We start from the raw sequence: 922746 nt of genomic DNA, 5'->3' as shown, positions 1-922746 counted from the left end.
TCGCATCAAAACGTCCTGCAGCGCGTCCTCGGCATCTTCCCGATTGCCCAGAAACATCGTAGCGAGCCGGAAGAGTCGATTCTGAACGGGCAGAATTCGTTGCTTGAAAGCGAGTAGGTCCATGTCAATAGCATAGACGATTGAGCCACGAAAACATTACAGCGCTAAGGGAAAACAGTTGAAAATTGTAGGTGCCGGTTAGTTTGCAAATAATACTACAATGCTGGTAGTGTTCTGTAAATCAGTAATTTGTGTTGGGGTTTTCGGCTTCAGCCAACGGAGAAATTCTCTTCGCTCAGGAGCTGTTCGTATCGTTTCTGATTAAAGCGGTATAGGTACGGAGCTTTGCTGGACGGAATAGTAGGCCGCTTTTCGAGCCGGTCCAGTACGTTATAATTCATCATCTGTTTGTAAAAATTACGCCGGTCCAGACTACGGCCCAGGATGGTTTCGTAGAGGGTTTGTAGCTCGGTCATGGTAAACGAGTCGGGCAGCAGATTATACCCCACGGGCTGGTAGCTAAGCTGCCGCCGGAGGGTTTTGAGCGCCAGCCGAATCATATCGTTATGATCGAACAGAAGTGCCGGAACCTGACCGATATCCCACCAGCGGCATTCGTCGGTGAGCAGGTCGGGGGTGGGACTTACCTGCGTGTACTCGACCAGTGCGTAAAACCCTACCGACACATCCCGGAAGTTTTTCAGGATACTGTCGTCGTCCAGTAATCGGGCAGCTATGTCCTTCATGCCCAGCCGCAACAGGGTTTCCTGCCAGGAAAAATACGTCAGGCGATTAACGTTGCCGAAGGTGTGAAACTGCTGGAGAAACAGACGGTCGAGGCCAGTGCGCTCCCGCAAGGTCCGGTAAGCGGCATCGTCCAGATTTTCCTGATTACCTACGCGCCCTCCCGGTAGCAGCCAGTCGTTCGATCCCTTAAGCTGGAGAAGCAACACCTTCAGCTGTCCTTCATGAAAACCGAAAATAACCAGGTCGAGCGATACCGAAGGAAGAAAGTTGAGCAGATAATCGTCGATCTGTTGTTGGACTACTTCGCTAAAATTCATAACTAAAAAAAGTGTGTGCGTAGTTAATACACGCAAATAAAACGTAGTATTGCGTTAAATGTACGCACAAAAAAATAGCCTACTTATCGAATGAAAATTACCCGTTTACCCTATCGTTCATATTTGCCTGCCGTTGCCCTGACCGGACTGGCCATCGGTCTGTGGGCTTACTCGGCGGGGCCGCGTCAGTTTGATACGATGCTGCCACCCGACGAGAACCGTTTTACAAAAGCGGTGCTGGCCGAAAAGCTCAATGAGCCGCTCGAAATGACCATCCTGCCCGACGAACGCGTATTACTCGTCGAGCGGCACGGGGCCGTCCGGCTGTATTCGCCCACGACAAAACAGCTCCGGACCATTGCTACCATTCCCGTCAGTACGAAGTATACCGATAAGGAAGGCAACGTAACGGAAGCCGAAGATGGCCTGCTGGGTGTCAACATCGACCCCAATTTTGCTCAGAACCACTGGGTCTATCTGTATTACTCCGATCCCGACGCGGCCCGCAACATTCTGACCCGTTACGAACTGAAGGGCGATGAGCTGGTACTGTCCTCGAAAAAAGTCATACTGGAGGTGCCGACCCAGCGCGAGCAGTGCTGTCATACGGGCGGCTCGATTGACTGGGACCGGGCGGGCAACCTCTACCTGTCTACCGGTGACAACACCAGCCCACGGGCTACGCTTTACGCCCCCATTGATGAACGCGAAGGCCGCAGCCCGTGGGATGCCCAGAAATCGTCGGGTAATACGAACGACCTGCGCGGCAAAATCCTGCGGATTCACCCTGAAGCTGATGGCAGTTACACCATCCCCGATGGTAACCTATTCCCGAAGGGAACATTAAAAACCCGGCCAGAAATTTACACCATGGGCCACCGTAACCCCTACCGGATTGCAGTGGACAGACACACGGGTAATCTGTATTGGGGCGATGTGGGCCCCGATGCCGGAACCGACTCCGCGGGCGTTGGCCCCATGGCGGAAGACGAATACAACGTAGCCCAGCGGCCGGGCAACTTCGGCTGGCCGTATTTCGTGGGTGCTAACAAAGCGTATAATGATGTCAATTTTGCGACAAACGCCAAGGGCGCGCCCTTTGATCCGGCGCATCCCGTCAACGATTCGCCCAACAACACCGGATTACGTGATCTGCCGCCCGCGCAGCCCGCGCTGATTGCCTATCCGGCCTCAGAAAGCAAAAAATACCCGATTATGGGCTCCGGGGGACGTAGTGCCATGGCGGGACCGGCGTATTATAAGGCTGATTTTGCCGGGGCGAAACGGCCTTTCCCGGACTATTACGATGGGAAGGTCTTCTTCTACGAGTGGATGCGCGACATGATTCTGGCCGTGACCGTCAACGACAAGGGTGAACAGACCAACATCGAACGCTTCCTGCCGAACATGCCTTTTAGCCACCCGATCGATATGGCTTTTGGTCCCAATGGCGATCTGTACGTACTGGAATACGGCACTGGCTGGTTTGTGCAGAACGACGATTCGCGGCTGGTACGAATTGAATACAACGCGGGAAATCGTAAACCGCTGGTACAGGCATTGGCCAGTCAGACCGCTGGCGCTGTCCCACTGAAGGTGACGCTGTCGTCAGAGGGTACCAAAGATTACGACGGCGACGCGCTGACGTACCAGTGGAAAGTCTACAACAAAAATGGTGGGCAGCCGACCGTACTGGAAGGCCCAAACCCCAGCTTTACCTTTCAGAAAGCAGGGCAGTATAAAGCCGTGCTGACTGTTAAGGATGACAAAGGCATGAGTGACTCGCGCGAGATCGCCATCGTTGCGGGCAACCAGCCGCCGGTGGTTACGCTAACAACTAATGGCAACAAAAGCTTTTACTTCCCCGGCCAGTCAATTGCCTACCAGGTGAATGTGGCCGACAAAGAGGATGGTAGCCTGGCATCAGGCAGGATCACGCCGAAGCAGGTTACCGTTCGCAGCACCTACCAGCAGGAAGGCACCAGCGCTGATCATCAAGGTGATGTAGCGACGTCCGGGCATAAGTTTACGGAAGCGGCTTATCTGGGTAGTGGTAAAACACTCATTGACGCCAGCGACTGTAAAGGCTGTCACTTTGTTGACAAGAAATCGATTGGACCGGCTTTCGTTGACGTGGGTAAACGCTACAAGGGCGATGCGAACGCTGTAGCCAGTTTGTCGAACAAGATTATCAAAGGTGGTGGCGGTGTCTGGGGCGATGCGATCATGACGGCGCACCCACAGGTTGGTGAAGCCGACGCGCAGGAAATGGTTAAATACATTCTGTCGCTGGCCGAGAAACCAACCGTAACTCCGTCACTGCCAACAAAGGGTACGGTTACGCCGGGCAAAGAGCAGAAAGGAAACCTGGTGTTGCAGGCATCCTATAAGGATAAAGGGGCTAATGGTTTGCCAGCCCAGACGGGCGAGCAGACGCTGGTACTTCGTAATCCGGTTCTGACCATGGGCGTCAGCGACAGTCAGTCGAAAGGAATTATGCTCTACAAAATGGGTCAGGCCCCTGTCGCCATCGTACTGGCGTCGGATACGTATGTACAGTTCAACAAACTTGACCTGACGGGCATTAGGGCGATGGAGTTTGCCGTATCGGTACCCAGGCAGCAACTACAGGCGGTTGGCGGGCGGATCGAAGTTCGGCTGGATTCACCAACGGGTCAGCTGATTGGCCAGACCGACGACATACTACCCGTCGAGGCTAAAAGTGCCGCTGATGTATTCAAGCCCGTTATGACTAAAATAACCGTGACGCCCGCAACGGGGGTACACGACCTGTATTTTGTCTTTAAGAACGAGAAGGCAGGTAAAGCTCCGCTGTTCGTGCCCGTGACAACGCAACTGTTCAACTAAACACTCGCCCGGCTGGCTTGTGGGGGCTGGCCGGGATGTTCGCTCCGCTAACCGTTAAATACCTAATGAAAAAAGCACTAAAAATCATTCTCTGGACCGTGCTGGGCCTGGCCGTTCTGCTGGTTGTGGCGGGTGGTCTGTTTTTTTACAAAGTAAAAAATGGCTTCCCCGTCAGCTACGAAACCGACCATCCGACCATCAATTTTCCCGCCGACAAGCCCGCCATTCTGTTGTTCTCCAAAACCACCGGTTTTCGGCACGGTGAATCCATTGAGGCATCGAAGCCGGTATTCCGGCAACTGGCGGAACGTAACGGCTGGTTCGTTTATGAAACCGAAGAAGGTGGCGCATTCAACCCGGAGCAGTTAAAGCAGTTCAGGGCTGTCGTGTTCAATAACTCAACCGGGCGAGTGCTGAATGACGAACAACAACAGGCGCTTAGTCAGTACGTCGAAGCAGGGGGCGCCTTGCTGGGTATTCACGGCTCCGGCGACGATTCGCACCACTGGCCCTGGTACGAAACTAACCTGCTCGGTGCCAAATTTTCGCACCACCCGCTCAATCCACAGCTACAGGAAGCAACGGTACACGTTGAGTCTGGCGTTGACTCAACACTAACGCGCCAGCTGCCCGCGTCCTGGACGCATACCGATGAGTGGTACGTTTTCTTCAGTCAACCCAAAGGCGTTCGGGTGGTGTCGTATATCGATGGTGACAAGATTATTCCTGGCGGCAACATGCTGTTTATCAGGGATAAAAACTTTGGCATGGGTAAGTACCATCCGGTAGCCTGGTACCGGTCGGTTGGGCAGGGAAGAACGTTTTATACCTCGATGGGGCATCATGCCGCCGTCTGGCAGGATGCCGATTTTGTCAAACTGCTGGAAAACGCGCTTCGCTGGTCTATTCAGTAGCCGGCCGGTTGCCGAAGCCGTTCAAGTTAGTACACGTGTTCACGGGTGAGCAGGGCCATGGCTTCCATGAGCATGGTGCCACTTAACTGAGTACTCAAGCCGGTTTTGCCTTCGGTGGGTGGCTGTTGCCAGAACGTACCGAAGGCAAACTGCGGCCGGGCTGTACCCTGCAGCCAGAGCGTTTCGGCGTTGTGCTTCAGGAAATCAGCGTACCGGGTTTGCTGGGCGCGGGACAGGCTGGGCTCCAAGATCAACTGGGTGAGGTAACGCACCAGTATTCCTTTAAACAAACCGCCGTCGCCCTTGCCTTCGTCCCGCATCAAGCCATTGGTTGTCAGGGTGGGGTCTGATAGGGAAAAATCTGCCGTTTTGGTCGCGTCGGCGAGGTAGGCTGGGTCCTTCGTAATCCGATAAAGCTCAAGTGTCCCGCCAATCCAGACGCCCTGGCAGTAGGTGAATTTCCAACTTGTATTCAGTTTGCCGTCGTTGTCCTGATTGATGCCGTCGTAGACCAGTCCCGTTGCCGGGTCGACCAGCACTTTTTTCTGCCAGGCATATACCTTCTTCGCCCATGCCAGATCGTCTGGCCGTTTCAACCGCTGGTACAGCCGGGCCGCCAGGATAATGGCGGGACCGTTGACGGGGGTGTTCTTGTAATACCGCTGTCCTTTTCGCCAGGCCATGCCACCTCCCAGCGTATCGTTCCAGGCGGTTTTGATATCGGTCCAGAGCGTCAGGGTTTCATCCAGCCACTTCTTGTCTTTGGTCGCGTCATAGACCCGGAGCATGGCCAGCGCGTTCCAGAGCATATCGTCGTAATACTCGTTGAGGAAGGTGTTCCCATTCTTGATCCGGACCCCAACCATCCAGTCGTTCATCTGGGCTACGTACTGCTTGTTGTTGGTCCGCAGATAAGCGTCGGTTAATACGTCCAGCGCGTGGGCCTGAGGCCAGTAGTGAAACGTAGTATCGCCCTGATTGGTGTTGTTATAATAGTGGCTCCGGCGGTTGTAAAAGTCTTTCTGGAGCGTTACGGCACAACTGTCCGAAACGCTGCTCCAGTTGATAACAGAAGCCCTGGGAATTAGCGCCTTGGTTTGACTGGTCGAGTCGACTGGAGAAAAAGCCCCTAAACAGAGCGCTACGGCAATTCCAATTCTGATCATATTCGGGTTGTCGGGTATTCTTCTTTAAGTCAGTCGCGGGGCGCTTTTTACTCAGATTAACTCTAAGCTTATTTCATGTGTCCCAGCTCACGTAGTGCCTTAACCCACTGGATGTACCCCGCGCCAACGAGATGTAGGCCGTCGTTGGTGTATCGAGCGTCGAGTTTACCAGCGCTGTCGGCGAGGTCATTGATGCCGATCAGCAGAAAAATTTTGGCCGGTTTCGACGCGGTCACTTCACCCAGTCGGGCCAGTACACCAAACGAAAGATCGCCAGAGATGCCCCGGTTTTTGACGTGGGGATCATCGAAGAGTTCGGCCCACTCGCCAAAATCGCTTATGCTGTTACCCAGGAAAATGATTTCCTTTTTGGTGTTGGGCAGGCTTTCGAATAGGGTTCGTTTCTGTTCGTAGGACGTGCTTCGGAACGTCGTGTCGGGGGCGGTGGTCTGGGCGAAGGCAAAGGTGGCTGCCAGTAAGAACAGAAAGGTAGCAAGGCTACGGGTAAGCCAAGCGTATAGGGGTAGGTACAAAGCCCCTGGTTGATTCGACCTGGGACGCTTTCTCAAAATCGATATGCCAGTTGGCCAGTTCAGCGGCAAATCCCCCGTTGTAATCGGACCACCAAAGCGGCTGGGTTACCGAAGAATTTTTCCACCACTCTCCACAGCACCCGTGCCTAGGGAACTACTAAGCCACCATCGGCCTTATTAGCCGCGTCTACATCGGCAACCCACAGACGTTCTTGGGTGCCGACAACGAGTTGATTTAAGACCGCGTTCAGTCGCTCGGAAAACTTCGCTTTTTTCCGCTGATCGAGATAATAATAAACTGCCTGCCAAGGTAGCCAATCAGGATGAATGTTACGATACTGAGCACCAGTACGTAGTATAGTCAAGAATTTTACGTAAATCGTGCTTACGCTTGCGCTGAAGGTTAAAAACGGGTGAACCGGGTCGCCGGGCGGTCAATACAAAGTTGACCCACTACCCATACTTCTCAATTTCCCAACATATCCTAAACGTGTACCTCCGGCGTCTATGCACCAGGCGAAGAAACCGGCTTTCCGACTTATTGGAATAACCGACGACAGCGCGCTGAGTCGGGATGGTCAGCAGCTTGATACCCTACTGGCAAATGGACTTGATTATCTCTACTGGCGAAATCTGTCGGACGAAATGCCTCTGCCACCGGTAGCGACTGTGTATCAGGACCGATGCCTGGTCGCTGCGTCGTCGCCTGAATCGGTACGTTCGCCGTTTCGCTGGCACCTGAAAGAAAAAGACCGTCAGCGCCTGTTTGCGGTCGACGGTCTGGTTTCAGAGAAGCCGTTCTCGACTAGTATTCATCACCTTAGCGAGTGGCTGGACATGGCCGGACGGGTGGAAATGGTCTTTTACAGCCCGTTGTTACCAAGCATCAGCAAGCCGGGTTATGGCCCAGCGGTAAGCTTGAAAACAGTCGCCTGTCAGGTCGCAGCGATGCGGGAGCAGCATCCCAACCTGCCCCTATTGATAGGACTGGGGGGCATAACCGCCCAAACCGTTGCCCAGGTTCAGCAGGCAGGCTTTGACGGGGCTGCTCTGATGGGTACCCTTTGGAAAGTACCGGACCCTCTAGCGGCTCTTCAGGAAGTCAGAGCGGCCGTCTATCCCTAAACGCCGAACCGCGTTTAATCCTCCTCGTAGGTTAAACGCTTGAGTGTAGCCTTGTTGATGTAAAAACTCAACGGCCTTTCGGCTTCGCCCCCCCGACTGACAATGGACCACCACGACTTGATCGGCCGGGACCTGTTTGGGAGCCTCTAGAAGCTTTGCCAAGGGAATTAATGTGCCGCCGAGGTTATCCTGCTCGTATTCGCCGGGTTCACGAACATCGATCAGCAGCGGAGCATCCGGCCGGGTAAGCCAGTCCATCAGGTCTGTAGCATCTAATTCAAGCACCTCAGCCGCAGGGGAGCAGGAGAGGTTTGTCTCGGGCAATGTTTGAAGGGCTTTGTTAGTCGGATTAGCCGCGAACGAAAAGGTATTGAACGAAAACGTCAGCGCGTTGAAAACGAGTAAAGTGCCACTCAACAACTCACCAATGCCTGTGATGCACTTGATTGCTTCGTTAGCCATCAGGCAACCCGTGATACCCGGCAGTACACCCAGTACACCCACTTCACTACAGGCTTCGAGGTCGCTCGGTTCGGGGTAGAGGCAGCGGTAGGTGGGCCCATCTCCATAATTGAAAACGCTAACCTGCCCGTCAAATTTGTAGATGGAGCCAAAAACCAGTGGCTTGCCTAATAGTACACAGGCGTCGTTGACCAGGTACCGGGTCGCGAAATTATCTGAGCCATCAACAACCAGGTCGTATGATGCAAGCAGGGCTAGCGCATTAGTCCGGTCCAGAAACGTTGGATGTGCGATGAGCTCGATGTAGGGATTTTGCCGGGAAAGTAGGGCCGCGGCTATCTCGGCCTTGTTCTGGCCAATGTGTTCGGGGGAGAAAAGGATCTGCCGTTGCAGGTTGCTTTCCTCCACGACGTCACCATCGATGATGCCCAGCGTTCCAACGCCAGCTGCCGTTAGGTACTGCGCTACCGGACAGCCCAGACCACCCACGCCCACCAGTAGAACACGGGCCTTTTTCAGCCGCTGTTGCCCCGCCAGCCCAACCTCCGGCAACCGAATGTGGCGACTATACCGGTTCAGTTCCTGCTCATTCATACGTGCGCAAAGGTTTTGTCCCAGTCTTTCCAGACGGGTTCGTAGCCCTGTTGCCGAATGACATCGGCCATCTCGGCCGGGCTGCGTTCATCCGAAATCGCAAACTGTTCAAGTGATTGCGGCTCCACGACGTAGCCACCCGGATTGGTTTTGGATCCTGCGCTCAGGCTGGTGATTCCCAGTTTAAGAACGTGGTCGCGGAAGCGGGGTGTTTCGCGGGTCGATAGTGACAGTTCCACCTCCTCGTTGAACAGCCGGTAAGCGCAGATGAGCTGCACCAGATCCCGGTCGCTCATACAGCGTTCGAACGACTTAGCCGTAATTGTGTCGTTCTGGAGCAGGTCGATCGGCCGCAGCCTTGGGAACGAGATACTGTAGCGCGTCTGCCAGTAGGTTCGTTCAAGGTAATGCAGGTGGGTTGCCGTAAAAAAGCTATCGGTGCGCCAGTCTTCCAGTCCCAGTAGGGCACCCAGCCCAATCTTGTGAATGCCTGCACGGCCCAGTCGGTTGGGGGTTTCGAGTCGGTAGGCAAAATTTGATTTTTTGCCCCTGGGGTGATGGTTTCGGTAGGTGGCCTGGTGGTACGTTTCCTGGTAGATGAGTACTGTGTTCAAGCCTTCGGCAATGAGTTCTTCGTACTCCGGCTGATCCAGTGGTTGCACTTCTATTGAAACGTGCGCGAAATGCGGCTGCAGGAGTCGAATGGCGTTTTTTAGGTACGGTACCCCCACCGTCTGATTGGCTTCACCCGTCACCAACAGCACATGTTCGTAGCCCATTTGCCGGATGGCTTCGGCCTCGCGCAGAATCTCGTCGTCCGTCAGCGTGCGTCGGCGAATTTTGTTGTCCAGACTAAAAGCGCAATAGGTGCAGATATTCTGGCATTCGTTCGAGAGATAGAGGGGAGCATACATCTGGATAGTCCGGCCAAACCGTTGCTGGGTCAGCTGGTGGCTGAGCTGGGCCATCGGCTCCAGGTACGCTTGTGCCGCCGGTGAGATCAGGGCTTTGAAGTCGTCCAACGTGCGTCGGGACCGGGCCAGCGCCTGCTCCACCTGCCGGGGCGTGGTCGCATAAATGTCGCGTAGCACCGTGTCCCAGTCGTAGCTACTAAACCAGCTTAGGGTGTTCATAACTCGTCAAGAAAAGCGGTTAATGGACTGCTGGCCTGCGCGTAGGCAACAGGACGAGCCAGCCGGGCTTCGTAGGCCATCCGACCCGCTTCAACAGCCATTCGAAAAGCTGTAGCCATCCGGACGGAATCATCCGCAACGGCCAGCGCGGTGTTGACCAAGACAGCATCAGCCCCTAGTTCCATAGCTGCAGCTGCATGGGAGGGTGCCCCCAAACCGGCATCCACCACCACGGGAACCCGGCTCTGCTCAATGATAATTTCCAGGAAGTCCAGCGTGCGAAGCCCTTTGTTCGTGCCAATAGGAGCGCCAAGTGGCATGACAGCCGCAACGCCTACTTCTTCCAGCCGCTTGCACAGTACGGGGTCGGCGTGGATGTAGGGCAGCACCACAAAACCTAGTTTGACAAGTTCCTCGACGGCTTTCAGCGTTTCAATAGGATCGGGAAGCAGGTACTTCGGATCGGGATGAATCTCCAGCTTCAACCAGTTCGTCTCTAAAGCTTCGCGGGCCATCTGAGCCGCAAAAACGGCTTCGCGGGCTGTCCGGACGCCCGACGTATTGGGCAACAACTTGAATTGTGGATGAGCCAGATGCGCCAAAAGGTCGTTCTGCTGATCATGGGCGCCAATGCGTTTCAGAGCCACCGTAACCAGTTCCGTACCCGACGCCAGTAGGGCGTCTTCCATCTGTTGGGTCGAGCCGAACTTACCCGTCCCTGTAAACAGGCGGGACGAAAACGTGTGCCCGGCAATAACGAGTGGTTGGCTATCAAGGGTGTTCATGAGCGGTTATTTTGACGGTTGTTAGCGTAAAATACTGGCAGAACTGCTGGGCTTGCTCAATGGGGTTAGCCGCGCCACTGATAGCGGACGAAACGGCTACGCCATGCAGCCCCGCCTGGAGCAGAGCCGGAATGTCGGCCAGCGTAATGCCACCAATCGCGACAATGGGCAGCGAAAAACCTTCACTTTGTAAGGTCGAAAGAACTGACTGGTAGCCCGTCAAGCCCAGGATCGGGCTTAGCTTTTCCTTTGTGCTTGTAAACCGAAACGGTCCCAGGCCTACGTAATCCGCGCCGTTCTGGCCGTGTAGACGAATGGTTTCTAGGGTGTTGGCCGTGCCGCCGATAATAAACGTATTGCCCAGTAATGCTCTTGCTTCGGGAACAGGCATATCGTCCTGCCCCAAGTGCACGCCATCGGCTCCCAGTTCAGCTGCCAGTTGAGGATTATCGTTAATAATCAGTCGGGCGTTGTGTGACCGGCAAACGGACAGGGTATCCTGCGCCAAGACTTTCCAATCGGCATATGACCGGTTCTTAACTCGGAGTTGAATCCAGTCAACACCCGCCTGGCAAGCCAGCTCTGCCTGCTCGGGTCGGGTGACGAGGTAATGTAAGGGACTAATAATCATAGATACAACTGGCTACCCTGTTGGGCAAACTCTTTCGCTTTCGTCTGCATCGCCTGGTCAAACACCTCTTCATCGGCTAGCCCGTTCTGTTCGGCGTAGTCGCGTACGTCCTGCGTAATCTTCATCGAGCAGAAATTGGGACCGCACATCGAGCAGAAATGAGCCGTTTTAGCCCCTTCGGCGGGGAGGGTTTCGTCATGATATTCACGGGCTGTGTCCGGGTCGAGTGAGAGGTTGAACTGATCCTCCCAGCGAAACTCGAAACGGGCTTTGCTGAGGGCATTGTCGCGGTACTGCGCTCCCGGATGACCTTTCGCCAGATCGGCCGCGTGGGCCGCAATCTTGTAGGTGATCACCCCATCCTTCACATCTTTCTTGTTAGGCAGTCCCAGGTGTTCTTTGGGCGTTACGTAGCAGAGCATGGCCGTGCCGAACCAGCCGATCATGGCCGCGCCGATACCCGATGTGATGTGGTCGTAGCCGGGTGCAATGTCGGTCGTCAGTGGCCCAAGCGTGTAGAACGGCGCTTCGTCACACTCCCGCAACTGCTTGTCCATGTTTTCTTTGATGAGGTGCATCGGTACGTGCCCCGGCCCTTCAATCATTACCTGTACGTCGTGTTTCCAGGCAATCTTGGTCAGTTCGCCCAGCGTTTCAAGCTCCGCAAACTGGGCCGCATCGTTCGCATCGGCAATAGAGCCGGGCCGTAGGCCGTCGCCCAGCGAGAAGGCCACATCGTAGGCTTTCATAATCTCGCAGATATCCTCAAAATGCGTGTACAGGAAGTTCTCTTTGTGATGCGCCAGACACCATTTAGCCATGATACTGCCACCCCGCGACACAATTCCCGTTACGCGTCGGGCCGTCAGCGGAATGTAACGCAGCAACACCCCCGCGTGAATCGTGAAGTAATCAACGCCCTGCTCCGCCTGTTCGATCAGCGTATCGCGGAATAGCTCCCAGGTCAGCGCTTCAGCCTTGCCGTTCACTTTCTCCAGGGCCTGGTAGATAGGCACCGTTCCGACGGGTACCGGGCAGTTCCGGATAATCCACTCGCGGGTTTCGTGAATGTTCTTGCCTGTCGACAGATCCATCAGCGTATCGCCACCCCAGCGGCAACTCCACACGGCTTTCTCTACTTCCTCCTCAATACTCGACGAAACCACCGAGTTGCCGATGTTCGTGTTGATCTTGACCAGAAAATTCCGGCCAATAATCATGGGCTCGCTCTCGGGATGGTTGATGTTGGCCGGGATAATGGCCCGACCAGCGGCTACCTCCTGCCGAACAAACTCGGGGGTAATGTGGCCTTTGGGCGTGTTGGCCCCAAAACTATTGCCCGGATGCTGTTTGCACAGTGTGGATTGGCTGTTGAGCGCCGGTCCCGCATCGGCGTACCGGCCGGTGCGGTCGATACGCTGGTTTTCCCGGATGGCGATGTATTCCATTTCGGGCGTGATAATGCCTTTGCGGGCGTAATGCAATTGCGTCACATTCTGGCCCGCGCGGGCTCGGTACGGATGGCGAATGTGTGCAAACCGTAGGGCGTCCAGTTTCTGGTCGGCCAGGCGTTGGTTGCAGTAGTCCGACGAGAAAGCGGATAGCTGTTCAACATCGCCCCGGTCTGTAATCCACGATTCGCGCAGGCGAGGCAGACCCAGCTCCAAGTCGATGGTTACGTCTGGGTCGGTATAAGGCCCGCTGGTGTCGTAGACCGTCACCGGTGCATTGGGCTGGTTCACTTTTTTGGCCCCAACGTACGATACGGTGTCGGACAGGGTGATTTCGCGCATGGCCACCCGAATGTCGTGCAGTTGGCCGGGCACGTAGATTTTGCGGGAGCCGGTCAGTGGCTGGCGCGTGATAGACTGCTGCGTATGCAGTGGCTGGGTTTTGGGGTTTTGGCTCATCCTCCCTGAGTTGCTTGTAAAACCGTGATTTTTTCGTTGCCGGATAAAGAGAATTGTTCCCAGGTGACGCGGGGGACAATGACGTTGTTGACGGCAACGGCGATTCCTTTTTTCTGGGACAGCGCGAGCTGCGTCAGTAGACTACCGAGTGAGGCCGTTGGCGACGTATCAACAGGCTGGTTGTTAACGGATACAGTCATAGTCGTGCGTTAAGGCCAAACGCAGCGCTGGTAGGGGAGACCACAGAAAAAGACAACGGGAGAAACGAGCAGAAAAAGGGCCGAATGGGTATCGGTATGTCAAACCCGGATTAGATTTAATCCTGAGGAATCGAGTGTATAAACAACACAATTCCAGCTAATTGACGTACGGATAACTTAATTAATATACGACCTGTGTTCTTGCTTTTCCCTCCGCAGGTATTATCCTGTTCAGGTTCAAAGGGTGATATCTCAGCCCGTTCGGGCACCCCTAAAGCTTCGCTGTTTAGCAACACAAAGGTAGAAAACTTTTTAATACGAGCGGTTCCCAACTAACAAGACTCCCGCTAGAAACGGTATTATCGACATCGATAGTGCTTTTTTTCTGTCATCCCGACATCAGGAGGGATCTTTGGGAATGAAAGAAACGGACTCCCGCTTAGTGTCCGGCTCGAGGCTGTATTTCTGCTTAAACAGATCTTCTGCCTGCTGCCGGGTTTGATTGACAAAAACGGCAAAATAATGATATGGCTCTTTCTGATAAGTAATCAGGACAACGGGGCTGAGGTTGGTAGATAGGCCGCAGTTTGGTTTTGTATAGTGGCAGTTGGTGAACGTTCGTCCGTGTAAAATCGGCCAGTCAGTCCCTTTTGTTGAGCAGGACAGTGGAAGAGCGCCAAGTGCACGTGTCCTATTTCATGTGTCCCAGCTCACGTAGTGCCTTAACCCACTGGATGTACCCCGCGCCAACGAGATGTAGGCCGTCGTTGGTGTATCGAGCGTCGAGTTTACCGGCGCTGTCGGCGAGGTAAGCATGCAGATCGACGTAGGGCTGACCGTTTTCGGCGGCTAGCTGCCGGAGCGCATCGTTGAGTGCCTTGATGTGGGCGTCTTTGCCCTGATGGCGTTTGAACTGCGGGAATGTATCGTTGGTAGGGAAAACGCTTTGCAGATAAATGCGGGTACGGGGCGATTCCCGTCGGATCTGCTGAACGATTAACCGGTAATTCCGAATAATCCGCTCGTCGGGGATCTCACGGGCTAGGTCATTGATGCCGATCAGCAGAAAAATTTTGGCCGGTTTCGACGCGGTCACTTCGCCCAGTCGGGCCAGTACGCCAAACGAAAGATCGCCCGAGATGCCCCGGTTTTTGACGTGGGGATCATCGAAGAGTTCAGCCCACTCGCCAAAGTCACTGATGCTGTTGCCCAGGAAAATGATTTCCTTTTTGGTGTTGGGCAGGCTTTCGAACAGGGTTCGTTTCTGTTCGTAGAACGTGCTTCGGAACGTCGTGTCGGGTGTGGCGGTCTGTGCGAACGCGAAAGTGGCTGCCAGTAAGAACAGAAAGGTAGCAAGGCTGCGGGTAAGCCAAGCGTATAGGGATAGGTTCATGGGATCGGGGAGAAAGCTGCAAAATAAGGCAGATGGCCTATACAGGAAAAGACTTTTTTCGGCAGCTATCGGTACGCTGACCAGAGACGGCCAGTATATTTACGGAAACGAATACCAGCTGGTCGGCCCGTTGACGAATGCAGCCCGGGAAGCCCGGTGTAAACGTGGCCCGGCATGGGCATAATTTCCAACGTCTCGTATGTCTTACCAACCGATAACGGTTTCTACGCCAGGGCGCATCTGCCTCTTCGGCGAACATCAGGATTACCTGGGCCTGCCCGTCATTGCTGCCGCCATTTCCTGCCGTATTCAACTAACCGCCGAACGGACAAGTTTGCCGGACGTGGTGCTGCAGTTGCCTGATATTGGTAAGGAAGAGCGCTTTGGCCTGACTACGCTGCCGCTAACGTACCAGAACGATCGCGATTACTTTCGTTCGGCTGTTAACGTACTGCTCCGGGCGGGATTCACGTTTTCGGGCGGGATCGCGGGTGAGGTGCGAGGCGAAATTCCCATCAACGCTGGTACGTCGAGTTCGTCGGCGCTGCTGATTAGCTGGCTGAACGTACTATCCCGACTGGCGGATGAGCCGCGAATTCTACCCGCTACCGAACTGGCCGAACTGGCTTATGTGGCTGAGGTGCTGGAGTTTGGCGAACCAGGGGGCATGATGGATCACTACTCGACGGCAGTTGGGGGCGTTATCTACCTGGAGTCGCAGCCCAACATTCGCCTGGAAGCGTTTGCGCCCACTTCACCCGCGGCTCAACTGGGTACGTTCGTACTGGGTAACTCGCAGGACCCGAAAGACACCATCGGCATACTGGGCCGGGTGAAGTTCGGGATGCTCCGTATCGCCGATCAGCTAAGAGCGATGAACCCGGCATTTTCCCTGCATACGACCGCCATTACGGAGCTGCCCGAGTATAAAGACGTGCTGACCAAGGATGAATACATTCTGCTGAAAGGCAACATTGAAAACCGGGACATCCTGCGCGAAGCCCTGGATACGCTGCAAACGCCCCACGAACTGAGCGGTGGTCTGGATCACGAGAAGTTTGGTCAACTGCTGACCGATCATCACACCAACCTCCGCGACGCCCAGCAGATCTCGACGCCTAAAATCGATCGTATGATTGAGGCTGCGCTGAACGCCGGAGCGCTGGGTGGCAAAATCAACGGATCGGGTGGGGGAGGCTGCATGTTTGCCTACGCCCCCGAAAACCCCGAAGCCGTTGCCGAAGCCATCGAACGCGAAGGGGGCCGCGCTTACATTGTTAGTATCGCTGCCGGAACCACGTGTCTGCAGGATTTGACGTTGTCGGGAGAGTAGTCGGTAGAACGTGGGTGACCAGATAGTCAAAGTAAGGAACCTGCCCGGTTGCGGATCAGGTTGCAAGCTTTCCTACGATTCCCTAGGCGACTAACGACCGAATGACCTGGGGCGACGCCACAGAAAAAATAGAAAAACGCTGGCCAGGCTGATGGCTACCAAAGGACCGGCCCACTGATCGGAAAAGGACTGAATGGCAGCTTCGGCTGGTGATGCCGGATTATACAGCACGGTCACCCGGTCGCCGATGGCGTACGCGGCTGGACTTGAATACGTACCGCCGGTCAGTTCATGGTACTGCCCATCGACCGAATAGCGAACAACGGGGACCGTTGCGGTATGCTTCCGATTACTGATCATCTGGATGATCTGTCCTTCCGTCCGTTTTCCCGATGTCAGCAACCGGTAAGCGGTCTGGGCCTGGCGCAGACTGAAGTAAACGACGACCAGCATGAAAAGGGTAATGAATAGCCGCGTAGCTACCGACGTTGATGGTCGGGCGGGTGGTGCTTCCAGAAGAAACAGCTGACTCATGGCTTCGTCGACCGTCAGCGTACGGGCGGCTACCTGGTGCAGTCTACCTTTTATCGTATCTATTGACGGAAGATCTGAGCGGCTGAGGCTGCGGACCAAGGCAAGCAGCCCGGCAACGCTCACCAACCCGAGCAGGCTGCCGAAGCCGCCGAAAAGCAGCAGCGGTGACCAACGTTGAACGGTATTAGCTGCGTTCAATATCGTCGAATCCCGCTGCTGGGCGATGGACACCCGGTAGCCGTGCTGGATGATATACAACCCAACGGCCAGAAAAAGGAGCAGGACCAGACCTGTCAGACTGCGTTTGACCCATTGGGCTGTGGGCGAGTGGTGTAAATCCAGGTACCGTTCCGCGTCGGGGAGCGAGAGCGTTTGCTGCGCAACCTGACTGAAGAGCGAGCGAAATTCCTGGCCGGTCATAGGGAAGGTGAGTGGTGGTGAACTACTTCGACTGACCGAGTGAAACGTGCATCGCCTGGACTTCCGGATTGAGACGTTTCATGGGGGCAAACGACGACAGAAACTCACTGTCGCCCATTACCTGACCATATGCCTTTTCCTGCGCTGTCGTAAGCGTAGCGGGAGGGCCCAGCGTGAGCGCCAGCAGCGATTCGCCCGCGGGTAAGCTCATTTTGCCGCCCTGCCAGTCGGAAATGTTGCCGCCATAGTCCCAGCCAAAGCCCCAGAGCTTGAATGGTTTTCCGTTGCGCTTTTCCAGTTCACTTAATTGGGTGCCGATTCGCAGACCATCGGCTGTCTGCCAGCGCGTTGGAGCCAGGTTAGGAAGGGGGTTGCCTTCGTCGTCGGTTGTGGTGGGTCGGATCAGTATAAGCTCGGGATGCAGGCGTCCGGACGAGTCCTGATAAAGAATCTGCACCTCGTCGACGGTGCCTTTGTAAAGGGTAGTTCCCACAAATTCCTCTCCTTCGGCCCCGTAAATTGTGTCGCCGGCTGTAACGACAGAGGGCCCAAACCGACGTAGCAAATCGGCTTCCGACGTTGTAAACTGGATCGGTCCAACCCGTTCGCCGGGAATAATCTGGAAATCGATAGCCTTGCTCTCCGTCAGCGAATCCGCCGATTTCGTGTCTGCGGTATGAGACTCTTTCGGTTTGCAGGCAAAGGCGAGTAGGCAAAGGAACAGCAGAACGGGCAGCGTATGCGTCATGGTGAGAAAATGGGGGAGGGGCTAACTGAACAAACCTGTTTTCAAGGCTTTGGCCACAGCCTCGGACTTGGAGTTGACGTGAAGCTTTTCGTAAATATTTACGATATGCGTCCGCACGGTACCCATGCTGATCTGGCAGTGATACGCAATGAGTTTGTAGCTGTCGCCCTCCACCAGTCGATGTAATACGTCGCGTTCCTTTTCAGTCAGCGCATACGGGTTGGACTGGGTCGTTGGGGAGCGGAAAGCGTCCAGAACTTTCAGAGCGATGGAAGGGGTCATGGCAGCCCCGCCGGACATCACCTCGCGGATTGATTCGATGATCTTATCGGCGGGCGTCTTCTTCAAAAGGTAACCAACCGCGCCGGCTGAGATGGCCGAAAAAATGCGTTCGACGTCCTCGAAAACGGTCAGCATCAGGATTTTAGGGGCGGTGGTCTGCTTCCGGATAAGCTGTACCGCTTCGATACCGGTGCGGCCCGGCATGTCGATGTCCATCAGAATCACGTCGGGCTGCTCGCGTTGCACGCAGGCCACCGCGTCGAGGGCGTCGGGGTGGGTGCCGGTTACGATCAAATCATCGGTTGCGTCGAAAACGAGCGAGAGCGTTTCGCGAAGAGAATCGTTATCGTCGAAGATGGTGACGCGAATCATAGTGGGTGTCAGTTAAGCCGAAAAGCTACTTTTAGTACGATAGTTCAGTAAAAGTAACCGTTCGAATACTAGCTGTAAATCGGATAAGTGTACGATGGTTATTTGACAGGATTAAAAGGATTGGTTTTTTTGAATTCTCTTAAATCCCTGTAATCCTGTCAAAAAACTGCCTGCTAAATCGCTGCGGAGGTAAGTTCGAGGGTGGTACCCTGGCCGGGAACGGACCGTACCGTCAGTTTGCCACCCATGGCCAGGGCGCGCTGCTGCATACTCTGCTGCCCCGTGCGGCTGCTGAGCTGATCGGCGTCGAAACCCCGGCCATTATCCTCGATAACAACCTTGAACTGACTGTTCTGCCGCTCGAAACGTAACGTAGCCCGCGTAGCTTCCGAGTATTTGATCAGGTTATTGATGGCTTCCTTACCAATTAAATATAGATTTCGGCGCACTTCCATCGATACGGGCAACTGATCGAGTGCTGAGTCGACGTAGAAGTTGAACGCGATCTGTTTTGATTCCATCAGAGGCTGCGCATACTCCTGCAGACGTAACACAATCCGCTGGAGCGAGTCATTGCCAGGGTTGATCGTCCAGATGATCTCGTCGATGGATTCCAGAATCTGGCGCGCGTCGATGTAAATCTTCTGTACCATCTTCTGCGCCGTTTCGGGCCGGTTTTCGCTGAGCAGCTTGTCGGTATGACCGCTCAGGAGCGAAATACTGCTGAGCGTGCTGCCTACTTCGTCGTGGAGATCATGGGCAATCTGCTGACGTAGCTGAATGGCTTCCTGCAGCCGCTGAACCCGGGCGCGGTTTAGCAGCCAGGCACCAATGGTCATGCCCAGCAGGATCATGAGAATGGCCCCCATTAATAAGGCGTTACGCTGCCAGCGGGCCTGATTGGTTTCTTCCTGATCCAGCTGTTTTTCTTTCTGCAACAGCCGGATGTGGGCTTCTTTCTTTTCCGTTTCGTACTGAATCAGCAACCGTTCGATTTCGGCGTTCGTGCGTACAAGCGTAGCCGAATCGGTCAGGTTATTTTTGCGAAGCTGAAAAGCGTAGGCCTGCTGGTACTTATTCTGCTGCCCCAGCAGATTGGCCAGGTGCTGGCTACTCTTCCTGAGTTCGTCCCTGAAATTGTAGTTGTCGGCCACGTCAATGGCTTTTCGCAGGTACGTTTCGGCCTGCGAAAAATCCTGCTTGGTCTGGTAGAGGGCCCCGATCGTGTTATAGGCCGTGGTAATGCCGAGCTGATTCTGTTGCCTGACGGCAATAGCCAACGCCTGCCGGGCGTAGGCCAGCCCCTCGTCGGGCCGGTTGAGCGTATTCATGACCTGTGCCATCCCGTCCAGTGCATCCGCCCGCAACAGCTCAAAGTTCAGTTGACGACTCATGGCGAGCGACTTCCGGAAATGGGGCAGGGCTGCTGTAGGCTGCCCCAGGTCCATGTAGAAATCACCCAGCTGATTCTCGAAAATCGCAATGCCGCGCGGGTCCCCCATCTCCCGGAAAATTACGCCCGCTTCCTGGTAGTAAGGAATGGCCTGCTGTTTCTTGCCCATCTTGACCAGCGTTCCCCCGATCAGCCGGTGCGGTACTGGCATGCGCGGTTTGATGTGGTACTTTTCCTGAATGGCGATGGCCCGCAGTGCCATCTGTAATACCTGCTCGTCGTGTCCCAGTTTTTCGTGCCCCGATGCCAGATTACCGAGGGCTTTGTACAGCATGACTGGTGGCAGGTTGTGCTGCTCGACGGCATCAACCGTTTTCTGAAAATAGACCAATGCCTGCTCGTAATTAGCAGCCATGTAGTTAGTCGACGCCCGGTTGCGGTATCCTGCGACCAGCCCCGACCAGTAGCTGAGTCGGGTTGCTACGTCGACCATCTGTCGGCTTAGTGAATCGGCGCGGGGGTAATCGGCTTTTTTATAGATCAGGGTAAAGACGGCCTGGTCCATCGCCCGGATGTAGGTTGTATCCGTAGGCGCGTGTGTTTTCAGGTACGTAACGAGCGAATCGGGGGCCTGCGCCTGCACAAACGATCCGGCAAAAAAGAAAAGAATACCCCAGAGGCTGACCGCCCATCGACCCGTTTTCATGACGCATGGTGTTTCCCGCTAATTACTAACTTTCGGTAAATCAGTCAGTAAACGGTTTACTGTACGGTTATCCGGCCATCAGATCTTTGGTAGTAAGCTCCGAACACGCGATTATTTCGGTTTTTTTTCGACTGATACCGTAGTTTCTGGCTGACCGTATCAATCGATGGTTTGGCGGGCCCTCAGAAACTACGGGGGCGAAAAGCTGGTCCTGTGAATACAGTTAGTGACAAAAGAAGTTTTTTGTCACCGGTATATAGGATCATAGTTGCAAAGTTTATTGAAAATTAGTTAGTTGAGGAATTTCCCTGGGTGTGCCGTCTCTAACTCTGGACAATGATCTTGGTCTTTCCAAAGTTATTACTTGGGCGCTAGGCTACTAGGCAAGTATTTGTCGATATGGCTACATTTTTGAGGGGAAAGTAACTTTGTCACATAGCTGGCCTTAATCCTGAACAATGCGTCCATTTTTATATACTTTTTTGTTGGTGTTATGGGGAGCTACAGCTCTCTTGGCGCAGCAGAACAATAAAGGCTGGCAGGAGCTAACCATATCCGATGGTTTGTCGCAGGGAATGATATTTGACCTGCTGCAGGACGAGAAAGGGTTTATCTGGGTAGCTACCAAAGACGGGCTTAACCGGTACGACGGCCATAACTTCACGGTTTTTACCCATGATCCCTACAACGAGTACAGCCTTTCCGACAACAATTGCTCGGCTCTGCTGCTCGATAGCAGAGGCTGGCTCTGGGTTGGAACGCTCAACACGGGTCTCAATCTTTTTGATCGAAAAACGCAGCGTTTTTACCACATCGACATCCATGATAAAACAGCCGCTAATGCTGGTAATTACGGCATCAACAAAATCTATGAGGATCCCAGGGGAAACATCTGGGTTGTTGCGAACGAAAACAAACTGATCAAGATCAGCCTTCCCGACTCGCTCAAGGTTCCCTTTCCCGTTCGGGCTAACGGTACGAAGGAGATACAGATCTTTCAGTTACCCACGGCCTTCCGAGTGGGCGATCCAATCAAACACCTCAGCTTTCGGGCGGATGGACAGGCGGTTGCCGTCTGCAAATCAGGTGCGTATGCATTCAACTGGCAGTATCCGCAAAAACCAGGTCGGTTCAGCTCCTACTCAGACAATGAAGTGGGGCTGTACAGTAATCTGGCGCAGCAAATTTCTATCGCCCTGCGGGGCGAAAGGCTCGTATGTCAGTTTCATCACCAACAGAAAACGATTCACCTGGTCGGTGCAGCCAGTAACCCCGAGTTTATACCGGTAATTACCGCGTTTGATCCAAAAACGCTGGCCATCGCCACGGATAAATACCTCTGGCTAATGTCGCCCGACGAATTAGTTCGGCAGGACAGTCTGACGGCTGACAATGCTTTCGTGGCCCTGCCGCCCGATATCTACGCCGTGACTACAATCCTGCGTGATCAGACCGGTAATGTCTGGCTGGGAACAAGCGGGTACGGACTCCGTATATTCAATCCCAGAGTCAAACAGTTCCACACGTATTTGCCGAACACGACCCTATCGCACGTGTATACCGATCGACAGGGGCGGACCTACGTCCGTTATGAATTTGCGTACAAACAGCTTGACCGGGACAAGAACCGGATGAAACCGTTTCTGGATGACAAACTCACGCCTGCCCAAAAACGGGCACGTTATCTGATGCAGGACCGGCAGGGCACCTTCTGGGTGTCGAACACGAATTTTGAGACGCAGGAAATGAGTCTGCTGAAATTCTCGTCCGACTGGAAGCTCCTCAAGAAGTATGCGCTGCCCCCCAATACGTCGTTTAACTTCTATATAAACCAGACGGTTGAAGATGCATCGGGGCGTCTCTGGATTGGTGTTCTGAACGGGAAGCTGCTCCGGTTCGACCCGGAAACAGAAACATTCCAGGTCTTCACGTATCAGGCGTTGCTGCCCCAGAAAGGAGCCGACATCGAAACCAACGTGCTTTTTTTTGATCGGAACGGTACGCTCTGGATCGGAACCAGCAAAGGGCTTGTGCGGGCCGATCACCCGTACACAACACCCTCGTTTTCGCTGTACAAAAACGACACGCGGGAGAGAACGAGTCTGAGTGATGATCTGGTCTCCAGCCTACTCGACGACCCTAACCAGCCCACTCGTTACCTGTGGGTAGGCACAAAGGGGGGTGGGCTGAACCGACTTGATAAACAAACCGGCCGGTTCGGGCATATCACCGAAGCACAGGGGCTCCCCAATAAAGTTGTTTATGGCATTTTGTCGGATGAATTCCGGAACCTCTGGCTCAGTACGAACCGGGGTCTGGCGCGGTTTAACCCCCGAACGCAGACCTTTCTTAACTTCACGAAAGCCGACGGGCTGCAGGATGATGAGTTCAACTCGGGGTCGTTTTTCAAGGCGCCATCGGGCGAACTGCTGTTCGGGGGTGTACGCGGGCTGACGATTTTTCGGGCTTCCAATATCGCTCAATCGGTAAGTAAGGTTCCGCAGGTGCAGCTCATCGATCTGAAAATTAATAACGAACGGGTTCGGGTAGGGGGGGCATCCGGTATACTGACCGAAGGCGTTGAGTACACCCGGCATATTGATCTGACGCATACGCAGAACCTGATCACACTCGAGTTCGGCGTAATGGACTTTGCCAACTCCGCCAAAAATAGGTACCGCTACCGCTTGTCGGGTATCGACGACGACTGGGTAGACGCCGGTACCAATCGATTTGCCAATTACGCTCAGCTGCCGCCGGGTAAGTACACGTTCCAGGTAATGGGTTCCGTCGATGGCCAGAGCTGGAGCCAACCGGTTACGTTAGCGATGCAGGTACATCCACCGTTCTACCAGACCTGGTGGGCCTATCTGCTCTATGCTGTCATTCTGGTGATTATTGGCTGGCAACTGTACAAATTTCAGACGCAGCGGCTGCTGCTGGAGCAGCGTGTGGCGTTCGAGCAGAAAGAAGCCAGCCGACTGGCCGAACTGGACGGGTTGAAAACTCAGTTCTTTACAAACATTTCCCACGAGTTCCGGACGCCCCTGACGCTGATTCTGGGCCCCCTGGCCGACCTGAAACAGCGGTTCCCGGCAGAGACCATCCTGACGGTGATGGAGCGTAACGGAAATCGTCTGTTGAGCCTGATCAACCAGCTGCTGGACCTCAGCAAGCTGGAAGCGGGTCAGCTGAAAGCTGAACTGGTAACGGATGAGTTGACGGCGCTCTTCCATACGCTGAGTAGTTCGTTCACTTCGCTGGCCGAAAGCCGGCAGATTTCGTTTGTTTTTGAGCAGTCCGAAACCCGTATCTGGGCCATGTTTGATCGCGACAAGCTGGAAAAAATTGTTGTTAACCTGCTCTCGAACGCGTTCAAGTTCACCCCGAAAGGGAACGAGGTGCGGATGAGCGTACACTATTCAATCACCGGCGAATCAGGAATGCTGACCTTGACTGTGCAGGATACCGGCATCGGTATTGCACCGGAACACCTGGCGCGTATTTTCGAGCGGTTCTATCAGGTTAACGGGCAGACAACCCGTTCTCACGAAGGTACCGGTATTGGGCTGGCATTGGTCAACGAGCTGGTGAAAGTACTGAAGGGAACAATCGACGTAGTGAGCGCTCAGGGAGCGGGCACTACGTTTACCGTTACGCTACCGTTCGTGCCGGCAGTGGCGCCTGAGGAGCGGGCAGTCGATGCAGGCACGACGAGCGTAGCGGCTTACCTGGCCGACAGACCGGAGCCAGTGCCGCTGCCCTCCGCCGGGCGCGTTTCGGAGGAAGAAAGAATACTCCTGATTGTCGATGATAACGCAGACATTCGGGCCTACGTACGACGCATTTTTGACGGTGAATACCGGGTTATGGAAGCCACCGACGGGCGGGAGGGGCTGGAACTGGCCACCTCGGTGCTGCCTGATATTGTGATCTGTGACCTGATGATGCCCCGGCTCGATGGCTTCGGATTTTGCCGGGCGTTGAAAAGTCAGGAAGCTACCAGTCATATTCCGGTCATCATGCTGACCGCCAAAGCGACCGTCGACGACCGTATTGACGGTTTCGACCGGGGGGGCGACGATTACCTGACCAAACCTTTCAACCAGATGGAACTGGAAGCCCGGGTACGTAATCTGATCCGGCAACGGGAGCGTCTGTTCCAGGCGTTTGCCAGACAGAACAGGAACAGGCCCCCAACGGAAGTTGCCCCAACGGATGTTGCCCCAACGGAAGTTGCTGTGCCTGCCCTGCCAACGGCCGAACAGCTGTTTCTGGATCGCTTGTCGACGGTTGTCGATCAACACCTCGATGATGCTTCATTCACCGTCGAAGACCTGGCCGAAGCTGTCCATTTAAGCCGGGTACAACTGCACCGCAAACTGAAAGCAGTGGCCAGCACAACCGCGACTCAGTTTATCCGGGACATCCGCCTGGCCCGGGCCGCCCAGCTACTGACCGAAAATCGACAGAGCGTAACCCAGATCGCCTATGCCGTTGGGTTTGACAACCTCTCGTACTTTTCGAAAGTCTTTCAGGAACGTTATGGCGTTTCACCTTCCCAGTACACTAAGTCGCAGCCGTCAGTTTTTTAACTTTTCCCCTGTTTTATGGCGTTAAAGCCCGCGAAAGCGGGCTTTTTTTTGGGTTGTGTAACATAGTTGTTAATAAATGTAACGAGGCTGTTAGCCTGTTTTTTGGCATCGGGCGTACTTGCGGAGGCTAAGTCATGTACAGTACATGATTTACTACCCTGCCTACTGTCATGCGAAAAGCCATAGCCAATGTACCCCACTCAGTTGAATACACGGAGGGAGTGGCCAGTTTCGAACATCTCTACCAGCAATATGTCGACAAGGTGTACCAAACCTGCCTGTCTTTTACCAAGGACCAGGCGTCGGCCCAGGACTACACCCAGGACATCTTTCTGAAGGTGTTCGAAAAGCTCCCCTCGTTTCAGCAGCGCTCCCTGTTTTCAACCTGGCTATTCGCCGTTTCCCGCAACCATTGCCTGAGTCGGTTGAGAGTAACCAGTCGACTGAAAACCGAATCCCTGTCCGACCAATCGTTGCTTCATCCGGTAATTGATAACGAATCGATGGCAGAAACCGAGAGCCAGTATCAGTATCAGCTGCTGGCTTTACAGCGGCTGCCCGACAAAGAGCTTAACTTGCTTCGGCTCAAGTATGAGCAGGGGTTGTCCATTCAGCAGATTGGTCAGCGTTATCACCTGTCGGAAAGCGCCGTCAAGATGCGGTTGAAACGCAGCCGGGAGCGGCTACAGACCTACTATCAGGAGCTGATCAGCCAGTAACACATAGCTCAAGTACTGGACGAGATCTTTCTTCCTGCTCCTGCCTACGCTGGTCCATTTGGTGGTCGCCATTCCCGGCTAATGCTCACTGTTGACATCTTTATTTACCGATTCCTTTTTTCTATGAATTCGACGTTTTACCGCTTTCTTTTCGGGCTGTTTTTGCTGATGGGCTCGCTCGCCCAGGCCCAGACTATCCGCTACGTCAAACAGGGGGCTACGGGCAGCGGCAGCAGCTGGGCTGATGCCTCGGGCGATTTGCAGAGTCAGATCAACTTCAGCGGTGCCCAGCAGGTGTGGGTAGCCGCGGGGATTTACAAACCCACTACTGGTACCGACCGTACCAGTAGCTTCCAGATGAAAAACGGGGTGACTATCTATGGAGGCTTTGTGGGCAGCGAAACTCAGCTCAGCCAACGTCCCGCCATTAATCCTACCACTGGGCAGCCTTCCAGCAGCACGCTTTCGGGTAACATCGGCTCGGTGGGTACAAACACCGACAATAGCATCCACGTAGTCAATAGCCAGGGCACCAACAATACAGCGGTGCTGGATGGCTTTGTTATCCGGGATGGATATGCTGACGGACAATCAGACAACGGGGCAGGGGCGGGTATGTATAACGTACTAACCAGCCCAACGGTACGTAATTGTACCTTTCTCAACAATACGGCTCTATATATTGGCGGGGCAATGTATAATTATCAAAGCAACATTAGCTTAACCAACTGTAGCTTCTTGAATAACACAACTTCAGGCGATGGAGGGGCAATAAATAGTCTAGGAGGTAGTCCGACGCTGACCAACTGTAGCTTCCTGAATAACACCGCTAGTAATTATGGTGGGGGTATATACAATGCTGATGATAATCCGATTCTGACTAACTGTAGCTTTCAAAACAATTCGGGTTATAACGCCGGCGGGGGAATGTTTATTAGTTACAGCAACCTGAAGCTAATTAATAGTAGCTTTCAGGCTAACACCAGTGCAGGCCCTGGTGCTGGCATATGTAGTGATAACGGTACTGCAAGTCTGGTTAACTGTATTTTCCAGGCTAACAGCACTTCCAATGGCAACTCTTTTGGCGGGGGATTTTATAGTGAAGGAGGTAGTGCGAGTATGACCAACTGTAGCTTCCAAGCCAACTCGGTTACACAGAGTGGAGGGGCAGTGGCAATTTCCCGTAACGGTAGTGCGAGTCTGACTAATTGCGTTCTATTTGGTAATGGAGGAGGTGAGACCTTTTATACTTATCAAAGTACAATCTCGGCTACCTATTGTCTAATTGAGGCTTCGGTAACCGGCTATACAGATGGGGGCAACAACCTCACCACTGCCACTAGCCCCTTCGCTTCCACCAGCTCGGCTCAGCTGGGCCCCTGCTCACCCGCCATCAACGCAGGCAGCAACCAGGCCTACGCTACCGCCAACGGCCCGGCTACCGATCTGGCGGGCAACCCCCGGGTGTTTGGCGATACCATTGATATGGGTGCCTACGAGTACCAGGGCGAGCCCATCCGCATTACCCTCAGCAACCCCACTACCACCGTGGCTACCCAGGGCGTGGCCTTCAGCCAAACCTTTACGGTGACGGGGGGCAGCAGTCCCTACAGCTTCAGTGTGGTGGAGGGCAGTCTGCCGGGCGGGCTAAGTCTGGACGGGGGCACGGGGGCCTTGAGCGGCACGCCAACGCAGGCGGGGAGCTACTCGGTCATCGTGCGGGCCACCGACGCCAACGGCTGCGCGGCAACGGGGGCGGTCTATAGTCTGTTGGTGACTGATGCCACGCCTGCCATCGCGGGCCTGTCGGCCAGTCCAGCCGCGGTTTGTATAGGTAGTCCGGTAACGTTTACGGCCACGTTGGGCAACGTAACGGGCAGCTATGCCTATACGCTCACCAACGGTAGTGGTACCTCCGTCGAGGGGACCTCGACCGGTTCCACTTTCAGTCAGGACCTGACGGTGGCTGGGTCGGGGACGCAGAGCTTTACCCTGACGATAAACAGCAGTGGGCAAACCACGACGGCTATCACCAGCCTGACAATCACCAGCAGCCCCGACTACCAGCCCCTGGTCGATCTGTACAACGCCACCAACGGGGCCAACTGGACCCGTAAAAGCGGCTGGCTCAACGGCTGCGACCCCTGCACGGGCAATGGGGGAGAACCCTGGCAGGGAGTTAGCTGTACGAACGGCCGGGTGAGCCAACTTGATCTTTATGGAAATAACCTGATAGGCAGCCTGCCCGCTAGTCTGAGTGCCTTGACTCAACTTACCTTTGTACAAATTGATGCAAATCAACTGAATGGGAATGTTCCCTCCGGTTTAGGCAATCTAACGCAGCTCACCCACCTGGGTTTAAGCTATAACCAGTTGAGTGGCACTATTCCGTCTAGTCTAGCTAATTTGACACAACTTACTTATCTGGATTTGACCGCTAACCAGTTAAGTAGTAATATCCCTACCAGTCTGAGTGCCCTAACCCAGTTAACAAGCCTCAGCTTTTATGGTAATCAACTGAACGGTCCTATTCCATCTGGATTGGGTAATCTGACCAACCTGACGAATCTGATCTTGGGAAACAATCAACTATCAGGGCCCATTCCTGATAGCTTCGGTGGGCTCACCAAACTGGTTAATCTGGATTTAGGTGGAAACTCACTAAACGGCAGTATTCCAGCCAGTCTGAGTGCACTCTCTCAGTTGACGACCCTAAACCTAGGAGTCAACCCGCTAAGCGGTAGTATTCCATCCAGTCTGAGTGCACTCTCTCAGTTGACTTCGCTATACCTGGATGATAGTCAGCTAAGCGGGCCGATTGATGTTCTAGGCACGCTTACCAGCCTCCGGACTGCGAATTTAAGTGTGAACGGATTTTCGGGCCCGGTACCCGCTAGTCTGGCTAATCTGCCGCAGCTACAGACCCTGAATCTGTACAATAACCGGCTGAGTGGCTGCTTCCCGGCCAGCCTGACGGCCCTGTGCGGAAAAGACATCCTCTTCGGTAACAATCCTGGCTTGCCGGGCGGAGGAGACTTTGCCACCTTCTGCCTGACGCCCACCGCTTCGGCTTCTACCACTACACCCGTTGTCAGCGTGGGGCAAACGGTGAGTCTGAGTGCCACGGGTGGGGCCTACTACAGCTGGAGTGGCCCGGCCAGTTTCACGGCCAATGTAGCCAACCCCAGCTTTGTGGCTAGCAGCCCGGCCCAGAGCGGCACCTACTCGGTCACTGTCAGTAACGGCAGTTGTGAGAACAATCCGGTGTCTAGCGTAGATGTAACCGTAAATGCGTTGTCGCCCACGATTGCCAGCTTATCGGCCAGCCCTAATCCGGTTTGTGCGGGCAGTCCGGTGACGTTCACGGCAACGGTGGGCAATGTGACGGGCAGCTATGCCTACACGCTCACCAACGGCAGTGGTACGTCTATCGAGGAAACCTCGACCGGTTCCGCTTTCAGTCAGGACCTGACGGCGGCTGGCTCGGGGGCGCAGAGCTTCACCCTGACGGTCAACAGCAGCGGGCAAACCACAACGGCTACTACCAGCCTGACGGTGACCACTCCGCCCAATGCTGCCATTACCTATGCTGGCTCGCCTTTCCTCACCAGTAGCTCACCCGTCAGCGTGAGTCAGACCGGCACGCCGGGGGGCAGCTACAGCAGCCGTCCAGCTGGCCTGAGTCTGAATCCCACCACGGGCCAGATTACCCCGGCCAGCAGCAGTCCTGGCACCTACACGGTCACCTATACGGTAGAAGGTAGTGGCGGCTGTGCGGCCCTGAGCACCCCGGCCAGCGTAGAGATTCAGGCTTCTACGCCCATCCGCTACGTTAAACAGGGAGGTACGGGCAGCGGCAGCAGCTGGTCTGATGCCTCGGGCGACCTGCAACGCCAGATCAATCTGGCCGGTACCCAGCAGGTGTGGGTAGCTGCGGGGATCTACAAGCCTACGACCGGCACTGACCGTAATGTGAGTTTCTCGCTGAAGAATGGGGTGGCGGTCTATGGGGGCTTTGCAGGCACGGAAACCGCCCTGAGCCAGCGGGTGGCGGTGAACCCGGTGACGGGCAGTCCCTCCAGCAGCACACTCAGCGGGGAAATCGGCGTAATAGGCAATAGGGATGACAACAGTTACCATGTGATCATCAACCGTAGTCTCAACAGCACGGCGGTGTTAGACGGTTTTCTTATCAGTGAGGGCAATGCCAATGGTATAACTGGGATTGCTAATACCGGCGGGGGGATGTATAACAACAACAGCAGCCCAACGTTAACTAACTGCTCGTTTCAGACCAACTCCGGCGAGGTAGGGGGGATGTTTAATATATCCAACAGCAGTCCAACGCTGACCAACTGCTCGTTTCAAGCCAACTCCGGCGGAGGAATGTATAATATCAACAGCAGCAGTCCAAAACTGATTAACTGCTCGTTTCAAGCCAACTCCGGCGAAGGAATGTATAATTTCAATAGCAGCAGTCCGAGCTTAACCAACTGCTCGTTTCAGGGCAATCGGACTTCTTCTTCCGGCGGGGGGATGGTTAATATCGGTAGTAGCCCGAGCTTAACCAACTGCTCGTTTGTGGGCAATTTCGCTTCTTCCCAAGGCGGGGGAATGGCTAATTTTATTAACAGTAATCCGAGCTTAACTAACTGTGTGCTGTTCGGCAACGGGGGGGACAACACGATTTATAATGACGGTTCTGCAAGCCCACTGCTACGTTATAGCCTGATTGAGGCTTCGGAAACGGACTATACTGATGGGGGTAACAACCTCACCACCACCATCAACCCTTTCGCTTCCACCAGCTCGGCTCAGCTGGGCCCCTGCTCACCCGCCATCAACGCAGGTGACAACCAGGCTTACACTACCGCCAACGGCCCGGCTACCGATCTGGCGGGCAACACCAGGGTGTTTGGCGGCACCATCGACATGGGCGCTTACGAGTACCAGGGCGAACCCACCCGCATTACCCTCAGCAATCCCACTACCACCGTGGCTGCGCAGGGCGTGGCCTTCAGCCAGTCCTTCACGGTCGTGGGGGGCAGTGCTCCCTATAGCTTCAGTGTGGTGGGGGGCAGTCTGCCCGGCGGGCTAAGCCTGGACGGGGGCACGGGGACCTTGAGCGGTACGCCAACGCAGGCGGGGAGCTACTCGATCACCGTGCGGGCCACCGACGCCAACGGCTGCGCGGCAACGGGGGCGGTCTACAGCCTGGTGGTGACTGACGCCACGCCTGCCATTGCGGGCCTGTCGGCCAGTCCTAATCCGGTTTGTGCGGGCAGTCCGGTGACGTTTACGGCTACGGTGGGCAACCTGACGGGCAGCTATGCCTACACGCTCACCAACGGCAGTGGTACCTCCGTCGAGGGGACCTCGACCGGTTCCACTTTCAGTCAGGACCTGACGGCGACTGGCTCGGGTGTACAGAATTTCACCCTAATCGTGACTGCGAACGGTCAGTCAATCCGTTCGGCTACCAGCCTGACCATTACTAGCCTGCCCGTAGCGGGTCTGGTCAGCAACGGGCCATTGAGCTGCACCCTGACCAGCGTGACGCTGACGGCGACGGGAGGAGAGGCCTACACGTTCGTCAACAGTAGCGGAACCCTACTGACCGGTAGTGGCAACACCCGACTGGTGAGTACACCGGGTACGTATGCGGTTACGGTGGCGAATGCCAGTGGTTGTACGAGTACGACGTCGGTTACCGTTACGGGCGATACGGCTCCGCCTTCGGTAAGCCTGACGAACAATGGTACGATCAGCTGCGCCAATACCAGCGTGGTGCTGACGGCTACCCCCGGCTTAGGCTCCTATACGTTCAGTGCCGGGGCTGACCAGCAGGGCGGCAGCCTGGGGAATACAGCGACGGTATCCGCTGGTGGAACCTATTCCGTCGTCGTTACGACGGCCGATGGCTGTTCGGCTACCGCGTCTACAACCGTTGACCGTACTACCAATCTGCCGACCCCCAGTCTGCTGACCGCTCAGGGACAGCCGGCCGTAACGGTGACCGTGAATTCGGGACCGGTTACCCTGCTGGCGAGTGGCTGCGCAGGGACCATCAACTGGACCGGACCCAATAACACGGCCGGAACAGGCACGACCATCAATGTGCCTACCAGCCAGCCGGGTACGTTTGTTTACCGGGCTACCTGCCAGGTAGGGACCTGCGTCAGCGAACCCGCTACGGCTACCGTCACGGTTACGGCCGCCGTCGTCGATGGGCGACTGACGGTGCTGCACCGGGACGTGGACAACTACGCCGACAACAACGCCGTGCAGCCCATGCTGCAACTGGTCAACGAGGGCAGCGCCCCGCTGCCCCTGTCGGCCATCACCCTGCGTTATTACCTGACCGTGGAGGGGACGGCTCCCCTGAGCAACCTGTCGATCTTCTTTGCCCAGGTGGGTGATCGTAACGTTAGCCTGCGCTACGTGCCGCTGAACCCGGCCCGGTCTGGGGCCAGTGGGTACGTGGAGTACAGCTTCAGCCCCGACGCGGGGAGTCTGGCCGCGGGGGCCAACTCGGGTAACATTCAGAGCTACTTCGCCAAGGTCGACTACTCGCCCCTCAACGAGCTGGACGACTACTCCTACGCCACGGTGCGCGACCAGTTGGTGGCCAATCCCCGCATCACGGCTTACTACAACGGGGCCCTGGTCTGGGGAACCGAGCCGAGTGGTGAGGTCGGCTGTCCCACCATCAGTTTGTCGGCCAGTAACAACGGTATGCTGAGTTGCGGCCAGCCGAGCTTGATTCTGACGGCGAGTGGCGGACAAAGCTATGTGTTCAGCAGCGGCACGACTCCGGTGAGTGCCAACCAGGTTTCGGTGAGCAGCGCCGGGCTCTACTCGGTGACGGCGACCTCGGCCAATGGCTGTGTGGATGTAGCCAGCGTGCGCGTCACGGCGTCGACGACCCTGCCCACCCCTGACTTCGCCACCCGGGGCAATGGGGCCATCGCCGACGGGCTAAGCAGCGTCACCGTGGTGCAGAACAGCGCCCCGGTTCGCTTCAGCGCCACTAACTGCAGCGGCACGCTGAGCTGGAGCGGCAACGAGCTCAGCGGCACCGGCGTTTTGGAAGCGGCCACGGCCAGCCCGGGGGTGTTGGTCTACCAGGCCACCTGTCGCGTAGGCAGCTGCGTGAGCAGTCCGGCCAGCGTGACCCTGACGGTCGTCGGTGCGCCGACCAATCAACCACCGTTGGCGGTGGCCAACGCCAACCAGGTGGCCACAGTTGGCGTACCGTTCTCCTATACGGTCAATGCCTTCACCGACGAGGAGCCGGCCCGCCTGGACTACTCCGCAACGCTTTCGCCGGTGAACGGATTGACGTTCAATCCGGCCACGCGGGTGATTTCGGGTACGCCATCGGTGAGTGGGTTGGTGGGCGTGACCATCACGGCCCGGGATGCGGGCAATTTGAGCGCCAGTACGAGCTTCAGCATCACCGTCTCGCCCGCTCCGGCGACGACGACCGCCCTGCGGGTGCTGCATCGGGACGTGGACAACTACGCCGACAACAACGCCGTGCAGCCCCTGCTGCAGTTGGTCAACGAAGGCAGCGCCCCGCTACCGCTGTCGAGCATCACCCTGCGTTACTACCTGACCGTGGAAGGGGCCACCCCCTGAGTGTGCTCTCGATTAACTACGCCCAGGTGGGTGATCGCAACGTGCGGCTGCGCTACGTGCCGCTGAACCCGGCCCGGTCTGGGGCCAGTGGGTACGTGGAGTACAGCTTCAGTCCCGACGCGGGGAGTCTGGCCGCGGGGGCCAACTCGGGTAACATTCAGAGCTACTTTGCCAAGGCGGACTACTCGGCTCAGAACGAGCTGGACGACTACTCCTACGCCACGGTGCGCGATCAGCTGGTGGCCAATCCCCGCATCACCGCCTACGACAACGGCGTACTGATCTGGGGGCAGGAGCCCGCATCGGGTGCCCGGGTGGCCCTGCCCGAGACCGGCAGCGAGTTGTCGGTACGGGTGCTTGGTAATCCGGTGACGGGCGATCGGGTGGTCTTCGAGGTGAGTGGTACGGGTGGAGTACCGGTGCAACTGCGGCTGTTGAGTCAGCAGGGGCATGTGGTCAGCCAGCAACCGCTGGCGGGTAGTGATCGTACCTCGGAGCGCTGTGAGCTCTCGCTGGCGGGTCAGGCCGCTGGGGTGTATATGCTGGAGGTGAGCACTGCTACGCAGCGCCGAACGGCTAAAGTGATCAAAGCCGACTAGCACGCCTGTCTTTTCCCGATTGCTGAAAAAAGCAGTCTCCCGATGCCGGGGGACTGCTTTTTTTGTCTGTTTAGCTCAAGCCGCTTAAGCATTGTCGGCCTTGATCTTCGCTCTGTGCTTCAACCCGAAATTAATCAAAGCCTCCAGTACGGGTTGAATTTCGATCGCGTGAGCAGTCAGGGCGTAGGAAACCGTAACGGGTTTGGTCGTATTGACCGTGCGGGTAATGAGTAAATTCTCCTCCAGTTCCTGCAATTCTTTGGAAAGCACTTTGGGCGTTATGCCGATGGCGGTTTCCTGCAGGTCTTTGAATCGCAATGGTCCCAGATTATGTAAATTCAGCAGAATACAGAACTTCCATTTCCCGCTCAGCAGCTCAATAGCATCCTTTAACGCCAGCGTTCGTTGTCTGGCCTGTGCTGTGTCGCACTTGATAGTTTCCAAAATCATAGTCACTTTCCAAAAGGTAATCCATAGCAAATGTATAGTATGTGTCCGGTACGTTTGCTCCGGGATTTAAAATTCAGGAAAATGACAAAGACAATTTTTATTACCGGTGCCTCGGCGGGGATCGGTAAGGCAACGGCTAAATTATTTGCGGCAAAGGGCTGGAAGGTTATTGCGACGATGCGTAAACCCGAAGACGAAACCGAACTGAATCAACTGTCGACTATCACCCTGCTGCCGTTAGACGTAACGAATGTCGACCAGATCAACGACACTGTACAGCAGGCGCTGGCGCTTGGCGATATTGATGTGGTGTTTAACAATGCAGGCTATAGCGTGCTGGGAGCCCTGGAAGCTACTACCGATGAACAGATCGTGCGGCAGATGGAAACCAATTTCCTGGGTACGGTGCGAGTGACAAAAGCGTTTATTCCTACGTTCAGAGAGAAACGTTCGGGCCTGTTCATTAACACAACGTCCTCGGCGGGGCTAATGGCGTTTCCGGTTAGTTCGATGTACGACGCCAGTAAATGGGCGTTGGAAGGCTGGGCGGAAAGCTTATCGTTTGAACTGGAGCAGTTTGGTATTGGGATCAAAAACATCGAGCCGGGCCTGGTGGCAACCGATATGACCGAACGGTCGGTATTTCCGTCGCACCCGGCCTACGATACGTTGGCCGGAAAGTTTTTTGCCGTCATCGGCGGTCCTGACGTTAAGATGTCTACTTCTGAAGAAATTGCTGACGTCGTGTACGAAGCGGCTACCGATGGGAAAGATACCCTTCGTTACGTTTGTGGCGAAGATGCAAAAGCTCTGTATGCGCAGCGGCTGGCGGCAGGTGACGAAGCCTTTCGGAAAGGCATCAAGCAAATGATGTTGTAACAAGACAAACCAACGGCGCCCGAAGTCCTGTCACTACTTCGGGCGCCGTTGGTTTATTCAGGATCGCTTATGCAGGTCAGCAACCGGAATCGATGCATTAATTGGAAGGGAATCGGGTCAGGGTAAAAAAGACGTACTGGAACCGCGATCAGGCTGGAAGGTACACATCGAACGTTGACCCCTGGCCGGGCTGGCTGCTGGCCGCTGGCCGCGATGGCACCGCCGTGGTTTTCTACGACTCGCTGACAAATAGCCAGGCCCACGCCGGTTCCGGGGTATTCTTTCCTGCCGTGCAGGCGCTGGAATACCTGAAAAATCTGGTCCCGAAACTTGTTGTCAAACCCTACTCCCTGATCGGTAACGCTGATCTGATGATAGAACGGGGCCTCAACCCCTGGCTGTACATCAGACGGTAAGTCGTTCCGTGACCGGTGGTGATACTGGATGTGGACCTGCGGGAGTTGGCCGGGCGCGACAAACTTGATGGCATTCGTCAGCAGGTTCTGAAAAAGCTGGCTTAGCTGGGAATTGTCTCCTTTAACTACGGGCAACGGATCCACGCTGACCCGGGCACCCGACTGGCTGATCTCCCAGTCGAGCGTTGTCAGCACCCCGGCCATAATGGCGGCCAGCGAAACCGGGCCGAAGACCTGCTGGCGGGTTTCGATGCGCGAGTAAGCCAACAGATCTTTAATCAGCGTCGACATGCGCGCGCTGGCGTCGGTAATGCGTTGGAGGTAACTGGTCGTCGACTCATCAAGGTGGTCACCAAGCTGCTGAGCCAGCAGTGAACCGAAGGATTGAATCTTGCGGAGTGGTTCCTGCAAGTCGTGCGACGCGACGTAGGCAAACTGCTGCAGGTTGGCGTTCGAGCGTTTCAGATCGGTGTTGGCCTGACTTAAATCCTGGGTGCGGTCTTTGACCCGTTCTTCCAGCTCGGCGGAGAGCCGCCGGTAGCGTTCTTCGCTCAGACGCAGGGCCGCTTCCGCCTGGCGGAACTCGGTTACGTCCGAGATAATGGCCACGGCAGCCACCACCTGGCCATCTACCCGCACCGGCGCGGCTGCGCAACGCATGACGCGGTCCTGCCCGTTTTGCCGGTTCCGCACGAGAACATCCTGGATAACCCGCTCACCGCCCAGCGCCCGGGCAAACGCCTGCCGCTCGAGGGGAATGGCTTCTCCCGTCAGCCAGTCGCGGGTCTGAATTTCCTCGGCCAGCGTCGCAATGTTCCGATTCAGTTCCTGCGCAGAGGTGTACCCCAGCTGGTCCAGGGCCGGCTGGTTGATCAGGGTGATTCCTTCCAGTCCGCCGATGTAAATTCCGTCCGCCAGACTTTCCAGTACGGCCCGCAAAAGTTCTTCGCTCTGGCGCAGTGCCTGTCCCGCTTTGGCCTGTTCCACGGCGGCCCAGATCCGTTCGGCGATCTCCTCGATCAGGCTAACCTCCTTGGGGAGCCAGTTCCGGGGGGGAGCGTCCTGAACGATAAACAGGGCCACCAGGTTTCCTTCCTTCACCAGTGGTATCGCAACCATCGACAGGGAGCCGTCTGCCAGTAAAGTTGTGCGCTGGGCCGCGGTTATTCGGGTGTCGTGGTCAGCGTCGGTCAGTACGAATGAATTTCCTCCCCGTAACAGCGTCATTGTCGCTTCGTCAAAGGTGCGCAGGGAGAAATGGTATCCGGCGAACTGTCCGGGCCGACTGTAGTCGCCCAGTACGGTGTCGACCTCGGCGCCGGGTTCTCCGGCGACGCGGATATACTGCGCCCAGCCTGCGTTGAGGTGCTCTGCCAGCAACTGGCAGGCCCGGGTAGCCACCAGCGCGGGATCGGCCATTGGCCGGATGGTATCGGAAAAGGCCAGAAGGAACTGCTGCCGCTGCTCGGCCCGTTTGAGTTCGGTGATGTCGTCGAACAGGACTGCAAACTGATGGTCCCCCGCTTCGCCGATGCGATATACATACGCTGAGTACCAGCGCTTGGTAAACGCATTATAGTTTTCCAGGGTTGTGGGCTCCCCCGTTTTGACAACCTGGTCATACACTTCGAGCCAGTAAGGTTCAACATTGGGGGCCACTATACTGCCTAACTGACCCGCTGCGTGCTGGAGACCCGTCTGGCGTTCGAAAACAGGATTAACTTCCAGAAAACGCCAGTCAGTAACCTGGCCCAGGCTGTCATAAAGTAACTCACTGATATGAAAGCCCTGACCAATCCCATTGAGCAGCATCTGGTATTTGGCTTCTAGTTGCTGGTAGAGGTTCTCCAGTTGCTCAACCGGGGGGGCAGCACTCCCGGACGGGGGTGTTGTTTCAGCGTTTGAAGCGGATGCCTGTGGTTGGTCGTTGGCAGTTGAATGGTCTACCATTGAGGTGAGTAATCGTGATGAATACCTAAGTACGAATTGGAAGAAAAGTTTAAGAATGGAAAAATAGGCAAGTGAAACGGAGTAGCAAAGACTTGTTTGTCAAATTTTATGCAGCCGGTTCTGAACTATCCGTCGGTTAACTGGCGCCCGAAACAAGATTGCTCCGGGCGCCAGTTAATGGGCAAAAGCCTTTATTTGAACAGAGGAGCGTGAATTTTCTTTAGCGCTTCGACCGGAATTTTGATTACCTCGCGGTCGTAGGTCAGCAGGCCGTTGACTTCGCCCTCTACGTCGGTAGTCTGGGTGTAGACGGCGGCCGACAGCCCCCGTTTCTGGTAGTAGTCCACGATTTTGGCGTACTTCTTCTGGTATGCCTGCTGGACCACATCAGCCGATTGATACGTCTGGTAGCCCCAGTTACGCATATTGGGATTCCAGAGGTGGCCCTGAATCGGCCAGCCGATGCCCCCAAATTCACCGATGACCACCACGCGATCTGACTTCGGCGCCGGGTAACGAGGTTCCTCTTCGTAGGTATGGATGTCGTAGAAATCGCCCGCGCCCTGGTCGTGCCAGCCGCTGACCGCGTTCACCACCCGGCTCGGATCAAGGCCTTTTACCCAGGCGGCCAGGCGTGGGTTATCGTACTGCCCCCAGCCTTCGTTGTGTACCACCCAGGTAACAATGCTGGGGTGATTATGCAGGCGGTTCATCATCCGGCGCAGTTCCAGCTCAAACTGCTCCACGCCTTTCGACCGGCGCAGCGGATCAACGGCGTCGTCCGGGTGTTCGTTCTGACCTTCCAGAAAACCCGAGGGCATATCCTGCCAGACCAGAATACCCATTTTGTCGCAGAGGTAGTAATAGCGATCCGGTTCTACTTTGATGTGTTTGCGGAGCATGTTGAAGCCCGACTTTTTGAGAAAATTAATCTCAAACGCCATCGCTTCGTCGGAGGGCGGGGTGAGCAGGCTGCCCGGCCACCAACCCTGATCGAGTGGGCCGTTCTGGAAAACGAACTTGTTGTTCAGCAGCAGAACCGGTTGGGTACCCGTGTTCGGTGTTTTGCCAATGGCAATCTTACGCATGGCAAAGTAGCCCGTAACGGCGTCGATCGGTTTCCCCGACACGGTTGCTGATGCGTACAACGCCCGGACGGAATCAATGCGAACGGGATTGGCCCAACGTCGTCGTTTATTTTGGGGCGTGTTGCCGTACGGATCGTTGATGGGGACGAGCTCAACGTTTAGATCGTACAGGAACGGACTGTCGGGCGACCAGAGTTTAGGGTTTTTTATCGTCAGGTAGCCGGTTGTGCCGGGACGGAGTTGTGCCGTTGCTACTACCTGCTTACCGTCCAGCGCCGTCAGCCGGATCGCCGTTTTGTACTGCATCTGCACGGCCTCAACCGGTTTCCGGAGCAGGACTTCCACGCGTAATCGGCTCGAATCAACTTCCGGCGTTACGCGGATTTCGTCGATGTAATTTTCTTTTGGAACGGGCTCCAGCCAGACCGTCTGCCAGATCCCCGAAACGGGGGTGTACCAGATGCTGTTCGGTTTGGTGAGTTGCTTACCCCGCGGCTGCTCGTCATTGGACGTAGGGTCCGTTACGCCCAGTACCAGCTGGTTCTGCCCGTCTTTCAGGTACTCGGTAATGTCGAATGAAAAAGCGTCTGAGCCACCCGTGTGCGAACCTACCAGGCCCCCGTTGACCCACAGGCTACACTCGTAATCGACAGCACCAAAATGCATCAACACCCGCTGACCAGACCAGTCGCGCGGAATCGTTACGTTCCGGCGATACCAGAGCCGCTGCTCGTCGGTGAGGGGTTTGGTCACTTTGGATAGCGTCGATTCCAGCGCAAAAGGAACCAGAATCTGGCCACTAAAGCTGGTAGGGGCGGGAGCAGCTTTGGGCGTAATGGCGTACTCCCATAGGCCGTTCAGGTTCTGCCACTGCGGCCGGACCATCTGCGGTCGGGGGTATTCACGCCAGGCATTCTCGGCGGTAACCTGCTTCTCCCAGCGGCTCATAATGGGGGCGGCCTGAACAACGGGCGTAGTTGACTGGGTCGCATTAGACTGGGTGGTATTAGTTTGGGCCAGCGCGGTTGTCATCAGGGTGAGTCCCAGGCCAGTGAGCCCTAGCCCAGCAAGCGCCAGTTGCTTTAGCAACTGCTTTTGGGAAACGTTTGTCGTTACGTTGTGCATTCGGTTGGTGAATAAGGGTTTTAGAGAAAATGGTCCTGCGAGTGATGAATAACTCTGTTGAAGTGGATTAATCAGTGCAGAAAGTCGCGACCTGCGCCTGGTTTACCCTAAAATCGGAGAAAGTAACCCGACCGGGCTGCGCTCTTCGTTTGGTTTATTGACCAACCGCGAATGGGTAGGTAGAGCGGTACGCTGATCTTTCGTACATTGGCTTATTCTCTTGCATTTTCTCCGATGAACTACCGATTTCTCTGCTGTCTGCTCCTGGTCAGCACGTATCTCCTGGCGAAACCTACGCCCGCCCGTTTGTTTTCCGATCATGTAGTCTTGCAACGCCAGAAACCCATTCCGGTCTGGGGCTGGGCTAGTCCGAAGGAGGAGGTGACCGTAACGCTGGCCGGACAAAACCGAAAAGTCAAAACGAGTAGCGACGGCAAATGGCTGGTGACGTTTGCCCCGCTGGAAGCGGGTGGACCTCATGACCTGACAATCCGCGCCAAATCCGGCGAAGTGGCCATTCATGACGTATTGATCGGTGAGGTGTGGCTGTGCTCCGGGCAATCGAACATGGAGTTCCGGGTGGATCAGGCAGACAACTACACTGCGGAAAAACGCAACGCTAACTTTCCGCAGATTCGACACTTTTACGTAGCGCATGAACTGGCACTGACTCCCGAACAGGACCTGAAAAAGGGGGAGTGGACAGTATGCTCGTCCGAAACAGTGGGCGGTTTTACGGCTGTTGGCTTCTTCTTCGCCCGCGAACTGACCCAAAAACTGAATGTACCCGTCGGGCTGCTGCATTCGTCCTGGGGCGGTTCGCAGTTGGAAGGCTGGCTCAGCAAAGAAGGGATGTTGAAAAATGATGAACTACGTACCTACGCGCAGCACCTGCCTACAACCTGGGCTGAAGTCGATAGCCTGATGGATCAGAAGCTGAAAAAGCAGTTGCTGGGCTCGGTTCATCAACTGACGCGCGACGACGAGAAAAAATACCTGGCTGCGGATTACGACTTTGCCAATTGGCGAAAGGCTGATCCGCTGGGGCAGTGGGCCTGGAAAGACATGCGCGGCTTCAAAGGCGAAGGCTACATGGCTCGGGTGATTGACATTCCCGCCGATATGGCTGGTAAGCCAACGACGCTTGGGCTGGCGCAGAACGATAGCCCCAATCAGGTTTACATCAACGGAAAACTCGTGAACGAAGGCGTTCTGGAAGGGATACGTACCATTGAACTACCCGCCAATACCTGGCAGCCCGGCGAGAACCGGCTGGTTGTTAAGTTCGGTAGCGTGGTCAAACCGGCCTGGTTCGGGATGGGCGTGCAGGGATCACCATCGGAACTGTACGTAGCCAGCGGTCCTGATCGAATCAGTCTGGCGGGGGAGTGGCGGCTGATGCCTGCCTTTGCCGAACCCCACAGCTATACTAAATTCATGAATAACGTTGGTACGACGATTTACAACAGCATGATCGCTCCGCTGATCCCGTTCGCTATTCGCGGTACGCTCTGGTACCAGGGCGAATCCAACGCGGGGCGGGCGTATCAGTACCGGCAAAGTTTTCCGTTGCTGATCACCGACTGGCGTACCAAATGGGGGCAGAACGGCAAGCCCGACGATTTCTCGTTTTATTTTGTTCAACTGGCCAGTTACGGCGCCGATCAATCCAGCAACAAAGGCAGCGGCTGGGCCGAACTCCGCGAAGCGCAGACCCAGACGCTGAAACTACCTAAAACGGGCATGGCCGTCACCACCGACGTGGGCAACCCCAAAGACATTCACCCGACTAACAAACAGGACGTAGGCCACCGGCTGGCGCTCCAGGCGCTGAAGCAGGATTTCGGACAAAACATTGCGTACAGTTCACCCATGTTCGAATCCGTTACGTTCGAGGACGGCAAGGCGATCGTTACGTTCAGCCAAGTGGATAAGGGGTTGGTCGCCAAGGATAAATACGGGTACCTGAAAGGCTTCGAAGTGGCGGGAGCCGACAAGCTATTTCACTACGCCAAAGCGGAGATTGACGGCAACAAAGTGATCGTGTATCACCCCAACGGGCAGAAGCCGGTGGCGGTACGTTACGCCTGGGCTGATTCTCCCATCGAAGCGAATCTGGTCAACTCCGCTGGCCTGCCCGCTAACCCCTTCCGAACGGACGACTGGCCCGGCCTGACGTTGAAAGCGAAGTTTGAGTAGGGGACGAGGGCGATTGATACGTATTCGATTGCCGCTCCGACCAGTTGGTTATTGACTATGGGTTAAAACCGCCGAACAGCTAGTCGGTTATTAGAGTAGTCGCTACTGTCAACAAGCGCTACTCAGCGATTATGACTACTCAATCAGCACCCGCTCAACAAGCTACGTGGGTTCAGCAACGTCATTCCCGATGACTGGAAAACGCTCAAAGAATAGCATCTGATTGACGCCGACGCACCTACCAAATCCATGTAGTAGAAAACGTCAATCAGTTTTTTGTCCTCCCGACGGCAGGAGGGATCTTCGGTAGGAGCAAGAAAATTAGACGCTACCGAAGATCCCTCCTGGCGTCGGGAGGACAAAAATTTTCTAGGCCAGCTATCCACTTCATAGCTTCGGCGTTGACCGGAGTTGCGAGGAACTTACTACGTTCCAGGTTGAGGGTTTTGACAGACACTGCCGCAGCATTTTTTCGAAGCCCTGTGGTTTAAGTAGTTTGCCGATGAACACGACCCGGCTGATACGCTCCTCACCGTCGGGCCAGTCGGCGCCCTTCGTTATGACCAGGTTCTTGCCGACCGATTGCAGAATGATTTTCTGAGACTGATCGCGGGCCGAGACAATTCCCTTTACGCGGTAAATTCCCTGCGACTGAAACAGAAGAAAGGCCGTAAGCCGATGCTGAAGATCGGCCAGTTCGAACGGCTCCGTAAACCGGAAGCTCAGTGAAACAATGTCACTATGGACGTGGTGGTGATGCTGAACCGACGTATTCGCTGCGGCTGGGCTCAGTGGCCGGAACAGCGGCACGACAGGTTCAGCCGGTTCAGTATCTCGTTCCAGCGCAAATAACTCGTCGATGGGGTAATTGTCTTTGTCGCCGTAGAGAATGTGGGCAAACGGATTCAGCCCACGTAACAACTCAGTTAGCTGCTGCACGTAAGCGGGCGAAACCGTGTCGGTTTTATTGAGCAGGATGACATCGCTGAACCCAATCTGCCGGATGGCTTCCTCCGTGTCGCGCAACTGGTCTTCAATGAGTTGCGCATCGACTAGGCACACCACCCGTTTCAGACTGAACGTTTTTTGCACGCTGGGGACCGTCAGGAAGGGTTGTGCCACGCCCGACGGATCGGCGATGCCGGTTGTCTCGATCAGGAGTTCGTCGAAGCTGTCCCGCCGGTCGTATAGTTCTTCGAGTACCTCATACAAACCGTCGTTGAGGGAGCAGCAAATGCAGCCGTTGGCCATTTCAACTACGTCCGTATTGGCCTGAACAACCAGCTCACCGTCGATGCCTTCTTCGCCAAACTCGTTTTCGATAATAGCAAACTTCGTGTTTGGACGCGCTGCCAGTACGGCGTTCAGAAAGGTGGTCTTGCCCGCTCCCAGGAAGCCGGTCAGGATGGTGACGGGTTTGCGTGTGCTGCTCATACAATAGTTGGACTACTAGTGCAGCAACAAGAACGCTGGCCCTCCTGGTTCGCGCGTTTCGTTCAGCGAAGTCAGTAGGGCCAGCGTCAGGATCTTGCAACGGGCAAGTCAGCGGTAAGTTTACTTCAAACTGACCTCAGCGGCTGTCAGCAGCAGATTATGCAGATCCGAGTTTTTGACCAGTGGCGTCAGCAGCTCGCTGCCCGGTCCCAGCATGGCCAGTTCTACGAAATCAGCCGTGTGGTCCATGCCAGCCCAGCCGACTGAGGTATGCGGCTGCTGGAGTTGTGCCAGCGACCGGTAGGGCAGGTGACTCGGATTGTAGAGGCCCTGCTCATTCGGCAGACCCGACTGATTAAGAAGTCCTTTGGCCTCATCGGCGGTCAGCACAATTCCCTGCGCAGCCTGCACCTGTTCGATCAACTGAGTCGGCGTGGTGCCGGACGTAATGCTCGTCAGGATCCGGTTGTTGGTGTGGCGGAAGGTGTGCAGCCGGTCGAAGTTCTGGTTGGCGTGACTGCCGTACAGCAGCGCCGGATCGCTGTTGCCGTGATCGGTCGTGAGGACCACCAGTGTGTCCTTGTTTTTATCGGCAAAGTCGATGGCGACTTTCACGGCGTCGTCAAATGCCAGCTGGTCGTATAACAAAGCGCCAGCGTCGTTGGCGTGGGCGCCCCAGTCTACCTTACCACCTTCTACCTGCAGTACAAAGCCATTGGTATTGCCCTGCATCTGGCTGATCGCCGTTGCGGTCATTTCGGCCAGGCTTGGAATCCGGCTTTTTAGCGTTTCGTCGTTCTCCCGGTCGAGGGCGTAGGGGAGACCGTCTTCGTGGAAAACGCCCAGCATCGGACTGCCCGGACGTACCGCCAGCATATCGGCTCGGTTCGTTACGACCTGGTAACCGCCGGTTTTGAACTGACCGAATACGTCTTTCTTATCGGTACGTTTCTCGGCACTGAAGAATTCTGTGCCACCCCCCATCATCACGTCGAAACGAAGAGTCAGGTACTGCAGGGCAATATCACCCTGACTGCCCCGGCTTTTGCTGTTAACGCAGAAGCCGGCGGGCGTGGCGTGGGTAATGGGAACGGTAGTCACGCAGCCCACGGACTTACCGGCTGCTTTGAATTTCTGGAGAATTGGGCGGTGTTCTTCGCCGTTCGCACTCACGTTCAGCGCGCCGTTGGGTACGCGAACGCCACCACCCCAGGCCGAGGAAGCCGCGGCCGAGTCGGTGATGAGCGAGGAGGCCGAGGCCGTATCCATCAGCGCCCGCCGAACCCGGTTGTCGCGGTACAGGCCGAGCCAGTTGCTCGACCGGCCTTCTTTCCGCTGCCGGAGCAGATCGGCCATGTTCAGCGTACCGGTGCTCATGCCATCGCTCACCATGAAAATGATGTTTTTGGCCTTCGCGCCTTTGCGGTGATTCTGTTCGTGACCGAACGACTGGGTGGTGGAGAGGAAGGCGGTAGCCAGCGTGCTGTTCCGGAAAAAATCTCTGCGTTTCATAAAAACTCGGTGCCGGACCTATTCGGAACGGCTCGTTGGAGTAAACAAAGGTAGGGCGGGGGGGAGGTCGGGGCGTTACGGAAATGTTAACTTATCGGGATGAAGCAACAAAAACGCCCGGCCAGTCATCTGGCCGGGCGTTTTGCCTTCCGGGTTTCAGCGGCTTATTGCTTCACCACTTTCACCGTTTTCACTTGTGTTGGCGTCGATACCCGTAGCAGGTAAACACCCCCCGTTGCACCGAGTTTCAGCGTCTGACGCTCGGTAGCCTGTGCGTTGTCAATTACTTGTTCGCTTACTGGATAGCCGCTGCTGTTGGTCATCAGCATCCGTACCGATTGGCCTTCGGCACCACGAATCTCGATCTGAGCGCTTTCGCCTTCAACCGGGTTGCCCAGCACCGTTACGTCCAGCGGAATCTCGGTGAATGCTGGGGCTGCGATACGTGCATTCGAGCAACCTGCAATTGGGCAGGCCTGACGAACATTGAACATGAACGTCTGACCGTACACATACGTACCGTTGACCAGCTGCCGCACCTGGATTGGAATAACAGGGGCATCGCAGGCCGTCCGGATCGCATTGTCGAGGTTGACATTGCAGTTCGATGTCCAGTCGGTTACGCCGACGGCTCTGAACTCAACCGTACCGCCGTTTGGATTGCCTCCCATTGCCGTGAAGCGAATGGCTCCCGTTGTGGTCAGTTGTGCGCAGTCATACGTCGGCATCGTTGCCCGTAGTGCAGAACCATCCAGGCTGCTGCTGCCACAGTTCCCTGCCACTGGTGGCTGAGGGGTCGTCACCGGCGGCTGAGGAGTCGTTACCGGTGGCTGTGGCGTCGTAGTGTTCGATGGCAGCACGAAGATCCGGAACGTCGTGATTACGGCTGCGCCACTGTTGTCGTGGGCCATTACCGAAATCGTGTACGTAGCTGGCTCCAGCGGCAGCGCGTGGAAGTGGCCCGTGCTGTACGTGAAGCTGTCTGGCAGACGGGGCGAAATCGTGTACAGCAGTGCATCGCCATCCGGATCTGTGAACGCGTTAGGCTGGATGTCATAATCGAAGATCTGACCAACTCGTGCGTACTGATCTGGAATACCCGCGTTCACTACAGGAGCCCGGTTGTTTGTTGGACGTGGGCAACCTGGTGATGGACAGGCCTGACGAATGTTGAAGATGTACGACGTACCGTACACATACGTACCGTTGACCAGCTGACGGATCAGGATCTCGATCGGTGGCGCATCGCAGAACGTGCGGGTCTCGAAGTCAATCGTTTCCGTACAGGTTGTGGTCCAGTCGGTGATACCATACGCTTTGAACTCGATTGGTCCACCGTTCGGATTACCACCGGCTGCCATGAACTGAATCTCTCCGGTTGTGCGGATCCGTTCGCAGTCATACATCGGCATCGTTGCCCGTAGCGGAGTACCATCCAGGTTGCTGCCGCAGTTGAGCGGTGGCTGAACAGCCGCCGGACTGATCGTCAGTACGAAGCTGGTTGATACCGTAGCACCGCTTGGGTCTGTTGCCGTTACCGTTACCAGCGTTGTACCAGGTGCAGTTGGCGTACCCACGATGGCGGTCGTGCCTGGATCGAAGGTCAGCCCTGGAGGCAGATTCGATACCGAAACCGTCAGTGGTTGTCCTTCCGGATCGCTGAATGTCGTGCCTGGGATCACGAGGGTGAAGCCCACACCCACTGTACCGGACTGCGGTCCAATTGGCGTCACAACGATCGGCGACTGGTTGCCCGGTGTTGCTGGCACAACCGTGAATGGGAACGTCGTCGTTACCGAAGAACCACTTGGATCCGTTGCCGTCACCACTACCGTTGTGGTACCTGGCGTAGTTGGCGTACCCACGATGGCCGTAGTGCCTGGATCGAAGGTCAGTCCTGGAGGCAGGTTGGTCACCGTTACCGTGATCGGATCGCCGTTCGGATCGGTAAACGTACCGGTTGGGATGGGGAAGTTGACCCCTACACCCACCGTACCCGACTGGGGTCCAATTGGGTTGGCCACGACTGGTGCCTGATTACCCGGTGTTGCTGGTACAACCGTGAATGGGAACGTTGTCGTTACCGAAGAACCACTTGGATCCGTTGCCGTCACCACTACCGTTGTGGTACCTGGCGTGGTTGGCGTACCCACGATGGCCGTAGTGCCTGGATCGAAGGTCAGTCCTGGAGGCAGGTTGGTCACCGTTACCGTGATCGGATCTCCGTTAGGATCGGTAAACGTACCGGTTGGGATGGGGAAGTTGACCCCTACACCCACCGTACCCGACTGGGGTCCAATTGGGTTGGCCACGATTGGTGCCTGATTACCCGTACCACCGTTGCAGATGGTCAACCAGTTGAACGTGAACGTCGATACCGGCGATCCTGCCTGCTCTGCCCGAAGCGTGATAACTGGGTTATCCGTGTACAGATTCAGCGTGTAAGGACCTGACGCATACGTTGGAACCATTTCGTTCACGACCGAGAATAGAATTGGCTGTCCATTCAGACCTGCATACAGTGGAGTAAACGTAAACGTCCGCAGCCCCGCCGTTACCGTCTGGCAGTTGATTGGCGTCACGCCAGTGATGGCGAATGGCGCTGTCTGTGCTGGCACAACCGTGAAGGGGAAGGTCGTGGAGACCGAAGCCCCGCCTGGGTCGGTACCCGTCACCGTCACCTGGGTCACGCCCGGTGTGGTTGGTGTACCCACGATGGCGGTCGTGCCTGGATCGAAGGTCAATCCTGGGGGCAGGTTGGTCACCGTCACCGTGATGGGATCTCCGTTCGGATCGGTAAACGTGCCGGCCGGGATGGGGAAGTTGACACCCACACCCACCGTGCCCGACTGGGGCGGGATGGTGTTAGCCACGATCGGTGCCTGGTTGCCCACGGGCTGAGGCACTACGTTGAGCGTGAAGTTCCCGCTGGCTGTCTGACCTTGGGAATCAGTGGCCGTGATGGTCACCCCAAAGCTACCGCTGGTCGACGGCGCGCCGGTGATCACACCCGTCGCCCCATTGATGGTCAGAGCGGCTGGCAGGTTCGGCGAGCTGAAGGTGAGAGGCAGTCCTTCTGGATCCCGGAAGGCGTAAGCCGTCAGGATGTTGACGCCCACACCCACCGTCGCGTTGACCGGCGAGGTCAGCGACTGCGAGAGCACCGGAGCCTGGTTGGGCTGGATGGTGAAGGGGAAGCTGGTGGAGACCGAAGCCCCGCCTGGGTCGGTGCCCGTCACCGTCACCTGGGTCACGCCCGGTGTGGTTGGTGTACCCACGATGGCGGTCGTGCCTGGATCGAAGGTCAGTCCTGGGGGCAGGTTGGTCACCGTCACCGTGATGGGATCTCCGTTCGGATCGGTAAACGTGCCGGCCGGGATGGGGAAGTTGACCCCTACACCCACCGTGCCCGACTGGGGCGGGATGGTGTTGGCCACGATCGGTGCCTGGTTGCCCACGGGCTGAGGCACTACGTTGAGCGTGAAGTTTCCGCTGGCTGTCTGACCTTGCGAATCGGTGGCCGTGATGGTCACCCCGAAGCTGCCGCTGGTCGACGGCGCGCCGGTGATCACACCCGTCGCCCCATTGATGGTCAGAGCGGCTGGCAGGTTCGGCGAGCTGAAAGTGAGGGGCAGTCCTTCAGGATCCCGGAAGGCGTAAGCCGTTGGGATGTTGACGCCCACACCCACCGTGGCGTTGACCGGCGAGGTCAGCGACTGCGAGAGCACCGGAGCCTGGTTGGGCTGGATGGTGAAGGGGAAGCTGGTGGAGACCGAAGCCCCGCCTGGGTCGGTGCCCGTCACCGTCACCTGGGTCACGCCCGGTGTGGTTGGTGTACCCACGATGGCGGTCGTGCCTGGATCGAAGGTCAGTCCTGGGGGCAGGTTGGTCACCGTCACCGTGATGGGATCTCCGTTCGGATCGGTAAACGTGCCGGCCGGGATGGGGAAGTTGACCCCTACACCCACCGTGCCCGACTGGGGCGGGATGGTGTTGGCCACGATCGGTGCCTGGTTGCCCACGGGCTGAGGCACTACGTTGAGCGTGAAGTTTCCGCTGGCTGTCTGACCTTGCGAATCGGTGGCCGTGATGGTCACCCCGAAGCTGCCGCTGGTCGACGGCGCGCCGGTGATCACACCCGTCGCCCCATTGATGGTCAGAGCGGCTGGCAGGTTCGGCGAGCTGAAAGTGAGGGGCAGTCCTTCAGGATCCCGGAAGGCGTAAGCCGTTGGGATGTTGACGCCCACACCCACCGTGGCGTTGACCGGCGAGGTCAGCGACTGCGAGAGCACCGGAGCCTGGTTGGGCTGGATGGTGAAGGGGAAGCTGGTGGAGACCGAAGCCCCGCCTGGGTCGGTGCCCGTCACCGTCACCTGGGTCACGCCCGGTGTGGTTGGTGTACCCACGATGGCGGTCGTGCCTGGATCGAAGGTCAGTCCTGGGGGCAGGTTGGTCACCGTCACCGTGATGGGATCTCCGTTCGGATCGGTAAACGTGCCGGCCGGGATGGGGAAGTTGACCCCTACACCCACCGTGCCCGACTGGGGCGGGATGGTGTTGGCCACGATCGGTGCCTGGTTGCCCACGGGCTGAGGCACTACGTTGAGCGTGAAGTTTCCGCTGGCTGTCTGACCTTGCGAATCGGTGGCCGTGATGGTCACCCCGAAGCTGCCGCTGGTCGATGGCGCGCCGGTGATGATGCCGGTCGCTGGGTCGATCACCAGGTTAGCAGGCAGTCCAGGCGAGCTGAAGGTGAGAGGCAGTCCTTCAGGATCCCGGAAGGCGTAAGCCGTTGGGATGTTGACGCCCACACCCACCGTCGCGTTGACCGGCGAGGTCAGCGACTGCGAGAGCACCGGAGCCTGGTTGGGCTGGATGGTGAAGGGGAAGCTGGTGGAGACCGAAGCCCCGCCTGGGTCGGTGCCCGTCACCGTCACCTGGGTCACGCCCGGTGTGGTTGGTGTACCCACGATGGCGGTCGTGCCTGGATCGAAGGTCAGTCCTGGGGGCAGGTTGGTCACCGTCACCGTGATGGGATCTCCGTTCGGATCGGTAAACGTGCCGGCCGGGATGGGGAAGTTGACCCCTACACCCACCGTGCCCGACTGGGGCGGGATGGTGTTGGCCACGATCGGTGCCTGGTTGCCCACGGGCTGAGGCACTACGTTGAGCGTGAAGTTTCCGCTGGCTGTCTGACCTTGCGAATCGGTGGCCGTGATGGTCACCCCGAAGCTGCCGCTGGTCGACGGCGCGCCGGTGATCACACCCGTCGCCCCATTGATGGTCAGAGCGGCTGGCAGGTTCGGCGAGCTGAAAGTGAGGGGCAGTCCTTCAGGATCCCGGAAGGCGTAAGCCGTTGGGATGTTGACGCCCACACCCACCGTGGCGTTGACCGGCGAGGTCAGCGACTGCGAGAGCACCGGAGCCTGGTTGGGCTGGATGGTGAAGGGGAAGCTGGTGGAGACCGAAGCCCCGCCTGGGTCGGTGCCCGTCACCGTCACCTGGGTCACGCCCGGTGTGGTTGGTGTACCCACGATGGCGGTCGTACCTGGATCGAAGGTCAGTCCTGGGGGCAGGTTGGTCACCGTTACCGTGATGGGATCTCCGTTCGGATCGGTAAACGTACCGGCCGGGATGGGGAAGTTGACCCCTACACCCACCGTACCCGACTGGGGCGGGATGGTGTTGGCCACGATCGGTGCCTGGTTGCCCACGGGCTGAGGCACTACGTTGAGCGTGAAGTTCCCGCTGGCTGTCTGACCTTGCGAATCGGTGGCCGTGATGGTCACCCCAAAGCTGCCGCTGGTCGATGGCGCGCCGGTGATCACACCCGTCGCCCCATTGATGGTCAGAGCGGCTGGCAGGTTCGGCGAGCTGAAAGTGAGAGGCAGTCCTTCAGGATCCCGGAAGGCATAGGCCGTTGGGATGTTGACGCCCACACCCACCGTCGCGTTGACCGGCGAGGTCAGCGACTGCGAGAGCACCGGAGCCTGGTTGGGCTGGATGGTGAAGGGGAAGCTGGTGGAGACCGAGGCCCCGCCTGGGTCGGTACCCGTCACCGTCACCTGGGTCACGCCCGGTGTGGTTGGTGTACCCACGATGGCGGTCGTACCTGGATCGAAGGTCAGCCCTGGAGGCAGGTTGGTCACCGTCACCGTGATGGGATCTCCGTTCGGATCGGTAAACGTGCCGGCCGGGATGGGGAAGTTGACCCCTACACCCACCGTGCCCGACTGGGGCGGGATGGTGTTGGCCACGATCGGCGCCTGGTTGGGAGCCGGGTTGATGGTGAAGTTGAAGGTGGTCGAAGTCGTAGCACCCTGAGGGTCCGTCGCTGTCACCGTCACCAGGTTGTTCTGAGCGGTAGTTGGGGTACCGCTGATGACGTTGGTGGTCGGGTTGAAGCTCAGCCCGGCGGGCAGGTTGCCTACCGCCAGGGTCAGCGACTGGCCTTCGGGATCGGTGAAGGTACCGGCGGGGATGGTGTAGGCATAAGCCACACCGACGGTGCCGGTCTGATCAGGGATCCTGTTGGCCACCACGGGCGCCTGGTTAGCGGCCGGGTTGATGGTGAAGTTGAAGGTGGTCGAGGTCGTAGCACCCTGAGGGTCGGTCGCCGTCACCGTGACCACGTTGTTCTGGGCGGTAGTTGGGGTACCGCTGATGACGTTGGTGGTCGGGTTGAAGCTCAGCCCGGCGGGCAGGTTGCCTACCGCCAGGGTCAGCGACTGGCCTTCGGGATCGGTGAAGGTACCGGCGGGGATGGTGTAGGCATAAGCCACACCGACGGTGCCGGTCTGATCAGGGATCCTGTTGGCCACCACGGGCGCCTGGTTAGCGGCCGGGTTGATGGTGAAGTTGAAGGTAGTCGAAGTCGTAGCACCCTGAGGGTCCGTCGCTGTCACCGTCACCAGGTTGTTCTGAGCGGTAGTTGGGGTACCGCTGATGACGTTGGTGGTCGGGTTGAAGCTCAGCCCGGCAGGCAGGTTGCCCACGGCCAGGGTCAGCGACTGGCCTTCGGGATCGGTGAAGGTACCGGCGGGGATGGTGTAGGCGTAGGCCACACCAACGGTGCCGGTCTGATCGGGGATCCTGTTGGCCACCACGGGCGCCTGGTTAGCGGCCGGGTTGATGGTGAAGTTGAAGGTGGTCGAGGTCGTAGCGCCACCTGGATCGGTTGCCGTCACCGTCACCAGGTTGTTCTGAGCAGTAGTTGGGGTACCGCTGATGACGTTGGTGGCCGGATCGAAGCTCAGCCCGGCGGGCAGGTTGCCTACCGCCAGGGTCAGCGACTGGCCTTCGGGATCGGTGAAGGTACCGGCGGGGATGGTGTAGGCATAAGCCACACCAACGGTGCCGGTCTGATCGGGGATCCTGTTGGCCACCACGGGCGCCTGGTTGGGTGTTGGCGCAACAACCGTTACACTCACAACCGTCGTTGGACTTGTACAGGCACCATTGATACAGACTGCCGAGTAACTGAACACACCGGTCGCTGCGGTCGGTACCGTAATGGGACTAGTGCTACTAACTGCACCCGTATTGCTGGTGTAGCTAAGTGTACCCGTCGTGCAACTCGCGTTGAAGAGGACATTCGATGAATTTTGAGTCACCGATAGCGAACTTACTCCAGCTGGGTAAGTCTGGCCTCCCTGCGTAACAACCGTTGGAGCCGTTGGTACATCGAATACCGTAATGGATACCGTCTGGCTAGCGACGACAGGGATGCCCGCAATTGTCAGACCAGCATTAACGGTTAGATTCGCCGTACCTGATGGTAGACCGGTGATCGTAAGAACGTTATTCCGTACATCGAGTGAAGTGAAAGGAGCACCCACTACGCTTAAGCCAAACGGTAGTGTTATTGCTTCCAGACCCGTAACCGTCAGCGATAAAGGATCGCCTACGCAAATCGATAGCGACGAGGGATTGATACCAATCGGTGGGACCGGCACTGGTACCGTAATAACCGTAACCGACGTTATCGGGCTAACACAAGTTCCCTGACCAGCGCAGAGTAGCGGAAGTACCTGTACACCAACCGTCGTTGGCGGAAGTGAGAGGAGTGGAGTGATACCTCCCAAGCCTGATGTGCTGACGACACCCGTAGGGCACAGTGCTGTCAGTGACAGGGTTGTGCCTTCCAGCACCGTCAGCGAGGCTACTGCAACCGGATCGGGTACTGGATAAGCGGTGACATCTATCGTTCCCGAGGCTACTATAGCCCCCCCTACAGAAGCGGTTACCGTTAAGTTATTGACACCGCTAACCAAACCCGTTACAGTTAAGACACCATTGCCATCCAGCGCCGATGCACTCAGGCCCACTGGTCCGGTTACTGCTACGTTTACTAAGTTCAGGTCTAAGTTGGTCGGTAGTACGGTCAGCGAGAGTGGCTGGTTGAGACAAACCGGTGAGTTGCTCAATAGGCCGATGAGAGCTGGTAAGACAGTCGCTCCTACGACCCGGATTGGGCTTAGACAGCCATTCGCATTACAGAGAATGGAGAGACTCTGTACACCGGCAGCTGTTGTCGGGATATTGATGATGCCGCTCAGGTCGCCGGGATTCGAGAGATTGACCAGCGTTCCCGTTGGGCAAAGTCCCGTCAGCGAGAGTACACTGCCCACCGTAGCGGTCAGTGACTGCGGCAATGGTTGATCAGGAATTTCTGCCCGTATAACATCAATCGTGAAGCTGGTACTAACCAGCGGAACACCAGCCAGGCTGACGGTTATACTCACCGGCTGATCTTCTCCAACGGTGAGCTGTCCACCAGTAATTGACAACGCTCCACCGGCGCCTAGCGCCGAAACCGCCAATGTACCAGAAGTAGTGCTGGCAGTAACAGCAATCAGCGGATTGGTTAGGTCAATGCCGGTTGGTAGCAGATTGAGGTTAATGGGTAGATCGACGCAGACGCTGTTAGGCAGGTTGCTTAAACTCAGCGTTGGAGTGACGCTAGGCAGCGTAACAAGCGTGGGAGCACTCGGGCAAACGCCGGGGCCTGCACAGGCAACGGTCACGCCCTGACCCGCCAGGGCTGTTGTCAACGAGAGGGAACCCGTGCCCGTCGAGCCATCGGCCAGGGTGTAGCTGAGAAGACCCGTTGAGCAGGCTCCCAAATTGAGCACCGAACCGAGCAGGCTTCCTGACAGGGAGCCAGGGGTAAAGGTAGCCTGGGGCAGGACGTTGAGGTTGACAGTGGTACTGACCAGGGTGGTGCTTCCCAAACCGAGACTGATCGTGATGGGCACGTTACTGCCCACAGTAAGGTTGCCTCCTGAGATGGAGACGATACCATCGGCACCCAGGGCCGAGACGGTAAGTGCCCCGGATGGGGTGCTGGCTGATACGGTCAGCCCTGTTGTCGCCAGGCTGACACCGGTAGGTACTAATGTTAGCGAGAGCGGTGCCGAATTGACACAGATGCTGGCTGGTACGCCCAATACACCCAGCGCTGTCGTAATGTTAGGGAGCGTAAGCGTTGTCGCCGAACTGGAACAAGCTCCTGTACAGGAAACAGCTACTTGCTGACCGTTAAGAGCCGCGTCCAGGGTTAGTCCGCCCGAACCGATAGTATTAGCCAGTGAACCTGACAGCACCGTGTAGCTGAGCGTTCCGCCCAAAGCACAGGTTCCCAGGTTGAGTACTGAACCAAGTGTTGACGAGCCAAGCAGGGGATTTGGCGTAAAGGTGTCTGTCGGCAGGATGTCGAGGGTGACAGTGGTACTGACCAGGGTGGTGCTTCCTAAACCGATGCTGATCGTGATGGGAACATCATCGCCTACAGTGAGGTTGCCTCCTGAGATGGAGACGACCCCATCGGCACCCAGGGCCGAGACGGTAAGTGCCCCGGTTGGGGTGCTGGCTGATACGGTCAGCCCTGTTGTCGCCAGGCTGATACCTGTAGGTACTAATGTTAGCGAGAGCGGTGCCGAGTTGACACAGATACTGGCCGGTAGACCCAGTACGTTCAGCGCTGCTGTGACGTTGGGTAAAGTAATGGTCGTTGGTGGACAAGGGCTACCCTGGCAGGCTACCGTCACTTGGGTGTTGGCCAGGTCAGCGGTAAGCGTGAGATTGCCCGCACCCGCCGTACCGTTGGCCAGCGTATAGCTCAACGGATTACCCACTGGACAGGTTGCTAAGTTAAGTGCCGAGCCTATCAGAGAGCCAGTCAGGTCATTGAGGACAGGACCCGCAATGCCCTGGATGTTGATGGGCAGGGTAGCCACCTCCACACCGACCGCACTGAGCGAAACGGTCAGCGTACTGTTGCCTTGTGGCACATTTGGAATGTTAACGGTGAGTAGGCCGTCCGATCCCAGCACATTGACTGTTGCCCCGGTAATGCCCGAGACGCCAGCGGTGAGCAGGCTGGGCAGGGTAGTACCAAAGTTTGCTCCCACCACGGTGAGGGACAGGGGCTGACCAGGACAGACCGGCCCTGGGGTGGTCTGGATCAGACTTGGTAGGGTAACACTAGGAAGGGTGATCAGCGATGGAGTGCCTGGACAGCTTCCTCCTTCACAAGCAACTCGAACATCTTGCCCGCTTAAAGCCGGTGTCAGTGTCAGACCTCCTGAGCTAGTTGTACCATCCGCCAATGTATAGCTAAGTGGCCCTACAGAACAACTACCCAATTGAGCAACGGTTCCCAGTACAGATCCGGTTAAGTTGTTTACAGTAAGGAGCGCTGGTCCAAGAATCGTTAGAGGAACGGTGACATTCAATAACGGAATGTTTGCAAGTCTGAGTGATACACCAAGGTTATAAGTACCTGCGGCAAGCGTAGGACTTGTAGCCAGAACGATACCACTTCTGGAAGCACTAGTTAGTGTAACACCTGCCGGAGTGGTGACATCGACAGTAAGCACTCCAGATGGTATATTGACAGGAAGTAATGTAATAGTTTGCCCTGGGCATACGGCACCTGGAGTGGGAATAGATTGCGCCTGCGAAACCGTAGGTGCCAGTAAACCCAAAAACAGCATAGCCAGATAGGCTCGCTGTCGGATGGAAAGCGACTGACCCAGCAGGCGATGCCATTTGGGTGGGGAGGGGACAAAAGACGTGGGCGGGGTAGGGGAGGGGCCAACCAGAAACGAAAGCAGGTGGCGCATCCAGCCAAGGAACAAGGAAATAAATGTTCGCATAAAATAATTGGTTAGGATACTAAACGGGTTGCCGGTAGGGTCATTGGGCTACCGGGCGGGGAAAACAGTACGCAGAAAAATCTGCGCGAAACGGGCAGGTGTGTTAGCAGACAAAAACTAGTGAAACAGAAAGGGCCTGAATGGCAGAAACGCGAGGAACGAAAGAAGAGAATCTCTTACCTTTTGGAGTAAATCTTTAATTTTCATAAACGTCAATTAAGTTACTTTATGTACTGCAATGAGTCACAACGAGTAAGGACGAAGTCATCATTACTCCTGTGATTCTACCAATGCTGTATAGCAAGAAGCATGGCAAAGTTTATTGCTATGTTACTAGAAGGTTCATATGAAAAATTTGGTTATTGAGTAATTTTTAGGTGTATATACCACGAACAGTATGATTATTCTTAGGCTATGTGGGCTAAATAGAAAATTTAAGAGGGTCGTTGTTTTTATGTGACCTAAGCCTTGGAAACGGTTATGAGTAAAATTATCAGGTAAAAAATTTCTGTAGTGTTGATATATGAAAAATACGGTTTGGTAACAAATAATTTTTTATTCATAAAGCGCTGTATGGCATAAAATATGTTTAGCCTATCCATTTGCTTTGGTAATAACCGGAAGGTAATTAACTGACTCAGCGAACTGGAAGAACACAAAAAAGCCAGCATCGAAAGACGCTGGCGAAGATTTGGTAGGCTGTAGGGCTTGGCTACTCGGTCAGATAGCCGAAGAGGAACATCGTCTACTGTGGGTGGTAAAACCGGTTAGTTCATGCTTCGGGATGCCCACCCAATGGCGTTGTGGACAATGGTTGTAAAGGCACCATTACGAAAAAGATCCGGATGGTGACCCATGAAAATATAGAGGTTACGTGCCTTCACTCGCTCGTTCGACCAGATTACCGGATGGTCACCCATTTTGATAGTAGAGCTGGGTTTATAGGTCGATTCGTCCACAGACGCCAGTACGTTCACATTCGGGCGCGGACTCCTGTCATACACATACCATTCCTCATTCTGAACCACGAATGACATAGGCACATTCTTCATGCAGGGATGCTGTCGAGCCTCCACGCTGACTGTGGCCGTTGAGAAAGTAGGGATATAATTTTTGTAGCGAATGCCGCCCATAAATTCCGAGAACCAGGGCCACATTGCAAAGCCATCGAACTCACCTAATAGGGACGCATGGTGAAAGCCAATCCAGCCAATTTTACCATCCTGTATATAGCGCGTGAACGTAGATTTAGCGGTATCAGTCCAGTTGTAAGGCGGGTAGTTCAGCTGAATAAACACCTGATAACGGTCCAGAAAAGCCGCGTTGATGGAGTCGGTAGTCTCGATATAGTCGATGGCAAACTGCTGCTTCTGGGCTTCCTGCTGCAGCCATTTCCGGGCGGCCGCCACAAAAGGTGCGTGTACGCCACCACCCTTTTCTGCTATGGCCAGCACCCGGAAGTTGGGCCGGTCTGCCTGAGCCGACAACCGTTCAGGCAGACCCATCAGGCCAAGAAGCAGGCTAATCAATAAGACTAATCGAGTCATACCCGGACTTATTCTGCAAATTGAATACTGTTCAGTTTCAGGATCGAATTATTAGGCTTCGTTCGTTTGATGGCGAAGAAATAGATGTCGTGCCGACCCGTAACAGGCTTGTTCAGACGGCCGGTTAACTGACCCATCTTGTCCCAGGAACCCGTAGACTGGTAGGGAGTCGTACTCACGACCGGACCCGCGTACGAATCAATCCGTACCTCAATTTCACCCGTCTGCCCCGCCGAACCGTATTCGTAAATGAAGCCTTTTATGCCGGTCAGATCAACGTTTTTTAACAGGATATACGATTTATGGGCGCCCGGCGACAGGTTGTCCTTAAAGCGGGAGAAGCCCACATGAGCATCGGCATAGATGGATTTTACGGTCGCGTTACGTAGCGTCACCGCGTCGGTGCTGGTCAGTGGCCCAACCGAGTTGCCGCCCTTGTCTGTGTAGGTTGCCAGCATCGTGTACTGCCCCCGAACGTCGTCGGGCTGGTGGTCGGTCAGGGCCAGTTTGCCCGTTGCGGGGAGCAGCGCTTCGGCTTTGGTTTTGTCGGTCAGGGAGAAAATATACCGCACCATCTCCTTGGCATCCTGCGAGCTAAGCTGCGGGTGCGCACTCATAACGTGCTCGGTCCCCCAACTGCCGCCCCCACCGGCAATGATCTTGGCCGCCAGTTTATCGGCCGAGCCCGCCTGACTTTTGTAGCGTTGTGCAACGGCCAGCAGCGAGGGCCCGACAGAGATATTGGCAACCGTATGGCAGGCTTTACAATCACTGTTTGCCATCAGCGTTTTACCCAGTGGCTCGGCCTGCGCCAGCGTCCGGATAGGCGTACTGGCGCTCAAGGTGCTGGGTTGAGGATTGTAGATATACTGAACTTTCAGGCGTTTGGGATCGACGGGTTTGTCTTCTTTGTCGGTTACCTTGACGCTGTAGGCAAAGGGTTTGTCCGGCCAGTAGAACGACTTATTGCCGGTGCTGGTAATGGTCACGTCTGGTTTCGTGTTCCCCACTTTCACCAGCAGCGTATCCCGGCTCACTAGCCCCGCTTTATCCGTAACGGCCAGGATCGTCCGGTACGTACCTGGTTTGCGGAACGTGTAGCTGGCTGCTGGCGTGGTCGCCCCAACCGTTTTCCCGTCGAACAGCCATTTATAGGTAATGTCGTCGTCATCGTCCAGGTCCTTACTACCCCGGCTGTTGAACATAACGCGCAGGGGAGCCTGCCCTGTAGCCTCCCGGATAACGGGCATATTCTTCCGCTCCGAGGTCAGGAACACGGTCTTGTCGATGTACGCTTCGGCTGCCGAATCCGTTACGCTGGCCTGCGCGACGGGGGCGCGGTTTCCGCGGTTGTACTCGATTTTGACCAGCCGGGCGTCCTCATTATCGGCTCCGTAGACCGAACCATATTCGAGCATATACATGACCCCATCAGGGCCAAACGTCAGGTCAATGGGCCGTCGGAAATCGCCGTTAGCGGCCATGAACGGCTCGCTGCGAACGTAATTTTCCTGCGCGTCGAAACTCAGCGCCATCACCCAGTTGCGCATCCAGTCGAATACAAACAGCTTACCGTCATAATAATCCGGGAATTTAGAGGTCGATGCATTCTTCGGATCGAATGTATAGAACGAACCAGCCATGGCGCTACGTCCGCCCACGCCCAGCTCCGGAAATTCCGGCGAGGCTGCATAGGGGTACCAGATCATAGCGGGCGTAGCGGGGGGCAGTTTGGTCAGGCCTGTGTTGTTGGGCGACGTATTGACAGGACCGTTCGGATCGAATTTAGGGCCGGCGGTCTGGGTAGCGAAGTCCCATTTGGCGTAGGCGTAGTTGTTTCCTACGAAATAGGGCCAGCCGAAATTACCTGCTTTTTTTGCCTGGTTGAACTCATCGTATCCGCGTGGTCCCTGGATGCTGTCTTTGCCCGCATCGGGCCCAATTTCGCCCCAGTACAGCACCGACGTTTTGGGATTTACGGCAATTCGGTAGGGATTCCGGCAACCCATAACGTAGATTTCAGGACGGGTTTTGGCCGTTTCTTTAGGGAAGAGATTCCCCTCAGGAATGGTGTAGGTGCCGTCCAGTTCGGGGTGAATACGTAATACTTTGCCCTTTAGATCATTCGTGTTTCCGGCGGACCGTTGCGAGTCCAGACTGTAGTACTCCTGACCCGGCCGTTCGTCGAGTGGGGCAAATCCGTTGGACGGAAACGGGCTCGAGCTGTCGCCGGTCGAGAGGTAGAGATTACCGTCTTTGTCCCAGGCCAGCGAGCCGCCGTGGTGCGAGGCACTGTTCTTCTGTACCGGCACTTTGAGCATTACCTTCTCCGAAGCGAGATCGAGCGTATTATCCGACTTCAGCGTAAATCGGGCCAGCTGAAAATTGATGGGTTCTTCTGTCTGCCCACCGGGCGCATAATACAGGTACAGGTAGTTATTCTGGCTGAATTTCGGATCGAGGGTGATGCCAATCAGGCCGGTCCCGCCGACAGTCGTTACCGGAAACTCGTGAACCAGTGTGCGCTGGCTAGTACGCGGATCATAGACCGAAAGATTACCAAATAATTCCGTGAAAAAGATTCGCCCGTCGGGAGCAACGGCCAGTTCCATAGGCGCGTTTAGGTCGTTGACCAGGATGGTTTTTACGAATCGATTCTGCTCGGGCGTTACTTTGGCATAGGACTTACTGTAGTCGAGCGGTTTATTGGTACCGATGGCGTATTGAATGCCGCCCAGCAGGTGCTTCAGAAACGCAGGGTCGCTATAGCTTTCGTCGGTGTGGCCATTGCCCGTATAGAACGCCCGGCCCCCGTCGAACTCCTGGTACCAGCTGATGGGGTGACTGGCGCCGTTGGTTCCCCCTTCGTACGTGTTTTCGTCCAGTTCGGCCAGCACCTTAATGCCGGAATAGAAGGAGCGGTAGTTATACCATTCGTCGGTACGCTGCCAGCGATCGGGCAGGCTGGTCGTGGCAGGATGGGTTTTATCGATCACATCGACCGTAGCCTGGCGAACGTTGGAATTATGCGGATGACTGGCGAAAAAAGCCCCCATCAGCTTACCATACCAGGGCCAGTCGTATTCCGTATCGGCCGCTGCATGAATGCCCACATAGCCCCCGCCCGCCTGAATATACCGCTCGAAAGCAGCCTGCTGTTCGCCATTCAGCACGTTACCCGTCGTATTGTTAAAAATCACGGTTGCGTACTGTTTCAGATTCGCGTCGGTGAAGCGGGCTGCATCGACGGTGGTATCAACCTGGAAGTTGTGTTCCTGCCCCAGCTTCTGGATAGCAGCAATACCGAACGGAATCGACGTGTGTTTCCAGCCTCTTGTTTTCGAAAAAACCAGCACTTTTGGCGGGGCCAGGGTCGCTTTCGTACGGGTAGAACGGATCGTATAAACCGGACTGGTAGCCGACGGGAAAAAAGGAAGGCCGGTCCAGAAAAGCAGTGGGAGACAGAGCAGATAGCTAAAACGGGCGATGACTTGCAGGAACATAGAAACTGGCGATACCGTAACGTATGAATATGTCTACAAAAGAACGGGAACAGGCGTCTATACCGATACACCCGCGCCTATTTTGGCGAAAATAGTGCAGGTCCATTCCACTCCTTCAGCCAATATCTCAGTTCGCCGTCAAAAATCCGGTTTCTAAAAACTACAGACGAGCCTGTTACGTAGATAGCGGAAATTCCGCTGATTTTAGTCGATCAGCTGCTCCAATCCACTACCAACCGTTGTCCCATCGCCTATACAAGTGTCTGAGCGAGGGGGGAATAAAACAAATGAAAACATATATAAATGAATATATTTTATAAGTAATTGCAATTCTGATTGCGCATTTATGGGAACGTTTATTGTGCTGCTCCTGTCGGTCGTTGGGCAACTGACTATGACCGTTCTTTTTGCGCAGGAAGCCGTCACGACAAAAGAAGGGAATTTCTGCCGCGTCAAATGTACCCTGGCCGGTATGCTCTATTTATGCATCGCCAGTCTGTTAATCTGGTTTCTCTTCAGCGAGGGAGTTTCGACATAGCTGGCTTCATCGTCTAATTCGTCCAGAGCCAGGGGTTTGAGAAGGCCGCCGTTTTCAGCGCCTTTCAGGGAGGTGACTTGCCCGCTTGGCTTGTTGCGACGGACTTGCGCTGATCGGAAGGAACGGTTTCCATAGCCAGGCTGCTCCGCTAACTTTTCTGGAACAGCCACCAAACCAAAACCATCGACGACTATAGCGCGGGCTTTTCTGAGCACACCCAGGTCTTTCTCAGCAGGATTAGGCACTGACAACACGAACGACAGCATACCGGGTCGAAAACTAAAGCCAGTCCGGAGGGTTACAAAAGAGTAACCACTGCTTGATACGCCTATGACTTCATCCGGCATGCTGACCCCCGCAACTGACATTTCGCCTGAACTGGCTCAGTTTGGGCGTAATAAAACGATTCCGGCGATCATTGAAAAAAACGTGCTGACGGCGCTGTCGTTCTACCCTGAATTACAGGATGCTGTCATTCATTTTGTGTTCAAACAGCGGATTAAGTCGTCCGTTATGCAGGCGCAGCCGGTGTTTAGTAGTCTGCTGCGTAGTCGGGAGAAACGGGCGTATCGGATCAACATCAGCGCCCTGTTCCGGCTGACGCACACGGCGGTGCCCATCCATCAACTGCCCGACGAGATCATGATTGGCTGGATTGGGCACGAGCTGGGGCACATTATGGACTACGAACGCCGAAGTAACCTGGGTGTCGTCGGGTTCGGGCTTGGCTATGTTACGTCGGCGGCTTACGTCAAAAAGGCCGAACAGCGCGCCGATGACTACGCGGTCCGACGCGGGCTGGGGCGGTACCTGATTGCCACCAAACGCTTTATTCTCGATCACGCCGAACTGCCGCAGGCCTATAAAGACAAAATCGCCCGGCTGTACGTATCGCCGGACGAGATTACCGAACAGGTTCGGATTCTGGAAGAAGAAAAGCTGGCTGCCCAGCAGCAGGCGCTAAGCTAAGCCGCTAACGTACTGCTCGAACTCGCGGAGGTCCTCTTCTTTCATCACCCGGGGGATCTTGGCCTGTCCCCCCAGCTTTTTAAATTCTTCGCTCCAGCGGTAGAAATGCTCGACCGGAATAACATCGGCCTCGACCCCTTTCACCGATTTGCTCCGGGCTACCTTATAGTTCTTGTTGTTGGCCTGTAGTTCCTCGTCCAGCGCTGTGGTGAACGGCTGATTATCGACTGGGCGATTGGTGCCGATGTACCATTTGTTGATATACTCCCCGTCTTTCCGGACGGCCGCCACCACAAATTCCTTGATCTCCACGTCAAACTGCTGCTGCATTTTCTGCATCGCCTGGTTCATCTGGTGCACCGACAACTGTTCGCCCACTACGTTCAGGAAGTGCTTGGTCCGGCCGGTAATCTTGATTTCGGCCCGGAGCTTGTCGGTAATCATAACCGTATCGCCGATCATGTACCGCCAGGTACCCGATACCGTCGAGATCAGCAAGACGTAATCGACGTTTTCCTCGGCCTGCGCCAGCGACAGTACCTGAGCGTCGGGTTTCACCCGGCCCTGCTCGTCCATATTCTCGTCGGTAAAGGGGACGAACTCGAAGAAGATGCCGTTGTCAACGATCAGTGCCATCGACGACGTCTCGGGCCGTTTCTGCGTGGCCAGATACCCTTCCGAAGTCAGGTACGTATCAATGTAAGTCAGCGGTCGGGCCAGCAGCGACTCCAGACTTTTGCGGTAAGGCTCAAAAGCTACCCCCCCCGATGTGTAAACCTGCAGGTTAGGCCAGATGTCGTGGATGGTATCCAGTTTATTATACGCAATGACTTCTTTCAGCATCAGCTCGATCCAGGACGGAATCCCGCTCAGGCTGCCTATGTCCCACTTGGGGGCTTCCTGCGCGATGCGGTTCACCCGTTCGTCCCAGTCGGGAATGGATGCGATATCCAGCCCCGGCTTGTAATAGCCCCGAAACCAGGCCGGAATGTTGGCCGCGCTGATGCCGCTGATTTCGCCTTCTTCGTGGTCATCTTTTTCGATCAGGCTGACGCTGCTGCCCAGCATCAGGATCTGCTTCTCGAAGAAGTCGGCGGGCAGATCGAAGTTTTTCAGGCTCATGACCTGTTCAATCCCCGACTTCCGGATCGAGTCGAGCATGTCGTCGGTTACGGGAATGGCCTTGCTGGTGCTGGTGGTGCCGCTGCTCAGCGCAAAGTATGACTGCCCGCCCGGCCAGGTTACGTTCTGGTGCCCTTCCAGCAGGTAGTGCCACCACTCATTGTGCAGCTTGTTGTAATCGTGCGTAGGTACTTCCCGCTGAAAAGCCGCCACGAGGTCGGGACTGCCAAGGATGTCGGTGAAGTTGTATTTTTTGCCGAAAGCCGTAAGCCGGGCTTTGCGGAGAAGGTGCTCCAGTACGTCGAGCTGGGCTTTTGCCGGGTCTGGTTCGGATGTAAGGGAACCATACACATCAATCGCTTTGCGGATCAATTCGCCAATAACTGCCATCAGGTTGTTTAATCAGGTGTTTTCCTGTTCGATTAACTCCGGGCCGGGGGGATTGTTGAAGATTTGTTTGGGAGATGTCCTACCTAGAAACCAGGCAGTCCCAACGGGCGGTACGAGTTGTTGGGTGCTGAGGCTTGTTTCGTTTCGTCGCGCGCGTGGACCGTTCAGCAAAATTACTTACGTCGTGAAAGGCAATCGGTAAAATGATCTTACCTTTAGTTTACTTTATCGAAACCACCTGACTTTACCAAACATGACTGATGAACTGACATTTAAAATTCTGGTGGTGGACGATGAGCCGCCTGTCTGCGAACTGCTGAACCGGACCGCCAGTAAAGTATTTCCAGAAGCTGTCTTCGTGAACACCGGGTCGCGGGAGGAGACGCTGACTTACCTGAACCAGCAACCTGATAACAAACCTCAGTTGGTGTTGCTGGACATTGATCTGGGCGGCCGGGTCGACGGGCTGGAATTGCTACCTCAGTTGTGGCAGCAACTAGAGGGAGCAGTGCCGATCATTATGCTTTCATCTAATGATTCCCAATCGAACGTAGCACGTTCCTACGGTGAAGGCGCTGTCGCCTTTACCAAAAAGCCCGACGATATGGCTGGTTGGAAGAACTACGTGACCGCTCTGAAAAAATACTGGTACGAAACCAGCCTGCTTCCGGGGCGGAATACGCTTTCCTGAGCAAACCTGTACTACGTGCCCCGGTAAATTCCCCAAAAGGACAGGCTGTCACTTTGGAGAATTTCGGTAAATAGACGAGGACTGGTTGGTTCGCTTATCAGCAAAGTGACAGCGTGTCACTTTGACGACAGCAGCGTTAATAACTCGTTCGCTTTGTCGATTATTTCTTCACAGGATTTCACCGTCAGCGGGGTTCCCGCCAGTTTCTGAATACGTTCCTGAAGGCTGGCGATGCGTTTAGCCGTTTTGACGGATGGCTGCTCTGCCGTTTTAGTAACGACGGGTTCTTCCGGTGCCGATGAGCTGGATTGGGTTAAGGCTTTGATAGTGGCCCGAGACGTTTTTCCGGCCAGCGCATCCCGCTTCTGTGCCGGGTCGAGCCTGTCAAGTTCGGCGGCAAAGGTGCCGTCTCGTTTGATAGTCCGGCTGCTGACGCCATATTCGGCGGCCAGGGTTTCGGCTACGTTCGTTTGCTGCGTAGTGCCCCATTGGCTGCTGCCCCGCATCGTTTTCTGCTGATTATAACGTAACCCCCGCAGGTATGAAGTCTGCTCGGGTGTCAGGTTCCGGCGCCCCAGCTGGTAATCGATCATGTAATCCCGAACCTCGGCCAGAGTGGCAATCCGGACAAGGTTAATCCGGAAATCCAGGTGATGCTTCTGGATAGACTTATACCGGTTGTGTCCATCGATGAGTACGTAAGCAGGCGTCTCATCGGTACTCAAACCCACGACTGATGCGGTCGTTTCCCAGATCGTGAGCGGGTCTTTAACGCCGTGTTTCAAAATATTCTGTTCAAGCTGGGACAGCTCCTCGGCGGTGAGCGGGGGAATCAGATCACGCAGTTCGTCGAGGACAACGATCTGACTTTTGATGTTTTCTTCGGCCGACAGGAGCGAGGGCTTCACATCCACCGTCTTCTCCTTCATCAGGCTCATAAAATCTTTCTTTGCCATGTTACAAGGTCATCATTTCGGTGGCTAACTGCTGATACTGCTGCCAGGAGGCCGATTTGGGCGAATACGTATAAAGATCCTCCTTAGCTACCTGCGACTGCTTGATGACCGTTGCGACCTCAACCATAGCGGTATAAATCGTAAAGTTTTTGTAGGTGTCCCGGATGTGCGTCATCATGCTTTTATGCACGCTCTGGTTTTTGTGCACCATCGTAAAGACAATGCCTTTAACCGTCAGGGTAGGATTGATGTACGTCCGGACCTCCGCAATCCGGTTAAAGAGATTTTCGACACCGTGATACGCCGACGCTTCGGGCTGGATCGGCACCACGCAGGCGTTCGACGCAACCAGGGAACAGGTCGTGCAGATGCCCAGGCTGGGAGGGCAGTCGATGAGGATGTAATCAAAGTGGGCGCGGGCTTCGTCCAGTTTGACCGTTAGCCGCCGGTCGGCCCCAATGGCGTTGGCCAGCTCCGACTCTTTATAAGCCATGCGAATGTCGGAAGGGGAGAGGAAAAGATTCTCCGTAATTTCCAGCATCGGCAGGGGCGAGGTGCCCAGCAGGGAATCAATTACCTGCTCCTGGGGATCGTGGACACCAAAGCATTGGGATAGGTTTCCCTGCGAGTCCATATCGACTAGCAGGACCCGGTTACCCAGCAAGCTGAGCGCTTTGCCTACGTTGATCGTTGTTGTCGTTTTGCCAACGCCCCCCTTATGATTGACGATGGAGATCACTGTAGCCTTATCGAAGAGCCCATCGGTATAGCCATACTGACGCAGGGCTCCATCAAGCGCGGGAAGGTGTTTAGCCGGTACGTCTTTTTGATTGAGCAGCGCCTTATGGAGCGTCTTGGCGGGAATACCGGCATCTTTCTCAATCTGCGAAAGGTTGAGCGCCGGTTTCGCCCGAAGAAATCGAACTAGCTTGTCGTGGGTGAGCATAACAGCGTTTAGGTAAAAAAGTATCTTTCGTAAAAGTAGAAAGAACATTTTTTATCTTAAAGCTTTGATGCGTCTTTCCCAGTTTGCTATTGAATGATATGTAATTGTCAGACTCGGATTATCCTTCTACTTGGGTAATGGACTATTAATTTCTTTGTTAAGGAGAAACGTTTTGTGTGTGACAGGGGCGTTTTTTTACAGTCAATAAACGAGGGTCGAAAGTCCTTTTTTTGTTTGTAGGAATTGACGATATTTAATCACACACATATGTGTAATCTTGTACTCCTTGCGAATGGGCGCTGTAAGTTATGTCGGTGCTCCATCAATGTAAGGAGAAAGACGTTCAGGTCTTTTTCATTAAGGAAGGTTACGAGTTAGGCAATACGATTAGTAGTAAAGTGCTGGCGTTTGCCTTCAGCCTGTCAGCGGAAATTGAACGTCAGCTGATCGGCCAGCGTACGAAGGAAAGCCTAGAGCGCCGGAAGGCTGAAGGTGTTACGCTTGGCCGCCCGGTAGGATCCAAATCGAAACAAACGAAACTAACAGGTAAAGAAGATGTAATTCGTGAACTGCTAAAAGCGAACGTTTCACATTCTGCGATTGGAAGAATGTTTGGGGTTAATAGACAGACTGTGACTAGTTTTATTATTTCTCAATTACAAGATAGGTGATATGGATAAAGATAAAGAGTGGGTGGGGGAATGGCTAATACCTATAAAAGGGAAAATATTTACGTTTTTTGGTACTTTGACTTATAGAGTAGGAGAAAGGCCAATTTTAAAAATCTCTTCGAGAGAACAGGTTATTCCAGTTTTAGGTTTTTTTGGGGAGATGTTTTCAAGTGATGACTTGAATGTGATTAAAGGAGTTGAACACAAGTCAGGTAAACCTTTAGTATTAATAGATAACGACTTTGAAAGCTATTCTATTGGTACAGGTGCATTATTGACAATTAGGGTTGGGAGAATAATTGACGATGTTGAATATGTAGATGCAGACAGTCTTAATTATGATGTTGTTAGTGTCGAATTATCTGGAATAGGGGAATGGATAGGGCAAAGAGGATTTTTGCCCCCTAAATTTCATCCTATGGGTATATCGCAATCCTTTTATGGTGATAACTATCCGGAGGATATTTCTTTTTCAATAAATGACCAGTTCACATTTAAACTATGGTTTAGTTACGCGAGCGGTGGTTCAGGGAGTAAGTTTATTCATCAAGTGAAAGAAAAATTTCATATTGAATTGAATTCTCGTGATCAAAAAGTTTCTATTCAGCAATGGTTTAAAATGATTGAAAAACTTAGACGGTTATTAACTATTTTACAAAATGACGATTGTTTTCCTATAACATTTAGAGTTGGAAATTATTCGGCTACAAACGAAGATCCTACCCCTTATGTGTATGATTATAAGAATGTATACTTTAAACCAGTATCAAAGAAGTTCCCCAAAGATGATGTAAGGTTCTTTGAGATGATACATACTTACGAAGAGATAGAGAATATCTTTCCATCGGTAGTTCAAAAATGGTTTAATTATACAGATCAAAGCGATATTGAGTATGTACACTGGGTATTATCGCAAATAATAAATCAATTCTCAGTAGATGTGTTTTTAGAAAAAGTCAGGGCAATAGAAGCTTTTCACAGGGTTAAAAATAATAAACTAACATATAGTGACGATCTTAAAGAAACTCTAATAAGACAACTGATAGATAATTTAAGAGGGGATAATTTTTTTGATATTCTACAAATGTGTAGTCAAGAGAATGACGTACAGGTAGAGCAAATATTGTCTAAAATTGAGGGTAATCTAAAGTATATAAATGAACAAACGTTAAGAGATAGGTTGAAATTTTTACTGAAAGATATTAGAGACAAAGTAGATAAAGAAGATTTTGTAGAAGCCTTTGGAGACTGGAAAGGATTGATTAATTACGTCGTAATAAATAGGAACTACTATACACACTATGATAAGAATAGTTATTCTAACGATAATGTACTAGATGTATTCAAACTCTTTGATCTGAGTGTTAAGCTAAGAAAGGTACTTTTAGTAATTGTGTTAGAAGATTTAGGAATTCCACCTTACAGAACTTTGAGGAAGTTATCAAATCGTAGAAATTAAAAAAATAAGCCCTGCAAGTGCCGGGCTTATTTAAGTAATCCATCCTTAAGAAGCTGTTTGGGAATTGTTAAAGGCTGAGCGTCGAGCCATTTTTGTATCGACCAAAATACAAAGCAATGACCAAACAGTGGAAACCACTGACCGACGCCCAGTGGAGTGCAATTTCTCCTTTTTTACGACTTGATCGCCAACGGACTCATGATTTACGGCGGATTATCAATAGCATTTTATGGCTATTGCGCACAGGGTGCCAATGGCGTAACCTGCCTACTGAGTGGCCTAACTGGCAAACCGTCTATTACTATTTCAGACGTTGGAAACAGGATGGTACGTTTCAGCGAATCAATATGGCCTTGAACCAACTAGACCGAAAACAAGTCGGCAAAAAGCCCTTTCCGTCGGTACTATGTATTGATTCACAGAGCGTTAAGCTGGCTCCGATGATTTGGGAGAACCGAGGTATCGATGCGAATAAACGAGTCAATGGCCGCAAAAGGCAGTTTGTCGTTGATACCCAAGGGCGTCTATGGCTCGCAGATGTCCATTCGGCTAATCAAGCGGATGGCCCTTCAGCCGTATCGCTGGTCGGTGACTTATTATGGCAAGTTGGGGAGCGTTTAGAGAAAGTCTACGGGGATCAATCTTATAATGGGGTTTTCGCTCAAGAGTTGGCAAAATGGAGTATTGATTTTGAAAAAGCATCTCGTCCTGAATCAACTCTGGGCTTTGTACCCGTGGCCAAGCGGTGGGTAGTGGAACGGACCATTGCTTGGACGAATTACTTCCGGCGGATCGTCAAAGATTATGAATACACCGTATCTTCTTCGGTTTGCTGGCTGTACTTAGCTAACATTCAAATCATGTTGCAACGAATCAGTTGAATGGCAAAAGATAATTCCCAAACACATTCTAAAAGTAAAATCTTTAGGCGGCCCCCTGTTGGCCGTCTTTTTTTATGAATAGCTTATCGAAGACGTTGATCTTTTCCTTCTTCCGTTGCTCGCTGATGTGGACGTACTTCATCGTCGTCTGTATATTAGAATGACCCATGTATTCTTTCAGCGTTATGACATCATCACCAAGCTCAGAAAAGAAGGCATACGTTTCAGGTAATCTATCTGAAACGTATGAAAACAGAAAAGCCCACCGGGTAGGGTGGGCTTTGACTGATACTTCGTGCACTCGTAGGGATTCGAACCCCAAACCTCCTGATCCGTAGTCAGGTGCTCTATCCAATTGAGCTACGAATGCATTGCACTGTGTGCGTTTCCCGTTGTTGGGAGTGCAAAAGTAGGTAGCAAAAAGACGTTTGTCAACTTATTTGCCTGAAAATTTTGCGGGGCGCTTGCCTAAAAAGGACTGTAGCCCCTCGCCAAAGTCGGCTGACTGACCCAACTCGTTCTGATTGTCAGCTTCTTGCTCCAGCATCTGATCAAGGTCAGAATAGAGCGATTGGTTGAAAACTTTTTTCATAGCGGCAATGGAACGGGTGGGGGCAGAGGCATAATAGGCCACGGTTTCGTTCACAACCTCGTCCAGCTCACCCACCGGCACCGACCGATTCACTAGGCCAATCCGGGTGGCTTCGGGCCCGTAGACCCGGCGTCCGGTGCTGCTCAGTTCGAAAGCGAGCTGTGGACCCAGCAGGCGCGGCAGGAAGAACGTAGCGCCTGCGTCGGGCATGAGGCCAATGTTGACGAAAATCTGGCTGAAATAGGCGCTGTCGGTGCAGATGACCAGATCACAGGCCAGCGCCAGCGATGAGCCCGCACCGGCCGCTATGCCGTTCACGCGGGCAATGATGGGTTTGGGTAGGCTGCGCATACACCTGATCAACGGATTGTACGTAGTGCGCAGGGTGTCGCCCAGGTTTGGCTTCCCGTCGGTGGTAGGTGTTTCTTTCAGGTCGGCCCCCGAGGAGAACGCTTTATCGCCCGCGCCCGTCAACACCACTACCCGAACGGTATCGTCGGCCCCTGCGGTCTCGAACGCTGTGTTTAACTCCCGGAGCAGGGCGGGGCTGAGGGCGTTGTACACGTGCGGCCGGTTGAGCGTTATCCGGCAAACGCCATCCAGGCAGGAATAAAGCAGGTGTTCGTACATGGGAAAAGGCTTTTAACAAAGCTAACGGAAAGACGGATGGGAACCGGAATGGAAACGCTGCCAGAGTTCTAAACTTTGGCAGCGTTTCCATTCCGGTTCCTACTCATACCAGCCAGGCAACGGCCGCTACGCTGACGGTGAGGCCGAGGAGGAGCCCGGCACCAACCTCGGCGGGGGTGTGGGCGTTGAGTTTAAGCCGCGCACTGGCAACCAGACTGGTCAGGATGACCAGCAGGATTGTCGGCAGGAATAGTTCGGGCAGGCTGAATTTAAGCGCCAGGGCGGCAATACTGCCCAGAACGCCCCCAATCCCAACGCCATGCGCGCTGATCTGCCAGTAGAGGCTGATCAGGCCCACAAGCAGGATTGATACGGTAATGCTGCCAAGCAGAATCGGGATTTCGGGCGAGAGCGTCGAGACGATCTGCATCCGGTAGGCAAACAGGTACCCGACGAACGTATAGATCAGCGCCGTCAGGAAATAAGGCAGACGGCGGTCGGCGAGCTGGTCGAGGTACAGGTTACGGACGTAGCCAGTTCGGAACAGGTAATAAATGATAAGCGAGGGGGCCGCGAACGTACCGATGAACAACAGCACCAGCAGGCTGGCCCGCAGCGAAAATGAAAAGACGTCGAGGCCGACAACGGTCGGTGTATGCAGCAATAGGATGCCGAATAAGAGCGTCGGCATCAGCAGCGGGTGCAGGATGGCCGACAGAAAATAGGCAAATCGAGTAGCCAATGGAATCTGTTTACGGACAACAAAGGTACCGCCGATTAGCGATTGAACGCAGTAATCGGCGGTGATTCTTTTGACAACCCGTTCGCGGTTACAACTGTTTCCGTAGGCGGGCTACCGGAATGTTGAGCTGCTCGCGGTATTTGGCAACCGTTCGGCGGGCAATATTATAGCCCCGGTCGTTCAGAATTTTTTCGAGCTTGTCGTCCGAGAGGGGGTTCATTTTCGGCTCGTTGTCGATCAGGTCTTTTAGGATATTCTTCACCTCACGGCTGCTGACATCCTCGCCCGACTCGGTCGAAATCCCCTCGGAGAAGAAATATTTGAGGGGGTAAATGCCAAATTCGGTCTGTACGGCCTTGCTGTTCGCCACCCGCGACACCGTCGATACGTCCATGTCGATCATGTTCGCGATGTCCTTCAGGATCATGGGCCGGAGTTTGGACTCGTCGCCCGTCAGGAAGAAATCGTACTGGAAGCGAACGATGGCGTTCATGGTTTTGAGCAGGGTCTGCTGGCGCTGCTTGATGGCGTCGATAAACCACTTGGCCGCGTCGAGCTTCTGCTTGACGAAGGTGACGGTCTCTTTCAGCGACTTGTTCTGCTTGCTGCTCTTGTCATACGTATCGAGCATATCGGCAAACGACCGGCTGATGCGCAACTCGGGCGCATTTTTCGAGTTGAGCGTCAGTTCGAGCTTGTTATTGTTGTTGGTCAGGATAAAATCCGGGATCAGGTACTGCGCCGAACCGGAGTCGCCTTCGACCGATCCGGGTTTGGGGTTCAGTTTGATAATGATGTCAATGACTTTTTTCAGCGTAGCATCACTGATGCCCAGACGGCGCTGAATTTTATCGAAGTGCTTTTTGGAGAACTCATCGAAGAAGTCGTCGATGATCCGGATAGCCAGGGCGTTGCAGGGATCGGCCGGATCTTTCCGTTTGAGCTGCAGCACCAGACATTCTTGCAACGTACGGGCAGCAATTCCCGGGGGGTCGAAGGTCTGTATTTTGTGCAGGACTTCTTCAATTTCTTCCGTGTCGGTGAAGATATTCTGCGAGAAGGCCAGATCATTAACAATGGCTTGTAACGACCGGCGGATGTAGCCGTCGGCTTCAATGCTGCCAATGAGCTGCAGGCCAATCGTACGTTGTTCGTCAGTAAGCTGCAGGTAGCCAAACTGCTGCAGCAGCGAATCGGTCAGGCTGGAGCTGGTTGCCAGGGGCATTTCCCGTTCTTCCTCGTAGCTGCCGTCGCCCTGCATTTTATAACCGGCATAGTCCTCGTTCTGGAGGTAAGAGTCGATATCCAGATCGTCATTCCGATCCTTATACTCGTCGTCGTACTCATCGTCGAACGAATCCTCTTCTTTCTGTTCGTATTCTTCATCCATCCCTTCTTCCAGAGCGGGGTTGATTTCCAGCTCTTCTTCGATACGGGTATCCAGCTCGGCCGTAGGAATCTGCAGCAGTTTAATAAACTGAATCTGCTGCGGAGACAGTTTTTGCTGGAGGGACTGGGAAAGACTTAATTTCTGCATGGTGGTACGGTCGTCGGACTAGGTTAGGTGTTACGTTGAGCAGCGGGGAACAGGGTGCAAAACTGCCCTTCGCAATTATCAGACCAAATTTCGGTCTTATTTGTTTGCGCGCGAAAAAATTTTGTCGAACGGTCCGCGGGTGTACATTAGCGGCATGACAAATAAGCTCTACGATACGTCGCTCAGCCTGCTCACGGACCTGTATCAGGTAACCATGGCCTATGGCTACTGGAAATCAGGGGAAACGAATGCCGGCAGTGCCGAAAAAGAAGCGGTGTTCACGCTGTATTTCCGTCAGAATCCATTTGGCGGTGGGTTTACGGTTGCCTGCGGACTGACCAATGTTATCGGCTACATCAAGAACTTCGGGATGTCGAAAAAGGATCTGCGTTATCTGCGGACACTGACCGGGAATGACGGCCAGCCGATGTTTGACGAAGCTTTTCTGGACTATCTGGCCGATCTGAAACTGACCGTTGATATTGACGCCGTTCCGGAGGGAACGGTCGTGTTTCCGAACGAACCCCTGGTACGGGTGCGCGGACCGATTCTGCAATGCCAGCTGCTCGAAACGCCCCTGCTGAATCTGATCAATTTCGAGACGCTGATCGCTACGAAAGCTGCCCGGCTGCGCCTGTCGGCCGAGAACGATACGTTGCTGGAATTTGGGCTTCGCCGGGCGCAGGGTGTCGACGGGGGCATGACGGCCTCCCGGGCGGCCTACATCGGCGGCTGCGATGCTACGTCGAACGTGCTGGCCGGTAAGCTGTACGATATTCCGGTGAAGGGGACGCACGCCCACAGCTGGGTGATGTCGTTCGACAATGAGCGAACGGCCTTTGAAACCTACGCCCAGGTGTTGCCCAATAACGTAACGCTGCTGGTCGATACCTACGATACGTTGCAGGGGGTACGTAACGCCATCGAAGTAGGACGGCAGTTGCGGGAGCGGGGGCATACGCTGAGCGCCATCCGGCTCGACTCCGGCGATCTGGCATATCTGAGTATCGAAGCACGAACGCTGCTGGACGAAGCGGGCTTCCCGGAAACGGCCATTGTTGCCAGCAACGACCTGGACGAAACCATTATCACCAGCCTGAAACAGCAGGGCGCTCAGATCACCATCTGGGGGGTAGGCACCAAGCTCGTAACGGCCTACGACCAGCCTGCCCTGGGAGGAGTCTACAAACTGGCGGCCCTGCGCGATACGGAAACGGATGACTGGCAGTACAAAATGAAGCTGTCGGAGCAGGCGATCAAGACCTCGACGCCGGGGATTCAGCAGGTGCGCCGGTTCCGCGACGAGCGGGGCTTTTTGGCCGATATGATCTTCGACGAGAGCAGAGGAGCCTTATCCGAATCGACAAATCCGGTTATGATCGACCCGCTGGATTTTACCAAGCGCCGACGCTTTCGTAACAACGACGCGCACGAGGATTTGCTGGTGCCCGTTTTCCGGTCGGGACAGCAGGTGTATGAAGCGCCGGACATCCACGCAACCCGCGCGCGGGTACAGGCGCAGTTGGCCAGCCTGCACCCTGGGATCAAGCGGTTTGTCAATCCCCATATCTATCCGGTTGGCCTGGAAAAAGACCTGCATGACCTGAAGACAGAGCTGATTCTGAAGCTGCGGGAGAGATAGATTTTTTGACAGGTTGACAGATTTTTTTGACAGGATTACAGGATTAATCAAACGTTCTTTAAACATCCTGCTAATCCTGTCAGAATCTATCCCGTCCATTACGAATTCTTTACGCTCCCTGAAACGTCGGTAATAAATTGTTGATGGGAGGCCGTAGCCAATGAACGAAGGCAACCGCTAATTTGCGCGCTAATTGCCGTTGAGAAACGTACCGTGCCCATGAAATTGATTGTGTTGATTATCGGGCTGAGCCTGCTGGCTGGCTCGCCCCTGCTGGCGCAACAGCCCCGCCGGAAAGCCGTGTTTGTGATCGTTGACGGTATTCCGGCCGATGTGATCGAATCGGCGAAGGTGCCGAACCTGCGGGCCATCGCGAAAACCGGTACGTACATGCGGGCGCACGTGGGGGGCGACAAAGGTACGTACTCGCAGACGCCAACAATTTCGGCCGTAGGCTACAACAGCCTGCTGACGGGCACCTGGGTGAACAAACACAACGTCTGGGACAACAGTATCAAAGCACCCAATTACCACTACCCAACCATCTTCCGCCTGTTTAAAAACCAGTATCCCGACCGGAAAACGGCCATTTTCTCCAGCTGGCTCGACAACCGGACCAAGCTGGTCGGAACCGGACTGCCGCAGACGAATAACGTACCGATCGATTATGCATTCGACGGCTACGAACTGGACACCGTACAGTTTCCGCACGATCAGGAAAAAAAGTACATGAGCCGGATTGACGAGCACGTCGTTGACAAAGCTGTCGACTGCCTCACCCGGCAGGGGCCGGACCTGTCGTGGGTTTATCTGGAATATACCGACGATATGGGCCACAAATACGGCGACAGTGAACCCTACCGTGCAGCGGTTGAATCAATGGATGTTCAGATGGGACGGCTCTGGAAAGCCATTCAGGCCCGGCAGAAACTGGGCGAGGAATGGATGCTGGTGATCACGACCGACCACGGGCGCGACGAGCAGAACGGCAAAAATCACGGCGGTCAGTCGACCCGGCAGCGGACAACCTGGCTGGTCAGCAACCAGCCCGAACAGAACGCCTACGCCCGCTACAACCAGCCCGGCGTGGTGGACATTATGCCGACGCTGGCCCGTTTTCTGAACGTAACGATTCCGGTCGACATCAGTCGGGAGGTTGACGGTGTCCCGCTGACGGGTCCCGTATCCGTCGCTGATCCACAGGTGAATTATTTTCAGAACCAGCTGAGCGTGAGCTGGCAGGCGCTGGAACAAACCGGGACGCTGAACATCTGGGTGACAACGACCAACCACGTCGAGTCGGGTGGAAATGATACGTATCAGCTGATGGCCGAGGTGCCATTGGCCCAGAAACACGTCGTAATCGACGTAACGAAATATCCGTCGTCGTTCTATAAAGTCGTGCTGGAGGGGCCTCATAATATGGTGAACCGCTGGGTTGTGCTGGAGGAGAAAAAGTAAATCTGCTTTTTTGTACATTTGGTGAGAGAGACCGCTGCTACTGCCTGATTTTCGCACCATGACCATTCGATTCGTCCCCGGCTGCTATCTACTGTTCTGCTGGGTTATTATGATTGCCGGGGGACAGGCACAATCACTGGACCGCCTGAAGTTACAGCCCGGCCGTCTGGAATACGCGCAGGAGGTGGAGCGTACTGCCCGCAAAAACAACGATACCCTCCAACTGGCCGAAGCCTGTTATCTCTACGGAAAAACCTATGCGTTCGCGGGCGACTACCGGGCCTCACAGGGGTATTTCCTGAAATCGCTGCAGCTTCTTGAACCGCGGGGAGACTCGAACGAACTCAGCCGACTGTACATCCGGCTGAGCGAAAACGAAGGCCGGATGGGCCACCTCCGGAAAGCAACTGAATACGCCCGGCAGGCCCTGATCACTGCTAACCGGGTTGGTAAGCCAAAGACATTGGCGCGGACCTACGGAGGCATGGCGCAGATGTACAGCTTCCGGTGGGACGGGGCAAAAAACGCGGTGGCCGACAGCATCCTGTTTTTCTACCGACAGGAGGAACGGCTGTACCGACAACTGAACGATACGCTGGGCATTGCCGAAACCAGCCTGAAACTGGGTACCTACTTCACCCGCCTTGGCAGTCCACAGGCCATTACGTACCTGAACCAGTCGCTGCAGCAGTTTAAACTGGCGCATAAAGACCGGATGATCGCTAATACACTGCTGCATCTGGCCGAAGGCTACCTGCGGTTTGGCCAGGCTCCATTGGCGTACCAAACGCTCAGGCAGGCCGAAAAAGTCTATGCCGCCAACAACGTGGACGAGATCGATATCCGCATGGGATTCGAACAGCAGTACATGAATTACTACCGGGCAACAGGCCAGTGGGAAAAGGCTTTTACACACCTGGAAAACTACAACCGGCTGGAGCGCAGACAACTGACGTCTGATTACGACGGTACCGTGGCACGCATGAACGTTGTGTACGAAACCCAGAAAAAGGAAGCCCAGCTGGCCGCCCAGCAAATCGAACTGGAACGATTCAAGGCCGAGCGCCTGTCGACCGTATTGATCTCGCTGCTGCTGCTGCTGGCTATCGGGGCCAGTATTGTTCTGTTCCGCCTGTACCGGATTAACAAACGAACCAGTCTGCACAATGCCGAACTGGTCAGGGAGCAGAACCACCGGGTCAAGAATAACCTGCAGGTAGTATCGAGTCTGCTGTCGATGCAGGCCCGCCGACTGACCAATGAGGTAGCCCGAAAGGCCGTGGAAGAAAGCCGACTGCGAATCGATTCGATGGCCGTGGTGCACCGTCGCCTGTACGAAGGTGACAAACTGGTTGCGGTTGACTTAAAAGAGTTTATCCAGGACTTGACCGATGGCGTTCTGAAAACCTTCGACTGTGGTCACGTGCGGGTAGAACTGAACATAGACACCAATTTTCTGTCGGCTGACAAAGCTACGCCCCTGGGACTTATTCTGAACGAATTGATCACCAACGCCTGCAAATACGCTTTTCCAGGACAGGAGCAGCCTATGCTTCGGATCGACTGCCACCAAAAGCAGGATCAGATCGAACTTCAGCTGATGGACAATGGTCCCGGCCTGGACGAGTCGCTGCCGGTAGTCGTAGTGGAAGGGCAGCCGGGCCGTTCTCCAAAATCGTTCGGTATGCTGCTGATTCGGTCGCTGGTAACTCAGCTGAAAGGAACCTGCCAGTTTAGCGCGGCCTGGGCCGTTACGCCGGTTGCTTCGTCCGTTGAGGCCAGTTCTGAGGCTGGGCCCGGCACACTATTTACCCTGTCGTTCCGGGCGTCGGATGACTAGACACAGGAAGCCGACCGGCGATTCTTTTTTATTTCTTAATATAGGGGTCGACAAGGCTATTGAAACTTTCTGTTGTTTTGCGGGACTTTTCGCTTGATTTCTGGACCTATGCAGCCGATTAAACTAGTGGTTTTTGACATGGCCGGTACGACCGTTACCGACCAGCATGAAGTCGAACGGTGTTTTGCGCAGGCGGCTGCCCAAACGGGGCTGCCGGTTTCCGACGAACGAATTCTGGCCATGCAGGGGCTGGCTAAACGCTACGTCTTCGAAACGCTCTGGAAAGAGCAGCTGGGCGAAACCAGCCCTGAACTGACCCCGCGCGTGGATGAGTCGTATGCCATTTTCAAAGACGTGCTGGAAAATCACTACCGGACCAACGGCGCTACGCCAACCGAGGGATGTCTGGAAACGTTTACCTACCTGAAAGAACAAGGTATTTCGATTGCGCTGACCACGGGCTTCTACCGCGTTGTTACCGACATTATTCTGGAAAAACTGGGTTGGCTGGATGGACTGGACGGTCGGCGGATTGGCGGACCAGGTAGTCTGATTCAGGCGTCAATTGCCAGTGATGAAGTAGAGCGGGGGCGACCCTATCCGCTGATGATTGAGCGGGCTATGACCCTGCTGGACGTAGTTAATCCCAAAACGGTGGTAAACATCGGCGATACGCCTTCTGATCTGCTGTCGGGCCGGGCCGCTGGTGTAGCCCTGAATCTGGGCGTTACGAACGGTACGCACCACGTCGATCAGCTCGATACGTATCCGCACGATTATCTGCTGGGTTCGCTGGCCGAACTGCCCGTGCTGCTGGCATCCCGCAGCGAACTGATTCTTCCCTAAAAGGTAAATAGCGTTCGGTAGCGTTCTGACGTCAGAATGATCAACAGTCGACGTTATCAACGTTTAACCTGACTCTGCCTGCCTGCTGACATATGGCTTACGATTTAATTGTTGTTGGTGCCGGTGTTCTCGGTACGTTTCACGCCTATCACGCGGCCAAAGCGGGTCTGCGGGTGCTGCTGCTGGAAAAAGACCGCTATCCAGTAGGTGCTACCGTTCGGAATTTTGGCCAGGTGGTGCCGTCGGGGCTGGCGGGCCGCTGGTTCGAGCACGGCCGCCGGAGTCTGGAAATTTACGGCGACATTCAGCAGGAAACCGATCTGACCATCCGACAGAACGGCACCGTTTACGTTGCATCTGACGAGGCCGAATGGACGCTGGCCAATGAACTGCACGACCGTTACGCCACGGTTGGCTATGCCAGTAAGCTGCTGTCCAAGGCGCAGTGTCTGGCCAAATACCCAAGCCTGCAACCCGACTACGTGCGGGGCGCTATCTTCTTTCCGCAGGAAGTGAGCGTAGAACCTGATATGATGATCCACCGGCTGATTGCTTATTGCCAGCAGAAGCTGGGTGTCGATTACCGATCCGTCTCGACGGTGATTGGCGTGGACGAAATCGGTACGCAGGGCGTACGGGTAACCCTCAGCAATGCCCAGCAATTTGCCGCCGACCGGCTACTGGTTTGCAGCGGTCACGAAGTCCGACTGTTGTTTCCAGAGGTGTTGGCCCAGGCCGACCTGGTGGTTAGTAAACTACAAATGCTGAAAGTAGCGCCGGTGACTGGTCTGGATTTGCCCGGTAATATTCTGACCGGCCTGACGATTCGTCGCTACGAAGCTTTCGAAGAATGCCCGTCGTTTGCCAGTCTGGCTACGCCCGAGCCGCTGGCCGAACTGAAAAAGTGGGGTATCCACATTCTTTTCAAACAGGCTATTGACGGCTCCATCATCGTCGGCGATTCGCACGAGTACGCGGCTGCTACGGAGCAGGAAGACCTGGGCTTCCATACGCAGGATTATATTAACAACCTGATGCTGACGGAAGCGCAGCGTATTGTGCAGTTTCCGCTGGTGGTGCAGCAGGCCTGGGCGGGGTTCTACAGCCAGACTAAAGCCGAAATCTTCGAGCATATCATAACAGAGAATATCCGCGTCACCACCGGCATCGGGGGCAAGGGTATGACCTCCAGCGCGGGCTACGCGGAGGAGAGTATTGGGCAGTGGTATCGGTAGACAATGCCCGATTGGCCGCCTGCGGTACCGCAACCGCTACCTATTGACAGTCTGCATGAGACGCTCCCAGTTGCCGTGCGCAAACAACTCTTTCTGCCCGGCCGAAAGCGTAGATTGCTCGATAAACTGCCGCCCCGGTGCGCCCGGTTTGTATTGATAGGGGTAATCGACCGAGAAAAGAATTCGTTCGGGACCCAGAATCTCCAGCGAACGCTGTAAATACGCCTGACTCCACATGCCGCTTGGGGTTACGTACAGGTTCTGCCGGAAATAATCGGCGATGGGGCGCTGCAACTTGGCAAGCTGGCCGAGCGCATTCATCCGTTCGAGGTAAAAAAGAACGACTTCGCCCCAGTGGCCGAGTATGATCTGCAGGGTAGGGTATTTATCGAAAACTCCCGCCAGTATTAATCGGACGAACTGAATACCGGCTTCGTAATGCCAGCCCAGTCCGAATACACTGCGCCCTTAGAACTGGACCACTTTACTGAATAACGAAATTGTTAGTTGATCTGATTTCCTACTTGGTTTGACTGCTTTTTATTCCCTTTAATACCTCTTCAGGCGTTCGATAATTCAGCGACTGGTGAAAGCGCCGACAGTTATAAAACTCGAAATAAGCTTGTAAGCCTGCCTCTAACTGCCAGCCATCCTGGTAGGCTTTCAGATAAATATCCTCATATTTTACGCTTCGCCAAAGCCGCTCTACGAATATGTTGTCCAATGCCCGCCCTTTGCCGTCCATTGAGATGCGAATGTTCTGATCGAGCAGGACACTTGTAAAATCATCCGAGGTAAATTGACTGCCTTGATCGGTGTTAAAAATCTCGGGTTGAGGATAGCTCCCTAAGGCCTTTCGTAACACGCCACAACACCAATCAGCCTCCATGGTGTTGGAAACGGACCAACTTAATACGTATCGACTATACAGATCGATGATGGCCATCAGGTACATATATCCGGTCGCCATGGGTACATAGGTAATGTCAGTAGCCCAAACTTGGTGGACCCGCACAATGACCAACCCCCGCAGCAAATAGGGATAAATTCGGTGGCCTATGGCCGGTTTCGAGGTGTTTATTTTAGGATAAATGGCTTCTATGCCAAGTATTTGCATGAGACGCCGAACGCGTTTGTGATTGACACAATAGCCTGCCTTTGCCAGGGCTACCTGCATCTTGCGGTACCCGTACTGCGGAGTTAGCAGGTACTGCTCATCCAGCAAACGCATCAGTAGTAAATCGTCTGATGTGGCTACTACCGGTTGGTAGTAATAGGTTGAGCGGGGCAATCCTACCCACTGGCATTGTTGGCGAATGCTAGTTGATAAAGCTGCATCAAGCAGTGATCGTCGCTGCGAAAGACTCATGGCGTCAACTTTTTTTTGAAAAAAGTCAGTTCCATTTGTAATCGTCCAATCTGCTCATAGAGCAAGGCGGTTTCGGGTTCTGCGTTGGTCGATGTGGGTTTGCAACCTGCCTCGAAAACGGAAGCGGCCCCCTGTAGGAATTGCCGCTTCCAGTCACTGATCTGATTCGGATGAAGCTCGTGGCGTTTGCTGATGACAGCCAATGTATCCTTTTCTTTAAGGACTTCAAGTACTACCTTGAGTTTGAATTCAGAGGTAAATTTACGTTTGCTCTTGCCTTTCATACGGGACTAAATTTAGCCCGTTATCCAATTTAATTAGTGGTCTTAAAAACGGGGCGCACTATAGAACGTGGCAAAAGCAGTATCCACCACCGGATCACCGAATCCCGAATAGTACACATCCCGAACGCCCTGCTGTGGAATTTGGGGGTGAATGTACAACGGTACGCCCAGCGCAGCCGCCGTTTCGTACAGCGGCCAGAAATCCGGGTGGTCCATATTTTTCTCGCGGGTACGTCCGCACAGCATGGCTCCCGACAGACCCAGCTCCGTAACGCTGCGCGCCAGTTCGGGGGCTGCGTGCGCTGGTGAAGCCGTCGGCAGGGTGGCAAAGCCCTGAAAACGGGTGGGGTGTCGGGCGATGGTAGCGGCTATAAAATCATTGGTCTGCCGGGCCAGGATGACGCTCTGCTCGGGCTCGAGGTTATTTAGGGCGGGGGTGGTCACCGAAAGCACCTGTACGTCCACGCCACTTTCGTCCATCAGGGCAAGCCGCTGCTGCCCCAGATCGTTCAGACGTTCGTCGATTATTCCCTGGTCCAGGCGGTCGGTGCCTTCCTGCCCGATCGGGGAGGCTTCCCAGGCGGCACGGATCTCACTCGTCAAAAAATGCTCTTCAAGGGCAATCAGCTTAGTCATGTGTATCTCTTGTGGCCAACCGTCAGCCATGCCGGCTGCTATTCGTCAACCAGCAGGTTACTGACTTGTTTAAAACGACGAGCCTTTTGGGGCGGTCAGACCGTCAGCGTAGCTTCCTGCACGGCGGCAGGGGCTGGCTGAACGACCGGTTTGGGGCGTCGGGCCAGGCGTAAATGACGAACATGAAAAGCGCCGATGCCCAGCGCCAGCAGGCCCTGAATCAGGACGGTGTTCTGAACACCGATGTGTTCGGAAAGGGTGCCGACCAGCAGACTGCCCAGGGGCTGCATACCGGCGTTGGCCATCACAAACAGGCTGATCACCCGACCCCGCATGACGGGGGCCGACTGGGTTTGCAATAACGTGTTCGTAATGGTTACCTGCGACATCATCCCAAAGGCTCCTACGGCAATAAGCACCAGCGCCAGCGGATACCAGGGTGCGTGCGAAAAGAGAATCAGTCCGGCACCAAAAACAAACGTATTGATCGCCAGTACGTTATTAAGATTGGTCGTTGGTTTCAGTGAGGCCAGGTAAAGAGCCCCAATAAAGGCACCCAAGCCAATCGCGCTGTCGATTAGCCCAAAGGTCGAGGCCGTACCGTGGAAAATGTCTTTGGCATAAACGGGCATCAGCGTCGTGAACGGCAGCACCAGCAGACTCGTCAGGGCCAGGCGGCTGAGAATAAACCGAATCGATTCGGTATTCTTCGCGTAGGCAAAGCCTTCGATCAGTTCACCCAGAATATTTTTCGGGTGGGGGCGGGGCGTAAAGGTCGGGAGTTTAATCATCAGCAACGTACTGAGGACGGCGATGAAACTGATGGCGTTAAGCCCGAAGCAGGCGACTTCACCCCAGCTTTCGATGACCAGCCCGGCCAGCGCGGGACCAATCAGTTTCGACAGATTTACCATCGACGAATTCAGGGCTACAGCGTTCGGCAGGTCGTCTTTGTTGTCGACCAGTTCGTACACCAGCGATTGACGGGCTGGTACGTCGAAGCCGTTAATAAGCCCTAACAGCACACTCAAACCGATGATTGTCCAGACGGCATCCGCCCGAAAATACACAACGGCCGTGAGCAGAATGGCCTGAATCATCGACAAGACCTGCGTAAGCAGCAGCACCCGATACCGATCGTACCGGTCGGATACGACACCGCCAATAGACGTAAGCAAAGCTGAAGGGAACAGGGTAGCAAAAACACTGACGCCCAGCATCAGCTTGGAATTGGTAGTCGAATAGATGACCCAGCTAACGGCGGTCTTCTGCATCCAGGTCCCCAGCAGTGAGATGGATTGCCCGGTAAAATAGAGTCGGTAATTGCGGCTACCGAAAGCCCGAAAAGTTTGACTGTTCAAGTTGTATTTGTTCGATAAAGTGGTTGTATTCTATGCAGTTGAGAAGAAAGGGGATCGATGTAAGAGAATAGACGAAAGATGTAAGACGTATGCTGTAATTACGGATCATAACTCTGTCTTTATTCTTGTGTCTTTTCTATTGCGTCTCACGTCTTTTCTCTTTCTTCTAATCAATAGCCAGCAGCCGGTTAAGCGGTCCCAGCGCCTTGCGTAATAACAACTGTTCGTCTGGAGAACAGGTTTGGTGAATGGCGTCGCTTAACCATTCGTCGCGTTCGTGCCGGGTCGTATCCAGAAACTGCTGACCGGCCTCCGACAGTGAAATGCTTACCTTGCGCCGGTCCGATTCCTGGGGTTGCCGGACGATGTAGCCCAGCGTGTCCAGATGCTGCAAAATCTGCGACATCGATTGAGAAGTAACCTTCTCCCGTTTGGCCAGTTCGCCCGGCAGCAGGTTCGGCTCTTCGTGCAGTAATTTGATAACACTACGTTCGGTCATCGATAGCGGACTGCGGCCCGATGAGTGACTGCGCAGTTTTTTCATAAGCCGGGAAACTACCGTTCGTAAGTCAGTCGCTAGCTGTGGGTCGTCGAGGTGTGTCATATTTGTTTAGGTAAACTACGTAAGTTGCTTTACTAATATGACAGTAGCTGGAGCGGATTAGTTGCCGATTTGTAAACTTTTTTCAACAAAAGAGGGGGCTATGATTCAGCTCCACAGATAAAGCCCGGCTAAACCCCTCAAGCATGCCGTATCCTTCCGCATCCGTATGGGTTGTGATAGACATTGGTACCAGGGGAGAGCCTTCCGGCACGGGCTACGCCGGAGAAAGTATCGGCAGCCATGTGGTCAGGGCTGTAACGTCAATTGCACGTAATACGGGAAATGGTCGGAGCCAAAGCCCGGTAGTCGGTCTACGGCAAGCACCCTGAAGTGACTGGAAACAAAGACGTAGTCCAGGGGCCAGCGCATCAGCCAGGAATGGGCGTTGAACGTGCTGTACAGACCGCGCCCGTATCGGATATCGTGCAAACCACTGACACGGGCAAACTTCGTCGTGTTGTGCGACCAGCCCACGTCGTTAAAATCGCCGGCTACCACCGTTGGCTGGGAATGGCCGGCAAGCATACGCCCGGCTCGCACCAGTGCTACTTCCTTGCCTCCAATGTTCGTAGGGTATTTGCTGGGAGCCGGTGCCACCGGATGAAGGGTAACCAGTCGAAACGTTTTGCCATCAGGCAGCGTAACGTCGGCCCAGAACGAGGGAACGCGTGGATGATGGAGAAACTGAATCTGGGGGTTGTTCAGGGGTAGTTTGGAGTGCAAGGCCATGCCGTAGGCGTTGTCCGTAGGAAATGTTATAGTGTATGGGTAGCGTTTTTTGAGCACCTGCAGCTGACCGACCCACCAGTCATTTACTTCCATCGTCAGTACAAACGTCGGGTCTTTGTCGGCAATGATGTTCAGCAGGTCATTGACCTGACGGTTTTCAATCCAAACATTGGCGACCAGAATGCTGAAAACGGATTTTCGGTTAACGGATGCTGGCTCGGCTGATCGTACGGCTTCGTTGGCAAGCGGACTGTACGGGAAAAGAATGTACGCCTGAATCCCGATGGAAACGACCATCCCGGTCAGAAAGACCCGTCGGGCAATCGTCTGTTGTTTGCTCGCCAGTAGATAGGCCGTCAGGCATACGATCAGCGCGATGAGCACCTCCGGGCGGGGGAAGTTCAGCACCTGCAGGAACCAGAGCGAACTGCTGTAAATCAGTGAACAGAGGGTAATCAGAATAAGCAGGCTTCCAGCTAGTAGTAAGAAGTAGACAAGAAGTTTCCTGATGACTGACATACCCTGATAAGTTGATTTGCAGGAGCACCGGCGTCACGTAACAGCACCCGTAGGAAGCCGTTTGCGCGTACATTGCTGCAAGGGTGGTGTACTGAATCCGTAATTCGGATTCAGTGAAAAAGACGCTGTTATGTTACGGGTGTATTAAGTTCATTGTGGGCTATTTGTTTGCCGGGTCGACAAAATAATGCTGGCCTGTCGATTAACTGAACGGACTGGCGCATGGGTACTATCCTTTCGATTCGGCAAAACGAATCAGATTAAGCTTACGTGAAATTTTGGTAAAACTCTTTATAAAGTGTTGATAAACAGTTGACTGAGTTTGGGGGCTGCGGCCGATACTTTTGCGGGGAATACAAACTAACCTGCGCTTTATATGAAGTTTTTTCTCCCTGTAACGCGAACGAGCCGTCGCCTGCGCTCGCTGACGTGCACCTGGCTGCTCGTTTGCGTCGGCACGCTGTCGGCGTTCGCCCAGACCATCACTGGCCGCGTGACATCGGCCGATGATCAACAGCCGCTGCCGGGCGTATCAATCCTGATCAAGGGCAGTAGCACCGGTACGACCACCCGCGAAGACGGTACGTACAGCCTGAACGTCAGCAATCCGGCCAGCGCTACGTTAGCGTTTTCATTTATTGGCTACGACAGCCAGGAAGTACCCGTAGGTAGCCGATCGGTGATCAACGTATCGATGAAAACCGGGACAACAACACTGAACGAGGTCGTCTTTACTGCATTAGGAATTAAGAAAGACGTTCGGCAGACGGGGGTTACTATCCAGACGGTTGATGGGGCGCAGCTGCTGAAAGCGCGTGAACCAAACCCGATCAACTCACTGACGGGTAAAGTATCGGGTTTAACGATTGGTAGTTCGGCCGAGCTGCTCGGTCGCCCGAACATTTCGCTGCGGGGTAACTCCGACGTTCTGTTTGTGGTCGACGGTATCCCCATTACGTCGGACACCTGGAACATCAGCGCCGACGATATCGACACCTATACCGTACTGAAAGGAGCTTCGGCTTCGGCCCTGTACGGTTTCCGGGGTAAGAACGGCGCGATTCTGATTACGACCAAACGGGGCACGAAAGACAAACGCGGCTTCTCGGTAGAGGTGAACACCAGCCAGATGTTCGATCAGGGTTTCCTGGCGATTCCGAAAGTGCAGGACGAATACGGTCCTGGTGACCATGGTGTTTATGCATTTGGCGACGGGAAGGGCAACGGCCTGAACGACGGTGACTACGACATCTGGGGGCCTGCGCTGAACGGCCAGCTGATACCGCAGTACGATAGTCCGGTTGTGCCGGGGCAGACGTTTACGACGACCTTCCCGAACGGAAAAACCTTTACCAGCAACCGCCAGCCAACGCCGTTTCTGCCACGCGGTAAAGACAACCTGAGCCGGTTTATCCAGACGGGAATTCTGTCGAATAACAACGTCGCGATCGCGGCTTCGGGCGACAAGTACGACATGCGTTTCTCGCTGTCGCACAACTTCCAGCGCGGTCTGGTGCCGAACACGAAACTGAACGTAACGAACTTTAACCTGACGGGCGGCTACAATTTTTCGCCAAAGCTGCGCTTTGAAGCGAGCATGAACTTCAACCGACAGTACACGCCCAACTTTCCGGACGTGAGCTACGGACCGAACTCGCTAATCTATAACATCATTGCCTGGGGCGGTGCCGACTGGAACATCGACGACATGAAGCAGATCTGGCAACCGGGCCGGGAAGGTACGCAGCAGATCTATGCTGAATACCAGCGCTACAACAACCCCTGGTTCCTGGCGAAATACTGGCAGCGGGGTCACTACAACAACAACCTGTACGGCTATACCTCGCTGCGGTACCAGATTACCGACGCACTGCAACTGACGGCGAAAACGCAGCTGACGACCTACAACCTGCTGCGGACGGAGAAGCTACCATACTCGGCTACCACCTATGGTCGCGAAGAAGGTCGTGGTGATTACCGCGAAGATCGCCGGAACCTGTTCGACAACATCAACCAGATGCTGCTGCAATACAACAAAAACATAGGCGGTAACCTGACGATCAATGCCCTGGCCGGTGGCGAAGCGCGGATTTTTAATTACAACTCCGACTACGCCAGTACCAACTACCTCAACGTACCGGGCGTGTACAACTTTTCCAACTCGTCGAACCCGGTCATTGCCAACAACTTCACCGCTGACATGCGGGTGCTGTCGGCCTATTACTCGGCTGATTTTACGTTCCGCGATTACGTAACGCTGACCACCACCGGCCGTCTGGATAAACTCTCGACGCTGCCAAAGGGAAACAACGCTTACTTCTATCCATCGGTAGCCCTGAGCACGGTTATTTCGGATTACGTGAAGATTCCGAGCGCGCTGGGTATCTCGTTCCTGAAAGTACGGGCCTCGTACGCCAACGTAAAAGACGGTCTGACGCAGTCAACCATCGGTGCCACGCCGGGGGCCTCGTTCCCACTGGGCTACGGCGACAACTACGCATCGTCGTACGGCGGACCGACTTATCAGAACTCGGCCGTGTACTCGCTGCCGCTGCTGTACAACAACAAACCGGGCGCGTATTACACGAACACGCTGAACAACCCCAACCTGCAGCCTAACTCGACCTCGCAGACAGAAGTGGGGCTGGACATCCGTTTCCTGAACAACCGTATTGTGCTGGACGGAGCTTACTACATCAGTAACGACGGACCGCGCATTTTTACACTGCCTTCGTCGGAAGCAACGGGGTACACCGGTCGGCTCGTGAACGGGATCATGACCCAGAAAAAAGGAGGGGAAATCTCGCTGACGGGCAAAGCTTTACGGAGCAACAGCGGCTTCAACTGGGACGTAGTAGCCAACTACTCGACCTACAAAGAGCGGTTGAAGGAAGTGTATCCCGACGGTGGGATCAACACGATTGCATCCAACTATTTTGTTAACGGAAGTAACAGCAACCGCTTCATTAACGTAGGCGATCGTACCGACAGCTTTTTTTACAGAGCCTTTGTGCGCACGCCCGATGGACAGCTGATCAACGATGCGGGCGGACGCCCGATCGTGAATCCGACATCGCAGTTCCTGGGCTACGTCAACCCTAAATTCGTTTGGGGGATCAACAACCGGTTCAGCTACCGCGACATTACGTTCAGCTTCCAGTTCGACGGCCGCGTGGGTGGGGTAATTGGCAACTACGTTCGGCAGAAAACGTTCCAGGGCGGACGTAACATTGAAACGGTACAGGGCGCCCTGGGTGCCGCTCGTGTGAATGACGTGCAGAACATCAAGTCGTACGTAGGTAGTGGTGTCGTGCTGACAGGTGGCCAGCTTAACTATGACGTAAATGGTAACGTGCTGAACTACAGCGAACTTCGCTACGCGCCTAACACAACGGCAACGTTCGCACAGGATTACATTGCGCGCGTATACGGAGCTGAAGAATCATTTATGATGGACCGGAGTTTTGCTAAACTGCGGGAAGTCGTCATCGGCTACTCACTGCCCACCCGTCTGACAAGCCGATTTGGTGTTCGGCAGGCGAGTGTATCGCTGGTAGGACGTAACCTGCTCTACTTCGCGCAGTACAAGGACATCGACCTCGATCAGTTTCTGACGGGCGGTATTTCCAGCCTGCAAACGCCAACAACCCGCCGGTACGGTATCAATCTAAATCTGGTATTCTAATAACTACCTCACCCCCGGCCCATCTCCCAATAACGAGAGCTAATCTTTTAGGGCGGCTCTAACCACCCCCTGCCCCCTCCTAGAACAGGAGGGGGACCAGCAGAAGTGACCTTTTAAGCACCCCCTCCTAATTTTCTAGGAGGGGGCAGGGGGTGGTCAGACCTCACCTAAAAGATCTGGTTTTGGGTGAGGGGCTAGGGGTGAGGGAGACATTACAAACGATCTTATCAAATGAAACGACACAAATACATTCTCCCGCTGCTTGCCCTGCTAACTCTGGGCAGCTGCGAACAATCCTTCGATCAACTCGAACAGGACCCGAACCGGCCAACAAGTGCACCCGCATCCCTGGTGTTCAACGGCGTACTGAATGATATGTACAGCGTAGCCGGTGGTGGTGGCTGGAACGACAGCCAGCGGTACAACCAGTTCTATGCCAGTAATTACAATTACTACTCGACCAACGAATACAGCTGGACGACGACGGGGCTCAACTACACAACGCTGAAAAACGTGGTGAAAATGGAAGAAGAAGCCAAAAAAGCTGGTCTGCCCGACGTGAATGCGTATTCGGCGCTGGGTAAATTCTTTCGGGCATATTTCTTCGAGAACATGACCAAGCGCGTCGGTGACCTGCCGATGACGGAAGCCCTGCTGGGACTAGAAAACCAGACGCCCAAGTACAACACCCAGAAAGAGGTGTATCTACAGGTGCTGACCTGGCTCGATGCCGCAAATACTGATCTGGCATCCCTGATCGCCAAAAACGATAATATCCTGGCGGGGGATATCTACCTGGGAAACAGCCTGAGCAAGTGGCAAAAGGTTGTCAACACCTATAAACTGCGGGTGCTGATAAGCTTGAGCCGGAAAGAAGCGGATACGGACCTGAACGTAAAAACCCGTTTTGCTGAAGTAGTCAACAACCCGTCGAAATATCCGGTAATGGCGTCGCTGGACGATAATCTGCAGTACGTCTACAACAACCAATTTAATAAGTACAACCGGAATCCCGATAACTTTGGCCAGAATGCTACTCGCGAGAATATGGCTGCTACCTACCTCGGTACGTTGACCAGCCTGAAAGACCCCCGTACGTTTGTCGTGGCCGAACCGGCTACGACGAAAGTGGCCGCGGGTATCCAGCCAACCGATTTTGCGGCCTTCGTGGGGGCATCATCGGGCGAAGACCTGGCCATTATGTCGTCGAACGCAAACCAGGGGCTGTATTCATTCCAGAACCGGAAACATTATTACAGCACCTACACAGCCGAACCCTATATCATCCTGGGCTATCCTGAACTTCAGTTCATTCTGGCCGAAGGCGTAAACCGGGGCTGGGTGACCGCATCCACGTCGGCGGGCAATGCCGAGACGTACTACCAGAACGGTATTAAAGCATCGTGGTCGTTTTACGGAATTACTGAGGGCGCCAACACCGTTTATTTTTCGGCGGATGGCGGCTACCGCAACTTTAATACGTATACGGTCAATGTAAACTTCGCCAACTATTACGCGCAGCCAGCTGTAAAATACGCGGGCAACACGGCCGACGGTCAGAAGCAGATCCTGACCCAGAAGTATCTGGCGTTTGCGCAGAACTCCGGTCTGGAAGCGTTTTATAACCAGCGTCGAACGGGCGTACCAACGTTCCTGATCGGGCCTGGCACGGGCAATAGCCAACGGATTCCGCTGCGCTGGCAGTATCCGGCTACTGAGCGGTCGTACAACACCGCTAACAACACGGCGGCCGTAACGAGCCAGTACGGTGGTAACGACGACATCAACGTCCAGATGTGGCTGTTGAAATAATGATTGAGTAATGGAGCCTGCACGGTCGAAAAACCGTGCAGGCTTTTATATTGTACCATGATGCGAAAATTCCTTTTCTGGATCGGCCTGCTGCTCGGCACCTCGGCAATGGCACAACCGGCCGAGAACGTGATTCTGGTTACGCTGGACGGCGTCCGCTGGCAGGAAGTCTTCAACGGCGCGGATTCGACGCTGCTGTTCGACCCCGTCTACACCCGCGACACGGCCAATGCCCGAAAGGCGTTCTGGAAGCCTACGCCGACCGAACGGCGGGAGTTGGTTATGCCGTTCCTGTGGAATACGATAGGCAAGCAGGGCCAGCTCTATGGAAACCGGAAGCTGGGAAACCGCATGAACGTAACGAACCCTCATTGGTTCAGCTATCCCGGTTACAATGAAATTCTAAGCGGGTATGCCGATGATCGGATTGATTCTAATGATAAGGTCGACAACCCGAATGTAACGGTGCTGGAGTTTCTGAATCAGCAGCCGAAGCTGAAAGGTAAGGTCGCGGTCTTCTCGTCCTGGGACGTTATCGAAGCGGCCGTCAACGAGAAACGCAGCGGTATTTACGCCAGCTCCGCCAACGAACCGGCACAGCCCCGCACGGGCGCCGACTCACTCCTGAGCGATCTAACGACGCTCTATCCCCGTGAATTTGGCGATGGCGTCCGGGCCGATTTTCTGACGTACTTTACGGCGCGGCAATACGTCAAGCAGCATCAGCCGCGGGTGCTGTTTTTGTCGTTTGATGAAACTGACGACCTGGCCCACGCGGGTCGTTACCTGGATCACCTGAACATGGTGAAGTCGATTGATACGTACCTGGCTGATCTCTGGCAGATGATTCAGAAAATGCCACAGTACGCCGGGAAAACGGCGCTGCTCATCACGACTGATCACGGGCGGGGCCATACGCCCAAAGCACAATGGAAAAGCCACGGCAACAAAACGGTTGATTCGTACCAAATCTGGCTGGGCGCTATGGGACCGGGCGTCGCTACATCGGGCGAGCAGAAAGCTGGTCCGTTGCTGTATCAGAATCAGATTGCGGCCACGCTGGCCCAACTGCTGGGGTATACCTTTACGGCTGCCCACCCGGTGGGCGCACCGATCGAAACGGTGGTCGGCAATAACCGGTAACGAACCCCATCTTTATCCCTTAAGACATGGCTTGCCAGATAAATCACCGAGAATACATCAGATTGGTTTTGTCATGCTTCGGCACCAGCCGCCCGGCTGCGTCAGCATGACAAAAAGGCTTGTTCGACATACTCTAGCTGTTTGTAAATTGTATAATCCTTGCTACCCTTATGAATCGTAGATCCCTCCTGAAATCAGCGACTTTGCTGCCGCTGGCCACAACGTCTGAACTCATTCCTAATGTGTCGCAGGCCGCTCGTAAATGTAGCGTCCGCTTTGCCTATATCGGCGATACGCACATCACGCCCGACGCCAAACCGATGGAAGCTGTTGGCCGGTGCTTTCATCACGTGCAGGATCAGAAAGACAAACCGGCGTTTATTCTACACGGTGGTGATGTGATTATGGACGCCCTGAAACAGGATCGCGCTGAGGTGCAGAAGCAGTGGGATGCCTGGCATACGGTGGCGAAAGCCAACAACTCGTTGCCCATCGAATACTGCATCGGTAACCACGACATCTGGGGGTATGCGCAAGCGAAGTCCGATTCGATGTACGGGAAAAAATGGGCGGTTGATCTGATGAAAATTGGCAACCGGTACCGTTCGTTCGACAGGAACGGCTGGCATTTCATTATTCTGGATAGCGTCCAGGTCAAACCCGATGAAACGTGGTACACAGGGAACATCGACCCGGAGCAGATGGACTGGCTGAAACAGGACCTGGCAAAAACGGATACGAAGACACCAATCCTGGTTCTGTCTCATATTCCAATTTTCAGCCCGACGGGTTTCTTCAGTGAAGCAAACGTGAAGGATGGCATATGGGGGATCTCAGCGGGCTTGGTACTATCGAACACCCCCGAACTGCTGAAGCTATTTTACCAGTATCCGAACGTAAAAACGGCTCTGAGCGGTCACATGCACCTACTCGACCGGGTTGATTACAACAACGTATCGTACTATTGCAACGGCGCGGTAAGTGGTAACTGGTGGAAAAGCGAGGTGTACCAGCAAACCAAGGCGGGTTACGCGCTTTTCGATCTATACGATGACGGTACCGTCGAACGGACATTTGTTCACTACAGCTAATGAATCAACCCGTCACACAACAGATTATAGCCTTATTCGCCCAGAGTGGCGACGAGGCTTATTTTGGGGAGCCGGTTACCCAGCTCGAACACGCCCTGCAATGCGCTCAACTGGCCGAGCAGTCCGGAAGTGATACCGATACGATTCTGGCGGCTCTGCTGCATGACATTGGTCATCTGTTACCCGCCGATAATGGATACATGGACGGGTACGGCACCATCGACCACGAGCGATTGGGCGCTGACTACCTGCGGGGACTGGGTTTCTCGGAGAAGACTGCGCAGCTTATTGAACACCACGTCAACGCCAAGCGGTATCTGACGTTCAAAAACCCGAATTACTTTGCGCGTCTGTCCGAAGCGAGCCTGAAAACCCTGGAATTTCAGGGTGGACCGATGACCGCTGAGGAAGCGGCAGATTTTGAAGCAACTCCCTACATGAAAGGAATTCTGCAAATGCGCGTCTGGGACGAGCAGGCCAAAATCCCCGGTTTACCTACGCCTGACTTAGCGTATTATCTGGCCAAATTGACGCGAAGAAACGCGCAAGACTGGTGTTTCTAGCGAGTAGATTGTAGTTTGTGGCAATTTGTGCTTGCTTATCAACGTAACTGGATGCGCTTCCTCCGACACCCGACTGTCTTTGTTCTGTTTGGCGCCATAGCGGCCTTCTGCACCTATGCCTGCATGTATGCCTTCCGTAAGGGTATTACGGCCGTTACGTTCGAGGGTGTTGCCTTTGCGGGGATCAGCTACAAAATCTGGCTCATTACGGCGCAGGTGCTGGGCTATGCCGCGTCTAAACGCATTGGCGTTAAAGTCGTATCCGAAATGTCGCCGGGACGCCGGGCGCTGAACCTTCTGCTGTTCATTGGTTTGTCGGAGCTGGCCCTACTGGGCTTTGCCCTGGTACCTGCTCCCTGGAACATTGTTTTTCTCTTCCTGAACGGCTTGCCGCTCGGCATGGTATACGGTATTATGCTGGGCTTTCTGGAAGGTCGTCGGCAGACCGATGCGCTGGTGGCAGGGCTGACGGCTTCGTTCATCTTCGCGTCGGGTTTTGTCAAAACCGTAGCGCTGACGATCCGTGCCGACTGGGGTGTCTCGGAGTTCTGGCTGCCATTCGTAACGGGAGGGTTGTTTGTGGTGCCGCTGCTGCTCTCCGTGTACGCGCTGACCTTATTACCCCCGCCGACGGCCGAGGATCAGGCGTTACGTACTGAGCGTAAACCGATGAACGCCGGTGAACGGAAAGCGTTCGTGCGCAACTTCGGACCGGGGCTGGTGTTGCTGTTAATCTCCTACGTAGTACTGTCGGCTTTCCGCGACTTTCGCGACAACTTCGGCCCTGAAATTCTGAAGGATGCAGGGGTATCAAATCCGGGTATTTTCGCGAAGACCGAAACGTTGGTCGCCGTGGGTGTGCTGGTCGTGATGGCGTTGCTACAACGGGTGACAAACAATTTTCGGGCGTTTGCGCTGCTGAACGGAATCATGCTGCTCGGTGGTCTGCTGGTTGGGTTCAGCACCTGGGCGTATAGTATAGGGCTGCTGACAACCGGCACCTGGTTCCTGCTGACAGGCCTGGGGCTTTACATGGGGTATGTACCCTGCAACGGTCTGTATTTTGAGCGTTTAGTCGCTTCCTTTCGTTACGTGAGCACGGTAGGCTTCATCGTAACGCTGGCCGATTACTATGGCTATATGGGTAGTGTGGCGGTACTTCTGTACAAGAACTTCGGGCACGCGTCCATCAGCTACCTCGACTTCTTTGTCAATGGAGCCTACATACTGGCGGTGCTTTACAGCGGTTTGGTGATTACGTCGTTTTTGTATTTCAGAAAGCGGTATCAAGTTGAGGTTGATCGGCTGGAAGTGCAGTCAGGGCAATTGCCAGCACCCACGCTGCATGAGTAAAACTTGACAGAATGTAAGGAGATACGTTATTTTAGTAGTATGATCAACCCAGCTGTTGAGTCTATTATTCACGAGTTTAAAGATGCTTTGCTGGTGCTGTATGGCGATCGGCTACGCGATGTTGTGCTATACGGTTCCTGTGCTCGTGGTGACTATAATAACGAGTCAGACATTGATCTGATGGTCGTGTTAACCGACGAGCAGGTAGATACCTATGCTGAAATTCGTCGTATTGCTGAACTAGAAGCTACATTTTTACTCCAGTACGGGCTGGCAATATCTCCATTACCTGTTTCATACGCTAACTACCTAACGTCTTTCGGGCCTGTATATCAGGAGGTACGAAAAGAAGACGTTTTTGCATGAAAGAACACATAGCGATGTTCTGTGAGCAATCGCTACGTCGTAAATACAATACCCATCACCGGATCGCTGATACTGGCCGCACCCGTTTCCACCCGGCCAGCATACCGCTGCTCGAACGTAGTATCACCATCAACCCGTATGCTGAAATCATACCAGCCCTGTGTACTAGCCAGGTTGAATTGAAGCGAGGCAGATTTAGTACCAAGCATTTTTTCCTGCGAGCCGTATTGGTAAGCGTTGTCGACGATGGTAACGACGCTGTCGGCTGGCCCGGTCAAGGTAAACGTCAAACCGGCAACCCGTTTAGGCGTCAGCAGTAAATCATCGCACTGGATCTGTATCGACGAACTGGCTGGTTTACCCATGAACTCCCGGAAAAAGCCATTGGGACCGTATACCCGGAAATGATACGTGCTGCCGTTGGCAACTGGCCAGGTATCGGTCAGCGCATCACCGGGCGAAACGGCATAGTCGCGTACTGAGTGGGTGTTCATATCGTACACCATAAACGGCGACCCGGCCGAGGCTTTACCAAACCGTTTGTTACGGGCCGACAGGGTAAGTTGAAACGCTTTTTTGTCGGTGCTTAATTTGCCGTCGGCGGCAAGTTCGTAGGGGAGGGCGTTCGCGGGACGCGTGCCGCTTTCCTGACGAGCCAACAGCGCCGGGCTCTTTTGCTGATTAACCTGCTGGATTTCGTCTTCGCTCAGTGCCCGGAAATTGCTGGGCACGTCCTTGAATTTCGCTTTGTGAACGCTTTTAATAAACGGGTCTTTGGCGACAAACGTCGGCATGGCGATTGACTCGCCGTTGTAGGGGCGGAATACGGAGGTCAGGTCACCGCAAACGGTTCTCCGCCAGTCGCTGATGTTGGTTTCGCGAATGTCTTTGTTGCGTTTATGGCTCAGGAAACCTTCCAGAAACTGGAGCACCGACGTATGGTCGAACACCTCTGAGCAGACGTAGCCACCCCGGCTCCAGGGCGATGCGATGACTAGTGGCACCCGGTAGCCCAACCCGATGGCACTGGCGCGCGAACTCGTTTTCGGGTCTTTCACCGGGCGAGCCATTTCCTGCTCCTGCGTTACGTGCTCATTGCGGGTGTCGATGCCTTTAGAGGTCAGACCCGTTTCTGGGCGGTCGGGGTGGGGAGCCACGAAAGGCGGTACATGGTCGAAGTAACCGTCGTTTTCGTCGTAGGTCAGGATAAAGATTGTCTTTTTCCAGACCTCCGGATTTTTGGTCAGAATGTCGAGCATCTCCGACAGGTACCAGGCACCGTACCAGGGGGCACTTGGATGATCTGAGAAGTTTTCCGGCGCGATTGCCCAGGAGACAGTAGGTAACATACCCGTTTCGACATCCGTGCGGAACTGATGCAGAATGTCGCCTTTGGGTAACGTAGTGGTACGGGTTTCTGTACCGTCCTGGTACGTAAACGTACTGAGTTGCCGGTAAGCCGGATCACCGCTGTTCGTGGCGAACGCATTACGATGGAGCGCCTGCTCGCGGGGCGAGAGCTGATCAACGGTTTTCGTTGGCTGACTGGCCTCTTTGGTCAGGTAGGCTAGTTGCTCTTTCTTTTGCCGAAGGGCGCGTCGGGTACTCTTGCCTTCGGGCGTCGTTTCCGGTAGCGTGTTGATTTTCTCTTCTAATGCCTTGATCTCGCCGGGCAGCTTCTGAAGCTGATCAGCGCGGAATTGTCGGTAGCTGGCAGCCGCTTTGACATTGTACTGCGAAAACCATTCGAGGGGGTTATCCGAAAAATTAGCCAGCCACGAATCCTCGTCACCCGTCAGACCGCTCGACAGGTTGATCTCATTCTGGTACACCCGCCAGGAAATTCCGTTATCTTCCAGCCGTTCCGGAAAAGTAGGCCAGCTCGCCAGGTGGTCATAGTCAAGTTCCTCGTTGCGAACACGGGCGGGAGCGTTGGTATCTTCCCGGATGGTGCCGCTCCAGAGGTAAGAGCGGTTGGGTGTGGTCCCCGTTAGCGACGAGCAGAAATGCTGGTCACAGACCGTAAACGCATCGGCTAGTGCGTAATAAAATGGAATGTCCTCCCGGTCATAATACCCCAGCGTCAGGGGCATGTGCGCGTAGTCGGTGTGACCGGAAGCTTTGGTGTCCAGCCAGCGGTCGTATTTGCCGTCGTTACGGGCATCAACCTGATTCGTCCACGAATGGGGCAGCGAACTCATCCAGGTCGCCTTCGTGTCTTTCAGATTCAGCCGAAAAGGCGCGTAGGTTTTACCGGCGGCATTGGTCTGTAGCCAGACTTTGTTCTGGTTAGGGAGCGTAATGGCTCGTGGATCGTTGAAACCCCGAACGCCCCGCAGGGTACCGTAACAGTGGTCGAACGACCGGTTTTCCTGCATCAGAATAACGACATGTTCGGCGTCGAGATACGTACTGCCGGGCGCCGGAGCAATGGAAAGCGCTTTCTGAATCGATTCGGGTAAACTATCCAGCAGACCCGCACTTCCGGCCAGCAAGGCCGCTTTCTTCAAAAACTCCCGTCGATTATCCATACGTCTATCGGTCGAACAAGTACAGACAAAAATACGAACTCTGTCAGGGAGTTGACAGCCTGCGTGTGGGTTTTAACAAAAGCGTAATCAAGAAGAAGGCGACTGCATTTACGTCGTTATCAGATTGCCCCCCCAGTACCAATCGTCAAATGGGTTGCCCGGGGCCTTTCTGCCAACGAGCCATCGCTCCGACAAGCCAATTGATGAAGCCCGATCTGCCAGTACGTTTAAATCGTATGGCGTCGGAGTTTCCTTTACCTCAATCGCTACCTGCTGGTTCAAGATAAAATCTATCTCCTGCCCACTACGTCGCTGATAATAACTAACCTGGCCAAGTCGGGCCAACTGAATCGCTATTGCGTTTTCAAATTGCTGGCCACTGCTGACTTGCCCTAACACGGCCAACAAACCCGTATCAGCCAGATAAACTTTCTTTTGTAATGATATTTCCCGGTCTATATTGGTGGTAAAGGCCGGAATCCGCTGAATGAAATAGGTGTATTCAAACAGGTTAAGGTAATCCGTTACTTTGTGGCGATTAATAGCCAGAATACTACTGAGCTTACTTGCGTCGAGCCGACTACCCGTATGGACTGCCAGGAGCTGGCATAGTTTGTATAGATCATCGCTTACACTGAAATCTGACAGCAGTTTGATGTCTAACTCTACATAAGCGTTAACAATATCTTTTAGATACGCAATTCGGTCGTCATTGGTCTCGGCCTGAACAACTTCTGGAAAGCCGCCAAACCTGATAAACTGTTCGTAATCTGACCGGAACAGGGCATAGGCTGTAGTATTGACAGATTTACAAGCCAGGGGCTGATACTGTGCCGGCTTGTATTCGCGGAAAGCGAGATATTCGCTAAAGTCAAGCGGATAGAGTTCAAAAATACGCTTCCGGCCAGCCAGACTTTCGGTGAAGTGATTCTTGAGGTAATACGAACTTGAGCCCGTCAGAATAAACTTGATACTGTATGTATCATATAAGTATTTAACTACGCTGGGCACCGCAGCTACCAACTGTACTTCATCAAGCGCTAAAACGGCTGGCTGGTCGAGGTTCAAGCCGAGGGTACGCAGTCCTGTTTCGATATCGCCATAAAGGGGTTGATTGAACAGTAATCGATTTTCAGCTTTTTCCAGATCAAGATACAGTACGTTTTCGTGCGTTACCTTGCTGAGCAGATAGCGGGCAGCAGTTGTTTTGCCTACCCGGCGCAGGCCAGTAATCACGGTTGCCTGGCGTTTCGGTAAATGCGCTAACAGAGCTGCGTACGAACGGCGTTCAATCATATAGTGGTACTATTTGTTAGATTTTATGACAAATAGTAGTATGAAATAGTTCTGTTTATTGCAGGGTGTTGGCAATGAGTACTATTACAACTCTAAATGTCACCACCTAAACCCATTTCCCGTTCATCGTTGTTATCCATAAAACTGAACAATCGATAGTGGGAGCAAAATCATTCGCTCATTCACTCATTCACTCATTCATCATTGTCCATGAAACTACTCAAAGTAGCTGCTGGTGTACTCAACCAGACCCCGCTTGACTGGGAGCATAATAAACAGAACATCATCAACGCTATCGAGGAAGCACAACGCCAAAAGATAAGCTTGCTGTGTCTGCCCGAGCTTTGTATTTCGGGGTATGGCTGCGAAGATGCATTCTTCGCCCAGAACACCGTCGATCAGTCGATTGCATCACTTCTGGAGATTGTCGAACACACGAATGATATCGCAGTGGCACTGGGTTTGCCACTGCGCCACAATAACCGCCTGTTTGACGTAGCCTGCCTGATTGCCAACAAGCGAATTCAGGGTTTTGCCGTGAAGCAGTACATGGCCAACAACGGTATCCACTATGAATCGCGCTGGTTCCAGCCCTGGACGCCCTACGTCCGGGATGAGATCAAGATTGGTGAGTTCATGTATCCATTTGGGGATGTTGTCTTTGATCTGTCCGGTATTCGGATCGGGTTTGAAATCTGCGAAGATGCCTGGATTGCCAACCGGCCCGGCCGGATTTTGTATGAACGTGGCGTAGACATAATCCTGAACCCAACAGCCAGTCACTTTGCGTTTTTAAAATCGCAGGTGCGCGAGCGATTCGTGGTCGACGCGTCGCGGGCATTTGGCGTGAGCTACGTCTATGCCAATTTGCTGGGTAACGAAGCGGGCCGGGCTATTTACGACGGCGATGCGATGGTGGCCTCCAACGGAGACTTGATCGTGTCGGGGGCGCGGCTGAGTTACGAAGATTTCGTGATCGTTCCGGCCGTTGTTGATGTAGAAGCCACCCGGCTGAACCAAATTCAGAACCGGGGAAATCTGGCGCTGGCGTACCCGAATCTGCGCGTAACCAATACGTTCGACTGGCCGGATATTGCCCCCGTGATTCAGCATCCCGAACTCGAAGCCTGGGAGCGGGGGGGCTACCTGAAAGAAGAAGAATTTGCCCGGGCCGTAGCGCTGGGTCTGTTCGACTACCTGCGTAAAAGCCGATCGCAGGGCTACGTACTGTCGCTATCGGGTGGGGCCGATTCGTCGGCCATTGCGGCCACGGTCTACCTCATGATTCGGATGGCAGTCGAGAACCTGGGGCTCGATGGCGTCAAGAAAAAACTGACCTATATCAAAGCTATTCAGGATTGCACAACAGCCGAAGAAGTTGTTGGTAAACTGCTGACGGTGATGTACCAGGGAACCGAGAACTCGTCGGACGATACGTTCAATTCGGCGAAAGAACTGGCCGAGGCCATTGGTGCCAAGTTTTTGAATATTAACATTAACGGCCTGGTCGAAACGTATCGGGGTTTGATCGAACAGCAGCTTGGCCGGGAATTATCATGGGATACCGACGATCTGGCGCTGCAAAATATTCAGGCGCGGGTACGCGCCCCAAGTATCTGGATGCTGGCCAATATTAATAATGCCCTGCTGCTTAGTACGTCGAACCGTTCGGAAGCGGCCGTTGGTTACGCGACGATGGATGGCGATACGGCCGGTAGTATTAGCCCGATTACCGGTATCGACAAGCACTTCCTGCGGGGCTGGCTGCGCTGGCTGGAAAACGTGGGTCTCAACGTAAAGAATGCGCCGGAGCCGACAGATCGTACCAGTCTGGCTGCCGCATCCGAAGTGCCCGATCGACTCATTAAAATTAGCGGCCTGCACGCCGTCAATAACTTACAACCAACGGCGGAGTTACGTCCGCTGGATCGGAAGCAGACCGACGAAGACGATCTGATGCCCTACGACGTTCTGAACTCAATCGAGCTTGCCGCCATTCGCGACAAGCAGCCGCCCGTTGAGGTGCTGAAGCAGATTGAGGTACGTTACGCCGGGCAGTACGACCGGGATATGCTGCTGGTCTGGGTGGAGCGGTTCTTCAAGCTCTGGAGTCGGAACCAGTGGAAGCGTGAGCGGTATGCGCCGTCGTTCCACCTGGATGATCACAACCTCGATCCTCGGTCGTGGTGCCGTTTCCCGATCCTGTCGGGTGGTTTCGAAAAAGAACTGGCCGAGATGCGCGACTGGGCGACCGACCAGAAACCGAATAGCCGTAAAGGAAAGATTGGTTTCTGATTTTCTGACAGGATGAACAGGATTGGTAGGATAAAAATCAAATCCTGCCAATCCTGTTCATCCTGTCAAAAAATTATTTCGATTTGTCGAAAGCATCGTACACCAGGCCGGCGGCCAATGCATAAACGGCGTGGTGGACGACATCAATACCAATTGCCTTTGGCTCTTCTTCGGTGATGGGTGGGGCCAGTTTTAGGCTGGGCAGCATAACCAGTTCGGCCCCCCAGACGGCGGCAAAATGAGCCAGTGTCGCTGGCGCTCCCGTTACGCCTGCCAGCCCCAGCACAGCCCGCGCCAGACCCCAACTGGTCCCGTAGGCCCAGTGGACCCCCTGCGAGGCTATTTGTTTATCCGTATTGGCTTCTTTCGCCAGATTCGTGTCGAATACTTTGGAAGCGGCATCGACTGGCGTACTGCTGGGTTCACGGCCCGTAATTTTCATCTCGATCGCCTGCGAGATGGTGATCGCGACTGTTCCGGCCAGGCCAGCTAACAGGCCGATACCCACTGCTTTACCCAGTTTTTCAACTGGAGCGGCTTCACGATCAAATACGTTCAGTTTGTCGAGTATTTCAGGAGTTTTCATGGTCGTTGAGCAGTTTGTTTTCTGTAATTACCAACTTTGAGCCAGAAGGTTTATTTATCTAATTATCTGGTTGAAGCCGTTTCAGACTCCTGTTGATCTGCCTACTAGCGTACTCACAGGGCGGCTATTACCCCCGCCATTTTCTCCCGCGTTTTTACGTCGGGTAGGGGGCCAATACCCGCCCGGGCGTTGTCGGCCATGTGGTTGGGTTTGCTGGTACCGGGAATGACGCACGTAACGGCCGGGTGCGAAATGAGAAACTTGAGAAAGAACTGCCCCCAACTCTCAACGGCGTATTCCTTCGCCCAGTCGGGAAGTGACTTTCCGCGCACTTTGGCAAACAGACCACCTTCGCCCAGAGGACGGTTAATCAGCGTGGCAACACCATGATCGGCGGCTGCAGGTAACAGCCGTTTCTCGGCATTGCGGGAAACAATGGAATAATTGAACTGGACAAAATCAATGGGTGTCTTCGACAGAATCTGCTCCAGCTCGTCGTGCATGGAGTCTGTATAATGCGTAATACCGATGTATCGAATCTTACCGGCGGCTTTCCAGTCGTTCAGCGTAGCCAGATGCGTTTTCCAGTCGACGAGGTTATGAATCTGCATGAGGTCCATCTTTGACCGGCGCATCAGTTTAAACGACTCGTTCATCTGCTGAATACCAGCTTCCCGGCCCCGCGTCCAGACTTTAGTGGCGTAGAAAAACTGGTTGTCTAACCCTGACCCATCGGTCAATTCACCAACTACGGCTTCGGAGCGACCATACATAGGCGAGCTATCAATCAACGTACCGCCAGACTGATGCAGCGTTTGTAAAACCTGTTTCAGCGGTTCTTTTTCGGCGGGTGTAGCCGCGTCAAATGTTTGCCAAGTGCCCAGTCCCACAACGGGTAAGGCTTCTTTGGTAGAAGGAATCAGGCGGGTTAGCATATCCTATAAAGCAGTAAATACAACCAGTAAACAAGAAACGGCGCAAGATGGCTGTTTGAGAGCCATCTTGCGCCGTTCTAGTGAGTCAACGAAGGATTACAGAGCAGGTTGTACGCGCAGGTCAACGGTGGCTGTGTCGTCCTCGCCATCGGGTCCCGAGTTGGGGCGACTGTCGGGGTCGGGCTGATCGCTGTTTGATAGTTCTGCTCGCAGCGTTACAGGGCCCTCGCCAGCGATTCGTACCTGTAGTGTGCGTGTTACCGATGCGTTCACGCCAAGAGTACCGAACTGACTAACCTCGCTGCCCGAAACGAACGTTACGCCGTTTGGCAGGATCAGTTGAACCGTAACACCAGTAGCCGGAAGCCCGCCCGCGTTGCTAACGATAATCGAAACGGTGATGACTTCGCCAACTTTTGGCGTCCGGTTCGACACAAACATCGTCAGGCTCAAATCGGCTTTGGCGGGATCAGACGTGGGCTGGTTAGATTGAACGTTGGGCAACGGGGTCTGATTCGGATTGGCCGAAGCGTACACAGCGGTGCCACCGCCTGCCCGGAAATCGTCCATCGACGTATCATCCTGACCATCGCCCGTACCGGAGTTCGGCTGGCTATCCGGATCAGGTTGGTCTGCCGCAATGATCTGGGCTGCGTTACGGTACTGCCCCGGTTGACTAGGCTGCAACTGATAGGTAAACGTAGTGGAGGTACCCGCTGCCAGTGATGCCAGTTGACCACTGAGCACGCCATTATTGAGTGAGAGATTACTACCTCCTACATACACCAGATTATCGGGTAGGCGGTTCTGCCAGACGACGTTAGTGGCGGTGGTGGGGCCTTCATTGGTGACTGTCAGGCGATACGTAACGGGCTGGTTAAGATTACTCGTCCGGCTATTAACGCGTAAGTTCAGGCTCAGGTCGGCGTTGTTCTGAGAAGTAACCTGAAACTCATACGCCCCCATATCGATGCGGTCCTGCGCGATACGTGGATTCCCCGCCAGATCTTTATCCGATACAGTAGTAGCGGTACTGCCCGGATCACCAGCGTTAATGGCGGGGCTGCCCGCTTTTAGTCGGTAATCGCCATTGGCCGCGTCCACAAACTGTGGGTCAGCGTCTATATTTCCCGTACCAGCAAAGCCGCCTTGGATGTTGGAGTAGTTTACAGTTACAGTAACGGTTCCTTCATTTAGTATACCAGTACGGTTTAGTGCATAGCGAGTGCTATTTTCCCAGAGTAAGCAGTTCGTAAGCTTTGATGAACAGGTGCCGGATGAGTTAGCATTACTCAAAGCTCCACTGCCATTGTCAACATTATTATCTGGCAAGACGAGGTAATTATAAGCTATTGTACAATTCTTTAATTCAGCATTACAAATACCATGATCACCATCACTATTAATTGCTCCGCCCGTAGAAGCTGAGTTGAAAGCAAATAGACAGTTTTCGAGTTTTGAATTGGCTATACCACCATAGTAGCCAACACTGATAATAGCTCCACCATTATATTGAGCTGCGTTTCGGTAAAATGTACAACCACTAATCAGTGCAGTTGACTGACCGAAGAAACCTGCCAACAGAATAGCTCCGCCACTTTTGGCGCTATTTTGGGTGAACGTACAATTCTTGAGTATTGTGTTAACTATACCCTTTGCATCGTTACTACCCATACTGGCAATAGCACCACCATTATGAAAAGGGGCAGTGTTGTTTTCAAATAGGCAATTCTCCAACCTTACGGCCAAACGGCCATTGCCTGTTATAGAGTGTAAAGCTCCTCCATCACCTCCCGTAGCTGAATTGTTTTTGAATGTACAATTAGTAAAAGTTAAATTTCCTTGAGCATTAGAAGTGCCATTGTTTTCTACACCACCACCGTAACCTGCTCTATTATTAATAATATAGCAGTTGGTAATTACTGAAGAGCTTTCAACACTACTTTGATTGTTTCTGTGATAAATACCTCCCCCCACGCTCTCTTCGCTCATACTAGAAACATTAGCATTCCCCCCTGTAATTATCAAACCATCCAGGCGCGTGCTTGCTGATACGTTCGTCATACGAACAACATGGTACGTATTGTCACTGTTGTCATTGGCCGAACCAATGTCTCCCGACAACGTAGTGCTGGAGGGACTGGTGAGCGTCCGGTTGGCCAGACTGGCCTCACTGCCCGCAAAACCGCCATAAACCTGAACACCCGAGGGGATTGAAAAGCTGATCGAGCGATCTGTTCCGGTGGTTGGTTTGTAGGTTCCCGAAGCAAGCCAGAACTGAGTTCCGGCGGCTGCCGAAGCTAAACGAGTCTGAAGTTGGGGGCCGGGCAGAGCGTCGCTCCAGGAGCCGCCCGACTGATTGCCGGAGCCATTTTGCGTAACGTAAACGACGGATTGAGCGTGGGAAAAGAAAAAAAAGAGGAAAGAGAAAAAGAGGGTAAACAGGTGCTTCATAAACAAATGAACAGGTGCATATAATCCGTAAAATTATATGCACCTGTTCAGGAAATGAAACTATTTCGGTCCAAAAAGAGACCTTAATTTCTATTTCTTCACAGTCTCCCCAGCCATCTCCAGTTCAATAATTGTATCGATGGCGTCGGGAGATGGGGCACCGGCCAGCGTCAGGATAACGCCCTCCGGCGACTGGCTGATTTTCACCGGACTTTTGTCGGAGAAGAGTTTGGCCGAGCGGATTTTGCCGGACAGGGCAGGTAGGCTAAGCTGACGGTCGGGCCAGTCTATGATGTGGACATAGACTTTGTTTCCTTTAGCTGTCGTAACGCCCCAGTCGTGGGCGCTGATCGGGCCACCGCGGGTACCGTAAACCGTTTCGCCGTTCTGCTGCATCCACTGCCCCATCTCGGCCAGGGTAGTAACGAACTCAGGCTGGATTTTCCCGTTCGGCATGGGGCCGACGTTCAGGAGGAAGTTCGCGTTGTTGCCCGCGGCTTTTACCAGATAACGAATCAATTCCTTCGCGCTTTTATAGCGGGAATCTTTGATGTTGAAGCCCCAGTTCCCGTTCATTGTTTCGCAGGTTTCGAGGGGTAACTGGCTAATGGTCTGCTCGACATTGAAACCGGTTGTTTTCGCGCCGGGAAGGTCTTTCTCGAACATCTGAAAGTCTTCGCCGGGCAGGGGCGTTACGTGGTGATTATTGCCAATCAGCGCGGCTGGCTGTAGTTTATGAATCAGACTGTATGTCCGGTCGAGGTGCCAGTCGATGTTGGGTTTGATCAATTCGCCGTTCGCTTTCGAAGTCTGATCCCACCAGCCGTCAAACCAGATGCCGCCAATTGGGCCGTAGTTGGTCAGCAGCTCGGTTAACTGCGTGTCCATGTAGGTCAGGTACTTCTCAAAAGTACCGGATTCGGGCCGGCCCAGGTTCTGACCCGTACGCCCGCGTGGGTAATAATCCGGGTGGTGCCAGTCGAGGTGGGAGTGATAAAAGAACAACTTGATGCCCTGCGCCCGGCACTCGTCGGCCAGCGCTTTCAACACGTCTTTTTTATACGGTGTACGATCCATTATGTCATAATCAGAAACTTTAGAGTCGTACATCGCAAAACCATCGTGGTGTTTGCTGGTAACGGTGATGTATTTCATCCCGGCGTTCTTCGCCATCGACACCCAGGCTTTCGCGTCAAATTCTGTTGGGTTGAAGAACGTTGCTAGTCGTTCATAATCCTTGACGGGGATGCTACGATTATTCATGGCCCATTCACCGTCGCCCAAAATACTGTACACTCCCCAGTGAATGAACAACCCAAATTTATCGTCCTGAAAAGCTTTACGAGCCGCCAGGTTTTCGGGGGCTGGCTGATAAGTTGTTTGAGCAGAGGAGGTGAGGGCAAGGAAAACCAGATAGATAACGAGCAACTGAATGCGAACCATGAGACATGAGGGTTAGGACAACAAAAGAAGCGCTTTCTTTCTGGATTTTACTTTTTGACGCTTCGTTCAGTGTATTATGAAGGCCAGTTAGTAACTACATAGTTGATTGTTTTCATGTGTTTGCTACTTTTAAAGCCATTTTAATCAATTTACATACACCATGATTAGATTCACCACCACTCGTTTGACCCTTTGGGTTCTTCTTTTGACGATGCCGTTATTTGTTAGCAGCTGCAAAAAAGGTAATGACGACGTTACCCCGGCCACCGTTGAAGGAAATTGGAAATTAACCGGCCTAAAGTTCTCCCCTGCTTTGGATACGGGAATCTTTGGAGAAATTGGCGACTATTATCAATGGCTGCTTGACTTTGGAGCTGGTGATTGTCTGAATAGTTTAGTGTTTACATTCAATAGTAACGGTTCTACATCGCTCAACAATCCGCCTGCCTGCCAGGATGCGACAGACGATCTCGATAATACCGTGCCGATTGATGACTCATCTAAATGGGTACTGGATGGTAATAAGCTAACGCTTACCAATGGTGATGGTACTACTGTAACCTATGACGTAACAATTAATGGCAATACTATGACCTGGTCGGCTCCGCAGGAATACGAAAAATTAGATGGAAGCAAAGCAACTACAACGGCAACTATGACTTTGACGCGGGTTTAATCAACCTGGCTCGATAAAAAACCGGCTCCAGTTGAGCCGGTTTTTTTGTGCCTGTTTCCAAAACGGAATGAATGTGCGGTGACTCAATAGAAGCACAGTGCGTAGGGCACTCTCTCTGTCAACATCGAATCTGACCTACGAAAAACAGGTCGTAAACTCGTTCGCTAGCTGGTATCATACTGACTAACATGCCGTTTGGCTGCAAGTCATTTTTCATACCTGTTCCAGGCAATCGTGCAATGTCTGGATGTAGCGTTCGAGGTAAAGCGGTACGTCTTTGCTTTTGTACTGGAGAATATACCGCGGATGATCGAGCGTAACGATTCGACCGAAAAAGCCCTGTTGGTCGTTGAGCCGTTTTAAATACGTTTCATTCTTCCGGCCCAGGCAAACCGCTACCCGCCGATCGGCGCCAAACGTGAGCTGTGTCCGAACGGTTTCGGTAATGGCTGGCCAGAGCGTCTGGGTTGTTAAGCGGTCATCGTAGAAATTGTAGTTCTTCGGTCCGCCGTTGCGGCCCTCTTTCGTCAGCGCCAGTGGAAAGAGTGATGTCAGAAAAAAACGTCCGTAAAACTCCTGCGCACCACCCAGCGCTTCGATGGTCTGGTAAATAAACCGGCTCGATAACTCTGGTGTGTCGCGTAGGTCATTCTCAATGCCACAGTACCGACGCAGGTTCTGGGGTGTGGTAAACGAAATGCCCGTAACGCCCGCCCCGAACCGACCGGGGTTGATTCCCAGCACAAAAACGCGCGGATTCGTATCGGAGTAAAACCTCGTATAAAACGCGTCGACGATCTGCCGGACGGTAGGCGTTTCGTAGGGGTTCATTACGCCCACGCCCGGCGGTAGTGTAGTAGGAGCCACGAGCGAGTTATAATACGCAATGGCGTGGTCTGCGAAAGTAGTCATGGACGGGAAAAATAAGTATAGCAAATGAGCGCCAGTTCGCTAATAATCCGTTCGGCGTCGGGTGTCGAAGTTCCCTGTACGAAAGCTGACAGCAGAAACGGCTGCCGGGCGTAAACGATGGCAACGTCACCGCGCCTTTTCGACAGGGCCGATTTATCATAAGATTTTTCTCTTCTTCAGGTGTTGCAGGAAGGTGGACCTCTTTAATCCGTTTGGTATTGAGTTGTCGTATAGCAATTTAATTGCCTTTATATCAGCCTCTGGTATTACTGCCGGGGTTGAATCTACTTCTTCTGCCTCTTCAAGACTACCATAAAAACGTACTGCGAGCAGATGATCTTCCTTGTATACTTTTTTTGAATGTCCCGACAGACCTAACGCATGACAGAATTCGTGGCGTAAAACCCTGCCTCTGTATCTTCCTTTTAACGCTGGACTTACATACAATTTAACCTTAGTTAGGCGATCTGAAAATGAAAACGTGGGATACATAAATCCATTGACATCGATACCCAATGTTCCCTGCTTTTCTCTTTCGAAATCCTGCTGTAAAGTCGGGAAATAGACAAATACATTAGCCTGGTCTGATACTAATTCTATTTTATCATTACCTATTATGGCTGCTATTTCCCGCACAATAGTTTGTACTTCCAGCCTGTCAGCTTCGCTACAAGCGCCAACAATCGTGACGGCTATTTTCTCGTCCCATTTCTTGATCTTGTCTGGATACCCGAAAGCTACATCCGAAAAATACGAGAGTTGTTCATTTGAATATTGCCCCAAGTTTACGGTTGACGAAAGGCTAACAGTTTCACTTCGCCAGTAGAAAACGCATGCTATCAGAAAACACATACCAAGAATTAGTAGCCCGAAATTTTTACGTAGGTTCATTTCAAGTATGTATTTCCCTATCCAACAATTTGATCGATTTGGGGAATGCTATTAGGGGACAATTATAGACTAAAACTGTATTTTATACTGATAAAAAAGTGAAGCGGACTGGTAACTAAACATAACGGGCTGCTGGCTATTAAGGGATTTGCGCGCGATGCTGACACAGGGCGAATTTGAAAGGTTTCTCAATATAGGTTGTGAGTAAGTCCGGTAGTGACTGACCGGGGGCGGGGAGAGCCATGAACAGGCAAAAAAATAAAGTCGGGAAAACTGCCCCGACTTTACGAATGAGTAACCAATTCATTACTTGATATTTTTCCGGCGGTTGCGCTGGAAGTCCTCGAACATCATGTTGCCTAGTCCCTGCAGACCGCTGTAGTAGGCCCGGCCGTTGTTCACCTTCGTAAACTCCTGCACGAACTGTTTGAGGTACGGGTCCGAGGCAATCATAAACGTCGTAACTGGAATCTCCAGCCGACGGCACTGAGCCGCCAGCGTCAGCGTTTTGCTCACCACTTTCCGGTCGAGTCCGAATGAGTTTTTGTAGTATTTGATCCCTTCCTTCAGGCAGGTTGGTTTCCCGTCCGTAATCATGAAGATCTGCTTGTTCTTATTCTTCCGGCGACGTAACAGATCCATTGCGAGTTCCAGACCGGCAACGGTATTGGTGTGATACGGGCCCACCTCCAGGTAAGGAAGATCCTTTGCCTGAATCTGCCAGGCGTCGTTACCGAACACGACAATATCGAGCGTGTCCTTCGGGTATTTCGATTTGATCAGCTCCGTCAGAGCCAGCGCCACTTTTTTAGCGGGCGTAATCCGGTCTTCGCCGTACAGGATCATCGAGTGGCTGATGTCGATCATCAGGACGGTCGAGGTCTGCGTTTTCTGCTCTTTCTCGGTTACTTCCAGGTCGCGTTCCATCAGTCGGAAGTCCTCCACGCCACTGTTGATCTGGGCGTTTTTGATGGATTCCGTCATTGAGATCTGCTCCAGCGTATCACCGAACTGATACGTCCGTAAGTCGCTGCTTAGCTCGTCGCCGGTACCGGTGTAGGGCGTCTGGTGGTTGCCGCCCGATTTGGAGCGTTTGAGCTTGCCGAAAATCTCTTCTAGCGCCGACCGGCGAATCGTCTGCTCGCTTTTGGGCGTCATCACGATTTTGCCTTCTTCGTTGTCATCGGTCAGGAAGCCTTTCTCTTTGAGGTCATCGAAGAAGTTGCCGATGCCGTATTTATCATCGGTCAGGTTGTACTGCCGGTCGAGCTGACTCATCCAGGACATGGCCTGTTCGACATCGCCGGACGTAAGCAGCAGCAGTTGCTGAAAGATATTCAGCAGTTGATCAAACTTGCTGCCGCCCTTTTGCTCAGGGGGGACAAAATTAGAAAACTGAAAGCCTTTCATATAGCAATGAGTGAATTTCGAATGAGTGATTGAGCGAATAGCTCCGCTGTCGATTCTGTAAATGTTTTGTAGGGGTGGACAGAGAGAGAACAGTACGTTTTCTGGATTTGTTCGGCTTAGGGGTGTTGGCTTATAGCTGGAGTGAAATTGAGAAGTCGGGTAGTACGTTTTCTCCCGACAGCGTTACAGTTTCACCCTGCCTGATGTCAATAGATCCGTTTTCGCGGTAAATAAAAACCTGCTGGTTTGCCCGGTCAATCAGCCAGCCTAACCGGCAGCCATTATCGCGGTATTCTTCCATCTTATCTTTCAGGTCTTTCAAATCGTCGGTTCGCGAGCGAATCTCAACTACGAAATCAGGGCAGATTGGCGCAAATCCCTGACGGTCTGCGTCGGATAAGAGACTCCATTGGTCGTTACTCACCCAGGCTACATCTGGCGAACGAACCGCCGAGTTGGGGAGCTTGAAGCCGGTTGAAGAATCGAAGGCGATCCCTGCTTTTTTACTACGGTTCCAGGAACCAATTTCTACTGCAAGCTCAAAATTATAACGTCCTGTTTCTGATCCGGTGGGTGGCATAAAAATGATATTTCCTTTGGCGTCACGTTCCAGCCGCGCGTTTTCATTGGCCTGGCAGAGGTCAAGGAAAAAATCGTCGTCGAACTGACGGTGGCGTGGTGGGTATAGCGTACGGAATTCCTGTTCCATCAGTTACGTCTCTGTTTTATCAAATATAACACGTTACCCCGAAAAATAAGTCAGCCCTTGGTTTCGTATTCGGCACATCGGCTGAATGCGAAACCAGGGGCTGACTGGTAATGGATACCGGCTCAGACCAGCAATCGGGAATTAAAAGCTGTAGCTAACACCAATCCGCGAGTTGCGGCCGGGTTCCGACTGCCAGTAGTAGTAACCGAGATACGGAGCGCCTGAATACAGATAGGTATTGGCAATGTTGTACACATTGGCCGTAACCCGCAACCGATCACGCTGCCAGAAGAGGCCGCCATCCAGCCGGAAATAATCCGGCAAAGCCTGCTGTCCCGAAGCGCCGGTCCAGGCCCAGGTCGTACGGTCGCCCTGGTACGTAAAGCCCAGCGATACGCCCACCCCGCGCAGCGCACCTTCCTGAATGCGGTAGCTCAGCCAGGCGTTGGCGTTGTGTTTGGCGTAGCCCGGCACTTTGTTGCCCACTTCTGATTCAACGGCCGAGCGCGAAATTTTAGAATCCGTGAAGGCGTAGTTGGCCACCAGGTTCAGACCCGGTACGATTTCGCCCCGCAGGTCAAATTCGATACCCTGCGTTTTGGTCTGGCCAAACTGAATGATGTATTGTTCGGAGGCTGTGTTGGTGGGGTCGGCTATATTCTGGTTATTCTGGAGGATGCTGTACAGGGCCAGCGTCGTGTTCCAGCGACCACCGAACCAGTCGCGTTTCAGACCGATCTCCATGTTATTGCCCGTAACGGGTTTAACTTCTTCACCATCCCGCCGGATACCCGACTGCGGAACGAACGACTGATCGTACAGGGCATAGACCGACGTTTGGGGATCGATCGAAGCACTCAGGCCAACACGGGGCGTAAACCGCTTGCCGGTCGTGATGGTGTTGTACGAATTCTGGCGCACGTCAGTGTAACGACCAGCCAACGTCAGACGCAGCCGGTTGTTGAAGAAACCCAGTTCATCCTGGATGTAAATGCCGGTATATGACTGCGATAGAATATTACCGTTCACATTAGCCCGTTCGTACAAGCTCAGGCTCCGGTCGAAGTGTGGGATACCGTAGTAAGGAGCCCCCCGGTTAGCCCGGTAAATGTTAAACGTGCCCGTTGAATCGAGGTTGCGTGACTGGTTAAAATCAGCCAGGTACTCTTTCGAACCCAGATCCAGACCAACCAGGACACGGTGCTGAATACCACCCGTCTGCGCGGTGCCGTTCAGGTACACCTGACCAAATTTCGAGACGTTCGAGGCATCCCAGATACTCGCGTACCGGACGGCATCGCCATTGGTTTCAACGGAGTTGACCCACATTGAGCTGCCTACCTGCTGGTAGTTAAAATACGAGCCCTGCGCTGTCAGTTTCCAGTTCGGGCTGATCTGATGCTGGAGGTTGAGCGTAACGTTATGATCGTAGATCGTAGTTGGCTCCATACCCCGTTCGGCCAGCGTGAAGTCGCGGGGCAGTGAGCCGTAGCCCTGGGCACTGAATGAATAATAGCTGCCTACGTTCGACATCTGGGCGTACTGCAGAATATATTCCGCCGTCAGCGTTGTCTGCTCGCTCAGTTTGTAGCTGATAACGGGCGCAATGCTGTACCGGTTGTTGTACTCGTTCGGACGGAAGGAGTTTTTGGTTTGGCCCATCAGGTTGAAACGGTACAGCAGTTTGCCATCTCCGCTCAGCTTCCCGTCCAGGTCCACCGCAGCCCGGTAGAAATCGTAGCTGCCCAGTAGCAGACTGGCTTCGCCTTTGGTAGTACCCGTTGGTTTCTTCGTTACGACGTTGTAAAGGCCCGTCGGATCGCCGTTTGACATCATAAAGCCGGCCGGACCTTTCACGAACTCAATGTGATCGACAAAGCTCACGTCTTCGGTCAGCGGTCCCCAGGTCGACGTAATGTTCATGCCGTTCCGAAAGGCCGACAGCCGACCCCCACGGGCATTAATCCGGGCGTACATATCGCCCCAGTGTTCCAGCCGGGTTGCCCCGCTGACGTTCCGAATTACGCCGTCGCTCAGGCTGGTTACCAGCTGATCCGACAGCACCTTGCTGCTCACCAGTTGAATGTTCTGCGGAATTTCCTGGATGGGTTCGGCCAGACGCAGGGTATTCGACAGGTTCGAATCGTTGTACTTGCCCCGTCCGGCCAGGACCATAACCTCCTGCAATTGGTTGGCGCTCTCGTTGAGCATGATCGTTGGTACCTCGGTGGTTTCACCAGCCCGAATTTCCACGTTTTGCTCTTTTGTCTCCAGACCGGTCAGTGAAATCCGGATTGTGTAACTGCCTGCTTTGATGTTCTTTAGTTCGTAGCTGCCCTGTGCGTTGGTCAGGTTACCGTAGCCCGTGCTTTTCAGCCGTACACTTACGGCTTCGGCCGGATTGCCATCGGCCGTCGTGATTTTCCCGCGGATATTGCCCGTCTGGGCAAATAAAAGGCTGCTGCAAAGGCAGAACAGCACTGTTAGCGGATATAGTTTTCTCATCGTTCTTACTCCTCTTTTTTGTGTAGGATGGGCGCAAAGGTAAAATTGAAAAAACTATTTATTTAGACTTTTTATAAATTAAGTTTAAGGATGAGTAAATTAGAAGAGATCTCCTGGTGGATACACAGGTTTCCTTTTTGTCAATAAAATATTGACAATCAATTCTTTAGCCAAATAAGAAAAAGTCGGTACTACCTCGTTTCTATAGATGAGGCAGTACCGGCTTTTCCTTATTTATACGAGAGTAATTAGTTTCTTACGATCGGCAGGCGTACCTGTGATGGATATTGAGCCGAGTGGAAAATCTGGTTGTGAGCTACCACGCTTTTCGTTTCGGTAACGTTGTTGCCCCCCGTGTTCATGTTTCGATCAAAGCGGGGGAAATTACTGCTCGACACTTCAATCCGGATGCGGTGACCCGGTGCGAAGAAATTACTGGTCGTCATCGGGCTCAGGTCGAGTTTGTACACCTTGCCTTTTTCCAGCCAGACCTCTTTATCGAAACCCTCCCGATAGCGGGCGCGCAGGATGGTTTCGTCCAGATTATAGGCTTTACCGTCGGGATACACATCAATCAGTTTGACCGTGAAATCGGTATCTTTCGCGTCAGAACCAACGTAAAGCGTCGATTCGATTGAGCCCGTCAGCTCAACACCATTGGCGAAAGGTTCGGTGGTGTACACCAGAATATCCTGCCGCGTTTCCATCTGGTGCTGATCGAACGAGCCGCCCTGCACCGAGTTGCCCGCGCAGCAGACATTACCGCCGTAGGAGGGAACCGGATACATGGGATCATACGCAAATGCATCGGCAGGACTGGTTTTGGGCGGTGCGGCCGGTGTCAGTGTTCCGTCACCGTACAGGCTGTTTGCCCGGCCGTTGCTCGTCAGGTAATACGTGGTCATGTTTATGTTCGCCGGGGGCCAGGTGTCCGACGTCTGCCATTTATTGGCCCCCATCGTATAGTATTTCACACGGGGCATTTTCGAGAGGTCGCTCTTGTCGTCTTTCAGCCAGTGGTCGAACCAGCCGTAGATCATCGTGTCGTAATCCAGCCGGGCGTCGCCCACGCTACGTTCGCCCACAATCGTATTTTCCGTAGCCCGTCTATAGGCGCAGTGCAGCGTAGGGGCAATGACCAGATACTGACTGTCGCGCACCTTCGGATCGGTTGCATTTTTTCGAACGTGATTAAAAAGAGCCAGGTTGGGACCCGTTGATACGTCGTACCAGGACACAAACCAGTAGCTGGGCACGTTGAAGGGCATATTTTCGTGGTACAGACCGCCTTTGTACCAGTCCGGGTCGTTGGGCTTCCGAACGATCATTTTCTCGTAGATACCCTTCGCGCCGTTTACGTTTTTGATAATGTCCTGTACCGGCAGGTGTTTCAGGCCCTGCGCCCAGTCGACCTTAGGCATTTCGGGGGCCAGGTCATAAAAGCGGGAGACGCGGGTCAGGTCTTCGCTGGTGGCTGTTTTTGGAAACAGCGGCCTCGCCAGTTGATCGACCTGGGTGCCATAGAGCCAGGTTGTGAAGAGCATTTGCTGCGCCCCGCCCCGGTACCAGTTTCCCTGTTCCATAAATGGCCCTACCTTGCCGACGCCCGCACCGAAGCCTTGGGGTACCATCGCGGCCAGCGCCGGATGCCCCAGCGATGCAGCTGCCATCTGCCATTCGGCGGTTGAGGAGCAGCCGTACAGACCAATTTTTCCGTTGGACCACGGTTGTTTGGTCATCCACGTAAACGCGTCGTAGGCGTCGGTGGTTGGCGGGCCGAGAATATCCCAGTTGCCTTCGGAAAAAAACTTACCCCGTTCGTTCTGTACGACGTACGCGTATCCACGCTTAACCGCGTCGAGGGCCACCTGGTAGGAGTTCTGCCGGAGTTCGCCGTCGCCCCAGCTGTTGAAGTTGTAAGGGGTTTTGGAAAAGATAATCGGGTAGCGTCCATCGCCTTTGGGGCGGAAAACATCGGTGGCCAGGCGGACGCCATCACGCATGGGCATCATCACTTTCTGCTCGATGACGGCAATGGCCTCGAGCTGTTTAAGAACGTCGGTTTGCGCCTGGACATAACGAGAAAGGCAAAGCGCAGTTAGCAGCAACAAGGCTGAGTAGGTATTCAGGTGTTTCATGCGTGATAGAGTTGGATTGGGGAGTGAGTGAAGTAACAGGTTTGTGGCTATAAAACAAAGTTCGCTGCAACTCCACACCTGAGAAAAGCCAGCTGATACGTACGCATAGGAAGAAGTTTGCAGTAACCGACTTAGGGCCAAAATAGTACGGTTAATAACCGTATATCTCTATAGGATATTAGGTAATTAGTTGATAATCAAAAGTTTGACTTTTTCTTGGAAAAGGAGATTTGATTACTAAACTTTGCCCATCTACTAACAAGAGTAGATGAGTTGCTTTTACCAGCAGGCTACGCACCGACGCAGAAATAAAGCCTCTCTAGTCGATACGTATGGGTGATAATGAGTCTCTAATCCAATCGTTTCCTTATGATCAATTCTTTACGAAGATCCTCTTACGTAGGAATCTTTCTGCTGGTACTGCTTGGTACTGGATTTAGCGTCACGGCCCTTCCAAGAACTGCGCTGGACGCGTTGGTACCCATCACCGGTACGGTCAAAAGTCCCACGGGCGAAGTACTACCGGGCATCAATGTAGTCATCAAAAGCACCACGAAAGGAACCAGCACAGACGCCGACGGGAAGTTCACGATCGACGCACCCACCGATGCGGTGCTGGTATTTTCGGGTATTGGGTTCACCACGCAGGAGGTGCCTGTCAATAACCGTAGTGTGCTCGATGTAACGTTAGCCTCCGATAATAAGCAGCTCGATGAGGTGGTTGTCGTGGGTTATGGTACCCAGAAACGAAACGCCCTGACCAATTCGGTTGCGCAGATTGGCGGGGAAGAGATCGCCCGGCGGCCGGTTTCCAACATTCAGCAGTCGTTGCAGGGGCAGCTACCCGGCGTTACGGTCCTGGACCGGGGTGGCGCACCAGGGCGTTCCAACTCAACTATTCGGGTGCGGGGCATCACTACGTTCAACATCAATAGCAGCAGCACCAGCGGTTACGATCTGAGCAAGAACGAAGCCTTGGTGATTGTCGATGGGATTGAGCAGCGGCTGGCCGATATTAATCCGGATGATATTGAGTCGATCTCTATCCTGAAAGATGCTTCCTCGACGGCTATTTACGGATCAAGGGCGACCAATGGCGTCGTGCTGGTGACGACCAAGCGCGCAAAAGGCGGAAAAGTACAGGTCGACTATCACGGGTATTACGCCATCCAGAACTCGATCAATACACCCCGCAATATGGGTCTGGAAGATTACATGCGGATGCAGGTAGTCGCATATACCAACGCCGGTTCGGCCCTGCCTGCCCGCTTTACGGAACAGTCAATTCAGGCGTACGTCAATGCGACCGATCGGGAGAAATACCCACTGCCCAACACCTGGTTTCAAACCATGCTGCACCCGGCTCCCCAGCAGAATCATACCCTATCTGTAGCGGGGGGGAACGAAACGTTACGTACCCGGCTGAGCCTGCGCTATCAGGACCAGGATGGGATCATTACGCACTACGCCAGCAAAATTGGTGAAGTACGCCTGAACGCAGATTATACCATTTCTCCCAAAATCCGGCTCAGCGGTGACCTCAACTACCGGTATAATTACTCGCAGACACCCACGGCGGACGTAATTGACCGCTTTTTCCACGGCTCACTCTGGGCCGTCCCCAAATACGCCGACGGTACGTACGGACTGAGTACGCAGGGAAACAATCCGTTGATGTTCGCGGAAATTGGGGGCGACTCGAAACGGTATAATGACTTTCTGGTTGGGTACGTCAAAGGAGACTGGGAAATCCTGGATGGCCTGACATTCTCGACGCAACTGGCGGGGCGTGGGTATTTCACGGCGGAGAAAAATTACACGAACGCCTACACCAACGTCGATAAGAATACGAATATCACCAAAACCATCACCAATAATTCCCTGACCGAAGTACGGAACTCGCTGCGGGAATACACGCTGATCAATCTGCTTACCTACGACCGGAGTTGGGGCAGTCATGGAGTCAAAGGCTTGCTGGGGTACTCGCAGATTGGTAACACCCAGACGTTTTTGAGCGCCTATCGTGAACGGTTTTACAGCAACGACATTCAATCGATCGGGCAAGGGGCAAACGACGGAACCAAAAGCAACACCGGCAACGATGCTGTCTACGGACTACGGTCTTATTTTGGTCGGATCAACTACGATTATGACGGGAAATACTTGGTTGAAGTAAACGGTCGTTACGATGGGTCGTCCAAATTTACGGGGCAGAAACAGTACAGTTTCTTCCCGTCGTTCTCGGCTGGCTGGCGCATTGCGAAAGAAGATTTCTGTCAAGGTTTACGATCGACCGTGAACGACCTGAAACTGCGCGGCTCCTGGGGACGGACGGGGAATCAGTCGGTCGATCTGTACAGTTATTACGCGGCCCTTACGGCTGGCGGTTATAATTTTAATGGCGCGTCGGTGCAGGGCTATCGGCAGACATCGCTGGCGAACACTAATCTGGGCTGGGAGTCGACCACCCAACTCGATCTTGGGCTGGACGCGTCCTTCCTGCGTGGGCGTATGAACCTGACGGTGGACTACTATCGAAAGCTAACCAACGACATCCTGCTGAATCTGGATATTCCGGCCACCATCGGGTTGACCGCCCCGCCCCAGAACGCCGGATCGGTGGAAAATAAAGGCTGGGAGTTTAGCCTGAACTACCGGGGTGCCAAGAGTTCGTCGGGTTTCCAGTACAACCTGGGCGCCAACTTCAGTATCAACGATAACAAAGTCGTGGACCTGAAAGGGACCGGGCCGTATATCTCAGGAACCGACATTAATCCCCGTTACATCATCGCTGTTGGCCTGCCCATCAATACGTTATGGGGGTATAAAACAGATGGTCTGTTCCAGACGCAGGAAGAAATTAATGCCTACAAAGCGACCTACGCGGCCAATACGAAACCGGGTGATGTGAAATACGTCGACCTGAATGGCGACGGCAAGATTGACGCCAATGACATGACCAACATTGGCAATTCGTTTCCCCGCTACTCGTTCGGACTTACTTCGAATTTTACGTTCCGGAATTTCGAGCTGAATCTATTAGTCCAGGGGGCGGCCAAAGTGAGCACACGACTGGCCGGGGCGCTGGCCGAAATGGGAAACCAGGAAGGCTTTACGCACTCGATCTACACGAACAATTACTGGACGCCTGAGCACACCGACGCCCGTTTCCCCCGACCGCTGAAGTTCGACCTGCGGAACGTAGCGACCTCCGACCGGCTGGTGATCGATGGGTCGTATGTGCGGCTCAAAAACATTCAACTGGCGTACGTGATTCCGGCAACCATTGCCAACAAAATACGGGCGGGCCGGGCGCGCGTCTACGTATCGGCCACCAACATATTTACCCTCTCTAAATTGAACGAGTGGAATCTGGACCCGGAAGTTGAATCGGGCCGGGCGGTGTACTACCCGCAAACGTCGCTCTACACCCTGGGCCTTAACCTACAGTTCTAATCGGACCCTCTTTTCTGCTACAAGCTCATGAAACGAATACCGTATTTTCTACTTTCTTCTTTTCTGATGCTCTCCGGTCTAACGCTAATCTCCTGCGACCGGGAGTTGCTGGACACAGTTCCCAACGACCGCTTGTCGGAAAGCGTTTTCTGGCGAACGGAGAACGACGCCCGGCTGGCCGTCAATTCCCTCTACACCGACCTCGATAGTACGAACATTATCAGCTGGGATGCCCTGACGGACATTGCCCACACCAACCAGCCATTTGACGTGCAGGCCTACATCGAAATGGGGCAGTACGATGCCACCAGTTCAAAGGTGCTGAACGAGTGGATAAAAGCGTACCGGGGTGTTCGGGCCTGCAATTATTTTCTGCAAAATGTCGATAAGGTGGCCTCAACGAACACGGCGCTCATCAGTCAGTTCAAAGGGGAGGCAAGAGCGCTGCGGGCATATCAATACCTGAAACTGGCGGCTTTGTTCGGCGATGTACCGTTACTGACCGCGCCCATTTCGCTGGACGAAAGCCGGACGCTGACCCGTACGCCGGTTGCCCAGGTTTGGGACTTTGTGGACAAGGAATTAACGGAAGCCGCTGGTTTACTGCCGCTGACCTACGCGGCTGCTGATAAAGGCCGCGTAACAAAAGGGGCTGCTCTGGGCTTACGAGCACGATCCAATCTGTTTGCGGGGCGCTATCAACAGGCTGCCGAAGCCGCCGACCAGGTGATGAAACTGGGGGTGTACGGCCTGTATGAATCCTACGAAAAGCTATTCACGACGGCCGCCGAGAACAACAAAGAAGTGCTGCTGGACCGGCAGTTTGTTAAAGACACGTACCCAATCAACGTATTCAACCTGCTGGCTCCCTACAGCCAGAAAAATGCGACCAGCACGTACGTCCCGACAAAGGCACTGGTCGATATGTACGAGACGACGACGGGGAAAGTAATCACTGATCCAACGAGCAGCTACGATCCGGCCAATCCGTACCAGAATCGTGACCCCCGGCTTAACTATTCCGTTTTTCTGGCGGGTGATCCATTGCCCAGCGGTGCTACGTTCCAGCCCGCGCCAAATAGCGGTACGGCCGATGCGGTGGGCAATACGTACATTGCTTCCACGACGGGTTTCAACATCAAGAAATACGTCAACGCAGAGGATTATGCCAACCCGGTTAATGGCGGCATCAACATTATTCTGCTCCGCTACGCCGAGATTTTGTTGACCTACGCTGAAGCCAAGATTGAGTTGAATCAGCTGGACGCCAGCGTAATCAGCGCGATCAACCTGGTACGAAACAGCCGGGCCGACGTAAAACAGCCGGCCATCAGCAGCACGGCTACGCAGGCGGAGCTGCGGGCGATTGTGCGTCGGGAACGGACTGTCGAGTTAGCGTTCGAAGGCGTGCGCCTGTTTGATATTCGCCGGAGGAAAACGGCGGAGACCGTACTGCCCGGCCCTGTATACGGCATTACGTACAAAGCGGATAATGGTGCTTTAGCCACCGTACAGGTCGTGGCCGTTAATCGAGTTTTTGATAAAAGTCGTCATTACCTTTGGCCCGTTCCGCAGCGCGAGTTGTACCTGACGCCATCACTCACGCAGACTGCCGGTTGGTAGTGCAGTAAATTCATGAAGCTGGTGAGTTTATTTAGCATGAAGTCCTTTGTTGTCACTATTGCGTTTCTGGCGATTGCGGGAAGTTTCCTGACCGGCTCCGTGCCTCGCCAAACGGCGCCGGCTCGCCCCAATATCATCTATATCTATGCCGATGATCTGGGCTACGGGGAGCTGGGTTGTTATGGTCAGCAGAAAATTCGGACGCCGAATCTGGACCAAATTGCTCGCGAGGGGATGCGCTTCACGCAGCATTATAGCAGTGCGCCGGTCTGCGCTCCCGCCCGGTGTATGCTCCTGACGGGTAAACACGCTGGTCATTCTTACATCCGGGGTAACTACGAGCTGGGCGACTTCCCCGACTCGCTGGAGGGCGGACAGATGCCGCTTTACCCAGCTGCGTTCACGATTGGTCGGATGCTCCAGCAGTCGGGTTACAAAACAGCCTGCATTGGCAAATGGGGGCTGGGTATGGCGTATAATACCGGCAACCCAAACGAGCAGGGCTTCGATTATTTTTACGGTTACCTCGATCAGAAACAGGCGCATAATCATTACCCGACTCACCTCTGGGAAAACGGAAAATCGGTGCCGCTGAATAACCCGGTTATTACGGTTCACAAACCACTAAATCCGGCAACGGCAACACCCGAAGACTTTGCGTATTTCCGGGGGAAGGACTACGCGCTGGATAAACAAAGCGAAAAGGCGCAGGCGTTTGTCCGTCAGCACAAAAACCAGCCCTTTTTTCTGTACCTGGCGTTTACCGCTCCGCACCATTCACTCCAGGCACCGGAGTCGGCTGTGAACGAATACATCGGTAAATTTGGTGACAATGGAAACCCTGAGAAGCCCTACTACGGGCAGAACGGCTATGCGTCGGCGTTGTATCCGCGCGCTACGTATGCGGGAATGATTACACACATGGACCGGCAGGTTGGGGCTCTGATGCAGCTTTTGAAAGAGCTGAAATTGGACGACAATACGCTGGTCATGTTTTCGAGCGATAACGGGACAACCTTTGAATCGGGCAACATCAACGCGCCGTATTTCAACAGCGTCGGCGGTCTGCGGGGCTTGAAGCAGGACGTGTACGAAGGCGGCATCCGCGAACCCATGCTGGCCCGATGGCCCGGCCGGATTAAAGCGGGGCAGGTAACCGACCATGTATCCGTGCAGTTTGACCTGATGGCTACGCTGGCTGAGCTGATCGGTTATACAGCCTCATTGGCCACAGACGGTCTATCGTTTCTGCCGACCCTGCTGGGACAAACCGCCAAACAGAAACAGCACTCGTACATTTACTGGGAGTTCCCCGAAAAGGGCGGACAGATTGCCGTTCGGATGGGTAACTGGAAAGCGGTGAAAACCGACCTGCGAAAGAACAAACAGGCCCCCTGGCAACTGTATGATCTAAGCCGGGATGTGGCCGAGAAAACGGATGTAGCCAGGCAGCATCCGGAATTAACCCAACAGTTCGACGCCATTATAACCCGTGAACACGTACCGTCGCACATCCGGGACTGGGAAATTGTCAACCCTAAATTATCCATCACGAAGTAGGGTATGGGGAGCCGGCCGGTGTATAATTAATTGTCAGTGATTCCAAATCAACCATTTTTATATGCGTAGTACCCCCAAACGGTTATTCCAGTTGATTGCCATCAGCAGCGTATTAGGTAGTATTGGCTTCGTAGGCAGCGGCTGGATTGAAAAACCAGCCCCCGCGCCGACAACACCGAACGTCGTGCTGTTCTTTATGGACGACATGGGTTATGGCGACCTGTCGAGTACCGGAGCGCTGGATTACACAACGCCCAACCTGGACCGCATGGCTGCCGAAGGGACCCGCTTTACCAACTTCCTGGCGGCTCAGGCCGTTTGTAGTGCGTCGCGGGCCGCGCTGATGACGGGCTGCTATCCCAACCGGCTGGGCATTTCGGGGGCCTTTGGACCTAACTCACCTGTTGGGCTGAACCCGAATGAAGAAACGCTGGCCGAATTGCTGAAGGCAAAGGGGTATGCTACCGGTATTTTCGGCAAATGGCATCTTGGCGATCAGAAGCCGTTTCTTCCCCTGCAACAGGGTTTCGACGAATACTACGGCGTTCCCTACTCACACGACATGTGGCCGCTGCATCCTACGGGAACGTATCCACCGCTGAAATGGATTGAAGGAAACGAGCAAAAACAGGAAATTAAGAACCTGGACGATGCCAGCCAGATCACATCAACCGTTACCGAAAAAGCCGTTTCGTTTATCAAGCGTCATAAAAAGTCGCCGTTTTTTCTGTACGTGCCGCATCCATTGCCCCACGTCCCCCTGGCGGTTTCGCCTAAGTTTAAAGGGAAAACGCAGCGGGGAATTTTCGGCGACGTACTGACCGAACTTGACTGGTCGGTGGGGCAGATTATGAATGAACTGAAACAGCAGGGGCTGGATAAAAACACGCTGGTCATCTTCATCAGCGACAACGGCCCCTGGCTGAATTACGGCGACCATGCCGGCTCGACGGGTGGCTTCCGGGAGGGGAAAGGTACCTCATTTGAGGGGGGGCACCGGGTGCCGTGTCTGGTGCGCTGGCCGGGCGTTGTGCCGGCTGGCCGGGTGAGCAACAAGCTTCTAACGACAATGGACGTACTGCCAACAGTAGCCAAAATTTGCGGTGCCCAACTGCCGAAAAACCGGATCGACGGTGTGGACTGGGTATCATTACTGAAAGGCGATGACTCCGTAACGCCCCGTGATCATTTTTACTATTACTACCGGAAAAATAGCCTGGAAGCCGTTCGGCAGGGCAACTGGAAACTGGTGTTTACGCACCCTGGCCGGACGTACGAAGGATTTCTACCCGGTCAGAACGGAAAACCCGGTCCGCTCACTGAAACCCACGAATTCCCTCAGGCACTTTACGACCTTCGGCGCGACCCAGGTGAGCGGTATAACGTGCTGACGCAGCATCCGGAAATTGTGGCCAAACTGGAAAAGCTGGGTGAAGCTGCCCGCGCTGATTTGGGAGATGATATTCAGCAACGAAGCGGCACTAACGTACGGGAGCCAGGTCGGATTAGTAAATGAGAAGCTGATAGCAGGGCCGCCGATGGGCATCGGCGGCCCTGCTGTATTTATTCTTTATCGTCTTCGAAAAGGTGCCGAACAACTCGGCAGGGGTTTCCGGCGGCAAATACGTCGGCCGGAATGTCGCGGGTAACGACGCTGCCTGCGCCAATGATGGTCCGATCACCGATGCTGACGCCTGGACAGATAACGGCACTACCGCCCACCCAGACATCGCTGCCGATGATAATCGGTTTAGCATATTCGACTCCCGATGCCCGGACCTGATGGTCGATGGGATGGGTAGCCGTGTAGACCTGTACATTCGGTCCGAACAGCGTCCGGTCGCCGATGGTGACGGTCGTTACGTCCAGCACGACGCAGTTAAAATTGAAAAATACGTTCTCGCCGGTGATGATATTATAGCCGTAGTCACAGTAGAAGGGGGGCTGCAACCACAATCCCGATCCTGCCTTCGGGATCAATTTTTTCAGCAGCTGGGCGCGTTGTTCCGGCTGATCTTCCCGGCCGTTGTTTAATTCCTGAATCAGTAGCCGGGCCTGGGTGCGTTCTTCGGTTAATTGTGGATCGAGGGCGATGTAGAGCTCACCCGCCAGCATTTTGTCTTTCTCCGTCATGAAGCACTACGTTACGTTTATTATACAGCCTAATTTGGCACCACCTGACCTTCCTGTTTTCCGTGATCCACATATCCGGACCATGTCAACAGCACCCTAACTGATCCTCAATAACACAAGCCAAGCCTCCAAGGAATGGCTGCGGAAATGAGTGTCAGTCGGAATAGTGTTCGTTGCCGTACAGACGGCTGGTTTAATCTGCGTCGTTTCCGGGCTGGTTACCGCGTACCTACGTTGGCACCGGCTGCGTACCACAGGTTTGCCAGCGCTTTCTGGTGCTTGGCACGTAACTCTTCCAGCTTGACCTGATAATCAATTAACTTGGACTCCCGACTGTTCAGTAGGAATAACGAACTTTCGCCCAGCGAAAACTTTTCGGCTTCGGCGCGAACGAGCACCTGCTGATTGGCTGCCGTTTGCTGTTGGGTGGCAATCTGCTGCTCCAGCGTTGCCAGTTCGTTCCAGGCACGTTGTACCTCATTCACAATGTCCCGGCCGGTTTGCTGCCGCTCCAGACCTGTCTGCTGGTTTTTGAGCTGTACCTGCCGGAGCTTGCCCCGTTCGGTACGCAGAAACAGCGGAAAAGCGAAGTCGACGCCAATCTTGTGGTTGCTAGGCTGGAAACTGTAATAGTTAGCCCCGTCGTAATTCGCTTCCGAAAGAGGGCCACGACTCAATAAACTAGCTTCGAAGGCAACTTTTGGAAGCAGCAAAGCGCGCCGATAGCGTTCCTCAATTGTCAACTGTTGCTGTTTGGTCGCCAATTTTATCAGTTCCGGATGTTGTTGCGACGCCCGGGTAATCAGTTCGTCCAGCTGAACCTGATTGGTCAGGTTGGGCGGAGCCGTCTGCGGAATAACCGTCAGGGGCAGATCGATCGGCTGGGGTATCGCACCATCCCGGCTGCTCCACAGGAAAGCCGTCAGACTAAGCCGGGCATTCTGTAAGTTAACGGCTGCGTCCTGAATTTGGACCCGGCGGTCCTGAACCGTAATCAACGCTTCTGTCGTATCAATCGGAGCGGCATCGCCAATCAACGCCCGGCGTCTAACCGCCTGAAAACGGGTTTGAGCCAGCTGTAATCCCTGATCGGTCCATCGAAATTGCTGATATGCCAGGTACCAGTCCCAGTACGATTTGGCTGCATCATAAATCGTTTTGTTGATCAGCTTCAGCCGATCGGCATCGGCCAGATTAATCGCCAGCTGCGCCTGACGTAACGTATTACGCCGGGAATCGATCAGCAGCCCCTGCGTAAGAGGAACGCTGACGCCCAAGGCAACAAGCCCCGTTGGGGGCACGACGTTCTCAGGGTTAAGGTACTCGCCCCGGTTTCGGTCGTAACCCAGCTTAACGTCGAGCCCGCCGGGCCATACGGGCACTTTCAGCCCCGACTCCCATTTATCGTAATACAACGTATTGCCGAAGTTCTTCCGGTGGTAGTCCGAATAGAGTTTCGGGTCGAACGCGCCCCGCGCCTGTTGCACTTCGGCCTGCGCTTCGGCGGGAAGCAAGGCTGCCTGCCGGACAATCGGATTGTGCTCCAGGACGGCCTGGTAAAACTCGTCGGCTGAGAAAATTGATGCCGAGTCGAGCGGGCTGCCCGGACTTACTACGGTCGACGACATTACCCCCCGCGATGTTCCTGTACGGTTAATAGCATCTCTGGACAGACTATCAGCGTAGATTGGCAAGGGTCTCGGAGCAATAGCAGGAACCGGGGGGATACGTTGCGCCAATGCCGATCCAGCCCACAGCAGCATGCCCCAGACCCAGAGTAATGAAACGCTTATCCTCATAGCTTCTCCGTTTTCTCAGGTTCACTGCGCAAACTTGGGGGGAAGCCATTGAGCTGCCGCCAGATTTCGTACCAGATGGGTACATCGTCGAGCATAACCCAGCCTGCCACGCCAGAGCCAACCCGCAACTGCTCGGGCCAGGGCTGATCGCCCGGCATGACATCCGGTTTTACCAGTAACCGGTACTTGCCATTCTCGCTGCTGACGGCATCGATAACGACAACCCGGCCCGCAAACGTACCGACTGCCACGGCCGGCCATCCCGAAAACTGGATCGCGGGCCAGCCATCAAATTGAAGTCGAACGAGTCGACCACGCTGAATTAGGGGCACGTCCATCGCCCGCACGTAGAGTTCAACCGCCAGGTTTGGATTGGCTGGCTGGAGCGTGGCGATCGACTCGCCTTCCTTAATGGTTTCGCCAATCCCGGTTTTCAACGCCCGAACGACATAGCCGCTCTGCGGAGCCCGGATAACGTAATACCCCCGCCGGACGTCGACATTGCTGATCTTGTTCTTCATCTGAGCAATTTCGTTCTCCGCGCTGGCCTGGCTCGAAATGGCTGAGCTCCGGTCGGACATCGCTTTGGCAATATCCTGCTGGTACTTTGCCTGAATGAGCTGCAAATTCAGTTCAGCATTTGCCAGCGACTGCCGGGCTACGTTCAGCTCGTTTTCCTGCATGACTACTTTCGCATAATCTTGCTGCAGGTTAATCCGACGAGTTTCCAGATCCGTGAGGGAGAACAGCCCATCCTGAAAGCCTTTCTCGTAACGCTCCAGCCGCGCAACTGCAATCTGGTAGTTCCGGCGGATAGCAATCAGATCGGCACTGTCGATGCCAACCTGCAGCCGATTCTGACGCACCTTGTTCCGGGCGGTAGCGAGATCGACCTTGACACCGGAACCCAGGGCAGAGATTTGACCGTCCAAGGCCTCAACCTTTGCCTCGTTGGCCAACCGGGACCCCTGCTTCGCAGCCAGCTGCTCGTTGAGTCGCTGAGGGAGATTCGGATCGAAATATTCGTCCTTGATCTCGGAGATAACGAGCAGGGTATCGCCCTTCTGCACATACTGTCCTTCCCGAACCGACCAGCGTTCAATCCGGCCAGCTATAGCGTTCTGGAGCGTTTGGGGTCGATCCTGGGGGGTTAGCGCCGTTATGCTACCTGTTCCCGTGATGTTTTGTCGCCAGGGCAAGAGTAAAACAATCAGGCCAAGAATCAGAAAAAAAATCATCCATCGACCCAGTCGACGTTTACTACGGGGCTGTGGGAGTTCCTGTAAGGTTTTGAGCGGATACTCTTCGAACATCCGCTCATCAATACGTTGGTTTGATAAGTTAAGCATGAATTACGTCGTCGGTATCTTCGGTGTCGATCGGTAGGTCAGTTACGGCGGCAATTTTTTCCACGCCGGTCAGCATGTCAAACACTGTGTCGATGCTGGAAATGAGCTTGTTAACGGCGGCAGCAATCAGGACAATAACCAGCTCTGAGGCCACGAACTGTCCCAGTGCCAATTGCCGTCCAACAACCAATGTCGTGCCAATGATCAGTAATCCTCCGGTAATCAGCGTACTGAAACCAACGGAGGTGTAATAAAATCGCTTCAGAATACTGAAGTGGTCATTCCGGTCGGTGATGTAGCTGACCAATTTTTTGTCGATCTGATCGATTGGGCTCATACTCTTATCGGAATCAGCACCCGGCTCCTGCAATCCATCCCGGGCAGCTGCCCGTTGTTCCGATACTTTCAGGGCATATTGCTCCAGCCAGGCCACCACTTTGTACTTGTCGCTCGATTCCTTGATGCTGGTTCGCAGCCCTTCCGGGCCAAACAGGCGGGTAACCAAATAAATTACAATGAGTGTAAACAGGCCAAACCCCAGAAAAACCGGGTGGTAGAACGACAACAAAATGATACCAAACAGAATCTGCATAACTGCCGTCGGTAGGTCAATCAGAAGCTTCGACATACCTTTCTGAAGCGTCAAGACGTCGAAAAAGCGGTTCATCAGTTCAGGCGGGTAATGACCATCCATCGCTTCGGGTTTGATACGGGGCAGCCGATACGTGTATTCGAACGCCGTCTTGGCAAAGATTCGTTGCTGAATAATTTCGACCAGTGTAATTTGGACAATATTGAGTAGCCCGGAGACAATAACTCCAATGATTACCAGGCCAATCATTACGTAGACCGAACTGAATAGCAGTCCGCTGGAAACTAAGTTAAAAACGGCCTGCACACCTAAAGGAAGCGTGAGACTGATCAGACCGGTGATGGTTGCAAACAAAAGAATATAGCCAATGTCCTTTTGTTCAGTGCCTAACAGTCGTATCAGGCGCTGAACGGGCGTCGGAGGTGGCTGTAGGTGGGTACTTTCTGCCATGAGTGTAGTTAAGAGATGGACATTAAAATGGCATTAAAAAGCCATTAATGGGGTAACGACAGAAATTCTTTTTTGGTTTACGCTGGCTAAACAAGAATTTCTAAAAAATAGTTAAATTGACTTATTTGGAGAATGACCGGTATTCTTGTGGGACAGGTTATAGCAGCCAGATCAGCTCTTTCTGGCAAAAAAGTCAGTATAGATCAGCGGGTTAGGTATGAATATCTAGTTAACCGGCAAACAGCCATTGAGTTTTAAAAAATCTGCAGTCTTCCCTCCGTATTTCTACTAATCCCCATTCCGAACTAATACGCAGTAGTCTGGTAAGCAATCTAGGGTGAATTATACGGCCGTACCCCAGGTGCCTATCTCCACGATTCTTTCCGTTCCACTCAGGTAAGATTAGAAGTCTGAACATGGTAACGCCCCGCAGCAGCCTGACAGATTTCAATTCCACTCAGGTACGATTAGAAGGCCGCCACGGCCACTGCTGCCGCAATGAGTCCGAAATTTCAATTCCACTCAGGTACGATTAGAAGCAAAGTTGAGGAGGGCGAAGACGTGACCGGCTCAAAATTTCAATTCCACTCAGGTGCGATTAGAAGTTTCATTTCTATCGCTGGCTATGCCGCCCCACGATATTTCAATTCCACTCAGGTACGATTAGAAGCGTCCCCGAATGATTTTATCTGGGGTGGGTACAAGTATTTCAATTCCACTCAGGTACGATTAGAAGATTAAGAAACTGCGTGTTTTCTGAGCCGTAAAATAATTTCAATTCCACTCAGGTACGATTAGAAGTCAGCCGGGCGAGTGGTTATACCGCGTGCAGGAGGTATTTCAATTCCACTCAGGTACGATTAGAAGCTCGGTGGTGACTTACCCGGCCTACAATCAGACCAAATTTCAATTCCACTCAGGTACGATTAGAAGCGATGCTGGAGAAATATCGCAAGTGCTTTGCCTGGATTTCAATTCCACTCAGGTACGATTAGAAGGACGTCGGACGAAGTAGTTCTGTCTGAACTGGAGATATTTCAATTCCACTCAGGTACGATTAGAAGATTGCCCGTATTCCCGATGATCTGGTTCAACTGCTCCATTTCAATTCCACTCAGGTACGATTAGAAGACAGTGCCGCATGATCCGCCTTATAGCCCTCCAGATATTTCAATTCCACTCAGGTACGATTAGAAGGCGACGACGTACCTGATCCGGCTCAAAAACGATACCATTTCAATTCCACTCAGGTACGATTAGAAGATGATTGCGCGCGGGGCGGTGGCGCCGTCCATCAAATTTCAATTCCACTCAGGTACGATTAGAAGGCGCGCAGTTTCAACCTTTTTCTGAACCTCTGACGCTATTTCAATTCCACTCAGGTACGATTAGAAGCCCGGCTTTACGAACTTCCTAACCCTTACTTATTCAGATTTCAATTCCACTCAGGTACGATTAGAAGGATTTGGGTGCCGATTACCTCTGCTCTGTTTGTTAATTTCAATTCCACTCAGGTACGATTAGAAGAGGTACGGCCGCACGGCTACCCACAAAGCCGACCAAGATTTCAATTCCACTCAGGTACGATTAGAAGCACAAGCACCGTGGCGACCCGCCCCCCGTACATCGATTTCAATTCCACTCAGGTACGATTAGAAGAGAAACGTGCTGCGATAGGTGTAGCTGTCGCCAATGTATTTCAATTCCACTCAGGTACGATTAGAAGTTTGTCATATTCTCGCTTTGCTGCCAAAATAGTTTCATTTCAATTCCACTCAGGTACGATTAGAAGCTTGGTCAGCTGCATATTCAGCATGTCCGAAGGATATTTCAATTCCACTCAGGTACGATTAGAAGGACCGTGGTGCCGGTCACAGTGGGCTTGAAGCGCGATTTCAATTCCACTCAGGTACGATTAGAAGAACAAGGCTTTGCGACTTGCCGGGACGCTGGACAGATTTCAATTCCACTCAGGTACGATTAGAAGAATCTTTCCCGAAAAAGCCCGAGCCAGCGGTAACGCATTTCAATTCCACTCAGGTACGATTAGAAGGCGCCTTGATCGCCTTCACCCGCAGCCGTTCCTGATATTTCAATTCCACTCAGGTACGATTAGAAGCAACCGGCCGAATGATTATTAAAGACTTACTGACCCATTTCAATTCCACTCAGGTACGATTAGAAGTTGGCTACGCCATCCATTCACCCGCCTGGAGGTGCCATTTCAATTCCACTCAGGTACGATTAGAAGAACAATTTTACCCAATTATGGCAGTCCTTAAATTGTATTTCAATTCCACTCAGGTACGATTAGAAGTTCCCTATTTCTCACCTTATAAACTGTACGTACAAAATTTCAATTCCACTCAGGTACGATTAGAAGTTACTCACTGGGTTGGCCCTCCGAACCGTAATTATATTTCAATTCCACTCAGGTACGATTAGAAGTGCTACAGTCATTACCGGCGCCGATACTGAAAGCAAATTTCAATTCCACTCAGGTACGATTAGAAGTCACCTGCCGAACCTGACCATGCCCCAGTTGACGATATTTCAATTCCACTCAGGTACGATTAGAAGTTCTTGGTCCGCAGATCGTATTTGCCCATTATTCAAATTTCAATTCCACTCAGGTACGATTAGAAGTCTGGAACGGGGTAAACAGGCGGTCCTGTTTGATGTATTTCAATTCCACTCAGGTACGATTAGAAGATCAACGGGATGGGCGCTGTCGCTGTATTCATAATATTTCAATTCCACTCAGGTACGATTAGAAGTAGAGAGAATATTCATCGTACGCCAACCGGAATAATATTTCAATTCCACTCAGGTACGATTAGAAGACTTGGTAAAGTACGACCACCGCCAGCGGCCCGACCATTTCAATTCCACTCAGGTACGATTAGAAGGTACTGCCGACTTCGCTACGACGGCGAGTTGACGACATTTCAATTCCACTCAGGTACGATTAGAAGAGGGACGTAGTTATAAGTACAACTACGTAACTAATATTTCAATTCCACTCAGGTACGATTAGAAGTATCGGTCGAGGGAAAGCCCCCAAACAGAACCCCTATTTCAATTCCACTCAGGTACGATTAGAAGTGATATGGGTTTGCTTGTACTTCAGCGTATCATGTTATTTCAATTCCACTCAGGTACGATTAGAAGGCCCGTTACGACGACCGTATTGAAACGAATCCCTTATTTCAATTCCACTCAGGTACGATTAGAAGTGCGGGTGTCCCACTTCCAGCGGGTCAGAACGGCTTATTTCAATTCCACTCAGGTACGATTAGAAGGCTGATCAAAAAGCCCGAGCCGATCATGAGCATTGATTTCAATTCCACTCAGGTACGATTAGAAGGGATAGTTTTTCCGCGCCAAAATACATCTTATCATATTTCAATTCCACTCAGGTACGATTAGAAGCCCTTCGGGTTTTGCGGGCTTTGGTGCCTTTGGTAAATTTCAATTCCACTCAGGTACGATTAGAAGGCGACCAAAGAGGACCAGGCAAAGATCGCGTTCGAATTTCAATTCCACTCAGGTACGATTAGAAGAGCGGGCATTTTGGACCATGCTACATTCTCCAATATATTTCAATTCCACTCAGGTACGATTAGAAGACAGTTATGCCCTGCGTAGTAAGGCGATTGAAGAGGTATTTCAATTCCACTCAGGTACGATTAGAAGCAAAAAAGGCCCGTGGGTAAAGCAGGTATTCATCATATTTCAATTCCACTCAGGTACGATTAGAAGGCGGGTCGTCACCAGCTTGGACAGGATTACCTGCATTTCAATTCCACTCAGGTACGATTAGAAGCGACCGTCGCGGGAAAAACGCCCGCTCTGGCCGTATTTCAATTCCACTCAGGTACGATTAGAAGACCTTCCGCCGCTTTCTTCTTCTGCCTGAAGATTGTATTTCAATTCCACTCAGGTACGATTAGAAGCTATTGTTCCAGATGGAGCAAAAAGGCGATCAACGGATTTCAATTCCACTCAGGTACGATTAGAAGGTATCAAGCCGCTAATTCAGCAAGGTCCTTCTCAAATATTTCAATTCCACTCAGGTACGATTAGAAGGTCGATTCGCCAGAAGCAGGCTCAGTTCGAAGAAAATTTCAATTCCACTCAGGTACGATTAGAAGTGATGGGCTTTGCTCGAGGTGAGTTTCGAGTACTGGATTTCAATTCCACTCAGGTACGATTAGAAGGACCCCGCCGGGTCAACGCGGGAGAGATAAGAGGAATTTCAATTCCACTCAGGTACGATTAGAAGAGGGCGATAGCTGTAAGGAGCTGTCTCGTATCCCATTTCAATTCCACTCAGGTACGATTAGAAGTCTCACTAAATCCTGATCGTGCCAGCGACTATCAACATTTCAATTCCACTCAGGTACGATTAGAAGCAAAAAGAGACCACCCCCGCGTCGGACGGGCTACATATTTCAATTCCACTCAGGTACGATTAGAAGACAAGCTCGAAAAAGTAGACCCCAAGACGATCAGACATTTCAATTCCACTCAGGTACGATTAGAAGCCGTGAATTTACGACTAAAAAAAAGGCTTTTCTGAGCCTTTATGCCACTTTTGGTCTGGCCATTTGTAAACCAAAAATCGTCGATCACTAATAGTACGAAAACCCCCGGCGATCGACGACCGTTTATAATCAGATAGTTATGCCGTAATCAACTGCCAGGCATAAGAAAAACAGTACGTCAAAGAACAGGGTTAGAGCGATCGACGACAAAACCCTCACAGAAAATCATCTGTCGATTGCCGTTCGACACCCACGATCTGCTTGTCGAGCCACTTCTTATCGCGGTTTTTGAACAGGATCAGACTGTCTTCGTCCTCGTTCATAATCCGTCTGGCCTCGTGCAGAAGCTCCTTTAATTGAACCTCCGTCATTTCGCCTTCAAACACTGAGTTCTGCACCCAGTTCAGGTACCGCCGGCAAAGCTTGAGCATCTTCCCGACGCGCTTCTGCCCCATGTCATAAACCAGGATGATATACATAACTAAAGAGCGAAAGAGAGAATGAGCGAAAGAGCGGCTGACGCGAAGGGTTCACTCTTTCGCTCTTTCGCTCTTTGAATTTACCACCACGCTTTAAACGGTTTGTATTCTTCCATGCCCAGCAGATGCTTTTGAAGTTTGTAACACTCCAGTTTGATCAGGTGCTTGTAGCTGACGTTGCGGCCCAGCGACCGGTGCTTGATGGTTTCTTTCAGTGATTCGTCGAAGGCCTGTAAAAAGCGCTTGCGGGCGGCATCTTTCATCACACAGCCACCTACTTCCATCCGGAAATCCGACGGTTGCAGCTGGCGTTTGTTGACCATCCGGAAAATCAGTCGGTCGATCAGGATGGGCTTGAAAATCTCGGCCATGTCCAGCGCCAGCGAGTACCGACGGGCTCCCGGTTCGTGCAGAAAGCTGATGGTTGGGTTTAGTTGGGTGTGATAAATCATGCTCAGACAAGCTGAATAACAGAGCATATTCCCCAGCGAAATCATGGCGTTCAACTCGTTCTGGGGCGGGCGCTTACTACGTCCGTCCATGCAGAACGTCTCCCCCAGAATAGCATCGAAACAACCGTAGTACGTCTGACGGATGTTGCCTTCAATGCCCATCAACATGGGTACATCAGTTGCTGTTGGGATGCTGGCTAGTAATTGCTCAACCGTTTTAATCGAGTCACTCAGGTCGCAGGGACGACGATCGTTCTGGCGATTCTGATAGTATTTTAGCACACGCAGAATGTTGCTGGCGGCTCCTTCAATAAACGCCCGCGCCACCACCAGTCGCTTCTTTGCCGATACGTAATGCTTGGTTTGCTCTACCTGCATCTTCCCTGCCAGCAGGTACTCACGGGGCATAAATGAGCCGGTATAATGTTCGTAGTAGTCGAAGAAGTGAACGGCAATACCTTCCTTACCCAGAAAGTTGTACAGCGCCGAGTTGGCATCCAGACTCCCGAATACGTATAGATCTGATACCTGCTCGACGGGTAGAAAACGCGGCTGACCTTCGTTACCTTCTTCATCGACAGGCGTAAACTTGAGTGTATTATCCTGCCGACTCAACCGGCCCGGATTAAACAGGTATTTGGTTTGTTTCATATTTTTTTGACAGGATTTACAGGATAGACAGGATTTTGACCATAGAAGAGAAGGGTTTTGGTCGTAATAAGGACGATGATAGACAAGGCAATTTATCGCTGACGAAGATCTTGCTTATCCTGTCAAAAAATTAAGGCGCGTACGTGCGGTATTTCCGCTTGACGTCAACCCGGTTACCAAAGTTGATGAGCAAGCCAATGTCATTACCGGTAGCTGTTAGATAATTGACGAGTTGTAATTCGTGTTTGGGGTGAATGGCTTCTATGGCCTTGAGTTCGAGAATAATCTGACCTTCGACCAACAAGTCTGCTACAAAATCTCCTACCTGCAGATTCCTATAAAATACCGGAATGCCTACTTGTTGCTCAGCTAGCAGGCCAAGGTGCTGTAGTTCGATAAGTAGTGCGTTCTCATACACTTTTTCTAAAAAGCCAGGCCCTAAAGCGTTATGAACGGTGTATGCGGCAGCAATAATTTGGTGAGTTAAGTCACGGTGTTGCATATTTTTCGACAGGATGAGCAGGAGTTATTAGTTGGCAATGAGTGGGTTAAGTGTATATTTTATGATTTTTTGTTCGAAAGGGTACAAATCCTGTTTTATCCTGTTCATCCTGTCAGAAAACCTATTCCTCTTCTACGTAACAAAAATCAAAATAACTGCATGACCGACAGGTCGGCTTGTTGATTCGCTCGGGACAGCGTTCGCTGTCTACGATGCGCTCAATATCCCGAATCCAGCCCTCTACCATCGGTACGTCTGTTTCGTCGAGCTGGACGGTTTGCGTCTGGCGAAGTTTGGGGTACTCGATCAGACCCGTTGCTCCGTCGATGCCGTTTTTGCGAAGCAGATACAGGTAAAACTGCACCTGCGCTACGTGCGAATGTTCCAGCTTGTCGGACTTCTTGATTTCATGCACGACTTTGTCATATGGATCGTAGAAGTCAATTTTGGAACCGTCGAGAATGATTTCGCGGTAACGTTCGGCGCGCTGCGGGTACGCATGTTCGTGCAATTGCTTGCCTTCGGCGACCAGTTCGGAGTTGTGTTCCATACGTATCTGGTTGGCGTGAAGCCAAAGCTCTCGTTTGCAGATATGATACATGCCGATGAGAGAACCGGTGACGGTCTGCATAGTAAATCAGATTATTGCGTTTTCGCTGCTGCCAAAAGCCGACATATCAAGTCCAGTTCTATAGTCATACACTTTGTCGTAAAACTCCAAGTACAAATATTCTTCAAAGCTTTTATCTGGATCAATGAATTCCATGAAGTTCCGTTTGAGCGTATCAGTGTAAAAAATAGAAAATGTAAATTTCGACAGAATCCCCTGCATAATTTTCTTACTAACCTGCGATTCTGTTATCCCTAATTTCATATCATTCAACTGTCGGTACAACGTCCATACTTTGGAACCATCAACTTCTTTACCCCCCTTCTCGTAGCGCTGATTTTTCTCTAAAAAACCGAGTTCCGTTTTCGAGAAAATGTCTTCGGTTGCACCGACTTTTTCACCTTCAATAGTAACGGGTAAGAAAAGTGGAACAAACAGGGATAGATTTTTCTGATCAATCAATTGAAAATTTTTGTGGATTGATTCGTAATCAAGCTGTTGAATATCAGGCAGATACTTAGTTGAAAAATTTTCGATCCCGACTTTTTGGTTCAAATTATTACGCCCTGCTAAAACCTGATTATACAGCTTGCTAAAATCCTTTGTCTCCAGGATTTGCTTGTGATCAGCAACGGTTAATTTGTTACGGGTAATGTCGAAACGGTCGTCGTGCTTGTATAAAATTCCCGGCTCGTTCAGCTTGAATAAAAAAACGTTGCAAATGGCTTTCGTTACGTTGCGGTTTACCCGGCCTGCCAATTGTTCGTCGCTATCAATAAGCGAAATATTTTTAAAGCCGAGATCCATATCAATGTCCACGCCCGCTTCAACGACCTGCGTCGTGATGAGTAGCACTTTCATCTGCGCTTTTATATTCCGCTTCAGGAAATTGATAATTTCCCGGCGTCGCGGTTCCAGAATCGTGCCGGAGAGGACAAATACTTTATCGAAAAATACCTGACCTATTTGGTTGGCAAAATCAGTAGCCGACTTCTTATAGATGAACTCGATGATTGTGAACACGCGCCCGTTAACGTCTGCGTACGCTCGTGATTCCCTTAAAACGGCTTCAGCCAATTCTGTAGGCTCGATTGCGCGCGGAGTTTTACGATTTGGAGTTTCCAGTAAATCGAACCGGAAACGTACCCGGTCGCGGAAATTAGGATTCTGAAAATAATCCTTTGCGTTTGGAAGCAGGTCAATGAATTTTGGGGGCTGCGTTAGACCTACTTTTAACCCGTCAATACGGGGCAACGTAGCCGACATCAGCACAAACCGGATGTTGAAGGCCCGGCTGTACTGATCGAGCCAGAACAGTATTTTGTCCCAATGCTTTGGTGAATACGACTGCAATTCATCAATAACAACCACTGAATTAGCCAGCCGGTGCATCAGATAGATGCTGTCTTTCTCGTTCGATTTCAGAATGTCAAAAAAACGGATGTGCGTTAGTAGACAGACCGGAAAAAAAGCAAAATGATTTGCCAGTTGATTCTTCCACTGCTTGCCATAGTCACCTTCGTTGGTAGATACTTCTTTTTGCTGAAACCCTCCCCGCGAATGAAGTAAGCCAATCTGCGAATCATCCAATTGCCATGTCTCCTGTAATGCCTTATGTGTCTGCGTGATGAGCGTCGTAAACGGGAAAACGTAGAACATTTTATTAAGCGATACATCAAGACGTAGCAATTCTGCTGTTACCAGTGCCGAGATATTAGTTTTGCCGCCCCCGGTTGGTGCTTCCAGATAGAAAAGCCGTTGCTCTGGATGTTGCCTAACCTGCCGAACAGCCTGCACAGCCATTTCTAGTCGTAATGTATTCAGTGTTTCGTTATTCCGCTCAGTTGGTATAGTCGGTTGCCATGTAGCGTTATCCGCCAGCCGGAAGGCGTCGGCATTATAGGATTTACTGCTACGTGATGCATAAATTAGTTTCTGTCGAGTGACTTGATTCAATACACCAAAATCACCAACGCCTGCCTGATTCATGTATTCCGATGTGGCTAAATAATCGGCGGCAGTCAATAGGGAAAAGTTGAGACGAAGCAGGGCAAGAATAGAAAAGTCAAAACCAACTTTATCCGCCCAATCGAAAAAGCGGCTATCAAGATTTTTTCCGAGAAACAACTCATTAGCTAACTTAGGCACGTACTTCCAGCCATACCGATCTATGTAGCCAACCATACACTTTATTTCTGCCTCGCTAAAGACAATTGCTTTGCCATCAGGTTTTAGAAGTCTTGATCCATGATGTTTTATAATCGGATATGATAGCAGTAGCGTGAAATATAGTAGTTTACGTTGCTCTATAGGATCAGAAATAGTTAGCGTTGTAATGTCAAGGAAATGTCGGTATAGGTAAAGGTATGCTCCTAGTTTGGCGTGCCGCGTTTCAATAATCAGGCTTGGTATTTCAGCGAAAGCCGGATTGTTCATCTTTTTGGGATGGGCCTGAAAATTTTCATTGACCTTACCAAAATCGTGAAATAGAACGGTAGAGACAAAATGCCTTTTCAGCAAATTTCCTATTTCTACTTTCTGTTGAGCAGGAAAATATGCTTGGACGATATTACTGATCAACGTATCAATAACAGAGTCAAGATTATGTTGTCCTGTAAGTTCCAGAAAATAGCCATTTACTAAATGAACATGCTCGGGTAACGTCTCTGGCTTTTGGTCAGACGTAGCGTTATGTGGACGATGCGCCCAGTACTGGTCAGCATTTACCAATAATGATTCAATACGGGGCAACCTCTGAAAAATCAAAGCAACTGAATCAAATGAGCTGGACATATTCATTCGATGTATTAAGTCGATATAAACCACCCAATTGAGTCGGTGTCTTTAACGGATAGTCAGTATAAGCGAAGTCAATCAGGTTATACTGAAACAACTGCTCATTGAAACTGACAGGTAATCGTTCGAAGTAGATATAACTTCCCTTTTGCTCTGAAAAATCAAATAAATCGAAACGGTCATATCCATCATCAATTGATTTTGTGACAATCGTTTTCCGTTTATCAAATAATGTCTTCAGTTCAAATGCTTCTTGCGGTATGCTTTGGTCGACTTCATACTCTGCAACATTTTCCCACCAGGCCGTGAACTCATTCTTGCCCAGATACGGAACAAACTCGGCCTCCTGATTTTTGATACGTGTCAGTAATCGATTCTGTAATTCATCTGCTTCATTGAGGAGAACGTACACACGATAGGCTGGCGCGCGTAGCGTATTTTCATACACTATCTGATTAGCACCACTTTTACCATCTTTAGCTTTATTAGCATACCCAACAGTATTAGTATATTTAAGCGCTGTTTTCGTAAAGTTTCCCCGTTCGTGATCGAGGGGAGCGATGCCCACCCGCACATCTTTCAGCCGCTTGTAATACTCCGGCCATTGACCTTTCTGGGTATACCCTTTCAGCCCGGCAATCGCTCCCAGAATACCCAGCAAGGCGGGTTTATGAAGCATGTTGTAGGAGAGCTGTAAGCCATCGTTCACATCCGGCTTACGGAAAAAGCCAAAGTCTGCCCGTAAATCGAACGAAATCAAACGAAGGCTTACGGGCTTCGGCTCTGGAACAGGCTGTTGCTCTTTCTCTGTAAAATCGAGCTTCATTTGTTCGTTCATTGGTTCAGTTCCTGAATAGTCGCGTTGGTCGGAGTACCGGTTATTTGCGTGGCTGTTTTATCAAAATACAATTCGATTCTCTCGATGTGTTCGCTCACGGTTGGGCGTTCGAGAATCTCTGTAACCTTTTCCAGATGAATGACCCGGTCGGCATCTACCGAAATCAGTTCGACAAAGGAGGGCAGCACGAGCATCGATTCAGGTTTAAGCTGTACCCAAAGCATCAGTTCGTTTTCAGTGCCTGACTTGGCGGCCGAGTCATACAACGTAGCGCCCTGCGTTAAGGCTTTCTTAACTTTCGTAATGTCGTCGTCGGTTATGGTTTGCCCGCCCGAAAGCTTAATCAGATCACTGATGTTATGCGGATTGAGCGACAAGCCGTGTACGTAGTGGCCTTCGCTGAGCTTTGATTGAGTCCCTAATGTCGATGCTCCACTTTCAACAGATTCGCCTGTTTTTGATGCTTTATCATCTCGGAATGGAGACATTATCTGTTCAGAAAATACATTCCCAAGTCGATACTGATCAACTCCGTGCGTAATTTGTAATGGCCCATGAATTGACAAAGCCATTTCTTTCTTCTTGTTAGCGAACGTTGCCCCAAACAGTTTTACGTCTAAGCATTGAAGCAAGTTGGCAAGTGTCTTCTTTTTGTCTTTACCAACCTTGTCATCTGGAAATAATGTGCCATAGGCTTCATCTAAATCGTATGGATTCAGATTAGCATTTAATCTTTTAAAATATAAAACCTTAGCTTCTTTTGAATAAAACTTATCCCAATAATTTCGAACAGTGTACTTTAAGGCTTTATCTGTAGCATAAACCGTACCGTCTGGAAGTCTTCGGGGTTGGCTGGTGAAATCGGCATTATAGTTTGAATTGACCGACTTGATAATAACGCATCCGAAGACGCGATTAGGGAAAATGGTTGACATAGAAGTTTTGAATTAATTTGAATCAGTTTGTTTTTTCGTGTAGATAAAAGATGGACTGAAATATCCAGCCAGAATAAAAACCTGTAGCTTTTTCAGATCTATTCTCTTCTCGGGAAAATATCCCATAATCTCACGCATCAAGTTAGAAACACGGTTTTTGAACAGATTCGCAGGCCGCTCTACTTCGTGTTTATATCGCTCGAAAACGCGAATGATTTCCTGTTTGAACAAATCAATGTCTGTTTTTTGCAGGAATCCTTCAAGAACAGCATGGGACGTATCGGAAGTTTTGCTAAGACTTAACAAATAGTCAATCATTTGCCCAGCGATAAAGGCAAACTCATACTCATCTTCCAAAGGTACACGCTCACGACTATCAGCAATTTGCATAGTCTTGGTAGTTAATTGTTCAAGTTTGTCTGGCATATACAGTCCGTTAAAGTTTCGATTTTCAGGATCAAAGAAATGGTTAAGGCTAAATAAAATATTTAGTTTTTCTTTTAGCTGATAGTCTCTTTCATATTTCAAATCATCTGAAAAAGTAGAAACTACCATATTCCAAAAACTGTGATGATTAATAGCATCACGCTTGGATTTATAGACATAATCATAAACAGCATTTCGATAAGTCAAAGCTGCTAATTTTGTCATTGTTAGATGCTGCTCAGGTTTAACCGTATTAATTATATACTCCTTAGCATCTATATCACCGAAAAAATTGTCAATCTTCAAGTACTTATTTCCAATAAGAGGAGTAAAAACTGCGGTTAGAAGTTGAAAAGTATCTCGGATGTCATGGTATGTTTTAATCTGCTTATTAGTAGAAGCTACGCCCATAATGTTCTTGATTTCAAGCCAATCTTGTTTATTGTAATCATCCCGCAAATGATATTCAAACCGGCTAACAAAGTCGAAGTCTTTGATTTGGCCTTGCTGATAGTAAAGTAGATAATAATTACCTAGCTCATCTTTATGTTTATCATAAAGCTCCGTAATAATTTGAGCGTGCGTTTTTCGCTTTTCCCAGTCTTTGGGTGCATCTTCCTTGAAAATTCTAAAGAGATTTTGGCGCAGGTTTACTTTAGGTAGCTCATCACTGAAAATAAATATAGGCAATGGATTAGGTAGAGTACGACCTACCATTTGTTTAAATTCAACTAAAGCCAAAGCGTCCTCTGCGGTGATACGTCCTGATATATCAAAGGAAGCAGTTTTATGAGCAAGAAAAGGTTTTTTATCTGGTAAACCATTAAAAAAAGCACTTAACCCTTTTGTCTCGTTTGTTATTGGTCCTTTAGGCGTATTAAATAAATTGACACTAAAAATTTTATCAAAAAGGTATTTATCATAGGCACTTTTATAAACTGGTAGTGGTACATTTAAATAGAAAATAACATACTCTCCTTCCTTAAGCTGTTTATAACCACTAGCTTTATACTTATTATCTTCTACTATCATTTTTTCTTCTTCCTTGTCTATTCGACTTAGGAAGTCGTGAATTTTCTCCTGTGAATTCAAAGAATCTATAAACAGTTTTGCCTGTTCTTTTTCAACTCCATCTATAAATTCAATAGCCTTATCAAAATAGCTTTTCAAACTTCCATACACGATCGGCTTACCTTCTGCTTGGCGCTCCATCAGTTTTTTACCTCCTACAAGGTTCTGACGCTTGATTGCCAAGCAGAAAGGAGAGCATGAATGAATTGCCTTAGTTGTTTTGTCAATACATTTATTAGTATCTTCATCCACCATCCAGGCCGCCCGTGCCCAGGCCGCACATTTTTTCAGTGGCCCTTCATTCTGGTCAATCTTTTTCCTACGGTAAAGGGCATACTCGAACTGGTCAGCAATCCGAAGTTCGCCCTCCGGCGATTCTTCCAGCGACAGCACTATGTGCAGCCCTTCGCGAGGTTCAACGCCAATCTCTTTTAAGTCAGCGTCGAGTAATTGGGTAAAAGTTGAAAGTTCTTTTAGCATGGCACGTATTTATGTCAATAGATAGTAGATGGCGCTAGCAATCTACTTAAAAACATGATAGAGATACTGATAAGATGGAAAACTCTTATATTTGGCCAGTAACTTCAACAATGGGAATTGAAATATAGAGAGTAGTGTGCGTAAGCTTAATCGTACCAGTTGAAGGATTTTTTAGCTATAGTACCCCATGACCCACCCTTTTTACGAGTTTACTATCCACAATGAAGCGCTTCGGTTTGAGTTCATCAGCGTCAGTCAACGGGTTATTCGTAAAGTCATCGTGTATCAGAAATTGCCATTCCCCAATGCTTATAATCTCGCTTTAGGAGACATTGACGAACAAGGGAAAGCTGATTTTGAGGTTACCAGTGATAATGGTGACCGTGATTATATTCTAGCTACTGTTATCCAGACGCTGATTGCCTTTTTTGAGAAACATCCACGAGCAACTGTCTTTATTACTGGCAGTACGCCAAGTCGCACCAGACTGTATCAAGCAGTAATCGCACGTGAACTGGCAGAGATTCAGAAACGTTTTGAAATCTCTGGGGTTACAGAGATGGGAGACGAACCCTTTCGGAAAGGAGCGCCTTATAAGGCTTTTGTAATTTCCCCCAAATGATTGTAGTATTGATAAAAAGCACGGTATCATGGCGTCTGTAATAAAAAAAGCTGATCATAAACTTCCTGAAAACCACCCCTTAGCTCGTAAATTCGATACGGCCGAAGAGGGCGCTAAGGCAAAGGCTGATTACGTCATGAATACAGTCTTGAAGGATTTTGACTGGGATGCATTTATGGTGAAGAAGCAGGCTCAGGCTTCTAAGCAGTAGGGGTATTACACCACCCCCACGGCCCCAAACCCCTCCGCATTATAGCGCCCCACACCGGCCAGCACGGCCAGTTCCAGTAATTCCCGGGGTCCGGTGAGCTCAAACTGAAATCCGTAGTAGCCCCGCACTTTTGTTTCTTCGCGGGAGTTTTCCTTGATCGTTACCAGCCGTGACTTGGGATCATGGCGACCTGGTAGTAGTCGGTACGTGAGCGCATCGTGGGGGAAGTCATCGACGCCAGCTGCAACGGGGACGCTGGCCCACTTCGCCAATAGATTCGAGATCAGTAACGGACCAAACTGAGCGTCGGAGGGGTGTAAGTACTGATCCATGCCGCGCTCGTTCTTTTCGGCAATCACCACAGGCGACAGTGTCCGCAACGCAACGGTGTTCGTGTTTATCTCTACCGGTACGGCTTCGACGCGCTCGATGATAAACTCCGCCCGGTGCTTGGGTGTCGCGATGACGCAGCGCTGATCCTGAAACAGACCGATAATAAAATGCTGGGCGGCTTTGTCGACGTAGAAGCTCACCACCCATTCAATGTGGGGCGTTGTCACCCACAATCCCCCCGCTTTGGTATCGATACGAGCGTTCGGAATGATCAAATCCGAAAATGTGAACAGCTTGAACCGGCGGGTAGAGGAGTATTCGTAGCCTTGTCCGTGCAGGAACGTAGCGTATTGCTCGTCTGCTTCGGCCAGTACGGCGTAGATGAACGCACTTAGTCGATACGCATAATTAAAGGGAACCAGCGTTCGGCTGGCCAATGGTCGTAGGGTTAGGCGAAACTGCATGTGTGGAATAAATAGATCGCAGATTACAACGAAATTTGGTTACTTGCCAGACTAGCAATCGCTATTTCGTTAACGGTTGTAAAGCTGAATCCAGTAGCGAACAATCTATTTGACCGGTACCGAAAAATTTCTCACACCACCCAAAAATTTCTGTTCATGCCTGTTGTCAAGGATCGCGAAGAGCGATTGAAGCGTATTAACGACCGCCTGAAACGCTGGAATGGCCACCCTGTTTCCACCAGCGAACTGGCCCGCCACTGCAACATATCCGAGTCGATGATCAAAAAGGATATTGCTTACATGAAGGTTGAATACAACGCACCGATCAACTACAATCACAAACTACGAGGGTACTACTACATGAAACCGTTCGAGTTGGCGGCTACCGTCACGCTCACCGACAAAGACCTAGCGACGTTGCATAGAGCGCTGGCGACGCTGCAGCAGTTTCAGCACCTGAGTCTGTTCGATGATCTGCGCGGAACGGTCGATAAGCTCGACAAGGCGGTCCGGTTTCGCAGTAGTCTAGCCGATGATTTCGGGAAGTATATCCTCTTTGAGTCGGTGCCTTATACCAAAGGGAGTGAGTGGGTAGAAGTCTTTCTACAGGCTATTCACCAGCGGCAAGTCGTTCAGTTTCAGCATCAGCGGTACGACACTGAAGTGACGAAGACGCACCAGATTTATCCGTACGTGGTGAAGGAACACCGTAACCGATGGTACGTAGTAGGCTGGCGGCTGGACGACAAACAGATTCGGGTATTTGGGCTGGACCGAATCATTCCCGATTCGATTAAGCAGTTGACAATAGACGCAACCCCGCCGGATTTTGATGCCGAAGCGTACCTACGGAAAGCGCTGGGCGTAGCGGTGTACGATGGGCCGGCAGAAGCGGTTATGCTGTCGTTTACGCGGGAGCAGGGGTTTCGGTTCCGGGCGCAGCCTTTCTATCCCTTCCGCGATGAGGACATTCTGGTCGATACCGAAACTGAACTCCAGATCAGACTCGATATCGTCGTCAACCGCGAACTGGTCTACGAGCTGGCTCGGCTGGGAAATCAGGTAAAGGTGCTGGAGCCCGCGCATTTACGGGACGATCTAACCGCTTTTCTATCAGATGCGCTAGATCAGTATTGAGCATTAGGTTTGGTTTAGACTCTGGCAGAGTCTAAACCAAACCTAATGCTATTGCGCCCCCCCGCCACCAGGCGTTTCGATGTGGATGCGCTCGCCGGTTTGCATGGCGCGGGTGAAGATACCGGGTAAGGCTTCTTCGCGGCCGTCGGCGTAACGGAGCGTCTGGGTGCCGGGCTGTCCGGGTTGGGCGCCGTTCAGGCCGTAGGGGGGCGTAACGCGGTGCTGGCTCAGCAGGGTCGCCTGCACGGGCGTGAGGAACTCGATTTCGCGAATGATGCCGTTGCCCCCGCGCCATTGTCCGTCACCGCCGGAGCCTGTCCGGACGGCAAACTGATGCAGCCGGACCGGGTAGCGCCGTTCGAGTTCTTCGGGATCGGTGAGTTTGGTGTTGGTCATGTGCTGGTGTACCGCCGAGCGACCTGCTGCCCCAACCACGGCGCCGGCTCCTCCGCCAATGGTCTCGTAATACCCAAAAGCATCTGGTCCGGCACTTGACTTCCCAAACAGGAAATTGTTCATCGTGCCCTGGCTACAGGCGGCCAGGTTCAGCGCTTTCAGCAACGTATCGACCAGCCGCTGGCTGACTTCCGTATTGCCGCCTACCACCGCCGGACAATCAGCCGGATTATCTGAGAAAACAGGGCTGAGGAACGAGGTCGGTACGATTAGCTCGACCGGCACCATCAGCCCTTCGTTCAGCGGAATGCTGGTATGCGAGTCCATGCCGGGCGAGTCCACGCCGGGCACGTCCATGCCGGGCGACTCCACGCCGGGCGCGCACCACAGGCGCAATACGTAGAGGACGGCGCTGTGCAGAATGGCGTGGTTAGCGTTCAGGTTGTTGGGGTGGACGTCCGACGTGCCCGAAAAGTCGAACGTAATGCGCTCGTCCTGAATAGCGATGCGGACGCAGATTGTATGGCCATCATCAAGGGCCTCCTCGGCCGAGAAGGTTTGACTATTCAGTTTGTTGAGTACAGACGTAATCACATCCGTTGCCGACTGTTGCAGCCGGTGCATGTAATGCTGAACCGTGGCCAGACCGTACTGCCGGGCGAGTTCCTGCAGCGCCAGTTCTCCGGACCGTAACGAGGCCAGGGCCGCTTCGATGTCGGCGCGGTTTTCGGCCAGGGAGCGGGTCGGGTAGGGGGCATTGGTAAAGCGCTCTGCCAGGCCAGTGTCCTCACCGGAGGCCTCCCACAAAAAATGTCCGTTTTTGACCACATACATAGGTTCCAGAACAACGCCCTCTTCGAGCAGTGATGTCGCGTCGGGCGGCATCGAGCCGGGGACTTTGCCGCCAATCTCGGCGTGGTGCGCCCGGTTGATGACGTAGCCAATCAACTCGCTGTTGTCGGTGAAAACGCCCTGCAGCAGCGTAACGTCGGGCAGGTGCGAGCCGCCGTATTTGGGGTGGTTCGTGATGAGCACATCGCCGGGGCCAAGCGGGAGCTTGTCGAGACACAGCCGGGCGCAGACGCCCAGACTACCCAGGTGCACCGGGATGTGTGGGGCGTTGGTGACCAGTCGGGCATTGGCGTCGAGCAGCGCGCAGGAGAAATCGAGCCGCTCCTTGACGTTTACCGAAAAGGCCGTCCGCTGTAGTTGGGCACCCATTTCATCAGCAATGGCCCGGAAACGCTGGGTAAAGAGTTCGAGTTGAACGACTTCGTTTGTGTTGGTCCCTGTCTCGTTGGCCGTTCCTTTGTCCGGTTCGTCGTAGTCGGCTATGTAGTCAACCAGCGCGTTTTTATTAGCCTGCACGACGAGTCGCCAACCGGGTTCGATAAAGGCCGACGAGGTCGTGTTCAGCAACAGAGCTGGCCCCCGGAACGTATCGCCCTCCTGTAACCGGGTCCAGTCGTAAGCCGGGTAAGCCCCCGCCTGAAACGCCGGTACAGCATGGCGGTGACTGACGGGCTGGGTACTGATGGGCTGCTCGTCGCTGGCCGTACTGACCAATACCCGAACGCTTTCCAATTCGATGGCCCGATTTTCGGGAATATGACCGTAACGCTGCTGATAACGATCCCGAAAATCAGCTGCCAGATTAGCGCTGATGGGCACGTCGACCGTGGCTTCCTGACCCTTGAAACGCAGAAAGGCCACGGACGATTTGACCTGAATCGGTACGTCGTCCTGAATCTCCTGCCGGAGTTGCCGGGTGGCCTGTTCGGCTAACGTTTCGCCAATACGACTCAGATCGGCGCTGACCCCGGCCAGCGGTTTCAGGACAGACTGTGTCGCCAGTCGCTCGATCTGGGCCTGACCAATGCCATAGGCGCTGAGCAAACCACCGTCGAAGGGAAGTACGATCCGCTCTATGCCCAGCAGTTGGGCGATGGCGCAACCGTGCAGGCCACCCGCCCCGCCGAAGACCAGTAGGCTGTACGTTTTGGGATCGAATCCCCGCGCTACGGAGATCGTCCGAATGGCCGCGGCCATCGTTTCGTTGGCGATGCGTTCGAAACCTCGCAGGAGTTCAAGCGCACCAGGAACTTCACCACTGGGTGCTGCATTACTATGCCGGGTAATCTGATCAATAATTCCCTGCAATGCCTGCTGCGCTTTTTCGGGAAATACTGGTATCCCGAACTGGCTGGGATGGAGTTTACCAAGCAGCAGATTGACATCGGTAATGGTCAGCAACGGCGTCTGTCCCGGCTGAGTAGCTCCGTAACAGGCGGGACCTGGGCTGGCTCCGGCGCTCTGCGGCCCAACGCGTAACTGCCCGAAGGTGGTACCGCTGCCGTCGAACCAGCAAACCGAGCCGCCACCGGCCGCTACGGTTTCAATGGACAGCGACGGGAGTTGCAGATCAAACGGCCCAATCTGGGTCGAAAAGCGGTAATCGGGCTGACCGTCGATGCGCGCTACGTCGGTGCTGGTACCGCCCATGTCGAGGGTTAGCACGCCCGTCTGCTCACTGGTTTCGTGTGCGTTCGCTACGTAGCTGGAGCCAATAACACCCCCCGCTGGTCCGCTGAGCAGACTATCTTTCGGTTGAAACAGATCGCCCCGGACGAGGCCCCCCGCGCTGGTCATTACCCGAACCGACTGGTGATTCAACTGCTCTTGAACATTTGTCAGGTAGTCGCGCAGAACCGGGGTCAGGTACGCGTCCACCACGGTTGTCTGCGTCCGCGCTACGTAACCGGGCGTCGTTGAGATTGCCGTCGAGCAGGTCACGAGCGGAAACCCCGCATTGAGTAAGGCCGTCTGGAGCTGTTGTTCGTGAGCAGGGTTGCGGTAGCTGTTCAGGAGCGAGATCGCCACGGCGTCGGGTTGCTGCTGCCGAAGCTGATCGATCAGGGCTGTCATACCAGACTCGGTCAATGGCGTAATGATCTCGCCGTCGGCAGCAACGCGTTCGTCTACTTCCAGTACGCTGTCGTACAGCAGTTCAGCGGGAGGGATGGCCAACTGGAACAGGTTCGGACGTTGCTGGGTGCCGATGACGAGTAAGTCCTTAAATCCTTTTGTTACGAGGAGCGCTACCCGACCACCTTTCCGTTCGAGCAGGGCGTTGGTGCCTTTGGTGGTGCCCAGCCGCATTTCCAGCCTGGGGAAAGGCTGGCTCAGTGGCGTCTGCGTCAGAAGTCGGGCCGCCAAAACGGGAGCTTCCTCGCCGGTGAAAACGTCGACGGTGTACGTCTGGACTGAGTCTTCCGGGCGTAATGGCGGCTCGCAAACCAGTGTACCATCAACCTGCAGGGACTGAATAACGTGCGTCTGGCCGGTTTCGATGATCCGTAGCTGGTAGCCGTCAAATAGGGGAGACGTTAGCCAGGATGCGTTTACTTTGCCACGTATTAATTGCCCCCGCAGCCGACTGCTGCTCAGAACTTTGGTTCGGTGTATTGTTCCTGACGGGTCGCGGGCGATGCCGTCCGTGAACGTACCACCGGTATCAATCCAGATTTGCCACATGCTTAATTAATCAACGTAATACCCGCCTGTCGGTAAGCCGCTACCACGTCAGCGGGGGCTTGCTGGTCCGTAATCAGGACATCGAACAGACTCAGGGGCGCAAAATAGAGGTATTTATCCGTTTCCAGCTTCGAAGAGTCGCAAAGCAAATAGGTTTTCTGTGCCTGCCGCTGGATAGCGGTCGTGATGCTGGCTTCCTTTTCGCTGCCCGCACTCAGACCATTTTTAAGGGAAATGCCGTCTACACCAACGAACGCCCGGTTGGCGTGGTAGCGGGCGACGTGCTCCTCGGCTACCGCGCCATGAATAGCCTGCCGGTCTTTATCAACTTCACCACCGACTAGATTAACCTTAACCTCTGAGTCGAGTAATTCCGCTACGATAGGCAGCGAGTTGGTGATAACCGTAATCCGTTTGTTTTTAATGAAGGGGCACAGCCGAACCACTGTACTGCCGCAATCCATGAAAATCACCTCGCCCTCCTGAATCTCCTGCGCGGCTAGTTGACAGATATAATCTTTCTGCTCTGCATTGACCGCTGATTTGTTGGCAAACCGGTGCGTATCGGTCGCCAGGCTCACCTTCATGGCCCCGCCCCGCGTCCGGTAAATCAGGCCCGAAGCCGCTAACTGAACCAGATCGCGCCGAACCGTCATCTCAGAAGTCTGGAGCAAATCAGCCAGTTCGCGAATGTCGACCGTCCCCCGTTCCTCGACCGTTTGCACAATTAATCGTTTCCGGGCTTGAAAATTCATGATAACTGAGTTGTTTTGAACAAAAATGATCAAAAAATAACAAAATTAAACAAAATGATAAACGAGCGAGTGCAAATAACTGAAGAGAAGCTACTCTCCGACAACTGGTACGTACTAAAACGCTTTACGTTTAACTACCGAGATAAGAGCGGAGTGTGGACAACGCAGCAGCGGGAAGCCTATGATCGGGGTAACGGGGCCACGATTTTACTTCATAACCCGGAAGCCGATCAGGTGATCCTGACGCGGCAGTTTCGCCTGCCCACCTTTGTGAACGGCAATGAATCAGGAATGCTGATCGAAACCTGCGCGGGGCTGCTGGACGACGAGCACCCGGACGATGCCATCCGGCGCGAAACCGAAGAAGAAACCGGCTACCGGATCCAGACCATTGAGAAGGTGATGGAAGCCTACATGAGCCCCGGCTCGGTGACGGAAAAACTGTTCTTCTACCTGGCCGAATATTCCGCCAATACCGAGCGATTAAACGGCGGGGGAATCGATGAAGAAGAAATCGATATTCTGGAAATTCCCACGGCAAAGGCAGTACAGATGATCGAAACCGGCGAAATTATGGATGGTAAGACCATCATGCTCCTGCAACACCTGCGCCTGCGCCAGCTGGCTCAGAATTGACTTGTCTGGCCAGAAGAGCAAAGACGTAAGAAAAAAGACAAACGAGTAAAGACTCAAGACGAAAGAAAATGTACCAATAGTCTTTCTCCTCTCGTCTTTACTCTTCTGTCAAAACTCTGTACTACTTACCAGCCGACAGCATATTGGCAAACAGCCGATACGCGCCCGGCACGCCAGCGGGGAGCTCGCGGAAGAACACCAGGCCAGTGTACATGTAGTGGCCTTTGCCGTATTTCGCGTAGATCAGACTACCCTCCTTGGCGGCTTCGTTCTGGTCGTGGGCCGAGAAAATAGGTTCGTACTGCTTGTCCCAGTCCTGGGCAAAATAAATACCGCGCTCCTGAATCCAGCCGTTGAAATCGTTCTGGGTGATCTTGTTAGGCGTGTTCAGCAGGGGGTGTTGCGGATTGATAAAGGTCATGTGAGCATCTTCTTCCGTTACGCGCTCCCGGCTAATGGCAAAAGGATAGGGGCCAAGCGGGGGCAGTGGCGTTTCGTTGCGCAGGAACGAGTTGACTGGGGTTACGTACTGCACGATCAGGTTACCGCCGTTTTTTACGTATTCCATCAGCTTAGGCTGGTAGCGCGCTAGCGACGGGTTGACATTGTACGCCCGAACGCCCATCACAATCGCATCGTAGCCAGTCAGGTTACCGTTTAGTTCAGCAGCGCCCAGGATCGTGACGCGGCAACCCATCTGCTCCAGGGCGGCCGGAATTTCATCACCCGCGCCGGTAACGTAGCCAATATTTTTCGCGGTAACCTTCACATCCAGCTTTACCAGTTTGGCTTCGGCGGGTGGGAAGAGGGTTTGCGTTGGAATATGCTTGTACGCCACAAACCGCAGTCCCGTCGTGAACGTACCGGCTCCGGTAGTCATTACGGCCTGCAAACTACCGTTGGTAGCCTGAGCAGTAGGGGTTATTGTAAAGGACAGCCGTTGCTCATCGCCTTTGTTTTTCAGGTCAAACGACTGGGTTGCGGGGGTAATGCGCCAGCCAGCCGGAGCATTGAGTTTGAGGGAGCCCGATACGGTATTACGTCCCGCCTGCAGCACAACCGTAGCTGTTTTGGGGGCATTGTCGGCAAACGTGAAAACGCGCTCTGTGAGGTTTGCCGTTACGTCCGGCTGAATGATGAACGGCCGGTAAATCTCTCCGTCAACCGCGTCGGTTGACTTGTAGATGACGGGTCGGGTGTACGTAAACGACTGCCCGTCGATCTCGAAGGTATAGCTGGCGCTCACTGCGGGAGGGTTTTCCGGCAAGCCAATGAGTTGCTGGTTGTCCACTTGAAACAGTCCTTTTTCGAGCGGTTTTTCGAGCCAGTAGGGCTGCGAAATCTTCTGATTTTTGGGGATTGTCAGTGTCGTCGGCAGCAGCACGACATCGTTGGGTTTCAGCGCCAGATTCATCGTCGTATCTTTGCCGGTCGAGTAACGTACCTGTGTGAGTTTTATCGGTACGTCGGTGCGGCTGACAACGTTCGTCGTTACGTTGACGGTTGAGCCGGGTGTCGCGGCATAGTCTGCTGGGTTCGACTCAAACCAGAGACCCAGGCACTGCTGCATCAGCGTTTGCACTTCCTGACGCTTCGCCTTAACATAAATATTCGTCGTGTCCAGCTTGCCAAGTGCCTGATACAGCTTAACCAGCGTAGGTACGGAGGCCGACGGCTGGGCTGGTTTAAAGGTAGTAATAGCCTGACTGACCAGCGCCTGAACGGCCTCACTGCCCGGCACGCGTTTCCAGGTCATGTCAATACCTTCAAACGGATTCTTGCTGACGGGATCACCGTTTTTCAGCACCAGGTAATCAATCTTGGCGGCCCGGTTGGCGGGGGCACCAAAGCCCTGGCTCTTGTGCTGGCTGCGGCTCTCGGCGGCAATTTCACCGTAGGAGCGACCCAGTTCGGGGTTAAACACGCCCGTTTCAATGCCAACTATATCGCCTTTTTCGTCGGGTTTTTTATTGCTTAAAAAGGCCCCCGGAATAAAGGCGTTCCAGAAAATCCGTTTTGCCTGCCAGGGTTTTACATAGGCTAGCTGCTCCGGAAACTTCGCCGGGTCGTTCGAGATTTTGAACGCTTCTTCGCCCAGATAAGCCGATGCGCTGTGGTGGCCGTGACCAGCGCGGGCATCGGGCGGAAAACGAGTGATGATGACATCAGGACGGAACTTGCGGATGATCCAGACAACGTCGGCGAGGACTTTATCCTGCCCCCAGGTACGTACGGCTTCGTCGGTCGATTTAGAGAAACCGAAATCATAGGCCCGGCTGAAGAACTGATCGGGCCCATCGACCCGTCGGGCGGCCAATAACTCCTGGGTCCGGATTACGCCAATGTATTCACCCTGTTCGGGGCCAATGAGGTTTTGACCGCCATCACCCCTGGTCAGTGCCATGTAGGCCGTCCGCACCAGTTTATCTTTGGCCATGTAGGCCAGCAGCAGCGTGTTCTCGTCATCAGGGTGAGCGGCCAGGTATAGTACCGAACCCAGTACGTCGAGCTTTTTCAAATTGAGGAGAATGTCGCCGGTAGAAGCGGTCTTGATGGGTCCATAAGGTACCTGCGCCCAGGCCGAAAGGGGAAAATAATAGGCAAGCAGGAGCAGTAGAAGTCGAGTTGGAAAGCGCACGGATAAGAGCGTTAGAGAGATCACCTTCAGCAAAGATAAACGCGGAATCGAAACATGATCTATTTACGGGTGTCAAGCGCACAAAAGAAGGGAGCCCGCCTGCAGATCGCAAGTGAGCTCCCTTCTTTTGTATAGGAACAGTAGAGGCTAATACTCTACTGATCAACTTATGCTTTCAGTGCGTCTCTGGATTCATCAACTCCAGACTTAGCATCGTTTGCCAGTTCATCCACTTTCGCGTTGTATTCGCTTTTTGCATCGTCTTTCTGAGCTACCGCGTTGTTGTAGGCCGTGGTAGCCTGATCTTTCAACTGGCCATATTGCTCTTTTGCTTTGTCAGCATACTGGCTAGCTTGTTCTTTGGCTTTATCAGCGTACTGATTGACCTGCGTTTTAGCCTGCTCGTAGCCTTCTTTTGCCTGAGCTACCCCTTTTTCCCATTGATCTTTCAGGTCTCCGCTGCGCTTGTTAGCTTCTTCCTTCAGTTTTTCGCGGGTCTCTTTACCACTGCGCGGGGCAGTTAGAAGACCAATAACAACGCCGGTAATGATACCTGTCAGAAAATCTCTTGTACTTCTCATCAGTAGGAGTGTTTTGGGATAATTGGTGAATGACTAGTTTATTTTCTTTTTCGCCTGGCTGATCAGATCATCAGCTTTTGAACCGGCCGCATCGACGTAATCCGTGTATTGATTCTTGATGCTGTCGAGGCCCGACTGAAGCTGGTCCTGCAAGTCTTTGAAGAACGAATCTGTTTCCGACGAAAGGCGTTTGCGGGTTTTTTTTCCGCTCGATGGAGCTAGTAAAACACCAACAACAGCGCCAACAGCAAGTCCGACTAAGATTCCGGGTAGTGATTTCATGGTTTCTTAAATTTAGTGAGTGATCAAATTCGGTTTCGACTGTGAAAATTCCGTACCACAATCAATTAAACTTTATAACCAGCTGTTTATCAGCTTATAAATTTATTTTTTCAGGCTATGGAGCAGATTAACATTTGAGGATTTTTTTCCCCAAGGGCGTCCACCTTTTCCCCGGCTTCCGATAAAAAAGCAACTGGCTTACTGTATTTGATTAACTAACTATTGGTGCGATTGGTTAAGAAAAAGTTGTCAATTCCGTTCCTGCCACAAATTTTTATAAATGACGCCGGCCACCATTTTGCTGATTTACTCGATTATCGTTGTTATTGCTTCTTTTATTAATCTGCTACGTATCGACTACTGGTGGGTCAGAATATGGGACTTTCCACATTTGCAGCTAACCATGCTGACCGTTGCTGGCCTGACAGGCTGGCTGTTCATCGGACTGCCCGCCGAGTGGCCACTTTGGCTGGCCCCCGTTGGCCTGCTGGCTGCGTTCGGCTACCAGGCCTGGCTGATATATCCGTATACTCCGATACATCAAAAGGCTGTTAAAGCCGCGCCGAAACTGGCGGATCAGGGCGAAACCAGAAAAAATACCTTCCGATTGATGGTGGCTAATGTGTACATGGAGAATACCCATACCCCGGATGTATTGAAGCTTGTCAATAAACACCAGCCCGACTTGGTGCTGATGCTGGAGACCAATGAAGTCTGGCGTGAAGCAATGGAACCGCTGGAGGAGACGTACCCCTATCGCCTGCTTGAGCCATTGGATAATACCTACGGACTGCTGTTTTACTCCCGGCTCCCGCTCGAAGATGAAGAAATTCGGTATTTGGTACAGGCCGATATTCCCTCCATCCGGGCCTGCATCCGATTGAGGTCAGGGCAGCGCTTCCGTTTCTATGGGCTGCACCCTATGCCGCCTACCCCCACGGAGCACTACCGCTCCACGGAACGGGACGCTGAATTGCTCCTGGTTGGTAAAGAAGCCCGAAAGATGGACGAGCCAACGATTGTGGCCGGTGATCTGAACGACGTGGCCTGGTCGCACTCAACCCGCCTGTTTCAGCGGGTTAGTGGCCTGCTTGATCCGCGTATTGGCCGGGGCCTCTTCAGTACCTTTCACGCTAAATACTTTTTTCTGCGCTGGCCCCTGGATCATGTGTTCGTGTCCGAGCATTTTCAGCTGCAGTCAATGCGCCGATTGCCCAACTGTGGTTCTGACCATTTTCCTATTCTTGTTACGTTCGAGTACACGGAGCGTACAGCAGCGGTCGAAACGCCCGAGCCGGAAGGCAACGATCTGGAAGAAACCCATGAAACGATTAATAAGGCTCTGTAGGTGAACTGTTTCTTGGCGGGATTACGGAATGTCGATATTCTGTGATTCCGTTAGAAAGTGGAAACGTCGGAAAACAAAAAATCCCTGTGCTCAAATTGGCTCAGGGATTCCGTACCCACCGTAACTTGTACTTAACCTAAAACTAGATTGCCCAAAGCTATAAAATGCTGTAGAGGCAAGGGGTCAACGACCGCCAAAATATTTTAATTGGTACTACCTACTTCAAACTCCCCGACCTTGGATCAGGCGCAGGACGACTGCAATGATTGCAATCACCAGCAACACGTGGATCAAGCTTCCCATTCCAAAACTATTGAATCCCAGAAAGCCTAGCAGCCATATGATGATCAGTACGACCGCTATTGTGTAAAGTAGGTTTCCCATAACGTTTCTTTAATTTGAGTAAATCAGAGCAAAACTATCTCGCAATTGTCTTCTTAATAGAAAAAGATGTGCCAGATTTTAGAGTAGACTTGTTTCATAGAGTATATACCGGCTATACACTTGTAAATGAGCACTCAAAATGGCTTTTCCAACCTGAAACGGCCCATGCCATAAATGTACTGGGGTATGTAAAGCTGTGGATATTATTCTACAACTGTAGAAATAATGTGGAGAAATGACTCGGGCAGTTCCCCTGAAACACACTCCACAGAAAATGGCTGACGGTTGCCCCTATCAATCATTAGCTTGGCAAATTGCTTATTCCCCGATGTTTAACTAACAAAATCATCAGTAGGATGGGCCACTCCCTTTTTTCGGCATTATATTTTATATAAGTACCGGTACAGGTGAACACGAAATTAGAATTTACTGTGGTGAGTACAATGACGAGAGTTAATGCGGACCAGCAGTTTAGACCAACCGCAATGAATACAACTAACTCAACGGGGGCAAAGCGTATTTTAATTATAGACGACGAAACAGATATATGCTTACTGCTGTCGGGTTTACTGCGCCGGTTGGGCTACCAGCCAACCTGTGCCCATTTTATCGAGGAAGGCCGTAAATGTCTGACTACACAGCAGTTCGATGCCGTATTTCTGGATCTGAATCTGCCCGACGGACTTGGTTTCGACCTACTTCCCATGATTCGCGGAGCACAGGCGAACATTAAAATAATTATGATCAGCGCCTTTGATGGACAGGCTGAACGCAAGCGAGCGACAGACCAGGGAGCTGATTATTTTATCGGAAAACCGTTTACCCGGCGGTCTGTTGAAACGGCTTTGGAAAGCATGCAGGTTTGAGTAACTTTGTTGACACGGCTTCATCAATCTTTGCCATCATTTTAATGCTTGTTGGGCCTGGGTTGTCTGTATAAGCTGTACGTACTCATACATGGAAAAAATACTCATTGTTGATGATAACAACGATATCTGCCTGCTGCTGGAACGCTTCCTCAGCAAACAGAACTACAAGACCGCATCCGTGCAACGGGGTGAAGATGGTCTTGCGTTGTTACGCAAGGAGTCGTTCGAATTAGTTATCTGCGATTTTAAACTTCCTGACATCGACGGTCTGGAGATGCTTCGCCGAATCAAGGTGATGAATCCCAGTACGGCGGTTATCATTATTACCGGCTACTCCGATGTTCGGGTTGCCGTTCAGACGGTTAAACACGGTGCCTACGACTACGTAACCAAACCACTATATCCCGACGAAATTCTTTATACGATCAAGGCTGCTCTCGAACGACGTACCCAATCGATGAAGAAGAACGAAGAAGTCGAAGATGAAGGGGTTAAAACGTCGGCCGTTAAAGCCAGTTCGGCAAAGGCTAATCTGGCGCCGAATGGCAAACGGTTCATCTTCGGTAAAAGCCGCGTGGCCGAGCAACTTCAGAAACACATAGAACTGATCGCCCCAACCGATATGTCCGTTATCATTACGGGTGAAACGGGAACGGGAAAAGAGTTCGTGGCCAATGCCATTCACCTCAAAAGCAAACGGGCTGAGAAGTCATTTGTGGCCATCGATTGTGGTGCCCTCAGTAAAGAACTGGCTGGGAGTGAACTGTTCGGGCACGTAAAAGGAGCCTTTACGGGGGCTATGTCCGACAAGGCGGGGAGTTTTGAGTTCGCCAACGGCGGTACGCTGTTTCTGGACGAAATCGGAAATCTCTCATACGACAACCAGATCAAACTGCTGCGCGTGCTGCAGGAACGAAAGATCCGCCGGATTGGGAGCAACCAGGATATTGCCGTCGACGTGCGGATTATTGTTGCTACCAATGAAGACCTGCGGGAAGCAGTCCGGCAGGGCCGTTTCCGGGAAGATATCTACCACCGCATCAACGAGTTCGAGATTCATCTGTCGCCCCTGCGCGAACGCCGGGCTGACATTATGTTGTTTGCCGAGCATTTTCTGGAGATTGCCAACAACCAGCTCGAAAAGTCCGTCATTGGTTTCAGCGATGAAGCGAAGGAAAAGATGAAGGATTACTATTGGCACGGTAACCTGCGTGAGCTTCAGAACGTTGTGAAACGGTCTGTGCTGCTTACCCAGGGTGATTTTGTTGAAGTGGATGTACTGCCTCACGAGATCATTACGCCCCAGTATTTCTCCAGCGAAGAGGTGCCAACCGGTAACGTTCAGGTGAATTTCGATACCGTTCGTCCCGGCGTACCGGTCATTTCACAGTCGGCTGCTAACCTGAAATCGGTATCGGAAAATGCCGAACGGGCTGCCATTCTGAAAGTGCTGGAGAAAACCGGCTACAATAAAACCAAAGCTGCCGAAGTGCTTAATATCGACCGCAAGACGCTTTATAACAAACTGAAAGCGTATGATATTCATCTGTGATTAACCGATCAAAGTATATAAAAAAGCCGGATCTGAAAAGATCCGGCTTTTTTGTTTCGTTAAGGCACTTCTTAGTTGAAGCTGTAGCCGATTGTCAGCATCCCTACGCTGTTTTTAGCGTTATTGAGTAGCAGTTTAGCGGTACCGCTGTTAGCGATGTTCTGAATACCCTGCGAGTAGCGGGCACCAACCAGAAATTTGCCGAGGTATACGTTCAGACCACCCGCCAGACCGTAATCGACTTTATTAAAATTATCGCGGTTGATTGACGAGGTACCGGTACCGAAATCACCGTTTGAATTTAGGTTCGAGTTCAGCAGATACGAAGCGTAAGGACCCGCCTGCAGTTCAACCGCCTGTCCTAATTTGAAGGTTGCCAGTACCGGTAACTCAGCGTAGTTCAGTTGAAACGTATTACGGCCCCGGGCACCTACCAGATTGTAATCAGCAGCGGCACCTTTTGTGGTATACAACAATTCGGGCTGAATAGCGAAAAACTCACCGATGGGCGCTTGAGCAAACAGGCCCAGGTGGAAGCCAATACGTTCGTTTTTATTGCTGGCATTCGGGCTGTCGTAAAACAGAGAACTTGCGTTCAAACCACCTTTAATTCCGACACGGGTACGTCCCTGAGCGGCTGCGGTAGATGGGTTTAGTACAAAAGCACCAACGGTAAGAAGCGCGGCAGCAAACAGGGTTCCAATTGACTTTTTCATAGCGTTAGTAAGCTGTAATAGATCGTGAAAAGAAAACGTGTATATCTGGTTTATATGTCAATTTCGTGCCAAACCTACGCTGATTGCTTTGCAAAGGCCTATTCGCTTGTATTATACTAATTTACGGTCTCCAGGTTCTAACTAATAATTTATAGTGTATTCCGGAAGGTGCGTAATAAATTCCCCATTCTGTAGAATAAATACGATTAGTAAAGGACTTACGGCAAAGTTTGAAAAGTTAAATTTCATGTTCAGGGTTAGGTCGTTTGTTCTTCAGTTGATACTCACCTGTTTGAGTAAATAGTTAACTAATTTCGTTAACGCTAACTCCCTATTTTGCAAAGTATACGCTTCAGGAATCGTATTCCCGATGGATCTACACTACCTACCAATTAGTAGGTGTGTTCGCTATTGATTTATAATTTCTTTTCTTTGCTCCGGGATGTATTGTGACTACGCACCTATGACAATTCTGATTGCTGACGATGACATAGATGACCGGCTGTTTATGGAGCAGGCACTCAGGCAATGCGGGTATACGCAACAAATTCGGTTTGTTGAGGATGGCGAGTACCTAATGGATTACCTGTATCGGAAAGGTGAATTTAATGAAGCCAATGCACCCTGGCCCAAGCTGCTGATCCTGGATTTGAATATGCCCCGCAAAAACGGCTTTCAGGTGCTGCGAGAAATCAAAGATGACCCTGCTCTGCGCCGGCTGCCCGTAGTTGTGATGACTACGTCATCGGCCGATGATGATGTGATCAGGACCTATAATCTGGGAGTCAACTCGTTCGTTATAAAACCATTCAATTTTAACCGATTGGTAGAGATTGTCAGTTCGTTGAAAACGTACTGGATAGATACCGTTAAGTTGCCTTAATTCGTTGGCAGCCAACACAAACAATATTTGATTATACCTTTGTCCGTACGATCCGCTCTTACTCGTACGTATTAACACTCACTGGTTATGATTTCCGTTGCAACACCACTTGACGTTACTGATAAAAAATCGATGATTCGTGTGTTATTGGTCGAAGACGACGAAGACGATTATATGCTTACCCGAGCGCTGGTTTCGGCCCGGGAGAACGCCAACATCAAGTTAGACTGGATTGACAGTTACGAGAGCGCCCTGAAAGCGCTTGAAGAGAATGAACATGATGTTTATCTGGTCGATTACCGGCTGGGGCACCACACAGGTATTGATCTGATCCAGGCCGCGCAGCATCTGGGTTGCCGGGCTCCTATGATTCTGCTGACGGGCCAGGACGATCTGACAGTCGATCAATCGGCGCTGGAACTGGGAGCCGCCGATTACCTCGTAAAAGGCCGTATCGATGCGCAGTTGCTGGGACGTAGCATCCGGTATGCGCTGCGACAAGCCAGTGTACTGGCTGAAATGGCCAGCCAGGAAAACAAGTACCGGTCTTTGTTCGAACGATCGATGGATGCCATTTTCGTGGCTTCCGGTGACCTGCATTTTCAGGATGCTAACCCGGCGGTCGAAAAACTGCTGGGCTACAGCCGGGAAGAATTGCAGCGTCTGAATCCGGCGCGCCTGTTCGCCAATCTGAATCACCTGCGGGCACTCCGGTTCAACGTGAGTGAACACGGACAAATCAAGGATTACGAAACAACCCTTATTCACAAGAATGGCCGGAAACGAATCTGCCTGTTGTCCGTCTGGGCGGTAGAGGACGTAATTGGTCAGCCCGAATGGTATCAGGGTATTGTGCGCGATATTACCGAACAGAAGCGGGCCCAGCAGGACCTGATTCTCGCCGAAAAACTGACCATGACCGGTAAGATTGCCCGGAGCATTGCGCACGAAGTCCGGAATCCACTGACAAACCTGAGCCTTGCGCTGGAGCAGTTGAAAGATGAACTGAATACCGACGACGAGTACATCACCATGTACACCAATATCATTGGGCGTAACGTCGACCGGATTGGCCAGCTGATTACCGAAATGCTCAACTCGTCGAAACCCCGCGAACTCGAACGGAAAAAGCAGGATTTCAATGCCGTGGTGAAATCGACTCTTCAACTGGTAAACGACCGAATCAAGTTGAAGCGGATGCGGATTGAAACTGAATTTGCCCAGGAAAACTGCCAGGGCATGATTGACAGCGATCAGGTAAAAACCGCCCTGCTGAATATCTTGGTCAATGCCGTCGAAGCTATGCAGGAGGGCAAGGGCATATTGAAAGTACGAACGTACACTACCGATGACGCCCGGGTTTGCGTGGAAGTAAGCGACAACGGCGGGGGAATCAGTGAGGCCGATCGCCAGCGCCTGTTCGATCCGTTCTTTACCGGTAAATCGGGCGGCATGGGGCTGGGGCTCACTGCGACACAGAATATCATCAATAGCCACAAAGGATCGATTGATGTCGAGAGTGAACTGGGCGAAGGCACTACGTTCAAACTTTACTTCCCGCAATAAAATCAGCGCGACGATCGACAGGAAAGCCAGCTTGGGGAAAGCTGGCTTTTTTTGTAGAGCTAACTGTAGAGTTTTGTCTACAGTCGGTTTCTATTCTCTACAAATAGCCTATCTATATTGTCAACCTTTAGATAAGTCGACGGGTGGATTTTATACGTAAGCGATTGATATATAGCGTAAAACAACTACTTACGACAGGAGTAAAAAGATCTGGCACAATATCAGCACTATGGTTTCTGTAAATGATAAACCGTATGTGGACTCCTACTCACTTTCCCGCTGCCATGCGTTCCCTGAACCCCAGCATTCGCGCTAAAGCAATCGAAATCGCGAACAGTCTGCTCGAACAGGGGCAGACGGATAAACAGCGCGTTGTAATGCTGAGTGTCGAAGAAGCTCGTCGTTGGGCTCGGCTACGGAAAGTAGAGTCTGTCAACGTACCGACCTACGCCTAAGATCGCGTTATTGATTTAATCACCCTACGATTTTGGAAAAAGACATTTACCGGTCTTTGGTGCGTTGCGCCGTTCGTTGCGAAGCTGTTGCTGCCGAGTGTTCGGTTTCGGACCGGGACGAAAACCAGTATCAGAAAATTCTATTGCATCTGGATTGCGCTAGCATGTGCCGTCAGGTAGCCATGCTTTATCTGCGTGGTACAGACAAGGTCCAGCACTTGGCAAAGGATTGTATTCACGTTTGCGAAAGCTGCCTTCAGCAATTATCTCCTCAGCAGACTGGAAAGGAGATGGCAGAAAAGGCGTGTCTCGAAGCCATTCAGAGTTGCCTGTCTATCCTCAATGTTTCGTCGCTCTCTGAACAGGCGACAAACAAAGTGCCCGCTGCTGTGTTTTACGGAGTAACGATGAACGAGCCGGTGCGTTATTAATCGCGAAAGGCTTACTCCCACAAATACTTACCAACTCAACGATATGGAAGCGAAAGAACAAAAGAATGGCCAACTGACAAAAGTCAGGGATATGGTGGACGACATTCGTGTTGCCATGATGACTACAGTTGATGAACAGGGGAACCTAGTCAGTCGACCAATGGCAGCGATGCAGATGGACGAAAACGGTACGCTCTGGTTCTTTACCAAACGTACGTCGCCGAAAGTAGAGCAGATCGACCAGAACGAAAGCCGGGTTAACTTGTCTTTTGCTGATGTCAGCGATGCCGATTATGTATCGATTTCGGGGACGGCTACGGAAGTCGATGATAAAGCGAAGATTGATGAACTCTGGGATCCACAGGTCAAAGCCTGGTTCCCCGAAGGAAAGGAAGATCCGGAATTGATCCTGCTGAAAGTACATACTCAGATGGCCGAATACTGGAACTCCAGTTCGAGCAAAATGGTCCGCTTCTTTGAGCAGGCCAAAGCCGCACTGACGGATACGGTTCCGGACATGGGCGAGAACAAAAAAGTTTATAATTAAGGGAGAAATACCCACCAGGAGGGGTAGTTAGCGGTTACCGCTGGCTACCCTTTTTTTGTTGACAAGCATGATTGTAACGCAGATAAATACGGGATGGCAGATCATTCACCAGCAGGCGCATGGCTTACTGGCGGTGCAGTTTGCCCAGTACTGGCAACAGGATAAGCGACCGGCGCACTGGATCGAAACGTTGGTGGCTCTCACTGAACACGACGATGGACAGGATCCCTGGGTGGGTAAAAAACATTTGACCGCAGCCGGGACACCCCTGCCGTTTCAAATCCTCGAATACTCGGTTGAACAGTGCCGCCGGCTGATTGACATAGGCCTGGAAAAAAGTCGCTGGAATGCGCTGATGCTGTCAATGCATACCTCGTTTCTGTACGAGGGCAAACGGGGTGTCGATTCCGAGCTGGACGAATTCCTGGACCAGCAGGTGGCTAACCAAAAGGAGTGGCGTAAGCTGTACAAAGCCACCAGCGCCGAGGTGCAGTATGCGTATGACTTTGTGCAGTGGTGCGATGCATTGTCGCTGATTCTTTGCCTGAATCAGGTTCCCCCGGAGTCGCGCCGGCTGGAGATCAGCAAGGGGCCTGACGAGGTGGCTTATTTCCTGCTACAACGTAGCGATGGGTCAATCCTGGTTGATCCCTGGCCTTTTGATGCGACAAGTTTTACTGTCCATGTCGAAGCCGCTGAACTGACGCAGGTAGTTTTCATTGACGATGCTGAGTTGTACCGGGCCATTCAGGAAGCACCTATCGAGCGGAAAGAGTGGCAGTTCCGAAAGGCGTAAACGAAAACGGTAGACCCTGGGCTGGATCTACCGTTTGTCTTTATCGATGAAGCGATCTTTAGCGAAGCTGCAGCAGCACCGACGAGCGAGCTGGAACTTTGAACGTATCGCCACCGCGGGTTGGTTCGTGTTCAGTGTGTACTTCGGCACTATCGGTATTTACCAGGACATGCCAGTGCGCGTGTTTCTTATGCATTTTCGGCAGTGTAAAGTCGATATCGCCCCAGTAGGCATTCAGAATCCAGAGTAATTGTTCATCACCGATGTCCCGGCCATCCTCGGTTTGTTCGTCGACTTTGCGACCATCGATCAGCAAGGCCAGGCAAAGAGTATTGCCGTTATTCAGATCACTGGACGTCATCTGATGCGCATCAGGACGCATAAACGCGATCTGATCGGTTTCAAAAAACTTGCGCCGACTCAGAAGCGGCATTTCCTGACGTAGTGCCGTGAGCTTGCTGGTGAAATCGAACAGGGCCTGCTGTTTTTCGTTCCAGTCCCACTTCATCCAACTGATCTCACTATCCTGGTTGTACCCATTGTTGTTGCCCCCCTGCGTCCGACCGCATTCGTCGCCCATGACGATCATTGGCGTTCCCTGGCTAAGCAGGAGCGTGGTCAGGAAGTTACGTTTCTGCTTCTCGCGGAGCTCATTGATTTCCGGATCGTCTGTTTCACCTTCGGCTCCGCAGTTCCAACTCTGGTTGTCATTCGAGCCGTCGCGATTGTCCTCCCCGTTGGCGTCGTTATGCTTCTCGTTGTAGCTAACCAGATCGTTCAGCGTAAAGCCGTCATGGGCCGTAATGAAGTTGACACTGTTGGCGGGCGAACGACCATCGTTGGCGTATAGATCCGGGCTACCCAGCAGACGCAATGTTGTTTCATTGGCTTTACCCTGATCACTTTTCCAGAAGCCCCGGAGCGTATCGCGGTATTTACCGTTCCACTCCGACCAGCGGGTTGGGAAACCACCCACTTGGTACGACTGAATGTCCCAGGGCTCAGCAATCAGTTTAATGGGAGCCAGGATAGGATCCTGCGCAACTGCGTCGAGGAACGACGAGAAACTGCCCATTTCCTCATCGGTACGTACCAGGGCCGATGCCAGATCGAAGCGGAAACCATCGACGTGCATTTCGGTTACCCAGTAGCGAAGACTGTCCATAACTACCTGTAACGCGCGGGGGTGGCTCAGGTTGAACGTATTGCCCGTACCGGTATAGTCCATGTAATGCTCCGGACTGTCACCAACCTGGTGATAATAGGCCCGGTTATCAAGACCCCGGAACGAAAGTGTTGGTCCCATCTGGTTACCTTCGGCCGTGTGGTTATACACTACGTCCAGGATCACTTCGAGGCCAGCCTTGTGCAGTTCCTTGACCATCTGCTTGAACTCCGTTACCTGCTCACCCGCCATACCCGATGACGAGTAGGTGTTTTGCGGGGCAAAGAAGCCGATGCTGTTGTAACCCCAGTAACTTTCATCGGTGAACTGGTGAACGGGCAGAAGCTCAACGGCCGTAATGCCCAATTTCTTCAGGTAATCGATACTTTCGGGGGAAGCCAGTCCTGCGTAAGTTCCCCGGATCTTCTCGTCGATGGTAGGGTGGAGGTACGTAAAACCCTTTACGTGCATCTCGTAAATAACCGAACGGTGAAGCGGAATATCCGGCCGCTTATCATCTTCCCAATCGAAGGCTGCATCGTCAACAATCACGCCCTTAGCCATTTGGGGGCCGCTGTCTTCATCGCTCATGACGAGGTAGCGGTCGTCAGCCGGGTTTTTACAGTCATACGCCAGCCGCGAGTCGTCGTGGGTAAGCGGTTTATTGATGGCCCGGGCGTAGGGATCCAGCAGGAGTTTGTTAACGTTGAAGAAAAGACCATTCTTCGGATCGTACTCACCATCGACCCGGTAGCCGTATAACTGGCCGGGCTGCAGGCCTTCTACGTAAATGTGCCAGACCAGATCTGTCCGTTCGACAACAGGAATCCGGGCTATTTCTTTAGTCGGGTCGGCCGTATCATATAAACAAACGTAAACGGCCGTTGCTGATTCACTGAAGACGGCAAAGTTGGTGCCTTCGCCGTCGAAAGAGGCACCACGTGGATAGGGTTTACCGATTCGTGTTTGGTAAGACTCCGACGGAGCGGAGGTTTGAGAGCTATTACTCATAACGTAGAATACTGAAAAATAGAATGATGTTTTAGGTTACGTAGCACCTGGTGAATTAACCAGAAGACGAATCGTAATGTTTTTTGGTGATGAGCTGTGAGTAGTTTTACCCCAATAGGGTTAGTAGAGTAGATACAAAAAAGCCTGCCCCCAATAGGGGCAGGCTTTCCAATCCCACCATTCACTACACTACCAAGGCCAAGCGAGACATGGCGGCATGGGCCGACTCAATGCTCTGCTTCTGGCGTAGCAGCAACTCACGGGTGCTGGCTACTAAGTCTGTTTCCTGTAGAACCGAATTGTAGTTTTCCAGGGCTTCCTGGTCACCACGCTTACATTCTTCTACCGTTGCTTTATCGTCGTCTGAGGCAAATGCTGATTTGATGCTAATCCAGGCCCGGTGCAGGTCGGCTGCTACGCTCGTACTGTTGTCTGGTTCGGCACCCAATGCCCGGACCTCGCGGTCCAATTCCATTGCAAACTCACCGCGCTGACGCGATTGCTGAAGAAAAAGATTTTTCAACTCGCCGTCTTTCGTTTTGTCGGCTGCTTCTTTGTAACCCTCTTCGGCATCGTGGCTACGGGTCAGGAGTTTGTTCAGTTGGTCGAGGATTTCGCCCCGTGTTTCCTTTACATTCATAACGTAATTTCGTTTGGTTTGTGTATTAACAAGAAAAGTTAAATCTTCTTAGTCTATTGAGTAAATCAGAAAGTTAGCGTCGGTGTTTCGGATTTGCCAACAAATTTATGTGCCGGTATCAGCCGAAACCGTTAATCAGCTACCTATCACTTGGAGGGATCGTGGCCCCAATTTTTCAGTGAGTACTCCCAGTTTGACCCCTTCGGGTCTTTAGGCTCCTGAGCGCTGTGGCGTCTGATGTAGCTAATGACCTTGCGCATGTGTGCATAGTCGTCATCAGTTAGCTCACTAACCTTTTTCTTCTTGATGGTAATGATCTTTTCCCCGGATTTATGGCCGGTCGATTCATCATTATCCCCTTTTTTCTGGCCAACCGCCTTTGACTCATCCGTGTCAAGCCATTTTTCAATGGCAGAAGGGGTCATATTAACCAGTTCATCAAATTCCTGACGAACGTCTTTTTTCTCCTGATCGTCCAGTGTGGTAGTAGCCATATTCGTTTACTTTTTATCGACTTCACTCGCCGATTTAACTACTTTAGCATCATCTTGTTCAATCACAAGCGCGGGCTCCTCTTCCGAACCCTTGCGCTTAATCTTTTTGCCTTTTATGGTCTTTTCAACGTCACTTTTATGAACTTCAGTGACAATGCCTTCTGCCTGTCCTTTGCCCCACTTCCAGGTTACGTCGTCACCTTTCTTAATCGTTGCCATAGGTCGTTCGTTAGTTGTCTAGTTTACCATCTTTAGCATCGCGCTGCATCTGTTTGTTGGCATAAACGGCAATGTCAACACGACGGTTTTTCTGGCGGCCAGCTTCTGTTGAGTTATCGGCAATAGGTTGGCTTTCGCCATATCCTTTTTCTTTAACCCGCGTGGTTTTTACCCCCTGCTGCTCCAGATAGTTTCCTACTGCGTCGGCCCGGCGTTCGGACAGGCGCTGATTAAGATCGTCAGGGCCGGTAGCATCCGCATGGCCTTCAATCAGAATATCCGTGTCTTCGTATTTGTTGAGCGTCTGTGCAAACTCGGTCAGCTGGCGTTTGGTGGCTGATTTCAATTCGGCAGAATTGACGTCGAACAGAATATCGGAACCAAACGTAATTTTAATCCCTTCGCCAACGCGTTCAATTTCGGCGTTCGGCATGCTTCGTTTCATCTCTTCCGCCTGCTTGTCCATCCGTCGACCGATGACGGCCCCTGCCGCACCACCGACCGTAGCTCCGATGATAGCTCCCAGAGCAGTGTTGCCTGTTTTTCGGCCTATAATGCCTCCCACCAAGGCGCCACCACCACCACCGACGGCTGCTCCTTTTTGGGTTTTATTCATATTACCACCCGAGTTTTTACAGCCCGTCATGGTACCTGCCGTCAAAATACTAGCGGTCATAAGAATAGCTAGTGACTTAGTGCCGGTGTTCTTTAATGTATTATTCATCGTTCGTGAGTGTTTGGTATTTCATTGAGTTGCCCAAATGCTGTACCATACTGCTACGCATACCACTGGCAAGAATCTACGTTATGTTTCTAGTAAATTGAAAAACAGTTACTTATGGGTAGATGGGTACTTAAAAGACAGGTGCGACATCTGCAGAAAAGCGAACTCGTTTTATAGAGTAATCGGGGAACGAGTGCCTATTGTTGTGGAGTCCATTCCCCGATTTCCCATCAAAAACAAAGCAGATATTTATCAATTCACCATATAGATATTTTGGAAGCACTGTCCAACTTGTAGCCTTGTAATCAGTTGAAAAATAGGCTCTTAAATAAGAATTTGGCTTTGAGCATAAAAGGCTGTCGGGTAAACGAAAAGGATTGATTATACGTTTTGTAAGGGCACAGTACTTTGTCTAAATTTCTCCTGATGCTTTTCTTAAAATCAACGTTTTTGCTGCTGCTTATCAGCGGTTTATTAGTACTCGCGCCGACGGGATGCCAGGTGGTTGACAGTACACAGCCCGATAACGTAGTACCTGCCCGCACGCTGGTCAACAGCACGCCAATCGTTCAGTATACAGAGGCCCAATTGCGTAGCAGATATACAGGCTCGCTGGTTGGCCTCCAGTTTTTTCTCCGCTATGGCATTAAAGTATATAAACTAGAGTACACTACAACCAACACGGATGGGAAGCCTGTAACGGCTTCGGGGGCTATTATTGTGCCCACGCCTGAGAATGGCACCGCATCGCTGCCGATGATGAGTATGCAGCACGGTACAATCCTGAGCGATACCGATGCGCCCTCAAATTTCCAGACGAGCAGCGAAGTCAATACGTTCGGGTCGGTGTTTGCTTCGCAGGGGTACATCATTGTCGCGCCGGATTACATTGGTTACGGATCATCAAAGGACCTACCGCATACCTACGAACACCGCAATGGTCTGGCAACGGCTTCGCTCGATATGCTCCGGGCGGCAAAGGATTTCCTGAGCGACAATAAGGTCAACTGGGACAAGCGTCTGTTTCTGGCCGGTTATTCGGAAGGTGGGTATGCGACGCTGGCACTGCAGAAAAAAATTGAAGAAGAAACGAAAGGGGAGTTTAACCTGGTAGCGTCAAGCTGCGGAGCCGGCGCCTATGACAAGCCTGCTTTCATGCGGACGGTCATCAACGACCAGACAAGTGGTCTTGCCAGTGTTAACCGGTTGTATATCTGGGTACTGCAGACGTACAATCGCATTTACGGGCTGAATCGCCCCATGTCATACTACTTTAAAGAACCCTACGCATCACAAATTACGTCGCAGGGAGTCAACGCCAACATAAACGTCAGCCTGAATACTACGTTTACCGATAGTTTCAAGCAGGGAATTAATAACGGAACAGATACTGATTTTCTGAAAGCCGTACAGGATAACGATATTCACGACTGGAAACCAGCCACACCGACTCGCCTGTACCACGGCGATGCGGATGAAACGGTGCTTTTCCAGAACTCCCAGAATACCTATGACGCCATGCAGAAACGGGGTGCTACCAACGTAGCGCTCTACCGACTGGCTGGGCGCACCCACGCTACGGGAATCTTTGACTACATACTGGGAACCTATAATTTCTTTGGTTCTATGAATCAGTAAGCCTTTTTCACCATAGCGAAGACCGAGCTGTTCGGGCTGGTCTTCGCTATGGTGAGGTTACTTTACTTGATTGTCAGGATGGAGTAGGCGGCTTGATTCGACTGGCGGGATCGCTTGCCGACGGTAGTCTGTACCCGGTCGTCATCGTGAATGAGCAGCAACCGGTTTTGATCTAATGGGGTGAGGTCTTCGGCCTTGTGACCCAGGTGAAGCGGCTGGCCCACTACGTTTGTGATGAGCGTAAAGGGCTTGTTCGTGTACAGGTTTTCGGGGCTGATAACCCATAGGTACGCATCCAGCTGACCGTTGGCTTCGAGTGAGGTTAGCATCCAGAAGCAACGGCGGTAAGGGTCATATTCCAGGCTCGAGAGCGCCAGGGGGCTGGGTAGCTCAGGGTGCGTACGGGCCGGATTGAAATCGGCGATCAGCCTCCAGTCGTTATCCAGGCGAATTCGTTCCTGACCCCCTTTTTTCTCAACCCGGTACGATACGCCAATAATCTTGGCGCGGTGGGTGAAATCGCTGTAGGTTTTCCCTTCTTCACGCACACCAAAAAACAAGGTGGTTTTTGTAGCGGCCAGGCCTTCGATTTTAAAATAAGGCATGCTTCCCGGAAAGGCATCGTTGGCCAGGACTTTCGCCAGGTGCTGCCGCAACCCAACCGACGAGGTTGCCGCATCATCCGTTGCCAGTACGTGCGGATGGGCTTCGTCGCCGGTACGCCAGTAGAGTATGGTATTGTACCCATCCCAGTCAGTAGTGCCCGGTTTTACCCGGTCAAAGGCAGTAGTTAAGAAAACAAACCGACCATCGGGGGTACGGGCAAAATCTTCGTATTTGTGGGCCGCTGCGTACTGGGGAGCCATCAGGTACGCTGGCCGACTTGTGTCCGCGATCTGGACCAGGCTGCGGCTAAAAACCGGGCTCTGATCAGCAGGGGCATCCTTATCGTTGGCAAACAAGAGCTTTTTGCCGTCGTACAACACGGCTGATACTTCGCACCAGAGCAGATTCCCGGCGACAACCGTGTTGGGCGAGAAACAACTCAAAAATCCTTCTTCGGTAATGGCAGCGGCAGTAGGCAGCGGTTTACTGCTACGTAGCTGGCTGATCCGACAACCGTATCCGGCCAGGGCAATAAAAACAATGCAATAGAAAGTACGTATGGTCATGCAACAGTACGAGGAACAAAACAAAAACGTCCACCTCGTGTCAAACTGAAACGAAGTGGACGTTAAAAGTAAATACGATTACTAAAAGATGAAATAAATTACGTTAGCCCGGCGTAGGACAAGGCTATTTTTTAGACAGGAATACTAAGATTACGATTCATTGAAAATCCTTTTAATCCTGTAATCCTGTCCAAAAAACAATCTTGCTCCCAAAAAACGGGACTTACTTACCGTCCTGGTAGTAATACTTCATTTCGCCCCGATCTTTCTCAACGGCCGTGCGACCATCTTTCATCCAGATCGGCATGGGCGCGTCTTTGAGGTAATAATCGAAGAACTGATACAGGCGAATGCTCAGATCCTTGGCGTTGTAACGTTTTGTGAGGTTATGGCCCTCACCGTTGTACACCAGCATCCAGACGGGTTTATTCAGACGACGTAATGCCGAGAAAAACTCGATGCCCTGATACCAGGGGACGGCGCCATCGGCATCGTTGTGCATCATCAAAAGGGGCGTTTCAACCCGGTTGGCGTAAAACAGGGGCGAGTTTTCGATGTAGTTCATCGGTTTGTCCCAGAGCGTACCACCAATGCGGCTCTGCGTTTTTTCGTACTGGAACGCCCGACTCATACCCGTTTCCCAGCGAATACCGCCATAGGCCGAGGTCATATTGGCAACCGGCGCCCCGGCCATAGCGGCCCGGAACAGATTCGTACGGGTAACGAGGTAGGCGGTCTGATAACCGCCCCAGCTCTGCCCCTGAACACCCAACCGATCGCGGTCAACAAAGCCCCGGTCGAGCAGGCTCAGGACGCCCGGCACAATACAGTCGTAAGCGTTTGGACCCGGCTGGCCGGTGGTATACACGATGTCCGGTACAAAGACCAGATATCCGTTCGAAACGCAGTATGAAATATTAATCGTTGACCGGCTGGGCGAAGGAGCCTTATAATCGTTCAGCGTTTCGGCATTACGTTCGTAGAAGTAGGTCAGCATGGGGTACTTCTTGTTGCGGTCGAAGCCCTCGGGTTTGTAAAGCAGTCCTTCGAGCTTAACGCCGTTGGTGCCCATCCAGCTTACCAGTTCGACGCTACCCCATCGGATGCTGTCCTGCTGCGGGTTGGTGTGGGTCAGCTGAACCGGGTTAGCCAGTGTCGTATCGGTCAGGAAGATATTGATCGATTCCTGGAAATTACCTTTGTAGAAGGTCAGCGTCGAGGCATTCTTAGCCTTACTCAGCCCGGAATAGCGGTGGTTGCTGTGCTGCATCACCGTTGGTTCGGCGGCTGTCGCGCCAGTTTTACTTTTGAGAATCCCCGTCGATTTGTCCTTTTCCCAGATCCCCGTCAGGAAAAGCTCCGTAGCGGGATCGATGGCCGGATCGTCGTTCAGGCGGCTGAACATTTCTGACCGGCCAAGCTGGTTGAGGTCGGCCCGGCGCAGGCGCACGTTGTTTTTGCGGCCCCAGCCCGCGGTGATGGTCTGTGGTTTTTCGCGGCCGGTTGGATCAATCTGCCAGATATCGTAGCGGTCGTACAGCCAGACGTAGCGATCGCCTTTTGTCCAGCCAGCCGAGCCGTAAGCACCGGGCAGGTTTGGCGTGTCATGCTCTTCGTCAAAGAATTTGCTGGGAAGACCACGGGTCAGATCAATGCGTTTGCCGGCGGTAATGTCCCAGGCGCGCCAGAGTGAATCGCGCTCATCGAACCAGTAGGCGTACTTGCCGCCGGGCGACAGTTTGGTATCCGACGCCATGACATCGTTCGCAATCCGTTTTTTCTCGCCCGTCTGGGCGTCAATCAGGTACAGGTCGGTATGGCCGGGGTCCCAGGACGACTGTACCTGGTAGGGCAGATCGCTCATGCCGATGAGGTAGCGGGTATTGTTCTTCGGATCGAAGCTAACGGTCGGAATCTCGCGGTTAGCCAGCAGCGTAAGCTTATCCGAGCCCAGATCAAAAACGGTCAGGTAACCCCGTTCTTTTTCCTCTTTCAACCGCCGTTGCTGCATGGGTTGCAGGCGCGTATCGGTCCAGCTCCAGACGTCCATTTTTACCTTTTCGTCGTCGGGTGTCAGCGAATCCTTTACGGATTTCGGCGCGATGGGTGACGTTGAGAAGAACAGGCGTTTGCCATCGGCGGTGAAGACCGGTTCCCGGTATTCGTTTACCGACCAGCCTTTGGGTAAAACTGACTGCGCAACCGTATCGACCAGGGTTTTTATGCCGTTGCTGGGAGCAGGGCTGCCTTTCTTGCCCTTTTTCGCTGCCACCGGTGTCAGGTTCTTGTAGAACAGCGAGAAAACTTTCACTTCCGACCCCGCGCTGTCGGCCGAGGCCATCCAGGCCAGTTGCTGACCGGCTTTATCGACGGCCAGCCCTTTGTAGATTTTCCGGGTTGCGTTGGTGTCGATCAGCGTCGTCTGCCCGCTGGTAGTATTGAACAGGAAAACGCCGGGAATGGCCGTTTGCCCCGCTTTGAGAGAGTCGTTGGCGGATTCGCGGCTGTAGAAAACCGATTGTCCATTGTCCGACATCGCTACGTTCGATACGTAACGGATCGTTTTGCGGGTTCCGTCGGCCATGTTCAGCAGGGTCAGGTCGTCACCTTTCGGTTTCTTGACCGGACCGCGCCGGGTTGTCACGGTTGTCGTTGAGACTGGTGGGAGAGCCGGCAGCGTATCGCCTTTGGATTGGGCACTGGGCCGGGTAGCCGCAGCCGCGGGCCGTTCCTTTTCACCCTTTGGCTCCTGCACGACCGCCAGCCAGGACCCCATTTCTTTGCCAAGTTCGAACGATTTGACGTTCGGCATCCGCGTGGTTTTGCCCGTTGCCAGGTTCATTACCAGCAGACTGTCCTTGGGCAGATCATCGGATTTTTTCTTTTTGAGCCGGGCCTGGCGCGTGTCTGCATAAGGCGCTTTCAGACGCATGACCAGAAACTTGCTGTCGGGCGTAAACTGGGCCATGTAGCCACGCGGGAAAACGGACTTCTGACGGCTGTCTTTCGCACCGGCAGGAACGAGTTCCAGGCGGCCGTCGCCCTCCTGGGGGTCGATCTGGTAGGTAAGCCAGCGGCCATCGTTCGAGATTTTCTCGGTCCGGACGCTTTCCCAGCGGTCGTAGTCGGCGGCCGTCAGCGCACGCTTGGGCGTTTGGGCAAAAAGCGGACTGGTGAGAAAAAGACCAACCAGCAGCTTTGAGTAACGTTTCATCATATTTCAGGTTAGCTAACCGACGAAACTACTTAAAAATGGTCATTTTTACTGGATGAATTTCTCCGAATGACGTATTTCCCCGTATGAATTACCGTTTTTTATTCCTTTTCGGGTTGCCTCTTTTCGCGAAGGGACAAATAAACTAGCCACTAAAAGCGGAGCTGGATAGTATGTATACACTCGACCAGCGCTACCGGGAATACATGGCTCGCTTTGATGAAGAGAAACCGTTGCGTGATAGTCTTGCGGCTGTGCTTAAGGTCGAGCAGAGCAATCTGATGAACGCGTTATGGGCTCAGCAGAGCAAGATAGACGCGAGCAACCTGGCCCGAACCGAAGCTATCCTGAAACAGTATGGCTATCCCGGTAAAAAGCTGGTTGGCGAGCCTACCAACGAAGCGGTCTTCTACATCATCCAGCATTCCGATAAGATCGATACGTATCTGCCGCAGGTTAAACAAGCGGCCGAGCATGGCGAGCTACCGTTCCGGCTCTACGCGATGATGCTTGACCGCTCACTGATGCATCAGTACAAACCCCAGATTTACGGTACGCAGGCTTCTTGTCGGACGTTACAGCACGAGGCAAAGCAGCAATGTTTTGTTTGGCCCATTGCCGACTATGACGATGTGAACACACTACGCAAAAAAGCCGGGTTTACGCAAACCGTTGAGGAGTATGCCCAACAGCTTCGCGCCATATATGAACGGACTACGGTAGAGGCCGTCAAACGCAAATACCGGTTTTAGATTGTTACGCCTGCACCAGTTCGGCAAGCCCCACGCCCGAGTCGGCGGCTCCGTAATACACCCAGATTTTGCCCGCCTGAGCGCTCTCGTCCGGCCACATGACCCAGCCGTTGGAAAACACGACGTTCGGGAAAAAGCCTTCGCGCTCCCAGCTTAGTTCTGGGCTCAGCAGGGGGGCCTTGGAGCGATCCAGCACGCGGGTAGGGTCGCTTTTATCCAGGAGGGCCAGGGCCAGCGAGTAGGCGTGCGTAGCGTCGGCACCGTGATAACACAAGAGCCAGCCCTCGTCCGTTAGGATCGGCTCAGGGCCACCTCCAATCTTGCCGCCCTCCCAGGCAAATGCCGGATCGGTCAGACCCCGGCCACCGAACAGAAACCGATGTTTCCCCCAGTGAACACCGTCGGTCGACTCGGCCAGCCAGATCGACGGTTTGCCAATATCCGATACCATTGGCCGGTGCATCAGCCAGTACGTACCGTTTATTTTTTCGGGAAAAAGCGCTACGTCTTTATTGGGCGGGGGCAGGATAATACCCAGTCGTTCGACGGTAACAAAATCGGTGGTGACGGCTAGCCCGACAGCCGGGCCATGTTCCGATACAGCCGTGTACGTAATCCAGTATTTGCCTTCCAGAAACGTAATCCGGGCGTCTTCAATACCGTATGACTCGTCCATCCGGGCCGGAAACAGAAACGGTTTGATGTCAATCTCAAAATGAATACCGTCCTGGCTCCGGGCTAGCCGCAGGTGACTCAGCGAGGTCAGGTATTGTTTGCCATCTATCGTGACGACGCGGGGATCATAGTCTTCGTCGGGCTCGGTAAAACGTTTGATCGTCAGCACCGGAACGCCGTTCTGATCCTCCAGCAGCGGAACCAGGATTGTACCTTTTTCGGCCCTGGGGGCTTCGGCAACCCGGAGCAGCAAGAGAATCTCACCATCGAACCAGCAGGCAGCCGGATTAAAAGCGCCCAGTACCTCAAAACCGTCGATGGCGGGTTTTACGTCACTAGTTTGCAGAATGGGCTGATCGGAGAGTCGGCGGAGCTGGTAATTCTTCATAAAATCGCGAGTATCAGGTAGTAACGGTTGCAACGTATTGCGAACACTATTCGTACTAACAATCGGGCAACGGCGGTGTTCCCGATGATTTTTACAAATTGTTGTCCAAATGGATAAACCTTCAGTTATTTGGGGCGTTAAGAGGAAAAACCATTCTAAAACGACAGACTCTTTTTATCATGATTAATGTGCCAGCGTTCGACCAAGACGAAGACGTGTTATTGATGAACCCTGACCCGGAAGCGGCTGCCTTTGAGGACGATGACGACGACTTTGATGGCGGAGCCGAATTTGATGAATTAGGTTCAGGGGCTACCAGTGGCTACGGCGAAGATGATCTTGCCGACATTGAAGACGACGAATTTAACGACGACGACATCAGTGAAGAACTGGATGACGACGTAGAGGATGACCTCGATGATGATGACGATTTTTAAGTCGTCGTGTAAATAATTAACCTGACGGGGCCGGGGTAGTACCCGGCTTCGTTGCTAAATAAACTGAACTGATGACAGATCCAGAAGAAGAAGAAATCGTAACAACGGCCGATGCCGATAACTCTGGTACGGCCCCCGACAGCGAAACGCAATCGTCGGCAGCCAGTGCCGATGGCGGCCGCACCTCCGAAGCCGGATCAAGAGCGAGCAGCGACCCCGCCGAAGGCGCCAGAGAATAAAGCCTGTTTGTGTAATTGACCAGCCGGTCTGGCACCGTTTTCGGTTGCCAGCCGGCTGTTTAGTTTAATACGGCCAGCACCGTCTGGCACTTCATTTCCGTTTCCTGCCACTCGCGTTCTGGATTCGAGTCCTCGGTAATACCGGCACCGGCGTACAGGGTGGCCGTGTCGCCTTCCAGCTTCATGCAGCGCAGATGAACGAACAGGTTACTGGCCGGGCCAGGCCCCTGTTCGGGCTGGCTGACATTGACAGGTCCCAGAAAGCCCGCGTAAAACTCACGATCGTGAACCTCGTGTTGCTGAATAAACGCAAACGCCTGGTCGCGCGGCATACCGCAAACGGCCGAGGTAGGGTGCAGCAACCGGAGCATGACCGTACCGAGCTGTGGGTAACACACCTGTTGCGTATCGACCGTAAAGCTGGTGCACAGGTGCATCAGGTTCCCGGCAATAATGGTTTTGGGGCCTTCTTCAACGTATTCCCGCAGCCGGATCTTCTTAAAACACTCAATAATATACCGGTTAACCAGGGCCTGTTCCTCAATTTCTTTCTGCGACCACATCGCTTCCGATGGGCGTTTGGGCGTACCGTCGGGCTCATAGGCCGATTGGGTACCCGCCAGGGATACCGTCCGAAAAATACCGTCCTGATCAACGCTGACCAGACGTTCGGGCGTTGCGCTGAGCCAGACCTGGTTCGTTTCGGGCAGATAGACCGCCGACACAAACGCGGTTGGGTACCTGGCACAAAGTTTGTCAAACAGCGAAGTAACCCGTGGTATCTGATCGAAGCGAACCCGTTTGGTTCGCGATAGAACGACTTTGCGGAATTCACCCCGCTGCATGGCCTCGATGGCGGCTGTTACGTTGCGGAGGTAACGCGTTTGCTCATCGGGGTCGGTCAGATCGGCCGAAACGGTAGCGGGCTGGTCATAATTAGCGGCTGATTTGTTCGATCGACGTACCAGTTGCTGGATTTGTTCGGCTAAAAAATCCGACGAAATGGTCAGGCTGGTAACGCCCGTAGCCGAGAAACTAGCCTGTAGATCGGCGCGTAAAAACAGCGTTTGGGCAGGGGCACTTGTTTCCGAATTCAGGTTGTCGAACGGGCTGAAAACAAAGCCGGCAGGCAGTTCTTCCAGGTCTGCCGTTACGCGCGGCAGCCGTTCGTCGGTCGAGATAATAAACTGTTTTTCAGTCTGGTTTGGAAGCCGCCAGAGGGCAGCTGGATAGCCAAGTGTCTGGGCGGCATACCAGAGCGAATCGGTCGTTGGAGAAACCGTATTAACAGAGTTACGAACAGGATCAGATTGCATAAACAGAAACCAGACTCTTGAAGCCAGTTAATGAAATAACAGTTTGTTAACCGAATTTGTGCGCTTTATCGCCGTTTTTCGTACAATAGAACGCATTCGCCGGATTTCAACGAACTTTGCCTCCATTCCCAGGTCAACTTAATAGCCATGATTCGCATTTTTCAGCAAGATGAAACCGCCGTCCGTAAAATACGGGATATCGATTCATTCTCCGATACCGAACGAACGCTGTGGGTCGATCTGCAGAATCCAACCTCGGCCGAAATCAAGAGCGTTGAAGAAAAGTTTGATGTCGATTTTCTGAGTCAGCAGGAGCTGCTGGAGATTGAAAGCAGTTCGCGCTACATCGAGGAAGATGACTTCATGATTGCCAATTCCAACTTTCTGGTGCCGGACCAGGAGCAGCGCTACGTAACGGTACCCGTCAGTTTTCTTCTGAAAGACGACATGCTGTTTACCTACCGGCACGCCGACCTTAAGTCGTTTGCCGATACGGTGAAACGTATCAAATCGCGTCGGGCACTGTTCAGCGATGGCGCACAGATCCTGATTTCTATTTTCGAATCGCGAATCGATTACGATGCCGATCTGATCGAGATGGTGTCGGGTGAGATCAAGGCCATCAACCGGATGCTTGATCTGGACGCCAAGCTGGATAAGGAGATGCTGCTGAACATCAACGATTACCAGGAACTGACGATGTCGATTCGGGAAAACGTGGTTGATAAGCAGCGGGTAATCTCATCCATGATCCGGTCGGATGGCTGGTTCAACGAACAGGAACAGGGCCGATTGCGAACCCTGATTAAAGACATTAATTCCCTGATTGACCACACCAATTTCATTTTCGAGCGGCTGGAATTTCTACAGAATACCTACCTTGGTCTGATCGACCTGGAACAGAACCGGGTCGTCAAGATATTTACGGTCGTTTCACTGGTGTTTCTGCCCCCCACGTTACTGGCCAGTATCTGGGGCATGAACTTCGACAAGATGCCTGAAACTCACTGGGAGTACGGCTATGCGTTTGCCCTGGCGATGATGGTGCTGTCGTCTGCACTGACGGTATGGATTTTCCGGCGGAAGCAATGGCTGTAATGGCCGCCTGCTTAAACAACCGGTGAATGAGGGAGTTAGTTACTCAAGAAAGCCTCATTCACGCATGAAAACACCAACATCAAACTTTTCGCGCGCGCTGACCAGTGGGCTGGTTGGCGCTGTCGCGCTGAATGTCCTGCACGAAACGGTCCGGCAATTTGTCCCTACCGCACCCCGCGCCGATCTGCTGGGCGAGCGCAGCCTGATTAAAGGCTTTAAGGCCATCGGTGAAGAACCCCCTACCGGAAAACGTCTGTATGGAGCTGCCATGGTTGGCGATATTGCGTCCAATGCGGGCTATTATAGTCTAGTGGGGCTGGTCGGTAAAATGCCACTGGTGGCCGGAACGGCACTGGGCGTACTGGCCGGAATCGGCGCCGTTACGTTGCCCGGTCCGATGGGGCTCGGTAAAGCGCCCACCGCTCGCACCCCGGCTACCATAGCCATGACGATTGGCTGGTATCTGTTGGGCGGGGTCGTTTCGGGCGCCGTTTACAAGGGACTGAAGAAATAAATTGGCAAAGCCGAACTTCGCGAAAAGGCGCTGGTTGCACGAAAAGACGATCGCAGGATTTGTTTGGTGCAACCAGCGCCTTTTTATTCATAGGCGTGTTAAACCTCCCCGCTGATTTCTTGTCCAACAGTCAGTTACGGCACTTGCCGCTACCAGTTCCGGTTATGAACGCGCTAAGAAAAATAGGAATGATTTGTCTGATTGCCTGGGCGGCAATTGGCTTGGGTTTTACGGGGTGTGCTACGGCACAACCGGGGATGAGCGTGCCGGTTGAGTCGTTCTACGATGAACTGGCGCCCTACGGACAGTGGACGCAGTACCCCGGTTACGGCAACGCCTGGATTCCGTCGGCAGGTCCCGATTTTCAGCCCTATGCCAGCAATGGGCACTGGATCGTTACCGAATACGGTAATACCTGGGTATCAAACTATGACTGGGGCTGGGCACCATTTCACTACGGTCGCTGGATTTATGACCCTGCCTATGGCGGCTGGCTCTGGCTACCGGGTTCCGACTGGGGACCCGCCTGGGTAAGCTGGCGGTCGGGTGGTGGGTATTACGGCTGGGCTCCGCTGGGTCCCGGCGTGAATATCAATGTGAACGTCAATCTGCCTGCTTTCTGCTGGACCTTCGTGCCGCAGGCGTACATTACCAGTCCCCGCCTGTATAATTATCGGGTGGCCCGGCCGAACGTAGTGAACATCTACCACAACACGACCATTATCAACAACGTCTATCGGTCGAACAACCGGGCGTACGTATATGGCCCGCAGCGGGGTGACATCGAACGGGTTACCCGTCAGTCGGTGCCGGTTTACCGCATCGACCAGATCAATCGTCCGGGCCGGTCGGTGGTCAGCAATGGGTCGGTTGGATTTTACCATCCCGGTAACGGCCGGTCGTACAGCCGCGACTACAGTCGGGCTGACCGGAACCCCGGTCGTGATTTCAACAACTATAACTCGCCAAATTCGGGTTATGGAAATGGCTATTCCGGCGGAAACCGCTCGGCCAATCCGAATGCTGGTCGTTCGCGGATTTACGAACCGGGTAATTACAACCGGTCTGGTACTAATCCGTACGAGGGACGTGGCGGTTACTCGCCGGACATAAATACAACCCCAGGCCGCGGCTTCGATAATACGCCTGGCCGAAGCTATTCGCCTGAGGCAGTTAACCCCGGTAATACGCCCGGTCGTTCCTACGAACGCATGGAGCAGCCCCAGCGGAGTTATCAAGGTAATGATATGAACCCGGGCCGGCAAAATGGCTTTGGGCAGCAGCCGGAACGTAGCTACGGCCGGGGTGGACAGATGGGCGGTATACGGAACGAATCGACGCCAAACGCCCGTCAGGAACGAACGTATCAACAGCAGGCACCATCGAACGGTGGCTTTCAGGGGGGCCGAGAAGCGGGCGGTGGCCAGCGCTCGATGCCAGGCCAGCCTGGTGGTGGTGGTGAACGCCAGTCGGGTGGTCGCGGTCCACGCTAAACCAGGTAGAACCCAGATTTACAGCGGAAAGAGAAATCCGGCAATTCACGACAAAGGTGGGTTGCCGGATTTCTATTACACCCGGAAAGGTACTTATGGATCATGATGTAAACCGACTGGATTAAGTATACGTAAAAAGGCGACGTATCCTGTCACCTTCAGGGGGTTATCGAGTCATAACGAAAAAGTCAGACAACCGTCATGTCTGAGTATTTCTAGCCTCTTATCCTTTCGTTCGTATGCATACTCGATTTCCGGACGTATCCCTGTTAATTACCCACTACAATCGCAGTCAGTCACTGGAACGGTTGCTGATCGCTTTCCTGAAACTGGATTGCACATTTGCTGATATTGTCGTTTCGGACGACGGCAGTAAAGTCGAGCACCAGACGATGCTGCGCGAGCTGCAGCAGCAGTACGGCTTCACGCTCGTTACAACGTCGACAAACCGGGGGCTCGGCAACAATATTAACAAAGGGCAGGATGCGGTGAAGACGCCCTACACCCTGTACATTCAGGAGGACTTTGTGCCGAAACCTGCTTTTGTAGAGCGCCTTGAGCAATCACTGGGTTATATGGAAAAGGACCAGGGACTGGACTACGTGCGGTTCTACGCCTATCTGACCTATCCCTATCTAAAGCCCTACGGCGATGGCTTCTCGGAAACAAAGTTTTCGGGCTGGAAACCGGATTATTATAAGATTTATGCGTACAGCGATCACCCGCACCTGCGCCGGAGCACGTTTCTGACCAAGTTTGGTCGTTACGTGGAAGGCATGAAAGTGGATAAGACCGAGTACCGCATGTGCGTTTCGTTTCTTCAGAATAAAGGCCGGGCGCTGTTCTACAACGATTTTAAGGAACTGTTCGACCAACGTAACGACGTAGCCGAGCCGAGTACGGTTCAGCGCAGCCGGTGGATGCTCAGCCATAATCCGTTCATTAAGATTGTGCGGAATACCTATCGGCAAGTTAAATACAATTACGACATCCAGTTTATGCGCCCACTGAGCAAGTGAGGCCTGATGTGAAAATATTCATTAAGTAAGGTGTAAAATTCCATCTGGAGAAAAGCGTTCCGGATGGAATTTTTGTTTTTGGATAAATCGCCAAGTTGTAATCTGGTCAAACAGCCGTAACAATGCTGGCTGTACGGAGTTCTCCGAGACAGGTGGTCGACGAGTTCGGCCGTGTCAAACTAACTCGATACGTTATGAAAGCTGCAGTTTTGGAACACTACGGTGACCCCAGTGAATTTGTGATAAAAACGCTTAACGCGCCAACCATCAGTGATGGCCAGATTCTGGTTCGGAACCGGGCTACATCGGTAAACCCTGTTGACGCCATGATTCGGGCGGGGGCGTTCCGGGTCGCATCGGGTCTGTTCGGCGATCAGATTATCGGGAGTGATTTCTGCGGGATTGTGCTGGAGTCAAGAAGTACGCGGTTCAAAACAGGCGATGAGGTGTACGGAGCGGTGCCACCCACGAATGGAGCTGCTTACGCCAGTGAAGTAGCCGCTGACGAAGACGTTGTTGCGCTGAAGCCTGCAACCATCAGCTTCGCCGAAGCGGCCGCCTTACCCGTGGTGGCGCTGACGGCCTATCAGGCTCTGCTACAGGGAAATCTGACAGCGGGCGGCCATGTCCTGATCAATGGATGTACGGGGGGCGTTGGTTGTGCCGCGGTGCAACTGGCCAAACACATGGGCGCGACCGTAACGGGCACCTGTAGCCCGGCGCACAATGAAGCTGCTAATGAACTAGGCTGCGACACCGTGCTGGATTATGACAAACCGCTGCCCGCCAATCAGCAGTACGACCTGATTTTTGATACGGCGGGTAAGCTGATTCTGTCGGACGTGGAGCCGCATTTGAAGGAAGACGCCCTACTGATCACGACCAAACCTGATACGGAAGGTTTCTCCCGGACCCTATCAACGCTGGTTGATCTGGTGAAACCCCGCATGAAAATAATTGCCATGGAAGCGAACACGGCTGATCTGACGACGCTGAAAGAGCTGGTCGAACAGGGGAAATTGAAATCTTACGTAGCCCGTACGTTTCCGCTGGAGCAGATGGAACAGGCGCATCGCCTGCTGGAAGCGGGTGATTTTGTGAGTAAAATTGCCATCTCGATTGATTGATTCGAACGGGTAGCTGACCAGACGCATGGTGGACAATCCGGCAAAACCGCCCACTTTTGTCTATCATGCGTTATTTTATTGAGTTATCGTACCGGGGGGGCGCTTACCATGGCTGGCAGACGCAGGCGAACGGAATCAGTGTGCAGACTACGCTGGAAGCAGCCCTGACGCAGCGATTTCAGCAGCCTGTTTTTGTGATTGGCAGCGGCCGTACGGATGCGGGGGTTCATGCCGCCCAACAGTTCGCGCACTTTGACGTGCCTGCCGAAATCAATACGTCGGAGTCGATGATTCATTCGCTCAACTGCATTCTACCCGACGACATTGGTATCCACAGTATCTTTCCCGTTCGGGACGAGGACCACGCCCGCTACTCGGCCATCTCGCGCTATTATCAGTACCACATTTCGCGGCAGAAAGACGTATTTGCGCCGGGTCTGACCTATTATTTTCAGCCGCAGCTGGATGACAGGCTCATGAACGAAGCTTGTCAGATTCTGCTGAAATACACTGATTTTAAAAGCTTCAGCAAGGTTCGCGCTAACGTAACACACTTCCGTTGCCAGCTTGCGTTTGCTTATTGGGAGCGGAAAAACGCTGACCAGATTACATTCCACATTAAAGCCAATCGGTTTCTCTGGGGCATGGTCCGCACGATTGTCGGGGCGATGGTCGAGATAGGGCAGGGGCGTATGAGCCTGGACCAGTTCGATCAGCTCATTCAGGCCCGCGATCGGACATTGCTTGGTCGCCCGGCTCCCGCTAATGGGCTGTATCTGACGGAAGTTGGCTATCCCGAAGGGGTGCTAGTAAACCGGCCTAACGACTAGCAAAGAGCATAGGCACCAATCAACCAGGATTTTATAGATGATTATGTGCTAAACCGACTCGTCCTGCATCATTGATTACGGAAATAGAAGAACTGAATGTTACAAACCCAATCAAATGGTATCTACCCGTACTCATCTTGCCATCTGGGCGCTCTGCCTGCTGGGTATCAGCTATGCATCTGATGTTTCTGCTCAAACCCAAACAGCAACGCTGCCACCTATTGTCATTAAAGATAAGGTCTTTGAAAGCGTGCTGAGCGAGTATTTGAAAGGGGAAAGATCGAAATCACTTATTCTTGCTGTCTTCCTGGAGCGCTATGACAGTGATTACACCTACACACTCCATGATTTCGCCTTGTATGATGAAATCAAGGATAACCCAACATCTACTTTCGGCAGTTGGAAAGGGCATACACTACTATTTTACACGGGTCTTGAAGATGTGCTGACTTCAATCGATACGGGCAAAGTAAGTCAGATTAACCAATTTTTACGATCTCGCCTACCAGATGGTAGAGAAGAAACGCCAACAGATGTTCCTAATGAAGTTATGTTAACAGTAATAACGCATGACCCTAAAATATGGCGGTTCAAGGTGAGGGATGGTAAGTTACTTTGGCTACGTCGTGGGCTAGCCTACCAGTCAGAAAAGGTGCCCTATATGAAGTATTAAGTAGCCGACATCTATGGCAAAGCTGATAACCTTGCTTAGTGCGTATAGACGAGGCAAAACGAAAAGGCTCCCCGTCGTAGAGACAGGGAGCCTTTTCATTGTTGTGTTACAGCAAAGAAGTTTACTTGCCGCTGCCCAGCTTACCTGCTTTGTTAGCCGGTTGAGCCGTTGGCGTTGGTTTTGGATTCTTGACATAGGCATCCAGCCAGCCGTTCATTTCCCACAGCATGTGGAGTAATGATTCCTTGGCGGTGTAGCCGTGGCTTTCGTACGGCAGGAACACCAGTTTGCTCGTTACGCCGAAGCTTTTCAGAGCGTTATAGTAACGCTCCGACTGGATCGGGAACGTACCGGTGTTGTTATCGGCTTCCCCGTGAACCAGCAGGATTGGTGTTTTTACTTTGTTCGCGTTCTGGAACGGCGACATCGTGTTGTAGACGTCGGGTGCCTGCCAGTAGGTCCGTTGTTCGTTCTGGAAACCGAATGGCGTCAGCGTCCGGTTGTAGGCACCACTCCGGGCAATACCCGCTTTGAATAGATTGCTGTGCGTCAGCAGGTTGGCTGTCATGAACGCGCCGTACGAGTGACCACCCACGCCCACGCGGCTGGAGTCAACAACGCCCAACCGAACCCCTTCGTCAATGGCGGCTTTTGCGCTCGATACCAGTTGCTGTACGTACGTATCGTTTGGCTCTTTATCGCCCTCACCTACAATAGGGATGCTGGCGTTGTCCAGAATAGCGTAGCCCATTGTGACGAAGGCAGCCGCGCCCCAGTAGCTGATCCGGTTAAACTGGTAAGGCGAACCCGATACCTGGCTGGCGGCATCCTTGCTCTTGAACTCGGCCGGATACGCCCACAGGAACGTAGGCAGTGGCCCCTGCTCTTTCTTGTAACCTGCAGGCAGGTAAAGCGTAGCGGTCAGATCGACGCCATCCGGGCGTTTGTAGCGAAGCTGCTGCTTTTGAATACCTTTCAGCTGCGGGTATGGATGCGGGAAGAACGTAACCTGTACCGGCGCTGCGGCTTTTTTGCCCTTCGCCATCAGGTTCGCTACGTAGTAGTTCGGACTTTCGTCGGGCGTTTCGCGGGTGATCATGATCGACCGCTTAGCCGCGTCCAGTACGGCAAGCGGCCGCTCGAAATAGGGAGCCTGCGACCGCCACAGTTCAGTTGTTTTCTTGGTTTTCAGATTGAGCAGGCTCACGAAGGGCCGGTCGCCTTCGGGTGAGGCCCCCTGGGCGTTCAGCATCAGAATCTCGTTGTTGGGCAGCAGATTCAGAACTTCGTAGCCATACTCATTATGCCGGGTGTCGGGCTGGCCGGGGTTGCTGTAGCGATCTTCGTACGAGCGGTCGAACAGAACCGCCGTCTGCCAGTTCGTTGGATCGACCGTTTTGGTCAGGCTCTTGCGGCTCTGCCACCAGCGTTCGCTGGCCAGGGCCATCGTGGCGTTACCCCACTCGAATCCACCGAAACGGTACTGAGCGGCATAAATCTCTTTGGGCTGACCGCTGAAGGGCGCTTCGACCATGAATACTTTGTCCCGAATATCGGCCTTCACCTTCGGATCGCCTTTGTCCTGCGCTTCGGTATAATACACCGACGCCGGTACGTCGGCCCGCCAGTTGTAGTTACGAGGACCGGTTGGAGCACCGTCGGCGCTGTAGGCTACCGTTTCCTGAAGCGGACCATCGTTCAGTGTTTTTACCAGCGAGCCGCCCGTAGCAAAAATGTCGGTGCGGAGTGGGAAACGGCCTACTGGTACGAGATACGAAAACGGCGTATGTACTGTTTCGACCATGACGTATTTTCCATCCGGTGAGGGATCTGCCGACGCGATAATGCCCGCCTGACCAATGTTCGTCATCTGGCCATCGAGTCCCAGCCGCACGACCTGCGAGGTCGTGTAATAAGCAAACTGCTTTTCGTCGGAGGGGCTTTTGAGCAGATCCTGGTACGTTGGTGCCTGTCCGCGCTGACCGCTGACGTTGGCCTGGGTGGTTGGTCCGGATGGTACGCGGCTGATTTCGGGGGCCGCTCCACGACCGGTAGGTACGATGCGGGCGATCACGCTCTTGCTGTCAGACAGCCACCGGAATGGCATTCCCATCGTGGCGTTCAGGTAAACCGTACCAACGCGCTGCGCTTTAGCCGTGGCTACGTCGGCGACGTACAGTTCAATGTGCTCGTCGGTCGAGTGGGCAAAAGCGATTTTCGTGTAATCGGGCGACCACTGCACATAGCTGATGAGCGGCTTGGCGGGTAGGCCCGTCAGGGGCATCTCGTCCTGCGTTGAAGCTACTTTTTTGAGTTTCAGGTTGGTGATGTAGCGCATCCGGCTCGGACCGTTGTTGGCTGGATTGAGTCGCAGCCCTGCCAGCTTAAGTTCGGGCTGGGCCAGTTCGGCGATGTCGGGCGCACCAGCCTGTTCCATAATCAGCATCAGGTCGCCTTTGTCCGATACGCTGATCGTTGGCGTGGGGGGCAGGGTGACCAGATCGGCCAGGGCTTTGGGGGGCGTTTGATACCCGGTGGCATCCTGGGCGTGTGCACCTACAGACAGGGTCATTGCCAGCGCGATTCCACAGACAGGGTTCAACCAGGATAAGCCCCGCCGGACGAATGTTGACCGGTCAGCAGCAGAGAGTTGGTTCATGAAGTTAGGAGGTTGAGACTAGATCAGGTCTAAAATTACACCAGAACAGGTAATGATGGATGTTTTTATTTGTTAAAGCCAATAGTATACGGTTAAAGTCACTTTTATCCAAAGAAAAATGAAAAAGAGGCAGTCGAACGTATCGTAACGATTTTGCTGCTCGTTTACCAGTTTCTTCTGAATAGGCGTTCTTGCAGGGAGGAATCAGTACGGCAATCGGAGAATGAATTTGTCCAACAAGACGTTTGCTGGCTCGTTAATAGCTTATTCAGGCTTTATTCATCATTTTTCACTGGCTGTTTCGTTACTTTGACGGTGGAATTAACCAACTAGTTTTCATGCGTACCCTTGTTCTGTTGATTGGCCTGCTGGCGACAGCTTCCTGTAAACTTGAAGTCGATAGCGTTTTTAACGCTCAGTTTTCGTCAGAGCCAACAGCAACCCCCATTACCCCCGGCCAGATTGACGAAGCGTCCGGTATGGTCGACAGCCGTAGTATGCCCGGTAATCTCTGGGTGCAGGAAGATAGCGGAAACGCGGCGCAACTGGTGCTGCTGGGCTACGACGGGACTATAAAAGGACGGGTTAACGTTCCTACCTACGCTAACCGGGACTGGGAAGAACTCTCAATCGGCCCCGGACCGCAGGCTGGCGTAAACTACCTGTACATTGGCGATATCGGCGATAATAACTCCCAGAATGTAATCTCGCAGATCTATCGTATGCCCGAACCGGCTAACCTGCAAACACCCGTTACACAGATTGAACGAATCAACTTCCGGTACCCTGATGGCCCCCGTGATGCCGAAGCTATGTTTGTGGATCCGCAAACGAGCGACATCTTTATCGTAACCAAGCGCGAAAACAACAGCCGCCTGTACCGCCTGCCGTACCCGCAGAACATAAACGAAGTTACAGTGGCTGAATTACTGGGTGAACTACCGCTGACCTTTGCGACCGGTGCTGCCATCTCTCCCGATGGTACCGAAATTCTGGTCCGGACCTATACCCAGATTTTTTACTGGAAACGTAACGCCGGTCAGACCGTTGGAGACGCTATGCAGCGTAACTCGAACCGGCAGTTGCCGTATCGCCTGGAGCCGCAGGGGGAAGCCATCTGCTTCGACAAGGAAGCAAAGGGGTATTTCACCCTCAGTGAAAAACGGGGCGACGCGACCGTCAATCTGTATTATTACGCTCGTCAGTAATCCCGTTACGTAGTGAAACAGGCTGCAGTTATTGGGGCAGGTGTGGCAGGTATCGCTACCGCCATTCGACTGGTTATGAAAGGATACCAGGTCGATGTATTCGAGGGCAATGCGTATCCCGGCGGAAAACTGTCCAGTTTTGAACAGAAGGCCAACGGGCATACGTATCGCTTCGACGCGGGACCTTCGCTGTTTACCATGCCGCATCTGGTTGACGAACTGTTCCGATTGGCCAACCGCGATCCGGCTCACTATTTTACGTACCAGAAGCTGGACGAAACCTGCCGCTATTTTTGGGATGACGGAACGCGGTTAACCGCCTGGGCCGATCACGATCGGTTTGGGCAGGAGGTAGAAGCTGTGCTGGGCGAACCCGCCGAGCATCTGCACCAGCACCTGGCTGACAGCGCTCTTAAATACGACGTAACGGAAAAGCTGTTTCTGCACCGGTCGCTGCATAAGCTGTCGACCTGGTTTAATCAGGATGCCTTTCGGGGCTACCTGAATCTGCCGAGACTGGGCGTTTTCGGAACCATGAACAAGGCCAACGAGCGTCGGTTTCGCCACGCTAAACTCGTGCAGCTGTTCAACCGGTACGCTACGTATAACGGCTCCGACCCGTACCAGACACCGGCCACGATGAACATTATTCCGCATCTGGAATATAACATCGGCGCGTTTTTCCCCGCAGAAGGTATGATTGGTATAACGAACGCGCTGGTGAAACTGGCTGAAGATCTGGGCGTTCGGTTTCACTATAACACGCGCATTACGGCCATTGAAACCAAGGGAAAAAAGGTTGAGGGGGTAAGGGGCGAACAGGAAGAAAGAAGAAAAGGAGGAGAGGAGGAAGGGCATCAGCCCGCTTCTTTCACGTTTCCGGCTGATCTCGTCGTGTCTAACATGGATGTAGTCAATACGTTCCGAAAATTACTCCCTGCCGCTCGCCAGCCGGAGCGTATCCTGCGTCAGCCTAAATCCAGCTCGGGCCTTATTTTTTACTGGGGCATCAAGAAGCAGTTTGCCGAACTGGGGCTGCATAACATTTTTTTTAGCAGCGACTACCGAACCGAATTTGATCAGCTCTTTGGTAAAAACGGCCATGCGGCCAGCCTGTCCGACGATCCGACGATTTACCTGAACATTACGTCGAAGCATAACCCCAATGATGCACCGCCTGCGGGGGAAAACTGGTTTATTCTGCTCAACGTACCCAATAACACCGGTCAGGAATGGGATTCGATCATAAGCCGGGCGCGGGAAAACGTTATTCGCAAACTGAGCCGCGTGCTGGGCGTCGACGTAGCGGCACTGATCGAAACCGAATCAATTCTGGACCCGCGTAGTATTGAAGCCCGTACGGCTTCGTCGCAGGGTGCCCTATACGGTAACAGTTCCAACAACCGATTTGCCGCCTTCCTGCGCCACGCCAATTTCTCCCATCAGTTCGAAAACCTCTATTTCGTCGGCGGCAGCGTTCACCCCGGTGGCGGCATCCCACTTTGCCTACTGTCGGCTAAGATTGTGGGGGAGATGGTGAAATAGAGGAGGAAGGGGAGGAGAGGGAGGAAGGAGGAAAGGAGAATGAAATTAGCGTCGGAAAAGAGACAAAGGTTAGGAAATAGTAGCCGGAGGTCCCTTTCTTCCCTTTCCTCCTTCCTCCCTCTCCTCCTTTCTATTTATCTTGCCGCATGGAGTCCTCTACCCTGATTATTGTCTTGAGCCTGTCGGTGCTGATTTCGTACGCGTTCGACTTGTTCAGCAGCCGTTTCAAAACACCTTCCATTCTGTTGCTGCTGGTGCTGGGCATGCTGGTTCGGCAGGCAACGGATTACTTCGGAGTACAGGTACCGTACGTCAACACCATCCTGCCAACGCTGGGTACCCTGGGGTTGATTCTGATCGTGCTGGAAGGGGGGCTGGACCTGGAATTGCACGCCGAAAAACTGAGCGTTCTCCGGCGAACGTTGCTGGCGTCGCTGTTGTCCATTGTGGGCGCTACACTGGTTATGGCGGGAATCCTCTATCTGCTTCTCAACGATTCATTTTTTCACTGTCTGATTGCGGCATTGCCGTTTTCGATCATCAGCGGAGCCATGGCCGTACCGGGCGTATCCGGTCTGACGTCGGGGCAGCGGGAGTTTGTGGTGTACGAGTCGGCTTTTGCCAGTATTTTGGGCGTACTGGCGTACAATTTCCTGTTATTGAGCGAAAGCTCGATCTGGAGTGCGATCTGGTTTTTCACCCGTGATACGCTGATTATGGCCGTTACGTCGGCAGTCTGCTGTTTCCTGCTGCTGTACCTGATTGGCCGGATTAATCACCGGATCAAGTTTCTACCCATTATTTCGGTGCTATTTCTGGTGTACGCCATCGCCGAAATTTATCACTTATCGTCGCTGCTGCTGATCCTGATTTTTGGTCTGTTCCTGAACAACACCGAACTGTTCATCCGCGGGCGGTTGAGCGAGATTCTGAAGAATGACCTGTTCGAAAAAGAGCTGGATCAGCTCAAGAGCCTGACCGCCGAGGGGGCGTTTGTCGTGCGGACGTTCTTCTTTCTACTGTTTGGTTACTCGACCGTACCGCAGGAGCTGATCGATACGGATGCGCTGATTGTGAGCGGTCTGTTTATCGTCGTGATTCTGGTGTGGCGCTGGCTGACACTTCGACTAACATACCCCGGTGTCTGGCGGCCGCTGCTCTGGATTGCCCCCCGCGGCCTGATAACCATTCTGCTGTACCTGAATACGCCCGAAAACCTGCGGCTGCTTGGCTTCCGCGAAGGGATTCCGATGCTGGTAGTTATCCTGTCTGCCCTTGTGATGATGGGGGGGGCGCTGGGAAAAACAACTGAAGTCAGTGAACCACAGCGGCTTTAGGTCGTTTTCCGCAGATATGTCCAGAATGACCAGATACGCCGGTTTTTCAAATACGTCAGGTTGGTTTCGTTGGCGAAGGCTTCCCGCTCAAAACTGATGTTCAGGTACGCCAGGTAGTGGTTGCCGTACTGAAGTCGGCGGACTACGTACTCAAGGCCGTACCAGAGATAAAAGGGTACAATACCCAGTTCGAGCTGCTGCCGCAGGTGAATCTGCTCGTGGTTGATCAGAATAGGACCGGGGGCGGCATGCCGTACCAGAATGAACGGGAATAACGCCATCCCATCCGGCCCCAGCGACGGAATCCTGAGAATGAAATTTCGTTTACGCATAGTGACCAGGGATACTGTCAGAAACCAGTTTGCTAATTGATGGGACTGGCCCTACCAATGCACAGGCCTACGGTAAAAACGATGGATAGGTCGTCATTAGTTCAGGGAAACGTTTGCCGGAACCTCTTACCTATACCGCTGGAAGCGATAGTCAGCCTCTCATCAGGCCTGCTCCGGCCATTTTTGGTATCTTTGCCCCTTCTTACCACCTAAATGCGCCGATAAGAAGGGGCGCTGGCTCACGCTATGATTCTAACCATTATCCTGATTTTTATAATCGGCTACGCGCTGGTTGCTCTCGAACATCCCATCAAAATCAATAAAACGGCCACGGCGCTCATTATGGGTGTACTGTGCTGGGCGGTTTACGCACTGCTGTCCAGTGAGGCCGATCGGGAGCACATTGTCGAGCAGCTGGGCGAAAATCTGACCGAAACTGCTGAAATACTTTTCTTCCTGATGGGTGCCATGACGGTGGTCGAACTCATCGACGCCCACGATGGCTTCACCCTGATTACCGACCGCATTGCCAGCCGCAATCCACGGGTTTTACTCTGGATTATTAGTCTGCTGACGTTTTTTCTGTCGGCGCTGCTGGATAACCTGACTTCCTCGATCGTGATGGTATCGGTGACCCGCAAGCTGGTGAAAGACGAGCAGCAGCGTCTGCTCATTGCTGGTATGATTATCGTATCGGCTAACGCGGGTGGGGCCTGGTCGCCCATCGGCGACGTAACGACGACTATGCTCTGGATTGGCGGACAGGTAACGACGCTTAACATTATCCGGCAGTTGCTGCTACCCAGTCTGGTGGCGATACTGGTACCGCTGGCGGTTCTGACGCTGACCTATAAACCTGATTCAACTGGCGTCGTCGCTCTTGATGGCGAAGGCGTCAGCCGGCCCTACGTAACGCCCGCTGCCCGGCGCGACCGTCGGCTTATGTTGTCAATCGGTCTGGGCGGATTGCTGTTTGTCCCAATCTTCAAAACGGTAACGCACCTGCCGCCCTACATGGGCATGATGCTGGTGCTGGGTGTAATCTGGGTGGCCTCCGAAATCATTCACAGCGACAAGGACGAGGCCGAGCGTCAACCGCTCACCGCAGCCCACGCACTAAGCCGGATTGATATTTCCAGCATTCTGTTTTTTCTGGGTATTCTGCTGGCGGTCGGCGTCTTACAGGCAACGGGCGTCCTGCAATCGCTGGCTGGATGGTTGAACCAGACGGTGGGTAATCTGGACGTAATCGTTCTGCTCATCGGCGTATTTTCGGCCATTGTCGACAATGTGCCGATTGTGGCCGCAGCGATGGGAATGTATGACATGCAGACGTTCCCGGCCGACACGAAACTATGGGAGTTTCTGGCCTACTGCGCCGGTACGGGCGGTAGTCTCCTGGTTATTGGATCGGCAGCCGGGGTGGCCGTTATGGGTATGGAAAACATCGGTTTTGGCTGGTATATCCGGAAAATCAGCTGGCTGGCGTTGCTGGGCTACGTAGGGGGTGCGCTGGTTTTTCTGGCCGAATACGCACTCACTGCCTAGCGAATGTGCGTTGGTTTTAGATAACACGTAGCGGACAACCTTATGAAAAAAAGACTGATTTTTCTTTTCGCGTTGATTGCCGGGTCTGTTGCCGCTCAGGCGCAAACCCCGGCTGACACGGCCCGGCAGGTTTTGGATAAGTACGTAGCCGCCATTGGCGGGAAAGCCGCCCTGAAGAAGGTAACTGACCTGACAACCAGTATGTCGAGCAAAACGGAGCGGGGAACAATGCGTATTACCCGCCGACAGAAAGCACCCGATAAATTCTCGGTCGTCATCAGCGCCAACGGAAAAGACGTAATGACGCAAACGGGCGACAGGCAGAAAGTGATGATGGGCGGTACGCAGGGAAACCGTACCCTCGACGGAGCCATTGCCCGGCAGCTGATCGAAATAAATAAACTCTTTCCCGAACTGCACTACGCCGAAAATGGGGTAAAAAGTGAGTACGTCGGGATGGAGAACGTGGATGGAAAGGATACCTACAAACTGAGCCACGCTACCGCCGACGGTCAGGTTACCTGGACCGATAACTTTGATCCGAAAACGGGGCTAAAGGTGCAGTCGGTGGTGGGTGGTAATTCGTTGCAGGGTAGTATGGACGCCACAATGATCTACTCGAACTACAAAGCCACCAATGGTATCCTGTTTCCGATGACGATCAGGCAGCAGTCGGGCCGGGGTGCCATGACCATGACCGTCGATACTATCAAGATTAATAAAGGCCTGAAAGACGCCGACTTTATGACTCAGTAACTAATGTCCAGTCATAAAAAAGGGTGCTTACAATGAGTAGGCGCCCTTTTTTGTTGATGTGAGTGTCAAATCAGGGTTTAAATACATGACTGTCAGTATTTCAAAGGATTTCTGTCATCCCGACTGGTTCGCCGGCGCGGTCAAGAGGGATGACAGAAAAGCAACGAGCAGGACTTGCAATGCACCATGCATTTCAGGACTAAACCTATCCAATCCGGGATACCCAGAAAAAGAGCATAAGTCCAAGGAGATGAAGCCTCCGCAAAGTTATGAACGGAATTAAAATACAGATTTTCAATACTGTCAAGCTTAATTGTCTGCGTACCGACAAATCAATCGAATCCTCAATCCGTTAGGTGTAAACCAGAAAAATAGCGAGAGAGGAAACAATTCCTCCCCAAAACAGAATCCAGTATCTTGGTTGATTCTGGTCTAGGGCATCCTCAACGTAAGCGTCGTACCACGAGCGGAGGTAGTTCAATGAATTGGGAATTTTAGTTTTCATAAGGGCTGGTCAATAGAAGAGGCAAGATACCAACTTATTATTTTTGTCATTCAGCTAATCCTTTCCACTTCTCCACCCATTTCCTGATTTGGGTGAAACAAAATTCTGTAGTTTTAGCGCTTTATTATACAACCTCTTTTTACATGAAGCAATTCTTTACGGTTTTGATTGCAGCCGCACTCGCCAGTTCGTCGGTGCTGGCTCAATCACAGACGGGGGGCCGTCAGGCAACTGCCAGTTATTCAAATTACGCCCAACTGACGGCCCGGTTGCAGGCCCTGACCAGACAGGCGGGTAGTACGGCTTCGGTGCGGTCGATTGGGAAATCGGTAGGCGGTAAGGATATCTGGCTCTTAACCATTGGCCGGGGCAAGGCCGCTGAAAAACCCGCGCTGGCCCTGGTAGCGGGCGTCGAAGGCAGCCACCTGGCGGGAACAGAACTGTCGCTGCAGCTAGCCGAGCGGTTCCTGACCAGCAAGAACGATAGCATCAGCCGGATGCTGGATACCAAAACCATCTACATCCTCCCGCTCATCAACCCCGACGCGCAGGAACAGGCCTTCTCGGCGCTCAAGTACGAACGTAGCGGAAACGGCAGCAGCACCGACGATGACCGCGATGGACAACAAAACGAGGACCCGGTCGAGGATCTGAACCGCGATGGACTCATTACGCAGGTGCGTATCGAAGACCCCACCGGTACGTTTGTTGCCAGCAAAACCGATCCCCGCGTACTGCTCAAAGCCGATCCTGCCAAAGGTGAGTCGGGTAAATACGTGCTGATTTCAGAAGGAACCGATACCGATAAAGATGGTGCGTTCAATGAAGATGGGGCCGGGGGCGTAGCGCTCGACAAGAACTTTACCTTCGATTATCCATTCTTTACGCCCGGCGCGGGGGAGATGCCGGTTTCGGAACCCGAAAACCGCGCCCTGCTGGATTTTCTGGCCCAGACGCCCAGCGTGTACGCGGTCTTTACGTTCGGTCCCTACAACAACTTGTCGGAAGCGCCCAAGTTTGACCGGATGAAGACCACGAAACGGATTATCACGGGCTTGCTGGAAAGGGACGCAGCTACGGGAGAGCAGGTGTCGAAACTTTATAACGCCCAGACGGGCTTGAAAGACGCACCCGCCATGCCCGCAACCAAAGGTAACTTTGCGCAGACGGCGTACTATCACCATGGTCGGTTTAGCTTCTCTACCCCCGGCTGGTGGGTTCCGAAGGACGAGCCCAAAACGTCGGCTAAAAAAGACAGCGCCGGCACGGCAGCCGCACCCCGTCCGGCCGGACGGCCAGCACCTGCGGCTGGCGGAGACAGTGATGATGCCCGCTTCCTGAAATGGGCCGACGCCAATGGCGTAACAGATGCCTTCGTGACGTGGACACCCATCGAACACCCTGATTTTCCAGGTAAGAAAGCGGAAGTAGGCGGAATCGTGCCCTTCGCTAAACTGAATCCGCCGACGAAATTTCTGACTGATCATGCCGATCGGCACGCAAAGTTCATTACGGCTTTCGCGGCTCAGATGCCAAGCATCGATATTGTCAACCTAAAAGCTGAGTCGTTGGGGAACAACCTGACGCGGGTATCGGCGCAGGTGATCAACCAGGGGCTGATGCCGACGGGATCGGACATGGGGAACCGGGTGCGCTTCGTGCCAAGGATGAAAATAGAGCTGAAAACGACCGATAAACAGAGCATCGTGTCGGGTCGGCGGATTATGCTGCGGGGAGCAATGGCTGCGGGCGAAACCATGGACGTAACGTTCCTGGTAAGTGGTTCCGGACGCGTAACGCTGGAAGCCGGTAACGACATGACGGGCGTAAAATCAGTTGACGTAACCCTCAAATAACCTTCCCTGACGCATTCCATGAAAAAGATAGTCATTCTGGCGCTCAGCCTGTTCACCCTACCTGCCCTGGCGCAGAAAGAAACTAAACCTGCCGATCTGGGCGGCATAAAAGCCATTGGCTCCCCGGCGAATCCGAAGGTGCCGATGCGCTGGAACCACTACAACGACTACGCCATGATCACCAAGTTCTGTCAGGATCTGGCGAAGGCGTACCCCGATCTGGTCAGGCTGGAGTCGATGGGTAAGTCGTTTCAGGGCCGCGATATGTGGGTGCTGGTGGTGAGCGATACGAAAACGGGCAAACCCGACCGCAAACCCGGTTTCTACATCGACGGTAATATTCACTCCAATGAGCTGCAGGGGAGCGAGATCGCGATGTACACCGCTTGGTACCTGGCCGAGTCGTTTGCCGATGAGCCGTACATTACGCAGCTGTTGAAGGACAAAACATTCTACATTGCCCCAACGATCAATCCCGACGCCCGCGAGGATTTTATCAAGAATCCGAACAACCCCAACTCCCCCCGCTCGGGTATGATGCCGATGGATGACGACGGCGACGGACAGATTGACGAGGATAAATTCGACGATCTGGACGGCGACGGCAACATCGTGATGATGCGCCGGAAAAGCGCGGTTGGTCGCTGGAAAGTAGACCCCGACGATCCAAACCGCATGATTCCCGCCAAACCCGACGAAGCCGGTCAGTACGAAATACTGGGCTACGAAGGACTGGACAATGATGGCGACGGGGCCGTAAATGAGGACGTAGTAGGGCAGTACGACCCTAACCGCGACTGGGGCTGGGGCTGGCAGCCGGATTACATTCAGCGGGGTGCCCTATCGTACCCGGCTTCACTACCTGAAACCAAGGCGGTGACGGCTTTCGTGATGAGTCACCCAAATATTGCCGGGGCCCAGAGTTATCACAACTACGGCGGTATGTTCCTGCGCGGACCGGGTTCGGAGGAGGACGTACCGTATTACACGCCGGGCGACATTGCCGTTTACGACGTAATCGGAAGAGTGGGGGAGAAGATCATTCCCGGCTATCGCTATCTGACAATTTACAAAGACCTGTACACGGTCTACGGCGGTGAAATCGACTGGTTTTCGCTGGGACGCGGCATCTTTACGTTCTCCAACGAGTTGATGACGTCGTATAAGTTTTTCAATCAGAAGGTAGACGAGAATCGGTTTCAGAACGACGAGTTCAACCAGTTCGACAAGTATCTGCTGCTGAGCGATGCCTACGTAGCGTGGAAGCCCTTTAAGCATCCGCAGTACGGCGACATCGAAATTGGCGGACCGAAGAAAAACTACATCCGGAACCACCCCGGTTTCCTGCTGGAGGAAGATGCGCACCGGAATATGGCGTTTACGCTGTTTCACGCCTACCAAACCCCAAAACTGGCGGTGCAGGAGATCGAAACGAAGTCGCTGGGAAACGGCCTGACTGAAGTGACGGCTACGGTAGTCAATGAGCGCGTGATTCCGACGCACTCCAGCCACGACATCAAATACAAGATCGAACGGCCCGATTACGTAACCCTTAAAGGCGGTACGGTACTGGCCGGAATGGTGGTCGAAAATGAAGACATGGGCCTGACGCGCGAGCAGAAAAATAATCCAGCTACGATTCAGGTGGCTAACATTCCAGGAATGGGCTATGCTAAAGTTCGCTGGATCGTGAAAGGTGGTAACGGTAAATACACCGTCGACGTGGATAGTCGAAAAGGCGGTCTGGTAACAAAGTCGCTTTAATGGAAAGGCCTGTTGTATGAAAAAGCGCCCGATCGTTGCTGATCGGGCGCTTTTTTATGAATACGTAGTTACGCCGTCGGCCTATTTAAATGAATCCAATTTACTGTGTATAAAACGAAGGCCCAGGGCAGAATAGAGAACGAGGGCTGAGGTTTCATAGAAAGCTTCAAAATGCTCGTGGTGATACACACCGGTTCGGCAATCCTCTAGCCAGTCAATAATTGCGTAGCAATAGCCTGCAAAGCAGACTACACCGCTTATGAAAACAAGGATTATGATGAACTGGGATTTCATGCTTTGCGGTACACTGTTAATAAATGGATACCCTGACGAGTTTGCCGTTATAGATAAACTGAAACGTTTGGATGAAGTTTGGTAAATAGGCCAAGCAGCTCCAGACTCATTGCAAACCAGACAGGAATTTACTGTGGTTGCCGGCACGTGCCCACTTGTGCCTTATTGCTCCTGATACGCTGTAAGCTATTCTACCCGATCAGGGCATGAGCGAGCGATAACTAAAACATGAGCCCGATCTTGAGGCTGACGTTATCAGTATGGGTAGCCGTATTGAGGGATTGATTCGTGGGGGATCTGGTAATGACCGACTGCGACAGATAACCCACACTGAATGTCAGGGCAGACTGACTGGACAGAAACGTCCGGATACCTACAGCCGGGTTGAGGTACATGTCGCCCCGCCTGTTTTCAACGTTGTCGAGCAGGAAGCCGTAACCAATGTCGCCTACCAGCATCAGCGCTGTTCGCCCGCCGATGTACGCGCGCAGATCGGCGAAGACGGGCAGGAAATTCGCTACGTTGCTCGATCCCTGGCTAAAGCGCAGATACGCTACGCCCAGCCCCGCCGACACATGGTCGCCCGCCCGAAATCCGTTGACGGTAGATACGGTCAGGGCGTTGGCAGTTCCATTGACGCCGGTTGCGTAGCCAACTTCGGTGATGTTCGTGTAACCCGACTTACGCCGGGCGCTGGCAAAATTGTCTCTACCAAAACCAGTTGACTGGGCTATACCTGCTGACACCAGCAACGAGAAACCAGCGAAGAAAAGAAGCGTTCGAAAGACCATCGTTGAGTTAGATTAGGGAATCGATGGGCGCAAAAATAAGGGATGCTGACAAACCTACCTATCCCAATGGGCAGCATGCCAGTTAACCGACGGCTGACGGCGTACTGAGTACATCCGGCTGAATTTGCTTGAAGTAAGCCGATGGCTGCTCGGAATCAGTCAGTTGTTTCAGCTGATCCGGTTGATCAATGGTATGCTGAAGCTGACGAAATACGCTGGCCGGATCGGTCCAGCTGCCCGGCTGAACAAAGAACGGCTTGATCAGCAGATTGAGGTGCTCAATGACAACCCAGTCTGCATACACGTCGCCGTTGATCTGGAGCTGGTAGGCTGGCTTGAGCCGGTCCAATTTTGCCCTGAGCGTTTTGAGGATGGTAACGGGCTGACGCCGACGTTTACCCGGTAGCGTCCGGCGAAACTGCTGAATCGTCCGCGTATCCAGTAACACCTGGACGTAGTCGGTCAGATTATACCAGACCGTATCCCGATAAAAGAAGAAACGAATCGGGGTCATGTTCGGGTATCGATTAGCTGAGTTGAGTACTTTACGCAGCTCCGGATGTCGTTAAAACGGTAAATGCAAAAGCGCAGCGGCCGCCCAGCCAGAGTTCTTCTGTAAAGATTGGAACAAAGTTCAGGCTGGTCAACAAGGGGGCATAATTTAGAAATAGACCAGAATTGAGCTGGTAGTTACGTCGTAAACAGACCGTGGGTCTGATGAGTAGCTTGAACCACGCACCAGACCCACGGCAGTAATAAAAACACGACAGGGTTCTACTTGACGTAACCCAGTTTTCGGGGGATTGTGTAGATTTCGGTTTGGCGCCCGTCGATGTAGCGGAAGGTCTGTCCATCGAAGAAGCCGTCTTCCTCCAGCATGATCCGGATGACTTTTTTCCAGGCCGGAATCTCGACCGCTGCGTTCAGTTCGATGGAGTAGGCCGTATTGGCCAATAGGGGATAATCACCCGCGCCAGGAACACCTTTCTGCTGGTCCCACAGGCCAATTGTTGGGCCGGCCGCGTGCCCGTGTACGCCAATGGGATGGGTGTAAATCGTGCCGTTGATGCCTTCTTTCTTTGCCTGATCCAACGCTGCCAGCAGCATCTGGTTGCCGGTTTTTCCCGCTTTGAACTGCTCGGTCAGAATATCCTGTAATCGATTTCCCTGCTGAAACGCTTTCTGAATGGCATCAGGAACGTCCGTTTCGCCGGGTCGCAGTACGTACGCGTGCTGTTGCTGGTCGGTATTCAGGCGGAGGTACGTAATACCAAAATCGACGTGAATCAGATCGCCGGGCATGATCACCTGCTTGTCCGGACGTTTGGAGAAAGTGCGCAGGTGATTGAAATCATTTTGGTCGGCACGCTGAATATCGACGGTTGGGTGAAACCAGGTATCCAGCCCCAGATCGGTGATACGCTGCCGGAACCACCAGACCACATCGTCGGTCGTGGTAACGCCGGGCTGGATGACGTTCTCCGAAAAGCCTTCCTGAATCAACTGGTGCGACAGGCGGCAGATGAGCGGGTAGATCGCCATTTCCTTCTCGGTTCGGGTTTCGAGCCAGCCAACGGCTACCTTCTCGGCCGATACGATACGTTGCTGATAGGCAGCGGGAAGTTTTTCCATAAACTCCTGTCGTTCGGTAGAGGAAAGGCCGTCGGCATGGCCGTAATTCGTGGAGAAGTTCAGGCCAATCTTTTTGGGCTTCCGGGTTTCTACGATGTTGGCCAGTGCTTCCCACTGATTGGGCCGCACGTCGATGTCCCAGGCCCCTTTGAGCAGGTTACCAACGTCGTAGCGAGCGATGGCCAGTTTTTCGATGTCTTTCCCGTTGCCCGGATCGAAGAACACCAGAATGGTACGCCGACGCGCCGACAACCAGGTCGAGGGCAGCATCGTTTTCAGAACCGGATCTTCGTTATACTCCCGGGAAATAATGACCCACATGTCCAGTCCTTCCCGGCGCATGAGCTGAGGCAGCAGGTTTGTAAAGCGGTCGTCCAGTATCTCGTCGACAACCTGCGCTCGTACCCGTTCGGGCAGAACAACCGAGGGAGCCTGGGCAAACAGAGCGGAGCTGACCAGTAAGGGAATGACCAGAAAAAACAGAGAACGTACTGATTGACGCATAGAAGTCAGGTTGGGAGAGTTTCGGGCAAGATACAGTACAAAACCTACGTTTTTAAGCCAGCAGGCAACCCTTCGGCTAAAAAAAGCATCTTACTGACGACGGACGATCACTAACCTTAGTTGGTAGTGGCTTCGTAATATTGACGGGCTTTTGTTAGTTTGCCCCAAAAGCCTGGTATACCTTTCCCCTATGAAATTTTTACTGTCGTTTCTTCTGGTACTAAGCTGCGTAATACGGGGCAATGCACAAACCGGTTTGCGGGGTCTGGTCAGGAACAGCCAGGGGCAGGCTCTGCCCTATGCCGCTGTTGTGGTAAAAGGAACCTCGCAGGGCACCATCACCAACGATGAAGGGCGTTACGAGATACCCTTACCCGCCGGGAAATACGACATTGTGTTTCAGTTTCTTGGTTATCAGACCGTACAAAAATCGGTGACGATTGAGTCCGGGTTTACCACGCTGGACGCTAACCTGGAGGAACAGGCTTTTCGGCTGGCCGAAGTACAGACTCGGGCCGGGAATGAAGATCCGGCCTATACCATCATGCGCCGGGCCATTGCCAAGAGCCGGTTCCATCAACTGCAGGTACAGCGGTTTAAAGCGCGGGTATACACCAAGTCATCCTTCACCATCACCGATCTGCCGAACCTGGCCGAAATGGCCTTTCGGAAACAATTGAAGGAAGCGGAGAAAGAAGCCAATTTTAAAGTGGGCGTTCCGTTGCTGAACGAAACGGTGGCTGAAGTGTCGTTTACGCAACCCAATACGTACCGGCAGCGAATTATTGCCAACCGAAACTCGCAGGGTGATTTCCTGAGCCCCAACCAATTCTACAACACCAGTTTTTATAATCCGACGCTGGCCGGAACCGTATCGCCCCTGTCACCAAAGGCGTTCGCGTATTATAAGTTTGAGTACAAAGGCACCTTCCGGGAGCCGGGGCCGGACGGACAGCCGGTAGAGGTGAGCAAGATTCAGGTTATTCCCCGGCAATACGGCGAGGGCGTTTTCCGGGGTACAATTTTTATTCTGGAAAATACCTGGGCCATTCACAGTCTGCAACTGGAAACCATTACCAGCATCGGTGTGTCGTTCACAGTTCGGCACGTGTGCCGCCCGATCAAAGGCGTCTGGATGCCGACTAACCAGCGTTACGACGGTAAAGGCTCGTACCTGGGCGTTAAAGGCGAAGGCCAGTACATTCGCAACTTGACTTTCACGGAATTTGTCGTCAATCCGGCCTTCGTAGAAGATATCGAAGTGACCGATGAGAAAAAAGCACCACCCGCGCAAACGCTCTCCAAAAGCGACATCAAAGGAAAGCAATTCGACGAACTGGTGAAAAAGCAGAAGGAGTTCTCGACCAAAAACCTTAAACAACTCGTCAAGGAATACGAAAAACAGGAGAAACAGGCGCGTAAGGAACGCCGGGAAGACGTAACGGTTACGCGGGATGATTCGCTGGTGGTCGATACGCTGGCCCGGCGTCGCTCGAATGTGTTTTGGGACTCCCTGCGATCAGTACCGCTGACTACGGCCGAAATTAAAAGCTACCGGAAAGCGGATAGCCTGGGTCTGGTTCGGGAGATCAAAGCGCCCGGCGATACGGTAAAGAAGGACACGACTCAGAAGAAAAAAGCAAAAGCATTCGCGCTGGACCACATCATTTTTGGCCACAATTGGCGCTTTAACAAATTTACCACGCTGAACTATGCCGGGCCGCTCACCCGGATCGAATACAACACCGTTGAGGGCTACGCGCTGGAAGGCAGTCTGTATCTGCGCCATCAGAAGCTGGATTCCATCAGCCGCTTCCGGCAGATCCCGCTGGGTGTCTGGAATATTGGCGGGAATGCGCGTTATCAGTTTGGCCGAAAACAGTTCGTTGGCTACGGACTGGCCAGTTATCAGCACAAGGCAACGAAAATCAGTCTGTCGGGCGGACGTTACCTGTATCAGTTCAACCCCGACAACCCAATCAGCCCTTTCCTGAACACACTGACGACGCTACTGTTCGAGCAAAACTTTGCCAAGCTATACCAGAAAGATTTCCTGAATCTGACCGTTACGGCGTCGCCCTTTCAGAACCGTGTTACGTTCAGCGGCAGTCTGGAATACGCCGAGCGAAGTTCACTGACAAATTTTAAAGAAGTAATCAAGCCGTGGATCAACTGGCGCAACCGCAGTTTTTCGTCCAACGATCCAACCAACGTGGAGGTGCCGACGACCCGGTTCGTTACGCATCAGGCCCTGGTGCTGGACCTGACGGCAACGGGTCGGCTGGGTACAACGCAGTATACTATACGTAATGGTCGGCGAATTGCCCAGCGGGATAATGACAGTCCGTTATTGTCGATAAACTACCGAAAAGGAATTGCTGGAATTGGGGCCTCCGACGTTGATTATGACTTTCTGCAGGCCAGCATTCAGCATTCGTTCGAGACGGGAATTCGCAGTCGACTGAATTACAAACTGGGCGCGGGGGCCTTCCTGAACGATAACCGGGTATTCTTTCCCGATTTCAAGCACTTTGCCGGGAACCAGTTTTTTCTGCAGCAGGGCGACCCGACAACGGTGTTCCGGCTACTGCCGTATTACGAATACAGCACGGGCCGCCATTTCGTCGAAGGGCACGTACTGGCCGAATTCCGGAAGTTCCTGATTACGCAGGTAACGCTGGTGCGGCTGGTTGGTCTGAAGGAAAATCTGTTTGTGCACTATCTCTATACACCACGATCGCAGCAGTACACCGAAATTGGCTACGGGCTGGATGGACTCATTCCCCAGGTGCTGCCGTTTTTCCGGCTGGAAGTGATCTCACAGTGGCAGAACGCCCGCTATCAGGGGCTTGGCTTCCGGGTTGGTACTACGTTGAAATTTGGCCGGTAAGCGGCTCGGAATAGAGAAAGGGTTTTGACAGGATTACCGGATTATATGGGTTTTAATCTGGTGAAAAATTCGGCCGACCACCTGGCTGTAATCCTGTCAAAAAAATCCTCAGGCCTGGGGCCGTTTGCTTTGCGCAGTAAACAACTCACTCAGATCGATATGATCGGCGTAGGGTAACAGCAGGAGCGAATTATTGAACGCCCGCACAATTTCAAACACATTCAGGCTATGAAAGCAGATTTCGACAAAGAAACTGCCAACATGATATAACTTAATCTGATGCTCGCAACTAGCAGGGCGACTGGCCAGGTAAATGCCATTGCCCCAGATGTGAATTAATTGTTGCTGACTGTTGAGCTGATTAAACGTAGTGAGCGAAAGACGGTAATCCATACGTAGTTAATTAGCCTGGGCATAGTACGGAAAAACGTAAAAATACCCATATGACTGGTAATTGATGTTCAGAAATGCAATAGTAGCCGCTGGGTGTATTGCCAGCAACCCACGAGCCCGCTAGCCTGTTACAGATTACAAAATGTAACACCAGAATTATGCCAAATAGAAATATTAGCAGAGCCGATGAAATTTTTTTAATCCTGCCTTGATCACTTCAGCACTAAGTAAATTTTTAGGTTTTCTTTATAAAAGGAAAGTTAACTTAGCCTATCGATGATAAAGTTGACCATATGCTCAGTCAGATGTTACCTAAGTGTAATTCCGACCGATTAGCTAACTGGCGATTTCTCTTCATCATACCTCGACGTCGTTTTTGCTTAAATCTGTTACGAAATGCCCTTTGGCGGTTTGTTGGCTAATCTGATGTTTGTTAGCTCGTTTACAGGGCTACTCATCAGCATTGCTCTTATTGTCTTCAAACAACCACCATTTCAGGCACATGCCAACCGGCTGCTAAGTTTGTCTCTGCTGAGTTTGTCAGTATTTTCGTTCATTAGCGGTCTGCTAGTCAATCATGGTATCCTAATATTTCCGTATCTGTTCCGGGTTGGGGCACCACTTCAATACCTGAGTCCGCCCTGCGCGTATCTGTATGTCCGGGCCGTACTGTTTCGCGAAACGAAACTGAAAAAGCACGACTGGCTTTTCTTTGTGCCATTCGTCCTGCATGTCCTGGAATTGTCACCATTTTATTTCCAGAGTGAAGCCGCCAAACTGGTTTATCTGCGGGACCTGATCAAGGATATTCAGGGGCCAATTCAGCAGAGGGAAGGGGTACTGCCACCTTATTACCATCCAGCCCTGAAGTCGATTCTGGCCTGCATATACATCGGAATGCAATGGTATCTGATTTACCAGTTTCGACGGAACACACCGGTGCAGGAACGTCGGAATAAACGAACGCTGCTGAACTGGCTGGGTATCTTCACCTTACTGAATACTCTGCTTTATTCCCCTATTGCGGCCGCTATCATTTTTCCAGTTAACCCGGATTCGTCGGCTATTCTTGCCTTATTTCTGTTGGTGAGCTACCTGCTGGCCTGTGGTACGATTCTGTTCTTTCAGCCGCAAACGTTGTATGGACTGGCGATGGCTGTACCCGAACAGAGTAGCCCAGTACTACCTCCGCCTGTGAGTCATTCTGCGGCTTCGCAGCCCGTAGAGCCTGTACATATACCCGTGCCGGAGTCTGCCGTTGACAAAGAATCCGTCAATACGTCTCTGGAAGAAGTCCGTACGTATTCACTGGGCCACGAGAAACGACAGGAATACCGGCAGCAGATTGAGGGCTACATGGAGGAAACCCAGCCCTTCCTGCGGAAAGGATACACCATTAAAGAGATGGCCAGCGACCTGGGCGTGCCGCAGCACCAGGTATCGATTGTCATCAACCAAGAGTACGGAATGAATTTTAACGATTTCATCAATCGGTACCGAATCGACTACATTAAAGAAAAACTTACCCAGCCCGACTGGCGCCAGCTGACGCTGGAGGGCATTGCGCTGGAAGCTGGTTTTGGTAACCGGACCACTTTTTTTCGGGCCTTCACTAAGCTAACCGGCACAACGCCCACGGCCTATCTAGAGCAGCGGGCCGTTAATAATGAATGAAGATTGCTTTTTTGGCAGGGTTACAGGAGACCGGACATCACTCGATTCGCTAAAAATCCTGTAATCCTGTCAAAAAATACTCTTGTCATGCGTCGTCTCGTCGTCCCCTGAAAGATGATTTTCATAACCAGGAATGCAAACGTCAGGTTATCTTTTAAAAAGCGATCCTGATTATGCACCGCCGTCTGTTTCTTCAAGCGTCGCTTACCGCAGCGGCTGGCCTCTCGCAACTGCCCCAGCAAACACTAGCCTACGCTGCTTCGCTGCCCGATCCCAAACCTGGTAACTTACCCCGCTGGCGCGGCTTCAATCTGCTCGAAAAGTTTGTGGCTGGCAGTACAGGACCCGAACCCGAAGGCCCGTATCAGGAGCGGGATTTTGAGTGGATTGCCAACTGGGATTTTAATTTTGTCAGGCTGCCGATGTCGTATCAGTGCTGGGCCACACCCGACCCGAAACACTGGACCAAGATAAACGAGCGTGTGCTTCGGGAGGTCGATCAGGCGGTCGACTACGGAAAACAGTATAAACTGCACGTCAATCTGAATCTGCACCGGATTCCAGGCTACTGCGTGAATCCACCTGCCGAACCTCTCAATCTATGGACCGACGAGCAGGCACTGGAAGCCGCCGTTTTTCATTGGAAACACCTGGCCGAGCGGTACAAAGGACGACCCAATCGGGAAGTGTCGTTTGATCTCATCAACGAACCCAATACCAACGAAGCCAGCTACGTGCGGGTTGTTACGGCCCTGGTTGAGGGCATCCGCTCGGTTGATCCGGAGCGGCTGATCATCGTCGATGGTCTGCAATACGGCAACCAGCCGGTTCCGCAACTCGCTAAGCTCAAACTGGCACAAAGCACGCGGGGATACCTCCCCATGAACGTTAGTCATTACGGGGCATCGTGGGTGCCAACGCTCAGTGATGCTCCGCCACCAACCTGGCCGGCCAACTGGATGAACGTGACCTGGAACGCCGAAACGTTACGTAAGGTGGCCATTTCACCTTGGCAGAAACTGGAAAAAGAGGGCGTTGGCGTACACGTCGGCGAGTGGGGCTGTTTCAACAAAACGCCACACGACGTGGCGCTGCGCTGGATGGAAGACCAGCTTAGACTGTGGAAAAAGGCGGGTTGGGGGTGGGCTTTGTGGAATTTTCGAGGAGCATTCGGTATCCTGAACAGTGACCGGGCCGACGTAACGTACAAGAATTATCAGGGCGAGCAACTGGACGAAAAAATGCTCAAGCTGCTTCAGAATTACTAGCTTTTACCGGAACGAATCCCCACCCGCCGGACTTATTGCTGTATGCAGAATATCACCGACTTGTTCGAAGTGTTTCCCCGTTCGGGCCGGGTCGAATGGATTGGGTTTCGGTCTGAACGACGCGCTCCTGTAACGGTCGTTGACACGGTAGAGGTATCAGAAAAAAAAGGATTGATTGGTGATCACTACAGCGGCCGGAGTGGGAACCGGCACGTAACGTTGATTCAGGCCGAGCACCTGCCCGTGGTAGCCGCCCTGACAGGTCGGTCTGAACTCGATCCAGCCTTAGTACGTCGCAATATTGTCGTGTCCGGGCTCAACCTGCTGGCGTTGAAAGATCATCAGATTCGTATTGGCGACGTAACGCTGGAGATTACCGGCCTGTGTCATCCCTGCTCAAAAATGGAAACTACTCTGGGGCCGGGGGGCTACAACGCCATGCGTGGGCACGGCGGCTTAACGGCTAAAGTAGTACAGGGTGGGACTATCCGGCAAGGAGACAGCGTCGACGTAATACCTAACAAGTGATTTGGCAGGTAAAGAGCCTTTGCCTGCCAAAACGCCCGCTATAGTATGTGCTGAAAACATACTATAGCGGGCGTTTGCGTGTTATCAGTTGCTGATTCATGGTAAAGTGTGGGTAGAAGCGAAAAGCAAAAGCGCAGCTGATAACGGTCATGTAGTATTTTTACATAGGCTATTTTGATAAAACCTTCTTTAAAAGTCTTGATTTATAGAGGGATGTGCAATTACCTTGATACCAAGTCGGGTGTTTTTCTTCTAAAACCTAATGTTCTTCTTTTTAATAGAATTAGGTGACCAATAAGAAGAATTGACGTACTAATTTTAGATTCAGGTTTATCTGAACACGTATCTATCCACACATTCTTCATGGTTCGTCTGGTTGTATATCTGTTGCTGAATGGTTGTCTGCTACTTGGTGGGGCAAGGCTCTGCTGGGGGCAGTCGGCATCGTTCAGCGTGAAAAGCAACGCCGACCCGCTACGGCAGCTTCGGCAGGAAGAACAAAAAGCTATGTTGGCCCGTGACTCGGTAAAACTAGCCAGCATTTATGAACGTTTTGGGGCCTTTTACGAAGAGACAGGAGATAATCTCTCGTCCAAACCCTACTACCTGAAAGCCCTCAGAATTAGAGAAGCACGTGGAGATTCGTACGAGTTAGGGCAATTATACCTGCAGTTAGGTGCTAATTATAGATTGCAGCCATTTCTGGCCGAAGAAATTCAGCACGTACATCAGGCACTTGCCCTTTTCAAACGGATTCGTTCGCCAAAAGGGCAAGCTCATGCCTATTCTGCGCTGGGGGGGATTTATCATCGCCGATATCATCCGGCTGAGGGAAAGGATTCACAAGCTCTGTTTGACAGCGCTATGGTCTGCTTTCGGACGGCCGAAAAACTGGCTGCCCAACTCAACGATACACTAATGATGGCGGAAGCGGCTGACCGACTGGGCGCATTATTTTTAACCATCCGAAAGCCTCAGGCAATAGCATACAGCCAGAAAGCGGTAGCGCTCCTCAAACAACAGAACAATACAGCACAGATTAACGCAAGGCTCGATCTTGCATTTGCCCAAACACTGCTGGACCAAACGGACGAAGCCTATCAGACGCTGCAAACAGCCCAGCTATTATATGACAAAAGCCAGGTGAACGATGCCCCGCTAAGAAATCACATGGACATAACGTTCATGGTATTTTACGAAAAGACGCATCAATGGCAAAAGGCGTTTGATCTACTAAGGCAAGTTTATACGCGCGAAAACACGGCCTTTGTCACTCAGCATGAAGGAGCCGTCGCCCGGTTGAATGTGGAGTACGAAGCAGAAAAGAGAGAAGCGTTGCTACAGGCAAAGGAACAATCACTACGCACCCAGCAGTACATGATGCTCGTTATTCTGTTTCTGTTAGTACTGGCTATCGGCATAAGCTTTCTGTTCTTTCGACTCTACCGGAAAAACCAACGGATCAGCCAGCAAAATGAGGAACTGGTTCGGGAGCAGAATCACCGCGTTAAAAATAACTTACAGGTAATATCCAGTCTGCTTAGTTTGCAGGCCCGTCGCCTGACCGATGAAGGGGCCCGAAAAGCCGTGGAAGAGAGCCAGATGCGTATCCAGGCTATGACCTTACTACACCGACGTTTGTATGACGGTGATCGACTCGCGCAGGTTGACCTGCGCGAGTTCATCCCGGAACTTGTGCAGACGATTCTCAAAGCCTTTGGCTATTCGTCCGTAAATCTTCAGCTCGATTGTGACGCTATCTTTCTCACCGCCGACAGAGCCGTACCGATGGGCCTGATTCTCAATGAACTAATAACCAACGCCTGCAAGTACGCTTTTCCAACGCAGGAATATCCTTTTTTGGAAATTGCCTGTTGTATAAAGCAGAATCGGCTGCATCTACAGGTGCAGGATAATGGCCAATATCCTGTTGATCTTGAGATACTACAGGAAACCAGAAGAGCGTACAATGTTCAGAAACAGTGGGGCTCTAAAGAAGCATCTAGTCAGCCTGTAGTCCGCAGTAAAACCCTGGGAATGTCGCTTATTCAGTCGCAGGTGAAGCAGCTGAACGGCACTGGTCAGTTTCGTATAAACAAGGGTACTTTATTCACACTGGCGTTTCAACTATGATAACAGAATCACATTTCCTGAACGTATTGATCGTAGAAGATGAATTGGTTACCGCGATGGATATCCAGGAAACGCTGGAAAACGCTGGTCATACGGTAGTGGCAATTGCTGACACCAGTCAGGATGCCGTCAATGCATTCAAAGACTATCATCCTGACCTGGTGATGATCGACATTCAGCTCGGCGAACAGGAGCCTAAAGGAGGGATCAATGCCGTTCGGGCGATGCAGGCTATCCGCCCCGTACCCATCATCTACCTGACGGCAAACTCTGAGCAAGCAATGATAAAAATGGCCCGGAAAACACTGCCAGCGGCCTATTTGCTCAAACCGTTTCGTCCCGATGAGTTGATTATACAAGTTGAGCTGGCATATCATACGTTCGCGGCTAACCAGCCCCGTCAGCCTGCTGGTACGACTCCTCAGGAACTATTTCTACACATCGATCAGGGCTACGAAAAAATCCTGCCCAGGGATGTTCTTTACATCATGGCCGATGGGGTTTACAGCAAGCTGTTTCTAGTGAACCGCGATAAACCGCGGCATGTCAGCATGAACCTGAGTCACCTGGCCGAGTATTTTACGGGGAACAGTTTCTACCGACTTTCCCGCTCGTACCTGATCAACCTCGATCATCTCGAACGGCTGGAGCGGAATAGCATTTACATGGTGAACGACAAAACGCCTATCCCCGTCCCGGCCGATAGCCGGAAGGAGCTGATGAACAAGCTGACAATCGTCAGGACTAAGAAGAAAGAGTAAAGAAATAAGATGAAAAAACCGGAGGTAGACGTATTAACCCCGGTTGGGTGTTTCCGGGTCGGGTGAGAGACGGCTGGGGCGGTTGAACCCTTTGCGATACCGGGCCCGTAACTGCTGAATGGTATTGATCAGATCGTAATCCGACGATTTCAGCAGGAAATCGTCGTCGAAATCGCAGAAGTCCAGAAAGCGGTCAATTTCTTCTCCTTTGATATCAGTGGCCTGATCAACCAGAAGCCGGAACCGTTCGAGCGCAAGCGCGTGCCGCCGATCCTGTTGCATGATGTAATACGCCTTCCGGTCAGACTTCGGCCGTTTGGCAAACATCTCGTACAGCAGCGTAACACCCGCACCGTCGGCAAGGCGGTCAAATGCCTGATCGCCCGTTACTTTCTGAGAGGCTACCGGCTCGTCCAGAATCTGCTGAATTTCGCGCTTTACTTCTTCGTAACGTTTAGCCGTTACCGTTACTTCATTAAGATCAACAACGCGGTAGGGCATGGGTGGTAGTGCGTTCGCGATCAGCGTCGGATTTTCTTCACCAGCGTAACGAATACCGGCGCGTCGGTACAACTGACTCGTGAGAACCAGTGAATCGCCGGGCTGAACCGTTACAAAAAAACGTCCGGTAGCATTGGTTCGCGCCCGTTGCCGGGTGCGCTGGTTAATAACCGTAACGCGGTCGACTCCTTTTTTTGTTGTCTGATCAATGACCGTACCCACTACGTATTTGCCCTGCGCCCATACTCGGCTCGAACCGGCGCCCAGTCCGGCTAGCAGGAACAGAAGTAAAACGTAGTGGCGCATGGAGAAGAGGGGAGCGGTTAGAAAAACAACATTAGGGCGAAATTACGTCTTTTCAGGGCAAAACCCGGGTGGATGTTGCCGTTAAAAAACGTTAATGAGTCGCTGGAGCCGCTCGGCGGTCATATCCGTAAAATCATTGATGGTTTCGTCCACAAAGGGCATAAGCTCTTCGACCGACTGGGTCGTCGTGACGCCAATTACGTACGCACCCGATGCCTTGGCGGCCTGGATACCGGTGGTCGAGTCCTCGAAAATAACCGATTCCTCAGGCGAGACGCCCAGCTTGTTCATGGCCAGCTCGTAAATCTCCGGATCGGGTTTAGGCCGATTGACCAGACTCTCGTTCAGCAGTACGTCGAAATACGATCGAATATTCAACGTATCGACGACAAAATCGAGGTTCTCGACCGGGGCTGATGTTGCAACGGCCATCCGGATACCAGCTGCTTTCAGAGCTTCCAGAAAATCGATCAGGCCGGATACGGGAGCCATGTGGTGCTGATACAACTCCCGGAAAAGCGCTTCCTTCTCGTCGCTCAACTGCTTTACTTCAGCCTCGGTCATCGACTGGTTATCAAACAAATGCGCTACAATAGCGGCATTGTGCTTACCCGACACGTAACGGACAAAGTCGTCATCGCTCAGTTCTTTGCTGAAACGCTGGTAGTATTCGCGCCAGGCGGTTTTGTGGTGCGGGTTGGTATCAACCAATACGCCATCCATATCAAAAATGACTGCTTTCATAAGGTTGGGAAAAAGACGAACGGTGGGTTAAATCGTTCGTCTGGTGATTTATTTCATTTTAACAATCGTAACCCCGGCGCCACCCCGGTCGGCATGTTCGTCCTCCATCCTGCCAACCTGTTTATAGCCACGCAGGTGATTCCGGATGAGCGTCCGCAGAATCCCGTCGCCTTTCCCGTGAACGATGCGTAGCTCCGGATAACCAAGCATAAGCGCGTCGTCCACAAAGCGATCAACTTCACCCAGGGCTTCCTCGCCCCGTTTGCCCCGAATGTCGAGATTGAAGCTGAAGTTCTGCATCTTCTCGTTCATGTCGACACCCTGACTGCGCGGACGGTCGTCGCGCACGTCGGTAGCATCTTTGAATACTTTCCGGCTAACTTTCTCCAGCCGGTTCAGCTTGACGTTTGACTTCAGATCGCCGATACGCACCTCCGCGTCTTTACCACGAATCGACAGCACCTGGCCAATGGCCGCGCTCTGTCCGCTGATGCGCACGTAGCTGCCGGCCGTAATGGCCCCATTGTCGGTTTCAAACTCTTCTTCAACCGGAGCCGGCTTATCGGAAACCAGTACCTCGGGCATTAATTCTTTCTTGTCGAAGCGCTCCAGTTCCTGACGTACCTGCCGGGTCGTTTCGCGTTCGGCTTTGTTTTCCTTGATTTCCCGGATGGTGCTCTCAATTCGCTGGTTGGCTTCCTGCACGAGCGCCTTGGCTTTTTGCTTGGCGTCGTTCAGAAGCTTTTTCTGCTCGTTGTCCAGGCGGGTTTTCAGGGCCGTATATTCAGCCAGCTGCTGAGCCAGCTTTCGCTGGTTGATGCCGATTTCAAGGTTCTTTTCCGAAAAGACCCGCCGTTCGATATCCAGTTCTTTCAGCAATTTCTCGAAATTGACCTGCTGGCTGCCCAGTTTTTCCTTGGCCCGGTCAATAATGCCTTTGGGCAGACCGATTTTCTGGGCAATCTCAAACGCGAACGATGAGCCCGGACGACCGATCTCCAGTTGGTAGAGTGGCTCCAGATGCTCCCCATCGAATCGCATGGCTCCGTTGATCAGGCCCGCGGTTTTGTCGGCGAAGACTTTCAGGTTGGTATAGTGCGTATTGATGACACCATACGCCCCCGACTTGTTGAGGTCTTCAAGAATAGATTCGGCGATGGCTCCACCCAAACCGGGTTCGGTACCCGTACCAAATTCATCAATCAGAAAGAGCGTCCGCTTGTTGGCACCAATCACAAACTGCTTCATGGCGGTCAGGTGCGAACTGTACGTACTAAGGTCGTTTTCCAGTGACTGCTCATCGCCAATGTCGATAAACAGATTCTGGAAGATGCCCATTTCTGAGTAATCGGCCATGGGAACCAGCAGGCCGCACTGCAGCATGTACTGAATCAGCCCGATCGTCTTGAGCGCTACCGATTTACCGCCGGCATTCGGACCGGAAATGATCAGAATCCGGGATTTCTCGTCCAGCCGGACACTCAGCGGCACCACGGTTTTCCCCTGTTTCTGAAAAGACAGATGCAGCAGCGGGTGCCGGGCCGTCGTCCAGTCGACCAGCGGGCGTTCGCTCAGCTTCGGCATGACCGCATCGAGCTGAAGAGCCAGTTTTGCCTTCGCCCGAATGAAATCAATCTGAGCCAGGAAGTTAACGGCTTTACGGAGATCCTCCAGGTGCGGGCGGATCTGATCCGTCAGGGCCAGTAGAATCCGGTAAATCTCCCGCCGTTCTTCGTACTCCAGTTCGCGGATTTCGTTGTTGGAATCGAATACTTCGGCGGGTTCCAGAAAAACCGTCTGCCCCGTCTGCGATTCGTCGTGGACAAAGCCCTTTATCTTGCGTTTGTGCTCGGCGGCAATGGGAATCACCAGCCGGCCTCCGCGAATGGTCAGGTTCAGATCGTCGGGAATCCAGCCGTTCTGCCGCGCCTGTCGCAGGATACCGTCCAGCCGTTTCCGCAGGTTAGCCTGCTCGCTGATGATACGTCGGCGAATACTGGCCAGCTCGGGCGAGGCCGAATCTTTGACATTACCCCGATCGTCGATAACGCGCTCGATGGCATCGGCCAGACTTTTGTTAACAGCAATCGGTCCGGCCAGTTCGCGCAGAAAGGGAAACGTGTTGTCCTCTTCGCGTTTGGACAGGAAACGCAGGCATTCCTGAATGGTTCGTAGAGCGAGCTTAATGTCGAAAAACTCGGCTTCGGTCAGGGCCATTCCTTCAACACGCACCCGGCTCAGGTGTGGTCGAATATCGATGTAGTTACTGCTGGGGAAATCGGTTTCGTACTGAACAATCTGTTTGAACTCCGTTGTCTGGCGCAGGAGTTTATCGATCAGTTGTACGTTATCCGTAAAGCGAATCTTACCGACATAATCCTGCCCAAGCGAACTAATGCAGGATTCTTTCAGGTACTCGCGGATTGTATCGAATCCTAGTTTGCTTTCTAAGGTAGTTGGGTACAGCATTTATTGACAAATACGGCTGTCGTTAGCCGCTCTCTATCTAACGTTTCCGCAGGGGACGAGGTTCGTTTCGCCTGATAGAACTTCTTTCCGTCGAATAAATTCAGCCGTTACGCAACATTTTGGTGATATTTGGAGTTTTTTTATAAAAAAAATTATTGATTTGGTACGTGAGTTGTTTGGGTATAAAGACCACTTGGTGCATATTTGTGTACCGTTAACTTACCTAAGAAACTATGAAAAAGTACTTGATTGTCTACTATAATGGGGTGTTTCCTTCGTTCGAACGGGTTGAGACAGTTCATGATGTCCATGACCACGTGCTAGCCATCTACAGAAGCCATCCTGCCCAAGCAGGTAGTGTGTTGTCTGTTATTGATTGTACCAATGACCGTACGCTTTATTACGGAAACGTAGAAACGCTGGTCAAAAAATGGGAGCGGGCCAGCAACCCAGTCTTTGCCGCCCAGATGCCCTGGCATTTTTCGCTGCGTCCCATTTTACATTTGTTTAATCTGATTTAGCCGTACGTGACGTCCGGCAAACAAAAAAACCGATGGCTGGCCATCGGTTTTTTTGTTATAAGTTATTTCAGCTATAAAGTCGCCAGGAGATTAATCATTACGGCTGCCATTACGACTATCGCTGTTTCCCGAATGGCCGTGGCCACCTTTGTCATGGTTCTCTACCGACCCGGTTGCGTCGTGCTCATCTTCCGGGCTCTGTTTGCTTTTGTGTTTTCCACGCGAGGTATTCTGCTGCGAATTGTCGGGGACGTTGGAATTCAACTCCGATTTTTCTGTCTTGTCTGCCGTTTCCCGGACGGTTGGTTGTGGGGCTCCCTTGCTCATAACGTTGTTTTGTTGCTTTGTCCGTACATAACTAGCCTGCTGGCGGATTGTTCGGCCTGGCAACCCTGATGGTCGGGTCAATGCCACGGGCTGGCCAATTCACCGTACCTTTGCCGCACCATGCATACCAATTACTATTTTCTGCGCCAATTGGCCCCGGTCCTTGAACAACGGTTGATTCCCGAAACAGACGCTGGGCTCCGGTTCATGGAATGCTTTAGTCAGGATCGCGACGAAGTGGTGCTGGTATTCGCGCAGGCTAAAGGGCGGCTCAACTACTACAAACCGTTTTATATCAAAGCAACGCTGCGTCCGGATTTTTCGGGTCTTTTCTTTCCCGATGCCGTTCAACGCGCCCGGACGAACAGTGCCGATCTGTTCACCGAGCTTACCGACTGGACACCAGCAGAAGCGCCTGATGGCGATGGGCAACCGGCGGGATTGATCGTGACGGGTGTTCGTTCGTTCAGAAACGAACGCTGCCTGGGTATTACGCTGGAACAGGGATATACGCTTGTATTCAAGTTTTTCGGTAACCGTCCCAATCTGCTGGTCTTTCGGGGGAATACAATAAATGAGCGATTCAACCAGAACCTGCTCACGGACGAACACCTGCTGCTGGATCAGTTCGACCGGCCTCTGGATCAGTCCTACGAGTCTTACCAGCGCGCTGGCTACGATCATCGTCCCTTATTCCCGACTTTCGGAAAACTGGTAAACGACTGGCTGAGTGAACACGCCATTCCCGGAAACGATCAGTGGCCAGTTATTCAGGAAGTTCTCCACCAATTCGATCATCCGACCTATTACCTTACCCGGTTGCACCACAAGCCGGTGCTGAGTCTGCTACCCGTCGGCGAAAACCAGCAGGTGTGGAGCGATCCCATCGAAGCCGCTAACCGGTTCTATACCACCTATAACGGACGTAGTACTTTTGACCGCGAAAAATCGGAATTACTGCGCCTGCTCGAAAAACAGCGGAAGCGGGCCACAGCGCTGATTGATATAAACATGGAGCGGTTATTGTCGCGGGAGGAAGGCGCGAGTCATGAGGAAATGGGTCATATTCTGATGGCCAATCTGCACGATATTGCCGAAACGCCCGGCGGCCGCTCACCCGAGCGCGTTACCTTATTGGATTTTTATCGGGATCAGCCCATTACGCTCAAACTAAAACCCGACCTGAGCCCCCAGCGAAACGCGGAAAACTTCTACCGAAAAGCCAAAAACGAGAAGTTAGAAGAGGAACATCTCACCAGTCAGGTTGCCGCGCGCGAGCAGGAAATTGCCCGCATCGATCAGCATCTACTGGCCGTTCCGGAACTCCAGACACTGAAGGAATTCAGACGGTATGTCAAGCAGCATGGACTGCTTACGGCCAGTGGGCTCTCGCTGGGAGATGATAGCAAGGGGCCGCTGTTTAAGGAGGTTACCCTGTCGGGATTCCGGATTCTGATCGGACGAAACGCGCGCAATAACGATCTGCTGACCCAGAAGTTTTCCTACAAAGAAGACCTGTGGCTTCACGCCCGCGATGTAACGGGCTCGCACGTGCTGATCAAGTACCAGGCTGGTAAAACGTTTCCGAAAAATGTCATTGAACGGGCGGCTGAACTGGCGGCCTGGTATTCCAAACGCCGAACTGATAGTCTCTGTCCGGTGACCGTAACTCCCAAGAAGTTTGTCCGGAAGCCCAAAGGGCTGGCCGAGGGGCAGGTTCTTATCGAGAAAGAGAGTGTCGTGATGGTCGTGCCGAAGGGGGAATAAAAAAGGGATAACCGACCCACGATTATCCCTTCTCCATCAGTTCCAGCGTTTACTGATCCACGGCTACGTTAAGATGAGCCAGGATCAGCCGGTGCATTTCGTGCCAGGTATGATTCCAGGAGTTTTCTTTCAGGAAGGTATCAATTGCTTCCCAGTTTTCCGGGTGCTTGCCGCTAAGGGCGAGCTTGACGGCCGCGGCAAACGAGTCGGCTGAGTCAGCAATCTGAACGTATCCTTCGGTGCCGTAAGTACGTACTACGTCCTTAATCGGTGTAGAAATTACTGGCAGGCCAGCCGCCAGGTATTCCGGCGTTTTGGTCGGACTGATGAAGCGGGTCGACTCGTTCAACGCAAACGGCAGAATCGCTACGTCCCAGTTACTGAAATAAGCAGGCAGATCGTTGTAGTGCTTCATGCCCAGGTAGTGCACATTCGGACCTTTTGGCAGCAGTTCCCGGTTGATCTTTACGATAGGACCAACCAGAATAAACTGCCACTCAGGGTGCTGAGTTGCCAGTTCGCTGACCAGTTTATAGTCGAACCGTTCATCGATTACCCCACTGAAGCCAAGCCGTGGCTTAGGCTTCGTCTGCTGGTCGACCGGGTCGGCCTGTTCCTGGCGGGCAACGGCGAAATGATTAAAGTCGATGCTGCTGGGGAACGCGAACACGTGCGGGTGCCGATGTTGTTTCGCTTCGTACAGGCTGTAGCCGCCCGTAAAGACCAGGTCGGCCCGGTCGATCAGTCGCTGCTCTTGCGTCAGCAGTTGAGGGGGGGCACCCAGAAATGCCGACAACTCATCCATGCAGTCGTAGATCGTCATGCGTGGCGTCAGGTGATCGCTGAACAGCAGGGCCATTGGCGTATAGTACCAGCCAACAAAACTCTTGATGTTCTTTTCGGCCAGAAAGTTATCGAGCAATTGCCGCTGCATCCGGGTAGCTTCCTCCTGGGGTGTGCCGTGCGGAATGTGCGGTACCAGAACCGTTAGTTTATCAGTTTGTTGGCACTCGTTCAATCGATAGTCATTGTCCCAGATCGGTTCCTCCAGAAACCAGACATGGTAATCGGACGTAGCGCGGCTCAGTAGATGCTGAGGACGCTGATACACAAAATTCCACCGCAGGTGGGAAAAACAGATCAGATGCTTGGGGTCACTTGACGAAGTCAGTCGAGTCTGATTGCCGTTCGTATCAACCATTTCAGACATCGAGTTCATACCTTTCATATATGCCAGTTAGGGAAGTTAGATAAAGTCCGTTCGTTATTTTACGCGGACGGTATAAAGAGGCTAATTTACAAACCGAACGTTCCATAAAATGTTAAGCGGAAGAAATAATATTTTATGGAAATAGCGATCTAGACCATCGGTAAAAATACTCGGAACGTAGCCCCCGCCCCCTCCTGACTGCTGGCCGTAATGTAGCCACGGTGAATATCAACGACTTTGCGGCAGATAGCCAGACCCATACCCGTGCCGGAGTAGTGCATGCGCCCGTGCAACCGCTGGAAAATAGTGAAGATTCGGTCTAGGTAGCGCTCGTCGAAACCGATCCCGTTGTCAATGACGTCGATGACAGCATACCGGCGGCCCGTCTGCGAAATATCGTCCGGAAGCAGCATTTTGGGAAGTTCGTACACGTCAGCGGGATGGCCCTGCACCCGAATCTGAACAGAGTTGCCAGCCAGCTGAAATTTAAGGGCGTTGCTCAGCAGATTCTGGAATAGCTGGCGCAGCAGGGTGGTGTCACCCCAGACGGGCGGCAGCGTGTCGATTGTAAACGTTACCGAAGGTTCATCGGCAATGCCGAGGTCATCGCTCACGCTGGTCAGAAGGTGACTCAGATCGATCAGACTAAAGGTTTCTACCTTTCCCGCCAGCCGGGCGTAGGTAAGTAAATCCTGCACAAGCGAGCGCATCCGGGTGGCTGAACTCTGCATCCGCCGGACCAGATCGGCCGCAGACTCGCTCATGTCGTGGGTGTACTGAGCGGTGAGTACATCGCCGAATGAAACAATTTTACGGAGTGGCTCCTGCAGATCGTGACTGGCTACGTAGGCAAACTGCTCCAGGTTCTGGTTCGACTGGTGCAGTTCCTCAATGGTTGCCCGAAGTTGCTGACTAACCTCTCGGGCGGGGGTAATGTCCTGCAGCGTAGCGACGAAACCGTCGTGGAGCTTCGTCAGTGTAATATCGAGCCATCGGCCCAGCGTCGGAACAAATTCCTCTTTCCGGATAGGTTCACCCGTCACGATCATCTGCCGCAGGCGATCCATGCGACGGTCGGTGACCGGGTACATTTCGGAAAGTGTCATACCTGTCAATGATCCCTGGGCCTGTTCGGTGAGCTCCTCAAAGCGATTGTTCGTGAGCGAAATCTGAAAATCGGTAATAATTTGCTGCTCGTCGCGCACGGCCTCAAAAACGACAATGGCATTGGGCGATGAATCGAGTACGCCGTTGAGCAGGGCTGTCTGCCGCGCCAGCCGACGAGCGGTGTGGTGCAGATCGCTGGTTTCGGAGTAGGAAAGCAGTAAGCCATCCCGGCCAAAGGGAGCGGCCGACTGCACGAACCAGGCATCGTGCTCGTTGAGGATGGTCTGCTGTTCAATTCGCTGGGCAACACCCGTACGCATGGCGGTCAGGTACGTTTGCCAGAGGGAGGTCGTGCGTATGTCAGGAAAAAAATCGGTCAGGAGTTTACCAGTAACGTCCTGTTCCTGCAGCGGCTGTCCCCAGAACGTATCACGCAGGGCGATCTGATTCAGAAAGCGGTACCGAAAGTTAATGATGGGATGGTTGGGTAACGTCTCATCCCGAACGGCCGTCATGCCTACCAGCCCATTGGGCGAATGGGCCATAACTTGCCGCCAGATAAGCGACAGTTCGTCGGCCGGAATCGTTTCAAAATAGCCACCCGGGGGCGCGTCTGTCGTATTGCTGTACGGCTCAAAGGCGGGCTGATTCATGGAAGATTACGGCAAAACTGATGTGCCGTACGGTGGGTACACACTGTTACAACTCCAACGGCCACGGTATTCGTATAAAGAAGCCATTAAAAATACGAAAGAATTCGCTACCGTTTAATAAACAAATAGCCTGAAATCTCTCTGAAGGAAGTTCAGGCTGGATAAGAATTAATCTATCGGTAGAACGTAGCGAATCAATCAGTGTTGATTCGTTGATTTTTTGCCTTCGTTGAGTTCGAAGAGATAACCGTCGGGGTCGGAGAAATAAAGTTGCACAACACCATCGAACCGTACCTGCCGGTGATACGGGATTTGTTTTGCTTTAAGAAATGCTTCTGACTGGCCGATATTTTCGACAAAGAGAGCGTAATGACTACCGTTTCGATCGTGTACGATCTGCTCGGTTCGTCCGTCGAGGAGGTGAATCATCTGCCCGTCGCCGAGATCAAACCAGGCCCGGGTCGCTTTCATATTGTCGGGCACCGGCACCGGTTTCAACCCCAGTACGTCCCGGTAAAAAGCGGTACTGGCCGGAATGTCCTTCACGTGAATGGCTAGGTGATTATGCCGGATAATGCCCAGGTTGTTCGGTCCCGGCATGGAGGTGCCTGGGGTCGGTTCACCGGGAGCCGACGCGCCCGGCGTCGGCATTGGTTTGACCTGATTTGATTGGCAATAGGCCGAATAGCCCCCCTGGCTCAGCGCGGCCATTACCAGCGCCGACACAATAAACTGCTTCATAGTCAGCAAAGGCGCTAGGGTACTAAAACTACCCGACTCTGCTGACCTGCTGTTGTTTGGATGGATAGGACGTACCGTCCGGCTGACAGCCCGCGCAGGTTAAGACTACGCGAATGTTCACCCGCTCCTAACTGTGCTTCCGTCAGACTCCGGACACGCTGCCCCAGCAGGTTGGTTAGCGCCAGAGAAAGTGCTCCGGCAGACGGGGTTGTGAAATCGATAGAGACCAATTCGCTGGACGGATTGGGGTAAATGGTAAGTGATGTTGCTGCGGGCTCGATCGCCGTAACTACCGCCGGGGCCTCGGTTCCTTTCAGAATCCAGTTGTTAGGATCGACAACAACGCCCGTTGCCGTTCCTTTGCTGGGGAGAGTAAACCTCTGGTCGGCCCGGTCGTTGACGACCGTTACGGTTGTATCACCCGCGGTTGCCTTGATCGTTAGCTGCACCGGCATGGTAAACGACGACGGGCTGCTGGCCGTCGTATTCCGTTGCACCAGCCGAACTGAGACCTGGTTGGCCTGGTTGCTTCCCGTGATACTCACCTGATACGTTGGATACCCGGCTCCGTAAATCCATTGCTGAAAGAAATACCCCAGTTTCTTGCCGGATACCTGCTCGGCGATGCCTTGAAAATCTTCTGTAATGGCTGTCTGGTAGGCGTATTTCGATGTTGAATAGCTACGTAAGGTATTGATGAACGTGCTGTCTCCCAGGACTCCCCGTAACATATGGAGCACCGCAGCCCCTTTGGCATACGTGCGAGTGCTGTTAAAAATATTGCCGACTGAGCTGATATCCTGTACGTAGATGCTTCCCTGAGCACTCTTCGCCCGGGTCAGAAACCGGTCCATGTACCCCTGGTAGCCCTGACGACCACCCGTCGATTCGGCGTAAAGGGCCTCAGCGTAGGAAGCAAAACCTTCGTTGAGCCAGATATTTTCCCAGTTGCGGCAGGTGATCTTGTCGCCAAACCACTGGTGAGCCAGTTCGTGCGCAATGACAGTGGGGGTGAATGCCGCTTCTTCCATCGAACTAATAGTCTGGTGTTCCATGCCACCATTTCCCGTACCAAATTGGGCGTGTCCGTATTTCTCCGCCGAAAACGGATACGTGCCAAACTGAGTCGAGAACAACTGCATCATCTTCGGCGTCAGATCCAGATTTGCCTTCACCGACGACAGGACTTCCGGATAAACGTAGTGCGTAACGGGAACAACCCGGTTGCCGGACGTAAAGGGCGTATCGTAACGGGTATAGTTCGACGACGCAATCGAGATTAGGTAATGCGCGATGGTGTGGCGGTTGCGCCAGAAGTAAGTTTTCGTGTTATCCGGATTGTCGGTAATACTGGCCAACGTACCGTTCGACACGGACACGAACGTAGCCGGGGCCGTTATGCGTACGTCGGAGGAGTCAACTTTCTCGGCGGGAGTATCCTTACAGGGAAACCAGTCGGGAGCACCATATGGCTCACTGAGCGTCCAGATGGCTGGGTCGCTCGTTTTCTCGTGCTTACCAAAAACAAAGCTGCCGGAGGTGCTGATAGGGATTCCCTGATAGTAGACAACTACGCGGATCGTCTGGCCGTTGGCGAGCGCCGTGGCCGGCTTGATGGTCAATTTGTTACTGGCAAACTGGTAGCTGAGCTTCTGCGTTCCTGCCTTTACCGAATCGACTCGTAACCCTTCGCCCGACGTAGCGGTGGTCGAGTTGAGATCCAGTGTAAACGAGGCCAGACTAGGGGTTACGCTCTTCAGGAGAACGGTGGCCGCCCCGCGCAGGTAGTTCGGTGTGTGGGTCAGTTTGAGATCAAGACCGTAGTAGAGAATATCAATGTTGGCATCGCCGGGATAGGCCAGCCGGGCGTTGGCCAGACTGCCTACCTGACCAAAGGAACGAACTTTTCCGTGCTGACAGAACCAGCTGCCATCGGCTGGCAGTTCCTGTGCCCTGCCAAGCAGAGGGAGAAGAAAGAGAATGGAAATAAATAAACGTACCGACATGCGAAACTAGTTACGGGAATACTATAGAAAATGGACGACTAATCAAGTCAGGAGTCACTCCGCGGGGGGCAATGTCTGAGCGGGTTTATCCGCTTCGGCTTGTTTCTGTAGCGCTTCCAGTTTTTTTTGTTCCGCTTCGGGAAGCTGAAGCTGCCAGTTCATCGAATTAGCCAGCTGGTAAATCATGTACTGAATCTGATTATTCGCAATCTTGGGTAGGTCGCTTTGCATAGCCCGCTCGTTCATAACCTGCTTGGCTTCCTCCAGAATCTGGGTATAGTCAGCCCCGCTGAAATGATTGAGTAAGCCAGCCTGGATGTCGTAAAATTTATAGTCGGTGTCGATCGAAAGCACCTCCGGTTCCGGAAATGAGTCAATGACCAGCGTTCGCTTGTCGGTATCCGATACGCTGAAACGAACCTTGGCAAAATCAAAGCCAACCAGGACTTTCGATCGGGCAATGATCATGGCCTTCTTCGGATCATTGAACAAATACATGATCTTGCGCTGGTCCTGGTAATTGTAGATTTCCGAAAAGTAACCCTCGGCCATCACAACTTTAAAAACTTTCTCGATACGCTCCAGCAGAAGGGTTGATTCATAACGAGTGCTGGCCGACTGAGTGCGACTGCGCAGAAAGTTAGCCAGCGTAATGCCCGCTCCTCCGCCGACAAGTAACAAAAGAAGAATGGTCAGAAAATCCATAAAATATGTCAGGTACACAACGTAACGTTCGCCGGTTGCGCTTTGTTACCAACCAAAAAAGGGGCTATATAAGCCCCTTTTTTATTGATGCATGCTGGTTACTTCGCGTAGGCCACGGCTCGCATTTCACGGATAACTGTTACTTTGATCTGACCGGGGTACTGCATTTCTTTTTCGATCTTCTGCGAGATTTCGTAGGAGAGAACGCCCGCCCGCTCGTCGGATACGTGATCGGCGTCGACCATGATCCGCAGTTCGCGACCGGCCTGAATGGCGTAGCATTTCGTCACGCCGGGGAAGTTGCCAGCCAGCTCTTCCAGTTCTTTCAGGCGCTTGATGTACGACTCCATCATTTCCCGACGGGCACCCGGCCGTGAGCCGGAGATGGCATCACACACCTGCACGAGGGGCGAAATCATGCTGGTCATCTCAATTTCGTCGTGGTGAGCGCCAATGGCGTTGATCACCTCGGGGTTCTCCTTGTATTTCTTCGCCAGCTCCATACCCAGAATGGCGTGGGGTAACTCAGCCTCTTCGGGCCATACTTTACCGATGTCGTGGAGCAGACCAGCGCGTTTCGCCAGCTTGGCGTTCAGACCCAGTTCAGCCGCCATGGTCGCGCAGAGCTTAGCCACTTCGCGGGAGTGCTGGAGCAGGTTCTGGCCGTAGCTGGACCGGAAACGCATCCGACCAACCATTTTGATCAGTTCGGGGTGTAGACCGTGAATGCCCAGGTCGATAACGGTACGTTCACCGATTTCGACGATTTCGTCCTCAATATTCTTGCGGGTTTTAGCCACGATCTCTTCGATGCGGGCAGGATGAATCCGTCCGTCCTGTACGAGCCGGTGCAGCGACAGCCGGGCGATCTCCCGCCGAACGGGATCAAAACCAGAGATAATGATCGCTTCGGGCGTATCGTCGACGATAATTTCGACACCCGTCGCGGCTTCCAGCGCCCGGATGTTCCGGCCTTCCCGGCCAATGACTTTGCCTTTTACGTCGTCGGATTCAATGTTGAACACCGATACGCAGTTTTCAATAGCGTGCTCGGCCGCGGTGCGCTGAATGGTTTCGATAACGACCTTCTTGGCTTCTTTGGTCGCCGTCAGTTTCGCTTCCTCAACGATGTTTTTGATGTAGGACGAGGCACGGGTTTCGGCTTCGGCTTTCAACGTATCAACCAGTTGCTCACGGGCCTGATCGGCTGAGAGACCCGCGATTTTCTCGAGTTGCGACACCTGCTCGGCCAGCATCCGGTCGGCTTCCTGCTGCCGGCGATCTACCTCTTCCCGGCGTTTGTTGAGTGCGTCAACCTGTTGTGCCAGCCCGTTTTTCTGCTGACCCAATTCGTTACGCTGCTGGTTGAGTTCGTGTTCGCGGCTTTTCTGCTGATCGGCCTGCTGGTTCAGTTGCTGCTCGCGCTGCTTGAGTTTATTCTCGTTCTGCTGGAGAATATTCCGTTTCTGATTCGTTGTCTCTTCAAATTCAGCTTTCAGCTTCAGGTATTTCTCCTTGGCTTCCAGCATCCGATCTTTCTTAATCGTTTCAGCCTGTAATTCAGCGTTTTTCAGGATGGAAGCCGCTTTTTCCTGCGCTTCCTGCTCATGACGGGCGCGAACGCCAGCCATCGACTGACGACCAATAAATATGCCAATGCCGCCCCCAAGCAGGGCCGCCAGAATCGTTAACCAAATAGGGATGTCCATCGGACTATATCGTTAGGGTTGAACAAATAAATCAACCTGCCGCGATACAAACGCTCCTCACGCCAACCCAGAGTATGACTGGTTTACTGCATGCTCAGCCCCGGCTATACCGAACCGGGGCTAAGCGTTTTGTCTACTTGAGCGAGTTTGTCAAATACTTCCTGTCTAAAGCCCTGTATCTGTCGATCGCCCCGTAGTTTGGTGATCAGACAGGAGAAAGCAATCTGGGCCAATGCTTCCTGCGCATCGCCGATTTTTGCTTTCTGGAGTTTATGGTACTCTTCCTGAATCAACCTGGCCGCTTCGCGCACGATGGATTCCGACTCTGGTTCGACGTAGAGCTTATAGGGTCGGTCAGCAATTTTTACGTGGATTGGTAATTCTTCCATCGTGACGATTTGATCCCGTGAGGTTCTGTACCTCAGCGTTAGATTACATATTATGACAAACTACTCATGTGAGCAATACACCGTTCCAGTTCCCGGATATACTCATCGAGTTGTCGTTTTAATTCCGCATTTGTATCTGTCCCGGACAGATTGTCTTTCACAAGTTTACCAAAATCTTTCGATTTTGATGCATTTTTTTCTGATACCGGTTGCTTTTTCTGCAACCGTTTGATGGTAGCCTCCTGCGCCTGGTTATACTTTTCCAGGTTCTGGTTGTGCTTTTCCAGTGCTACTTTTTCGTCTTTTAGCTTCTTGATCTGTTGCTGAGCGGCATCATAGTCTGTTTTCAGCAACTCGACTTTTCGTTCGAGTGCTTCGATCAACGCAAAAATCTGATGCTCACTTGCCACTGGTCAATGGGGTTGAGGATGAAAAAATAGTTTGGTGAACAGGACTACTTACTTCCGGATCAGGGCGCCCAGTTCCCGTTCAAACGCGTCCTGTAACCGCTGCATCGTCTTCTGGATAGCTGCGTCGGTCAGCGTCTGAGTTGGGTCCTGTAACATAAAGCTAACCGAATAGGATTTCTTATCGGCCCCCAGGTTTTGTCCTTCGTAAACATCAAACACGTTAACCGATCGCAGGAGTTTCCGTTCGGCCTGGTGAGCCAGTCGGCTAATGCGATCAAACGTAACGCCCTTATCGATAACGAGCGACAGATCCCGACGAACTTCGGGGAAACGTGGCACCTCCTGATAGCGGGGTTTGGCGCTTGTCAGACTTAATAACGCCTGCCAGTCGAAATCCGCATAGAAGACCGGCTGTTTTAAGTCAACCAGTTTTGTCAGCTTAGGGTTAACCAATCCCAGGCTAACGATTGGTTTTTTGTTAACGATGTATGTCAGACCGTATTGAAACAGGGCTGAATCGGCGGGCTGCGTATCGTACTGTTTAACCCGGAACAGGTTCAGGACGCGCTGCACGGCGGTGGCCAGGTCGTGGTAGGCAACCGGCTGGTCTTTCTGGCGCCAGCTTTCGGCTTCCTCGTTGCCCGTCAGCGCTAAACTAAGCCGCTGTTTCTCGACGTATTTCGTCCCGTTCTCGCCGGTAACTTTTGAATATACCTTCCCAAACTCGAACGTTTTAAGGTCTTTCTGCCGCCGGTTGATGTTGTGTAGCAAGGTTTCCAGCGCCGAGAACAGCAGCGTCTGCCGCATGACCGACAACTCTTCACTGAGTGGGTTCAGCAACGTAACGTCGGCGTTTGGCAGGGCCGCCCGAATCGCGTCGTTATAGGCCGGGCGCGTGAGCGAATTGGTCAGAATTTCGTAGAAGCCATTGGCCGCCAGTAACTGCCCAACCCGGCTCTGCCACTGATTAGGATCAATTTTCGGGAACTGCGACAGTGAATCGGCCGCGAGCGTTGTCGACAGCGGCACGTTGTCCAGCCCGTAGATACGCAGAATCTCTTCAATCACGTCGGCTTCGCGCGTTACGTCTACCCGGTAGGGAGGAACCACGGCGATGAAATCGATGCCTTCGTCGGCTGCGTTAGCGTCCACCTCGATATCAAGTGCGTTCAGAATCCGGGTGATTTCGGCCCGGTCGATCTGCACGCCAATCAGGCGGTCGATATTTTTGTAGCGCATCGGTACCCGAAACGGCTCAATCGGAGTGGGGTACAGGTCAGTAATCTCCGACGTAATCGTCGCCGAGCTGTTGCCCGCTACTTCCTGAATCAGCAGGGCCGCCCGTTTGAGCGCGTAGATCGGCATGTTCGGATCGGTGCCCCGTTCGAAGCGGAACGATGCATCGGTTTTGAGGCCGTGGTGCTGCGCCGTTTTCCGGATAGAGCTAGGTGAGAAGTACGCCGACTCCAGGAAAATGCGGGTTGTCGCATCGCCAACCCCCGACGATTTCCCGCCAAAGACACCGGCAATACACATGGCCGATTCGGCCGGTGCTTCCGCGCCGTTGCAAATCATCAGGTCCGTAGCTGTCAGCTTTCGTTCCACGCCATCGAGCGTAACAAAGGGCGTGCCTTCGGGCAGAGTTTTCACGATGACCTGATTGCCAACTACTTTATCGGCATCAAAGGCATGCAGCGGCTGTCCCAGATCGTGGCAAACAAAATTCGTTACGTCCACGATGTTGTTGATCGGGTTCACACCAATCGCCAGCAGTCGTTGCTTCAGCCAGTCCGGTGATTCACCAACCGTAAGGCCGCTGATGGTCAGGCCCGCGTAACGGGGGCAGGCTTCCTGTGCCTCAACGCGGACGTCGAATGTCAGGTCCTGGTTGTCAACCGAAAAGGCATCAACTGACGGCATCCGCAGAGGACGATTCAGGGCTGCCTTCAGATCACGGGCCACGCCAAAATGCGAAGCCGCATCGATCCGGTTCGGGGTCAGGCCAATGGCAATCTGGTAATCGGCTTCCAGGTTGAAATATTTGGCGGCTGGCGTACCGTTCGGCAAATCTGTGTCCAGCACCATAATACCGGCGTGGGATTCGCCCAGACCAATTTCGTCCTCGGCGCAGATCATCCCTTCGGAAGCTGCTCCGCGAATCTTGGCTTTCTTGATCTGGAATGCTTCGCCCGAGGAAGGATGTAACGTAGCGCCGACAAGGGCAACAACTACGCGTTGCCCAGCCGCTACGTTGGGAGCGCCACAAACGATGTTCAGGGGCATATCGGCTCCAACATCAACCGTCGTCAGATTCAGTTTATCGGCGTCCGGGTGTTTGGCGCAGGTGAGAACCTCTCCTAAGACAACGCCATCCAGTCCACCCGCAATAACATCTACTTTTTCAACCCCTTCAACCTCCAGACCCGTTGCGGTGAGCCGCTTACCAGTTTTTTCGGGTGATTCGGGCAAATCAATGAACTCTCGTAACCATTTATAGGAAATCTCCATACAGCGGCAAAGCAAATAAATACCGCAAAGGTAAGGAGAAGGGAGGAAAGGAACGGTGGAAGATGCGCCGGAATTAAATTTTCTGTAGGGTGATGCGCGGACAAAGGGCCGGGGGCGGGTCGGTTAGGGCAATAGCCGGACTGCTGGTTGAACACCCATTCGCGGTCGTGACCGTCACCGAGTAGTTGCCCGCCCGCAGCCCGCTGACGTTCTGGGTGGTGGCCCCGTTGGACCAGGCATATTGGTAGGGCGTTGTGCCGCCGGTGGCTGCCAGCGAAATTTGCCCGTCGCTGCCGCCCCGACAGGTAGGTGATACGGCCGTTGTTGACAGGCTGGGAGTTGAATATACCGTAACCGTCAGATTTGTCTGAGCCGTACAGCCATTTGGGCTCGTAAGCGTGACCCGAATGCTGCCCGAACCTGTCCACCGGATAGCCGCGCTGGTGCTGGTTGCCGTGCCGCCACTCACGAGAACCCCGCCCGTTATGGACCAGGAATACGTTCCGGTTGTACTGCTGACGCTGTAGGGGAGGGTCGTGCCCGCGCAGGCGCTGGCGGAGCCGCTGATGAACGCAATAGCGGGTGTATCACCAACCACAACAACCGACGTCGTGTCCTGACAACCCGCTCCGTCGGTTACGGTTAACCTGAACTGGCCTGTGCTGGTCGTTGAAATAACCCGCGTCGTGAGCAATTGCTGATCGGCAGTAATCCAACGGTATGTGTAGTTACCGGCGGCACTGGTGGCCGTAGCGGTCAGCGAAGTGGCTCCCGTTGGCCGGCAGACAAACGGGCTGGCTGGCGTGATGGTGGCGTCGAGGTCATTGTTGCTGTTCACAAACTCCAGGCAAACGGTTCCTTCAGCGCCGAACTCGTTCGTAACGGCTACCCGAATCGTATCCCGGCTGCAGCTGGGTGCGTTGCTGCGCATGGTGTACAGAATACATTTGTTATTCGTCGGATCAACACTGATGGAGCCGGTCAGCGTCCCCCCGGCTACCCCCCGCACGAAATTGTTCGAGCCGCAACTGCTGAGCGCCAGACAAAGTTGTCGCTGCTGACCGGGCGTGACCAGCGCGGCCCGGTAAAAGCTGGTAGGCTGATTCGTTGTCGGACTCAATACGTCGACCGGAGCGTCGTAGCTTGAATAATAACCAAAGTTGCCGGTGGCCGAACTGCCGCTGATGACACCAACGTGAAAACGCTGGCTGGCCGTAAAACTGTTGGAGAGATTAAAGGGTGTCAGCGTAGTGCCCGCAAAGTTTACGATGGAATAAGCTGTACCGCCCACCGTGATATTGTCGGTAACGGACCCGCGAACGGTGTAGGCCTGATTGTTGAATTGTAGACTGGATAAGGCTGAGGTTGGAATGATGACCTGCGCCTGCTCAATGGTACTGCCTGCGTTACGAAAAAAATCACTGCGCAAGCTGCCAGTACACGTATTAATCGTAGGAAGAATACTCATCCCGAATTCATTGGCCGACACCGACGATACCTGGAAGGCGTATACCTTTTTGGTTGCGTTGATCAGGAACGCCCGGTTGATGGCCAGGTTCGTCAGGTTGTACGTAAAGACTTGCCCCGGCCCAATGGTAACCGTAGTCAGGGAGGTTGGCGCTGCCCCAACGGCGGCCGGTCCGGTAATGGTCAGACTGGTGGCCTGTTCAATACCGACAACGAAGATATAGTCGGAGTTGGCGACGGTGTTTTGTCCGTGTACGGCTACGTATTGCTGGCCCGTCAGGCGGGCGGGAATCAACTGATCGAACCCCCCGTCACGGTTGCCGCTGTACGGCTGGTACGTGTGGTGTGAGCCGGAGTTGACCGTAATCGGCTTATTGGACGTAATGAGTGTACCGGCAATCGTTACGTTGTTCGAGGTGGAACTGGAGAGAGTCGTCGACGTAACCATGTAAGTTTCACCCGCATTGAGCGATACCGAAAATGACGACGGATTGGTAACGCCCTGCAGCGGACTTGGACTGCGGATTGTAACGATCGTGTTGTCCTCCGTTGCCATGATGCTGGCAAAGTGCCGCTGGTCGACGGCGTTTTGCGTCGTTGACAAACGGGTCTGGCTACCCGCATAAAAGGCATAGCCCAGGCCCGCCCGGCCCTTGATCGAAATAATGTCCTGGTTGCTGGAGGGAGTCAAGCGGTACGTTGCCTGGATGGGTTCGTCGGACTGAAGAATCAGGCCTTTGTTACGTTCTTTCGTGTTGGGGTTGGTCGACATTACGACCGTCAGCGGCAGCGCCAGACTGGTAGACGTTGCCGAGGAGAGTACTACCTGCTGGCTGTAAGAACCATCGGGTGTTCGAACGGATACGATAGCGCTGGCCGATTTGGTCGATAGAATCAGGTCCTGCGATCCGTAGATAGCGCTACCAGCAGACGGGTTACCGTAAATAGAAGGGAGATAGTAAATATTGGGCTGAACGCAGTTGATGACCCGATTACACTCTGGACAGTCGGGGTCCTGGCAGTCGACCAGGTTGTCGCCATCGTCGTCAATACCGTTGTTACAAATCTCGGTTGCCTGTGCCCAGGCGGCAGTATTTACGAAGGCAACGAGTAGCCAGCCAATCAGGCACAGGCCGGAAATAAACTTCATTAATGGCAGTTAAGTACAGTTCGTTGTTCAACTCATTTGCAAGAGTTATGCCATTAGTATACAAAAATTTGCAGTTTATATAATTATTATACGTACGAATAATAAACGTATCGCTATTATTCGTGCGCTACGTATTGTTCACCGGCTTCAATGGCAATAGGGAGATTGTTCTCCTTCGGGGGGAGCGGACAGGCAAATCCGGGGTTATAGGCACAATACGGATTATAAGCTGCATTGAAATCCAATACGGCGCGGTTTTCCTGCATCAGTTTGGGATCTAGTTCCAGATAGCGCCCACCACCATAGGTTGTTTTGCCCGACGTAGCATCGCGGAACAGGATGGAATACGTGTCCTTGAGTTTAACAATCAACAGCCGGCAAGCCTCGCCATTGAGACTGAAAACGGCGTGGGCGTATTTATCATATACCTCTTCGCTGCCGTCGGTTAGGGTAACCACCAGCTTCTGGGTTTTATCGGCAAAGGGTTCCAGACGGGCCACAACCCGATAGGCTGGGTCGGGTGAAAAGTAACGCAGGCCCGAAAAAGAGGTCTTATCTGTAAAGGGCGATTCGGCACTGGTACGAAAGAAATCATTTTTTTTCTCCCTTGATGCGGCCACCTGCTGCCGGTAAGCGTTCGGATCAACCGTACCAAAGCCGTCGGAAGCGTCGTCGCTGAGGAAAAAATAGGCAACAGCCGCTACCACCAGCACGACCAGCCCTGTCAGAAGTGTCTTGTTCGTAAACATTGGGCAAAAATGGGGCAAATCTGCATGAAACGAATAGATTCCGAAAAAAAGCCGGGATTCACAAACAATTAATGAGTAGATTTCTTAAATAGAATGTAGATACAATCATTCAAGATTGTATCTTGGTACCTTGATTAAAAGCAGATTAAAGATTCTGACTATCTAGTTTATCGGAAGATTTACTTAGGTAACACAACAAACGATTGACGTTACGGAATGGCTGAATTGTACAACTTAAAAACATTTTCATCCGAAACCGGTGACCTGACCGTTTTCGAAAATATTATACCCGGTCAAATCCAGCGGGTGTTCTACATCTATAATGCTGGCGAAGGTTCGCGGGCCGGTCATCGGCATCACCTGGCCTGGAACGCGTTGATTTGCCTGAATGGAAGCTGCCGGGTGTACAATAATAACGGGAAGGGAGAAGAGTACTTTCATTTGACAAACCCCCGCCAGTGCCTTGTGCTGAAACCAGAAGACTGGCATACCATGGATCAGTTTTCGGAAGATGCCATTCTGCTGGTGGTATCAAATCAACTCTACGACAAAGACGATTACATTTACGAACCATACCCGAATCAGGTGATGGTGGCCTCCGAATGATTCCATTTCTGGACCTGAAACGGCTCAATGAACCGTATGAGGAGTTGATTGCTCTGGCTACGCAACGCGTTATATCATCTGGCTGGTACATTCTGGGACGGGAAGTTGATGCCTTTGAAACACAGTTTGCCCAGTATTGCGGCACGCGGCACTGCATTGGTGTCGGTAATGGGCTCGACGCGCTGACCCTCGTCCTGAAAGCCTGGGACTTTCCGGCAGGCAGCGAAATCATCGTACCGGGAAACGCCTATATTGCCTCCGTTCTGAGCGTAACGCTGGCTGGACTAACGCCCGTTTTTGTCGAACCTGATCCTGAAACATACTTACTCGATCCCACCCGAATTGAAGCCGCCATTACGTCCCGCACGAAAGCGATACTGCCCGTGCATCTGTACGGGCGGTGCTGCGACATGAATCCCATCAATGAGCTGGCCCATCGATATTCGCTGCGCGTACTGGAAGATGCGGCCCAGGCGCACGGTGCTTGTTACCAGTCGAAACGGGCGGGAGCTCTTGGTCATGCGGCTGGCTGGAGCTTCTATCCCAGCAAAAATCTGGGTGCTCTGGGCGACGCGGGCGCTATTACAACCGACGACGACGAACTGGCCGGGCGGTTGCGGGCACTACGTAATTACGGCTCCGCCCAGAAATACGTGAATGATTACATTGGGCACAACAGCCGTCTGGATGAGATGCAGGCTGCTGTCCTGTCGGCCAAGCTGTCTTTTCTCGACACCGACAACAGGCGACGCCGGGAACTCGCCCAGCGTTACCTGACGGATATTATGCATCCTGATCTGGTTTTGCCCCCCGCCGATCAGCTCATTCAGGACGTCTGGCATTTATTTGTCGTTCGTTGCTCCCGGCGCGATGCATTTCGGGCGTATCTGTACGAACAGGGGATCAGTACCGACGTTCATTACCCGACACCACCGCATCGGCAGCAGGCTTACCCATCGTTTTCGCAACTCTCACTGCCCATTACGGAGCAACTTCACCGCGAAGTTGTTAGTTTGCCGCTGAATCCAACCCTGACGGACGCTGATGCGGATTACATCATCAGTCGAATTAACGCATGGACTTAAGCATCGTTATTCCCGTTTACAACAGTGAACATACAATCAGTCCACTGGTTGAGCGGCTGCACACGTGTCTGGCCGGACGCGCCTTCGAGGTTATTCTGGTGAATGACGGAAGCCCCGACCGCTCGGAGTCGGTGTGTCGGCAACTGGCTGCAGCCTACAAGAGCGTACAGTTTATCTCCCTGCGCCGGAATTTCGGGGAGTTTAACGCGGTACTCTGTGGGCTGAATCACGCAAGTGGTCAGCATGTTGTGATCATTGACGATGATTTCCAGAATCCACCCGAGTCTATTCTAACCCTGGTTGAAACGGCCGATATGGGTGGTTACGACGTTGTTTATAGCCGATATGAGGAGAAGCAGCACCATTGGTTTCGAAACCTGGGGAGTGGGCTCGTTAACTGGCTCACGACGTATTCGCTGGGCAAGCCTAGAGAGCTGTACCTATCCAGCTTCAAACTGATTCGGCGGGAGATAGTGAGTGAAATCATCCGCTACCGGGGACCGTATCCGTACATTGACGGGCTTATTTTTCGGGTAACCCGGCACGTTGGCAGTGTTGTCGTGCCGCACAATACCCGCCAGGAAGGCCGCTCGAACTACACGGCGCGTAAGCTTATCGCCCTCTTCCTGAACGTATTCATTGGTTACTCGCTCTGGCCTGTCCGAATTTTTACGGTGGTGGGAGCGGGGCTGTTTCTAACCAGCTTGCTGGCTGGTCTTGGTCTGTTGGCTGGCAGTATATGTGAGCTGATTGACGTACCAAACTGGATCATACTCTTGTGGGCAATTGCCTTTGCCACGGGGCTGCTGCTGCTCTGCCTGGGGGTGCTGGGCGAATACGTGGGCAAGCTGTTCATGGCCTATAGTGGGTTGCCGCCCTACGTCGAAAAGCGGAACTGGCCGGAAACTGTAAGCCGGGCGGTGTCGCAATCGTCTCTGTTGTTTTTACTGCCTCTGTTAAGCCACTTACCCCGCTGCCTATGATCGGTCGGTCGGAAGAATACGAAAAAATGTACCAGCTGGAGGGTAAACTCTGGTGGTACCGCAGTCTGCACGAGCGGGTTGCGGAGGCCCTGCAGGCTCATTTCGGCGACCGGCGCGATATGTCTATTCTGGACGTTGGCTGCGGAACGGGTGGCCTAATGGCCTTCCTGCGCGATCGGGGGTACACAAACCTGCGGGGGATCGATGGATCGACGGATGCCGTTGCAGCCTGCCGCGAACGAGGGTTAACGGTTTCGCTGGTTGATCTGAACGAGCTAGCCGAGACTGGCGAGAAGTACGACGCTGTTGTTTGTAATGACGTATTCTGCTATTTCCTGGGCGACCGACTGCCAGCACTGATGCGAAAACTGGCAACCCGTTTATTACCAGCGGGCATTCTGATCAGCAATAACAACGCTTTCGAGGTATTCAAGGGCCAGCACGATCTGGCCGTTGGTATCGCCCGGCGGTTTACACGGGCTGATTTTGAGCGTTTGCTTCCTGGAACTGGGCTGCGTATCGAACGGAGTACGTACTGGAGCTTTCTACTGTCGCCGGTTATCCTACTGATGCGCCAGTGGCAGAATCTGGAGCTGCGGCTAGGCTGGCAATCACCCGAATCGCCCAAATCGGATGTATATTTGCCCAGCCCCTGGCTGAACGAGACCCTTTACCGGGTTGTTCATACGGAGCAGAAGCTGCTTCCCCGACTGCCGTTCGGCAGTTCGCTGTTCATTGTGTTCTGCCCTGTTTAGGTTAGCGAGAAAGAGTGAGTGGCTCAGGGAAGCGCTGTTTTAATTTACTGAAAATTATGTTTACTGGTATTGTAGAAACGACGGGTATTGTAGCCGGCATTGAGCAGGAGGGAACGAACCTGACGTTCCGGATTGAATCGACGATGGCGCCCGAACTGAAAATAGATCAGAGTGTCAGTCACAACGGTGTCTGCCTGACCGTCACCAGTCTCGACGACAAAGGGTACACCGTGACGGCCGTTGACGAGACGCTGAAGAAAACGAATCTTGGTTTGTTACGCACTGGTGATCGGGTTAACCTGGAACGGTGTATGCCCGCAACGGGTCGGTTCGATGGCCATATTGTGCAGGGCCACGTGGACCAGACCGGCATCTGTACCAACATTGAAGACCTAAATGGAAGCTGGCTGTTTGACTTCCGATACGAGCCGGTTCCAGAAGGTGTCGACGAGAAGGATCGAAATATTACGGTCGAAAAAGGGTCCATTTGTATCAATGGTGTTAGTCTGACCGTTTTCAACTCGCGCGACGACAGTTTTCGGGTAACCATTATTCCGTACACGTACGAGCACACCAGTTTTAGCCAGTTGCAGGTAGGCGATATGGTTAATCTGGAATTCGATGTCGTTGGGAAGTATATCAAAAAAATGCTGGCCGGATATCGGTAAGCGCTCCCGATTCTGCTAATTTTGACCACAACCGGTCAGGTAGATCCCGTTTGGCGATCTAGTCGACCGGGCTGAGTCTGCACAGCAGGCAATTATATCCACCAGACAAAACCTGTTTTCAATTTTCGATTCGAATGGCTAAAATCAGCACCCGATCCTTTGCTGACCTGCTGATTCACCTGGGCCTTATCCTGGCGTTGCTGGCTGCTTTATTCCTGGCGTTTTTCTTTGTGTATCTGCCGTTCACAACCAACCATGGTCAGACCATTACGGTACCGGACGTGACCAAACTGAGTCTGGACGAGATGCAGAATATCCTGAACGATCGCGACCTGCGCTACGAGGTCAGCGACTGCACCTTTGTGGCCGGTGCCCTGCCGCTGACGATTGTGCAGCAGTATCCCCGCGCCAACATGAAAGTGAAGGAAGGGCGTAAGATCTACATCACGATCACCAAGCGGGTAGCCCCCATGGTGTCGATGCCGAAACTGACCGACCTGACCGACCGGAGTGCCGAACTGAATCTGCGCTCGCTGGGGCTGGAGATTGGCGAGCGGATTTACGTACCGGACGTAGCCAAAAACTCTGTACTGCGGCAACTGTATAACGGTAAGGAAATTATTCCGGGAACACCAGTGCCAAAAGGAGCAAAGATCGATCTGGAAGTGGGCGATGGCCTGGGAAATACAATGTTTGCGGTTCCTGACGTTGTAGGTAAGCCACTGGATGAAGCGAAGTTGACGATTCAGGGATCGAGCCTGAAAGTTGGCACGATTATTCCTGTTGATGATCCCGAAAAGGAAGTTGGTACGGTGGTTCGGCAACGACCCGAAGCCCGTGCCGGCGAACGGATCCGAGTGGGAGAAACAATGGATTTGTGGGTTGTGGGGCCGGTAGAGCCGAACTAAACCACCGCTTCCGGCACCAATAGTACATGGGCATCACGTTACGTAATCAATTTCTTCGGTCCGTTACCCGGCTGGTCGGCGGTTTACTGTTCATACTTGGAATAGTCCCCGCTGGATTGGCCCAGACTCCGCTGACCTTACCGTTTTTCGACGATTTTTCGACGGCAGCCGGGCAGCCAGGTATCGACAGGCCTGATGTCCGCCTGTGGCAGGCTGGGAGTGGCGTTTACATCAACAATACCATGGCTGTTAACCACCCAACGGTGGGCGTAGCGTCGTTCGACGGGTTACGCGGCAATGGACTCCCGTATGTGTTTAACAATCAGTTTGCGCAGGGCTACACCGACACCCTGGCCTCGCAGGCTATCAACATGGCGAGCCTGACGGCGGCTGACTCGGTCTACCTGAGTTTCTACTGGCAGATGCGCGGACTGGGGGAGTCGCCGGACCTGGGTGACTCGCTGACGGTACAGTTTCGCAACCAGGCTGGAAACTGGCAAACAGTCTGGCGCCAGGAGGGTGGTCGCCCCACCAATAATTTTACGCAGGTATTCATCCCGGTCCGGGCAGCGGCTTATTTTCATGGGCAGTTTGCCTTCCGATTCCGGGCCTACGGTCGCTCGTCGGGACCATTCGATACCTGGAACGTGGACTATGTATACCTGAACCGGGGCCGTACGCTGAACGATCGCTTTGTGCGCGACGTAGCTGTTCGTCAACCGCTAAGCCCGCTGCTAAAGCGGTACACGGCCATGCCGTTGACCCAGTATCTGGTCAACCCGGCGGCTGAAACGGCGGACTCGGTGACGACCGACATCAACAACCTATTCAATAATTTCAATTTCACTACGTACCGGTTCACCATTCGGGATGAAGTGTCGGGCGCAACAGTACAGGACGTCTCGCAGACGAACTCGGTCCTGATCGGGGCACTTAGCTCGCAGCGGAAAAGCCAGCAAGCGGTACCCGCTACAGGCCTGGGCGCACTACCACAGGCTCGGTTACGGTACAAATTTGACCTGCTTACGACCGATGACCAGAACCCGTCGATTCCGGGCGTCAATCTGCGTCGGAACGATACGTTGTCGGGATTAGCTAATTTGAGCGACTATTACGCGTATGACGATGGCACCTGGGAGTATGGCCTCCAGCTGGGGCCGGGCGAACGCTGGGCTGTTCGGTTCGTCACGAACAAGGCCGACGTTGTTTCCGGTGTTCGGGCGTGTCTGGTGCCGTTCCGTACCAATCAAACCGGTCAGACGTTCGTGCTGAGCGTGTACAACAGCCGCAACGGGCGGCCTAACTCCGTCGTTTACCAGCAGTCGTTTGCCATTACGTACCCACCATACCGGAACGCTTTTACCGATTTCAAATTTACCCGGAACGTATCGGTGCAGGATACGTTCTACATTGGTTATCAGCAGGTCAGCGTAAGCGACACAACCCTGTTGCGACTGGGCTTCGATAAAAATAGTCCGTTCGGCAATCAGATATTCTACAACGGCGGCAATACCTGGGAGCAAAACCAGCAGAACAGCAACGTCACCGCGCTGAATTTTCAGGGCGCGTTCATGCTGCGGCCTGTCATGGGTGGTCGGCCAGACACGGTCGTAACGGCGCTTCCTGAAGTGGAAACGCTGGCTCCGTTACGTGTGTACCCAAACCCAACTACAGGACTGGTCCACTGGGATAACGAAAACCTGAAACGGCTCGAAATTATCAGGCCAAGCGGGCAGATCCTGCGGGCGCTCGAACCAAGTCGCGGTCAGCAGATGTTAGACCTGAGTTACTTGCCCGACGGTTTGTATCTGCTTCGGCTGACGGACGACCGGCGCGTTGTAACGCAAAAACTAATCATTCAGCATTGACGCTGATTAAACCGAATTAAATAACCCAGGCCATGGACATTACAGTACAAGAGTTGAAAGAACGGCTCGACAAAGGCGAAAAACTGAATCTGATCGACGTACGCGAACCGAACGAGTACGAAGCCGACAACATCGGCGCTACGCTGATTCCGCTGGGTGACCTGCCGCACCGGATCGACGAGCTGGATGGCTTGCAGGATGAAGAAGTGATCGTGCATTGCCGGTCGGGGGCACGTAGCGCCCGGGCGCAGCAGTACCTCGAAGAGAACGGTTTCAACAACGTTCGTAACGTAACGGGCGGCATGCTGGCCTACCGCGCTCAGGAATAAATTGGCACCCCGACAGCGGTCTGGCATTAAGATGTCAGACCGCTGTCGGCTAAAATAGTATCGTCCTGCTGCGGGCTGTACCACCGGAAAGCTGCCTGATTCCGGAACCAGGTGAGTTGCCGTTTCGCGTACCGGCGCGAGTTGCGTTTCAGCAGCCGGACCATTTCCGCATAGTCATAGTCACCATCCAGGTACGGGAAAATCTCCTGATAACCAACCGTCTTGAGCGCCGACAGATCCCGGTACACGTTTAGCGAACGTGCTTCTTCGATCAATCCGTTGGCCAACATCCGATCCATGCGGGCATCAATCCGGGCATATAATTCATCGCGGGGGAGTTCCAGCGCAATCAGTTGAGCCTGGAAGGAACGTTCGACTGGCTGCTGCCGCCGAAACGACGAATAGGGCTGCCCGGTTGACAGACAAACTTCCAGCGCCCGCGTGACCCGGATGGGGTTTAGTAAATCAGCGGTTTGCGCATATACCGGATCGAGCTGACGTAACTCCTGCTGCAACTTTTGCAATCCCTCGGTTTGCAGCCGCTGAACTAGTTGCTCCCGTAGCGTGGGGTCAACTACGGGCATATCGTCCAGGCCGAAACAGACTGCCTGGATATACAAGCCGGTTCCACCGGATAAAATCACTACGTCCTTTTCCTGGAACAACTGCTCCAGAAGTGTCAGACATTCCCGCTCATACCGACCTGCATTTACCGGATCGGTGATGCTGTGCGAATCAATAAAATAGTGAGGAACTCCATTCATTTCGGCGGGGGATGGCTTCGCCGTACCGATGGTTAGTTCCCGGTAAAGCTGACGTGAATCGGCTGATACAACGGCCGTATCCAGCCGCGTGGCCAGCCTGACGCATAAATCCGTTTTGCCGACCGCTGTGGGGCCGGCAATAACAAGTAACGTTTTCAAATAGCAAAAAAAATAAGCCGTCAGCCTATCAAATTTGATTAGCCAGTCGGTAAAAATACAAAATTAGTGAGCGTCCTGGGTAGCTGAACCGTGAGGTAACGGTCTTTAAAGAAGATTCACGTTGCGGGAGATTATAAATTATAATTCGTGTTTTGAATTATTCTAAGTCGATCTGCTTATAAGCAGGCAATTTTTACGAAAATAAGGTGAATAAAGTTGCGTTCGCTTATCTACTGATTGGTAAGTAGTTAGGGGCGTTGAGTACTGGTTTTAGATGCTGGTACTAGCGTTGGTTGTCAGGAATACCAAACAAATTTATATTTTTGCCAAAATTGGTACAAAGACCTTTTAATCAAGGGGTTACATACCAAAAGGTTAGTAATCGCACTTAAACAAAATAAATAATTTACTGGCAGATGTTAAGTAACACCGATCAGTTGGCATTAAAAAAGACCCTTGATATTATTTGCGGCAAATGGAGATTGTATATCATTTTTCAATTGGGTTCACAAACACGGCGTTATGGTGAATTACGAAGATTGATCCCTGATATCAGCGAAAAAATTCTGATTCAGGAGTTAAAAGCGCTCATTGTATTGGGCGTACTCACCAAGAAATCATACAGCGAAGTTCCTCCACGGGTTGAATATAGTTTAACCGAAAAGGGACACCAGATTTTACCCGTTCTGCTGCAATTGAAAACTATCGGGGAAAAATTCGCCACTCCGGATGACGAAAATTAGTAGGCAATAAGCCCAACGAAACGGCCTGCTTTCTGATCAGAAAGCAGGCCGTTTCGTTGATTGGTAAACGTACTTTAGAATATCCGGAATCCGAGTGATACCGTAGCGATACCCAGAAAACCCTTGATATTTTTGTCTTTATAAACCCCGCCAACCGGTACGGCGTAGCGGGCATCAACATCCAGAAAGCTGAGGGGTGTGAAACCCACACCCAGCTCCAAAGCATACGTAAAGTCCTTAACCTCCAGGTTCTGCGCTTCGTAACGGTTCAGCAGATTGGTAGTACTGGTTGTAGCGGGAATGTCGGTAGCCGGAAACCCCACTGCAGCGTTCGCGTTAATCATGCCTGTGTTTACGCGTTTCGCCTGCGCTTTCTGCACGAAGATGAAGTTTGGCCCTACATAACCCCGCAGTTTACCATCCATCCATCGTTTTCCGATCAGAATAGGCACATCGATGGCTTCCAGCGATGACTCCGACGTAACGTTTAGGGTAGCGTTGACCAGTCCGGGCAGTACGGTAACGGGCAGGGCATTGGACAGCGCCGGGTTGGCGTTTACGTCCAGCGTAACGTTAGTCTTCTGCCTTAGCAAGAAGCGATTGTAGGTCACCTCGGCCTGAACGAAAAACGTATTGAAATTTTTCCGCGCCCAGAGACCACCTGAATAGCCATACCCGATGCCATTGCTCTTGTTATCCAGCTGGGGTACTTCCACGCTGCCAACGCGCTGGACCGGGATGGTGGTAAAACCATGGGTAAACGTTCCTCCGCCTTTGATTCCAAGTTCAATGGGACGGACAGAGGATTGCGCCATTGCGATCGACGAACTGATAAGAAAAAGCGCGGTTATAGAAAGCTGACGTTTATTCATGAGTGTAGCGTTATTGCAGCAGGACGCGACGGTAGTTGGCTGGATTGACCTGTGGAACAGTTGAACTGTATTTTGAATTAATGCCTTTGATGATCTCGTTGGCAATTAGAGCGTAACCCGCCGGAGTCAGGTGAATACCGTCCAGACTGAACGCTCCCCCCTGAATGTAAGCTGCTGTGTAGGTAATACCGTTCTGGACGTAGCCTCCTGACTGGGTGATCTGCTGGAAGATACTATTGATGTCCACAAAAGCGGCCCCTTTAGCGTCGGCCTGGCTTTTCATAATCGCGTTGAACTCGCCAATACGGGTATTCAGTGTCTGCACTTCGCTGGCATCGAGCACGAACCGATCCGGAACTGGATTAGCAGCACTCAGACCAACGCCCTGCGCAAGAAACGTATTGAAGAAAGGTGCTACCGAGAGCAGAAAATAATCGCCCGCCGTAGACAGACGAACGCCATTTTTTGTCTGAATAGCCAGACCAGTGCGCCCTTGTGATGCGACGAGCGCGTTGACCTGCGCTGTAACAGTAGTAAAGTAAGGAGCTTGGACGATGTTAGGAATGCTGACTACAACACCCTTCCGGCTTCCTTTTGTTAAGGTATCCATAGCCGCCGTAAAATTGGTCGTAAATAGCGCTGTTGAGGTCAGGCCGTTGCTGGTATTCTCGGCACCCATCCCCCCCGAAACGGCGTATAAAAGAGCATCGTTGTTGCCTAGCCAGCAGGAGAAAAAGGTAGCTCCGTTCAAATTGCTGCTAACGTACTGTAAGTAAGTAGCTGCTTTATTCGTGACGAGTCGCTCAAAATAAGGATTTCCCATCGACGAGCCATAACCGGCTGTTCGAATGTCTGCCACTTTGATAGCCGGTACGCCTAAATTCTGGTTGGCATCGGTAAATAGTGTGTAAAGTGGTGTTCCGTTGGAAGTCAACCCCCGAACGGCTAGCTGGGTTTTTGTTGTGTCGAAGGTGGGCAGGCTGGTGGCGCTGGCGGGCAACTTGCGCAGACGTATATAACCCGAGCCATTGGCCTGTGCTTCTGTAAACAGCGGCTGGATAAAATCACCGCCACCTACGGTCTTAAACTGTCCGGCCAGAATGTTAGGATAAGAGTTGAGCTGACTTTCCCGATACACCCCGCCGTCGGCATAGCCCGCGGTCAGGGAGTTGCCAACGGCCACGTAGCGGGTAAAATCAGCACTTCCTTTTGATGGCGTCCCGCCCGAACCCAGGCTTGGATCTATGTCATTATTCGTGCAGGCGGCAAATGCTGTCAGGAAGGTCAGCAAAGCTCCCCACCGGAATTGTAGCATGGATTGCATAAATATGAGATTGTAAAATAAGGTGATTAATTAGGAGAAATTTACGTAAATGTATAAGCTTTTGAAACAAGTCAAGCGAGTGAAAGCCGCAATAATTGACAATACAAGTCGATCCTGGTCAAACAATCGGTAGTTGTATTGGGTTTTTTTGTTTGGTTGCTGAAAAATGAAGCAGCGACTTGATTTTTACCACTAAAAATTCACGAGAACCAATGGGCGTATTATCGTTTTTTAAAGGAGTTGGCGAAAAGATTTTTGGAAAAGAGCAGGAAGCTGCCCCTGCAGATCCTGCTCAGGCCGAAAAAGTTGAACCGCTGCGGGCGCAGGCACTGCTTGATCACGTCAAGCAACTGGGTCTGGCTTACAAAACGCTGACGGTGAAGACAAAAGGCGATACGGTTATTCTGACGGGCTCGGTCAAAGCCCAGGAAGATGCCGAAAAAATTGCACTGGCAGTTGGCAACGTTGAAGGCGTCTCGTCGGTCGACAACCAGCTACAGGTAGAAGAGCCAACGCCGGAAGGAAAATACTATACCGTTAAGTCGGGAGATACGCTGTCCAAAATTTCGAAAGAAGTGTACGGCGATCCAATGAAATACGGTGTTATTTTCGAAGCTAACAAGCCGATGCTGAAAGATCCAGATCTCATCTATCCAGATCAGGTTCTGCGGATACCAACGCTGTAAATTCGGGGATGATCAGCTCACTAAAGGGCTGATTAACTGAAGGAATATGGCAGGTTGCTCGTTGAGCAGCCTGTTTTTTTGTGCCCGAAAAAGAAGGAATCTGGCTAATGGCTGATCTTTCCGAACATTCAGCCAACCCCCCGGTTTTATATATCTCAACGTATGAAAGAAGAGCATGGCACTCCACTTATTGTCCTACCTAAAAGAGCAGTTCACACCGGGCGTAATTGATCAACTCAGTGCGGAGCTGAATGAACAACCCGCCAGTACATTAAAAGCGGTCAATGGCGCGATTCCTACGCTGCTGGGCGCCCTGACCCGAAAAGTACAGTCGACCGGCGGAGCTATATCGACCATTTCATTTCTGGAAAAGGAAGACCTGGAAAAAACACCCCTAGATGTTGGTCAGGTAACCGATACGCACGAAGAAACCGCTGCTGCTGTGCAGGGCGACAAAGCCTTTCTGGACCACATTTTTGATGATAAGCTACACAGTACGACCGATCTGATTAGTACGTTCAGTGGTGTTAAAGCCGAATCGGCGCTAACCATTCTTGGCGTAGCGGGTTCGGTCCTGATGGGTGTACTCGGACGGCAGGAGCAGGAAAACGGCCTGACAGCCACCAGCCTTGAAACACTGTTGACTGGCCAGGCTAGTGAGTTCCGGAAAGCGGTGCCGAATGGATTGGAAGGGGTGGCTAGTCTGCTGGGTTTCAATGATCTGGTTACGCCCGCTGGGCCACAAACCGAAGTACAGGGGACAGATAATTTCAGCGGTACGCCACTAAATCCCAATATTCCGAAAAGCGCTGAGGGCGACCGTCGCCGTGAGAATGTGCGCTGGCTACGCTGGGCTATGTTTGCGATTCTGGCGTTAATTCTGGCCCTGCTCGTGCAGAAATGCCGTGAGAATCAAAATAGCATCGACGGCGTCAGTACGGATTCCACCCGCCGGGTCGAATCAAATGCGTCTGAAGCCAATTCGCCCGCTACGCAGGAAAGTATCGAAGAATCACACGGGCAGACCGACAATTCGAGCGTACCCGGCCCACTGGGTATCCGCGATTCGACGAAGCAGAATGAAGAGCGGTAGGGGAATAGAAAAAAGATAAAAGATGTAAGAAGACAGGCAAAACCGTCAGACTGCTTGCTGTGTCAATGGTAATACCTAATCTGAATTGTTCAACTCAAAAGCAACGTTTATGAAACGCAATGTAAATCAGTACCTCCGTACAGGGTACCTCCGCACCGGGCTGGCCGCTAGCTTATTAATGGGCTCCAGCTTTTTGTTCTGGGATTGTTCTGGTGAGAAAAAAGAGTCTGAGACGGAAAGCAGCAGTGCTATGACCGATACCTCATCAACTATGTCCGGACCAATGGGGCGGGAGAAAGACACACTCTATTCGTCGTCCCCTGATGCTCCCCAGCAGGCCCCCCCGGATAGTGCTTCAGCGCGGGGTATGACAACGGTACCGGCAGAAGTGCAGGTGAAAAAACCATAATTGCTGATTCAGCCTCATCCATCAGGTTTGTAGCATCAGCGAATCGATTGGCATTGGTTATATTGCCGATTGATTCGCTGATGCTTTTTTCTGATCTTTATGTTTGCTGACGCCATTGACCGCGTTGACCCGTTTACCCGTCCCATTCATTCCATCGTTCGTCTGTTTGGGCACAATGAAATAGTACCCGGTACCGCTACACTTTTCTTTATTAACCAGGAAGGCTGTGCCATTACCTGTCGCCACGTAGCAGAACTAATTACCCAGACTGAAGCTATCCATAAAAATCATCGGAAGTTTCAGGGCGAACGCCGGGGGGTCGAGCGGCTGCCCGACGCGTCGAAACGTATCGCCGAACTGGAGAAAAAATATAACCTGCGCCCCGACTCGGTAATTCGTATCCGGAACAACTTTGTGGGCTGCGTGGATCAGTTCAGGGAATTAACCATTGATATGCATCCCACGCAGGACCTGGCCTTATTACGTTTCAAAGGATACAATCGACTACTCTACCAGTCGCACGCCGTTTTTCTAAAAGATACAAGCCGGGTAAAAGCGGGTCGAAGTCTTTGCCGGCTTGGCTATCCATTCCCGGAGTTTACCAACTTCCGTTACGATACCTGGTCGGATGATATTGAATGGACTACGGCTGGACGTAGCGCGTCGCCCCGTTTCCCGATCGACGGTATCATTACGCGCATGCTGAGCGAAAACGACATGATAACCAGCATTGAAATGAGTACCCCCGGCCTGCGGGGCCAGAGCGGAGGTCCCTTATTCGATACAAATGGCGTGATTTATGGCATGCAGTCGGCAACGCGTCATCTGCATCTTGGATTTGATATTGAGGACCGCGAAGTACTCGTCAATGGGCGTAAAAGCCGGGTCTCAAACTACCCGTTTCTGAACGTAGGCCAGTGTATTCATGTCGACATCATCAAAGCGTTTCTGCGGGAAAAAGGCGTTACGTTTCACGAAGAGTAAGCCAACGCAGAGTGCCGAAAAGACAATGCATGACCAATAGAAAGGCGTTGGCTGTATCTTTGGGCGGCCAACGCCTTTTTTATGTCACAACCCGTCACTCCAGCCGTGCGTCAGACTCAGCTTACCGCCGATGCCCTGGATTTGCTTAAGCGCCTGATTGCTACACCATCATTCAGCCGGGAAGAAACCCAGACAGCCCGTCTGATCGAAGATTTTTTTCAGCAGCGGTCAATTCCATTTGAGCGGCTGAAAAACAACATCTGGGCGAAAAACCAGCATTTCGATCCGGCGAAACCGACAATTCTTCTCAATTCGCACCACGATACGGTCAAACCGAATACCTCGTGGACGCTTGATCCGTTTACTCCGCTCGAGCAGGACGATAAGCTGTTTGGGCTGGGCAGCAACGACGCGGGCGGGTGTCTGGTGTCGCTGATGGCTACATTTGCCTATTTCTACGATCGGCCGGACATGGCGTACAACATCGTTATGGCGGCCAGTGCTGAGGAAGAAATCTCGGGTCGCGACGGGCTGGAGCTGTTATTACCCGATCTGCCACCTGTCAGTTTTGCTATTGTGGGCGAGCCTACCGAAATGCAGCTGGCCATCGCCGAGAAGGGGTTATTGGTGCTGGATTGTGTTGCGCATGGTGTCAGCGGTCATGCCGCCCGCGACGAAGGTGAAAACGCCATCTACAAAGCAATAAAAGACATCAACTGGCTGTCGACCTACCAGTTTCCGAACGTATCGCCGACGCTGGGACCCATCAAACTGTCGGTAACGATCATCAACGCCGGTACTCAGCACAACGTAGTGCCGGACAAATGCCAGTTTACGGTTGATGTTCGGGTGACGGAACAATACACCCTTGAAGAGGTAATTGCCATCATCCGGGAAAATATCGAATCGGAAGTAACTGCCCGGTCGGTTCGGCTGACCCCCTCATCCATTCCCGCCGATCACCCGATTGTGCAGGCCGGACTGGCGCTGGGCCGTACGACCTATGGATCACCAACAACATCCGACCAGGCAGTGCTGAGCTGTCCCTCACTGAAATGTGGACCGGGTCATTCGAGTCGGTCGCACTCGGCGAACGAGTTTATCTACCTGCGTGAGATTGGCGAAGGCGTTGACGGCTACATCCGGATGCTGGAACAGGTTATCTAGCTTCAGCGGGCGTTTCGCTTTGGAGCCAGACGGAGCCGTTGCTGAATTGGACGCCCTTTCGGCCAAATAAATACCTGCCGGGACACATTGCCCGCCTGCTCGCCTTTGGTGAATTAACCAGAGTGCCTACTTTTGTCCTGGCGACCGGAAGTTCGTTTCGGTACCACTTTTACGACTAAGCCCATGTTTAACCGCTTTCGTTTACTGGGGCTGGCTGGCCTGCTGGCAATCAGCCAGGTGCACGCCCAGCCCAAACCAACGGCCCGTCAACTCAACTGGCAGCAACTCGAAACGACCGCTTTTCTGCACTTCACGGTCAATACCTATACCGACAAAGAATGGGGCGACGGTACTGAAAGCCCGGCTATTTTTAATCCAACCAAGCTCGACGCCCGGCAGTGGATCAAATCGCTGAAAGACGCTGGGTTCAAACTGGCGATCATTACGGCCAAACACCACGACGGCTTCTGTCTCTGGCCAACCAAGTTCACGGAGCACTCGGTCAAAAATAGTCCGTGGAAAGACGGCAAAGGGGACGTCGTGCGCGAAGTGGCCGATGCCTGTAAGGAGTTTGGGCTGAAATTTGGCGTGTATCTTTCTCCCTGGGACCGGCACGAACCCCGTTACGGTACGGCTTCGTACAACGAGTATTACAAAGGCCAGCTCCGCGAACTGCTGACCAACTATGGCCCGATTGCGGAGGTCTGGTTCGACGGCGCCAAAGGCGAAAATGCCAAGGACATGACCTACGATTTTGCCGGTTACTGGGCGCTGGTCCGCCAGTTACAGCCCAATGCGGTTATGTTCTCCGACGCTGGACCGGACGTACGCTGGGTTGGTAATGAAGCCGGTAACGCGGGCGAAACCTGCTGGTCGACGATCAATACCGAAGGGCTGGCTCCCGGCAAAGCCGACCCGAAATATCTGAACCGGGGCGATGCGAACGGAAAACAGTGGGTTCCGGCCGAAACCGACGTGTCGATCCGGCCGGGCTGGTTTTATCATGCCGCCGAAGACTCAAAAGTGCGTTCCGGCCAGAACCTGGTGAATCTGTACTACCAGTCGGTTGGGCGCAATAGTCTGCTGCTGCTGAACGTACCACCCAACCGGGATGGGCTCTTCGCTGATTCGGACGTTGCCAGCCTGCGCGAATTCCGTAGTATTCTGGATGAAACCTTCAAGAAAAATCTGATTGCCAGGCAGCCGAAACTGACGGATAAAAAACTGGCGACGGCGGTGAGCGTAGCGGCCAATCAGCCGTTGACGCTGGACCTGACTGGAACGCAGACGGTCGACCGGATGTCGATTCAGGAAAACATTGAGAACGGGCAGCACATTGCCAGCGGCCGCGTGGAATACTGGGCCGACGGCGCCTGGAAAGAACTGGCTACCTTTACGACGGTTGGTTATAAGCGGTTGCTGCGTTTTCCGACCATCACTACCAGCCGACTTCGGGTAACGGTGACGGAAGCCAACGGCCCGGTGCAATTGGCCGAAGTCGGGGCTTACAAGGCGTCGAGCCGCGAACAATAAACATCACTCAACTTTATCAAAAACGGGCAAACCCGTCACTCGCTTATGCTATACCCACTCACATTCGAGACTATTTTCAAAGACAAAATCTGGGGCGGCCAGAAGATACATACCATTCTGGGTAAGGACTTTCCTACCGGTCCGGATGGACCATTGCCAAACTGCGGAGAAACCTGGGAGGTGTCGGATGTTGAAGGCAACGTATCCGTCGTAAAAGAAGGTGGCCTGCAGGGTAAATCGCTGCGGGAACTGGTCGAACAGTACAAAGGCGAACTGGTGGGTGAGCATGTGTTCGAAAAATACGGTACCCGTTTTCCGCTGCTGGTGAAGTTTATCGACGCCAACGATGACCTGTCCATTCAGGTTCATCCCAATGATGAGTTGGCTGAGAAACGGGGGAGCGGCTACGGTAAAACGGAAATGTGGTACATCATGCAGGCCGATGAAGGCGCGAAGCTGAACTCAGGTTTCAATCGTGAGGTCACGAAAGACGAGTACGTCAAAGCCGTTGCCGACAATACCATCCAAGACCTGCTCAACATCGAGCCGGCCAAACCGGGCGACGTTTTCTTCCTGCCGGCGGGCCGGGTGCACTACATCGGTAAGGGACTGCTGCTGGCCGAAATCCAGCAAACGTCTGATACGACCTACCGGATTTACGACTTCGACCGGGTTGACCAGACTACGGGTCAGAAACGTGAGCTACATACTGATCTGGCCGTCGACGCGATCGACTATCACCATTATGACCAGTACAAAACGGAATACCCCAAAGAAATCAACCGGAGCGTCAACACCGTTACGAGCGACTACTTCGTTACCAACGTACTGAATTTCGATCAGGAGGTGATGCACGATTATACGCACCTGGATTCGTTTGTTATCCTGATCTGTGTCGACGGAGCGCTGACGATTCAGGCAGAAGGCGGCTACAACGTACCGCTGAAAATGGGCCAGTGCGCCCTGCTTCCCGCATCGACCACCTCGGTAACCCTGGTGCCGGACGGCGCGATGACGGTGCTGGAAACCTACGTACCTTAATTCAAAGAATGCCCCCAGCGTTCGATAGACAAGGGCTGGGGGCTTTAGTGTATACCAACATGAACCTAAACCTAGACGGAAAAATTATTCTGGTTACGGGCGGTGCTAAAGGGATCGGAGCAGGCATCTGCACGGTTCTGGCCGCCGAAAAAGCCATCCCGGTCATTATCGGCCGTAACGACTCAGACAACCAGCAGGCTGTTAGTCAGATTCGTGAAAATGGGGGCGAAGCTTACTCGTTTGTTGCCGAACTGTCTGATCCGGAGCAGTGTCGCCTGGCTGTTGAGAACGTAAAAAAGCAATTCGGCCGCATCGACGGACTGGTCAACAATGCGGGCGTGAACGATGGGGTAGGACTGGAGAATGGTACGTACGAAGGCTTTATAGCGTCGCTGCAAAAGAACCTGGTGCATTACTACCTCATGGTGCACCACGCCTTACCGTTGCTGAAAGAATCGAAAGGGCCCATTGTTAACATCGGCTCGAAAGTCGCCGAAACGGGGCAGGGAAACACGTCAGCCTATGCGGCTGCCAATGGGGGACGTAACGCGCTAACCCGCGAGTGGGCTGTTGAACTGCTACCCTACCAAATTCGGGTGAACTGCGTCATCGTAGCCGAAAGCTGGACTCCGCTCTATGCCGACTGGATAAAAACGCTGCCCAATCCGGACGAAAAGCTGAAGCAGATCGTCGCCAAGATTCCGCTGGAAAAACGAATGACCACCACGGAGGAGATTGCCAACATGGTTGTCTTTCTATTGTCAGACAAGTCAAGCCATACCACCGGTCAGCTGATCCACGTGGACGGCGGCTACACCCACCTGGACCGGGCCATTACGGACTGATTTGGCTGCTTCAGCCGACGTACTTTTATTGTTTTTAATCCCTTACCTGCCAACTCATGGCTTTACCAACGCCAACCAATCCGCCCAAGGTGACTGCCACCGGCGGAAATTACAAGATTGCTTTTGCTCTTGTTACCAGCTTATTCTTTCTGTGGGGACTAGCCAACAGCCTGAATGGGTCGCTGATCAAACAATTCCAGATCGCCCTGGACCTGAATCGTTTTCAGGCGGGGATTGTCGATTTTGCGTTTTATCTGGGTTACTTTTTCATGGCGCTACCTGCTGGCTACGTCATGCGGAAGTTTGGCTACAAACGTGGTATTATTCTCGGCCTGATTCTGTACGGTGGTGGTGCTCTGCTGTTCTATCCGGCGGCCGAAGCGCGGGTATACAGCTTCTTTCTGGTCGCGCTGTTTACGATGGCCTGCGGCATTGCCTGTCTGGAAACGGCCGCTAATCTGTACGTGACGGTACTGGGAGATCCAAATAAGTCGGAATGGCGTCTGAACTTTTCGCAGTCGTTCAACGGAATCAGTATCATCCTTGGCCCCATCATTGGCGCACTATTCATCTTCTCGAAAACGGAATACACGCCCGAAATGCTGTCCGCTATGGCTCCCGCTCAGGCCGAAGCGATCCGGGTGCAGGAGGCTTTATCCGTGCAGGGACCTTACCTGGTGATTGGTCTGGTCATTGCCGTCGTAACGCTGCTGTTTGCGTTCACAAAAATGCCCGAAGTAGGCGCTGAGGAAGAACAGGCCGCGGGAACAATCACGATTCCGAGCCTGTTCCGGCACCGGCATCTGGTACTGGGAATTTTTGCCCAGTTTGCCAACGTAGGGGCGCAGGCCGTGTTGTGGGGTTATTTTGTGGACTTTAAACTGGATTTTTCCCGCGATCAGCATTGGGGACTGGCTGAAGGCTACATGTACCTGATTAACTCGCTGACAGGTGGCCAGCTGGAACTGACACCAACGCAGATTGCTGGTTTCCACGCATCGTTCGCTCTGGTATTGCTAATGGTAGGTCGCCTGGTAGGTACGTCGCTTATGTCGCGCTACCGGCCGAACGTTATTCTGTCGGTATTCTCGGCGGGTGCCGTGGCGATGGTGGCAGTCGCAATCGCCATGGGCGGTCTAACGGCCGTTATTGCGCTGAGCTTTACGTACTTCTTCCAGTCGATTATGTTTCCGACCATCTTCGCTCTGGCGGTACGCGGTCTGGGTGCTGAGTCTAAACTGGCGTCGTCGCTGATTATCATGAGTATCGTGGGAGGAGCCCTGATGCCACTGGTGGCGGGTATGCTGTTTGCGCAGGGTGTTGTGTATGCTCTGATCGTACCGCTCGTGTGCTTCAGTTATATTACGTTCTACGCCATGAACGGCTATAAAACCAACTCGACAGGTCTGGATTCATCGGGCGTACCCGCCGAAGTCGCTCCGTAAGTATGCGCTACTGTCTTGCTCTTGATTTGGTCGACGATCCGGCGCTGATCGCCGAATACGAAGCCTACCACCAGCAGATCTGGCCCGAAATTGACGCCAGTATCCGGGGGGCGGGTGTAATTGATATGGCGATTTACCGCGCCGGTAACCGCCTGTTCATGATTATGGAAACCGACGATGAAACGTTCTCTTTCGAGAAGAAAGCCGAATCTGATGCGGCCAATCCGAAGGTGCAGGAATGGGAAGCGCTGATGTGGAAATACCAGCAGGCGTTACCTGTAGCCAAACCGGGCGAAAAATGGTTGCTGATGGATAAAATCTTTCAGTTGTAGCACGAAGTTTAGAAGCGGTGGGGAGGAAGAAACTACCCCACCGCTTTGTTACGTTAGTAGGAAAGGGACGCTACTAGTCCCGACAAACTATGAATGTCGCTTTATTCATTCCCTGTTACGTCGATCAGTTCTATCCGCAGGTAGGCATTGCTACGATGCGGCTGCTGGAAAAAGTAGGTGTGCAGGCGACGTTCCCGATGGAACAAACCTGCTGCGGTCAGCCAATGGCTAACGCGGGCTGCGAACGGGACTCAATTCCCGTTTACCAGAACTACGTCCGAACCTTTGCTGATTACGACTACATCGTGGCCCCTTCGGGAAGTTGCGTGTACCACGTTCGTAAGCACTTCGATATTATTGAGCAAACGCCCGCGGTCAAGCACGTCCGCGAACGAACGTTTGAACTGGTGCAGTTCCTGACAGACGTTGTAGGAGTAACTGAACTGGAAGCTGAGTTTCCGTACCGGGTGGGTATTCATCAGAGCTGCCACGGGCTGCGGGGCTTGCGGCTGGCCAGTGATTCTGAAATGTCACCCGTCCGGGATGGGAAACTGAACCAACTGCTTCGGCAGGTGAAGGGGTTGGAGCTGGTGGATTTAAAGCGTTACGACGAATGCTGTGGCTTCGGTGGTGCGTTCTGCGTATCGGAAGCCGCTGTGTCTGCCCGGATGGGTCAGGATCGCGTGCAGGATCACGTACAAAGTGGCGCCCAAGTAATCACTGGGGGCGACATGTCCTGCCTGATGCATATGGAAGGTATTGTCCGGCGGCAGAAGTTGCCCGTACGTGTCATGCATGTAGCCGAAATTCTGACGGGTAGTTCGATGTAATCATGCCCAACCTCTACATACTGGCCGGGCCAAATGGAGCCGGAAAAACGACGGCTGCCTACACGCTGTTGCCGGAAGTACTGGGAGTGGTGGAGTTTGTGAATGCCGATGAGATTGCCCGGGGACTATCGCCCTTTAATGTGGAGTCTGTTGCATTTGAAGCAGGCCGCCTGATGCTGCAACGTATCGATCAGCTACTCGACAAACAGGTTGATTTTGCTTTTGAAACAACACTGTCAACGCGCTCGTACGTTCAGACGATCAAGCGAGCGCAGCAGGCTGGGTATTCGGTAAAATTGTATTATTTCTGGCTACCTTCGGCTGATATGTCAAAGGAACGGGTAGCCAGACGAGTCGCACGTGGTGGGCACAACATCCCGACTGAAGTAATTGAACGACGTTATAGTCGTAGTATAAAAAACTTGGTTCAGCTCTATCAGCCAATTTGCACACACTTTACCGTGTTTGATAATAGTGGAACCGTTGCTCAAAGGGTAGCTTCTGGTGGAATGTATACTGAGATAGAAGTGTTTATTGAAGATAGTTGGGTCCGAATTTTAGCCTATGGAAACTAACGAAAAGAAGCCAATGCCAAGTGACGAAGAAGTCTTAGCGGGTATTCGTCGAGCGGTACAAAAAGTAGTTGATCAGGCCAAACGCGATGATGACGAGTTAGTAATTGCCGATAAAGAGGGGAGACCAATTCGAATCAAAGCCAGAGATTTATAATTATGACCCACGCTCAGGCTGCCGACCGATTTACGGCTGATATTGACCGGACTACCTGGCACGACGAAACCCTATGGTTTGTCCGCCAGAAGCGGGATCGTATGGCGTACCAACTCCCCGAATGGGAACAGCTGCGGGAACTGGCCTCACAGATTAAGAACCACGCGCTGAGTCGGTTGGACGAATACCTCGAAGAGTTCGAGAAAAACGCCCAGGCGAATGGGGTGAAAGTTCACTGGGCTGCTGACGCGCGGGAGCACAACCAGATTGTGCTGGATATTTTGCGGCAGCACGGTGCCAAACGACTGGTGAAAAGCAAGTCGATGCTGACGGAAGAATGTCACCTGAACCCCTTTCTGGAGCAAAATGGCGTCGAGGTGGTTGATACGGATTTGGGCGAGCGAATTATCCAGTTGAATGAAGAAACGCCCAGTCATATCGTACTACCAGCTATTCATCTGAAGAAAGAAGACGTCGGCGATATCTTTCATAAACACCTGGGCACGCCGGCTGGCGAAAGCAACCCGCAGTTCCTAACGGAGTCGGCGCGGCAGCATTTGCGTCGGCACTTTGTTGCGGCCGATGCGGCCCTGTCAGGGGTGAACTTTGCCATTGCCGAAACGGGTGGATTTGTCGTCTGTACCAACGAAGGCAATGCTGACCTAGGCGTTACGCTGGCGCCGGTGCACATTGCCAGTATGGGTATTGAGAAGATCATTCCGAAGCTGGAACACCTAGGCGTATACACCCGCCTGCTGGCCCGTTCGGCTACGGGGCAGTTGTCAACCACGTATACCAGTCATTTTCATAAACCCCGACCGGGCCAGGAACTGCACATTGTCATCGTCGATAACGGACGCACAACGCAGTTGGGGCGCCCTGATTTTCGGGCATCGCTGAAGTGCATTCGCTGTGGAGCCTGTATGAACACCTGCCCGGTCTACCGGCGTAGTGGCGGGCACAGTTACAACTATACCGTGCCCGGACCCATTGGCTCGATCCTGTCGCCGAACGTCGATCTGAGGAAACACAGCACGTTACCCTTTGCCAGTACGCTCTGCGGTTCCTGCTCCGATGTATGTCCCGTCAAGATTGATATTCACGTTCAGCTCTACAAGTGGCGGCAGATCATTGGTGAGCAGAAGGAAATGCCCGCTGGCAAACGAGTGGGCATGAAGGCGCTGGCGAGAGTCTTGGCGCGACCAAAACTGTACGCCCGGCTGGGGAAAGCAGCCCGGCGCGTGCTGGCAGCTACCCCTTACGCGCTAAGCCACAACGGTACAATCAATCCCTGGGCTATCGCGCGGGAGCTACCTGAACCCCCCAAACAGAGCTTCCGGGAGTGGTACGCGGCTAACGCAAAATAGTATTGACTATAAAGAAAGCTTGGCTAAAAAGTCAGGCTTTCTTTTTTATGTTGAATGACAAGTAAACTTTACAGTAAGTCGCCTTTGCTTTACGTTTCAAATCAAAACACACGAAAAGCACATGAATGCAAAATGGCTATTTCCGCACCGTTTCCGGCTGATCGGCTGGATTATCTTTGTTCCATTACTTTTACTTGGACTTGCTAACAGATACGCTGACTTCAGAATCAGGCAGCTTAATGTAAGTAGCTGGCTACTATTCGGAGAAATAGGCAATAACTTGACTGATGAGTTCGCGGGTGTTGGCGTAATCGTAGGGTTATTACTAATCGCTTTTTCGAAGGAAAAAGTGGAGGATGAAATGATTAGCCGCATACGGCTAGAAGCGCTACAATGGAGTGTGTATGCTAACTATTTATTACTGGCAATCGCTATGTTGACAGTGTATAATGGAGCATTTCTCGAAGTAATGGTCTACAATATGTTTACAGTATTGTTAGTGTTCATCGGTCGGTTCCGATGGCTGTTGTACCGGCATACCAACGCAATGCTGACCTTATGAAGAATCGCCTGAAAGTGTGTCGGGCGGAACTCAATCTGTCGCAGGCCGAACTGGCCGACCGGATTGGCGTGAGTCGACAAACCATTAATTCGATTGAAGCGAACCGATACGTTCCGTCTACGGTGCTGGCGCTGAAAATGTCGCGGGTTTTTGCCCTTCCCGTCGAGCAACTTTTTCAACTGGAAGAGGGCGATTGATAGAGTTAGCTTTTGGTAGGAACTGCGGGCAATATAAAGTGCAGACAGATGTAACGCTTTTCCTGTTTTTGTTCTGTTGGTAGAGTACATTTAGCCATTGCAAACCACCGTACTATGGCTATTGAGAGTATCTTTATCAATCCATTTACCGACTATGGGTTTAAGCGATTATTCGGCACAGAAGCGAACAAAGACCTGCTGATTGATTTCCTGAACCAGTTTTTGCCAGATCAACACCAGATTGCTGACTTACGTTACGCCCGGAACGAACAGCTAGGGGCAAACGAAATGGATCGAAAAGCCGTTTTCGATGTGTATTGCGTCAGCCACACGGGCGACCGGTTCATTGTCGAATTACAGAAAGCGCAGCAATTGTATTTCAAGGACCGAAGTATCTTTTATGCTTCCTTCCCGATTCAGGAACAGGGACAGACCGGTAACTGGGATTTCAAGCTGACTGCGGTTTATACCGTGGCCATACTGAATTTTGTTCTGGCCGAAAACGGAGATGCGCCGGATGTAGTGTCAATCGTACAGTTAAAAGATCAACATGGCCGCTTGTTTTACGACAAGCTGACGTTTGTGTATCTGGAAATGCCCAAGTTCACCAAATCACTCAGCGAGCTGGAAACAAAGGCCGACAAATGGCAGTATTTGTTCAATAACCTGAGTCGATTACAGGAAAGACCAACGCAGATGGAAGAGCCTATTTTTCAACGACTATTCGAAGCCGCCGAGGTTGCCAACTTCAGCAAAGCCGAGCGGGAACGGTATGAACAGAGCCTGAAATCATACCGTGATCTGCAGAACGTACTCAGTTTCACCGAAATGAAAGCACTCGAAAAAGGTGACCAACGAGGCTTTGAACGGGGAATACAACAAGGGATGCGGGAGGGAGAAGAGATCGGCAAAAAAGAACAAGCTGTTCGGATCGCCCGGAATGCCCTGGCTAATGGCTTGTCTATTGAGCTGGTCGCTACGTTGACGGGCCTTTCCGAAGATGAAATTCGCCAATTAACTTCCAATAAATAAGCCTTATGAAAGCAATCTGGAACGGTCAGACAATCGCTGAAAGTGACGATACGGTTGTGGTTGAAAACAATCATTACTTTCCAAAAGAAGCAGTGAAAGCAGAGTATCTTGTTGATAGCGCTACCCATACGACATGCCCCTGGAAGGGAATTGCATCTTATTACTCGCTATCGGTTGACGGCCAGGTTAATAAGGATGCTGCCTGGTATTATCCCGAACCCAAATCGGCGGCTGGCCAGATAAAAGATCGGATTGCCTTCTGGAAAGGAGTCAAGGTCGTTGACTAGCCGATGATCGAGATTCAGCATCTAACCAAACGGTTTGCGTCGCACATTGCGGTTGATAACGTATCAGTAAATGTTGGCCGGGGGGAGACATTGGTTCTGCTCGGAACCAGCGGCTGTGGCAAAACAACGACGCTGAAAATGATCAACCGACTAATCGAGCCAACCAGTGGTGCGATTCACGTCGATGGTGTTGACGTACGGCAGCAGAATGGCCCGGATCTCCGGCGACGTATCGGCTACGTCATTCAGGATGGCGGACTATTTCCGCATTACACCGTTGCCGAAGCCATTGCCACGGTGCCGAACCTGTTGGGCTGGGACAAAGAAAAAATTCGGACACGGACGCACGAATTGATGGCCAAGCTGCAACTGCCCGAAACCGCGCTGAATCGCTACCCGTCGGAGCTAAGCGGTGGACAGCGACAACGGGTCGGGCTGGCGCGGGCGCTGGCTACGCAGCCGCCTGTCGTACTCATGGATGAACCTTTTGGCGCCCTTGACCCGTTCACGCGTCGGCACGTGCGCCGGGAGCTGTTTGGCCTGAACGAACTAAAGGAAACGACGGTTGTGCTTGTCACGCATGACGTCAGCGAAGCTCTTGAATTAGCCGACCGAATCGCACTCATGGACAAGGGCCAGATTGTGCAGATTGGCTCACCTGACGAACTAGTAAACCAGCCTGTAAATGATTTCGTACGGGAGTTTCTTGACGAGAAGCCAATTCGTCTCGCTACCGGCCCTACCCGTTGACCCACGTAACGCTACACCATGCAGGAATTTTTTACGTTTGTTCAGGAGCACGCCGACAAACTACTGGAACAGACGTTGACGCATATCGGTCTGACGTTTATCTCGCTGCTACTGGCTTTGTTGATTGGCGTCCCATTAGGCATCCTGATTTCGCGGCAGACCCGGCTGGCGGGTAGTGTGCTGGGAGTCGCTGGCGTATTGCAGACTGTACCAAGCGTAGCCTTGCTGGGCTTTTTAATTCCTCTGCTCGGCATCGGCGTTGGTCCGGCGCTGGTCGCCCTGTTTTTATATGCCCTGCTGCCTATTATCCGGAACACATACGTCGGCATTACGGAAGTGAACCCGCTGGTGAAGGAAGCTGCGCGGGGGGTAGGCATGACTGATAATCAGATTCTGGCCAAGGTCGAAATGCCGCTGGCGCTGCCCGTCATTTTTGCGGGCGTACGTACCGCAACGGTTATCAATGTGGGCGTTGCCACGCTGGCGGCTTACGTAGCAGCCGGAGGACTCGGTGAGTTTATTTTTAGCGGCATTGCCCTGAGCAATGTGAGCATGATGCTGGCCGGGGCTATTCCGGCGGCTTTGCTGGCCGTTGGCTTTGATCTTGGTTTAGCCAGACTGCAACGCCTGTCGGTTCAAAAGCTGCGTATTGGGGCACTGGCGTTCCTGGTACTCGTGCCGATTCTGGCTCTGTCGGGTTTCCTAGCCGATAGGTCTGATAAACTTGTAACAGGGTTTGCGCATGAGTTTTACGGGCGTTCGGATGGTTACCCAGGCTTGCAGAAAACGTATGGTCTGAACGTAAACCCACGTCTGATCGACCAGAATTTGATGTACGAAGCCATTCAACGGAAGCAGGTCGACATTATCAGCGGCTATTCAACGGACGGACGTATCAAAGCGTTTAATCTACTCGTCCTGAACGATAACCGTCATGCGTTTCCGCCTTACGATGCCGCTCCGGTCGTCCGGCAGGCTACCCTGGATCGTTATCCTGATCTGGAGTCAACGCTGAATTTATTGGCAGGTAAACTGACTGATTCGGTGATGACCGAGTTGAATTACCGGGCCGACTATAAAAAGGAATCGCCGGAACAGGTAGCCCGTCAGTTTTTGCAGGCAACGGGTTTGTACAAAAATCCCGTACCCGGCGAACGGACCAACACGATTGTGATGGGCTCGAAAGTCTTTACGGAGCAGTATATTCTGGCTGAGATTTATCGGCAACTTATCGAGGGGCACACCAATCTGCGCGTTGCTTCCCGAACGGGGCTGGGCGGTACGCAAATCTGCTTCGACGCCCTTCGTACCGGCTCCATTGATTTTTACCCGGAGTACACGGGGACCGGCCTGTTGGTAATTCTCCAGCCTTCGGCAGCTGTATTGACGAACGTACCGATGCAGCCAAAACCGGTATACGACTTCGTGCAGGAACAGTTCAGAAAAAAGTATAAACTAAACTGGCTGAAACCGCTCGGCTTCAACAACAGTTATTCGCTGATGATGCGGCAAGAGCAGGCGCGTGCGCTGCACATCCGGTCGATTAGCGATCTGGTTAGCTATCTGCAAAAGTAAACTTGACTATTTCGTTGATAGTAGGTTTGGACAACGTCGAACATGAATCCATCTATCCGAAACTACACCGCGTCAGATCGCGACGCTTGCCGGTCTATTTTCGTCAGCAATATGCCTACTTTTTTCGCACCTGAAGAGCTGGCCGACTTTGAAAACTGGCTGGATGGTTATCGAAAAAAGGATGTATCAGACGACACGGTAGACGCGTATTTTGTGCTCGAAAACGACAGGCGGATACTGGCCTGTGGTGGGTACTTCCTGGAACTGTCCAGCCGACTGGCGACGATGACCTGGGGAATGGTTGCCAACGACCAGCACAGGAAAGGATACGGACGGCAGTTATTGCTGTACCGAATTGAGCAGATACGTACCCTGCTGCCGGACGCTGTCATTGCGCTGGATACCAGTCAGCATGCGTATCGTTTCTTTGAAAAGCTGGGATTTACGGTGCAGAAAATAACGCCCAACGGCTACGCTGAAGGGCTGGATCGCTACGATATGATAGCCAGTCAATGAGCATTTTACTGAACCGCTGCCGCCTGTAGCCCGGAGCGACGTAGCGTGCTCCGCAAGAGAAGCATGGCGAGTACCATCGCTACGCCACAGGCCATGCCCAGCACAGGCGCAGAAAAGAAAGGCTGCAGTTGCCCCGCCAGAAAAATACCGATAACGTCAGCCTGGTTGCTGAGCGCCATGTAGAAGGCGAATTGAGCGCCTTCGATGCCCCGACGACATAGCCCCATCAGCGTAGGCAGCGCTACGATACTGAAGATAGGCTCGAGGGTTTGCCGCACCACTAGTCCAGTTGTAGCAATGCCGTCGTTCGACCAGAATGGAGCCAACACCGAAAAGCCAATGTGGAGCGTGGCCATCAACAGCGTGATGCCCACCAGCATACGTTGTGCGCCAATAGCGTCGGCCAGCCAGCCGCCCAGCAAGGCGAGTAAGACGGCCAATAGTGTTCCGTACGTACCGCTCAGCACCGATACGGACGTATCACTCCAGCCTTCAAAACGAATCAGATGAATAAAATAGGCCCGTTGAAAGAGCCGCTCGCTGATGAAAACCAGGGCGATAGCACCGAATATAACCAGGTTTTGACGGGTGACGACGGCCTGCAGCAAGTTGCGAAGCAGAGGGCCGAATGAATCCGGTAACGTTGTTACGTGCGCATCATTCCGTACGTATCGTCGAACTGACAGAAAAGAATCGTCTGGTTGTTCGCGGATAAAAAACGTAATGATCGTGAAAAACAGCAAGATGGCTGATTGAATTAACGCAGCCGTATGGAAGCCATGGCTGCGAATCAGATAAGCCAGGCCAGCGGCCCCAATAGCCTGACCCATCACCATGCCGCATTTCATAAACCCATTGATCCGGCCCCGTTCACTGACCGGGCTGATGGTAATCGCAAGAGCATCAACGCTGACATCCTGCAGGGAGGCAAAAACACCGTGGCAGGCGAAAGCAAGGGCCAGGGCCGTGAATTCGCGGACCGGATCGCCGACCAGCAGAATCCCCAGCGACGCCAGCAGCGCAAAGCACTGCGCTCCCAGTACCCAGGGGCGTCGACGACCCATACGGGAGGACTGAAACCGGTCAACCAGTGGGCCCCAGACAAATTTGAACCCCCACGGCAGACCCACAACCGCGCCAAACGTACCCAGCGCCTGCGGAGTCAGCCCTTCGGCGGTGAGGTAGTTCGTGACCGCCGTCAGGGCAAAACCCGAAGGAATCCCCTGCATGATGTACAGGTACAGAAATGTTCCGTAACGAAGGGAGCGGCTCTGCGAAAGGACCGGAAGCGAAGAAGGCATACAATGCCTAAAAGCAGCGTTTGTCGGGAAAATACCTTACTTCTTGCTGACAAATCGATTTCCTTTCACGTAGTACCGGTAGGGCAGATCAACGCCCTGCGTCAGGCCGATGCGAGTGGTCGTCACCATGTCGAAATCATGGAGGACCGGCCCGCGAATGTAAACGTTACCCGTTACCAGCGAGGACGCGTTATCCCGTTTGCGGTCGATCCCCAGGGCAATAACCAGCTTGCCGGGGCCATTGGCCAGATTTCGCTGTCCATCGGCCGTAGTAGGGTCGATGGTGTTGTTCCGGTAGCGGGCAAAACCGGTTTTAAACGCTTCGTTACGTCGCAGCCCCATTAACGCCAGTCCCTCGGTTGGTTCGAGCGCCCGGATCAGCACCGCTTCGCCCACGCCCTCGGGAGCCGTAACGACGTTGATGCAGTTGTAATGGTTGTAAATCTGATAGACATATAGCGTACCCGCCGGGCCGAACATAGCCGCGTTTCGGGTGGTCTGACGCCGGTAGGCATGGCAGGCCGGATCGCCGACGATGTATCCTTCTGTCTCGACGATGATGCCCGCCGTTACACCTTCATCGGTTTCGTGCACCAGTTCGCAGCCAAGCAATAGCTGCGCCAGCGTCAGCGTATCGTGGTCCTGATAAAACGATTCGGGGAAGCGCTCTGACGTCATAACGTTGCGTTGAAAAGAATTTACTGAAAGGAATCAATACGAATACAATCCGCTCGTTTTAGGCCAAATGACTAATCAGATGAAAACGTATTTTACCGTATTTGTTTCCAGTTTCGTCCTGTTGGTTTTATTCGGTAGCTGTGAGCAGGAGGACTGCAATCGTACGGCTCAGCCGTATCTTTTCTTTACACTGACTGATCAAAACAATACGCCCATTCCGGTCAGTTCGTCTAACACCCGCGTGCAACTGGTATACAAAAATACCTTCACCGCTGCGATTGATACGGTGAAGGTTATTGGCCCCATTTCGCTCCCGGATAAATTTTCGTCTGCCGTATTTGCCAGTTCGGACGCGTTGGATCGCAGTACTCTGGCCGACTCTGCCTCGTATCGGGTACTGATCAATAAACAGCTTGTCGGGACCATGCGGCTGTCACCTTTCCGCCGGGACAACGCCTGTGATAATTGGACCTATACGGCCAATGTGCAGTTCAACGGACGTATTGCTGCAACCGCTGGCCCGACGAACGAAACGTTCTTGCTGCCCGTAACGCCCTAAATGACGTTCATGGTTTGCTCCTTGATCTTCTCCAGCTCGTCTTTCATCTGGACAACCAGCCGCTGAATAGCCGCATCGTTGGCTTTGGAGCCGATGGTGTTGATCTCACGACCAATCTCCTGCGAGATGAAGTTGAGTTTTTTACCATTGGCTTCTTCGGTGGCCAGCACTTCCAGGAAATACGTCAGGTGGTTTTTGAGCCGGACTTTTTCCTCCGAAATGTCGAACTTCTCAACGTAGTACACCAGCTCCTGCTCGAAGCGATTCTGATCGAAAGTCTCGCTGTCGAGTAGCTCTTTTACGTTCGCCAGCATCCGCTCACGTACGGCCGGAATTCGCCGGACGTCCTGCTCTTCAATGGCCGACAGTCTGTCGCTGATGGTTTGAATGTATTCCTGAAACTTACCTTCCAGAACCGCACCATCCTGCCGCCGAAATTCGTCACACCGGCGAATAGCTTCCTGAACGGCGTTGTGTACCGTAGCCCAGTCGTCGGTATCGGCTGTTGGGTCGGGCGATTCGGTCAGGTAGGCATTGGGTTGCTGCAGAGCCAGTTTCAGTACGTCGCTGTCAGAGACGTTCATCAACAGCCCGTTGGCCGTTTCTTTGATGTCGCTCACGTAAGCCGACACCAGCGGGCGGTTGATTGAAACGCCCGGCCGAACGGCATTCGTGCGGGTCAGATTGATTGATAACTCAACTTTACCCCGCTCTAACTGCTGCGTCAGGAGCGCGCGCAGTTCGATCTCTTTATCCGAAAACTGCCGGGGAATACGGCAGTAGATATCCAGAAATTTGGAGTTGAGTGTTTTCACTTCTGCCGTTGCCGACAGTCCATTGGCTTCAACGGTTGCGTTACCGAAGCCGGTCATGGATTTGAGCATAATTGGGGGAGTAAATGACGGTTGGTGGATGCTGGCGGCTGGTAAATTCCAGGCGCAACCAGCACCCACCTGATGAATTATTGTTTCTCGGCTGGTTGTTTTTTCAACGCATTGGCTTCCAATTCCATGTACTCTTTCCGCTGACGAGCGACGTCGACGGCGGTGTAGATAGCCTGAAGCATGGATGTTTCGTCGGCAATACCTTTGCCGGCAATGTCGTAGGCTGTGCCGTGATCGGGCGATGTACGTACGGCTGGCATACCCGCCGTAAAGTTGACCCCTTCCTCAAAAGCAATAGTCTTGAACGGAATCAATCCCTGGTCGTGGTACATGGCCAGTACGGCGTCGAATTTCAGATAACTGCGCGTACCGAAGAAACCATCGGCGGGGTAGGGACCAAACACCAGCTGGCCTTTGTTCCGCCATTCGTTAATGACTGGACGAATCACTTCCTGTTCTTCGTTGCCCAGCAGTCCTTCTTCGCCCGCGTGGGGGTTGAGACCCAGCACCGCAATTTTGGGTTTCTCGATGCCGAAATCCTGCTTCAGCGACCACATCATAAACGTGAGCTTCTGCGCAATCTTTTCCTTGGTGACGTTCTGGCGGACCCGACCCAAAGGTACGTGGCCGGTAACAACGCCCACGCGCAATGTATTGCTGACCAGGAACATCAGGTTGTCGGCGACGCCAAACTCCTGGGCCAGGTATTCAGTATGTCCCGGAAATTTGAACTCTTCCGACTGGATGTTGTACTTGTTGATTGGGGCGGTAACCAGCGCATCGATTTTACCTTCTTTCAAATCGTCGACGGCCCGCTGCAGGCAGACAAAAGCTGCCTGACCGGCTTCGGGGGTAACCTGACCCGGATTGATGTCCTGATTTTGATCGGGCCAGCAGGTAATGACGTTTGTCAATTTATGGCTAATCTGGCCAACCGTTGGGGCACTGTTCAGGTTCCAGTCCTTGAGATTAAGCAGGTTCCGGTACCGGTTCAGCACCCGCATAGAGCCGTAGATGACAGGAGTGCATATTTTTTGTAACCGATTGTACTGCAGCGCTTTTAAGATTACTTCAGGACCAATGCCGTTATAATCTCCCAGTGAAATGCCAATTACCAGACGGTCTTCGCGGCCTACAGATTCTGCAGCCGGGCCGTTATTCTCTGCGTCGAATGAGGACGCAAAGTTGTTTTCCCGTATTGATCCTTCCCGCTGAGGACGCCGATCCCGCTCACGATTTTGCTCGCGTTGTTGCGGCATGGATTGAGCATCCCGCTGGGCGTCACCACGCTGGGCGTCACCACGCTGGGCGTCACCACGCTGGGCGTCACCGCGTTGAGTGTTTTCCCGTTGACTTTCATTACGTTGTCCCTCTCCACGCGCGGTTTCGTTGCGCTGGGCTTCTGGCTGACGTGGCTCGTTACGTTGCTGACGATTCTCGCCCTGCCGTTGAGGATTCGGGTTTTGGTTACTTTCGCGTTGGGCGTCACTACGCTGGGCGTCACCACGCTGGGCGGCATCCCGCTGCCGGGATTCGTTCTGACGATTATCCTGATTACGGGGCGTCTGATTTGGAGCCCGGCTGCTTTCGCGCTGCGCGTCGTTACGCTGGCTGAAATTACGTTGAGCGTCACTACGGGGAGTATTGCTACGCTGGGCGTCACCACGCTGGGCGGCATCCCGCTGGGCGTCACTGCGCTGATTTGGTTCGTTTGACCGTTGTTCAGGATTCCGTGGCTGCTGGTTCTGCTCGCGTTGTCCGTTACGTGGATTCTGCTCACGTGGGGCCTCGTTCCGTTGCCCTTCTCCACGTTGTGTGTCATTACGCTGGGAACCATCACCACGTGGGCGCTGACGATTTTCGTTACGTTGTGCGTCTCCACGCTGGCTAACATCCCGTTGCGCGTCACCGCGTTGGGTTGCGTCATTCTGCTGGGCGTCACTACGCTGGGCGGCATCCCGTTGTTCCAATTGATGTAGATCTCCGGTGGGTGTTTCCGCGTTGGGCGTCACTACGCTGGGCGGCACCACGCCAGACTGACTAGCTGTGGAATCTGTGGCGTTCGTATGAATAGAGCCCGTTTGTTCGGTAGCCTGCGGCTGCTGAACGGGTTGATTCGTAGCCGGCTGCTCGGACGTTTCTACGCCGGGTGTTGAAGTAGGCTGCTGATCGCCTGAATCCTCTGGTTGGCGTTGTTCCATGTACTTTTATTAGTTTCGCCAAAAACTTCCGGTCCGGCGTTTTCTGGTCTTTCTAAGGAAAAAACCGGCGTTAAACCGGAAATTAATGCCTGCAAGTTACGAAAACCCTACGGATGTCCCAGACCCTGCTTTCCATTCTCATTGCCGACGAGATGCACCCGTCGTTATTCGCCATGCTCGACGAAGCTGGCTTCTCGTACGATTACCAACCCAAAATCACGCGGAGCGAGCTATTGGGCAAGCTGGCCGCTTTCGATGGATTGATCATTCGTAGTAAAACCACTATCGATAGCGAACTGTTAGACAAAGCGCCCAAACTGCAGTTCATTGGCCGGGCGGGGGCAGGGCTGGATCTGATTGATCTCGACGCGGTTCGGGAGCGGAACATCCAGGTTTTTCATGCTGGTACCGGTAACCGTGATGCCGTGGGCGAGCAGGCGGTTGGCATGTTGCTGGCGCTGCTGACCAATATCGTAAAAGCCGACCGAGAGGTACGTAATGGCATCTGGGATCGCGAAGGAAACCGGGGCTACGAACTGGGCAGCCTGACCGTTGGACTGATCGGTTACGGCAATAACGGACAGGCTACGGCGCGTCGGCTCAGCGGATTTGGTTGTCAGGTACTAGCCTACGATAAGTTCCGCACAGATTATAGTAATCAGTACGCCCAAGAAGCCTCTCTGGAACAACTCATGAACCAGGCCGACGTGATCAGTCTGCACATTCCCCTGACGGACGAAACGCGGATGATGATCAACGATGTGTTTATTGGACAGATGGGAAAACCATTCTACCTGATAAACGTAGCCCGGGGCGAAATTACGTCCTTGTCGGCGCTGGTGCGTGGCTTGGAAAACGGCAGCGTGCGCGGGGCCTGTCTGGACGTGCTGGAGAATGAAAAACTGGGCAAACTCACTCCCGAACAGCAGGCATCCTTTGAGTACCTGCGCCAGTCTGATCGCGTGATTCTGACTCCGCACATTGCTGGTTGGACCCACGAGAGCTACGTCCGGATCAACGAGGTGCTGGTGCGGCAACTGGTCGAAGCCGGACTGGCTTAGTTCCGGAACAGGACGAAATTAGCCGTTGAGCAGGTCGTGCCTGCCTCGCTGATCAGGCAAATAGGTCCAATGTCGGCGCCGGTCGGTACCGTAATACGTAATGATGTGCCTTCGAGCACAAACTTGGCGGGTGTGGTACCATTGTTAAACCGGACATCCTTCACGGTATCCAGGTTCTGACCGGTCAGCACGATCTGCGCGCCGATAGACGCCAGCTTGGGCGTGAAATCGGTAATCGTTACGCTCTTAACGATGGTGAAATCGTCCGTATTAACGGCTACGTTGGTCGCGTTCACGATCCGGAGCGGGCCAGTTTTGGCGTCGGCTGGTACCAGCACCCAGCGTTCGGTGTCTTCGTTCTTGCCATCGTTAGCGGCCGGTGCTGCTGAACCGGTAAAGTAAACCTGAGCGTCCTGCAGGTAATTTCCTTTGATCGTAACCCGATCGCCGATCTTCCCTTTTGTCGGAGCAATGGACGTAACGAGAGGCTGCTGCACCACAACCAGCGGTCGGGCCGAGACCGCGGAGCCCGCACGGTTCGTGACCGTAATGACGCCACTGACCCCGGTTGTAACGGGAACGTTAACCAGCAGACCCGTTCCTTCGTAGCGCGTAGTGATGGGAACCGACTCTCCGGCAACTTTGACGTCGGTAATCCGGTACAGATCCTGCCCTGAGATGGTAATGGGCTGCCCCCGCAACTGACGGGCGGGAGTAAAGGTGATGTTACTGGGCGCTTCATAATACAGGAATCGATCGGCGGCCGTTGCTGTACCGCCAGCGCTGACGGCCGACACTGCAACGGTCGCCGAGCCTGCCAATACCGGAACGGTCACTTCAATCTGTGTATCGTTCAGCAGCCGGAACGTAGCGGGTGTATCGCCGAAGTTCACCCGGGTAATATCACGAAGGTTCAGACCGTTCAGAACAATCTTATCTCCGGCAATACCGTCGCGGGCACTGAGACTCGTCAGGGCTGGCTGCTGAACGATTTTGAGCGTGTCGGTACTGGTAGCAATCAATCGCTCAAAAACCGTTACCGTCACCTGGCCCGTAGTCGCATTAGTCGGTACGACGGCTTTGATTTGGGTATCGGTAATAACGTTCTGATTGCGGTCGGTCGTTAGTCCATTGATGGCGACGACACCATTAAGGAGGTTGGTGCCCTGAATAACAAGCTGTCCGCCGGGCCTGATTTCTTTGGGTGAGATAGTGGTGACGGTTGGCGTACCGGCAACGATGAATGGATAGGTAAGCTGACCGCCTGAGGTCTCAACAACCAGCGTGTGTGGCCCCCTCGCCAGCGTAGCCGGGACCGTAACTATTATCCGCTGCGCTGAACTACTGTCTTTGATAACGGCAATGGTATTCTCAAAACGAACCCGTTGAAATTGACTGAGGTAGTCACCGCTCAGAACAATGTCGGTACCCGCGAGAGCATTGCCGGGTGTGACACCGGTCAGTACCGGAGGAGGTTGCAGGACAGACAGGGGCAGCGGATCGGTGGTGCCTTCGCTCGTACGGACGCGAACGGGGTGCTGCTGGGGGCGTATGTGAGGAACGGTAATCTGGATTGTCGATTCGTCGCTGCTGACCACCGAGGCCGAAACCGCCGTCGTTGATTCGCCAACCATGACCACCGGCTCGCGCCCAAACTGATAGCCGCTCAGGGTAACCTGCTGACCAATATAGGATCTTGCCGGCGTCAGACTTACCAGCTCCGGAGGGGTATTTTGAACCCGGCAGCTCGCTAAACCAGCCAGCAGAGAAACCGCAGTAAAAAAAGAAAGAATGAATCGCATACGGAGATACCGGTGCGCATCTCACCGGTAAGACTTGTAAAATTAGCCATTTTTAGCGTCGAAAAACCATTTCTTTCGAAAGCCTGTTATCCAGAAGGACAACCTGGTCCAGTAATCGCCCGCATTTGAATGAACTACCGCAGCCTGAAATCATCAAATTTATTGAAGATCACTACGCTTGGCGAACTGAAAGCCGCTGGCTACCAATCCCGCTCCATCAAGCAGGAACTACGTGATAATCTGATTGAAAAAATAAAAGCAAAAGAAGTGGTCTTCCCCGGTATCTGGGGGTACGAAGATACGGTTATTCCTGACGTAGAGCGGGCCATTCTGTCTATGCACCACATCAACCTGCTAGGGTTGCGCGGACAGGCAAAGACCCGGATCGCCCGGCAGATGATCAACCTGCTGGACGAATACATTCCGGTCGTGGCCGGGTCGGAACTGAACGACGATCCGCTGGCACCACTCTCGCGTTTTGCCCACGATCTGATCACTGAGAAGGGGGATGCAACGCCAATTGAATGGCTGCACCGCAGTGACCGTTACACCGAAAAACTGGCTACTCCCGATGTATCGGTAGCCGACCTGGTAGGGGATGTGGATCCCATCAAAGCCGCTACGCTGAAACTGCCGTATTCGGATGAGCGAACCATTCACTACGGTCTGATTCCCCGGTCGCATCGGTGTATTTTCGTGATAAACGAATTGCCCGATCTGCAGGCCCGTATTCAGGTATCACTGTTCAATATCCTGCAGGAAGGTGACATACAGATTCGTGGTTTCAAACTACGCCTGCCGCTCGATATTCAGTTCGTGTTCACCGCCAACCCGGAAGATTACACGAACCGGGGCAGCATCGTAACGCCGTTGAAAGACCGGATCGACTCGCAGATTGTAACTCACTACCCCAAATCCATCGAGATCGGGAAGAAAATCACTCAGCAGGAAGCCATTGTCAAAACAGAGCAGAAGGGCATGGTGAAAACCAATGACCTTGTCGCCGACTTGATCGAACAGATCGCCCTCGAAGCGCGGGAAAGCGAATACGTCGATGCCAAGAGCGGTGTATCGGCCCGGATGACGATTTCGGCCTACGAGAACCTGCTTTCATCGGCTGAGCGTCGCGCCCTGCTGAACGGCGAGAAGGAAACGTACGTACGTATCGCCGACCTGTACGGCGTCGTACCGGCCATCTGTGGTAAAGTCGAACTGGTCTACGAAGGAGAGGTTGAAGGACCAGTCATCGTGGCGCAGAACCTGATCGGGAAAGCCATCCGGAACCAGTTCCTGCAGTATTTCCCGAATCCGGAGAAAGCCAAGAAAGACAAGCGCGGTAACCCTTACAAAAAGGTGACTGACTGGTTTGGCGATGGCAACACGATGGATATCCTGAACGATCTGACAAACCGGGATTATGAAGCTCGCTTAAAAACGATCGACGGTCTCGACGACCTGATCGATCAGTTTCAGGCTCGCCTGAGCAAATCCGAAAAACTGTTCATGATGGAGTTTGCGCTGCATGGTCTGGCCGAACACTCGCTGGTGGGCAAGAAAGCCATGGATACGGGCCAGTCGTTCAAGGACTTACTTGGCTCCATGTTTAACCCCGACGGTGGGTTCGGAGAAGAGGAGGAGGACGAAGACGAGGATGATCGGTACTGATTGACCGCCCCATTATTAAACGGGAAGCTGATAACCAGCTTCCCGTTTTTTATTCAATTACGACGGCAGTGCCGTTGGCGGACACCATCAGCATCGAGCCATTTCCTCCGACAGTCTGGTAATCAAGGTCCACACCGATTATTGCGTTGGCACCGAGCCGGGTCGCCTGATCCATCATTTCCTTGACGGCAATGCTTTTTGCCTCCCGCAGCCACTGCTCATAAGTACTTGAACGGCCGCCAACGATATCGCGAACGTTAGCGAAAAAATCTTTGACCAGATTGGCCCCGATGATGGCTTCGCCGTTGACCAGACCGACGTACTGTTTAATGTGCTTTCCTTCGATAGTTGAGGTAGTTGTAATGAGCATAGGCTGAGTTTTTCACCCAAACTTACCCATTTTTAGTGACATCGTTTTCAACACATGAACAGATGCTGCCGGCAGATTCCACGACCGGTAAATCGATTGGGATGAGCGGTAAAATAAGTTGCCTGCTTTGTGGATAGAAATTGGTGAACTGTCTGCTTACTACGTAATTAATAGACGAATTTGGGTGACATACGGTCCAGTATGGCCTGATAATTGATTTACAATCAGCACAATGCTGTTCCGTAACTACCGTAGATAAATTGGTTTATTGAGTTGTAGAAACAAACAGCCCGGATCTAAATAGGTCCGGGCTTGTTTTTGAAGCTTTGTCTGGCAGGGAATTTTAACGCTGTTGATTGTTCACGTATAAACAGGCTAGTTATTGGAGATTCAATTCGAAGAACAGGAGATAAAGCAGATTCGCCACTTTTTGAGTCAGGTCAATGCTGCTGAAATCCGGGAGCAGTCTACCGATGGGTCGCAGATTTTTCCTGAGTGGATGACCATTTTTCTGCTGTTGAGGAAATTACTGGCCTATGGTGTCTATTACGTTGCGCAGCCGAAGCCGGAAGTCAGCTATCAGAATCTACAGCGTATATCGACCAAGCCACAGGACATGCTAATGGCGGTTCAAACACATAGCCACGTATTTGACAGGCTGCTCGCTACCTACGTAGCGCGGCAGAAAGGGACCGAATCATAATGGATCTCCTTCACTCGGACCCTCTTTGACGACTGAATTCTATTAGCAGACGGAATGCGTGATTACTAATCCTTATTTGATGGGCGTCTGCACAGTGGCAAATTTTGCCATATGAAAACGACACGAACGGAAGAATTTGTTACGACAGACATTGCCATTATTGGCGCTGGCCCCGTAGGACTTTTTGCTGTATTTGAAGCGGGCTTACTCAAGATGCGCTGCCATCTTATCGACGCGCTCCCTCAGGTAGGCGGACAGTTGTCGGAAATATATCCTCAAAAGCCAATTTATGACATTCCAGGATTCCCGTCCATAACGGCTCAGGCACTTATTGATGGCCTGATGGAACAAATAGAACCGTTTAAGCCTGGCTTTTCACTAGGCGAACGGGTTGATAGACTGCAGCAGACTTCTGACAAGCGCTTTATTATTCATACGAACGAGGGGACAACCATTCAGGCCAAGGTGGTGGTCATTGCGGGCGGGCTGGGTTGTTTCGAGCCTCGTAAACCAGAAATATCAGGCCTCGACCTGTTCGAAGGGAAAGGGGTCAATTACATGGTTAAAAATCCTGAACTCTACCGGGGCCGGAAGGTAGTTCTTTCGGGAGGAGGAGATTCGGCGCTCGACTGGACGCTTTTCCTGGCCACTATTGCCGAACGGGTTACGCTGGTACACCGGGGCGAAACCTTTCGTGGTCATCCTGACTCCGCAGAAAAGGTCTTTCAACTGGCCCGGCAGGGAACGATCGATCTGTTGTTACAGAGCCAGATTACTTCACTTGGCGGAAACGGTCATCTGCAGACGGTAACTGTAACCGATAAGCAGAAAAATGCGTCGGTACTGGAGGCCGATTATCTGATACCCCTTTTTGGCCTGACGCCCAAGTTAGGTCCTATCGCCAACTGGGGGCTGGGCATCGATAACTCCGCCCTGCTGGTCAACGTCCACGACTACTCTACCAACGTTGACGGAATCTATGCCATTGGCGATATTAATACGTATCCGGGTAAGTTAAAACTTATCCTATGCGGCTTTCACGAAGGAGCACTGATGGCCCAGAGCGCGTTCAAACACGTCTATCCGGATCAGAAACCGAGTTTTAAATACACGACCGTCAACGGGGTAAACGCTTTTTGACATGATTCAGATTACAGTCGAAGACAGACAGGGATCCGTTCGGGATGTACGGCTCGATGGCTACGTTGGTCAGAGTCTGATGGAAACCCTGAAAGGGGAGGGGTACGATATGCGGGCTACCTGTGGTGGTTTGGCCCTGTGCGCCGATTGCCATTGTCTGATCCTGGCAGGTGAACGCGACCTGGAACCGGCCAAAGATGCCGAGCTTATAACGTTGGATACCCGGCCGGATGCACAGGATAATAGTCGATTGTCCTGTCAGATACGCGTAGCAGACCAACTTGACGGAATAAATATCCGTTTAATGGGCTACGCAGATTGACCCGATTGATTACCTGACGACTAAAAAAGAAAGCGACCACCAGCCGATTCGTTTGACTCTTCTCAAACAAACTTTTACGCCTATCTGCTGGCTGAATTGTCGGGGGCTTTCTTTATTCTTGCTTTACATTACGCCACTTATAGAATGCTATGCAGTTACTTAAAGAGCTACTAAAAGCCATAGGCACAGGTCTATTAATCTGCGTGTTACTAGCTATCTTCTTCATACTTATGATTTTTATACCCATATGGTATGAGGAATCGTAGGCGGCTAAGCGGCAGCAGCACCTGTTTCGATGTCCCGGGAGCGCAGGTATTTGTAGAGTGTCATTTTCGAGATGCTCAACTGTGGGGCGATCTCCTGCATGGAATATGTATCCTCCCGGTATAGGCTCCCGGCAACCCGGGTTTTCAGACTTACCAAGCCTTTTCTTCGAGGTCAGAGACCAGCCGCACTAGGTGTGGGAGGGAATGGCTGAGTCGGTTGAAGCGGGCCACCACAATAGGTATCCCCGGGGCGAGGTTCGGAGAGCAGCACACCGAGGGCAGGTCGTGCAGTGATCTTATCCTGAAAAATTTCGTGGTAGCCGATCTGCTGAAGGGCGTCGAGCTAGGTGGTTAGGTTCTGGGCTTGTGTCGAAACGCTGGCGTACCCGAAAAGGCGGTTCATAGCAGTCCGTCGCTATAGGGTCAAAAGCTTGGTTTTATAAAGATAATAAAATGAAACCTTATGACCATACATCTTGGCTCCTCTTTAGAACCTACGTTGAACCGGGTATAGTGTGAAGTACGACGGGGCCAGAAAGGTGTGACTTATTGAACCTTGGCTTTGAAAAGCAATTGAGTTAATTGAAAACAGTTAATTGACGGATTTATATAAAACGGAGATACAACCTACAGAAGGGAACATCGGTCTCACAAACTCAGCCATATCACTTAAAATCATACTTTGTTTCGTGAGATGACAATTTGAGATTAGGCGAAGCTATATTTAGTGTAAATAGTGGGAATTAGGTAACCGTCGCTCAAAATGGGCGTTTTGTAAGACGTTTTTTCAACGACATGTGCGGCTAGCGAAAAGATGAATAGTAGATCAGATTGTGGCTTTCTACTCATTAGACCGTCCTCATAAGTGTCTTAACCCCCTGAATGACTGGACAAAATTGTAAAAACAGTTTAGTCCTTTTACATTCAGATACCATGAGCAAATTAAGGCGGAGTTTTACTCCCGATGACCGCTATTCTATCGTCCAGGAAGCCATTCGTGACGGCCATGCCGAGACTTGTCGAAAATACAATCTATCTCCTTCGCTGCTGCGCAAGTGGAAATTGAAGTATTTGAGTAAAGGCAAAGAAGGCCTCAAAGATTCTTACGCACGCGTCGATCCCCAGCTTCGAGTGCTCGAAGAAGAAAATGAACGCCTGAAGCGGATTGTAGCAAAACAAGCTTTGGAACTGGAGATCAAAAGTGAGCTACTAAAAAAAACTCCTATTCACTCCAGGAGAAGCTAGCACTCATGAAACAGTTTGAAAATCAAGTAAGTCGTACCCTGTTATGCCAGTGGCTTAGTGTACCTCGGAGCGTGTTTTACTACCAACCACAATCAGGTAGACCTGGAGCACGCCCCAGCCAGGTAACCATGAAACGGGATGGATCGTGGGTAGACAACCAACTGGTCGTGGTCAGTATTCGGCAACTGCTGGATGTTGAGTTCAATGCCCTTGGCTACGAATACATCACCCACGAGTTGAAAAAAGAATACTTAATCAATAAGAAAAAGGTGTATCGACTCATGCAAGAGCATAATTTACTTCTGGGCAAAGTGATCCGACCGATGGGCAAGCGGGAATTTGTTAAATTCAGACGAATCGAAGCGACCAAGCCCTTGGAATACCTGTGCTGGGATATCAAATACGTCTGGGTAGAAGGGGAACGGCGGAATTACTATCTGTTGAGCGTCATTGATGTGTATAGCCGCAAAATTCTGGATTGGCTATTCCAAGGCAGTATTCGTCAAATCGACTTAATCAATCTTTTTCGACGAATCAACCGGAATCATGAACTGAAGGGCGTCATTTTGCGCAATGATAATGGCAGTCAATTCATTGCTCACTCGGTACGTAACTTTTTGAAAAGCTCCGAAATCAAGCAGGAATTCACTCATGTGGCCACCCCTGAAGAGAACTCGTACATTGAAGCTTTTCACAGCATTCTAGAACATGATGTGATCGAGCGCAATGTATTTGACAGCTATTATGAGGCCAAAGAAATGTTAGGGCGTTATTTTTTCCATTACAACAATCACCGTCTTCATCGTTCGATTGGTTTTGTAACACCTCAGCAGAAATGGGAGGAAGCACAGGTAATTTACGACACAACCTTTTCAGAAAATTTGTCCAGCTAATAGGGGGCTAAGACAATAAGTCGTTACAGCTTATGACAGCCACCGAGTATCGGCAGGCGAATTAAAAATCACTCAAACTGGCTCGCTAGATGGAGTGAGGACAATGGAAAGAAACTTTGTGCCGATAAGAAGGTGGTGAAAGAAATGAATAATTGGCTCATTTTAGCGTTACTGGTGCTTTGTTCCTCCTGTTGTGATACTCACATAGAAGTCATATATAAATATGAGAGTACAGTAATTAAGCGAGTGGATGAATGCGGAATATCCACTTTTTATTACGGTGGAATTTCGAGCAAGTCTCCGAAAGTGTGGGCTAAATATTCGGGAATTAACGATGGCTTTGCCGGATATTTGGTATTTGGCAAAGACGGTAAAGTAACGCTGCTTTCCGGTGATGGTTATTTTCAATCGGCAAATAATAGTACAAATAAATTTGCTTATAAAGAAGTTGGCTCTGGAGACGTATCACTCGGTAAAGGAGTTTATTACATTATGCTTGCTACCAAAGTTGAAAGAAAAAGGAATGCCAATACGGGAAGCGGTGTAAAGGTTACTTACGATGATTAGAACACTTTGTATTAAACTGAGGTCCTTCTAAATGCTGGGCTACTTAACCTTACAAGCGATCGTTTATTGATATGGTTAACGCATAAGTAATTTCATACGTTACTTATCATAATTGCACTTATACAACAGAACGTATGATCAAGTCGAAGTACATCTCAGACGTATTAGAATTACTCTTAGATGGTGATGACAATGGAAAAGCAGCTAAATCACAAATCCCTTTCTTAAGCGACATAAACTGTGAGTATACTAACGGTGGGGGTGTATTTATCAGCTTCTCACATTCAGCAGAGATCGTTGCTTATCGACTTGCTCAAGATAACATTGTTCTTAATGGCGTGACTATTAATTCGCCAGAGCTAGAAATTGGTGCTGACGCTACCGTTTTTTTAACAAATGGTATTATTGATTATTTAGAAATTTGGTCATTTGATGGGAATTACCCCAATCATGAACTGACGAATTATACCCTAAAGCAAGCATGGAAAGATTCACTAGGCAGAGTGATAAATGAGAATAAGTAATAAGTAGGCAATGGTATTTTGTACTAATTCCCTTTTAAACGATAAAAAGTATTAACCCTCATTCTTCCTTTATTCTCATAACATAATCGGAGTTATAAATTCGTACTTATCCTCGTTTTTAAATAATTGTAAATGCAGCATTCGGTAAGACAGATAGAAGAAAAATTAGTTTCTATTTCGGAAGATGACACTATTGAGATCAGCCTAAAACAGCTTTTGTTTGTATACAAAGCTATTGAAGAGTGGAGAGACTATTTTCACAATGACGCTCATTATCCAACTCTCGAAGAAGTTAAAAAATATATTGGCAATAGAGATCAAGGTATGTACTCAGTTTTAGACCATATCTATCTCAAAATATTCGACAATGTATTTTCTGAGGATATGGAAGATCTTTAATAAAGACTATTCTTAATATACTGATTGATAAGCTATCAATATCACTTTATCTAAACCTGCTGTATAATCACACTTACGTAGAGGGATTTCTTTCAGGGAAAAGATAATTACAGTAAAATTATTTTTATAGAATAAATATATTTTTTTGATTTTTATTTTTTAGCTAATAGGATTACGTTTTTGAAAACAGTATTAGAATACAGATTCAATCCTAGAGTTTCATTTTTATATATGCCAACTTCTTCTTTAGTCTCTGAATCGTAAATTATAATTCCTCGATCTACCTGATCCTCTTTTTCCAAATTACCAAAGAAATTATACTTGATTCTGCGAGGGTCTGGTTGACCCGGCAGCACTACTTGAATCCCAACAAGTGCATTATCAAGCTTCATCACCTTGATACTTCCAACTTGTGCTAAGCTAACATCTTTGTAGCTATCATTTCTTAATAATCGCTTTCCATCAAAACTACCTTGATATATTTTGTATGTGCCTTCTATTGTCTACACTGCGCCCTTAGAACTGGACCACTTTACTGAATAACGAAATTGTTAGTTGATCTGATTTCCTACTTGGTTTGACTGCTTTTTATTCCCTTTAATACCTCTTCAGGCGTTCGATAATTCAGCGACTGGTGAAAGCGCCGACAGTTATAAAACTCGAAATAAGCTTGTAAGCCTGCCTCTAACTGCCAGCCATCCTGGTAGGCTTTCAGATAAATATCCTCATATTTTACGCTTCGCCAAAGCCGCTCTACGAATATGTTGTCCAATGCCCGCCCTTTGCCGTCCATTGAGATGCGAATGTTCTGATCGAGCAGGACACTTGTAAAATCATCCGAGGTAAATTGACTGCCTTGATCGGTGTTAAAAATCTCGGGTTGAGGATAGCTCCCTAAGGCCTTTCGTAACACGCCACAACACCAATCAGCCTCCATGGTGTTGGAAACGGACCAACTTAATACGTATCGACTATACAGATCGATGATGGCCATCAGGTACATATATCCGGTCGCCATGGGTACATAGGTAATGTCAGTAGCCCAAACTTGGTGGACCCGCACAATGACCAACCCCCGCAGCAAATAGGGATAAATTCGGTGGCCTATGGCCGGTTTCGAGGTGTTTATTTTAGGATAAATGGCTTCTATGCCAAGTATTTGCATGAGACGCCGAACGCGTTTGTGATTGACACAATAGCCTGCCTTTGCCAGGGCTACCTGCATCTTGCGGTACCCGTACTGCGGAGTTAGCAGGTACTGCTCATCCAGCAAACGCATCAGTAGTAAATCGTCTGATGTGGCTACTACCGGTTGGTAGTAATAGGTTGAGCGGGGCAATCCTACCCACTGGCATTGTTGGCGAATGCTAGTTGATAAAGCTGCATCAAGCAGTGATCGTCGCTGCGAAAGACTCATGGCGTCAACTTTTTTTTGAAAAAAGTCAGTTCCATTTGTAATCGTCCAATCTGCTCATAGAGCAAGGCGGTTTCGGGTTCTGCGTTGGTCGATGTGGGTTTGCAACCTGCCTCGAAAACGGAAGCGGCCCCCTGTAGGAATTGCCGCTTCCAGTCACTGATCTGATTCGGATGAAGCTCGTGGCGTTTGCTGATGACAGCCAATGTATCCTTTTCTTTAAGGACTTCAAGTACTACCTTGAGTTTGAATTCAGAGGTAAATTTACGTTTGCTCTTGCCTTTCATACGGGACTAAATTTAGCCCGTTATCCAATTTAATTAGTGGTCTTAAAAACGGGGCGCACTATAGTCTGGGCTAAATCTTCTTCCCTCTTACTAGAGTAACAAGAGAATAAACAGTGCACGTGAAGCAGGATAAAGAGTAGATACTTCATAGGTCGTGTTGTATTAGTGCAGTTATGTTGGCCAAGGTACGAAATTACTCCTGGGTTAGCCATCTCATGAAACGCTCATTTTTATATCCGTTCAACTAAACCAATAACATAATAAGCACCAGTATTCAACTTTGCATCTGGAGAACGTTCTGATTCAAGAGAAGAATCAATTCCTAGAATTTGACACTTCTCTTACCTAAATGGTATCTTTGTATAAAAAGGATTAGTATGATATCTGTTCATCCGCAATACATCAAAGATGCCAATGGCAATCCGTCCTTGGTTGTGCTGCCTGCCCAAGAGTTCGAATCCATGATGGAAGAGCTGGAGGAACTGGAGGATATTCGCTTGTATGACGAAGCAAAGAAAGAGGACACCGGCGAACGCATGCTGTTTTCAGACTATCTGAAGAGACGCCAAGTGAAGCATGCCTAGTTAGACCATCGTCATTACGTCTAAAGCGTAAAAGCAGCTCGACAAGTTTTCTGACCATGTTGTCGCCCCGATCCTGGAAGCCATTGCCAATTTGGCCGAGAATCCACGCCCAAGCGGATGCAAAAAATTGAAAGGACGAGATGGTTACCGAATCCGAACCGGAAATTATCGGATCATCTACGAGATTTTTGACACGGAATTGATTATCGACGTGGTCGCGGTGGGCCACCGAAAAGATATTTACGAATAGTAGCCGGATCAGACCTTTTTGCTGATGAATCCCCAATATTGAGTATCAATTTTCGCTTCCTATATAAACCAGCGCCACGACAAGGTAGTCGTGGTATTTCTTTTGGTTGATGTCCATAAGCCTAGAACAACTGTAGAACAGAGTATGCCTCTGTCTCTATAAACCGGCGTTTCGGGAGATGTTCGTCAGGTGTTAGGTGAAAAAGACCTTTCAGTTATACCGTTTCATCAAAACACGCAACGCCCTCGAGGCTGTATGGTTAACTTGAGCCATGATCGTTTTGCTAACTCAGTAAGCCTGAACACGCATGAACAACGCCTGCCTTCTGACAACACTGGTTTTGCTATCTGCTGCCTTAATTAGCCAAGGCCAAAGCCCCCCTAAGCCCGCCAACACCGCCAGCCAGCAGGAGGCCATGACCCAACTCCTTGACTTTTCGCGACCAGGCCCTAACCATGCTCTTCTGGCGAGGCTTGTCGGTACTTGGGCTTTTCAAGACAAGAACTTACCCTTTGTCAAAGGCACTATTGTTCGGAAGCTCATTTACGAAGGCCGCTTTTGTGTCGTGGAGATTACGGGGGGTAAATTGCAAATACCCATCGCTGAAGGACAGATGAAACTAGAGAACTATCAGGGAATGGAAATTGAAGGGTATGATAATGTAGCACACAAATTTGTTACGACATCGATCAATAACCACATTGGTAGCGGTATTACCAAGCAAAGCGGGGGCTACGACCCTAAAACCAACTCGTTTACCTACGATTGGGACAGTGAATTAAGACCGGGTTTGACTCATAAAAACAGGAAAGTTTTGACCGTTCTGGATGAGTCTCATTACACTGAAGAGTATTACGAGGAGCAAAATGGCACTAGTCCTGGTAAGAAGGTACGGGAGTTGATTTATAGCCGAGTGCCCGTTAAGTGACTCTAGTGAGCTGATTCATCGGCTGTATGGGCAGGATGAGAGGTGGTTAAAAAAGCGTGTGAGTGCCATCGATCTGGCGCGTCTCAGGTTGTTGGTTTCGTTATTAGTCCCTGGCTCGCGTCTCACAAAATCGCTCCCTAAAATGAGACAGCATTTCTTAGTGTTATGATTCACATTATATAAAGAAGAAGCCCGGCCGATGCGGCCGGGCTTCTTTGCTTACTTCTTCTTCCGTTTCTTCATCTCCTTGCTCTGCTTCAGCTCAGCAGCGACCCGGCGCTCATCCGGCCGGCCTTAGACCTCCAGGCCAGACGCTGATTTCCGACCGAGTACAACCTTTACAGCATCGGTGCTGAGCATAAGTGTATTGTAGCGCCAATCAGTAAACGTCTTTCTACCGGCTTTACTCGACAGCTCCTCATGGAGCCTTACTTCAGCGGCTATTAGCTTTAAGTATTCGTTGAACTTGGTAAGCGGCCGAAGGGGTAACTTATCCCACCCACCGTATTTGTCGAAGATCTGGGTGACTTCATCGAAGATGGGTACGTGAATCTTAACATCAGTCTTGATCCGCTCTTTCATTACCCAATATTCGCCATCCAGGCCCTTCCGGAGCGCCGTTGAGTATTGCTTCACGAAATCTTTAAAATCGCCGTAATGTAAGCCTGTTCGGCAAAGAATGATAAATACGTCGGCCGTCTCCTGCACGTAGGAATACTTGAACCGATGCTTCCGGAGCTTATCAAATTGTTAATTGCTTAGGAAGATGGGATCATCCCATTGCGGCCCCTCGAATTTTAAGCCTTCGAGTGGATTTTTGTCTGCCATTTTTTTGAGTTTTGCCCAGATCAGGGCGTTCTTGATGGTCTGGGATTGTTTGATGATGTAGCTATCAGCATGCCCAGCCTGACGGGCGTTGACCTGAACTGTTTTCATCCAGCGCCGGAATTTTTTGATCCATTTGACATCAAAGTCTTCGATCAGCAGGTCAGTGGCGCGTTCGCTGATCAGGAAGTCGGTCAACTTTTTACGTACCCGATCATAGATGTTGACGGTTTCTTCGTCCAGATCCCGCTCCTGGTCTTCTCGGCAGTCCTTGATGTAAAGCGCGAAAGCAGACAGTAGGCTGACAGCGGCTGTCTGACCCAGGTAGACTCGTTTGATTTTTGCGGCCGTAATTTTCTCCTTCTTCCTAAACAGGTCATTGAAGGTGGCCCGGAGCTGGTTGCGCTGTATGTCAGCTGCTCGTTTTTGAAAAAGGATTCCGGATCGGCATCGGCTACCTTTCCGTTCACCCAGTGGTCGTGGTAGATCATAATGCCTGTCGACCCAATTTCCGCTCGCTCGCCAGCGACGGTGACTCGACAATAAATTTTAGACTTACCAGCAACATTACTCTTGTGTCTCCAGAAGGAGATTTCCATTGTGCGGATGTTCAGTTGCAAACTCGGGTTGGTGAGTCTGTACTGTCTTTAATCTCGTTTTAATGTTTGTGCAAATAGTGTGTATACACTAAACGGTGTTTTCTGGATATGAAAAAGGCGGATAATGGTGACAAACCGCCTTGCCACCCGTCATTGGGAAGGGGTATTTTTTAGGAGATAATAGAGAGAAAATACCCTAGCCGTTAAAAAAAAGCATAAAAAAAGCCCGAGACGGGCTACGTATCGGGCACTCCAAGTGACAATAAAGCTATTTAGCAGAGAGGAAGAGATTCGAACTCTCGATACGGTTACCCGTATACACACTTTCCAGGCGTGCTCCTTCAACCACTCGGACACCTCTCTGTTTGGGAGTGCAAATATGCACGTTTGTCCGCAGGATCGCAATAGACGAGCATCGAAAAAGACCTAGATCACCATTTCCCCACTAATGGGCTGGGCTAATTGCTGGCGTACCTGCTCCGTATCACCTTCACCTAACAAGACCATGAGTTTGGTAATGGCGGCTTCGGTCGTGATGTCGGCTCCGCTGATAACACCAATCTGCTCCAGCATCTTACTGGTCTGGTAGCGACCCTGGGTTACGCGGCCCCCTTCGCACTGCGATACGTTGAAGAGGATAATACCTTTGTCGATGGCTTTTTGAAGTGTGTTCAAAAACCAGCTATCTGTAGGGGCGTTACCTGCACCGTACGTTTCCAGCACGACCGCCCGCAGGCCGGGAATGTTGAGGATGGACTCAACAACGGGCTGCGTAATCCCCGGAAAGAGCTTTAAAATGGTAACGTTCGGGTCGAAAGAGGTGCGTAGGCGGAGGGTGTCGTCGGGCTGGTACGGCCGGATGAACGGGTGATTATAGGCAATGCTTACCCCCGCCGTCGCCAGGTCCGGGTAGTTTTCGGAAACAAAAGCGTTGAACTGTACGCTTTCCTGCTTGGTCGAGCGGTTGCCTCGTAGCAAGCGCGAATTGAAATACAGACATACCTCCGGCACCAGCGGGCGACCGTTTTCCTGAGCGGCCGCAATTTCCAGGGCGGTAATGAAATTCTCGCGGGCATCGGTACGCGCCATGCCAATGGGCAACTGAGCCCCCGTCAGAATAACCGGTTTGTTCAGGCCCATCAGCATGAAACTGAGCGCCGAGGCCGTGTACGACATGGTATCGGTGCCGTGCAGGATGACGAAGCTGTCGTACTGCTCGTAATGCGTCTGAATGAGCTGCGCCAGCTCCACCCAAACCGCCGGCGTCATGTTCGACGAATCGATGATGGTGGGCATCGTGAGCAGCGTAATGGCAAAATTGAGCCGCCCCAGTTCGGGCAGCCGCTCGGAAACGCGCTCAAAATCAAACGGAACTAACTGATCAGCCTGTTGGTCATAGACCATGCCAAACGTACCACCGGTGTAAATTACCAGCACCGACGGCTGATCCGGTCGGCTGACCAGAGTCGGATTTATGCGCACTACTTGATAAGACATGCGCAAAAATAGAACCGTTTTTTGGTGTCAACCAACGACGTGTACAACTAAGGAAGGAGGTTCGCGTACAGGGCTGGCAGCAACGAGAGGGCGTTGGCGGTCGTATGCCGCGCTACGTCATCGACGCTGATTTGCTTCAGATCTCCGATCCGCTGGGCAATCTGACGCAGGTAGGCCGGTTCGTTGCGTTTGCCGCGGTAGGGAACAGGAGCCAGGTACGGACTGTCTGTTTCGAGCACGAGATGGTCCAGTGATACGTGCGGCAGTACCTTGTCGAGACCGCCATTTTTAAACGTACTGACTCCGCCAATTCCCAGTTTGAAACCCAGGTCAATCGCTCGATTGGCCTCGTCCAGCGTTCCGACGAAACAGTGAAAAATGCCGGTCAGGCCCGGTAGCGCCAGCTTTTCAATCAGGTCGGCGGCTTCGGCAAAGGCGTTGCGGTCGTGGCCCGAACGGGTGTGCATCGAAACGGGAAGCTGCTGTTCGGCGGCCCAGCGCAGCTGGGTTTCAAAAGCGACAAACTGCTGATCGACGTAGGTCATGTCCCAGTAGAAATCCAGGCCGATTTCGCCTACCGCCATGAACGAATGGCGATTGAGGTAATCCTCAACGGTGGCCAGTTCATCTTCGAATGTATCGTTGACGTAGGCCGGGTGCAAGCCCATCATAGGCAGGCAGCGCTCGGGAAACTGATCGGCGAGTGCCATCAGGCCATCAATCGTTTCGCGGGCACAGTTAGGCATCCAGATCTGACTAACTTTTTGCGCCGTTGTCCGCTCGAACATAGCGTCGCGGTCGTCAGTAAACTGGTCGTCGTAAATGTGAGCGTGGGTATCAATAAACATAAACAAGCAAATTCTGTAAAAGCTCAGGCAAAGCGTCGACCCTTCCACTGGATCGGAATAGGTAGCAAATAGTACGCTACCGCCAGGGGACCAATCAAAAGCTGATAGATCTCAAAAAGCAACGCGTAGGGCCACAACTTAGTTTTTCTGACGCAACGCAGACCGTGCAAAATAATACAGGTTTGGCCCGCAAAACGAGCTAGGTAAAGCGTAATGGCCAGCCCCGGCGCTAACCAGCCCAGGAGCAGAAAAAGAGGTAGTAAAAGGTATTGGAGATACAGCGGAACGACCATCCAGCCGGGTAGCGCCGTAGCACCGCGCATCCAGCGCTTTCGTTGTTGCAGAAAAACGAGGAGGGTATCGACAGCTTTTGTGCTGGCCAGTACCTGTTCGTTGAGCAGGGAGCGAAAGCCGAAACCCTGCTTTGTAATCGCCTGAAACAGCGTGTAATCTTCAACGACCGAAAACGGCAGGGATTCGTAGCCGCCAACTGCTTCGTAGGCCGCCCGGCTAACGGCCATGTTGTTGCCCATCGCCGTAACGGGTATATTCAGGTTACTTAGCAGATTGACCAGCGTGAGATTATAGAGCCAGTCAATGCCCTGAAGCTTATGAAAAATAGCAGGGCCTATCGGCAACGTAGCGCCGGGCAACGTAATGCCGGGCAACGTAATGCCGGGCAACGTAATGCCGGTGACAACGCCTACGGTGCCGGCAAAAGCCTGGCTCATGTGCAGAAGCCAGGTGGTAGGGACCTGTGTATCGGCGTCGGTGAAAAAGAGAAGGTCGCCGGTGGCGTGTCTGGCTAACTGCGCCAGTACGTTCGCTTTGCCAGCCAGGCCCGCTACTGACTGGTCGATGGTGTACAGGCGAAACCGGGGCTTGTCGGCAATAAAGTGCGTAACGCGGTCGGCTGTCTGGTCGGTCGACTGGTCGTTCCCAATCAGGACTTCGACCAGATCGGCTGGATAATCGAGTTGATCAATCGCCTGCAGGCAGGCCAGAATCGTTGGGGCTTCGTTGCGGGCGGCTATCAGAATACTGACCGATGGTCTGAACTCAGAAACCGGCATAGGCAGGCTGGGGGATGGCACGGAACGAGTAACCCCGCTCGGCAAAATAGGCCAGCATCCGGGGCAGTACGTACCGCATGGTCGGCCAGGCTTTGATACTGTCGTGGAAGACAACAATCGACCCCGGCTCGGTGTACTGAATCGTTTTGCGCAGGCACATGTCCGGATCGAGCGTCTGGTCGAAATCTCCCGTCAGTACGTCCCACATCACAATGGAATGCGTTTCCATTACCTCGGCCACCTGCGTTTTGCGGATACGTCCGTAAGGCGGTCGGAACAGGGCTGTTTCAACGCCCAACTGCTGCTGGCACTGCTGGATATTGGCGAGATAGGCAGCGTCGTCCGTCTTCCAGCCGTTGAGGTGATTGTGGGTGTGATTGCCAACCATGTGACCTGCTTCCAGCACCTGATACAGAACATCCTGGTGCTTGCGTACATTGTCGCCGATGCAGAAAAAAGTAGCCTGGGCCGCGTATTTGTCTAGTTGTTCCAGCACGAAGGGGGTCACCTCCGGAATGGGCCCGTCATCGAACGTCAAGTAGATTGTTGGTTCAACAGCTTCCTCGATTTTCCACCAGAACTCGGGGTAGATCGTGCGTAGGACAAAATTGGATTTATGGAGAAAGAATGACACGGTCGTTGGGGCGAATCCCGCCAGAGTTGTCTGGTTAACGTTTCAGGTAAACTGTATTTCTAAGTTGGGTATAGGATAATAACGGGTTAACGTAACTGGCGGCCTTTCCACTGGTAGCCCTTTCCCTGGGCCGCCAGGCCAAAGAAAAGTACATAAAATGGATAAACCAACTGCGTCAGAGGAATGTACTTCACTGCCCACCGTTTTTGTAAAAAAACAAGAACCTGTCGTAAAAACAAAAACTCGGGCAGGAGTTTCAGTGCAATAACGAGACCAGCCATACTTCCGTTTAAAAAACCGAGCCACCAGCCCAGCAACGCCAGAATCGGGCTGGCGTTACACAGGAAAATGAACACCGCCAGCAGCGATGGTACGTAGCTGTCGTAGGCCCGCCATTTACTCGCCCAGCGTTTGCGCTGGTTGTAAAAAGCCCGCCAGGACTGGTGCGGTTCGGTACTCACAATCGCGGCTTCACTTTTCAGAAATCGAACCCCGTCCGGATACTGCCGGGCCACCTTGTGCATCAGGAACTCATCGTCGCCCGAAGCCAGGTGATCCACGCCCGCAAAACCGCCTACTTCGGTAAAGACCCGTTTTTCGTAGCAAAGGTTGGCACCGTTGCACATAGTGGGCTGCCCCAGTGCCAGCGTGCAGGCTCCCGAACCGATCAAACTGGAGAATTCTACCGTTTGTAAGGCGTCGAAAAAACTGGTTTCTAGTCGGTTAGGTCTCACCTGACCGGGTCTCGCCTGACCGGGGCCCGCTGAGAACGTAACCGGTCCGGAGATAAGTTTGGCTCCGCTTTCCTGATAAAAAGCTGCGAAACTTGCCAGCCAACCGGGGCCAACCCGGCAGTCACCATCGGTGGTGATGATTAATTCTCCCTGCGCCAGGGCAATGCTTTGACTGATGGCCCGCTTTTTGGGTGAGGCTGTCTGCTCGTTGGTAAGTGCCAGCAGCCGAAGCGGGAAATTGGCGGTAAGGGTATACTGCTCGACAACCGATCGGGTGTTATCGGTTGAGGAATCATCGGCCACGATAACGTCTAGTCGGGAGTACGTTTGCTGGCTCAGGTCGGCTAGCAACTGCCCGATAGTATTCTCTTCATTACGAACAGGAATGATAACGGTGATCAGGGGCCCATCCGATAGGTGAGCAGGTGGCCGGAGAGCCGGCATGCGCAGCCAGGTAATCCATAGCGTTGTAGTAAACAGGGCGTAGGCAAGACTGAGCAGCAGTAAAAAAAGGAACATACAGCGCGCAAATAAGGACGTAGCGTCCGAGCAGGCAACTACGCTGACTGCAGTTTTAGTTTCCAGACCCAGATCAGGCCGATCAGTACGGGTAGCAAAACGTTGACCAGCCAGAGCGTCAATGTCGTTGTCAGCAGCACCGATGCCGATATGCCAAAGGGCGTGAACACCCAGAGGGCCGCGGCCTCGCGAATCCCCAGATCGCTGAGCAGGTTGAAGGCAGGGGCAATGGTTTTGACCAGAAAGACCAGCCCGATACCCGCAGCCGCTACGTCGGGTGGTAACACAATACCGATGAGTCGCAGGGCCAGGTAAAACTGGAGCGAAAACGTGAGGTAACGTAATGCCGCAACACCCAGCGCCTGGGCAATCTCCCAATCGTCGTACTGCTGCGCCACAATCCAGTAGCTCGTAAACCGACGTAGTGCGGTGCGTCGTTCCAGCCAGTTCAGCAAGGGCCGCCGAACCAGTCCGAACCCAATACCCAGTCCGGACAAGAGCGCTAACAGGACTACCAACGTGATACCGGCTGGCGTGCTGCGTTCGGGCACCTGGGCCAGATGGAGCGGCCAGGCAATGGCTCCAAACACAATAGCGACATAAAACTGCATGCCCCCCGACACCAGCGAGGCCCCAACGGCCTCCGTACGATGCGCACGTAACGACAATACCCGACCAGCGGTGTCGCCCAGTTGGGCCGGTAGCGCAAACCCCAGCGATACCCCCGCCAGAACACCCTGATACGCCTGGATCAGGCTAACCGGCTGCACCCGACGCAGGAGAATCTGCCACTTCAGCGCTTCGAACCCCCAGTTGATCGGGGTGAGCAGGAGCAGTCCAGCCGCCCAGTACCCGGGGTGAGAAACCGTCCTGAGTTGACGGTGCACGGTGTCCCCGTCAAACGGCTGCTGCTGCAGGATGTGACCGATATACGCCACAAGTCCGGCGAAAACAACGATTTTTCCCCAGAAGAGGATTTTTTTAGAAGGTTTCAGCGCCAAAACGTACGAGAACGCGTTACTTTGCAAATAAGCTCAATTGCTAGACAATGATCATCAACGCTAAATCACCCCAAACGATACCCGCGAGTCGGCCCACGGAGAAGATTATTCTCGGCGTGGACCCCGGTACGCAGGTGGCCGGTTACGGCATTATCTCCGTGCAGGGTGGCGTCATGAAAATGATCCAGTATGGTGTTGTGCAACTGAGCAAATATACGACCTATCAACTGAAGCTGCAGAAACTCCACGAAACCATGCTGCGGCTTATTGAGGAGCACAAGCCCGACGAGATGGCCATTGAAGATCCATTCTTTGGCAAGAACGTGCAGTCCATGCTGAAGCTGGGTCGGGCGCAGGGGGTGGTGATGGCCGCGGCTCTGTCACGCGGTATTCCTATTGTTGAGTACGCCCCCCGCCGGGTCAAACAGTCGGTAACCGGCAACGGGAACGCGACAAAAGATCAGGTATCGCACATGGTTAGTCAGTTGCTCAAAGAAGACCTACAGCCGCAGTTTTTCGATGCTACTGATGCACTGGCTATTGCTGTTTGCCACCATTTCCACGAGAATGCCCTGCCAACGGTATCGAACAAGAAAACTAAGAAAGGAGCCTGGGGCGCTTTCGTCAGCGAAAACTCGGACCGGATTGCTTAAAAACGAAGCACCGATCTAAGTGACGCTGATCGTTTTCCTGATGATACACCTTCTTAGGTAGGGACAAGGCTAATGCGCCACCAGCGTTGAATGACGATGTGTATCTAGCATCGTTCTATCGGGTCGGTCGTGGTCTGCATCCGGTAAAAACTAATCTTCGGCAGTTTTTTTGGTGGCCCCAGTAAGCTATCTTCGTTGGTGGAGTTTGCTGGTACCGTGGGCGAGGAGAAAATACGTAAAATTATTCATATCGACATGGACGCCTTCTACGCGTCGGTCGAGCAACGGGACAACCCGGAACTGCGTGGAAAACCGCTGGCCGTTGGCGGCTCGCGGGAGCGGGGTGTTGTTGCAGCCGCCAGCTACGAAGCCCGGCAGTACGGCGTTCATTCAGCCATGTCGTCGATCGTGGCGGCCCGTAAATGTCCGGAACTGGTTTTTGTTAAGCCGCGCTTCGAGGTATACAAAGCCGTATCGAGCCAGATCCGGTCTATTTTCGACGAGTACACGCCGGATGTTGAGCCGCTATCGCTGGACGAAGCCTACCTGGATGTTACGGAGAACCGAAAAGCAATGTTGTCGGCGACGCAGATTGCGCAGGAAATTAAGGTTCGTATTCGGGAAGAAACCCAGCTGACGGCGTCGGCGGGTGTTTCCTACAACAAATTCCTGGCAAAACTGGCGTCTGATTATCGCAAACCCGATGGTCTGTATGTCATCAAGCCGCAGCAGGGACTGGCTTTTGTCGAACAGCTGGCCGTGGGGCAGTTTCACGGAATTGGTCGGGTAACGGCAGCCCGCATGAATCAACTGGGCATTTTTACCGGTCTGGATTTACGCCAGCAGTCGGAATCCTTTCTGATCCAGCAGTTCGGTAAGGTGGGGAGCCACTATCATTCCATTGCCCACGCCATCGATAACCGGCCCGTTACCGCCAATCGACTGCGGAAATCGGCGGGGTCGGAGAGTACGTTTGACCGGGATTTATCCGAGTTTGATGCCCTATCTGAGCGAATCCCCGCGATGGTCGACAGCGTCTGGCGGCACTGCGAACGAGCCCGCGTCTGGGGGCGAACCGTAACCCTGAAGGTGAAATACAGTGACTTCCAGCAAATAACCCGTAGTCGGACGCTGCTCCAGCCCGTATCGGAAAAGGCATTGCTGGAACGACTTGCGCTGGAGTTATTACAAAGCCTTTTTCCGCTGCCCAAAAGTGTGCGGCTGTTGGGCGTGTCGGTGTCCAGCCTTGAACCACAAATGGCCCAGATGAGTGGTCAGTTAGCCCTGCGTTTCTGAGTATGTTTTATCAGGATAATCGACTGCCGCCGGCCATGGCCTGCTGTCTCATCAGCCGGTCGATTACGGTAGCGCGATAGGTCTGCGTCACAAACTCCGGCGTGAAGGAATGTCGGGGAATGGTCAGCTCGAACTGAGGAATTGCAAATGTCTGGTTCAGCAGGGGTGTCAGACGAACGGCCAGCTGACGGCCACCTTTCCGGCAGTTTACATCAGCAACGAAAGGAAGCTTCATTACCGTCAGCACCGTTTTGGCCAGGTCAAAATCAAAGTTGAACATAAAAGAGGAAGGTATCTCTAAACAAGCAGTACACAATGAATTGCAGCAAAATAGCTGCCAGGAATCTGCTTTCTTGACTGCTGTTTTATTTTGTGACTAGCTATTTTTTGTCTGGTCACCCCCTGGAATTTGGCGATTAACGCTCCCGAAAAGACAGTTGCTGTGAAAGGGTAACTTGAGGTAACAAGCTATCTGATATATATACTAAGCGGTAGGCAGTGTTGATAGGACAGACGTATCGGTAACCTTGAGTTTATAAAAAAGCTCTACATATGAAGAGAAATTTTTTTGAAAAATTGCTAAAGGACTCTGCCCCAGCATTCTCTACCGGGCGGCCACAAAGGCATTGGCGCTCCAGGATGAAGGGTTTGGTCATCAGCAGGTACTACGTTAATCTATTAGCCGTGATCTGCCTGGGCGCAGGTAAAAAGTTGTAGCCTGCTGTGTGATGATCAGACTACCGTACTACTAGCAAAGGCGCTCTGCAACTCTGTACTTATTCAATTTATCTAAACTGACAAATGCTTTAGCTACTATATTTAATTAACCTGAAAAAATACTACTACCACAGTAAAGTTTAAATTATTCGTATTATAATTTAAATTATTTAATACCTCCCATTTAACTACTTGAGTTTTTGATTTTAAAGCTCCACACATCGGAAAAATACCTCCTTTATTCGTCATAAAATTTCCTGATTAAAATCAAGTTAATTTGAAGAGTTCTATTTTTTCTAATTAAAAGCAAAGTATCATCTTTTCTTGTACCAATCAGAACTACGAATTAATCAATTATAGAGCAGGGCTATATATAAATAGGAAATATAGATAAAAGTCATGCCCCCTGATGATGTATATTTGCATAATAAAAGAGGTAACCTATTCTCAATAATACAACCAAATAAAGAGATGAGCTTAGTTGGAAAACAGTTCCCGGATATTACGGTAGACGCTATGGATCACATGGGCGATGATATGAAAATCAACGTCCTGAAAGAGGCTACAATGAAAGGTAAAAAAGTTGTACTGTTCTGGTATCCAAAAGATTTTACGTTCGTTTGTCCAACCGAATTGCACGCATTTCAGGAGGCCCTGCCCGAGTTTGAGTCTCGTAATACAATTGTTATTGGTGCTTCGTGCGACACCAACGAAGTTCACTTTGCCTGGTTGAACACGGCGAAAGACAATGGCGGTATCGAGGGCGTTACGTATCCAATTCTGGCCGATACGACCCGCAACCTGTCGAACGTACTAGGTATCCTGGACGTTCAGAAAGCGGTTTACAACGAAGAATATGATTCGATGATGCTGGAAGGCTCAAACGTAACGTACCGGGCTACTTACCTGGTTGACGAAGACGGTAAAATCTTCCATGAGAGCGTTAACGACATGCCGCTGGGCCGCAATGTGAAGGAGTATCTGCGCCTGATCGATGCGTATGCACACGTACAGAAGTTCGGTGAAGTTTGTCCGGCTAACTGGGAAGAGGGTAAAGATGCGATGAACGCTACCCGCGATGGCGTAGCCAGCTATTTGTCTGCTAATTAATTTAACCGACAACAAACATGGTACAGGAATTAGATCAAGATAATCTGCTCGATATCGTTGGAACGAACGATGTTGTTCTGGTACAATATTCCGCTTCGTGGTGCGGAAACTGCCGGATCATGAAGCCAAAATTTAAAAAACTGGCCTCTGAAACCGAAGGTGTTCAGTTTATTATTGCCGATGCAGAAAATTTCCCAGAGTCGCGGAAATTAGCGAACGTAACGAACCTGCCAACGTTTGCCGCTTTTAAAAACGGTAAACTGGTCAATCAGGTGCAGACAAATAAAATGGAAGCCTTATCCTCGTTGCTCAATGAAGTTGCCAGTAATTAAGCATTTAGTTCAGTTTATTGAGACGAACGACGAAGATTTTGTGCTTGAAACAATTGAAACGCTGGAAAATCTCACTGAATTGCCGACGTTGAAAGACGAAGAGTTAGACGTTATTGGTGAATTGATTTCCAATATGTACGGTGCCATTGAAGTAAATAAACTAATCCGGGAAGGCGCGAGTCAGAAGGATGCGTTGAATACATTCATGAAACGCGTTGTTGGGTCGATCGACAAAGAATAACTACGTCTTAATTCATAGTTTATAGCGGATGATTTTTTTAAATTATCCGCTATTTTTTTGCTGTTTCGCGAAGAAAAGATGGACAAGGATTGTCCCAGCCAGTAAGCTATTCTGATACGTTCAGTCTAGCTTACCAGAAGGCACAGTACCTCATAGACAATTGGTAACTAGACAATTACTTAAGCCGGGAGTCGAATCCGTGCGGTTCGATGCTGAGCAGTTTGAGCGTAGTGTGCTCGGGATGTAGTGGGTTGAGCAGGTAATTAAATTCGGCGGGGGAGTGGACGGATGGTACGCGCATCATCCAGAACTGACGCTCACTTAGCCATCGCTCGGTTATATCGGCTAGTTCTTCCAGGTAAGGAATCTTTTGCCAGTCGGAGGGTAAACTGTCGGTGTCAACGGCCGTAATACTGGCTGTCTCCGGAACCTCGACCGTTACCAAAGATTGATTCGCAGGAATTACCCGTGAGTTTGCCAGAACCTCAAGTTTTGCCAGTGATATATATTCGGCTACGTATAAAATTCGGGTGCCTTCCCGATGCCAACGACCAGGTCCGAATAGCCCTCCTGTTCCAGTAAGATCGCTGGCGTATTTCGTTGCCGTAATGCGATATAATTTCATAGAGGTGAAAATAGATTGACCTGATCTTTAGAGCGTGTTGGGGAATTGAGAAAGCTTGAGAGTCGTGTCAACTTTGTGTCGACCAAGACATGAAGCAATGACTAAACAGTGGCAACCACTGACCGACCCTCAATGGGCCGCAATTTCGCCTTTCTTTGACCTTCGACGCAAGCGGACTCATAATTTGCGCCACATCGTAGACGCCTTGTTGTGGTTGCTTCGAACCGGCTGTCAGTGGCGTAACCTGCCCTCGCATTGGCCACACTGGCAGGCGGTGTACTACTATTTCGATCAGTGGAAACAGGCTGGTATATTTGAGCAGATCAACGCTGCTTTGAATCAACTCGACCGTCAGCAAGCCGGACGAGCAAGTCATCCATCAGTACTATGCATTGATTCACAAAGCGTTAAGTTGCATCCCATGATCTGTGAACAGCGCGGTCTAGACGGCAACAAGCGTATCAATGGCCGCAAACGAACTCTAATCGTGGATACCCAGGGGCGCTTGTGGGTAGCTGACGTATCGGCGGCTAACGAGGCTGACGGCCCCTTAGCCGTGCCATTGATCACCAACATGCTGTGGCGCGTGAGGTCCACCCGAAAAGCGTTCCGCTCAAAGATTGAGGATCGGACGTTCTGAGGTCCACCCGAAAAGCGTTCCGCTCAAAGATTGAGGATCGTTCATGAGGTCCACCCGAAAAGCGTTCCGCTCAAAGATTGAGGATCGGACGTTCATGTGTTGGTTTTTCTTTTCCCTTTCCAACCTCATCTGGGGTTAAACCACCAAGAGAGCTGTGGGGGCGGAAGCTATTATATTCTTGCCTCCAGTGTTCAATTTTTTCCCGAGCATCGTCTAGCGATAAGAACCAGTGAGCGTTCAAGCACTCGTCCCGGAAACTACCATTAAATGACTCGATAAACGCATTATCCGTTGGCTTTCCTGGCCTTGAAAAGTCCAGCGTCACTTTGTTATCATAAGCCCACTTGTCCAGGAACTTTGAGATAAATTCACTGCCATTGTCCACTTGAATCCGTTCGGGTACAGCCAAATCTACAATTTTTAAGTGATTCATTACGGCCACCACGTCTTCACCCTTTAATGATTGGCCGACATGGATGGCTAAGCACTGGCGACTATAATTATCGACTACAGTTAAGGCCCGGATTTTTCGGCCATCAAATAGCTGATCAGCCACAAAGTCCATGCTCCAGCACTGATGGATACTGGAGAGTTGGGGGCGCTCTAACCGGTGGGCAGCGGCTCGATTACGACGGGGACGCTTGCTTCTGAGATGCAATCCTTCTTCACAATACACCCTATAGACCCTTTTGTGGTTGTCACGCCAGCCTTCCCGGCGCAACAGCACATAAATCCGCTGATAACCGTACCGAACCCTTACTTGGGCAATTTCTTTGATTCGTTTCCGGATCACGGAGTCATCTCGACGACGAGACTTGAACTGCAAAGAGGATCGACGGAATTGAATAACAGAGCAGGCACGACGGGCTGAAACGCGATAGTTTTCCATTAAACTTGAGGCCAGTTTCCTTTGCTGAACTGGCCTCAAAGCTTTTTTTTGAGCACATCCTGAAGCATTTGTTTGTCCAGGCTCAGGTCGGCCACTAGCTGTTTCAGCTGACGGTTTTCTTCTTCCAACTGGCGTAATCGGTGCAGTTCGGCAACACCCAATCCGCCATACTTCTTCTTCCAATTGTAATAGGTAGCCTCGCTAATTCCCATTTTGCGGCATACTTCAGCCACGGCTACTCCGGTCTCAGCTTGCTTGAGAGCAAAGACGATTTGCGCTTCGGTGAACTTGGTTTTCTTCATGACGATTTGTTTGATTTAAGTTAATCCAAATCGCCCGATTTTCTCTACTTTATACTGGAACGCTTTTCCGGGGGGAGGTCAGCGCGTAGGCGAACGGCTGGAGAAAATCTACGGCGATCAAGCTTATAACGGCGTGTTTGCCCGTGAGTTGGAGGGGTGGAGTATTGTATTTGAAAAAGCCTCGCGTCCCGAGTCCGCTCAAGGCTTTGTACCAGTAGCTAAGCGATGGGTAGTCGAACGCAGCATCGCTTGGACCAATTTCTTCCGCCGGATCGTCAAGGACTATGAGTATACGGTAGCTTCTTCGGTCAACTGGCTGTATTTGGCTAACATTCAAGTGATACTACAGCGTATTTGAGGTTTGAACCAAATGTAATTCCCCAACACGCTCTTATAGACGATCGCTCTTTCATTTACAGCGACCTTTTATGAAAATAGGCCATGTAGTAGAGCGTTTAACACGTTCATGACCTGTTTTCGCCCCAGCATAGAGCTTAGCAAATCAACGGGTTTATTATCCTGCAAAGCTGGAATTGGTGAATTGAGCCAATAGTCGAAATCGGCTTGGTCTTCGAAAACTTCAATTCCTTTTGCGTATAGCTCTGATAGCGATATAGCCTTTTCTGTCTCGTCCTGGGTTAATCGCGATTTTGTCCGGATTCTCCGTTGATACGTACTTTCAGAAATAGCTAGAATATGGCTCATCTCTTTGTTCGTAAAACCAAGTTTTTGCTGAAGGAAAGCAACCGACTCCATAGGCAAGCCCTGGCTAATTAGCGTGAGTAGGTCAAATTCGTGACGTACCGGATTTTTTAAGTAGCGGTCGCCCCCAAGGCCAGCTATGATTTTCTGAATTGGTACATGCATCGTTATTTGACAGTTTTCATTCTGTTACTTGACAACAACTGGACAAAGATAAGAATTCACGTCAACCATGTTCTCTTGCATCATACCTTTGCGAAATTAAAGAGTGAAAGGGTGAAAGAGCGAAAGAGCGAAAGGCTCTGGAACACTCACTCTTTCACTCATTCGCTCTTTCACCCTTTATACATGGAATACCGCATCGAGAAAGACACGATGGGTCAGGTACAGGTACCGGCCAATGTCTACTGGGGCGCCCAAACCCAGCGCTCAATCGAAAACTTTAAAATTGCGCAGGACATTAATAAAATGCCCCGTGAGATCATTCAGGCATTTGCTTATCTGAAGAAAGCAGCGGCCCTGACGAACCTCGACGCGGGTGTGCTGCCTCAGGAAAAAAGCGATCTGATCGGGCAGGTTTGCGATGAAATTCTGACCGGTTCGCTGGACGATCAGTTTCCGCTGGTGGTATGGCAGACGGGCTCGGGTACGCAATCAAACATGAACGTGAATGAGGTGGTTGCCTACCGGGGTCACGTCCTGAAAGGCGGTCAGCTCACCGACGAGAAGAAATTCCTGCATCCCAACGATGATGTAAACAAGTCGCAGTCGTCGAACGATACGTTCCCGACGGCTATGCACATTGCCGCCTATAAAATCCTGCTGGACGTAACGATTCCGGGCATTAAGAAACTACGCGATACGCTCGACGCCAAGGCAAAGCAGTTTATGCACGTCGTGAAGATCGGCCGGACCCACTTCATGGATGCTACACCGTTGACGGTCGGTCAGGAGTTCTCGGGCTACGTATCACAGCTGGACCACGGCCTGCGGGCAATCAACAACACGCTGGCCCACCTGAGCGAACTGGCACTGGGCGGTACGGCCGTCGGCACGGGCATCAACACCCCCGCGGGTTACTCGGAGAACGTAGCGAAACACATTGCCGACCTGACGGGACTGCCGTTCGTTACGGCCGAAAATAAATTTGAAGCGCTGGCGGCCCACGACGCCATTGTGGAAGCCCACGGTGCATTGAAAACCGTTGCCGCCAGCCTGATGAAAATCGGTAACGACATCCGGATGCTGTCGTCGGGACCACGGGCGGGCATTGGCGAGCTGCACATTCCGGACAACGAGCCGGGCTCGTCGATCATGCCGGGTAAAGTGAACCCAACCCAGTGCGAAGCCATGACGATGGTGGCCGCGCAGGTAATGGGGAACGACGTAGCCATCAACATTGGCGGTATGACGGGTCATTTCGAACTGAACGTGTTCAAGCCGGTCATGATCTACAACTTCCTGCACTCGGCCCGCCTGATTGGTGACGTCTGCGTATCGTTCAATGACAAATGCGCGGAAGGCATCGAACCCATCGAAGCCAACATCAAAAAGCACGTTGATTCGTCACTAATGCTGGTGACGGCGCTGAACACCAAAATCGGCTACTACAAAGCGGCTGAAATCGCGCAGACTGCTCACAAAAACGGCTCGACGCTGAAAGAAACGGCGGTTCAGCTTGGCTATGTAACACCCGAAGAGTTCGACCAGTGGGTGATCCCTGGTGACATGGTCGGTGAGATAAAGTAAGACAGTCTAAAGTTTACAAACAGGGCGGTTGTTCCGGGTTCGCTCGGAACAACCGCCCTGTTGTTTTAATGACCGGGTTGCCCCAGTACCTGCTCAGCGCCCGTTACCCAATTCACGATGGCCGGCCCCCAATAATAAAGCGTGAAGTAATACGTGCCAACCAGTAAGAAAGTGGTCACGAACAGCAGGACGAACGAAGCCAGGAATCGGGCTATGGGAGCTACATGCCGATGCCCCGCCCGAACGAATAGCTCGACAACAAGTAAATTCGGCAGGTAAAAGAAGAACGCCATAAATCGGTCAAATGGCCCACTGAAGGTATTGTTGTGTCCCAGACCATCCGTTAGCATGACCCAGAATCCGTAGTCGATCCGGTACAGCCACGAGCCAATCGCCAGCGCATATAACCGAAGTGACCACGCCCGATGCCGATTTATATCACCCAAAACGGCGTAACGATACGTTGCCACGGCTGAAACCAGCATCAGCAGACCATACAGCGCAAAGCCAATGTTCATCGCGGCTCCCCCAATGGTGCCTTTAAGCAGGATGAAGGTGAGGCCCCCAATGGCCGTTAGCAGGCAAGCCAGTACGTACACGCGGCCAAGCCAGCGGTGTACCGCCGGAAAACGCACTCGAATACCATCAACCAGTTGAATGCTACCCAGTACCAGAATGATACCTCCTGCGGCAAAGTGTAAGCCGATACCCGTAGTCGCGGCAGTTGTGCTCGGTTCGTATAAGCGAGGCAGTACCTGATTCCAGCGAACCATCTTGCCTTCGTACAGCGCCGAGGCATAATAGGCCAGAATATAAAGTCCAAACAAGGCCGCGCTGGTCCAGACGGTGGTTATAAGTAAGACACTTGACCAACGTAACGTTTGAAAGCTCCATCGGTCCAGGTGCTGTCGGGTCGTCGGTTTAGGGGGAGGAGTAAATACACCTGTTGTCATACAGTTGTAGTGGTATGAATAGACGTTCGGGAGAAACCAATGAGTAATCTTAGTAGCGAAAGCTGACAACTAAATTAAGGAGAAAACGAATTCGAATATAAGTGAGAAATCCGGTTACGTTGGAAGACTAAAAGAGGAAGCAGAGACAAAAAGAAAAGCCGTAAGCATCAACTAGCTCACGGCTTTTCTTTTTTGGCTAAATCGACGTTACTACAAATTCATACCCCCAGACGCTTCAATCCGCTGACCATTAATCCAGCGGGCTTCGTCGGTGCAGAGGAAGGCGACCACACCACCAATGTCTTCGGCCACACCAACGCGGCCCAGGGCGGTTGCGGAGGCTACCTGCTTATTGAGTTCAGCATTGTCGCGCACGCGGCCTCCACCGAAATCGGTGGCAATAGCGCCCGGTGCTACTACGTTGGCAGCAATACCACGCGGACCAAGTTCTTTCGCCAGGTAGCGGGTCAGGGTTTCAATAGCCCCTTTCATTGAGCCATAGGCCGACGAACCCGGCATGGAAAACCGCGCCAATCCCGACGATATGTTAATGATACGTCCCCCGTCAGCGATTAAAGGCAGAGCTTTCTGCGTCAGGAAGAAAACACCTTTGAGGTGAATGTTGAAGACCTGATCGAACTGTTCCTCGGTTGTTTCGGCGAAGGGAGCGTAGAGTGCAGTCCCAGCGTTATTAATCAGAAAGTTGAATTGCTCAGCCTGGAAGGTCTGGGCAAGGGTTGGCTTAACCTGCTCGAAAAAGGCGTCGAATGAGGCTACATTGCTCGTGTCGAGTTGAAGCGCAGCGGCCCGTTGTCCCATCTGCTCAATTTCACTAACGACAGCTTGTGCTTCGTCCTGTTTGCTATTATACGTGAGTAGTACGTCAATCCCCTTCTTGGCGAGGTTGAGCGCCATGTCTTTACCTAGTCCACGGCTGCCGCCGGTTACCAGCGCAATCTTTGTCGTTGTCATAGTGGTTGTGTTTAACAAGACAAAGGTGATACCGACTGGCACTAAAAAAATGGTCTATCTTCCAGAATTTACGCAAGTACCAATTCTGACTGCAAGATCGTTTGCGGCAGGCGATCCTGCGGCAGACGATCCTGCAACTCTGACAGATGCTGTTTTCGATACCGCAGGGGTGTTGTACCAGTCATGCTCTTAAAAAACTTGATGAAGTTGGTCGACTCGCTATAAGTGAGTCGGTTGCCAATTTCGGCTACGCTCATGTTAGTGGTGAGCAACATTTTCTGCGCTTCTTCTACCATACGTTCTTCCATCAGGTCGCAGGGCGATTTACCCATTGTCAGCTTAATGGTGTTGCCGAGGTGGGTGGGATGAATGAAAAGCCGTTCTGCAAAATCGCGGCTATGAAACATTTGATCGGTACGGCCACTCAGCAGATTGTCAAAATGCTCATTCAGTAGCTTGAGAAAGTCGGCGGTAATTTCGTCTTTCCGGCTCAGGAGTTTATGTGGAATTGGCATTGCAGGTCAGTCAGGTTCTGTTGCTTTCGTTAACAAGATGGTTTTCGGATTGGTGCAGGCAACTAGAAAAAGGAGATAAAGCTTACTGAAGCATACTTGCTACAGAGTATATTCGGAAAAATTTGTAATACGTTTCCATGCCTATACCAGATTATCAAAGTGCCATGCTACCACTGCTGAAGTTAGTAGCGGATGGTCGTGAATATAAATTCAACGATTTAGTAGAAACGTTAAGCAGCCAGTATAAACTAACAGAGGAAGAAAAAAGTGAGCTCTTGCCCAGTGGCCAGACTTTTCTATTTGGAAATCGGATTGGCTGGGCTAGAACATATCTGAAGAAAGCAGGCTTACTGGATTCTCCAAAACGCGCTATGGTAATCATAACCGAGCGAGGAAAACAGGTTTTGAAGCAAAAACCCACGGAGATTAATGTTAAATTCTTAAAGCAATTCCCTGAGTTTGTTGAGTTTCAAACTCCTAAGAAGGAAGAGGTTGCTGTTGACCTAACGGCATCTTTGACCGATGAGAATATTCAGCAAACACCGGAAGAAACACTTGATAGTGCCTACGAACGCATCCGAAAAACGCTGGCACAGGATCTGCTTAACAAGGTAATCTCATTGCCACCGGCCTTCTTCGAAAAACTTGTGGTTGAGCTACTGGTAAAAATGGGTTACGGAGGTTCCATTCAGGATGCTGGTCGAGCCTTGGTGACAGGTAAAAGTGGTGACGAAGGGATTGATGGAACTATAAAAGAAGACAAACTTGGCCTGGATGTTATTTACATACAGGCAAAACGGTGGGCTCCGGGTAATGTAGTTGGCCGACCCGAACTGCATAAGTTTGTTGGTGCGCTGGCTGGACAAGGAGCCAAGAAAGGCGTATTTATTACCACTTCCAATTTCTCGCGGGAAGCATTAGAGTATGTACCTCGTAACGAGACGAAGATAGCGTTGATTGACGGCGAACAGTTAGCCCAGTTAATGATTGATTACAATCTGGGGGTTACGCTCCAACAGACGTATGAGATCAAGCGAATGGATAACGATTACTTCGGCGAATAAAATTTAAACGTTATGTCAACCCTCCGACACCACCTCGCTACGCATCAAGACTTTTCGGCTCAGGAATGGCAGCAGATCGATGCTGCGTTTTTGATGAAGAGTTACTCGAAAGGCCTGGCGCAACTGACCAGTGATGCCGCGTTTGCCGACGTAACGGGCAGCTATTTTTACTTCAATTGACTCGGCGACACGCGCCAGAAACCTTCCTCTGACGAATCATACGATCTATCGAAGGTGCGGGATTTGTGGGAGACGAGTGAAAACTGATTGCGTCGGCGAAGCAACCCGCGTAACGGCAGTAAAGATTTTTTCTGGTAGGCTTTTGCATTGCAACGACTCCGGCAAAACTGGGGTCGTTATTTGAAACATGTCTCCACCATGAAAAAGACCTTCTTCCTTGCCTGCCTGATTCCCGCTCTACTGGGTTGTGATATTCTTGGCCTGAATGATTACCACCAGGGTACCTTTCCTAAGGAAGTCGTTAACCTGGGTGACATCAACTCGGTTGATGATGATTACAACTCGACGGCTCCGTCGTATGGCGACGTAGTACCTCTAGTGTTCTCGTCAAAACGGGGCGGGCGAAAGGATTTTAATCTGGTTCGGGAAACGCTCAATTACAGCTTTAGCCGGAAGAGTGGAAAGTTCACCCTTGATAACAAACCTTACGGGGGGCTACATGTCGTAGAAGAACAAATGCCCATAAGTTGGGCTGCTGATAAAGCCAATTCCAATGACAATGAACTAGGCCCATATCTGCTTTCGTACGATCGCGATTTACGTCAGGATGGGTTTGCGACTCATTACGCCGAATACCTACTATTATTTGCCTCTGACCGGACGGGTAATCTGGATGTATACCTGACGCATAACTACCAGAATGTTCCGACGAATCAACCGGTTACGTCCGGCAGTACGACGATAAACAACAAACCCTTCGCAGCTCCTCTACCGCTCCCGTTCCTGAACTCCCCCGCCGATGATGGTTATCCTACGTTTGATAAAGACCGGAGCGCCATCTATTTTACGTCGAACCGAGCTGGTTCGTTCGCCATTTATAGGGCTACGCTACCCGCTATCGCCCCAACAGAATTGCAGACCAATCTCCCTACGTTAACCGACGTGCCTGTCGAGCGGGTGCCCGAACTAGCGTCAGCGGGAGAAACCAAATGCCCGTTTATCCAGGACGAGACGATCGTCTTTACGTCCAACCGGCCGGGCGGTTACGGGGGGTATGATCTGTACTACAGCAAATGGAATGGCAGCCACTGGTCGGCCCCGGTCAACTTTGGCCCGTCTATCAATACCAGCTACGACGAGTACCGCCCTATTCTGCATCGGAATATGGAGTACACCAACAAACTCCTGATTTTCTCATCCAACCGTCCCGGCGGCAAGGGTGGATTCGATCTGTATCGAGCAGGTGTTTCGTTATAGACCGTAAAGGGCCAGTAAATTAGAACGTCAGGCGCATCAGCCAGCCCGTGATCAGGCCGCCGTAGGTGCCCAGTACATGACTTAATACCGCCAGCAGGACGCCAACGGGAGCGAGGGCGGGGTGGAAGATGGAGGCCACTGCCGGAGCCGTCGAGACCCCACCAATATTTGCCTGACTCCCTACCGCCACGAAGAAATACGGCGCCCTGATGATCCGGGCCGTAATCAGCATCACCAGGATGTGAATCAGCATCCAGATCACCGCAACCAGAAACAGACCCGGATTGCCGCCCAGATTGGACAAGTCAAGCCGCATACCGATGGTCATGATCAGGAAGTAGACGAACAGCGTGGCCAGATCGGTGGTGCCTAGTTTTTCGAGTTTGCGCAGGCGGGTGAACGACAGCCCAATACCCAGTGACGTCGACAGAATAACCACCCAGAGGAAGTTCGACGTGAAGGGGTCGAGACCGTACGTAGCAAGCGACGCTTTGTAGGGTTGTAAATTGGTGGAAAGCCAGTATGCCAGCCCGTAAGCCAGCGCCCCGCCCCCGAAACCCAGGGCCAGAATGGTGCTCAGATCGAGCAGGTTGGCTGGTCGGTCGGGTTCTTCCTTAAATTGCAGAATTCGTTCCTTAACCTCTTCGATCGAACGAGTATCGGCGCGTAGCCAGCCATCGATTTTATCTTTATAGGCCGCTCCGTAGATCAGGCAGGCGGTCCAGGTGGTAGATACCACGGCATCCACGACCAGAATGATGGCAAACAGCGGTTCGCTGCAGCCGTAGATTTCCTTCAAAGCCAGCTGACTGCTGCTGCCGCCAATCCAGCTTCCCGAGATGGTTACCAGCCCCTTCCAGTATTCGTTGGCAATGGCCTGTTCGCGGAAACCGGGCAGTAGCCACATCACGATCAGCAGAGCAATCGGCGCTCCCAGAATAATGCCGATCGTGCCCGCCATGAACGTAACGAGGGCTTTGTTACCCAGCCGCAGAATGGCGCGCAGGTCGGCGGTAGAGGTGAGCAGGACCAGCGCGGCTGGCAGGAGATACGTAGTAGACACCTTATACAGGACCGACTGCTCGCCCGATACGATATTCAGGCTGTTTAGGGCCGCCGGAAAAATGTAGCATAGCAGCAGGGCCGGTACGTAGGTATAAAATTTCTGCCAGCCGGGATGGGCTGACTGCGATGTTCGGAAAATGAGGGTTAACAGCACCAGCAGGATGCCTAACGTAATGGCATCATTCGTAATCAGCGGTTCGTTCATTCAGGAATGGGGTAGGGCCTCTCGTCTTAAAAACCAGCGGCCTGTCCGTCTTTGCGGGATTCGGTAGCGCCGTGGTACACCTTGTTCTTCGCGTCGTACAGAATCGCCTGGTAGCCGCCGTACCCACCAAGTCCGTAGCCGACCTTGTGGCCTTTCCGCATCAGATCGCGGATGGTCTCGTAGGGGTAGCCGGATTCCAGCGTAATAAAACCCGAATCAACCATGCGTTCGCCCGTGGGTTCCGACGAACCCTGGTGGTCGATACGGGGCGCATCGCCCGCTTCCTGTGGATTCATGCCGTAGTCGATCATGTTCATAACGATCTGCACATGACCCAGTGGCTGAAAGCTGCCGCCCATCAGGCCAAAGCTCATGTAGGGCTGCCCGTCCTTTGTGATAAACGCAGGGATGATTGTCTGAAAAGGACGTTTGTGGGGCGCATACGTATTATTCTGGCCCTCGGTCAGGCTGTAAAGTTCGCCCCGGTTCTGGAGCATGAAGCCCAGTCCGTCCGGTACCATACCCGACCCGAAGCCCCGGTAGTTGCTTTGAATAAGCGATACCATATTGCCTTCCTCATCGGCAACGGTCAGGTAGATCGTGTCGCCATCTTTAAGGGCTGGATTTCCGGCTTCGACGCGGGTGGCGGCCCGGTCGGGGTTGATGAGTTTATGGCGTTCGGCCGCGTAGGTTTTGCTGATTAGTTCCTTAACCGGGATCTTCGCAAAATCAGGATCGGCGTAGTACTTGGCCCGGTCTTCGAAGGCCAGTTTTTTGGCTTCTACAAACCGGTGAATGTGCTCCGGGCTACCCCAGGGAATTTTCGAAAAGTCGTACGGTTCCAGCAGGTTCAGCATCTGCAGGGCCGCAATACCCTGGCTGTTGGGAGGCAGTTCCCAAACATCGTACCCTCGGTAGTTGGTCGAAACAGGTTCTACCCAGGTGGACGTATGGTCGGCCAGGTCTTTCGAACTCAGAAAGCCACCCATCCGTTTCATGAAGACGTCGATGGTCTGGGCAATCTCGCCCTTGTAAAACACGTCCCGGCCGCCTTTGGCAATCTTCTCCAACGTATTGGCCAGCGCCGGATTTTTGAAGAGGTCGCCCCGTTTGGGAGTCGCACCGTTGAGCGAATACGTCTCTTTTACGTTCGGGTATTTGCTGAACCGGTTGATCATAGACGGCCAGTAGAAGGCCGCTTCGTCATGCACTGGATAGCCGGTACGGGCGTAGTGAATGGCGTGCGACAGAACCTCGGTCATGGGTTTCCTGCCAAACCGTTTGTGCAGCTCGAACCAGCCGTCCACGCAGCCCGGCGTCGACACCGGGAGGGGGCCGTCGGAGGGAATATGCGTGATGCCGCGTTTTTTGAACTCGGCCAGCGTCAGTGAGTAGGGAGAACGGCCCGATGCGTTCAGGCCATAGAGTTTTTTGCTTTTGGCGTCCCAGACGATGGCGAATAGATCTCCGCCGATGCCGTTGACGTGGGGCTCGACTACACCCTCCATCGCGTTGGCCGCAATGGCCGCATCGATCGCGTTTCCGCCAGAACGAAGAACGGCAACAGCAGCCTGGGTCGACAGTGGATGGGAGGTGCAGGCCATACCGCGCTGCCCCATAACCACGGACCGGGTGGCAAAGCTCTTGCCCATGAGACGGTCCTGGGCCGAAACAACAAGCGACGTACTGGCTAGCAGCCAGAGAGAAAAGACAAATTTTTTCATAGAGGGCTAGTTGGCGGGCGACAAAAACAAATGCCACGGTCGATGACCGTGGCACAAGATAAGAATCAATACGATATAGCCTAAGGAAATGATCCGTTTAGGCCGGTATTTGGCGGGGATCAGTCAGGTGCAGCACCTTGCTGGTGTGTTTTCTGATCTGCTTGCCCAGTTCAGGATTCTTGCTCAGCGATTGTCCGTAGGAGGGAATCATCTCTTTCAGCTTAGCCTGCCACGCGTCGCTTTTCGTCTGTTCAGGATAGCAGCGTTTGAGCAGATCGACCATAATCGATACGGCCGTTGATGCACCGGGCGATGCGCCCAGCAGGGCAGCAATGCTGCCATCGGCGGCACTGACGACTTCGGTACCAAACTCCAGAACGCCCCCTGCTTTCTCGTCTTTTTTAATAACCTGTACCCGCTGTCCAGCGATTTCCAGTTCCCAATCTTCCATTTTGGCGTCGGGGAAGTACTCTCTCAGTGCGTTCAGCCGATCCTGGGGCGACTGCATGACCTGTTCGATGAGGTAACGGGTCAGTGGAATGTTACGTACCCCGGCCATGACCATCGGATACATGTTGCTGAACTGGATCGAGCCCGGCAAATCCATGTAGGAACCGCTTTTGAGGAATTTAGTCGAAAAACCAGCATACGGTCCGAACAGCAACTCGCGCTTGCCGTCGATCATCCGGGTATCGAGGTGGGGTACCGACATCGGCGGAGCGCCCACCGACGCTTTTCCGTAGACCTTAGCCTGATGCTGTTCAATGATGTCCCGGTTGATGCATTTGAGCCACTGACCGCTCACCGGGAAACCACCGTAGCCTTTACTTTCGGGGATATTTGATTTTTCGAGCAGCCGCAGCGAACCGCCACCCGCGCCGATAAACACAAATTTGGTATCAACGGTACGTGTCTGGCCTGTGCCATTATCTTCGACTTTGACCGACCACCCCCCCGTTTTTGAGCGGTTCAGGTTACGTACGTCGTGATTGAAATACATCTTGACGCCCGGCATTTCCATCAGCCGAAGGAACATCGCCCGGGTCAGGGCACCAAAGTTAACGTCGGTGCCGATGTCCATTTTCGTGGCAGCTACCGGCTGATTTGGGTCCCGGTTATGCATCACCAGCGGAATCCATTCGGCCAGTTTTGCTTTGTTTTCGGAGAACTCCATGCCCTCAAACAGGTAATTCTGGGTAAGAGCTTCGAAACGTTTCCGGAGATAGTTGACATTGTCCTGCCCCCACACAAAACTCATGTGCGGAATGGGGCGGATAAAGTTGGGCGCGTCCTGCAGAAAACCCTTCTCCACCAGATAGGCCCAGAATTCTTTCGACTCTTCGAAGTACTCGGCGATCTTGATTGCCTTAACAATCTCAACCGTTCCATCCTTACGTTCAGGGGTATAGTTCAACTCGCAGAAAGCCGAATGACCGGTTCCGGCGTTGTTCCAAGCGTCGGAGCTTTCGGCGGCAGCGTTGTCGAGTCGTTCGTAGATATCAATGGTCAGGTCAGGTTGCAGTTCTTTCAGCAACACGCCCAGGGTGGCACTCATAATGCCTGCTCCGATCAAAACTACGTCGGGGCCGTTCTGTATTGAATTGTCGCGCTTTGCCATTCAAATAGCCGGGTAAAACATCTAAAGTATTACAAAAAATAGAGGCTTGTTGTTCCGGATTGACGGTGGAATCTTACTGTCAATTCGGGTTGACACAACATGCTTTTAGGGATTTCGTCTACTTTTGGCAAAAGTAACGCTACTAAATTGATGCCGACACAATTTTTTCCAATACTGTACCCGACGTTAACGAAGCAGGGCCATTTTTACGAATGAATAAACCGGATATAAAGGCGCTTTCCACAAACCTGCGCCGGTCTATATGGCTATTCTGCTGCGTCTGCCTGCTTAGTCAGTCGGTCAGGGCGCAGGTAGCCAATCCAATCAGCATCACCCCCGAATCGACCGGAGTCCGGGAGGGTCGATTTATTGGCGTTGTTGTTGGGACAGCCGCATTCTACACGCTGACTCTGCTTTTACTCAAGAAGCAATGGTACAAAAAGAAAGTCCCGTTTCATAGTTTTAACGACAACGGCGAGTGGCTGCAGATGGATAAAATTGGCCACATGACTACGGCTTATTGCATGAGCCGGGGCGGCTACGAACTGATGCGGTGGAGTGGCGTTAGCGAAGGGGCCAGCACCCTGACGGGCGGATTGTTAGCCTTGTTATTTCAGACGACTATTGAAGTGTTCGACGGCCATTCGGAAGGGTGGGGGTTTTCGAAGGGCGACATGGCCGCTAACCTGGCCGGTACGGCGCTGTTTGTTGGGCAGCAGTACGGCGCTGGCCAGCAGGTCGTTACGTTAAAATACGGCTTTCGAAAAACGATCTTCCCGCAGTACCGGCCCAATCTGCTCGGTCATTCCGTGGGGCAGCAAATGCTGAAGGATTATAACGGGCAGCAATACTGGCTATCGGTTAACCTGGCATCGGTGCTACCCGTTGGCCCGTCCTTCCCCCGCTGGCTAAATATGGACGTGGGCTACAGCGGCAGCGGTATGATCGGCGGACACGAGAATCCAAGGGTAATTGACAAGGACGGTAACGAAGTGAAGTTCGAGCGCTACCGACAATTCTTTATCTCCCCCGATGCCGATCTGTCGCGCGTGGGTACGTTCAGTCCCTCGTTGCAACGGTTTATCGGTACGGCGCAGTTCTTCAAAATTCCGGCCCCCTCGCTGGAATATAACAAACAGAAGGGGGTACGTTTCCACCCGTTCCTGCTACCGAAAGAGTAAGCAGGAGTGCGTTTAACCGGTTAAACGCCGATAAAATTCGTCGCGGTAACTGTCGCCGACGGGAATGATGGTTTTGCCAATAAAAATGCGGCTTCGTTCGACTGAGTCTATACTACTGATGTTGACGATGTAGGATTTATGCACCCGGACAAACTGCTCTTCGGGTAGTTGTTCCTGCATTTGTCGCATCGGTTGCAGGGTCATTACCCGGACGTCAGTGGTATGCAGCACGCAATAATTCTGCATCGCTTCGACGTACAGCAGGGCGTTGAAGGTAACCTTAACCAGCCGCGCTTCGGTTCGGACAAACAGAAAATCGCGCGTTTGCTCGGTTGGGCTGATGCCGGACGATGTCGGTTGGCCAATAACCTCACGAGCTTTCTGAACCGCTTTGTAAAACCGCTCGAATGGAATGGGTTTCAGCAGATAATCGACGGCGCTGTGCTCAAACCCATCGAGCGCGTAATCGGCGTAGGCGGTGGTGAAAATGATCCGCGTTTTTGTGCCAATCAGATTCGCTAATTGTAATCCTGTCAGGCCGGGCATCTGAATATCAAGAAAAATCAGGTCGACCGGATTTTCGTCCAGCGCTGGTAGTACGTCGAGCGGGTTAGTCGTGGCGAAGACAACATGCAGGTACGAAATCTGATCGGCGTGGGCTCGCAGCAGATCGATGGCCAGCGGTTTGTCGTCCACGATTCCACACCGGATGGTGCTATACCGGACGGTGCTGCGTTGGGTAGCAATGGGCATAGTTCAGAACGTTATATGGAGATCTATGTCGAACAAGGTGTCGGTATCATTGATGCGCAGAGAATGGCGGTCAGGATATTCCAGCGCAAGCCGACGCCGAATGTTTGCCAGGCCAATGCCACCAGTTTTGTCTTTCTGCCCCGCTTGTTTGGCGTTGCGGCACCGAAAGACAAGCTGGCGATCATCGGCCGTCAAGTCAATGGTAATGGCCTGACCCTGATATAAAGCACCATGCTTGAAGGCGTTCTCCACGAACGGAATCAGGAGCATGGGCGCAATCTGCCGGTTGTCGAACGATCCCACAAAGGAGGTCTGTACGTTGTCGCGTACGTTCTGCCCAAGCTGTTCCAGATCAATGTAGCTTTTGACGTAGGCCACCTCTTCCATCAGCGGAACTGCTACCGACTGACTGCTATAAAGCATATAGCGCAATAGGTCCGCCAGTTTCAACAGGGCGTCGGGCATCCGGCCGGGCTGGGTCAGAGAGAGGGCGTAAAAGTCGTTGAGGACGTTGAACAGAAAATGCGGGTTGACCTGCGCCCGCAGCAGCGATACCTCGGCTTTCATCTGTTCGCGGGCGCGCTGCTGCTGTTGAACGTAATGTTCGGCAAAGCCATACAGGACCCCGTAGAGCGTCCAGCTCCAATAAAACAGCACCGCATTTTGGACGAACCAAGTCCAGGTGAAATTCGGGTTGACGGCGTAATTATCGTACTGAAATATAGGTTTCAAAATTCCGAATTCTATTACGTAACGCATCATTACGATTAGAATAAGCGTGGTTGGAATATTGATGATTGCCAACCAGCCGGGCCACGGCCAGGGTCGTATCAGGAAGCGGTAAATCAACGCGTACCCTCCGTAAAAGGCGGTTACGTTGATGAGCATGTACATCGACGTAATAAGCAGCGTACGCGCGATGGTAGGGTGATAACGACTGTACTCGTAGTGCTGCACCGCGTCGCTGAGCAGCAGTAAACTCCAGAAAATAAGATGGATCAGAACGAGGTATTGCCGCTTCATAGATGCGTTGGTTTGGCCCAAAATACCAAAAATCCTGCTCAACTATCTGCCAACTTGACGAACAGCGGATAGGTCTACACCAATGCACTACGAACTTGGATAAACCGGCTTATTTCCCGAATCGAGGTTTTGTCAAGGTAAAAATGGCGTTGGTCAATCTCAGTTTGAGGGCTTATCGAGGACAGCAACTTTTGGGTGATTATTCACCAATCCTGCTGAAGTGCCATGAAAAAATTGTGCCTGCTCGTACTTTTTGTTAGCCAGCTAGCCCTGGCTCAGTCTCCTTCCCAACCATCGCCCTTTGGGGCAAAAGCCGGTGAGAAACTAACCGTAACGGTGCATCCAGGTGTCGAACTACTGGCCATCATCCAGTATTTGGCGGGTCGCGAAGGCCCGCAGCCGTCACCGTATCTGACGGCCGTACGTACCCATTTTGCTACCTATCGGAATCACCCGGCGGTACTGTTTCTGTTTAACTCCGATGTTCCCACCGGCTTTGACCTGCCGGAATTGGGCTGGTGTTTTGCCGATCCAATGAAACCGTCGACGTTTACCGTCCCTGACTCGACGTATTGGCTAAAAGCGTTTTCCCGGCAGGAACTGACCGATTACCTGACACTATGCGCCGATTTTGCCAAGAGGAGTCAGTTTGGTACGTTTTACCGGCAGCACCAGGCTGACTATGATCGCTGGGGCAAGGCCTACCGGCATCAGGTTGATTCGTTGCAGATGGTCCAGAAACTAGAAAGCTTTTTTCGCTATCCGACTACCAGTCGCTGGTACATCTGCCTTGATCCTATGAACTCGTACGGCGCGCACGCAATCATGACAAAAACGCTGGCTCCGGCCTTTAGCCAGTATATTGTCTATCAGCAAGGGTACTGGGACCGCCAAGCTAAGCCAACAAAAGACCTTGCCTTTGAGACTGATGTTTTATACAATCTGGTCTGGCATGAGGGCAGCCATATTTACATCAGTCAATTACGCCAGCAATACCGCGCTCAGATTGATTCGCTCAGGCATTTGATGCCCAAAAACGACCGACTTGCTCAGCAGAACATCAACGACTGGCCGCATTTTGTGGATGAGTCAATCGTGCGGGCCATTTCGCTCGCCCTACATCGCGAACATGTCGGGGCCGAAGCTGCCAGACAGCGGCTCGCATCGGAAGAAAAGAATGGCTATTTGTATACTGATAAGTTGGCTAGTATGCTACAGAACGACTACCTCCACACCCGCCAGTACGCTACATTTGATGAATACTTCCCGGTCCTGCTGCGGAACTGGGCAACGTTGAAACCGGTCAATTAGCAGGTGTTGTCTATCTTGTCGCATCCAAATAGATGCGAAACGTAAAACCCCCACCTGGCGTTAGGTGGGGCTTTTACATAACTGGCTGATTAGTCAACAGCGTTCAGTTTGCTCTTTTTGCGGCCGTACGTAAAATAAATAGCCAGTCCAATACCCAGCCAGATCACTAGCCGCAACCACGTATCGGCGGGCAGGGACAACATCATCACCAGGCAGGTGAGAATACCCAGAATGGGGACAACGGGTACCCAGGGCGTCCGGAAGGAGCGGGGCGCGTCGGGCTGCGTTCGGCGTAGGATCAGCACGCCCAGGCAGACCATTACGAACGCGAGTAACGTACCAATGCTCGTCATTTCACCGACAACCTGAATGGGAACAAATCCGGCAAACAGACCGATGAATACGCACAGCAGTACGTTTGATTTCCAGGGAGTACGAAAACGGGGATGTACTTCGGAAAAAGCACTGGGGAGCAGCCCGTCGCGACTCATGGAGAAAAACACCCGAGACTGCCCCAGCAGATCAACTAGAATCACCGACGTGTAGCCAATCAGAATGGCACCGATAATGAGTTGGCCCAGCCAGCGGTAGGGCGTTTTGTCGATGGCGATTGCTACCGGGGCCGCGCTGTCTTTGAACTCCGTATAATTGGCCATGCCCGTCATGACGTAGCCAAACAGCACAAACAAAATGGTACAAACAATCAGCGAGCCCAGAATACCAATGGGCATGTCGCGTTGTGGTTGCTTGGCTTCCTGCGCCAGGGTCGCTACGATGTCGAAGCCGATAAACACGAAAAAGACGACCCCTGCCCCCCGCAGAACGCCACTCCAGCCGAACTCCCCGAACGTACCGGTATTGGCGGGAATGTACGGCTGGTAGTTAGCCGGATCAATGTATTGCCAGCCCAGGGCGATAAAGACTAGCACGACCAGTACTTTGAGAATCACTACGATGGCGTTGAACAGGGCCGAGCCCGACGTTCCCCGGATGATAATAGCCGTGATGGATACGACAATCAGAACGGCGGGCAGGTTGATGTAGCCTGATACGATTGCGCCATCGGCTGCCGTAGCCGTTTCGAAGGGCGAAAGCGTTAGCTGGGGTGGGAGGTGAAGACCGTAGTAGCTCAGAAAACGGTTCAGGTACTGCGACCAGCTAATGGCCACCGTAGCCGCGCCCACCGAATACTCCAGTACGAGATCCCAGCCGATAATCCAGGCAAATAATTCACCCAGCGTTGCATACGCGTACGTATAGGCACTACCCGATACCGGAACGAGGGCCGCAAATTCGGCGTAGCAGAGCGCACTGAACGCACAACCAACGGCGGCCACAACAAACGAGAGCGTTACGGCTGGCCCGGCATGGTTGGCAGCCGCAATGCCGGTTAGCGAAAACAAGCCGGCGCCGATGATTACTCCGATGCCAATTGCGACGAGATTGAAGGCACCCAGCGACCGTTTCAGGGTATTCTCGCCACTCTGGGCAGCCTCCTGCCGCAACAGGTATAATGATTTAATACGCATACGAACGAACCTGATCGTCTGCCCCACTGATGGCGACAAACAACCCGAAAAATTTACGCGAAGATAGCCCAAGGGTTTATCTGGTACTACAGTAATCGCCGGACTGGCCGTGAAGGGTTTCCGGCTAGGTTAATATCATGAGTAAGGTTAATTAAAAACTTACCTTTGTCGGTCAGTAGTCAGCTAAATTGATTGAGAGTTAATGAAAAGACTAGTTTTAATCGTCCTGTTGTTCGGAACCATAACGTCAGTTGTCAACGCACAAACCGAGCAGGGACGCTGGCAGGTTGGCGCTCAGGTAGGAAATTTCTCTTACCAGTCGCAAAATGGGACTAAAAACTTCTCAGGAAGTATATCGCCCTCAGCCGGATATTTTGTTATTGATAACCTGTTGGTAGGAACGGGGGTTCCATTGAGTTACTCTGCATTCAGATTTCCTACTGCTATTGCCCCGTTTGCCAAATCGATAAGCACTGGTTACGGGCTGTCTCCATTTGCCCGTTACTATGTCGGCAAAACCCAACTGAAGCCATACGCTGAGCTAGCCTACAGTTACAGCCGGTCTATCAATAAACAAACGCAGGAAGATGTTACGGGGCAACTAAGCGAACGGACAAGCCTGGCGAGTTCTACTAACCTGACTCCAACCGTAGGAGTTGCCTATTTTTTTACCAACAATGTAGCGCTGAATGCCGGACTGAGCTATAACATACAGGCGTCTAAGACTGAGGCTTGCGACGTGAATAATAATCTTGTGTCCTTCACCAGTAATTGGAAGTCCCTGTCGCTCGGTATCGGTTTGCAGATTTTCTTTGGTGAATAACCCCAAAATTTCCGCTACGCCCGGGCAATAGTGGGGGCTTTCGGCTGCCGTCGGGCCATGGCCTGGGCGATAATACTGGCAATGATCAGTTGCAGGGCGTGGTACATCATAATAGGTAGTAAAGCCACGCCGGCCACTGTTGACGGGAACAGGACGTTCGCCATTACGCTGCCCTGCACCAGCGATTTCTTGGAGCCGCAGAACAGGGCCGTAATCCGATCTTCCCGACTAAATCCCAGCGAACGGCTTAAGCCCATAATCAAACCCATCACCAGGAAAAACAGCGCGAGCAGAATGGCTGCCAGCCCGAGCAGGTCCGCAGCCGAGTAGCCCGCGAACAGATTTCGGGTGAAGGATTCGCAGAAGGCCGTGTACACGATCAGCAGAATAGTGAACTGGTCGAAGTAACGGAGCGCCGTCTTGTGCCGTTCGGCAAACCAGCCCAGTTTCCGGTTCAGCAGCAGACCCAGCACGACCGGCACAATCACCTGAATCGACAGTTTGACGATAACGCCAGCTAAATCGTACTGGCCGTCGTTGCCCGTCAGCAAAACACTCATCCACAGGGGCGTGACAAATACACCGATCAGGCTGGAGATACTGGCGTTAAAAATAGCGGCCGGGATATTGCCCCCCGCAATGGACACCATCACTACCGAGGACGATACCGTGGAGGGTAGGGCCGCTACGTAGAACAGGCCCAGCCAGAGTAGTTCCGTGTCGGGCGTCATGAACAGGGAGCGGGCACCCAGTACGATGGCCGGAAACAGCACGAATGTTGTGAGGTGAATCAGCAGATGAAGCCGATGATTCAGGAGACCCGCCCTGAGCTGATCGAAGTTGAGCCGCAGGCCGTAAAAAAAGAAAATAAGCGAAACGCCGTAGGTTGCCAGCGTCGATAGGCTGAAGAAGCCTTCCTGAATGCCCGGTTCGGGCCAGAGCTTGGCCAGACCAATCATGGCCAGCAGCGCCAGGATAAACCAGTCGAGGCCAACGCGGGCCAGCAGCGCAGGTAACGAAGTTTTTGCCATAAGAACGTAACGGGTTCGGTCCCTTTTTCGTTTTATCCAGCAACGGGCTTTACGAAGACGTCCGGCTTTTCGAATCAGTTCCTATGCACACCTCAATCAGTATGTTCGTTCGTCATATTCTTGCTCTTTTTGTTGTTTTTCTGGCTGCCAGCCTGACTACCTGGGCGCAGGATACAACCCTGCTCTACCGGATGACAGGCCCTGGTCTGACGCAGCCGTCGTACTTGTATGGTACGTTTCATCTGTTGTGCCCCAACGATTTACAGATTACCCCTGCCACTGAAAACGCGATTCATGGCGCCCAACAGATGTACCTGGAACTGGACCTGGATGATCCCGCGATGATGGCGCAGATGCAAAAATCAATGTTCATGACCGGTGGCAAAACCACAAAAGACCTGCTGTCTGCCGAGGATTATACCCTGCTGGATAATTACCTGAAAAAAAATATTCAGATCGGGCTGGCACAGGTGGGTGGATTGAAACCCATCGGGCTCTTGTCGCTGATGTACATGAGCATGCTGAGCTGCCAGCCTGCTTCCTACGACATGACCTTTGCCCAGATGGCAGGTAAGGACAAGAAGGAAGTGCTCGGCCTGGAAACGATTGATGACCAGCTGGCCGCCCTCGATAAAATTCCGTTGGAAGACCAGTTGAAAGGGATTGTCGACATGGCCAAAAAGCCAGACGAAGCCAAAGCCGAGTTCGCGCAGTTTCTGAACGTCTATAAAACCCACGATGTCGCCAGGCTAACGGCAGCCATGAAGGAAAGCAAGTTCGACGCGGGGGCCAACGAATACGAAAACAGCCTGCTTCGGGACCGGAACCTGCGTTGGATTCCGGTTATCGAGAAAGCCGCCAAAGCCAAGCCGACGTTTTTCGCGTTCGGAGCCGGCCACCTAGGTGGAGAACAGGGCGTGCTTACCCTGCTTCGCCAGAAAGGGTATACCGTAACGCCCGTAAACTGACGTTATTTTTTAAAGTTCAGGGCTTTGACGGGCTGAATCCGGTTGATGATCAGCGTGGGGAGCCAGAGCACCATGGCGATCAGAACAATGGCAGCCCCGTTTAGGATTAGAATTGTCGGCCAGTCCCAGACAATGGGAACGTAATTCATGAAGTAATTCTTGGGGTCGAGCGGAATCAGCTTGAAACGGTCCTGAATGAAGCACAATCCCAGTCCCACTACGTCACCAATCAGCAAGCCCCAGCCAACCATATTGAGACCTACGAAGACGAACATACGCCGGATTAGCTGGTTGGTGCCGCCCAGCGCTTTCAGTAGACCGATCATGGGTGTGCGCTCCATCATCAGCACCAGCAGGACCGATACCATGTTGAACGAAGCTACGAACGTGATCAGGCCGAGTAAAATTTCCATATTCCGGTCCAGCAGAATCATCCAGTCGAACAGGGGCCGGTACTGATCCGTAACGGTAGTCAGCCGCATGTTCGAATCCAGCCGCTCGAACAGCGATCGGCGCATGGCTGCCAACTGACTAAAATCATCGATGAAAATTTCGTAGCTGCCTACCGAGTCGGCGCTCCATCGATTCAGCTTCTGGATCAGCCGGATATCGCCCAGGGCAATGGTTTTATCCACTTCCTCCAATCCCGTTTCGTAAATGCCGGTGACGGTCATTTTCCGGGCGCGGGGGGGATTGCTCAGAAAATAAAGGGGGACGGTTTCGCCGACTTTTAACTGCAGTTGGTTGGCCATGTATTGACTGATCAGGATCTGGGTCGAGGCCGTATCAGCTCCTACCGTAGGAACGGTCCCCGCCACCAGCGACTCCCGCAGCAGGGTCCAGTCGTAGTCGGAGCCGACGCCTTTCAGCACTACTCCCGACAGTTCGTCTTTCGTTTTCAGGATACCCGCTTTGATTCCGATCGCCTGAATATGACGGACGCCGGGAATCTTGTCGCGGTTTCGGTACAGATCAGTATCGAGTGAAAGGGGCGATTCGGCGTAGGAAACGTTGTTGCTGAATTTCGTGACCTGCAGGTGCGCACCAAACAGAAAGATCTTTTGCTGAATTGTACTTTTAAAGCCAAACAATACCGCAAAGGCAACCAGCAAAATACCCAGCCCCAGCGCAATGCTGACGATGCCGACGCGGGTAACTGTGGCCGAAAAGCTGCCTTCAGGCGCATTTCGTACTTTGCGGGCAAGAAAAAGGGGGACGTTCAACGTAGTGGTCAGTTTGCTAAATCAACGAACAGAACCCGAAAAGCGTTAGAAAAACCGGCTTTTTTTAGGCGAAAGGAGTCCGTCTCCGTTAGACGGCTTTGTTCGACAGCGTAAAATTAAGAAGCTGGTTGAATTAATCGCTTTGGCCGCTAAGCGCGTCTTTTTGCTGCCAACTGCGTTCCTTTTCTCGCTCGTAGCACAGCTACGCGCTCGAAAAGTGCCTTGTTGACAACAAAAATCCACTACTTTTCGGCCTAAATCGCTAACTCAAACAGCTTCTAAGAGTTTTGTAGAAGGTGCTCTCAACATACGCTTATGACTTCATTGCGGAAAATTCTGTTTATCAGCCTTGCCTTCATCTTCGCTCTAAGTGGGGCCGAGCCCAGCCGGGCGCAGTCCGGTAAAGCGGTTCAAGCCCCGGTTGAGCCCGGTGCGTGGCAAACGGACCTGTATTTACCCGCCCTGAAAGGTAAACGCGTCGGCATGATTGTTAACCAGACCTCAACACTGGGTAAGCGGCACCTGGTCGATTCGCTCTCGTCGATGGGTGTGTCGATCACCACAATTTTCTCGCCCGAGCACGGTTTCCGGGGGCAGGCCAGCGCGGGCGAAAAAGTAGCCAGCAGCCGCGATCCGCAAACCGGAATCAGTATTGTTTCGCTCTATGGCAAGAACTATAAACCGACATCTGCCCAGCTCGACTCCCTGGACGTACTGGTCTTTGATATACAGGACGTCGGCACCCGCTTCTACACCTACATCAGTACCCTGCATTACGTCATGGAGGCCTGCGCCGAGGTGGGGAAACCACTGATCGTGCTCGACCGGCCAAACCCGAACGGTCATTACGTTGATGGCCCGGTGCTGGACCCGAAGTTCAAGTCGTTCGTGGGCATGCATCCCATACCGGTGGTTCATGGGTTGACTATTGGCGAACTGGCCCGAATGATCAACGGCGAAAACTGGCTGGGGGGCGGTAAAGTCACGCAGCTCACGGTAATTCCCGTCAGGAACTACACTCACCAGACGCCTTATACGTTGCCCATTCCGCCTTCTCCCAATCTGCCGAATCAGCAGTCCATTCTGCTTTACCCGTCGTTATGCCTCTTCGAAGGAACTGTTGTGAGCGTAGGACGGGGCACCGACAAGCAGTTTCAGGTAATTGGATCACCCAACCCGAAAAACGGACCGTATCAGTTCACGCCCGTCGACAAGGCGGGTGCTATCAATCCACCCCAGGAAGGAAAACTTTGCTATGGGCTGGACCTGTCGGGAATAGATGCCTATAAACTGGGCTTCTCGCTGAAATACATCATCGACTTCTACCAGAAAGCGCCGGACAAAAACAAGTATTTCCTGGGTACGAACTTTCTCGACAAACTCTACGGCAGCGACCAACTGCGGCTGCAGCTGGAAGCGGGTGTGCCGGAAAGCAAAATTCGCCAGAGCTGGCAGCCGGCGCTGACTGCTTACAAAACAATGCGAAAAAAGTACCTGTTGTACCCTTAACGAACCAGAAACAGCGTTACTGAGGTAGGAAGTGTGACTGTCAGTTGGGGAGCGGGTAACTTGTGAAGCGATTTCTGATTATCTTCTTCGTTGGAATTAGTTTATGGCCCGGGTTAATCCGGGCGCAGGTGTCGGTAGTACTTGAGCAGTGGCCCGCCCGGCTGCAGCTCTACCCCCGCGATCAGAATAGCCAGTGTGCCGTGCCGATTACCGGGCGCGTAACAGACCGGTCGGCAGTTGGTGTATCATTGCTGGTAACCCGCAATCAGCAGCCGTACCAGTACGCCTACGTGCGCGTCGATTCCGTGACTGGCCGTTTTTCTTTTCTTCCTTTTATCAAAGCTGAACGTAGTGAGTACGGTTTTCAGCTGACTGGCCATCGGGCAGCGGGCGACTCAGTACGTATTGCCGTGCGCGACAGCATTGTTTGCGGGGACGTTTTCCTGATCATGGGCCAGTCGAACGCTATTGGTCGGTTCGAAGGCTACCGGAATGAGTTCTGCCGAACGTTTGGCGTTAATAACGGCAATCGCGTCTATAACCCTGCCGATACGGCCTGGTGTCTCAGTAACACCACCGAAGGCGATAATGCATTATGGGGCGTTGAACTTCAGCGGCTTATCCTGGAGCAACAGGGTGTTCCAACGGCTATCATTAACGGGGCGGCTGGGTCAACGGCTATCTACGACCACACCAATCGTGGAGGGAGCGATTTAAGCAATTTATACGGCCGACTCCTGTACCGGGCTCGTAAGGCGGGCGTTTCCAACCAGGTCAAAGCCATGATCTGGCGGCAGGGCGAGGCCGAAGCGGCTGGCAATGCCGATCAGTACGCTCAACTATTTCCGCAACTCTATGGCTACTGGAAGCAGGATTATCCCGGCATAAAACGGGTCTATCATTCGCAGTTGAACCTACTAAGGGACGAGGTCATTAAAGCAGGTGCCGTCCGTGACTACCAGCGCCGATCGGGGAGTACTTTTCCGGATAATGTACCTATTGCTACGGTAGGTCTACCCGCTTATCAGGGGCTGCATTACGGCGAAGCAGCCTATCGTCAGTTTGGCACTGAATTGTATCGGCTCGTGGCCCGCGACTTCTACGGCGCTACAGATACCAGCAACATTCAGTCACCCAACGTACAGCGTATTTATTACGGCACACCCGAACAGGACGAGATTGTAATCGAATTTGAACCGGGACAGGAGATGCGCTGGCCCGCCGATACGACGGTTACGAATCCCGCTAATGCACACCGGTACTCGCTGAGTTTACGGGATCTGATCTATACCGATTACCCGTACGGCGAAACGGGACTGGTCAGAACCGTAACGGAGGAAGGCAACCGACTGCGGCTTAAACTAAGCAAAGCCACGACGGGGCAAAACCTGACGTACCTGCCGTCGTATTACCGGGATTCTGAATTAGGCTATTTCGCCGGGCCAACCATTAAAAATCGGCGGGGTGTACGGGCATTGACATTTTATCAGGTTCCCATCAATCCACCGCTGCCCGTCGCCGATCTGCGGGCTATGCCGGTCGATACCAGCGCCATTCAACTGTTCTGGAGTAACATAAACAGCAACACGGCTCCGGCGGACGAATGGGTGCTGGAGCGCGCCGACAGCACTGGTGCGTTTATTCAGTTGGCCCGGTTGACCGGCAGCACGTCGACGTACCTGGATGCCAGGACCGAAGCGTTACAGATTGGCAGAGTTTATCAGTATCGGATTCGCTCGTTCGGGAAACAGGCCGTAGCTGATTACTCACCTGTAGCGACAGCCTCCATGCGGTTGGTACTCAGCACCGAAGAGGAGATAGCTCAACTGGTACGTCTGTATCCTAATCCCGCTCAGGATCTGGTACAGCTTCAGATTTCGGCTCCCTGGCAGCGCGAAACGCTGACCGTAACGGTTTATAACGACGCCGGACGCACGCTGCTGCAAACCAAGGGACGCCCTCAGAATGGTCTTCTCTCGATATCGGTAAACAGTCTGGCCACGGGGCTGTACACGGTGCGCGTTCAGGCAAAATCTGGTCAGGCACAGCGCCGGTTACTCATCAGTCACTGAGTGGGTTGGTTACGTCAAAACGGATAAGAAACTGTTTGAGTTAGCGATTTGAGTCGGAAATCTGTGAATTTTGGTCTTGGACTGCGGGCGCTTTTAGAACGCGCAGCCGTAGCTACGGACGAAAAAAGGAATGCTGTCCAAGGCTAAAGTTCGCGCTTTGTGGCCAGAGCGATTAACTCAAACAGCTTCTAAACCAACCGAGCGTATCGAAAAATGCCCTAACTTTGCATTTTAGAGACCAATTCATGGCCACCGAACAAATTCTGATTCTGGATTTTGGTTCGCAGTACACGCAACTGATTGCCCGCCGGGTACGCGAACTGAACGTTTACTGCGAAATCCATCCCTATAATCACCTCCCAACTATCAGCGCCGACGTCAAAGGCATTATCCTGTCTGGTAGCCCATCTTCCGTCCGTGATGCTGATGCTCCTGAAGTGCATCTGGCCGAGTTCCGTCACAAACTACCGGTTCTGGGCGTGTGCTACGGGGCGCAATTGCTGGCGCATACCAGTGGGGGCGAGGTAAAAGCATCCGCCATTCGTGAATACGGCCGGGCAAAGCTGGGTACGGTCAACAGCGAAAGCCCACTGATGAAAGGCATTGACCAGCACTCGCAGGTCTGGATGTCGCACGCTGACACGATTACGAGCGTTCCTGACAATTTCGAAATCATTGCGTCGACGGATACCGTTCGGGTAGCGGCTTTCCAGGTCGCGGGTGAGCAGACTTACGGCATTCAGTTCCACCCCGAGGTGACTCACTCCCTGCAGGGCAAAGCCTTGCTGCAGAACTTCGTGGTCGACATCTGCGGCTGTGCGCAGGACTGGACGGCCGAGTCGTTCGTCGAAACGACCGTAGCCCAACTGAAAGAAAAGATCGGCGACGATAAAGTGGTATTGGGTCTGTCGGGTGGTGTTGATTCATCCGTAGCGGCTATGCTGATTCACCAGGCAATCGGTAAGAATCTGTACTGCATATTCGTTGATAACGGCGTATTGCGGAAAGACGAGTTTTCGGGCGTTCTGGAATCGTACGAAACGCTGGGTCTGAACGTAAAAGGCGTTGATGCCAAAGATCAGTTCTACACCGCCCTGGCCGGGCTGACAGATCCCGAAGCGAAACGGAAAGCTATCGGCAAAACCTTCATCGACGTATTCGATCAGGAAGCGCATCTGGTTGAGGATGTTTCCTGGCTAGGTCAGGGAACAATTTATCCCGACGTTATCGAATCGGTATCGGTAAAAGGACCGTCGGCAACGATCAAATCGCACCACAACGTAGGTGGTCTGCCTGACTTCATGAAACTGAAAGTTGTGGAGCCCCTCAATACGCTGTTCAAAGACGAAGTTCGTGCCGTTGGTCGGACGATGGGGCTGCCCGAAGCCATTCTGGGGCGCCACCCATTTCCAGGTCCTGGCCTGGCCATCCGGATTCTGGGTGATGTAACGCCTGAGAAAGTTGATATTCTACAACAGGTTGATGCGTTGTTCATCGACGGCCTGAAGCGTGAAGGACTTTACGACAAAGTCTGGCAGGCGGGTGCTATGCTGCTGCCCGTGCAGTCGGTTGGCGTCATGGGTGACGAGCGTACGTACGAACGGGTGGTGGCGCTACGGGCTGTAACGAGCGTTGATGGTATGACCGCCGATTGGGCGCACCTGCCGTACGAATTTCTAGCCGACGTATCGAACGAAATTATCAACCGCGTAAAAGGTGTTAACCGAGTTGTGTACGATATATCGTCGAAACCACCGGCTACCATCGAGTGGGAATAAGCCCACGGGAAGCATAACATAGCATAACATCCAAATACGACGAGGGCGCCCCAGTCAGGGTCGCCCTCGTCGTATTTGGATATTTGTAGTAAACCAGATCGAAACCCGGTAGCGGTCTTCAATAGACCATTTTCAAGTGCTACCAGTCAGACTGGTCGCTGTTTCATAACGTTGATATAGGTACTCTGAATTTGTATGGATTGTGCAATTGACAGTCCGTACGGGGCACTAGTTGAACTTCAGCGCTTGGTCGGCTTGGTTGATGCCGCTTTTCGTCGCGTCAGCTACGTTGTCCACTGTATTGTTGTAATCCGTTTTTGCTTTCGATTTGTCAGTCTCGTAGGCCGATTTTGCTTCGTTTTTGTACTGATCCAGTTTGCCTTCTGCTTTTCCTTTTGCCTCGTAAGCCTTCGCTTTTACGTCGTCAACTTTCTGTTCTGCCTGACCCAAGAGTTGATTGAACTGATCCTGTAGCTCTGCGACGCCTTCGTCCCATTGGTTTTTCAGATCGTTTGCGTCACTTACCAGTTTTTCGCGGGTCTCTTTACCACTGCGTGGTGCCGTCAGATAACCAATAACCAGACCTGCTACGACACCTCTGATGAAACTTGCCATGATAGTGTTTTTATAGTGTTGAGTTATGCCTTTCCTTTTGTAAAAAACATGCCAGCCTTGTTTATGAGAATTAATCGACTGAACAATAGGTAGTTAATTACTAATGCCAATTTTGTGTGCGGTGTTGAATTGAGGAAGTGTGTCTACAATGCTGGGTAATCTGCCCCCGAGTTACCCAATTGTCTCAAGTTTGATAAGGGTATATAAAGCAAGATGAACTCCCCTCTAAAGCGAACGGCCCACCAACACTGGTGGGCCGTTCGCTTTGGGATGAATACCATGAACTAGCGTTTCTCGGCGATGACTTCTTTAATATCGCTAATAATTTTCTCGGCCAGGTAGTCGGCGGTGGCCAGCGTATTGGATTCGGAATAAATCCGGATGATGGGTTCTGTATTTGATTTTCGCAGATGAACCCACTCTTTATCGAACTCGATCTTGACCCCATCAACCGTGCTGGTTGGATTACGCGAGTACTTCGACTGGATGCGGCTCAGCACGGCGTCAACGTCGATATTGGGTGTCAGCTCGATCTTGTTTTTTGAGATGTAATAATTCGGGTAAGTCCGGCGTAATATGGAAGCTGATTTACCCGATTTAGCCAGATGGCTCAGAAAGAGCGCAATACCGACCAGCGCATCGCGTCCATAGTGCAGGTCCGGGTAAATGATCCCTCCGTTGCCTTCGCCCCCAATAACGGCGTCTTTTTCGCGCATCATCTCAACAACGTTGACTTCGCCAACAGCCGACGCAAAGTGCTGGGCGCCGTACTTCTGCGTTACGTCGCGTAGGGCTACGGTACTCGACAGATTGGAAACAGTGTTCCCGATATTGCCGCTTTTCAGGACGTAGTCTGCCACAGCGACCAGGGTGTATTCTTCACCAAAAGGCGAACCGTCTTCGCAGATCAGTGCGAGCCGATCTACATCCGGATCAACAACAATACCCAGATCGGCCTGTCCTTTTTCCATCTCCTTGATGATGTCGCGCAGGTTTTCGGGCAGCGGTTCGGGGTTGTGGGCAAAGTTGCCCGTTGGATCGCAGTGGAGTTTGGTGATCTGCTCGACCCCCAGCGCATTTAACAGCATCGGGACGGCCAGGCCCCCCGTTGAGTTAATGGCATCGACTACCACCCGGAAATTCCGGCTGGCGATGGCGTCTTTATCGACCAGAGGCAGAGCCAGAATCTGATCGATATGTTTTTGCAGCCACGTATCGTCGAACCGGTATTTTCCCAGCTTCCGCACATCCGCAAAGGAAACGGCCAGGTTGGCACTGGCGGTTGGGTCACCCATTGCTTCGGCGATGGCCAGTACCTTCTCACCGTCCTGCGCCGAAATAAATTCGCCGTTTTCGTTCAGTAATTTCAGCGCATTCCATTGGATGGGGTTATGGCTGGCCGTCAGGATTATACCACCGGCTGCCTGCTCGCCTACTACGGCCAGTTCGACGGTTGGCGTGGTGGACAGGCCCAGATCGAGGATGTCCAGACCCAGTCCCTGCAGGGTACCAACCACGAGCCGGGAAACCATGTCGCCCGACAGACGCCCGTCGCGGCCAATAACGACCGTTGCCTGATTGGGTTGACGCTGACGTAGCCATTGGCCAAAGGCAGCCGTAAATTTAATGATGTCCACAGGTGTTAGCCCATCTCCGCTGAGCCCCCCAATCGTTCCACGAATGCCGGAAATTGACTTTATTAATGCCACGTTATGGTTTACTAATGAATAATCGTATCTGGTGCAAAGATAGTCGGAGTTCGGGCTTCTCAGCCAGTCGGAACAAGGCTATTATTTGAAGGGATAAGCCGGTCGAAAACTATATACCGAAAATACCTGCTCTTTATTCTATACGGATATCTCCGAATATACGTTCAACTAATGAACGTACACTTTTTTGATGGCATTTATTGACCGAGTTCTCCAGAAACCGTCCTACGGCTGGAGTAATGAGCAAGGGGAATTGATCATTCCTACAACCAGGCAACTTTTCCGAGAAGCTTTTTCACGAATAAATATATTCAGCACTCGGAAGAACTGGGTTTCAGGAATAAGCTGGTTGATGGCCCTTTGTCTATTGCCATTCGCTGCCCTGGCCTTTTTTAAATACTTTACATTTCCGCTGTTTGCGGTTGCATTCGTGTATAGCATCATGGTGATGAGTACCCACGCAACCATCTGGTTTCATCGCTACAGTACGCATAAAGCCTATACGTTCAGTCATCCGATATGGCGGTTCATTACCCAGAACCTGGTGCTGAAAACGTTTCCGGAGGAGATTTACGTAGTTTCTCACCACGTCCACCATGCTAAATCGGATGAGCCGGGCGACCCGTATAATGCCAGAGGTGGATTTATGTACTGCATGTTGTCGGACGTGAATCACCAGAGTATTGCCAAAGACCTGACCGAGGACGAGTACAGAAAGACGGCAGGCTTCTTAAGCCATACGGGCGTGCAGATCAATAACTACGCATCGTATTTGAAATGGGGGTCTGTTGCATCACCTTATTATACAGTCGGGTTATGGCTACTAAACTGGTCGTTCTGGTTTACCGTCTTTTTCCTGATTGGCGGACCGGGTCTGGCGTGTGCGCTATTTACGGGTGCTCTGTTCTGGTTTGTTCTGGTACGTGCCTTTAATTATACGGGACATGGCAAGGGGGAAGAAAAGCATGTAGAAGGCGTTGATTTTGATCGCCGTAACCTTTCGTTGAATCAGACGCGACCGGGCATTTTTTCCGGCGAATGGCACAACAATCACCATCTTTATCCCAGCAGCGCCCGGGCGGGTTTCCTGCGGTTTCAGATAGACTTTGCGTGGATGTATATTTTTGGTCTCTATAAACTTGGCATGGTCTCGTCGTACCGGGACAGCAAAAGTGACTTCCTCAAAAAATACGTCAATTCGACGGACAGGTAATAACTGTTTCGTCCTGTACCGACAATAGGCTACATAATAAACGCGGGGATGATTTTCTGAATCATCCCCGCGTTTATTATGTAGATTGCTACTGATCAGCCGGTTATTCAAAGACGAGTTCGGCCCGTAGTGTGGAGTTTGCCTGTCCAACAAAGGTGCCGCTGATCGGGGCAGCCAGTTCAGGCTGGGCGGTCGACGTCAGAAAAATATGCCGGTTCACGACAACAGTACCTTCCGTTGGGTCGAAGCCCCGCCAGCCCGCGCCGGGCAGGTAAACTTCGGCCCAGGCATGCAGCTGGTGTTCCTGCTGTGGATTACCGAACAGGTAACCGCTGACGAAACGGGCGGCAATACCCAGACTGCGGCAGGCTGCCATGAACAGCGTCGTGTAATCCCGGCAGGAACCCCGTTGTAGGGTAAGGGTCTGTTCGGGAGCAAACGGCGCTCCTACTTCCCTGACTTCATACTGAAACTGCCGGATGGTCTGGTTCAGCTCCATCAAAAAACTGGTTGTTTGCCAATTTGCTTTGGCGGCAATGTGCCGGGCCCAGGTTTCGACCCGTTCCGTTACGCCCACCCGCTCCAGATAGGGTTGCAACAGACTTTCGATCTGAGCCGGATAGCGAAAGGGAACCCACTGTGTTTCGAAGGGAAAAAGCACAAAATCGAAGGAGTTGAACTCGTCGGACTGGAGTTCAATCTCGGCCGTTACGTGCAGGTGATGCGTCGGGTGATTGAAATAAACGAGCTGCTGTACGTTGCCTTCAACGTCGATATTCTTAACAATACGCGACGGTTTTGGGTCAATCGTCAGCTGATACCGTACCAATCGCTGATACGGATACGCGCGGGGATACAGATACAACGTCTGCGGCCCGAGCGCAACCGGATAATCGTAGGAATACTCGGAAGTGTGCCGAACGTGTAAGTGCATAGTGAGTGAACCGGAAAACCCCGTAGGTGTCTGGCGTACTAAGTTGACTAGTTGCCCTGACTTTGGTAACGAACTGCCTTGACTTTATCGAAAATGGGATCCATCCACGACGATGGTAATTTTTGCACCGAATTGCTCAGCAAAGCGCTCCACTGCTGCGAAACTTTGTCCATATCCTCTTTTTCGAGCCGGTATTCGGTCATGTGAAAGCTGTCTTTCGGATAGACGACAACATCCAGGGGATAGTCTACATCATTGGCGCTGACCCGTGTCGCGTCGAATGCCAGAAAGCCGATTTTCAGGGCATCCTGCAGGCTGGTGTCGTAGGCCAGATTCCGGAACAGCAGAGGTTTGCCGTAGCCCGAGTTACCAATGATTTTGAAGGGTGATCCATGATCAACCTCAACCCAGTTTCCTTCCGGATAGAGCATATAGAGCTTATGCTCTTCGTCATCTTCCAGCTGACCGCCCACAATAGCGTTGAGGTTAAAATTCAAACCATTAGCGATGAGGGATGTCTTGTCTTCCATTGCCACGCGCTTGACCTGTTCACCAAAGGCGTTGACGGCTTTATAGAGTTTGTTGAAGGAGCGGTCCTGTTCGGCCAGTACTTCCTTAAAGTACGTAATGGCTTTATCGCGTACCGAGCGAAGCCCGGATGTCATGATAAACAGCGAATGATTTTCGACTTCGTGAACGGAAATCTTACGGTTCGACGAAACTTCTGAACCCGATGTAAGTCGCGTATCCGCGATGGCAACCAGGCCCTCTGCGACCTTGATTCCTAAACAATATGTCATCCTTGGCAAGTAAGAATAGCAGGTTGTACTACCAACAAATATACTGGTTGCCCCCAGTATTGTTCGATGTCCCGCCGGTTCTTTTCAGAAAAAGATAAAGAAGGACTGGCAAATCAGCTTGCTCACCAAGGCGTTACTCCACGACCCGCAGATCGGTTCGGGCTTCGTCGTCTTCGCCTTTATCCAGTCCGTTGCCGGGGGTAGAATCCGGGTCGGGCTGGTCGGACGCAGTGATCTGGGCTGCGTTACTGATGGTACCCCGGCCAGTAACCCGGGCCACGAATGTTACGCTGACCGACTGATTTGGCGTGATCTGGCCGATGGTTGCGTTGATGGCTGAACCCTCCTGATTCATACCGCTGGCACCAACAAACTCCAGACCAGTGGGCAGCGGGTTCTGTATCCGGACGTTGGTTGCCGTTTGCCCGCCCAGGTTGTTGACTGTTAGTGTAAACGTAACGGGCTGGCCGGATTTGACAATCCGATTGCTCGCTTTCATGATCAGACTCAGATCGGCTTTGGCGGGGTCGGGTGCGGGCTGATTAGACTGGACACTGGCTAAGGGGATCTGATTGGGGTTGGGCGAGACAAATAGATCCGACGTTGACCGGTCGCTGCTGGTCCGTAAATCGGCCTGTGCGGTATCGTCCTGACCGTCGCCTGTTCCGGAGTTCGGCTGGCTATCGGGGTCCAGGTTCGTCTGGGCCGACAATTCCGCTGCGTTGAGATAATTGCCGGGCGCTGTCAGTCGGGCCACGTACTGAAGACTGACCGTACCGCCGGCCGGAACGGCTGCGATGGTACCGCTGACGGCACCATCGGCCAGACTCATGTTGGTCGATGACACGAACGCTACGTTAGCCGGCAGCCGGTTGCGAACGGTTGTGCTGGCGGCATCGCAGGTACTTTCATTACGTACGGTCAGGGTAAATCGAACCGTATCGCCGACAACAAGAGAGTGGCGACTGACGTCCAGCCTGAGACTCAGATCGGCGGTGGCCAGGTTAATGATTTTCGATACGCTGTTCGAGAGGCAGCCGTAAGCCGGGTGTTGCGCCTGCAGCGAGTAGATCCCCGCAGCCGTTACGGTAATGGATGGCGCAGTTACGCCCGTACTCCAGCGGTTTGGACCGTCGTAGCTGGAACTGAGCACCAGCCCCGTTGTGCGGCAGATTTCCGAAGAACCACCGGGAAGGCTGATGGTGGGCGTTCCCGGCCGAACCATCGAGGGCACCGTAACCGATGGCGGAAAAAACTGCCGTTTCTGCCCGTCGGTGATACGGGCGGAGTAGGAGCCAGCTCCTACCGTGAGGATTTTGTCTCCGCTACCAGTATTCCAGGCATAGCTATAGCCATCCGGCTGGGAAAGCGCCAGTTGCTGCCCATCTGCGCAGGTAATGCTGACCAGAGGTTGACTCTGCGCTTCGTAGGGCGTGATGCTCTGTAAAACATTGTCTGAAATAGCGTCTGCCCAGCGTTGGGCGGCTTTCACCTGACCCGTTGGCGAGTAGTGGATACCATCGGGCCGGTCTTCAAGCGACGTAATCTGATCGAGGTCGGGTCCCTGATACGTACGATACCCTGCGCGGCCAATTACCTGCGCCTGGGCCTGCCGAACGTTGTCGAAAGGAGCGCTGGCGAAGGACGACAGGGCAATAATCCAGGCCAGGTCGGGTTTGCTGAATTCGGCCCGCGATTTATCAATAACGCCATAGTGATGCATCAGAATGTCACTGGTCGCGTTGCCCCGGTCGTTTTCTCCATGATTGAGCAGCACCGCCCGGATACCTGTCGACACTACGTACAGATTCATCAGGTTACGCAGGTTGGCGTAGGGCATCCGGATGCTGTAATTAACAAAACCGTGCTCGAACGGAATATCGTAGGCGGCTTTGTAGTTGTGTTCCATGTTGGTGCCGCCAAAACCGGCGTTGTAGATCAGCACCGGGACGTTCATGCGCTGCACCAGCAGATCGCCCATGCGGCCCCAGAACCAGGCGATGCTGGCAAAAGGAGACATACCGCTACGGGTCAGCAACTGGCTAAAGGCCAGGCCAGGAAGGTACTGCGTCTGCGCAGTTAGTTCATACTGCCGGAATTCGGGCGTGCTCTGATCCAGACCAACAACCGTAACGCGGTCATCGGCGGCCCCATCAATCGTGGGGCAGCGGTCGGTCCCGCCGACGATGCAACTAGTACCCTGGGCATTGGAGTGGCCCACAATGGCCAATACTTCGCCCACGCCGAAACGCTCGACAGCATCGCTGGCTACAATCTGCCCGTTGCGGCTGCCACGAACCTCGATCCGGTACCAGCCCCCGCTGGCAACGATCTGGCCCTGAAACTGTCCATTGGCCAGCGTCTGAACCGGCGACCAGTCGGTAGACGTACCCTGTCCGACGGCTCTGGCTACGATCCGTGCCTCGACCATGTCGAATGCCTGTGCGTAGCTGCCCACAATCTGAATTGTTGCCTGATCATTGTTATTCCGCTGGATAACCATCCGGTCGACCGGAAATGTAACATCCAGTTGCGCAAACGCCTGCCCAAGTCCCCAACATATGGAGGCCCATAGTGTAATAAAAATGCGGTTACGTAGGTGTGAACTCATATAGTCAACTGGCATAAAAAATCAGTATCAATATAGATACCAAGATAAGTCGCATTGTCGAAATTTTATTTGTTTTCTGCCGATAGTATCTCCGTTGTTAGGTGATTTGACCCTGTAGCAGGTGTGCCTAGCTCCTTATAAAAGCCGCTTGGAGAGTAAGGCAAAACGATCGGGGAACTCAGTAGCTGGTCGGAGGGAGCGCCATGAAGCGGAATGTAGGCAGGGTTCAACCGCGTCAGCTGACAGGCTGAGAATAAACAAGATACCTGTTCGAGCGGTTATACCCGCTCATCGCCTTGGCCGATAGGGTAGCTGATGATCAGGTCGATAGCGCAAAAGTAGTTTTACCGATCGATGGTTTGTTTTTGGTAAACCTTTGTTTTACTTTGTCCAACGGAGGATACGCAACCCCTTCGCCCGTTTTGCAATGAACTTTGACGACGAAGACGACGACGACAACTTTATGGACTGGGACGGCTTCGACGAGGACTACGATCCCGAAGAAGCCCGGGCTGAAATGGAAGCTGAGAACCGGCGTATTAAAAATTTGCCGATCCTCCGTAAGGCCAACGAAATAATGGAGCTGACGCAGGCCATTGTCGAGACCATCAACAAAGAAGAAGATGTGCTGATGATGCACGAGCAGATGCTGGCCAACGCCATGATGCTGGCTCCCAAAATTGTTGGGGCTGAAGGGGGAGACCTCTACACGCTGCGCATGGAGAACGCGGTGCTGATCAAAATGCACGCCCGGGAGCTGCTGGCACAGACGGCTTACTGCAAAGCCGAAAAACTGGCTACGCCCGCTTACCTGAACGTACTACGCGACGAAATCGAGCAATTCCGGGTGTTGTTCGTTGCGTGGGTAGGCAGTTTCGACCGGGAAAACGACGCACCCGACGATTGGGGCATCTTTTATTAATAGCTGTGCATACCGAAAATTTTTAAGGACCAGATACGCTCGCAGCTATCTGGTCTTTTTTATTTATCTGGCCGGGGAATAGGAGGCTGAACCGTAGCGCGAGTATCTTCGCAAACTACAGGACAGGCGCTACGGCCCTGACCAGCTTCCGTAACAGAGTTAACTGCCCCGCTTCATGCTTGCACCCCCGCCCCAGACGCAACGTTTTCGCCTTAAATCCATCCTGGGTGGTTCTATCGGGAACCTGGTTGAATGGTACGACTGGTACGTTTATTCGATCTTTTCGCTCTACTTCGCGGGTTCCTTCTTTCCCAAAGAAAACGAAACGGCCCAGTTGCTGAACACCGCCGGGATCTTTGCCATCGGGTTTCTGATGCGCCCGGTTGGCGGTTGGATCATGGGGTCTTATGCCGATCGAAAGGGGCGGAAAGCCGCGCTGACACTGTCGGTTCTGCTGATGAGTGGCGGTTCCCTCATGATCACACTCGTGCCGGGTTACGATAAAATCGGACTGGCCGCGCCAGCCATTCTGGTACTGGCGCGAATGATTCAGGGAATCAGCATTGGGGGCGAATACGGAACGGCCGCTACGTACCTGAGCGAAATGGCTCCCCCGCAGCACCGCGGTTTCTATTCCAGTTTTCAGTACGTATCAACTACAATGGGGCAGCTGGTGGCGCTGGCGATCCTGATGCTCATGCAGCGCTGGCTGCTGACACCGGAGCAACTAAGCGACTGGGGCTGGCGGATACCCTTTGGCGTGGGGGCACTGATGGCGCTGTCGGCTATCTACCTGCGCCGGGACCTGGCCGAAACGGATTCGTTCACGCAGGAAAATGGCAGCATCAGCCAGCGAGGTACGTTTAGCGAACTGATCAAGTACAAACGGGAAGCCCTGCTGGTAGTCGGTTTTACGATCGGGCTGACGGTATCGTATTACACGTTCACGACCTACATGCAGAAATTTCTGGTCAATACGGCCGGTTTCAGCAAGGGCGATGCTACCTCCGTCACAATTATAACCCTGATCGTGTTTATGCTGGCACAACCCCTGCTAGGAGCTCTGGGCGATGCCATTGGCCGGAAACGGATGATGATTCTGTACGGGGTGCTGGGCGTGCTGACGAGCATCCCGATTCTGCTGTTGCTGGAACGGACCACCGATTTCTGGACGGCAACGGGGCTGATTATTATTGCGCAATTAATCCTGAGTATCAGTACGTCTATTTCAGCGATTATCAAAGCCGAAATGTTTCCGCCCAATGTCCGCTCGCTGGGCGTTAGTTTTCCGTACGCGCTGGCTGTGGCCCTGTTTGGCGGTACGGCTGAGTACATCGCCTTACTATTCAAGAATCTGGGGCATGCGCACTGGTTCTATATTTACCTGACCGGCTGCATAGCCCTGTCGCTGATTGTGAGTGTCCTGATGCGCGATACAGAGAAACATTCGCAGATGGAAGCCTGACCGGCGTGTAGGGGTGTACGTATCGGGGTTGTTTTCTCGAACAACCCGAAAAGTCTGCGCGTTATTGGTGAAAATACGGCTTGTTACAACAGCAGTCGGCCATTCACGATCTATGAGGTTATTACGTTTACGCGCTCTACTAGTTGGGGCGGGGGCTTTGCTGGTATTAACGCAATGCCAGCAGGTAGAGCCAACCGCGCCAAAAGCTGAAGGATTTGACGCACCTATTCCCCAGGATACATCGTACCTGGCGGGATCGCTAACGTTCCGACTGTCGGAACTGCAGAATAAAATAAATAAAGAACTGGACCCTGTACTGGTTGGCAAGAAGGCTGATGGGGGCGCAGGACCGGGTTTGATCCCGTTTCGGGTTGAGCGGTCGGGGCCAGTACAGATTCAGTACGTTAACCAGCAGATTCGCTTTTCGGCACCTCTGCAATTATGGCTGGGCAAGCTGTTCGGACGCGAAGACGATGCCCCCCGAAAACCATTTTGCGAGCTTCAGGTCAATTTCCAGAGCCCTTTGTCGGTAACAGCCGACTGGCGGCTGTCCAGTCACGTGAAATTTATTGATTACAAATGGGTTATCGAGCCGGAAATAAGGCTGCTTGGTCGGGAAATTCCGTTAACCGGTCTTGTCCAGAATCTACTGGAACGGTATCAGACCGCCATTGAACAGGCGATTGATAACGCCATCCACGAAGACCTGCGGCTGGATAAAACGGTGCTGCCTGTCTGGCAGGATATTCAGAATCCGCTATTGATCAGCAAAGAGTATGGGCTCTGGCTTATTCCCAGACCCATGAGCGTAGCTGCCAGCGACATTAGTGGAAACCAGGAAACGATTACGACGCACCTCCGGATTGCGTTCAGTACTGACACCAGGCTGGCGACGGAGAAGCCGACCGTGACGAAAGCCCCGCTGCCGCCCCTGCAGAAATGCGATCAGATAACGCAACTGGCTGATCTTAGAGTTGTGAGTTCGATTCCGTACACCGCCATCAATCAAATACTGGCGCAGACACTGAAAGAACCCAAAAAAATGGCGCTGGGACTGGTAAAGATCAACAAAGCCACTGTCTACGGCAATCAGCGTGATCTGGTCGTAAAAACTGAAGTAAGTGGCCTGGTCGATGGAACACTGTATCTGCGGGGGCGACCTACGTTCGATACGCTGACCAAGACCCTGATCGTCCAGAATCTGGATTTTGATACCAGTACCGATAATGAATTGAATCAATTTTCAGAATCAATTATTCACCGCGGGCTTCAGCGACTGCTAGGTGATTGGCTGGAGATTCCCCTCGGCGATGAAATTGCGAAACTACCGGCGAAAATCAGCGAAGCTTACGAGAAAGGTCCCGGTAAGACGACCGATCTGAAAATGAATAATTTCCGGTTTGTACCCCAGCGGATTGCCATTCGTCCGGACGGAATTCAGGCCCTGATCCGGGTGAAGGCCAAGGTCGATCTGCAGGTGCAAAAGCTATAAATAACCCTGTTTGTCGGGAATTTAGTCTGTTTCCATACGTCGCTTTACTGAATTTTATCCCAGATCGAATCCGCAATTCGCTCCATACCCGCGTCATTGGGGTGAGCGGCCACACCCGGATTGGCGTACTGGCTGGCGAAATACTGCCCCTGACCGACCATACAGCTCAGATCAACCAGCGCGTGCCCTTTAGCCGCCACCACCCGACGCGTGACCACATCGGCCAACGGGTGTGACCAGACGCTGGTAGTCACCACGATCCTGACGGGCTGACCGTAGTTCGCCAACCGATCCAGCAACTGACCGAGCTGAGATTCATAATTTCGGCTCACGACAGCTCCTTCGTCAATGTTCTCGCCGATACGTAACACGATCAGATCCGGCTTGAACTGCTGAAGCGGCTCGCTGAATTCATCAAGACTGTAGGTTGACCTGCCAAACTCCCGCTCAAAATTTCCGCCCGACTGAAGCCGGTAACTCACCGGCGGGTATAACGTTGCCAGACGGGTGTTGAGCAAGTGCACAAAATCTTTCTCGGGGGCGGAGGCCGCCATGCCGTTGGAGTTGAACCAGCCAACAGACGGGTCGGGGAGGTGACTCATGATGCTATTGCCAATAACCAGCATCCGTTTGTAGGACAGACTGAACGTAACAGCCCGGCTCCGGGAAGGCCGGTCGCCGATACGTAGACGAGCCAGGATTTTACCACCACTGATCACCGTAAACTGCTGGCCCGTCTGCCAGCTCTGGCCGTTATCGAGGGAGTATTCATAGATTGCCTGCGGAGGAAGTGAGTCCGCAATGAGCTGAACCGGAACGCTGAAGTAAAAACTACCGCCGTCCGGCGAAAAGCGGGGTGGTGTCACGGTCAACGTATCAACCGCCTGTACCATCGATGCAGATCCCGGCGTCGTACTGCCGGAGCAGGTCGATGTTGAGACGGGTGGGGGAGCGGATTGGTCGGTATCGGGTGGCACGACAGCTGGATAATCACCGGCGCAGCCATTCAGAACCGTGCTCAGCCATAGACACCCCAGCAACCAGCCGACAACTGATGAAAAAGATTGTGTGTACCTCGATTTTGTCATGACTCGACCGCTCCCTGCACAGCCTGCATCGGGTCTCGGCGACTGATACAGGATTTGAAAGTAATATGATTTTTCTTTTATGAGTGTACCTTTACACCCTCTATTCCAGTAAACTATATACTTCCTCCGGAGACGGGTGCTGATTGAGCTGCTGAATCAGCTTTCCAGGCGTTGAATGGTGAGCAGCGTATCAGATTACTGTCAGGACTCAACGATCTTTATTTCTCCGCCGACGTAAGACTACTATCCGATGAGGACACGACGTCAGCACGATAATTGCTCAACGTCATATAGAGTCGATCAGTTTTACATAGTTACGTACATGTACTGACCGATTCCTGTATCTACTCATAGGCTTTGGGTGACAAACCGAAGCAAAGATTCTTACCTGATGGTGCAAGACGTATTGCCTGAGAGAGAGCATAAATCGAAATCGGGCAAAAGAGGACATAGGAGTTCGAAAGCGTTTTTACTTAGTGCTGGTTTTTTTCTGATACTGACAGCGCCACTGATCGATCAGTGGGCGGGGTTATCCGCGGGATTCAAGAGTACGGAAAAGCGAATCCTGACTCCCTTTCCCCGGTTTGACTTCCCGCACGTAAAAACGTTTATCGTCCAGTTCGACCAGTATTACAAAGAGAATTTTGGCTGGCGAAACGCGCTGTTTTACCAGTACAGCCAGTGGAAATATAAAGTCATGTCATCGTCGCCCTTACCCGAAAAGGTGATCGCGGGGAAGAACGGCTGGTTTTATCCCGGCAACAGCATGGGCCGGGTTGCTGAACAGCACCGGGGTTTGCTGACGATTTCCGGGGACACACTGGTATCCGTTGCCCGGCGCCTGAACGTTCTTCAGGATAGCCTGAGCAGGCAGGGCAGCAAACTCTACGTACTGGTTGCCCCCGATTCGTACACCATCTACCCGGAAAATCTGCCCGACTATTTCCCCAAAGAAAAGCGGGTGTCAAACTTCGACCGGTTCAAGACGTATATGAAGCAGCACTCAACGGTTCCGGTGATCGACGTTCGGAAAGAACTGGTTGATGCCAAATCCGACCACGTTGTCTACTGCCAGACCGATACGCACTGGAACGACTATGGGGCGTTGCTGACTACGCTGAGCGCCATCGATCGTATTCGCCAGGATTTTCCATACCTGGTTAAACCCGATCTGGCAAACTATACCGTAACGTCCCAGAAAGGTGTGGGTGGGGATCTGGTGACGATGCTGGCTTTGAACAGCGAGGTAAGCGACTCGGTAAGTTATAAAATCAAACCAGCCGGATTTCTACAAGCCCGAAATACTGAAATCAACGATAAGTATTACGGATTGCCGTCGCAACGTTTTATTCGCGAAGGAAAAAGTGCTGCTCAACTACCCAAAATGCTGTTGATCGGTGATTCGTTCAGCTACTCTATGGATCAGTTCATGGCAGGTCACTTCAGGGAGTCGTACATGGTACGTAGTCATAAATTTGACCTGAATCTGGCCAAAACCGAACATCCTGATATCGTTCTGATTGAAATCGTTGAGCGTAATATTGGCCTGTTGGGGCTGCTGTAAGGGAATTTTGATAATAGAAGCACCCCATGAAGTTGAAACGATAAAACCAGAGATAGCCTAGATCTGCTTTACATATTCTTTGAAATAGGTTATGGCCATCCAGGTCTGGCGCATTGAATTGAAGAAAACGATGTCGTAAGCCTGGCCTTGAATCATCTGCCATGCGGCCATCCTATTCTACGCGATAGTGATATGAAGACTCTGTTTGAGTAGTTGACGGGTAAAGACCCTCAAGAGATAGTCTAAAAAAACCGTCACTATGCTACTGCAAGTCCACTAATAGATTTCGTCAATGCGCTCATCGATAAAGAAGATATACCTATTTTAAATTTAGTTAGGATTCCTAATTACATTTGTGACAGATTTCAATTGACTCTACCATGGGCAATCAAAACACACTACCAGGGTACATGTATGGGCAGCAGCCCCTTACATCGCCGATCTCTATTAAGGCCGAACCGATCATTCGTTTGTGCTACATCCTGGCCGGCCTCGTACCCCTGACACTGATCATGAGGGATTTTCTGGCGGCTAAAAGGCATGATGCTAATACCGTAGCCCGTATGCATGCGGTTTGGTTCAAAGCGGTTACGCTCACGGCCGTACTGTAGAGTCATCCTTACGTTTATCGCGAAGAATTTTAATCATCTCTAACTCCCTCAAAACATGCAAGTTTCTGTTTATGATACCTACGTTACCCGCACCGACGGGGCGGTTATGCATTTCGATATTCTCGTGCCATCCACGTTATCCAGCCCGGTAACGATCCATGCGTACGGACAAGCTTACCTATCAACAAAAGGCCAGGCTGGGCAACCCCTGACCGCCAAAGAATGCCGCTTCTGTCATATTGAACAGGCTACCCAGGAGATAGAGGCTAATATCACTAGTCAGGGCTTTCACATCATTGAAATGCAGGGCTGCTGACTATTCGTCAGCCCCCTTGGCACTCCCCATTTTTCCTCAGTTAAAAAGTTTTCGTTTACTAATCAACTTATCCCATGTACACATCACTAAAAGCAACGCTGTTCGCCTTTGTGCTGACAGCTTCAGCGGTAACGGCTCAAACCCAAAAGCCTGCTACGGCCTATAACAACGCTGATTTCAAAATTAAGGCGGCTAGCATTGCCTACGACAACACGCTGGACATGCTTATTTTCGAGATGAAAGTGGAAGGGGCTGCCGGTCGTACGGTGCCCAAAGGAGTAGGTAGCATGAACGGCGCGCCAGTCTTGGCCTACGTATTTCCGACGACGCTCAAACCAACCGATGTGGGTTTCTCTAACACCGAAGGTATTGTGGCAATGGGGCTAACGTCGCATCCCGATATGGACGACACCCCGCTTTGGGACGAAAACAACGACGGCATTTTCGACAACGACGGGGTAGTCTGGCACCCGCACTGGGTTGTGCTGACCAAAGACAGCCGGGTACCGGGTGGCTTAAGCGTTAAGGAGTTCAAAAAAGAGGATAAGGCTGTTACGCTGCCCAAAACTGCGCCGGGTGTGCCCATGTATTTTGATTCGCCGGGTTACAATGTGGTGACGCAGGGTAACGTCATCCGCATGGGGGTTCCGGCTTATCGGGTCAACAACCAGAAGAACTTCAAGTTTGATGCGGTAAGCTGTTATATGGAAATGAACATGGGGGGCGATCATGCCAATCACGACATGTCGGCGACCAAACCTACGCTTGGGGTGTACGCGGTGTATACCGTACTGTCGGGCAAGTTGACCTTGCCGTATACCGTTACGGCAAAAAAATAACTCACTCCCTTAATTACCACTTTGCTATGGACACGATCACCCTGATTCCCAGCAACAGTCTGCTAACGCCCACCCCAGAAGAAGGTCGGCAACTGGCGATCAAAATGGCCCGGCTCATCATCAAAGCAACCCAACCCGATGAGCAGAAACGGAGTCAACTCCGGGACGTGTACGCCAATGATGCGATGATGCTGATCGCCATTGGACAGACCGTCGCTACTGAGTTTGCGACTATTGCAGCGGCAAATAATTACTGGCAATCGAAATGAACGACTCAATTGACTATCGCACCTATCTGGATGACCTGGTGAGAAGGCGGAGCTATGTAAAAGTCCAATATTTTACCGAGCTTCACGAGTTGATTACCCTGAATGCGCTTGTTGTAAGCCTGACTATGGAGGGCAATGACCCGATAGTCGTTCTCTCAACGGGGGATCGGATTCCCTTACCCAAGCTGGTTAGCGCTGGAGGAGAATTTTCGCCCCATTATGAAGGCTACGCGCCTTACTGTGAAACCTGTGACTGCTAAATGGATGATTCTGTATTTGACTTAGGCCGGCAAAACAGCTCGATCGATGCCAAGATTGTGGCGGGGCTGGAACGACTGGGAGAAGTGTTCCGAATACTACTCTGGCAGCAGAGCCGCGAAACCGGCCTAAGTCCGATTCAGATTCAAATCCTTCTTTTTCTGGCCTTTCACGACCCGGCCAAATGCAAGATCGGGTATTTGGCCGCCGAATTCAACCTAACCAAGCCGACCATTAGTGATGCCGTGAAGGTGCTGGCTCAGAAAGAACTGGTCGCGCGGATCGTCGATCCCACCGACAGCCGTAGCCACAGCTTACAATTGACTCCAGCGGGGCAACAAGTTGTCGATCAGACGAGTGGTTTTGCGGGCGTGTTGAGCCAGTTGGTCGGGCAGTTGAACGGTGAGCATAAGACCTTGCTGTACGAAAGCTTGTTTGCGCTCATTTACGGGCTACATCAACGCGGTCTGATTACGGTGCAACGAATGTGCAAGACCTGTCTGCACTACCGATATGATGGTCAGATTCATTACTGTGGCTTACTGAAAATACCACTAGAAGCCGATTTGCTCCGGCTGGATTGCCCGGAACATGCTGCTTTGTGAAACGTAACCACTCGGGCGATTCGTGATAAGTGCTTGATTCGTCGCTCAGAACGGGCGTTTCGTAAGATGCTTTTTAGGGGCAGTAGCTATCAATCAATTCCGAGAGTTTGGGGCTCTCTTAACATGTTGCCACTTATATAACGCTACTATCTATAGTTGTAGATAACTCTACAGACTGATTGTTATTCCATGGATAAAGAAGTGCTAATTTTATAATGTATGAAGTATCTAACCTGCTATCTATTGTTCTTTATAATTAGCCAAAGTTGCGCTCAATCACTACAATTCAGTGTTGAAGCAGGCTTACATAAATACAGAAATTTCGGCAGTGCTCAAGTTGAACGCTATCTTCTTTCGGTTCGAACACCTGTTGCAAGTAATTTAGGAGCAACTGGCTATACGGTAGGAGTCTACGTTCGACTGGTGACCAAGAGCCCCTTGTTCTTTCAGATTGGGATTCGCCACTCAGGGCAAGAAACGGGTGTACAATATATTGATACTCAGCCTAACTTACCGACTACCGAGGATGATATTGATGTCAGCTATGCTGGTAACTATTTGTATCATCTCGATGTGCCAGTCTTAGGATGTGCCAGTCTTAGCTGGTGTAGGCGGTCAAATTAATTCGAAAATACGTTGTCTTAGCCCCCTATTAGCTGGACAAATTTTCTGAAAAGGTTGTGTCGTAAATTACCTGTGCTTCCTCCCATTTCTGCTGAGGTGTTACAAAACCAATCGAACGATGAAGACGGTGATTGTTGTAATGGAAAAAATAACGCCCTAACATTTCTTTGGCCTCATAATAGCTGTCAAATACATTGCGCTCGATCACATCATGTTCTAGAATGCTGTGAAAAGCTTCAATGTACGAGTTCTCTTCAGGGGTGGCCACATGAGTGAATTCCTGCTTGATTTCGGAGCTTTTCAAAAAGTTACGTACCGAGTGAGCAATGAATTGACTGCCATTATCATTGCGCAAAATGACGCCCTTCAGTTCATGATTCCGGTTGATTCGTCGAAAAAGATTGATTAAGTCGATTTGACGAATACTGCCTTGGAATAGCCAATCCAGAATTTTGCGGCTATACACATCAATGACGCTCAACAGATAGTAATTCCGCCGTTCCCCTTCTACCCAGACGTATTTGATATCCCAGCACAGGTATTCCAAGGGCTTGGTCGCTTCGATTCGTCTGAATTTAACAAATTCCCGCTTGCCCATCGGTCGGATCACTTTGCCCAGAAGTAAATTATGCTCTTGCATGAGTCGATACACCTTTTTCTTATTGATTAAGTATTCTTTTTTCAACTCGTGGGTGATGTATTCGTAGCCAAGGGCATTGAACTCAACATCCAGCAGTTGCCGAATACTGACCACGACCAGTTGGTTGTCTACCCACGATCCATCCCGTTTCATGGTTACCTGGCTGGGGCGTGCTCCAGGTCTACCTGATTGTGGTTGGTAGTAAAACACGCTCCGAGGTACACTAAGCCACTGGCATAACAGGGTACGACTTACTTGATTTTCAAACTGTTTCATGAGTGCTAGCTTCTCCTGGAGTGAATAGGAGTTTTTTTTAGTAGCTCACTTTTGATCTCCAGTTCCAAAGCTTGTTTTGCTACAATCCGCTTCAGGCGTTCATTTTCTTCTTCGAGCACTCGAAGCTGGGGATCGACGCGTGCGTAAGAATCTTTGAGGCCTTCTTTGCCTTTACTCAAATACTTCAATTTCCACTTGCGCAGCAGCGAAGGAGATAGATTGTATTTTCGACAAGTCTCGGCATGGCCGTCACGAATGGCTTCCTGGACGATAGAATAGCGGTCATCGGGAGTAAAACTCCGCCTTAATTTGCTCATGGTATCTGAATGTAAAAGGACTAAACTGTTTTTACAATTTTGTCCAGTCATTCAGGGGGTTAAGACATACGTCTAGAGGGATATATAGGAATGTTACCTACTTTAAATAAGTACAAGTACACAGGTGATTACGACCCCCGCTTTAGTTGGACGGCTCAAATCATCGATCAGAGTTTAAAACCACTATCTTGGAGTTATTGCTACGGGACTACTCTATGGTTGAAACGATGGGGGCTTACACTGGCTCGTGAAGCAAGCTTTGCTAGTCTGCATCGCCATATCGTTTACGAAGAAAAGGCGTATCCTTTCTTTTTTGGATATCGTAGTACTCGTCTTTCGGTAAGCTATCGTTTTGGGAGTGTTCTCTAGAGAGTGTCTTTATGACCCAATACGAACTTCAAAGCTGTATTAATTTGACTAAGCTCCTCAACGACATCTATCAGGGTACATATTATCATGCTCTCAAGTATGAAACAGAAGAAGTTGCTAAGAGCAGCCTCAGGCTACGAATGATAGCTGTATTTTTTCTCTATTACATGGGTCTACTGCTACTATTAATAGCCACCCGGGTCAAACTATACGGTGCATTCAAACCTAGTGTAATAGAGTCATTATTGGCTACTTTTGGCGTTTATCTAACCTTATATAGGCTGTTTATACATCCCCGTATTTTAAAGCTTCCTTTTGACCATTCAAGCGAAGAAAGAAAAAGGAAAATACATGCTCGCCATAAAGTGTTTGCAGGAAGCATACTCACGTTTTTTATATGCTTTGTAATTGTTTGTCTTCTGTACAGGAAGTAATTGTATAAATGGCAGTATGTTAAGAACATCCTATTTCAAGTAGCCGCCAATTATCATACAATAATTTACAGTGGCGGGGTTAGTTGACTCTATTTTCAATGCTGCCAAAATCTCTCTAATCAATCGGTCTAAGGTCTGGGTTTTTGTTAAAGCAGGTGGTCGAAAGGCTATTGTGTATTGATTCTGTTTACTAACCGGAATTATGATTAAGCAAGGCATGCCATCGATCATTAGCCTGTCATCCTTCAATCTTGATAATTCATCTCGGTTAACATACACTTCGGTAAACGCTTTGAGTAGGTTGGTTGAGGACTGGGCCTCAAGGCGTATCGTATCGGAAAAGGCGAATTGCTGAAAGTATCTTCCAAGCCTGCGCGGGTGTACAATAGTAATTGTATCCTGCACCCATGAAAATGCCGACTCATCAGGTTTGAGAGTTCCCATCTGTTTGAAAACTATTTGGACTGATCGGTGCTGTTTGACTTGAATCTCGATTGACGCGGGCGCATCAAAAGAAGGCTCCAAATCTATCGTCATTCGCTGCTGAGCTTGCAGATTAAAGCAGATGATACAAGCTGAGACAAGAGCTATCATCTTTATCATGCGTAAGGAAAAGTCTGTTTTATGAAAATCGTAAGCTCAATCTATGAGAACTTCTGCATATAATTGACAAAACGTAGTTAGACCCCAGTCCTATAGAAGGAAGTATTCGACAGTATCGAGTGCATGGATATGCTGTTAGCTATTGGTGAGACGCGGTCACAAATGCAAGGGGCGCCGAAATAACTCCGGCGCCCCCTTTTCGTTACGTAAATAAACTATTTAGAGGGCAATTGCCCTCAATCCGGACCGTACTTACTTATTTGATTTTCTCCATAATCAGGTCGGCAATCCGCTGCATACCCGCGTCGTTGGGGTGAGCTGCTACACCTGGATTGGCGTATTGGCTGGCAAAGTACTGCCCCTGACCAATCATACTGTTCAATTCTACCAGCGGATATCCTTTTTCGCTGACAACTTTGCGCATGATCGAATCCGCCAGGGCGCGGGACCAGACGCTGGTCGTCGCAATTATTTTCACCGGCTGGCCATAGGTCGCCAGTTTGGTTAGCAGCGTCCGTAACTGGCCTTCGTAGTTCCGGCTAACGGCGTTCTCTTCGTCGACGTTCTCGCCGATACGCAGGATTATCAGATCGGGTTTGAACTGCTGAAGTATGGCGTTGAATTCATCAATGTTGTACGTTGATTTGCCGAAATCGCGCTCGAACCCACCCCCTGACTGCATCCGATACGTAGCCTGGGGGTAGAGGGTCTTTAGCTGAGCATCCAGCAGGTGGACAAAATCTTTCTCTGGTGCTGAGGCCGCCATTCCGTTTGTGTTAAACCAGCCGAGGTCAGGAGCCGCGCCGTGGCTCATGATGCTGTTCCCAATAACCAGCATTCGCTGATAATAAGGCGTCAGACTTGCTTTGGTTGTAGCGGAGGTCTGCTGGTTCTGGCGGGTGCGGCCCAGCAGGTCAACTTTGTTCGTGACAGAAAGCTGCGTTCCTGCTGTCCAGGTCGTTCCATTATCGGCTGAATATTCTACGACTGCACCAGCAGGCAGGGCAGACGCCGTCAGATTAACCGACGCACCAAAGGCTACCGAACCTGTAGACTGACTGAATACGGGAACAGGCAGCGCCGATGTTCCCTGATCGGCGGGCGTAGCCGGGTTGGTTGGCGTAGTGGGGGAGTCGGTTACAGCCGTTACCGTAATCTGAACACAGGCTGCCTGGCTTGCTGCCGGGGTTTGGGCCTGCGTTTGGATAGCCAGAAGCGCAACCGCTATCCCCGTTCCCAGACAGGATGCAACCCCCTGCTTTATCTGATGAATAGTGATGATTTTATTCACTGAATTAATGATTTTCTGTTAAACGAATTCGCCAAAAACGTGCCAGTACTATCAATCTGGTAAACCTGGTTTGATAACGTAGACGGACAGTGAAGCCCGTCTGCGTTAATCATTGCTATTATTGATCGCCCAGATTAGTAGCTGAAATCCATTTGATACCGATCTGCTGACCGCTGGTTAGCGTTTCGCTTGGGTTAGCGTAGCGGATGCTGAAGTCGTTGATCTGACCGTTCCATTTCGAGTGCAGATTAACGGGGATCGCAATCGTCCGGTACTGGTTATCACCCGTGATTTTAAACGTGATCTGCTGACCGGCTACAGCCGCATCCAGTTCGCTCTGGCCCACTTTCCGCCAGTCGAGAACGAGCTGGGTTTCGGACGTTTGTGCCCGCAAGCGAACGTAGATGACACCGAATTCAGACGCTTTGTAGCCCTTCTGTGGCGAGATGATCCGGAACCGGCGGTCGGTTGGCGTGATCGATAACTCGTCGCTGATTGGGTAGCCTTGGTCGTATCCGTTACGATAGTAGAAACCGTGACGGGTAGCATTGCCAGCAAACCGATAGTTTGGTTTCGTTTCGGACTGCGGCAGCGTTTTCAGCGTGTTCTTAATCTCGTCAATCGTACCTGCCACCATGTTGATGTCGAACTCGTACACCCCGTTCGGGTCCATCACCAGCGACATACCGTTGGCAATGTAGCCCGCGTTGCTCGATTCGGCAGGACCCCAGCCCATTTCGCCGAAGATACCCACTTTGAACTCGTGCGAGTAAGGGGTGTGCAGGGCAATCCCCCGACCAATGCTGGGTTTGATAGCCGCAATCCAGGGTTCCGATGCGTTAACGTTGAACGGACCATTATAAGAGCCATTCGTTATCTGGTTCAGGCTTTTGCCCGGACCGGCAATGTTCGGCATCGAGTTGACATTGAGCCAGGGAGCGTTTGTGTTTGCTTCGCCCTGAACAACGTAATACTGGTAGTAAGCGCTGTTCGTGTACGTACAGGGTAGCTCCTGCTGGCGCGTACCGTCGTACTTGGTCTGGTCGGCGCGCGAGCCGGAGATGCGTACGTGCCGGCGAACGATGTTGTTATCCAGGCGAATCCACTGCTCAACGATGTAGTCGCCCAGCTCGTTATTCAGACCCCAGAGCAGACTCCGGGTTTTGGAGTACAGCATGTTGTCGGTACGGCCGTAGCCCAGAACAGGAGAGAAGTTACCGGCCACGTCACCACCCTGCACTGGATTATAACCAATGTCGTCCAGCACCTGCTTGCCATTCTGTGTCCAGTGCTGACTATCGCTTGGCAGGGCGTAGAGCGAGATCTGGTCATCCCGACCTGGATCACGTTTGCCATCGCCTTTTACCATGCAGTTGATCATGTTCTCGCCAACCTGAAGGTCAGTTACTTCGCGGATAACCGCGCCCACACCCAGATCAATGGCTACCCGTAGGCGATCATTTTTCAGCACAGGACGTTTGTCGTCCGGCCAGGCGCTGTTCAGGATCGGATAAGGATCGCCCGTCTGATTGGCGCAGCCGCTCACGTTCACGACAACCGTTGCCGTTTTGATGGCGCAGCCCGCCATCGAAGCCGTTACCGTATAGGTATACGAGCCATTGCTGGATGGTGCGTTCAACGTAACCGTCTGACCACTCCGGCTAATGCCGTTGCCCGACCAGGCATAGCTTAATTTGCTGCAGTTGGTACCCGTGCAGGCGGCTTTCAGTGTAACGCTGCCGCCACAGGTAGCCGTGTTAATGACACCATCGGTCGTTACGTTCCAGGCGCAGGAATCCGGCTGAGGATTTACCACACCGGCACAGATCGGCGTAATCAGCGGGCTGTTGGCCAGTTCTGTCGTGGTACCGGCTGGTCGGACCGAGATTTTGATCGTCGCGTTGGTCTTGTACGAACTTGGAACTGTCCAGCGGAAACCAAAGGCATTGAAACTGCCTGTCTGGTAGATCAGGGCCACATCCGGACGGCTGCCGTCAGCCTGGATCGTGGCTGCTTTTGCGCCATTTATATAGATGTCAACGTACTGCGACTTTTGCTTCTCGTTAACATTCACAATCCAGCCCGATACGAGTTCGCAGTTGCCGTAATCCACATGGCTGCGGTAATCGGCGTTGGGCGATGGAATGACCGCCGACGGGCAACCCGTAACACTTACGGTACCCGTTGTGATTTGCGGTGTAAAGCCTGCTGCCGTTGTCGTTAACGTATAGGTCGTTGCACCATCGCCGGTTGGGGCAATAAACGAGACGGTCGGGCCAGTTTTAGTTGAGCCGTTATAGACCCAAGTAAACGTGACTTTGTCGCAGTCAGAACCTGTGCAGTTTGCTTTCAGCGTGAACGAAGAGCCACAGCTTACGCTGATTGGCAGCGCCGTTGTGGCAAACGTACAGCTTCCCGAGATTGGAGGTTCGGGCGTTGGCGGGATGACCGTTGCCCCTTCGCAGACGGGAGTTGTGCGAGGGCTGTTGGTCAGTTCCTGGCTGGTTCCGGCGGGACGTACTGAAATCCGGAGTGCTTTGTTCGTCTTGTACGAGCTTGGAATCGTCCAGCGGTAGCCGTAGGCGTTGAAGCTGCCTGTCTGATAAACAGCGGCTACGTCCGGCCGGGTAATGTTAGCCGTGATCGTTGCCGCCCGCTGCCCGTCAATGTAGATATCGATCTGCTGCGATTGCTGGGTTGCGTTCTGGTTGAAGATCCAGCCCGTAACAACATCGCAATCCGCTATGTCGAGGAAGCCCCGGTAGACACCCGGAACCGGAGGAGTTGTGGTGGTGCAGCCCGTTACGCTGACAGTACCCGTTGCGGTTTTGGGGGCGCAGCCTGCCGCCGATGCCGTTATCGTGTAGGCAACCGTTGTGTTGGATGTAGGGGCTACGATGGAAACCGACTGACCCGTTGCGGTGAGACCATTACTGGCCCAGGTATAGGCTACCCGGCCGCAGTCGGCACCGGCACAAAGTGCGGACAGCACAAGCGGGCTGCCGCAGTTAACGGTGGCCGGTGCAGTCGATACGCTGAAATCGCACGAATCTTTACTTACCACCGCGTCGCAGACGGGAGTTGTGCGGGGGCTGTTAGAGAGTTCTTTGCTCGTTCCTGCTATTTTAACGGAAATAATCAACGCTCCTTTCGTCCGCTTGAACGAATCCGGAATGGTCCAGTTGAAGCCAAACATATTGTTCTGGATTCGGTAGGAAGCGGCTACGTCCTGACGCAGTTGGTTGGCTGGAATAGTGGCCGCTTTAACCCCGTTGACAAAGATGTCCAGATCAATAACCTGCTCCATGTTGTTGAGGTCAAGAATCCAGCCCGCAACGGTTGTGCAGGTGGCTACATCCAGGTAACCCAGGTAGTTAGCATTGCTGGGTACACAACCCGTTACGCTGACGGCGGCCGTTGTGGTCTGTGACGCGCAGCCAGGAGCGCTGGCTGTTACTGTGTAGGTTTGGGTACCCGTTGTTTTTGGGGCTACCGACGTAAGGATGGCTCCCGTCTGGTTGACGCCATTGCCGGTCCAGCGGTAGGTTACCCGGTCGCAGTTGGCACCAACACAATTGGCACGCAGCGAGAACGAGGAGCCGCAGCTTACGCTCAGCGGAGCAGTTGATAGCGTAAAGGCGCAGGAATCTGGTTTGGGTGTTGTTCCGTTGCAGCCGCTTACGGTAACCGTTGCTGTAGCCTGTTGGCTGGAGCAGCCTGGAGCCGTCGCTGTAACCGTGTACGTAACCGGGCCATTGGCCGAGGAGGCTGTCGTCGTAACTGACTGCCCGGTCTTGTCGATACCGTTACCCGTCCAGCGGTAGGTTACCCGGTCGCAGTTGCCGCCCACGCAGCTAGCCCGCAGGGTGAAGGAAGTGCCGCAGCTTACGCTCAGTGGGGTTGTGGATACGGTGAACGCGCAGGAGTCTGGTTTAGGCGATGTTGGGTTCAAACTGGTACAAACCTCCGTTTGCCGTGGGCTGTCGGTCAGGTCTTTCGTCGTGCTGGCCGGACGTGCCGAAATGAGCAGGGGCGCGTTTTTCCGGTAGCTATCTGGGATAGCCCAGCGGAAGCCGTACTTATCGAAGCCCGCCAGACCGAATGCTTTGACTACGTCGGGTCGCGCACGGTCGGCGGCTACCGTCGTAGCTTTGGTGCCGTTGATGTAAATATCCACTGACTGCGATTGTTTGATCGCGTTCAGGTCGAGGACCCAACCCGTCAGCAGGGCGCAGCTTGCCGTATCCAGATAGCCCCGGTAATCGGCGTTGGCCGGTGGAACAATGGTTGTGCAGCCATTGACCGTAACGTTTACGGTGGCGGTTTTGCTGGTACAGCCCGTAGCCGATGCCACTACTGTATACGTGAGGGTCGTGTTGCTTCTTGGGGCCGTAGCTGTTGCCGACTGACCCGTCTGGCTCAAGCCATTACCCGACCAGGTGTACGTAACCTTGTCGCAGTTGGCACCGGTGCAGTTAGCCCGTAGCGTAAATGAACTACCGCAGCTTACCGTTAATGGGGTGGTAGAAATCGTAAAATCGCAGGTACTGGCTTCGGGTGCGGGTGATACCGAGCCATCGCAGGGCTGAATGGTCTTGGGGCTCTGGGTTAGTTCGATACCAGCCTCCGTAATTTTTACCGCTACAGAAACCGCTTTGTTATTCTTGTACTCAGCGGGTAGATTCCACCGGAAGCCATAGCGGTTGTAGCCGACAATTTTATAGAAATCCGTTACGTCCTGCCGCTCCTGATCCGCCAGGATGGTCGTAACCTTGTTACCGTTGATGTAAATATCGAGGAATAACGATTTGCGGGGGGCATTCAGATCAACGACCCAGCCGCCAATAACATCGCAGTTTGCAAATTCCAGCGTACCCCAATAATCGGGCGTGGCCATGCGGGCCGCACCAGTGCTTGTTTCGGGGATAACCTGCAGCACCGTCGTTGGTACAGACGACCGACCTGAAGCCGATTGCTCTTTACCAACAGATAAGTTAGCCAACTTATGATCATTTTTATTGACGACGTCCAAACGAACGGCTGCTTTCTCGACATAGAGACTCTGATCATCGGCCTGGCTATGACTGCGTAGCAACCGGAAGGTGGAGCCGGGCGTTACTTTGGTAAAGTAGCCCGTGATACGGTAGGTTTTAACAGCATTGGTAGGATAGGTGAGCAGATCGCCAACGTAATCCTGAAAATCACCACTCGTTTGCACGAAACCATCGGGCAGCAGAAGTTTTAATCGATACGCATTGGAACCCGGCAGGGAGAACAGCAGGGTAGGGCTAATGTTGAGGAGTTCAGCCCGGATGGACAGTTCGACGGATTCGCCCAGCCGTATCGATTGTTTATTGGCCCGAATTGTAAACCGGATGGGGTCGCTGCTAAGTGTTGGACTGATAAAAGGAGTTGGAGCAGGCTTTTTATCAATCGGGTTATTCAGAGCGCCGAAAATCCGGGCCAGTACTGGCTTCTCGCCGGGGGAGGAACTTGGCCCTGGCAATCCGGATGCGGAGACCGCCAGGCAGATCAAGACCCCTACGTAAGCAAACGCACTGGAGAGAAGGCGCTTGGCAAAGTGAACAATGTTAACGTGCATGAACGGAGCTGTAAAAGTTTATCATGCCTACCGAAAAACAAATATTACGCCAATAAGTAAATATGCTTTTGAAAAATCACAAGTAGTTATCTACAGGAAAGCAAAAAATCAAAGAATTTTGTAACTGTTATGGATTTATCAGTATACAAAACGACCATATAGTTAATATTTAATTTGCTTATTAAATATTGGGCCAAACTGTGATTCTGGATGCAGAATCTTAATACTTACCTCTTTAATGGCTATTCTTTGCCAAAAATGGACATTATCAGTTCTAGCAGCTGAACTGACAGTCGTGTTTTACACCTACTAATGGGTTGTTTCTGATCAGGCCGATGGATATGTCATCATTCGTCGATAAATAAATTTTTATCCCGATTGATTTACCTGATATGGCCGGTATTTTTTGTAGGTGTTTAAATGAAGCCAAGAGATTTTTTTGCCGCCTGTATCTCACGGATGGAGTAGACCAACTAAAGAATCAATAAACAGGTAATCCTTATAGTTTATCTGGAAAGAAGAACAGGATTGTCTGGTAAGACATTGTAAAAACAGGAACCCGTGAGGCAGGCGCTGGATTGTTTACCGCTTAAATGACTTTCTGTTCGGGCTAGTAGGCCCGGGCTGGTATGGATTTTGTCACTGAATAGAGTTAGTAGAGACTCTCACCGCAAAAATTCATAGCTCTGTTCTTATCCATAAATACCCCGCCGGGTAGAAGGGGAACAGGTTTGTATGAATTAGTTTTTATAACGCATACGTATATACGTTTTACGGCTTTATTCACTTCTCCGGTTTCGAACAATCCGCGATAATAAGCCGGGAAAGAAGCGTTTCAGGTAAATGCCGTAGGTTTCCAGTCCACCGATGTATACTTCTTCCCGGTTTTGGCTGACAGCCCGGAGTAGTTTATGGGCGAATGTTTCTGGTAGCATCCCTTTTTCCTGATTTTCGTCCATTTTGCCGTGGGACTCTCCATGGGCGTTGAGCGCATGGAGGGAGATAGGGGTACGAATGTAACCAGGGCAAACCAAAGTTACCCGAACTCCCGACGCATAGGTTTCGGCCCGGAGCGCATCGAAAAAACCGTGCAGCGCGTGTTTACTGGCGCAGTAACCTGACCGCTCTTTGGTCCCCAACTTGCCCGCTACGCTGCTGGTGACGACCATGTGTCCGCTTTTTCGAGCCAGCATCAGCGGGAGAACGATTTTGGTTAGCGCTACAACCCCGAAAAAGTTAACGTCCATAAGCCGTTCGTAGACCGAGAAATCGGTTTCTGCCACCGGCCCCCGCTGGGTAATGCCCGCGTTCAGAAATAAATAATCAATCTGGCCGAATCGCTGATAGACCACATCTGCTTTTTCGGGAAAACTAGCCCGATCGGTCATGTCTAGGGGAAGGATCAGTACGGCGGTGCTAGGCAGACCGGTCAGGGTAGCTACGCGTCGTAGTTCAGCGTCCCGCCGGGCCGACAGCACGAGCCGGGCCCCTGCCTGAGCCATTGCCAGCGCAACGGCCTCGCCGATACCCGACGAAGCGCCGGTGATCCAGACCACCTTACCCGAGAACGCGCTCATGAGTTCGGAAAATTAAGTGAGCCGCCTGTCGACGTAACAGACAATGAAACATCGTAGCCGATGGGCAGTGTGAGGTTATAATCAACGTGCCCCGCCGGAAAATCAAAGAGGACCGGATAGGTATAGTCTGCTACGGCTTCTGCGATGATCTGATTGGCGTCTTTCCCGAAGGGCAGCGACAAATTAGGGCGCATATCGGTAAACTGACCAACTACCAGCCCCGCTAGCCCGGCCAGGCGCCCGGACCGACGCAACTGGGTCATCATCCGATCGAGCGAAAACAGGGTTTCGTCAATGTCTTCAATGAACAGAATAGCGCCGGTATAATCCAAGTCAGTAGGGGTACCCAGTGAGTTGATCAACAGTGTCAGGTTGCCGCCAATCAGCGGTCCCTGGCTCTCACCAGGTCGGTCAAGTGGATGGGGCGGGGTCATGTACTGGGTAGGGGGAGCACCAAATAGCCACTGCCGCAGTGATTCCAGCGAGTCGGCCCGCTCGGGAACACCAAACTGCCGGGGCATGATACCATGTAAACTAACCAGATCATGGCGTTGCAGGAGACTCAGCAGAACAGTTATGTCACTGAAACCAACCAGCCATTTGGGATGCGCCAGCAAACCCGTCAGATCAAGCCCATCGGCAATTCGGTAGGAACCGTAGCCTCCCCGGGAGGCAAATACCGCCCGCACAGACGGATCGTCGAACAGTTGCTGGATATCCTGTCGGCGTAGCTCATCGTTCCCGGCAAACGGTCCGTCGACGGCCTGCAGGCTCCGGCCTTCGATAACGTTTAACTGCCAGTCCTCACGCAGAATACGCAGTCCTTCGCTTATCTCGTCGTAGGGGAACCAGCTTGCCGGGGAGACAACGCCCACCGTATCGCCGGGGCGCAGAAAAGGAGGAATCAGCATAAATTGGTAAACGGTTTCGATTTGCAAAGAAACGTGTTTCGGACAGGAATGTCCAGCATACAAAAAGGAACGGGTAGCTGTCTCTGAAACAGTACCCGTTCCTCTGATGGATGAGCCAGTGCCGTGACTGACGAACGAAACCGCTTATTCCATCACCATGTCGGCATGCTCGGATGCTTCAATTTTCTTACCGATAAAGAGCAGCAGCAGGGGAATACAAACCAAAAAGAAACCACCGATGATCAGGAAGGAATCGGCATAAGTCATAACCATGGCCTGTTTAATGGCCCCGCCCTGCAGCAGCCGGTACGCCTTTGCCGTGGCCGAGGCCAGCGCATCCCCCTTCGACAGGAACAGTCCTGTGTACTGGCGGATACGCTCCACCGAAATCGGGTTGTAGACCGATAGGTTATCCGTCAAACGCGAGATGTGCAGCACCGAGCGGGTCGAGATGTAGGTCGTCATGATGGCCGTTCCGAACGTACCGCCCAACTGCCGGATCGTGTTCGACAGGGCTGACCCCTGCGGAATTTCTACGGGATTCAGATCGGCCAGCGTTACGGTCGTCAGGGGGATGAAAATCAGCCCCATCCCGATTCCCCGGATAACGAGCGGCCAGAAAAAGTAATCCGGACCCGCGTCGGGCGTAATGTTCGACAGACCAAAGCTAAAACCGAAGAAGAGCAGGAAACCCGCAGCCGCGTACCAGATGGGCGAGATCACGTTTTTCTTGAGTAACCCCCCCACGATTGGCATCATCATCCCCGTTACGATCGAACCGGGCATTAGCAGCAGCCCCGTTTGACTCGCCGTGAAACCCAGAATCGTCTGGCAGAAAACAGGAATCAGGAAAACCGACGCAAACAGACCGAAGCCCAGGATGAAGTTGAACAGCGTACCCACCGCAAAGCGTCGCTGCCGCATCAGGCGCAGGTCGAGAATGGGCTGAGAGACCGTCAGCTGGCGCCAGATGAAACCGATGAGGCAGATCACGGCGGCACTGGTCATGATCGTAATGAAACTCGAATCGAACCAGTCTTTTTCTTCGCCTTTCTCCAGGATGATCTGCAGACCGCCAATACCGACGATCAGCATGACCAGCGCGAGCCAGTCCATCTTCCCGGCCGCAATTTTTTCGGCGGGTTCCTTGATATACAGGTACGTTAAGATCGTTGCCAGGATGCCGAACGGAATGTTGATGTAGAACACCCAGTTCCACGACAGGTTGTCGGTGATATAACCACCCAGCGTCGGGCCGATCGATGGCCCGATGATAACCCCCATCCCGAAAATGGCGTTGGCAATACCAATATCTTCTTTGGGAAAAGTCTGGATCAGGATCGACTGGGCGGTGGTTAAGAGACCACCGCCACCAATACCCTGCACCACCCGGAAGAACACCAGCTCCCAGACATTGGTGGACGTACCACAAAAGATGGATGAGATCGTGAACAGAATAATGGAAGCCGCGAAGTAATTCCGGCGACCGAGTTTGGCGCTCAGCCAGCCTGACATCGTGATCATGACGGCACTGGCGGCCGCGTAGCCCGTAACGACCCAGCTGATGTCGCCCAGGGAGGCCCCCAGGTTACCCATCATCTGGTTCAGCGTTACGTTCACGATCGACGAGTCGATGGTTTGCAGCAGGGCGGCTGTGGTCACGGTGAGCACAACCACCCATTTATCGAAGCCTAACTTCATTATTTTTCGGTTGATTGAAGGTCCACGGCGACCGTTACGCTCATGCCGGGACGTAGTTTAGCGTAGAGCGGGCTGTTCTTTTCCAGCTCGATCCGTACCGGAATGCGTTGTACTACTTTTACGTAGTTACCTGTCGCGTTGTCGGGCGGCAGCAGCGAGAATTTAGCCCCCGTAGCCCCGGCAAAGGAGCCGACGTGGCCCAGTATTTTTTCGTCGCCAAAGGCATCAACCTCGATGTTAACGGCCTGACCCGGTTGCATCTCTTTCAACTGCGTTTCTTTGAAGTTAGCCGTTACCCAGAGGTGCGTATTACCCACGACAGAGCACAGGGCCTGACCGGGCTGGATAAGCTGGCCTACCTGAACCGCCCGTCTTGAGACGATACCCGAAGCCGGAGCGCGTACGATGGTGTACGAAAGCTGAAGGTTGGCCAGGTCCAGGTCTGTCTGCCGTTGTTTGATGGCGGCCTGAGCCACCGAGATCTGACCCTGCGTTGCCTGACGCTGGGAGTTGGTTATGCCCGTTTGCGTACCGGCTGCACTTACCTGCGACTGAGCAGTACGGAGCTGAGCCTGAGCGGCCTGCAGTTGCGCCTGGGCCGCGTCGCGCTCCGCCTGAACGGCGTCGAACTGCTGCTGTGGTACTGTTTTTTCGGCCAGCAGCCGGCTGTACCGCTCAAAATCCTGGCTGGCCTTACGTGCCCGCGCCTGAGCCGCCGTTACGTTCGCCTGCGCCGTAATCACCTGATCGCGGGCGGTTTGTACGCCAGCCTGCGAGCTTTGAATCGTGGCCGCTGCTACGTTGACCTGAAAACGGCTTACGCCAGCGCTGGCCTGAGCACTCTGCAACGCGGCTTCGGCCTGCGCTACCCGGATGCGGTAGTCGGCATCGTCGATAACGAACAACGTGTCACCCTCTTTAACGAACTGGTTGTCTTTGAAACGAATTGCTTTTACGTAACCGCCTACTTTCGGCGTAACAGGATCGACATCGCCGTCGATCTGGGCGTCGTCGGTTGTTTCGTAGCGCTGAAGGTAACGAAACTCCGTATAGCCAAAGAAGAGCGCAGCCACCAGGACGATAACGCCCCCCACGCGGATTAATGTTTTGGTATTCATGGTTGTCTTGTGAGCGATTAATTCAGATTAGTGCCCGTTGCTTTTAGCAGGCGTTGGTAAGCGAGTTGAGCGTCAACAGTTGCGTTGATGGCGTTGAGCTGAGCTTGGAGCAGGAAACTGTCGGCTTCCAGCAGGTCGGTCGAACCAACCAGGCCGTTGCGGAACCGGGATTCCGTCAGGCGGTAGTTTTCCCGGGCCTGATCGATAGCCGTCCGGATCACATTCTGCTGTTCCAGGGCAAGCTGGTAATTATTGTAGGCGGTCACTACTTCCGACCGGACCTGGTCGTTGATCTGCTGCCCCTGCAGGACCGTTTCGTCGATGGCGGTTTGGGCGCTGTGCAGCCGGCCTTTCAGGTTATACAGCGAACCAATGTTATACGTAATGGCAGCACCTACGTTCCAGGCACTCACGAACGACTGCGCTTCGGGAAGCAGGCGGGCCGATGGATTAATGTAGTTGTAGCCAGCTGATACGCCCAGATGCGGGTACATGGTACTTTTGACGTTACGCAACTGTTCGCCGGAGGCCTGAAACCGTAGGCTGTTCGCCTGGAGTTCGGGACGGGCCTGAACGGCTCGGCCGAGAAAATTGTCCAGCGATTCCAGCGCAGTATTCGGGTTGGTCAGCGTGGTGTCCACGGCTACGGCCTGATCGGTGGGCAGGCCAATCAGCAGGTTGAAATTGTAGAACGCCGTTTGTCGCGCCTTGTCTACCTGTAGTCGACTGAGTTGCAGGTTGTTTTTCTGCAACTGGATCTTCAGGACTTCGTTGGCCGTAACGATACCTTCTTTTTCCAGATTTCGGGCTTCGCGTTCCCGCTCATCGAACTGGCGGATATTCTGCTCAATTACCCCGGCCGATTTGATCAGTTTAACAAGGTTATAATACGCGTCGGTTACGGTATAAACCAGTTCCGAGCGATTACGCTGCGCATCCAAATGACTGGCTTTGGCAAGTAGTTCTGCCGATTTTTCGGCTGATTTCTCCGCAAAGCCGCCAAATACTTCCTTGCTGACCGTAACGCCACCGATGGTTGCGTTGAAGGCTCCCGCCGGAATGCCGAAGAGCGCATTGCCATCGGGACCTTTGATCGAGAACGGGCCCGTCAGGCTGTAGCGCGAATAAGCCAGCGAGGCATTAGCCTGGGGCAGACTCCGGTCTTTGGCTTCCTGCGACCGGGCTTCGGCGGCCTGGGTTCGCGTATCGGCCAGTTTGATGCCTTTATTATTTTGCAGGGCGGTCTGGATGGCTTTGTCAAGCGGCAGGACCGCCGGGGCAGGCTGGGCAGTTACTCCGCCCAGCAGCAAAAGCCAGAGACCAGCCCCAATCACGTGCGTTTTCATTTTATCGATTTCTAATTTTATCCAGGAGTGTATTCAGCGTGTGTACTTCGTCGTCAGTCAGGTGACTGACAATTGATTCAAAATCATTAAAATCGGCGGCTACCTTATCGATAAACTTCTTCGATTCGGTCGTCAGACGCAGATTCACCCGTCGGCGGTTCTGCGGGTCGACCTCCCGAATAATCAGGTTTTTGCTGACCAGCCGATCCGTCAGGCGGGTTACATCGGAGTTTAGCTCGGTCATCCGTTCTTTCACTTCCCCCGCCGATAAACTGTCGGGGTAAACCCCGGCCAGCAGGCGCAACACCACGTATTGCTGCACCGAGAGATCAAAGGGAGCCAGTTTCTGACCAAAATAATTGAAGATGTATCCGTCAGTCTGGTGCAGGTTGCCAATCAGGCGGTGGTATTCGTTACGGTACGTTTTGCTCATGGAATGACTAACTGGGTGCGCAAATGTATAACCAATAGTTGTTTAAACGAGTTTTGTTTAAACACTTGTGTGAGCATTTTAACAGACATTTAATCAGAGGCTAACAGGAGAGCTGATCAGTTGAGAGGGGCGGGGTCCGTATCGTCAAGCTGGTGCAGATCGACCGTAACCTGGCCGGTATGACCCGTGTCGAACATCGGGCGGAATTTGTGTCCCCAGCGAATTTCGCCCGCCCGGTACGAGAATCGAACGTGAACCATCTGCGAAAAGGCATCGTCCAGCGCCCGGAATAAAATTAGAAACTCCGTCTCGGAGTCGGCCAGCGTTTCGGGGGTACTGCCATACAGCGGACTATCTTCCGTGATGGCATGAACGAGGGTCCAGTTGGTGGGGAAGAACGCGACCATGTCCCGCTCCAGTTTAAGCCGGTGATACCGCCGGTAGCGCGTACCGTCGGGCTGCTGCTCGAGCCGTGACAGTGAAACTTCAATCTGCAGATCGATCAACTGGGTGGAGCGCGCGTTAACGATTCGGAACATCCAGCCGTTGGCATCCAGGTAAGGCGCAATGACTGAGTGACTGGAAAAATTGATGTGTGCTTTAGGGCGCGAAAAACGTCCGTACAGTAAACCCGTTGCCAGCGCAAACGACAGCAGGCCCACCATCGACTCGAAGGCCGCAATGGAGCTGGTCAGGAACGTATTGGGCGTAATGTGTCCGTAACCAACCGTGGTCAGGGTCTGGGCGCTAAAAAAGAACGCTTTCCAGAAAGGACCATGAAATATAGCATCGTTCGCACTGGCGAGACTATCGGCCCCACACAGAAGATAGATACCCGCGAACAGCAGATTGGACAGCATATAGAACACGAACACCCAGCCCAGAAACTGGCTCCAGCTCATGACAATGAGCCGGTTGTAGAGGTTAATTCGGTTCCAGAACGATTCGTTGACTCGTTTAACGTTGAAACTCCCATCCTGATTGAGCAGTCGAACCTGCGAACCGGTAATCTTGGTGCCAAAACCAAGATCGGGGCGCTGGGCTTCCTGTTGAATTCGTTTCGTATCGACAGAGATGTGTAGAGGCTGCGATTTCACAACAAAGCAGTTTTTTGTGGGTTAGTATACAGACGGTTTCACTTAATCTATTTATAATCTGAATACTCTTTGAGAGTATAAGTAATTGTACTTAGATTGCATGATATTTCTATGATGTAATGCCCGATATGACCCGTAAAAAAGGTATGATCAGCTTGATTGTACCGGCCTATAACGAAGAGGAAAATTTACCTGTTTTAGTTCATCGCGTCCGGGCGGTGATGAAACCGTACGGTAATTTTGAAATTCTTATTGTCGATGATGGCAGCAGTGACCAGACTCGTTATGTGCTGAGGCAGTTGAGCCAGGAATACGAAGAAGTACGCTTCATTTCGTTCTCGCGAAATTTCGGTCATCAGATGGCCCTTCGGGCCGGTTATGACCACGCCCGGGGCGACGCAGTCATCTGTCTGGACGCTGATCTGCAGCACCCGCCCGAACTGATTCCGACCCTGATTGATAAATGGCGCGAAGGCTACGATGTTGTCTACACGGTACGTCAGGAAGACCCCCGGCTTGCCTGGCATAAACGACTGACGTCTAAGTATTTTTATCGCCTGCTCCGCCGGGTGTCCAACTTGCATCTCGAAGATGGTGCTGCCGATTTCCGGCTCCTCGACCGGAAGGTGGTTGATACGCTTAAGCAGTTTAAGGAAAACGATCTGTTCCTGCGGGGGGCCATTTCCTGGGTTGGGTTCAGGCAGTGCCGGATTCTTTACGAACCAGCCGCCCGCTACGCTGGCCATTCCAAATATTCGCTGAGCAAGATGCTGAAGCTGGCGGCTATGGGTATTACGTCCTTCTCGACCCGGCCCCTCTATCTGTCGGTGCTGCTAGGCTTTATCATGTCACTGTTCGCTACGTTGTTCGGGCTTGAGGTGGTGTACGAAAAGTACTTTACCGACGCGACTGTATCAGGCTGGACCTCGCTGGTCTTACTCAGTGTGCTGATTGGTGGGGTACAATTCATCATGATCGGCATCATTGGTGTATATTTGGGGAAAACGTTCGTCGAGGTAAAACAACGCCCCGCCTACATCATTGGCGACACGGACGAGATTGAGGAGACCGTAACAACATGGGAAAACCCAGCCAACGAATTTTATTCACCGTTGACGTAGAAGAATTTGATACCGCCGTTGAGTTCGGCCACAACATCCCGTTGGATGAACAGGTAGCCGTCTCAACTCGGGGATTAACCTTGCTGGCCGAGCGTTTTGCGGCTGTTGGGACGCCAACAACAATGTTCACGACGGCCAATTACGCCCTGCACGAGCCGGAACTGATCCGGTCGCTGGCCAAAACGCACGAAATCGCGTCGCACGGCTATTATCATACCACCTTTGAGCCAGAAGATCTGCTTAAATCCCGGCTGGCTTTAGAAAAACTGCTGGGAAAACCCGTGACGGGCTTCCGGCGGGCACGCATGGGGTTTGTCGATCCAAACGATGTACAGCAGGCGGGTTACCAGTATAATTCGTCCCTGCATCCAACCTGGTTACCCGGTCGCTACAACCACTGGGGCGAATCCCGACATCCCTTTCGCGAATCAGGCGTCTGGCAGGTACCGGCTTCGGTGACGCCTATGCTACGCCTGCCGTTGTTCTGGCTGAGCCTGAAAAATTTTCCGTTTGCGTATTATAAACAGCTTTGTCGCCAGACGCTGAAAAGCGACGGTTTTCTGAACCTGTACGTGCATCCCTGGGAGTTCACGGACCTGTCGGGGTACGAAAAAATCCCCACCTACGTGCGTCGGCATTCGAAAGACGCATTGCTGGATCGCGTGGAAACGCTGCTGCGTTATCTCAAACCCAGGGGGGAGTTCACAACCATGCACGATTTTGTGCAGCAGCTCCCTGACTAGTCAGCTACTACCCGTCGTCTGTTGTTTTGCTTGCCATTCTATTTCATGCTGACTTTTTTCAAGAAGCCGATCTTCAGCGATTTTCGGTTTATTTTCACCGTCTACGCCCTGGCTGCGTTGCTGATCAGTATCCGGACCGTGTTCGTCCACGACGCTAATAATTACCGGATCTTTTATTTTTCGCTGGAACACCTCATCAACGGGCTGAGCCTGTACAATGTATACCCGGCGCAGTACGAAGACCATTACCACTACGCACCAACGTTTGCGGCTTTTTTCTCCCCGGTTTTCCTGCTGCCGTACTCGGTTGGTCTGTTTCTATGGCATTTTCTGTTCACGGGCGTCTGGGTGTACGCCATTTACCGAATGCCGCTGACCCACCAGCAAAAGGTGTTTGCCTACTGGTTTTCGCTGCACGAGCTGTTTACGTCCATTGCCAACAGCCAGACGAATCCGCTGATCGCGGCTATTCCGCTGTTTGCTTTTCTGTGCTTCGAGAAAAAGCAGTATTTCTGGGCGGCTTTCTTTATCATGCTGGGTTTCAACGTCAAGATTTACAGTCTGGTAGCGGCTGCCCTGTTTCTGCTCTATCCGCAGAAAGGTCGCTTCCTGGCCTATATGGTTGTTTGGGGTATTTTGCTGGCGGTGCTGCCGGTTCTGTACACCTCGTTCGACCGGCTTTACTGGCAGTACGAAATGTGGGTGAGACAACTGTTCATTAAGTCCGACGGGGATAAATGGGCCAATACGTCCATCCACCGGCTGATCCACCTGTTTATTTCGCCGGACATTGCCTCGTCGGTTATTATCGGGCTGGGCGTGGTGCTATTCTGCACGGTGTACGTGCATGTTAAGAAGTTTGAGCTACGTCAGTTTCGGCTGCTGATGATTGCGTCGATCCTGATTTTCCAGGTAATTTTTAACCCCGTGGCCGAGTCGCCAACCTACATTACGGCCGTGACGGGTGTGATGTTCTGGTGGTTCTGCTCACCTAAAACCTGGTTCGATAAAACACTGCTGATCAGTTGCTTTATCCTGACGGTCATGTCGCCGAGCGATCTTTTTCCACGGTACCTGCGCGACGAAATCGTGAAGCCGTACGTGCTGAAAGCGCTGCCCTGCGTGCTGATCTGGTTCCGGGTGATCTACCTGATGCACCAGCCCATGAGCGCAAAAGATACCGTACTGGCAGACAATCAGCTGGTTAACGGATAAAGGTTCATGGACAGGATTACAGGATTTTAACCTTTCCTATTAATCCTGTCCATGAACCTTTATCGACCCGGCGACTGCCGGGCCGCGGCACTAATCCTGTCGAAAACAAAAAAGCTGTCGTTACCTTTGTCCTCCCTTCTTCTGTAACAATATGGCCGAAACCTGGCTTGATTTCTGGCAGCAGGAAAACGAGTTCGACGACTCGATGACTGCCAACTATAATTACTTCCTGGCGCGAGTTGAGCAGTACGTCCCGCTGTCGAAAACACGGCGGGTACTGGACATCGGCTCCGGTCCGGCTAATCTGGAAGACGCCTGGCATGACCGGGTGGCCGAAATTGATGGGATTGACATCTCGAAGCGGTATAACGAAATTGCCCGCGCCAAACACGCTGCCCACCCGAACGTCCGTTTCCACGATCTGGATGCTGACGACTACCTGAACTTTTCGGTTATTGACGGAAAGAAGTTTGATGTGATCATCGTCATGAGCGTAGTGCAATACTACCGTAACGCGGCTGAAGTGGAACAACTGCTGGCCCAGATCAAGAAGGTAGCGGCTCCAGGGGCCAAAGCGCTGATCTGCGACCTGATCGTGGCGGAAGGAATGCTGGGTGACATTGTCAGTATTCTGGGAAAATCGCTTCGACAGGGGCAATTGCTGATGATGCTGAAGCTGCTGTTCAGGCTTCGGTTCTCCTCATACTACACTATTCGGAAAGAGAACGGCTTCCTGGTTATACCTGAGCGGGAGTGGCTGGCAATGTGCAAACGGCAGGGGCTAAACGCCACCTTTCTACCCGAACCCATCACTATGCAGGAAGAGCGCAAAACCCTGATGATTCAGTTTTGAGGGGAGACGTAAGACAAGATATGTAAGATGAAAGAAGATGTTAGATATAAGACGATAGATACCAGCATTGGTCTTTTGTCTTTTCATCTTTCGTCTAACCTCTCTCATCTAACCAGGTTACCAGCGTTCTTCGGCGATCTCTTTGGCAAGTCGGCTGTTGATATCAACGTTGGCCTGCTGAAAGACAAAGATGGTTGTACCACGCTCCCGGGCTAGTGGATTCGTAATGGAATCTGCTACGTAGGCAGTGGCGAATAACGGCCCGGTCTCGTTTATTTCTGTTGCTCGTCCAGCGGATTCTTTGACCCGGATGAGGTGCCTGTACTTTTTGTCAAGCTCAAACCAGTTGATGTAATCAGCGTTGAACGTAACGGCGTTGATGTGCTGCTTCGAGTAATAATTGATCGCTCCGGCCTGCCCGTAATTATCGCAGAGAACCAAGGTTGTCTTTGGATCGCCGAGACGAACGTAAGCCGCATCAACCTTGGCTGCCAGTTCCCGCCAGCCGAGCATATCCGCAAAATCCTGGGGCAGTTCATGGTCCTTACCGTCTTCCCAGCGCAGAAGACCCAGTTTCTGGTAACGCTCGGCATTGCGGGCGATCTCCTGCGGTGTTTTATTCGGAAAAGCGACCCTGTATATCGGAATAAACAGCAGCAGAGGAACGACCAACAAAGCGACCTTCAACCATCTGGTCTGTATAATTACCGAGAGAAACACCGCGCCGAAAGCCACATAAATTGGATAGATGCCGATAGCGTAGTAGCCCTTGGCTCGTAAAAAGGTGAAGGTGGCTAACGTAAAAACAAAGGCAAAAAAGAAAGAGCGGTAGGCCTGGAAGGGCTTGTAAAACAGGAGCCCGTATAAGCCCGCAACGATGACGATCAGGGAGCTGATGAAAAATAAGACCTGCTCTTTCAGAAAATCGGCCCGGTTCACATTGACCAATTGGGTTTTGGCCAGCAATTTCATGTGATGAAAGACGGGGAAGTCGTTCTGGTACTGCCAGATCAGATTAGGTGAAATCAGCAGAAGGCCGACCAGCAGAGCCAGATACACATGCCGGTTTGCCAGGAGTGCGCGCTGTGGCGTCAGCAGCAGAGCCGGAATAAAGCCAATCAGCAGGAAAACAAGGTTATACTTATTCAGAAAGCCAACCGCAAAAACAACCGCAAAGGCGTAAAGCCATCGTTTATCAGTGGACTGGATGTAGTTAATGGCTACGTAATACAGTGTTGTCCAGCCTAACACATCCAGCGAGTTGGGCTGGAACAACTGATTCAGGCGTAGCAGGACAGAAAATAAAATACATGTAGCCGCCAGCACGCAGGCAAACAGACCTCCTTTCAGTGTTTCTACCGTTTTCCAGACTACCAGGATTGTCAACGCGCCGAAGAGGGCCGGGAAAAAGCGAACCAGCAGATCCGATCTGCCGAGCCCACTGATGAATAGGGCAATCCAGGACGTAACCGGTGGGACCGATAAGTATCCCCATGCTAGATGATTCGCCTGATCGAGATGCAGATACTCATCCCGGTGTAAATCGTAGTCTGGGAGAATAAGAAAGTATTGCAGGACGAATTTCGCAACGATAAAGCCTGATAAGATAGCTGATCTTGTTGACATGAGCACGGGCAAGGGGTTAACAGACAGGTAGATACAGGTCAGCACTCAAAACAGCCGGTAAGCTAGCGCAAATTTGAACACCATAAAACGCAACCTGTACCAATGCTTCAAAACTAAAGAAAGACGAAAGCCAAGAGATACCGGTATCTTTTGGCTTTCGTCTTTCTTTTTACGTACCCTATGTCTTTTATCTCCTAGATAAACACGACGTCGTCGATGACGTCGGTGCCCATGTCTTTATTGACGAGCTGAATCAGTTTCTGTTTGGCGTTAACGAGCTCGTTGCGGAGGGGGGCGGAGGCTATCTCAATGAACAGCTTCCGGTCGCGGACGTAGAGCCGGTTGGTGCGGGAGGCAATGCTTTGTCCCATGATACGTCCCCAGAACGCTTCCAGATACGTTTCGTTGAAGCGCGTCTGGAGTTGGTACGCTTTGAGCAACTGCCCGATGGCGTCTTTCAGCGAGGTTGTGCCTGCCATACGAGTGGCGTTCTCACGATTATAACGGTAGGTAGGCTGGCTCATGGTAATGTGATCTTATTGCAAAGGTAAACAACGCGGGCACTTGGCAAGTGGTTAGCAACGGAACATTTTTTTGATTGAGCCAACGGGGAGAAAATAGCCCCTGGGTTTGGTTCTGCGCCGTTTGCCTAGTATACTTGCGGCATCAAGTCAATTCCTGCGCGCCGGTCTTCTTTTGCCGGTGCCAATTGATTTATAAAGAAGCGAGGAGAGATCAGGCTCTGCGAATCGCTGGCAACCTACCACACGGCAAGGTGCTAACTCCTGCCTAAAGCAACCGCTGCGTCCCGGATGAGACGGCGGACTGTTAGGGACTATAAATCGGTTATTCACATGCGCTGTAACAGACAACACCCGTTCCCGGAGGCTTATTAGCACCCCGTCTCACCCCAGCACCGGGAGTGGTCGAGGGGTATCTGCCTACGCATCAGTCTGTTCGCTTATTGATACTGACGCTCAGCGCTTTCCAGTCCTTTATTCAGTCCTCTTTTGCGGGTAAACAGCGTAGCCCGGTAAAGACCCACTATGAATATTTCGTATTTCGACTATAAATATCGTTTCCCCCTGGAATCTGGTGAATACCTGCCGGGTTTCCGACTGGCGTATTCGACACAGGGTACGCTCAATGCCGATGGCTCCAATGTCGTTTGGGTATGTCACGCCCTGACGGGCAACGCCAACGTGAATGACTGGTGGGGGGGCATGATCGGCACCGGAAAATATTTCGACCCGGCCCGCGATTTCATTGTTTGTGCCAACGTACTGGGTTCCTGTTACGGCTCAACGGGGCCGCTGTCAGATAATCCGGAGACGGGCAAACCCTTTTACCATGACTTCCCGTCGGTCACCATCCGCGATATGGTAGGCGCCCTGGATCTGCTGCGGCAGGAGCTAGGCATCGAAAAAATTCAGACCTGCATTGGCGGCTCGGTAGGCGGGGAGCAGGCGGCCGAGTGGGCCATTCTGCACCCCAGTCTGATCGACAACCTGATCCTGATCGCCAGCAGTGCCGTTGCCTCACCCTGGAGTATCGCCTTCAACGAAGCCCAGCGGATGGCTATCGAAGCCGACCCGACCTGGCGCGAAAAACGCGACGATGCCGGTGCAAATGGCATGAAAGCGGCCCGGGCGATGGCGATGATCTCCTACCGGAACTACGATACGTACGGGTTTACGCAGGCACTCGATAACAATGAGCAACTGGATGACTTCAAAGCGGCCGGTTACCAGCGGTATCAGGGTGAAAAAATCGCCGACCGATTCAATGCCTTTACGTACTGGGTGCTGTCGAAGGTGATGGATTCGCACAACGTTGGGCGAAACCGGGGCAGTATCCTGAACGCGCTGGGTCAGATTAAAGCCCGGACGCTGGTGGTGGGTATCCGCTCGGATCTGCTGTTCCCGCCCACCGAGCAGCAGTTCCTGGCCCGTCATATTCCCGACGCCGTTTACGAAGAGATTGATTCCCTGTATGGGCACGATGGCTTTCTGATCGAATTCCGTCCCCTCGCCAATCTGATACGCCGGTGGATGACAAATGTTGCCGCGCAAAATAAACCTGTTCCCGATACGCCGGTTAATAAGGTAACGAATTAGACAAACCGCGCCCGCAAAATACCGTATGCACTGGTACGATAACGAAGTTCAACAACTCGAAACGAAGATAAAGCAACTGCCGCCCGCTGATGATCGGGTGGTTTTTTACGGAAGTTCATCCATCCGGCTCTGGAAAACCCTGGCCGCCGATTTTCCCGAACAGAATACCGTAAACCTGGGCTTTGGCGGCTCGACACTGGCCGCCTGCGCCTGGTTTTTTGAGCGCCTAGTCGTGCCCGCTAATCCTAAAGCCGTTGTCTTTTACGCTGGTGATAATGATCTGGGTGACAGTCGATTACCGGAGGAAGTATTCCTGTTTTTTCGGGCCCTAGCCGAACAGATGCGCCAGCGATTGCCGGGTGTTCCACTTGCTTACCTGACCATCAAAATCAGCCCCGCCCGCTGGCGCCTGGCCGAGTCCATTCGGCTGGCCAATAAATTTGTCAGCCAAGAAATCAGCCATTATCCCGACTGGCAGGCAATTGACATGACAGCACCCCTGCTGGATGGCAACGGACGCCCCCGCCGGGAACTGTTTGAAGCCGACGGACTGCACCTAAACCCGGAAGGGTATCTGGTCTGGAAGAAGGCGCTTCAGGACCAGATACGCATTTTTTAATGATTTCTTTACGCACTCCTGTGTACGGCTTATGCCTTTGTGTTCCAACTTCGTTTGACGTTATGAAGTGAGTTGTTTATGCAGCGTACGTATCACAAATGGTTCAGCCCGCATCTGGATCGGGATATGGAATTGCTTGTTTTCGGACATGCCGGAACAAGAGTCCTGGTTTTCCCGACCCGGCGGGGACGGTTCTACGAATACGAAGATTTTGGGCTGGTGCAGACGTTGGCCGAAAAAATAGAAAAAGGCTGGTTGCAGCTCTATTGTGTGGATAGCATCGACCGCGAAAGTATCTACAACCGGCACATTCATCCTTATCACCGCATCCGGCGGCATGAGCAGTACGAAGCCTATATACTGAATGAAGTAATTCCACTGTCGCAGCAGCTCAATCCCCATCCCTTTCTGATTTCACACGGCTGTAGCCTGGGAGCCTACCATGCGATGAACATTGCGTTGCGTCACCCGCAACAGTTTGGTAAGGTGGTGGCCCTGAGCGGCCGGTACGCCCTCTCGGAGCCCATTGCCGAGTTCAGAAGTCTATTCGACGATTATTACGACGAAGATATCTACTACAACAGCCCCAACCATTTTCTTCCCAATCTGTCTGATCCGGACCTGCTTGACCAGCTTCGGAAACTGGAGTTTGTCATGACCATTGGTAACGAAGACCCGTTTCTGGACAGTAACGTTCAGCTCTGCGAGGGCCTGCGTGCCAAAGGTATTCCCCATGAACTCCACATCTGGCAGGGCCGCGCCCACCAGGTCGAGGATTGGAAGAAGATGGTGGAGATATATTTATAAAAGAAGAGGAAAGGGAGGAGGGGGAACAAGGAGAAGGGGGAACAAGGAGAAGGGGTTGAGTTGCCGTAAAGGCTGAGGTTGGCATTTCTTGTTCCATTCTCCATTTCCTTCTTTCTCCATTTTTTACTTCATCTTCTCCGCCAGATATATGTACGGGCTTAGCAGATGGTGGGCGAAAATGTTTGTTTTGCTGTCGGGAAATTTCTGGTAGTAGGTTTCGTCGCCGAGCAGAACGATGGTCGTACCCGTGCGGACGTAATGACTGGACTGGAAGAAGGTTGGAGGAATATATTCCTTCAGGTTATTTTTAACGTAACGTCCGGCAAACTTGCCCAGGTACTTCTGGTAATTGTTCCGGGCTTTACGGGCGGGTTTCGAGAGTTGATTGAACACGTATTTCAGCGCCAGGTTCTTGGGAAACTTCTGCTTTTTCAGGGCTTCGGGCAGATTGGAAAACGGGTTCGTATTGCTGAAATCGTCCAGCGTCTGAATCGTAATGGGCGTTTCAGGCACCCAATCGGCAGCATTGACGACGTTGAGGCCCCAGCCACCGGTCGTCTGGGCTTCGTATTCATAGGCATAGTACAGATTACCAGGCTTGGGGGCCGCACTACAATACGTTTTAAACTGAACACCAGCCGGAATTTTTCCGGTTCGCTGCAGCTGCCTCAGGTGTGAGGTAAGCAGAAACGCAATAGCTCCCCCCTGACTATGGCCCAGTACGTACACGTTTTTGACACCGGCTCTGACGCAGGAATCGAGTTTAGGTAGAATATCCTGCGTCAGAAAAGCCGTACCAATCAGCCAGCCGATGTGCACGGCAGCTCTTGGGTTCTGCGCCAGTTCATAGTCGAACTGGTAGTTGTTCGTCAGGGTAAGCTGCCCTTTGGCGGGGACCATGGCCGCGTAAAAGTTCTCCAGCCAGCCCACAGGGTTTAGCGTTGTTCCGCGGATACTGAGTATCGCTACTGAGTCAGTGCTTGTCCACAGATCCCACCGGTTATCCAGCCCGACAATGGGCGACCGATACACGAACTTGAACCGGGTCGGAGGGGGGATCACATTGGCCGGAATGGTATCAACCTGTTTGGCAAATACGCGCATCAGTTCAATGTATTCGGCCTTGTCGAACCCCGGCTTTAGTTTTTGGCCAAACAGCAGTGTGGGTACCAGTAGAAAAATTAGTAAATAGGGGGAGAGTTTCATAAAGCACGGAGAGAAAATGATGCTGCCAATAAAGAAATGACGGCCTGAAATTAAGTAAAGAACGCTGAGTATCAGGTGCCAGACAGCGCATCTTTCTAAAGAACTACTGTTTAATACTATTCATACCCTCATGCTGCAAACTCTTTTACTTCCCCTGCTGCTCTATCTGGAACCGCCAACAAGCGAACTGAATTTCGGTCAAAGCCAGCCTGTAGCGGTCTATCTGCATCGTTCGTTCCGCGATGGGCTCGTTACGTTCCGCAACGGGTCCCGACAACGAGCCAGAATGAACTACAACTGTGCACTGGCTAAGCTGGTATTTATCAGCGATCAGGGCGATACGCTTCAGCTGACGAACAAAATCTTTATCCGGCACGTACTAATCGATGACAAACGATACCTGCCTGGGAAACGCGATGGAGATGATGACCTGGAAATAATAGCGACGTACCCGGAACTTCGGTTAGCCAGGGCTGTAAAGGTATTCGTTTACGGAAATGGCTCTAATGCATCCAGCCAACAACTCAAAACCGACTCAACGAGTACGGTACCCAACAGCCTGCTTATAGCGAGCCAGGGGAACGAGTTTATGTGGCAGAATAATGCATCGGCCCAGGTAATACGCCAGAAGTCCTTGCTGTACGTTGTCGATAATAACGATCGAATGTACTGGGCATCGTATCGCAGTTTGACCCGATTGCTGCGTGGCAAGAAGAAGGAGATAGATCGGTATCTGGACAGGACGACGGTTAATTTCGAAGACGCTGAACAGGTAAAAACCCTGCTTAAGTCGGTATACTGATGAACATCAATTCAGTATCCTTTTAAGCAGGGTTCGCTATTACGGCACCAGTAGGTCACTGGCGGGTTTAACCGGGGTTGTTAGTGCATCTGTGACTGTTTGCTGGGCTTTCAGCAACGATTGGGCGTAAGGCTCGGCCAGGATACGACCCGGAGGACTAACACTCAGATCGGCATCCCAAAGTCCGGAATGGTGCCAGCGGTCCAGGTGATCCCAATCTGGTCGGTCAACGATAGGATAGAGACAGACCCCCCAGAGTGGGACGCCTTCCCGGAGCACAGCCGCGCACTCACGCCCGATCATGTCGATCCAGCCGGGACGGTCAACGCCAGGGTGACTTGTTTCCGTCAGGACAATAGGTTTTTCGTACCGCCGGTACGCCTTCATCAGCAATTGCCGGAATGGTACCCAGCGCGGATCCGGAATGGCGTCGGCCCAACCCAGGAACGTACCTGTTTTATTGACCCACTGGTTGTTGTAGTAATAATTGAAACCGAGTATGTCGAGGTAATCGGGAGAGCCGCCCAAGTCGGAAGAAATGTAACCCGCCAGCATATCGACCGACTGAAACTGGTTTTCATCGGCGATCGCGGCATCCATGATTTCCTTCTCGGTGGCAAACGTTGGCGGAACCATATGAACCAGCGGCTCCGTCGTCAGTATCCGAACGCGGGGATCTATCTCACGCATGGCGGCTACACCTTCAATATAGGCCCGCATCAGTCCCCGTTTCACTTCCCAGCCCTGTCTGGTGCAATACGGCGACGTACCGCGGGCATCTCCGCCCAGCCAGGAAATAAAACTTACTTCGTTGATGGGCGTAACGATTAACGTATCATCGGGATAACGGTCGCGGTAGAAACGAACAAACGCCCGGCAAAGGGCCGCAAATCGGCGGGCAAACATCGGATGCAGGGGCGTCAGATCGTCGGGGTAGCCGAAGTGGCACAAGTCCCAAACCTGCTGAATACCCTGGCGTTTGCCTTCAGTCAGCATCGTTTCGACAACCGACCAGTCGTATTGGTAAGCTGTCTTTTCGATCTGGCTCCAGCGGATACCTTCCCGTACCGTTTTTATCGAAAACGGGCCAAGGTCTTGGTAATCCTGCTGAAGCAGCTGTAAATGACCAGTTAAGGGGAGAAAGTCAACCCGATTTCCGAAGCAGTTGAGTTGGTCGGTACATTCGTAACCGGCCCACCAGAACGATTGAAATGGATTGGTCGCTTGTGTTGGTGACGTATCAGTCATTAAGGATAAAGCCTGCGGGCTAAACGAGTATAGGGGGGCAATATGAAGAAAAAGCCAGTCTATTCGGTAGTTGATTCGCTTTTTCCGGTAAAAAGAAGAAACTAAAAAGAGAAGCTGACTACCAACTCAGCCAACGAAGTTTATAACGCCCGCACAATTGCCAATACTAGTTTGGCCGAATTTCGGGCGGCAACGGGGTAGAATTTATCGTAGGCAATGTGCGCTTCGGCGTCGGCGCGGTCGCTCAGACTACGAATAATGAGGTGCGGCACGTTGATCTGATAGCAGACCTGCGCCACGGCGGCCCCTTCCATTTCGGTAGCGTCGGCCTGGAAATCTGCCCGTAGCGTTTTCCCTTTTTCGGCCGAGGCAATGAACGCATCGCCCGTCACGATGGTCCCCGTAATGACCTGAACCGGCCGGTCTGATACACCACCGGACGCCAGCGGAATCCCTTCGAGCGTAACTGTTTTAGCCGTGCGCTGAGCCAGCGATAATAGATTAGAATCGGCCGGAAAATACATCGGGTTGAATTCGTAACTGAGCGCGTTGCGGGTCTGACGCGTAGGCTGGCTCTTGTCGGTGATGGACACGTAATCGTGGTGGGCCGTTCGCTGGCCAATCACAATATCACCGGGTTGCAGTTCGGGGTTGGTCCCCCCCGCAATACCGGTAAACAGCACCCGCTCCGGATGAAAATGTTCGAGCAGCAGCGCGGTTGTCATTGCCGCGTTGACCTTGCCGATACCCGTTTCGGCAACAACCACCCGTTGTTTGCCCAGCATACCCGTCGTGAACTTGACGCCGTCAACCAGGACCGTTTTGGGCTTTTTCAGGCTTTGACGCACTAAGGTAACTTCCGCACCAAAGGCACCCAGCAAGCCGGTGATTGGCCGGGATTTGTACGTTTGTGCCGTCAGGGCCTGCGAAATTGTAATAAAGAGGAACGACGTAATAAGTAGTTTTTTCATAAATCAGGTTAGCCGGACAAGCCGACGTAAAAAGAAACTCAGTGACCGGCTACCAGCGCCAGTAGGCAAAACGCATCCACGATCCAGAGGCCCAGCGGCACTTCCTGCCGTTTACCGACGGCGACTTTAATAACTGTCCACGACAGAAATCCCCAGATGAGGCCCTGCGTGATTGAGTAACTAAAGGGAATCAGCACCAGCGCCAGGAACGCGGGGAGCGCATCGTCCAGTTGCTCCCAGTTGATGCGGGTAACGGGCTTCATCATAAAAGCGCCGACTAGCACCAGCGCCGGAGCCGTGGCAATCGACGGAATCACCGACAGGAGAGGGGATAAAAACAGAAAGGGCAGAAAGCAGCACCCGGCTACGATAGCCGTCAGGCCCGTACGTCCTCCCTGCGCGATACCCACCGCCGATTCGATGTAGGACGTACCGGGGCTGGTGCCCACCAGCCCCGCCAGAGCCGTCGCTACGGCATCGGTCAGCATGGACTGGCTCAGATTGCGGGGCTGCCCGGCGGTGGGGCCGGTTTTGTCGTAAAGATTTCCGGCTTCGGCCACGCCAACAAAGGTAGATAGACTGTCGAAGAGATCGGTAAAGGCAAAGGCAAAAATAACGGGCCAGAGTGACCACTGCAGCGACCCAACTAGGTCTAGCGCGCCCAGCAGACTGAAATCCGGGGCCGCCCAGATTCCCTGAAAGTTGACCAGCGTTTTTTGCCCCAGGTTGATGGCCGACGCATCGCCCCAGTACCGGCCAATAGGCCAGGCCGCCAGTGTGGTCAGCGTAATACCGATGATAATGGCTCCCTGTACGTTTCGTACGACCAGTACACTCGTCAGCAGGAGGCCAAATACAAACGTCAAGACAATCGGGTCGGTTAGCGAAGCCACACCGACCAACGTAGCGGGATTGGCGATAATGAACCGGGCATTTTCAAAACCGATGAGCGTAATAAACAAGCCAATCCCAGCCGAAACAGCGTACCGCAGCGGTTGGGGAATTGCCTTGACAATGGCCGTTCGCACGTTGCCGAGCGACAGCAGCAGAAACAAAACGCCCGCCCAAAAAACAGCGCCCAGGGCTACCTCGGGCCGGATGCCCATGCCCTTAACGGCGGTAAACGTGAAGAAAGCATTCAGACCCATACCAGGCGCTACGACGATGGGGTTGCGGGCGTAAAGGCCCATCATCAGGCTACAGAAAAAAGACAGCAGTACAGTCGCGGTCAGCACCCCGCCGAAGGGTAGCCCCGTCTGGCTCAGGATAGCCGGATTAACGACGATGATGTACATCGTAGCCAGGAAAGTCGATATACCGGCCAGGACTTCGGTACGACGGGATGGTGAGGATGAAGCGGTGAGCGTATCAGTGGGCATGAGGACAAAGAACGGCAATCGACAGGATTACAGGATTGGCACGGTTGAAAAAAAAGGTTGAAAACCGTCCGGTAGCGTACGAGTTTGATAGGATTACAAGGCAAAACGAAACGTAAAATCCGGCTAATCCGGTAATCCTGTCAAAGCATTACACGACAACGCTGAAAGCCGTATATTTGCCTCCTAATTCGTAAGGAATGCAGCTGGATAATCAACACTATACGATTCAGGGAGTCGACGTGCTGGGCATCGCCGAACAGTTTGGCCTGCCGCTGTACGTATATGATGCCGATAAGATCATTGAGAAAATTGCGTTGCTCCGCTCGTCGTTCAGCGGGGTCAACCTGAAGATAAAATACGCGGCCAAGGCGCTGACCAACGTATCGATTCTGAAGCTGATGCACCAGCAGGGTATCGAAATGGATTCGGTGTCGGTAAACGAAGCCCGGATGGGGATGCTGGCGGGTTTTACACCTGGCCAGATCATGTTTACGCCCAGTGGCGTATCATTCGAGGAAATTCGCGAAGCCATCGAACTGGGCCTGCAACTGAATGTCGATAGTCTGCCGCTGCTCGAGTGGGTAGGGGAGAATTACGGTTCGTCAGTGCCGGTGAGCATCCGGATCAATCCGCACATTGAAGAGGGCGGCAACATCAAAATTTCGACCGGTCACGCCGATTCCAAGTTTGGTATTTCAATCCTGCAGCGCGACGACATTCGGGCGCTGGTTGATCAGCACCAGATATCGGTGGTGGGCCTGCACGTACACACAGGTTCCGACTTTAAGAACGCCAACGCCTTCCTGCGCGGGGCCGAGGTGCTGTTTGAACTGGCTAGTGATTATCCTGATCTGAAGTTTATCGACTTCGGTAGCGGGTTCAAGGTGGCTTACAAAGCCGGTGACCACGTAACGGACATCGTCGATCTGGGCGCTAAGGTATCGGCTGCGTTTCAGGAGTTCTGCCAACGCTACGGCCGGGAGCTGGAACTCTGGTTCGAGCCAGGTAAATTTCTGGTGAGTGAGTGCGGACACCTGCTGGTGAAAACCAACATCGTTAAGGAAAATCCGGCGCGGACGTTCGTAGCGGTCGATTCGGGCCTGAATCACCTGATCCGGCCGATGATGTACGACTCTTATCACGACATCAAGAACGTATCGAACCCGACTGGTCCCGAGCAGGTCTACACCGTCGTGGGCTACATCTGCGAGACCGATACGTTCGCAACTGATCGGTCCCTGCCTGAGGTTCGTCCCAACGACGTACTGTCGTTCGAGAACGGGGGTGCCTATGGGTTCAGTATGGCGTCGAACTACAATGCCCGTTTCCGTCCGGCCGAAGTTCTGGTGTACAGCGGTACGCCTTACCTGATCCGGCAGCGGGATACGTTCGAGGATCTGATGCGCGGTCAGGACGTACTGGATTTTGCGAAAATTAGCAATCAACTCGTTAATGCCGAGTAACTTCCGACAGATTAGGTCTTGTCCGGAAGTTACCTGGTGCAATACATTTATCGTTACATACAACTATGGGACGCGCGTTTGAATACCGGAAAGCCCGGAAAATGAAACGGTGGGGGCAAATGGCAAAGACCTTCACCCGCATTGGTAAAGACATTGTGATGGCCGTGAAAAGCGGTGGTCCTGATCCCGATTCCAACGGGCGGCTGCGGGCGATCATCCAGAACGCCAAAGCGGCTAACATGCCGAAAGAAAACGTAGAACGGGCGATCAAAAAAGCTTCGTCGAAGGAGCAGGAGGACTACAAAGAGATCGTGTATGAAGCCTATGCCCCCACGGCATCGCGCTCGTGATTGAAACAGCTACCGACAACCACAACCGGACGGTGGCCAACGTGCGCAGTTACCTGAACAAACTGGGTGGCAGCCTGGGTACGCAGGGAATGCTCGATTTCATGTTCGACCGGAAATCAGTATTCCGGATTCCGGCGGAAGGCGTCGACCAGGAAGAACTGGAACTGGAATTGATTGATATTGGTGGTGACGAGATCGAATACGATGAAGAAACGGAGCAGTTCGTTATCTACGGCGAATTCACGGCTTTCGGGGCAATTCAGAAATTTCTCGAAGAAAAAGGCTACGAGATCAAACAGGCCGAATTCGAGCGGATCCCGAACGACTATAAAGAGCTAACCGACGACGAAGTCGCCGACGTTGAAAAACTCATCGAACGTATCGAAGAGGACGACGACGTTCAGATGGTGTATCATAACATGAAATAGGAACAAGGAGGGAAAGGGGACAAGGAGAAAGGACGTATCGAAGCCGCCTTCGCTCCAGATCTTAATCTCAACTTCAGGAAATAGAAAAAGGGAGGCAGGAACGTAAACGTTACCTGCCTCCCTTTTTGCTAACCAGGATGAGCAAAAGATTGGAACTCTGAAGATTCCTTTCTCCTTGTTCCCTTTCCTCCTTTCTCCTATTTTTTACCGCATACTCATCGCGTCACGGATAAGCTGTACCCAGCCTTTAATGATCTGGGCGGGGGCGTTACGGTTCAGGACGGCGTAGCGGATGCTGGCCTGGTAGTAATACTGACCACTCGGCAGATCGACGCCTTCCTGCGTTTTGCCGTTCCAGGCCAGGGTAGGACCGGTACCTTCGTACACCTTTGTGCCCCAGCGGTTGTAGACGGTAAACGTAATCTGCTCCACGAAGCGGGGGCAGCGCATGGGTGCGAAAACGTCATTCTTACCATCGCCATTGGGGGTGAAGACGTTGGGCAGCACCAGCGCCGGACAGGCTTCATTGCAGACTTTGTTGGACGGCAGACTCTCCAGTCCCCGCTGGCTGACTGCTGTTACGTAGTAGCAACCCGCCACGGTCGTCAGCCCGCCGTGATCGAACGTCAGCGTTGGCGCCTGTACCGAGGTTAGCGCCCGTAGTGAGTCCTGCTCGTAGCGGGCGTAATAGATTTTGTAGCTTGCAATGTTGGGGTCGCAGGTTGGCCCGGTGGTGGGCTGCCAGCGTAAGCGGTTGGTGAAGGCCGTCTGATCGCAGAAACTCTCGTTGGTCAGGCTGGCGCAGTTCAGACTATCCAGGCCCAGTCGGGGCGGACAAGGCCGCGTCGTATCAGTCGGTTGGGCGCAGGTAATCTGACTATAGTTGATCAAGACGCCCAGGCGGGCCAGCTGCGTATCGGTGTACTGGCCGCGGGTCATTACCCGATAGCAGTAGCTACTGTCGCGCGATAAGGCCCCACTGGTATTGCCGTCGCTCGCGAACTGGTCCCCCCCCGTGTCGGCGTAGGTGAACGATTGCGGGCCCTGGGTCTGTACCGTCGCGATCAGGTTGAATGGCCCATTGCTGCCGGTTCGGCTGCGGTAGACGTCGTGAGTTTTGTTCTCGTTGCTCCAGGGTGTGTTGGCCTGCCAGCTCAGGGTAATTCGTCCCTGGGCGGGCGTTGCTGCCAGCCGGACGCTCGACGCCGGATCAGCTACGTCGGCCAGTTGCGTCAATTGCCCGTTGGCGGCCGTATAGAAGAACTGAATGCGGTAGCGATAGGGATCCGTTACGGTATTCAGGGCCGTTGTTGATGCGCCCCGGTCCACGTAGACCGTATCGGGCGCACCTGCTTGGAGCGTCGTGTTGATCGTGGTAACAGTCGTCCAGTTATCGCCCGCAAGGCCCGTGGCCCGTTGTAGGCGGTACTGATACGGGCCGCCCAGATCCGTTGGATTCAGACCCAGTGGCCGCGTCCAGCGAACGGTAACCTGACCCCGACGGGTGCCATCGGGTCCGGTACTGTCGACGGTAACCTGGGTCAGCACCGGAGCCAGCAGGGGGAGCTCGATACAGGCGTTGGTGGAAGAGACACTGGCCCCTCCGTTGGTACCACCATTGCGGTCGGGATACTCGGCCACCAGCACGTAGGAATACGTACCGCCCCGGCGCAGGGCCGTTGTATCGATATAAGAAGTGGCACTGGCCGAAGCGGTACCGATACGCTGGTAACCCGCTGGCGGACCCGTTACACAAGGACCAGGGGTAACAGGTTCACAGCCTTCACGCCGGTAGATTACCAATCGGGTAGTGTCGTTGCCGTAACGGGGAGCGCAGCTGTACGGCGTCCAATTCAGCTGTACCGCCCGACTACCGGCTGAAGCGGTCGCCCGTGCCTGTAAGCCTTTCACCGATGGCCCAACGATGCGGATACTAAACGTCTGGAACGCGACCAGCGACGTGGCCCTTCCGCCAGGTACGTCATTGACCTTGAAAATGACATCGTAGGGCGAGGTTCGAATATGATTGCAGTTGGTCTGCCAGGTGAACGTTGCCGTTGCAGGTTGCGCAAGCGGTACCCCTCCGTTCGCCAGGCGCCCATATTCAGGTTGAATGAGCTCGCCAGCTGCCAATGGCTGTCCGTCCTGCCCGACGTTGAAAACACCACCAAAGCCGTTGATGATAACCCGGTTACCGTCCGGGTCGGTAGCCGTTACGGCCTGTCGAATCAGTGTACCAGCCTCCACGCAAATCGCCGGAATGGGGGCCAGGATGGGTTGCCGGTTAGGCTGGTCGACGACAATGATCTGCATATCGCGGGTCACTTCCCCAATGAGTACGCCGTTACGCCATTCTTCAACAATAAAAGCAAAGTTAAACTGGCCCTCTTCGCCGGGTGCATCCCAGGAAAGTTCGCCGGTTCGAGAATTGATCGAAAAGGTCGGTGTCCCCCCGGCTTCGCTGGTGCGGCTAAACCGGGTTGGGTCCTGGTAAGCTGGAATGTTCCGGTAACGAGGGCAATCCTCCGCTAATCCTTCTTTAGGAACGCTTAACCGAAACGCCAGGCTGTCGCCATCAGCATCGAAGGCAGCTGGATTATGCACGAACCGCTGACCAACCCGGGCGGAGTCGAGGGGTGGGTTCAGCAGAACAGGCGTCGAATTCAAACCCAGCTGGGCGTTGATGAGAATAGTCGTCGAGACGAAGAAACTAATCTGATCGGACGAGGCCGGTGGGGGTAGGTTTTTGGTGTCCCGGTTCCGGTTAACGATCGTTGCCGAAATGGTATAGGCTGCTCCAGCCGGAAAGGTATGGGTTGTCCGGTAAATGTTGATGGTTGACGTTCGCCCGTTAATGAACCGGGGTGTCAGACGGGTAACCCGGCTTGATGTTCCGTCACCGAAACAGATCGCTACGTCGTTCGCTACGTCGGCGGCTGCCCGACCCGTTGCGTAGTCGTAATAAGCAGTCAGGGTGATTTCGTAGGTGAGTGAGGTAGCCGAGATTCGTCGGGTCGTAATCTCCCCGGCCCGTACGTGGGTTGCCCGGCTGACAGTAGGAAACAATACAGCCCCAACGAACAAGCCCAGCATCGCAAGAGTATAAAGTAGTCTCATAGACTTAACGCATTTTTTAAACAACGTTAACCTGGCAAAAAAATGTATTCATCGCGAACACTCTACCCGGCCATTTTTTAGGATTCCCACTAAAATCGAATATCCGGCCAGGAATGGCCGGATCAATTTTCAAAAATCGGATGTATTACAGCATTTTCGGGGCTACTTGTATTGGTCAGACTTTATAAAAACCAGGCTTGTTCAGCAATGTAGACCCGAAAAAACGCATAAAGACACCAACTTGGCTGGCAAAGGCCCGTTGATTATCGAAGTCGGCCATGAGCGGTTTCTTCCCGCGCAGATTAACGGCCATTTTCCAGCCGTAAACGATCGGTACCATCGTCAGATAATGGGTCATGAGCGCGAGGTAAGCCCCGACGCCGTATTGCTTCCGGACCCAAAGTAACTGCGACACCTGAACCTGCGGTTTGAAGCGGTTGAGGTGGGTTACTACGTGCTGCTGATTGTCGGTGCTGCTGCCGTACTCCAGGTGAACGAACTGCGCATCCTGCAGCAGGAGCATGCGGCCCTGTTTACCCAGCCGGTAGCCCCATTCAACATCTTCGCCGTACATGAAAAACGACTCGTCGAGTAGGCCCGCTTTCTCAATCGTTGACGGGCGGGTCATCAGAAAGGCACCCGACAGCCACTCGACCTGATTTGGGTCGGTAAAATGAGGATCTGGAATAAGTTTCTGGAATTGACGCTGGAACGATTCGCTGGCGGGGAGGATGTAAAACGCCCGGCGCATCTGCCCAAAGGTGGTGTACAGATTCGGCCGTAACTGGTGATCCCGGCCAAGTTGTCGGGCGCTGACAGCCGCTACGTCAGGCTGTTCGTCCAATAGCTTTACACAGCGGGCCAGCAGATTGTCGAGGAGCAGCGTATCCGAGTTAAGCAACAGGACATTACGTCCCGACGCCTGCCGGATGCCGAGGTTGTTGGCCCGCGCAAACCCGGCATTGTAGCCCATGTCGAACCAGCGCACATCTGGAAAAACGGCCTGAATCTGAGCCTGACTATCATCATTCGATTGATTGTCGACGACAATGATTTCGTACGTAATGTCTCGCGTATGCGCCCGGACAGAACTCAGACAGTCAATTATAAGCCTGGGCGTCTTATAATTGACGATAATGATACTTAAATCTGGCAAAGCAAGGAATGAATGTCTGATGTAAAGGTAAGATAAACTTAGGAACAAGGAGTAAATGGAACAGGGAGAAAGAAATGACAAAATACCTTCTTTCTCCCTGTTCCATTTACTCCTTGTTCCCGGATCTTAATACAACACCCACGTATCCTTACCGCCACCGCCCTGGGAGGAGTTGACGACAAGGGAGCCTTTGCGCAGGGCGACGCGGGTCAGGCCGCCGGGGATAACGTTGATACTGTCGCCGTACAGAATATAAGGACGCAGATCGACGTGACGGCCTTCGGCGTGGTCGCCCACGAGACAGGGGACCCGCGACAGGGAGATCGTTGGCTGGGCAATGTAGTTGCGTGGATTTGCCCGAATTTTCTCCCGAAAAGCGTCGTGTTCCTCGGGCGTAGCTTTGGGGCCGATCAGCATGCCGTAGCCACCCGCTTCGTTGGCTTCTTTTACGACCAGCTGGGCGATATTGTCCAGTACGTACTCACAGTCTTCGGCTTCGCCACAGATGTAAGTCCGAACGTTCGGGATGATAGCCTCTTCGCCCAGATAATACTTGATGATCCGGGGCACGTAGGCGTAAATTACTTTATCGTCAGCCACGCCCGTTCCGGGGGCATTGGCCAGGGCCACGCGGCCCTTTTTGAATACCTCAAAGATGCCCGGCACGCCAATCAGCGAGTCGGGGTTGAAGGCGTGAGGATCCAGGAACGTATCGTCGATGCGCCGGTAGATCACGTCAACGATCTGAAAACCTTTGGTTGTCCGCATCTTGACATAGCCCCCTGAAATCACCAGGTCCCGCGCTTCGACCAGTTCGACGCCCATTTGCTGCGCCAGGTACGAATGTTCGAAATAGGCCGAGTTATAAATTCCCGGTGTCAGCACGACGACCGTTGGATTGGGCCGGTCGGCAATGAACTGAAGCATTTGTAGTAACCGCGTCGGGTAATCTGATACAGGCCGGACGCCGGTCTGGGCCAGCACTTCAGGAAAGGTTTGTTTCGTGAGTTCCCGGTTTTCGAGCATGTACGACACCCCCGACGGACAGCGGAGGTTATCTTCCAGTACCATAAACTGACCATCGTCGCCCCGGATCAGATCGGTCCCGGTGATGTGGCACCAGATATCCTTGGGGGGGTGCAGGCCCATACAGGCACCCAGGAAACATTTGCTGGATTCGATCAGGTCGCGGGGCACGACGCCATCGTTCAGAATGCGCTGCTCATTGTAGATGTCATCAATGAACATATTCAAGGCTTTGATCCGCTGCACCAGCCCGGCTTCGAGCCGGTTCCACTCCAGTGATTCAATCACGCGGGGAATGATGTCGATGGGCATAATCCGCTCAGTACCTTCCCCTTCCGAATAAACATTGAACGTAATGCCCATGCTCATCAGCGCCCGTTCGGCTGCGTGCTGCCGACTGATCATGTCTTCGCGTGTAAGCTGCTCCACCCGCTGCCGAAACGAGGTGTACCCATTTCGCACCTGCGTCTGACTGGCAAACATCTCATCAAAAAAATTTTCGGTCTGGTAATCCGTGAACGAAAAATTGGCACTGGCCTGCCCCTGCGACTGGGTCATGCCGTTGAGCGTTTGCGATTGAAATCCGTTGGAGTTCTGCTTTTTCATGCAACAATATATTGATGATGGCGGTAAAGCCCAAATAGGCGTTTGTGAACATGCGCACCCGCAAGATAGCAACGGTTAGCACTGAATCGTTCCGGGAAGCGATTTTTGGGCACTTTCTGGCCCGAAAATGCCCTGCTGTTTACAACGTAACGCCGAAACGGGTGCCAAGTTCCTGCAAACTTGTGATAACGGGCTCCACCAGGGGAATGCCGTTGGCGAGTCTATCGGCTTCCATGATCCGCTCCGGATCGCCAGGAATCAGGACCTGTTTGCCTTCGACGGCCCGCGCCTGCCGGAAGCGCTGAATCCAGGTATCCATATGATTCTTGAATTCATCGGCGGGGCGGAACGCATCGATCCGCATGGCACCAAAGAAATGCCCCGTTCCCTGACCCACGCCTTCGTTCGCCTGCATAAAACCGGCGGTCGCGAAAGGAGGGACCCACGGGCCGTAGTTGGCACCGGACAAGACCCCCGAAAAAATGTCGACCACCGCGCCCAGGCCGTAGCCTTTGTGCGAACCGTGTTCGCGGTCGGTGCCGAGCGGCAGCAACGCCCCGCCATTACGTACCGCGTTCGCGTCGGTGGTTGGTTGCCCATCGGCGTCCTGCGCCCAGCCAACTGGAATGTCCTGACCTTTCCGTTGCAGAATTTCGAGTTTGCCGTAGGCCACCGCTGTCGAGGCAAAATCGGCGAGGAACGTTGGCTCCGTGGCGGCCGGAATCGCGACGGCAATGGGGTTAGTACCCAGCATTTTTTCCAGCGCGAAGGTAGGAGCGACCAATGGCGCAGCATGCGTCATAGCCTGACCAATCATGTCGTGGTCGGCGGCTAATAGGGCATGATAGCCCGCAATACCAAAATGGTTCGAGTTACGAACGGCCACCCAACCGGTTCCGGCTACGCGCGCTTTCTCAATGGCTACCTGCATGGCCCAGGGTCCCACAACCAAACCCAGCCCCCGGTCGCCATCAACAACGGCGGTAGAGGGGGTTTCGTGAACAAGGCGAATCTGCGGCTGGGGATTAAGCCGACCGTTGTCATATAGCCGTACGTAACCCGGCAGCCGGGCCACACCGTGCGAGTCGACCCCCCGCAGATCGGCGCTTACCAGTACGTCGGCAGCCAGGCGAGCGTCGGTTTCGCTGCAGCCAATGGCCATAAATATTTGTTCCGTATAGGAGCGAAGTTGAGTTGCAGTAATCATGCGGGCAAAGGTAGGCAGATCGGGCAGGGCTGTCCACCAATTTTAAACAAAACCTGTCCAACCGGGCTCGTAGCCACGAAAGACGTAGGGTCAGACATGGTTAATAGCCTTTCCGGGATAAGCGGAGAGCGGGGGAATCTGTCAGGCAGGAAGGGCGCTTACTGAAACATCTTTTAGCGGGCTATTGCGAATCTAATCTGGCGATCTTCATATATTGAGCTATCTATTAAGATACGTTGGTAGACAACACGAAAAGCGATGAAAACAGGCTTCTTTTATTCACCGCAACGGGGTGGAATGTACTACAGGCTCAAACGGCAGGTCATACTGGACTACCAGGCGGAACTCGAGCAAGCTACCGGCTTGAAACGATCCTGGATTCGCTGGAAACGGGGAATTACGTTAGAAATTCGGTGTAACCAGTTGCTCTTTTCGAAGGGTCAATCAGGCCAATCGAAACCTGCGTCCGTGCGACTTATTAGTGCTCAATAGTCATTTTTCGCACCTTACCATTCTCGAAGCTATAGACATGATTCAGTTGACTATCGCTCAGTAACTGGCCACTCAGATCGTTGATGACCTGGTGAACTCGGATGGCAATTTGACCGTCAGCTCTCGTCTCAAAAGAGAGCGGCTCTACGGTGGGATCGATTTGGCTCCATTGGCGAAGCCAGTAAGCGCGCACCTCATCGTGACCCGCTACGTAGCCCCCTTCCCAGCCATTTGGCCAGGTTACATCGGTGTGCATATGAGCCAAAACGGCGTCAATATGGCGGGCGTTAAAATCCTGATAGAGTTGCCGGAGAAGAGATTGGTAATTCATAGCTGACAGATGGCTTTTACGTTGTGTTGAATGAGTCAAAGCTACGGTCGGTTGGCCCTGGTCGGGCGTCAGCAGCAGTTGAGATTTTGTCAGATTTTCTTGAGAAACCTGATTGTCTGTTGTCAGGGCAGGAACCTCTCTGCGGGGAGTAGGCCGATCCGACCAACACTATCAAAACCGCCATAGCGTGAACATAACAGGGTTGTTCAGGTTAATAGGAAGGCCTTACGCTGTAAAGGGGCTTATTAATAACCAACACACGTTATGAAAACGAAGCAATTAATCTGGGCGATGGCATTCGCCGTAGTGAGTGTAGCGACAAGCTGTAACTCGAAACCACAGGAAAAAGCAGAAGACGTTGAAGAGAAACGCGAAGACGTCATCGAAGAACAACGCGAAGGCGATGCCGCCGGTGTAATGGACGAGCAGGCTGAGCTTGATTCGGCGCGTAAAGACTATAGAGAGGCTGTAAAAGATTCGATCAAAAATAATTAATCGCAGCACCAAAACAGAAAACCAACTCAACTGAGTTGGTTTTCTGCGTTTTAGGCCGGACTGTATCTATGGAGATGAACAAAGAGACTGGCTTCTGAATTAATACCAGCGTTGATCGATCATTCACTACGTTCTACACAGTTCATGCCTGCTGCTTTTCGTTACCTGATTGCCTGTTTGTTCATACTACCAATGCTGGCTCATGCCCAGACGCTGGATACGCTCACGACCGAACAACTGCTGGACCGCAAAGGGTCAGCTTACCAGCGGGAGCGGGCGCAACTCCGTCCGTCGCACTATCTGGTCTTTGATGTGAATCATACCCTGGGCGGCTTTCGGCGCTACCGTTTTTTTGAAGGGGACGATATTCATTTCCGGGCGCGGGGTGAAAAATACCACGAAGAAGTATACCAGATCACCGACAGTACGTTCAGCGTCCTGATTGCAAACGAAGTGATGAATCGGGATGAGCCCGTTACGTTCCGGCTGGACGAAGTGGAAAAAATTATCATCCACCGTCGTATCCCATTCGTAACGGCGGCCGGGACCATTTTTCCGGCCGCGGGCGCGGTGTATCTGCTTGCCGACCTCGTGAACAACGGGGAGGTAAGTAAGCGGGCCTGGCCGGTAGCGGGCGCGTTTGCGTTGAGCGGGGCCATTTTTCACTGGATCAGTAATCCAACCATTCGCGCGAATAAAAACCACAAACTGCGGGTATTAAAGACGTACTGACAGACTGCTCAGACGGGAATAACCTGACCATGGGTTTGTTTCATAATGGTTTTCACGGCGGGCTGGGCATGCTGCAGCGTCTGAACAACCAGATCCGTCAGCCATCGACTACCAAACAGACGCTGTACGGTGCGGCCCACCCACAGCCGCCGGGCAAACTGCCGGGACCACATCTGCTGGTACTGCTGCTCGAGTTCCGGGCGCGAAACCTTACCTTGAAGAAACGCGTCTGTGACCTGACTAACCAGCCGGGCGCCGTGAATGGCCATTGCCATGCCGTTGCCGCAGAGGGGCGTAATGAGTCCCGCCGAGTCTCCCGCCATGAGGATGTGGTTTTCAACGGCCCGCTTGGGCGCGAAGGAAATCTCGTTGATTACTTCGGGTTTGTCGTAGAGAAAATCGGCGCGTTCGAAAACGGTTTTCAGATATGGGTTTTGCCCGAGCACTGCCTGCTCCATCGCCGGGATCGAGCCGTGTTGCCGCAGGTTATCCCGCGTGGTCAGGTAACACAGGCAGTATTTTCCGTCCTCAATGGCGGACATGCCGCAGTAACCATCCGAAAAGTTATGCAGGGCAATGACATTATCCGGAAAATCCCAGTCCGACGACTGAGGGCGGATGTGGTACTTGACGCCGACGTAGGGCGATGGCTTATCCATGAATGACCGGCTCAGTGTTTTGTCCAGCCGGGCTCGTTTGCCATATGCCCCCAGCACGACCTGACTCGTTAACTGCTGTCCATCGTTGAGGGTCACGCTAAATTGATGACCGTCGAAGGCAACGTTATCCACCTGCCTGCCCAGCAAGAAATTGACCCCGGCGGCCTGCGCCAGTTCATACAGCGTCTGGTCCAGCGTATAGCGACTAACGCCAAACCCACCCAGATCCAGCGGACTCTTCAGTAATCGGCCCGAAGGCGCCGACAGCCAGAACTGATCGATCAAGGCCACGCCCAATGCATTCAGTGAAAGTCCCAGCGTTTCGAGATACGGGCGGACCTCATTGGAGATATATTCTCCGCAGACTTTGTGGAATGGGTACGTTTTTCGCTCGACAAGCGTAACCGTATGGCCCGCCCTCGCCAACTCCAGCGAACTGACCAGACCCGCCAGGCCCCCGCCAATAATCAATATATCCGTGCTGGTAATCATTCGGTTGAATCAGAGGGTTTGTCAGCCAAGCTGATAAAAGACGTAGATGTGAATTTATGGCTTTTTAATAGGACAAAAGCGGTCTGTATTTGTTTTATGAAAACTAGCTTACCTTTACCGCATGCCTATTTCTCTCAACGATCTGAAAGCCATCTGGCAACAACAACACGCTGGCCTGACCAATGGTTATCAGGCTGGGCAAACCTCGTTTATTCCCCAGCTTCTTCCTGAACAGGCAGTACGGTTTTCGATTTACCAAACGCTTGATATTCTGTTCAAGCGACTGGGGAGTGATACGCTCCGCCGGGCGCTTGATCCCGCTCAGACCATTGCCAGCCCGGTAAGCCACTATCCGGATGGTTCCTGGCTGAAAAAAAGCAACATGGTTGGCGTCAATATCCGGACCATCGGCTCGTTCTGGAAACTGATCAACTATGTGCTGACTCTGCCCGCCAGCCACGATAGTATTCACCTGCTGCCCATCTGGGAGCCGGGCGTAGTTGGTAGCCTGTACGGCATGGTTAGCTGGGAAATAAACCCCGAGTTTTTCGACGTAGAACTGGCGCAGTACGTACCGGCGCTCAACACGGTCGAGAAACAGTTGAAAGCCGTAACGAATCTGTTGCACGCACTGGGTCGAACCGTGGGCATGGACGTCATTCCCCATACCGACCGTTTCTCCGAAATGGTGCTGACCTGTCCGTCCCTGTTCGAGTGGGTACAACGCGGGGAGCAAACGGGCGAGCCTGCCAAACTGATCGATCATAAAAGCTGCGTTTATCGCTACGTTGAAGATTCGGTCTGGCAGTGGCTGAAAGTGCAGGGGGCAGCCGATGGTACACCATTAACTTTCACCAAAGACGAGTTTTTCACTATCGATTCGCCTGTGTTGACCAGCGACCGACGTACCCAGGTGCTGTTCGGGAGCGTAGCTGATTATGGCGGTCGGCTGGCTCGGCGGATCGCACTTATCCGACACCTGGTGGCGCAGGGATTCGAAACTTTGCCTATGACGATGGCCCCACCGTACCGGGGGCTGCACATCGACCCGCAGGATTTCACCGTAGACGATTACGGACAGACCTGGTACCAGTACGCGTTCGATAAACCAGAAGCTATGTCGCGGGTATTTGGCCCCCTGGCCCGGTACCGGTTCTACGAATCGAAAGACGACAACCAGAACTGGGAATTGGATTTCGATCAGCCCAACAAAGCGGCCTGGATGTACCTGAACCAGAAAGTCAGCGACTGCCAGCGGGCGTATAACTTTGATTTTATGCGGGGTGATATGGCCCACGTGCAGATGCGCCCCGGTGGGGTTCCGGCCGCGCCCGATGAATATTATGATCCGCTCCGGGCCGTTAAGAAGCGTATTCAGGCGAATGGCGTTCCGTACTTCGGCTTCTTCGCCGAAACGTTCCTGGCCCCGCCCGATACGATGGCGTACGGCAACGAAGCCGATCACCTGGACGCGATCGAAGCCGATTCAACGCTGGGCGATCTACAGTCTCTGGTTGTGGGCTCAACGGAGTTTCTCCAGCAGTTTAAGCAATACGATACGTTCCGACATACGCATCACTTCGCGCCGAACTTCACCGTAATGACCGCTGACAAGGATGATCCGCGTTTCGACGAGTTTTACCGGACGGGCAACCTGTTTCGTTATTTCACGGCCCTGTTCCTGACTGATATGCCCAGTTACGTGGGCTTGGGCTTTGAGGTACGAAACCGGCACGAAACCCGGGGCGCCAACGAAGAATACACGAAGCTTTACGTATTTCAGATTGGCGACGACCGGCAGACGGATAAAGTGACGCACGGCCCCTACGAATGGGGGCAGAACGCCGAGCAGTTCGCAGCCATCGGCCGGATACGGGCCTTTGCCGAACGCATCTGGCCGGACATCGCAGGTAAAGAAACTCGTTGGCTGGCCCCCCCCGGCTCGGGTAGCTACCTGGCCTGGACGCATGTCGAAGAGACCGGCTATACCTTTGCTGCCAGCATGACCGGCCATTTGCCTGATGATCTGACGCTGGGCAAAGTTGTATTCGAGGAGGGAGAATGCAGGGTTTGGTTTAAAGAGTGAAAGATAGAAAGAGCGAAAGATAGAAAGAGTGAAAGAGCGATACCTCCGGCAGGCTCGCTCTTTCGCGCTTTCTATCTTTCACTCTTTAAAACGCGTAGCGTAACGTCACGCCATACGTACGTGGGTCACCCAACACACCTCCATATTGACCAGCGTTGCCGGGGGCGGGTAGGAGTTGCTCGAAGTAATTCTGGTTGGCTAGGTTACGGCTCCAGATGAAGATCGACGTACCGTTCGAAGCCCGGAAACCGACCCGGGCGTTGATCAAGGCATACCCGCTGATGTTCAGATATTGCGAGGGCGAGGGGCTGGACGAGAAGGACGAGCGGTAGTAGGCGTCGGCGGCAAAGAAGAACCGACCGTCCTGCGCCAGAAACTTACCAGCACCACTTACTTCACCACCAACCGAACCGGACCATTTAGAAATACCTGGCAGCGCACCGCCCGAAATATCCTTGAATGCCTGCTCACCACCCGTTTCTTCCAAGGGGACCGGCGCGTTCGTGAACGAGATGTACTTGCCGTCGGTGTAGGCAAACGAGCCATAGACCGAGAACGCATTGCTGAACCGGATGTTCCCGTCAAGCTCGACGCCCCGCACCCGCACCTTCTCGGCGTTAGCCAGATACCCCCGGTTTACCCCCGGTTCTGGCGTTTGTACCTGGGTCTGGTAGTCGCGGATATCACTGTTGTGGAAGACGACATTCAGCGTCGAGTTGGGCGTCGGTTTGGTTTTTACACCGATTTCATAGTGCCGTACTGCTTCTGGTTTCACCCGCGCCAGTTCAGTCAGAACCCGGCCATTGGCGGTTGGTAGCCCCCCAATGTTGATACCCACCGGCTTGTAGCTGATCGAGTACGTAGCGAAGGCGTTGAGTCGGTTGCTGGCTTTGTATTGCAGCGTCAACTGGCCGGAGAAATTAGTCTCGTCTACGTCGGTATCGAAGGCCTGATTGGTGTACACCGCATTTTTCAGAGCCAGCAGGGCTGGGTCAGTGGTTTGTAGACCGCCATAGGTCTGCCGGTTATAATTGGCTATTTTCTTGTCGTAGTTATACCGCAGGCCCGGTAGTACATGCAGCTTATCGCTGATTGTCCAATCGACCTGACCAAATACGGCCGCACTCGTGCTGCGGAGTCGGTTCGTCGTTCGGATACCGAAGCCATCGAACAGGCCGGGGGTTCGCCAGAGTGCACTGGTCGAGCTCTGGGCAAAGCGCCACTGCGCGGACCCGGCTTCTTCCGTCTGAACCGGATCAGATTTCAAATCCTGATAGAGATAGTACAGGCCCACAACGCCACTTACCCGTTCCGAGATAGTACCCGCATACCGGACTTCCTGTGAATACTGGTTATGCCGGGAGTTGCCCGCCGAAATGGTGAAGACCGGCAGACCAATGTAATCGCGGTCGTTGAGGGGATCCCATTTCCAATAGCGCCAGGCCGTCGTGCTGGTCAGCGTGCCAGCCCCGAGTTTGATGTCGGCGTTGAGCGAGGCCCCACCTAGCTGGTTGTTAGCCTTTGATGGGGTATCTTGGTCAGTGATCCGGGCGAAAGGATTCGTCGAAGGGACCTGATACCCCAGATCAGCAATGATGGCATTAAACTGTCGGTAAGCGGCACGCTTTGTCGGAACAGCCCCGGCGTACAAAACGGAATATCCGTTCGGCTTCTGGTCGGTATAATCACCGGTCAGCGTCAGGCGCACGTTGTCGGAGGGTGTGTACAGCAACTGCCCCCGGAAACCGAGGTTATTGAGCGAATTGACTAACTGGCTGGTGCGGATATTCGTCACCGTACCATTCCGCTGCGTACCCGAAAACGAGGCTCGGGCGGCTAACTTCTTACTGATTGGCCCGGTCAGCGATGCTTTGGCCTGGATGTAATTGTAGTTGCCGTAGCTGACCTCGAAGGTGGCACCCGGCGTAAAACTGGCTCCCCGCGTGGTGATGTTAAAGGCACCTGCTGTCGTATTTTTACCGAAGAGCGTCCCTTGAGGACCGCGTAACACTTCGATCTGGTCAATATCTACAAAGTCGAGTGCCGTAACCGCGGGACGAGCGTAGTAAACACCATCCACGTAGAAACCTACCCCTGGATCGATACCATCGTTGGTAAGCCCAAAAGTCGATCCCAGGCCCCGGATATTGAGCGTGGTGTTCCGTGGGTTCGACGAATAAAGCTGTACCGATGGGACAAGTTCTTTAATTCGGTTGACATTAAATGCCCCCGCATCTTCAACCACGGCTCCGCGTAGTACCGAGATCGGAATGGGTACGCTCTGCGCCGATTCCTGCCGACGACGGGACGTAATGGTTACGTCGGCTAGCTGACTGGCTCCTTCCTGCAGCCGGATTTCGGCCCCATCCTGGCTCAGTATAGTTTCCTGCGTCTGGTAGCCGATGTAGGAAACAACGATCGTAAAGGGCAGTTTCTGACCCGTCACTAGTGTGAATTGGCCATTCTGGTTGGTGGTGGAACCATTTGTGGTTCCCTTAATGGTGACGGTTGCCCCAATCAGGTGATTGCCCGTCTGGGCATCAAGTACTTTGCCCGTTACGGTAGCGTTGATGACAGGGGCATTTTGCGCTGGGAGCCATTCAGGCAGTGATAAGAGCGCGATCAATAAGACCGTAGTGAAAAAGTGGTTCATAACAGGTTGTTTTATCGGTTTGAGTAGCCTACTCGCACCTCTCTTTATTTAAAATCCTACTAATCCCGGTTGTAGATAGACTATTAGTACTTATAATCTATTGATTTGGTAGTCTTTTGCAAAGGAAATGGCGGAAACGGTTTACTTCCAAATTATGGACAAAAAATTTTACAAGATTATGTTGATCAGGTGAGTCAAAAATACCAGAAGAATACGGCTAAAAATAGAGCGCTTTCTTGAAGTAATAATCTGATAGTCAATGTAGAGGGTAGAAGGTTTCGGCTAAAAGTGCCTGTGCATAGACAACCTAACCTGTTCAGCAAAATCTTGAATAAGTACTAACCTGGCGTTGGTTGCCTACAAGTGTGAAAAGGGATAATACGTCAAGGCCTTCCCTTTTTTAGCGGGAAGGCCTGAGGACGAATAGACAAAAATGTTAGGGGAGTCTCCCAAACAAATCAGGTCAGTAAAGCCAGCGAATCAGCCGTCATGATAACGGGTAGTAGGTTTGTCATCTACCGTTCGATTAAAGCCGCCACCCGTTTGTCAATGGCGTTCTCGTCCATTTCCATTCCTAAATGCTGATCAATTAATCTGTTCTGAGCGTCGAACAGCAGCCAGAGGGGGACTGCGGTCAGGTTATATTGTCTCTCCAGCATAGCGAAGGACGTATCGCGGGGGATTAAATACTGTTTCCAGGGCATCTGTTCATTCTGCATTGCCCGTTTCCACTGGTCTTCACGCTGGTCGATAGAAATACTACTTATAGTAAGCCGGTCTTTGTGCGCTGCGTACAGCGCTTTTATTTGCGGAATCTCTTGTCTTAACCCCCTGAATGACTGGACAAAATTGTAAAAACAGTTTAGTCCTTTTACATTCAGATACCATGAGCAAATTAAGGCGGAGTTTTACTCCCGATGACCGCTATTCTATCGTCCAGGAAGCCATTCGTGACGGCCATGCCGAGACTTGTCGAAAATACAATCTATCTCCTTCGCTGCTGCGCAAGTGGAAATTGAAGTATTTGAGTAAAGGCAAAGAAGGCCTCAAAGATTCTTACGCACGCGTCGATCCCCAGCTTCGAGTGCTCGAAGAAGAAAATGAACGCCTGAAGCGGATTGTAGCAAAACAAGCTTTGGAACTGGAGATCAAAAGTGAGCTACTAAAAAAAACTCCTATTCACTCCAGGAGAAGCTAGCACTCATGAAACAGTTTGAAAATCAAGTAAGTCGTACCCTGTTATGCCAGTGGCTTAGTGTACCTCGGAGCGTGTTTTACTACCAACCACAATCAGGTAGACCTGGAGCACGCCCCAGCCAGGTAACCATGAAACGGGATGGATCGTGGGTAGACAACCAACTGGTCGTGGTCAGTATTCGGCAACTGCTGGATGTTGAGTTCAATGCCCTTGGCTACGAATACATCACCCACGAGTTGAAAAAAGAATACTTAATCAATAAGAAAAAGGTGTATCGACTCATGCAAGAGCATAATTTACTTCTGGGCAAAGTGATCCGACCGATGGGCAAGCGGGAATTTGTTAAATTCAGACGAATCGAAGCGACCAAGCCCTTGGAATACCTGTGCTGGGATATCAAATACGTCTGGGTAGAAGGGGAACGGCGGAATTACTATCTGTTGAGCGTCATTGATGTGTATAGCCGCAAAATTCTGGATTGGCTATTCCAAGGCAGTATTCGTCAAATCGACTTAATCAATCTTTTTCGACGAATCAACCGGAATCATGAACTGAAGGGCGTCATTTTGCGCAATGATAATGGCAGTCAATTCATTGCTCACTCGGTACGTAACTTTTTGAAAAGCTCCGAAATCAAGCAGGAATTCACTCATGTGGCCACCCCTGAAGAGAACTCGTACATTGAAGCTTTTCACAGCATTCTAGAACATGATGTGATCGAGCGCAATGTATTTGACAGCTATTATGAGGCCAAAGAAATGTTAGGGCGTTATTTTTTCCATTACAACAATCACCGTCTTCATCGTTCGATTGGTTTTGTAACACCTCAGCAGAAATGGGAGGAAGCACAGGTAATTTACGACACAACCTTTTCAGAAAATTTGTCCAGCTAATAGGGGGCTAAGACAGTACAAATTGCTAAGTAAGTCAATAGAGTAGTCGTATTCTTTTACTAACTCCCGATTAATTGGCTTGATCTCAGTTAAAGCGTTTCGGGTTAGACGAAAAGATAGATGCTTGTAAGCCGCGACCGTTTGAGGACTTATATCGGTGAAAACCAAGTCAAGATTCGCCATACCAATAGGTTTAGAGGAACGATCTTTCTCCAACCGAACGGTACCCTTTTCCAGGTAGAAAGAAGTTTCATAACTATTGTTGAAAAAAGGATTCTTGATGCCCAGGAGTAGGAAGGGCCAGGTGGGTTTTCCTGATCGATACGTAAAGTTCACCCTGTACGGAACGAAGTCCTTTGTCGTCTTCTTGATAAATTGAAATTTCCCTTGCTGAACCAGCGTGGAATCTTCGATGGTTCTGGATTCTGTATTTTCCAGATATAACCATTTCCCTTCCAGAAAGGAGTTCGCGTCGCCCAGGTCGCCGGAAATGATGACCTGGTCTTGTTGTTGGCAGGACCAGAGCAACAAGAAAATACAACCTAGAAACGATACTTTTAAGAAACCCGAGCGTGCTGACCAGTTCATTGGTGTGCCGAGAAGGAGAGTGTGAAAATGGGAGCTGATCTAAGTAATCAGCTTCCGTCTCAAAAGACTGCTCTGGCTTTGTTTTACCTGATCAGTATAGTAAAAATATCAGATCGAAATATGCTGAATTCGTTGTGACTAAGCGCTTGAATAAGCCTACTTTCGGTTGAGCTGAATTAACTCCTACATACGCTTTAGGGCAGGGCTGTTAAGTTCTTAAATTGACTCTGGTAGTAACCAAATTTCCTTCTTGTAACTATACCCCCTGTCTCCTGAGAGGTTGTTTGGGAAGCAATTTTAGGGTCACAAAATCGCCTTTTTTGTCATTCCGACCGGTCCGATTTCTATGGTTTTGCAAATGAGGACAGATAGTTTTTGTCATATTTTTCACCCCGTGCCACCACCGCGTACACCCGATGGATGAGTTTGTTACGAACCGCGTTCAAGACCAGCATTTTATTCTTGCCTTCTTTGACTTTGCGTTGGTAGTAGTCCTGCAATTCACCCTTCGCTCGGATGGCTGCCATCGCACCCAGATGGAATAATGACTTCAACCGCTTGCGGGCGTGTTGGCTTACACCTGGTCGCCCACGGACACTGCTACCCGACTGGTAGTTAAAAGGAGCAACCCCGGCATGACAAGCCATCTTCTTGGGATCAGTGATGGTTTTCATCTCATTGGTAGCGATGACAATCTCAGTAGTAGTAGCCGTGCCCACGCCGGGAACCGACATCACCAACTCGAAGAGTCGGCCCAGGCGTGGATCGGCTTCGATGAGTGCGTCGATGGCTTTCTCAACCGCCTTACGCTCTTTCTCCAGAGCGGTTAGTGATGCTTGGCAGCTTTTGCTGAGTTGCTTTTGCAAAGTCGGGTCAATAAAGCTTTGCTGTTCAGCCAGCGGGCCGGCCAACTGATTGTACACACGGATAAGCCGCTGACGGGCCGCACTTAAGAGAGCCAATTTTTGAACCACCTGACGGGGCGGTTCCCACAGACGGAACTGATCACGGAAGCGAAAGGCGTACTCTGCGATGCGCTGAGCATCAATTGAATCGGTCTTACCCCGTTGCAGGCCACCTGCTTTTTTGATTTGCAGTGAAGACTCTAGCCAAATGGGAAAACGAAGTTTGTGGAGAAAGTCAAGCAAGTGGGCATTATAAATACCTGTATGCTCCATGCAAAAGATAGCTTCTAATGGTTTCCAGTCGGATAGGGTTTTCAAGAGCCGCAGGGCGGTCTTGATGCCCGCGATGGTGTTGGGTGTGCTGGTTTGTAGCACCATTTTCTTGCCGTCATAAACGGCCCAGTCCAGAGTGGCTTTAGCAATGTCAATACCAATGAAATAGTGAATGTTCATGATGATTTGTAATTTAGAGTTGCCGAAGGTCTACTTGTTTTATGCTCAATACCTTGCTAACGGGCCTTGTGTCCCACATTTCTATACGAGCCATTCAAGTAGAGACAGAGCGGGTCCTAAATCGGACCATAGGGCGCTAACCTTGCCGAGCGATAGGGTAGCCCGCTCTGTTTTTCTTTCATCGGCAAGCTATCCAAATCTTAGAATCTTACCGGCCCTCAAACCTAAAGGCCGGTGCGGCAGGAGGAATCTTCGTTGACAGGCGGTTTTGTTTGATTTTAACGAGGATTCCTCCTGCGTCGGAATGACAAAAACGCTTCCTCAAACAACCCCTTAGGGCATGTAAGGGTTGACCCGTCTAGAACTGGAAGTAAATAAACTGGCTGGACGTAAAGACGCCGAAGAGATACGTAGCAAACGTGATCAGGGCAAACAAGACCACGAACTGAACCGTGCTGCGCGTAGGAATGGTCAGATAAAAATACTCTTTAACCAGCAAAAACGCGATCAGGAAAACGCTGAACCAGAGTTCGTTCTTGTTCAGTGGCCCCGTGATGGTATCATTGAATGAGAGCGTACCAATACGTTGCAGAATCAGGAAGGCATCGCCGAGGGTATGCGCCCGGAAGAAGACCCAGGTCAGCATAATCAGCACAAACGTAATGAGTACGTTGACCACAACCCGAACCGGTGATTTACGACTTTCGATGTCGTGCACCGGCGACGTTACCATGCGGGGGGGAATGGAACGGAACCCCAGGCGGGCCAGCAGCTTGTCACGCAACACGGCCAACACCTGGTACAAACCGTTCAGGCCACCCCAGATGACGTAGGTCCAGTTGGGGCCGTGCCAGAGACCGCTGGCCAGAAAAACGATCAGCATATTCAGATACTGGCGCACCTCGCCTTTGCGGTTACCGCCCAGCGGAATGTAGAGATAGTCCCGGAACCAGGTCGAGAGCGAAATGTGCCACCGACGCCAGAACTCCGACACCGACTGTGCGATGTAGGGCGTCCGGAAGTTCTCCATCAAATCAAAGCCCATAACCCGGGCCGCCCCGATGGCAATGTCGGAATAACCTGAAAAATCGCAGTAAATCTGGAAGGTAAAAAAGAAGGTAGCCGCCAGCAATGTCAGGCCATTATACTGGCTGGGGTCGTCGTAAGCGTAGGTAACCAGGAGCGCAAGCCGATCGGCCACCACCACTTTTTTGAACAGACCAAAAGCCATCTGCATCAGACCCGACTTTACGTTCTCGCGGTCATACTTGAAATACGAATGGAACTGCCACAATACGTTCTGAGGCCGCTCAATGGGGCCGGCCACCAACTGCGGATAGAACATGACGTAGAGGGCATAAATACCAAAATGGCGCTCGGCTTTGTGATTACCCCGATACACCTCGATGGTATAGCTCATGGCCTGGAACGTATGGAACGACAGCCCCACCGGCAGAATCTCCATGTTCCCCTTGAACGACGTAATACCACTCTCGCCAAAGAGGTGCAGCACTTTGCTGAACAGTCGATTCCCCGCCGATAGTGTCTGGTCGGCCAGGCCAGGAAAGTGAGCCGTGTCGAAAAGCATGGCCAGATTCTCGACAAAGAAACCCAGGTACTTAAAGAAAGCCAGAATACCGAGGTTGGTAATCAGTGACACGATGAGCAGCCAGCGCCGAGTCCTACCGCTACTCTTTTCAATCCAGATCCCCGCTATGTAGTCGATAACAATGGTCAGCGCCAGAATGACAATATAGGCGGGTTTGAAGACCATGTAGAAGTAGCAACTGGCCACCAGCAACAGGATCCACCGTCCCTGCCATTTCAGACTGAAATAGCTGAGCGTAACGACAATGAAAAACAGTAAAAACTGAAGTGAATTAAAGAGCATGAGCGTCGGTAGGCGGGGATGGTCGGCGCAGGACCCGCAGCGCCTGTACGGCGTAGTAAACGAAACCGATTGTCAATAGAATTTCGATGCTGTATTCGAGCGAGGCTATGGGCTGAAGCAGCTCGCTTACCTGATTGTAGTACGGCTGACCGATGCGCCACCACAACGACGGGTGAACGGCCGCCAGGGCGTTGAAGCCGATCAGGGCCAGACACCAGCCCGTCCGCTTAAAGTTGAGCAACGTAAACACCAGCGGCAGCATAAACAGGTACGCGTAGTTACTGATTGCGTTCTGCTGCACGACAGTCATGGCACTGTACACCGCAGTGTACACAAACGGAATATAGTCACGGTAGGTCCAGGCTACCGTTTTGGTGCGGATCAACCAGACGCTACGTACGGCCACCGCAATCGTGATCAGCAGGCCGCCCCACTTCCAGAGCTTACCGGCACTTTCCAGTCCGGCGGCAAAGAACGGATTAAGCAGTGAGCGTAGATTGGGTGCTTTCAGCCAGTCGCCCTCCAGCGATTGCTGTTCCAGAAAGAGCGTACCGGTTTTCCAGAACATGAAACCGGCCACGGGCAGACCAATGGTAGCGAGTCCAGCCACAAACCAGATGGCCTGGCGCAGGTTGCGCAGCATGACGAGACCCACGGCGATCAGCATCAGAATAAATACCGCCTTGGTCGCCAGCATACCGAAACCCAGTACAAGCCCAGCCAAAAAAGGCCGTTTCGGCATAAAGGGGATAGCCAGCAGCATGAACAGCCAGAGCAGTACGTCCTCCTGTCCACTAAATACACTCATGATAAACGGCATGGGCAGGACGTAATAAAATACGCCCCGAAAGAGCCGCTCGCCCGTGGCTTCCTGCCGCTGGTAGTAATAATACGTCAGACGGACGGAAAGCCATTCGACCAGCAGCATGGCCAGGACAACCATGCGGGAGTCACGCCAGATGGCCAGAAAGGGCGCGATCCAGTAGCCAAATAGGGGTGAATAACAGGTATATACGTCGCGGGCGGGAACACCGCCGTCCAGCGCCGACAGGCCAATTGGGTAGTAAAACTCGGCTACGTCCGACTGGGGCATATAGCCCATTATGATGTAGGTAATCAGGAAAGGAACCAGCCGGAAAATACCCCAGCTCAGATCCAGCGTCCAGACACCTGTTTGCTGCAGTGTTTCCGTAACCCGGTTCCGTTGCCAAAGCAGGCCGAGAGATACTAGACTCAATACGACCGTAGCCGCTAATTTAACGTATAAAACAAGCATAGAAATTCGTCAGCGCACCGGCCCCGCAGAGCACAACAACGCTGTTTGTAATCTGGTATTTACTGGTTGACGACAGGAACGTAACAATATTGTCGTTGATCGCCCGATGGCTGCTCAACAAACGACATGCTTTCAGTCTATCTGTTTGTCGGGTGTAAAAATAAGGCTTTCCGCCCAATGCACGTATTTGGTGCGTACAGTGCCTGTTTTAATATAAGCGTTCCAGCCGTTCGACGAAATCACCAAACTGGCGGGCTGGGATAAACTGAATCTGGGTGCGGTACGAAAGAACGGTGAAAACCAGCAGCAACGAGATCAGAAACGCCTGCAAGATGACAATCAGCAGCGAAATAACCAGATACGTAGCCCAGCCCGGTATGATTAGACTCGTGAAAAAACGCATGTAAAAAACAGTGCCAATACCAAACAGCGAAAACGCCATCATCAGGATACAGAAGATCGTCAGCCGTACGGCCGTTGTATCGATCAGGACCGATACGGCACTCAGTCCGTGCAGCACCAAAGACACAAAGTTCATTTTGGAGCGCCCAGCCAGTCGGTACCCCCGCTCGAGCGGGATGGCCGTATAAGGAAGCCGTGACCGGATCACTCCGCCGGGGTAGTTGTTCCAGATTTCCGATACGTGGGCCAGTTTGCGGAGCAGGCTGGCGGGAACCAGACTAAAGTTGCCGAACGTAATAACTTTGCCCGTCAGCAGTTGAAACGCCCGCTTGTAGATCTCGTAAAATACCCGAAAACTCAGGCTTTCGTGCCGTTTTGACCGATGGGCAAATACAATTTGGTTTGGTTTTTCGCTGCTGCGCTGCACCAGGTGAACAATGTCTTCGGGCCGATCTTCGCCATCCGAGTCCATCACAATGGTCGGGTACTGTTCCTCCTGACTGGCCAGCCAGGAAAGCCCAAGGGCAATGGCTTTCTGATGGCCAACGTTTCGATAAAGCCGCAGGATTGAGAGTGACTGACCAATATTGGTCGGCAGTGCTTCGTAATTCGTTGACGAACAGTCATCGACGATCAGGAAAGCCAGCCGATTCCGGAGCTGGTCACTAACCACCGATTGGATACGCTCCAGCAACAACCCAACAGCCTGCCAGTCATTAAACAGGGGAATGACAACGTTAATGCGTTCTGGAAGAGAATTAAGCGGTAAATTCAAGAGTTGAGGTTTTATAAACGAATACCAGACAGATGACGGCTACTGGCAAACTGGTAAGACTAGGCTATCTTATAGAAACACATCGATCGGCTGATTGAACATAGGGGTTAGCAGGAATCAGGAAGGAGAGTTGGTTGGCGACGGTTCCAGGGTGGATGCACCCCGGATAGGCTGGCGCTGCTGCTCCCGAATTACTTCCCGAACGACGTACAAAGGACGTCCTTTCGTCTGAAAAAATATTCGCAGTACATACTCGCCAATCATGCCCAGGGCAATCAACTGGACCCCGTTAAAAATCACAATAATGAATAGCGTTGCCGTGAATCCCTGCGGTACGTCTCCGAAAAAGAATTTTTTAACCAGCGTCTGAATCAGGTAAATAAAGGCAATACCGAGCGTAATCATGCCCAGCCGGGTAACGGCTTTGACCGGGTACTCGCTGAAATTAAAAATGCCGTTATAGGCCAGATTACGCAGCATTTTAAACGAATACTTGGGTTCACCGGCAACGCGGGCATCCCGTTCATATTCGACCCCGATCTGACGGAAGCCGATCCAGCTGCGCATGCCCCGGATAAACCGGCTTTCTTCCGGCATCTGGTTGAGCACGTCGGCTACCCGGCGACTGATGAGCGAAAAATCACCGCTGTCCAGCGGCATATCCACGTAGGAAATAGACCGGATGAGTCGGTAAAAAGTCGAATAGGCGGTGCGTTTGAACCAGGATTCCTTGCGTTTTTTACGAACGGCATACACAACGTCGTAGCCCTCCTGCATCTTTTCATAGAATTCGCCCAGGAGTTCGGGAGGGTCCTGCAAATCACCGTCGATGATAAAGAGTGCCTCACTGCCGCGCGCTACGGCAATCCCCGCGGTCAGTGCCGTCTGGTGACCATAATTACGGGACAGGAAGACGCACTGATAGCGGCCGTCGATCAAAGCGAGTTGCTGCATCAGCATAGCCGTATTGTCGCGGCTGCCGTCATCAATCAGCACTATCTCTATCGCCAGCGGGGAGGCTTCCATAACGGCACTGAGTCGGGTAACTAGGTGCGGAAAAGACTCAGTTTCGTTGTATAATGGAGCAATAATGGAAATCTGCGGGGCTGACAGAGTAGTCATGAATCAGAAATTATCACAGCAAAAGTAAATCTTTTTGCTGTAGCGGGGGTATTGACCGGTGGTTTCTTAGGGAATCGTTACCTGCCGGGCGCTAAATCGGAGGGCTGGGCTGATCGTTTCCGGCAAAAGAATACCGGTCCGGTACGTGCCGGGGGCCAGCATACCATTCAGAATTTCGCCCTGTACGCTGGCTACGGGACGACGTAGCCAGAACGTACGCAGCGCATATGGTGCCTCCGAAACGAACAGATACGAGTGGGTGGCAGACTGAACTACCACAGCCGATGGATTGCGGAAGGCGGGCAGTGGGCTGGTGGTATGGACAACCGTGCTGTAATCGCCCTCTTGAATCTGTAACCCCAGCACCGAATCGGTGGTGCCCGCCGAGCTTAGTTGGTCATAGGGCAGATTATGGCTGGCCGGATACTGATACATACCGCGTCTGACGGTTTCATTGAGCGCGTTGGCTGCCAGTGTCGCGAAGGGAGAACCCCAGCTGGCGCCAAGTCCCACTCCGTTACGTTGCTGATTGAACGACTGCGTCAGCAGCATCTGTTCGCGGTGGGCTACTTTGGGAAAGCGCAGGACGTACCAGACGCCCCAGACCGACAGGCTCAGGACAAGTCCAAGGGTTACCCATCGCTGTACGGACGGAGACGTACTGTATTCGCTGAGCAGATTCAGGTAAATGAGAATGGTCAAAATTGCCGGATACAGCATGTAATTACTGACCAGCATAACCTCATACCCAAAGCGGGGACGCAGAAAAGCAACGACCAGTGCATTGACCATCAGAAAGGCATAAGCACCTGTGAAGAAGTAGCGCCGTTGCTGTAGAGGGGTTACTGACCGGTTTGGCTTTTGGGCAAAGGAGCGGAGGAACAGTGGGGCATTCATCTGCCACAGCAATAAAAGCATGGTTGGCACAAGCACCAGTCCCCAGATGGTCGGCAGAATACTACGTTGGAAAATAGGCGCGTCCGGGAAGAAATCGAACAGCGCACCCGTAAACGTAAAGAAGCCAGCCAGAACAATATACGGGTACTTCTGGAAAAATGAAAAGCTGCTTTCGTTACCCTGTGGGCTCTGAAAATCATGAAAGTAAAAAATGATGGCTGCCGCGCCCAGCGCGAGCCAGAGAGCCAGCCGGGTCCAGTTGCGCTGAACGGCTAGTACAACCGCGCCGGCTACCCAGCAAAAGAGACCATTACTCATCGACAGCGACGCCAGCAGTTGAATCGCCAGCGCACCCGAAAACGCCTTTCTTTGCCCGGTGGCCAAGAGGTACAGTGACGTAAATGCCAGAAAGAGAACGACCTCGTGCTGCAAGCCTGTAATAGCCCACATACTGACCAGGTAATGCTGGGGTTGCAGCAGTAGGAACGGAACCGGTACAAACGCCAGCAGGGGTAAATTAATAGCACGAAAGAGCCGGTAGAACAGAAACAGTAGCCCAAGCAGGAAAAGGAACGCACTGATAATAAGTGCCTTGAAGTTAATCGTGCCGGTTATTGCGTAGATGGACAGCGTAATGAGTTTCGCCGTCAGGATACGGTGTTCATTATTGGGCCGGAGTAGCCAGTCAATCTTTTCTCCGACGGAACCGGCATCGGTGTACCCCAGCAAAAAAGAAAGAAAAGCATCAATGTCGTCCATCCAGGGGATGTTGACTGTGTAGTTCAGAATTAACAGACTAAAACAGACAACAGGCAACACCGCCAGCAGGGTTACAAAGCCGGAAGTTTGTCGGGTGGTATGACGGGAAAAAGAAAACGCGGACATAGGATAATGGCAGCTCGCTTACAAATGGCGATAGTGCCGATAAATGCGATATAGTTCGTACCAGAGTTTGAAATAATACGATGGCTGGATGCGGGAGTCACTTTTCTCGACCCACTGTCGCAGCGGGAACTCCGCTACGTGGTGCAGCACGTCTGTGTGACCATACCGTTGAATCAGGCGGGCGAGCAGTTCGACGTCGAACAGCCATGGGCTGATGAACGACTGGCTGAACAGGTAACTGACGACGGGGCGACGGAAGAGCTTGGCTCCGCATTGGCTATCGTAAACGGGCAGCTCCAGAATGTTGCTGATCAGGGTGGCAATGAACCGACCGGAGTAATGCCGAAACATTTTCCGTTGAATATCGGAGCCAAGGCGCTTGATCCGGGAGCCGAGGACCATGTCCAGCTCGGAACGGGTGTCCAGTACGTTAGTGAGATCGCCGATGGCGTCCAACGGGGTAGCCAGGTCGGCATCGAAGAAGCCCAGGTAATCGGGTAGCTGGTTCGTCTGCTGTAATTCGGGACGGATCATGTGCAGCATCCCCGCCCGAACCGCCCCCGCTTTTCCCTGGTTCTGACCCAGAATTAAGGCGACGATCTGAGTGGGCAGCGTCGTCTGCATCCGTTCGAGAATAGTCCGGGTGGCATCGCTGCTGCCATCGTCAACCAGGCAGAAGTGTACCGTTGGGTGCTGGCGGGCGTAGTCCAGAAACGTATCGACCGGCAGTCGGTTCGCTTCGTTATAGCATGGAATAATAATACAGACAGACGACATAGAACGGGCGGCCATTAACGGGTGGTGGTTGAGGATTCATCCAGAATGACCACCTTGTGCTGGTAGTACTGAGCCTGGCAGCGGTTCCACCAGTGGTCGCTGTTCGTGTGAATGTCATCAACAAACAAACTGGCCGGATGTACACTGATAGGCGTCAGATGGAGCGTGTCAGAAGGAGCCGTTAATTGCTGATGGCGGGCCGTCATCTCCCGGTCGTAAGTAGCGGCTGCACCGGTGCTGATGTCGGCATAAAACTGCTGCATGGTCGGGCTCAGGGCCAGGCACCCGATCACCCACAGACCGGCCAGACTGGTAGCCCAGGTGGGGAGCGGTGTTCCCTGATTGAGCCAGTGGGCCAGTGCGTTATCCCGCTTCATCAGCCAACGCACCCAGACCGTCAGCGCATATAACCAGCCAAGCGCAAGCGTCAGTTCGGCAACATTCAGTACGCGACCAGGGGCAACGCCCAGTCCATAAGTCGATGGAAATATCAGGACAATCAACAACCCCAGAATGACCAGTTTCAGCAGCAAAAGCGGCACCCTGAACAAAGGAGCGACGGTACTACCGGGGCGGTTCAGCCGAACGGCAATCGGTATCCAGAAGAGTGACAACGGCAGGAGGGACGTTTTAAACAGGCTTGTCAGCAGGACAACACCTAACCAATGAGCCGTATCGACCAGCGCTTTGGGAATATTGCCGGCCTGCTCGTTGGAGCCCAGCCGGATGCCGTTCCCCGGTGCGCTGAATACTAGCCAGGCCGACGCCAACGTAACGACCACCATGCCGGCCAGAAACCAGTCGAACGTGCGCAGGAAGAACAGGCGGTAGGCACCCGCGGCCAAAAGGACGAGCAGCAGCAGAATCAGGTTGGTTTCGCCGGAACCCACAATGGCAAAAATGAGAACAGCCGCCCAGACGGTCGTCAGATTTTTCAACGTACCGGGTGGCAAGCGGTACCAGCGTAGCAGCACCGCCAATAAATAGAGCGTCAGGATTGTGGGCACGGTGTAAGAAGCCACGGCTGCTGTCCAGAAAAAGCCTTCTACCGTGCTGTGCATCCCCAGGATGATGGCGTAAAATAGTAATCCTGTGCTGATCAGCCGGATGCGAAGGGCCTGCTCGCGCAGAATTTCGCTCACCAGCGAATAGAGCGAGACCAGCAGCCCCGTCACGGCCAGCGCCGGAATTAATCGGAAACCATCGTACCAGCCCCAGACCAGCGGATTACCGTGCACGAGCATGTTGGAAAAGTAGCGCCCGGTCCAGCCGTTGTAGTAATAAATCTGGGCCTGCCAGAAACCGTACCGGGTTGCCGTATCGGCAAAGCAGTAGTCATCGGCGGCCGAGGGGTGATTGTGGGAGGAAAGAACCAGAAGCGGTACGTACGCCAGCAGGAACAAAATAAGGGCGGTTACGGGAGCCAACCGGTCAGTCAATGAATGTCTCATGCCAGGACACCCTCGCCAGGCGGGGGTGGATGGATTATTTAGGTAGGTCGATCTCCAGATCTCCCCCGGTGGGTGTTGTTGTTGTGGGTCGTTGCCGACTCAGGAATGGGTAACTGATAACGGCCGCCAGGATTACCAGTGTGCCGATATAGAAGCCTGCTGTCATGCGCTCGGCATTGCCAAAAATCAATACCGCCAGGATAATCCCATAGACCGGCTCCAAATTTACAGTTAATATGGCGAGGTAAGGCGAAAACTTACGCAACAGCCCAACGGCAGCCGTATGGGCATAAACGGTACAGACGAATGCGAGCAGCGCCAGACATAGCCACTGAACACCCGTTTGCGGCAGCAGATCGGTTGAAACAAGCGTTGGATTGGTCGAAATATAGAGCCCGACGAAGGCAATGCAGCCCACAAAAGCACCCGCCATTTCGTAAAATGAAATTACCAGCGCGTCATGTCGTTGGGAGAAGCGACTGTTGATAATGGTGAACAGCGACGCCAGCATGGCCGCCAGGATTGCCGTAATCAGCCCGGCGATCTTATCAAACTCGAAGCGGAAAATCAGATACAAACCGGCCATCACAACTGCGCCCAGCAAGACGTCGATCACCTGAACTCGCCGTTTTAAAATCAGTGGCTCCAGCAGGCTGGCCCAGAGCGAACTGGTAGCCATACCCGCCAGACAAACGGATACGTTCGCCAGCCGGGCCGCGGCAAAAAACAGGATCCAGTGCAGGGCAATCAGACTGCCTGTGGCCAGCAACCGCCAGCGGTCGGCCGGCGAAACGGCGAAGGGTTTCTGCTTGACATACAGCACCAGCGCCAGACCACCCGCTGCCAGACCCGTGCGAAAAAGCACGACAGCCGGAGAAGAAAGCGGCTCCAGAAACTTACCCAGAATGGCCGTAAAGCCCCAGATCAGCACGATAAAGTGCAGGTGCAGGTAGTCGGAAAGGGCGGGGGATTTCATAAAGAGCGAAAGAGCGAAAGACAGAAAGAGCGAAGCGCCGAAGTGAAGAGAAAGAGAGAAGTTATCCTGTATGCCTTTCGCTCTTTCACTCTTTCATTCTTTCGCTCTTTATCTAGGTATCGTATTATACAACAGTACCCCGATGCCCGCAAAAATAAGGTTTGGCAGCCAGACGGCAACAATGGGATTCAGATTGCCGGATTCGGCGATGCCTTTGGCGAGCATAAAGAACAACAGGTAAGCAAACGCCAGAAAGAATCCCAGCGCCACCTGCCAGCCCACGCCCCGCCGACTCTTGCGGGCCGACATAATCACACCAATCACCGTCAGAATGATGATGGCGAAAGGGCGGGTGTCGCGGCTGTATTTTTCAAGTAGGTACGTTTCCAGGCCGTCAGCTCCGCGGCTCCGCAGCAAGTCGATGTGGCGGTTCAGTTCGGGGCGGGTGAAGGTCTCGTACAGGTTGAAATCTGAGCTGAAATCATCAGGCTTCAGGTTCAGCGTGGTGTCGATTTCGGTGCCCGACGTCAATGTTTCCTGGAGACCATTGATGGTGCGAACTTTGTAGTCGCGGATGGTCCATTTCTTTTTCTTGGCGTTCCACTCGATCCGGTCGGCTGCCAGCTTCTGCTTTAGCTGATTCCCCTCGACTTTCTCCAGCGTAAACCGATAACCCGTGTTGCTCTGGTTGTTGTAGCTTTCCAGATAGGCGTAGGTATTCGGCGCAATCTTGATGTGGACATTACGGCCGGAGTACGTGTATGCATCGTTGATATACTGCACCTCGAACGCAATCCGGGTTTTGTTGGCGCGGGGAATCACGTAGTTGACCATGAAATAAGTCAGCACGGCCAACACCGATGCGCCCAGCACGTAAGGAAACAGCAGCCGGATAAAGCTGATGCCGCTGCTCAGCATGGCAATAACTTCGGTACGGGCAGCCAGCCGGGAGGTCAGAAATACCGTCGCGATAAAGACCATCAGCGGACTGATGTAATTGGCCCAGTAGGGAATGAAATTCAGGTAATAGTCCCACAGAATCCGGTCGGTGGGGGCGTTGTTTTTGTGGAAGTTGTCAATCTTCTCGGTATAGTCAATCATCACAACCACCAGCACAATGACCAGCACCACAAAAATGTACGTCTGCAGGAAGCGCTTTAAAATATACCAGTCTAAAATCTTCATTAGTTGTTTGTGAATCTGCCGGGGCAGGTTTCAGGAAAGGCGGCTTAACTGACCAGTAGGTTTCGGGCAACGTCGGCGCTGACAAAAACGGGTTGGTTGCTGGCCAGATGGATGAGCAAGGATTTATCGAACGTACTGATTTCGGTGACGGTAACCGTGCAGCCGAGGGACAGATCGCAGCGGTCGAGGTGCTGCAGAAATTCGGTCGAGTGCTCCAGTACTGCCATCAGCCGTACACATTCACCGGCTGTGGCTTCCGATAATTTTCGGTAACCAGTCTCCGGCATCTGCCCGGCCGGCGTTGGGATAGGATCGCCGTGCGGGTCGAACTGCGGCTGACCCAGGAACGCATCGAGCCGCGTAACGAGCTCGTCGGAACGAACGTGCTCTAGTTCTTCGGCAATCTCGTGAATCGCATCCCAGCCAAACCCTAGTTTCTCGACCAGGAAAACCTCCCAGAGCCGGTGCCGACGGATGACCTGCAGCGCCAGCCGTTCTCCTTCGGCGGTGAGCCGGACACCCTGGTATTTTTTATAATGGATCAACTGTTTGTCCGCCAGCTTTCGCAGCATATCCGTCACCGAAGCTGCCTTGGTTGCCGTCATTTCGGCCAGGGCATTTGTGCTTACCTCGCCTTCCTGTCGGCTGGCGAGATAATAGATCGTCTTCAGGTAATTTTCTTCTGTGAATGAATGCATGCCGACAACGTACTCTGTCAAAACGACTGAACAGGAGGAAACAGTTTGACCGCAAAGGTAATTTTTATGTTAAACTTTCTAAATTTTTAGACTTGTCTAAAAATTTATTCAACAATGCATAGGTTTGTAGCGTTAAAGCAGAAGCGGTACGTAAGCGACTGTGTATGATATGATGCTAATGGATACAGAGCAGAAAGGCTGGCGACAGCATAACGAGACTAATTCGCTGGCCGATGTGCATAGTTCAGTGCAGGTACCGGTGGGCGCGGGTTTCTTTAAAACGCTCAAAGCGTATCTCGGACCCGGCCTGATGGTTGCGGTTGGCTATATGGACCCCGGCAACTGGGCAACAGACATTGCGGGCGGAGCGCAGTTTGGTTACCGGCTGTTATCCGTAGTACTTATTTCGAACTTATTCGCCATCCTGTTGCAGCACCTGGCCCTAAAATTAGGGATCGCTACAGGACGCGATCTGGCGCAGGCCTGCCGGGATCACTATAGCCATCCGGTAGCTTTTGGTTTGTGGCTGCTGGCCGAAATCGCTATTGCGGCTACCGACCTGGCCGAAGTCATAGGCTCGGCTATTGCCCTGAATCTGCTGTTTGGCCTACCGCTGACGATAGGTATTCTGATTACCGTACTCGATGTGCTGCTCCTGCTGTTCTTGCAGAACAAAGGCTTTCAACTCATTGAGCGCATCGTCGCCAGTCTGATTTTCCTGATCGTTGCCTGTTTCGGGTATGAGTTGCTGGTGTCACAACCCTCCGTTCGGGATATCGTCGACGGCCTGCTGCCCCGCCCCGAAATTGTGACGAATCCGGGGATGCTCTATATCGCCATTGGGATTCTAGGTGCTACGGTGATGCCGCATAATCTGTATCTGCATTCCAGTATCGTACAGACGCGTGATTTCGGCCGCGATAATGCAGGACGTAAATCAGCGATCAAGTTTGCCACTATCGACTCGACCGTTTCCTTATTTCTGGCGTTTTTTATCAACGCGGCTATTCTGATCCTGGCGGCAGCGGCCTTTCACACGACCGGCAACCAGCAGGTAGCGGATATTACGGATGCGTATCACCTGCTCGAACCCATTCTGGGCGTGAAGATGGCGGGAATTCTGTTCGCGGTGGCCTTGCTGGCGTCGGGGCAAAATTCAACGCTGACGGGTACGCTGGCAGGACAGATCGTGATGGAAGGATTCCTACACTTACAAATCAAGCCATGGCTACGGCGGCTGATCACCCGGCTGGTAGCCGTGGTGCCGGCGCTGGTTGTTGCCATTCTGTACGGCGAACAGGGGACTTCTGAACTACTAGTGCTAAGTCAGGTTATCCTGTCGCTCCAGCTCAGTTTCGCGGTGGTGCCGCTGGTGAAGTTTACTTGTGATAAAGTTAAAATGGGTCCGTTCGTCAATCCGGCCTGGATGAAATCGCTCTCCTGGCTCGTTGCCGTCGTGATCATTACGTTGAATCTATACCTGCTCTGGGATACTTTGCTTTAGGAGATATTACTGCTTCGTGTTACAGAGAGCCGGTTGACCTTAGTGTCAACCGGCTCTCTGTTTTTATACCATCCTTATTTCAGGTCTTAGTATTCCTTCGTTTTGGGTGCAGGTAATTAAATACCCAACGTTCGCCCTGCCTGTGCTTATCGCCCATTTGCCTACTTGAGTGAACTTTTATATCTGGAATTCGGTATATCGGTAAAAGTCGATATACTCACACGATGAAACAGGAGCAGGTAGACATCTTCAAAGCATTGGCGAACAAGGCGCGGCTGGACATACTGGATTGGCTTCGGGCACCGGAAGAGAATTTTCCCGGTCAGAAGGAATTTGGCTATGAGCACGGCGTCTGTGTGGGGCAACTGCAGGCGAAGGCCGGTCTAACCCAGTCGACTGTTTCTGAATACCTCTCCATCCTGCAACGGGCTGGTCTGATCAAAGCGACCCGGCGGGGGCAATGGACCTATTACCGGCGCAATGAAGCCGCGTTTGAACAATTGAGTGAGTTGATCGCAAAGAATTTATAATCCAACTAGTAAACCATATGAGTACCCAAAGTTTGTTTCAACCGTTTCAGTTAAAAACGCTGAATCTGAAGAACCGTATTGTCATGGCGCCGATGACGCGCTCATTTTCGCCCAACGGTGTACCCACCGCCGATGTCGCTAAGTACTACCAAAAACGCGCGGAAGGTGAAGTCGGTCTGATCCTGTCGGAAGGAACCGTCATCGACCGACCTTCAGCATCCAACGACGCCAACGTACCGCATTTTTATGGTGAGGAAGCGCTGGCGGGCTGGAAGCGCGTCATCGACAGCGTCCATACTGCTGGTGGGCAGATGGGGCCGCAGATCTGGCACATGGGCATCATGGATAACCACCATTCCGGTTGGGTACCGCCCGTGCCGTTCGAAGGGCCGTCGGGACTAAACCGGCCCGGTAACACCAACGGATCGACTATGACCGACAAGGACATTGAAGAAACGATCCTGGCGTTTGGGAAAGCTGCTGCCGACGCTAAAGCGGCCGGTTTTGACTGCCTGGAGCTGCACGGTGCCCATGGGTACCTGATCGACCAGTTTTTCTGGGAAGATACGAACCTACGTGCCGACGGCTATGGCGGAAAAACCCTGGCCGAGCGGACCCGCTTCGCCACGGACGTAATCAAAGAAGTACGGAAACAGGTGGGCAACGATTTTGCCGTGATCATTCGACTGTCGCAGTTCAAGCCGTCGAATTATACGTACAAGCTGGCCAGTACGCCCCAGGAAATGGAAGCGTGGTTACAGCCGCTTGTGGACGCGGGTGTGGATATTCTGCATTGCTCGCAGCGCCGATTCTGGGAACCCGAGTTCGAGGGGTCTGACCTGAACTTTGCGGGCTGGGCCAAAAAACTGACCGGAACGCCAACGATTACAGTAGGTTCAGTAGGATTGTCGGGCGACTTCTTCGGTGCCTTCGCCGGTGAAAGCTCGCAGCCAAGCTCACTCGACGAACTGACCCGGCGCCTGGACCGCGGTGATTTTGATCTGGTAGGCGTAGGCCGCCCAATCCTGGCCGATCCAAACTGGGTTGCTAAAATTAAAACCGGTCGTACCGACGAGCTGAAAGGCTTCAGCAAAGAAGCACTGGGTACGCTGGTAATGGAGTAATACAAGCAGACATAAACTCTGGTCTTTTGTCGGAACGACAAAAACAGTACCGTGCAGTTATCAGCTTTGCTAGAGTTCAAACATCCCCATTCGAGTGACGTGGCTACGTTTCGGATGGGGATGTTTGTATTTAGGCGGTCAGCTCGTCGCCTATTTGCCAGACGGTTTTAACGGTCAGCGCCGGGCTAAGCCGAACCAGGTTGGCGACGTAGTCTGGCTGAATTTTTCCGATCTGGTCACCCATACCAATAACCGTTGCCGGAATGGTCGTGGCCATGCGCAGGGCATCAGTCAGCGGAATTCCGGCTTTCTCAACGCAGACGCGCACGCAGTCAATCAGGGTCAGGGCCGAGCCCGCCAGCTTACCTTCGTTGTTCACGTAGCGCCCCGGTCCGGCGGGATCGGGTTCGAAATGAACGATGAACTCGCCCAGGCTGAAATCGGGGCGGGGTCCATCCAGACCGGGCGTATTGGCGAACAGGGCGTCTGAAATCAGGAAAAGTCGGTCGCCCAGCAGTTTCCGGGCAATACGGATCGTGGCCGGATCGCAATGATAGCCGTCGGCAATGATGCTGGCGTGTACCGTATCGTGATCGAAAACCGCGCCCACGATGCCCGGCTCCCGGCTTTCAAACCCGCGCATGGCGTTATAAAGGTGCGTCGCCAGGGGGATCTGGCCTGAATTGAGCGCGTCCGTTGCCTGGGCATACGTAGCGTTGCTATGCCCCAGCGATAGGCGCGTGTTGGCGTGTTTTAACGAAAAAAGCAACTGAAGCTGCTCGGACGTAAACATTTCCGGGGCCAGCGTCAGAATTCGGATCGCGTCGGCGTTGGCACTGAATAGCGTTTCCAGTTCAGCCTCGGTTGGCTTCCGGACGTAAGCCGAGCTGTGGGCTCCGCGCTTAATAGGATTAAAATACGGGCCTTCAATGTGGATGCCCGGCACACCGAATGGATTTTCCTGCCGAACCGTCTGCACGGCCGCCATCGACTGCTGCATGATTTCGAGCGAAGTCGAATGGATTGTGGGCAGGAGGGTAGTCGTGCCGTTTTTGACGTGGCTCGCGTAGATATGCCGGACTGTATCGGGGGTGGGCTGGTCGTTCAGAAACAGGTTTGAACCGCCGTACAGCTGCAAATCGACCAAGCCCGGAACCAGATAATCGCCGGCCAGATCAATCGTCTCGTCTGTTGCGTCGGCTGGGTCACTACTGGTCAATACGTCCTGAATTCGGCCCTTGGCAACGCGCACCGTTGCGTTGGTAAGCCACTGATCGCCGGTAAAGACGGTCGCATGAATGAACTGGAGCATGGGTAAAACGAAACGCTGGTCTGATTGAATAAGCGAAGTATGACCGAAATCTAAGCGCTTTTTTGTTTTTTTGTGCATGGTTTGGTGCTAATCCCCTGCCTGTTTCGTCTCTTGAATGCTGTTCGCTTAACTCCCTCCGCCGAGCCTGTACAGGCCGAAATTCCGCTGGCTTCTTCCAAAAGTGAAAGCAACCGGGCGTTGCTGATCGATGCCCTGTCGGGCTTTCAGTGTGACCTGAAAAACCTGTCTACCGCCCGCGATACGCAGACCATGATCCGTCTGTTACAGGCTGATCGCCAGAGTCCGGCCGGTGAGCTGACGACGGCCGATGTGCTGGACGCGGGTACGACCATGCGGTTCCTGACGGCCTACTTTACCGTAACGGGACAGCATAAAATCATGACCGGCACCCCCCGGATGTGTGAGCGGCCCATCGGTATGCTGGTCGATGCGTTGCGGACGCTGGGTGGTGATATTACGTACCTGAAAAATGATGGATACCCACCGATGCAGCTCAATGGCTTCACGGCTTCGGGCGTCAATCAGGTGTCTATTCGTGGTGATGTGAGCAGCCAGTACATTTCGGCGCTGCTGATGGTGGGCGCTACGTTGCCCCAGGGACTGACGCTCCAGCTGACGGGCGCTATCGGGTCACGGCCGTACATCGAAATGACGATGGCGCAGATGATCTACTTTGGGGCTGACGTAGTAGCTGATTGGGACGCCAAGACGATTACCGTATCGCCATCACCCTACGTCGGGAAGTCGTATCAGATTGAATCCGACTGGTCGGGTGCGAGTTACTGGTACAGCGTGCTAGCCCTGGCGCAGGATGAATCGGCTACGATCGACCTGCTGGGCCTGAAAGAAAAGTCATTGCAGGGCGACAGTGCTATTGTTGATATTATGCGTCCCCTGGGTGTCGAGAGTACGTTTACTGAAACGGGTGTCCGGCTGACGAAGCGTCCGACGGAAGCGTCGCTGAGCTGGGACTTCACCAACTGCCCCGATCTGGCCCAGACCGTAGCCGTAGCCGCTGGTGTCCTAGGTGTTCCGTTGACGCTGACGGGTATCGAGAGCCTGAAAATTAAAGAAACGGATCGGGTGGCGGCTTTACAGGCTGAATTACAAAAACTTGGTGCCGAGCTGGTTGAGGTTGAAACTAACCATCGCTACGAGGTTCGGAAACGCGCCGATGCAAGCACCGATACCGTACCGCAGATTGATACGTACGATGATCACCGGATGGCGATGGCCTTTGCGCCGGTTGCCATGCAGCGGGAAATCATCATTGACGAGCCGGGCGTGGTGGCTAAATCATACCCGTCGTTCTGGATTGATATGGCACGGGTGGCTACTATAACAGATCTGTCGGCGATCAACCAATAATTGGTATTTTTGTACTGTATTAACCAGAGTTAGCAAGGCAGTCATGACACGCCGGGAACAGTTTGAAAAGCAAGGGTATCTCATCGTTCGGAACGTATTTACCCCCGAAGAAGTCGCCAGCTTACGGCAGGCCGCTTACCGGCACCGCGACCTGCAAAAAGAGCGCGGTCTGGTCGCTCAGGTCAAGCAGGCCGCTTCGGTAAAAGGTGATCTATTGAGCAAAGACGGCCTGGGTTGGGTGATCTATGATCCGCGCATCGTCGAAATTGCGACCGATATACTGGGCGATACGCCCGTTTATTTCTCCGACAGTACGTACCAGATCGGTACGGGAACGCGCGGTTTCCACCGCGATAACATCGACCGGTATCAGTTCGGCCAAGGGGCCGACTGGGATGGTTCATACCCGCTGATTCGTTTCGGTATCTACCTTCAGGACCACGATACGTACAGTGGCGGCATTCGTTTCAAAGCCGGTAGCCACGACACTGCCGACGGGGCCGATGTCTTTGCCGATACCCGCGCGGGCGACATTGTCGTCTGGAACATGCGGACGCTGCACAGCGGTAACGCCCGTCGGATGAAAGTCCTCAACAACCTGCCGCTGCACGTGGGTCTGGAGAATCGCCTGCCCGATTTCCTGTTCCGTGAACAGCAGGGCGAGCGCGTGTCGCTATTTTTCAGCTATGGGCTGGAGGGCAAGCACCTGGACCGGTATCTGGAGCAGCACATCCAGAAACGGGCCGACATGCAGGAGAACGTCCGCCTGTCGAACTATACGCCCGAGACTCTACAAAAAGCCGAGCAGAATAAGATTCGGGTGCTCGATGTGAAAAAGCTGGTCAAGTAATTTTCGTAATTGGTCAGTCGGTTTGCGTACTACGTCATCGACTGACCAATCAACTTGCCGGACCTTTGTTGTGTACTAATCAAAGCACTTTCGCTATGAGCACAACACTGAATACCCTCGTCCTGGGCGCTACCGGCAGCATCGGTTACGCCGTCACCGCCAACCTACTGGCCCGGCAGATTCCCGTTACCATCCTCGTACGCGACCGCGCCAAAGCGGAAGCGCTGTTCCCCGACGCCCCAACGCTGACTATTATCGAAGGTGACGCGCAGGACGCTACGTTGCTTAATGAGCTTGCCGTCGGCAAAACGCATATTTTCCATGGTATCAACTACCCATACGACAAGTGGTTCGGGAATATGGATACCGTCACCCGCAAGGTGATCAACGCTGCGGCAATAAACCATGCTACAATCGTTTTTCCCGGTAATGTCTACAACTTTGGCAATACGACTACGCCCATTCGGGAAAACAGTACGCCCGCGCCGATCAGCCGGAAAGGGCAACTGCGGGTTGAGCTGGAAGCCATGCTGGAGCAGGCCGCCGAAGCGGGTACGTGTCAGGTGCTGAATGTTCGGCTGCCGGATTTCTGGGGGCCAAATGTCCTGAACGCGGGCGTCGCGCCGATCTACGAAAACGCGCTGAAGGGAAAAACTGTGAACGGGTTTGTGAACGTCGATATTCCCCACCAGCTGGTCTATACCAAGGATGCCGCCGAGATCATCGTTCGGCTGATGTTACATGGGCAGACCAAGCCGTACGAGGTCTGGAATTACGGGGGGGAAACGGTGCCGTCCATGCGCTCGCTGTTTGGCCGGATCAGTACGCTGGTAGGCAAGCCGCTGCCCGTTCGCGTCTATCCCCGGCTGTTGTTTCAGGTGTTTGGTATTTTCTCGCCCCTGATGCGGGAGGTCAATGAAATGCTTTATCTATGGGGCGGTACCGTCGTGCTGGATGACACTAAAGTCCGCACTACGTTTCCCGACTTTCGCGAAACGCCACTGGATACGGCCCTGACCGAAACGCTGACCTGGTTCGCGGAGAACCGGCTGAAAATGTCGTTTACCCCTGCCGTAAAGTCCAAACCTGTAGTTTTCAATTAACCTACTACCATCCAACTCACAACCATGAAAACGTTATTAAAACTGGAAGAGGCTGCCCTGTTCCTGATTTGTGTATACGCGTTCTCCTACCTGAATTTTGCCTGGTGGTACTTCCCGGCGCTCCTGCTGCTGCCCGACCTGAGTATGGTTGGTTACGTAGTCAATCCGGCGGTTGGGGCTGTCGTCTACAACAGTGTCCACCACAAGGCTGTCGGACTGCTGATCGGGCTGGCGGGCGTAGCGATGGGGAGTCAGGCAATAATGCTGACGGGGATCATTCTGGTGGCACACTCAGCCATGGACCGGGCACTGGGGTATGGCCTGAAATATTTGGACAGCTTCAAACACACCAGTTCGGGAACGCTATAAGTGGTATTGCAATCCAGCGAAGCCTGTAATATCAGTTGTTTGGCAGGAATGACGGGTAAATGTCCTTAATGAACCTACCTTTATGCTGGTCAAATGGTATGTCCGTTAGCGGTAGAGAAAGCCGCGGGTATCCTGGTTTCAGAACATACTCTTAAAGCAGGACGCCAACAGAGGAATAACTCGGAGTTGATAACAAGGGCAATTGCCCGTATCGACCGAGCCGTATTGACCCGTTGATTTTCTGATCAAACCAGCTACGTATGATTCTTGTGACCGGAGCCACCGGAAATATTGGCCGTGAACTTTGCCAGCTTTTAGTCCAGGACAACGTACCGGCGCGCGCGATGTGCCGGCAGGAGGAACAGGTAGCCACCTATAGGCAGATGGGCCTACAAGCGGTAATTGGCGACTTTGACGATCCGGAAAGCCTGCGTCAGGCCATGCAGGAGTGTGATCGCTTGTTTTTGTTGAGTCCGACCGATCCTCAGCAGGTGCAGTGGGAAAAACAAACGATTGATCTGGCGCTAGAAGCCGGCATCCAGCATATCGTAAAGGTGTCGGCGGCCGATTCGAACCTAACAACCCGCGTACCCTGGGCGAGAGCCCACGCCGAAATCGATCACTACCTGCGCAGTAAGCCGATCGGTTGGACGATCCTGCGTCCGTCGGGGTTCATGCAGAACTTTATCGAGTCGGCGATGGCGCTGTCGATGGGTGTGATGCCCCACATCATGGGCGATGGTCAGACGAGCTACATCGACCTGCGGGATGTTGCGTTGGTAGCCAGGCATGTACTTACCGAAGACACCCACCACGGGGCTATTTATTACCTCACAGGACCGGAGTCACTATCAACCGGGGATGTTGTTGCTCATCTTTCCGTAGCCCTGGAGTTGCCAATTCGGGAAACACCTTTATCGGTTGATCAGATGCACCGGGCCATGATGGCGTCTGAATTAAGTGACTGGCTCAGCAATGCGTTGCTGGCTCAGTATGCGGTAATTGCTGGTGGCTATAGCATCGATACAACGGGGGAGGTGAAACGGCTGACGGGTCAGGAACCCCGGACGTTTGCTGAATTCGCCCAAATGTATAAATATGACCTGGGCGCTATCTAGGGTATTCTCTGTCGAAGAAATTTTATGCGGATGACCGCTATTCGCCTTTGCGTTGATCGAAACTGTCGCTGAGGGTTTTCAGATCATCACAGTCCGGTAAGCGCCCGGCGTTTGACCAGTCCACTTTTTGAACGCCCGGAAAAAGACGCTGGGTTCGGTGAATCCTAATAGATAGGCAATATCGGTGGTACTAAGGTTACATTCGCGGATGTGCCGGATCGCCATCTCTTTCCGGATCTCATCCAGCAAGTGCTGATACGTAGTGCCTTCGGCTTTCAGATGGAGTTGCAGCGTGCGAACGCCCAGTGCAAGCCGGTCGGCAACGGTGGCCAGCGTCGGTTCTTCGCCCTTCATGAGCCGCAGAATTTCGGCCCGGACACGCGCGCTGAGGGTCGGGGTTTGCAACCGGCGTAACAGTTCCTCTGCATGGTTCTCAAACATGGCAAACAGGCTCGGGCTAGCGTTTAGAACGGGCGTAGTAAGCAGCGAAGCATCCAGCACCATCACGGTTTCGTCGGCATCGAAAATCAGCCGGGCGGGAGCAAAAACTCGTTCGTGCTCCTCTATGTTGGTGGGTCTCGGATAGGCCAGTCGGATTTCCTGCGCGGCAACCGGCAGACCCGTCATCGCCCGCATGGCCGACAGATAAATAGAGAGTTCTGAATTGAATACGTAGTCTGGGTAGATAATGTCGGGGCTGGTGATATGCAGCGACAACCAGAACTGATCGCCAACCTGCCTCCCCGACGTGCGGCTGCCATCGCAGACAATGTCCTGATACTGGCACAGTTTCTCGAACGCCTGCCCCAGCGTCGGGCTGTGCATCATCACGTAGGCCAGTACGCCCACCGCCACCGGGTTAATCATCTCGCCCAGGCGTAACGACAGGTTTGGATCACCGGTCTGCGCGATGATCTCCCGCCAGAGCGCCTGCATCTGCCGGATCGCCACGCGCCCATCCGGGTCGCGCAACTGCTCGGGTCGGATGCCAACGGTCTGAATCATCGCGTCGGTATCAACGCCCTGCTGGCGGGCGGCAAACAAAATCAGATTGACGGACGCTATGGAAAGCGAGTGATCAGTGGGCAGTACGTTCATCTAGCGGAAAATTCGTGCGTGCGAAATAGTCAGGTCCGGGAAAATCTGGCAGGGGATATCGCCCGACTCATACACATCAACGAGCGCATACTTACCATTCTCAAGTACGTAAACGTTTACGGTATTTTCTTTGGGTTGAATGATCCAGTATTCGCGGACACCAGCTTCTTCGTAGAGGTAATATTTCTCATTGAAATCCTGCTTGGTCGTTCGCGGAGACGTAATCTCGATAACCCAGTCCGGCGCACCCAGGCAACCTGCATCGTCCAGCTTGGCCGGGTCGCAAATCACACACAGATCTGGCTGAACGACCGTATGTAGTTGATTTGGTTTCTTTTCATTCCGAATGGGCAGCCGGACGTCAAAAGGGGCAGTGTAGATTTCGCAGGTCGTTTCGCCAAAATAGACGCTGATGTCAACCAGAAGATGACTTACTGCTCGCTGGTGCGCCCGCTTGGGGGCGGGTGACATGCGGAAGAGTTTACCCCGGATCAATTCGACGCTTTCATCGAACTGCCATTTCAGGTAGTCTGCGTAAGTATATGTACCCTTTGGATCAAGCTGGGAAATGTCCGTGATCATGACGGCTGACAGGCGATTTCTTTTTGCAAGTTCCTAAAATTAACGCAGGGACGCAACCACGAGCAAGTTGCGTATAGCCCCCAGCAAAGGAGTGGATTACATAGCAACCGTTTGACCGCAGAAAAAAGGCGTTTAACCACTATTTGGGGCCATTCCAGCTAAATCTTGTCGAGGAGTTGGTAAATTAATGCAACGTTTACAAACCAATTCACTCCTTTCGGCATGAAATACTACAGCTATATCGTCGGTATCGTCGGGCTAGTTAGTTCGACAGTATACGCGCAGTCGCCCGTTTCGGGTAAAATTACGTACGAAGGCATGCGCCAAATCGATCGTTCGCAGATGCGGATGGTCATAAACGGCCGGGAAGTGAGCCCTGGTAGCGCTGATGCGCCGGAAGGTATGCCCGAAACGATCTCGTTTACGCAAAAGCTGGTATTTGCCGGTAACCTGGCGAAGGAAGAACGTGATCGGCAACCGGGTATGATGTTCCGGCGGCAGATGGGTGACGGCAGTCCCGGTGGCGCGGAAGGGGCAGGTGGCCCACCGGCCGGAGCTCCGGCTGGTGACAATGAGGGCAGGAATCGGGGCCGAAACCGGCAGATGAACTTCCCAATGGAGCAGCAGACCTACCTGGATCTGGCCAATCGGCAACGTATCGAGGTGATGACGTTGAAAAAAGATTCTACGGCCCAGACGTACATGACGGCCAAACCGCTGCCTGCCGCAACTGACTGGAAAGACAGCGACAAGACCAAGAAAATAGCGGGTTACGTATGCCATAAAGCAACGGCTACGCACCGCAAAATGCCCTACACGATCTGGTACACAACCGACCTGCCTTTAACCTATTCGCCCGTCGCCGATCTGACACCACCCAAGGGGGTTGTACTGCTGATCGAGTCAGACAATGAATCGTATAAGGCTACCAACGTATCAATGGAAGCGGTTGCCGACGCGTCGATTCAGCCACCTAAAGACGCGAAGACGGTGTCGTCGGAAGAGATGGAACAGCTTCGTCGGAAAGCCATGGCCGATTTCCGGCAGCGGATGATGCAAAATATGCCGTTTAACGGAGCGGGAAGAAACTAATCAATTATGCGTCTGCTGACTTTTTTTCTGGGATGTTTACTGATGTGCTGTGTGACGGTCGCACAGGCGCAAACCGGCTCGATCAGTGGGGCCGTCGTCGACTCACTGACCCGCAAGCCACTGATGGAAGCATCGGTCTCGCTGCTTTCGGCTCGTGATTCGTCGCTGGTCAACTTCGGGATTACTGATGGCGACGGAAAATTTACATTCCCTAAAGTGGCGGTGGGGCAGTACCGAATCCTGATTTCGTATCTGGGGTACCAAAGCCGGGCCCGGCGGGTGTCGCTGACTGCCAACGATCTGACGGCTAATGCCGGTACCATCGATCTGGTAGGCCAGTCGCAGACGCTGACGGAGGTGTCGGTACAGGGCGAGCGGGCACCCATTGCCGTTAAAGGCGATACGCTGGAATTTAACGCGGGCTCGTTCAAAACCCGGCCGAACGCCCAGGTAGAGGAATTGCTCAAAAAGCTACCGGGCGTTGAAGTGGACCGCGACGGCAACGTAAAGGCGCAGGGGCAGTCGGTGACGAAAGTACTGGTTGACGGCAAGCCGTTTTTCGGCAATGACGCCAAAATGGCTACCCGGAACCTGCCCGCCGATATTATTGACAAAGTACAATTGTTCGATCAGACGTCGGAACAGTCGACCTTTTCGGGCGTTGACGACGGCGACCGTGAAAAAACGATCAATATAACCACCAAACGGGACAAGCGGAAAGGCTCGTTCGGGCAACAAACCATTGGAGCCGGGCCTAAACCCGGTGACAATACGCGCTACTCAGGCCGGATCAGTCTGAACCAGTTTAACGACGGGCGGCAGATTTCGGCGCTGGGCATGGCCAATAACATCAACCAGCAGGGATTTACGGCCCAGGATCTGGGTCTGGGAAATAACTTCGGCGGTGCCGGTCAGGGACGCGGGGGCGGAGGTGGCAGTAACCTGGTGCGCGGTGGCGCGGGGGGCGGGGGCGGCAACGGCGCAGGCCAGGTAGGAAGCAACGCCATAACATCGTCTTGGGCGGGAGGAATAAATTACCGCGACGGCTGGGGCAAAAAAATTGACGTAGTAAGCAGCTACAACGTCAGCAACACCAACACCCTGACCGATCAGCAGAGTCACCGCGAGAACGTAATCCCTAGTGGGACGGCGGGTACATCGATCCGGTCGGATGCGGGCTTTATCCGCGATCAAACGAACGGCTCGGATAATACCAATACCAACCACCGGGTGAACCTCCGGCTCGATTACCGGATCGACTCGCTGACGACTCTGCGGGTTATTCCGAATCTGTCGTGGCTGAACTCCAGCTACATGAACCAGAGTTCGACCCGGACGCTGACGAACGAAGGCGTACTGGCCAACTCCAGCCAGACGAATTATAACTCAAACGGAAACGGTTTTAACGGGAATAACTCGTTGCTGTTTTTGCGAAAATTCCGGAAGAAAGGGCGGACGTTCTCGGTGAACTGGAACATCGCGATGAACGACCAGGATAACAGCGGGATCAACCGGGCGCTGAATCAGTTCAATGGCTCCTCGACCAGCCTGACATCCGGCGTCATTACGCGTGATTCGCTAACGGGCGTCATTACGCAGACGATCAACCAGCGGAACGATCAGGTGACAAACTCGATGACCAACACGATTAACGTCAGCTACACCGAACCCCTGTCGATGCGTCAGACGCTGGAGTTTCACTACAATCTGTCGAACAACCACAATACGTCGAACCGGGTAGTCAATGATTTCAACGCGCTGACAAACCAGTACGACCTGGTGAACACTCAGCTGACCAATAACTTCATCAACGACTTCGTCACGAACCGGGGCGGGCTAACCTGGCAAACCCGGCGGCTGAAGTACAACTACGCGTTTGGGGTCGATGCCCAGCAGTCCAGCCTGAACTCGGATAACCTGAGTAGGGAGATTCGAATTAATCGGACGTTCAATAATATCCTGCCCAATGCGCTGTTTACGTACAATTTCGGCAAGCAGCGGACCCTGCGGATCAACTACCGCACCCGGATCAACGCGCCGTCAGTAACGCAGTTACAGCCAGTGCCAGATAATACCAATCCACTGAATATTCGGAACGGTAACCCTGCCCTGCAGCCCGAGTACAGCCATAGTATCAATCTGAACTTCAACCGGTTCAATTCGGCTACATTCCGGAATATGTTCGTATTCATCAACGCCAGCCGGACTAATAACAAGATCGTCAACTCAACGGCGTTCGCGGCAAACGGGGCTCAGACAACCACGCCGGTTAATACGGACGGATATTACACCGTCAACGGATCGTTTGTGCTAGGCCAGCCGGTTCAGATCGGTACGCAGAAAACGAACATTAACCTAAATACGAACCTGACCTATAACCAGGGAACAAGTTTTGTCAACAACCAGTCTAACCAGGCTACCAACTGGCTGGTGGGACAGGGCGTGCGACTCAGTTCCAACTTCTCGGAGAAACTGGATCTAAACCTGGGGGCCAACATCAACTGGCAGACGGCGCGCTATTCGCTGCAACCCCAGCAGAACACGACCTTCCTGAACCAGACCGTTACGCTGGATATGTTTTACCAACTACCGGGCGGATTCACCTTCTCGACGGATGTGTACTATAACCACTACGGTGGCAGTTCAGCCAGCTTTAATCAATCGTACACCCTCTGGAACGCCACGCTGGCGAAGCAGTTGTTCAAGCAGAAACAGGGTGAGCTGCGCTTGCAGGCGTTTGACTTGCTGAATCAGAATCAGAGCATCGTGCGCAACGTAACTGATACGTACACCGAAGAAGTGCGGAGCCGGGTCCTGAACCGCTACTTCATGATTAGCTTCGTGTATAACTTACGCCGGTTTGGTGCGGGTGTTACGCCCCCCAGCGACCCATTCCAGCAACGGGGTCGGGGCAACCGCGGGTCAGGCGCCCAGGGCGGTGGTTTCCGCCGGAATGGGTAAGTAAGCATTGATGAATAACGACCGCCTTATTGCTCTTTGTTGAAAGAGGTCAGTAAGGCGGTTTTTCTATTTTATCAATTGCTCGATTTCCGTAGCTGACTGCTCACTGGGACGTCTGGAACCCATTGCGCCAGCAGCACGCTTAGTAAGGAAAGCTTTGCCGTGATTGGCCGTTGAAGGAAAAGCAAAACTGCCCGACAACTTAATGAGGTTGTCGGGCAGGAAAATAGCAATTCGTTTATTGCCAACTACTTGATATACCGGAAATCTTCGTTGCCTTGCAGCGCCAGTAGTGTTTCGTACATAAGCTTGATGACGTTCTGGACGTCGTCCATGTGCACCGTTTCGACAGTGGTGTGCATGTATTTCAGTGGCAGCGAAATCAGCGCTGAAGCAACGCCTTCGGTAGCGTAGGCGAAAGCGTCGGTGTCGGTGCCGGTCGACCGGCTCACGGCCTGCCGCTGGAACGCAATTCCGTTCGTTTCGGCTACGTTGATGAGGAAGTCGAGCACGTTGTTCTGTACCGCCGGACCGTAGCACAATACCGGACCGTCGCCACATTTCAAATCGCCCTGTTCTTTCTTGTCGTACTTCGGCGACTGGGTGTCGTGCGTTACGTCGGTACAGATCGCCAGATCGGGTTTAAGCCGCCGGGCAATCATCTCGGCACCACGCAGACCGATTTCTTCCTGTACGGCATTGACGACGTACAGCGTGAAGGGCAGCGTTACGTTGTTTTCTTTCAACAACCGGGCTACTTCGGCGATCATGAACCCACCCATGCGGTTGTCGAGTGCGCGACCCACGTAGTAGCGGTTGTTCATCTCCGTCAAGCCATCCACAAAGGTGCAGACTGTTCCAACGTGAATACCCATATCCAGAACTTCCTGCTTAGTAGCCGCGCCCACATCGATAAACAGGTCGGTCACTTTAGGGGCCGTGTCTTTCGTCAGGTCGCGGACGTGAATGGCTGGCCAGCCGAAAACGCCTTCGACAACGCCCTTCTTCGTATGCAGATTAACCCGCATCGATGGCGCAATGACCGCATCGGAACCACCGTTCCGACGCACGAACAGGTAGCCATCGTCGGAAATGTAGTTCACGAACCACGAGATCTCATCGGAGTGGGCTTCGATGACGACTTTGTAATCCGACGAGCCTTTGACGACACCAACTGCCGTACCGTACGTATCGACAATGTATTCGTCAATGTAAGGTTTGAGGTAATCCAGCCAGATCTGCTGCCCCGACGATTCGAAGCCGGTGGGGGAGGCATTGTTGAGGTACTGGTACAAAAACTGTTTACTCTGTTCGTTCATGTATGCGTAAAGAGCATTGCTCCCGGTAAGAAATGAATGAAAGTCAAATATAGACGATAGCCTGATTGCTTTCGTTGGTAGGTGCTAAAACCCGATCCGCTCGCGTTTCTGTTCGACGCCCATGGCGCGGGCCAGCTCGAAAGCGATCCGTTCGTCGTACTTCCGCTTCCAGTAGTCGGCTTCCAGACGGAGCTTGTCCAGTTCGATCTGCTGCTTCTCGTTGATGAGCCGGAGCGTTTCGAGTTCGTGGTTAGTCAGGTCGACAAACTTCTCATCGACGACCTGGGCGGGAATAGCTTCGTCTGTCAGCAGGGTCAGGAGTGAACTGTCCAGTGCATCAGCGATTTGGGTGAGCCGGGCGATGGTCAGATCAGTTTTGCCGCGCTCGATATCGCCGTAGGCCGTGGTGGACAGATGGAGCAGCGAGGCCATGTTTTCCTGCGATAAACCGCGCTGTAGTCGATTCAGGCGTATTTTTTCTGCGATGGATGTCTTCATATCAAGTAAGTACGATAAAATCTAAACCAGAACCGACAAGGTTTTTCGGGAGGATAACGCAAATTTGTACCGAAAGGATTCTCGAAACTTACACCAAGCGTTATTCGTTTGCTAACTAAAGAGTGAACCCAATGATGAATTACGAAAAAGAATTTCGCAAGTACGCCGTACACCATATGGGCCTGAACGGTCTGACCGTCGATGGCTACATGAACCACACTGTCGAAAACATGACCCGTTCGGTCATTGAAGAACGGCCGATGAACTTCCGGGAAGTTGACGTGTTCTCGCGCCTGATGGCCGACCGGATTATTTTCATGGGGCTGCCCGTGGATGACAACATCGCTAACATCATCGTAGCGCAGTTGCTGTTCCTGGAATCGGCTGACCCACGCAAAGACATCCTGATGTACCTGAACAGCCCTGGCGGTTCGGTCTACGCGGGTCTGGGTATTTACGATACCATGCAATACGTTCGTCCGGACGTAGCCACGGTCTGCACGAGTCTGGCCGCGTCGATGGGTGCTGTCCTGCTGGCGGGTGGTGCTCCCGGCAAACGGTCGGCGTTGCCCCACGCCCGCGTCATGATTCACCAGCCGTCGGGTGGTGCACAGGGTCAGTCGGTCGATATTGAGATCACCGCCCGTGAGATTGTGAAGCTGCGCGTTGAATTATACGAAATCCTGGCGATGCACTCGGGTAAAACCGTTGAAGAGATCGAACGTGATTCGGACCGCGACAAATGGATGCGTGCCGAAGAAGCGAAAGAATACGGTCTGATTGATGAAGTACTGCGTCGGGAAAAGTTAGTTTAGTCAATCCGACAATTCCCAACTGACGTTTTGATGAAACGCGAAGGCAGTACGCCTTCGCGTTTTTTTATACCCATTACTCAATTGCATCGCTGAAGGCGCGTTTACAGTTTGGCGAACTCCCTGCCGAATGATAAATTTGTTAAAGCAGGGGGGCAATATCCTCACAAATGACCCTGATTATACGTGTTTGGGTCAACAAAGCCACTAATCTATCCGTTAACCAACGTTGATGCTGATTCAGAGATTTGCATCATCAATAACCCGCTCAACTACACTGCAAACCTACATGCCACAAATCAGTTGCTCGTTCTGTGGACGACGCAAAAACGAGGTGATGCTGCTCCTGTCGGGGATCGACGCGCACATCTGCAATCACTGCATCGAGCAGGGCCACCAGGTGGTGATGGACGAGATGCGCCCGCAAAAGACGGCCGACGCGACGCCGATTGATATTAAGCTCATCAAGCCCATTGATATGAAGCGACATCTCGATCAATACGTTATTGGTCAGGACGACGCAAAGAAAACCATCACGGTCGCCGTATATAACCATTACAAGCGGTTAATGCAGGCCAAGACGGAGGATGACGTAACGATTGAAAAATCAAACATCATCATGGTCGGGGAAACGGGTACTGGAAAAACGTACCTGGCCCGGTCCATCGCCAAAATTCTGGAAGTTCCGTTCTGTATTGCCGATGCTACCGTTATTACGGAAGCGGGCTATGTGGGCGAAGACGTGGAAACGATCCTGACCCGACTGCTACAGGCGGCTGATTACAACGTCGAAGCGGCCGAGCGGGGCATTGTGTATATTGACGAGATCGACAAAATTGCCCGGAAGTCGGATAACCCCAGCATCACACGCGACGTGAGTGGCGAGGGTGTTCAGCAGGCGCTGCTGAAACTGCTTGAAGGCTCGGTGGTGAACGTACCACCCCAGGGCGGACGTAAACACCCGGATCAGCGGCTGATCTCGATCAACACCGAAAATATCCTATTTATCTGCGGGGGGGCTTTTGACGGTGTCGACCGGCACATTGCCAAGCGGATTAATACCCGCCCAATTGGTTTCTCCGGCGATCGCAGGCTGAACGACAGCTTCGAGAAAGAGCACCTGATGCGGTACATCTCGGCGCTTGATCTCAAATCGTTCGGGCTGATTCCCGAGCTGATTGGCCGGCTACCCGTGCTGACCCATCTGGAGCCGCTGGACAAGGACGCGCTGATGAAGATTCTGACCGAACCAAAAAACGCCATTACGAAGCAGTACGACAAACTATTCCAGATGGAAGGCGTTACGCTGCACTGGGACACAAGCGCGCTGAATTACATTGTTGATCAGGCGCTGTTGTACGGGCTGGGAGCACGGGGACTGCGGTCGATCTGTGAGTCCATTATCACCGATGCTATGTTCGAAATACCGTCGCAGGCGGGGGTGAAAGAACTAACCGTTAGCCTGGAATACGCCCGCGAAAAATTTGGTAAAGCAAGTTCGTTCCAACTACGATCTGTAGCATAAGCATCCTGATAAAAAGATACAGTAAAGCCCGGTTTTAGACAAAACCGGGCTTTGTTATTTCATAAAGCAGATTTTTTCGGGAATTAGTTAACAAACGTCAGGAGGGCCGGTTTACACCATCGACAATGTTTTAATTCATCTTAATTAGCTGATTTTATGAAAAGCAGTACAAACTATCTGGTTGCTGGTTTATTAATGACGACCTTGTTCACCTCCTGCAGCCGTCCTGTTGCCTATTTCCAAAAAAGCGCGCGTGAGAGTTTTGCCACCACGGCGCCCGTAGTGAAAGCTACACCAGCCCCAGTTGTTGCCACTGAAGCAACCGAAACGCCTGCTGTTGCTGTAGCTGAAAATTCGGCAACTCCTGCGCAGCAGGTAAGTCAGGCAAATGCCGCTGTTGATCAGCTGGAAGCGTCAATCAACAAAAACACCGAACTGGCGGCTGATAAAAAAGTGCAGAAACGCCTGAGCCGCGTACGCACGATGATGGCAGCCGCTACCGCCAAAGCAGCAACCGCTGCGCCAACTGACGTCAAGTCGACAAAGAAGGCCAGCCTGATGGAGCGGATGATGGTGAAAAAAATGAACAAGAAGATCAGCAAGCAGCTCGCCCCCCAGAACCCGGAGAAAACGATGATCAGCACCGGCACTCTGTCAGCAGGCGCTGTATTGGTACTGATCGGTTTACTGCTGTTGTTACTGACGTCAGGTACAGCGGCAACGATTGGTTTGATTGTGCTCATCGTTGGGGCTATCCTGCTGCTGGTTGGCCTGCTTTAAGCCAGTTCTGACATACATAGTTCTTTTATGAAACTGTTCTGATACGGACCAAATTGACATTCGAACGTATCAGGACGGTTTCTTACTGTATTCATTCTTAAGGTTTTCAGGTATACGTAATAAAATATTTGTATTTGACTGCCAACAAACAGATAGGGTTTGAGTTGTTGACAATGGTAACCAAATCCATCATTTAAAATCCCCCCTTTATGAACACCATCTCCAAGCAAATCTGTGCGGCCCTGCTGGGCGTAGCTGTTTTCTCTTCGTGCAGCCGTCCTGTAGCCTATTTCCAGCCTTCACAAGCTGAGCGCTTCCACTCCCCAAAGACGGAGACTGTAGCCATTGCTCCCACCACAACGGAAGCTACGCAGCCAGTTGCTGTTGAAACGCCAGCGGTAGAAACAGCTGCGGCCACTACGCCGGAAGTTACCCAGGCGGCTCAGGTTGCTCAGGCTAAAGCCGCTATGAGCCAGGTTGAAGCTTATGTTCGTAACGACAGTAAACTGGCGTCGAATAAGAAGCTGACCAAACGCATCGAGCGCGCTAACGAAATGCTGGCTACGGCAGAAACGAAAGCATCGGTAGCAAACAGCGCTACGTCGGCGAAGAAAATGTCATTCACCGAGCGGATGGTGATGAAAAAGCTGGATAAGAAAATTAAAAACCACGTTGCTCCGGAAGAAGCAAAAGCGTTAAGCCGGAACGTGCGTAACGGTATCATCATCGGTGCTATCGGTCTGATCCTGAGCCTGCTGTTCGCGGGGCCGATTGGTATCATCGGTCTGGTACTCTTAGTTGTCGGTATCGTTCTGATTCTGCTGGGCGTCCTGGAGTCGTAGTCGATAACGGAACAAAAACGGAAAGCACTGGTGACGGCCCGACGGCCACGCCAGTGCTTTCCGTTTTTGTTCAGGCGATTCGAGCGTGTGAACGGCTGTTCGTGAGTGAACAAATGAAGTTTTCGCCACTTTTTTCATGTATTGCCCAACAAAGACGCCAATAGACAGGTTCTGGGATAAAACTTATCTAATTTTTTCATCTCGTATCATTATGCAGACATTCTCCAAACATGCGTATGCCGCCCTGCTTGGGCTGGTAGTTATGGCTTCGTGCAGCCGTCCTGTAGCCTATTTTCAGCGGGGACCCGTTGAACATTACAAAACAACGACAACTGTAGCGGCTGCAACGCCCGTAGTTGAAACCGCACCCGAAGCTGTTGTTGTCGAAACCCCCGCTGTAGCCGTTGCAGCACCAGCATCGAGTCCGTCGGGCATGACCGTAGCTGAGGCAGAAGCCCAACTGGCTCAGGCCAAAACGACCATGAACGAAGTAGAAGCCTACGTTCGTAACGACAATAAACTGGCGTCGAACAAGAAGCTGACCAAGCGGATGGAGCGTGTCAAAACGATGCTGAACTCGGTATCAGCCCAGAAACTGGCTACGGCGGCTTCGACCAAAAAAGCCAGCCTGATGGAGAAAATGGTAGCCAAGCGGCTGGACAAACAAGTGAAAAACAAACTGGCTCCCGAGCACCCAGCCAAACCGATGGCCAAGTCGATGCTGACAATTGGTATTATCGTAGGGGTTGCCGGTCTGCTGTTGCTGCTGATCGGTAACGGGGCGGGCGTTGTGATCGGTGGTATCGCACTGGTTGTCGGTATTGTGCTGATTCTACTTGATCTGTTAGCGTAACGTAATCAATATGACTGAGCCACTAACACTGGTACTCATTCATGGCCACGGCGTCGATGCGTCCATCTGGAACGGCATCGACGCCGATTTGGTATCGGTCATGCCAGTACTCAAACCTGATTTCTCCCGGCTGACAACCCGGACAACGATCGAGGGGTATGCCGAAGAACTGATGAATTACCTGCGCACTGTGCAGGCCCACCGCGTCGTGCTGGTTGGTCACTCAATGGGCGGCTATATGGCACTGGCATTTGCCGAACGGTATCCGGCGCTGGTGGCTGGGCTGGTGCTGTATCATTCTACTGCCACCGCCGATACGGCTGAACGGAAAGAGCAGCGACAAAAAACAATTGGCGAGCTAAGAGAGCAGGGGAGCGCCCCGTTCATCGAGAAGCAGATGCCCAAAATGGTTGCGGCATCCTATCCGGCTGAAAAGATTGAACCGCTCATTGATCAGTACCGGGCGCTGCCCGCCAATGCGCTGGCCGTGGGGATGACGGCTATCATGGGCCGCCCGGACCGGACACACATTTTGCGTGAGGCTACCGTACCGATGCGGCTGGTTTTGGGAAAAGAAGACCAGGTAATTCCGTGCGAGAAAACCCAGCAACTAGCCGACTTATCCGAACAGATTGATCTAGCGCTCATCGACCAGGCCGGGCACTTGAGCATGGTCGAGCAGCCCGAAGCTTCAGTAAACGCGCTCCGATCGTTTCTGGATCGGCTCTGAACAGGCCAATAACCGGTTAAGGAAGGGAGCCTTAAGGCTCCTTTTTGCGTAATAATCCCCCACGCAACGCGGATTATCCGTAAACTTGCACCGATTTAACCTTTGTTCCGAAACAGACCGTTCCGGAGCGATTACCTCTATCATTTGCTGACAATGGCTGATCTATTTAACGTTTATCCGCTGTATGACATCGAGCCCGTGCGTGCGCAGGGCAGTTACCTCTGGGATGCTAACGGTACGCGGTATCTGGATTTGTATGGCGGCCACGCCGTAATTTCGGTGGGTCATACGCACCCCCGCTACGTCCGGGCGCTGACGGATCAACTGAATAAAATTTCGTTCTATTCCAATTCAGTACAGATTCCGCAGCAGCAGGAATTGGCCGATAAACTCGGTGAACTGTCCGGTCATCCGGATTATGCGCTGTTTTTGTGTAATTCTGGTGCCGAAGCCAATGAGAATGCGCTGAAACTCGCGTCCTTTCACAATGGCCGGACGGAAGTGGTAGCGTTTACAAAAGCATTCCATGGCCGGACGGCGGGGGCGGTAGCTGCTACAGATAATCTGGCCATTGTAGCGCCCGTCAATTATAACAAACACGTTAAATTTCTGCCCTATAACGACGTAGCCGCGGCCGTGGCCGGTATCACCGACCAGACCTGTGCGGTTATTATTGAAAGTATCCAGGGCGTTGGTGGTATTCAGGTTGCCTCAGACGAGTTTCTGCGGGCAATCCGGAAACGTTGCGACGAAACCGGCGCGGTCCTGATTCTGGATGAGGTACAATGCGGCTACGGCCGGGCGGGTAAATTCTTTGCCTACCAGTTCAGCGGTATCGAAGCCGACATTATTTCGATGGCGAAAGGAATGGGGAACGGCTTCCCAATCGGCGGTATTCTGATCTCGCCCAAGTTCAAAGCCAGCTATGGCCTGCTGGGAACGACCTTCGGTGGCAATCACCTGGCCTGCACCGCTGGTATCGCTGTGCTGGATATTATGAAGGAAGAAGGGTTGATTGAGAACGCAGTTCGCGTTGGCGACTATCTGCTGGATGGTATTCGACAGATTGGGGGCTACAAAGAACTGCGTGGTCGTGGCCTGATCATCGGTATCGAATACGAATTTCCGGTCGACAGTCTGCGGAAGACGCTGCTGTTTGATCATAAACAGTTCACGGGCGTAGCGGGTAAGCATACCATCCGACTTCTGCCGTCGCTGGCTCTCGGCACCGACGAAGCTGATCTTTTCCTGGAAGCGCTGCGTAAAGAAGTAAGCGTTTTATCGTAAGTAACCCCCTGGTATTGGTATGGACAGTCTCCGCCAGGCAAACTGGCCGTATCAATACCGTGACTCCTGAATGACAAGCTTAATTCAATGACCAACTTCATTTCGCTGGCTGACGTCTCCGACCTTGACGCGCTGATTCAGTCCGGCCGTGCGGCCAAAGCCAATCCGTTTGCCGATCAGCACCTTGGCAAAAACAAAACCATCGGCCTGATCTTCTTTAATTCCAGCCTGCGGACGCGGCTCAGCACTCAGAAAGCCGCTCAGAACCTGGGCATGAACGTCATGGTCATGAACGTGGGCCAGGACAGCTGGGGGCTGGAAATGGAAGAAGGTGTGCTGATGAACGGCGACAAGGCCGAACACGTCCGCGAAGCCGCGGCCGTGATTGGGCGCTACTGCGACGTAATCGGGATCCGGGCCTTTGCTGAACTACAGGATCGGGAGAAAGATTACCGCGAGCAGGTTATGCACCAGTTCGCGAAGTATGCCAAAGTTCCCATCGTGAACCTGGAATCGGCAACGCGACATCCGCTGCAATCGCTGGCCGACTGCATCACCATTGACGAAGCCAAAACTAAACCCCGGCCCAAGGTCGTCTTAACCTGGCTGCCGCATTTCAAACCGCTACCCCAGGCTGTTGCCAACTCCTTTAGCGAATGGATGGGTGCCCGCGCCCAGGCGGGGGAAGTTGACTTTGTCATGACGCATCCCAAAGGCTACGAACTGGCTCCCGAGTTTGTCGGCAATACGCCGGTTATTTACGATCGGGAGGAAGCCTTTGCCGGGGCCGATTTTATCTACGGCAAAAACTGGTCGTCGTATAGCCAGTACGGCCAGGTTTTAACACAGGATCCGTCCTGGGCCGTAGGTATGGAGGATCTGGCGCTGACGGATAGCGGTAAATTTATGCACTGCCTGCCCGTTCGGCGTAATCTGAAAGTATCGGATGCCGTACTGGATAGCCCGCAGTCGCTGGTTGTTGAGCAGGCCGCCAATCGCGAATGGTCGGCGCAGGCGGTGTTAAAAGAAATTCTGCTGTCGTTATGAGTGCGCTTACCGTAGTGAAAATTGGTGGGAACGTAATCGACGCGCCCGCGGCTTTGTCGCGGTTTCTAATGGCCTTTGCCGGTCTGCCTGAAGCCAAGATCCTGATTCACGGCGGGGGCAAAATTGCTACCCAGGTCGCTGAAAAGCTGAATATCCCAACCACGATGGTCGATGGCCGCCGGATTACCGACCAGTCGATGCTCGACGTTGTGACGATGGTGTACGGCGGTCTGGTGAACAAGCAGATCGTTGCGAAACTCCAGACCCTGAACGTTGACGCGATTGGCATGACCGGTGCGGACGCGGGTACCGTACTGGCGCATAAACGGCCGGTGAAAGAAATCGATTACGGATTTGTGGGTGATATTGACCAAGTCAATTCCGGGCAGATCCAGTTCTTTCTCCGCCAGGACCTGACGCCTGTTTTTGCCCCGTTGACCTACGACGCTACTGGTAGTCTGCTCAATACCAATGCCGATACAATGGCGTCGGCTATTGCACTGGACATGGTACGCCATAACGACGTAACGCTGGTGTACTGTTTTGAGAAAAAAGGCGTCCTGTCCGACCCCAACGACGATACTAGTGTCATCAATGAGCTGACGCCCGTGCTGTATGCAGAATACAAAGCCGCGGGAGTGATTAACAAAGGAATGATTCCTAAGCTGGACAACGCTTTCAATGCACTACAGAACGGCGTGAAGAAAGTAATTATCTGCCATGCCGACGACGTAGCGGCCGCCGTTGTGCAGGGAGCGGGAACAACTCTAAAGCTGTAGGCTGGTTTCTTCCTGAGCCAGCATCGTTACCACGCGCCGGACCCCAACGAACCGGCGCTGGTAATAATCCGCGTCCAGGTAGTCGTAACGAACGCCACCGTTCCAGGCTGAGTGGATGAACTTGATTTTGTTGCCGATCACTTCGGTAATCAGGCCAACGTGCCCGATACGGCTGCTTCCCGAGCTATGGCCTTTGAATAGAATCAAGTCGCCTGGTTTAGCTTCTTCTCGTTCAATCGCTTCGCCTACGTTGCCCTGCGCGGCACTGGAGTGAGGCAGTGAAATCCCAAATTTACTAAAACAGAACCGGGTGAAACCCGAGCAGTCAAAGCCCCGGGTGGTGGTGCCGCCAGACCGGTATCGGATGGAGAGATGCTTACGAGCGAAGCTGATTACGTCGCTAACGATAGGAAGCTGATCGTAAAAAGATTCTTCAGTTACGGTGGGTACCTTAGTTACGGCAGATACGGATTGCGCTTGAACCATGCCAAACGAGACAACAGAAAATGCTGTCAGGAGCACTTTTTTGATCATAAAAAGAGGTCAAAGTCAAGTTGCGTGGTATAAAAGTAGACGACTGTGGAATAAATGCCAAACTTTTTGGGGATTTATTTCCACAGTCGTCTGCGTAATCTTTTATGCCATTTTTATAAGTTGTTGAGGGTGAGTTAGCTTACGGAAGGCCGTTCTGGGAAAATAAACGATAATTTAATATAGGCTTAATAGACTAATCGAGCTTTCCGGAACGAACAGACATGAAAAAAAGCCATCGGGGCGCTCTTGACCAGAGCGCCCCGATGGCTTTTAAGAAGGAGTAAAGCTGTGCCCTAAAACCAGCCCGCACCTGGAATCCGGAACGGCCAGGGGATGGATGCCAGAATCAGCAGCAGACCGATGCCGTAGAAAACGCCGATCAGGCGCTGTTTGGTCGTGGCGTCATCGGCCCGTTTGGATTTTGAATACCCGATGGTAATGAGTACGATGGCGATCAGCATCCCGACCGTGTGTTCTGCCGTGTAGAACCGGTATATCTTTTCGCCCATCATCGAAAAATTAACTTTTGGGCTAATGAAAAAGAGCAGCAGACCAATTAACAACTGAGTGTGTACCGAAATAAGTGTAAACAGATACAGCTTGCGGTTTCCGTCAGTATAGCCGCTGCGTCCCTGCCATTTGGCGATAGCTGTGATGACAGCAACGATCAGTAGAATAAGAGCAATCCAGCGCAGACCAGAGTGGGCGTGTACGAGTCCGGGATACATAAAGCAAAGATGTTTTTCGATAATTGTTCGGCAAAGAAACAACCAAACCGCCAACTTACGCCCATTATTGCGTGTTTGTTACGTATGATTCTTTACAATACAACCTACAGCCTAGCGGCCGAAGTCGGACCGGATTGGGTAAGCTGGATGCAAAAATTCTACCTGCCTGCCGTTCTGGCGACGCGCCTGCCTGTGGGGCACCGGATGCTACGTCTGCTGACCGAAATCGACAACGGAGGGCTAACCTATTCGGTGCAGCTCGATTTTAATGACATGACCGATTATACCTCTTTCCTGGAACTGCATGCTGACACAATGCAGAAACGGCTGCAACACCGCTTTGGCGGTCAGTTTGTGTCATTCGATACGTTACTTGAAGAACTGTAACGGCCTACCGTCTAATAAATACGAACCGGTCGAGTTGTAGATAATCCCGATGGGCTGGATTTTCGTCTTACGTATATCCAATCCATTTTTATGTCTATACTTTTACCGGGAAGACTGTTCAGGAAATACTGGCTGATTATTTTAGGTACGCTTCCTCTCGGCGTATTCGGGCAAGTGACTGTTACGTTCCCCCGGCCCCATACAGTGCTGCAACGGAACAACGCCAACCAGACAATAATGACCATTGTAGGTACCTGCCCCAACCCCGCTGACCGGGTTGACTGGCGCGTACAGGCCCGGAATGCCGGGCAGGGGATCGGTACCGACTGGGCTGTGCTGGATGCCGCCCCGGCGCAGGGACAATATCGGGGGCAGGCTACTGTCAGCGGGGGCTGGTATCGGCTGGAGATTCGGGCCTGGGTGGGTGGAGTAGTTGCGGCAACCGAAGTTGTACAACCCGTCGGCGTTGGCGAGGTATTCGCTGTGGCGGGACAGTCGAACGGGCAGGGGATTTTTGGTTACGGGGCTGTTAATCCCGCCGACGAACGGGTAGTCTGCTCGTCGGAACGCAACATTACCGACACGACCCGACTCCCTGTTCCGTTTGTGGGCGCTCCACTATCGACAACGGGCTACGTAGCGCCCCGTGGCGAAAGCGCCTGGTGCTGGGGCCGGCTGGGTGACCGGCTGGCTGCCCGTTTCAACGTACCAGTAGCCTTTTATAATACGTGCTGGTCGGGAACGGCCGTTCGGAATTGGCGCGAGAGTATTACGGTCGATAGTACGGCTACATCCTACAACGAGTTTTTCCGGCCGGGAATGCCTTACGGCAACCTGAAGCGGGTGGCGCAGGATTACGTACCGCTGACCGGTTTGCGGGCTGTCCTCTGGCACCAGGGGGAGGCCGAATTTTATGATACTGATCCGTCGGCCGCCAGCTACGCATCGGACCTGGAAACGGTTATTCGGCAATCGCGGCAGGATATGGGGTACCAGATTCCCTGGATGGTGGCGCGGGTGTCGATGGACAACAACCTGTATTACAACTTCAACCTGCGTGAGTACGCGCCGGTCATCAACGCCCAGAATCAGGTGATCCGAAATGGAGTGCAGGTGTATGCCGGACCCAACACGGATGTCGTGCAGATGCCCCGCGAAGATGTTGTTCACTTTACCAATGACGGTATCCGGCAACTGGGCGATGCCTGGTACGATGCCATGAACGACGATTTCTTCCGGAATACTACGCCCGTGCTACCTACTGCTATTCAGGCCACCGACCTCAGTACGTCTTTATCGGCTGATGCTACGGCCCCAAACCTGAATGCCCCTGTACGTATCTACATCACCGTTCGGAACGAGGGATCGGTTGCGGCTACCAACGTGCTGGTGCGGAGTCTGCTGCCAGGACCACTGGTATTTGCGGGTGGGAGCGAGGTTTCGCATAAACGGGGCCTGATTTCGGCCCTTATTTCCAACCTGCCAGCCGGGACCACCATGACCCGTTCCTTTCTGGTGCGACCAACGCAGGAGGGAACGTACCGGTTTGCGGCAGAGGTTGCCCGGATGAGTGAGCTGGATGTTGACTCCCGGCCCAATACCAGCATTGGCGACGGACAGGACGACCTGGCGCTGATCAGCCTGCGTACCCGTTCGGCGGGGAATCAGTTGTTTGCCACACCGCTCTCGGTTAACGCCCCGGCCTTACCAGCCGTTGCTTCGAACCAGCCCATAGCTGAAGCCGACAAAGCGGATCTGAGTCTGCAACTGGCACTTAGCAGCCAGGCTGCGCTTTCTGGTCAGGCGATTACGGTCAGCATGGTGGTCAGCAATCGGGGGGGGCGGTCGTCGGGGAGCGTTCAGGTGGGGTGCCTGCTGCCCGCGGGGCTGGCGTTTCTGGATGGAGCGGGGATGCGGCTTGAAGCGGGCGTCGTGCGGGGTAACCTGGCCGACGTAGCGGTAAACGGATCGGCGCTGCTTCAGTTCCGGGCGGTAGTGCAGCAACCGCTGTCGGATAAGCTGAAAGCGCAGATCGAACTGGCCGCTGTGGCCGATCCTGACTCCACGCCCAACAACGGTTATGACAACGGCGAGGATGATACGGCCCAGGTTACGATACGCACCTATTGACCCGGTAAGCCACCTGTTTCTCTCCAGGTTGATCGTTTTCGGTGATTAACAAATAGGTACATAGACAACATTATCTGGTAAACGGATATGGTTTTGGCAGTATAAAATAGGTCGAAAATTATATTTAGTCGTCAGGAAGACTAGACTAGTCGTACTGGCTCGATCCGGGCGATTATTTTGTGCCGGTTAGCCTAAACAAATAGGGGGTTTCATCGCTTTTAATCGAGGAAATAATCAATACTTCATGCGGAAACGCATGATTTCTGACACCCGAAAACGATATGACGACTCAAACGAAAGACTCAGTAGTATGGACGCATAACCCCAAGAATGTAGCATTTATTGGTGACTATCTGCCCCGACAGTGTGGCATTGCTACGTTCACGTCTGACCTGTACAAATCGTATGACTCGTTTATTCCGGATTCCAATGCCATCGTCGTCTCTGTCAACGACACACTGGATGGGTACGATTATCCCAGTGAAGTCCGGTACGACTTTTACCAGCATGACCAGGATGCCTATCGGAAGGCGGCCGAGTTTATCAACTCGAAAGACCTGGAGGTCGTTTGCCTGCAGCACGAGTATGGTATTTACGGCGGACCCGCCGGGAGTTATATCCTGACGCTGCTCCGGAACCTGACCATGCCGGTTGTTACGACCTTTCACACGATTCTGAAAAACCCGAACGAAGAGCAGTTGCTGGTGCTCAAAAGCATTGCTGACCTATCGTCGCGGGTGATCTGCATGTCGGAAAAGGGCTGCGATTTCCTGATCAACATTTACGATGTTCCCAAAGAAAAAATTGACGTTGTGATGCATGGTATTCCGGACATGCCGTTCGTGGATACCCATTTTTACAAGGATCAGTTCGGGCTGGAAGGCAAACAGACGCTGTTGACGTTTGGCCTTCTGTCGCCTAATAAAGGCATTGAAACCATGATCAAGGCGCTGCCGCGTATTGTCGAGCAGTTTCCGAACGTGGTATACATGGTGCTGGGGGCAACCCACCCGCACCTGATCCGGCACGAGGGTGAGGCTTACCGGGACAGCCTGAAAAAACTGGCCGAGGACTGCGGTGTGCGCGACAATGTTCGGTTTTACAACCAGTTCGTCGAGTTGGATGATCTGCTGGAATATCTGGGCTCGGCCGACATCTACGTAACGCCTTATCTAAATCCGGCACAAATTACCTCTGGTACGTTATCGTATGCGCTGGGCTGCGGCAAAGCCGTGGTGTCGACGCCCTACTGGCATGCCGAAGAGTTATTGGCCGACGGTCGCGGGGTATTGGTTCCCTTTGGCGAGTCCGATGCTTTTTCCGACGCCATTATTGACTTACTTCGTGACGAAGGAAAACGGCATGCGATGCGGAAGCGCGGCTATATGCTGGGTCGGGAGATGATCTGGTCGCAGGTGATTCAGCAGTACTCAAATTCGTTCGCTAAAGCACGGCAGGAGCGGGTTAGTACGATCAATAACCAGACGCCCTACACCATGGGGGGCAACGGCAGCATGGCCTTTAAATTACCAGCGCTCCGACTCGATCACCTGTACCGCCTAACCGATTCGACGGGCATTGCTCAGCACGCCCGCTACCACTTGCCTTTCTATGATGAAGGGTATTGCACCGACGATAACTCCCGCGCGCTTCTCCTGGCTGTCATCCTCCAGGAAGCAGGCATGGGTGATGCGAGACTGGGCAAAGTGGCCGATGACTACTGCGCCTTTGTAAACCACGCCTACTCCGAAGAACACCGGCGATTCCGGAATTTTATGAGTTACGACCGGCGATGGCTAGAAGATGTTGGCTCGGATGACAGCACCGGACGTACCATCTGGGCTCTGGGGGCCGTAATCGGCCGCTCATCCGACCGTAACGCGGTGACATGGGCATTAAATCTAGTTGAGAAGGTACTGCCAAGCGTCGTTGACATGTCATCGCCAAGAGCCTGGGCCTTTTCCTTATTAGGCATCTACGAGTACCAGAAGAAGTTCAATGATGATCGGCTGGCCAAAACCATCCAGCATCAGTTACTTGACAAACTGCTGTTCCGGTACACCGAGACCGCTACCGAAGAATGGCCGTGGATTGAAGATACGCTTTCGTACGACAACGCCGTGCTGGCCCACGTCATGATCCGTTCTGGTGTGGAACAGCTGGTTCAGATCGGCCTGAAATCGCTGCAATGGCTGATTAAAGTACAAACGGCCGAGCGGGGGCATTTTCAGCCTATTGGCTCCGACGGCTTTTACGTACGCGGCCGTAACCGGGCTTATTTCGATCAACAGCCGCTCGAGGCCCAAAGTACCATGTCGGCCTGCCTGGCTGCGTTCGACGTAACGGGTGATGAGGAATGGCACCGTACCGCCATCCGCGTGTTTAAATGGTTCCTGGGTGGTAACGATCTGGGATTGCCGCTGTACGATCAGCAAACGGGAGGGTGCCGCGATGGACTCCACATTGACCGCGTCAACCAGAACCAGGGTGCCGAGTCGACCCTGTCGTACCTGCTGGCCCTGGCCGAGCTACATCACGTACAGAAGAAACGGAGCCAGATCAAACCGGTAGTCGTACCAATGATAGCACTGGCAAACGGCTAGGCCCGGCTACTTAATAAACTGTCCGATGCGGACAGACAGGAAGACGTTGACAACAATTTGCAGTCAATTCGTGAACTGTCATCTTGTTTTCAGCGTCTTCACCGTTCTAGCTTGCAGTTACACCGTACCTGAATATTTATGAGTCTTAAAGCAACACGCACCGGTATCGTACTCCGGCCCGACCCAACCCGGGTTTTGTTCCGGCCATTTGATCTGGGCAGCACCACGCGCACACTGAAAATTATTGCCCGCGTCAACGCCATGACCGACGCTGAAGCCGCGGCCAAACTTGATGAAGTGATCCGTGAGTTTGGTGGGCGGCATTACAAGCTCGAGCGGTTTCTACTCCAGCGCTTCGAGCAGATCAAACCACACCTGCTGACCGACGAAACCCAGTCTCCCGATCGACAGCTCCTGCTCGGGGCGTATTTCACGATGGAGTATTCGCTTGAATCGGCGGCCCTGTTTAACCCGTCGATGGTATGGCACCCCGATCAGACGAACGTGCCCCCCGGCTACAAACGGTTCGTGCTGAGTCTGCGGGCTACGGGTGAAGGACACGTATCGTCCATTTCGTTCCGGATGGGTTACATTGACGAAGAAGGAAAGATTGTGCTTCGCAAACCTTCGCGTTACGTTACCGCGCCAGACATTGTTCCCAATCACCGGTTCAACCGTACCCAGTTCGAGCGGAAGCTCTACGAACTGCGCCTGGAGAACAGTATCCAGGAGAAAATGATGACGGGACTGAGCGAAGAGTTCAGCCTGTCGGAGCTGGAGCAGCAGATCAAACGCGTGCTGGCGCAGTATCGCTATAACGCCGAATACGATACCATTGCCAGCGGACTGCTGGCGCTGGCCAAGTCAAACTACGAAATTCACTTCGACGAAGACCAAAGTCTGGACGAGCGCTGCATCTTCCCGACATCGCCCAACGAAACGAACGGTATTGAAGATGCCCGCTTTGTGCAGTTCACCGACGACAACGGGGACGTTACGTACTACGCTACGTACACTGCTTACAACGGTCGGGTAACGTTTCCGCAGCTGCTCGAAACCAAGGATTTCACGCATTTCAGCGTCAGTACGCTGAACGGAGCCGAAGTGTCGAATAAAGGGATGGCCTTGTTCCCCCGGAAGATTAACGGCAAATATGTCATGATCTCCCGTCAGGACGGAGAGAATATCTATCTGATGTACTCTGATGATCTATATTTCTGGCAGACCAAAGAACTGATCGTGAAGCCGACGTACCACTGGGAGTACGTGCAACTCGGCAACTGCGGGTCGCCTATCGAAACGGAAGAGGGCTGGCTGGTGCTGAGCCACGGTGTTGGTCCCATGCGGAAATATGCCGTGGGCGCTTTCCTACTGGACCTGAACGACCCGAGCAAAGTTATTGGCCGGACAACCGAACCCATTCTGAGCCCCGACGAAAACGAGCGGGAGGGCTACGTGCCAAACGTAGTGTATAGCTGCGGTGGCCTGATTAGTGGGCGGGATTTGATCATTCCCTACGCCATGGCTGATTACGCCAGCAGCTTTGCAACGGTCAATGTCGACGAGCTACTGGCAGAACTAACCGGAAAGAAAAAGCCGGAAGCTGTTGAAAGTGTAACTGAATAGCTACGGAAGGGTAGTACAAACAAAAAAGCAGCTCTGAGCAGAGCTGCTTTTTTGTTTTTGGGGTTTCATCGGTCTAGTTAGTCCGGCGAATGGTTTCGTTAATAATCCGGTTACCGCCCGAGCCAGCATATTGGTAGCTCAGCGTAAAAGTGCGGGTAGCCGGATCGTACTTGTTAACGCCGGTTTGTACCGTTGCCGAAGCCGTCCCTTTGGGCGTGATCGTGACGGTGTTGTCCGCGTTGATGGTCAGCCACATCTGAGCTGCAGTTCCTAAATCAGCGTATTCAGTCTGACTGGTTGTTTCGTCAATACTGCTCAGCGTTTTGGTCCGGTTGATAGCCCGGGTGCCCGCCGTAGGGTGAGCGAACGTACCCGTTGACTGGTACGTACCCTCATAGTTGTTACGCAGTTTAATGGCAACGATCTTGGTGCCGTAATTACTGCTGACTGTTACACCGTTTGTCGCTGATTTAATAACCACAGGCAACGCGTAGTTATCCTTGAACGTCAGCGACGACGTATTCAATTGGTACTTCACCGAGGCTAGCCGCGAACCAGCCTTAACCGTTACAGTGGGTGTAATCAACTGAAACAGGGACGAAGGCAGTATTGTATACGCAGTGCCGGTCAGGGCGCTCTGATCGACTGCCAGCGTTACCTGCGTGTCCTGCGTCGGTACGTCCGGAGAAGCAATGTTTACGTCAAATGAATCGACAACGGCTGTTACTTTCAGGTAACTGCGGGCATCCTCACGACCATAAAACGCCGACGAAGGAATTTCGGCAATAGCGCCCACATTCTTAAAATCAACGTAGTGTTCGTCGTCGTTCAGGCAGGAGCTCAGACTAGCCGTCAGACCCGCTGCGAAGACAACGTATAGATATTTTTTCATGATTGTGTCTTTCGGTTTAATCGCTTATTTCTCCCAGAAAATCTTCGTTGTAAACTGGCTTACTGTACCCTGTGCGTTCACATTCGCTGCATTATAGTTGTATTCGCTTTGCGGATACAGCAATCGAACTGGAATCTGTTTGATTGAGGTACTTGGGTCCTGCGAGATAGGTACGTTAGGATAACCCAGCCGCCGGTAGTCCGACCAGGATTCGAAAGGAGAGAAACCGTTCAGCGACGCCCATTTCTGCGTGATGATAGCCTCGATTTTGTTCGTCGATGCGTCGAAGCCAACGTTATTAACTGCCTGCGAGTAGTACGTTGTTGCCTGCGCTGCGGTAAGTCCCACGTTAATAAACGACTCCGAGATTGCAGACTGATACAGCGTTTTGGGCGTACCCGTGATCCAGCCGCGCTGGGCAGCTTCGGCCTGTAAGAACAACGACTCGTGCGATGATAGAATAACGGCGTCCTGACTGGCATCATCCAGCAGGGCAGGGCCGATGGCCGATACCAGGCTGTTGACTACTGGAGCAATGGTGCCGAAGTACGTAGCGTTGAACGTCGTTCCCGTACCGCCAACTGGGTAGTAGTACCGGCCGAGTCGTGGATCATTGGTGGTCTGATAGAAATCAACCCCGTATTTATTGGCTTTGTACTGGTTGTTCAGCTCGGTAGGTGTTCCCGTTACCGTCTCGCCGTAGTTTCCAAAAAATGGATTCTGCTGGTTCGTTGAGTTCGTGTACCCTGGGTTTACCGTAGCGCTTTCGCCAGCTCCCAGAAAACCATAGCCCGACGCCTTTATTTTGGTCAGCTGCGCCTGGATGAACGACTGCCGGTCCGATTTTTCGGACTGCCGCAGCAGCATCCGTAGTTTCAGCGTGTTGGCAAATTCCCGCCACAGGTCCAGGTCGCCATGAAACATAATATCGTTCGTGCCTGGATTCAACACCGTAGCGCCCTGATCGGCCAGCTGGTCAGCCTGATCAAACAAAGCCAGACCCGCATCAATCTGATTGAACAGATCTTCGTAAACCGCTACCTGATCGTCGTACTTCGGCGAGGCCGTTGAAACGCCGGCGAGGGCTTCAGTATACGGAATGTTGCCGTAGGTATCGACCAGGATCTGAAAGTGCAGCGCCTTCATAATCTTAGCCATTCCCTGCAGCACCGGCTGGTTTAATTCGGCTCCCTGCGTGTCGATGTAGTTGTAGTTCTTCAGATTGAGGTACGCATTGTCCCAAATACCAGATCCAAACGAGTTGGTGAACTGGTAGTTCTTATCTGACGTACCAATCGAGTAGTTACCACTCCAGTTCCAGTAGCCCATCCACAGATTTAGAAATGGAAAGCTGGTTTGGATGTACCGAGCCGAAGCCGCCAGCGCATCAGGCAGAACCAGTTCGGGCGTGGCGGCCGTCACCTGGTTCGGGTTATTATTGATATCGAGGAATTCTTTACAGCCTGACGTCACGACGAGCAGTGCTACCAGTACCCCAACCGTTATTTTCTTTATGTTAAACATTGTCTGTTGCTGATTAGAATTAGAACCCAACACTTACCCGGAAACCGTAGAACCGTGTAGGCGGAGTCTGGTATTCGTTTGTGGTACCTTGTGCGTTACTATTGTCCAGCGAAAATTCCGGATCGGTGAAAACGTTGGTTTTGGGACGCAGCATAAACAGGTTCCGGCCCGTTAGCGCAACGTTCAGCGCCCGGAAGATTTTCAGTTTGCTCAGAACCGTAGCTGGTACGTCGTAGCCCAGCACCACTTCGCGAAGTTTCCAGAACGCAGCGCTGGTTATATAACTGGAACCGGCATTATGGTAACCCGAGTTTGTCCAGAATTCCAGATTGCCATCGCGAGTCGAAACGCTGGTGTTTTGCGAATACGATCCATCGGCATTCTGAATAACCGAATTTGGATAGATGAAATTCTGACGGCCATTGTAGGTAGACCGGATACCGGCACCCGTAAACTCAAGCGCGTTCCCAATGGCGTTATTGATAACGTTACCACCGCGGTATTCAACCACCGCCGTCAGCGTGAAATCTTTATAACCAAACGTGTTGGTCAGACCAAAACGGTGACGGGGCTGGGTTGTTCCGAAATACTTGATGTTAGCATCCAGGATAGGATAGCCCGTTGTCGGATTTACGATCGGTTGACCATAATAGGGGCTATTCTGGTCGGAAACACGCTGAATATCAGTTACGTATAAGGCTGGGTACGCCTGATTAACAGCCGCGTAAACCGATGAACCCGTACCATCGCTCAGTGGAATGTTGATCCGATCCAGATCGCCGTATACCGACGTTACTTTGTTGTTCAGATATGTGTAGTTCGCATTCAGATTCCAGGTGAAGTTGCCTGCCCGAACGATGGGACGGAGGGTACGTAATTCCAGCTCAACCCCGCTGTTCTCCATCGAACCCGTATTGATCAGCGCCGACGTATAGCCCGTTGTGCGCGAGATCTGAATAGGAACCGTCTGGTTGATCGTTGTCGTGTTGTAATACACCGCTTCCAGATTCACCCGGTCGAACAAACCAACTTCAACCCCAACTTCGCGGTTGGTCGTGAACTCTGGTTTTAGATTCGGGTCATTCTGCGTATTACCCAGTTCAAAACCCGGCTGGCTACCGAAGGGGAAGCCGGTGCCTGGGTTAAACACATTCTGCAACTGATAAGCCGCTACGTTTACGTTACCGGCTTTTGCAACACCGCCCCGAATTTTCAGGTAAGTCAGCGCATTCCCGTTTTTCAGCGATTCAATAGCATCGGTCACGACAAGCGAAGCATCAACACTGGGGTAGAAGAACGAACGGTTGTCGGCTCCCAGCAGCGAACTCCAGTCATTCCGACCCGTAGCGTGTAAGAACAGAAAGTTTTTATATCCCAGCGTCAGATCGCCAAACGCACCAATCAGTCGGCTCTGCCGATAAAACTCATCTACGGTTGCCTGACCCAATCGGTTGTTAATATTGTAAACGCCCGGGACAACCAGCGCTGCCGCATTCGCGTAGGTGTAGCGACGGTAATCCATCCGGGTTTGCTGCCCCAGAATTAATTTGGTGGTGAAGTCACCGAATTTGGGGTCGATCGTAATCAGCAGGTCGCCTGTAAAACGTGTCCGTGTGTCCGTACGATCAGTAACCGTACCACTCCGACGCTGAACTGATGATGCAATGTTACCAGCTCCCCAGGGGTCGCCAAGGGCATAGTCGCTAAAGGATACGTCGGCCCGGTGCGCTTTATACTGCTCATTCGAGACCTGTCCGGAAACACGATACAGAACGTTAAACCAATCCTTAACTTGGTAAGCTACGTCGGTATAGCCCTGGAACGAATATTTGTTGGTAAGCTGACGTGAATTGTCACCAGTTACCTGCCACCACGGGTTAGGGTAATAAGCGTTAAAGTAGCCGTTTACGTCACCGTATGGAGACGTAATGTCTGAAATACGCGGATCTGTGAGGGGAGCATGAGCGGGCTGATTCAGCAGGTTCCAGTAAACTGGGCGTCCCTGGCCAAAATCGCCATTCTCAACGTTGGTGTTCTCGTAGGTGAAGTTTGCCTTAGCAGTTGCCGTAAACTTGTTGAAGTTGCGTCCGCCGTTAATCAGAATATTCGTCCGGCTGTAGCGATCGTTGGGAACGATACCCCGTTGATCAACGCGCTGCAAACCTAACCCAAAAAAATTCAGGGCATCACCAACTCGGTAGGAGAGGTCATGTTGTACCGTAGAACCCGTCCGGAAGAAAGCCCGGCGTGGATCCTTAGCAAGAGCCGCATAGGGAACTTGGAGCGTATCGAGCGAAAGCGAACCGTCGGGATTGCGAACCTGTACGCCATATCCCAATGGTTGTGTCGAACCATCATAGGCCGGGCCAAACTGCTGGTTTTCGAAAGGTACATACAGCCGCTGTCCGTTTGCATTTAGAAAAGGAGCACCTTCACCTCCGTTCGATCCGTACGAATTTTGCAGCGTCGGCATGTAGGAGACGCTTTCGAACTGAGTATTATTGGAATACGTAATCTGAGGACGATTGGTTGTCGTTCCACGTTTAGTTGTAACAACCAACACCCCATTCGAGGCATCGGAGCCGTACAGGGCAGCCGCGCTGGGTCCTTTCAGGATGTTAGTGCTCTCTATATCGTTGGGGTTGATCGAGTTCAGGTAGCTAATATCGGTCAGCGCACCATCGACTACCAGTAACGCCTGGTTGTTACCCAGAAAAGAGCGGTTCCCGCGAATGGTTAACCGTGGCGTAGCGCCTACGGCGTTGTTGGTTAGGTTAATCTGTAGACCAGCTACCTTGCCCGTCAGGCCATTGGCAATGTTTACCGGGGCTGCCTGGTTAATTTGAGCGCTGTTCAGTCGGGAGACTGACGTACCTATTTCGCGCTCCGTCCGACGAATACCAAAGCCGGTTACAACCACTTCATTTAATGTTGATGCATCGCTCTGCAGGGAGATATTCACCGCCGTACGATTGCCGATGGCTACGTCCTGTGATTTAAAGCCAACGAAGGAAAACGTCAGCGTTGCAGTTGGGCTTGCTGAAATTTGATAATTGCCATTCGCGTCTGTTGTCGTTCCCTGCGTTGTTCCTTTTATAACAATACTCACTCCTGGTAAAGCTGAGCCGTCATCGGAAGAGGTTACACGTCCTGTTATGGCTACATTTTGCGCCAGCAAAGGGAGCGAAAATAGTAGTGACAGGAATAAGACACTAACTAGAGATTTTCTCATAAACAGTTGATGGAAAAAGAGATGTTAAGCATGACTAACCAAACAAAAGGACTACTTGTAATAATAGACTTTATTTTACTACTGTGAAAGAAAATTTGGAAAAACGATACGCAATATACGTTAGCTAAAAGGCTTTTCTTTCCGGGCAAAATAAGTGATAGGCCTATTTCTAGTAGACTGCTAAGTGTTTATACTCAGACTGTTTATCTATGTTGATCTATGTATGTTTCTTCAGTAAAGGTTGAGAATATTATTGTTCTTTCTTTATAGACATCTTATAAAGATTGAGGCAATGGAATAAGCAAAATATTATATTGATAATTCATTTTTTAATAAGAAACTATATGTCTTAAGTAATTATATTAAATTGATAATTTTAACTTAAAAATTAAAATAGCATTAAAATGACGTGGTAATTTATTCGTGCAACAGCCGTCCGGAAGATCAACTTTCCGGAACGGAGAAATTGGACAACGAATGATCAATAAATAAATGAGACGAAAGATTGACAGAACGAATCTGACCAGGTAAAAAAAGAAGATATGTTCAGAAAATGCTGCTGGGTGAGAGCGAAAAGGTAGCTAAGCAGAAACCGTCTCATTACGGTGAATCCTACCGGTAAAGACAAACAAAAAAGCGGACCAACAGTATCGGTCCGCTTTCTGCATTACGCTTTATCCAACTAGTAAAGTCCAAAATCGAAAGGAAAGGCAACAGAGGGGCGGTCCTATCTTAAGAATCGGCTCCGCTTACCAGACATGTGTTACTCAGTCGCGTTTTAGGGTGGCAAGATACTATCTTTTTCTTGTTGATTTATAATTTTATCATAAATAAAGAACATTTATTGAGGTAGAACCCGATTTCCCGGTATAAGTAGATTGGTTTTTCATGCTACCAGGCAGAACAGATACGTAGCCCAACCAAAGCCTGACAGACTGGGGGCTAATTACAGTTTGGGGACAAACTTTTTGCATTCTGCCGAGTTATTATAAGCAATTAACCGATTCAACGATATGAAAGAGGAAACAGGCGTAGATCGTGACGAAACGCAGATCAATGGACGTACTGACGGCCCTTTTGGGACCGACGGTGCAGACGTTGATGTACGCGCAGAAGATAATAAACACCGGGCCGATCAGGAAGACTCGGCCAACGGATTAGATAGCTTGCAGGTTCGCGGAGGCCAGGATGGCCGGAACAACCGGGGCATTGGTAGCACGGACATGGATAGCAAAAATGGTATCCTTCGCATGGGTGACCAGGACAACAGTACCATGGAAGTACCAGAAGAAGCACTAAATAGTGCTGCTGCCAGCGAAAGCAAAACCAATACGGCTACGGTCGACGTAACAACCAGCGGTCCCGACGACTATGCATCGGCTGACCAGGTTGACACACCCGATGCCGAAAAAGAAGCTAAAGAGCAGGACCAGACTGAGGATACCTCGCAGGAAAGCCACGACGATGTGGCCGAAACGGGTACTGATCTCAACAACCAACCAACGTATTAATCGACAACCCTAATAGTCAACGTTATGAGCGTAAGTAGCAATTCCCGCAAAGAAAGTACCGAGTCATACGCTGCCCAGCAAATGCACAGCACGATGGGCATTGCCCCCGAACTGGCTCAACTGAACGACAAAAATCTCGAGAACGACCTGCCATCACGCGTGGCGGGTAGCAGCGATACCGATGTACCCGGCGACGTAGCCGAAGCCGATTCGCTGGCGGCCGAGAACGATGACGCAACTGGTGTAACCAGTGAAGCCATCGAAGAATCGAAACGCGCTTCGTGGGGACAGCCACCCCTGCCCAACGATGCTGAAGAAGCTGCTACGGATGAAGACAGTCCGATGACGGCCTACCAGCAGCCTGAAGCGGCCGACGAAGCTGTTACGGTTACTGACGCCGACTGGAACCGCAGTACCAGCGAGGGTGCCGTACCACCAACGCGGGTCAACGAACCCGACCGGACACTGGGTAACTCATAGAGCTACCAGTAACTCCTCTTCAGAAAGAGTGGATTCACCTAATCCTTCGTTCTGAAGAGGAGTTTTAAAATAGTTGCTTAAATGTATATACATTAAAAGTATATACTTGTATTTTTGTTTTAAACTTAATCAATTAAAAACATGGCTAAAATTGCAGTAATTTACTACAGTGCTACCAGTACGACCTATAAACTGGCAAAAGCCGTTGAAGAAGGCGCAGCCGCTGCGGGTGCTGAAGTTAAGTTATTCAAAGTGAAAGAATTAGCTCCGGAAGAAGCTATTGCTTCTAACCAGGGTTGGTCTGCGCACCGGCTTGAAACGCAGGATGTTCCGGAAGTAACGCTGGCTGATCTGGAGTGGGCCGATGCTATTATCCTGGGAGCACCAACGCGTTATGGCCTGCCTGCCGCGCAGATGAAACAGTTCCTGGATACGACTGGTCCGCTGTGGGGACAGGGTAAACTGGTGAACAAGATTGCCTCATCATTCACCAGTGCCGCTACGTTGCACGGCGGTCAGGAAAGCACGATCCTGGCACTGAATAATACGTTCTACCACTGGGGTTGTATCATCGTGGCACCGAGCTACGCTGATCCTATTCAGTTCCAGGCTGGCAATCCCTATGGTACGTCGTTTGTGAGCCAGAACGGAACCGTTGCACCCGACGATGTAGCGTTGAGCGCGGCTAAATTCCAGGGAAAACGCGTTGCTGAAGTAACAGCGAAATTTTTGGGCGAATAGAGCCGAGAAATTAGACGAAAGAGGAAAGACGTAAGAGAACAGACAGAAGAAAAAAGACGGTGCCATCAAGTAGCTTTTGTCTTTCCTCTCTCGTCTTCTGGTCTTACATCTTTCTTCTTTTTTGCCTAAGTCTTACGTCTTACATTCTCTCCTGCAAATTCGCCTGCTGGCCCCAGATCAGATCCTCGGGGGTGGTAATCTTAATGTTTTCGTAGGAGCCGTCGATAAGCGTAACGGCCTGACCGGCATGTTCAACAACACTGGCGCAGTCGGTAAAGAAAGGTTGTTCCTCGGTCTGAAACGCCTGTCGGAACAGATCCAACCGAAAGGTTTGTGGCGTCTGTACGAGCCGGTATTGATTCCGATCTACGGCCTGACTCCGACCCTCTGCGTCAACAACTCGTACAGAGTCTTTTACGGCTACGCAGGTCACGGCCGAGCCCATCTGTTCAGCCGTACGGTAACTCTGCTCAATAATACCGGGAGAAATAAATGGCCGGACGCCATCATGCACCGCTACCAGCCCCTCACTGGCCTGAATGGCCGCCAGTCCATTCCGTACAGACTGAAAGCGGGTATCTCCACCCAGAACGGACTGAACGGTACCGATGTCGTCCGGAAAAAACTGGTGCTGAACGCATAGATTCTGCCAAATCGCCAGATCGCGTTCGGGTAGCACCAGAATAATGTGTGGCGTGGGCGTTACGGCCAGAAAACGCTCGATGGTACGCTGGAGAATGGGTTTTCCCTGGAGCAGCAGAAACTGTTTAGAAACGCTGGCTTTCATCCGGCTGCCGCTACCACCTGCCACAATAATGGCAAAGCGAGGTAAAGAACCGGTTGAGGTATAAAGAGACAAGTGGTTGGTTAGTTTTGTAGTACGTACCACAAAACTAACCAACCACCTGCTATCTCAATCAATAATTACAAAATCAGCATAGCATCGCCGTAGCCGAAGAAGCGGTACTTCTCTTTAATCGCCACCTGATACGCTTCCTTGATCAGCTCGTGGCCACCAAAGGCGCTTGTCATCATCACCAGAATCGATTCGGGCAGGTGCAGACTCGTCAGCAGCGAGTTCGCAATCTTGAAATCGTACGGTGGAAAGATGAATTTATCCGTCCAGCCTTCTACCGGTTTCAGACGGCTGTTGGCTGATACCGACGATTCAATCGCTTTCAGCGACGTAGTACCGATCGAACAAACCCGCTTGCCAGCGTCCAGAGCGGTATTCACGATAGCTGCCGTTTCTTCCGGAATGCGGTAATTTTCCGAATCTGTTTTGTGTTTGGTCAGGTCTTCAACGTCAACCTGCCGGAACGTACCCAGGCCAACGTGCAGCGTAACGGGCGCAAAATGAATGCCCTTGATCTCCATGCGTTTCATCATGGCGCGGGTAAAATGCAGCCCGGCGGTAGGAGCCGCTACGGCACCAACGTGCTCGGCGAAAACTGTCTGGTAGAGATCCCGGTCGGCGGTTTCGGCATCCCGGTTGATTTCGCGGGGGAGGGGTGTTTCGCCCAGTTCGTCCACCGCTTTCATGAACTCCTCGTGGTTTCCGTCGAACAGGAACCGGATGGTACGACCGCGTGAGGTAGTATTGTCAATGACTTCAGCAACGAGGTCACTGTCACCGAAATAAAGTTTGTTACCCACCCGGATTTTACGGGCTGGATCAACCAGTACATCCCACAGTTTCATCTCGCGATTCAGTTCGCGCAGCAGAAAAACTTCAATCTTGGCACCGGTCTTCTCTTTGTTGCCATACAACCGCGCCGGAAATACCTTGGTGTTATTGATCACCATTACGTCGCCGTCACCAAAGTAGCTCAGAATATCCGAAAACTGCTTATGTTCAATGGTTTTGGTTTTTCGGTCAACAACCATCAGACGGGATTCACCTCGCTCAACGGGGTATTTAGCGATTAGACTTTCGGGCAGATCGAATTTAAATTCGGATAACTTCATAGCGTATCAATACAAAAAAGAACGACGCGTTTCTTATAAAAAATGCAAAGATAGGCAAAAACCCGGAAAATTTGACATGTTCCGGGTTTTTGCCTTGCAATTATGCGAAAAAGATTTATTGAGCAGTGTCTGCTGAGTTAAGCGGTTTAACGGCTCCTTCTGTATTTACGTTCGGGTGATCGACGTTGAACTTCGCCATCAGTTCCGACGAGACTTCGTTGGCGTATGTTCCCTGCGCCGAAACGAAAACACCCTTCAGGCCATTGGAGGTCGAGATGGCGTATACCGTCATTTCATCACCGGGATCGGATGTGCCTTCGAATCGGTGAAACTCGTCGACTTCGAACTCATTGCTTTTCACTTTCGTGTCCGAGTTCTGCTCTTCCAGGTGATCATTTTTGGGGGCAAATTCATGGGTGTAGCCGCGACCGCGAAGATCTTCCATTGCTTCCGTCGCTGTATCAAAATGTTTCATAGCGTCTAGGGCTTTAATTACGTATCAGGTAAACGAGAAATGGAACGGATAGTTTTGGCAAAGCGGATTCCGGGAGTGCTGGCAATAACGGCCTTCAGATTCGGCCTGCTGGCGCTGGTGACGCACGCCAGTTGGTCGTGAATAAAAGACCACTTCTACCCGGCAAACCGCTATCCCGGCAAAGGAATGGGCAAAAAAACGGTCACTCGAACCTCATTTAACCTACCGGCAGATAAAAAGGAAGTTTCTTTTCCCGCTTCAGTCCACAAAAATTCTCGGAATTGAAGGAGACGGCTACGAAAGCCAGTACAGGATAATTCGGGGTAGGACGACGTTGTATTGCCCTTCTGGTCACTATTTCTTTGGTATTTATTTAAGAATGACAAAAAGTTCGTGCTGAAATAAAGGCTAATGGAGCAAAAATTGCTCAAAACTATGATAAGATTATCAGGAAGTTAGCCGCTATGAGTAGTTGAAATTATAGCTCCGAAAAGGCAATTTTAACCCAGCTATCTTATTGATTATCCGACTCTTTACTACCTAATCCAACGAAACATGAACAAACATTTACGCTGGTTTTTACTGTTCATTACACTGTTGGCTGGAACGACAGGTACGGCTTTCTCCCAGTCTTATGTCGCGCTGCCGGGTAGGCTCGAAGCCGAGAGTTATAAAGCCATGAATGGCGTTCGCACTGAAAATACGGACGATACGGGCGGTGGACTGGATGTGGGCTGGATTCCCGATAAGACCTGGATGGACTACAAAGTGAACGTGGCAACGGCTGGTATTTATTCGTTCAAACTGCGGATTGCCAACGGGTTCAGCGATGACGCCGAACTGGAACTACGTAACGCCAGTGGCACCCGGCTGGGCGGGCTGGTCATTCCCCGGACCGGGGGCATGCAAAGCTGGCAGACCGCCAACCTGGTGGCTTCGTTACCCGCTGGCAACCAAACGCTTCGCTTATACGCCAAGAAAGGCGTGTTCAGCCTCAACTGGTTTGAGGTCCAGCCGCCCAAACCCTTGCCTGGCAAAATTGAAGCCGAAGCGTTCGACGTAGCCACCGATGTCCATCCGGAAACGACGGGCGATGAAGGGGGAGGGCAGAACCTGGCCTACATCGACGACGGCGACTGGATGGATTATAACGTAACTGTTGGTCGCGGTGGGCTGCATACGGTGAGTTTTCGGGTAGCCAACAGCTGGGGCAACGGCCTGATCGAACTGCGCTCAGCGTCGGGAGCCATACTGGCGCAGGTCGATGTTCCTAAAACGGGCGACTGGCAGCAGTGGTCAACCATTAGCACTACGGCCAACCTGAACGCCGGTAATCAACTGCTGCGTATTTATGCCAAGCGGGGAGCTTTCAACCTGAACTGGTTCGAAGCGGTTAACACAACCGTACTGCCTGGTCGGCTGGAAGCGGAACATTACAACACCATGAGCGGTATCCGCACCGAAACGACCAACGATACGGGCGGTGGGCTGGATGTGGGCTGGATTCCCGATACTGGCTGGATGGATTATAGCGTGAGCGTGGCTACGGCCGGTATTTATTCGTTTAAATTGCGGATTGCCAATGGGTTCAGTGATGACGCTGAGCTGGAGTTACGTAACGCCAGCGGCACTCGGCTGGGCGGGCTGATCATTCCCCGAACCGGGGGCATGCAAAGCTGGCAGACCGCCAACCTGGTGGCTTCGTTGCCCGCCGGTACGCAAACGCTTCGTTTATATGCCAAGAAAGGCGTGTTCAGCATTAACTGGTTTGAAGCGCAGGCGCCCAAGCCCCTGCCGGGTAAAATTGAGGCTGAAGCATTCGACGTAGCCACCGACGTGCGGCCGGAAACCACCGCTGACACCGGGGGCGGCAAGAATCTGGCCTACATTGACGACGGCGACTGGATGGACTACAACGTTACGGTGGCAGCGGCTGGTCAGTACACGATCAAATTCCGGGTCGCCAATAGCTGGGGAAATGGCCTAATCGAGCTAAAATCGGCGGCCGGTACGCTGTTGGGGCAGGTTGACGTACCTAAAACGGGCGACTGGCAAAGCTGGACCACCGTGACGACAACGGCTACGTTGCCCGCCGGAAACCAGTTGCTGCGTCTCTACGCCAACCGGGGAGCTTTTAACCTCAACTGGTTCGAGGCCACTGCTGGCGCAACCCCGGTAACTCCTCCGCCAGCACCCGTGAAAACGCAGGCGGTTATTACGTTTGCTGAACTGCCTGCCAGAACCGTTGGGCCCGACGCATACGAGCTGAAAGCGACCAGTAACAATACTGAAACGCCGATCACCTTTACGTCTTCTGATCCCAGGATCGTGACCGTTTCGAATGCGTCGGGCAGATGGAAAGCAACGGCGCTGGCGGCAGGTACGGCGACAATTACGGCATCGCAGGTGGCCAGTACGTCTTTTGTGGCGGCTCAGTCTGTTAGCCGGAGCCAGGTTGTCCAGGCGGCCCCTACGACCCCGACAACGACCAAAATTACGCTCGATACCAAACGCTGGTACCAGCTGACCAACGCCACCTATGGTCTGGACGCCCTGTTCGACGGGGCAACGCAGACGCGAATCAATACGGGCTGGGGCAAAGTCGTGAATGAATACGATGCCTATTACCCGCTGCTGGACAATGAGCAGATGACCATCGACCGCATCAAGCTGTATGACTTTGAGGGCACAACGGTTGACAAACCCGTTGTACTGTCAGTCATCACCGATCAGTGGCAGCGGATTCCCATCGCTACGTTTACCGGGCAGGAGTATGGTACGTGGGTTGGCCCGTATCCGGATCGGAACCTGGACGGCGATGCCAAGTTTAAACTTGACGTGCCGGTGAGCAACATCCGTTACTTGGTGCTGCATATTCAGGGCGAACTCCCTACCGAGATCGAACTGTACGGTACGTACACCACAATGTCCTCGGCGCAGTCGGTGCTTGCAACTAAACCGGTTAAGCTGCGGGACATGTTCGGGGTGAACGCCTACGAATGGAACTTCGAGGATGGCAACACGCCCTGGGAAATCAACGAAGCCAAAATGAACGTGGCGAAAAGCTTTACGGGCATCCGGCACTACATGGACTGGCAGAAACTGGAATCGGCGGAAGGCGTTTACTCCTACAACCCGACCATGAGCGGGGGCTGGAACTACGATGCCATCTACGAGCGCTGCAAACAAGCGAACATCGATGTGCTGGCCTGCCTGAAAACCTTACCCGACTGGTTGGTTAATACGTACCCGGAAGGCGAGCGCGACGCGGAGAACGTACCGGTTCGCTACGGTAAAGACCTGGCCCAGCCCGGCTCGTACATCGAACAGGCCAAAGTGGCTTTCCAGTACGCGGCCCGGTACGGCAGCAATCCTAACGTTGATCCGGCCCTGCTGCGCGTGCACAACAGCCCACGCTGGTACGGCGATACACCCAATTCGGTGAAAATCGGTTTGAATCTGATCAAATATATTGAGTGCGACAACGAGCGGGACAAGTGGTGGAAAGGCCGCAAAGCATACCAGAATGCGCGCGAGTATGCCGCTAACCTGTCGGCGTTTTACGATGGGCATAAAAACACGATGGGGCCGGGAGTTGGTGTCAAAAACGCTGATCCGACCATGAAAGTCGTGATGATGGGACTGGTGACCGGCCCGGATTTTGTGCGGGGCATGGTCGACTGGTGCAAAGAGTTCCGGGGCTATAAACCCGACGGAACGGTCAATCTATGCTGGGATGTGATCAACTTTCACCTCTACACCGACAACGGTTCGATGACGCAGAGCGGTGGGGCCAACACCCGCGGAGCCGCCCCTGAGGTGACTACGGCCAATAAAATTCTGGAAGAGTTTGTCCGGGTGAGCCACCAGCAGTCGTACGACATGCCCGTCTGGATAACGGAAGCGGGGTACGATACCCACCAGGAGAGTCCGTTGCGCGCTATTCCTATCGGTCAGAAATCGGCACTGGAAACCCAGGCCGACTGGATTCTACGATCTTCGCTGTTCTCCGCCCGTCTGGGTATCGACAAGGTGTTTTTCTACCAGATGTACGACGACAATGCATCGGGCGGCATGTTCGCTACGTCGGGGCTGGCTAATTCAGATCAGAGTCGTCGTCCGGCCGCCGATTTTCTGCTGCAGACCGGTAAGCTGTTTGGCGAGTATGTGTACAAAGAAACGACGCATACCGATCCCATTGTGGACCGCTATGAGCTGAACGGTAAATCGATGTACATGCTGGTGGTGCCTGACGAAAAAGGACGTACCGCCAAGTATTCGCTGGATTTGAACGGCGCTACGTCAGCAAAAATCTACCGGCCTAAAGCGGGCGCTGCCGATATGGATTGGGAAGAGGTACAGGCTGCGGGCGGTCTTCTGACCGTAACGGTGACCGAAACCCCCCTGTTCGTAGTACCAAACGCAACGGCGGGTGCCCGGGTGATTGCTTCGGAGCTGCCCACGACACTGGAAAAAGCGGTACAGGTGTTTCCAAATCCGACGGTCGATTACCTGACCGTAACGGTGACCAGCGATAATGTGGCCGACCTGGACGTAACGGTATTCGACGCCAGCCTGGGCCGCCTGCACAAGCAGGTGAAACTGAAGAAGGAGAGTACCGTTATATCGGAAAAAATCGACCTGTCAGCCCTGCCAGTTGGTACGTATGTGGTTGAGTTGAAACAGGGACAGGAGCGGGCGTTCCGCAAGGTACTGAAAACCCGGTAAGGCTGTTTTCTAAATTATTCTCGACGGTCCGGCCTGGACAGTCCGATTGGATACGTCATCCGGCCGGACCGTTCAGGCCGGACTTTTCTTCGGCGAACGCACCGTTAAAAAAGGATTAACGGAAATTGTGGTCATTTAGTAAACAAAGCAGACGATTCCGGTTTTTAGTGACAAGATCAATCAAGTGTTGATACATTAAAACCAGACTCGTAATGAAACGAACGCTTCTTCCGTATTCTCTACTCTTTGCCGGTTTACTCGGACTAACCAGTTGCGAAGACCACCGCAACAGTCCAAATGCCCCGTTCCCGGAACGGATTAACTTTGTCGCCAGCCGGCAGTATCCAGAAGGTATCGCTTACTCGTCGCAGCTGGGGAAATTCCTGGTTTCGTCGCTGACGCAAGGGAAAGTGGGTACCGTTGATACGGACGGCCGGTACGCTGATTTGTTGTCGTCGCCCGAAATGATCAGCAGCTTCGGGATGAGGGTGGCAGGTGAGCGGTTGTTTGTCTGCGTGGGCGACCGGAATATCTCATCGAAGAGCATCGAGGCAACGGCATTCAAAACCGCCGAACTGCACGTCTACAACCTGAACTCCCGCCAGCTGGAACGCCGGACCGTACTGGGAACTCTGCTCCCCGACGCGCGTCACCTGGCCAACGACCTGGCCCTGACCCCGGATGGAACGGTGTACGTAACAGATTCTTTCTCACCAATCATTTACCGGGTAACACCAACGGGGCAGGCCAGCATTCTGGTGAATGATCCCCGCTTTTCGAGCGCTACGTTCGGTCTGAACGGGATCGTGTATCACCCGAGCAACTACCTGATCGTCGCCCAGACGGGTGCCGGTAAACTCTATAAAGTGGATCTGGCCAACGGCAACACCATCACCGAAGTTGGCGGGCTACCCAGTCTGCCCGGCGATGGGCTGGCCTGGCTGAACAACGACTTATATGTCGTGACAGGAAGCGGGAGTCGGGTGGCGCAGGTACGCAGCACCGACAACTGGCAAACGGCCTCCATCGTCAAAACCGACGAAGCGGGTTACTACCAGGCAACGACTAACGTAGCGGTCAACAACCAGATATACAGCCTGAACGCCCGCATCGGCGAAACCGGCGCTGGTGTGGGAAACCCCAACGTCCTGCAAGCCAACGATTACAGCATTCAGCGGTTCAAATAGGAACAAGGAATAAGGGGAGAAAGGAACAAGGAAAGCTTCATACGGCCTTTCTTGTTCCTTTCTCCCCTTATTCCTTGTCCCAAACTCTTAATCTTCTACCTTCAGCATAATGTCCTTAAAGTAGATTACGCTCTTAGGGTCGTGGCCCTGCAGGGCGATGGTACCGCTGCTGAGGTGCCGCATATCTTTGCGACCAGGAGCACGCAGGCTATCGGGCTCGGTATACTCGTTGATGGTTTTGTCGTTTACCTTGATAGTCACGTTGTTATCCTTTACGATGATGTGCTGGGTATACCATTCGCCATCCTTTACGAAGGTGTCTTTTACGTCCTGGAACGAGTAGACGCTCCCCGTTTTACGCCAGTCGGTATGCGTCTGGTTTACCTGGATTTCGTAGCCTTTCGACGGCCAGCCTTTTTCCTGGTAGGCCGTGTGAATAAACATGCCGGAGTTGGCGCCGGGCATCGTTTTTACCTTGGCTTTCCACTCGAAGTTTTTGAAATCGTGATTGCCGACCGGTCCTTCGTAGAACAGGTGCGCACGGGGACCCGCTACCTTGATAGTACCGTCTTCAATGGTAAAGGTGCCGGCATTCTCGCCGACTTTCCAGCCGTTAAACGTTTTTCCGTCAAAAATTTTGACCCAGCCGCCTTTGTAGTGACTCGACCGGAGGGCCAGGCTAACTACCAGCAGGCAGATAAGAGCAGGCAGCAACAGTGCTTTTTTCATAACAGATTTGTGTTTTTATAAAGAGTGATAAACTGGCGCTTTATACCCATTTGCCGATTACCGAGACTAAAAAATAGATCCTAATGTCTAATACGTAGCTAATCAGTAATGAAGTAAGAGAACTGGTAACAGCCCGCATGGACCGTATGCGCCGGTTACACAAAAATGGATTAGGTTAGGGGGTCAATTCTGTTTAAATTACTGAGGAAAGACGTACTTTTCGAATCAAATTATATTGCCCCTTTTATGTTTCGCGCTTTAGCGTGTTTGTTTCTTTTGAAGTTGTCTCCACCAGTGGTTGCTCAGCGATCGCAGGGAGATACGGCGTATGCGCAGGCATTACGTCCGCAGTACCACTATTCATCACGGGTAAACTGGATTAATGACCCCAACGGGCTAGTGTACTACGATGGTGAATATCACCTGTTCTACCAGTACAATCCGTTTGGAATTCGTTGGGGACACATGGGCTGGGGCCATGCGATCAGCCGGGATCTGGTTCACTGGCGGGAACTGTCCCCTGCCATGACCGAAGAGAACGACAAAACGGGCGAACCCGTAATGATTTTCTCGGGCAGCTGCGTTGTTGACAAAGAGAATACCAGTGGGTTTGGCAAGAATGGCGTTGTGCCGATGGTGTCGGTCTTTACCGGGCACAAACCTAATCGCCAGAATCAGCATATTGCCTATAGCCTCGACCGGGGCCGTACCTGGACCAAGTACGATAAGAATCCGGTAATTGACCTCAATAAAAAGGATTTTCGGGACCCCAATGTCTTCTGGCATGAACCCACGCAGCGGTGGGTCATGGTCGTTCTGTTACCAACTGAGAAAAAAACGCTGTTTTACAACTCAACTAACCTGCGCGACTGGACTAAAACGGGGGAGTTTACGGCCGCCGATAGTCCGGCTACGGTCTGGGAATGTCCAAATCTGGTTGAGGTACCCGTCGATGGAACCATCGAACGCAAATGGCTGCTCATGCTGTCGATGGGAAGCCATGGAGCTGCTGGCGGATCGGGCATGCAGTATTACGTGGGCCGTTTCGATGGAAAAACGTTTATCAACGAATCCAAACCGGGCGATGTACGCTACGTTGATTCGGGGAAGGATTACTACGCGGCCATTACGTATAACAACATGCCGGTTCGGGGCAACCGGGGGGCCGTGAGCATTGGGTGGATGAATAACCTGCAATACGCTAATGATCTTCCCACAACACCGTTTCGGGGAGCTATGTCGTTGCCCCGCGAGCTGCGCCTGAGTAAACAGACCGGCGCTACGCCCGCTGATAGACCCCAATACGAACTCCGGCAAAAACCCATTCAGGAGCTGAAATCACTGCTGGGGATTCCCTTCCGCTGGAACGGGGCTGATGTACAGCAACTAAACCAGAGCCTGACCGAAGCCGGGGTTGGCGGGGATACCTACCAGTTATCAGTTGAACTGGACGTTACGAAAGGCGACGCGGGTGTGTGGGTGCGTAAAGGACAGGGCGAACAAACCACCATTGGCTACGACGCTGCCAAACAACAGCTGTACGTCGACCGGACAAAGTCGGGCCAGGTGGCTTTCAAAAAGGAATTTCCGGGCCGCTTTACAACGACACTGAAACCCGATAACGGCAAGATCAACTTACAGATCTGGGTCGATCGGTCATCGGTAGAGGTGTTTGCCAACGAGGGGAAGGCTACTCTGGCAAACTTGATCTTCCCAAAGGAAGAGAGCCGGGGCATCGAGTTTTTTGGTGATGCCGTACGGAACGTAACGATCCAGCCCGTTGACGCCATCTGGAAATAGGCGACGGGATCGATTCTAGGCCCCGAATATTCTTACAACCTGATCCATACCTCATAGAGCGCTACTACGGACAGGAAAGCGCCGAGCAGAACCCCAACCTTGGTCCAGCGCCCCGGCTTGTCGCGGAATAAAAGGACGGCAGAAACGATGAAAAACAGAGCGTAGAGCAGACAGAAGGGAAGAAGTAAGTGTGGCATGAGTAGATGGCTGTTAATCAGCCAGGTACAACAATTGAACCAAACCGCGTTTTTCACTACGTAGCCTGATCAGCCGCCAGTTTCCCGGGAAATCAGCCCATGTTGTTCCGTAAAATTGATAGAGCCGACAGCGGCAACAACGGCGAATTGCGCTGATTTTCCGAAATTGCGCAAAATTGTCGGCCACTTCCTGCGTTGGAAGACTAAGAACAGCTTGCTTGAAGCAGCAACAGACTGTTATTATTTCTTAAATTAAGCCTGGCACTGGCTTTATCCTTTATTTTTGTTTTTACAACACAATCGACTGCATGGCTCGGAGCAAGAAAAAAGTAGGTGCGTATCCCAGCGGCATGATTTTGTTCAGCTTAACGCTGGCCCTGTTTCTGATTGGGTTTTGTGGCTTGCTGGCGATTCAATCGAAGCGCCTGATTACGTACATCCGGGAGAACTACGAGATGCGGGCATTCCTGGACAAGGGACTCGACGACGCGAAGATGCGGCAGTTGCAGCAGACGATCGTTAGCCGGCCTTACGTCCTGCGCAGCAACGATACGGCGCAGGTAAGTCTGGTTACCAAAGACGAAGCGGCCCGGGAGTTTATCGCCGAAACCAAGGAAGACTTTTCGAAGTTTCTGTCCGAAAACCCCCTGCGGGACAGCTACCGGATCAAACTGACCGAGGATTTCTTCGACGAAGCTAAGTTGCAGAGCGTTAAACAGGATCTGGAGCAGATCGACGGTGTTTTTGAAGTCGTGTACCAGGAGAATCTGGTCGATAATATCAACCGGAATATCACCCGGATCTACCTGGTGATGTCGGCTTTCGCCCTGATTCTGCTGCTGATCATTGTCGTACTGATGAACAACACAATCCGGCTGGCGCTGCATTCGCAGCGGATGCTGATTCGTAGTATGCAGCTGGTCGGCGCTACCAACGCCTTCATTACGCGGCCGTTTCTGGGACGAGGTATCTGGCAGGGCTTTCTGGCGGGAGTGATTGCGGTAGTACTGCTGATGGCGGGGCTGCAGGTCGCGCTCAAGAGTCTGCCCGAGTTAAGTACGTTTCAAGACCCCGTACGTATTGCCGCGCTGATGGTGGGTATTGTTGGACTGGGTTCGTTAATTGGGTTTTTCAGTACGTTTCAGGCCGTTAATCGCTATCTTGGCCTGACACTGGACGATTTATATTGATAATACGTTCGTTATTTTTAGACGAACAGGGTACTATTCTTGTTACACAACTAGATAACCGACACAGAATCATGGCAAAAGATAAACAAAGTGGACCGGCTACGCTGGTACGTCCGGAACCGACAGCCACTACGAAAACGACGACGGTAACACCATCGGCCACCCGTCCGATTCCGAGCCGTCCGTCATCCACGCTGGAAGCAGAACGCCGGTCGGCCAATCAGGCAGCTGCCCTGCCATTTGGTCGGCAGAATTATACGCTCATGCTGATTGGCATCGGTGTTATTCTGGCTGGGTTCTTTATCATGAGCCTCGACAAAGAAGAATTCGGGTTTGGTTTCCTGGGGCTGACGCTGGGGCCAATCGTAGTAATGTCCGGATTTGTTCTTGAATTTTTCGCGATTCTGGCCCGTCCCAAGGCCGAATAGCTGTCTAAAGTTGCAGGGTTGCCAAGTTGTACCGTTTTTTGCGGGCAGCTTTGCAACCCTGCAACTTTATAGTATCCAATGGAACTGATTCACGCGATTGCGCTGGCTATCATTGAAGGGCTTACCGAATTTCTACCGGTGTCGTCAACGGGCCACATGATTATCTATTCGTCGCTGGCTGGTATTGCCGGTAACGAGTTCACCAAGCTCTACACGGTTGATGTACAGTTCGGCTGTATTCTGTCGGTGCTCGTGATGTACCACCGGCGCTTTCTGATCGACACCCGTACCGATGACTTTGAGGCCCCTGCCTGGGTCAAGCGTTTCCCACAGCGCATCCAGCGGATGGTTGATTTCTACTTCAAGATTTTTATTGCTTTCCTGCCCGCAGCCGTTATCGGTCTCCTGTTGAACGATTTCATCGATTCGCTGCTCGAAAACGTAACGGTTGTCGCTATTTCGCTGCTGGTGGGTGGCATCATTCTGGTGTTCATCGACAAGATTACCGTCGCCCTTCCCAAAGACCGCGACGTAACAACGCCCGACGCCTTACGGATTGGTTTCTTTCAGTGCATCGCTATGATTCCGGGTGTGTCGCGTTCGGCTGCTACCATCATCGGCGGGATGTACCAGGGGCTGACCCGGACGCAGGCGGCTGAGTTCTCGTTCTTTCTGGCCGTGCCCACCATGGCCGCGGCATCGGGCTACAAACTGCTCAAAACCTATAAGCTGATCCAGGCTGAGGATATCCAGACACTGCTGATTGGCAACGCTATTGCGTTTGTGGTGGGCCTGCTGGCCATCCGGGGCTTCGTCGGTTTTCTGACGCGCTACGGCTTCAAAATTTTTGGCTATTACCGAATCGCGCTGGGATTACTGCTGCTGGGGCTGATGGCCGCTGGCGTAAAACTGGACGTACTCTAACTTGGAAGAAACAAAAAAACAGCCACCCGTTGCCGATCCGGGACAGGTGATCCTGATCGATAAGCCGCTGACGTGGACCTCGTTCGACGTGGCAAATAAGCTCAAATACGCCTGTAAATTCAAGAAAATCGGGCATGCCGGTACGCTGGATCCCCTCGCAACGGGACTGCTGATTCTCTGCACGGGCAAGATGACCAAGCAGATCGACCAGTATCAGGCGCAGGAAAAGGAATATACCGGTACGCTGGTGCTGGGCAAAACCACGCCCTCCGTCGATCTGGAAACGGAATTTGACGCGGAGTTCGATACGACGGGTATTACGTCCGAAGCCATTGAGGAAGCAGCCCGCCAACTGACCGGCGATATTCTCCAGGTGCCGCCCATCTACTCGGCGGTGCGTGTTAACGGCGAACGGCTGTACGAAAAAGCACGTCGGGGCGAAACGGCCGATCATGTCGACGGGGGCATCAAAAGTCGTCAGGTAACGGTGTCGGTATTTGAAACCGATGCCTCTCGCTTCCCGGAAGTCGACTTTCGGATTGTTTGTTCGAAAGGGACGTATATTCGCAGTCTGGTTCGCGATCTAGGGCTTTTGTTGAACAACGGTGCTTACATGAGCGCCCTGCGCCGGACCCGAATTGGCAGCTTCCGCATCGAAGACGCCAATTCGCTCGATAGTTTTATTGCTAAGTGCCGTGCTGAATTACCACCAGCCGCTTCATCGTTATGATTATTCACCGTGGTCTTGATGACCTTCAGCCCATAACCAATGCCGTTGTCACCAGCGGTACGTTCGATGGTGTACACCGGGGTCACCAGACCATTCTGGCCCGCCTGACTGAAGTTGCCAAAACCAGCGGGGGCGAGTCGGTGCTGATTACGTACTGGCCCCATCCCCGAACCGTGGTCTCGAACGACGGGCAGGAACTTCGATTGCTGACTACGCTGGAGGAGAAAATTGACCTGCTCGATCAGGCGGGGGTAGATCACCTGGTGGTGATCCCGTTCACGCGCGACTTCTCGCAGCTTTCTTCTGAAGAATTTATTCGCCAGATTCTGATCGATAAAATTGGTACGCAGAAACTCGTGATTGGCTACGATCACCGCTTTGGGCGCGACCGCGAGGGAGGCTTCGATTACATTCAGGCTCACCAGAGCGATTATGGGTTCACCGTCGAGGAAATCCCGCGGCAGGACGTTGAGGCCGTGGGTGTCAGCTCATCCAAGATCCGCAATGCGCTGAACGAAGGCAACGTTCACACGGCTAACCTGTTTCTTGGTCGGCCGTATAATCTGACCGGAACGATCGTGAAAGGGCGGCAGCTCGGCCGTACCATCGGCTTTCCCACGGCGAACCTACAGATCGACGATCCGTCCAAGCTGGTTCCGGCCAATGGTGTGTACGCGGTTGATGTGCGCTACGGCGGGCAATTGATGGGAGGGATGCTTAATATTGGTTTTCGGCCCACCGTTGCGGGTACGCACCAGACCATCGAAACCTACATTTTTGACTTTGATAAGGACATTTACGGCGAACACATGACGCTCCAATTCCGGGAGTTTCTGCGTCCGGAGCAGAAATTTAATGGACTTCCTGCACTTGTAGCCCAGCTGAAACAGGATGAGGATTCGGTCAGGGCGGTATTGGCGCAGTAACTACCGTCCGATATTCGTACCGGCCACGTACCCGGTTGTCCAGGCGCTCTGAAAGTTAAAGCCGCCCGTAATACCGTCTACGTCCAGCACTTCGCCCGCGAAGAACAGACCCGGCTGGGCCTTGCTTTCGAGCGTTTGCGGATTCAGACTCCCCAGGTTGATACCGCCACAGGTAACAAATTCATCCTTGAACGTACTCTTGCCCACAACCTGAAACTGACTGTTCGTTAACCGCTCAATCAGTCGGTTCAGGGGCTTGGCGGGCAGGTCGGCCCAGCGTTGCTCCCCGCTGATACCAGCTGCTTCGGCGAAATGCTGCCACAGGCGGGACGGTAATCCTACTGGGTTCTGGGACGTTACCTGTTTTTTGCCGTTTTGCTGCCGGAAATCCTGCAGCGTGTTGCGCAACTGCGCTTCGTTGAGCGTTGGCACCCAATTGACACGTAGCATGAACTGGTAATCCACTTCGGCCAGCACCCGGGCCGCCCAGGCCGACAAGCGTAAGATCGCCGGACCGCTAAAGCCCCAGTGGGTCAGCAGGAGCGGGCCGCGCTGTTCCTGTTTCGTGCCCACAATGGATACGCCCGCATCCTGAACCGACACCCCCGCCATCGATAGTAGCGGGCTATCCGGTACGTTGAACGTAAAGAGCGATGGCACTGGCGAGAGCAGCGGCTCGGCCTGCGTCGGGAGCCAGTCGTAGGAGGGAAGCTGTGGATAGCCGCCCGTAGCGACCAGTACCCGGTCTACGTTCATCACCTCACCGGAGAGCAGTGTCATCCGCCAGCCACCTGTTTCCAGAGGAGTCAGACTGGTGACGCCACTGCTCGTACGGATTTCGATTCTGGCCTTTCTGGCTGTCGTCAGCAGGCAGTCAATGATGGTCTCGGAGGTGTTGGTTTCGGGAAACATCCGTCCATCGGCTTCCGTTTTCAGGCGGACGCCCCGTTGCTCGAACCAACCGATCGTGGCGTTGGCATCGAAAAAGTTAAAGAGCGACCGTAGTGGTTTTTCACCCCGCGGGTAGTGTTTCACCAGTTGCCGATTGTCGAAACAGGCATGGGTAACGTTGCAGCGCCCACCCCCCGAAATACGGACCTTGTTCAGTACGGTGCGATTTTTTTCGAAGATGATAACGCGGGCATTCGGAAAGGTTTCGGCGGCTGTGATGGCGCCAAAGAAACCGGCTGCGCCCCCGCCAATAACGGCAATGGTTGGTGATGACATGCCGAAAAAACAGCGATGAGCGGTTTGTAGTTCGTCATACGGGGGCGCTGAATAAACGTTTATGCGGATGACCCTGACTAACCCGTACCTTTACCGCTATGTTTTTCAAACCACGTTTCTCGACCAGCAAATACCACCGTCGGGGCTTCCGGCCGCGCGGCAACGTCCTTTTCCTGCTGCTCATCTTTTTCCTGATTGCCTTATTTCTCCACTACGGCGGCCGTACAAAACCCGTAGTGGCGTTCTGGAACGACCTGCGCAGTCTGGTCGGTATCGGCCCGTCGCACCGGGAGCGGGATGATAACCCGTATAAAGCGCCGGAGCCGGAGGAAGACGTAGCGTCCGACGAGAAACCGCATCGGAAACGAAAAAAACGTACTGAGGAGGGCTCCGCCAGCGATACGCAGGGACAAACGTCCCGCGGGCAGAGTGAAAACAAACGGTTTGATTTCGAAAACCAGGTCGATTTTATGCTCCCTGGCCTCAAAGCCAGCGATGATGTAATCCGGCATGAAGGGTACACGCTTCGCTACGTCGACCGCTACAAAGTAGCCGACTGGGTAGCCTACCCCTTACTAGCCTATAAAATCAGCGGGGATGCCGATCGGGAAGGAGAACAGTTTCAACCCGACCCGGAGGTGAAAAGTGGAACAGCTTTATCGTCTGATTATACCCGATCTGGCTACGACCGGGGGCACCTGGCTCCGGCGGGCGACTTCAAATTTTCGCAGCGGATGATGCGCGAAACGTTCTACATGAGCAATATCGCTCCACAAGCTCCTCAGTTTAACCGAGGAATCTGGAAAGAACTCGAAGAGCAGGTCCGGCGCTGGGCCGTGCGCGATAATGGTCTCTACGTTATCACAGGCTCGGTTCTGAAACCCGGTATGCCGACCATTGGAAAGGCAAACCAGGTAAGTGTGCCTCCGCAGTTTTACAAGGTTATTCTGTACTGCAATAATCCTGAGATCAGGATGGTAGGTTTCCTGCTTGATAATGAGGAGTCGGAGAGTTCGCTGCAGCAGTTTGTGGTACCAGTCGACCAGATTGAGAAACTAACAGGAATCGACTTTTTCCCCAAGCTGCCCGACGATCTGGAGAAGAAGCTGGAAAGCAAGCGACGGAGCGAAGTCGTTGCCGAATGGTTTTCGGCGTTTTAGTGAGCCACTGGATGCTGCTGCAGGAACGACCGGAGTTCATAGGGGCGCTGCGTACCAATGGTAATAACCCGGTTCTTATTCCGCACGATCCGCAGCCCCTGGTTACCGGCGACGTTGTACACCCACCCATCGAATCCTAACCGGATGCCGTAACCAACAAAGCTGTATTGCTCGACGGTCATGGCGTTAACGTCCGACCAGGGAATGGTTCGCCACGGCACTACCGGAAATACCCGATAATGAATGCCTTCGGCATCCAGCCGGGTGTCCAGTCGCCAGGTATATAAGAGGACACCGATCAGCCCGAGGACGATAACACCGCCCCACGCAACGGGTTCGTCGCGGGCTTCCGTAGTCACCAAGGGGACGATGGTGACTACGGAAGCCAGACCGAGCAGGGCCCACAGCCACCACTGGCGAAAGCGCTGCGTTTCGGAGAAAGTATCCATCGGGCCTACGTTTTCTGCTTCTTCTTCTTGGCGGCAGGGAACAGAATGTTATTCAGAATCAGGCGATAACCGGCTGAGTTGGGATGCAGATTCAGATCGGTTGGCTCCTCGTTGATTTCGTGCCGATAGTCTTCCGGATCGTGACCACCGTAGAACGTAAAGAAGCCGCGGCCATAGGGCGAGTGAATATACCGTGCTTCACTGGCGGCCCGGTTTTCGGCCAGGATAATCACTTCGGGTTTGATCAGATTCTTCTTAAATGCCGTCGTTTGCCCCATAAAGCCTTTGATGACGTTCTGGTGGTTTTGCGTCAGCATCGTCGGAATGGGATCGTATTTCGCCGAGAACTGGAACAGGGTGAAATAATCGTTGTGCTCGTTGAGCCCCCGTTCCTCAGGCTGGTTGTCGATGTTCGAGAATTCGATCATGTACGGATTCGTGTACACCTGAAAATTCCGGAACGCAAACGTCTGGCTGTAGTCCAGTTTGTTGTTGGCAGCCGGGTCGGCCGGGTCGCCGTCGTAGAAGGCTTCAACGATGTCGGTGTTATGCGAGGCCAGGGCAATGTCGTACGTATCGGTAGCGTTGCACATGGCAAACAGGTACCCGCCACCCAGGACAAACTCCCGAATTTTCTGCGATACGGCCAGCTTCAGCTGGGGAATTTTCGTGAAGCCGAACTTCCGCGATATGGTTTCGGCCTCCTGTTTCTGCGCGATATACCAGGGCTGATCTTTGAAATGAAAAAACTTACCAAACTGACCCGTAAAATCCTCGTGGTGCAGGTGCAGCCAGTCGTATTCGGGTAGTTTGCCGTTCATCACTTCCTCGTCGAACACGACGTCATACGGAATCTCGGCGTAGGTCATTACCATCGTCACGGCATCATCCCAGGGCTGTTTGGTCTTGGGTGAGTAAACCGCCACTTTGGGGGGCTTCTGGAGCTTGACAGCGTCCATGTTAGCGTCGGGTGCGGCTACTTCGGCCAGAATCTGGCCAGCCTGGGCTTCAGAAATGACTTCATAACTAACCCCCCGGATGACCATCTCGTTGATGAACGACTGGCTCTGTGGCATCATAAACGCCCCCCCCCGGTAATTTAGCAGCCAGTCAATTTCCGTATCGTGCGTTTTCAGCACCCAATACGCAATACCATAGGCTTTGAGGTGATTCTTCTGGGAATCGTCCATCGGAATCAGAATTCTGGACGCCCAAACTCGGCCGGTCAATGTCAAAAGGAGGATAAGCGGTAACAACAGCCGTTTCATTGGTTTTCCCATTAAGAATGCGCGTGCTAGTTTTGTTATAACGAAAGATAAGCAATTATTGTGCAGGGTTTAATTAAGAATGAGTGATTGAGCGAATGAGTGAATAGCTGGCGCAAGTTTTTTTCCGGATGGCTATTCACTCATTCGCTCAATCACTCATTCACTCATTGTTACAGATGAACTTCCTCGAAAACATTCGTGAAGGACTGCGGTCGATTGCGGGCAACCGCCTGCGAACGATCCTGACCTCGTTGATTATTGCCATTGGTATTACGTCGCTGGTGGGGATTCTGACCGCTATCGACGGGATACAACGGTCCGTAAACAGTAGTTTTGCTGATCTCGGAGCCAATACGTTTTCGATTGTAAACCGTGAGGAACAGGGTCGGCGGGGGGGGCGGGTGCAGAAAAAAGTGGAGCCCATTACGTATCTGGAAGCTTCGCAATACAAACGAATATTCCCCTACGAAAGGACGACCATTGCGATCTCATCTGTGGTGACCAGCTCGGCGCAGGCTAAATTCGGCTCCCGCAAAACGAACCCCAATGTCATGCTGGTGGGGGGCGATGAAGCGTATCTGCCCGTAAAAGGATTTTCATTGCAGGCGGGCCGCAACCTGACCACCAACGACATAAAATACAGCCAGAACGTAGCCATCGTGGGTAATGAGATCGTTGGCTCCCTGTTTAATCAACGGCTGAATCCCCTAAATCAGGTCATTCGGGTATCGGGCGTACAGTATAAAATTATTGGCGTGCTGGCCAAAAAAGGCGGGCTTACGGGGGGCGGAGACGACCGGATCGTGCTGGTTCCGCTCGGGAGTGCGCGGGCGCTGGCCGGATCGCAGCAACTGACGTTTGACATCACGACGGCGGTGCCCACCAACGCCAGCCAGGACGAGGTGGTTGGCGAAGCCCAGGGCGTGATGCGGCAGGTCCGTCACGACCGGCTGGGCCAGCCCGATTCGTTCGAAATTCAGCGGGCCGACGATCTGCTGAAAGAAACCGACAACATTACGGGCTATCTGCGCATGGGTGGATTTGGCATCGGCTTCATTACGTTGCTGGGGGCTTCCATTGCCCTGCTCAACATCATGCTGGTGTCGGTGACGGAGCGTACCCGCGAAATTGGTATCCGAAAGTCGCTCGGTGCTACGCCCAAACGCATCCGCGAGCAATTCCTGATCGAGGCTATTGTCATCTGTTTATTGGGTGGTGTCGGGGGCATCGTGCTTGGATTAGCTATCGGTAACCTCATTGCGAGTGTCGTCAGCCAGGGGCAGGGTAGTTTTGTCGTACCCTGGCTGTGGATGCTGGTTGGCCTGGTCGTCTGTGTGGGCGTAGGCTTGTTTGCCGGAATCTACCCCGCCGTCCGCGCGTCGAAGCTGGACCCGATCGAAGCGTTGCGGTATGAATGATGGGGAGGGAGGAGAGGAGAGGAGAGGAGAGGAGAGGAGAGGAGAGGAGAGGGTGGGAAAATATTTCATATTTATTTCATTTTGCTTTTCTCCTTTGCCGGGTTTTTCTACTTTTGCACCCACGTTCGCGTTCAGGGATTGCTGATAAGGCACTCTGAACCGATTCTTAAGCCGGGATGGCGGAATCGGTAGACGCGATGGTCTCAAACACCATTGTCTGCAAGGACATGCCGGTTCGAGTCCGGCTCCCGGTACAATAAACCCTTGTAAATTACTGTTCTTCAGTGGTTTATGAGGGTTTTTGCTTTTGTGTCGAACCAAAAGGTAATTTACTACTTTACCCACCCAACTTTCGGGCAGATACTTTCGGGTTTGGAGAACAAGACCTGACATTACCGGCCTGTTAGGTGTTTTTTATCAAACTCTTCGCTGAGTACCCGCACATCTTCCGGCGTCAGTCTGCAAGGTCGAGGGCGTTAATCAGGGTGATACGCTGCCTGGGTATTACGTACTCCATCCGCTTCATGCAGACCAGGGAATACTCTTTTCATATGTCTGCTTAACGTATACGGTAGCAAGTAGTAGATTGCGCCTTATGTGGCTGGAAACTTTATTTTTGAGGATCATAAAAAAAGCTCCTGAATGTTGGCGGCACACCCAGTTCATTAGGCTACGGTTACGATTTAAGGGATATTTTGCTTTTCAGACTACCCCTCCCCACGCTATTCAATCGACAACAAAGAATGCAGCTTAGAGCCCTCACACCCGCTGAATCCCTTGAAAAGACGTACCGACTACAGCCGAATACCCGCGAAGAGGTAGATAGCTTTAAACGCCACTTCACGCGGCTCCTGGGTCACATCAACGAACGGGAAAGCGAAGAGAATGTAAAAGATCATTTGATGGACTTCCTGAAAGAAGTCTATTACAAAGATGCCCACGTCGTAGCACCGAAGGGAAAAACTGATTTTGTCATTCACCTGGGCAAAGACGCTACTACGCAGGCGGGGGTGCTGTTTGAGGTGAAACGACCCGCTAACAAAGGCGAAATGATTACCCGGCAAAGCCTGAACGCAAAGGCATTTCACGAACTGCTGCTGTACTACTTTCAGGAACGCGAACGGTCCAGGAATAGTGATATACGGCACTGCGTCGTAACGAACGTTTACGAATGGTTCATCTTCGACGCGGCTCTGATTGATCGGCTGTTCTATCGCAATACGCATCTGGCCAAAGAATATAAGGCGTGGGCAACGGGGCAAAAGGTAAGCCGCAACAACGAACTGTTTTACAACGAGATTGCCAGGCCGTTCCTGACGCAGTTAGCCGCCGATGAAGCGGCCGGGGAACTTCCCTTTACGTACTTCGATTTGCGGGACTACCAGGCCAACGTAGCTGATCAGGACAAGGTAAACGATAAAGCCCTGCTGTCGCTGTTTAAAGTGCTGTCGCCGACGCACTTACTGAAGCTGCCAGCTGCGACGGACAGCAACCGCCTGAACCCAAAGTTCTACGCCGAACTGCTGCATCTGATAGGCCTGGAGGAAATCAAAGACAAGGGCAAAAAGATAATCCGGCGAAAGGAAGCGGGGAACGGTTCGGCGTCCCGACGGGATGAAGGATCGTTGCTGGAAAACACGATCATTGAACTCGATACGGCTAATAAACTGAGCCACATTCAGGACAGGACGCAATACGGCGCAACGAAAGAGGAACAGCTGTTCGGGTTAGCCCTTGAACTGTGCATTACGTGGGTAAACCGGATTCTGTTTCTGAAACTGCTTGAATCGCAGTTGGTAAAGTATCATAACGGCAACCAGGAGTACGCCTTTCTGAAGCCGGATATGATTGCCGACTTTGACGAATTAAATAAGCTGTTTTTTCGGGTGCTGGCAATCAAGCCTTCTGAACGGCAGGCATCCATACAGGCGAAGTTCGGCAAGATCCCGTACCTCAACAGTTCGCTCTTTGAAATCACCGAGTTAGAAGACAGGACAATCAGCGTAAACGGGCTGGATAATGGCCTGAAATTACCGCTGCTGTCGCGAAGCGTATTGAAAGATAACCCGGCGTATAAGCATACCGGCGAATTGAATACGCTGGCTTACCTGTTCGCCTTTCTGGATGCTTATGACTTTGCATCAGAAAGTCGCGAAGAGATTCAGGAAAAGAACCGGACGTTGATCAACGCCAGCGTACTAGGACTGATATTCGAGAAGATCAACGGCTACAAAGACGGGTCGTTCTATACACCGGGCTTCATCACGGAGTATATGTGCCGGGAAACCATTCGGAAAGCCGTTGTGCAGAAGTTTAACGACGCCAAAGGCTGGCACTGTGCCAACTTTGACGACCTCGCGAATAAAGACTTTGACCTTACGGAGGCAAATACCCTTATCAATGAAATACGGTTGTGTGATCCTGCTGTTGGGTCTGGTCACTTTCTGGTGTCGGCACTAAACGAACTAATCGCCGTAAAGTCCGACCTGCGGGTGTTGCAGGATGAAAAAGGCAAACGACTGCGGGGCTATACCGTTGGCGTGCTGAATGATGAACTGGTCGTACTGGATGAGGAAGATGAACCATTCAACTACCAATTACAACCCACTACGGGCAAACCTACGGCCGAACGGCAGCGCATTCAGAAGACGCTGTTCCTGGAAAAGCAGACCATCATTGAAAGCTGTCTGTTTGGGGTCGACATTAATCCCAACTCCGTAAAGATCTGCCGCCTTCGACTCTGGATTGAGTTGCTGAAGAATGCCTATTACACCGATGAATCCGGCTTTGCTGAACTGGAAACCCTGCCCAACATCGACATCAACATCAAACAGGGGAATAGTCTGCTGAGTAAGTTCAGCCTGACCGAAGACCTGAGCGACGTATTCAGAAAGCAGAAGTTCTCCCTGAACGCCTACAAAGACGCAGTGAGGGCTTATAAGGATGCGAAAAGCAAAGACGCCAAAGCCGAACTAGCCCGCTTTATCAGTGAGATAAAAAGCCAGTTCCGCGAATCGGTTATGAACCGCGACCCGCGCCGGAAGAAGCTGGCCGACCTGCGGGGGAAGCGGGCTTTGCTGGACGTAAACATTGACCTCTTCGGCAATACGATCAAAGACGCCAAACTGGTTGAGGTCGAAAAGAAACGGTACGACAAGCTGATTGAGCAGGCCGAAACCGACATTGCCGACGCAGAAAGTAACGTTTTGTACCGGGGGTCGTTTGAATGGCGGTTTGAGTTTCCCGAAGTGCTCAACGAAAAGGGGGGCTTCGTGGGCTTCGATGCCGTAATTGGTAACCCGCCGTACATCCGGCAGGAAGAGTTAGGCGAATCGAAGAAGCTGCTTAAAGTTGACTTCCCGAAGACCTACGCGGGTACGGCCGATTTATACGTGATGTTCGTTGAACACGGGTTGCGGCTCCTGCGGCCAAAGGGTCACTTCGTGTACATTATCCCGAACAAGTGGCTGCGGGCAGGCTACGGGGAAAACCTGCGCAAGTGGCTGAAGACGCTGGCGGTTGAGCAGATTGCCGATTTCGGCGACCTGCCCGTTTTTGATGAAGCGACTACGTATCCAAGTATTTTGAGCATTCAGAATGCACCCGCAACGGGCAATTTCAAATCAGCGCAGATTGATACGCTTACCTACCCCGATGGGTTAGCGGCATTCTTCGACGCTGCCGCCTTTGAGGTGAAAACCGATACGTTACAGGACGAAGGCTGGCAACTGACCAACGCCGGAGTTCAGCAACTTATAGCAAAGCTACGGGCAGCCGGTAAGCCGTTAGGGGAGTACGTACAGGGGAAAATCTACTACGGTATCAAAACCGGACTAAACGAAGCGTTCGTCATTGATGCCGCAACGAAAGATAGGCTAATCACTGAAGACCCGCGCAGTGCCGACGTAATCAAACCTTTTCTGGCAGGTCGGGACGTAAAGCGGTATCAAACGCCGAAAGTGGACAAGTATCTGATTCTTCTTGAAAAGGGTGTTACGAATCGAAAGCGTAAAGGAGAAGACGCCGATATATGGCTGAAAACAACATACCCGCCTATTTACGAATGGTTAAAACCATTTGAGAATAAAGCTAGAATTCGGGCTGATAAAGGTGAATACTGGTGGGAATTGCGGGCCTGCGACTACTACAATGAATTTGAGACAAAAAAAATCGTATTTCCCGATATAGGCATCAAAGTACAAGCAATGTATGACATTGAAGGGACGTATTGCGTTAATACAGCCTACTTCATTCCTGAAGCCGAAAAGTATTTGATTGCGATAATGAATTCAAATACTGTCTTGTATTTCTATACAAATCTCTCAACTGCTATTCGGGGAGGGTATTTGAGATTCTTTAAGCAGTATGTTGAACAGATTCCCGTTCCATTCGCATCGTCTGCACAAAAAGAGATGATCGGGTCAATTGTGGATCAAATACTTGCGATCAAGGCTGCTGATTCAACCGCTGATACGTCAGCACTGGAAGCGGAAATTGACAAAATGGTTTACGAATTATACGGGTTAACAGAAGCCGAAATTGCTATAGTTGAGGGGCGGTAAAGCACCACTTCTGATTAGGCAAGTCAGCGTTGCACCGTTCGACAAAAGCAGAGCTGAACAGGTCGGCAACCACTACCCGCTGTTTGACATAGATGTCGAATCCGGCTCCCGCTATCCGCAAAAAGGCCGCTGAAAAACAGCGGCCTTTTTGCGGTATAAACAGTTGACGCCCACCGGCGATGGGTTTACTGCGCTACTAAAGACGGGGATGGTTCTACAAGAGGTACAGACGTTACCTTACGGAGCAGGCGATTTTTTACATACGTTGCAATCGGTTTTTCCATCCATTCGTAGGCCAGGGCCGCCACTCCCGTTAGGGTCACTAAGAACAGAAGAACTGAGTACCGGTAAGGCCAGCCCGCCCAGGGGTGAACGACTCGTAGAATGAAAATGGCTACGGGAAGTTGCAGAATATACACCCCATAACTAATCTTCCCCAGGTACAAGAAGGGTTTCGTACAAAATAGCTTCGTTACCCAATTGCTACTTAACGATACACTTAGCAATACGAACAAATAGGTAGGGGCAAATATCAGGCTGTTTTTATAGAGGTAAGGGAAAGCACCCATCATCAGACCAATCATCAGTGCCCCGCTGAGGTAGGCCAGGCCATGCATCCACTTCGCCTGTTGTTTGAGTACCTCGAATCGGCGGCATAGGACAAAACCACCTGCCATGCCTACGATAAATTCCGGTACGTGAACGGGTGGCCAGAAAAAGCCCCAGTCCACGGGCATTCCCTGTTGCAGGCATTGATAATGCACCAACAGGCTTCCCAGCCAGACTAGTGTTACGTTCCGTACCAGTCTTGTCGTAGGCTGTTTCAGCATCCAGCTATAGAGAAAAGGAGCTAACAGAGTAAGCAACAGTTCAACACATAACGTCCAGCTTACGTAATTATAGACCAGCGCAAACGAGTATTCAGGATACCAGGCCTGTAAGAGCAGCGCATGAGCCAGAACCTTACCAGTATCTACCGGGGCTACGTCGGCCGTTGGATTCTGGACCAGCTCAATCTGCTGCATGACCAAAGTCAGTAGCAACGCCAGCCAGTGCAGCGGGTAGATTCGAATTAATCGCCTGAATAGCAGCAGCTTTGGTGGAATAGCCGGCGGCAACTGATTGTTCTGATTGATAGATAAAATCAGAACAAATCCGGTCAGTACAAAAAAGAAGCTTAACAGGGTATTTGAATAATGCATCGCGTTACCCAAACCCGGAATACTAAGGATTTCCTGTACCTGACCAAAATGACTCATCAGGACAATGGCAGCCGCGATGTAGCGGAGAAAAGTCAGTTGCGGGAAATACATACGTATAAAGCTGCTTAGTCAACTCCAAAGTATCAATTAGTTAAAGAATACTCAAAAGAGTTGACTAAGCGGTAGCCAGGTACGTATCGAACAGGGTGTATCGTCCCAATAGCCCGTTCAGGAAGGCTATATCTGGCTTCGGGGTAACTACATAAAATTCTTATAAGAAGCGGTTTCGGTTGCCGATACGCCTGCCAGTCTGTTATTGCTCGTAGTAGAAAGGGGCTTGCCCCTTTCTACACCGGCAGGTAAATGCTGAATGTAGCGCCCTGGCCGGGTTGACTGGTAGCCGTGATAGCCCCACCATGATTGGTAACCACTTTCTCACAAATCGACAGACCGATGCCGGTTCCGTCGAACTGCTTCCGGCCGTGTAGTCGCTGGAACACCTGGAAGATGCGGTCCAGGTACTTCTCGTCGAAGCCAATGCCGTTATCCGTTACGTCGATTTGATAATAGGCGGGCGTCTGCCGGGTCGGTTTTATGGAAGGGGGCAGCTTCGTCGCCAGAACCAGTTCCGAACGTACCATAATCTGGGGCACCACATCCTCCCGGCGAAACTTCAGCGCATTGCTGAGTAAGTTCTGAAAGAGCTGCCCCAGTTGCGACGCATCGCCCGAAACGGTTGGCAGGCTGCTCACGCTGACCTGCGCTTCACGCTCGTTGATCGGCAGTTCCAGGTCTATCAATACACTCGCAACGATGTCATTCAGGGACGTTGGCGCACTGGTATCGCGCCGGGTAGAAATTCTGGAGAAAGTCAGCAGGTCTTTGATCAGCGTTGACATCCGGCTGGCAGCCAGCTGCATTCGTTCCAGGTAATCGATCCCATCGCCCAGATAAGGACCATACTGAGTATGTAGCAGATCGCCAAATTGCTGAATCTTGCGCAGCGGCTCCTGGAGATCATGGCTCGCTACGTAGGCAAAGGTCTGCAGATTCTCGTTCGAGCGAATCAGCAGACTGTTCGCTTCTTCGAGTTTCTGGTTGATAGCGGCATACTGCTCATTGTTGGCCGTTAACTCCGCGTTGGCCGACGCAAGCTCTTCCGTCCGCTGCTGCACCTGCAAATCCAGTTCCTGGGAAAGCTGGCGGTAGCGCGTTTCGCTCTCTTCTACCTGCTGGCGCGCCAGTACCTGAGTCGTTACTTCGATAGCCGTTACGACTACCCCGCTGGGTAAACCTGACGTGTCTATAAATGGGGTGTAGATGTAGTGAAAATAGCCGGTATAAGGCTGTCCGAACCGAACCAGGCTGATTTGTTCTTCCGGCTGGTGATACATGGTTCCTGTATTCAGTACGTGTCGTAAGCGCTCCAGCAGGGGGGTAGGCTGCAGCTCCGGAACGGCCTCCATAAGGGGTTTGCCGATAATCGTACGATCACGGCCCAGCATCTGCAGCATGCCTTCGTTGATCGTCTGAACAGTCATGTCTTCCCCCAGCAGTACCAGATTGGCAACGGGTGAACTCTGAAACAGGTTACGGGCAAAGGCTTCACTGGCTTCCAGCTGCTGGCGGGAAATCACCTGCTCCGTTACGTCAACAGCCATCGCCATGACGGCATACACGTCATCGTCTGCATTCCGGAGTGGCGTGTAGGTAAAATCAAAATAAAAGGTGTTTAGCTGCCCGTTGGCCTGCAGATCGGCGCGGGCTCCCTTGGCTTCGTAAGGAATGCCGGTGGTAAATACCTCAGCCAGAATAGTCAGAAACGGCTGACTGGCCAGCTCCGGGACGGCCTCGACCAACGGTTTGCCAAGTACGTTTTTACCCTGCTCCCAGAAGGCAAGCATCGGGTCATTGGCTACTTCAATGACCATGTCTGGGCCGACAAACAAACAGGTGGCCACCGGCGCTTTTTCAATCAGGGAGCGGAAGCGGGTTTCGCTCTCCGAAAGCGCTGTACGTACCTGCTGCTGCTGAATGGCTTCGGTTTGCAGGCGTTGGTTCGCTTTTCGGAGGGAGAGGAGGCTGACGACTTGCCTGGCCAGCGTTTTGAGGGCTGATAATTGCCCGGTGTCCAACTGCCTGACCTGGCTATCGATGACACAGAGCGACCCCAGCGCGAACCCATCGTCGTCGACCAGGGGCATACCGGCATAAAAAACGATATGAGGATCACCGGTAACCAGCGGATTTTCGGCAAAACGTTTATCCAGCCGGGCGTCTTCGACAATCAGGGACGTATTGGGATCAATGAGATTATGAGCACAGAACGAAAACTCGCGGGGCGTTTCTGCGATCGCCAGACCCTGTCTGGATTTGAACCACTGGCGGTCTGTATCAATCAGGCTGATCAGCGAAATCGGGGTCTGGCAGATCTGGGCGGCTAATTGAGTAATGGCGTCGTAATCGGATTCGGGCAGCGAATCCAGAATATGGTAGCTTTTCAGCGCATCAACTCGTTTGTCATCATCTGGCAACGAGGGAACTGTATTCATGGCTCAATAAATAATGGGCAAAATACGGGCAGAAACAGACAGGAAATCAGCTAAGCGGGAAATAAACACGTTTTGACCTATGGATCGCCCCCTCATTCTACGGACGGATCTACCAAAAAAGACTGGCTGAAACGGCTACTGCTGAATGTTCCCGGCGGTTTGCCTGCCAACTGATAGTTTAAACCGCTTCGCTGCTAACAAGTTTACGAAGGGGGGAACATAAACTTCCGATGAGTCTTATTGCTTGCTGCGGTATCAGACTACGTAAGAAATAATTCTGTTTGTTTGCTTTCAGGTGGCTTAAGATTGATAAGCGCTAAAACACGGCTCAAGCGAGGGAATAAGCAGGTTTAACCAAACCAAAGCGGGCGGGCGCTTGAAGACAGAGCCGCCGGGAAATTGAAATTCGGGCTATTAAAAAAGCATTTAAAGTCTATAAACGTTATCTAGTTATACTGCTTACCAACTAGTATCGTGGAGACAAAACATATCGTAATGATTGATGATGACGAAGAAGACTTCATGCTGCTTCAGATAGCCTTTCAGCAATATGCACCTGAGGTTAAATTGAACTGGTTCGAATCAGCTGATGCGTTTCTGGGCTCTCACATCTGGGAACAGCAACCCATTCATTTATTCGTGTTTGATTTGATGGTGGACGAAAACGAGCCCCATTGGCAGGCTACGCTTCGCCGGCAGGTAGGGTGCGAAGCGGTGCCTATGGTTATTCATTCGGGGAGCGAAGCACCCGGCGACCGGGAGACGATGATCGACGAAGGGGCCGTCGATTTTCTGGTGAAAGCCGCAACCGTAGATGCAACCAGGCAGACCGTGGGGCGTATGCTGGCCTATATGGCTTAAGCGGTTTGACGGCCGATCTGCTTTGGTGTTGAATGGTCAGGTGATTAATTTTGTTAATTAATCAAATCTCTTTTTCAACAATGTCACTGAACGGTCCTATTCTCTGCATTGACGACGATGACGACGATCAATATCTAATCCGTCAGGCCTTAACGCAACTGGCTCTTCCCAATCAGATTATATCGCTTACCGACGGCCAGCAGGCACTGGACTTTTTGCTAGCTACCCAGGAGCGGCCATTCCTGATTCTCTGTGATATCAATATGCCGCTGCTGAACGGGCTGGAGTTACGTCGGAAAGTGAATGCCAGCGACTACCTGCGTAAGAAGTCAATTCCGTTCGTCTTCTTGACGACCACCGCCAGCGAATATTCCGTTGAGGAAGCGTACAGAGAGTCGGTGCAGGGCTTTTACCAAAAAGCTACGACCTACGAAGCGTTACAGCGACAGATAAGATTAATTGTCGAATACTGGCAAAGCTGCCTTCATCCTAACCGGCGGTTGTGGAGCGGCCAGTGAGGAAAATGACGGGTAACGGAAGTGTCAGCGCCTGACAGGTGTTGCTGCGTTCCAGGTATCAATTCGCTGGCGAGCCAGAAGCAGATAGGCCGCCTGCGTTTCTTCACTTAGTTCCGTCCATCTGGGAGAGGGCTGGCAATTACGATAGGCATCGTCGCGCAGAATGAGCCGGGCAACGAAATACACTTCATTTTCGTATGTTGACTGGTTTGCTGGTTCACGCATATCGGTCAAAAAGATGTCCAAGGATAGACTACTAACTTGATCGATATAGTTTAGGCAAAAATCAAGCCTTTATCATGTTTCTGAAGCGATTTTTCTCGTAAACGGTTACAAATAATGGCATTATCGAAAGATTAAATGCCTGAATAGTTACATAAATCCGCGAAATCAGCCGGGTTTTAGCTCGGTTTTTCGTTAAAGCAGTGTCATTTTACAAAAAGGCAGTCGCGCAGATTTACTCGTTTAAATACGGCTGCCGGACCCGCGCCAATGAAGCCGCCAATGATCAGGGGCGTCTTTGCCTTGTCAATTACAGCTCCACACATTTTATGCCTATTCGGGTTATCGAGTAGACACTACGTAAAATTTTGATCGCTATGAGTTGGTCTGCCGGGCAGTACCGCAAGTTTGAAACGGAACGGAACCGCCCTATACACGATTTACTGGGCCGGATTCCGGCGGGGAACGTATGTACGGCGGTCGACATCGGCTGTGGACCGGGTAACTCAACGGAACTGCTGCGCAACCGCTTCCCGGAGGCCGCCGTTTCCGGCATGGATAGCTCGCCCGACATGATCGATGCCGCGCGTAAACGCCTGCCTACGGTTCAGTTTGACGTAGCCAATATTGGTACCTGGACGGGCAATGGCCCTTTCGATCTCATTTTTGCCAATGCTGCCCTGCAGTGGGTGCCCGACCATGAGTCGCTTTTTCCCCGCCTGCTCCAGCAACTGACGCCGGGCGGGAGCCTGGCGGTGCAGATGCCGGACAATGCCGATGAACCTGCACACCGGCTCATGCGGGAAATTGCGGACAGAGGAGCGTGGGCGGAGAAGCTGGCCCCGGCAAAACATCGCCTGGAACGTAAGGGAGCCGATTGGTACTACAAGCTGCTGGTCGACAGGGTCAGCGAACTGGACATCTGGCGAACGACGTATTACCATCCACTGGCGGGCGGAGCGGCCGCAGTAGTGGAATGGTTTAAAGGAACGGGCCTGCGCCCCTATCTGGACCCGCTTTCTCAAGAGGAACAGCATGCTTTCCTGGAACAGTATCAGCAGGAAATCGCGCTGGCCTACCCGGCTCTTGCTGACGGAACTGTTCTGCTGCCTTTTCCCCGTCTGTTTATTGTGGCGGTACTGTAGCAGAAGCCAATCGATTCTAACATCAACGCGGTAAGTCAGGTTATTGCTGATAGCTACCAGCCTTCATGCGACTATGTCTGTTGAGTCACTATTAATTACGTATGGCTATCCCCTCCTGTTTGTAGGCGTTCTGCTGGAGGGAGAGACGTTCCTGATTCTGGCGGCTTATCTGGCGCACCGGGGCTACCTGAATCAGACGGGTATCATTGCCATTGGGGCGCTGGCTACGTTCCTGATGGTACAGGCCCTGTTTCATGCCGGCCATCGGTACGGTCCGCGGGTATTGGCCCGGCGTCCAAAATGGGAGCCCCGTATCAATCGGGTTCAGCAATTACTGCATCGCTACGGGGCTGGTCTGGTTGTTGGCTTTCGCTTCCTGTTTGGTCTTCGAACCATTATCCCGCTAACCGTTGGGATGGTTCACTACCCGGTTTTGCGCTTTACGGTACTAAACGCTGTTGGCGCGCTGCTGTGGACGGCCATTATTGTTGTTGCCGGGAACAGCATCGCGCAGCTTATTGAAACGCTGGTAGAAGATTTGCGCCAGCATGAGTGGTTAATTGTTGTGCTGCTGGCGGTGGCGGGGGCTATCTATGGTATTTTTCACCTGTACAAACAGCCAAAGCTGACCAGCGAACCGCTCCCGACAAGGGAGTGAACAGCACCCTGAAGCGCAAGAGACGTGCTGGAGGTAACCAGAGAAATTCCTGCCCGTTTAGCGTAACCGTCGGCTTGCCGGGCAACCCAGAGGCCGACAGGTTGGTGCCTTCCTTCGGGGTTACCGAAACGGTTCAGATCTGGTTGATTGACCGAACAGCAGAAAGTGAAAAGAAAAAGGGGCAGCGGGAAATGAAGTAGATCGGGGCAGAACGTACCATTCTATACGAGAAAAGGAAAAATCAGGGAGTAGCAACCGTTAGATCCGCTGATTTAACGGAGACTTTGATACATAGAAAATTGCCCTCTTTTCCTCCCTGTCAACAAGTCAAGATTACGTCGATAATTTACTGCAGGTATGCGTTACGCCAGAAACGGATTTTTTCTGATCGTGCTGATTTTTTTGTCTGGGGCGACCAGACCTCCGGTCCGCACCTGGGTAGCTATCGGAGATTCCATTACGTACCTGAACGACCACCCGGACGAAACCGACCATCGGATTACGAAAGGCTACATGACCCGGGTAGCAGAGAAGTTACCCAGCCTTCACTACGTCAACCAGGGCCACAATGGCTGGACCGCCGGTCGGATTGCCCGGCAGATCGATACGCTGGGGCTCGTTAAAGCGGATATTTATTCAATTTTTCTTGGCACGAACGACTGGTGGGCCGGGCGACCGCTGGGCCGTTTTGCGGACTATGCGCAGAAGACCGGCAACAACACCGTGTACGGCTCATTCCGGATCATCATCGACAAACTTCGGGCACTCAACCCGCAGGCCCGGATTCTGCTGATAACGCCCATGCAACGGGTGGATTTTGTGTACCTGTTTAATTTTCAGAATAACGCTTTCGGTTCATATAAGCCCAAAAACGGCCAGACCCTGGAGTCGTTTGCCGTCGCCATTGATTCCATCGGCCAATATGAGCACCTCGATGTGCTGGACCTCTACCACACGTCCGGTCTGGAGATGAAGAAACTCGTGAACTATAAACGGCTGAAAGATCCGCAGACGGGTGCGTATCGCGACTACCCATACCCGGCATTTATCGACATCCCGTTTGATCCCAAAGCCGATGCGTATCCCTATCCGGTTGGCGCCATCGCAAAAACCTACGACGGGCTGCACCCCTCCGACAAGGGGTATGCCCTCATCAGCCGGAAACTGGTCAAATTGCTGAAACGGTATTGAGTTGTCAGGCAGAAAGCCGGCTGTGCTGGAAAGACAAATGGAATCCGGGTCGGCGTTGGCCAACAATCCGGATAAACCAATACGTGATGGAGTAACTAAATCGGCTCAATCGCCAGCCGGACCAGCCGGTTAGCCTCGTTCCAGTAGAGGGCAATCAATCCGTCAGAGCGTTCGGCCAGGAAGGTGAACCCGTTTGCTTCGGCATATTGCCGACGGGCAGTCAGACAATCGACTCCCGCCCGGTAAGGAATTACGATCTGTTTGATGCCCTGAACAATGCCCGGGGGCCAACTCATTAAACTAACTTGATATTTCATGGGTGCGGTAAACATCAGGAGGTGGATATGGTCGATGGTGGTATAAGCAGAACACCGACAGTTACTTACTTATATAGATTTCTTTTTGGGGGAAACCGTTGCAATGGCTCCCAAAAATATACCGTTTTGGTAAATAATTCAGGATGAAATGTGAATTGGATGACGTCAATAAAAAAGGCCCGGTACGTAATGTGCCGGGCCTTGCGAATTATAAATAAGGGGGTGTGTAAAGAAAGCGGAAGGCCGCTAGTGCATGGCACAAAACTAGGATTTACTAAGAGCACGCACCTTTCTGTATAGGACAACTTTGTTCGAGTTTAGGACATTTTTTGTCATTCTTACGGTGATGAGGAGAGTTATTTTGTGTAAAATATAACTTTTTAACTATTGAATAGAGTTATTTTAATATGAAGTTTTGTTGCAAGCAACACGGATAACTATATCAATAAGCAGTTGCCAGACCAATCAGAAAGGAGCTGGTTAGGCCGATATAGGTCAAATTATAACTAAGTTTGGGCTGCTATCGAGCCCGCAACCCATGACACGTACCGTCGCGATATTACTCTTTAACGAAGTTGAAGTACTGGACTTTGCCGGACCGTTCGAGGTGTTTGGCGTAACCGGTAGGCAGGCAGGGCAAACGCGCTTTTCGGAGCCGCCTTTCCGCGTGATCACAGTAGCAGAACGGGGGCCTGTATACGCCCGAAATGGTCTGTGCATAACGCCAACTTATTTACTCGATGATCATCCCCAGGCCGATGTGCTGGTTGTGCCGGGTGGGGGAGGTATTCAGAGCGACGGGACGCCCTACGGTTCCCGGCGCGAAATGAATAACCCAGCGGTACTGGCCTGGGTAAAGCGGCAGGCCGAACGGACGGAAATAGTTCTGTCGGTTTGTACCGGCTCTTTTATTCTAGGGAAAGCAGGCCTGCTCGACGGCTTGGCGGCCACGACGCATTATATGGCTGTTGACGGCATGCGCCGGGCAGCTCCCCAAACCGAACTACGCCCCGCCGAACGATGGGTTGACAACGGCAAGGTGATTACCTCGGCCGGCATATCAGCAGGTATTGATGCATCGCTGTACGTAGTGGGCAAACTGCAAGGGATGGAAGAGGCTACTGAAACCGCCCGCTATATGCAGTACGACTACTGGCAGTAGCTAAAGTTAGTTGTAACGATTGCTGTCGTAGAAGACCTTGATCGTTTTAAGAATGATGTGGTCATTAGCCGGAGAAAATGACTCGTCGGGTGTATCCAGGTTAACCGTACGTTTGACCTCTTCCAACTGGCGGGTAGTAATGGTTTCGTAACCCATGTTCCAGTGCGCAAACAGGCGCTGGGAAATGGGGCGGCTGAAAACGCGCACGACGTTGTGATGGCGCGGATCGTTCTCGATCCGCTGATACAATGATTCGACAGTTGCTTTCTCGCCTTCGAGCACCTGAATAATACTTCCCCGCACGTAGAGCATGACGCCCGTAACGCCAATCTGGCTGTTATTCTGTCGGCTTTGCTGAAGGATATTCGTCAGATCTTCTTCCTGGAACTGCTTTACTGAGGAACTGAAATAGACGATACAATGATCCATATAAAACTTAACTACTGTAATATGTACCTTAATTATAGGATAACGGTTGCATATACGCCAGTAGTACGTTCAGTATTTACGGATGATAAACTAAAAACTGATCAATCGGGCTGCGAAGGCAGTTTTTCGGTGCCGGAGCTCGATCTCAACCGGTACAGTAAGGTCAGAACGACGTTATTTTTACCCGTTGCCGAACGGGGCGTAAAGACACCCTGCTCGAACGTGGCGGCATCGTAATTGGTCTGGTTCACCCAGCCCGCCTGCACTACCCAATGCTTGTCGACCTGGTAGCCAACTCCGCCAAAAATCCGGTTCCGCTCGAAGGTAGGACCGATGGGGTTGAGGAAAATCTCATCGTAGACCGATAAAAAAACGGTTCGGTCGGTTATCGTCCGGTTGTTGAGCGGCACGAACATATTTAACCGGTAGCGGATGCGGCTGCGGTAGGGTGTCGAGCCATCGCGGAAGGTAAACCAGCGCTGCTCGACCCGGTAGCGATGTTCAAACTTCAGGCGGGTTAGGTACTGGTTGACAATGAGTTGTTCCCATAGCCGACGTTCCGTGTTGAGTGGCTTCGTCGAGAGGTCTCTGAAATCGTAGGTAGCGTAGCGGCCACCAGCGACGGTCAGGGTGAAGTTGCGATCCAGATCGTAGCTGACACCACCCTTAAGCTCATTGTAGAAAAACTGCCGACCCAGGGCATTACTACGTCCCTGAGCTTCGACAAAGCCACCCCATTTTTTAGGTCCACCGGGTAGTTGAACGGTGCCAATCAGCCAGGTTCCCCAGGGGGCTGCGGGGGTGAGCGATGTCTGCGCCGATGCGCTGGAAAATGAAAGAACACAGGAAGCAGCTAACAAAATAGCCACCAATCGAAAACGAATCACCAGGTTATTTTTAGTACGGTTCGCAAAGGTAGGCCGCATGAAGCGTTCGTAAACAGATGGATCGGGATGTTAACAATTAGATAATATTCGATCCGAATAGGCAGGAACTAATCCCCGAATTTGACGAACTCAGAATCCCTGCTCATTTTTGTCTGCTTACTGGCCAAAATGCCAGCCCAGAAGAAAAACTAAACTCATTTCCAAATCAGTCGAATGAAAGAACAAACGAGACGCGCGTTCGTAAAAGGCAGCGTAGCCGCCGGTTTAGGAACCGCACTGCCCGAAACCACCATAGCTCCCAAAGAGATGTTTGTCCACCACGTTTTTTTCTACCTGAAAAACAAAGGCAATGCTGCCGATAAAGCCAAACTGCTCGAGGGCCTGAATATGCTGGCCAAGGTGCCTAACATCAAAATGGTACATATCGGTACGCCCGCCGGCACTACCCGCGAGGTGATCGAGAAAACCTACGATTTCTCGTGGCTGTGTTTCTTCGACAGCCCGGCCGAGGAGGAAGCTTATCAGAAACACCCCATCCACGACGATTTCCGGAACAACTACTCGTCGCTTTGGGAGAAGGTTGTGATCTATGACTCGGTAGGGCCGAAGCGGTAAAAAAAAGAGGTGCTGGTCAACTGACCGGCACCTCTTCGACTTAACCAACCTAATTAACAGTACGTGGGCCGGAAGCAGGAGCTGCCTGAGGTACCTACGTACTGTTAAGCCTTATCACTAGCTCATTCCGCCGGTCGCGGCTAAGCCGTAGCGACTTCCAGAGCTGGCTGCTGGGGGCCACCCTTCACCGACTGTTTCTTGTTGAACATTCGGTAAATGATTGGAAAAACGAGCAGCGTTAGGATCGTAGCCGTTATCAGACCGCCAATCACAACAATCGCCAGCGGTTTCTGCGTTTCGGAGCCAATCCCGGTAGAGATCGCGGCCGGGAACAGGCCAATGGCTGCCATCAGGGCTGTCATGACCACCGGCCGGATACGCGACCGAACGCCTTCCCGAATGGCTTCGTCCAGCGGCATTCGTTCCTTCCGGTTATTGTTGAAGACCGACACCAGGATAACGCCGTTCTGCACGCAGATGCCGAACAGGGCGATAAAACCGACCCCGGCCGAAATCCCAAAGTTCATGCCCGTAATATGCAGTGCCAGAATCCCGCCGATGAGCGCGAACGGTACATTCAGCAGGACCAGTCCGGCGTCTTTGGCGTTGCCGAACGTAATGAACAGGATGACGAAGATGGCTGCCAGGCTGATGGGAACAACCTGACCCAGCTGACCCGTCGCCCGGACCTGGTTCTCGAACTCACCCACCCACTCGACGGAGTACCCCTTTGCTGGTTTCAGCTTCTCGTTCACCCGTTGCTGCGCTTCGGCGATGGTACTACCCAGGTCACGACCCCGTACCGAGAATTTTACCCCGATAAACCGCTGGTTCAGATCGCGGTAGATAAAGGCCGGACCCGTTACCTGTTTAATGGTGGCAATCTCCTTTAGCGGAATTTTGCCGCCGTTCATCGTTGGCACCATCAGGCGCATGATATCATCGTCGGTCTGCCGGTATTCGGGCTGGAACCGGACGCGAATGTCAAACTTGCGTTCGCCTTCGTACAGAATCGACGCGGTTTTGCCCCCAATCGCCATCTCGATAACAGCCTGGGCGTCGGCGGTCGTTACACCATAGATCGCCATTTTGTGGTCGTGCAGCAGGATGCTCATTTCTGGCTGACCCACGTTCCGGATAATACCCAGATCCTTGATACCGTCCACGTTTTTGACGGCGTCCATGGCCTGATTGGCGTATTTCTCCAGTTCGTACACGTCCGGCCCGAAAATCTTGATCCCATTACTGGCTTTGTAACCCGCCACCGCTTCTGCTACGTTGTCGATGATAGGCTGGGAGTAGTTGTAGAGCACCCCGGCGTAATTACGCAGCTTGGTGTCCATCTCGTCGGTGAGTTGCTCGGAGGTGATTTTACGCGTCCACTCGTCTTTGGGCTTTAAGTCAACCTGAAACTGACAGAAGTAGAAGCCGTTGGGATCGGTACCGTCGTTGGAACGGCCCACCTGAGACAGGACCTGGTCGACCTCCGGGAAGGTCTGCAGATCGCGCCGGATGCTTTTGGCCATATCGACGCTTTCGGGCAGCGACATACTCATGGGCAGTTCAGCCGTGACCCAGAGTGCCCCTTCGTTCAGCTGCGGCAGGAACTCGGTTCCCAGCAGCGTCGACGAGAAGAACGTAGCACCCATGAAGCCAATGGCGGCAACCAGACTCAGCCGACGGTTGCGGTAGCACCAGCCGAAGCCCGCCATAACGATACGGTCGAAGAAGTTGACGATGGGGTTATTTTTCTCCCGCACGTTTTTCTTCAGCAGGATCGAGCAGAGCACCGGCACCAGCGTCAGCGTAAAGAGCAGGGCCCCCAATAGCGCAAAACCCAGTGTCCAGGCCAGGGGCGAGAACATTTTGCCTTCCACTTTCTGGAACGAGAAAATAGGCAGCAGGGCCGTAATGATAATTAACTTGGAGAAGAAGACGGCCTTACCCAGTTCACCCCCCGTTTTCCGGATCAGGCCCAGCTTGGCGAGCTGGTTGAACTTCTGCATGCCCACCTTGTGGGCTTTATGGTCCAGGGTCACGAATATCCCCTCGACCATCACGACCGCCCCGTCAATAATGATCCCGAAGTCGACGGCCCCCATCGACAACAGGTTCGCCGACATGCCGCGCAGTTTCAGACACATGAACGCAAACAGCAGCGCCAGCGGAATGATGATGGACACGATCAGCGTGGTGCGCCAGTCGGTCATGAACAGGAAGACGATTACCGTCACCAGGACGATACCTTCGGTCAGGTTATGCAGTACCGTATGCGTGCAGAACTCGATCAGGTTATCCCGGTCGTAGAAGGTAACCATTTTCACATCTGACGGTAGAATCCGTTCGTTCAGTTCGCCGATTTTTGCCTTCACCCGCTCCAGCACCTCACTGGGGTTTTCACCTTTCCGCATCACAACGATCCCTTCCACGACATCATCGTTGGCACCCAGTCCGACCTGTCCTACGCGGGGCAGGTTTGACTCGGTCACGTCGGCAACGTCCTTCACCAGGACCGGATTGCCACCAATGATCTCGATCATGATGTTGCCAATGTCCTGAATGGACGTGAGCAGCCCAACCCCACGCACGACGTATGCCTGACCGTTCCGTTCTATAACATCGCCCCCTACGTTGATATTACTCCGGGTAACCGCCTGGTACACTTCCAGGGGCGTAATATCATATTTGGTGAGTTGCGTCGGGTTTACCCGCAGCTCGTACATTTTGTCGCGACCACCGAAGGCCACTACGTCGGCCACGCCCGGCACGCTACGTAGTTGCCGATCGATGACCCAGTTTTGCAGCGTCAGCAGCTCGCGGCTGTCGCGGTCTTTGCTTTCGAGCGTATAGCGAAAAATCTCGCCCGTTGGGCCGTAAGGCGGCTGAACTTCCGGGTCGACCCCCTCGGGTAAGGATACGTTGCGCAGGAGGTTGTTTACCTGCTGCCGGGCGAAGAAGTCATCGACGCCGTCGTCAAAAATCACCTTCAGTACCGACAGGCCGAACATGGTTGTGGAGCGGACATTGGTTTTCCGCTGCACCGAGTTCATGGCGACCTCGATGGGTACCGTCACGAACCGCTCGACTTCTTCAGCCGAGCGACCGTTCCATTCCGTCACGACGATAATCTGCGTGTTCGTTACGTCGGGGAAAGCCTCAAGGGGCGTATTGAGGTAACTGACGATACCTGCAATGACTAGCCCCAGCGTCATGAAAAAGATAAAGAAGCGGTTCCTGAGCGAGAAGCCGACAATCTTATTGATGAGTTTATTCATAAAAGAGGGGAGGAAAGGAAGCAGGAGAACGGTCCGTCGTGCGGGAGAGACGAAAGAGTATAGGGACAGCAACTTCCACCCCTTCATCTATCCCGCTACGACGAACCGCTCCCCGTATTCCTTTTTTACTGGTTAAAGAGAGCAGGGAAGAGAGAACGGCCGTCGTACATGGTTGGCGAAAGAGATAGGGACAGCAACTTCCACCCTTCCAGCCCGTTCATTACGACGAAGCGTTCTCTCTTCTCCCGTGTTAGTTATTCAATGCGTTGTAAACCAGGAGCTGATTCTTGGAAATGACCTGCTCACCGGGCTTAACCCCCTGCTGGATGTAGGCCACGTCGCCCAGCGACTTGAGGACGTTGACCTCGCGGGTTTCAATGTCAGAGCGGTTGCGAAACACCAGCACGTACTGCTTGGACCGGTCAAAGATGAGCGATCCGGCAGGAACCGTGGCCAGCTGACCACCGTCGGCGTAACGCAGCGTAACGGTTGCATGCATTTCTGGTTTTAGCTTCAATCCTTTGTTGTTCAGGCGAATCCGGACGGTCAGGGCTTTGGTATTGGGGTCCAGCACTGTGTAAATCTTGTCGACTTTGCCGTGGAAGGTGTCGTCGGGGTAGCTCAGGGTCTGCACGCTGGCGTCCATGCCGGTACGTACCCGACCAATGTCGCTTTCGTTGACGTTGGCCAGCACCCAGACATCGCTGATCTGGCCGATCGTAAAGAGGTTATCGGCGTTGTCGGAGCGAAGCTGCATGTCGCGGTTGACATTCTTTTCAATCACGTAGCCGTCGATGGGGGCTTTAACCGTGTAAATCGACGAGGAGCCGATGCCGTAAATGCGGGATACCTCTTTGATCCGGTTGACTTCGGCCTGCGCCTGTTCCACCTCTTTCTGAGCCGCTACGACCTCGCGCTGGGAGTTGAGTTTGGTTTCGAACAAATCTTCGGCGACCCGCAGGTTTTTCTGCACCAGCTGGAGATTAGCCCGCGCCTGCACGCCCTGCCGCTCAATGTCGGCTACTTCACCCGACCGGATCGACGCCAGTGCCTGGCCTTTCTTGACGTAATCGCCCAGCTCAACGTTTACTTTTTCGACGTTACCACCAACCAGCGGGAACACTTTAATGACCTGATTCTCGTCGGCTACAACCCGACCGACCAGCGTAAGTTCACTGCGGACGGGCTGCGTCGTTACGTTCTCAAGCTTGATGCGATGCATCATTGTATCGGAGAGCATAAAGGCTTTTACGTCTTCCTGGGCCACCTTCGAGTGACAGGAAGAGACCAGCCCAGCTACGCAACTGGTAAAAAATAAAACAGCTATTGGGTTGGCTTTCATGTTTTTATTGGAATAAATCGGTGCCCAGGAGGTAATTCAATTCTTCGTACGCGCTCACGCGGTCGGCCCGGAGCCGGTTCAGTTGACGGACACTGTCGTTATAGGCTTCGATCAGATCCACAAATTCGAGCAAGGTCAGATTTCCCTTCTGAAAACTAATGATAACCCCCTGGTTTAACTGGTCGAATTGCTCCGTAAATCGCGTCTCGACCGACTGTACCCGTCGTTCTACCTCCTGCACTTTCTGGATGGACGTCGCGACTTCGTTGGCTACCTGAATGGTTTTCTGCCGCTGTAGTTGAGTCTGGTAACCAATCTGGCTCTTGGCGGCCTTAATTGCCCCCTGGTTTCGGTTGAACACCGGCAGATCCGTCGAGACAGACAAGCCGACGTAATTGTTGATGTAGTTGCTGGCCTGGTCGTAATTACCACCGACCCGAACGTCTGGTACGGCCAGCGCTCGCTGCAGGTTATAGTTCAATTCGGCCTGTTTAGTTAGTGATCCCGCAGCCAGGAGGTCGGGCCGGTTCTGCAACGCAAGCTGTTGTAGACTGTCCTCCGACTGGGTTGGGATCCGGTAGCGGGGGAGGGCCGCGTTACGAACCACCGGGCGTAGGGGCTGGTCGATCGTCAGCAGCGTACGTAATGACCGCTGATCGTCGGCCAGCTGAAACAGAATTTCGGTCCGGTCATTGCCCAGTTGGAACAGCAGCGCTTTCAGGCGGAGCAGTTCCCGCAGCGATACATTGTTCCGTTCGTACTGACGCTCGTAGGCGGTAACGGTAGTCTGCAACGTAGCCAGCTGCTGATCAAAACGAGCCAACGTTAACTCCTGAAAATAAACCGAGTAGAAGCGACTGCGTAATTCAAAGCGTAAGCCCCGAAGCAGATCAAGCAGTTCATAACCCGTCAGGCGGGCGGCTTCAGAAGCCAGGGCAACCCGTTTATTCCGTTTACCAGCCGTGTAAAGCAACTGCTCAATGGCAACAAACTTCTGACCCTGGCGACCAGCGTCCAGTACGCGTCGTTTTTCGGCGTTATAGGCACTCAACTCAACCGTAACGGTTGGGTTATCGTACAGTCCAGCCTGAATAATCTGCGCCTGACTGGCATCGAGCCGAAACCGTTCGGCCAGCAGCAGCAGGTTATTTTTCAGGAATAGACTATCTGCCTGTCGCAGCGTCAGCCGCAGCGAATCCTGCCCATTCGCGCTCGAATGCAGTAGGTCCGTCGCTACAGGTTGTTGCGCCCAGGCAAGTTGACTGGAAATAAAAAAGATAAAAAAGACTAGAAGCCGCATACTTGAAACTAACACAGCACAAAGGTCTACCCTGCGTATTAAAGGGTGCTTAAGAACAGGTTAGGACGGTATTAGAAAAAGCTTAGAAAAAGCTTAGAAAAAAGTCGCGTGGGGGAAATAACATGTAGTAAGGGGCAAGCGTATAGATTGATACCTCTTCATGTTCTGGACTGATCTTGTGGGGGATTTACAAGCTGGTGGATTTGGCTTGTGTGTTCAGCCTGGATGCGGCTCTGGGCGCGAAAAATGTCTACGTCGATTGCTGGAAATATGCGGGTAACGGCATTGCCTACGCGCTCTATACGCAGGATGGATCAACCCAGGGTTACGTCGCTCGTCTGGACCTGAACGCAAGAACCGCCACCCGAGTAGAGCTGCCTTACGAAGAGGGTCTTGATTTCGGTCAGTATCAGGGTATTCTGGTGAGTGGTGACGACGTGTATATCGCCCTCACTCCGGTTGGAAAAGACGGTAATATTTACGTGATCAACCGACAAACCGGTGGGGTGACCAAAGGCGCTAAACTGGTTAACAAAGCTGGTAACCACTACATCGGTATTTTCTAATACGTTTAGTACATCTAACCAAAACAGGGCGCCCACTACGTAGTGGGCGCCCTGTTTGCTTTATACTGAGATCAGCTGGTCAAAGTAGTTTGATACCCGCTTCCTTGAACCGACTCACCAGCCGTTGCAAGAGCTCACTCTTCAGGCTGGCTTCGCTGGAAATGCTATTGATCCAGATGATCACCTTCAGTTCGATTGCGTCAGCACTGATATTCGAGACGATGATATCCGGGGTTTGCATCGATTCGCCAAGCTGGCCGGCTTCCTCCTGAATAACTGTCCGTAGGTCATCCATATTGGTGTCGCTGGCCACTTTCAGGGCAAATTCGGTCTTCAGATACGTACCCCGCGACGACCAGTTGACCAGCCGGTTCGACAGCAGATCGCCGTTGGGAATAATTACTTCCGAGCCCTGCCCGGTAAGCATCTTACTCGACCGAATGCCAATATCCAGAATGCGGCCTTTCTTGTCAGCCAGTTCGATGTAGTCACCAATGCGGAACGGTCGCTCGAAAATCAGGATGACGCCTGATACGAAATTGGAAACGATAGCCTGCATCCCCAACCCGATTCCTACGCTGAGCGCTCCTAGTACTACGGTGAACTTATCGATTGAAATACCGGAGGCCACGACAGCCAGCAGGACACCCCCCACAATAATAACCAGCCGGATCAAAGCCAGTACCGAACTGACCTGATCGACCTGACCATCGGCGGGTGGAAGCTGACTCTCGCCAAAGAACAGGCCGATGTTCTTCTGGAGCAGACTCGCCAGGTAGATGATGATAGAAAACGACAGAATGTTGCTCAGACTGAAAGCGAAGCTGCCGAACGTACGCGGTTTACTAAGGATATCGCCAAAGAATCTGAACACATCGTCGTCGATGCCCAGGTTGATAAAGAACACCAGCAGCCATACGCCAATGGCCAGGAAGATCAGGGCTTTTTTGACCGATCGACGCGTGTGGCTGACGTTGACCCGCGAGAAAAACCCTTTGGAGCAGGCACTGATCTGAATCTGTAAATCAAGCGCTTCCAGGATGATCTCAATAAAGACGGCCAGGCCGGTTATCTGCACCAGCGCGACAACGGCCGTGATACTGAACGTTTTTGCCAGACTGATCCGGCCAATTATATTCAACAGAATGGCCAGACCGTGCAGCGCAAAATAAAGCTTTGTGACCGGGCGGATGATACGTACGCTGACCGAGCTGAAATGCAGATGTCGGGCGTAGATATACCCGATATACAAAAAGGCTACGTTCAATAAAATCAGCCAGAACCGTAGCAGAAGTGATTCACTGAGCAGCGTGTTGGTCAGAATCAACAGAATGTATAAAGCGCCGTTGACCAGCCACAGCCGTAAGTCGAGTTCAGGCAGTCGCTTCCACAAATGAACGGTCAGAACTACCAGCAGCACGAATTGCGTCAGCTCGATGTAGAACGACGGTGAACTGGGTTCGAACAGCGGAATCAAATTCAGCAGGACAATCAGCGAAGAAACGACCGGAACAGGGCGGAGGTTTTTCAGCCGAAGCGTGTCTATTTCATGACCATTCGACAGGTCATTTGCCTTTCTGAAATTGGTAAAGACCCAGGCGAAAAAGCCAATCGTCAGCAGGTAAAGCAGAAACCGGTCGTCCCAGGTTGACGCGAGGAAATAGCTTAGTATTTTCTGCTGGCCCTGGTACGTTGACCGGATAATGGCCTGCTGGTTATCAGCGTCTATCGATAAAGGGGCGTTCCACAGAAAGGGCGCTTCCTGCTGGAGAACATTAACCGCTGACTGCTGCAACTGTTCATTCAGGGTCGTCAGCAGGTCGTTAACCCGTAATGATGTTCCAGACACGTCGGCCAGTAGTTGACTGACGGTATCCAGTTGAGCGGAGGTACGCGTGCCGGACTCCTGCAACTGCAATTTCAGGCTGACGAGCTGATTGCGATACAGCTTCTTCTGGGTTGTATCGGTACCCGCGATTACCAGCAATGAATCGCTGCTCAGGGCCAGCAACTGATCGAGCTGGCTTTGCAGGGTATTGTTTGATTTAGAAAGTGCCGTTCGCCAGGTTGTTAGTTTAACCTGCGCATCGTCCAGAATAAGCCGGTAGTTGGCCAGACTTTTTGAGTCGATATTCTCTTTGTGCAGCTTGACATCATTCTGAATGGGATTTATGTTGGTTTTTACATCGGCCAGCCCGGCGCGGATGCGGGCTACGCCGTACCCCCTTCGGCCAGCTGCTTTAACCTCGGTAATGACTGACTGGGCTTTCTGAATTTTAAACAGCAGGGTATCGGGAATACTCTGTCTGGCTTCGGGTGACAGTATGTTGGTGGAGTCCTGGGCCTGCAACGACGTGACGGCTGGCAGGAGTAAGACAAATAGTAAACAGTTGATAAAAAAACGTTGACGTAGCATAAGCCTACAAACAAAAGTATTAGCTATGTAAACGCAGAAAGCCGACCCAAAGGTTATGTAAACCCGTAAACAGATAAACTTACGTACACCCGTTCTACTGATTCTCAACGTGTAAAACTAATTGCAACAGGAAGAGCCTTGGCCTGCCTGGCGAAGCCTTGTCTGGGACAGGTAAAGGCAACAGACGCCCGTTGGAAGCGCTACACGTGGGGCAGCGTAATAGTAAACGTACTGCCCTCATTGAGCTGGCTATCGACGGTAAGCCTGCCATGATGAAGGTTAATGATACGGGCCGAAACGGATAACCCGATCCCGAACCCGTAGCGATCTCTGGCATTGGAAGCCCGGTAAAAAGGCTCAAAAATACGCTGTTGGTCGTCGTCTGAAATACCGATGCCCTGATCATTGACCGACACGCGGCAGGCGTTGTTGTCTGTGCTGATACGTACCTGGGCCGTCTGATTATCCGAATACTTACAGGCGTTGTCGAAGAGGTTGATCAGCACCTGTTTCAGCAATTCTTCGCTGCCCGTTACGACGGTTTCCGTATCCGAGTCCGGGATGTTGTCGAAATCGATACTAATCTGGTACGTCGGTTTGGCGCTGAGTAACTCGTCTTTGGCCACAAAAACCAGGTCATCAACGCGGACGGGTTTGAACGGAACCTGGTTGATGGACTCCAGCGTCCGGGCCAGAAACAACAGGCTATTCGTCAGGTTAATGAGCCGGTCTGTATCCGACGATAGATTGATCAGCACTTCCTCGTGCTCGGGCACCGTCAGGGGTCGGCGCAGGCCCAGCTGGATCTCGGACTTAAGCGCAGCCAGGGGCGTTCGGAGTTCGTGCGACGCGTGCGAGACGAAGCTGCGCTGTTGTTCGAAAGCGAATTGCAGGCGTTGCAGGACGTGGTTGAAATTGATGGCCAGTTTGGCAATTTCGTCCTGCCGGTTTCCTTCGTCGAGTCGCTTCTGCAGATTCTGATCGGTAATGGTTGAAATTTCCTGATTAAGCTGACTGATGGGACGCAGTGACTGCCCGGCAAAGAAAATTCCCAGTCCAATCGTGAGGCTGATGCCGCCCAGCAGCCCCCATCCCAACGTGATGCGCAGGTTGTTGAGCTTGCTTTTGCCGAAAGCGTCATTGGCCGATGCCAGTACAACCAGATCGACACCCCGCTGCTGATACAACAGGCCGACCAGCTCGTTGTTGCCGCTGAAGGTTTCGACCTCTTTCAACTGACGGACTTCGTTCAGAAGCGACGGGTTGAAGTGAATAACCTGATCGTCGACGCTGCTGTATATGAGCTGATTGCGATTGTTAAACACCAGTACTTTCTCGTCCAGGAGGGCCGTCAGGGTATTCCGGTCAATGATCTTGAGCAGATTCCGGTCCACCTCTTTCACCTCCACCAGAAACCGTACTGTCGTGCGGGCCTTGCTTTTCAATCGCTCATAAAACTCCTCCCGGCGGTACGTTGATGACACAAAATAGATCAGCAACGAGAACACCACCAGAATGGAAGCCACAATGATCGAAAACTGAAGCGCGATGCGGTTACGGATGGTCATGGGGAAGGGGAGAGAGGAAAAGGAGGAAGGAGGAGAGGGAAGAGAGGGAGTAAGGGAAGGAAAGAAGGATGGAAATACGGCACCTTTTTTCCCTTTCCTCCATCCTCCCCTTCCTCCTTTTTATTTCTCCTTACTCCTCTTTCAATACATACCCCATTCCGGGGCGGGTGTGTATAAGTTTAGGCTCGAAGTCGCGGTCAATTTTTTTGCGGAGGTAGTTGATATACACCTCCACGACGTTGGTGCCGGGATCGAAATTCAGTCCCCAGACACTCTCGGCCAGATCGGCTTTGGAGGCAACCCGCCCGCGCCGACGAATCAGGTATTCAAGCAGGGCAAATTCCTTGGCCGTCAGGTCGATGGTTGACTGGTCCCGCTTAACTTCTTTGGTCGAAAAATTGACCGTCAGGTTGGCTACCTGCCCGATGTCGTCCGGTATTGAGTCGACCTGGGTGCCTACTCGCCGGAAACAGGTAGCCACCCGGGCAATCAGCTCCCGGAAATCGAATGGTTTAACCAGGTAATCGTCGGCACCAAGTTCCAGCCCTTCTACTTTGTCTTCGATCTCGCCCAGTGCCGTCAGCATGATGATCGGCACCTGGGGACGTTCGGCCCGCACGCTTCGGCACACCTCGAAACCACTTAGCCCCGGCAGGTTGATGTCGAGAATAATAAGGTCGATATCGGGTTGCAGCGCCCGCTGGCGGCCATTGATGCCCTCATAAATCACGTCGGTCGCGTAACCTTCTTCGCGCAGGCCCCGGCTGATGTTCTGGGCAATCCGGCGGTCATCTTCAACAATCAGAATCGTTTTCATAACGGTGGGAGGGCCGACACCCCGTGCCGCCAGTGAAATTTAGTTAGCCGTAACCCGTACGATATAGGTTCGGATCGTTTTGCCGTTCCCTGCTTCGTCGGGACGTTTCTCTGAGAACGTAACGTTGGCTGTTCCGGCTGTGATGCCTTTGAGCTGAAAAACGGTGGGGCCAGCAGGTTGCCGTTGCAACGTATCAACAGCGGGGGCCAGCTCCCGACGAGACACGTCAACCACCTCCTGATTATCGGACGTGCCAATCAATTGCAGTGACGAATCACCGCGCCGGGGAACGGTTATTTCCTTGATATCACCCACGGCCAGCTGCATCCGCTTTTGTACTCCAGCAGACTTTGTCGACGTACAGGCGCTGGTACTCGCCAGCAATGAAACAAACAGACCCAGTCCGAAGGCGTATCGGGTCGACCCGACAAAACGGGAGTTGATGGTGTAAACAGTTGTCATACCGGCTAAACTGTCGGGACCTGTCAACAGTTTTGATTCCTATTGCCGGGCCGATCGGCGGTAGAAGATAAAACCGTTCTCTTCGCCGATTTTGCGGGTATTGGGCAACGTATCAAGTTCCGTTTGCTCCGTGTTTTTCTTGATAAACAGGACGTCTTTATCGATGGGGCCGCGCTGAAGCCAGTTATCGTCGTAGTAATTTGGGTTCGTAACGGGGGGCTTATGCGTATAGAAGAACGGCCCGTAACTCCGGTAGCCATATGCTTTCACGTACACGTCCTGCCCCTGTGCTCGCTCGAAGAACCGCATGGCCGCCCCCTGCGAAATAGCTTCGATACGACCAATAAAAAACCAGAGCGTGAGCGTAATGAAAACGGCCATGCCGCCGAACAGCACAAACGTGCCCCGCTCGGTGTCGTAGCTGCGGAACAGGTAAATGCTGAGTAACAGCACCATGAGCAGCCATACGCCCGGTAAGACTTCCCAGCCCGTCCAGTTAACCTTCGCGTCCAGGTTGGCCTGCGTAAAGGCATCTTTGTCGGCGAACGATTTCACGACGTCCATGTGCTGCGCCAGGATGGGCAGGCCGATGGTAGCCGCCACAAACAGCCCACCAATGACGAGCAGGCCCGCTACGAGCCAGCCATTGAACGCAATCCGCCGGTACTCCAACTGCATAATCGTCAGCGTGGCAAGGTAGGTGACGGGGAAATAGCAGAGCGATGAATAGTGTACAATCTTGGACTGCACGATACTGAAGAGAACTAGCACGACCCAGAATAGAATCAGCATCCACCGCTGAAATTCACGCTGGTAATTCCGCTCGATGAACAGCGACCCGAAAGCCCGCATCGCAAAAATCGATGCTGGAAAACAACCTACCAGCAGGATAATAAAGTGATAGCCCGGAAATCCACCATGGCCCGCGTCGGGCGTACTGAACAGCCGGATGCTATACGTAATAAATTCCTGAATGAACGTGGGCCCGTGCAGGTACGTCTCCAGACCGCCCCAGGCCAGGGGAGCAGCGGCAGCCGCCAGCGAAAAGCCTAGAAACTGCAGGGGCGTAATGAACCAGCGAAAGTGGCTTAGCAGCCAGTAGACCAGCAGCACCAGACAAACGATCAGGAACGCTACGGGTCCTTTGGTCAGGATGCCCAGCCCCAGCATCAGGCCCCCAAGGAGCAGATACAGCCAGGTTGGTTTTGAAATCAGCAGGTTGCTGCTCATCCGCTCGCGTTTCCACGACGCAAAGATCACATTGACCAGCCCGATAAAAATAAACAGGTTGAAAAAGGGGTCGATAATGCCGGATCGGAAATACAGATGTGGCGTGACTGAACCCAGATACGCCAGCGCCCAGACCAAACCAAAGCGGTGCCCGTGGAGTTTTTCTCCCAGATGGTACAGATATCCCAGCGTAATAATCCCGCAGATGGCGTTGGGCAGCCGGGCCGAAAACTCGCTGACCCCGAACAGATTCATCATCAGCGCCTGACACCAGAAAAAGAAAGGCGGCTTTTCGTAAAAAGGCTTGAAATCAATGTGAACGCGCAGGTAATCGCGCAGGATGACCATTTCCCGCGAACACTCCGCAAAATTAATCTCGTCCCAGTCGAACAGACGAACCCCCCCCAGAAACGGAATGAAAAACAGCGCGCCGACAACGGCAAGAAGTAACGTATAAAAAAGTTTTTGATTCATCGGCCGCGGTAGTAACGCAAAACAGACGCTTTATTGGGAAAGCGTAATAAGGCCGTAAAATTAGAGGAAAAAAACATTGGGATGGATTGGCGATATTCGCGCCCAGACTCAACAGGATCGATAACTAACCAATAACCAGGCATGCTTGCTAACCACCGATTTACCGATTTGCCGGCTTATTCTGAGCTGAAAGCCCATTACGAAACCATCAGCGATCGCCACCTGCGCGATCTGTTTGCCGAAGATCCAGGCCGGTTTCCCCGGTTTACCCGTCAGTTTGAGGATATTCTGCTGGACTTTTCCAAAAACCGAATTACTGACGAAACCTTGTCACTGCTACTGCAACTGGCCGAACAGGCGGGGCTGACCGACGCCATCGGTAAAATGTTCTCGGGTGACAAAATTAACCGGACCGAGGACCGGGCCGTTTTGCACGTAGCACTCCGTAACCGCTCGAACACGCCGATTCGGGTGGACGGGGCCGACGTAATGCCCGACGTAAACGAGGTACTTGGCCGCATGAAACGCTTCACGGAGCGGATTCGCTCGGGTGAGTGGAAAGGCTATACCGGCGAAGCCATCACCGATGTCGTGAATATCGGGATTGGTGGTTCGGACCTGGGTCCGGTCATGGTGACCGAAGCCCTGAAGCCGTATGCCGACGATAAAAAACTGCGAGTACATTTTGTTTCGAACGTTGATGGCGTTCATATCTACGAAACCTTGCAAAAGGTTAAACCCGAAACGACCCTGTTCCTGATTGCGTCCAAAACTTTCACGACGCAGGAAACCATGACCAACGCCCAGTCGGCGCGGCAGTGGTTCCTCGATACGGCCAAAGATGAAGCGGCTATCGCCAAACACTTTGCGGCCCTGTCGACCAATAAAAAAGACGTGGAGAAATTCGGGATTGATGCCGACAATATGTTTGGTTTCTGGGACTGGGTGGGCGGTCGCTACTCGCTCTGGTCGGCTATTGGTCTATCGATCGCGCTGTACATCGGTTTCGATAAGTTTGAAGAATTGCTGGAAGGGGGCCACGCCATGGACCAGCACTTCCGCGATACGCCCATCGAGCAAAATTTACCGGTCATGCTGGCGTTGGTAGGTATCTGGTACAATAATTTTTTTAATGCCCAGACCGAAGCTATCCTGCCTTATGACCAGTACATGCACCGCTTTGCGGCCTACTTCCAGCAGGGCGACATGGAAAGCAACGGCAAATCCGTTGACCGCGACGGTAACCCCGTCGATTACCAGACAGGGCCAATCATCTGGGGGGAACCCGGCACGAACGGCCAGCACGCTTTCTACCAGCTTATTCACCAGGGTACGAAACTGATCCCCTGCGATTTTCTGGCACCGGCCATCAGCCAGCGGCCCATTGGCGAACACCACAAAATTCTGATGGCGAACTATTTCGCCCAGACCGAAGCGCTGATGAACGGTAAAACCGAAGACGAAGCGGCCGAGGAACTACGTAAATCGGGCAAGAGCGAAGACGAGATTCAGGCGCTGGCTCCCTTCAAAATGTTCTCGGGTAACCGGCCAACGAACTCAATCCTGTTCAAGAAGCTGACCCCTCGTACGCTGGGCAGCCTGATCGCACTGTACGAACACAAGATCTTCACGCAGGGGGTAATCTGGGATATTTTCAGCTTCGACCAGTGGGGTGTTGAATTGGGAAAACAACTCGCGAGCCGGATTCTGCCCGAATTGCAGGACGATGCCGAAGTTACGACGCACGACAGCTCGACCAACGGCCTGATGAACGCTTTTAAAGCAATGCGGAGCGAATAGCCGCTGCCGTAATAAACTGAAAACTGGCCCTGTCAGGGGCCGTGCCGGCGTTGATTGTCAATTGCCCGGATACGACCAGCTGGCGGGGCCATTCAGGAGAACCCGTTTTGAAAGATGGCCCCGGCGAACCATATTCGTACGTTTTTTGATCGTTGACAGAATGAAAGTGAAAGTATACCTGATTGCCCTGTGCCTAAGTTTTTCGGGACTGGCAAGCGCACAAACTCCCGTCTCTACGGCTACCATTGCCAACCCAGCCTACGTACCGCTGGCGTATAACCAACGGCCAAGCCAATCGGCGTCAAATCCTGGGCTAACTACCGGCCCGGCCGGTAAACCGTTAAACAGCCGTTCGTACGGCAAATCCAGTACCCAAGCCAATAACAGCTGGGACGTCTACCGGACAACAGCCGTAAAACGAACCAAAGACATAACGTATGAGGATTTCGTTTTCGGCATTTACCTGGGAACCAACTCAACCCGCTTTGCCGGCGATGAGCTTAACGTCGGTGGCGATTTATCGAGTCGGGTGGGGTATCAGGCCGGGTTCTTTGCCCGAACGGGTGGTCGGGTATATGGTCAGCTCGGGGCTGAGTATTTTGCCTCCAGTTCAAACTATTACATCAAGTCATACGACGCAGGGCAACCTGTTCAGGATCGGATAAGCATCCAGTACATTCAGATTCCGGCTTACATCGGTTATAAACTGGTGGAGTCGGATCGGGGGGTGTCGGCTGTTCGTCTGCAGGCTGGGGTAGAATATGCCAACCGGGTGAATGCCACTAGCGGCAAGTTCCAATTGTCGAACGCTCAAATCAAAAGTGGTACGGTCAATGCCCTTGGTCAGCTGGGATTTGATCTGGGCCCCTTACTGATTGATCTGACGTATCATTATGGTTTTGGCAGCGCCATACAGGAAACAAAATCGCCCGGCTTTGCTGGTGCTCAGCGCCGGGTACTCAGCGCCAGTATTGGCGTTAAACTTTAAAATTATTTTGGCGATACTGAAAGAAAAATTAGAATCGTCAAAAACAATCCTGTCGCAGGGGCAGTTAAGAGGGTGTAATTTCGATTACACCTTTTTTTTGTACAACTCAACGCTATACTAGAAAGCAATGAAAACTCAGGTTACATTCCTGGCAGCATGCCTGCTGGGCGCTGGACTGGCTACCGCCCAGACAACCAACACGTACTCGACCACGAGCACAACGTATACGACTTCGCCCGTAACGACCGACAGTTCGAATATGACTAACGGTACGTACGTAGCACCAACCAACACGTCCGACAATAACGGCACGAGTACGACCAGCGGGTATAACACCAATACCGCCGGAACCCCTGCTTACGCAACCACGACGACAACAACCGAGTACAGCTCGACCGACAACCAAACCAGAAGAAACCGCAAGGATGACGACAAACCCTGGGGTAAAGAAGGTAAGTTCGGTGTTTACGTAGGTGCTAACCTATCGCAGTTCGTAAATGAACCTATCCCTGACGACGCGTTCCGTGCGGGCTGGCAGGCTGGTCTGTACGGCCGCACAGGTGGTACGGTGTTCGGACAAATTGGTCTGGAGTACCGGAATTCGACCTCGAGCCTGATTCGTAATGGTGGATCGGGAACGACGGTTAGTCAGGTGAGCGGACGGATTGACCAGCACTTCATTGCTATCCCTGCCTATGTGGGAGCTCGCATCGGTAGTGCCTTGGGTCTGCGCGTACAAGTTGGTGCTGAACTGGCCTCGCTGGTAGCCGTAGGAAATAACAACTTCGGTCTGGGTCGCGATGACCTGAATCGCACGATTCTGAACGGTCTGGCTGGTATCGGTATCAATCTGGGACCTGTAACCGTAGATGCGGTTTACAACCACGGTTTCGTAAACGTATTCGATGCTGGTGCTGACACACGCCGGAATATTCTGGCTCTGAACGTGGGTTTCCGCTTCTAAAATAAGCCAATAACTTATTGAATTTAAGAAAGCCCCTTCCAACGAAGGGGCTTTCTTTTATCCTATTTTTTTGGTCTGTCTTACCGTTTAAAAACAATAGACTGTTTTGGGCAGTTGTAATCATGAGTACTATGTCATTTTACAACTCAATATGTTATGAAAAATCTATTTAAAACAGCACTGTTGCTAACGGGTGTGTGCAGTACAAGCCTGGTGCTGGCGCAGCAGAACTCTTACGATGACCGCTATCGAACCAACTCGCGGCAGGATGAACGGCGGAACGACCGGTACCGGGATGAGCGTCTCGAAGAACGGCGGGAATACCGGGAGCGGGATGATGAGTATCGTCGGTACAATAACCGATATGAAGACCGAATGGGCAATGATCGCAACTACGGTCGCCGGTTCGACGAACGCGACCTGAGCGAGGCCTACGATCAGGGTTTTGATGATGGTCGTAACAGTGTCGAAGCAGAAGAGCGTAAGGAACGGCGGGAAAACTATAAAAACTTTGCGTTTGGTATCTATGCAGGGGCGAACTCAACCCGTTTTGAAGGGGAAGACGTGTCTGGTAACAAACTATCGGGACGGCTGGGCTATCAGTTAGGTTTCTTCGTACGGGGCGGTGGCCGCGTGTACGGACAAATCGGGGCTGAGTATTTGACGTCAAGTTCTGATTTTTATCAGCCCGGCGATGGTCAGGCAGGTAGCGTTGGCGATCTGATCGGTAATGTTGACCAGAAATATATTCACGTACCGGCACTGATTGGCGTGAAACTGGCTGAATCGGAGCGGGGTGTTTCGGCCGTACGGCTGGCGGTAGGGGCTGAATATGCCGCACCGCTGGGCGTAAACAACAATGCCTTCAACTTCGAATCGCGCGACTTCCGGGCCGCTACGGTTAACGGGCTGGCAAATTTGGGTTTCGATGCGGGTCCGCTGATGCTGGACTTCCGGTACCACTACGGTTTCGCGGACGTGATCAACGATACCGACAATACGAAACGCCGGATTGTGAGTGTAAACGTTGGCTTTAAATTCTAGGAAAAAGCTAAAAAGACGTATTAGTAGCAAGCAGGCACGTAAGCCTGTTTCACAAGTAAAAAGAGCTGCTCATCGGGCAGCTCTTTTCTGTTTCTATCGTTTTTTCAGTTGTACCTTCGTCGGTATGAATACGCTGTTCCCTATTTTCGTTAAGGCCGAGCAACTGCACACCCTTATTGTGGGTGGTGGTTATGTCGGGCTGGAGAAAGTAACCGCTCTGCTGGCTAGCTCGCCACAGGCTACTATTACGCTTGTGGCTCCCGACATCCGTGACGACATCCGTGCCCTGGCCGCGCAGACACCCAACCTGGCGCTGCTTCAGGAACCGTATCAGGTTGATCACCTTGCGGGCAAGGATCTGGTTATTGCAGGCACGAACGACAAAGCTGTCAACCAGCAGGTGCAGCAGGATTGCAAAGCTCACCGGATTCTGGTGAACGTAGCAGACACACCCGCCCTCTGTGATTTTTACCTGAGCTCGGTCGTGAAGAAAGGGGATCTGAAAATTGCAATTTCGACCAACGGCAAATCCCCCACCTTTGCCAAACGTTTCCGCGAAGTACTCGAAGAGATTTTGCCCGACAGTCTGCAGGAAACGCTGGACAACCTGACCGCCATCCGGAATCAGCTCAAGGGCGACTTTGTGCAGAAAATGGAGAAATTGAACGAGATAACGAAAGTACTGAAGTAGCCCCGGTGCTAGAGCGAAAGTTCGGCCGATGGGTCCCAGAATACTTTTTGAAAATCCGTGACCCGATCGTTCTCTACCCGAACACCTTCCGCTTCCAGCAACTGCTGCATCCGGTCCGGATCGCCGAAGAAATGCTTGCCTGACAGGACACCGATGCTGTTGATGACCCGATGGGCCGGTACGTCGTGCCCATGCGATGCGTTCATAGCCCAGCCTACCATGCGGGCACCCGCCCGCAAACTCAGGTAACGGGCAATGGCACCGTAGGTCGTTACGCGTCCGGCAGGAATCAGCCGGACAACTTCATATACTTCTTCGAAATAGTTGCGGGATTCGGCCATTACTCGGCAGGATCTTTTTCTTCAATGGCTTTTGTCAGCCGCCCGTACCATTCTTCGCCGTACGCCCGGATAAGTGCTTCCCGGACGAATTTATAGATCGGCACGTTCAGTTGCTCGCCAAAGCCGCAGGCAGGACTGCAAATGGGCCAGCGATCGTAATTCAGCGCGTGGAATGACTCGTATTTCGTGATACGGATGGGGTAGAGGTGACAGGAAATGGGTTTTTTCCAGTCGACTTTCCCGTCGTTATACGCTTCTTCGATACCGCATTTCAGGATGCCCCGGTCGTCCCAGGTGGCATAAACGCACTCGCGTCCACCCACCGTTGTGGTGACGTAGCCACCCATATCGTCCGATTCGTAACCACCCCGCTCCTCAATCACGCGAATGCCTTCGGGCGAAAGATACGGTTTGACGTCTTCGTAAATACGATCAAGAATGGCCGGTTCGTCGCCTTCGAGGGGAGCTCCCATGTCGCCCTCAACGCAGCAGGCTCCTTTGCACTTGTCGAGGTTACAGACGAAAAATTTCTCGGCGATGTCGTCGCTGATGCAAGTATTGTCAAGCAGAATCATACAGTAAAGATACGCAGATCGGGACAAAAGATGGTGCATGAACCAGCCTTTAACGCAGACGCGCCGATGCAAGTAGTTGCATCGGCGCGTCATGTCTCAGCGAAGCAGGAAGCTGACTTACTTCACAATCTTGATCTTCTGACCAACTTTTACTTCCGTTGTGGTGAGGTTGTTCCAGGTCTGGATCTGCTCGATGGTGACCCCGTAATTTTTCGAAATTCGGAACATCGTTTCGCCTTTTGCAACGGTATGGTACGTTGTTTCGCCCGTAGCGGGCGTTTCTTTTTCTTTCGCAGGAGCAGCCGCTGCTGGCTTACTGGCCGGAGCCGAAGTCGTTGGACTACCTTTCACCGTCAGTTCTTTACCAACGACCAGTACGTCCGACGAGCCCAGGTTGTTCATGGCCCGGAGTTCATCGACCGTTATACCATACTGCTTTGAGATGCTGTAATACGTCTGACCTGGCTCAACCTTGTGCTTCATTGTGCCCGTGCTGCTCGGCGTCATAGCCCGCTCGGTCGAAACAGGCTTGGTCGTAACCGGAGCGGGCTTCGTTGGCGTTGTTCTCGCTGGAGCAGCCCCCACTGGAGCAGCTTCCGATCTGGCGGTTGTAGGTTCTGCTTCCGCCGTCGGTTTGGTCGTTACGGTCGCTGGCCGGTCTGCTTTGGTAACGGCTGGCGTTGACGAACGGACTGACGGAGTCGATGGGGAGGTCAGCGAGCCATCGGCCTGCTGCTCACGGGGGCCTTCGTAATCCGGATCGGATTTTTGCGCGGCCCGCCGACTCGTCGTTGGCTTGGACGCTGGCGTTTTAGCCGGTGCCTTCGTATCTGCGCTGGCCACGGTACGTTCTTCGGCTGGTGCTGGAACCGGGGTTGAAGTCGACGTGGTTGTTTCTGGCGTACGCACGATAACAACCCGCTGTGACCCGCTTGACGACCCACTCACCGAGGAGGGAGCCGGAACGGGCGTGGTGACTACGGGTGCTGCCGTTGATACCGGACGAACTGGCTCGGGGGCAGGCGCTGTGGCGCCGGGAGCTGTTCCATCGCTGGGTGTTACGCCACCGCCCACCAGTTTGGGCTGGTAGACTTTCCGCTCCGACGCATTGCGGGGAATATTCTCTGCGTTAGCCGGGGTACTGTTGCTGGCCACGGGCCGCGTAGCCGCGGGCGTTGGGGTCTGATCGTAAACCGGTAGCGTTGGGGCATCGATCACCTCAACCGGTTTGTTGCCCGGCCGACGTTCGCGCAGCCACATCACCCGTCCGGTAACCAGCTTCTGAACTCGGTCAAGGCGGTTGTAGCGCAGGAGTTTTTTCAGCCGGAGACCGTAACGCTGCGAAATGCTACGTGATGTTTCGCCGTCGCGGACGGTATGGAAGGGCACCAGGGCTTTCTTCCGTTTCTTAGCCAGGTAATATACATCCCCAACGATGATCTGATCGGACGGGTCGAGGTCGTTGTAGCGCAGAAAGCTCGACAGGCTGATTTTTGCCTTGCGGGCCATCGACCCCGCATTATCTCCCGCCTGAGCCTGAATACCCGGCAGACCGTTGATTTCGTACAGGACTGGATCGTTTTTGCCCGTCTTGGTCGACGTTACCCGGCGCAATACCGGAAAGCCTACGTCGTTTTGAACGACCTGTGCCGCTTTCTTGCTGCGAACGTTGACAATCTTCTGCCGTACGTCGTTGATCTGGTTGTTTGGTACCGGAATGGCCATAACATAGTCCTTGTCGGTAGGTACCAGCTCGCCAATGACCCAGCGGTTGTATTTGCGCAGTTCACTTTCGTCAACGCCCAGTTCGCTGGCAATATCGCCGAAGCTTTTGCCGCCACCACCTGGGTATTCGATCAGGGCAAAGGTGTTGCTGGCCTGGTGGGTCTTCAGCGCATTCTCGACGGCAATTTTGTGGGCGAAGAAACGCAGGATATACCGGTCTGTCCGGCCGTCGAGCGTAACCTCACGGGCATACGACCAATCGGGGGGGATCAGGCGGGTAATGCCGCTGGCCCCGAGATAATACGAATACAGCGACGCAATCCAGTTGTTGAACTGCGTGTTGCTTTTCTTGAAGTATTTAGCGGCTGCCCGGCTGGAAGCAATAATGCTTTTCCGCTCGTCGACAACATCATCCACGCGCAGGCCGTAGTCCGTAGCCGTTTCCCGCTTGAACTGCCAGTAGCCCACCGCCATCGACGACGAAACGGCGTCGGGCGTGAGGGAGCTTTCCTGCACGGCCAGATACTTGAAATCGACCGGCACCCCTTCTTCCAGCATAATCGTTTCGATCATGGGGAAATAAAGCGCTACCCGATCGAGCTTGGCCGACCAGTACTGCCGGTTGGCCAGCAGGGCATTAACATCCTGCTGAATCAGGCGCCGGGCGTCGTTGTCCAGCCGAACGGAGATATCCGCGAATGTAACCTGCTCCGGAACCGTCGGTGTAGTTTGCGCCAGGGAGGCAAAACCGAGCAGGAAAAAAAGTAGCAATAAAGGGTACGAGGTTTTTTGCATAAGCCAAAGGTAATCTATCGTATGGGTATTTCGATACGCTCTGCTACCGTTTACGAACTAACGTAATACCGTCGCGGATGGGGAGCAGCACATTCTCGACGCGGGGGTCCTGTTGTACTAATTCGTTGAAAGAAAGCACACTAGTAGTGTCCTGGTCATTGGCTTTGAGGGGCTCAATTACTTTACCGCTCCACAGCACATTATCGATCAGCAGGAAACCGCCGGGCCGGAGTTTATCGAAAACCAACTCATAATACAGCGCATTGTTTCGTTTGTCGGCGTCGATAAACACCAGATCGAACGTATCGGTCAGCGACGGAATAATGTCGGCAGCCGGGCCAATCCGTAACTCGATCCGGTCGTTCTGGGGCGATTTAGCCCAGTAAGATCGGGCAAACTCTTCGAGTTCTTCGTTCTGGTCGATGGTGATCAGGCGGCCATCATCGGCGAGTCCTTCGGCCAGACAGAGTGCCGAATAACCGGTGTAGGTACCCAGCTCCAGAACACGACGGGGCCGGATCATCCAGGAAATCATGGCTAGAAAACGTCCCTGCAGGTGGCCCGACAACATGCGCGGGGCCATGATATGCGCACGAGTATCGCGGTCCAACTGGCGCAGTAAATCGCTTTCGGGCGAGGTATGCGCTTCGGTATAGGCAGTTAGACTGGGTGGTAAAAAGTCCATTGGCGATTGTTATGCCTACGGCAAATGGGGTGCCGCGTTCGGTGAAAACAAAGGAACTGGTAGAAATCGAACGATCAGACCGGCGGAATAGTCTGTTAGCACTATTCTTTACGTAGCTAAACTGATCGTCTGGTAAGAAAAACGGGAAACTAGATTCGGTTTTTGGTATCGATAATGATCGTTACGGGACCGTCGTTCAACAGGGCCACTTTCATATCGGCTCCGAACGTGCCCGTCTGAATAGGCTTGCTCAGATCAGCACTCAACTGGGCGATCATGGCTTCGTAGAGCGGAATGGCTACTTCGGGCCGGGCGGCTTCGATGAAGCTGGGTCGGTTTCCTTTCTTCGTGCTGGCGTGCAGCGTAAACTGACTGATAAGCAGAATATTGCCGTTAATAGCGGCCAGGTCCAGGTTCATTTTGTCGGCTTCGTCGTTGAAAACCCGCATCCCGACGATCTTCCGGCTGAGCCACGTTACGTCCTCCTCCGTATCGGTGTGCGTGACGCCCAGCAACACCATAAATCCCTGCTCAATCTGTCCTTTGACCACACCGTCGATCGTCACCGATGCCTGCGAAACCCGCTGAATTACTGCAATCATGCCCAAAGATAGGCCGATCGGCTATTATGACGAAATAACATATAAGACAGGTTTATTTTGACAGGATCACAGCCGAAACACACAACTTAACGGCTGCACAACGGGTGAACTATCTGGGTTGGTGTCCATCAGATCGGCCATGTAGGCCCACCAGCGCTGCATGATCGGCAGCGCTGGAAGCTGGTCGACAGTGTGCTCGTTAGATCGTTGCTGAACGGCAAATAAGGTCCGGCTGACTGGGTCCAGATAAATAGCATAAGCGAGAATACCGGCCTCTCGCAAAGCCGCCGACAATTCAGGCCAGATTTCATCGTGACGCCGTTTATACTCGGCCTCGACACCGGGCTTGAGCCGCATCGTGAATGCAATTTCTTCCATTGAAAACAGGGGTTAACGGTCAGAGAGGGGTAAGGAAGATAAAGGCGTTAACGTAACGGGGCCGAGCAATCCGGAAGGGTGTGGCTGCCAGTTTTCGGCGGTGAACAGACCGTCCTTGCCCCGGTTTTCCTTCAGTCGGGCCGACATATTGATGTTGTAAAATTTCTTCCAGTTTACGTGCCGCTTGTCCAGGTCAGCAATGCGGTTAGCCATACCATTGGAGACCGTAATTGTCAATTTATTTGTCGGCTGAAGTAAACTGCCCGGAATGGTCAACTGATACGTTGGGCCAATGAGCGTTGCCAGTTCCTGCCCATTCAACTGAACACGGGCGCTTTCCGCTACCTTACCCAGATCGAGCTGCCAGCCGCCGGTATGTCCGGCGGGCCGGGGAAATGTCAGACTGTAACTGGCCGCGCCGGAAAACACCTTGACGCCGTCGCTGGGCAGGTCGGTCCAGGAGCCGGGCTGACTAGTCGTAACCGAGGCTGGCTTGGTTGGGCCGCCCGACACAAAATCGACCGTCCAGGTGCCCGACAGCGGTTGCGGTTTGCCAGCGGCCTGCTGGTAGACAAAGGCCGGTTCGGCCGGATGCTGACCCGTAACGGTCGTTTCCAGAATACAAGATTCACCGGGGGCCAGTTGCAAATACACGTCGGATAGGCCAGCGCTGGTTTTGCGAATGGCTGCCCGACCGGTCTGCTCGGTCATCGGGTTGAATAGCGTAGCTGACTGCGCGTTTGTCGCCAACGAAACCCAGTCGCCCACGGGTTTATCGCCCGAGTTGAGAATAAAATAGTAATGCCCCTGCCGACCCGACGTACTAAAACGGCGCCGAATCACCTGAAGCTGCCGGTCAACCAGTGATTCCCGGTTGACACCCGCCCGCGTCAGCAGGGAATCGATTGATGAGCCTCGCAGAAAGGCCCCTTTTCCGACTGAGATTCGTTCCTCCTTATCCGTTTTGCTGAACGCCAGACGCTTAATCAATTGGTCAAACGCCTGTTGGCGCTCCGCCAATTTGCCCAGACCCGGTACGTTCGTCGGCATCTTCCCCGCGACGATTATTGTTGCGCCCTGTTGAGCCAGCTTCACAAGCTGTTGCAACGTGGCCAGCGGCATGTACTGCACATTGGGCAGTAGAATGGTCCGGTACGTAGCGCCCCCCGAGCTTACTAACCGCCCGTTGGCTGTAGTGAGCCTGGTCAGTTGCTTGTCGGAAATGAAATCAAAACTGTACCCTTTCTGAAGCAGCGTCTCGGCCTGATGAGCAACGGGCAACTCCTTAAAGCCATGTTCGATGCCGTCGAAATGCTGCAACAGCCGGGGTTCGGAGCGGTCTTTTCCCTGCTTAACGGGTTGCGCGTAGGCATCATAGGTCGGCAGGTACACCAGCACCTCGTTATCGGGCTTGCCCCGCTGCAGGAACGACTGACAACGGGCAACGTATTGATTCAGCTTACTAAAATCGGTCCAGAATGAGTTGTTGGGATTGACGTGAACGGCCGCGTAAAACAGCCAGCCTGGCCACTCGGCCTGGGGCGGGGAGTAGTTGGTGCCATGGTAGAACATGTGGTTGACCCCGCCCAGTAAAAACAGATCCAGGTCTTTTTTGACGTCGCTGAGTGTTGAGAGAAAATGCTCGTTGTCCCAGGTGGCGGACTCCGACGAGATCAGCGGTTTACCCGTTACGTTGGCGGCCGAGGATGCAAACTTGATCCGGAGCAGGTCAGTCCCTTCAATCTCTGGAATGTCGGTTTCGGTGTAGAGGTCGAGAATGTTGGCGGGTGAACCGTGAGCCTGGTTCCGGATGATTTTGCCCCGGTTTTTCGCCCAGTCGTGCCAGGTCCGGGTGTAATTCTCCAGAATCAGCTCGGCAATGGTCTCCCGGTAATCACTCAGCACGCGCCGGTGTTGCTCATCGCTGGTGTCGAACAATTCGGGCAGGTGTTGTTTTAGGTCATATCCCCGCCGTTTGGCAAATTCGGTAAAGAGTGCGGGCGTCCAGTTGGCTTCCCCCTGGGCATCGTCGACTTCGTATGAATCGTTGAAGAACGCACGGAGTGAACCAATGTTACGTCCAGTAAACGCCTTGTCGAATCGCTGGAGATAGTGCTGCGTAGCGGCTTTTGAAAAATGGTCGATCACATCGCCTTCGCCACCTGGCCCCGCCCGCTCGACCTGCTTACCGTGCCAGCCCTGGAACACCGCGTAGAGCGTCCAGGGCTTTTCGGTTGCCCCGATGGGAGCCGTCCAGGTAAGTTGTCCGTTGGTGTCGACGTAGCGGGTCAGGTCAAGGGCCTGTCCGTTACCGTACGCCATCAGCGTTTGCAGCGGGAGTGGCTTCTGAAACCGTACCTGATCGAAGGCATGGCGTTGTAAATCCGGGTTTTTAGCCACCGGGTCAGCCAGTTTCTCAATAGCGATTGCCTCATCCACGGCCCGCACCATTGGTTGCTGCACATACGTAACGGACTCGCTCAGGCGCTGGCCTGGCTTCAGGGTGTACGTTTTGAACGTAACGTATTTGCAGGCATCAGCCGGCGATACCCAGGGGCCACCAAACGGCCATCCCGACGCCTGCGCCATATCGACCCCCAGGTTCAGCCGCTTCGCTTCGGTCAGGGTATGGTCCAGCCGGTCCATCCAGGTTGGCGACAGAAAATTGATAAACTGCTGTTCGGTGCCTTTAACTCCATAGATGGGCGTTATTTCGACTCCACCCAGCCCGGCTTGCTGGTACTGCGTCAGCAGCGTAGTAAGGTCGCCGGGGGTGACGGCGCTGCCCATCCACCACCAGCGGGTCCAGGGTTTGGTTTGCTGAGTGATGGCTGGCCAGCGGGACGAAGTCGTGGGGGCAGGCTGGGTGAGGCCGGAGGTTGTTACAGCGCTGGCGACCAGCAGCGAGAGAGCCAATTTTTTCATTTCAGGCGGTACACTTCAGACCCGGCCAGCAGCAGGCAGCCTAAGCCATAATCTTCAAAATCGGGCTTGCTCACGTACGTAACGGGTTGCCCGTCTTTGGGCTCTTTACCGGTACCCTGTACGTAGCCCAGAAATCCATTGGCATGTACGGCTTCTGTAGCTATGGCGTTCCAGGCGTTGGCGATGATCGGCTGATACGTTTTGGCATCGAGCAGACCGTGGTTGATGCCCCAGGCCATCCCGTAGGTGAACAACGCCGTACCGGACGTTTCTTTGCCGCCGAAGTTAGAGGGGTCCATCAGGCTGACATTCCAGAAACCGTCGGGGCGCTGGAGTTTTGGGAGTGCCTTCATCATGGACATGTACATCGTTTCGTACTCGTCGCGGTGGGGAGAGTCTTTGGGCATAATGTCCAGTACGCGCACGAGCGCGGCTACGACCCAGCCGTTCCCCCGCGACCAGTAGCAGTTGCCACCGTTTGGCTCTTTGTAGGGCGGCACAAAATCTTTATCGCGCCACCACAGGCCCTCGGCTGGATTGTAGAGTCCACTACCGCCATGAACCGTTTTGGAATAGGTATAGATCTGGTACATTTTCTCGTAGTACCGATTAGCCACCGCCGGTTCGTCGCGGTGCAGTACTGCGAGTTTGGCAAAGACGGGCATGGCCATCTGCAGTGCGTCGATCCAGTTCCAGTCGTCGATGCGCTCGCTGGCTACCATGCTGTCAATGGCGGTCTGAATTGCCTGGATGCGTTCAGGTTTGGTGCGCGGGCCGTCCGGATCGAGTTCGAACAGATCGATGTACGTCTGGGCGCAGCACTGGTTATCGGCGTTGCGATCGGTTGGGCCGTTACGTAGTCCCCACTGGTGTTTTTCGCCCCAGTCGACGGCGTAATCGTAATAGCGTTTCTGCGGATCGAGCGCGTAGAGCGCCATCAACCCCTCGTAATACACCGCTCGGGTCCAGATATGGCTGGGCCGGACTTTGTTGGTGACGATCTCTTTCCCCGGATCGGGCCACAACTGCATGAAGTAATTATTCGTTCGGGTCATCGTGGCCAGAATCGCCTTCTTGCTGGGAAGCTTCGGCGCAACTGGTTTAGCGGCTGATACCGTGGTCGACGTAATCAGGCAGAGAAGCAAGACGTACCAAAAGGCGGGGCGGTGGCTCATTGATTGGGTAGGGAACGTATCAATGATAGAGAAGCCAATTTTCCTGATTTCTACTGAACGCAAAATCGGCCGGACACTACGCCCAGCCGATCGAGACAAAAGAAGTTTGCTGTAGTTTCCACCGTTTACCCGGTACGTGACTACGCAACTGCTGATTTATCCATGTACTGAATCACATCTTTTGTCGGTACTTTCTGCCCCGTCTGGGCAGCCTTAAAAATTGCTTCGATCAGTTGAACATCACGCATACCCAATTCGCCCGGTACGGTCGTGGGCTTATCGTTCAGGACGCAATCGGCGAACGCGTCCATCTGACGAGCCTGCTGCGGTACGTTTTCGATGTCCATCTTTCCCTCACTGGTTTTCCCCGAAAGGCCACCATACCCATAAGCGGGATCGAGTTCAAACCAGCCTTTAGCGGCTTCAGCCCGTAGTTTGTTGTATTTATCGTTGAAACTGGTTTTGCAGTCGGCTACGGTACCGTCGGCGAAATACAGTTTGAAATCCATGCCTTCTTCGATCTTGTCAAAGACCTCAGGCTTGGTTACCGGATGAAATTTGGCTGATACGGCGATAGGAATCTCTCCCTTCGTGTAGATAGCGCCCTGCAGACAGTAGATACCAACATCACGTAACGGTCCACCGCCCCCAACACCTTTGCCCATCCGCCATAGATTTGAGGTGTCCTGTACTTGAGCATCCTCGGCGATGATGTGGTTAACTTTGCCGTAGACCTGCTTCTGACCCAAACGCATCATTTCCCGATTGTGCGGTTCGAAGTGAAGGCGGTAGCCAATTGATAGCTGCTTGCCCGCTTTCTTACAGGCGTCGATCATCTGCTGACATTCTTCCGGATTCATCGCCATCGGTTTCTCGCAGATGACGTGCTTCCCCGCTTTAGCGGCCCGAATGGTGTATTCAGCATGCATCGAATTCGGCAGTACGACGTAAATGATATCAATGTCCGGGTTGTCGGCGATCTGATCGAACGTTTTGTAATCGTAGATATTCTTGTCCGGAATATTGTACTTCTTTTTCCACTCTTCGGCTTTTGAGGGTGTTCCCGTCACAATACCTGCCAGACGGCAATTGGTCGTCTTCTCCAGGGCAGGAGCCAGCTCTTCGGTGCTGTACTTGCCCAGTCCGACCAGTGCGATTCCCAGTTTGCGGCTGGTACCTGCGGTAGTTGTGGTTGATGTAGCCGTCTCGGCCGTCGATTCGCCGGATTTACTGCTACAGCTTTGTAGGCCGAACGAGGCAAGGGCGGGCGCTGCCAGGGCTGCTGTACCTAACTGATGAATAAAGGTCCGACGCGAAAAGAATGATTGATTCATAACGTAGGTTGATTAAAATAGCGAAAACTCAGAGAGTTTACTTTACATGTAACCTGATGGCCAGACGATTGTTCTATCAGCTTGGTAGGTTGCGGACCGACGACCGATGATGGGTATCTGACTGAAAACCGACAGCGAAGAACAATTTGATGGGTTCGTGTGTAGCTACTACCAACAAGACGCTATGATCTATGGACGAGAAAAACGTAACCGTGCGTAATAACCCGGACAAAAACCGGTTCGAACTGGAAATTGATGGAAAACTGGCAATTTCAGAATACCAGCGGATTGATGATAAAACTCTGGCGCTGGTGCATACCGAAGTCGATCCTGACCAGGAAGGAAAAGGGGTGGGATCGCAACTGACGAAGGGCGTATTTGAGTATGTCGAGCAGCACAACATGAAGATCGTGTCGTTGTGTCCATTTGTATCGACCTACCTGAAACGGCACCCCGAGTGGAACCGGATTGTGGCGGACAAACGTAAAACCGAGGATGTTGAGTAGGGAATAGCGCTTAATCTCTACTTTTTATCATTCTAACCAAGATGTGTGCTGATAGGAGGAATCGTAAAGCTTCTCGTTAGGGAGCTTAAGATTCCTCCTATCAGTTTTTTGGGCTATTACTTAGCTGTCCAGTACTTGTTGTTCATTCTTAACTGGCGGGTATGAGTCTAAACGGTTTGCCAGAGCAAATGACCTGACCCCGTTGAGCCGGTTAGCATCTCGTGTACTCGTCTCACTGAGTCACAGAATTACGTCGAGGATTAGGTGCCGTGAATGTCAACGCTTGAGGTTTGGGGTCTAACGTTTTTTCGATAAGTTGCCACAGCGCTGGCTGACCGGTGGGAATCGGTCAACTCCTGGAAGGCTGTGGCCTGATGGTAATCATCTGACGATACCGAGATTCGACCGATTCTCTCGTTTATCCTACCCGAAACATACGCCAAGAGTGAGAACGACAAACACAAAGCTGAATACGATCCCACAGAAAACTGGCAGACAGGCAGCCATATGGCTACTTCTTATTGTCGGACTTTTGTCCTCAAAGCCCCTTTTTGCTCAACAACAGGCGCTGCCAGGCTTTTGGATTTCTTCCGCTCAAGTGGGCGTTGACAAACCGAACACCTGGATCGCATTTCGGCGGGATTTCGTCTTAAAAAGAAGACCAAAGCAAGCGATGGCGACCATTGCTGCAGATACGAAATACTGGCTCTGGATTAACGGTAATCTTGTTGTGTTTGAAGGCGGCCTTAAACGCGGACCTACCCCCAAGGATACCTACTATGACCAGGTGAATCTTGAACCTTACCTCAAAAAAGGAGAGAACCGCATTGCCGTATTACTCTGGCATTTTGGAAAAGATGGTTTCTCGCATGTTAATAGCGGACGCGCCGGGCTTCTGTTTACGATGGGAACGGGGGGGCAGCTCTTGTATACTGACAAGAACTGGCTGTGTCATGTTCATCCCGCTTATGGCACAACCGATGAACCATCACCCAATTTTCGTCTTCCCGAATCCAACATTCGTTTTGATGCCCGTAACGATATTGCTGGCTGGCAAACAGCGCCAGTGAACGGTCTTTCCGGCTTCAACGCTGCGAAAGAGATTGGTCGCCCTGGCGATGCTCCCTGGCACGCCCTGGTAAAACGCCCCATCCCACAGTGGAAAGATTTTGGGTTGAAGGACGCGGTACCTGAGCATCATCCTGGTAGCACCAGGGATACAATCATTGCCCGGTTGCCTTACAACATGCAGATGACACCGACTATCGTGATAAGCGATAGCGTAGGAGGGCATCTGGTTGGGATTTTAACCGATCACAGCAAAGCGGGAGGGACCAACAATGTTCGAGCTGAGTATATCACACGAAAAGGTCACCAGGAATATGAGTCGTACGGCTGGATGAACGGAGAGAAACTACTGATCACGGTGCCTCCCGGCGTGAAGGTCATGGCGGTCAAGTACCGCGAGACGGGCTATAATGCAGAACCCGCCGGCAGTTTTGTCGTCAGTGATGAATTTTACAATCAGTACTGGAAGAAAGCACAGCGTACGTTATACGTCAACATGCGAGACAATTATTTTGATTGTCCCGATCGAGAACGAGCCCAGTGGTGGGGGGATGTCGTACTGCTCATGGGGGAGAGTTTTTACACCTACTCTACGTCTACTCATGATTTGATGCGGAAAGCAATCCTGGAACTGACGGCGTGGCAGCGACAAGGAGGAGAGTTGTTTTCCCCGATACCCGGTAATTTCAATACAGAGCTGCCGGATCAAATGCTGACCAGTATTGGGCGTTACGGCTTTTGGAACTACTACCTGAATACCAACGATCGTGAAACGATCAAGACGAGTTATCCGGGAGTGAAACGATACCTGGGGTTGTGGAAAACCGACGAGACGGGTCTCACAGTATTACGCAAGGGTGACTGGCTTTGGGGGGATTGGGGCGATAACAAGGATTTGAGACTAATTATGGCCGGATGGCATTATTTGGCGCTGGAAGGAGCGGCAAACATGGCAGATCTGCTTGGATACAATGACGATGCAGTTGCTTATCGTCAGGTTATGGAGCAGGTAAAAGCGGGGTACAACAAATGTTGGAACGGCTATGCCTACCGTCATCCAGCCTATCATGGCCAATCCGACGACCGCGCACAAGCTTTGGCGGTTATTTCAGGAATAGCCGACTCCGCAAAATATGTCCCTATTCTATCGCTATTGAAGACGCAGTTCCATGCTAGCCCTTACATGGAAAAATACGTAATGGAAGCCTTATTTGTCATGGGAAATGGGGGCTACGCGCTGGAAAGAACGAAAAAACGTTTTGCCGACATGGTGAATACGCCTGATTACACCACCTTGTTTGAAGGCTGGGGTGTTGGCGAAAAAGGATTTGGTGGTGGGACAACCAACCATGCCTGGAGCGGAGGAGCTCAGATCGTTATTGCTCAATATCTATTTGGTATTAAACCGCTGGAAGCAGGATACAAAACATTTTTGATCGAGCCGAATCCGGCCTCACTCACCTCCGGGACGCTCAACGTTCCGACTGTACAGGGAATAGTGGGCTCTTCGTTCAAAAACGACGCCAATGGTTTTACATTGACTGTAACCGTTCCTAAAGAAACGACTGCAATCGTACGGCTTCCCGAGGGTTCAACTATACACGTGAACAATAAGGCTTTAGAAGATAGTCAGCTCGACGTGGAGAAGAAATGGCTGAAAGTAACCTACACAACATTCAAGCTTACTTCAGGTACGTATGAGATTAAACGAGCGAAAGCAATGTAGTAGTTTCTAGTAGATTGGAGCCTGTGAGCCATTGGGGAGTAGCTCCTGAAAGTATCTGTCAAGAGTGTGACCACCAACGTTGCTATTGGGCGTCCAGCGTTTTTTCGATAGGTGGCACAGCTATCCTAATTTAAACATACGCCAAGGTCGAAAGAGGAAGGTATTAGTCTCCATTACGTTAAAAACGAGAATCGTCCGGCTACAGTGCGTAACCGGACGATTCTCGTGTGGTAGCAGATGACTGCTTATCGGTTCATCGAAATCAGGAACTCTTCGTTGCTGCGGGTGCCTTTCATGCGCTCGAGCAGGAAATCCATGGTTTCCATAGGATTCATGTCGGCCATGTGCTTGCGTAAAATCCAGACGCGTTGCAGCGTTTCCTTATCCAGCAGTAGGTCTTCCCGACGTGTACCCGAGGCCATGACGTCCACGGCCGGGTAAACCCGTTTGTTCGCCAGTTTCCGGTCGAGCTGAAGCTCCATGTTACCGGTACCTTTGAATTCCTCGAAGATAACTTCGTCCATTTTCGAACCCGTATCGATCAGAGCCGTAGCGATAATAGTTAGCGAACCGCCGTTCTCCACGTTCCGAGCCGCCCCGAAGAAACGCTTAGGCCGGTGCAGGGCGTTGGCATCTACACCACCCGACAGGATTTTGCCCGACGATGGCACAACCGTGTTATACGCCCGGGCCAGACGGGTGATTGAATCGAGCAGAATTACGACGTCGTGACCGCATTCAACCATCCGCTTCGCTTTTTCCAGTACCATGCTCGACACTTTTACGTGCCGGTCCGCCTGTTCATCAAACGTGGACGAAATAACTTCGGCGTTAACGCTGCGGGCCATATCCGTCACCTCCTCTGGACGTTCGTCGATCAGGAGAACGATGAGGTACACCTCGGGGTGGTTCTTGGTGATGGCGTTGGCAATTTCCTTCAGGAGCACCGTTTTACCCGTTTTGGGCTGAGCCACGATCATGCCCCGCTGGCCTTTCCCGATGGGCGCGAACAGATCCAGCACCCGCGACGAGTAGTTTTCCGGGCGGTTGCTGAGGTGAAGCTGTTCGTCGGGGAATAATGGCGTCAGGTATTCGAACGGAATCCGATCCCGGATCTCTTCGGTCGTTTTACCATTGACGGTCGAGACACGTAGCAGAGCAAAGTATTTCTCACCTTCTTTCGGGGGCCGGATAGCACCCCGAACCGTATCGCCGGTTTTCAGGCCGAACAGTTTGATCTGGGAGGGTGATACGTAAATATCGTCGGGGCTGGCGAGGTAGTTGTAATCCGCCGACCGTAAGAAGCCGTAGCCACCGTCCTGCATGATTTCCAGGACACCTTCGTTGTCGATGATCCCATCGAACTCCCGGATATGCTGGTTGTACTGCCGACGAATGCGGTTCTGGTATTCCTGAGCTTCGCGTGAGATCTGCTGCACCTGGGGTTGCTGCTGCGTAGCGGGTTGCTGGTGCTGCGATTCCGTAGAGGTCTCCGCTGGCGTTGCCGCTTCGGTTGCGGAAGCTGCATCTGCAGACTGCATGTTGGCTGCGTTATCCTCCGAAACAACCGTTGGTGTCAGAAATTCATCGTCCGATGGACCCTGGTAAGAAGCGGTCGTGTCTTCAACAGGTTGCCGGTGGGTGCGGGGGCGCTGGCCATCGCGCCGGTTATTATCCCGGCCGTTGTCAGGACGCGACCGGTTGTTATCCCGGTTCTCCCGCGGGGTATCAAACGAGCCTTCCGGACGCGGGGTCCGGGTGCGGTTCTGATCGGGCCGGTTCGCAAAGCGGCTTTCCCGATTTTCGCGTGGCTCGTTCGCGCGATTGGCAAATCCATTGTTCGTCCGGGGACGTGCCGCAGGTTCCGGTGTTTCAGTACGCTCGGCGGAAGCTTCGGGCTGGGTGGCAGTAACTTGTGGCGTTTCGGCCTGTGCGTCGCTGGGGAACGTACCGGGTTTGGTTTCAACCGCTTCCGTTTCGGCCGTCGTTGTCATGCCATCCTCAGGCGTTGGGGCGGGCAGATCGGCGGCTCCGGCGTCCCGCCGAACACGCTGCCGGGTACGATTACTATCCGGACCGTCGGTAGCGACTGCTGTTTTACGGGCGGGTTTAGCCGTATCGGTGCTGTCTGCCTCAACGGCAGCGGGCGTTGCCTTGCGACGGGTCCGCTTGGGGGCTGCGTCGGTTGCTGGTTCCGCTTCGGCTGGAGTTTCCGACGCTGGCAGAACAGCCTGCTCGCTCAGGATTTTATAAATAAGTTCTTTTTTGGGGTATTTGGCAGAATCGCTGATTCCGAATTTCTCGGCAATCGGCCGAAGCTCGGATAACAGCTTCGTATTCAGTTCTTCAATGTTGTACATACAGTGCAGGTTATCAATAAACCTTAAGAGGGCCGTCGGGGCGGTAAATGAGAAATGAGAAGTGCTGGACTAGGCTATGACGAATGATGGGGTAAGACAGAGGCCCGAATTGGCGCGTCAGAACACGCTAACAACCGATAGCCTAAACTAGACTTGCCAGGTTCAATGGGTTACGTAATGAAAACAGGTCAAAATGTACGTTGGGGTGAGTTCCCCGATTCAAACACGAAGATCCGGAGGGGCCGGATGTGGTGTTCATCAAAAATTTTTGAGAAAATGGCCGGTTCGCTGTAGACTACCGTTGCGCCTTTGTTAGAAAAGCCTGATTGCCACCATCGAAATGATGGGAGCAAATATAGCAGGTCGAACCACCTTTGTCAATACAACGAACTGCCGATTAAAAATGTTTTTCAATTCACCAGTACTACCTTTATTTAACGGGAATTTTTCTAAAAACATCCGACCGCCCGCTGGTCATCGTCAAAAAATCGGCTCAGGAACTTGCTGAAAATGATACAAAGTTAGCCGGGACGTTAAAAAAGGTTAAAAAAATAGGGCTGACGATACGTTTCCGTTTCCCTGTCTGCGTTACAACGATACGCAGCCGGAATGGGTCATGTTGGAAGCTACCCGTTAACATGTATGATAAATCTGGTTATCGACTGGGGCAATACCCGATTAAAAGCTGGCTGGTTTGCGGGTGACCAGCTGATCGAAATAAGCCGCTACGAATCCATTGACGAACTGCTGAACGACAGCGGTGTCCGGCAGGCGGCACAACCGATAAACCGACATGTGCTGGTGTCATCGACCGCGCAGTCGGCAGCACTAATCGGGCAGGGGCTGGGGCGGCTTAATTATACGGTTCTCGTGCTGAACGGGCAAACACCATTGCCTATACGTAACGGTTACGGGACGCCACAAACGCTGGGTGCCGATCGGGTAGCGGCCGCGGTAGGGGCGGCCGCCCTGTTTCCGGAGCGGGACTGTCTGATCCTGGACCTGGGCACCTGCCTGACGGCGGACCTGATCGACCGGGAAGGCACCTTTCAGGGGGGGCTTATTTCGCCGGGCCTGCGCATGCGCCTGCGGGCTATGCACGAACAGACGGCCCGTTTGCCGCTGATCGACTGGAAACCGGACGAGTTGACTGACTGGCCATCGCCGACGGCCAAGAACACGCGCGATGCTATGTTGAGTGGCGTACTGAATGGATTGTTACTCGAAATGAATGGACTAATCGATCAGTACCGCCACGATCGGCCCGAAATGGTCGTAGTACTATGTGGGGGCGACGCGTCCGTTTTTGAAAGTCGTCTGAAACCCCCGATATTTGCAATGCCCGAGTTGGTGCTCACTGGATTGAATCGAATTTTACGGTATAATGTTGAGAATTTACAAGCGAATACGCCGGACGTTAACGCATAGCATACTGGCGCTTGCCGCTACGTCGCCGGTGGTACTGGCGCAGGGACTGGGAAATGCTCCCTACTCTTCACTGGGCATTGGCGAACTCTACAGTCAGGGAAACGTCACCAACATGGGTATGGGCAACGTCGGCATCAGCAACGCCAGTCTGTTTCACCTGAACTTACAGAATCCCGCGCTGCTCGCCCGCCGGTCATTCCTGACGGTATTCGAGGTAGGTCTGCAGGGCCAGAACAAGTCGATCAGCCAGAATTATAACGGCAGCACGCAGAACCAGCGCTCGTTTGGCGCAAACCTGGGGTATCTGGCACTGGCGTTCCCGATCAATTCCCGCTGGAATATGTCGCTGAGCCTGAAGCCGTATACTTATGTTGATTACACAAGTCAGCAGTACCGGGTCATTCCCGGAACGAATTACCAGGCCGAATACAACTATACAGGTCGGGGCGGCCTGAATAAGGTTACGTTTGCCAACGGTTTCCGGCTTACCAAGAATATTTTCGTTGGGGGAGAAGCATCGTTCATATTTGGCAACATCACCAATACGTCTACCTCACGGGTACTGGTTTCCAATGCTTCGACGAGCCTGGGCAACACGGTGGTGAACCGACTCGACCGAGTCAACTACAGTGATATTGCCTGGAAACTGGGGGCAGCCTGGCGGCCAAAGCTGAGTGAAAACTGGACGCTGAACCTGGGCGCTACCTACGATCCGCAAACCCGCATCAATGGCCGCGAATCCAACATCTATCAGCAGTCGGCGTCAACGGGTGAAGCCATCTCGGCCGCTGATACGCTGCGTCTGAACAGCTCGGGACGGGCGACATTGCCCCAGCAAATGCACTTTGGCCTTAGCGTAGAAAAAAATAACACGTTACTGGTCGGCGTGGATGTTGGCCTCCAAAAATGGAGCGAATACCGCACTGTCAATAATCTGTCGGGAAATCTACTGGATGCCATGACGGTTTCAGCCGGTATGGAATACACGCCAAAGGTTAGTTCGACGCGCTACTGGGACGTTGTTACGTATCGTCTGGGGTTCCAGTATAATCAGTTACCGTATCAACTGGGTGGCGTTCAGCTCAATGATATCAACGGTAGCGCCGGTATCTCGCTGCCGGTGGGCGCTTACCGGGTAAACTATATTACGCTGTCGGTAGTGGGTGGCCAGCGCGGTGCACTGATAGGCACTCAGATTCGGGAACAATACGTCCGGATGGCGCTCGGTTTCTCGCTCAACGACCGCTGGTTCCGCAAGCAGGTGGTTGACTAAGTAACAAAAAACGCTGGCAACGTTTACCCTGAGCTAAACTAATAGCCTTGGTAACTGCGTTGCCAGCGTTCGTAGTAAACCGGCCTGACAACCCAGCCCCGAAAAACTAATTGGTCAGGGCGGACGTTCCTCTGGTAGTATCCACGAAAATTCAATGAATCGAGACCATCGGCACTTACTGCTAACTTTTTTGCTGGGGTGGCTGTGCTTCTGTCTGTTGAGTTGCGAAGGCCCAAAGCAGACAAAAAAAGTGGAGCCGTACAGCGGGCCCATCGAAGAAATCAACGACGTTCGACTGCTGTACAGCGAAGCCGCCGTGATGAAGGTAAAGCTGACGACCGCCAGACAATTGCGGTACGCCAACGACAACCGGAAATATCCCAGGCCAGTTAATATCATCTTCTACGACCAGAACGGCCAGGAAGAAACGAAACTTCAGTCAGATTCCGGCAAGTACGACAAGGCCAAGGACTTGTACACGGTTATGGGGCACGTAGTCGTGACCAAGTTACTGAACCAGCAGAAAATGCTGACCGACCAGCTCAACTGGAGTCCGGTAACCAAGAAAATATACACCGATCTGCCCGTCACGATTTTGAGTCCTGAAACGGGTGAACGGCTGCAGGGAATCGGGCTGGATGCCCCCCAGGACTTTTCGCGCTACTCCATCCGGAAAACAACGGGTATCTTCAATATTTCAAGTACGCCTTAGTGCTTGCTGGAACAAAAAAGAGGGATCACTAATCAGCAATCCCTCTTTTTTGATACGTACTGTTTGATACTTATTTCTTACAGGCTTCCAGTACCGCCGTAACCTTCTTCACATCGGTCAGCGTATTTTCGCGGCCCCATTCATTGTAAATATAGGTTGTTAGCTCCGCTACTTCGAGATCGCTGAGCTGTGGTTGGGCGGGCATTGGCCGATTATAGGATTTGCCGTTTACGGTAATGGGTCCCTGAAGTCCGTTCCGGATCAGACAGATAACCTGCTCTTTGTGTTGCAAATAGTCAGACCCAGCCAGAGGTGGATAAAGTGCCGCCAGACCTTCTCCTTTTTTCTGGTGGCAGTTGGCGCAGTTATTCTGGTAAATCAGAATGCCTTCGGTAATGTACTTCTGCCGTTTTATTTCTTCGTCACTCTGACAGCCAAACTGTATAACGAACAGACTGCCGAGTGCCAGTAACGCGATACGCTGCTTCATGATTTATACTCGGCCAGGAGCCGGTCAATGTCCTGCATGAGTTTGTCAACGCCCGCTTCGGTCGTTCCGTCGTAGATACCCCGGATGTGCTTTTCCTTATCAACCAGAATGAATGCGCCACTGTGCACCACCCCGCCGGGGGCAGATTTGTCTTCCTGCGCCGTCACCATGTAGCTGTTCTGACCGATGTCATAAATCTTATCACGATCGCCCGTAACGAACAGCCACTGTCGGCCCGTTACGCCCAGATTGTCGGAGAACTCTTTTAGTACAGCGACCGAATCATGGGCCGGATCAATCGTGTGCGACAGCAGCATTACGTTCTGATTTCCCTTAAATTTCTCGTACACGCGCTTGAGCTGTACTTTCATTTTCGGGCAGATGGTCGGGCAGGTCGTGAAGAAAAAGTCCGCTACGTACACTTTGTTGTTGAGTGCTTGCTGCGTCACCGTATCACCGTACTGGCTGACAAACGCAAAATCGGGGATGGTCTGGTAGGTTGTATCCGTTACTGTTTGACCGTCGACCGTTTTCGTGACGGCTTCCCGCTGGCCCAGGATGGGTAGTTTGTCGGAAGAGGAACTACAGGCGCCTACTGCCAGCAGCAGGCCAGCGGCCAGGGCCAATACGCTACTGTTTTTCCAGAAACTGCTGGGCTTGTTCAATACTGGTATTAACTTTTGTTTTGACATCGGTAATCTGATCTTTCTGCGCGGCCAGGTAGTGCAGCGCATCGTCGGTGGAAATTCTGGACAGGGTATCGTTGTTGTAACGGGCCATCCAGTTCATCATCAGGCTGTCGGCAACGGTCAGGTTCTGCAGGAGCCGGGCGGCCTGATTTTTTTCTTCGGTCGTGCGAATTGATGTCGCAGCCGAGCCCGTTGCTTTCAGGCTATCAAGACTGGCAATATGCTGGCTTAGCTGCTTGCGCAACTGAAGAAGATCGTCCAGTTGCGGCATCACGTCGTCGTGAATGGCAAAGACCTCGTCTTCGGCGTTACGTACGGTTTCGTCACCTGACCGGCAGGCACTGACCATCGCGCCCATGAGCAGCACTGCCAGCGAAAGGGGTATTCTCATTCGAAAGGGGTGAAGTTTATGACTGGGTATCGTGAATAAGGCGGGTGGATTATTTGGCTACGGCAGCCGGTCGTTGCTTCAGGATCTCGCGGGCGCTTTTGACCGCACTCGGTGTTGGCGTTTTACCGCCGATCATCTGCGCGATTTCAGTTACCCGTTCGTCGAACGTCAGCTTACGGATGCGGCTAACGGTTTTATCGGCCGAGTGATCTTTGTACACGAAGTAGTGCGCTGTTCCCTGACCGGCAATCTGGTGCAGGTGCGTAATCGCGATGATCTGGTGGCTGTGAGCCATATCCCGCATCATATTCCCCATTTTAATCGCGATTTCGCCGGAAACTCCCGTGTCGATTTCGTCGAATACAATCGTTGGTAGCGAGCGTTTGCTGGCCAGAATATATTTGATCGCCAGCATCAGCCGGGAGAATTCACCCCCCGACGCTACGTTTTTGAGTTGCTGTGGTTTAACGCCTTTGTTCGCACTGAACAGGAACGTAATGGTATCGATCCCCGTCGAGCTGGGCTTGCTGGTTTCAGACTTGATGTCAAGAGAAGCATTTGGCATTCCCAGATCGTGCAGCAGGCTACTGATCTCCGCTTCAATAGGTGCCAGCACCGCCTGTCGGGCGGCCGACAGCGTATCGGCGCTCACCTGAAGCTGGGACCGTGCGGCTTCGACCCGGGCTTTAGCTTCGGCGAGGTTATCGTCCAGGTTCAGTACTTTGCTTACTTTCTGCTCCAGTTCATCACGCAGGCTGATCAGCTCGGCAACACCCTTGGCCTGGTGCTTGGTCTGTAATTGATAAAGCAGATTCAACCGCTCGCGGATGGTTTCGGCCCGCGTATCGTCAAGGTCTACGCCTTCCTGTTCCGAACTGATCTCGTCGGCCAGGTCGCGGAGTTCGATCAGGCTACTCTGTGCCCGTTGGAGTAACGGCTCGTACTGCTCCGAAATCTTACTGACCGTAGTCAGGTTGCTGACGGCGCTTTTCAGGAAATCAATAACCGATTGCTCAGCGTTGTCGAGGTACTCGTACGCCATCTGCAGCCGCTCCTTAATTTCCTCGGCGTTTTCCAGAATCGTCAGGTCCTGCTCCAGCGTTTCCTGCTCGTTGGGCTGCAACTGGGCTTTGGCAAGTTCCTCGTAAAGAAAGTTATTATAATCAAACTCTTTCCGCATGGCCGACGCTTCGGCAACCAACTGGTCGTACACGGATTTGTACCCCCGGTAGGACTGATAATCTGACCGGTACTGCTTCAGCAGCGCATCGTCCTGTGCATAGGTATCCACGATTTCGAGCTGGTACTCGTTCGACCCCAGCAGGACCGAATCGTGCTGGGAGTGAATGTCCATCAGCTGGCTCGTAATCCGGCGAAGTGTTTCCAGATTTACGGGTGTGTCGTTGACAAACGCCCGTGATTTACCGCTCACGCTGATTTCCCGGCGAACGATGCAGGTATCGGTATAGTCTAATTCTTCTTCGTCAAAAATGCGTTCGATCTGATAGCCCGACACTCCGTATGAGCCCTCAATCACGCATTTTTTTTCGGGGTTGAACAGCACCCGGGTGTCGGCCCGGTTACCCATCAGTAACCCAATGGCCCCCAGCATAATTGACTTACCCGCGCCCGTTTCGCCCGTGATGATATTCAGCTCACGGTCGGGCACCAGCTCGAGTTCATCAATGAGTGCGTAATTCTTTATTAATAAGTGCGATAGCATAAGTGAAGCTCCTTACTTAACTAACAATACCGGCTGGTACCCGGTTCAGACCGGACTGCCCGAATTGCCGTTTCTAAAGCGTTAATTTTCGGTAGAGTTCCGTCTTGGCGGGGTCTAGAAAAGACAGCAGATCAAAGGCGCGTTTCCGCTCGGTCGGCGTTCCCTCGTACAGGATATTGTATAGTTCCTGACTTTTGGCGTCGAAGAACGAGTTAATCAGCACGGAATTCGGCAGTTGCAGACCAATACCCCGGATGGTATTTAACAGATCGAGCGTCTGCTTGCGAACCTGCACCGGATTGGTCGCAAATACGTCCAGGCCCTGCCGGTGATACGTGTACAGACCATCCCGGAAGGGCAGCAACTGCTGATTCTGCAGATTCTCGATCAGCCAGTACCGGCTTCGGCGGTCGCCCCCCGTTTGCCAGGCACCATTGATTGATCCCTGCTGGGCGAGGTTCATGATGGAAAACGCCTGCTGGACAAAAACGCCACCGCCCTGCTTGCTGAACGTGTCGTAATCCATCGCCAGAATGATATTGGCGTAGAACGCCAGCATTGAGGTCAGGTCGTCGGAAAACTGATTTTCCCGGTAATAAACCGGCGTAGTGGGCAGGTACACAAAGTTGAACGCGCGGTCGACGTAATTGAGGACGGTCGTTTCGTAATTGGTGCCATATACCGGCCGCGTAGCAATGATCTGCGCTGTTGCTTCAAACGCTCCCAGCTGCAGAGATTTAACCAGATTGATGTTCAGCGAGCAGTTGATACGCTCGGACGGCGAAAACTGATCGTTGCTCCAGCGCCGGTTGTTCATTAGCTCAGTGATGAGCCCTTTCAACTGGTTAACATAGGATACGTCAATTTTCTGCTGGGCAAATAACTGATCCGTATTGATCGTCACCTGACAATTCAGCTCCTGCGCATTGGCTCGTAGCAGACCAACTATAAAAAAGGCAACGAGCAATTTGACTACGTTCATACCAATAAAAAAATAGGGACTGCGTAAAAACTAGGCCAACATGTGCGACGGCAGGCAGGGTTTACAGGGCTACTGAATGAGGAACGAAGGTTGCTGTTCCTGCAGCTTTGCTGCCACCAGATTAACCAGATCCTGTGCTACGTCGTCCTTGGATTTTAATGCAAATTCGTGGGTTTGTTCGTCTTTATCAATAACGGTAATCTTATTTGTATCGTGTCCAAAACCCGCTCCGGCGTCCCGCAGTGAATTAAGTACAATCCAGTCCAGATTCTTGGTTTTTAATTTCTTGAGCGCATTTTCGAGCTCGTTATTTGTCTCCAGTGCAAAGCCCATCAACCATTGGTCCGGTCGTTTTTGGGCGCCCAGCGTAGCGGCAATGTCCACCGTACGGGCCATGTCGAGCGCAAAGACCGATTCTTTCTTTTTTAGTTTCTGATCGGCCGGGTGCGCGGGAGTGTAGTCGGCCACGGCGGCACTTAGTACCGTTACATCCGCCCGGGGAAAGGCATCCAGCGAAGCGTCCAGCATTTCCCGTGCCGTTCGTACGTTAATCCGTTCAATCCGTGAGTCGGGCAGGTCGAGAGCCGTAGGTCCGCTGATCAAGGTTACCGAAGCCCCGGCGCGGACAAAGGCCCCGGCGATGGCATACCCCATTTTGCCGGTTGAGTGGTTGCTGACGTACCGTACCGGATCGATGGGCTCCTGCGTCGGGCCGGCCGTGATCAATACCTGCCTGCTAGCCAGAGGCCCCGTGGGTTGTTGCTGAGCAAAGAATGCATTAAGCGTCTGGCAGATGGTTTCGGGTTCGGCAAGCCGCCCTTCACCGACCAGACCACTGGCCAGTTCGCCGTGCTCCGCCCTGATGATATGATTCCCGTAGGAGATAAGCCGGTGAATATTCGCTACCGTAGCCGGATGCTGGTACATATCCAGGTCCATGGCAGGGGCAAAGAACACCGGGCAGCGCGCCGACAGATACACCGCCGACAGCAGATCGTCGCACAGACCCTGTGCGCAACGGGCCAGCGTATGCGCCGAGGCCGGAGCCACGATGAGGGCATCGGCCCAGAGACCCAGTTCGACATGGTTGTTCCAGCTTCCGTCGTTTCCGCTCACAAAGGTGGACAGAACGGGGCGCTTGGATAGCGTAGCCAGCGTGAGGGGCGTAATAAATGTCTGCGCGGCCTGGGTCATGATGACCTGCACCTCGGCTCCGGCCTTAACCAGCAACCGGACCAGCAGCGCCGATTTGTAAGCCGAAATACTACCCGTTACGCCGAGCAGTAGTCGTTTTCCCCGAAGTTGTGTGAAATCCATACGTACCAGTAATCAACCTGCTGATCAGAAGCATACCAACAAAAAACCGCACGGCAGCAATACCGTGCGGTCATATATCGGCAGCGGCCGGCCAGCTGATTAAAGCTCTTCGTCGTTGTAGCGCCAGTACACTTTACCCTCCAGAAACTCGTCGGTAGCCGTTGAGGTTGGTTTAGGCATCCGCTCGTAGAATTTCGAGATTTCGATCTGCTCGCGGTTTTCAAATACTTCTTCGAGGTTATCGACAGCCGATACGAACTCCGACAGTTTGTTGCTCAGTTCCTCTTTGTTCTTCGTCGAAATCTGCCGGGCGCGTTTCGAAATGATCGACACGGATTCGTACAGGTTACCGGTATGAGCCGCAATCTTGTCGTTGTCGCGGGTAATGATGGATTGGTTCGTTGCCATATGGATACTATATAAACGCAACTGCCGGGCAGCTGCGGGTGATAGACAAGTTAGTCGTTCGACGCGGTAGTGACCTTAGCCGGACGGCTCGGGTCGGTTGATTTACGCTTTTCCTGCTCGCGTTGTTTTTCCTGTTCGCGTTCCTGCTCCAGCTTGTTCAGCCGTTCAATTTCTTTCTGGCTGGTTTCATACATTTTCTCCGTCTGCTTCACGTAACTGCTCTGCGGATACTTGTCTATGAATTCCTGGTGATAACCCATTGCTTCCTGATAACGTTCCTTCTGTTTCGTCTCCAGGCTATTCTGCGCCAGACTGAACTCGGCGTCAACTTTCAGAAAGGCAAGCTCCTCATTGTATTCCGAATCCGGGAATTCTTTCTGGAAGTTATTGATGGCAATAACTGCCGATTTATAGGAAGCAATGTTGAAGCCGCTGGTTTTAAAATACAGCTTGGCTTTTTCGTAAGCTTTCCGTTCCAGTTTTTTCCGTAGATCCATGATATACTCGGTGGCTTCGGGCTTGTACTGGCTATCGGGATAAGCATTCAGAAAGTCCTGCAGGGCCGAGGTCGCGGTCAGGGTGTTGGACTGATCAAGGTTGTACTGGGGGGTATCCTTATATAGTGATTTAGCGTAGAGATACATGGCCTCCTGAGCGTAGTCACTACGGGCAAATGTTTCGTAGAACTTCTTGAACAGCGTAGCGCTAAGCAGATACTGCTGCTGGTTGTACTGCGTATAGGCATAATAAAACTGCGCCATTTCGGATTCCGTACTTCCTTTCAGAACCGGAATCAGTTCTTCGAACAGCAGGCCAGCGTGATACCAGTCTTTTTTCTGGTAATACTCTGTGGCGGCTTTATATTTTTCGGCATCGGTTCCACTCTTCTGCAGTTTATTGAACGAGCTACAGGCGCTTACCAGAACGCTAAAGCTGAGCCCCAGAAGAATATTGACGACAAGACGGTTCTGCATACGATACAAAGATACGGAAAAAAGTACAGGCTACACCGTTCTAACGACGAGGTAGCCTGTATAGTGCCGAAAACCGGCCGTGATTTAACCTAATTTAACGGGGATTACTGGTGCCGAACGAGCAGCCGTTTAGTGGCTACTTTCTTGCCGTCTACCGTGAGTTGATAGAGATAGTAGCCGGTCGCCAAGTCGCGGGTCTGCATTCGCACTTTATGGTCGCCGGTTTCCAGGCCATACTCGGCAACGGGTGACCCCAGTACGTTCAGTAACACTATCTTAGCCTCGCTGATCGGCCCTGTTAACTCATAATCTACTTCCGCTACGTTGTCGGCGGGGTTAGGATACGCGTTTGATACCTTGATATGCTCATTACCAAACATCCGGTCTTCGGCCAAACGCTCCTGCAAACTCATTGCACGGGTTTCTGCGGGAGCGGAGGAAGGGCTTTCAACTGCTGTTGCGGTGCGCGCAGGGGTTTTTGACGACGACCGGGAAACCATCAGCGAGCGGTAGTGTTCGTTGATAGGGGCATTTTTGTGAATATTGACCGGACGGTCGGACTGAACCGACGCCGGGTTAGGGACAATGGAAAAGCGCTGGGACGACAGCGTCGGCACCGTCTTTTTCGACGTGCTGCCCGTACGGCCCAGTTCAAGTCGGCTACCACGAGCCGCGTCGGAATCCCGGGGCGTCACCTGCGCCTGAAGTGGGATCGTTGCCGCGAGCAAACCCGTGAGTACACCAATAAGTATAAGTTGTTTCATGAAAGTCTATTTCGGGTACGCTTCTATTCACCGCAAACCTATGCCCAGCAAAAGAGAAAGTCAACGATGAAAAATTTAAAAAATTGTTAAAATAAATTAACGAGCATCTATTTGAACCGGCTTAGGCCCCAAAGGTTTAGTCGGCGTTTTAAATTTTGCTGGTTTTTTAGCCGCCGGCTTACCCACCGGTGGTATTTCCTGCCACAAAACCTGTGCCCGATTTGGTTTTTCCGCATCGCGCCATCGAAATCCGTCGAGCTGCTGCTTATCCTCTGTAAATTCTTTTGGCGGAACCAGCTGAGCATCAGGCCGTCCGTAGAAGCGAATCTGTCCCACCTTGTTATCTGCGAATTCGAGGTTCATCTTGCTGCATTCGACGTGATTTAATCCAATCATCTTATTCTTATCGTCCAGTGCATAATAGATGCTCTGTCCGTTGCCTTCTACGATGACCCGCTCCAGTTTCGTCTCCTGCTGAACAGTGGTTGACGATATCGGGGATGTGGTATTTTTAGCTAGTACGCCATTGCTGGCGCCGTTCGTTGCAGTACTCGACCCACTTTTCCCGGCAACCGGCTTGCCAACGGGCATAGAGTCGATCACGGGCGTAAGTTTCGTGCCGAAATAGGCCGTAATAACCCGCCCTTTTACCTGGTTGAAATTCTGTAACGTATCGAGGGAAATAATAAATGACCGTGTTTTCATGAACATCGTATGAATTCGGTTATTCTTCATGAGCGCCCGCATCGAATCGGCCTCCATCTGGTACTTGTTCTGGCTCCAGACGATGGGTTTTTTATAGAAATAAATGGTTGAATCGGCGGTGTCGTAAATGAGGGAGTCACACTTGCTCTGCAAATCCGACTTGAAGACGTACACGTTTTTCTGCCCCAGCAGCCGACGGGTGTTGGTTATCTTATTATCGAACGAAAACAATGTATCGGCCCGCAGATAAAGCGTGTCCTGCTGACTGGCCACGGTTTTAGCCACCGGGTGGCCGACAACGCGCGAAATACCGATCTTGCCGTTGTAGCGGACGTGATCACCCGTAATAACCGCTTTTTTATCCTTGGCCACCATGATGACGTTGCCGTCGGCAATACCCAGGTCGGCTACGTTGTCGTAGTATAAAGTATCGCCCGTAATACGATATTTTGGGGTCTCGACGGTGGCCCGGCGCTGGAAATTAGAGATGCCGGTCGTTGTATTATATTGCCCGGCAATGGCCGTCAGGACCCCATCTTTGTTGACAATTCGGGTTGGTCCCTGGAACGTAGCAATCCGGGAATTAGAATTATACAGCAGCGAATCGGCCGTGAGTGTACCTTTGGGATTGACGAGCCGGACGTTCTGCCGGAACGTAAACAGCTTAGTGCGGGTGTCGTAATAACCTTCGCGGCTGGTCAGGACGTTTTCTTTGTCGACAATCCGCCCCGGCTTGGGGTAATGGGCTATGCCGGATACCATGTCGTAATCCAGATGGGTTGTCGTCAGCGTCATCTTTCGGTCACGCATGATTACGTGGCCGCGCATGTTGGCCTGCCGGGTGTTGCCGTAGTAATACATAGTATCGCCCCGCAGATTGATGGTGTCGCCCTGCACCAGCCGGACATTACCATAAGCCTCGATAACGTTAGTAGTTACGTTCTGAATAACCCGGTCTGAGTACATGAGCGCACCTTTATGCCGGAATCGCACGTTATTGAATAGCTGCCGGACTACTTGACCTGGGGTGTTGAGAACGGCTAAACTATCCGCCCCCAGCAGTTCAACTTTATCCGTCGGATTTCCCGCCTGCGCCAGTGCCTCGGACGGAAAGATGGCCGGGCTAAGCAAAATGAAACCGATAAATACGTGAAGAAACAGGCGAAACATGGGGGCAAAACTACGGCTTTGGGACAAGACCAACGGATTGAACAGGCTTTTTTAGGATTTATTAACGACAACCAGCTTCTCAATTCTAGCGAACGCACCGTCTTGGCCGTCAGTGGTGGGCTGGATTCGGTAGCCATGGCTGAGTTGTTCTACCGAACCAACATTCCTTTTGCTATAGCGCACGTCAATTTTGGCTTACGCGGGGCCGATTCGGAGGCTGATGCCGTTTTTGTAAAAAACAAAGCTGAACAATACGGGGTTCCGTTTCACCTCGTGCGTTTCGACACCCAGGCCGAAGCAGCACGCCGGGGCATTTCGATCCAGATGGCCGCCCGCGAACTGCGCTATACCTGGTTCAACGAACTATGTCAGGAACACAAGTATCCCAGCGTAGCCACCGCCCACCACCAGAACGACGTACTGGAAACTCTGCTGCTCAACCTGTCGCGTGGTACCGGTCTAGCCGGTTTGCACGGCATTCTGCCCAAACAGCCGGGTCTCCAACCGGGTCTTATCCGCCCTCTGTTGTTTGCCACACGCGACCAGCTCGCCGACTACGTAATGCAGCAGCAATTACCGTACCGCGAAGACCGCTCCAACGCTGAGGATAAATACGCCCGCAACCGCATTCGCCACCATGTCACACCCGTGCTGACGGAACTGAATGCTGGTTTCTGGCCCGTGTTCGCCCGCACAGTTGAGCGCTTACGCGCGGCCGATGCGCTGGTACAGCATGAACTGGAACAATCCTGGCAGGCGCTCATTAGACACGAAGGGGAACAGATTACGTTGCCCGTTGACCAATTACGGACATTGCGGGAACTGCCTTTCCGACTGGGGGAGTGGCTGAAGCCTTTTGGTTTCAGTGCCGATCAGGTGACAAATCTAACGACTGCGCTGGAACACCCCGCCGGGCAGGTGTTTCGGTCGGCAACCCACCAGCTGACCCGCGAGCGAAACGTACTGGTACTGGAGCCGCTACGTTGTGAAGCCTCCGTTTACCTCACGCTGAGCGACTGGCCGACTGACCCCTTAACTTTATCGGATGCCTATCAGCTGGAATGCAAGGTATCTGAAAAGGAAACAGGATTTGTACCGACGGCTGACGCGGAGATTGCCTGGCTTGACGCTGATCAATTACGCTTTCCGGTACTCATTCGGAAGTGGAAGCAGGGTGACCGTTTTCAGCCACTTAATCTAAAAGGAAGCAAACTGGTGAGTAACCTGCTGAACGACCTTAAAATAAGCCGGCGTGAACGGGAACAGTGCCTGGTGCTGGAAGCCAATGGAGAAATTGCCTGGGTTATGGGCTACCGGATTGCGCACAAATTTCGCATTACCGAGGCCACAACGAAAAAACTTAGGCTACGGATCCGACCGCTTCCGAACGATTGAAAATCAACTAAGAGAACGGTTTACCGAGAAATGAATACTTAGTGGATTGGATAATCTGATGTAAACGGTACTTTGGATAACTTGTTGTTCGTGCTCGAGAAGCAGCTAAAAGTTGTACTTTTAACCTGCCAATCCCGCGGAAAAGCCTGTTTTTTAACTCTGGCATTTTATTTGATTAAGTTCTGACGCAAGCCCATCGTTGATAACTGAATGATTTTTATGAAGCAATTTGTACGGGGTGTGCTGGTGGTTGGTCTGACTGTGTGCGGACTGACGGCGCAGGCACAGAGTGCGAAGTTACGAGCCGCCAACAAGCAGTTTGAGGATCTCAGCTACGTCAACGCCGTACGGTCGTACGAGGATTTTCTGAACACGGATAAGAAAAAAGAAGCTGCTGAAACGCGCGAAGCCCTGATCAAACTGGGCTATAGCTATCGGAAGCTGCAGGATACCCGCAACGCCGAGCGCATTTACGAAAAACTGATTAAAACCTATCCGGAGCTGGACAGCGAAATCTACCTCTACTACGCGCAGGCCCTGGCGACCAACGGCAAATACCGGGACTCGCAGAAGATGTACAGTAAGTATGGGGAGAAGCAGGGGCAGGATTTGCGGGGGAAACGGTTTACGGTGTCGTATATGGACATGAGCCGCTACTACCAGGATTCGGCCTCATACCAGCTGCGAAATCTGCCCATTAACTCCCGCCAGGCCGATTTCAGCCCGATGTATTACAAAAATGGGATCGTCTTCGTGTCGGCCCGCGATGAATCGGGCCCGGTCAAACGCGTGTTTGCCTGGAACCAGACACCATTCCTCGATCTGTATTTTCACCCCGACACTAACCAGTTACACGTGCCGGTTAGCGTGCAGCCAACGCGGGCAGCCGTGATTGGTGGCGGGGACGTAACCAAAATGGCCAAGCCCGATTCGGCTGCCGATCAGCAGCCGCTGACCAAAGCGGAAATTTTCAGCCGGACGCTCAACACCAAATACCACGAAGGGCCGATGACCTTTTCGAAGGATCAGAACTTCATTGTTTACACCCGCAATAACACCAGCAAGGGCAAATCGGGCAAGAGCTCGGACGGTATCAAAAAACTGAAGCTCTACTCAGGCGTCAACAAAAACGGGAAATGGGAGGACATTCAGGAACTGCCGTTCAACAGCAACGAATATTCCGTTGGGCACCCGGCTTTCTCACCCGACGACAGCCGTCTATATTTCGTATCGGATATGCCCGGTGGCTACGGCGGTACGGATATTTACGTCGTGGAATATGCCAACGGCAAGTGGGGTACCCCGGTCAACATGGGCAAGGAAATCAATACGGAGGGCAATGAAATGTTCCCGTTCGTCGACGAGAATGGCTTCCTGTACTTCTCGTCTGACGGGCACGAAGGACTGGGCGGTCTCGATGTCTTCCTGGCTGAACTGAAAGAAGGAATTGCCTACAAAGGTGTGCAGAACGTAGGAGCACCCATCAACTCGGAAAAGGACGATTTTGGCTTCATCACCGACCGGAATCGTACGAGCGGCTATTTCAGCAGTAACCGTACGAAAGGCGTGAGCGACGATGATATTTATTCCTTCCGCCGAACCTGCAAGCAGTTGAACATTTTCGTATTCGACGCCAAAACCGGTACGCCCCTCGAGAATGCTGATGTGCGCGTGATTCGGAACAGCACCAACCAGGAACTGCGCCTGACCGACGTGAAAGGTAAGATGGACCTGTGTCTGGAGCCTAACATGGAATACGAATTCAAAGCAATCAAAGAAGGATTCGCCATGAACAGCGTTCGGTTCTCCACCCTGACGCAGTCGCCCCGGCCCGTGCTGAACGTATCAATCTACCTGCAACGCTCGGAAAACACGCTCGTGAAAGGCGTAGTAAAGACAGAAGTCAACCAGCAACCGGCATCTGGGGTGAAGGTGACGTTGCGTAACGACAAGGATAAGTCGGAGCAAACCGTCACGACCGGGCCTGATGGGGGGTATGAGTTCGATATGAAGCCGAATGCGCCTTACACGCTCACGGCTGAGAAAAACCAGTACGCCACCAAGAAGTCGCAGTACGCCAAGAACAAAACAAAAGCGAAAACCGTCTCGGATTCGCTGGGGCTGTACGGGGTGGGTGACGTATTCCAACTGAAAAATATCTATTACGACCTGAACCGGTTCTTTATCCGGCCCGATGCCGCCAAGGAGCTTGACCGGGTACTGGCCGTACTGAAAGAATACCCGACGATGAAAATCGAAATGCGGTCGCATACCGACGCGCGGGCTACAGATGCCTATAACATGCGTCTGTCCGAAAACCGGGCGCGGGCTGCCAAGGATTACCTCGTTTCGCGGGGCGTACAGGCCGACCGGATTACGGCGCAGGGCTACGGCGAAAGTGAAATCCTGAATGGTTGCGTAGACGGTGTACAGTGTACTGAAAGTGAACACCAGAAGAACCGGCGAACCGAATTTAAAGTCGTGTCAGTTCAATAAAGAAGTGATAAATAACGTACGGAAAAGCGCAGGACATACCCCCTGTGCTTTTTTTGTGACTCATCTATTGACCGGATTGCAGGATTAATTACGGATCGTAATCCGCACGGCGACCCGGCCGGTCCGGCTGTTAATCCGCCCGGCGGCCCGGCTGCAATCCGGTCCAAAAAAACTTGTCCTGCAGCCGTGGGCAAGGCTCATTAAAACAGTTGTCGCAAACAGTCGGTTAGTTCTGAAACAACCTGAAAAATGAGATTTACGGATAAAGTATGTATCGTTACCGGCGCGACCTCCGGGATTGGCCGGGCCACGGCCGAACGCATGGGTGCAGAAGGCGGTAAAGTGCTGATTGTGGGTCGGGACGAGGAACGGGGAAACGAAGTCGTTGAGAGTATTAAACAACAGGGTGGCGATGCGCTATTCGCCGATGTAGATATTGCCGATCCCAAAGCCATTCAAGCAACCGTCAAGCAGGCCGTTGACGCCTGGGGCCGGATCGATGTGCTGGTCAACGATGCCGCCATGATGACCTTTACACCTGTCGTCGATCTGGAACTGGAAGACTGGGATCAGGTGCAGGCGGTTAACATGCGGTCGGTGTTTCTGTTCTGCAAATACAGCATCCCGCACATCAACGGGGGCGCCATCGTCAATATCAGTTCGGTGCACGCCCACCAGACCACGGCGGGCGTTGTTCCCTACGCATCCAGCAAAGGAGCGATGGAAGCGTTCACGCGGGGGCTGGCCATCGAGCACGACCTGATGAAAGTGCGGATTAACTGTGTAGCGCCGGGTGCCGTTGATACGCCTATGCTCTGGGACAACCCGAACGTAAAGAACGGGAATGAGAAAATTGAGGGGGCCGTTGGTAAACCCGAAGATATTGCCGCAGCGATCTGTTTTCTGGCCTCCGATGAAGCCCGGTTCGTGAATGCAACAACGCTGGTTGTTGACGGCGGACGGCTGAACCGGTTGTAATCAAACGGGCTGGTTCAGCCGCTGTACTATCCGTCTAGTTACGAGCAACTGGCCCAGATGGCGGGTTGTATGCTCGGCCGCGTGAACCAGCAAACCAATAACCGTCGAGGGCAGCTGCGCCCGACCAACGCCCCGAAATTGAGTCAACGTCGATTCGTCAGTGGTACGTAGCTGAATAAGGGCCCGGTCAACCTGTTGATCAAACAGGCTGACCAGCCCACTCGTGGTCAACGTATCGTTGGGCTTACCTTCAGCTGCCAGAGCTTCCAATTGGGCGGGGGAGAGCGCTTCGCCACGGGCGTAAGTAAAGGTCCGGTCCAGCACACCCGTCAAGTGCTGCAAATGGAATCCCACCGACGCTACGCTGGCCGGTCGCTCCCAGAGTAAAGTATCCGGAAATTCCTGCAGCTGGAGATAGAGTTCGTCGCGGGCCTGGAGGAGCGCGTGGGCAACGGGCTGGAGCAGCGGTGGTACGTCGGGGAGGGGGCCACGTAACCAGACTTCACGGTTGTCGAGCGGAATCATAAAGGAAGAAAAGTACGGCCGCAAATTACCCAGCTATTTCCAAACCCGAACGCTACGTCTGATTTCTTTGACAGATACTTTAGGACTGGCTATAATCGTCGTGGTCAGGAGTAAAACATAACAGGAGCCCCATGAGGAACTCCTGTTGTAAACCTGTATGAAAAAATGGATATTATAACTACGCCGGGTAGGCTGGTAGTTACTTGCCAATCGTGATTTCCTTCTCTTTGTAACCGCCCCGCGTCGATAGCAGCTTGACTTTGGCTTTGACCGAACCCGGCTGATTCAGCTTAACCCGGAACGTAGCTTCTTTCGTTTCACCAACGTTGGTGTAACCGGCGTAAACGGTTTTGTCGAACAGCGCTGGCTGGGTGATGACGACTTTGGCCGCATCGAAACCTTTCAGCAGGGCTTTGTCGATGTCGAGTGTAACGCGGTCCTCCTGCACCATTTTCACCCGTTTGGCTTGCTCCAGCGCTACCGGCAGCTTACCCGAGTTGGTCCAGGTGGCTTTGATTTCGTATTCGTTGTTGGCCAGCGGTTTTACGGTTACGTCGGTCAGATCGATCTGCGGTAGTTCCATCGCCATCGCCAGATTGAACCGCGACTGTTTCGAAATCCAGTTCTCTAACTGCCAGGCCGGACCGTTCTGCGCGAAGAATTTGGGGTGGAAGCCACCAATTTCAACCTCACCCAGCTGCGGGTGCGTGAACTTAGTCCAGGCTTTGAAACCCTGTTTTTTATTAGCTTCGTCGTCCCACATCAGCCCGTCATACTCATCGTAATCCCCGTCGCCGTCGTAGTCCTTCATGGCACCACCGTTCCAGAGTTCGTCGCCATACCATACCGAGCCGTACTGGAAATAACCAAAATCAGGACCGTGACCGAAGAGGGGCGTTGGTTTGGATGGGTCGCCCGTCAGGCGGTTGATTTTGTTGCGGGTGTTATAGGTTTCGTACACATCGCCCGCCCAGGGATAGCTCGTGTACGACAGACCCAGGCTGTCCATGTGCGTGAAGATGGCCAGGTCGGGTGGGAACATACTCTCGGCACTGGACGAGGTGGACGGTGGACGCAGGTGCATCGGCACGCGGGTATCCATTGAGTTGACCACCGAAATATTAGGGTGGCCCATCAGCCAGAGGTACGTAGCGCGGGTTTCAATTTCGCTCAGTGGGTAGTCGCTGGCACCGCCCTGGGTGTAGCCGCGACCCGTGAAATCACCGCCCTGGTCGGGACGCCAGTTTTCGGGGTAGTTCCGGTGGTTATCCAGCCCGCCAACACCGTCTTCGTTGTATTTGCCGTCGCCGTCGTTGTCGATACCTTCGGTATACACCAGCCATTCGCCCCTGCCTTCCTGCACGCGCTGCATCAGCCGCCCCGATTTATCCCGCTTATCGAGGATGTAATCGGCTTTTTCGCGTTCTTCTTTAGTAACGGCTTTCTTCCGGATCTGGTAGATCACACCATCGCCATCGAGGTCGTCTTCCGAGTCTTCGTCCATCAGGCCATCGCGGTCATCGTCGCGGGGACGTAGCGTACTCCGGTTACGCTGGGCGGTGAAAAGGTACATGTTGGCCCCGTCAGGGTTGTTCTGCGGACGCAGGTAGATGGTTTTGGTATCCAGCAGTTTCGTAATGGCGGGGTCTTTACCGTAGTTGTCCAGCAGGTGTTTGGTCAACCACATAACCGCTTCGCTGCTGGTAACCTCGCCACTGTGCCGACCGCCTTCAAAGTAAGCCGCTGGTTTATCGGTATGTTTTCCAGTTTTCTTATTAGTAAGCGTCAGCTGGAGGATTGGACGACCTTCGTAGCTCTTGGCGACTTCGTAGATATCCACCAGATTAGGGTATTGATCGGCCCATTTGTGGCACCAGCTGTACATAACGTCGGGCGAGTGGTACGTATCGAACGTGAGCGTACTGCCGGGCTTGTACTGGACATCCTTGAACTGATGTTTCTTGAAATAGCTGATCCCGTGCCGCTGGCCTTTCACGGTGTAGACCTTCCGGGCGGTATCCTGTTCGGGCCAGCGTTCTTCGGTGCCGTAGTAAGATCGCTGGGCATAACCCGCCGACGCACACGCCAGACCGAGGGCAAGCGTATAAACTTGTTTCATGTAAAAAAGAGGATGGTTAGCGAAAAAACAAGGTTGTTTTCTCAAACGGTTGTATCCCCGGCAATATATGAAGGATTGAATGAAAGATGAATTTTGAAGGGGATAAACACGTTTTATATTTTGTAAATACTTGTTTATTTAATTTATAATTCGTATATAAGGTGTATTTGTGTATATTTTATTAAGTAAACTAATGAAAAGTAGTAAGGTCTATACAGTGTATTTAATTTTACAGTAAACAACAAAAAAACCTGCCAGCATTTACGTACTGACAGGTTGGAGATAATATATGGACAATGGTTTTACTTCTCGAAAAAGCAGACCGTGCCGCCAACCCAGTCTTTGTTCTTATTGAAGTTGACGCCAATCATTTCGCCCCGACTCAGGCGGCTCAGATTGGTGAGCAGGGTAGGGCGCGGATCGCCCTTCTGCCAGAAAAACAGCATCCGAATCTCGCACTTCACCAGTCCGTCGGGGGACTGAATAACGGGTTCGTATTTTACCTTCCGTTGCAGTAAATAACCACTCCGCTGTTCGGCTGGAATTGCATCCAGATCGGCCGGGGTAATGTGGAGCTGAACTCCGCTGCCCGCAAACGAGAAGAGGGGTTTCAAAACGTAGTTCTCCAGATCGGCGGGATACTCGCTCAGGTCCGAGAGGAAATGGCTGGCGGGCACGAATTCGCTTTTCAGGAAGGGCAGCGTATACTTACTGATCCGAAAAAACCAGTTCGGATGCCCCACCCATTCCACATCGACGTCATCCGTAAGTGAGAACTCCGTTTGCAGTCCGGGAAAGTTGGTCAGGTCATCGAAGATCAGGCGGTTGTAAATGCGCTTGATCGGGATGGTCCGTCCGTCCTTTTCGTAAAACAGCTTGCGGCCTTCCTTCTTTACGTCCGTCAGCCCGACGGTCGAAATACCCAGCGCCCGTTCCGTCAGCACGAAATCGATACGGGTTTTCTGCCGTTCGGGATAGATTTCGAGTAAAATCACCTCTTCCGGGTTGCAGTCGCCAACGATCAGCTCGCGCAACCGGGCAACGTATTCCTCGTCGGTATCGACCGTAAATAAATTGCTCAGATTGGCCGGAATGGGGTAATTGGCCCGAAACTGATCGGCCAGGTAGGGCTGAAAAAACGACAGTGACGGAAAACCCTGCAACTCAATGAGCCGGGGGGTTAGCTCGCCGTGCGACGGACCGCCACTCTCATCCTTACAGACTGCATAGTCCATGACTAGAAACTGCGTGTGGTCGTCCTCGTTCGGTACCCGCTGGTCGGCCGGAATGGCGTTCTCAGTCAGCGCTTTAAAATTGGGGTTGACAATAACATCCGTAATATCCGAACAGGCCTTCAGGAGTTTATCCGTCAGCACTTTGGGGACAAAAACGGGCGTTTCGGCAACCCGAAAATCCAACTGGCCGGGTAAATCGGCTTCAATGGCATCCAGCATGGCCCGGTACGTATCGGGGCTGAACGACTGGTTAAAAGCCTGGCGAGCGGACTGAATCATAAAGGATCAGGAAAATAAATCGGTTGTGGGCTTATCGAACCAGTTCGGGCTCGTGTTTCAGCGCCTTAATCGCATCGCGCAGGAAAGTCGGCAGGATCACCGATCCGGTCAGGGCGATTTTGTCGGGATCCTGCAGGTAAGATACCATGTCATCATACTTATCCTGACCAAAATTTTCGATGATCTGGTTACGTTTGATGTCGGTCAGGAAATGACGTAGCATCCCCTCGTCGTCGGCTTCGGGGTGGAACTGCGTACCGAATACTTCGTCGGAGAAGCGAATGGCCATAACAGCCCGTTCCAGCGGGATGTTAGGCCGGTCTTTTTCCAGGCAGAGCGCCACCGCGCCGAACTCCTGTAGCCGATCGTCGTCGGGCTGGGTAATCTGAAAATTCCGCGAATCAACCGCATAGAACGGATCAGGCAGGGCCTGTAGCAGGTGCTCATCCAAAGCCGCGTCCAGCTTATGCATCGGGAAGATACCAAAGGAGGTAGACCGGCGTTCGCTGACCGTGCCCAGACCCAGATGCCGCACGACCAGCTGGTAAGAATGACAGATGAGAAACAGGAATTTTTTGCGCTCGTTCCAGCGATTCCAGTCAAAAATCTGATCCATCAGATCAAAATAGGGCGCTTCCCAGGCTTCATCCGACGGGAGCGGACTACCCGGACCACCGGACGAAATGTAGATATCGTAGTCGAGACCAGGAATTTCGTTGTTTGCCCGGACATTGAATACATCGAACGCCAGTTCGGCATGCAGGTCCGCCTGCCGCTCGTTTCCCTGTACATTCCGGATGATTTGCAGAATGCAGCGCATGCCCTCGTTAGCATGGTTGTCATTCATGTCAAGAACTGCAATTTTAACTAAGCTCATAGTGATTCTTTACCAGTATGTTACGGATAATAGCTTAGAAAATAACTACCTGATTCCTAAAGAAGTTTCCTCGACGATGTAATCGACTACTACTTTCAGGCTTTCGGTTTTCTGGTAAACGGCCAGCTGGCGGTCGGCGCCGGTGCCCATTTCGAGGATCTTCAGGACGTATTCACACTCGGCCCGGTTGCCCAGTTCGTCCATGACGTCGTCGATGAAATCGAGCAGTTCATGGATCAGATTGTGCGTCGGAACTTCTTCCTGTTTACCAAAATCGATCAGCTTGCCTTCGATGCCGTAACGGGCGGCCCGCCACTTGTTTTCGTTGATCAAAATCCGGCGGTACGGCTGGAAATTCAGGTTCTGCTTGTGAAGTTTGTAGATCTTAGCCACCAGCGACTGCATGATCGCGGCCAGGCAGATGGTCTCGTCGACGCGCATCGGTACGTCGCAGATGCGGAACTCGATGGTATCGAAAAATGGATGCAGCCGGATGTCCCACCAGATCTTTTTACCGTTGTCAATGCAGCCCGTTTTGACCAGTAGCTCGATGTATTCATCGTACTCGGCGGCCGACGAGAAATAATCGGGGATACCTGTCCGCGGGAATTTATCGAATACTTTCGACCGGTACGATTTAAAGCCCGTGTTACGTCCCCGCCAGAACGGCGAATTCGTCGACAGGGCGTAGATATGCGGCAGAAAATAGCGAACCGCGTTCATGATCTTAATCCCCTCGTTGCGGCTCTCAATGCCGACGTGAACGTGCAGCCCAAAGATCAGGTTGGAGCGGGCTACGTCGCGCAGTTCGTCGATCAGCTGATCGTAGCGGGCGTTGGGCGTAATGAGCTGGTCCTGCCAGTCGGAGAACGGATGCGTACCGGCTGCGGCAATTCTAAGGTCTTGCTGATCAGCCAGTTCGATAATCATCTTCCGCAGGTACGTCACCTCCTGACGGGCATCGTCAATGTTGTTACAGATGTTGGTGCCGACTTCGACAACGGCCTGGTGCATTTCGGCCTTTACGCGTTCCTGAAGCACAATACGCCCACCATCCACAATCTTCGACATGTGCGAACGCAGTTCACCGTTGGTCGGGTCAATTGTCTGAAATTCCTCTTCGATCCCTAGCGTGAATGTTGGCATGTACTTACATTTTTGGGTTAATATCGCTAAACCTGGGTTTTGCCCCCATAAAGTACAATCTGTTTAGCATACAACCTTACTTTATTTCGGCTTATTTGTTTACGTCAAAACCCCAAACAAGCCGCTGGAGAAGTGAAAACAGAGGTAGAAGGCTGGTTTTCTGAGGGATCTCGTTGGAGTAACAAACCAGATACCAGAAGCGTACATAAATTGTGAAGCAGGAAAAAACGTTCTTCACGCCAGGCCACAACAGTCTTAAAGCTGCCAAAGGGTATTGGAGTGAGTCGGCTGATCTAGAGAAGTGAGCAGATAAAGGCGGTGGTTGGGGCGGGGAAGAAGTGAAGCTTGTGTTTGTCGGGAATTTTCATTGAATTGTGCCCGAGACCCCTGTTTTATCAAACCTGAAGTACCGGTGAAAACAAAACAAGACAACGTCTTTATTAGGCGGGTACTAATTGCCTTACTGCTTAGTTTCACCATGACAGCCTGCATTGAATCGGGCTGCGGTGATCAACTATTTATTGGTCAGTTCTATTTGGTTGATCAAACGTCAGGGCTGCCCTATTTTACGGGCAAGGCGATAATATATATTCCGGAGATACTGTGCCAGCCAAAACGGCTAAAGTGGGCCACGGTGGATAAGGGGCGAAGAGGGCATAAAAATAATCAGGATCCGGTTAAATCATTCGTTTTTTTGATGCGCCTGCGCATTGACTCGCCTTGCAACTCAATGCGGTGTGCCTGATGCACGAGTCGATCCAAGATTGCATCGGCCAGCGTTGGTTCAGCTAGGTACTCATACCACTTAGACACCGGTAACTGCGAGGTAATGATCGTAGCCGACCGGCCATGGCGATCTTCAATGAGTTGCAGCAAAGCCAGTTTGGCATTCATGTCTAGACTCGATAGGCCCCAATCGTCCAGGATCAATAACTGCAACCGCTCCAGACGGGCAAGCTCCCGAGTATAGGAGCCATCCGCTCGAGCCAGATGCAGTCGTTCCATAAGTTTAGGCATAGAGAAGTAGCCCACCCGCAGCCCTCGTTGACAAGCCTGGTAGCCCAGACATGTAGCCAGATAGCTTTTGCCACAACCAGTGGCACCGGTGATGAGAATGTTTTCGCCCCGTCGTACAAAAGAGAGGTCGCCCAGGCGAAGTACCATACTTTTGTCCAACTGCCGATCAGGCGTGTAAATAACTTCTTCCAGGCTGGCCTGATACCGAAAACGAGCCTGGGTAATGGCAGTTCGCGTTTTGCGTTCCTGCCGGTATTCGTGTTCGGCATCCAGCAGCGAAGCCAGGAGATGGTCGGTGGGCGGCCACTGATTAACCGGTAGACGCAGAAGGGTTTCCCAGTGGGTGGCCATGCCCTGTAATTTTAATTGACGCATGCGCTCGAGGGTTGCTTGTGTATTCATGAGTTGATGGTTTAATGGTTAGCTCTTTTTATCCCCTTTACCCCTTTAGAGCGTGTTGGGGAATTACATTTGGTTCAAACCTCAAATACGCTGTAGTATCACTTGAATGTTAGCCAAATACAGCCAGTTGACCGAAGAAGCTACCGTATACTCATAGTCCTTGACGATCCGGCGGAAGAAATTGGTCCAAGCGATGCTGCGTTCGACTACCCATCGCTTAGCTACTGGTACAAAGCCTTGAGCGGACTCGGGACGCGAGGCTTTTTCAAATACAATACTCCACCCCTCCAACTCACGGGCAAACACGCCGTTATAAGCTTGATCGCCGTAGATTTTCTCCAGCCGTTCGCCTACGCGCCACAGCATGTTGGTGATCAATGGCACGGCTAAGGGGCCGTCAGCCTCGTTAGCCGCCGATACGTCAGCTACCCACAAGCGCCCCTGGGTATCCACGATTAGAGTTCGTTTGCGGCCATTGATACGCTTGTTGCCGTCTAGACCGCGCTGTTCACAGATCATGGGATGCAACTTAACGCTTTGTGAATCAATGCATAGTACTGATGGATGACTTGCTCGTCCGGCTTGCTGACGGTCGAGTTGATTCAAAGCAGCGTTGATCTGCTCAAATATACCAGCCTGTTTCCACTGATCGAAATAGTAGTACACCGCCTGCCAGTGTGGCCAATGCGAGGGCAGGTTACGCCACTGACAGCCGGTTCGAAGCAACCACAACAAGGCGTCTACGATGTGGCGCAAATTATGAGTCCGCTTGCGTCGAAGGTCAAAGAAAGGCGAAATTGCGGCCCATTGAGGGTCGGTCAGTGGTTGCCACTGTTTAGTCATTGCTTCATGTCTTGGTCGACACAAAGTTGACACGACTCTCAAGCTTTCTCAATTCCCCAACACGCTCTTATTATTGATAGACATCGGCTCCCCGGATGTTCTCATGAGTTGGCAGAGGCTTATGGGTTACCTCCGTTGAGGTAGTCTTATCTAAATTGCGCTCCAGGATGCTACGGATCAACTTGTAGGAGACAGCCCCATACGTTAACGCCCGCTCACAGGCCCCCTCCAGGCGTTGCTGGCCAACCTTGGCTACCAGCGATAGTACGCCGGCACAGGAACGGAAGGCCTGTTGGGGATAGCTCCGCGTGTGGAGCAGTTCCTGAATGGCCAGTCGAGTATGGGGACCGATCTGGCTGGCCTGATCGATAAAGTACTCCGCAGACCACTGGCTCAGCCATTGTTGTTGGCTGGGCAGGTGTTCGCGACGGGTGGTGTACTGATAGGCCTCGGGTTGGCGCTCATGAAGCGCAATCCGCTGATGATCATGGTAAATCTCCACGGTCTGAGCGGTGTAAACCAGCTTAACGCTCTGGCCCACATGCCGGTAGGGTACGCTATAATAGTGCTTGTCTTCCCCTAACAGTACATGACAGTTGGGATGCACTTTGGCCATGCGAAAGGCTTTGGACCGGTAAGGCTGTAGCGGCAAAGGCATCAGCGTGGCTTCTTCCAGGGTCTCAAAACGCTGACGTCTTGAGTAGGGCTTACCCTGAAAGCACTGCCGGTTGTGGACTTCTACTTGTTGAGCAATAGCTTGGTTCAGTTCCTTCAAAGAGTGAAAGCTCTGTTCTTGTAGGGGAACATATACCCGACTATAGAGAATGGAGATGGTCTTCTCCACCAGCGCTTTATCGCGCGGCTTGCCACTACGGGCTGGATAGATACAGGTACTGTAATGAGCCGCAAAGTCTTCAATCGACTCGTTCAGATCAGGCTCATAGCGGTTGGCTTTGGTCACGGCGGCTTTCAGGTTATCGGGCACAATGGCCTCGGGGACACCACCAAAGTAGGTTAGCGCATCGGATAAGGCTTGTAGGAAATCGGCTTTTCGCTGACTGGCAACCGCTTTAGCAAAAGTGAGTTGGGAACAGGCCAGCACGGCGACAAAAAGCTCGACTGGCTGAGGCTGACCGGTAGTTGGATCGACCAGGGCTAGCTTTTTACCGGCATAATCGACGAAAAGCGTCTCCCCAGCTTTGTGCTCCAGGTGCATCACCGTCTGCTGGTTGAGTCGCCAGGTCCGGTAGCGCTCACAAAATTGGGAGTACTGGATGGCATTGGGGTTAGCCTGCTTATAAGCTAGCCATAAGTGATGGCGGGTCACACCCGGCTTGGCCAATTGGGCTTCGTAGTTCTCAAATCGTTGGTAGAGATCACCCAGCCGATCGGCCTCTGGTTGGGGTACACGATGAGTGAACAGGCGGTGAAGTTGATCATCCTGCCAGCTCAAAGCCTGAGCCAAGTCCGAAAAATGCGCTTCGACTATACGCAAATAGTGTTCGACGGTGGTTCGGGAAATGGCTAAAGCCGAAGCAATCCGGCGCTGGCTGAAGCCCTGCTGGCGGAGTTGAAGAATCCGACGGAGTTGAAACATAGGTAAGCGAGAGTTAGCCATGCTTGACTACAAACGTGAGTGATGTTCGTTCACGTCAGGGCCAAACTAGGGGTCTTGGCTCACTTATCCACGATGGCCCATTTTGTGCCGGAATACCCGGCCGGATTGGGCCGGAATGACTGGCTTACTTTATGCCGGAATATATAATAACACCGGATAGCGTCAAACTGTATCGAATAAGTGCGGAGAGTAAACAACCGTATCCAGTACCAATCGTTTACCGAAAGGATGACACTATGGGCTATATATTTAGTGGCTTCTCGCTGGAGCCGGAGGACGTCCGCTTTCATATCGCTTTGGGGGCAACGGATGTAGACACCCTGCTGCTAAAAACGGAGTCCATTCTCATCAATAAACGGTGTGGGCATTACAAACTCATCACAAGCCCTGTTTATAATGGGCGACCGTTGGGCCGGTTCGCTAGTGATACCACTAAGGCGATCAGGTTGGTTAAATGAACTCGCAGCTACGATCGCCCATAAAAACAACGCAGAGGATGACTACGAGCAGGACCGGGCTGCTGATTTTGTGCTCAAACGGCAGCTCTACTACGCGTTTTCGTGCTGGGATGATCAGATCAATGAGTGCCTGGCCCTGATCGAAACGGAAGCAGGCCTGAAAACACCCTTTCGGATGCACGCAGCTGCTGAGCTGGCCCGTCAGATCAGCAATCAGAATAAGACGCTGACGGTGTATGATACCCAACTGAGGCTAGGCCACAGCAGCTTCAAAACGACCGAAGCGTATTACCGCGACTCGGCTGATCAGGATACGAGTGAATCCATGAAAGCCGTGTTTGGCCGGGGAAAAGTAAGAAGAGTTAGCTACGCACCAACCGGGGCCAAACCATCAATAAAGCCGCCAGGGACGTTTCAACGATAATCTCACCCCGCTGAATAAGGGCGGGTAGCTCGGCTAATGGCACGAGAACGATTTGAATGACTTCCGAATCATTCTCTTGCTGGGTGCCCTGCTGGCTGACCTTGTCGGCAAAGTAGATCTGGGTACGCGCCGACAAACGGGCGGGCTTGCTGGCCAGCGTCGTTACGTATTCAACCGAAGAGGCCCGGTAGCCGGTTTCCTCCTCAAGCTCGCGGGCGATAGCAGCTGGCCCCTCTTCGCCTGGTTCCACAATGCCGGCCGGTAGTTCAAGTACCACCTGATCCACGCCGTGTTTGTACTGGCGAACCAGGACCAACTCGTCTTGCTCGGTAACCGCTGCAATGGCCGCCCCGTCCGGAATCTCCATCACGAAATAATCGTCCACAACGCGCTTAGTGGGCAGCTCGCAGGTGTCCTGACGGAGCCGCATCCAGCGGGAGGAAAATAGCTCGATGGAGCCTAGGGTTTTCCAGAGCTGTAGTTGGGGTTGAAGGGAATTGGAACGCTCGGTGGGGGAGGCCATAAAGGGGGAAAATCAAGAGGTTCGTGAATTGTCCGATGATGAATGGTAAACATTACTGGTTCGGGTTTGTTAGGCGTATCGCCTTTACAAACAGTCCACCATATGGCTGCTATCCAAAGGATCGTAACTGTAGCATACATATAAATTCTGCCCATTTGAATATTCATATGTCGCAGGAGTCGTAACAAAGGGCGTCTAAGTACAATAGAGATATCTTTATTTACTTCTACACCTTTTAGCGAATTTAAGCTAGCTTTCAACGCCACTTTGAAGTTTTGAAAGCTATTCTCCTTTTTTTCAAATATTAAAATTTTTAGTGCTTTATACAGCGGTGAGATTGCATTCCACGTATCTGTATCTTGAGGAAAGCTAAGTGTCATGAAGGGGTCATCAAGAGGAGATAGTTTAGTGGTTAACCCAATCTGCAATTCAATCGATTTAACAACATTTGCTGAGCTTTCTTGAAAAGCTCTGTGCTTTTCGCAAACGAGAAACCAAAATGTCATCAGAGAAACAGATCCAATGCCAAGAAGGGTTATACTAGCGACCGATCCATCTTTAACGGAGCTAAGCCCTGCTAAAGAGAGCGGAATAAAAATACTGGTAACCGTCCAGATCCTATCATTATCCTTTAGGAATTTTTCCGAATATCGTTCGTGTAGAATTCGTAACCATTCGTCTCGTTCGTCCTTTACCAGTATTCTTTCCCCTTCCGGCAGTTCGCTTTTTGCGTAGTTTGGTATATTATAAAGTTGTTCTTCTAGTGACTTTTGATTTTTGCCATTGATTACCTCGGATAAATGTATTGTTGTCTTATGATCTTTTTTTAGAGAATTTAATTCTTTGTATAGCTGGTCTTCCGTAATTCCTTCTGATATAAATTGTTGTCTTAGTTTGTCGTGCGCTTCTTTTCTTTTCCTTTGTCTCGCGTATTTTTTTGGCGGCTCTCAAATTAAGTAGCAGTTCATAGTCGTCTAAGTCTATAGTAGTATTCATAAAGGAGATTTTTGATTAAGAGAGGATAAATTACTAGTTATAAAAATGATCATTCGACTTCAATCCTCATCCTAGATGCCCGACTAGCTGAGTAAAGTCTAGTACTCTGGAAGAAGATGTCTCCTGACCGGAGTCGGCGGTAGTGGTAGTAGTTTCTGATATTGGCGCTGGAGAATCGGCGGTGCGGACGTCGTAGCCGACCGAGGCTAGGTCAGAAGAACTAACTGGCATTCTGTCGATAATAAACGAGTGTTAGGTAGACGTATGAGACCACGGGTAACGTGTCTTTTAGAATGGCCGGCAGTAGTACCATTAGCCATTAAAAACTACCACGACTTGTATCGTAAAGAGGCAGTCCCCTTTATAGTCGGATCAGTCCTCGGTTCAGATTTCTAATTCACTTTAGTACGGGCGGGTAGCAACTGGGACGCTGTGGAGCTAGTGGGCGCTTGCCGGAGGGTAGCATTGAAGCTAGAGTAGACAGCAGTTTATTTGTCATAGCTGGCGGTGGGACGTGGTGGCGGGGGTAAAACTACTGATTCACGGTAAACCTAGCCAAGCTACCACCCATTTTTTCGGCTTCTAAGGGGCCAATTTTCGTAAGCGGTTGGTTGCTTTGGGCTTACCCCTTATCATCGCATTACAAGCAAGCCTTGTCGTGCGCTCAGCGCTGTTGATTGATAACTGCGATTAAGTAAAGGAAATAACGTTAGATTATGAAAATGAGCTTTTGTAAAATCGTGCTGAGTATACTCCTTTTAGCTAGTTATTCAACTTGCTCTGCGCAAGTAAGTAGAGGCACGTATCGTATTCAGCGAGAGAAGTGTAATTCTCCTAGTGAGAGCATCGTTAATGGCTCCGTCATTGATTTTGATACGCGTAAGCCGGTACAGGCGACCTATATCAAGATTGGCTCTGTTTTCATTTCAGCTGATTCTGTAGGGAAGTTTCAGGGCACTGACCTCCCCCCGGAAAAGCGTTCCAGTATAAAGTAGAGAAAATCGGGCGATTTGGATTAACTTAAATCAAACAAATCGTCATGAAGAAAACCAAGTTCACCGAAGCGCAAATCGTCTTTGCTCTCAAGCAAGCTGAGACCGGAGTAGCCGTGGCTGAAGTATGCCGCAAAATGGGAATTAGCGAGGCTACCTATTACAATTGGAAGAAGAAGTATGGCGGATTGGGTGTTGCCGAACTGCACCGATTACGCCAGTTGGAAGAAGAAAACCGTCAGCTGAAACAGCTAGTGGCCGACCTGAGCCTGGACAAACAAATGCTTCAGGATGTGCTCAAAAAAAAGCTTTGAGGCCAGTTCAGCAAAGGAAACTGGCCTCAAGTTTAATGGAAAACTATCGCGTTTCAGCCCGTCGTGCCTGCTCTGTTATTCAATTCCGTCGATCCTCTTTGCAGTTCAAGTCTCGTCGTCGAGATGACTCCGTGATCCGGAAACGAATCAAAGAAATTGCCCAAGTAAGGGTTCGGTACGGTTATCAGCGGATTTATGTGCTGTTGCGCCGGGAAGGCTGGCGTGACAACCACAAAAGGGTCTATAGGGTGTATTGTGAAGAAGGATTGCATCTCAGAAGCAAGCGTCCCCGTCGTAATCGAGCCGCTGCCCACCGGTTAGAGCGCCCCCAACTCTCCAGTATCCATCAGTGCTGGAGCATGGACTTTGTGGCTGATCAGCTATTTGATGGCCGAAAAATCCGGGCCTTAACTGTAGTCGATAATTATAGTCGCCAGTGCTTAGCCATCCATGTCGGCCAATCATTAAAGGGTGAAGACGTGGTGGCCGTAATGAATCACTTAAAAATTGTAGATTTGGCTGTACCCGAACGGATTCAAGTGGACAATGGCAGTGAATTTATCTCAAAGTTCCTGGACAAGTGGGCTTATGATAACAAAGTGACGCTGGACTTTTCAAGGCCAGGAAAGCCAACGGATAATGCGTTTATCGAGTCATTTAATGGTAGTTTCCGGGACGAGTGCTTGAACGCTCACTGGTTCTTATCGCTAGACGATGCTCGGGAAAAAATTGAACACTGGAGGCAAGAATATAATAGCTTCCGCCCCCACAGCTCTCTTGGTGGTTTAACCCCAGATGAGGTTGGAAAGGGAAAAGAAAAACCAACACATGAACGTCCGATCCTCAATCTTTGAGCGGAACGCTTTTCGGGTGGACCTCAGAACGTCCGATCCTCAATCTTTGAGCGGAACGCTTTTCGGGTGGACCTCATGAACGTCCGATCCTCAATCTTTGAGCGGAACGCTTTTCGGGTGGACCTCAGCACCGTACCTCCGGGTAGATACCGGATACGGGTGGGGTTCATTGGCTACTATTGGCTCTATACAAGCAAGATTTCGTTGCGCAAAGGCGAACAACTCACTATTGTATTTTCCTTAAAAGAAGATACTAGACCGATAATGGAATAGTGCTTTTGATTGATTGAATTCGTCTGGATAAGATTGTTAACGGTTTGACTAGTAGCCATCACCATCAAGTAGCCAGGGGATTTCTGAGTAAGCCAGTTACTTGGCCATTCACTGTTGCCCGAAACCTGAGCTTAGTGACCCGTGAAGAAACTAATAGTACGCCAAACCAACACCACTTGTCGGCGAAGGTGCTGGTACGAGCGAAAGTACATTAGGAATTGGGTGAAATTTGGGCGAAAGTGTTTGGAAAACAAACAAGCCCACTCCGTAAGGAGTAGGCTCGTGGTAGGACTAGGCAGCGGCTAGGCTGGGCATCTCGTCGTAGGTGCGGCCGTTTAATTCCCTGCCAGCGGCTTTCTTGTTAGTGCCGCCCCATTGCTTAAAGAAGAATGCGACCCCTTGTTCTGCGCACTGGCGCTGAATGTCCAGTACCCACTCGGGATTCATGGGGCGCGGCTTGCGGCCCGACTCCCCGCCGACAATCACCCAGTCGATCCCCGTTAGGTTAAGGTCCGGTAAGGGACCAATCAGGGGTTCGAGCGATAAGAACTTAATGGCCGCCCCGGAATTGCGTAGGTTATCGATCCGGTGAACAACCTGCTCATCCTCCACCGATACGCCCATCCAGATGTTAGGTGACCAGGTGAGAAGCTTCGAGTATTTCTCAACGTTTTCAGCTCGTTTGGTGAGCACTTGGAAGGTGTGCTGCGGACAGTCGTTCATTGTTTGAAAGACCTGCTTAATAAACGAAACGGGTACTTTGTCGTGGAACAGATCGCTCATCGAATTGACAAAGACCACCTTGGGGCTTTTCCAGCTAAAGGGGCGTAGTAGCTCCGACTCGTGGGTGCGAATGTCGCGAAACCCACCGGCGTACTTTTCTTGTCCCATTGCTTTTAGGCGTTTGGTCATCACCTCAGCGTAGCAGAACTTACAACCGGCTGATATCTTATCGCAACCCGTGGTCGGGTTCCAGGTCATTTCTGTCCATTCGATGCTTGACTGAGCCATGCTTGTCTTTTCATTATGTGGAATAATGTACGCAAGATATATTATAAGGGCAATATTTGTATATTATACGAACTTTATCAGTAAGTAATCTGGAATAGTTTGCTTCCCGTTCATTATAGCGCGTTGAGGAAGCTGTGAATTCTCAGCAATAAAAGCATCACGGCGAGTTAATAGGCGACGCACAGCCTCTTTGTACTCCGTTTCAGTAAATTCCGCCGTTGGGTGATGGATCCGATATATCTCAGCGAAGGTGATTGTCTGACCCGCAAATTTTCTTTTTAGCATATTACTCAATTCATTGACCGCATCAATAGGAGTAGCAAACAAATCTTGTTGCTGACTGCGCTGCTGACTGAATAAATCAAGACCAAACCGAGATTGCGCGCGTTCTGCATCCTTAGTATGCTTCTTCATTATCTTTTTGAATAACTCGAAGCCTTTCTCGTGTTTAGTGAGCCCAACGATGTAATGCGAAATCTGATCCTGGTCGTTCTGGACAATCTTAAAAGCAGTAACAAATTTTGAGCCTAGTGCTTCAAAGGACTCTTCTAAGTGCCGGACAATGATTTCAGATCTCTGGGCTGGTTTGGCCGTCTCTAGCTCTTCTTTAACTGTCTTAACCTGTGCTTCACCAAATAACCGGTTCATATTTGATTCGAAAAGCTGGTTGTTCAGCGCGGCATTGATCCGCTTATAATTGAAAAAGAGGATTATATCTGACTGAGGCACCTGAATAATCGATCGAATCAGTTCCTGATTGATTTCTTTGTAGCCAAAAGGATCAATGAAGACCAGCATGGGAAACCGCCAGCTGATTGCATTTTGGCGAAACCAGTTGGCTATCTCCGGCGAATCGGCGTCTTGAGAGGTATAATGAACTTCGTGTCTGAGGTTTTCGCTACCCGGCAATGCTTTGATATTGGTCTGTAGCCGGGTGATCATGTCCACCGATTCGTCATTGAACCAAAACCGAATGTTATCCCGCAAATAGTCGGCTTCCAACACCCGATCCATAACCTTTATAGGCGTGGAGGGCGTACCGTCGTCGTACCTTCCCGCTCCGCTAAACAAATCGATCACATAGACCGTAGGGTCTTGCTTAACGTTTATTTTGTAACGAATAATGATTTTGGCCCATCCAACGATGTACTCGCTGACTAGATCAGCCTTAACAATGGAGTGTTCTTCGGCGGCTTGGAAAAACTTCTGAGCCGTAATCTCAGGGGCGCGTGACATTCTTGGGAAAGGTTTCGGTTATGGATGTGTGATTGCACTTGATGTTTTGTTTAAAAATGGCCAGGCGCATCTGGCCTGGCCATTCGATACCTACTGTAACTACTTGTTATTCGAGTAAGATCTTAATTTTTTGAGTAAATTAGAAAGCGGGTTAGGGCTTTTTACTAGTCAGATACTTCCAATTTAAATGTCTGCATAGGCCTTCCACATCCGGAAACAGCGATTTAGCAGAGACTCCTAGCAAAAGTGCCTGTTTGAAAAATTCTTTATTTTTTCCAGCTGGTATTACAAATTTTTCAACACCACCCTTAAAGTCAATATTGTCCTCTAATGGTACAAACTTCTTACCGTCGTAGTATCTATGGATTGTAAACCAGCCCGATTGCGCTACTATTCGAGGATTGTTTAAGGTGGGTCTTAAAACACGGGTTAATTTTAGATCAAAGGGAGACTTGTCGTTTCTTGGATCAATAACCAAATCCTTGGTGCCATAAATCGCATAGATGAATGAGTCAGTTTCCTTATTTGTATTTAGTTGAGCGTCACGATTCGTTGCAAACCAAATAGCAGCTAATGGATTGCTAGTCCAATCAAGTAATCTAGTTTTAAGGCCAAAATGCTGAGCGTAAACAAGCCGATCCCAATCATCTTTTAATCCCAATGAACTTATAAGCATAGGGGATCGTCTTTCGAAATCTTCAAGCATCTGCTTTTCAATCTCAGTTGTATCGATTGTGTTATCATCCCTAGCAATACCGGGCAATAAGTTTTTTTCGTCACTTTGACCCCTAAAAAGCACAAAGTGATTTGCTTTATTGTCTACAAGTGCTCCGACTTTTGATAAAAAGTCAGTAAATGAGTTTGCTTCAGTCATGGCAAATGTGATTGATTTTACTTGAAAGAATTAAATTATTGAGTATTTTTTCTCTCGCTGCTTGAACGCTTCACCACCTCCTTCGAGAACATCGCATACGTGCTCCTTTGTCCCCTGTTGAAATAGCACTCCATTTAGCCTCCTCATGAATAGGTTTGCGGGCTTTGTCCGCTCCTTTTCAACAGATCCACCTGCTTGGTACCTGGTTGTTTAAGCGTAGTGCGTTCTGGACCGCCGTATTTTTGGCGTCGATCATCGCCTGGAGTGACTCGGGTGGGGTCAGATTCGAGGTGATGTTTTCGAACGAAAAGCCATCGTCACTTAACGCCTTACGGAGTTTGGACTCCACCTGCTCCTCGAAACCGACCCGGTTATTAACGAGCGAATCCGGCGTGAAGGTGTTGGCAACGTCCCGGTACGAATTGTAGACGATGGTGCGGAGGATGTTGTTCTCAATATCAGGCAACTCTTTACGGTATTTGCGGTACACATTTGCGCCCTGGCCCTTGACCAGGTGGTAGTTGAGGGTAGGGTCAATTTTGAATAACGTACCGCCTTTGGCACTAACGGTGAACGGGTCGAAATCTTTGGTTTGGGTAAAGGTCGGGTACTGCTCAATGAAGGATGTAAATGGGTTGTAGAAGATCCAGCCCGTTACGTTCTCAATGTCGTTAGCGCCCCGGTCGGAGCCTATTTTACTGACTTTGATGCCTTCGTGTGAAGCGTCGACCGTCGTACAGGAGTTAACAACAAACAGGCCGACAAACAGCAGAATGGCGGCCCAGATACCGATAGAAATTTTAGTCATCGATTAAAGGGATTTTTGGTAAAACACTTGGTTAGGACAGAAACAAACAGAAAAACAGCCAGGAATACGACCCCCAATACATTGAGTGCGGTATCAGCCCGGGTCAGTAGTGAAAAGCCAATGTTCAGCGCCCCAGCCAGGCAAATAGCCCAGCCCAGCAGCAGAAAAAACGTTTTGTTTTCCATGCTCAAACGTACATATTTCTGGGTTGTTGCCCGTGGCGAATAGACCGACGGCTTTGCCGCTATACTGACGGCATCACGGGCTGACGACGTATAGTACAGACTAGGCTAACGACCGGCCATTCTCGAGAATGACCAGACGTTAGCCTGGATCTTCATTCCTTAGCATACGTTAACTTGGACGTTGTCAGCGTGTACTTCCTGCCTGAGGGTATTTTCTGAGAAAACTCCAGCTCCTGGTTTCGCACGTAATCTATCTTGCCCAGCTTCTCCTGCTTCAGCCGGTTCAAATCCCGGTTGAACAACGTTTTTAAAACCTCTACAAGCAGCTGCTTTGCGTTTTGCTGCTAGTCTGGCAACTGCAAAAAGAGACCTAGTACGCCTGGTCACTACGTATCTATCCCGCTGCTGTCACAAAAAATGACCAGACACAACCGGCCTGGCCATTCCGTACTTACCTAGCCGGTTCACCTGGACCGGGTGAGATACATAACAATTTTGGTATCATTCTGTTATTTATTATAAATATATAGCGAATTTTAGATTTGTTTTGGCTATTCAGCGTCGGCTGATCAGCTGAAAGTTTTTCAAGTTTCACCGCTTAGCCTGCTAGTAACCCCCACAGCAGCGTAGGGATTAAACAACTTCCTATGGCAAAGGCGATCTAGGCCAGTACGCGATGCTGTTGATACGAATAGGTGGTAAAACCATAACCTAAAAGTAATGGGCTAGCCAAATGATATAGTAGATAAGTCCATATCCTGGGGAAGCGCTGGGCGAATTTTTCAGGCTGAACAAATTCACAAATGGAGCGACAAGAGCTACCAACACCATAAACGGCAGGAAATTGGTACGTCGCATCGTCTTTAACTGCGAAAAGGCTGCTTTGAACGGCTGATGTATCGCCGACTAAGGCAGTTTGGCCCAGAAATTTCCCTGTCGAAACTGAAGGACTTCGGCTGCATCGGAGGTAACCTGTCTTGTGTTGACCCGCCGTAGCGTTACGTCGAATATCCCCTCAATCTCTCTGTGCTTCGAATCATACCGGGTAATGGTAAGCCTGCCCTGTTGAGTCGAATCAATTTTGTAGGTATCAAGAAGTATGTCGCCCCCAGACAAGGTAGTAAAGCTCACGCCTACCTGTTTGGGCGTAGTGGGACAGGGTTGATGCGCCGAGAGGGGGTACGTGCCGGTCGCCAGGGGGATATGGGTAAACGAGAGCGACTGATCCCCACAGTAACCTGCGCAAAAGGCCGGAGCCAGCATACGTGCTTTGGGATAAGGTTGCTTATTTTGAATGGACAAATTGACTGTGTTTACTGTACATGATCCGCTGTTTGCATTGCTTTGCCAGGCATTGATGATGCCACTCCAGGCCTGACCATTCAAATGCGCATAGGCATTACTGCCCGGTGTTGGATCTGGCGTAGACGTTGAGCAGCCCAGTATCCCGACAAGAAAAAATAAACTCCACTGTACGATTCTCATGGATTGGTCTTTTGTGATGAAGACCGAAGCAGGACGAAAAGGGTTGGAATGGGATGTGTATAGTAGTTGATAAAGTTAGTGTCCAGACCCACCGTTTGTCCACTCTTCCGGCTGCTAGACGAAACGATAGGGATATGCTTACCCAATTCCAGGAACGTTGATGGGCGTAAAACCGCGAAGCTATTTGTTCGGACTGTTACTATTTATCTGACAACGGTCGCTTCCAGCTCAACTATCAGGGTTCGAACAGGCATTCCAGCAACAGGGTAGTTTGAGTCTGGTTAAAAAAAGTCTGACGCCGGGCGAGTTGGCCTTCCTGGATGATGAACGGGAAAATACCAGCTTAAAGTGGGAGAGTACACAGGCAAACTCGTCTTCAGTTAATGCCTCCAGCTTTTTACTAGGCTCCCTGAGTTGTATGTGCATGGCAGTAAAGCCGGATATAGCAACGGACAACTGGCTTAACTACGTAATATTGGTGATCTTTCGCGCCAAAACCAGCTGATCTTTGTGCCGGGCGAGACCAGTAATAATTGATAAGCCAGCATGTATGAACCCTCTAAAAATAAGCTACCTGTTTTTCATCCTTGTTGCCGTCTCATGCCAAAAAAGTAAACCTTCGTATCAAAGCAAGCCGGATGCCGTTCGGGACCTGTTGGTTGACCGGATATCCTGGAAGCCCCAGCCAGCAGGTAACAGAACTGGCATTCAACGTAACGAACATACCTTTTCAATAACCAACACCTCCCGTGAGCACGGCTACCGGCAGATACAGGTTCGCTTTGATTATTACGATGCCCACTATCACCGGATTGGTACGGAACACGTTACTCTGCCCCAGTCGCTGGAAGCTAGATCGATGGTTGCCATTCTGCCCATTCAGGTGGGTACCGCCAATCCGTTAACCACATCCGCTACGGTCCGCATTGAGCGGGCAGTATCGGAATAGAAGCCTGTAGGGCGACGGGGGTTGGTATTGCTGGCTTCCTGTGACACGCTGGCGGACCTCTCGTTTGCCGTTTGTCGATGCTGTCGCCAACGATTCATCGCTTAGCTATACGTCCTATCCTGATAGCCGATCAACAGAACTGGTGCAACTGGTTTATTCACTGCTCAATGCATTACTCTGCCAGATTTGCTCCATTACGTCTTTCAGGCGTCGCCGGCTGATGGGTAGCTGTTTATCGCCGATGAGGACGTGTGCGGACTTTGAATCCACAATAGTCACCCTTTTAAGAAACCGGGGATTGATGGCGTGCTGTTTATGAAGACGGATAAAGCCGGGAAGCTGATCGACGCACTGACTTAGGGTTTTGCACACAATCAGGTCTTTATCCTGGAGGAAATGAACGCGGGTGTAGTTGGCTTCTCCTGACAAATAAATAATTCTATCGATTAAATCTATTAATCGAATATGATGCATGTAGATTCACTAGTTTGTTGTGAAAAGACATACGTACTGAAGTCATTATTGGATTTTAACACCTCTGGTTTGCTAACTGTCCGACTAGGGTGTCTACCAGACTTAATTGGGTCCCGGTCAGTCGACTCTGGCTATTTAGCGGAAGCTAACCAGACCCGAAACCGCCAGCCAGTATACTCCTGAACCCGGTCAGGGCAATCGGACTGTAAGCTCGTTATGGAGTGCAGGCTGACTGGCAACCAGCCTGCTGTCGACCCAGATGCATAGCTGGGGTTGATTCCCCGGTTTATCAGGCTGCCAGTCCCGCTTCCAGACGATATCAACATCATGGCCGTGGTAGCGGATATTGCCCAGGTAAAACGAGTCCCATTTATCCTCAGGCACCAGGGGGGCAATCGAAAACGTATTGTCCAGGGAGGATTTGAAGCCGATCAGGTCCTCAATGATAATATCGGGAAAAGTTGAATGAAAATAGTCGGACTCACCGCCAAACGTTTTTCCGTTGCTGGGAATATACCACTCACCGATGTTAAGCTGATCGGTCCCGTGCATTCGGGCCAGTTTATCAATATAATCATAGAGTAGTTGTCGCTCGGCGAGCGTGCTCGTCCGTTTGTAGTTGCGCAGGTAGTTGGCGTATCCTTTGTAAACCACCGAGTTTTCGAATGGCCAGCCGCGGCCATTCCAGGCATAGGCCTGTTCGTTATAGTACGGGTGCTGCTGCTCGGCGGTGGTCATACCCGCTACGTTGTAAAAGCCGTTCCGCGAAGAAAACATATCCCAGGCCCGGCTATAGGCAGTGTAGTTCCTGGTCGGTATCAGGTTAAAATACCAGGGCGTATAGCCAACCGATTCCCGAACTCTGGCCTGGTAATCGCGAATCCCAAACTGGTTGTCGCCCGCGCTGTACGTAGTGAAAAACTGGTCGTCTTTCTGCCAGAGTACGTCCAGTACCTTCTGCCGGATAGCTTCAGCTCTTGAGGAGTAGTAAGCTGCTTTGCCTGCCTGGCTGTTCGACAGGGTACTGGCTTCATCAATCTGGTAGAGATTCGCCAGCGCCTGCAGATTGCCGTACGCGTAACTATTGACCGACGGCCGAACCAGGTAAAAATCGGGGTATCCTTTTCGAAAAGCCGTGGGATATTGCTTGGCCTGCTCCGATCGTTCGGCATTAGCTGTCGTGCCCCAGCCCAGGTAATAATTTCGCCAGTTGTCTTTCGTGTACAGGCTGTAGGCTCCCTGGCTTTCAATAAGGCCCAGTACGGCCGAGAGGCTGAATTCCATGCCGTCGTACAGGTCAAGAATTTTATACATGCCCGCGGTTTTGGCGGCTGGCACCTTCACCGTAAACAGGCTATCCCAGACCTGCTGGTGTTTCTCCAGGGCAGGCAACCGGCTGTGAAGCCACTGTCTATCGGGGTGGATTTTCAGAAATGCTTCAATACCGTTGACCATCCAGCTCGAAAAGTGGTGACTTTCGGGGCGGCTCAGATACGTCAGAAAATTGCCGTTCTCCCGCTGGGGTAGGCGCGAGGCAGAGCCCTGCATAAAATAATCGGCGTAGGATTTCAAGAATTTATCGTCCCTCAGCCACCGTACATCGTAAAACTGGTGACCGGCCGGGCAGGTGATGGCCCCGCTCAGTGAGGCCCATGGTTTCACGCCAAAGAACTCGGTAACTACCCAGTACCGTTGCTTATCCGCCGGGTCGTCGTACTCCTTCAAATGCTTGCTGATCATCCACCACCGGTAATTATACACCTTGGCGAGGGCACTATCCGAGCTACTGAAGAGTGGTATGTTTGCCAGCAAAAACGCTTTGTTGTTGGTGGCGTTGAACGGCCCGTCGGACGGGGGGCGATTTGTGTACGCGTTAAATTCATCGATCTGGCTGGACAACGTACCCTTCGCCGTATTCCTCAACCTGGCAAGTTCCTTATCGTAGAGGTTCGTTTTCTGGCTGGCGCACGAGATAAGCAGACCGCTGCAGACAAGAATAAGCAGAGAAGGACTCAGGATGGAAGCAAGCAGGCGAAGTTTGTTCATTGTACCACGATAGACGTCTGCAGAAAAGACCGGACCGGCCGGATTCTAATAACGCAGCCATAGCCCAATTTTGGTTTTCCTGACTGGGCAAATGTAAAACTGCGCCAGTTTTGTTCTACTGGCCTATCCACGTTGAAAAGTTAAAACCAGGTTCACCGCCGATTAGACGTACGGTCTGCCGATAGGTACCTACGAGGTTATCCGCTGGTAACGTACTGATCCGTCGACAATCCAGGGGTAAAGAGCCATACTATGCCCTTTTCGATCGCATTGCTTTTACGTGTTTGAGCGTAGCGTCGTTGGCCAGCCGGGTATATTCTGCGGAGTCGATAGCGTAAAGGGCAATCTTTCCGGCCTCATTGCTGTGAACGCCCCAGCCGTAACGCTTGGTCAGCGGTGACGAACGAAAACAGGCCTGACCTTTTGAAAAAAACTGTTGTCTGGCTTCCGGATGTTCACTGTCTGCGAGGTCATTTTTCTGAGCATGGATAGCAAACAGCACATCGTCGGAGGTAAATTGGTACGGGTTCTCGCGTATCAAGTCAAACTGCCGGGTCGCAATTGAGAGGGTGCCGTCTTTACGGGGCGGAATTTCGCCCTGCAGAGCCGGACTATCGTCGGCCACTTCGATAAATGTATTGATGTAGTTGGTTGTATGCAGTTTCATCGGCGCTGGGGTTTAACAGGGAAACATCAGTCGATCACTGCTGCAAAGTAGCTGAATCCTGGTGACAACCTTATGTCAGCAGAAAGTCAAAGGATGTTGCTGTAACTGATGTCAACGGGTCAAACGCACAGGAAGTTGAATCCAGACAATTTACTTCCTGACCACACAAAAAAGCCCCTACCTGCTTTATTGGCCGCAAATTGCTTGTATAAAATCAAGGAAAACACTTGCAGCGCTTATTAGTCAATCTTGGCGGCTATAACATTAACATGCTTACGTATTTTCTTGCTGAATGTTATTCGCTCTCCATCCGGAGACGTGATACCAACACTTTGGGGGTTTGCGTACCGATCGTACTGAATAGTACCCTTACCGGCTGTTCCTTTTGAGTTATTATCGGAATTTCCGTAATAGGTCGTATTACCTACCTTGGCAAAATCCTGAACCGTTTCGATGCCGAAGCTACCATTCGAATGATTGGTTAGAAAATTGATCTTACTGTTCTTCGTCTTCTCGCTGAAAAAATAGCGTTTTCCTGTTTCATCGGAGAAAACGCTCAATGTACCCGACAGAGGTTCAGAACTCGTTGCGCCATCAATAGTATAACTGGTTGTCCCAGTAATCAGGTAATCGCCTGTCAGGCTGAGGGGCTTAGCAGATTCTGGCAGAGGTTGTACGGTAATAGTCTCCCGGCAGGCAAGAAGAATCGTCAATAACACCATGCAGAGGGAGGTCAAATAGTGCAATTGCTTCATAAAGTAGGTGATAGGTGCAGGCAGATAATACGGGTAGGCTATGATGGCCTCGGCACTAATCTGTAAGTATTTGACAATCAATCATCAACCAGGGGGTTGTTTTAGTACGTTCTCAACGTAACAGAGTTCGAGTGCAGGCAAGTATCAGCTAAACTGGGGACGAAGGGTGGGTACGGGAGTGGAAACCGATTTGTGAACTACCTTAATTTTCTTTTTGCGTCTGCGTCGTTTACCCAAGTGTGTTAGAAAAGAATAAGAACGAATGAGATCCGGGTTCTTTTTGATGAATACCATCGTCCCGGCAAATAAAAACCAGAAACAAACGAAGGTGAGTAAGAAGTGCATAGTGAAGAGGATTGTATAAATAATGCTGAGTAATAATACTTAATGAATTTATGGTTTGATTTTCTAAATGTGTATATTAATTAACTTTTAATCAGTAGATTATATTTCCTTACTGTACCTACTGCCTAAACAGGCTATCTGAAATAAGTATCCGCCTTCATTACGGTTGGTTTGTGAGCAGTCGATACCCTTGCTACTGCTCCGGAAGCAGTTTTATAGTTTAGGTGCAGTTTAACAAACCACGTTAGTGATTTTTAGACGTTATGATCTCAGGAAGCTGTTTGAGCTAATCGCTTTAGCCGCAAAGCGTTAAACAGCTTCTTAGGAAGTAAGGGCAAGGAAAGGCTTTGCAGCCGTGAATTGTAGTCAATCCGCCGGTGAATCTATAATCCGCAGCACTTTCCAGATATGCCGGATCTGATCGGCAGGGACGGGGGTACTGCCGCCCACAAGCGGGTTGTCGGAGTGCAATACTAAAACGCCCTTGGTGGAGAGGTCGTTGTCTTTGATACGTTTAACGACAAATGAGTCGCCGTAACTGATGGCGTACACACCCGATGACAGGTACTCCCAGTCGCCGGGATGGACCAGCTTACACCGAATCTTGGTGCCGCGCGAGTATTTAGGGGCCATGCTATCCCCGTCCACTTCAAATACGACGTTGCGATCAACGTTTTCTCCTCGTCTGATAATCACTCTGATCTGCTCGGCCGCGCCGTAATTCGATTCTGGGTCCGACATTTCATTGAAACTCCCCTGCACCGGCACCGGGTAGTACGGCAAAGCAAGGCCTGTATACAGGTCATCATTGACCGCCTTTACGTCAACGGTGCCCGACGGCATAAACATATCTCCCTGTCCCGTTTCCCACCAGATGGGGTTTAAATTAAGACGGGCAATTAGTTCGTTTGATTTATGCTTACCTATTCGTCGGTTACCCGATTCCATCTGGTAATAGTTCGACGAATTCTCACCTAATTTATCCGCAAACTGTTTCGGGTTGAGTCCAAAAAATTCGCGTACCTGGACTAATCGGGCTGATTTATCATTCATGACGGTGGTCAGTTGGCTAGCTATGTCAACAAATATAGTTCAATAAAGTTTTAATTAGTTCATTTGAACTATTCACCTTGAATCTAGTTTATAACTATGCAGGATAAGTAAAGCAGAAAGGAGGGGCATGATGACAGGGTTTCAACGCGTTTACGATTACCTGGTTGAACTAGTGGAATTAACCGACTGGGTGACGACCTACTTCCAGCCAGCTTTGAACGCCGGCAACTGGCTGGCGGCCGCTGCGGGCGCGTTTGTGATCCGCTTTGCGCGGCCTCAGTTGCCTTTGCGCTCCAGCCTGGCCGGCTGGCTAGTGGGTTTCCTGTTAGCCTGCCTGTTTGCCCCTGACGTAGTGGCTGCCGGAGGAATCGGATTATTGAAACGGTCAGAAAGTGTTTACGCAGCAATTGCCTTCGTCGGTGATTTTATCATTCAGCTTATTGCCTGGTTGATCCGATTGAGCAGCAAGGTCGGCGACACAATCGAAGCTGACCCGGCGGGGAGTTTCGACAGCAGCCTGGAGCGGGTCGAGAAAGTGACGAGTCTCTGGGTACGTATCAAAACGCCGATTATGGAGTTGATCAATACCGTTTTGGGAAGATAAACACGTAGCAACTGATCAGGCGGTTGGCGTTGCTGACTTGCCGAACGCTAGTACACTAGTGCTACTTGGATAAGAACAGCAACACCAGCGCCAGCAGCGCCGGTAATGTCTGCACAAACAGAATTCGCCGACCCGCGGTCGCGGCCCCGTACAGGCCTGCTACGGCGACACACCCCAGAAAGAAATAAGCGACGTTACGTTGCCAGGCCGGGTCGCTGATCAGGAGCGACCAGATAAGGCCGGCCGCCAGAAAGCCGTTGTACAAACCTTGATTGGCCGCCAACGTTTTAGTGGCCGGAAACAGATCGACAGGAAGGCTTTTGAACACGTTTGGACCACGACTGGTCCAGGCGAACATTTCCAGCCAAAGAATATAAAGGTGAAGAAGGGCAATAAGCCCAATCACGGCCAGGGCTGCGGTGTGAAGGATGTCCATGTGACGGCGATGAATAAGTCAATACGGCAGGGTGAAAGTTAGAAAATTGACGTTCGTGTTTTATCACTGAGGAGAAAATCATCAATAAAATAAAGCCAACCTGTAGTTTTGATAAGAGGTCATCTGCTGGGAAAACAGAAAACTAACTACAGTGTAAATTGAGTTTTCTGTCATTCCGAGGAACGAGGAATCTCCGGCTAAGGGAGCTAAAGCGCTCTGCTACCGAAGATTCCTCGTTCCTCGGAACGACAGAAATGCCATAAAACTTAAAATTACAGTGTACTAAATCATACGTACCCACCAATAGGAAAGGCTCACAAGAGCAGATAGGTTCGCCTGCCCTTATGAGCCTTTCTGGCCCGGTAAAATCAACGTAAAGCCACCCTAAGCCAGTGCTTTACGTGCTTCCCGGTCGGGGTCGTTAACCAGCATGGGGCTGTCGTCCAGAATCATCGTCTCCCCGTTTTGACTGGTGTAGGGTTTCCAGTTGGGTAAACCGCCCCCGTTTGGATTGCCGGTTTTAACAAAGCTGATAAACGAGTTTGCCATCTTCTCCGACAAAGTTCTCGGCCGTTTGCCGCCCCCCGTGTGGGTAAGCATCAGATCGGTATTGTAAAACCAGAAACAGATATCGTCGCAGTGAAAAGCCCGCATCCGACCATCAAACAGCGGTGGCTGCCAGCCGAACCAGGCCAGGTAAACGGGGGCTTTCTGCTGCGAGGCTTTCGCGTCGGCCGCAGCAATAGCATTCTTGCGGTTTGACATCACTAGCGACCAGATCTCAATAGGCCGGGCCTTGGGGAAATTCTTGGCGTAAGCGTCCACAATCTCGCCGGATTTATCGCCAAAACGAGGCTTCAGCTTTTCTTTCACCTCCGCTATCGAAATGTTCTCTAAAGCGGCATCGGTCCGGCTTGGGCTTTGCTCGTGGAAGGTCGAGCAGACCAGTAGCGGAACGTCGGCCGAAAAGTGACTGGCGTCGGCGAAGAAGGGGCCGCCGTTCAGGTAGGTACCATCGGCGACGGGTGAAAAGCCACCCCGCTGGAGGTTGAGTCGTTTGGCCTCATCGGCTGTTTTCTCCGCGGCCCGATTGGCGATGTCGATATATTGCCGCCACGGAATCTGCTGAAGTTTGTCAATCTCACCGGGTTTCAGACCAGCCTCTTCCATTACGTTCAGTCCCAGCTTATTTGCGTATTCTTTGTTGACGCCCGCCAGCGAACTGCCGCTTAGCGCCACAGCTTTGTGAAACAACCCTTTCGCCGAGGGCATATTCATTAGCGTAGTCACTTTGGCACCACCGCCCGACTGTCCGATGATGGTTACGTTGTTGGGGTCTCCGCCGAAATTAGCGATGTTGTTTTTAACCCATTCCAGAGCCGCCACCATATCCAGATTGCCGACGTTGCCCGATGCGGCATGGCCCCCGGCTGCCTGAAGCTGGGTGTAGCCTAGTGACCCGAGTCGGTGGTTGAGCGAACAGAAAACGAGGTTGCCCAGGCGCGACAGGTTTTCGCCGTGGTAGCCGTCCTGCTCAATGCCGTTGCCGTTGACAAACCCACCACCGTGCAGCCAGACCACCACCGGGCGTTTCTGCGAATCCAGGGCCGGTGTCCACACGTTCAGCTTCAGACAGTCTTCCGATACGTCGTCGTAGTTCCAATGGTCAACAAAGGACGCATAAGGGTTGGCGTAGCGCTTGTCCATAATCTGGGGGGCGGTGTTGCCCCACCAGAGCGCCGGACGAACGTCCGTCCAGGGCGTAGGCTTTTGCGGGGGCATGAACCGGTTCTTGCCCGATGTATCCGCTCCATAGGGAATGCCCAAAAACTGATGAACACCGCGCAGAATAAACCCCCTGACCTTGCCGTGTTCCGTATTGGCAATCGCAATGGTATCGCCCACGAACAGGACCTGTTCATCGGCCGATGGCTTGGGCGCTTTCGGTGGGCGAGGAGCTGACGCAACGGTTTGCTGGGATACACCCAAACCTGCCACTCCGACCCCCAGTGACTGTAAGAAATTCCGTCTTGATGCTTTCATCGTAGCATGCTGGTTAAAGGAAAAAAACAAACACCGGCTTGTTGACAATCAGTACGTTGATCATCCGGGTGTACGCTTTTCTCGAAAGGGAGGAACTATCCGTTTTTACTTTTCCGGTAGGTGGAAATTTGGGAGAGATGGATGTATTTTTCGAGAGATGAAAAAAGTATCAACAGGATTTGAACTACAGTCGTCTGTCGAGTTTTCTGATTCTGATGCGGGGACTGGCTGACGGAATGGATTTTCCGTTTTACTAGGCAAATCGGGGCTGAACCCGACAGTCTTTGTCGCTGCCGGGTAGGTTGTACGGCTGTCTTTGGAAAACCCGCCGTCTGTTGCCCGATTGGGAACAGCGCGGGGCAATCAATAACATACTCAGCCACTAAAGTTCCTGCCTTTATTGGGCCTGATTCTCTACTCCGGTTTAATAGGCAACGGCAATAGTTTTTTGCCGGTTCTCTTGGTTGTCAAGCTGATCTAAAAGGCAACTTGCCAGATCAGCCCGCGAAATCCTGTTTGCATGGGCTAACTCACCCGATGATCCTACGCGGTACCGACCCAGTCGTTTTCCATCAAACAGGAAAGACGGACGCACAATCGTCCAGGCCAAATTGCTGTCCAGTATCGTCTGCTCCATATGCCGCATATCGTCATAGATGTTCCTGAGCAGTGGCTTAATCAGCCAGACATACAACAAGGGGCCAACTGGTTTGGTCAGAACACCGATGCTGGTGAGACAAACCAACCGCTGAACGCCAGCTTTATTCATTTGATCGACAATATTGCGAGCTGACTGGCGGTAAAACGTCATAGGTTTCAAGCTGTTCTTACCAATGACTGACAGAACAGCGTCCTGATGCTGGAGAGCGGGAGCGAATGAATCCGGCTTCATAACGTCGCCCATTTCTGTGCGTAGGCGCGCATGGGTTAGCGTAAAGGCTTCGGGACGACGAACAATTGCCGTAACTTCATGGCCTCTGTCAAGGGCTTGTAGAATCAGTTCGCGACCTGTTCCGCCCGTGGCTCCAAAAACAGCTAGTTTCATAACGATCTGTTGAGTAGTTGGCTTACGATTGTGTTTTAACCGGCATGAAGCGTTAAATCCGGCTGACTCAAAGGCACATACCTACGCCTTTCCAAATATGTTGGTGAGGCTGGAACCGTCTTGGAGGATGCGCTGCCTGTCGCTCCTAAAATGGACTATGCGGAGCTGACACAAACCCTCAACTTACCTGTTCTTTATCGAATAATGTCAACTAAACGGCTGAATTACCCCGAAAAGGCATACTAACTCATTGGTTTGTTAATGCGTGCGTAAGTTGATAAAGATACCTATTGACACTGGTATTGATAATCAACAAGATGTATAGATGTTGATTGTACGGGATCTTGGTAATATTTACGTATAACTCGACCTTCCTGATCGTACTTATACTGATAATTAATAATGTAATCTCCTGGATGTTGCTTTCCGAACGAATCAAAATCAACTCTTTTTTCCCGTATTAATAAATTCTTACTTTGTTTACCCCACTGCATGGATACGGTAGGTAGATTCTGTTTTGCCAGATCATAATCGTACGTATAAACACTTCTGCCCCCGTCATATTCAACGGCTTCTGTGACTATATTTTCGTTCATTACTGTGCGTTTTATTATAAAACCGGCAATGACTATTTTCGTCTGAAAACCGTCAGAATCGTATAGGTACTGATTTTTTGAACCAATCAATTTAATGATAGCCCCTTGCGCATTTAGGATATATATGTTCTTATTAGGAGCTAGGCTTACCAACGTATCAGGATGAGGGTAGCTGTACTTATACGTGTCGTTTAGGGGATTACGATTGTATTCATAGCTATCCGTTTGTATCAATCTGTTTTCATTATCGTATTTATACGCGTAATCATAGGTAACACTAACCGTGTATTTTTTACCATCGATCTCAACCTCTTTACCATTTGCTGAGGAAGTAGACTGTAGCGATGTTTGTTTACTAATAAGGCATCTGGATGGGGAACGATCTACTGAATCAGAGGTACAGGCCGAAAATAAAAACAAAAAAGCAGCGTGAATTAAAAAGAAATGGTAAACAGGTTTTTTCATTGAAGCAAATTAGAAATTAGTTGAAAAAATAAACTTTAGTACGGCACTCCCTTTACTTTTATGTCTGACTCATACAGTCTTTATCTTGTGAGTAGAAATCCGGACATGAAAAGGTTAAAACTCGTCCTTTTGGGGCAGATTTCTTTTCGCAGGTAAGTCAATTTATAGAAGATATTTTTTGCCTGATGCGCCCATTACCAATTGCCCGAAAGTTACCCCATGCGAAGCGTATTAGTTGGTTTCGATCGCCCCTGTAAAAACATCCAGCCGATAAACGCTGTACCAATGCCGACTACCAACGAGCAACCAAGCAGAACGACTCCCTCAACAAGTAAAAGCGACAATTTTACGCCACTTAAACCTTTCAGGATAACAGGCTGATGATGGAACGCGTCGATCAGCATCTGCCCGTTTCCCCATAGCATTACGACAAACCAGCCAAACGCAAAAAAGGGGGAATACTTGAGCGTGTATGACCGGAAGTTTAGCTGTTTCATAATGGCACAAGAGTTTTGGTTGCTTTGTCGGGACGGTGAGCTTGTCAACCGATGCCCGAATTTGATGTTCAAGTTCGTCCGTTTTGGGCGTTTGGCCTATGGAACAATGGCTGAATAGGGAACATACTATTCGGTCTGTTAGGCGAGTACGACTTATCACACGAAGCCCATAAACACATCCAGCTTTGGCCAGACCATTCAACAGACAATTACGCGCAAAATCACCTACTATCAACTGGTTGATTGACAGGTAAGTGGTAGTAAGTGATCGAAACGAACGCTTAACTCTAATGCATATTAATAAAGGACTTTTAACATATATGCATACCCTGCTAATCCCCCTTTACTATTTACCAAACGGCAGTTTATCCTATATTTAAGGCAGCATCACCTCCATCCAACTGCCCATGCCTGTTTCTACTTCCTTATTGCCCCTTCGCTTTAGTTGTTTCGCGTTGTTGATTGCATTGCTGCCGCTGGGAAGCCGGGGGCAGGGGAAGCTGGCTGATTACCAGCGGGCCGAACGCCTGAACGGGGCCTTTCAGAATAAGGTCTACAACGCGCCGGAGCGGGTGCAGTGGCTGCCGAACAGCTCTATGTTCTGGTACGTCCAGACGACAGCTAAGGGCAAGGAATTTACGAAAGTTGATGCGGGGCGGCAAGTGAAAGAACCGGCCTTCGATCAGGCCCGACTGGCGCAGTCGCTTGGACAACTGACGGGCAAAACTGTCTCGCCTTACCAACTGCCTTTCTCGGAGATTACGCTGAAAGCCGACGAGGTGTCGTTCAAAATCGGCGATTCGCTGATTAGCTGCCCGTTTGATACGTATCAGTGCAAAATCAAGGACGTAACGAAGCCAGCCGCTTCACGCTATTGGGGTGGGCAAAGTGATGAACGTGACGGGCGGCCGGTGCCATCGCCGGATGGGGCCTACACCGCCTACATAAAAAATTACAACGTATACATTCGCTCAACGCGCTCGTCGGCACCGGAAACGGCGCTGAGCTTCGACGGGTCGGAAGGGGAGTACTATTCGAGTAGGCTGATGTGGTCGCCGGATTCGAAAAAGCTGGTAGTCAATAAAATCCGGGCGAATACACCGCACCTAATTTACCTGATTGAATCCTCACCGACTGATCAATTACAGCCCAAATTGCAGACGCGTTCGTACCTCAAACCGGGGGATGCCCTGCCGCAGCGGACACCGACGCTGTTTCTTGTCGACAGCAAGCAACAACTTACCGCCCCAATTGCGCTGATCGATAATCAGTATAACCTCACCACGCCCCAGTGGCGTAAGGACAGCCGGGCTGTTACGTTCGAATACAACCAGCGGGGGCATCAGCGATACAGCGTTTTTGAGATGAACACCACCGGAGCCATCAAGCCGCTGATCGAGGAAACCAGTAAGACGTTTATCAATTACAGTGGCAAGAATTACCGCTACGACGTTGCTGATGGCAAGGAACTGATCTGGGCGTCGGAGCGTGACGGCTGGAACCACCTGTATCTGTACGACGGCACTGGAAAACTAAAAAATCAGATTACGGAAGGGGAGTGGGTTGTGCGGAGAGTAGTGCACGTCGATGAGGCCAATCGGATAATTCTGTTCGAAGGCAGCGGGCGCGAAGCTGGTCAAGATCCGTACTTCATCCAGTTGTATCGCGTCAATTTCGACGGTTCCGGCCTGACGCCCCTGACCCGCGAGAACGGCAACCATCGGACGTACTTCTCGGACGATTATCAATACGTTGTCGATAGCTATTCGCGCGTTGATGAACCTCCTGTGACCGTGTTACGTCAGACGTCGACCGGGAAGGTGCTGATGGAACTGGAAAAGGCCGACATCAAGCCATTGCTGGCGACGGGCTGGCAAAAGACAGAAGTGTTCACGGCCAAAGGGCGCGACGGCAAGACCGATATCTGGGGGATTATCGTTCGCCCGTCGAACTTCGATCCCAAGAAGACGTACCCCGTTATTGAATACATCTACGCCGGGCCGCATGATTCGTTTGTGCCCAAAAGCTTCGTGACCGACTCGCGGGGTTCGTTACACGAAATGGCCGAATTAGGATTCATCGTCGTGCAGATGGACGGTATGGGGACCTCAAACCGATCGAAGGCGTTCCATAATGTGTGCTGGAAAGATTTGAAAGACAGCGGGTTCCCTGACCGAATTGCCTGGATGAAATCAGCCGCCAAGCGCTACCCCTACATGGACCTGAGTCGGGTGGGTATCTGGGGCAACTCGGCGGGTGGACAGAGTTCGGCGGGGGCCTTGCTGCACTACCCGGACTTCTACAAAGTGGCCGTTTCCTCCTCGGGTTGCCACGACAACCGGATGGACAAAATGTGGTGGAACGAGCAGTGGATGGGCTACCCGATTGGGCCGCACTACGCCGAATCGTCCAACACGACCGACGCGGCCAAACTACAGGGCAAGCTTCTGCTGATTCTGGGCGAGCTGGACGATAACGTCGATCCGTCGTCGACGTATCAGTTTATCAACGCGCTGATCAAGGCGAACAAAAACTTTGATTTCCTGATGGTGCCGGGCATGGGACATTCGCTGGGCGGTGACTACGGCGAACACAAACGGCGCGACTTCTTCGTCAAACATCTGCTGAACGTCAACCCACCCGACTGGACCTGGACATCCAGTATTACGGTGCCAAAACCGTAGCGTTTGGTTTTTCAGTCGTACTGACCGAAACGCGTATCTGCAGGAAGTATGAAAGAAAAGGGGTAAAAATCCCGTTAAAAAAGCTGCTTTCCGTTGAAAAGTAGGCTGTATCTATTGTCTATGGCAGCTTATTCCCAAATGTTTCCAAATTTGAGTTCGTGTTTTGCCTGCATCGTATCCGTGAGCCAGAGCAGGTCCGGGTACGTTGTTGCCGATGGATCAAACACGATTAATACGCACCGTTCCCCGAAAAGCGACGAGATGCCTGCTGGTACTGGGGGCGGGATTGCTGGCCATGCATGCGTCAGGCCAATCCCTGAATCTGAACCAGGTAGTTGAGCAGAGTACCCGTCAGTATCCGTTCCTGAAAGCCAAGCAGGCTGAGATCAGCAGTGCTCAGCAACGGGCACAGGCCAGCCGGGTTGAGTTGTTACCCATTGTTACCGTCCAGGATCAGTACAACTACGGCACCAGCAACAGCCTCAACGGCGGATTCTTTCCCAACGATGGCATTGGCGCATCGGTATCCGGTGGGGTACGGGCACAGAACGTATTTCAGGGCGGTTTCGGAAGCTTTACCAGCGCCACGATTGACTGGCGCGCTATTTCGTTCGGACGTATCAAAGCCAACATCGCGGTGGCCGACGCCGATCGGCAACGTAGCGAAGTGGACTACGAAAACGAACTGTTTCAGCAGCAGGTCCGGACGATTGATGCCTATCTGCTGCTGCTGATCAACCAGAAGCTCGTCCAGATTCAGCAGTCAAACCTGGACCGGGCCGAGACGTTCAAACGCGTGGTCGACTCCGGCGTACGGTCGGGGATGCGGGCGGGCGTTGATAGTTCGCTGGCTACGGCAGAATCCGTACGCGCCCGCTTGTTGCTCCTACAAAGCCAGCAGCAGGAGCAAGTGCAGCGGCTCCGGCTGTCGGAGCTAACGGGACTGGTCCAGCCGAATCTACGGGTGGATAGCATGCGGTTTTACGCCGTCCTGCCAACCGCTACGTTAGCTGGTGATTCGATTTCACCGAAGAATCCGGTGCTCCGGTTATTCCAGTCACAGATCAACCTGGCCACGGCCCGTTCCGTGGCGACAAACCGGGCCAAGCTTCCCACTATTTCGCTGATGGGCACGGGCTGGCTGCGGGGCTCCGGTTTTGCCAACCAGGGCGAATTATTCCTGAACAATCCAATCAATGGACTGGGCTACCAGACATCCAACTACCTCGTAGGGATTGTGGCCCGCTGGAACCTGACAAACCTCCTCCAGGTGCGGCATAGCTACAAAAGTGATCTGTTCCAGGTCGATCGGTTCCGGCAGTTGTACAATGAACAGGAACTGCGAATTAACCGCCAGTACCAGGAAGCCGAAACGCAGTACCAGGTGGCGCTGGCGCAGGCCCGGCAGGCTCCGGTCCAGTTGCAGGCCGCCCGTCAGGCGTACAACCAGGCCAAGTCGCGCTACCAGAATGGCCTGACGGACTTGCCGACGCTGCTGCAAAGTGTGCTAATGCTCAACCGGGCCGAGGTCGATGGCTATGTAGCGGTCAGCAACGTATGGCGCTATCTGCTCCTGAAAGCGGCCGCCGATGGCGATCTCTCCCTATTCATGAATCAAGTCAATAACTAACCCGCGAAACAGGTATGTATAACATCATTCGTTCCGCCCTGCGCAAGCCCATCTCGGTGGTGGTCGCGGTCATGGGACTTCTCTTCTTTTCGGTGATGTCGCTGTTCACGATTCCGGTGGATATTTTCCCGAATCTTGACTTACCGACGATCTACGTGGTGCAGCCCTACGGCGGGATGGCCCCCGATCAGATGGATGGCTTTATCGCCACGCGTTACCAGGATCACTTCCTGTACGTGTCCGGGATCCGCGACATCAACGTAAAAACCATTCAGGGCTTGTCCCTGATTAAGCTTTCGTTCTATCCCGGTACCGACATGGCGCAGGCGGCCGCCGAAGTGGCCAACAACGTATCGCGGGCGAAAGCGTACATGCCCGAAGGAACCGTGCCGCCCCAGGTCGTCCGCTTCGATGCCAGTTCGGTGCCGGTTGGCCAACTGGTGTTTGAAAGTCCCAGCCGGTCGCTGAACGAAATTCAGGATTATGCGTCGTCGCGGGTGCGGCCTATGTTCTCCCGCATTGAAGGCGTATCCAGTCCGCCCCCCTTTGGCGGAAACCAACGGACAGTGATCGTGAAAGTCGACCCGCAACGGGTGCGTAGTTACCAGCTTACACCCGAAGAGGTGATCAAGGCCATCGTAACCAACAACCAGCCATCACCCGCCGGGAACATTCGCATTGGCGACAAAACGCTGATGACGCCCGTCAATTCACTGGTGAAGAAACCGGAGGATTTCCTGAACATCCCGATTCGGGTGGGCTCTGGTCCGACCGTCTTCGTGCGGGACGTGGGGACGGTTGAAGATGGGGCCGACGTAACGGTTAGTTACGCCCTGGTCAACGGTCGTCGGGCGGTGTACATTCCGGTCGTTAAGAAATCGGACGCGTCGACGCTGGACGTGGTGAATAACATTCGCAAAGCCATGCCCGAGCTACGGGCGGCCGTGCCCGAGGACGTAAACATTTCTTACGAATTTGACCAGTCTGTGTACGTAACGAATGCGCTGAAAAGCCTCGTGACGGAAGGGATTCTGGGGGCCGTACTGACGGGATTGATGGTACTGCTTTTCTTACGCGACTGGCGCAGTGTGATCATTGTGGTCGTGACCATCCCGATCTCGATTCTATCGGCTGTGATTATGCTGAATTTGTGTGGACAGACGATCAACATTATGACCCTGTCGGGGCTGGCGCTGGCTATCGGGATTCTGGTCGATCAGGCCACGGTGACGATCGAAAATATTCACCAGCACCTGGAGATGGGCCGACCGAAAGCCGTTGCGATCTGGGATGCCTGTAAGGAGATTGTCTCTCCGGAATTTCTGATTCTGCTGGCTATTCTGGCGGTGTTCGCGCCCGCGTTTGTCATGAGTGGCGTGCCCCGTTCGATGTTTCTACCGTTGTCGTTGTCCGTCGGTTTCGCCATGATTGCGTCATTCCTGCTCTCGCAGACCTTCGTACCGGTGCTGGCCAACTGGCTGTTGAAGAGCCATCCCCACCACGAAGCGCCGACGCTGGCCCTCGACGAACGGGAGCGGCACATGATTGAAGCGGAACGGCCCGCTGCTGAACCAACGGGTTTCGATAAATTCAAACAGCGCTACTCAGCTGCGCTCGAAAAAATTCTGAACCGCCGGGGGCTGGTTGTCGGTGGGTATCTGGTCGGGAGTCTGGCTGTTATTGTCGTCTGTTTTCTCGTGATTGGAACCGACATTCTGCCGCATGGCAACAGTCACCAGTTCCAGATGCGGCTGCGGATCCCCGACGGCACGCGGGTGGAACGCACCGAGATGGCGACGCTGAAAACGCTGGATATTATCAAGGAAACTGTGGGAAAAGAGAATGTAGAAATCTCCTCGGCCTACGTCGGTACGGTGCCGTCCAGCTACGGTACGTCCAACATCTTCGTATTCAACAGCGGTCCCCACGAGTCCGTGTTGCAGGTGTCGCTGAATGAAGAGTACCCGGTGAAGATGGACAACCTAAAGGAGGAGCTTCGGGCGAAAATTGCCAAAGCTCTACCAAACGCCAGTATCTCGTTTGAACCAATCGAGCTGACGGAAAAAATCATGAGCCAGGGCGCGTCGACGCCCATTGAGGTGACGGTCGCGGCAAAGGATCTGGCTGAAGCGGGAAAGTTCGCCAACAAAATCCGGGAGCGCATGCTGAACATTGATTTCCTACGCGATGTACAAATTGCGCAGCCGCTCTCATATCCGGTACTGAACGTAACGATGAACCGCGAACGGGCCGGTCAACTGGGGGTCACCTCCACACAGGTCGCCCGGTCGATGGTAGCCGCTACGTCGTCCAGCCGCTTTACGGACAAAAACCTGTGGCTTGATGAGTCGAAAGGGCTGGCCTATCAGGTGCAGGTGCAGATTCCGGAGTACCAGATGCGCAGTACCAGCGACATTGGCAATATTCCGCTGAAAAGTGGCGATATGCATCCGCTCCTATCGGACGTAGCGACGTTTTCGGAAGGAACGGCTCCTGGTGAATACGATCGCGCCGGACCGAACCGACTGGTAACGATTACGGCTAACCTGCAGAATAAAGACCTTGGTTCGGCCCGCAAAGCCGTGGAGTTAGCGATCAAAGAAGCCGGAGATCCCCCACGTGGGGTGTTGGTTGAACTGGGTGGGCAAACCAACCTGCTGACCGAGACGCTGAGCAGTCTGCAAACGGGTCTGCTCGTCGCCATCGTCATTATCTTCCTGTTGCTGGCGGCCAATTACCAGTCGTTCAAATTGTCGCTCGTCATCCTGGCGGCTATTCCGGCGGTGGTAGCCGGGTCGCTGTTGATGCTGCTGGCCTGCGGAGCCACGCTGAACCTGCAATCGTACATGGGCCTGATTATGTCGGTGGGGGTATCCGTCGCCAACGCCATTCTGATGGTCACTAACGCCGAAAACCTGCGCCTGGAGGTTGGCGAGCCGCGCCGGGCCGCCGTCCTGGCCGCTAACAGCCGGATTCGTCCGATTCTGATGACCAGTATTGCCATGATTGCCGGGATGATACCGATGGCGTCGGGACTTGGCGAAGGTGGCGATCAGATCGCTCCGCTGGGTCAGGCCGTTATTGGTGGGCTGATTACGTCTACGCTGGCGTCGCTGCTGATTTTGCCCTGCGTGTTTACCCAACTCCAGTCCAAAGCCACGACTCAGTCCGTATCGCTCGACCCGGAAGATCCCGACAGTAAATTCTATCACCAGGAACAACCCAAGCTGAGTCACAGCCTATAGCCTGCCATCTAGCCAACCTGTATTATCATGAAACCGTTTTTGACATTTATCGGATCAGCATCGATAGCCGCAGCGTCGGCTACCGTGATCCTGACGGCCTGCTCAACCGCCAGCAGCGACAACAAACCCGCTAAATCAGAACCTGCCGTACAGACGGTGGCCGTTACGACCGTACAGTCACTTCAGCCTAGTAAACAGGTCACGCTGCCGGGCGAACTGAAACCCTGGAATCGGGTAAATATGTACGCCAAAGTAAAAGGATTCGTGCGCGAGATTGCCGTTGATCGGGGCACTGTTGTCCGGAAAGGACAGGTGTTGGCCCGGCTCGATGCGCCCGAAGTCCTGTCGGAGCTGAGCCAGGCCCAGGCGCAGGTACAGGCTCAGGAGGCCACTCTGACCGAACAAACTACCCGCGCCCGCGCCAGCCGCCTAACGTATCAGCGGATGGTGCAGACGGCTAAGATGGAAGGAGCCGTGTCACTGAACGAACTGGATCAGGCCCACGCCCGAATGCAGGCCGATAGTGCGACGGTAGCCGTGGCACGGGGCAGCGTACAGGCCGCCCAGTCGAACCTACAGGCCAAGCGCGAACTGCGGCAGTATCTGACGATCACGGCCCCGTTTGATGGTGTTGTGATCGAACGGAACATTAGTCCCGGCGCGCTGGTCGGGGCGGGGGATAGCGGCAAACCACTATTTGTGCTGGAAGACAACCGAACCCTGCGTCTGACCGTCGCCATTCCCGAAAGCTTCGCCAACCAACTGAAAGCCCAGAGTGCAGTTGCTTTTACGGTGAACGCCATGCCCGAGCGCCGGTTCAACGCCCGGCTGGCGCGGTCGGCTGAGAGCCTGGTAGAAGCGAACCGGGCGATGTTGGCCGAGTTTGATGTAAACAATGCCAGCCACGAACTGAAAGCCGGGATGTATGCTGAGGTGACGCTGCCCATTGAGCGGTCCGCCAAAACGTTGTTCGTGCCCACTACGTCGGTCGTGAGTTCGAGCGAGAAACAGTTTGTGATTCGGGTGCGCGACAACCGAGCACAATGGGTATCGGTGCAGAAAGGCAACGTGGTCGATTCGCTGGTCGAGGTCTTCGGTGACCTACAGCCGGGTATCGCCATCGTCCGGACCGCCACCGAAGAAATCCGGGATGGGCAGGCGGTTCAGATCGGACAGAAGTAGCCTTCATTCTAATAAACCGTGACTATAAACAGAGCTAGCCTTCGCGAAGGCTAGCTCTGTTTATGGGAAATTAAGTAAATGGCCAATCACTCATAACTGAACGGATTCTCCGACGGCACGTAGCTGATGGGCATTCCCGGCAGCTGGGGTTTGAGCCAGGAAACGAGCCATTCCATACCAGCCGCTTCGCTCAGGACGTGCCCCAGCACCACCAGCGACAACTTCGCTCCCTGCTGGCGCGCATCGCGGACGTATTCGGGCGTTTCCCACTCACTGACCTCCCCGCAAAGAATCACATCCGGTTTCGTGCGTTCAATTGCCGCAATCTGGTTGCGTCCGCCTGAGGCCCCCGGCATCAGCAGCACCCGCTGGCAGGACTGATTCCGGTCGCCGACGATACGTACCTGTTTGATGCCCAGCTTCTGCTTGGCGTGAGTAATGATTTGATGCAGGGGCGTAGCGGGCATAATGAGCAGCCGTGGGTCATTTTTGTCAACGTACTTCTCCCAACTCAGCGCCGATAGCATGCCGGTATATATCCCATCGGGTTGGTGCGCGTGCCAGTAATCGTGGAAACGCCAGACGGCAATGTTGTGCTTATCTAGCAGAGCCTGTTTCTTCTGAAATACAGCGTCATTTTTCAGCCAGTCCGTTTCATCAGCGTGGTTGTAGAATGTGGGTTCGTGCGCGATGATAAAGTTCGCTTTAGCGGCAATGGCTTTTTCAATTACGTCCATGGTTGTAAACATGGTCGTAATAATGCCCGTCACGGTTTGCGAGGCCGAGCCCGATTTCAGCGTATCGACCGTTTTTGGAAAGGGTGCGTCAGGAATTTTCTTTAAAATCAGGTCCATCACCTGCCCTACGGTCATGGGGGCCGCGTGGCCGGGAGAGGCCTGGCTCATAAATGGGGTGTCGATCAGTAAAGAAACGCCTGCCGCTTTGGTTAGGGTAGTTAAAAACTGCCGTCTTCCGGAATCATTGTGCATGGTATTAACGAGGGTTTGAAGTCGTGATTAACTGCGCGCGGAGCGTAATGGAACCAATTGCCCGTTCGCCGGACTTGTCAGCATAAACGCTGCTGCGTTTTTAAAGTAGCCCAATCGCCGATGCCTTTGCAAATAGAGATCGGTTAAAATCGCGGCCTGCTCAGCAAAACAGGACCAGCCGTGCGTTACGTTAATCTGTAATCGAATCGATAGTATGGAACTAGGGATCAGTAGCTTTGGCGAAGTCATACCCGATGGCGTATCGGGTAAAGCCGTTCATGCGCACCAGCGGGTACAGCAACTGCTGGACGAAATAAAACTGGCCGATCAGGTTGGGCTTGACGTATTTGCGCTGGGCGAGCACCACCGGCCGGACTACGTCGTGTCGGCTCCCGAAGTCATCCTATCTGCCGCTGCCGCGTTAACCAAACACATTCGCCTGTCGAGTTCGGTAACCGTACTGAGCTCGGCTGATCCGGTGCGGGTGTTTCAGAACTTTGCCACGCTGGATCTGGTGTCTAATGGACGGGCCGAGATTATGGCCGGTCGGGGCTCGTTCATCGAATCGTTCCCGCTGTTTGGCTACGACCTTAACGATTACAACGAACTCTTTACCGAAAAGCTGGACCTGTTACTCACTATCAATCAGCAGGAAACAGTAACCTGGCAGGGTAAGCAACGTGCGTCAATTTCGGGCTTGGGTGTGTATCCCCGACCCATCCAGCCCAAACTGCCCATCTGGCTGGCGGTGGGTGGTACGCCCGCGTCGGCAGTGCGGGCGGGAACGCTGAATCTGCCCATGACGGTGGCCCTGCTGGGTGGTACGCCCGACCGGTTTGTACCGCTGGTGAGTCTATTCCGGCAGTCGGCGCGGCAGGCGGGTCACAACGTGAGTCAGCTGCCGCTGGCAGTTAACTCCCACTTCTACATTGCCGACGATTCGCAGAAGGCCGCCAACGAGTTTTATCCGTTCTACGCGGCCATGATGAACCGCGTTGGAAAGGAGCGGGGTTGGCCACCGCTGGGTCGCGATCAGTTCGAATACCTGCGGGAACACGGCCCGTTAATGGTGGGTAGTCCGCAGCAGGTAATTGATAAAATTCTGTATTTCCACGAACTGTTCGGCAATACTCGCTACTTGGCGCAGCTCATCGGCAGCGATACGCAGGAACACACTAACGTCATGAACGCGATCGAACTGTTCGGTACGAAAGTGGCGCCGGAAGTACGAAAAGTGCTGAGCAAATCAACGATGGTGGCTGAACCGTAACGCTATGTCCGGTCAAACCAATACAGCCCGGTTACCTTAGGTAGGCAGGCTGTAGTTTTAGCGGGCTATACTGAGTAAGTTGTCAGTGTCGTAAAGCGGCAATTTTCTGAACCTCCAGCAGCGTAATCTGGCTGCCGTTAACATCAATCAGCCCTTCGTTGCGAAAATCGCTTAGGGTCCGGATAACAGTTTCGGTGGAGGCTCCAACCAACTGCGACCAATTCTCACGCGATAAAGTCAGGGGAGTCGATACATAGGTGGCCGGGTCATGGGTGGCCGGGTTTTCGGATCGGGCGTAAAATTTGCGATAGAACAGAATCAGAGCCTCAGCTACCCGTTTGCGTACGGTCTGGTAAGCCAGTTTGCAAAGCCGATCCTTGTAATCAGCTAAATCATTCGCCATCAACGAAATAAATTGATTGGCTACTTCCTGGCTATTGTGAATCAGCGTCAGAAAATCGCTTTTAGGTATGGTGCAGATTTCTGAATCATCCAGAAATTCGGCTGATTCGGTATATATACCGTCGCGTAGTAACGCTAGATAGCCGACGAAATCGTTCTGGCCGGCTAGACTGGTTATGTAGGCATTTCCGTTTGCGTCGGTCATGAACAGCTTCATCTGCCCGCGCCGGACAAAGTAAAGCGCGGAGGCTGGTGAGCCTTCCTTGAACAGGATTTGTTTCTTCTTATAATGAGTTACCGGGTACGTATCGCTGATGCGCTGGCGGTCGTCTTCGCCGTCCGTTAAAGCTTGTTTGAGTGTACCAAACCCACTGATAGCTTGCTGTTGTCCGCTCCGATCTTTATTCAGGCGCATCGAGACAGCGTTCAGCAACGTTACGTTGTCAAAGGGTTTGATGAGGTAATCGTCGGCACCCAGCCCCATGCCAAACCGAAAGTCGGCTGCTTCGGCCTTCGCCGAGAGGAAAATAAACGGAATGGTAGCCGTAATCGGGTCTTTGCTCAAGATGTGCAGCACACCGTACCCATCCAGCTCGGGCATCATGATATCGCACAGAATTAAATCGGGCCGTGTCTGTCGGGCGAGTTCGACTCCTTGTTTGCCGTTGCTGGTTGGCACAACGACGTATTGAGCCAACTGGAGAATTTCGGTGATATTCTCCCGCATTTCAGGGGTGTCTTCAATAACCAGAATCGTTTTCATGCAACTAATGGCTGTAAGGGAAGCTGAACGAAAAATACGGTGCCTGTGTCGAGCTGACTCGTAAACGAAATTGTCCCGCCCAAAAGGTCGACATACCGTTTGACAATGTAAAGACCTAAACCTGTTCCCTGGATATGGATGGCGTTGCGCGCCCGGAAGAAGTTGACAAACAGTTTATCCTTATCTACTTCCGGAATACCAATGCCCCAGTCCCGGACCCAGATCTGTAACTGATCGGGCTGAACAGCAGTTGTTAATTCGATAGTTTTTCCCTCGGCTGAGTACTTACTGGCATTGGTCAGCAGATTAATCAGGATGTTTTTTACCAGTTGATCGTCAAGCTCAATAATGGTCTGCCCCTCCTGGTGGGAATAGGTAATGTGTTGCCGGGGTTTCAGGAGAGGTCGTATATCCTCGATTATGTCACTGCAGAACATCCGCAGATTCAGGCGATGAGGAGATCTGGTGAAGGTTAAGTCGTCCAACTGGCTAATGGACATGAAGTTGGTCAGCAGACTGGTCAGGTTATCAATGGCTGATTTTATACGTTGTACGTGACGTTCCCGTTTGTCCTGCTCATTCACGCCATTATAACTGCTGATTAATGAGGCAGAGGAAAGAATTGTGCCCATCGGGGTTCGAAACTCGTGAGAGGCCAGTGTAACGAAATTAGATTTCATCTCATTCAACTCGCGCTCCCGGGCTAGCAACTGCTCGACCTGTTGCAGGACCTGTCGGCGTTTGGTTGCGTCGGTAGCCGTCATGATGATACGTTCGATCTGCTCATTTGATTCGGGAAAAGGCGTATACACGAAGTCGAAATAAACCATTTCCAGCTGCTCGTTGCGCTTGAGTAAAATGGGCACTTCAGTCCCGACGAACGATCGACCGGTGGTGCGCACGCCGGTCAGCAGCTCCTCAAAGCCCTGGCCTCTAGCCTCGGGCAGGGCCTCAAAAAGGGGCTTGCCTAGTACCTGTTCTTCGGTACGTCCCCACAGCGTACATAGATTGGGGTTAGCGAGTTCAATGATAAAATTTGGCCCTCTAAAAATACCGATAGCCGTAGGGGCATGGTGAAAAATACGCCGGAGCCGGGCTTCACTGTCTTCAACCCGCTGCCGGGCTAGTACCTGCTCGGTTACGTCAAAACCCGAGATAATGATACCGGCGACCTGCCCGTCAATTTCGCGCAGGAGTTCGTAGGAGAGATTGATGTAACGCAGGCCAAGCTGGCCATCCCGCCGTATTCTGACTGGTAGTTCGTTGCCCGCAAATGGTTTGCCGGTCTGCATGACGGCCGTCAGTAACTCCTCGTAGCCCTGGTTGGCCGATTCCGGAATAACGTCAAACAGGGGTTGTCCCAGTAGTTCTTCCTGCGTACGATTATAGATCGTACACATTCTGGGATTTACCAGGTCGATGATGAATGCCGAGCCCCGCACAACGGCGATCGCTACGGGTGAGTTCTCGATCAGATTCCTGAATCGGTGTTCGCTCTGTTTGATCTGACGTTGGGTTTCCATCTCCCGGGTAACGGATTGGGCCATGCCGCCGTAGTGGTGAATGTTACCGAGTGGCGTATAATAGGCCTGACCCGTAAAATGGACCCACCGAAGCCGTTGGTCGTCGGCCCCGATCGTTCGGTACGTCAGATCGAAGTGACTGCTTGTCCGGTTACCCATTCCCTGCTGAGCCACTTCAGTAATCCGGCTGGCGTCGTTGGGATGTACGTGCTTCAGCACCTCCTGCAAGGACACATCATCGTTTGTCGAGAAGCCGAAGAGAGCCGCGCATCGGGCATCCCAGCGTACCAGGCCGGTGTCCGGGTTAAACTCCCAGACGCCAATAGGGCTGGTTTGGTCCGGCTGCCCGGCGGGGGGAGAGCTCAGAGGCTTCTCGGGCTGCAGCGTAACTTCTTGACAGATAAGTAATACGCCCGCAATCTGCCCGGCATCATCCCGGACCGGGCTGTAGCTGCTGGACCAGGGAACCAGGCGGGTCTGGTTGGCGGAAAAGACGGGAATCTTTGGCCTGTCGGATGACGTACTGACCTGGCCCGCGAGAACCTGATCGAGCTGCGGCCGCAGGGCAGACCAGATCTCGGCCCAGTAGGAAGCCCCCTTTTCACCCAGAGCGGTTGCCTGATTCATAGTAGGGCTTAAGTTGGGAGCGTAGGTATCATTGTAGAACTGGATACGATCGGTACCCCACCACAAAAACATTGGAAAGGCAGACTGGAGCATAATGCCAAGGGTGGTCTGCAGGCTCCGGGGCCACTGCGCTGGTGAACCAAGCGTCGTCTGGGACCAGTTATACTGCCGGATCAGCTGGGTCATTACCCCGCCCCCCGCCAGAAAGGACGGAACTGACTGATTGGTGTCCAGATTCATACCGGTAGATATAAGCGCGTTAAGCGAGTTGGCCGCTGATGAGATCAAGCAGTTGAGCGCGGGCCTGCGTAACGGAAACCCGGTTCTCGATTGCCTGCAGCAACCAATCGTTGGCCGCCTGTTCCTGGCCCGTCAGCGGAGTGTACGTAATATTCTGAATCAGCATGAGAACAGCGTCATCGGATTTAACGTAGAGGTGGTGATACGTCCCGGGAACGCCGTCCAGTTGGTACGTTCCGACGAATTGGCCGGGCTGCCCGGTGAGTACCGCCTGGGCTAACCGACTAATCAGATGCGATACATTGTCGTCGTAGGTAAGAAATCTCAGGGTACGGTGCAAAATATCGTCAATGGGTAGATTTAGCATAGACTGCAGCACTTCATTGACAGCTAGATAGCTGAAATCCATAACTAACTCCTCGGGTCCGCGTTCATCGGACATATCGATGCCGGATGATTGTACCGCCTGCAAAAGACAGACACCCAGGGGAGATACCCGAACAATCGCCTGCACGGCGTCAGTAAGTATCCAGTTCACCGGAAACAAGTTCTGGTTTTCGACCGATTGATAAACTAAGGCCATCCTGTTATAGGCTTATCTAACAGTTGAATACATAAACGTCGAAGCTGACAAAAAGGTCAGTTTTGGACGCAATTACTACTATAATCGATAAGTAATCATGATTTACTGATAAGAATCATGATTTAGCCTGACAAAAATCATGAGCTTTCAAAAAGCTGGTGACTTAAGGCATAGGTTGCCCAGGCTATGGTGTATAATTTTGATCAAAATACACCTAATTAACTTTCTTTAAGTAAACCAGAAGCTGTTTATGTATATAAAAAGAGATGCTGCACATGAAGGTCACAAAGTTGCCAGCCTTGACACGGAGCATCCTTTACAGCAATGGACGCAGGCGTGTGAGCAATTTTGTGAGTTGCGGAATCGGGTAAATACCCTTATCAAGCAGCGGTTGGCCAATCCGGTAGACAAAGCAGGCAAACAAGCGTTTGTGAGTCAGTGTTCGATTGCCCAGCTGATTGTGCTGGAAATGGATATGACCCAGGAACTGGAGACGTTGCTGGCTGACATTAATCGGCGCAACGGGGGCTCATTTCCGACGAAACTGATGAAACACGTTGCCATTCTGCGCAATTGGAATCAGCGGGCACTGAGTATGCTGAATCTGGCGGATCATTCGACCTGCTAGCGATGGCATATTCCTGCACTGATAAGGCTGCTGAGGGTCTTATTGCAGGAAATAATAAGCAGAGAAAACCAGACCTGCCACTGCGTAAAGGATGTAGTAAAGGCGTTTGAACCAGAAGCCCAGGGTCGTGATCAGCAGGAAGACCAGAATAATCTTCCAGCCCATATAAGGCGGTAGGGGTTTGTCCAGCGGGTTGCCGAAGTAGAGAACAAGCAGCAACAAATCGAAGAACAGCGAGAGAAAAAGTGTACTTCTTTTATTGTCGTTCATGAACTGAATAGCGGGTAGGCGCTGGCCTGCCAGCAGAATGCTACTGACCAATGTCTTGAGTGCATACAAGCAAGAGATCATTGCTCCAATGGCCTAGTAAGCCATTGGAGCGTTTTTACGTTAGTTAATTCCATCCGCCCCCGAGGGCACGATACAGATCCACCAGCGACAGAAACTGAGCCCGTTTGGTGTTCATCAGATTCAGTTCGGCCTGCAGGATTGATCGTTGAGCCGTGATGACTTCCAGATACGTTGCGTAGCCGGTGCCGAACAGATCGTCGGAGGTGGTTGCGGCCAGGCGCAGTTCGGCTACTTCTTTGGTCTGCAGGTCGGCCACGCTGCGGTAGTTTTCCAACCCTTTCAGACTAGTCGTCACTTCCGATACGCCCGTCAGCACCGTTCGCTGGTAGGTGTAGTACGCTTCCTGACTCTGTGCCTGCGAGATCCGCAGATTGCCTTTCAGCAGACGTCGGTTAAAGACTGGCGCAGCCAGGCCACCCAGAATTCCAGCCGCTACCGACTGGGGATTGAGCAGCACATCGGGCCGGAAGGCATTCAGACCCAGGTACGGACTCAGGTTGAGCGACGGCAGAAACTCGGCTCTGGCTACGGCTACGTCGATGTTAGCCGCATCCAGTTCCCGCTCTGCCTGTCGGATGTCGGGACGTCGTTGCAGGAGCTGCGCGGGAATACCAGCCAGCAGGGTCGGCGGCAACTGCTGGTCCCGGATGGATACGCCCCGCGGAACGGGTCTCGGATAGCGACCCAGCAGAACGTTCAGCTGATTTTCGGTATCGACGATCTGCTGCTGTACCCCACCTGCCAGGCTCTGCGTATTCAGTAACTGGGCCCGGAACTGCTGAACGGCCAGCTCCGTAACCCGCCCCGCGGCTTTTTGCACCTCCACCAGTTCAACCGCCTGCTGCTGCAGCGTAACGTTCTCGCGGATGATTTCGAGTTCACCGTCCAGCGCCAGGAGGGTATAATACAGCCGTGATACGTCAGAGATAAGCGTTGTCAGTAACAGGTGGCGTCCTTCCTGCGAGGCCATCACACGCTTGTAGGCTGCATTTCGGCGGTTCTGAAGTTTACCCCAGATATCGACTTCCCAGTTGCTTCGGAAACCAACGAAAAAGTCGGGCGTGGGGTTGGGAATCAGGCTGGAGCCCGTTACGTTATCGGAGAGATTGGTGTCGAAGTTACCTACCCCATTGAGCGTGTACCGCCCAAATCGATCGACTCCCGTTGTCGCTACGGCATCGACCTGAGGGAGCAGGGCACCCCGGCTGATCCCGTAATTCGCCTGCGCGACGGCGATGCGCTGCCAGGCGATTTTTAGATCGAGGTTACGCGCTACTGCCGTATCGATCAGTGCCACCAGCCTGTCGTCGGTAAACAGTGTTCGGTAGGGCAAATCGCCAATCCCCAGCGAATCCGTCATCCCCGGATTGGGACCATTGGCGTTAACCCGATCTACGTAGGAATCCGGAACAGAAATAGCGGGCGATGAGGCCGGTACCTTGGCCACCTGGCAACTGCTCAGCGCGACCGATACGCCCAGAAATAGACAGAAAACTACTTTATGATTCGTGAACGACACCGTTAACTGCAGATTTAGTGGAAATGGAATGAATCGCATCGTCGTGATCCGACGCGGGTGGGCTGACGCGTTCGGCCAGCGAGGCAAACAGAACGTACAGACCAGGAATGAGCACCAGCCCGAAGAGGGTGCCGATGAGCATGCCCCCGGCGGCCGCCGTACCGATTGACCGGTTCCCGAGGGCACCCGCGCCCGACGCAATACAGAGCGGAATCAGCCCGGCGATGAACGCAAACGAGGTCATCAGGATGGGGCGCAGGCGGGTAACGGCTCCGTCAATGGCGGCTTCCCAAATCGATAGCCCTTCTTTTCGGCGCTGGTTGGCAAACTCCACAATCAGAATGGCGTTTTTCCCCAGCAGCCCGATCAGCATGACCAGCGCTACTTGGGCGTAGATGTTATTCTGCAAACCAGCCAGCTGCAGGCACAGAAACGAGCCGAAAATGCCGGCGGGCAAGCCCAGCAGGACGGGGAGGGGTAGAAACAGACTTTCGTACTGGGCTACCAGCAGGAGGTAGATAAACACCAGACAGACCAGAAAGATGTACACTGCCTGATTACCCGATAGAATCTCCTCGCGCGACATACCCGACCACTCGAATGAGTACCCACGCGGCAGATTTTTCTCGGCCACGGCCTGAATGGCAGCCAGTGCATCGCCACTGCTGTAGCCCGGTGCCGCCGATCCGTTGATCAGCGCCGAGGTGTACATGTTGTAGCGGGTCAGCTGCTCAGGTCCGTAGACGCGCTCCAGCCGGATGAAGTTCGAGTAAGGCACCATCTCGCCGTCTTTGTTCTTCACCCGCATGGTGAGTACGTCCTCGGGTTTTGTCCGGTACTCGGGCGCGGCCTGAACAAACACGCGGTACATCTGCCCAAACCGGATGAAATTGGTGGCGTAAAAACTGCCCATCAGCGTTTGCAGCGTGCCCATGGCATTCTCGATCGAGACGCCTTTTTGAGCTGCTTTGTCCTGATCGACGTGCAGCATGTACTGCGGATAGCTGGGGTCGAAGCTTGTGAAGGCGTCGGCAATGGCCGGTTGCTTCTTCAGCGAGTCGATAAACGCCATAGCTACCTGCTGCGTTTTTTGAAGATCGCCCCTGCCGGTTTTGTCGAGCATCCGGAGTTCGAACCCGCTGGAGTTGCCGAAGCCGGGTACCGTTGGGGGCGAGAAATACTGGATGCTGGCCCCCTGGATATGCCGGGTTTTCTGTTCCAGTTCGGCAATCAGGTCATCGACCGACTGCTTACGTTCGTCCCAGTTTTTCAGGTTGATCATACCCATGCCGTAGGACGCTCCAGCCCCGTCGGTCAGCAGACTGAAGCCGGAAAGTGTTGATACGTTCTCGACCGCTTCCAGCGTCGAGGCTACCCGCTGAATCTGCGCCATAACGTCCTCGGTTCGCTGCACGGTAGCTCCGGCGGGCGTCGTTACGTTGACGTAGATCATGCCCTGGTCCTCGGTAGGAATAAAACCACCGGGCAGCACCAGGTTAACGCCCCAGGTACCAGCCACAAAGGCCAGCAACAGTCCCATCGTAATCACCCGTCGACTGACTGTCCGGCGGAGTAGACCCTGATACCGGCCCGTCAGTCGGTCAAACAGCCGGTTGAATCCGGCAAAGAAACGAGCCAGTAAACCCGTCTGAGGCTCGTGCTGGTGCGGGCGCAACAAAAGCGCGCAGAGGGCGGGTGTCAGCGTCAGCGCATTCAGTCCCGACAGTAGGATGGCGACGGCCAGCGTCAGCGAAAACTGCCGATAAAAAACGCCAACTGGACCCGATAGGAAAGCTACCGGAATGAATACCGCGGCCATTACCAGCGTAATGGCGATCAGGGCGCTGCTGATTTCGCGCATGGCGGCAAACGTAGCGGCTCGGGGTGGTAAACCTTCGGCCATCTTGGCATGTACAGCTTCGACGACGACAATGCCGTCATCGACCACAATCCCGATGGCCAGTACCAGCGCAAACAGAGTAAGCAGGTTGATCGAAAAGCCGATCAGGCTCATGAAGGCAAACGCACCCACCAGCGCAACCGGCACCACCAGCGCACAGATCAGCGTGGAGCGCCAGTCCTGCAGAAACAGGAAGACGACAAGGAAAACCAGTACAAAGGCTTCCAGCAGCGTACGCACCACTTCGTGAATCGACGCGTCCAGAAAGCGCGAAACATCATAAGCGAAGTTGTAGGTCATGCCCGGCGGGAAGGTTTCTTCCTTCAGCTCGGCCATGCGCTCTTTGACGCTGGCAATGATCTCGCGGGCGTTCGAGCCGGGCCGCTGTTTGAGCATGATAGCCGCCGACGGGCGCCCGTCATTGCGCGAAATAACGCTGTAATCGGCGGAGCCAAACTCGACCTGCGCCACGTCCTTCAGCCGCAGGATCGACCCGTCGGGGTTGGCCCGCAGGACGATGTTGGCGTATTGCTCGGGCTCGAAAAACTTGCCGGTATAGCGCAGGACGTACTGCAACACCTGCGGGGCACGGTCGGCACTTTCACCCGCTTTGCCCGGCGCGGCTTCGACGTTTTGGGCCTGGATAGCTTCCACGACGTCGTCGGCCGAGATGGAGTAGGCCGTCATCCGGTCGGGCTTAAGCCAGACCCGCATCGAGTACTCGCGGGCACCCATGATGTCGGCCAGTCCTACACCATCGATCCGTTTGAGCTCAGCCAGGACGTTGATATCGGCGAAGTTGTAAATAAATTTTTCATCCACCGATGGGTCGTCGCTCACCAGGTTGAGGTACAGGAGCATACTGTTGACCTCTTTTTCGGTGATAACCCCTGCCCGGATCACCTCGGCGGGAAGCTCATCGAGGACCGAAGTAACCCGGTTCTGGACGTTCATGGCCGCCAGATCGGGGTCGGTCCCCACCTGGAAAAATACCTGAATCAGCGTTGTGCCGTCGTTGCCCGACACGGAGTTCATGTACGTCATGCCCGGCACGCCATTGATGGCCCGTTCGAGGGGCGTAGCGACAGCTTTGGTGCAGACCTCGGCGTTGGCCCCGTTATACTTAGCCGTTACGGTGACGGAGGGAGGAACAATATCCGGAAACTGGGTGACGGGCAGACCCGTCAGCGCCAGGACGCCCATCAGCGTAATCAGCACGGAAATAACGGCCGACAGCAGGGGGCGTTTGATAAATACGTCAAACATGGGTCAGAAAGGGGTTAGTTACGGGCCATGGCTGCCTGCGCCGGAGGAGCGCTGGCCAGGTACAAACTGTCGGTGGAGATTGTTCGGGGAACGATCTGGGCACCATCCCGGATGTTCTGGATGCCTTCGTAGACAACGCGGTCGCCGGGTTCCAGCCCCGACCGAACCAGATAGTATGGACCGGTGCGTCCCTGCGGAACGAAGCTCCGGGACTTGACCCGGTTGTTCTGATCGACCACGTAGACGTAATTCTTGTCCTGCACCTCGAAGGTGGCCTGCTGCGGTACCAGCAGCGCTTTGTCCATTACGTTTTCCAGTCGCACCTTGCCCGACGAACCGTGCTTGAGCAGGTGTTTGGGATTGGGAAAACGGGCGCGAAAGGCAATCGTGCCGGCCCCGTCTTCGAAAACGCTTTCCATAACCTCAATCCGGCCTTTGTGCGGATACAGACTTTCGTCGGCCAGCAGCATTTCCACCGGCTTGGCCCCCTTACCCAACAGGTCCCGGTTGTTTTTGATAAAGCCCAGGTACTCCCGTTCCGATACGTCGAAATAGGCGAAGACTTCGTTCAGGTCAGATACCGTCGTCAGCAGGGTGCCCTCTTCGATCAGGCTACCCATTTTCAATGGAATGCGGTTGATGATGCCATCGAAGGGAGCCCGAATACTGGCTTGGGCCACCCGTAGGGCGGCCATTGCCTGCGCCGACCGGGCATCGTCGATCTGGGCGCGGGCCGATTCCAGTTTGGCCTGCGCCAGATCAAGATCGGTTTTGGAAACGATATTTTTGGCGATCAGGAGTTTGACGCGTTCTACTTCAACCTCCGCCGTTCGGGCGTTGGCAACGGCATTTTTATAAGCCGCTTTGGCCTTGTCGACTTCTGCGCGGTACTCGGCCGCATTGAGCGTAAAAAGAAGCTGCCCTCTCCGGACCGGCTGCCCTTCGTCAACGTGAATTTTTTCCAGAAAGCCGGACACCCGGGCCCGGATTTCGACGTTTTGTACGGCTTCCAGCGTACTGACGTATTCCCGATGCAGGGCCGTATTATGCCGTTTGATGGCAACAACGGGCAGGGTGAGTTTTTCGTCCGGCTGTTCCGCGCCGGTTTTCCGGTCGGTACAGCCTACGGCCAGTAAGCCGACCACACAGGTAGTCAGCACTTGTTTAGTGAACATAATAAATTGAGTAAAGCGCTGACGATGTAGTCAGCTTCAGGTTGGTTGCAGTAAGATTGGGCGCGACAGCGCAGCGGGGGTGACCCGAACGGACGTGGCTGATCAGCTCCGGAGGAGTTGTCAGTCAGAAAAGTCCATAGAAAGTCGCCCAATGGGGACTAACTTAACAAATGCCCTGGGGCGGGGGAGACGTAATATCCGGCACGTAGGTAGAAACGGGCGTCGATGTGAACGTAATCACAGCGGTATGCAGGAAATGGATCGAGCGGGCGGGGGGACGTAGCGTAAACGTCTGCGTGAAGATATAATCCTGGAGCGAGAGGAGCTGCCCCGCTTCCTCGTCGTGTTCGTCGTGCTCAGGAACGGCGTTGACCAGGCCAAGGCACTCTTCCAGCAGCAGCTCGCTGATGCTCTCAATGTCATTGATCGAGAGGTCTTCCTGATCCTGAATGAGCGTCGTTGATCGGTTGTACCGGTCGGGGGAGTCGACGCTGAAATTAAGGACATGCAGCGCCATCAGCAGACAAAAAAGTCTGTACAAAACGGGGCTATGTCTCTGTTTTATCAGTCGCATCAGTTAGGAATCTGTTAAAGATACCACCGAAACGGGCCTGGTAAAAGGAATATAGGCTGATTTGTTGGAATAGTTAAACTTTGTATGAGTTACGTTTAATACGTTTGGCAATTCTGGCAACTAAAGCAGATTGCGCCTGGCCTGCAAAAGGTGTCGCTCGTCGTGAACGATCAGAAACTGGAACAGATCGCCCAGATTCAGCCGAAGCCATAGGGCCACTGACACCGGAATACGGATCGCATCCAGATCAACTTGTCGAGCCTGGCGCAGGTAGAACAGGAGTTCTTCCTGTTGCTGAATAAACTCTGCGACAACTGTATGGCCCGAAAGGTTGCTCTCAGGCCGATGCTGCCGGGCGGCTTTGAACTTCTTAGCGCTGGCCGTCGGGTCCATCAGCCGGATAAAATAGCGTCCTAGCCAGTTTCCGCTAACGGAGTTTCTGGCTGGGGCGTGGGGCTGCGCTGCCAATGCCTGTTTGATGCGGGGCAGGTAATAATTGCCGTAGCTGGTCAGGTGCGCCAGGCACTGGGCAATGCTCCAACCGCCGTCCGGCGCTGGTTTAAGTAACGAAGTGTCGTCCAGGTTCTGAAACTGCCGGACGGCTACCTGCAGATGCTGCTCTACCACTTGTTCCAGCGACGTGAGCAGTGCTTCGCGGTTGGTCAAACTCATGCCCGTTGCTGGTTAGAGACTAGCGCCCGTTTGCTGACGATCAGTAACGTAGCGCTAATCAGACAGAGGACGGATTGCGGATCGGCGAAGGCCATGACACTGATAGATAAAAGGGCCAGGGCGGAAAGCAGGATAAAGCCCTGCGCGATTCGGGTTAGCAAGGTTGGTGTGTACATCGGGATTATAGTAGAAAGTGCGATGCAAAGGTGGCGGGTAGCGCTTCGGCAAGTGTTGGTATTTACCAAGATTTCAGATGCGAATGCTATTCATGAGCTTACTAAAATTCGTGGCGTCAACGCCGATGTAGTTCGCCAGGTATTTGTGCGGAATCAGCTGGAGCAGGTGCGGGCTCCGTTGCAGGAGCTTCCGCATCTTCTCGGCGGCCGAATAGCATTGCAATTCCACCAGACGTTCCAGAACACCCGATAGCGTATGGGTCATTCCCAGCCGAACCATGGACTCGATGGCTGGCCGACTGTGCATGACCGTCTGTAATTCCTGAAACGATGCGCGTAGAAACGTAGAGGGTGTTAGTGTTTCGTAGAAATAGCGGGAAGGTTGTTGCAGCATCAGCGAGTCAATCACCCCGCCGAAGGAAGGGGCGTACGTAAAGACCAGCGTTGCTTCCCGGTCCTGATCGTCCAGGTAATAGACGCGCTGCACGCCTTCGACCACAAAATACAGGTATGCTTCCCGTTCACCTGTCGCCGTAAGCACTTCTTTCCGCTTCGCCGAAAAGGGTTTCCAGATGGTCACGAAAGCCTGCCAGTCGTCGGGTTGGAGTGGAGCGATTGCGTCCGTAGTCTGTTTGAGTAGGGTGATGGCGTCGGGCATGGTTAAAAGCTGGGAACAGCACTTTCGCAGGACCAAGGTTATTCAGGGTACTTACTTCAACCGTGGCGTATTTTCCGATGAAAGTCCTAGGGGAGAAAGAGAAAACTATAAACTCAGCGACCAATCTACAACGCGAGCGGGACAACCTGTATGAACAGGTTAAAAGTTGAGCAACCATACGGGGTGGCCGTAAAATTCTACACAGACCACCCGCAATTCCATAACGCATCGGACTTTCTTTCGGACGAACTTTGTTTGGTAAGAAAGGAGACTACGTTATGACAACGAACGAGACGGCTCCGACGAAGAAATCGACTTCGGCAGCCGTAAAAAAAACATATCCGGTTCTGGAAATGAGCTGTGCGGCCTGCGCCGTCAGCGTCGAATCCATGCTGAAAAATACGCCCGGTGTCGTTGACGCGGGGGTTAACTACGCCAATCAGGATGCCTGGGTTCAGTACGACCCCAAAGTCGTTACGCCCGCTGATCTGCAGAATACGATTCGGGCCATCGGATACGACCTGGTGATTGATGCCGAAGACCCGCAGGAAGTGCAACAACAGGCGCAGCAGCAACACTACGAACAACTGAAACGCCGAACGATCTGGGCCGTCGTGTTGTCCATACCTGTCGTGCTGATCGGTATGTTCGGCATGGGCTGGCCGCTGGGCAACTGGATTATGCTGGCCCTTGCGGCCCCAGTTGTTTTCTGGTTGGGTGGGCCGTTCTTTCGGAATGCGGGGAAGCAGGCGAGTCACGGTAAAGCGAACATGGATACGCTGGTCGCGCTCAGTACGGGCATCGCGTTTCTGTTCAGCCTGTTTAATCTGCTCAATCCGGATTTCTGGCTCCGTCGGGGGCTGGAGCCGCAAGTCTATTTCGAAGCGGCCTCGGTCGTTATTACGTTTATTCTGCTGGGTAAACTGCTCGAAGAACGGGCGAAGTCGAATACCTCGTCGGCCATTCGGAAACTGATGGGGCTGCAACCTAAAACGGTGCGCATCGTCGAGGGAACGACCGAACGCGAAATTTCTATAGCGGAGGTGCGCGTCGGTAATCTGCTCATAGTCCGGCCGGGGGAACGAATTCCGGTGGACGGGCGGGTCGAGTCGGGCGGATCGTACGTAGACGAGAGTATGATTTCGGGTGAGCCGGTGCCGGTCGAGAAGCAGACGGGCGCGAAGGTGTTTGCCGGGACAATCAATCAGAAAGGCAGTTTCCGCTTCCAGGCCGAGCAGGTGGGGGGCGGTACGTTGCTGGCGCAGATCATCCGGATGGTACAGGAAGCCCAGGGCAGCAAAGCGCCGGTGCAGAAACTGGTCGACAAGATCGCCGGGATTTTCGTACCCGTGGTGCTGGGGATTGCCGGCCTGACGTTCGTAGCCTGGCTGCTGGTAGGTGGCGATAATGCCCTGACCACGGCCCTGCTAACCTCCGTTACGGTGCTGGTCATTGCCTGCCCCTGCGCCCTGGGACTGGCAACGCCTACAGCCATCATGGTGGGGGTAGGGAAAGGAGCCGAGAACAACATCCTGATCAAAGACGCCGAAAGCCTGGAACTGGGCTATAAAGTCAACGCCGTGGTGCTGGACAAAACCGGTACGCTGACCGAAGGCCGACCCGTAGTCACCGACATTCGCTGGAATGGTACTGCTGAACTGCAGGATGAACTTCAACCCGTGTTATACGCTCTGGAAGCCCAGTCGGAACACCCGCTCGCGTCAGCTGTAACGACCTATCTGACTGGACAGAACGTAACGGGCGCTACGCTTACCGATTTTACCAGCGTAACGGGCAAAGGTGTAATGGCGCGATCCGGCGAAGAAACTTATAGCATCGGTAATCGGGCCTTGCTGACCGAGCGTGGCATTACGCTGTCTGAAGATGTATCGCAGCAGGCAGCCAACTGGCAGGGACAGGCCAAAACCGTTGTCTTTTTCGCCGACAGCGAGCAGGTACTAGCGCTAATCGCCATTGCTGACCCCGTCAAAGCGACCTCGAAGCAGGCCGTCGAAACGCTACAGAAACGAGGTATTGCTGTTTATATGCTTACTGGCGACAACGCCCAGACGGCGGCTGCCGTAGCGGGTCAGGTTGGGTTGCAACATTACCGGTCCGAGGTACTCCCCACCGACAAAGCAGAGTTTGTGCAGGAGCTACAACGTAGTGGCAAGGTCGTGGCTATGGTTGGTGACGGTATCAACGACTCGCAGGCGCTGGCCCAGGCCGACGTAAGCATTGCGATGGGGAAAGGCTCCGACATTGCCATGGACGTGGCCAAAATGACGCTGATTACCTCCGACCTGATGAGTGTTCCTAAAGCGCTGTACCTCTCCCGCCGTACCGTGCAGACCATCCGCCAGAACCTGTTCTGGGCGTTTATCTACAACCTGATCGGTATCCCTGTTGCGGCTGGCGTGCTGTACCCCGCCTTCGGTTTCCTGCTAAGCCCCATGATTGCCGGGGCTGCTATGGCGCTTAGCTCGGTGTCGGTGGTAAGCAACAGCCTGCGACTACGGTCCGCTCGTTTGTAACCGCTCCCTACAAAACCCGCCACTCAATCCGTCGATTCAACCGCCGATTTTCATCGGTAGTATTCGGGGCCAGGGGACGGGTTTTTCCGTACCCAATGGCTTTAATACGGGCGGGAGCAATACCGCCCGTACTGGTCAGGTACGTAACGACGGATTGCGCCCGCTTCTGCGAGAGCGTGAGGTTAGCGGCTGCGTCGCCCGTGTCGTCGGTATGGCCGGACACTTCAATCGACACCGCGGGGTTCGCCTTCAGAAAAGCCGCCAGTCGGTCGAGTTCCGTGCGGGATTTGTCGGCTAGGTCATAGCGACCGTACTCGAAAAAGAGATTGTTCAGGGTTTCGCTGGCTGTTTTCCCGCCAGCCACCGGTTCCAGCGGTACGCTCAAATTGACGCCCTCGCCCTGCGATTTCTGGGTAAAATCGAACGACAGACTTTTGAAAAGGTAACCCGGCACGCTGACGTACAGCGCATATTCGCCACCTGTGGGCAGCACAGCCGTATATTGGCCCGTCTGAACGTCGGCTTGGACCCGCGACACAATCTGGTTCGTGTTCAGGTCAATCAGTTCGACCATAGCCGCCAGCGGCTTTTTGCTTTTTGCGTCGGCAATGATGCCTTTGAGGTAGCTCACCGGTTTCACCCGCTCGCGCAGAGACTCCGGCAGGTCGAAGGTGTACAGCCGGGATTTCTGCGACACGCCGTCCTTCTGCTCTTCAAACGAATAATACGCCCGTTTTCCGCTGGCCGATACGAACAGTGATGCCTGATCTTCGGATGTGTTGATCGGATAACCCAGATTCGTCGGGACCGACCATTTGGTTATCGCTTGTCTGGCAAGGGCGCTGCCCTGAGTTACCGTACTGCTGGTTGCTACGTTGGTGGTCGTCAGGCTGTCGGACACAAACAGATCGTAGCCACCCATGCCGACATGACCGTCGGAAGCAAAAAACAGGCTTTGTCCGTTGGCGTGAATGAACGGCGACGCTTCGTTGAACGGTGTATTGATGGGTTCGCCGACGTTGACCGGCTCGCGCCACTGGCCGTCTGTTCCCAGGTCACTACGCCAGATGTCGCGCCGACCTTTACCGCCCGGTCGGTCTGATACGAAATACAACCGGCGTCCATCGGCCGAGAGGGAGGGCTGGGATTCGTAGCTTCCCGTGTTGATCGTTGGGCCGAGATTTTCGGGGGGCGACCAGTCGCTGCCCGTTTTCCGGCTGACGTATAGATCACAACTACCATACCCTTTTCGGCCCTGGCAGGCCGTAAAAACCAGCGTCCGCCCGTCGGCCGAGAGCGTGGCTGTGCCCTCGTTTTCGGGGGTGTTGATATCGGAAGAAATCGACGTCGGGGGTGTCCAGGTTTCGCCGTTGAACGTAGCAACCATTAAATCTTCGTCGCCTTCCGGTTTGAGCGCCGTGAAGACGAGTGTCTGTTCGTCGGCCGTCAGGACCGGGAAATACTGGGAAGGCGTAGTTTGCAGCACTGGCGAGACAGGCCGTGGATCAACCGTTCTAGGGTGCGCCAGCGCGTCCAGACCAAAACGGGCCGTCTCGATCTGCCGACCAATGCGTTTCGCCTGCATCGACTGCGGGGCAAACTTTGCCTGAAATTTTTCGAGGTAGGGGAGAGCGTCCGCGTACCGACCTAAGCGCAGCAACGTAGCGCTCAACGCCTGATAAGCCACCCCCGACGATGGGCTGTCGGGCTGAAGCTGAATGACCTGCCGGTAGGCCGTCAGAGAGGGCTCATACTGTTTCGTGAACTCGTACAATTGACCCAGCTTCAGGTGGGCGTCCAGAAAGCTGGGGTCTTCTTTGGTTGCCTGCTCCATGTACGGAATCGCTTCCCGCGCTTTCCGCTCCCCAAACAGTTTGTTTGCCTGGTCGTAAAGTGCCTTCGCTTTTTTCGTCTGCGCAAAAGAAGGCCCAGCCAGTAAGAATAGAGCTAGAAGAAGTAAGATGGATAGATTCCAGAGGAAACCTCCTTTCCTCCCTGTTCCCTCTCCGCGACGGCGGACCGCTTCTTCCTCCCTCTTTATGGAATATCCATGTATTTGTGCGTCTGCAACGAGATCTGCCATTGTGGATGGTCTTTGACGTAATCAACGATGCGAGATAGCATTTCATTGGAACGACTCCACTCTGTTTGCAAAAAGAGTTTGCAATCGGGGCGCAAGAGGGGTACAAACGACTCCGCAAAGGCGAAATCGGACTGGTTGTAAATGATCACTTTCAGCTCATTGGCCTGCTCAAAAATGGCTGGGTTGGGCTTTTTGAATTTCTTGGGCGAAAAGCAGATCCAGTCCCAGGAACCCGTCACCTGCTGACAGACGCCCGAGGTTTCAATATTGGTTTGAAAACCGGCGTTCTGCAACGCGGCCGTCAGATCGGTCAGGTCATGCATGAGTGGTTCTCCACCCGTGATGACTGCCATCCGGCCGGGGTGCTGGAGTGCCCCGTCAACGATCGTATCAATAGACAGTTTAGGGTGCGCGTCGGCGTCCCAGGATTCTTTTACGTCGCACCAGTGGCAGCCAACATCGCAGCCGCCAAGCCGAATAAAGTAAGCCGCTTTCCCCGAATGAGCTCCCTCCCCCTGCAAGGTGTAAAAGGCTTCCATAACGGGCAGTGCCGTGGATTGGGTGTACGTGTCAGTCGTTTGTTGTTTCTGTTCCAAAAGCATATACAAAGATACGCAAGCTTCGACGGAATGGCTATTTTTGCCCATATGCTTGCTCGTGTTCGTCAGTTTCTCAATCGGCCCCTGGCTGAAGATTTTAGCCTAAAAACACAGTTTAGCCTGTCCATGCAGGCTGCTGTCTATGTCTTTATTTTTGTCAGTCTGTTGAATAGCCCGTTCAATCACTTCGACCGGCTCTATGCCATCGCGCTGCTAGCGGTTGGCGTACTGGCAAGCGCTTTGCTGATGAATGTACTCGTGCCGAAACTACTGCCGGTAGTCTATGACGAAGAGCGCTGGACCGTCGGGAAGCATATGCTGCACACGTTATTTGTGCTGCTGGTCATCAGTGTAAGTAATCAGTTGATTCTGGCAGGGCTGGACGCTGATCGCCCTAACTTTGTGCAGATGTACCTGTACGTCACGATTATCGGTTTCTTTCCCATTATGCTGGGGGTGTTTGTCGCTGAGAAACGGCGTCTGAAACGGAATCTGGCTCAGGTGTCAACCCTCAACGCCCAGTTCGATCAACTACACGTACCCGTCGTTCCTGCCGCTGAGCCTGAGCTACCCAAATCCATTCTGCTGGTTTCCGAAACCGGCAATGAGCGCCTGAGTATACTGCCGAATCAACTGCTTTACGTCGAATCGGTGGGTAATTACGTCGAGGTGTACTGGTTGAATTTCATGTTCCCGCAGAAAACGGTCCTGCGCAGTACGCTCAAAACGGTGGAAGCCGCCCTGGCTGATCATTCGCAGTTCCTGCGCTGTCACCGAGCGTTTATCGTGAATCTGAAAGCGATCAATCACACGAGTGGTAACGCCCGCGGCTACCAGTTACAGGTTAGCGGTTCCGACCGCGAGATTCCTGTCTCGCGCAGCTACTTGGCCGCCTTCGATGAGCGAATGGCTGAACTGGTATAAATCAGAAACGTACCGTCTATCATCCTTACATAGAATGACAGACAGTACGCTTCTGAAAAAGAGAAAACATTACGTTACAGATTTCGTGCTTTGAGCTGGGCCACAGCGTGGTCGGCGGCACGGGCGGTTAGCGCCATGTATGTCAGCGATGGATTCACGTTCGAGGCTGAGGTCATGCCCGAGCCGTCCGTTACAAATACGTTTTTGCAGGCGTGGACCTGGTTGAACTTGTTCAACACCGAGGTCTTCGGGTCTTTACCCATGCGGGCCGTCCCCATCTCGTGAATGCCCAGTCCCATGTGGGCCACGGGATTGTCGTAGGCGACCACGTTCTTGAAACCAGCTGCTTCGAGCATTTCAGCCCCGTCGTTCATGATGTCTTTCCGCATGGCCCGCTCGTTTTCGCCGAAGTCAGCGTCAAAAACGACCTGCGGCTGCCCCCACTTATCGAGCTGGTTATTGTCGAGATAGAATCGATTGTTCGGGTCGGGAAGTACTTCACCGAAACCGCTGAGATTAATTTTCCAGGGACCCGGCTGCGTCATTTTCTTTTTGAAATCGGCCCCAAAACCCGTTTCGGCAGCCCCCCGCGACCAATCAGCCCGGGATGCCCCGCCCTGATAGCCAAATCCCCGGAGGTAATCCCGTTTATCATTTCCCCAGTTGCGGAAGCGCGGAATGTACAAACTTCCCGGCCGGGCACCGAAGTAGTAATCGTTCTCAAAACCGTCGATATCAGCCCGGGCACCGATGGCCAGGTGATGGTCCATCAGATTGCGGCCTAGCTGATCGCTGTCGTTGCCCAGCCCGTTGGGGAAGCGGGCCGATTTGGAGTTCATCAGAATTGATGTCGACCCAATAGTGCCCGCATTCAGGAAAATTACCTTGGCGTAGAACTCCCGCACCTCCATTGTATTCTGATCAATGACCCGTACGCCTTTTGCTTTCTGCGCTTTGTCATCGAGGATGATCTCCTGCACAATCGCGTTGTGCACAACCGTCAGCCGATTAGTCTGACGGGCGGCAGGCAACGTAGCGGCTAGCGAACTGAAATAAGCCCCAAACGGACAGCCCCGTGTGCAGCGGTTGCGAAACTGACAGCTCGCCCGTCCTAGCGCGGTGTGCCACGGTTGGGGGTTGGTCAGGTGCGCCACCCGCCCGATGGTGATGGGCCGGTTTAGTTTCTGCGCTACGGAGTTTTTCAGGTGAATCTCGGGCGCGGTCATGGCCATCCCCGGCTGGAAATGACTATCCGGCAGTACGGCCAGTTTCTCGGCCTGGCCGCTAATACCAACGAATTTTTCGACGTACGAATACCAGGGCACCAGGTCTTCGTACCGGATGGGCCAGTCGATGCCGATGCCCTGCTTGGCATTGGCCAGAAAATCTTCCTGATTCCAGCGGTAGGTATGTTTCCCCCACACAAGCGATTTGCCGCCGGTATGGTACGCCCGAATCCAGTTGAAGGGCCGTTTCTGGACGTATGGGTGCTCCTTATCGTTGGTGAACATATACTGCGAGCCTTCCTTGGCCGAGAAGTACATCGTCGCGTAATGTTCCTCGGCGGCTACGTTGCTGATCTTACCCCGGTGCTCGAACTCCCAGGGGTCTTTAAAAGCCGTTTTGTAATCTTCGACGTGCTTTATTTCATAGCCCCGTTCGAGCATCAGCACTTTCAGCCCTTTCTCAGTAAGTTCTTTGGCGGCCCAGCCCCCCGTCATACCCGAGCCAACTACAATGGCGTCGTACGTCTGTCCTTGATCCGCTTTTATATTCAGATTCATCGTGTTCAGTGAGTCAAAGAGTGGATGTGTGATACGTTGCTGTTAAGCCTGGTTGCCATACATAAAATCTTTCTGGCCGGGCTTGATTTTGATAGCTTCGAACCTGCCCGGAATTGGTTGGTAGTCAAACGAGGCTTTGATACCGGCTTCCGAGGTATAGTAGACCAGCAGCGTTAGTTCTTTCGTGATGAGCCAGAAGGATGGACTGCCATCTTTCGGCGCATCGGCTTCAATCTGTCTCAACGTCGCCGTTTGCTCCCCGGGTGATAATTTCAGAAAGCCTTTCTTTTCCAGTCCGTCGACGCCCATTAGAAACGCATCCTGGGCGGGCTTTTTATAACAATCGCGTAGCATCACCTCCATAAAGTCGGGTACACCCGCGTCGACAGCGCCCGGTGTGTCGGTGCGGGGAATGATGAGGTCGGCAACGCGCGCCATAATTTCATGCTGCGTTTCGGTCAGGAAAGCGCCTGTCTGGTGGACTGCGTTTGGGGAAAGACTCATTTCCTGCCACCGATTCATGGCCTGAATCGTCGGTGCGGAGAAAACTCCGCCTAGTATCCAGGCTACGTGCGTTACTGCTTCCCGTCTGGTCATTGCTGTTTGATTACGTTAGACTAGTCTTTTTCGTGGCTCTATCTTCTAAAAGGCCAGCGCAGCGATTTAATACTTTCCTCTGGTGGGGGCTACTCATCTGTAGAGAAATTCGCTTGCGAGCTCTACGGCGCCATAAATTGTCATGAGAGCCGAATACTATTGATTTATAGGTGCCAATCCATATCGGTCGGGAATTCACTTGTGCAATAAACCGGGCCCTATTACCTTTGCGTCATGCTTTCACAACGGGCCGCTGCTTCTTTCTTCCGACATCGTCGCCATCATCATGGCTGCTAAGCCGCGCGACCAATCCGTTGGACCGTTGTATTTCCCTTATTTTTGCCCTCTCAACTTAGTAAATCCGGATGCCGAGCGCTTGCGCTGGTCATGAACGATTTGTCTGTTTTCCTGAATTATGGCTTCTGTATTGCGTATTGCCTTACAAAAATCGGGTCGGCTAAGCGAAGACTCGTACCAACTGTTTAAAGAGTGCGGTATCCGCTTCGATTACGGGACTGGTAAGCTCCGGTCCATTTCCTCTAATTTTCCCGCTGAGTTTCTGTTCCTGCGCGACGACGATATTCCGGGCTACGTCGAAGATGGCGTGGCTGATCTGGGTATTGTTGGCGAGAACGTAGCGGTTGAAACCGGACGCCCGGTAGAAACGGTGCACCGACTGGGCTTTTCCAAGTGCCGCCTATCGATTGCCATATCACGAGGGACAGAGTGGGAGGGACTGCATCAACTGAATGGGAAGAATATCGCTACGTCGTATCCCAACCTGCTGGGCAACTATCTGGCTCAGAAAGGCGTACAGGCTAACATTCACGAAATCAGTGGCTCGGTTGAAATTGCGCCTAGTATCGGGCTGGCTGAAGCCGTCTGCGATATTGTCAGCTCGGGCAGTACGTTGCTGAGCAATGGCCTGATGGAAGTGGAAACGATTTTCCGCTCTGAAGCCATCCTGATTGCCCAGCCCGGTCTTTCCGACGACAAACAAGCACTGCTCGAAAAATTATTGTTCCGGATCAAGGCCGTGCAGGCCGCCAAGAATAATAAATACATCGTCCTGAACGCGCCCAACCACGCTATTGATCAGATTACAGCGCTGCTGCCGGGAATGAAAAGCCCAACCGTAACGCCCCTCGCGACGGAAGGCTGGAGTTCGGTGCATTCGGTGCTTAACGAGAACGAATTCTGGGAAAACATCGAAGCCATCCGCTCCGCCGGAGCCGAAGGAATTCTGGTTATCCCCATTGAGAAAATGATTTATTAGAAAGGAGGAAGGGGAGGAGGGGGAAGAAAGGGAGAAGGTAAACGAACATAATGTAGCTTTCGTTGTCGATCCTCCCTTTCCTCCCTTTCTTCCCCCTCCTCCCTTTCCTCCTTCAAAAAATGAACATCATCTCTTTCCCGGCCCGCGCTGACTGGCCGGCGTTGCTGGCCCGGCCGGTGCAGTCGACAAAGCAGATCGAAGCCATTGTTGCCCCTATTCTGGCGCAGGTACAGGAGCAGGGTGATGCGGCTCTGGTTGAATTGGCGAAAAAATTTGACAAAGTCGATTTGTCTGAAACGGGGCTGCTGGTGCCAGACGAGCAGTGGAAAACTGCCGGTGAGCGACTTGACGATACGTTAAAAAAAGCCATCCAGCAGGCTTACCAGAACATCCGGCTTTTTCACGAAAAGCAGAAACAACCCATCGAGAAAATCGAAACGATGCCGGGGGTAACCTGCTGGCGGAAAAGCGTTGGCATCGAAAAGGTTGGCTTGTACATCCCGGGCGGTACGGCCCCTTTGTTCAGCACCGTGCTGATGTTGGGTGTTCCGGCGCAACTGGCGGGCTGTCGTGAAGTGGTGTTATGTACCCCCAGCGATCACCCGGCTATTTATTTCGCAGCCAGTCTGGTGGGCGTCACGAAAGTCTTTCGCATTGGCGGGGCACAGGCCGTTGCGGCTATGGCCTATGGAACAACGTCAGTGCCACAGGTGTACAAAATCTTCGGCCCCGGTAACCAGTACGTAACAGCGGCCAAAATGCTGGTGGCAAAGGAAGGTGTGGCCATCGACATGCCCGCTGGCCCGAGTGAGGTGGCCGTTTATGCCGACGATTCGGCCGTTCCCGCCTTCGTAACGGCTGATTTGCTGTCGCAGGCGGAACACGGGGCCGATAGTCAAGTGTTGCTGGTATCGACGAGTAAGAAAATGGTCGAGCTGGTGAACATCGCGCTGGTATCGCAACTGGAAAAACTATCCCGTCGCGACATGGCGGCTAAGGCCCTGCAAAATAGCAAAGCCATTCTGGTGGGCAGTCAGGCCGAAGCGATTGAGTTGCTCAATACTTACGCGGCCGAGCACTTAATTTTAAGTGTCGAGAATGCCGAGGAAGTAGCTGAACAGATCACCAACGCCGGATCGATTTTTCTGGGCAACTACACACCCGAATCTGCTGGAGACTATGCGTCGGGCACAAACCATACGCTGCCGACCAACGGTTTTGCCCGTGCCTACAGTGGCGTGTCGCTGGATAGTTTCGTGAAGAAAATCACGATGCAGCACATTACGCCCCAGGGACTCCGGCAGGTTGGTCCCGTGGTAGAAGCGATGGCCGAAGCTGAGTCGCTGGACGCGCACAAGCGGGCCGTTAGTCTGCGGCTGGCGAGCTTGGCCGAAGCAAAACCCGTCTGAGTTTGTTATCTTGCTACGAACAGAACAAGGAGCTAATGAGCCAGTTACTAATCGAAATTGATTCGCCGGAGGACGAAGCCCTGTTATTGCAGTTGCTCTCTCGTCTTAATGTTCGGGTTGTACCTCAGAAAAATGAGAGTTTGATTGCTAGAAAGACGGCCTTCATGGCGGCTATTGACCAGCTACAGAAGAGTAACATAGCAGAGATATATGGCGATGCCGCTGAGTGGCAACGTGAAATTCGCAGTTGGGATCGGGTTCTTGACGGTCGGGAAGAATGATTGTTGATAGTAATGTCATTATTTACGCGATTCAGCCTAACCGTGATGCGCTATTGCAGTATCTGTTAGATAGAATAGATGCGATTCATGTTTCGGCTATTACCAAGCTCGAAGTAGTTGGTTTTCATCGCTTGAATGACGTAGAAAAAGACCAGTTTGAGACGTTTTTTGATCTCATTAAGGTTGTCGATATTTCTGCCGCGGTCATCAGTACCGCCATCCGGCTACGGCAGCAACGTCGGCGCTCGCTGGGAGACTCTATCATTGCGGCTACAGCTTTGTTGTACAATTTGCCCGTACTGACCCATAATGTAGCCGATTTCTCGACTGTTGACGGCCTGCAGATAATCAGCCTGGCCGAAGTAATGAACGCATGAAACACCTCGCTGATCTACTCCTGCTGGGTGATCCCCGTCTGTACGAAACCTGCGAACCTGTGCTGGAATCAGAGCTACCGCTGGTGCCGGACTGGGTATCGGATCTGCACAACGTCATGGAGGAAATTCGGGCGAAATACCGGTTCGGGCGGGGGATTGCCGCCCCGCAGCTGGGCATTATGAAGCGGCTGATTTATCTCAATATTGATAGACCCACGGTCATTATCAACCCGGAATTAACGTCAGTAAGTGACGAAATGGGCGACCTGTGGGACGATTGTATGAGCTTCCCGAATCTGCTGGTTCACGTCCGGCGACACCGGAACCTGACGCTATCGTTTCGTAACGAGTACTGGCAACCACAAACCTGGAACGTAACGGATTGGGGCCTGTCTGAGCTGATTCAACACGAGTACGACCACCTGAACGGGGTGCTTTGTACGATGCGGGCTGTGGATAAGCTAGCATTTCGCTGGCGGCCGACGCCGATATCATAAGCAGTACAATTATCTTCTGAATATAACGCAGGCGTTTTTCCCGACATACAACTCATTTCGGTCGAACCCATTACGTTCGATCCTAGATTTTTTTCAGAAATTAAACTGATGCAAGCCTTCAATCTTCAATCGCTCCTGCGCCCGCACATTCTTAGTCTCAAACCGTATTCGTCTGCGCGGGATGAGTATACGGGTAAAGAGGGGGTGTTCCTGGATGCTAACGAAAATCCACTCGGCTCGGTCACGGAGTCGGGTAATTACAACCGATATCCTGATCCTTACCAGTGGGCAATCAAACAGCGACTGGCTCCCATCAAACACGTAGCGCCCGAGCAGATCTTTCTGGGTAACGGATCCGACGAAGCCATCGATCTGCTGATCCGGGCAACCTGTCGGCCGGGTATCGACTCCATCCTGATTATGCCGCCCACCTACGGTATGTACGAAGTGTCGGCGGGTGTCAATGACGTAGCGATTACGAAAGTCCCGCTGACGCCCGATTTTCAGGTGAATACCGACGCTGTTCTGGCTAATATCACCGAAACGACAAAACTGATTTTCTTCTGCTCGCCCAACAACCCATCGGGTAACCTGCTGTCGGCGGAGGCAATCCGAACGGTACTCGAAGCTGCTCAGCAGTCATTGGTGATCGTGGACGAGGCATACATTGATTTTGCCGATACGCCGTCGTGGACCAATGAACTGGCAAACTATCCGAACCTGCTGGTCATGCAGACCTTCTCGAAGGCCTGGGGGCTGGCGGCTCTGCGACTGGGGATGTGCTTTGCTTCTGAAGAGTTGATTCGGGTACTGAACAAAATCAAGCCGCCCTATAATATCTCGGCCCCCACGCAGGAACTGGCGCTGGAAGCCCTCGCGCACGAGGCTGGTAAGAACGAGTTGGTTGCTAAGATTTTGGAACAACGGGCGATTTTGGCCGAAAATCTGCGTTCTTTGCCGACGGTGCAGGTAATTCATCCCTCCGATGCCAACTTTCTGCTTGTTCAGTTTGACAACGCTTTTGCCGTTTTCGAACACCTGATTCAGGAGCAGGTAATCGTACGAGATCGGTCAAAAGTTACGTTATGTGAGGGATGTCTGCGGATTTCGGTGGGTACGCAGCCCGAAAATGAACGGCTAATGGAGGTGCTCCGAAATCGGTTGAATGCGCCGATCTCCACAGACTTGCCCCTCGGAACGGGCGAAGTAGCCACGAAACCGGAGCTGGTGTCGAACGCCTGATTGTTATCCAATAAAGTGTGTATGAGAAAACTGTTTCTGCTTTTTACGCTGGCTGCCCTGGGTGGACTGGCACTGCCGCATCGGGCGATGGCCCAGTACAACAACTGGTCGGTTGGGTTTCGTATCGGAGAGCCCGCTGGCGTCAACGTCCGAAAATACTTTGGTAGTAACCACGCCTTTGACCTGAACGTTGGTACGTATGGTGGGCTGTACGGCACCCGCCGGAGCTACCGGACCGGCACCTACCGAAGTGTTGGTCTGAGCATTCAGGGACATTATATTACCCATAAGTCGCTGACCAGCAGCGAAAGCATTCGGGCGTACTACGGGCTGGGTGGACAGATCAACACCCGGAGGTATTACCCCCCCCGTCTGAATGGTGAATTCGAGAACGCTTTGTCGATTGGTGCGTCGGGTGTGGGGGGACTAGAATTCTTTCCACCCAACAAGCCGTATTCATTTTTCCTGGAAGGTGGCGGCTACGTCGAACTGCTCCAGGCGCCCTTTTTCCTGAACCTGAATACAGGATTAGGATTGCGGTATAATTTTTAAAATTAGGAGAATGGAGGAAGGGGAACAAGGAGAAAGAAAGTATTTGAACGGGTACCTATGAGCAAAACGCCCCCTCTTAGTCATCCTTTCTCCTTGTTCCCCTTCCTCCATTCTCCTTTTTGTCCATGTTCAAAATCTATAGCTCATCGGCCGGGTCGGGGAAGACGTATACACTGACGAAAGAGTACCTGAAACTGGCACTCCGTCCCGGTGCGAGCAACGATTACTTCAAACATATTCTGGCGGTTACGTTCACAAATGCAGCCGCCAACGAAATGAAGGATCGGATTCTGAAGAACCTGATGGCATTGGCCAGTCCGGAGCAGAATCCGCCCTTGTTGAACGTACTCGTTGAGGAGTTGCACGAGCTAACGCCCGGAACAGATGCGTTCGAGATTGCTAAAGGGGACCTCCGAAAGCAAGCCGACCGGGTTTTCAAGACCATCCTGCACTGCTACGCCGATTTCAGCGTAACGACCATTGACTCATTTACCCAGCGAATCGTAACCGCTTTTACCGACGAACTGGGCTTACCCTATTCGTTTGAGGTCGAACTCGAAACCGACGAGGTGCTGGAACTGGCCATCGACAGCCTGATCGAGAAAGCGGGCGTTGATGAGATGGACGAGATCACGACCATTCTGAGTGAATATTACACCCATACCGCAGCCGAAGGCAACAGCTGGAATCAGCTACCCGAAGTGCTGAAAGAGTTTGGCCGGAATCTCACGTCGGATCAGTTTTATGAGGCCGTTAACGCTGCCCAGGCACTCACTCCTGCCGCCCTGCGTGCTATCCGGACGCAACTGCTGGATTACAATCGGCAGATTGAGCAGACCGTTGTGGCGCACGGACAGCGGGCCTGGAAACGGATTACTGATGCCGGTCTGGACGAAATGGACTTTTCTTATGGGGCCTCGGGGGTTGGTGGGTTCATCAAAGCCGTGGCTGCGGGGGAAGGAAAAAAAGAAGCGGGTGCCCGCGTTGCCAGCGCCCGCGACAAGGGCGAGTGGTATAGCAAGAAAGCCGCGAATCTGCTTAAGGAAACCATCGACGGGATGGTCGATGAACTGACCGACTGTCTGGTGCAGATTCAGACCGTTCAAGAGGAAAGCAGCCAGCAACTAGTGCTGTTCGATTGTCTGCTGCCCCACTTGCAAAAACTGGCCCTGCTGCGGCAGATGCGCATCGAGTTTGACGAACTGCTGCGTAAAGACGGCCGGGTGCATATCTCCGAATTCAACAAGAAAATCCTGGGTATCGTCGCGTCCGAACCGGTGCCGTTTCTGTTCGAGCGGCTGGGCGCTAAATACAACCATATTCTGGTTGATGAATTCCAGGATACGTCCCGGCTACAGTTCGCTAACCTGATGCCCCTCATCGAAAATGCGCTCGGCTTTCAGCATTTCAATCTGGCCGTGGGCGACGGCAAGCAGGCTATTTACCGCTTCCGGGGGGGCGACATGGACCAGATCGTGGCCCTGCACCGTAATGACTTGGAGAGTCTGAAGCTGGCCCATCAGCCTGGTTCGTGGACCGCCGACCGGATCGACGCGCTTAACGGACAGATCGAGCAGGAAGTGCTGGATACTAACTGGCGCAGTGCCGAACCCATCGTTACGTTCAACAATGAGTTCTTCGATTTCGCGGCCCGCGCCTTCGAGGGGACGTACGGGAAAATTGCCGACGTGTTCGACGCGAAACAGGAGTTTCAACAGAAAGCCCAGCCCGACGCCCGGCAAACGGGCCACGTGCAGATCGACTTTGTTGCCAAAGATGAGCTGGCAAATAAGGATCTGACGACGATGATGCTCGAAAAAACGATGACGCATCTGGAAAAGGCCCTCGCAGAGGGATACCAGTTTGGCGACATTGCGATTCTCTGCCGAAAGAAAGCTCACGCCCGCGCCCTGGCGAATGCATTGAACAGTCGTCAGATCCCACTCGTGTCGGCCGATTCACTGTCACTGGAGTTTTCGGACCCGGTCAAATGGATCGTGACGATTATGCAGTTGCTGCAACGACCCGATCAGGTACTGCTGCGGTATGAGCTGTTGTATCTGTACCATCGGGTGGTAAAAGGGATCTTCCCCGACGATGCGCTGACAGAGCAACTACGGGCAGTGGCCGACGACAGTGCCATCGATAAAGTCTACGCCTACCTGGCCGAGGAAGGGTACCCGCTCGATCCGTATGCGTTGGGACAACTGAATCCTTACGAACTGGCCGAGCGGTTGATTCACCAGTTTGACCTGTTCGAACAGGCCGAACATAATCCGTTTCTGTTCCGGTTTCTGGACGAAGTGCTGACCTTTAACCAGAAACGGAGCGGCCACCTGAGTGATTTTCTGCTGTATTGGGAAAGCGTTCGGGAGAAGATTTCGGTGGAAGGCGACGCCCGGAATGCCGTCAGTATCCAGACAATTCACAAATCCAAAGGACTCGAATACCCGGTTGTGATTATCCCATTCGCGAACTGGGACGTAACGCCTAACAGCCGGGGAACGATCTGGCTGGACCTGAGTGGGGTACAGTCGGATTTGCTGGCGTACCAGCTGGGGACTGGCGAAATAGCCCGATTGACCAGCGCTCCGGTTCATCCGAGAAATGATCTGAAAAAGACGCCGGACATCGTGGCGGAGCAGTACAACGACGAGGTAACCCGCACGTTTCTGGAGAATATGAACCTGCTCTACGTAGCGTTTACCCGCCCGACGAACCGATTGTACATCATCAGCGAAGCCAAAAAGGACTTTGATAAAAAAACGGATGCGACGAAGTCATCGACGATCGCGCACTGGCTGTATGCATTCCTGAAAGACAGCGATCTGGCGCAGCGGTGCGACAGTGGCTGGCTGGCGGAAAAGTCGGAATATATAATCAGCGAATGCGCAGATGCGTTCTCGCATCACTCGGTGTCCGAAACCGATGAGATCATTCTGGATGAGGTCATCAGCGGAAACCGGGGGCAGGATCTGCAATTACGTCGGCAGGCCGATCGCGTGTTCGACGTAGCAACCTTCGCCCGTACCCGCGAACACGACCGCAAACTCCAGGCGGCCCTGAGCCTGCTGAAAGGGATCGACAGCCTGGATAAAGCCCTGTGGCAACTCGTTCGGGAAGGGCTGTTGCGAACGTCGGAAACGGCGGGGTTCCGGCAGGAACTGGTGCATCTGATGACGCACCCTGACCTGGTTGATGTATTTGATCCAGCTCTACGCGTTGATACCGACCGGAGTATTCTGAGTAGACGGGGGAGTGGACGATCGCACGGAGCGCCCCACCGGGTCGTTCATAAATCCAGCACGCATGTCGTCCTGGTGCAGTATGCATCAATGTCAGATAACGAAGTCGGGAACGGGGCCGTTGATCCTGTCCGGACGCTACGTTATTTTACAGATCTATATCGCCAGATGGGCTTTGCCGAGGCCGAAGGGCGATTGGTGTACCTGACTGCCGAACCCAATGTGGTGCGGGTCGTTTAGCGCAAAAACTATGCTGCATCGTTTTCGAACGACAATTCCGTCGATCTGCCTGACTCTCTGGCTGAGTGTTAATACGCTGGTAGGTGTGGCCCAGCCTGGAGTGGCCCAGCCGATAGGTTCTGCACTGGTTCCGGCAACGCGTGCGGATCGCATTTCACCTTATCAGCTTACCACTCGCCGGGAACTCGTGCTGGCGGGAGCGGGCGTTGTCTCGCTGGGAACGTCAGCCGCGCTCACGCACCAACTTGATCTGCTTTCCCCCGCCGAAATTAACGCGCTCAGCCGAGGGAGTATCAACGCGTTTGATCGGGGTGCTACGTACCGCTGGAACCCGACCCTGGACCGGATAAGCGACGTGACCTTTGCCGGAAACGTAGCGCTGGTGGGGTTGCTGTCAGTTGGCACCCGACCCATGCGGCAGGATATTAAAACTGTGGCTGTGATGTATCTGGAAACAGCTTTGCTCACCAACGGGATCGGGCGAACCGTCAAGGCGGTTACGTTACGTACCCGGCCGTATGTGTATAATCCGGCGGCCCCGCTCGACGAGAAGGAGACCAAAGATGCCCGGCAGTCGTTTTTTTCGGGGCATGCGTCGAATGCCTTTGCCACGGCTGTGTTTACGAGTGAAGTGTTCCGGCATTATTTCCCGAACTCAGGCTGGAAACCTGTGGTCTGGGTTGGATCGTTAGGACTGGCGACGGCCACGGCAGTGTTCCGGTATGAAGCCGGACTACACTACCCAACCGATCTGCTGGTCGGGGCGGCTTTTGGTTCGCTGGTAGGCTGGGGAATTCCCAAACTACACGAAGTCAAAAACCGATCGTCGCTGGGGCAACGGCTGGACGTACAACCCTGGAGTAATGGGAGCGCCAATGGAATCTACCTGCGGTTATTAACGTTTTCCCGTTAGCTTTGCCCGCGTATTGACGCATTCGAACGCGTCGCTTTTACAATGACAAAAATTACCGAACACATTCAGGCCGCCAATGGGCAGCCAATCTTTTCCATTGAAGTGATTCCGCCGATCAAGGGCGACAACTTGAAGAACCTGCTCGACAACATCGAGCCGCTAATGGAGTTCAAACCACCGTTTGTGGATGTTACGTACCATCGCGAGGAATACATTGAACGACCTCTGCCGGACGGGACTATTCAGCGGATTGTTACCCGGAAGCGGCCCGGTACGGTGGGGATCTGTGCGGCCATCATGCACCGCTTTGGCGTCGATCCGGTACCGCACGTTCTCTGTGGCGGCTTTTCGCGCGATGAAACCGAAGATTTCCTGATTGACCTGCATTACCTCGGTATCGACAATGCACTAGTACTACGGGGTGATCCGGCCAAACCCTTTTCTACCTTCAAGGCAAAGGAAAACGGGTACACTTACGCCAGCGAGCTTGTAGAGCAGGTGGCGAATATGAACAAAGGAATTTATCTGCACGAAGAAGATACACCCCTATCGCCCAGTGATTTCTGCATAGGTGTAGCTGCTTACCCGGAGAAGCATTTTGAGGCCATGGATCACGATACGGACTTCGAATACCTGAGATACAAAGTCGATAAAGGGGCCGACTATATCGTGACGCAGATGTTTTTCGACAACGGAAAGTATTTTGATTTCGTCGAGCGCTGCCGTCAGGCGGGTATTATGGTACCCATCATACCGGGACTGAAACCGCTGGCAACCCGGCGCCAGCTGGAAATCCTGCCGAAGCTGTTTCACCTCGAAATGCCCGACGATCTGGTGCGTGCTGTACAGAGTTGCGAAAACGATCAGCAGGCTAAGCAGGTAGGTATTGAGTGGGGAATTCAGCAGGGACGCGAACTGATTGCGGCTGGGGCGCCCGTTCTACACTTCTATACGATGGGTAAAGCGGACAACGTCATGAAAATTGCCCGTGAGCTATTTTAAGGGTAAATAAACGAAGAAAGGACCTCAGTACTGAGGTCCTTTCTTCGTTTATTGTGATCTTTGCCAGAGTTCTGAACTCTGATAAAGATCAAGGTACTAGGCCACCGGTTTCGCTGTGACGTTCCGGGCAAATAGCTTCACCATTTCCCGGTTGAAGGCTGGAATGTCGTCGGGTTTGCGGCTCGATACCAGATTACCGTCAACGACAACTTCCTGATCGATCCAGTTGGCACCAGCGTTTTTCAGGTCTGTTTTAATCGATGGGTACGATGTCATGGTTTTACCGTTAACCACATCCGCTTCAATCAGCGTCATGGCCGCGTGACAAATGGCAGCAACGGGTTTGTTCGCATCAAAGAATGACTTCGCAAACTGAACCGCTTTCGGATCCATGCGGAGATGGTCGGGGTTCATGACGCCACCGGGCAGCAGCAGGGCATCATACTGGTCGGAATTAGTAGCATCAAGGGCCAGGTCCACGTCGAACGTTTCGCCCCAGTCGTCCATATCCCAGGCTTTTACGTCGCCCGATTTAGGAGCAATGATATGTACCGTCGCGCCTGCTTCCTGTAGCGCTTTGCGGGGTTCGGTCATTTCGACCTGCTCAAATCCTTCGGTTAAAAGAACGGCAACTTTCTTACCTGAGAGGTTTTGTTGATTGTCCATGTCGTTGAGTTATTTAAGTTTTGTTGTACTAGAATAACTACTCTATGGACTGAAAGGTTATGGACGCAAATGACCGATGAGTGTCTTTAAAAAAAGGAAATAAAGGGAGCCTCAAATTGCTAAAATGTCAGAATGTCTTGGCATTCTGCTAGTTATCAGCGGAGGGCAGGTTTTCTAAATCACGCAAGTCTTGGGGACGACCGGTAGCTGTTTTATTACGTATCAAATCTGGCAGGCTAATTACGTTGGTCGCTATCCCTTCAACCATCAATACTACTTTGTTCTGGTAGCACTCGTCAAATGTAACGCCCAGCGTGAAGGTCATCAAATCTATCCACTCGTCGTACCGATTGAAGGATAAATAATTGGGTACCGTTGTGAAGTCGCTGTGCTCGAACTCATCATTTTTGTAGCCGTATCGGTATAAAGCCCTGAGTAGCCGATCGGCATTATCAGAGCTAGGCCGAACAAAGATGTCGATGTCGCTGGTGGTGCGTAAATAGCCGTGAGCGATCACGGCATGACCGCCCAGAACTACATAATCAACGCCCTCTTCGTTGAATAGGCTTATTAGACTTAAGTACTTGTCCTCCATTTTCTAAAGGGGGATTAGCGGGATTGGCCCGATAGATTGCCTTTGCGCGCTGGATCAGCTTTAACGCAGCTGCCAGCCGCTCTTCCGGCGTTTTAGACCACCAGTAGGCTTTGTCGTAAGTCGGAATGTCCTCGAACGAACGGGATTTGTGAATCTGGCTCATGGCAGAAAGTTACGTAACATAACGACTTAAATCAAAAGAGGAACAATACCTGGCATATTGTTCCTCTTTTGATTGTTTAACGATGTTACCCCTTCCGAACGTTTATCCCTTCTTCTGCTCCTTCGCCCAGCCGTCTTTCAACGTAACGGTCCGGTTGAAGACAGGCCGGCCGGGTGTCGAGTCCGGGTCGAGGATAAAGTAGCCCTTCCGCATAAACTGGACTTTTAGATCCGGCTGCTTGTTAACGGCTTCAATGAGCGCTGGCTCGACAAAAGCGCGTACGACTTCGAGCGAATTCGGATTGATCAATTCTTTGAAATCGCGGGGGCGGCCTTCCGAATCATCCGCAGCCGGGTTTTCTACCGAGAAAAGCCGGTCGTACAACCGAACTTCGGCTTCGACCGCGTGCGGAACCGATACCCAGTGGATAGTCCCTTTCACGTTGATGCCCGACGTATCGGAACCGCTCCGGCTTTCAGGAATGTAGGTGCAATGTAGCTCGATGATTTCACCCGCGTTGTCCCTGACGACTTCCTCACACTTGATGATGTAAGCGCCCTTGAGCCGAACCATGCCACCCGGAAAAAGCCGGAAATATTTCTTCGGTGGATTTTCCATGAAGTCGTCCCGCTCAATGTATACCTCCCGGCTGAACGGCACCGCCCGCGTTCCCGAGTTCGGGTCTTCGGGGTTGTTTTCGATGTGCAGAATTTCTTCGCCCTGGGTGTAATTAGTGATAACCAGTTTCAGGGGTTTTTCATCGACTACGGCCATCACGCGGTCGGTGGTTTTGTTCAGCTCTTCGCGGATGCAGAATTCCAGCAGCCCTACGTCGATTAGGTTGTCGCGTTTGGCAATACCGATCCGGTCGGCAAACTCACGAATACTGGCGGGTGTGTATCCGCGCCGACGAATACCGGCAATCGTTGGCATCCGGGGATCGTCCCAGCCGCTGACGTGGCCTTCTTCGACCAGTTGTTTCAGTTTCCGCTTGCTCATGACCGTATAGGTCAGATTGAGCCGCGCAAACTCGATCTGCCGCGACGGGAAGAGGCTAAGCTGCTGGATAAACCAGTCGTAGAGCGGCCGGTGTACTTCAAATTCCAGCGTACAGAGCGAGTGAGTGATATGCTCAATGGCATCCGACTGGCCGTGGGCGAAATCGTACATCGGGTAGATGCACCAGGTATCGCCGGTCCGGTGATGATGCGCGTGTTTGATGCGGTAAATGATTGGGTCGCGGAGCTGCATGTTTGGCGAGGCCATGTCGACCTTCGCCCGTAACACCTTCGCGCCGTCGGGATAGTCGCCTGCTTTCATGCGCCGGAACAGGTCGAGGTTTTCGTCCACGCTCCGGTCGCGGTAAACACTCATGCGGCCGGGTTCGGTTGGCGTTCCCTTCTGGGCCGCAATTTCTTCCGCGGTGGAATCATCGACGTAAGCCAGCCCTTTTTGAATCAGCGTTTCCGCAAAGCTGTAGAGCTGATCGAAATAATCCGACGCGTAAAATTCGTTTTCCCAGTCGAAACCCAGCCAGCGCACGTCATTCTTAATCGAATCGACATACTCGGTATCTTCGGTGACGGGGTTGGTATCGTCGAACCGGAGATTGGTTTGCCCACCGTATTTGTCGGCCAGGCCAAAGTTCAGGCAGATTGATTTAGCGTGCCCAATGTGCAGATAGCCATTGGGTTCGGGTGGAAAACGGGTATGCACGCGACCACCGTTTTTGCCGGCAGCCAGATCTTCTTCAACAAACTGTTCAATAAAATTCAGCGACTTCTCGGAGGAGTCTTTCGGGGCTTCCGTCATAGCACGAGCAACTAATAATAGCCCGAAATTACGGCGATTGACCGGGTTTGACAAACGGAAGCGGCATTCTACCAATGAGTGGTTCGCGTTTGTCGATAATCACATACTTAAAAGCGTTCTTACAGTACTGTCTTTTTTGTCTAGCTAGCTGGATCAAAACGAGAATAACAGAAGTGTATCTACCATTTAGTTGGAGAAATAAGTATCATTATTTATAATTGTATAAGTACTTATGTAAATTGTAATGCATATGAATTTCTTTCAAAAAACGGGGCCTCTGGCGTTAGGGAGCCGATTACGGCAGATGAGCGAGCGATTGACGCAGGAAGCAACAAAGGTTTATGCTCTCTACGGTGTGGCTACTGAGCCGCGCTGGTTTCCAGTAGTCTACGCCCTCACGCAGCAGGATAGCCAGTCGGTCGCGCAACTGGCAGAAACGATAGGTCAGTCGCAGGCATCAGTGAGCCAGGTGATTAAAGAGATGAATCAGCGCGGGTTTGTAACAATCAGTAAATCCGCCGACGACGGGCGCAAAACAATCATTACGTTGACGGATCAGGCCCGGCAGCAGCTTCCGGCGCTGCAACATCAGCTGACCGACGTAGGGAATGCCGTCGACGATATGCTGACCCAGACCCAGCACAACATCTGGATGGCGCTGGACGAGCTTGACTATCTGCTGGCTCAGCAAAGTTTGTTCGAGCGAGTGAATGAACACCGTAAACAGCGCGAGCGGGGGCAGGTGGCGATTGTACCTTACACGGAGCAGTATCATGACGCCTTCCGTCAACTCAATCAGGAATGGATTACGAACTATTTTGTAATGGAAGAAGCTGATTACAAGGCCCTGAATCACCCCGATGAGAAAATTCTCCAGCCGGGCGGGGCAATTCTGATGGCGCTCTACCAGGGCGAGCCCGTTGGTACCTGTGCCCTGATCAAAATGGACGATGTCAGTTACGAGATGGCTAAAATGGCCGTGTCGCCCAAAGCGCAGGGAAAGCATGTGGGCTGGCTGCTGGGGCAGGCTGCTCTGGATAAAGCCAGGGCACTGGGCGCCAAACGGGTATATCTGGAAAGCAATACGATGCTGAAACCGGCCATCAATCTATACCATAAACTGGGCTTCCAGCGGATCGTGGGGGCCGTTTCCCCTTATCAGCGAGCCAATATTCAGATGGAGCTGATGCTGTAAGCAATCGTTAATATGGATCAATTACTCTCGTTCGAATGGACAGGCGCTACTGGTTACAGTTCCGTATCAGTAGCTTAGCCAGTAGGTCATACTTTATTGGCTAAAAGCACCTGTGTTGCTGGTCTGGGTATCGGCAGCGACCTGAATGGGCTAACTACCAGTATCCTATGAACCGTACCGACTTTCTGAAAACTTCGGCGCTGGCGGGCGCTGCCTTAATCACCGATCCAATGGAGGTTCGGGCGTTTATCACGCCTAAAAAAGCAGAAAAATACCGTACCGCCGTAGTGGGTACCGGCTGGTGGGGGGGCAACATCCTGCGATGCGCCGTGCAGGCTGGTGAATCAAAAATCGTGGCCATGTGCGATGTGGATTCGCGTCAGCTCAAAAAGGCCAGCGACGAACTGGGTAAGCTGACAACCGACCGGCCGAAACTGTACCGGGATTATCGGGAAATGCTGGCCACCGAGAAGCCTGAGATCGTCATCGTGGCCACCCCCGACCACTGGCACCCGCTTATTGCTATTGCGGCCATGCAGGCCGGTGCCCATGTGTACGTCGAAAAACCGATCGGTCATACCATCAATGAAGGCAAGGCGATGGTGAAAACGGCCCGCCAGACCGGGCGTATCTGTCAGGTGGGTATGCACCGACGCGTATCGCCCCATAACGTATCGGGTATGGAGTTTATCAAGTCGGGTAAGGTCGGGAAAATTGGTATGGCAAGGGCGTTTGTGCATTACAGCGGTGGCCCCGGAAAACCAACGCCCGACGGCGAAGCGCCCCAGGAGATGGACTGGAATATGTGGTGTGGTCCCGCGCCGTTACGTGCCTACAACCCCGCCATGCACCCGAGAGGCTGGCGTAACTTCCTGGACTACGCTAACGGAACTCTCGGCGACTGGGGTGTTCACTGGATGGATCAGATTCTGTGGTGTACGGATGAGAAACATCCCCGAAAGGTGTACTCGACCGGTGGGCGGGCCATCAGGCAGGACAGCACCGATGCGCCTGATCATCAGGTGTCGACCTTTGAATTTGACGATTTTACGGCTGTCTGGGAGCACCGGACTTTCGGCGGTAATATGGCCGAGAAAACGCACCCCCAGCAGGCCGTAGGCGTATATTTTTACGGCACGGAAGGCACATTCCATATGGGCTGGCTCGATGGCTGGACCTTCTACCCGTCCGACCCGAAAAAGCAGGTCATTCATCAGGACGCGCAACTGAATCAACCCGACGATCAGAACATTGCCCAGCTCTGGGCTAACTTTTTAGGCAGCATCAAATCGAATAAATTACCCATTTGCGATATTGAGATCGGTCAGCGCTCCACGAACATGGCGCTGCTGGGTATGCTGTCGCTGAAACTGGGACGTAGCGTAGCCTGGGACGGCAGCCAGATCCCCAACGATCCCGAAGCAAACAAACTCCTGAGCCGGGCATATCGAGGGGAGTGGCAATACCCGGTGTAAAAGTAATTTGCCACGGTGTCTACACGTAAAACAACGTATCAAAGGTTCAACTATGCCATAGTTCAAAATTCTGGTATAGTTGAACCTTTGATACGTTGAGAGAATATTGATAATAAAGTGCCGGGAAGGCTATTGCCATCCAAGTGCCTAAAATCAGGGTCAAACCATTAACTCTCGGAAACTCATTGGGGCGGTTGGTGCGTTGAGAAACCAATGCGCCAACCGGCCGCTTTATTGATACCAAATTCTTATGGCAAACGAAATGCCCCCTAAATCCGGCGGTAGTCTGGGGAAAACCTTTCTGATTGGTGCACTGATTCTGTTCGGACTGGCGCTGCTGGTTGGTACGCTGACGGTGCTGTTTCCTTAGCCCACTACGTACTCGACCGCTTCCAGAATAACGGCGCAGGCTTCCCGAATCTGTTCCTCTGTGATGATAAGGGGCGGGGCAATGCGCATGGAATTGTCGCAGAACAGGAACCAGTCTGTAATGACGCCGTTCTCAATAGCGCGGTCGATGACGGCTTTCAGGACGTCAAATGAGTCGAATTCGACGGCCATCATCAGCCCCTTGCCGCGCACCTCGTTGATGGCTGGATGACGGAGCAGCTGCTTAAACAACTGACCTTTGGCTTCGGCCTGTTCGTGTAGTCCCTGCTCACGGATGGTCTGTAAGGTAGCCAGCGAGGCCGCGCAGGAAACGGGGTGTCCGCCGAACGTCGTGATGTGCCCCAGAATCGGGTTGTTGCGGAACACCTGCATAATCTCAGCCGAGCTGATGAACGCTCCGATCGGCATACCGCCCCCCATACCTTTGGCGCACAGCAGAATATCAGGAATAGCGTCAAAACTCTCAAACGCCCAGAACGTACCGGTACGTCCGAAGCCCGTCTGAATTTCGTCGAAGACCAGTAGCGCACCCACCTCCGTACAGCGTCGACGTACCGCCTGTAAATAGCTCGCGCTGGGTACGCGAACGCCCGATTCTCCGCCAACCACTTCCATGATTACGGCCGCGGTACGGCCTGTAATCTGCGCCAGATCGTCCATCGCTCCGTGCCGGATATGACGGACATCGGGGAGGAGGGGACGGTAGTTTCGTTTAAAATTCTCGTCACCGGAGAGAGAAAGCGCACCCTGCGTAGAGCCGTGGTAGGCGTTGAAGCAGCTAATAATCTCGCTACGGCCGGTGTAGCGCTTGGCCAGTTTCATCGCGCCCTCAACGGCTTCCGTCCCTGAGTTGGTAAAGTAGACCGTATCCAGGTTGCCGGGTAGTGTCTGAGTCAGGGCGTGGGCCAGTTCCGTCTGGGGCGTCTGTACGTACTCACCGTACACCATCAGGTGCAGATACTTGTCCAGTTGCTGCTGAATAGCGGCTACTACGTTCGGATGCCGGTGACCAACGTTGCTGACGCCAATCCCCGAAATAAGGTCCATGTAGCGCGTGACCTGGTCCGTAGAATAAAGATATAGGCCTTCGGCCCGGTCAATTTCCAACGCCAGCGGAAAATCTGAGGTCTGTGCTATATGCTGGAAAAATAATTGCCGGTGTGTTACCACTTGTATGACGGAATTTTCAATCTTACTCATCAATTTCCTAACACCCTTCCTGATGAAAACAGTTCTTTTCTGGTTGTTGATTAGCCCAACACTGCTGTGGGCACAACGAATTCAAATACGTCCCGAGGATACCCAGCGGAAACAGTCGTACCTGATCATGCGCGACGGTACAGTGGTGCGCGGAAAGATTATCCGGCAGGACAGCAGTCTAATTACGGTTCAGCAACGGGGTGATGTGATGACGTTCATCGAATCGGATCAGGTTAACCGAATCACCGCCGACCGCCCTCCGAAAATGGTTAGCTCCGGTGGGGCGTCGTATACCACCTTTTTCTTCCGCGACAGCTCCCGAATAGAAGGTACATTCGTTCGGCGGGATAGTACGATGATCACGGTACGGAAGCGAAACGGACAGTTAACCTACTTTGAACCCGAGTTGCTTCTCCGGACAGAAACCCTGTCGGCTGAAGTCAATGCCGATACTGGTCGGGTATTTACGAACCGTTTCTCACCCTGGCTCTTGTCGGGCCTGACGGCATATAATCCCGAAAAAGGCCGTTTTTATTACCGTAATACCCTGTTGTTGCTGAACGAGTTTGATTACGGGATAACCCGGTTCTGGAGCGTAGGGGCGAGTTTTGTGGCACCGGTTCCGTACCTGATCAGTCAGGACAATTACCTGGGTACGGGGCTATATTCCGACTTCAGTCCACTGCTGTTTACTAAACTCAGCGCGCCCCTCGGTCGATTCATCAGACTGGCCGTAAATGCCCGCTACCAGGCCGATGATGCAAAAATATACCCGACCCGAAAAGGCATTCTCACGCTTCATGGTCTGGCGACATTTGGCAGCAGCCAGCATAATGTCACATTGGGGTATGGTATGGCCGTGCCGGGGAAAGAGCGCGTTATAGGCTATGCGTACCCACAGCCTTTGCAGTCATCTTATTATCCATACATAACTGAGCGGCTGCCGACCCAGAAGTTTCTGACGCTTGGCATCATGCAGAACGTGTCACCCGGTCTGACAATCATCAGTGACAACCGGGTTAACCTGGGGGCATCCTATCATTACTACAATCGCGAGCGGGTAACGGCCTCGCTGGCAGTACGTATTGATCGTCGGCGGCACGCATTTGATATGGGCGTGTTCGGGTTGTTTTATGAACGGCCTTACCTCTACGAAAATAAGGCAGTACGATTCTTTCCATATGTAGGGTATAATCTGTTGATTGGCGCTAACTAAATGAGTCTCCATTATCCACATGAAATACCTTCTCTTGACCATCATGGTGGCGCTGCCACTGTTAGTTGTCGCCCAGGACGATTATTACCAGCAGCGGCCGTCTACACCGGTCGAAAAACAGACCTATTCTATTTTATTAAAAGACGGAACCCGGCTGCGGGGTGAACTGATCCGACAGGATAGTGCGGAAGCCATTATTCGGACGGAAAACGTGGGCACCATTACCGTAAAATCGGATCAGATTGTCCGGCTGGAGAAAGTTGGCGCACAGGCGGAAGGGGAGACCTTTCCGAATCTGTTTCCGCAAACGATGCGCGTGTTGCCAACGGCGTATTCGGCGGAGGCCGGTAAGCTGTACTTTCGGAATTATCTGCTCTCGCTGAGTCAGTTTGAGTACGGCATTACTGACAACTGGAGCGTAGGCACGACGTTTTATACGTTCCTACCCACGTTTCTGTTCAGTCTGAACACCAAAATCTCGTTTCCCGTTGGGCAACGGGTCCGGCTGGGAGTCCATGCGCAATATGCCGGGATACGGATTCCAAGCCTGTATCTGGGCAGCGATTTCGCCGGGATTGGCTACGTACAGGGGATGGTTACGACCGGCGACCGCCAGAATAACGCGACCTACGGGCTGGGCTGGAGCGTATCCAGAGGGAGTTTCTCGCGTAGCGCCGTTGGTTCGTTCGGAATCGTTCGGAAGGTAAGCCCTAAACTAAGTTTCATCAGCGAAAATCTGCTGGTGTTTGGCGGAGGGATAAATGGCGTAGCCGCTACGGTTTCGGGTGGTGTTCGCTTTGATCGTCGGCGGCACGCGTTCGACCTGGCGGTGTATTTACCAACGTTTTTCGGACCTCGTATCGAAACAACCGTCATCCTGCTTCCCTTCGCCAGCTACCACCTGCGGATCAGTAAGTAATTCTTCTGGGGGATTATTCCCGGCTGGTACACCGATTTGCCGTACTTTCGCCGTTGTAATCAGACAAGCCCTTCCGCGTTCATGCCCGATCAGCCAAACGATCTACCGCCTTTTGTCAGCTCCTGGCCCCAGCTCTACGCCATCGTCATTGGCGCGCTGGTGGTTGAAATGATCCTGTTTTACGTCCTAATGTGCTGGTTGTCATGAGTGGACTGGATTGGGGCGTGCTGGTGGCGACACTGCTGGGAATCATCGCCTATGGCATGATTCGGAGCCGGGGCAGCCGCAGTATGGACGACTACCTACTAGCGGGACAATCATTGCCGTGGTACCACGTCGGCCTGTCGGTGATGGCCACGCAGGCGAGTGCCATTACGTTTTTGTCGGCGCCGGGGCAGGGCTTCGCCGACGGGATGCGGTTTGTGCAGTTCTATTTTGGCCTGCCGCTGGCTATGGTCGTGCTGTCGGTTACGTTCGTGCCAATATTCCATAAACTACGGGTATTTACGGCCTACGAGTTTCTCGAAAATCGCTTCGATACGCGGGTACGGACCCTTACGGCGGGCCTGTTTCTGCTCCAGCGCGGCCTGTCGACCGGGCTGTCGATCTACGCACCGGCCATCATTCTGTCGACCATCCTGGGCTGGAACATTTACTGGACCAACCTGATTATGGGCGGAATTGTGCTGGTCTACAGCGTAACGGGCGGTACCAAAGCCATCTCCTACACCCACCTGCAGCAGATGCTGGTTGTTACGTTCGCGATGGGGCTGGCGGGTTACCTGACCGTAAAACTACTGCCCGAGGGTGTGGGTTTTGTTGATGCCTTACACGTCGCGGGTAAGGCGGGGCGGATGAACCTGATTGACCTGAAATTTGATCCCGACAGTCGGTATAACATCTGGTCCGGCCTGATTGGCGGCTTCTTTTTGCAGCTATCCTATTTCGGCACCGACCAGTCGCAGGTGGGGCGCTACCTGACGGGGCAGTCCATTGGGCAGAGTCGGCTGGGGTTGCTGATGAACGGACTCCTGAAGGTGCCTATGCAGTTTCTGATCGTACTGGTGGGCGTGCTAGTGTTCGTGTTTTATCAGTTCAATCCGGCACCGGCGTTTTTCAATACGCAGGAAACCGATCTGCTTAAACAGGGCCCCTACGCCAAAGCGTATCAGCTCGCCGAAATCAAGCACCAGAACCTGACTGCGCAGCGGCAGCGGGCGGTTATTGATATGCAGGCTGCCATCCAAACCAATGACGATGCGGCTCAGGAAACGGCCACCACGACGCTTAAAGAAACCGATGAAGCCCTGAAAACGGTAAAAACGAGTATCGTTGATCTGGTCAAAAAGAACAATCCGGCCGCCGATACCAATGACGGCAACTACGTGTTTCTCCGCTTCGTGCTGGATTATCTGCCGCATGGCCTGATTGGCCTGCTCATCGCCGTGATCTTCAGTGCGTCGATGGGCTCGATTGCCTCGGCCTACAGTTCACTGGCCTCAACAACCATTGTGGATGTGTATAAACGACTGATCCGGCCGGAAGACAGCGATGCCCATTACCTGCAGGCGTCGCGCTGGGCCACCATTGGCTGGGGAATTTTCTGCATTTTCGTCGCCCAGTTCGCCAACCGGCTCGGCAGTATGATCGAGGCCGTAAACATTTTGGGGTCGCTGTTTTACGGCGTTATTCTGGGGGTGTTTGTCGTCGCCTTCTACGTCAAGTCCATCGGTGGGCGCGCTACGTTCTGGGCAACGCTGCTGGCCGAAGTATTTGTAGTTCTGAGCTGGTATTTCAATCTGACGGCCTTCCTGTGGCTGAACGCTATCGGCTGTCTGCTCGTCGTCCTCTTCGCCTGGATACTGCAGCGGGTGATGAAAAAGCAGGAAGACGTGATAAATTAGACGAAAAAAAAGACCGAGGTTCTACAGATACTACAAAAAAGACTAGCCGTGGGCAAACGCTTACGGCTAGTCTTTTTTCTTGAGTCTTTGCTCTTACGTCTTAGTTACGCTTTTTTCTTGCCTTTCTTTCCGGCGGGCGCTGGCATTTTGCTGGTGTACTCAGCGATGCTCTTTTCGATGCCGTCCTTGAAGAATGAGAACGACGCATCGTTGGCCGCTTGACCCACCGTCAGGGCTTTCTGCGCAATGGGTAACGCTTCGGCGTATTTGCCCTGTTTGCCCAGAATCTGCGATTTTACGAACAGGTTCCGATACGTTTCTTTCTGGGCGATCGACTTATCAATCCAGGTCAGGGCCTGATCCAGATTACGACCTTTCGACAGGTTGTAGTTAGCGGCAGCCTGCAGAACAGCGGCATCTTCGGGCTTGTCGGCAACGGCTTTATCGACGTTCGCGGCCGAGTTCTTGTTGACGTCAACCCCCAACTTTGCCGTGGCTTTGGCTTCATTCCATTTGAAGTTCATATTAGCCGTACTGTCCGTTACGTCGCTGAAATCAATGGTAAAGCTCTCCGTTTTCTCCGTGCCCATCGAAGGCGTCAGGTCCACCCGCAGCACGTCCTCATCCTGTTTGTATGTCTGTTCCGTCACGCTCAGATTCTTGTTGAAGATCAGCGTAAAGGCGTCCTGGTTTGGAATCGACATGATGGCGTAGGTTCCGGCGGGCAGCGTCTTGCCGTTTACCATCAGGTCGGTCGATGTTGTGAACGCCGTTGCCTGGTTGGCGCCCGTCCGCCATACTTTTCCGACGGGTACGAAATCGCCAGTGAAGGGCGTACGGCCTTTCAGGCTGGGCCGCGAGTATTTAACCGTCAGGTCGGTGGTACCTACCGTCTGCATGATGGTAGCGCCGGGGCTGGGAGACGGAAGTTTGATCTGGGCCGTTGACAGCTGGGCCGCCAGGCACAGCGTAACGCCACTAAGTACGAGTTTACGCATTGTTGATTAAGTTATAGAATCGGTGCGAAGTTGCTCTTTTTCGGCCAGACTCTGAGCGTTTAATAGGATAACTTTTTATTAGGCAGCGCCCGGCTTCGGGAAAGGGGTTTCAATGAGCTTTGCCGACTATTCAGGCTATTCTCCAGTGAGCCGCGCTACGTATCCATCCGGTCTGGTATCTGATCCATCCGGCTTCCGTAGCATCGTTTGGCGCTGCCGGGTGCTGCCTGGTTAAAAAACGTACCACTTTTCTGTAGCGGCTGCGTATCTTGACAACTGGAGCAGAATTTAAAGAGACAAACCTGGATTAATATGAAACGTCAGAGATGGTTTCCCGCAACGTCAATAGCGGTAGCAACATGCCTGCTGCTCAATTCGGCGCGTAGCCCGGTTCGGGATACAGAGGAGGTAATTCCCCTTTGCGGCCCCGGAGCGGGGGGACCTGTCAATCGGATGGAAAGCGGCAAATTCATGGTGGCCCTGCCCGGTTGGGGTGACTATACCTACAAGATTACGACAACGCAGGACAGCGCTCAGTTCTATTTCAACCAGGGCCTGGCCATGTACTACAGCTACCACATGAAGGAAGCGATGGCGTCGTTCAAGGAGGCCGCCCGGATGGATCCAGCCTGCCCCATGGCCTATTGGGGGCAGGCCCTGGCGGGAGGTCCGTATTATAATGCGGCCCATACGTACAAGGTGCCCGGCGATATGCCGACCGTGCTGTCCCGAATGAATGAGTTCATGCCGAACGCCAGCGCTAAAGAAAAACGGCTGATTCAGGTGATGAACACCCGCTACTCCGCCGACCCAACGGATGCTGACCGCAAGCAGCTCAACCAGGCCTATGCATCGGCTACCCGGCAGCTGCTGTCCGATTTTGATGATCCCGATAGTAAAATGCTTTACGTGGACGCGATCATGCTGATTCACGCCTGGGATTTCTGGACGCCAGCGGGCGAGCCAAAGGCCTGGACTCCAGAAGTCGTAGCCCTTTGCGAGGACGTCTTAAAACACTACCCCAATCATCCGGCTGCGCTGCATTATCACATCCATCTTACCGAAGCATCCCGGCATCCCGAAGTGGCACTGGCCAACGCCGATAAACTCAAAACGCTGCTGCCGGGCGTGGCTCACATGGTGCACATGGCCAGCCATGAATACCAGCGGAATGGTCTTTTCGACCAGGGAGTGATTGTCAATGACCTGGCCGACGACAATCTACTGCATTACGATTCGCTGGCGGCACACCTAGGTCTGGTGAAACATTCGCCCCATTATTTTGCCGTGCAGACGTACTGTGCCCTGAGCGGGGGTATGTACCAAACTGGACTACGCGACGCGCTACGTTGCCGTCAGTCGGTTTCCCCGGTTGCTGAGAATGCCTACGATCAATACCTATACATGCTGCCTTCGCTGACGCTGGTCAGACTAGGGAAATGGGAGGAGATCTTAGCCTCGCCGAAACCCACCGAAGACTGGGACTATGCTGCCCTGCTTGATCATTTCTCCCGGGGGATGGCCTTTGTCAGGACTGGGAAACTAGCCGAAGCCCGACAGCAGCATCAATTGCTTGGGAAGTATTTGAACAGCCCGATTCTCAAAAAGCGACGTATTCCCTTTAATGCCCCGCTTCCGGTTGCTCAGATTGCCGATCACATTCTGGAAGCGTCCCTGCTTTTCGCCGAAAAACAGCCTGATCAGGCGATCGCCAGCCTTAACAAGGCGATTCAGTTGGAAGATCAATTGATCTATACCGAACCTAATGACTGGCCCTTGCCAGCCCGGCAGTTTTTGGGGGCTCATTTGCTAACCATGAACAAGGTGCGTGAAGCCGAAGCGGTTTACCGTGAGGATCTGGTTCATCATCCGGGTAATGGCTGGTCGTTGGTGGGCCTTCACAAAGCCCTTCGCCTGCAGGATAAACAGACCGAGCTTAGCCGGATTAAAGCGAGTTATATGACCGCCTTTTCGAAGGCTGAGCAGATACCGACCTCGTCGGTCTTTTAACCGGCTGTTTAATTAAATACAGCCAATCCGTTTCGTTTATACAATTTCATTTTATGCATCGTCAGGCATTACTAACCTTACTCCGCCAACACCAACCCATCGATACCAACGAACAGGAAATGACCGAGACAACTATCGCCTTTGTCGAGCAGCACCCCGATTGTTTTGACCGAATTCTGCTCACGGGGCACGTAACAGGTTCGGCCTGGGTGGTGAGCCCCGACCGGCAGCAGATCGTTTTAATTCACCACCGTAAACTGGACCGCTGGTTTCAGCCCGGTGGCCATGCTGATGGCGATCCGGACGTAGCGCGGGTAGCCCTGAAAGAAGCAGAAGAAGAAACTGGTCTGACTGACCTGAAACTGGTACGTTCAACCGGTGAACAAGCTCCCATTTTTGACGTCGACGTACACACCATCCCGGCGCGGAAAGAGGTACCTGAACACCGACACTACGACATTCGATTTATGGTCGAAGCAGACCCAAAAAAAGCGTTTGTTCAAAACGAAGAAACGCAGGATATTCAGTGGGTTTCGTTGAAGAAAGTAAACGAATATACGCAAGAAGAATCGATAGTCAGAATGATAAAGAAAATGTCTCGATAGTACAAAACTTAATCGCTATTTTAATGGTTTTTTAATAAAGGTAATTCGATATTTGCCACACAACAAAACCACAGAAATGGCTATGAAAACTGCAATAAAATTTTTTGCGGGGCTTAGTCTGCTGGCAATAGCAGAACAAGCTCTGGCACAAGACGAGAAGAAGCTGCGCAACGATCCAACGTACTCAACGCATAATTACAAGCACGGCAACAAAGCCGCTACAGCTCAGCGCTGGGAACGTAAAACCGAAGTAGCGGTTCAGCAACCAAAAGCGACCGATACTCGGCTGGCTGATTACAAAAAGCAAGTGCCGAATCAACAGCCAGTAGGCGGGATCACGGTTGACCATACACCTTCGACTGACGTTGCGGATCGGAACTACAAGATTCAGCGGATAAACCAACCCCGCGAAACGCCGAACGAAACCTTCGTGAAGCGGCAGCGCAAAGAGAAAGAGAACAACGGGAGTGTTATCGGTAACGAAGACTAAGACCGCTACGTCCCGAAAGAATCAGTAACGTATAACGAACCGGACCTGTGTGAACAGGTCCGGTTTTTTTATAAACGGTCAGTGTACAACTGGTAATTCTCGGCGTCGAAACAGACGAATAGAATCGCCTGAACGGAGGTGACCTGTCCGTCTAAAAACTGCCGTACGGCCGTTATGGCAACCTCGGCGGCTTTGTCTTTCGGGTAGCCGTAAACGCCGGTGCTGATGTTTGGAAAGGCGATGCTGGTGAGGTTATTTTCAATAGCCAGTTCCAGCGAGCGCCGGTAGCAACTGGCCAGCAGGGCCGGTTCGTCGTGTAGCCCGTTTCGCCAGACGGGGCCCACTGTGTGAATAACGTGTTTGGCGGGAAGTCGGTACCCTTGCGTGATCTTGGCATCGCCGGTCTTGCAGCCGTGCAGTTTCCGGCATTCCATGACCAGTTCAGGGCCAGCCGCCCGGTGAATGGCACCGTCGACCCCACCACCGCCAAGCAGACTGGTATTAGCCGCGTTCACAATGGCGTCGACGGTCTGTTTGGTAATATCGTCCTGAATGACCCGGATGGTTGCCATAGTTGTAGATGCGTTTAAGGTTTACTGCTTCACAACTTTCACCGTCCGGCGCTGATCACCGGCGATTAATTGCATCAGATAAACACCCGCTGCCAGATTAAGGTTGGGTAGAACGAACGTTGCTATGCCGTTTACCGGATATTGATTTCGCCAAAGCACCCGGCCTGTCAGATCGGTCAGCATTGCGTCGAGAGTTGTATTGCCCAGTTTGTCCCACTGTACCGACAATGGAATGGCATTACTGAAAGGATTCGGGTACAGCACCAGGGGCGTCAGGGCGTCGCTCAACACACTTGCCCGCTCAAAATTGGGAATCCCGTAGCCCAGCCGATTATCCGGAGTAGCGTACTGACTTCCCGACCGGCGAAGTGCCTCGCGTACCTGAACCGCCGTTAGTCGGGGGTGGGCCTGCCAGAAGCCAGCGACCAGCCCGGCCACCAAAGGCGACGCGAACGAAGTGCCACTTCCGTAGGAAATCCGGCCATCGGGCAAGCCAACGACGACACTGGAGCCAAGCGCGGCCAGGTCCGGTTTAACACGACCGTCGGCCGACGGACCGATTGAGCTGAATGACGCCTGTGTGCCAGCGGACGTAACGCCACCGATAGCCAGTACGTCCGGAGCATCGGCGGGAGCAATGATGTACCGCCAGGCGTTGTTTCCTTCGTTCCCGGCTGAATTGACAACAACAATCCCCGCTTCGGCTGCCCACTGGGCTGCCCGGCTGATGAGGGTTTTGGTGCCCGTCAGGTCGGTATAGATATGACTCGGGTAGGGGGGATCAAAGCTGAAATAACCCAGCGACGAATTAATAATGTCAACTCCGGCGCTGTCAGCGTATTCGGCACCGATAAGCCAGTTGGCTTCTTCAATTGGTTTTTCGGTGGCGGCATCTTCGGTACGCAGCAGCACATAGCTGGCTTTGTAGGCTGTGCCATACAAGGTGCCGTCGGCAGTGGCTGCCATCGTTGATAAAACTTCTACACCGTGGGCATCATCTTCGTAAACGCTGGTATCGCGCGTAACAAAGTCATACGTCGCTACCACTCGTTTTTCGTCAAAGAGCGGTTTCAAATACCTTACGGTATTCGCGTTCCGGAAGCCCGCATCCAGTACACCGATCAGCATACCTTCGCCGTGATAGCCCCGTTGGTGCATTACGTCGGCGCCAAGCTGAGCAAGCTGAGTTTGAGAGACTCCGTACGCCAGCGACGTATCGAGCGGTTGCGAAACGACGGAAGTTATAGCTAAGGCTTCGTTCCGTATTGGAATGTCCACGCGGGCACTGGCCAATGCCTGGCCAAGCTCCAGCCCCTGCACGAAGGGCAGCGACTGTATCCGGGTGATGACCGGCGTGGTTGCTTCGAGCAGTACGGCGTTCAACCAGCGGGAGCTGTACCAGACCGTAGCGCCTGCCTGCCGAAGCTGGGTGACATAGGCTGGATTAACGGGTAAATCGCGCTCCTTCACCATAATGTTCTGCTTCTGCCGTCGTAGGACAGACCGCTGCGACAGAAACTGCTCCGGCCGGTCTACCGAGTAGGGGGAGTTCGCTTTATCACGTAGCAGCACTAGGTATTTCTGAGTGGACTGGCCAGTACTACGATGCCCGTAGCAAAGCAGCGTGACCAGGAGTAGCCAGAGCCAGCGGGTTCTACTCCCGGCCATATTGCTGAATGCGGTAAATCTGTCGGGTGCCATAGGCAATCTGGGCTTTGCCGATGCAGGCCGACGAGGAACAATACGTCAACTGCGTACGCTCCCGGTAGATCAAACCAACCTGACGGGCGTAAACCGCCAGCCGTTTGCCGCGGCTGAGCAGGGTTGAATCGTCCTGCATCAGTGCCGTAACGGTTGCATCGAACTGTTGAGACGAAACGCGGTAAGGCTGCCCGCTATTGCGTAGTTCGTAAGGATCCTCGGCCAGTTGGTTATATCGGTTGCCGTTCCAGCGCAGCCGGTTGCTGATCGGAAACGCCAGTGCGACAAAATCCAGCCCGTTTTCGGCACGTATCATTTCGTTCATTACCCGCCGGACCGACCAGATCGAATCGGCCGTCCAGACTTGTGTACCCGTGGAACGACGATAGCGCAGAAGCCGGTACGCCGGTTGCCCCGTTACGTCGGTGTATACGGGCCCAGTCACCTCCTTGAGTTGGTATGTCGTCTGTTGAGCAGGCGAGCTGTTCGGCAGGAAACGCTCCTCGGTTACGTTATAAATTACGTACCGCCCCGTTTCGAGCGGAAAATAATCGGCGCCATCATCAGGGAGGGTAGATCCGTCAGATTGGCAAGCGCCCAACAGCAGAAGGGCACTAAGCAGGCAGAAAAGTTGGTAGTACGGCAGGGTGTGGGAGCGCATATTGGTGGAAGATAATAGTGGCCTCCCATTAGTCGAGAAATGTTCGATATTTTTGTTTGGTCGATTAGACCAAACTGAGTAATACGTCGAACAACACGGCCCGATCAGACACGATGTACATCCGTAAAGTAAATATAGAAAATATCCGCTCAATAGATCGGTTTCAAATGGCCTTCCCGGAAGGCAAAGAAGCTGGCTGGCACGTACTCATTGGGGATAATGGAGCTGGTAAATCAACGATCATCCGGTCAGCAGCGTTGGCGATGCTTGATGTAGCAGATGTAAATGCCGCTCGGCAAAATTGGAATGATTGGTTGCAAACGGGGCAGCGTATTGGAAACATCGATGTAGTGGTGGTGCCCGATAGCCGCTATGATTCAACAACTGGGCCAGTACAGAATCGGATTACGTTTGAGGGGAAGCTTGTTCGTGATGAAGAAGGTAATATCCTTATACCCGATAGCCAGGCATCTTTACTTGAAATAATTTTCAGAGGCAGAAAAGTATACGGTAAACAAATAGAGGCTAGTCCTATGACAATGGCACCAGTATATACGGACGTAGCACCTGCACCTGCACCTAATCCTTCTCAATCAATAGAAACCAAACTGGGTGTTTGGTTTTCGGTAGCGTACGGACCGTTTCGTCGTTTTACGGGTGGCAACGCAGATAAAGATTCGTTGTTCATAAGTAATCCTCATTTGGGGGCTCATTTATCAGCTTTCGGCGAAGACGTAGCGTTAACAGAAGCATTGACTTACCTGGAAGTATTATATATACGTAGTCTTGAATTATTCATTAATGGTAAAGTTCAAGATCAGACCTTTGACCAATTGAAGCAGTTCATTAATCAAGCTGATCTTTTGCCTCACGGAGCTGTATTAGAGGATATTAGCTTGAGTGCTGGTATGCTGTTTCGGGATGGTAACGGTTTTCTGGTTGATGCTATTCAGATGTCAGACGGTTATCGTTCCGTACTGAGCATGACAATCGAACTCATCCGCCAGCTGATTCGTAGTTATGGCCCGGACTTGGTTTTTGCGAATGTTCGAAACGGCGGTAAAACAATAGATCTCCCCGGTGTTGTACTGATTGATGAAATAGATGCTCATCTGCACCCCACCTGGCAAACACGTATTGGACAGTGGTTTACGAAGTATTTTCCCAACCTGCAATTTATCGTTACTACGCATAGCCCGCTGGTATGCCGGGCCGCCGAGAAAGGGTCGATCTGGCGACTGGCAGCACCGGGTAGTGATCAGGTCTCTGGCGAGGTAACAGGAGTTGAACGCGATCGACTCGTTTTCGGAAACGTATTGGATGCCTACGGAACAGAAGTGTTCGGGCAGAACGTCGAGCGCTCCGAACACTCGAAAAACAAACTGCAACAACTAGCTCATTTAAGCCAGTTAAACGCCTACGGCCAAATCTCGGATGACCAGAAAAAAGAACTGCAGGAATTACGTAAAATTCTGATTACGGATGATACGACTGAATTCTGAAGAATTATCTAAGTCGGCTGCGGCTCATCTGCTTTCTGTTCAGGCACGTATAAATGATGGAGCTGACTTCGATCAGAAAGCAGAACGCGCCCAAACTGCCTGGGATAGCAAAAGTAGCTCGGACGTAAAAAAAGCGGCTTTCGGTGAGATCAAAGGAAAGCTGATTGCTATGTGCGTCGGCGTCGAGATTTGTAATTACTGCGAAAATAACGAAGCCACCGATGTTGAACATATTTACCCCAAAAGCTTCTTTCCGGAGCGGGCCTTTCGCTGGGAGAACTATCTATTAGCTTGCAAGACCTGCAATAGTGGTCACAAACTCGATAAGTTTGCCGTGTTTTCTCCAGCAGGCACTGATACGTCAGTCGATTTAATTCGGGACACTGCGCCTGCTACCGACGATGGTGTCATGATTGATCCTCGTGCGGAAGATCCGCTACAGTTTTTCTGGCTGGACATTCAGAACAAAACTTTTATTCTTGACCCACGATTAAAACTTGATCCACGCGATAAACGCAGGGCCGAATATACGCTAAAACTTCTTGGTCTTAACGACCGCGATACGCTCGTAGAAGCTCGAAAGACAGCGGCAAAATATTACCTCGATCGGCTGGAACGTTATGTAAAGGCTCGCGATGCGGCAACAGTCGACGAGTTGGAAACTGTCGTTCAGGATCCTGACTTCATTAACGAAGCGCAAACGCTGGAGGCCGAGAAACAGCGCATTTGTCAGCAAATTATCGTAGATATTCAGACGTATGCTCACCCAACAGTCTGGCACGAATTAAAGCGGCAACGGGGTAACCTGCCTAAAACGAATAGTCTATTGAACCGTGCTCCAGAAGCACTAAACTGGTAAGCAGCTCGACTCGTCTAGTTGTTAAAAATATTCATATAAATCAGGCCCGCTCGCTTTTTCGTCCGGTCAAAGTTTGCAGTAGGCGACGGGTACTGTACTTTTGCGAAACAGGACCGGGCCTCCTCTTGGCGCTACGTAGCGTCTGGCTCTCTGCACAATGACGCTTGAATCTCTCCGTACGGACATCGATGCCCTTGACGACCAATTACTGATGCTGCTTAACCAGCGCATGGACCTGGTCCGTCAGGTAGGCGAACTCAAACGCTCGACGAACACGGTCATCTACCGGCCCGAGCGCGAAAAACAAATTCTGGATCGGCTTTCTGCTCAGAACAAAGGCCTGCTGAATCAATCAGCCATCGAGGCTATCTTTCTCGAAATCTTTGCCGTATCGCGCAACCTGGAATTGCCCGAGCGAGTGGCGTTTCTGGGACCCGAAGGCAGCTTTACGCACCAGGCCGCTGAAAGCCGGTTTGGGGCTATGAGTACCTACACGGCGCTGCCCACGATCCGGTCGGTGTTTGAAAGCGTCGAAACGGGCCGGGCGCGCTTCGGTGTGGTTCCTATCGAAAACAACCAGGAAGGGGTAGTGAGCGAAGCAATTGACCTGCTGCTGGAAAAGAATCTTTGCATTGTTGCCGAAGCGCATATTCCGGTTCATTTTACGTTTGCCACGCAGGCCGAAAACCTGGCCGATATCACGCATATCTATTCCAAAGACATTGCGTTCCGGCAGTGCAGCCGTTTCCTGAACGACTCGTTTGATGGATTAAAAGCTGAGTTGGTACCCGTGGAATCGACTTCGAAAGCGGCTAAGCTGGCAGCTCAGCAACCGTATGCTGCGGCCGTATGCTCCAACATTGCCGCCAAGCTATTCGACGTACCGGTGCTGTTCGACAATATCGAAGACAGCAACCTGAACCGGACGCGCTTTTTGATTCTGGCTAAAGATTTCCAGAATCAGCCGAGCGGTCATGACAAAACGACGCTCATTGCCCGGCTGCCCAATACCGAGTCGCCGGGTGTACTGGCGGAGTTTCTGCAGGAGTTCAACGCCAGGGGAATCAACCTGACCAAGATTGAAAGCCGGCCCCTGCGCGATGGTGCTACGTTCCGCTACTGGTTCCTGCTCGAGTGCGAAGGCCACGCCAGCGAACCGGCTCTGCAGGAAATCCTGAACCACCATGCGGCCGAAGTGAAGCTGCTGGGGAGCTACGTCCGGGTGGCCTAAAAGGCATTGAATCAGCGAGTACGTAGTTTCTCGACTTAACCGGACTGCGGCAAACTACGTACTTGTTTTTGCTGTTATTCGTAAACACGCACTAGCAAACTATGGAAGCCAACGAAAAGCAAGATAGAATCGTCGAGGCCCGGATGAAACTCAAACGCCGGTTTGAGGAGAAAATAGCCCAGACGCCGTCCATGACCGACGCAAAACCGCGCGGATCAGGCCCCACAAATCGCCATGGTATGCCTGCCGTTCCCATTGGCCAGACGGTTACGACCAAATGGCCGGTGCTGGACCTCGGTTACCAGCCCGCTATTCCGCTGGATAAATGGCAGCTGAACATTGACGGGGAGGTCAACCACCCGCTTCGGTTGAAATGGGAAGACCTGATGGCCTTGCCACAGGTCGAAGATACCAGCGATTTCCACTGCGTAACAACCTGGTCGCGGCTGGATGTCCCCTGGGTGGGGGTGCGCTTCATGGACGTAGCGGCCCTGGTTGATCCGAAAGGCTCAGCGACGCACGTCATGTGCTATGGCTACGACGGCTACGCCACTAACATCTCGTTAGAGGAAGCCCTCAAACCAGACGTATTGCTCGTGCACACTGCGGACGGTCAGCCCCTAACCCGCGAGCATGGTGGCCCACTCCGTATGATTACACCCCAACTCTACGCCTGGAAAGGCTCGAAATGGATTAAACGCATCGAGTTCATGAATGCCAACCGACTTGGCTTCTGGGAAGAACGCGGCTACTCCGACACGGCCTACCCCTGGCGGAATGATCGGTATTCTTGATACGAGGGGACAGGGAGGATAGGAGAAAGGAACAAGGAAGGCAAAAAAATCAACTTGTTTTCTTAGTACTTGCCTGAATCATCTGGCCAATGACTGAGTCCTTGTAAAAGGAGAAAGGAACAAGAAGTCAACTAACTGGCTTTATCTTGTTCCTTTCTCCTTTTTTCCTTATTCCACCCCTTTAATTCATCTTCGCCCGGCCCAGGAAGATTTCATCACCTTTGAGCGTGATGGGCGTGCTAAACGTATAGCCGTCCTCGACGTAACGGACCATAACCTGCGTAATCTGATTAGGGCGGGCGTAGGCCTGGGTGGCGGCTACGAGAATCTGATCACCGTTAACGATGGCGCGGACGAAGGGCAGATTCCGGGTTTTGATCTGGTTGGCGTTGTATTTCGCCCAGGTTTTTCCGCCGTCATACGAACACTCCGTCGCTTCGTTCAGGTATTTCTCCCGGCCATTGAATAGGTCACCATGGTGTTTAAACAACCGCCACAGGCCATGAACGTAGTGCTCATAACAGGCATAGTTGCGGTCGCTGCCCAAACCTTTTTGTGCTGGATCTCGGGGAGAGGGCTGGTCGGGCGTCAGGTTGACGTAATCGTCCCACAGGATGACGCCGAAAGCTCCCGTGAACCAGTAGAAAATGCCCATGCCTTCGGCTACAGCGGGTGGGGCCGGATGTTCAGCTTTGCCGCTGTTGGCAAAAGCGGCACTTTGGGTGTTGAACAGCCAGTGCCACGCAATTCGCTTCTTTGACGACAGCTTGAGGTTCACTTCCTGCTCGCCCAGCAGGGCCGCCAGCCAGTGTCGGTCACCATCGCGGTTGTGCGAGGCTGAGTAATCGAATTCGGGATAGAGGTAATACGTACCGGGCATCTGAAAATCGGCGTAGTCAGCGTAGGACTTGCCGACAATCGAGTTGGGCATACCCCGCTGGCTACTGGTAGCCGTTTGTCTGGCCGGTGTGTTCCAGAGCCATTCGGGTTTAGCGGTATAATCTGAGGCTTTCGAGTACCCAAAGCTGTTGTGCGGAACCGGGGCTATTGAACCAACTTCGGTTTGTGGGCTGACATTATCCTTAATCGTCTTGATCAGGAACGTGTATAGATTGACCTGCTCCTGTTCATTTCCCCGATTGACCCCTTCATTCTCGATGTCGAGAAAAAGTTTGCTGTACGTGCTTTTCATGCCGTTTGGCGGACAGTCGCCAAACGCAACGCAGCCCCCCTGTAATTCGGTGGCTGCCTGATACATGTTGTTCCGGGTCGTGCGCGCGTTGGCCGGAGCCTGATAAAGCATGTCTTTACCCAGATTACCATTCCGCGCCCAGGGCAGTTGAAACGAATTGGCAAAATAATCCTGGTAGATGACCATTGCCCGTTGCGATTGTTTCAGGGCGCTGTGCCAGCCAGCGGGCGGGAACCCATCCGACCAGATCTCAACCTGGGGTACCATGCGCGACTGGTCGAGGCTGGAGAAGCCCCGCCGAAAAAGCTTGGTGCGATCCTGCTGTACGTGCAGATTCCGGCCAGCTCCGCAGAATGTTATGGTCTTCGTCGCGGGCAGCGTAAAATCGCCGACTATATCGAGGTTATAGTAGCCTCTGCGGGTTGTAGGCGTAAAACGGGAACGGGGCGTAACGGTCAGCGCTGTCGACTGGAGCGGTGTATCCTGGGTTGCTGGTTCAGGTTGGCGAACCGGTTGTGTGTACCAGAAGCCCAGACCGGCCAGCACAATCGTTATGAAGCCGAGTGCGAGTTTCATACAAAGGGAGAATGGAGGAAAGGAAAAAGGGGAGGAGAAAAGGAGGAGAGGGGAAAAGGAACAAGGGTTTTATGTAGCATTGTTCCCCTATTCAATTCTCTCTCTCCTCCTTCCGCTACGGCGGACCGCTCCTCTATTCATCAATATACCGCTTGGTAATGGGTTGGTAGGAGTCGATACGACGGTCGCGGAGGTAGGGCCAGGTCGTCCGGTATTTCTCGGATAAGCCCAGGTCAATCTCCTGAACGTGAACAGTTTCTTCCTCGTGCGGGGCCAGGTAAAGTAATGATCCGAAGGGATTCGTCACGAACGAGCCCCCCCAGAATTGCTGATCGGCTTCGCGGCCCACCCGGTTCACGGCCACCACCGGAACACCATTCGCAATGGAGTGGCTCCGCTGGATCGTCTGCCAGGCATTGTATTGCTCCTTGTTCTGTTCAGGATCGGGTTCGTTCGTATCCCAACCAATAGCGGTGGGGTAGAAAAGAATCTCGGCTCCCATCAGCGACGTAATACGGGCCGCTTCCGGATACCACTGGTCCCAGCAGATCAGGACGCCAATCTTGGCGAACTTGGTATCAAAGACTTTGTAGCCCAGATCACCGGGCGTGAAGTAAAATTTCTCGTAATAACCCGGATCGTCGGGGATGTGCATCTTGCGGTATTTGCCCATGTACGTTCCGTCGGCATCCAGCACCGCCGTCGTATTGTGATAGAGTCCCTGCGCCCGTTTCTCGAACAGCGACGCAATAATCACGACGCCCAGCTCGCCTGCCAGTTCACCGAGCCGGTTTGTGGTGGGGCCGGGAATGGCTTCGGCCAGACTGAAATTGTGATGATCTTCAACGTCGCAGAAGTAGAGCGATGTAAACAGTTCCTGCAGGCAGACAATCTGAGCACCTTTCTGAGCGGCCTCGCGAATACCGGCAATCGCCTTCTGAATGTTACTCTCGACATCGGCCGAGCAACTCATCTGGACTAAACCAACCTGAATCTTTTTAGACATATGCAAAAGTAATCGTTCGGGCGGACCACGCGGCAACCCGCCAGTTTATATCAACAAAAGTAGCAAGGGGTGGGTTCGATAGAAAAGTCTTCTTACTTTCGTCAGATCCCTATTTATTCCTAGAACTTCCTTCGTATGAATCCGAAAAACACAATAAACCGCCGATCATTTCTCCATACGACAGCGCTTGGCGGGGCTACGCTGAGTCTGGCTCCCAACGCCCTCTGGGGGGCTACCCGGCCCGTCAAGGACAAACTGGGGGTAGCGCTCGTTGGCCTGGGCTACTACAGCACTGACCTGCTGGCCCCCGCCCTGCAACAGACGAAAAACTGTTACCTGGCCGGGATCGTGACGGGAACCCCCGCCAAAGCCGAAACGTGGAAAAAGAAGTACAACATTCCAGACAAGAATATCTACGACTACAAATCCTTCGATCAGATTGCCAACAACCCGGACATTGATGTGGTGTACGTTGTTTTGCCGCCGTCCATGCACGAGGAATACGTCGTCCGGGCGGCTAAGGCTGGAAAACACGTCTGGTGTGAGAAACCCATGGCCGTTACGTCGAAGGAGTGCCAGAATATGATCGATACGTGTAAAAAGAACAATGTATCGCTGGCCATTGGTTACCGGCTTCACCACGAACCGAACACGCAGGAGTACGTGAAGATGCTGCGTGATGGCGGAATCGGTAAAGTGCAGCTCGTAAACTGTGCCGCTGCCTATTATGACAACCGGACCGACCACTGGAAGCAGAAAAAAGAAATGGGCGGTGGCGTCATGTACGACATGGGCGTTTATGCCATCCAGGGTGCTCGGCTAGCAACGGGCGAAGAGCCCATTTCGCTGACGGCTCAACAGTATACGGCCCGGCCAGAAATTTACAAAAACGGCCTCGACGAAACCTCACTGGCGCAGCTCGTCTTCCCAAGTGGCGCCCGGGCCATGATTCAGACCAGCTACGGCATGAACATGAACTTTCTGAACGTAACGGGCAGCAAAGGAAAACTGCGTATGGAACCCTATTCCGAATACGCCGGTGTGCAGGGAACCTGGACGGGCGGGACAATCAACCATCCCTACAAAGCACCCTGGCAGCAAACGCTGCAGATGGACGACGACGCCCAGGCGATCATGAACCGAAAACCCATGCTGGTACCCGGCGAAGAAGGACTGCACGATATTCGTGTTGTGGAAGCCATCTACCAGGCTGCCAAAAGTGGTCGCGAGGTAAAGCTGAGCTAAAAATAGTAGCCAGGTCGGGTAAGTGGAACTAGCTGGTGAGTAGGTCGTTAGCCTGGGTGCTGTGATTCTTGTAGAATATGACTGTTTTTGTTGTGTTATATAAAGTAGGAACGACCGGTTGTGGGATCGGCGGGTTTTTACTTACTTCGCCTGTCAACCCCGATTTTATGAAACCCGCTGAGTTTACCAAGCTGCCTGCGCAACAACAGCTCGATACCCTTTATCGTAAAGGAGATATTCTGGCCAACCGCTACGAAGGCGACCATATCTTCCTGTTGTATAACCTGCGCGACTTCTACGTGGAACTGCGGTACGACGCCTATACTAATAACTTATACCAGGTATCGGCTTTCCGGGACACGGAGAAGCTGGAGCCTTATCTGCCCTATCTGGCCTGAGTGAACAGTTCACTTCGGTCAACAAAAAAGTCGTTACGTAGCGTAACGACTTTTTTGTTGGTGTATGCTGTATGACGATCAGATCGTAGGCTGCGGATTGGCAATAAATTCTTCCCAGTAAGTCCGGTCGCGATTTTTTAGTTTCATTTCCAGGCTCAGGGCTTCGTTTCGCGTATCAAACGACTGAGTGAATTTCACCTCCCAGGGTTTGCCATCGGCCGTCGCGGGATTGGTTTTAGCGTTATGCTGCCAAAGACTGATTTTCAGGTCTTTGGTCTGTCCGATAAAATAGCGATCGGCGGTAGGGCTGTAGATGATATAAACGGTATGCATTGCAATAAGGGGGACTAGTATCAAAGCTAGCCATTTAGTGATAGAAAACAAATCACAGGTGAGCGTACGGATAAAACCTACACGCGGAAAAAAACTGTGGATACCCCTTGTGCTGTCTTGATCTTTTCCTCATATTTGCACCCACAAAACACAGCCAGATGTGTTCCTGGGGGTATAGCTCAGTTGGCTAGAGCGCTACAATGGCATTGTAGAGGCCGTCGGTTCGAATCCGACTATCTCCACTGAGTTAAACTATTACAAGGCAAGGCCGTTATGAACTTTCATAACGGCCTTGTTTATTTGTACTATTTTAAGCCCGATTAAACTTTATGCTAAAACGCCCTGTAGGTCGTCTACAATAGTTTCCGGGAATATCGAAGCGTAGAAAGCTATCTGCGTAGGTTGTTTGCTTATTTTTCAAGCGAGCTATACGGTAAGTTCGTATAATGAAACAAGTTTTCGAAAACTTGTTTACTATAATCTTCGTATAATCGTTGGTTTACTAGTTCAACTAATCAAGTAACAATGAGATCGTATTTAGTCTCCCTTTCTTTTGCAATTTTATCCCTATTAGCTTGCGCGAGCTGTACAAAAGATACAGCTGCCGTTGACCCTCGTGAGCAGTATCTTGGAACGTACAACGTTACCGGTACAACATCTTCTTATGAACTGGATTCATCAAACCCAACCAAAGCTACTGTCAGTTCAGGTGATGACGTATTAATTATAGGCAAAGGACAAACAGACAAGGAATTGATCTTTGCTTTTTCAACAAGGAGGCTGTCTGCCAACATTTCTGATAACGGTTTCTCCTTTCCGGCTCAAACTCAGTTTAGTGAATTTCTGGGAACTACCGTATCAGTCAACATAGACGGTGAAGGCGGTCAGACAAACAATGCAATTGACTTTACTGTCAATACAAATACGACCTATAAAGGCTCTCGATACAGAGAAGTAACCGTATTTAAAGGGACGAAACGGTAAGACCGTTATCAAAATAAAACTCGGCATCCAGGTGCCGTAAACAGCAGATTGGTTCCCAATCGGCACCGGCGCCCGCCCTGGTCAGCGTGCTGCAGAAAGCAATTTGAGATTCCGAACCGAATAGTATACTAAGTGCAACGAAAACGCCCGGTCGATTGGCCAGGCGTTTTTCTTTGGTTGTCAACAAATAGTATTCTAGCTACAAGCGGAATAGTTGGTTTTGCCAAAGATGGTATGTTCGGCCCGTCTTACTCGAAAGGTTGCAAACGCTGTTCTATTTCCCGGAGTGTGGACAACGTTTCGTCGATTAACGCATTGGTAGTAGGAGCAACCGGGATGTGCGCTTTTAACTTATTGACCGAGGCTGTGACCTGATGTAGTTTTGGTTTTACATCTGCCTTAATAACGCCTGCCAACTGATCCAGCTCGTTGTTCCGCTGTTCCAGAATGCGTTTCTGGATTTGTAAAATGCTGCCGGAACGGCGCATTTCAAGCATATTGACGACCTGCTGAGCCAGAATTTTCAGTGCTGCCTGCTGCGTTTCTGTCAATCCAAATTTCGGCCTGCTATCCACCACACATAAGGAGCCCAGCGCAAAACCCTGCGGGTTGACCAAAGGAACACCCGCGTAAAAAATCACGTGTGGGTCGCCCAGAACGAGCGGGTTGCCGGAAAAACGGCTGTCCTGCCGACTGTCGGGTACGATCAGAATCTCGTGAGGATTCTGAATGGTGTGGGTACAAAATGAGTACTCAGTCGGCGTTTCCCGTATTTCAAGGCCGTGAGCAGATTTAAACCACTGCCGATCATCGTCAATCAGGCTGATCAGCGAAATGGAGGTCTGGCAAATAGCCGAAGCTAGGTGCGTAATGTCATCGTAGTCCTGTTCAGGAAGCGAGTCGAGAATGGTGTAACTCCGTAACACATCCTGACGGGTGTCTGTGTCAGTAACCTGAATCAAGGGCATAAACTCTGAAAGAAAAAACAAACCATAAAGCTGTTCAAAAGTAAGTACCGAGCAAGTTTGAAGCCGAAAAAGCTACCGTTCGTTCAAAAGGTGCTATAGCCGAGTTTTAACGGTCAGGACTAGACAAGATGCGCAAAAACAGGTTATAGAAACGATGGTATCAGATTGATAACAAAGGAGCGATGAAAAAAATCCTGGTGATAGGAATAACTATACTGGTAACGGGCTGTACGACCGGTATCCGTGATCTGGATCTGGAAAACAAGCAGTTCGAAGCTACTTATAACGTAGATTCTACCCGCGGTCTGGACAGTGCCGATAGGGCACGATTTCAGCTAACTAAAACCATTTACAGTTTCGGCGAAAATGGCGTTGGTACGAAACATGCACAGGTAGGCATGTTGTCGACCGACAGTACGTTCAAGTGGGCTATCGAAGGCGACAAAGGAGAGAGTCTTCGTATTAATAAGGACAGGTATTTGGTCAAAGAGCAGAGCAAGGGCTATCGGCTGATGACCGATTCGACTATGCTGATCCTGCGCTTACAGAACCCCTGAAATTGATGTAGCCGCTTGGTCAGAACGGACGCAGCGCCTTAACAAACCGGCCCTTGAAATAGTCGGAATACAAATTGTCTTCCCGAACGCCCCGCGACGACGATGCGTGAATAAATCGTATGTTCTCGTCTCCCTTTACTTCGGTGACAATACCCGTGTGCGAAACGTAACCCGCCTGGCCTTTGTCTGGTACGAAGAAAATCAGGTCGCCCGGTAGGATCTCGTTGACTTCCACTTCCCGGCCTACTTCCGACTGCTGCCAGGAAATACGGGGCATCCGCAGCCCAACCGTATTAAAAACGGCGTAGACCAGCCCCGAGCAGTCGATGCCGTCGGTTGTGTTACCCCCCAGCCGATAAGGGGTACCCGTGTACGTACGGGCAATCTTGACCACTTCGGGAACGTACTGATCTTCGTATGTCTTTGTATCAACACGTCGGCCAGATGGTTTATTAGGCAGGGCAGGCGGCCGACTTGGTTTTTTGCTCAGGTTGCCTTTTCGGGCCACGTCTTTTGACACGGCAGTACGTCGGCTGACAGAATGTGAGGGGCCGGAAGAACGGAGTACCTCACAGGAGGTCAGTAACAGAAGAAAACATGCGCTCAGCAGAACAGGCAGACGTAAGGTCCGATCTTGTTGTGTAGGCATAAAGGAAGCAAAAGAAAAGTAGATCACTGGTTGAATGATACCACGATCATTCAACCAGTGATGCAACCTATTAAATTTTCATCGACAACGCAACCCGTTTGCGGGCTTTGTCCACCTCCAGCACCTTAACTCTTACTTTCTGGTGCACGGTCACGACGGTCTTGGGGTCGGATACGTAGTGATTGGCCATCTGGGAGACGTGAACCAGTCCGTCCTGTTTAACACCAATATCAACAAACGCACCGAAAGCCGTGATATTGGTCACTACGCCCGGCAGGACCATACCTTCGTGCAGATCATCGACGCTGCGGACGCGGCTGTCATATTCAAATACGGATAACTGCTCGCGGGGGTCGCGGCCGGGTTTCTCCAGTTCGGCCAGAATATCGCGTAGTGTCGGCAGGCCCGTTGCGTCGGATACGTAACGATTCAACTGAATCTGTTTGCGTACTTCCGGCTTCCGAATCAGGTCGTTGATCGTGCTGCCTACATCCGAAGCCATCTTCTCCACTAAAGCATACCGCTCGGGGTGAACGGCGCTATTATCCAGTGGATGTTTACCGCCTTCAATTCGTAGGAAACCGGCACATTGCTCAAACGCCTTGGCACCCAGACGAGGTACTTTTCTGAGCTGATCCCGGGACGTAAATGCGCCGTTTTGAGCCCGGTAAGCAACAATATTACCCGCTAATTGTGGACCGAGGCCCGAAACGTAACGCAGCAGATAAGCGCTGGCGGTATTGAGCGACACGCCAACCTGGTTCACGCAGCTTTCGACAATCGTATCCAGGCTGTTTTTCAGATCTCCCTGATCAACGTCATGCTGGTACTGCCCAACACCGATTGATTTGGGGTCAATTTTAACAAGTTCAGCCAGTGGGTCCATCAGCCGCCTGCCAATGCTGACCGCCCCCCGGACTGTTACGTCCCGGTCCGGAAATTCTTCGCGCGCTACGTCGGAGGCCGAGTATACCGACGCGCCCTGCTCGCTGACCATGAAAATAGGCTTTTCGAGATTCAGACTCTGGATAAACTCTTCAGTTTCCCGACCGGCTGTTCCGTTACCAATAGCGATCGCATCAATCTGATACTGGGCCATTAGCTTCTGAACCGTCTGGGATGCCTGCTGCTTCTGGCTGTCGGACTGAAACAGATACAGAACGGTGTCGGTCAGTAGATTGCCCTGCGCGTCCAGACAAACGGTTTTACACCCAGTACGATAACCCGGATCAATCGCTAACACCCGCTGCTGTCCCAGTGGTGGACTAAGCAGTAGCTGACGCAGGTTGTCGGCAAAAACACCGATGGCCGATGCATCGGCTTTTACTTTTGATACATTGCTGAATTCGGTTTCGAGCGAGGGCTTCAGAAGTCGTTTATAGCCGTCTTTGATTGCCAGCGAAAGCTGCTCCCGCGAATCCGCCGTTGCCCGGTCAAAGCGCGGCTGCACGAACTGGCGTTCCAGCCGCTCGAGGGCAGCCTCTTCATCAGGGCCGATACTAACGTTCAAAAAACCTTCGGCTTCGCCCCGGCGGAGTGCCAGCAGGCGGTGGGAGGGAACCCGGCGGAGCGGTTCGGCAAAATCGAAATAGTCTTTGAATTTAACCCCGTCCGTTTCCTTTCCTTTTTTCACCGTAGAGCGGATGATTGCTTCCCGGTCGAACAGGTTACGGATGCGCTGACGCGCATCGGCGTCTTCGCTGATGCGCTCGGCCAGAATGTCGCGGGCTCCCTGCAGCGCATCAGCTACGGTTGGCACGGCCTCGGTCAGATAGCGTTGAGCAACCCGGTCAAGGTTGGTTTCGCGCTGCCCCAGAATCAACGTAGCGAGTGGCTCAAGACCACGTTCGATAGCTACACTGGCCCGGGTTTTTCGTTTCTGCCGATAAGGGAGATAAATATCTTCGAGTTCAGTCAGCGAATCGGCAGCATTGATTTTTTGCTGCAGGGTGGGCGTTAATTTACCCTGTTCGTCAACCGATTTCAGAATTGCGAGCCGGCGTTTGTCCAGTTCCTGTAACTTCTGGCCTGCATCACGAATCAGGGCAATCTGCACTTCGTCTAACTGACCCGTTGCTTCTTTGCGATAGCGGGCAATAAAGGGAATGGTTGCTCCATTGTCCAGTAGCTCGAGAACGGCGGCAACCGATTTCGACGGCTGGGCTGTAAGGGCGGCAATGCGCTCGGCCAGGGAGCGTTGGTCACTTAGTTGGGTCATGCAATCGGATAAACAATCAGACCGCAAAAATGCCAGCGGAAACCGACAGGGCAAAAAAAAACATGCCAGATGGCATGTTTTTTACAACGGGTGTCTTGGTATATCTTACGATTAAGCCAGTTCGACGTTTACGGCGTTTAAGCCTTTTCTGCCGCGCTCAACATTGAATTTAACTTTGTCGTTCTCGCGGATTTGATCGATGAGGCCAGAAGCGTGGACGAAGATATCTTCACCGCCTTCATCAGGTTTAATGAAGCCAAACCCTTTGGTTTCATTAAAGAATTTTACTGTTCCTGTTTGCATTGCTTGTTAAAATTTAAGCGAAGGACGCCTAAAGCGAAGGATTTTCCAAATGTATTTCACGAAAAATGCCAGTTATTTTAAATAATTAAGCAGATGGTCTGAAAACTAGGATAAAATAGTCCGGAATCAGGCTAAATGCGATTAATTCTCTGCCCGGTTACCACTGGACAGAGCGGAGTTGGACAGGTAAAGGGAATGGTGATCAAACCAATTGCCAGGCTGGGTTGAAGCGCGTTGTCAATCACCCGGAATGGAACTGAGACGGTTACTAACCCATCAACCGGATCAACCAAAAGCGTCGTGCCGACTGTTACCGTTACTCCCGCTGGTGGGAAAGTTGCCGCTGTATAAACGGTTCCTCCGATTGAAATCGACGTAGCGTTTGCCGGGAACGCAGTATAAAGAACTCGACTGACGATACCATCCGCATCGGTGCCGTTCGGAATCGTTGATGGAACGATAATCGAGTTTGTTCCCCCCGGATTCGCCTGCGCTGCTAGCGTAACACTGGTCGGGACGGGCAGTTGATCCAGCCCGAAGTTGACCCCCGTTACGTTGGCGGTCGTCAGGGTGACGGAGGTGATGCCGTTGGGAGTGCCGTCTCCGGCGGTGGCGATTCCTTCCCCGATGCTGGTGAAGTTGGCGGGCAGACTCACCGCTGGGGCGGGTGCGCCCACGGCCACTGAGGTGGTGCTCAGGCTGAGGTTATAACTAGCGGGATAGAGCCCGGTCAAACTATAGACACCCGTGGCTGGGACTAAAGTCGAGGTGACTACGGTGTTGCTGGCGGCATTGCTGACAATGACGTAGAGCGATCCCCCGGCGTTGGTGGCCGTGCCGCTGATGACCCCGTCCGTCAGGCCGTTGGCATCATCGAAGATCGTCCCGCTAATGGTCAATAGGGTGAAGGGGACAGAGACTGAGCCAGACGTTGTACTTTCTTTACCCGCGTTATCAATAACGCTGAAAGGAATTGTAGCGGTTACCGCTCCGTCAATGGGATCAATGCGAAGAGCCGTGCCCGTCGCTGCCGTAACTCCACCTGCCGGAAAACTGGCCGCAGTGTACACTGCGGTTCCAATGGTCAGGCTGGTTACGTTAGCGGGAAAGGCGGTGTACCGAATTGACGTAATGGTTCCGTCAGCGTCAGTGCCAGTAAAGCTGGAAGGAGCGATGCTAATCCCATTGTTGCCCCCCGGATTTACCTGTGTAGCAAGCGTTGTACTGGTCGGGACGGGAAGTTGATCCAGCCCGAAGTTGACCCCCGTCACGTTGGCGGTCGTCAGGGTGACGGAGGTGATGCCGTTGGGAGTGCCGTCGCCCGCAGCCGCGATCCCTTCCCCAATGCTGGTGAAGTTGGCGGGTAGGCTCACCGCTGGGGCGGTGGCACCAACGGCTACCGAGGTGGTGCTCAAGCGAACACTATAGCTGGCCGGGTAAAGCCCCGTTAAACTATAGACACCTGTGGCTGGCACCAGTGTAGAAGCCACCACATTGTTGTTGGCAGCATTGCTGACAATGACGTAAAGCGGTCCCCCGGCGTTGGTGGCCGTGCCGCTGATGACCCCATCCGTCAGGCCGTTGGCATCATTGAAGATCGTTCCACTAATGGTCAAGAGCGTAAAGGGCAGGTTGACGGTGGTGGCGCTTGGTGCCGAGACCAGGGCGTTGTCGTAGATGGTGTAGGCAAAACTGGCGGTGATAGCCCCGTCATTGGGGTCGAGGGTAACCAGGGTGGAGGTGAAGCTGGTAATAATGGTGGTAACGGTAACCGCCGTGCCGTTGTAATAGAGCGTCCCGTTGGTGGCCGGGCTCAGGGCAACCTGTCGTCCCGTCAGGCCTGCTGGATACGTCCCATCTTCTGGATCAGAGCCGGCGAAGGCGGTGGTAGCGATGGGGACGGTAGCGGTACCGCCGGGGTTGGGTTGGCTGGCTAAGGTGACAGCGGACACCGAGATAGGCCGCTGGTCAATACCGAAGTTGACGCCCGCTGCGCTGGTAGTAGTGAGCGTAACAGACGTGATGCCGTTGGGGGTGCCGTCACCCGCGGTAGCGGTGCCCTCCCCGATGCTGGTCCAGTTGGTGGGCAGACTCACCGCTGGGGCGGGTGCGCCCACGGCCACCGAGGTGGTGCTCAGGCGGACGCTGTAGCTGGCCGGGTAGAGCCCGGTCAGGCTGTAGACACCCGTAGCGGGAACCAGGGTCGACGTAACGACCGTGTTATTAGCCGCGTTGCTGACAAGGACGTAGAGCCCTCCTCCAGCGTTGGTAGCCGTGCCGCTGATGACGTTATCGGTCAGGCCGTTGGCGTCGTCGAAGATCGTTCCGCTAATGGATAATGTCGTGAATGGTACATTGACGGTGGTGGCCGATGGGGCTGAAACCAGGGCGTTGTCGTAGATGGTGTAGGCAAAGCTGGCGGTGATGGCCCCGTCGTTGGGGTCGAGGGTGACCAGGGTGGAGGTGAAGCTGGTGATAATGGTGGTAACGGTAACCGCCGTGCCGTTGTAATAGAGCGTCCCGTTGGTGGCCGGGCTTAGGGCGACCTGTCGTCCCGTCAGGCCTGCTGTGTAGATCCCGTCCTCGGGGTCGGAGCCGGCGAAGGCGGTGGTGGCGATGGGCACAGTGGTGGTGCCGCCGGGATTAATTTGACTGGCCAGGGTGACGGTGGCCGAGGCCGAACTGGGTCGTCGATCGATGCCAAAGTTTATATTAGCTACGTCGTTTGTCGTACCTGTACCACTGACGACAACCGAAACTACGCCATTGGGTGTCCCATCCCCTGCACTTGTTGCCCCGATTCCCTCGCCAATATTGACCCAGTTGCTGGGTAAAGAAGCTGCGGGGGCAGTATTTCCCACAGTGCCGGCCGTTGTACTAAGTACAACGGAATAGTTGCCTTCCCATATTCCCGAGAATGCATACGTTCCTGAAGTAGGTATTGTCGATACGGCAACGACGTTGTTGCTGCTGTTTACCAAATTAGCGTAAAGCGTTGAATTGGCGTTAGTGGCTGTGCCACTGATAACGTTATTCGTTAAGCCGTTGGCATCATTGAAAATGGTACCAGACAACGTGGACGGTGGGCGTAAAGAAACTCCAAGCAACCATTTGTCTCCAGTATACCTATTTGTGCTAGTATAAGTTGGCGTGGGGGCAAGAATACTGGAACGGGATCCCCCGTCTCCTCGTAAATAAACTCTGAAAGTTATTGCCGTTAAATTGGACCCATTTACCCGAAAACTACCACATGCTGCGCCAGAGCCACAATCTCCTGAAATATTGCTAGCCTGGTTAGCGATAGTATAAGAGCTTCCTGAAGAGACAATCGTAAATTCAGTTGATCCAGATAGGCTAGTCAATGTTACCCCCGTTGTTGCTAGTTCAAATTCTGTTGAAAAACCAAGGGTAGCAGTACCTACAATTACATTAAATATATTAAGAGTGTTCGTTACGTTAGCTGCTCCTAAGCCTACCAGATGAATAACAGGGTCATTGACAGGCCTGTTAAAAGTAAGGGTTATATCACCAAAATAAAATCGTCCACTTGCTGAAGCATTGGAAGGGAGTCCTTCTACAGTTGTTAAAATGTCAAAGGCATAATTAGTGTTAACGTCGATGCCAGTTCCTGAGGTGCCGTTTGGATTGGATGTGAAATTTCCATTTTGCCCTCCGCCAATCGAATTCATCAACGAATAAATATCATCGCTAGTAGCAGTTTTAGCACTTCCATTAGCGCCATTCCCAAATGTTAACCCTGTTCCAGGACCTCCCCCTGTAATACCTGTGTATTGTTGATTAGAAAAACTTGCCGAAACCGAAATAGGAGGTGTAAAAGGTACAAACGTTGTTCCCGTTGTATTTTGTAGTAGTGTCAACGCTTGTGGGGCTGTCGCCGATGGTCCCTGTGGAGAGCCCACAAAACTTCCACGAGCTATCTCCAACTCCTGCCCGAACGAAATCGTATTTATTACGAAACTCAACAATAAAACGAGCGCGAATTTCAGGGCAATACCTGTCAGAAACAGAGATCGCCGATTGAAACTCCCGCTAATTCTATAGAAATAATGCATGCCTTCCTTTTACACGTGACGATTGGATAAAACGGTAGTACACCGCTCGCTAGTCACAGGCAAAAATCAGGCCGTTGGGCTATATGAAGTTGATATAGATTCGATTGCATAAAGAAAGCCTGACGGGTCGACCCGTCAGGCTTTCTTTATGCAATCGAAAAAGCGATTTATTGCTTACTGCGCTACCATTTCGGCGTCGGCCAGGATGTAATTCAGTTCGTAGATGTTATCGGCATTAAGTTTGAGCGTGCCGCGGAACGTACGGCGCTCGTCGGTCTTAAATTTCTTGTCCGACTTCTTAAATTTCAGCGACACAACCGACTCCGGACCAGCACCCCCGCAGAAGAAGCAGGCACTATAGGGGAAGGCCGACAGCACGTACAGGTTCGACTCCAGGTCGACCGGCAGAACATAACCCGTTAGCTCAACCGATTTACCGTTCAGCTTCTGGATGTTGGGGCCAAAGGTTGGATACAGCATATACACCGATTCTTCCGCGTACCATTTCTTTTTGAACGTAACGTCCCGCAGGGTTTCCCACGATAGTTTGACCGGCTCGGCAGCAACTGGCGCTTTAGCCAATGTAGCTGTTTTAGCAGAGTTGACGAGTGGAAGCGCTGGACGGAAAGCCAGTGAGGCCAGCGAAACAGCGAGTAGGGCGATGAGAATACGGTTCATGTGGTTCACTAATCGGGGATGAAACTCAGGTAAAACTACAAAAAATATTACTTTTACCGATTCATTTTGTTGTCACTTGGCGAATCGTGTCTGACTTACTTACCGATAACGTAAACGACGGCGCAGCAATTCCCGTTCGGTTCACTCGTTTATATCTGACGCTCCTTGTCAGCCTGACTATTCTGCTCACCATTGGGCAGGGTGTTACGCAATGGCGGCTACGGGCGGCCCAGGACGAGCTGTGGGTAATTCGCTACGCTGCCCTACAACGTCACCAGAGCCAGCAAATCGCCAAGCTGGCGCTGCAACTGGGCGATCCCAACGAAAGCAGCCGGTTCAATATGACGGTTGCCGAGCTTCGTCAGGTTTTTCCTGCCTTCGAGAAGTACCATCTTCAGGGGCGCGAAGGCAAGGTGTACGATAAACAGGTGACAGTTGAGAACTCGCGGAAGGTACAGAAGCTGTACGACGAGATTAGGCCGGAGTTCGACGCGTACCGGAAAAGTGCCAATCGCCTGATGGCGTTGCAGAATCAGGCCGAGGTAGATGAGCCCGATGTTCAGGCCAGTATCAAGTTGCTGCTCTCAAACGAAAAACCATTTCTGGAGGAGATTGACGCGATCGTTCGCGAATATACCGGTGGACTACGGGCCAAGCTGGCGGCTCTGCAATACGTCGAATTTTACCTGTTTGTGTTTACGATCGTGGTGCTGATCGGCATCGGACTGCTTATTTTTCGGCCAGCGGCACGTCGGCTCAGAGAAACGTTCGCTCAACTGGTGGAAGCCCAAAACCAGACAACTGCGGCTAACCGCAAGCTGCTCAGCGCCAACAAGTCACTGAAGGAAACCCGGCAACAATTGTTTGAAGCCACCCGGATTCAACACCGTCAGGAAATGGACGATCAGAAACTGCGAACTTCGTATCTGATTGCCGGCCAGGAAGAAGAACGAAAGCGGCTGTCCCGTGAACTGCACGATGGGTTAGGGCAGATGCTGACGGCCATTAAACTGCAGATTGAAGGGCTGGAAGCGAATATTGTGCGTAATACGCCCCCTGAACTGAGAAGTGAAGGCGCTTACAGTAAAAACCTGAATACACTCAAAAATCTGGTAACGCAGACTATTCAGGAAACCCGGACTATCTCGAATGACCTGATGCCAAGCGTGCTGAGCGATTTCGGGGTTATTCCAGCGATAAAAATGCTGGCCGAAAATGACCGGAGTGACACAATAGATGTTACGTTTAAAACAAACTTGACAGGTAATCAGGAACGTTTAGACAAAAACATCGAAATCATGTTATACCGGGTGACGCAGGAGGCCGTTAGTAATGCAGTACGACACGCCGAACCGTCGCATATTCACATCGAGCTGATGGACGAGGAAAAATTTCTTTGCCTGGAAATTACTGACGATGGCCGGGGATTCGAGTTTGCCCGAAATTCCCGGAAAGGGTTGGTAAAGAGTGTTCCCAAAACGAACGATCAGAAGAGTGGCAAAAAAATACAACGGCCCCCGTCGCAGGGTTTACACAATATGCAGGAGCGGGCCAAACTCCTCAATGCTAAATTTAAACTAAGTTCAACTCCCGGAAAAGGCACCCGGATTCAGGTGAAAATCCCCTATTAACTGCATTCTAACTAGTTATGACGTTAACAAAACTGATGCTCGTCGACGATCACTCCATCGTACGCGACGGTATTCGACTCCTGCTGGAACAAGCTGATAGTCTGGAAATTATCGACGAAGCCAATGATGGCGAAGAAGCGCTTGATAAATTGAAAGCCCATCAGGCAGACGGTACGTTGCCCGACCTGATCCTGATGGATATTTCCCTGCCCGGTATGTCGGGGATTCAGACGACGCAGGTCGTAAGCCGCCTGTACAAAAACGTTCGGGTACTGATGCTGTCGATGCATAATAATGAAGATTATATTCTTCGTTCGGTCGAAGCGGGCGCGTATGGCTACATTCTGAAAGATTCGTCGTCCGATGAAATGATCAAAGCCATCCGGACCATTGCCTCAGGTGAAAAATATTACAGCTCACCAGTTGCCTCGATTATTCTGAGCGGCTACATGCAGCAGCTCAAAAAAGGCGATAAAAACAACCGGAGCGAGCGCCAGTCAAAACTGTCGAACAAAGAAAAGGAAATTCTTCAGTTCCTGGTGGATGGGATGAGCAGCCGCGAAATCGCCGAAAAACTCCAGTTGAGCGTTCGGACAGTTGACAACCACCGGGCCAACATGATGCGCCGGTTACAGGTACGCAATGCCGCCGAACTCGTTCGTATGGCGGTTGAGGACAAGCTGATTTAAAGGTTATAGACAGGATTAACATGATGTCTTATCAGCAATTCATGTTAATCCTGTCTGCTGTCCACATTCTTCCTGTCTATACTCTTCATTGCGAACTCCAGGATTATTTTCTACGTTTGCCCAGAAAACCGGCGTTGAGGCCGGTTTTCAAGTTTTACAATTCTCTATAAAGTATATAGAGTGAATTAGCTAATTAAACAATCTCAGTTATGTCACTTCGCTTAGGAGACATTGCCCCTGATTTTGAGGCCGATACTACCCAGGGACACATCCAATTTCACGAATGGTTAGGCAATTCATGGGGTATGCTATTTTCGCACCCAGCCGATTTTACGCCCGTTTGCACTACCGAACTGGGCCGTACGGCGCTGCTGAAGGATGAATTCGGCAAGCGGAACGTAAAAGTGATTGCCGTGTCGGTAGATGATCTGGAGTCGCACAACCGCTGGACGCCCGATATTAAAGACGTGACGGGAACTGAAGTTAACTTTCCCATCATTGCCGATGCCGATCGGAACGTAGCCACATTATACGACATGATCCACCCCAACGCCAGCGAGAAGGCAACGGTCCGGTCGGTGTTCGTGATCGGACCCGATAAAAAAATTAAACTGACGCTGACGTATCCCGCTTCGACGGGCCGGAATTTCAATGAACTGCTGCGGGTAATTGATTCGCTGCAGCTAACGGCTGACTATCAGGTAGCAACGCCTGCTGATTGGAAAGATGGCGATGATGTGATCGTTACGCCAGCAGTTACCAATGATCAGCTGGAAGGTAAATTTCCAAAGGGCGTAACGTTTGTAAAGCCGTATCTGCGCACGACACCGCAACCTAACAAGTAAGGCAATTCGTTAAAACCTTACGCTCAATTCCCGAGTTAACAGCTTCGAAGACTAAACAACCAACGTTATGGCTAAGAAAGATTTTAACCCGGAGCACAAAGAAGGGCCAGTAGCAACCGCCATTGAAGAGCAAACCGCCAAACTTCCTTCTGACCTGTTTTTATGGTCGGCCCTAGGATCGATGGCCGTATCTCTGTTTCTGCAATACAAAGGCGATAGAGATCGCAGTTTATTCGTAGGCCAATGGGCTGCTCCATTCCTGTTGCTAGGCTTGTATAACAAGCTGGTAAAACTGGAAGGTCACGATTAAGCGTATTGGTTCTGAATACCCAGCCCGTTGCCCATCAGCAACGGGCTTTTTTATTACGTACTTTTGGGGTTGATACTAACCCACCAGCATGCGATTCCGTGTTTTAATTACGTTCATTTTTCGGCGATACGGTCTCTGGATTTCGCTGGTGTTGCTGTTCCTCTTCGGGATCTGGGTCGTTCGCTCCTGGAAACACGACAACATGGACTGGCGCTTCGTCAAAGCCTTTGGCATCAACCTGCCCATGCGGTACGGTATTCATGGCATCGACGTGTCGCGGCACAACGACCGGATCGACTGGAAGCAGGTACGCCAGTTGCGGGCCGATGGCGTACGACTGCAGTTTGTGTTTATCAAAGCAACCGAAGGAGCCACTATGTTTGATAAACACTATAAGAAAAACTGGCGGGAAGCGAAGAAATCGGAACTGCGCCGGGGGGCCTATCACTTTTATCACCCCACCCGCGATCCGCTCAGGCAGGCCAATAATTTTATCAACCATGTAACGCTGGAAACCGGTGATTTTGCGCCCGTTGTCGATTTCGAGGTGATCAATGGCCAGTCAGACGAGACGGTTATCAATGGGCTTCGACTGTGGCTCGAAACGGTGGAGGACCATTATAACGTTCGCCCGATCATCTACACCAACCGGAACCTGTACCAGCGTTACATCAAAGGGCACCTGGACGAGTTTCCGCTCTGGATTGCCGATTATTCGACAAAGCACCTACGGGCCTACGATGATGACAAACTATATCTCTGGCAGCACAATCAGAACGGCTGGGTAAAAGGCATCAAAGGTCGGGTTGATTTCAACGTATTCGTAATGGACGACGACCGGATGTCCGAAATTTGCCTGCCTTAGTCGGCGACTTCCGTTTGTTGTTTGGTCAGGACAACAGGAGTGGCCAGCCAGGGGCGGGATTTTTCGACGAACTCAATGAGATGCGGCATCTGATCGTGCGCCTGCAAGCCCGCTTCATCCGTCCAGATTTCGTGCATAATGAAATGCGTGGGGTGCTCAGCACTTTCGTACAGCTCATACAGCAGACAGGCATCTTCATCCCGCACTTTCATGACGAGGTTGTAAAGCCCGTTGCGGAGTTCTTCTTCGTGGCTAGGTTTGGCAATGATGGTAGCGAAAACGGTAAGCGGCATAAGGAGTAATTACGTTCTGATTATAAAGCGAAAACTGGGTGAAATGTTACTCCTGCCAGATCGACCAGGCTTTTTCGGCCTGTAGCTCCAGCATCCGCAGCCCGTTATGAACGGCGGCTCCCTGTTCCAAACCTCGTTTCATGAACCGCGTCTCGGCCGGATTGTACACCAGATCATACAACAGGTGTTTGGCTGTCAGTTGCTCATAGGGTAGGGCAGGCGCTTCGTCGATGTGCGGATACGTGCCAACGGGCGAGCAGTTAATGATCAGCTGATGATCGTTAATCAAACTACCAACTTCTTCGTACGTAACAGTCATGTCGGACTTTGTGCGGGAAACAATCTGGTACGACACGTTCAGATCCTGCAAGGCGGCAAGGACGGCTTTGGAAGCGCCCCCTGTGCCAAGAACCAATGCGTGTAAGCCGGCAACGGGGCGGTTAAGGGTCATTATCCAGTCTTCCAGCGATTGGCGGAAGCCGTAATAATCCGAATTATAACCCGTCCGGGAGCCATCTGCTTCGAGCCTGATCACGTTTACTGCGCCAACCTTCTCGGCTGAAGCGTCCAGACGGTCGAGATACGGAAAAACGGCCTGTTTGTGCGGAATCGTTACGTTCAGGCCCCGCAGACCAGGCGTTTGCAACAACTCGGGGAGCGACGCTGTTACGTCGGCCATCTCGAAGAGGTCATACCGACTGTCGGGGATGCCTTCCCGGTTAAATTTTTCGGTAAAATACCGCTGCGAGAACGAATGCGTAAGCGGAAAACCAATCAGACCGTACCGTGTCATGGCTGCGAAAAGATAAACGTCCTGTAGAGACAGAAAAAAGCACTACGTCGTTTGGCGTAACCTGGCGACGTAGTGCTGACTTGTTGAAGCGGTAGACTTTTTACAATCTAGCGGGACTTTTTCTTGATGAACTCAATGATAATTGGCAGAATGGATAACCCTACAATGCCGAAAACAACCAACTCGAAATTCTTCTGCACGATGGGGAAGTTACCGAAGAAGTAACCCAGCAGCGAGATACTCGTTACCCATAGAATAGCCCCCATGATGCAGAACTTAATATAGGTACCATAGTTCATACTACCCGCACCCGCAACGAACGGAGCAATGGTCCGGACAATCGGAATAAACCGGGCGATGATTACCGTCCGTCCGCCGTATTTACCGTAAAATTTCTCGGTTTCAGAAATGTACTCGCGTTTGAAGAACAGAATTCGTTCCCGCATTTTAATCTGATTCCCCAGCGTTTTTCCGACGAGGTAATTCACGTTGTCGCCCAGCAGAGCCGCTACAATCAGCAGCGGAATGATAACGCCCACGCTGAGGTCATTGGTGTCGCGGGCGGCCAGTGCACCAGCGGCAAACAGCAGCGAATCGCCGGGGAGCAGTGGCATAACGATAAGTCCCGTTTCGGTGAATACGATCAGGAACAGAATCGCATACAGCAGTATACCGTATTCATTCGCCCACACGTCGAGGTACTTATCGAGGTGCAGCAGAAAATCGAGTAACGACTTCAGAAGATCCATGAAAAATTAGTTGTCGAGGAAAAGCGAGAAGGTATCACCACGTAAGCCCAGCCGGATCGTTTCCAGCGGAATAACTTCGTGCGGTGCAATGTTACCCAGGTTGGCATTGGCTCCCAGCAGTTTAACGAACCAGACCTGCTGCTCTTTCTGGGGTGCTTCCCAGATGATTTTGTCGACGGGAATCTGCGTCAGGATTTCCTCGACCAGGCCCTGCCGGACCTCACCGCTCGACCGGAACAGACCAACCGTTCCCCCTTCGCGGGCTTCGCCGATTACTTTCCAGGCACCGGCCTGCAGTTCAGCTTTCATCAGCTGAATCCACTTGTAAGGCGGGATGATCTTGGCTTCATCTTTCGAGCCTACTTCCGAAAGGACCGTCACCTGGGTGGCCAGTTGCCGGATGTACTCGCACTTGTCGTCTTGGTGCATTTCCAGCGATCCATCCGATACCTCGGCGTGCTGCAACTGGTACTTGTCCAGCAGCCGCCGGTAATCGTCAAACTGCTTGCGCACAACGAAGGCTTCAAACAACGTACCGCCGAAATAAACCGGCAGATTTGCGCGCTGATAAAGCTCAATTTTTTCTTTCAGGTTGGGAGTAACAAACGAAGTGGCCCACCCTAGTTTAATGATGTCCGCGTGGTCGGCAGAAGTCGATAAAAAGTCTTCTACTTCACGCAGGCTCATTCCCTTGTCCATGACCATGGTCAACCCGTTCTGACGGGGTTTTGCATCGCGATCGGGAATTTGCGTAAGCGTATAATTCATTCGGTCTAATCGAATAGGCGTGTTAAAAAACGCCCAAAAGTAGCACAAGTCCGATAAACCCCCCAAGAAAGTCCACAATTAATCGCGTAGAATGACCGATTAGCTTGGTTTCGTTCTATTTTTACGGCTTATGGAGAACCTGATTAATAGCCGTATCGATTACCTGCGGTCGCAGATTGGCCGTACCATGACTGAAAGCTGGTCGCCGGTAGGACGCTTTCTGAATGGTGTTCTGCTGAGCGTTGACCACGGACGGATGGTGGCCGAATATACAATACGTGAAGACCTGACCAACGTCGTAGGCGGGCTGCACGGTGGGATGTCCAGCGCCATTCTGGACGATCTGATTGGTGGAACCGTGTTCACGCTGGGCCGCGAATTTGGCTATACAACCGTTAACCTGAACGTCGATTTTCTGCACGCAGCCAAACCGGGCGATGTGCTGACGGCCACGGCCGAAGTGATCCGGGCGGGACGCAATCTGATCCATTGCGAAGGTCGTCTGGTAGCCGCTGATGGTAAAATTATTGCCAAGTGTACGTCAAATCTGGTACAGACCTCGCGAAAACTGCCCTTTTAGGGTAAAAACGTCAGGATTTGCTCCCGTTAAGCATTGCTTTTTTATTGATCTGCCCGTACCTTTGCACCCTAATTTTCAATTTCATACACAAATCATGTACGCAATCGTAGAGATCGCAGGGCAGCAATTCAAGATCCAGAAGGGTCGTTCTATCTATACCCACCGGTTAGAGGGCGACGTGGACGCTGCACTTGCCTCCGACAAGGTGAAAATTCTCCTTGTTGACAACGAAGGCAGCATCACCGTTGGTGCGCCAACCGTAGCTGGTGTTACGGTATCCGCTAAAATCGTCGAGCATCTGAAAGGCGAAAAAGTTATCGTCTTCAAGAAAAAACGCCGGAAAGGATACAAAAAGAAAAACGGACACCGTCAATACCTGACCAAAGTCCTGATCGAAGACATTACTCTGTAAATGAGTTGAAAAGTTATAAAGTTGCCTAGTTAAAAAGCCTCCCCTGGCTACAATTAACCACGCAACCTGACGACTATACAACTGTAAAACTTCTTTAAAGAAATGGCACACAAGAAAGGTGTAGGTAGTTCCAAAAACGGTCGTGATTCGCACAGCAAACGTCTGGGTGTAAAACTGTTCGGCGGTGAATCGGCTATTGCCGGTAACATCATTGTTCGTCAGCGCGGTACGAAACACCACCCCGGCAAAAACGTCGGTCTGGGTAAAGATTTCACGCTGTTCGCACTGGTTGACGGTACGGTAAAATTCCGTCCGGGCCGCGCGAGCCGCTCATACGTAGATATCGTTCCTGCTGGTCCTTCGGCAGTTGAAGCAGCCCCCGTTGAAACGGCAGCTGCCTAAGCGCTACGTAACAAATCAATACAAAACCCGGCTGATTCGTCAGTCGGGTTTTTTTGTGGGGAAAACGAAGAGGGAAGATGTGAGATATAAGACAAAAGATATGAGATATAAGACAAAAGATATGAGACGTAAGACGTGAGAAGAAAGACAAAAGACGTAGCTGGGTGAGACCGCTATCTGTTTTCAGCCCTTCGGTCTTGTGTCTTATGTCTTTTCTCTTATGTCTTATCTCTCACGTCTCTTCTCTTTCTTCTCCTCCCGCCATCAAACTAAAAAAAGATTGATGCTGTTAGCCCCGTACGGATCAATCAAAACCTTATCCCGATGAATCCCACGCTGAATCGCCCTGTTTCTATATTTACCGAAGGCAGCCCCAATCCGAACTCGATGAAGTTCGTCATTAACTTTGAACTGGTTCCGGCCGGACTTTCCTTCGACTATGCCGCTCCGTCCGATGCGCTCGTTACGGGAAAAGAATCGCCCCTAGCGGTCGCCCTGTTCGGCTTCGATTTTGTGCAGCGGGTCTTCATTGCCGGTAATTTCATTACCATTACGAAGAATGACGAAACCGATTGGGATGAAGTTCTCTTCGAACTCAAGTTCTTCCTGAAAGAATATTTTGGCGAACAGAAGCCCGTGTTTGCCCAGAAGACCATGGACGCTAACAGCGTGAAGCTGGATATGGACTCTGAAACAGTACAGAAGATCAAAGCGGTACTGGATCAGTATATCCGGCCCGCGGTTGAATCCGACGGGGGCGCCATCAGCTTCTATTCCTTCGATGAACCCAGCGGTACGGTAAAAGTGCTTCTGCAGGGATCGTGCAGCGGTTGCCCATCGTCGACGCTGACGCTGAAAGCGGGCATCGAAAACCTGCTGACCCGCCTGGTTCCTGAAGTGAAACTGGTAGAAGCCGAGGGCGTGTAAAACAGCGCTGAACAACGTAACTAGTGTATAAAACAGCCCACTGCCGGTCGACCGGCAGTGGGCTGTTTTGCATTTAGACATAGTTGATTTGCCAGGGCGTTTCAGGCGGAATTCCGCAGCAACTGCAAACACACAGCGTTAAATGATGTTTCTTTGTTAAAATATAACCATTCACTATACACACCTCTGTTTTCGGATGAACCATAACTACGTTGCCAACAACACGTAATAACGAAAACAGAATGGTGTTAACAAACGTATTCATGAAGTATTCGCTGCTGCTGGGAACGATGTTCCTGACAACAACGGCCGCTCTGGCCCAGAATATGCTGGGCATCTCAACCAGCCGCTACGGGGGAACGAACCGACTCTACATTAACCCGGCGCTGGCTGCCGATTCGCCCAGTGAGATTTATTTCAATATCGGAACGGTAAACGGACACCTTGATAACAACTATGTTCGTTACCAGGCGCCGTTCTCACTGTTTCAACTCATCACCGGCAGCGTTCCTCCCCAGTATCGCAAACCCAACGGGGCGCTGGACTTTTCAACCAACTACACGCGGGAAAATCTGGACGGAGCCCCCAAAAACGGTACGTTATCCGGCGAAGTGCGCGGGCCGGCCATCCTGAAACGAGTTGGGGAAAGCTCGGCCTTTGCCATAACGACCCGATTCCGCGCCATAGCCCAGGTAACCAATGCCTCCCAGGAGCTTCTGTCGGCTATTCGGTCTAGTCTGAACGACGGGGCGATATACGGAATTCCAAATCGGAACAACGGGTTTGGAGTTAATGCCAATACGTATTCCGAAATCGGTGTTACGTATGCTGGAGCGCTGTTTGAAGGCGAGGCAAGCAAGCTTCTGCTCGGAGCTACGGCGAAGGTATTGCTTGGGTATAACGCACAGCACCTCATCAACCGGGGCCTTGACTATCAGGTCGTGGCCGACCCAGATAACCCCAATAGCGCTTTGCTGGAAGTTAATCGCTTCAATGCTACGCTGGGGTACACGACCTACCTGCAGAACCGGGGATTGGGATTGGGTACGCTGTTGAACCCATCGGCGCCGGGGAAGGGTGTCGGGCTGGATGTCGGTCTGACGTTTGTCAGTCAGTACGATAGCGACAGTCCGGCTTGGCGGCTGGGAGCGGCTGTGACCGATATTGGGGGATTAACGTACAAAGGTGAACAATATGAGTACGTCAACAGGGTGCAGACAAATCCGATCATTTTCCGCAGCAGCGACTTTGATCGGATCAACAGCGCGAGTGATCTGCTGAACGTCATTCAGACCAAGTTTAATGCGAACCGGACGCCAGATGATACCCGTTTTTGGGCGGGGCTGCCCACTTCGCTAAACCTGACCGCCGATTATCAATTACCCGACGGCGCTGGTATCAGCGTAACCTACCTGCGCGATATGCGGTCGGATGAGGCTACCAGCGTTCATCAGCCCACGCTGTTTGCCATAACACCCCGTTACGACAAACGCTGGCTGAGCTTTGCCCTACCCATTTCGTACCTAAACCGGGGCCTGACCGCTGGTGCATCGCTGCGGGTGGGACCAGCCTGGCTGGGGACCGATAACTTTCTGGGCCTGGTTGGGACCAGCTCGAACGGCATCAGACCCCGTGGTCTGGATGTGTACGGTGGAGTGGCTTTTGGTCTGGGGGGATCTCGCCGGGACGATTATTGATCTGGTGTTTCCGTTAATTGCATTACCGCAACGCGATTAACGGAAACACCGCCTATGCCTTTTTTCGGTTTTGGTGGAAATGCGTAAATTTGATCAAATCCCGCCTGCAAACCGGAATTTGCCGGGTCTGCCATGACCGAACGTACCACTTTTTTTGATACCCCACTCAGCTACCTCAAAGGGCTCGGACCGCAACGGACCGAGCTGCTCAATAAAGAACTGAATCTGTTCACCTACGGCGATCTGATTCAGTATTACCCATTTCGGTACGACGACCGAACCCGTTTCTATACCATTAGTGAGTTAATGGATTCGATGCCGTCGGCGCAGGTACGGGGGCGATTGCGTGACTGGACGCTGGAGGGCGAAGGCGGTAAGAAGCGACTGGTAGCTACGTTCTCCGACGGAACCGGCTCAATGAGTCTGGTCTGGTTTCAGGGCATTACGTTCATCGAAAAAACACTCCGGCGGGATGGCGAGTACGTGGTCTACGGAAAACCGCAGTCATTCAACGGACATTTCAGCATTATTCACCCCGAGCTGGAAAATACCGCAACGGCTTCTGAAACAGAAGCGGGCTTCTTTCCCGTTTATAACCTCACCGATAAACTCCGTAAACGGTATCTGGACAGCAAGGCGATTGGAAAAGCCATGCGCGGCCTGCTCGAACTATCATGGCCGCACATCCGCGAAACGCTGCCCGACGCCCTCATTCAGCAGTACCGGCTGATCAGCAAGCGGGATGCTATGTGGAACATTCACCTGCCCCAGCATCAGGGGTGGCTGAAGCAGGCGCAGCGACGGCTAAAGTTTGAAGAGCTGTTTTACAACCAATTACGGCTGATTAAAAATAAGCTGATTCAGAAAGAAGAGTTTCCGGGGCAGATTTTCCGGGATACGTCGCTGATGAAGCACTTTTACAATGAGCTGCTTCCCTTTGAGTTGACCGGTGCCCAGCAGAAAGTTATTAAAGAGATTTACGCCGATTTCCTGACCGGCAAACAAATGAACCGGCTTTTGCAGGGTGACGTGGGTAGCGGGAAAACCATTGTAGCGTTCATCGCCTGCCTGATGGCTATTGGCAGTGGGGCGCAGGCCTGTATTATGGCACCCACCGAAATCCTGGCCGATCAGCATTACAACGGGCTGAAACCATTCGCTGACGCGATGGGTCTGAACATCGGTATTCTGACGGGGTCGACAAACAAGAAGCGCCGGGTTGTGCTGCACCAGGAATTGCAGGAGGGAAAAATGCACATTCTGGTCGGGACGCACGCGCTGCTGGAAGATGCGGTACAGTACAAAAATTTGGGGCTGTGTATCATTGACGAGCAGCACCGCTTCGGGGTAGCACAGCGGGCCAAACTCTGGCGCAAGAACGAAACCGTTCCGCCCCATATTCTGGTCATGACTGCCACGCCCATTCCCCGAACGCTGGCCATGACACTCTACGGCAACCTGGACGTATCGATCATCGACGAATTGCCCAAAGGCCGGAAACCGATCAAAACGGTTCATAAATACGACAAGCACCGATCTGAAGTGTTTGGCTTTATGCGGCAGCAGCTTGAATTGGGCCGGCAGGTCTACGTCGTGTATCCGCTGATTGAAGAATCCGAGAAACTGGACTACAAAGATTTGATGGATGGCTTCGAGAGCATCCAGCGGGCGTTCCCCCGGCCTAACTACGAAGTGGGAATGCTGCACGGGAAAATGCTGCCGTACGAGAAAGACGATGAGATGAAGCGATTCCTGAAACGGGAAACCCAGATCATGGTCGCCACGACGGTTATTGAGGTCGGGGTGAACGTACCAAACGCCAGCGTCATGGTAATCGAAAGTGCCGAGCGCTTCGGCTTATCGCAGCTGCACCAGTTGCGGGGCCGCGTCGGTCGGGGAGCCGACCAGTCGTACTGTGTTTTGATGACCGGCTACAAGCTCAGCACCGATACCCGCACCCGACTGGAAACGATGGTCCGGACAAACAACGGGTTTGAGATCGCCGACGTGGACTTACAATTGCGCGGCCCCGGCGATCTGAGCGGTACGCAGCAAAGTGGCGTGATGGATCTGATGATTGCCGATCTGGCAAAAGATGGGGCTATACTTGCCGCTGCCCGCGAGTCGGCGCAGGCTATCCTGACCCAAGATCCGGAACTGGTTCTGCCCCAGCACGCACCCATCCGGAATCACCTCGACAATATCAAGCAAACCGAAAATAACTGGGGACGGATTTCATAAAAAAACTCTATTCTGCATTGATAGGCGACTACCAAAATAGTTGCCTTTTTTGTGAGTATAAATAAGTAAGTAAAAACAGACGATTAACTCATTTTTAATGCCAGTAGGTTAGAATAAAGTCAATATAAATTATAAAAGAGTCAGTAGAAAACTACTTGCGTGCACTTTAACCTATGTTTAATCTTATAATCAGGATACGTGTATGCAAGCAAACTTTACCAGGGGCAGTGCTTCTTCAGCAACTCAGACCTCTTGGAAAACAAGACGCTTTACGGGCGTCCGCTTTGGTATAACGGCCGTACTACTGTTATGTACATTAGCCGTTTTTGCCCAGTCCAAGATTTCAGGACGTGTTGTTGACGATCAGCAACAGGGGTTACCAGGTGTGAGCGTTGTGGTGAAGAACACAACGGTTGGGGCGGTAACGGACGTAGAGGGGCGTTACTCGATAAACTTGCCTAATAAGGCAACGGCGCTGGTCTTTTCTTACATTGGTTACATTTCGCAGGAGGTACCGATTGATGGAAAGGCCAGTATTAACATTAACATGGCGGCCGATACGAAGTCTCTGAACGAAGTTGTCGTCGTGGGGTATGGCACGCAGCGGAAAGAAACCATCACGGGTTCTGTTGTGGCCGTTAAAGGGGCCGATCTGGTGAAGTCGCCAACGACGAACCTGTCGAACTCGCTGGCGGGCCGTCTGCCGGGCGTAACGGCGGTAAACCGCAGTGGTGAGCCGGGTTACGATGGTTCGGTTATCCGGATCCGGGGTACAAACACGCTGGGTAATAACAGCGCTCTGGTCGTAGTGGATGGTATCCCTGACCGGGCGGGTGGTCTGGACCGGATCAACCCAGCCGATATCGAAACCATCTCGGTCCTGAAAGATGCATCGGCGGCTATTTATGGATCTCGGGCGGCTAACGGCGTAATCCTGATTACGACCAAACGGGGTAAAACAGGCAAACCGCAATTATCGTACTCCTTTAACCAGGGTATCGCACAGCCAACGATAGTACCCAAGCTGGCTAACGCGGCTCAGTACGCCGAAATGCTCAATGACCTGAGCGTGTACGAATTGCCCGTTGGTGAATGGGCGGCAGCAACTCAGGCATACAGAACGAACGGTGCGTATACGCGCCCTGCCAGCGCGGGTGATGCCGCCGGACAGGTTCGAACCGCTCCGTACTCGCCAGCGGATATTCAGAAATACAACGATGGATCGGATCCCTGGGGGCACCCAAACACGGACTGGTATAAATCGACGCTGAAAACGTGGTCGCCCCAGTCGCGTCATAACCTGCAATTGACGGGAGGAACCGAAGACTTCAAATATCTGGCTTCGCTGGGTTACCAGAATCAGGACGCTTTCTACAAAAACTCGGCCACGGGTTATAAGCAGTATGATCTTCGCCTGAACATCGACGCGAACATCAACAAGTACCTGCACGTAGCAATAGGTATTCTGGGTCGGGAAGAGTTCCGGTACTACCCAACACGGGGTGCAGGGGCTATCTTCCGGATGCAGATGCGGGGCAAGCCAAACCAGCCTGCGTTCTGGCCCGATGGTCGGCCGGGTCCGGACATCGAGAATGGTGAAAACCCCGTCGTGATCACGACGAACGCAACCGGATATGACCGTGACAAACGGGATTATATTCAGACGAATGGTCAGGTGGATTTCAAAATTCCTGGCGTCGACGGACTGAAAATACAGGCAACGGCGGCCATTGATAAGTTGAACCAAAATAACAGACGCTGGGAGACGCCCTGGACGCTGTACGAGCGGGGTACGGGTGTTGATGCCAACGGTAATCCAAACCTGACCGCCAGCAAACGCGGACCAGCTGAGCCCCGTCTGACGCTGGGTAATAACACGCAGTTGAACATCCTGCTGGGTGCCATCGGTACGTACGAACGCAAGTTTGGCGACCACGGTATCACGGCACTGCTAGGGGTAAACCGCGAAACCATTACGGGGGACAACTTTAATGCATATCGCCGGTATTTCATCTCACCCGCTATCGACCAGTTATTTGCGGGTGGTGCGCTGGAGCAAAACAACGGTGGTAGTGCCTTTAACCGGGCTCGTCTGAACTACTTCAGCCGCCTTGCCTATAACTATAAGGACAAATACCTGTTCGAGTTCCTGGGTCGGTATGACGGATCGGACATCTTCCCGGAGGCAACCCGCTACGGATTCTTCCCCGGCGTAATGGCCGGCTGGGTAGTGTCGGAAGAGGGTTTCTGGAAAAATACCGTTCCTGTTATGAACTACTTCAAGGTACGGGCATCGTGGGGTCAGTTGGGTAACGACCAGATCTATTTCCCTGGCACGACAACCCTGGCAACGTATCAGTACCTGCCAACCTACGGGTTCAATACGTATATCATTAACAACGCCCAGCAACAAACGCTGTCGGAAGCCCGTATTCCTAACCCAACCATTACGTGGGAAGTGGCCAACAATGCGGATATTGGTATTGAAGGTCAGTTGTTCAACGGTAAAATCGCCTTTGAATTCGATTACTTCAATAACCTGCGGACGTCGATTTTGTACCCACGGAACGCGTCGGTGCCCCGGACAACGGGTCTGACCCTGCCGCCGGAAAACATCGGTAAAGTGCGGAACAGCGGTTTCGACGGTCAGATCAGCTACAACGGTCAGGCCGGTGCCGTTCGCTACAGCGTAGGTGTTAATGGTGGCTACGCACAGAACAAGATCATTTTCTGGGACGAGGCCCCCGGTGCTCCGGAATGGCAGCGTTCGACAGGCCGGCCAATCAATTCGTACGTTACGTACCAGTACGACGGCGTATTTGCTACGCAGGCTGATATTGACGCCAACAAACTCGATTACTCGGCTATCGTGAAAACGTTACGTCCCGGCGACATGAAGTATAAAGATTATGACGGTGATGGTAAAATAACCCCGAATGATCAGGTACGTAATAACCGGACCCAGCTGCCGTTATTTCAGGGAGGTATGAACATTACAGCTTCGTACAAAAACTTCGACTTAACTGTTCTCTTCCAGGGAGCTGCCGGAGCACAGCAGTATATCAGCCTGGGAGAATCGGGTAACATCGGTAACTACCTGCAGGAGTTCTACACAAACCGCTGGACTGTCGATAATCCAAGCAGTGTACATCCTCGCATTGCAAACCGTAGTGATCAATACTATTCGGGTGGTAACACCTACTGGCTGCGGTCGGCGGATTACATTCGTCTGAAAAACTTCGAGGTTGGATACACCATTCCAGAGACGTTTGGTAAAAAAATCGGTGTAAACAGTCTGCGATTCTACATCAATGCGCTGAACGCCCTGACACTGGTTAACCGGCTTGGTTCGTTCGATCCGGAAGCTGATAACGCAACGGGTCAGTATTATCCGCAGTCGCGCATCATCAACGGGGGACTAACGCTTCGTTTCTAAAGCATTTATTACAACATGATACAGAAAGTCAAAATTATAAGTCTGGCGCTGCTTGTTACGTCGATTAGCATAACGGGCTGTAACGACAACTTCGTCAATACACAACCGCTGGATCAGGTGGCTGGTGACGCCGTATGGAGCGACCCGGCTCTTACGGAAGCCTTCGTAACAGGTATCTACGCGGGATTGGGGCAAGGTGGTTTCTATGAGCAGCAGTTAGCTTCGCTGACGGATGAAGCTATATTCACGCACCCGGGCCGGGGCATCACGACCATTACGGAGGCTCGGTCCAACCCCGCCGATGCGGGCTGGATCAACGAGACGATTGACTGGAACCAGATGTACCTGCGCATTCGGGCGGCCAACCTGGCCATTCAGAATCTGACAACGCCTAAGTTCGCCAACACAAGCGGTATTGTTGATCGACTGATGGGTGAGGCTAAATTCATGCGTGCTTACTACTATCATCAGTTAGTACGCTACTACGGTGGGGTACCCATCGTGGATAAAGTGTACGGACTGGGTGAAGCTGATTATACTAAGGCACGTAATACGATGGAGGAGTGTATTAACTTCATCACGAAGGACTGCGACGATGCGGCAGCACTGCTGAAAGGTAAATCGCCAGCGAAAGGCCGGGCCAACGAACTGGCAGCCCTGGCGCTGAAATCCCGGATGCTGACCTACGCGGCTAGTGACCTGTATGACGCAGCAACGGCCAAAGCAAAATCGTCGACGCACGCTGCTTTTGCCCAGCCCGCTATACTCGGTTACGTAAGTGGCAGCCGGGCCGATCGTTGGCAGAAAGCAAAAGCTGCGGCAAAAGCTGTACTGGATGCCACGAGTGGTTATCAGCTCAATCTGTCGGCTCCCGCTACGAAAGATGCCGGTACGACTAACTATATGAACATTGCCCTGTCGCGCAACGGCGGTGATCAGGACGTGCTGTTCTCGCGATCGTTCATCAACCAGAAACCGGAAGCGGGTGGACAGCAAGGCCTATTCAACGGTCCGAACGGCTATCACAACTGGGCGGGTAACACACCCATATCGCTGCTGGTTGACGACTACGAAATGATGGACGGTTCTAAGTTCAGCTGGAGCGATCCGGCGAAAGCGACGACGCCATACGCCAACCGCGATCCTCGTTTGTACGCGTCGATTCTGTACGATGGTGCTCCCTGGAAACCACGCACGGCCGACGTAGCCGCTAAAGATCCCGTCAACCAGATTCAGACGGGGCAATACGAAGTGACGAGTGGTAGTGGTAAAGTCTCCGTGGCGGGTCTGGATACCCGGAAGAGCACGGTCGAAGACTGGAACGGCAGCTATACGGGGTATTACATGCGGAAATTCATCGATCCGAACCCGGCGATTGTCGATCAAAATACGTACCAGCAGATCCCATGGCCGTTCTTCCGCTATACGGAAGCCGTCTTCAACTACGCCGAAGCTTGTATTGAACTGGGCGAAGATGCCGAAGCGAGAACGTGGTTGAACAAAATCCGTTTCCGTTCGGGTATGCCTGCCCTGACCGAAACCGGCGATGCGCTGCGGCAGCGGTACCGCAACGAACGCCGGATCGAGATGGTGTTTGAGGAACAGCGTTACCACGATGCTCGTCGCTGGATGATTGCCCCAACTACGCTGGGCCGCAAAGCCAATACGATCAGCATCACGGGTACGCTGAAAGCTGGTAAAACAGTGTCGCTCTACAAGTACGATCCAACCAGTTACGATTATTCGTATCGGGTAGTAGACATCGATCCGGGTAAAGAAAACCGGGCTTGGCTGGATAAGATGTACTTCCTGCCCATTAGCCGGGACGAAATGAACCGGAATAACAAACTGGTTCAGAACCCAGGTTATTAGTAAAATACGGATGACGTAGACAGTAGCCGCGCTGCTGTTTACGTCATCATTCAAATCAAATCCTCGCTGGTATGTAATACCGGCGAGGATTTTTTGTAAATTTCTTCGTTGAATCCTCTTCGAATGTTGACGCTTTCCCGTTACTCACTAGTATTTATCATTACACTGACCAGTCTGGTCAGTGCCTGTACGTCGGACAAGAAAGAAACCGAAACCCCCAAAAATTACGGTCCGCCCTTGTTTACCCTGCTTTCGCCCGATCAGACGGGGGTTACGTTTAGTAACAACCTGACCGAAGGGCCAAATACCAACGTCCTGATGTACGAATACTTCTACAACGGTGGGGGCGTAGCGGTGGGTGATCTGAACAACGACGGGCTGGAAGACCTGTACTTCACGGCTAATATGTCGCCGAACCAACTGTACATCAACCGAACCACGCCCGGTAAAGGAAACATACGATTTACCGACGTAACGGCAGCCGCGGGCGTAGCCGGTCGCGAAGGACCGTGGAAAACGGGCGTGACGATGGCTGACGTCAATGGCGACGGTAAACTCGATATTTACGTATCCCATTCAGGGGCCGTACGTCCCGAAAGCCGACTGCCTGAACTGTTCATCAACGACGGTGCTGACGCGCAGGGGGTACCGCATTTTACCGACCGCACGGCTGAATACGGACTTGCACAACCCGTGCAGAGTACCCAGGCCGTCTTTTTCGATTACGACCGCGACGGTGACCTCGATCTGTTTCAACTGAATCATAATCCCCGCCTGTTACCCGTGCTGGATCCGGCCGCTACGGCCGCGCTGATGAAACAGCCAAATCCCGAGATTGGCGTGCGGCTTTATCAGAATACGGGTAACTATTTTACGGATGTTACCAGTAAATCGGGACTGAGCAGCTCGGCGCTCAGTTACGGACTGGGCGTTGGCGTGTCGGATCTGAACGGCGACGGCTGGCTAGATCTCTACGTATCGAACGACTATGGTGTACCCGACTATCTGTATCTGAATCAGGGCAAAAAAGGCGGCCCCATCTTTCAGGACGTTCTGAAACGGAGCGTTGGTCATACGTCCAATTTCTCGATGGGGAACGCCGTTGCTGATGTGAACAACGACGCCCGGCCCGATATTTTTACGCTCGACATGCTGCCCGAAGACAACAAGCGGCAGAAACTGCTGATGGCACCTGATAACTACGAAAAATATGCGTTGGCCGTAGCGTCCGGGTTTCATCACCAGAACATGCGAAACATGCTTCAGATTAACCTGGGGAGTAAGGCAAGTGAAGGAAGAACGGCAGCGTCTACCCCGCTTTTTGCCGAAATAGGTCAGATGGCGGGCGTCTCGAATACCGACTGGAGCTGGTCGCCACTTTTCGCCGATTACGATAACGACGGCTGGAAAGATCTATACGTAACAAATGGCTACGTTCGGGACTACACTAATCAGGATTTTCTGAAGTACATGAACGACTTCATGCAGAATCGACCCGCCAACCCAAGCCGGGAGGATATTCTGCAGCTGGTTCACCAGATGCCCGCGTCGAACGTAACGAACTACCTGTTCCGGAATCAACTGGGCGACCGGCGCGGTGGTAATGAGGTATCATTCGCCAATGTTGGAGCCGCCTGGGGACTTTCACAGGCGTCGAACAGTACGGGTGCTGCCTACGCCGATCTGGACAACGACGGCGACCTGGACCTGATCATTAATAATACCAACCAGCCCGCTTTTATTTACCAGAACGACGCCAATAAAACGCAGAAACATCATTATCTGGCCTTGAAACTGGTTGGTGCTGGTGCTAATACGCAGGGGGTTGGCGCATCGGTCACGGTATATAGGGCTGGAAAAGAGCAGTATCTGGAGCAGATGCCTACGCGTGGCTATCAGTCGAGTGTATCGCCCCGGTTACATTTTGGCCTTGGTGCCGATTCGGCCATTGATTCGGTTCGGGTGATCTGGCCGACAGGTAAGCAGCAACTGCTGACGAACGTAAAGGCCGATCAATTGCTGGTGCTTCAGGAAAAAGACGCACGTGCTGGCATAAAATCGTCCCGCACGCCAGCTACGCTGTTTCAGGAGGTTACCTCTCCGCTGGTGCATACTTACCCAGGCAGCGCTGTTAACGATTTTAAACGGCAGCCGCTGCTGGTAAACGCTCAGTCGTTTGGGAGTCCCTGCCTGGTTAAAGCTGATGTAAACGGCGACGGTCGGGAGGATGTATTTGCTGGGGGCACCAGCGGCCAGGCGGCTACATTGTTCATCCAGCAAGCGTCGGGGCAGTTTTCGCGGCTGGCGCAACCGGCCTTTGAGACCGATAAGGCATGCGAGGATACGGATGCTGCTTTCTTCGATGCCAACGGCGACGGCTTCCCGGACCTTTACGTGTGCAGTGGCGGCTATAACGATTTTCAGTCTGAGGGCGACGCCCGTTTGCAGGACCGACTCTATCTGAACGACGGGAAAGGAAAGTTTTCGAAAAGTACGAACGCACTACCCGCAATGCAGACCAGTACCAGTTGCGTGCGGGTGACGGACATGAACGGCGACGGGAAACCTGACCTGTTTGTGGGCGGGCGTGTTGTACCCGGTCGCTACCCCGAAGCACCCCGTTCGTATCTGCTCATCAACAATGGAAAGGGGCCAAATGGTGAACTGAAATTCAGTGACCAGACCGAAAAAGTGGCTCCGTCGCTGGCTCGAATCGGGATGGTGACCGACGCGGCCTGGACAGATCTGAACGGTGACAAAAAGGCCGAACTGGTCGTAGTCGGGGAGTGGATGCCCGTTACAATTCTGGCCCAGACCAACGGGCAATTTGCCGATAAAACGGGCGACTACCTGCCGAAAGAGTACCGGGGCTGGTGGAACAAACTCCTGGTCGATGATCTAAACGGCGACGGTCGCCCGGATCTGGTGATCGGTAACCAGGGCCTCAATACGCAGTGTCGGGCCAGTGAAAAAGAGCCGGCCGAACTCATCTACAAAGATTTTGATAACAACGGCAAGATCGATCCGATTCTGTGTCTGTACGTACAGGGTAAAAGCTATCCTCATGCCACCCGCGATGAACTACTGGATCAGCTTGCTATGTTACGGCCCCGTTTTACCAATTACGAAACGTACTCGAACGCTACGGTATCCGACGTCTTCACGGCTGACGAACTGAAGGATGCTAAAACGTTGACCGCTAATCAACTGACAACAACCTACCTGGCCAGTAGTCCCGGTGGAAAACTGGAAGAGCAAACCTTACCGATGGCGGCTCAGATCGCACCCGTATTTACGCTGACTACGCTGGATGTCAACCACGATGGCCGGAAAGATTTACTCCTTTGCGGAAACACGTCGCAAACCCGAATCCGGTTTGGACGGGCCGATGCCAACTACGGGGTGCTGCTGGAAAACGACGGGAAAGGAGGCTTTCGGGCCGTCCCGGCAACACAGTCGGGTTTTCACCTGACGGGTGATGTGCGTAGCGTTGTGCCAGTGGGAAATACGTTATTGGTAGGTATCAACCAGCAGGCTGTAAAGGCATACCAATTAAAAAAATAGCAGAATTTTTTAGACAGGATTACAGCCGGGCCGCGCCACGGTGGCCGCCGGGCGGAGTAAAAGGATTGGTTTGTTAATTCTTAAATCCTGCTAATCCTATTTAAAAAATCCTGTCCATAGAATGATGAAACGTCCTGAGCTGATTGCGGTGCTGGAAAACGGGCTGATTGGCAGTGAGCGTGCGCAGGCGAACCAGTTGCCGGGTCTGGTTACGGTATCGGATGCCGTATTTCAGGCTATTCGTCAGTTCGTGCTGGAAACAGAAGGGGCCGATGAGCTACTGACGCTGTTCCGGCAGAAAGGCTGCGATCTGATCAAGGTGCGTAATTACGTCGGCCTGCTGCTGGTGACGCGGGATATTCAACTCGAAATCCTGCCCAAAGTCGGCACGACGGGGGAGGGGCGGGCTAGTCTGCTGCGGATGCTACGGTACCTGCGCCATAGTCCATTCAAGACGCTTCCCAACGCCCTCACGAGCGATACCCGGCTGCCCCTTTGGGATGTATTCGTATCGACCTTTCTGACAACGGTCGAGGCACTGGTCGGGCAGGGGATCCAGCAGACGTACCGGCTGGTAGAGGGGAATGAACGTTACTGGAAAGGGAAGTTTCAGGCTGGCCGGCAGTTGCGCGAAAACGCCTGGCACGCCGAACGCCTGGCCGTACGGTATGATGTACTGACCGCCGACGTACCGCCGAACCGGGTGTTAAAAACAACCCTGCTCTATCTCCAGAACCGTACGGTCGTTCCGGCACTCCAGCAACGAATTCGCCAATTGCTGTCGCTATTTGATGACGTTTCGCCGGTCGACTCCGTCGCGGATGCCCTGCGGGAGAGTCGCCGGACCAACCGGCTGTTTGCCCGTTACGAACTCGCCCTGCGCTGGGCCGAAGCGCTACTCGGTCAGCGGGCCTATGGCGTGAAAACCGGCTCGATGGATAGTTTGTCGCTGCTCTTTCCAATGGAGCAGGTCTTTGAAGATTACGTCACCCACGGGATCCGAACGTACTGGCCCGAACCGGATCGGGTAACGGTGCAGGAATCGTCGGCGCATTTGGTGGACGAGCATGCTGGAATCCCTAAATTCAAACTGCGTCCTGACATTCTGATTCGCCGGGCCGGTCGATTGCTGGTGCTCGATGCTAAATGGAAACGAATCGATAGCCGGGAGCCGGGTAGTAGTTACGGTATCGACCAGGCCGACCTGTACCAGCTATACGCCTACGGCAAGAAGTACGGCGCTGATGATCTGTTCCTGATCTATCCCGCAAACGAGCACTTCCAGAAACCCATCCCCAGTTTCGGCTACGATGCCAGTACCCGCCTGCATATTGTGTCGGTCGATCCGCGAAATCGGCTGGCGGATGAAGTAGAAAAACTGGTGCAACAGACTTTAGCGAAGTAAGCCGGGCAGGCGGTTAGGTCTGCTCCTGGCTGTTAACCCACCGCTTATGCCCCTTATTCTGACGCTGATTGGGATTCTGACCCTTATTTTCCTGGTTGTCTTTGTTCGCCTGGATACATTTATCTCCTTCGTCCTGGTGTCTATTGGAATCGGGCTTGCGTCAGGCATGACGGTTCCGGCAGTAGGAAAAGCCATTCAAACGGGTATTGGCGGAACCCTCGGCGATCTGGTCTTAATTGTTGGTTTCGGGGCCATGCTGGGCCGATTGGTAGCCGAAAGCGGAGCTGCGCGACGTATCAACAACGTATTAGTGAAGCTGTTCGGGGTTAAAAATATTCGCTGGGGGCTAGCCGTAGCCGGATTCATCATTGGTATTCCACTGTTCTACAATGCTGGTTTTATCATTGTCGTGCCGCTGGTGTTCACCGTTGCGGCCTCACTGAATTTGCCTTTGCTTTCGGTTGCCATCCCAATGCTGGCTGCTTTGTCTGTGGCACATGGCTACCTGCCGCCACACCCATCACCGTCGGCCGTGGCTGGGCAACTAAACGCCAGTATCGGACAAACGCTGCTGTATGGCATCATCGTAGCGATACCAGCCATTATCATTGCCGGGCCAATATTCGGAAAAACGCTGGTGAATATTCCGGCTTCGCCCAACCGCGATCTGTTCGATATCCGGGAGGTGCCTGATGAGCATCTGCCCGGCACGGGCATCAGTTTTTTCGTCGCCTTGCTGCCAGTTATCCTGCTCACCGCCTTTGGTCCGCTCAAAACGAGCCTGCCCGATACGTCAGCGCTGAAACCACTGGTTGCTCTACTCGCCGAACCTTACGTCGGTATGCTGGTATCGGTGCTGGTGGCCATCTACGCCCTGGGTATTCAACGGGGGCAGACTATGAAAGCCGTTACGAAGGATCTGGAAGACGCCATTAAGGCCGTATCGCCCATTCTGCTGGTGATTGCCGGAGCCGGAGCGCTGAAGCAAATTATTGCCGACAGCGGGACCAGTCAGTACATCGGTAGTCTGTTGAGCGGGCTATCAATTCCACCATTATTGCTGGGCTGGGGGATTGCCGCCTTTATTCGGGTGTGTGTGGGTTCGGCAACCATTGCTGGCCTGACGACGGTAAGTATCGTGCTGCCTTTGATTCAGGCGCAATCCGTTGAGCCGGAATTAATGGTGCTAGCCATTGGGTCGGGCAGCCTGATGTTTTCGCACGTTAACGACCCCGGTTTCTGGCTGTTCAAGGAGTATTTTAACCTGAGTATTTCGCAGACCATCCGGTCGTGGTCAATCATGGAAACAATCGTATCGATTATCGGACTGATCGGTGTACTGCTCCTGGATTTGGTTATCTGATCTGAGCCAGTAGGCTGATCGTACAGCCGTAGGTCCAGACGATGAACAAAATTTGTAAAGGTACCCTGAACCACAGATACCGGGGGCCATTGCCATCGGTAGTGCCTTTTTCGTAGTCGATATGCCGCATAGCGGCATTGATGTTGGCGGGGAGTAAGACGACGAAAAAGATGATCAGACACCAGCCCGTGATGTCGCGAAGAGCAGGAATGTGGATGCCGATTGCTCCCGCCAGTTCAAGAACGCCGGTTAGGTACACCATCCCGGTTTTAAAGGGAATAAAATCTGGAATCATGGCTGCCATGCCTTTGGTAAAGGCAAAATGTCCACCCGCCGTGAAGACCAGCATCGCCGACAGGCCAATACGTCCGGCAAAAGCCACATCGACCCGGTCGTCGATCAGGTAAATTCCAATACCCGCCAGAATAGAAACAATCAGCAGAACAAGTAGTGGCTTCATAGGGGAGTTGCTTACTTTTTGGGTAACAGTATGAATTTAAGCGGCTAATCGATAGCTTGTTACTGTGAATATCGTTTTTATTAGAAACTCTAGGTATGAAAAAAACTACAATACTGACAGTGAGCCTAACAACTCAACAAATAGATTCAAGCCTGGAAAAGGCTAAGGTAGGTCTCGCCAAATATCTCAACATTCAAAAACGCTTAAATGACCTAGCAGGTAAGCCACTGAAGGATGACGCTGATTTCAGGAAAAGCTTCAACGGCTTCTATCGAATTCGCCAAAAGCCAGCCGCCTGGTATGATACTTTCTATGAGTTGCTTGATGAATCTCGCAATCAATCTGTTGATTTTTCAACTATACTCCGGTCTTTACACATAGCTACGGACAGATATGAGGCTTCATTTGCTAGCAAATTGCTGGCCACTTTGAACCCACAGATGCCAGTTATCGATTCAATTGTGCTGAAGAATTTAAACGCAAAATTACCCTACCAAAGTGATCCGAATCGATTTAATAACATTTGTTCATTGCATGAGGAAATAAACCGCTGTTACAAAGAATACCTACAGTCCGAAAACGGTAGGTATTTGGTTAAACAATTTCAAAAGACTTATCCAAACGTTGACGTCACAGAAATTAAGATGTTAGATCTCGTCCTCTGGCAATCTCGATAGTCTTGTTTCGAAGTTTGCTTACTGCTGATACAGAGTATGGCCTGAGAAAAAATGGATAATCTGACTAAAGCAAGTATAGAAAGACCGAAGCTACGTTCGTTTTGGCTGGCTAACTCGTGCCCGTCAACCGATATGTTGACAAAACAAATGACTAAATAAGAACAGGCTTGATTCAACAGACAAATTACTCGTTATGAAAAAGATATTTATCTGTTTAATCGGTTTCGGAATACTGGGAGTGAGTGCCCTTTATGCGCAGCCCGTTTCCGTTGACGTACAGGTCGATGCCACGACCACCGGTTACCGGATCAATAACGACTTTGTTGGGTTTAGTTTCGAGGGGAAAACCATGACGACAGAGGGCGGGGCCGGTTCGACAGTCGCCAGTTTCTGGGAAGCTTCGCCTACGGCACTAACGCGCTTTCGCAACATACTAACCAATCTTAGTCCCAGTTCCGTTATCCGGATCGGGGCCAATTCCGGTGATCAGCTGGCCTGGACGCCTGGCAATCGGGGCACGAACACCGACGTAAGTAGGCTGTATAACTCGGATATCGATAAACTGTTTACGTTTCTGGGAAGCGTTAACTGGAAGTGCCTGTACATGATAAACTTTGCCAAGGATAGCACTAACTACGCCGGGAATGCTGTGGTCGAATCAGCATCGGAGGCCAGTTACGTCTACTCAACATACAGTGCCCGGCTGAAAAGCATCAGCATAGGGAATGAGCCGATGGCCTACGTCGTCAACAAATACCGGAACCCGTACACGCCCAGCCTGTATGTCGCCAATTACCTGCCCGTCTACGATGCCATCAAAGCTGTCAATTCGGCCGTTCCAATCAGCGGGGGCGATATTGGCCGACGGTCCGAGTACAATACCTGGAACAGCGGATATCTGGGGAAAATGAATAACCTCCCCACTACGTCGCCCGCCCGTCCGATCGATACGTTCAATGCGCACGCCTATATGTTCAGAAGTAACGAACTGACAGGCACTACGGAACAGAGTGTCGATGCGCTGATCAATTCACTCACGCCCGGCAGTACGTTCCTGACGAACCTGAGCTACCTGAAAACACTGACCGAAACGTATAATGCACCGTTCTGGATGTCAGAAACAAACAGCGTGGCGGGGAGTCTGGCGGGCGTAACGAACAGTTTTGCTTCGGCGATCTGGGCACTGGATTACTTATATACGCTGGCGAGTTACAACGTGAAAGGAGCCAATTTTCATAGTGGCGGCAACAGCTCCAGTTACGCGCCCATCTACCGGGTCAGTACGGCCAACGGAACCTATGCCATTGGGTCTATCTATTACGGACTTCTGGCTTTTGCCGACGGCGCGCTGAATCAAAGGCTGCTGGCCGTGGCGCCAGCGGGATCATCTGCCAATCCGCGCACCAGTTATTATGCAACCGCCAGTGACGACGGCAGGACGGTGAAACTGACGCTGATAAACAAAGATTTCACCCGCCCGATTATAGCTAACGTACGTGTGCCGGGAATTAACATCAGCACGGCCAGTTACCAGACGCTACGTCCGCAGACGAACATGTACGACGTGGCCGCTGCTACGTATTATGCTAATGCGCAGCTAGGTACCGACGGGAGTTTTACCAAGGGGGCACCTACTGCGCTTCCGGTAACGAACGCGACTCAGTTTGCAGTATCTGTGGCGCCCATGACAGCGGTCGTTGTTACGCTGACCACCAGCGCGGCTTCATTCTACACGGTTAAGGCAGGAAGCTGGACCGATGCAACGGTCTGGTCAGGGAACCGGGTGCCGACAAAAACGGACATTGTAGTGGTGAAACATGCCATATCTGTTCCGGCTAATACGGTTGTCCACGCGCAACGGGTCGTTTTTCAAACCGGTCAGAAGATACAGTTCGATCAGAACGCCCGGTTGCAGGTGAATCTGTAATTACTCACTAACGCAGCCAATCCGGTTAAGATCTCTTAGGGAACAGGTTCTTGACCTTGTCTATGAATCCACCCGAGTTCTCTTTTTTGTCCTGTCCGATCAGAAAACCGTAGGGCTTCAACGACTCGACATGGTCGCAGATGACTTTAACAATCCCCAGGACTGGCAAAGCCAGAATCATTCCCGGAATACCCCAGACGGTTTCGCCAATGACAATGACCAGAATAGTGAACAATGGATTAATATTGACTTCATTGCCAACGACCAGCGGTTCGATCAGATAGGTCTGCGTAAACTGGACGATACCATAGACCAATACGATTCCTAAAACCATCCGGCTATCGCCCCCCTGCGCTACGCTGAGGAGGATCGTCAGCAGCGAGCCAGAAAGATTACCGATAAACGGAATCATTTCCAGTAGACCACAGAGAATCGCCAGAAAGATAGCTTGTTTAACCCCGACAATCGAAAAACCGATTCCGTACAGCACCCAGAGCATCCCGATCATCATGGCCATGCCCGTCAGGTATTGCTGGGCGACCTGGCTGCTCTGGGAAATGATTCGGTGGGTTTTGTTCTGATCCGCCTGGCTAACCAGCCGAAGAATGAAGTTTTTCAGGTGCTTCCGGAAATAGAGAAGCAGGAAGGTGTACACCACCGTGAGAACCGCATCGACGGCTACGTCCAGAAACGAATTCATGATGGAGGTAACCGCCAAGGTCAATTGCCCGGTACCGGAGGATTGCTTCTGCATGAACGCTTTCTGCTGTTCGGGGGCGATACCAAACCGGCTGCTGATAAACTGGCGGGTCTGATCAATCAACTCCGTTACCCGTTGGCCAATGCCTGCCAGATCGCGGGATAGGTTAGCGGACTGCCAGGTCAGTACCGCGAGCACCACACCCACCAGTAAGACCAGTCCGAACAAACATAGCGAAGCGGCCAGTGCCCGGTTTACTCCCTTTCTCTCCAGTCGGTTGCTCAGTGGTAAAAGCAGCGTCGCCAGCAGGCCACTAATGGTAAGCGGCACCAGTACGGGGCGGGCGAAATAAAGTCCACCAAATAGCAAGAAGAGAAAAATGAGGAAACGGGTCGGCTGGATAAGTGCTGGCATTGCTGAGAGAGGAAAGTAAACAGAAAAGCAGGGTGAACTGAACGGTTACCGGTTCAGGGGCCGGGTACGTTCTGTCTGGGCAACTCGCCGGAAACCCCCAGTGTTTAATGAGCCCGCCTACATGGACAGAGAAACGTAGGAGACGAGTGTCGCCAAACGATTCGGCAGAAAGTTGCTTCTACCAGACCTTGGCATCCTAAATGATGGCTTAGTCAGCAACCTGGTTACGTAGCGAGATTGGCGTTCTCCCCGTGTACTTTTTAAACTGTTTGCACAGGTGACTTTCATCCGTGTAGCCAAATTCGTCGGCCAACTGGGCCAGGGTCAGCGAGCTGTATACTAACCGGGCTTCGATAAGCTTGATCTTGTACCGGATAATGTAGTGTTTGATCGATTCGCCCGTCTGCTTCTTGAAGAAGATGCTGATATAAGCCGGCGCATAGTGGAACGCATTGGCCAGGCTGTCGATACTGAGTTTTTGTGGTTGGTAAATGTGCTGACGGATGTATAGCAGAATCGCTTCGACTGATTTGGTGACGACGGGTTGGGCTGGGGCCTGACCCAAGAGGTTCCGAGCCAGTATCAGCAGCATACTCCGTAGTAGGTTATCCCGGACGCTGGCGAAGTGCGGAGTGTGTTGATGATGGTCATATTCTTCCTCCAGTACAGTCAGCAACGCGTGCAGTTTTCGCTTCTCCGGTTCGAATAGTACGATGGAACCCCGGCTCTGCGAAGAGGTCGCTAATAAACTGTCGAGGATGGGCGGCCACCCGTTGTCTTGGTTTGCTGCCCGATGCGTATGGAAGGCTTCGTTGAAGCGGATAAAACAGAACTCGGTTGCCTGATGAATGATAAACGAATGGAAATCGTCGGGACCTAATAGAAATACATCTCCCTTGGCATAAGAAAACGTATTGCCATTGATGTTGTGCAGACCGTCCCCCTTTAGAATAAAGATAATCTCAAAATAGGTATGAGTATGGACGGCATGCGCCCAGCTCGTCGCTTCAAAATGGTAGATGTTAAACGGCGTGTGGAGGACGTATCGTTTCATGGGATTTTACTAAAGTTATAAACTTACCAGTAAAGAATGGATTTATACCATTCCTTCACGCTGGATCCACTTTAGTTTTGCTGATAGATGGGTACTATTCCCGTATCTGAACCCGGTCATGAAACACCATATTTCTTCGATAACTAGTCTAACAGCAGTCTGCCTGCTATTTTTTCTCTCGTCGATGCGGAAACCCGACGAATGGACACCCCTGCTTGATTCGAACTTATCTCAGTGGGAAACCTACCTAAGCTACGCCCACAAGTCAGACTATAATGGAAAGTTACCAACGGATGCCACGGGCACTCCGATACCGCCTATCGGGTATAATAAAGATGATACCCACGTTTTTTCCGTGCTGAAAGAAGCGGGCAAACCCGTCTTGCGGATAAGTGGGGAGAAGTATGGCTGCCTGTTTACCAGACAGTCCTACGACAATTATCACCTGACTCTTGACGTAAAATGGGGCAAGCAGAAGTACGAACCCCGGCAAACTAAATTGCGGGATTCGGGTATCCTTTATCACTCCACCGGTGAGGCCGGCGCCGAATACTGGCGGTCGTGGATGCTCTCGCAGGAATTTCAGGTGATGGAAGGGCACATGGGCGATTTCTGGTGCCAGGCAAATTCGGCTATTGATATCCGCTCGTTTCAATCCGAGGGGATCATGAACCGGGTGGCGGACGAAAAACAACCCTTCGCGCCTTTTAAAAGCGGTGGGGATTACTATTGCATGCGGTCCGCCAATTACGAAAGCCCGGCGGGAGAGTGGACGAAGCTCGAACTGATTTGCTTCGAGGGGAAAAGCCTCCACATCGTCAACGGTCATGTAGTCATGGTATTAAAGGACTCTCGCTACACAAAGCCGGGTGGGCAGGATGTACCTATGAGACAGGGTAAAATCCAGCTACAAAGTGAAGCGGCCGAAGTCTTTTATCGGGACATCCGCATCAAACCATTAACTGCAATGCCCAACGTATACGCCAGTCTATTTTAAAGCCGTCGTAGCCCTATTACCCACTTTTCAGTCGAAGAACCTTTTGACTAGTACGCTATTATGTCTTTCCACGAGTTACCCAAAGACGAATGGACTCACCAGCAAACCCGGTTACGGTGCAAGCATACGGCTGAGTGGCGCCGGCTGGTTACGCACGAGGAGGGGATACGTAACAATTTACTGAAGGTACACATGCTGGAACGTCAGCAATGCTGCGATGATCTGTTCGTTCTTCGTCAGCAACAGCAACAGGCATTGATGACCCTGGAGCAACAGAGTAACCAGACTCGGCAGGCCTTACGGGCTCGTCAGGCCGAGGAAATGGCGGAATTGCGAAAACAAACAAAGGCCGCCCGACAAGGTCTACCTTGCTAGCTGTTTCAGCAATCCGCGACGTCTGGACCTAATCAACGAACTGGCTTTCCGTTCACCGTAATTAGGTGATAAAGGGAAAGCCAGTTCGTCTGTAAGTGAGGTAACGATCTAGTCGCCTGGCGAAACGTTCTCGTTGTCACCCGCCTGCGTATCGGTCGTCAGCGAACTTTCGTGTCGATCATCGTCTTCAAAAATTCCCTTCCGGATTTCGCCCCGTTCCTCATAAGCCGTTTCGTCATCGTAAAGATCGTGGCTTAGTTCGGCCTCTGTTTTCGGGTTCAATATGTCTTCTCCGCCCGTATCGGAATCTGTGTCCGGTCTGTAATAGCGCCTTGTCGTTATCATATCATTATAGTATTTAGGGACTAATCGGTTTGTTTTCTTAGCAGTGAAATCCCAATTGATGCAATCGGGCATACGCCTGAAAGTCTGTTCGGGTTTTACGGCCTCGTGTCGCCAGCCGCTCCAGTTAGTGTAGTACCCCGTATCAATAAACGCGTGGGCAGAACGACTGTTTCGGCGGGTGGGCGTTGATCGTCGGCAACGAGCTGTTTGATGAGTAACTGGGCGGCCTGCCGACCAATCGCATCAACGGGTTGGGACACCGTAGTGAGACCGGGCTCGATAAGCGACGAAACCGGATCGTCGCTGAATCCTACAACGGCAATATCATCCGGCATGGTCAGCCCCCGGCTTTTGATCACCTTGATGGCTTCGATGGCCGTTGGGTCGTTGATGGTAAAAAGCGCGTCGGGCGGCTCGGGCAGATTCAGCAGGTGGTTGACGTAAATAGTAGCTTTGTCGAGCGACAGGTCATACGAGATAACCAGCCCCGGATCGAGCGTAATCCCGTACTGCTGTAGGGCATCCCGGTAGCCATTCAGGCGGTTGCGGCTATTCTGCAACGTATCAGGACCGGCCAGGTGCGCGATACGTCGTTTACCCGTTTTGATCAGGTGCTCAACGGCCTGAAAAGCGCCTACGTAATCATCCACCACGACTTTCGATACGTTCAGACTGTCGACCACCCGGTTGAAAAAGACGACCGGAATCCCCCGCCGGTCAAACATACTAAAATGATCAAAATTGCGGGTTTCCTTCGTGTGCGACACCAGCAAGCCATCAACCCGGCTGGCCAGTAGGGCTTTCGTGTTGGCCACCTCCGTTTCGTACGATTCGTTCGAGTGACAGATCACTACGTTATAGTGTGCCTCCGCCAAAACGGCCTGCGCTCCAATGATTACGTTAGGGTAAAAAAAGCTCAGGAATTCCGGGACAATGATGCCAATCGTCTGCGTCCGGTTCGTGAGCAATGATATCGCCAGCTGGTTTCGCTGATAGTCAAGCTGAGCCGCCAGGTCAAGCACCTGCTTCCGCGTTTTCTCCTTCACATTCGGGTGGTTTGTCAGCGCCCTGGAAACTGTGGACTTCGACAGGTTCAACGTCCTGGCAATATCAATTATGGTCACCTGTTCGCTTTTCATAAATTGTATTTTTTGTATTTCAGGCGCTTTCGTAGGTGTTAGTTATGGAAAATACGTGAGATAAGATGCCAAGTTTTTGGGAACGGTTGCAAGAAAATGGGATCGTTCCCAAAAAAATAAGTCAATAAAAACTTTGAATGGTTATTATTAGGGTTTAAAATCAACCAATGCAAGCAAAAAAGCCCCGTAAGAGACAGTTTTACTGACTACACCCGGCTAAACAGGGTATAGGTAACGAAAAACTGAATTGATCGAAGCTTTTAGGCTGAATTGTATTTTATTGATTTCCTACCCTTAATCGTTTATAGAATGTTTCACTGTTTACAAACGCCGTTTGCGAGGAGTTTTCGGATGGCAATTTATCTGTCCGGCCTGTTGGTCGCATTGGTCACGACCAGCTTTGGGCAGTCTCCGCGGGTGATGACCGTACGGGGTAAGGTTAGTTCGGGAACGGAAGCACTGCCCGGCGTCAATGTACTGGTAAAGGGAACGCAGCAGGGCACAACGACTGACGCAAACGGACAATTCAGCTTGACCGTACCCAGCGGAGATGCCGTACTGGCTTTCTCCTACATTGGCTACGAGTCGCAGGAGGTGCCGGTGAATAACCGTACGACGATCAGCGTTGACCTCAAGTCTGACGACCGTTCGTTGAGCGAGGTGGTGGTGGTTGGTTATGGCACCCAGCGAAAGGTCGAAACAACGGGATCGATTGCGTCCGTCAAGGCGGCTGATTTACTGCAGACACCAGTCGCCAACGTAGCGCAGGGTTTGCAGGCGCGGGTAGCCGGGGTACAGATCACGCAGAACTCAGCCGCGCCCGGTGGCAACATCAGCGTCCGGATTCGGGGCACCAACTCCATTAACGGTACGTCGGAGCCGCTCTATGTTGTTGACGGGATCCAGTATTCCAACGGCGGGGGTGTTAATGACGTCAGTCCGCTCTCGGCTATCAATCCCAATGACATTGAGTCGGTTGAGGTGCTGAAAGATGCATCGGCGACGGCCATTTATGGGTCGCGGGCGGCCAATGGCGTGGTTTTGATCACAACCAAACGCGGTAAAGCGGGTAATACGCGGGTGTCCTACGATGGATACTACGGCGTTCAGCGGGTGAATAAAACACTGAACGTATTGAACGCGGCCCAGTTTGGACAACTTGAAAACGAAATCTACAAGAACAATTACTACCCGGACCCCGCTTCGCTGGGGGAGGGTACCAACTGGCAAAAGCTCATTTTTCAGGATGCCCCTATCCAGAGTCACCAGATTAGTATCATCGGCGGTTCCGAAAAAACGCAGCTGGCTCTGACGGGAAACTACTTCAACCAGCAGGGCATTATCATCAACTCGGGTTTTGAGCGCTACTCGCTGCGACTCAACCTGGATCACCGGGTGAGCAAGCTCCTGAAAGTGGGCACCAGTCTGCTGACGACGTATTCGATCAACGACCGGACCCCAACGGGCTCAAGCAGCATTGATGGCCCGGCTGTCTATTCCAGTATTCTGGGCTCGGCGCTGGGGGCTGCGCCAACACTGGTGCCGTATCGCGCCGATGGTTCCGTCTATCCCTTTGGGGATCAGCGGGTAGGGGCGTATCGGGAGGTAGCCAACCCAATCGGTCTGGCGCAGATCCTGAACCGCACGACCGAACGGCGCACACTGGGCAACCTGTATGCCGAGTTCAGCATCCTGAAAGGGCTGACGTACCGGGCTTCGCTGAACGTCAGCCTGCAGAATACACTGAGCGACTATTACTCACCCCGTTCCATTATCAACCAGGCGGATCTGGCAGCGGGGGGCGGCAGTGCTACGAAAGGAAACGGTAACTTCCTGGGTCTGCTGCACGAAAGTGTGCTGACGTACTCCACGACGATTGCCGACAAACACTCGCTGAAACTCACGGGCCTGTTTGCGACGCAGACCGGTGCCAGTAACTCGAACAGCATTACGGCCAGTAAATTTCCGAACGACGCGACCCTGAACGAAGCGGTTCAATTGGCTACTGAACGGAGCGTTTCGAGTAGCCGAAGCAAGGATCGGCTGGATTCGTACATGGGTCGGATCAACTACGGCTACAAAGACAAGTATTTCATTGACCTGACGGCGCGGGCCGATGGAGCCAGCAAATTTGGGGCAAACAACAAGTACGGTTTCTTTCCCGCTATCTCGGGGGCCTGGCGGATTATTGAAGAGTCGTTCATGAAGAAAACGCCCGTCTTCACGGACCTGAAGCTGCGGGCCAGCTACGGTCTGACGGGGAATGCGGGTGCCATTGGCTCGTATCAATCGCTGGCACTGGTATCGTCGGGGGCCAACTACGTATTCGACCACATCTATAATACGGGCATCAATCCGTCGGGGATTCCAAATCCTGATCTGCGCTGGGAGAAGTCGCTGCAAACGAACATCGGCGTGGACATCGGCCTGCTTAGCAACCGGCTGAACCTGGTTATTGACGTATATGACAAGAAAACCCGCGACCTGCTGTTTGTCAAAAACCTGCCGCTCTCGTCGGGCTACACGACCATTACGGGGAATTTTGCCTCGCTGCAAAACCGGGGTATTGAGTTTTCGGCTAACGCCCGGCTGCTCGATGGGCCGCTCAAATGGAACGTATCGGGGAACGCAACCATCAACCGGAACAAGCTGCTAAGTCTGGACGGGCAAACCGACGAGTTCATCCTGAATAACTACAGCATCCTGAAAGTCGGTCAGCCGCTGGGGGTTTTCAAAACGTACGTTTTTGACGGCATCTACCAGAATGGCGAAACTGTGCTACCCGGCTCCGATAGTCGCGCGGGGGGCACCAAAGTGAAAGATCTGAACGGCGACGGTCAGATTTCGGCCGCCGACCAGACTATTACGGGGAACGCGAATCCGAAATTTATTTACGGTTTCTCGACCGACCTGCGGTACAGGAATTTCGATTTCAGTGCGTTCTTCTCGGGCGTGCAGGGTAATCAGATCTTCAACCTGATTCGCTACACCTTCGAAAACCCGCTCGGACAACGTAACGTGTTTGCGGGGCTGGCGAATCGCTGGTCGGCTACCAACCCGAGCAACGAGTACGTCAGCGGATTCCAGGGCGGACGCCTGCCCATCTCGGACCGGTTTATGGAAGACGGCTCGTTCCTGCGCTGCAAGAACATCACGCTGGGCTACACGCTGCCCAAGATCAAGGCAGTTTACAACGCCCGGGTTTACGTGAGCGCCAACAACGTATTCACGCTCACCAACTATTCCGGCTTTGATCCCGAAGTCAATACGTATGGTAACTCCAACACGCTGATCGGTATCGATAACCTGGTGTACCCAACGGCCAAATCACTGATAGCCGGCTTACAAGTCACGTTTTAATTCAAAGAGTGAAAGACAGAAAGAGCGAAAGAGCGAGTTCCGGGATGCTGCCCGTTCCGCTCCGAAGACAAACTTTCGCTCTTTCATTCTTTCGCTCTTTCACTCTTTGACCTGCTCTTTCGCCATTTATGAAAAAGATATTCATCCCAATAATTGCGGCTTTCGGCTTGGCTTCCTGTCAGCTGGATGAGACGCCGTATTCGTCCATTTTTACCGAAAACTTTTACAAGACGCCCCAGGATGCCGAAGCGTCCATTACGTCGGCTTATGGAACGCTGGCGACTCTTTACGGGGGACCAGCTCCCCTGATGGCGTCCGATTTTAGCGCCGATCAGGTGTATCCGCGCCCGGTGGTGGCCCGCAACACGTACACCCTGTTCACCTACGATCAGGAGTATTCGGCGGCCCGGAGCTTTAGCCGGGAAAACGAATCGCCCCTGTATATCTGGCGTTGCTACAGCGGCATCGAAAAGGCCAACTGGACGATTGACCGGGTACCGGGTATCACGATGGATACCAAACGCCGGGATGAAATCGTGGGAGAGGCTTATTTCCTGCGAGCGTTCTACCACTGGATGCTGACCAAAAACTTTGGCGACATCATCGTCAAAACCAGCGCCAGCACCAGCCTGGCAAACGCTACGGTCGGCAAAAGTCCACGCAAGGACGTGTACGCGCAGATTTACAAAGATCTGGATCAGGCCGTGGCGCTGCTGCCATCATACTCGGCCACGCTGGTAAAAGGACGGGCGTCGAAAGAGGTAGCGCTGGCGCTGTACGCCAAAGCTGCTCTCTATAACGAGGACTGGACTACGTCGCTGCAAAAAGCGCAGGCCGTCATCACGTCGGGTAAATACAGCCTAATGCCGGAGGTAAAAGACGTGTATAACGTAACGAAAGAGGACGCGGCCCGGCAGGAAAATATGTGGGCCTACGAGTGCGAAAACTTCACGCCGGGGCAAACCTCACAGATCGGCTCGTTGTATGGCCCCGCCAATAGCGCTGGTCCGGAATACGGCCGCTCGTCCTACGGCTCGGCCTTTGCCTATCAGTCGTTCTTCGATTCGTTTGATCCCAAAGACAAACGACGCCAGCTGCTGGATACGAACTATGTGAATGCGCAGGGACAGGTGGTTCGCCAACGGAACATCACGCCCGTGACGACGAAAGGTGTTCTGGTGAAGAAATACCAGGATGCCAACTCAAACGGCGGCAACTACGCCATTAACATCCCTATCTTCCGCCTGGCCGATGTGTATCTGATTGCTGCGGAGGCCGAAGCCCGGCAGAATGGCCCGACCACGACAGCCTATGGCTACATCAACACCATCCGCAAGCGGGCTGGCCTGGCCGATCTGGCGGTAGGTTTGGGCAAAGACGCCTTTATTGATCGGTTGCTGCAGGAGCGTTCGTGGGAGTTGTTCGCGGAGGGCGACCGCTGGTACGACCTGACTCGTACCGACAAATTTTTGACGGTGATCCCGAAAGCGGTGAACGATGTCTATCCAACACGGAACGTGCAGGCCAAAAACAAATATTTCCCCATTCCGCGGGATGAGATCAACGCCAATCCGCAGCTGCAGCAGAACCCCGACTGGCAGTAAAATTTGACTCTGAAACGACGCGCTTTGATGCAGTACGCTTGTAAACATAAACTCTGGTTCTTACTCTGGCTGGCCTGGTCGGCAACGCTGGCTCAGTCCGGCCAGACGCTCTCGCTGGCAAACGAACAGGTGAAACTTGTCGTCGCCCAGTCGCCGAAAGGCTGGCAGGTGCAGCAGCTGGCGGTTCGACACGGCAAGCAGTGGGTGAAACTGGCCGCGCCCTCCGGTGAACAGACGCTCCTGTATGCCGTCGAAAAACCGTCGACTACACCCGACACGACGTTCCGGTCGATTACGGGCGAGGAGTTTCCGGGGCCGAAATATCACTACCAGACGGTGCAGTGGAACGAAAGCACGAACCCTGTTTCGCTGAACACGGCCGGAAAAGCGTATCATTTCTTTTCGGGTCAGGGCCAGACCGTCGACCAGAACAAACTACGGTTTCAGCACGAGACGGACGTAGCCACTATCAGCAGCGAATGGGCGCTGGATTCCCGGTTTCCGTCGGATATTATCATTACCCAAACGCTGACGGCGAAGAAAGACGGTTTCTTCTCGCTGGCCAGCCCGACGCTGGCGACGGTGCCGGGGAGCGAACTGAGCTGGGCAACGGTGCCGGGCTATTTTCAGGGAAAGACGATCCAGAAAAACTTTGCCTTGGCTTATGCGTACGGGCATGGTATTCCGTCCCTGCCGGTTGTGTACCGGGAACGTTGCGCCAGTACGTTGTGTCCGATGGTGAGTACGCAGTCGGGCCTGACGCTGGCTGTCATTCCTGAACCCGGTCTCGCCCGCGACCCCTGGGCAAAGGACCAGATGACCCAGATCGACTGGAACATCGGTCTGTCGCACATGAACCGCAAAGCTCAGCTGGCGCCAACGCTATACTACCCGGTGCTTGGTGAACCGAAGTCGGCTTTGAAAGCCGGGGAGACGATTCGGTACACATTCCGCTACAGCCTGACCGATGGCGACTGGTTCAAAGCCCTTAACCACGCCGTTTATGATGTATACCAGTTTCAGGAGTCGCTGGCGCTGCGCCAAAGCAAACAGTCGCTGACGGACCGGATCGCCAAGATGCACAGCTACCTGACCGATCCGAAAACCTCGCTCTGGAACGTAGAGGAATTCGACGGGAAGAAGATTGGGGCGCAGTCATATCTGGGTGGGGTCGTTGGCTCGAACAAAGACGCCATGAAAAACTCGGACTACGGCGCAATGTGGATGCTGGCAACGGCCACCAAGGACCCGCTCCTGATGGAGAACGTACTGCCCTATGCCGAGAATTTCAAGCTGGTGCAGCAGCAGACCAAAGACGGATTTTTCAAAGGGGCAGCCGTCGGCCAGTACTACCTGGCTAAGTCCAAAAAGTTTGTGGAGGAGTGGGGTGAAGTGGTCGAACCCATCGGGCTGACGTACTATACCATGCTCGATCTAGGCAATATGCTCCTGTTTGAACCGACCAACGACGAGCTGAAAAACCGGCTCCGGCTGGGTGCCGATCGACTCCTGACCTGGCAGAAACCCAACGGGAGCTGGGCGGTAGCCTACGACCGACATTCGGAGCAGGAAGTGTTTACCGACATTCAGGATGTACGACCGACCTTTTACGGGCTGATCGTGGCTTACCGGATTCTGCACGATCCCAAATACCTGCAGGCGGCCCGGAAAGGGGCGGATTGGTTTATCAAAAACGCGGTAGAAACGGGCAGTTTCCTGGGCGTGTGTGGCGATGCCCGTTACGCCCCCGACTTCGCTACGGGCCAGTCGGCGCAGGCGCTGCTGGATTTGTACGATCTGACAAAGGATGCCCGCTACAAAGAGGCTGCTATCACGGCGGCCAAAATCTACACAACCTCGATCTATACGCACCCCATTGCCAGCCATCAGCCCAAGCAGGTGAACGGGACTCCGCGCGAAGACTGGGAGATCAGCCAGTCGGGGCTGAGTTTTGAGCACGGTGGTATTTTCGGATCGGCTACCCGCCACGGCCCCATCCAACTATGCAGCCACGCCGGTCTGTTCGTCCGGATGTATGGATTGACGAAAGAGCCGCTGTTTGCCGACATGGCCCGCGCTGGTGCCATTGGTCGCGACGCGTTTGTCGATCCGAAAACCAGCGTCGCGTCCTACTACTGGAACGCCATGAACAAAGGGGCCGGGCCGTATCCGCACCACGCCTGGTGGCAGATTGGCTGGCTGACCGATTACCTGCTGGCCGAAGCCGAGCTACGGTCTGGCGGCAAGGTTAGCTTCCCCCGCGGGTTTGTTACACCCAAAGTGGGTCCCCACCAGACGTACGGCTTTGTACCGGGAACCATCTACGGCGAGAAAGCCAGCCTGTTCATGCAGGACGGGTTCGCGCAGCCGAGTAACCCGTCCGTGGATTGTCTGCTGGCCCGCGCCGAAAAAGGCAATCGCGTCTACGTCCTGCTGCTCAACGATAACGCTAGCGCAACTACGTTTCAGGTAGCGCTCCAGCCCGGAACGATAGGGAAGGGGAAGAAACTGAAGTCGGTAACACGTCTGGTAGCCCCAGCTAAAGGTGAGAAGTCAAACGAGTTATTGTTTGAACTGCCTGGGTTCGGGATGGAAGTACTCGCCGTTGATCTGGAATAAACCTGTCTGATAATGAAACGTATAACCCTGATCCGAATACGTACTATACTCTTCGTAACCGCTACACTGCTGAGTGGTGGCCTAACCATCAGTTTGGCACAGTCGAAAGCTTTATTTGTCGTGGCGGGTCAGAGCAACGCGGTAGGTCAGGGGCAGGCAGATTCGTCGGTTCGGGTACCGGCAGGTGTGGCGTTCGAATATCGCTATCAGCACGATACGTTAGTGCCGCTGGCCGATCCGGTGGGGGAGAACGCACTGGCGTTTCAACCAGCTCGTACAGGAAGTGCCTGGCCGGCTTTTGGTGAGCGCTACCACCAGCTAACTGGCCAGCAGGTCATCATCATACCGGCAGCCCGGGGCGGCAGTTCGTGCCACGTCAACGCCGAAATGGCCGATTATGGTACGTGGTCGGCCGACGGTCGGAAGCCATTGCTAGCGAACGCCGTTCAGAAAATCAACCGGGCGCAGCAACACGAAAAACAGTCGGTGAGCGGCATCATCTGGCTCCAGGGCGAACGGGATGCCAACGCTATTTTCGACGGCAAACTAACGGCGCAAGCCTACGAAGCTGCCCTGATCAGTGTAATCCAGCGGTTTCGGGAAGCACTGGGGGCTACCATTCCTTTTTACATCGTGCTGACGGGTAACCAGATCGGCCGCGCGCCAACGGGCAACGACGTCGTTCGGATGGCCCAGCTTCGCGTTGCCCGGCAACTGACAAACGTATCGATCGTGTATGCCGATGCGAACCAATTTCCGGCGAAGCGGTGGATGAAAGACTTTGTCCATTACAACCAGGACGCCCTGAATGACATTGGCAGAACGGTGGCCGAACGTATTGCTGCCACGCCTAAATAAGAACTGAAACCACTATGAATACAACCATTGATACCGTCGTTATCCTCGTTTTCTCCGCCTTCGTACTGGGGATCGGGATGCTGTTCGCCCGGACGGGGCGCAACCTGAAATCGTTCTTCGCGGGGGGCGAAGCGGTGCCGTGGTTTATCGGCGGTCTCTCGCTCTTCATGAGCTTTTTCTCCGCTGGTACGTTCGTGGCCTGGGGTTCCATCGCCTACAAACACGGCTGGGTGGCCATCACCATTCAATGGACCATGTGTATCGGCGCGCTGGTTACGGGGCTATTTCTGGCACCCCGCTGGAAACGTACCGGTGCCCTGACGGCCGCCGAGTTCATCCGGGAGCGGCTGGGCGCTACGGTGCAAAAGGTCTACATCTTCATTTTTACGCTGGTTTCCCTGTTCATCAAAGGATCGGTGCTTTACCCGGTTGCCAAACTCGTGAGTGCCTCGCTGGATCTGCCGCTGATGCCCTGCACGATTGGCCTGGGTATTTTCATGATTGCCTACACCGCCGTCGGGGGGCTCTGGGCCGTAATGGTGACCGACATTCTGCAATTCGTCGTCCTGTCGGCGGCCGTGTTCATTCTGCTGCCCCTGTCGCTGGATCGGGTGGGCGGATTCGACAGCTTTTTGCAGCGCGTACCCGAGGATTTTTTCAGTCCGCTGAACGGCGAATACACCATGGGCTTCATTATGGCCTTCGTGCTGTATCACATCTGCTACATCGGCGGCAACTGGACATTCGTGCAGCGCTACACCAGCGTCGACAGCCCCAAATCGGCCCGGAAAGTGGCTTTTCTGTTCGCCGGTCTCTACCTGATCAGCCCGGTCATCTGGATGATGCCGCCCATGATTTACAAGGTTATCAACCCCGCCCTGACGGGTCTGGATACGGAGAACGCCTACCTGATGATCTGCAAACTGGTGCTACCGCCGGGGCTACTGGGACTGATGCTCACGGGCATGTATTTCTCGACCTCCGCCAGCGCCAATACCGCCCTGAACGTGGTTTCGGCCGTGTTCACCAACGACGTCTACAAAACGCTGATCAATCCGGCGGCTTCTGATAAGCAACTGATCCGGGTAGCGCGGGGCTCGTCCTGGGTGTTTGGGCTGGGCATGATTGGGATTGCCCTACTGGTACCGGCGGCTGGCGGCATTGTCGAAGTGGTGCTGAGTATCTCGTCCATCTCGGGCGGACCGCTGCTGGCGCCACCACTCTGGGCGCTGTTCTCCAAACGTCTGACCGGCCTGGCAACGCTCTGGATCACCGGGATTGGCCTGACGGTTAACCTGTTCTTCAAGGTGCTTTCACCCTGGCTACTGGAATTTAAACTGACGCGGGGTGCCGAAACGATGATCGGTATTGGTCTGCCGCTGCTCCTGCTGCTGGGGTATGAACTCTGGGCGCGGTCGAGGGATCGGGTGGCGCGGGAAGAGCTCCGGTACCGGATGGCTCGTCAGCAGAAAATCGACGAGGCCATCGAAGAAGGGCAGGGCGCAGAGGCCCTGGAAACCAAACGGCAGAACCGGTTTGGGATGCAGGTTATCGCCGGGGCGCTGGTTTTTACGGCAGTTATTCTGTTTATCCTGAGTCTGTTGACCACGCAGGGAGCTGGCGTAACGGCGGGTATCGCGGTCGTCATTCTGTTCTCGGCCATCATTCCCTGGCGAGCTGCCCAGCGAATCAGCCTGTCAGTCGCTACGTCAGAAACCCAACCACTCATTAAGTCAACTACCCCGTTATGAACGTATTACGCTGTCTGCTGATACCGCTGGTTTGTCTGGTGCTCAGCCTGCCCGCTTTTAGCCAATACACCATTCGCCAGCCCGACGCAATTCCGTTGCAGGGCGAGTGGCACTTTGCCATGGATCCCGCCGAGGTCGGGGCCGAGCGGAAATGGTTCGCGCCGGAGTTATCGCTGGCCCGCTGGGATAAGGTGACCGTACCGCACTGTTTTTCGGTTGACTCGCGCTACCAGTTCTATACCGGGACCGTCTGGTACCGACGCAATTTCCCTTGGCAACCCACCAGTGGAAAGCGGGTGTTGCTGCACTTCGATGCGGTTTATTACCAGTGTACCGTCTGGTTGAACGGGCAGAAAGTCGGTACCCACGAGGGGGGCTACACGCCGTTTCAGCTTGACGTAACCGACCAGCTAAAGGCGGATAATAATAATCTGGTGATTTCGGTCAACAACAATACCTGGCGCCCCGGAACCATCCCCGGTGCCAAAGACAACGGCGAACCTAACGACCCGTTTATGGGCTGGCTCAACTACGGGGGGCTCATCCGCCCGGTTTACCTGACTGTTGAACCAGCGGTGTATGTTGACAACGTCAAGGTTGAAGCGGTGCCCGATCTGGCGAAAGGCACGGCTACGCTACGGGTAAAAACCCGGATTCGCAACGCGACCGGTCAGGCAGTGGCACCGAAGCTGGCTTTTCTGGTACAACAGGATGGAAAACCCGTCGCGGTGAAATGGACGGCCCAAACCAGCTCGGTAGCCGCGGGTCAACTGGGCATACTGGAAGCCGAAACGATGCTGAAAGCCGCTGACGTTAAATTGTGGAGCGTGGATCAGCCCACGTTATATGTCCTGCGGGTGAGTACTGGCGACGATACGGTACAAACCAATTTCGGCATCCGAAAGGTGGAGGTACGTAGCACCCAACTGCTGCTTAACGGGCAGCCCATTAAAATGGCGGGTGGGAACCGAGTGGTCGATTATCCGGGACTGGGTTCACTCGAACCCGACTGGGTGGTGGAGAAAGACATGCGTCTGATGAAAGAAGCCGGTATGGAGCTGCAGCGCCTGACGCATTACACCCCCTCGGAAACAATCTACGACTGGGCCGACCGGAACGGGATGCTGATCATTGCCGAAGCGGGCAACTGGCAGCTGACGCCCACCCAAATGGATAACGACACCATACGGACTAAATTCCGGCAGCAGTTTCGGGAGATGGCCGAGCGCGACTGGAATCACCCCAGCGTGATTGCCTACAGCGTCGGAAACGAATACCTCTCTGAACAGCCCGCCGGGCAGCGGTGGACGAAAGACATGATTGCCTACGCCCGCGAGCTGGACCCCACCCGCCTGTATACCTTCGCGTCGATGCGACTGAATATCCTGCCGAAGAAGCCCGAAGACGAAGCCTCGCAGTACTGCGATTTCGTGTCGACCAATACGTACGGCAATCACCTGGCTATCCTGAAACACATTCACGCGCTCTATCCGAATAAACCCATTTTTATCAGCGAATACGGCACCCGCGCCGACGGGAAGGATGGTGAGGCAGGGCAGGTGACTCATCTTGACAAATTCCTCAGCGACGTGCGGCAGTTGCCCTACGTGATTGGCGCATCCTGGTGGGCGTTCAACGATTACCAGAGCCGATATCAGGGCACCAACGCCAACGGCTACCGCCCCTGGGGGCTTGTCGAGCCCGACCGGACCAAGCGACCGCTCTACAAAACCCACCAGACCGGTATGGCTCCGCTGACGGTGGAGCGGGAAAGCTGGATGCTTGGTCCGGCGGGTGTCCATACGCTCAAGCTGCGTATTACGGCCCGGAATGACTTTCCCGCCTATGCTATCCGGCAGTATAAACTGAAAACCAACAACCAGACGGTGTCGATTCCGGATCTCCAGCCGGGGCAAAGCGCTGAGCTGACCCTGTCCGTTCGTGGCTTTGAGAAGACACTTACGATTGAGGTTATTAAACCAACGAGCTTTTCTATTCTTACGCAATTAATTGATTTAACGAATGATACGCGAACAAGCAGTCGATAGTCGTCCGCTAAAGACAGTACGGCACGAAGCAGATTTAGTGGTGATAGGAGGAGGGTTGTCGGGTGTTTGCTGTGCCATTACGGCGGCCAGGGCGGGTATTCGTGTAACATTGGTGCAGGACAGGCCGGTGCTGGGCGGTAATGCCTCGTCGGAGGTGCGGCTCTGGGTGCTGGGCGCTACGTCGCACATGGGCAACAACAACCGCTGGGCGCGGGAGGGGGGCGTTATCGACGAAATCCTGCTCGACAACCTGTACCGCAATCCGGAAGGAAACCCGCTCATTCTCGATACGATTCTACTGGAGAAGGTTATTGCCGAACCCTATATCAAGCTGTTTCTGAACACGGCGGTGTACGACGTCGCGAAAGCCGATGCGACGACGATTACGTCGGTAAAGGCGTTTTGCAGCCAGAATAGTACACAGTACGACCTGGTGGCCCCGCTGTTCTGCGACGCGTCGGGGGACGGTGTCGTCGCGTTTCAGGCCGGGGCTGCCTTCCGGATGGGCGCCGAACCGCAGGCTGAGTTTGACGAAAAATTCGCGCCCTCCGCTGAGTACGGCGAATTGCTGGGCCACTCCTTATATTTCTACACCAAAGATACCGGTAAGCCCGTACGGTTCATTCCGCCATCCTACGCCCTACAGGACATTACGAAAATCCCACGCTATCGTCGGTTTACTGCCAAAGAGCAGGGGTGCCAGCTCTGGTGGCTGGAATACGGCGGTCGGCTGGACACCGTGCACGACACGGAAGCGATCAAGTGGGAACTCTGGAAAGTGGTGTACGGCGTCTGGAATTACATCAAAAACTCCGGCCAGTTTCCCGAAGCGGAGACGATGACCCTGGAATGGGTCGGTCAGATACCGGGTAAGCGCGAGAGCCGCCGGTTCGAAGGCGATTACATCCTCCGGCAGCAGGATATTGTCGAACAACGCACCCAGCCCGACGCCGTAGCGTTTGGCGGCTGGTCCATCGACCTGCACCCCGCCGACGGCGTTTTTTCTGAAAAACCGGGCTGCAATCAGTGGCACAGCAAGGGCATTTACGGAATTCCGTACCGCTGTTATTACAGCCGGAACGTCAGCAATCTGTTCCTGGCCGGACGGATTATCAGCGCGTCGCACGTCGCGTTTGGGTCGTCGCGGGTGATGGGTACGAGCGCCCACGGCGGGCAGGCGGTGGGCATGGCGGCTGCGCTCTGCACACGTAATGGACTGCATCCGCGCGGGCTGAACGAGCCCGCGCGGATGCAGGAACTGCAACGGGAATTGTTGAAAACCGGGCAGCACCTTCCGGGTATTCTACTGCACGATCAGGCCGACCTGGCCAGGCAGGCTACCCTAAGCGCGTCCAGCGAACTCGTGCTGAATCAACTGCCGCCCGACGGGCCACTTCAGCCGCTAACGTCATCCTCGGCGCAGATGCTGCCTGTTCCTGCCGGACCGATGCCGCAGCTGACCGTATTTGTTACGGCCGATCAGGATACCGAGCTGACCGTTGAGTTGCGCCAAAGCAGCCGGGCAGATAACCACACGCCCGACGTAACGCTGGAAACGTTGACATTGGTGCTGAAAAAAGGAAAGCAGGAATTGAAGCTGCCGTTCACGGCTACCATCGCCGAGCCGTGCTACGTGTTTGTTACGTTCCTGAAAAACGAGCACGTTCAGTTGCAGTACAGCCAGTTACGCGTAACGGGCGTCCTGTCGGTCTTTAACAAAACTAACCCTGCCGTATCGAATTACGGCAAGCAGGAGCCAACGGAAGATATTGGCGTCGATACGTTCGAGTTCTGGTGCCCCGAACGGCGGCCGAAAGGCCACAACATCGCTATGCGTATCGAGCCGGGACTGAGTTTGTTCGGCGTCGAAAACTTGCGTAATGGTATCCAGCGCCCGACAAATCAGCCAAATGCCTACGTTGCTGACCCCGCCGATCCCAATCCGACGGTGACGCTGACCTGGCCGGTCACACAACGTATCAGTCGGGTAGAGCTTTGCTTCGATAGTGATTTCGACCATCCTATGGAAACCGTCCTGATGACTCATCCCGAAACGGCCTCGCCGTTCTGCGTCAGTGATTACGTGCTTTGCAACGACCGGCGGGAGCAGGTATTCAGCACTACGAACAACTACCAAAGTCGTAACACAATCCGTTTTGATACGCCCCTACAGACAAGTAGTCTGACCGTCCATTTGAAAGGCGTCAACGGTGATGCGCAGACGAAGTCGGCACCGGCTGCCCTGCTGGAAATCCGGTGTTATGAAGAGTGATGTGACGTTTCGATTGTCGCGAAAAACGTACCGGGTAGATGCATGGGCGAACTGACTTTACAGCGGTAATGATAACCTACAAGGGCGAATCACTATTTTTGACTGGCTTTTTTAACCGCTGCTATCATTACTAAAACCATGCGTACCGGCATCTATTTATTTGCATTTATCCTGCTGCTGTCAACGGCGTTCATCAGTAAACCAACCCGGGTCGTTTTCTTCGGCGATTCCATTACCCAAGCGGGCGTTAATCCCGGCGGCTACATTGATATGCTGAAAAAGACGCTGCCCGCCGATCAGTTTGAACTCATTGGCGCGGGCATTGGCGGCAACAAAATCTACGACCTGTACCTGCGGATGGAAGACGACGTACTAGCCAAAAAACCGGATGTAGTTGTCATCTGGGTAGGCGTTAACGACGTATGGCATAAGGCCAGCAGCGGTACCGGAACCGACCCCGACAAGTTTGTCCGGTTTTACGAAGCGGTGATTAAAAAGCTACAAGCGAATAACATCCGCGTTGTTCTGTGCACGCCCGCAGCCATTGGCGAGAAAACGGACATGACCAACCAGCAGGACGGCGACCTGAATCAGTACAGCGCCTTTATCCGTGACCTGGCCACCCGCTATAACCTGCCGTTGGTTGATTTGCGGAAAGCGTTTCAGGAGTATGACTTGAAAAACAATCCTGAAAACAAAGATCGGGGGGTCCTGACTACCGACCGGGTGCATCTCAACGAAAAGGGAAATCAATTCGTCGCCGATCAGATGAAGGCGGTACTGACAGCCGGGAAATAGAAAGGAAATAGCCCAAGTTGGCTCTACAGCCGAAGCCCCGTTGATGGTAAAACATTAACGGGGCTTCGGCTATTTGGTGAAGTCGAGGTTATAAACGACGTTCAGCCGGAAGCCGTTGTTGATCTCGAAAACCGGCCGGTCGGAGGTGGGTTCGGGCGTAGCGTGCTGCTTGATCTGGTTGATGTAATTCAATTCCAGCTTCAGGTTGTCCCGAATCTGGTAGCCCGGCCCCGCCGACAGTCGGTTCTGGTTGAATATGTCATTACCTACGTTCTGGCCGAAGCCGATGAATAGCTCGGCGAAGAAATTGGCGTAGAACTCGCCGTTGTCGATGCGCTGACCCTGGAGCGGAATTTTGCCCGAAATCTGATACCGAATTCGGTTCTGAAATTCCCAGTCAACGATGTCACGCGGATTGGCGTCGGCCCCTACGCTCAACCAGCGCTGTTCGAGCCGGAAGCGATGCGACAGGCTGACCAGACCCAATTGATCACTGATGTTAAGGTCCTCGTACGACCGGTGTTCGAACGTCATCACGTCGTCTTCGGGGTAATCGCCGTAGGGATAGGTAGTCAGGTTGGTGTACCCGCCACCCACCGAGACGCGGTCGTTTAGCTGGTAATTAGTCCCTACCCGCGCCAGGCTCTGCTGCATACTGTGCAGAAAATCCGTACGACGCCATTGGTATTCGGTGTGCAGCTCCCAGCGTTTGCCGAGTTTGTGATCGCCGTTGTAGGTAAACCAGCCAATCGTATTAGGATCCAGCAGGCGGGTTTGCTGGGCCGATACGTAGCAAGAAATCGGAAGCAGAATGAATAAGAGAAACGGAAATCGCATGAAACGTCGCCAGTAACAAAGTACTGGGAGTGTAACTGTAGCCGGTTCATAAGGTTGGGAATCGAATACGGTGGCAGCAGTAGATACCGCTGTCTGCTTGCTTACCTTAGCTGGGAAAAGGGGCTGCGTAGCCCGGCTAAGAATTTTATGGACACAAGACGTCAATTTCTGAAAACAGCGGGCGGAGCAACTCTCGGAGCCCTTTTATTACCCCAGCTCAGCCAGGCTGCTACGGTCAAGAATGTCGGTATTCAACTGTACACTGTCCGGAAAGAGATGCTGGACGACGCGGTTGGGACGCTGAAAGAGCTGGCTAAAATTGGCTATAAACAGCTGGAATCGGCCCGTAGCGCGAAAGGGCTTTACTACGGTCTACAGCCTAAAGAAATGAAGAACGTAGCCAGTGATCTAGGCATGACGTTACGGAGCGGCCACGTCGCCATCGACGAAAACTGGCAGAAGACCGTTGATCAGGCGGCCGAGTCAGGGCAGGAGTACCTGATCTGTTCGTCGCTTCCGTCGGAAGGGCAGACCGTCGATAACTACAAACGCTGTGCCGATACGTTCACGAAAGCCGCCGAGGTGTGCCAGAAAGCGAACATCACCTTTGGCTACCACAACCACGACTATGAGTTCAAGGTGGTTGACGGCAAACCCCTGTATGACATCCTGCTGACCAATACCGATCCCAAGCTGGTGAAAATGGAACTGGATCTGGGCTGGGTAATCGTGACGGGTAATGACCCGGTGGCTTATTTCAACAAATATCCCGGCCGTTTTCCGCTCTGGCATTTGAAGGATATGGACCGGGCGAAACAGGAAAGCACTGAGTTCGGGAAAGGCAACATCAATATTAAAGAGATGCTGCAGAACATGAAGAAATCAGGCGTGAAATACTTCTTTGTCGAGCAGGAAGAATACCCCAAAACGGCCATGGAAAGCGCCCGCTACGATTTCGAATACCTGGCCAAACTGAACTATTAAGAACAAATGAGTACGTTCTGAAACGGAACAGCCCCAGTGAACTGAGGTCATTGGGGCTGTTCCGTTAATTGGGTGTCCCACTCTAGGCGGCAACAGGATCAGGAGTGGGCATGACGACTTGGGGCCGGACAGGGAGCAGCCGCCGAAGAAGCGACTTCATAACCGGTTTCTCCAGATGCTCGTGCAGGTAAACGCTGCTCCAGTTGATCAGGACAACCAGCGCCAGATTCAGCGTCAGTACAGAAAAAGGGTCCAGCACCAGCGGTTTAATGAGTTTGTTGGCAATGATCAGCGTTGGGCAGTGGATCAGATACAGCATGTACGACGCATCGCCCAGTTTACCCAGCCAGACCGGAACCCGCAGCAAGTCTTGACTATCCAGTCCGAGTACGCCCAGCAGCAGCAGGAACGACGAGCTGCCAAAGACCAGCACGCGCTGAAGATGATCTTCGTTCGTAACCGTCGCCTGAAAAAATACGACACCCAGAACCGACGCGACGAGGAGCGCCAGACTCAGGCGTGTCGAAAGTATGGTCCGCTGGTTGATAGACCAGACCAGCACACCCAGGCCAAACTCCAGATTGAAGGGGCTCAGCAGAAAATCGTTAACGAAAGTGCCTGTTACGGGTTCGCGCATCATGAGCAGCGTTCCCAGACCAATGCCGGCCGGGACAACCCACAGGCGGGGCGACAAAATCAACAGGCTAAATACGCCGTAGAAATACAATTCGTAGCTCAGCGACCAACTCACACCGTTTATGGCGTCGTGCCCCGGCAGGAGCAGGGCCGTGGAGGTCCAGTGTGCAAACACGTCCAGCACCGAACCGGCGGGGATTTTGTCTGATGAGCCTGTGAGCAGAACGCCCGCCAGCGTTGGCAGTAGCACCAGCCAGTACATAGGATAAATACGGACAAGCCGCTTGAGCCAGTACGTACGGAATGTAGTCGGCTGGCCAATCAGGCTCCTACTGCTGTGGGCAATGACAAAACCGCTGATGACAAAGAACAGGTCGACACCCGCGTACCCCTGCGAAAAGAACGTATTAAGAATCGGCAGCTGGTAGGTTCTGTCCAGCAACATAGCCAGGTGAAAGAATACAACCAGGAGACAGGCTACGGCTCTGAGCCCCTGTATCCCTGGAAAGTAACTTGACGTCAGGTGAGTAGAGGGTGTTACCATAGGCTGAAAAAAGAAAAATAATTGTAAGTAAGTTGAACGTAATCGAGTGGATGGAAACACGTAGTGTCTGTCTATGGCATTAAGCAAATATCTATCCAGAATTACTTTTCCTGAACAGGTTATTTTTCCTAAAGTCACACTAATTGGTGAAGCGTATAATTGCCTGTTCATGAGCCGGTTGTTTAGGATGCATATTGCCGGTCGGAAGTGACAGATACCCGAACCCTGTGTGATTGAGATCGGCCTGAATAACAAAAGCGCCGTTCAATGGAATATCATTGAACGGCGCTTCAGAAGTAATGCTTTAATCGTGTTATCGGCCTTCGAGGGGAAGGATTACTTTAAGCCGCCATCCGCAGAGACGGTTCCTCGGGCCGCTGCTCGATCATGGGTAGAATAAGGGTATTCATCCGTTCCCGAACGAAGCTTTCCTGTAAATAAGCGGGTAGTTTCGCCACCAACTGCCGGTACGCAGGGGCACCCAATGCCTTGGCGATATACGCTTCGTGCACGGCGTTGACGTGGGCTACGATGTTGACCAGACTCTGGTGAAACAGCTTCACGTCAATTTCCGAATCGACAAAGCGTTCGATCTCCCGATTGGTCGATGAAATACGCAGACGGCTCAGCATATCAAAATACGTCGTGTAACCAATTTGCTTTGCCAGTTGCTTGTACTGCTCAACGCTGAATTTCTGCAGGATCTCACCTGTTTTGGGGCTACGTAGCGCCGTCTTTGGGTTATTCTGGATTGCTGACCGCAGCGCTTTCACGCGCTGATCGCGGGTTGTTTTCAGGAACTGAGCCAGCTCCGCCTGCGCCAGACCCGAGCGCGAAGGCAACAGCAGGTCTGTTTTAGCCGCTACGCTGAATCGTTTGGCCATCGGCAGTCGCTGAATGCGGTAGCTGTTGATTGGCCCCAGCGCATAATAACCAATCGAAGCCGGGTAGTAACCCCGCACGACGGCGTTGCCAATCCGTTTGCGGATCAGTTCTTCATTGCTGACATTAACACCCTGCACGGCCAGAAAGGCCCGGGCGCTGAACAGGGCACTGTAGTACGCCTGAGGGAACGTCCAGTGCAGCGAGCTCTGCAAGTACTGTTCGTCGTTGACAACGGGCGTAATCCGAAGGGCATACTCCGCACTCCAGCTATTCAGCAGGAGCTTTTCCAGCGCCTTCCGGTTCTCGTCGGTCGCGCGACCGTAGAACTGCTGGAAAACGGGAAATTTAGCCAGATCGGACAGGTCGTTCTGATGCTGGATATGATAATCCATGGCGAAGAAATGGTTCAGAAACACCTGCGCTGGGATAGACTTACGCCAGGTCTCGTCCTGTGGCAAACTGGCCGCTGGAGTAGGCGAAAGCGGAGCCTGAGTACTCGTGGAATGGGTCGAAACGTGGTTTATCTGTGTCATACTTTATTAACGAAAAACCTGCTTCCATCGTTCGTTGAAGGTGGACTATTTTATGGTTGTATATTATCTGTAAATCAATGAATTACGAATAGATTTCTGCATTATTTCTGGGTTTGTTTTGAGTCAGGCAAAAAGCCCTTTTCTGGCGGATTTTTCAGGCGCTGTTCGTACTTTTGACGCCCGAATTACGTTGCCTATACATGACGAAGTGGATTAAGATTTTTTTGGTTGTCAGTTCCTGTACGTTCATCAATTCGCTGCCCTCGGAGAGCATAGGGCAGTCCCGGATTCCAGCTCCCGCTCCTTCCCCGGCCGATGGCCTAGCGCTTCTGAAAGGATCGATACTGGACGGCCAAACCAAGAAACCCCTCGCCGGAGCGGTAGTCAGTGCCAGAAGTCAGACCGGCACCATGCGTGCCCAGCAGGTAACCACGGCCGGCGATGGGTCATACCAGCTCAAGCTCGATCCCAAACAGCCCTACACGCTTGTCACCCAGGCCGATGGCTACATTACGCTGGAAGAACAACTGGCCTTCACCTCGAATTTTGCGGTTGATATGCAGCGGCAGCCTGTTCTGTTGTATCGCAAAGGAACAACACCGCCCGTTGCTGTCGCTAAAGTACCAGCCCCGACGAAAACGCCTGCTGTAGCTCAGTCGCAACAACTGCCGCAGGTAACTGTAGCAGCCCCGGCGTCCGCTCCAGTAAGTTCGAGTTCTCCTGCTATCCCCCCCAAAACGCTCGATGCTAAAGTCGTGTATACCCCCCCGCTGGTTGTAGCTCCGGTTGGTAAAACGACGCAGTTACGCGCCATCCAGTTTGTGCAGAGCAAAGCCGAACTACTACCCGACGCTCAGCCCGCGCTGGAACAATTGCTGGCGTTCATGAACAGCAATCCAACGACCGAAATCCTGCTGGCGGGTCATACCGATAACCAGGGAGATTTCGACGAAAACGTCCGGTTATCCAAGCAGCGGGTCGATCTGGTTAAAGAGTATCTGGTGAAAAATGGAATCGCTGGGAGCCGGATTACCACGCGTGGCTACGGCCCAACCCGTCCAACCGCCAGCAATAACCACGAAGCGTCGCGTCAGCAGAATCGCCGGGTGGAAATGATCATCACGAAACAGTAGATTAGACCTTTCAGGCGTCTCGGCAATTGGCAGGTAAAGCTATCACTCAGATACTGATTTGGTATTGCGAGTGCAAGAAGGCCGGCCGGATAGCCTTGATCGACACGCTGAAAATTGCGTATTCCTTACCCGTAAACTGCTGGATGGTCAGGAGGAACGCAGTTGGCGTCGCCGAACCAATATAAGTAGGGTCCGGGCGTGTTCACTACATGACGATCTTGAGTAGATAACGGAATTTTTGTGAGTGTTTTTCTTAAGTATTTTTAAACAACATGTATCTACATCTGTTTCATATCCGTAATTGATCATTAAAAAGAGATTAAAATACGGTTATGGAAAACATGGAGAATCTTTTCAGCTATTCGTCTGTACAGCACGACATTATCAATCATGTGCTCGTACTGGGGGTAGGAGCAACAACGACAGGCTTAGTTTATTTCATCCTGACGATGAAAGAAAGCGCACCCAAATATCAGCTGAGCTCAATCATATCAGCCGTTGTTATGGTATCAGCAGCTTTGATTCTGTTTAATCAGCAGCAGAGCTGGCATCAGGCGTTTACGTGGGATGGGAACAAATGGAATCCATCCGAAGCTACCTTTTCCAACGGCTTTCGGTACGTTAACTGGTCAATCGATGTGCCGATGCTGCTTACCCAATTGCTGATTGTACTGGGTGTATCAGGAGCTGCTTTCCGCCGGCGCTGGGTCGGGCTGGTTGTCGCCGGTCTTCTCATGATCTATACCGGATACGTCGGGCAGTTTTACGAAACGACAGATATCTCTAAACTGCTGATCTGGGGGGCTATAAGCACCGTATTTATGATCTACATCTGTTATATCGTCGGGATATCGGTTGCGGAGACGAATGTAAATATGTCGCCCAAGGCGGCTAAAAGGGCCAAAGCACTTTTCTGGCTGCTTATTGTCGCCTGGACGCTGTATCCAATTGCTTACCTTGTTCCCTGGCTGTCGCCAACGCCGAATGGTATGGTTGCCCGGCAGATCCTGTACACGATTGCTGACATTACCTCAAAAGTCATTTACGGCATCATGCTGGGGCAGCTAGCTACCCGCCTGAGTGCGGAAGAAGGATACGAGCCGGCCCGTGAAGCAATGAAGTCGGTTATTTACGGACGAGACTAAATCGTGTTGCTTTCCCGGTTGTCTCGTCTGCGCTGCGAACGACAAATAACCTAACCGGGAAAGCTTCTTTACTAAAAAGCAACTGAATCGAACATTGCCAGTCTACGTAAGGTTCGATAAACAAACCGGGATACCGAACTGCAATTATGGCCATTCAGCATTACAAGGTGTTGCACGATTACGTCCGCGCGAACAAAACGGTGGTGGACGAATATGACGACGTTGAACTACAACTGCTGGAAGGTGAGCTGCCCGCTGATTTGAAAGGTGTGTTGTATCGTAACGGTAATGGCCGGTTTGCGCATCAGGGAGTATGGTACGACCATCTGTTCGACGGTGACGGTATGATTTCGCGCTTCGAATTCGACGGGCAGAAGGTACGCTATCGTAATCGCTACGTACGAACGCGGGAATTTTTGGAAGAAGAAAAAGCGGGTCGGATGCTGCACCGGAGTTTTGGAACGAACCTGCCGGGTGGTCTCCTGAAAAACGCCTTCCGAATGCAGTTTAAAAATGCGGCTAACACCAGTGTTGTTAGTCACGGGGGGCACATGATGGCGCTTTGGGAAGGCGGATGGCCGCACCGCATCGACCCGGTTACGCTGGAAACTATCGACCGGTACGATTATGATGGTGTACTGAAAAACCGGTTTTCGTGGTTCGACAGTCAGATCATGCCAGAAATGCCGTTTTCTGCGCATCCCAAAATTCATCCCGATACGGGTGTGCTATACAATTTTGGTACGGTAGCCGGAACGAAGCAACGGCTGGTGCTGTACAAAGTCAGTCCCGGTGGCAAGGCGATGATCGATCAGATAATCGAGATGGACGATATGACCTTCTCGCACGATTTTGTTGTCACGCAGAGCGGTCATCGGATTCTGTTTTTGACGCCTGTAGCTTTCGACATGCCCCGAGCGCTTCTTGGTTTTACGTCTCCTGCCGCGTCGATTCGCGTCGACCGCAACAAGCCAACGCTGATACTGGTAATCGATCCGGATGGTACTATTCACCGGTTGACGACCGACTTCTGCTTTGTCTTTCATTTTGTCAACGGATATCAGGAACACGACGGCAAATTGATTGTCGATGGCCTGATGCTGGACTATTTCCCCGCATCGGATTTGATGAAAGCGTACCTGAATGGCGACGTGGCCGACGATGGTATGGGGGCTCGTTTCACCCGCTACACGATTGATCTGGCTACGAAACAGGTAACCCACACACCGCTGGCCGACTACGAAGGGGAACTGCCCGAAATTCACCCCGACCGGGTTGGCAAGCCGTATCAATACACCTGGGGTATTGGTCGGCCGCTCAGTCATAGTCGTCCACTAGCCGATCAGCTCGTTAAAATCGACGTCACGACCGGACGAGGGATGCATACCGGCGATGACCATACCCTGCCGAGCGAACCAATTGTGGTGCCCCGACCCGCTAGTACGGCCGAAGATGACGCGTGGTTACTGTATTTACGGTTTGACGACCGGATGAAAACAACGGACCTGGTCGTAGCCGATGCTGCTACGTTGACGACTACGGCCCGGTTGCGGCTCCCTCACAACATTCCTCTTGGTTTCCACGGTTTGTGGCTGCCTGAAGGCGGGCTATAAGCAGTCAGGGGTAAAAAGACAGGAGCATCAGGCCTCGCGGGTTAGAGGACCCTAACGTATTAAAGTCAATCTACACTTTTCGGCCCAGCCAGAGCCCACCAATGACCAGTCCGGTGCCGATAAGGGTGTATAGGGTGATTGGCTCGTCGAGCAACAAATAAGCGTAGACGAAACCGAAGATGGGGCAGAGAAACAACCAAAGTGAGGCCCGGATGGGGTCCAGCCGTACCAGGAAAAACCAGAGCTGAAGGGCGGCTACCGATACGGGTATAATTAGCCAGAAAACGGATAGCCAGAAGCGAGCATCGTACTGAGCTGTGGTGAAGTCAGCAAAGACAAGCGTGAAGGGAAGCAGTAACAGGCCGCCGATCAGGACCTGCCAGCCGTTAATGGCTAATGTTGGCAACTGCCAGTCGACCCGGGCGTAATATACCGTGGCGGCCGACACAGAAATCATCCCACCCAGCAGAATCAGTAACCCGTCGAGTGTCGCGTAGCTCGTCTGCAGCAAAGGGTAGGTAGCAATGCCTACGCCGGTTAGGCCCAGCAATAAGCCACCCAGTTCAGTCCAGCGCGGCATCCGGCGCAGCCATAAAGCCGACAACAACGTAATAAACAGCGGGTTAGTGGCCGTCGATAGACTGCCAATCCCGGCCGAAACCTGTTTCAGGGCCAGCACAAACGCGCCCAGATAAATGGTCGTGTTGAGCAGAGCGAATAGCGTCAGTTGGCCCCACTGTTTGCCGATGGGCCAGGCCTGTTTGGGACGTTGAATACCATAAACAAACAGTAGCATACCAATACCGGCAATAAAAAACCGCGTATTCGCCAGAATAAGGGGATGGACCGACTGTACGCCGTACTTCGTCGCGACGGAGGCAGAAGCCCAGAGAGCCGCGTAAAGAAGCCCGGCCGGTATAACAACTGAATTCGATTGCTTCATCTTTCTAGTTCCACAACCATCGTTCCGCCGAAGAGGGTGGCCAGGTGAACCGGACAACCATCGCTGTGGATTAACACGTGCCTGAATACGAAAAGCAACCTCCCGATCCGAACAGCCTTTTCGGTGAGTAACGGGCGAACGTAGTGCACGGTCTTGGTGGAATGAATGGGCCGCAAAGATAGAACGCGACCGCACAAACCCGGTAATAAAACGGCGGTCAACAATTCGTTTAGGGGTAGATTACCAGCTCATAAGGCTTCTTTTGGTAGTTTCCACCAATTCGTTTCGCGCTTCATGAAAGTTTTCGCTTCCTGCCTGCTTTTATTTTTTGCCTTGATTAACCGCGTATCGGCCCAGTCGAAGGAAGACTGGATGCCTTTGTTCAACGGCAAGGATTTGACCGGCTGGGACGTCAAGATTGCAGGGTATCCGCTTAACGACAATGTTGGCAATACGTTCCGGGTGGAAGACGGCCTGCTACGTATCGCTTACGATCAGTACAAGACGTTTGACGGCCGCTACGGACACCTGTATTACAACCAGCCTTTTTCATACTATATCCTGCGGTTTACGTACCGGTTTCAGGGTAATCAGGTGCCGGGGGGCGACTCCTGGAACGTGCGGAATAGTGGGGTGATGATTCACTCCCAGTCGGCGCAGAGTATGGGATTAAAGCAGGCATTTCCGGTTTCGTTGGAAGTGCAGACGCTGGGAGGCCTGGGAACGGGCCCTCGGGCGACGGCTAACCTGTGCACACCCGGTACGCAGGTCTATATGAATGGTAAACTAAACACGGCCCATTGCATCGATTCGGAGTCGAAGACCTACGACGGCGATCAGTGGGTAACGGTTGAGGTGGTTGTGCTGGGCGACTCGATCCGGCACGTGATCGACGGGGAAACGGTGCTGGCCTACGAAAAAGCGCAGATTGGGGGTGGATACGTCGGCCAGGATTATGACTGGGCCAAAGGGCAGGTCGCTAATCCTGACTACTGGATTAAGAAAGACGGTACACCCCTGCGGGAAGGGTACATCGCCCTGCAAAGCGAAAGTCACGCCATTGATTTCAAAAACGTCGAGTTGCTTAACCTGAAAGGCTGTATGGATCCGAAGGCGCTCAACTATAAAAAGTATTACGTTGCGGCCGACCCAGCCCAGTGTCAATACAAACGCTAGCCGTTACGTTTCTATTAGTTAATTAGGGGTATTACCCTTGTTGTTTGCCTCTGGCAACGGACGACCACCCCCCGGCCCCCTCCTATTTTAGGAGCTAATCTTGTAGGGTTTTTACGAGGTGGCGAATTAAGCTTAGTTGGCTACTACTTACCACCCCCTGCCCCCTCCTAGAAAATTAGGAGGGGGTGGTTGAGAGGGGCACTTCTGCATGTTCCCCTCCTGTTTTAGGAGGGGCTAGGGGTGGTCAGAGCTAACCTCGACAAGATTATAAAACAGGAGAGAGGGCAGAGGTGAGGAAAACAGTTGCGTTATCTGTACTTCTGGCCCGACTATTAAGTAGGTGCCTGATAATGAAACCTCTGTGCCTCCGTGAACTCTGTGTTGAAAAATAAAACTATGCGGGCCAAGCATCCAGCAGGCGACGGATAATGATAATTTCACCAACGTGGTAGGCGGTATGGTCGGCAATCAGCAGAGCTTCGCGCAGCAGATTCTGTCCATCACCATGGGCAAACGGTTTATATAAATCCTGTTCGGGGTCGTTCAATAGGGCCACAAAGGCATCGCGGTCAGCGCGGATCTTAGCTACGGCGGTATCCCAGGCGGTAGCATCGGGGGGTGTTGTTTCCTTGGGCCAGTAACCATCCGGCCAGGGGGGGGATACGTAGTTCGAATCCCGCGAAAACTCCAGAATGTCTTCCTGCGCAATTCGAATGTGATCAACCAGTTGCCAGATACTGTACGGCAGCTTTTCCGGTTTGACGCCCCGCAGGTCAACGGGTAGGTTCTTGATGGCGTCGTCGAACGATTGGTGGGCGTTGCTGCCGGTCAATAAAGCAACCAGTTGTTGGCGTAGGGCGGCTGTTGCGTCGGCAACGGAAAAAAGAGTATCCATCCAGTGCTGGGATCATGTGTCGTAACTAATGACGGTCTGGGAGCTGATTTTGTTTAATCAGCCCGGTAAATCTGCTGGTATTGTCAGCCAAAATACGGCTACGCTGGTTATGCTCACATGAAAGCAATTGTTATAACGCAGCCTGGAGAATCTCACGTATTAGAACTCCAGGACAAACTCAAACCAGATACTCAGCGGGGCCTCCAGCCGGGCCACATTCTTATTCGTGTTCGGGCGGCCGGTGTCAATCGAAGCGACGTAATGCTGCGTCAGGGTGGTTACGGTACGAACCCAACCGGGCAGATTCCGGGTCTGGAAGTAGCCGGTACGGTAGAAGCCTGCGGCCCCGGTACCAGCCGCTGGAAGATCGGAGAACGGGTATGTGCCCTCATCAAAGACGGTGGGTATGCCGAATTTGTCGCCGTCGACGAGCGGCATTGCCTGGCCGTGCCGGAAAACCTGTCGTTTGTAGAAGCCGCTTCGTTGCCGGAAACGGTACTAACCGTCTGGTCGACCGTATTTCAACTGGCTCACCTGCAGCCCGGCGAAAAACTGCTGGTTCACGGTGGAAGCAGCGGTATCGGCGTAACGGCTATTCAACTGGCAAAAGTCTTTGGCTCGCCCGTCTACGCGACGGCAGGTTCCGACGAAAAATGCCGGTTCTGCGAGGAACTGGGCGCGGAAAAATGCGTCAACTACAAGACGGATGACTTCGAAACAGTTCTCAAAGATGCTGGTATCGATGTCATTCTGGACATGGTAGGCGGGGAGTATCTGCCCAAAAATATCCGGTTGCTGAACATGGATGGTCGGCTGACCTACATAAATTCGATGCAGGGGGCAAACGCGCAGCTGCACATTCCGACCCTGATGCAGAAACGCCTGACCATTACGGGCAGTACACTGAAACCCCGCAGCGACGATTTCAAGGCCGCTCTGACGGCCGAAGTGGCGCAGCGAGTCTGGCCGTTGCTGGCCGACGACCGGCTGAAAACCATTATTGACCGCACCTTTCCGCTGGCCGAAGCCGCCAACGCGCATGACCGGATGGAAAGCAGCGAGCACATAGGTAAGATTATACTGGAGGTTTAGAACCCATCTATGTTTAGACCATTTCCAATGTTATCCTCCGGAAAAACAAAGCCATCCATCTGATAGTTGAAGACACAACAAAGCAAATGGCTTTGTCCAATTGTATTACTTAGCATTCTCTCGTTATGGCTTTAAAACCCAACATTGGTCTTTCCGAAGACGTACTGAAAAAGGACAACGAACTACTGAACGCCTTTTTAGCTGATCTTCACGTACTATACATCAAAACCCGCAAATTCCACTGGGATGTAGCCGGGCCAAGCTTCAAGGAATACCACGAGTTTTTTGAGGAGCAGTATAACGCACTTGAAGAAGAAATCGACCTGGTTGCCGAACGCGTGCGTCAGCTGGGCGGTCGTCCGGTGGCAACGATGAAAGATTTTCTGGCCGAAGCGAGCCTGGAAGAAGATCACGATGGCCACATCGATACGCCCGAAATGTTCAAACGCCTGCTAGCTGACCATGAGCAAATCATTCGTGAACTGCGCGAAGACGTGGACACCACAGATGAGAAATTGAACGACGCCGGTACGGCTGACTTCCTGACGGGTCTGATGGAAGAACACGAAAAACACGCCTGGATGCTGCGTAAGTACCTGTCGTAGGGTAGTAGACAGCCAGATAAATTGAAGCAGCATCGCCCGGCAACCTGTCGGGCGATGCTGCGTTTTGGTGGATTGTATGCTGTTTTTGGGTAGTTTGCAGCGTAAGCCCCCTGGGCTTCTGTCAAACGAATGCCCAAATCTCTTTCGCTCCGCTCCGGCCTGAGCAGTGTACTAATCTGGTCAGTTATTTCCGCGGCCTTTATTGGCCCCGGCACCGTAACCACCTGCGCCATGGCCGGGTCACGTTTTGGCCTCGACCTGCTCTGGGCGCTTACGTTTTCTACTATTGGTACCATTGTTTTGCAGGAAGCGGCCGCCCGGATTACCATTGCGTCCGGCCTGAGTCTGGGTCAGGTCCTGACAACCATGTATGGCCAGCGGGCCCGGTGGCTCACTACCGTTTTATTTATCGCCGTTGCCCTGGGGTGTGCTGCCTACCAGGCGGGAAATCTGCTGGGGGCGCTGGCGGGACTAACGCTACTTACGGACTGGCCCCCGCAACTCTTAACTCTCCTCCTGGGGGCCACGTGTCTGGTTTTGCTTTGGCGCGGTTCCACTCAGCTTATTGCCCAGTTTCTGGGACTGGTCGTTTTTTTGATGGGTATTGCCTTTGCCTACGTGGCCATCAGCGCGTCGCCGGGAGCGGGAGCTTTTGCCCAGTCGCTGGTCATCCCTGCATTGCCTGCCGGATCGCTGGTACTGGTGATCGGGCTGATCGGTACAACCATCGTTCCCTATAATCTTTTTCTCGGTTCGGGTATTTCCCAGCCCGGACTTAGCCCGGTCGACGCCATCCGCGAGATGCGTTTAGGTATTAGCCTGGCCGTGTTGATTGGCGGGGGAATTTCCATGGCTATTCTGGTATCCGGTACGCTCGTTACAGGCGAGTTCTCATTTCAGAACGTAGCGCAGACGTTGAGTAATCGCCTGGGCAGCTGGGCCGGAGCGTTTTTTGCCTTTGGGCTGTTTGCTGCCGGATTTACCTCCTGTCTGACAGCTCCACTGGCTGCGGCTGTTACGGCCAGGAGCCTGCTGGGCTGGTCGGAGAACAGTTGGGCGTATAAATCGGTTTGGCTGGTGGTGATGGGTATCGGCCTGACGTTTGGCCTGCTGAATGTAAAGCCTGTCCCGGTGATTGTGCTGGCCCAGGCCGCTAACGGACTGTTGCTGCCCCTGGTAACTGTTTTCCTGCTGATTGCGGTGAACAACCGGGCGCTGCTGCCGGCTGAATACCAAAACCGGTTCTGGCAGAATGCCATCCTGGTACTTATTGTTGGGGTTACGGCTTTCCTGGGGTTACGCAACCTATGGCTGGCACTGGGCAGCTAGCGCTAACTTACTGACTGGCAAAGTTGTATTTACCTTTTATGGATTGGTGAGCAGGCGTATATTTGCATAATTGCCTTCAGCCATCAGGCGCTCACCTGCCGGGTACGATTCACGCCAAAACTAGTGTCAACCGATGAAATCCGTTTACTTCGTTCCATCAGGGTTACTGACTAGCCTGTTCGTCATGCTGTTAGGAAGCTGTGCCCCTAACGTCACTACGTATCAGCTTAAACCAGTTTCCGGCAACGTGAGCATGGTCGACGGGCGCTCCGTGACGCGGGTTGACCAGCAGGGAATTGGCGTTGTTGCGTCGTTCGAACGGGAGGATATAGAGTTTGTTACGCTGGATGTTGAGGTAAAAAACCTCACCCCCGATTCCATCGACGTAAACCCGGCCGACTTTAAGTTTACAGCCCTGAACGGTCAGCAGGATACCCTGGCCGACCCGCAGCATATTGGCTATGCCCTGACCCGCCCGGCCGCCGACCCTGCTTACGAAACGGACCGGCTCGTCATGAAGCGGAAGCTCGAAGAGAAACGCCTGAAACGGGCGAAGATACTGAATACGGTGCTGATGGTGGCAACCATTGCATCCGACGTTTCCAGTTCTAGCCGGAGCCGTTCATACAGTGAGTACGCCAGCAACCGCATTAGCCACAGTCTTGCGTATCAGGGCATTGCCATCAAGCGGGCCGTCGACCACGGTACGTTTGCTAATCGGATGCAACGCTACGACTACGAAGAATACCGCTGGCGCGAGCTGGCCTTACGTCGGCATACGCTGGCCCCCGGCGAGTCGGTGCGGGGTTTAGTGTACCTTACCAAAGTCCCCGACGCCCGGTTCCTGTCTATTTCCTACACCGTGCCGGAACAGGTGACCGTACCGCTGCTGTTCGAGCAGGAACTGGTGCAGCAGAAAAAGAAACGCCGGTAACGTCTACCAATCCTCATTCTCGTCGGCCAATGCCTGTTTGGCCCGCTGCAGTTCCAGCAACGTTTTCTGTTTTCCCGTCGCCCGTGCCAGGTCGATGCCTTTATCGTAAAGAGCATGCGCTTTTTCGTGTTCACCCTGGTTGGCGTAGAGCGCGGCAGCGTGGTAGTACGTCGGTAGATAATCCGGGTGGTTCGTCAGCAGGTCGTCAAAATACGGCCGGGCCTGCGCGGGCTGCTCGGTCATGTACTCCATGGCCAGAGCATACACATTGAAGGGATCGCCCGGCTCTTCCTGGACAAATCGAATTAATTGTTGGATACGTTCGTTATTCATTCAGCTAAAAAAATAGTATGCATGCATACTTTCTTTGGCGACAGTTTGTACTTTTACGCCGTAAAGTTGGTCGTAACAAACCAATTTACACGAACTAAAACCTTAGAGCCGATGAAAATTTTAGTGTGTGTGACGAGTGTGCCCGACACCACCACCAAGATTACGTTTACGGACAACAACACCAAGCTAAACAAGGCAGGTGTTACGTTCATTACGGGTCCTTATGACGACTATGCGCTGGCCCGGGCTGTTGAACTGAAAGAAAAAACCGGTGCTTCGGTCACCGTGCTGAATGTGGGTGAAGCCGATGCCGAACCGGTGATCCGGAAGTGCCTGGCTATTGGTGCTGACGATGCGATCCGGGTAAACGCCGAACCAACCGACGCTTATTTCGTCGCTGAACAGATTGCCGCTATTGCGAAGGAGACGACTTACGATCTGATCCTGATGGGCCGCGAATCCATTGATTACAATGGGGGACAGGTCCACGGTATTGTCGGTGAAATGCTGGGTATTCCGTCGATTTCACCCGTTATGGTGCTCGATCTGGATGGTGATACGGCCCAAATAACCCGCGAAATCGAAGGCGGCAAAGAAGAACTGGCGGCTAAACTGCCACTGGTGCTGGGTTGCCAGGAACCGATTGCCGAATGGAAAATTCCGAACATGCGGGGCATCATGACGGCCCGGACCAAGCCGCTTAACGTGGTGGAACCCGTTGGAACCGATAAACTCACGACCGTTGCCAGCTACGAGTTGCCTGCGCCACGTGGGGCCGTTAAGATGATCAAGGCCGAAGAAGCTGAAACGCTCATTCAACTGTTGCACACGGAGGCAAAGGTTATTTAATGTTGTAGAGTTGAAAGGTTGAAGAGTTTTAACGTTGGCTGACGCACACTTGAACTTGACAACTATAAAACTCTTCAACCAAACAACTTTCCTCCTCCCCGTTTTCCAACCCTAAAATTTCAGACGTATGTCAGTTCTCATATTTGCCGAATTAGACGAAGGCAAGCTCAAAAAATCGTCGCAGGAAGCTATTTTCTACGGGGCCAAAGTAGCCGATATGCTCGGTACATCGGCCACCGCCATCGTCGCCGGTGCCGCTGATGACAGCGAACTCGCTACGGCCGGTCGCTACGGCGCGACGAAGGTGCTACACGCATCCGACAGCAAGCTGAACGAGCCCAACGGTATGGCCTACGCTACCGTTGTGGCCGCAGCCGCCCAGCAGGAGGGTAGCAAGGTGATCGTGCTGGCTAAATCGTCGCTGGCCGATGCCATGACCGCCCGGCTGGCCGGCAAACTCAAAGCTGGTCTGGCTGCCAACGTCATCGAGCTGCCCGACCTGTCGAACGGCTTCCGGGTGAAAAGCAGCATCTATACCGGCAAAGCCTTTGCCTATAACGACCTGAAAGCCGATGTCAAGATTGTAGCAATCAGGAAAAACACCGTTACGCCCGAAGAAACAGAGGCAACGGCACCGGTCGAAAAGTTTGCGCCTGCGCTAAACGATGGTGATTTTGCGATCTCCGTGAAAAGCACCGAAAAATCGTCCGGCGACATTCTCCTGCCCGAAGCCGATCTGGTTGTTTCGGCGGGCCGTGGGCTCAAAGGACCCGAAAACTGGGGGCCTGTTGAAGACCTGGCCAAAGCCCTGCACGCAGCAACCGCTTGTTCGAAACCCGTGTCGGATCTGGACTGGCGTCCTCATTCTGAACACGTTGGTCAGACTGGCCTCAAGATCAGCCCGAATCTGTATATTGCCTGTGGAATTTCTGGGGCTATTCAGCACCTGGCGGGCGTAAACTCCTCGAAGGTAATTGTTGTTATCAACAAGGACCCTGACGCGCCGTTCTTCAAATCGGCGGATTACGGCATCGTTGGCGATGTGTTCGACGTATTGCCACGTCTGACGAAAGCGGTGCAGGCCCTTTGAGGATGATTCGTTTGGGAGTTTGCTTATTGGTTGATAAAACAGGCAGCTTAACGAACAATCAAACTCTCAAACCGTTAAATTTGCGCTGTGGATAAGATTAAACTAGAGATATTGGGCCTTTCCCCCAGTCAGTCGCAATCCGGCTCGTTCGCGCTGGTACTGGGTGAAGAATACGGTAACCGCCGATTACCGATTATTATTGGCATGTTTGAGGCTCAGGCCATTGCCATCGAAATTGAGAAGATTGTTCCGAACCGCCCGATGACGCACGATCTGTTCAAGCAGTTTGCCGAACAGTTCAAGTTTACGGTGCGGGAGATCGTTATCTCTGAACTGCGGGAAGGTATTTTCTTCGCCAAGATCGTTTGTTTCGACGGCGTTCGGGAAAGTAACATCGACGCGCGCCCGTCGGACGCCATTGCGATTGGCATCCGCTTCGACGTACCGATCTACACGAACGAGTCTATCCTCTCAGAAGCGGGGATCACAGCCAGCGGTAGTGAGGAAGAGGACGAGCAGGAGGAGCTGGTTAAATCGTCGAATCGTCCGTCGACGCGTTCGTTCGGTGATCAGTTGAAAAATGCCTCTGCTGAAGAATTACAACGAATGCTTGACGATGCGCTTGGCAACGAGGAGTATGAGCGGGCCGCCAAAATCCGCGATGAAATGAGTAAGCGTAATTAGTCTCTTTTACATACATCTTTTCTTGACCGTGCCCGATACGACTAGTCGTATCGGGCACGGCTGTTTTAGCCTGCTGAGGCTGTTTTTGACTAAAACATAATCCTGTAATCAGCAATAAAAACGCGGCCGTTTGTGTTATCCTAATGTGAGACAAACCGGAATTATACGCATGTACGCAGCCAGACCTGTCCTGGCCTTATTGCTACTAGTTTTCGCTACTGCTTTCTCGTTTCCTGTTGGTAAACAGGAGGTTCCCCGCCCGTCGAAGTTCGTTACGATAGACTACAGTACCATCGATGCGTACGCCCGTAATACGCCCGAGTCGGCGACCCGGAATCTGAGTACGCTGAGTGCTTACCTGACCTCGCCTGCCCGTACTGAACTGGCCAAAGCCCGTTCGGTGTATACCTGGATCACGTCGCATATCAATTACGACATGACAGCCTATAGCGGTCGGCGGTACTCGTCCGAGTTGGAATACATAAACCGGGTTATGAACAGCCGAAAGGCCGTCTGTACCGGTTTCGCGTTGCTGTATAAGCACCTGCTGAAACAGGCGGGTATTGAGGTCGCCAATATAAAGGGGTACTCCCGTACGAACGATAGTGAAGCGGGGCGGCCCATTCGCCAGATGGATCACGAATGGAATGCGGTTAAACTCGATGGCGACTGGTACCTGGTTGACATTGCCTGGGCGCAGACGACGGCAAAACCTGGTCCGACGGGGGCACTGCAGCCTAACGATTTTTACTTTCTGACGGAGCCTACGGCCTTTGCGGTCAATCACTTTCCGCAGGGAACAAGCTGGCAGTTGCTGGAAAAACCGTTTACGAAAGCCCAGTTCGACCAGTTTCCTAAAGTGTACGATGCTTACTTCCGACTGGGCTTCGATCAGAAATTTCCGCAGACAGGCTTGCTGGAAGCCAGCGATGACCTTACCCTGACGTTGAAAAACGAAGGTGACGTCGAGTTTATGTGCTCGGTAGGCAGCGTCGGCGGATCACGGGCGACCAACGTGCCCGTCCAGGTGCAGCATACCGGCGATACATACCGGCTGACGGTACCGATGATGCAGAGGGGGGACAATACGCTTTATATCTTCGCTAAACGGCAGGGCCCCCGTAACGAACGTGTCAAATCGTTCGAGGGTATTGCAGCCTTTACCGTAACGAAATAAGGTAAGGTCTATCTGACTACTATTCCTACGCAAAAGGGGGCTGCGATATTTCGCAGCCCCCTTTTGCGTGTAAACTAAGAATAATGACAAACGAAAACTTTACAGTGCCTTAAGCCTGTTTTAGTTCACCCGTAGCTTCTGGCCGGGACGTAGTTTAGACCGCGAGGAAATGTGGTTCTTACGTGTCAGCGCCGACACCGACATACCGTAGCGGCTGGCAATGGAACTGAGCGTTTCGCCGGAACGAACCCGGTGCAGGATTGTCCGTTTAAGACGAGGACGCGAGCCTCCATCCGACGAGGGCCGGCCACCGCGCAGGTAATCCCAGACATTGCTGGTCAGCAGGAAATGATCGGAAATAAGCGCGTTTTCCGGGAACGTGTAGATGTTCAGCGGGCTAAACGGATTGCCTTCATAGCGGGTTTCGAAGTGAAGGTGAGGGCCCGAACTGCGGCCCGTGCTGCCACCCAGCCCTAGCTGATCCCCCGCTTTCACGTACTGACCCGATTCAACCGTTTGTTTCGACATGTGACCGTAGAGCGTTTCGAGGCCATTATAGTGTCTCACCAGAACGTAGCGCCCGTAGCCATCGCCGTTCCAGCCAACTACCCGAACGATGCCGTCAAAGGCTGAGTAAATGGGATCACCCGTTTCCAGATCAAGGTCGGCTCCCGTGTGCCAGCGGCCCCAGCGGAAGCCGAAGTTCGATGTTAGTTTACCCTCGTTGAGGGGGGGCGCCCAGTAGCGGTTGGCGGGCGGATCGTACAGTTTGATGTCGATGGCTTCGTTGAATTCCAGCGGATTGATGTTATAGGGGTCGATGGTGCGGGAATCCCAAACGGCGTAATAGTCGGCCGCTTTTACCCATTCATTACCGATCAAAACAGAATCAAGTACTTCAACAACACTGGTTTCGCCTTGGTCAATCTGGCTTGTATCTTCGCTAACGACCGGGTTAAGTTCTTTTTTTGGCTCAAACTGGTTGTTAAACTGCAGCGGAGCCATTTCCTGATCAAACGGGTCTTCCGCTTTTTGCGGCTGTTCGAAGACCTGAGAGTTCGGTTGGTTCTTAGGGGTAATACGCAGGTTTTTTTTAAATCGCCCGCGCTCCTGTGCCTGCGTCGTTAGGGTGATGCTCAGACACCCAATAGCTAACAGCCACTGTATAGCGGTTTTTCTCATCGATAACGAAAAAGATTTGATCGCTCCCGCCCAATGAACCGGTTAGGGCGCTGGGCGGGAGCGGAGAACAGTCTGTTAATGAACAACTTCTTGATCCTGCATTTCAAGCGTGACCAGGTAACGTTCAGCATCGAGGGCCGCCATGCAACCGGTTCCGGCTGCCGTAATTGCCTGACGGTAGACGTTATCCTGCGCATCGCCACAGGCAAAGACCCCCGGAATATTGGTGCGGGTACTGCCTTTTTCGGTGATGATGTAGCCGTGATCATCCAGATCAACGTATGCTTTGAAAATATCCGTATTCGGTTTGTGGCCAATAGCCACAAAGAAGCCGGTAACAGCTAAAACGGTTTCTTCACCCGTTACCGTATTTTTTACCCGGGCTCCCGTTACACCTTCGTCGCCTAGAATTTCCTGCGTTTCGGTATTGTACAGAATTTCGATGTTCGGAGCCGTTTTTACCCGCTGCTGCATGAACCGCGACGCGCGCATTTCGTCCCGACGCACGATCATGTACACTTTCTTGCAGAGGTTGGCGAGGTAGCTGGCTTCTTCGGCAGCCGTATCGCCCGCACCAACGATGGCTACTTCCTGATTGCGGAAGAAGAAACCGTCACAAACGGCGCAGGCCGATACACCCAGGCCATTCAACCGCATTTCGGATGGCAGCCCCAGCCATTTGGCCGACGCGCCGGTCGAGATGATGATGGAATCAGCCGTGATTTCGTGGTTGTCGTCGACAATAGCGCGGTGAGGCTTGTCGCGGCCTGGATTTTCCGAGAACTCGACCTGGGTTACCAGGCCATACCGAATGTCGGAACCAAACCGGCGGGCCTGACTTTCGAGGTCCTGCATCATCTGCGGGCCTTGCACTCCTTCCGGATATCCCGGAAAATTATCTACTTCGGTCGTAATGGTGAGTTGGCCACCGGGTTGACCACCCTGGTACAGAACGGGATTCATATTAGCCCGGGCTGCATAAATAGCCGCTGTATAGCCCGCTGGGCCAGAGCCGATAATCAGGCACTTAACGTGTTCAGAAGTCATTTCAATAGGCAGGTAAATTGTCCTTTATTGAATTCGGTCCCGCCTGTACAGGTAGGAGAGTATATGGACAACATATGCAAAATTGAAAAAATTTCCTGTGGCGAACAACTCCTTAAATTAACCACTTCCGCATAACATTGCGCGAACTATTGGCCCTGTTGGCCCCCAAACCCGTTTTTGTTTAGCTTTGTAAACAGCCCAAATGCGGAAATATAGGGAGTGGTTTAGGAAAAGTTTTAGGCAAAAATGGCGACAGTCACTCTGGTCAAGCACAGTCCGGCGCGTAAGGATGGTAAGTTTCCCATCTGCATCCGGGTTGGCGTGAAGCGAAAATACAGCTACGAAACCATTTGCTACGTCTTGCTACGTCAAAGAAACGTACTGGAACGACGCGGCCAAACAGATGCACCCCTACGAGCGCGACAGCCCCGGCATGAACCAGCGCATCCGCCCGCGACTGGTACCAGGAGGTAAACGAGCTCATCGACTGTTACGATAACAAGCACTGGTCCTACACGGCCCAGGAGATTCTGGCCATTAACTACCCGGAGTGGAAAGCCAACCAGGAGGCTATCCGGCTGAAAGGAAGACGTACCCAACGGCCTCATCAAGTTTAGACGCAACGTCGTGGTTCCGTACTGGAAGGCGCGTAACAACGAGGAGAACGCCAACCGCTACGACGCCGAGTTCACCATGATCGAACGTTACCTGGCCACGCTATCACCCAAACGAACGGACGTGGTCATTTCCGCCATCAACGAGGAATGGTTTTATGCCTACTTTGACTGGTTACGGAATAAACCCCGCCCCGTCAAATCCGACTACACGTTTCGCCAGCGGCTGGGCCAGATCAAAGCCGTGATCCGGCTCGCCTTCAAAAAAGGAGCCATCCCGGCCATGCCCAAATTTGAGATCAAGCCGAACCTGCAAAAAGGCCGTAAGCCCAAACTAGACAACGACCAGCTTCAGCGCATGGAAACCTTGGACTACATCACTGAACAGCTTCAGAAACGAAACCGGGCCAGACGCTACCCCCACTCGCCGGTTCTTCCGTACAACGACTAAGCCGCAGTAAGGCGAGTAAAAGCCCGACACCTCACCGTGCCGGGCTTTTTAGGAAGAGGGCTAATCTAGGAAATATTAAATCTTAATACGCTTCGATACCTCCTTAAATCGGCTATCTGACGCTATATTCTTAATTGACTTTTTAGGGAATCTGACAATCAGATCTAATGCGTCATTAACATAAATGTCAGAAGTGACAGTTTTAAAATGATTGGCCAATACTCTAGTCCTTTCTTCTGGCTTTTGCTTATCGAAATCTGTTACAAATTCTGGATCATTGAACAAGTCAATAAATTCTTTGACTGCATTGACATCGAATAAGGTAATAAACTCATTATAGTGATTTGTAGCTCTTTCGTCAATCCCCTCTCTGTAACCTAATCCATTGCCAATCCAACATTGACAAATCACTTTTACGAATAGTCGGCGAATCGCTTTGGGTATACCTTGCCTGGGAAGGCTATCAGATATTGCCTTCGCATGCGGGTATTCATTGTAGAAATTGTACCAACCAAAATGACTAGTTCTCAATTCTTGTAGTTTCTCAATAAGCTCAGCTGTTAAACTATCCTCGTCTTTGTAATCTAAACCAGCAACTAACTCAAGGAATTTTTGAGCTAGATCACGTCTATCACTCTCTCCATTTTTTCTGTAAATACCAAACTTTGCTCCAATCTTATATTTAAGCTGTTCAGAAGATGCATCCCATATTCTAGAGGTGATATTTTCGATATTATCTTTTGTAAATCTCTCTTGTCTAGGGTCGCAATATAAGCCAAAAAGTTGTTGAATAAAGTCGTCAATACGTTCTTTGGGTTGCTTAATCAAATCGAAGCAAATGACTTCATAATCACCATCTGAAATTTTATGCTTTCTAATATTATCTAATAATATTTTTATTTGGATTACCGAATGATCTGGTCGTGCTGTAATGGCATATTTAATGCAGTATTCAAGTAGATTAATTAGTTCATTGCCTGAGATTTCATAATCGTTTGGGTGAGCCGCACTTGCATGGTTTCTTAAGTAGTTTACGTGTTATAGTCTTTTGAAATTCAGATCGTTAATTAATCCTATGCGCCTACATATATCTATTAGGTCGAATTCAGATATTGCATCTATTTCATCTTCTTTAGATAGATTTTTATATCTACTAGATATATTTTCTGCAATTGAATAGAAGTATTGTAAATCATAAGAAATGACTAACCGGCGTAACGCCTTTACTGTTTCGTCCCATAGAAAGTTCAATGCGCCATCAAATAAGCCTACTGTAACAGCTACAGTGAATTTAGATAAATAAGTGGCTTTTTGTCTCTCTTCGTATGGAAGAATTTCTAGTACACTCGACAAAGAAAAAAATCGCTTTACGTCTCTCTTCAATAGGGCTTAATATATTTTCAGTGGGTAGATCAGTAAAGCTTAATAGTTCAGCAATTGAATCGTGAAATCTTCTTATAGAAGTATCCACAGTGGCCGGTGAACTATTCTGAGGCACTAACTGAATTTTAGGTTCCATAAAAGTGTCTTAACCCCCTGAATGACTGGACAAAATTGTAAAAACAGTTTAGTCCTTTTACATTCAGATACCATGAGCAAATTAAGGCGGAGTTTTACTCCCGATGACCGCTATTCTATCGTCCAGGAAGCCATTCGTGACGGCCATGCCGAGACTTGTCGAAAATACAATCTATCTCCTTCGCTGCTGCGCAAGTGGAAATTGAAGTATTTGAGTAAAGGCAAAGAAGGCCTCAAAGATTCTTACGCACGCGTCGATCCCCAGCTTCGAGTGCTCGAAGAAGAAAATGAACGCCTGAAGCGGATTGTAGCAAAACAAGCTTTGGAACTGGAGATCAAAAGTGAGCTACTAAAAAAAACTCCTATTCACTCCAGGAGAAGCTAGCACTCATGAAACAGTTTGAAAATCAAGTAAGTCGTACCCTGTTATGCCAGTGGCTTAGTGTACCTCGGAGCGTGTTTTACTACCAACCACAATCAGGTAGACCTGGAGCACGCCCCAGCCAGGTAACCATGAAACGGGATGGATCGTGGGTAGACAACCAACTGGTCGTGGTCAGTATTCGGCAACTGCTGGATGTTGAGTTCAATGCCCTTGGCTACGAATACATCACCCACGAGTTGAAAAAAGAATACTTAATCAATAAGAAAAAGGTGTATCGACTCATGCAAGAGCATAATTTACTTCTGGGCAAAGTGATCCGACCGATGGGCAAGCGGGAATTTGTTAAATTCAGACGAATCGAAGCGACCAAGCCCTTGGAATACCTGTGCTGGGATATCAAATACGTCTGGGTAGAAGGGGAACGGCGGAATTACTATCTGTTGAGCGTCATTGATGTGTATAGCCGCAAAATTCTGGATTGGCTATTCCAAGGCAGTATTCGTCAAATCGACTTAATCAATCTTTTTCGACGAATCAACCGGAATCATGAACTGAAGGGCGTCATTTTGCGCAATGATAATGGCAGTCAATTCATTGCTCACTCGGTACGTAACTTTTTGAAAAGCTCCGAAATCAAGCAGGAATTCACTCATGTGGCCACCCCTGAAGAGAACTCGTACATTGAAGCTTTTCACAGCATTCTAGAACATGATGTGATCGAGCGCAATGTATTTGACAGCTATTATGAGGCCAAAGAAATGTTAGGGCGTTATTTTTTCCATTACAACAATCACCGTCTTCATCGTTCGATTGGTTTTGTAACACCTCAGCAGAAATGGGAGGAAGCACAGGTAATTTACGACACAACCTTTTCAGAAAATTTGTCCAGCTAATAGGGGGCTAAGACAAAAGGTAAAAATGGTGTTGATATATTTATTGAAATTATAGGGTTATAAGCTTATCAGAAAGGATCTTCTTCTGGATTTGCATTACCAAAACTTGAAAGTTGATTAGCACGGCTTTTGTAAACCGATCCGGCAGTTCCTTCTGGTGCAGGGCTGGGTGTGGTTTGGCTGCTTTCAGTAAAGCTGCCCTCTAAATCAGCTATTCTTCCAATGCGCCAAATAAACTGAAGTTGAACCCTACCTAGAGCACTACTTCTATTTTTGGCAATAGTTACATCAACTACGCCTATTGTTGTATTACCATAATCATCATGGGTAATGTTATAATATTCAGGCCGATATAAGAACATAATCATGTCCGCATTAGACTCTAGACTTGCCCAGTCACCCAAATCAGCTAAACGTGGACGTTTGTCTCCTCCACGGGTCTCTACAGTTCGGTCTAACTGAGACAACGCTATTACAGGCACATTAAGCTCTTTGGCCAAATTTTTTAACGCTCTTGAAATAGATGCATTTTCTTCTTCACGGTTAGTGCCCTTGCTATTGTCATCTGTCATCAGTTGTAGATAATCGATCACGATCATTTGAATGCCGTGTTGTAATTTCAACTGGCGACTTTTCACGATCAGTTCCTTAATTGACAATGAAGGAGTATCATCAATGTGTACAGGTGCGTCCTGTAAGCGTCGCTTTGCCATCCCCAGCTTAGCCCATTCGTGTGGAGCCAGATTGCCTTTTCTGATTTTTTCATTGTTAATGTCTGCATCTGCTGAAAGCAAACGGTCTATAAGTTGCCCAGTAGACATTTCTAATGAGAATATAGCGACTGGTAGACCAAAATCTAATGTGGCATTTAGCACGGTCGAGACGACGAACGAAGTCTTTCCCATCGCTGGCCTAGCAGCCAACACAATCAGTTCTGATGGTTGCCAGCCTGAGGTAACCCTATCTAAACTCATAAAACCTGACGGTACACCCGTAAGCCCTGGAGAGTACCGCTTGTCCTCAATCTTTTGAATGGCTTTTTCCAAAGAATCGCTAAACGACTCTTTGGATTTCAACTTTGAGTTCTCCTCTGTGAGTCGTGCAATTTGCTTTGCGATTATGTCAGAGTTAGCAGCTTCATTACCCGGAACCCAGCCAATCAAGTCAGGGCGACGGTCAAATTCGTAAAGCGTTTGTAATACGGCTAGCTTTATGTCACGTTCATCGTCCCAAAACTTAACTAGCTTGGTAGTAACTAATGCTCTGAAGTCTTTGAGTTGTTGCGGATTGTCAAGTTCCAAAATAGACTTTCCCTCAGCCCTAATCTTGTCATCTAACCGCTTTTCCGAAATGACTAAGGCAAAGAAAGGTTTACCTTTTTCGATCGCATACTCGTATTCAAGTTGCGTATAGCTCTTGCCAGATTCAGGGTCAATCGACCCGTACCGGCCCCCAAGTAACAGTAGATAGGCATCAGATTCGTCAATCCACCGTTTTATAACATCCATCTGCGACTTGTCACCAGCCGAGAATAGCTCCATACCCGCCGGTATATGGCCAGCGGTCAGAATGGCTTCTACAGCTGCCTGTCGCTCTTTAATAAGGTCAGTATACGTAGAGGAGATAAAGACTTGAAGTTTCCGCTTGGATGCCATAATGTGGAAAAGTTAGCACCAGTAAAGATACAGGGCGAACATACATTGTGAATTGTAGTAATGAGCTTATTTTCGTGAAAAAACCAGTAATCTTAATAGTCCACAATGGAGACAATACTAGGCGTAGGATTTGATATTCCTTCAGATGAAGAAGACTACATGCAATTCGATACAAATGGCTCGTTATCGGACGCCGACATTATTATTTTCAATCCCGACTACGATAACACTAATTATAGATTAGGTTACGGTAATAGTTCATCCTTTAGAGGTAAAAGCCTATACGATGATGACTCCTCTTTCGAAATACAAGAACATGCTGCGCACTGGAAGAATGAAATTACAATTGCTTTAAAAGCCGGTAAAACCATATTTATAACCTAAACCGAGAAGATTGATTTTTATATTCATACGGGCAAAACTGAGACAAGTGGGACGGGTAGGAATCAAGCGGTGACAAATCTTGTAGATCAATATCACAACTACAAGTTTCTACCTAACTTAGGATACAACATAGTATCTTCTAAAGGCAGTAGAGTTTATCCCTGCTCAAATCTTGTAACTAATCTAAATGAGTGTTGTAAAAATCATTTTAGGTTTGAAGCTTATATAGATTCCGACAAAGAACTGAAAAATCCTATATTCGTAACGAAAAATAGAGATAAAATTCTTGGAAAAACAGCAAAAATTTTAAACGGATATATAATTTTTATTCCATCAATATATTATCCAGATAGCTACTCAAAAGATGATGAGTGGACAGAAGAAGCATTGAAATGGGGGAAAAGGTTTAAGCAGGTTTTAGTAGAAATAAGAAAATCTTTAAAAAATCATGTAGAGACAACCCCCCAGCCAGAATGGGTACACAACTCGGTATACAATATTTCAGAGGCAAGAATAACAAAAGAATATATTGCCGAAAATCAGAAAAATATAGTACTTCTTCAAGAAAAAAAACTCCAATCTTAAAGAAGTACTAAAAGAACAGGAAAGTTTAAAGGATTTATTATTTGAAACTGGGAAGCCACTTGAAAACTCTGTAATAAAAGCGTTGAAAATCTTAGGTTATTCGGCGGAAGGGTTTGATGATGGTAGACTTGAGTTGGATCAGATAATTATCTCTCCAGAAGGAGATCGGTTTATTGGCGAATGTGAGGGGAAAGACACAAAGGATATTGATGTGTCGAAATTCAGGCAATTGCAAGATGCCTTAAATGAGGACTTCGCCAGGGAAGAGGTAAGCGAAAAGGCATACGGAATTTTATTTGGTAATCCTCAACGCTTAACTTCACCGTTTGAAAGGACACTGGACTTCACTGACAAATGCAAACGGGGGGCAGAGCGCGAAAAAATAGCGCTAATCAGAACTGCCGATCTTTTTAACGCGGCTCAGTATGTGACAGAGTTCAAGGATGAAGCATACAAGGTACAGTGTCGGCAAGCCATTAGAGAGCAGCTTGGAAGTGTAGTTGTATTTCCCGCTCATGAAAGCGTCGAACAACCAATTATAGAAGTAGTACAAGACACGTCTAAAGAAGTTGATGGTAGTGAGAGCATTTAGCTCAAATAATCAGGTTCTGTTTATATAGTACAATTAAGTTTTAAAATTATCAGCAATGAATAAATATTACATTCTTCAAAGCCTGAGAGAACACGATAGAAAAACAGGAAGAGAACTGTTCGATACACTAAAAAATAAATGTGATATTTTCTTTCAAGAGTATCATTCAAAGAATGAATTGAAAAGCATTCTTGAATACATAAGTATTGATACGCAAATATCTAATTCAATACCTTTTGTTCATTTTGATTGTCACGGAGACGAGAATGGAGTAGGAGTTGTAAAGAGTGATTTTACAGAAGAAGATATTACGTGGAATGAATTAGGAGACCAATTTAGAGAAATATACATTACTTCTTCGAAACGATCAGTCCTCTGTTTTTCAAGTTGTGAAGGGTTTAATTCATCTAAGCTTGTTCCTCAATTTAAAGTATGTCCATTCTCCTATGTTGCTGGATCCTTTGAAAAAATCACTTTTAATGATAGCCTTAATGGATACAGGGACTTCTATGAGCAAATAATTTCTGGTATTGACATAAAGCAAGCGGCTTATCACGTACATCAAAAGTATTCTGATTTGAAGTTTCTGTGTTTTTCAGCGGAAGTTTTATTTGAAGTAGCATCTACATCATATTTGAAAGAAAAAACTACATTAGAAGAATTACAGAAACGAAAGGAAAATTTCGAGTCTGTGTTACAACTGAACAATGCACAAAGGGCATTTTTAAACTACGTTTACACTCAGCAAGGCCAGCAGGAGTTTATAAATAAATGGAAAAGGGTATTTTTTGCTTAAAAAAAGGCAGTAATTAGGGCGTATTTAAAAAAATAGATAGCGTCAAGTTTTACGCATAAATTACGAACATGTACCCTACTAGCCCAGCGTTCAAAACACTGGGCTTTTTAATGCACAACAACTAAACACATGGCAATATCGAAACTGAAACCTATACGCGTCTCCAGAGAGATGCAGAAGAATATTGACGACATTAAACGCCTGGGGAACGCCAAAGACGACACTGATGCGACCCGGTACGCACTGCGAGTGGCTGCCGATGCTATTAGCGTAACAGCGAAGATGGTACAACAGGAACTGGTTAATAAGATCAGATAGCAGTAATAGGCCAGTAATTGATAGACTCTTGAATAGATAAGTGACTAATAACCCGCTAAAGACAATCGGTACCAGCTTGAAGAAATGTGCTAATCCAAGGCAGGTTCTTTGTTATCATCCTTACTGGATATTTCATCATCTTGAATATCGTCATCGTTTTCATCAGAATGACCTCCCCCCGGAAAAGCGTTCCAGTATAAAGTAGAGAAAATCGGGCGATTTGGATTAACTTAAATCAAACAAATCGTCATGAAGAAAACCAAGTTCACCGAAGCGCAAATCGTCTTTGCTCTCAAGCAAGCTGAGACCGGAGTAGCCGTGGCTGAAGTATGCCGCAAAATGGGAATTAGCGAGGCTACCTATTACAATTGGAAGAAGAAGTATGGCGGATTGGGTGTTGCCGAACTGCACCGATTACGCCAGTTGGAAGAAGAAAACCGTCAGCTGAAACAGCTAGTGGCCGACCTGAGCCTGGACAAACAAATGCTTCAGGATGTGCTCAAAAAAAAGCTTTGAGGCCAGTTCAGCAAAGGAAACTGGCCTCAAGTTTAATGGAAAACTATCGCGTTTCAGCCCGTCGTGCCTGCTCTGTTATTCAATTCCGTCGATCCTCTTTGCAGTTCAAGTCTCGTCGTCGAGATGACTCCGTGATCCGGAAACGAATCAAAGAAATTGCCCAAGTAAGGGTTCGGTACGGTTATCAGCGGATTTATGTGCTGTTGCGCCGGGAAGGCTGGCGTGACAACCACAAAAGGGTCTATAGGGTGTATTGTGAAGAAGGATTGCATCTCAGAAGCAAGCGTCCCCGTCGTAATCGAGCCGCTGCCCACCGGTTAGAGCGCCCCCAACTCTCCAGTATCCATCAGTGCTGGAGCATGGACTTTGTGGCTGATCAGCTATTTGATGGCCGAAAAATCCGGGCCTTAACTGTAGTCGATAATTATAGTCGCCAGTGCTTAGCCATCCATGTCGGCCAATCATTAAAGGGTGAAGACGTGGTGGCCGTAATGAATCACTTAAAAATTGTAGATTTGGCTGTACCCGAACGGATTCAAGTGGACAATGGCAGTGAATTTATCTCAAAGTTCCTGGACAAGTGGGCTTATGATAACAAAGTGACGCTGGACTTTTCAAGGCCAGGAAAGCCAACGGATAATGCGTTTATCGAGTCATTTAATGGTAGTTTCCGGGACGAGTGCTTGAACGCTCACTGGTTCTTATCGCTAGACGATGCTCGGGAAAAAATTGAACACTGGAGGCAAGAATATAATAGCTTCCGCCCCCACAGCTCTCTTGGTGGTTTAACCCCAGATGAGGTTGGAAAGGGAAAAGAAAAACCAACACATGAACGTCCGATCCTCAATCTTTGAGCGGAACGCTTTTCGGGTGGACCTCAGACCTCATTGGTTCAAGGCCAGTTCATAAACCCCTAATTGACAACCGTAGCCTAAAACATACTTTTCGCTAAAACCAGCGAGGTGTTTTATGAATGTTGTAGGAAAGGGTGAAATAAGTCGTCTGCGCTCTGTATGACGGCTTATTTTATATTGGCGAACAAGTTAAGTAACAACCCCGGTAACCCTTATTAATAGGGTTGTAGATAATGTGACTACATATCCTCGTTTGGTTATAAAAGCCAGTTCTTTTATCCTATTCGATTTACTTCCTGTAGCACGCCCAGCTTTGGTTGGTGAAACCCGCCCCGTCGAAATGCTGTTATTTCGTTACTTGCCCCGATAATTCTGTAAATCGATATTGTCGCTCCAGCGTGAACTTTGCGCCGATAGGCAGACTAAACTAACTGACTATGGAAACCATCCAATTCAAGACCAACATAAAATGCGGTGCCTGCGTGGGTACTGTAACGCCTTTTCTGAACGAGGCTGTAGGCGAAGGCAACTGGCAGGTCGATACGGCATCGCCCAATAAGGTGCTGACCACCGAAAAGGCTACTGCCGAAACGGTGAAGCAGGCTATCGAGAAAGCTGGCTACAAAGCCGAGCCGCTGAATTAGAATAAGGCAAAAGGGTATGTAAAAAGGGAGCGATACCAGTTGAGTGTATCGCTCCCTTTTTAACGTTTCTGCGTTAGCTGAGCTGGTTGTTTAATAGCTGCATCAAATATATGCGCTGGTCGAGGTGAGAGAAGGCTTAACCCATAATCAGTCCTTTTCTCACACAGGACATAGCTTATCATTGGCAGTTCCTCCAGCAGTTTATACCCTTTCTTTTCGACAATTGTATCTGTCTCGTTCGAAATGGGGGCTAGTTTGTCTGGCGAATGGTCGCCAAACAGAAACGCAATAGGTGCTACGTAACGGCCCGCGTATTTAGGATCCTGTTTGGGTAAGTAAAGTCGTAAGCGATTAAATTCTTCGGTAAAGGAGTCATCTATAGGATTGGAATTGACGATGGCAACGTCCTGGTATTCACCTTTTGGCGTGAGGGTGAAACGCATGTAGATTCTGACTGACTTTTCCTGACGAAAAGCCTTAGGAGGAAACCGCAGGTTTTTCAGCGCCGTCCGGTCAAAAACCATATCTCTGGTCAGTGAGGTTTCATCCGCCTGGCCGAACGACACCGTTGCCGTAGCCAGGAAAAGCAATAAGCCGACGAGAGTTTTCATAACTGAGCGGTTGAAGATGTGGTTTAAACCAAAAGAGTCAGACGTACCGAAATTACTCCCGTAGTGATCAGTTGAACGACCGTCTGAATTCCAGGGGCGACAGGTTCGTTTTCGTTTTGAACAGTTTACTGAACGATTGCGAGTGTTCAAATCCCAGCGCGTAAGCCACTTCGCTGACCGTTAGGCTGGTGGTAGAAAGCTTTTCTTTTGCTCTGTCAATGAGCTTATTGTGAAGGTATTGCTGTGCATTCTGCCCGATCAGTGACCGTAGCATATCACTCAGATAACTGGGAGAAAGATTCAGCTGTTCGGCGAGGTATTGAACCGACGGTAACCCCTGGTCGAGTGATCGTTCACTGGTGAAATAATCATCCACCAGGTCCTCCAGTTTCTGTAACAGGTCGTTATTAACCGCTTTGCGGGTAATAAACTGGCGTTTGTAAAATCGGTTCGCGTAGTTCAGCAGCAAGTCAAGCTGGGCAATGACGACGTTCTGGCTGGACTCATCAATCCGGCTGTTCAGTTCCGCTTCGATCATGTTGAGAATGGCCATGACCGTTGCTTTTTCTTCTTCTGACAAATGCAGGGTTTCATTGGTCGAATAGGAGAAAAAGCCATACTGCCTGATTGTCTTAGCCAGCGGGTAACCCAAAAAATAGTCCGGATGAATGAGCAGCGTTAACTGAGAACACACGCTGGCATCATTGTCATTGCTACCAATGATCTGTCCTGGCGAAGCGAATAACAAACCGCCCTCATCAAAATCATAATAGCTCTGGCCGTATTTCAATCGGCCACTGAGCCTGGGTTTGTACGATATTTTATAAAAACCAAGTACATGGCTCTGCGGAGGAACAGTTAGATCAACCTGCGTGTGTGGACCGTTGATCAGGCTGATCAGCGGGTGCAGTGGTTTTGGTAAACCAAACGCCTGGTGAGCGGCCGCTACGGAATCGAATTTGTAGTGCGTGCTTTCTTCCTTCTTCATGGTGATTAACGACTATACCGCTAACCAATACGACATACGTATTGGTTAGCGGTAATACATACCAGAAAAACTTTTCGTTTCCGGGTCTTTTACTTTGATACGCCCTGAGCTGAACTGGAAACGGATTCCCACGCTTCCCAGGTTGACAGCCGCGCAGCATAGGCGGCACGCACGTCCGGCAAATTATGACTGCCCAGAAAGAACCGCAACGGAGGATTTTCCGAATCAACTACCTTGAAGAGGGCCTCGGGGGTTGCTTCCGGATCACCCCGCTCCAAATTCCTCAATCCATTGATGAAATGGCCCTTAAAGTCATCGTAAATAGCAAGGGCATCTGCAAATTTTAACGACTCCTGGCTGCCAAACTCGGTGGCATAGGCACCCGGTTCGATGATCGTTACGTTGACACCAAAGGCTTTGACCTCGGCGGCCAGGCTTTCGTGAATAGCTTCGAAAGCCCATTTTGAGGAACAGTAGTAACCGATGACCGGAAGCGTTACGTGGCCGAGGTTGCTTGATGTACCCAGAATATGACCGCTCCCCTGCTCCCGCAGCAGTGGTAAAGCGGCCTGAATAACAGAAACCGGACCAATAACATTTGTTTCGTACAGATCACGAATATCGTCTGCGCTGGCTTCCTCGATCGTGCCGACCAGTGAGTAACCGGCATTGTTAAGCACAATATCGAGTCTACCGAAGTGGGCGTGAGCCTGCTCCACGACGGTCTTTACCTGCTCAGGCTTAGTTACGTCGAGTTCCAGCGTCAGGACGTTATCGCCGTATTTCTCGCTGAAATCCGCAATGCTTGCCAGCTTCCGGGCCGTAGCCGCGACTTTATCGCCACGCTTTAGAGCGGCCTCGGTCCAGACGCGGCCAAAACCACGGGAAGCGCCCGTAATAAACCAGATTTTAGGTGAGGTTACAGGAGGTAGCGCCGGTTGAACGCCTGTAGTTTCATGCTGAGGTATCATACTTGCTAATGGTTAATGATACCCCAAAGGTCAGGCTGTATAGGGCGTTGCCTGTAGTCAAATCGAGGAGATTTGTAGTCAAAACGAGAGCGTGCCGGTCTCTCGTTTATTAGAAACAATTCGAAAACCCTCTGACAGTAGAAAAAGGCTTTTAAAACAGGACTATCGCAGTCAGGACATCGGGTTACTGATGATCAAAGCTGTTTTGAACCAGCTAAGCCACCTAACAATTTCAAAGCTGTTCACCACGGCCTGCTACCGCACCTTCGGCCCCGATTCGTTTTGTCAGGCGAGGGTGGGTAGGCAAGTCGTACCAGGGCTGTACATCCAGGCAATGTGATTAAATTATCGTTAACTAAAGTCGAGAGGCAGTAGTTAATTTGGCTGTTGATAAACAATATAATAAACTATATATCAGTCGGTTAACGAGAGTTTAATCTATAGTTTATTAATCGATCTTCCCTTCGTTAGTGCTGCTTCACGAAAAAACAATTCCAGGGATTGCTGAGTAGATTTACCGGATATTCGTTGAGCAGAATATCCATGCTTGTTCTTGGAACGAAGCCAGGACTCAATTGGAATAGTCGTGCCTGGTCGTGCGCTTTACGCATTTAATTAACATGGTTATCAATAGTATCTGGATCATTGCACTGGTTGCCATCGCCGGCATTATTATTCGCCCGTACAATGTACCCGAGTATGTCTGGGCCATCGCCGGGGCCGTTTTGCTGCTTGTCCTCGGCATGCTTACACCCGCCGAAGCACTGGAAGGCGTCAGGAAAGGAACCGACGTGTACCTATTCCTGACCGGTATGATGCTGCTGGCTGAGACGGCCCGCGATCAGGGATTATTTGACTGGCTGGCAGTGCAGGCAACCAACCAGGCCGACGGATCGGCGAATCGGTTGTTTGGACTTGTTTACTTAGTCGGTATCGTTGTTACGGCCTTCCTGTCAAACGACGCTACGGCGGTCGTTTTGACGCCAGCGGTAGCAGCCGCGGTGAAGGCCGCTGACGTAAAGAAACCTTTGCCGTACCTGTTCATCTGTGCGTTCATCGCGAATGCCGCTTCGTTTGTTCTGCCAATTTCTAACCCGGCCAACCTGGTCATCTACGGTACGCACATGCCTTCGCTGATGCATTGGCTGGCTCAATACGGACTGCCCTCAGTTGTGTCGATCGGCATTACGTACGCTGTACTTCGTTTTACCCAGCAGGCCAGTTTACAGGGAAACGTCGCTTGTAATATTCCCGTACCCACCTTGTCGACGGGCGGCAGAATGGCCCTGATGGGGATTGCCCTGACGGCACTGGTATTGCTGGGGGCATCGGCTATGGACGCTGAATTAGGTTTACCGACCGCTGTTGCGGGTATTCTGACGTCTGTAGTTGTAATGGTAAAGACCAGAACCAATCCCTGGAGTGTCATTAAACAAGTGTCCTGGTCGGTGCTGCCGCTGGTTGCCGGGCTGTTCGTGCTGGTTGAAGGGCTGAACAAAACGGGCCTCGTCGATCAGTTAGCCGCCTTGCTACAGCAAGAGATTGCCCGCTCGGTTACGCAGGCGGCCTGGCTGAGTGGGGTAGGGCTGGCGCTGGTTTGCAACCTGATGAACAATCTCCCGGCCGGTCTGATCGTCGGTTCGGTAGTGCAGACCGGTGCTATTCCAGACATGATCAAGAGCTTTCTGCTGATTGGAATTGACCTCGGCCCCAATTTGTCCGTAACCGGCTCGCTGGCTACGATTCTGTGGCTGGTAGCATTGCGTCGCGAGGGAATACAGGTTAGTGCGTGGGAGTTTCTGAAACTGGGTATCCCGGTGATGCTGATTGCCTTACTGGCGAGCCTGGCCGTTGTGTGGGTACAGTATCAAGTCTCGTAATAGCATCAAAAAAGGGCCTGATCTGGTGTAAGGAGACCTAACACCGGAGGCTTAAGAAAACTTAATTCCATCTTCAGTTTGCACTTAGCTGGCACCCATAGGTTTGCCAGCGTACCAAAACAACAAAAGTCATGCAAACGAAACAGGTAACCTTATACACCGCCCTCCTGCTAGGTATGTTAGTTGCGCCACTGCTTCACGCTCAGGTTCCAGCGGGGGCTCCCGCTCCGCCGGTTCAACTGGCTGATGCCGGACCAAAACCACCTATGCCGGGAGGTCCCCGTGGCCCCCGGTCCCAGGCGATAACCTCGCTGACGACATTGTCGGGTACGGTAGGGCAGCTGACCGCTAACGAGGACGGAATTCTGAACGGCTTTACCATAAACGCCAGCAGTACTGCCCAAACCGTGCGGTTTGGTACGCACCTGGGACAGCAGATTAACGCGGCCGTTAAATCCGGAAATCGCGTGACCGTAACGGGCTACAGCGAGCTTAGTCCGATGGGCGAAGCGATGTTCAAACTGGTGAAGCTCGATGCAGGCAAATCGCAGGTCGTTGATGCGCCACCAGCCCTGCCCCAGAATCCGGTGACGCCAACGCGGCAGAACATCAGTGTAAGGTGGCTGACTTTCGGCTGAACCGGGAAGGACAGATCAATGGGTTGATTATGAGTGACCAGACGGTGGTAAAAGTGCCACCGCACGTCGCCGGGCAACTGGCGACGCTGGTTCCGAAAGGCAGCACCATTACCGTCGACGGGTATGCCCAGCCACTGGGTGAAGGACAGGTACAACTGCAAAAGCATACTACGGTGCGCGCATCAGTGCTGACGGTGGGTGGCCAGTCTTATCTTATCCAATAACTGAGAAGCCGGAGTCATTCGTAGCCGATTGGCTCCGGTTTTTTCTTACAAATTGCCCGAATGGAATACATTTTACGCTAGTAGGTTACCAAAATTCAGGCTGCCCATTCTGGGAGGCAACAAGGTTTTACTCAATTAACTATCTCAACGTTACGAAAAATGGTTAACACTGTACCCGCTCCCCGTACCCGACAACCGGGTAAAGGAAGTCTGCGCGCGCTCGACGCAGCTAATTTTTTTCTGGCCGACGTGCGCGACGGCCTTGGTCCGTATCTGGCCATTTACCTGCTCACAACGTTGCATTGGGATGCCCAGAATATCGGCATCGCTATGTCGGTGATGGGGATTGCTACCGTCGCGACGCAGACGCCCGCGGGAGCACTTGTCGACCGTACCCGCTATAAACGATTGTTTTCGGTGGTGGCGTCCCTGCTGATTGCATCGGCGGCTCTGTTGACCATCTCGTTTCCTACCTACGGCGTAATTATTGGCGGGCAAGTAGCGATGGGCGTTGCTGCCGCCTGGTTCGTACCCGCGATTGCGGCTATTACGCTGGGAATCGTGGGGCCCAAAGCCCTGGACGGTCGGGTAGGACGTAACGAAACGTTCAACCACGCCGGGAACGTATTTGCGGCTCTGCTGGCCGGACTGATTGGGTACTACGTCAGCAGTGCCGGTATTTTCGTCCTATTATCGGTGATGTCGCTGATTAGCAGCTTCGCGATCTGGCGAATTCAGGAGAAAGACATCGATCACGATCTGGCGCGGGGGTGTCCCGACGGTGAAGATGCCGACACGAACGACAAACCATCGGGCTGGCGGGCTATTCTGAAAAATCGTTCCATTCTTTTTTTTGCGCTGGCCTGTGTCCTCTTTCACTTCGCTAACGCGGCTATGCTTCCGCTACTAGGGCAGCGACTGGCCCAGGGTATCGACGCAGGTACGTCGTCGGCCTACATGTCGGCCTGTATCATTGTGGCCCAGGTCGTCATGATTCCCGTCAGTCACTGGGCGGGTAAATTGGCCCCGTCGGGGCGCAAACGGCTGCTGCTGATTGCGTTCGCGGTGCTGCCCATTCGAGGGGTACTATACACGTTGACCAACGAACCCACGTTACTGGTGGCTATTCAGATTCTCGATGGGGTAGGGGCGGGAATCTTCGGGGTTCTGTCGATCCTGGTGGTTTCCGATCTCACGCGGGGCAGCGGTCTGTTTAATACCACGCAGGGCGCCATCGCTACCGCCGTGGGACTGGGAGCCTCGCTGAGCAATGCGTTTGCGGGGGGGATTCTGCAACGAAGTAACTACAATACGGTCTTTCTGGTGCTTTCTGGTATTGCCGTAGCCGCCGTGGCTGTGCTTTGGTTTTTCGTCCCCGAAACCGGCAAAAAAAACGCCTGATTTTGCCTCGCAAAAGGCATTACTTACTCAACCAATTTTCATGAACATTCTCGTTTTCAAACCAAGGGTTTACGTTCTGTTTAGCCTCTCTATCTTTTTGTTGGCAAGCGGCTGTATGAGCAGTCGGCGCGCGTCGGAAGCTCTACAACGGGTAGCGCAGGATCACTGCGAGATCGATTCAAGCCATACATCTGGCTACGTATTTCGCCCGGCTTCCATGCAGGTCGGTTCCGCCGAAGAAACGTTGTTGCGGGGACGCTATGGGCCACGGGCGCTACGAATGGCCCAGGCGGTGGGCCTGATCCCCCTGCTGACGCAGCTGACTAAACTGGAAGCGGAAGAGACGGGAGCCGGATCGACGCCCTCAACTGCGTACCTGACCGTACGGCAGCGGATTTCCGATCAGCTTCAGCTTGCGACTGCGGACATTGCCACGGCTTCGGCCCTGCTTGACTGTGATACCAAACGTGCTACACTGACGGCAACACTGTTAACGCGCCGGGAAAATATCCGCGAGAAGCGCATGACTATCAGTGCGATCACGATTGGTGCCGTTGCTATCATCGGGGCCAGTATACTAAATCTTCATGAAGAACACGTAACGGCTGACTGGCTGCACGTTGCCGGGGGCGTAGGGGAGGGCGCGCTGGGTGTACTGGCCCTTCGCCAGAAACCACCCCGTATTGCCTACTCCCACGTTCGCAATCCACTACGCGAGATTTGGGAACGCCCTAAGCTGGACATGACTGGTCAAGATAAAACAGTTCGATCAACGCTGTTTGCTCCGCTGGTTTGGTATTACCTTAATCAGCCTCGCGTCGGTAAGCGTCAGACAGTCGTCACCGAACTGCGTGAACACTGGGAAGTGCTGACGTCACTTAATGCCGCCGGAAAACGGGCGAAAAAGCCCCACCACGAGGTTGATTACTTTGGTGCGGGTGATGACTACGACGCCGAAGCGCTGACGCTACGGGCGACAATGTTGGGAGAACTGGAAACCGAAATCAAGCTAATGAATAACGACCTGACCATCCTGCTGAACGAGATTGTAAGTCAGAAAAAAGATCGGACGCCCCAGCGTTAACGCCTGTGGATGAATTAATTTTTTCTTAAGCCTTTCTTCATATCAGGCTGGCATTTTTGGATTATTAAACAAACAAATCCAATGAAAAAAATAATTCTAACGGCCTCTGTACTATCTATTGTGTTGATGGCAAGTTGCAGTAAAAATGGTACAATTGGTCCCGATCAGCTTTCGGTAGCTAACGCTCGTGTCGGCTCGTCAGCGCAGGCTATTACGCTGATTTCTCCACTGCCTGCGTCGACATTGCCATCTGGCGTAAAAAGGTATCTGGATCAGAAGTATGCCGGTTATTCACTGCTGAAAGTAGACCGCAAGCGCCAGCCCGGTACGACAACGTTTGAGGGGACAAAGGTTAAGTTTCTTCAGAATGGAACGCTGGTTGACCTGGATTTTGACGCCAACAACGCGCTGGTAGCTAAACCCACCGGACCCCAGGGTGGCCCAACGCCCCCACCTGCACCCGCAGGTGATCACGCGGTTAGCTACGTAACGCGGTCTGAACTACCAACTGCGGTGGCCAGCGTGATCAGCAGCAGTACGTATGGATCGTACACCTACGGCTGGACTGAGCTTCACGTTCACGACGGTGTGGCGCAATACGACGTAAAACTCTTTAGCAACAACCAGCCAACAACGCTGCACCTGAGCGCGAGCGGGGCAACCGTTACGCCAACGCCCCCTGCCGGTCCGGGCGCTCCTGTATCGGGAACGGCTACGGCCCCCGTGTCAGGTACGGCAACCGCTCCCGTTTCGGGCACGGCGACTGCCCCGGCTCCGCCCGCACCACCCGTGCCGAAGGCACCTGTATCGGGAACGGCCACGGCTCCCGGCTCAGGTACCGCAACGCCACCAGCTCCGCCAGCGTCAGCTAACCGGTCGTTCATCCTGGACAGCAGCAAGCTCCCGTCAGCTGTTGGGTCTTATTTGCAATCGAATTTCAGCGGTTACACCTTCCTGGCGGTCGAGCTAAACACCCCGCCAACCGGCACTACGGGCGAATACATGCTTGATGTCGCAGTTGGTAAGCAACTATACAAGGTTCGCTTGACATCAACCGGTGAGTTGCTGATGGCCGAAGCCCGCAATTAATTCCAACCGATCGTTTATTATTAGTTCGAGGGAAGTCCGTCTGACGGGCTTCCCTCATTTATTGGTAGCCGGAGTTCGGTCCTGAATTTTCCACCGGTTCCGGATACCTGGAGCGTGCCGCCCATCAGTCGCATAACCTGATGACTAATCCACAGGCCTAACCCATATCCGTCATGCTGGGGATCGGCCTGGTAAAATTCGCGGCTTAGCCGATCAGGGTCGGGGAGCGGGGCGGTCGTCTGATTCGTTAATGACCAGGTGATTTGGGTATTCTCCCTGTTCAACGCCAAGTCGAGCTGGGTGGCCGGGGTAGCGTATTTGACGGCGTTATCAAGCAGATTCAACAGTACGTTCGTCAGCTTGTCGAGATCGGCCCGAACGGCTAGCTGATCGGCGGTTTCATCGAGTGAGATGGATAAATACAATTCGCGCTCGTTGATGGCTCGTTGGTAGCGTTCGACCAGATGGAGCGTCAGGTCGTCAAGGTCAATGGGTTCGGTGCGTAATTGCAGGGTCCCCGCCCGCAGCTGACTCATCGCCAGCAGGTCGTCGACCAGTCGGCTGAGTCGACGTAATTCATTGAGCTGGCTGTGGAGAAATCCTCGCTCGCGATCGTTAATGGCTTCGTGCTGGGCGACTTCGATTTCCGTTCGAAGAATGCTCAGGGGCGTTCGGAGCTCGTGCGAGGCAGCGGCAAAAAAGGTATGCTGCGTTTCGACTGCCTGCCCGATTCGGGCCAGCATCTGGTTGATGGTTTCGGCCAGCTCCTGTAACTCATCGCCGGAATCAGGAATCGGAATGGGTGTCGTCTGTTCGGCGCGACTGACTGATTGTGCCGAGGTAATGATCGATTGCAGCGGACGTAACAACCAGCCACTCAGCCACCAGGCGCTCAGTCCCGATACGACGATGCTACCCAATAACGTTAGCAATAGCAACACGACTATACTACGCAATTCTCGATGTAGGGGGCGACTGCTGTGCCCGACTACCGTAATAAGTTTGCCGTATCCGTCGTCGGCTGCCCGCACGAATTTTGTTAGTCGAAACGTGTCGATTTCTACCGCGCTTTTTGCCGTCAAATACGATGAATCCGCGGGGAAATGTGGGGACTTGTAGAGACGTTTGCGGAATGTACCGCTGGCAAACCACAAGGCCATAACCTCACCCCGGTCGGGTAGGGGAATCACCAGTGGATAGACCGACGTACGCTCTGAAAGCCGGCTTGCCCGGTCGGTCAGCGTGCGGTTATCCTGATCAATCAGTACCGTGCGCACCCGGCTGAAGAGGTATCCGGCGGCCCCGGTAAACCCCAGAAAAAACGTAGCACCGAAAACCAGCCCGATTTTAAACCGAATGCTCCGGGCCGGACGTAAGGCGGTCATCATGAGTATCGATCGGCCGGATTAAGCGTTGGTCAGCGTACCGCGCAGCCGGTAGCCCACGCCCACCACTGTTTCGAGTAAGGGCGCGTCGAACCCTTTATCAATTTTTTTGCGCAGCTGATGCATGTGGACCTCCACTACATTACTACCCCGGTCGAAGTCTGAATCCCAGACTTTCTCGGTTAGCTGCGCCTTGGACAATACCCGCCCGGGCTGACGCATGAACTGCTCCAGCAACTGATATTCGCGGGGCGTGAGGGTGATCGTTTTACCGGCCCGACTCACTTCACGAGTGGCGAGGTCCATGGTCAGGTCGGCTACGCGCCAGACGGGCAGACGGCTCCCGGCTTGCCCCCGCTGCACAGTCCGGATGCGAGCCAGCAGTTCGTCAAGCTCAAACGGTTTACGCAGGTAATCGACGGCTCCTAAATCGAGACCCCGCACAACGTGCTGCGACTGGTTGAGTGCGCTGAGGATCATCACGGGTGTGTCAATACCGAAGTCACGGAGGTTTCGCAACAGGTCAAAACCAGTCGTGCCAGGCAACATCAAATCGAGCAGAATTAAATCGTGGGTACCCAGCGCTGCCTGTTCCAGTCCGGCGGTGCCCGACAGAGCCACGTCGACTGAATAACCGGCCTGATTCAAGCCTTTTTGCAGGTGCAGTGCCAGCTTCTCTTCGTCGTCGATTAATAGTATTCGCATTTACAACACAAAAGTTTGTCCGTTAATCGTTAGTGCTGTTGGGTGAATCAGCTTCCGCCCCGTTGTGTTAACGAACCCCATCGCCGTTCGCTCATACCCCGCCACACCCAGCCGACGAACTCCCTCCAGTAAGGCCTGAATGGATTCACGCTGATGGGGTTTCAGGTCAATCACATACCGGTCGGTAACGAGCGCCGACAAGCGACCGGCTTCATCGCGGAGCTCGCCGGTTAGTGGACCTTCGGCTTCTACCAATTTCCCCTGTGCGGGCGGGGGCGGAGGAAGATCGGCGATCTGCAAACTGGTTTTCCTGGTTTGGTTAACCAGGCTTATCAGCCGGTACTCGGTAGCTGCTTCCTGCCCATCAGATGTCCGTGCCAGCGGTGGAACATGCCTGATTCCCGTAGCCAGCACTGTTTGCCCGACGGGCGCCAGCTTCAGTACCTGAGCGGCCGTGTGGGGCGGGAAACGGAGCAGCGTAACCCCGGCGGTTGTGCGAAGCCGCAGACCATCGTAGTCCCCAACCTGGTTTGCTAGATAGCCCAAAACCCGTCCCGACACCGACTGTGTAGGCTGTGCGGCAAGTGTAAGCGTCCAGAAGAGTCCTATAAATGTGTATCGATAGCTTCTTAGCCAGTTCATGAGCAGGAAAGGTAAGGAGCGGGAATAAGTAAGACCTTAAATTACTATTAAGAAAGTTTAAGCTGCGACATTAAACCCATTCAGATAACCGTGTTGCCTACAGACTACTAAACCGGGAAATCGACTTGTTTCACTTATTTACAACCCTAGAAGTACTCAAATCACCGCTAAATCAAGTTTACGGGATTATAAACACAGCAATTTGAGCTTGTGAACGTCGAGCCCTCCGTAACTTTGGCGTTGGTCCTTCTGAAAAAACGTCCTGATCGGCTCGCCTGTTTACATTCTGATCTGACGAAAATCGCCATGAAAGTCAATTGTACAACCGTCACTCATGTACTGAACAGACAACTTGTAGTCGCGCTCGCGCTTCTCGTATGTTTGATCAATACCGTACAAGCCCAGGTAACGCCCCCCAAGCCTTTTGGACCCGTGCCCAATGAAAATCAGATGCGGTGGCAGGAGATGGAGTACTATGCCTTTGTCCATTTCTCGACCAATACGTTTACCGACCAGGAATGGGGCTATGGCGATGATGATCCCAAGATTTTTAACCCGGACAAACTCGATTGCCGCCAGTGGGCACGGGTCTGCAAAGAAGCGGGGATGAAAGGAATTATTGTGACGGCAAAACACCATTCCGGGTTCTGCTTGTGGCCGTCGAAGTACACGGAGTATTCGGTTAAAAACTCGCCCTGGAAAAACGGCAAAGGAGACATTATTCGTGATTTGGCCAATGCCTGCAAGGAATACGGTCTCAAATTAGGTATCTATTTATCGCCCTGGGATCGAAACTACGCGGGGTATGGTCGTCCGGAGTACATCACGTATTTCAGAAATCAGCTGACGGAGTTACTGACCAATTACGGCGATATTTTCGAGATCTGGTTTGATGGCGCCAACGGCGGTTCGGGTTATTACGGTGGTGCCCGGGAAACCCGAAAGATTGATCGCACTACCTACTACGACTGGAAAAACACGTACAAGCTCATTCGCCAGCTACAGCCGAACATCGTCATCTGGAATGATGGTGGAGAACGGGGCGATCTACGTTGGGTAGGTACCGAAGAAGGCTACGTTGGCGAAACCAACTGGAGTTTGCTGAACGCTACGGGCGATGTCCCTGAGGACATGTTACGTCATGGTGTGGAAAACGGCAATGCCTGGGTACCGGGCGAAGTGAACACGTCGATCCGGCCGGGCTGGTTCTACCACGAATACGAAGACAGCCGGGTAAAAACACTGCCTCAGTTACTGACCACCTATTACAGCTCATTCGGGCGGAACGGGACACTGCTGCTTAATTTCCCCATTGACCGGCGGGGACTCATCCACGAAACCGATGAAAAAGCCGCAGTCGGGCTGGCCAAAGCCGTAAAAGAAGCCTTTGCGGTAGATCTGGCTGCCAAAAAGCAGGTGAGCGCGTCGAACGTCCGGGGAAATGCCAGGGAGTTTGGGGCGGACAAAGCACTGGACGGTGATAAGAATACGTACTGGACCACCGACGATCAGGTAAAAACGGCATCCCTGACTATTGATTTCGGCAAACCTACGACCTTCAACCGCGTCTTGGCGCAGGAATACATTCGCCTGGGACAGCGTGTAAAAGCTTTTACGGTGGAGGCTCTGGTCAATGGAGACTGGAAAGAGCTGGCTAAGCAAACAACCATCGGTTACAAACGAATCCTGATTCTCCCTACTGTCACGGCGACACAGCTTCGGTTTACGATAACTGATGCTAAAAGCAATCCGGTGATTGCCAATGTAAGCGTCTACAATGCGCCCCAGGTACTCATTGCGCCAACCATCACCCGCAACAAAAAGGGGGACGTACTGATCAAACCCGCCGACAAGGAATCCGTCGTCTATTACACGCTGGACGGTAGCGTACCCACGAAAAATTCTCAACGGTACGCAGGGCCAATCACAACGGCTGGCAAAGTGGATGTGCAGGCTGTCGCTTACGACGCTGCATCGGGCAAAAGCAGTACGGTCGTCCGGGAAAAATACGACATTGACCACACTAAGTGGAAAATTATCAGTAGCACGGATGAGCAAGCAAGCGCTGTAATTGACGGCAACCCAGCTTCCGCCTGGTACCAACCGCAGAACCAGAAACTGCCAGTAGACCTGGTTATTGATTTAGGCAAAGAGGAAAATTTAACTGGGTTTAAATACTTACCCGGTCAGGGCCGGACAAGTGGTATCATTACCAGCTATGAGTTTGCTGTGTCGCCGGATAACCAGCAGTGGAACGTAGTAGATACCGGCGAGTTCGCCAACATCAAAAACAATCCTCTGTGGCAGGTAAAGACATTCAAACCGGTAAAAGCGCGTTACGTACGCTTACGGGCCGTACGTAACACGCAGGATGATAACGCGGTTGGATATGCTGAATTGGATCTGATTACCAGGTAATTAAATCTTGAACGGTGACGTAGTGAAAAACCTAATAACGAAAAACTGACCAAAAATTTCGTTAGTTTTCTGATCGGCAAAAGTAGATCGTCAAACCCGCTGGCTTTGGCTCGTCAGAGATTTGTGTACATTTAACACATAAATCATGTAATTTGTACACAATCCAGGCTTACTGACTATGCAAAGTTATTCCCACGATAGCCGAATACTGGTTGCGCTGGACTGCATCATCTTCGGATTTGATGGGGAGTCGCTGAAGCTGTTGCTCATCAAGCGAAACTTTGAACCCGAGTCCGGCAAGTGGTCGCTGATGGGCGGGTTTCTTGATGCTGAAGAGAATCTGGAAGACGCAGCCACGCGGGTGCTGTTTAAACTGACGGGCCTGCGCAACAATTATCTGGAGCAGCTTCAAACGTTCGGTACGGTCAGCCGGGATCCCGTTGAGCGGACTATCTCGGTGGTGTACTATTCCCTCGTGAATATAAACGATCAGGATCCCGTAACGCTGAAGGAACACAATGCATCGTGGATCGCCCTGACCAACAAACCGGACCTCATTTTCGATCACGACCACATGGTTGAAGCTGCCCTTCGTCAGTTGCGTTACAAAGCCTCCCTTTACCCAATAGGCTTTGAGCTTTTACCCGAAAAATTTACGGTGCCTCAATTGCAAAAACTCTACGAAGCGATCTACGACATCAAGCTAGATCGGCGAAATTTCAGTCGTAAGATTCTGGGAACTGAATTACTGATCGCAACGGGCGAGAAAGACCAGAGTTCGGCTACGAAGAAGGCACAGCTCTACAGACTAGATCAACAGAAATTTCAGCGTTATCTAAGTGGCTATCAGGCGTTTTTGCCTGAATTTACCAACTTCTCTTTGTAACTAAACCAATCAACTCATTGAACCGGGAGACCTGATTGCACACGGCTACGCAGCAACTCGGTTAGACCAATGCTCACTGATCTTCATTAAAATTCTGGTCACTCCATGAATCATCCTTACGTAATTGGCGTCGATTTCGGTACCGACTCGGTCCGGGCGCTGATTGTTGATACCCAGACCGGTCAGGCGGTCGGTACGCATGTACATGAGTATGCCCGCTGGAAGCAGGGGCTGTATTGCGACCCGGCTACGTCGCAGTTCCGGCAGCACCCGCTCGACTATATTGAGGGCATCGAAGCGACAATCAAAGGCGCACTGGCACAGGCTCCGGCGGAGGTTCGCGGGCAGGTCGTTGGTATCTCCATCGATACGACCGGGTCAACCCCCGGCCCGGTCGACGAAACCGGCCTGCCGCTGGCGCTGCGGCCCGACTTTGCCGAGAATCCGAACGGGATGTTTATCCTCTGGAAAGACCATACTGCCAACGCCGAAGCCGAGGAAATTAATAACCTGGCGCACCACTGGGATACCGACTACACCAAATACGTCGGTGGTATTTACTCGTCGGAATGGTTCTGGGCCAAGATGCTCCGTACCATTCGCGTCGATGAGGCCGTTCGTGAAAAAGCGTTCTCGTGGATCGAGCATTGCGACTGGATTTCGGCGGTGCTGACGGGGAATACCAACCCACTGACCTTAAAAAGGTCGCGTTGTGCCGCAGGGCACAAAGCCCTCTGGCACGCCGAATTCGACGGATTGCCGTCTGAAGAATTTCTGACCAAACTCGATCCGCTGCTGGCTGGTCAGCGCGACCGGCTCTTTCACGATACCTACACCTCCGATCAGGCAATGGGTACGCTGTCGCCGGAATGGGCGGAGAAACTGGGACTGTCGACGGATGTAGTCGTAGGTGTGGGCGCGTTCGACGCGCATATGGGTGCTATTGGTGCCGAGATCGAACCGTACGCGTTCGTCCGCATCATCGGTACCTCAACCTGCGACATTCTGATGGCCCCCAATGAAGAAATTGGTCACCGGCTGATTCGCGGTATCTGCGGGCAGGTCGATGGGTCGGTGGCGCCGGGTATGCTGGGTCTGGAAGCGGGTCAGTCGGCCTTTGGCGATGTCTATGCCTGGTTTGCCCGGCTGATTACCAAGCCTGTTCGTGAACTGCTAGGCGATGAAGCCGCTGATACGATGGCGGCCAAACTAATTCCGCACCTGACCAAACAGGCTGAACAGTTGCCCGTCACCCCAACCGATCTGATTGCCCTCGACTGGATCAACGGCCGCCGTACACCTGATGCCAACCATATGCTCAAGTCAGCCATTACCGGCCTGAATCTGGGTACCGATGCCCCCCGCGTGTTCAAGGCGCTGGTGGAAGCCACGGCCTTTGGTTCGCGCAGTATCGTCGACCGCTTTGTCGAAGAAGGCGTCCCCATCAAGAAAGTGATCGCTATTGGGGGTGTCGCCAAGAAATCGGCGTTCGTGATGCAAACACTGGCCGACGTACTGAACAAACCCATTCAGGTCGCGCAGGCCGATCAGGCGTGTGCGCTGGGGGCGGCTATGTGCGCGGCCGTTGCGGCAGGTGTGCATCCCACAATGGAAGCGGCTCAGCAGGCGATGGGTTCTGGCTTCGACGCCGAGTACCACCCCCGCCCGGAACTGGTGCCCATCTACGAAACGCTGTATCAGCGCTACCGGAAACTGGGTGGCTTTGTGGAAGGCGAATTAGCAAAAAACGCTGAGCTCGTCAACGCATAAACCGTATTGTTTGTCATCCCGATGTCAGGAGGGATCTTCGGTAAAAGCAAATAAATAGCCTGCTACCGAAGATCCCTCCTGACATCGGGATGACAAAAAAACGCGGATGACTGAAAAAAGATACAAGAAATAAACTGATCGACAACCGAATACAATGCTTGATTTAAAACACTACGAAGTTTGGTTCGTAACCGGCAGTCAGCACCTTTATGGCGATGAAACGCTGCGGCAGGTGGCCGATCACTCGACGCAGATCGCGCAGTTCCTGAATAGCAACGCGGCTGTGCCAGTACGGGTGGTTTTCAAACCGACCGTTACCCGGCCCGACGAGATTTACGCCATTTGTCAGGAAGCGAACGTAGCGCCGAACTGCGTCGGCGTGATCGCCTGGATGCACACCTTCTCGCCCGCCAAAATGTGGATTCGGGGGCTGACAATCCTGAAAAAGCCGCTGCTGCACCTGCACACGCAGTTTAACCGCGACATCCCCTGGTCTGACATCGATATGGATTTCATGAACCTCAACCAGTCGGCGCACGGTGACCGGGAGTTTGGGTTTATGGTCTCTCGCATGCGAATGAACCGGAAAGTAGTCGTTGGCTACTGGCAGGATGAAACCGTACTGGCGCAAATCGGTGCCTGGACGCGGGTAGCGGTCGCCGGTTACGAACTGAAAACGCTGAAAGTAGCCCGCTTCGGCGACAATATGCGGCAGGTAGCCGTGACCGAAGGCGACAAGGTAGCGGCTGAAATGACCTTCGGTATGTCGGTCAACACCTACGGCATCGGCGATCTGGTGGCAGTTATCAACCAAATGACCGACACCGACGTAGATAAACTCGTACAGGAGTACGCGGATACGTACACGCTGATGGACTCGCTGGTACGCGGTGGGGCACAGCATGAATCCCTGCGCGATGCCGCCCGGATTGAACTCGGCCTGCGCGCTTTCCTGACTGATGGGGGTTTCGGTGCCTTCACCGACACATTCGAAGATCTGCACGGCATGAAGCAATTACCCGGTATCGCGTCGCAGCGACTGATGGCCGATGGCTTTGGTTTCGCTGGTGAGGGCGACTGGAAAACGTCGGCGATGGTCCGTACGATGAAGGTAATGGCGGCTGGTTTGCCGGGCGGTAACTCGTTCATGGAAGACTACACGTACCATTTCGACCCGTCGAACCCGCTCGTACTTGGGTCGCACATGCTGGAGATTTGCCCCTCGATTGCGGCTGGCAAACCGACCTGCGAAATCCATCCGCTGGGTATCGGTGGCAAAGAAGATCCTGTCCGACTGGTATTCAACGCGGGCGCGGGTCCGGCGATCAACGTCTCGCTGGTCGACATGGGTAATCGCTTCCGGCTGATCGTTAACGAAGTCGAAGCCGTCGAGGTAGCGCAGGCACTGCCTAAACTGCCCGTGGCCCGCGCCCTCTGGAAACCCATGCCCGACATGGCCACCGGCTGTGCCGCCTGGATTTACGCGGGTGGCGCACACCACACAGTGTACAGCCAGAACCTGACGACCGAACATGTCGAAGACTTCGCCGAACTGTTCAACGTCGAACTGGTCGTGATCGACAAAAACACAAGCCTGCGCCAACTCAAAAACGAGCTTCGCTGGAGCGAAGTGGCGTATAAGTAATTGCGAATGAGTGAATGAGTGATTGAGTGAATAATTGCTGACGCAAAACCAAGCATTCACTCAATCAACCTCCGTTGCGGCACTCATTCGCTCAATCACTCATTGGACTATGAAAAAACTTCTTACTACCCTACTCCTTGCTTCCCTCGCCATACCCACGCTGGCGCAGAACAAGGCGACGATTAATGCCGACGGGGCGAATGTGACCATTAACCGGCACATCTATGGTCACTTTGCCGAACACCTGGGTCGCTGCATCTACGGCGGGTTCTACGTCGGCGATAACAACAAGACCATCCCCAACAAAAACGGGGTGCGGCTCGATGTGGTCGACGCGCTGAAGAAGATGAAGATTCCGAATCTGCGGTGGCCGGGCGGCTGCTTCGCCGATACGTATCATTGGAAAGACGGCATTGGTCCGAAAGCCAAACGTCCGAAGATCGTGAACACCTGGTGGGGGGGCGTTACGGAAGACAACAGTTTCGGTACGCACGACTTCCTGAACATGTGCGAACTGCTCGGTACGGAGCCGTATCTGGCCGGTAACGTCGGGAGTGGTACCGTGCAGGATTTGAGTGAATGGGTGCAGTACGTCAACTTTCCGAGCAATAGCCCCATGTCGACTCTGCGGCAGCAAAACGGTCGCGAAAAACCCTGGAACGTGAAATTCTGGGGTGTCGGCAACGAAGCCTGGGGTTGCGGAGGAAACATGAAGCCTGATTACTACGCCAACATCTACCGGCAGTACAGCACGTTCATGAACAGTCAGGTCGGCAAAGAAAAGATCTTCCGTATTGCATCGGGGGCTAGTTCCGACGATTTTAACTGGACCGAAACGCTGATGAAGAACATCCCCGGTAGTATGGTCGAAGGGGTAGCCCTGCACCACTACTCAGTGTTCGGCTGGGGCGAAAATGCGAAGGGGTCGGCGACGGAATTCACCGAAACCGACTACGCCCATACCATGAACGAAGCCCTGAAAATGGACGAGTTCGTGCAGAAGCATTCGGACATTATGGACAAGTATGATCCGAAGAAAAAGGTCGCGCTGGTCGTCGACGAGTGGGGGGCGTGGTACAACGTCGAACCGGGTACGAATCCGGGCTTCCTCTTCCAACAGAACACCATGCGAGATGCCGTACTGGCGGGGGCTACGCTCAACATCTTCCACAAACACGCTGAACGGGTTCGGATGGCCAATCTGGCGCAGGCGATCAACGTCTTGCAGGCGGTTATCCTGACCGATGGCCCGAAGATGCTGCTGACACCGACCTATCACGTGCTGGAAATGTACAACGTGCACCAGGACGCGACCATGCTGCCCGTCGATGTGAAGGCTGACGACTACAAAGTGGGCGAGTACAAACTTCCTGCCGTGTCGGTTTCGGCCTCGCGCGACAAAGCCGGAAAAACGCACGTGTCGCTGGTCAACATTGACGCGGGTAAGCCCCAGACCATCACGGTAAACCTAAAAGGCATCAGCGCGAAAAACGTATCAGGTCGGATTCTGACGTCGGCCAAAGTGCAGGATTACAACACCTTCACCCAGCCGAACAAAGTGAAACCCGCACCTTTCTCCGGTGCCAAACTATCCGGCGATGAACTAACGGTTACGCTGCCCCCGGTGTCGGTGGTGGTACTTGAACTATAAAGAGCGAAAGACCGGGTCGCCGGTGCGATGAAAGAGTGAAAGAGCGATGGTACCGGATGGCCGCTCTTTCGCTCTTTCGCTCTTTCTCTCTTTGAAATCGCTCTCAATTATGAACACCTACAAGAACCTCCAGGCCGAGTGCTACGAGGCTAATATGCAGTTGCCGGAGCTGGGCCTGGTGCTGTTTACGTTCGGTAACGTCAGCGCTGTCGATCGCGACAAGGCCGTGTTTGCCATTAAGCCCAGCGGGGTGCCGTATGCGCTGCTCAAACCCGAAGACATCGTTATCTGCGACTACGATGCGAAGATTGTCGCCGGAACCATGCGCCCCTCGTCGGATACGAAAACGCACGCGCTGCTGTACAAAACCTGGGACGACATTGGCGGCATTACGCACACGCACAGTACCTACGCCGTCGCTTGGGCGCAGGCGGGTATGGACATTCCCATCTTCGGCACGACCCACGCCGACCACACCCACCAGGATATTCCCTGCGCTCCGGCATTGACCGACGAGATGATTCAGGGCGACTACGAACACGAAACCGGCAACCAGATTTTCGACGTATTCCGGGAAAAGGGGCTGTCGCACAAAGAAGTCGAGATGGTGCTGCTGCAAAATCACGGGCCGTTTACGTGGGGCAAAACCGCCGAAAAGTCAGTGTACAACGCGGCCGTGCTGGAAGAAGTCGCCCGTATGGCGTACATGACCCTGGCCATCAACCCCGATACGCCCCGTATCAAAGATACGCTGCGAATGAAGCACTACGAGCGCAAACACGGCAAAGACGCCTACTACGGACAAGGCTGTTAGTCGAACGGCTGCTAGTTATGCCGCTGTTAGTAAGAACCGGCGTTGCTATGCTTTAACGAGAGAAAAAAGAAGATAGACACTAGACAAACGAAGAAAGAAAGTAGACGCAGGAAGATACCACAAGCGTGACCGTTTTCTAACGTCTTGTGTCCAGCATCTATCGTCTACCCCTAAACCCCAATTCCCTTTTCATGAATCTGTCAACTAAACTTATCGCCCTAGCTTTGCTGACGGGCAGTCTGACCATGAGTGCGTGCACATCGAACAAAAAAGAAGAAAGCTCAGAGGCAAAACCCGGTATTACTAAAGCTGCTTACGGTCAACTGCCCGATGGTCAGTCGGCGGACCTGTACACGCTACGTAACGCGGAGGGTATGGAAGCTAAAATCACGAATTACGGTGGTATCGTTGTATCATTGACTGCGCCCGACAAAGAAGGTCAGTTTGCCGACGTAACGCTGGGTTTTGATTCACTGAACACCTATGCGACCAAAAATCCGTACTTCGGTGCCCTGATCGGCCGGTACGGGAATCGTATTGCCAAAGGTAAATTTACGCTCGACGGCAAGGAGTACTCCTTACCTGTCAACGATGGCCCCAACAGCTTGCACGGTGGCAAAAAAGGCTTTGACAAGGTAGTATGGACGGCCACACCCGTTGAGGGCAATGAGCCCGCGCTGAAACTGGCCTACACGGCCAAAGACGGTGAAGAAGGATATCCGGGGACGCTGAATGTAGAGGTAACGTATACCCTGCAAAAAGATAATGCTTTGCGTATCGACTATCAGGCTACCACCGATAAGCCTACTGTCGTTAACCTGACGAACCATTCTTATTTCGACCTGTCGGCAGGAAAATCATCCGATATTCTCGGCCATGAACTGATCCTGGAAGCAGACCGCTTTCTGCCCGTGGATCAGACGCTCATTCCTACCGGCGAGCTGAAAGCCGTATCGGGAACGCCCTTTGATTTCACCAAATCGAGTGTGGTCGGTAGTCGGATCAACGACACGGCCGACACACAGCTTCGGTATGGCAAAGGATACGACCACTGCTGGGTGTTTGCTGACAGCAGCCGCAGCCTGAAATCAATAGCCACGGTTTACGAACCCACCACGGGCCGGGTCATGACCGTGTCGACAACTGAGCCTGCCGTGCAGTTTTACACCGGCAATTTTCTGGATGGTACGCTGACGGGAAAAGAAGGCCGGGTGTACAAGAAGCGGACCGGTTTTTGTCTGGAAACCCAGCACTATCCGGATTCTCCTAATCAGGCCGCCTTTCCAACGACTACACTGAAACCGGGCGAAACGTATCGTTCAACAACTGTGTATACGTTTACTACTCGGAAATAAGTCGAATTAGTTTTCAGAAAGTCAACGTAATACAAGCGCCAGTGGTCCAATCGATAGTAAGATTACCCTATCGGTTTGGCCACTGGCGCTTTTGTTTTGGTATCCATGATGTAATCGCTGGTTCGAGTTTACTGGTCAGCCTAACCTTATATCCGCTTACCAAAGACAATGCAGTAAAGTTACCTAGAAAAGACACTGAAAATACGCAGATTCTCCAGACGCAATCAAGTGAAAATTCTGGAAGTAGAGTTGGCTTGAGTGGTCAGATTTTCTGTAGTGGAGACATAAGCCAGTTAATTAGGCGCCTATCAAATTGTTATTTCGTTTGGTACGGGAAAAATGTTAAAATATAGTCGGATTGTGCTAAAATTGACTAATAATTTATAATTATATCCTTTTATAATTGTATTAATTTTTATGCAATCGGTTGCAGAGCATGTACACTAAAAGATATTGTTTACAAGTTCAAAGCATGGATAAAGCCTACATAATAGATAGAGTCTGAATTGACCTATGCTTGTGTCTGCTTTTCAGTCTGATTATATCAGCCAGTTCGTAACCCTCTAATCAATTCCTGATATGCTTTAAATGAGATTTCCACCTGCTGTGTAGCGAGCCGCTGGCAGCATCTGGGTTCGTTTATCGACAAATGTGTATTTATGACACATTGTTCTGCTTTTTCGAATATTGCTTTATTGATTTTCCTGAACCATGTAATCCTATGAGTCGCATGAATCTACTTTATCAATCAAAACCTGCTCAGTTGTGGGGCAAAGTTACCTGGGGGGTAGGGGTACCTAGCCTCATTCTACTAGGCTTGGCAACAGCCAGTTACGCCGGTACGAACATCGCAAATTTCCGCCCTGATCTATCGTTACATTCCCCACGGATGCTGGATGTGAGCACGCTGGACGTCCAGATTTCCGGTCGCGTTGTTGACGAGAAAGGGAGTGGGTTGCCCGGTGTTAACGTACAGATTAAGTCAACAACGCGGGGCACAACGACGGATGCGAATGGTAACTATAAACTTACTGCAGCAAACGGTGCGGTGCTGGTGTTTTCGCTGGTTGGTTACATAGCGAAAGAGGTTACTGTTGGTTCGCAGCCGGTCATCAACGTTAATATGGTACCGGACGACAAGACACTGGATGAAGTTGTTGTTGTGGGGTATGGCGTGCAGCGCAAGCGTGATATTACTGGATCGGTTGTGTCAGTAAACGAAGCTACGTTGAAGGAAGTACCGGCCCCTAACCTGGTCAATCAGCTAAAAGGCCGGGCTGCTGGCGTAACGGTTATCAGTAACGGATCAACGCCGGGTTCGCAGGGACAGATTCGGATTCGGGGCAACCGGACACTGACCACAAGCTCTGGTGGCAGCGACGGGCTGGATGGTCCGCTGGTTGTGGTTGATGGAATTCCCTACGGTGGTCTGAACGACATCAACCCCGACGATATCGTCAACCTGGAAATCCTGAAAGACGCGTCAGCGACGGCCATCTACGGATCGCGGGGGTCGGGCGGGGTAATTCTCGTCACCACCAAGCGGGGTAAAATTGGCAAACCGGTGTTCAGCTACGACGGTTACCATGGCGTCACTAACATCATGGGTAAGTTCAACGTAATGAATGGACCGGAATACGCTCAGTTCAAAGACGATGCCGCTAAATATAACCGTACCAGCCCTGGCACGACTGCTTACCCGCTGACGCAGAAAGAAAGAGATGCGCTGGCGGCTGGTATCTCGACCGATTGGCAAGGCTTACTGTATAAGCCCGGCTTCAACACCAACCACCAATTGGGACTGGTAGGCGGGGTTGAAAATACGCAGTACTCGCTGGGACTCGGCTATTTTAACGAGACGGGTATTATTCCCAGTCAAAAATTTGAACGATACACCATCCGGGCAACTATTGACCAACGTATTGGCAAACACATCAAGATTGGTTTGAATACGCTCAATACGCTTACCTATACCAATACGCCGGGTGGTGGTGGTGTTCCGGGTGGCCTGGTGCGGTTAACGCCGTTGGCAGCGCCGTATAATGCAGACGGAACGGTAAACCTGTTTCCGGCGGAAGGATCAATTGATGCCGCTTCGGTTAGCCCTCTGACGATCATTACCAAAAAGGATGCGTATCTGGGTCGCACACGGTCGTTACGTACCTTCAATAGCTTATATGCTGAGTGGAATATCTTGCCGGGCCTACGCTATCGGGTCAATGCCGGTTTGAACTTCAGTCAGTCGAACTACAACGGCTACGGCGGCCCACTGACCTATTTTAACAATGCAACAGTTCAGTCGTCGTCAAACGCTGAGATCAGCAATACCGAATACTGGGATATCAACCTCCAGCACTTGCTGTACTACGATAAGACGATTGGCAAGCATAAAATAGGGGTTACCGGACTATATGAAATCACCAAGAACCATACGCTGGGTAGCCGTTTCACGATAACCGGTGTGCCGGCCGATTACATTAAAACGTCAAATTTCTCGCTGGCATCCGGTACGCCCGTGGCTAATTCAGACTTTGGGAATACGTTCTCCGAACTTGGGCTGCTGTCGTACATGGGTCGGGTAAACTATAGCTACAACGATCGCTATCTGCTAACGCTGACACTGCGTCGGGACGGTTCGTCGACATTGTCGCCGGGTAATCAGTACTTCAACTACCCGGCCATTGGTGCGGGCTGGAACATTATCGAAGAGCCGTTCATGAAAAGTGTATCGGGCATTTCGAACCTGAAACTGCGAGGCAGCTGGGGAATTTCCGGTAACCGGAACGTAGGAGCTTACGCCACGCTAGGCGCACTGTCGGCTGGTTATTATAACTTCGGACTTGGCACGGCCGGTCAGCAGCTGGCCTATACCGTGACGAGCTTACCAGCAACGGGCCTGGGCTGGCAATCAACCTCGCAGGTGGATCTCGGTATCGACTTTGGTTTCCTGAACAACCGGATTACGGGTTCGGTCGATTGGTACAACCAGCAGACGAAAAACATTCTGCTGTCGGTTCCGCTACCGCCGAGTAACGGTGCTGGCTCGACGCTGAAAAACCTGGGCCGGACGGAAGGCCGGGGTCTGGAAACAGCCCTGACGGTTGATATTCTCCGCAATCCACAAGGATTTAACTGGAGCGCCGATATTACGTATTTCTTCAACCGCGAGAAGATCACGCAGCTGACAACGCCGACGGAACAGGCTAACATTGGCGCTGGCTGGTTCGTGGGTCAACCCCTGTCGGTAATTTACGATTACAGAAAGATCGGCATTTGGCAAACTGCTGATAAGGAGAATGGTACGCTGGCCAAGCAAACCTCGCCCGTTCAGTTCCCAGGCCAGATCCGGGTGGAAGACGTAAATGGCGACGGGAAGATTGACGCCAATGATCGTCAGATCCTGGGTAACTTCCAGCCCAAATGGGAAGGCGGATTTACCAGCCGGTTCAGCTACAAAAACTTCGATCTGTCGATTGTTACGTTTGCCCGGATGGGGATGAAAGTAATTGTGCCGTATCTGACGGGTAACTCTACGGGTTCGGGTGGCTTTGCGTTCTTCAACCAGGGCCGGGTTAATCAGGTGAAAACCGATTACTGGACCGACACGAACCCAACCAACGCGTTCCCGGCTCCTGACGCTGCCAGTGCCGTCGCTTATTTTGGTTCGACACTAGGTTACTACGACGGCTCGTTTATCAAGTGCCGGAGTATCAACCTGGGATACACCTTCGCCAATGAGTTGGTTCGGAAGATCGGGATGAGTTCGGCCCGGGTTTATTTCAACGCCACGAACCCATTCATTATCTACTCACCGTTAGTGAGCCAGCACCTGGCCGTCGATCCGGAAGGAAACAGCTACGCCAGTGGTCAGTCGACCCTGAACCCGCAGGGAGCCAGCGATCGCGGTACGCCAGAGCGTCAGATCGCTGTAAACCTGAATAACCCGCCGGTACGGCAATTCACACTGGGGGTAAATCTCAAATTCTAATCCTTTGACACTACGATGAAATCGATAAAAATATGGTTTGCCGCCGGCCTGGTTGCAGCATTCAGTTCGGGCTGTGAAAAAATCCTGGAGGAGAATCCACAGTCGCAGATTGTACCGTCGTACTTCAACAGCCCTTCCGGAGTATTGGGCGGTATTGCCGGGGTGTATAATGATCTCCGGGGCCAGTGGGGAACCGAAGGCTTTACCGTCGAAATGCAGGCCGGAACCGACGAGTTTTTACAAGGGGCCAGTGCCGGAACACCCGTTCCCTATACGTATAACGGTCTGAACGGGAGTAACTTCGGCGCGGCCTGGGGGACAGCATTTCAGGATATTAACACGCTGAACGGGGTACTTAAGTACGGACAGACGATCGATTTGCCCGAGGCTACCCGGAAGCAGTATCTGGCACAGGCTAAATTCCTGCGCGGGTTCTGGTACTTTTATCTGGTACAGACCTGGGGAGACGTACCGCTCAGCACCGAATTCATCACGACGCCTTCGCAGGCGGCTTCGCGTCAACCCGTTGCGCAGGTGTATGAACTGATCATCAAAGACCTGACCGAAGCAGCCGCCGATCTGCCGAACACGCCAACGGCACCGTTTCTGGGTAAAGCTGCTACCAAACCCGTTGCCCAGCTGCTGCTGGCAAAGGCGTACCTGACACGTGGCTGGCTCAATAACACAGCGTCGGATTTTACGCAGGCTGCTACGATTTGCGATCAGATCATTGCCAACAAATCAACCTATGGCCTGGACCTGTGGCAGGATTATGGCGATGCCTTCGTTCCCGCCAACGACTATGGCAAAGAAACGATGTTTGTCAGCGATCACGTGCTTGACCCGAAATATGGTTACTACGTTGTGGGAGCGGCCGCGGGAGGTGGATTTGCGCAGAATCTGAGCCCCTGGTTTACGAACTGGAATTACCCGAACAACAGCGGGATCAACTCGTACAAAAGTGCCGCGGGGGCTTACGTAAACAGCGGAACCTCCCTGATGATCCGGGATTCGCAGTATGGCCGGCCTTACGTTCGGATGCGCCCCAACAGTTACAAGTGGCCAACGGGCGCTAATGCCGGTAAGAGCTACTTCCTGGATCAGGCGTTTACCAACCGGACGTCGGATTCGCGCTTCATGAACTCGTTCTACACGGTTTACATTGCCAATACGTCCGTTACCAACACGGCTACGGCTGCCAACAATAAACGAGGTATCGGTTACACCACCGTGGCTGGAGCAGATACTGCCGTTTGGTTGCCTGATTATGAAGTAGCAGGTGCCCCTCAGTTTGTCGGAACGCGGCCTTTCAAAGGGTTGGTGGTACCGCCAAGCTTGTGGGACAACGGAATCTTCCCAGCTCTGAAAAAATTCATGGACCCAAGCCGGGGAGCTAACTTCAACGACCCCTCGACCCGTCCCTGCGTACTGTACCGGTTCTCGGACGTATACATGACCGGCGCCGAAGCGTACCTCAAAGCGGGTGATGCTACCAAAGCAGCTGCACTCCTGAATGTAGTACGGCAACGGGCTGCGTACCGCAAAACCAACACCGCGGCCCAAAACGCAGCAGCCGTAACGGCCATGACCATCCAGCCAGCTGATGTTACGTTGGACTTCATTCTGGACGAGCGGAGCCGTGAATTCTTCGGCGAATGGCAGCGGTGGCACGATCTGGTACGGACCCGTTCGCTCGTTCGCCGGGTAAAAGCCTGGAATCCGGAGGCCGCTCCTTACGTCCAGGATTTCAATATGCTGCGCCCGATTCCGCAGTCGCAGATTGACCGCGTGGTAGAGGGACCAAAGTTCCCGCAAAACCCGGGGTATTAAATCATAAATTAGTTGCGTCAACTGCCTGCCTGAATCCAATTAACGTTAATTGAACGGGCAGGCAGCTTGCGTATTTGCTCACGAAGAGTATCTGAATTGTATGAAACGGTTGCTTTATTTGTTGCTGCTGATCCTGACCACTGCGGTCTACGCCCAAGACAAACCCAGTCTGAAACTGTGGTACGACAAACCGGCGGGAACCGTCTGGGAAAGCGCGCTGCCCGTCGGGAATGGTCGGCTGGGGGCGATGGTCTACGGCAACGTACCCCAGGAAACCCTTCAACTCAACGAAGGCACCGTCTGGAGCGGTAGTCCTAACCGGAATGATAACCCCAACGCAAAAGCGGTGCTCCCCGAAATTCGCCAACTGATTTTTGACGGGAAGCAGAAAGAAGCCGAGCAACTGGCCAACAAGTCGATCCTGACCAAGAAATCGCAAGGACAAATGTTTCAGCCGGTGGGGAATCTGCTGCTGACGTTCGCCGGCCACGATAGCTATACAGATTACTACCGCGAACTTGACATCGAGCGGGCCGTCGCCAAAACGACCTACAAAGTCGGCGATGTAACGTACACCCGCGAAGTCATTACGTCGCTGCCCGCTAACGTACTGGCTGTGCAGCTGTCGGCCGACAAACCCGGTAAGCTCTCCTTCGTGACGTCGTTTACCAGCCTGCACCCCAACGCTGTTATCAACACCACCAATCGCAACGAGCTGATGCTGTCCGGTGTCACCGCCGACCACGAAGGCGTACCCGGCAAGGTGAAATTTAAAAGTCTGGCTCGTATCAAAACCAAAAGCGGTACCGTATCGGCCAACGGGCAGACGCTGGTCGTCGACGGGGCCACGACCGCTACTATCTACCTCGCCATTGCCACCAACTTTGTCAATTATAACGACCTGAGCGGTAATGAAAGCGAACGCGTAGTGGCCACGCTTGACAAGGCCTTTCGCCAGTCGTACGATGCGCTAATCAAACCGCACGTAGCCGCTTACCAACGCTATTTCAATCGGGTTCGTCTCGATCTTACGTCGACCGACGCGGCCAAACTACCCACCGATGAACGACTAAAAAACTTCCGCTCGGTCAACGACCCGAACCTGGTAACGCTCTATTACCAGTACGGGCGCTATCTGCTCATTTCGTCGTCACAGCCCAATGGACAGGCGGCTAATCTGCAGGGTATCTGGAACCGGAGTATGCGACCACCCTGGGATAGTAAGTACACCATCAACATCAACACACAGATGAACTACTGGCCCGCCGAAAAAACGGGCTTGCCCGAGATGCACGAGCCGCTGTTTAGCCTGATCCGCGACCTGTCGCAGACGGGGCAGGAGACGGCGCGGATCATGTATGGCGCGCGCGGCTGGATGGCCCACCACAACACCGATATCTGGCGGATCAACGGCCCGGTCGACGGTGCATTCTGGGGCATGTGGACTGCCGGGGGCGCGTGGCTCAGCCAGCATCTGTGGGAACATTATCTCTACTCCGGCGACCGGGCGTTCCTGACATCGGCCTACCCGATTCTGAAAGGAGCGGCTCAGTTCTACGCCGATTTCCTGGTCGAGCATCCGAAGTACAAGTGGCTGGTCGTTACGCCGAGCACGTCGCCCGAAAATGCTCCGCAAGCCCACGGCGGCTCGTCGCTGGATGCCGGTACGACGATGGATAATCAGATCGTATTCGATGTATTCAGTACCGCCATCCGCGTGGCCGACCTGCTGAACACCGATAAGCCATTTGCCGATTCGCTCCGGCAGATGCGGGCCAAATTACCACCCATGCACATCGGAAAGCACGGGCAGTTGCAGGAGTGGCTCGATGATATTGATGATCCGAACGACAAACACCGACATATTTCCCACCTCTACGGCCTGTTCCCGTCCAACCAGATTTCGGCCTACCGCACGCCCAACCTGTTCAATGCTTCGCGCACGACGCTGACCCACCGGGGCGATGTATCGACGGGTTGGAGTATGGGCTGGAAAGTAAACTGGTGGGCCAAATTGCAGGACGGCAACCACGCGTACACGCTTATTCAGAATCAGCTGACTCCGCTGGGTGTCAACAAGGAAGGGGGCGGCACGTACAACAACCTGTTCGACGCCCACCCGCCGTTTCAGATCGATGGTAACTTCGGCTGCACGTCGGGTATTACCGAAATGCTGCTGCAAAGCAACGACGGTGCCCTCCACCTGCTGCCCGCCTTACCCGACGTCTGGCCGACGGGCAGTATCAGTGGCCTACGGGCGCGGGGCGGCTTCGAGGTCGTGGGAATGGAATGGGACGGTGGTAAGCTGACGAAGATTGAAATTCGGTCGAACCTGGGCGGCAACCTGCGCATTCGCACGCCGAACGAATTGAAAGGGAGCAAAGGGACGCTGGCAACGGCATCGGGGCCAAACCCAAACGAGTTCTATCAGACGGAGGAAACGCCCAAGCCCATTGTTGCGACGCTGACTGATCCGGCCCCGGCCACCCCGCCCCTGAAACCAACCTGGCTCTACGACATACCCACACAACGTGGCAAGACCTACACGCTGGTTGCGTTGTAATGAGAGCGTTTTTTGTCATCCCGACCGGTCCGCCGGTGCGGCAGGAGGGATCTTCATTAGCAGGCGGTTTGTCTTACTACTGCCGAAGATCCCTCCTGCCTCACCGGCGGACCGGTCGGGATGACAAAAAAGGAGAATTTAATGATAAAAGAACGAAAATAAAGAAGCACCAGAACAGCAGGAAATGAATCGGTATGCTTTCTACGTCTACATCGTCACGAACCCGGAAAAAACGGTGCTGTATACGGGTATGACCAACGACCTGGTCAGGCGATTACAGGAGCATTACGAGTCGCGGGGACAGGCAGGAAAGTTTGCGGGTAAATTCTATTGCCATCGGCTCGTCTACTGGGAACACCACCAATACGTTCGGAATGCAATCGACCGGGAGAAAGAGATTAAAGGGTGGCGGAGAGAGAAGAAAATAGAATTGATTCAGTCTATTAACCCCGAATGGCGCTTTTTGAATGAAGATATTCTGGAATAGCTTTTCTGTCATTCATGACTTATCACCAACGTTTTTTGTCATCCCGACGTTAGGAGGGATCTTCGGGTATAGGCAGTTTTAATCGTTCCTGCCGAAGATCCCTCCTAACGTCGGGATGACAAAAAAACTGACCCAAAAACGCATACAAACCTGACCAAACCCTTATGAAAAAACGCATTATTACGGCATTCTGTGCGGCACTGCTCGCCGGCATGAGCCAGGTATCGCTGGCGCAGACAACGACGCTAGTCAACCCCATTATGACGGGGTTTTATCCCGATCCCAGCATCGTGAAGGTGGGCAGCGACTATTACCTCATCAATTCCACCTTTTCGTACTTCCCCGGCATCCCGGTGCTGCACAGCAAAGACCTCAAAAACTGGAAGCAGATTGGTAATGTCATCGACCGGCCCGAGCAGATGGACTTTATGGGCGAACGCATGACGCGGGGTCTGTTTGCGCCGGGTATCAGTTATTCGAAAGGCACCTTCTACATCACCTGCACCGACATCGACCATGATGGTAACTTCGTGGTAACGGCAAAGAATCCGGCGGGACCGTGGAGTAATCCGGTGAAGTTGCCGGAGGTAAAGGGTATTGACCCGTCGTTGTATTTCGACGAGTCGACCGACAAGGCGTACATCCTCTACAATAGCGACGCCCCCGACCGTAAGCCGCTCTATCCAGGCCATCGGACGATTCGGATGTACGAGTTCGACGCTAAAAACCTGAAGGTTTTAGGCGAGGAAAAACAACTCGTCAACGGCGGGGTCGATCTGAGCAAGAAACCCGTCTGGATCGAGGGTCCGCACATCATGAAGCGGAACAACTGGTATTACCTCTACGCGGCTGAGGGCGGTACGTCGGTCAACCACTCGGAGGTCGTGCTGCGGAGCAAAGACGTCTGGGGCCCGTACGTACCCTACGAGGGGAACCCAATTTTGACGCAGCGGGGATTACCCGCCGACCGCAAAGATCCAATCACGTCGGCGGGGCACGCGCAGTTTGTGGAGGGACCAGATGGTAAGTGGTATTCGATTTTTCTAGCGGTTCGGCCGTACGAGGGCAACTACTACAACACCGGTCGCGAAACGTTTATCGCTCCCCTAACCTGGACCAATGACTGGCCCATGATCGAACATGGCGAGAAACCCATTGCCTATAGCTACGTCGGCAACTTCAAGGAGGTAAAGCAGAAAGACGCCCGTCCCCAGAACGGCAACTTCGCTTACACGATTAACTTCGATAAGACGCTCGATCCGGCCCTGCTGTTCCTGCGTACCCGCGACGACAAGTCGTTCAGCTTCAGCAAAGCCAATGGGCTGACGATGAAACTCAAGCCGGAAACCATTTCGGAAGCGGGTAACCCGGCCTTCATCGGCAAGCGGCAGCAGCACCTGAACTGTTCCGCCGAAACCGCGCTGGATTTCACGGCTAAATCGGCCGACGAAAAAGCGGGGCTGGTGATTTTTCAGGACGAGAAACACTTCTATTTCCTGGCCAAATCGACCGATCAGGGTAAGCCCGTGGTGCAGCTCTTCAAGAGCACCAACGACAAAAACCTGGAGCTGCTCGCCCAGACGCCCGTTGCCGCCGACGCGAAGAAGGTGATGCTCCGTATCGACGCCAAAGGTGATGCCTACGATTTCTACGTGGCCGACAAACCGAACGACTGGAAGCTACTGAAAGACAGGATCGACGGGAAATTTCTGAGTACACAGGTGGCGGGGGGCTTCATCGGTTGCGTATTCGGGATGTACGCGACCTCGTCGGGAAGTAACTCAGACAACAGCGCGTCTTTTAACTATCTGCGGTACAGCGGCAACGACCCGATGTATAAGTAGGGGATTGTTTTTGTCTCCGTGGTTTTTTGTCATCCCGACGCAGGAGGGATCCGCTCCGGCGGCCCGGTTCGCTAACAGGCGGCCTCTCTTGCTTCTAGCGAAGATCCCTCCTGCGTCGGGATGACAAAAAGTGCTCTTCAGTAAATAACTAATACGCAATCAACGATGACCCGCTCTTTTGTTGGGCTGATCTGTGCCTGTCTTAGTTTGTGTGCTTATGACACGAATGCGCAGAGTCAGCTGTATACCAATGAGTTTCCGCTGCGCGACGTAACGCTGCTCGACGGGCCGTTCAAGCATGCTCAGGACCTGAACGTGCAAACGCTGCTCAAATACGACGTTGATCGGCTGCTGGCTCCGTTTCGCAAGGAAGCCGGACTGCCGTCGAAAGCCGCCGACTACAAAAACTGGGCGGGGCTGGATGGGCACGTCGGTGGCCATTACCTGTCGGCGCTGGCGATGAACGCGGCTACGGGTAACGCCGATTGCCAAAAGCGTATGGCCTATATGCTGGCGGAGTTAAAGGCCTGTCAGGAAGCTAGCGCGAAAAACAATCCGGGCTGGGGCGTGGGCTACGTGGGGGGCGTTCCCGATAGCAAAACCGTCTGGTCGACGTTCAAAACGGGCGATTTTAAGGCGTACCACGACGCCTGGGTGCCGTGGTACAACGTCCATAAACTGTACAGCGGCCTGCGCGACGCCTGGCTCTACACCGGCGACGAAACCGCGAAAGCGATATTTCTGAACTTCTGCGACTGGGGAATCAACATCACGTCGGCTCTGTCGGATGCGCAAATGGAGTCGATGCTGAACACAGAACACGGCGGTATGAACGAGATGTTTGCCGACGCCTATCAGATGACCGGTAACGAGAAGTACCTGACGGCGGCCCGACGGTTTTCGCACCACCAACTCCTCGATCCGATGGCCGTCGGTAAAGACAATCTGGATAATAAGCACGCCAACACGCAGGTACCCAAAGCCATTGGGTTTCACCGCATTGGTGAGCTGGCGCACGATGATCAGTACACCAAAGCGGGTACGTTTTTCTGGGAGACCGTTACGCAGCGCCGAAGTCTGGCGTTGGGGGGCAACAGTCGGCGCGAGTTTTTTCCCAGCAAAGCGGCCAGTACCGATTTCGTCAGCGACGTAGAGGGGCCGGAGTCGTGCAATACGTATAACATGCTGAAACTGACGGAGGACGTTTTTCGCGCGAAGCCGGACGCCCGGTACGTCGACTTTTACGAACGCGCGCTGTTCAACCACATCCTGTCGACGCAGCACCCCGATAACGGGGGGTACGTCTACTTCACGCCGGCTCGGCCGCGCCATTACCGGGTCTATTCGACGCCTGACGAAGCCATGTGGTGCTGCGTGGGAAGCGGTATGGAAAATCACGGCAAGTACGGGCAGTTCATCTACACCCATCAGCACGACTCACTGTTTGTGAACCTGTTCGTGGCGTCGGAGCTGAACTGGCGCGACAAGAAAATCAAACTGCGGCAGACGACCCGTTTCCCGGATGAAGAGCAGACCAAACTGACTATCACCGAGGGGACTGGTACGTTTCCAATGTTGATTCGATATCCGTCGTGGGTTAAGGCCGGGGCGCTGAAACTGGCCGTCAACGGGAAGAATGTGGCTTACTCAGCGCAGCCGGGATCATACGTTGCGGTGAAACGAAGCTGGAAAAAAGGCGATGTGCTAACGGTTTCCTTACCAATGCATAACACGCTGGAACAGATGCCCAACGTACCCAATTACGTCGCGATTCTGCACGGCCCGATTCTGCTGGGTGCCAAAACCGGAACCGAGAACATGAAGGGGCTGCTGGCCGACGATAGCCGCTGGGGGCACATCGCCGGTGGCGAACGATTGCCCGTCGACAAAGCCCCGATTCTCGTTGCCGATAATTCGTCAGCTATCACTAATGAACTGGTGCCGGTAGCTGGGAAGTCGCTGACGTACACGCTGCCGAAACAGCGATTGGTCAACGCGTCGAATCTGGTGCTGGAGCCGTTTTACCGTATCCACGACGCCCGCTACATGATGTACTGGATGGCCCTGAGCAACGCCAATTACCGGACGTATCTCGACTCCATCGCTGGTATTGAACGCGAAAAGCTGGCGCTGCAAAAACGCACCGTTGACGCGGTTGCCCCCGGTGAGCAGCAACCCGAAGTTGACCATGCCATGCAAAGTGAGAAGTCGCGGAAAGGGTCATCGCAGGATGCGTTCTGGCGCGACGCGAGTAACGGCGGCTATTTCAGCTATAACCTGGCGACCGAGGACGCTACGGATCTAAGTCTGATGGTTCGGTACTGGGGAGCGGAGTGGGGCAACCACAAATTCGACATCTACATCGATGACCAGAAACTCGTGACGGAAGACAATACGGGGCGCTGGAATCAGTCGGCGTTTAAGGACATAACGTACCCCATCCCGGCGTCGATGGTACAAGGGAAGAAGGCTGTCCGGGTGAAGTTTCAGGCCCTGCCACAGAGTGCTGCCGGTCCGGTGTATTTCGTCCGGTTAGTGAAAAAGGAGTCGTAGAGGATTTGATTAACAGTTGCCTTTCTGTCATCCCGACGTCAGGAGGGATCTTCGGTAGTAGGGGTTTTGATTGCTACGCCCGAAGATCCCTCCTGACGTCGGGATGACAGAAACGGAGTGACAGGATAAATTGAAGCACACGTTTGAAGAGTCTCTTAACCTGAGCAGGTAAGCTTATAAATTACTCCCATATGAAAACCGTTTTCGCCCTACTGTTTAGCTTACTGCTAAGCCACTTCGGCGTATCCCAGTCCAATTTTACCAGTAAAGTGATCGGTGTCGGCGTGGTCGTGGCTGACATTGACAAATCGCTCGATTTCTATGTCAACGGCATTGGCATGGTTAAAACCGGGACTTTCACCATCAACGACGAGTTTTCGAAACGGTCGGGGCTGGCCAATGGAACCCCGACGCAGGTGACTATCCTGAAACTGGAAAACAGTCCCGACGCTACCGACTGGAAGCTGATGAGCTTCGGCAAAAAAGCGGGCCACCCCAGACCGAAATTCATTCAGGACGACACCGGCATGCAGTACATCACCATCAACGTGAAGGCACTCAAACCGATCATCGACCGGCTGACGAAGATGAACGTATCGTTCCGGGGCAGCACGCCGATACCCCTCAACGACAAGGCGCATTTCGTACTGGTGCAGGACCCTGACGGTACGTTTATCGAACTCATCGGGCCGCTTGAGTAACGGCTTTCTGCCCCGCCATAAGTGGGCGTAATTATTCCTGAACGCTATGAAAGAGTCTGTTTATCAAGATCGTAAACCGAATAAATTCCGCTCGCGGAGTAGCTGGCTGGCACTGGCAGCGCTGGGTCTGTTGCTCGGCGGGGCGGCACGAACGTACGCACAATCGACGTACACCATCAGCAGCCCCGACAAGCAGATCGTCGCCACCTGTGACCCGGCCCGGCTGACGTATGCCGTCAGCTACAAAGGCGAATCGGTGCTGGCGCCGTCGGCGCTGGGGCTGGTGCGCGAGGACGCTGATTTTTCCGAAGGGCTGAAACTGCTGCGCGTATCGGCACCCACGACCATCACGGACAACTACACGATGGTCAACGCCAAGAAGAAAAACATCCGCTACACGGCCACCCAGCGTACCGTCGAGACCCAGACCGCAGGCGGACAGCGGATGAATATTGTGTTCCGGGTCTCGAACGACGGGCTTGCCTTCCGGTACGAGTTCCCGGACCGGTCGACCGACGTCAAAAAGATTACTGCTGAAGCCACGACCTTCCACTTCAACGAAGGCACGCGGGCGTGGATGCAGGAAAAAACGGAAGCCCAGTCGGGGTTTGAGCATTCGAATCCGTCGTACGAGGCCCATTACAAAATGGATATTCCCGTTGGTACGCCCGCGCCCGGTAAGAACGGCTGGATTTATCCGGCCCTGTTCCGCCACAACCAGACGTGGGTAATGCTGACTGAAGCCGACCTGGGACGGCATTACTGCGGCACGGCCCTGCAACAGCAGTCGCCGGGGGGCGAGTACCGGATCAACTTCCCGCAGACGCCCGAGAAAATCGAGAATGGCGCGCTGAACCCTGAATCGACGCTCCCTTGGCAGACGCCCTGGCGGATTCTGGTGGTAGGCAATCTGAAAACGGTAATGGAATCGACGCTGGGTACCGACCTGGCGCGGCCGGCGCGGAAAATGGACGCGTCATTTATCAAACCCGGTAAAGCGTCGTGGAGCTGGGTGCTCGAAAAAGACGGGGCAACCGTCTATCCGGTGCAGAAAAAATACGTCGACTATGCTGCTGATATGCACTGGCAGTACTGCCTGATCGACGCGAACTGGGACAAAAGCATCGGCTACGATTCGGTGAAGGTGCTGGCCGATTACGCCAAAACGAAGGGCGTCGGCATGCTGCTCTGGTACAACTCGGCCGGGAGCTGGAACACGGTGCCGTTTACGCCCCGCAACAAGCTGCTGACCCACGAGAGCCGGGTGCAGGAGTTTGCCCGGCTCCGCGACATGGGCATCAAAGGCATCAAGATCGACTTCTTCGGGGGCGACGGTCAGTCGATGATCAACTACTACGAAGACATCCTGACTGACGCGGCTGCGTACCAGATTCTAATCAATTTTCACGGGGCGACCCTGCCGCGCGGGCTGGCCCGTACGTACCCGAACCTGATGACGACCGAAGCCGTGCATGGCTACGAAATGATTACGTTCAGCCAGCAGACCGCCAACGCGGCCCCGGCGCACATGATCAACTGCGCCATGATCCGCAACGCCTTCGACCCGATGGATTTTACGCCCATGTGCCTCTACAAAATTCCGCGCATCAAACGGGCTACTACCCCGGCCTTTGAACTGGCAACGTCGGTACTGTTCCTGTCGGGGATTCAGCATTTTGCCGAAACGGCCGACGGCATGACGCACGTACCGGCTGACGTGAAGGAGTTTCTCCGGCAGTTGCCCAATAGCTGGGACGACGTGCGGTTTATCGACGGCGAACCCGGCAAGCAGCTCATCATCGCCCGGAAGACCGGCAACAAATGGTACGTAGCGGGTGTCAACGGCGAAAAAACCGACAAGGCACTATCGGTCGATCTGTCATTTCTGAAAAACCGGAAAGGCCGGGTGTTCACGTCGGTTCCGTCCGATAGCGACAATCCTGCCTTCGATGTCCGGGCGATGACCGTTCCGGCCAACGGTATCATGCCGGTGCAACTGACGGGTAATGATGGCTTTGTGGCCGTTTTCGAGTAACCCCACCTTCCTAAACCAACACAAGTACATGACCCCACTACAACCCGGTTTTTGCCGAACGATGCTGCTCTGGGTAGGGCTGCTGGTAGGTACGTCGGCCCTGGCGCAGAAAGCGACCAACCCGATCATTTTCGCCGACGTGCCGGACATGGCCATGATCCGGGTGGGCAAGACCTACTACATGAGCAGCACGACCATGCATTTGAGTCCGGGCCTGCCGATTATGAAATCGACGGATCTGGTTAACTGGAAGCTGGTCAGTTACGCCTACGACACGCTGGCCACCGTCGACGCCATGAACCTGACCAACGGCCAAAGCACCTACGGGCGGGGTTCGTGGGCGAGTAGCCTGCGTTTTCACAACGGTACCTACTACGCCACTACCTTCGCCCAGACAACGGGCCGGACGCACATCTACGCCACGAAAAACATCGAGAAAGGCCCGTGGAAAGCCGTGTCGTTCAAGCCTTCCTTCCACGATCACAGCCTGTTTTTTGACGACGACGGCCGGGTGTACATGGTCTACGGCGCGGGTAAACTCCGCATTGTCGAACTTAATGCCGACGTGTCGGGCGTGAAACCGGGTACCGAGCGGGTGCTCATCGAGAATGCCAGTGAACCGTCGGGTACGGGCCGGGGGCTGCCCGCCGAAGGGTCGCAACTGCTCAAGGTAAACGGCAAATATTATCTCTTCAACATCACCTGGCCACAGGGCGGCATGCGGACTGTGGTGATCCACCGCGCCGATCAACTCGCCGGTCCCTGGGAAGGCCGGATCGGCTTGCAGGATCTGGGCGTGGCGCAGGGTGGCCTGATCGATACGCCCGACGGTCGGTGGTTTTCGTACCTGTTCCGCGACTTCGGGGGTGTGGGGCGCATTCCGTACCTGGTGCCGGTGACGTGGAAAGATGGCTGGCCCGTGCTGGGTGTCGACGGGAAAGTGCCGCAGACGCTTGACCTGCCTGCCAGCACTGGGCTGATTCCCGGTATCGTCGCGTCGGATGAGTTTACCCGCAAAAAGGGCGACCCGACGCTGCCACTTGTGTGGCAGTGGAATCATAACCCCGATAATGCGCTGTGGTCCGTTTCGGAACGGAAGGGTTTTCTGCGCCTGAAAACCGGCCGGACTGATACGTCCTTCGTAACCGCCCGCAACACGCTGACACAGCGGACCATCGGCCCTCAATGCACCGGCTCAACCCGGCTCGACGTGTCGAAGCTAATCGACGGTGACTTCGCGGGGCTAAGCCTGTTGCAGAAGCAATACGGTTTGGTGGGGGTGAAGCAAACCGGCGGAACCCGGGCCATCGTGATGGTCAGTGCTGCGTCGGGCAAAGCCGTGGAGATGCAGCGGGTGCCGCTGTCGGTATCGGTTGTTTACCTGAAAGCTGAATGCGACTTCCGCGACCGCAAAGACACCGGCCGTTTCTTTTATAGCCTCGACGGCAAAACGTGGACCGCCATTGGGGAACCGATCAAAATGCCATACACCATTCCGCATTTCATGGGCTACCGCTTTGGCCTGTTCAACTACGCCACGCAAACGCCGGGCGGGTACGCTGATTTTGATTATTTTCAGATTAGCGATAAGTTAACCTCGTCTAAGTAAACCATTAGTCAATGGTTTACTACATAACTAAACTCAGTAGTACATGAATCGACGGGAGACGATTAAACAATTAGCACTGGCCCTGCCAGCAATCAGGTTCCGAAATGACCTGACCAGACTTTTCCGTAATCAAACCATCATTTCGGATGAGCCTATAACAACGGGGCTGTTCAAGCCGACCTGGGACTCACTGGCACAGTATAAGACGCTCGACTGGTTTCGGGATGCCAAGTTCGGTATCTGGGCGCACTGGGGACCACAGTGCCAACCCGAAGCCGGCGACTGGTACGCCCGGGGTATGTATCAGGAGGGGAGCCGCCAGTACAAGTATCACCTCGAAAAATACGGCCATCCGTCGAAGTTTGGTTTTAAGGATGTCATCAATGAGTGGAAAGCGGAAAAGTGGAACCCTGACGAACTAGTGGGGCTCTACAAAAAAGCCGGTGCCCGGTACTTTTTTGCGATGGCCAACCACCATGACAACTTCGACAATTACGACAGCAAGTACCAAAAGAACTGGAACGCAACGAAGCTAGGGCCAAAGAAGGACGTGATTGGTGGCTGGGTGCGGGCAGCCCGCGCCAACGATCTGCCGTTTGGGGTCAGCGTACACGCGTCGCATACCTGGTCGTGGCTGGAACCGTCGCAACTAACCGATAAAAATAACGTAGCCTTCGACGGCAACGTTACCCGGCAGCAGGGAAAGGGCAAGTGGTGGGATGGGCTCGATCCGCAGGAGCTGTACGCCCAGCAGCACCCCCTGAGCGTTGGTGCCGAAAAACCGTCGTCTATCCATAAACAGTGGGAATGGGGTAACGGGGCATCGGTGCCGAGTGCCGCCTACTGCCGAAAATTTCTGAACCGTACTCTCGACCTGATCAATCACTACAATCCCGACCTGTTGTATTTTGACGACACGGTGCTGCCTTTTCACCCGATCAACGACATCGGTCTACAGATTGCGGCTCACTTTTACAACCACAACATGAAGCGTCACGGCGGACGATTGGAAGCGGTGCTGAATGGGAAAGTGCTGGACGAAGCGCAGCGCAAATGCATGGTCTGGGACGTGGAACGCGGCCACAGCAACAAAATCGAACCGTTTGTCTGGCAAACGGATACCTGCATCGGCGACTGGCACTACAACCGCGATGTGTACGACAAGGATCGCTACAAAACCGCGAAAACTGTCGTTCACACGTTGGTCGACGTGGTTAGTAAAAATGGAAATCTACTGCTGAACATTCCGGTACGGGGGGACGGCTCCATCGATGAGAAAGAACGTCAGGTAGTAGCCGGCATCACCGACTGGATGCAGCAATACAGCGACTGCATTTACGATACGCGCCCCTGGAAAATCTTCGGGGAAGGACCAGCTCTGGAGGGGGCTGCGGCCCCGGTTGCGCAGGGTTTCAACGAAGGGAAAGACAAGCCATTTACGGCCGAGGACGTTCGGTTTACGACAAAGAAAGACCGTTTGTACGCCATCCTGATGGGGAAACCCAGCGGAGAAACGGTCGTCATCAAATCGCTCGCGACGGATAGTGCGTACCATCCAAAAGCCATTACCAACGTATCAGTAGCCGGAAGCAACCAGAAACTGGCGTTTACGCGGAAAGCAGACGGCCTGCATGTAACCATTCCCGATCGCCTGGCAAACGACACAGCACTTCCGCTTCAGATTGTGTAGGCAGAGCTGAAAATGACTCCAGACGATCGTAGTAAAACCGCCTTATTTATCCCGGCGCCGGCCGCTCGGCCCGGTGCCGGGATAAATAAGATTCTCAAATAACCTTTAAATCCAATACGAATGACCCGGATAAGCAGACTAAACAAATTCGTGATGGGATGGGCAATGACCGGACTGCTGCTACTGGGGCTGAATGCCTTTGCGCAGGACCCGAATTTTCACGTTTATCTCTGCCTGGGTCAGTCGAACATGGAAGGGAATGCCCGGTTTGAGCCGCAGGATACGGTCGGCGTAGATCCCCGGTTTCAGGTGCTGGAAGCCGTCGACTGCCCCGACCTCGGCCGGACGAAAGGAAACTGGTACACGGCTATTCCCCCGTTGTGCCGCTGCCGCACCGGCCTAACCCCCGCCGACTACTTCGGGCGTACCCTGCTGACGTACCTGCCGGCAAACACACGGGTGGGTGTAGTCGACGTAGCCGTGGGTGGGTGCAAAATCGAACTGTTCGACAAAGATCATTACGAGGCTTACGCGGCAACGGTGCCGGGCTGGATGAAGAATTTCATCGGCGAATATGGCGGGAATCCGTACGGACGACTCGTGGAAATGGCCCGGCTGGCGCAGCAGGACGGCGTGATTAAAGGCATCCTGCTGCATCAGGGCGAATCGAATACCAATGATTCGCTGTGGACAAAGAAGGTGAAAAAGGTCTACGACAACCTCCTGGCCGATCTGAACCTGCCGCCCAACTCTGTGCCGCTGCTGGCCGGCGAAACGGTCAACGCTGATCAGGGGGGTATCTGCGCGAGCATGAATAAGATTATCGCCACGCTGCCCCAGACCATTCCAACGGCCCACGTCATCTCGTCGGCGGGTTGCACGGATTCGGCCGATAACCTGCATTTCAATGCAGCCGGTTATCGGGAGCTGGGGAAACAGTACGCCAATCAGATGCTGACCTTGCTGGGCTACACCATCAAAGCCGATAAATAGCTGCCCTGTTTCTATGGAAAAGACCTGTCTGTTTTCAGTATTGTTGCTTGCGGCCGGGTTGTCTACCCAGGCGCAGAAAATCATTCCCTTGTACGCTGGTAACGTACCCAACGCAAAGCCATCGTCGGTGAAGGAAGTTCAGTCGTCGCCGGGCGTGTTCCGGGGCATTACTAAGCCGACGCTGGAAGTCTACCTGCCCGACAAAGCCATTGCCACTGGTACGGCGGTGGTCGTTATTCCCGGCGGAGGATACAGCGTTGTTGTGTACCAGGGCGAGGGAATCGGTACGGCGAAAGCGCTGGTTCAGAAAGGCGTGGCGGCTTTCGTACTCAAGTACCGGCTACCCAGCGATTCCAGTATGGTCGACAAAACCATCGGACCGTTGCAGGACGCGCAGCAGGCCATTAAACGGGTGCGTGAGGGCGCTGCTCAGTGGGGTATCGATCCGGGGAAAATCGGTATTATGGGCTTTTCGGCGGGTGGTCACCTGGCGTCGACCGAAGCAACGCATTTCGAAAAAGCGCTGATCGACAACCCCCAAAACACCAGCCTGCGCCCCGACTTTCAGGTGCTGGTATACCCCGTAATCAGCCTGCGGGATAGCCTGGCACACCGGGGCTCACGGGATAATCTGCTCGGCAAGAACCCGTCGCAGCAAAGCGTCGAGCTTTACTCTAATGAATTGCAGATACGGGCCAACACGCCCCCGACGTACCTGACCCACGCGGCCGATGATAAGGTGGTCGACGTCGACAATAGCATTGTGTATTTCGAAAAACTGCGGCACCAGAAGATCCCCGTCGAGATGCACATCTATCCGAAAGGCGATCACGGTTTTATTTTTCGTCAACCTAGCTGGATCGACCCACTCTTCGACTGGATGAAGCGGAATAACTGGATCAAGTGACGTCCGGGATGCATATGTCATTCTAAAGTGTCAGCTCTTTTTTGATATGCCTGCTGACGACTTCGTGACAGCCGTAAGTGCCCTTACTACATAAACCCTAAAATACATGTCCATCTCATTTCGACTAAGTGCCGTCCTGACGTTGTTAGCCGGCGTCGCGTTTGGCCAGCCGCCGAGGGGGCCGCTGGTCGTGTCGCCACAGGTCAACGCCGACAAGTCCGTTACGTTCCGGTACCTCGCTCCGAAGGCTACCGACGTAAAGCTGAGCGCGCAGTTTGAGAAAGCCCCGCTTGCCATGACCAAAGACGCGCAGGGTATCTGGAGCGTGACGACGCAACCCATCAAACCCGACATTTATCCGTACAGCTTTCAGGTCGACGGCGTGACGGTGATGGACCCGGCCAACGAGGATTTTTTTCCGAACGAACGTTTCAAGGCCAGCCTGGTCGACATCCCCGGTGAGACGCCCCTGATTCATAGCTTGCAGGACGTACCCCACGGGTCGGTAAACTACGAATATTATCCCTCAGTGGAAGGAACGACGGGCTCGCTGGTGGTGTACACCCCGCCGGGCTACGACAAGAATCCGGGTCAGAAGTACCCTGTTTTTTACCTCATCAGCGGGACCACCGACACCGAAGAAACCTTCTTCAAGGTGGGCCGGACGAACCTGATTCTCGACAACCTGATTGCTGCCGGAAAAGCCAAACCGATGATTATCGTGATGCCCTACGGCAACATTGCGGCCCGGATTGCCGAGCAGAAAGGCGGAGCCAAACCCGCCGACCCAACCGTCCGCGACGGAGCCGATGCCGTAAAACGGGCTAACGATTTCGGCCAGGACCTGACCGGCAACGTCATACCGTATGTCGAGAAGAATTACCGGACCGTCGCCAACAAAGAAAACCGCGCCATCGGTGGTTTCTCGCGCGGGGGTGGGCAAACCCTGCGCACGGCGTTCGGCAATCTGGACAAATTCGCCTGGGTATGCAGCTATAGTTCGTACCTGTCGCCCCAGGAAATGGACGGCAGTTTCAGCCAGATCGGTGGCAATCCCGACAAGACCAACAAGCAACTAAAGCTGCTGTGGGTCAGCGTGGGAAGCGACGATTTTCTGTACAAAGGCACGACTGAATTTATGGATTACCTGAAGGCGAAAAAAGTGGCTTACAAAAGCCTGATTACCGATGGGGGCCATACGTGGATGAACGTTAAAAAATACGTCGCCGACACGGCCCCTTTACTCTTCCGCTAACCCGCCCCGACCATGAAAAACAGTCTATTCCTACTACCAGCTTTGCTCGGTCTGTCGATGACGGTACTGGCCCAGCGCCCCCCAGCCATTAGCTCGCCCGACGTACATCCCGACCATAGTATTACGTTCCGCTACTTTTCGAAAAAAGCCAACAAGGTGACGTTGAACGGCGAATTTCTGAAAGCGCCCGTTGCCCTGACGAAAGACACGTCGGGCATCTGGAGCGTTACGGTGCCGCCCGTCACGCCCGATATTTACCCCTATAGTTTCCGGGTGGACAGCGTGGAACTGGCCGACCCCAACAACACCTACATTTTCGCCAACGAGCGGTTCAAGCGCAGCATCGTGGATGTTCCCGGCGACAAGCCGCTGGTGCATTCGTTGCAGAACGTGCCGCACGGCAAAATCAGCTACCGGCTCTACAAGTCGGGAACGCTGGGTACGTCGCGCCAACTGCTGGTGTACACCCCGCCCGGTTTCAATCCGAACGGCAAGACGAAGTACCCGGTGTTGTACCTGATTCACGGCGGCTCCGATACCGAAGAAACCTGGACCAAAGTCGGCCGGGCCAACCTTATTGCTGACAACCTGATCGCGCAGGGTAAAGCCAAACCCATGCTGATTGTGATGCCCTACGGCAACGTCCGCCCCGCGCCAATGGCCGACTTTACGAAGGACATGGTAAACGACATCGTTCCGTTTGTCGAAGCGAATTACCCGGTCATTAAAGAGAGTAAAGGCCGGGCGGTTGCGGGCTTTTCAGTCGGTGGGGGGCAGACGCTGAACATCGGCCTGACGAACCCCGATAAGTTTGCCTACGTCTGTTCCTACGCGCCTTATACCGCCACCGACGAGTTTAAAAAGAACTTCGCCAACTGGTCGCCCGACGCCGATGCCTTGAACAAGCAATTGAAACTCTTCACCATCAGCGTCGGCACAGACGATTTTCTGTACGAACCGGTGAAACAGAACATCGCCATGTTCAACGAGAAGAAGGTCGTCGTCAAACCGCTTATTGTCCCCGGTGGGCACACCTGGATGAACTGCAAACTGTACCTGGTGAATACGTTGCCGCAGTTGTTCAGGTAATGTTTACCCCAACCCCCTAAAGGGGGCTTTACTCACCAGTGTGCTAAGTCCCCTTCAGGGGGTTGGGGGTATCAACCGACTCTTACAATCATTATCCCTTAACCAATAAAAACCAATGACACGTACAACAACCGCGCTGCTGTTCGCAGCTGCCTTACTGAGCGCGAATAGCTTCGCTCAGACAAATTCCTCAACCATTGCCGACGATTTCAAACCCTCCGTGCTGAATCAGCCGGGGCAAGAGTACCCGCAGGTCAATTCGCAGGGGTACGCCCGATTCCGCATCAACGCGCCCAAAGCCGACAGCGTGAAAGTCAGTCTGGGTCTGGGCGGACGAGGGGGGACGAAGCTCACCAAAGGGGCCGACGGCTTCTGGACCGGCACTACCGAAGGACCGATGGACGAGGGCTTTCACTATTACAACGTCACCGTCGACGGCGGCAAGTTCAACGACCCTGGCGCGCAGAATTATTACGGCTCCGTGCGGTGGGAAAGCGGTATCGAGATTCCGGCCCACGATCAGGCATTTTACGAACTGAAAGCGGTACCACATGGCAACGTGCAGCAGATTCTGTTCCCCTCGAAAAGTACGGGTACGTCGCGCCGGGCGTTTGTGTACACCCCACCGGGCTACGAGAAAGACAAATCGAAAAAGTACCCGGTACTGTACCTGCAACACGGCTGGGGTGAAGACGAAACTGCCTGGAGTAATCAGGGCCACGCCAACCTGATTATGGACAACCTGATCGCCGAAAACAAGACTAAGCCGTTCATCATCGTGATGACCTACGGCATGACCAACGAAGTCAAGTTCGGCAAGATCCGCGAGTTCAAAATCGACCCGTTTCAGACCGTCCTGACCGACGAGCTGATTCCGTACGTCGACGCGAATTTTCGCACCCTCGCCAACCGCGACAACCGCGCCATGGCCGGGCTGTCGATGGGCGGTATGGAAACCAAAATGATTACGCTTAACAAACCGGAAACGTTTGGGTATTACGGCCTGCTCAGTGGTGGTCTCTACAATCCAGAAGACCTCAACGGCAAGGCTAAGCCGAAGCTTGTTTTCATTAGCTGCGGCAGCCGGGAGCGGCCCGACGGCGTGAAAAAAGCGGCCACCGATCTGACAGCCGCCGGGTACAAAGCCGTGTCGTACGTATCAGAAAACACCGGTCACGAATTCCAGACCTGGCGCCGTAGCCTGCACGAACTGGCTCCGATGCTGTTTAACTAATTACGACTTTTCCTGTCATGCCGACCGGTCCGCCGGCGCGGGCAGGGGGGATCTTCGCTACCAGACAATTTTATTGGCTATAGCCGGAGATTCCCCATTTGTTGGCATGACAGAAAATGCAACCCTTGATACGCTTTTCAACTGGTTTCATGGTACAGACGATACAAGCTAACGGAATAGGGAAAGTCAGTTTGTGGCTGATGCTAGCTGTGTTTTGTAGCAGTCAGACTGCGGCTTTCGGGCAAAGCAAAAAGGCTGGTCAGCCTGTTTATCGAAATCTGTTTCGGGAAGCAGGCTACAAACAGGCCGACATCGATGCGAAGGTGGCGAAAGCTTACCACGACATTTTCGAGGGGCCGAATAAGGTTTACTTCGAGGTGGGCGATACGATGGCCTACGTATCGGATGTTAAAAACAAAGACGCCCGCACCGAAGGGCTGTCGTATGGTATGATGGTGGCCGTACAGCTCGATAAGAAAGACGTGTTCGACCGGATCTGGCGCTGGTCGAAGAAGTACCTGCAACACCAGAGCGGCCCCCGCGAAGCGTATTTTGCCTGGAGCATCAACCCGCAGACCATGAAAAAGAACGCGGAAGGCTCGGCGTCGGACGGTGAATTGTATTACGTCACCAGCCTGCTGTTTGCCGCCAACAAGTGGGGGAATAATACCGGCATCAACTATTACGGCGAAGCCCGCCGAATACTGGATGCCATGTGGAAGAAAGATGGCACCGGCAACATCTACAACCTCATCAATACCGAACACAAGCAGATTACGTTTGTGCCGGAAGGAGGCATGTACAACTGGACCGACCCCTCGTATCACGTACCCGCGTTCTACGAAGTTTGGGCCTTGTATGCCAAAGACGGCCATGAGCAGTTTTATAAAGAATGCGCCGATACGTCGCGGGTGTTTCTGCACCGCGCCTGCCATCCGGTAACAGGCCTTAACGCCGACTATACCGAGTTCAGCGGCAAACCGCACGACACCCGCTGGTCGCCCTCGGCGTTCCGGTACGACTCGTGGCGAGTGCCCATGAACATCGCGATGGACTACGTCTGGTACGGTAAAGACAAAGCCTGGCAGGAAGACTACGCCCGGCGTTTTCAGAATTTCCTCCGGTCGAAAGGTATGGATACCTACGAAGACCAGTTTAACCTCGACGGTTCCCGCCCTGAATTCATTCTGCAGGCCGGACCGGTGAAAAAACTACGGCACTCCATTGGGCTGGTATCCACATCGGCTACGCTGTCACTTATCAACAAAGAGAAGAACAGCCTCGATTTTGTCCATGCGTTATGGAGGGCTAAACTGGAGCCGTTTGAGGATGGCTATTTTGATCCGTACTACGACGGGCTGATGTACCTGTTCGGCCTTATGCACTTAAGCGGGAACTATCAGATCATAACCCCGCAGGTAAAATAGCGTACCCCGCAATCCTTAAACCCTTTATTATGAACGTATTAATCGCAATACTCGTTGGGATCGCGACGCTGACAGCCCAGGCCCAGACGGCTGGCGTACCGGCGTCGACCAATATTCCGGGGCAGAAGTATCCGCAGATTCTGCCCGACAATCGGGTCGTGTTTCGGGTGAAAGCGCCGGATGCCCGCAAGCTGCAGATCGACTTAATGAAAAAGTACGATATGGTGAAAGATACCGCTGGCTTCTGGACGGTCACTACGGAGCCGGTCGGTGAAGGCTTCCACTACTACTCGCTTATTGCCGATGGGGTAGCCACCTGCGACCCATCGAGTCAGACCTTTTATGGCATGGGCCGGATGGCCAGCGGCATCGATATTCCGGACAGGGACATGGACTACTATCAGCCTAAGAACGTGCCCCATGGGCAGGTGCGGTCGGTCAATTACTACTCCGACATGACCAAAGCCTGGCGCCGGGCCAACGTGTACACGCCCCCCGGCTACGACGAAAACCCGAAGAAGCGTTACCCCGTACTGTATCTGCAGCACGGCTCGGGCGAAGATGAAACGGGCTGGCCAACGCAGGGCAAAATGGATTTGATTCTCGACAACCTGATTGCCGAAGGCAAAGCAACGCCCATGATTGTGGTGATGGAACGCGGTTACGCCACCGACCCCACCAAACCCGTCAGCGCAACCGGTGGTATGGCCAGCAATATCTTCCCCGACGTACTGGTGCAGGAAGTGATTCCAATGATCGACAAGTCGTTTCGGACGCTGACGGACCGGGACAACCGGGCGATGGCCGGGCTGTCGATGGGCGGTTTTCAAACGTTTCAGACGACGATGACGAACCTCGACAAGTTTGCCTACATCGGCGGGTTCAGCGGAGCGGGTCGTTTACAGCCGGGAGCCGACATCAGGCAACTCTACAACGGAGCCTGGGCCGATGCTGACGCCTTCAACAAAAAGATGAAGGTGGTGTATGTGAGCATCGGCACCAAAGAACCGGAGCGGATGTATAACGGCGTCAAAGGCTTTCACGAAGCGCTGGAGAAAGCGGGTATCAAGCACGTATATTATGAGTCGCCGGGTACACTGCACGAGTGGCAGACCTGGCGCCGGTCGCTGCGACAGTACGCGGGCCTGATTTTCAAAAAATGACCCTAAAACCAATTACGATACGTACGTATGAAACGACTCTTTCTACTGACAGCCATTATCAGTAGTTTCTACTGTAACGGCTTGGCCCAACCAACCGATAAAGAAGCCCCGGCGGGTTTCGACGTGGCCCGCGCCGACATCCCGCACGGCCGGCTCGACAGCGTACAGTATGCGTCGAAAACGGTGGGCACTACCCGAAAAGCCCTGATTTATACCCCGCCGGGTTTCACGAAAAAGAAAAAATACCCGGTGCTGTACCTGCTCCACGGCATCGGGGGCGACGAGAAAGAGTGGCTCAAAGGAGGTACTCCGCAGGTAATTTTGGATAACCTGTACGCGCAGAATAAGCTAGAACCGATGATTGTGGTGATGCCCAACGGGCGGGCCATCAAAGACGACCGGGCGGTGGGCAACATCTTCGACAAAGACAAAGTCGAAGCGTTCGCAACCTTCGAAAAAGACCTGCTCAACGACCTGATTCCGTACGTGGAAAAGACGTATCCGGCCCTGAAAGATCGTGAGCACCGCGCCATCGCGGGCCTGTCGATGGGCGGAGGGCAGTCGCTCAATTTCGGACTGGGTAATCTGAACAAGTTCGCGTGGGTGGGTGGCTTTTCGTCGGCCCCCAACACGAAAACACCACAGGAACTGGTACCCGATCCGGAAGCCGCGAAAAAGCAATTGGAACTGCTCTGGATTTCGTGCGGTGATGCCGACGGATTAATATCGTTCAGCAAGCGTACGCACGACTACCTCTACCAGCACGACGTACCGCACGTGTACTACGTGGAGCCGGGCGGACATGATTTCAAGGTCTGGAAAAACGGGCTGTACATGTTTTCGCAGTTCCTGTTCAAACCCGTCGATGTGGCGTCGCTGAACAAGTACACGGTGCTGGGTACACCCGCGTCGTCTAACATCCGGTCGGCGAAGTACCCGCAGATTCTGCCCGACAACCGGGTGGTTTTTCGCACCAAAGCCCCCGGTGCCCAAAAAGTGCAGGTTGATCTGGGTAAGAAATACGATATGGTGAAAGATACCGCTGGGGTCTGGACCGTCACGACCGATTCCATCAGCCGGGGGTTCCACTACTATTCGCTCCTGATTGACGGGCTGCCCGTAGCTGATCCCGCCAGTGAAAGCTTCTACGGGATGGGCCGGATGGCGAGCGGTATCGAGATTCCCGACCGCGACGAAGCCTTCTACGCCCTGCGCGACGTACCCCACGGCGACATTCGTATTAAACGGTACTATTCGAAACCGCTCAACGCCTGGCGCGAGATGTACGTGTATGCCCCGCCGGGGTATGACCAGAACGCCAGTCAGAAATACCCGGTGCTGTACCTGCTTCACGGCGGGGGCGAAGACGAACGCGGCTGGTCGACGCAGGGCCGGACGGATTTGATTCTGGACAACCTGATTGCCGCCGGAAAAGCCAAACCGATGCTGATCGTGATGATGGATGGGAACATACCGAGCTCCGGTGGCCTGGCCGGATTTAACGAAAATGTGCTAAAAACCTTCGAGAACGAGCTGAAAGGGGCGGTTATCCCCTTCGTCGAAAGCAACTTTCGCGTCGACGCTGATGCGAAAAGCCGGGCGTTGGCGGGGCTGTCGATGGGTGGTTTGCAGACGTTGTACGCGGGTATCCGAAACACGAATATGTTCTCGAATCTGGGCGTGTTCAGTTCGGGATGGTTCGCCAACAACCCCAAGCTGTCGGACCCACAGTACGCGTTCATGAAAGACAACGCCAGCACGATCAACAGCAACCTGAAACACCTCTGGATTTCGCAGGGTGGCAAAGAAGATATTGCCCACCAGAACGGTCAGATCATGCTGAAAAAGTTCGACGATATGGGCATCAAGTACGAGTACAGTGAATACGCGGGTGGGCATAGCTGGCCCGTCTGGCGGCACGACCTGTACATGTTCGCCCCGCTGCTATTTCAGTAGAAGACATCTTTCATAAAGACCCCCCGCCCTAAAGGGAGCCTGCTGGCGCGTCAGCAATATTCTTGCGCCAGCGGGCTCCCTTTAGGGCGGGGGGTAAAACCAAGCTAAACCCTTTACTCAACAAATGGTACGATTTAATCAACGCGTGGCGGCTCTGCTGTTAACCGCAACCGTCTTGCCAGCTGTCCTATATGCCCAGAAAATTCCGTCGCTGAAAGACGCGTTCAAAAAGGATTTTGGTATCGGTACCTGCCTAAATGTGGCGCAGATTGAGGAGCGCGACCCGAAAACGACGGCCTTCATTACCAGCCAGTTCAACATGGCGACGCCCGAGAACGTCATGAAGTCGGCGCTGCTGCATCCGGGCTGGGACACGTACACCTTCGAGATGGCCGATAAGCTGGTCGAGTTCGGAAAGAAGCATAACATCAAAATCAACGGTCATACGCTCGTCTGGCACAGTCAGTTGCCCGGTTTCGTTCGGGGTATTCACAGTCAGGATTCGCTCCGTACGTTCTTCACCAGTCACATCAAAACCGTGGCCGGGCGATACAAGGGCAAGGTCTATTCGTGGGATGTAGTGAATGAAGCGCTCAACGAAGACGGGACGCTGCGGAAGTCGGTGTTTCTGCAATACCTGGGCGATAACTACATCACCGATGCATTCCGGCTCGCGCAGGAAGCGTCGCCCGGTACGGAGCTGTATTATAACGACTACAACAACGAACAACCCGCCAAACGGGCCGGCTGCATCGCTATCATTAAGAAAATCAAAGACGCCGGGGTGCGTATCGACGGGGTAGGTATTCAGGGACACTGGCATGTCGGCCGGGTACCGCTGGCGGAGATCGAAGAAAGCATCAATCAGTATGCGGCCCTGGGCCTGAAGGTGATGTTTACCGAACTGGATATCGAGGTGCTGCCCCGCAACTTCCAGGGAGCCGACGTAGGGCAGCGCATGACGGCCAACGCCACGTCGAACCCGTACCCTGATGCCTTACCCGACAGCGTACAGCAGCAGCTAGCCGCCGATTACGAAGCCCTGTTCAAGCTGTTTCTCAAGCATAAAGACAAGGTCAGTCGCGTTACGTTCTGGGGCGTCAACGACGGCGATAGCTGGCTGAATGGCTGGCCTGTTCGCGGCCGGACCAATTACCCACTCCTCTTCGACCGGAAGAACCAGCCCAAACCCGCTTTCTATAAGGTTGTCGCGCTGGGTAAGTGATAGGGTGATCTAACTACCCCCAACCCCCTAAAGGAAGCTTTTTCTGGCAGCAGCTTTAGGCCCTTTAGGGGGTTGTTTGGGGAGCAATTTTAGGGTCGCCAAATCGCCTTTTTTGTCATTCCGACGCAGGAGGAATCTTCGTTAAAAGCAAACAAAACCGCCTGTCAACGAAGATTCCTCCTGCGTCGGAATGACAAAAACGCTTCTCCAACCCCCTAAAGGGGGCTAAAGCTGCTGCCAGAAAAGCCTCCTTTGATGGGGTGGGGGTAATACGTAAACTGAGCATCAGCTATACAAAAGGGGCGTCTGGGGATTATTCCAGACGCCCCCTTTGCGTTTATTACAACAGTCGATAAGAACGGTTATGCGCTAATCACTTAGGCATTCGGATGTAGTTGAGCTGTTTACTGGCCCAGGGAATGAAGTACTGAAAATTTGGCGCGTCGGTATGGCCGCCGTCGTGTTGCCGCCAGGCCAGTTGGCCGTCCAGTAAGCCGGTTAGTAGGGGGGGCATTTGGTTGGCGTTGTACGCGCTGTTTATGCTCAGGTCGCGGGCACAGAGCAGCGTGAAAACGGGTCCGGCGGCTACGGTTGCCTTGTAACTTCCCAGCTGATCGAGCCATTTAGCGTCGCCTTTTTCGGGTATGCCATAGCTGACAAACGTAGGTCGTGGAGCGCAGAGAGCCAGCAGCTCATGCGAATCGACGGGCAGGTCGCAACCCGTCTTGCTGCCAAATGCTGATTCCGCCGTTGCGTATTTCAGGTAGTTACCCGCCATCCAGTGATATTCTCCGCTACCCGCCAGACTTTCGACGGCTTCGCCAAAGACCCGGCGCTGCAACGTCGTCCCGCCTTTTCCCGACGAGCCAATCAAGGCTACGGCAAAACGCTGATCGAACGCCATCGTAACCAGTGCCGCTTTGCCGTAGCGGGAAACACCCTCGATACCAACCTGTTTAGCGTTGATCTGAGGTTCGGTTTCCAGATAATCGAGCGCGCGGGATGCCCCCCACGCCCAGGCCCGTAAAGCGCCCCAGTCGTCGGGTTTGCGGGCTTGCCCTTTATTCGTCAGGCCGATAATGCCTCGCGTCAGGCCTGCGCCATTGTCGGCCTGAATGCTGCCCGCTTCCAGCAGACAATAGCCCCAGCCAGCGGCCAGCAGTTGCTCCGTCGGGGGTGAGTCGCCGGTTGGCGCGGGGGCAAAGAAATTCGGGCCGGGCAGTCGCGTAATCGGGGCATAGGCCGGATACCGATCGAAAATGGCTTTCATCTCCGGGTTTTGCCGAATCATCATTTCCTTGAAAGTCGCGTTGATCGTTTCCAGATCGGCGGGCGACGGCTGAGCCGGGGCCGGTAAGGCGGGAGGCAGGAAGCCGAACATCATCAGGACCGGCACCGGCCCTTTTACGTTTTGTGGCAGGACCAGCACCATATTGATGTTGACATCGATCAACGGGTAGGCCGAGTTGTCGACGTGGCCGATCAGTTGCTTCGCCACCACCGGAATGCGGCCGACCAGTTCGTTGTCTGTCACCTTCACCCACCACGTTACGGCAGGAATAGTTTTCGGAAGCCGCCCGTACATCTCCTGCTCGAAACTCTCAATTAACTCGGGCCGACGCACTTGCCACCACTGCGCGGAGGTAGTTACTTTTTTGCCGCCCTTTGTGATCAGCGCATCGGGGAGCTGGGGACACGGATTAGCCGTTGCCTCGTCGTAATTGGCATGATTAGGATCTGATTCGTTGCCGCTCGGGCCAGGGCGTAATTTTTTGATACCCAGTTGCTGCATCATGATTGCCTGATCTTGAGCGGCCGTCATGGTTTTCAGGGCCGGGTACCGGCTGCTATCAATGGCAACCTTCTGCGCTATCGCCCAAACGGGTAAGCTAACAAGTAGAGCGGCTAACTGGTAGGTGCGCATAGGGTTAGAATTAGTTTTCAAAGTCATAAAAACCCCTAAATCCCCTGAAGGACGGTCGGCCGCTGCCGGACTTTTCTCATGCTAGGATAAAGTCAGGCAGCGGCCGACCGTCCTTCAGGGGATTTAGGGGTTGGGCAGATGAGCTATCACTTATCCGTGCGAAACGGTGAAGCGGGTAACCCTTCTTTGTTGATCAGATTGGCGTTGACCGGGTTATCAGCCCAGGCGTAGCGGACGTACTGCGGGTTCGGTACGTCGTCGCTCGACACAACGACGGTGTTGCCCTCGATTTTGGCGTTGGCCCAGACAAATTTCTTGTCGGCACCGGCAATGGCGAAGTCACCGGGCGCTTCGTCGTCGCGGGTTGTCAGGCCACTGCCGGTGTTGGTAAAGCTGATCGTGATTTTGTTGCCGTTGACGTTGGCCGATTGGTAGAGCGGTCCCGACGAGACGATATTCTCACCGTAAGCTGTTTTCAGCGCGGCCAGCGCCAGCCGTTCCCCGACGTCTTTTTTATTGTCGGGATGGATGTCGTTCCACTCGCCCAGGTCGATGGCAACGACCATCGCCGTATTCGGCACCGAGAGCGAACTGAGCTGGGATTCGCGGAGAACGGCCCAGCCACTTTCCGACGGCTGGTAACTGTAGTCCATGAAGCCGGGTAACTGAACGTACAGGAAGGGCAGCGTGCCCTGCTGCCATTTACTGCGCCAGTCATCGATCAGGGCGGGCAGTAGTTGGGCGTATTCGGCCGGCTTTCCGGCGTTGCTTTCGCCCTGATACCAGCAAAATCCTTTGATGGCGTACTTGATTTCGGGTGCTACCATCGCATTATACAGAGCCGTCGGCTGATTTTGTGCGCTAATACCGCCAGCAAAACCACCACCCTGAATAGGCTGAAATGCTACACCGACTTTGTACTGCCACGTACCTTTCAGATCGACCGTGTCGGCACCGGCAAACAGGCTGTACGGCTTGTCGGGGACGAAGCCGCCCTTTCCGCCGTTGTTGGTCACCCGCACGACAAAAACGTTCTTCCCGGCTTTCAACACGTCGGTGGGTAGTTTGTACCGGCGCTGGGGATACATGTACGTGGTCCGGCCCACCGATTTACCGTTTACGTACAGCTCATCGGCATCGACGATCCGGCCCAAAAACACCGTCGCGGGCTTACCGACCATAGCTGCCGGTACATCTACCTCGCGCCGGTACCAGACAATGCCGTTGAGGTCTTTCACACCCTGATCTTCCCAGTAGCCCGGCACGTTGATCGGTCGCCAGCCTTTGGGTGCGTAGGCTTGGTCGTACCACTTCGTCGCGCCCGTCATGCCCAGATCGACGGGCGGAGCGGGCCGGGGCATAGCCAATTGCCGACGCGTCAGGCCGTTGACATAGCTGGTATCTTTGTTTTTGGCCACTGTTGCTTCGAGCGCCGAAAACTCGTTCAGCCCGCTTTCGCTGATCCAGGCTTCGATGGGCGTCCCGCCGACGCTGGCGTTGATGATGCCCACCGGTATGTTGTACTGCTGATGAATTTTCTTCGCGAAGAAATAAGCCACCGCCGAAAACGGACGGACGTCCTGACCAACCGCTTTTTTCCACTGTCCATTGGGTACGTCGCTTTGCGGTCCTTGCAGGCTGGTAAGCGTCGGTACCCAGAACTGCCGGATTTGCGGGTAGTTGGCCGTCGCAATTTCGTTGGCGTACGTAACGTCGTGGATATTTAGCTGGTGCACCATGTTGCTTTGCCCGCTGCAGAACCAGACATCGCCGATCAGGATGTCCTTGACGCTGAGCTGCGTGTTGCCGGCGATGTCCATCGTAAACGGGCCACCGGCTTTCATAGGCGATAGCTTAACCTGCCATTTGCCACTCGCGTCGGTCGTGGTTTTGTAGCTTTTTCCACTGAAGCGTATTGCGATTTTTTCGCCAGGAGTGGCCCAGCCCCAGATGGTGAGGGGCGTGTCGCGCTGCAACACCATACCGTCGCTGATCAGACTGGGTACGCGCAACTGGGCCTGTGTTGTCAGGCTAACAAATACGAGCAGACAAATCCAGACGAACGGTTTCATTGGGGGAGATAGGTTATGGGGGAGTTTCTTTGTCATCCCGACGGTAGGAGGGATCTTCAGTAACAGGCGATTTACTTGCTCTCACCGCACCGGCGGGCCGGAGAAGATCCCTCCTGGCGTCGGGATGACAGAAAAGGTCGAAACAAAAAACGCTAGAAGCGTACGACGCCTTCGTAGGCTTTTTTGGGTGCGCCGTTCTGGTCGAACAGAAGCGGGTAATCTTTGCGGCCCGGCACCGGGAAATTGTCCAGCCATGAATAGCGGTCGGTGAGGTTCCAGAACGTGACGCCGGTAATCGTGTTGCGGTGCTTGCGGAACACCTCGAACAGCATCTTGTACTGAGCTGCCTGCTTGTCGTTCATGGCAGGTGTAAACTCACTTTTGTCGGTTGGTCGTCGCGCCCGTCGTTCGTGCTCCTTAGGGTACACAGACACATCGACCTCCGTAAATTGCACCTTCAGCCCCAGGCTGGCGAACTTCGTAATCGATTCTTCCAGCTCCTGCCGCGTGGGCTCGTAAATCGACCAGTGGGCTTGCAAGCCTACGCCGTTGATGGGTACGCCTTTGGCCTTCAGCTTCTTCAGTAGTTGAAAAATGCGCTCCCGCTTGGACGGGTTTTCCGTGTTGTAGTCATTGTAAAACAACTGCGCGTTAGGGTCGGCTTCGTGCGCGTACTGAAACGCTTTCTCGATGTAATCTTCGCCGATGATTTCCAGAAACCGCGTCTTCCGATAAATGGCTGTGCTCGTGTCGGGGACGGCTTCGTTGACCACGTCCCAGGCGTAGATCGTACCCTTATAGCGGGTCATGACGTCGGTGATGTGCCGTTTCAGCCGGGCCAGTAACACGTCGCGGCTCACGGTTTTGCCGGTCGAATCTACGAACAGCCAGGCTGGCGTCTGGTTATGCCAGCAGAGTGTGTGGCCCCGGAGCTTGATGTTGTTCTGCTTGGCAAAGTCAGCGATGGCGTCGGCGTCTTTCCAGTTGTAGCGATTCTCTTCGGGGTGGATTGGCCCCATCTTCATCGCGTTTTCGGGTGTCATGCTGTTGAACTGCGCCTTGATCAACTCTGCATCCGGACCGGGCTGCACCATGCGCGGATTCACGGCGACACCAATCGGAAAGTAGTCTTTGTAGTAATCCTTCAGCCCTTTTTCTGGTGCGATGAACGCTACCGACAACAGCAGTAGAAATAACGAACGAAAGCGCATAGTTGAGTAGGAAAGGTGCCCGTCTCTTGTAGGTCGGGCAGGGTTAAGGTAGAGGGAGACTGGTGAATATTTTTGTCATCCCGCGCCGGCGGACCGGTCGGGATGACAAAAAAGTATATCCAAAATTTACTGGTACGCGTCGATTGTTTTGATCGTGCCGTCGGGGTTGTAAGTCAGTTCGGTGACCTTCACATTACGCAGGTGCGTCTTGCCCGACAGTTGCGTGTCGTGGTAAAACAGGTACCATTTGCCGTCTTTCTCAACGATCGAATGGTGGTTCGTCCAGCCCAATACCGGCTTCAGCAGCACACCTTTGTACGTGAACGGTCCGTACGGGCTGTCGCCCATCGCGTAGCACAGGTTGTGCGTGTCGCCGGTCGAGTACGACAGATAGTATTTGCCCTTGTACTTGTGCAGCCAGGACCCTTCGAAAAAGCGTTTGTCATTGTCTTTCTCGGTGAAGAGCTTGCCGTTTTCGTCCAGTAACTGAATGGCTTTTACCGGCTCGGCCAGTTCTTTCATGTCGTTACTTAGCCGGGCTACGCGGGGCAGATACGCCACTTCATCGGGCTTCTTCAGTGCCCCTTTTGCGTCGTACTGATTGTTGTCCCAGCGCTGCAATTGACCACCCCAGATGCCGCCAAAGTAGATGTATGCTTTGCCATCGGTATCCTGGAAAACGCAGGGGTCGATGCTGTAGGTGCCTTTCATCGGTTGCGGTTCGGCCTTGAACGGACCAACCGGGCTCTTGCTGGTTGCGACGCCAAGCCGGAACACGTCCTGCTTGTCTTTGACGGGGAAATACAGGTAATACGTCCCGTTTTTGTAAGCAGCATCGGGCGCCCAGAGTTGCCGACCCGCCCACGGAATATCCTTGATGTCGAGCGCCACACCATTGTCTTTTACGGGACCGCCGACTTTATCCATCGACAGCACGTGGTAATCGCGCATGGCAAAGTGACCACCGTCGTCATCTTCTTTTACGTCTTTCGCGTCGATGTCGTGCGACGGGTAGATGTAGATCTTGCCGTTGAAGACGTGGGCTGATGGGTCAGCGGTGTAGATATGCGATACCAGCGGCTGCGAAATGGGGTTTTTGCCGCTATTAGTCTGGGCAAAGGCCGATAGTGAAAGACAGCTCAGCGCGGCTAGCGCCAGTGAAATGCGAATACGTTTCATGCGTGGGTTTTGACGGTGACTAAGTTGTTTTAGATGACTGATTGTCAGTGTGTTTTTTGTCATCCCGAGCCTGCGAGGGATCTTCTGTAGCAGGCGATTTGGCTTGCCATTACAGAAGATCCCTCGCAGGCTCGGGATGACAAAAAGATACTCATATTTTGCTAGTAGTCAATGTGATAGTAACATGATCTAAAAACCAATCGAGTTGCCGCCGTCAACGGGGAGCGACGCACCGGTGATGTACCGGGCCGCTTCCGACGCCAGGAAAACGGCCGCCCAGCCGATATCCTGCGGCTGACCGAACGTACCCATGGGCGTCCGGCGCATGGCGCGGGCGAAGCGGTCGGGGTCGCCACCCATCGCCGTTTTGCTCATGGCCGTTTCGATGAAACCCGGCGCAATGGCATTCACCCGTACCCCTTTTCCCGACCATTCCGACGCCAGAATTTTGACCATCCCTTCCACCGCCGACTTCGACGCCCCGTAGGCCGCGACCCGGTCGATACCGTAATAAGCCGCCATCGACGAAATCATAATGACGACACCGCTGTTTCGCTCGACCATGCGGGTAGCGCAGGCGCGTGTCAGCGAAAAAACGGCGTTCAGGTTCGTGTGTACGACCCGGTCGAATTCCTCATCGGTGACCTCCAGCGCGGGCTTTTTCATGTTGATGCCCGCGTTGTTGACCAGAATGTCGATGGGACCGTACTGACGTTCGATGGTGTCGACCAGCTGGTCCAGTTCGGCGCGTACCGTCACGTCGTTGACCATATAATTCGCTTTGGGACCCAGTGTCTCGACCGCGTCGATCAGGGGTTGTTCCCGGCGGCCCGTCACGATGACGTCGGCCCCGGCCAGGGTCATGCACCGGGCGATGTCGAAGCCGATGCCGCTGCCCCCACCGGTGATGAGCGCGCGTTTGCCTTCCAGCGAAAAAACGGATGGTGTGGGTGTCAGCAGCGCCGTGTCGGCTGCGTGTTCGTTGGTAGTCATCTAACGTAGTAAGTAAATGTCAACAGATTTCTTTACATCGTCCAGCGTCTGTTCGGGTTGCTTGAACGGGGCAGGAATGGACTTTTTCGCAAATTCCTGGAGGTACAGCACCCAGGCGTCGCGCCACCAGATGGCTTCCCGCTGCTGCGTTGCCAGCCGACCCGCTACGTCGGTGTACAGCGCCGGGCCGATGGCAGGTTTCGCCAGTGTCCATTCCTGCTGGAGCCAGCGCACCGAATCGGCACCGGTGTAAAACCGGGTACAGAGTTCATCCCAGAGCGTGCGACCCGTCGCGAGTTGTTTGGTCCAGGGAACATGGTGAAACCATAATAGGTAGGGTAGGGGGCAGGTGCTCGCGTTTTCCCACTGTCGACGCACCTCCGGTCGATACTGCGCCAGCGCGTTGCTACCCGTCGCCGTCCGGTCGAAGCCCAGCCCGATGGAGTCGGCGCGGTGGTAGTAGACGGCTGTCCAGTCGGGGCGGGGGCTTTTGTTCTGCCAGGGTTCGGGGGCGAAGTGAACGCCCGTCCAGGGGCGCGACAGGCCGAGGGGGGCGTTGTAATCCACGTAAATATCCCGCGAGCGGAGCAGCATGGACCTGACGTGCGAAACGGCCTGTGGCTGATGGGTTAGCGTCATGTTTATCCACTCGTCGGCAATGGCCGCTGAAGTCAGCGTATGGTCCCAGGCGAGCCGGCCAAAGGCGTACCAGTTGGCCTGCGCCAGCGGGTTGCCCGTCCAGTTGCGGTCGGAACCCGTGTTGGCTACCCCCGCCATCAGCGTCTGTGAATAGCCGTGCAGACTCCCGTCGACAACCTTTGCCACCGTCGATCCCTTGCCAGCCGCGTAGGTGTCCGATTCCAAGCATTCTTTGAACAAAGGTGCTTCGTAGACAAGGTGCGTAGCAAAACCGAGGTACTCCTGTGTTAGCTGAAATTCGATACCCAGTGGGGTTTTGGGCATGGCCCCGAACAGGGGTGAAAAGGGCTCCCGGGGTTGAAAATCGATCGGTCCGTTCTTGACCTGCACAATCACTTTCGGGTCGAACTGCCCATCAAACGGGGTAAACTCTTCGTAGGCGGCTTTGAACCGATCGGCTTTCGGGTCGGCCTTGTAGACGAACGCCCGCCAGATCACCACGCCCGGAAACGGCTTCATAGCAGCCGCCAGCATGTTAGCCCCGTCGACGTGCGTGCGGCCGTAGTCCTGCGGGCCGGGTTCACCTTCCGAGTTGGCTTTCACCAGAAAACCGCCGAAATCCGGGATGTAGCGGTGAATCTCCGCCGTTTTGTCGGCCCACCACTTGCGCACCTCCGGGTCGAGGGGGTCGGATGTTTTGAGGCCGCCCAGCGTTTTGGGAGCCGCGAAATAGACCGACAGGTACACCTTGATGCCGTAGGGTCGCATAACGCCGGCCAGGGCGGCTACCTTTTGCAGGTACTCGCCCGTCAGCATCCGCGCACTGGCGTTGACGTTGTTGACAACGGTGCCGTTGATGCCCAGCGACGCATTGGCGCGGGCGTAGTCTTTGTAGCGTGGGTCGATGGTTTCGGGCAATTCCGACCATTTCCAGAGCGAACCGCCCGCGTAGCCCCGCTCAATGGTACCGTTTGGATTGTCCCAATGGTTCAGCATCCGCAGCTTTACTTTCGGACTGCTTACCAGATTGATGTTGTCGAGCGATTGACTGGTCTGCAACTGACGAAGCAGCGCAAACGTACCGTACAGCACACCCACGTCGGTTTTGCCCATCACCAGAATATTTCCCTGCCGCTTTACGATCCGATAGCCTTCCTCATTCAGCCCGTTGGCATCGGCACCGGAAACGCCCACGGTCAGTATAATGCCGCCCTGCCGGGTTCCGGCGCTTGCAATGACAGGCACCGCTGTTCCTAGCAACCCCTGTAGACCCAACTGCAACTCACTGGTCGCGGCCGTCAGGACGGGCGACGAGCCGGTGACCGCGATAAATTGAGCCGAACGGGCGTACCCCGATCGGACGGTAGCGTCAGTAAGTCGGTCGTATTTAAGCCAGAGCCGGTACCCATCGTCGGCAAACGTGACGTGGGTCAGGAGCAGCAGGCCAATCAGCAATAGTCGGTTCATGAATGGGTATAGTAGCGGTTGTTGTTAGATTTTACTTTCTTATTTTCTGTCATCCCGACGACAGGCAAAAACGCTTGGCTCACTTATGACTCGTGCTTGCTGCATCGCGCCGGAAGCTTTCGGGTGGACCCAGGTAGCTGGGTTTGACGCCACCCCGGTCGATGACGAATTTCTGCACGACAACCGCCGGATCGACCAGCCAGTAATTCAGCGTGTGCGTACCGGGTTTCGTCAACCGATGCTTCGTTGTCAGGATGCGAATGTTGTTGGCAACCGACTGCTCCCAGACCCGCCCGGTTTCGTTGGCGTGCATGTTGATCAGTTGGGGTGCTTCATCGTCGAAGGAGATGGCGAAACGCAGGCCTTTATTGTCGTTGAAATTCAGCGTTGGCGAAACGTAGGTTTGTACCTGTACCGTACCGCTGTCGGCCAGAACCACCTGATACGCCAGCCGGGGTGAGTGTCCACCAGGCTGCTCAAAGGCGGACGCTGTAACCGGTGCAATGGTCATGCCCCCCGCCGTGCGGCCAATGTCGGGTAGTCGCTGCCAGGTAGCTGTGGCCGTTTCAATCGTATGCGTCGGGTGTTCGGCGTCGATGGACACATAGCCGTTGCTTTCCACGAAGCCAGCCGACGTATCGGGCTGGGTAGCTGCTGGGTTGTTGACAACCGCCTGCACAATAACCCGTTGCCCGTTGGGGCCGGTCAGCGTAATCGGTACCTGCTGCGTGCCGGCGGGTACCTGTTTCCAGTTGACGCCGACAAGCAGCCGCGTCTCCTGCCCGACGGTTCCGCCGGTCGTCGACAACGTAAGCCACGGAGCACCGGCGCTGGCCTGAAACGCAAAGGGCGTTTGCCCCCGGTTGAAGAGGTCAATGTAGTACGTCTGCTGGTTGTATTTATCAAACGTCGGTAACGTCAGCCCACCGCTCGCGCTACCGGGAAACCAGTCGTCGCTGCCTTCAATGGCAACGCCCATATCGGCCGCCGTCGGTACGCTGATCGTTTCGACTTTCGGCATGCTGTTCTGGTTGGGCTGTTGCCAGTAGGTGTAGCCGATGTGGGTCTGATCCATGATGTGCGTCCATTTCCCACCGGCCAGCGTGTCGTTGTAGAAGCGCGTAATCTGCGCATCCCGCTCAAACAGCGTTTTCACCCGGTCGGCAAGGCTGTTCGTCGTAGCCCGGCCCTGTTTGGCATATAGTCGGTTTCGCCCCGCCGTTACGTATAGCTCGTTCAGCGTCGCGCTGGCTTTGACGGGGTGCAGTACCAGTTGAAAATAAGCGTCCTGATACGATTTAGGTAAGTCTTTGCCGATGCGTTCGGCTTCCGCCAGCAGTTGATTATAGTCAGCCACAACGCGCTCGGCTTCGCGGTAGTGGGTCAGGCTGTACGTATCCGGGCTAAGCAGTTCGGGTTTGCGTCGGGCGTTGTACTGCGTATAGGTCGTCAGGATATGGGCGATGGGGTCGGCATGTTTCGGCCCGAACTGCTTTTCAGCCCAGATGCGGGTATAGTCCGTCAGTTTGTCGGCGGGCCAGGCATTGGGATTCCAGGCGTAGTCGAGAAAAAACTCGATGGGAAATTCCATCGGTTTAATGTCGCCCACGTTCACAATCCAGAGCTGATCGACGCCGTGTTCGTAGGCCAGATGCATCTGTTCCCGCGTCCGGGCAATGGTGTTGGTGTTGATCCACTTGTAGTTGCGGGGCCCGCCAACATAGTCGTAATGGTAATAGATGCCGTATCCGCCTTTGCGCTTCGGCGTCCCAATAGCCGGAAGCTTGCGAAGATTGCCCCAGTTGTCGTCGCAGAGCAGCAGCGTCACGTCGTCGGGAACGCGCATGCCTTTGTCGTAGTAGTCCTGCACTTCCTTGTAAAGTGCCCATGACTGGGGTGTTTCGGATGCCGGTTTGCCCGTTACGTCGCTGATGATGGCGCGCTGGTCGGCGACGATTTTTTCGAGCAGGGCGGTAGCGGTTTCGCGGCTCATGGGTTCGTCGCCGTCGCCCCGCATCCCGACGCTCAGCACACTTTCGTTAGTACCCATCCGCTCGACGCTTTTGCGCCAGAAGGCCCGCAGCGTCGAATCGTTGGTCTGGTAATTCCACGGTCCCTTGCCGTACCGACGCCATTCGTCGTGCGCCCGCATCAGCGGCTCGTGGTGCGAGGTGCCGATCACGACACCGTATTCGTCGGCCAGTTTAGGGTTCTGCGGATCGTCGTCGTAGAAAGCGTTTCCCCACATGGCAGGCCACAGGTAGTTGCCTTTCATACGCAGAATCAGCTCGAATACGTGTTCGTAGAACTGGTGGTTGAACCCACCGAATTTGGCTTTCGTCCAGCCCGAAAGAGCCGGAGCTTCGTCGTTGATGAAAATGCCCCGGTACTTCACCGCCGGCGTACCCGCCGTATGCTTACCCGGCAACACGTACAGCGCCTTCTGCGGTTGTACCGGTACGTCGGCCCACCAATGCCAGGGCGATACGCCGATCTGCGCCGATAGGTCGTACAGCCCGTAGATGGTACCCCGTTTGTCGCTGCCCACAATGACCAGCGCCCGGTCGACGCCTGGCATGGGTTTGTCGACCACCTGCGTCACGTACGTTTCCCACTTACCGGACAGACTGGAAAGATCAATTTTCTTATCGCTGACCAGCTTGTCGATCAGCGGATTTTTGCCGAGCGTGCCGATCAGAATCAGTTCTTTGGGGCTTTTCTGATCGGGCGATAGCGCTGGTTTCGCTCCCGTTACCCGGATAATGTCGGTCTCCAGGCTTTTCATAGCCCGACGTACGCCGGCATATTCGTCATGACCGGTCACCATGAACGCTACCTGCCCCTTTATCGTGAGCGGAAACCGGCCCTTTCCCGGCTGCGTGGATACGTAGTGGTTAGGAGCAACGGCAAAGCTTTGAAACGACAACGTAGAGAGCAGGAAAACAAGCAGCAACTGTTTCATTCGACAAACGACATTGATCTCTGATAACGGCTGGCTTGTTAGCGATAACAATCCAGCCGCGCTGCTCCGATTAAGCTGACCTGCTAGTTACCGACGCAGTCACTGAACTATGAATGATTAGCCTTCACCAACAAGCTTTATGTCCAGGACGTAACATAACAGTACGCCATCGACTCTTCCCGCTTAAATCAATTCAGATACTATTATTGTACAAATATTTTTAAGTAAATGTAAAAATGCAATCGATTGCAAAAAATAACTGTAAGCGTGTAAAAACAGAATCATACGGCGACTCTCCTCGTCGTGATTGTATGGCCGAAGATGACCGATTTTGCCGCCTGTATCGGATTTATGTCTATTGTTGTGATACGTCTTACCAGCGTGGTTATAACGCTGGACTAACCATCAAATGGAACGGACGGCCTGCTTCCTTACTACAATAGACCGTAAACGGGGAATATGCACAAGGAAATAACCATTTACGACATAGCGAAACGCTTACAGTACTCCCCCGCTACGGTTAGTCGGGCGCTGAATGATCACCCCGCCATCCGGCCTGATACCAAAGAACTGATCAGTGCAACGGCCGAGCAGATGGGCTATCGGTTTAATCGGTTAGCCAGTAATCTGCGCCGTCAGAAGACGTCGATCCTGGGCGTAATCGTGCCGCGGCTCAACAGCAACTTTATGTCGAGAGTACTGTCTGGCATGGAAAAAGTAGCGAACGAAGTGGCCTACAACCTGATCATCACCCAATCACTGGAGTCTGCCCACAAAGAGATTGCGAACGTAAAAACCTTGTTCGATAGTCGGGTTGACGGGCTGCTGGTGTCGACATCTTACGAAACGAATTCAACGGAGTCGTTCGAACCGTTTGTGCGTAAGGGAATACCGGTGCTTTTTTTCGACCGGGCCATGCCTCATCCGCAATGCACCAGCGTTGTCATCGACAACAATCGGGCGGGGTATCAGGCCACCCAACACCTGATCGAGCAGGGATGCACCCGCATTGCTCACGTCACGGGTCCGGTACGCCGAAACGTCTATCAGGATCGCCTGCTGGGTTATCAGCGGGCGCTTTTCGAAGCGAACCTGCCCGCTGACGATGCGTTGATTATTGAGTCTGATCTGAGCTTTGAGGCTGGCGTTCAGGCGGTTCGACGATTATTGTCAATGGCTCAACCGCCCGATGGTATTTTTGTGGCGAATGATTTCTGTGCTACCGGCTGCATCACGGCACTCAAACAGGCAGGCGTTTCTGTTCCGCACGATGTGGCCGTAGTCGGTTTTAACGACGATCCGGTAGCCCAGGTTATCGAGCCGTCCCTCACCACCGTCCATTATGACGGCGAGACAATGGGGGAGGTGGCCATGCGCAGCCTTATTAACCTGCTGAACGACGTTTCCGGTAGACAGATGATGAACCCGCTCGTTCTGGGTGCGGAACTGGTTATCCGGGCTTCGTCAGTCAGACAGTCCAGAAATCGCTAAAAATGTAAACGATCCGGGGTTAGAAGCCCCGGGGTTTGGGGTATGAAACCTGTCCGAGGCTCCGTAGGGGTACCATCGGGCGGATTGTTGGCAAACCCGCCCGATGACAGTCCGGTAAAACTGCGCTCTGGTGGCTATTTAATCACCGGCAGAATGATCTTGCTGGCGGCTGTTGGGTTGTGGTGTATCTGAATGGTTGATTTCTGGAAATCACTGGGTTTGGCGTGGTAGATGTCCACGTATTTCTGCGGGTTGCGATCCACCAGCGGGAACCAGGTACTTTGCACCTGCACCATAACCCGGTGCCCTTTCTTAAACGTATGCGCTACATCGGGCAGGGTGTATTTTACCTGCGTTACCTGATTGGGAACGAACGGTTCCGGCTTTTCGAAACTGTTGCGGAAACGCCCCCGGAACACCTCGCCCCGAATCAGCATCTCGTAACCGTTCACGATGTACGTATCGGTTGGGCTGTATTGAAAATCGTCCGGGAAAACATCAATCAGCTTAACGATGAAATCGGCGTCGGTACCTGTCATGCTCACCATCAGGTCAGCCACGAGCGGGCCAGCCAGGGTCAGATCTTCGCTCAGAATTTCAGTCTGGAACGTCAGGACGTCAGGTCGGGTAGACGCAAACCGCTGGTCGTCGGTCATGTACTCGCGGGTGCGGGCCGCTTTGATACCTTCCGCGTAGGGAACGGGTTTCGCCGGATCACTGACGTATTCACTGTGGGCGTTTGCTACGCTTGGCTGTTTAAAGCTCAATCCGCCTTGTGGCTGCATATACATCGACTGTTCGGCACTGGCAGCCGGGGGCCACTGCTCAAATTGCTTCCAGTTATTTTCGCCGGTGAAAAAGACGGTGGCTTCCTTAATGTTGTCGACATTGCCTTTGCCTTTCAGGTGGTAGTTAAAGAAAGGTACTTCGAACTTCTGGGCGTAATACTCACTGGTGGGACTGCCAAACTGTACATTCCCCAGTGATGAGCCATCACTGCCGCGCCCGGCCCACTGCCCGTGAAACCAGGGGCCCATGATGATGCGGTTGTTGTTCTTCGCCTTTTTCTCGATGGCCTGATACGTCGTCCAGGCACCAAAGCAGTCTTCGGCGTCGAAGGTACCGCCCACTACCAGCGTAGCAATATTTGGTGAAATAGCCCCGACGAAGTTACGGACGTTACGTGCCTGCCACCAATCGTCGTAGTTGGGGTGTTGCATCATATCGTTCCAGAACCGGACACTGTCGCCCGCAAACCTGGTCAGGTTTGGTAGAGGGCCACTGCGCAGGAAAAACTCGTAACTGTCTTTCGTGGGTACGCTGAAGCCTTTTGGGCCAACCGATGTAGGCTTCGGGTGCGGAAAGCCGAAGCCCCGGCGGAGATAAAAGTTGAACGCGTCCATTTCCATAAACGCGCCGTTGTGGTGAAAATCGTCGCCCAGGAACCAGTCCGTGACGGGGGCCTGCGGACTCACGGCCTTCAAGGCTGGGTGATTACTCAGTGCGGCCATGGTCGAGTAGAAGCCGGGGTACGAAATGCCGAACACGCCCACTTTCTGATTGTTGTTCGGCAGGTTTTTTACCAGCCAGTCGATGGTGTCAAACGTATCACTGGCTTCATCGTAGTCCGTTTTACCTTTTTTGCCGGTTTTGTAGGGGCGCACGTCTTCAAAGACGCCCTCACTCATCCAGCGGCCCCGCACGTCCTGTACAACCATGATGTACCCTTCTTTCAGGTACTCTTTGTAGTGGTTACTGTAGAATGGCCGGTACGCTTTTTCGCCGTAGGGGGCGCAGGAGTAGGGCGTCCGACTGATCAGAATAGGATGCTTTTCTGACTTGTCGTTAGGCAGGTAAATGGAGGTGAACAGGCGGGTGCCGTCCCGCATTGTGATGTACTGCTCCTGCTTGGTGTAGTTGCTCCTAAACCAGGTCGAGTCAGGAATCTGAGCGTTGACAACTATTGATAAAAGGAATAAAAGGCTACAATAAATTTGCTTCATGACGTACGAATCGTTGATTTCAGGTTGTATCTCGTACGAAATAAAGAATTTATTTGGGCTTAAACGAAAATCGGGCCGCATCTATCTGTTTCAAACAGGATGCAACCCGATTTTTAGGCTTAATATGTCACGGATACTACCCGTCACTCTGGCTTCGTAGTCGTTCGGCTTCCTTTTCCTGACGTTTGCGCTCCCGCCGTTCCTGTCGGAGCTGCTTCCGGCTTTTTACTGTATCGGCCGGAGCAGCTTCAGTAGCTGGCGCATCGGCTTGAGCGCCTGGCTGACCGGCGGGGGCCGCCTGTGGGGTTTCCGAGCGTTTGAACAACCGCCGGAAGAAACCACCGAACGTATTTTCATCCACGTCGTCTATAGGATCGACCTGCAGGCTGTCGCCCTGGAACAACGTATCGACCGGCGCCACCTGACGGCGTAAACCTTCGCGAAGCTGAACGCCGTAGAATCCATAGGCACCAGAGTCGGGGACCGTCAACCCGCGCCGGGCCATAATCCGGCCGATGAGCCGGAAATAGCCTCGTACGTTCCGTGTCTGCAGATGACCGTCGGGTACGAACCAGTTCAGAGCCGCTTTCGGACGAGGAACCACAAAGGCCAGGAAGATACTCTCGCCCAGATTGAGGTCGGCGGGCCGCTTGGCGAAATAGTAACGGGCCGCTTCACCAATACCGTAGATGTTTTTGCCCCACTCGATGATGTTGAGGTACACCTCATACATCCGCTCTTTCGGAACGATGTGCTGATTCTCGATCAACCACACGATCAGGATTTCCTCGACTTTGCGGGACAAGGTTTTGTTGCGGCTCAGAAAGGCGTTTTTTACCAACTGCATCGAAATCGTACTGGCCCCCCGCTTAAAGGATTTTTCCTTGAAGTTGGTCGCAATCGACACCCGAAACGCCTTCTCATTGAAACCGTTGTGGGTGAAGAAATTATAATCTTCCGAGGTCAGCAGGGCGTTCCGTAAGTCGGGTGAAATTTCATTCAGGGGTGTATAGTCCGGGTTCTCGGGGCCGACGATGATCGGCCGGACGGGTTTTCCCTTCTCATAAGGTGTATAGACGAATGGGCGATTAATCGAACTAAAATCCGTAGCGCCCATGCGCAGAATTTTGAACCCATCGGACGTTAGACCGGAGTCAAATTTCACCGAATCGGGCAGCGATGCGTCGAGCTGGAAAGCCAGGTCGTATTTCAGTTTGCCGGTTACCTGCATGCCTTCCAGCGACTCGAATAGCCCCTGCGGGAATGAGTTGAACAACGCTTGGGCATCCAGCGGATCGGTATGCAGTTGCAGCTCGTAAATCTTGTTTGGCGACAGGGTGTATTTCACGAACGGCCGCGCACTCACCTGACCCAGTGTCAGCGTCGACGAACTATCTACACCCACATAGTTTTCGCCCACAAACAGGTTGGCATTCATGGACGCCTGAGGTACCAGCACATCGGTACGGGCAATAGCCGGATGGTTAATACGCAGATTACGTACCGATCCGGCCCCTTCCAGACGGAATTCACCTCGCGCCCGATCAACGTCGCGTAGTTCGGCCCGTACCGTATCAGCCTGGAGTTTCAGGTTAAATTTCTTCTGAATGTAAGGCAGTTCCAATGGTTTGGGTCGACCGTTCGGCCCTTCAGCGTAGAGGGCTAGGTCATACTCCCGATCAGCGGGGTCGGCAGTACCCGTTATGTGCCAGATGGCCTGCCGGCCATTCAGCAGGATAGTCGAGTTGACAGCTTCGTCGTCGATGGTGGCTGTCTGGGTAAGCAGACTGATGGTATCCTGGTTGTCCATGCCCCGGAACTCCAGGTTCTGTACGTTAAGATCGTCCGGAATCTTGGACAGAATGTTGTCGATCAGGTTTTCGGCCACGTCCGAGAGATCCGTCCGGCGTTTCCGTTTCGTACTGGTCGAGTCCCGTTTGCGGAGCAGGAAATCGATGTTCGTCAGTGAGTCGCGTTTGACGATCTGCACCAGGCCATTGTTGACCGTCAAACCCGAGAGCGCTACGTTACCCAGCAACAATGGCCAGAAGCGAACACTGACTTCGGCTCGCTGAATACGCGCCAGACTGTCCCGGTCGTCGGGAACTACTGAGATGCCGGAGAACGCCAGGGAACTGAATCCGGTAAACTGGGCGGAGTCAATTTTTACGGTGAGGGTATAATCTCGTTTGGCCTTCCGGATGGCCCGGTCGATAGCCGTGCGCAACAGAGCTTCACGTTTAGAGTAAGCGATACCCGCGCCAATACCAGCGAGGATAAAAAGACTTAAAAATACCCAGCCTGCAATGCGGAGGGCCTTACGTTGACGATACGTCATGCTTGATCACTATTCGGAAGGGCAAAGATAGGGAAAAAAGGAGGAAGGGGAGGAAGGGAAAAAGGAGGAAAGGAAGAGAGGAACAAGAAGGTAGTCAGTCGGCCTGTTTTCTCCTTGTTCCTTTCTCCATTTCCTCCTTCCTCCATTTAAAAATCAAGATGACAATTCGTCCAGCCGTCGTCAAAGCGGGTACCGAACTGCTGATAGAAGCCAATGGCGGGCTGGTTCCAGTCCAGAACCTGCCACATCATGCCGGTGCATTTGGTTTCGTGGGCCATATCGATCGTAGCATCCAGCAGGAGTTTCCCAATGCCGTAGCCCCGAAAGTCTTCGGTCACGATGATGTCTTCCAGGTACAGACGCTTGCCTTTCCAGGTCGAATAGCGGAAATAATAGAGCGCAATACCGACAATTTTCTCTGTGTCGGAATCTTCGGCAACGAGCAGGCCAAACAGCGGATTGGGGCCGAAACCGTCTTCGGCCATCTGCTCGACTGAGTTGGTCACCTGGTCGGCTGCTTTTTCGTAAACAGCCAGTTCGGTAACCAGCTCGAACGCCTGTGGGATATCGGCACGGGTGCCGGGGCGAATGGAAATCATAGAGGGTGAATGGGTTGGGTGTGGTGAATGTACAAAAAACTTAAACCGTAATAAAATTCCGCCACTTGGTCAGCACGCTCTGCATGTCGTCAGGGAGGGGGGAGTCGAACTGGAGCCACTCGCGGGTGCGGGGGTGAACGAAGCCCAGCGACTTGGCATGCAGCGCCTGACGGGGCATCAGCTTGAACGCGTTTTCGACGAAGGCTTTATAGCTGCCAACGGGATTGCCGCGTAAGATACGGTCCCCGCCGTACATAGCGTCGTTGAACAGCGGGTGTTTGATGTGCTTCAAGTGCGCCCGGATCTGGTGCGTCCGGCCGGTTTCGAGATTACACTGAACCAGCGACACGTAGCGCAGGTCTTCGAGCGTCCTGTAATGCGTGACGGCCCATTTTCCTTTGGTTTCATCGTCGTAAATGGCCTGCACTTTCCGGTCTTTCACGCTGCGGCCAATATAACCCGTAATCGTGCCGTCGGCGGGATCAGGTTGTCCCCAGACCAGCGCGTTGTAGGTCCGCTCGATGCTGTGGTCAAAGAATTGCCGCGCCAGGTGCGTCATAGCGTATTCGGTCTTGGCAATTACCATCAGACCCGAGGTGTCTTTGTCGATACGGTGCACCAGACCCGGTCGGATGTCGCCGTTACGCGAGGTCGGCAGGTTCTGGAAGTGATACACCAGCGCGTTGACCAGCGTACCGTCCCAGTTGCCGTGGGCGGGGTGCACCACCATACCAGCGGGTTTATTCAGGACCAGCAGTTCATCATCCTCGAAAACGATGTCCAGGGGGATGTTCTCGGGCTTGATATCCGTATCGCGGGGCGGGTGGGGTAGCGATACGGTAATGATATCCAGCGGTTTTATCTTATAGCTGGCCTTGGTTGGTTTGTCGTTTACCCGTACCGATTCTACATCGATGGCCGCCTGGATCTTGGTCCGCGTGGCATTCTGCAGCCGGTCCATCAGAAACCGATCGATACGGAGCAAACTCTGTCCTTTATCCACCACGATGCGGTGGTGTTCGTATAATTCGTCTTCGTCTTCCGAAATTTCGTCGCGCTCGTCTATCACAATCAGGCTGAATTGACGCAGATTTGGCGCGTCAATAAAAAGACGAAGATACGCAGATGCCCGATATTACCCAGCAGCTTGCTGACCTGACCGCCAATTCGCCCCTGCAATGGCTGCCCGATCCGTTCCCCGAATCGGTTCCCGTTCGGCTCTACCTGAAGCGGGATGATTTGCTGCATCCGCTGGTGTCGGGTAACAAGTGGCGTAAGCTCAAGTACAATCTGCTGCTGGCGAGCGGGCAGGGTTTCGGGACGTTGCTGACCTTCGGCGGGGCTTTTTCGAACCATCTCTACGCGACGGCTGCGGCCGGGCAGGTAGTGGGCTTTCGAACAATTGGCGTGGTTCGGGGCGAGGAACTGGCCGACCAGCCCCGCAACCCGACACTGGCTTTTTGCGAAGCCGCAGGCATGCAGCTGCACTTCGTGAGCCGGTCCGACTATCGCCGGAAAGACGATCCCGCGTTTGTTGCCGAGCTTCAGAACCGATTCGGTCCCTGCTATGTACTGCCCGAAGGGGGGACCAACGAATTGGCCGTACGGGGAACGGCGGAGATCATCCCCGAAATTATAACTCAGCTGGGTCAGGTACCCGACTACGTGTGCTGCGCTGTCGGGACGGGAGGGACCGTGCTGGGATTGCTTCAGGCGGCCCCGGAGCCGACGACGGTACTGGGTTTTCTGGCGTTGAAAGCCCCCGAATTTTCAATGCCTCATCAGCCGCCCAGGCCAGACCAATTTCGCCTAGTGACCGAGTATCATTTCGGTGGATACGCCCGGACGACACCCGCCTTGCTGGCCTTTGTCCGGACGTTTGAACGGAAAACGGGTATTCAGCTTGAACAGGTGTACACCGGTAAATTGCTCTTCGGAATTTATGATCTCGCCCGGCGGGGGTACTTCCCCGAGGGCGCGACGGTTGTGGCGGTGCATACCGGTGGGCTACAGGGACGTAGTGCCGAACTGGATACGTAACAAGCAACCGCCTGGGCTCATAAACCGACCAATCAGACGGGGAAATAAACGGTAAACGTAGCGCCCTGCCCCGGCTGGCTGGTGGCACTAACGGCCCCCCCGTGATTATCAACTACTTTCTGAACGATGGCCAGCCCGATACCCGTACCGGCATACTGGTTGCGGCCATGCAGCCGCTGGAAGACTTCAAAAATCCGGTCCAGGTATTTCTCGTCGAATCCAATGCCCGTATCCGCTACGGCGATACGGTGATACTGGTGCGCCGGAAAGACTGGTTTGACCGCGGGCGGAAGATCAGCTGCGTCGATCAGGTCAGCCTGAATAGAAATCCGGTGTGGGAGCGGGTCGTTCGTCTTTCTGAATTTAATGGCGTTGGAAATCAGATTCTGAAAAAGCTGACTTAGCTGCGGGATGTCTCCCCGAATCGTTGGCATGGGGCCAAGATCAATGACGGTGCCCGATTCCTGAATGGCCAGCTCCAGATCGAGCAGAACGCCATTGAGCACCTCACCCAGCGACACGCTGGCAAACTGGCCCCGCTCGGTTGTAATGCGCGAGAACGCCAGCAAATCACGAATCAGTGTCGACATCCGGTGGGCGGCTGCCTGCATACGCTCCAGAAGCTCACCCCCATCGCCTAACTGAGCCGAGTAGGTCTGTTGGAGAATGTCGCCGAAGGACTGAATCTTGCGCAGCGGTTCCTGTAAGTCATGGCTGGCTACGTAGGCAAATCGCTGGAGGTTATCGTTGGACCGTTTCAGGTCATAGTTAGCTGCTTTGAGCTCTTGTGTCCGGTCGGCAACACGTTCTTCCAGTTCGGCCGAGAATGCTTTCTGATCATGAATATCCGTGCAGGTACCGAACCAGCGGACGATCTGGCCCATCTCGTCGCGCATGGGAAGCGCCCGGCCCAGCAGCCAGCGATACTGACCGTCGTACCGCAACATCCGGTATTCGATTTCGTAAGGTTTGCCGGTCGTCAGCGATTCGGTCCAGATGCGATTGGTTCGCTCGACGTCGTCGGGGTGAAGGGCATTCGCCCATTCCTCACCGAACGACTCGCCGGGAGTCAGACCCGTAAAATCGTACCAGCGCTGGTTGAAAAAATCGTGCTGCCCGCTGGGCTGGGTAGCCCATACCATCTGCGGCATAAAATCCGTAACGAACGTAAACTGGCGAATACTATCGGTAAGTTCAGCGTTCGTATCGATCAGTGCCTGCTGTATTGCCTGTTCGGACCGGAGGTCGTGCAGATTGACGCCAATTGATAGGGGGGCGCCCGTTACTGAGTCGCTGATCCGGATGAATTCAGCATGACAGGGAATCTCTTCACCGCTGGTCAGATGGCGGAGTGAAAACGAGCCCGTCCACCGGCTCGTCTGCAGCAGGCTGGGCCGGATACGATGAATAAAAAAGCGAAATTGTTCCGGGGTGTATAAAACGTCTGGTGGCAGATGACTCAGCCTGACGTCGGCTGGCGCGCCAACGAGCTCCCGGCCGGCGGCATTCAGGTACGTCAGCCGACCATCTATGTCCATGACGGCCACGTAGTCGTGGCTGCTTTCGACCAAATCGATCAGCGTCCGTTGTTCTTCGCGCAGATGCGTTTCGTTTGTAATATCCTGAAGGGTACCCGTAAACCGTATCGGCTCGTGATTTTCGTTGAAGAAAACCTTGCCTTTTGCGCGAATGATACGTTCCAGTGTTTCGCGCGGAGTAACAAGGGTATAGGTTATGTCGTAGTAGCCATTCGCTTCCGGTTGAAGACTGGCCGCAATGGCCTGTGCCACCCGCGCCCGGTCTTTCTCAAGAATCGCTTCCATCGCCAGAGCTAAATCAACCTCTCCCCGAACCGGTAAATTAAACCAGGCCCGCATCCGGTCGTTGCCGGTAACCTTACCCGTAACGGGGTTTAGATCCCAGATGCCCAGACCCGCGGAGTCGATCGCAAACTGTAGTTGTTCTTCCTGAACACTGAGTACGGGCGGAGTAACCGGCTGCCTAGTCGTTTCCTGACCAACGAGCAGAATACCCGCAGTCTGACTGGTTTCGTCGGGAACTACGCTAAAGAAAAACCGCCAGTATGTAAGCTCATTATGGCCGTTACGCTGCGTAGGGACAGCCTGGTTCTCCTGGTACGTAGCCTGACCTGTTGTTCGAATGTAGTTTAGAATCTCCCGCCGTTCGATCCGGTTTTTTGCCCAGGAATCAGCGGCCGGCTTGCCAAGGGCAATAGGCTCGGTAGCCGACTGGTTAATCGTAGTCTGGTAGGCATCGTTGTAAAACTGGATGAACTGAGGACCCCAGAAAAGCAGCGTAGGGGAGGGCGATGCCAGCAGGATAGCCAGCGTTGTCCGGAGACTGGCTGGCCATTGGTCCGGCTTGCCCATAGGGGTTTCAGGCCAGTCGACCGAGCGGATGCTTGCCTGCATCACGCCGTCTCCAGTCGGAAACAAATGATCCGGGGGGACTATAAGATTACTCATACCTAAAAGCTAATCAGCAACTATACCGCGTGTCTTAAACGGAAAAAGCGGAAGCAAACGACGATACATAGCTGTATAGATAAAACCGAAAATACCCTCTGATGTTAACCCGATCGATCAGGCGGTTGCGGCAGCCCGACGGAGCCGGTCGTTGATCGCGCGGCCCAGCCCCTCGGGGGGCAGCAGTTCAGCATAGATCTGGTCGATTTCCAGCTGATCCAGTTCGCGCAGGTAAGCGAACAGATTCTTGGCGGCTTCGTTCAGGTTGCCCGTTGGCGAGAGCGTACGCTGGTTTCCGCCGGCGATACCGCCGAATAGCTCCCGGAAAACCAGCGCGCCACTGCGGGGCGTCGGGGGAGGAGAAGCACCGGGCTGAACCAGATAAACTGGTTTGCGTGGGGCGTAGTGACTACTAAGCATGCCGGGCGCCTTGGGATTAGAGGTCGAGTGACTCCGTAAGGCTACCGGGCCAATTACCTGCTCAATGGCTTCCTGCGCCAGACCGCCCAGCCGGTAGATGGTGGGCATGCCGCCCTCGAAGCCTACAATGGTCGATTCCAGTCCCACAAGGGCAGGGCCGCCATCCAGAATGTATGGAATCTGATCGCCCAACTGGTTGGCTACGTGCTGGGCCGTGGTAGGACTGATGTAGCCAAATGGATTGGCACTGGGCGCGGCCAGGGGGAAGTCCAGACTGCGCAGCAGCGCACGGGTGAGGGGGTGATTGGGTATTCGGACGGCTACCGTGGGCAGCCCTGACGTAACGAGATCGGGAATGATGGGCTGACGCGGTAGCAGTAGCGTCAGAGGGCCGGGCCAGAACGTTGCCGCCAGCTGCTGGGCGGCTTCTGGCAGGTCTGTAACGAACCGGGTCACTTTGTCCAGTGAGTCGGTATGAACGATAAGCGGATCGAAGGCGGGCCGATTTTTAACCCGGAAAATGGTTACTACTGCGTCGGGATCGAGGGCGTTGGCCGCCAGCCCGTACACGGTTTCGGTCGGAATACCAACCACGTTGCCTGCTTCCAGCAGGGCTTTCGCCCGCTGCTGGTCTGTACCAATCTGTGCCATGATAAATCTGGGGCAAAGATACGCCGAAAATACAAACAGCCCGGCTTTCGGGGCCGGGCTGCAGATGATTCCTCACGTTCAGTATTAGTGGTGACCGCCGGGACCGTGAACGTGGCCGTGAGACAGTTCGTCGGCGCTGGCGTCCCGAACCTCAATAACTTCTACGTCAAAATGCAGATCCTGATCAGCCAGTGGGTGATTCCCATCAACGGTAACCGTGTCAGGGCCAACGTTTGTTACGGTGACAACCTGGCCGTCATTGGCCTGGAACTGCATGCCAACCTGAATATCGGCCTGCCCGAATGCGTTGCGGGGTACTTCGCCAACCAGCCGGGCGTCGCGCCGACCGTAGCCTTTTTCGGGTGTTACGTCAATTTTAAAGACATCCCCTTTGGCACGACCTTCCAGCCCTTCTTCCATACCCGGAATCAGATTGTTGGCTCCGTGCAGGTAATAAAGCGGATCGCTGCCCTGGCTGGAATCCAGCACGTTGCCCTGGCTGTCGCGCAGGGTATAATGGATGGCTGCTACTTTGTCTTTGGTAATGTTCATGGAAATGGCGACTGCGCCGATTGGTTAGTAGAAGACATAACACCGGTTCGGGCGAAATTGCTTCCTTCGAATAAAAATTTATTGAAAATGGTATAATCCGGCTGTTTTTGCGGCCCCGGACCAACAGCCGGATGGGCGTTACGTTGCTGTCTGCGTCGCTGGCTACGCAGAAATTTCTATCTTTGACTGTATGAACGACCGCTTTAAACTGTGGCTGAAACGCGTAGGCTGGGCCGGCTTTTTCTTTTTCCTGATCAAAGGGTTACTCTGGCTGCTGATTCCGTACCTGATTGCCAAGGGTGTCTTTTCGAAATAAAAACAGGCTGGTACGAAAGGGTACTAACGCTATAGGTCGTGCCCGACATGAGACTGAACAATCTGGCAGCTGACGGGTTCTATAGAAGTAAATCGGATTGTAAACCAACAAAACCGCAACGTTATGGAATCGCAGGAAAAAGAAGATATCATTCGGGCTAAACAGGCTATTTCACCGGATGGGTTAGAAGATCAGTCGGTAGAGGGAAACAGCGGCCCCGGCAGCGTCATTGACCCCGAGCCCCTACCCACCGACGAACTGGAAGATAAATACATGGATGGGGACGAGGTTGGCGAAAACGTGCACGAACTGCACCAAAATCGAAACATGCACAAGCCTAACGACACAACTGGTCCTGCCTACAGTTAACAACACAGTACTACGAAAAATAGCCGCCCTCGCAGCCCTGCTGTGAGGGCGTTTTTGTAAGATCTATAACTAACCTGCAGGCTCATACGTTTATAAATTAAGATTACTCAACGAAAATGGAAACGAACGAAAAAAAGTATGCCTGGTACGCCCTGGGTGCGGTGCTGGGACTAGTTGCCCTGTTCTTTGTGGGCCTAGAGGTTAATAACTGGTGGAGCGCAAAAGAGGAAACTGCCCAGCGAAAAGAAACGTACCAGCAGACGCTGGCAACGTTACGTCAGGCTTGTCGCTATGCCGACTCCGTTGGGATTGACACAAGCCGCTATGCAGCTGTTACCGGTGAGGACGCCGACAGGCTGACCACCCGACTGGCAGATCTGATGCTGGAACTTCGGTATGGTAAAAAATCGTCGCAGCTGGCGTTTGACGGGCTCAAGAAAAAAGAAAAGGTAGATTCGAGTGCGGTACAGGCCGCGGCCGAGCGTGAAGTGGAAACCGCCGGGTTCTCTCCGGCGTCTTTACAGGGGGCTAACCAACTGGCTCCTTACAATCAACTTGTGAGCGAATACAACCGCCTGCGCCGGCGCCCCGAAACAGCATCCCTGACCGATTCGCTGCGACTGGTTCGACAAACGCTTAATTTCTATCGCTATATCAACCGGTTCGATCTCGAGAAATTCGTAGTGGTCAATATTCCGGCTGCGGAGCTGAATGTGTTCGATCAAACCGGCAAACGGCTGCTACCGATGCGGGTGATTGTGGGCCGGGCCGATAAGCAGACCCCCCTGATGGCTACGTATATTACGGGCATTATTGCTTATCCCTACTGGAACGTACCCGAAAGCATCGCGCTGAATGAGATGCTGCCCAAGATGCAGCGCGATTTGTCGTTTATTTACAACCAGAACCTGCAGGTGCTGGATGCCAAGAATCAAGAGGTTGATCCTGAAGAGATTGACTGGCAAAGTCTATCAGAAACCAATTTTCCGTACCGAATCCGGCAGGCATCGGGCTGCGACAACTCGCTGGGTTTGCTGAAGTTCGATCTGGCCAATCCACTAGCCATCTATTTGCATGATACTAATAGCCGGGACCTGTTTACGGCTACCAGCGACCACTGGCGGAGTCACGGCTGCGTGCGGGTGCAGAAGCCCGTCGAACTGGCGAACCTGGTACTGGGGAAACCAGTTTTCGATGCCAGTTTCATGAACAAATGCCTGATCGATCAGAAGCCAAAACCACTGACCATTCCAAAGCAGGTGCCCGTCTTCATTACTTATAACATCGCCGACGTAGATGCAAGCGGCAAACTGCGGTTCTACAAAGATGTGTATGCAATGAATAAAAAAGCGCTTTAACAAAAACGGGTCGCCAATCGATTGGCGACCCGTTTTTGTTTTTATCATTCCGACCGGGGCAGGTAGCCCAGAGGATGAATGGTAAAAACTTAGCTGACACCACCCAGGAAGGTAGAGCGCTTCTGGTAGTCTGTATCCGGCGAGTAAATAAACAGGCAGGTGCCGCCTTTTACGGCCTGAATAATGCCTTTTGAATCAGCATAGGGAACGGCCGGGCAGCCTTGGCTACGACCCAGACGGCCCGTCTTACGGATGATATCCTCGCATACATAATCAGCTCCGTGCAGGACAATGTTTCGGTTATACACGTTGTCATTGAAGCCTTTTTCCAGGCCCTGCAGCTGCAGCGACAGCCCGTGTTTGCCCATGTACGTATTGAGCGTTTTGTAGAAACCCAGGCTGGTCTGGAACGACGAATGGGTATTGGAAAATTTATTCGCAACCAGATCGCCGGAGTTACGGCCGTGCGATACGTAGGTATTGAACAACAGTTTCTTCTGCAATAAATCTACGACATACAGTCGTTTCTTATTGGACGGCTGGCTCAGGTCGACGATAGACAAAACCGCCTTGTTCGTGTTCATTTTCTCCCAGCCGCGTAATGCATACGCAAAAACGTCTTTATTTAGGCCCAGATGACTTAAATTAAGCTGGTCGTACACCGATAGATACGTATTATTCTCCGTTACGGAGGGGGCAGGGAGTACGGTTGCGGGAGGAAGTGCAGGCGTTACGTCGGGCGACGTACTGGCAAAATTCAACGAGGCAATAAGCACTAAAAAAACTTTCTTCATACGAGCAGACTGGATAACAGCAGGGTGATTGTTATGAGGGAAGTACGCTATTAAAACACGACTGATGCCGTTTTAATTCGTTTCAAGGTACTACTTTTTCGGAATACCACCACCATGACACCTTACGAAGCAACCGTTCGCGCCGAAATCAACCGCTGGCAGCAGGCTATGCAAAAACCGCCTTCGAGACTGGGGCGACTGTCGACATCCGTGCAGCGACGAATCAATAAAATCATTCCCCGGCGGGTCCACGCGGTCATTACCGCCACGATCAAACAGATGACCCGGGCGGTCCTGTTTGGCTCCGAGTTTCTGACCCGGCAGCCACAACAGGGACTGAGCCTGATCGAGCGCGACGCGGCCGTAGCCCGACGTATTGATTTCTACCGGAAAGCGGGTGCGGCCGAGGGGGGCGTTACGGGGGCGGGTGGCCTGCTGATGGGCCTGGCCGATTTTCCGCTGCTGCTGAGCCTGAAGATGAAAATGCTGTTCGATATTGGCGCGTTGTACGGCTTTCCGATCAGCGATTACCGGGAACGGGTTTTTATTTTATATGTCTTTCAGCTGGCCTTTTCGAGTCAGGAACGTCGGCAGGTGGTGTACCAGCACCTGGCCAACTGGGCCGAACACAGCCGGCAACTGCCCGACGATATTCATCAGTTCGACTGGTTGACGTTCCAGCAGGAATACCGTGATTATATTGATCTGTCGAAAATGGCACAGCTCATTCCGGGCATTGGTGCGGCCGTGGGGATTGTCGCTAACTACCAGCTCATCAACCAGCTCGGCAAAACGGCGATGAACGCCTACCGGATGCGTATCCTGGCCGACGAACAGTCGATCGAGGGGCAGCGCTGGCAGGTGAACTGAGTGGCTACTCCGTACCAATGATCTGTTTGCGGTGAATCAGTCCCCAGCGGTGAAGTTCCTCCATGACGCGCTCCAGCGACTGGCCGTGTTCGGTGATGGCGTACTGCACAGTAGGCGGGAACGTATCGTAGACCGTGCGTTTGATGAGTTGGTTAGACTCCAGCGTTTTCAGTTCTTTCGACAACACTTTATCGGTAATGCCGGTCACCTCGCCGGAGATTTGCCTGAACCGTTTGGGGCCAGATACCAGCGAGAACAGGATCAGCAGTTTCCACCGACCTTCGATGGCTTCCATGGCATCTTTGATCGAGAGAATATTCTTGGGGCATCCACCGGTGGCTATCATTCGTAGGGTTGTCTGGGCGGGCAAGTGACGTAGTATACCCGAGAAAACAGGTATAAACATCCCCAAAAGGATAACAGATTAGTTTTGGTTTCAACCAGACGTTTGTCAAGCGTACGAACGTGTTCTGCCGACTGGTTATCCGGTTTCAATCGGTCGCTGCGAGTCAATAATTGTATATTTGCAGGAGTTGTCACCTCCGGCCCCTCCAAGGGGCAAATACTGCATGTTTGACGTTCTGTTTGCTCATATCCAGGAAAAAGTTGCCTTAACAGAGCAGGATCGGGAAGGTATACAATCGGTTTTTATGGCCAGGAAGCTGCGAAAACGGCAGTATCTGCTTCAGCAGGGAGCCATCTGCACGCATCTTTCCTTCGTTACGAAAGGGCTGCTCCGGGCCTATAATGTCGACGAAAAAGGGCATGAGCACATCAATCTCTTTGGCTGGGAGGGCTGGTGGATTTCCGATCTCAACAGCTTTCTTTTCCAGGAAGAAGCCCTGCTAAACATCGATGCTATTGAAGAAACGCAGCTGTTGATGATTTCGCTGGCTGATTATAATGCACTGATGGTGCGGGTTCCTGTCATGGAACGCTATTTCCGGTTGCTATATCAGAATAGCCTGGCTACAAAGGATAGACGATTAATCAGTTCCATTACGCATACCGCCGAGGAGAAATACCTCCAGATGGCTCACCGGCATCCCCAGATCATTCAGCGTGTTCCTCAACACCTGATTGCTTCTTATCTGGGCCTGGCTCCGGAAACCATCAGCCGGATTCGCAAGAGTCTTGCCCTTCGCCAGAGCCGTTGATTGATCCAGATCAAGTTTATTTCTTGCTTCAGGTCAAGAAGCAATGGGTACTGCCCGGCCTACCTTTGCCGTAATAAAACGAAGCCATTTCAGCGCATCCTTTATCCAGTACGCTACGTCGGTGTCATACTGGAAAATTTCATAATAGAAGGGCAGGGGCTGATGTGAATAATCAGAACATACTATGAAAAATACGGCATTAGTCGTTGGCGTGAGCGGCATTACGGGAAGTAATCTGGCTCAGAAGCTTATCGCCAACGGCTGGAGTACCTACGGTTTAGCCCGTAATCCCACTACCAGTCTTGAGCAGCTGCAACCAATTGCGGCTGACCTACTGGATGAAAAAGCGCTGGCTCTGGCGCTGGCGGGTATTGCGCCGACCCATGTCTTTTTTACCACCTGGATGCGTAAAGATACCGAGGCCGAAAACATTCGGGTCAACAGCGCGCTGGTACGTAACCTGCTCAATGCATTATCCCCGAAAAAGTCTGTTCAGCACGTAGCGCTGGTTACCGGACTGAAGCATTACCTGGGACCTTTTGACGCCTACGCCAAAGAAGGGACGCTTCCCCTGACACCGGTTCGGGAAGAGCATCCTCGTCTGCCACTCGACAATTTTTATTACGCTCAGGAAGATGAGGTGTATGCCGCAGCCGGGCGGGATGGATTTAGCTGGAGCGTTCACCGGCCCCATACGGTAATCGGCAAAGCCGTTGGGAATATGATGAACCTGGGTACGACCTTAGCCGTCTATGCCAGCATATGCAAAGAAACAGGGCGTACCTTCAGCTGGCCGGGCTCGGGTGCCCAGTGGAACGGCTTATCCGACGTTACCGATGCCCGAATCCTGGCTGATCAGATGATCTGGGCCGCTACCACACCCGGTGCTCGTGATGAAGCCTTCAACATTACGAACGGAGATGTTTTTCGGTGGAACTGGCTGTGGCCTCAGCTGGCGGAATGGTTTGGTGTTGAGTACCAGGGATTCGATGGCACGATACGGCCGCTGGAGCAGGAGATGGCCCGTGACGAAGAACGGTGGCAGCAGATAGCTGGTCAGCATGGCCTGCGGGAACCGGATTTACTGCGTTTGGCGTCGCCCTGGCATACCGATCTGGATCTGGGGCGACCAATTGAGGTCATGACAGATATGTCGAAAAGTCGAAAATTGGGCTTTACGGGTTATCAGGATACCCGGGACTCATTCTTTGATTTGTTTACCCAACTGCGTCAGGATAAAATTATCCCCTGATCCGTTTACAGAAGAAGTGGAGTAAGAAACAAGATAATCATTCGGGATGAACGACATTACTATCCCGCGGGATAGCGCTTTCCGTAGGGAAAGTGCCGTCCCACGGGATAGTAATGTGCCTAGTTTTGTGGACATAAATCACTCACAAGACAGTATGAAAGTTCTTAACCTTACTCTCTGGATTGCCCAGCTACTAACTGCCATTCTGTTACTCTGGGCCGGTTATGTGAAAATAGCCAAGCCAATTACGGAGCTGGCTGCCATGTGGCCCTGGGCGGGCGAAGTATCGGCTACGTTTGTCCGGTTTACGGGCGTTATTGATTTATTGGGCGCACTCGGATTAATCCTGCCTGCCGCGTTACGTATCCAGCCGAGGCTGACACCCGTCGCTGCCGTTGGCATAATTCTCCTGATGATCTGCGCTACCGTCTTTCACCTGCTGCGCGGAGAGGGGGCCAATATTGGATTTAATATTGGTGTTATCGTGATCGCGGCCTTCATTGCTTGGGGCCGGTTTACAAAAGCTCCTATCGTGTAAGCGCTTCTGTAAATTTTATTTTCCCCATTTCAAAATTTCAGCGTCGGAAAACAGGGCGGCCCGGCTTCTTTGCAGCTTTATAACCTGTCGATTTTTCCATCTGCTGCTCATTGAACAAAGCCAACAGGCAAAGACAGAGCATCCGTTTGCTTTTATTAGTTGTCGATAAAGCATCCTGGACCTTTGTTACCTGATCAACTCGGGTTATGAACACGCTATAAAAAACGCACATTACTCAATCTGCTGAACTAGTTTGCCGGACGTCACCACGCCACCATTGCTCGGATTACCCTGGCGTGTGTGCTGACGCATAAACCCTGGATCGTCTTCATTCCTAGCCTAACCAGGATCAGCCGGTTGACAGAAAACAATGGGGCGGCTGCCATTCAGCAGTCAGCCCAGCCAGTGAACTGCAAGAGATTGAAGCAGCCTCGACCCAGATTCAGGTCGTAGGTACGCGCTACACCGATATAGCAATTGTCGTGCACCGTGCAGGGGTTGCCACTTCTAGGTAGCGTTGGTATTAGCCCAGCTACGAAGTCATCAAATTTTGGATCGGGCTAATGGCAGCTAAACTATCGCCGTCCGACAACACGAAATAAGGGAATATCATAGGCTAACCGCAACTGGAATAGATGCGTATTGAGTTCGTCCGGCGTTTCCTGAGGTTGCGCTGAGGGCGTAGCATTCTCCTGTTTAAACTTTCTCAGTTTAGGGCCATACTGATACCCCAGTCCCAGCGTAAGGGGCGAATTGGGAAATCCAAGTACAACCGAGACACCCGGCGACAAAATGCTTTGCCAAGGGACGTGTTCGGGCAAGGTGTTCGAATTATTTGCCAACCGATAGTTCAGCATGGCCCCTAGATCAATGACACTGGCAAATACACCCAACGAAAATGGGTTTGGCGGATTATTGTCCAGGCTTTTTTTCTTCTTGCCCCACAAATCGCGCAGCGCAAACGTAAAGTCAACGCCAATAGGCAACGTTATCCCTCCGTTGAATCGGTAGTTATTCGTAGCCGTAAAGGAAGTTGGAACCTGTTCAGGCACAAAACGCTCCATACCCACATAAAGCCCCGGCATACCTGTTACGGTGATGGAAAACGGCGTTCCCCGCTTATCGACAGCCGTTGAGGACGGGGCGGCAAACTGACTGATCACGTCACTGATTCCCTCGCTGCTGGTAGCACTAACGACTCCCGACGTAAACGCCGTTACCTTATCTATCTTTTGAAATAAATCGAGCATGCCAAGGGCTATACTATCAGCCTGATAGCTGATTTTTGAAAAATAATTCAGGATTTCTTTGCTATTTTTTTTAATTGTATCTTTGGGGAACAAATCATTTAATATTGAATTACCATCTATAAATTCATTCAATGTAGAATCTTTATTTTGTCTTATTTTTTCTAAAAAAGTTTGCTTATTAAATTTGGTGCTATCAGAAAACACTTTGGCTTTTAATAACGGACTAATATTTTTTTTACTGTATTTTACCAGTGCGGGTTTTAGTGTCTCGGCCACATAATGAGGCATGTTTTGGTAATTTTTAACCCGGATGGCATTATATAATAAAAAACCATTTTTGAGTATTGTTGTACTTAATTGTGCATTTTCTCTTTTGTCAATTAATTTCACCACATCGACCATCATTTCCATAAATGGCAGGAAATTCTGTTCCGTAAATAAATCCTGCCCTTTTAAATGACTATAATTATCCATTTGGCCAAGTAATGATAAAATACCCGTTACCTTTGGACCTATCGTATTGTATGCAGCAAACTTTGTGGTGAGCGTATCTCTTGGTTTGTCGGGTATAATAAGCTTAGGATCAAAGAACGATGTGAATTTGGTCCTATCAGCATGATAAAGTAAGGCCGTAAAATAAGCCCGTTTAAGGGGAGTATCTAGCTTACCTAGCTTTTCAACGTCTATCCATACGTTTTTGCCTCCACTGGTCGAAGCTGCCGTATCGCGGAGGGCCTGCTGAAGGAGATTGAGTACAAAAAATTTATCTTTCAAATCCTTTGGATAACCGTCTTCATAATTATTAGCCAGGGTAGCAATGATGTTGCCAGGGTGCACACCATCGATAAGTTTCTGCCCAATACTGGCCGAAAGTTTTATATATTTATACTCGTTTAATTGGCTTACTCTTGCACACCAAGCTGGGGTTAGTAATTGATATTTTTTATCCGTGTCGGGATTGTCGATATGATTCATTAAATACGTTAGCGAATGGGCCATATCATCGTCGAAAACGGCTTTTAATTCATTGCCCAGGCTTTTATACCGCGCCGGATCAAAGGTGCGCATTTTGGCGTGAGTAGCCGGAAACAAAACTTGCAACTCACCCACTTTTCCGATGGAGCGATCAAACAGACGGATGTACGTCTGAGCATACTCGCGCCGGAAACCCTTCTCGAAATAAATGGTAATGCCGTTCAGGAGCGAATCAGATTGAGCGGGCGACAGGCTGGACACATTAAAAAAAGACAGCAGCAGGTTAGCAGCCTGAATCCCCGTGGCACCGGAGGATTTCGACCCAAAGTCGTCCATTGCTTGCTGCCGCCTTAGAATAAGGCGGGCCCGGGCAAAATCGGGCAGGGGTTTTAAAGTATCAAAAGGACGTTCCAGAAAGCCTTTTAATTCGTCCATCACTTTTTCATCTGCGCCTGTTAATCCATTAAGCTCTGCACAATCCTCTGGCCGCAGGCTGGCACAAAATAAGGCATCGTAATAGGCAGTTTGGCCAAAACAGTTGCTGGTAATGAAACATAATAGAATTAGTAAATTTTTTTTCATTATTTAGTTAATTTATATTGTTGTAAAAATAATTTGTTATCAATAGCAGGTGCCCCAATCGTTTCTTCCCAGAGATGGTAGTTACAATCCAGAAAATAATTTGTTTCCTCTATACGGAATGTGTACAGAAAAAGAGAGTTAGGGTCTTTGTAGTCTTTAATTTTTACAGACTTATTATTTGTATTTTGGGCTATATTAACGGTTAGCGTTGAAATATTTACGGTAAAAGTTACATCTCCTACTAATTCATAGTATAAGTTGCATAGCGTATTAGGTTTTTCAAAAAAATTCTTAAGTATTAATTGAAATTCTGATTTTAGATCCTTTTGATGGATGTATACTATATTATATAATGATCCATACATGTCAGACCAATCAATTTTTTTATTGTTCTTAATATTAGAACTTATTTTTTCTTTTTTTTCACTGAATTTAAAACCATTATTAGCTGCTTTAACGGCATCAATTATTGATATATTTATATTTTCTTTTAAAGATTTGATATTATTAATTATAGATGAAGTATCTTTATCTGTTATAAGCCTTTCTAAACTATCTTTTACTATTTGTTTAGTAGTACTATCAGCAATTATTAATAAGTTATTTTTTAACTTATATAACTCAACCTCATTTTCTTCTATTTTTTTTTCAATCTCAATGCGCTTTGCCTCTGAAGCTTTCTTTTTTGTTTCTTCCAATGCAGATTGTAGGCTATCTTCCTGGCGTTTTATCTCTATATTATTAAGTTTATCTTGTAAAGATGTCAATTTTAGATTATTAGGCAAGTTTGTGTAAAATTTAAGTAGCCACGCCGTTGTATAACCTTTTTTAATAAGCTTAGACCTGGATTCTTTAGACAGGTGATAGCGTCCTGACTTAGTGTAGAAACGAGTAACTGCCAGGCTACGCCCTAAGTTAGTGGTGTCAAGCTCACTTTTAGAGTTATCCTGTTTAGAGTTATCCTGTTTAGAGTTATCCTGGTTGTAGTGTTCATAGAGGATGCGCCCAGTCAAGATGTCGGCGTCCCGCTCATTGAGCCGGGATATACGCTCGAACGTATGCCCCAGAAAATGATGCGACCATTCGTGGGCAATGAGACCACGAACGCGGTCGAGGGTTTGATTTTGCAATTGATTTATCTTATCTTTTTCTTTTATCTTATCTTTTTCTTCAATAAACTGCTTATATAACAAGCGTTGGTTGACCATCAGCCAGCGCTGGGCGTTGCCCCGGTCGAAGTAGGCAAAGGCATAGCCAAACGGAACGCCCCTGAGCCGTACGCCATTGACGTCAAGATTTACATCCATAAACCGGAGCTGCTCATAGGTTTTCTTGACTTCCTCATCAAACTCTTTAAACGTCTTCCACTGCCCTGATGTCTCTGCTATCAGAACTAGTAAGAGACTCAGACTCAGCAACCATCTCGCTGGCCAATTTATTTGCTTCATCTGAATATGCATACTAGAATCAAATTCAAGTATCCTCATCAGGCGATCAGCCCACAAGGGGAAATTTCCCGTATTTGCTCTGTTACCTGTTGGCTAGAAATAAAAAATCATGACCCATAGTCGAAGCTCATACCCACGCAGCCTAATCCAATAGCCGATATGTCGAGCCCGTTGGGGCCTGTACCTAATGTTCGTTTTTGCATTGTGCTCATAACTCGAGTTGATTAGGTAACAAAGATACCCCGATACCTTGCCGACCACTAATAAATAGCAAATGGGAACACCGGAACGATAAAACCGATTTTGATCCGCTGTTCGGTACATTGATTAGAAACTGGGAGAATAAGCTCTTGCCGAAAAACGCGTAGTTTTAGGCAATGAATGTACTCAGCATCGACGAGCACTTACCCGTTTACACCTCCGACCAGGACGAACGGTACGGCAGCAAACTATTCAGAATGGCGCGGGCCGAAGGAACGATCGAATACCAGTCAGATATTCTCGTACCTCACCGGAAAGCGTATTATCTACTGGTATTTGTTAAACGCGGCAACAGTCGCCACTGGGTAGACATGAGGCCCTATGAAGTAAAGGACAATACAGTCTACTTCACCGTGCCCAGTCAGATCCAAGTGAAAGAAGAAGCGAAGCCGATGTGGGGCACCAGCCTTGCGTTTACGAATGAATTTCTGGCGTTACAGGAGAATACAGCCTTGATCAATCTGCCGCTGATTCTGAATCCGCAGAACGGTCACGAACTGCTACTGACCGAAGCGGATGTCGCCTTTGTAGAAGATATACTGGATAAGCTATACGCCGAATACCGGCTCCCGGGCCAGTGGCAGCAGCGGATGCTGGCGGCTTACCTGACGGTGTTGCTTACGCACCTGAGCCGGTTGTATACCGAACAATACCGGAATAACGAAGCATCTCCCGATAAACTATTGCTGAAAAGGTACCAGGCCAAAATCGATGAATACTTCCGCGCGCAGCACGAAGTGAGCGAGTACGCATCCATGCTGAATATATCCGCCGGGCATTTGAGTGAAGTGGTCAAAGCCCAGAGCGGCAAACCCGCCATTGCCCACATTCACGACCGCCTGGTACTGGAAGCCCGACGTCTGCTGTTTCATAGCCAGGATTCGCTCAAGGAAATCGCCTTTGATCTTGGTTTTTCGGAGGCTTCTTACTTCAACCGCTTCTTTAAGCGGGAAACCGGGCTGACGCCGGCGGAGTATCGACTTAGTATCCGTGAAATGTACCAGTAATACCGAAGAATATGTTCCTGCCGGGCGCAGGTAACCCGGTAGCTTTGTCCTGTTAATAACTCGATCATGAAAACAGCACTGATAACAGGAGCAAACAAAAGCATTGGCTTCGAAGCCGCCCGGCAATTACTACAAAAAGGCTATTACGTGTATCTGGGTAGTCGCGATGCGGAAAAAGGCCAGCAGGCCGTTGACCAGCTAAAATCGGAAGGACTGACTAACGTCGAACCGATTGTCATTGATGTCGATAACGTCGACTCGATCAAAGCCGCCCGCCAGACGCTGGGTCAGAAAACAGGTACCCTTGACGTCCTCATCAACAATGCCGGGATTAGCGGTGGTATGTCGCAACCAGCGCTCAGTACGGACATCGGTATAATCAAGCAGGTGTTCGAAACAAACGTTTTCGGGGTGATTGAAACAACCCAGGCGTTTATCGACCTGCTGCAACAATCACCCGAACCGAGGATCGTGAACGTAACGTCGGGGCTGGGCTCACTAACGCTACATACCGATCCGACCTGGAAATACTACCACGTTAAAGGAGCGGCTTATGGCCCTTCCAAAGCGGCTCTGAATGCCTACACCATTATGCTGGCGTATGAGTTGCGCGATACGGCGTTCAAGGTAAACGCCGTTGACCCAGGCTATACGGCTACTGATTTCAACCACCACTCCGGTCCCGGCACCGTCGAAGATGCCGCTGCCCGCGTGGTCAAAGCCGCTGTTTTAGGGCCGGATGGGCCAACCAGTCAGTTCTTCAGCGACGATAATTCACCAGAAACGGGCATCAGCCCCTGGTAGAGCAAAATTTTGGGACAGGATTAACAGGTGACAATTCTGTAATCCTGTCCCAAAATATTACTTAGCCAGTTCCCAGACCAGGTTAGTGTAGTAGAAGCCACCCACGGCTGGTCCGCCGATGAAGGTATAGTAAGAGCGGTTCAGTAGGTTCGTACCACCTACTTTAATCAGTACACCGGCTTTCCGGAGTTGATAACTAAGCTGAGCGTCGACGGTATTGATGGCGGGTACTGTTCCCGTTGCCAGTTCCGATTGCCACAGGAAAGCACTCTGGTATTTGTAGTTGACCGAGAAGCCGATGTCGTTCCAGACATTGCCGTTCGTGAGCGTCAGGTTGGTAATCCACTTCGGCGTGTTGAAGGCACTTTCCAGCCCGTCGCCGTTTTCGGCGCGGTCGAGTCGGGCGAACGAGGCATTGCCCCCCAGCGACCAGTTGGTGGTCAGGCTATACCGTAGCGCAGCACTGCCCCCGTAGTTATACACCCGCGTCCGGGAGTTGGTCCAGAGCCGGTAGCGATCCTGCGTGGTTGAGCTGGCAAAGTAATACGCCAGCGAGTCGGGATTGCTACCACGGGGGATATTGGCGTTGACCTGCGCCATAAAATTGCGGTAGGTTGAATAATAGAAATCGACGTCAACGTACAGCCGCTGCTTGAACAATAGCCCTTTGTAGCCAATCTCAAAACTGTTTACCTGCTCGGGTTTGATATAGGTGTATGGACTGGCGCGCAGTAAGCCCCTGTTTTTCTGAATGGCCTGGTTCGTCGTCAGCCCGTTGGTGTTTACGTCGGTATTAATAGCGGCCTGAAACGCATCAATGGACGTACGCAGATAGGCCCGTTCAAAGATTCCCTGCGACATGATGGGCAGGCCGCCCACCCGTTTCACCCCGCCAGAATTTACGTTCGAAAAGGCTTCGAACAGGGAAGGAAACCGGTAGCCGTTCTGGTACGATAACCGGACGTTGTGGAGTTGGGTTGGTGAATACACCACAGCCAGGCGGGGATTCAGACGGGGATCAAAATACGTGTTTTTGTCAAGCCGCAGCGATCCCGTCACTTTCAGCCGATCGGCCAGAAAGCTCCGGCTGGCCTGTACAAAACCGCCTTCTTTACCGTACACCAGATTCCGTCCCGGCTCGGTGGGGTTGATGAAATAATTCCCATCGGGGAAGACCACGTAGCGCCGGAAATCAAAACCAGCGAGCAGATCGATACCCGTTCGCTGCCGGAAATTCTTCAGGATTACTTTGGTGGGTTCCCACTGCCCTTCGGCATGATACAGCCAGGATTTTACCTGCAAAGCCGCGCCAGTATCCCAGTTATTGATTGACCGTAGGTTGTCGATCAACGTATTGAACGCATCGCTTCCGGGAACGGGACGGCTCCGATCGGCAAAGGCCCGCGCAGCCTGCAGCGCAGCCGTCACCGGTACGTCAGCCCTGCTACTGGCATTGAACTGGCTGGTAAAGTCCGAGAACCACTGATTGTCTGACTTGAACGATTTATCGATGTTCTCTGCCATCGACCGGATGTTATAGGAATTACCCGTGTTTTCCCGCGAACGATACGCCCGAACCTGGACCGAAGGCGAGGTAAACGTCAGGCTATGCTGCTCCAGCACGTAGTTCTCCAGCCGGAAGCGGTTGGTACGTTGATACACGTTATTCAGCGTGGCTACCTGGTACGTATAGGCCAGCTCGGTTGTTGGGGTAAAGCGGTAATGCAGCGACAGATCACCCCGTAGGTTGAGCAGCTGGTAATCGGTGGCCTCGGCTTCATAGTAGCCGGTGCGGGCGATGCTGTAGCGCCGTCCGCCCAGTGTCAGCGTACGCCGGTTGGCCGCTTCGTTGCCGTAGCTGTTGACCGGATCGAGGGCTGGGTTGTTAGCACCAAACAAATTCAGCGACGCGTTGCCGTTCGGGTTAAGGTCCATCGCATTGGCGGCTACCCAGTCGTAGCCGCGCTGATACACCAGGTTAACCTTAAAAGCAAAGCGCTGGCCAATGCGCTGCGCATACCGTAAACTCGTCTCTGAATAAAGCTTGGCCGAAACCGCCTGATCGTTCACGTGGTTCACGCCCGTTTTCTGACCAATGCTCAGCCCCGGCGAATCGAAAGGGTTTCGCGTAATGATGTTGACCAGACCGTTCAGGGCATTCATACCGTACAGGGCTGAAGCTACCCCCGGCACGACTTCTACGCGCTGAATATCCAGATCGGAGGGGGCAAGCGCACTGGCAATGGGCGCGCCAATATGAGGAGCCTGGTTGTCCCGGCCGTCGACCAACTGCACAAACCGTACGTTGGTCGTGTTGGCAAAGCCCCGCGTGTTGTACACTTTAAACCCCAGGCTGGACGTGAGCACCTGAATACCTTTGAGGTTTTCGATGGCATCAAAATAAGAGGGTTGAGCCGATAGTCGGATGCGCCGGGCATCCAGCACGTCGATACTCACGGGAGAGCGTAGAATCGATTCGGGAATCCGCGACGCCGACACAACCACCTCAGCCAGTTCCCGGGAACGTACCGTGTCCTTGTCGGGAATGGTGTCGGCAGGAAGAACGGCTAAACCTAACCACAGCAGGGTAGAATTGAGCATAGAAACTGGGTAAAGTCGGAACTCTGGACAGTAAATCGTTATGTATGGGCGAATATAACGACGACGATACGATTTGACGCGGCTTCAGGCCGTTTAGTTATGCACTGGGCCATGTATGCCGTACATGAAAAGCGGCTTCAGGCATGTACGATCTGCCAGATAGTTACCCGTCCGTGAGTAGGCTTTGGCCCGGCCGCTGACTGAAAAAGGCGTTGATTTTGGCCAGGATCGAGAGGGTAGTTTCATCCGGCGTTTCGACACCCAGATCCAGGTTGGTGGAAGCGTAGAACCGGTCCGGTGCTTTGTCGTTGCGCTGAAGTGCAGTCAGGCCATCAAGGCGACTTACATCCGGATCAACAACGCGGAAATTCCAGTTGGCCGCATCGACAGGGTTAAACTGAAAGAAATGCTCCCGGGTGACGGACACTAAACTAAAATGAATAAACCAGCTGCGTTTGCAGGCTGAACGCATAAGCGTCGTTATGCGACGCATAGCCACCAAAACTGCCCAGGTTATAGCTGGCCGTAGGTTGCAAAAGGAGGCTGTAGCGGGGGGTAAGTCGGTAGTGAATTCCTGCCCCCGCCAGTACGTGAAAAACGGGGCCTTTGTTGGTCAGAAGCCGCAGCCGTTGGGTGCCCTGATCGGGACGGTCGACCAGCACGCGGGCCGTGAAGGGAAAGTCGAACAGCCAGCCGAACGAGAAGTAGGGCGACAGCCGCTTGTCGGACGAGCGGAAATTGAGCAGCAGCGGGACTCGGATGGCGCGCTGCCGGATATTGTTCATGCCCTCGCCGGCCACGGCCATGCGTTCCTGCCGGGTCGTGTGCTGATCGTACCAGATGCCACTGCTCACCGACCAGGCCGGTACCCAGTTGTAATGAACCGTTGCCCCCGCCGAGAACCCCGCCGTTCCCCGAACGCCATTGATCTGGATAGGCTCTACCAGTTGCCCGTCGCTTTCCGGGTAAAAATAGCGGTTGAAATAGGTGGTATTGACGTAGGTTGGGGCGACCGTGGCTGCTACTGAAACCCTGCCCTGTCCGTAAACAATGCGTAACGAACAAACGAAAACGGTTAGCAGTAAGGCAAATCGGCGCATAGAAGACAAATAATTGGTGGGGTAAGTAAACAAAAAAGGGTGTTGGTTCGGCGCCAACACCCTTTTTTGTACCGTGTGGCCCCTAGGCATTATTGAATGTAAACGCCTTTCTCAGTACGGCCAGACTCTTGGGAACGGCGGTTTTAGGGTCTTCTTTGCCTTCCATTTCCAGCGATACGTAACCGTTGAAATTAGCCTTCTGCAGAATCTGCGCAATGCGGGTATAGTCGAGGTCTTTGTCGTAATAATGCCCTCCGCCGTAATACGTTTTGGCTTGTACGATGGTTGCGTAGGGAGCAATACGTTCCAGCTGCGAATACGGCTCGCCGACGAAATTACCCGTATCGACGTTCATACCCATGGCGGGCGACGACGCCAGCGGCTTGTAGATTTTCAACAGATGGTCGATGTTCGACGATAAGCCCCAGTGGTTCTCGATGGCCAGGACAACCCCGGCTTTCTCGGCAATTTTCAGGCACTCCTGCATGCCCTCGATGCACCACTTGATAGCATCCTCGTCCGTGTAGCCTGCCAGGGGTGGCTCCACACCCGTTTTGTAATACTCCGCGTCGCGTTTGACGGTACGCCAGCTCCCCGTATTCATCCGGACGCAGGGAATGCCCATCTGCGTCGCGATGTTGATGCAGCGCTCGGTATGCTCAATGTCCTTCCTGCGCTTGGCTGGGTCAGGGTCCACAAAACTCTGGTGAATTGACAGCAGAGGCAGCGACAGGCCATTGTCGAACGCCAGTCGTTTCAGCTTATTCTGGTACCCAATGGATTCGTCGGTCATCTGCCGGTGCAGAATCTCGACCCCGTCGAAACCGATCCGGGCTGCGTCTTCGATGACGCTTTCGATCGGATATTTCTTCTCCTGGAAATGCCAGTACGAATAGGTCGACACGCTGATGGGAATGCGCCGGGTAACAGGAGCGGAGACCGGCGCGGGGTCGGCGAGGAGGGGCTGTCCGCTCAGTACAGCCGACCCAATGACGGCTGACTTTTTGAGCCAGTCCCGACGAGAGGTGGCCGACGTGCCGCAATGTGACGTGGAAGAATGTTGCATGAGTACGTAAGGTTGAACGGAAATACGAAGGGCTTGCTTTTGGTGCGGGAGTCGCCGACAGTCATCAGTAGCACTCTCCCGCACCAGCGGCACGATTAGTTTTGCTTCAGGACGCTGGCGCCCATGATGTCGATCTGGGCCTGTGGAATTGGGAAATACTCGTTACGGCCTTTGGTGAACGTAGCACCGGCCAGGTGAGTCCGTCTGGTACTTTCTTTTGCCAGGTATGCGTTGAGCACGTCGCTGGCCGCGCCCCAGCGCACCAGATCGAAGAAGCGGTGCCCTTCCATGGCCAGCTCCACCCGGCGTTCGAAGCGAACGGCCTTACGGGCATAGTCCTGACTGGCGAAGGCAGGGTACGGTTTAACCAGGTAGTTGGCGGCTGGTTTACCCGCGTCGTCTGTCACCACGACGTTGGCCGCGCGGGTGCGCACCCGGTTCACGATACGTAGTGCCGTCGGCAGGTCGTTTTCTTCAACGGCGACTTCGGCCCGCATCAGGAGCACGTCCGAAAAGCGAAGCGCCCGGTAGTTGTTGGCATTCGCGCGGGGCGATTCGGCACCCGCGTTCTCGTTGCTGTAGGCAAAAAACTTCTTGAACGTATAGGGCCCTCCGAAGCTCTGATCGCGGATCCAGTTCCGGCCGGGATGAACGCCCCAGTTCAGGAACGGAATGCCCCGGCGGCCAACCGTCCAGTCCAGGCGTGGGTCAAGCGTACCGTCGTAGGGCGTAAAGGCCGCCGTGGAGGCCAGGCCTTCGTCGTTCTTCACGTCGGTATTGTTGAACGTATCGAGCAGGGGCAACCCGTTGGCGTCGGTTTTAAAGGCATTTACCAGGTTCTGGGTGGGCTGGTAGAACCCGCAGCAGCCGCCCGGTGCCGATCCGTACGGGAAATTCCAGTTGTCGCCCCAGTTGCCGTTCTGGCCGCTGCCGCCGTCACCCACCGACATCTGCACTTCAAAGACAGACTCCACGTTGTTCTCCGTCGCAATTTTGAAGTTGTCGTGGTAATTCGTCGTGAGGTTGAATGGGCCGTTGTTGATTACGTCTTCCAGCAGGGGTTTAGCCGCTGCGTAATCCTGCTGGTACATATGCGCTTTCGCCAGGTAGGCTTTTGCCGTCCATTTGCTGGCCCGGCCGGGGTTGGCTTTGGTGACCGACAGGTTAGTGATGGCGTACTGAAAATCGGCTTCGATCTTCGGCCAGATGTCCTGGTTGTTGGGAACGTTCACGTAGTCGGTCGTGGTCTCGTCGACGTAAGGTACCATATTCCAGATTTTCTTCGCTTCGAAATAATACCAGGCCCGCAGAAAACGGGCTTCGCCCATAGTCTGTGCTTTTTCAGCTTCAGTCATGTCGGTGGCCCGCGGAACCAGTTTGAGCACGTCGTTGCTCCGCGAAATGCCGTCGTACAGGGCTACCCATTTGTCGTTGTAGAGGCCCAGATCGGCCTGGAACGAATAGCGCTCCAGCGTGGTAATCTGCGCCTGATCGCCTACGTCACTGCCCTTATAGGCATCATCCGACGAGACCGAGCCAAAGATCCAGTTACTGCCCGACGAGGTGTTGGTTGGCCCGGAACCAACACCGTCCAGCAGGCTGTAGGCGCCAATCAGGACGCCGTTTACCCCGGCTTTACTGGCCAGCAGCTGCTCGTTGGCCACGCCCAGGGGTGTTTTTTCCAGAAACTCTTTGCTGCATGAACTGAGCAGACTCAGGCAGGCCGCCGTTGTTATGGCTAAAAATTTTGTGTTCATTGCTGTATGCCGGCCAGGCCGGAAGTGAGTTAGAAGTCCTGATTAGAAACCGAAACTGAGACCGATCTGGTAGATTTTCGAGAAGGGATAGTTACCCTGGTCGATGCCGAGTACCGTACTGCCGGGTGTAGCGCCCACCGACGTCACTTCCGGATCAATACCGCTGTATTTGGTGATGGTGAATAGGTTCTGGGCCTGCACGTACACACGAGCCGTCTCGAACTTAATCTTTGACGCCACGGCTGGGGGCAGGGTATAGCCGATCGTCAGGTTCTTCATTCGGAAATACGAACCGTCCTCAATGAAATAGCTGGATGGTTGCTGGCTGCGGCTGTCATTGGCATCCAGAATCGGCAGTACGGCATCCGGATTGTCGGGCGTCCAGGAATCGTACAGCATCCGGCGGCTGCGGTTACCTGCCTGGTTGTTGAAGTCAACCCAGCGCTTCACCATGTTCAGCAACTGGTTACCCTGCACGCCCTGAAAGAACGCCGACAGGTCGAAGTTGCGGTAGCCCAGGCTCAGGTTGAGGCCGTAGGTGAAGTCAGGGTGGGGGTTACCCAGAAATTTCCGGTCATTATCCGTAATGGTTCCGTCGCCGTCGGTATCGTGGTATTTGTATTTACCCACAGCCGCGTAGCCGGGGTATTTCGGCCCCGCGTCCACTTCGCCCTGGTTCTGGTAGATACCATCGATCTGCAGGCCGTAGAACGAGTACAGGGGCATACCGGCTACCGACCGGGTCCAGGTGTAGCTGCGGATGGCGGGTCCCAGCAGCACCGCCGAGGCACTGTTGTTCAGCCGGCCAACCCGGTTGCGGTACGTCGAGAAGTTCAGGCCAACACCATATGTCAGGTTGCCGTTCATCGCCTTGTCGTTGTAGTTCAGGGCCAGGTCGATGCCTTTATTGTTCATCTCGCCTACGTTCACGAAGGGCAGCGTCGCAACGCCCTGGGTCGCTGGCAGGCTAACCTGGTAGAGCATGTTTGACGTGGTCCGGTCATACAGATCGAGGTTAATACCCAGCTTGCCTTTCAGGAACGTAGCGTCCAGACCGATGTTGGTCTGGGTCGTGGTTTCCCATTTCGCGTCGGGATTACCAAACGCTTCGGTGTCAAAGCCCGACTGTACTGAGCTGTTCGACCCGTCGATTGGGTAGGACGACTGGCTTAGGCTGGACCGGTACGTACTGAAGCCATTGTAGTTGCCGATTTCCTGATTGCCCGTCTGACCCCATCCTGCCCGCAGTTTCAGGTCGCTGATCCAGGATAGACCGGCCATGAATGACTCTTCCGACAAACGCCAGCCCGCACTGAAGGCTGGGAATGTACCGTAGCGATTATTCTGCCCAAAGCGCGACGATCCATCGCGCCGTACCGTTGCTTCCAGCAGGTAGCGGTCTTTCAGCGAATAGTTGACTTTGCCGAAGAGCGAAAAGAGCGCCCACTCGTAGCCAGCTCCCGAGTTATTAATACCCGCCGTGCCGGAGTTCAGGAACATATACTGCGGATCTTCCGAGAAGAAGGTCGTTCGGGTGGCGGAGAAGTCGCGGCCTATTCCCCGGATTGCTTCCGAACCGGCCAGTACGCTCAGTTTGTGTGCATTGCCAAAGGTTTTATTGTAAGTCAGCGTATTCGACCAGGTCCAGTTGATATCGTAGGCGTTGGCGTTCGTCAGGGAGTTGGCCGCTTCAATTTCAGCCTCTTCCAGGTCGAGCAGCACGTAACCCACCCGGTTGGCGCTGGTTACGTCGAGGCCAATACTCGACCGGGCCACGAAGTTCTTCAGGAAATCAACCTCCGCGTAGGCATTACCGAAGGCCCGAAACGTATTGGTCTGGTTATTCCGCGACCGCCATAGCTGAGCCACCGGGTTCGTTGCGGGGCCCAGGCCAGCCGCCCGGGTAGCCGCGAAATTCCCCATGATGTCGTACACCGGAATGATAGACGGAATCCGGTAGCCGTTGCCGATGGGGTTGCCATCCTGGTTATTCGCTGTACTGGCCGTACCGTTGTTGTTATAATACCCTTTGTTCTGCGTGTAACTCACCTCCAGGTTTTCGCCCAGCCGGATGTGTTTTTTGAACAGAAACTCGGTGTTGGAACGGATTGAGTATCGATCGAAAGAGGTGTAGAGCAGCACGCCATCCTGCTTGAAATAGTTCAGCGCAATGGCATAACGACCGTTCTCGGTCCCTCCGTTTGCTCCGATGTTATAGTCCTGAATGGCGGCCGGGCGCAGGATTTCCTGGTGCCAGTCGGTGCCTTCCTTATTGGCCCGAACGATCTGGTAAAAACCGGTGCGGTTGTAATTATACAGGCTGGGGTTGGTACGGGCGTCGCCTTCGAACAGGCCGTAGCTCGACCCGGCAAGAATATAGTCGGGAACTACGGCGGTAGGCCCATTGCCGTACTGTGGGTGTGATGGATTGCCGTTGGTCAGAATGCCGGCGTTCCGGCGCTGAATCCAGAGCAGGTTCCCAAACTCCTGCGGATCTTTGATCAGATCCAGATTAACCTGTCCGGTCTGGAGGCCGACCCGCGAGTTGAAGGTGAACTGCGGAGCGCCGATCTTACCTTTTTTGGTAGTGATGATGATCACCCCGTTACCCGCCCGGGAGCCGTAAATCGACGCGGCCGACGCATCTTTCAGGACCTGCAGCGACTCAATATTGTTCGGGTTGATACTATTGAGACCGCCTTTTGTAGGTACGCCGTCAATGATGTACAGTGGGTCGTTGTTGTTGATCGTTCCGAAGCCCCGAATCCGGACGGTAGCTTCCCCGCCCGGCGAGTTGTTCGACGTAACGGTAACCCCGGCAACGCGTCCCTGCAACTGCTGCCCAACGTTGGGCGCAACCACCTTCGTTAGTTCTTTCGGCTCCACGGTGGCCACGGCCCCGGTAATATCCCGGCGCGACTGCGAGGTGTAGCCCGTGACCACGACTTCGTTGAGCGCCTTCACGTCAGATTGCAGCGTAACGGTGAGTTGGGTCTGGTTACCAATCGGCACTTCCTGCGACGTATAGCCAATCGACGACACAACCAGCGTTGTCGTCCCATCGGGTACGTTCAGGATAAACGCTCCCTCGGCGTCCGTTGATGTACCCAGGCTAGAGCTGCCTTTTACGACAACCGTAGCGCCCGGAATGGCCAGTCCGGTTGCGTCCACCACTTTCCCGCGTACGGGAACAATGGCCAATTGCACAACCGACGGCTTATCTGGCAATCGAACAAGGGCCAGCGTAGCCAGCGGATACTGACTGCCCAGCGACAACGCTACCAGACTCAGGCGCTTGAGGTGATGGGAGGCAAAGATTGAGTAAACGGTTTTGCTCATACGTAATGGATCATTAGGGTTAACATAGGCACAAAAAGCTCGGTGTCTCCGAAAAGGGGCAACAGGCTGGGATTCGGGAAAGGCGGGTGATTATGGAGGTAGAGGTCGATGATGCGGTTAAATCGTTCCTTTATTTCCAGATGGAGGTGTGATTGGTTTATCCTGAAGTGGACTAAAAAGTATAAGAAGTAATCATCACCTGCTCAAAAATAGTTATACCTGAATTTTATCAAAATTTAATTTCAATATTAACTAATAATTAAAAATAGTATATCAAAAATACAAGTATCGTATAAAAATATGATAAAATAGAAATGCGATAAATGATCAGCAAACCGCCGTATTTCTGAGAACGTCTGGAATCAGCCGGGAGACGTTTTGAAACCAGCGCAACAAAAAAGGGCACCGGTTACCGGTGCCCTTTTTTGTTGCGCTGGTTGGCCAGCTTACTTATTTCATGTTTTTCTGAATCGTCGTGATTTTTTCGAGGTGACCTTTCACAACCGTAGCGGTTTTGGCCGCGAATGCTTTCAGCTCGGCATCCTTACCTTCTTCCGCTTCTTTCGTGAACGCTTTTACGTCGTCCTCATGGTCTTTTACCATCATGTCAACGTACTTCTTATCGAACTCCGCACCAGACACTTTCGATAGGTCGTTGAGGTGTTCCTGCATGTCTTCGCCAACCGTACTGGGAATGGCAATGTTCTTCAGTTCGGCGATAGATTTCAGTTCGTCGTTAGCTTTTGAGTGGTCCTGTACCATCATGGAGCCAAAATCTTTGACGGCCTGACTAGCCCCTTTCTCGGCGGCCATTCTACCGGCTTCTACTTCAAGCATACCGCCGTTAGCAGCTTTCACGGCAAACTCGGCATCATCGTCATCCACCATGGCGGTGTTGGCATCTTCTTTCTTTTCGTTCAGTTCTTCAGCTTTTTCGGTGCTGTCTTTCTTCTCACTACCGCACGATTGCAGCGTTAATCCGCTTGCGATAAACAGGGCCAGAAATACGATCTTTTTCATTTTGGTCTATTTTTATAACGTTGATAGAAAACTGTCTACGAAATAACTCAGATAGATTGGTATTGTTTGCCCCCGCATTGCTGCGTTATTTTAGGGCTTACTTCCTCTTGTATGCTTTTTCTCGTTGCTAGCATCGTACTGTCGGTGGTACTGCTGCTGAATTTTCGATTGTTCCCCCGCTACGGCGTTAATACTTTCCAGGCTATTGTCTTCAATTACATCGTCTGTTTCCTGACGGGCTGGCTGCTGCTCCCCCAAGGACAGTCGTTTTCGCTTGATTTTTCGCAGCCCTGGACCTGGCCTTCGCTGGCATTAGGCGTCGGATTTATCCTGACGTTCCTGCTCTCGGGAGCGTCGACTCAGAAAATGGGGATTACCGCTACGTCGCTGGCTAATAACCTATCGCTGGTTATTCCGGTCTGTGTCAGCCTGTTCGTTTTGCAATCGGGGGGCGCGTCGGGGTCGGGATTCAGCTTGCTGAATTACCTGGGATTAGTGATTGCTGTCGTGGCCGTTGGACTCAGTACGTACCGCAAAACTGAAGTTGATCCGCTGATAATTGAGGAAAGGCCCCGCCGGCGGGGGCTGGGAGCCGAAGTTTTGTTGCCAGTAGCCGTGTTTCTGTGCTACGGGGCCACCAACACGACTATCAATTACATCAACCTGCGTTTTATCCCCTCAGCAGACCAGACGGTGCAGGTGACCCTAACGATGGTGCTGGGAGCGATTGTAGCTGGCCTGCTGATGCTGGCCGTGCGGGTAATCCAGGGAAAAGAGAAAATCGAAATCCGGAGTTTTGCGGGGGCGGTAACGCTGGGGATACCTAATTTCCTGAGCTTTTACACGCTGCTGCTCGCGTTATCGGCCTTCCAGAACAACGGGGCGCTGGTATACCCGCTCTACAACATCGGCGTCATTCTGCTGGCTGCGCTGATGGCGACCGTGTTTTTTAAGGAGCCGCTTTCGGTGGCCAACCGGATTGGGCTGGTGCTGGCCGTGCTGGCCATTGGGCTTATCTCGTGGCAGGAATTCGTCTGAATCCCTGCCACGAATATATTATCGGTTGCGGCTGCTGTCGGCGTTGGCCGTGCTGTCGGCTTTTTGTTTAGCTTCCTGTTTTGCCCGTTTCTTAAAGTATCCCCGGAGCAGAATGTTGTTCTGAGCGGCTTTCAAGTCTTCGTTCAGCAGAGCGCTGCCTGTACTCAGGTTGCTCAGCGTATTCCGCAGATTGGTCGCCGTCTCCTGGTCAGTCAGCAGGACGCCCAGGGGGGAGTTCGTGTTGTTCAGTTTCTCCGAAGCGCGGTTCAGGTTCGTCGTTGTCTGATCGAGCGTACCGATAGTCCGTTGGGCCGAGGTAGCCACCGTTTCCAGACGGGCTGCCGAACGGCTCAGTCGGCGGAAGACGGCAGTATCGGTTACCAGCTCATTCGCCAGTGAGCCTTTCGTATTCAGCTTGGCCGCAAAACGCGATACCGAGTTTGTTATCTGAGCGGTGCTTGACGAAGCTTTTTCGAGGTTTTCCATCGCCCGTTTGAAGTTGTTGGCTACCAGCGAGTCGGTCAGTACGGCGCCCACGGTCCCTTTACCCCGCCGGATGTTACCAACCAGGGCTTTGAAATCGTTGGTGACGTTGAGCAGGTTCCGGTTGTTTTCCTGCAGGGTTTCCAGCACCTGATCCGAACTCAGTGCTTCCTGCGACCGGAGCCGGTCATCTTCTTCAATTTCGGGGTGGCTGGTCGTGCCGCCCAGGATCAGTACGATCTTATTACCGATTAGGCCATCGGAGCTGATGGTTGCTTTCGCATCTTTGCGGATGTACGGCTGTGCGCTCTCTTCAACCGTCATATCGACTTCGACCTGCGCATTGCCGGCAAAGCTGATACGTTTGACCGTGCCGATTTTGACGCCCGAGAACCAGACATTGTTGCCGACTTTGAGTCCGGCTACGTCCTTGAAAACCGTAGAAATGTTGATACTTTTGGTAAAGCGTTTCTGCTGGCCGCCCAGTACGAAAACACCTGCCAGTAAAATAAGGACACCGAGCAGGACAAAAATGCCGACGATAACCGAGCGTTTATTAGATTCTGTACTCATGGGAGCTGAGTCGTTAGCGAATAGTGAGGATGTGGTGAAAAAAGACCGTCGCCAGCCATTCGTTGCTTACTGCGTAAAATTATAGTTGTAAAACTGCTGAATTCGTTCGTCTGGATCGGCAAAAACTTCATCAAAGGTGCCCACGCGGGCAAAGCGGCCATCCAACAAAATAGCTACCCGGTCGCCGGTCGCTTTCGCGCAGGTCAGATCGTGGGTAATGATGATCGACGTTGCCTTGAACCGCTCCCGAACTTCATTGATCAGGTTGTTAATCTCAATACAGGTAATTGGATCAAGACCCGCCGTCGGCTCATCGTAAAGCATTACTTTAGGCTTTAAAATCAGCGTGCGGGCAATCCCGATCCGTTTCCGTTGCCCGCCCGATAACTCAGATGGCATCTGGTTAATCGCCTGCGAAAGGCCGACGTCGTCCAGCGCTTCTTCGACGGCTTTGTTGATGTCGGCCTGAGACAGGTTCCTGACGTTACGCACCAGCGGAAATTCCAGGTTTTCGCGAATGCTCATACTGTCGTACAGGGCACTGCTCTGAAAGGAGAAGCCCACTTGCTGCCGGAACAGATCCAGTTCTTTACCCCTCAGCTGCTGAACGTCCTGACCCAGCACGACAGCCTGTCCGGCATCCTGTTTCAGCAGACCCACCAGAATCTTGATTAATACCGATTTACCCGTTCCCGACCGGCCCAGTACTACCATATTCTCATTCTCATTAACGTCCAGGTCGACTCCCCGCAGTACGTGCAGCGAACCAAAGGATTTTTTGAGATCACGAATCTGGATGACAGGTTCGGCTTGACTGGGTTTTGCTTGCATAGATGAATGGTAGTTGACAAATGAAAGGGAAAACGGCTAGGAAGCCCGAATGGCCCCTACGATCTGTAGGGAGAGAAGCTCTTCCATGAACACCAGAAACATGGCCGTTACCACGGACGAGTTCGCTGCCTTCCCAACACCTTCTGTTCCCTTCGATGAGTGATACCCTTTGTAACAGCCAACCATGCCGATGGTATAACCAAAAACAATGGATTTTATCACTGAGGCAAAAATATCGAGGTAGGTGATGGCCCCGAATACTTCCTGAATGTAACTCGGAAAGCTGGTTTGCTCGTTCTGGCTGACGTTTATATAAGCCCCGATAAGGGCCACAAAAATAGTGTACATCGTCAGGAGCGGGATCGTAAAGGACGTAGCCAGCACCCGGCTCACAACCAGGAACTTGAACGGGTCGGTGCCGGATACTTCCATGGCGTCGATCTGCTCGGTTACGTTCATCGACCCCAGCTCGGCCCCAATACTTGACCCGACCTTACCGGCGGCAATCAGGGCCGTAACGAGAGGCCCCAGCGCCCGGACGATAGCGATGGCAATAAGCGAAGGGAGCCAGGACGTAGCCCCGAATTCGGAGAGTGACGGGCGTGACTGGTTGGTGAAAACAATGCCCGTAATGAAACCCGTTACCGAGATCAGCAGGAGCGACCGGTAGCCAATCTCGTAGCACTGACGCACGATTTCCTTAAACTCATAAGGTGGCATGACCATTTCGCGGAAGAAACGGGCATTGAAGCTGGCAACATCAGCAATGGTCGTGAAGAAAGAATCTATCCGACGCGTCAGGAAGGGTTTGTTCGACGAGGCCGATTTATTTACGTCAGATTGCATTTAGGTGTCAAAGTAATACGAAAAGCGTAAACTCTAAGTGGTAGCTACGTGTAGATAACTGTTTTACCACGCCAGGGTTTTTTTTGTCGGGAAGTTGCCCGATTTAAAGCAAAATTTACGACCAAAGTGCGCAAAGGTAGCCTGTTCATCGCAAAAAAACGCCCCATTCCCGCGGGATCGTGCGGGAATGGGGCAATTTAAAAAGTAAGCACTTCTGAATCAGCTCAGATAGGTCTGGTGTGTGTCGACCCAGGCCTGATACGCTGTTTTGACCGGCGGAGTCAGGAAGGCCGAATAGTCATCGGGCCGCGACATCACTTCCTTATAAACCAGCACCCGGAACAGGTAATATTTTGTTTCGCGGGGCAGCGACATCCGGTAATAATCCCGGTGATCGGTCCGCCGAAGCTGGTTCCGCAGATAGCCCGGTCCGGCATTGTAGGCTGCTGCCACCAGCGACCAGGAACCCAGCTGATCGTACAGTTGCCGCAGATACCGGCAGGCCGCCGTTGTGGCTTTCTGCACGTTGAACCGTTCGTCGACCCGGCTGTTGACTTTCAGGCCAAGCGCCCTCGCCGTGCCGGGCATTAGCTGCCAGTAACCGGCCGCGCCCGCCCGCGATACTGCTTTGGGCCGTAATCCACTTTCGGCCAGTGGGATGTAGCGGAAATCGCTGGGAATGTCATACTCGTTCAGAATGGGGTCGATAATCGGAAAGAATTTATCCGCCCGCTCGCGCAGGGAACCAAGATCGCCGGAGGAGTGGCTGCGAAACAACGTAAAGACGTGTTTCCAGCGATCTACTACGCTCGTCTGGTCGAAAGGTAAACACTCACCACAAAAATCAACGTCCAGCAGGGGTAATTCGGGAGCGGGGGTAGCCGCCGAGGTGGTCATCAAGGCTGTCAGGACGTTTGTGTTTGACTGCCTCATATGGGTTGTTTGTCGGGCAGTTTGGTCAGAAAAAGAAGAGGAGGTAACGTGTGCCGTAACCGTCGTGCCGGGCCAAAAAATGACCATCAGCAGAAAGAAGCCAACTCGTTTGATCAAAACTCTACTCGGGATGATGAATAGGTATAACGCAGAAGGCAACGCGCGTATTCTATTGATAATCAGAAATTAACATGATCGGAAGCTATATGACAAAAGGCTGTTTTTGGGGTTGAGCTGCCAAAAAGCTGATGTTCATTAACTTATGGCGGTTGGTTTGGGGCCGATCAAGAAAGATTAAAATTAGATTTATGACGGCCTGTTTCGCCTGGATGCTGACACTTCCCCGCAAAACTCCGACCTTTGTGCCCGATCCGTCAGATACCCGTTGGGGATGATAAATTGACGTACTATGCTTGAACTTGGACGAATGAATAGGCTGGTTGCGCTACGTGACACCAGCGTTGGTTTTTTTCTGGGCGATCCCGACGGTGATCCCGCCGATGATGTGCTCCTGCCCAATAAATACGTACCCACGACGCTGCGACTCGACGATGAAATCGACGTATTTGTGTACCCTGATCACGAAGGCCGCCCGGTGGCCACGACGCTGACGCCGGTCATCCAGCGGGGGGAGTTTGCAGCATTGCAGGTAGCGTACGTGAATAACACCGGTGCTTTTATGGCCTGGGGTATGGAAAAAGATCTGCTGGTGCCTTACCGGGAGCAGAGCCAGCCCATGAACGTAGGCGAATGGTATGTGGTGTACCTGTACCTGGACAAACAAACGAACCGGCTGGTGGCATCACCCCGTGTCAACCGGTTTCTGGACCCCAACGTGAGTGATCTGTACGTGGGAGAGGAGGTGCAGCTGCTGGCCTATGAGGAAACCGATCTTGGTATTAACGTTATCATCAACAACCGCTACAAAGGGTTAGTGTATGCCAACGAAATCTTCCGCACGGTACATCCCGGCGATCAGATGGTAGGCTACATCAAAAACATTCGCGACGATGACCGGGTGGATGTGAGTCTGCAAAAGGCGGGTTACGAAAACGTCGAACCCAATGCCCAGCGGATTCTGGCGACGCTCAAAGCCGAAGGCGGTTTCCTGCCCCTGACCGACAGCAGCGCCCCCGATGAAATTTACCGTTCGCTCGAGATGAGTAAGAAGACTTTCAAGAAAGCTATTGGTACGCTCTACCGTGAGCGGAAGATTGTGCTGGAAGAAACCGGAATTCGGTTGGTATAAGCGAGTTGGTTATGATTACCTGGGCTGATTTTGAGCGCGTCGACATTCGCGTAGGGACAATTCTAGATGCACGCCCGTTTCCGCAGGCGCGTAAACCTGCCTACCAACTGCTGCTGGATTTTGGCCCTGAACTTGGCCATCGGAAATCAAGCGCACAGGTAACGTATCACTATACGCCGGAGATGCTGGTGGGGCGGCAAGTACTGGCTGTTGTCAACTTTCCACCCAAACAGATCGGGCCGTTCATGTCGGAGGTGCTGGTGCTGGGCGTACCGGACGAAGCGGGTCACATCATTCTGTCGGCCGTGTCTGTGCCGGCCCCGAATGGAAGTCGTTTAGTTTAATAATCAATACGTAACGCACAATGAAGCCTACTGTAACCATTGAATACTGCCCCAAGTGCGGGTGGCTGCTCCGGTCAGCCTGGATGGCGCAGGAGCTGCTCACGACCTTCACCGACGATGTACACGGCGTACTGCTGCACCCCGCCGAGGTGAGCGGACGCTTCTCGGTCCGCGTGGCCGATCAGGTTATCTTCGACCGGAAAACGGCCGGGCGGTTTCCGGAGATCAAGGAGTTGAAGCAACTGGTCCGGGATGTCGTCAATCCCGAAAAAGGCCTGGGGCACTCCGATCGAAAATAGCTGAGGGGCTGGTAGATTCCCGATGTTGACGACTTTCCTGATCAACTTTTTTGACTGACTTTATGCCGCTTCGCTCGCAAGACTGGTTTGGCCGTACCGGAAAAGACGGCTTTATTTATCGCGCCTGGATGAAAAACCAGGGATTCCCGCATCACGAATTTGAAGGAAAACCCGTTATCGGTATCTGTAATACCTGGTCGGAACTGACGCCCTGCAACGCCCATTTTCGTGAACTGGCGGAGGCCATCAAGCGAGGGGTTTGGGAGGCCGGTGGTTTCCCGCTGGAGTTTCCGGTCATGTCACTGGGTGAATGCCAGATCAAACCGACAGCCATGCTGTTCCGGAATCTGGCCAGTATGGACGTCGAGGAAAGCATCCGGGGGAATTCGCTGGATGCTGTCATCCTGATGTGCGGCTGCGACAAAACCACGCCCTCGCTGGTGATGGGAGCCTGCAGCGTCGATATTCCCACGCTGGTCGTGTCGGGCGGGCCGATGCTGGCGGGGCGGTTCCAGGGCCGAAAAATTGGTACGAGCGATCTGTGGCGTTTTGCCGAAGATTTCAAAATGGGGCTGATCTCACAGGAGGAATTCGTGGCTGCCGAAGCGAGTATGGCCCGGTCGCAGGGGCACTGCGCCGTCATGGGCACCGCTAGTACCATGGCCGCTATGGTCGAATCGCTGGGGCTGGCCTTACCTGATAATGCAACCATCCCCGCTGCTGATTCGCGCCGGAAAGTGCTGGCTCACATGACGGGCGTTCGCGCCGTAGAACTGGCCCGCGAGAACGTAACGCCGTCGAAGCTGCTAACCCGCCAAGCGTTCGAGAATGCCATTATGATCAATGCCGCGCTGGGCGGATCGACTAACTTTATCCTGCACCTGACCGCCATCGCCGGACGAGTAGGTGTAGACCTCTCGCTGGATGACTTCGATCGTCTGTCGGCCAAGATTCCGCTACTGGCAAATCTGCAGCCCTCGGGGGAGCATTTTGTGGAAGACCTGTTCTACGCCGGTGGTCTCCCCGCCGTCATTCGCGAACTGCAACCCTACCTGCATAACGACGCGCTGACAGTCAACGGCCGAACGATTGGCGATAACTGCGTTAACGCGCAATGTTACGACCCGGCGGTAATTGCCAGCGTCGAGAAACCCTTCAAACCCGAATCGGGCATTGCCGTGCTGCGCGGTAATCTCTGCCCGAATGGGGCTGTCCTGAAACCATCGGCAGCCTCGCCGTCGCTCATGCAGCACACGGGTCGGGCGGTGGTGTTCGAGAATATCGACGATTATAAAGCCCGCATCGACGATCCCGAGCTGGATGTGGATCCCAACTGCGTACTGGTCCTGAAAAACGTTGGGCCGAAGGGGTATCCCGGTATGCCCGAAGTAGGTAATATGCAATTGCCGGCCAAAATTCTGGCGCTGGGCGTGCACGACATGGTTCGAATTTCGGACGGGCGCATGAGTGGTACCGGTTTCGGCACCGTGGTGCTGCACGTATCGCCCGAGGCTGCCGTGGGTGGCAACCTGGCTCTGGTGCAGAACGGCGATCTGATTACGCTCGATGTGGAAAATCGCAGCCTGCACCTGCATGTCTCCGACGAAGAACTGGCCGGGCGGTTGGTGCAGTTCAAACCGCTTGATCTGGGATACTCACGGGGCTACGTCAATCTCTACATCCGGCATGTAACGCAGGCCCACGAAGGCGCGGACTTCGATTTTCTGAAAGGTGGCTCGGGCAGCGTCGTTAAGCGGGACTCGCACTGACACGTCGTTCTGCTCAATCGTCCTGTCGGGTTTCTGCGTACTTTTTGTGCTTATCAGTAAATGCTCAACTTTTCGAATCAAACCGCCATCATTACCGGTGCTGGCATCGGCATTGGTTTCGCCATCGCGAAAGCCCTGACCCAGCACGGGGCCAACGTAGTACTTAATGATTTTGACGCCGAAGCGGCTCAAAGGGCTGCCAACACCATCAATGAGCAAGCGGAGCAATCGCCACTAAGCTGGGTAACGCCGGGGCGCTGTCTGGCCTATCCGGGCGATGCCTCCGACGTATCGTTTATCCAGCAGCTGGTCGATACGGCGGTACAGACGTTTGGGGCGGTCAATATCGCCGTTGCTAACGCCGGTATCACGGTCTTCGGCGATATATTCACGACAACGCCCGCGGCTTTCCAGAAAATTGTCGACCTGAACCTGCGGGGGACCTTCTTTCTGGCGCAGACCGTCGCGAAGCAGATGCGGGAACAGAACCAAATTGGTCAGCAACACGGTGGACGAATTCTATTTATGTCGTCGGTTGTGGGGCACCAAGCGCACCCCGGTTTGCCCGTCTACAGTATGACCAAAGCGGGGCTGGAAATGCTGGCCAAACAACTCGTTATCGATCTATCGCCCCTGGGTATCACCGTTAACGCCGTCGCGCCGGGTGCTACGCTGACCGAGCGGACGCTGGACGATTCGGACTACATACCCATCTGGTCGCGCATCACGCCCATGGGGCGTCCCGGTACCGTCGACGATATCACGAATGCCGCCCTGTTCCTGCTCTCCCCCCAGTCCGGCCACATCACCGGCCAAAGCCTGGTCGTCGATGGCGGCTGGTCGAGCATTAGCCCACCGCCCCAATTGTGAATGAGTGAATGAGTGAATACCATCCGGAGCAATAGGGGCGCGGCAGCTATTCACTCAATCACTCATTCGCTCATTCACAATTATTTCCTCCCCAGCGTAATCAGGATTACTCCGGCCAGGGCGATGACGGCGCCGATCAGGGATTGACTGGTGAAGATTTCCCCGGCGAAAACGGAGCCCAGCAGCATGGCAACGACGGGATTCACGAAGGCGTAAGTCGACAGAAGCTGGGGCGGGGCGTTACGGGCCAGCCACGAATATGACGAAAAGCCAATGATGCTGCCGAATACGACCAGGTAGAACATAGAGCCGATGGCCATGGGGGGAGCCTGAAGAATACTCAGGGGCGTAACGGGTTCGAACATCAGGCTGACCGCCAGTAGTACGGCACCACCCACCAGCATTTGTATACCGCTCGAAATGGTACCCGACGGCAATGTAACGCGGGGTGTTAGGAGTGTACCAACAGCCCAGGCAAAGTTGCCGAACGTAACGAGCGACGCACCCAGCAGGTTGGCGTCCAACCCACCAGTGGTTTGTAGTTTGTCGGGCTTAATTAGAAAGTAAACGCCCACAACGCCCAGCACCAAACCCGCCAGCGCGAGGTTGGATGGCCGCAACCGCCCGAAGGATACCCAATTGAGTGTGAGCAGGAAAACGGGCAGCAGGCCACCCAGCATGGCTGCCATTCCCGTTGGAATGTACTGAAGCCCCAGCGTCAGGAAGCCATTGGAGATAGCCAGCAGCAGAATACCGATCAAACCCGCCGATTTCCATTCCGCGCGGGTAGGGCGGGGCGTACCCGTCAGCCGTGCATAACCGTACATCAGCGACCCTGACGTCAGATAGCGCATGGATACCATGTAGAGCGGGGGCATCTGTTCGGTCATGAAATGGATGAACAGGTACGTCGAGCCCCAGAGGATATAAACGGAGGTGAGTGCCGACCAGAGCTTCAGGCGGCTCGGTTCGGTCGATAAGGATGGACCAGCAACTTGCATAAAAAGTGGTAAAGGATACGTTGACGACTCCTTTACCAGGCAAATTTCGGCTGATTTCTGCGATTTTTTATATTATCTGCAATTGATTATGAAGATTCAAAGCAAAATTTTATTTGGCTAGTAGAACACCTCTGTTTTATTGGCTTCGAGTTGCTGAATAACACCGGCGTACGGCCCCGTTTTGGCCCCCCGCTGAATGAACGGGTTTGAGCGTAGATAAAGATGTTTCAACTGTTTCATGCCAGCCAGCGACGCCGGTAACTCCTGTAGGTTATTATTGCTCATATCCAGATCTTCCAGGGCCGGCAGTGCAGTTAAGGCCGTCGGGGGAACGGAAAGCCAGTTGTAGCCCAGGTCCAGTACGCGTAGTTGATTCAACTGCTCCAGCCGGGCCGGTAACTGGCCGATGCGGTTGTGATGCAGGTACAGCGCCTGTAGCCGTCGAAGTTTAGGAAGCGTTTTCGGAAGTGCGCTCAGGTCATTGTGCGCTACGGCCAGCTGCTCCAGTCGTCTTAATTTCCCAAGCTGGGCGGGCAGCGTGGTGAGCTTGTTATAATACAGATCGAGCTGTTTCAACTTCTTCAGGCGCAGGAGGCTTTTAGGGAATACCGTTAAGCCGACGTTGTAAAGATTAAGATCGTTCAAACGACGTAGCGTGCTTACCTGAACGTCCAGCAAGTCATTGTTTCCCAGCCACAGACTTGTTAATCGTCGGTTTTTGCGCAGCGCAGTGGGGGCGTGCGTGAGCCGGTTGCGTTGTAAGTTAATAGCCGCGAGGTGTTTGTTACGTGAAAACGCAATGCTGTCTTCAGTCAGCAGATTCGTCATCAGATTCAGTCGCTTCAGCCTGGGTAAGGTGGTTAAGCGGGCGGGGAGACGTGTCAGGTTATTGCTGCCCAGGTCAATCTCTTCGACATTAGTAAAACGGTAGAGTAGGGCCGGAATAGTATCCAGAAGCAGTCCTGAAAAAACAAGGCGAGTAACCGTATCGGGTCGGTTCGTCTGCGCGGCTGTGCTCAGATCACTTATCGTCCCTTTTGCCGGTTTAACCCGCCTTGGTTTGTCTCTGGACAGCATGATGAATGAGTGGTAATGAAACGGCGTAGCCGATAGGTAACTCCGTACGGCTAACGGGTGGGTAGCAAAGAACTCGCGAATAAGATCGGTCAGAACACGTTCCTGATCAGCGGGCCAGAGCTTATCGGACTCTAGTCGGTACGTAATTAAGTCTGCCTGCCCACTCGATTGAAAATAGCCATCAAGAATAAGAAGTGCTTCATCTTTCGGCTGAAAGCGCCTTTTGTGCAGGAAACGTCGAAAGTCCAGCACGAGATTTCCGTTTGCAATTTCGTAAGCAATGTCCTTTACAGTGGCCTGCTCTCCGGGTTTGATTGCCGGTAGGTAAGTGCGCATCAACTGTTTTTTTGTGCTGTCGGTCAGGTCAACGGTTGACCTGACCTGAACTTGCGCTGTCACTGATAGAGCCGCCAGAAAAGGGAGTATGCGCAGAACAGGTTTCATGGTATAACGTAGATTTTAGTTTTATAACGTAATAGTTAGTTGTAAGGTATAAAAAAGAACCGGAACACAACGCTCCGGTTCTTTCAGGCCGCTAAAAATCGAGTTATTTTTTATCGCCCCCGCTGCTCACCGACGAAGCTGGTTTTTGCGCAGCTGCTTTCTTGGCCGCGTTCGCGAAATCACCTGCTTTGATAATCGAGATTTTGCTAGGATCGATATGCTTTTTCATGGCAGCGTTTACCTGTTCCGGTGTTAGAGAGGCCATTTTCTTTTCGAATTCAGCGTCCCAGTTCATCGTTCGGTTCAGGTAAAGGTAGCTGTTGAGCATACTGGCCAGAGAGGGGTCCTGCGCCCGGCTTACCATCCGCGACTGCAAATAGCCCGCCCGTGCTGCGTTAATTTCATCGGCCGTAAAGCCTTCTTTCACTACCTTATCCATTTCTTCGCGAAACGCTTTTTCCAGACGCTCCGCATTTTCCGGGTTGTAAATGGCATAAGTCATAAAGGAACCCGTTTTGTCCAGTGGATTGGCTGAAATATTCGATCCTACGCCGTAGCTGATACCTTCTTTCTGCCGGATACGTACTGCCAGACGCGAGTTCAGGAAGCCACCGCCCAGCATGTAGTTACCGAGTACCAGGGCTGGATAATCTGGGTCATCGTCGCGCAGCGGCAGGTTTACCCCAGCCACCATCATCGCGTTGGCTTTGTCGGGCGTTTCAATCGACTGAGGTGTTGGTTTGACGTCAACAAAAGGCGTTACCAGACGGCTGAATGGCTTCTTTGCTTTCCACGTACCCAACTCGCTCATAACAACCTTCTTGACAACACCCTCGTCAAAATCGCCGACGGCTGCAAACGTGCCTGCCGACGCACCATAGAAATCTTTGTGAAACTGCTTAAGGTCGTCCAGTTTAGTTGCGTTCAGCATGGCTACGTCCTCGTCGGGCGTAGTGGTGTAGCGGATGTCCTCTTTAGAATAGGGGCTCATCTGCCGGCTATACATCGTGAAGGCGAGAGCCTGAGGTTCTGATCGCTGCGCTTCGATCTGCGCCAGTTGTTCCTGTTTCAGTTTCTCGAACTCGTTCGCGTTGAAGACCGGATTTTTGAGCATATCGCTCACAATTCGAATCACCTCGGGCAGGTTTTCCTTGGTGGTTTTGATATTGGCGTTTACCTGGTTGCCGCTACCGTACACGTTTACCTGTGCTTTGAGCTTGTCCAGTTCGTCCTTGATCTGCTGCCGGCTCCGGGTAGTAGTACCTTTGTCGAGCATAGCTGCTGTCAGGCTGGCGATGGCCGCTTTGTTCATCAGCGATTTCTCGTCACCATAGCGGAGTGTCAGCCGGGCGTTCACTTCGTTGCCGCGGGTTGATTTTGGCAATAAAGCCAGTTCCAGCGTGTTGGGTTGCTCTACGCGCCGGGTGCGGCCTTCGATATTGCTCGGTGATGGATCAAAGGCTTCGCCCTGGGCTACCAGTGCGCGGCCTTTGTAGTTTTTCACCATGGCCGCCACATCGGGGGCCTGTGGTACGTCTACCCGGTCGGGCGCCTGTTCGGGAATGAACAGACCGACAGTCCGGTTCGACGGTTTGAAATAGTAGCTGGCTACACGCTTCACATCGGCGGGGGTAACCTTCTCAAGTGCATCGCGGTAAAGAAAGCCCAGCCGCCAGTCGCCCGTAGCGATGTATTCGCTCATGGCCAGACCAACGCGCTCAGCGCTCTTGAAGCTCAGTTCCACATCTTTCAGCAGTTTGGCTTTGGCGCGATCGATTTCGGCTTTGTCCGGCGTGACAATCGCAACCGAATCAAGTGTGTTCAGCAGCGCATTTTTAGCGTCGTCCAGTGGCTTGTCCTTGAGCATTTCGGCCGCGAAGTACACGTAACCAGGATCTTTCGTGGTGAACGAGTAACCGTACTGCTGCGAGGCTTTTTTACTTTCGACCAGGGCTTTATACAACCGACCGCTGGGTTCGTTTGTCAGCACTTCGGTGATGACGTCCAGCGTTGGGTAATCGGGGTGCGAACCCGGCATGGTGTGGTAGAGGGCCGATACTACTTTCGTATCACCTACACGCCGGAGCGTTACCATCCGTTCGCCATCCTGCGTTGGTTCCTGGCTGTATGTAGGTTGTAATACCCGCGTTGGTTTGGGAATGGCACCGAAATAATCGTTGATCATTGCCAGCGTTTTTCCTTCGTCAATCTTACCCGCTACGACCAATACGGCATTATCGGGCTGGTAGAATTTCTTGTAAAACGCCTGTAGGTTATCGATAGGGACTTTCTCGATGTCGGTCCGGTTCCCGATAGTCGAGTTGCCGTAGTTATGCCAGAGGTAAGCCGACGACACAACCCGTTCGTTCAGAACGTTCTGAGGGGAGTTTTCGCCCATTTCAAACTCGTTCCGCACAACCGAGAACTCAGTAGCCAGGTCTTCTTTCTTAATAAACGAGTTGACCATCCGGTCCGACTCCAGATCGAGGGCCCATTTCAGGTTCTCATCCGTAGCCGCGAAGGTTTCGAAGTAGTTGGTGCGGTCGAGCCAGGTCGTTCCGTTTGGCCGGGCACCGTGAGCGGTTAGTTCCTGCGGAATGTTCGGGTGCTTGGTCGAACCTTTAAAGACCATATGCTCCAGCAAGTGTGCCATCCCGGTTTCGCCCAGTCCTTCGTGTCGTGAACCCACCAGATACGTAATGTTGACGGTAACGGTTGGTTTCGATGGGTCAGGGAAGAGCAGCACTTTCATGCCGTTTTTTAACTGGTATTCGGTGATTCCTTCGACGGAAGCACCCTGGGTAACTCCGGCAGGCAGCGTAACTTTAGCTGGCTTATCCTGGGCCAGCGTGAGGGATGCGCTGCCCACAACGACGGCCGTTGCCAGCACACAACGGCGAGCCAGTTGAGCGAGTATCGCTTTGTTCATGAGGAAAAAAGAGAAGTTGGGTATTTTTATCTAAACTACTAGAATAGTTTGCAAAATGAGCAGAGGTTAACATTTTTTATAGAAATATTGGATGAGCGGTAGGGACACAAAAAAAGCCGGAGCGTATGTCCCGGCTTCTCACTTGCGATGCCTTCTACTACAAGTCGGCAATTGCTTTATTTATTTCGTCTTTGGTCTTACCCGTTTTCTGCTGGATTTTGCCCCACATTTCGTCTTCTTTACCTTCTGCGTACGTCAGATCGTCGTCGGTGAGGTCACCGTAAGCCTGTTTGATTTTACCTTTTGTTTCGTTCCAGCCGCCTTTGATGGTTGTCTCGTTCATGATCGTAGTGTTTAACGTTGAATGATACTCGTAATCACCTTGATTACATAAATAGAACTAAACCTAGACGAAATTGTTTTCAGGAGCTTGGAAAAATCGTCACATAAGGGCGGTGGGCACTTCTATTTAATACGGGTCCAGGTCTGGGTTTTACCCAGCAGCGAAATTCCCACGTACCCCCGAACGTCCAGCGTGTTTGGGTCTCTTAAAGTCATTTTGCAGTTGTATTCCTTGCCGTCTTCGGGGTTATAAATCTTGCCGTCGCTCCAGACGTTGCCGCCGTCGAATTTGAAATTATACATGATTGGCAGATTCATGAGCGCTCGTGACCGGCGGCTAGGGTCCTGATTTTTGCTGTCGGTTTTGGGTTTGCCCGTTTCCGGATCGTTGGGTTCTTTAAGCCAGATCAGTTTGCCGAAATACGTACCGCCTTTCTCGTAAATCTGAACGTGGCCCCGTTTGGTGCCGTTAAGCCAGGTACCGACCACCGCGCCCGGATTGTCTTTGGGAGCGAAGGAGGTGAGTAGAAAGATTGAAACGAACAGAAAGGCTAAGGACTGAAAATGTCGCATAGTGGTCGAGCAGTTTTGACTTAAACAGTGATTTTATTGAACAAACGCAAAGATCCGGATTCAGAGTACAGGGATTAAAAAAAATGCCTGTATTTTGTCAACTTGCGTCATCCTGTCGGATTGCCAACGATTAGCCGTATGTTTAAACGAGACCCCAACCGGAGTTACCCCACCGAAACCGAATCCCGCGTCATTATTCGCTTCCAGGACTGCGATCCGTTGCAGCACCTCAACAACGCCAAGTATTTCGATTACTACTTCAACGCCCGTGAGGATCAGGTTGCTAAACTGTACGATTTCAGCCCGGGACAACTCTTCCACGAGCTGAAAACGAGTTGGGTGATTTACCAGCATCAGATTGCCTACATCCGGCCGGCCCTGGTGAGTGAGTGGGTCCGCATCTCGTCGCGGCTGATCTATTTCAACGAGGATACAATCGTTACGGAATATTACATGACTGACGATGGCAAAACCCAGCTCAAGAACGTGTTGTGGGTTACGTCGAAATACGTCAGCGTGGCCACTGGCAAACGGATCCCTCACGACGACAAGGTGATCGGTTTGCTGGAAGCGACCCTGGTTCCCCACATCGATTTTCTCAGCCTGAACTTTAACGACCGCATCCGGGCAATTAAAGAACAAGTTATAAAATAGAAGGAAGGGGAGGATGGAGGAGAGGGAGGAAAGGGAATAAGGCTTAAACTGCCCCCTAATGTCTACGCTTCTTGGCCCTTTCCTCCCTCTCCTCCCTCTCCTCCTTTTTTTTATGAAACTCCTGAACAACCTGACCCTTCGTGTACTGATTGCCATTACGCTGGGTATCCTGACCGGTTACTTTTTCCCCGAAACAGCCGCGAAGCTGAAGCCCATCGGCGACCTTTTTATCAACCTGATCAAGATGGTGATTGCGCCGATTATCTTTCTGACCATTGTGCTGGGTATCAGCAATATGGGTGACTTAAAGAAAGTAGGTCGCGTAGGGGGAAAGGCGCTGCTCTACTTCGAGATCGTGACAACGGGCGCGCTGGCTATTGGCCTGGTGCTGGCGAACGTTATCAAGCCGGGGGTAGGGGTACAGACGGGCGCCGTTAAAGAAGGGGATATCTCCAAATACGCTGAGCAGGGCGCGGAGATGAACTGGACCGAGTTCTTTCTGCATATCATCCCCGACAATGCGGTGAAGGCATTTGCCCAGGGCGAAATTCTGCAGGTGCTGGTCTTCTCGGTGCTCTTCGGCGTGGGCCTGACCAAAATGGGGGAAACGGGCCGACCGCTGATTCAGACGTTCGAGCGATTGTCAAAAGTATTCTTCAACATTCTGAGCGTCGTGATGGTACTGGCCCCGCTGGGTGCCTTTGGGGGAATGGCGTTTACCATCGGCAAGTACGGATTAAGTACGCTGCTGCCCCTGGCTAAACTTATGGGTACGGTGTACGCGACTATGTTCCTGTTTGTCTTCGTCATTCTGAATCTGCTGCTGCGCTATTACAAAATAAGCCTGTGGTCGGTGCTGAAGTTCATTAAAGAAGAGCTACTGATTGTACTCGGTACGTCTTCGTCGGAGTCGGCCCTGCCGCAGATCATGGAAAAGCTTGAGATTATGGGCTGCTCCCGCTCGGTAGTGGGGCTGGTTGTTCCGGCGGGATATTCGTTCAACCTGGACGGTACGTCGATTTACCTCGTCATGGCGACGGTCTTTCTGGCGCAGGTGTTTGGCATCGAGTTGTCGCTGGGGCAGGAGCTGACCATTATCGGTATCCTGATGGTGACGTCGAAAGGGGCGGCTGGCGTGACGGGTAGCGGCTTTATCGTGCTGGCCAGTACGTTAACGGCCATCAAAGTGATACCCGTCGAAGGGCTGGCCCTGCTGCTGGGCGTCGACCGGTTCATGTCCGAAGCCCGCTCCATCACCAACATTATCGGCAACACCGTAGCCACCATCTTCATCGCCAACAACGAAGGCGACTTCGACCGCGCCAAATACCGGCAGGCCATGCAGGAATAGAGTGCTTTAACAAGAGTGACTCTCGACCGCGTCAAGTAGCGTGCGTTTAAAAAAGGTACGGTATTGGAGGTTTTAAGTAATTTTAGGAGGTGCTTGATTCGTCGCTTAGAACGGGTGTTTCGTGAGATGGGTTTTCGGGTTAGCGGTGATCAATCAATTCTGGGAGTTCGTATATATTAGGCAGCTTGGTTTACGTAAAATAGATTACACAACATGGATAGAACATCGGTAAGACTGTCCACTTATAGAGCATTACTCTTTAATGTTGTTAGCTGCAAGTGATTCATTTTTGTTGAGCTTAAAGCGGGTCGTTTGTTACTGCGAGTATATAATGATCGAGATCTTATAGAAGACGAGAAAGACATATATTATGCTGTCTATGGAGAGATAGAAGGGGACTTTATCGAGTCAGTACCTGGCAAGGTTGATTTTCAAACTATTCAATCACCTTTTGAGCAAATTGACCAGTCAAGCGATCTAGTTTATGCTAGATATGAAACGCCTTAGGCTAACATAATGCCACTTATACAACAAACAAAATATATAAATTAGCCATAAAGTTATATTAAATATGTTCGCTAATATCTTATACACATTCTTCTTCTTATCGCTTGATCTATTGATATACCTAGTCTTGATAGAGAAATATAAATTAGGTAGAAAAGCTATACAAATTACTTCAATCGTAGTTATAATTTCTTTAGTTATACATAGTGGATTTTTACAGTTTACTTTCTTAAAATCATCTGAAGACTTCTTCAATTTACTATTTTTTAGCGTAGCACTAATCATTTTTTACTTTTTAGGAAATTATCAAGTAGCTAAGTTTAAATCGTTAAATCAAATTTCAGATCTAAGATCTCAACAACTCCAAGAGTTTGTGTTAAAAGCATATGATATAATGCGGAATAAGATCATATACGTACTTGTTGCCGCTTATCAACTCCTAGGCATTTGGGGACTTATTGAGCCGTGAAATGTTATAGATTTTATTATTTTTTTTAGAAAAGGAACGGAAATAACATTTTGAAGAATAAATAAATTTTCTCTTAACATAACATTAGTTATACAACAGCTCCAAGGATAGTGAAAATCATAAATAATGAACAACGAAGCATTCAATAAACTTTTGAAATCCTTGCCGGTAAAACTGGCAACAACCGAGCAAATAAGAGCTCTAGAGGAGAGAATAGACGTTCGCTTGTCAGGCGAACAACTAGATTTCTTACTCAGCTATCAAGGAGCTTATTTTCAATTTTGCGAACCGGTTAGATATGAAGGATACTTTGAAACATTTTTAGATCTTGACCAAATAGAAAATAGATACAATTTTCTAAAAACAGAAGTAGAAGCAGAGGGTGGTGTATATTGCTACACGGACTGTTTACTTCCAGTTGTTCAGACTAACTTCTACAGTGAGTTTTTTTGTCTCTCAATATCTCCTCAGTTAGCTAAAGGAGTTTGGGCCATGGACTATGAAATTGATCTAGCCGATTTGCCAAAATCAGCATGGAGAGCCAGAATTGTTTATGTTGCAAATTCTATTGATGAGTTCTTGACAATTTGTGCTAACAACGTTCCTATCTTGTAAGATTTACATTATACCTTAACAGTAAATTCTCTTGGCTGAGACGAAGGAGCGCTCATGCATGATGGACATTTTGGTCCACACCGTAGCGATGAGCACCGCCGGGAAACAAGCGAAGGGGGTAGAAACAAAGAAGGCAGGATTAACGTCCTGCCTTCTTTGTTGAGTGAGTTCTACTTGATGGCTGCCAATGCAGCAGCGTAATCAGGCTCTTGCCCTATTTCCGGCACCTGCTGTTCATAGACAATTTTTCCTTCGGGATTCACCACGATTACCGCCCGACTTAACAGACCTTTCATGGGGCCGTCGGCAATTTGCACGCCGTACGAATTGCCAAAATCGGTTCTGAAATCCGACAGCATCACCACGTTTTTAATGCCTTCTGCGCCACAAAAAGCTTTCTGGGCAAAAGGCAGGTCTTTGGAAATACAAAGTACAGCGGTGTTTGTCAGGCCCGCTGCATCTTCATTAAATTTCCGCACCGATTTGGAACAGACACCTGTGTTTACACTAGGGAAAATATTCATGATCACGTATTTGCCTTTGTAATCAGCTAACGTATTGTCCTTGAGGTCAATGCCCGTCAACGTGACTTCTTTGGCCGCTGTGCCCACCGCGGGTAGTTTACCAACGGTATGAATTGTTTTGCCACCCAGCGTAATAGCCGTACCAGTGGTTTGGGCCAGGGTAACCCCTGTGATGAATAGGCCTGCCAGGCTCAGAAAAAAGATTTTAAGGGCCTGCGCAGAGTTTTGGACGCCGATCATAAAAGACATGTATTGAGGGTAGTTTTTCAAATGTACTAAGAAAACAGTCATGAGTATCAGTTCGCCTAATCGATACAAATCCGAAAGGCCCGATCTACCCTATCCCGTGAGGAACAGCCCTGTAAGACTAAACCGTGGTTCGGGTACCTTCTTCCGCTAGCACCCCAGATAGGGGTCCGAAGACAGACCTACACCCGCACGTAAATCCTCCGTTTATCAAGCCACCAGCCAACGGCCCAGCAAAGGAGCATAAAGCTGAGGGCGAACAGCAGCGAGCCGATCGGTCCCGGTGCCAGCGGCTGGAAAAGACTGTCGTTTATGGCGCTGAAAAGGCTGCCGCCATCAGAAGGAATCATATAAAGCAGGATGGCCAGCACTTCGGAGAGCAGGTACAGGAACAGCGGGTTCTTGCCGGGGATAACGAAAAAACGCGTCCAGTTGGCGGGGTTCCACTGGCGTATTTCGACGACGTAAATCAACGTACCCATAATCACCAGATCAAGCCCGGTGGTGAGCAGCGTAAACGGACTGGTCCAGAGCTTTTTGTTGATCGGAAAGACCATGTCCCAGGTCAGCGCCAGCAAAATGAACAATGCGCCCATCAGCAGCACTTTTGTAACGCTTTCGTAGGTTTTGCCGTGGGTTTGTACGAACTGCCCGGCGTAATAGCCAATGATGACGTTTACAACGGCGGGCAGTGTGCTGAGCAACCCTTCCGGATCAAACGGAACGCCCCCGTTGCCGTGGTACAGGTGTGCATCGCCCAGCATCGCCCGGTCCAGGTAAAGAACCGCGTTGCCCGTCAGGCTCAGTGGGTCGGTTGCGTCGCCAAAACCGAGTAGTAACAACCAATAGCCGATCAGAAAGGCAACACTTAGAACAACCACCGTTCGAAACGGCAGAAAATAGACCATCAGCGAAGCAATTCCGTAACAGACCGCGATACGTTGCAGTACGCCCCAGATGCGCGTCTGGCTGATGGGGAAGGGTAAGAACTGGCCCTCATCCCCTAGCTTAAAAAAGGGAAACCAGTACATCAGGTAGCCCAGCAAAAAGATCAGCGCGGTCCGTTTAGCGATCTTGGTCAGTACGGCCCCGGTGCCCAGCAAGTGGTACTTTTTTATGGCAAAGCTCATGGCATTGCCGACCACGAACAGAAAGGAAGGGAAAACCAGGTCGGTAGGGGTGAAGCCGTGCCACTGGGCGTGGTTAAGGGGAGAAAAGGGCGTGGCCCCGCTGCCGGGGGTGTTCACGATAATCATAAAGCAAACGGTTATCCCCCGGAACACGTCCAGCGAAAGAAACCGATTGTCGGTCTGGGTCATACGACTAACGAAAAAGAGGAAAACGAATTTGCCCCGCGAACGGGCAGAAAACCTGTTGCGGGGCAAATTCGTGAAAAACCACGAAAGGCGTATACTTATTTGGCGTTTGCGTGATATTTAGCCAGAATCGCCATAATTTTTCGCTGAATTTCGGTGTTTTCATACACCCCCCGGAAGTCGAGCGAGTGCGGTCCGTAGGCAAAGACCGGGACCATAACACCCGAGTGATCGTTGGTGCTGAAATTACCGTCGACATAACCGCGCTTTACATCGCCATCGAGTAGGCTAAGGCCGCCCGTTTCGTGATCAGCGGTGACAATCACCAGCGTCTCGCCGTTCGAGTCGGCAAACTTGATGGCCTCGCCAATGGCCCGGTCAAAATCCTGCATCTCCTGCACAACGTAGCGGGTGTCGTTTACGTGACCGCCGTAATCGATCTGCGCCCCTTCGGCCATGATGAAAAAGCCAGCGGAATTGGTTTGCAGCTCCCGCATGGTTTTGCGGAGGGCAGGCACCAGAAAGTCCGGCCGACCTTTGTGGATGGGCCCCACCGACGAATCGTCCAGCATGACGAAGGGGGGTTTCATCCGCTCCAGATCCGAGAGCTTCCTGCCGATCTGGTAACCTCGCTGCTGGAGTGTATCCAGCACGTTTTGTTCCTGGAAATAACGGTAGCCACCCCCAATCAAAATCGGCACCGGGCTACGCAGGAAGTCGGATGCAATTTCCCGCTCGAACATGCGGTCGGGCTGGTGAGCGTAGAAAACGGCTGGAGTGGCATCGGTAACCGACCCCGATGAGATAATACCGCTGGGCATGTTCCATTTCCTGATCAGTACTGGTATGGCCGGTACCAATGCGCCCGTTGCGTCGACGCCAATAGCGCGGTTATTGGTTTTCGTGCCCGTTGCCATGGCTGTACCACCGGCGGCCGAGTCGGTGATGTACGTATCGGCCGCGCTGGTCTTTGAGAAGCCGATGTTGAGCAGGCGGGCCAGGTTCAGGTCGCCCCGGTTGCCAGTCAGACCGGCATAAATCTGGGTCAGTCCCATGCCATCCCCAATCAGCAGAATCACATTTTTGACCCGGCTGCGGCTGTCGTTATTGCGGTACGTCGGTTGATAAACGGGGTGCGCGGGCTTGATTTCCTGGTACTCGGCCGTCTGACGGGTACTCAGAAACCGACCCAGTCCAGCCAGGTTATCGGTGTTGATGAAATCGACACCCAGGTTCATCAGCGACTTCCAGGTGTTGATGTTGTCGGGCGTGGCCCAGAAGCGGATTTTCTTGCCCTGTTTGTGCACCTGGTCCACAACCGCCTGAATCGCTTCGCGCTCTTTCTTGACGATTAGCCCCTTGCCATTCCAGCGGGTGTATTTCGTAAAATCCTGGCTGATCAGACCAATGTGCGTTAGTTGCTCCGGTGTGTACGTAATATTCGGGCGACCATCGAATTTGAGCCAGTTGGGAAATTGCCCGAACTGAGTGGGGGCTGGTACGTTGCCACTGACCACAACCTGCACCGGACCACCCGTACCGAAAACATCGGGGTAGGCCGACAGGGCTTTTACGAGCAGAGGGAGCGACAGGGCCGCCGGGGTTTTCAAATCGATCAGCCACTGCAAGGTATAGTCAGCATCGGCGTACGCCTTGCCTTTGTTTGCCTTCACTTTGCCGACGATGGGCTGAATATACAGCGCATCCAGCGTTCGGTCGGGGGTAATGTCCGCCGTGTCGTGGGCTACGTAAAGCTGACCATTGCGGGCGTAAATATCGGCTTCGATCGAACCAAACTGCTGGTCGTAAGCCTGCCAGAACGGGATCGTATGTTCGTAATCGTTGTGGGCGTGTGCCTGCGCCGGCGAATACAGGCGGGTCTGGGCCAGGCTCAGACTGGTTACGCACGCCAGCAAACCCGCTAAAAATTTACGTTTCATATGGTGAAAAACTACGTCCTGCCAGAACTTTACTCGTCGGGCACGATGTGTGCAGAAAACCAGCGAGCGGCCGGTCGGACTGAATCAGGCTACAATTCTCCCGGACTTTCGTGAATACGTCGCGCATTAGTTCGTTCGTCTCGTCTTCCCAGTGGATCAACCCATTGATAGCCGTCAAACAGGCGGTTAAATGCCTGTTCATTACCTTGTTGAAGGCGCTGCTGTACGGCCGTTTTCTGACTGGTATTGAAGACTCCGGAACCCACGAGTGCAGACGGCTAACTACGTCAACGGCTCAAAACTAAGAAGATATTCAAGGAAGGATAATTGAGTCTGAATGATTTAACAAATTGATAGTATACGAACCCGGAAAGTTTCATCCGTCAACGGGACAAGGCGCGTATCTTAACGTGTTTCTGTCTTACCTTTGTGGCTCGATGCGCTCGCTGGTCAGTTACATATTGCTGGTTGCCACCCTGCTCCCCCTGGTCAGTCCCTGGGGAACCATCGCTTATTACCAGCTTAACCGGGACTATATCGCCCGTGTGCTCTGCGAAAACCGCGACCGGCCCGAGCTGCACTGTAACGGTCAGTGTTTCCTGGCCAAACGCCTGAAAGCCCAGCAGGATAAACAGGATAAAGAAACCACCGAGCGCGTTCAGAATACGCCTTCCATTCAGCTGTACGCTGAGTCAGTGACTTCCTTTACCTTCGCGCCCGCTGTTCGTCAGTTGTCTACGACTGGCCTGTTTACCTACCTGATTGCCCGCACGAGCCAATCCCTCGACGGGCTGTTCCGACCGCCCCGCGCTTAATTTTCGGCCTGCTTCGTTGTGTTTTGTTATTGCTGGTAAGCTATTAGCTCATCGGCACGGCATTGGCATGACGTCATCCCAGCATTTTCCTGCTGCTGTTTCCTGATTTATCCATCGACGCTACCCCTCCTTATCGGGGTAGGTGAACCGCGTTCGGGTAAATTCCGGCAAAGCCAGTAAAGCTGCCTGTCAAGCCGGTTGTTGGCAACGCTTTGCCTATCGTCACGTTCGTTCCGGTAAGGGGCGCCGTACCCTCTCACTTCGTTCTGGTACAGTGGTAATCCGTTGGCGAACCGTCAGCTAGGGTTGCCTACTCCTGCCGGTTCGGGCGGGGGATTAGTCTCTCTTTTATCACATTTATCAGCCGTATCTGGCTGAAAGTCATACACATGAAACGCATTCTTACTTCTGGAGTTTATCTGTTTATAATTAACTGTCTGTCGACCGGTTTCTGGGGCTGTACGGAAAAAAGCGATGCCGAAGTCCTGGCAATTGACCCCAACGGCAAGGGCGACCTGACGCTGGAATTTGACAATATTGTTGGTGGCACCAATCTGGCCCTGGGCGGTGCCAAATACAAAAACTCGTTTGGCGAAGAGTATACGATCGACATCCTGAACTACTTCGTCAGTAACGTCGAACTCAAAAAAGCGGATGGCACTACCTACAAGGTGCCCAATAGCTACTACCTGATCCGGGAATCGGATGTGAAAACGCAGCTGGTGAAACTAACCAACGTACCGCAGGGCGATTATACCGGCATGAATTTTACCATCGGTGTCGACAGTGCCAAGAGTGTTTCGCCAGTGACCGAACGGACGGGCGCGCTCGATCCGGGTGCTGCGGGGCAGGCGGCCGATATGTACTGGTCCTGGAATTCGGGCTACATTTTTGTCCGCCTGGAAGGAACGTCGCCGGCGGTTCCCGCCGACCGGAATCATCAGTTTGCGTTTCATACCGGTGGCTTTGGCGGCATGACGGGAAAGACCGCCAATAATCTGCGTTCGGTAGCGCTGACAATGCCCATGACGGCAACGGTCCGGGCGCTGATTGCACCAACCGTTCACCTGCTGGTCGACGTAGCCAGGGTAATGGATGGACCGACTAAACTCAGCCTGACGACGCTCTACCAGGACCCCGCATTCAGGGGTATTCACATGCCGGATGCTGCCCTGAAACTGGGGCTCACCGACAATCAGAAAACCATGTTTGCAATCGATCATGTGCATAATGATCCGAAGTAAACCCGGTTCGCTCAGGAAGCAGGGGTGGATTCGTCGACTGGCGATCCTCCTGCCGCTGGGCCTGTCAGCCTGCTCGACCGAGCCTGTGCCGGATGAACCGCTGTTTCTGTCGCCGACCAACTTCCCGCCGACAGTCTACCGTTTTGAGAATAATACGTTGACGAAGGAAGGGGTGGCGCTGGGGCGGATGCTGTTCTACGACGGGCGGCTCTCCCGCGACGGGACCATTGCCTGCGCCGAATGTCATAACCAGGCGTATGCCTTTACGCACCACGGCCATGATGTGAGTCACGGCATCGACAACCGGCTGGGTACGCGCAATTCGCTGCCGTTGCAGAATTTGGCCTGGAGCCGGGAATTTATGTGGGATGGGGGCGTCTTTGACCTGGATCTGTTTCCCATTGTGCCCATCGAAAACCACGTCGAAATGGACGACAAGATCGCCAACGTGCTGGACAAATTACGGGCGGATGATACCTATCGGCAGCAGTTCAGAAAAGCGTACGGCACGGGGGAGATAACGACCGCCCGGTTTCTGCAGGCTTTATCGCAGTTCATGCTGACGATGGTGTCGGGTAACTCGCGTTACGATAAGTATGTACGGAACGAAACGGGTGCTACGTTGACGGCTGACGAACAGGCCGGGCTCAATCTGTTCAAAAGCAAGGGCTGCGCCAGCTGCCATGCCGGGGAGCTGTTCACCGACCAGAGCTACCGCAACAACGGGCTGAGTCTGGCTTTTGGTGAGGACGAAGGGCGGGCGCACATCACCGAGAAGGCCGAGGATAAATACACCTTCAAAGTCCCCAGCCTACGTAACGTCGAACATACCGGCCCCTACATGCACGACGGTCGTTTTCGAACCCTAGAAGCGGTACTGAATCACTACGCCGAAGGCGTCGACGATACGCCCAACCTCGACCCACTGCTGAAGCCGAACAGTCGCCCGGGCCAATCCAGGCCGGGAATTCCTCTGACGGCTGCCGAACAGACCAAGCTGATTGCTTTCCTGAAAACATTGACTGATACCGAATTTTTGACCAACCCTGAATTCGCTCCAAAATGAAACGACTTTTCTTTATTATCTCTCTACTGCTGTCCACTCCGGGCTGGTCCTGTGATGTGTGCGGTTGCTCGGGTTCTAACTTCTACCTGGGTGTGCTGCCCCAGTTTCAGAAGCACTTTGTTGGGGTGCGCTACCGGACCCAGAGCTATGATACGTTTATGTCGCGGCACCACATCGACCAGGCCGATTCGCGGGAGTCGTTTCAGGCTATCGACCTGTGGGCGCGGTTTTACCCTCTCCGGCGCGTGCAGGTGCTGACGATGGTTCCCTACCAGTTTCACCAGCAGACGCAGGGAACCGATGTTCGACGGTTGCAGGGGCTGGGTGACGCAACCGTGCTGATCAACTACAAACTCATTGATAAATCCCGCATCCGCGACAGTACCCACGTCGTTAAACAGTCACTGATGGTAGGAGGAGGGCTTAAGCTGGCGACAGGTGACCACCGCTACAGCGAAACGGATCTGGCCGAGGTTGCCAATCCGAATTTCCAGCCTGGCACCGGGGCTACCGATCTGGTACTGAACGGGATCTATACGCTACGGGTGAACCGCTGGGGCATGAACACCGACGCGACCGGACGTATCACGGGTACCAACGCCGAAGGATATCAGTTTGGTAATCGCGTGAATGGCTCGCTGGTTGGGTTCTATGTAAAGCAGTGGGGGAGTCTGGCAGTCATGCCCAGCGCTGGCCTATACGGCGAATACGCCCGTAAAGATCATAAAAATGGTGTCCTGATTGCCGAAACGGGAGGGTATCTGGTAGCCGCTACGCTGGGCCTGGATGCGTACTGGGGGAGCTGGGTAGTTGGCGTCAATACACAACTGCCTGTTCAGCAACGTATTTCGGAAGGACTGGTGAAAGCGCACGATCGCCTGGCCGTTCACCTGTCGCGGATGTTCTAATTGATAACCAACGTAATCCTGTAATTTTGACCCAACAGAAACACAACATGATTCAGACAAACATGACCAGAATAGCCATACTGGCGGCCCTGATTGCCCTGGGTACTGCCTGCTCGACGGATAAGAAAGCCGAACACGATCATACTGGCCACGATCACGCAGCTATGAGCGAACCGAAAGCCAGTCGGGGACCCGTCGGCGATTTAGAAGATGAGGTGATGGCCGTGCACGACAGCGCTATGAACACCATGAGCGACGTCATGCGGCTGCGCAAAGCCGTTGATCAGAAACTGACTACTGCAACGGGAGCCGATAAAGAAAAAGGAACCGATATCCGGAATCGATTGCAGCAGGCCGACGACCAGATGATGGACTGGATGCACGGTTACAATGGCGATACGCTGGGCAAGCTAGACGAAGCTAAAGCACTCGATTACCTGAAAGCCGAGCAGCAGAAAGTCCTGCGCGTGCAGGACCTGATGAAAAAGAGCATCACTGACGCCAAGGCGTATGTCGAGTAGTTTTTGTTCGTGGTTATTTTACAAGCGCGGGCCGCGTCAACTGGAAGTATAATTCAGCGCGCGGTCCGCGTTGCATTTGGGTTGGCCGACTCACGTCAATGTGGCGTTCATTCTCCGCTCTAACAACTGGCAAACATACCTGATTCGGACCAGCCGCAAATTCAAACTTAGGAATGAGTATCGCCTGGCTTCACCCGTTTGCCCAGGGCATCTTTTTTAAATGGATGAGGTCAGGCGATACGTTCCTGAGCGATAAACGAAAGGACTGGACCCAAAATCAGGCCTTACCAGAGTATCCGTTGCGAAGCCGGAACAGTGGCTATGTGGTTCATCTTTCCCTGTCTGTACTCCTGATAGAGTCGGCGAATGTCGTCCTGCGTATCGCCGATGAAGGGACCGTACGATACAATGGGGTCTCCTTGCGGCTCACCGGCATAGAGTACTAGCCGTCCGCCTGTTTTACCGCCTGCCAGTCTGAGTTCACTCACCGGCTCAGTGGAATCCCTGTTTAGCCAGCCTACCTGATCCTGGTGGACTTCCCCGGCCTCATCTCCCACCTGTATACTGCCTTCAAGAACGTAAACAAAAGCAGTATAGGATGCAGGAATGTGCTGCACGGTGGTCGCGCCGGGCTGTAGCCGGATATCGGCAATAAGTAGCGGTGTATAATTCTGAATCGGGGAGGTCAGACCGGCCAGGGAACCACTGTACACTTTTATTTCTGCACCATCCTGGGTAAGCGTAGGCACCTTCGCTAACGGAAGATCCTGTACCCGCGGGCTAACCCATCGATTTTTTTTTGGTAGATTCAGCCATAACTGTAACAGTCTCATCGATAATTTCCCTTCAATGGTTTCGGTATGAATAATCCCGCTGCCTGCGGTCATAAGCTGTAAATCACCTCCTTCCATCCGATGGGCGTCATCCCCCATTTCGCCCTCCAGTAGCAGCGATACCGTCTCAAAACCAGCATGAGGGTGAGGGCCTCCGGCGGGTTGATCTGTTTGTTTAGTGAGCCGATCATCCATCAACGCAATGAATGGATCGCTTTCTCTGAAGTCTCCCTGAATTACTGGACTAGCCATATGACCAGCTCCTAAGAACCCCTGCTGAAGAGCGGGCGTATATATATTGACAAGTTTTCTGTAAACGCTCATGTTGCCTTTGTGTAAATAGGAGCGAAAGTTTTCGTCCCTGCGTGACGCAAAGTTACTTGCTTTGCTATACTTTTGTAAGTACTATACTAAAGGATAGTTATATACTTTAGTATAGTAAGTGAAGACTGTTGCGTTTTTAATCTTACTGACAACTTAATTCAGTATGGAACCTGCCGATTATAAACCCGAAGAATGCCCTCGCATTTTACGTCCTGTACGGGATGCGTTGGATGTGTTGAATGGTAAATGGAAACTGCCCATTATTGTGGCTCTTACCTTTGGGGAGAAACGGTTTAGCGAAATTTCCAAAGAAGTACACGGGATTACGGATCGGATGCTCTCCAAAGAATTACAGGATATGGAGCTCAACGGACTGGTAAAACGGACTGTTTACGATACTTACCCGGTCAAAATCACGTATACGTTAACGCCACACAGCCAAACCCTGGGCGGGGTTATTGAGGCCCTGCGTTACTGGGGGGAGCTACACCGGAAAACGATTCTGGCTACTGATAAGGCTCTGTAATACAATATCACTGTCTACAGGCTCAACTGCGTTTGGTTAAGAACCGTTTGTAGCCTGAAAAGCGCCCCCGAGTCAATCGATCGCTGACTAATTTCTACACATACCGTTTTGCTGGCCATACACGTACTGCCAGACGATACATCAGAAGAGCGCAGCGAGAATGGCAGCCTGCTCAGTAAATTGGGCTAATAAAGGCGAACTATTCATTCCGAAAAACAATCAGCGCTGTTACGTAACTCAGGGTGGTTAAAACGTTTACTAAAAGTAGGAACCCCAATTCAAACAAGTTTTCCTTAAACTTGTATCCATAGAATATCCTTCTAACATACAGCATGGAAGACCAACCCAAGTTTCCGGATCTGACCGACGCCGAACGGAAGGTCCTCGAAGACCTGATGCCCGATGAGGTGAGTGAGATCATCACCGCCGGACTAAAGCGACGTCATTTTCTCAAACTCATCACCTATACCGGCACCAGCCTGCTGGCCACCCATCTCCTGGGTATCGAGCAGCTGATGGCCCGAACTACCACCGGCGCGCCACTTCCCCCGCCCCCGACTGGGATAGAGAACGGCGTCAACGTAACGGTCAACGTAAATGGTCGTGCGCAGAAACTGCTGGTCGATTCACGCATGACGTTACTGGATGCCTTGCGGGAACGCCTGGCCCTGACGGGCTCCAAAAAGGGGTGCGATCATGGTCAGTGCGGTGCCTGCACGGTACTTGTTGAGGGTCGACGCGTACTGTCCTGCCTGACTCTGGCCGCTACCTGCCAGGATAAGGCCGTGACAACCATCGAAGGGCTGGCGAAGGAAGATACTCTTCACCCTATGCAGACTGCGTTCATCAAGCACGACGGTTTCCAGTGTGGCTACTGCACGCCCGGACAGATTTGTTCGGCGGTGGCGCTGATGAGTGAAGCCAAAAACGGTGAAGCCAGCTATGTCACCCCCAATGTGCGCCAGACCGGCAAGCCGGTGAAACTCTCCGACGAGGAAATCCGGGAACGCATGTCGGGAAACATCTGCCGGTGCGGAGCCTACCCCAATATTGTGGATGCCATTCGTGAAGTGCATGGCGATAAGGCCGTTGCACAAGTCTGGCAATTTGCCGATGGTACGATCTGATCCAACTTAGCAATCGACAAGCATGAGACCATTCAACTATTCGAATGCCAGTGAGCCAGCCACGGCAATCACCGCCGTGTCCATGAATCCTGGTGCAAAATACCTCGGCGGGGGTACCAACCTGGTCGACCTGATGAAGGAAGATGTCATGCATCCTTCGGCGCTGGTGGATATCACCCGGTTAAAACTCGCCGACGTTGAAAAGACGGCAACGGGTGTAGCCATCGGCGGCACGGCTACCAATTCATTCACCGCCAACCACGAACTTATCCGTACGAATTACCCGCTGCTTTCCATGGCCATTCTCGCCGGTGCCAGCGCGCAGATTCGAAATATGGCGACCAATGGCGGCAACCTCAATCAGCGCACCCGCTGCACCTATTTCTACGACGTAAACATGCCCTGCAATAAACGCGAACCAGGTTCCGGTTGTGGCGCTCTGAAAGGCGTTAATCGTACCCACGCGATTTTCGGCTGGTCGGAAAAATGCGTCGCGGTTTATCCGTCCGATATGGCAATAGCCCTGGCAGCGCTTGATGCGAAGGTGCATGTGGAAGGTAAAAACAACGTAAAACGCACGATCGGATTCGCCGATTTCCACCGTCTGCCGGGCGACACGCCCGAGAAAGACAACAATCTGAAACCGGGCGAACTGATTACGTCGATCGAATTGCCGGCCAATGATTTCGCCGAACGCTCGTATTATCTAAAGATCCGGGAGCGCTCGTCCTATGCCTTTGCACTGGTATCGGTCGCTGCGGCACTAGCCCTGGACGGAAACCAGATCAAACAGGTTCGGATCGCGTTGGGTGGGGTTGCCCATAAGCCCTGGCGGGCCTCAGTGGCTGAAAAATGGCTGATCGGCAAAGAAGCCACGGAGGCTAATTTCCGGGCAGCTGCCGAAGCCGAACTCAAAAACGCCAGACCGCTGGAGCACAATAAGTTTAAAGTAGCAATGGCCAAAAATGCCATTGCGCGTGCCTTACAGGGGGCCATGCAGGGCGGGGTATACGGACTTGACGGCTAGCCACCGGTAACCGAATGGAAAAAGACTATCCTTCAACAGACAACGGATCCGATCATGAGTGAAATAGGTAAACCCATCAGCCGTATCGATGGCCGCCTGAAGGTGACGGGCAAGGCAACCTACGCTGCGGAATTCAACCAGCCGACTATGGCGTATGCGTTCCCGGTTCGGGCAACGATCGCCAAAGGACGAATTACGGCCCTTGATGATGCGGCCATCAGGAAAGAGCCCGGCGTAATCAGCGTGATTAGCTACAAGAATGCCCTGAAGCTAAAGCCCCTCGACATGAAGGCGCAGGCGAAGGCGGGTGCCGCTTTTCTGGGCGAGAATCTGCCGCCCCTGCAGGATAATAAGGTGCATTACCCCGGCCAGTTCATCGCCGTGGTTGTGGCCGAGAGTTACGAACAGGCCCGCGCGGCTGCCTATAAACTCAAGGTGCGTTATACCGCCGAAAAAGCGGCCACCGATCTGAAGACGGAACTGCCGAACAGTAAGAAGCCAGCGAAGTTGATGGGGGACGAAGCCCAGGTGAATGGGGGTAAGACAACCACCCCGCTCGCCCTGTCGGCCCACCGGGTGGCCAATACGTATTCGACCCCGGTCGAGCATCATCATCCCATGGAGCCACACGCCACGGTAGCGGTTTGGGAAGGAACCGACAAACTCACCCTGTATGACGCTACCCAGGGCGTGGGCCTTACCGGTGCTATTGCCGCTTATTTCCTTGGTTTACAACAGGAGAACGTCCGCGTGATTGCTCCCTTCGTGGGGGGCGGCTTCGGTAGCAAAGGGCTCTGGCTGCACACACTGCTGGTCGCCATGGCCGCCAAAGCCGCGGGCCGCCCGGTTAAACTGGCGCTCACCCGGCAGATGATGCAGACCAACGTCGGGCATCGCGCGGCAACCATTCAACGCGTCTCGCTGGGTACGGATACAGCCGGGACATTGACCGCCGTTCGTCATCATACCGATACCTACAACAACCTGACCGAATTTTTTGAACCGAGTGGGAAGCAATCGCTGGTGCTCTACAAAGCGCCGGTGCGCGAGGTTACCTACGGCCTGGTCAAACTAGATCGGAGTACCCCGACCTTCATGCGGGCGCCCGGCGAGACGCCCGGCACCTTTGCACTGGAGTCCGCCATGGACGAGATGGCGTATCAACTTAAGATGGACCCGGTGGCGTTTCGGATCGCCAACCATACCGCCCAGGACCCGATGAACGGGCATGACTTCTCGAGCGAGTTCCTGGTTGACTGTTACCGGATCGGCGCCGAGAAATTTGGCTGGTCGGCCCGCAGTATGGAACCGAGACAGAAACGAAATGGGAAATACCTGGTCGGATACGGCATGGCGACCGCTACGTATCCCGGTGGTCGGAGCGCGGCTTCGGTAAAGGTGTCCATGTCCGCCAGCGGGGACGTAACGGTGATGACGGCATCGATCGACATCGGGACCGGAACCTATACCGTACTGGCGCAAACAGCGGCCGATGCCCTGGGGGTACCCGTTAACCGGATTCAGGTCAAGATTGGCGACTCAAGTTTACCGGCTGCACCGCTGGCCGGCGGCTCCCAAACGACGGCGAGTATTCATCCGGCCGCCATGGAAGCCTGCGTCCTGTTGCGGAAAGAGCTCACCGCGCTGGCGATCGCCGACTCCTCGTCAAAACTCCATGGCCGTACCGCTAACGAGATTGGTTACGGGGATGGTAAACTTTTCCTCATCGGCGACGAGAAGAAAACCGACGTCTATGCCGACATCATGAGCCGGGCTAAACGGGCCGAGATGGACGCCTGTGCGACCACCCAGCCGGTTTCCGGGGCGGGACTGACCGTACCCAGCGCCCTTTGTACCCCCCGGGAGCTTCCCGCCGAACAGAACAGCGATGATAAACACTATGCGTTCCATTCCTTCGGTGCCCAGTTTGCCGAGGTGTGGGTGGATGAAGATTTGGGGACAATCCGGGTAAAACGCTTTACCAGCGTGCAGGACGTCGGTCGGATCATGAATGAAAAAACGGCCCGGTCCCAGATAATCGGTGGGGTCATTTTCGGCATCGGGGCCGCCCTGATGGAAGCTACGGAATACGATAAACGCTGGGGCAACCCGGTTGTGCGAACCCTGGCTGATTATCACGTGCCCGTTAACCTGGATGTGCCACCCATCGACGTGCATTTTATCGGGAAACCAGATCCTCATATTTCCCCCATTGGCGCCCGCGGCATCGGGGAGATCGGCATTACCGGTGTGTCGGCCGCCATCGCTAACGCGGTGTTCAACGCAACGGGTAAACGACTAAGGGATTTGCCGCTGACGCCGGATAAACTGGTGTAAAACAAAGATGCTCGTACAATGACTCGCTATTGTACGGGCATCTTTGTTTATCGGTTATTGGGAAAGCAGGGATGGTCAAGGCTAGAATGGGGAGACTAGACGGTGTATTTCAGATTTAATTTAATTGTTCTCTCGAAGTCAGATCCGGATTTTACGCTGTTTGCCTAGGATAGTAGCCGCTACAAAACCGGTCAAGGTGCATTAGGCAAATAGGTGTGTAGTGTTTTAATACAAGCCCAGTATCGTTTTTAATAAAAGGCGAAGCCAAAACTCACCTTATAAAGGTGTTTATCTTTTAAGAGTGAGTTGCCCAATGAGCAAAGGCCTAAGCGACCTGCAACCTGTCAGCCGGAAGCTGGAAATGGAAGCGAATTCATGGACCCGCGCCTAACACCTCCATGTGGTGATGGCGACGTAGGCGCCTTTACACACATGGGATGTTGGGCTGTCAAAGCTGGCTCTGCGGCCCGCTGCCTGTCGCTGGTAACCTGCCCACACGGATAGTATAGTAAGGCTTTGTTGCATTGCTCCTTGAAGGTGCGTTTTGACCTGATCCCGGTCTGATGATAGGCCAGCATTCCATTTAGACCAAACCATTTACCTATTTTCGACAATTGTGCCCCTCGATTGTGCTGAACTCAGGCTTTTTCAGGCAGGCCAGAAGCCATGTAACGAAGCCGTATAGCAATAAAGTTTATCGAACAACTGCGCGTAGGCGTTTACCATTTGTGCCGCTATATATTTATTGACTTTTTGGTGAGTTCACTCACTCTCAATGCAAGGGATTTTACTATTTTGACATCTGACTTAATAGCAAATAGTCTGCTTATTTCAGAGTCTCTTGTTTGTATTAATATTTTCATTTGGTAATTTTTTCCGAGAGAAGACCTTTCTAGCTTTTCGATAGCATCCTCTATCGTCTCGTACTTGCTTTGTATTTTTACAGGAACAGGCATTCCTCCAAAGTGTTCCTTTAAAAAACCATCAATACCAGAATTTCTTTGAACAGGAAAAGCATTAATGTCCTGCAATATCGCTATCTCTTCCTCTGTTTTTTCTAAATACTCATTTGAGCCTTTATTTAATAGATTCGATTCCGATATTATCATTTCCTGCAAACGAGAATTTGCTAACTCAACTGCGCTGGCTGATATATCGATTCCCAAATAGCGTCTATTTAAAGATTTAGCAGAGACGCAAGTCGTTCCACTACCACAAAAAGGATCTAGTACTAAATCTCCCTCATCAGTCGCTATATTAATAATTTGATTTAAAAGTAAAACAGGTTTTTGAGTTGGGTATCCGGTTCTTTCTTTTGCCTTTGGATTTAAGTAAGGAATATCCCAAACATCTGACAATGGGACGCCTTTTTTTTCTTTCCCAAGTATTACATTACCATTAATATCTTTCTTATAAACAGACTTTCCATTTATGTTTCGTTCTCTGTCTTGTAATATTTGATCGAGATTTGTTGTTGCCGAATAATCAGTATATATAGTGTTAAATTTAAAGTCTTCTGATTTCGAATAAAAGAATATTACCTGATGAGAGTTTAATAATCCCTTTTTAGAATTGGACCATCTTTTATAAGACCAGATAATTTCACTTTGAAAATTTTCTGGTCCAAAGATCTTATCTAATGCTATCCTAATATAATGAGATGCGGTCTTATCACAATGCAAAAAAACACTTCCAGTATTTTTTAAAACTCTTTTACATTGTACTAATGTATTTTCGATCAGCATTATGTATTCCTCTAATGATGGGTATATATCATTAAATTCATATTTTTTTGAGTTATCTCGATTTGAAAGAGAATGTTTTTTTTGAGTAAAAAAAGGAGGATCAAAGTATACTAAATCAACTTGGCAAGACTCTATGTCTCTGAGTTTGTCTGTGCAATTGCCCTGAATTATTTTATTTACTTCCATTTCCACTATCACTTTTTTTGATTTCAGCAATGCCTTCATTTAATTCCATACTTACGATGGGCACTCTTTCGTTGGCAATTTCCGTCAATACGGCTTTAAGATCAACTCCAGTGTACTTATGTAAATAGTTCCAAGCTTCATCCCCTCCGTAATACTCTCCGTCAAGGCCTGAATACAGTGTTTTCAACGTTTCTTGAATTTTGATAGCTTGTCCTCTCTGAGGATAATAAAACATCACCCTTATTGGCTTATAACCATGCTCTCTAATAACTTTAGCTCTAGTATGTTCCTTCGTGATATGGTCTCCATCTGTGGTTGCATCTCGCCACTTGATTTCTATTGCATCTTTGTCGTTTAAGAAATCTACTTCAAATGTAGCTGGGCGTTGCCCTTGAGTGTTCTTTACCTTTGTTTTAACCCCATCTGGGAATTTATAATTGAAACATAAAGTAGCTGCTTCTTCTAAAAACGAACCGGCATATTTATAAAGAAAACGCCCTGTGTTTTGGTAAAGATCTATCTTTTTTCCTTCTTCTGTAGTTATGCCTAATACCCTGTATATTAGGTAGTGTGAGTTGTCGTCCGCCTTCATTTCCTCTGTTCTTTCCTCAATCTTCTCTTTTAGATTGGCAGAGTAGCTTTCGGCTAATCGTTGTATTTTTTCTTTTAATTCGTTCATCTGAATAGTTATCGTTTACAGTCGCAAAACTACGAAACTTTGCCTGCACGAAGAGCTTTAAGATGGCGCTTAAGTTTGAAAAAGCACAAACTTGGTTTGCTATGAAGGAGCGAGTGTTGACCAAAACCAGACCAACGAGCGAAAGTTGTCAAATGAGCCTAAATCTGCCTGACCAGGGCTTTTTCCCTTTCGAGCGCGACTTAAAAACCTCAACTGCCGGGACGTGCCCTTGTCGCCCGGTACGTTGCACACCCACAAAAAGGCTACCTATCGGGGCGTTTCTAGCGTCAACGGGAGCCCGAAATGGACGCCTTAAAGTCCGCTGTCCGAGCCGGGCGGCTTGTCGACCGGAGCCGCCGAAAGCACATCGCTTGGACATTCCACCCAACGCCAACGGGTGTTGATGGTGGGCGCGAAACCCGACTGAACACACGTACCTGCGACCTTTACACACCCGTTTGGTTGGGCTGAACGCCGTCCTTCGGGGGCGAGCAACCTGTCGCCAGACAGGTTGAAAGCGCGTAGCGGACTACAACGCACGGCATCCGCCTTTTGATAGAAGTCAGGGTCGTTTTTCATATCGTTGAGTAATATGATTTAGCCTGAAAAATGAGAAAACATTACCTCTTGAACAGTGTTCAATTGAATAAACATCAACGATTATGGCAATAAACTACGTCCGGCGTGGCTCCGGCAAGCCCCTTCTCCTGATTCATGGCATTGGCAGCAGCCACCGCTCTTGGGACTTGATTATTGACGAATTGGCTGCCCACCGCGATGTAATTGCGGTCGATTTGCCTGGTTTCGGGGCTACACCCCCGCTGAGGGGCGAAACCTCTATCCGCACCCTTGCCGATGCCGTAACTAAGTTTTTAGATGATCATAGTCTGCTCGGCACCGACGCGGTTGGCAGTTCAATGGGTGCACGTTTAGTACTCGAACTGGCCCGGCGGGGAGGCATTTTGGGAGCCGTTGTCTCGCTCGATCCGGGCGGTTTCTGGGCTGGTTGGGAGGTGCCGTTTTTCTACCACTCCGTGCGGCTATCGGCGAAACTTGTCGATGCTCTGCAACCGGTTTTACCAGCCCTGACGGGCAACCCCATTAGCCGGTCGTTGCTGTTCGTGCAGTTTTCGGCCCACCCCTGGACCATTCCCGCGCCGATTGCACTGCAGGAGTTACGAACATTTACGCCCACACCTGTTTTCAGCGAACTCCTCCACAATCTGGCTCATGGCGAGCCTCAAAAAGGGGCAGGGGCCGGGTCTATCCGGCATCCATTAGTGATTGGCTGGGGTCGGCAAGACCGGGTTTGCTTGCCGAATCAGTCGGGGCGGGCAATGGACTTGTTTCCCGATGCGGAGCTTCACTGGTTCGATCATTGTGGTCATTTTCCGCAGTTAGACGCTTCCGACGAGTGTACCCAACTGATTCTGGACGTGACCGACGGAACGTATCAGTCCCAGTCAGAAGAATCTCAGGAGCAGGCAGTTAGTCGGCAAATGAAACAGTCCGACACGGCTTTGCTCAACGCGGGTACTGCCGTTCTGGTAGCCATCAGTGTGTTTGTGATTGTGCGGGCGTTTACTTAACTTGAGTACACTATTAATTTTTTTCTGTCGCAGAATCGAAACCTCGCAAACCAAACGCTGATTGTCGGGGCGTGCCCCCTGTGTGCGATTCGTTCATCCGAAACCGCGAAAGCGGGGGATGGATGGCAAGGTAAAGAGAAATCTGAACCTTGACAACTTGATAACCGTGAGGGTGAAAGTCCCTCTCCCCGGTGCAGGGGTAACAGCATCACCCCTACGGTAGCGACTGGTCATCAATCCGTAAAGCGGGGTGAAAAGGCGGTAACGGCGAACCTAACGTCGAACCCCGTCGAGCACGAGTTTATGGATAGCGAAAGCGAAGATGTGGTTGAACCGCCCCGGCGGCCCGGTGTCGTCACACGTGAACAGCCAACGTAGGTTAATAGGCTGTAGCCAAAAGGCAAAGGATAGGGGGTTGGCTGCTATGTCTTAGCCCCCTATTAGCTGGACAAATTTTCTGAAAAGGTTGTGTCGTAAATTACCTGTGCTTCCTCCCATTTCTGCTGAGGTGTTACAAAACCAATCGAACGATGAAGACGGTGATTGTTGTAATGGAAAAAATAACGCCCTAACATTTCTTTGGCCTCATAATAGCTGTCAAATACATTGCGCTCGATCACATCATGTTCTAGAATGCTGTGAAAAGCTTCAATGTACGAGTTCTCTTCAGGGGTGGCCACATGAGTGAATTCCTGCTTGATTTCGGAGCTTTTCAAAAAGTTACGTACCGAGTGAGCAATGAATTGACTGCCATTATCATTGCGCAAAATGACGCCCTTCAGTTCATGATTCCGGTTGATTCGTCGAAAAAGATTGATTAAGTCGATTTGACGAATACTGCCTTGGAATAGCCAATCCAGAATTTTGCGGCTATACACATCAATGACGCTCAACAGATAGTAATTCCGCCGTTCCCCTTCTACCCAGACGTATTTGATATCCCAGCACAGGTATTCCAAGGGCTTGGTCGCTTCGATTCGTCTGAATTTAACAAATTCCCGCTTGCCCATCGGTCGGATCACTTTGCCCAGAAGTAAATTATGCTCTTGCATGAGTCGATACACCTTTTTCTTATTGATTAAGTATTCTTTTTTCAACTCGTGGGTGATGTATTCGTAGCCAAGGGCATTGAACTCAACATCCAGCAGTTGCCGAATACTGACCACGACCAGTTGGTTGTCTACCCACGATCCATCCCGTTTCATGGTTACCTGGCTGGGGCGTGCTCCAGGTCTACCTGATTGTGGTTGGTAGTAAAACACGCTCCGAGGTACACTAAGCCACTGGCATAACAGGGTACGACTTACTTGATTTTCAAACTGTTTCATGAGTGCTAGCTTCTCCTGGAGTGAATAGGAGTTTTTTTTAGTAGCTCACTTTTGATCTCCAGTTCCAAAGCTTGTTTTGCTACAATCCGCTTCAGGCGTTCATTTTCTTCTTCGAGCACTCGAAGCTGGGGATCGACGCGTGCGTAAGAATCTTTGAGGCCTTCTTTGCCTTTACTCAAATACTTCAATTTCCACTTGCGCAGCAGCGAAGGAGATAGATTGTATTTTCGACAAGTCTCGGCATGGCCGTCACGAATGGCTTCCTGGACGATAGAATAGCGGTCATCGGGAGTAAAACTCCGCCTTAATTTGCTCATGGTATCTGAATGTAAAAGGACTAAACTGTTTTTACAATTTTGTCCAGTCATTCAGGGGGTTAAGACAATGCCCCGGATATGCTGACGTAGGCACGATGGAATGGATTGAATAGGGACGAGTAGCAGTGTAAATGGCTAAAGCACGTATGAACCATACGATGATGGACTGGAAGGCGATACCCTGGCACAAGCTGGAGCGTACCGTCTTTAAGCTGCAAAAGCGCATATTCAAAGCCTCACAACGTGGTGACAGAAGGACGGTTAGGCAACTTCAAAAGACCCTGATGAGGTCTTGGTCAGCCAAATGTCTCGCGGTTCGTAGAGTTACGCAGGACAATCAGGGCAAGAAAACAGCCGGGGTAGATGGAGTGAAAGACCTCTCCCCGCCTGAACGCTTGACACTGGTATCTGAATTGAGCCCTGCCCAACCCGTTCAACCCACTCGTCGCGTGTGGATACCCAAGCCTGGTTCCCTGGAGAAGCGGCCATTAGGTATCCCAACGATGAAAAACAGGGCCCTCCAAGCCTTAGCAAAGCAGGCGTTAGAACCAGAATGGGAGGCTCACTTTGAACCCAATAGCTACGGCTTCAGACCCGGACGATCAACCCATGATGCGATAGAAGCGATCTATAAAGGCATTAACCGCCAGCCTAAATATGTGCTGGACGCCGATATAGCCCAATGTTTTGACCGCATCAACCATCAAGCCCTATTACAGAAGCTGAGTACATACCCCGTCATGAACCGCCTTGTAAAAAACTGGCTAAGAGCAGGCTACATGGATGGGGAGGCCTTATTTCCAACCCGTGAAGGCACCCCGCAGGGCGGGGTGATTTCCCCTTTATTGGCGAACGTGGCCCTACATGGCATAGAAAGGTATATCCGACAGGCTTACCCTAAACAGGGTATCTGGCAAAAAGGGCAACCGACTAAATATCGAAATGCAGTTCAGTTTATCCGCTATGCGGATGACTTTGTGATCCTGCATGAGGACTTAGCGGTGATCCAGGATTGCCAGCAACGAATAGGGGTATGGTTGACAAAAATGGGACTGGAATTGAAAACCAGTAAAACAAAGATTACACACACGCTTCATGCACATGAAGGCCATGTAGGCTTTGACTTTCTGGGGTTCACCGTTCGGCAATTCCCAGTAGGGAAACACCGAAGCGGTAGGAACTCAGTGGGTAAACTACTGGGGTTCAAAACCCTCATCACGCCCAGTGAAACGGGCATGCAACGACACCAGCGAATGTTAAAGCGGCTCATCAAAACACACAAGGCATCCACTCAGGAAGTGCTTATCTGTGAACTTAACCCTGTTATTCAGGGATGGTCGAATTACTATGCTACAGTCGTAAGCAAATACCATTTCGCTAAACTTGACCATTGGCTATTTATTGCCTTACGCAGTTGGGCTTTGTATATATTCCGGAGATACTGTGCCAGCCAAAACGGCTAAAGTGGGCCACGGTGGATAAGGGGCGAAGAGGGCATAAAAATAATCAGGATCCGGTTAAATCATTCGTTTTTTTGATGCGCCTGCGCATTGACTCGCCTTGCAACTCAATGCGGTGTGCCTGATGCACGAGTCGATCCAAGATTGCATCGGCCAGCGTTGGTTCAGCTAGGTACTCATACCACTTAGACACCGGTAACTGCGAGGTAATGATCGTAGCCGACCGGCCATGGCGATCTTCAATGAGTTGCAGCAAAGCCAGTTTGGCATTCATGTCTAGACTCGATAGGCCCCAATCGTCCAGGATCAATAACTGCAACCGCTCCAGACGGGCAAGCTCCCGAGTATAGGAGCCATCCGCTCGAGCCAGATGCAGTCGTTCCATAAGTTTAGGCATAGAGAAGTAGCCCACCCGCAGCCCTCGTTGACAAGCCTGGTAGCCCAGACATGTAGCCAGATAGCTTTTGCCACAACCAGTGGCACCGGTGATGAGAATGTTTTCGCCCCGTCGTACAAAAGAGAGGTCGCCCAGGCGAAGTACCATACTTTTGTCCAACTGCCGATCAGGCGTGTAAATAACTTCTTCCAGGCTGGCCTGATACCGAAAACGAGCCTGGGTAATGGCAGTTCGCGTTTTGCGTTCCTGCCGGTATTCGTGTTCGGCATCCAGCAGCGAAGCCAGGAGATGGTCGGTGGGCGGCCACTGATTAACCGGTAGACGCAGAAGGGTTTCCCAGTGGGTGGCCATGCCCTGTAATTTTAATTGACGCATGCGCTCGAGGGTTGCTTGTGTATTCATGAGTTGATGGTTTAATGGTTAGCTCTTTTTATCCCCTTTACCCCTTTATTATTGATAGACATCGGCTCCCCGGATGTTCTCATGAGTTGGCAGAGGCTTATGGGTTACCTCCGTTGAGGTAGTCTTATCTAAATTGCGCTCCAGGATGCTACGGATCAACTTGTAGGAGACAGCCCCATACGTTAACGCCCGCTCACAGGCCCCCTCCAGGCGTTGCTGGCCAACCTTGGCTACCAGCGATAGTACGCCGGCACAGGAACGGAAGGCCTGTTGGGGATAGCTCCGCGTGTGGAGCAGTTCCTGAATGGCCAGTCGAGTATGGGGACCGATCTGGCTGGCCTGATCGATAAAGTACTCCGCAGACCACTGGCTCAGCCATTGTTGTTGGCTGGGCAGGTGTTCGCGACGGGTGGTGTACTGATAGGCCTCGGGTTGGCGCTCATGAAGCGCAATCCGCTGATGATCATGGTAAATCTCCACGGTCTGAGCGGTGTAAACCAGCTTAACGCTCTGGCCCACATGCCGGTAGGGTACGCTATAATAGTGCTTGTCTTCCCCTAACAGTACATGACAGTTGGGATGCACTTTGGCCATGCGAAAGGCTTTGGACCGGTAAGGCTGTAGCGGCAAAGGCATCAGCGTGGCTTCTTCCAGGGTCTCAAAACGCTGACGTCTTGAGTAGGGCTTACCCTGAAAGCACTGCCGGTTGTGGACTTCTACTTGTTGAGCAATAGCTTGGTTCAGTTCCTTCAAAGAGTGAAAGCTCTGTTCTTGTAGGGGAACATATACCCGACTATAGAGAATGGAGATGGTCTTCTCCACCAGCGCTTTATCGCGCGGCTTGCCACTACGGGCTGGATAGATACAGGTACTGTAATGAGCCGCAAAGTCTTCAATCGACTCGTTCAGATCAGGCTCATAGCGGTTGGCTTTGGTCACGGCGGCTTTCAGGTTATCGGGCACAATGGCCTCGGGGACACCACCAAAGTAGGTTAGCGCATCGGATAAGGCTTGTAGGAAATCGGCTTTTCGCTGACTGGCAACCGCTTTAGCAAAAGTGAGTTGGGAACAGGCCAGCACGGCGACAAAAAGCTCGACTGGCTGAGGCTGACCGGTAGTTGGATCGACCAGGGCTAGCTTTTTACCGGCATAATCGACGAAAAGCGTCTCCCCAGCTTTGTGCTCCAGGTGCATCACCGTCTGCTGGTTGAGTCGCCAGGTCCGGTAGCGCTCACAAAATTGGGAGTACTGGATGGCATTGGGGTTAGCCTGCTTATAAGCTAGCCATAAGTGATGGCGGGTCACACCCGGCTTGGCCAATTGGGCTTCGTAGTTCTCAAATCGTTGGTAGAGATCACCCAGCCGATCGGCCTCTGGTTGGGGTACACGATGAGTGAACAGGCGGTGAAGTTGATCATCCTGCCAGCTCAAAGCCTGAGCCAAGTCCGAAAAATGCGCTTCGACTATACGCAAATAGTGTTCGACGGTGGTTCGGGAAATGGCTAAAGCCGAAGCAATCCGGCGCTGGCTGAAGCCCTGCTGGCGGAGTTGAAGAATCCGACGGAGTTGAAACATAGGTAAGCGAGAGTTAGCCATGCTTGACTACAAACGTGAGTGATGTTCGTTCACGTCAGGGCCAAACTAGGGGTCTTGGCTCACTTATCCACGATGGCCCATTTTGTGCCGGAATACCCGGCCGGATTGGGCCGGAATGACTGGCTTACTTTATGCCGGAATATATACTTTGCAACGCCATAGCAACAAACCTTCGAATTGGATAATGAACAAATACTGGCTCATTAACCAAGGTGGGGGTTGGCGTTTCGCATTGCACACGGATAAATCGGTCAGAAAAATGGGCCATCACGCCGACATACCGATCAAACGACACGTCAAAGTGAAGGCAGATCGGAGTCCGTATGATGGAGATTGGGTTTATTGGAGTAGCCGCATGGGGAAACATCCGCAAATCAGCCAACGAGTAGCCCAACTACTCAAACGACAGGAAGGCCAATGCCCCCATTGCAAACTGTTCTTTAAAGGTGAAGAAATTATGGAAGTAGACCACATCACCCCCCGCTCAAGGGGTGGTAAGGACGAGTACGAAAACCTCCAATTGCTTCACCGTCATTGCCATGACACGAAAACCGCACAGGATCAGAAAGCGGGGAGGTATGTATGACAGACACCATTTCATTGAGGAGCCGTGTGAGGGGAAACTGTCAAGCACGGTTTTGAAGACCGGCGGGGTCGGTGACGACCTCGCCGAGTTTAATCACCGGGAGGCTACCCCGCGCGAAGCGGCTACTTATTCAAGTTGCCTAAACTGATTAGTGCCCGCTATCCGCATAAACTCGCTACCAATGGGCGACTCTAAATAGGGCAGGATACTTGGGTCATAATTGGCAATGGTATTGACTGAATAGTAAGCCAAGTTTTTCGCATCGTTGATGTATTCATCTGATTCTGTCCCTGAAAAGAAACGCCATCCGTTGTCCTCAGCAATGTCTGGTTCTTCTCGATACATAAAGCCCACGACTAAGCCTTCAATAACAATCTTGTCACTAGACAAACAGCCTCCCGGAAAATCAGTTAAAAACTTAATTTCCTCTTTTTTAAGCTTGTAATTTTTGTTCATACGCGAAATTTATTGCCTTTTGAAGGCGTTTCTGGTGTCGGACGCTACGTGCCAAAGTCGCTTTTTTGACTAACCTAACCGGGACGTCTCTCGTGTCGACCGAAGCCACCTAACGAGTAAAACCACCCTGTCGTGGGACGTGCCACCTGTCGCATAAAAGCTGGAAATGGAAACTATGCTTTTGGCGACACCCAACGCCCGAAAGGGCTGATGGCCCACCCACGACTTGCCTGAACAAACGTACTCTGGGCCTTTACACCCTTTCTTGGATGTACTGTTAAATTGCAACCAATTGATAATCAATTATCGTTCAAAAAGGCAATTTGACAGTTCTTCTGGGTTCGTTCGTGAGCGAACACGGTGGCGGTTGGGCCGTCTGGCTCGACTTTGCGGCCTGGGCCTGCATCCTGTCACCCGAGAGTTGCCTCACGCGAACTATTCTTTTTCCAATTGGGCTTGAATAACTTGTCTTTCACGCTTCCTGTTCACCTTATTTCTGTCCGACTTGTCTTTCGCAGTGAAAGGATTCCGGTGATCGGATGAAAAAACTATATTTCTTTCTTCAATTGGTGAGCCTTGTCTAATCATTAGTCCGTTCAAAGGACAAGTCTCATAACCACAATTGTGCTTTGAGTAGTCACCAAAGTTCCGGTGCTTAATTCGTTTTTTAGACAGTATTTTATGCTGATAATACCAGATGTTTTCCCATAGTTGATGTTCATCGGCTTCTGTCAGCGTTTGCCCCAAAGTTGTAATACTGAAATAGGTATTTGGGTCTTTGATTTGCAAGAAGTCAAAGAACTTCTTAAACGTTTTATGTGCATACTCTCTGATCTCTATTTTGTCAACAAGCAGCAGTTTCTCGTTTTCTATAATTGACCGATAGAGACCCAATGAATTAAAATCAGTGTATTTTCTGTAGTTATCGATGTAGAAGAAGTATTCCTTCTTGGAAAACGTATTGAATTTCTGTCCTATCTTCATTGCTTTTAAAAATCTAAATATAGAGCGTTTGCCCTGTCAACCGGAGCCGCCCCGCAAACGTAAACGCTGATTGTCGGGGCGTTTCCTCTGTCACACGAAACCTACCGAACGAGCAAAAGCCTGACCTATAGGACGCGCTACCTGTCAACTGGAGTCGCCACGCAAACCCAACTTGCAAAATCACCCAACATACTATTATACGCAAAGTCGCGGAACTACTTGTAGTTGATTATCAGTGAGATGTAGTTCCGCGTCTTCCTTGCCTCTACATAGGCATGCGAATCGATAAAACCGCTTAGCGCACAATTCTACTCAACCGGATGAATAGTTGCAACGGCTACTTACTCCCATCTGCCGATTTCACTTGATAGGCTAGCAATCTTAGGGCGTTAAAGACGACGATCAGCGTCGAGCCTTCGTGCGCAATGACCGCCGGACCGATTCGGGCGATGCCCAGTATGGTCAGGGGAATCAGCAGGGCCACCATACCCAGGCTGATAAAAAGGTTTTGCCGGATGATGCGCCGGGCTTCGCGGCTCAGGCCAATGGCAAAGGGGAGTTTGTCCAGTTGATCGCCCATGAGCGCGATGTCGGCTGTTTCCAGCGCTACGTCCGAACCGGCAGCTCCCATGGCAATGCCAACCGTACTTTTGGCCATGGCTGGGGCATCGTTTACGCCATCGCCCACCATCGCTACTTTGCCTTCTTTCTCCCGGATCTGCTGCACAAACTGAACTTTGGCATCGGGTAGGAGGTCGCCTTTGGCATTGGTCAGGCCAACTTCCTGCGCAATGGCATCGGCCACGCGCTGGTTGTCGCCGGTAAGCATAATCATCTGCTGAATACCCAGTGCCTTCAGACTCGACAGCGTTTGGCGGGCTTCCGGGCGTGGGGTGTCCATGACGCCCAATACGCCCAGAAATGTATCGCCCTGTCGCACGATCATGGCCGTGTGCCCTTCCGCTTCCAGTTGGTCGGCCTGCTGGCGTACGGCATCGGTCAAGGTTTTCTGCTCCTCGAACAAGGCTTTGTTCCCAATAAACACCGGCTGTCCGGCCACCTCGGCCTGTACACCCCGCCCGGTAAGGGCTTTCAGGCTGCTAGCGTCGGGGATGGATGTATCGCCCAGTTTTTCCTTCCCGCCCTGCACAATGGCCGACGCCAGCGGGTGGTCGCTCAGCCCTTCAACGGCCACGGCAATACTCAGGAGCTGCTCGTCGGTAGTACCCGATAAAGGCACGATTTTATTGAGCTGCGGCTTGCCCTGCGTCAGCGTGCCGGTTTTGTCAAAGGCAATGGCGGTTAGCTCGCCCAGATCTTCCAGCGGTCGGCCGCCTTTGACGAGAACACCCTCACGGGCGGCCCGGGCTACGCCACTCAGCACCGCCGATGGGGTTGAGATGGCGAGGGCACAGGGACTGGCAGCCACCAGAACCGCCATAGCCCGGTAGAAACTGGCCGAAAAGGGCTCGTCAATGACCAGAAAGGCGAAGCAGAGTGTAACGACGAGACTAAGTACGGCGGGAACAAACCATTTTTCGAAGCGGTCGGTGAACTGCTGCGTGGGCGACTGCTGGGATTCGGCTTCGTTGACGAGCTTGATCAGTCGGGCGAGGGTTGAATCACTGGCTGCTTTCGTTACGCTGATTTCCAGTACGCTGGTGCCGTTGATGGTGCCGGCAAACACCTGACTTTCGGCGTTGGCTTTGGCCGGGTCGGTATTGCCGGCCATCGCCGTTTTGTCGACCGGTACGCTTTCGCCCGTAATGGGAGCCTGATTCACCGGGCCCGCCCCTTTGATTACGACACCATCGGCGGCAATCTTGCTGTTGGGTTTCACGATGATGACATCGCCAACCCGAAGCGCGTTTACGTCGATTTCTTCGGCTTTGCCATCCCGCCGAACGGTTGCGGTTTTGGCGCTCAGATCGGCCAAGGCCGAAATGGATTTGCGGGCGCGGTTCATGGCGTAATGCTCCAGCGCGTGCCCCAGACTAAACAGGGCCAGCAGCAGCGCGCCTTCCGACCATTCGCCCAACGCCCCGGCTCCCGCGGCTGCGACCAGCATCAGGAAATCAATTTCAAATTCGCCCTGCCGGATTGCTTCGATCGCTTCTTTGGCCGTAAAGAAACCGCCGAAGAAATAAGCCAGACCGTACAGGATTAGGCTTACCCAGTCGGGCAGCGTCGTAACAAACGACAGGCCGAACCCAATCGCCAGACTGACGGCGCACAGGATAGCGAAGATCAGTTCGGTGTTAGGACCGAAAATGCCCCCGTGTTCGTGGTCATGCCCTCCGCCATGCACGTGTGCATCTCCGGCTTCTTTCTCCTGGGTATGGTCGTGCTCATGCGTATCGTCATGATCGTGCTGATGCTCGTGAGCCGCATGAGTGGGTTCATGATGCTGGTCGGGGGCGGGTGCCTGGACGGGGTTCCCTTGTCGGCTGAGCTTCCCGAACAGCGTATCCAGACTGGTAACTTCCTGATCAAACTCCAGGCGCACAGCACCCGATGCCGAGACCGGTGCACTCAGTACGCCCGGCCAGCGGGAAATCTGCTGCGAAACCGTACGCGCCTGCCGGGCGTGCCGAATACCCTGCAAACGGCCCACGTAATGACCGTAACGGTGCGTAATCTCAGCCCCGGTCTGCCGGGCCAGCGTCTGTACCCGGTCCAGGGAGATTATCCCAGGATCGTAGTGGATACAAAGCTGATCCGGGTGCTCACTCGTGGCCGATCGAATATGTAGTTTGTCGATGCCGGGCCGGTCGTCGAGCAGGCTCATCAGGCGGTGTACGCACTGGTCTTTCTGGTCCGGTACGTCGGGTAACAGGACGGGTAAATCGAGCTGAAGTTTTTTCATAAGTACGTTGATTAATGTGCGTGACCTTCTTCTTCGCCACTGGCGGCTTTGAGCTGCGAGAGCAACGCGTAGGCTCCTTTCGTGACAACCTGCGTTTTCGTCAGGTCAAATGGTTCGGGCAGCGTTACCTGCGAATACCCGCTTTCGGTGACGCCCCGACGCACGGGTATCTGTTTAAAAACGGTACCGTGCTCGTGCGATCCGGCTTTCTCCTGAGTATGGTCGTGCGCGTCGTCTTCCTCCGCTTCGTGTTCGTGAGGCTCGGGAGTTTTTTCGTTCGTTACCACAAAAATGTAATCTCTGCCTTCGGCCGAAACGATGGCTTCTTCGGGCAGGGCCGCTACCCGGCTGGCACCCAGATCCAGGCTGGCTTTCAGGAACGTATTGGGCGTCAGCCGGGCATCGGCCTGGTCCAGTCTGGCCACGACCCGGACCGATCGGTCGGCATCGATCGCCCGGTTGATGTACGTAATCCGGGCGCTACGTTCCCGCGTTTCGTTCGTAATCCGGAGGCTGACGCGCTGCCCTTCCCGGAGCTGAGGCAGGTCTTTTTCAAAGACGATCAGTTCGGCATACAACCCCTGGCTGCCGGTCAGTTTGGCAATCACATCGGCTGGTTGAACGTACTGACCCGCCGTGGCTACTACGTCGGTAACCACACCCGCCACCGGCGCGGTGACGACGTAAACCGCACTGAATTTACCCGCCAGCGCGGCTTGTGGGGAGAGACCTACCAGGCGAATTCGCTGCGCCAGGCCCGTTACGCGGGCGCGGGTAGCATTCAGATCGGCGGTGGTTTGCTGGAGCACTTTCAGGGCGCTCACGTTCTCACGGCTCAGTTCCTTCTGCCGGACTAGTTCTGTCTCCAGATAGGTCAGGCGACTTTGGCTTTCGGCGTATTCCTGTTGTAAAACAATCAGGTCCGGGTTTTCGATTCGGGCCAGCACCTGGCCCTTCCGGACGGGCTGACCGGGCAGGAGGGGAATCGTCCGGACAAAGCCGCCCTGCAGGGCAGTGATGGTGACCTGACTTTGCGGAGGAACCGCCAGTCGCCCGTTAACGGTCAATTGTTGACCCAGGTTGCGCTGGCCGACGGTACCCAGCGCTACGTCCGCCATCCGCATCTGATCGTCCGTCAGCTCAACCAGGTCGGCCGGGGCCTCTTCGTGGGCGTGGTCCTCCTCGTGGGCCTGTTCCTCCGCTGGTTGACGGCAGGCAATCGGTCCGGTCAATACACTGATGGCGAGGAGGGTACGGTATAGGTATGTCGTGAACATGATCAGGAAAAATTAAGGGAGACCCAGCAATTGCTCGAGGGCAATAACGGCCTGGTTGTATTGATTGATGGTGTCGAGGTAGGTGGTGCGGGTCTGGTAGGAGCGGGTCAGCGCCTGGGCGTATTCCAGATAGCCGGCTTCGCCCGCCCGGAACGCTTTTTCGGCTCCTTCGGCCAGCCGCTGGGCAACGGGCAAACCGGTCTGTTCGTAGTACGACAGGCTGGTCTGCTGCTTACGGATTTCCTGAACCGCGACTGCCAGTTCGCCCTGCAGGTTGCGCTGATTGTAAGCCAGCGACGCTTCGGCCAGCTGCTGGCCCAGTTTCGCCGACTCGATCCGGGCGCGTTGCGCGCGCTGGAACACGGGAATGGAAATGCCGGCCTGCACCCCCTGGAATCGTTTGCCCCCGTTGAAAAAACGCTCCTGGGGCACACCGTTAGGGCCTTCGATCGTCTGCGTGCCAATCAGCGACTGGTTGAAATACCCCACGACGTAGTCCGGCCGTAATTTGGCCTGCTCCACGGCAATCTGCCCCTCGGCGATGGATACCTGTTGTTGCAGCAGGGCCAGCGTTGGATTCTGTGCGACTGCCGAATCAGAAAAGACCGGTAACGCCCGGCGGGGCAGGGGAGCGGTGGGGAGGTCCAGTGGGCTGGTCGTATTCAGCAGGGTTTGCAGATTACTCAGGGCAATGGTACGATCGGCGGAGGTCAGGGCGAGTTGGTTACGCAGTTCGCCCAGCAGATTCTCGGCTGTGGCGACTTCAAGGCCGGTACCTTCGCCGGTACGTTGCCGAACCTCGGTGGCCCGTCGGAACGCAACCAGGAGGCTATCCTGAACCGATAGTAATGTCAGCCGCTCATTTAGATACGCCAGCGTCAGGTACGTACTCTTTACCCGACTGCGAAGCTCAACCTGTAGCAGCCGGGCCTGTAGTTCGCTACCGCGAATAGTGGCATCGGCGAGTCGTTCCTGGTTGCGGATCAGTTTCCCGTTGGGAATACTCTGCGAAATGGTAAAGTTGTTGTCCCACCGTATGGAGTTGTATTGGCCACCCACCCAGGAAACGTCGAGCCGACTGATGTCGCGGGCCGTCCGCCGACCCGTCTGCTGAATAGCGATGTTCAGACGGCTCACCTGGCCGGAGCCGTTGTTAGTCAGTGCCTGATTCAACGCTGCATCGAGCGTAAGCTGCGTCGGGGCCTGGGCCTGTGCGCTTGCCGCGAGCAAAAGAAGCAAGCCAACCGTCAGCTTTCCGGCATGGGCGGGGAGCGTTGTCCTGGTCGCCGACTGATTCCTGGCTATGCTTTGTTCCCACCCGTACAGGCAGGGCAGAACCAGCAGGGTCAGCAACGTAGCGGAAATCAACCCGCCAATAACCACTGTGGCGAGCGGGCGCTGTACTTCGGCACCCGCCGTCTGGGCTAGTGCCATCGGTAGAAAGCCGAGTGAGGCTACAAGGGCAGTCATCAGCACGGGGCGCAGCCGGGTAGCCGTTCCCTGCAAAATCCGGTCGTACAGCGAAAGATCGGTTTCGGTTTTCAGGTGGTTAAACTCGCCGATGAGAACGATGCCGTTGAGTACCGAGACGCCAAACAGGGCAATGAATCCTACTCCGGCCGAAATGCTGAACGGCATACCCCGCAGCCAGAGTGCCACAACGCCCCCAATGGCGGCCAGGGGGATGGCCGAGAAAATCAGCAGGCTCTGCCGGATCGACCCGAACGTAAAGAACAGCAGCAGAAAGATCAGTCCGAGCGCTACGGGAACGGCAATACTCAGGCGCTGTTCGGCTTCCCGAAGGTTCTGAAACTGACCGCCGTACGTCACGTAATACCCGGCAGGGAGTTTAATCTGCTGCGCCAGTTTCTCCTGCAACTCGTTTACCACACTCGCTACGTCGCGCTCCCGCACGTTGAAGGCCACGGTAATCCGACGCTGGGCGTTTTCACGCTGTACCTGATTGATACTGTTCTGAAAAGATACGTTGGCGACCTGACCCAGCGGAACAGCCTGCCCGCCCGCGGTGGTCAGCAGCAGATTCTGAACATCCTCCAGCCGCTGGCGACTCTGTTCCTGCAGGCGAACAACCAGATCATAACGCCGTTCGCCTTCATAAACGAGCCCGGCCGATGCGCCCGCAAAGGCGGCCTGCAGGTAGCGGTTTGCTTCTTCGATGGACAGGCCGAAACGGGCCAGGGCATCGCGGTCGAACTTGACAACGATCTGGGGCAGGCCCGATACCTGTTCGACGTACAGGTCTTTGGCTCCCGGCACGGTACTGACTACCCGGCCAATGCGGGCGGCATAATCGCCCAGCACCTGCAGGTCTTCGCCGTACAGTTTAACGGCTACATCCTGTTTAACGCCCGTCATCAATTCACTAAAGCGCATCTGGATAGGTTGCAGGAAGCCAAAGCTAACGCCCGGAATCTGGTGCAGTTTTGCTTCCATCTTCTCGACCAGTTCTTCCCGGTTATCAGCGGACGTCCAGTCGGCACGATCTTTTAGAATGACCATCAGGTCAGTGGCTTCGATGGGCATGGGGTCGGTTGGTATTTCGCCGGTGCCAGTCTTGCCAATTACCTCGACTACTTCCGGAAAATTGGCTTTCAGAACCCGACCGGCCTGAAGCGCGGCATTCGATGATTGAGAGAGTGATGAGCCAGTCATGACCCTAGTTTCGACAGCGAAGTCACCCTCGTCCAGCTCGGGAATGAACTCGCCCCCCAACTGACTGAAGATGACCAGCGAAAGTACAAACAACCCCACCGACGAGCCAACAACTAAGCCTCTGTGCTGCAGGGTCCAGCGGATAGCCGGGGCATAAATCCGGTGGAAAAACGCCATGAGTCGATCCGAAATGGTCGGCTTTGGATCGGATATGATCTTTTTACTCAGTAAGAGCGCCGACAGCATGGGTACGTAGGTCAGCGACAGAATAAACGCTCCGATGATGGCAAACACCACCGTCTGCGCCATCGGCCGGAACATCTTGCCCTCCGTCCCGACCAGCGCCAGAATCGGCAGATACACGATCAGAATAATCAACTCACCAAAAGCCGCCGACGACCGGATACGACTAGCCGCCTGGTAGACTTCTTCATCCATCTCTGATTGTGAATGAGCGAATGAGTGAATGAGTGAATAGGAAGAGGGGGCTTTCTTATTTTCAGTAAACGGCTCTTTCTGGGTTACGTACGATGGTATTCCCCTACCAGTAAGCGCGTTTGTTTCTGCTATTCGCTCATTCGCTCTTTCACGCATTCGCCTTTGAATATGGTGCAGCGTGGCTTCTACGATGATTACGGCCCCGTCGACGATTAGGCCGAAGTCGATAGCACCCAGGCTCATCAGGTTGCCCGATACGCCAAAGAGGTTCATCAGGGAAACGGCAAACAGCATGGCCAGGGGAATGACCGACGCGACGACCAGTCCGGCGCGCCAGTTGCCCAGCATCAGGACCAATACGAACACGACGATCAGGGCTCCTTCGATCAGGTTACGTTCGACGGTACTGATGGCACGGTCGACCAGGTTGGTACGGTCCAGGAAAGCGTGGATTTCGACCCCTTCCGGCAAGGATTTTCTGATCTGCTCGATACGTTGCTTGACGTTGCCAATTACCCGGGAAGAATTCTCGCCTTTGAGCATCATCACAATGGCTCCTACCACTTCACCATCTCCATTTCGGGTCATGGCCCCGTAACGCACGGCATGCCCTAACTGGACCTGTGCTACATCGCTTACGCGGATGGGAATGCCTTCGTCGGTTCGGCGAACGACAATTTTATTGATGTCGCCAAGCGTGCCGATCAGTCCTTCGGAACGAATAAAATAGGCGTTGGGTCGCCGGTCGATGTAGGCACCGCCCGCGTTCTGGTTGTTACGTTCCAGCGCCGTAAATAGCTCGTCCATCGTGACGTTGGCCGCCCGAAGCCGCTGCGGGTCGACGGCTACTTCGTACTGCTTGAGAAAGCCGCCGAAGCTACTGACATCGGCTACTCCTTTGGTTCCCAGCAGCTGCCGCCGGACCAGCCAGTCCTGGATGGATCGTAGTTCAACGGCCGGATATTTTTTCTCGTAACCCGGTTTTGCCTGTAATACGTATTGATAAATCTCGCCGAGACCCGTTGTAACGGGAGCCAGTTCGGGCTCGCCCGCGTTCGAAGGGATTTGCGCCCGGGCCTGCTGGAGCCGCTCGAAAACCTGCTGGCGCGCGAAATACACGTCAACATCATCGTCGAAGACAATCGTAACAACGGAAAGCCCAAACCGGGAAATTGAACGAATCTCGTTCAGGTCGGGCAGGGTAGCCATCGTCTGCTCAATGGGAAAACTGATGAGCCGCTCAACATCGGGCGCTGAGAGGGCCGGGCTCTGGGTAATAATCTGTACCTGGTTATTGGTAATGTCAGGCAGGGCGTCGATGGGCAACCGGGTGAGCGAATATCCTCCCCAGACGATCAGAGCGAGTGTAAACAGCCCTATGATGAGCTTGTTCTGAATAGAAAAACGGATAATGTGATCCAGCATAGATGGGTCCGAACAGGTGAATCAGCAGAATGATGAAATGCATAGCCAAACGGCATACTTTCCGGGGAAGTACGTCAGTATGACCAGGCAAGGGGTTGTTCAGACCGTAAGCTTAGGGGGTTGCCAGATGGCGGTGAGGGGCTCGGCCCAGTTGGTGAGCGCGTAATGAAAACGAATGACCGGGAGCCAGCCAGGCTCAGACGCTAAAGCCGTTGAATAGGTGAATAAGGGCGTAACGGTTGCCACTATAGCGCAGCAGGCACAGGTGCAGAAGGGCGAACACTGATCGTGATGGTGCTCGTGTTCATTGCTGGAAGATTCAGCCACATCGGGTGTTGCCGTGATGAATACCGTTGCCAGCTCCTGCCCCACGAGGGGGAGAGCTTCATCAGCGCAGGGCCATAGCGACAGCCCCAGCACGTACACGGCAAACACGGTTGTTAACCACTTCATGCTGGCAAATGTAGGCTAAAGGGTTATGCAACAGGTAATCAAAAGAGAAAAGACGACGAAAAAAAGATGTGTTTTTAAAAGACGCAAGACAGAAGACGTAGGATTATAGACACAGGACGTAAGACAAAAGATGAAGAGATTTTCGTCTTTACCTAGTCTCTTTATGTAACATCTTCTGTCTAACGGCTGGACCTGTACGCCATAATCATCGTAGTCTGGCCGACCGTCGAGCCGAAACGGTTCCAGTCTGGCGCTCAGTGTTTCCCACGCGAATTTCGGCCAGCTGTCGGGGGCACTGCGTTTGACACTACCCCATACTATTCACAATCTATCGGATGGCCGTCAGTTCGGCGACCAGGCTCCTGATTGCGGCAGTAGTAGGTGCTGAAAAAGCAGAGGTTTAGCCGTCGGGCGGTTTAGCGGCTGTGCCACTTCTGCGCGGGGAGGGGCATACGCCGACCGTCGAAGGGAATGTCCAGCGGACCGTAATACTTGGTCAGGTAATCCAGAATGACGGGTTCGGAGTCGCCCAGATCCCAGAGTTTCTGCGTGCGCTGCATCCAGCGAATCCGCTCGATCCATTTGTCGCGGTCGAAATGGCTTTGCAGAATCAGCTTGCTCGAATGGCAGGCCGTACACTGACCTTTTACCAGGAGCATATTCTTGTCGAGCGCCAAACCCGACTCCGGGTCCACCCCCGTGGCGCTAACCGGGGCCGTTGCCTCCGCGGGGTTAGCGGCAGCGCTGGCCGGGCCAGGCTTGGCCGCATGTGATTTTGTGGCCGTTGCAGTTGGTTTTGCCTGTGGTTTGCGGGTAGGTTTTGGCTGTTGAGCCACCCACGCGCAAAGCAGCCAGACGCACAAACTCCCCACCAGCCAGCTATAGTTCGTCTTCTTCAGTCTGTCCTTCATACAATCCCTTCTCCCTCCTGTTTCTTTTCTTCCTCCCATTCCTCTCCCTCGTCCCTTTCCTCCTTTATACTACTTTTACCGCAATCCGGTGACAGGCATTATTGATGTAACCTTCGGGGTTCCACTGTGGCATCACCATTGGCTGCGACACGCCCGCATCGTCGGTGGCGCGGGCCCATACTTCGTAATAACCCTGCGTCGGTAGTTTGGTGTCGGCAGTCCACTGCTGCCAGGCCAGTCGATTTTTGGGCGCTTTTAAATCGGCTTTCTGCCAGGTCGCACCAAAGTCGGTCGAGATGTGCATTTCCTTCACGACCCGATCCCCCGCCCAGGCGTGGCCACGTAGTGACAGGGATTTACCCGAGGGCAGTTCGAGACCCGTGCGGGGAAACGTAATGACCGACTTAATGGGCATTGACTCGATAATTTTGAACTCACTCTCCGGCGGGTCGACACCCGGAACAACCGGATGGATGGGAACACGGTAGCTCTTACCCGTCATCTTGGCGCCGTCGTGAACTTTGTTGCGAATGGCTATTGTGTTCAGCCACTTGCCCGATACCGACGCGGGCCAGCCGCCAATAACCAGCCGAAGCGGGTAGCCGTGAACCAGGGGAATATCTTTGCCGTTCATTGCCCACGCGATCAGGGTTTCGTCTTCGAGGGCCTTTTTTATCGGTACCCCGCGCGAGATCACCGCTTTGGTTGGGTCCTGGCTCAGGTGCAGGTCCTTCCCGTAGTATCCAATGTACACCGCATCATCTTTCAGACCTACGTCGGCCAGAATATCTTTGAGCCGGACGCCCGTCCACTCGGCGCAGCTAACACCCCCTTCGGTCCACTGGTTACCCGCGGTTTTGGGGAAATAGCCCGCCCGGCCGTTGCCGCCACATTCGAGCACCAACTGGTAGGTGTAGGGTTTGAACTTGGTTTTCAGGTCGTTCAGCGTGTAGGTTTTGGTTGTCTTAACCGACTCCCCGTTGATGGTGAGCGTCCATTTCGCTACGTCGATGTTCTCCGGAATCAGGCCGTTATTGCGGATGAACATCTTGTCGGCGGGGGTCACGGCATCATCCAGCAGGTAGGGCGTAGCTTCCACGTTCCAGGGCTTGTCGTTAAGCACCACCATGTCTTTGTGCTTGTCGGCCATCGGATCAACCGAAAATGCCAGCGGCAGATAATGACGGGGAAGATGGTCGGCAAAAACAATATTGGTACCCAGTAAACTTGTCAGCGTAGCCAGCGAAGAAGTCTTGAGAAACCCCCGTCGGTTGAATAAGGAAGGGGTCGATTGGTTGTTATTCATGCAAAATGAAGCAAAAAGGTAAGGCAATTTACTGAGATTCGGCGTAATTCGCAGGCTTAGAAGCTGTTTGAGTTGATCGCTTTGGCTGCTAAGCGCGTCTTTTTGCTGCCAACTTCGTTTCTTTTCTCGCCCGTAGCATGGCTACGCCCTCGAAAAGTGCCTCGTTGACAACAAAAATCCACTACTTTTCGGCCTAAATCGCTAGCTCAAACAGCTTCTTAGTTTCGTAAGTCGTTAACGGCTACAAAAATACCTGATCGCTCCTCTATAGGCCAATCATGGCTCATGATGGTCGATTATGGGGAGTTATGACGGAAACGGGCAATCAGATCGATAGCTGGATCGGGAAAGTGAACGATATTGGGTGCAACGAACTACGTAAATCAGTCTGATTTCAAGGACAGGTTAACTGGAACAAACACAATCGCTGTACCTTTGGGAGGCAAAACACAAACGCATAGTAACAAACTTTACCATTCCTTCAGTATGAAGTGCCCAACGTTCCCGGCGATTGCCGCAGCTATTTTACTCACGGTTAGTGCCTATTCCGTTACGCAGGCTCAGCTCAGAATTCCAACCGCCAGCCCGCTCCAGACCACCAAACAAGGGTTTGCGCTGGGAGATATTACGCTGGAATATTCCAGGCCGGCGGTCAAAGGCCGTACCGTCTTCGGTGATCTGGTTCCTTACGACAAAGTATGGCGTACCGGTGCCAACGCAACCTCTAAAATTACCTTCTCCTCGGACGTGAAGCTGGAAGGCAAAGAGGTGAAAGCAGGAACCTACGGCCTGTTCACCATTCCGGGAAAAAGCAGTTGGGAGGTCATGCTTTCCAAAGACCTGGCGCTGGGTGCCAACGTAGGCGCGTACAACAAAGAAAACGAGGTCGTACGGGTTCAGGTGAAACCAACCACGCTGGCTAACAAAGCCGAAACTTTTACGATCAACATCGCCGATATTAAGCCCAACTCGGCTGTGCTGGAGATTATGTGGGACAAGACCCGCGTTCCGGTTACCATCACCGCTGACATTGATCAGGCGATCCTGAAAAACATCGAAGCATCAATGGCGTCGGATAAACCCGCTTATTTTGAGGCTGCTACGTATTACTACGATACCAATCGGGATCTGAAACAGGCGCTGAACTGGGTAACCAAAGCCACGGAGCAGAATCCGAACGCTTTCTGGATGATGCTGCTGAAAGCCCGGATCGAGCTGAAACTGAACGAAAAAGCCAAAGCCATCGCCAGCGCCCAAAAAACGGTTGATCTGGCAACGCAGGCAAAAAATGCGGACTACGTTAAAATGGCGAACGATCTGATTGCTTCTGCCAAAAAGTAAGTAGAGTCCCACTACGTTCAAAGCAAAGATGGCCGCCCCGGTTAAGGGCGGCCATCTTTGCTTCATTAACACGATCTGCATAACAGGCCCGGTAGCGCTAGGTCGTTTTGGAAACGTAGTGCAGTACCACAATACCACAGGCAAAAGGTTTGGCGTCGACCAGCGTTAGTCGCTGGGTGTGGTCAATATCCCGGAAAATAGCCAGACCGTTGCCGATAGCTGCTGGATTGACAAACAGATGATACTCGTCGATGAGGTTGTGTTTGATCAGCGCCGAAACGAACGTAGCTCCACCATACACGATAATATCCTGACCAGCCTGCTCTTTCAACGTTGTTAGTTCGTCCATCAGATCGCCGGTAGCCAGTACTGTATTCGCCCAGTCGGACTCCGGCAGCGTTTTGGTGAAAACAACTTTCGGCGTTGCGTTGATCGTGTCGGCACCTTCCAGCTCCGGGTTTGCCGCCCAGTGAGGAATGAACCCTTGCGCGAGCTTGCGACCAAGAACAATGGTGTCGACCGACTCAGTCAGGGCGCCTACGTAGTTTTTGAGGTCCTCGTCCCAGTTGAACGTCAGCCAGTCCATTTCACTGTTGGGACCAGCAATAAAAACCATCGATAGTGATCTGTACCTGAAGTTTTAAGTGTCGCATAGGTATGTTGATCCGATTAGAGGTTAGTTGATTTGGTATTTGTCTATTTTCCCGGCCTGGTTGTTGAATGGAGGTTAAGACCGTCTGTATATTGTTTTACAATTGATTAATGCGCGGACAAAGGTATGTTGGCCCTTAACCGCAATACGGGTGAAAACCGACAAATAACGGGAGGATTGCGACAGCCAGACAACTGCCTGCTGGCCCCAATTATTTACATCTATGAGTTCAGTCGCCGGACATCGATTCATTGTACTGGTTTGCCTGATCGTCCTGCGGCTGGGACAGGAAACGACCGGGCAGTCCATTGGGCTGCCATTGGTAGTAAATAAGCCAATTGGTCGGGCGCTCCGCCCGACCGAATCGCATACCTACACGCTGGCCTTACAGCGCAGACAGGTGATGAAAATTACACTCATCCGACAGGGAACTGATGCGACGGTCCGTGTGACAGACATTGCGGGTACGTCAATTCCGCACACGAGTACATCGGTGGACGAGTATGAACAAGAACAGAGTCTGTTTCAGGCACCACACGCGGGATTGTACACGGTGCAGGTACGTGCCCCCGGTAGGCCCGGCCCAACGGGCCATTATACCCTCGAACTGAATGAACTGCTGTCGGGAGATGCGTACGCTGCCCAGTTGGCCGAAAGACGCCGGAAACAGACCGCTATTGTCAACTGGCTGAAATCGGGGGCTATTCCTCTGACGACGCTATCGATCGATACCAGCCGGACGGATCTGGCCCCACTGAAAGACGTACTGCGTGGGGTGCGGGTTGTAGGTATCGGGGAACAGGTGCATGGCGCCCACGAATTTTTTCAGGCCAAACACCGGCTGCTCGACTTTCTGGTTCGGGATATGGGATTTCGAGTACTTGTTATGGAAGGAAGCTACGCGGGCTGGCAGCAGATTAACGACTACGTAACGGGAAAAACCGACGGGGATGAAAACGTCCTCGCCGGGCAGGGGTTCTGGGCCTGGGATACCCACGAAATGAAAGGGCTGATCGATTGGGCACGCCAGTACAACCAGGACGTTCCGGCGGCCGAACAGCTTCGGTTCGCGGGCATTGATCCTCAGTATAACCAGCCGGGTAAAGACAAATTACTAGCCTACCTGAAGCGGGTGGCCCCGGAGCGGGTTAGGTTAACGGAAGCCCTGTTCGCCCTGGACCTGGATTCGCTCCAATCGGTACGTTCCGACACCAGCTCGGCAGCGCAGTATGCACTAAGACAGGCGCAGGACAGCTACAGCAAGCTGTCTGACAGTCTGGATAGTTTACGATCGACAGAACCCGCCGACCGGGACGAATACGAACAGCTGCGCGCGTATGCCCACGTACTGACGCAGTATGCTGAGTTTTACGGACAGCCGGATTCGGCGGGTATTGCTCCGCGTGACCGGTACATGGCCGATAACTGTCGGCGGCTGATCGAGCGGGAGCCTGCCGGAACCCGCTTCGTGATCTGGGGGCATAATGGGCACGTAGCAACGGGCGGAAACCGTCTCTTCAGACCGCTGGGCGCTTACCTGCGGGCGTTTTATGGAAGTGCCTACTACGCTCTGGGGACCAGCTTTAACCAAGGTACATTTCTGGCGCGGGAAGTGCCGACCGCCGATTCGTCCCGTCAGTGGCTGAGGCCGTTTCCGGCCAACACTGCGCCCGAACAGTCGGTAGACGGGTATCTGGCCCGGACGGGCCTAAAAACATTCATCGTTGATTTCCGGTCGATGCCACGAAACACCTACGGTGAAAACTGGCTGACCGAGCCCCTCCCCATGCGGAGCATCGGCTCGGTTTACAGACCTGGTTTTGCCCAGGCCTATTTTCAACCCATCCGGCTAATCGAGCGTTTCGATGGCCTGCTGTTTGTTGATACCATCGGGCAGGCCCGGCCAAATTCGTCGGTAACGAACGTAGCTGGAGGGCGTCCTGAGTAACGTAGGGGGCAGTACGATGTATAGCCTGAAAACAAGCACGAAATGACCGTTAAAACCTAAAAGCTGACGGTCTGGTTAGGCTACTACAAATCCATCCACCTACTTTTGTCCTTTAAAGCTGTTATACGTATTCATGACTGGCGAGCAGAAGCCATTTGAGAACAAGGGGCTCAACGAGCGATTAGATATTGATTTTGCCCTGAAATCAGCCCGGCTTGGTGTCTGGGAACTGGACCCCGCAACCAACCTGGTTATCTGGGACGATCGGTGCCGCGAGTTGTTTGGCTTGCGGGTCGATAAGCCGTTACCCTACGAACAGACGATTCGGCATGTGCATCCGGACGACATTGACCGGGTGGAGGCTGCCGTGGCCTGGGCCATGAATCCTGCATCGGGGGGCGGGTATGATGTAACGTACCGGACAACGGCCGAAAACGACCGGGATCAGCGCTGGGTACGTGTGTACGGGCAGGGCTACTTCTCCGGATCAGGCGCTATCCTGCGGTTCGCGGGCGTCGCACAGGATGTTACTAAAGACGTTCGGATACAGCAGCAGCTGGCCGACAGTGAACGGCGCTTCCGCAGCCTGATCGAGCAGGCTCCCGTGGCCACCTGCCTGCTGGTCGGGCCGGATATGCGGATAGACGTAGCGAACGAAACCATGCTCCGATACTGGGGCAAAGATGCATCCGTTCTCGGGAAACCACTGCTCGAAGGGCTACCCGAACTGGCTGATCAGCCGTTTCCAAACATTCTGGCCGAGGTGTATGCCACGGGGAAATCATACGCAGCTACCCAAGATCGGGCCGATCTGGTCGTGGATGGGCAGTTGACCCCGTTTTACTTCAATTTTACGTATAAGCCGCTGTTCAACGAGCAGGGGGACGTGTATGCCATCATGAATATGGCCGTGGACGTAACGGAGCAGGTGATGAGCCAGCAGGAACTGGAAGAACGGGAGCTGTACCTGCAGACGATCATTGAACACTCGCCCGTGCCGAAAATGGTTTTCCTGGGCGAGGACATGATCATCAACCGGGTTAATGAAAAGATGCTGGATATTCTGGGGCGCGATGGCCGGGCGGTGCTGGGGAAACCATTCATGGAGGCCGTTCCCGAGCTGAAGCATACGTCGCTCATGACTATTCTCCGGCAGGTCTATACCACCGGCGAAACCTATACGAATCCCGAAGGACATTTTGAGCTGATCCGTAACGGAGAGACCTATGCCGGTGTCTACAACTTTACGTTCAAGCCCCTGCGCCGGACATCGGGTGAGATTTACGGAATTATCAACACCGCCATCGAGATAACGGACGGCGTGCGTGCCCGTCAGCGACTGGAAGTCAGTGAGGCTAAACTGCGATCAATTATTTCAACGGCTCCGGCAGCCATGGGGCTGTTCGTGGGGCGGGACCTGATCGTTGAATTGCCGAATCATGCGTTTATCGATATTGTCGGCAAAGGGCCGGATATTGTTGGTAAACCGCTGCGGGAAGTGATGCCGGAACTGAACAGTCAGCCCTTTCTGCAGATTCTGGATGATGTCTACACCACCGGAAAAATGTACCAGAGCTTTAATACGCAGGTCGATATTGTGCAGCATGGCGTCATGACGCATAACTTTTATAATATCACCTATAGCCCTCTGTTTGACGAGCAGGGAAACGTATATGCCGTTCTGGACATTGCCATTGACGTTACGGGTGAGGTGAAAGCCCGGCAGCAGATCGCGGATACGGAAAAGGCCCTGCGGGGCGCGGTTGAACTGGCGGAGCTGGCCACCTGGAGTATGGATATAAAAACGGGCCAGTTTCAGTATTCCGACCGGTTTAAAGAATGGCTTGGCTTTACGGAAGAGACGCAGCCGCTAACGGAGGTGTTCAATCCACTGCCCGAAGAGGATCGCCAGCGGGTGGCCGAGCAACTCCAGGCGGTAGTTCGACCGGGCTCGTCCGGCTTTTACGAAAACGAGCATCCTGTCATCAATCAGCGGACGGGGCAGCGCCGGATCATTCATGCACAGGCGCAGGTGTTCTACGACGACGAAGGTAATCCTCGTACGCTGAGCGGTACCGCCCAGGACGTAACCGAGCAGCGGGAAATACAACTGGCGCTCGAACACTTGGTGCAGGAGCGAACCGAAGAGCTCGAAGCCATGAACGAGGAGATGACGACGACCAATGAAGAGATTGCGGCCGCCAATGAAGAACTGGCTGCCATCAATGAAGAACTTGAAAAAGCCAATCAGCTGCTGATTCGCTCCAACGATAACCTACAGCAGTTTGCCTACGTAGCGAGTCATGATCTGCAGGAGCCATTACGAAAGGTGCAGCAGTTTGGTGATCTGCTCAAGACCCGGTACGCCGGGCAGTTGGGTGATGGTATTGATTACCTCAACCGAATGCAGTCGGCGGCCAGCCGAATGTCAGCCCTCATCCGCGATCTGCTGACGTTCTCCCGCATCTCGAATTCGCAGAACAACAGCATTCTCGTCGGTCTGAATCAGGTTGTGAGCGGGGTGCTGACGGATCTGGATCTGCGCATTCAGGAAACAAAGGCCATCGTTCATGCGGATGCGCTGCCCGTCGTGCAGGGAGATCCTTCTCAGCTGGGCCAGCTTTTTCAGAACCTCATCAGCAATGCGCTCAAGTTTCAGCAGCCCGGTAGTATACCGGAGATTTGGGTAAGCGCCCGGCGTGTCAATGCGTCCGACTTGCCGACTGGTGCGCGGCCCACCCGGTCCAGTGCTGCATATCATCAGATCGACGTGGTCGACAATGGTATCGGTTTCGACGAGAAATACGTAGACCGGATCTTTCAGGTCTTTCAGCGCCTGCACGGCAAGAACGAGTTCGTTGGCACGGGGATCGGGCTGGCTATCTGCGAAAAAGTGGCAGCGAATCATGGCGGAGCCATCACGGCCAGCAGTAAACCCGGCGAAGGTGCTACGTTCAGTATATTTATGCCGGCCTAAAACGCGCTAACTAACTTGTTTGTTTTGGCCATAAACCTTTTGGTAACATGAATCCTTTGCTAAATTGCCTGGCAAAAGGATTCGTTACTCCATGACGGATGAACAAAAACGAGTTAGTCTGACCAGTTCGACCCAGAACCCGCACCAGCAAGCGGCACTACATGCGGCCGGAATCGGTACGTGGGAAGCCGACCTGAAAACTGGTCAATGCTGGTGGGACCCCTGCTGCCGGGAACTGCTTGGTACGCCATCGAGCGAAGCCTACGTTGGCACCGAAACGGTGCTGGCTTTGCTGGATCCCGAAGATCGGTTCAGGGTTCAGGATGCGTTACAAAAACCGGAGGCTGGTGAGTCGGAGAAACCATACGAAATTATTTTTCGGCTGAATACCCAGCCTGGAGCCGTGCGCCGGTTACGGGCCAAAGGTCGGGCCTACTATAATTCGGAAGGTATCCTTGAACGCCTGTCGGGCATTATCGATGCGGTGGCTACGCAAAGCCCGTTTCTGCCCGGAGCCGCCGAGCTACAGTTTCAGCAGCTTGTTGAACAGGCACCGGTAGCCATGGCTCTGTTTAACGGACCAGATTTTCGGGTATCCCTGGTCAACGGCCGGATGCTTGCCCTCTGGGACCGCACGCGCGACAAGGTGATCGCCCAGCCGCTGCTGGATATCTTTCCGGAGCTCAGAAAGCAGGGAATGGGGCCGGTGCTGACCAGCGTTTGCGAAACGGGACAGCCCTTCGTAGCCCGGGAGCTGATGCTTAAACTGGAACGCGACGGCCAGATTTGTACTATTTACCTGGATCTTACCTGCGAACCCTTTATCGGACTGGATAAAACCATTACCGGCGTATCCATCGTCTGTATCGACGTAACGGAACAGGTGCTGAACCGACGGCAGCAGCAGCAGCTGGCCCTGCTGGTCGAAAACGCGCCCGAGATTATGACCGTTTCGGGCCTGGATGGGCAGGTGCAGTTCATCAACGACTACGCCCTGGCCCTGTTCGGTGTCAGTCGAGATGACGTAGTCGGCAAATCGATCCGGTATTTTTACCCGCCCGAAGAGCAGATACGGCTGGAAACTGAGATTATTCCCCGTGTTATTGCGGGTCAGTGGACGGGAACAACCTGGTTCTGGCGGCCAAAAACCGAAGAACGTTTTCCGGTGGCGGCTCAGGTGTATCTGCTGACCGACTCGACAACGGGGCAGCCCTACGCTATTGCGGGCGTATTCCGGGACCTGCGCACGGAACTGGAAGCGCAGGAGGCCTTGCAGAAAAGCGAACTATTTGCCCGGACGGTTATCGAACAGTCGCCCGTGGCCAAGGCCGTATTTGTTGGTGAGGAGCTGCGACTGCAATTCGTTAACGCCCGCATGATGGATATGCTGGGTCTGGAAGGCCCCGTTATTGGCAAAACGTTTGGCGAGGCCATTCCTGAGCTGGCTCAGCAGCACGACATGACTTCGTTGCAGAAAGTGTATAACTCAGGGGTAAGCCGGTACCTGCGGGAGCGAAAATACGCTGTTTTGCGGGGAGGAGAGATCCAGGACAATTATTACAACCTGATGTTTCAGCCCCTGCGCGATTCGGCGGGGACTGTGTACGGTGTCGTTAACTCGGCCGTGGACGTAACCGAGCAGGTGCTGGCGCGGCAGCACCTGGAAGTCGCGCAGGAAGAACTGCTGCAAACAACCCAACGCCTGATTATGGCCCTGGATGCTGGCCTGTTAGGGTCCTATGAACTCAATCTGACAACGGGCGATATGGCCTGTACGGCCCGTTGTAAAGCAAACTATGGACTGCTGCCCGATGCTACGCTGAACTTCCCTGACCTGCTGAGTATGGTTCTCCCCGAAGATCTGCCCCAGATGCAGGAAGCGGTAAGTGAAGCCTGTGAAACCATGCAGACCTACCATGCCGAATACCGGGTTAACTGGCCCGATGGTTCGCTGCACTGGATCAAAGCGACAGGGCTGCCGGTACAGGTCGTTGACGGACAGCCAACGCGGATGGTGGGTGTAACCCAGGAGATTACTGCCCAGCGCGAGCTTCAGCTGGCTCTTGAGCAGCAGGTACAGCGCCGTACCGAAGAGCTGGCGTCGATAAATGAGGAGCTGGCAACCATGAACGAGGAACTGACCAGCATCAACGCGGAGTTTATCGCCACGAACGAGAAACTGGGCGAAGTGAACCGGAACCTGACCCGCTCGAATGAGAACCTGGAACAGTTTGCCTACATCGCCAGCCACGATCTGCAGGAGCCCCTCCGCAAGATTCAGCAGTTTGGTGATTTGTTGAAAACGCGGTATGCCAGCACAACCGGCGATGAACTGGCGTATCTGGAACGGATGCAGGGGGCTGCCAACCGCATGTCTATCCTGATCAAGGATCTGCTGACGTTCTCCCGCATCTCGACCCGACAGGCCACCACCGAACCGGTAGCCCTTCGGCAGGTTGTTACGGATACACTGGATAACGTCTCCGTCGCCATTGAAGAAACCAACGCCCGGATCGACGTATCGGAACTCCCCATCGTGCCGGGCGATGCGTCGCAGCTGCGTCAGCTTTTTCAGAACCTCATCAGCAATGCACTCAAGTTCCGGCAGACAGATCCATTCGGGAAAACTATTGCCCCCCACATCCAAATTCAGGCCAGTGCTCTACGGATTGACGAGTTGCCCGGATCGGTAAGTCCGGTCCGTCATACGGCTGTATATTACCGAATTGACGTAATCGACAACGGGATTGGCTTCGACGAGAAGTATGTAGACCGGATTTTTCAGGTCTTTCAGCGGCTCCACGGGCGTAACGAATTCGCCGGAACGGGCGTTGGGCTGGCCATCTGTCAGAAGGTAGTGGCCAACCACGGCGGGGCCATTACGGCCACCAGCCGACCCGGACAAGGGGCTACGTTCAGCGTTTATCTGCCCAGGTAAGTACCCCAGAAAGTGAAGCGGGGTCTTGTCGAGAAAATCAGAAATTTTCGACAAGACCCCGCTTTTGTGTCGAACGCTTCGACAAGGCAGGCTGATGAATAACGGGACTTACATATACGCTTCGTCGCGGCCGAGCCGCAGCTTGATGACGTGTAGTTGGTTCAGGACTTTCAGCAGGGGATAGGCCGGATCGAATTCGTGCCAGCGAAAGCCGCCGAAGTTGGGACGGCCACCAAATTTGTGGTGGTTGTTGTGGTACGACTCGCCCATCATCAGAAAGTCGAAAGGCAGCAGGTTTCTGGCCGTATCGTCAACGTCAAAGTTGGTGTACCCGTAGCGGTGAGCATACCAGTTGATGATCGCGCCGTGGACCGGTCCCATCAGAAAATGCACCGGCAGCAACAGAAATAACCAGGGGGTTGCGGCAAACTGAATGTAGACCAGCGTGTAAGCCGTTCCCCAGGCCAGTCGCACCAGCCACCGATCCCCGAACCGCTCCATCCATTCCCAGTTGGGCACTCCCTTTTTGAACTTCGCCGGAATCGAATCGCGGTTGTTCAGGATGTCATTATAATACGTCCGCGTCTTCCACATCATATCAAACAAATTTTTGGAAAACTCCGGCGAGTGCGGGTCCTGCTCCGTATCGGCATGGGCGTGGTGCAGCCGGTGCATAATCCCATACGCCCGCGGGCTCAGGAACGACGAGCCCTGCCCGATGAACGTCAGCACGTAAAAGAACTTTTCCCAGCCTTTACTCATGGTAAACATCTGGTGAGCCGCGTAGCGGTGAAGAAATAAGGTCTGCATCAGTACCGACAGGTACCAGTGCGCCAGAAAAAAAGCGAGAATGATCATCAGAAAACCAACGGGTGACTGCGTCGGGTAAGGCGTTACAGTAAATTAAGCGTGACGACGACGGACAAAAACTGATAACAGCCCGCTTTGAGATGGCTGAACTCGTCGGTCAGGCTGCGGAAATGTGACTCGATGGTCGCGAACAGGCCAAAGCGCGGCTCACGGCAGGGGGTGGGCTCCACCGGCGAACAATCGACGCCTTCGCAGATCATATCGAGCCGCAGCCGCTGAATCCGGCTTTTTAGCTGGTTCAGGTTACTGTAGTAATCAAGCGCCCGGTGGCGCAGACTCCGGTAGGTGTGCTTTTCCAGCAGGTCGGCCAGCAACTCCTGGAGCTGGTCGATTTCCTGCTCGTTGTGGATTAGTAGTTTATTCCAGGTGCAGTGCTGGCTGCGGCAGGTCTGGATGGACGGCTGTTCGTCTTTCGGGAGCAGATGTATAGGCGAGTCTGGCATAACGGATAAGGCAGTATGAGAAACTTTCGGTGGTAAAAGTAAGGCCTCTCAACCACCCCTGAACTGACTGATATCAGGCCCGGAAATGAGAAAAATCAAAGCTACGTTCGCCCGGCGATAAACTTTCCTGCCGCCAGAGTTCGACGCCCTGCTGTACCAGTACGAACGTAGGAAATGCTTTCACCGAAAAGCTTTGCACCACTTCCGGATACGTGTTCTCATCAACTTTGAGAATCCGCACCCGGCCATTGAACTGTTGTTGTAACGGATCGATCAGTCGGGTAAGAGAAGCCCGCTGGCGGATCGAATCAGGGCAGGATGCTGCCGGTAGAAATACCAGTAATACGGCCGATTTGGCAGGGATCAAAAGCGGAGAAAGCGTGTTGAGTTCCATGATAAAATATCCAACTGGCCGTCGGGACGTTGAAATCAGGGGTAAAATTGCCCCGAACACGAGCCGGATACTATGAGGAGTATCAGCGAAGAAACTGATTTTTGGCAGCTCCGCCTTAGCCCAACTGTCGTTTTATATAGATTAGCTTTGTCGGGAAAACCGAGAGCCATAAAAAGGGATTCATGACAAGTTTATTTTTTAGACAGGATTACAGGCTTTTCAATAAATAAAAACCAGGCAATCCTGTCTAAAAAGCCTTTTCCTACACCACACAAAAAGTGTATGCCCACAACTATCTTCTCCCGTACGCTGACTGATCTGTTGTTTGAGCAGAGCGATGATTTTATCGGGATTTACGAAATGTCTCAGGGGCGATTTACGCGCGTTAACCAGGCTGGCGTTCAGATGCTGGGCTTCCCTTCGGAGCAAGCGTTGTTGGCTGACTCAACTTGGTTTCCAGCCATATTAACCGCTGTAACCGACGACAGACAAGTCGATGTTACCTTGTTTATGGATCGTATGAGATCGCAGGCCCGATTCGAGCGCGAAGCCGAATTAAGCCGGCAGGATGGTACGTTATTCTGGGGGCGTGTTTCGCTTACGTTCGTCAATGAGGAACAGATGCCTTATTTTCTGGTACGTCTAACCAATCTGGTACGTCTGTATCAGGCCGAACGCAGTCTGAAACAAAGTGTTCAGCGCTACGAAGCCGTGTACACAAACGCGACCATTGCTATCATCGTGGCCGATCAGCAGGGGCAGATCGTATCCGTTAACCGACTGGCCCGGCAGCTGTTTGGCTATCCGGATGGCGAACTGACCGGGCAGCCGATTGAGGTGCTGGTACCCACGCAGGTGAGTCAGTACCACGAGCGACTGCGGCAGTCGTTCAACGCCAACCCGCAGGTGCGGGCTATGGGGCACAACCGCGATCTGCACGCCCGGCGCAAGGATGGATCGGTGTTTCCGGTAGAAATTAGTCTGAGTTATTTCCGGATGGACGACGAACTGTATGCCGTTGCCTACATCATCGACATTACGTTCAAGAAAGAAGCTGAGCGGGAACTGCTGGCCCACCGGGATCGGATCGAGCGGCTGAACGCCGAACTGGAGCAGAAAGTCGCTGACCGGACCCACGCGCTGATGAATACTCTTGAACAACTGGAACATTCGAAGGACGAACTCGCCAAGGCCCTGACAACCGAACGCGAATTGGGCGAACTGAAATCACGCTTTGTGTCGATGGCGTCGCACGAGTTCCGCACCCCACTGACAACCGTGCTGACCTCGGCAACGCTGATCGAGAAATACCCGGCCAGCGACCAGCAGGATAAACGACAGAAACACCTGCAGCGCATCCGGGCGTCGGTCAACCATCTCAACGATATTCTGGAAGAATTCCTGTCGGTGGATCGACTGGAGGAAGGCCGCATTGAAGCCCGACCGATGCAGATTGATGTTGCTGAACTGATTCAGGAAGTGACAGACGATATGCAGGGACTACTGAAACCCGGCCAGACGATTCGGCCGGATCTACAGTGCCAGAGCCCGATTTGGGTAGATCCCTCGCTGCTGCGGAAAGTGCTTGTCAATCTGTTTTCCAATGCCATTAAATATTCCGACGCAAATTCGGTAGTGACGGTACGCTGCAGCTGCAGCGATGACCAGATCGAACTATCGATTATTGATCAGGGGGTGGGGATTTCCCGTGACGATCAGGAGCATCTCTTTGAGCGGTTTTTCCGGGCTCACAACGTAACGAATATTCCCGGAACGGGCCTGGGACTACATATTGTGGCCCGATATATTGACTTGATGGGCGGTCGTGTCGACTTGCAAAGTGAACTGAACAAAGGGACTACGGTGACCCTGCTATTACCCAATGAAGACAATTCTGTTAATTGAAGATAATAACGCCATCCGCGAAAACACCGCCGAGATTCTGGAACTGACCGGCTACACTGTTGTGACGGCCGAGAACGGTAAAATTGGGGTGGAGAAGGCGCTGGAAAAGCGCCCGGATCTGGTCATCTGCGATATTATGATGCCGGTGCTGGATGGCTACGGGGTGCTGCATATTTTCAACCGAAATCCGCAGCTGACAGGTGTACCCTTTATTTTCCTGACGGCCAGAACGGAGCGCGTCGATTTCCGGAAAGGCATGGAACTGGGGGCGGACGACTACCTGACCAAACCCTTCGACGAAAGCGAATTGTTGAGCGCTATCGAAGGACGCCTGAACCGATTCCAGTACCTGAAACAGAACTATGATCTGCAGCAGGATGGGTTGAGTCAGTTCCTGCACGACGCCCGGCAGGTGGGTAATCTGGAAAGCCTGTCGGCCGACCGGAAGCCGCACCTGGTTCATAAAAAGCAATACATCTACACCGAAGGGGATGAGCCCAGTCGTCTGTATTTCATCCAGTCGGGTAAGGTAAAAACCGTCCGGGCCAATGCCGACGGCAAGGAGTTGATCACGGGCATTTATGGAGCTGGCGAATTCTTTGGTTATCTGGCGCTGCTGGAAGATGCAGAGTACACCGATTCGGCCGTATCGCTGGAAAAATCCGAACTGATCTATATCCCTCAGGAGGATTTCAAACAACTACTGCTGGCCAATACCGAAGTGGGGCAGCAGTTCATCCGGATGCTGGCGGGCCACATCAGCGAACGGGAACAGCAACTGGTGGGGATGGCGTATAGTTCGCTACGTCGTCGGGTGGCCGATGCGCTGCTGCGCCTGCACGAGCAACAGGCGGCCGACGCGACCCAAAGCAAAAAACAGGGCCTCATTCAACTGTCGCGCGATGACCTGGCCTCGGTTGTGGGCACCGCTACCGAATCGCTGATCCGAACCCTGAGCGAGTTCAAACAGGATGGGCTGATCGAGCAGATCGGCACGGCTATTCGCGTGCTGCAACCCGACAAACTGCGCCTGGCGAACTGGTGATCACTGATCGTTCGCCAGGGCGTTCAGAAAATCCGTAGCGGGACCGGTCAGATAGGCTGCGTAACGGGTAATCCTGTCAATCGGCCAGTCCCACCAGCGGGTGGCCAGCAGAGCTGTTCTGGTGGCTTCGTCAAATCGGGAACGAATCACCCTGGCGGGATTTCCACCGACAATGCTGTAGGGCGGTACGTCGCGCGTAACGACCGAGTATGAGCCAATAATACTCCCGTCGCCGATAGTCACGCCGGGCAGGATGGAGGCCCGGTAGCCAATCCAGACATCGTTTCCAATGACCGTATCGCCTTTGGTAGGATACGATTTCCCGTCCATGGCGTTGGCCCAGTCTCCGCCAAAAATGGCAAATGGATACGAAGTGACGGCGTTGACCAGGTGATTCGCGCCGTTCATAATAAACTCTACACCCGACGCAATCATGCAGAATTTGCCGATGGTCAGCCGATCGCCGGTGAAGTCGAATAGGTAACGAACGTTCTTCTGAAAATTCTCGACCGAGTCGAAATCATCGTAATACGTGTAGTCACCAATGCTGATTTGCGGGTGGTTGACGACGTTTTTCAGAAAGCACAGCCGGTCGTAGCCAGCCAGCGGAAATACGGTTGAAGGATCGGGAATGGCCATAAATGTAGAACGTAACGTGACAAAGATAGGCACGGCTGCTGTCGATCAGTCTACCAGAATAGCCAACTGAGAAAACCGGTAGCTGAACCGGCAAATAGTACCGCTAGCCTGAATCCATTGCCGTTCGACCCGACTTTCGGCCGTTGACTAAGCTGCCCATTGGCAACGCGCCAATTGTTTCGTATTTTTCCGGGAAACTCATTTCGCAATTTGCAATGTTGATACATCGACAACTCATGAAAACCGGCGGGGTACTGGCGGCCATCGCTACGGTCGTGTCGGCTTCAGTGCTGATGCCTACCACCGCGATAGCCCAGTCAGCGTCGGCTAAATCCAAAATGAACCAGAATCCTTTCTTAGCGCCGTACACGACACCCCATCAGACGGCCCCTTTTGACAAGATCAAGAATGACGATTACCTGCCTGCCATCAAAGATGGCCTGGAGCAGGGTCGGAAAGAGGTAGAGGCTATTGTTAAGAATGCCGCCAAGCCAACGTTCGAGAATACGATTGTCGCTTTGGAACAGTCGGGTGAACAACTGGGCAAAGTAACATCTGTGCTGTTTAATCTGAACAGCGCCGAAACTTCGCCCGAGATCCAGGCGATCGTGAAGGAAGTATCGCCGATGCTGAGTGAGTACGGCAACGACATTACCCTGAACGAGAAGCTGTTCGCACGCATCAAGACGGTGTATGACCAACGGGAGAAACTGAAGCTTGATCCTGAAAGTGCAATGCTGCTCGAAAAAGCGTACAAACGCTTTTCGCGTAACGGAGCCAACCTGGACGAAAAAGGCAAGGAACGGCTGCGGGCTATCGACAAAGAACTGTCGCAGCTGTCGCTCCAGTTCGGTGAAAACGTCCTGAACGAAACAAACGAGTACACCATGCTCGTGACCGACGAAAAAGACCTGGCCGGTCTGCCCGATTACGTTGTCGAAGCGGCCAAAGCAACGGCGAAACAGAAGGGCAAAGAGGGATACGTCTTTTCCCTACAGGCCCCCAGCTACGGTCCGTTCATGCAATATGCCGACAACCGGGAGTTGCGTAAGCAGCTGTATATGGCTTTCAACGGACGCGGTTTTCACGGCGACAAGAACGACAACTCGGCCATCATCGACAAGATTGTAAAACTGCGGTACGAGCGGGCTAATCTGCTGGGGTATCCGACCCACGCCGATTTTGTGCTGGAAGAAAGCATGGCCGGTTCGCGCAGCAAAGTACAGAGCTTCCTGGATGAACTGGTGGGTTATGCCCGCCCGGCCGCCGAGAAGCAACTGGGTGAACTGACGACGTATGCCAAAGCGAACGGTTTCACCGACGACAAGCTACAGGCCTGGGACAACAGTTACTACGCCGAGAAGCTGAAGAAAGAAAAATATGACCTCGACGACGAAACCCTGAAGCCGTATTTCAAACTTGAAAACGTCCTGAATGGTGCTTTTACGGTAGCGAATAAACTGTATGGCATTACGTTCAAGGAGCGAAAGGACATTCCGGTTTATAACGCTGAGGTGAAAACCTTCGACGTATTTGATAAGGACGGGAAGTTCCTGGCTGTGTTCTACGGCGATTATTTCCCCCGCGCCGGGAAACGGAGCGGTGCCTGGATGAACGATCTGCAGGGGCAGAAAGTCGAAAAGGGTCAGAACGTACGGCCGCATATCATCAACGTCTGTAACTTCACCCGGCCCACGGACACGAAGCCTTCGCTGCTGACCTTCTATGAGGTGACGACGCTCTTCCACGAGTTCGGCCACGGATTGCACGGTATGTTGGCTAACGGTAACTATGAAAGTCTGAGCGGCACGAGCGTGCCCCGCGATTTTGTGGAACTGCCTTCGCAGGTAATGGAAAACTGGTGCTATGATCCTGAAGCACTGAAACTGTTTGCCAAACACTACCAGACTGGCGAAGTGATCCCGAACGAGTTAATCGAGAAGATTCGCGCGAGCCAGAACTTCCTGGCCGGCCTGGCTAATCTGCGTCAGCTGCGGTTTGGTATGGTCGACATGTACTACCACGGCCAGAAACCAACCGGCGAGAGTATCTCGGACGTTGAAAATAAAGTAGACTCCCTGACGAACCTGTTCCCCCGCGTAGAGGGCGTCGCCTTCAGCCCGGCCTTCTCGCACATTTTCGCAGGGGGCTACTCGGCGGGTTACTACAGCTATAAATGGAGTGAAGTGCTGGACGCCGATGCGTTCGAGTTCTTCAAGGAAAACGGTGGTCTGACCAATAAAACGGCCGCCGATAGTTTCCGGAAGAACGTACTCGAAAAAGGCGGCAGCGAGCGTCCGATGGAATTGTATAAAAAATTCCGGGGCCGCGAGCCATCACCGAAAGCAATGCTCCGCCGAAGTGGTCTGATTCTCTAGACGAAAACGCCGAAACAGAAAAGCCCCGTCTCAGGAAGACGGGGCTTTTTGCTGGCTTACGGACCCGTATTGCTGGTGCTGCGCTGGCTGATCTTCTTGCGCAAAAAGCTGGGAAATTGCCGTTTTTTAGGCACCTTCGCCCACTTTTTCTTGTTTTCTTTATAGACTAAATCACGCAAACATGCCAAACTGGTTCCTCGGTAAAATTCGCTATCAGCAGCCCATTGACGACTCGAATGTCGGCACGCGGAACGAAGAGTTTATCAAACAGAAAACCGTTACGGAAGCGTATCTGGTTGATGCCGTTTCCTATACCGAGGCTGAAGCCCGGCTGTATCAGGAGATTGCGGCCAATACACCCGATTTTGAAATCACTAACATCAGCCGGATGCAGCTCGCCGATGTATTCTTCAACGAAGAAGACGGGGGCGAAACAGCGCGGCTGACCGTCTGGTATAAGGTGAAAGCCATGTATATTTTGGAAGATGAGAAAACGGGCAAACAAAAGAAAACGCCCAGCAACATGCTTATCAACGCCCAGAACCCCAAACAGGCTTACGAACGGGTGGAATACAGCCTGAAAACTTCGCTGGACCCTTTTGAAATCACTGATGTGAATACCACCAAAATTCTGGATGTGTTTCCCTTCAACGGCGAAGAGCAGCGTAATCTGAGGCCGCTGACCGAGGTGACTGCGGAGGCAGAACAGGCCGAAGCATAAAACGGCTTACGTAGTAATAAGAAGATCAGTGAGATTACCTTAGAGTAAAGCTCATAACCCCTAAATCCCCCAAAGAGAACTTTGTCTACATACGAGAGAAGTCCCCTTCAGGGGATTTAGGGGTAAATAATCTAAACCAGTTTGGATTATTTATTTACAAGCAAAAGCCGGCCCGATAGTCGGGGCGGCTTTTTTGTTAGCGTTTGACCAGCCTATCAGAGCCAATCTCCTGACGTTTATTTCCTTTCGCGTCGCTGATCTCGATTGATTTTACCTGCGGATCAATGAACAGGACCCGGGCCGACTGGGACATAAATGAACTGCCGTACGTAAATTCTACTTTCTGTTTCTTACCATCAGGGAAGGTCAGCAGCGCCGATACGTCGGCTGGGCGCAGGCGCACGCTGGGCACCGGATTGCTGTTGCGAAAGACGCAGAGCGGCCCCCGGTTCTGCGTCGCAATGACTAACTCGCGCCCTTTGGCGTCGGTGAGTTGGGCCAGCCCTTTGGCGTTGCCCGGTACGTAAAACCCGCTGCTGGCAAGCGGCTGAGCCGCGAAACCACCTTTTCCGTCGCCCTTCAGATAAAGGCCGTTGAGGGCATCGTAGCGCCCCGACAGGACTTCCCCGCCGTAGTCGTTCCCCACCAGCAAAACATCCAGCTTTCCGTCGCGGTCAACGTCTTCGGCAACCATCCCGAAAATTGGGGCCAGCTGCGCCTGGATGGGTAGGGGATGTAGTACGAACGTCCCATCGCCCTTGTTCTCTACGTAGGCCGACTGCATGTAGTTGGCTTCCAGCACCAGCGCGCTTTGCCGTTCTTCGGGCGTCAAAAGCTTGTCGATGCTGGCCTGAGAAAAGTCCTTGAACATCGGGAACCGGCGACGCATGGTGATCATTTGTTTGATCAGATCCTCACGCCCGTGGAAAGTAAACTCCCGGCTGGCCCCGTTCTCATCGGGAATAAAAATTGTCGGAATCACGTCGTAGAATCCGTTATTGTCAAAATCGCTGGCGTAAACCCGCACTGGCTCCCGGTCGCTGGCGCGCATCCGGGCGTTCAGTCCCAGGTTACCCGCTACGTAGTCAATGTCGCCATCGCGGTCAAAATCACCGGCTACAAGGGAATTCCACCAGCCTTTTTGCGCATCCAGCCCACAGGTAGTTTTCGTGAGTTTTCCCGCTTTGTTCTTCAGCAGCGTCAGCGGCATGAACTCGCCCGAGAGGAGGAGATCGGGCCAGCCATCGTTGTCGGGGTCAGTCCAGAGCGCGTCGCAGATCAGACCGATGTTTGTCAGCTCGGGGGCTACAGTTTTCGTTACGTCCGTGAAACGGGGCTGGCCTGGTTTGGAATCGTTCCGCAGGATGCAGCTCGATACGGGTTTTGGATAATGATCGGGTTCAACCCGGCCGCCAACAAATAGATCCAGATCACCATCGCGGTCAAAATCCACCGCTTTTACGCAGGATTTACTGGTTGTATTTACCGGCAAAGCCTGCGCTGCCAGCGTAAAGCTGCCCTTACCATCGTTGATGTAGAGTCGATCCTGAAAAACAGGCGTATTGGCATTGCCTTCGCTGCTGCCGCTGGCCACGTAGAGATCCAGGTCACCATCGCCGTCTGCGTCGAACAGTAGCGTTCCCATGTCCTCTTCCGGCTTACCGTCGGTCTGACCCGGAAGGGATGGAGATGTGGGTAGCAGATCTTTTTCGGTGAACGATCCCTGGGCCGTCTGTAACAGAAAAAGCCCTTTCTTGGTCCGGGAGCCACCCAGAAAAATATCGTCGAACCCATCGCCGTTGACATCTCCCACCGCTACCGCCGGGCCGTACTGCGAAAACTTGTGCGGGAGCAGTTTCTGTACGTTGAAGTCAATGTACTCGGGTTCCTGGTGCATAAAGGCAATCCCCAGCGAGTCGGTCACTTCCGTGAACTGAGTCTTGGGCTGGGCCGGACGACTCAGCGGTTCGCGGGCGTTACGGATATCAGCAGTCAGAATCTGATTGGCTTTTACGTTGCGGAGCGTCTGCTGACGAGCAGGCTCACCGTTGTGCGCAGGCCAGATGATACGTACCTCGTCAATGGTCGTAGCCCCGCCCAGACCAAAATGCGCAACAGGCTCAACCGTTGACAGATACCCCCGGTAGGGGCTATGTTCGTACACCTGATGCTGCTTGCCCGGGCCATAGTCCAGTTCGACAAAAGCACCCAGTCCCATCCGGTTCTGCGCTGCTCCGACGAATTTCACCCGCAGGTAATTCGCTTTTTCGGGCTTGCTTTCAACCAGGTTATTTCGGTAGACAAAGGCCGAATCGTTGATGTTGTTGACGATATAGTCCAGGTCGCCGTCGTTGTCCAGATCGCCGTAAGCCGCGCCGTTCGAAAAGGACGGATTGTTGACTCCCCAGTTCTGCGTGACATTCTCGAACGTCAGGGCACCGGGCTGACGGCTGCCGTTATTGCGGAACGCGTAATTGCTGATTTTGACCTCAGGGATCTGATCGATGGTGAAGGCCCGTCCGGCAACGCTCGAACTCTCGGTCCGGAAGGCCATAAAATCGCGGTCGGTTACATCTTTCGGGAAGCCATTGGTTACAATCAGGTCGCGGTACCCATCGTGATCAAAATCGGCTACCAGTGGAGTCCAGCTCCAGTCCGTTTCGGCAACGTCAGCCAACAGACTGATCTCACTGAAAACGGGATGAGCCGAATCGGCTTTCGAGGACGGGCGGTTACCCTGGTTCAACTGCAGTGTATTCCGGACGTACTGGTGCATATGTTTGTATTCCTCGTTGTTGAGGTACGTCTGGTAGTCGTTCGGCCCGAGCAGCATTTTCTTGCGTCGGTTGTCGCGGGGCATCATGTCCAGTGCCACTACGTCAACCAGTCCATCGTTGTTGATGTCGGTGACGTCGTTGCCCATAGCGGTGTTGCTGGTATGCTTGAAATACTTGGCAGCCTGGTCGGTGAACGTACCGTCGCGATTGTTGATATACAGCAAATCGTCGGACAGATAGTCGTTGGTCACGTAGATGTCCTTCCAGCCGTCGCGGTTGATGTCGGTGATATTTAACCCCAGCCCATACCCTTCAATCAGAATACCCGCTTGCTTCGATACGTTCGTGAAAACCGGGTGGCCAGCTTTAGCGTCGAAGTCGTTGCGATACAGGCGGTCGGTGTTGGGAGCGGTGCCATCCAGGATCTTGGCCTTATAGGCGTTCGGGTAGTCGTCGATGACGTCCGTTAACACATATAGATCAAGGTCACCGTCATTGTCATAGTCAAAGAAGGCCGCACTGGTCGTGTGTCCATCGTCGGCAATCCCGTATTCCTTTGCCATCTCCCGAAAAACGGGTGGCTGGCCGTTTTTAGCCCCCTGGTTGACATACAGTAGATTTTCCCGGCGCCGGGCATTGTTGCTTAACGTAGCGCCCACATAGATGTCCAGCCAGCCATCGTTGTTCACATCGACTAGCGTAACGCCTGAGCACCACTTGCCATTTCCACCAATCCCCGCCGACTGACTAATGTCGGTGAATTTAAAATCGCCCTGGTTCAGGTAGAGCCGGTTGGCCACCTGATTACCGGAGAAGAACACGTCGGTCTTCCCATCATTGTTAAAATCGCCCAGAGCGACGCCACCACCATTGTAATAGTATTCGGCATCCAGGATGCTGGATGAGTCGTTGTCAACAATCCGATTAGAGAAGGTAATGCCGGTTTCGTCGGCAGGTAAGAGGCTGAATAAGGGTTTTTCCGAAAACTGGCAGGCGGCAACCGACCAGACAAGTGAAGCAGAAAGTAAAAGGACAGAGAGAAAGCGTCTAAACATAGGTAAGCAACAAATGGGATGGCTAAAATACAAAATATAATCTGTACGATACCAAAACCCAGCAAACAAACGGCAGCAAAGTTAATTGTGATGTAGTTAAGTAAAAACCATAGGAAATACAGCGGCTGATAGGGGAGGGGAGTAGGTGTACTCAGCGTTAATAAACTAACCTGAAAAAAGTAAATAGAAGTTAAGAGAGAGTAGCTTGATCTTTTCGGATGAAATTGGATTAATGATTAATCGGTACTTTATTGATCTTCTCTGATTTTAAATTGATACTTTTTTAATAAACTTATGAATAAATCTAATCTTTTGCACGTATAGATCAAGTGAACCTTTGAAAAGTAAAATAGGGAATCTAATATTGATTCAAATTTATAGCTCAATAATACAAACCCTATGAACACTAAACTCTACCAGACCTTACAGTCTGTAGTACTGGGTGTCTTTCTGCTCTTACTGAGTATGAATGCGATGGCCCAGGACCGCCGGATTACCGGACGTGTTACCAATGCTGACGGCCCCGTTCCCGGCGCCAACGTTGTCCTGAAAGGCACGACGACCGGGGTAGCTACGGATGCCGAAGGTAATTTTGCCCTGAGCATTCGGGGCACAAATCCAGTGCTGGTTATATCGGCCATTGGTTCAAAAACGCAGGAGGTAGCCGTCGGCAACCAGACAACGCTCAGCATTGTGTTGCAGGATGACGCAACGGCGCTGCAGGAAGTTGTCGTAACAGGTTATACCACCGATAACAAGCGCGAAACCACTGGTGCTGTAGCCACTGTAAAAGCCCAGGATCTTAAAGTTGTTCCATCGGCTAACGTTGAAACGCAGTTGCAGGGCCGGGTTGCCGGGGTAACGGTTATTGCCAGCGGTCAGCCAGGGGCTAACAACACCGTTCGGGTACGTGGTTTTGGTGCCTTTGGGGGTAACCAGCCACTCTACGTAGTAGATGGGGTGCCTACGCAAAGCACGCAGTTTCTGAATCCAGACGATGTTGAGTCGACCACGATCCTGAAAGATGCTTCATCGGCATCGATTTATGGTGCGCGTGCTGCTAACGGTGTGATTGTCATCACCACGAAAAAAGGTCAGCGGAAAGCACAGAAACTGAGCATCTCGTACGATGGTCTGTACGGCTTCACCGATCCAGGTACAGCCCCCGCCGTGTTGAATCCTCAGCAGCAAGCTGATTGGACCTGGGCTGCGGTACGTAATCGTCAAACATCACTTGGGCAACCAGTTAGCTATACAGGTATTGCCAGCGGTCAATATGGTTCGGGTAATACACCAGTGTTGCCAGATTATATCAACGTAGGCGGCCGGTCGGGCGTTATCGGTACAGTTGACCTGAATGCAGAACGGGCTAATTACAACGTTGACCCAAACCGCGGAGCTATCTACCAAGTTGTTCGGGCGAATAAGCAGGGGACTGATTGGTATGGTGCTATCGTTCGTAATGCTCCCTTACTGCGGCAGACGCTGGGTTTCTCGGGCGGTACGGAAAGCAGCCGTTACTTTGTGAGCTTAGGTCAGCAGAAGCAGGCGGGTATTCTGAAATATAATGATTACCAGCGCTATGACATCCGGGCTAACTCGGAGTTCGACATCATCAAGAACCTTCGTTTTGGCGAGAACTTCCAGATGACGTACATCAACAACTCGGGTCAAATTGGTGGAGGTACTAACGGTCAGCAACTGGCTCAGGAAGAAAGCGTTATTCTGTCAGCGTTCCGGATGGCACCGATCATTCCTATCTATGATGAGTTTGGTGGTTACGCGGGTACGGCCGCTAAAGGGTTCAACAACCCAGCTAACCCGGTAGCAGCTCGTGATGGTGTCCGGAATAACCGGAGCTTCAACGTAAGCGCCTTTGGTAACGTATATCTGGAATACGATCCGATTCCAGCCCTGACCCTGCGTAGTAGCTTGGGTGGTGGTTACAGTAATTACTACTACAAAAACTTCAACCGGCGTAGCTATGAGAATGCTGAAAACAACGGGGCTTTCTCGCTGAACGAAGGTGCTGGCTACAACTTCAACTGGGTATTTACGAACACGGCTCAGTATAAAACCCGCATCGGTAATGACCATAGCCTGGACGTACTGGCGGGTATTGAAGCCCTGAACGATGGCGCGGGCCGGAACATCAGCGGTACGGGTCAGAACCCATTCACGACAGACCCTAACTACGTATCGTTTAACACGACGTCGGGTAGCGGCCGAGTATTGAACGGTGATCTGTACAACGGGGTTAATTTCTATTCGATCTTTGGTCGGGCTAACTATATCCTGATGGATAAGTATATCCTGACGGGCGTTATTCGTCGCGATGGTTCGTCCCGCTTTGGTTCGGCTAACCGTTACGGCGTATTCCCGGCTTTCTCGGCAGCTTGGCGAATTTCGGGTGAAGAGTTTATGAAAAACGTACCGTTCATCACCGATCTTAAAATTCGGGGTGGTTATGGTATTATGGGTAACTCGAACAACGTTGATCCAAACAACCAATTCAGCCTGTATCAATCGAACGTAGCAAACGGCTATGACATCGCAGGTTCGAATAGTTCAACAGCAGCAGCTTTCTTCCGGAACCGGATCGGTAACCCGAACGCAAAATGGGAAAGTAGCGTAACCACGAACGTAGGTGTTGATGGTACGTTCCTGAACGGTAAACTGGATCTGGTATTGGACATCTGGCGGAAAGATACCCGCGACCTGCTGTTCCAGGCTCCAATTCCAGGTGTTGTTGGTTCGCGTGCTAGCGCGCCTTCAGTCAACGTAGGTAGCATGCGTAACCAGGGTATCGATCTGCAGATTACGACACGTGGACGTACCAGCGCGTCGGGTCTTGGTTACGAAGTAAGCGTAAACGGAAGCTTCCTGAAGAACGAAATTCAGGGGTTGGCTCCGGGTGTTGATTATTTCGACGTAGGTTTGCCAACCAACCGGATTGGTGGTCTGCCAACGCGTCTGCAGGCTGGTCAGCCACTGGGCTCATTCTTCGGCTACAAAGTAGTTGGTCTGTGGCAGTCGCAGGAAGAAGTAAACCGGGCCAATGCTGGTGCAACCGGCGGTACGTACCAAATTGGTGCTGGTGCTGGTCGCTTCCGGTATGCTGATACCAACGGCGACGGTATTGTTAACGAAGCTGACCGTACCTTCATCGGTAGCCCTGTTCCTAAATTCACGGGCGGTATTAACCTGCGGCTGGACTACAAAGGTTTCGACTTCCTGGTGTATGCCTACACCTCGCTGGGTAACAACCTGCTCAACTACTCGAAGTGGTTCACGGACTTCTATCCATCGTTCCCTGGTGCCGCCGTTAGCACACGGGTTCTAAACTCTTGGACGCCAACGAACACAAACACCAACCAGCCAATTTTCGAAGACGTATCGAACATCAGCACCAACGGCGCCATCAACTCGTGGTATGTTGAAAACGGTTCGTTCCTGCGTCTGCAGAACATCACGCTGGGTTACACCCTGCCAACTGGTCTGCTGGATCGCATAGGTCTGAAACGGGTTCGCGTATCGATTGCAGCGAACAACATCCTAACACTCACCAAATACAGTGGTCTGGATCCAGGTGTAGGTGCGGCTAATGACCAACTGTTGGGTATTGACGTAGGTAACTACCCAATCACACCCAGTTTCAATGCTGGCCTCAGCGTAGGACTTTAATAGGTTTAATCCTTGTTATTAAGACACAAAAACATGAAAAAAATACTTGCGAAAGGAACTGGCCTGACGCTTCTGTCCCTGCTTGGCTGGGCATGTTCGAACGAGTTTCTGGACGTGCCGCCAACCAATCAGCTGCAGATCACCAACTTAAATACCAAATCGGGTATTGAGGGGTTATTGATCAGCTCGTACGCCCAACTGAATGGTCGGGGGTATAGCCAGACCGCCAGTTCGACCAACTGGGTGTATGGTAGTATCCTGGGTGGTGATGCTAACAAAGGCTCCAATGCTGGTGACTTCAACGCAATCACGCCGATCATGCGGTTTGAGGTGCAGTCGAGTAACAACGAGATCAACCAGCGCTGGCTGGCAATGTACGAAGGAATTAGCCGGGCTAACTCGTCGCTTCGGGCCTTAACGACAGCAGATGCTACGGTATCAGCTTCGGATAAACTGCGTATCGGTGGAGAAGCTCGCTTTCTTCGTGGCCACTACTATTTCGATCTGAAACGTACCTTTAACAAGGTGCCTTATGTTGACGAAACGGTAGACTATGCGGCTGGTATTGCTGACGTGAAAAACGACGCTGATATCTGGCCGAAAATAGAGGCTGATTTCAAATACGCCTACGACAACCTGCCCGAAACCCAATCGGAGGCTGGACGGGCAAACAAATGGGCGGCTGCTACGTACCTGGCAAAAACTTATCTGTACCAGAAGAAGTATGCCGAAGCAAAAACGCTGTTTGATCTGGTAATTGCCAATGGCAAGACAACCAACGGTAAAAAATACGCGCTGGTACCACAGTACCGGAACGTATTTAGCTTCGACAACGAAAACAACGAAGAGGCAATCTTTTCTACGCAGAATGCGGCTAACACGGGTAGCTCAGATGCTGCGTCGGGTGATTTGAACCTGAACTGGCCTTATAACACGGGTCCTTCGGGTCCGGTAGGCTGCTGCGGCTTCTTCCAGCCAAGCTTCGAACTGGCAAACTCGTTCCGCACGAATGCCAACGGTCTGCCACTGCTGGATGGTTCGTATAACACGGGTGCTAACCAACTGGTAACCGACCAGGGACTGGAGTCGTCACAGGCCTTTACGCCGGATGCCGGTAACCTTGACCCTCGTCTTGACCAGTCAGTTGGTCGCCGGGGTATTCCTTACCTCGACTGGCAGGTGTTCCCAGGTAAAGACTGGATTCGTGATCAGGCCTTCGGTGGTCCTTACGCACCTAAAAAATACATCTACACGAGAGCACAGGAAAGCCGCGCGGCTGACGTATCGAACTGGACAAAAGGCTGGACGGGTCTAAACATTCTGCTGATTCGCTACGCCGACGTACTGCTCATGGCTGCTGAAGCGGAAGTAGAAGTTGGTAGCCTGGAAAAAGCGCGGGATTATGTGAATCAGGTCCGTCGCCGGGCGGCTAACGCGGATGGTTATGTGAAAACCACAGCAGGTGCCAATGCAGCTAAGTACGTGATCAGCGAATACCCAACGTCAGCCTTTGCGTCGAAAGATGCCGCGCGTAACGCGGTGTATTTTGAGCGGAAGCTGGAACTGTCGGGTGAAGGTCACCGCTTCTTTGACCTGGTTCGCTGGGGTACGGCTGCTACAACGATTAACGCATACCTGACATACGAAGGTGCTAAGCTAACGAACGCACTGGGCGGTGCTAAGTTTACCGCTGGTAAGAGCGAGTATATGCCAATTCCGCTGACGCAGCTTGACCTGCAGAAAGGCGTGTTAACACAAAATCCTGGTTACTAATCGGTTTTGAGTAATTGGATAAGTAGAAAGGGGAGACGGTTAATCAACTGTCTCCCCTTTTTGATTACCAGGTATTTGCAAATCTCAATTGGAGATTTTACCTTTGGTCCACTATGAAACGTCGGCTTTTTCAACTGTTCAACCTCCTGATGGCCTGCATCGTGCTGCTGAGCAGTACGGGCTTTGGACTGGTAGAACATTCGTGCCAGATGCGCGGCAAGAAAAAGACCATGGTGGTTGCGTTCAGTAAAGACGCTGAGCAAAAGGGCTGCAAAATTGGCAAACACACGGCCATCAATACAGACGAACTGATCATCAGTCGGGATGAGTGCTGCCAGGATGAACAGAGCTACGAAAATGTAGACGTAACATCCTCGCTGACCCAACTGGTAGCCAAATTCGCCAAAATTGTTACGGAGGCCGTTCTGACCAGCGTACTAACCGTCGTTACCTGGCTGGTTGACTGGATTTTTGATCATAGCGTTGCAACCAGCGCTCCTGCTGTTTCTTCACCATCCTTACCGTCCGGGCGCGATCTCCTGTCGCTCGTACAGCGCTTCCTTATTTGATGTATTGATTGATGCATTGCTGCCGGTGTCCACAAGACACGGGCTTGTTCTGTTTTCTATCAATCTATACATACATGCGATTTTACCTTGTTATACTGACTCTGCTGGCAGCTCTGCCGGTAAGAGCTCAGATCGATTCGTCGGTCGTTGTTCGGGGCGTTGTGGCCGAACAGCAACAGAATAAACGGATTCCCCTGATTGGTGCTACCGTCCGTTGGGCAGGTTCCAGCGGAGGAACCATCACCGATTCAACAGGGCGTTTTCAACTGCCCCTGACAACACAATTCAATCAATTACTGATCAGTTACGTCGGTTATCAGTCCGACACGCTTACGGTTACCAATCCGGCAAACGATATTACAAGTATTCTGCGGCCGGAGCGTACCCTGTCGGAGGTTACGGTGTCTGGGGCGGCTGGACAACTGGACCGGATGAACCCTATTCAGACGGAACTGATCACTCAGCGTACGCTGGCGAAAGCGGCCTGCTGCAACCTGTCGGAAAGCTTCGAAACGAACGCGTCGGTTAGCGTGTCGTATGCTGATGCTGTGACGGGAGCCAAGCAGATTCAGTTTCTGGGATTAGGCGGGCAGTACGTGCAGACTAACGTCGAGAATATCCCGACGATACGGGGGCTGGCTACCACCTTCGGTCTGAATTACATTCCCGGCACCTGGATTACGTCGATTGATATCGGCAAAGGTGCCGGATCTGTTGTGAATGGCTACGAGTCAATGAGTGGGCAGATGAATGTAGAGTTACAGAAGCCCGACAGCCCGGATAAACTGTTCCTGAACGGATACGTTAACAGCTTTGGCCGGATAGAAGGCAACGCCAATTGGTCGAAGCCACTCAGCAAAAAATGGACCGTGGGGGTACTGGGTCATGCCAGTGCGCTACGTAACGAGATTGACCAGAACAACGACGGCTTCCGGGATTTGCCCCTGTACACCCAACTCAACGCCATCAACCGCTACAAATACAGCAGTGATCGGTTCGTGGCGCAGTTTGGCGTGAAAGCCCTATACGAAGATCGGGATGGGGGTCAGCTTGCGCGGTATGATACCCCATCATCCACGCGCTATAGCTTTGGGAACACCACCCGGCGGCTGGAGTTTTTCTCCAAAACGGCCAAGCTCTATCCCGACAAACCCTATAAAGGACTGGGCCTCATTCTGAACGGATTGCACCACGAGCAGATCGCTAATTTCGGGTATCGACCCTATTTAGGTCTGCAGCGTACCTTTTACGCCAACCTGATTTACCAGTCCATCATTGGCAATACCAATCATGCCTACAAAGCAGGGTTAAGCTACCTGCTGGACGATTATCTCGAGCGACTGGGGCCTTTGCAAACGAACCGTACCGAATCGGTGCCGGGCGTATTTGCGGAGTATACCTATTCCTATCTGGAGAAACTAACCTTTGTGTTGGGCGGTCGTTTTGATTACCACAATCTATTTGGCGCGCAGTGGACACCCCGGGCGCACCTGAAATACAACCTGAGCCCGAACGTAGCGCTCCGGGCTTCGGGGGGACGTGGTTTTCGGGTGCCGAACAGGTTTATCGAGAATTTTGGCTACCTGGTCAGCTCACGAACGATTGTCAACGACAGCCCGTTGCAACCCGAAATCTCCTGGAATTACGGCCTGAGTCTGTCCAATGACGTCAACCTGTTCGGTAAAAAAGCATCGCTGGTATTGGACTATCATCGGACCACGTTTGAGAACCAACTGGTTGTTGATCTGGAGCATCCTCGCGAACTGCATTTCTATAACCTGCAGGGGGCATCCTTTGCGAATAGCTTTCAGGCGGAGTTAAACATCCAGCCCATAAAGCGCTTCGAAGTAAAAGCAGCTTACCGTTTGTTCGACGTGCGGCAGAGCATGGGTGGGCCATTCGGAGAGAGCCGGCTGCTGCCTAAAATGATGGTGAGCCGCGACCGGGTGCTGTTGAACGCGGGCTATGCGCTGCCCTTCGATAAATGGAAATTCGACGCTACGCTGCAATGGAACGGGCCCCGCCGGATACCGTACCTACGCCCAG

758 protein-coding genes, 4 tRNA genes, 1 pseudogene, 1 CRISPR repeat array and 2 riboswitches (2 of these 766 only partly in view) are annotated in these 922746 nt (G+C 52.6%); of the genes and pseudogenes, 389 read left to right on the top strand and 374 right to left on the bottom strand.

The window, feature by feature from the left end; translation table 11 throughout:
- On the bottom strand, positions 1-123 hold the 5' end (the start) of the coding sequence (locus tag HU175_RS19875) for an RNA polymerase sigma factor (RefSeq protein ID WP_176568235.1). The gene continues 396 nt to the left of window position 1, outside the view; 123 of the gene's 519 nt are visible here — the first part of the coding sequence; it begins with the start codon at positions 121-123; its stop codon lies off the left edge, out of view.
- Positions 124-269: 146 nt separating this feature from the next.
- Complete coding sequence (locus tag HU175_RS19870) at positions 270-1064, bottom strand: NUDIX hydrolase (RefSeq protein ID WP_176568234.1); 795 nt, start codon at positions 1062-1064, stop codon at positions 270-272.
- Between the two features lie 90 nt (positions 1065-1154).
- On the opposite strand from HU175_RS19870, the gene HU175_RS19865 reads away from it, so the two are divergent.
- Both HU175_RS19865 and HU175_RS19860 read left to right on the top strand, forming a co-directional pair.
- Complete coding sequence (locus HU175_RS19865; RefSeq protein ID WP_176568233.1) at positions 1155-3932, top strand: PQQ-dependent sugar dehydrogenase; 2778 nt, start codon at positions 1155-1157, stop codon at positions 3930-3932.
- Positions 3933-3997: 65 nt separating this feature from the next.
- A complete protein-coding gene (locus HU175_RS19860; RefSeq protein ID WP_176568232.1) occupies positions 3998-4846 on the top strand; it encodes a ThuA domain-containing protein in 849 nt (282 codons plus the stop codon).
- A gap of 26 nt (positions 4847-4872) precedes the next feature.
- Here HU175_RS19860 and HU175_RS19855 read toward each other — a convergent pair whose 3' ends face one another.
- From HU175_RS19855 to HU175_RS19845, 3 genes are all read right to left on the bottom strand, one after another.
- Complete coding sequence (locus HU175_RS19855; RefSeq protein ID WP_176568231.1) at positions 4873-6012, bottom strand: glycoside hydrolase family 76 protein; 1140 nt, start codon at positions 6010-6012, stop codon at positions 4873-4875.
- A 68-nt stretch (positions 6013-6080) separates the two neighbouring features.
- Positions 6081-6545 carry a hypothetical protein gene (locus HU175_RS19850; RefSeq protein WP_228724221.1) on the bottom strand — a complete coding sequence of 155 codons (465 nt, stop codon included), beginning with the start codon at positions 6543-6545 and terminating at the stop codon, positions 6081-6083.
- 146 nt (positions 6546-6691) lie between these two features.
- Positions 6692-6910 (bottom strand): hypothetical protein, encoded by a 219-nt coding sequence (locus HU175_RS19845; protein WP_176568230.1) that lies wholly within the window; start codon positions 6908-6910, stop codon positions 6692-6694.
- A 142-nt stretch (positions 6911-7052) separates the two neighbouring features.
- Between HU175_RS19845 and HU175_RS19840 the strand changes: the two genes are divergently transcribed.
- Complete coding sequence (locus HU175_RS19840) at positions 7053-7670, top strand: thiamine phosphate synthase (protein ID WP_176568229.1); 618 nt, start codon at positions 7053-7055, stop codon at positions 7668-7670.
- On the opposite strand, the gene moeB is transcribed toward HU175_RS19840, so the two are convergent.
- The 7 genes from moeB to HU175_RS19805 all read right to left on the bottom strand — a co-directional run bounded on the left by moeB (position 7629) and on the right by HU175_RS19805 (position 14778).
- The gene (gene moeB / locus HU175_RS19835) at positions 7629-8726 is read right to left on the bottom strand and encodes a molybdopterin-synthase adenylyltransferase MoeB (RefSeq protein ID WP_176568228.1); all 1098 of its coding nucleotides are present in this window, start codon (positions 8724-8726) and stop codon (positions 7629-7631) included. The genes HU175_RS19840 and moeB overlap by 42 nt on opposite strands.
- A complete protein-coding gene (gene thiH, locus HU175_RS19830; RefSeq protein WP_176568227.1) occupies positions 8723-9859 on the bottom strand; it encodes a 2-iminoacetate synthase ThiH in 1137 nt (378 codons plus the stop codon). The genes moeB and thiH overlap by 4 nt, the downstream gene beginning before the upstream one ends.
- Positions 9856-10644, bottom strand: coding sequence for a thiazole synthase (locus HU175_RS19825; RefSeq protein ID WP_176568226.1), 789 nt, complete (start codon positions 10642-10644; stop codon positions 9856-9858). Before HU175_RS19825 ends, thiH begins: the two co-directional genes overlap by 4 nt.
- A complete protein-coding gene (locus HU175_RS19820; protein WP_176568225.1) occupies positions 10631-11275 on the bottom strand; it encodes a thiamine phosphate synthase in 645 nt (214 codons plus the stop codon). The genes HU175_RS19825 and HU175_RS19820 overlap by 14 nt, the downstream gene beginning before the upstream one ends.
- Entirely contained in the window at positions 11272-13185 is a 1914-nt protein-coding gene (gene thiC / locus HU175_RS19815) for a phosphomethylpyrimidine synthase ThiC (protein WP_176568224.1), read from the bottom strand. Before thiC ends, HU175_RS19820 begins: the two co-directional genes overlap by 4 nt.
- The gene (gene thiS / locus HU175_RS19810) at positions 13182-13385 is read right to left on the bottom strand and encodes a sulfur carrier protein ThiS (RefSeq protein WP_176568223.1); all 204 of its coding nucleotides are present in this window, start codon (positions 13383-13385) and stop codon (positions 13182-13184) included. Before thiS ends, thiC begins: the two co-directional genes overlap by 4 nt.
- A 191-nt stretch (positions 13386-13576) precedes the next feature.
- A riboswitch (TPP riboswitch) is annotated at positions 13577-13668 on the bottom strand.
- A 408-nt stretch (positions 13669-14076) separates the two neighbouring features.
- Complete coding sequence (locus HU175_RS19805; RefSeq protein ID WP_176568222.1) at positions 14077-14778, bottom strand: GDSL-type esterase/lipase family protein; 702 nt, start codon at positions 14776-14778, stop codon at positions 14077-14079.
- A gap of 199 nt (positions 14779-14977) precedes the next feature.
- Between HU175_RS19805 and HU175_RS19800 the strand changes: the two genes are divergently transcribed.
- The gene (locus HU175_RS19800) at positions 14978-16111 is read left to right on the top strand and encodes a galactokinase family protein (RefSeq protein WP_176568221.1); all 1134 of its coding nucleotides are present in this window, start codon (positions 14978-14980) and stop codon (positions 16109-16111) included.
- 90 nt (positions 16112-16201) lie between these two features.
- On the opposite strand, the gene HU175_RS19795 is transcribed toward HU175_RS19800, so the two are convergent.
- The 4 genes from HU175_RS19795 to HU175_RS19780 form a co-directional block, all read right to left on the bottom strand.
- Positions 16202-17065: a DUF3592 domain-containing protein gene (locus tag HU175_RS19795; RefSeq protein ID WP_176568220.1), complete on the bottom strand. Its 864-nt coding sequence runs from the start codon at positions 17063-17065 to the stop codon at positions 16202-16204.
- Between the two features lie 22 nt (positions 17066-17087).
- Positions 17088-17813 (bottom strand): hypothetical protein, encoded by a 726-nt coding sequence (locus tag HU175_RS19790; protein ID WP_176568219.1) that lies wholly within the window; start codon positions 17811-17813, stop codon positions 17088-17090.
- Positions 17814-17834: 21 nt separating this feature from the next.
- Positions 17835-18467, bottom strand: a complete 633-nt coding sequence (locus HU175_RS19785) for a response regulator transcription factor (protein ID WP_176568218.1) — start codon at positions 18465-18467, stop codon at positions 17835-17837.
- 173 nt (positions 18468-18640) lie between these two features.
- Complete coding sequence (locus tag HU175_RS19780) at positions 18641-20566, bottom strand: tetratricopeptide repeat protein (protein WP_176568217.1); 1926 nt, start codon at positions 20564-20566, stop codon at positions 18641-18643.
- A 458-nt stretch (positions 20567-21024) separates the two neighbouring features.
- Here HU175_RS19780 and HU175_RS19775 point away from each other — a divergent pair, with 458 nt between their 5' ends.
- From HU175_RS19775 to HU175_RS19760, 4 genes are all read left to right on the top strand, one after another.
- The gene (locus tag HU175_RS19775; RefSeq protein ID WP_176568216.1) at positions 21025-25161 is read left to right on the top strand and encodes an ATP-binding protein; all 4137 of its coding nucleotides are present in this window, start codon (positions 21025-21027) and stop codon (positions 25159-25161) included.
- 170 nt (positions 25162-25331) lie between these two features.
- On the top strand, positions 25332-25880 hold the full coding sequence (locus tag HU175_RS19770) for an RNA polymerase sigma factor (protein WP_176568215.1): 549 nt from the start codon (positions 25332-25334) through the stop codon (positions 25878-25880).
- A 123-nt stretch (positions 25881-26003) separates the two neighbouring features.
- Entirely contained in the window at positions 26004-33521 is a 7518-nt protein-coding gene (locus HU175_RS19765; RefSeq protein ID WP_176568214.1) for a putative Ig domain-containing protein, read from the top strand.
- 2 nt (positions 33522-33523) lie between these two features.
- Complete coding sequence (locus tag HU175_RS19760; protein WP_176568213.1) at positions 33524-34120, top strand: T9SS type A sorting domain-containing protein; 597 nt, start codon at positions 33524-33526, stop codon at positions 34118-34120.
- Between the two features lie 84 nt (positions 34121-34204).
- Here the strand turns inward: HU175_RS19760 and HU175_RS19755 are convergent, their stop codons facing one another.
- Positions 34205-34570, bottom strand: coding sequence for a winged helix-turn-helix transcriptional regulator (locus HU175_RS19755; RefSeq protein WP_176568212.1), 366 nt, complete (start codon positions 34568-34570; stop codon positions 34205-34207).
- 81 nt (positions 34571-34651) lie between these two features.
- Between HU175_RS19755 and HU175_RS19750 the strand changes: the two genes are divergently transcribed.
- Positions 34652-35449 (top strand): SDR family oxidoreductase, encoded by a 798-nt coding sequence (locus tag HU175_RS19750; protein ID WP_176568211.1) that lies wholly within the window; start codon positions 34652-34654, stop codon positions 35447-35449.
- 53 nt (positions 35450-35502) lie between these two features.
- On the opposite strand, the gene HU175_RS24885 is transcribed toward HU175_RS19750, so the two are convergent.
- Positions 35503-37815, bottom strand: coding sequence for an ATP-binding protein (locus HU175_RS24885; protein WP_228724220.1), 2313 nt, complete (start codon positions 37813-37815; stop codon positions 35503-35505).
- A 191-nt stretch (positions 37816-38006) separates the two neighbouring features.
- Positions 38007-39851 carry a glycoside hydrolase family 2 protein gene (locus tag HU175_RS19735; protein ID WP_176569291.1) on the bottom strand — a complete coding sequence of 615 codons (1845 nt, stop codon included), beginning with the start codon at positions 39849-39851 and terminating at the stop codon, positions 38007-38009.
- Positions 39852-40262: 411 nt separating this feature from the next.
- Between HU175_RS19735 and HU175_RS19730 the strand changes: the two genes are divergently transcribed.
- The gene (locus tag HU175_RS19730) at positions 40263-42227 is read left to right on the top strand and encodes a sialate O-acetylesterase (protein WP_176568210.1); all 1965 of its coding nucleotides are present in this window, start codon (positions 40263-40265) and stop codon (positions 42225-42227) included.
- A 387-nt stretch (positions 42228-42614) separates the two neighbouring features.
- On the opposite strand, the gene HU175_RS19725 is transcribed toward HU175_RS19730, so the two are convergent.
- The 5 genes from HU175_RS19725 to HU175_RS19705 all read right to left on the bottom strand — a co-directional run bounded on the left by HU175_RS19725 (position 42615) and on the right by HU175_RS19705 (position 61382).
- A complete protein-coding gene (locus HU175_RS19725) occupies positions 42615-43661 on the bottom strand; it encodes a CobW family GTP-binding protein (protein WP_176568209.1) in 1047 nt (348 codons plus the stop codon).
- Positions 43662-43781: 120 nt separating this feature from the next.
- Positions 43782-45173: an alkaline phosphatase gene (locus HU175_RS19720; RefSeq protein ID WP_176568208.1), complete on the bottom strand. Its 1392-nt coding sequence runs from the start codon at positions 45171-45173 to the stop codon at positions 43782-43784.
- A 164-nt stretch (positions 45174-45337) separates the two neighbouring features.
- The gene (locus HU175_RS19715; RefSeq protein ID WP_176568207.1) at positions 45338-55585 is read right to left on the bottom strand and encodes a putative Ig domain-containing protein; all 10248 of its coding nucleotides are present in this window, start codon (positions 55583-55585) and stop codon (positions 45338-45340) included.
- Between the two features lie 1514 nt (positions 55586-57099).
- Positions 57100-57879 carry a ThuA domain-containing protein gene (locus HU175_RS19710; protein ID WP_176568206.1) on the bottom strand — a complete coding sequence of 260 codons (780 nt, stop codon included), beginning with the start codon at positions 57877-57879 and terminating at the stop codon, positions 57100-57102.
- Between the two features lie 8 nt (positions 57880-57887).
- The gene (locus HU175_RS19705) at positions 57888-61382 is read right to left on the bottom strand and encodes a ThuA domain-containing protein (RefSeq protein WP_176568205.1); all 3495 of its coding nucleotides are present in this window, start codon (positions 61380-61382) and stop codon (positions 57888-57890) included.
- Positions 61383-61728: 346 nt separating this feature from the next.
- Here HU175_RS19705 and HU175_RS19700 point away from each other — a divergent pair, with 346 nt between their 5' ends.
- Positions 61729-61920, top strand: a complete 192-nt coding sequence (locus HU175_RS19700) for a hypothetical protein (RefSeq protein ID WP_176568204.1) — start codon at positions 61729-61731, stop codon at positions 61918-61920.
- Between the two features lie 330 nt (positions 61921-62250).
- Positions 62251-62889 (top strand): hypothetical protein, encoded by a 639-nt coding sequence (locus HU175_RS19695; protein WP_228724218.1) that lies wholly within the window; start codon positions 62251-62253, stop codon positions 62887-62889.
- Here the strand turns inward: HU175_RS19695 and HU175_RS19690 are convergent.
- Positions 62881-64401, bottom strand: coding sequence for a GH3 auxin-responsive promoter family protein (locus HU175_RS19690; protein WP_176568203.1), 1521 nt, complete (start codon positions 64399-64401; stop codon positions 62881-62883). The genes HU175_RS19695 and HU175_RS19690 overlap by 9 nt on opposite strands.
- Before the next feature lie 253 nt (positions 64402-64654).
- Here HU175_RS19690 and HU175_RS19685 point away from each other — a divergent pair, with 253 nt between their 5' ends.
- Positions 64655-65092: a PleD family two-component system response regulator gene (locus HU175_RS19685; protein ID WP_176568202.1), complete on the top strand. Its 438-nt coding sequence runs from the start codon at positions 64655-64657 to the stop codon at positions 65090-65092.
- A gap of 116 nt (positions 65093-65208) precedes the next feature.
- On the opposite strand, the gene HU175_RS19680 is transcribed toward HU175_RS19685, so the two are convergent.
- Both HU175_RS19680 and HU175_RS19675 read right to left on the bottom strand, forming a co-directional pair.
- Entirely contained in the window at positions 65209-66048 is an 840-nt protein-coding gene (locus HU175_RS19680; RefSeq protein WP_176568201.1) for a hypothetical protein, read from the bottom strand.
- A gap of 1 nt (position 66049) precedes the next feature.
- Positions 66050-66994 (bottom strand): ParA family protein, encoded by a 945-nt coding sequence (locus tag HU175_RS19675; RefSeq protein WP_176568200.1) that lies wholly within the window; start codon positions 66992-66994, stop codon positions 66050-66052.
- A gap of 308 nt (positions 66995-67302) precedes the next feature.
- On the opposite strand from HU175_RS19675, the gene HU175_RS19670 reads away from it, so the two are divergent.
- The 3 genes from HU175_RS19670 (at position 67303) to HU175_RS19660 (ending at position 70005) form a co-directional block, all read left to right on the top strand.
- A complete protein-coding gene (locus tag HU175_RS19670; protein WP_176568199.1) occupies positions 67303-67665 on the top strand; it encodes a recombinase family protein in 363 nt (120 codons plus the stop codon).
- A gap of 1 nt (position 67666) precedes the next feature.
- Positions 67667-69124 carry a HEPN domain-containing protein gene (locus HU175_RS19665; protein WP_176568198.1) on the top strand — a complete coding sequence of 486 codons (1458 nt, stop codon included), beginning with the start codon at positions 67667-67669 and terminating at the stop codon, positions 69122-69124.
- Positions 69125-69240: 116 nt separating this feature from the next.
- Entirely contained in the window at positions 69241-70005 is a 765-nt protein-coding gene (locus HU175_RS19660) for an IS5 family transposase (RefSeq protein ID WP_176568197.1), read from the top strand.
- Between the two features lie 296 nt (positions 70006-70301).
- Here HU175_RS19660 and HU175_RS19655 read toward each other — a convergent pair.
- The 4 genes from HU175_RS19655 to rpoN form a co-directional block, all read right to left on the bottom strand.
- A tRNA-Arg gene (locus HU175_RS19655) sits at positions 70302-70375 on the bottom strand.
- A gap of 66 nt (positions 70376-70441) precedes the next feature.
- The gene (locus HU175_RS19650; RefSeq protein ID WP_176568196.1) at positions 70442-71227 is read right to left on the bottom strand and encodes an enoyl-CoA hydratase/isomerase family protein; all 786 of its coding nucleotides are present in this window, start codon (positions 71225-71227) and stop codon (positions 70442-70444) included.
- A 103-nt stretch (positions 71228-71330) separates the two neighbouring features.
- The gene (locus HU175_RS19645) at positions 71331-71969 is read right to left on the bottom strand and encodes a hypothetical protein (protein ID WP_317167759.1); all 639 of its coding nucleotides are present in this window, start codon (positions 71967-71969) and stop codon (positions 71331-71333) included.
- 88 nt (positions 71970-72057) lie between these two features.
- Positions 72058-73506 (bottom strand): RNA polymerase factor sigma-54, encoded by a 1449-nt coding sequence (rpoN, locus tag HU175_RS19640; protein ID WP_176568195.1) that lies wholly within the window; start codon positions 73504-73506, stop codon positions 72058-72060.
- A gap of 154 nt (positions 73507-73660) precedes the next feature.
- On the opposite strand from rpoN, the gene HU175_RS19635 reads away from it, so the two are divergent.
- The 5 genes from HU175_RS19635 to HU175_RS19615 all read left to right on the top strand — a co-directional run bounded on the left by HU175_RS19635 (position 73661) and on the right by HU175_RS19615 (position 80530).
- Entirely contained in the window at positions 73661-75148 is a 1488-nt protein-coding gene (locus tag HU175_RS19635; protein WP_176568194.1) for a nicotinate phosphoribosyltransferase, read from the top strand.
- 219 nt (positions 75149-75367) lie between these two features.
- The gene (locus HU175_RS19630) at positions 75368-76609 is read left to right on the top strand and encodes an alkaline phosphatase family protein (RefSeq protein WP_176568193.1); all 1242 of its coding nucleotides are present in this window, start codon (positions 75368-75370) and stop codon (positions 76607-76609) included.
- A 58-nt stretch (positions 76610-76667) separates the two neighbouring features.
- The gene (locus tag HU175_RS19625) at positions 76668-78449 is read left to right on the top strand and encodes a sensor histidine kinase (protein ID WP_176568192.1); all 1782 of its coding nucleotides are present in this window, start codon (positions 76668-76670) and stop codon (positions 78447-78449) included.
- A 108-nt stretch (positions 78450-78557) separates the two neighbouring features.
- The gene (locus tag HU175_RS19620; protein ID WP_176568191.1) at positions 78558-79295 is read left to right on the top strand and encodes an HAD family hydrolase; all 738 of its coding nucleotides are present in this window, start codon (positions 78558-78560) and stop codon (positions 79293-79295) included.
- 92 nt (positions 79296-79387) lie between these two features.
- On the top strand, positions 79388-80530 hold the full coding sequence (locus HU175_RS19615) for a TIGR03364 family FAD-dependent oxidoreductase (protein WP_176568190.1): 1143 nt from the start codon (positions 79388-79390) through the stop codon (positions 80528-80530).
- Positions 80531-80566: 36 nt separating this feature from the next.
- Here the strand turns inward: HU175_RS19615 and HU175_RS19610 are convergent, their stop codons facing one another.
- From HU175_RS19610 to HU175_RS19580, 6 genes are all read right to left on the bottom strand, one after another.
- Positions 80567-80935 carry an amidohydrolase family protein gene (locus HU175_RS19610; RefSeq protein WP_255433137.1) on the bottom strand — a complete coding sequence of 123 codons (369 nt, stop codon included), beginning with the start codon at positions 80933-80935 and terminating at the stop codon, positions 80567-80569.
- Positions 80936-81050: 115 nt separating this feature from the next.
- A protein-coding gene (locus tag HU175_RS19605; RefSeq protein ID WP_410528567.1) for an IS3 family transposase occupies positions 81051-82183 on the bottom strand; the annotation gives its coding sequence in 2 pieces (ribosomal slippage) (positions 81051-81928 and positions 81928-82183; 1134 coding nt in all).
- Between the two features lie 42 nt (positions 82184-82225).
- Positions 82226-82819, bottom strand: coding sequence for an amidohydrolase family protein (locus tag HU175_RS19595; RefSeq protein WP_176568189.1), 594 nt, complete (start codon positions 82817-82819; stop codon positions 82226-82228).
- A 95-nt stretch (positions 82820-82914) separates the two neighbouring features.
- A complete protein-coding gene (locus HU175_RS19590; RefSeq protein WP_176568188.1) occupies positions 82915-84180 on the bottom strand; it encodes an MFS transporter in 1266 nt (421 codons plus the stop codon).
- A 166-nt stretch (positions 84181-84346) separates the two neighbouring features.
- A complete protein-coding gene (locus HU175_RS19585; RefSeq protein WP_176568187.1) occupies positions 84347-84724 on the bottom strand; it encodes a MarR family winged helix-turn-helix transcriptional regulator in 378 nt (125 codons plus the stop codon).
- A gap of 306 nt (positions 84725-85030) precedes the next feature.
- The gene (locus HU175_RS19580; RefSeq protein WP_176568186.1) at positions 85031-86032 is read right to left on the bottom strand and encodes an endonuclease/exonuclease/phosphatase family protein; all 1002 of its coding nucleotides are present in this window, start codon (positions 86030-86032) and stop codon (positions 85031-85033) included.
- A 376-nt stretch (positions 86033-86408) separates the two neighbouring features.
- On the opposite strand from HU175_RS19580, the gene HU175_RS19575 reads away from it, so the two are divergent.
- From HU175_RS19575 to HU175_RS19545, 7 genes are all read left to right on the top strand, one after another.
- Complete coding sequence (locus tag HU175_RS19575; RefSeq protein ID WP_176568185.1) at positions 86409-89717, top strand: SusC/RagA family TonB-linked outer membrane protein; 3309 nt, start codon at positions 86409-86411, stop codon at positions 89715-89717.
- 231 nt (positions 89718-89948) lie between these two features.
- Entirely contained in the window at positions 89949-91529 is a 1581-nt protein-coding gene (locus HU175_RS19570; RefSeq protein ID WP_176568184.1) for a SusD/RagB family nutrient-binding outer membrane lipoprotein, read from the top strand.
- Between the two features lie 57 nt (positions 91530-91586).
- Positions 91587-92672 (top strand): alkaline phosphatase family protein, encoded by a 1086-nt coding sequence (locus tag HU175_RS19565; RefSeq protein ID WP_228724217.1) that lies wholly within the window; start codon positions 91587-91589, stop codon positions 92670-92672.
- Positions 92673-92842: 170 nt separating this feature from the next.
- The gene (locus tag HU175_RS19560) at positions 92843-93763 is read left to right on the top strand and encodes a metallophosphoesterase family protein (protein WP_176568183.1); all 921 of its coding nucleotides are present in this window, start codon (positions 92843-92845) and stop codon (positions 93761-93763) included.
- Entirely contained in the window at positions 93763-94326 is a 564-nt protein-coding gene (locus HU175_RS19555) for an HD domain-containing protein (RefSeq protein WP_176568182.1), read from the top strand. Before HU175_RS19560 ends, HU175_RS19555 begins: the two co-directional genes overlap by 1 nt.
- Before the next feature lie 51 nt (positions 94327-94377).
- Positions 94378-95679: a DUF5690 family protein gene (locus tag HU175_RS19550; RefSeq protein ID WP_176568181.1), complete on the top strand. Its 1302-nt coding sequence runs from the start codon at positions 94378-94380 to the stop codon at positions 95677-95679.
- A gap of 39 nt (positions 95680-95718) precedes the next feature.
- The gene (locus HU175_RS19545) at positions 95719-96045 is read left to right on the top strand and encodes a nucleotidyltransferase domain-containing protein (protein WP_176568180.1); all 327 of its coding nucleotides are present in this window, start codon (positions 95719-95721) and stop codon (positions 96043-96045) included.
- Between the two features lie 32 nt (positions 96046-96077).
- On the opposite strand, the gene HU175_RS19540 is transcribed toward HU175_RS19545, so the two are convergent.
- Positions 96078-98576 carry a phosphocholine-specific phospholipase C gene (locus HU175_RS19540; protein ID WP_176568179.1) on the bottom strand — a complete coding sequence of 833 codons (2499 nt, stop codon included), beginning with the start codon at positions 98574-98576 and terminating at the stop codon, positions 96078-96080.
- 108 nt (positions 98577-98684) lie between these two features.
- Positions 98685-99872, bottom strand: a complete 1188-nt coding sequence (locus tag HU175_RS19535; RefSeq protein WP_176568178.1) for an ATP-binding protein — start codon at positions 99870-99872, stop codon at positions 98685-98687.
- 210 nt (positions 99873-100082) lie between these two features.
- Between HU175_RS19535 and nadE the strand changes: the two genes are divergently transcribed.
- On the top strand, positions 100083-102167 hold the full coding sequence (gene nadE / locus HU175_RS19530) for an NAD(+) synthase (RefSeq protein WP_176568177.1): 2085 nt from the start codon (positions 100083-100085) through the stop codon (positions 102165-102167).
- Positions 102168-102240: 73 nt separating this feature from the next.
- On the opposite strand, the gene HU175_RS19525 is transcribed toward nadE, so the two are convergent.
- The 4 genes from HU175_RS19525 to HU175_RS19510 form a co-directional block, all read right to left on the bottom strand.
- Positions 102241-102753: a hypothetical protein gene (locus HU175_RS19525; protein ID WP_218037007.1), complete on the bottom strand. Its 513-nt coding sequence runs from the start codon at positions 102751-102753 to the stop codon at positions 102241-102243.
- Positions 102754-102866: 113 nt separating this feature from the next.
- Complete coding sequence (locus HU175_RS19520; RefSeq protein ID WP_176568176.1) at positions 102867-103688, bottom strand: aldo/keto reductase; 822 nt, start codon at positions 103686-103688, stop codon at positions 102867-102869.
- A gap of 96 nt (positions 103689-103784) precedes the next feature.
- Positions 103785-106142 (bottom strand): DUF11 domain-containing protein, encoded by a 2358-nt coding sequence (locus HU175_RS19515; protein ID WP_176568175.1) that lies wholly within the window; start codon positions 106140-106142, stop codon positions 103785-103787.
- A 90-nt stretch (positions 106143-106232) separates the two neighbouring features.
- Entirely contained in the window at positions 106233-107585 is a 1353-nt protein-coding gene (locus tag HU175_RS19510; protein WP_176568174.1) for an alpha-L-fucosidase, read from the bottom strand.
- Between the two features lie 160 nt (positions 107586-107745).
- Between HU175_RS19510 and HU175_RS19505 the strand changes: the two genes are divergently transcribed.
- Complete coding sequence (locus HU175_RS19505; RefSeq protein WP_176568173.1) at positions 107746-108261, top strand: lipocalin family protein; 516 nt, start codon at positions 107746-107748, stop codon at positions 108259-108261.
- Positions 108262-108474: 213 nt separating this feature from the next.
- Here HU175_RS19505 and HU175_RS19500 read toward each other — a convergent pair whose 3' ends face one another.
- The 6 genes from HU175_RS19500 to HU175_RS19475 form a co-directional block, all read right to left on the bottom strand.
- Entirely contained in the window at positions 108475-109173 is a 699-nt protein-coding gene (locus HU175_RS19500) for a uracil-DNA glycosylase family protein (protein WP_176568172.1), read from the bottom strand.
- A gap of 156 nt (positions 109174-109329) precedes the next feature.
- Positions 109330-109956, bottom strand: coding sequence for a hypothetical protein (locus HU175_RS19495; protein ID WP_176568171.1), 627 nt, complete (start codon positions 109954-109956; stop codon positions 109330-109332).
- A 414-nt stretch (positions 109957-110370) separates the two neighbouring features.
- Positions 110371-111474: a vWA domain-containing protein gene (locus HU175_RS19490; RefSeq protein WP_176568170.1), complete on the bottom strand. Its 1104-nt coding sequence runs from the start codon at positions 111472-111474 to the stop codon at positions 110371-110373.
- 130 nt (positions 111475-111604) lie between these two features.
- Entirely contained in the window at positions 111605-112183 is a 579-nt protein-coding gene (locus HU175_RS19485; RefSeq protein WP_176568169.1) for a Uma2 family endonuclease, read from the bottom strand.
- Between the two features lie 141 nt (positions 112184-112324).
- Positions 112325-114688 carry a TonB-dependent receptor gene (locus tag HU175_RS19480; protein ID WP_176568168.1) on the bottom strand — a complete coding sequence of 788 codons (2364 nt, stop codon included), beginning with the start codon at positions 114686-114688 and terminating at the stop codon, positions 112325-112327.
- Positions 114689-114936: 248 nt separating this feature from the next.
- Positions 114937-116826, bottom strand: a complete 1890-nt coding sequence (locus HU175_RS19475) for a CocE/NonD family hydrolase (RefSeq protein WP_176568167.1) — start codon at positions 116824-116826, stop codon at positions 114937-114939.
- A gap of 369 nt (positions 116827-117195) precedes the next feature.
- Between HU175_RS19475 and HU175_RS19470 the strand changes: the two genes are divergently transcribed.
- From HU175_RS19470 to HU175_RS19455, 4 genes are all read left to right on the top strand, one after another.
- The gene (locus HU175_RS19470; RefSeq protein WP_176568166.1) at positions 117196-120282 is read left to right on the top strand and encodes a SusC/RagA family TonB-linked outer membrane protein; all 3087 of its coding nucleotides are present in this window, start codon (positions 117196-117198) and stop codon (positions 120280-120282) included.
- Between the two features lie 27 nt (positions 120283-120309).
- Complete coding sequence (locus tag HU175_RS19465) at positions 120310-121905, top strand: RagB/SusD family nutrient uptake outer membrane protein (protein ID WP_176568165.1); 1596 nt, start codon at positions 120310-120312, stop codon at positions 121903-121905.
- Positions 121906-121941: 36 nt separating this feature from the next.
- The gene (locus HU175_RS19460; protein ID WP_228724216.1) at positions 121942-123465 is read left to right on the top strand and encodes an arylsulfatase; all 1524 of its coding nucleotides are present in this window, start codon (positions 121942-121944) and stop codon (positions 123463-123465) included.
- A 61-nt stretch (positions 123466-123526) separates the two neighbouring features.
- Positions 123527-124981, top strand: a complete 1455-nt coding sequence (locus tag HU175_RS19455; protein ID WP_176568163.1) for a sulfatase — start codon at positions 123527-123529, stop codon at positions 124979-124981.
- A gap of 47 nt (positions 124982-125028) precedes the next feature.
- Here the strand turns inward: HU175_RS19455 and HU175_RS19450 are convergent, their stop codons facing one another.
- From HU175_RS19450 to HU175_RS19395, 12 genes are all read right to left on the bottom strand, one after another.
- A complete protein-coding gene (locus HU175_RS19450; protein ID WP_176568162.1) occupies positions 125029-125598 on the bottom strand; it encodes a sugar O-acetyltransferase in 570 nt (189 codons plus the stop codon).
- A gap of 218 nt (positions 125599-125816) precedes the next feature.
- Positions 125817-127397, bottom strand: a complete 1581-nt coding sequence (locus tag HU175_RS19445; RefSeq protein ID WP_228724215.1) for a TolC family protein — start codon at positions 127395-127397, stop codon at positions 125817-125819.
- Positions 127394-128746 carry an HlyD family secretion protein gene (locus HU175_RS19440; RefSeq protein WP_176568161.1) on the bottom strand — a complete coding sequence of 451 codons (1353 nt, stop codon included), beginning with the start codon at positions 128744-128746 and terminating at the stop codon, positions 127394-127396. The genes HU175_RS19445 and HU175_RS19440 overlap by 4 nt, the downstream gene beginning before the upstream one ends.
- Entirely contained in the window at positions 128739-129788 is a 1050-nt protein-coding gene (locus tag HU175_RS19435) for an ABC transporter ATP-binding protein (RefSeq protein ID WP_176568160.1), read from the bottom strand. Before HU175_RS19435 ends, HU175_RS19440 begins: the two co-directional genes overlap by 8 nt.
- Positions 129789-130167: 379 nt before the next feature.
- Positions 130168-134335: direct repeats of the CRISPR family, unit length 30 nt; unit sequence ATTTCAATTCCACTCAGGTACGATTAGAAG.
- A 215-nt stretch (positions 134336-134550) separates the two neighbouring features.
- Complete coding sequence (gene cas2 / locus HU175_RS19430) at positions 134551-134814, bottom strand: CRISPR-associated endonuclease Cas2 (RefSeq protein ID WP_176568159.1); 264 nt, start codon at positions 134812-134814, stop codon at positions 134551-134553.
- An 80-nt stretch (positions 134815-134894) separates the two neighbouring features.
- The gene (gene cas1b / locus HU175_RS19425) at positions 134895-135917 is read right to left on the bottom strand and encodes a type I-B CRISPR-associated endonuclease Cas1b (RefSeq protein WP_176568158.1); all 1023 of its coding nucleotides are present in this window, start codon (positions 135915-135917) and stop codon (positions 134895-134897) included.
- Positions 135918-136047: 130 nt separating this feature from the next.
- Positions 136048-136419 (bottom strand): GxxExxY protein, encoded by a 372-nt coding sequence (locus tag HU175_RS19420; RefSeq protein WP_176568157.1) that lies wholly within the window; start codon positions 136417-136419, stop codon positions 136048-136050.
- Between the two features lie 121 nt (positions 136420-136540).
- Positions 136541-137020: a CRISPR-associated protein Cas4 gene (gene cas4, locus HU175_RS19415; RefSeq protein WP_255433136.1), complete on the bottom strand. Its 480-nt coding sequence runs from the start codon at positions 137018-137020 to the stop codon at positions 136541-136543.
- 36 nt (positions 137021-137056) lie between these two features.
- Positions 137057-139828 (bottom strand): CRISPR-associated helicase Cas3', encoded by a 2772-nt coding sequence (gene cas3, locus HU175_RS19410; protein ID WP_176568155.1) that lies wholly within the window; start codon positions 139826-139828, stop codon positions 137057-137059.
- Entirely contained in the window at positions 139806-140663 is an 858-nt protein-coding gene (cas5b, locus tag HU175_RS19405; RefSeq protein WP_228724214.1) for a type I-B CRISPR-associated protein Cas5b, read from the bottom strand. Before cas5b ends, cas3 begins: the two co-directional genes overlap by 23 nt.
- Entirely contained in the window at positions 140660-141598 is a 939-nt protein-coding gene (locus HU175_RS19400; protein ID WP_176568154.1) for a type I CRISPR-associated protein Cas7, read from the bottom strand. The genes cas5b and HU175_RS19400 overlap by 4 nt, the downstream gene beginning before the upstream one ends.
- 12 nt (positions 141599-141610) lie before the next feature.
- Positions 141611-143575 carry a hypothetical protein gene (locus HU175_RS19395; RefSeq protein ID WP_176568153.1) on the bottom strand — a complete coding sequence of 655 codons (1965 nt, stop codon included), beginning with the start codon at positions 143573-143575 and terminating at the stop codon, positions 141611-141613.
- Positions 143576-143762: 187 nt separating this feature from the next.
- Between HU175_RS19395 and HU175_RS19390 the strand changes: the two genes are divergently transcribed.
- Together HU175_RS19390 and HU175_RS19385 are read left to right on the top strand one after the other, a co-directional pair.
- Positions 143763-144197: a DUF6934 family protein gene (locus HU175_RS19390; RefSeq protein ID WP_176568152.1), complete on the top strand. Its 435-nt coding sequence runs from the start codon at positions 143763-143765 to the stop codon at positions 144195-144197.
- A gap of 28 nt (positions 144198-144225) precedes the next feature.
- Positions 144226-144408 (top strand): hypothetical protein, encoded by a 183-nt coding sequence (locus HU175_RS19385; RefSeq protein WP_176568151.1) that lies wholly within the window; start codon positions 144226-144228, stop codon positions 144406-144408.
- Between the two features lie 5 nt (positions 144409-144413).
- Here HU175_RS19385 and cas6 read toward each other — a convergent pair whose 3' ends face one another.
- Entirely contained in the window at positions 144414-145205 is a 792-nt protein-coding gene (gene cas6, locus HU175_RS19380; RefSeq protein WP_176568150.1) for a CRISPR-associated endoribonuclease Cas6, read from the bottom strand.
- A gap of 156 nt (positions 145206-145361) precedes the next feature.
- On the opposite strand from cas6, the gene HU175_RS19375 reads away from it, so the two are divergent.
- On the top strand, positions 145362-146342 hold the full coding sequence (locus tag HU175_RS19375; RefSeq protein ID WP_176568149.1) for a helix-turn-helix transcriptional regulator: 981 nt from the start codon (positions 145362-145364) through the stop codon (positions 146340-146342).
- Positions 146343-146390: 48 nt separating this feature from the next.
- On the opposite strand, the gene HU175_RS19370 is transcribed toward HU175_RS19375, so the two are convergent.
- Together HU175_RS19370 and HU175_RS19365 are read right to left on the bottom strand one after the other, a co-directional pair.
- The gene (locus HU175_RS19370; protein ID WP_176568148.1) at positions 146391-150272 is read right to left on the bottom strand and encodes a hydantoinase B/oxoprolinase family protein; all 3882 of its coding nucleotides are present in this window, start codon (positions 150270-150272) and stop codon (positions 146391-146393) included.
- A 2-nt stretch (positions 150273-150274) separates the two neighbouring features.
- The gene (locus HU175_RS19365) at positions 150275-151027 is read right to left on the bottom strand and encodes a DeoR/GlpR family DNA-binding transcription regulator (RefSeq protein ID WP_176568147.1); all 753 of its coding nucleotides are present in this window, start codon (positions 151025-151027) and stop codon (positions 150275-150277) included.
- A 54-nt stretch (positions 151028-151081) separates the two neighbouring features.
- On the opposite strand from HU175_RS19365, the gene HU175_RS19360 reads away from it, so the two are divergent.
- On the top strand, positions 151082-151663 hold the full coding sequence (locus HU175_RS19360) for an NUDIX domain-containing protein (RefSeq protein WP_176568146.1): 582 nt from the start codon (positions 151082-151084) through the stop codon (positions 151661-151663).
- Positions 151664-151784: 121 nt separating this feature from the next.
- Here HU175_RS19360 and HU175_RS19355 read toward each other — a convergent pair whose 3' ends face one another.
- The 3 genes from HU175_RS19355 to HU175_RS19345 all read right to left on the bottom strand — a co-directional run bounded on the left by HU175_RS19355 (position 151785) and on the right by HU175_RS19345 (position 155164).
- A complete protein-coding gene (locus tag HU175_RS19355; protein WP_176568145.1) occupies positions 151785-154301 on the bottom strand; it encodes a PIG-L family deacetylase in 2517 nt (838 codons plus the stop codon).
- A 167-nt stretch (positions 154302-154468) separates the two neighbouring features.
- The gene (locus HU175_RS19350) at positions 154469-154882 is read right to left on the bottom strand and encodes a YtxH domain-containing protein (RefSeq protein ID WP_176568144.1); all 414 of its coding nucleotides are present in this window, start codon (positions 154880-154882) and stop codon (positions 154469-154471) included.
- Positions 154883-154915: 33 nt separating this feature from the next.
- Positions 154916-155164 carry a YtxH domain-containing protein gene (locus HU175_RS19345; RefSeq protein ID WP_176568143.1) on the bottom strand — a complete coding sequence of 83 codons (249 nt, stop codon included), beginning with the start codon at positions 155162-155164 and terminating at the stop codon, positions 154916-154918.
- A 280-nt stretch (positions 155165-155444) separates the two neighbouring features.
- On the opposite strand from HU175_RS19345, the gene HU175_RS19340 reads away from it, so the two are divergent.
- Positions 155445-156512, top strand: a complete 1068-nt coding sequence (locus HU175_RS19340) for an endonuclease/exonuclease/phosphatase family protein (protein WP_176568142.1) — start codon at positions 155445-155447, stop codon at positions 156510-156512.
- Positions 156513-156734: 222 nt separating this feature from the next.
- Here HU175_RS19340 and HU175_RS19335 read toward each other — a convergent pair whose 3' ends face one another.
- On the bottom strand, positions 156735-156896 hold the full coding sequence (locus tag HU175_RS19335; protein WP_176568141.1) for a lmo0937 family membrane protein: 162 nt from the start codon (positions 156894-156896) through the stop codon (positions 156735-156737).
- A 485-nt stretch (positions 156897-157381) separates the two neighbouring features.
- On the opposite strand from HU175_RS19335, the gene HU175_RS19330 reads away from it, so the two are divergent.
- Together HU175_RS19330 and HU175_RS19325 are read left to right on the top strand one after the other, a co-directional pair.
- Positions 157382-157762 (top strand): response regulator transcription factor, encoded by a 381-nt coding sequence (locus tag HU175_RS19330; RefSeq protein WP_176568140.1) that lies wholly within the window; start codon positions 157382-157384, stop codon positions 157760-157762.
- A 91-nt stretch (positions 157763-157853) separates the two neighbouring features.
- Complete coding sequence (locus HU175_RS19325) at positions 157854-159317, top strand: sigma-54-dependent transcriptional regulator (protein ID WP_176568139.1); 1464 nt, start codon at positions 157854-157856, stop codon at positions 159315-159317.
- A gap of 71 nt (positions 159318-159388) precedes the next feature.
- Here the strand turns inward: HU175_RS19325 and HU175_RS19320 are convergent, their stop codons facing one another.
- Positions 159389-160033: a porin family protein gene (locus tag HU175_RS19320; protein WP_176568138.1), complete on the bottom strand. Its 645-nt coding sequence runs from the start codon at positions 160031-160033 to the stop codon at positions 159389-159391.
- 463 nt (positions 160034-160496) lie between these two features.
- Here HU175_RS19320 and HU175_RS19315 point away from each other — a divergent pair, with 463 nt between their 5' ends.
- From HU175_RS19315 to HU175_RS19290, 6 genes are all read left to right on the top strand, one after another.
- Positions 160497-160916: a response regulator gene (locus HU175_RS19315; protein WP_176568137.1), complete on the top strand. Its 420-nt coding sequence runs from the start codon at positions 160497-160499 to the stop codon at positions 160914-160916.
- A gap of 87 nt (positions 160917-161003) precedes the next feature.
- On the top strand, positions 161004-162482 hold the full coding sequence (locus tag HU175_RS19310; RefSeq protein WP_176568136.1) for an ATP-binding protein: 1479 nt from the start codon (positions 161004-161006) through the stop codon (positions 162480-162482).
- Positions 162483-162766: 284 nt separating this feature from the next.
- Complete coding sequence (locus HU175_RS19305; protein WP_228724213.1) at positions 162767-162937, top strand: hypothetical protein; 171 nt, start codon at positions 162767-162769, stop codon at positions 162935-162937.
- A 32-nt stretch (positions 162938-162969) separates the two neighbouring features.
- Positions 162970-163368, top strand: coding sequence for a four-helix bundle copper-binding protein (locus HU175_RS19300; RefSeq protein ID WP_176568134.1), 399 nt, complete (start codon positions 162970-162972; stop codon positions 163366-163368).
- A 43-nt stretch (positions 163369-163411) separates the two neighbouring features.
- A complete protein-coding gene (locus HU175_RS19295) occupies positions 163412-163915 on the top strand; it encodes a pyridoxamine 5'-phosphate oxidase family protein (protein ID WP_176568133.1) in 504 nt (167 codons plus the stop codon).
- A gap of 67 nt (positions 163916-163982) precedes the next feature.
- A complete protein-coding gene (locus tag HU175_RS19290) occupies positions 163983-164711 on the top strand; it encodes a DUF3891 family protein (protein WP_176568132.1) in 729 nt (242 codons plus the stop codon).
- Positions 164712-164769: 58 nt separating this feature from the next.
- Here the strand turns inward: HU175_RS19290 and glgX are convergent, their stop codons facing one another.
- The 5 genes from glgX to HU175_RS19265 all read right to left on the bottom strand — a co-directional run bounded on the left by glgX (position 164770) and on the right by HU175_RS19265 (position 168964).
- Complete coding sequence (glgX, locus tag HU175_RS19285; RefSeq protein WP_176568131.1) at positions 164770-166887, bottom strand: glycogen debranching protein GlgX; 2118 nt, start codon at positions 166885-166887, stop codon at positions 164770-164772.
- Between the two features lie 184 nt (positions 166888-167071).
- On the bottom strand, positions 167072-167527 hold the full coding sequence (locus tag HU175_RS19280; protein ID WP_176568130.1) for a ferritin-like domain-containing protein: 456 nt from the start codon (positions 167525-167527) through the stop codon (positions 167072-167074).
- A gap of 146 nt (positions 167528-167673) precedes the next feature.
- Positions 167674-168021, bottom strand: a complete 348-nt coding sequence (locus tag HU175_RS19275) for a DUF3140 domain-containing protein (protein ID WP_176568129.1) — start codon at positions 168019-168021, stop codon at positions 167674-167676.
- A 6-nt stretch (positions 168022-168027) separates the two neighbouring features.
- The gene (locus HU175_RS19270; RefSeq protein WP_176568128.1) at positions 168028-168240 is read right to left on the bottom strand and encodes a DUF2945 domain-containing protein; all 213 of its coding nucleotides are present in this window, start codon (positions 168238-168240) and stop codon (positions 168028-168030) included.
- A gap of 10 nt (positions 168241-168250) precedes the next feature.
- Positions 168251-168964, bottom strand: a complete 714-nt coding sequence (locus HU175_RS19265) for an OmpA family protein (RefSeq protein WP_176568127.1) — start codon at positions 168962-168964, stop codon at positions 168251-168253.
- A 426-nt stretch (positions 168965-169390) separates the two neighbouring features.
- Between HU175_RS19265 and HU175_RS19260 the strand changes: the two genes are divergently transcribed.
- On the top strand, positions 169391-170602 hold the full coding sequence (locus HU175_RS19260) for an alpha/beta hydrolase family protein (protein ID WP_176568126.1): 1212 nt from the start codon (positions 169391-169393) through the stop codon (positions 170600-170602).
- A 62-nt stretch (positions 170603-170664) separates the two neighbouring features.
- Here the strand turns inward: HU175_RS19260 and HU175_RS19255 are convergent, their stop codons facing one another.
- Positions 170665-171774: a hypothetical protein gene (locus tag HU175_RS19255; RefSeq protein WP_176568125.1), complete on the bottom strand. Its 1110-nt coding sequence runs from the start codon at positions 171772-171774 to the stop codon at positions 170665-170667.
- A gap of 223 nt (positions 171775-171997) precedes the next feature.
- Positions 171998-174988, bottom strand: coding sequence for a S9 family peptidase (locus HU175_RS19250; protein ID WP_176568124.1), 2991 nt, complete (start codon positions 174986-174988; stop codon positions 171998-172000).
- A 173-nt stretch (positions 174989-175161) separates the two neighbouring features.
- On the opposite strand from HU175_RS19250, the gene HU175_RS19245 reads away from it, so the two are divergent.
- Entirely contained in the window at positions 175162-175740 is a 579-nt protein-coding gene (locus HU175_RS19245) for a DUF6624 domain-containing protein (protein ID WP_176568123.1), read from the top strand.
- A gap of 4 nt (positions 175741-175744) precedes the next feature.
- Here the strand turns inward: HU175_RS19245 and HU175_RS19240 are convergent, their stop codons facing one another.
- Positions 175745-176803 carry a glycoside hydrolase family 130 protein gene (locus HU175_RS19240; RefSeq protein ID WP_176568122.1) on the bottom strand — a complete coding sequence of 353 codons (1059 nt, stop codon included), beginning with the start codon at positions 176801-176803 and terminating at the stop codon, positions 175745-175747.
- A gap of 179 nt (positions 176804-176982) precedes the next feature.
- Between HU175_RS19240 and HU175_RS19235 the strand changes: the two genes are divergently transcribed.
- Both HU175_RS19235 and HU175_RS19230 read left to right on the top strand, forming a co-directional pair.
- A complete protein-coding gene (locus tag HU175_RS19235; protein ID WP_176568121.1) occupies positions 176983-177240 on the top strand; it encodes an adhesin in 258 nt (85 codons plus the stop codon).
- A 71-nt stretch (positions 177241-177311) separates the two neighbouring features.
- A complete protein-coding gene (locus HU175_RS19230) occupies positions 177312-177479 on the top strand; it encodes a hypothetical protein (RefSeq protein WP_176568120.1) in 168 nt (55 codons plus the stop codon).
- 59 nt (positions 177480-177538) lie between these two features.
- On the opposite strand, the gene HU175_RS19225 is transcribed toward HU175_RS19230, so the two are convergent.
- Positions 177539-178795: an isochorismate synthase gene (locus tag HU175_RS19225; protein ID WP_176568119.1), complete on the bottom strand. Its 1257-nt coding sequence runs from the start codon at positions 178793-178795 to the stop codon at positions 177539-177541.
- 147 nt (positions 178796-178942) lie between these two features.
- Here HU175_RS19225 and corA point away from each other — a divergent pair, with 147 nt between their 5' ends.
- From corA to HU175_RS19190, 7 genes are all read left to right on the top strand, one after another.
- Complete coding sequence (corA, locus tag HU175_RS19220; RefSeq protein WP_176568118.1) at positions 178943-179893, top strand: magnesium/cobalt transporter CorA; 951 nt, start codon at positions 178943-178945, stop codon at positions 179891-179893.
- Between the two features lie 64 nt (positions 179894-179957).
- Positions 179958-180407, top strand: coding sequence for a hypothetical protein (locus tag HU175_RS19215; RefSeq protein WP_176568117.1), 450 nt, complete (start codon positions 179958-179960; stop codon positions 180405-180407).
- A 164-nt stretch (positions 180408-180571) separates the two neighbouring features.
- A complete protein-coding gene (locus HU175_RS24880) occupies positions 180572-181900 on the top strand; it encodes a DUF6600 domain-containing protein (RefSeq protein WP_228724212.1) in 1329 nt (442 codons plus the stop codon).
- Between the two features lie 239 nt (positions 181901-182139).
- Entirely contained in the window at positions 182140-182919 is a 780-nt protein-coding gene (locus tag HU175_RS19205) for a glycosyltransferase (protein ID WP_176568116.1), read from the top strand.
- 194 nt (positions 182920-183113) lie between these two features.
- Complete coding sequence (locus HU175_RS19200) at positions 183114-184046, top strand: NAD(P)-dependent alcohol dehydrogenase (protein WP_176568115.1); 933 nt, start codon at positions 183114-183116, stop codon at positions 184044-184046.
- Between the two features lie 65 nt (positions 184047-184111).
- Positions 184112-184876 carry a tRNA pseudouridine(38-40) synthase TruA gene (truA, locus tag HU175_RS19195; RefSeq protein WP_176568114.1) on the top strand — a complete coding sequence of 255 codons (765 nt, stop codon included), beginning with the start codon at positions 184112-184114 and terminating at the stop codon, positions 184874-184876.
- Positions 184877-184991: 115 nt separating this feature from the next.
- Positions 184992-185549: a hypothetical protein gene (locus tag HU175_RS19190; RefSeq protein WP_176568113.1), complete on the top strand. Its 558-nt coding sequence runs from the start codon at positions 184992-184994 to the stop codon at positions 185547-185549.
- 121 nt (positions 185550-185670) lie between these two features.
- Here HU175_RS19190 and HU175_RS19185 read toward each other — a convergent pair whose 3' ends face one another.
- Positions 185671-188121, bottom strand: a complete 2451-nt coding sequence (locus HU175_RS19185; protein ID WP_176569283.1) for a prolyl oligopeptidase family serine peptidase — start codon at positions 188119-188121, stop codon at positions 185671-185673.
- Between the two features lie 425 nt (positions 188122-188546).
- On the opposite strand from HU175_RS19185, the gene HU175_RS19180 reads away from it, so the two are divergent.
- From HU175_RS19180 to HU175_RS19170, 3 genes are all read left to right on the top strand, one after another.
- Complete coding sequence (locus tag HU175_RS19180) at positions 188547-189416, top strand: PE-PGRS family protein (RefSeq protein WP_176568112.1); 870 nt, start codon at positions 188547-188549, stop codon at positions 189414-189416.
- Positions 189417-189491: 75 nt separating this feature from the next.
- Complete coding sequence (crtD, locus tag HU175_RS19175) at positions 189492-190961, top strand: 1-hydroxycarotenoid 3,4-desaturase CrtD (protein WP_410528606.1); 1470 nt, start codon at positions 189492-189494, stop codon at positions 190959-190961.
- A gap of 146 nt (positions 190962-191107) precedes the next feature.
- A complete protein-coding gene (locus tag HU175_RS19170) occupies positions 191108-192298 on the top strand; it encodes a cation:proton antiporter (protein WP_176568110.1) in 1191 nt (396 codons plus the stop codon).
- On the opposite strand, the gene HU175_RS19165 is transcribed toward HU175_RS19170, so the two are convergent.
- Positions 192295-192630, bottom strand: a complete 336-nt coding sequence (locus tag HU175_RS19165) for a hypothetical protein (protein WP_176568109.1) — start codon at positions 192628-192630, stop codon at positions 192295-192297. The two genes, HU175_RS19170 and HU175_RS19165, sit on opposite strands and share 4 nt — an antisense overlap.
- 246 nt (positions 192631-192876) lie before the next feature.
- On the opposite strand from HU175_RS19165, the gene nhaD reads away from it, so the two are divergent.
- The 4 genes from nhaD to HU175_RS19145 all read left to right on the top strand — a co-directional run bounded on the left by nhaD (position 192877) and on the right by HU175_RS19145 (position 199059).
- Positions 192877-194178 carry a sodium:proton antiporter NhaD gene (gene nhaD, locus HU175_RS19160; protein ID WP_176568108.1) on the top strand — a complete coding sequence of 434 codons (1302 nt, stop codon included), beginning with the start codon at positions 192877-192879 and terminating at the stop codon, positions 194176-194178.
- A gap of 42 nt (positions 194179-194220) precedes the next feature.
- Entirely contained in the window at positions 194221-194934 is a 714-nt protein-coding gene (locus HU175_RS19155; RefSeq protein ID WP_176568107.1) for a hypothetical protein, read from the top strand.
- 648 nt (positions 194935-195582) lie between these two features.
- On the top strand, positions 195583-197295 hold the full coding sequence (locus HU175_RS19150; RefSeq protein ID WP_176568106.1) for a M14 family metallopeptidase: 1713 nt from the start codon (positions 195583-195585) through the stop codon (positions 197293-197295).
- Between the two features lie 18 nt (positions 197296-197313).
- On the top strand, positions 197314-199059 hold the full coding sequence (locus HU175_RS19145; protein ID WP_176568105.1) for a M14 family metallopeptidase: 1746 nt from the start codon (positions 197314-197316) through the stop codon (positions 199057-199059).
- A gap of 515 nt (positions 199060-199574) precedes the next feature.
- Here HU175_RS19145 and HU175_RS19140 read toward each other — a convergent pair.
- The 3 genes from HU175_RS19140 to HU175_RS19130 all read right to left on the bottom strand — a co-directional run bounded on the left by HU175_RS19140 (position 199575) and on the right by HU175_RS19130 (position 202280).
- The gene (locus HU175_RS19140) at positions 199575-200144 is read right to left on the bottom strand and encodes a hypothetical protein (RefSeq protein ID WP_176568104.1); all 570 of its coding nucleotides are present in this window, start codon (positions 200142-200144) and stop codon (positions 199575-199577) included.
- Positions 200145-200226: 82 nt separating this feature from the next.
- The gene (locus tag HU175_RS19135; protein WP_176568103.1) at positions 200227-200658 is read right to left on the bottom strand and encodes a hypothetical protein; all 432 of its coding nucleotides are present in this window, start codon (positions 200656-200658) and stop codon (positions 200227-200229) included.
- Between the two features lie 260 nt (positions 200659-200918).
- The gene (locus tag HU175_RS19130; protein WP_176568102.1) at positions 200919-202280 is read right to left on the bottom strand and encodes a M24 family metallopeptidase; all 1362 of its coding nucleotides are present in this window, start codon (positions 202278-202280) and stop codon (positions 200919-200921) included.
- 190 nt (positions 202281-202470) lie between these two features.
- Between HU175_RS19130 and HU175_RS19125 the strand changes: the two genes are divergently transcribed.
- Positions 202471-205170: a DUF5686 and carboxypeptidase regulatory-like domain-containing protein gene (locus HU175_RS19125; RefSeq protein WP_176568101.1), complete on the top strand. Its 2700-nt coding sequence runs from the start codon at positions 202471-202473 to the stop codon at positions 205168-205170.
- Positions 205171-205278: 108 nt separating this feature from the next.
- On the opposite strand, the gene HU175_RS19120 is transcribed toward HU175_RS19125, so the two are convergent.
- The gene (locus HU175_RS19120) at positions 205279-205563 is read right to left on the bottom strand and encodes a hypothetical protein (RefSeq protein ID WP_176568100.1); all 285 of its coding nucleotides are present in this window, start codon (positions 205561-205563) and stop codon (positions 205279-205281) included.
- A 396-nt stretch (positions 205564-205959) separates the two neighbouring features.
- On the opposite strand from HU175_RS19120, the gene HU175_RS19115 reads away from it, so the two are divergent.
- The 5 genes from HU175_RS19115 to HU175_RS19095 all read left to right on the top strand — a co-directional run bounded on the left by HU175_RS19115 (position 205960) and on the right by HU175_RS19095 (position 211927).
- A complete protein-coding gene (locus HU175_RS19115; RefSeq protein WP_176568099.1) occupies positions 205960-207237 on the top strand; it encodes a helix-turn-helix domain-containing protein in 1278 nt (425 codons plus the stop codon).
- Between the two features lie 173 nt (positions 207238-207410).
- Positions 207411-208505, top strand: coding sequence for a glycoside hydrolase family 5 protein (locus HU175_RS19110; RefSeq protein ID WP_176568098.1), 1095 nt, complete (start codon positions 207411-207413; stop codon positions 208503-208505).
- Between the two features lie 42 nt (positions 208506-208547).
- Complete coding sequence (locus HU175_RS19105; RefSeq protein ID WP_176568097.1) at positions 208548-209033, top strand: MOSC domain-containing protein; 486 nt, start codon at positions 208548-208550, stop codon at positions 209031-209033.
- Between the two features lie 363 nt (positions 209034-209396).
- Positions 209397-211166, top strand: a complete 1770-nt coding sequence (locus tag HU175_RS19100) for a sensor histidine kinase (RefSeq protein WP_176568096.1) — start codon at positions 209397-209399, stop codon at positions 211164-211166.
- Positions 211163-211927, top strand: a complete 765-nt coding sequence (locus HU175_RS19095) for a LytR/AlgR family response regulator transcription factor (RefSeq protein ID WP_176568095.1) — start codon at positions 211163-211165, stop codon at positions 211925-211927. Before HU175_RS19100 ends, HU175_RS19095 begins: the two co-directional genes overlap by 4 nt.
- Before the next feature lie 33 nt (positions 211928-211960).
- On the opposite strand, the gene HU175_RS19090 is transcribed toward HU175_RS19095, so the two are convergent.
- The 3 genes from HU175_RS19090 to HU175_RS19080 all read right to left on the bottom strand — a co-directional run bounded on the left by HU175_RS19090 (position 211961) and on the right by HU175_RS19080 (position 215947).
- Positions 211961-212734 carry a hypothetical protein gene (locus HU175_RS19090; RefSeq protein ID WP_176568094.1) on the bottom strand — a complete coding sequence of 258 codons (774 nt, stop codon included), beginning with the start codon at positions 212732-212734 and terminating at the stop codon, positions 211961-211963.
- Between the two features lie 81 nt (positions 212735-212815).
- Positions 212816-213478, bottom strand: a complete 663-nt coding sequence (locus HU175_RS19085; protein WP_176568093.1) for an HAD family hydrolase — start codon at positions 213476-213478, stop codon at positions 212816-212818.
- A gap of 48 nt (positions 213479-213526) precedes the next feature.
- Positions 213527-215947, bottom strand: coding sequence for an endonuclease MutS2 (locus HU175_RS19080; protein ID WP_176568092.1), 2421 nt, complete (start codon positions 215945-215947; stop codon positions 213527-213529).
- A 233-nt stretch (positions 215948-216180) separates the two neighbouring features.
- On the opposite strand from HU175_RS19080, the gene HU175_RS19075 reads away from it, so the two are divergent.
- Complete coding sequence (locus tag HU175_RS19075) at positions 216181-216468, top strand: hypothetical protein (RefSeq protein WP_176568091.1); 288 nt, start codon at positions 216181-216183, stop codon at positions 216466-216468.
- 90 nt (positions 216469-216558) lie between these two features.
- On the opposite strand, the gene HU175_RS19070 is transcribed toward HU175_RS19075, so the two are convergent.
- Positions 216559-216795 carry a hypothetical protein gene (locus HU175_RS19070; RefSeq protein ID WP_176568090.1) on the bottom strand — a complete coding sequence of 79 codons (237 nt, stop codon included), beginning with the start codon at positions 216793-216795 and terminating at the stop codon, positions 216559-216561.
- A gap of 120 nt (positions 216796-216915) precedes the next feature.
- Between HU175_RS19070 and HU175_RS19065 the strand changes: the two genes are divergently transcribed.
- Entirely contained in the window at positions 216916-218562 is a 1647-nt protein-coding gene (locus tag HU175_RS19065) for an NFACT RNA binding domain-containing protein (protein ID WP_176568089.1), read from the top strand.
- A gap of 49 nt (positions 218563-218611) precedes the next feature.
- Here the strand turns inward: HU175_RS19065 and HU175_RS19060 are convergent, their stop codons facing one another.
- The 11 genes from HU175_RS19060 to HU175_RS19010 form a co-directional block, all read right to left on the bottom strand.
- On the bottom strand, positions 218612-219790 hold the full coding sequence (locus tag HU175_RS19060; protein ID WP_176568088.1) for a glycosyltransferase family 1 protein: 1179 nt from the start codon (positions 219788-219790) through the stop codon (positions 218612-218614).
- A gap of 131 nt (positions 219791-219921) precedes the next feature.
- Entirely contained in the window at positions 219922-221532 is a 1611-nt protein-coding gene (locus HU175_RS19055; protein ID WP_176568087.1) for a sensor histidine kinase, read from the bottom strand.
- Between the two features lie 198 nt (positions 221533-221730).
- A complete protein-coding gene (locus tag HU175_RS19050; RefSeq protein WP_228724211.1) occupies positions 221731-222273 on the bottom strand; it encodes a VOC family protein in 543 nt (180 codons plus the stop codon).
- 14 nt (positions 222274-222287) lie between these two features.
- Complete coding sequence (locus HU175_RS19045; protein WP_176568086.1) at positions 222288-224279, bottom strand: M1 family aminopeptidase; 1992 nt, start codon at positions 224277-224279, stop codon at positions 222288-222290.
- Positions 224280-224333: 54 nt separating this feature from the next.
- Complete coding sequence (locus HU175_RS19040) at positions 224334-224984, bottom strand: DUF4230 domain-containing protein (protein ID WP_176569281.1); 651 nt, start codon at positions 224982-224984, stop codon at positions 224334-224336.
- Between the two features lie 98 nt (positions 224985-225082).
- Positions 225083-226693 carry a ribonuclease Y gene (gene rny / locus HU175_RS19035; RefSeq protein ID WP_176568085.1) on the bottom strand — a complete coding sequence of 537 codons (1611 nt, stop codon included), beginning with the start codon at positions 226691-226693 and terminating at the stop codon, positions 225083-225085.
- 104 nt (positions 226694-226797) lie between these two features.
- A complete protein-coding gene (locus HU175_RS19030) occupies positions 226798-227082 on the bottom strand; it encodes a cell division protein ZapA (RefSeq protein WP_176568084.1) in 285 nt (94 codons plus the stop codon).
- A 50-nt stretch (positions 227083-227132) separates the two neighbouring features.
- On the bottom strand, positions 227133-227492 hold the full coding sequence (locus HU175_RS19025) for a hypothetical protein (RefSeq protein ID WP_176568083.1): 360 nt from the start codon (positions 227490-227492) through the stop codon (positions 227133-227135).
- Positions 227493-227540: 48 nt separating this feature from the next.
- The gene (gene pheT, locus HU175_RS19020; protein WP_176568082.1) at positions 227541-230000 is read right to left on the bottom strand and encodes a phenylalanine--tRNA ligase subunit beta; all 2460 of its coding nucleotides are present in this window, start codon (positions 229998-230000) and stop codon (positions 227541-227543) included.
- 73 nt (positions 230001-230073) lie between these two features.
- A complete protein-coding gene (locus HU175_RS19015) occupies positions 230074-232617 on the bottom strand; it encodes a hypothetical protein (protein WP_176568081.1) in 2544 nt (847 codons plus the stop codon).
- A 116-nt stretch (positions 232618-232733) separates the two neighbouring features.
- On the bottom strand, positions 232734-233366 hold the full coding sequence (locus tag HU175_RS19010) for a DUF1684 domain-containing protein (protein WP_176568080.1): 633 nt from the start codon (positions 233364-233366) through the stop codon (positions 232734-232736).
- A 216-nt stretch (positions 233367-233582) separates the two neighbouring features.
- Between HU175_RS19010 and HU175_RS19005 the strand changes: the two genes are divergently transcribed.
- From HU175_RS19005 to HU175_RS18970, 8 genes are all read left to right on the top strand, one after another.
- The gene (locus tag HU175_RS19005; protein WP_176568079.1) at positions 233583-233972 is read left to right on the top strand and encodes a sugar 3,4-ketoisomerase; all 390 of its coding nucleotides are present in this window, start codon (positions 233583-233585) and stop codon (positions 233970-233972) included.
- The gene (locus HU175_RS19000; RefSeq protein ID WP_176568078.1) at positions 233969-235057 is read left to right on the top strand and encodes a DegT/DnrJ/EryC1/StrS family aminotransferase; all 1089 of its coding nucleotides are present in this window, start codon (positions 233969-233971) and stop codon (positions 235055-235057) included. Before HU175_RS19005 ends, HU175_RS19000 begins: the two co-directional genes overlap by 4 nt.
- Positions 235048-236040 (top strand): glycosyltransferase family 2 protein, encoded by a 993-nt coding sequence (locus HU175_RS18995; protein WP_176568077.1) that lies wholly within the window; start codon positions 235048-235050, stop codon positions 236038-236040. The genes HU175_RS19000 and HU175_RS18995 overlap by 10 nt, the downstream gene beginning before the upstream one ends.
- Complete coding sequence (locus HU175_RS18990) at positions 236037-236795, top strand: class I SAM-dependent DNA methyltransferase (RefSeq protein ID WP_176568076.1); 759 nt, start codon at positions 236037-236039, stop codon at positions 236793-236795. The genes HU175_RS18995 and HU175_RS18990 overlap by 4 nt, the downstream gene beginning before the upstream one ends.
- Before the next feature lie 56 nt (positions 236796-236851).
- Positions 236852-237463, top strand: coding sequence for a riboflavin synthase (locus tag HU175_RS18985; RefSeq protein WP_176568075.1), 612 nt, complete (start codon positions 236852-236854; stop codon positions 237461-237463).
- 134 nt (positions 237464-237597) lie between these two features.
- Complete coding sequence (locus tag HU175_RS18980; protein WP_176568074.1) at positions 237598-238371, top strand: PASTA domain-containing protein; 774 nt, start codon at positions 237598-237600, stop codon at positions 238369-238371.
- A gap of 26 nt (positions 238372-238397) precedes the next feature.
- The gene (locus HU175_RS18975) at positions 238398-240239 is read left to right on the top strand and encodes a T9SS type A sorting domain-containing protein (RefSeq protein ID WP_176568073.1); all 1842 of its coding nucleotides are present in this window, start codon (positions 238398-238400) and stop codon (positions 240237-240239) included.
- A gap of 32 nt (positions 240240-240271) precedes the next feature.
- Positions 240272-240568: a rhodanese-like domain-containing protein gene (locus tag HU175_RS18970; RefSeq protein ID WP_176568072.1), complete on the top strand. Its 297-nt coding sequence runs from the start codon at positions 240272-240274 to the stop codon at positions 240566-240568.
- A 26-nt stretch (positions 240569-240594) separates the two neighbouring features.
- Here HU175_RS18970 and miaA read toward each other — a convergent pair whose 3' ends face one another.
- The gene (gene miaA / locus HU175_RS18965) at positions 240595-241491 is read right to left on the bottom strand and encodes a tRNA (adenosine(37)-N6)-dimethylallyltransferase MiaA (RefSeq protein ID WP_176568071.1); all 897 of its coding nucleotides are present in this window, start codon (positions 241489-241491) and stop codon (positions 240595-240597) included.
- 416 nt (positions 241492-241907) lie between these two features.
- On the opposite strand from miaA, the gene HU175_RS18960 reads away from it, so the two are divergent.
- A complete protein-coding gene (locus tag HU175_RS18960) occupies positions 241908-242234 on the top strand; it encodes a winged helix-turn-helix transcriptional regulator (protein ID WP_176568070.1) in 327 nt (108 codons plus the stop codon).
- A gap of 74 nt (positions 242235-242308) precedes the next feature.
- Here HU175_RS18960 and HU175_RS18955 read toward each other — a convergent pair whose 3' ends face one another.
- The gene (locus HU175_RS18955; protein WP_176568069.1) at positions 242309-243106 is read right to left on the bottom strand and encodes an outer membrane beta-barrel protein; all 798 of its coding nucleotides are present in this window, start codon (positions 243104-243106) and stop codon (positions 242309-242311) included.
- A gap of 10 nt (positions 243107-243116) precedes the next feature.
- Positions 243117-244430: an SGNH/GDSL hydrolase family protein gene (locus HU175_RS18950; protein ID WP_176568068.1), complete on the bottom strand. Its 1314-nt coding sequence runs from the start codon at positions 244428-244430 to the stop codon at positions 243117-243119.
- 212 nt (positions 244431-244642) lie between these two features.
- Between HU175_RS18950 and lysM the strand changes: the two genes are divergently transcribed.
- The 21 genes from lysM to HU175_RS18845 all read left to right on the top strand — a co-directional run bounded on the left by lysM (position 244643) and on the right by HU175_RS18845 (position 261810).
- Positions 244643-245116 carry a peptidoglycan-binding protein LysM gene (lysM, locus tag HU175_RS18945; RefSeq protein ID WP_176568067.1) on the top strand — a complete coding sequence of 158 codons (474 nt, stop codon included), beginning with the start codon at positions 244643-244645 and terminating at the stop codon, positions 245114-245116.
- A gap of 175 nt (positions 245117-245291) precedes the next feature.
- Positions 245292-246209: a DUF937 domain-containing protein gene (locus HU175_RS18940; protein WP_176568066.1), complete on the top strand. Its 918-nt coding sequence runs from the start codon at positions 245292-245294 to the stop codon at positions 246207-246209.
- Between the two features lie 109 nt (positions 246210-246318).
- Positions 246319-246618: a hypothetical protein gene (locus HU175_RS18935; protein ID WP_176568065.1), complete on the top strand. Its 300-nt coding sequence runs from the start codon at positions 246319-246321 to the stop codon at positions 246616-246618.
- A 99-nt stretch (positions 246619-246717) separates the two neighbouring features.
- Positions 246718-247602 (top strand): serine protease, encoded by an 885-nt coding sequence (locus HU175_RS18930; protein WP_176568064.1) that lies wholly within the window; start codon positions 246718-246720, stop codon positions 247600-247602.
- Positions 247603-247683: 81 nt separating this feature from the next.
- Positions 247684-248769: a M20 family metallo-hydrolase gene (locus HU175_RS18925; RefSeq protein ID WP_176568063.1), complete on the top strand. Its 1086-nt coding sequence runs from the start codon at positions 247684-247686 to the stop codon at positions 248767-248769.
- A gap of 183 nt (positions 248770-248952) precedes the next feature.
- Positions 248953-250302 carry an alpha-L-fucosidase gene (locus tag HU175_RS18920; RefSeq protein ID WP_176568062.1) on the top strand — a complete coding sequence of 450 codons (1350 nt, stop codon included), beginning with the start codon at positions 248953-248955 and terminating at the stop codon, positions 250300-250302.
- 45 nt (positions 250303-250347) lie between these two features.
- Positions 250348-251343, top strand: a complete 996-nt coding sequence (locus tag HU175_RS18915) for a type I phosphomannose isomerase catalytic subunit (protein ID WP_176568061.1) — start codon at positions 250348-250350, stop codon at positions 251341-251343.
- A gap of 59 nt (positions 251344-251402) precedes the next feature.
- A complete protein-coding gene (locus HU175_RS18910) occupies positions 251403-252188 on the top strand; it encodes an SDR family oxidoreductase (RefSeq protein ID WP_176568060.1) in 786 nt (261 codons plus the stop codon).
- 56 nt (positions 252189-252244) lie between these two features.
- Positions 252245-253633 (top strand): L-fucose:H+ symporter permease, encoded by a 1389-nt coding sequence (fucP, locus tag HU175_RS18905; RefSeq protein ID WP_176568059.1) that lies wholly within the window; start codon positions 252245-252247, stop codon positions 253631-253633.
- A 2-nt stretch (positions 253634-253635) separates the two neighbouring features.
- Positions 253636-253965: an L-rhamnose mutarotase gene (locus HU175_RS18900; RefSeq protein WP_176568058.1), complete on the top strand. Its 330-nt coding sequence runs from the start codon at positions 253636-253638 to the stop codon at positions 253963-253965.
- Positions 253966-254054: 89 nt separating this feature from the next.
- Positions 254055-254795: a (Fe-S)-binding protein gene (locus HU175_RS18895; RefSeq protein WP_176568057.1), complete on the top strand. Its 741-nt coding sequence runs from the start codon at positions 254055-254057 to the stop codon at positions 254793-254795.
- A gap of 2 nt (positions 254796-254797) precedes the next feature.
- Positions 254798-255370 carry a zeta toxin family protein gene (locus HU175_RS18890; RefSeq protein ID WP_176568056.1) on the top strand — a complete coding sequence of 191 codons (573 nt, stop codon included), beginning with the start codon at positions 254798-254800 and terminating at the stop codon, positions 255368-255370.
- Complete coding sequence (locus HU175_RS18885) at positions 255360-255524, top strand: hypothetical protein (protein WP_176568055.1); 165 nt, start codon at positions 255360-255362, stop codon at positions 255522-255524. The genes HU175_RS18890 and HU175_RS18885 overlap by 11 nt, the downstream gene beginning before the upstream one ends.
- A gap of 2 nt (positions 255525-255526) precedes the next feature.
- On the top strand, positions 255527-256891 hold the full coding sequence (locus HU175_RS18880; RefSeq protein ID WP_176568054.1) for a lactate utilization protein B: 1365 nt from the start codon (positions 255527-255529) through the stop codon (positions 256889-256891).
- Positions 256892-257012: 121 nt separating this feature from the next.
- Positions 257013-257453, top strand: coding sequence for a hypothetical protein (locus tag HU175_RS18875; protein ID WP_176568053.1), 441 nt, complete (start codon positions 257013-257015; stop codon positions 257451-257453).
- Positions 257450-257650, top strand: a complete 201-nt coding sequence (locus tag HU175_RS18870; protein WP_176568052.1) for a helix-turn-helix transcriptional regulator — start codon at positions 257450-257452, stop codon at positions 257648-257650. The genes HU175_RS18875 and HU175_RS18870 overlap by 4 nt, the downstream gene beginning before the upstream one ends.
- 114 nt (positions 257651-257764) lie before the next feature.
- The gene (locus HU175_RS18865) at positions 257765-258682 is read left to right on the top strand and encodes an Rpn family recombination-promoting nuclease/putative transposase (protein WP_176568051.1); all 918 of its coding nucleotides are present in this window, start codon (positions 257765-257767) and stop codon (positions 258680-258682) included.
- Positions 258683-258687: 5 nt separating this feature from the next.
- Positions 258688-258969 (top strand): DUF427 domain-containing protein, encoded by a 282-nt coding sequence (locus HU175_RS18860; RefSeq protein WP_176568050.1) that lies wholly within the window; start codon positions 258688-258690, stop codon positions 258967-258969.
- Positions 258970-258972: 3 nt separating this feature from the next.
- Positions 258973-259719, top strand: a complete 747-nt coding sequence (locus HU175_RS18855) for an ABC transporter ATP-binding protein (RefSeq protein ID WP_176568049.1) — start codon at positions 258973-258975, stop codon at positions 259717-259719.
- 18 nt (positions 259720-259737) lie between these two features.
- The gene (locus HU175_RS18850; RefSeq protein ID WP_176568048.1) at positions 259738-261294 is read left to right on the top strand and encodes an ABC transporter permease/substrate-binding protein; all 1557 of its coding nucleotides are present in this window, start codon (positions 259738-259740) and stop codon (positions 261292-261294) included.
- A 42-nt stretch (positions 261295-261336) separates the two neighbouring features.
- Entirely contained in the window at positions 261337-261810 is a 474-nt protein-coding gene (locus HU175_RS18845; protein WP_176568047.1) for a GNAT family N-acetyltransferase, read from the top strand.
- 5 nt (positions 261811-261815) lie between these two features.
- Here HU175_RS18845 and HU175_RS18840 read toward each other — a convergent pair whose 3' ends face one another.
- Together HU175_RS18840 and HU175_RS18835 are read right to left on the bottom strand one after the other, a co-directional pair.
- On the bottom strand, positions 261816-263111 hold the full coding sequence (locus HU175_RS18840; RefSeq protein WP_176568046.1) for an MFS transporter: 1296 nt from the start codon (positions 263109-263111) through the stop codon (positions 261816-261818).
- A 36-nt stretch (positions 263112-263147) separates the two neighbouring features.
- Complete coding sequence (locus HU175_RS18835; protein ID WP_176568045.1) at positions 263148-263789, bottom strand: DNA-3-methyladenine glycosylase; 642 nt, start codon at positions 263787-263789, stop codon at positions 263148-263150.
- Positions 263790-263868: 79 nt separating this feature from the next.
- Between HU175_RS18835 and HU175_RS18830 the strand changes: the two genes are divergently transcribed.
- A complete protein-coding gene (locus tag HU175_RS18830) occupies positions 263869-264348 on the top strand; it encodes a hypothetical protein (RefSeq protein WP_176568044.1) in 480 nt (159 codons plus the stop codon).
- Here the strand turns inward: HU175_RS18830 and HU175_RS18825 are convergent.
- Entirely contained in the window at positions 264345-265232 is an 888-nt protein-coding gene (locus HU175_RS18825) for a YicC/YloC family endoribonuclease (RefSeq protein ID WP_176568043.1), read from the bottom strand. The two genes, HU175_RS18830 and HU175_RS18825, sit on opposite strands and share 4 nt — an antisense overlap.
- 77 nt (positions 265233-265309) lie before the next feature.
- Positions 265310-267433, bottom strand: coding sequence for a 4-hydroxythreonine-4-phosphate dehydrogenase PdxA (gene pdxA, locus HU175_RS24875; protein ID WP_228724210.1), 2124 nt, complete (start codon positions 267431-267433; stop codon positions 265310-265312).
- A gap of 113 nt (positions 267434-267546) precedes the next feature.
- Here pdxA and HU175_RS18815 point away from each other — a divergent pair, with 113 nt between their 5' ends.
- Entirely contained in the window at positions 267547-268494 is a 948-nt protein-coding gene (locus HU175_RS18815) for a 2-hydroxyacid dehydrogenase (RefSeq protein WP_176568042.1), read from the top strand.
- On the opposite strand, the gene HU175_RS18810 is transcribed toward HU175_RS18815, so the two are convergent.
- Positions 268491-270296 carry an IPT/TIG domain-containing protein gene (locus HU175_RS18810; protein ID WP_176568041.1) on the bottom strand — a complete coding sequence of 602 codons (1806 nt, stop codon included), beginning with the start codon at positions 270294-270296 and terminating at the stop codon, positions 268491-268493. The two genes, HU175_RS18815 and HU175_RS18810, sit on opposite strands and share 4 nt — an antisense overlap.
- 129 nt (positions 270297-270425) lie before the next feature.
- Here HU175_RS18810 and HU175_RS18805 point away from each other — a divergent pair, with 129 nt between their 5' ends.
- Positions 270426-271961, top strand: coding sequence for a magnesium chelatase (locus tag HU175_RS18805; protein ID WP_176568040.1), 1536 nt, complete (start codon positions 270426-270428; stop codon positions 271959-271961).
- Positions 271962-272010: 49 nt separating this feature from the next.
- On the opposite strand, the gene HU175_RS18800 is transcribed toward HU175_RS18805, so the two are convergent.
- Positions 272011-272331 carry a heavy metal-binding domain-containing protein gene (locus tag HU175_RS18800; RefSeq protein WP_176568039.1) on the bottom strand — a complete coding sequence of 107 codons (321 nt, stop codon included), beginning with the start codon at positions 272329-272331 and terminating at the stop codon, positions 272011-272013.
- 382 nt (positions 272332-272713) lie between these two features.
- Here HU175_RS18800 and HU175_RS18795 point away from each other — a divergent pair, with 382 nt between their 5' ends.
- From HU175_RS18795 to HU175_RS18785, 3 genes are all read left to right on the top strand, one after another.
- On the top strand, positions 272714-273034 hold the full coding sequence (locus tag HU175_RS18795; RefSeq protein ID WP_176568038.1) for a hypothetical protein: 321 nt from the start codon (positions 272714-272716) through the stop codon (positions 273032-273034).
- Between the two features lie 111 nt (positions 273035-273145).
- Entirely contained in the window at positions 273146-274174 is a 1029-nt protein-coding gene (locus HU175_RS18790) for an NAD(P)/FAD-dependent oxidoreductase (RefSeq protein WP_176568037.1), read from the top strand.
- Position 274175: 1 nt separating this feature from the next.
- Positions 274176-274496: a 2Fe-2S iron-sulfur cluster-binding protein gene (locus HU175_RS18785; protein WP_176568036.1), complete on the top strand. Its 321-nt coding sequence runs from the start codon at positions 274176-274178 to the stop codon at positions 274494-274496.
- 270 nt (positions 274497-274766) lie between these two features.
- Here HU175_RS18785 and HU175_RS24980 read toward each other — a convergent pair whose 3' ends face one another.
- Positions 274767-274862 (bottom strand): hypothetical protein, encoded by a 96-nt coding sequence (locus HU175_RS24980; protein WP_176568035.1) that lies wholly within the window; start codon positions 274860-274862, stop codon positions 274767-274769.
- An 833-nt stretch (positions 274863-275695) separates the two neighbouring features.
- Between HU175_RS24980 and HU175_RS18775 the strand changes: the two genes are divergently transcribed.
- The 5 genes from HU175_RS18775 to HU175_RS18755 all read left to right on the top strand — a co-directional run bounded on the left by HU175_RS18775 (position 275696) and on the right by HU175_RS18755 (position 278390).
- Positions 275696-276007 (top strand): transposase, encoded by a 312-nt coding sequence (locus tag HU175_RS18775; protein WP_176566244.1) that lies wholly within the window; start codon positions 275696-275698, stop codon positions 276005-276007.
- 5 nt (positions 276008-276012) lie between these two features.
- Complete coding sequence (locus HU175_RS18770) at positions 276013-276900, top strand: IS3 family transposase (protein WP_176566243.1); 888 nt, start codon at positions 276013-276015, stop codon at positions 276898-276900.
- A 144-nt stretch (positions 276901-277044) separates the two neighbouring features.
- A complete protein-coding gene (locus HU175_RS18765; protein WP_176568034.1) occupies positions 277045-277467 on the top strand; it encodes a hypothetical protein in 423 nt (140 codons plus the stop codon).
- Positions 277468-277601: 134 nt separating this feature from the next.
- Positions 277602-277991 (top strand): hypothetical protein, encoded by a 390-nt coding sequence (locus tag HU175_RS18760; protein ID WP_176568033.1) that lies wholly within the window; start codon positions 277602-277604, stop codon positions 277989-277991.
- Positions 277992-278123: 132 nt separating this feature from the next.
- A complete protein-coding gene (locus HU175_RS18755; RefSeq protein ID WP_176568032.1) occupies positions 278124-278390 on the top strand; it encodes a hypothetical protein in 267 nt (88 codons plus the stop codon).
- Positions 278391-278542: 152 nt separating this feature from the next.
- Here the strand turns inward: HU175_RS18755 and HU175_RS18750 are convergent, their stop codons facing one another.
- Both HU175_RS18750 and HU175_RS18745 read right to left on the bottom strand, forming a co-directional pair.
- Positions 278543-278782 (bottom strand): hypothetical protein, encoded by a 240-nt coding sequence (locus HU175_RS18750; RefSeq protein WP_176568031.1) that lies wholly within the window; start codon positions 278780-278782, stop codon positions 278543-278545.
- Between the two features lie 176 nt (positions 278783-278958).
- A protein-coding gene (locus HU175_RS18745) for an IS3 family transposase (protein ID WP_410528567.1) occupies positions 278959-280091 on the bottom strand; the annotation gives its coding sequence in 2 pieces (ribosomal slippage) (positions 278959-279836 and positions 279836-280091; 1134 coding nt in all).
- A gap of 377 nt (positions 280092-280468) precedes the next feature.
- Between HU175_RS18745 and HU175_RS18735 the strand changes: the two genes are divergently transcribed.
- The 3 genes from HU175_RS18735 to HU175_RS18725 all read left to right on the top strand — a co-directional run bounded on the left by HU175_RS18735 (position 280469) and on the right by HU175_RS18725 (position 281853).
- Positions 280469-280675, top strand: a complete 207-nt coding sequence (locus HU175_RS18735) for a hypothetical protein (RefSeq protein ID WP_176568030.1) — start codon at positions 280469-280471, stop codon at positions 280673-280675.
- A 91-nt stretch (positions 280676-280766) separates the two neighbouring features.
- Positions 280767-280925 carry a type II toxin-antitoxin system RelE family toxin gene (locus tag HU175_RS25135; RefSeq protein WP_218037006.1) on the top strand — a complete coding sequence of 53 codons (159 nt, stop codon included), beginning with the start codon at positions 280767-280769 and terminating at the stop codon, positions 280923-280925.
- Between the two features lie 307 nt (positions 280926-281232).
- Positions 281233-281853, top strand: a complete 621-nt coding sequence (locus HU175_RS18725) for a DUF1579 family protein (protein WP_176568029.1) — start codon at positions 281233-281235, stop codon at positions 281851-281853.
- A gap of 294 nt (positions 281854-282147) precedes the next feature.
- Here the strand turns inward: HU175_RS18725 and HU175_RS18720 are convergent, their stop codons facing one another.
- The 9 genes from HU175_RS18720 to HU175_RS18680 form a co-directional block, all read right to left on the bottom strand.
- Positions 282148-282561, bottom strand: a complete 414-nt coding sequence (locus HU175_RS18720; RefSeq protein ID WP_176568028.1) for a hypothetical protein — start codon at positions 282559-282561, stop codon at positions 282148-282150.
- A 42-nt stretch (positions 282562-282603) separates the two neighbouring features.
- Positions 282604-283221: a phage integrase SAM-like domain-containing protein gene (locus tag HU175_RS18715; protein WP_176568027.1), complete on the bottom strand. Its 618-nt coding sequence runs from the start codon at positions 283219-283221 to the stop codon at positions 282604-282606.
- 332 nt (positions 283222-283553) lie between these two features.
- Positions 283554-283640, bottom strand: a tRNA-Ser gene (locus HU175_RS18710).
- A gap of 63 nt (positions 283641-283703) precedes the next feature.
- On the bottom strand, positions 283704-284774 hold the full coding sequence (locus tag HU175_RS18705; protein ID WP_176568026.1) for an asparaginase: 1071 nt from the start codon (positions 284772-284774) through the stop codon (positions 283704-283706).
- Between the two features lie 47 nt (positions 284775-284821).
- Positions 284822-285622, bottom strand: coding sequence for a TatD family hydrolase (locus HU175_RS18700; protein ID WP_176568025.1), 801 nt, complete (start codon positions 285620-285622; stop codon positions 284822-284824).
- Positions 285623-285645: 23 nt separating this feature from the next.
- Positions 285646-286695, bottom strand: coding sequence for a glycosyltransferase (locus tag HU175_RS18695; RefSeq protein WP_176568024.1), 1050 nt, complete (start codon positions 286693-286695; stop codon positions 285646-285648).
- Complete coding sequence (locus tag HU175_RS18690) at positions 286682-287329, bottom strand: polysaccharide deacetylase family protein (RefSeq protein WP_176568023.1); 648 nt, start codon at positions 287327-287329, stop codon at positions 286682-286684. The genes HU175_RS18695 and HU175_RS18690 overlap by 14 nt, the downstream gene beginning before the upstream one ends.
- A gap of 86 nt (positions 287330-287415) precedes the next feature.
- Entirely contained in the window at positions 287416-288582 is a 1167-nt protein-coding gene (locus HU175_RS18685) for a glycosyltransferase (protein WP_176568022.1), read from the bottom strand.
- Positions 288583-288620: 38 nt separating this feature from the next.
- Positions 288621-289583: a lysylphosphatidylglycerol synthase transmembrane domain-containing protein gene (locus HU175_RS18680; RefSeq protein ID WP_176568021.1), complete on the bottom strand. Its 963-nt coding sequence runs from the start codon at positions 289581-289583 to the stop codon at positions 288621-288623.
- 47 nt (positions 289584-289630) lie between these two features.
- On the opposite strand from HU175_RS18680, the gene ruvC reads away from it, so the two are divergent.
- Both ruvC and dinB read left to right on the top strand, forming a co-directional pair.
- The gene (ruvC, locus tag HU175_RS18675) at positions 289631-290236 is read left to right on the top strand and encodes a crossover junction endodeoxyribonuclease RuvC (RefSeq protein WP_176568020.1); all 606 of its coding nucleotides are present in this window, start codon (positions 289631-289633) and stop codon (positions 290234-290236) included.
- A 198-nt stretch (positions 290237-290434) separates the two neighbouring features.
- Positions 290435-291532 (top strand): DNA polymerase IV, encoded by a 1098-nt coding sequence (gene dinB / locus HU175_RS18670; RefSeq protein ID WP_255433045.1) that lies wholly within the window; start codon positions 290435-290437, stop codon positions 291530-291532.
- Positions 291533-291542: 10 nt separating this feature from the next.
- Here the strand turns inward: dinB and HU175_RS18665 are convergent, their stop codons facing one another.
- A complete protein-coding gene (locus HU175_RS18665; protein WP_176568019.1) occupies positions 291543-291812 on the bottom strand; it encodes a hypothetical protein in 270 nt (89 codons plus the stop codon).
- 908 nt (positions 291813-292720) lie between these two features.
- Here HU175_RS18665 and HU175_RS18660 point away from each other — a divergent pair.
- Genes HU175_RS18660 through HU175_RS18650 form a run of 3 tightly spaced genes read left to right on the top strand, consistent with a single transcriptional unit; the run spans position 292721 to position 293932 of the window.
- Positions 292721-293359, top strand: a complete 639-nt coding sequence (locus HU175_RS18660) for a peroxiredoxin (RefSeq protein WP_176568018.1) — start codon at positions 292721-292723, stop codon at positions 293357-293359.
- A 17-nt stretch (positions 293360-293376) separates the two neighbouring features.
- Positions 293377-293691 (top strand): thioredoxin family protein, encoded by a 315-nt coding sequence (locus HU175_RS18655; protein WP_176568017.1) that lies wholly within the window; start codon positions 293377-293379, stop codon positions 293689-293691.
- Positions 293672-293932 carry a DUF6952 family protein gene (locus HU175_RS18650; RefSeq protein WP_176568016.1) on the top strand — a complete coding sequence of 87 codons (261 nt, stop codon included), beginning with the start codon at positions 293672-293674 and terminating at the stop codon, positions 293930-293932. Before HU175_RS18655 ends, HU175_RS18650 begins: the two co-directional genes overlap by 20 nt.
- Before the next feature lie 175 nt (positions 293933-294107).
- On the opposite strand, the gene HU175_RS18645 is transcribed toward HU175_RS18650, so the two are convergent.
- Positions 294108-294557 (bottom strand): RES family NAD+ phosphorylase, encoded by a 450-nt coding sequence (locus HU175_RS18645; protein ID WP_176568015.1) that lies wholly within the window; start codon positions 294555-294557, stop codon positions 294108-294110.
- A 97-nt stretch (positions 294558-294654) separates the two neighbouring features.
- Between HU175_RS18645 and HU175_RS18640 the strand changes: the two genes are divergently transcribed.
- The gene (locus tag HU175_RS18640; RefSeq protein ID WP_228724208.1) at positions 294655-295197 is read left to right on the top strand and encodes an IS5 family transposase; all 543 of its coding nucleotides are present in this window, start codon (positions 294655-294657) and stop codon (positions 295195-295197) included.
- A 70-nt stretch (positions 295198-295267) separates the two neighbouring features.
- Here HU175_RS18640 and HU175_RS18635 read toward each other — a convergent pair.
- Positions 295268-296388, bottom strand: a protein-coding gene (locus tag HU175_RS18635) for an IS3 family transposase (protein WP_410528554.1) whose coding sequence is annotated in 2 segments (ribosomal slippage) — positions 295268-296142 and positions 296142-296388 — 1122 coding nt in all. Because the reading frame shifts where the segments join, the coding sequence is not laid out codon by codon here.
- Between the two features lie 426 nt (positions 296389-296814).
- On the bottom strand, positions 296815-297255 hold the full coding sequence (locus HU175_RS18625; protein ID WP_176568014.1) for an antitoxin Xre-like helix-turn-helix domain-containing protein: 441 nt from the start codon (positions 297253-297255) through the stop codon (positions 296815-296817).
- 183 nt (positions 297256-297438) lie between these two features.
- On the opposite strand from HU175_RS18625, the gene fumC reads away from it, so the two are divergent.
- Entirely contained in the window at positions 297439-298839 is a 1401-nt protein-coding gene (gene fumC / locus HU175_RS18620; RefSeq protein WP_176568013.1) for a class II fumarate hydratase, read from the top strand.
- A 65-nt stretch (positions 298840-298904) separates the two neighbouring features.
- Here the strand turns inward: fumC and HU175_RS18615 are convergent, their stop codons facing one another.
- The 3 genes from HU175_RS18615 to HU175_RS18605 all read right to left on the bottom strand — a co-directional run bounded on the left by HU175_RS18615 (position 298905) and on the right by HU175_RS18605 (position 301279).
- Positions 298905-299792 (bottom strand): DUF2306 domain-containing protein, encoded by an 888-nt coding sequence (locus HU175_RS18615; RefSeq protein WP_176568012.1) that lies wholly within the window; start codon positions 299790-299792, stop codon positions 298905-298907.
- Positions 299793-300002: 210 nt separating this feature from the next.
- On the bottom strand, positions 300003-300764 hold the full coding sequence (locus tag HU175_RS18610; RefSeq protein WP_176568011.1) for an SDR family NAD(P)-dependent oxidoreductase: 762 nt from the start codon (positions 300762-300764) through the stop codon (positions 300003-300005).
- A 68-nt stretch (positions 300765-300832) separates the two neighbouring features.
- The gene (locus tag HU175_RS18605) at positions 300833-301279 is read right to left on the bottom strand and encodes a helix-turn-helix domain-containing protein (RefSeq protein WP_176568010.1); all 447 of its coding nucleotides are present in this window, start codon (positions 301277-301279) and stop codon (positions 300833-300835) included.
- Positions 301280-301416: 137 nt separating this feature from the next.
- Between HU175_RS18605 and HU175_RS18600 the strand changes: the two genes are divergently transcribed.
- The 3 genes from HU175_RS18600 to HU175_RS18590 all read left to right on the top strand — a co-directional run bounded on the left by HU175_RS18600 (position 301417) and on the right by HU175_RS18590 (position 303780).
- A complete protein-coding gene (locus tag HU175_RS18600) occupies positions 301417-302343 on the top strand; it encodes a restriction endonuclease (RefSeq protein ID WP_176568009.1) in 927 nt (308 codons plus the stop codon).
- A 12-nt stretch (positions 302344-302355) separates the two neighbouring features.
- Positions 302356-302523 (top strand): hypothetical protein, encoded by a 168-nt coding sequence (locus HU175_RS18595; RefSeq protein WP_176568008.1) that lies wholly within the window; start codon positions 302356-302358, stop codon positions 302521-302523.
- Positions 302524-302721: 198 nt separating this feature from the next.
- Positions 302722-303780, top strand: coding sequence for a PD40 domain-containing protein (locus HU175_RS18590; protein WP_176568007.1), 1059 nt, complete (start codon positions 302722-302724; stop codon positions 303778-303780).
- Positions 303781-303799: 19 nt separating this feature from the next.
- On the opposite strand, the gene HU175_RS18585 is transcribed toward HU175_RS18590, so the two are convergent.
- The 3 genes from HU175_RS18585 to HU175_RS18575 form a co-directional block, all read right to left on the bottom strand.
- Entirely contained in the window at positions 303800-305050 is a 1251-nt protein-coding gene (locus HU175_RS18585; protein WP_176568006.1) for a DUF819 domain-containing protein, read from the bottom strand.
- A 26-nt stretch (positions 305051-305076) separates the two neighbouring features.
- Entirely contained in the window at positions 305077-306774 is a 1698-nt protein-coding gene (gene ggt, locus HU175_RS18580; protein ID WP_176568005.1) for a gamma-glutamyltransferase, read from the bottom strand.
- A 97-nt stretch (positions 306775-306871) separates the two neighbouring features.
- On the bottom strand, positions 306872-308392 hold the full coding sequence (locus HU175_RS18575) for a malate:quinone oxidoreductase (protein WP_176568004.1): 1521 nt from the start codon (positions 308390-308392) through the stop codon (positions 306872-306874).
- Positions 308393-308604: 212 nt separating this feature from the next.
- Between HU175_RS18575 and HU175_RS18570 the strand changes: the two genes are divergently transcribed.
- The gene (locus tag HU175_RS18570; protein ID WP_176568003.1) at positions 308605-309573 is read left to right on the top strand and encodes a DUF2279 domain-containing protein; all 969 of its coding nucleotides are present in this window, start codon (positions 308605-308607) and stop codon (positions 309571-309573) included.
- A 12-nt stretch (positions 309574-309585) separates the two neighbouring features.
- Here HU175_RS18570 and HU175_RS18565 read toward each other — a convergent pair whose 3' ends face one another.
- On the bottom strand, positions 309586-310326 hold the full coding sequence (locus HU175_RS18565; RefSeq protein ID WP_176568002.1) for a LytR/AlgR family response regulator transcription factor: 741 nt from the start codon (positions 310324-310326) through the stop codon (positions 309586-309588).
- Positions 310327-310329: 3 nt separating this feature from the next.
- On the bottom strand, positions 310330-311349 hold the full coding sequence (locus HU175_RS18560) for a sensor histidine kinase (RefSeq protein ID WP_176568001.1): 1020 nt from the start codon (positions 311347-311349) through the stop codon (positions 310330-310332).
- A 225-nt stretch (positions 311350-311574) separates the two neighbouring features.
- Here HU175_RS18560 and HU175_RS18555 point away from each other — a divergent pair, with 225 nt between their 5' ends.
- On the top strand, positions 311575-312660 hold the full coding sequence (locus tag HU175_RS18555) for a DUF4932 domain-containing protein (protein WP_176568000.1): 1086 nt from the start codon (positions 311575-311577) through the stop codon (positions 312658-312660).
- 89 nt (positions 312661-312749) lie between these two features.
- Here the strand turns inward: HU175_RS18555 and HU175_RS18550 are convergent, their stop codons facing one another.
- Positions 312750-314189, bottom strand: a complete 1440-nt coding sequence (locus tag HU175_RS18550; RefSeq protein ID WP_176567999.1) for an amino acid permease — start codon at positions 314187-314189, stop codon at positions 312750-312752.
- Positions 314190-314391: 202 nt separating this feature from the next.
- On the opposite strand from HU175_RS18550, the gene HU175_RS18545 reads away from it, so the two are divergent.
- Entirely contained in the window at positions 314392-315012 is a 621-nt protein-coding gene (locus HU175_RS18545; protein WP_176567998.1) for an outer membrane beta-barrel protein, read from the top strand.
- A gap of 14 nt (positions 315013-315026) precedes the next feature.
- Here the strand turns inward: HU175_RS18545 and HU175_RS18540 are convergent, their stop codons facing one another.
- Positions 315027-316043 (bottom strand): bile acid:sodium symporter family protein, encoded by a 1017-nt coding sequence (locus tag HU175_RS18540; RefSeq protein ID WP_176567997.1) that lies wholly within the window; start codon positions 316041-316043, stop codon positions 315027-315029.
- Positions 316044-316126: 83 nt separating this feature from the next.
- On the opposite strand from HU175_RS18540, the gene HU175_RS18535 reads away from it, so the two are divergent.
- Positions 316127-317011, top strand: coding sequence for a TraB/GumN family protein (locus HU175_RS18535; protein WP_228724206.1), 885 nt, complete (start codon positions 316127-316129; stop codon positions 317009-317011).
- A 2-nt stretch (positions 317012-317013) separates the two neighbouring features.
- Here HU175_RS18535 and HU175_RS18530 read toward each other — a convergent pair whose 3' ends face one another.
- Positions 317014-318234 (bottom strand): ABC transporter permease, encoded by a 1221-nt coding sequence (locus tag HU175_RS18530; protein WP_176567996.1) that lies wholly within the window; start codon positions 318232-318234, stop codon positions 317014-317016.
- 315 nt (positions 318235-318549) lie between these two features.
- Here HU175_RS18530 and HU175_RS18525 point away from each other — a divergent pair, with 315 nt between their 5' ends.
- The 3 genes from HU175_RS18525 (at position 318550) to guaA (ending at position 323593) form a co-directional block, all read left to right on the top strand.
- A complete protein-coding gene (locus tag HU175_RS18525; RefSeq protein WP_176567995.1) occupies positions 318550-319743 on the top strand; it encodes an exo-beta-N-acetylmuramidase NamZ domain-containing protein in 1194 nt (397 codons plus the stop codon).
- Between the two features lie 62 nt (positions 319744-319805).
- A complete protein-coding gene (locus tag HU175_RS18520; protein ID WP_176567994.1) occupies positions 319806-321815 on the top strand; it encodes a sialate O-acetylesterase in 2010 nt (669 codons plus the stop codon).
- A 245-nt stretch (positions 321816-322060) separates the two neighbouring features.
- On the top strand, positions 322061-323593 hold the full coding sequence (guaA, locus tag HU175_RS18515) for a glutamine-hydrolyzing GMP synthase (RefSeq protein ID WP_176567993.1): 1533 nt from the start codon (positions 322061-322063) through the stop codon (positions 323591-323593).
- A 228-nt stretch (positions 323594-323821) separates the two neighbouring features.
- Here guaA and HU175_RS18510 read toward each other — a convergent pair whose 3' ends face one another.
- Together HU175_RS18510 and glmM are read right to left on the bottom strand one after the other, a co-directional pair.
- Positions 323822-324208: a YtxH domain-containing protein gene (locus HU175_RS18510; protein ID WP_176567992.1), complete on the bottom strand. Its 387-nt coding sequence runs from the start codon at positions 324206-324208 to the stop codon at positions 323822-323824.
- Between the two features lie 284 nt (positions 324209-324492).
- Positions 324493-325917 (bottom strand): phosphoglucosamine mutase, encoded by a 1425-nt coding sequence (gene glmM, locus HU175_RS18505; RefSeq protein ID WP_176567991.1) that lies wholly within the window; start codon positions 325915-325917, stop codon positions 324493-324495.
- Positions 325918-326269: 352 nt separating this feature from the next.
- Between glmM and HU175_RS18500 the strand changes: the two genes are divergently transcribed.
- Positions 326270-327130 carry a fatty acid desaturase gene (locus HU175_RS18500; RefSeq protein ID WP_228724205.1) on the top strand — a complete coding sequence of 287 codons (861 nt, stop codon included), beginning with the start codon at positions 326270-326272 and terminating at the stop codon, positions 327128-327130.
- Between the two features lie 103 nt (positions 327131-327233).
- On the opposite strand, the gene HU175_RS18495 is transcribed toward HU175_RS18500, so the two are convergent.
- The 3 genes from HU175_RS18495 to HU175_RS18485 form a co-directional block, all read right to left on the bottom strand.
- Positions 327234-328064, bottom strand: a complete 831-nt coding sequence (locus HU175_RS18495; protein ID WP_176567989.1) for a transglutaminase domain-containing protein — start codon at positions 328062-328064, stop codon at positions 327234-327236.
- 47 nt (positions 328065-328111) lie between these two features.
- A complete protein-coding gene (locus tag HU175_RS18490; RefSeq protein ID WP_176567988.1) occupies positions 328112-328864 on the bottom strand; it encodes a peptidase in 753 nt (250 codons plus the stop codon).
- 133 nt (positions 328865-328997) lie between these two features.
- Positions 328998-331475 (bottom strand): DUF11 domain-containing protein, encoded by a 2478-nt coding sequence (locus HU175_RS18485; RefSeq protein ID WP_228724204.1) that lies wholly within the window; start codon positions 331473-331475, stop codon positions 328998-329000.
- Between the two features lie 427 nt (positions 331476-331902).
- Between HU175_RS18485 and HU175_RS18480 the strand changes: the two genes are divergently transcribed.
- The 3 genes from HU175_RS18480 (at position 331903) to HU175_RS18470 (ending at position 335354) form a co-directional block, all read left to right on the top strand.
- Entirely contained in the window at positions 331903-332397 is a 495-nt protein-coding gene (locus HU175_RS18480) for a hypothetical protein (RefSeq protein WP_176567987.1), read from the top strand.
- 175 nt (positions 332398-332572) lie between these two features.
- The gene (locus tag HU175_RS18475) at positions 332573-333862 is read left to right on the top strand and encodes an MFS transporter (protein WP_176567986.1); all 1290 of its coding nucleotides are present in this window, start codon (positions 332573-332575) and stop codon (positions 333860-333862) included.
- A 112-nt stretch (positions 333863-333974) separates the two neighbouring features.
- Positions 333975-335354 carry a DUF4403 family protein gene (locus tag HU175_RS18470; RefSeq protein ID WP_176567985.1) on the top strand — a complete coding sequence of 460 codons (1380 nt, stop codon included), beginning with the start codon at positions 333975-333977 and terminating at the stop codon, positions 335352-335354.
- Positions 335355-335398: 44 nt separating this feature from the next.
- On the opposite strand, the gene HU175_RS18465 is transcribed toward HU175_RS18470, so the two are convergent.
- Positions 335399-336442, bottom strand: a complete 1044-nt coding sequence (locus HU175_RS18465) for an SGNH/GDSL hydrolase family protein (RefSeq protein WP_228724203.1) — start codon at positions 336440-336442, stop codon at positions 335399-335401.
- Positions 336443-336803: 361 nt separating this feature from the next.
- Between HU175_RS18465 and HU175_RS18460 the strand changes: the two genes are divergently transcribed.
- The 8 genes from HU175_RS18460 (at position 336804) to HU175_RS18425 (ending at position 341528) form a co-directional block, all read left to right on the top strand.
- Positions 336804-338006 carry an alginate O-acetyltransferase AlgX-related protein gene (locus tag HU175_RS18460; protein ID WP_176567984.1) on the top strand — a complete coding sequence of 401 codons (1203 nt, stop codon included), beginning with the start codon at positions 336804-336806 and terminating at the stop codon, positions 338004-338006.
- Between the two features lie 380 nt (positions 338007-338386).
- Positions 338387-338617, top strand: a complete 231-nt coding sequence (locus HU175_RS18455) for a hypothetical protein (RefSeq protein WP_176567983.1) — start codon at positions 338387-338389, stop codon at positions 338615-338617.
- A gap of 55 nt (positions 338618-338672) precedes the next feature.
- On the top strand, positions 338673-338933 hold the full coding sequence (locus HU175_RS18450) for a DUF2024 family protein (protein ID WP_176567982.1): 261 nt from the start codon (positions 338673-338675) through the stop codon (positions 338931-338933).
- 74 nt (positions 338934-339007) lie between these two features.
- Positions 339008-339772 (top strand): hypothetical protein, encoded by a 765-nt coding sequence (locus HU175_RS18445; protein ID WP_176567981.1) that lies wholly within the window; start codon positions 339008-339010, stop codon positions 339770-339772.
- 26 nt (positions 339773-339798) lie between these two features.
- Positions 339799-340041: a hexameric tyrosine-coordinated heme protein gene (locus HU175_RS18440; protein WP_176567980.1), complete on the top strand. Its 243-nt coding sequence runs from the start codon at positions 339799-339801 to the stop codon at positions 340039-340041.
- Entirely contained in the window at positions 340038-340301 is a 264-nt protein-coding gene (locus tag HU175_RS18435; RefSeq protein WP_176567979.1) for a hypothetical protein, read from the top strand. Before HU175_RS18440 ends, HU175_RS18435 begins: the two co-directional genes overlap by 4 nt.
- Complete coding sequence (locus HU175_RS18430) at positions 340302-340904, top strand: MarR family winged helix-turn-helix transcriptional regulator (RefSeq protein ID WP_176567978.1); 603 nt, start codon at positions 340302-340304, stop codon at positions 340902-340904.
- Between the two features lie 219 nt (positions 340905-341123).
- Entirely contained in the window at positions 341124-341528 is a 405-nt protein-coding gene (locus tag HU175_RS18425) for a hypothetical protein (protein WP_176567977.1), read from the top strand.
- A 28-nt stretch (positions 341529-341556) separates the two neighbouring features.
- Here the strand turns inward: HU175_RS18425 and HU175_RS18420 are convergent, their stop codons facing one another.
- The 12 genes from HU175_RS18420 to HU175_RS18365 form a co-directional block, all read right to left on the bottom strand.
- The gene (locus HU175_RS18420) at positions 341557-342444 is read right to left on the bottom strand and encodes an IS3 family transposase (protein ID WP_176566243.1); all 888 of its coding nucleotides are present in this window, start codon (positions 342442-342444) and stop codon (positions 341557-341559) included.
- 5 nt (positions 342445-342449) lie between these two features.
- Positions 342450-342761 (bottom strand): transposase, encoded by a 312-nt coding sequence (locus HU175_RS18415; RefSeq protein WP_176566244.1) that lies wholly within the window; start codon positions 342759-342761, stop codon positions 342450-342452.
- Positions 342762-343594: 833 nt separating this feature from the next.
- Positions 343595-344158, bottom strand: a complete 564-nt coding sequence (locus HU175_RS18410; RefSeq protein WP_176567976.1) for a hypothetical protein — start codon at positions 344156-344158, stop codon at positions 343595-343597.
- A 265-nt stretch (positions 344159-344423) separates the two neighbouring features.
- Positions 344424-345458 carry an SGNH/GDSL hydrolase family protein gene (locus HU175_RS18405; protein WP_228724202.1) on the bottom strand — a complete coding sequence of 345 codons (1035 nt, stop codon included), beginning with the start codon at positions 345456-345458 and terminating at the stop codon, positions 344424-344426.
- Positions 345459-345576: 118 nt separating this feature from the next.
- On the bottom strand, positions 345577-351060 hold the full coding sequence (locus tag HU175_RS18400) for a hypothetical protein (RefSeq protein WP_176567975.1): 5484 nt from the start codon (positions 351058-351060) through the stop codon (positions 345577-345579).
- Positions 351061-351839: 779 nt separating this feature from the next.
- Positions 351840-352637 (bottom strand): SDR family oxidoreductase, encoded by a 798-nt coding sequence (locus tag HU175_RS18395; RefSeq protein ID WP_176567974.1) that lies wholly within the window; start codon positions 352635-352637, stop codon positions 351840-351842.
- Complete coding sequence (locus tag HU175_RS18390; RefSeq protein WP_176567973.1) at positions 352634-353548, bottom strand: LD-carboxypeptidase; 915 nt, start codon at positions 353546-353548, stop codon at positions 352634-352636. Before HU175_RS18390 ends, HU175_RS18395 begins: the two co-directional genes overlap by 4 nt.
- 144 nt (positions 353549-353692) lie before the next feature.
- On the bottom strand, positions 353693-355249 hold the full coding sequence (locus HU175_RS18385) for a DHA2 family efflux MFS transporter permease subunit (RefSeq protein WP_176567972.1): 1557 nt from the start codon (positions 355247-355249) through the stop codon (positions 353693-353695).
- Complete coding sequence (locus tag HU175_RS18380; protein ID WP_176567971.1) at positions 355249-356367, bottom strand: HlyD family secretion protein; 1119 nt, start codon at positions 356365-356367, stop codon at positions 355249-355251. Before HU175_RS18380 ends, HU175_RS18385 begins: the two co-directional genes overlap by 1 nt.
- 17 nt (positions 356368-356384) lie before the next feature.
- Positions 356385-357713 (bottom strand): TolC family protein, encoded by a 1329-nt coding sequence (locus tag HU175_RS18375; RefSeq protein ID WP_176567970.1) that lies wholly within the window; start codon positions 357711-357713, stop codon positions 356385-356387.
- A gap of 1 nt (position 357714) precedes the next feature.
- The gene (locus HU175_RS18370) at positions 357715-358146 is read right to left on the bottom strand and encodes a MarR family winged helix-turn-helix transcriptional regulator (RefSeq protein ID WP_176567969.1); all 432 of its coding nucleotides are present in this window, start codon (positions 358144-358146) and stop codon (positions 357715-357717) included.
- Positions 358147-358262: 116 nt separating this feature from the next.
- Positions 358263-359243, bottom strand: a complete 981-nt coding sequence (locus HU175_RS18365) for an ion channel (protein ID WP_176567968.1) — start codon at positions 359241-359243, stop codon at positions 358263-358265.
- Positions 359244-359371: 128 nt separating this feature from the next.
- Here HU175_RS18365 and HU175_RS18360 point away from each other — a divergent pair, with 128 nt between their 5' ends.
- The 4 genes from HU175_RS18360 to HU175_RS18345 all read left to right on the top strand — a co-directional run bounded on the left by HU175_RS18360 (position 359372) and on the right by HU175_RS18345 (position 363175).
- On the top strand, positions 359372-360364 hold the full coding sequence (locus HU175_RS18360; RefSeq protein ID WP_176567967.1) for a glycosyltransferase family 2 protein: 993 nt from the start codon (positions 359372-359374) through the stop codon (positions 360362-360364).
- Entirely contained in the window at positions 360322-361107 is a 786-nt protein-coding gene (locus HU175_RS18355; RefSeq protein ID WP_176567966.1) for a polysaccharide deacetylase family protein, read from the top strand. Before HU175_RS18360 ends, HU175_RS18355 begins: the two co-directional genes overlap by 43 nt.
- A 45-nt stretch (positions 361108-361152) precedes the next feature.
- Positions 361153-362322, top strand: coding sequence for a glycosyltransferase family 87 protein (locus tag HU175_RS18350; RefSeq protein ID WP_176567965.1), 1170 nt, complete (start codon positions 361153-361155; stop codon positions 362320-362322).
- 151 nt (positions 362323-362473) lie between these two features.
- Complete coding sequence (locus HU175_RS18345; protein ID WP_176567964.1) at positions 362474-363175, top strand: class I SAM-dependent methyltransferase; 702 nt, start codon at positions 362474-362476, stop codon at positions 363173-363175.
- Between the two features lie 117 nt (positions 363176-363292).
- Here the strand turns inward: HU175_RS18345 and HU175_RS18340 are convergent, their stop codons facing one another.
- A complete protein-coding gene (locus tag HU175_RS18340; RefSeq protein WP_176567963.1) occupies positions 363293-364801 on the bottom strand; it encodes a glycosyltransferase family 39 protein in 1509 nt (502 codons plus the stop codon).
- A 194-nt stretch (positions 364802-364995) separates the two neighbouring features.
- The gene (locus tag HU175_RS18335; protein WP_176567962.1) at positions 364996-365325 is read right to left on the bottom strand and encodes a DUF721 domain-containing protein; all 330 of its coding nucleotides are present in this window, start codon (positions 365323-365325) and stop codon (positions 364996-364998) included.
- A gap of 187 nt (positions 365326-365512) precedes the next feature.
- A riboswitch (SAM riboswitch) is annotated at positions 365513-365620 on the top strand.
- A 227-nt stretch (positions 365621-365847) separates the two neighbouring features.
- Here HU175_RS18335 and metX point away from each other — a divergent pair.
- From metX to HU175_RS18320, 3 genes are all read left to right on the top strand, one after another.
- Complete coding sequence (metX, locus tag HU175_RS18330) at positions 365848-366918, top strand: homoserine O-acetyltransferase family protein (protein WP_176567961.1); 1071 nt, start codon at positions 365848-365850, stop codon at positions 366916-366918.
- Between the two features lie 25 nt (positions 366919-366943).
- Positions 366944-367537, top strand: a complete 594-nt coding sequence (locus tag HU175_RS18325) for a GDSL-type esterase/lipase family protein (protein ID WP_176567960.1) — start codon at positions 366944-366946, stop codon at positions 367535-367537.
- Between the two features lie 78 nt (positions 367538-367615).
- Entirely contained in the window at positions 367616-368344 is a 729-nt protein-coding gene (locus HU175_RS18320; RefSeq protein WP_176567959.1) for an esterase family protein, read from the top strand.
- Between the two features lie 123 nt (positions 368345-368467).
- On the opposite strand, the gene HU175_RS18315 is transcribed toward HU175_RS18320, so the two are convergent.
- On the bottom strand, positions 368468-369550 hold the full coding sequence (locus tag HU175_RS18315; protein WP_176567958.1) for a lipase family protein: 1083 nt from the start codon (positions 369548-369550) through the stop codon (positions 368468-368470).
- Between the two features lie 130 nt (positions 369551-369680).
- Here HU175_RS18315 and HU175_RS18310 point away from each other — a divergent pair, with 130 nt between their 5' ends.
- Positions 369681-370352 (top strand): hypothetical protein, encoded by a 672-nt coding sequence (locus tag HU175_RS18310; RefSeq protein WP_176567957.1) that lies wholly within the window; start codon positions 369681-369683, stop codon positions 370350-370352.
- 39 nt (positions 370353-370391) lie between these two features.
- On the opposite strand, the gene HU175_RS18305 is transcribed toward HU175_RS18310, so the two are convergent.
- The 3 genes from HU175_RS18305 to HU175_RS18295 form a co-directional block, all read right to left on the bottom strand.
- Entirely contained in the window at positions 370392-371600 is a 1209-nt protein-coding gene (locus tag HU175_RS18305; protein WP_176567956.1) for an amine oxidase, read from the bottom strand.
- A gap of 140 nt (positions 371601-371740) precedes the next feature.
- Positions 371741-372571, bottom strand: a complete 831-nt coding sequence (locus HU175_RS18300) for a 5'-methylthioadenosine/adenosylhomocysteine nucleosidase (protein WP_176567955.1) — start codon at positions 372569-372571, stop codon at positions 371741-371743.
- Between the two features lie 38 nt (positions 372572-372609).
- Entirely contained in the window at positions 372610-373950 is a 1341-nt protein-coding gene (locus HU175_RS18295) for an NCS2 family permease (protein WP_176567954.1), read from the bottom strand.
- Positions 373951-374147: 197 nt separating this feature from the next.
- Between HU175_RS18295 and lysA the strand changes: the two genes are divergently transcribed.
- Positions 374148-375413 carry a diaminopimelate decarboxylase gene (gene lysA / locus HU175_RS18290; RefSeq protein WP_176567953.1) on the top strand — a complete coding sequence of 422 codons (1266 nt, stop codon included), beginning with the start codon at positions 374148-374150 and terminating at the stop codon, positions 375411-375413.
- Between the two features lie 65 nt (positions 375414-375478).
- A pseudogene (locus HU175_RS18285) lies at positions 375479-376191 on the top strand (YebC/PmpR family DNA-binding transcriptional regulator).
- Positions 376192-376395: 204 nt separating this feature from the next.
- Here the strand turns inward: HU175_RS18285 and HU175_RS18280 are convergent.
- The 5 genes from HU175_RS18280 to HU175_RS18260 all read right to left on the bottom strand — a co-directional run bounded on the left by HU175_RS18280 (position 376396) and on the right by HU175_RS18260 (position 384126).
- Positions 376396-379308: a gliding motility-associated C-terminal domain-containing protein gene (locus tag HU175_RS18280; RefSeq protein ID WP_176567952.1), complete on the bottom strand. Its 2913-nt coding sequence runs from the start codon at positions 379306-379308 to the stop codon at positions 376396-376398.
- Between the two features lie 175 nt (positions 379309-379483).
- Positions 379484-380464, bottom strand: a complete 981-nt coding sequence (locus HU175_RS18275; protein WP_176567951.1) for a glycosyltransferase family 2 protein — start codon at positions 380462-380464, stop codon at positions 379484-379486.
- 126 nt (positions 380465-380590) lie between these two features.
- Positions 380591-382096, bottom strand: a complete 1506-nt coding sequence (locus HU175_RS18270; RefSeq protein ID WP_218037005.1) for a circularly permuted type 2 ATP-grasp protein — start codon at positions 382094-382096, stop codon at positions 380591-380593.
- A 139-nt stretch (positions 382097-382235) separates the two neighbouring features.
- Complete coding sequence (locus HU175_RS18265) at positions 382236-383303, bottom strand: Ldh family oxidoreductase (protein WP_176567950.1); 1068 nt, start codon at positions 383301-383303, stop codon at positions 382236-382238.
- Positions 383304-383781: 478 nt separating this feature from the next.
- Positions 383782-384126: a nuclear transport factor 2 family protein gene (locus HU175_RS18260; protein WP_176567949.1), complete on the bottom strand. Its 345-nt coding sequence runs from the start codon at positions 384124-384126 to the stop codon at positions 383782-383784.
- A gap of 264 nt (positions 384127-384390) precedes the next feature.
- Between HU175_RS18260 and HU175_RS18255 the strand changes: the two genes are divergently transcribed.
- Both HU175_RS18255 and HU175_RS18250 read left to right on the top strand, forming a co-directional pair.
- A complete protein-coding gene (locus HU175_RS18255) occupies positions 384391-384621 on the top strand; it encodes a hypothetical protein (RefSeq protein ID WP_176567948.1) in 231 nt (76 codons plus the stop codon).
- Positions 384622-384765: 144 nt separating this feature from the next.
- The gene (locus HU175_RS18250) at positions 384766-385353 is read left to right on the top strand and encodes a hypothetical protein (RefSeq protein ID WP_176567947.1); all 588 of its coding nucleotides are present in this window, start codon (positions 384766-384768) and stop codon (positions 385351-385353) included.
- A gap of 8 nt (positions 385354-385361) precedes the next feature.
- On the opposite strand, the gene HU175_RS18245 is transcribed toward HU175_RS18250, so the two are convergent.
- On the bottom strand, positions 385362-386504 hold the full coding sequence (locus HU175_RS18245) for an NAD(P)/FAD-dependent oxidoreductase (RefSeq protein WP_176567946.1): 1143 nt from the start codon (positions 386502-386504) through the stop codon (positions 385362-385364).
- Positions 386505-386625: 121 nt separating this feature from the next.
- Here HU175_RS18245 and HU175_RS18240 point away from each other — a divergent pair, with 121 nt between their 5' ends.
- Complete coding sequence (locus HU175_RS18240; protein WP_176567945.1) at positions 386626-388590, top strand: hypothetical protein; 1965 nt, start codon at positions 386626-386628, stop codon at positions 388588-388590.
- Positions 388591-388675: 85 nt separating this feature from the next.
- Here HU175_RS18240 and HU175_RS18235 read toward each other — a convergent pair whose 3' ends face one another.
- Entirely contained in the window at positions 388676-391243 is a 2568-nt protein-coding gene (locus tag HU175_RS18235) for a TonB-dependent receptor (protein ID WP_176567944.1), read from the bottom strand.
- 515 nt (positions 391244-391758) lie between these two features.
- Positions 391759-392010, bottom strand: a complete 252-nt coding sequence (locus HU175_RS18230; RefSeq protein WP_255433135.1) for a TlpA family protein disulfide reductase — start codon at positions 392008-392010, stop codon at positions 391759-391761.
- Positions 392011-392129: 119 nt separating this feature from the next.
- Here HU175_RS18230 and HU175_RS18225 point away from each other — a divergent pair, with 119 nt between their 5' ends.
- Positions 392130-392441: a transposase gene (locus HU175_RS18225; protein ID WP_176566244.1), complete on the top strand. Its 312-nt coding sequence runs from the start codon at positions 392130-392132 to the stop codon at positions 392439-392441.
- Positions 392442-392446: 5 nt separating this feature from the next.
- A complete protein-coding gene (locus tag HU175_RS18220) occupies positions 392447-393334 on the top strand; it encodes an IS3 family transposase (RefSeq protein ID WP_176566243.1) in 888 nt (295 codons plus the stop codon).
- Here HU175_RS18220 and HU175_RS18215 read toward each other — a convergent pair.
- The 12 genes from HU175_RS18215 to HU175_RS18160 form a co-directional block, all read right to left on the bottom strand.
- Positions 393314-393922 carry a DUF4369 domain-containing protein gene (locus HU175_RS18215; RefSeq protein WP_176567943.1) on the bottom strand — a complete coding sequence of 203 codons (609 nt, stop codon included), beginning with the start codon at positions 393920-393922 and terminating at the stop codon, positions 393314-393316. The two genes, HU175_RS18220 and HU175_RS18215, sit on opposite strands and share 21 nt — an antisense overlap.
- 344 nt (positions 393923-394266) lie before the next feature.
- Positions 394267-395280, bottom strand: coding sequence for an IS110 family transposase (locus HU175_RS18210; RefSeq protein WP_176567942.1), 1014 nt, complete (start codon positions 395278-395280; stop codon positions 394267-394269).
- Positions 395281-395638: 358 nt separating this feature from the next.
- Positions 395639-397171 (bottom strand): MBOAT family O-acyltransferase, encoded by a 1533-nt coding sequence (locus HU175_RS18205; protein ID WP_176567941.1) that lies wholly within the window; start codon positions 397169-397171, stop codon positions 395639-395641.
- On the bottom strand, positions 397161-398447 hold the full coding sequence (locus HU175_RS18200) for a hypothetical protein (RefSeq protein WP_176567940.1): 1287 nt from the start codon (positions 398445-398447) through the stop codon (positions 397161-397163). Before HU175_RS18200 ends, HU175_RS18205 begins: the two co-directional genes overlap by 11 nt.
- Positions 398448-398655: 208 nt before the next feature.
- Positions 398656-399624 (bottom strand): glycosyltransferase, encoded by a 969-nt coding sequence (locus HU175_RS18195; protein ID WP_176567939.1) that lies wholly within the window; start codon positions 399622-399624, stop codon positions 398656-398658.
- A 117-nt stretch (positions 399625-399741) separates the two neighbouring features.
- Positions 399742-400746: a glycosyltransferase family 2 protein gene (locus tag HU175_RS18190; protein ID WP_176567938.1), complete on the bottom strand. Its 1005-nt coding sequence runs from the start codon at positions 400744-400746 to the stop codon at positions 399742-399744.
- Positions 400747-400812: 66 nt separating this feature from the next.
- Complete coding sequence (locus HU175_RS18185; RefSeq protein ID WP_228724201.1) at positions 400813-402528, bottom strand: hypothetical protein; 1716 nt, start codon at positions 402526-402528, stop codon at positions 400813-400815.
- Positions 402529-402546: 18 nt separating this feature from the next.
- Entirely contained in the window at positions 402547-403320 is a 774-nt protein-coding gene (locus HU175_RS18180; RefSeq protein ID WP_228724200.1) for a glycosyltransferase, read from the bottom strand.
- Positions 403320-404756, bottom strand: coding sequence for a DUF6056 family protein (locus HU175_RS18175; protein WP_176567937.1), 1437 nt, complete (start codon positions 404754-404756; stop codon positions 403320-403322). The genes HU175_RS18180 and HU175_RS18175 overlap by 1 nt, the downstream gene beginning before the upstream one ends.
- Before the next feature lie 34 nt (positions 404757-404790).
- The gene (locus HU175_RS18170) at positions 404791-405732 is read right to left on the bottom strand and encodes a DMT family transporter (RefSeq protein WP_176567936.1); all 942 of its coding nucleotides are present in this window, start codon (positions 405730-405732) and stop codon (positions 404791-404793) included.
- Positions 405733-405840: 108 nt separating this feature from the next.
- A complete protein-coding gene (locus HU175_RS18165; RefSeq protein WP_176567935.1) occupies positions 405841-406917 on the bottom strand; it encodes an LptF/LptG family permease in 1077 nt (358 codons plus the stop codon).
- Between the two features lie 44 nt (positions 406918-406961).
- Positions 406962-407615: a metal-dependent transcriptional regulator gene (locus HU175_RS18160; RefSeq protein ID WP_176567934.1), complete on the bottom strand. Its 654-nt coding sequence runs from the start codon at positions 407613-407615 to the stop codon at positions 406962-406964.
- Between the two features lie 178 nt (positions 407616-407793).
- Between HU175_RS18160 and HU175_RS18155 the strand changes: the two genes are divergently transcribed.
- From HU175_RS18155 to HU175_RS18145, 3 genes are all read left to right on the top strand, one after another.
- The gene (locus HU175_RS18155) at positions 407794-409119 is read left to right on the top strand and encodes an Nramp family divalent metal transporter (RefSeq protein ID WP_228724434.1); all 1326 of its coding nucleotides are present in this window, start codon (positions 407794-407796) and stop codon (positions 409117-409119) included.
- A gap of 224 nt (positions 409120-409343) precedes the next feature.
- Positions 409344-409649, top strand: a complete 306-nt coding sequence (locus HU175_RS18150; RefSeq protein WP_176567932.1) for an ArsR/SmtB family transcription factor — start codon at positions 409344-409346, stop codon at positions 409647-409649.
- A 17-nt stretch (positions 409650-409666) separates the two neighbouring features.
- Positions 409667-410773 carry an NADH:flavin oxidoreductase gene (locus HU175_RS18145; RefSeq protein WP_176567931.1) on the top strand — a complete coding sequence of 369 codons (1107 nt, stop codon included), beginning with the start codon at positions 409667-409669 and terminating at the stop codon, positions 410771-410773.
- A gap of 130 nt (positions 410774-410903) precedes the next feature.
- On the opposite strand, the gene nagA is transcribed toward HU175_RS18145, so the two are convergent.
- The gene (nagA, locus tag HU175_RS18140) at positions 410904-412085 is read right to left on the bottom strand and encodes an N-acetylglucosamine-6-phosphate deacetylase (RefSeq protein WP_176567930.1); all 1182 of its coding nucleotides are present in this window, start codon (positions 412083-412085) and stop codon (positions 410904-410906) included.
- A 111-nt stretch (positions 412086-412196) separates the two neighbouring features.
- On the opposite strand from nagA, the gene HU175_RS18135 reads away from it, so the two are divergent.
- The 5 genes from HU175_RS18135 (at position 412197) to HU175_RS18115 (ending at position 416914) form a co-directional block, all read left to right on the top strand.
- Complete coding sequence (locus HU175_RS18135) at positions 412197-413474, top strand: 3-phosphoshikimate 1-carboxyvinyltransferase (RefSeq protein ID WP_176567929.1); 1278 nt, start codon at positions 412197-412199, stop codon at positions 413472-413474.
- 43 nt (positions 413475-413517) lie between these two features.
- Entirely contained in the window at positions 413518-414324 is an 807-nt protein-coding gene (locus tag HU175_RS18130; protein WP_176567928.1) for a phytanoyl-CoA dioxygenase family protein, read from the top strand.
- Positions 414325-414419: 95 nt separating this feature from the next.
- Positions 414420-415427, top strand: a complete 1008-nt coding sequence (locus HU175_RS18125) for an NAD-dependent epimerase/dehydratase family protein (protein WP_176567927.1) — start codon at positions 414420-414422, stop codon at positions 415425-415427.
- Between the two features lie 24 nt (positions 415428-415451).
- A complete protein-coding gene (locus HU175_RS18120; RefSeq protein WP_176567926.1) occupies positions 415452-415796 on the top strand; it encodes a DUF4260 domain-containing protein in 345 nt (114 codons plus the stop codon).
- A gap of 260 nt (positions 415797-416056) precedes the next feature.
- The gene (locus HU175_RS18115; protein ID WP_176567925.1) at positions 416057-416914 is read left to right on the top strand and encodes an SDR family oxidoreductase; all 858 of its coding nucleotides are present in this window, start codon (positions 416057-416059) and stop codon (positions 416912-416914) included.
- Between the two features lie 78 nt (positions 416915-416992).
- Here the strand turns inward: HU175_RS18115 and HU175_RS18110 are convergent, their stop codons facing one another.
- Positions 416993-418012, bottom strand: coding sequence for an AraC family transcriptional regulator (locus HU175_RS18110; protein WP_228724199.1), 1020 nt, complete (start codon positions 418010-418012; stop codon positions 416993-416995).
- Positions 418013-418594, bottom strand: coding sequence for a Uma2 family endonuclease (locus HU175_RS18105; protein ID WP_176567924.1), 582 nt, complete (start codon positions 418592-418594; stop codon positions 418013-418015).
- Between the two features lie 222 nt (positions 418595-418816).
- Between HU175_RS18105 and HU175_RS18100 the strand changes: the two genes are divergently transcribed.
- Positions 418817-419686: a GLPGLI family protein gene (locus HU175_RS18100; RefSeq protein WP_176567923.1), complete on the top strand. Its 870-nt coding sequence runs from the start codon at positions 418817-418819 to the stop codon at positions 419684-419686.
- Between the two features lie 42 nt (positions 419687-419728).
- The gene (locus HU175_RS18095; RefSeq protein ID WP_410528605.1) at positions 419729-422647 is read left to right on the top strand and encodes an outer membrane beta-barrel family protein; all 2919 of its coding nucleotides are present in this window, start codon (positions 419729-419731) and stop codon (positions 422645-422647) included.
- Between the two features lie 248 nt (positions 422648-422895).
- Here HU175_RS18095 and HU175_RS18090 read toward each other — a convergent pair whose 3' ends face one another.
- Entirely contained in the window at positions 422896-423966 is a 1071-nt protein-coding gene (locus HU175_RS18090) for a M42 family metallopeptidase (protein ID WP_176567921.1), read from the bottom strand.
- 84 nt (positions 423967-424050) lie between these two features.
- A complete protein-coding gene (locus HU175_RS18085; protein WP_176567920.1) occupies positions 424051-424464 on the bottom strand; it encodes a helix-turn-helix domain-containing protein in 414 nt (137 codons plus the stop codon).
- Positions 424465-424598: 134 nt separating this feature from the next.
- Here HU175_RS18085 and HU175_RS18080 point away from each other — a divergent pair, with 134 nt between their 5' ends.
- The 9 genes from HU175_RS18080 to argB all read left to right on the top strand — a co-directional run bounded on the left by HU175_RS18080 (position 424599) and on the right by argB (position 433119).
- Positions 424599-425279: a ClpP family protease gene (locus tag HU175_RS18080; protein WP_228724433.1), complete on the top strand. Its 681-nt coding sequence runs from the start codon at positions 424599-424601 to the stop codon at positions 425277-425279.
- 286 nt (positions 425280-425565) lie between these two features.
- Positions 425566-426801: an ATP-dependent Clp protease ATP-binding subunit ClpX gene (clpX, locus tag HU175_RS18075; protein WP_176567919.1), complete on the top strand. Its 1236-nt coding sequence runs from the start codon at positions 425566-425568 to the stop codon at positions 426799-426801.
- Positions 426802-426957: 156 nt separating this feature from the next.
- A complete protein-coding gene (locus HU175_RS18070) occupies positions 426958-427581 on the top strand; it encodes a hypothetical protein (RefSeq protein WP_176567918.1) in 624 nt (207 codons plus the stop codon).
- Positions 427582-427790: 209 nt separating this feature from the next.
- The gene (locus HU175_RS18065) at positions 427791-428423 is read left to right on the top strand and encodes a hypothetical protein (protein ID WP_176567917.1); all 633 of its coding nucleotides are present in this window, start codon (positions 427791-427793) and stop codon (positions 428421-428423) included.
- Positions 428424-428634: 211 nt separating this feature from the next.
- Positions 428635-429276, top strand: a complete 642-nt coding sequence (locus HU175_RS18060; protein ID WP_176567916.1) for a hypothetical protein — start codon at positions 428635-428637, stop codon at positions 429274-429276.
- 10 nt (positions 429277-429286) lie between these two features.
- A complete protein-coding gene (locus tag HU175_RS18055) occupies positions 429287-430006 on the top strand; it encodes an alpha/beta fold hydrolase (protein ID WP_176567915.1) in 720 nt (239 codons plus the stop codon).
- A gap of 153 nt (positions 430007-430159) precedes the next feature.
- Positions 430160-431293, top strand: coding sequence for an aspartate aminotransferase family protein (locus HU175_RS18050; protein ID WP_176567914.1), 1134 nt, complete (start codon positions 430160-430162; stop codon positions 431291-431293).
- Between the two features lie 87 nt (positions 431294-431380).
- A complete protein-coding gene (locus HU175_RS18045; protein ID WP_176567913.1) occupies positions 431381-432340 on the top strand; it encodes an N-acetylornithine carbamoyltransferase in 960 nt (319 codons plus the stop codon).
- Positions 432337-433119, top strand: a complete 783-nt coding sequence (gene argB / locus HU175_RS18040) for an acetylglutamate kinase (RefSeq protein WP_176567912.1) — start codon at positions 432337-432339, stop codon at positions 433117-433119. Before HU175_RS18045 ends, argB begins: the two co-directional genes overlap by 4 nt.
- Here the strand turns inward: argB and HU175_RS18035 are convergent.
- Positions 433108-433653 carry a C40 family peptidase gene (locus HU175_RS18035; RefSeq protein ID WP_176567911.1) on the bottom strand — a complete coding sequence of 182 codons (546 nt, stop codon included), beginning with the start codon at positions 433651-433653 and terminating at the stop codon, positions 433108-433110. The genes argB and HU175_RS18035 overlap by 12 nt on opposite strands.
- 293 nt (positions 433654-433946) lie before the next feature.
- The gene (locus HU175_RS18030; RefSeq protein WP_176567910.1) at positions 433947-434381 is read right to left on the bottom strand and encodes a cytochrome B; all 435 of its coding nucleotides are present in this window, start codon (positions 434379-434381) and stop codon (positions 433947-433949) included.
- An 84-nt stretch (positions 434382-434465) separates the two neighbouring features.
- On the opposite strand from HU175_RS18030, the gene HU175_RS18025 reads away from it, so the two are divergent.
- From HU175_RS18025 to HU175_RS18010, 4 genes are all read left to right on the top strand, one after another.
- A complete protein-coding gene (locus HU175_RS18025) occupies positions 434466-434768 on the top strand; it encodes a DUF4286 family protein (protein WP_176567909.1) in 303 nt (100 codons plus the stop codon).
- Between the two features lie 90 nt (positions 434769-434858).
- Positions 434859-436898 carry a sialate O-acetylesterase gene (locus HU175_RS18020; protein ID WP_176567908.1) on the top strand — a complete coding sequence of 680 codons (2040 nt, stop codon included), beginning with the start codon at positions 434859-434861 and terminating at the stop codon, positions 436896-436898.
- 281 nt (positions 436899-437179) lie between these two features.
- Positions 437180-439501 carry a glycosyltransferase family 4 protein gene (locus HU175_RS18015; RefSeq protein ID WP_176567907.1) on the top strand — a complete coding sequence of 774 codons (2322 nt, stop codon included), beginning with the start codon at positions 437180-437182 and terminating at the stop codon, positions 439499-439501.
- Positions 439502-439639: 138 nt separating this feature from the next.
- On the top strand, positions 439640-441127 hold the full coding sequence (locus tag HU175_RS18010; RefSeq protein ID WP_176567906.1) for a glycoside hydrolase family 130 protein: 1488 nt from the start codon (positions 439640-439642) through the stop codon (positions 441125-441127).
- A gap of 73 nt (positions 441128-441200) precedes the next feature.
- Here the strand turns inward: HU175_RS18010 and HU175_RS18005 are convergent, their stop codons facing one another.
- Genes HU175_RS18005 through HU175_RS17995 form a run of 3 tightly spaced genes read right to left on the bottom strand, consistent with a single transcriptional unit; the run spans position 441201 to position 446775 of the window.
- Complete coding sequence (locus HU175_RS18005) at positions 441201-442019, bottom strand: BT_3044 domain-containing protein (protein WP_176567905.1); 819 nt, start codon at positions 442017-442019, stop codon at positions 441201-441203.
- 24 nt (positions 442020-442043) lie between these two features.
- On the bottom strand, positions 442044-443543 hold the full coding sequence (locus tag HU175_RS18000) for a SusD/RagB family nutrient-binding outer membrane lipoprotein (RefSeq protein ID WP_176567904.1): 1500 nt from the start codon (positions 443541-443543) through the stop codon (positions 442044-442046).
- A gap of 19 nt (positions 443544-443562) precedes the next feature.
- Positions 443563-446775, bottom strand: coding sequence for a SusC/RagA family TonB-linked outer membrane protein (locus HU175_RS17995; RefSeq protein ID WP_176567903.1), 3213 nt, complete (start codon positions 446773-446775; stop codon positions 443563-443565).
- 1013 nt (positions 446776-447788) lie between these two features.
- Between HU175_RS17995 and HU175_RS17990 the strand changes: the two genes are divergently transcribed.
- The 3 genes from HU175_RS17990 to wrbA all read left to right on the top strand — a co-directional run bounded on the left by HU175_RS17990 (position 447789) and on the right by wrbA (position 449507).
- Positions 447789-448286: a hypothetical protein gene (locus HU175_RS17990; protein WP_176567902.1), complete on the top strand. Its 498-nt coding sequence runs from the start codon at positions 447789-447791 to the stop codon at positions 448284-448286.
- Between the two features lie 24 nt (positions 448287-448310).
- Entirely contained in the window at positions 448311-448766 is a 456-nt protein-coding gene (locus HU175_RS17985; RefSeq protein WP_176567901.1) for a hypothetical protein, read from the top strand.
- Between the two features lie 141 nt (positions 448767-448907).
- Positions 448908-449507, top strand: coding sequence for an NAD(P)H:quinone oxidoreductase (gene wrbA / locus HU175_RS17980; RefSeq protein WP_176567900.1), 600 nt, complete (start codon positions 448908-448910; stop codon positions 449505-449507).
- Positions 449508-449646: 139 nt separating this feature from the next.
- On the opposite strand, the gene HU175_RS17975 is transcribed toward wrbA, so the two are convergent.
- From HU175_RS17975 to HU175_RS17965, 3 genes are all read right to left on the bottom strand, one after another.
- Complete coding sequence (locus HU175_RS17975) at positions 449647-450294, bottom strand: 2-C-methyl-D-erythritol 4-phosphate cytidylyltransferase (protein ID WP_176569268.1); 648 nt, start codon at positions 450292-450294, stop codon at positions 449647-449649.
- Positions 450295-450431: 137 nt separating this feature from the next.
- Positions 450432-451475 carry a tRNA preQ1(34) S-adenosylmethionine ribosyltransferase-isomerase QueA gene (gene queA / locus HU175_RS17970; protein WP_176567899.1) on the bottom strand — a complete coding sequence of 348 codons (1044 nt, stop codon included), beginning with the start codon at positions 451473-451475 and terminating at the stop codon, positions 450432-450434.
- Positions 451476-451590: 115 nt separating this feature from the next.
- The gene (locus tag HU175_RS17965) at positions 451591-451950 is read right to left on the bottom strand and encodes a hypothetical protein (protein WP_176567898.1); all 360 of its coding nucleotides are present in this window, start codon (positions 451948-451950) and stop codon (positions 451591-451593) included.
- A gap of 555 nt (positions 451951-452505) precedes the next feature.
- On the opposite strand from HU175_RS17965, the gene HU175_RS17960 reads away from it, so the two are divergent.
- Both HU175_RS17960 and HU175_RS17955 read left to right on the top strand, forming a co-directional pair.
- On the top strand, positions 452506-456678 hold the full coding sequence (locus HU175_RS17960) for a carbohydrate-binding protein (RefSeq protein ID WP_176567897.1): 4173 nt from the start codon (positions 452506-452508) through the stop codon (positions 456676-456678).
- Positions 456679-456890: 212 nt separating this feature from the next.
- Positions 456891-457865 carry a gluconolaconase gene (locus HU175_RS17955; RefSeq protein ID WP_176567896.1) on the top strand — a complete coding sequence of 325 codons (975 nt, stop codon included), beginning with the start codon at positions 456891-456893 and terminating at the stop codon, positions 457863-457865.
- Positions 457866-457952: 87 nt separating this feature from the next.
- On the opposite strand, the gene HU175_RS17950 is transcribed toward HU175_RS17955, so the two are convergent.
- Entirely contained in the window at positions 457953-458594 is a 642-nt protein-coding gene (locus tag HU175_RS17950; RefSeq protein WP_176567895.1) for a DUF1080 domain-containing protein, read from the bottom strand.
- 276 nt (positions 458595-458870) lie between these two features.
- On the opposite strand from HU175_RS17950, the gene HU175_RS17945 reads away from it, so the two are divergent.
- Complete coding sequence (locus tag HU175_RS17945; RefSeq protein ID WP_176567894.1) at positions 458871-460394, top strand: glycoside hydrolase family 32 protein; 1524 nt, start codon at positions 458871-458873, stop codon at positions 460392-460394.
- Positions 460395-460426: 32 nt separating this feature from the next.
- Here HU175_RS17945 and HU175_RS17940 read toward each other — a convergent pair whose 3' ends face one another.
- A complete protein-coding gene (locus HU175_RS17940; RefSeq protein ID WP_176567893.1) occupies positions 460427-460591 on the bottom strand; it encodes a hypothetical protein in 165 nt (54 codons plus the stop codon).
- A gap of 308 nt (positions 460592-460899) precedes the next feature.
- On the opposite strand from HU175_RS17940, the gene HU175_RS17935 reads away from it, so the two are divergent.
- The 5 genes from HU175_RS17935 (at position 460900) to HU175_RS17915 (ending at position 464789) form a co-directional block, all read left to right on the top strand.
- Positions 460900-461781 (top strand): cell division protein FtsX, encoded by an 882-nt coding sequence (locus HU175_RS17935; RefSeq protein WP_176567892.1) that lies wholly within the window; start codon positions 460900-460902, stop codon positions 461779-461781.
- 71 nt (positions 461782-461852) lie between these two features.
- Complete coding sequence (locus HU175_RS17930; protein ID WP_176567891.1) at positions 461853-462209, top strand: DUF3098 domain-containing protein; 357 nt, start codon at positions 461853-461855, stop codon at positions 462207-462209.
- Positions 462210-462287: 78 nt separating this feature from the next.
- The gene (locus HU175_RS17925; RefSeq protein ID WP_176567890.1) at positions 462288-463133 is read left to right on the top strand and encodes an undecaprenyl-diphosphate phosphatase; all 846 of its coding nucleotides are present in this window, start codon (positions 462288-462290) and stop codon (positions 463131-463133) included.
- A 1-nt stretch (position 463134) separates the two neighbouring features.
- Entirely contained in the window at positions 463135-463863 is a 729-nt protein-coding gene (gene truB, locus HU175_RS17920) for a tRNA pseudouridine(55) synthase TruB (RefSeq protein WP_176567889.1), read from the top strand.
- Positions 463860-464789, top strand: a complete 930-nt coding sequence (locus tag HU175_RS17915) for a bifunctional riboflavin kinase/FAD synthetase (RefSeq protein WP_176567888.1) — start codon at positions 463860-463862, stop codon at positions 464787-464789. The genes truB and HU175_RS17915 overlap by 4 nt, the downstream gene beginning before the upstream one ends.
- Here HU175_RS17915 and HU175_RS17910 read toward each other — a convergent pair whose 3' ends face one another.
- Complete coding sequence (locus HU175_RS17910; protein ID WP_176567887.1) at positions 464790-466016, bottom strand: NAD(P)/FAD-dependent oxidoreductase; 1227 nt, start codon at positions 466014-466016, stop codon at positions 464790-464792.
- A 98-nt stretch (positions 466017-466114) separates the two neighbouring features.
- Between HU175_RS17910 and HU175_RS17905 the strand changes: the two genes are divergently transcribed.
- The gene (locus HU175_RS17905) at positions 466115-467176 is read left to right on the top strand and encodes a DNA/RNA non-specific endonuclease (protein WP_176567886.1); all 1062 of its coding nucleotides are present in this window, start codon (positions 466115-466117) and stop codon (positions 467174-467176) included.
- Here the strand turns inward: HU175_RS17905 and HU175_RS17900 are convergent.
- A complete protein-coding gene (locus HU175_RS17900) occupies positions 467173-467625 on the bottom strand; it encodes a hypothetical protein (RefSeq protein ID WP_176567885.1) in 453 nt (150 codons plus the stop codon). The genes HU175_RS17905 and HU175_RS17900 overlap by 4 nt on opposite strands.
- A 5-nt stretch (positions 467626-467630) precedes the next feature.
- The gene (locus tag HU175_RS17895; protein WP_176567884.1) at positions 467631-468893 is read right to left on the bottom strand and encodes an asparagine synthetase B; all 1263 of its coding nucleotides are present in this window, start codon (positions 468891-468893) and stop codon (positions 467631-467633) included.
- 176 nt (positions 468894-469069) lie between these two features.
- Between HU175_RS17895 and HU175_RS17890 the strand changes: the two genes are divergently transcribed.
- From HU175_RS17890 to HU175_RS17880, 3 genes are all read left to right on the top strand, one after another.
- Positions 469070-470311, top strand: coding sequence for an ABC transporter permease (locus tag HU175_RS17890; protein ID WP_176569267.1), 1242 nt, complete (start codon positions 469070-469072; stop codon positions 470309-470311).
- Positions 470312-470481: 170 nt separating this feature from the next.
- A tRNA-Leu gene (locus HU175_RS17885) sits at positions 470482-470565 on the top strand.
- A gap of 489 nt (positions 470566-471054) precedes the next feature.
- Positions 471055-474873 carry a class I SAM-dependent DNA methyltransferase gene (locus tag HU175_RS17880; protein WP_176567883.1) on the top strand — a complete coding sequence of 1273 codons (3819 nt, stop codon included), beginning with the start codon at positions 471055-471057 and terminating at the stop codon, positions 474871-474873.
- A 185-nt stretch (positions 474874-475058) separates the two neighbouring features.
- On the opposite strand, the gene HU175_RS17875 is transcribed toward HU175_RS17880, so the two are convergent.
- Together HU175_RS17875 and HU175_RS17870 are read right to left on the bottom strand one after the other, a co-directional pair.
- Positions 475059-476186, bottom strand: coding sequence for an acyltransferase family protein (locus tag HU175_RS17875; protein WP_176567882.1), 1128 nt, complete (start codon positions 476184-476186; stop codon positions 475059-475061).
- A 236-nt stretch (positions 476187-476422) separates the two neighbouring features.
- Positions 476423-478627 (bottom strand): ATP-binding protein, encoded by a 2205-nt coding sequence (locus tag HU175_RS17870; protein ID WP_228724197.1) that lies wholly within the window; start codon positions 478625-478627, stop codon positions 476423-476425.
- Positions 478628-479101: 474 nt separating this feature from the next.
- On the opposite strand from HU175_RS17870, the gene HU175_RS17865 reads away from it, so the two are divergent.
- Together HU175_RS17865 and HU175_RS17860 are read left to right on the top strand one after the other, a co-directional pair.
- Positions 479102-479488, top strand: coding sequence for a hypothetical protein (locus tag HU175_RS17865; protein ID WP_176567881.1), 387 nt, complete (start codon positions 479102-479104; stop codon positions 479486-479488).
- Between the two features lie 80 nt (positions 479489-479568).
- Complete coding sequence (locus HU175_RS17860) at positions 479569-480006, top strand: response regulator (RefSeq protein WP_176567880.1); 438 nt, start codon at positions 479569-479571, stop codon at positions 480004-480006.
- A 24-nt stretch (positions 480007-480030) separates the two neighbouring features.
- Here the strand turns inward: HU175_RS17860 and HU175_RS17855 are convergent, their stop codons facing one another.
- Positions 480031-480231, bottom strand: a complete 201-nt coding sequence (locus tag HU175_RS17855) for a hypothetical protein (RefSeq protein ID WP_176567879.1) — start codon at positions 480229-480231, stop codon at positions 480031-480033.
- Positions 480232-480605: 374 nt separating this feature from the next.
- Between HU175_RS17855 and tam the strand changes: the two genes are divergently transcribed.
- The 3 genes from tam (at position 480606) to HU175_RS17840 (ending at position 483222) form a co-directional block, all read left to right on the top strand.
- Positions 480606-481373 (top strand): trans-aconitate 2-methyltransferase, encoded by a 768-nt coding sequence (gene tam / locus HU175_RS17850; RefSeq protein WP_176567878.1) that lies wholly within the window; start codon positions 480606-480608, stop codon positions 481371-481373.
- A 73-nt stretch (positions 481374-481446) separates the two neighbouring features.
- A complete protein-coding gene (locus HU175_RS17845) occupies positions 481447-482031 on the top strand; it encodes a DedA family protein (RefSeq protein ID WP_176567877.1) in 585 nt (194 codons plus the stop codon).
- A gap of 357 nt (positions 482032-482388) precedes the next feature.
- Positions 482389-483222, top strand: a complete 834-nt coding sequence (locus HU175_RS17840) for an SGNH/GDSL hydrolase family protein (protein WP_176567876.1) — start codon at positions 482389-482391, stop codon at positions 483220-483222.
- Between the two features lie 95 nt (positions 483223-483317).
- Here HU175_RS17840 and HU175_RS17835 read toward each other — a convergent pair whose 3' ends face one another.
- Complete coding sequence (locus HU175_RS17835) at positions 483318-483518, bottom strand: hypothetical protein (RefSeq protein ID WP_176567875.1); 201 nt, start codon at positions 483516-483518, stop codon at positions 483318-483320.
- Positions 483519-484077: 559 nt separating this feature from the next.
- Between HU175_RS17835 and HU175_RS17830 the strand changes: the two genes are divergently transcribed.
- Positions 484078-484701 carry a DJ-1/PfpI family protein gene (locus HU175_RS17830; protein ID WP_176567874.1) on the top strand — a complete coding sequence of 208 codons (624 nt, stop codon included), beginning with the start codon at positions 484078-484080 and terminating at the stop codon, positions 484699-484701.
- Between the two features lie 6 nt (positions 484702-484707).
- On the opposite strand, the gene HU175_RS17825 is transcribed toward HU175_RS17830, so the two are convergent.
- Both HU175_RS17825 and HU175_RS17820 read right to left on the bottom strand, forming a co-directional pair.
- The gene (locus tag HU175_RS17825) at positions 484708-485130 is read right to left on the bottom strand and encodes a BLUF domain-containing protein (protein ID WP_176567873.1); all 423 of its coding nucleotides are present in this window, start codon (positions 485128-485130) and stop codon (positions 484708-484710) included.
- A gap of 101 nt (positions 485131-485231) precedes the next feature.
- Positions 485232-486056, bottom strand: coding sequence for a DUF2490 domain-containing protein (locus HU175_RS17820; protein ID WP_176567872.1), 825 nt, complete (start codon positions 486054-486056; stop codon positions 485232-485234).
- Between the two features lie 174 nt (positions 486057-486230).
- On the opposite strand from HU175_RS17820, the gene HU175_RS17815 reads away from it, so the two are divergent.
- On the top strand, positions 486231-486632 hold the full coding sequence (locus HU175_RS17815) for a Dabb family protein (RefSeq protein ID WP_176567871.1): 402 nt from the start codon (positions 486231-486233) through the stop codon (positions 486630-486632).
- A 140-nt stretch (positions 486633-486772) separates the two neighbouring features.
- On the opposite strand, the gene HU175_RS17810 is transcribed toward HU175_RS17815, so the two are convergent.
- The 3 genes from HU175_RS17810 to HU175_RS17800 form a co-directional block, all read right to left on the bottom strand.
- Entirely contained in the window at positions 486773-489907 is a 3135-nt protein-coding gene (locus tag HU175_RS17810; protein WP_176567870.1) for an efflux RND transporter permease subunit, read from the bottom strand.
- 250 nt (positions 489908-490157) lie between these two features.
- Positions 490158-491249 carry an efflux RND transporter periplasmic adaptor subunit gene (locus tag HU175_RS17805; RefSeq protein ID WP_176567869.1) on the bottom strand — a complete coding sequence of 364 codons (1092 nt, stop codon included), beginning with the start codon at positions 491247-491249 and terminating at the stop codon, positions 490158-490160.
- 4 nt (positions 491250-491253) lie between these two features.
- Positions 491254-492549, bottom strand: a complete 1296-nt coding sequence (locus tag HU175_RS17800) for a TolC family protein (protein ID WP_176567868.1) — start codon at positions 492547-492549, stop codon at positions 491254-491256.
- Positions 492550-492725: 176 nt separating this feature from the next.
- Between HU175_RS17800 and HU175_RS17795 the strand changes: the two genes are divergently transcribed.
- On the top strand, positions 492726-493115 hold the full coding sequence (locus HU175_RS17795; RefSeq protein ID WP_176567867.1) for a hypothetical protein: 390 nt from the start codon (positions 492726-492728) through the stop codon (positions 493113-493115).
- 79 nt (positions 493116-493194) lie between these two features.
- On the opposite strand, the gene HU175_RS17790 is transcribed toward HU175_RS17795, so the two are convergent.
- The 5 genes from HU175_RS17790 to HU175_RS17770 all read right to left on the bottom strand — a co-directional run bounded on the left by HU175_RS17790 (position 493195) and on the right by HU175_RS17770 (position 500082).
- Complete coding sequence (locus HU175_RS17790; RefSeq protein WP_176567866.1) at positions 493195-495531, bottom strand: mechanosensitive ion channel family protein; 2337 nt, start codon at positions 495529-495531, stop codon at positions 493195-493197.
- Positions 495532-495731: 200 nt separating this feature from the next.
- Positions 495732-497099, bottom strand: coding sequence for a sensor histidine kinase (locus HU175_RS17785; protein WP_176567865.1), 1368 nt, complete (start codon positions 497097-497099; stop codon positions 495732-495734).
- Between the two features lie 130 nt (positions 497100-497229).
- Positions 497230-497916: a response regulator transcription factor gene (locus HU175_RS17780; protein ID WP_176567864.1), complete on the bottom strand. Its 687-nt coding sequence runs from the start codon at positions 497914-497916 to the stop codon at positions 497230-497232.
- Between the two features lie 39 nt (positions 497917-497955).
- Positions 497956-498378 carry a hypothetical protein gene (locus tag HU175_RS17775; RefSeq protein WP_228724196.1) on the bottom strand — a complete coding sequence of 141 codons (423 nt, stop codon included), beginning with the start codon at positions 498376-498378 and terminating at the stop codon, positions 497956-497958.
- A 39-nt stretch (positions 498379-498417) separates the two neighbouring features.
- Positions 498418-500082, bottom strand: a complete 1665-nt coding sequence (locus tag HU175_RS17770) for an ArnT family glycosyltransferase (RefSeq protein WP_176567863.1) — start codon at positions 500080-500082, stop codon at positions 498418-498420.
- A gap of 141 nt (positions 500083-500223) precedes the next feature.
- Between HU175_RS17770 and pgi the strand changes: the two genes are divergently transcribed.
- The 5 genes from pgi (at position 500224) to HU175_RS17745 (ending at position 505569) form a co-directional block, all read left to right on the top strand.
- Entirely contained in the window at positions 500224-501882 is a 1659-nt protein-coding gene (pgi, locus tag HU175_RS17765) for a glucose-6-phosphate isomerase (protein WP_176567862.1), read from the top strand.
- Between the two features lie 160 nt (positions 501883-502042).
- A complete protein-coding gene (locus HU175_RS17760) occupies positions 502043-502870 on the top strand; it encodes an outer membrane beta-barrel protein (protein WP_176567861.1) in 828 nt (275 codons plus the stop codon).
- Between the two features lie 127 nt (positions 502871-502997).
- On the top strand, positions 502998-503834 hold the full coding sequence (locus tag HU175_RS17755; protein ID WP_176567860.1) for a PorT family protein: 837 nt from the start codon (positions 502998-503000) through the stop codon (positions 503832-503834).
- A gap of 156 nt (positions 503835-503990) precedes the next feature.
- Positions 503991-504878: an outer membrane beta-barrel protein gene (locus HU175_RS17750; RefSeq protein ID WP_176567859.1), complete on the top strand. Its 888-nt coding sequence runs from the start codon at positions 503991-503993 to the stop codon at positions 504876-504878.
- A 124-nt stretch (positions 504879-505002) separates the two neighbouring features.
- Positions 505003-505569: a bifunctional precorrin-2 dehydrogenase/sirohydrochlorin ferrochelatase gene (locus HU175_RS17745; RefSeq protein WP_176567858.1), complete on the top strand. Its 567-nt coding sequence runs from the start codon at positions 505003-505005 to the stop codon at positions 505567-505569.
- A gap of 8 nt (positions 505570-505577) precedes the next feature.
- Here HU175_RS17745 and HU175_RS17740 read toward each other — a convergent pair whose 3' ends face one another.
- The 9 genes from HU175_RS17740 to HU175_RS17700 all read right to left on the bottom strand — a co-directional run bounded on the left by HU175_RS17740 (position 505578) and on the right by HU175_RS17700 (position 516104).
- The gene (locus HU175_RS17740) at positions 505578-505910 is read right to left on the bottom strand and encodes an MGMT family protein (protein WP_176567857.1); all 333 of its coding nucleotides are present in this window, start codon (positions 505908-505910) and stop codon (positions 505578-505580) included.
- Positions 505910-506485 (bottom strand): DUF3109 family protein, encoded by a 576-nt coding sequence (locus HU175_RS17735; protein ID WP_176567856.1) that lies wholly within the window; start codon positions 506483-506485, stop codon positions 505910-505912. Before HU175_RS17735 ends, HU175_RS17740 begins: the two co-directional genes overlap by 1 nt.
- A 117-nt stretch (positions 506486-506602) precedes the next feature.
- Positions 506603-509005: a LysM peptidoglycan-binding domain-containing protein gene (locus tag HU175_RS17730; RefSeq protein WP_176567855.1), complete on the bottom strand. Its 2403-nt coding sequence runs from the start codon at positions 509003-509005 to the stop codon at positions 506603-506605.
- Between the two features lie 43 nt (positions 509006-509048).
- Complete coding sequence (locus tag HU175_RS17725) at positions 509049-509690, bottom strand: O-methyltransferase (protein ID WP_176567854.1); 642 nt, start codon at positions 509688-509690, stop codon at positions 509049-509051.
- Between the two features lie 149 nt (positions 509691-509839).
- Positions 509840-510292: a D-aminoacyl-tRNA deacylase gene (gene dtd / locus HU175_RS17720; protein WP_176567853.1), complete on the bottom strand. Its 453-nt coding sequence runs from the start codon at positions 510290-510292 to the stop codon at positions 509840-509842.
- 66 nt (positions 510293-510358) lie between these two features.
- The gene (gene rhaM / locus HU175_RS17715) at positions 510359-510670 is read right to left on the bottom strand and encodes an L-rhamnose mutarotase (RefSeq protein WP_176567852.1); all 312 of its coding nucleotides are present in this window, start codon (positions 510668-510670) and stop codon (positions 510359-510361) included.
- A gap of 12 nt (positions 510671-510682) precedes the next feature.
- The gene (locus tag HU175_RS17710; RefSeq protein ID WP_176567851.1) at positions 510683-513595 is read right to left on the bottom strand and encodes a glycosyl hydrolase; all 2913 of its coding nucleotides are present in this window, start codon (positions 513593-513595) and stop codon (positions 510683-510685) included.
- Positions 513592-514770 (bottom strand): glycoside hydrolase family 88 protein, encoded by a 1179-nt coding sequence (locus HU175_RS17705; protein ID WP_176567850.1) that lies wholly within the window; start codon positions 514768-514770, stop codon positions 513592-513594. Before HU175_RS17705 ends, HU175_RS17710 begins: the two co-directional genes overlap by 4 nt.
- Before the next feature lie 140 nt (positions 514771-514910).
- Complete coding sequence (locus HU175_RS17700) at positions 514911-516104, bottom strand: Gfo/Idh/MocA family protein (RefSeq protein WP_176567849.1); 1194 nt, start codon at positions 516102-516104, stop codon at positions 514911-514913.
- A 191-nt stretch (positions 516105-516295) separates the two neighbouring features.
- On the opposite strand from HU175_RS17700, the gene HU175_RS17695 reads away from it, so the two are divergent.
- Positions 516296-516610 (top strand): GNAT family N-acetyltransferase, encoded by a 315-nt coding sequence (locus tag HU175_RS17695; RefSeq protein ID WP_176567848.1) that lies wholly within the window; start codon positions 516296-516298, stop codon positions 516608-516610.
- Positions 516611-517055: 445 nt separating this feature from the next.
- Entirely contained in the window at positions 517056-519404 is a 2349-nt protein-coding gene (locus HU175_RS17690) for an alpha-L-rhamnosidase C-terminal domain-containing protein (protein ID WP_218037004.1), read from the top strand.
- Positions 519405-519649: 245 nt separating this feature from the next.
- Here the strand turns inward: HU175_RS17690 and rho are convergent, their stop codons facing one another.
- Positions 519650-521764: a transcription termination factor Rho gene (rho, locus tag HU175_RS17685; protein WP_176567847.1), complete on the bottom strand. Its 2115-nt coding sequence runs from the start codon at positions 521762-521764 to the stop codon at positions 519650-519652.
- A 642-nt stretch (positions 521765-522406) separates the two neighbouring features.
- Between rho and HU175_RS17680 the strand changes: the two genes are divergently transcribed.
- The 3 genes from HU175_RS17680 to lptC all read left to right on the top strand — a co-directional run bounded on the left by HU175_RS17680 (position 522407) and on the right by lptC (position 525177).
- A complete protein-coding gene (locus tag HU175_RS17680; RefSeq protein ID WP_228724195.1) occupies positions 522407-523192 on the top strand; it encodes a type III pantothenate kinase in 786 nt (261 codons plus the stop codon).
- Positions 523149-524465 (top strand): hypothetical protein, encoded by a 1317-nt coding sequence (locus tag HU175_RS17675; RefSeq protein ID WP_228724194.1) that lies wholly within the window; start codon positions 523149-523151, stop codon positions 524463-524465. Before HU175_RS17680 ends, HU175_RS17675 begins: the two co-directional genes overlap by 44 nt.
- A 154-nt stretch (positions 524466-524619) precedes the next feature.
- Positions 524620-525177, top strand: coding sequence for an LPS export ABC transporter periplasmic protein LptC (lptC, locus tag HU175_RS17670; protein WP_176567845.1), 558 nt, complete (start codon positions 524620-524622; stop codon positions 525175-525177).
- Positions 525178-525247: 70 nt separating this feature from the next.
- Here lptC and HU175_RS17665 read toward each other — a convergent pair whose 3' ends face one another.
- The 10 genes from HU175_RS17665 to HU175_RS17620 all read right to left on the bottom strand — a co-directional run bounded on the left by HU175_RS17665 (position 525248) and on the right by HU175_RS17620 (position 534790).
- Positions 525248-525667, bottom strand: a complete 420-nt coding sequence (locus HU175_RS17665) for a c-type cytochrome (protein WP_176567844.1) — start codon at positions 525665-525667, stop codon at positions 525248-525250.
- The gene (locus HU175_RS17660) at positions 525664-526332 is read right to left on the bottom strand and encodes an SCO family protein (RefSeq protein ID WP_410528566.1); all 669 of its coding nucleotides are present in this window, start codon (positions 526330-526332) and stop codon (positions 525664-525666) included. Before HU175_RS17660 ends, HU175_RS17665 begins: the two co-directional genes overlap by 4 nt.
- Positions 526298-526747, bottom strand: coding sequence for a viral A-type inclusion protein (locus HU175_RS17655; protein ID WP_176567842.1), 450 nt, complete (start codon positions 526745-526747; stop codon positions 526298-526300). Before HU175_RS17655 ends, HU175_RS17660 begins: the two co-directional genes overlap by 35 nt.
- 49 nt (positions 526748-526796) lie before the next feature.
- Positions 526797-528470: a DNA repair protein RecN gene (gene recN, locus HU175_RS17650; RefSeq protein WP_176567841.1), complete on the bottom strand. Its 1674-nt coding sequence runs from the start codon at positions 528468-528470 to the stop codon at positions 526797-526799.
- A 73-nt stretch (positions 528471-528543) separates the two neighbouring features.
- Positions 528544-529452, bottom strand: coding sequence for a DUF4835 family protein (locus tag HU175_RS17645; protein ID WP_176567840.1), 909 nt, complete (start codon positions 529450-529452; stop codon positions 528544-528546).
- Positions 529453-529521: 69 nt separating this feature from the next.
- Positions 529522-530769 (bottom strand): bifunctional phosphopantothenoylcysteine decarboxylase/phosphopantothenate--cysteine ligase CoaBC, encoded by a 1248-nt coding sequence (gene coaBC, locus HU175_RS17640; protein WP_176567839.1) that lies wholly within the window; start codon positions 530767-530769, stop codon positions 529522-529524.
- Positions 530770-530868: 99 nt separating this feature from the next.
- Entirely contained in the window at positions 530869-531177 is a 309-nt protein-coding gene (locus HU175_RS17635; protein WP_176567838.1) for a DNA-directed RNA polymerase subunit omega, read from the bottom strand.
- Positions 531178-531227: 50 nt separating this feature from the next.
- On the bottom strand, positions 531228-532151 hold the full coding sequence (gene bamD, locus HU175_RS17630) for an outer membrane protein assembly factor BamD (protein ID WP_176567837.1): 924 nt from the start codon (positions 532149-532151) through the stop codon (positions 531228-531230).
- Between the two features lie 104 nt (positions 532152-532255).
- The gene (locus HU175_RS17625; protein WP_176567836.1) at positions 532256-532915 is read right to left on the bottom strand and encodes a T9SS type A sorting domain-containing protein; all 660 of its coding nucleotides are present in this window, start codon (positions 532913-532915) and stop codon (positions 532256-532258) included.
- Between the two features lie 96 nt (positions 532916-533011).
- Positions 533012-534790 carry an OstA-like protein gene (locus HU175_RS17620; RefSeq protein ID WP_176567835.1) on the bottom strand — a complete coding sequence of 593 codons (1779 nt, stop codon included), beginning with the start codon at positions 534788-534790 and terminating at the stop codon, positions 533012-533014.
- A gap of 18 nt (positions 534791-534808) precedes the next feature.
- Between HU175_RS17620 and tilS the strand changes: the two genes are divergently transcribed.
- The 3 genes from tilS to HU175_RS17605 all read left to right on the top strand — a co-directional run bounded on the left by tilS (position 534809) and on the right by HU175_RS17605 (position 539659).
- Positions 534809-536185: a tRNA lysidine(34) synthetase TilS gene (gene tilS, locus HU175_RS17615; RefSeq protein ID WP_228724193.1), complete on the top strand. Its 1377-nt coding sequence runs from the start codon at positions 534809-534811 to the stop codon at positions 536183-536185.
- A gap of 219 nt (positions 536186-536404) precedes the next feature.
- On the top strand, positions 536405-538681 hold the full coding sequence (locus HU175_RS17610) for a carboxypeptidase regulatory-like domain-containing protein (protein ID WP_176567834.1): 2277 nt from the start codon (positions 536405-536407) through the stop codon (positions 538679-538681).
- Positions 538682-538930: 249 nt separating this feature from the next.
- Entirely contained in the window at positions 538931-539659 is a 729-nt protein-coding gene (locus HU175_RS17605) for an SDR family NAD(P)-dependent oxidoreductase (protein WP_176567833.1), read from the top strand.
- Here the strand turns inward: HU175_RS17605 and HU175_RS17600 are convergent, their stop codons facing one another.
- The 8 genes from HU175_RS17600 to istA (HU175_RS17565) form a co-directional block, all read right to left on the bottom strand.
- Complete coding sequence (locus HU175_RS17600) at positions 539660-540184, bottom strand: DinB family protein (protein ID WP_176567832.1); 525 nt, start codon at positions 540182-540184, stop codon at positions 539660-539662.
- 199 nt (positions 540185-540383) lie between these two features.
- On the bottom strand, positions 540384-542303 hold the full coding sequence (locus HU175_RS17595) for a M14 family metallopeptidase (RefSeq protein WP_176567831.1): 1920 nt from the start codon (positions 542301-542303) through the stop codon (positions 540384-540386).
- A 302-nt stretch (positions 542304-542605) separates the two neighbouring features.
- Positions 542606-543817 carry a hypothetical protein gene (locus HU175_RS17590; protein ID WP_176567830.1) on the bottom strand — a complete coding sequence of 404 codons (1212 nt, stop codon included), beginning with the start codon at positions 543815-543817 and terminating at the stop codon, positions 542606-542608.
- A 31-nt stretch (positions 543818-543848) separates the two neighbouring features.
- Positions 543849-544694: a type 1 glutamine amidotransferase gene (locus HU175_RS17585; RefSeq protein WP_176567829.1), complete on the bottom strand. Its 846-nt coding sequence runs from the start codon at positions 544692-544694 to the stop codon at positions 543849-543851.
- 45 nt (positions 544695-544739) lie between these two features.
- The gene (locus HU175_RS17580) at positions 544740-545840 is read right to left on the bottom strand and encodes a carboxylate-amine ligase (RefSeq protein WP_176567828.1); all 1101 of its coding nucleotides are present in this window, start codon (positions 545838-545840) and stop codon (positions 544740-544742) included.
- Positions 545841-546506: 666 nt separating this feature from the next.
- Entirely contained in the window at positions 546507-547259 is a 753-nt protein-coding gene (gene istB / locus HU175_RS17575; protein ID WP_176566175.1) for an IS21-like element helper ATPase IstB, read from the bottom strand.
- An 81-nt stretch (positions 547260-547340) separates the two neighbouring features.
- The gene (locus tag HU175_RS17570; RefSeq protein WP_176566959.1) at positions 547341-548102 is read right to left on the bottom strand and encodes an IS5 family transposase; all 762 of its coding nucleotides are present in this window, start codon (positions 548100-548102) and stop codon (positions 547341-547343) included.
- 70 nt (positions 548103-548172) lie between these two features.
- Positions 548173-549699, bottom strand: a complete 1527-nt coding sequence (istA, locus tag HU175_RS17565) for an IS21 family transposase (RefSeq protein ID WP_228724144.1) — start codon at positions 549697-549699, stop codon at positions 548173-548175.
- Positions 549700-550143: 444 nt separating this feature from the next.
- Between istA (HU175_RS17565) and HU175_RS17560 the strand changes: the two genes are divergently transcribed.
- Positions 550144-550602 (top strand): hypothetical protein, encoded by a 459-nt coding sequence (locus HU175_RS17560; RefSeq protein ID WP_176567827.1) that lies wholly within the window; start codon positions 550144-550146, stop codon positions 550600-550602.
- Here the strand turns inward: HU175_RS17560 and HU175_RS17555 are convergent.
- Positions 550541-551125 (bottom strand): NUDIX hydrolase, encoded by a 585-nt coding sequence (locus HU175_RS17555; RefSeq protein ID WP_176567826.1) that lies wholly within the window; start codon positions 551123-551125, stop codon positions 550541-550543. The genes HU175_RS17560 and HU175_RS17555 overlap by 62 nt on opposite strands.
- The gene (locus HU175_RS17550) at positions 551062-551631 is read right to left on the bottom strand and encodes a hypothetical protein (RefSeq protein WP_176567825.1); all 570 of its coding nucleotides are present in this window, start codon (positions 551629-551631) and stop codon (positions 551062-551064) included. The genes HU175_RS17555 and HU175_RS17550 overlap by 64 nt, the downstream gene beginning before the upstream one ends.
- 1529 nt (positions 551632-553160) lie before the next feature.
- On the opposite strand from HU175_RS17550, the gene HU175_RS17545 reads away from it, so the two are divergent.
- A protein-coding gene (locus HU175_RS17545; RefSeq protein WP_410528554.1) for an IS3 family transposase occupies positions 553161-554281 on the top strand; the annotation gives its coding sequence in 2 pieces (ribosomal slippage) (positions 553161-553407 and positions 553407-554281; 1122 coding nt in all).
- A 564-nt stretch (positions 554282-554845) separates the two neighbouring features.
- On the opposite strand, the gene HU175_RS17540 is transcribed toward HU175_RS17545, so the two are convergent.
- From HU175_RS17540 to HU175_RS17515, 6 genes are all read right to left on the bottom strand, one after another.
- Complete coding sequence (locus tag HU175_RS17540; RefSeq protein ID WP_176567824.1) at positions 554846-555565, bottom strand: DUF5131 family protein; 720 nt, start codon at positions 555563-555565, stop codon at positions 554846-554848.
- Between the two features lie 63 nt (positions 555566-555628).
- Positions 555629-556801, bottom strand: a complete 1173-nt coding sequence (tcmP, locus tag HU175_RS17535; protein WP_176567823.1) for a three-Cys-motif partner protein TcmP — start codon at positions 556799-556801, stop codon at positions 555629-555631.
- Positions 556802-556952: 151 nt separating this feature from the next.
- The gene (locus HU175_RS17530; protein WP_176567822.1) at positions 556953-557675 is read right to left on the bottom strand and encodes an FRG domain-containing protein; all 723 of its coding nucleotides are present in this window, start codon (positions 557673-557675) and stop codon (positions 556953-556955) included.
- Between the two features lie 178 nt (positions 557676-557853).
- Positions 557854-558483, bottom strand: coding sequence for an SPFH domain-containing protein (locus HU175_RS17525; protein WP_176567821.1), 630 nt, complete (start codon positions 558481-558483; stop codon positions 557854-557856).
- On the bottom strand, positions 558480-558668 hold the full coding sequence (locus HU175_RS17520; RefSeq protein ID WP_176567820.1) for a hypothetical protein: 189 nt from the start codon (positions 558666-558668) through the stop codon (positions 558480-558482). Before HU175_RS17520 ends, HU175_RS17525 begins: the two co-directional genes overlap by 4 nt.
- Positions 558669-559574: 906 nt before the next feature.
- Positions 559575-560153: a hypothetical protein gene (locus HU175_RS17515; protein WP_176567819.1), complete on the bottom strand. Its 579-nt coding sequence runs from the start codon at positions 560151-560153 to the stop codon at positions 559575-559577.
- Positions 560154-560703: 550 nt separating this feature from the next.
- On the opposite strand from HU175_RS17515, the gene HU175_RS17510 reads away from it, so the two are divergent.
- Entirely contained in the window at positions 560704-561102 is a 399-nt protein-coding gene (locus HU175_RS17510; protein ID WP_176567818.1) for a hypothetical protein, read from the top strand.
- A gap of 153 nt (positions 561103-561255) precedes the next feature.
- Here the strand turns inward: HU175_RS17510 and HU175_RS17505 are convergent, their stop codons facing one another.
- The 5 genes from HU175_RS17505 to HU175_RS17485 all read right to left on the bottom strand — a co-directional run bounded on the left by HU175_RS17505 (position 561256) and on the right by HU175_RS17485 (position 566442).
- On the bottom strand, positions 561256-561576 hold the full coding sequence (locus HU175_RS17505; RefSeq protein ID WP_176567817.1) for a LytTR family DNA-binding domain-containing protein: 321 nt from the start codon (positions 561574-561576) through the stop codon (positions 561256-561258).
- 189 nt (positions 561577-561765) lie between these two features.
- Positions 561766-563622 (bottom strand): MGH1-like glycoside hydrolase domain-containing protein, encoded by a 1857-nt coding sequence (locus HU175_RS17500; RefSeq protein WP_218037003.1) that lies wholly within the window; start codon positions 563620-563622, stop codon positions 561766-561768.
- Positions 563623-563872: 250 nt separating this feature from the next.
- Positions 563873-564289, bottom strand: coding sequence for a DUF6157 family protein (locus HU175_RS17495; protein WP_176567816.1), 417 nt, complete (start codon positions 564287-564289; stop codon positions 563873-563875).
- Between the two features lie 239 nt (positions 564290-564528).
- The gene (locus HU175_RS17490; RefSeq protein WP_176567815.1) at positions 564529-565044 is read right to left on the bottom strand and encodes a hypothetical protein; all 516 of its coding nucleotides are present in this window, start codon (positions 565042-565044) and stop codon (positions 564529-564531) included.
- Positions 565045-565755: 711 nt separating this feature from the next.
- Positions 565756-566442: a helix-turn-helix transcriptional regulator gene (locus tag HU175_RS17485; protein WP_176567814.1), complete on the bottom strand. Its 687-nt coding sequence runs from the start codon at positions 566440-566442 to the stop codon at positions 565756-565758.
- Between the two features lie 127 nt (positions 566443-566569).
- Between HU175_RS17485 and HU175_RS17480 the strand changes: the two genes are divergently transcribed.
- Positions 566570-567046: a CvpA family protein gene (locus tag HU175_RS17480; RefSeq protein WP_176567813.1), complete on the top strand. Its 477-nt coding sequence runs from the start codon at positions 566570-566572 to the stop codon at positions 567044-567046.
- Between the two features lie 61 nt (positions 567047-567107).
- Here the strand turns inward: HU175_RS17480 and HU175_RS17475 are convergent, their stop codons facing one another.
- The 5 genes from HU175_RS17475 to HU175_RS17455 all read right to left on the bottom strand — a co-directional run bounded on the left by HU175_RS17475 (position 567108) and on the right by HU175_RS17455 (position 572128).
- Complete coding sequence (locus tag HU175_RS17475) at positions 567108-567482, bottom strand: DUF1304 domain-containing protein (protein WP_176567812.1); 375 nt, start codon at positions 567480-567482, stop codon at positions 567108-567110.
- 384 nt (positions 567483-567866) lie between these two features.
- Positions 567867-569525, bottom strand: a complete 1659-nt coding sequence (locus HU175_RS17470; protein WP_176567811.1) for a carboxylesterase/lipase family protein — start codon at positions 569523-569525, stop codon at positions 567867-567869.
- A gap of 424 nt (positions 569526-569949) precedes the next feature.
- Positions 569950-570570, bottom strand: coding sequence for an NAD(P)-dependent oxidoreductase (locus tag HU175_RS17465; RefSeq protein WP_176567810.1), 621 nt, complete (start codon positions 570568-570570; stop codon positions 569950-569952).
- A gap of 287 nt (positions 570571-570857) precedes the next feature.
- A complete protein-coding gene (locus tag HU175_RS17460; protein ID WP_176567809.1) occupies positions 570858-571631 on the bottom strand; it encodes a hypothetical protein in 774 nt (257 codons plus the stop codon).
- Between the two features lie 212 nt (positions 571632-571843).
- Complete coding sequence (locus HU175_RS17455; RefSeq protein WP_176567808.1) at positions 571844-572128, bottom strand: hypothetical protein; 285 nt, start codon at positions 572126-572128, stop codon at positions 571844-571846.
- A 407-nt stretch (positions 572129-572535) separates the two neighbouring features.
- Here HU175_RS17455 and HU175_RS17450 point away from each other — a divergent pair, with 407 nt between their 5' ends.
- The 4 genes from HU175_RS17450 (at position 572536) to HU175_RS17435 (ending at position 580869) form a co-directional block, all read left to right on the top strand.
- Positions 572536-574812 carry a S9 family peptidase gene (locus HU175_RS17450; RefSeq protein ID WP_176567807.1) on the top strand — a complete coding sequence of 759 codons (2277 nt, stop codon included), beginning with the start codon at positions 572536-572538 and terminating at the stop codon, positions 574810-574812.
- Between the two features lie 214 nt (positions 574813-575026).
- Positions 575027-576442, top strand: a complete 1416-nt coding sequence (locus HU175_RS17445) for a TolC family protein (RefSeq protein ID WP_176567806.1) — start codon at positions 575027-575029, stop codon at positions 576440-576442.
- Positions 576443-576456: 14 nt separating this feature from the next.
- Positions 576457-579687, top strand: coding sequence for an efflux RND transporter permease subunit (locus HU175_RS17440; protein WP_176567805.1), 3231 nt, complete (start codon positions 576457-576459; stop codon positions 579685-579687).
- Positions 579688-579714: 27 nt separating this feature from the next.
- Positions 579715-580869: an efflux RND transporter periplasmic adaptor subunit gene (locus tag HU175_RS17435; protein WP_176567804.1), complete on the top strand. Its 1155-nt coding sequence runs from the start codon at positions 579715-579717 to the stop codon at positions 580867-580869.
- 86 nt (positions 580870-580955) lie between these two features.
- Here the strand turns inward: HU175_RS17435 and HU175_RS17430 are convergent, their stop codons facing one another.
- Entirely contained in the window at positions 580956-581858 is a 903-nt protein-coding gene (locus HU175_RS17430; RefSeq protein WP_176567803.1) for a Nif3-like dinuclear metal center hexameric protein, read from the bottom strand.
- A gap of 214 nt (positions 581859-582072) precedes the next feature.
- On the opposite strand from HU175_RS17430, the gene HU175_RS17425 reads away from it, so the two are divergent.
- The gene (locus tag HU175_RS17425) at positions 582073-583128 is read left to right on the top strand and encodes an LLM class flavin-dependent oxidoreductase (RefSeq protein WP_176567802.1); all 1056 of its coding nucleotides are present in this window, start codon (positions 582073-582075) and stop codon (positions 583126-583128) included.
- 82 nt (positions 583129-583210) lie between these two features.
- On the opposite strand, the gene HU175_RS17420 is transcribed toward HU175_RS17425, so the two are convergent.
- The 3 genes from HU175_RS17420 to HU175_RS17410 are packed head-to-tail and all read right to left on the bottom strand — an operon-like array spanning position 583211 to position 587266.
- Positions 583211-584293, bottom strand: a complete 1083-nt coding sequence (locus tag HU175_RS17420) for a response regulator (RefSeq protein ID WP_176567801.1) — start codon at positions 584291-584293, stop codon at positions 583211-583213.
- Positions 584290-586683 carry a PAS domain-containing protein gene (locus HU175_RS17415; protein ID WP_176567800.1) on the bottom strand — a complete coding sequence of 798 codons (2394 nt, stop codon included), beginning with the start codon at positions 586681-586683 and terminating at the stop codon, positions 584290-584292. The genes HU175_RS17420 and HU175_RS17415 overlap by 4 nt, the downstream gene beginning before the upstream one ends.
- A 19-nt stretch (positions 586684-586702) precedes the next feature.
- Positions 586703-587266 carry a hypothetical protein gene (locus tag HU175_RS17410; protein WP_176567799.1) on the bottom strand — a complete coding sequence of 188 codons (564 nt, stop codon included), beginning with the start codon at positions 587264-587266 and terminating at the stop codon, positions 586703-586705.
- A gap of 250 nt (positions 587267-587516) precedes the next feature.
- Between HU175_RS17410 and HU175_RS17405 the strand changes: the two genes are divergently transcribed.
- Positions 587517-587894, top strand: a complete 378-nt coding sequence (locus HU175_RS17405) for a hypothetical protein (protein ID WP_176567798.1) — start codon at positions 587517-587519, stop codon at positions 587892-587894.
- A gap of 39 nt (positions 587895-587933) precedes the next feature.
- Here the strand turns inward: HU175_RS17405 and HU175_RS17400 are convergent, their stop codons facing one another.
- The 8 genes from HU175_RS17400 to HU175_RS17365 all read right to left on the bottom strand — a co-directional run bounded on the left by HU175_RS17400 (position 587934) and on the right by HU175_RS17365 (position 596185).
- Positions 587934-588245 (bottom strand): hypothetical protein, encoded by a 312-nt coding sequence (locus tag HU175_RS17400; RefSeq protein ID WP_176567797.1) that lies wholly within the window; start codon positions 588243-588245, stop codon positions 587934-587936.
- Positions 588246-588288: 43 nt separating this feature from the next.
- Complete coding sequence (locus HU175_RS17395; protein ID WP_176567796.1) at positions 588289-589803, bottom strand: TolC family protein; 1515 nt, start codon at positions 589801-589803, stop codon at positions 588289-588291.
- The gene (locus HU175_RS17390) at positions 589745-592930 is read right to left on the bottom strand and encodes an efflux RND transporter permease subunit (protein WP_176567795.1); all 3186 of its coding nucleotides are present in this window, start codon (positions 592928-592930) and stop codon (positions 589745-589747) included. The genes HU175_RS17395 and HU175_RS17390 overlap by 59 nt, the downstream gene beginning before the upstream one ends.
- 14 nt (positions 592931-592944) lie before the next feature.
- Positions 592945-594105: an efflux RND transporter periplasmic adaptor subunit gene (locus HU175_RS17385; RefSeq protein WP_176567794.1), complete on the bottom strand. Its 1161-nt coding sequence runs from the start codon at positions 594103-594105 to the stop codon at positions 592945-592947.
- A gap of 163 nt (positions 594106-594268) precedes the next feature.
- On the bottom strand, positions 594269-594646 hold the full coding sequence (locus HU175_RS17380; RefSeq protein ID WP_176567793.1) for a hypothetical protein: 378 nt from the start codon (positions 594644-594646) through the stop codon (positions 594269-594271).
- 153 nt (positions 594647-594799) lie between these two features.
- Positions 594800-595351 carry a DinB family protein gene (locus HU175_RS17375; RefSeq protein WP_176567792.1) on the bottom strand — a complete coding sequence of 184 codons (552 nt, stop codon included), beginning with the start codon at positions 595349-595351 and terminating at the stop codon, positions 594800-594802.
- Positions 595348-595527, bottom strand: a complete 180-nt coding sequence (locus HU175_RS17370) for a hypothetical protein (protein WP_176567791.1) — start codon at positions 595525-595527, stop codon at positions 595348-595350. The genes HU175_RS17375 and HU175_RS17370 overlap by 4 nt, the downstream gene beginning before the upstream one ends.
- 73 nt (positions 595528-595600) lie before the next feature.
- Entirely contained in the window at positions 595601-596185 is a 585-nt protein-coding gene (locus tag HU175_RS17365; protein ID WP_176567790.1) for a Crp/Fnr family transcriptional regulator, read from the bottom strand.
- A gap of 278 nt (positions 596186-596463) precedes the next feature.
- On the opposite strand from HU175_RS17365, the gene HU175_RS17360 reads away from it, so the two are divergent.
- On the top strand, positions 596464-598719 hold the full coding sequence (locus HU175_RS17360) for a heavy metal translocating P-type ATPase (RefSeq protein WP_228724192.1): 2256 nt from the start codon (positions 596464-596466) through the stop codon (positions 598717-598719).
- Between the two features lie 7 nt (positions 598720-598726).
- On the opposite strand, the gene HU175_RS17355 is transcribed toward HU175_RS17360, so the two are convergent.
- On the bottom strand, positions 598727-600802 hold the full coding sequence (locus HU175_RS17355; protein ID WP_176567789.1) for an OmpA family protein: 2076 nt from the start codon (positions 600800-600802) through the stop codon (positions 598727-598729).
- Positions 600757-601404, bottom strand: a complete 648-nt coding sequence (locus HU175_RS17350) for a 7-carboxy-7-deazaguanine synthase QueE (RefSeq protein WP_176567788.1) — start codon at positions 601402-601404, stop codon at positions 600757-600759. Before HU175_RS17350 ends, HU175_RS17355 begins: the two co-directional genes overlap by 46 nt.
- A 27-nt stretch (positions 601405-601431) precedes the next feature.
- Here HU175_RS17350 and HU175_RS17345 point away from each other — a divergent pair, with 27 nt between their 5' ends.
- Positions 601432-602325 (top strand): LytR/AlgR family response regulator transcription factor, encoded by an 894-nt coding sequence (locus tag HU175_RS17345; RefSeq protein WP_228724191.1) that lies wholly within the window; start codon positions 601432-601434, stop codon positions 602323-602325.
- 74 nt (positions 602326-602399) lie between these two features.
- On the opposite strand, the gene HU175_RS17340 is transcribed toward HU175_RS17345, so the two are convergent.
- Together HU175_RS17340 and HU175_RS17335 are read right to left on the bottom strand one after the other, a co-directional pair.
- On the bottom strand, positions 602400-604109 hold the full coding sequence (locus HU175_RS17340; protein WP_176567787.1) for a GMC oxidoreductase: 1710 nt from the start codon (positions 604107-604109) through the stop codon (positions 602400-602402).
- Between the two features lie 42 nt (positions 604110-604151).
- On the bottom strand, positions 604152-604706 hold the full coding sequence (locus HU175_RS17335) for a gluconate 2-dehydrogenase subunit 3 family protein (RefSeq protein ID WP_176567786.1): 555 nt from the start codon (positions 604704-604706) through the stop codon (positions 604152-604154).
- Positions 604707-605121: 415 nt separating this feature from the next.
- Here HU175_RS17335 and hisG point away from each other — a divergent pair, with 415 nt between their 5' ends.
- The 10 genes from hisG (at position 605122) to HU175_RS17285 (ending at position 615740) form a co-directional block, all read left to right on the top strand.
- Positions 605122-605982 (top strand): ATP phosphoribosyltransferase, encoded by an 861-nt coding sequence (gene hisG, locus HU175_RS17330; RefSeq protein ID WP_176567785.1) that lies wholly within the window; start codon positions 605122-605124, stop codon positions 605980-605982.
- A 119-nt stretch (positions 605983-606101) separates the two neighbouring features.
- Positions 606102-607391, top strand: a complete 1290-nt coding sequence (gene hisD, locus HU175_RS17325; protein WP_176567784.1) for a histidinol dehydrogenase — start codon at positions 606102-606104, stop codon at positions 607389-607391.
- Positions 607392-607426: 35 nt separating this feature from the next.
- Complete coding sequence (locus tag HU175_RS17320) at positions 607427-607672, top strand: hypothetical protein (RefSeq protein WP_176567783.1); 246 nt, start codon at positions 607427-607429, stop codon at positions 607670-607672.
- Entirely contained in the window at positions 607669-608049 is a 381-nt protein-coding gene (locus HU175_RS17315; protein ID WP_176567782.1) for a type II toxin-antitoxin system VapC family toxin, read from the top strand. Before HU175_RS17320 ends, HU175_RS17315 begins: the two co-directional genes overlap by 4 nt.
- Entirely contained in the window at positions 608046-608546 is a 501-nt protein-coding gene (locus tag HU175_RS17310; protein WP_176567781.1) for a peptide deformylase, read from the top strand. Before HU175_RS17315 ends, HU175_RS17310 begins: the two co-directional genes overlap by 4 nt.
- A 108-nt stretch (positions 608547-608654) precedes the next feature.
- Positions 608655-609788 (top strand): histidinol-phosphate transaminase, encoded by a 1134-nt coding sequence (gene hisC / locus HU175_RS17305; protein WP_176567780.1) that lies wholly within the window; start codon positions 608655-608657, stop codon positions 609786-609788.
- A 21-nt stretch (positions 609789-609809) separates the two neighbouring features.
- A complete protein-coding gene (locus HU175_RS17300; RefSeq protein ID WP_176567779.1) occupies positions 609810-610340 on the top strand; it encodes a hypothetical protein in 531 nt (176 codons plus the stop codon).
- Between the two features lie 125 nt (positions 610341-610465).
- Positions 610466-613825: a UvrD-helicase domain-containing protein gene (locus HU175_RS17295; RefSeq protein ID WP_176567778.1), complete on the top strand. Its 3360-nt coding sequence runs from the start codon at positions 610466-610468 to the stop codon at positions 613823-613825.
- A 10-nt stretch (positions 613826-613835) separates the two neighbouring features.
- Positions 613836-614738, top strand: coding sequence for a phosphatase PAP2 family protein (locus tag HU175_RS17290; RefSeq protein WP_176567777.1), 903 nt, complete (start codon positions 613836-613838; stop codon positions 614736-614738).
- Positions 614739-614780: 42 nt separating this feature from the next.
- Complete coding sequence (locus HU175_RS17285) at positions 614781-615740, top strand: methylenetetrahydrofolate reductase (protein ID WP_176567776.1); 960 nt, start codon at positions 614781-614783, stop codon at positions 615738-615740.
- A gap of 96 nt (positions 615741-615836) precedes the next feature.
- On the opposite strand, the gene HU175_RS17280 is transcribed toward HU175_RS17285, so the two are convergent.
- The 3 genes from HU175_RS17280 to HU175_RS17270 form a co-directional block, all read right to left on the bottom strand.
- The gene (locus HU175_RS17280) at positions 615837-616406 is read right to left on the bottom strand and encodes a type 1 glutamine amidotransferase domain-containing protein (protein WP_176567775.1); all 570 of its coding nucleotides are present in this window, start codon (positions 616404-616406) and stop codon (positions 615837-615839) included.
- 148 nt (positions 616407-616554) lie between these two features.
- Positions 616555-617001 carry a nucleotidyltransferase gene (locus tag HU175_RS17275; protein ID WP_176567774.1) on the bottom strand — a complete coding sequence of 149 codons (447 nt, stop codon included), beginning with the start codon at positions 616999-617001 and terminating at the stop codon, positions 616555-616557.
- A 265-nt stretch (positions 617002-617266) separates the two neighbouring features.
- The gene (locus HU175_RS17270; RefSeq protein ID WP_176567773.1) at positions 617267-618976 is read right to left on the bottom strand and encodes a glutamine--tRNA ligase/YqeY domain fusion protein; all 1710 of its coding nucleotides are present in this window, start codon (positions 618974-618976) and stop codon (positions 617267-617269) included.
- A gap of 250 nt (positions 618977-619226) precedes the next feature.
- Here HU175_RS17270 and HU175_RS17265 point away from each other — a divergent pair, with 250 nt between their 5' ends.
- Together HU175_RS17265 and HU175_RS17260 are read left to right on the top strand one after the other, a co-directional pair.
- Positions 619227-620171, top strand: a complete 945-nt coding sequence (locus HU175_RS17265) for a bifunctional helix-turn-helix transcriptional regulator/GNAT family N-acetyltransferase (protein WP_176567772.1) — start codon at positions 619227-619229, stop codon at positions 620169-620171.
- Between the two features lie 167 nt (positions 620172-620338).
- Complete coding sequence (locus HU175_RS17260; RefSeq protein ID WP_176567771.1) at positions 620339-621646, top strand: Gfo/Idh/MocA family protein; 1308 nt, start codon at positions 620339-620341, stop codon at positions 621644-621646.
- 366 nt (positions 621647-622012) lie between these two features.
- On the opposite strand, the gene HU175_RS17255 is transcribed toward HU175_RS17260, so the two are convergent.
- Positions 622013-623236 (bottom strand): aspartate aminotransferase family protein, encoded by a 1224-nt coding sequence (locus HU175_RS17255; RefSeq protein ID WP_176567770.1) that lies wholly within the window; start codon positions 623234-623236, stop codon positions 622013-622015.
- A 22-nt stretch (positions 623237-623258) separates the two neighbouring features.
- On the opposite strand from HU175_RS17255, the gene HU175_RS17250 reads away from it, so the two are divergent.
- The 4 genes from HU175_RS17250 to HU175_RS17240 all read left to right on the top strand — a co-directional run bounded on the left by HU175_RS17250 (position 623259) and on the right by HU175_RS17240 (position 627275).
- A complete protein-coding gene (locus tag HU175_RS17250; protein WP_176567769.1) occupies positions 623259-624452 on the top strand; it encodes a hypothetical protein in 1194 nt (397 codons plus the stop codon).
- 19 nt (positions 624453-624471) lie between these two features.
- Entirely contained in the window at positions 624472-625371 is a 900-nt protein-coding gene (locus HU175_RS17245) for a hypothetical protein (RefSeq protein ID WP_176567768.1), read from the top strand.
- A gap of 81 nt (positions 625372-625452) precedes the next feature.
- Positions 625453-625578, top strand: a complete 126-nt coding sequence (locus HU175_RS24975) for a hypothetical protein (RefSeq protein ID WP_255433032.1) — start codon at positions 625453-625455, stop codon at positions 625576-625578.
- Positions 625575-627275 (top strand): sodium:solute symporter, encoded by a 1701-nt coding sequence (locus HU175_RS17240; protein ID WP_176567767.1) that lies wholly within the window; start codon positions 625575-625577, stop codon positions 627273-627275. The genes HU175_RS24975 and HU175_RS17240 overlap by 4 nt, the downstream gene beginning before the upstream one ends.
- 104 nt (positions 627276-627379) lie before the next feature.
- Here the strand turns inward: HU175_RS17240 and HU175_RS17235 are convergent, their stop codons facing one another.
- A complete protein-coding gene (locus tag HU175_RS17235; RefSeq protein WP_176567766.1) occupies positions 627380-628273 on the bottom strand; it encodes a DUF2911 domain-containing protein in 894 nt (297 codons plus the stop codon).
- A gap of 312 nt (positions 628274-628585) precedes the next feature.
- Here HU175_RS17235 and HU175_RS17230 point away from each other — a divergent pair, with 312 nt between their 5' ends.
- From HU175_RS17230 to HU175_RS17220, 3 genes are all read left to right on the top strand, one after another.
- Positions 628586-630283: a hypothetical protein gene (locus HU175_RS17230; protein WP_176567765.1), complete on the top strand. Its 1698-nt coding sequence runs from the start codon at positions 628586-628588 to the stop codon at positions 630281-630283.
- 53 nt (positions 630284-630336) lie between these two features.
- Entirely contained in the window at positions 630337-630888 is a 552-nt protein-coding gene (locus HU175_RS17225) for an NUDIX hydrolase (protein WP_176567764.1), read from the top strand.
- 82 nt (positions 630889-630970) lie between these two features.
- Positions 630971-631378 carry a hypothetical protein gene (locus HU175_RS17220; protein ID WP_176567763.1) on the top strand — a complete coding sequence of 136 codons (408 nt, stop codon included), beginning with the start codon at positions 630971-630973 and terminating at the stop codon, positions 631376-631378.
- Positions 631379-631446: 68 nt separating this feature from the next.
- Here the strand turns inward: HU175_RS17220 and HU175_RS17215 are convergent, their stop codons facing one another.
- From HU175_RS17215 to HU175_RS17205, 3 genes are read right to left on the bottom strand one after another with little or no spacing between them, the layout of a single operon-like run.
- Positions 631447-631950: an O-acetyl-ADP-ribose deacetylase gene (locus tag HU175_RS17215; RefSeq protein ID WP_176567762.1), complete on the bottom strand. Its 504-nt coding sequence runs from the start codon at positions 631948-631950 to the stop codon at positions 631447-631449.
- Positions 631951-631971: 21 nt separating this feature from the next.
- Positions 631972-633651 carry a S8 family serine peptidase gene (locus HU175_RS17210; RefSeq protein WP_176567761.1) on the bottom strand — a complete coding sequence of 560 codons (1680 nt, stop codon included), beginning with the start codon at positions 633649-633651 and terminating at the stop codon, positions 631972-631974.
- Entirely contained in the window at positions 633605-634312 is a 708-nt protein-coding gene (locus HU175_RS17205) for a hypothetical protein (RefSeq protein ID WP_176567760.1), read from the bottom strand. The genes HU175_RS17210 and HU175_RS17205 overlap by 47 nt, the downstream gene beginning before the upstream one ends.
- A 113-nt stretch (positions 634313-634425) precedes the next feature.
- Between HU175_RS17205 and HU175_RS17200 the strand changes: the two genes are divergently transcribed.
- The 4 genes from HU175_RS17200 (at position 634426) to HU175_RS17185 (ending at position 638698) form a co-directional block, all read left to right on the top strand.
- The gene (locus tag HU175_RS17200) at positions 634426-635814 is read left to right on the top strand and encodes an AAA family ATPase (RefSeq protein WP_176567759.1); all 1389 of its coding nucleotides are present in this window, start codon (positions 634426-634428) and stop codon (positions 635812-635814) included.
- Positions 635795-636673, top strand: a complete 879-nt coding sequence (locus HU175_RS17195; protein ID WP_176567758.1) for an HNH endonuclease — start codon at positions 635795-635797, stop codon at positions 636671-636673. Before HU175_RS17200 ends, HU175_RS17195 begins: the two co-directional genes overlap by 20 nt.
- Before the next feature lie 157 nt (positions 636674-636830).
- A complete protein-coding gene (gene pheA / locus HU175_RS17190; RefSeq protein ID WP_176567757.1) occupies positions 636831-637904 on the top strand; it encodes a prephenate dehydratase in 1074 nt (357 codons plus the stop codon).
- 101 nt (positions 637905-638005) lie between these two features.
- Entirely contained in the window at positions 638006-638698 is a 693-nt protein-coding gene (locus HU175_RS17185; protein WP_176567756.1) for a sulfite oxidase-like oxidoreductase, read from the top strand.
- A gap of 181 nt (positions 638699-638879) precedes the next feature.
- Here the strand turns inward: HU175_RS17185 and HU175_RS17180 are convergent, their stop codons facing one another.
- Both HU175_RS17180 and HU175_RS17175 read right to left on the bottom strand, forming a co-directional pair.
- A complete protein-coding gene (locus HU175_RS17180; RefSeq protein WP_176567755.1) occupies positions 638880-640466 on the bottom strand; it encodes a hypothetical protein in 1587 nt (528 codons plus the stop codon).
- A gap of 133 nt (positions 640467-640599) precedes the next feature.
- A complete protein-coding gene (locus HU175_RS17175; protein WP_176567754.1) occupies positions 640600-641472 on the bottom strand; it encodes a carbon-nitrogen hydrolase in 873 nt (290 codons plus the stop codon).
- A 135-nt stretch (positions 641473-641607) separates the two neighbouring features.
- Here HU175_RS17175 and HU175_RS17170 point away from each other — a divergent pair, with 135 nt between their 5' ends.
- Positions 641608-642717, top strand: a complete 1110-nt coding sequence (locus tag HU175_RS17170) for a Gfo/Idh/MocA family protein (RefSeq protein ID WP_176567753.1) — start codon at positions 641608-641610, stop codon at positions 642715-642717.
- Between the two features lie 77 nt (positions 642718-642794).
- Entirely contained in the window at positions 642795-643115 is a 321-nt protein-coding gene (locus HU175_RS17165) for a hypothetical protein (RefSeq protein ID WP_317167753.1), read from the top strand.
- 78 nt (positions 643116-643193) lie between these two features.
- On the opposite strand, the gene HU175_RS17160 is transcribed toward HU175_RS17165, so the two are convergent.
- Positions 643194-643448, bottom strand: coding sequence for a GIY-YIG nuclease family protein (locus HU175_RS17160; RefSeq protein ID WP_176567752.1), 255 nt, complete (start codon positions 643446-643448; stop codon positions 643194-643196).
- A 168-nt stretch (positions 643449-643616) separates the two neighbouring features.
- On the opposite strand from HU175_RS17160, the gene HU175_RS17155 reads away from it, so the two are divergent.
- Together HU175_RS17155 and HU175_RS17150 are read left to right on the top strand one after the other, a co-directional pair.
- A tRNA-Ala gene (locus HU175_RS17155) sits at positions 643617-643690 on the top strand.
- A gap of 283 nt (positions 643691-643973) precedes the next feature.
- Entirely contained in the window at positions 643974-644432 is a 459-nt protein-coding gene (locus HU175_RS17150) for a hypothetical protein (RefSeq protein ID WP_176567751.1), read from the top strand.
- A gap of 248 nt (positions 644433-644680) precedes the next feature.
- Here the strand turns inward: HU175_RS17150 and HU175_RS17145 are convergent, their stop codons facing one another.
- Entirely contained in the window at positions 644681-645400 is a 720-nt protein-coding gene (locus tag HU175_RS17145; RefSeq protein WP_176567750.1) for a GAF domain-containing protein, read from the bottom strand.
- Positions 645401-645582: 182 nt separating this feature from the next.
- Here HU175_RS17145 and HU175_RS17140 point away from each other — a divergent pair, with 182 nt between their 5' ends.
- Complete coding sequence (locus HU175_RS17140; protein WP_176567749.1) at positions 645583-645957, top strand: hypothetical protein; 375 nt, start codon at positions 645583-645585, stop codon at positions 645955-645957.
- A 19-nt stretch (positions 645958-645976) separates the two neighbouring features.
- On the opposite strand, the gene HU175_RS17135 is transcribed toward HU175_RS17140, so the two are convergent.
- The 5 genes from HU175_RS17135 to HU175_RS17115 all read right to left on the bottom strand — a co-directional run bounded on the left by HU175_RS17135 (position 645977) and on the right by HU175_RS17115 (position 653878).
- Positions 645977-646477 (bottom strand): C40 family peptidase, encoded by a 501-nt coding sequence (locus HU175_RS17135; protein WP_228724190.1) that lies wholly within the window; start codon positions 646475-646477, stop codon positions 645977-645979.
- Between the two features lie 199 nt (positions 646478-646676).
- Positions 646677-648824 (bottom strand): Tex family protein, encoded by a 2148-nt coding sequence (locus HU175_RS17130; RefSeq protein WP_176567748.1) that lies wholly within the window; start codon positions 648822-648824, stop codon positions 646677-646679.
- Positions 648825-648935: 111 nt separating this feature from the next.
- The gene (locus tag HU175_RS17125) at positions 648936-649127 is read right to left on the bottom strand and encodes a cold-shock protein (RefSeq protein WP_176567747.1); all 192 of its coding nucleotides are present in this window, start codon (positions 649125-649127) and stop codon (positions 648936-648938) included.
- A gap of 131 nt (positions 649128-649258) precedes the next feature.
- Entirely contained in the window at positions 649259-652201 is a 2943-nt protein-coding gene (locus tag HU175_RS17120) for a beta strand repeat-containing protein (RefSeq protein WP_176567746.1), read from the bottom strand.
- Between the two features lie 1173 nt (positions 652202-653374).
- Complete coding sequence (locus tag HU175_RS17115) at positions 653375-653878, bottom strand: DUF3299 domain-containing protein (protein ID WP_176567745.1); 504 nt, start codon at positions 653876-653878, stop codon at positions 653375-653377.
- A gap of 86 nt (positions 653879-653964) precedes the next feature.
- Between HU175_RS17115 and HU175_RS17110 the strand changes: the two genes are divergently transcribed.
- From HU175_RS17110 to HU175_RS17090, 5 genes are all read left to right on the top strand, one after another.
- A complete protein-coding gene (locus HU175_RS17110) occupies positions 653965-655509 on the top strand; it encodes a sensor histidine kinase (RefSeq protein WP_176567744.1) in 1545 nt (514 codons plus the stop codon).
- A 35-nt stretch (positions 655510-655544) separates the two neighbouring features.
- Entirely contained in the window at positions 655545-656198 is a 654-nt protein-coding gene (locus HU175_RS17105) for a response regulator transcription factor (protein WP_176569256.1), read from the top strand.
- 209 nt (positions 656199-656407) lie between these two features.
- Entirely contained in the window at positions 656408-657043 is a 636-nt protein-coding gene (locus tag HU175_RS17100) for a peroxiredoxin (protein ID WP_176567743.1), read from the top strand.
- Between the two features lie 67 nt (positions 657044-657110).
- On the top strand, positions 657111-657353 hold the full coding sequence (locus HU175_RS17095; protein WP_176567742.1) for a hypothetical protein: 243 nt from the start codon (positions 657111-657113) through the stop codon (positions 657351-657353).
- Positions 657354-657441: 88 nt separating this feature from the next.
- Positions 657442-658218: a glycoside hydrolase family 25 protein gene (locus HU175_RS17090; RefSeq protein WP_176567741.1), complete on the top strand. Its 777-nt coding sequence runs from the start codon at positions 657442-657444 to the stop codon at positions 658216-658218.
- On the opposite strand, the gene HU175_RS17085 is transcribed toward HU175_RS17090, so the two are convergent.
- From HU175_RS17085 to HU175_RS17070, 4 genes are all read right to left on the bottom strand, one after another.
- On the bottom strand, positions 658215-658511 hold the full coding sequence (locus HU175_RS17085; RefSeq protein ID WP_176567740.1) for a putative quinol monooxygenase: 297 nt from the start codon (positions 658509-658511) through the stop codon (positions 658215-658217). The two genes, HU175_RS17090 and HU175_RS17085, sit on opposite strands and share 4 nt — an antisense overlap.
- 46 nt (positions 658512-658557) lie before the next feature.
- Positions 658558-659304, bottom strand: a complete 747-nt coding sequence (locus tag HU175_RS17080) for a shikimate dehydrogenase family protein (RefSeq protein WP_176567739.1) — start codon at positions 659302-659304, stop codon at positions 658558-658560.
- A 107-nt stretch (positions 659305-659411) separates the two neighbouring features.
- On the bottom strand, positions 659412-660053 hold the full coding sequence (locus HU175_RS17075; RefSeq protein ID WP_176567738.1) for a DedA family protein: 642 nt from the start codon (positions 660051-660053) through the stop codon (positions 659412-659414).
- A 6-nt stretch (positions 660054-660059) separates the two neighbouring features.
- Positions 660060-660821 carry a phosphosulfolactate synthase gene (locus tag HU175_RS17070; RefSeq protein WP_176567737.1) on the bottom strand — a complete coding sequence of 254 codons (762 nt, stop codon included), beginning with the start codon at positions 660819-660821 and terminating at the stop codon, positions 660060-660062.
- 130 nt (positions 660822-660951) lie between these two features.
- Here HU175_RS17070 and HU175_RS17065 point away from each other — a divergent pair, with 130 nt between their 5' ends.
- From HU175_RS17065 to HU175_RS17015, 11 genes are all read left to right on the top strand, one after another.
- Complete coding sequence (locus HU175_RS17065) at positions 660952-661401, top strand: PaaI family thioesterase (RefSeq protein ID WP_176567736.1); 450 nt, start codon at positions 660952-660954, stop codon at positions 661399-661401.
- 94 nt (positions 661402-661495) lie between these two features.
- The gene (gene rplU / locus HU175_RS17060) at positions 661496-661813 is read left to right on the top strand and encodes a 50S ribosomal protein L21 (RefSeq protein WP_176567735.1); all 318 of its coding nucleotides are present in this window, start codon (positions 661496-661498) and stop codon (positions 661811-661813) included.
- A 102-nt stretch (positions 661814-661915) separates the two neighbouring features.
- Complete coding sequence (rpmA, locus tag HU175_RS17055) at positions 661916-662215, top strand: 50S ribosomal protein L27 (protein ID WP_176567734.1); 300 nt, start codon at positions 661916-661918, stop codon at positions 662213-662215.
- Between the two features lie 324 nt (positions 662216-662539).
- Positions 662540-663142 carry a NifU family protein gene (locus HU175_RS17050; RefSeq protein WP_176567733.1) on the top strand — a complete coding sequence of 201 codons (603 nt, stop codon included), beginning with the start codon at positions 662540-662542 and terminating at the stop codon, positions 663140-663142.
- 263 nt (positions 663143-663405) lie between these two features.
- A complete protein-coding gene (locus HU175_RS17045) occupies positions 663406-664839 on the top strand; it encodes a DUF5723 family protein (protein WP_176567732.1) in 1434 nt (477 codons plus the stop codon).
- 132 nt (positions 664840-664971) lie between these two features.
- On the top strand, positions 664972-667080 hold the full coding sequence (gene recG, locus HU175_RS17040; RefSeq protein ID WP_176567731.1) for an ATP-dependent DNA helicase RecG: 2109 nt from the start codon (positions 664972-664974) through the stop codon (positions 667078-667080).
- A 202-nt stretch (positions 667081-667282) separates the two neighbouring features.
- Complete coding sequence (locus tag HU175_RS17035) at positions 667283-670516, top strand: SusC/RagA family TonB-linked outer membrane protein (protein ID WP_176567730.1); 3234 nt, start codon at positions 667283-667285, stop codon at positions 670514-670516.
- A 15-nt stretch (positions 670517-670531) separates the two neighbouring features.
- Positions 670532-672388 (top strand): RagB/SusD family nutrient uptake outer membrane protein, encoded by a 1857-nt coding sequence (locus tag HU175_RS17030; protein WP_176567729.1) that lies wholly within the window; start codon positions 670532-670534, stop codon positions 672386-672388.
- 123 nt (positions 672389-672511) lie between these two features.
- Positions 672512-675952: a VCBS repeat-containing protein gene (locus tag HU175_RS17025; RefSeq protein WP_176567728.1), complete on the top strand. Its 3441-nt coding sequence runs from the start codon at positions 672512-672514 to the stop codon at positions 675950-675952.
- Positions 675953-676073: 121 nt separating this feature from the next.
- The gene (locus tag HU175_RS17020) at positions 676074-677357 is read left to right on the top strand and encodes an McrC family protein (protein WP_228724189.1); all 1284 of its coding nucleotides are present in this window, start codon (positions 676074-676076) and stop codon (positions 677355-677357) included.
- Between the two features lie 46 nt (positions 677358-677403).
- Positions 677404-678720, top strand: coding sequence for a gluconate:H+ symporter (locus tag HU175_RS17015; RefSeq protein WP_176567727.1), 1317 nt, complete (start codon positions 677404-677406; stop codon positions 678718-678720).
- Here the strand turns inward: HU175_RS17015 and HU175_RS17010 are convergent.
- Positions 678713-679180, bottom strand: a complete 468-nt coding sequence (locus tag HU175_RS17010) for a DoxX family protein (protein WP_176567726.1) — start codon at positions 679178-679180, stop codon at positions 678713-678715. The genes HU175_RS17015 and HU175_RS17010 overlap by 8 nt on opposite strands.
- Before the next feature lie 95 nt (positions 679181-679275).
- Between HU175_RS17010 and HU175_RS17005 the strand changes: the two genes are divergently transcribed.
- Both HU175_RS17005 and HU175_RS17000 read left to right on the top strand, forming a co-directional pair.
- Positions 679276-679857, top strand: a complete 582-nt coding sequence (locus HU175_RS17005) for a hypothetical protein (protein WP_176567725.1) — start codon at positions 679276-679278, stop codon at positions 679855-679857.
- A gap of 193 nt (positions 679858-680050) precedes the next feature.
- Positions 680051-681784 carry a hypothetical protein gene (locus HU175_RS17000; RefSeq protein WP_176567724.1) on the top strand — a complete coding sequence of 578 codons (1734 nt, stop codon included), beginning with the start codon at positions 680051-680053 and terminating at the stop codon, positions 681782-681784.
- Between the two features lie 25 nt (positions 681785-681809).
- Here the strand turns inward: HU175_RS17000 and HU175_RS16995 are convergent, their stop codons facing one another.
- Both HU175_RS16995 and HU175_RS16990 read right to left on the bottom strand, forming a co-directional pair.
- Positions 681810-682898, bottom strand: coding sequence for an AI-2E family transporter (locus HU175_RS16995; RefSeq protein WP_176567723.1), 1089 nt, complete (start codon positions 682896-682898; stop codon positions 681810-681812).
- 208 nt (positions 682899-683106) lie between these two features.
- On the bottom strand, positions 683107-683952 hold the full coding sequence (locus tag HU175_RS16990; RefSeq protein ID WP_176567722.1) for a helix-turn-helix domain-containing protein: 846 nt from the start codon (positions 683950-683952) through the stop codon (positions 683107-683109).
- Positions 683953-684070: 118 nt separating this feature from the next.
- Here HU175_RS16990 and HU175_RS16985 point away from each other — a divergent pair, with 118 nt between their 5' ends.
- Complete coding sequence (locus tag HU175_RS16985; protein WP_176567721.1) at positions 684071-684949, top strand: DUF1080 domain-containing protein; 879 nt, start codon at positions 684071-684073, stop codon at positions 684947-684949.
- A gap of 60 nt (positions 684950-685009) precedes the next feature.
- Positions 685010-685324, top strand: coding sequence for a hypothetical protein (locus HU175_RS16980; protein ID WP_176567720.1), 315 nt, complete (start codon positions 685010-685012; stop codon positions 685322-685324).
- 108 nt (positions 685325-685432) lie between these two features.
- On the opposite strand, the gene HU175_RS16975 is transcribed toward HU175_RS16980, so the two are convergent.
- Entirely contained in the window at positions 685433-685669 is a 237-nt protein-coding gene (locus tag HU175_RS16975) for a hypothetical protein (RefSeq protein ID WP_176567719.1), read from the bottom strand.
- Positions 685670-685764: 95 nt separating this feature from the next.
- The gene (locus tag HU175_RS16970) at positions 685765-686808 is read right to left on the bottom strand and encodes a LacI family DNA-binding transcriptional regulator (RefSeq protein ID WP_176567718.1); all 1044 of its coding nucleotides are present in this window, start codon (positions 686806-686808) and stop codon (positions 685765-685767) included.
- A gap of 351 nt (positions 686809-687159) precedes the next feature.
- Between HU175_RS16970 and HU175_RS16965 the strand changes: the two genes are divergently transcribed.
- The 8 genes from HU175_RS16965 (at position 687160) to HU175_RS16930 (ending at position 702118) form a co-directional block, all read left to right on the top strand.
- Positions 687160-690168: a SusC/RagA family TonB-linked outer membrane protein gene (locus HU175_RS16965; RefSeq protein WP_176567717.1), complete on the top strand. Its 3009-nt coding sequence runs from the start codon at positions 687160-687162 to the stop codon at positions 690166-690168.
- A gap of 128 nt (positions 690169-690296) precedes the next feature.
- Entirely contained in the window at positions 690297-691772 is a 1476-nt protein-coding gene (locus HU175_RS16960; protein ID WP_176567716.1) for a RagB/SusD family nutrient uptake outer membrane protein, read from the top strand.
- 27 nt (positions 691773-691799) lie between these two features.
- Complete coding sequence (locus tag HU175_RS16955; RefSeq protein WP_228724188.1) at positions 691800-694391, top strand: glycerophosphoryl diester phosphodiesterase; 2592 nt, start codon at positions 691800-691802, stop codon at positions 694389-694391.
- Between the two features lie 12 nt (positions 694392-694403).
- Positions 694404-695249 (top strand): sialate O-acetylesterase, encoded by an 846-nt coding sequence (locus HU175_RS16950; protein ID WP_176567715.1) that lies wholly within the window; start codon positions 694404-694406, stop codon positions 695247-695249.
- Positions 695250-695263: 14 nt separating this feature from the next.
- Positions 695264-697000 (top strand): sodium:solute symporter family protein, encoded by a 1737-nt coding sequence (locus HU175_RS16945; RefSeq protein WP_176567714.1) that lies wholly within the window; start codon positions 695264-695266, stop codon positions 696998-697000.
- Positions 696997-699048, top strand: a complete 2052-nt coding sequence (locus HU175_RS16940; protein ID WP_176567713.1) for a glycoside hydrolase family 2 protein — start codon at positions 696997-696999, stop codon at positions 699046-699048. The genes HU175_RS16945 and HU175_RS16940 overlap by 4 nt, the downstream gene beginning before the upstream one ends.
- Positions 699023-701320: an FAD-dependent oxidoreductase gene (locus HU175_RS16935; RefSeq protein WP_176567712.1), complete on the top strand. Its 2298-nt coding sequence runs from the start codon at positions 699023-699025 to the stop codon at positions 701318-701320. Before HU175_RS16940 ends, HU175_RS16935 begins: the two co-directional genes overlap by 26 nt.
- Positions 701321-701458: 138 nt before the next feature.
- Positions 701459-702118 (top strand): SGNH/GDSL hydrolase family protein, encoded by a 660-nt coding sequence (locus tag HU175_RS16930; protein WP_176567711.1) that lies wholly within the window; start codon positions 701459-701461, stop codon positions 702116-702118.
- 69 nt (positions 702119-702187) lie between these two features.
- Here the strand turns inward: HU175_RS16930 and HU175_RS16925 are convergent, their stop codons facing one another.
- On the bottom strand, positions 702188-702955 hold the full coding sequence (locus HU175_RS16925) for a DUF2490 domain-containing protein (RefSeq protein WP_176567710.1): 768 nt from the start codon (positions 702953-702955) through the stop codon (positions 702188-702190).
- A gap of 147 nt (positions 702956-703102) precedes the next feature.
- On the opposite strand from HU175_RS16925, the gene HU175_RS16920 reads away from it, so the two are divergent.
- Entirely contained in the window at positions 703103-703939 is an 837-nt protein-coding gene (locus HU175_RS16920) for a TIM barrel protein (protein WP_176567709.1), read from the top strand.
- An 82-nt stretch (positions 703940-704021) separates the two neighbouring features.
- Here the strand turns inward: HU175_RS16920 and HU175_RS16915 are convergent, their stop codons facing one another.
- Together HU175_RS16915 and HU175_RS16910 are read right to left on the bottom strand one after the other, a co-directional pair.
- The gene (locus HU175_RS16915; RefSeq protein ID WP_176567708.1) at positions 704022-705119 is read right to left on the bottom strand and encodes an acyltransferase family protein; all 1098 of its coding nucleotides are present in this window, start codon (positions 705117-705119) and stop codon (positions 704022-704024) included.
- 341 nt (positions 705120-705460) lie between these two features.
- On the bottom strand, positions 705461-706537 hold the full coding sequence (locus HU175_RS16910) for a hypothetical protein (RefSeq protein ID WP_176567707.1): 1077 nt from the start codon (positions 706535-706537) through the stop codon (positions 705461-705463).
- 200 nt (positions 706538-706737) lie between these two features.
- Here HU175_RS16910 and HU175_RS16905 point away from each other — a divergent pair, with 200 nt between their 5' ends.
- The 3 genes from HU175_RS16905 (at position 706738) to HU175_RS16895 (ending at position 710428) form a co-directional block, all read left to right on the top strand.
- Positions 706738-707670: an OmpA family protein gene (locus tag HU175_RS16905; RefSeq protein WP_176567706.1), complete on the top strand. Its 933-nt coding sequence runs from the start codon at positions 706738-706740 to the stop codon at positions 707668-707670.
- 332 nt (positions 707671-708002) lie between these two features.
- Positions 708003-708815, top strand: a complete 813-nt coding sequence (locus tag HU175_RS16900) for a bacteriorhodopsin (protein ID WP_176567705.1) — start codon at positions 708003-708005, stop codon at positions 708813-708815.
- Between the two features lie 146 nt (positions 708816-708961).
- Complete coding sequence (locus tag HU175_RS16895; RefSeq protein ID WP_176567704.1) at positions 708962-710428, top strand: carotenoid oxygenase family protein; 1467 nt, start codon at positions 708962-708964, stop codon at positions 710426-710428.
- Between the two features lie 70 nt (positions 710429-710498).
- Here the strand turns inward: HU175_RS16895 and HU175_RS16890 are convergent, their stop codons facing one another.
- On the bottom strand, positions 710499-711371 hold the full coding sequence (locus HU175_RS16890; RefSeq protein ID WP_176567703.1) for a DMT family transporter: 873 nt from the start codon (positions 711369-711371) through the stop codon (positions 710499-710501).
- Between the two features lie 294 nt (positions 711372-711665).
- Here HU175_RS16890 and HU175_RS16885 point away from each other — a divergent pair, with 294 nt between their 5' ends.
- Positions 711666-712547: a DUF1080 domain-containing protein gene (locus HU175_RS16885; protein ID WP_176567702.1), complete on the top strand. Its 882-nt coding sequence runs from the start codon at positions 711666-711668 to the stop codon at positions 712545-712547.
- A gap of 394 nt (positions 712548-712941) precedes the next feature.
- On the opposite strand, the gene HU175_RS16880 is transcribed toward HU175_RS16885, so the two are convergent.
- The gene (locus tag HU175_RS16880) at positions 712942-713442 is read right to left on the bottom strand and encodes a DinB family protein (RefSeq protein ID WP_176567701.1); all 501 of its coding nucleotides are present in this window, start codon (positions 713440-713442) and stop codon (positions 712942-712944) included.
- 117 nt (positions 713443-713559) lie between these two features.
- Here HU175_RS16880 and HU175_RS16875 point away from each other — a divergent pair, with 117 nt between their 5' ends.
- From HU175_RS16875 to HU175_RS16860, 4 genes are all read left to right on the top strand, one after another.
- Positions 713560-714534, top strand: a complete 975-nt coding sequence (locus tag HU175_RS16875) for an NAD(P)H-quinone oxidoreductase (protein WP_176567700.1) — start codon at positions 713560-713562, stop codon at positions 714532-714534.
- Positions 714535-714659: 125 nt separating this feature from the next.
- Entirely contained in the window at positions 714660-715139 is a 480-nt protein-coding gene (locus tag HU175_RS16870; RefSeq protein ID WP_176567699.1) for a Dps family protein, read from the top strand.
- Positions 715140-715268: 129 nt separating this feature from the next.
- Positions 715269-716468, top strand: a complete 1200-nt coding sequence (locus HU175_RS16865) for an Nramp family divalent metal transporter (RefSeq protein WP_176567698.1) — start codon at positions 715269-715271, stop codon at positions 716466-716468.
- Positions 716469-716601: 133 nt separating this feature from the next.
- The gene (locus HU175_RS16860) at positions 716602-717402 is read left to right on the top strand and encodes a hypothetical protein (protein ID WP_176567697.1); all 801 of its coding nucleotides are present in this window, start codon (positions 716602-716604) and stop codon (positions 717400-717402) included.
- A gap of 3 nt (positions 717403-717405) precedes the next feature.
- Here HU175_RS16860 and HU175_RS16855 read toward each other — a convergent pair whose 3' ends face one another.
- Positions 717406-717735, bottom strand: a complete 330-nt coding sequence (locus HU175_RS16855) for a tetratricopeptide repeat protein (RefSeq protein ID WP_176567696.1) — start codon at positions 717733-717735, stop codon at positions 717406-717408.
- A 111-nt stretch (positions 717736-717846) separates the two neighbouring features.
- Between HU175_RS16855 and HU175_RS16850 the strand changes: the two genes are divergently transcribed.
- The 4 genes from HU175_RS16850 (at position 717847) to HU175_RS16835 (ending at position 721535) form a co-directional block, all read left to right on the top strand.
- The gene (locus HU175_RS16850; RefSeq protein WP_176567695.1) at positions 717847-718584 is read left to right on the top strand and encodes an electron transfer flavoprotein subunit beta/FixA family protein; all 738 of its coding nucleotides are present in this window, start codon (positions 717847-717849) and stop codon (positions 718582-718584) included.
- Between the two features lie 127 nt (positions 718585-718711).
- Positions 718712-719674 (top strand): electron transfer flavoprotein subunit alpha/FixB family protein, encoded by a 963-nt coding sequence (locus HU175_RS16845; protein WP_176567694.1) that lies wholly within the window; start codon positions 718712-718714, stop codon positions 719672-719674.
- An 87-nt stretch (positions 719675-719761) separates the two neighbouring features.
- Entirely contained in the window at positions 719762-720358 is a 597-nt protein-coding gene (locus tag HU175_RS16840) for a bifunctional nuclease family protein (RefSeq protein WP_176567693.1), read from the top strand.
- A 169-nt stretch (positions 720359-720527) separates the two neighbouring features.
- The gene (locus HU175_RS16835) at positions 720528-721535 is read left to right on the top strand and encodes a transglutaminase domain-containing protein (RefSeq protein WP_228724187.1); all 1008 of its coding nucleotides are present in this window, start codon (positions 720528-720530) and stop codon (positions 721533-721535) included.
- Between the two features lie 120 nt (positions 721536-721655).
- Here HU175_RS16835 and HU175_RS16830 read toward each other — a convergent pair whose 3' ends face one another.
- Together HU175_RS16830 and trxB are read right to left on the bottom strand one after the other, a co-directional pair.
- Positions 721656-722717 carry a M23 family metallopeptidase gene (locus HU175_RS16830; protein WP_176567692.1) on the bottom strand — a complete coding sequence of 354 codons (1062 nt, stop codon included), beginning with the start codon at positions 722715-722717 and terminating at the stop codon, positions 721656-721658.
- Positions 722718-722792: 75 nt separating this feature from the next.
- Positions 722793-723764: a thioredoxin-disulfide reductase gene (gene trxB, locus HU175_RS16825; RefSeq protein WP_176567691.1), complete on the bottom strand. Its 972-nt coding sequence runs from the start codon at positions 723762-723764 to the stop codon at positions 722793-722795.
- Between the two features lie 246 nt (positions 723765-724010).
- On the opposite strand from trxB, the gene HU175_RS16820 reads away from it, so the two are divergent.
- Positions 724011-724238 (top strand): hypothetical protein, encoded by a 228-nt coding sequence (locus HU175_RS16820; RefSeq protein WP_176567690.1) that lies wholly within the window; start codon positions 724011-724013, stop codon positions 724236-724238.
- 153 nt (positions 724239-724391) lie between these two features.
- Entirely contained in the window at positions 724392-724829 is a 438-nt protein-coding gene (locus HU175_RS16815; RefSeq protein WP_176567689.1) for a phage integrase SAM-like domain-containing protein, read from the top strand.
- A gap of 75 nt (positions 724830-724904) precedes the next feature.
- On the opposite strand, the gene HU175_RS16810 is transcribed toward HU175_RS16815, so the two are convergent.
- Positions 724905-725657: a hypothetical protein gene (locus HU175_RS16810; protein ID WP_176567688.1), complete on the bottom strand. Its 753-nt coding sequence runs from the start codon at positions 725655-725657 to the stop codon at positions 724905-724907.
- Positions 725658-726420: 763 nt separating this feature from the next.
- Between HU175_RS16810 and HU175_RS16805 the strand changes: the two genes are divergently transcribed.
- Positions 726421-726732, top strand: a complete 312-nt coding sequence (locus tag HU175_RS16805) for a transposase (protein ID WP_176566244.1) — start codon at positions 726421-726423, stop codon at positions 726730-726732.
- A gap of 5 nt (positions 726733-726737) precedes the next feature.
- Positions 726738-727625, top strand: coding sequence for an IS3 family transposase (locus HU175_RS16800; protein ID WP_176566243.1), 888 nt, complete (start codon positions 726738-726740; stop codon positions 727623-727625).
- 68 nt (positions 727626-727693) lie between these two features.
- Here the strand turns inward: HU175_RS16800 and HU175_RS16795 are convergent, their stop codons facing one another.
- Positions 727694-729280, bottom strand: a complete 1587-nt coding sequence (locus tag HU175_RS16795; RefSeq protein WP_228724186.1) for a DnaB-like helicase C-terminal domain-containing protein — start codon at positions 729278-729280, stop codon at positions 727694-727696.
- 105 nt (positions 729281-729385) lie between these two features.
- Between HU175_RS16795 and HU175_RS16790 the strand changes: the two genes are divergently transcribed.
- The 7 genes from HU175_RS16790 (at position 729386) to HU175_RS16760 (ending at position 733969) form a co-directional block, all read left to right on the top strand.
- Entirely contained in the window at positions 729386-729664 is a 279-nt protein-coding gene (locus tag HU175_RS16790; RefSeq protein ID WP_176567687.1) for a hypothetical protein, read from the top strand.
- 69 nt (positions 729665-729733) lie between these two features.
- A complete protein-coding gene (locus HU175_RS16785) occupies positions 729734-730249 on the top strand; it encodes a hypothetical protein (protein WP_176567686.1) in 516 nt (171 codons plus the stop codon).
- 82 nt (positions 730250-730331) lie between these two features.
- Positions 730332-730841 carry a hypothetical protein gene (locus HU175_RS16780; RefSeq protein WP_176567685.1) on the top strand — a complete coding sequence of 170 codons (510 nt, stop codon included), beginning with the start codon at positions 730332-730334 and terminating at the stop codon, positions 730839-730841.
- Positions 730842-730896: 55 nt separating this feature from the next.
- Positions 730897-731637, top strand: coding sequence for a hypothetical protein (locus HU175_RS16775; RefSeq protein ID WP_176567684.1), 741 nt, complete (start codon positions 730897-730899; stop codon positions 731635-731637).
- A gap of 129 nt (positions 731638-731766) precedes the next feature.
- Positions 731767-731955, top strand: a complete 189-nt coding sequence (locus tag HU175_RS16770; RefSeq protein WP_176567683.1) for a hypothetical protein — start codon at positions 731767-731769, stop codon at positions 731953-731955.
- A 249-nt stretch (positions 731956-732204) separates the two neighbouring features.
- Positions 732205-733325 (top strand): IS3 family transposase gene (locus tag HU175_RS16765; protein WP_410528554.1). Its coding sequence is split into 2 segments (ribosomal slippage): positions 732205-732451 and positions 732451-733325, totalling 1122 coding nucleotides; the frame shifts between segments, so codons are not numbered across the junction.
- Between the two features lie 437 nt (positions 733326-733762).
- Positions 733763-733969, top strand: coding sequence for a heavy-metal-associated domain-containing protein (locus HU175_RS16760; protein WP_176567682.1), 207 nt, complete (start codon positions 733763-733765; stop codon positions 733967-733969).
- Between the two features lie 59 nt (positions 733970-734028).
- Here the strand turns inward: HU175_RS16760 and HU175_RS16755 are convergent, their stop codons facing one another.
- The 3 genes from HU175_RS16755 to HU175_RS16745 all read right to left on the bottom strand — a co-directional run bounded on the left by HU175_RS16755 (position 734029) and on the right by HU175_RS16745 (position 736539).
- Positions 734029-734580, bottom strand: coding sequence for a hypothetical protein (locus tag HU175_RS16755; RefSeq protein ID WP_176567681.1), 552 nt, complete (start codon positions 734578-734580; stop codon positions 734029-734031).
- A gap of 67 nt (positions 734581-734647) precedes the next feature.
- Positions 734648-735568: a helix-turn-helix domain-containing protein gene (locus HU175_RS16750; protein WP_176567680.1), complete on the bottom strand. Its 921-nt coding sequence runs from the start codon at positions 735566-735568 to the stop codon at positions 734648-734650.
- A gap of 89 nt (positions 735569-735657) precedes the next feature.
- Positions 735658-736539 (bottom strand): SDR family NAD(P)-dependent oxidoreductase, encoded by an 882-nt coding sequence (locus tag HU175_RS16745; protein ID WP_176567679.1) that lies wholly within the window; start codon positions 736537-736539, stop codon positions 735658-735660.
- A 620-nt stretch (positions 736540-737159) separates the two neighbouring features.
- Here HU175_RS16745 and HU175_RS16740 point away from each other — a divergent pair.
- The 6 genes from HU175_RS16740 (at position 737160) to HU175_RS16715 (ending at position 742855) form a co-directional block, all read left to right on the top strand.
- The gene (locus HU175_RS16740; protein ID WP_176567678.1) at positions 737160-738419 is read left to right on the top strand and encodes an arsenic transporter; all 1260 of its coding nucleotides are present in this window, start codon (positions 737160-737162) and stop codon (positions 738417-738419) included.
- A 131-nt stretch (positions 738420-738550) separates the two neighbouring features.
- Positions 738551-739057 (top strand): hypothetical protein, encoded by a 507-nt coding sequence (locus HU175_RS16735; protein ID WP_176567677.1) that lies wholly within the window; start codon positions 738551-738553, stop codon positions 739055-739057.
- Positions 739039-739281 (top strand): hypothetical protein, encoded by a 243-nt coding sequence (locus HU175_RS16730; protein ID WP_176567676.1) that lies wholly within the window; start codon positions 739039-739041, stop codon positions 739279-739281. Before HU175_RS16735 ends, HU175_RS16730 begins: the two co-directional genes overlap by 19 nt.
- 159 nt (positions 739282-739440) lie before the next feature.
- Positions 739441-740682 carry an MFS transporter gene (locus HU175_RS16725; RefSeq protein ID WP_176567675.1) on the top strand — a complete coding sequence of 414 codons (1242 nt, stop codon included), beginning with the start codon at positions 739441-739443 and terminating at the stop codon, positions 740680-740682.
- A 40-nt stretch (positions 740683-740722) separates the two neighbouring features.
- Positions 740723-741766, top strand: coding sequence for a hypothetical protein (locus HU175_RS16720; protein ID WP_176567674.1), 1044 nt, complete (start codon positions 740723-740725; stop codon positions 741764-741766).
- An 81-nt stretch (positions 741767-741847) separates the two neighbouring features.
- A complete protein-coding gene (locus HU175_RS16715) occupies positions 741848-742855 on the top strand; it encodes a hypothetical protein (RefSeq protein WP_176567673.1) in 1008 nt (335 codons plus the stop codon).
- Positions 742856-742875: 20 nt separating this feature from the next.
- On the opposite strand, the gene HU175_RS16710 is transcribed toward HU175_RS16715, so the two are convergent.
- From HU175_RS16710 to HU175_RS16700, 3 genes are read right to left on the bottom strand one after another with little or no spacing between them, the layout of a single operon-like run.
- Positions 742876-744243 (bottom strand): sensor histidine kinase, encoded by a 1368-nt coding sequence (locus tag HU175_RS16710; protein WP_176567672.1) that lies wholly within the window; start codon positions 744241-744243, stop codon positions 742876-742878.
- A gap of 18 nt (positions 744244-744261) precedes the next feature.
- A complete protein-coding gene (locus tag HU175_RS16705) occupies positions 744262-744945 on the bottom strand; it encodes a response regulator transcription factor (RefSeq protein ID WP_176567671.1) in 684 nt (227 codons plus the stop codon).
- A complete protein-coding gene (locus HU175_RS16700; RefSeq protein WP_176567670.1) occupies positions 744946-745587 on the bottom strand; it encodes a hypothetical protein in 642 nt (213 codons plus the stop codon).
- 306 nt (positions 745588-745893) lie between these two features.
- Between HU175_RS16700 and HU175_RS16695 the strand changes: the two genes are divergently transcribed.
- The 26 genes from HU175_RS16695 (at position 745894) to HU175_RS16570 (ending at position 786675) form a co-directional block, all read left to right on the top strand.
- Positions 745894-748005 carry a discoidin domain-containing protein gene (locus HU175_RS16695; RefSeq protein ID WP_176567669.1) on the top strand — a complete coding sequence of 704 codons (2112 nt, stop codon included), beginning with the start codon at positions 745894-745896 and terminating at the stop codon, positions 748003-748005.
- Between the two features lie 178 nt (positions 748006-748183).
- A complete protein-coding gene (locus tag HU175_RS16690) occupies positions 748184-748891 on the top strand; it encodes an NUDIX hydrolase (RefSeq protein ID WP_176567668.1) in 708 nt (235 codons plus the stop codon).
- A gap of 105 nt (positions 748892-748996) precedes the next feature.
- Positions 748997-750661: a ribulokinase gene (locus tag HU175_RS16685; RefSeq protein WP_176567667.1), complete on the top strand. Its 1665-nt coding sequence runs from the start codon at positions 748997-748999 to the stop codon at positions 750659-750661.
- 154 nt (positions 750662-750815) lie between these two features.
- Positions 750816-752306, top strand: a complete 1491-nt coding sequence (gene araA, locus HU175_RS16680) for an L-arabinose isomerase (RefSeq protein ID WP_176567666.1) — start codon at positions 750816-750818, stop codon at positions 752304-752306.
- 109 nt (positions 752307-752415) lie between these two features.
- On the top strand, positions 752416-753957 hold the full coding sequence (locus HU175_RS16675; protein ID WP_176567665.1) for an alpha-N-arabinofuranosidase: 1542 nt from the start codon (positions 752416-752418) through the stop codon (positions 753955-753957).
- Between the two features lie 109 nt (positions 753958-754066).
- Entirely contained in the window at positions 754067-754771 is a 705-nt protein-coding gene (locus tag HU175_RS16670) for an L-ribulose-5-phosphate 4-epimerase (protein ID WP_176567664.1), read from the top strand.
- 191 nt (positions 754772-754962) lie between these two features.
- Positions 754963-756126: an aldose epimerase family protein gene (locus tag HU175_RS16665; protein WP_176567663.1), complete on the top strand. Its 1164-nt coding sequence runs from the start codon at positions 754963-754965 to the stop codon at positions 756124-756126.
- 730 nt (positions 756127-756856) lie between these two features.
- The gene (locus HU175_RS16660; protein ID WP_228724185.1) at positions 756857-760114 is read left to right on the top strand and encodes a SusC/RagA family TonB-linked outer membrane protein; all 3258 of its coding nucleotides are present in this window, start codon (positions 756857-756859) and stop codon (positions 760112-760114) included.
- 15 nt (positions 760115-760129) lie between these two features.
- A complete protein-coding gene (locus HU175_RS16655) occupies positions 760130-761944 on the top strand; it encodes a RagB/SusD family nutrient uptake outer membrane protein (protein WP_176567662.1) in 1815 nt (604 codons plus the stop codon).
- Positions 761945-762044: 100 nt separating this feature from the next.
- The gene (locus HU175_RS16650) at positions 762045-764507 is read left to right on the top strand and encodes a glycosyl hydrolase family 95 catalytic domain-containing protein (RefSeq protein WP_176567661.1); all 2463 of its coding nucleotides are present in this window, start codon (positions 762045-762047) and stop codon (positions 764505-764507) included.
- Between the two features lie 184 nt (positions 764508-764691).
- Positions 764692-764994 (top strand): GIY-YIG nuclease family protein, encoded by a 303-nt coding sequence (locus HU175_RS16645; RefSeq protein ID WP_176567660.1) that lies wholly within the window; start codon positions 764692-764694, stop codon positions 764992-764994.
- Between the two features lie 164 nt (positions 764995-765158).
- Positions 765159-766838, top strand: coding sequence for a glycoside hydrolase family 43 protein (locus HU175_RS16640; RefSeq protein WP_176567659.1), 1680 nt, complete (start codon positions 765159-765161; stop codon positions 766836-766838).
- Positions 766839-767003: 165 nt separating this feature from the next.
- Positions 767004-769391, top strand: coding sequence for a glycoside hydrolase family 127 protein (locus HU175_RS16635; protein WP_176567658.1), 2388 nt, complete (start codon positions 767004-767006; stop codon positions 769389-769391).
- Positions 769392-769582: 191 nt separating this feature from the next.
- Entirely contained in the window at positions 769583-770092 is a 510-nt protein-coding gene (locus HU175_RS16630) for a VOC family protein (protein ID WP_176567657.1), read from the top strand.
- A gap of 46 nt (positions 770093-770138) precedes the next feature.
- Positions 770139-772127, top strand: a complete 1989-nt coding sequence (locus tag HU175_RS16625; RefSeq protein WP_176567656.1) for a glycoside hydrolase family 97 protein — start codon at positions 770139-770141, stop codon at positions 772125-772127.
- Between the two features lie 61 nt (positions 772128-772188).
- The gene (locus HU175_RS16620; protein WP_176569250.1) at positions 772189-773736 is read left to right on the top strand and encodes a glycoside hydrolase 43 family protein; all 1548 of its coding nucleotides are present in this window, start codon (positions 772189-772191) and stop codon (positions 773734-773736) included.
- A gap of 43 nt (positions 773737-773779) precedes the next feature.
- On the top strand, positions 773780-775426 hold the full coding sequence (locus tag HU175_RS16615; protein ID WP_176567655.1) for an alpha-L-fucosidase: 1647 nt from the start codon (positions 773780-773782) through the stop codon (positions 775424-775426).
- Between the two features lie 120 nt (positions 775427-775546).
- Complete coding sequence (locus HU175_RS16610) at positions 775547-776419, top strand: sialate O-acetylesterase (protein WP_410528565.1); 873 nt, start codon at positions 775547-775549, stop codon at positions 776417-776419.
- 13 nt (positions 776420-776432) lie between these two features.
- Positions 776433-777326, top strand: a complete 894-nt coding sequence (locus HU175_RS16605; protein WP_176567654.1) for an alpha/beta hydrolase — start codon at positions 776433-776435, stop codon at positions 777324-777326.
- A gap of 106 nt (positions 777327-777432) precedes the next feature.
- Positions 777433-778581: an alpha/beta hydrolase gene (locus HU175_RS16600; RefSeq protein WP_176567653.1), complete on the top strand. Its 1149-nt coding sequence runs from the start codon at positions 777433-777435 to the stop codon at positions 778579-778581.
- Positions 778582-778593: 12 nt separating this feature from the next.
- A complete protein-coding gene (locus HU175_RS16595; protein WP_176567652.1) occupies positions 778594-779670 on the top strand; it encodes an alpha/beta hydrolase in 1077 nt (358 codons plus the stop codon).
- Positions 779671-779785: 115 nt separating this feature from the next.
- Complete coding sequence (locus HU175_RS16590) at positions 779786-780904, top strand: alpha/beta hydrolase-fold protein (protein WP_176567651.1); 1119 nt, start codon at positions 779786-779788, stop codon at positions 780902-780904.
- Positions 780905-781053: 149 nt separating this feature from the next.
- Positions 781054-782331 (top strand): glycosyl hydrolase family 8, encoded by a 1278-nt coding sequence (locus HU175_RS16585; protein WP_228724184.1) that lies wholly within the window; start codon positions 781054-781056, stop codon positions 782329-782331.
- A 29-nt stretch (positions 782332-782360) separates the two neighbouring features.
- Positions 782361-783494 (top strand): alpha/beta hydrolase-fold protein, encoded by a 1134-nt coding sequence (locus tag HU175_RS16580; RefSeq protein WP_176567650.1) that lies wholly within the window; start codon positions 782361-782363, stop codon positions 783492-783494.
- 27 nt (positions 783495-783521) lie between these two features.
- On the top strand, positions 783522-785450 hold the full coding sequence (locus tag HU175_RS16575) for an alpha/beta hydrolase-fold protein (protein WP_176567649.1): 1929 nt from the start codon (positions 783522-783524) through the stop codon (positions 785448-785450).
- A gap of 124 nt (positions 785451-785574) precedes the next feature.
- The gene (locus HU175_RS16570; RefSeq protein ID WP_176567648.1) at positions 785575-786675 is read left to right on the top strand and encodes an endo-1,4-beta-xylanase; all 1101 of its coding nucleotides are present in this window, start codon (positions 785575-785577) and stop codon (positions 786673-786675) included.
- A gap of 373 nt (positions 786676-787048) precedes the next feature.
- Here HU175_RS16570 and HU175_RS16565 read toward each other — a convergent pair whose 3' ends face one another.
- From HU175_RS16565 to HU175_RS16535, 7 genes are all read right to left on the bottom strand, one after another.
- A complete protein-coding gene (locus HU175_RS16565) occupies positions 787049-788599 on the bottom strand; it encodes an acetylxylan esterase (protein ID WP_176567647.1) in 1551 nt (516 codons plus the stop codon).
- A 146-nt stretch (positions 788600-788745) separates the two neighbouring features.
- On the bottom strand, positions 788746-790671 hold the full coding sequence (locus HU175_RS16560) for a sialate O-acetylesterase (protein WP_176567646.1): 1926 nt from the start codon (positions 790669-790671) through the stop codon (positions 788746-788748).
- Between the two features lie 152 nt (positions 790672-790823).
- A complete protein-coding gene (locus HU175_RS16555; protein WP_176567645.1) occupies positions 790824-791882 on the bottom strand; it encodes an endo-1,4-beta-xylanase in 1059 nt (352 codons plus the stop codon).
- Positions 791883-792008: 126 nt separating this feature from the next.
- Entirely contained in the window at positions 792009-793061 is a 1053-nt protein-coding gene (locus HU175_RS16550; protein WP_176567644.1) for a glycoside hydrolase family 43 protein, read from the bottom strand.
- A gap of 189 nt (positions 793062-793250) precedes the next feature.
- Positions 793251-794054, bottom strand: coding sequence for an SDR family NAD(P)-dependent oxidoreductase (locus HU175_RS16545; protein WP_176567643.1), 804 nt, complete (start codon positions 794052-794054; stop codon positions 793251-793253).
- A complete protein-coding gene (locus HU175_RS16540; RefSeq protein WP_176567642.1) occupies positions 794055-796160 on the bottom strand; it encodes an alpha-glucuronidase family glycosyl hydrolase in 2106 nt (701 codons plus the stop codon). It abuts the gene before it with no gap.
- Between the two features lie 79 nt (positions 796161-796239).
- On the bottom strand, positions 796240-799122 hold the full coding sequence (locus HU175_RS16535; protein WP_176567641.1) for a glycosyl hydrolase 115 family protein: 2883 nt from the start codon (positions 799120-799122) through the stop codon (positions 796240-796242).
- Positions 799123-799581: 459 nt separating this feature from the next.
- On the opposite strand from HU175_RS16535, the gene HU175_RS16530 reads away from it, so the two are divergent.
- Positions 799582-800613 (top strand): LacI family DNA-binding transcriptional regulator, encoded by a 1032-nt coding sequence (locus HU175_RS16530; RefSeq protein ID WP_176567640.1) that lies wholly within the window; start codon positions 799582-799584, stop codon positions 800611-800613.
- A gap of 134 nt (positions 800614-800747) precedes the next feature.
- Here the strand turns inward: HU175_RS16530 and HU175_RS16525 are convergent, their stop codons facing one another.
- The 4 genes from HU175_RS16525 to HU175_RS16510 all read right to left on the bottom strand — a co-directional run bounded on the left by HU175_RS16525 (position 800748) and on the right by HU175_RS16510 (position 806628).
- Positions 800748-802616: a CocE/NonD family hydrolase gene (locus HU175_RS16525; protein ID WP_176567639.1), complete on the bottom strand. Its 1869-nt coding sequence runs from the start codon at positions 802614-802616 to the stop codon at positions 800748-800750.
- A gap of 136 nt (positions 802617-802752) precedes the next feature.
- A complete protein-coding gene (locus tag HU175_RS16520; RefSeq protein ID WP_176567638.1) occupies positions 802753-804954 on the bottom strand; it encodes a transglycosylase domain-containing protein in 2202 nt (733 codons plus the stop codon).
- Positions 804955-805100: 146 nt separating this feature from the next.
- On the bottom strand, positions 805101-805553 hold the full coding sequence (locus HU175_RS16515) for a GNAT family N-acetyltransferase (RefSeq protein WP_176567637.1): 453 nt from the start codon (positions 805551-805553) through the stop codon (positions 805101-805103).
- A 40-nt stretch (positions 805554-805593) separates the two neighbouring features.
- Entirely contained in the window at positions 805594-806628 is a 1035-nt protein-coding gene (locus HU175_RS16510; protein ID WP_410528604.1) for an RluA family pseudouridine synthase, read from the bottom strand.
- A gap of 50 nt (positions 806629-806678) precedes the next feature.
- On the opposite strand from HU175_RS16510, the gene HU175_RS16505 reads away from it, so the two are divergent.
- The gene (locus HU175_RS16505; protein WP_176567635.1) at positions 806679-807593 is read left to right on the top strand and encodes a 1-aminocyclopropane-1-carboxylate deaminase/D-cysteine desulfhydrase; all 915 of its coding nucleotides are present in this window, start codon (positions 806679-806681) and stop codon (positions 807591-807593) included.
- Positions 807594-807625: 32 nt separating this feature from the next.
- Here HU175_RS16505 and HU175_RS16500 read toward each other — a convergent pair whose 3' ends face one another.
- The 3 genes from HU175_RS16500 to HU175_RS16490 form a co-directional block, all read right to left on the bottom strand.
- Positions 807626-810079 (bottom strand): sensor histidine kinase, encoded by a 2454-nt coding sequence (locus HU175_RS16500; RefSeq protein ID WP_176567634.1) that lies wholly within the window; start codon positions 810077-810079, stop codon positions 807626-807628.
- Between the two features lie 117 nt (positions 810080-810196).
- Complete coding sequence (locus HU175_RS16495; RefSeq protein WP_176567633.1) at positions 810197-811150, bottom strand: L-threonylcarbamoyladenylate synthase; 954 nt, start codon at positions 811148-811150, stop codon at positions 810197-810199.
- 84 nt (positions 811151-811234) lie between these two features.
- Positions 811235-811702 (bottom strand): peptidylprolyl isomerase, encoded by a 468-nt coding sequence (locus HU175_RS16490; RefSeq protein ID WP_176567632.1) that lies wholly within the window; start codon positions 811700-811702, stop codon positions 811235-811237.
- Between the two features lie 190 nt (positions 811703-811892).
- On the opposite strand from HU175_RS16490, the gene HU175_RS24970 reads away from it, so the two are divergent.
- The 3 genes from HU175_RS24970 to HU175_RS16480 all read left to right on the top strand — a co-directional run bounded on the left by HU175_RS24970 (position 811893) and on the right by HU175_RS16480 (position 813745).
- A complete protein-coding gene (locus HU175_RS24970; protein ID WP_255433020.1) occupies positions 811893-812018 on the top strand; it encodes a hypothetical protein in 126 nt (41 codons plus the stop codon).
- Between the two features lie 123 nt (positions 812019-812141).
- On the top strand, positions 812142-812387 hold the full coding sequence (locus HU175_RS16485) for a hypothetical protein (RefSeq protein ID WP_176567631.1): 246 nt from the start codon (positions 812142-812144) through the stop codon (positions 812385-812387).
- Positions 812388-812503: 116 nt separating this feature from the next.
- Entirely contained in the window at positions 812504-813745 is a 1242-nt protein-coding gene (locus HU175_RS16480) for a L,D-transpeptidase family protein (RefSeq protein ID WP_176567630.1), read from the top strand.
- Between the two features lie 89 nt (positions 813746-813834).
- Here the strand turns inward: HU175_RS16480 and HU175_RS16475 are convergent, their stop codons facing one another.
- Positions 813835-814539 carry a murein L,D-transpeptidase catalytic domain family protein gene (locus HU175_RS16475; protein ID WP_176567629.1) on the bottom strand — a complete coding sequence of 235 codons (705 nt, stop codon included), beginning with the start codon at positions 814537-814539 and terminating at the stop codon, positions 813835-813837.
- 114 nt (positions 814540-814653) lie between these two features.
- On the opposite strand from HU175_RS16475, the gene HU175_RS16470 reads away from it, so the two are divergent.
- Positions 814654-815409, top strand: coding sequence for an EcsC family protein (locus HU175_RS16470; protein WP_176567628.1), 756 nt, complete (start codon positions 814654-814656; stop codon positions 815407-815409).
- Positions 815410-815413: 4 nt separating this feature from the next.
- Here HU175_RS16470 and HU175_RS16465 read toward each other — a convergent pair whose 3' ends face one another.
- The gene (locus HU175_RS16465) at positions 815414-815815 is read right to left on the bottom strand and encodes a helix-turn-helix domain-containing protein (RefSeq protein WP_317167751.1); all 402 of its coding nucleotides are present in this window, start codon (positions 815813-815815) and stop codon (positions 815414-815416) included.
- Between the two features lie 163 nt (positions 815816-815978).
- Between HU175_RS16465 and HU175_RS16460 the strand changes: the two genes are divergently transcribed.
- The 3 genes from HU175_RS16460 to HU175_RS16450 all read left to right on the top strand — a co-directional run bounded on the left by HU175_RS16460 (position 815979) and on the right by HU175_RS16450 (position 818356).
- Positions 815979-816566 carry a Crp/Fnr family transcriptional regulator gene (locus tag HU175_RS16460; protein WP_176567627.1) on the top strand — a complete coding sequence of 196 codons (588 nt, stop codon included), beginning with the start codon at positions 815979-815981 and terminating at the stop codon, positions 816564-816566.
- A gap of 184 nt (positions 816567-816750) precedes the next feature.
- Complete coding sequence (locus HU175_RS16455) at positions 816751-817818, top strand: SDR family oxidoreductase (protein ID WP_176567626.1); 1068 nt, start codon at positions 816751-816753, stop codon at positions 817816-817818.
- Positions 817819-817972: 154 nt separating this feature from the next.
- Complete coding sequence (locus HU175_RS16450; RefSeq protein ID WP_176567625.1) at positions 817973-818356, top strand: DoxX family protein; 384 nt, start codon at positions 817973-817975, stop codon at positions 818354-818356.
- 575 nt (positions 818357-818931) lie between these two features.
- Here the strand turns inward: HU175_RS16450 and HU175_RS16445 are convergent.
- Positions 818932-821163, bottom strand: coding sequence for a hypothetical protein (locus HU175_RS16445; protein ID WP_176567624.1), 2232 nt, complete (start codon positions 821161-821163; stop codon positions 818932-818934).
- Positions 821163-822623, bottom strand: coding sequence for a hypothetical protein (locus HU175_RS16440; RefSeq protein WP_176567623.1), 1461 nt, complete (start codon positions 822621-822623; stop codon positions 821163-821165). The genes HU175_RS16445 and HU175_RS16440 overlap by 1 nt, the downstream gene beginning before the upstream one ends.
- A gap of 365 nt (positions 822624-822988) precedes the next feature.
- On the opposite strand from HU175_RS16440, the gene HU175_RS16435 reads away from it, so the two are divergent.
- Together HU175_RS16435 and HU175_RS16430 are read left to right on the top strand one after the other, a co-directional pair.
- Positions 822989-823879, top strand: coding sequence for an AraC family transcriptional regulator (locus tag HU175_RS16435; protein WP_176567622.1), 891 nt, complete (start codon positions 822989-822991; stop codon positions 823877-823879).
- Positions 823880-823945: 66 nt separating this feature from the next.
- Positions 823946-824683, top strand: coding sequence for an SDR family oxidoreductase (locus HU175_RS16430; RefSeq protein ID WP_176567621.1), 738 nt, complete (start codon positions 823946-823948; stop codon positions 824681-824683).
- A 57-nt stretch (positions 824684-824740) separates the two neighbouring features.
- Here the strand turns inward: HU175_RS16430 and HU175_RS16425 are convergent, their stop codons facing one another.
- From HU175_RS16425 to HU175_RS16395, 7 genes are all read right to left on the bottom strand, one after another.
- Positions 824741-827284: a TonB-dependent receptor gene (locus tag HU175_RS16425; protein ID WP_176567620.1), complete on the bottom strand. Its 2544-nt coding sequence runs from the start codon at positions 827282-827284 to the stop codon at positions 824741-824743.
- A gap of 163 nt (positions 827285-827447) precedes the next feature.
- Positions 827448-827711 carry a hypothetical protein gene (locus tag HU175_RS16420; protein WP_176567619.1) on the bottom strand — a complete coding sequence of 88 codons (264 nt, stop codon included), beginning with the start codon at positions 827709-827711 and terminating at the stop codon, positions 827448-827450.
- Between the two features lie 4 nt (positions 827712-827715).
- Positions 827716-828384: an outer membrane beta-barrel protein gene (locus HU175_RS16415; protein WP_176567618.1), complete on the bottom strand. Its 669-nt coding sequence runs from the start codon at positions 828382-828384 to the stop codon at positions 827716-827718.
- A gap of 82 nt (positions 828385-828466) precedes the next feature.
- Positions 828467-829450: a sugar phosphate isomerase/epimerase family protein gene (locus tag HU175_RS16410; protein ID WP_176567617.1), complete on the bottom strand. Its 984-nt coding sequence runs from the start codon at positions 829448-829450 to the stop codon at positions 828467-828469.
- Between the two features lie 95 nt (positions 829451-829545).
- Positions 829546-831207 carry a RagB/SusD family nutrient uptake outer membrane protein gene (locus HU175_RS16405; protein WP_176567616.1) on the bottom strand — a complete coding sequence of 554 codons (1662 nt, stop codon included), beginning with the start codon at positions 831205-831207 and terminating at the stop codon, positions 829546-829548.
- Between the two features lie 42 nt (positions 831208-831249).
- The gene (locus tag HU175_RS16400; RefSeq protein ID WP_228724183.1) at positions 831250-834546 is read right to left on the bottom strand and encodes a SusC/RagA family TonB-linked outer membrane protein; all 3297 of its coding nucleotides are present in this window, start codon (positions 834544-834546) and stop codon (positions 831250-831252) included.
- Positions 834547-834996: 450 nt separating this feature from the next.
- Positions 834997-835566 (bottom strand): DUF4142 domain-containing protein, encoded by a 570-nt coding sequence (locus HU175_RS16395; RefSeq protein WP_176567615.1) that lies wholly within the window; start codon positions 835564-835566, stop codon positions 834997-834999.
- A gap of 111 nt (positions 835567-835677) precedes the next feature.
- Here HU175_RS16395 and HU175_RS16390 point away from each other — a divergent pair, with 111 nt between their 5' ends.
- A complete protein-coding gene (locus HU175_RS16390) occupies positions 835678-836604 on the top strand; it encodes an EamA/RhaT family transporter (RefSeq protein ID WP_176567614.1) in 927 nt (308 codons plus the stop codon).
- 18 nt (positions 836605-836622) lie between these two features.
- Here HU175_RS16390 and HU175_RS16385 read toward each other — a convergent pair whose 3' ends face one another.
- From HU175_RS16385 to HU175_RS16370, 4 genes are all read right to left on the bottom strand, one after another.
- A complete protein-coding gene (locus tag HU175_RS16385; protein WP_176567613.1) occupies positions 836623-837660 on the bottom strand; it encodes an MlaD family protein in 1038 nt (345 codons plus the stop codon).
- Between the two features lie 66 nt (positions 837661-837726).
- The gene (locus tag HU175_RS16380; RefSeq protein ID WP_176567612.1) at positions 837727-838491 is read right to left on the bottom strand and encodes an ABC transporter ATP-binding protein; all 765 of its coding nucleotides are present in this window, start codon (positions 838489-838491) and stop codon (positions 837727-837729) included.
- A 36-nt stretch (positions 838492-838527) separates the two neighbouring features.
- Positions 838528-839337 carry an MlaE family ABC transporter permease gene (locus HU175_RS16375; protein WP_176567611.1) on the bottom strand — a complete coding sequence of 270 codons (810 nt, stop codon included), beginning with the start codon at positions 839335-839337 and terminating at the stop codon, positions 838528-838530.
- Positions 839338-839556: 219 nt separating this feature from the next.
- Positions 839557-840270 carry a lytic transglycosylase domain-containing protein gene (locus HU175_RS16370; protein ID WP_228724182.1) on the bottom strand — a complete coding sequence of 238 codons (714 nt, stop codon included), beginning with the start codon at positions 840268-840270 and terminating at the stop codon, positions 839557-839559.
- A 409-nt stretch (positions 840271-840679) separates the two neighbouring features.
- Here HU175_RS16370 and HU175_RS16365 point away from each other — a divergent pair, with 409 nt between their 5' ends.
- The 5 genes from HU175_RS16365 to HU175_RS16345 all read left to right on the top strand — a co-directional run bounded on the left by HU175_RS16365 (position 840680) and on the right by HU175_RS16345 (position 844801).
- Positions 840680-841519, top strand: a complete 840-nt coding sequence (locus HU175_RS16365; protein ID WP_176567610.1) for a S1 RNA-binding domain-containing protein — start codon at positions 840680-840682, stop codon at positions 841517-841519.
- Positions 841520-841530: 11 nt separating this feature from the next.
- A complete protein-coding gene (locus tag HU175_RS16360) occupies positions 841531-841863 on the top strand; it encodes a tRNA-binding protein (RefSeq protein WP_218037001.1) in 333 nt (110 codons plus the stop codon).
- Positions 841864-841883: 20 nt separating this feature from the next.
- The gene (locus tag HU175_RS16355) at positions 841884-842162 is read left to right on the top strand and encodes a SelT/SelW/SelH family protein (protein WP_176567609.1); all 279 of its coding nucleotides are present in this window, start codon (positions 841884-841886) and stop codon (positions 842160-842162) included.
- Between the two features lie 62 nt (positions 842163-842224).
- Positions 842225-843931 (top strand): IlvD/Edd family dehydratase, encoded by a 1707-nt coding sequence (locus HU175_RS16350; protein WP_176567608.1) that lies wholly within the window; start codon positions 842225-842227, stop codon positions 843929-843931.
- Between the two features lie 60 nt (positions 843932-843991).
- Positions 843992-844801, top strand: a complete 810-nt coding sequence (locus tag HU175_RS16345; protein WP_176567607.1) for an SDR family NAD(P)-dependent oxidoreductase — start codon at positions 843992-843994, stop codon at positions 844799-844801.
- Positions 844802-844881: 80 nt separating this feature from the next.
- Here HU175_RS16345 and HU175_RS16340 read toward each other — a convergent pair whose 3' ends face one another.
- The 5 genes from HU175_RS16340 to HU175_RS16320 form a co-directional block, all read right to left on the bottom strand.
- On the bottom strand, positions 844882-845802 hold the full coding sequence (locus tag HU175_RS16340) for an EamA family transporter (protein WP_176567606.1): 921 nt from the start codon (positions 845800-845802) through the stop codon (positions 844882-844884).
- Between the two features lie 117 nt (positions 845803-845919).
- Positions 845920-847323, bottom strand: coding sequence for a leucine-rich repeat domain-containing protein (locus HU175_RS16335; protein WP_176567605.1), 1404 nt, complete (start codon positions 847321-847323; stop codon positions 845920-845922).
- Between the two features lie 103 nt (positions 847324-847426).
- Positions 847427-850252, bottom strand: a complete 2826-nt coding sequence (locus tag HU175_RS16330; protein WP_176567604.1) for a M16 family metallopeptidase — start codon at positions 850250-850252, stop codon at positions 847427-847429.
- A 157-nt stretch (positions 850253-850409) separates the two neighbouring features.
- Positions 850410-850595, bottom strand: coding sequence for a CsbD family protein (locus HU175_RS16325; RefSeq protein WP_176567603.1), 186 nt, complete (start codon positions 850593-850595; stop codon positions 850410-850412).
- A 122-nt stretch (positions 850596-850717) separates the two neighbouring features.
- The gene (locus HU175_RS16320; RefSeq protein ID WP_176567602.1) at positions 850718-851167 is read right to left on the bottom strand and encodes a DUF2147 domain-containing protein; all 450 of its coding nucleotides are present in this window, start codon (positions 851165-851167) and stop codon (positions 850718-850720) included.
- A gap of 138 nt (positions 851168-851305) precedes the next feature.
- Between HU175_RS16320 and HU175_RS16315 the strand changes: the two genes are divergently transcribed.
- The 3 genes from HU175_RS16315 to HU175_RS16305 all read left to right on the top strand — a co-directional run bounded on the left by HU175_RS16315 (position 851306) and on the right by HU175_RS16305 (position 854763).
- A complete protein-coding gene (locus tag HU175_RS16315) occupies positions 851306-851821 on the top strand; it encodes an acyl-CoA thioesterase (RefSeq protein WP_176567601.1) in 516 nt (171 codons plus the stop codon).
- Positions 851822-851933: 112 nt separating this feature from the next.
- Positions 851934-853172, top strand: a complete 1239-nt coding sequence (locus HU175_RS16310) for a dicarboxylate/amino acid:cation symporter (protein ID WP_176567600.1) — start codon at positions 851934-851936, stop codon at positions 853170-853172.
- 1102 nt (positions 853173-854274) lie between these two features.
- A complete protein-coding gene (locus HU175_RS16305) occupies positions 854275-854763 on the top strand; it encodes an SMI1/KNR4 family protein (protein WP_176567599.1) in 489 nt (162 codons plus the stop codon).
- A 170-nt stretch (positions 854764-854933) separates the two neighbouring features.
- On the opposite strand, the gene tpx is transcribed toward HU175_RS16305, so the two are convergent.
- From tpx to HU175_RS16285, 4 genes are all read right to left on the bottom strand, one after another.
- Positions 854934-855527: a thiol peroxidase gene (gene tpx / locus HU175_RS16300; protein WP_218037000.1), complete on the bottom strand. Its 594-nt coding sequence runs from the start codon at positions 855525-855527 to the stop codon at positions 854934-854936.
- Positions 855528-855715: 188 nt separating this feature from the next.
- A complete protein-coding gene (locus tag HU175_RS16295; RefSeq protein ID WP_176567597.1) occupies positions 855716-856852 on the bottom strand; it encodes an acyltransferase family protein in 1137 nt (378 codons plus the stop codon).
- Between the two features lie 95 nt (positions 856853-856947).
- Positions 856948-858789, bottom strand: a complete 1842-nt coding sequence (locus tag HU175_RS16290) for an alkaline phosphatase (RefSeq protein WP_176567596.1) — start codon at positions 858787-858789, stop codon at positions 856948-856950.
- Positions 858779-858991: a hypothetical protein gene (locus HU175_RS16285; protein ID WP_176567595.1), complete on the bottom strand. Its 213-nt coding sequence runs from the start codon at positions 858989-858991 to the stop codon at positions 858779-858781. Before HU175_RS16285 ends, HU175_RS16290 begins: the two co-directional genes overlap by 11 nt.
- A 208-nt stretch (positions 858992-859199) precedes the next feature.
- On the opposite strand from HU175_RS16285, the gene HU175_RS16280 reads away from it, so the two are divergent.
- From HU175_RS16280 to HU175_RS16260, 5 genes are all read left to right on the top strand, one after another.
- Entirely contained in the window at positions 859200-859604 is a 405-nt protein-coding gene (locus HU175_RS16280; protein WP_317167750.1) for a hypothetical protein, read from the top strand.
- Between the two features lie 389 nt (positions 859605-859993).
- On the top strand, positions 859994-860848 hold the full coding sequence (locus HU175_RS16275) for an MbnP family protein (RefSeq protein WP_176567594.1): 855 nt from the start codon (positions 859994-859996) through the stop codon (positions 860846-860848).
- The gene (locus HU175_RS16270) at positions 860835-861914 is read left to right on the top strand and encodes a cytochrome-c peroxidase (RefSeq protein WP_176567593.1); all 1080 of its coding nucleotides are present in this window, start codon (positions 860835-860837) and stop codon (positions 861912-861914) included. The genes HU175_RS16275 and HU175_RS16270 overlap by 14 nt, the downstream gene beginning before the upstream one ends.
- Positions 861911-862822, top strand: coding sequence for a hypothetical protein (locus HU175_RS16265; protein ID WP_176567592.1), 912 nt, complete (start codon positions 861911-861913; stop codon positions 862820-862822). The genes HU175_RS16270 and HU175_RS16265 overlap by 4 nt, the downstream gene beginning before the upstream one ends.
- Before the next feature lie 47 nt (positions 862823-862869).
- A complete protein-coding gene (locus tag HU175_RS16260) occupies positions 862870-863343 on the top strand; it encodes a hypothetical protein (protein ID WP_176567591.1) in 474 nt (157 codons plus the stop codon).
- Between the two features lie 284 nt (positions 863344-863627).
- Here HU175_RS16260 and HU175_RS16255 read toward each other — a convergent pair whose 3' ends face one another.
- Positions 863628-864428, bottom strand: coding sequence for a pirin family protein (locus tag HU175_RS16255; protein ID WP_228724181.1), 801 nt, complete (start codon positions 864426-864428; stop codon positions 863628-863630).
- Between the two features lie 235 nt (positions 864429-864663).
- On the opposite strand from HU175_RS16255, the gene HU175_RS16250 reads away from it, so the two are divergent.
- From HU175_RS16250 to HU175_RS16235, 4 genes are all read left to right on the top strand, one after another.
- Positions 864664-865026: a winged helix-turn-helix transcriptional regulator gene (locus HU175_RS16250; RefSeq protein WP_176567589.1), complete on the top strand. Its 363-nt coding sequence runs from the start codon at positions 864664-864666 to the stop codon at positions 865024-865026.
- Between the two features lie 332 nt (positions 865027-865358).
- Complete coding sequence (locus tag HU175_RS16245; RefSeq protein WP_176567588.1) at positions 865359-866153, top strand: 2Fe-2S iron-sulfur cluster-binding protein; 795 nt, start codon at positions 865359-865361, stop codon at positions 866151-866153.
- A gap of 22 nt (positions 866154-866175) precedes the next feature.
- Positions 866176-867180 carry an FAD binding domain-containing protein gene (locus tag HU175_RS16240; protein ID WP_176567587.1) on the top strand — a complete coding sequence of 335 codons (1005 nt, stop codon included), beginning with the start codon at positions 866176-866178 and terminating at the stop codon, positions 867178-867180.
- A 54-nt stretch (positions 867181-867234) separates the two neighbouring features.
- The gene (locus HU175_RS16235; protein WP_218036999.1) at positions 867235-869517 is read left to right on the top strand and encodes a xanthine dehydrogenase family protein molybdopterin-binding subunit; all 2283 of its coding nucleotides are present in this window, start codon (positions 867235-867237) and stop codon (positions 869515-869517) included.
- Positions 869518-870251: 734 nt separating this feature from the next.
- Here the strand turns inward: HU175_RS16235 and HU175_RS16230 are convergent.
- Positions 870252-871487, bottom strand: a complete 1236-nt coding sequence (locus HU175_RS16230; RefSeq protein WP_228724180.1) for a DNA-methyltransferase — start codon at positions 871485-871487, stop codon at positions 870252-870254.
- On the bottom strand, positions 871435-872127 hold the full coding sequence (locus HU175_RS16225) for an ApaLI family restriction endonuclease (protein ID WP_176567586.1): 693 nt from the start codon (positions 872125-872127) through the stop codon (positions 871435-871437). The genes HU175_RS16230 and HU175_RS16225 overlap by 53 nt, the downstream gene beginning before the upstream one ends.
- 303 nt (positions 872128-872430) lie before the next feature.
- Here HU175_RS16225 and HU175_RS16220 point away from each other — a divergent pair, with 303 nt between their 5' ends.
- Both HU175_RS16220 and HU175_RS16215 read left to right on the top strand, forming a co-directional pair.
- A complete protein-coding gene (locus HU175_RS16220) occupies positions 872431-872598 on the top strand; it encodes a hypothetical protein (protein WP_176567585.1) in 168 nt (55 codons plus the stop codon).
- A 191-nt stretch (positions 872599-872789) separates the two neighbouring features.
- On the top strand, positions 872790-873716 hold the full coding sequence (locus tag HU175_RS16215) for an alpha/beta fold hydrolase (RefSeq protein WP_176567584.1): 927 nt from the start codon (positions 872790-872792) through the stop codon (positions 873714-873716).
- 440 nt (positions 873717-874156) lie between these two features.
- Here the strand turns inward: HU175_RS16215 and HU175_RS16210 are convergent, their stop codons facing one another.
- Together HU175_RS16210 and HU175_RS16205 are read right to left on the bottom strand one after the other, a co-directional pair.
- The gene (locus HU175_RS16210) at positions 874157-875044 is read right to left on the bottom strand and encodes an IS3 family transposase (protein WP_176566243.1); all 888 of its coding nucleotides are present in this window, start codon (positions 875042-875044) and stop codon (positions 874157-874159) included.
- Between the two features lie 5 nt (positions 875045-875049).
- Entirely contained in the window at positions 875050-875361 is a 312-nt protein-coding gene (locus HU175_RS16205) for a transposase (protein WP_176566244.1), read from the bottom strand.
- 131 nt (positions 875362-875492) lie between these two features.
- On the opposite strand from HU175_RS16205, the gene ltrA reads away from it, so the two are divergent.
- Complete coding sequence (ltrA, locus tag HU175_RS16200; protein ID WP_176567583.1) at positions 875493-876824, top strand: group II intron reverse transcriptase/maturase; 1332 nt, start codon at positions 875493-875495, stop codon at positions 876822-876824.
- 43 nt (positions 876825-876867) lie between these two features.
- On the opposite strand, the gene istB (HU175_RS16195) is transcribed toward ltrA, so the two are convergent.
- Both istB (HU175_RS16195) and istA (HU175_RS16190) read right to left on the bottom strand, forming a co-directional pair.
- Positions 876868-877620 carry an IS21-like element helper ATPase IstB gene (istB, locus tag HU175_RS16195; RefSeq protein ID WP_176566175.1) on the bottom strand — a complete coding sequence of 251 codons (753 nt, stop codon included), beginning with the start codon at positions 877618-877620 and terminating at the stop codon, positions 876868-876870.
- A gap of 48 nt (positions 877621-877668) precedes the next feature.
- Positions 877669-879195, bottom strand: a complete 1527-nt coding sequence (gene istA / locus HU175_RS16190; RefSeq protein WP_228724144.1) for an IS21 family transposase — start codon at positions 879193-879195, stop codon at positions 877669-877671.
- A 136-nt stretch (positions 879196-879331) separates the two neighbouring features.
- On the opposite strand from istA (HU175_RS16190), the gene HU175_RS25130 reads away from it, so the two are divergent.
- A complete protein-coding gene (locus HU175_RS25130; protein WP_176567582.1) occupies positions 879332-879802 on the top strand; it encodes an HNH endonuclease in 471 nt (156 codons plus the stop codon).
- Positions 879803-879928: 126 nt separating this feature from the next.
- On the opposite strand, the gene HU175_RS16180 is transcribed toward HU175_RS25130, so the two are convergent.
- The 8 genes from HU175_RS16180 to HU175_RS16145 all read right to left on the bottom strand — a co-directional run bounded on the left by HU175_RS16180 (position 879929) and on the right by HU175_RS16145 (position 892591).
- On the bottom strand, positions 879929-880258 hold the full coding sequence (locus HU175_RS16180) for a DUF2185 domain-containing protein (protein ID WP_176567581.1): 330 nt from the start codon (positions 880256-880258) through the stop codon (positions 879929-879931).
- 435 nt (positions 880259-880693) lie between these two features.
- Entirely contained in the window at positions 880694-881242 is a 549-nt protein-coding gene (locus HU175_RS16175; protein WP_176567580.1) for a hypothetical protein, read from the bottom strand.
- A gap of 337 nt (positions 881243-881579) precedes the next feature.
- Positions 881580-884108 (bottom strand): heavy metal translocating P-type ATPase, encoded by a 2529-nt coding sequence (locus tag HU175_RS16170; RefSeq protein ID WP_176567579.1) that lies wholly within the window; start codon positions 884106-884108, stop codon positions 881580-881582.
- Positions 884109-884119: 11 nt separating this feature from the next.
- A complete protein-coding gene (locus HU175_RS16165) occupies positions 884120-885385 on the bottom strand; it encodes an efflux RND transporter periplasmic adaptor subunit (RefSeq protein ID WP_176567578.1) in 1266 nt (421 codons plus the stop codon).
- A 12-nt stretch (positions 885386-885397) separates the two neighbouring features.
- Positions 885398-889921 carry a CusA/CzcA family heavy metal efflux RND transporter gene (locus HU175_RS16160; protein ID WP_176567577.1) on the bottom strand — a complete coding sequence of 1508 codons (4524 nt, stop codon included), beginning with the start codon at positions 889919-889921 and terminating at the stop codon, positions 885398-885400.
- Between the two features lie 99 nt (positions 889922-890020).
- On the bottom strand, positions 890021-890374 hold the full coding sequence (locus HU175_RS16155) for a hypothetical protein (RefSeq protein ID WP_176567576.1): 354 nt from the start codon (positions 890372-890374) through the stop codon (positions 890021-890023).
- Positions 890375-890790: 416 nt separating this feature from the next.
- Positions 890791-891285: a hypothetical protein gene (locus tag HU175_RS16150; RefSeq protein WP_176567575.1), complete on the bottom strand. Its 495-nt coding sequence runs from the start codon at positions 891283-891285 to the stop codon at positions 890791-890793.
- A 64-nt stretch (positions 891286-891349) separates the two neighbouring features.
- Positions 891350-892591, bottom strand: a complete 1242-nt coding sequence (locus tag HU175_RS16145; protein WP_176567574.1) for a sulfite oxidase — start codon at positions 892589-892591, stop codon at positions 891350-891352.
- Between the two features lie 486 nt (positions 892592-893077).
- On the opposite strand from HU175_RS16145, the gene HU175_RS16140 reads away from it, so the two are divergent.
- Entirely contained in the window at positions 893078-893932 is an 855-nt protein-coding gene (locus HU175_RS16140; protein ID WP_176567573.1) for a DUF2911 domain-containing protein, read from the top strand.
- Positions 893933-894029: 97 nt separating this feature from the next.
- Here the strand turns inward: HU175_RS16140 and HU175_RS16135 are convergent, their stop codons facing one another.
- Entirely contained in the window at positions 894030-894548 is a 519-nt protein-coding gene (locus tag HU175_RS16135) for a dihydrofolate reductase family protein (RefSeq protein WP_218036997.1), read from the bottom strand.
- Positions 894549-894807: 259 nt separating this feature from the next.
- On the opposite strand from HU175_RS16135, the gene HU175_RS16130 reads away from it, so the two are divergent.
- From HU175_RS16130 to HU175_RS16120, 3 genes are all read left to right on the top strand, one after another.
- Positions 894808-896532 (top strand): erythromycin esterase family protein, encoded by a 1725-nt coding sequence (locus HU175_RS16130; RefSeq protein WP_176567572.1) that lies wholly within the window; start codon positions 894808-894810, stop codon positions 896530-896532.
- A 133-nt stretch (positions 896533-896665) separates the two neighbouring features.
- Positions 896666-899509, top strand: coding sequence for a PAS domain S-box protein (locus HU175_RS16125; protein ID WP_176567571.1), 2844 nt, complete (start codon positions 896666-896668; stop codon positions 899507-899509).
- Positions 899510-899600: 91 nt separating this feature from the next.
- Entirely contained in the window at positions 899601-902447 is a 2847-nt protein-coding gene (locus HU175_RS16120; protein WP_176567570.1) for a PAS domain S-box protein, read from the top strand.
- A 108-nt stretch (positions 902448-902555) separates the two neighbouring features.
- Here the strand turns inward: HU175_RS16120 and HU175_RS16115 are convergent, their stop codons facing one another.
- From HU175_RS16115 to HU175_RS16105, 3 genes are all read right to left on the bottom strand, one after another.
- Complete coding sequence (locus HU175_RS16115) at positions 902556-903305, bottom strand: acyl-CoA desaturase (RefSeq protein WP_176567569.1); 750 nt, start codon at positions 903303-903305, stop codon at positions 902556-902558.
- A 35-nt stretch (positions 903306-903340) separates the two neighbouring features.
- Complete coding sequence (locus HU175_RS16110) at positions 903341-903760, bottom strand: hypothetical protein (protein ID WP_176567568.1); 420 nt, start codon at positions 903758-903760, stop codon at positions 903341-903343.
- Between the two features lie 73 nt (positions 903761-903833).
- The gene (locus HU175_RS16105) at positions 903834-904154 is read right to left on the bottom strand and encodes a thioredoxin family protein (RefSeq protein ID WP_176567567.1); all 321 of its coding nucleotides are present in this window, start codon (positions 904152-904154) and stop codon (positions 903834-903836) included.
- Positions 904155-904436: 282 nt separating this feature from the next.
- On the opposite strand from HU175_RS16105, the gene HU175_RS16100 reads away from it, so the two are divergent.
- Both HU175_RS16100 and HU175_RS16095 read left to right on the top strand, forming a co-directional pair.
- Entirely contained in the window at positions 904437-906059 is a 1623-nt protein-coding gene (locus HU175_RS16100) for a PAS domain-containing sensor histidine kinase (protein ID WP_176567566.1), read from the top strand.
- Positions 906037-907104: a response regulator gene (locus HU175_RS16095; protein WP_176567565.1), complete on the top strand. Its 1068-nt coding sequence runs from the start codon at positions 906037-906039 to the stop codon at positions 907102-907104. Before HU175_RS16100 ends, HU175_RS16095 begins: the two co-directional genes overlap by 23 nt.
- On the opposite strand, the gene HU175_RS16090 is transcribed toward HU175_RS16095, so the two are convergent.
- A complete protein-coding gene (locus tag HU175_RS16090) occupies positions 907105-907743 on the bottom strand; it encodes a CatB-related O-acetyltransferase (RefSeq protein WP_176567564.1) in 639 nt (212 codons plus the stop codon).
- Positions 907744-908081: 338 nt separating this feature from the next.
- Between HU175_RS16090 and HU175_RS16085 the strand changes: the two genes are divergently transcribed.
- Positions 908082-910121, top strand: coding sequence for a M3 family metallopeptidase (locus tag HU175_RS16085; protein ID WP_228724429.1), 2040 nt, complete (start codon positions 908082-908084; stop codon positions 910119-910121).
- Between the two features lie 181 nt (positions 910122-910302).
- On the top strand, positions 910303-910842 hold the full coding sequence (locus HU175_RS16080) for a DUF4494 domain-containing protein (RefSeq protein ID WP_176567563.1): 540 nt from the start codon (positions 910303-910305) through the stop codon (positions 910840-910842).
- A gap of 196 nt (positions 910843-911038) precedes the next feature.
- On the opposite strand, the gene HU175_RS16075 is transcribed toward HU175_RS16080, so the two are convergent.
- Positions 911039-914674 (bottom strand): FG-GAP-like repeat-containing protein, encoded by a 3636-nt coding sequence (locus HU175_RS16075; protein ID WP_176567562.1) that lies wholly within the window; start codon positions 914672-914674, stop codon positions 911039-911041.
- 399 nt (positions 914675-915073) lie between these two features.
- On the opposite strand from HU175_RS16075, the gene HU175_RS16070 reads away from it, so the two are divergent.
- From HU175_RS16070 to HU175_RS16055, 4 genes are all read left to right on the top strand, one after another.
- The gene (locus HU175_RS16070; RefSeq protein ID WP_176567561.1) at positions 915074-918358 is read left to right on the top strand and encodes a SusC/RagA family TonB-linked outer membrane protein; all 3285 of its coding nucleotides are present in this window, start codon (positions 915074-915076) and stop codon (positions 918356-918358) included.
- 33 nt (positions 918359-918391) lie between these two features.
- Entirely contained in the window at positions 918392-920131 is a 1740-nt protein-coding gene (locus HU175_RS16065; protein WP_176567560.1) for a RagB/SusD family nutrient uptake outer membrane protein, read from the top strand.
- A gap of 113 nt (positions 920132-920244) precedes the next feature.
- Positions 920245-920700, top strand: coding sequence for an HYC_CC_PP family protein (locus tag HU175_RS16060; protein ID WP_176567559.1), 456 nt, complete (start codon positions 920245-920247; stop codon positions 920698-920700).
- Between the two features lie 74 nt (positions 920701-920774).
- Positions 920775-922746, top strand: partial view of a TonB-dependent receptor gene (locus HU175_RS16055; protein ID WP_176567558.1) — the 5' portion only. Its footprint extends 263 nt past the window's final position; the window shows 1972 of its 2235 coding nt (coding positions 1-1972); its start codon is at positions 920775-920777; the stop codon falls past the right edge of the window.

Origin of the sequence: Spirosoma sp. KUDC1026 (assembly GCF_013375035.1) — a bacterium.
Lineage (GTDB): Bacteria > Bacteroidota > Bacteroidia > Cytophagales > Spirosomataceae > Spirosoma.
This window is presented reverse-complemented; position numbering and strand designations above follow the sequence as displayed.

Bases quoted from the DNA above. Each gene is read 5' to 3' on its own strand.
- HU175_RS16165 (WP_176567578.1), bottom strand. From the start codon at position 885,385: ATGTTCACGACATACCTATACCGTACCCTCCTCGCCATCAGTGTATTG.
- HU175_RS19710 (WP_176568206.1), bottom strand. From the start codon at position 57,879: ATGACTCGATTAGTCTTATTGATTAGCCTGCTTCTTGGCCTGATGGGT.
- ruvC (WP_176568020.1), top strand. From the start codon at position 289,631: ATGATCATCAACGCTAAATCACCCCAAACGATACCCGCGAGTCGGCCC.
- HU175_RS16755 (WP_176567681.1), bottom strand. From the start codon at position 734,580: ATGAAAACTCTCGTCGGCTTATTGCTTTTCCTGGCTACGGCAACGGTG.
- HU175_RS16485 (WP_176567631.1), top strand. From the start codon at position 812,142: ATGGAATCGCAGGAAAAAGAAGATATCATTCGGGCTAAACAGGCTATT.
- HU175_RS17355 (WP_176567789.1), bottom strand. From the start codon at position 600,802: ATGGCAGATCTCGTTGCAGACGCACAAATACATGGATATTCCATAAAG.
- HU175_RS16085 (WP_228724429.1), top strand. From the start codon at position 908,082: ATGAACCAGAATCCTTTCTTAGCGCCGTACACGACACCCCATCAGACG.
- HU175_RS17170 (WP_176567753.1), top strand. From the start codon at position 641,608: ATGAATCCGAAAAACACAATAAACCGCCGATCATTTCTCCATACGACA.
- HU175_RS17245 (WP_176567768.1), top strand. From the start codon at position 624,472: ATGAAATACCTTCTCTTGACCATCATGGTGGCGCTGCCACTGTTAGTT.
- HU175_RS18380 (WP_176567971.1), bottom strand. From the start codon at position 356,367: ATGAATACCAAAACATTAATCCGCGTGGGGGGCGTTATCGTCCTGGTG.
- HU175_RS17855 (WP_176567879.1), bottom strand. From the start codon at position 480,231: ATGCGTGAACCAGCAAACCAGTCAACATACGAAAATGAAGTGTATTTC.
- HU175_RS19445 (WP_228724215.1), bottom strand. From the start codon at position 127,397: ATGAGGATAAGCGTTTCATTACTCTGGGTCTGGGGCATGCTGCTGTGG.
- HU175_RS17600 (WP_176567832.1), bottom strand. From the start codon at position 540,184: ATGATTCCGCTCGACAACCGTGAAGTCTGGTTACGTGGCCCCCTCCCC.
- HU175_RS19260 (WP_176568126.1), top strand. From the start codon at position 169,391: ATGCTTTTCTTAAAATCAACGTTTTTGCTGCTGCTTATCAGCGGTTTA.
- HU175_RS18005 (WP_176567905.1), bottom strand. From the start codon at position 442,019: ATGAAAAAATATCTATACGTTGTCTTCGCAGCGGGTCTGACGGCTAGT.
- HU175_RS17590 (WP_176567830.1), bottom strand. From the start codon at position 543,817: ATGATTCAGTCCGCTCGCCAGGCTTTTAACCAGTCGTTCAGCCCCGAT.
- HU175_RS16715 (WP_176567673.1), top strand. From the start codon at position 741,848: ATGAAAAAAATAATTCTAACGGCCTCTGTACTATCTATTGTGTTGATG.
- HU175_RS24970 (WP_255433020.1), top strand. From the start codon at position 811,893: ATGAACGACCGCTTTAAACTGTGGCTGAAACGCGTAGGCTGGGCCGGC.
- HU175_RS16980 (WP_176567720.1), top strand. From the start codon at position 685,010: ATGTCTTTCCACGAGTTACCCAAAGACGAATGGACTCACCAGCAAACC.
- HU175_RS16375 (WP_176567611.1), bottom strand. From the start codon at position 839,337: ATGCAATCTGACGTAAATAAATCGGCCTCGTCGAACAAACCCTTCCTG.
- HU175_RS16645 (WP_176567660.1), top strand. From the start codon at position 764,692: ATGAATCGGTATGCTTTCTACGTCTACATCGTCACGAACCCGGAAAAA.
- HU175_RS17995 (WP_176567903.1), bottom strand. From the start codon at position 446,775: ATGAGAAAATCTCTAGTTAGTGTCTTATTCCTGTCACTACTATTTTCG.
- HU175_RS16720 (WP_176567674.1), top strand. From the start codon at position 740,723: ATGAACATTCTCGTTTTCAAACCAAGGGTTTACGTTCTGTTTAGCCTC.
- HU175_RS18595 (WP_176568008.1), top strand. From the start codon at position 302,356: ATGTCAACCCTCCGACACCACCTCGCTACGCATCAAGACTTTTCGGCT.
- HU175_RS16385 (WP_176567613.1), bottom strand. From the start codon at position 837,660: ATGAGTACAGAATCTAATAAACGCTCGGTTATCGTCGGCATTTTTGTC.
- HU175_RS17425 (WP_176567802.1), top strand. From the start codon at position 582,073: ATGGAACTAGGGATCAGTAGCTTTGGCGAAGTCATACCCGATGGCGTA.
- HU175_RS18215 (WP_176567943.1), bottom strand. From the start codon at position 393,922: ATGAACTGGTCAGCACGCTCGGGTTTCTTAAAAGTATCGTTTCTAGGT.
- HU175_RS16160 (WP_176567577.1), bottom strand. From the start codon at position 889,921: ATGCTGGATCACATTATCCGTTTTTCTATTCAGAACAAGCTCATCATA.
- HU175_RS18995 (WP_176568077.1), top strand. From the start codon at position 235,048: ATGGACTTAAGCATCGTTATTCCCGTTTACAACAGTGAACATACAATC.
- HU175_RS16270 (WP_176567593.1), top strand. From the start codon at position 860,835: ATGATCCGAAGTAAACCCGGTTCGCTCAGGAAGCAGGGGTGGATTCGT.
- HU175_RS18310 (WP_176567957.1), top strand. From the start codon at position 369,681: ATGCTGCAAACTCTTTTACTTCCCCTGCTGCTCTATCTGGAACCGCCA.
- HU175_RS17035 (WP_176567730.1), top strand. From the start codon at position 667,283: ATGCAAGCAAACTTTACCAGGGGCAGTGCTTCTTCAGCAACTCAGACC.
- HU175_RS16525 (WP_176567639.1), bottom strand. From the start codon at position 802,616: ATGAAGCAAATTTATTGTAGCCTTTTATTCCTTTTATCAATAGTTGTC.
- HU175_RS17910 (WP_176567887.1), bottom strand. From the start codon at position 466,016: ATGTCATCACCAACCATTGCCGTTATTGGCGGGGGCGCAGCCGGTTTC.
- HU175_RS17540 (WP_176567824.1), bottom strand. From the start codon at position 555,565: ATGGCTCAGTCAAGCATCGAATGGACAGAAATGACCTGGAACCCGACC.
- dtd (WP_176567853.1), bottom strand. From the start codon at position 510,292: ATGATTGCAGTAATTCAGCGGGTTTCGCAGGCATCGGTGACGATCGAC.
- HU175_RS19615 (WP_176568190.1), top strand. From the start codon at position 79,388: ATGGCTTACGATTTAATTGTTGTTGGTGCCGGTGTTCTCGGTACGTTT.
- HU175_RS17470 (WP_176567811.1), bottom strand. From the start codon at position 569,525: ATGAAAGCATCAAGACGGAATTTCTTACAGTCACTGGGGGTCGGAGTG.
- HU175_RS19045 (WP_176568086.1), bottom strand. From the start codon at position 224,279: ATGTCGGTACGTTTATTTATTTCCATTCTCTTTCTTCTCCCTCTGCTT.
- HU175_RS18325 (WP_176567960.1), top strand. From the start codon at position 366,944: ATGCACTGGTACGATAACGAAGTTCAACAACTCGAAACGAAGATAAAG.
- HU175_RS16930 (WP_176567711.1), top strand. From the start codon at position 701,459: ATGCGTACCGGCATCTATTTATTTGCATTTATCCTGCTGCTGTCAACG.
- HU175_RS18390 (WP_176567973.1), bottom strand. From the start codon at position 353,548: ATGCTGATTCCTCCTTTTCTGCGCCCCGGCGATACGGTGGGCGTTGTC.
- HU175_RS18315 (WP_176567958.1), bottom strand. From the start codon at position 369,550: ATGAAACTCTCCCCCTATTTACTAATTTTTCTACTGGTACCCACACTG.
- HU175_RS16090 (WP_176567564.1), bottom strand. From the start codon at position 907,743: ATGGCCATTCCCGATCCTTCAACCGTATTTCCGCTGGCTGGCTACGAC.
- HU175_RS16135 (WP_218036997.1), bottom strand. From the start codon at position 894,548: ATGGTTTTTATTGCTGGTCCCAACAGTGAAATGGACTGGCTGACGTTC.
- HU175_RS19565 (WP_228724217.1), top strand. From the start codon at position 91,587: ATGATGCGAAAATTCCTTTTCTGGATCGGCCTGCTGCTCGGCACCTCG.
- thiS (WP_176568223.1), bottom strand. From the start codon at position 13,385: ATGACTGTATCCGTTAACAACCAGCCTGTTGATACGTCGCCAACGGCC.
- HU175_RS16490 (WP_176567632.1), bottom strand. From the start codon at position 811,702: ATGAACATTACCAAAGACAAAGTAGCAGCCATCCATTATACCCTGCGC.
- HU175_RS18185 (WP_228724201.1), bottom strand. From the start codon at position 402,528: ATGTCCGCGTTTTCTTTTTCCCGTCATACCACCCGACAAACTTCCGGC.
- HU175_RS19485 (WP_176568169.1), bottom strand. From the start codon at position 112,183: ATGGAACAGGAATTCCGTACGCTATACCCACCACGCCACCGTCAGTTC.
- HU175_RS16925 (WP_176567710.1), bottom strand. From the start codon at position 702,955: ATGCGATTTCCGTTTCTCTTATTCATTCTGCTTCCGATTTCTTGCTAC.
- HU175_RS19475 (WP_176568167.1), bottom strand. From the start codon at position 116,826: ATGAAACACCTGAATACCTACTCAGCCTTGTTGCTGCTAACTGCGCTT.
- HU175_RS18435 (WP_176567979.1), top strand. From the start codon at position 340,038: ATGAACGACTCAATTGACTATCGCACCTATCTGGATGACCTGGTGAGA.
- HU175_RS18150 (WP_176567932.1), top strand. From the start codon at position 409,344: ATGAAACAGGAGCAGGTAGACATCTTCAAAGCATTGGCGAACAAGGCG.
- HU175_RS19345 (WP_176568143.1), bottom strand. From the start codon at position 155,164: ATGAAATCACTACCCGGAATCTTAGTCGGACTTGCTGTTGGCGCTGTT.
- HU175_RS18900 (WP_176568058.1), top strand. From the start codon at position 253,636: ATGCGCTACTGTCTTGCTCTTGATTTGGTCGACGATCCGGCGCTGATC.
- HU175_RS17515 (WP_176567819.1), bottom strand. From the start codon at position 560,153: ATGAGAATCGTACAGTGGAGTTTATTTTTTCTTGTCGGGATACTGGGC.
- HU175_RS19360 (WP_176568146.1), top strand. From the start codon at position 151,082: ATGATAAACGAGCGAGTGCAAATAACTGAAGAGAAGCTACTCTCCGAC.
- HU175_RS17805 (WP_176567869.1), bottom strand. From the start codon at position 491,249: ATGAAAGCCAACCCAATAGCTGTTTTATTTTTTACCAGTTGCGTAGCT.
- HU175_RS16345 (WP_176567607.1), top strand. From the start codon at position 843,992: ATGCTCAACTTTTCGAATCAAACCGCCATCATTACCGGTGCTGGCATC.
- HU175_RS19100 (WP_176568096.1), top strand. From the start codon at position 209,397: ATGGTTCGTCTGGTTGTATATCTGTTGCTGAATGGTTGTCTGCTACTT.
- HU175_RS16955 (WP_228724188.1), top strand. From the start codon at position 691,800: ATGCAGTACGCTTGTAAACATAAACTCTGGTTCTTACTCTGGCTGGCC.
- HU175_RS17360 (WP_228724192.1), top strand. From the start codon at position 596,464: ATGACAACGAACGAGACGGCTCCGACGAAGAAATCGACTTCGGCAGCC.
- HU175_RS19510 (WP_176568174.1), bottom strand. From the start codon at position 107,585: ATGGTTCGCATTCAGTTGCTCGTTATCTATCTGGTTTTCCTTGCCCTC.
- HU175_RS19730 (WP_176568210.1), top strand. From the start codon at position 40,263: ATGAACTACCGATTTCTCTGCTGTCTGCTCCTGGTCAGCACGTATCTC.
- cas4 (WP_255433136.1), bottom strand. From the start codon at position 137,020: ATGTATCATATCTGCAAACGAGAGCTTTGGCTTCACGCCAACCAGATA.
- HU175_RS16140 (WP_176567573.1), top strand. From the start codon at position 893,078: ATGAAGTGCCCAACGTTCCCGGCGATTGCCGCAGCTATTTTACTCACG.
- HU175_RS18570 (WP_176568003.1), top strand. From the start codon at position 308,605: ATGAATAAACCGGATATAAAGGCGCTTTCCACAAACCTGCGCCGGTCT.
- HU175_RS16855 (WP_176567696.1), bottom strand. From the start codon at position 717,735: ATGAATAACGAACGTATCCAACAATTAATTCGATTTGTCCAGGAAGAG.
- HU175_RS17020 (WP_228724189.1), top strand. From the start codon at position 676,074: ATGATGAAACGTCCTGAGCTGATTGCGGTGCTGGAAAACGGGCTGATT.
- pgi (WP_176567862.1), top strand. From the start codon at position 500,224: ATGCTTGCTAACCACCGATTTACCGATTTGCCGGCTTATTCTGAGCTG.
- HU175_RS16970 (WP_176567718.1), bottom strand. From the start codon at position 686,808: ATGAAAAGCGAACAGGTGACCATAATTGATATTGCCAGGACGTTGAAC.
- fucP (WP_176568059.1), top strand. From the start codon at position 252,245: ATGGCTTTACCAACGCCAACCAATCCGCCCAAGGTGACTGCCACCGGC.
- HU175_RS18065 (WP_176567917.1), top strand. From the start codon at position 427,791: ATGAACACCATCTCCAAGCAAATCTGTGCGGCCCTGCTGGGCGTAGCT.
- HU175_RS17320 (WP_176567783.1), top strand. From the start codon at position 607,427: ATGAGCCAGTTACTAATCGAAATTGATTCGCCGGAGGACGAAGCCCTG.
- HU175_RS18910 (WP_176568060.1), top strand. From the start codon at position 251,403: ATGAACCTAAACCTAGACGGAAAAATTATTCTGGTTACGGGCGGTGCT.
- HU175_RS17445 (WP_176567806.1), top strand. From the start codon at position 575,027: ATGGATCAAACACGATTAATACGCACCGTTCCCCGAAAAGCGACGAGA.
- HU175_RS19000 (WP_176568078.1), top strand. From the start codon at position 233,969: ATGATTCCATTTCTGGACCTGAAACGGCTCAATGAACCGTATGAGGAG.
- HU175_RS18045 (WP_176567913.1), top strand. From the start codon at position 431,381: ATGACCAACTTCATTTCGCTGGCTGACGTCTCCGACCTTGACGCGCTG.
- HU175_RS18110 (WP_228724199.1), bottom strand. From the start codon at position 418,012: ATGAACGTACTGCCCACTGATCACTCGCTTTCCATAGCGTCCGTCAAT.
- HU175_RS19130 (WP_176568102.1), bottom strand. From the start codon at position 202,280: ATGCGTCAATCAGTACGTTCTCTGTTTTTTCTGGTCATTCCCTTACTG.
- HU175_RS17160 (WP_176567752.1), bottom strand. From the start codon at position 643,448: ATGCATACCGTTTATATCATCTACAGCCCTACCGCCGATCGCTATTTT.
- trxB (WP_176567691.1), bottom strand. From the start codon at position 723,764: ATGACTTCTGAACACGTTAAGTGCCTGATTATCGGCTCTGGCCCAGCG.
- HU175_RS16075 (WP_176567562.1), bottom strand. From the start codon at position 914,674: ATGTTTAGACGCTTTCTCTCTGTCCTTTTACTTTCTGCTTCACTTGTC.
- HU175_RS16395 (WP_176567615.1), bottom strand. From the start codon at position 835,566: ATGAAAAAGATCGTATTTCTGGCCCTGTTTATCGCAAGCGGATTAACG.
- HU175_RS18790 (WP_176568037.1), top strand. From the start codon at position 273,146: ATGAAAACGACACGAACGGAAGAATTTGTTACGACAGACATTGCCATT.
- HU175_RS17010 (WP_176567726.1), bottom strand. From the start codon at position 679,180: ATGAAGCCACTACTTGTTCTGCTGATTGTTTCTATTCTGGCGGGTATT.
- HU175_RS16920 (WP_176567709.1), top strand. From the start codon at position 703,103: ATGGACACAAGACGTCAATTTCTGAAAACAGCGGGCGGAGCAACTCTC.
- HU175_RS19500 (WP_176568172.1), bottom strand. From the start codon at position 109,173: ATGACTACTTTCGCAGACCACGCCATTGCGTATTATAACTCGCTCGTG.
- HU175_RS17430 (WP_176567803.1), bottom strand. From the start codon at position 581,858: ATGCACAATGATTCCGGAAGACGGCAGTTTTTAACTACCCTAACCAAA.
- HU175_RS18765 (WP_176568034.1), top strand. From the start codon at position 277,045: ATGAATAATTGGCTCATTTTAGCGTTACTGGTGCTTTGTTCCTCCTGT.
- rplU (WP_176567735.1), top strand. From the start codon at position 661,496: ATGTACGCAATCGTAGAGATCGCAGGGCAGCAATTCAAGATCCAGAAG.
- HU175_RS17130 (WP_176567748.1), bottom strand. From the start codon at position 648,824: ATGACCCAACTAAGTGACCAACGCTCCCTGGCCGAGCGCATTGCCGCC.
- HU175_RS17395 (WP_176567796.1), bottom strand. From the start codon at position 589,803: ATGCGATTCATTCCATTTCCACTAAATCTGCAGTTAACGGTGTCGTTC.
- HU175_RS17030 (WP_176567729.1), top strand. From the start codon at position 670,532: ATGATACAGAAAGTCAAAATTATAAGTCTGGCGCTGCTTGTTACGTCG.
- HU175_RS17595 (WP_176567831.1), bottom strand. From the start codon at position 542,303: ATGAAACAAGTTTATACGCTTGCCCTCGGTCTGGCGTGTGCGTCGGCG.
- HU175_RS16950 (WP_176567715.1), top strand. From the start codon at position 694,404: ATGAAACGTATAACCCTGATCCGAATACGTACTATACTCTTCGTAACC.
- HU175_RS17490 (WP_176567815.1), bottom strand. From the start codon at position 565,044: ATGAAGCAATTGCACTATTTGACCTCCCTCTGCATGGTGTTATTGACG.
- HU175_RS19290 (WP_176568132.1), top strand. From the start codon at position 163,983: ATGATTGTAACGCAGATAAATACGGGATGGCAGATCATTCACCAGCAG.
- HU175_RS19015 (WP_176568081.1), bottom strand. From the start codon at position 232,617: ATGAAGTTTATTTCCGGCCTGTGCCTGATTGGCTGGCTACTCGTTGCC.
- HU175_RS18070 (WP_176567918.1), top strand. From the start codon at position 426,958: ATGAAAAGCAGTACAAACTATCTGGTTGCTGGTTTATTAATGACGACC.
- HU175_RS16835 (WP_228724187.1), top strand. From the start codon at position 720,528: ATGTACGCAGCCAGACCTGTCCTGGCCTTATTGCTACTAGTTTTCGCT.
- HU175_RS17265 (WP_176567772.1), top strand. From the start codon at position 619,227: ATGAATTTCTTTCAAAAAACGGGGCCTCTGGCGTTAGGGAGCCGATTA.
- HU175_RS17315 (WP_176567782.1), top strand. From the start codon at position 607,669: ATGATTGTTGATAGTAATGTCATTATTTACGCGATTCAGCCTAACCGT.
- HU175_RS16210 (WP_176566243.1), bottom strand. From the start codon at position 875,044: ATGAAACAGTTTGAAAATCAAGTAAGTCGTACCCTGTTATGCCAGTGG.
- HU175_RS19515 (WP_176568175.1), bottom strand. From the start codon at position 106,142: ATGAAGCACCTGTTTACCCTCTTTTTCTCTTTCCTCTTTTTTTTCTTT.
- HU175_RS19200 (WP_176568115.1), top strand. From the start codon at position 183,114: ATGAAAGCTGCAGTTTTGGAACACTACGGTGACCCCAGTGAATTTGTG.
- HU175_RS18805 (WP_176568040.1), top strand. From the start codon at position 270,426: ATGAACTACCGCAGCCTGAAATCATCAAATTTATTGAAGATCACTACG.
- HU175_RS17350 (WP_176567788.1), bottom strand. From the start codon at position 601,404: ATGCTTTTGGAACAGAAACAACAAACGACTGACACGTACACCCAATCC.
- HU175_RS17275 (WP_176567774.1), bottom strand. From the start codon at position 617,001: ATGGAGGACAAGTACTTAAGTCTAATAAGCCTATTCAACGAAGAGGGC.
- HU175_RS16255 (WP_228724181.1), bottom strand. From the start codon at position 864,428: ATGGCTAGTCCAGTAATTCAGGGAGACTTCAGAGAAAGCGATCCATTC.
- HU175_RS17070 (WP_176567737.1), bottom strand. From the start codon at position 660,821: ATGAATTATACGCTTACGCAAATTCCCGATCGCGATGCAAAACCCCGT.
- HU175_RS16405 (WP_176567616.1), bottom strand. From the start codon at position 831,207: ATGAACACAAAATTTTTAGCCATAACAACGGCGGCCTGCCTGAGTCTG.
- HU175_RS16665 (WP_176567663.1), top strand. From the start codon at position 754,963: ATGAATCTGTCAACTAAACTTATCGCCCTAGCTTTGCTGACGGGCAGT.
- HU175_RS17950 (WP_176567895.1), bottom strand. From the start codon at position 458,594: ATGAAAAAAGCACTGTTGCTGCCTGCTCTTATCTGCCTGCTGGTAGTT.
- HU175_RS16235 (WP_218036999.1), top strand. From the start codon at position 867,235: ATGAGTGAAATAGGTAAACCCATCAGCCGTATCGATGGCCGCCTGAAG.
- HU175_RS16975 (WP_176567719.1), bottom strand. From the start codon at position 685,669: ATGATAACGACAAGGCGCTATTACAGACCGGACACAGATTCCGATACG.
- HU175_RS16760 (WP_176567682.1), top strand. From the start codon at position 733,763: ATGGAAACCATCCAATTCAAGACCAACATAAAATGCGGTGCCTGCGTG.
- HU175_RS16505 (WP_176567635.1), top strand. From the start codon at position 806,679: ATGCCCGATATTACCCAGCAGCTTGCTGACCTGACCGCCAATTCGCCC.
- HU175_RS16830 (WP_176567692.1), bottom strand. From the start codon at position 722,717: ATGAGAAAAACCGCTATACAGTGGCTGTTAGCTATTGGGTGTCTGAGC.
- HU175_RS19330 (WP_176568140.1), top strand. From the start codon at position 157,382: ATGAATACAACTAACTCAACGGGGGCAAAGCGTATTTTAATTATAGAC.
- wrbA (WP_176567900.1), top strand. From the start codon at position 448,908: ATGGCTAAAATTGCAGTAATTTACTACAGTGCTACCAGTACGACCTAT.
- HU175_RS16965 (WP_176567717.1), top strand. From the start codon at position 687,160: ATGGCAATTTATCTGTCCGGCCTGTTGGTCGCATTGGTCACGACCAGC.
- HU175_RS17930 (WP_176567891.1), top strand. From the start codon at position 461,853: ATGGCAAAAGATAAACAAAGTGGACCGGCTACGCTGGTACGTCCGGAA.
- HU175_RS19805 (WP_176568222.1), bottom strand. From the start codon at position 14,778: ATGAACCTATCCCTATACGCTTGGCTTACCCGCAGCCTTGCTACCTTT.
- HU175_RS16870 (WP_176567699.1), top strand. From the start codon at position 714,660: ATGGCTTTAAAACCCAACATTGGTCTTTCCGAAGACGTACTGAAAAAG.
- HU175_RS19790 (WP_176568219.1), bottom strand. From the start codon at position 17,813: ATGACGCATACGCTGCCCGTTCTGCTGTTCCTTTGCCTACTCGCCTTT.
- HU175_RS16610 (WP_410528565.1), top strand. From the start codon at position 775,547: ATGACCCGGATAAGCAGACTAAACAAATTCGTGATGGGATGGGCAATG.
- HU175_RS17775 (WP_228724196.1), bottom strand. From the start codon at position 498,378: ATGACAACTGTTTACACCATCAACTCCCGTTTTGTCGGGTCGACCCGA.
- HU175_RS18015 (WP_176567907.1), top strand. From the start codon at position 437,180: ATGACGACTCAAACGAAAGACTCAGTAGTATGGACGCATAACCCCAAG.
- HU175_RS17340 (WP_176567787.1), bottom strand. From the start codon at position 604,109: ATGAATCTGAATATAAAAGCGGATCAAGGACAGACGTACGACGCCATT.
- HU175_RS18050 (WP_176567914.1), top strand. From the start codon at position 430,160: ATGGCTGATCTATTTAACGTTTATCCGCTGTATGACATCGAGCCCGTG.
- HU175_RS17335 (WP_176567786.1), bottom strand. From the start codon at position 604,706: ATGACCAGACGGGAAGCAGTAACGCACGTAGCCTGGATACTAGGCGGA.
- HU175_RS18800 (WP_176568039.1), bottom strand. From the start codon at position 272,331: ATGCTCATTACAACTACCTCAACTATCGAAGGAAAGCACATTAAACAG.
- HU175_RS19685 (WP_176568202.1), top strand. From the start codon at position 64,655: ATGACTGATGAACTGACATTTAAAATTCTGGTGGTGGACGATGAGCCG.
- HU175_RS16100 (WP_176567566.1), top strand. From the start codon at position 904,437: ATGCCCACAACTATCTTCTCCCGTACGCTGACTGATCTGTTGTTTGAG.
- HU175_RS17095 (WP_176567742.1), top strand. From the start codon at position 657,111: ATGGCTAAGAAAGATTTTAACCCGGAGCACAAAGAAGGGCCAGTAGCA.
- HU175_RS16220 (WP_176567585.1), top strand. From the start codon at position 872,431: ATGGACGCCTTAAAGTCCGCTGTCCGAGCCGGGCGGCTTGTCGACCGG.
- HU175_RS19095 (WP_176568095.1), top strand. From the start codon at position 211,163: ATGATAACAGAATCACATTTCCTGAACGTATTGATCGTAGAAGATGAA.
- HU175_RS17735 (WP_176567856.1), bottom strand. From the start codon at position 506,485: ATGATTCTGCTTGACAATACTTGCATCAGCGACGACATCGCCGAGAAA.
- HU175_RS17185 (WP_176567756.1), top strand. From the start codon at position 638,006: ATGGAAGCCAACGAAAAGCAAGATAGAATCGTCGAGGCCCGGATGAAA.
- HU175_RS16380 (WP_176567612.1), bottom strand. From the start codon at position 838,491: ATGCAAGCAAAACCCAGTCAAGCCGAACCTGTCATCCAGATTCGTGAT.
- HU175_RS17140 (WP_176567749.1), top strand. From the start codon at position 645,583: ATGAAAAAAATCCTGGTGATAGGAATAACTATACTGGTAACGGGCTGT.
- HU175_RS18685 (WP_176568022.1), bottom strand. From the start codon at position 288,582: ATGTTCCTTTTTTTACTGCTGCTCAGTCTTGCCTACGCCCTGTTTACT.
- HU175_RS19695 (WP_228724218.1), top strand. From the start codon at position 62,251: ATGACTTCATCCGGCATGCTGACCCCCGCAACTGACATTTCGCCTGAA.
- HU175_RS16995 (WP_176567723.1), bottom strand. From the start codon at position 682,898: ATGCCAGCACTTATCCAGCCGACCCGTTTCCTCATTTTTCTCTTCTTG.
- HU175_RS16580 (WP_176567650.1), top strand. From the start codon at position 782,361: ATGAACGTATTAATCGCAATACTCGTTGGGATCGCGACGCTGACAGCC.
- HU175_RS19670 (WP_176568199.1), top strand. From the start codon at position 67,303: ATGTCGGTGCTCCATCAATGTAAGGAGAAAGACGTTCAGGTCTTTTTC.
- HU175_RS16605 (WP_176567654.1), top strand. From the start codon at position 776,433: ATGGAAAAGACCTGTCTGTTTTCAGTATTGTTGCTTGCGGCCGGGTTG.
- HU175_RS17480 (WP_176567813.1), top strand. From the start codon at position 566,570: ATGATGACAGGGTTTCAACGCGTTTACGATTACCTGGTTGAACTAGTG.
- HU175_RS18825 (WP_176568043.1), bottom strand. From the start codon at position 265,232: ATGCTCAAATCCATGACCGGCTTCGGTAACGCAACCGTTGAAGCCAAT.
- HU175_RS17455 (WP_176567808.1), bottom strand. From the start codon at position 572,128: ATGAAACAGCTAAACTTCCGGTCATACACGCTCAAGTATTCCCCCTTT.
- HU175_RS18090 (WP_176567921.1), bottom strand. From the start codon at position 423,966: ATGAACGAACAGAGTAAACAGTTTTTGTACCAGTACCTCAACAATGCC.
- HU175_RS17985 (WP_176567901.1), top strand. From the start codon at position 448,311: ATGAGCGTAAGTAGCAATTCCCGCAAAGAAAGTACCGAGTCATACGCT.
- HU175_RS17840 (WP_176567876.1), top strand. From the start codon at position 482,389: ATGCGTTACGCCAGAAACGGATTTTTTCTGATCGTGCTGATTTTTTTG.
- HU175_RS17240 (WP_176567767.1), top strand. From the start codon at position 625,575: ATGAGTGGACTGGATTGGGGCGTGCTGGTGGCGACACTGCTGGGAATC.
- HU175_RS17280 (WP_176567775.1), bottom strand. From the start codon at position 616,406: ATGGACAATCAACAAAACCTCTCAGGTAAGAAAGTTGCCGTTCTTTTA.
- HU175_RS16335 (WP_176567605.1), bottom strand. From the start codon at position 847,323: ATGAAACCTGTTCTGCGCATACTCCCTTTTCTGGCGGCTCTATCAGTG.
- HU175_RS17655 (WP_176567842.1), bottom strand. From the start codon at position 526,747: ATGAGAATACCCCTTTCGCTGGCAGTGCTGCTCATGGGCGCGATGGTC.
- HU175_RS16660 (WP_228724185.1), top strand. From the start codon at position 756,857: ATGAATCTACTTTATCAATCAAAACCTGCTCAGTTGTGGGGCAAAGTT.
- HU175_RS18170 (WP_176567936.1), bottom strand. From the start codon at position 405,732: ATGAAATCCCCCGCCCTTTCCGACTACCTGCACCTGCACTTTATCGTG.
- HU175_RS16555 (WP_176567645.1), bottom strand. From the start codon at position 791,882: ATGCGCTTTCGTTCGTTATTTCTACTGCTGTTGTCGGTAGCGTTCATC.
- HU175_RS16620 (WP_176569250.1), top strand. From the start codon at position 772,189: ATGCTGCTCTGGGTAGGGCTGCTGGTAGGTACGTCGGCCCTGGCGCAG.
- HU175_RS16750 (WP_176567680.1), bottom strand. From the start codon at position 735,568: ATGAAGAAGGAAGAAAGCACGCACTACAAATTCGATTCCGTAGCGGCC.
- HU175_RS16155 (WP_176567576.1), bottom strand. From the start codon at position 890,374: ATGAAGTGGTTAACAACCGTGTTTGCCGTGTACGTGCTGGGGCTGTCG.
- HU175_RS16670 (WP_176567664.1), top strand. From the start codon at position 754,067: ATGAACACCTACAAGAACCTCCAGGCCGAGTGCTACGAGGCTAATATG.
- HU175_RS16450 (WP_176567625.1), top strand. From the start codon at position 817,973: ATGAAAGTTCTTAACCTTACTCTCTGGATTGCCCAGCTACTAACTGCC.
- HU175_RS19390 (WP_176568152.1), top strand. From the start codon at position 143,763: ATGACCCACCCTTTTTACGAGTTTACTATCCACAATGAAGCGCTTCGG.
- HU175_RS18200 (WP_176567940.1), bottom strand. From the start codon at position 398,447: ATGCTTGTTTTATACGTTAAATTAGCGGCTACGGTCGTATTGAGTCTA.
- HU175_RS17830 (WP_176567874.1), top strand. From the start codon at position 484,078: ATGACACGTACCGTCGCGATATTACTCTTTAACGAAGTTGAAGTACTG.
- HU175_RS17215 (WP_176567762.1), bottom strand. From the start codon at position 631,950: ATGGCAACCATCCGGGTCATTCAGGACGATATTACCAAACAGACCGTC.
- HU175_RS18535 (WP_228724206.1), top strand. From the start codon at position 316,127: ATGCACACCTCAATCAGTATGTTCGTTCGTCATATTCTTGCTCTTTTT.
- HU175_RS16850 (WP_176567695.1), top strand. From the start codon at position 717,847: ATGAAAATTTTAGTGTGTGTGACGAGTGTGCCCGACACCACCACCAAG.
- HU175_RS16065 (WP_176567560.1), top strand. From the start codon at position 918,392: ATGAAAAAAATACTTGCGAAAGGAACTGGCCTGACGCTTCTGTCCCTG.
- HU175_RS19400 (WP_176568154.1), bottom strand. From the start codon at position 141,598: ATGTCAACCATTTTCCCTAATCGCGTCTTCGGATGCGTTATTATCAAG.
- HU175_RS18240 (WP_176567945.1), top strand. From the start codon at position 386,626: ATGCCTATTTCTCTCAACGATCTGAAAGCCATCTGGCAACAACAACAC.
- HU175_RS16175 (WP_176567580.1), bottom strand. From the start codon at position 881,242: ATGAAGATAGGACAGAAATTCAATACGTTTTCCAAGAAGGAATACTTC.
- HU175_RS16615 (WP_176567655.1), top strand. From the start codon at position 773,780: ATGAATCGACGGGAGACGATTAAACAATTAGCACTGGCCCTGCCAGCA.
- HU175_RS17635 (WP_176567838.1), bottom strand. From the start codon at position 531,177: ATGGCAACGAACCAATCCATCATTACCCGCGACAACGACAAGATTGCG.
- HU175_RS19490 (WP_176568170.1), bottom strand. From the start codon at position 111,474: ATGAAAGGCTTTCAGTTTTCTAATTTTGTCCCCCCTGAGCAAAAGGGC.
- HU175_RS16845 (WP_176567694.1), top strand. From the start codon at position 718,712: ATGTCAGTTCTCATATTTGCCGAATTAGACGAAGGCAAGCTCAAAAAA.
- cas2 (WP_176568159.1), bottom strand. From the start codon at position 134,814: ATGTATATCATCCTGGTTTATGACATGGGGCAGAAGCGCGTCGGGAAG.
- lptC (WP_176567845.1), top strand. From the start codon at position 524,620: ATGAATCGAGACCATCGGCACTTACTGCTAACTTTTTTGCTGGGGTGG.
- HU175_RS17100 (WP_176567743.1), top strand. From the start codon at position 656,408: ATGTCACTTCGCTTAGGAGACATTGCCCCTGATTTTGAGGCCGATACT.
- HU175_RS18725 (WP_176568029.1), top strand. From the start codon at position 281,233: ATGAACAACGCCTGCCTTCTGACAACACTGGTTTTGCTATCTGCTGCC.
- HU175_RS17705 (WP_176567850.1), bottom strand. From the start codon at position 514,770: ATGAGCCACCGCCCCGCCTTTTGGTACGTCTTGCTTCTCTGCCTGATT.
- istB (WP_176566175.1), bottom strand. From the start codon at position 877,620: ATGAATACACAAGCAACCCTCGAGCGCATGCGTCAATTAAAATTACAG.
- HU175_RS18560 (WP_176568001.1), bottom strand. From the start codon at position 311,349: ATGAAGCGGCAATACCTCGTTCTGATCCATCTTATTTTCTGGAGTTTA.
- HU175_RS16475 (WP_176567629.1), bottom strand. From the start codon at position 814,539: ATGAAGAAAGTTTTTTTAGTGCTTATTGCCTCGTTGAATTTTGCCAGT.
- HU175_RS18525 (WP_176567995.1), top strand. From the start codon at position 318,550: ATGACTTCATTGCGGAAAATTCTGTTTATCAGCCTTGCCTTCATCTTC.
- HU175_RS18180 (WP_228724200.1), bottom strand. From the start codon at position 403,320: ATGGCCGCCCGTTCTATGTCGTCTGTCTGTATTATTATTCCATGCTAT.
- HU175_RS18750 (WP_176568031.1), bottom strand. From the start codon at position 278,782: ATGAAGCTTGATAATGCACTTGTTGGGATTCAAGTAGTGCTGCCGGGT.
- HU175_RS17025 (WP_176567728.1), top strand. From the start codon at position 672,512: ATGTTGACGCTTTCCCGTTACTCACTAGTATTTATCATTACACTGACC.
- HU175_RS19470 (WP_176568166.1), top strand. From the start codon at position 117,196: ATGATCAATTCTTTACGAAGATCCTCTTACGTAGGAATCTTTCTGCTG.
- HU175_RS18985 (WP_176568075.1), top strand. From the start codon at position 236,852: ATGTTTACTGGTATTGTAGAAACGACGGGTATTGTAGCCGGCATTGAG.
- nadE (WP_176568177.1), top strand. From the start codon at position 100,083: ATGAAACTACTCAAAGTAGCTGCTGGTGTACTCAACCAGACCCCGCTT.
- HU175_RS18980 (WP_176568074.1), top strand. From the start codon at position 237,598: ATGGCTAAAATCAGCACCCGATCCTTTGCTGACCTGCTGATTCACCTG.
- HU175_RS17525 (WP_176567821.1), bottom strand. From the start codon at position 558,483: ATGACTAAAATTTCTATCGGTATCTGGGCCGCCATTCTGCTGTTTGTC.
- HU175_RS17105 (WP_176569256.1), top strand. From the start codon at position 655,545: ATGCTCGTCGACGATCACTCCATCGTACGCGACGGTATTCGACTCCTG.
- HU175_RS16655 (WP_176567662.1), top strand. From the start codon at position 760,130: ATGAAATCGATAAAAATATGGTTTGCCGCCGGCCTGGTTGCAGCATTC.
- HU175_RS17825 (WP_176567873.1), bottom strand. From the start codon at position 485,130: ATGGATCATTGTATCGTCTATTTCAGTTCCTCAGTAAAGCAGTTCCAG.
- HU175_RS18115 (WP_176567925.1), top strand. From the start codon at position 416,057: ATGATTCTTGTGACCGGAGCCACCGGAAATATTGGCCGTGAACTTTGC.
- rhaM (WP_176567852.1), bottom strand. From the start codon at position 510,670: ATGGAAGAAATTGCATTCACGATGCGGCTCAAGCCCGGTGTCGAGGCC.
- HU175_RS16685 (WP_176567667.1), top strand. From the start codon at position 748,997: ATGAATCATCCTTACGTAATTGGCGTCGATTTCGGTACCGACTCGGTC.
- HU175_RS16305 (WP_176567599.1), top strand. From the start codon at position 854,275: ATGAACAACGAAGCATTCAATAAACTTTTGAAATCCTTGCCGGTAAAA.
- HU175_RS16560 (WP_176567646.1), bottom strand. From the start codon at position 790,671: ATGAAACCGTTCGTCTGGATTTGTCTGCTCGTATTTGTTAGCCTGACA.
- HU175_RS19555 (WP_176568182.1), top strand. From the start codon at position 93,763: ATGAATCAACCCGTCACACAACAGATTATAGCCTTATTCGCCCAGAGT.
- HU175_RS17390 (WP_176567795.1), bottom strand. From the start codon at position 592,930: ATGTTTGACGTATTTATCAAACGCCCCCTGCTGTCGGCCGTTATTTCC.
- HU175_RS19595 (WP_176568189.1), bottom strand. From the start codon at position 82,819: ATGACTAAGCTGATTGCCCTTGAAGAGCATTTTTTGACGAGTGAGATC.
- HU175_RS16915 (WP_176567708.1), bottom strand. From the start codon at position 705,119: ATGGTAACACCCTCTACTCACCTGACGTCAAGTTACTTTCCAGGGATA.
- HU175_RS18860 (WP_176568050.1), top strand. From the start codon at position 258,688: ATGAAAGCAATCTGGAACGGTCAGACAATCGCTGAAAGTGACGATACG.
- HU175_RS18890 (WP_176568056.1), top strand. From the start codon at position 254,798: ATGCCCAACCTCTACATACTGGCCGGGCCAAATGGAGCCGGAAAAACG.
- HU175_RS17700 (WP_176567849.1), bottom strand. From the start codon at position 516,104: ATGAATCAATCATTCTTTTCGCGTCGGACCTTTATTCATCAGTTAGGT.
- HU175_RS19265 (WP_176568127.1), bottom strand. From the start codon at position 168,964: ATGAATAATACATTAAAGAACACCGGCACTAAGTCACTAGCTATTCTT.
- HU175_RS19820 (WP_176568225.1), bottom strand. From the start codon at position 11,275: ATGATTATTAGTCCCTTACATTACCTCGTCACCCGACCCGAGCAGGCA.
- HU175_RS19780 (WP_176568217.1), bottom strand. From the start codon at position 20,566: ATGAAAACGGGTCGATGGGCGGTCAGCCTCTGGGGTATTCTTTTCTTT.
- HU175_RS17295 (WP_176567778.1), top strand. From the start codon at position 610,466: ATGTTCAAAATCTATAGCTCATCGGCCGGGTCGGGGAAGACGTATACA.
- HU175_RS16465 (WP_317167751.1), bottom strand. From the start codon at position 815,815: ATGTTTATACCTGTTTTCTCGGGTATACTACGTCACTTGCCCGCCCAG.
- HU175_RS17195 (WP_176567758.1), top strand. From the start codon at position 635,795: ATGATACGACTGAATTCTGAAGAATTATCTAAGTCGGCTGCGGCTCAT.
- HU175_RS16875 (WP_176567700.1), top strand. From the start codon at position 713,560: ATGAAAGCAATTGTTATAACGCAGCCTGGAGAATCTCACGTATTAGAA.
- HU175_RS18415 (WP_176566244.1), bottom strand. From the start codon at position 342,761: ATGAGCAAATTAAGGCGGAGTTTTACTCCCGATGACCGCTATTCTATC.
- HU175_RS18660 (WP_176568018.1), top strand. From the start codon at position 292,721: ATGAGCTTAGTTGGAAAACAGTTCCCGGATATTACGGTAGACGCTATG.
- HU175_RS18590 (WP_176568007.1), top strand. From the start codon at position 302,722: ATGAAAAAGACCTTCTTCCTTGCCTGCCTGATTCCCGCTCTACTGGGT.
- HU175_RS16470 (WP_176567628.1), top strand. From the start codon at position 814,654: ATGACACCTTACGAAGCAACCGTTCGCGCCGAAATCAACCGCTGGCAG.
- HU175_RS19580 (WP_176568186.1), bottom strand. From the start codon at position 86,032: ATGTCAGTCATCAGGAAACTTCTTGTCTACTTCTTACTACTAGCTGGA.
- HU175_RS18880 (WP_176568054.1), top strand. From the start codon at position 255,527: ATGACCCACGCTCAGGCTGCCGACCGATTTACGGCTGATATTGACCGG.
- HU175_RS18235 (WP_176567944.1), bottom strand. From the start codon at position 391,243: ATGAACCACTTTTTCACTACGGTCTTATTGATCGCGCTCTTATCACTG.
- HU175_RS16515 (WP_176567637.1), bottom strand. From the start codon at position 805,553: ATGATTTCCATTCGCCCCGGCACCCGTGCCGATATCCCACAGGCGTTC.
- HU175_RS19455 (WP_176568163.1), top strand. From the start codon at position 123,527: ATGCGTAGTACCCCCAAACGGTTATTCCAGTTGATTGCCATCAGCAGC.
- HU175_RS16425 (WP_176567620.1), bottom strand. From the start codon at position 827,284: ATGCTCAATTCTACCCTGCTGTGGTTAGGTTTAGCCGTTCTTCCTGCC.
- HU175_RS18210 (WP_176567942.1), bottom strand. From the start codon at position 395,280: ATGAACATTCACTATTTCATTGGTATTGACATTGCTAAAGCCACTCTG.
- HU175_RS18425 (WP_176567977.1), top strand. From the start codon at position 341,124: ATGAAGTATCTAACCTGCTATCTATTGTTCTTTATAATTAGCCAAAGT.
- HU175_RS16215 (WP_176567584.1), top strand. From the start codon at position 872,790: ATGGCAATAAACTACGTCCGGCGTGGCTCCGGCAAGCCCCTTCTCCTG.
- HU175_RS19145 (WP_176568105.1), top strand. From the start codon at position 197,314: ATGAAAAAGATAGTCATTCTGGCGCTCAGCCTGTTCACCCTACCTGCC.
- HU175_RS18935 (WP_176568065.1), top strand. From the start codon at position 246,319: ATGAAACGCAATGTAAATCAGTACCTCCGTACAGGGTACCTCCGCACC.
- HU175_RS19080 (WP_176568092.1), bottom strand. From the start codon at position 215,947: ATGCTGTACCCAACTACCTTAGAAAGCAAACTAGGATTCGATACAATC.
- HU175_RS16125 (WP_176567571.1), top strand. From the start codon at position 896,666: ATGACTGGCGAGCAGAAGCCATTTGAGAACAAGGGGCTCAACGAGCGA.
- HU175_RS19840 (WP_176568229.1), top strand. From the start codon at position 7,053: ATGCACCAGGCGAAGAAACCGGCTTTCCGACTTATTGGAATAACCGAC.
- HU175_RS17800 (WP_176567868.1), bottom strand. From the start codon at position 492,549: ATGCGGCTTCTAGTCTTTTTTATCTTTTTTATTTCCAGTCAACTTGCC.
- HU175_RS19085 (WP_176568093.1), bottom strand. From the start codon at position 213,478: ATGAAAGCAGTCATTTTTGATATGGATGGCGTATTGGTTGATACCAAC.
- HU175_RS16480 (WP_176567630.1), top strand. From the start codon at position 812,504: ATGGAAACGAACGAAAAAAAGTATGCCTGGTACGCCCTGGGTGCGGTG.
- HU175_RS16455 (WP_176567626.1), top strand. From the start codon at position 816,751: ATGAAAAATACGGCATTAGTCGTTGGCGTGAGCGGCATTACGGGAAGT.
- HU175_RS18130 (WP_176567928.1), top strand. From the start codon at position 413,518: ATGACACGCCGGGAACAGTTTGAAAAGCAAGGGTATCTCATCGTTCGG.
- HU175_RS16905 (WP_176567706.1), top strand. From the start codon at position 706,738: ATGACGAAGTGGATTAAGATTTTTTTGGTTGTCAGTTCCTGTACGTTC.
- recN (WP_176567841.1), bottom strand. From the start codon at position 528,470: ATGCTATCGCACTTATTAATAAAGAATTACGCACTCATTGATGAACTC.
- HU175_RS18335 (WP_176567962.1), bottom strand. From the start codon at position 365,325: ATGAGCCAGCCTACCTACCGTTATAATCGTGAGAACGCCACTCGTATG.
- HU175_RS19750 (WP_176568211.1), top strand. From the start codon at position 34,652: ATGACAAAGACAATTTTTATTACCGGTGCCTCGGCGGGGATCGGTAAG.
- HU175_RS16250 (WP_176567589.1), top strand. From the start codon at position 864,664: ATGGAACCTGCCGATTATAAACCCGAAGAATGCCCTCGCATTTTACGT.
- cas3 (WP_176568155.1), bottom strand. From the start codon at position 139,828: ATGAATATGTCCAGCTCATTTGATTCAGTTGCTTTGATTTTTCAGAGG.
- HU175_RS16675 (WP_176567665.1), top strand. From the start codon at position 752,416: ATGAAAAAACTTCTTACTACCCTACTCCTTGCTTCCCTCGCCATACCC.
- HU175_RS18400 (WP_176567975.1), bottom strand. From the start codon at position 351,060: ATGCACGTTAACATTGTTCACTTTGCCAAGCGCCTTCTCTCCAGTGCG.
- HU175_RS17940 (WP_176567893.1), bottom strand. From the start codon at position 460,591: ATGCCACACTTACTTCTTCCCTTCTGTCTGCTCTACGCTCTGTTTTTC.
- HU175_RS18845 (WP_176568047.1), top strand. From the start codon at position 261,337: ATGAATCCATCTATCCGAAACTACACCGCGTCAGATCGCGACGCTTGC.
- HU175_RS16105 (WP_176567567.1), bottom strand. From the start codon at position 904,154: ATGGAACTCAACACGCTTTCTCCGCTTTTGATCCCTGCCAAATCGGCC.
- HU175_RS17675 (WP_228724194.1), top strand. From the start codon at position 523,149: ATGTTGAGAATTTACAAGCGAATACGCCGGACGTTAACGCATAGCATA.
- HU175_RS16545 (WP_176567643.1), bottom strand. From the start codon at position 794,054: ATGACTACCAACGAACACGCAGCCGACACGGCGCTGCTGACACCCACA.
- HU175_RS16740 (WP_176567678.1), top strand. From the start codon at position 737,160: ATGGTTATCAATAGTATCTGGATCATTGCACTGGTTGCCATCGCCGGC.
- HU175_RS18545 (WP_176567998.1), top strand. From the start codon at position 314,392: ATGAAAAGACTAGTTTTAATCGTCCTGTTGTTCGGAACCATAACGTCA.
- HU175_RS17530 (WP_176567822.1), bottom strand. From the start codon at position 557,675: ATGACTGAAGCAAACTCATTTACTGACTTTTTATCAAAAGTCGGAGCA.
- HU175_RS16540 (WP_176567642.1), bottom strand. From the start codon at position 796,160: ATGAACCGACTATTGCTGATTGGCCTGCTGCTCCTGACCCACGTCACG.
- HU175_RS17150 (WP_176567751.1), top strand. From the start codon at position 643,974: ATGAGATCGTATTTAGTCTCCCTTTCTTTTGCAATTTTATCCCTATTA.
- HU175_RS17260 (WP_176567771.1), top strand. From the start codon at position 620,339: ATGAACCGTACCGACTTTCTGAAAACTTCGGCGCTGGCGGGCGCTGCC.
- HU175_RS17415 (WP_176567800.1), bottom strand. From the start codon at position 586,683: ATGAATCTGGACACCAATCAGTCAGTTCCGTCCTTTCTGGCGGGGGGC.
- HU175_RS18960 (WP_176568070.1), top strand. From the start codon at position 241,908: ATGTTAAGTAACACCGATCAGTTGGCATTAAAAAAGACCCTTGATATT.
- HU175_RS17180 (WP_176567755.1), bottom strand. From the start codon at position 640,466: ATGAAACTCGCACTCGGCTTCATAACGATTGTGCTGGCCGGTCTGGGC.
- HU175_RS18870 (WP_176568052.1), top strand. From the start codon at position 257,450: ATGAAGAATCGCCTGAAAGTGTGTCGGGCGGAACTCAATCTGTCGCAG.
- HU175_RS19370 (WP_176568148.1), bottom strand. From the start codon at position 150,272: ATGTGGCAAATCTGGATTGATACCGGTGGTACGTTCACGGACGGCATC.
- HU175_RS18160 (WP_176567934.1), bottom strand. From the start codon at position 407,615: ATGCATTCATTCACAGAAGAAAATTACCTGAAGACGATCTATTATCTC.
- HU175_RS19725 (WP_176568209.1), bottom strand. From the start codon at position 43,661: ATGAGCAGCACACGCAAACCCGTCACCATCCTGACCGGCTTCCTGGGA.
- HU175_RS18930 (WP_176568064.1), top strand. From the start codon at position 246,718: ATGTTTGCTGACGCCATTGACCGCGTTGACCCGTTTACCCGTCCCATT.
- HU175_RS16150 (WP_176567575.1), bottom strand. From the start codon at position 891,285: ATGAAGGACAGACTGAAGAAGACGAACTATAGCTGGCTGGTGGGGAGT.
- HU175_RS19505 (WP_176568173.1), top strand. From the start codon at position 107,746: ATGATTAGATTCACCACCACTCGTTTGACCCTTTGGGTTCTTCTTTTG.
- HU175_RS18270 (WP_218037005.1), bottom strand. From the start codon at position 382,096: ATGAAAAAGCAGAACTCCAACGGATTTCAATCGCAAACGCTCAACGGC.
- HU175_RS17955 (WP_176567896.1), top strand. From the start codon at position 456,891: ATGAAACGAACGCTTCTTCCGTATTCTCTACTCTTTGCCGGTTTACTC.
- HU175_RS17345 (WP_228724191.1), top strand. From the start codon at position 601,432: ATGGCTATTTTTGCCCATATGCTTGCTCGTGTTCGTCAGTTTCTCAAT.
- tcmP (WP_176567823.1), bottom strand. From the start codon at position 556,801: ATGTCACGCGCCCCTGAGATTACGGCTCAGAAGTTTTTCCAAGCCGCC.
- tpx (WP_218037000.1), bottom strand. From the start codon at position 855,527: ATGATCGGCGTCCAAAACTCTGCGCAGGCCCTTAAAATCTTTTTTCTG.
- HU175_RS24885 (WP_228724220.1), bottom strand. From the start codon at position 37,815: ATGGTAGACCATTCAACTGCCAACGACCAACCACAGGCATCCGCTTCA.
- istB (WP_176566175.1), bottom strand. From the start codon at position 547,259: ATGAATACACAAGCAACCCTCGAGCGCATGCGTCAATTAAAATTACAG.
- HU175_RS17505 (WP_176567817.1), bottom strand. From the start codon at position 561,576: ATGCATCATATTCGATTAATAGATTTAATCGATAGAATTATTTATTTG.
- HU175_RS18970 (WP_176568072.1), top strand. From the start codon at position 240,272: ATGGACATTACAGTACAAGAGTTGAAAGAACGGCTCGACAAAGGCGAA.
- HU175_RS16910 (WP_176567707.1), bottom strand. From the start codon at position 706,537: ATGACACAGATAAACCACGTTTCGACCCATTCCACGAGTACTCAGGCT.
- HU175_RS19660 (WP_176568197.1), top strand. From the start codon at position 69,241: ATGACCAAACAGTGGAAACCACTGACCGACGCCCAGTGGAGTGCAATT.
- HU175_RS16110 (WP_176567568.1), bottom strand. From the start codon at position 903,760: ATGCCAGACTCGCCTATACATCTGCTCCCGAAAGACGAACAGCCGTCC.
- thiC (WP_176568224.1), bottom strand. From the start codon at position 13,185: ATGAGCCAAAACCCCAAAACCCAGCCACTGCATACGCAGCAGTCTATC.
- HU175_RS19010 (WP_176568080.1), bottom strand. From the start codon at position 233,366: ATGTTTACGAACAAGACACTTCTGACAGGGCTGGTCGTGCTGGTGGTA.
- HU175_RS16770 (WP_176567683.1), top strand. From the start codon at position 731,767: ATGGCAATATCGAAACTGAAACCTATACGCGTCTCCAGAGAGATGCAG.
- HU175_RS17785 (WP_176567865.1), bottom strand. From the start codon at position 497,099: ATGACCATCCGTAACCGCATCGCGCTTCAGTTTTCGATCATTGTGGCT.
- HU175_RS18885 (WP_176568055.1), top strand. From the start codon at position 255,360: ATGGAAACTAACGAAAAGAAGCCAATGCCAAGTGACGAAGAAGTCTTA.
- HU175_RS16415 (WP_176567618.1), bottom strand. From the start codon at position 828,384: ATGCGCCGATTTGCCTTACTGCTAACCGTTTTCGTTTGTTCGTTACGC.
- coaBC (WP_176567839.1), bottom strand. From the start codon at position 530,769: ATGGATTTCACACAACTTCGGGGAAAACGACTACTGCTCGGCGTAACG.
- HU175_RS16595 (WP_176567652.1), top strand. From the start codon at position 778,594: ATGAAAAACAGTCTATTCCTACTACCAGCTTTGCTCGGTCTGTCGATG.
- HU175_RS18920 (WP_176568062.1), top strand. From the start codon at position 248,953: ATGTTTAACCGCTTTCGTTTACTGGGGCTGGCTGGCCTGCTGGCAATC.
- HU175_RS18030 (WP_176567910.1), bottom strand. From the start codon at position 434,381: ATGTATCCCGGACTCGTACACGCCCACTCTGGTCTGCGCTGGATTGCT.
- HU175_RS18370 (WP_176567969.1), bottom strand. From the start codon at position 358,146: ATGAGCAAAACGTACCGTAACGAATACCACCGCCTGATTGGCAACCTG.
- HU175_RS17385 (WP_176567794.1), bottom strand. From the start codon at position 594,105: ATGTTCACTAAACAAGTGCTGACTACCTGTGTGGTCGGCTTACTGGCC.
- cas6 (WP_176568150.1), bottom strand. From the start codon at position 145,205: ATGCAGTTTCGCCTAACCCTACGACCATTGGCCAGCCGAACGCTGGTT.
- HU175_RS18815 (WP_176568042.1), top strand. From the start codon at position 267,547: ATGTCCCAGACCCTGCTTTCCATTCTCATTGCCGACGAGATGCACCCG.
- HU175_RS17870 (WP_228724197.1), bottom strand. From the start codon at position 478,627: ATGAATACAGTTCCCTCGTTGCCAGATGATGACAAACGAGTTGATGCG.
- HU175_RS18060 (WP_176567916.1), top strand. From the start codon at position 428,635: ATGCAGACATTCTCCAAACATGCGTATGCCGCCCTGCTTGGGCTGGTA.
- HU175_RS19315 (WP_176568137.1), top strand. From the start codon at position 160,497: ATGACAATTCTGATTGCTGACGATGACATAGATGACCGGCTGTTTATG.
- HU175_RS19040 (WP_176569281.1), bottom strand. From the start codon at position 224,984: ATGGATTTTCTGACCATTCTTCTTTTGTTACTTGTCGGCGGAGGAGCG.
- HU175_RS16320 (WP_176567602.1), bottom strand. From the start codon at position 851,167: ATGCGACATTTTCAGTCCTTAGCCTTTCTGTTCGTTTCAATCTTTCTA.
- HU175_RS18010 (WP_176567906.1), top strand. From the start codon at position 439,640: ATGAGTCTTAAAGCAACACGCACCGGTATCGTACTCCGGCCCGACCCA.
- guaA (WP_176567993.1), top strand. From the start codon at position 322,061: ATGGCCACCGAACAAATTCTGATTCTGGATTTTGGTTCGCAGTACACG.
- HU175_RS19755 (WP_176568212.1), bottom strand. From the start codon at position 34,570: ATGATTTTGGAAACTATCAAGTGCGACACAGCACAGGCCAGACAACGA.
- istA (WP_228724144.1), bottom strand. From the start codon at position 879,195: ATGTTTCAACTCCGTCGGATTCTTCAACTCCGCCAGCAGGGCTTCAGC.
- HU175_RS18430 (WP_176567978.1), top strand. From the start codon at position 340,302: ATGGATGATTCTGTATTTGACTTAGGCCGGCAAAACAGCTCGATCGAT.
- HU175_RS19120 (WP_176568100.1), bottom strand. From the start codon at position 205,563: ATGGATTACCGTCTTTCGCTCACTACGTTTAATCAGCTCAACAGTCAG.
- HU175_RS16880 (WP_176567701.1), bottom strand. From the start codon at position 713,442: ATGGATACTCTTTTTTCCGTTGCCGACGCAACAGCCGCCCTACGCCAA.
- HU175_RS16365 (WP_176567610.1), top strand. From the start codon at position 840,680: ATGCTTGAACTTGGACGAATGAATAGGCTGGTTGCGCTACGTGACACC.
- HU175_RS18025 (WP_176567909.1), top strand. From the start codon at position 434,466: ATGATTCTTTACAATACAACCTACAGCCTAGCGGCCGAAGTCGGACCG.
- HU175_RS19800 (WP_176568221.1), top strand. From the start codon at position 14,978: ATGTCTTACCAACCGATAACGGTTTCTACGCCAGGGCGCATCTGCCTC.
- ltrA (WP_176567583.1), top strand. From the start codon at position 875,493: ATGGCTAAAGCACGTATGAACCATACGATGATGGACTGGAAGGCGATA.
- HU175_RS19575 (WP_176568185.1), top strand. From the start codon at position 86,409: ATGAAGTTTTTTCTCCCTGTAACGCGAACGAGCCGTCGCCTGCGCTCG.
- HU175_RS18990 (WP_176568076.1), top strand. From the start codon at position 236,037: ATGATCGGTCGGTCGGAAGAATACGAAAAAATGTACCAGCTGGAGGGT.
- HU175_RS18280 (WP_176567952.1), bottom strand. From the start codon at position 379,308: ATGAGACTACTTTATACTCTTGCGATGCTGGGCTTGTTCGTTGGGGCT.
- HU175_RS19665 (WP_176568198.1), top strand. From the start codon at position 67,667: ATGGATAAAGATAAAGAGTGGGTGGGGGAATGGCTAATACCTATAAAA.
- HU175_RS19205 (WP_176568116.1), top strand. From the start codon at position 182,140: ATGCATACTCGATTTCCGGACGTATCCCTGTTAATTACCCACTACAAT.
- HU175_RS19720 (WP_176568208.1), bottom strand. From the start codon at position 45,173: ATGAAACGCAGAGATTTTTTCCGGAACAGCACGCTGGCTACCGCCTTC.
- HU175_RS18850 (WP_176568048.1), top strand. From the start codon at position 259,738: ATGCAGGAATTTTTTACGTTTGTTCAGGAGCACGCCGACAAACTACTG.
- HU175_RS18245 (WP_176567946.1), bottom strand. From the start codon at position 386,504: ATGATTACCAGCACGGATATATTGATTATTGGCGGGGGCCTGGCGGGT.
- queA (WP_176567899.1), bottom strand. From the start codon at position 451,475: ATGAAGTTATCCGAATTTAAATTCGATCTGCCCGAAAGTCTAATCGCT.
- HU175_RS17740 (WP_176567857.1), bottom strand. From the start codon at position 505,910: ATGGCCGAATCCCGCAACTATTTCGAAGAAGTATATGAAGTTGTCCGG.
- rpoN (WP_176568195.1), bottom strand. From the start codon at position 73,506: ATGCAGAAATTAAGTCTTTCCCAGTCCCTCCAGCAAAAACTGTCTCCG.
- HU175_RS17420 (WP_176567801.1), bottom strand. From the start codon at position 584,293: ATGAAAACGATTCTGGTTATTGAAGACACCCCTGAAATGCGGGAGAAT.
- HU175_RS17710 (WP_176567851.1), bottom strand. From the start codon at position 513,595: ATGAAAAAATTGGCTCTCTCGCTGCTGGTCGCCAGCGCTGTAACAACC.
- HU175_RS16120 (WP_176567570.1), top strand. From the start codon at position 899,601: ATGACGGATGAACAAAAACGAGTTAGTCTGACCAGTTCGACCCAGAAC.
- HU175_RS18735 (WP_176568030.1), top strand. From the start codon at position 280,469: ATGATATCTGTTCATCCGCAATACATCAAAGATGCCAATGGCAATCCG.
- HU175_RS19320 (WP_176568138.1), bottom strand. From the start codon at position 160,033: ATGAAAAAGTCAATTGGAACCCTGTTTGCTGCCGCGCTTCTTACCGTT.
- HU175_RS17810 (WP_176567870.1), bottom strand. From the start codon at position 489,907: ATGAATAAACTCATCAATAAGATTGTCGGCTTCTCGCTCAGGAACCGC.
- HU175_RS17555 (WP_176567826.1), bottom strand. From the start codon at position 551,125: ATGGCCTCCCCCACCGAGCGTTCCAATTCCCTTCAACCCCAACTACAG.
- HU175_RS17695 (WP_176567848.1), top strand. From the start codon at position 516,296: ATGGACGAGAAAAACGTAACCGTGCGTAATAACCCGGACAAAAACCGG.
- HU175_RS18085 (WP_176567920.1), bottom strand. From the start codon at position 424,464: ATGAAGACATCCATCGCAGAAAAAATACGCCTGAATCGACTACAGCGC.
- HU175_RS16550 (WP_176567644.1), bottom strand. From the start codon at position 793,061: ATGAAACGTATTCGCATTTCACTGGCGCTAGCCGCGCTGAGCTGTCTT.
- HU175_RS16445 (WP_176567624.1), bottom strand. From the start codon at position 821,163: ATGAAAAAAAATTTACTAATTCTATTATGTTTCATTACCAGCAACTGT.
- HU175_RS19030 (WP_176568084.1), bottom strand. From the start codon at position 227,082: ATGGAAGAATTACCAATCCACGTAAAAATTGCTGACCGACCCTATAAG.
- HU175_RS17165 (WP_317167753.1), top strand. From the start codon at position 642,795: ATGACTGTTTTTGTTGTGTTATATAAAGTAGGAACGACCGGTTGTGGG.
- HU175_RS17285 (WP_176567776.1), top strand. From the start codon at position 614,781: ATGACAAAAATTACCGAACACATTCAGGCCGCCAATGGGCAGCCAATC.
- HU175_RS19570 (WP_176568184.1), top strand. From the start codon at position 89,949: ATGAAACGACACAAATACATTCTCCCGCTGCTTGCCCTGCTAACTCTG.
- HU175_RS19050 (WP_228724211.1), bottom strand. From the start codon at position 222,273: ATGAAGCAGTTTATTGTGTCGGCGCTGGTAATGGCCGCGCTGAGCCAG.
- HU175_RS16695 (WP_176567669.1), top strand. From the start codon at position 745,894: ATGAAAGTCAATTGTACAACCGTCACTCATGTACTGAACAGACAACTT.
- HU175_RS18665 (WP_176568019.1), bottom strand. From the start codon at position 291,812: ATGTTCAACTTTGATTTTGACCTGGCCAAAACGGTGCTGACGGTAATG.
- HU175_RS17570 (WP_176566959.1), bottom strand. From the start codon at position 548,102: ATGACTAAACAGTGGCAACCACTGACCGACCCTCAATGGGCCGCAATT.
- HU175_RS16805 (WP_176566244.1), top strand. From the start codon at position 726,421: ATGAGCAAATTAAGGCGGAGTTTTACTCCCGATGACCGCTATTCTATC.
- HU175_RS16890 (WP_176567703.1), bottom strand. From the start codon at position 711,371: ATGAAGCAATCGAATTCAGTTGTTATACCGGCCGGGCTTCTTTACGCG.
- HU175_RS18875 (WP_176568053.1), top strand. From the start codon at position 257,013: ATGAATGCAAAATGGCTATTTCCGCACCGTTTCCGGCTGATCGGCTGG.
- HU175_RS17550 (WP_176567825.1), bottom strand. From the start codon at position 551,631: ATGACATTTTGGTTTCTCGTTTGCGAAAAGCACAGAGCTTTTCAAGAA.
- HU175_RS18640 (WP_228724208.1), top strand. From the start codon at position 294,655: ATGACTAAACAGTGGCAACCACTGACCGACCCTCAATGGGCCGCAATT.
- HU175_RS19375 (WP_176568149.1), top strand. From the start codon at position 145,362: ATGCCTGTTGTCAAGGATCGCGAAGAGCGATTGAAGCGTATTAACGAC.
- HU175_RS17290 (WP_176567777.1), top strand. From the start codon at position 613,836: ATGCTGCATCGTTTTCGAACGACAATTCCGTCGATCTGCCTGACTCTC.
- HU175_RS17625 (WP_176567836.1), bottom strand. From the start codon at position 532,915: ATGAAACAACTTATACTTATTGGTGTACTCACGGGTTTGCTCGCGGCA.
- HU175_RS19185 (WP_176569283.1), bottom strand. From the start codon at position 188,121: ATGACCCTGTCTGTAGGTGCACACGCCCAGGATGCCACCGGGTATCAA.
- HU175_RS16500 (WP_176567634.1), bottom strand. From the start codon at position 810,079: ATGAGTAATCTTATAGTCCCCCCGGATCATTTGTTTCCGACTGGAGAC.
- HU175_RS18305 (WP_176567956.1), bottom strand. From the start codon at position 371,600: ATGACTGATACGTCACCAACACAAGCGACCAATCCATTTCAATCGTTC.
- HU175_RS17220 (WP_176567763.1), top strand. From the start codon at position 630,971: ATGAAAACTGCAATAAAATTTTTTGCGGGGCTTAGTCTGCTGGCAATA.
- HU175_RS18260 (WP_176567949.1), bottom strand. From the start codon at position 384,126: ATGAATTACCAATCTCTTCTCCGGCAACTCTATCAGGATTTTAACGCC.
- tam (WP_176567878.1), top strand. From the start codon at position 480,606: ATGAGTTGGTCTGCCGGGCAGTACCGCAAGTTTGAAACGGAACGGAAC.
- HU175_RS17440 (WP_176567805.1), top strand. From the start codon at position 576,457: ATGTATAACATCATTCGTTCCGCCCTGCGCAAGCCCATCTCGGTGGTG.
- HU175_RS16565 (WP_176567647.1), bottom strand. From the start codon at position 788,599: ATGCGCACCTACCAGTTAGCCGCTCTACTTGTTAGCTTACCCGTTTGG.
- glgX (WP_176568131.1), bottom strand. From the start codon at position 166,887: ATGAGTAATAGCTCTCAAACCTCCGCTCCGTCGGAGTCTTACCAAACA.
- HU175_RS19280 (WP_176568130.1), bottom strand. From the start codon at position 167,527: ATGAATGTAAAGGAAACACGGGGCGAAATCCTCGACCAACTGAACAAA.
- HU175_RS18655 (WP_176568017.1), top strand. From the start codon at position 293,377: ATGGTACAGGAATTAGATCAAGATAATCTGCTCGATATCGTTGGAACG.
- HU175_RS17935 (WP_176567892.1), top strand. From the start codon at position 460,900: ATGGCTCGGAGCAAGAAAAAAGTAGGTGCGTATCCCAGCGGCATGATT.
- HU175_RS19295 (WP_176568133.1), top strand. From the start codon at position 163,412: ATGGAAGCGAAAGAACAAAAGAATGGCCAACTGACAAAAGTCAGGGAT.
- HU175_RS18095 (WP_410528605.1), top strand. From the start codon at position 419,729: ATGTGCTGTGTGACGGTCGCACAGGCGCAAACCGGCTCGATCAGTGGG.
- HU175_RS17645 (WP_176567840.1), bottom strand. From the start codon at position 529,452: ATGAACGTAGTCAAATTGCTCGTTGCCTTTTTTATAGTTGGTCTGCTA.
- HU175_RS18950 (WP_176568068.1), bottom strand. From the start codon at position 244,430: ATGCAATCCATGCTACAATTCCGGTGGGGAGCTTTGCTGACCTTCCTG.
- HU175_RS17255 (WP_176567770.1), bottom strand. From the start codon at position 623,236: ATGAGTAAGATTGAAAATTCCGTCATACAAGTGGTAACACACCGGCAA.
- HU175_RS18840 (WP_176568046.1), bottom strand. From the start codon at position 263,111: ATGCCTTCTTCGCTTCCGGTCCTTTCGCAGAGCCGCTCCCTTCGTTAC.
- HU175_RS16205 (WP_176566244.1), bottom strand. From the start codon at position 875,361: ATGAGCAAATTAAGGCGGAGTTTTACTCCCGATGACCGCTATTCTATC.
- HU175_RS16285 (WP_176567595.1), bottom strand. From the start codon at position 858,991: ATGAACAGGCATTTAACCGCCTGTTTGACGGCTATCAATGGGTTGATC.
- HU175_RS19240 (WP_176568122.1), bottom strand. From the start codon at position 176,803: ATGAAGAATTACCAGCTCCGCCGACTCTCCGATCAGCCCATTCTGCAA.
- HU175_RS16310 (WP_176567600.1), top strand. From the start codon at position 851,934: ATGAAACTCCTGAACAACCTGACCCTTCGTGTACTGATTGCCATTACG.
- HU175_RS18975 (WP_176568073.1), top strand. From the start codon at position 238,398: ATGGGCATCACGTTACGTAATCAATTTCTTCGGTCCGTTACCCGGCTG.
- clpX (WP_176567919.1), top strand. From the start codon at position 425,566: ATGCCACAAATCAGTTGCTCGTTCTGTGGACGACGCAAAAACGAGGTG.
- HU175_RS19860 (WP_176568232.1), top strand. From the start codon at position 3,998: ATGAAAAAAGCACTAAAAATCATTCTCTGGACCGTGCTGGGCCTGGCC.
- fumC (WP_176568013.1), top strand. From the start codon at position 297,439: ATGGAATACCGCATCGAGAAAGACACGATGGGTCAGGTACAGGTACCG.
- HU175_RS17365 (WP_176567790.1), bottom strand. From the start codon at position 596,185: ATGCCCGACGCCATCACCCTACTCAAACAGACTACGGACGCAATCGCT.
- HU175_RS19135 (WP_176568103.1), bottom strand. From the start codon at position 200,658: ATGACCCCGATTCGTTTCTTCTTTTATCGGGATACGGTCTGGTATAAT.
- HU175_RS19250 (WP_176568124.1), bottom strand. From the start codon at position 174,988: ATGAAACGTTACTCAAAGCTGCTGGTTGGTCTTTTTCTCACCAGTCCG.
- HU175_RS17115 (WP_176567745.1), bottom strand. From the start codon at position 653,878: ATGAACCGTATTCTCATCGCCCTACTCGCTGTTTCGCTGGCCTCACTG.
- ggt (WP_176568005.1), bottom strand. From the start codon at position 306,774: ATGAAAAAATTTGTCTTTTCTCTCTGGCTGCTAGCCAGTACGTCGCTT.
- moeB (WP_176568228.1), bottom strand. From the start codon at position 8,726: ATGAATGAGCAGGAACTGAACCGGTATAGTCGCCACATTCGGTTGCCG.
- HU175_RS17435 (WP_176567804.1), top strand. From the start codon at position 579,715: ATGAAACCGTTTTTGACATTTATCGGATCAGCATCGATAGCCGCAGCG.
- HU175_RS17370 (WP_176567791.1), bottom strand. From the start codon at position 595,527: ATGTACACACCAACCTTGCTAACCCGAATCGCGCAGGGCTTTATCCTG.
- HU175_RS18775 (WP_176566244.1), top strand. From the start codon at position 275,696: ATGAGCAAATTAAGGCGGAGTTTTACTCCCGATGACCGCTATTCTATC.
- HU175_RS19785 (WP_176568218.1), bottom strand. From the start codon at position 18,467: ATGATTCGCGTCACCATCTTCGACGATAACGATTCTCTTCGCGAAACG.
- HU175_RS17610 (WP_176567834.1), top strand. From the start codon at position 536,405: ATGAAGCAATTTGTACGGGGTGTGCTGGTGGTTGGTCTGACTGTGTGC.
- HU175_RS17680 (WP_228724195.1), top strand. From the start codon at position 522,407: ATGATAAATCTGGTTATCGACTGGGGCAATACCCGATTAAAAGCTGGC.
- HU175_RS18915 (WP_176568061.1), top strand. From the start codon at position 250,348: ATGCTATACCCACTCACATTCGAGACTATTTTCAAAGACAAAATCTGG.
- HU175_RS18470 (WP_176567985.1), top strand. From the start codon at position 333,975: ATGAGGTTATTACGTTTACGCGCTCTACTAGTTGGGGCGGGGGCTTTG.
- HU175_RS17375 (WP_176567792.1), bottom strand. From the start codon at position 595,351: ATGAGTTTGACCAACCGCGAAGCACTGCTCACGTCGCTGGAACAAGTG.
- HU175_RS17075 (WP_176567738.1), bottom strand. From the start codon at position 660,053: ATGGATCTTCTGAAGTCGTTACTCGATTTTCTGCTGCACCTCGATAAG.
- HU175_RS18955 (WP_176568069.1), bottom strand. From the start codon at position 243,106: ATGAATAAACGTCAGCTTTCTATAACCGCGCTTTTTCTTATCAGTTCG.
- HU175_RS16600 (WP_176567653.1), top strand. From the start codon at position 777,433: ATGTCCATCTCATTTCGACTAAGTGCCGTCCTGACGTTGTTAGCCGGC.
- HU175_RS17760 (WP_176567861.1), top strand. From the start codon at position 502,043: ATGAAAGTGAAAGTATACCTGATTGCCCTGTGCCTAAGTTTTTCGGGA.
- HU175_RS17580 (WP_176567828.1), bottom strand. From the start codon at position 545,840: ATGCCAACATTCACGCTAGGGATCGAAGAGGAATTTCAGACAATTGAC.
- HU175_RS24880 (WP_228724212.1), top strand. From the start codon at position 180,572: ATGAACGCGCTAAGAAAAATAGGAATGATTTGTCTGATTGCCTGGGCG.
- HU175_RS18575 (WP_176568004.1), bottom strand. From the start codon at position 308,392: ATGGCAAAGCGCGACAATTCAATACAGAACGGCCCCGACGTAGTTTTG.
- HU175_RS16275 (WP_176567594.1), top strand. From the start codon at position 859,994: ATGAAACGCATTCTTACTTCTGGAGTTTATCTGTTTATAATTAACTGT.
- HU175_RS18395 (WP_176567974.1), bottom strand. From the start codon at position 352,637: ATGAGCGCGTTCTCGGGTAAGGTGGTCTGGATCACCGGCGCTTCGTCG.
- HU175_RS16370 (WP_228724182.1), bottom strand. From the start codon at position 840,270: ATGAGGCAGTCAAACACAAACGTCCTGACAGCCTTGATGACCACCTCG.
- HU175_RS18500 (WP_228724205.1), top strand. From the start codon at position 326,270: ATGGCCCTTTGTCTATTGCCATTCGCTGCCCTGGCCTTTTTTAAATAC.
- HU175_RS19560 (WP_176568183.1), top strand. From the start codon at position 92,843: ATGAATCGTAGATCCCTCCTGAAATCAGCGACTTTGCTGCCGCTGGCC.
- HU175_RS16935 (WP_176567712.1), top strand. From the start codon at position 699,023: ATGATACGCGAACAAGCAGTCGATAGTCGTCCGCTAAAGACAGTACGG.
- HU175_RS18550 (WP_176567999.1), bottom strand. From the start codon at position 314,189: ATGCGTATTAAATCATTATACCTGTTGCGGCAGGAGGCTGCCCAGAGT.
- HU175_RS19855 (WP_176568231.1), bottom strand. From the start codon at position 6,012: ATGATCAGAATTGGAATTGCCGTAGCGCTCTGTTTAGGGGCTTTTTCT.
- nagA (WP_176567930.1), bottom strand. From the start codon at position 412,085: ATGCTCCAGTTCATTCATGCGACCGTCTTTACCGGCGATCAGTGGCTT.
- HU175_RS17460 (WP_176567809.1), bottom strand. From the start codon at position 571,631: ATGAAAAAACCTGTTTACCATTTCTTTTTAATTCACGCTGCTTTTTTG.
- HU175_RS17000 (WP_176567724.1), top strand. From the start codon at position 680,051: ATGAAAAAGATATTTATCTGTTTAATCGGTTTCGGAATACTGGGAGTG.
- HU175_RS18295 (WP_176567954.1), bottom strand. From the start codon at position 373,950: ATGCCCACTGATACGCTCACCGCTTCATCCTCACCATCCCGTCGTACC.
- HU175_RS18205 (WP_176567941.1), bottom strand. From the start codon at position 397,171: ATGCTCTTTAATTCACTTCAGTTTTTACTGTTTTTCATTGTCGTTACG.
- HU175_RS16990 (WP_176567722.1), bottom strand. From the start codon at position 683,952: ATGAAACGATACGTCCTCCACACGCCGTTTAACATCTACCATTTTGAA.
- HU175_RS18510 (WP_176567992.1), bottom strand. From the start codon at position 324,208: ATGGCAAGTTTCATCAGAGGTGTCGTAGCAGGTCTGGTTATTGGTTAT.
- HU175_RS17090 (WP_176567741.1), top strand. From the start codon at position 657,442: ATGCGATTCCGTGTTTTAATTACGTTCATTTTTCGGCGATACGGTCTC.
- HU175_RS19865 (WP_176568233.1), top strand. From the start codon at position 1,155: ATGAAAATTACCCGTTTACCCTATCGTTCATATTTGCCTGCCGTTGCC.
- HU175_RS16940 (WP_176567713.1), top strand. From the start codon at position 696,997: ATGAACGTATTACGCTGTCTGCTGATACCGCTGGTTTGTCTGGTGCTC.
- HU175_RS19585 (WP_176568187.1), bottom strand. From the start codon at position 84,724: ATGAAAAAACTGCGCAGTCACTCATCGGGCCGCAGTCCGCTATCGATG.
- HU175_RS17605 (WP_176567833.1), top strand. From the start codon at position 538,931: ATGAGATTTACGGATAAAGTATGTATCGTTACCGGCGCGACCTCCGGG.
- HU175_RS17145 (WP_176567750.1), bottom strand. From the start codon at position 645,400: ATGCCCTTGATTCAGGTTACTGACACAGACACCCGTCAGGATGTGTTA.
- HU175_RS19690 (WP_176568203.1), bottom strand. From the start codon at position 64,401: ATGGCAGTTATTGGCGAATTGATCCGCAAAGCGATTGATGTGTATGGT.
- HU175_RS17465 (WP_176567810.1), bottom strand. From the start codon at position 570,570: ATGAAACTAGCTGTTTTTGGAGCCACGGGCGGAACAGGTCGCGAACTG.
- araA (WP_176567666.1), top strand. From the start codon at position 750,816: ATGCTTGATTTAAAACACTACGAAGTTTGGTTCGTAACCGGCAGTCAG.
- HU175_RS16400 (WP_228724183.1), bottom strand. From the start codon at position 834,546: ATGAGCAAAACCGTTTACTCAATCTTTGCCTCCCATCACCTCAAGCGC.
- HU175_RS19235 (WP_176568121.1), top strand. From the start codon at position 176,983: ATGATTAATGTGCCAGCGTTCGACCAAGACGAAGACGTGTTATTGATG.
- HU175_RS18145 (WP_176567931.1), top strand. From the start codon at position 409,667: ATGAGTACCCAAAGTTTGTTTCAACCGTTTCAGTTAAAAACGCTGAAT.
- HU175_RS16225 (WP_176567586.1), bottom strand. From the start codon at position 872,127: ATGAACGAATTAAAAGAAAAAATACAACGATTAGCCGAAAGCTACTCT.
- HU175_RS16390 (WP_176567614.1), top strand. From the start codon at position 835,678: ATGCTTTTTCTCGTTGCTAGCATCGTACTGTCGGTGGTACTGCTGCTG.
- HU175_RS17745 (WP_176567858.1), top strand. From the start codon at position 505,003: ATGAATACGCTGTTCCCTATTTTCGTTAAGGCCGAGCAACTGCACACC.
- HU175_RS18225 (WP_176566244.1), top strand. From the start codon at position 392,130: ATGAGCAAATTAAGGCGGAGTTTTACTCCCGATGACCGCTATTCTATC.
- HU175_RS19460 (WP_228724216.1), top strand. From the start codon at position 121,942: ATGAAGTCCTTTGTTGTCACTATTGCGTTTCTGGCGATTGCGGGAAGT.
- HU175_RS19650 (WP_176568196.1), bottom strand. From the start codon at position 71,227: ATGTACGAACACCTGCTTTATTCCTGCCTGGATGGCGTTTGCCGGATA.
- HU175_RS19775 (WP_176568216.1), top strand. From the start codon at position 21,025: ATGCGTCCATTTTTATATACTTTTTTGTTGGTGTTATGGGGAGCTACA.
- HU175_RS16520 (WP_176567638.1), bottom strand. From the start codon at position 804,954: ATGACGTATCGTCAACGTAAGGCCCTCCGCATTGCAGGCTGGGTATTT.
- HU175_RS19450 (WP_176568162.1), bottom strand. From the start codon at position 125,598: ATGACGGAGAAAGACAAAATGCTGGCGGGTGAGCTCTACATCGCCCTC.
- HU175_RS17780 (WP_176567864.1), bottom strand. From the start codon at position 497,916: ATGAAAACGATTCTGATTGTTGAAGATGACCGCCGGATTGCCCAGAAC.
- HU175_RS17495 (WP_176567816.1), bottom strand. From the start codon at position 564,289: ATGAAACTGCATACAACCAACTACATCAATACATTTATCGAAGTGGCC.
- HU175_RS19275 (WP_176568129.1), bottom strand. From the start codon at position 168,021: ATGGCTACTACCACACTGGACGATCAGGAGAAAAAAGACGTTCGTCAG.
- HU175_RS18375 (WP_176567970.1), bottom strand. From the start codon at position 357,713: ATGAAAACGCACGTGATTGGGGCTGGTCTCTGGCTTTTGCTGCTGGGC.
- HU175_RS18250 (WP_176567947.1), top strand. From the start codon at position 384,766: ATGCCTGCTGCTTTTCGTTACCTGATTGCCTGTTTGTTCATACTACCA.
- HU175_RS16700 (WP_176567670.1), bottom strand. From the start codon at position 745,587: ATGAACTGGCTAAGAAGCTATCGATACACATTTATAGGACTCTTCTGG.
- HU175_RS16260 (WP_176567591.1), top strand. From the start codon at position 862,870: ATGATTCAGACAAACATGACCAGAATAGCCATACTGGCGGCCCTGATT.
- HU175_RS17065 (WP_176567736.1), top strand. From the start codon at position 660,952: ATGGAGAACCTGATTAATAGCCGTATCGATTACCTGCGGTCGCAGATT.
- HU175_RS16570 (WP_176567648.1), top strand. From the start codon at position 785,575: ATGGTACGATTTAATCAACGCGTGGCGGCTCTGCTGTTAACCGCAACC.
- HU175_RS18555 (WP_176568000.1), top strand. From the start codon at position 311,575: ATGAAAAAATTGTGCCTGCTCGTACTTTTTGTTAGCCAGCTAGCCCTG.
- HU175_RS18055 (WP_176567915.1), top strand. From the start codon at position 429,287: ATGACTGAGCCACTAACACTGGTACTCATTCATGGCCACGGCGTCGAT.
- HU175_RS19535 (WP_176568178.1), bottom strand. From the start codon at position 99,872: ATGATTGAACGCCGTTCGTACGCAGCTCTGTTAGCGCATTTACCGAAA.
- HU175_RS18300 (WP_176567955.1), bottom strand. From the start codon at position 372,571: ATGAAAAAACTACTTATTACGTCGTTCCTCTTTATTACAATTTCGCAG.
- HU175_RS17770 (WP_176567863.1), bottom strand. From the start codon at position 500,082: ATGAATCAAAAACTTTTTTATACGTTACTTCTTGCCGTTGTCGGCGCG.
- HU175_RS17890 (WP_176569267.1), top strand. From the start codon at position 469,070: ATGAACTTCCTCGAAAACATTCGTGAAGGACTGCGGTCGATTGCGGGC.
- HU175_RS19765 (WP_176568214.1), top strand. From the start codon at position 26,004: ATGAATTCGACGTTTTACCGCTTTCTTTTCGGGCTGTTTTTGCTGATG.
- HU175_RS19140 (WP_176568104.1), bottom strand. From the start codon at position 200,144: ATGGTCTTTCGAACGCTTCTTTTCTTCGCTGGTTTCTCGTTGCTGGTG.
- cas1b (WP_176568158.1), bottom strand. From the start codon at position 135,917: ATGAAACAAACCAAATACCTGTTTAATCCGGGCCGGTTGAGTCGGCAG.
- HU175_RS16245 (WP_176567588.1), top strand. From the start codon at position 865,359: ATGGAAGACCAACCCAAGTTTCCGGATCTGACCGACGCCGAACGGAAG.
- HU175_RS16885 (WP_176567702.1), top strand. From the start codon at position 711,666: ATGAAAGTTTTCGCTTCCTGCCTGCTTTTATTTTTTGCCTTGATTAAC.
- HU175_RS16095 (WP_176567565.1), top strand. From the start codon at position 906,037: ATGAAGACAATTCTGTTAATTGAAGATAATAACGCCATCCGCGAAAAC.
- HU175_RS17790 (WP_176567866.1), bottom strand. From the start codon at position 495,531: ATGCTACGTCAACGTTTTTTTATCAACTGTTTACTATTTGTCTTACTC.
- HU175_RS19675 (WP_176568200.1), bottom strand. From the start codon at position 66,994: ATGCTCACCCACGACAAGCTAGTTCGATTTCTTCGGGCGAAACCGGCG.
- HU175_RS17520 (WP_176567820.1), bottom strand. From the start codon at position 558,668: ATGGAAAACAAAACGTTTTTTCTGCTGCTGGGCTGGGCTATTTGCCTG.
- HU175_RS18420 (WP_176566243.1), bottom strand. From the start codon at position 342,444: ATGAAACAGTTTGAAAATCAAGTAAGTCGTACCCTGTTATGCCAGTGG.
- HU175_RS17270 (WP_176567773.1), bottom strand. From the start codon at position 618,976: ATGACGGAAGCCCCGAAAGACTCCTCCGAGAAGTCGCTGAATTTTATT.
- HU175_RS17225 (WP_176567764.1), top strand. From the start codon at position 630,337: ATGCATCGTCAGGCATTACTAACCTTACTCCGCCAACACCAACCCATC.
- HU175_RS16435 (WP_176567622.1), top strand. From the start codon at position 822,989: ATGAATGTACTCAGCATCGACGAGCACTTACCCGTTTACACCTCCGAC.
- corA (WP_176568118.1), top strand. From the start codon at position 178,943: ATGATTCGCATTTTTCAGCAAGATGAAACCGCCGTCCGTAAAATACGG.
- HU175_RS18855 (WP_176568049.1), top strand. From the start codon at position 258,973: ATGATCGAGATTCAGCATCTAACCAAACGGTTTGCGTCGCACATTGCG.
- HU175_RS18610 (WP_176568011.1), bottom strand. From the start codon at position 300,764: ATGACAACGACAAAGATTGCGCTGGTAACCGGCGGCAGCCGTGGACTA.
- HU175_RS16430 (WP_176567621.1), top strand. From the start codon at position 823,946: ATGAAAACAGCACTGATAACAGGAGCAAACAAAAGCATTGGCTTCGAA.
- HU175_RS16945 (WP_176567714.1), top strand. From the start codon at position 695,264: ATGAATACAACCATTGATACCGTCGTTATCCTCGTTTTCTCCGCCTTC.
- HU175_RS18105 (WP_176567924.1), bottom strand. From the start codon at position 418,594: ATGATCACGGACATTTCCCAGCTTGATCCAAAGGGTACATATACTTAC.
- HU175_RS17835 (WP_176567875.1), bottom strand. From the start codon at position 483,518: ATGAGTTGGCCCCCGGGCATTGTTCAGGGCATCAAACAGATCGTAATT.
- HU175_RS16625 (WP_176567656.1), top strand. From the start codon at position 770,139: ATGAAAGAGTCTGTTTATCAAGATCGTAAACCGAATAAATTCCGCTCG.
- HU175_RS18645 (WP_176568015.1), bottom strand. From the start codon at position 294,557: ATGAAATTATATCGCATTACGGCAACGAAATACGCCAGCGATCTTACT.
- HU175_RS17300 (WP_176567779.1), top strand. From the start codon at position 609,810: ATGAGAAAACTGTTTCTGCTTTTTACGCTGGCTGCCCTGGGTGGACTG.
- HU175_RS18355 (WP_176567966.1), top strand. From the start codon at position 360,322: ATGGGAAAACCCAGCCAACGAATTTTATTCACCGTTGACGTAGAAGAA.
- HU175_RS17820 (WP_176567872.1), bottom strand. From the start codon at position 486,056: ATGCGGCCTACCTTTGCGAACCGTACTAAAAATAACCTGGTGATTCGT.
- HU175_RS17975 (WP_176569268.1), bottom strand. From the start codon at position 450,294: ATGAAAGCCAGCGTTTCTAAACAGTTTCTGCTGCTCCAGGGAAAACCC.
- HU175_RS17895 (WP_176567884.1), bottom strand. From the start codon at position 468,893: ATGAAACGGCTGTTGTTACCGCTTATCCTCCTTTTGACATTGACCGGC.
- HU175_RS18925 (WP_176568063.1), top strand. From the start codon at position 247,684: ATGTCACAACCCGTCACTCCAGCCGTGCGTCAGACTCAGCTTACCGCC.
- HU175_RS19270 (WP_176568128.1), bottom strand. From the start codon at position 168,240: ATGGCAACGATTAAGAAAGGTGACGACGTAACCTGGAAGTGGGGCAAA.
- HU175_RS19070 (WP_176568090.1), bottom strand. From the start codon at position 216,795: ATGAGCAAGGGAGCCCCACAACCAACCGTCCGGGAAACGGCAGACAAG.
- HU175_RS16725 (WP_176567675.1), top strand. From the start codon at position 739,441: ATGGTTAACACTGTACCCGCTCCCCGTACCCGACAACCGGGTAAAGGA.
- HU175_RS17730 (WP_176567855.1), bottom strand. From the start codon at position 509,005: ATGCAAAAAACCTCGTACCCTTTATTGCTACTTTTTTTCCTGCTCGGT.
- HU175_RS19870 (WP_176568234.1), bottom strand. From the start codon at position 1,064: ATGAATTTTAGCGAAGTAGTCCAACAACAGATCGACGATTATCTGCTC.
- HU175_RS18440 (WP_176567980.1), top strand. From the start codon at position 339,799: ATGGACACGATCACCCTGATTCCCAGCAACAGTCTGCTAACGCCCACC.
- HU175_RS19735 (WP_176569291.1), bottom strand. From the start codon at position 39,851: ATGAGCCGCTGGGAGAAGCAGGTTACCGCCGAGAATGCCTGGCGTGAA.
- HU175_RS16800 (WP_176566243.1), top strand. From the start codon at position 726,738: ATGAAACAGTTTGAAAATCAAGTAAGTCGTACCCTGTTATGCCAGTGG.
- HU175_RS16145 (WP_176567574.1), bottom strand. From the start codon at position 892,591: ATGAATAACAACCAATCGACCCCTTCCTTATTCAACCGACGGGGGTTT.
- HU175_RS17210 (WP_176567761.1), bottom strand. From the start codon at position 633,651: ATGGCACCCGACAGATTTACCGCATTCAGCAATATGGCCGGGAGTAGA.
- HU175_RS19440 (WP_176568161.1), bottom strand. From the start codon at position 128,746: ATGCTTAACTTATCAAACCAACGTATTGATGAGCGGATGTTCGAAGAG.
- HU175_RS16355 (WP_176567609.1), top strand. From the start codon at position 841,884: ATGAAGCCTACTGTAACCATTGAATACTGCCCCAAGTGCGGGTGGCTG.
- rho (WP_176567847.1), bottom strand. From the start codon at position 521,764: ATGTACAACATTGAAGAACTGAATACGAAGCTGTTATCCGAGCTTCGG.
- HU175_RS19795 (WP_176568220.1), bottom strand. From the start codon at position 17,065: ATGACCGGCCAGGAATTTCGCTCGCTCTTCAGTCAGGTTGCGCAGCAA.
- HU175_RS18485 (WP_228724204.1), bottom strand. From the start codon at position 331,475: ATGAGTTCACACCTACGTAACCGCATTTTTATTACACTATGGGCCTCC.
- HU175_RS18700 (WP_176568025.1), bottom strand. From the start codon at position 285,622: ATGTTTATTGATACCCACGCTCACATTTACGACGACCAGTTTACTGAC.
- HU175_RS19150 (WP_176568106.1), top strand. From the start codon at position 195,583: ATGAAGCAATTCTTTACGGTTTTGATTGCAGCCGCACTCGCCAGTTCG.
- HU175_RS18165 (WP_176567935.1), bottom strand. From the start codon at position 406,917: ATGAAGATTTTAGACTGGTATATTTTAAAGCGCTTCCTGCAGACGTAC.
- HU175_RS16290 (WP_176567596.1), bottom strand. From the start codon at position 858,789: ATGAAACGTAAATTTTTAGCGGGTTTGCTGGCGTGCGTAACCAGTCTG.
- istA (WP_228724144.1), bottom strand. From the start codon at position 549,699: ATGTTTCAACTCCGTCGGATTCTTCAACTCCGCCAGCAGGGCTTCAGC.
- HU175_RS16170 (WP_176567579.1), bottom strand. From the start codon at position 884,108: ATGAAAAAACTTCAGCTCGATTTACCCGTCCTGTTACCCGACGTACCG.
- bamD (WP_176567837.1), bottom strand. From the start codon at position 532,151: ATGCAGAACCGTCTTGTCGTCAATATTCTTCTGGGGCTCAGCTTTAGC.
- HU175_RS17235 (WP_176567766.1), bottom strand. From the start codon at position 628,273: ATGCGTAAACTCGTACTTAGTGGCGTTACGCTGTGCCTGGCGGCCCAG.
- HU175_RS17500 (WP_218037003.1), bottom strand. From the start codon at position 563,622: ATGAACAAACTTCGCCTGCTTGCTTCCATCCTGAGTCCTTCTCTGCTT.
- HU175_RS18125 (WP_176567927.1), top strand. From the start codon at position 414,420: ATGAGCACAACACTGAATACCCTCGTCCTGGGCGCTACCGGCAGCATC.
- HU175_RS18695 (WP_176568024.1), bottom strand. From the start codon at position 286,695: ATGCCGGTTTCTGAGTTCAGACCATCGGTCAGTATTCTGATAGCCGCC.
- crtD (WP_410528606.1), top strand. From the start codon at position 189,492: ATGAAAGGATACCAGGTCGATGTATTCGAGGGCAATGCGTATCCCGGC.
- HU175_RS18490 (WP_176567988.1), bottom strand. From the start codon at position 328,864: ATGACATATTGTTTAGGAATCAAGGTCGCAGAGGGCCTGGTTGCCATC.
- HU175_RS18495 (WP_176567989.1), bottom strand. From the start codon at position 328,064: ATGCACTTACACGTTCGGCACACTTCCGAGTATTCCTACGATTATCCG.
- HU175_RS19060 (WP_176568088.1), bottom strand. From the start codon at position 219,790: ATGAAAGGTATGAACTCGATGTCTGAAATGGTTGATACGAACGGCAAT.
- HU175_RS18455 (WP_176567983.1), top strand. From the start codon at position 338,387: ATGGGCAATCAAAACACACTACCAGGGTACATGTATGGGCAGCAGCCC.
- HU175_RS19825 (WP_176568226.1), bottom strand. From the start codon at position 10,644: ATGAACACCCTTGATAGCCAACCACTCGTTATTGCCGGGCACACGTTT.
- HU175_RS18255 (WP_176567948.1), top strand. From the start codon at position 384,391: ATGAAAACGAAGCAATTAATCTGGGCGATGGCATTCGCCGTAGTGAGT.
- HU175_RS17410 (WP_176567799.1), bottom strand. From the start codon at position 587,266: ATGGCCTTAGTTTATCAATCGGTCGAAAACCAGAACTTGTTTCCGGTG.
- cas5b (WP_228724214.1), bottom strand. From the start codon at position 140,663: ATGAACGAACAAATGAAGCTCGATTTTACAGAGAAAGAGCAACAGCCT.
- HU175_RS18350 (WP_176567965.1), top strand. From the start codon at position 361,153: ATGCTGACTTTTTTCAAGAAGCCGATCTTCAGCGATTTTCGGTTTATT.
- HU175_RS17200 (WP_176567759.1), top strand. From the start codon at position 634,426: ATGTACATCCGTAAAGTAAATATAGAAAATATCCGCTCAATAGATCGG.
- HU175_RS16895 (WP_176567704.1), top strand. From the start codon at position 708,962: ATGGCCATTCAGCATTACAAGGTGTTGCACGATTACGTCCGCGCGAAC.
- HU175_RS18705 (WP_176568026.1), bottom strand. From the start codon at position 284,774: ATGTCTTATCAAGTAGTGCGCATAAATCCGACTCTGGTCAGCCGACCG.
- HU175_RS18450 (WP_176567982.1), top strand. From the start codon at position 338,673: ATGCAAGTTTCTGTTTATGATACCTACGTTACCCGCACCGACGGGGCG.
- HU175_RS16495 (WP_176567633.1), bottom strand. From the start codon at position 811,150: ATGGCACAGATTGGTACAGACCAGCAGCGGGCGAAAGCCCTGCTGGAA.
- HU175_RS18220 (WP_176566243.1), top strand. From the start codon at position 392,447: ATGAAACAGTTTGAAAATCAAGTAAGTCGTACCCTGTTATGCCAGTGG.
- HU175_RS16180 (WP_176567581.1), bottom strand. From the start codon at position 880,258: ATGAACAAAAATTACAAGCTTAAAAAAGAGGAAATTAAGTTTTTAACT.
- HU175_RS18625 (WP_176568014.1), bottom strand. From the start codon at position 297,255: ATGCATGTACCAATTCAGAAAATCATAGCTGGCCTTGGGGGCGACCGC.
- HU175_RS16860 (WP_176567697.1), top strand. From the start codon at position 716,602: ATGAAATCCGTTTACTTCGTTCCATCAGGGTTACTGACTAGCCTGTTC.
- HU175_RS19520 (WP_176568176.1), bottom strand. From the start codon at position 103,688: ATGCTAACCCGCCTGATTCCTTCTACCAAAGAAGCCTTACCCGTTGTG.
- HU175_RS18755 (WP_176568032.1), top strand. From the start codon at position 278,124: ATGCAGCATTCGGTAAGACAGATAGAAGAAAAATTAGTTTCTATTTCG.
- HU175_RS19630 (WP_176568193.1), top strand. From the start codon at position 75,368: ATGAAATTGATTGTGTTGATTATCGGGCTGAGCCTGCTGGCTGGCTCG.
- HU175_RS18120 (WP_176567926.1), top strand. From the start codon at position 415,452: ATGAAAACGTTATTAAAACTGGAAGAGGCTGCCCTGTTCCTGATTTGT.
- HU175_RS19155 (WP_176568107.1), top strand. From the start codon at position 194,221: ATGAAAAAAAGACTGATTTTTCTTTTCGCGTTGATTGCCGGGTCTGTT.
- HU175_RS17450 (WP_176567807.1), top strand. From the start codon at position 572,536: ATGCCTGTTTCTACTTCCTTATTGCCCCTTCGCTTTAGTTGTTTCGCG.
- HU175_RS17045 (WP_176567732.1), top strand. From the start codon at position 663,406: ATGAAGTATTCGCTGCTGCTGGGAACGATGTTCCTGACAACAACGGCC.
- HU175_RS19110 (WP_176568098.1), top strand. From the start codon at position 207,411: ATGCACCGCCGTCTGTTTCTTCAAGCGTCGCTTACCGCAGCGGCTGGC.
- lysM (WP_176568067.1), top strand. From the start codon at position 244,643: ATGGGCGTATTATCGTTTTTTAAAGGAGTTGGCGAAAAGATTTTTGGA.
- HU175_RS18155 (WP_228724434.1), top strand. From the start codon at position 407,794: ATGGATACAGAGCAGAAAGGCTGGCGACAGCATAACGAGACTAATTCG.
- HU175_RS16130 (WP_176567572.1), top strand. From the start codon at position 894,808: ATGAGTTCAGTCGCCGGACATCGATTCATTGTACTGGTTTGCCTGATC.
- HU175_RS17620 (WP_176567835.1), bottom strand. From the start codon at position 534,790: ATGTTTCGCCTGTTTCTTCACGTATTTATCGGTTTCATTTTGCTTAGC.
- HU175_RS17005 (WP_176567725.1), top strand. From the start codon at position 679,276: ATGAAAAAAACTACAATACTGACAGTGAGCCTAACAACTCAACAAATA.
- HU175_RS16985 (WP_176567721.1), top strand. From the start codon at position 684,071: ATGAAACACCATATTTCTTCGATAACTAGTCTAACAGCAGTCTGCCTG.
- HU175_RS19125 (WP_176568101.1), top strand. From the start codon at position 202,471: ATGAAATTTTTACTGTCGTTTCTTCTGGTACTAAGCTGCGTAATACGG.
- HU175_RS18340 (WP_176567963.1), bottom strand. From the start codon at position 364,801: ATGTCAACAAGATCAGCTATCTTATCAGGCTTTATCGTTGCGAAATTC.
- HU175_RS17050 (WP_176567733.1), top strand. From the start codon at position 662,540: ATGAATCCCACGCTGAATCGCCCTGTTTCTATATTTACCGAAGGCAGC.
- HU175_RS18585 (WP_176568006.1), bottom strand. From the start codon at position 305,050: ATGAACGAACCGCTGATTACGAATGATGCCATTACGTTAGGCATCCTG.
- HU175_RS18320 (WP_176567959.1), top strand. From the start codon at position 367,616: ATGCAGCGTACGTATCACAAATGGTTCAGCCCGCATCTGGATCGGGAT.
- pheA (WP_176567757.1), top strand. From the start codon at position 636,831: ATGACGCTTGAATCTCTCCGTACGGACATCGATGCCCTTGACGACCAA.
- HU175_RS18000 (WP_176567904.1), bottom strand. From the start codon at position 443,543: ATGTTTAACATAAAGAAAATAACGGTTGGGGTACTGGTAGCACTGCTC.
- HU175_RS18565 (WP_176568002.1), bottom strand. From the start codon at position 310,326: ATGCCCATTGCTACCCAACGCAGCACCGTCCGGTATAGCACCATCCGG.
- HU175_RS19055 (WP_176568087.1), bottom strand. From the start codon at position 221,532: ATGAATCAGCCCGCCTTTGAGCCGTACAGCAATACGACAGACGCGCCC.
- HU175_RS18770 (WP_176566243.1), top strand. From the start codon at position 276,013: ATGAAACAGTTTGAAAATCAAGTAAGTCGTACCCTGTTATGCCAGTGG.
- HU175_RS19550 (WP_176568181.1), top strand. From the start codon at position 94,378: ATGCGCTTCCTCCGACACCCGACTGTCTTTGTTCTGTTTGGCGCCATA.
- HU175_RS19365 (WP_176568147.1), bottom strand. From the start codon at position 151,027: ATGAATTTTCAAGCCCGGAAACGATTAATTGTGCAAACGGTCGAGGAA.
- HU175_RS17845 (WP_176567877.1), top strand. From the start codon at position 481,447: ATGTCTGTTGAGTCACTATTAATTACGTATGGCTATCCCCTCCTGTTT.
- HU175_RS18785 (WP_176568036.1), top strand. From the start codon at position 274,176: ATGATTCAGATTACAGTCGAAGACAGACAGGGATCCGTTCGGGATGTA.
- HU175_RS18410 (WP_176567976.1), bottom strand. From the start codon at position 344,158: ATGATAGCTCTTGTCTCAGCTTGTATCATCTGCTTTAATCTGCAAGCT.
- HU175_RS16630 (WP_176567657.1), top strand. From the start codon at position 769,583: ATGAAAACCGTTTTCGCCCTACTGTTTAGCTTACTGCTAAGCCACTTC.
- HU175_RS17250 (WP_176567769.1), top strand. From the start codon at position 623,259: ATGAAAACAGTTCTTTTCTGGTTGTTGATTAGCCCAACACTGCTGTGG.
- HU175_RS19620 (WP_176568191.1), top strand. From the start codon at position 78,558: ATGCAGCCGATTAAACTAGTGGTTTTTGACATGGCCGGTACGACCGTT.
- HU175_RS18190 (WP_176567938.1), bottom strand. From the start codon at position 400,746: ATGACTACTCTGTCAGCCCCGCAGATTTCCATTATTGCTCCATTATAC.
- HU175_RS18940 (WP_176568066.1), top strand. From the start codon at position 245,292: ATGGCACTCCACTTATTGTCCTACCTAAAAGAGCAGTTCACACCGGGC.
- HU175_RS19625 (WP_176568192.1), top strand. From the start codon at position 76,668: ATGACCATTCGATTCGTCCCCGGCTGCTATCTACTGTTCTGCTGGGTT.
- HU175_RS19065 (WP_176568089.1), top strand. From the start codon at position 216,916: ATGCATACCAATTACTATTTTCTGCGCCAATTGGCCCCGGTCCTTGAA.
- HU175_RS19255 (WP_176568125.1), bottom strand. From the start codon at position 171,774: ATGACCATACGTACTTTCTATTGCATTGTTTTTATTGCCCTGGCCGGA.
- HU175_RS16410 (WP_176567617.1), bottom strand. From the start codon at position 829,450: ATGCAACATTCTTCCACGTCACATTGCGGCACGTCGGCCACCTCTCGT.
- HU175_RS19340 (WP_176568142.1), top strand. From the start codon at position 155,445: ATGACGCCGGCCACCATTTTGCTGATTTACTCGATTATCGTTGTTATT.
- HU175_RS16690 (WP_176567668.1), top strand. From the start codon at position 748,184: ATGCAAAGTTATTCCCACGATAGCCGAATACTGGTTGCGCTGGACTGC.
- HU175_RS16705 (WP_176567671.1), bottom strand. From the start codon at position 744,945: ATGCGAATACTATTAATCGACGACGAAGAGAAGCTGGCACTGCACCTG.
- HU175_RS16080 (WP_176567563.1), top strand. From the start codon at position 910,303: ATGCCAAACTGGTTCCTCGGTAAAATTCGCTATCAGCAGCCCATTGAC.
- HU175_RS18345 (WP_176567964.1), top strand. From the start codon at position 362,474: ATGGCCGAAACCTGGCTTGATTTCTGGCAGCAGGAAAACGAGTTCGAC.
- HU175_RS18465 (WP_228724203.1), bottom strand. From the start codon at position 336,442: ATGACAAAATCGAGGTACACACAATCTTTTTCATCAGTTGTCGGCTGG.
- HU175_RS18615 (WP_176568012.1), bottom strand. From the start codon at position 299,792: ATGACAACAGGTGTATTTACTCCTCCCCCTAAACCGACGACCCGACAG.
- HU175_RS16360 (WP_218037001.1), top strand. From the start codon at position 841,531: ATGATTACCTGGGCTGATTTTGAGCGCGTCGACATTCGCGTAGGGACA.
- HU175_RS19215 (WP_176568117.1), top strand. From the start codon at position 179,958: ATGAAAACACCAACATCAAACTTTTCGCGCGCGCTGACCAGTGGGCTG.
- HU175_RS17860 (WP_176567880.1), top strand. From the start codon at position 479,569: ATGTCACTGAACGGTCCTATTCTCTGCATTGACGACGATGACGACGAT.
- HU175_RS16325 (WP_176567603.1), bottom strand. From the start codon at position 850,595: ATGAACGAGACAACCATCAAAGGCGGCTGGAACGAAACAAAAGGTAAA.
- HU175_RS17900 (WP_176567885.1), bottom strand. From the start codon at position 467,625: ATGGATACTTTCTCCGAAACGCAGCGCTTTCGCCAGTGGTGGCTGTGG.
- HU175_RS16635 (WP_176567658.1), top strand. From the start codon at position 767,004: ATGACCCGCTCTTTTGTTGGGCTGATCTGTGCCTGTCTTAGTTTGTGT.
- HU175_RS25130 (WP_176567582.1), top strand. From the start codon at position 879,332: ATGACTGGCTTACTTTATGCCGGAATATATACTTTGCAACGCCATAGC.
- HU175_RS16265 (WP_176567592.1), top strand. From the start codon at position 861,911: ATGAAACGACTTTTCTTTATTATCTCTCTACTGCTGTCCACTCCGGGC.
- HU175_RS16340 (WP_176567606.1), bottom strand. From the start codon at position 845,802: ATGCAAGTTGCTGGTCCATCCTTATCGACCGAACCGAGCCGCCTGAAG.
- recG (WP_176567731.1), top strand. From the start codon at position 664,972: ATGACCGAACGTACCACTTTTTTTGATACCCCACTCAGCTACCTCAAA.
- HU175_RS17400 (WP_176567797.1), bottom strand. From the start codon at position 588,245: ATGATCTCTTGCTTGTATGCACTCAAGACATTGGTCAGTAGCATTCTG.
- HU175_RS17510 (WP_176567818.1), top strand. From the start codon at position 560,704: ATGAACCCTCTAAAAATAAGCTACCTGTTTTTCATCCTTGTTGCCGTC.
- HU175_RS16745 (WP_176567679.1), bottom strand. From the start codon at position 736,539: ATGATACCTCAGCATGAAACTACAGGCGTTCAACCGGCGCTACCTCCT.
- HU175_RS19465 (WP_176568165.1), top strand. From the start codon at position 120,310: ATGAAACGAATACCGTATTTTCTACTTTCTTCTTTTCTGATGCTCTCC.
- HU175_RS16315 (WP_176567601.1), top strand. From the start codon at position 851,306: ATGTTTAAACGAGACCCCAACCGGAGTTACCCCACCGAAACCGAATCC.
- thiH (WP_176568227.1), bottom strand. From the start codon at position 9,859: ATGAACACCCTAAGCTGGTTTAGTAGCTACGACTGGGACACGGTGCTA.
- HU175_RS16960 (WP_176567716.1), top strand. From the start codon at position 690,297: ATGAAAAAGATATTCATCCCAATAATTGCGGCTTTCGGCTTGGCTTCC.
- HU175_RS16350 (WP_176567608.1), top strand. From the start codon at position 842,225: ATGCCGCTTCGCTCGCAAGACTGGTTTGGCCGTACCGGAAAAGACGGC.
- HU175_RS17880 (WP_176567883.1), top strand. From the start codon at position 471,055: ATGCAGCTTAGAGCCCTCACACCCGCTGAATCCCTTGAAAAGACGTAC.
- HU175_RS19700 (WP_176568204.1), top strand. From the start codon at position 61,729: ATGGGAACGTTTATTGTGCTGCTCCTGTCGGTCGTTGGGCAACTGACT.
- HU175_RS19310 (WP_176568136.1), top strand. From the start codon at position 161,004: ATGATTTCCGTTGCAACACCACTTGACGTTACTGATAAAAAATCGATG.
- HU175_RS17080 (WP_176567739.1), bottom strand. From the start codon at position 659,304: ATGACACGGTACGGTCTGATTGGTTTTCCGCTTACGCATTCGTTCTCG.
- HU175_RS16650 (WP_176567661.1), top strand. From the start codon at position 762,045: ATGAAACGGTTGCTTTATTTGTTGCTGCTGATCCTGACCACTGCGGTC.
- hisC (WP_176567780.1), top strand. From the start codon at position 608,655: ATGCAAGCCTTCAATCTTCAATCGCTCCTGCGCCCGCACATTCTTAGT.
- HU175_RS16710 (WP_176567672.1), bottom strand. From the start codon at position 744,243: ATGATGACCGCCTTACGTCCGGCCCGGAGCATTCGGTTTAAAATCGGG.
- HU175_RS16240 (WP_176567587.1), top strand. From the start codon at position 866,176: ATGAGACCATTCAACTATTCGAATGCCAGTGAGCCAGCCACGGCAATC.
- HU175_RS19540 (WP_176568179.1), bottom strand. From the start codon at position 98,576: ATGGATAATCGACGGGAGTTTTTGAAGAAAGCGGCCTTGCTGGCCGGA.
- HU175_RS18605 (WP_176568010.1), bottom strand. From the start codon at position 301,279: ATGCCAATTCCACATAAACTCCTGAGCCGGAAAGACGAAATTACCGCC.
- HU175_RS18830 (WP_176568044.1), top strand. From the start codon at position 263,869: ATGAAAACGTATTTTACCGTATTTGTTTCCAGTTTCGTCCTGTTGGTT.
- HU175_RS18100 (WP_176567923.1), top strand. From the start codon at position 418,817: ATGAAATACTACAGCTATATCGTCGGTATCGTCGGGCTAGTTAGTTCG.
- HU175_RS18175 (WP_176567937.1), bottom strand. From the start codon at position 404,756: ATGAGACATTCATTGACTGACCGGTTGGCTCCCGTAACCGCCCTTATT.
- HU175_RS19090 (WP_176568094.1), bottom strand. From the start codon at position 212,734: ATGCGCCACTACGTTTTACTTCTGTTCCTGCTAGCCGGACTGGGCGCC.
- HU175_RS18895 (WP_176568057.1), top strand. From the start codon at position 254,055: ATGAATGTCGCTTTATTCATTCCCTGTTACGTCGATCAGTTCTATCCG.
- HU175_RS19170 (WP_176568110.1), top strand. From the start codon at position 191,108: ATGGAGTCCTCTACCCTGATTATTGTCTTGAGCCTGTCGGTGCTGATT.
- HU175_RS16230 (WP_228724180.1), bottom strand. From the start codon at position 871,487: ATGAAGGCATTGCTGAAATCAAAAAAAGTGATAGTGGAAATGGAAGTA.
- HU175_RS18835 (WP_176568045.1), bottom strand. From the start codon at position 263,789: ATGACGTCAGAGCGCTTCCCCGAATCGTTTTATCAGGACCACGATACG.
- HU175_RS19325 (WP_176568139.1), top strand. From the start codon at position 157,854: ATGGAAAAAATACTCATTGTTGATGATAACAACGATATCTGCCTGCTG.
- HU175_RS17205 (WP_176567760.1), bottom strand. From the start codon at position 634,312: ATGCGCTCCCACACCCTGCCGTACTACCAACTTTTCTGCCTGCTTAGT.
- HU175_RS16795 (WP_228724186.1), bottom strand. From the start codon at position 729,280: ATGGCATCCAAGCGGAAACTTCAAGTCTTTATCTCCTCTACGTATACT.
- HU175_RS16820 (WP_176567690.1), top strand. From the start codon at position 724,011: ATGGCGACAGTCACTCTGGTCAAGCACAGTCCGGCGCGTAAGGATGGT.
- HU175_RS19350 (WP_176568144.1), bottom strand. From the start codon at position 154,882: ATGAGAAGTACAAGAGATTTTCTGACAGGTATCATTACCGGCGTTGTT.
- HU175_RS18600 (WP_176568009.1), top strand. From the start codon at position 301,417: ATGCCTATACCAGATTATCAAAGTGCCATGCTACCACTGCTGAAGTTA.
- HU175_RS19005 (WP_176568079.1), top strand. From the start codon at position 233,583: ATGGCTGAATTGTACAACTTAAAAACATTTTCATCCGAAACCGGTGAC.
- HU175_RS18865 (WP_176568051.1), top strand. From the start codon at position 257,765: ATGGCTATTGAGAGTATCTTTATCAATCCATTTACCGACTATGGGTTT.
- HU175_RS18480 (WP_176567987.1), top strand. From the start codon at position 331,903: ATGAACTTTGACGACGAAGACGACGACGACAACTTTATGGACTGGGAC.
- HU175_RS17175 (WP_176567754.1), bottom strand. From the start codon at position 641,472: ATGTCTAAAAAGATTCAGGTTGGTTTAGTCCAGATGAGTTGCTCGGCC.
- HU175_RS17875 (WP_176567882.1), bottom strand. From the start codon at position 476,186: ATGTATTTCCCGCAACTGACTTTTCTCCGCTACATCGCGGCTGCCATT.
- HU175_RS19635 (WP_176568194.1), top strand. From the start codon at position 73,661: ATGACAAATAAGCTCTACGATACGTCGCTCAGCCTGCTCACGGACCTG.
- HU175_RS17960 (WP_176567897.1), top strand. From the start codon at position 452,506: ATGAACAAACATTTACGCTGGTTTTTACTGTTCATTACACTGTTGGCT.
- hisD (WP_176567784.1), top strand. From the start codon at position 606,102: ATGAACATCATCTCTTTCCCGGCCCGCGCTGACTGGCCGGCGTTGCTG.
- HU175_RS18445 (WP_176567981.1), top strand. From the start codon at position 339,008: ATGTACACATCACTAAAAGCAACGCTGTTCGCCTTTGTGCTGACAGCT.
- HU175_RS19165 (WP_176568109.1), bottom strand. From the start codon at position 192,630: ATGCGTAAACGAAATTTCATTCTCAGGATTCCGTCGCTGGGGCCGGAT.
- HU175_RS17085 (WP_176567740.1), bottom strand. From the start codon at position 658,511: ATGCCGCTTACCGTTTTCGCTACCATCATTGCCAAACCTAGCCACGAA.
- HU175_RS17475 (WP_176567812.1), bottom strand. From the start codon at position 567,482: ATGGACATCCTTCACACCGCAGCCCTGGCCGTGATTGGGCTTATTGCC.
- HU175_RS18650 (WP_176568016.1), top strand. From the start codon at position 293,672: ATGAAGTTGCCAGTAATTAAGCATTTAGTTCAGTTTATTGAGACGAAC.
- HU175_RS18760 (WP_176568033.1), top strand. From the start codon at position 277,602: ATGATCAAGTCGAAGTACATCTCAGACGTATTAGAATTACTCTTAGAT.
- HU175_RS16070 (WP_176567561.1), top strand. From the start codon at position 915,074: ATGAACACTAAACTCTACCAGACCTTACAGTCTGTAGTACTGGGTGTC.
- HU175_RS17230 (WP_176567765.1), top strand. From the start codon at position 628,586: ATGAAACGTCAGAGATGGTTTCCCGCAACGTCAATAGCGGTAGCAACA.
- HU175_RS19395 (WP_176568153.1), bottom strand. From the start codon at position 143,575: ATGCTAAAAGAACTTTCAACTTTTACCCAATTACTCGACGCTGACTTA.
- HU175_RS17585 (WP_176567829.1), bottom strand. From the start codon at position 544,694: ATGAGCTTAGTTAAAATTGCAGTTCTTGACATGAATGACAACCATGCT.
- HU175_RS17750 (WP_176567859.1), top strand. From the start codon at position 503,991: ATGAAAAATCTATTTAAAACAGCACTGTTGCTAACGGGTGTGTGCAGT.
- HU175_RS16115 (WP_176567569.1), bottom strand. From the start codon at position 903,305: ATGATCATTCTCGCTTTTTTTCTGGCGCACTGGTACCTGTCGGTACTG.
- HU175_RS16640 (WP_176567659.1), top strand. From the start codon at position 765,159: ATGAAAAAACGCATTATTACGGCATTCTGTGCGGCACTGCTCGCCGGC.
- HU175_RS19115 (WP_176568099.1), top strand. From the start codon at position 205,960: ATGCCCTTTGGCGGTTTGTTGGCTAATCTGATGTTTGTTAGCTCGTTT.
- HU175_RS16735 (WP_176567677.1), top strand. From the start codon at position 738,551: ATGCAAACGAAACAGGTAACCTTATACACCGCCCTCCTGCTAGGTATG.
- HU175_RS17815 (WP_176567871.1), top strand. From the start codon at position 486,231: ATGAAAGAACAAACGAGACGCGCGTTCGTAAAAGGCAGCGTAGCCGCC.
- HU175_RS16530 (WP_176567640.1), top strand. From the start codon at position 799,582: ATGCACAAGGAAATAACCATTTACGACATAGCGAAACGCTTACAGTAC.
- pheT (WP_176568082.1), bottom strand. From the start codon at position 230,000: ATGGAGATTTCCTATAAATGGTTACGAGAGTTCATTGATTTGCCCGAA.
- HU175_RS18385 (WP_176567972.1), bottom strand. From the start codon at position 355,249: ATGAAGTTAGGCTTCGATAAATGGGTGGTTGTGCTCACCGTGACCACA.
- HU175_RS19180 (WP_176568112.1), top strand. From the start codon at position 188,547: ATGCGTACCCTTGTTCTGTTGATTGGCCTGCTGGCGACAGCTTCCTGT.
- HU175_RS18265 (WP_176567950.1), bottom strand. From the start codon at position 383,303: ATGATTACTGCAACTCAACTTCGCTCCTATACGGAACAAATATTTATG.
- HU175_RS19435 (WP_176568160.1), bottom strand. From the start codon at position 129,788: ATGGCAGAAAGTACCCACCTACAGCCACCTCCGACGCCCGTTCAGCGC.
- HU175_RS19305 (WP_228724213.1), top strand. From the start codon at position 162,767: ATGCGTTCCCTGAACCCCAGCATTCGCGCTAAAGCAATCGAAATCGCG.
- HU175_RS19705 (WP_176568205.1), bottom strand. From the start codon at position 61,382: ATGTTCCTGCAAGTCATCGCCCGTTTTAGCTATCTGCTCTGTCTCCCA.
- HU175_RS16060 (WP_176567559.1), top strand. From the start codon at position 920,245: ATGAAACGTCGGCTTTTTCAACTGTTCAACCTCCTGATGGCCTGCATC.
- HU175_RS17925 (WP_176567890.1), top strand. From the start codon at position 462,288: ATGGAACTGATTCACGCGATTGCGCTGGCTATCATTGAAGGGCTTACC.
- HU175_RS19480 (WP_176568168.1), bottom strand. From the start codon at position 114,688: ATGAGAAAACTATATCCGCTAACAGTGCTGTTCTGCCTTTGCAGCAGC.
- HU175_RS17755 (WP_176567860.1), top strand. From the start codon at position 502,998: ATGAAAACTCAGGTTACATTCCTGGCAGCATGCCTGCTGGGCGCTGGA.
- HU175_RS24975 (WP_255433032.1), top strand. From the start codon at position 625,453: ATGCCCGATCAGCCAAACGATCTACCGCCTTTTGTCAGCTCCTGGCCC.
- HU175_RS17015 (WP_176567727.1), top strand. From the start codon at position 677,404: ATGCCCCTTATTCTGACGCTGATTGGGATTCTGACCCTTATTTTCCTG.
- HU175_RS17915 (WP_176567888.1), top strand. From the start codon at position 463,860: ATGATTATTCACCGTGGTCTTGATGACCTTCAGCCCATAACCAATGCC.
- HU175_RS17965 (WP_176567898.1), bottom strand. From the start codon at position 451,950: ATGAAACATTTTGATACAGCGACGGAAGCAATGGAAGATCTTCGCGGT.
- HU175_RS19335 (WP_176568141.1), bottom strand. From the start codon at position 156,896: ATGGGAAACCTACTTTACACAATAGCGGTCGTACTGATCATCATATGG.
- HU175_RS16575 (WP_176567649.1), top strand. From the start codon at position 783,522: ATGAAACGACTCTTTCTACTGACAGCCATTATCAGTAGTTTCTACTGT.
- HU175_RS16865 (WP_176567698.1), top strand. From the start codon at position 715,269: ATGCCCAAATCTCTTTCGCTCCGCTCCGGCCTGAGCAGTGTACTAATC.
- HU175_RS16330 (WP_176567604.1), bottom strand. From the start codon at position 850,252: ATGAACAAAGCGATACTCGCTCAACTGGCTCGCCGTTGTGTGCTGGCA.
- HU175_RS19075 (WP_176568091.1), top strand. From the start codon at position 216,181: ATGAAAAAGTACTTGATTGTCTACTATAATGGGGTGTTTCCTTCGTTC.
- HU175_RS16900 (WP_176567705.1), top strand. From the start codon at position 708,003: ATGGAAAACATGGAGAATCTTTTCAGCTATTCGTCTGTACAGCACGAC.
- HU175_RS18035 (WP_176567911.1), bottom strand. From the start codon at position 433,653: ATGATCAAAAAAGTGCTCCTGACAGCATTTTCTGTTGTCTCGTTTGGC.
- rpmA (WP_176567734.1), top strand. From the start codon at position 661,916: ATGGCACACAAGAAAGGTGTAGGTAGTTCCAAAAACGGTCGTGATTCG.
- HU175_RS19525 (WP_218037007.1), bottom strand. From the start codon at position 102,753: ATGAAAACTCCTGAAATACTCGACAAACTGAACGTATTTGATCGTGAA.
- HU175_RS17405 (WP_176567798.1), top strand. From the start codon at position 587,517: ATGTATATAAAAAGAGATGCTGCACATGAAGGTCACAAAGTTGCCAGC.
- HU175_RS19105 (WP_176568097.1), top strand. From the start codon at position 208,548: ATGCAGAATATCACCGACTTGTTCGAAGTGTTTCCCCGTTCGGGCCGG.
- HU175_RS19190 (WP_176568113.1), top strand. From the start codon at position 184,992: ATGGTATCTACCCGTACTCATCTTGCCATCTGGGCGCTCTGCCTGCTG.
- HU175_RS18360 (WP_176567967.1), top strand. From the start codon at position 359,372: ATGACCCGTAAAAAAGGTATGATCAGCTTGATTGTACCGGCCTATAAC.
- HU175_RS16790 (WP_176567687.1), top strand. From the start codon at position 729,386: ATGGAGACAATACTAGGCGTAGGATTTGATATTCCTTCAGATGAAGAA.
- HU175_RS16440 (WP_176567623.1), bottom strand. From the start codon at position 822,623: ATGCATATTCAGATGAAGCAAATAAATTGGCCAGCGAGATGGTTGCTG.
- HU175_RS16535 (WP_176567641.1), bottom strand. From the start codon at position 799,122: ATGAAACAGTTGCTGCTTGTTTTCCTGCTCTCTACGTTGTCGTTTCAA.
- HU175_RS17485 (WP_176567814.1), bottom strand. From the start codon at position 566,442: ATGAATGATAAATCAGCCCGATTAGTCCAGGTACGCGAATTTTTTGGA.
- HU175_RS16460 (WP_176567627.1), top strand. From the start codon at position 815,979: ATGTTTGACGTTCTGTTTGCTCATATCCAGGAAAAAGTTGCCTTAACA.
- HU175_RS19680 (WP_176568201.1), bottom strand. From the start codon at position 66,048: ATGGCAAAGAAAGATTTTATGAGCCTGATGAAGGAGAAGACGGTGGAT.
- HU175_RS16775 (WP_176567684.1), top strand. From the start codon at position 730,897: ATGAATAAATATTACATTCTTCAAAGCCTGAGAGAACACGATAGAAAA.
- truA (WP_176568114.1), top strand. From the start codon at position 184,112: ATGCGTTATTTTATTGAGTTATCGTACCGGGGGGGCGCTTACCATGGC.
- HU175_RS17990 (WP_176567902.1), top strand. From the start codon at position 447,789: ATGAAAGAGGAAACAGGCGTAGATCGTGACGAAACGCAGATCAATGGA.
- rny (WP_176568085.1), bottom strand. From the start codon at position 226,693: ATGGACATCCCTATTTGGTTAACGATTCTGGCGGCCCTGCTTGGGGGC.
- HU175_RS17125 (WP_176567747.1), bottom strand. From the start codon at position 649,127: ATGCAAACAGGAACAGTAAAATTCTTTAATGAAACCAAAGGGTTTGGC.
- HU175_RS19545 (WP_176568180.1), top strand. From the start codon at position 95,719: ATGATCAACCCAGCTGTTGAGTCTATTATTCACGAGTTTAAAGATGCT.
- argB (WP_176567912.1), top strand. From the start codon at position 432,337: ATGAGTGCGCTTACCGTAGTGAAAATTGGTGGGAACGTAATCGACGCG.
- HU175_RS17725 (WP_176567854.1), bottom strand. From the start codon at position 509,690: ATGGACTTTTTACCACCCAGTCTAACTGCCTATACCGAAGCGCATACC.
- HU175_RS19245 (WP_176568123.1), top strand. From the start codon at position 175,162: ATGTATACACTCGACCAGCGCTACCGGGAATACATGGCTCGCTTTGAT.
- HU175_RS16295 (WP_176567597.1), bottom strand. From the start codon at position 856,852: ATGACCCAGACCGACAATCGGTTTCTTTCGCTGGACGTGTTCCGGGGG.
- HU175_RS19420 (WP_176568157.1), bottom strand. From the start codon at position 136,419: ATGCAACACCGTGACTTAACTCACCAAATTATTGCTGCCGCATACACC.
- pdxA (WP_228724210.1), bottom strand. From the start codon at position 267,433: ATGGAACAACGCCAACCAGAGGATTCAGGCGATCAGCAGCCTACTTCA.
- HU175_RS18020 (WP_176567908.1), top strand. From the start codon at position 434,859: ATGTCTATACTTTTACCGGGAAGACTGTTCAGGAAATACTGGCTGATT.
- HU175_RS19385 (WP_176568151.1), top strand. From the start codon at position 144,226: ATGGCGTCTGTAATAAAAAAAGCTGATCATAAACTTCCTGAAAACCAC.
- HU175_RS19230 (WP_176568120.1), top strand. From the start codon at position 177,312: ATGACAGATCCAGAAGAAGAAGAAATCGTAACAACGGCCGATGCCGAT.
- HU175_RS24980 (WP_176568035.1), bottom strand. From the start codon at position 274,862: ATGCAGGAGATCGCCCCACAGTTGAGCATCTCGAAAATGACACTCTAC.
- HU175_RS16590 (WP_176567651.1), top strand. From the start codon at position 779,786: ATGACACGTACAACAACCGCGCTGCTGTTCGCAGCTGCCTTACTGAGC.
- HU175_RS18080 (WP_228724433.1), top strand. From the start codon at position 424,599: ATGAATTACGAAAAAGAATTTCGCAAGTACGCCGTACACCATATGGGC.
- metX (WP_176567961.1), top strand. From the start codon at position 365,848: ATGAATATTTCGTATTTCGACTATAAATATCGTTTCCCCCTGGAATCT.
- lysA (WP_176567953.1), top strand. From the start codon at position 374,148: ATGCAGCTGGATAATCAACACTATACGATTCAGGGAGTCGACGTGCTG.
- HU175_RS19225 (WP_176568119.1), bottom strand. From the start codon at position 178,795: ATGCAATCTGATCCTGTTCGTAACTCTGTTAATACGGTTTCTCCAACG.
- HU175_RS17905 (WP_176567886.1), top strand. From the start codon at position 466,115: ATGTTTTTCAAACCACGTTTCTCGACCAGCAAATACCACCGTCGGGGC.
- nhaD (WP_176568108.1), top strand. From the start codon at position 192,877: ATGATTCTAACCATTATCCTGATTTTTATAATCGGCTACGCGCTGGTT.
- HU175_RS17310 (WP_176567781.1), top strand. From the start codon at position 608,046: ATGAAACACCTCGCTGATCTACTCCTGCTGGGTGATCCCCGTCTGTAC.
- HU175_RS18540 (WP_176567997.1), bottom strand. From the start codon at position 316,043: ATGGCAAAAACTTCGTTACCTGCGCTGCTGGCCCGCGTTGGCCTCGAC.
- HU175_RS19770 (WP_176568215.1), top strand. From the start codon at position 25,332: ATGCGAAAAGCCATAGCCAATGTACCCCACTCAGTTGAATACACGGAG.
- HU175_RS18810 (WP_176568041.1), bottom strand. From the start codon at position 270,296: ATGCGATTCATTCTTTCTTTTTTTACTGCGGTTTCTCTGCTGGCTGGT.
- hisG (WP_176567785.1), top strand. From the start codon at position 605,122: ATGGCTTCTGTATTGCGTATTGCCTTACAAAAATCGGGTCGGCTAAGC.
- HU175_RS17665 (WP_176567844.1), bottom strand. From the start codon at position 525,667: ATGAAGCAGCGTATCGCGTTACTGGCACTCGGCAGTCTGTTCGTTATA.
- HU175_RS18475 (WP_176567986.1), top strand. From the start codon at position 332,573: ATGCTTGCACCCCCGCCCCAGACGCAACGTTTTCGCCTTAAATCCATC.
- HU175_RS16585 (WP_228724184.1), top strand. From the start codon at position 781,054: ATGGTACAGACGATACAAGCTAACGGAATAGGGAAAGTCAGTTTGTGG.